The organism is Methylorubrum pseudosasae, assembly GCF_029504475.1.
In the GTDB taxonomy this organism is placed as follows: Bacteria; Pseudomonadota; Alphaproteobacteria; order Rhizobiales; family Beijerinckiaceae; genus Methylobacterium; species Methylobacterium extorquens.
Genome location: NZ_JAQGDU010000002.1, coordinates 2,507,686 through 3,415,796, shown reverse-complemented (window position 1 = coordinate 3,415,796; position 908,111 = coordinate 2,507,686). Strand labels below are relative to the sequence as shown.

The 908,111-nt window shown below is 67.5% G+C and carries 798 protein-coding genes, 7 tRNA genes, 77 pseudogenes, 1 riboswitch and 1 other annotated feature (1 of these 884 running past the window's edge); of the genes and pseudogenes, 470 read left to right on the top strand and 412 right to left on the bottom strand.

Features of this window, described 5'->3' with window-relative positions; translation table 11 throughout:
* Positions 1-52: 52 nt before the first annotated feature.
* Positions 53-892 carry a cytochrome c oxidase subunit II gene (gene coxB / locus M2437_RS17055; protein ID WP_012254534.1) on the bottom strand — a complete coding sequence of 280 codons (840 nt, stop codon included), beginning with the start codon at positions 890-892 and terminating at the stop codon, positions 53-55.
* A gap of 255 nt (positions 893-1,147) precedes the next feature.
* Between coxB and fdhD the strand changes: the two genes are divergently transcribed.
* Entirely contained in the window at positions 1,148-2,023 is an 876-nt protein-coding gene (gene fdhD / locus M2437_RS17050; protein ID WP_253388155.1) for a formate dehydrogenase accessory sulfurtransferase FdhD, read from the top strand.
* Between the two features lie 27 nt (positions 2,024-2,050).
* Here fdhD and M2437_RS17045 read toward each other — a convergent pair whose 3' ends face one another.
* Positions 2,051-3,103 carry a hypothetical protein gene (locus M2437_RS17045; RefSeq protein WP_253388154.1) on the bottom strand — a complete coding sequence of 351 codons (1,053 nt, stop codon included), beginning with the start codon at positions 3,101-3,103 and terminating at the stop codon, positions 2,051-2,053.
* 622 nt (positions 3,104-3,725) lie between these two features.
* Between M2437_RS17045 and gltB the strand changes: the two genes are divergently transcribed.
* Both gltB and M2437_RS17035 read left to right on the top strand, forming a co-directional pair.
* Positions 3,726-8,444 (top strand): glutamate synthase large subunit, encoded by a 4,719-nt coding sequence (gene gltB, locus M2437_RS17040; RefSeq protein WP_015951663.1) that lies wholly within the window; start codon positions 3,726-3,728, stop codon positions 8,442-8,444.
* 123 nt (positions 8,445-8,567) lie between these two features.
* Positions 8,568-10,001, top strand: coding sequence for a glutamate synthase subunit beta (locus M2437_RS17035; protein ID WP_003600827.1), 1,434 nt, complete (start codon positions 8,568-8,570; stop codon positions 9,999-10,001).
* Positions 10,002-10,079: 78 nt separating this feature from the next.
* Here M2437_RS17035 and M2437_RS17030 read toward each other — a convergent pair whose 3' ends face one another.
* Entirely contained in the window at positions 10,080-11,021 is a 942-nt protein-coding gene (locus M2437_RS17030) for an MBL fold metallo-hydrolase (RefSeq protein ID WP_253388153.1), read from the bottom strand.
* A 178-nt stretch (positions 11,022-11,199) separates the two neighbouring features.
* Between M2437_RS17030 and M2437_RS17025 the strand changes: the two genes are divergently transcribed.
* Positions 11,200-12,540 carry a sensor histidine kinase gene (locus tag M2437_RS17025; protein ID WP_253388152.1) on the top strand — a complete coding sequence of 447 codons (1,341 nt, stop codon included), beginning with the start codon at positions 11,200-11,202 and terminating at the stop codon, positions 12,538-12,540.
* Positions 12,541-12,545: 5 nt separating this feature from the next.
* Complete coding sequence (locus tag M2437_RS17020; RefSeq protein ID WP_253388151.1) at positions 12,546-13,208, top strand: response regulator; 663 nt, start codon at positions 12,546-12,548, stop codon at positions 13,206-13,208.
* 27 nt (positions 13,209-13,235) lie between these two features.
* Here M2437_RS17020 and M2437_RS17015 read toward each other — a convergent pair whose 3' ends face one another.
* From M2437_RS17015 to galE, 3 genes are all read right to left on the bottom strand, one after another.
* The gene (locus M2437_RS17015; protein WP_253388150.1) at positions 13,236-14,693 is read right to left on the bottom strand and encodes an SGNH/GDSL hydrolase family protein; all 1,458 of its coding nucleotides are present in this window, start codon (positions 14,691-14,693) and stop codon (positions 13,236-13,238) included.
* A 164-nt stretch (positions 14,694-14,857) separates the two neighbouring features.
* On the bottom strand, positions 14,858-16,039 hold the full coding sequence (locus M2437_RS17010; RefSeq protein WP_253388149.1) for a lytic murein transglycosylase: 1,182 nt from the start codon (positions 16,037-16,039) through the stop codon (positions 14,858-14,860).
* Complete coding sequence (galE, locus tag M2437_RS17005; RefSeq protein WP_253388148.1) at positions 16,036-17,028, bottom strand: UDP-glucose 4-epimerase GalE; 993 nt, start codon at positions 17,026-17,028, stop codon at positions 16,036-16,038. Before galE ends, M2437_RS17010 begins: the two co-directional genes overlap by 4 nt.
* 172 nt (positions 17,029-17,200) lie before the next feature.
* On the opposite strand from galE, the gene galU reads away from it, so the two are divergent.
* On the top strand, positions 17,201-18,067 hold the full coding sequence (gene galU / locus M2437_RS17000) for a UTP--glucose-1-phosphate uridylyltransferase GalU (protein ID WP_012254544.1): 867 nt from the start codon (positions 17,201-17,203) through the stop codon (positions 18,065-18,067).
* A gap of 241 nt (positions 18,068-18,308) precedes the next feature.
* On the opposite strand, the gene M2437_RS16995 is transcribed toward galU, so the two are convergent.
* Positions 18,309-19,205: an N-formylglutamate amidohydrolase gene (locus M2437_RS16995; RefSeq protein WP_012254545.1), complete on the bottom strand. Its 897-nt coding sequence runs from the start codon at positions 19,203-19,205 to the stop codon at positions 18,309-18,311.
* A 306-nt stretch (positions 19,206-19,511) separates the two neighbouring features.
* Between M2437_RS16995 and cpdR the strand changes: the two genes are divergently transcribed.
* The 4 genes from cpdR to M2437_RS16975 all read left to right on the top strand — a co-directional run bounded on the left by cpdR (position 19,512) and on the right by M2437_RS16975 (position 21,687).
* Positions 19,512-19,868: a cell cycle two-component system response regulator CpdR gene (gene cpdR, locus M2437_RS16990; RefSeq protein WP_003603128.1), complete on the top strand. Its 357-nt coding sequence runs from the start codon at positions 19,512-19,514 to the stop codon at positions 19,866-19,868.
* Positions 19,869-19,990: 122 nt separating this feature from the next.
* Entirely contained in the window at positions 19,991-20,248 is a 258-nt protein-coding gene (grxC, locus tag M2437_RS16985; protein WP_015951672.1) for a glutaredoxin 3, read from the top strand.
* A complete protein-coding gene (locus M2437_RS16980; protein ID WP_253388147.1) occupies positions 20,245-21,090 on the top strand; it encodes a carbon-nitrogen hydrolase family protein in 846 nt (281 codons plus the stop codon). The genes grxC and M2437_RS16980 overlap by 4 nt, the downstream gene beginning before the upstream one ends.
* Before the next feature lie 120 nt (positions 21,091-21,210).
* Positions 21,211-21,687 (top strand): DUF1178 family protein, encoded by a 477-nt coding sequence (locus M2437_RS16975; RefSeq protein ID WP_012254548.1) that lies wholly within the window; start codon positions 21,211-21,213, stop codon positions 21,685-21,687.
* Here the strand turns inward: M2437_RS16975 and M2437_RS16970 are convergent.
* Entirely contained in the window at positions 21,650-22,771 is a 1,122-nt protein-coding gene (locus M2437_RS16970; protein WP_499006908.1) for a PAS domain-containing protein, read from the bottom strand. The genes M2437_RS16975 and M2437_RS16970 overlap by 38 nt on opposite strands.
* A gap of 175 nt (positions 22,772-22,946) precedes the next feature.
* Here M2437_RS16970 and msrA (M2437_RS16965) point away from each other — a divergent pair, with 175 nt between their 5' ends.
* Together msrA (M2437_RS16965) and M2437_RS16960 are read left to right on the top strand one after the other, a co-directional pair.
* Complete coding sequence (gene msrA, locus M2437_RS16965) at positions 22,947-23,606, top strand: peptide-methionine (S)-S-oxide reductase MsrA (RefSeq protein ID WP_003603122.1); 660 nt, start codon at positions 22,947-22,949, stop codon at positions 23,604-23,606.
* 104 nt (positions 23,607-23,710) lie between these two features.
* Complete coding sequence (locus M2437_RS16960; protein ID WP_003603121.1) at positions 23,711-24,214, top strand: TIGR00645 family protein; 504 nt, start codon at positions 23,711-23,713, stop codon at positions 24,212-24,214.
* 85 nt (positions 24,215-24,299) lie between these two features.
* On the opposite strand, the gene M2437_RS16955 is transcribed toward M2437_RS16960, so the two are convergent.
* From M2437_RS16955 to mepA, 3 genes are all read right to left on the bottom strand, one after another.
* On the bottom strand, positions 24,300-24,755 hold the full coding sequence (locus tag M2437_RS16955) for a helix-turn-helix domain-containing protein (protein WP_253388145.1): 456 nt from the start codon (positions 24,753-24,755) through the stop codon (positions 24,300-24,302).
* A complete protein-coding gene (locus M2437_RS16950; RefSeq protein WP_253388144.1) occupies positions 24,752-25,051 on the bottom strand; it encodes a type II toxin-antitoxin system HigB family toxin in 300 nt (99 codons plus the stop codon). Before M2437_RS16950 ends, M2437_RS16955 begins: the two co-directional genes overlap by 4 nt.
* A gap of 90 nt (positions 25,052-25,141) precedes the next feature.
* Positions 25,142-26,071, bottom strand: coding sequence for a penicillin-insensitive murein endopeptidase (gene mepA, locus M2437_RS16945; protein ID WP_056455862.1), 930 nt, complete (start codon positions 26,069-26,071; stop codon positions 25,142-25,144).
* A gap of 126 nt (positions 26,072-26,197) precedes the next feature.
* On the opposite strand from mepA, the gene M2437_RS16940 reads away from it, so the two are divergent.
* Entirely contained in the window at positions 26,198-26,593 is a 396-nt protein-coding gene (locus tag M2437_RS16940) for a PRC-barrel domain-containing protein (protein WP_056117959.1), read from the top strand.
* Positions 26,594-26,623: 30 nt separating this feature from the next.
* Here the strand turns inward: M2437_RS16940 and M2437_RS16935 are convergent, their stop codons facing one another.
* The 3 genes from M2437_RS16935 to tlpA all read right to left on the bottom strand — a co-directional run bounded on the left by M2437_RS16935 (position 26,624) and on the right by tlpA (position 29,029).
* Positions 26,624-26,971 (bottom strand): hypothetical protein, encoded by a 348-nt coding sequence (locus M2437_RS16935; RefSeq protein WP_012254555.1) that lies wholly within the window; start codon positions 26,969-26,971, stop codon positions 26,624-26,626.
* A gap of 85 nt (positions 26,972-27,056) precedes the next feature.
* On the bottom strand, positions 27,057-28,298 hold the full coding sequence (gene nhaA / locus M2437_RS16930; protein WP_253388143.1) for a Na+/H+ antiporter NhaA: 1,242 nt from the start codon (positions 28,296-28,298) through the stop codon (positions 27,057-27,059).
* 89 nt (positions 28,299-28,387) lie between these two features.
* Positions 28,388-29,029, bottom strand: a complete 642-nt coding sequence (gene tlpA, locus M2437_RS16925) for a thiol:disulfide interchange protein TlpA (RefSeq protein WP_012254557.1) — start codon at positions 29,027-29,029, stop codon at positions 28,388-28,390.
* Between the two features lie 39 nt (positions 29,030-29,068).
* Here tlpA and argH point away from each other — a divergent pair, with 39 nt between their 5' ends.
* From argH to M2437_RS16910, 3 genes are all read left to right on the top strand, one after another.
* On the top strand, positions 29,069-30,460 hold the full coding sequence (gene argH, locus M2437_RS16920; protein WP_253388142.1) for an argininosuccinate lyase: 1,392 nt from the start codon (positions 29,069-29,071) through the stop codon (positions 30,458-30,460).
* Between the two features lie 96 nt (positions 30,461-30,556).
* Positions 30,557-30,868: a hypothetical protein gene (locus M2437_RS16915; RefSeq protein WP_253388141.1), complete on the top strand. Its 312-nt coding sequence runs from the start codon at positions 30,557-30,559 to the stop codon at positions 30,866-30,868.
* 155 nt (positions 30,869-31,023) lie between these two features.
* Positions 31,024-31,707 (top strand): invasion associated locus B family protein, encoded by a 684-nt coding sequence (locus tag M2437_RS16910; protein ID WP_253388140.1) that lies wholly within the window; start codon positions 31,024-31,026, stop codon positions 31,705-31,707.
* Positions 31,708-31,884: 177 nt separating this feature from the next.
* On the opposite strand, the gene M2437_RS16905 is transcribed toward M2437_RS16910, so the two are convergent.
* Positions 31,885-32,139 (bottom strand): hypothetical protein, encoded by a 255-nt coding sequence (locus tag M2437_RS16905; protein WP_003604178.1) that lies wholly within the window; start codon positions 32,137-32,139, stop codon positions 31,885-31,887.
* A 441-nt stretch (positions 32,140-32,580) separates the two neighbouring features.
* Positions 32,581-33,267 (bottom strand): HAD family hydrolase, encoded by a 687-nt coding sequence (locus tag M2437_RS16900; protein WP_253388139.1) that lies wholly within the window; start codon positions 33,265-33,267, stop codon positions 32,581-32,583.
* Positions 33,268-33,539: 272 nt separating this feature from the next.
* On the opposite strand from M2437_RS16900, the gene M2437_RS16895 reads away from it, so the two are divergent.
* Positions 33,540-35,309, top strand: coding sequence for a carbamoyltransferase family protein (locus M2437_RS16895; RefSeq protein ID WP_253388138.1), 1,770 nt, complete (start codon positions 33,540-33,542; stop codon positions 35,307-35,309).
* 63 nt (positions 35,310-35,372) lie between these two features.
* Here the strand turns inward: M2437_RS16895 and M2437_RS16890 are convergent, their stop codons facing one another.
* The 4 genes from M2437_RS16890 to M2437_RS16875 all read right to left on the bottom strand — a co-directional run bounded on the left by M2437_RS16890 (position 35,373) and on the right by M2437_RS16875 (position 38,955).
* Positions 35,373-35,717: a hypothetical protein gene (locus M2437_RS16890; protein WP_003604175.1), complete on the bottom strand. Its 345-nt coding sequence runs from the start codon at positions 35,715-35,717 to the stop codon at positions 35,373-35,375.
* A gap of 96 nt (positions 35,718-35,813) precedes the next feature.
* On the bottom strand, positions 35,814-36,488 hold the full coding sequence (locus M2437_RS16885; RefSeq protein WP_253388137.1) for a haloacid dehalogenase type II: 675 nt from the start codon (positions 36,486-36,488) through the stop codon (positions 35,814-35,816).
* Positions 36,489-36,525: 37 nt separating this feature from the next.
* Positions 36,526-38,055, bottom strand: a complete 1,530-nt coding sequence (gene murJ / locus M2437_RS16880; protein ID WP_253389637.1) for a murein biosynthesis integral membrane protein MurJ — start codon at positions 38,053-38,055, stop codon at positions 36,526-36,528.
* Between the two features lie 300 nt (positions 38,056-38,355).
* Positions 38,356-38,955, bottom strand: a complete 600-nt coding sequence (locus M2437_RS16875) for a superoxide dismutase (protein ID WP_015823480.1) — start codon at positions 38,953-38,955, stop codon at positions 38,356-38,358.
* 369 nt (positions 38,956-39,324) lie between these two features.
* On the opposite strand from M2437_RS16875, the gene M2437_RS16870 reads away from it, so the two are divergent.
* Positions 39,325-40,311, top strand: a complete 987-nt coding sequence (locus M2437_RS16870) for a hypothetical protein (protein WP_253388136.1) — start codon at positions 39,325-39,327, stop codon at positions 40,309-40,311.
* A gap of 69 nt (positions 40,312-40,380) precedes the next feature.
* Here the strand turns inward: M2437_RS16870 and M2437_RS16865 are convergent, their stop codons facing one another.
* The 5 genes from M2437_RS16865 to M2437_RS16845 all read right to left on the bottom strand — a co-directional run bounded on the left by M2437_RS16865 (position 40,381) and on the right by M2437_RS16845 (position 46,531).
* A complete protein-coding gene (locus tag M2437_RS16865) occupies positions 40,381-42,132 on the bottom strand; it encodes a sensor histidine kinase (protein WP_015823482.1) in 1,752 nt (583 codons plus the stop codon).
* A gap of 107 nt (positions 42,133-42,239) precedes the next feature.
* Positions 42,240-43,199 (bottom strand): glycosyltransferase family 2 protein, encoded by a 960-nt coding sequence (locus M2437_RS16860; protein ID WP_253388135.1) that lies wholly within the window; start codon positions 43,197-43,199, stop codon positions 42,240-42,242.
* Positions 43,196-44,101: a glycosyltransferase family protein gene (locus M2437_RS16855; RefSeq protein ID WP_309247855.1), complete on the bottom strand. Its 906-nt coding sequence runs from the start codon at positions 44,099-44,101 to the stop codon at positions 43,196-43,198. Before M2437_RS16855 ends, M2437_RS16860 begins: the two co-directional genes overlap by 4 nt.
* 72 nt (positions 44,102-44,173) lie before the next feature.
* Positions 44,174-45,673, bottom strand: a complete 1,500-nt coding sequence (locus M2437_RS16850; protein WP_253388133.1) for a M48 family metalloprotease — start codon at positions 45,671-45,673, stop codon at positions 44,174-44,176.
* A gap of 6 nt (positions 45,674-45,679) precedes the next feature.
* Positions 45,680-46,531: a thermonuclease family protein gene (locus M2437_RS16845; protein WP_253389636.1), complete on the bottom strand. Its 852-nt coding sequence runs from the start codon at positions 46,529-46,531 to the stop codon at positions 45,680-45,682.
* 733 nt (positions 46,532-47,264) lie between these two features.
* Between M2437_RS16845 and M2437_RS16840 the strand changes: the two genes are divergently transcribed.
* The 3 genes from M2437_RS16840 to trmB all read left to right on the top strand — a co-directional run bounded on the left by M2437_RS16840 (position 47,265) and on the right by trmB (position 49,802).
* Complete coding sequence (locus M2437_RS16840) at positions 47,265-47,672, top strand: helix-turn-helix domain-containing protein (RefSeq protein ID WP_253388132.1); 408 nt, start codon at positions 47,265-47,267, stop codon at positions 47,670-47,672.
* 207 nt (positions 47,673-47,879) lie between these two features.
* The gene (metK, locus tag M2437_RS16835; protein WP_003599336.1) at positions 47,880-49,055 is read left to right on the top strand and encodes a methionine adenosyltransferase; all 1,176 of its coding nucleotides are present in this window, start codon (positions 47,880-47,882) and stop codon (positions 49,053-49,055) included.
* Positions 49,056-49,064: 9 nt separating this feature from the next.
* Positions 49,065-49,802, top strand: a complete 738-nt coding sequence (gene trmB, locus M2437_RS16830) for a tRNA (guanine(46)-N(7))-methyltransferase TrmB (protein ID WP_253388131.1) — start codon at positions 49,065-49,067, stop codon at positions 49,800-49,802.
* A gap of 247 nt (positions 49,803-50,049) precedes the next feature.
* Here the strand turns inward: trmB and topA are convergent.
* The 4 genes and pseudogenes from topA to M2437_RS16810 all read right to left on the bottom strand — a co-directional run bounded on the left by topA (position 50,050) and on the right by M2437_RS16810 (position 55,220).
* Positions 50,050-52,777 (bottom strand): annotated as a pseudogene (topA, locus tag M2437_RS16825) (type I DNA topoisomerase).
* 148 nt (positions 52,778-52,925) lie between these two features.
* On the bottom strand, positions 52,926-53,873 hold the full coding sequence (locus M2437_RS16820; protein WP_015951694.1) for a molybdopterin-binding protein: 948 nt from the start codon (positions 53,871-53,873) through the stop codon (positions 52,926-52,928).
* Positions 53,870-54,742: a cytochrome b/b6 domain-containing protein gene (locus M2437_RS16815; RefSeq protein ID WP_003599340.1), complete on the bottom strand. Its 873-nt coding sequence runs from the start codon at positions 54,740-54,742 to the stop codon at positions 53,870-53,872. The genes M2437_RS16820 and M2437_RS16815 overlap by 4 nt, the downstream gene beginning before the upstream one ends.
* 166 nt (positions 54,743-54,908) lie before the next feature.
* A complete protein-coding gene (locus M2437_RS16810) occupies positions 54,909-55,220 on the bottom strand; it encodes a hypothetical protein (RefSeq protein ID WP_003599341.1) in 312 nt (103 codons plus the stop codon).
* A 274-nt stretch (positions 55,221-55,494) separates the two neighbouring features.
* Here M2437_RS16810 and M2437_RS16805 point away from each other — a divergent pair, with 274 nt between their 5' ends.
* The 7 genes from M2437_RS16805 to M2437_RS16775 all read left to right on the top strand — a co-directional run bounded on the left by M2437_RS16805 (position 55,495) and on the right by M2437_RS16775 (position 62,647).
* Positions 55,495-56,442: an aspartate carbamoyltransferase catalytic subunit gene (locus tag M2437_RS16805; RefSeq protein ID WP_012254578.1), complete on the top strand. Its 948-nt coding sequence runs from the start codon at positions 55,495-55,497 to the stop codon at positions 56,440-56,442.
* Between the two features lie 5 nt (positions 56,443-56,447).
* On the top strand, positions 56,448-57,752 hold the full coding sequence (locus M2437_RS16800) for a dihydroorotase (RefSeq protein ID WP_253388129.1): 1,305 nt from the start codon (positions 56,448-56,450) through the stop codon (positions 57,750-57,752).
* Entirely contained in the window at positions 57,749-58,357 is a 609-nt protein-coding gene (gene plsY, locus M2437_RS16795; protein WP_253388128.1) for a glycerol-3-phosphate 1-O-acyltransferase PlsY, read from the top strand. The genes M2437_RS16800 and plsY overlap by 4 nt, the downstream gene beginning before the upstream one ends.
* 31 nt (positions 58,358-58,388) lie before the next feature.
* Positions 58,389-59,582 carry a DNA-processing protein DprA gene (gene dprA / locus M2437_RS16790; RefSeq protein ID WP_253388127.1) on the top strand — a complete coding sequence of 398 codons (1,194 nt, stop codon included), beginning with the start codon at positions 58,389-58,391 and terminating at the stop codon, positions 59,580-59,582.
* A 324-nt stretch (positions 59,583-59,906) separates the two neighbouring features.
* Positions 59,907-60,734, top strand: a complete 828-nt coding sequence (locus M2437_RS16785; RefSeq protein ID WP_253388126.1) for an SGNH/GDSL hydrolase family protein — start codon at positions 59,907-59,909, stop codon at positions 60,732-60,734.
* Positions 60,731-61,882 (top strand): hypothetical protein, encoded by a 1,152-nt coding sequence (locus M2437_RS16780; protein WP_253388125.1) that lies wholly within the window; start codon positions 60,731-60,733, stop codon positions 61,880-61,882. The genes M2437_RS16785 and M2437_RS16780 overlap by 4 nt, the downstream gene beginning before the upstream one ends.
* Before the next feature lie 90 nt (positions 61,883-61,972).
* Positions 61,973-62,647 (top strand): DJ-1/PfpI family protein, encoded by a 675-nt coding sequence (locus tag M2437_RS16775; protein ID WP_253388124.1) that lies wholly within the window; start codon positions 61,973-61,975, stop codon positions 62,645-62,647.
* Here the strand turns inward: M2437_RS16775 and ruvX are convergent.
* Positions 62,644-63,141 (bottom strand): Holliday junction resolvase RuvX, encoded by a 498-nt coding sequence (gene ruvX, locus M2437_RS16770; RefSeq protein ID WP_015951703.1) that lies wholly within the window; start codon positions 63,139-63,141, stop codon positions 62,644-62,646. The genes M2437_RS16775 and ruvX overlap by 4 nt on opposite strands.
* Positions 63,138-63,716, bottom strand: a complete 579-nt coding sequence (locus M2437_RS16765; RefSeq protein WP_015951704.1) for an SMI1/KNR4 family protein — start codon at positions 63,714-63,716, stop codon at positions 63,138-63,140. Before M2437_RS16765 ends, ruvX begins: the two co-directional genes overlap by 4 nt.
* 214 nt (positions 63,717-63,930) lie before the next feature.
* Between M2437_RS16765 and M2437_RS16760 the strand changes: the two genes are divergently transcribed.
* The 6 genes and pseudogenes from M2437_RS16760 (at position 63,931) to M2437_RS16735 (ending at position 67,117) form a co-directional block, all read left to right on the top strand.
* Positions 63,931-64,062 carry a hypothetical protein gene (locus tag M2437_RS16760; protein WP_334317357.1) on the top strand — a complete coding sequence of 44 codons (132 nt, stop codon included), beginning with the start codon at positions 63,931-63,933 and terminating at the stop codon, positions 64,060-64,062.
* A 158-nt stretch (positions 64,063-64,220) separates the two neighbouring features.
* Positions 64,221-64,508 (top strand): Asp-tRNA(Asn)/Glu-tRNA(Gln) amidotransferase subunit GatC, encoded by a 288-nt coding sequence (gene gatC / locus M2437_RS16755; RefSeq protein ID WP_253388123.1) that lies wholly within the window; start codon positions 64,221-64,223, stop codon positions 64,506-64,508.
* A gap of 96 nt (positions 64,509-64,604) precedes the next feature.
* Entirely contained in the window at positions 64,605-66,086 is a 1,482-nt protein-coding gene (gene gatA / locus M2437_RS16750; RefSeq protein ID WP_253388122.1) for an Asp-tRNA(Asn)/Glu-tRNA(Gln) amidotransferase subunit GatA, read from the top strand.
* A pseudogene (locus tag M2437_RS16745) lies at positions 66,083-66,395 on the top strand (hypothetical protein). The gene gatA and the pseudogene M2437_RS16745 overlap by 4 nt, the downstream one beginning before the upstream one ends.
* Before the next feature lie 77 nt (positions 66,396-66,472).
* Entirely contained in the window at positions 66,473-66,715 is a 243-nt protein-coding gene (locus M2437_RS16740) for a type II toxin-antitoxin system RelE family toxin (RefSeq protein WP_253388120.1), read from the top strand.
* A gap of 15 nt (positions 66,716-66,730) precedes the next feature.
* Positions 66,731-67,117, top strand: a complete 387-nt coding sequence (locus tag M2437_RS16735) for a helix-turn-helix domain-containing protein (protein ID WP_253388119.1) — start codon at positions 66,731-66,733, stop codon at positions 67,115-67,117.
* Between the two features lie 49 nt (positions 67,118-67,166).
* On the opposite strand, the gene M2437_RS16730 is transcribed toward M2437_RS16735, so the two are convergent.
* From M2437_RS16730 to M2437_RS16720, 3 genes are all read right to left on the bottom strand, one after another.
* Positions 67,167-70,331: a multidrug efflux RND transporter permease subunit gene (locus M2437_RS16730; RefSeq protein WP_253388118.1), complete on the bottom strand. Its 3,165-nt coding sequence runs from the start codon at positions 70,329-70,331 to the stop codon at positions 67,167-67,169.
* A gap of 78 nt (positions 70,332-70,409) precedes the next feature.
* Entirely contained in the window at positions 70,410-71,735 is a 1,326-nt protein-coding gene (locus tag M2437_RS16725; protein ID WP_015951709.1) for an efflux RND transporter periplasmic adaptor subunit, read from the bottom strand.
* A 379-nt stretch (positions 71,736-72,114) separates the two neighbouring features.
* Entirely contained in the window at positions 72,115-72,483 is a 369-nt protein-coding gene (locus tag M2437_RS16720) for a hypothetical protein (RefSeq protein ID WP_253389635.1), read from the bottom strand.
* A 294-nt stretch (positions 72,484-72,777) separates the two neighbouring features.
* On the opposite strand from M2437_RS16720, the gene M2437_RS16715 reads away from it, so the two are divergent.
* Positions 72,778-73,377, top strand: a complete 600-nt coding sequence (locus M2437_RS16715; protein ID WP_015951711.1) for a L,D-transpeptidase — start codon at positions 72,778-72,780, stop codon at positions 73,375-73,377.
* A 711-nt stretch (positions 73,378-74,088) separates the two neighbouring features.
* The gene (locus M2437_RS16710) at positions 74,089-74,349 is read left to right on the top strand and encodes a hypothetical protein (protein ID WP_253388117.1); all 261 of its coding nucleotides are present in this window, start codon (positions 74,089-74,091) and stop codon (positions 74,347-74,349) included.
* A 76-nt stretch (positions 74,350-74,425) separates the two neighbouring features.
* On the opposite strand, the gene M2437_RS16705 is transcribed toward M2437_RS16710, so the two are convergent.
* Positions 74,426-74,683: a hypothetical protein gene (locus M2437_RS16705; protein ID WP_499007202.1), complete on the bottom strand. Its 258-nt coding sequence runs from the start codon at positions 74,681-74,683 to the stop codon at positions 74,426-74,428.
* Between M2437_RS16705 and M2437_RS16700 the strand changes: the two are divergent.
* The 3 genes and pseudogenes from M2437_RS16700 to M2437_RS16690 form a co-directional block, all read left to right on the top strand.
* Positions 74,672-74,770 (top strand): annotated as a pseudogene (locus tag M2437_RS16700) (AAA family ATPase); the annotation flags it as partial. The gene M2437_RS16705 and the pseudogene M2437_RS16700 overlap by 12 nt on opposite strands.
* A gap of 13 nt (positions 74,771-74,783) precedes the next feature.
* Entirely contained in the window at positions 74,784-75,344 is a 561-nt protein-coding gene (locus tag M2437_RS16695) for an AAA family ATPase (RefSeq protein WP_499006899.1), read from the top strand.
* A gap of 157 nt (positions 75,345-75,501) precedes the next feature.
* Positions 75,502-77,979: a S8 family peptidase gene (locus tag M2437_RS16690; RefSeq protein WP_499006897.1), complete on the top strand. Its 2,478-nt coding sequence runs from the start codon at positions 75,502-75,504 to the stop codon at positions 77,977-77,979.
* Positions 77,980-77,989: 10 nt separating this feature from the next.
* Here M2437_RS16690 and M2437_RS16685 read toward each other — a convergent pair whose 3' ends face one another.
* Positions 77,990-79,813 carry a CHAT domain-containing protein gene (locus tag M2437_RS16685; RefSeq protein WP_253388115.1) on the bottom strand — a complete coding sequence of 608 codons (1,824 nt, stop codon included), beginning with the start codon at positions 79,811-79,813 and terminating at the stop codon, positions 77,990-77,992.
* Between the two features lie 63 nt (positions 79,814-79,876).
* Positions 79,877-81,238, bottom strand: a complete 1,362-nt coding sequence (locus M2437_RS16680) for a lipase/acyltransferase domain-containing protein (RefSeq protein ID WP_253388114.1) — start codon at positions 81,236-81,238, stop codon at positions 79,877-79,879.
* Positions 81,239-81,525: 287 nt separating this feature from the next.
* On the opposite strand from M2437_RS16680, the gene tnpC reads away from it, so the two are divergent.
* The 9 genes and pseudogenes from tnpC (at position 81,526) to M2437_RS16635 (ending at position 88,349) form a co-directional block, all read left to right on the top strand.
* Positions 81,526-82,719 (top strand): IS66 family transposase, encoded by a 1,194-nt coding sequence (tnpC, locus tag M2437_RS16675; protein WP_277570351.1) that lies wholly within the window; start codon positions 81,526-81,528, stop codon positions 82,717-82,719.
* 302 nt (positions 82,720-83,021) lie between these two features.
* Positions 83,022-83,396: pseudogene (locus M2437_RS16670) on the top strand (transposase); the annotation flags it as partial.
* A gap of 16 nt (positions 83,397-83,412) precedes the next feature.
* Positions 83,413-83,628 (top strand): annotated as a pseudogene (locus M2437_RS16665) (integrase core domain-containing protein); the annotation flags it as partial.
* Between the two features lie 458 nt (positions 83,629-84,086).
* On the top strand, positions 84,087-84,542 hold the full coding sequence (locus M2437_RS16660) for a carboxymuconolactone decarboxylase family protein (protein WP_231345796.1): 456 nt from the start codon (positions 84,087-84,089) through the stop codon (positions 84,540-84,542).
* A gap of 202 nt (positions 84,543-84,744) precedes the next feature.
* Positions 84,745-85,495: pseudogene (locus tag M2437_RS16655) on the top strand (SDR family oxidoreductase).
* A gap of 40 nt (positions 85,496-85,535) precedes the next feature.
* Positions 85,536-85,961 (top strand): cupin domain-containing protein, encoded by a 426-nt coding sequence (locus M2437_RS16650; RefSeq protein ID WP_253388112.1) that lies wholly within the window; start codon positions 85,536-85,538, stop codon positions 85,959-85,961.
* Between the two features lie 94 nt (positions 85,962-86,055).
* Positions 86,056-86,961: a sigma-70 family RNA polymerase sigma factor gene (locus M2437_RS16645; RefSeq protein WP_253388111.1), complete on the top strand. Its 906-nt coding sequence runs from the start codon at positions 86,056-86,058 to the stop codon at positions 86,959-86,961.
* A gap of 140 nt (positions 86,962-87,101) precedes the next feature.
* Positions 87,102-87,860: an alpha/beta hydrolase family protein gene (locus M2437_RS16640; protein WP_253388110.1), complete on the top strand. Its 759-nt coding sequence runs from the start codon at positions 87,102-87,104 to the stop codon at positions 87,858-87,860.
* Between the two features lie 36 nt (positions 87,861-87,896).
* Positions 87,897-88,349 carry a GNAT family N-acetyltransferase gene (locus tag M2437_RS16635; RefSeq protein ID WP_277570350.1) on the top strand — a complete coding sequence of 151 codons (453 nt, stop codon included), beginning with the start codon at positions 87,897-87,899 and terminating at the stop codon, positions 88,347-88,349.
* 51 nt (positions 88,350-88,400) lie between these two features.
* On the opposite strand, the gene M2437_RS16630 is transcribed toward M2437_RS16635, so the two are convergent.
* Positions 88,401-89,069, bottom strand: coding sequence for an HAD family hydrolase (locus M2437_RS16630; protein ID WP_253388108.1), 669 nt, complete (start codon positions 89,067-89,069; stop codon positions 88,401-88,403).
* Positions 89,070-89,149: 80 nt separating this feature from the next.
* Positions 89,150-89,671, bottom strand: coding sequence for a nucleoside deaminase (locus M2437_RS16625; protein ID WP_253388107.1), 522 nt, complete (start codon positions 89,669-89,671; stop codon positions 89,150-89,152).
* Between the two features lie 165 nt (positions 89,672-89,836).
* On the opposite strand from M2437_RS16625, the gene M2437_RS16620 reads away from it, so the two are divergent.
* The 5 genes from M2437_RS16620 (at position 89,837) to M2437_RS16600 (ending at position 93,989) form a co-directional block, all read left to right on the top strand.
* Positions 89,837-90,466 (top strand): tyrosine-type recombinase/integrase, encoded by a 630-nt coding sequence (locus M2437_RS16620; protein WP_231345804.1) that lies wholly within the window; start codon positions 89,837-89,839, stop codon positions 90,464-90,466.
* Between the two features lie 398 nt (positions 90,467-90,864).
* A complete protein-coding gene (locus M2437_RS16615; protein WP_141951469.1) occupies positions 90,865-91,674 on the top strand; it encodes an IS5 family transposase in 810 nt (269 codons plus the stop codon).
* Positions 91,675-91,862: 188 nt separating this feature from the next.
* Positions 91,863-92,057 (top strand): hypothetical protein, encoded by a 195-nt coding sequence (locus tag M2437_RS16610; RefSeq protein ID WP_209688450.1) that lies wholly within the window; start codon positions 91,863-91,865, stop codon positions 92,055-92,057.
* Between the two features lie 649 nt (positions 92,058-92,706).
* A complete protein-coding gene (locus M2437_RS16605; protein ID WP_253388105.1) occupies positions 92,707-93,039 on the top strand; it encodes a helix-turn-helix domain-containing protein in 333 nt (110 codons plus the stop codon).
* A 344-nt stretch (positions 93,040-93,383) separates the two neighbouring features.
* Complete coding sequence (locus M2437_RS16600) at positions 93,384-93,989, top strand: hypothetical protein (RefSeq protein WP_253388104.1); 606 nt, start codon at positions 93,384-93,386, stop codon at positions 93,987-93,989.
* Between the two features lie 951 nt (positions 93,990-94,940).
* On the opposite strand, the gene M2437_RS16595 is transcribed toward M2437_RS16600, so the two are convergent.
* Positions 94,941-95,750, bottom strand: a complete 810-nt coding sequence (locus tag M2437_RS16595; RefSeq protein WP_141951469.1) for an IS5 family transposase — start codon at positions 95,748-95,750, stop codon at positions 94,941-94,943.
* Between the two features lie 308 nt (positions 95,751-96,058).
* On the opposite strand from M2437_RS16595, the gene M2437_RS16590 reads away from it, so the two are divergent.
* From M2437_RS16590 to M2437_RS16545, 10 genes are all read left to right on the top strand, one after another.
* A complete protein-coding gene (locus M2437_RS16590) occupies positions 96,059-96,865 on the top strand; it encodes a Tn7 transposase TnsA N-terminal domain-containing protein (protein ID WP_253388103.1) in 807 nt (268 codons plus the stop codon).
* On the top strand, positions 96,862-99,063 hold the full coding sequence (locus M2437_RS16585; protein ID WP_253388102.1) for a TnsB C-terminal domain-containing protein: 2,202 nt from the start codon (positions 96,862-96,864) through the stop codon (positions 99,061-99,063). The genes M2437_RS16590 and M2437_RS16585 overlap by 4 nt, the downstream gene beginning before the upstream one ends.
* The gene (locus M2437_RS16580) at positions 99,060-100,166 is read left to right on the top strand and encodes an AAA family ATPase (protein WP_209688444.1); all 1,107 of its coding nucleotides are present in this window, start codon (positions 99,060-99,062) and stop codon (positions 100,164-100,166) included. The genes M2437_RS16585 and M2437_RS16580 overlap by 4 nt, the downstream gene beginning before the upstream one ends.
* Complete coding sequence (locus M2437_RS16575; RefSeq protein WP_253388101.1) at positions 100,163-102,031, top strand: TniQ family protein; 1,869 nt, start codon at positions 100,163-100,165, stop codon at positions 102,029-102,031. Before M2437_RS16580 ends, M2437_RS16575 begins: the two co-directional genes overlap by 4 nt.
* Before the next feature lie 153 nt (positions 102,032-102,184).
* Positions 102,185-102,951, top strand: a protein-coding gene (locus M2437_RS16570; protein ID WP_153876776.1) for an IS5 family transposase whose coding sequence is annotated in 2 segments (ribosomal slippage) — positions 102,185-102,500 and positions 102,500-102,951 — 768 coding nt in all. Because the reading frame shifts where the segments join, the coding sequence is not laid out codon by codon here.
* A gap of 1,015 nt (positions 102,952-103,966) precedes the next feature.
* Positions 103,967-104,287: a hypothetical protein gene (locus tag M2437_RS16565; RefSeq protein WP_253388100.1), complete on the top strand. Its 321-nt coding sequence runs from the start codon at positions 103,967-103,969 to the stop codon at positions 104,285-104,287.
* 31 nt (positions 104,288-104,318) lie between these two features.
* Positions 104,319-105,641, top strand: coding sequence for an O-acetylhomoserine aminocarboxypropyltransferase/cysteine synthase family protein (locus tag M2437_RS16560; protein WP_253388099.1), 1,323 nt, complete (start codon positions 104,319-104,321; stop codon positions 105,639-105,641).
* A 1-nt stretch (position 105,642) separates the two neighbouring features.
* Complete coding sequence (locus M2437_RS16555) at positions 105,643-106,665, top strand: isopenicillin N synthase family dioxygenase (RefSeq protein ID WP_253388098.1); 1,023 nt, start codon at positions 105,643-105,645, stop codon at positions 106,663-106,665.
* Entirely contained in the window at positions 106,662-106,847 is a 186-nt protein-coding gene (locus M2437_RS16550; protein ID WP_253388097.1) for a hypothetical protein, read from the top strand. The genes M2437_RS16555 and M2437_RS16550 overlap by 4 nt, the downstream gene beginning before the upstream one ends.
* Before the next feature lie 234 nt (positions 106,848-107,081).
* Positions 107,082-107,318 carry a hypothetical protein gene (locus M2437_RS16545; protein WP_012254597.1) on the top strand — a complete coding sequence of 79 codons (237 nt, stop codon included), beginning with the start codon at positions 107,082-107,084 and terminating at the stop codon, positions 107,316-107,318.
* Between the two features lie 91 nt (positions 107,319-107,409).
* Here the strand turns inward: M2437_RS16545 and M2437_RS16540 are convergent, their stop codons facing one another.
* The 5 genes from M2437_RS16540 to M2437_RS16520 all read right to left on the bottom strand — a co-directional run bounded on the left by M2437_RS16540 (position 107,410) and on the right by M2437_RS16520 (position 114,294).
* Positions 107,410-107,682 (bottom strand): usg protein, encoded by a 273-nt coding sequence (locus M2437_RS16540; protein WP_003599370.1) that lies wholly within the window; start codon positions 107,680-107,682, stop codon positions 107,410-107,412.
* A 382-nt stretch (positions 107,683-108,064) separates the two neighbouring features.
* The gene (gene groL, locus M2437_RS16535; RefSeq protein WP_253388096.1) at positions 108,065-109,687 is read right to left on the bottom strand and encodes a chaperonin GroEL; all 1,623 of its coding nucleotides are present in this window, start codon (positions 109,685-109,687) and stop codon (positions 108,065-108,067) included.
* A 35-nt stretch (positions 109,688-109,722) separates the two neighbouring features.
* The gene (gene groES / locus M2437_RS16530) at positions 109,723-110,013 is read right to left on the bottom strand and encodes a co-chaperone GroES (protein ID WP_253388095.1); all 291 of its coding nucleotides are present in this window, start codon (positions 110,011-110,013) and stop codon (positions 109,723-109,725) included.
* Positions 110,014-110,372: 359 nt separating this feature from the next.
* Complete coding sequence (locus tag M2437_RS16525) at positions 110,373-111,596, bottom strand: acyl-CoA dehydrogenase family protein (RefSeq protein WP_253388094.1); 1,224 nt, start codon at positions 111,594-111,596, stop codon at positions 110,373-110,375.
* A 289-nt stretch (positions 111,597-111,885) separates the two neighbouring features.
* Complete coding sequence (locus tag M2437_RS16520) at positions 111,886-114,294, bottom strand: CehA/McbA family metallohydrolase domain-containing protein (protein WP_253388092.1); 2,409 nt, start codon at positions 114,292-114,294, stop codon at positions 111,886-111,888.
* A gap of 145 nt (positions 114,295-114,439) precedes the next feature.
* Here M2437_RS16520 and M2437_RS16515 point away from each other — a divergent pair, with 145 nt between their 5' ends.
* The 6 genes and pseudogenes from M2437_RS16515 (at position 114,440) to M2437_RS16490 (ending at position 120,724) form a co-directional block, all read left to right on the top strand.
* Positions 114,440-115,480, top strand: coding sequence for an ABC transporter substrate-binding protein (locus M2437_RS16515; RefSeq protein WP_253388091.1), 1,041 nt, complete (start codon positions 114,440-114,442; stop codon positions 115,478-115,480).
* A 13-nt stretch (positions 115,481-115,493) separates the two neighbouring features.
* A complete protein-coding gene (soxC, locus tag M2437_RS16510) occupies positions 115,494-116,702 on the top strand; it encodes a sulfite dehydrogenase (protein WP_253388090.1) in 1,209 nt (402 codons plus the stop codon).
* A complete protein-coding gene (locus M2437_RS16505) occupies positions 116,692-117,276 on the top strand; it encodes a c-type cytochrome (protein ID WP_253388089.1) in 585 nt (194 codons plus the stop codon). The genes soxC and M2437_RS16505 overlap by 11 nt, the downstream gene beginning before the upstream one ends.
* A pseudogene (locus M2437_RS16500) lies at positions 117,273-118,242 on the top strand (aliphatic sulfonate ABC transporter substrate-binding protein). Before M2437_RS16505 ends, M2437_RS16500 begins: the two are co-directional and overlap by 4 nt.
* 5 nt (positions 118,243-118,247) lie before the next feature.
* Positions 118,248-119,294, top strand: a complete 1,047-nt coding sequence (locus M2437_RS16495; RefSeq protein ID WP_253388087.1) for an LLM class flavin-dependent oxidoreductase — start codon at positions 118,248-118,250, stop codon at positions 119,292-119,294.
* Positions 119,291-120,724, top strand: coding sequence for a nucleobase:cation symporter-2 family protein (locus M2437_RS16490; RefSeq protein WP_253388086.1), 1,434 nt, complete (start codon positions 119,291-119,293; stop codon positions 120,722-120,724). The genes M2437_RS16495 and M2437_RS16490 overlap by 4 nt, the downstream gene beginning before the upstream one ends.
* Here the strand turns inward: M2437_RS16490 and M2437_RS16485 are convergent.
* The 4 genes from M2437_RS16485 to M2437_RS16470 are packed head-to-tail and all read right to left on the bottom strand — an operon-like array spanning position 120,616 to position 124,461.
* Positions 120,616-121,272, bottom strand: coding sequence for a 2-hydroxychromene-2-carboxylate isomerase (locus M2437_RS16485; protein WP_253388085.1), 657 nt, complete (start codon positions 121,270-121,272; stop codon positions 120,616-120,618). The two genes, M2437_RS16490 and M2437_RS16485, sit on opposite strands and share 109 nt — an antisense overlap.
* Positions 121,269-122,150 (bottom strand): ABC transporter ATP-binding protein, encoded by an 882-nt coding sequence (locus M2437_RS16480; protein WP_253388084.1) that lies wholly within the window; start codon positions 122,148-122,150, stop codon positions 121,269-121,271. The genes M2437_RS16485 and M2437_RS16480 overlap by 4 nt, the downstream gene beginning before the upstream one ends.
* The gene (locus M2437_RS16475; protein ID WP_253388083.1) at positions 122,147-123,022 is read right to left on the bottom strand and encodes an ABC transporter permease; all 876 of its coding nucleotides are present in this window, start codon (positions 123,020-123,022) and stop codon (positions 122,147-122,149) included. The genes M2437_RS16480 and M2437_RS16475 overlap by 4 nt, the downstream gene beginning before the upstream one ends.
* The gene (locus M2437_RS16470; protein ID WP_253388082.1) at positions 123,019-124,461 is read right to left on the bottom strand and encodes an ABC transporter substrate-binding protein; all 1,443 of its coding nucleotides are present in this window, start codon (positions 124,459-124,461) and stop codon (positions 123,019-123,021) included. Before M2437_RS16470 ends, M2437_RS16475 begins: the two co-directional genes overlap by 4 nt.
* 335 nt (positions 124,462-124,796) lie before the next feature.
* Between M2437_RS16470 and M2437_RS16465 the strand changes: the two genes are divergently transcribed.
* Positions 124,797-125,561, top strand: a complete 765-nt coding sequence (locus M2437_RS16465; protein ID WP_253388081.1) for a Crp/Fnr family transcriptional regulator — start codon at positions 124,797-124,799, stop codon at positions 125,559-125,561.
* 37 nt (positions 125,562-125,598) lie between these two features.
* Here M2437_RS16465 and M2437_RS16460 read toward each other — a convergent pair whose 3' ends face one another.
* The 6 genes from M2437_RS16460 to M2437_RS16435 all read right to left on the bottom strand — a co-directional run bounded on the left by M2437_RS16460 (position 125,599) and on the right by M2437_RS16435 (position 132,032).
* The gene (locus M2437_RS16460; RefSeq protein WP_253388080.1) at positions 125,599-126,570 is read right to left on the bottom strand and encodes a HEAT repeat domain-containing protein; all 972 of its coding nucleotides are present in this window, start codon (positions 126,568-126,570) and stop codon (positions 125,599-125,601) included.
* 5 nt (positions 126,571-126,575) lie between these two features.
* Positions 126,576-126,809, bottom strand: coding sequence for a 4Fe-4S dicluster domain-containing protein (locus tag M2437_RS16455; RefSeq protein WP_003607122.1), 234 nt, complete (start codon positions 126,807-126,809; stop codon positions 126,576-126,578).
* A gap of 14 nt (positions 126,810-126,823) precedes the next feature.
* Positions 126,824-128,572, bottom strand: a complete 1,749-nt coding sequence (locus M2437_RS16450; RefSeq protein ID WP_253388079.1) for a fumarate reductase/succinate dehydrogenase flavoprotein subunit — start codon at positions 128,570-128,572, stop codon at positions 126,824-126,826.
* A gap of 11 nt (positions 128,573-128,583) precedes the next feature.
* Positions 128,584-128,907 carry a gamma-butyrobetaine hydroxylase family protein gene (locus M2437_RS16445; protein ID WP_253388078.1) on the bottom strand — a complete coding sequence of 108 codons (324 nt, stop codon included), beginning with the start codon at positions 128,905-128,907 and terminating at the stop codon, positions 128,584-128,586.
* 537 nt (positions 128,908-129,444) lie between these two features.
* Entirely contained in the window at positions 129,445-129,618 is a 174-nt protein-coding gene (locus tag M2437_RS16440; protein ID WP_244426792.1) for a hypothetical protein, read from the bottom strand.
* A 410-nt stretch (positions 129,619-130,028) separates the two neighbouring features.
* Positions 130,029-132,032 (bottom strand): putative bifunctional diguanylate cyclase/phosphodiesterase, encoded by a 2,004-nt coding sequence (locus M2437_RS16435; protein ID WP_253388077.1) that lies wholly within the window; start codon positions 132,030-132,032, stop codon positions 130,029-130,031.
* A 392-nt stretch (positions 132,033-132,424) separates the two neighbouring features.
* Between M2437_RS16435 and M2437_RS16430 the strand changes: the two genes are divergently transcribed.
* Positions 132,425-133,492 (top strand): class I SAM-dependent methyltransferase, encoded by a 1,068-nt coding sequence (locus M2437_RS16430; RefSeq protein WP_309247836.1) that lies wholly within the window; start codon positions 132,425-132,427, stop codon positions 133,490-133,492.
* Positions 133,493-133,610: 118 nt separating this feature from the next.
* Here the strand turns inward: M2437_RS16430 and M2437_RS16425 are convergent.
* The 11 genes and pseudogenes from M2437_RS16425 to urtA form a co-directional block, all read right to left on the bottom strand.
* Positions 133,611-133,923, bottom strand: a pseudogene (locus tag M2437_RS16425) (IS481 family transposase); the annotation flags it as partial.
* Between the two features lie 468 nt (positions 133,924-134,391).
* Entirely contained in the window at positions 134,392-135,444 is a 1,053-nt protein-coding gene (locus tag M2437_RS16420) for an aliphatic amidase (protein WP_004446579.1), read from the bottom strand.
* 74 nt (positions 135,445-135,518) lie between these two features.
* Positions 135,519-136,979: a carbohydrate porin gene (locus M2437_RS16415; RefSeq protein WP_253388075.1), complete on the bottom strand. Its 1,461-nt coding sequence runs from the start codon at positions 136,977-136,979 to the stop codon at positions 135,519-135,521.
* Between the two features lie 166 nt (positions 136,980-137,145).
* Positions 137,146-137,463 (bottom strand): FmdB family zinc ribbon protein, encoded by a 318-nt coding sequence (locus tag M2437_RS16410; protein WP_004446576.1) that lies wholly within the window; start codon positions 137,461-137,463, stop codon positions 137,146-137,148.
* A gap of 64 nt (positions 137,464-137,527) precedes the next feature.
* Positions 137,528-138,757 carry a formamidase gene (fmdA, locus tag M2437_RS16405; protein ID WP_004446573.1) on the bottom strand — a complete coding sequence of 410 codons (1,230 nt, stop codon included), beginning with the start codon at positions 138,755-138,757 and terminating at the stop codon, positions 137,528-137,530.
* A gap of 164 nt (positions 138,758-138,921) precedes the next feature.
* Positions 138,922-139,938 carry an alpha/beta fold hydrolase gene (locus M2437_RS16400; protein WP_253388074.1) on the bottom strand — a complete coding sequence of 339 codons (1,017 nt, stop codon included), beginning with the start codon at positions 139,936-139,938 and terminating at the stop codon, positions 138,922-138,924.
* A gap of 11 nt (positions 139,939-139,949) precedes the next feature.
* Entirely contained in the window at positions 139,950-140,639 is a 690-nt protein-coding gene (gene urtE / locus M2437_RS16395; RefSeq protein ID WP_041929281.1) for an urea ABC transporter ATP-binding subunit UrtE, read from the bottom strand.
* A 70-nt stretch (positions 140,640-140,709) separates the two neighbouring features.
* Positions 140,710-141,499: pseudogene (urtD, locus tag M2437_RS16390) on the bottom strand (urea ABC transporter ATP-binding protein UrtD).
* Between the two features lie 11 nt (positions 141,500-141,510).
* Entirely contained in the window at positions 141,511-142,692 is a 1,182-nt protein-coding gene (urtC, locus tag M2437_RS16385) for an urea ABC transporter permease subunit UrtC (protein ID WP_003599200.1), read from the bottom strand.
* Between the two features lie 13 nt (positions 142,693-142,705).
* Entirely contained in the window at positions 142,706-143,632 is a 927-nt protein-coding gene (urtB, locus tag M2437_RS16380) for an urea ABC transporter permease subunit UrtB (protein WP_003599194.1), read from the bottom strand.
* Between the two features lie 109 nt (positions 143,633-143,741).
* Positions 143,742-144,995 carry an urea ABC transporter substrate-binding protein gene (gene urtA / locus M2437_RS16375; RefSeq protein ID WP_003599193.1) on the bottom strand — a complete coding sequence of 418 codons (1,254 nt, stop codon included), beginning with the start codon at positions 144,993-144,995 and terminating at the stop codon, positions 143,742-143,744.
* Between the two features lie 457 nt (positions 144,996-145,452).
* Between urtA and M2437_RS16370 the strand changes: the two are divergent.
* The 5 genes and pseudogenes from M2437_RS16370 (at position 145,453) to M2437_RS16350 (ending at position 153,762) form a co-directional block, all read left to right on the top strand.
* Positions 145,453-148,669 (top strand): annotated as a pseudogene (locus tag M2437_RS16370) (ATP-binding protein).
* Positions 148,662-149,564 carry a response regulator transcription factor gene (locus M2437_RS16365; protein WP_253388073.1) on the top strand — a complete coding sequence of 301 codons (903 nt, stop codon included), beginning with the start codon at positions 148,662-148,664 and terminating at the stop codon, positions 149,562-149,564. The pseudogene M2437_RS16370 and the gene M2437_RS16365 overlap by 8 nt, the downstream one beginning before the upstream one ends.
* A gap of 519 nt (positions 149,565-150,083) precedes the next feature.
* Positions 150,084-150,893 (top strand): invasion associated locus B family protein, encoded by an 810-nt coding sequence (locus tag M2437_RS16360; RefSeq protein WP_253388072.1) that lies wholly within the window; start codon positions 150,084-150,086, stop codon positions 150,891-150,893.
* Positions 150,894-151,443: 550 nt separating this feature from the next.
* Positions 151,444-152,202 (top strand): precorrin-6A synthase (deacetylating), encoded by a 759-nt coding sequence (gene cobF / locus M2437_RS16355; RefSeq protein WP_253388071.1) that lies wholly within the window; start codon positions 151,444-151,446, stop codon positions 152,200-152,202.
* A gap of 249 nt (positions 152,203-152,451) precedes the next feature.
* Positions 152,452-153,762: a COG3904 family protein gene (locus tag M2437_RS16350; protein ID WP_253388070.1), complete on the top strand. Its 1,311-nt coding sequence runs from the start codon at positions 152,452-152,454 to the stop codon at positions 153,760-153,762.
* A 19-nt stretch (positions 153,763-153,781) separates the two neighbouring features.
* Here M2437_RS16350 and M2437_RS16345 read toward each other — a convergent pair whose 3' ends face one another.
* Complete coding sequence (locus tag M2437_RS16345) at positions 153,782-154,348, bottom strand: hypothetical protein (RefSeq protein WP_253388069.1); 567 nt, start codon at positions 154,346-154,348, stop codon at positions 153,782-153,784.
* Between the two features lie 361 nt (positions 154,349-154,709).
* Here M2437_RS16345 and M2437_RS16340 point away from each other — a divergent pair, with 361 nt between their 5' ends.
* The 3 genes from M2437_RS16340 (at position 154,710) to M2437_RS16330 (ending at position 157,415) form a co-directional block, all read left to right on the top strand.
* Positions 154,710-155,399, top strand: coding sequence for a division plane positioning ATPase MipZ (locus M2437_RS16340; protein ID WP_003607087.1), 690 nt, complete (start codon positions 154,710-154,712; stop codon positions 155,397-155,399).
* The gene (locus tag M2437_RS16335; protein WP_003607086.1) at positions 155,383-155,736 is read left to right on the top strand and encodes a ribbon-helix-helix domain-containing protein; all 354 of its coding nucleotides are present in this window, start codon (positions 155,383-155,385) and stop codon (positions 155,734-155,736) included. Before M2437_RS16340 ends, M2437_RS16335 begins: the two co-directional genes overlap by 17 nt.
* 266 nt (positions 155,737-156,002) lie before the next feature.
* Positions 156,003-157,415 carry a septal ring lytic transglycosylase RlpA family protein gene (locus M2437_RS16330; protein WP_253388068.1) on the top strand — a complete coding sequence of 471 codons (1,413 nt, stop codon included), beginning with the start codon at positions 156,003-156,005 and terminating at the stop codon, positions 157,413-157,415.
* Between the two features lie 175 nt (positions 157,416-157,590).
* Here M2437_RS16330 and M2437_RS16325 read toward each other — a convergent pair whose 3' ends face one another.
* Both M2437_RS16325 and M2437_RS16320 read right to left on the bottom strand, forming a co-directional pair.
* The gene (locus M2437_RS16325) at positions 157,591-159,489 is read right to left on the bottom strand and encodes an aq_1923 C-terminal domain (protein ID WP_253388067.1); all 1,899 of its coding nucleotides are present in this window, start codon (positions 159,487-159,489) and stop codon (positions 157,591-157,593) included.
* A 192-nt stretch (positions 159,490-159,681) separates the two neighbouring features.
* Complete coding sequence (locus tag M2437_RS16320; protein ID WP_253388066.1) at positions 159,682-160,008, bottom strand: HesB/IscA family protein; 327 nt, start codon at positions 160,006-160,008, stop codon at positions 159,682-159,684.
* A gap of 126 nt (positions 160,009-160,134) precedes the next feature.
* Here M2437_RS16320 and M2437_RS16315 point away from each other — a divergent pair, with 126 nt between their 5' ends.
* Complete coding sequence (locus tag M2437_RS16315) at positions 160,135-161,388, top strand: deoxyguanosinetriphosphate triphosphohydrolase (RefSeq protein ID WP_253388065.1); 1,254 nt, start codon at positions 160,135-160,137, stop codon at positions 161,386-161,388.
* A gap of 27 nt (positions 161,389-161,415) precedes the next feature.
* On the opposite strand, the gene M2437_RS16310 is transcribed toward M2437_RS16315, so the two are convergent.
* The gene (locus M2437_RS16310; RefSeq protein ID WP_253388064.1) at positions 161,416-161,949 is read right to left on the bottom strand and encodes a hypothetical protein; all 534 of its coding nucleotides are present in this window, start codon (positions 161,947-161,949) and stop codon (positions 161,416-161,418) included.
* 144 nt (positions 161,950-162,093) lie between these two features.
* On the opposite strand from M2437_RS16310, the gene M2437_RS16305 reads away from it, so the two are divergent.
* From M2437_RS16305 to M2437_RS16270, 8 genes and pseudogenes are all read left to right on the top strand, one after another.
* Complete coding sequence (locus M2437_RS16305) at positions 162,094-162,555, top strand: acyl-CoA thioesterase (protein ID WP_253389633.1); 462 nt, start codon at positions 162,094-162,096, stop codon at positions 162,553-162,555.
* 94 nt (positions 162,556-162,649) lie between these two features.
* Positions 162,650-164,408 (top strand): annotated as a pseudogene (gene argS, locus M2437_RS16300) (arginine--tRNA ligase).
* Between the two features lie 29 nt (positions 164,409-164,437).
* Positions 164,438-165,854, top strand: a pseudogene (locus M2437_RS16295) (SPOR domain-containing protein).
* Between the two features lie 209 nt (positions 165,855-166,063).
* A complete protein-coding gene (gene nagZ, locus M2437_RS16290) occupies positions 166,064-167,095 on the top strand; it encodes a beta-N-acetylhexosaminidase (protein ID WP_253388061.1) in 1,032 nt (343 codons plus the stop codon).
* Positions 167,096-167,361: 266 nt separating this feature from the next.
* Positions 167,362-167,649: a twin-arginine translocase TatA/TatE family subunit gene (locus tag M2437_RS16285; RefSeq protein WP_012254652.1), complete on the top strand. Its 288-nt coding sequence runs from the start codon at positions 167,362-167,364 to the stop codon at positions 167,647-167,649.
* Positions 167,650-167,793: 144 nt separating this feature from the next.
* Positions 167,794-168,255: a Sec-independent protein translocase protein TatB gene (gene tatB / locus M2437_RS16280; protein WP_253388060.1), complete on the top strand. Its 462-nt coding sequence runs from the start codon at positions 167,794-167,796 to the stop codon at positions 168,253-168,255.
* Positions 168,252-169,052 carry a twin-arginine translocase subunit TatC gene (tatC, locus tag M2437_RS16275; RefSeq protein ID WP_003605996.1) on the top strand — a complete coding sequence of 267 codons (801 nt, stop codon included), beginning with the start codon at positions 168,252-168,254 and terminating at the stop codon, positions 169,050-169,052. The genes tatB and tatC overlap by 4 nt, the downstream gene beginning before the upstream one ends.
* A 160-nt stretch (positions 169,053-169,212) precedes the next feature.
* Positions 169,213-169,908, top strand: coding sequence for a metal ABC transporter permease (locus M2437_RS16270; protein ID WP_253388059.1), 696 nt, complete (start codon positions 169,213-169,215; stop codon positions 169,906-169,908).
* 6 nt (positions 169,909-169,914) lie between these two features.
* Here M2437_RS16270 and M2437_RS16265 read toward each other — a convergent pair whose 3' ends face one another.
* The gene (locus tag M2437_RS16265) at positions 169,915-171,090 is read right to left on the bottom strand and encodes an MFS transporter (protein WP_003605998.1); all 1,176 of its coding nucleotides are present in this window, start codon (positions 171,088-171,090) and stop codon (positions 169,915-169,917) included.
* Between the two features lie 409 nt (positions 171,091-171,499).
* Here M2437_RS16265 and msuE point away from each other — a divergent pair, with 409 nt between their 5' ends.
* The 10 genes from msuE (at position 171,500) to M2437_RS16215 (ending at position 180,893) form a co-directional block, all read left to right on the top strand.
* Entirely contained in the window at positions 171,500-172,069 is a 570-nt protein-coding gene (gene msuE, locus M2437_RS16260; protein WP_012254655.1) for an FMN reductase, read from the top strand.
* Between the two features lies 1 nt (position 172,070).
* Positions 172,071-173,054, top strand: coding sequence for an aliphatic sulfonate ABC transporter substrate-binding protein (locus tag M2437_RS16255; protein ID WP_253388058.1), 984 nt, complete (start codon positions 172,071-172,073; stop codon positions 173,052-173,054).
* A gap of 8 nt (positions 173,055-173,062) precedes the next feature.
* Entirely contained in the window at positions 173,063-173,911 is an 849-nt protein-coding gene (locus M2437_RS16250; RefSeq protein WP_041357969.1) for an ABC transporter permease subunit, read from the top strand.
* A gap of 39 nt (positions 173,912-173,950) precedes the next feature.
* Positions 173,951-174,742, top strand: coding sequence for an ABC transporter ATP-binding protein (locus tag M2437_RS16245; RefSeq protein WP_253388057.1), 792 nt, complete (start codon positions 173,951-173,953; stop codon positions 174,740-174,742).
* A 28-nt stretch (positions 174,743-174,770) separates the two neighbouring features.
* The gene (gene ssuD, locus M2437_RS16240; protein ID WP_015823572.1) at positions 174,771-175,946 is read left to right on the top strand and encodes an FMNH2-dependent alkanesulfonate monooxygenase; all 1,176 of its coding nucleotides are present in this window, start codon (positions 174,771-174,773) and stop codon (positions 175,944-175,946) included.
* Positions 175,947-175,964: 18 nt separating this feature from the next.
* The gene (locus tag M2437_RS16235) at positions 175,965-176,939 is read left to right on the top strand and encodes a sulfonate ABC transporter substrate-binding protein (protein WP_182570041.1); all 975 of its coding nucleotides are present in this window, start codon (positions 175,965-175,967) and stop codon (positions 176,937-176,939) included.
* A 100-nt stretch (positions 176,940-177,039) separates the two neighbouring features.
* On the top strand, positions 177,040-178,002 hold the full coding sequence (locus M2437_RS16230; RefSeq protein ID WP_253388056.1) for an aliphatic sulfonate ABC transporter substrate-binding protein: 963 nt from the start codon (positions 177,040-177,042) through the stop codon (positions 178,000-178,002).
* Positions 178,003-178,036: 34 nt separating this feature from the next.
* Positions 178,037-179,419 (top strand): FAD/NAD(P)-binding protein, encoded by a 1,383-nt coding sequence (locus M2437_RS16225; protein ID WP_253388055.1) that lies wholly within the window; start codon positions 178,037-178,039, stop codon positions 179,417-179,419.
* A gap of 335 nt (positions 179,420-179,754) precedes the next feature.
* Complete coding sequence (locus M2437_RS16220) at positions 179,755-179,964, top strand: hypothetical protein (RefSeq protein WP_253388054.1); 210 nt, start codon at positions 179,755-179,757, stop codon at positions 179,962-179,964.
* A gap of 239 nt (positions 179,965-180,203) precedes the next feature.
* On the top strand, positions 180,204-180,893 hold the full coding sequence (locus M2437_RS16215; protein WP_056156168.1) for a DUF2147 domain-containing protein: 690 nt from the start codon (positions 180,204-180,206) through the stop codon (positions 180,891-180,893).
* Positions 180,894-181,008: 115 nt separating this feature from the next.
* Here M2437_RS16215 and M2437_RS16210 read toward each other — a convergent pair whose 3' ends face one another.
* The gene (locus tag M2437_RS16210) at positions 181,009-182,169 is read right to left on the bottom strand and encodes a zinc-binding metallopeptidase family protein (RefSeq protein WP_253388053.1); all 1,161 of its coding nucleotides are present in this window, start codon (positions 182,167-182,169) and stop codon (positions 181,009-181,011) included.
* 180 nt (positions 182,170-182,349) lie between these two features.
* Between M2437_RS16210 and M2437_RS16205 the strand changes: the two genes are divergently transcribed.
* The 3 genes from M2437_RS16205 to M2437_RS16195 are packed head-to-tail and all read left to right on the top strand — an operon-like array spanning position 182,350 to position 189,136.
* Entirely contained in the window at positions 182,350-185,700 is a 3,351-nt protein-coding gene (locus M2437_RS16205; protein ID WP_253388052.1) for a transglutaminase family protein, read from the top strand.
* Positions 185,697-188,237: a circularly permuted type 2 ATP-grasp protein gene (locus M2437_RS16200; RefSeq protein ID WP_253388051.1), complete on the top strand. Its 2,541-nt coding sequence runs from the start codon at positions 185,697-185,699 to the stop codon at positions 188,235-188,237. The genes M2437_RS16205 and M2437_RS16200 overlap by 4 nt, the downstream gene beginning before the upstream one ends.
* On the top strand, positions 188,234-189,136 hold the full coding sequence (locus M2437_RS16195) for a transglutaminase family protein (protein WP_015951762.1): 903 nt from the start codon (positions 188,234-188,236) through the stop codon (positions 189,134-189,136). Before M2437_RS16200 ends, M2437_RS16195 begins: the two co-directional genes overlap by 4 nt.
* 13 nt (positions 189,137-189,149) lie before the next feature.
* Here the strand turns inward: M2437_RS16195 and M2437_RS16190 are convergent, their stop codons facing one another.
* Positions 189,150-189,818 (bottom strand): TetR/AcrR family transcriptional regulator, encoded by a 669-nt coding sequence (locus tag M2437_RS16190; RefSeq protein ID WP_253388050.1) that lies wholly within the window; start codon positions 189,816-189,818, stop codon positions 189,150-189,152.
* Positions 189,819-189,899: 81 nt separating this feature from the next.
* Between M2437_RS16190 and M2437_RS16185 the strand changes: the two genes are divergently transcribed.
* Positions 189,900-190,640, top strand: coding sequence for a 3-oxoacyl-ACP reductase family protein (locus M2437_RS16185; protein WP_253388049.1), 741 nt, complete (start codon positions 189,900-189,902; stop codon positions 190,638-190,640).
* Positions 190,641-190,679: 39 nt separating this feature from the next.
* Here M2437_RS16185 and M2437_RS16180 read toward each other — a convergent pair whose 3' ends face one another.
* Both M2437_RS16180 and M2437_RS16175 read right to left on the bottom strand, forming a co-directional pair.
* Positions 190,680-191,846, bottom strand: a complete 1,167-nt coding sequence (locus M2437_RS16180; RefSeq protein ID WP_253389632.1) for a multidrug effflux MFS transporter — start codon at positions 191,844-191,846, stop codon at positions 190,680-190,682.
* Between the two features lie 329 nt (positions 191,847-192,175).
* Entirely contained in the window at positions 192,176-192,775 is a 600-nt protein-coding gene (locus tag M2437_RS16175; RefSeq protein ID WP_253388048.1) for a hypothetical protein, read from the bottom strand.
* Between the two features lie 243 nt (positions 192,776-193,018).
* On the opposite strand from M2437_RS16175, the gene M2437_RS16170 reads away from it, so the two are divergent.
* From M2437_RS16170 to M2437_RS16160, 3 genes are all read left to right on the top strand, one after another.
* Positions 193,019-194,830 (top strand): serine hydrolase, encoded by a 1,812-nt coding sequence (locus M2437_RS16170; protein ID WP_253388047.1) that lies wholly within the window; start codon positions 193,019-193,021, stop codon positions 194,828-194,830.
* A 188-nt stretch (positions 194,831-195,018) separates the two neighbouring features.
* Complete coding sequence (adh, locus tag M2437_RS16165; protein WP_253388046.1) at positions 195,019-196,542, top strand: aldehyde dehydrogenase; 1,524 nt, start codon at positions 195,019-195,021, stop codon at positions 196,540-196,542.
* Between the two features lie 489 nt (positions 196,543-197,031).
* Positions 197,032-198,708, top strand: coding sequence for a methyl-accepting chemotaxis protein (locus M2437_RS16160; RefSeq protein WP_253388045.1), 1,677 nt, complete (start codon positions 197,032-197,034; stop codon positions 198,706-198,708).
* A gap of 110 nt (positions 198,709-198,818) precedes the next feature.
* Here M2437_RS16160 and M2437_RS16155 read toward each other — a convergent pair whose 3' ends face one another.
* From M2437_RS16155 to M2437_RS16145, 3 genes are all read right to left on the bottom strand, one after another.
* Entirely contained in the window at positions 198,819-200,114 is a 1,296-nt protein-coding gene (locus M2437_RS16155; protein ID WP_253388044.1) for a type III PLP-dependent enzyme, read from the bottom strand.
* A 181-nt stretch (positions 200,115-200,295) separates the two neighbouring features.
* Positions 200,296-201,813, bottom strand: a complete 1,518-nt coding sequence (locus M2437_RS16150; RefSeq protein WP_253388043.1) for an AMP-binding protein — start codon at positions 201,811-201,813, stop codon at positions 200,296-200,298.
* 19 nt (positions 201,814-201,832) lie between these two features.
* Complete coding sequence (locus M2437_RS16145) at positions 201,833-202,084, bottom strand: acyl carrier protein (RefSeq protein WP_003602486.1); 252 nt, start codon at positions 202,082-202,084, stop codon at positions 201,833-201,835.
* 221 nt (positions 202,085-202,305) lie between these two features.
* Between M2437_RS16145 and M2437_RS16140 the strand changes: the two genes are divergently transcribed.
* On the top strand, positions 202,306-202,833 hold the full coding sequence (locus tag M2437_RS16140; protein ID WP_253388042.1) for a DoxX family protein: 528 nt from the start codon (positions 202,306-202,308) through the stop codon (positions 202,831-202,833).
* Here M2437_RS16140 and M2437_RS16135 read toward each other — a convergent pair.
* Entirely contained in the window at positions 202,790-204,271 is a 1,482-nt protein-coding gene (locus M2437_RS16135) for an MFS transporter (RefSeq protein WP_253389631.1), read from the bottom strand. The genes M2437_RS16140 and M2437_RS16135 overlap by 44 nt on opposite strands.
* A gap of 307 nt (positions 204,272-204,578) precedes the next feature.
* On the opposite strand from M2437_RS16135, the gene M2437_RS16130 reads away from it, so the two are divergent.
* The gene (locus tag M2437_RS16130) at positions 204,579-205,466 is read left to right on the top strand and encodes a DUF3313 domain-containing protein (RefSeq protein ID WP_003603430.1); all 888 of its coding nucleotides are present in this window, start codon (positions 204,579-204,581) and stop codon (positions 205,464-205,466) included.
* An 82-nt stretch (positions 205,467-205,548) separates the two neighbouring features.
* Here M2437_RS16130 and M2437_RS16125 read toward each other — a convergent pair whose 3' ends face one another.
* From M2437_RS16125 to croR, 16 genes and pseudogenes are all read right to left on the bottom strand, one after another.
* Complete coding sequence (locus tag M2437_RS16125) at positions 205,549-207,354, bottom strand: adenine deaminase (RefSeq protein ID WP_253388041.1); 1,806 nt, start codon at positions 207,352-207,354, stop codon at positions 205,549-205,551.
* 84 nt (positions 207,355-207,438) lie between these two features.
* Positions 207,439-208,158: an RlmE family RNA methyltransferase gene (locus M2437_RS16120; protein ID WP_253388040.1), complete on the bottom strand. Its 720-nt coding sequence runs from the start codon at positions 208,156-208,158 to the stop codon at positions 207,439-207,441.
* Positions 208,159-208,300: 142 nt separating this feature from the next.
* Positions 208,301-209,428, bottom strand: coding sequence for a Ppx/GppA phosphatase family protein (locus M2437_RS16115; RefSeq protein WP_015951777.1), 1,128 nt, complete (start codon positions 209,426-209,428; stop codon positions 208,301-208,303).
* A 146-nt stretch (positions 209,429-209,574) separates the two neighbouring features.
* A complete protein-coding gene (locus tag M2437_RS16110) occupies positions 209,575-210,735 on the bottom strand; it encodes a glycosyltransferase family 2 protein (protein WP_253388039.1) in 1,161 nt (386 codons plus the stop codon).
* Positions 210,732-211,549 (bottom strand): annotated as a pseudogene (locus M2437_RS16105) (lysophospholipid acyltransferase family protein). The gene M2437_RS16110 and the pseudogene M2437_RS16105 overlap by 4 nt, the downstream one beginning before the upstream one ends.
* 11 nt (positions 211,550-211,560) lie before the next feature.
* On the bottom strand, positions 211,561-213,099 hold the full coding sequence (locus M2437_RS16100) for a phytoene desaturase family protein (protein WP_003603441.1): 1,539 nt from the start codon (positions 213,097-213,099) through the stop codon (positions 211,561-211,563).
* Positions 213,100-213,197: 98 nt separating this feature from the next.
* A complete protein-coding gene (locus tag M2437_RS16095; protein WP_253388037.1) occupies positions 213,198-214,058 on the bottom strand; it encodes a type 1 glutamine amidotransferase in 861 nt (286 codons plus the stop codon).
* 147 nt (positions 214,059-214,205) lie between these two features.
* Positions 214,206-215,432, bottom strand: coding sequence for an ABC transporter permease (locus M2437_RS16090; protein ID WP_253388036.1), 1,227 nt, complete (start codon positions 215,430-215,432; stop codon positions 214,206-214,208).
* Positions 215,429-216,397: an ABC transporter ATP-binding protein gene (locus M2437_RS16085; protein ID WP_253388035.1), complete on the bottom strand. Its 969-nt coding sequence runs from the start codon at positions 216,395-216,397 to the stop codon at positions 215,429-215,431. Before M2437_RS16085 ends, M2437_RS16090 begins: the two co-directional genes overlap by 4 nt.
* A 7-nt stretch (positions 216,398-216,404) precedes the next feature.
* Positions 216,405-216,833, bottom strand: a complete 429-nt coding sequence (locus M2437_RS16080) for a DUF2141 domain-containing protein (protein WP_012254688.1) — start codon at positions 216,831-216,833, stop codon at positions 216,405-216,407.
* On the bottom strand, positions 216,833-218,425 hold the full coding sequence (gene crtI / locus M2437_RS16075; RefSeq protein WP_056457477.1) for a phytoene desaturase family protein: 1,593 nt from the start codon (positions 218,423-218,425) through the stop codon (positions 216,833-216,835). The genes M2437_RS16080 and crtI overlap by 1 nt, the downstream gene beginning before the upstream one ends.
* Positions 218,426-218,537: 112 nt before the next feature.
* Positions 218,538-220,037 carry a helicase HerA domain-containing protein gene (locus tag M2437_RS16070; protein WP_003606607.1) on the bottom strand — a complete coding sequence of 500 codons (1,500 nt, stop codon included), beginning with the start codon at positions 220,035-220,037 and terminating at the stop codon, positions 218,538-218,540.
* 98 nt (positions 220,038-220,135) lie between these two features.
* Positions 220,136-220,654 carry a type II toxin-antitoxin system VapC family toxin gene (locus tag M2437_RS16065; protein ID WP_182570022.1) on the bottom strand — a complete coding sequence of 173 codons (519 nt, stop codon included), beginning with the start codon at positions 220,652-220,654 and terminating at the stop codon, positions 220,136-220,138.
* 52 nt (positions 220,655-220,706) lie between these two features.
* Entirely contained in the window at positions 220,707-221,036 is a 330-nt protein-coding gene (locus M2437_RS16060) for a hypothetical protein (RefSeq protein WP_253388034.1), read from the bottom strand.
* Between the two features lie 100 nt (positions 221,037-221,136).
* Positions 221,137-221,946 (bottom strand): TrmH family RNA methyltransferase, encoded by an 810-nt coding sequence (locus M2437_RS16055; protein ID WP_253388033.1) that lies wholly within the window; start codon positions 221,944-221,946, stop codon positions 221,137-221,139.
* A gap of 69 nt (positions 221,947-222,015) precedes the next feature.
* Positions 222,016-222,489, bottom strand: a complete 474-nt coding sequence (gene croR / locus M2437_RS16050) for a 3-hydroxybutyryl-CoA dehydratase (RefSeq protein ID WP_003606989.1) — start codon at positions 222,487-222,489, stop codon at positions 222,016-222,018.
* 281 nt (positions 222,490-222,770) lie between these two features.
* Here croR and M2437_RS16045 point away from each other — a divergent pair, with 281 nt between their 5' ends.
* The 6 genes from M2437_RS16045 to M2437_RS16020 all read left to right on the top strand — a co-directional run bounded on the left by M2437_RS16045 (position 222,771) and on the right by M2437_RS16020 (position 226,898).
* Positions 222,771-223,388 carry a cation efflux transmembrane domain-containing protein gene (locus M2437_RS16045; RefSeq protein ID WP_253388032.1) on the top strand — a complete coding sequence of 206 codons (618 nt, stop codon included), beginning with the start codon at positions 222,771-222,773 and terminating at the stop codon, positions 223,386-223,388.
* Positions 223,389-223,423: 35 nt separating this feature from the next.
* Positions 223,424-224,272, top strand: coding sequence for a metallophosphoesterase (locus tag M2437_RS16040; protein WP_056113665.1), 849 nt, complete (start codon positions 223,424-223,426; stop codon positions 224,270-224,272).
* Positions 224,273-224,364: 92 nt separating this feature from the next.
* Positions 224,365-224,586, top strand: a complete 222-nt coding sequence (locus M2437_RS16035; RefSeq protein WP_003606993.1) for a hypothetical protein — start codon at positions 224,365-224,367, stop codon at positions 224,584-224,586.
* A 124-nt stretch (positions 224,587-224,710) separates the two neighbouring features.
* Positions 224,711-225,853 (top strand): dienelactone hydrolase family protein, encoded by a 1,143-nt coding sequence (locus tag M2437_RS16030; protein WP_253388031.1) that lies wholly within the window; start codon positions 224,711-224,713, stop codon positions 225,851-225,853.
* 50 nt (positions 225,854-225,903) lie between these two features.
* The gene (locus M2437_RS16025) at positions 225,904-226,515 is read left to right on the top strand and encodes a glutathione S-transferase (RefSeq protein ID WP_015823601.1); all 612 of its coding nucleotides are present in this window, start codon (positions 225,904-225,906) and stop codon (positions 226,513-226,515) included.
* Positions 226,516-226,685: 170 nt separating this feature from the next.
* Positions 226,686-226,898: a hypothetical protein gene (locus M2437_RS16020; RefSeq protein WP_015951792.1), complete on the top strand. Its 213-nt coding sequence runs from the start codon at positions 226,686-226,688 to the stop codon at positions 226,896-226,898.
* Positions 226,899-227,089: 191 nt separating this feature from the next.
* Here the strand turns inward: M2437_RS16020 and M2437_RS16015 are convergent, their stop codons facing one another.
* The gene (locus M2437_RS16015; RefSeq protein WP_003601705.1) at positions 227,090-228,283 is read right to left on the bottom strand and encodes an amidinotransferase; all 1,194 of its coding nucleotides are present in this window, start codon (positions 228,281-228,283) and stop codon (positions 227,090-227,092) included.
* A gap of 211 nt (positions 228,284-228,494) precedes the next feature.
* On the opposite strand from M2437_RS16015, the gene M2437_RS16010 reads away from it, so the two are divergent.
* From M2437_RS16010 to M2437_RS15985, 6 genes and pseudogenes are all read left to right on the top strand, one after another.
* The gene (locus tag M2437_RS16010) at positions 228,495-229,628 is read left to right on the top strand and encodes an HpnL family protein (protein WP_041357976.1); all 1,134 of its coding nucleotides are present in this window, start codon (positions 228,495-228,497) and stop codon (positions 229,626-229,628) included.
* Positions 229,619-230,244 (top strand): annotated as a pseudogene (locus M2437_RS16005) (MlaC/ttg2D family ABC transporter substrate-binding protein). The gene M2437_RS16010 and the pseudogene M2437_RS16005 overlap by 10 nt, the downstream one beginning before the upstream one ends.
* 183 nt (positions 230,245-230,427) lie before the next feature.
* Entirely contained in the window at positions 230,428-231,624 is a 1,197-nt protein-coding gene (gene hpnI, locus M2437_RS16000) for a bacteriohopanetetrol glucosamine biosynthesis glycosyltransferase HpnI (protein WP_253388029.1), read from the top strand.
* 58 nt (positions 231,625-231,682) lie between these two features.
* Positions 231,683-233,107 (top strand): hopanoid biosynthesis associated radical SAM protein HpnJ, encoded by a 1,425-nt coding sequence (hpnJ, locus tag M2437_RS15995; protein ID WP_003601712.1) that lies wholly within the window; start codon positions 231,683-231,685, stop codon positions 233,105-233,107.
* Positions 233,108-233,236: 129 nt separating this feature from the next.
* Positions 233,237-234,079, top strand: a complete 843-nt coding sequence (gene hpnK, locus M2437_RS15990; RefSeq protein ID WP_253388028.1) for a hopanoid biosynthesis-associated protein HpnK — start codon at positions 233,237-233,239, stop codon at positions 234,077-234,079.
* A gap of 243 nt (positions 234,080-234,322) precedes the next feature.
* Positions 234,323-234,826, top strand: a complete 504-nt coding sequence (locus M2437_RS15985) for a hypothetical protein (protein ID WP_253388027.1) — start codon at positions 234,323-234,325, stop codon at positions 234,824-234,826.
* A gap of 28 nt (positions 234,827-234,854) precedes the next feature.
* On the opposite strand, the gene M2437_RS15980 is transcribed toward M2437_RS15985, so the two are convergent.
* A complete protein-coding gene (locus M2437_RS15980) occupies positions 234,855-237,503 on the bottom strand; it encodes an MMPL family transporter (RefSeq protein ID WP_015823609.1) in 2,649 nt (882 codons plus the stop codon).
* A gap of 747 nt (positions 237,504-238,250) precedes the next feature.
* Here M2437_RS15980 and hpnH point away from each other — a divergent pair.
* Positions 238,251-239,415, top strand: a pseudogene (hpnH, locus tag M2437_RS15975) (adenosyl-hopene transferase HpnH).
* A 198-nt stretch (positions 239,416-239,613) separates the two neighbouring features.
* On the opposite strand, the gene M2437_RS15970 reads toward hpnH, so the two are convergent.
* Together M2437_RS15970 and M2437_RS15965 are read right to left on the bottom strand one after the other, a co-directional pair.
* Positions 239,614-240,321: a phosphorylase gene (locus M2437_RS15970; RefSeq protein WP_253388026.1), complete on the bottom strand. Its 708-nt coding sequence runs from the start codon at positions 240,319-240,321 to the stop codon at positions 239,614-239,616.
* Positions 240,318-241,484 carry a polysaccharide biosynthesis/export family protein gene (locus tag M2437_RS15965; protein WP_253388025.1) on the bottom strand — a complete coding sequence of 389 codons (1,167 nt, stop codon included), beginning with the start codon at positions 241,482-241,484 and terminating at the stop codon, positions 240,318-240,320. The genes M2437_RS15970 and M2437_RS15965 overlap by 4 nt, the downstream gene beginning before the upstream one ends.
* Positions 241,485-241,790: 306 nt before the next feature.
* Here M2437_RS15965 and M2437_RS15960 point away from each other — a divergent pair, with 306 nt between their 5' ends.
* From M2437_RS15960 to rpmF, 4 genes are all read left to right on the top strand, one after another.
* Positions 241,791-242,333 carry a gluconokinase gene (locus M2437_RS15960; protein ID WP_253388024.1) on the top strand — a complete coding sequence of 181 codons (543 nt, stop codon included), beginning with the start codon at positions 241,791-241,793 and terminating at the stop codon, positions 242,331-242,333.
* 8 nt (positions 242,334-242,341) lie between these two features.
* Positions 242,342-243,145 (top strand): Cof-type HAD-IIB family hydrolase, encoded by an 804-nt coding sequence (locus tag M2437_RS15955; RefSeq protein WP_253388023.1) that lies wholly within the window; start codon positions 242,342-242,344, stop codon positions 243,143-243,145.
* Positions 243,146-243,392: 247 nt separating this feature from the next.
* Positions 243,393-244,265 carry a transglycosylase SLT domain-containing protein gene (locus tag M2437_RS15950; RefSeq protein WP_253388022.1) on the top strand — a complete coding sequence of 291 codons (873 nt, stop codon included), beginning with the start codon at positions 243,393-243,395 and terminating at the stop codon, positions 244,263-244,265.
* A 157-nt stretch (positions 244,266-244,422) separates the two neighbouring features.
* A complete protein-coding gene (rpmF, locus tag M2437_RS15945; protein ID WP_003601373.1) occupies positions 244,423-244,611 on the top strand; it encodes a 50S ribosomal protein L32 in 189 nt (62 codons plus the stop codon).
* Between the two features lie 82 nt (positions 244,612-244,693).
* On the opposite strand, the gene M2437_RS15940 is transcribed toward rpmF, so the two are convergent.
* Together M2437_RS15940 and phaR are read right to left on the bottom strand one after the other, a co-directional pair.
* Positions 244,694-244,819 carry a hypothetical protein gene (locus M2437_RS15940; RefSeq protein WP_277570341.1) on the bottom strand — a complete coding sequence of 42 codons (126 nt, stop codon included), beginning with the start codon at positions 244,817-244,819 and terminating at the stop codon, positions 244,694-244,696.
* Positions 244,820-245,163: 344 nt separating this feature from the next.
* Positions 245,164-245,775, bottom strand: a complete 612-nt coding sequence (gene phaR / locus M2437_RS15935) for a polyhydroxyalkanoate synthesis repressor PhaR (protein WP_012254707.1) — start codon at positions 245,773-245,775, stop codon at positions 245,164-245,166.
* 325 nt (positions 245,776-246,100) lie between these two features.
* Here phaR and M2437_RS15930 point away from each other — a divergent pair, with 325 nt between their 5' ends.
* The 3 genes from M2437_RS15930 to M2437_RS15920 all read left to right on the top strand — a co-directional run bounded on the left by M2437_RS15930 (position 246,101) and on the right by M2437_RS15920 (position 249,416).
* The gene (locus M2437_RS15930) at positions 246,101-247,285 is read left to right on the top strand and encodes an acetyl-CoA C-acetyltransferase (RefSeq protein ID WP_003601364.1); all 1,185 of its coding nucleotides are present in this window, start codon (positions 246,101-246,103) and stop codon (positions 247,283-247,285) included.
* 272 nt (positions 247,286-247,557) lie between these two features.
* Positions 247,558-248,286 (top strand): acetoacetyl-CoA reductase, encoded by a 729-nt coding sequence (gene phbB / locus M2437_RS15925; protein WP_015951804.1) that lies wholly within the window; start codon positions 247,558-247,560, stop codon positions 248,284-248,286.
* A 155-nt stretch (positions 248,287-248,441) separates the two neighbouring features.
* On the top strand, positions 248,442-249,416 hold the full coding sequence (locus M2437_RS15920; RefSeq protein WP_253388021.1) for a lipid A biosynthesis lauroyl acyltransferase: 975 nt from the start codon (positions 248,442-248,444) through the stop codon (positions 249,414-249,416).
* A gap of 28 nt (positions 249,417-249,444) precedes the next feature.
* On the opposite strand, the gene M2437_RS15915 is transcribed toward M2437_RS15920, so the two are convergent.
* The 3 genes from M2437_RS15915 to M2437_RS15905 form a co-directional block, all read right to left on the bottom strand.
* A complete protein-coding gene (locus tag M2437_RS15915; protein ID WP_253388020.1) occupies positions 249,445-250,704 on the bottom strand; it encodes an aminopeptidase in 1,260 nt (419 codons plus the stop codon).
* A 77-nt stretch (positions 250,705-250,781) separates the two neighbouring features.
* Positions 250,782-251,075 carry a DUF2218 domain-containing protein gene (locus M2437_RS15910; RefSeq protein ID WP_003601356.1) on the bottom strand — a complete coding sequence of 98 codons (294 nt, stop codon included), beginning with the start codon at positions 251,073-251,075 and terminating at the stop codon, positions 250,782-250,784.
* A gap of 377 nt (positions 251,076-251,452) precedes the next feature.
* Positions 251,453-252,904: an FAD-binding oxidoreductase gene (locus tag M2437_RS15905; RefSeq protein WP_253388019.1), complete on the bottom strand. Its 1,452-nt coding sequence runs from the start codon at positions 252,902-252,904 to the stop codon at positions 251,453-251,455.
* A gap of 207 nt (positions 252,905-253,111) precedes the next feature.
* Here M2437_RS15905 and M2437_RS15900 point away from each other — a divergent pair, with 207 nt between their 5' ends.
* The 10 genes and pseudogenes from M2437_RS15900 (at position 253,112) to M2437_RS15855 (ending at position 259,962) form a co-directional block, all read left to right on the top strand.
* Positions 253,112-253,807, top strand: a complete 696-nt coding sequence (locus M2437_RS15900; protein WP_253388018.1) for a fumarylacetoacetate hydrolase family protein — start codon at positions 253,112-253,114, stop codon at positions 253,805-253,807.
* A 47-nt stretch (positions 253,808-253,854) separates the two neighbouring features.
* The gene (locus tag M2437_RS15895) at positions 253,855-254,331 is read left to right on the top strand and encodes an NUDIX domain-containing protein (protein ID WP_238507739.1); all 477 of its coding nucleotides are present in this window, start codon (positions 253,855-253,857) and stop codon (positions 254,329-254,331) included.
* A gap of 104 nt (positions 254,332-254,435) precedes the next feature.
* Positions 254,436-254,510: transfer RNA gene (locus M2437_RS15890), tRNA-Gly, on the top strand.
* 266 nt (positions 254,511-254,776) lie between these two features.
* Complete coding sequence (locus M2437_RS15885) at positions 254,777-256,054, top strand: DegT/DnrJ/EryC1/StrS family aminotransferase (protein ID WP_253388017.1); 1,278 nt, start codon at positions 254,777-254,779, stop codon at positions 256,052-256,054.
* Positions 256,051-256,221, top strand: a pseudogene (locus M2437_RS15880) (WbqC family protein); the annotation flags it as partial. The gene M2437_RS15885 and the pseudogene M2437_RS15880, both read left to right, overlap by 4 nt.
* A 43-nt stretch (positions 256,222-256,264) precedes the next feature.
* Positions 256,265-256,843, top strand: a complete 579-nt coding sequence (locus tag M2437_RS15875; protein WP_499007178.1) for a WbqC family protein — start codon at positions 256,265-256,267, stop codon at positions 256,841-256,843.
* Positions 256,777-257,739 carry a glycoside hydrolase family protein gene (locus M2437_RS15870; protein ID WP_253388016.1) on the top strand — a complete coding sequence of 321 codons (963 nt, stop codon included), beginning with the start codon at positions 256,777-256,779 and terminating at the stop codon, positions 257,737-257,739. The genes M2437_RS15875 and M2437_RS15870 overlap by 67 nt, the downstream gene beginning before the upstream one ends.
* A gap of 14 nt (positions 257,740-257,753) precedes the next feature.
* Positions 257,754-258,710 (top strand): glycoside hydrolase family protein, encoded by a 957-nt coding sequence (locus M2437_RS15865; protein ID WP_253388015.1) that lies wholly within the window; start codon positions 257,754-257,756, stop codon positions 258,708-258,710.
* 41 nt (positions 258,711-258,751) lie between these two features.
* The gene (locus M2437_RS15860) at positions 258,752-259,213 is read left to right on the top strand and encodes a GNAT family N-acetyltransferase (protein ID WP_253388014.1); all 462 of its coding nucleotides are present in this window, start codon (positions 258,752-258,754) and stop codon (positions 259,211-259,213) included.
* A complete protein-coding gene (locus M2437_RS15855; protein WP_056113600.1) occupies positions 259,210-259,962 on the top strand; it encodes a class I SAM-dependent methyltransferase in 753 nt (250 codons plus the stop codon). The genes M2437_RS15860 and M2437_RS15855 overlap by 4 nt, the downstream gene beginning before the upstream one ends.
* An 86-nt stretch (positions 259,963-260,048) precedes the next feature.
* Here the strand turns inward: M2437_RS15855 and M2437_RS15850 are convergent, their stop codons facing one another.
* Both M2437_RS15850 and M2437_RS15845 read right to left on the bottom strand, forming a co-directional pair.
* Positions 260,049-260,207, bottom strand: a complete 159-nt coding sequence (locus tag M2437_RS15850) for a hypothetical protein (RefSeq protein WP_499007201.1) — start codon at positions 260,205-260,207, stop codon at positions 260,049-260,051.
* A 202-nt stretch (positions 260,208-260,409) separates the two neighbouring features.
* Positions 260,410-260,778 (bottom strand): annotated as a pseudogene (locus M2437_RS15845) (recombinase family protein); the annotation flags it as partial.
* Between the two features lie 141 nt (positions 260,779-260,919).
* On the opposite strand from M2437_RS15845, the gene M2437_RS15840 reads away from it, so the two are divergent.
* Positions 260,920-261,969 (top strand): substrate-binding domain-containing protein, encoded by a 1,050-nt coding sequence (locus M2437_RS15840; RefSeq protein WP_253388012.1) that lies wholly within the window; start codon positions 260,920-260,922, stop codon positions 261,967-261,969.
* Positions 261,970-262,362: 393 nt separating this feature from the next.
* On the top strand, positions 262,363-263,112 hold the full coding sequence (locus M2437_RS15835; protein WP_253388011.1) for a Crp/Fnr family transcriptional regulator: 750 nt from the start codon (positions 262,363-262,365) through the stop codon (positions 263,110-263,112).
* Positions 263,113-263,294: 182 nt separating this feature from the next.
* Here the strand turns inward: M2437_RS15835 and M2437_RS15830 are convergent, their stop codons facing one another.
* Positions 263,295-263,573, bottom strand: a complete 279-nt coding sequence (locus M2437_RS15830; protein WP_003601348.1) for a hypothetical protein — start codon at positions 263,571-263,573, stop codon at positions 263,295-263,297.
* 319 nt (positions 263,574-263,892) lie between these two features.
* Here M2437_RS15830 and M2437_RS15825 point away from each other — a divergent pair, with 319 nt between their 5' ends.
* On the top strand, positions 263,893-264,156 hold the full coding sequence (locus M2437_RS15825) for a hypothetical protein (RefSeq protein WP_015951812.1): 264 nt from the start codon (positions 263,893-263,895) through the stop codon (positions 264,154-264,156).
* A gap of 129 nt (positions 264,157-264,285) precedes the next feature.
* The gene (locus M2437_RS15820; RefSeq protein ID WP_253388010.1) at positions 264,286-264,708 is read left to right on the top strand and encodes a phospholipase A2 family protein; all 423 of its coding nucleotides are present in this window, start codon (positions 264,286-264,288) and stop codon (positions 264,706-264,708) included.
* Between the two features lie 100 nt (positions 264,709-264,808).
* Here M2437_RS15820 and M2437_RS15815 read toward each other — a convergent pair whose 3' ends face one another.
* The 5 genes and pseudogenes from M2437_RS15815 to M2437_RS15795 form a co-directional block, all read right to left on the bottom strand.
* A complete protein-coding gene (locus M2437_RS15815; RefSeq protein WP_253388009.1) occupies positions 264,809-265,885 on the bottom strand; it encodes an acyl-CoA dehydrogenase family protein in 1,077 nt (358 codons plus the stop codon).
* Positions 265,886-265,890: 5 nt separating this feature from the next.
* The gene (locus M2437_RS15810; protein WP_253388008.1) at positions 265,891-266,448 is read right to left on the bottom strand and encodes an OsmC family protein; all 558 of its coding nucleotides are present in this window, start codon (positions 266,446-266,448) and stop codon (positions 265,891-265,893) included.
* Between the two features lie 10 nt (positions 266,449-266,458).
* Positions 266,459-267,316, bottom strand: coding sequence for an ABC transporter permease (locus M2437_RS15805; protein ID WP_238507667.1), 858 nt, complete (start codon positions 267,314-267,316; stop codon positions 266,459-266,461).
* Positions 267,313-268,541 (bottom strand): annotated as a pseudogene (locus M2437_RS15800) (ABC transporter substrate-binding protein). The gene M2437_RS15805 and the pseudogene M2437_RS15800 overlap by 4 nt, the downstream one beginning before the upstream one ends.
* Positions 268,542-268,563: 22 nt before the next feature.
* Positions 268,564-269,334 (bottom strand): ABC transporter ATP-binding protein, encoded by a 771-nt coding sequence (locus tag M2437_RS15795; RefSeq protein ID WP_253388006.1) that lies wholly within the window; start codon positions 269,332-269,334, stop codon positions 268,564-268,566.
* Between the two features lie 670 nt (positions 269,335-270,004).
* Here M2437_RS15795 and M2437_RS15790 point away from each other — a divergent pair.
* From M2437_RS15790 to M2437_RS15735, 12 genes are all read left to right on the top strand, one after another.
* Entirely contained in the window at positions 270,005-271,459 is a 1,455-nt protein-coding gene (locus M2437_RS15790) for a carbohydrate porin (RefSeq protein WP_253388005.1), read from the top strand.
* Between the two features lie 55 nt (positions 271,460-271,514).
* Positions 271,515-272,918, top strand: a complete 1,404-nt coding sequence (locus M2437_RS15785; protein WP_253388004.1) for an LLM class flavin-dependent oxidoreductase — start codon at positions 271,515-271,517, stop codon at positions 272,916-272,918.
* A 5-nt stretch (positions 272,919-272,923) separates the two neighbouring features.
* On the top strand, positions 272,924-273,694 hold the full coding sequence (locus M2437_RS15780; protein ID WP_253388003.1) for an ABC transporter ATP-binding protein: 771 nt from the start codon (positions 272,924-272,926) through the stop codon (positions 273,692-273,694).
* A 10-nt stretch (positions 273,695-273,704) separates the two neighbouring features.
* The gene (locus M2437_RS15775) at positions 273,705-274,586 is read left to right on the top strand and encodes a branched-chain amino acid ABC transporter permease (protein ID WP_253388002.1); all 882 of its coding nucleotides are present in this window, start codon (positions 273,705-273,707) and stop codon (positions 274,584-274,586) included.
* 4 nt (positions 274,587-274,590) lie between these two features.
* Entirely contained in the window at positions 274,591-275,634 is a 1,044-nt protein-coding gene (locus M2437_RS15770; protein ID WP_253388001.1) for a branched-chain amino acid ABC transporter permease, read from the top strand.
* Between the two features lie 34 nt (positions 275,635-275,668).
* On the top strand, positions 275,669-277,042 hold the full coding sequence (locus tag M2437_RS15765; protein WP_015823638.1) for an ABC transporter substrate-binding protein: 1,374 nt from the start codon (positions 275,669-275,671) through the stop codon (positions 277,040-277,042).
* Positions 277,039-277,800 (top strand): ABC transporter ATP-binding protein, encoded by a 762-nt coding sequence (locus M2437_RS15760; protein ID WP_147019855.1) that lies wholly within the window; start codon positions 277,039-277,041, stop codon positions 277,798-277,800. The genes M2437_RS15765 and M2437_RS15760 overlap by 4 nt, the downstream gene beginning before the upstream one ends.
* A 31-nt stretch (positions 277,801-277,831) precedes the next feature.
* Positions 277,832-279,094 (top strand): acyl-CoA dehydrogenase family protein, encoded by a 1,263-nt coding sequence (locus M2437_RS15755; RefSeq protein WP_253388000.1) that lies wholly within the window; start codon positions 277,832-277,834, stop codon positions 279,092-279,094.
* Between the two features lie 504 nt (positions 279,095-279,598).
* Positions 279,599-280,075, top strand: a complete 477-nt coding sequence (locus M2437_RS15750) for an Hsp20/alpha crystallin family protein (protein ID WP_003600850.1) — start codon at positions 279,599-279,601, stop codon at positions 280,073-280,075.
* A gap of 20 nt (positions 280,076-280,095) precedes the next feature.
* Positions 280,096-280,905: a Crp/Fnr family transcriptional regulator gene (locus M2437_RS15745; protein ID WP_253387999.1), complete on the top strand. Its 810-nt coding sequence runs from the start codon at positions 280,096-280,098 to the stop codon at positions 280,903-280,905.
* Between the two features lie 87 nt (positions 280,906-280,992).
* Positions 280,993-281,805, top strand: a complete 813-nt coding sequence (locus tag M2437_RS15740) for a universal stress protein (protein ID WP_253387998.1) — start codon at positions 280,993-280,995, stop codon at positions 281,803-281,805.
* Between the two features lie 144 nt (positions 281,806-281,949).
* Positions 281,950-282,399 (top strand): host attachment protein, encoded by a 450-nt coding sequence (locus M2437_RS15735; protein WP_253387997.1) that lies wholly within the window; start codon positions 281,950-281,952, stop codon positions 282,397-282,399.
* Between the two features lie 44 nt (positions 282,400-282,443).
* Here M2437_RS15735 and M2437_RS15730 read toward each other — a convergent pair whose 3' ends face one another.
* Both M2437_RS15730 and M2437_RS15725 read right to left on the bottom strand, forming a co-directional pair.
* The gene (locus M2437_RS15730) at positions 282,444-282,770 is read right to left on the bottom strand and encodes a BON domain-containing protein (protein ID WP_253387996.1); all 327 of its coding nucleotides are present in this window, start codon (positions 282,768-282,770) and stop codon (positions 282,444-282,446) included.
* A gap of 32 nt (positions 282,771-282,802) precedes the next feature.
* Positions 282,803-283,024 carry a hypothetical protein gene (locus tag M2437_RS15725; protein WP_056459461.1) on the bottom strand — a complete coding sequence of 74 codons (222 nt, stop codon included), beginning with the start codon at positions 283,022-283,024 and terminating at the stop codon, positions 282,803-282,805.
* A 264-nt stretch (positions 283,025-283,288) separates the two neighbouring features.
* Here M2437_RS15725 and M2437_RS15720 point away from each other — a divergent pair, with 264 nt between their 5' ends.
* On the top strand, positions 283,289-284,149 hold the full coding sequence (locus M2437_RS15720) for a universal stress protein (protein WP_253387995.1): 861 nt from the start codon (positions 283,289-283,291) through the stop codon (positions 284,147-284,149).
* 152 nt (positions 284,150-284,301) lie between these two features.
* Here the strand turns inward: M2437_RS15720 and M2437_RS15715 are convergent, their stop codons facing one another.
* The 3 genes and pseudogenes from M2437_RS15715 to M2437_RS15705 all read right to left on the bottom strand — a co-directional run bounded on the left by M2437_RS15715 (position 284,302) and on the right by M2437_RS15705 (position 287,689).
* Positions 284,302-284,991 (bottom strand): helix-turn-helix domain-containing protein, encoded by a 690-nt coding sequence (locus tag M2437_RS15715; protein WP_253387994.1) that lies wholly within the window; start codon positions 284,989-284,991, stop codon positions 284,302-284,304.
* Positions 284,992-285,528: 537 nt separating this feature from the next.
* Positions 285,529-286,137, bottom strand: coding sequence for a response regulator FixJ (gene fixJ, locus M2437_RS15710; protein ID WP_012254741.1), 609 nt, complete (start codon positions 286,135-286,137; stop codon positions 285,529-285,531).
* 3 nt (positions 286,138-286,140) lie between these two features.
* A pseudogene (locus tag M2437_RS15705) lies at positions 286,141-287,689 on the bottom strand (sensor histidine kinase).
* Positions 287,690-288,032: 343 nt separating this feature from the next.
* Between M2437_RS15705 and M2437_RS15700 the strand changes: the two are divergent.
* Both M2437_RS15700 and M2437_RS15695 read left to right on the top strand, forming a co-directional pair.
* Positions 288,033-288,893, top strand: coding sequence for a universal stress protein (locus M2437_RS15700; RefSeq protein ID WP_253387992.1), 861 nt, complete (start codon positions 288,033-288,035; stop codon positions 288,891-288,893).
* Between the two features lie 217 nt (positions 288,894-289,110).
* Positions 289,111-290,166, top strand: coding sequence for an HD-GYP domain-containing protein (locus M2437_RS15695; protein ID WP_253387991.1), 1,056 nt, complete (start codon positions 289,111-289,113; stop codon positions 290,164-290,166).
* Between the two features lie 136 nt (positions 290,167-290,302).
* Here the strand turns inward: M2437_RS15695 and M2437_RS15690 are convergent, their stop codons facing one another.
* The 6 genes from M2437_RS15690 to M2437_RS15665 form a co-directional block, all read right to left on the bottom strand.
* A complete protein-coding gene (locus M2437_RS15690) occupies positions 290,303-293,032 on the bottom strand; it encodes an ATP-binding protein (protein ID WP_253387990.1) in 2,730 nt (909 codons plus the stop codon).
* A 167-nt stretch (positions 293,033-293,199) separates the two neighbouring features.
* On the bottom strand, positions 293,200-294,621 hold the full coding sequence (locus M2437_RS15685) for a TadE/TadG family type IV pilus assembly protein (RefSeq protein ID WP_015823654.1): 1,422 nt from the start codon (positions 294,619-294,621) through the stop codon (positions 293,200-293,202).
* 198 nt (positions 294,622-294,819) lie between these two features.
* Positions 294,820-295,428, bottom strand: coding sequence for a TadE/TadG family type IV pilus assembly protein (locus M2437_RS15680; RefSeq protein ID WP_301292920.1), 609 nt, complete (start codon positions 295,426-295,428; stop codon positions 294,820-294,822).
* The gene (locus tag M2437_RS15675) at positions 295,425-295,739 is read right to left on the bottom strand and encodes a hypothetical protein (protein ID WP_499007200.1); all 315 of its coding nucleotides are present in this window, start codon (positions 295,737-295,739) and stop codon (positions 295,425-295,427) included. The genes M2437_RS15680 and M2437_RS15675 overlap by 4 nt, the downstream gene beginning before the upstream one ends.
* On the bottom strand, positions 295,699-295,881 hold the full coding sequence (locus M2437_RS15670; RefSeq protein ID WP_499007176.1) for a hypothetical protein: 183 nt from the start codon (positions 295,879-295,881) through the stop codon (positions 295,699-295,701). Before M2437_RS15670 ends, M2437_RS15675 begins: the two co-directional genes overlap by 41 nt.
* 451 nt (positions 295,882-296,332) lie before the next feature.
* Positions 296,333-297,454 (bottom strand): NAD(P)-dependent alcohol dehydrogenase, encoded by a 1,122-nt coding sequence (locus M2437_RS15665; protein ID WP_253387989.1) that lies wholly within the window; start codon positions 297,452-297,454, stop codon positions 296,333-296,335.
* 543 nt (positions 297,455-297,997) lie between these two features.
* Between M2437_RS15665 and M2437_RS15660 the strand changes: the two are divergent.
* Positions 297,998-298,309: pseudogene (locus M2437_RS15660) on the top strand (IS1 family transposase); the annotation flags it as partial.
* 122 nt (positions 298,310-298,431) lie between these two features.
* Here M2437_RS15660 and M2437_RS15655 read toward each other — a convergent pair.
* From M2437_RS15655 to M2437_RS15635, 5 genes and pseudogenes are all read right to left on the bottom strand, one after another.
* Positions 298,432-299,244 (bottom strand): hypothetical protein, encoded by an 813-nt coding sequence (locus M2437_RS15655; protein ID WP_253387987.1) that lies wholly within the window; start codon positions 299,242-299,244, stop codon positions 298,432-298,434.
* Positions 299,245-299,409: 165 nt separating this feature from the next.
* Entirely contained in the window at positions 299,410-301,515 is a 2,106-nt protein-coding gene (glgX, locus tag M2437_RS15650; RefSeq protein WP_277570338.1) for a glycogen debranching protein GlgX, read from the bottom strand.
* Positions 301,516-301,595: 80 nt separating this feature from the next.
* Positions 301,596-301,769 (bottom strand): annotated as a pseudogene (locus M2437_RS15645) (glycogen/starch/alpha-glucan phosphorylase); the annotation flags it as partial.
* Between the two features lie 18 nt (positions 301,770-301,787).
* Positions 301,788-302,597: an IS5 family transposase gene (locus tag M2437_RS15640; RefSeq protein WP_141951469.1), complete on the bottom strand. Its 810-nt coding sequence runs from the start codon at positions 302,595-302,597 to the stop codon at positions 301,788-301,790.
* 6 nt (positions 302,598-302,603) lie between these two features.
* Positions 302,604-304,970, bottom strand: a pseudogene (locus tag M2437_RS15635) (glycogen/starch/alpha-glucan phosphorylase).
* A 561-nt stretch (positions 304,971-305,531) separates the two neighbouring features.
* Between M2437_RS15635 and M2437_RS15630 the strand changes: the two are divergent.
* The 3 genes from M2437_RS15630 (at position 305,532) to M2437_RS15620 (ending at position 306,661) form a co-directional block, all read left to right on the top strand.
* Positions 305,532-305,831 (top strand): hypothetical protein, encoded by a 300-nt coding sequence (locus M2437_RS15630; RefSeq protein WP_253387985.1) that lies wholly within the window; start codon positions 305,532-305,534, stop codon positions 305,829-305,831.
* Positions 305,832-305,919: 88 nt separating this feature from the next.
* Positions 305,920-306,351, top strand: a complete 432-nt coding sequence (locus M2437_RS15625; protein ID WP_253387984.1) for a universal stress protein — start codon at positions 305,920-305,922, stop codon at positions 306,349-306,351.
* Positions 306,344-306,661 (top strand): SulP family inorganic anion transporter, encoded by a 318-nt coding sequence (locus M2437_RS15620; RefSeq protein WP_277570414.1) that lies wholly within the window; start codon positions 306,344-306,346, stop codon positions 306,659-306,661. The genes M2437_RS15625 and M2437_RS15620 overlap by 8 nt, the downstream gene beginning before the upstream one ends.
* 221 nt (positions 306,662-306,882) lie before the next feature.
* Here M2437_RS15620 and M2437_RS15615 read toward each other — a convergent pair whose 3' ends face one another.
* The gene (locus tag M2437_RS15615; protein ID WP_277570431.1) at positions 306,883-307,005 is read right to left on the bottom strand and encodes a hypothetical protein; all 123 of its coding nucleotides are present in this window, start codon (positions 307,003-307,005) and stop codon (positions 306,883-306,885) included.
* On the opposite strand from M2437_RS15615, the gene M2437_RS15610 reads away from it, so the two are divergent.
* Positions 306,955-307,221, top strand: coding sequence for a GCG_CRPN prefix-to-repeats domain-containing protein (locus M2437_RS15610; protein WP_499007175.1), 267 nt, complete (start codon positions 306,955-306,957; stop codon positions 307,219-307,221). The genes M2437_RS15615 and M2437_RS15610 overlap by 51 nt on opposite strands.
* 373 nt (positions 307,222-307,594) lie before the next feature.
* On the opposite strand, the pseudogene M2437_RS15605 reads toward M2437_RS15610, so the two are convergent.
* Positions 307,595-307,780: pseudogene (locus M2437_RS15605) on the bottom strand (MarR family winged helix-turn-helix transcriptional regulator); the annotation flags it as partial.
* A 383-nt stretch (positions 307,781-308,163) separates the two neighbouring features.
* Between M2437_RS15605 and M2437_RS15600 the strand changes: the two are divergent.
* Positions 308,164-310,576, top strand: a pseudogene (locus M2437_RS15600) (hybrid sensor histidine kinase/response regulator).
* Positions 310,577-310,601: 25 nt separating this feature from the next.
* On the opposite strand, the gene M2437_RS15595 reads toward M2437_RS15600, so the two are convergent.
* Both M2437_RS15595 and M2437_RS15590 read right to left on the bottom strand, forming a co-directional pair.
* Positions 310,602-311,153, bottom strand: a complete 552-nt coding sequence (locus M2437_RS15595) for a class I SAM-dependent methyltransferase (protein ID WP_309247834.1) — start codon at positions 311,151-311,153, stop codon at positions 310,602-310,604.
* Positions 311,143-311,604, bottom strand: coding sequence for an Rrf2 family transcriptional regulator (locus tag M2437_RS15590; protein WP_253387982.1), 462 nt, complete (start codon positions 311,602-311,604; stop codon positions 311,143-311,145). The genes M2437_RS15595 and M2437_RS15590 overlap by 11 nt, the downstream gene beginning before the upstream one ends.
* A 156-nt stretch (positions 311,605-311,760) precedes the next feature.
* Between M2437_RS15590 and M2437_RS15585 the strand changes: the two genes are divergently transcribed.
* Positions 311,761-312,210, top strand: a complete 450-nt coding sequence (locus tag M2437_RS15585; RefSeq protein WP_253387981.1) for a low affinity iron permease family protein — start codon at positions 311,761-311,763, stop codon at positions 312,208-312,210.
* Between the two features lie 45 nt (positions 312,211-312,255).
* Here M2437_RS15585 and M2437_RS15580 read toward each other — a convergent pair whose 3' ends face one another.
* The gene (locus M2437_RS15580; protein ID WP_253387980.1) at positions 312,256-313,269 is read right to left on the bottom strand and encodes an HWE histidine kinase domain-containing protein; all 1,014 of its coding nucleotides are present in this window, start codon (positions 313,267-313,269) and stop codon (positions 312,256-312,258) included.
* A gap of 235 nt (positions 313,270-313,504) precedes the next feature.
* On the opposite strand from M2437_RS15580, the gene M2437_RS15575 reads away from it, so the two are divergent.
* The 3 genes from M2437_RS15575 to M2437_RS15565 all read left to right on the top strand — a co-directional run bounded on the left by M2437_RS15575 (position 313,505) and on the right by M2437_RS15565 (position 316,184).
* Positions 313,505-314,005, top strand: a complete 501-nt coding sequence (locus tag M2437_RS15575) for a DUF3597 family protein (protein ID WP_253387979.1) — start codon at positions 313,505-313,507, stop codon at positions 314,003-314,005.
* 414 nt (positions 314,006-314,419) lie between these two features.
* Complete coding sequence (locus M2437_RS15570) at positions 314,420-314,686, top strand: hypothetical protein (RefSeq protein ID WP_253387978.1); 267 nt, start codon at positions 314,420-314,422, stop codon at positions 314,684-314,686.
* A 298-nt stretch (positions 314,687-314,984) separates the two neighbouring features.
* Positions 314,985-316,184 carry a hypothetical protein gene (locus tag M2437_RS15565; RefSeq protein WP_309247833.1) on the top strand — a complete coding sequence of 400 codons (1,200 nt, stop codon included), beginning with the start codon at positions 314,985-314,987 and terminating at the stop codon, positions 316,182-316,184.
* A gap of 421 nt (positions 316,185-316,605) precedes the next feature.
* Here M2437_RS15565 and M2437_RS15560 read toward each other — a convergent pair whose 3' ends face one another.
* Positions 316,606-316,848 carry a hypothetical protein gene (locus tag M2437_RS15560; RefSeq protein ID WP_253387977.1) on the bottom strand — a complete coding sequence of 81 codons (243 nt, stop codon included), beginning with the start codon at positions 316,846-316,848 and terminating at the stop codon, positions 316,606-316,608.
* A gap of 2 nt (positions 316,849-316,850) precedes the next feature.
* Entirely contained in the window at positions 316,851-317,105 is a 255-nt protein-coding gene (locus M2437_RS15555) for a hypothetical protein (protein ID WP_253387976.1), read from the bottom strand.
* Between the two features lie 139 nt (positions 317,106-317,244).
* Between M2437_RS15555 and M2437_RS15550 the strand changes: the two genes are divergently transcribed.
* Together M2437_RS15550 and M2437_RS15545 are read left to right on the top strand one after the other, a co-directional pair.
* Entirely contained in the window at positions 317,245-317,700 is a 456-nt protein-coding gene (locus M2437_RS15550; protein WP_253387975.1) for a LexA family protein, read from the top strand.
* The gene (locus M2437_RS15545; protein ID WP_253387974.1) at positions 317,697-319,028 is read left to right on the top strand and encodes a Y-family DNA polymerase; all 1,332 of its coding nucleotides are present in this window, start codon (positions 317,697-317,699) and stop codon (positions 319,026-319,028) included. Before M2437_RS15550 ends, M2437_RS15545 begins: the two co-directional genes overlap by 4 nt.
* Positions 319,029-319,394: 366 nt before the next feature.
* On the opposite strand, the pseudogene M2437_RS15540 reads toward M2437_RS15545, so the two are convergent.
* From M2437_RS15540 to M2437_RS15510, 7 genes and pseudogenes are all read right to left on the bottom strand, one after another.
* Positions 319,395-319,790 (bottom strand): annotated as a pseudogene (locus tag M2437_RS15540) (hypothetical protein).
* A 74-nt stretch (positions 319,791-319,864) separates the two neighbouring features.
* Positions 319,865-320,131 (bottom strand): hypothetical protein, encoded by a 267-nt coding sequence (locus tag M2437_RS15535; RefSeq protein ID WP_253387973.1) that lies wholly within the window; start codon positions 320,129-320,131, stop codon positions 319,865-319,867.
* A gap of 98 nt (positions 320,132-320,229) precedes the next feature.
* On the bottom strand, positions 320,230-322,080 hold the full coding sequence (locus M2437_RS15530; protein ID WP_499006868.1) for an Ig-like domain-containing protein: 1,851 nt from the start codon (positions 322,078-322,080) through the stop codon (positions 320,230-320,232).
* Positions 322,081-322,214: 134 nt separating this feature from the next.
* A complete protein-coding gene (locus tag M2437_RS15525; RefSeq protein ID WP_253387971.1) occupies positions 322,215-322,697 on the bottom strand; it encodes a hypothetical protein in 483 nt (160 codons plus the stop codon).
* Positions 322,694-322,882 carry a hypothetical protein gene (locus M2437_RS15520; protein ID WP_253387970.1) on the bottom strand — a complete coding sequence of 63 codons (189 nt, stop codon included), beginning with the start codon at positions 322,880-322,882 and terminating at the stop codon, positions 322,694-322,696. The genes M2437_RS15525 and M2437_RS15520 overlap by 4 nt, the downstream gene beginning before the upstream one ends.
* Before the next feature lie 199 nt (positions 322,883-323,081).
* Positions 323,082-323,858, bottom strand: a complete 777-nt coding sequence (locus M2437_RS15515) for a hypothetical protein (protein WP_253387969.1) — start codon at positions 323,856-323,858, stop codon at positions 323,082-323,084.
* 197 nt (positions 323,859-324,055) lie between these two features.
* On the bottom strand, positions 324,056-324,754 hold the full coding sequence (locus M2437_RS15510) for an NlpC/P60 family protein (protein WP_253387968.1): 699 nt from the start codon (positions 324,752-324,754) through the stop codon (positions 324,056-324,058).
* A gap of 167 nt (positions 324,755-324,921) precedes the next feature.
* On the opposite strand from M2437_RS15510, the gene M2437_RS15505 reads away from it, so the two are divergent.
* The gene (locus M2437_RS15505) at positions 324,922-325,278 is read left to right on the top strand and encodes a hypothetical protein (protein ID WP_253387967.1); all 357 of its coding nucleotides are present in this window, start codon (positions 324,922-324,924) and stop codon (positions 325,276-325,278) included.
* 93 nt (positions 325,279-325,371) lie between these two features.
* Here M2437_RS15505 and M2437_RS15500 read toward each other — a convergent pair whose 3' ends face one another.
* From M2437_RS15500 to M2437_RS15490, 3 genes are read right to left on the bottom strand one after another with little or no spacing between them, the layout of a single operon-like run.
* The gene (locus tag M2437_RS15500) at positions 325,372-325,668 is read right to left on the bottom strand and encodes a hypothetical protein (RefSeq protein ID WP_253387966.1); all 297 of its coding nucleotides are present in this window, start codon (positions 325,666-325,668) and stop codon (positions 325,372-325,374) included.
* A 10-nt stretch (positions 325,669-325,678) separates the two neighbouring features.
* The gene (locus M2437_RS15495; protein ID WP_253387965.1) at positions 325,679-326,275 is read right to left on the bottom strand and encodes a hypothetical protein; all 597 of its coding nucleotides are present in this window, start codon (positions 326,273-326,275) and stop codon (positions 325,679-325,681) included.
* A 2-nt stretch (positions 326,276-326,277) separates the two neighbouring features.
* Positions 326,278-326,442, bottom strand: a complete 165-nt coding sequence (locus M2437_RS15490) for a hypothetical protein (RefSeq protein ID WP_253387964.1) — start codon at positions 326,440-326,442, stop codon at positions 326,278-326,280.
* Between the two features lie 8 nt (positions 326,443-326,450).
* On the opposite strand from M2437_RS15490, the gene M2437_RS15485 reads away from it, so the two are divergent.
* The gene (locus M2437_RS15485) at positions 326,451-326,648 is read left to right on the top strand and encodes a hypothetical protein (protein WP_253387963.1); all 198 of its coding nucleotides are present in this window, start codon (positions 326,451-326,453) and stop codon (positions 326,646-326,648) included.
* A gap of 41 nt (positions 326,649-326,689) precedes the next feature.
* Here the strand turns inward: M2437_RS15485 and M2437_RS15480 are convergent.
* Positions 326,690-326,765: transfer RNA gene (locus M2437_RS15480), tRNA-Ile, on the bottom strand.
* Between the two features lie 336 nt (positions 326,766-327,101).
* On the opposite strand from M2437_RS15480, the gene M2437_RS15475 reads away from it, so the two are divergent.
* The gene (locus M2437_RS15475; RefSeq protein WP_253387962.1) at positions 327,102-328,970 is read left to right on the top strand and encodes a hypothetical protein; all 1,869 of its coding nucleotides are present in this window, start codon (positions 327,102-327,104) and stop codon (positions 328,968-328,970) included.
* On the opposite strand, the gene M2437_RS15470 is transcribed toward M2437_RS15475, so the two are convergent.
* Positions 328,971-330,236, bottom strand: a complete 1,266-nt coding sequence (locus tag M2437_RS15470; RefSeq protein ID WP_253387961.1) for a site-specific integrase — start codon at positions 330,234-330,236, stop codon at positions 328,971-328,973.
* A 515-nt stretch (positions 330,237-330,751) separates the two neighbouring features.
* Here M2437_RS15470 and M2437_RS15465 point away from each other — a divergent pair.
* On the top strand, positions 330,752-331,522 hold the full coding sequence (locus tag M2437_RS15465; protein ID WP_499006866.1) for a hypothetical protein: 771 nt from the start codon (positions 330,752-330,754) through the stop codon (positions 331,520-331,522).
* A 364-nt stretch (positions 331,523-331,886) separates the two neighbouring features.
* Here M2437_RS15465 and M2437_RS15460 read toward each other — a convergent pair whose 3' ends face one another.
* Positions 331,887-332,483, bottom strand: a complete 597-nt coding sequence (locus tag M2437_RS15460) for a hypothetical protein (RefSeq protein WP_499006865.1) — start codon at positions 332,481-332,483, stop codon at positions 331,887-331,889.
* A 69-nt stretch (positions 332,484-332,552) separates the two neighbouring features.
* On the opposite strand from M2437_RS15460, the gene M2437_RS15455 reads away from it, so the two are divergent.
* The 8 genes from M2437_RS15455 (at position 332,553) to M2437_RS15420 (ending at position 340,643) form a co-directional block, all read left to right on the top strand.
* A complete protein-coding gene (locus M2437_RS15455; RefSeq protein WP_253387958.1) occupies positions 332,553-332,981 on the top strand; it encodes a LexA family protein in 429 nt (142 codons plus the stop codon).
* On the top strand, positions 332,978-334,267 hold the full coding sequence (locus M2437_RS15450; protein ID WP_253387957.1) for a Y-family DNA polymerase: 1,290 nt from the start codon (positions 332,978-332,980) through the stop codon (positions 334,265-334,267). Before M2437_RS15455 ends, M2437_RS15450 begins: the two co-directional genes overlap by 4 nt.
* A gap of 179 nt (positions 334,268-334,446) precedes the next feature.
* Positions 334,447-334,998: a metallophosphoesterase gene (locus M2437_RS15445; protein ID WP_253387956.1), complete on the top strand. Its 552-nt coding sequence runs from the start codon at positions 334,447-334,449 to the stop codon at positions 334,996-334,998.
* 395 nt (positions 334,999-335,393) lie between these two features.
* Positions 335,394-335,669 carry a hypothetical protein gene (locus M2437_RS15440; RefSeq protein ID WP_253387955.1) on the top strand — a complete coding sequence of 92 codons (276 nt, stop codon included), beginning with the start codon at positions 335,394-335,396 and terminating at the stop codon, positions 335,667-335,669.
* Between the two features lie 187 nt (positions 335,670-335,856).
* Positions 335,857-337,878: an AAA family ATPase gene (locus tag M2437_RS15435; protein WP_253387954.1), complete on the top strand. Its 2,022-nt coding sequence runs from the start codon at positions 335,857-335,859 to the stop codon at positions 337,876-337,878.
* A complete protein-coding gene (locus tag M2437_RS15430; RefSeq protein WP_253387953.1) occupies positions 337,871-338,104 on the top strand; it encodes a hypothetical protein in 234 nt (77 codons plus the stop codon). The genes M2437_RS15435 and M2437_RS15430 overlap by 8 nt, the downstream gene beginning before the upstream one ends.
* A gap of 580 nt (positions 338,105-338,684) precedes the next feature.
* Entirely contained in the window at positions 338,685-338,915 is a 231-nt protein-coding gene (locus tag M2437_RS15425) for a hypothetical protein (RefSeq protein WP_277570335.1), read from the top strand.
* A gap of 246 nt (positions 338,916-339,161) precedes the next feature.
* Complete coding sequence (locus tag M2437_RS15420) at positions 339,162-340,643, top strand: site-specific integrase (RefSeq protein WP_253387952.1); 1,482 nt, start codon at positions 339,162-339,164, stop codon at positions 340,641-340,643.
* 18 nt (positions 340,644-340,661) lie between these two features.
* Here the strand turns inward: M2437_RS15420 and M2437_RS15415 are convergent, their stop codons facing one another.
* Positions 340,662-342,977, bottom strand: coding sequence for a hypothetical protein (locus M2437_RS15415; protein WP_253387951.1), 2,316 nt, complete (start codon positions 342,975-342,977; stop codon positions 340,662-340,664).
* Positions 342,978-343,270: 293 nt separating this feature from the next.
* Here M2437_RS15415 and M2437_RS15410 point away from each other — a divergent pair, with 293 nt between their 5' ends.
* From M2437_RS15410 to M2437_RS15400, 3 genes are all read left to right on the top strand, one after another.
* The gene (locus M2437_RS15410) at positions 343,271-343,912 is read left to right on the top strand and encodes a hypothetical protein (protein WP_277570334.1); all 642 of its coding nucleotides are present in this window, start codon (positions 343,271-343,273) and stop codon (positions 343,910-343,912) included.
* A gap of 197 nt (positions 343,913-344,109) precedes the next feature.
* A complete protein-coding gene (locus tag M2437_RS15405; RefSeq protein WP_253387949.1) occupies positions 344,110-345,207 on the top strand; it encodes a hypothetical protein in 1,098 nt (365 codons plus the stop codon).
* A gap of 193 nt (positions 345,208-345,400) precedes the next feature.
* Positions 345,401-345,877 (top strand): hypothetical protein, encoded by a 477-nt coding sequence (locus M2437_RS15400; RefSeq protein WP_499006862.1) that lies wholly within the window; start codon positions 345,401-345,403, stop codon positions 345,875-345,877.
* Positions 345,878-346,524: 647 nt separating this feature from the next.
* Here the strand turns inward: M2437_RS15400 and M2437_RS15395 are convergent.
* On the bottom strand, positions 346,525-348,021 hold the full coding sequence (locus M2437_RS15395; RefSeq protein ID WP_253387947.1) for a site-specific integrase: 1,497 nt from the start codon (positions 348,019-348,021) through the stop codon (positions 346,525-346,527).
* A 323-nt stretch (positions 348,022-348,344) separates the two neighbouring features.
* On the opposite strand from M2437_RS15395, the gene M2437_RS15390 reads away from it, so the two are divergent.
* The 4 genes from M2437_RS15390 to M2437_RS15375 all read left to right on the top strand — a co-directional run bounded on the left by M2437_RS15390 (position 348,345) and on the right by M2437_RS15375 (position 354,080).
* On the top strand, positions 348,345-349,277 hold the full coding sequence (locus tag M2437_RS15390) for a YiiG family protein (RefSeq protein ID WP_253387946.1): 933 nt from the start codon (positions 348,345-348,347) through the stop codon (positions 349,275-349,277).
* Between the two features lie 178 nt (positions 349,278-349,455).
* A complete protein-coding gene (locus tag M2437_RS15385) occupies positions 349,456-351,084 on the top strand; it encodes a carbamoyltransferase C-terminal domain-containing protein (protein WP_253387945.1) in 1,629 nt (542 codons plus the stop codon).
* On the top strand, positions 351,078-351,953 hold the full coding sequence (locus M2437_RS15380; protein ID WP_253387944.1) for a glycosyltransferase family 32 protein: 876 nt from the start codon (positions 351,078-351,080) through the stop codon (positions 351,951-351,953). Before M2437_RS15385 ends, M2437_RS15380 begins: the two co-directional genes overlap by 7 nt.
* A gap of 78 nt (positions 351,954-352,031) precedes the next feature.
* A complete protein-coding gene (locus M2437_RS15375; protein WP_253387943.1) occupies positions 352,032-354,080 on the top strand; it encodes a family 16 glycosylhydrolase in 2,049 nt (682 codons plus the stop codon).
* 33 nt (positions 354,081-354,113) lie between these two features.
* Here M2437_RS15375 and M2437_RS15370 read toward each other — a convergent pair whose 3' ends face one another.
* From M2437_RS15370 to M2437_RS15360, 3 genes are read right to left on the bottom strand one after another with little or no spacing between them, the layout of a single operon-like run.
* The gene (locus tag M2437_RS15370; RefSeq protein WP_253387942.1) at positions 354,114-354,446 is read right to left on the bottom strand and encodes an ester cyclase; all 333 of its coding nucleotides are present in this window, start codon (positions 354,444-354,446) and stop codon (positions 354,114-354,116) included.
* 12 nt (positions 354,447-354,458) lie between these two features.
* On the bottom strand, positions 354,459-354,755 hold the full coding sequence (locus tag M2437_RS15365; protein ID WP_253387941.1) for a hypothetical protein: 297 nt from the start codon (positions 354,753-354,755) through the stop codon (positions 354,459-354,461).
* An 11-nt stretch (positions 354,756-354,766) separates the two neighbouring features.
* On the bottom strand, positions 354,767-355,879 hold the full coding sequence (locus M2437_RS15360; RefSeq protein ID WP_253387940.1) for a catalase family protein: 1,113 nt from the start codon (positions 355,877-355,879) through the stop codon (positions 354,767-354,769).
* 232 nt (positions 355,880-356,111) lie between these two features.
* Here M2437_RS15360 and M2437_RS15355 point away from each other — a divergent pair, with 232 nt between their 5' ends.
* The 3 genes from M2437_RS15355 to budC are packed head-to-tail and all read left to right on the top strand — an operon-like array spanning position 356,112 to position 358,625.
* Positions 356,112-357,194 carry a catalase family protein gene (locus M2437_RS15355; RefSeq protein WP_253387939.1) on the top strand — a complete coding sequence of 361 codons (1,083 nt, stop codon included), beginning with the start codon at positions 356,112-356,114 and terminating at the stop codon, positions 357,192-357,194.
* 38 nt (positions 357,195-357,232) lie between these two features.
* Entirely contained in the window at positions 357,233-357,802 is a 570-nt protein-coding gene (locus M2437_RS15350) for a type 1 glutamine amidotransferase domain-containing protein (protein WP_253387938.1), read from the top strand.
* 58 nt (positions 357,803-357,860) lie between these two features.
* Positions 357,861-358,625, top strand: coding sequence for a meso-2,3-butanediol dehydrogenase (gene budC / locus M2437_RS15345; protein WP_253387937.1), 765 nt, complete (start codon positions 357,861-357,863; stop codon positions 358,623-358,625).
* A gap of 145 nt (positions 358,626-358,770) precedes the next feature.
* On the opposite strand, the gene dps is transcribed toward budC, so the two are convergent.
* Positions 358,771-359,307 (bottom strand): DNA starvation/stationary phase protection protein Dps, encoded by a 537-nt coding sequence (gene dps, locus M2437_RS15340; protein ID WP_253387936.1) that lies wholly within the window; start codon positions 359,305-359,307, stop codon positions 358,771-358,773.
* A gap of 270 nt (positions 359,308-359,577) precedes the next feature.
* On the opposite strand from dps, the gene M2437_RS15335 reads away from it, so the two are divergent.
* On the top strand, positions 359,578-359,787 hold the full coding sequence (locus tag M2437_RS15335; protein ID WP_012452266.1) for a hypothetical protein: 210 nt from the start codon (positions 359,578-359,580) through the stop codon (positions 359,785-359,787).
* Positions 359,788-359,841: 54 nt separating this feature from the next.
* On the opposite strand, the gene msrA (M2437_RS15330) is transcribed toward M2437_RS15335, so the two are convergent.
* On the bottom strand, positions 359,842-360,360 hold the full coding sequence (gene msrA / locus M2437_RS15330; protein ID WP_253387935.1) for a peptide-methionine (S)-S-oxide reductase MsrA: 519 nt from the start codon (positions 360,358-360,360) through the stop codon (positions 359,842-359,844).
* Between the two features lie 431 nt (positions 360,361-360,791).
* Here msrA (M2437_RS15330) and M2437_RS15325 point away from each other — a divergent pair, with 431 nt between their 5' ends.
* Together M2437_RS15325 and M2437_RS15320 are read left to right on the top strand one after the other, a co-directional pair.
* Positions 360,792-361,709 (top strand): EthD domain-containing protein, encoded by a 918-nt coding sequence (locus tag M2437_RS15325; protein WP_253387934.1) that lies wholly within the window; start codon positions 360,792-360,794, stop codon positions 361,707-361,709.
* 559 nt (positions 361,710-362,268) lie between these two features.
* A complete protein-coding gene (locus M2437_RS15320; protein ID WP_253387933.1) occupies positions 362,269-362,664 on the top strand; it encodes a lantibiotic dehydratase family protein in 396 nt (131 codons plus the stop codon).
* 105 nt (positions 362,665-362,769) lie between these two features.
* On the opposite strand, the gene M2437_RS15315 is transcribed toward M2437_RS15320, so the two are convergent.
* Positions 362,770-362,982 carry a hypothetical protein gene (locus M2437_RS15315; RefSeq protein ID WP_253387932.1) on the bottom strand — a complete coding sequence of 71 codons (213 nt, stop codon included), beginning with the start codon at positions 362,980-362,982 and terminating at the stop codon, positions 362,770-362,772.
* A 487-nt stretch (positions 362,983-363,469) separates the two neighbouring features.
* Between M2437_RS15315 and M2437_RS15310 the strand changes: the two genes are divergently transcribed.
* The gene (locus M2437_RS15310) at positions 363,470-363,688 is read left to right on the top strand and encodes a hypothetical protein (RefSeq protein WP_253387931.1); all 219 of its coding nucleotides are present in this window, start codon (positions 363,470-363,472) and stop codon (positions 363,686-363,688) included.
* Positions 363,679-364,008 (top strand): hypothetical protein, encoded by a 330-nt coding sequence (locus M2437_RS15305; protein ID WP_277570332.1) that lies wholly within the window; start codon positions 363,679-363,681, stop codon positions 364,006-364,008. The genes M2437_RS15310 and M2437_RS15305 overlap by 10 nt, the downstream gene beginning before the upstream one ends.
* Positions 364,009-364,103: 95 nt before the next feature.
* Here M2437_RS15305 and M2437_RS15300 read toward each other — a convergent pair whose 3' ends face one another.
* From M2437_RS15300 to M2437_RS15290, 3 genes are all read right to left on the bottom strand, one after another.
* Positions 364,104-365,150 (bottom strand): endonuclease/exonuclease/phosphatase family protein, encoded by a 1,047-nt coding sequence (locus tag M2437_RS15300; protein ID WP_253387929.1) that lies wholly within the window; start codon positions 365,148-365,150, stop codon positions 364,104-364,106.
* A 141-nt stretch (positions 365,151-365,291) separates the two neighbouring features.
* The gene (locus M2437_RS15295; RefSeq protein ID WP_004446686.1) at positions 365,292-365,999 is read right to left on the bottom strand and encodes an SOS response-associated peptidase; all 708 of its coding nucleotides are present in this window, start codon (positions 365,997-365,999) and stop codon (positions 365,292-365,294) included.
* A gap of 92 nt (positions 366,000-366,091) precedes the next feature.
* Entirely contained in the window at positions 366,092-366,802 is a 711-nt protein-coding gene (locus tag M2437_RS15290) for a L,D-transpeptidase (RefSeq protein WP_056460395.1), read from the bottom strand.
* A gap of 383 nt (positions 366,803-367,185) precedes the next feature.
* Between M2437_RS15290 and M2437_RS15285 the strand changes: the two genes are divergently transcribed.
* From M2437_RS15285 to M2437_RS15260, 6 genes are all read left to right on the top strand, one after another.
* Entirely contained in the window at positions 367,186-367,548 is a 363-nt protein-coding gene (locus tag M2437_RS15285; RefSeq protein ID WP_253387928.1) for a phage holin family protein, read from the top strand.
* 151 nt (positions 367,549-367,699) lie between these two features.
* Positions 367,700-367,945 (top strand): DUF6894 family protein, encoded by a 246-nt coding sequence (locus tag M2437_RS15280; protein ID WP_004446672.1) that lies wholly within the window; start codon positions 367,700-367,702, stop codon positions 367,943-367,945.
* 326 nt (positions 367,946-368,271) lie between these two features.
* On the top strand, positions 368,272-368,511 hold the full coding sequence (locus tag M2437_RS15275; RefSeq protein WP_004446671.1) for a hypothetical protein: 240 nt from the start codon (positions 368,272-368,274) through the stop codon (positions 368,509-368,511).
* 300 nt (positions 368,512-368,811) lie between these two features.
* Complete coding sequence (locus M2437_RS15270; RefSeq protein ID WP_056503113.1) at positions 368,812-369,267, top strand: cupredoxin domain-containing protein; 456 nt, start codon at positions 368,812-368,814, stop codon at positions 369,265-369,267.
* Positions 369,268-369,355: 88 nt separating this feature from the next.
* The gene (locus M2437_RS15265) at positions 369,356-369,565 is read left to right on the top strand and encodes a hypothetical protein (RefSeq protein ID WP_004446669.1); all 210 of its coding nucleotides are present in this window, start codon (positions 369,356-369,358) and stop codon (positions 369,563-369,565) included.
* Between the two features lie 153 nt (positions 369,566-369,718).
* Positions 369,719-370,018: a hypothetical protein gene (locus M2437_RS15260; protein ID WP_253387927.1), complete on the top strand. Its 300-nt coding sequence runs from the start codon at positions 369,719-369,721 to the stop codon at positions 370,016-370,018.
* A gap of 167 nt (positions 370,019-370,185) precedes the next feature.
* Here M2437_RS15260 and M2437_RS15255 read toward each other — a convergent pair whose 3' ends face one another.
* A complete protein-coding gene (locus tag M2437_RS15255) occupies positions 370,186-370,377 on the bottom strand; it encodes a hypothetical protein (RefSeq protein WP_004446666.1) in 192 nt (63 codons plus the stop codon).
* 173 nt (positions 370,378-370,550) lie between these two features.
* Between M2437_RS15255 and M2437_RS15250 the strand changes: the two genes are divergently transcribed.
* Complete coding sequence (locus M2437_RS15250) at positions 370,551-370,757, top strand: hypothetical protein (protein ID WP_015823843.1); 207 nt, start codon at positions 370,551-370,553, stop codon at positions 370,755-370,757.
* A 51-nt stretch (positions 370,758-370,808) separates the two neighbouring features.
* Here the strand turns inward: M2437_RS15250 and M2437_RS15245 are convergent, their stop codons facing one another.
* The 3 genes from M2437_RS15245 to mntR all read right to left on the bottom strand — a co-directional run bounded on the left by M2437_RS15245 (position 370,809) and on the right by mntR (position 371,958).
* The gene (locus M2437_RS15245; RefSeq protein ID WP_004446664.1) at positions 370,809-371,012 is read right to left on the bottom strand and encodes a hypothetical protein; all 204 of its coding nucleotides are present in this window, start codon (positions 371,010-371,012) and stop codon (positions 370,809-370,811) included.
* A gap of 101 nt (positions 371,013-371,113) precedes the next feature.
* Positions 371,114-371,422 (bottom strand): hypothetical protein, encoded by a 309-nt coding sequence (locus M2437_RS15240; protein WP_004446663.1) that lies wholly within the window; start codon positions 371,420-371,422, stop codon positions 371,114-371,116.
* A 68-nt stretch (positions 371,423-371,490) separates the two neighbouring features.
* Positions 371,491-371,958 carry a manganese-binding transcriptional regulator MntR gene (mntR, locus tag M2437_RS15235; RefSeq protein WP_012753420.1) on the bottom strand — a complete coding sequence of 156 codons (468 nt, stop codon included), beginning with the start codon at positions 371,956-371,958 and terminating at the stop codon, positions 371,491-371,493.
* Between the two features lie 415 nt (positions 371,959-372,373).
* Here mntR and M2437_RS15230 point away from each other — a divergent pair, with 415 nt between their 5' ends.
* Positions 372,374-373,708 carry an Nramp family divalent metal transporter gene (locus M2437_RS15230; RefSeq protein ID WP_253387926.1) on the top strand — a complete coding sequence of 445 codons (1,335 nt, stop codon included), beginning with the start codon at positions 372,374-372,376 and terminating at the stop codon, positions 373,706-373,708.
* Positions 373,709-373,720: 12 nt separating this feature from the next.
* Here the strand turns inward: M2437_RS15230 and M2437_RS15225 are convergent, their stop codons facing one another.
* Positions 373,721-374,611 carry a LysR family transcriptional regulator gene (locus tag M2437_RS15225; RefSeq protein ID WP_056460390.1) on the bottom strand — a complete coding sequence of 297 codons (891 nt, stop codon included), beginning with the start codon at positions 374,609-374,611 and terminating at the stop codon, positions 373,721-373,723.
* A 176-nt stretch (positions 374,612-374,787) separates the two neighbouring features.
* Here M2437_RS15225 and M2437_RS15220 point away from each other — a divergent pair, with 176 nt between their 5' ends.
* The 7 genes and pseudogenes from M2437_RS15220 (at position 374,788) to M2437_RS15190 (ending at position 381,208) form a co-directional block, all read left to right on the top strand.
* A complete protein-coding gene (locus tag M2437_RS15220; protein WP_253387925.1) occupies positions 374,788-376,113 on the top strand; it encodes an SLC13 family permease in 1,326 nt (441 codons plus the stop codon).
* A gap of 127 nt (positions 376,114-376,240) precedes the next feature.
* Complete coding sequence (gene sdhC / locus M2437_RS15215) at positions 376,241-376,642, top strand: succinate dehydrogenase, cytochrome b556 subunit (protein ID WP_012254823.1); 402 nt, start codon at positions 376,241-376,243, stop codon at positions 376,640-376,642.
* Between the two features lie 8 nt (positions 376,643-376,650).
* Positions 376,651-377,070, top strand: a complete 420-nt coding sequence (gene sdhD / locus M2437_RS15210; protein ID WP_004446649.1) for a succinate dehydrogenase, hydrophobic membrane anchor protein — start codon at positions 376,651-376,653, stop codon at positions 377,068-377,070.
* 29 nt (positions 377,071-377,099) lie between these two features.
* Positions 377,100-378,918 (top strand): annotated as a pseudogene (gene sdhA / locus M2437_RS15205) (succinate dehydrogenase flavoprotein subunit).
* Complete coding sequence (locus M2437_RS15200; RefSeq protein WP_277570330.1) at positions 378,918-379,523, top strand: hypothetical protein; 606 nt, start codon at positions 378,918-378,920, stop codon at positions 379,521-379,523. The pseudogene sdhA and the gene M2437_RS15200 overlap by 1 nt, the downstream one beginning before the upstream one ends.
* Positions 379,524-379,579: 56 nt before the next feature.
* Entirely contained in the window at positions 379,580-380,404 is an 825-nt protein-coding gene (locus M2437_RS15195; protein WP_004446642.1) for a succinate dehydrogenase iron-sulfur subunit, read from the top strand.
* Positions 380,405-380,647: 243 nt separating this feature from the next.
* Positions 380,648-381,208, top strand: a complete 561-nt coding sequence (locus M2437_RS15190) for an AprI/Inh family metalloprotease inhibitor (protein WP_253387923.1) — start codon at positions 380,648-380,650, stop codon at positions 381,206-381,208.
* Between the two features lie 115 nt (positions 381,209-381,323).
* Here the strand turns inward: M2437_RS15190 and M2437_RS15185 are convergent, their stop codons facing one another.
* Positions 381,324-383,096: an outer membrane beta-barrel protein gene (locus M2437_RS15185; RefSeq protein ID WP_253387922.1), complete on the bottom strand. Its 1,773-nt coding sequence runs from the start codon at positions 383,094-383,096 to the stop codon at positions 381,324-381,326.
* 253 nt (positions 383,097-383,349) lie between these two features.
* Here M2437_RS15185 and M2437_RS15180 point away from each other — a divergent pair, with 253 nt between their 5' ends.
* Both M2437_RS15180 and M2437_RS15175 read left to right on the top strand, forming a co-directional pair.
* Positions 383,350-384,372, top strand: a complete 1,023-nt coding sequence (locus M2437_RS15180; protein WP_253387921.1) for a KpsF/GutQ family sugar-phosphate isomerase — start codon at positions 383,350-383,352, stop codon at positions 384,370-384,372.
* A 141-nt stretch (positions 384,373-384,513) separates the two neighbouring features.
* Complete coding sequence (locus tag M2437_RS15175; protein ID WP_253387920.1) at positions 384,514-386,862, top strand: DEAD/DEAH box helicase; 2,349 nt, start codon at positions 384,514-384,516, stop codon at positions 386,860-386,862.
* Between the two features lie 30 nt (positions 386,863-386,892).
* Here the strand turns inward: M2437_RS15175 and M2437_RS15170 are convergent, their stop codons facing one another.
* Entirely contained in the window at positions 386,893-387,336 is a 444-nt protein-coding gene (locus tag M2437_RS15170; RefSeq protein ID WP_253387919.1) for a DMT family transporter, read from the bottom strand.
* Between the two features lie 424 nt (positions 387,337-387,760).
* On the opposite strand from M2437_RS15170, the gene M2437_RS15165 reads away from it, so the two are divergent.
* The 6 genes from M2437_RS15165 to M2437_RS15140 all read left to right on the top strand — a co-directional run bounded on the left by M2437_RS15165 (position 387,761) and on the right by M2437_RS15140 (position 394,236).
* Entirely contained in the window at positions 387,761-388,525 is a 765-nt protein-coding gene (locus tag M2437_RS15165; RefSeq protein ID WP_253387918.1) for an enoyl-CoA hydratase-related protein, read from the top strand.
* A gap of 8 nt (positions 388,526-388,533) precedes the next feature.
* On the top strand, positions 388,534-389,385 hold the full coding sequence (locus tag M2437_RS15160) for an SDR family NAD(P)-dependent oxidoreductase (protein ID WP_003602863.1): 852 nt from the start codon (positions 388,534-388,536) through the stop codon (positions 389,383-389,385).
* Positions 389,382-390,251: an SDR family oxidoreductase gene (locus M2437_RS15155; protein ID WP_253387917.1), complete on the top strand. Its 870-nt coding sequence runs from the start codon at positions 389,382-389,384 to the stop codon at positions 390,249-390,251. The genes M2437_RS15160 and M2437_RS15155 overlap by 4 nt, the downstream gene beginning before the upstream one ends.
* 25 nt (positions 390,252-390,276) lie before the next feature.
* Positions 390,277-391,281, top strand: a complete 1,005-nt coding sequence (locus M2437_RS15150; RefSeq protein ID WP_003602860.1) for a magnesium transporter CorA family protein — start codon at positions 390,277-390,279, stop codon at positions 391,279-391,281.
* 210 nt (positions 391,282-391,491) lie between these two features.
* Entirely contained in the window at positions 391,492-392,034 is a 543-nt protein-coding gene (locus M2437_RS15145) for a YciE/YciF ferroxidase family protein (RefSeq protein ID WP_012254834.1), read from the top strand.
* Positions 392,035-392,538: 504 nt separating this feature from the next.
* Positions 392,539-394,236, top strand: a complete 1,698-nt coding sequence (locus M2437_RS15140) for a methyl-accepting chemotaxis protein (RefSeq protein ID WP_253387916.1) — start codon at positions 392,539-392,541, stop codon at positions 394,234-394,236.
* 101 nt (positions 394,237-394,337) lie between these two features.
* On the opposite strand, the gene M2437_RS15135 is transcribed toward M2437_RS15140, so the two are convergent.
* Complete coding sequence (locus tag M2437_RS15135) at positions 394,338-394,619, bottom strand: hypothetical protein (protein ID WP_012254837.1); 282 nt, start codon at positions 394,617-394,619, stop codon at positions 394,338-394,340.
* Between the two features lie 677 nt (positions 394,620-395,296).
* On the opposite strand from M2437_RS15135, the gene M2437_RS15130 reads away from it, so the two are divergent.
* Complete coding sequence (locus M2437_RS15130; protein WP_056503309.1) at positions 395,297-395,548, top strand: hypothetical protein; 252 nt, start codon at positions 395,297-395,299, stop codon at positions 395,546-395,548.
* 190 nt (positions 395,549-395,738) lie between these two features.
* On the opposite strand, the gene M2437_RS15125 is transcribed toward M2437_RS15130, so the two are convergent.
* A complete protein-coding gene (locus tag M2437_RS15125) occupies positions 395,739-395,990 on the bottom strand; it encodes a hypothetical protein (protein WP_003602849.1) in 252 nt (83 codons plus the stop codon).
* Between the two features lie 304 nt (positions 395,991-396,294).
* The gene (locus M2437_RS15120; protein ID WP_238508234.1) at positions 396,295-396,699 is read right to left on the bottom strand and encodes a tautomerase family protein; all 405 of its coding nucleotides are present in this window, start codon (positions 396,697-396,699) and stop codon (positions 396,295-396,297) included.
* 98 nt (positions 396,700-396,797) lie between these two features.
* Here M2437_RS15120 and M2437_RS15115 point away from each other — a divergent pair, with 98 nt between their 5' ends.
* From M2437_RS15115 to M2437_RS15090, 6 genes and pseudogenes are all read left to right on the top strand, one after another.
* The gene (locus M2437_RS15115) at positions 396,798-397,646 is read left to right on the top strand and encodes a LysR family transcriptional regulator (protein WP_082290064.1); all 849 of its coding nucleotides are present in this window, start codon (positions 396,798-396,800) and stop codon (positions 397,644-397,646) included.
* A gap of 197 nt (positions 397,647-397,843) precedes the next feature.
* A complete protein-coding gene (locus M2437_RS15110; protein WP_082482563.1) occupies positions 397,844-398,038 on the top strand; it encodes a ribbon-helix-helix domain-containing protein in 195 nt (64 codons plus the stop codon).
* 5 nt (positions 398,039-398,043) lie between these two features.
* Positions 398,044-400,099, top strand: a pseudogene (locus tag M2437_RS15105) (GAF domain-containing hybrid sensor histidine kinase/response regulator).
* An 87-nt stretch (positions 400,100-400,186) separates the two neighbouring features.
* Positions 400,187-400,834, top strand: coding sequence for a TetR/AcrR family transcriptional regulator (locus tag M2437_RS15100; protein ID WP_100213319.1), 648 nt, complete (start codon positions 400,187-400,189; stop codon positions 400,832-400,834).
* A gap of 24 nt (positions 400,835-400,858) precedes the next feature.
* Positions 400,859-401,452 carry a DUF892 family protein gene (locus M2437_RS15095; RefSeq protein WP_253387914.1) on the top strand — a complete coding sequence of 198 codons (594 nt, stop codon included), beginning with the start codon at positions 400,859-400,861 and terminating at the stop codon, positions 401,450-401,452.
* A gap of 65 nt (positions 401,453-401,517) precedes the next feature.
* Positions 401,518-402,234: an endonuclease III domain-containing protein gene (locus M2437_RS15090; RefSeq protein ID WP_253387913.1), complete on the top strand. Its 717-nt coding sequence runs from the start codon at positions 401,518-401,520 to the stop codon at positions 402,232-402,234.
* 108 nt (positions 402,235-402,342) lie between these two features.
* On the opposite strand, the gene M2437_RS15085 is transcribed toward M2437_RS15090, so the two are convergent.
* Positions 402,343-403,263: an oxidoreductase gene (locus M2437_RS15085; RefSeq protein WP_182569729.1), complete on the bottom strand. Its 921-nt coding sequence runs from the start codon at positions 403,261-403,263 to the stop codon at positions 402,343-402,345.
* A 123-nt stretch (positions 403,264-403,386) separates the two neighbouring features.
* Here M2437_RS15085 and M2437_RS15080 point away from each other — a divergent pair, with 123 nt between their 5' ends.
* Complete coding sequence (locus M2437_RS15080; protein WP_012254846.1) at positions 403,387-403,959, top strand: fasciclin domain-containing protein; 573 nt, start codon at positions 403,387-403,389, stop codon at positions 403,957-403,959.
* A gap of 246 nt (positions 403,960-404,205) precedes the next feature.
* Entirely contained in the window at positions 404,206-405,042 is an 837-nt protein-coding gene (locus tag M2437_RS15075; protein WP_056153590.1) for an alpha/beta fold hydrolase, read from the top strand.
* Between the two features lie 205 nt (positions 405,043-405,247).
* On the opposite strand, the gene M2437_RS15070 is transcribed toward M2437_RS15075, so the two are convergent.
* Entirely contained in the window at positions 405,248-405,370 is a 123-nt protein-coding gene (locus M2437_RS15070; protein WP_277570327.1) for a hypothetical protein, read from the bottom strand.
* An 83-nt stretch (positions 405,371-405,453) separates the two neighbouring features.
* Here M2437_RS15070 and M2437_RS15065 point away from each other — a divergent pair, with 83 nt between their 5' ends.
* From M2437_RS15065 to M2437_RS15040, 6 genes and pseudogenes are all read left to right on the top strand, one after another.
* Complete coding sequence (locus M2437_RS15065; RefSeq protein WP_253387912.1) at positions 405,454-405,972, top strand: GAF domain-containing protein; 519 nt, start codon at positions 405,454-405,456, stop codon at positions 405,970-405,972.
* Positions 405,973-406,032: 60 nt separating this feature from the next.
* Positions 406,033-406,251, top strand: coding sequence for a hypothetical protein (locus M2437_RS15060; protein ID WP_012254849.1), 219 nt, complete (start codon positions 406,033-406,035; stop codon positions 406,249-406,251).
* 241 nt (positions 406,252-406,492) lie between these two features.
* The gene (locus M2437_RS15055; protein WP_003605770.1) at positions 406,493-406,726 is read left to right on the top strand and encodes a hypothetical protein; all 234 of its coding nucleotides are present in this window, start codon (positions 406,493-406,495) and stop codon (positions 406,724-406,726) included.
* 5 nt (positions 406,727-406,731) lie between these two features.
* Positions 406,732-406,982: pseudogene (locus M2437_RS15050) on the top strand (BrnA antitoxin family protein).
* Between the two features lie 85 nt (positions 406,983-407,067).
* Positions 407,068-407,793 carry a molybdate ABC transporter permease subunit gene (gene modB / locus M2437_RS15045; RefSeq protein WP_085856174.1) on the top strand — a complete coding sequence of 242 codons (726 nt, stop codon included), beginning with the start codon at positions 407,068-407,070 and terminating at the stop codon, positions 407,791-407,793.
* A gap of 239 nt (positions 407,794-408,032) precedes the next feature.
* Positions 408,033-408,392: a TonB C-terminal domain-containing protein gene (locus M2437_RS15040; protein WP_253387911.1), complete on the top strand. Its 360-nt coding sequence runs from the start codon at positions 408,033-408,035 to the stop codon at positions 408,390-408,392.
* Between the two features lie 172 nt (positions 408,393-408,564).
* On the opposite strand, the gene M2437_RS15035 is transcribed toward M2437_RS15040, so the two are convergent.
* Entirely contained in the window at positions 408,565-409,221 is a 657-nt protein-coding gene (locus M2437_RS15035) for a glutathione S-transferase (RefSeq protein ID WP_253387910.1), read from the bottom strand.
* A gap of 200 nt (positions 409,222-409,421) precedes the next feature.
* Between M2437_RS15035 and modC the strand changes: the two genes are divergently transcribed.
* The 4 genes from modC (at position 409,422) to rsmA (ending at position 413,756) form a co-directional block, all read left to right on the top strand.
* Complete coding sequence (modC, locus tag M2437_RS15030) at positions 409,422-410,516, top strand: molybdenum ABC transporter ATP-binding protein (RefSeq protein ID WP_253387909.1); 1,095 nt, start codon at positions 409,422-409,424, stop codon at positions 410,514-410,516.
* Between the two features lie 563 nt (positions 410,517-411,079).
* Entirely contained in the window at positions 411,080-411,784 is a 705-nt protein-coding gene (locus M2437_RS15025; protein ID WP_253387908.1) for a nucleotidyltransferase domain-containing protein, read from the top strand.
* 23 nt (positions 411,785-411,807) lie between these two features.
* The gene (gene pdxA, locus M2437_RS15020; RefSeq protein ID WP_253389628.1) at positions 411,808-412,857 is read left to right on the top strand and encodes a 4-hydroxythreonine-4-phosphate dehydrogenase PdxA; all 1,050 of its coding nucleotides are present in this window, start codon (positions 411,808-411,810) and stop codon (positions 412,855-412,857) included.
* A gap of 8 nt (positions 412,858-412,865) precedes the next feature.
* Positions 412,866-413,756 (top strand): 16S rRNA (adenine(1518)-N(6)/adenine(1519)-N(6))-dimethyltransferase RsmA, encoded by an 891-nt coding sequence (rsmA, locus tag M2437_RS15015; protein WP_253387907.1) that lies wholly within the window; start codon positions 412,866-412,868, stop codon positions 413,754-413,756.
* A 990-nt stretch (positions 413,757-414,746) separates the two neighbouring features.
* Here rsmA and M2437_RS15010 read toward each other — a convergent pair.
* The 11 genes and pseudogenes from M2437_RS15010 to lptF form a co-directional block, all read right to left on the bottom strand.
* Positions 414,747-415,466 (bottom strand): HlyD family secretion protein, encoded by a 720-nt coding sequence (locus M2437_RS15010; protein WP_499006850.1) that lies wholly within the window; start codon positions 415,464-415,466, stop codon positions 414,747-414,749.
* Positions 415,463-416,734, bottom strand: a complete 1,272-nt coding sequence (locus tag M2437_RS15005; protein ID WP_253387905.1) for a glycosyltransferase family 2 protein — start codon at positions 416,732-416,734, stop codon at positions 415,463-415,465. The genes M2437_RS15010 and M2437_RS15005 overlap by 4 nt, the downstream gene beginning before the upstream one ends.
* 518 nt (positions 416,735-417,252) lie before the next feature.
* Positions 417,253-418,357, bottom strand: a pseudogene (locus M2437_RS15000) (alpha/beta fold hydrolase).
* A gap of 165 nt (positions 418,358-418,522) precedes the next feature.
* Positions 418,523-420,028, bottom strand: coding sequence for a SulP family inorganic anion transporter (locus M2437_RS14995; RefSeq protein WP_253387903.1), 1,506 nt, complete (start codon positions 420,026-420,028; stop codon positions 418,523-418,525).
* A 71-nt stretch (positions 420,029-420,099) separates the two neighbouring features.
* Positions 420,100-420,155 (bottom strand) — a sequence feature (sul1 is cis-regulatory element that is thought to sense ions involved in sulfur or methionine metabolism; They are found in Alphaproteobacteria).
* A gap of 50 nt (positions 420,156-420,205) precedes the next feature.
* Positions 420,206-420,922, bottom strand: coding sequence for an LrgB family protein (locus tag M2437_RS14990; protein WP_012254862.1), 717 nt, complete (start codon positions 420,920-420,922; stop codon positions 420,206-420,208).
* Entirely contained in the window at positions 420,919-421,305 is a 387-nt protein-coding gene (locus tag M2437_RS14985) for a CidA/LrgA family protein (protein ID WP_003604394.1), read from the bottom strand. Before M2437_RS14985 ends, M2437_RS14990 begins: the two co-directional genes overlap by 4 nt.
* A 138-nt stretch (positions 421,306-421,443) precedes the next feature.
* Positions 421,444-421,920 (bottom strand): tellurite resistance TerB family protein, encoded by a 477-nt coding sequence (locus tag M2437_RS14980; RefSeq protein WP_253387902.1) that lies wholly within the window; start codon positions 421,918-421,920, stop codon positions 421,444-421,446.
* Between the two features lie 260 nt (positions 421,921-422,180).
* Positions 422,181-422,906: a class I SAM-dependent methyltransferase gene (locus tag M2437_RS14975; RefSeq protein ID WP_253387901.1), complete on the bottom strand. Its 726-nt coding sequence runs from the start codon at positions 422,904-422,906 to the stop codon at positions 422,181-422,183.
* A 27-nt stretch (positions 422,907-422,933) separates the two neighbouring features.
* Complete coding sequence (locus M2437_RS14970; protein ID WP_253389627.1) at positions 422,934-425,564, bottom strand: LPS-assembly protein LptD; 2,631 nt, start codon at positions 425,562-425,564, stop codon at positions 422,934-422,936.
* 48 nt (positions 425,565-425,612) lie between these two features.
* Positions 425,613-426,701 carry an LPS export ABC transporter permease LptG gene (lptG, locus tag M2437_RS14965; RefSeq protein ID WP_003604387.1) on the bottom strand — a complete coding sequence of 363 codons (1,089 nt, stop codon included), beginning with the start codon at positions 426,699-426,701 and terminating at the stop codon, positions 425,613-425,615.
* Positions 426,695-427,882 (bottom strand): LPS export ABC transporter permease LptF, encoded by a 1,188-nt coding sequence (gene lptF, locus M2437_RS14960; protein WP_499006848.1) that lies wholly within the window; start codon positions 427,880-427,882, stop codon positions 426,695-426,697. Before lptF ends, lptG begins: the two co-directional genes overlap by 7 nt.
* A gap of 291 nt (positions 427,883-428,173) precedes the next feature.
* Between lptF and M2437_RS14955 the strand changes: the two genes are divergently transcribed.
* From M2437_RS14955 to M2437_RS14945, 3 genes are all read left to right on the top strand, one after another.
* Positions 428,174-429,667 carry a leucyl aminopeptidase gene (locus M2437_RS14955; protein WP_147018251.1) on the top strand — a complete coding sequence of 498 codons (1,494 nt, stop codon included), beginning with the start codon at positions 428,174-428,176 and terminating at the stop codon, positions 429,665-429,667.
* Positions 429,664-430,464: a hypothetical protein gene (locus M2437_RS14950; protein WP_253387900.1), complete on the top strand. Its 801-nt coding sequence runs from the start codon at positions 429,664-429,666 to the stop codon at positions 430,462-430,464. Before M2437_RS14955 ends, M2437_RS14950 begins: the two co-directional genes overlap by 4 nt.
* A gap of 99 nt (positions 430,465-430,563) precedes the next feature.
* A complete protein-coding gene (locus M2437_RS14945) occupies positions 430,564-432,300 on the top strand; it encodes an AMP-binding protein (protein ID WP_253387899.1) in 1,737 nt (578 codons plus the stop codon).
* Positions 432,301-432,304: 4 nt separating this feature from the next.
* Here M2437_RS14945 and M2437_RS14940 read toward each other — a convergent pair whose 3' ends face one another.
* A complete protein-coding gene (locus M2437_RS14940) occupies positions 432,305-432,523 on the bottom strand; it encodes a hypothetical protein (protein ID WP_253387898.1) in 219 nt (72 codons plus the stop codon).
* Positions 432,524-432,767: 244 nt separating this feature from the next.
* Between M2437_RS14940 and M2437_RS14935 the strand changes: the two genes are divergently transcribed.
* Positions 432,768-433,949, top strand: a complete 1,182-nt coding sequence (locus M2437_RS14935) for a mechanosensitive ion channel family protein (RefSeq protein ID WP_012254871.1) — start codon at positions 432,768-432,770, stop codon at positions 433,947-433,949.
* Positions 433,950-434,014: 65 nt separating this feature from the next.
* On the opposite strand, the gene M2437_RS14930 is transcribed toward M2437_RS14935, so the two are convergent.
* Positions 434,015-434,794 carry a DsbA family protein gene (locus tag M2437_RS14930; protein ID WP_003604931.1) on the bottom strand — a complete coding sequence of 260 codons (780 nt, stop codon included), beginning with the start codon at positions 434,792-434,794 and terminating at the stop codon, positions 434,015-434,017.
* Between the two features lie 298 nt (positions 434,795-435,092).
* On the opposite strand from M2437_RS14930, the gene M2437_RS14925 reads away from it, so the two are divergent.
* The 3 genes and pseudogenes from M2437_RS14925 to M2437_RS14915 all read left to right on the top strand — a co-directional run bounded on the left by M2437_RS14925 (position 435,093) and on the right by M2437_RS14915 (position 438,818).
* Positions 435,093-436,136 carry an HD-GYP domain-containing protein gene (locus M2437_RS14925; protein WP_309247854.1) on the top strand — a complete coding sequence of 348 codons (1,044 nt, stop codon included), beginning with the start codon at positions 435,093-435,095 and terminating at the stop codon, positions 436,134-436,136.
* A gap of 125 nt (positions 436,137-436,261) precedes the next feature.
* The gene (locus M2437_RS14920) at positions 436,262-437,575 is read left to right on the top strand and encodes an OprO/OprP family phosphate-selective porin (RefSeq protein ID WP_253387896.1); all 1,314 of its coding nucleotides are present in this window, start codon (positions 436,262-436,264) and stop codon (positions 437,573-437,575) included.
* A gap of 78 nt (positions 437,576-437,653) precedes the next feature.
* Positions 437,654-438,818 (top strand): annotated as a pseudogene (locus tag M2437_RS14915) (pyridoxal phosphate-dependent aminotransferase).
* 200 nt (positions 438,819-439,018) lie between these two features.
* Here M2437_RS14915 and M2437_RS14910 read toward each other — a convergent pair.
* Positions 439,019-442,169: pseudogene (locus M2437_RS14910) on the bottom strand (Rne/Rng family ribonuclease).
* 686 nt (positions 442,170-442,855) lie between these two features.
* Between M2437_RS14910 and M2437_RS14905 the strand changes: the two are divergent.
* The 12 genes from M2437_RS14905 (at position 442,856) to M2437_RS14850 (ending at position 457,273) form a co-directional block, all read left to right on the top strand.
* Positions 442,856-443,041 (top strand): hypothetical protein, encoded by a 186-nt coding sequence (locus tag M2437_RS14905; protein WP_003607569.1) that lies wholly within the window; start codon positions 442,856-442,858, stop codon positions 443,039-443,041.
* A gap of 191 nt (positions 443,042-443,232) precedes the next feature.
* Positions 443,233-444,552, top strand: coding sequence for an N-acetylmuramoyl-L-alanine amidase (locus tag M2437_RS14900; RefSeq protein ID WP_253387893.1), 1,320 nt, complete (start codon positions 443,233-443,235; stop codon positions 444,550-444,552).
* A 327-nt stretch (positions 444,553-444,879) separates the two neighbouring features.
* Positions 444,880-447,297 carry a penicillin-binding protein 1A gene (locus M2437_RS14895; protein WP_003603464.1) on the top strand — a complete coding sequence of 806 codons (2,418 nt, stop codon included), beginning with the start codon at positions 444,880-444,882 and terminating at the stop codon, positions 447,295-447,297.
* A 292-nt stretch (positions 447,298-447,589) separates the two neighbouring features.
* Positions 447,590-448,702 carry a dimethylsulfone monooxygenase SfnG gene (gene sfnG / locus M2437_RS14890; protein WP_253387892.1) on the top strand — a complete coding sequence of 371 codons (1,113 nt, stop codon included), beginning with the start codon at positions 447,590-447,592 and terminating at the stop codon, positions 448,700-448,702.
* A 185-nt stretch (positions 448,703-448,887) separates the two neighbouring features.
* Positions 448,888-450,147 (top strand): SfnB family sulfur acquisition oxidoreductase, encoded by a 1,260-nt coding sequence (locus M2437_RS14885; RefSeq protein WP_253387891.1) that lies wholly within the window; start codon positions 448,888-448,890, stop codon positions 450,145-450,147.
* A gap of 158 nt (positions 450,148-450,305) precedes the next feature.
* On the top strand, positions 450,306-450,956 hold the full coding sequence (paoA, locus tag M2437_RS14880; protein WP_253387890.1) for an aldehyde dehydrogenase iron-sulfur subunit PaoA: 651 nt from the start codon (positions 450,306-450,308) through the stop codon (positions 450,954-450,956).
* Between the two features lie 13 nt (positions 450,957-450,969).
* Positions 450,970-451,944 (top strand): FAD binding domain-containing protein, encoded by a 975-nt coding sequence (locus M2437_RS14875; RefSeq protein ID WP_253387889.1) that lies wholly within the window; start codon positions 450,970-450,972, stop codon positions 451,942-451,944.
* 11 nt (positions 451,945-451,955) lie between these two features.
* Positions 451,956-454,193, top strand: a complete 2,238-nt coding sequence (locus tag M2437_RS14870; RefSeq protein WP_253387888.1) for a xanthine dehydrogenase family protein molybdopterin-binding subunit — start codon at positions 451,956-451,958, stop codon at positions 454,191-454,193.
* 103 nt (positions 454,194-454,296) lie between these two features.
* The gene (locus M2437_RS14865) at positions 454,297-455,109 is read left to right on the top strand and encodes an IS5 family transposase (RefSeq protein WP_060768287.1); all 813 of its coding nucleotides are present in this window, start codon (positions 454,297-454,299) and stop codon (positions 455,107-455,109) included.
* A 130-nt stretch (positions 455,110-455,239) separates the two neighbouring features.
* A complete protein-coding gene (locus M2437_RS14860) occupies positions 455,240-455,494 on the top strand; it encodes a hypothetical protein (RefSeq protein WP_076642614.1) in 255 nt (84 codons plus the stop codon).
* 109 nt (positions 455,495-455,603) lie between these two features.
* A complete protein-coding gene (locus tag M2437_RS14855) occupies positions 455,604-456,944 on the top strand; it encodes an NCS2 family permease (protein ID WP_253387887.1) in 1,341 nt (446 codons plus the stop codon).
* 143 nt (positions 456,945-457,087) lie between these two features.
* Positions 457,088-457,273 carry a hypothetical protein gene (locus M2437_RS14850; RefSeq protein WP_253387886.1) on the top strand — a complete coding sequence of 62 codons (186 nt, stop codon included), beginning with the start codon at positions 457,088-457,090 and terminating at the stop codon, positions 457,271-457,273.
* Here the strand turns inward: M2437_RS14850 and M2437_RS14845 are convergent.
* Positions 457,262-458,293 carry an LLM class flavin-dependent oxidoreductase gene (locus tag M2437_RS14845; RefSeq protein ID WP_253387885.1) on the bottom strand — a complete coding sequence of 344 codons (1,032 nt, stop codon included), beginning with the start codon at positions 458,291-458,293 and terminating at the stop codon, positions 457,262-457,264. The genes M2437_RS14850 and M2437_RS14845 overlap by 12 nt on opposite strands.
* Positions 458,294-458,886: 593 nt before the next feature.
* Between M2437_RS14845 and M2437_RS14840 the strand changes: the two genes are divergently transcribed.
* Positions 458,887-459,111, top strand: a complete 225-nt coding sequence (locus M2437_RS14840; protein WP_003607107.1) for a DUF6894 family protein — start codon at positions 458,887-458,889, stop codon at positions 459,109-459,111.
* 465 nt (positions 459,112-459,576) lie between these two features.
* Here M2437_RS14840 and M2437_RS14835 read toward each other — a convergent pair whose 3' ends face one another.
* The 3 genes from M2437_RS14835 to M2437_RS14825 form a co-directional block, all read right to left on the bottom strand.
* On the bottom strand, positions 459,577-459,783 hold the full coding sequence (locus M2437_RS14835; protein ID WP_003601423.1) for a hypothetical protein: 207 nt from the start codon (positions 459,781-459,783) through the stop codon (positions 459,577-459,579).
* Between the two features lie 69 nt (positions 459,784-459,852).
* A complete protein-coding gene (arsH, locus tag M2437_RS14830) occupies positions 459,853-460,536 on the bottom strand; it encodes an arsenical resistance protein ArsH (protein WP_253387884.1) in 684 nt (227 codons plus the stop codon).
* 152 nt (positions 460,537-460,688) lie between these two features.
* Complete coding sequence (locus tag M2437_RS14825; protein WP_253387883.1) at positions 460,689-461,858, bottom strand: dimethylmenaquinone methyltransferase; 1,170 nt, start codon at positions 461,856-461,858, stop codon at positions 460,689-460,691.
* A 413-nt stretch (positions 461,859-462,271) separates the two neighbouring features.
* On the opposite strand from M2437_RS14825, the gene M2437_RS14820 reads away from it, so the two are divergent.
* The 3 genes from M2437_RS14820 to M2437_RS14810 all read left to right on the top strand — a co-directional run bounded on the left by M2437_RS14820 (position 462,272) and on the right by M2437_RS14810 (position 466,332).
* On the top strand, positions 462,272-463,918 hold the full coding sequence (locus M2437_RS14820; RefSeq protein WP_253387882.1) for a glucan biosynthesis protein G: 1,647 nt from the start codon (positions 462,272-462,274) through the stop codon (positions 463,916-463,918).
* A 51-nt stretch (positions 463,919-463,969) separates the two neighbouring features.
* Positions 463,970-466,132: a glucans biosynthesis glucosyltransferase MdoH gene (mdoH, locus tag M2437_RS14815; RefSeq protein WP_253387881.1), complete on the top strand. Its 2,163-nt coding sequence runs from the start codon at positions 463,970-463,972 to the stop codon at positions 466,130-466,132.
* Between the two features lie 110 nt (positions 466,133-466,242).
* A tRNA-Ser gene (locus M2437_RS14810) sits at positions 466,243-466,332 on the top strand.
* 161 nt (positions 466,333-466,493) lie between these two features.
* Here M2437_RS14810 and M2437_RS14805 read toward each other — a convergent pair.
* Positions 466,494-466,649: pseudogene (locus M2437_RS14805) on the bottom strand (IS630 family transposase); the annotation flags it as partial.
* Between the two features lie 45 nt (positions 466,650-466,694).
* Here M2437_RS14805 and M2437_RS14800 point away from each other — a divergent pair.
* The gene (locus M2437_RS14800; protein ID WP_253387880.1) at positions 466,695-467,720 is read left to right on the top strand and encodes an IS110 family RNA-guided transposase; all 1,026 of its coding nucleotides are present in this window, start codon (positions 466,695-466,697) and stop codon (positions 467,718-467,720) included.
* A gap of 252 nt (positions 467,721-467,972) precedes the next feature.
* On the opposite strand, the pseudogene M2437_RS14795 reads toward M2437_RS14800, so the two are convergent.
* Positions 467,973-468,163 (bottom strand): annotated as a pseudogene (locus M2437_RS14795) (IS630 family transposase); the annotation flags it as partial.
* 78 nt (positions 468,164-468,241) lie between these two features.
* On the opposite strand from M2437_RS14795, the gene M2437_RS14790 reads away from it, so the two are divergent.
* The gene (locus tag M2437_RS14790; protein ID WP_253387879.1) at positions 468,242-468,385 is read left to right on the top strand and encodes a hypothetical protein; all 144 of its coding nucleotides are present in this window, start codon (positions 468,242-468,244) and stop codon (positions 468,383-468,385) included.
* Positions 468,364-468,552 (top strand): annotated as a pseudogene (locus M2437_RS14785) (integrase core domain-containing protein); the annotation flags it as partial. The gene M2437_RS14790 and the pseudogene M2437_RS14785, both read left to right, overlap by 22 nt.
* Before the next feature lie 41 nt (positions 468,553-468,593).
* On the opposite strand, the gene M2437_RS14780 reads toward M2437_RS14785, so the two are convergent.
* Complete coding sequence (locus M2437_RS14780; RefSeq protein ID WP_253387878.1) at positions 468,594-468,935, bottom strand: hypothetical protein; 342 nt, start codon at positions 468,933-468,935, stop codon at positions 468,594-468,596.
* Between the two features lie 254 nt (positions 468,936-469,189).
* Between M2437_RS14780 and M2437_RS14775 the strand changes: the two genes are divergently transcribed.
* Positions 469,190-469,956 (top strand): IS5 family transposase gene (locus M2437_RS14775; RefSeq protein WP_153876776.1). Its coding sequence is split into 2 segments (ribosomal slippage): positions 469,190-469,505 and positions 469,505-469,956, totalling 768 coding nucleotides; the frame shifts between segments, so codons are not numbered across the junction.
* Here M2437_RS14775 and M2437_RS14770 read toward each other — a convergent pair.
* The 4 genes and pseudogenes from M2437_RS14770 to M2437_RS14755 all read right to left on the bottom strand — a co-directional run bounded on the left by M2437_RS14770 (position 469,949) and on the right by M2437_RS14755 (position 472,777).
* Positions 469,949-470,254 (bottom strand): hypothetical protein, encoded by a 306-nt coding sequence (locus M2437_RS14770; RefSeq protein WP_253387877.1) that lies wholly within the window; start codon positions 470,252-470,254, stop codon positions 469,949-469,951. The two genes, M2437_RS14775 and M2437_RS14770, sit on opposite strands and share 8 nt — an antisense overlap.
* A gap of 127 nt (positions 470,255-470,381) precedes the next feature.
* Positions 470,382-471,353 (bottom strand): annotated as a pseudogene (locus M2437_RS14765) (IS481 family transposase).
* Positions 471,323-471,544, bottom strand: a complete 222-nt coding sequence (locus tag M2437_RS14760) for a hypothetical protein (RefSeq protein ID WP_253387876.1) — start codon at positions 471,542-471,544, stop codon at positions 471,323-471,325. The pseudogene M2437_RS14765 and the gene M2437_RS14760 overlap by 31 nt, the downstream one beginning before the upstream one ends.
* Before the next feature lie 49 nt (positions 471,545-471,593).
* Positions 471,594-472,777, bottom strand: a protein-coding gene (locus M2437_RS14755; protein ID WP_209688052.1) for an IS3-like element ISMex5 family transposase whose coding sequence is annotated in 2 segments (ribosomal slippage) — positions 471,594-472,513 and positions 472,513-472,777 — 1,185 coding nt in all. Because the reading frame shifts where the segments join, the coding sequence is not laid out codon by codon here.
* Positions 472,778-472,900: 123 nt separating this feature from the next.
* Here M2437_RS14755 and M2437_RS14750 point away from each other — a divergent pair.
* Positions 472,901-473,076: pseudogene (locus M2437_RS14750) on the top strand (IS630 family transposase); the annotation flags it as partial.
* Between the two features lie 241 nt (positions 473,077-473,317).
* On the opposite strand, the gene M2437_RS14745 reads toward M2437_RS14750, so the two are convergent.
* The 4 genes from M2437_RS14745 to rfbB form a co-directional block, all read right to left on the bottom strand.
* The gene (locus tag M2437_RS14745; RefSeq protein ID WP_499006846.1) at positions 473,318-476,926 is read right to left on the bottom strand and encodes a rhamnosyltransferase WsaF family glycosyltransferase; all 3,609 of its coding nucleotides are present in this window, start codon (positions 476,924-476,926) and stop codon (positions 473,318-473,320) included.
* A 74-nt stretch (positions 476,927-477,000) separates the two neighbouring features.
* A complete protein-coding gene (rfbA, locus tag M2437_RS14740) occupies positions 477,001-477,885 on the bottom strand; it encodes a glucose-1-phosphate thymidylyltransferase RfbA (protein ID WP_253387874.1) in 885 nt (294 codons plus the stop codon).
* A gap of 16 nt (positions 477,886-477,901) precedes the next feature.
* Positions 477,902-478,792, bottom strand: a complete 891-nt coding sequence (rfbD, locus tag M2437_RS14735; RefSeq protein ID WP_253387873.1) for a dTDP-4-dehydrorhamnose reductase — start codon at positions 478,790-478,792, stop codon at positions 477,902-477,904.
* 2 nt (positions 478,793-478,794) lie between these two features.
* A complete protein-coding gene (gene rfbB / locus M2437_RS14730) occupies positions 478,795-479,853 on the bottom strand; it encodes a dTDP-glucose 4,6-dehydratase (protein WP_253387872.1) in 1,059 nt (352 codons plus the stop codon).
* 472 nt (positions 479,854-480,325) lie between these two features.
* Here rfbB and M2437_RS14725 point away from each other — a divergent pair.
* Positions 480,326-480,547 (top strand): annotated as a pseudogene (locus M2437_RS14725) (IS630 family transposase); the annotation flags it as partial.
* A gap of 41 nt (positions 480,548-480,588) precedes the next feature.
* Here M2437_RS14725 and M2437_RS14720 read toward each other — a convergent pair.
* Positions 480,589-481,730 (bottom strand): IS3 family transposase gene (locus tag M2437_RS14720; protein WP_253387871.1). Its coding sequence is split into 2 segments (ribosomal slippage): positions 480,589-481,463 and positions 481,463-481,730, totalling 1,143 coding nucleotides; the frame shifts between segments, so codons are not numbered across the junction.
* Positions 481,731-481,796: 66 nt separating this feature from the next.
* Positions 481,797-482,409, bottom strand: a pseudogene (locus M2437_RS14715) (helix-turn-helix domain-containing protein); the annotation flags it as partial.
* A gap of 680 nt (positions 482,410-483,089) precedes the next feature.
* Between M2437_RS14715 and M2437_RS14710 the strand changes: the two are divergent.
* The 6 genes and pseudogenes from M2437_RS14710 to M2437_RS14685 all read left to right on the top strand — a co-directional run bounded on the left by M2437_RS14710 (position 483,090) and on the right by M2437_RS14685 (position 487,691).
* The gene (locus M2437_RS14710; RefSeq protein ID WP_253387870.1) at positions 483,090-484,199 is read left to right on the top strand and encodes an FAD-binding oxidoreductase/lyase; all 1,110 of its coding nucleotides are present in this window, start codon (positions 483,090-483,092) and stop codon (positions 484,197-484,199) included.
* A gap of 3 nt (positions 484,200-484,202) precedes the next feature.
* On the top strand, positions 484,203-484,961 hold the full coding sequence (locus M2437_RS14705; RefSeq protein ID WP_253387869.1) for an NAD-dependent epimerase/dehydratase family protein: 759 nt from the start codon (positions 484,203-484,205) through the stop codon (positions 484,959-484,961).
* Positions 484,958-485,770, top strand: a complete 813-nt coding sequence (locus M2437_RS14700) for a sugar phosphate isomerase/epimerase family protein (RefSeq protein WP_253387868.1) — start codon at positions 484,958-484,960, stop codon at positions 485,768-485,770. Before M2437_RS14705 ends, M2437_RS14700 begins: the two co-directional genes overlap by 4 nt.
* Positions 485,771-486,007: 237 nt before the next feature.
* Entirely contained in the window at positions 486,008-486,490 is a 483-nt protein-coding gene (locus tag M2437_RS14695; protein ID WP_277570430.1) for a hypothetical protein, read from the top strand.
* A gap of 270 nt (positions 486,491-486,760) precedes the next feature.
* Positions 486,761-486,856: pseudogene (locus tag M2437_RS14690) on the top strand (IS5/IS1182 family transposase); the annotation flags it as partial.
* Between the two features lie 68 nt (positions 486,857-486,924).
* Positions 486,925-487,691 (top strand): IS5 family transposase gene (locus M2437_RS14685; RefSeq protein ID WP_153876776.1). Its coding sequence is split into 2 segments (ribosomal slippage): positions 486,925-487,240 and positions 487,240-487,691, totalling 768 coding nucleotides; the frame shifts between segments, so codons are not numbered across the junction.
* A gap of 81 nt (positions 487,692-487,772) precedes the next feature.
* Here M2437_RS14685 and M2437_RS14680 read toward each other — a convergent pair.
* Positions 487,773-488,067 (bottom strand): annotated as a pseudogene (locus M2437_RS14680) (IS3 family transposase); the annotation flags it as partial.
* A gap of 191 nt (positions 488,068-488,258) precedes the next feature.
* Here M2437_RS14680 and M2437_RS14675 point away from each other — a divergent pair.
* Entirely contained in the window at positions 488,259-489,062 is an 804-nt protein-coding gene (locus tag M2437_RS14675; protein WP_253387867.1) for an ABC transporter permease, read from the top strand.
* Between the two features lie 372 nt (positions 489,063-489,434).
* On the opposite strand, the pseudogene M2437_RS14670 reads toward M2437_RS14675, so the two are convergent.
* Positions 489,435-490,203, bottom strand: a pseudogene (locus M2437_RS14670) (IS5 family transposase).
* Between the two features lie 62 nt (positions 490,204-490,265).
* On the opposite strand from M2437_RS14670, the pseudogene M2437_RS14665 reads away from it, so the two are divergent.
* The 4 genes and pseudogenes from M2437_RS14665 to M2437_RS14650 form a co-directional block, all read left to right on the top strand.
* A pseudogene (locus M2437_RS14665) lies at positions 490,266-490,538 on the top strand (IS66 family transposase); the annotation flags it as partial.
* Positions 490,539-490,672: 134 nt separating this feature from the next.
* A complete protein-coding gene (locus tag M2437_RS14660) occupies positions 490,673-491,758 on the top strand; it encodes a glycosyltransferase (RefSeq protein ID WP_253387866.1) in 1,086 nt (361 codons plus the stop codon).
* 174 nt (positions 491,759-491,932) lie between these two features.
* Positions 491,933-492,874, top strand: a pseudogene (locus M2437_RS14655) (IS701 family transposase); the annotation flags it as partial.
* A 301-nt stretch (positions 492,875-493,175) separates the two neighbouring features.
* On the top strand, positions 493,176-494,696 hold the full coding sequence (locus tag M2437_RS14650) for a hypothetical protein (RefSeq protein ID WP_499006845.1): 1,521 nt from the start codon (positions 493,176-493,178) through the stop codon (positions 494,694-494,696).
* Positions 494,697-494,721: 25 nt separating this feature from the next.
* Here M2437_RS14650 and M2437_RS14645 read toward each other — a convergent pair.
* Positions 494,722-494,913 (bottom strand): annotated as a pseudogene (locus M2437_RS14645) (hypothetical protein); the annotation flags it as partial.
* 63 nt (positions 494,914-494,976) lie between these two features.
* Between M2437_RS14645 and M2437_RS14640 the strand changes: the two are divergent.
* The 4 genes from M2437_RS14640 to M2437_RS14625 all read left to right on the top strand — a co-directional run bounded on the left by M2437_RS14640 (position 494,977) and on the right by M2437_RS14625 (position 498,765).
* A protein-coding gene (locus M2437_RS14640; RefSeq protein ID WP_253387864.1) for an IS3 family transposase occupies positions 494,977-496,118 on the top strand; the annotation gives its coding sequence in 2 pieces (ribosomal slippage) (positions 494,977-495,244 and positions 495,244-496,118; 1,143 coding nt in all).
* Positions 496,119-497,271: 1,153 nt separating this feature from the next.
* A complete protein-coding gene (locus M2437_RS14635; RefSeq protein ID WP_253387863.1) occupies positions 497,272-497,454 on the top strand; it encodes a DUF3606 domain-containing protein in 183 nt (60 codons plus the stop codon).
* A gap of 243 nt (positions 497,455-497,697) precedes the next feature.
* Complete coding sequence (locus M2437_RS14630; protein WP_003604120.1) at positions 497,698-497,913, top strand: hypothetical protein; 216 nt, start codon at positions 497,698-497,700, stop codon at positions 497,911-497,913.
* 324 nt (positions 497,914-498,237) lie between these two features.
* Complete coding sequence (locus M2437_RS14625; RefSeq protein WP_253389626.1) at positions 498,238-498,765, top strand: DNA-binding protein; 528 nt, start codon at positions 498,238-498,240, stop codon at positions 498,763-498,765.
* A 39-nt stretch (positions 498,766-498,804) separates the two neighbouring features.
* On the opposite strand, the gene M2437_RS14620 is transcribed toward M2437_RS14625, so the two are convergent.
* The 12 genes from M2437_RS14620 to M2437_RS14565 form a co-directional block, all read right to left on the bottom strand.
* The gene (locus M2437_RS14620) at positions 498,805-499,026 is read right to left on the bottom strand and encodes a DUF6894 family protein (RefSeq protein WP_003604123.1); all 222 of its coding nucleotides are present in this window, start codon (positions 499,024-499,026) and stop codon (positions 498,805-498,807) included.
* A gap of 220 nt (positions 499,027-499,246) precedes the next feature.
* Complete coding sequence (locus M2437_RS14615; RefSeq protein WP_003604125.1) at positions 499,247-499,462, bottom strand: hypothetical protein; 216 nt, start codon at positions 499,460-499,462, stop codon at positions 499,247-499,249.
* A gap of 123 nt (positions 499,463-499,585) precedes the next feature.
* On the bottom strand, positions 499,586-501,421 hold the full coding sequence (gene atzF / locus M2437_RS14610) for an allophanate hydrolase (RefSeq protein WP_253387862.1): 1,836 nt from the start codon (positions 501,419-501,421) through the stop codon (positions 499,586-499,588).
* A gap of 289 nt (positions 501,422-501,710) precedes the next feature.
* Positions 501,711-505,241 (bottom strand): urea carboxylase, encoded by a 3,531-nt coding sequence (uca, locus tag M2437_RS14605; protein ID WP_253387861.1) that lies wholly within the window; start codon positions 505,239-505,241, stop codon positions 501,711-501,713.
* Between the two features lie 4 nt (positions 505,242-505,245).
* The gene (locus M2437_RS14600; RefSeq protein WP_209688389.1) at positions 505,246-505,866 is read right to left on the bottom strand and encodes an urea amidolyase associated protein UAAP2; all 621 of its coding nucleotides are present in this window, start codon (positions 505,864-505,866) and stop codon (positions 505,246-505,248) included.
* A 14-nt stretch (positions 505,867-505,880) separates the two neighbouring features.
* Positions 505,881-506,690: an urea amidolyase associated protein UAAP1 gene (locus M2437_RS14595; protein ID WP_253387860.1), complete on the bottom strand. Its 810-nt coding sequence runs from the start codon at positions 506,688-506,690 to the stop codon at positions 505,881-505,883.
* 227 nt (positions 506,691-506,917) lie between these two features.
* Positions 506,918-507,289 (bottom strand): cupin domain-containing protein, encoded by a 372-nt coding sequence (locus M2437_RS14590; RefSeq protein WP_015823920.1) that lies wholly within the window; start codon positions 507,287-507,289, stop codon positions 506,918-506,920.
* A gap of 12 nt (positions 507,290-507,301) precedes the next feature.
* On the bottom strand, positions 507,302-508,675 hold the full coding sequence (gene glnT / locus M2437_RS14585; protein ID WP_012254934.1) for a type III glutamate--ammonia ligase: 1,374 nt from the start codon (positions 508,673-508,675) through the stop codon (positions 507,302-507,304).
* A gap of 1 nt (position 508,676) precedes the next feature.
* A complete protein-coding gene (locus M2437_RS14580) occupies positions 508,677-509,477 on the bottom strand; it encodes a creatininase family protein (RefSeq protein WP_253387859.1) in 801 nt (266 codons plus the stop codon).
* Complete coding sequence (locus M2437_RS14575; RefSeq protein ID WP_056112767.1) at positions 509,474-510,424, bottom strand: ABC transporter ATP-binding protein; 951 nt, start codon at positions 510,422-510,424, stop codon at positions 509,474-509,476. Before M2437_RS14575 ends, M2437_RS14580 begins: the two co-directional genes overlap by 4 nt.
* A complete protein-coding gene (locus M2437_RS14570) occupies positions 510,421-511,482 on the bottom strand; it encodes an ABC transporter permease (RefSeq protein WP_253387858.1) in 1,062 nt (353 codons plus the stop codon). Before M2437_RS14570 ends, M2437_RS14575 begins: the two co-directional genes overlap by 4 nt.
* Positions 511,483-511,492: 10 nt before the next feature.
* Positions 511,493-512,503 (bottom strand): ABC transporter substrate-binding protein, encoded by a 1,011-nt coding sequence (locus tag M2437_RS14565; RefSeq protein WP_056498884.1) that lies wholly within the window; start codon positions 512,501-512,503, stop codon positions 511,493-511,495.
* A 388-nt stretch (positions 512,504-512,891) separates the two neighbouring features.
* Positions 512,892-513,001, bottom strand: a riboswitch (guanidine-I (ykkC/yxkD leader).
* A gap of 505 nt (positions 513,002-513,506) precedes the next feature.
* On the opposite strand from M2437_RS14565, the gene M2437_RS14560 reads away from it, so the two are divergent.
* From M2437_RS14560 to M2437_RS14545, 4 genes are all read left to right on the top strand, one after another.
* On the top strand, positions 513,507-514,835 hold the full coding sequence (locus M2437_RS14560) for a quaternary amine ABC transporter ATP-binding protein (protein ID WP_253387857.1): 1,329 nt from the start codon (positions 513,507-513,509) through the stop codon (positions 514,833-514,835).
* Entirely contained in the window at positions 514,751-515,602 is an 852-nt protein-coding gene (locus tag M2437_RS14555; RefSeq protein ID WP_015823926.1) for an ABC transporter permease, read from the top strand. Before M2437_RS14560 ends, M2437_RS14555 begins: the two co-directional genes overlap by 85 nt.
* A 185-nt stretch (positions 515,603-515,787) precedes the next feature.
* Positions 515,788-516,624 carry a glycine betaine ABC transporter substrate-binding protein gene (locus M2437_RS14550; RefSeq protein ID WP_012254941.1) on the top strand — a complete coding sequence of 279 codons (837 nt, stop codon included), beginning with the start codon at positions 515,788-515,790 and terminating at the stop codon, positions 516,622-516,624.
* An 80-nt stretch (positions 516,625-516,704) separates the two neighbouring features.
* The gene (locus tag M2437_RS14545; protein ID WP_253387856.1) at positions 516,705-518,054 is read left to right on the top strand and encodes a putative porin; all 1,350 of its coding nucleotides are present in this window, start codon (positions 516,705-516,707) and stop codon (positions 518,052-518,054) included.
* 176 nt (positions 518,055-518,230) lie between these two features.
* Here the strand turns inward: M2437_RS14545 and M2437_RS14540 are convergent, their stop codons facing one another.
* Positions 518,231-519,262, bottom strand: coding sequence for a GlxA family transcriptional regulator (locus M2437_RS14540; protein WP_015951988.1), 1,032 nt, complete (start codon positions 519,260-519,262; stop codon positions 518,231-518,233).
* Between the two features lie 436 nt (positions 519,263-519,698).
* Between M2437_RS14540 and M2437_RS14535 the strand changes: the two genes are divergently transcribed.
* The 6 genes and pseudogenes from M2437_RS14535 (at position 519,699) to M2437_RS14510 (ending at position 526,997) form a co-directional block, all read left to right on the top strand.
* Positions 519,699-520,952, top strand: coding sequence for a sarcosine oxidase subunit beta family protein (locus tag M2437_RS14535; protein ID WP_015823930.1), 1,254 nt, complete (start codon positions 519,699-519,701; stop codon positions 520,950-520,952).
* A 19-nt stretch (positions 520,953-520,971) separates the two neighbouring features.
* Positions 520,972-521,268 (top strand): sarcosine oxidase subunit delta, encoded by a 297-nt coding sequence (locus tag M2437_RS14530; RefSeq protein WP_015823931.1) that lies wholly within the window; start codon positions 520,972-520,974, stop codon positions 521,266-521,268.
* Between the two features lies 1 nt (position 521,269).
* Positions 521,270-524,258: pseudogene (locus M2437_RS14525) on the top strand (sarcosine oxidase subunit alpha family protein).
* Positions 524,251-524,841 (top strand): sarcosine oxidase subunit gamma, encoded by a 591-nt coding sequence (locus tag M2437_RS14520; protein WP_253387854.1) that lies wholly within the window; start codon positions 524,251-524,253, stop codon positions 524,839-524,841. The pseudogene M2437_RS14525 and the gene M2437_RS14520 overlap by 8 nt, the downstream one beginning before the upstream one ends.
* 142 nt (positions 524,842-524,983) lie before the next feature.
* Complete coding sequence (locus M2437_RS14515; protein ID WP_056457671.1) at positions 524,984-526,345, top strand: L-serine ammonia-lyase; 1,362 nt, start codon at positions 524,984-524,986, stop codon at positions 526,343-526,345.
* A gap of 430 nt (positions 526,346-526,775) precedes the next feature.
* Entirely contained in the window at positions 526,776-526,997 is a 222-nt protein-coding gene (locus M2437_RS14510) for a YjiS-like domain-containing protein (RefSeq protein WP_253387853.1), read from the top strand.
* 298 nt (positions 526,998-527,295) lie between these two features.
* Here M2437_RS14510 and M2437_RS14505 read toward each other — a convergent pair whose 3' ends face one another.
* The 18 genes and pseudogenes from M2437_RS14505 to M2437_RS14420 form a co-directional block, all read right to left on the bottom strand.
* Complete coding sequence (locus M2437_RS14505; protein ID WP_147019130.1) at positions 527,296-527,805, bottom strand: prolyl-tRNA synthetase associated domain-containing protein; 510 nt, start codon at positions 527,803-527,805, stop codon at positions 527,296-527,298.
* Positions 527,806-527,818: 13 nt separating this feature from the next.
* A complete protein-coding gene (locus tag M2437_RS14500) occupies positions 527,819-528,613 on the bottom strand; it encodes an electron transfer flavoprotein subunit beta (protein ID WP_253387852.1) in 795 nt (264 codons plus the stop codon).
* Positions 528,610-529,830, bottom strand: coding sequence for an electron transfer flavoprotein subunit alpha/FixB family protein (locus M2437_RS14495; protein WP_253387851.1), 1,221 nt, complete (start codon positions 529,828-529,830; stop codon positions 528,610-528,612). Before M2437_RS14495 ends, M2437_RS14500 begins: the two co-directional genes overlap by 4 nt.
* Positions 529,827-531,728: a (Fe-S)-binding protein gene (locus M2437_RS14490; protein ID WP_253387850.1), complete on the bottom strand. Its 1,902-nt coding sequence runs from the start codon at positions 531,726-531,728 to the stop codon at positions 529,827-529,829. Before M2437_RS14490 ends, M2437_RS14495 begins: the two co-directional genes overlap by 4 nt.
* A 262-nt stretch (positions 531,729-531,990) precedes the next feature.
* On the bottom strand, positions 531,991-534,033 hold the full coding sequence (locus tag M2437_RS14485) for an NADH:flavin oxidoreductase (protein WP_253387849.1): 2,043 nt from the start codon (positions 534,031-534,033) through the stop codon (positions 531,991-531,993).
* Positions 534,034-534,095: 62 nt separating this feature from the next.
* A complete protein-coding gene (locus tag M2437_RS14480) occupies positions 534,096-535,223 on the bottom strand; it encodes an FAD-binding oxidoreductase (RefSeq protein WP_253387848.1) in 1,128 nt (375 codons plus the stop codon).
* A 3-nt stretch (positions 535,224-535,226) separates the two neighbouring features.
* Positions 535,227-536,486 (bottom strand): aromatic ring-hydroxylating oxygenase subunit alpha, encoded by a 1,260-nt coding sequence (locus M2437_RS14475; protein WP_253387847.1) that lies wholly within the window; start codon positions 536,484-536,486, stop codon positions 535,227-535,229.
* Positions 536,487-536,610: 124 nt separating this feature from the next.
* On the bottom strand, positions 536,611-537,417 hold the full coding sequence (gene hisN / locus M2437_RS14470; protein WP_253387846.1) for a histidinol-phosphatase: 807 nt from the start codon (positions 537,415-537,417) through the stop codon (positions 536,611-536,613).
* A gap of 3 nt (positions 537,418-537,420) precedes the next feature.
* Positions 537,421-538,356 carry a phosphotransferase gene (locus tag M2437_RS14465; RefSeq protein WP_056112814.1) on the bottom strand — a complete coding sequence of 312 codons (936 nt, stop codon included), beginning with the start codon at positions 538,354-538,356 and terminating at the stop codon, positions 537,421-537,423.
* A 220-nt stretch (positions 538,357-538,576) separates the two neighbouring features.
* Positions 538,577-539,557 carry a phosphotransferase gene (locus M2437_RS14460; RefSeq protein WP_253387845.1) on the bottom strand — a complete coding sequence of 327 codons (981 nt, stop codon included), beginning with the start codon at positions 539,555-539,557 and terminating at the stop codon, positions 538,577-538,579.
* Positions 539,554-540,846 carry a Zn-dependent hydrolase gene (locus tag M2437_RS14455; protein WP_253389625.1) on the bottom strand — a complete coding sequence of 431 codons (1,293 nt, stop codon included), beginning with the start codon at positions 540,844-540,846 and terminating at the stop codon, positions 539,554-539,556. Before M2437_RS14455 ends, M2437_RS14460 begins: the two co-directional genes overlap by 4 nt.
* Positions 540,847-540,878: 32 nt before the next feature.
* Entirely contained in the window at positions 540,879-542,717 is a 1,839-nt protein-coding gene (locus M2437_RS14450) for an ABC transporter ATP-binding protein (RefSeq protein ID WP_253387844.1), read from the bottom strand.
* Positions 542,717-543,640: an ABC transporter permease gene (locus M2437_RS14445; protein ID WP_253387843.1), complete on the bottom strand. Its 924-nt coding sequence runs from the start codon at positions 543,638-543,640 to the stop codon at positions 542,717-542,719. The genes M2437_RS14450 and M2437_RS14445 overlap by 1 nt, the downstream gene beginning before the upstream one ends.
* A complete protein-coding gene (locus M2437_RS14440) occupies positions 543,640-544,620 on the bottom strand; it encodes an ABC transporter permease (RefSeq protein WP_003602451.1) in 981 nt (326 codons plus the stop codon). Before M2437_RS14440 ends, M2437_RS14445 begins: the two co-directional genes overlap by 1 nt.
* A 110-nt stretch (positions 544,621-544,730) precedes the next feature.
* Entirely contained in the window at positions 544,731-546,302 is a 1,572-nt protein-coding gene (locus M2437_RS14435; RefSeq protein ID WP_253387842.1) for an ABC transporter substrate-binding protein, read from the bottom strand.
* A 334-nt stretch (positions 546,303-546,636) separates the two neighbouring features.
* Entirely contained in the window at positions 546,637-549,156 is a 2,520-nt protein-coding gene (locus M2437_RS14430) for a TonB-dependent receptor (RefSeq protein WP_253387841.1), read from the bottom strand.
* 172 nt (positions 549,157-549,328) lie between these two features.
* A complete protein-coding gene (locus M2437_RS14425; protein ID WP_253387840.1) occupies positions 549,329-550,294 on the bottom strand; it encodes a FecR family protein in 966 nt (321 codons plus the stop codon).
* A gap of 97 nt (positions 550,295-550,391) precedes the next feature.
* Positions 550,392-550,914 (bottom strand): annotated as a pseudogene (locus M2437_RS14420) (RNA polymerase sigma factor).
* Positions 550,915-551,801: 887 nt separating this feature from the next.
* Here M2437_RS14420 and M2437_RS14415 point away from each other — a divergent pair.
* The 7 genes from M2437_RS14415 to M2437_RS14385 all read left to right on the top strand — a co-directional run bounded on the left by M2437_RS14415 (position 551,802) and on the right by M2437_RS14385 (position 560,639).
* Positions 551,802-553,586: an IucA/IucC family protein gene (locus M2437_RS14415; protein WP_253387838.1), complete on the top strand. Its 1,785-nt coding sequence runs from the start codon at positions 551,802-551,804 to the stop codon at positions 553,584-553,586.
* A complete protein-coding gene (locus tag M2437_RS14410) occupies positions 553,570-556,551 on the top strand; it encodes an IucA/IucC family protein (protein ID WP_253387837.1) in 2,982 nt (993 codons plus the stop codon). Before M2437_RS14415 ends, M2437_RS14410 begins: the two co-directional genes overlap by 17 nt.
* Positions 556,548-557,864 carry a DUF6005 family protein gene (locus tag M2437_RS14405; protein ID WP_253387836.1) on the top strand — a complete coding sequence of 439 codons (1,317 nt, stop codon included), beginning with the start codon at positions 556,548-556,550 and terminating at the stop codon, positions 557,862-557,864. The genes M2437_RS14410 and M2437_RS14405 overlap by 4 nt, the downstream gene beginning before the upstream one ends.
* Entirely contained in the window at positions 557,861-558,697 is an 837-nt protein-coding gene (locus M2437_RS14400; RefSeq protein WP_253387835.1) for a sugar phosphate isomerase/epimerase family protein, read from the top strand. The genes M2437_RS14405 and M2437_RS14400 overlap by 4 nt, the downstream gene beginning before the upstream one ends.
* Before the next feature lie 28 nt (positions 558,698-558,725).
* A complete protein-coding gene (locus tag M2437_RS14395; RefSeq protein ID WP_003606707.1) occupies positions 558,726-559,004 on the top strand; it encodes a DUF2218 domain-containing protein in 279 nt (92 codons plus the stop codon).
* A gap of 289 nt (positions 559,005-559,293) precedes the next feature.
* On the top strand, positions 559,294-559,794 hold the full coding sequence (locus tag M2437_RS14390; protein ID WP_012254970.1) for a GNAT family N-acetyltransferase: 501 nt from the start codon (positions 559,294-559,296) through the stop codon (positions 559,792-559,794).
* A gap of 167 nt (positions 559,795-559,961) precedes the next feature.
* Positions 559,962-560,639: a DUF4142 domain-containing protein gene (locus tag M2437_RS14385; RefSeq protein ID WP_253387834.1), complete on the top strand. Its 678-nt coding sequence runs from the start codon at positions 559,962-559,964 to the stop codon at positions 560,637-560,639.
* A 122-nt stretch (positions 560,640-560,761) separates the two neighbouring features.
* On the opposite strand, the gene M2437_RS14380 is transcribed toward M2437_RS14385, so the two are convergent.
* From M2437_RS14380 to M2437_RS14360, 5 genes are all read right to left on the bottom strand, one after another.
* Complete coding sequence (locus M2437_RS14380) at positions 560,762-561,085, bottom strand: hypothetical protein (protein WP_253387833.1); 324 nt, start codon at positions 561,083-561,085, stop codon at positions 560,762-560,764.
* Positions 561,086-561,271: 186 nt separating this feature from the next.
* On the bottom strand, positions 561,272-562,045 hold the full coding sequence (locus M2437_RS14375; protein ID WP_253387832.1) for a TetR/AcrR family transcriptional regulator: 774 nt from the start codon (positions 562,043-562,045) through the stop codon (positions 561,272-561,274).
* Positions 562,046-562,115: 70 nt separating this feature from the next.
* Positions 562,116-562,949: a pyrroline-5-carboxylate reductase gene (proC, locus tag M2437_RS14370; protein WP_253387831.1), complete on the bottom strand. Its 834-nt coding sequence runs from the start codon at positions 562,947-562,949 to the stop codon at positions 562,116-562,118.
* 81 nt (positions 562,950-563,030) lie between these two features.
* Positions 563,031-563,537 carry a type III secretion system chaperone family protein gene (locus tag M2437_RS14365; protein WP_003607101.1) on the bottom strand — a complete coding sequence of 169 codons (507 nt, stop codon included), beginning with the start codon at positions 563,535-563,537 and terminating at the stop codon, positions 563,031-563,033.
* A 458-nt stretch (positions 563,538-563,995) separates the two neighbouring features.
* Complete coding sequence (locus M2437_RS14360; protein ID WP_012254975.1) at positions 563,996-564,277, bottom strand: accessory factor UbiK family protein; 282 nt, start codon at positions 564,275-564,277, stop codon at positions 563,996-563,998.
* A gap of 242 nt (positions 564,278-564,519) precedes the next feature.
* Here M2437_RS14360 and M2437_RS14355 point away from each other — a divergent pair, with 242 nt between their 5' ends.
* The 3 genes from M2437_RS14355 to M2437_RS14345 all read left to right on the top strand — a co-directional run bounded on the left by M2437_RS14355 (position 564,520) and on the right by M2437_RS14345 (position 568,093).
* Complete coding sequence (locus tag M2437_RS14355) at positions 564,520-565,245, top strand: response regulator (protein ID WP_003607099.1); 726 nt, start codon at positions 564,520-564,522, stop codon at positions 565,243-565,245.
* Entirely contained in the window at positions 565,242-566,720 is a 1,479-nt protein-coding gene (locus tag M2437_RS14350) for an ATP-binding protein (protein WP_253387830.1), read from the top strand. The genes M2437_RS14355 and M2437_RS14350 overlap by 4 nt, the downstream gene beginning before the upstream one ends.
* 200 nt (positions 566,721-566,920) lie before the next feature.
* Positions 566,921-568,093: a GGDEF domain-containing protein gene (locus M2437_RS14345; RefSeq protein ID WP_253387829.1), complete on the top strand. Its 1,173-nt coding sequence runs from the start codon at positions 566,921-566,923 to the stop codon at positions 568,091-568,093.
* A 128-nt stretch (positions 568,094-568,221) separates the two neighbouring features.
* Here M2437_RS14345 and M2437_RS14340 read toward each other — a convergent pair whose 3' ends face one another.
* Positions 568,222-568,878, bottom strand: a complete 657-nt coding sequence (locus M2437_RS14340; protein ID WP_253387828.1) for a glutathione S-transferase family protein — start codon at positions 568,876-568,878, stop codon at positions 568,222-568,224.
* A 350-nt stretch (positions 568,879-569,228) separates the two neighbouring features.
* On the opposite strand from M2437_RS14340, the pseudogene M2437_RS14335 reads away from it, so the two are divergent.
* Both M2437_RS14335 and rpsU read left to right on the top strand, forming a co-directional pair.
* Positions 569,229-570,445, top strand: a pseudogene (locus tag M2437_RS14335) (polyhydroxyalkanoate depolymerase).
* A 434-nt stretch (positions 570,446-570,879) separates the two neighbouring features.
* Complete coding sequence (rpsU, locus tag M2437_RS14330) at positions 570,880-571,197, top strand: 30S ribosomal protein S21 (protein WP_012254978.1); 318 nt, start codon at positions 570,880-570,882, stop codon at positions 571,195-571,197.
* Between the two features lie 99 nt (positions 571,198-571,296).
* Here rpsU and M2437_RS14325 read toward each other — a convergent pair whose 3' ends face one another.
* Positions 571,297-571,686, bottom strand: a complete 390-nt coding sequence (locus M2437_RS14325; protein ID WP_003604303.1) for a response regulator — start codon at positions 571,684-571,686, stop codon at positions 571,297-571,299.
* Between the two features lie 279 nt (positions 571,687-571,965).
* Between M2437_RS14325 and M2437_RS14320 the strand changes: the two are divergent.
* Together M2437_RS14320 and M2437_RS14315 are read left to right on the top strand one after the other, a co-directional pair.
* Positions 571,966-572,752, top strand: a pseudogene (locus M2437_RS14320) (class II glutamine amidotransferase).
* Between the two features lie 150 nt (positions 572,753-572,902).
* Positions 572,903-573,694 carry a TSUP family transporter gene (locus M2437_RS14315; RefSeq protein ID WP_012254979.1) on the top strand — a complete coding sequence of 264 codons (792 nt, stop codon included), beginning with the start codon at positions 572,903-572,905 and terminating at the stop codon, positions 573,692-573,694.
* 28 nt (positions 573,695-573,722) lie between these two features.
* Here M2437_RS14315 and M2437_RS14310 read toward each other — a convergent pair whose 3' ends face one another.
* Together M2437_RS14310 and M2437_RS14305 are read right to left on the bottom strand one after the other, a co-directional pair.
* A complete protein-coding gene (locus M2437_RS14310) occupies positions 573,723-574,769 on the bottom strand; it encodes a MaoC family dehydratase (RefSeq protein WP_253387827.1) in 1,047 nt (348 codons plus the stop codon).
* Positions 574,770-574,963: 194 nt separating this feature from the next.
* Complete coding sequence (locus M2437_RS14305; protein WP_003604312.1) at positions 574,964-575,254, bottom strand: YggT family protein; 291 nt, start codon at positions 575,252-575,254, stop codon at positions 574,964-574,966.
* Between the two features lie 122 nt (positions 575,255-575,376).
* Between M2437_RS14305 and M2437_RS14300 the strand changes: the two genes are divergently transcribed.
* Positions 575,377-575,452 (top strand) — tRNA-Ala (locus M2437_RS14300).
* A 126-nt stretch (positions 575,453-575,578) separates the two neighbouring features.
* A pseudogene (locus M2437_RS14295) lies at positions 575,579-576,154 on the top strand (tyrosine-type recombinase/integrase); the annotation flags it as partial.
* A 74-nt stretch (positions 576,155-576,228) separates the two neighbouring features.
* Here the strand turns inward: M2437_RS14295 and M2437_RS14290 are convergent.
* The 5 genes and pseudogenes from M2437_RS14290 to M2437_RS14270 all read right to left on the bottom strand — a co-directional run.
* Positions 576,229-576,444, bottom strand: a pseudogene (locus M2437_RS14290) (DUF7831 domain-containing protein); the annotation flags it as partial.
* A gap of 36 nt (positions 576,445-576,480) precedes the next feature.
* Positions 576,481-577,098 carry a hypothetical protein gene (locus tag M2437_RS14285; RefSeq protein WP_253387825.1) on the bottom strand — a complete coding sequence of 206 codons (618 nt, stop codon included), beginning with the start codon at positions 577,096-577,098 and terminating at the stop codon, positions 576,481-576,483.
* Positions 577,095-577,451: a hypothetical protein gene (locus M2437_RS14280; protein ID WP_253387824.1), complete on the bottom strand. Its 357-nt coding sequence runs from the start codon at positions 577,449-577,451 to the stop codon at positions 577,095-577,097. The genes M2437_RS14285 and M2437_RS14280 overlap by 4 nt, the downstream gene beginning before the upstream one ends.
* A gap of 3 nt (positions 577,452-577,454) precedes the next feature.
* On the bottom strand, positions 577,455-577,727 hold the full coding sequence (locus M2437_RS14275; RefSeq protein WP_253387823.1) for a hypothetical protein: 273 nt from the start codon (positions 577,725-577,727) through the stop codon (positions 577,455-577,457).
* A gap of 591 nt (positions 577,728-578,318) precedes the next feature.
* Positions 578,319-578,576 (bottom strand): hypothetical protein, encoded by a 258-nt coding sequence (locus M2437_RS14270; protein ID WP_253387822.1) that lies wholly within the window; start codon positions 578,574-578,576, stop codon positions 578,319-578,321.
* Positions 578,577-578,862: 286 nt separating this feature from the next.
* On the opposite strand from M2437_RS14270, the gene M2437_RS14265 reads away from it, so the two are divergent.
* From M2437_RS14265 to M2437_RS14245, 5 genes are read left to right on the top strand one after another with little or no spacing between them, the layout of a single operon-like run.
* A complete protein-coding gene (locus M2437_RS14265; protein WP_253387821.1) occupies positions 578,863-579,015 on the top strand; it encodes a hypothetical protein in 153 nt (50 codons plus the stop codon).
* The gene (locus M2437_RS14260) at positions 579,012-579,434 is read left to right on the top strand and encodes a VRR-NUC domain-containing protein (protein WP_253387820.1); all 423 of its coding nucleotides are present in this window, start codon (positions 579,012-579,014) and stop codon (positions 579,432-579,434) included. Before M2437_RS14265 ends, M2437_RS14260 begins: the two co-directional genes overlap by 4 nt.
* 2 nt (positions 579,435-579,436) lie before the next feature.
* Positions 579,437-579,757 carry a hypothetical protein gene (locus tag M2437_RS14255; RefSeq protein ID WP_253387819.1) on the top strand — a complete coding sequence of 107 codons (321 nt, stop codon included), beginning with the start codon at positions 579,437-579,439 and terminating at the stop codon, positions 579,755-579,757.
* 29 nt (positions 579,758-579,786) lie between these two features.
* Entirely contained in the window at positions 579,787-580,227 is a 441-nt protein-coding gene (locus tag M2437_RS14250) for a hypothetical protein (RefSeq protein ID WP_277570319.1), read from the top strand.
* Positions 580,224-581,303: a hypothetical protein gene (locus tag M2437_RS14245; RefSeq protein ID WP_253387817.1), complete on the top strand. Its 1,080-nt coding sequence runs from the start codon at positions 580,224-580,226 to the stop codon at positions 581,301-581,303. The genes M2437_RS14250 and M2437_RS14245 overlap by 4 nt, the downstream gene beginning before the upstream one ends.
* On the opposite strand, the gene M2437_RS14240 is transcribed toward M2437_RS14245, so the two are convergent.
* Positions 581,291-581,677: a hypothetical protein gene (locus M2437_RS14240; protein WP_253387816.1), complete on the bottom strand. Its 387-nt coding sequence runs from the start codon at positions 581,675-581,677 to the stop codon at positions 581,291-581,293. The genes M2437_RS14245 and M2437_RS14240 overlap by 13 nt on opposite strands.
* Between M2437_RS14240 and M2437_RS14235 the strand changes: the two genes are divergently transcribed.
* From M2437_RS14235 to M2437_RS14225, 3 genes are read left to right on the top strand one after another with little or no spacing between them, the layout of a single operon-like run.
* Positions 581,655-583,766 (top strand): DNA primase family protein, encoded by a 2,112-nt coding sequence (locus M2437_RS14235; protein ID WP_499006833.1) that lies wholly within the window; start codon positions 581,655-581,657, stop codon positions 583,764-583,766. The genes M2437_RS14240 and M2437_RS14235 overlap by 23 nt on opposite strands.
* Positions 583,738-584,343 carry a hypothetical protein gene (locus M2437_RS14230; protein WP_499006832.1) on the top strand — a complete coding sequence of 202 codons (606 nt, stop codon included), beginning with the start codon at positions 583,738-583,740 and terminating at the stop codon, positions 584,341-584,343. The genes M2437_RS14235 and M2437_RS14230 overlap by 29 nt, the downstream gene beginning before the upstream one ends.
* A complete protein-coding gene (locus M2437_RS14225; protein WP_499006830.1) occupies positions 584,330-584,698 on the top strand; it encodes a hypothetical protein in 369 nt (122 codons plus the stop codon). The genes M2437_RS14230 and M2437_RS14225 overlap by 14 nt, the downstream gene beginning before the upstream one ends.
* 149 nt (positions 584,699-584,847) lie before the next feature.
* Here M2437_RS14225 and M2437_RS14220 read toward each other — a convergent pair whose 3' ends face one another.
* The 9 genes and pseudogenes from M2437_RS14220 to M2437_RS14180 form a co-directional block, all read right to left on the bottom strand.
* The gene (locus M2437_RS14220) at positions 584,848-585,135 is read right to left on the bottom strand and encodes a hypothetical protein (RefSeq protein ID WP_253387813.1); all 288 of its coding nucleotides are present in this window, start codon (positions 585,133-585,135) and stop codon (positions 584,848-584,850) included.
* Positions 585,136-585,280: 145 nt separating this feature from the next.
* Positions 585,281-585,751: a hypothetical protein gene (locus M2437_RS14215; protein WP_499006828.1), complete on the bottom strand. Its 471-nt coding sequence runs from the start codon at positions 585,749-585,751 to the stop codon at positions 585,281-585,283.
* A 360-nt stretch (positions 585,752-586,111) separates the two neighbouring features.
* Positions 586,112-586,333, bottom strand: a complete 222-nt coding sequence (locus M2437_RS14210; protein ID WP_253387811.1) for a hypothetical protein — start codon at positions 586,331-586,333, stop codon at positions 586,112-586,114.
* Positions 586,334-586,365: 32 nt separating this feature from the next.
* A complete protein-coding gene (locus M2437_RS14205) occupies positions 586,366-586,749 on the bottom strand; it encodes a hypothetical protein (protein WP_499006826.1) in 384 nt (127 codons plus the stop codon).
* A gap of 27 nt (positions 586,750-586,776) precedes the next feature.
* Positions 586,777-587,034 carry a hypothetical protein gene (locus tag M2437_RS14200; protein WP_253387810.1) on the bottom strand — a complete coding sequence of 86 codons (258 nt, stop codon included), beginning with the start codon at positions 587,032-587,034 and terminating at the stop codon, positions 586,777-586,779.
* Positions 587,035-587,389: 355 nt separating this feature from the next.
* Positions 587,390-587,719, bottom strand: a complete 330-nt coding sequence (locus M2437_RS14195) for a hypothetical protein (RefSeq protein ID WP_253387809.1) — start codon at positions 587,717-587,719, stop codon at positions 587,390-587,392.
* 144 nt (positions 587,720-587,863) lie between these two features.
* Positions 587,864-588,325, bottom strand: a complete 462-nt coding sequence (locus tag M2437_RS14190; RefSeq protein WP_253387808.1) for a hypothetical protein — start codon at positions 588,323-588,325, stop codon at positions 587,864-587,866.
* An 11-nt stretch (positions 588,326-588,336) separates the two neighbouring features.
* A complete protein-coding gene (locus M2437_RS14185; RefSeq protein ID WP_253387807.1) occupies positions 588,337-588,669 on the bottom strand; it encodes a hypothetical protein in 333 nt (110 codons plus the stop codon).
* Between the two features lie 75 nt (positions 588,670-588,744).
* A pseudogene (locus M2437_RS14180) lies at positions 588,745-590,041 on the bottom strand (flagellin N-terminal helical domain-containing protein).
* 243 nt (positions 590,042-590,284) lie between these two features.
* On the opposite strand from M2437_RS14180, the gene M2437_RS14175 reads away from it, so the two are divergent.
* Both M2437_RS14175 and M2437_RS14170 read left to right on the top strand, forming a co-directional pair.
* On the top strand, positions 590,285-591,289 hold the full coding sequence (locus M2437_RS14175) for a helix-turn-helix domain-containing protein (RefSeq protein ID WP_253387805.1): 1,005 nt from the start codon (positions 590,285-590,287) through the stop codon (positions 591,287-591,289).
* A 1-nt stretch (position 591,290) separates the two neighbouring features.
* Entirely contained in the window at positions 591,291-591,836 is a 546-nt protein-coding gene (locus tag M2437_RS14170; protein WP_253387804.1) for a PilZ domain-containing protein, read from the top strand.
* A 44-nt stretch (positions 591,837-591,880) separates the two neighbouring features.
* On the opposite strand, the gene M2437_RS14165 is transcribed toward M2437_RS14170, so the two are convergent.
* Genes M2437_RS14165 through M2437_RS14155 form a run of 3 tightly spaced genes read right to left on the bottom strand, consistent with a single transcriptional unit; the run spans position 591,881 to position 593,994 of the window.
* On the bottom strand, positions 591,881-593,131 hold the full coding sequence (locus M2437_RS14165) for a hypothetical protein (protein WP_253387803.1): 1,251 nt from the start codon (positions 593,129-593,131) through the stop codon (positions 591,881-591,883).
* A complete protein-coding gene (locus M2437_RS14160; RefSeq protein WP_253387802.1) occupies positions 593,128-593,538 on the bottom strand; it encodes a hypothetical protein in 411 nt (136 codons plus the stop codon). The genes M2437_RS14165 and M2437_RS14160 overlap by 4 nt, the downstream gene beginning before the upstream one ends.
* 12 nt (positions 593,539-593,550) lie before the next feature.
* The gene (locus M2437_RS14155) at positions 593,551-593,994 is read right to left on the bottom strand and encodes a hypothetical protein (protein ID WP_277570317.1); all 444 of its coding nucleotides are present in this window, start codon (positions 593,992-593,994) and stop codon (positions 593,551-593,553) included.
* Positions 593,995-595,381: 1,387 nt separating this feature from the next.
* Between M2437_RS14155 and M2437_RS14150 the strand changes: the two genes are divergently transcribed.
* On the top strand, positions 595,382-595,804 hold the full coding sequence (locus tag M2437_RS14150) for a hypothetical protein (protein WP_499006824.1): 423 nt from the start codon (positions 595,382-595,384) through the stop codon (positions 595,802-595,804).
* Between the two features lie 100 nt (positions 595,805-595,904).
* On the top strand, positions 595,905-597,557 hold the full coding sequence (locus M2437_RS14145; protein ID WP_499006823.1) for a site-specific integrase: 1,653 nt from the start codon (positions 595,905-595,907) through the stop codon (positions 597,555-597,557).
* Between the two features lie 94 nt (positions 597,558-597,651).
* On the opposite strand, the gene M2437_RS14140 is transcribed toward M2437_RS14145, so the two are convergent.
* Complete coding sequence (locus tag M2437_RS14140) at positions 597,652-598,551, bottom strand: alpha/beta fold hydrolase (RefSeq protein WP_253387798.1); 900 nt, start codon at positions 598,549-598,551, stop codon at positions 597,652-597,654.
* A 173-nt stretch (positions 598,552-598,724) separates the two neighbouring features.
* Between M2437_RS14140 and M2437_RS14135 the strand changes: the two genes are divergently transcribed.
* The 3 genes from M2437_RS14135 to M2437_RS14125 all read left to right on the top strand — a co-directional run bounded on the left by M2437_RS14135 (position 598,725) and on the right by M2437_RS14125 (position 602,090).
* Positions 598,725-599,699: a LysR family transcriptional regulator gene (locus M2437_RS14135; protein WP_253387797.1), complete on the top strand. Its 975-nt coding sequence runs from the start codon at positions 598,725-598,727 to the stop codon at positions 599,697-599,699.
* Positions 599,700-600,095: 396 nt separating this feature from the next.
* Complete coding sequence (locus M2437_RS14130; RefSeq protein WP_253387796.1) at positions 600,096-600,806, top strand: DNA-binding protein; 711 nt, start codon at positions 600,096-600,098, stop codon at positions 600,804-600,806.
* 474 nt (positions 600,807-601,280) lie between these two features.
* The gene (locus tag M2437_RS14125; RefSeq protein WP_499006821.1) at positions 601,281-602,090 is read left to right on the top strand and encodes an RpnC/YadD family protein; all 810 of its coding nucleotides are present in this window, start codon (positions 601,281-601,283) and stop codon (positions 602,088-602,090) included.
* 524 nt (positions 602,091-602,614) lie between these two features.
* On the opposite strand, the gene M2437_RS14120 is transcribed toward M2437_RS14125, so the two are convergent.
* The 7 genes and pseudogenes from M2437_RS14120 to M2437_RS14090 form a co-directional block, all read right to left on the bottom strand.
* Entirely contained in the window at positions 602,615-603,373 is a 759-nt protein-coding gene (locus M2437_RS14120; protein WP_499006819.1) for an HpcH/HpaI aldolase/citrate lyase family protein, read from the bottom strand.
* Positions 603,309-603,644, bottom strand: a pseudogene (locus M2437_RS14115) (HpcH/HpaI aldolase/citrate lyase family protein); the annotation flags it as partial. The gene M2437_RS14120 and the pseudogene M2437_RS14115, both read right to left, overlap by 65 nt.
* Position 603,645: 1 nt before the next feature.
* On the bottom strand, positions 603,646-604,749 hold the full coding sequence (locus tag M2437_RS14110; protein ID WP_253387793.1) for a cysteine protease StiP domain-containing protein: 1,104 nt from the start codon (positions 604,747-604,749) through the stop codon (positions 603,646-603,648).
* A gap of 14 nt (positions 604,750-604,763) precedes the next feature.
* Positions 604,764-605,564, bottom strand: a complete 801-nt coding sequence (locus M2437_RS14105; protein WP_253387792.1) for an HAD family hydrolase — start codon at positions 605,562-605,564, stop codon at positions 604,764-604,766.
* On the bottom strand, positions 605,561-606,724 hold the full coding sequence (locus tag M2437_RS14100; protein ID WP_253387791.1) for a phosphoribosyltransferase domain-containing protein: 1,164 nt from the start codon (positions 606,722-606,724) through the stop codon (positions 605,561-605,563). Before M2437_RS14100 ends, M2437_RS14105 begins: the two co-directional genes overlap by 4 nt.
* Positions 606,721-607,314, bottom strand: a complete 594-nt coding sequence (locus M2437_RS14095) for a DUF1523 family protein (RefSeq protein ID WP_253387790.1) — start codon at positions 607,312-607,314, stop codon at positions 606,721-606,723. Before M2437_RS14095 ends, M2437_RS14100 begins: the two co-directional genes overlap by 4 nt.
* A 94-nt stretch (positions 607,315-607,408) precedes the next feature.
* Positions 607,409-608,533, bottom strand: a complete 1,125-nt coding sequence (locus M2437_RS14090) for a trypsin-like peptidase domain-containing protein (protein ID WP_253387789.1) — start codon at positions 608,531-608,533, stop codon at positions 607,409-607,411.
* Positions 608,534-608,877: 344 nt separating this feature from the next.
* Here M2437_RS14090 and M2437_RS14085 point away from each other — a divergent pair, with 344 nt between their 5' ends.
* The 7 genes from M2437_RS14085 (at position 608,878) to M2437_RS14055 (ending at position 614,463) form a co-directional block, all read left to right on the top strand.
* Complete coding sequence (locus M2437_RS14085; protein WP_253370256.1) at positions 608,878-609,453, top strand: TerD family protein; 576 nt, start codon at positions 608,878-608,880, stop codon at positions 609,451-609,453.
* A 28-nt stretch (positions 609,454-609,481) separates the two neighbouring features.
* Positions 609,482-610,708, top strand: coding sequence for a TerD family protein (locus M2437_RS14080; RefSeq protein ID WP_253370254.1), 1,227 nt, complete (start codon positions 609,482-609,484; stop codon positions 610,706-610,708).
* Between the two features lie 65 nt (positions 610,709-610,773).
* Entirely contained in the window at positions 610,774-611,229 is a 456-nt protein-coding gene (locus M2437_RS14075; RefSeq protein ID WP_253387787.1) for a tellurite resistance TerB family protein, read from the top strand.
* A 135-nt stretch (positions 611,230-611,364) separates the two neighbouring features.
* Positions 611,365-611,943, top strand: coding sequence for a TerD family protein (locus tag M2437_RS14070; protein ID WP_253370250.1), 579 nt, complete (start codon positions 611,365-611,367; stop codon positions 611,941-611,943).
* A 97-nt stretch (positions 611,944-612,040) separates the two neighbouring features.
* Positions 612,041-612,616 (top strand): TerD family protein, encoded by a 576-nt coding sequence (locus M2437_RS14065; protein ID WP_253387786.1) that lies wholly within the window; start codon positions 612,041-612,043, stop codon positions 612,614-612,616.
* A gap of 10 nt (positions 612,617-612,626) precedes the next feature.
* Positions 612,627-613,259 (top strand): hypothetical protein, encoded by a 633-nt coding sequence (locus M2437_RS14060; RefSeq protein WP_253397609.1) that lies wholly within the window; start codon positions 612,627-612,629, stop codon positions 613,257-613,259.
* Between the two features lie 88 nt (positions 613,260-613,347).
* Positions 613,348-614,463 carry a DUF475 domain-containing protein gene (locus tag M2437_RS14055; RefSeq protein ID WP_253387785.1) on the top strand — a complete coding sequence of 372 codons (1,116 nt, stop codon included), beginning with the start codon at positions 613,348-613,350 and terminating at the stop codon, positions 614,461-614,463.
* A 46-nt stretch (positions 614,464-614,509) separates the two neighbouring features.
* Here M2437_RS14055 and M2437_RS14050 read toward each other — a convergent pair whose 3' ends face one another.
* From M2437_RS14050 to M2437_RS14035, 4 genes and pseudogenes are all read right to left on the bottom strand, one after another.
* Complete coding sequence (locus M2437_RS14050; RefSeq protein ID WP_253387784.1) at positions 614,510-615,958, bottom strand: tyrosine-type recombinase/integrase; 1,449 nt, start codon at positions 615,956-615,958, stop codon at positions 614,510-614,512.
* A 294-nt stretch (positions 615,959-616,252) separates the two neighbouring features.
* Positions 616,253-616,362 (bottom strand): annotated as a pseudogene (locus M2437_RS14045) (recombinase family protein); the annotation flags it as partial.
* A gap of 631 nt (positions 616,363-616,993) precedes the next feature.
* Positions 616,994-617,815 carry an oxidoreductase gene (locus tag M2437_RS14040; protein WP_253387783.1) on the bottom strand — a complete coding sequence of 274 codons (822 nt, stop codon included), beginning with the start codon at positions 617,813-617,815 and terminating at the stop codon, positions 616,994-616,996.
* Between the two features lie 192 nt (positions 617,816-618,007).
* Positions 618,008-618,307, bottom strand: coding sequence for a hypothetical protein (locus tag M2437_RS14035; protein ID WP_253387782.1), 300 nt, complete (start codon positions 618,305-618,307; stop codon positions 618,008-618,010).
* A 225-nt stretch (positions 618,308-618,532) separates the two neighbouring features.
* Here M2437_RS14035 and M2437_RS14030 point away from each other — a divergent pair, with 225 nt between their 5' ends.
* Positions 618,533-618,982, top strand: a complete 450-nt coding sequence (locus tag M2437_RS14030) for a MarR family winged helix-turn-helix transcriptional regulator (RefSeq protein ID WP_253387781.1) — start codon at positions 618,533-618,535, stop codon at positions 618,980-618,982.
* A 75-nt stretch (positions 618,983-619,057) separates the two neighbouring features.
* Here M2437_RS14030 and M2437_RS14025 read toward each other — a convergent pair whose 3' ends face one another.
* From M2437_RS14025 to M2437_RS14005, 5 genes and pseudogenes are all read right to left on the bottom strand, one after another.
* A complete protein-coding gene (locus tag M2437_RS14025) occupies positions 619,058-619,381 on the bottom strand; it encodes a DoxX family protein (protein ID WP_253387780.1) in 324 nt (107 codons plus the stop codon).
* Positions 619,382-619,455: 74 nt separating this feature from the next.
* Positions 619,456-620,862 (bottom strand): MATE family efflux transporter, encoded by a 1,407-nt coding sequence (locus M2437_RS14020; protein ID WP_253387779.1) that lies wholly within the window; start codon positions 620,860-620,862, stop codon positions 619,456-619,458.
* 176 nt (positions 620,863-621,038) lie between these two features.
* A complete protein-coding gene (locus tag M2437_RS14015; protein WP_015823981.1) occupies positions 621,039-621,581 on the bottom strand; it encodes a TetR family transcriptional regulator in 543 nt (180 codons plus the stop codon).
* A gap of 239 nt (positions 621,582-621,820) precedes the next feature.
* Positions 621,821-624,929 (bottom strand): annotated as a pseudogene (locus tag M2437_RS14010) (efflux RND transporter permease subunit).
* Positions 624,926-626,011 carry an efflux RND transporter periplasmic adaptor subunit gene (locus M2437_RS14005; RefSeq protein ID WP_041358126.1) on the bottom strand — a complete coding sequence of 362 codons (1,086 nt, stop codon included), beginning with the start codon at positions 626,009-626,011 and terminating at the stop codon, positions 624,926-624,928. Before M2437_RS14005 ends, M2437_RS14010 begins: the two are co-directional and overlap by 4 nt.
* Before the next feature lie 178 nt (positions 626,012-626,189).
* On the opposite strand from M2437_RS14005, the gene M2437_RS14000 reads away from it, so the two are divergent.
* Positions 626,190-626,573, top strand: a complete 384-nt coding sequence (locus tag M2437_RS14000; RefSeq protein ID WP_253387777.1) for a 2Fe-2S iron-sulfur cluster-binding protein — start codon at positions 626,190-626,192, stop codon at positions 626,571-626,573.
* Positions 626,574-626,994: 421 nt separating this feature from the next.
* Here the strand turns inward: M2437_RS14000 and M2437_RS13995 are convergent, their stop codons facing one another.
* Positions 626,995-627,150 (bottom strand): hypothetical protein, encoded by a 156-nt coding sequence (locus M2437_RS13995; RefSeq protein ID WP_253387776.1) that lies wholly within the window; start codon positions 627,148-627,150, stop codon positions 626,995-626,997.
* Positions 627,151-627,202: 52 nt separating this feature from the next.
* Between M2437_RS13995 and M2437_RS13990 the strand changes: the two genes are divergently transcribed.
* Both M2437_RS13990 and M2437_RS13985 read left to right on the top strand, forming a co-directional pair.
* Positions 627,203-627,622 carry a ribbon-helix-helix domain-containing protein gene (locus tag M2437_RS13990; protein WP_253387775.1) on the top strand — a complete coding sequence of 140 codons (420 nt, stop codon included), beginning with the start codon at positions 627,203-627,205 and terminating at the stop codon, positions 627,620-627,622.
* 75 nt (positions 627,623-627,697) lie between these two features.
* A complete protein-coding gene (locus M2437_RS13985) occupies positions 627,698-628,957 on the top strand; it encodes an extracellular catalytic domain type 1 short-chain-length polyhydroxyalkanoate depolymerase (protein WP_253387774.1) in 1,260 nt (419 codons plus the stop codon).
* Positions 628,958-629,133: 176 nt separating this feature from the next.
* Here the strand turns inward: M2437_RS13985 and M2437_RS13980 are convergent, their stop codons facing one another.
* Positions 629,134-630,210 (bottom strand): linear amide C-N hydrolase, encoded by a 1,077-nt coding sequence (locus M2437_RS13980; protein WP_253387773.1) that lies wholly within the window; start codon positions 630,208-630,210, stop codon positions 629,134-629,136.
* A gap of 445 nt (positions 630,211-630,655) precedes the next feature.
* Here M2437_RS13980 and M2437_RS13975 point away from each other — a divergent pair, with 445 nt between their 5' ends.
* Entirely contained in the window at positions 630,656-631,582 is a 927-nt protein-coding gene (locus tag M2437_RS13975) for an alpha/beta fold hydrolase (protein ID WP_253387772.1), read from the top strand.
* On the opposite strand, the gene M2437_RS13970 is transcribed toward M2437_RS13975, so the two are convergent.
* The gene (locus tag M2437_RS13970; protein WP_253387771.1) at positions 631,561-632,430 is read right to left on the bottom strand and encodes a LysR family transcriptional regulator; all 870 of its coding nucleotides are present in this window, start codon (positions 632,428-632,430) and stop codon (positions 631,561-631,563) included. The two genes, M2437_RS13975 and M2437_RS13970, sit on opposite strands and share 22 nt — an antisense overlap.
* Positions 632,431-632,527: 97 nt before the next feature.
* Here M2437_RS13970 and M2437_RS13965 point away from each other — a divergent pair, with 97 nt between their 5' ends.
* From M2437_RS13965 to M2437_RS13940, 6 genes and pseudogenes are all read left to right on the top strand, one after another.
* Positions 632,528-632,746, top strand: a complete 219-nt coding sequence (locus M2437_RS13965) for a hypothetical protein (protein WP_003598496.1) — start codon at positions 632,528-632,530, stop codon at positions 632,744-632,746.
* A gap of 147 nt (positions 632,747-632,893) precedes the next feature.
* On the top strand, positions 632,894-633,601 hold the full coding sequence (locus M2437_RS13960; RefSeq protein ID WP_253387770.1) for a YoaK family protein: 708 nt from the start codon (positions 632,894-632,896) through the stop codon (positions 633,599-633,601).
* A gap of 446 nt (positions 633,602-634,047) precedes the next feature.
* Positions 634,048-634,851 (top strand): GAF domain-containing protein, encoded by an 804-nt coding sequence (locus M2437_RS13955; RefSeq protein ID WP_309247853.1) that lies wholly within the window; start codon positions 634,048-634,050, stop codon positions 634,849-634,851.
* Between the two features lie 130 nt (positions 634,852-634,981).
* Positions 634,982-636,680, top strand: a pseudogene (locus M2437_RS13950) (methyl-accepting chemotaxis protein).
* A 334-nt stretch (positions 636,681-637,014) separates the two neighbouring features.
* A complete protein-coding gene (locus tag M2437_RS13945) occupies positions 637,015-638,505 on the top strand; it encodes a Do family serine endopeptidase (RefSeq protein ID WP_253387767.1) in 1,491 nt (496 codons plus the stop codon).
* A gap of 664 nt (positions 638,506-639,169) precedes the next feature.
* Positions 639,170-639,529 carry an acid-activated periplasmic chaperone HdeA gene (locus M2437_RS13940; protein WP_253387766.1) on the top strand — a complete coding sequence of 120 codons (360 nt, stop codon included), beginning with the start codon at positions 639,170-639,172 and terminating at the stop codon, positions 639,527-639,529.
* Positions 639,530-640,115: 586 nt separating this feature from the next.
* Here M2437_RS13940 and clcA read toward each other — a convergent pair.
* The 10 genes and pseudogenes from clcA to M2437_RS13890 form a co-directional block, all read right to left on the bottom strand.
* A pseudogene (gene clcA, locus M2437_RS13935) lies at positions 640,116-641,484 on the bottom strand (H(+)/Cl(-) exchange transporter ClcA).
* A gap of 128 nt (positions 641,485-641,612) precedes the next feature.
* On the bottom strand, positions 641,613-644,744 hold the full coding sequence (locus tag M2437_RS13930; RefSeq protein WP_253387764.1) for an efflux RND transporter permease subunit: 3,132 nt from the start codon (positions 644,742-644,744) through the stop codon (positions 641,613-641,615).
* Between the two features lie 107 nt (positions 644,745-644,851).
* A complete protein-coding gene (locus M2437_RS13925) occupies positions 644,852-646,162 on the bottom strand; it encodes an efflux RND transporter periplasmic adaptor subunit (protein WP_253387763.1) in 1,311 nt (436 codons plus the stop codon).
* Positions 646,163-646,823: 661 nt separating this feature from the next.
* A complete protein-coding gene (locus M2437_RS13920; protein WP_003598512.1) occupies positions 646,824-647,003 on the bottom strand; it encodes a DUF2474 family protein in 180 nt (59 codons plus the stop codon).
* Positions 647,003-648,013 (bottom strand): cytochrome d ubiquinol oxidase subunit II, encoded by a 1,011-nt coding sequence (gene cydB / locus M2437_RS13915; protein WP_253387762.1) that lies wholly within the window; start codon positions 648,011-648,013, stop codon positions 647,003-647,005. The genes M2437_RS13920 and cydB overlap by 1 nt, the downstream gene beginning before the upstream one ends.
* Before the next feature lie 14 nt (positions 648,014-648,027).
* A pseudogene (locus M2437_RS13910) lies at positions 648,028-649,453 on the bottom strand (cytochrome ubiquinol oxidase subunit I).
* Between the two features lie 390 nt (positions 649,454-649,843).
* The gene (locus M2437_RS13905; protein WP_253387760.1) at positions 649,844-650,626 is read right to left on the bottom strand and encodes a sulfite exporter TauE/SafE family protein; all 783 of its coding nucleotides are present in this window, start codon (positions 650,624-650,626) and stop codon (positions 649,844-649,846) included.
* Entirely contained in the window at positions 650,623-651,009 is a 387-nt protein-coding gene (locus M2437_RS13900) for an ArsR/SmtB family transcription factor (RefSeq protein WP_253387759.1), read from the bottom strand. The genes M2437_RS13905 and M2437_RS13900 overlap by 4 nt, the downstream gene beginning before the upstream one ends.
* Before the next feature lie 38 nt (positions 651,010-651,047).
* Positions 651,048-651,941 carry an MBL fold metallo-hydrolase gene (locus M2437_RS13895; protein WP_253387758.1) on the bottom strand — a complete coding sequence of 298 codons (894 nt, stop codon included), beginning with the start codon at positions 651,939-651,941 and terminating at the stop codon, positions 651,048-651,050.
* A 2-nt stretch (positions 651,942-651,943) separates the two neighbouring features.
* Entirely contained in the window at positions 651,944-652,609 is a 666-nt protein-coding gene (locus tag M2437_RS13890) for a peroxiredoxin (RefSeq protein WP_373691132.1), read from the bottom strand.
* Between the two features lie 126 nt (positions 652,610-652,735).
* On the opposite strand from M2437_RS13890, the gene M2437_RS13885 reads away from it, so the two are divergent.
* Positions 652,736-654,424 carry a bifunctional protein tyrosine phosphatase family protein/NAD(P)/FAD-dependent oxidoreductase gene (locus M2437_RS13885; protein WP_253387756.1) on the top strand — a complete coding sequence of 563 codons (1,689 nt, stop codon included), beginning with the start codon at positions 652,736-652,738 and terminating at the stop codon, positions 654,422-654,424.
* A 248-nt stretch (positions 654,425-654,672) separates the two neighbouring features.
* Positions 654,673-655,801 (top strand): annotated as a pseudogene (locus M2437_RS13880) (hypothetical protein).
* 73 nt (positions 655,802-655,874) lie between these two features.
* On the opposite strand, the gene M2437_RS13875 reads toward M2437_RS13880, so the two are convergent.
* Positions 655,875-656,741 carry an alpha/beta fold hydrolase gene (locus M2437_RS13875; protein ID WP_253387754.1) on the bottom strand — a complete coding sequence of 289 codons (867 nt, stop codon included), beginning with the start codon at positions 656,739-656,741 and terminating at the stop codon, positions 655,875-655,877.
* A 154-nt stretch (positions 656,742-656,895) separates the two neighbouring features.
* Here M2437_RS13875 and M2437_RS13870 point away from each other — a divergent pair.
* The 3 genes and pseudogenes from M2437_RS13870 (at position 656,896) to M2437_RS13860 (ending at position 659,762) form a co-directional block, all read left to right on the top strand.
* Positions 656,896-657,946: pseudogene (locus M2437_RS13870) on the top strand (iron ABC transporter substrate-binding protein).
* On the top strand, positions 657,943-658,992 hold the full coding sequence (locus M2437_RS13865) for a FecCD family ABC transporter permease (RefSeq protein WP_253387752.1): 1,050 nt from the start codon (positions 657,943-657,945) through the stop codon (positions 658,990-658,992). The pseudogene M2437_RS13870 and the gene M2437_RS13865 overlap by 4 nt, the downstream one beginning before the upstream one ends.
* Complete coding sequence (locus M2437_RS13860) at positions 658,989-659,762, top strand: ABC transporter ATP-binding protein (RefSeq protein ID WP_147019452.1); 774 nt, start codon at positions 658,989-658,991, stop codon at positions 659,760-659,762. Before M2437_RS13865 ends, M2437_RS13860 begins: the two co-directional genes overlap by 4 nt.
* Before the next feature lie 151 nt (positions 659,763-659,913).
* On the opposite strand, the gene M2437_RS13855 is transcribed toward M2437_RS13860, so the two are convergent.
* Genes M2437_RS13855 through M2437_RS13840 form a run of 4 tightly spaced genes read right to left on the bottom strand, consistent with a single transcriptional unit; the run spans position 659,914 to position 663,147 of the window.
* Positions 659,914-660,657: a molybdopterin-dependent oxidoreductase gene (locus M2437_RS13855; RefSeq protein WP_253387751.1), complete on the bottom strand. Its 744-nt coding sequence runs from the start codon at positions 660,655-660,657 to the stop codon at positions 659,914-659,916.
* On the bottom strand, positions 660,654-661,382 hold the full coding sequence (locus tag M2437_RS13850) for a cytochrome b/b6 domain-containing protein (RefSeq protein ID WP_253387750.1): 729 nt from the start codon (positions 661,380-661,382) through the stop codon (positions 660,654-660,656). Before M2437_RS13850 ends, M2437_RS13855 begins: the two co-directional genes overlap by 4 nt.
* Positions 661,379-661,975: a class I SAM-dependent methyltransferase gene (locus M2437_RS13845; protein ID WP_253387749.1), complete on the bottom strand. Its 597-nt coding sequence runs from the start codon at positions 661,973-661,975 to the stop codon at positions 661,379-661,381. The genes M2437_RS13850 and M2437_RS13845 overlap by 4 nt, the downstream gene beginning before the upstream one ends.
* Positions 661,972-663,147, bottom strand: coding sequence for an acyl-CoA dehydrogenase family protein (locus M2437_RS13840; protein WP_253387748.1), 1,176 nt, complete (start codon positions 663,145-663,147; stop codon positions 661,972-661,974). Before M2437_RS13840 ends, M2437_RS13845 begins: the two co-directional genes overlap by 4 nt.
* Positions 663,148-663,389: 242 nt before the next feature.
* On the opposite strand from M2437_RS13840, the gene M2437_RS13835 reads away from it, so the two are divergent.
* From M2437_RS13835 to M2437_RS13825, 3 genes are read left to right on the top strand one after another with little or no spacing between them, the layout of a single operon-like run.
* Complete coding sequence (locus M2437_RS13835) at positions 663,390-663,677, top strand: hypothetical protein (protein ID WP_003605030.1); 288 nt, start codon at positions 663,390-663,392, stop codon at positions 663,675-663,677.
* Between the two features lie 5 nt (positions 663,678-663,682).
* Positions 663,683-663,928, top strand: a complete 246-nt coding sequence (locus M2437_RS13830) for a hypothetical protein (RefSeq protein WP_253387747.1) — start codon at positions 663,683-663,685, stop codon at positions 663,926-663,928.
* Between the two features lie 2 nt (positions 663,929-663,930).
* Complete coding sequence (locus M2437_RS13825; RefSeq protein ID WP_056201453.1) at positions 663,931-664,149, top strand: hypothetical protein; 219 nt, start codon at positions 663,931-663,933, stop codon at positions 664,147-664,149.
* Between the two features lie 87 nt (positions 664,150-664,236).
* Here the strand turns inward: M2437_RS13825 and M2437_RS13820 are convergent, their stop codons facing one another.
* The 11 genes and pseudogenes from M2437_RS13820 to arsH (M2437_RS13770) all read right to left on the bottom strand — a co-directional run bounded on the left by M2437_RS13820 (position 664,237) and on the right by arsH (M2437_RS13770) (position 678,431).
* Complete coding sequence (locus tag M2437_RS13820; protein WP_015952093.1) at positions 664,237-665,271, bottom strand: aldo/keto reductase; 1,035 nt, start codon at positions 665,269-665,271, stop codon at positions 664,237-664,239.
* A gap of 549 nt (positions 665,272-665,820) precedes the next feature.
* Positions 665,821-666,420: a cysteine hydrolase family protein gene (locus M2437_RS13815; RefSeq protein WP_253387745.1), complete on the bottom strand. Its 600-nt coding sequence runs from the start codon at positions 666,418-666,420 to the stop codon at positions 665,821-665,823.
* Between the two features lie 272 nt (positions 666,421-666,692).
* On the bottom strand, positions 666,693-668,009 hold the full coding sequence (locus tag M2437_RS13810; protein ID WP_253387744.1) for an efflux RND transporter periplasmic adaptor subunit: 1,317 nt from the start codon (positions 668,007-668,009) through the stop codon (positions 666,693-666,695).
* On the bottom strand, positions 668,002-671,232 hold the full coding sequence (locus tag M2437_RS13805; protein ID WP_253387743.1) for an efflux RND transporter permease subunit: 3,231 nt from the start codon (positions 671,230-671,232) through the stop codon (positions 668,002-668,004). The genes M2437_RS13810 and M2437_RS13805 overlap by 8 nt, the downstream gene beginning before the upstream one ends.
* Before the next feature lie 313 nt (positions 671,233-671,545).
* Positions 671,546-672,929, bottom strand: a pseudogene (locus M2437_RS13800) (NTP/NDP exchange transporter).
* The gene (locus M2437_RS13795; protein ID WP_253387741.1) at positions 672,926-673,663 is read right to left on the bottom strand and encodes an NADPH-dependent F420 reductase; all 738 of its coding nucleotides are present in this window, start codon (positions 673,661-673,663) and stop codon (positions 672,926-672,928) included. Before M2437_RS13795 ends, M2437_RS13800 begins: the two are co-directional and overlap by 4 nt.
* Positions 673,653-674,582, bottom strand: a complete 930-nt coding sequence (locus M2437_RS13790) for an aldo/keto reductase (RefSeq protein ID WP_253387740.1) — start codon at positions 674,580-674,582, stop codon at positions 673,653-673,655. The genes M2437_RS13795 and M2437_RS13790 overlap by 11 nt, the downstream gene beginning before the upstream one ends.
* Before the next feature lie 72 nt (positions 674,583-674,654).
* Positions 674,655-675,209 (bottom strand): 16S rRNA (guanine(966)-N(2))-methyltransferase RsmD, encoded by a 555-nt coding sequence (gene rsmD / locus M2437_RS13785; protein ID WP_253387739.1) that lies wholly within the window; start codon positions 675,207-675,209, stop codon positions 674,655-674,657.
* A 12-nt stretch (positions 675,210-675,221) separates the two neighbouring features.
* Positions 675,222-677,228, bottom strand: a complete 2,007-nt coding sequence (locus M2437_RS13780; RefSeq protein ID WP_253387738.1) for a pseudouridine synthase — start codon at positions 677,226-677,228, stop codon at positions 675,222-675,224.
* 91 nt (positions 677,229-677,319) lie between these two features.
* On the bottom strand, positions 677,320-677,496 hold the full coding sequence (locus M2437_RS13775) for a DUF1328 domain-containing protein (protein WP_003607421.1): 177 nt from the start codon (positions 677,494-677,496) through the stop codon (positions 677,320-677,322).
* A gap of 167 nt (positions 677,497-677,663) precedes the next feature.
* Entirely contained in the window at positions 677,664-678,431 is a 768-nt protein-coding gene (gene arsH / locus M2437_RS13770; RefSeq protein ID WP_253387737.1) for an arsenical resistance protein ArsH, read from the bottom strand.
* A 50-nt stretch (positions 678,432-678,481) separates the two neighbouring features.
* Here arsH (M2437_RS13770) and M2437_RS13765 point away from each other — a divergent pair, with 50 nt between their 5' ends.
* Genes M2437_RS13765 through arsB form a run of 3 tightly spaced genes read left to right on the top strand, consistent with a single transcriptional unit; the run spans position 678,482 to position 680,357 of the window.
* A complete protein-coding gene (locus M2437_RS13765; protein ID WP_015824050.1) occupies positions 678,482-678,841 on the top strand; it encodes an ArsR/SmtB family transcription factor in 360 nt (119 codons plus the stop codon).
* Positions 678,834-679,271, top strand: a complete 438-nt coding sequence (gene arsC / locus M2437_RS13760; protein ID WP_253387736.1) for an arsenate reductase (glutaredoxin) — start codon at positions 678,834-678,836, stop codon at positions 679,269-679,271. Before M2437_RS13765 ends, arsC begins: the two co-directional genes overlap by 8 nt.
* Before the next feature lie 9 nt (positions 679,272-679,280).
* Positions 679,281-680,357: an ACR3 family arsenite efflux transporter gene (gene arsB / locus M2437_RS13755; RefSeq protein WP_253387735.1), complete on the top strand. Its 1,077-nt coding sequence runs from the start codon at positions 679,281-679,283 to the stop codon at positions 680,355-680,357.
* 199 nt (positions 680,358-680,556) lie between these two features.
* On the opposite strand, the gene M2437_RS13750 is transcribed toward arsB, so the two are convergent.
* Complete coding sequence (locus M2437_RS13750) at positions 680,557-682,659, bottom strand: putative bifunctional diguanylate cyclase/phosphodiesterase (protein WP_253387734.1); 2,103 nt, start codon at positions 682,657-682,659, stop codon at positions 680,557-680,559.
* A gap of 314 nt (positions 682,660-682,973) precedes the next feature.
* Between M2437_RS13750 and M2437_RS13745 the strand changes: the two genes are divergently transcribed.
* Positions 682,974-683,891, top strand: coding sequence for an alpha/beta fold hydrolase (locus M2437_RS13745; RefSeq protein ID WP_253387733.1), 918 nt, complete (start codon positions 682,974-682,976; stop codon positions 683,889-683,891).
* Between the two features lie 4 nt (positions 683,892-683,895).
* Here M2437_RS13745 and M2437_RS13740 read toward each other — a convergent pair whose 3' ends face one another.
* The 3 genes from M2437_RS13740 to purD all read right to left on the bottom strand — a co-directional run bounded on the left by M2437_RS13740 (position 683,896) and on the right by purD (position 686,453).
* A complete protein-coding gene (locus M2437_RS13740; protein WP_253387732.1) occupies positions 683,896-684,597 on the bottom strand; it encodes an SDR family oxidoreductase in 702 nt (233 codons plus the stop codon).
* Between the two features lie 91 nt (positions 684,598-684,688).
* Positions 684,689-685,132, bottom strand: coding sequence for a nucleoside deaminase (locus M2437_RS13735; RefSeq protein WP_253387731.1), 444 nt, complete (start codon positions 685,130-685,132; stop codon positions 684,689-684,691).
* A 13-nt stretch (positions 685,133-685,145) separates the two neighbouring features.
* On the bottom strand, positions 685,146-686,453 hold the full coding sequence (purD, locus tag M2437_RS13730; protein WP_253387730.1) for a phosphoribosylamine--glycine ligase: 1,308 nt from the start codon (positions 686,451-686,453) through the stop codon (positions 685,146-685,148).
* Positions 686,454-686,536: 83 nt separating this feature from the next.
* On the opposite strand from purD, the gene M2437_RS13725 reads away from it, so the two are divergent.
* From M2437_RS13725 to M2437_RS13705, 5 genes are all read left to right on the top strand, one after another.
* The gene (locus M2437_RS13725; protein ID WP_253387729.1) at positions 686,537-687,274 is read left to right on the top strand and encodes a hypothetical protein; all 738 of its coding nucleotides are present in this window, start codon (positions 686,537-686,539) and stop codon (positions 687,272-687,274) included.
* An 84-nt stretch (positions 687,275-687,358) separates the two neighbouring features.
* Positions 687,359-687,574 (top strand): hypothetical protein, encoded by a 216-nt coding sequence (locus M2437_RS13720; protein ID WP_015824059.1) that lies wholly within the window; start codon positions 687,359-687,361, stop codon positions 687,572-687,574.
* Positions 687,575-687,797: 223 nt separating this feature from the next.
* The gene (gene xseA / locus M2437_RS13715; protein ID WP_253387728.1) at positions 687,798-689,369 is read left to right on the top strand and encodes an exodeoxyribonuclease VII large subunit; all 1,572 of its coding nucleotides are present in this window, start codon (positions 687,798-687,800) and stop codon (positions 689,367-689,369) included.
* A gap of 145 nt (positions 689,370-689,514) precedes the next feature.
* A complete protein-coding gene (locus tag M2437_RS13710) occupies positions 689,515-689,742 on the top strand; it encodes a DUF4170 domain-containing protein (protein WP_003599504.1) in 228 nt (75 codons plus the stop codon).
* A 167-nt stretch (positions 689,743-689,909) separates the two neighbouring features.
* Positions 689,910-690,854, top strand: a complete 945-nt coding sequence (locus tag M2437_RS13705) for a ribose-phosphate pyrophosphokinase (protein WP_003599505.1) — start codon at positions 689,910-689,912, stop codon at positions 690,852-690,854.
* A 124-nt stretch (positions 690,855-690,978) separates the two neighbouring features.
* Here M2437_RS13705 and greA read toward each other — a convergent pair whose 3' ends face one another.
* From greA to M2437_RS13690, 3 genes are all read right to left on the bottom strand, one after another.
* A complete protein-coding gene (gene greA, locus M2437_RS13700) occupies positions 690,979-691,443 on the bottom strand; it encodes a transcription elongation factor GreA (RefSeq protein WP_253387727.1) in 465 nt (154 codons plus the stop codon).
* 20 nt (positions 691,444-691,463) lie between these two features.
* The gene (gene acuI, locus M2437_RS13695) at positions 691,464-692,462 is read right to left on the bottom strand and encodes an acrylyl-CoA reductase (NADPH) (protein WP_253387726.1); all 999 of its coding nucleotides are present in this window, start codon (positions 692,460-692,462) and stop codon (positions 691,464-691,466) included.
* Positions 692,463-692,567: 105 nt separating this feature from the next.
* Positions 692,568-693,167, bottom strand: a complete 600-nt coding sequence (locus tag M2437_RS13690) for a hypothetical protein (RefSeq protein ID WP_253387725.1) — start codon at positions 693,165-693,167, stop codon at positions 692,568-692,570.
* A gap of 478 nt (positions 693,168-693,645) precedes the next feature.
* Here M2437_RS13690 and fdxA point away from each other — a divergent pair, with 478 nt between their 5' ends.
* The 3 genes from fdxA (at position 693,646) to M2437_RS13675 (ending at position 696,249) form a co-directional block, all read left to right on the top strand.
* Positions 693,646-693,984, top strand: coding sequence for a ferredoxin FdxA (gene fdxA, locus M2437_RS13685; RefSeq protein ID WP_003599509.1), 339 nt, complete (start codon positions 693,646-693,648; stop codon positions 693,982-693,984).
* 519 nt (positions 693,985-694,503) lie between these two features.
* On the top strand, positions 694,504-695,094 hold the full coding sequence (locus tag M2437_RS13680; protein ID WP_003599510.1) for a CarD family transcriptional regulator: 591 nt from the start codon (positions 694,504-694,506) through the stop codon (positions 695,092-695,094).
* Positions 695,095-695,376: 282 nt separating this feature from the next.
* Positions 695,377-696,249 (top strand): RNA polymerase factor sigma-32, encoded by an 873-nt coding sequence (locus tag M2437_RS13675; RefSeq protein WP_003599511.1) that lies wholly within the window; start codon positions 695,377-695,379, stop codon positions 696,247-696,249.
* 451 nt (positions 696,250-696,700) lie between these two features.
* Here M2437_RS13675 and M2437_RS13670 read toward each other — a convergent pair.
* Positions 696,701-696,831: pseudogene (locus M2437_RS13670) on the bottom strand (IS5/IS1182 family transposase); the annotation flags it as partial.
* A gap of 502 nt (positions 696,832-697,333) precedes the next feature.
* Between M2437_RS13670 and M2437_RS13665 the strand changes: the two are divergent.
* Together M2437_RS13665 and M2437_RS13660 are read left to right on the top strand one after the other, a co-directional pair.
* Positions 697,334-697,410, top strand: a tRNA-Pro gene (locus tag M2437_RS13665).
* A 45-nt stretch (positions 697,411-697,455) separates the two neighbouring features.
* A tRNA-Arg gene (locus M2437_RS13660) sits at positions 697,456-697,532 on the top strand.
* 388 nt (positions 697,533-697,920) lie between these two features.
* Here the strand turns inward: M2437_RS13660 and M2437_RS13655 are convergent.
* Complete coding sequence (locus tag M2437_RS13655; RefSeq protein WP_253387724.1) at positions 697,921-698,199, bottom strand: site-specific integrase; 279 nt, start codon at positions 698,197-698,199, stop codon at positions 697,921-697,923.
* A 385-nt stretch (positions 698,200-698,584) separates the two neighbouring features.
* Positions 698,585-700,009 carry a methylenetetrahydrofolate--tRNA-(uracil(54)-C(5))-methyltransferase (FADH(2)-oxidizing) TrmFO gene (trmFO, locus tag M2437_RS13650; protein ID WP_253387723.1) on the bottom strand — a complete coding sequence of 475 codons (1,425 nt, stop codon included), beginning with the start codon at positions 700,007-700,009 and terminating at the stop codon, positions 698,585-698,587.
* Between the two features lie 292 nt (positions 700,010-700,301).
* Between trmFO and M2437_RS13645 the strand changes: the two genes are divergently transcribed.
* A complete protein-coding gene (locus M2437_RS13645; RefSeq protein WP_253387722.1) occupies positions 700,302-701,924 on the top strand; it encodes a calcium-binding protein in 1,623 nt (540 codons plus the stop codon).
* Between the two features lie 38 nt (positions 701,925-701,962).
* Here M2437_RS13645 and M2437_RS13640 read toward each other — a convergent pair whose 3' ends face one another.
* A complete protein-coding gene (locus M2437_RS13640; RefSeq protein WP_003599551.1) occupies positions 701,963-702,937 on the bottom strand; it encodes a S1C family serine protease in 975 nt (324 codons plus the stop codon).
* A gap of 440 nt (positions 702,938-703,377) precedes the next feature.
* On the opposite strand from M2437_RS13640, the gene M2437_RS13635 reads away from it, so the two are divergent.
* Positions 703,378-703,932 carry a sigma-70 family RNA polymerase sigma factor gene (locus M2437_RS13635; protein WP_012255077.1) on the top strand — a complete coding sequence of 185 codons (555 nt, stop codon included), beginning with the start codon at positions 703,378-703,380 and terminating at the stop codon, positions 703,930-703,932.
* Positions 703,929-704,719: pseudogene (locus tag M2437_RS13630) on the top strand (anti-sigma factor). Before M2437_RS13635 ends, M2437_RS13630 begins: the two are co-directional and overlap by 4 nt.
* A 170-nt stretch (positions 704,720-704,889) precedes the next feature.
* On the opposite strand, the pseudogene M2437_RS13625 reads toward M2437_RS13630, so the two are convergent.
* Both M2437_RS13625 and uvrA read right to left on the bottom strand, forming a co-directional pair.
* Positions 704,890-705,832: pseudogene (locus M2437_RS13625) on the bottom strand (transporter family protein).
* Positions 705,833-706,386: 554 nt separating this feature from the next.
* A complete protein-coding gene (uvrA, locus tag M2437_RS13620; protein ID WP_253387720.1) occupies positions 706,387-709,452 on the bottom strand; it encodes an excinuclease ABC subunit UvrA in 3,066 nt (1,021 codons plus the stop codon).
* 420 nt (positions 709,453-709,872) lie between these two features.
* Here uvrA and M2437_RS13615 point away from each other — a divergent pair, with 420 nt between their 5' ends.
* Together M2437_RS13615 and M2437_RS13610 are read left to right on the top strand one after the other, a co-directional pair.
* Entirely contained in the window at positions 709,873-710,931 is a 1,059-nt protein-coding gene (locus tag M2437_RS13615; RefSeq protein WP_253387719.1) for a methyl-accepting chemotaxis protein, read from the top strand.
* A 162-nt stretch (positions 710,932-711,093) separates the two neighbouring features.
* A complete protein-coding gene (locus M2437_RS13610; RefSeq protein ID WP_253387718.1) occupies positions 711,094-713,133 on the top strand; it encodes a methyl-accepting chemotaxis protein in 2,040 nt (679 codons plus the stop codon).
* 119 nt (positions 713,134-713,252) lie between these two features.
* Here the strand turns inward: M2437_RS13610 and M2437_RS13605 are convergent, their stop codons facing one another.
* Positions 713,253-714,458: an efflux RND transporter periplasmic adaptor subunit gene (locus tag M2437_RS13605; protein WP_015952167.1), complete on the bottom strand. Its 1,206-nt coding sequence runs from the start codon at positions 714,456-714,458 to the stop codon at positions 713,253-713,255.
* Positions 714,459-714,612: 154 nt separating this feature from the next.
* Here M2437_RS13605 and M2437_RS13600 point away from each other — a divergent pair, with 154 nt between their 5' ends.
* Positions 714,613-717,777, top strand: coding sequence for an efflux RND transporter permease subunit (locus tag M2437_RS13600; RefSeq protein WP_253387717.1), 3,165 nt, complete (start codon positions 714,613-714,615; stop codon positions 717,775-717,777).
* Positions 717,778-717,787: 10 nt separating this feature from the next.
* Here M2437_RS13600 and M2437_RS13595 read toward each other — a convergent pair whose 3' ends face one another.
* The 4 genes from M2437_RS13595 to M2437_RS13580 form a co-directional block, all read right to left on the bottom strand.
* Positions 717,788-718,189: a response regulator gene (locus M2437_RS13595; RefSeq protein ID WP_253387716.1), complete on the bottom strand. Its 402-nt coding sequence runs from the start codon at positions 718,187-718,189 to the stop codon at positions 717,788-717,790.
* An 87-nt stretch (positions 718,190-718,276) separates the two neighbouring features.
* Positions 718,277-721,087, bottom strand: a complete 2,811-nt coding sequence (locus tag M2437_RS13590) for a PAS domain S-box protein (RefSeq protein ID WP_499006801.1) — start codon at positions 721,085-721,087, stop codon at positions 718,277-718,279.
* Between the two features lie 225 nt (positions 721,088-721,312).
* Positions 721,313-722,074 carry a Crp/Fnr family transcriptional regulator gene (locus M2437_RS13585; RefSeq protein ID WP_012255086.1) on the bottom strand — a complete coding sequence of 254 codons (762 nt, stop codon included), beginning with the start codon at positions 722,072-722,074 and terminating at the stop codon, positions 721,313-721,315.
* 264 nt (positions 722,075-722,338) lie between these two features.
* Positions 722,339-723,190, bottom strand: a complete 852-nt coding sequence (locus tag M2437_RS13580) for a glycoside hydrolase family 25 protein (RefSeq protein ID WP_003603787.1) — start codon at positions 723,188-723,190, stop codon at positions 722,339-722,341.
* Between the two features lie 197 nt (positions 723,191-723,387).
* Here M2437_RS13580 and M2437_RS13575 point away from each other — a divergent pair, with 197 nt between their 5' ends.
* Positions 723,388-723,840: a DUF488 domain-containing protein gene (locus M2437_RS13575; protein ID WP_253387714.1), complete on the top strand. Its 453-nt coding sequence runs from the start codon at positions 723,388-723,390 to the stop codon at positions 723,838-723,840.
* A 54-nt stretch (positions 723,841-723,894) separates the two neighbouring features.
* Here the strand turns inward: M2437_RS13575 and M2437_RS13570 are convergent, their stop codons facing one another.
* A complete protein-coding gene (locus tag M2437_RS13570; RefSeq protein ID WP_253387713.1) occupies positions 723,895-725,130 on the bottom strand; it encodes an FAD-dependent monooxygenase in 1,236 nt (411 codons plus the stop codon).
* 411 nt (positions 725,131-725,541) lie between these two features.
* Here M2437_RS13570 and M2437_RS13565 point away from each other — a divergent pair, with 411 nt between their 5' ends.
* The 4 genes from M2437_RS13565 to pncA all read left to right on the top strand — a co-directional run bounded on the left by M2437_RS13565 (position 725,542) and on the right by pncA (position 727,895).
* The gene (locus M2437_RS13565) at positions 725,542-725,745 is read left to right on the top strand and encodes a hypothetical protein (RefSeq protein WP_253387712.1); all 204 of its coding nucleotides are present in this window, start codon (positions 725,542-725,544) and stop codon (positions 725,743-725,745) included.
* Positions 725,745-725,969 carry a hypothetical protein gene (locus M2437_RS13560; RefSeq protein WP_245438772.1) on the top strand — a complete coding sequence of 75 codons (225 nt, stop codon included), beginning with the start codon at positions 725,745-725,747 and terminating at the stop codon, positions 725,967-725,969. The genes M2437_RS13565 and M2437_RS13560 overlap by 1 nt, the downstream gene beginning before the upstream one ends.
* 143 nt (positions 725,970-726,112) lie before the next feature.
* On the top strand, positions 726,113-727,084 hold the full coding sequence (locus M2437_RS13555) for a quinone oxidoreductase family protein (protein ID WP_015952174.1): 972 nt from the start codon (positions 726,113-726,115) through the stop codon (positions 727,082-727,084).
* A 184-nt stretch (positions 727,085-727,268) separates the two neighbouring features.
* Positions 727,269-727,895, top strand: coding sequence for a bifunctional nicotinamidase/pyrazinamidase (gene pncA / locus M2437_RS13550; protein ID WP_253387711.1), 627 nt, complete (start codon positions 727,269-727,271; stop codon positions 727,893-727,895).
* An 18-nt stretch (positions 727,896-727,913) separates the two neighbouring features.
* On the opposite strand, the gene M2437_RS13545 is transcribed toward pncA, so the two are convergent.
* Genes M2437_RS13545 through pabB form a run of 3 tightly spaced genes read right to left on the bottom strand, consistent with a single transcriptional unit; the run spans position 727,914 to position 730,784 of the window.
* Complete coding sequence (locus M2437_RS13545) at positions 727,914-728,771, bottom strand: aminotransferase class IV (RefSeq protein ID WP_253387710.1); 858 nt, start codon at positions 728,769-728,771, stop codon at positions 727,914-727,916.
* Positions 728,758-729,387: an anthranilate synthase component II gene (locus M2437_RS13540; RefSeq protein WP_253387709.1), complete on the bottom strand. Its 630-nt coding sequence runs from the start codon at positions 729,385-729,387 to the stop codon at positions 728,758-728,760. The genes M2437_RS13545 and M2437_RS13540 overlap by 14 nt, the downstream gene beginning before the upstream one ends.
* Positions 729,384-730,784: an aminodeoxychorismate synthase component I gene (gene pabB, locus M2437_RS13535; RefSeq protein ID WP_253387708.1), complete on the bottom strand. Its 1,401-nt coding sequence runs from the start codon at positions 730,782-730,784 to the stop codon at positions 729,384-729,386. The genes M2437_RS13540 and pabB overlap by 4 nt, the downstream gene beginning before the upstream one ends.
* Before the next feature lie 292 nt (positions 730,785-731,076).
* Here pabB and M2437_RS13530 point away from each other — a divergent pair, with 292 nt between their 5' ends.
* The 7 genes from M2437_RS13530 (at position 731,077) to M2437_RS13500 (ending at position 734,908) form a co-directional block, all read left to right on the top strand.
* Positions 731,077-731,382: a type II toxin-antitoxin system RelB/DinJ family antitoxin gene (locus tag M2437_RS13530; RefSeq protein WP_499006797.1), complete on the top strand. Its 306-nt coding sequence runs from the start codon at positions 731,077-731,079 to the stop codon at positions 731,380-731,382.
* On the top strand, positions 731,328-731,609 hold the full coding sequence (locus tag M2437_RS13525) for a type II toxin-antitoxin system RelE/ParE family toxin (RefSeq protein ID WP_003605878.1): 282 nt from the start codon (positions 731,328-731,330) through the stop codon (positions 731,607-731,609). Before M2437_RS13530 ends, M2437_RS13525 begins: the two co-directional genes overlap by 55 nt.
* A gap of 116 nt (positions 731,610-731,725) precedes the next feature.
* Entirely contained in the window at positions 731,726-733,072 is a 1,347-nt protein-coding gene (gene rimO, locus M2437_RS13520) for a 30S ribosomal protein S12 methylthiotransferase RimO (protein WP_253387707.1), read from the top strand.
* Positions 733,073-733,168: 96 nt separating this feature from the next.
* Complete coding sequence (locus M2437_RS13515) at positions 733,169-733,354, top strand: hypothetical protein (RefSeq protein ID WP_003605874.1); 186 nt, start codon at positions 733,169-733,171, stop codon at positions 733,352-733,354.
* Between the two features lie 6 nt (positions 733,355-733,360).
* Positions 733,361-733,783, top strand: coding sequence for a DoxX family protein (locus M2437_RS13510; RefSeq protein ID WP_253387706.1), 423 nt, complete (start codon positions 733,361-733,363; stop codon positions 733,781-733,783).
* A gap of 167 nt (positions 733,784-733,950) precedes the next feature.
* Positions 733,951-734,717, top strand: a protein-coding gene (locus tag M2437_RS13505; protein ID WP_153876776.1) for an IS5 family transposase whose coding sequence is annotated in 2 segments (ribosomal slippage) — positions 733,951-734,266 and positions 734,266-734,717 — 768 coding nt in all. Because the reading frame shifts where the segments join, the coding sequence is not laid out codon by codon here.
* A 23-nt stretch (positions 734,718-734,740) separates the two neighbouring features.
* Positions 734,741-734,908, top strand: a complete 168-nt coding sequence (locus tag M2437_RS13500) for a hypothetical protein (RefSeq protein ID WP_253387705.1) — start codon at positions 734,741-734,743, stop codon at positions 734,906-734,908.
* A 137-nt stretch (positions 734,909-735,045) separates the two neighbouring features.
* Here the strand turns inward: M2437_RS13500 and mazG are convergent, their stop codons facing one another.
* Positions 735,046-735,876, bottom strand: coding sequence for a nucleoside triphosphate pyrophosphohydrolase (gene mazG / locus M2437_RS13495; RefSeq protein WP_253387704.1), 831 nt, complete (start codon positions 735,874-735,876; stop codon positions 735,046-735,048).
* Between the two features lie 754 nt (positions 735,877-736,630).
* On the opposite strand from mazG, the gene M2437_RS13490 reads away from it, so the two are divergent.
* On the top strand, positions 736,631-737,728 hold the full coding sequence (locus tag M2437_RS13490) for a replication protein RepA (RefSeq protein ID WP_253387703.1): 1,098 nt from the start codon (positions 736,631-736,633) through the stop codon (positions 737,726-737,728).
* A 229-nt stretch (positions 737,729-737,957) separates the two neighbouring features.
* Here the strand turns inward: M2437_RS13490 and M2437_RS13485 are convergent, their stop codons facing one another.
* Complete coding sequence (locus M2437_RS13485; protein WP_253387702.1) at positions 737,958-738,206, bottom strand: hypothetical protein; 249 nt, start codon at positions 738,204-738,206, stop codon at positions 737,958-737,960.
* Between M2437_RS13485 and M2437_RS13480 the strand changes: the two genes are divergently transcribed.
* A complete protein-coding gene (locus tag M2437_RS13480; protein WP_253387701.1) occupies positions 738,205-738,765 on the top strand; it encodes a winged helix-turn-helix domain-containing protein in 561 nt (186 codons plus the stop codon). The genes M2437_RS13485 and M2437_RS13480 overlap by 2 nt on opposite strands.
* Before the next feature lie 130 nt (positions 738,766-738,895).
* On the opposite strand, the gene M2437_RS13475 is transcribed toward M2437_RS13480, so the two are convergent.
* Positions 738,896-740,197 (bottom strand): patatin-like phospholipase family protein, encoded by a 1,302-nt coding sequence (locus M2437_RS13475; protein ID WP_253387700.1) that lies wholly within the window; start codon positions 740,195-740,197, stop codon positions 738,896-738,898.
* 462 nt (positions 740,198-740,659) lie between these two features.
* On the opposite strand from M2437_RS13475, the gene M2437_RS13470 reads away from it, so the two are divergent.
* From M2437_RS13470 to M2437_RS13460, 3 genes are all read left to right on the top strand, one after another.
* Positions 740,660-741,709, top strand: a complete 1,050-nt coding sequence (locus M2437_RS13470; protein ID WP_003606527.1) for an HpcH/HpaI aldolase/citrate lyase family protein — start codon at positions 740,660-740,662, stop codon at positions 741,707-741,709.
* Positions 741,710-741,768: 59 nt separating this feature from the next.
* Positions 741,769-742,107: a heat shock protein HspQ gene (hspQ, locus tag M2437_RS13465; protein WP_015857330.1), complete on the top strand. Its 339-nt coding sequence runs from the start codon at positions 741,769-741,771 to the stop codon at positions 742,105-742,107.
* A 180-nt stretch (positions 742,108-742,287) separates the two neighbouring features.
* Complete coding sequence (locus tag M2437_RS13460; RefSeq protein WP_253387699.1) at positions 742,288-743,514, top strand: GGDEF domain-containing protein; 1,227 nt, start codon at positions 742,288-742,290, stop codon at positions 743,512-743,514.
* Positions 743,515-743,618: 104 nt separating this feature from the next.
* Here the strand turns inward: M2437_RS13460 and M2437_RS13455 are convergent, their stop codons facing one another.
* Positions 743,619-743,801 (bottom strand): hypothetical protein, encoded by a 183-nt coding sequence (locus M2437_RS13455; protein ID WP_015824096.1) that lies wholly within the window; start codon positions 743,799-743,801, stop codon positions 743,619-743,621.
* A 283-nt stretch (positions 743,802-744,084) separates the two neighbouring features.
* Between M2437_RS13455 and M2437_RS13450 the strand changes: the two genes are divergently transcribed.
* The 3 genes and pseudogenes from M2437_RS13450 (at position 744,085) to M2437_RS13440 (ending at position 750,017) form a co-directional block, all read left to right on the top strand.
* Entirely contained in the window at positions 744,085-745,293 is a 1,209-nt protein-coding gene (locus M2437_RS13450; protein WP_253387698.1) for an efflux RND transporter periplasmic adaptor subunit, read from the top strand.
* Between the two features lie 10 nt (positions 745,294-745,303).
* Positions 745,304-748,445: pseudogene (locus tag M2437_RS13445) on the top strand (efflux RND transporter permease subunit).
* Between the two features lie 414 nt (positions 748,446-748,859).
* Positions 748,860-750,017: an HD-GYP domain-containing protein gene (locus M2437_RS13440; RefSeq protein ID WP_253387696.1), complete on the top strand. Its 1,158-nt coding sequence runs from the start codon at positions 748,860-748,862 to the stop codon at positions 750,015-750,017.
* A gap of 54 nt (positions 750,018-750,071) precedes the next feature.
* On the opposite strand, the pseudogene M2437_RS13435 reads toward M2437_RS13440, so the two are convergent.
* A pseudogene (locus tag M2437_RS13435) lies at positions 750,072-750,674 on the bottom strand (arginase family protein); the annotation flags it as partial.
* A 510-nt stretch (positions 750,675-751,184) separates the two neighbouring features.
* Between M2437_RS13435 and M2437_RS13430 the strand changes: the two are divergent.
* The 3 genes from M2437_RS13430 (at position 751,185) to M2437_RS13420 (ending at position 753,092) form a co-directional block, all read left to right on the top strand.
* Positions 751,185-751,802 (top strand): hypothetical protein, encoded by a 618-nt coding sequence (locus M2437_RS13430; protein WP_253387695.1) that lies wholly within the window; start codon positions 751,185-751,187, stop codon positions 751,800-751,802.
* A complete protein-coding gene (locus M2437_RS13425) occupies positions 751,799-752,410 on the top strand; it encodes a hypothetical protein (RefSeq protein WP_253387694.1) in 612 nt (203 codons plus the stop codon). The genes M2437_RS13430 and M2437_RS13425 overlap by 4 nt, the downstream gene beginning before the upstream one ends.
* Before the next feature lie 190 nt (positions 752,411-752,600).
* Complete coding sequence (locus tag M2437_RS13420) at positions 752,601-753,092, top strand: hypothetical protein (RefSeq protein ID WP_253387693.1); 492 nt, start codon at positions 752,601-752,603, stop codon at positions 753,090-753,092.
* A 50-nt stretch (positions 753,093-753,142) separates the two neighbouring features.
* On the opposite strand, the gene M2437_RS13415 is transcribed toward M2437_RS13420, so the two are convergent.
* Positions 753,143-753,742 (bottom strand): YlcI/YnfO family protein, encoded by a 600-nt coding sequence (locus M2437_RS13415; RefSeq protein WP_253387692.1) that lies wholly within the window; start codon positions 753,740-753,742, stop codon positions 753,143-753,145.
* Positions 753,743-753,812: 70 nt separating this feature from the next.
* Here M2437_RS13415 and M2437_RS13410 point away from each other — a divergent pair, with 70 nt between their 5' ends.
* The 3 genes from M2437_RS13410 (at position 753,813) to M2437_RS13400 (ending at position 755,353) form a co-directional block, all read left to right on the top strand.
* Positions 753,813-754,013, top strand: coding sequence for a hypothetical protein (locus tag M2437_RS13410; RefSeq protein ID WP_253387691.1), 201 nt, complete (start codon positions 753,813-753,815; stop codon positions 754,011-754,013).
* A gap of 232 nt (positions 754,014-754,245) precedes the next feature.
* Complete coding sequence (locus M2437_RS13405) at positions 754,246-754,701, top strand: hypothetical protein (RefSeq protein WP_253387690.1); 456 nt, start codon at positions 754,246-754,248, stop codon at positions 754,699-754,701.
* Positions 754,702-754,840: 139 nt separating this feature from the next.
* Entirely contained in the window at positions 754,841-755,353 is a 513-nt protein-coding gene (locus M2437_RS13400; protein WP_253387689.1) for a YcxB family protein, read from the top strand.
* 55 nt (positions 755,354-755,408) lie between these two features.
* Here M2437_RS13400 and M2437_RS13395 read toward each other — a convergent pair whose 3' ends face one another.
* From M2437_RS13395 to M2437_RS13345, 11 genes are all read right to left on the bottom strand, one after another.
* On the bottom strand, positions 755,409-755,633 hold the full coding sequence (locus M2437_RS13395; RefSeq protein WP_253387688.1) for a hypothetical protein: 225 nt from the start codon (positions 755,631-755,633) through the stop codon (positions 755,409-755,411).
* Positions 755,630-755,857 carry a hypothetical protein gene (locus M2437_RS13390; protein WP_499006794.1) on the bottom strand — a complete coding sequence of 76 codons (228 nt, stop codon included), beginning with the start codon at positions 755,855-755,857 and terminating at the stop codon, positions 755,630-755,632. Before M2437_RS13390 ends, M2437_RS13395 begins: the two co-directional genes overlap by 4 nt.
* Positions 755,845-756,303 carry a hypothetical protein gene (locus M2437_RS13385; protein WP_253387687.1) on the bottom strand — a complete coding sequence of 153 codons (459 nt, stop codon included), beginning with the start codon at positions 756,301-756,303 and terminating at the stop codon, positions 755,845-755,847. Before M2437_RS13385 ends, M2437_RS13390 begins: the two co-directional genes overlap by 13 nt.
* Entirely contained in the window at positions 756,300-756,737 is a 438-nt protein-coding gene (locus M2437_RS13380; protein ID WP_253387686.1) for a hypothetical protein, read from the bottom strand. The genes M2437_RS13385 and M2437_RS13380 overlap by 4 nt, the downstream gene beginning before the upstream one ends.
* Positions 756,737-757,345, bottom strand: a complete 609-nt coding sequence (locus M2437_RS13375) for a hypothetical protein (RefSeq protein ID WP_253387685.1) — start codon at positions 757,343-757,345, stop codon at positions 756,737-756,739. The genes M2437_RS13380 and M2437_RS13375 overlap by 1 nt, the downstream gene beginning before the upstream one ends.
* A complete protein-coding gene (locus tag M2437_RS13370; protein WP_253387684.1) occupies positions 757,311-757,592 on the bottom strand; it encodes a hypothetical protein in 282 nt (93 codons plus the stop codon). The genes M2437_RS13375 and M2437_RS13370 overlap by 35 nt, the downstream gene beginning before the upstream one ends.
* 2 nt (positions 757,593-757,594) lie before the next feature.
* Positions 757,595-757,987 (bottom strand): hypothetical protein, encoded by a 393-nt coding sequence (locus M2437_RS13365; protein WP_253387683.1) that lies wholly within the window; start codon positions 757,985-757,987, stop codon positions 757,595-757,597.
* Between the two features lie 175 nt (positions 757,988-758,162).
* Positions 758,163-758,651 carry a hypothetical protein gene (locus M2437_RS13360; RefSeq protein ID WP_499006792.1) on the bottom strand — a complete coding sequence of 163 codons (489 nt, stop codon included), beginning with the start codon at positions 758,649-758,651 and terminating at the stop codon, positions 758,163-758,165.
* A 130-nt stretch (positions 758,652-758,781) separates the two neighbouring features.
* Entirely contained in the window at positions 758,782-760,716 is a 1,935-nt protein-coding gene (locus M2437_RS13355) for a hypothetical protein (RefSeq protein WP_499006791.1), read from the bottom strand.
* Between the two features lie 351 nt (positions 760,717-761,067).
* Positions 761,068-761,265 carry a hypothetical protein gene (locus M2437_RS13350; protein ID WP_209688110.1) on the bottom strand — a complete coding sequence of 66 codons (198 nt, stop codon included), beginning with the start codon at positions 761,263-761,265 and terminating at the stop codon, positions 761,068-761,070.
* Positions 761,266-761,701: 436 nt separating this feature from the next.
* On the bottom strand, positions 761,702-762,331 hold the full coding sequence (locus M2437_RS13345; protein ID WP_209688109.1) for a recombinase family protein: 630 nt from the start codon (positions 762,329-762,331) through the stop codon (positions 761,702-761,704).
* A 627-nt stretch (positions 762,332-762,958) separates the two neighbouring features.
* Here M2437_RS13345 and M2437_RS13340 point away from each other — a divergent pair.
* On the top strand, positions 762,959-763,207 hold the full coding sequence (locus M2437_RS13340) for a hypothetical protein (protein WP_253387681.1): 249 nt from the start codon (positions 762,959-762,961) through the stop codon (positions 763,205-763,207).
* 89 nt (positions 763,208-763,296) lie between these two features.
* On the opposite strand, the gene M2437_RS13335 is transcribed toward M2437_RS13340, so the two are convergent.
* Both M2437_RS13335 and M2437_RS13330 read right to left on the bottom strand, forming a co-directional pair.
* Positions 763,297-763,779 (bottom strand): hypothetical protein, encoded by a 483-nt coding sequence (locus M2437_RS13335; protein ID WP_253387680.1) that lies wholly within the window; start codon positions 763,777-763,779, stop codon positions 763,297-763,299.
* Positions 763,779-764,066 carry a hypothetical protein gene (locus M2437_RS13330; protein WP_253387679.1) on the bottom strand — a complete coding sequence of 96 codons (288 nt, stop codon included), beginning with the start codon at positions 764,064-764,066 and terminating at the stop codon, positions 763,779-763,781. The genes M2437_RS13335 and M2437_RS13330 overlap by 1 nt, the downstream gene beginning before the upstream one ends.
* A 121-nt stretch (positions 764,067-764,187) precedes the next feature.
* Between M2437_RS13330 and M2437_RS13325 the strand changes: the two genes are divergently transcribed.
* Entirely contained in the window at positions 764,188-765,573 is a 1,386-nt protein-coding gene (locus tag M2437_RS13325) for a terminase large subunit domain-containing protein (RefSeq protein WP_253387678.1), read from the top strand.
* Between the two features lie 16 nt (positions 765,574-765,589).
* Here M2437_RS13325 and M2437_RS13320 read toward each other — a convergent pair whose 3' ends face one another.
* Complete coding sequence (locus M2437_RS13320; RefSeq protein WP_060768287.1) at positions 765,590-766,402, bottom strand: IS5 family transposase; 813 nt, start codon at positions 766,400-766,402, stop codon at positions 765,590-765,592.
* A gap of 133 nt (positions 766,403-766,535) precedes the next feature.
* On the opposite strand from M2437_RS13320, the gene M2437_RS13315 reads away from it, so the two are divergent.
* From M2437_RS13315 to M2437_RS13230, 18 genes are all read left to right on the top strand, one after another.
* Entirely contained in the window at positions 766,536-768,644 is a 2,109-nt protein-coding gene (locus M2437_RS13315; RefSeq protein WP_253387677.1) for a portal protein, read from the top strand.
* Between the two features lie 8 nt (positions 768,645-768,652).
* Entirely contained in the window at positions 768,653-768,934 is a 282-nt protein-coding gene (locus M2437_RS13310) for a hypothetical protein (RefSeq protein WP_253387676.1), read from the top strand.
* A 31-nt stretch (positions 768,935-768,965) separates the two neighbouring features.
* Positions 768,966-769,964, top strand: coding sequence for a hypothetical protein (locus M2437_RS13305; protein ID WP_253387675.1), 999 nt, complete (start codon positions 768,966-768,968; stop codon positions 769,962-769,964).
* Positions 769,965-769,997: 33 nt separating this feature from the next.
* Positions 769,998-770,924 carry an SU10 major capsid protein gene (locus M2437_RS13300; protein WP_253387674.1) on the top strand — a complete coding sequence of 309 codons (927 nt, stop codon included), beginning with the start codon at positions 769,998-770,000 and terminating at the stop codon, positions 770,922-770,924.
* 101 nt (positions 770,925-771,025) lie between these two features.
* Positions 771,026-771,328 carry a hypothetical protein gene (locus M2437_RS13295; RefSeq protein ID WP_253387673.1) on the top strand — a complete coding sequence of 101 codons (303 nt, stop codon included), beginning with the start codon at positions 771,026-771,028 and terminating at the stop codon, positions 771,326-771,328.
* 1 nt (position 771,329) lies between these two features.
* Positions 771,330-771,911 (top strand): phage adaptor protein, encoded by a 582-nt coding sequence (locus M2437_RS13290; RefSeq protein ID WP_253387672.1) that lies wholly within the window; start codon positions 771,330-771,332, stop codon positions 771,909-771,911.
* Complete coding sequence (locus M2437_RS13285; RefSeq protein ID WP_253387671.1) at positions 771,908-773,416, top strand: hypothetical protein; 1,509 nt, start codon at positions 771,908-771,910, stop codon at positions 773,414-773,416. Before M2437_RS13290 ends, M2437_RS13285 begins: the two co-directional genes overlap by 4 nt.
* 8 nt (positions 773,417-773,424) lie before the next feature.
* Positions 773,425-773,724 (top strand): hypothetical protein, encoded by a 300-nt coding sequence (locus M2437_RS13280; RefSeq protein WP_253387670.1) that lies wholly within the window; start codon positions 773,425-773,427, stop codon positions 773,722-773,724.
* Positions 773,724-774,122 carry a hypothetical protein gene (locus M2437_RS13275; protein ID WP_253387669.1) on the top strand — a complete coding sequence of 133 codons (399 nt, stop codon included), beginning with the start codon at positions 773,724-773,726 and terminating at the stop codon, positions 774,120-774,122. Before M2437_RS13280 ends, M2437_RS13275 begins: the two co-directional genes overlap by 1 nt.
* A gap of 7 nt (positions 774,123-774,129) precedes the next feature.
* A complete protein-coding gene (locus M2437_RS13270) occupies positions 774,130-775,323 on the top strand; it encodes a hypothetical protein (protein ID WP_499006789.1) in 1,194 nt (397 codons plus the stop codon).
* Positions 775,307-776,470 carry a hypothetical protein gene (locus M2437_RS13265; protein WP_499006787.1) on the top strand — a complete coding sequence of 388 codons (1,164 nt, stop codon included), beginning with the start codon at positions 775,307-775,309 and terminating at the stop codon, positions 776,468-776,470. Before M2437_RS13270 ends, M2437_RS13265 begins: the two co-directional genes overlap by 17 nt.
* Before the next feature lie 104 nt (positions 776,471-776,574).
* The gene (locus M2437_RS13260) at positions 776,575-778,203 is read left to right on the top strand and encodes a hypothetical protein (RefSeq protein WP_253387667.1); all 1,629 of its coding nucleotides are present in this window, start codon (positions 776,575-776,577) and stop codon (positions 778,201-778,203) included.
* A gap of 34 nt (positions 778,204-778,237) precedes the next feature.
* Entirely contained in the window at positions 778,238-781,141 is a 2,904-nt protein-coding gene (locus M2437_RS13255; protein ID WP_253387666.1) for a phage tail tip lysozyme, read from the top strand.
* A gap of 51 nt (positions 781,142-781,192) precedes the next feature.
* Positions 781,193-783,802, top strand: coding sequence for a hypothetical protein (locus M2437_RS13250; protein ID WP_253387665.1), 2,610 nt, complete (start codon positions 781,193-781,195; stop codon positions 783,800-783,802).
* Between the two features lies 1 nt (position 783,803).
* Positions 783,804-784,394, top strand: coding sequence for a hypothetical protein (locus tag M2437_RS13245; protein ID WP_253387664.1), 591 nt, complete (start codon positions 783,804-783,806; stop codon positions 784,392-784,394).
* Between the two features lie 49 nt (positions 784,395-784,443).
* Positions 784,444-785,004, top strand: coding sequence for a lysozyme (locus M2437_RS13240; RefSeq protein WP_277570301.1), 561 nt, complete (start codon positions 784,444-784,446; stop codon positions 785,002-785,004).
* On the top strand, positions 785,001-785,300 hold the full coding sequence (locus M2437_RS13235; protein ID WP_253387662.1) for a hypothetical protein: 300 nt from the start codon (positions 785,001-785,003) through the stop codon (positions 785,298-785,300). Before M2437_RS13240 ends, M2437_RS13235 begins: the two co-directional genes overlap by 4 nt.
* 1 nt (position 785,301) lies before the next feature.
* Positions 785,302-785,733: a hypothetical protein gene (locus M2437_RS13230; RefSeq protein ID WP_253387661.1), complete on the top strand. Its 432-nt coding sequence runs from the start codon at positions 785,302-785,304 to the stop codon at positions 785,731-785,733.
* Positions 785,734-786,000: 267 nt separating this feature from the next.
* Here M2437_RS13230 and M2437_RS13225 read toward each other — a convergent pair whose 3' ends face one another.
* The 6 genes and pseudogenes from M2437_RS13225 to M2437_RS13200 all read right to left on the bottom strand — a co-directional run.
* Entirely contained in the window at positions 786,001-786,354 is a 354-nt protein-coding gene (locus tag M2437_RS13225; RefSeq protein WP_253387660.1) for a hypothetical protein, read from the bottom strand.
* An 86-nt stretch (positions 786,355-786,440) separates the two neighbouring features.
* Positions 786,441-787,334 carry a DNA-methyltransferase gene (locus M2437_RS13220; protein WP_253389624.1) on the bottom strand — a complete coding sequence of 298 codons (894 nt, stop codon included), beginning with the start codon at positions 787,332-787,334 and terminating at the stop codon, positions 786,441-786,443.
* A gap of 2 nt (positions 787,335-787,336) precedes the next feature.
* A complete protein-coding gene (locus M2437_RS13215) occupies positions 787,337-787,948 on the bottom strand; it encodes a ribbon-helix-helix domain-containing protein (RefSeq protein WP_253387659.1) in 612 nt (203 codons plus the stop codon).
* Positions 787,949-788,021: 73 nt separating this feature from the next.
* Positions 788,022-788,150, bottom strand: a complete 129-nt coding sequence (locus M2437_RS13210) for a hypothetical protein (RefSeq protein WP_277570300.1) — start codon at positions 788,148-788,150, stop codon at positions 788,022-788,024.
* Positions 788,151-788,152: 2 nt separating this feature from the next.
* Complete coding sequence (locus M2437_RS13205) at positions 788,153-789,448, bottom strand: tyrosine-type recombinase/integrase (RefSeq protein WP_253387658.1); 1,296 nt, start codon at positions 789,446-789,448, stop codon at positions 788,153-788,155.
* A gap of 106 nt (positions 789,449-789,554) precedes the next feature.
* Positions 789,555-790,031 (bottom strand): annotated as a pseudogene (locus M2437_RS13200) (arginase family protein); the annotation flags it as partial.
* 339 nt (positions 790,032-790,370) lie between these two features.
* Between M2437_RS13200 and M2437_RS13195 the strand changes: the two are divergent.
* A complete protein-coding gene (locus M2437_RS13195; RefSeq protein ID WP_253387656.1) occupies positions 790,371-791,375 on the top strand; it encodes a lipid II:glycine glycyltransferase FemX in 1,005 nt (334 codons plus the stop codon).
* Positions 791,376-791,437: 62 nt separating this feature from the next.
* On the opposite strand, the gene M2437_RS13190 is transcribed toward M2437_RS13195, so the two are convergent.
* From M2437_RS13190 to M2437_RS13155, 8 genes are all read right to left on the bottom strand, one after another.
* Entirely contained in the window at positions 791,438-791,752 is a 315-nt protein-coding gene (locus tag M2437_RS13190; protein ID WP_003606831.1) for a hypothetical protein, read from the bottom strand.
* 200 nt (positions 791,753-791,952) lie between these two features.
* A complete protein-coding gene (gene coaBC, locus M2437_RS13185) occupies positions 791,953-793,245 on the bottom strand; it encodes a bifunctional phosphopantothenoylcysteine decarboxylase/phosphopantothenate--cysteine ligase CoaBC (RefSeq protein WP_253387655.1) in 1,293 nt (430 codons plus the stop codon).
* Positions 793,246-793,296: 51 nt separating this feature from the next.
* The gene (ubiB, locus tag M2437_RS13180; RefSeq protein ID WP_253387654.1) at positions 793,297-794,859 is read right to left on the bottom strand and encodes a 2-polyprenylphenol 6-hydroxylase; all 1,563 of its coding nucleotides are present in this window, start codon (positions 794,857-794,859) and stop codon (positions 793,297-793,299) included.
* Between the two features lie 226 nt (positions 794,860-795,085).
* Entirely contained in the window at positions 795,086-795,865 is a 780-nt protein-coding gene (gene ubiE, locus M2437_RS13175; protein ID WP_253387653.1) for a bifunctional demethylmenaquinone methyltransferase/2-methoxy-6-polyprenyl-1,4-benzoquinol methylase UbiE, read from the bottom strand.
* A gap of 130 nt (positions 795,866-795,995) precedes the next feature.
* Positions 795,996-796,403, bottom strand: a complete 408-nt coding sequence (locus tag M2437_RS13170) for a dihydrofolate reductase (protein WP_003606487.1) — start codon at positions 796,401-796,403, stop codon at positions 795,996-795,998.
* Between the two features lie 72 nt (positions 796,404-796,475).
* A complete protein-coding gene (locus M2437_RS13165) occupies positions 796,476-797,219 on the bottom strand; it encodes an SDR family NAD(P)-dependent oxidoreductase (RefSeq protein WP_253387652.1) in 744 nt (247 codons plus the stop codon).
* A 5-nt stretch (positions 797,220-797,224) separates the two neighbouring features.
* Positions 797,225-798,700 carry an amidophosphoribosyltransferase gene (purF, locus tag M2437_RS13160; RefSeq protein WP_004446262.1) on the bottom strand — a complete coding sequence of 492 codons (1,476 nt, stop codon included), beginning with the start codon at positions 798,698-798,700 and terminating at the stop codon, positions 797,225-797,227.
* Positions 798,701-799,143: 443 nt separating this feature from the next.
* Positions 799,144-799,737: a CvpA family protein gene (locus tag M2437_RS13155; protein ID WP_004446265.1), complete on the bottom strand. Its 594-nt coding sequence runs from the start codon at positions 799,735-799,737 to the stop codon at positions 799,144-799,146.
* A gap of 387 nt (positions 799,738-800,124) precedes the next feature.
* Between M2437_RS13155 and M2437_RS13150 the strand changes: the two genes are divergently transcribed.
* Positions 800,125-801,243, top strand: coding sequence for an MBL fold metallo-hydrolase (locus M2437_RS13150; RefSeq protein WP_253387651.1), 1,119 nt, complete (start codon positions 800,125-800,127; stop codon positions 801,241-801,243).
* A 97-nt stretch (positions 801,244-801,340) separates the two neighbouring features.
* Positions 801,341-801,955, top strand: coding sequence for an SCO family protein (locus tag M2437_RS13145; protein WP_253387650.1), 615 nt, complete (start codon positions 801,341-801,343; stop codon positions 801,953-801,955).
* Positions 801,956-801,962: 7 nt separating this feature from the next.
* Here the strand turns inward: M2437_RS13145 and radA are convergent, their stop codons facing one another.
* The 13 genes and pseudogenes from radA to M2437_RS13080 all read right to left on the bottom strand — a co-directional run bounded on the left by radA (position 801,963) and on the right by M2437_RS13080 (position 812,712).
* Positions 801,963-803,393, bottom strand: a complete 1,431-nt coding sequence (gene radA, locus M2437_RS13140; protein WP_015952197.1) for a DNA repair protein RadA — start codon at positions 803,391-803,393, stop codon at positions 801,963-801,965.
* 181 nt (positions 803,394-803,574) lie between these two features.
* Positions 803,575-804,696 (bottom strand): alanine racemase, encoded by a 1,122-nt coding sequence (gene alr, locus M2437_RS13135; RefSeq protein WP_309247852.1) that lies wholly within the window; start codon positions 804,694-804,696, stop codon positions 803,575-803,577.
* Between the two features lie 64 nt (positions 804,697-804,760).
* The gene (locus tag M2437_RS13130; RefSeq protein WP_004446275.1) at positions 804,761-806,248 is read right to left on the bottom strand and encodes a replicative DNA helicase; all 1,488 of its coding nucleotides are present in this window, start codon (positions 806,246-806,248) and stop codon (positions 804,761-804,763) included.
* 320 nt (positions 806,249-806,568) lie between these two features.
* On the bottom strand, positions 806,569-807,141 hold the full coding sequence (rplI, locus tag M2437_RS13125; protein WP_004446280.1) for a 50S ribosomal protein L9: 573 nt from the start codon (positions 807,139-807,141) through the stop codon (positions 806,569-806,571).
* Between the two features lie 37 nt (positions 807,142-807,178).
* A complete protein-coding gene (locus tag M2437_RS13120; protein ID WP_253387648.1) occupies positions 807,179-808,237 on the bottom strand; it encodes a DUF2232 domain-containing protein in 1,059 nt (352 codons plus the stop codon).
* A 135-nt stretch (positions 808,238-808,372) separates the two neighbouring features.
* A complete protein-coding gene (gene rpsR / locus M2437_RS13115) occupies positions 808,373-808,627 on the bottom strand; it encodes a 30S ribosomal protein S18 (protein WP_004446294.1) in 255 nt (84 codons plus the stop codon).
* 2 nt (positions 808,628-808,629) lie between these two features.
* A complete protein-coding gene (gene rpsF, locus M2437_RS13110; protein ID WP_012255117.1) occupies positions 808,630-809,085 on the bottom strand; it encodes a 30S ribosomal protein S6 in 456 nt (151 codons plus the stop codon).
* 288 nt (positions 809,086-809,373) lie between these two features.
* Positions 809,374-809,847: pseudogene (locus M2437_RS13105) on the bottom strand (AAC(3)-I family aminoglycoside N-acetyltransferase); the annotation flags it as partial.
* A gap of 9 nt (positions 809,848-809,856) precedes the next feature.
* Positions 809,857-810,231 carry a PH domain-containing protein gene (locus M2437_RS13100; protein WP_004446301.1) on the bottom strand — a complete coding sequence of 125 codons (375 nt, stop codon included), beginning with the start codon at positions 810,229-810,231 and terminating at the stop codon, positions 809,857-809,859.
* A gap of 71 nt (positions 810,232-810,302) precedes the next feature.
* Positions 810,303-810,632: a hypothetical protein gene (locus tag M2437_RS13095; RefSeq protein ID WP_253387647.1), complete on the bottom strand. Its 330-nt coding sequence runs from the start codon at positions 810,630-810,632 to the stop codon at positions 810,303-810,305.
* 409 nt (positions 810,633-811,041) lie between these two features.
* Positions 811,042-811,422 (bottom strand): DUF6481 family protein, encoded by a 381-nt coding sequence (locus tag M2437_RS13090; RefSeq protein WP_004446306.1) that lies wholly within the window; start codon positions 811,420-811,422, stop codon positions 811,042-811,044.
* Between the two features lie 229 nt (positions 811,423-811,651).
* Positions 811,652-811,861, bottom strand: coding sequence for a cold-shock protein (locus tag M2437_RS13085; protein ID WP_004446308.1), 210 nt, complete (start codon positions 811,859-811,861; stop codon positions 811,652-811,654).
* A gap of 590 nt (positions 811,862-812,451) precedes the next feature.
* Positions 812,452-812,712: a hypothetical protein gene (locus M2437_RS13080; RefSeq protein WP_004446310.1), complete on the bottom strand. Its 261-nt coding sequence runs from the start codon at positions 812,710-812,712 to the stop codon at positions 812,452-812,454.
* Positions 812,713-813,163: 451 nt separating this feature from the next.
* Here M2437_RS13080 and M2437_RS13075 point away from each other — a divergent pair, with 451 nt between their 5' ends.
* Together M2437_RS13075 and M2437_RS13070 are read left to right on the top strand one after the other, a co-directional pair.
* Positions 813,164-813,694 carry a peptide deformylase gene (locus M2437_RS13075; protein ID WP_015824117.1) on the top strand — a complete coding sequence of 177 codons (531 nt, stop codon included), beginning with the start codon at positions 813,164-813,166 and terminating at the stop codon, positions 813,692-813,694.
* 125 nt (positions 813,695-813,819) lie between these two features.
* Complete coding sequence (locus M2437_RS13070) at positions 813,820-814,263, top strand: hypothetical protein (protein WP_015824118.1); 444 nt, start codon at positions 813,820-813,822, stop codon at positions 814,261-814,263.
* A 21-nt stretch (positions 814,264-814,284) separates the two neighbouring features.
* On the opposite strand, the gene M2437_RS13065 is transcribed toward M2437_RS13070, so the two are convergent.
* On the bottom strand, positions 814,285-816,456 hold the full coding sequence (locus tag M2437_RS13065; protein WP_253389622.1) for a TonB-dependent receptor: 2,172 nt from the start codon (positions 816,454-816,456) through the stop codon (positions 814,285-814,287).
* 288 nt (positions 816,457-816,744) lie between these two features.
* On the opposite strand from M2437_RS13065, the gene M2437_RS13060 reads away from it, so the two are divergent.
* Positions 816,745-817,590, top strand: a complete 846-nt coding sequence (locus M2437_RS13060) for a DUF3750 domain-containing protein (RefSeq protein WP_253387646.1) — start codon at positions 816,745-816,747, stop codon at positions 817,588-817,590.
* A 16-nt stretch (positions 817,591-817,606) separates the two neighbouring features.
* On the opposite strand, the gene M2437_RS13055 is transcribed toward M2437_RS13060, so the two are convergent.
* A complete protein-coding gene (locus M2437_RS13055) occupies positions 817,607-818,116 on the bottom strand; it encodes a hypothetical protein (protein ID WP_015824121.1) in 510 nt (169 codons plus the stop codon).
* A 349-nt stretch (positions 818,117-818,465) separates the two neighbouring features.
* On the opposite strand from M2437_RS13055, the pseudogene M2437_RS13050 reads away from it, so the two are divergent.
* The 4 genes and pseudogenes from M2437_RS13050 (at position 818,466) to M2437_RS13035 (ending at position 823,085) form a co-directional block, all read left to right on the top strand.
* Positions 818,466-818,958: pseudogene (locus M2437_RS13050) on the top strand (GNAT family N-acetyltransferase).
* 80 nt (positions 818,959-819,038) lie between these two features.
* The gene (locus M2437_RS13045; RefSeq protein WP_253387644.1) at positions 819,039-820,430 is read left to right on the top strand and encodes a GntP family permease; all 1,392 of its coding nucleotides are present in this window, start codon (positions 819,039-819,041) and stop codon (positions 820,428-820,430) included.
* A gap of 160 nt (positions 820,431-820,590) precedes the next feature.
* Positions 820,591-821,907: a dicarboxylate/amino acid:cation symporter gene (locus M2437_RS13040; RefSeq protein ID WP_253387643.1), complete on the top strand. Its 1,317-nt coding sequence runs from the start codon at positions 820,591-820,593 to the stop codon at positions 821,905-821,907.
* 116 nt (positions 821,908-822,023) lie between these two features.
* Positions 822,024-823,085, top strand: coding sequence for an SDR family oxidoreductase (locus tag M2437_RS13035; protein ID WP_253387642.1), 1,062 nt, complete (start codon positions 822,024-822,026; stop codon positions 823,083-823,085).
* Positions 823,086-823,111: 26 nt separating this feature from the next.
* Here the strand turns inward: M2437_RS13035 and M2437_RS13030 are convergent.
* A pseudogene (locus M2437_RS13030) lies at positions 823,112-824,690 on the bottom strand (aspartate ammonia-lyase).
* Here M2437_RS13030 and M2437_RS13025 point away from each other — a divergent pair.
* Entirely contained in the window at positions 824,602-824,964 is a 363-nt protein-coding gene (locus tag M2437_RS13025; RefSeq protein ID WP_499007199.1) for a hypothetical protein, read from the top strand. The pseudogene M2437_RS13030 and the gene M2437_RS13025 overlap by 89 nt on opposite strands.
* A 58-nt stretch (positions 824,965-825,022) precedes the next feature.
* On the opposite strand, the gene M2437_RS13020 is transcribed toward M2437_RS13025, so the two are convergent.
* On the bottom strand, positions 825,023-826,564 hold the full coding sequence (locus M2437_RS13020) for an alginate export family protein (protein WP_253387640.1): 1,542 nt from the start codon (positions 826,562-826,564) through the stop codon (positions 825,023-825,025).
* A gap of 717 nt (positions 826,565-827,281) precedes the next feature.
* On the opposite strand from M2437_RS13020, the gene M2437_RS13015 reads away from it, so the two are divergent.
* The 5 genes from M2437_RS13015 (at position 827,282) to M2437_RS12995 (ending at position 832,312) form a co-directional block, all read left to right on the top strand.
* Positions 827,282-828,946, top strand: coding sequence for a porin (locus tag M2437_RS13015; RefSeq protein ID WP_253387639.1), 1,665 nt, complete (start codon positions 827,282-827,284; stop codon positions 828,944-828,946).
* Between the two features lie 202 nt (positions 828,947-829,148).
* Positions 829,149-830,060, top strand: a complete 912-nt coding sequence (locus M2437_RS13010; RefSeq protein ID WP_253387638.1) for an amino acid ABC transporter substrate-binding protein — start codon at positions 829,149-829,151, stop codon at positions 830,058-830,060.
* Positions 830,061-830,094: 34 nt separating this feature from the next.
* Positions 830,095-830,817: an amino acid ABC transporter permease gene (locus M2437_RS13005; protein ID WP_253387637.1), complete on the top strand. Its 723-nt coding sequence runs from the start codon at positions 830,095-830,097 to the stop codon at positions 830,815-830,817.
* Positions 830,817-831,509, top strand: coding sequence for an amino acid ABC transporter permease (locus tag M2437_RS13000; protein ID WP_004446344.1), 693 nt, complete (start codon positions 830,817-830,819; stop codon positions 831,507-831,509). Before M2437_RS13005 ends, M2437_RS13000 begins: the two co-directional genes overlap by 1 nt.
* A gap of 74 nt (positions 831,510-831,583) precedes the next feature.
* On the top strand, positions 831,584-832,312 hold the full coding sequence (locus M2437_RS12995) for an amino acid ABC transporter ATP-binding protein (RefSeq protein ID WP_050983422.1): 729 nt from the start codon (positions 831,584-831,586) through the stop codon (positions 832,310-832,312).
* 89 nt (positions 832,313-832,401) lie between these two features.
* Here M2437_RS12995 and M2437_RS12990 read toward each other — a convergent pair whose 3' ends face one another.
* Positions 832,402-833,355 (bottom strand): DMT family transporter, encoded by a 954-nt coding sequence (locus tag M2437_RS12990; protein ID WP_253387636.1) that lies wholly within the window; start codon positions 833,353-833,355, stop codon positions 832,402-832,404.
* Positions 833,356-833,390: 35 nt separating this feature from the next.
* Entirely contained in the window at positions 833,391-834,659 is a 1,269-nt protein-coding gene (locus M2437_RS12985) for an arsenic transporter (RefSeq protein ID WP_253387635.1), read from the bottom strand.
* A gap of 376 nt (positions 834,660-835,035) precedes the next feature.
* Between M2437_RS12985 and M2437_RS12980 the strand changes: the two genes are divergently transcribed.
* Positions 835,036-835,311 carry a hypothetical protein gene (locus M2437_RS12980; protein ID WP_004446348.1) on the top strand — a complete coding sequence of 92 codons (276 nt, stop codon included), beginning with the start codon at positions 835,036-835,038 and terminating at the stop codon, positions 835,309-835,311.
* Between the two features lie 340 nt (positions 835,312-835,651).
* Here the strand turns inward: M2437_RS12980 and M2437_RS12975 are convergent, their stop codons facing one another.
* Positions 835,652-836,269, bottom strand: a complete 618-nt coding sequence (locus M2437_RS12975; RefSeq protein WP_015824133.1) for a PepSY domain-containing protein — start codon at positions 836,267-836,269, stop codon at positions 835,652-835,654.
* A 260-nt stretch (positions 836,270-836,529) separates the two neighbouring features.
* Here M2437_RS12975 and M2437_RS12970 point away from each other — a divergent pair, with 260 nt between their 5' ends.
* The 7 genes and pseudogenes from M2437_RS12970 (at position 836,530) to M2437_RS12940 (ending at position 844,190) form a co-directional block, all read left to right on the top strand.
* Positions 836,530-837,291 (top strand): NUDIX hydrolase, encoded by a 762-nt coding sequence (locus M2437_RS12970; RefSeq protein ID WP_253387634.1) that lies wholly within the window; start codon positions 836,530-836,532, stop codon positions 837,289-837,291.
* A gap of 1 nt (position 837,292) precedes the next feature.
* On the top strand, positions 837,293-838,273 hold the full coding sequence (locus tag M2437_RS12965; RefSeq protein ID WP_076642234.1) for an SPFH domain-containing protein: 981 nt from the start codon (positions 837,293-837,295) through the stop codon (positions 838,271-838,273).
* A 66-nt stretch (positions 838,274-838,339) separates the two neighbouring features.
* A complete protein-coding gene (locus tag M2437_RS12960) occupies positions 838,340-839,179 on the top strand; it encodes an NAD(+)/NADH kinase (RefSeq protein WP_499006776.1) in 840 nt (279 codons plus the stop codon).
* A gap of 246 nt (positions 839,180-839,425) precedes the next feature.
* A pseudogene (locus M2437_RS12955) lies at positions 839,426-840,533 on the top strand (AMP-binding protein); the annotation flags it as partial.
* Between the two features lie 156 nt (positions 840,534-840,689).
* Positions 840,690-843,509 carry a Pls/PosA family non-ribosomal peptide synthetase gene (locus M2437_RS12950; protein WP_499007170.1) on the top strand — a complete coding sequence of 940 codons (2,820 nt, stop codon included), beginning with the start codon at positions 840,690-840,692 and terminating at the stop codon, positions 843,507-843,509.
* Positions 843,510-843,558: 49 nt separating this feature from the next.
* Positions 843,559-843,906, top strand: a complete 348-nt coding sequence (locus tag M2437_RS12945; protein ID WP_042509256.1) for a type II toxin-antitoxin system RelE/ParE family toxin — start codon at positions 843,559-843,561, stop codon at positions 843,904-843,906.
* Positions 843,903-844,190 (top strand): XRE family transcriptional regulator, encoded by a 288-nt coding sequence (locus M2437_RS12940; RefSeq protein ID WP_012255145.1) that lies wholly within the window; start codon positions 843,903-843,905, stop codon positions 844,188-844,190. Before M2437_RS12945 ends, M2437_RS12940 begins: the two co-directional genes overlap by 4 nt.
* A 37-nt stretch (positions 844,191-844,227) precedes the next feature.
* Here M2437_RS12940 and M2437_RS12935 read toward each other — a convergent pair whose 3' ends face one another.
* Positions 844,228-844,884, bottom strand: a complete 657-nt coding sequence (locus M2437_RS12935) for an alpha/beta hydrolase (RefSeq protein WP_004446355.1) — start codon at positions 844,882-844,884, stop codon at positions 844,228-844,230.
* Between the two features lie 260 nt (positions 844,885-845,144).
* On the opposite strand from M2437_RS12935, the gene M2437_RS12930 reads away from it, so the two are divergent.
* The 6 genes from M2437_RS12930 (at position 845,145) to M2437_RS12905 (ending at position 852,187) form a co-directional block, all read left to right on the top strand.
* Positions 845,145-846,317: a cysteine desulfurase family protein gene (locus M2437_RS12930; RefSeq protein ID WP_253387631.1), complete on the top strand. Its 1,173-nt coding sequence runs from the start codon at positions 845,145-845,147 to the stop codon at positions 846,315-846,317.
* A gap of 93 nt (positions 846,318-846,410) precedes the next feature.
* Positions 846,411-847,880 carry a Fe-S cluster assembly protein SufB gene (gene sufB / locus M2437_RS12925; RefSeq protein ID WP_012255147.1) on the top strand — a complete coding sequence of 490 codons (1,470 nt, stop codon included), beginning with the start codon at positions 846,411-846,413 and terminating at the stop codon, positions 847,878-847,880.
* Between the two features lie 286 nt (positions 847,881-848,166).
* Positions 848,167-848,919 carry a Fe-S cluster assembly ATPase SufC gene (gene sufC / locus M2437_RS12920; RefSeq protein ID WP_004446364.1) on the top strand — a complete coding sequence of 251 codons (753 nt, stop codon included), beginning with the start codon at positions 848,167-848,169 and terminating at the stop codon, positions 848,917-848,919.
* Positions 848,919-850,241 (top strand): SufB/SufD family protein, encoded by a 1,323-nt coding sequence (locus tag M2437_RS12915; RefSeq protein ID WP_056153196.1) that lies wholly within the window; start codon positions 848,919-848,921, stop codon positions 850,239-850,241. The genes sufC and M2437_RS12915 overlap by 1 nt, the downstream gene beginning before the upstream one ends.
* Positions 850,242-850,496: 255 nt before the next feature.
* Positions 850,497-851,753 (top strand): cysteine desulfurase, encoded by a 1,257-nt coding sequence (locus M2437_RS12910; protein WP_253387630.1) that lies wholly within the window; start codon positions 850,497-850,499, stop codon positions 851,751-851,753.
* A 50-nt stretch (positions 851,754-851,803) separates the two neighbouring features.
* A complete protein-coding gene (locus tag M2437_RS12905; protein ID WP_004446369.1) occupies positions 851,804-852,187 on the top strand; it encodes an SUF system Fe-S cluster assembly protein in 384 nt (127 codons plus the stop codon).
* Positions 852,188-852,194: 7 nt separating this feature from the next.
* Here M2437_RS12905 and M2437_RS12900 read toward each other — a convergent pair whose 3' ends face one another.
* Positions 852,195-852,323: a hypothetical protein gene (locus tag M2437_RS12900; RefSeq protein ID WP_268176063.1), complete on the bottom strand. Its 129-nt coding sequence runs from the start codon at positions 852,321-852,323 to the stop codon at positions 852,195-852,197.
* A 131-nt stretch (positions 852,324-852,454) separates the two neighbouring features.
* Between M2437_RS12900 and M2437_RS12895 the strand changes: the two genes are divergently transcribed.
* Positions 852,455-852,835 (top strand): HesB/IscA family protein, encoded by a 381-nt coding sequence (locus tag M2437_RS12895; RefSeq protein ID WP_004446373.1) that lies wholly within the window; start codon positions 852,455-852,457, stop codon positions 852,833-852,835.
* 96 nt (positions 852,836-852,931) lie between these two features.
* Here M2437_RS12895 and M2437_RS12890 read toward each other — a convergent pair whose 3' ends face one another.
* From M2437_RS12890 to M2437_RS12880, 3 genes and pseudogenes are all read right to left on the bottom strand, one after another.
* On the bottom strand, positions 852,932-854,041 hold the full coding sequence (locus M2437_RS12890) for a GGDEF domain-containing protein (RefSeq protein ID WP_373691124.1): 1,110 nt from the start codon (positions 854,039-854,041) through the stop codon (positions 852,932-852,934).
* 194 nt (positions 854,042-854,235) lie between these two features.
* Positions 854,236-855,796, bottom strand: a pseudogene (locus M2437_RS12885) (DEAD/DEAH box helicase).
* Positions 855,797-856,100: 304 nt separating this feature from the next.
* Positions 856,101-856,340 carry a hypothetical protein gene (locus tag M2437_RS12880; protein ID WP_012255151.1) on the bottom strand — a complete coding sequence of 80 codons (240 nt, stop codon included), beginning with the start codon at positions 856,338-856,340 and terminating at the stop codon, positions 856,101-856,103.
* A gap of 354 nt (positions 856,341-856,694) precedes the next feature.
* On the opposite strand from M2437_RS12880, the gene M2437_RS12875 reads away from it, so the two are divergent.
* The 7 genes from M2437_RS12875 (at position 856,695) to M2437_RS12845 (ending at position 861,043) form a co-directional block, all read left to right on the top strand.
* Positions 856,695-857,561 carry an outer membrane protein gene (locus M2437_RS12875; RefSeq protein WP_003606597.1) on the top strand — a complete coding sequence of 289 codons (867 nt, stop codon included), beginning with the start codon at positions 856,695-856,697 and terminating at the stop codon, positions 857,559-857,561.
* A 664-nt stretch (positions 857,562-858,225) separates the two neighbouring features.
* Positions 858,226-858,630 carry a hypothetical protein gene (locus tag M2437_RS12870; RefSeq protein WP_003605903.1) on the top strand — a complete coding sequence of 135 codons (405 nt, stop codon included), beginning with the start codon at positions 858,226-858,228 and terminating at the stop codon, positions 858,628-858,630.
* Positions 858,631-858,786: 156 nt separating this feature from the next.
* On the top strand, positions 858,787-859,059 hold the full coding sequence (locus tag M2437_RS12865) for a hypothetical protein (protein WP_253387627.1): 273 nt from the start codon (positions 858,787-858,789) through the stop codon (positions 859,057-859,059).
* 62 nt (positions 859,060-859,121) lie between these two features.
* Complete coding sequence (locus M2437_RS12860; RefSeq protein WP_253387626.1) at positions 859,122-859,523, top strand: DUF2934 domain-containing protein; 402 nt, start codon at positions 859,122-859,124, stop codon at positions 859,521-859,523.
* A 198-nt stretch (positions 859,524-859,721) separates the two neighbouring features.
* Positions 859,722-860,012, top strand: coding sequence for a hypothetical protein (locus M2437_RS12855; RefSeq protein WP_182568939.1), 291 nt, complete (start codon positions 859,722-859,724; stop codon positions 860,010-860,012).
* 14 nt (positions 860,013-860,026) lie between these two features.
* Positions 860,027-860,698 carry an HAD family hydrolase gene (locus M2437_RS12850; RefSeq protein WP_182568937.1) on the top strand — a complete coding sequence of 224 codons (672 nt, stop codon included), beginning with the start codon at positions 860,027-860,029 and terminating at the stop codon, positions 860,696-860,698.
* A 147-nt stretch (positions 860,699-860,845) separates the two neighbouring features.
* Positions 860,846-861,043: a hypothetical protein gene (locus M2437_RS12845; RefSeq protein ID WP_003605893.1), complete on the top strand. Its 198-nt coding sequence runs from the start codon at positions 860,846-860,848 to the stop codon at positions 861,041-861,043.
* Between the two features lie 122 nt (positions 861,044-861,165).
* Here the strand turns inward: M2437_RS12845 and M2437_RS12840 are convergent.
* Positions 861,166-861,860: pseudogene (locus M2437_RS12840) on the bottom strand (ABC transporter ATP-binding protein).
* Between the two features lie 214 nt (positions 861,861-862,074).
* Between M2437_RS12840 and M2437_RS12835 the strand changes: the two are divergent.
* The 7 genes from M2437_RS12835 (at position 862,075) to rplA (ending at position 866,078) form a co-directional block, all read left to right on the top strand.
* On the top strand, positions 862,075-862,725 hold the full coding sequence (locus tag M2437_RS12835) for an arylesterase (protein WP_012255158.1): 651 nt from the start codon (positions 862,075-862,077) through the stop codon (positions 862,723-862,725).
* A gap of 6 nt (positions 862,726-862,731) precedes the next feature.
* Complete coding sequence (thpR, locus tag M2437_RS12830) at positions 862,732-863,298, top strand: RNA 2',3'-cyclic phosphodiesterase (protein ID WP_253387624.1); 567 nt, start codon at positions 862,732-862,734, stop codon at positions 863,296-863,298.
* A gap of 237 nt (positions 863,299-863,535) precedes the next feature.
* Positions 863,536-863,612: transfer RNA gene (locus M2437_RS12825), tRNA-Trp, on the top strand.
* A gap of 197 nt (positions 863,613-863,809) precedes the next feature.
* Positions 863,810-864,112, top strand: a complete 303-nt coding sequence (gene secE / locus M2437_RS12820) for a preprotein translocase subunit SecE (RefSeq protein ID WP_015824155.1) — start codon at positions 863,810-863,812, stop codon at positions 864,110-864,112.
* Positions 864,113-864,155: 43 nt separating this feature from the next.
* A complete protein-coding gene (nusG, locus tag M2437_RS12815) occupies positions 864,156-864,689 on the top strand; it encodes a transcription termination/antitermination protein NusG (protein ID WP_003597503.1) in 534 nt (177 codons plus the stop codon).
* Between the two features lie 229 nt (positions 864,690-864,918).
* Entirely contained in the window at positions 864,919-865,368 is a 450-nt protein-coding gene (gene rplK, locus M2437_RS12810; protein WP_003597508.1) for a 50S ribosomal protein L11, read from the top strand.
* Between the two features lie 11 nt (positions 865,369-865,379).
* Positions 865,380-866,078, top strand: a complete 699-nt coding sequence (gene rplA / locus M2437_RS12805) for a 50S ribosomal protein L1 (RefSeq protein ID WP_003597509.1) — start codon at positions 865,380-865,382, stop codon at positions 866,076-866,078.
* Between the two features lie 316 nt (positions 866,079-866,394).
* On the opposite strand, the gene M2437_RS12800 is transcribed toward rplA, so the two are convergent.
* The 7 genes and pseudogenes from M2437_RS12800 to bioB all read right to left on the bottom strand — a co-directional run bounded on the left by M2437_RS12800 (position 866,395) and on the right by bioB (position 874,297).
* Entirely contained in the window at positions 866,395-867,633 is a 1,239-nt protein-coding gene (locus M2437_RS12800; RefSeq protein WP_253387623.1) for a cytochrome P450, read from the bottom strand.
* Positions 867,634-867,637: 4 nt separating this feature from the next.
* Positions 867,638-868,900, bottom strand: coding sequence for an NAD(P)/FAD-dependent oxidoreductase (locus M2437_RS12795; RefSeq protein WP_253387622.1), 1,263 nt, complete (start codon positions 868,898-868,900; stop codon positions 867,638-867,640).
* Entirely contained in the window at positions 868,897-869,118 is a 222-nt protein-coding gene (locus M2437_RS12790; RefSeq protein WP_253387621.1) for a ferredoxin, read from the bottom strand. Before M2437_RS12790 ends, M2437_RS12795 begins: the two co-directional genes overlap by 4 nt.
* Before the next feature lie 154 nt (positions 869,119-869,272).
* On the bottom strand, positions 869,273-870,355 hold the full coding sequence (locus M2437_RS12785; protein WP_253387620.1) for an acyltransferase family protein: 1,083 nt from the start codon (positions 870,353-870,355) through the stop codon (positions 869,273-869,275).
* Entirely contained in the window at positions 870,352-871,236 is an 885-nt protein-coding gene (locus M2437_RS12780; protein WP_253387619.1) for a glycosyltransferase family 2 protein, read from the bottom strand. The genes M2437_RS12785 and M2437_RS12780 overlap by 4 nt, the downstream gene beginning before the upstream one ends.
* A 148-nt stretch (positions 871,237-871,384) precedes the next feature.
* Entirely contained in the window at positions 871,385-873,199 is a 1,815-nt protein-coding gene (aspS, locus tag M2437_RS12775; protein WP_015824160.1) for an aspartate--tRNA ligase, read from the bottom strand.
* Positions 873,200-873,288: 89 nt separating this feature from the next.
* Positions 873,289-874,297: pseudogene (bioB, locus tag M2437_RS12770) on the bottom strand (biotin synthase BioB).
* 193 nt (positions 874,298-874,490) lie between these two features.
* Here bioB and M2437_RS12765 point away from each other — a divergent pair.
* Positions 874,491-874,877 (top strand): hypothetical protein, encoded by a 387-nt coding sequence (locus tag M2437_RS12765; RefSeq protein ID WP_253387618.1) that lies wholly within the window; start codon positions 874,491-874,493, stop codon positions 874,875-874,877.
* Between the two features lie 84 nt (positions 874,878-874,961).
* On the opposite strand, the gene M2437_RS12760 is transcribed toward M2437_RS12765, so the two are convergent.
* Positions 874,962-875,846: a fumarylacetoacetate hydrolase family protein gene (locus M2437_RS12760; protein ID WP_012255167.1), complete on the bottom strand. Its 885-nt coding sequence runs from the start codon at positions 875,844-875,846 to the stop codon at positions 874,962-874,964.
* A gap of 253 nt (positions 875,847-876,099) precedes the next feature.
* Between M2437_RS12760 and M2437_RS12755 the strand changes: the two genes are divergently transcribed.
* Complete coding sequence (locus M2437_RS12755) at positions 876,100-877,425, top strand: OmpP1/FadL family transporter (protein WP_253387617.1); 1,326 nt, start codon at positions 876,100-876,102, stop codon at positions 877,423-877,425.
* A 157-nt stretch (positions 877,426-877,582) separates the two neighbouring features.
* Here the strand turns inward: M2437_RS12755 and M2437_RS12750 are convergent, their stop codons facing one another.
* Positions 877,583-878,383 (bottom strand): prephenate dehydrogenase/arogenate dehydrogenase family protein, encoded by an 801-nt coding sequence (locus M2437_RS12750; protein ID WP_253387616.1) that lies wholly within the window; start codon positions 878,381-878,383, stop codon positions 877,583-877,585.
* Positions 878,384-878,783: 400 nt separating this feature from the next.
* Here M2437_RS12750 and M2437_RS12745 point away from each other — a divergent pair, with 400 nt between their 5' ends.
* Positions 878,784-881,237: a bifunctional diguanylate cyclase/phosphodiesterase gene (locus M2437_RS12745; protein ID WP_182568925.1), complete on the top strand. Its 2,454-nt coding sequence runs from the start codon at positions 878,784-878,786 to the stop codon at positions 881,235-881,237.
* A gap of 101 nt (positions 881,238-881,338) precedes the next feature.
* Here M2437_RS12745 and M2437_RS12740 read toward each other — a convergent pair.
* Positions 881,339-882,983, bottom strand: a pseudogene (locus M2437_RS12740) (B12-binding domain-containing radical SAM protein).
* A 773-nt stretch (positions 882,984-883,756) separates the two neighbouring features.
* On the opposite strand from M2437_RS12740, the gene M2437_RS12735 reads away from it, so the two are divergent.
* The gene (locus M2437_RS12735; protein WP_253387615.1) at positions 883,757-885,265 is read left to right on the top strand and encodes a porin; all 1,509 of its coding nucleotides are present in this window, start codon (positions 883,757-883,759) and stop codon (positions 885,263-885,265) included.
* Positions 885,266-885,308: 43 nt separating this feature from the next.
* On the opposite strand, the gene M2437_RS12730 is transcribed toward M2437_RS12735, so the two are convergent.
* A complete protein-coding gene (locus tag M2437_RS12730) occupies positions 885,309-885,458 on the bottom strand; it encodes a hypothetical protein (RefSeq protein WP_253387614.1) in 150 nt (49 codons plus the stop codon).
* A 673-nt stretch (positions 885,459-886,131) separates the two neighbouring features.
* Between M2437_RS12730 and rplJ the strand changes: the two genes are divergently transcribed.
* The 4 genes from rplJ (at position 886,132) to rpoC (ending at position 895,874) form a co-directional block, all read left to right on the top strand.
* Positions 886,132-886,650 (top strand): 50S ribosomal protein L10, encoded by a 519-nt coding sequence (gene rplJ, locus M2437_RS12725; RefSeq protein WP_003597538.1) that lies wholly within the window; start codon positions 886,132-886,134, stop codon positions 886,648-886,650.
* Between the two features lie 57 nt (positions 886,651-886,707).
* Positions 886,708-887,085, top strand: a complete 378-nt coding sequence (gene rplL / locus M2437_RS12720; protein WP_003597539.1) for a 50S ribosomal protein L7/L12 — start codon at positions 886,708-886,710, stop codon at positions 887,083-887,085.
* A gap of 262 nt (positions 887,086-887,347) precedes the next feature.
* Positions 887,348-891,478 (top strand): DNA-directed RNA polymerase subunit beta, encoded by a 4,131-nt coding sequence (rpoB, locus tag M2437_RS12715; RefSeq protein WP_003597540.1) that lies wholly within the window; start codon positions 887,348-887,350, stop codon positions 891,476-891,478.
* Positions 891,479-891,656: 178 nt separating this feature from the next.
* The gene (gene rpoC, locus M2437_RS12710) at positions 891,657-895,874 is read left to right on the top strand and encodes a DNA-directed RNA polymerase subunit beta' (protein WP_012255172.1); all 4,218 of its coding nucleotides are present in this window, start codon (positions 891,657-891,659) and stop codon (positions 895,872-895,874) included.
* A 125-nt stretch (positions 895,875-895,999) separates the two neighbouring features.
* Here rpoC and M2437_RS12705 read toward each other — a convergent pair whose 3' ends face one another.
* The gene (locus tag M2437_RS12705) at positions 896,000-897,100 is read right to left on the bottom strand and encodes a polyamine ABC transporter substrate-binding protein (RefSeq protein WP_253387613.1); all 1,101 of its coding nucleotides are present in this window, start codon (positions 897,098-897,100) and stop codon (positions 896,000-896,002) included.
* Positions 897,097-897,456 carry a RidA family protein gene (locus tag M2437_RS12700; protein WP_003597543.1) on the bottom strand — a complete coding sequence of 120 codons (360 nt, stop codon included), beginning with the start codon at positions 897,454-897,456 and terminating at the stop codon, positions 897,097-897,099. The genes M2437_RS12705 and M2437_RS12700 overlap by 4 nt, the downstream gene beginning before the upstream one ends.
* A gap of 250 nt (positions 897,457-897,706) precedes the next feature.
* On the opposite strand from M2437_RS12700, the gene M2437_RS12695 reads away from it, so the two are divergent.
* Positions 897,707-897,973, top strand: a complete 267-nt coding sequence (locus tag M2437_RS12695; RefSeq protein WP_012255174.1) for a GlsB/YeaQ/YmgE family stress response membrane protein — start codon at positions 897,707-897,709, stop codon at positions 897,971-897,973.
* 104 nt (positions 897,974-898,077) lie between these two features.
* Here the strand turns inward: M2437_RS12695 and M2437_RS12690 are convergent, their stop codons facing one another.
* Positions 898,078-898,971: an SDR family oxidoreductase gene (locus tag M2437_RS12690; RefSeq protein WP_253387612.1), complete on the bottom strand. Its 894-nt coding sequence runs from the start codon at positions 898,969-898,971 to the stop codon at positions 898,078-898,080.
* Positions 898,972-899,048: 77 nt separating this feature from the next.
* On the opposite strand from M2437_RS12690, the pseudogene M2437_RS12685 reads away from it, so the two are divergent.
* Positions 899,049-899,541 (top strand): annotated as a pseudogene (locus tag M2437_RS12685) (winged helix-turn-helix transcriptional regulator).
* Between the two features lie 56 nt (positions 899,542-899,597).
* Here M2437_RS12685 and M2437_RS12680 read toward each other — a convergent pair.
* The 5 genes and pseudogenes from M2437_RS12680 to rpsO all read right to left on the bottom strand — a co-directional run bounded on the left by M2437_RS12680 (position 899,598) and on the right by rpsO (position 905,912).
* Positions 899,598-899,823: pseudogene (locus M2437_RS12680) on the bottom strand (YgaP-like transmembrane domain).
* 90 nt (positions 899,824-899,913) lie between these two features.
* Positions 899,914-900,555 carry a glutathione S-transferase family protein gene (locus tag M2437_RS12675; RefSeq protein ID WP_056464422.1) on the bottom strand — a complete coding sequence of 214 codons (642 nt, stop codon included), beginning with the start codon at positions 900,553-900,555 and terminating at the stop codon, positions 899,914-899,916.
* Between the two features lie 92 nt (positions 900,556-900,647).
* Positions 900,648-902,915: a TonB-dependent receptor gene (locus M2437_RS12670; RefSeq protein ID WP_253387610.1), complete on the bottom strand. Its 2,268-nt coding sequence runs from the start codon at positions 902,913-902,915 to the stop codon at positions 900,648-900,650.
* A gap of 220 nt (positions 902,916-903,135) precedes the next feature.
* The gene (gene pnp, locus M2437_RS12665; RefSeq protein ID WP_003597551.1) at positions 903,136-905,373 is read right to left on the bottom strand and encodes a polyribonucleotide nucleotidyltransferase; all 2,238 of its coding nucleotides are present in this window, start codon (positions 905,371-905,373) and stop codon (positions 903,136-903,138) included.
* Between the two features lie 269 nt (positions 905,374-905,642).
* Positions 905,643-905,912: a 30S ribosomal protein S15 gene (gene rpsO / locus M2437_RS12660; protein WP_003597553.1), complete on the bottom strand. Its 270-nt coding sequence runs from the start codon at positions 905,910-905,912 to the stop codon at positions 905,643-905,645.
* Positions 905,913-906,211: 299 nt separating this feature from the next.
* On the opposite strand from rpsO, the pseudogene M2437_RS12655 reads away from it, so the two are divergent.
* Positions 906,212-907,679, top strand: a pseudogene (locus M2437_RS12655) (amino acid permease).
* Between the two features lie 246 nt (positions 907,680-907,925).
* On the opposite strand, the gene xth reads toward M2437_RS12655, so the two are convergent.
* Positions 907,926-908,111, bottom strand: partial view of an exodeoxyribonuclease III gene (gene xth, locus M2437_RS12650; RefSeq protein ID WP_253387608.1) — the 3' end only. The gene runs 624 nt beyond the window's last position; the window shows 186 of its 810 coding nt (coding positions 625-810); its start codon lies off the right edge, out of view; its stop codon occupies positions 907,926-907,928.

The window sequence follows — 908,111 nt, the reverse complement described above, 5'->3', positions numbered from 1 at the left end:
GTCGCCTCTGGCGAAGGGAGATCCGGCCGGCGCGTGCCGGCTCGGAGAAGCGTCAGCGGGCGTCCGCGAGGCGCGCGCCGTTGTCGATCGCGGCGTACTTGGTCTTCGCCTCGGTGAGCCAGTCGGCGTAGGCCTGCTCGCTGACCACGCGCACGGTGATCGGCATGTAGGCGTGACGGGCGCCGCACAGCTCGGAGCACTGGCCGTGATAGGTGCCCTCGCGGTCGGCCTTGAACCACCACTGGTTCAGGCGTCCGGGGATCGCGTCGATCTTGCCGCCGAAGGAGGGGATTGCCCAGGAGTGGATGACGTCGTCGGAGGTGACCTGCACCTTCACGACCTTGCCGACCGGGATGACCATGTCGTTGTCGGTCGCGAGCAGCTTGGGCTGCTGCTCCTCGTCGACGTTCGCGTCGAAGGTGAAGCCGCCCTTGTCGCCCTCGGCCGGGTAGACGTAGGACCAGTACCACGCATGGCCGACGACCTTGACCACGAGGTCGGCCTTCGGGTCCGAGAGCTGCGTGCGCAGGGTGCGGAACGAGGGGATCGCCACCGCCACGAGGATCAGGACCGGGATGATGGTCCAGGCCACCTCGATCGCCGTGTTGTGCGTGGTGCGCGACGGCGTCGGATTCGTCTTCTCGTTGAACTTGAAGATGCAGTAGAGAATGAGAACGAGAACGAAGACCGAGATCGCGAAGGCGATCCAGTGCAGCCCGTGCTCGAAGTTGAGGAGGTCAGCGGCCTCGGCCGTGACCGGTATCTGACGGCTCATCTGCCACGGCTCGGGCTGACCGATACCGGCCGCGAGAGCGGAGGAGGACGAACCGAGGAGAGCGCCGAACGCGGCGAGCCCCCACGATGACCGATGTTGCGCCTGCGTCGTCCGCATGTCCCCGCTTGGCTCCCCTGGTGCCTATGGTTTGTTTGCCCTTGAATTTGCCGACGAGCGTCGCAAATCCCAGAACTGCCCGATCGTATCGCGGGCCTTGCCGGTTCCGGCGTGACCGTGTCGCTGCCGGATGGGCGGTTGCGACGTAGAACCATACTGATCAAAAAACCGCAACCACAACAGCGCCCCCAAGCGTCGCTTGGACGCGGTATCAGGGTTGCGCAGCGGGCAATTTGGCTGCCTCTGGGGATACGGATGCAGGACGTCGGCGCAAAACCTGAGCAAGAAGCCGGAGATGACTTCGGCGCGGTCGGCCCCGCGACGTCGGTCAAGGTCGGAACACTCGTCGTTGCCTATGACGCGCCCGAGGCGCGGCCCGATTCCCGGGCGCTGGCCGTGGAGATGCCGGTCAACGTCGTCTACGGCACCGTGCCCTACGCCGTGATGATGCTGACGCCGGCCGATCTCGAAGATTTCGCCTACGGCTTCAGCCTCACCGAGGGCGTGATCGAGGCGCCCGACGAGATCAGGGGCGTGACGGTAGAGCCCGGCGAGGGCGGCCTGAGGCTGCTGGTCGACCTCGCGCCGGGGCGGCTGCGCGAGCATCTCGCCCGCAAGCGCGCGATCAGCGGGCGCACCGGCTGCGGCGTCTGCGGCATCGAGGATCTCGCCGCCCTGCCGATTGCCCGGCCCCGCTCCGGCAAGGGCCCGCAGGTGACGCTGGCGGCGATCCAGACGGCGCTGACCGCCCTGTCGGACCGTCAGACGCTCAACCGGGAGACGCGGGCGGTTCACGCGGCCGGCTGGGCCGCCCTCGACGGCTCATTGCTGGCGGTGCGCGAGGATGTCGGCCGCCACAATGCTCTGGATAAGTGCATCGGCGCGCTGCTGCGCCAGGGCGTGCGGCCGGACGAGGGTTTTCTCGTCATCACCAGTCGCTGCTCGTTCGAGATGGCGGAGAAGGCGGCCAGCCTGGGCGCCTCGGTGCTGGTGGCGATCTCTGCCCCGACCTCGCTCGCGATCGAGCGGGCGCGCTGCCACGACATGACGCTCTGCGCCATCGCCCGCTCGGACACGCTGACCGTGTTCTCCGGCCGCGAGCGGCTGATCCTGGCCGGGGAGGAGGGCTGAGCCCGCCTTTCCCGGCGCCGAACCCCGTTACTCGGCGCCGCCGGCCTCACCGCTGCCGCCAGGGACGACCGTCGCCCCGCCGATCACCCGCACGTTCTTGCGCGGACCGTCGGCCGGCGGATCCTGCCAGCCCTTGCCTGTGGCCGGCTTCGACTCGGCGGTCTTCGTGGCGTCCTTGGTCGCGTCCTTGGCGGGCTCGGGCTTGGCGGCGTCAGCCTTCGTTTCGGCCTTGCCGGTTTCCTTGCCAGCTTCCTTGCCGGTTTCGGGCCGGGGCTCGCCCAGCTTCGGTTCGACCACCTTGGCTTCCTTCGTCTCCGCCTTGTTCCGCTCGGTTTTGGCGGCGGGCGTCATCGCTGGCGAAGCGGGTGAACCCGACCGGAGCGAGGGCTCCGGACTCGTCGGAGCAATGCGTGCCTGGGACGGCAACTTGGGCGTCGGGGCGGCTCGGGCCGCCGCGCGCCGAGGCGCCTCGGAGCGGGTCGCCGCATCCGGATTGACGCCGAGCGGATTGGCGTCCGGCCGCGCGGCCGGCGGCACGCGCTCGACCCGCACCGCACCCCGCTCGCTGCCGAGCGGAGCGCTGCGCAGACCGGGAACGGAGGGGATGTCGGCGGGCGGCATAATGCGCTCGGCCTCGCGGATCGGACGGCGCGGGCGCATGTCGTCTTCGGTCCAGCCGTAGCCGGGGGCGGCCGGACGGACCCGGTCGGAGGGATAGTAGACGCCTTCGAGCGGCTCGCGCCCGATCACGTCGCCTTCGCGGGCATCGACCACGAGCCGCACCCGCTGGCCGCGCGGGCTCGTCGCCTCCACGCGGTAGTTCCGCCCGTCGTAGCGCGGACGTCCGATCTCGGAGAAGCCGCGGTCCCGCAGCTCATCGACGACCTCGCGGGACGGCAACATGCCGTCATCCTCGCGGTAGACCACCCGCGGCGGCCCATAGATCTCACGATAGAAGCCCTGGGCGGCAGCGCTCTGCAGACCGGCGCCCGACAGCAGTGCGGCAACGAGGCCGAATCCGAGACCGCGACGCAGTGCCGCTCTCGTGACTCCACCAAGGGCATGACGGCTCGAAGCCATAGGACCTCTCGAACCAAGCTGTGCAGAAGAAGAGGAAAGTCCCGGGAGCCCGCTGTTGATCGCGGTTCCCCCGGCGTCACGGCAGACGCATCCCCGCATTCCTTCCGTGCCGGCAAGGTTTTCTAAACGGCTGATTGGGGCGACATTGCGAACCGAGCCGGAACCTGCCAGTGCCATTGTGGTGATGCGGTGCTGCCCGGCACGCGTCCGCCCGCCAAGTTCAGGCCGAGAGACGGGTGCGTTGCGCGTATCCGAGGCATGTTCAAAAGGCCGGCGGCGGTGGTCGTCGGCCCCTTGCTGGAATGAATGAAATCTGGCAACGTCCACCTATAGGACAGCAAGACTGTCCCATTTGTCGTGCTTGGCCGTCGGGCCAGCTTTGGGGATCCATCACGTGATCGACGTGACGTCCGAACGAGCTGAGAAACCGGTGACCGTCGAGGCGATCCGGGCGAGCGCCGGCTGAACAAGCCGGAGCTTCAGCCCGCGGGTTGGCGGGCGATTCCGGCAGGAAGAACCTGACCCCACCCGACTCGGTATAAAGAAGGCGGCAGCCCGGACACCGGCGGTGTACGGGCACGAAACATGCTCGCATGCGGGCAGGGTCGGAGATGTGCGGACGATGCGTGAAATCCCGTCTGAGCTGTCGGTGTCGGTCATGAACGGCGAGAAAGCCGCGCCGTCGCGCGCCGGTGCCACGCCGCTGATCCTGCGCGACCCGGGCCTTCCCGCGGCCGAAGGCGCCTACAACCCCGCCCACGAGCGCGACGCATGCGGCGTCGGCTTCGTCGCGGACATGCACGACCGGCGCAGCCACGCCATCGTCCAGCAGGGTCTCAAGATCCTGGAGAACATCGATCACCGCGGCGCGGTCGGTGCCGACCCCACCATGGGCGACGGCTGCGGCATCCTCACCCAGATCCCGCACGGCTTCTTCTCGGAGGAGTGCTCGCGCCTCGGCTTCGAGCTGCCGCCGGCCGGCCAGTATGCCATCGGCCAGTTCTTCCTGCCGAAGGCGGAGGAGGCCCGTGCCAGCATCGAGGCGATCGTCGAGAAGACGCTGTCCGACGAGGGTCTGCCCTTGCTCGGTTGGCGCGACGTGCCCGTCGACTCGGCCGATCTCGGCAAGGCCGTGAAGGAGACCGAGCCGCATCACCGTCAGGTCTTCATCGGCTGCCCGGCCAGCGTCGCCGATCAGGACGCCTTCGAGCGGCGCGTCTACATCGCCCGCAAGGTGATCTCGAACAAGGTCTACGGCCTCGAAGACGAGCGCGTGAAGGCGTTCTATCCCGTCTCCGTGTCGAGCCGGACCATCGTCTACAAGGGCATGGTGCTCGTGCACCAGCTCGGCCACTACTATCTCGACCTGAAGGATCCGCGCTTCGTCTCGGCGCTGGCGCTCGTCCACCAGCGCTTCGCCACCAACACCTTCCCGACCTGGCGCCTGTCACACCCCTACCGGATGGTCGCGCATAACGGCGAGATCAACACGCTGCGTGGCAACGTGAACTGGATGGCCGCGCGTCAGGCCAGCGTCGATTCCGAGCTGTTCGGCAACGACATCTCGAAGCTCTGGCCGATCTCCTACGAGGGCCAGTCCGACACCGCCTGTTTCGACAACGCCCTCGAATTCCTCGTGGCCGGCGGCTACTCGCTCGCCCACGCGATGATGATGCTGATCCCGGAAGCCTGGGCCGGCAACCCGCTGATGAGCGAGGAGCGGCGCGCCTTCTACGAGTACCACGCCGCCCTGATGGAGCCGTGGGACGGCCCGGCCGCCGTCGCCTTCACCGACGGGCGCCAGATCGGCGCGACCCTCGACCGCAACGGCCTCCGGCCCGCCCGCTACATCGTCACCGATGACGGCCTCGTCGTGCTCGCCTCCGAGATGGGCGTGCTGCCGATCCCCGACGAGAAGATCGTCCAGTCCTGGCGCCTGCAGCCGGGACGGATGCTGCTGATCGATCTGGAGAAGGGCCGCATCGTCTCCGACGAAGAGATCAAGGGCGAGCTGGCCTCCGCGCATCCCTATGCCGAGTGGGTGAAGAACACCCAGATCGTGCTGGAGGATCTGCATCCGATCCAGCCGCGGGCCTCGCGCACGGACGTGCCCCTGCTCGATCGCCAGCAGGCCTTCGGCTACACCCAGGAAGACCTCAAGCTGCTCATGGCCCCTATGGCCGTGACCGGCCAGGAGGCCGTCGGCTCCATGGGCTCGGACACGCCGCTCTCGGCGCTCTCTGACAAGCCGAAGCTGCTCTACACCTACTTCAAGCAGAACTTCGCGCAGGTGACGAACCCGCCGATCGACCCGATCCGCGAGGAGGCCGTGATGAGCCTCGTCTCGTTCATCGGCCCGCGCCCGAACCTGCTGGACATGGAGGGCGCCTCCCGCCGCAAGCGGCTCGAAGTGCGTCAGCCGATCCTGACCAACGGCGACCTCGAGAAGATCCGCTCGATCTCGCACTTCGAGGACCGCTTCGACACCCGCACGCTCGACATCACCTACGCGGCCGAGTCCGGCGCCGGGGCGATGGAGGGTGCGCTCGATCGCCTGTGCGACCGGGCCGAGGTCGCGGTGCGCGGCGGCTACAACATCATTATCCTGTCGGACCGCATGGTCGGGCCGGACCGCATCCCGATCCCGGCGCTGCTCGCGACCGCGGCCGTGCACAACTACCTGATCCGCAAGGGGCTTCGCACCTCGGTCGGCCTCGTGGTCGAGTCGGGCGAGCCGCGCGAGGTGCATCACTTCGCCTGTCTGGCCGGCTACGGCGCGGAGGCGATCAACCCCTATCTCGCCTTCGAGACGCTGATCGCGATGAAGGGCGAGTTCCCGCCGGACCTGACCGACGACGAGATCGTCTACCGCTACATCAAGTCGATCGATAAGGGCCTGCTCAAGGTCATGTCCAAGATGGGCATCTCGACCTACCAGTCCTATTGCGGCGCGCAGATCTTCGACGCGATCGGCCTGAACTCCGACTTCGTGGCCAAGGACTTCTTCGGCACGGCGACGACGGTCGAGGGCATCGGCATGGCCGAGGTCGCGCAGGAGACGACCCTGCGCCACCAGGACGCCTTCGGCGACGCCCCGATCTACCGCAACGCGCTCGATGTCGGCGGCGAGTACGCCTACCGCCTGCGCGGCGAGACCCACACCTGGACGCCCGACACCGTGGCGACGCTGCAGCACGCGGTACGCCTCGGCGCGGCCGAGCGCTACCGCGAATACGCCCGGCTGGTGAACGAGCAGGAGAACCACCTCAAGACCCTGCGCGGCCTGTTCCGGGTCAAGACCGCCGCCGATCTCGGCCGGCAGCCGGTCGATATCTCGGCGGTCGAGCCGGCCTCCGAGATCGTCAAGCGCTTCGCCACGGGCGCGATGTCCTACGGGTCGATCTCGAAGGAGGCGCACGAGACGCTGGCCATCGCGATGAACTCGTTTGGCGGTCGCTCGAACTCGGGTGAGGGCGGCGAGGAGCCGCGCCGGTTCATCACCGGGCCGGACGGGCGCTCGCGCCGCTCGGCGATCAAGCAGGTGGCGTCGGGCCGCTTCGGTGTCACCACCGAGTATCTCGTCAACGCCGACATGATGCAGATCAAGGTCTCGCAGGGCGCCAAGCCCGGCGAGGGCGGCCAGCTGCCCGGTCATAAGGTCGATGCCAAGATCGCCAAGGTCCGCTACGCGACCCCGGGCGTCGGCCTGATCTCGCCGCCGCCGCACCACGACATCTACTCGATCGAGGATCTGGCCCAGCTCATCTTCGACCTGAAGAACGTGAACCCGGCCGCCGACGTCTCGGTGAAGCTGGTCTCCGAGGTCGGCGTCGGCACGGTCGCCGCCGGCGTCGCCAAGGCGCGCGCGGACCACATCACGATCTCGGGCTTCGACGGCGGGACGGGTGCGGCCCCGCTGACCTCGATCAAGCATGCGGGCGGTCCGTGGGAGACGGGTCTGGCCGAGACGCAGCAGACGCTGGTGATGAACGGCCTGCGCGGCCGGGTCGCGCTCCAGGCCGATGGCGGCATCCGCACCGGCAAGGACGTGATGATCGCAGTGCTGCTGGGCGCCGACCAGATCGGCTTCTCGACCGCACCGCTGATCGCGGCCGGCTGCATCATGATGCGCAAGTGCCACCTCAACACCTGCCCCGTGGGTGTCGCCACCCAGGACCCGGTGCTGCGCAAGCGCTTCAAGGGCACCCCTGAGCACGTCATCAACTACTTCTTCTTCGTGGCCGAAGAGCTGCGGGAGCTGATGGCGGCGATGGGCTTCACCAAGCTGGAGGACCTGATCGGCCGCTCCGACCTCCTCGATAAGCGCGACGCCATCGAGCACTGGAAGGCCCGCGGCCTCGACTTCTCGAAGCTGTTCCACCGGCCGAATGTCGGGCCGGAGGTCGCGATCCGTCACGTCGAGACGCAGCACCACCCGATCGACACGGTGCTCGACCGCCGCCTGATCGCGGGCGCCGAGACGGCCATCGAGACCGGCGAGCCGGTCGTGCTCACCGACGTGATCCGCAACTCGGATCGCGCGGCAGGCGCCATGCTCTCCGGCGCGGTGGCCAAGCGCCACGGCCATGACGGGCTTCCCGACGACACCATCGTGGTCAAGCTCAACGGCACCGCCGGGCAGAGCTTCGGCGCGTGGCTCGCCGCGGGCGTCACCCTCGACCTGACCGGCCACGGCAACGACTATGTCGGCAAGGGCCTGTCGGGCGGCAAGCTGATCATCCGTCCGAGCGACGCGCTGAAGGCGCCCCCCGCCCGCACGATCATGGCCGGCAACACCGTGCTCTACGGGGCGATCGCGGGCGAGTGCTACATCCGCGGTGCGGCGGGCGAGCGCTTCGCCGTGCGCAACTCCGGCGCCATCACCGTGGTCGAGGGCATGGGCGACCATGGCTGCGAGTACATGACCGGCGGCGTCGTGGTCTCCATCGGCGTGACGGGGCGCAACTTCGCGGCCGGCATGTCCGGCGGCATCGCCTACGTGCTCGACGAGGACGGTTCGTTCCGCGACCGCTGCAACCTGTCGATGGTCGATCTGGAGCCGGTGGAGGAGGAGGACGACCTCATGCGCCGCTTCCACCAGGACGGCGACCTGGAGACCAAGGGCCGGGTCGACATCCTCGCGGACATGTCGGGCCACGATGAGGAGCGCCTGTCGCAGCTCCTCACCAACCACATGAAGTACACGGGTTCGCCGAAGGCCAAGCAGATCCTCGACGAGTGGGCGGCGTTCCGCACCAAGTTCGTCAAGGTGATGCCGGTCGAGTACCGTCGGGCGCTGCGCGAGATGGAAATGGCGCGCATGCCGGTTGCGGCAGAGTAATCGAGCGTCATCAAGGCGGGCCATACCGGTCGGCGGCAGGAAGCCGCCGACCGGTTCACAGTGATGCCGGGCAGACGGCAAGGCCGCGTGGTCGAGAGATCCGCGCCTGCGAAGGACTGATCGATGGGCAAGGTCACCGGGTTTCTCGAATTCGACCGGCAGGAGCAGAAGTATCAGCTCGCCGCCGACCGCGTGCGGCACTTCCGCGAATTCACGCTGCCGCTCGACGAGCACGACCTGTCCAAACAGGCCGCGCGCTGCATGGATTGCGGCATCCCGTTCTGTCACGGGCCGACCGGCTGTCCGGTCCACAACCAGATCCCGGACTGGAACGACCTCGTCTACCAGTCGGACTGGGAGGAGGCCTCGCGCAACCTCCACTCCACCAACAATTTTCCGGAGTTCACCGGCCGCATCTGCCCCGCGCCCTGCGAGGAGGCCTGCACGCTGAACCTCGAGAACCAGCCGGTCGCCATCAAGACGATCGAGCAGGCGATCGCGGATCGCGCCTGGAACATGGGCTGGGTGAAGCCCGAGCCGTCGGCGAACCGCACCGGCAAGCGCGTGGCGGTGATCGGCTCCGGACCGGCCGGCATGGCGGCGGCCCAGCAGCTCGCCCGCGTCGGCCACGACGTGCACGTCTACGAGCGCGAGCCCAAGGCCGGCGGCCTGCTGCGCTACGGTATCCCCGACTTCAAGATGGAGAAGCGCCATATCGACCGGCGCGTGAAGCAGATGGAAGCCGAGGGCGTGGTCTTCCACTACAAGGCCAATATCGGGGTCAACGTGCCCCTAGAGGACCTGACGAGCCAGTTCGACGCCGTGCTGTTCTGCGGCGGCGCCGAGGATCCGCGCAACCCGCAGCTTCCGGGCCAGGAGCTCGACGGCGTGCACTACGCCATGCCCTTCCTGGTGCAGTCGAACCGCCGGGTCGGCGCCGAGCCGATGCCGGGCAACGGCGAATTGCCGATCCTGGCTGCCGGCAAGAACGTCGTCGTCATCGGCGGCGGCGACACGGCGTCCGACTGCGTCGGCACCTCGTTCCGCCAGGGCGCGCTCTCGGTCACCCAGCTCGACATCCGCCCGCGCCCGCCGGAGCGCGAGGACAAGCTGACGGTGTGGCCCTATTGGCCGACCAAGATGCGCACCTCGTCGAGCCAGGCGGAGGGCGCCGAGCGCGAGTTCCAGGCCGCGACCCTGCGGCTGGAGGGCAACCGCAAGGGCCAGCTCACCGGCGTGGTTTGCGCCCGCGTCGATGAGAAGCGCCAGCCGATCGAGGGCAGCGAGTTCGTGCTGCCGGCCGACCTCGTCTTCATGGCGATCGGCTTTGCCGGTTCGGTGCAGAAGGGTCTCGTCGCGGAATCGGGCGTGGCCGTGGACAAGCGCGGCAACGTCGCTGCCAACGATCAGAACTATCTGACCTCGAACCCAAAGATCTACGTCGCGGGCGACATGCGCCGGGGCCAGTCCCTGGTGGTCTGGGCGATCCGCGAGGGCCGTCAGGCCGCCCGCTCGATCGACGAGGCGTTGATGGGCGCGACCGTCCTGCCGCTGTAAGCGGCGCCCCATCGGACAAGACACGGACAATCGGGGCCATCGCCGCTGGCGGTGGCCCTTTTCGTTTGGCCCGAAGGATCATCGGGAAATGTTGTCGGCGCCCCCACCCTCACGAACTTCCCACCGGTAACCCGCTCCCTCGCGCGTGACCCGGCCCCGGCTCGCCAGGTGCATCCCTGCGACGTCGAGCCCCTCACTGGCAGCCCGGTCGAAGATGCGCCGCCGCGTGGCAATCGCCTCCGCCGGATCGGTATCCCAGATCACGGTCCAGTCCGGATGCGGCACCTGCAGCAGGCGGGAGTGGAGGATGTCGCCCCAGATCAGCAGCCGCTCCGACCCGTCTTCGATCAGCACGCCCGCATGACCAGGGGTGTGCCCCGGCAGCGGCAGGAACGAGACGCCGGGGGCGAGTTCGGCCGCGCCGGAGACGCGGCGCACCCGGCCGGCATAGGCGGCCAGCACGGCCTGCGCGGTGTCGAAGAACAGCCCCATCGCGGCGGGTGCACGGGAACGCGCACCGGCATCCGACCAGTAGGCGGCCTCGCGCTCCTGAAGCACCAGCTCGGCGTGGGCGAAGCGGGCGCGGCCATCGCCCGTGAGCAGGCCGCCCGCGTGGTCGGCGTGCAGGTGAGTCAACCATACGGTCTCGATCTGGTCGGGGCCCAACCCCTCTGCGGCGAGAGCCGCCGTCACCCGGTCGAAGCCCGGCCCGAACACCGTTCCGCAACCCGCATCGAGCAACCCGTGCCATGCGCCGCGCCGGATCAGGAACGCATTGACCGGTTCGGGTGAGGGGCCACTCGGCGGCAAGCCGGCTTGGGCGAGCAAGGCGCGTCCGGCCTCGCTGTCGGCGCCGGGGATCATACTCGGCTCAAGCGGGAAGTGGCCGTCGCGCAGCGGCGTGACGGTGAAGGCGCCGACGCGATCGGCGGGGGCCGCAGCCCGTGCTTCGGGAAAGCGAAGGATCGACAGGCAGGCACCCGCGGCGAGGACGGCTCGACGGGTCGGCAGAGGGAGCATCGGCGGCAATCCGGGCGAGGGGAAGGGCGATCGAAATCCTGCGCCGCCTCGTCACGGTCGCCCAGGGAACGGCTCCCGCTTCCGCGCGGGCATTTTTCCCGACATCCCTCCGTCCCCCTTGCGCCCCGGACGGCGGCCGGTGCCATCTTGGGCGACGCTCCCCTGCACGGTCGCCCCGATGAGCCTGCCTGCGCATCTCGCCCTGCGCCTTCTGATCGTGACCCTGCTCTGTCTGGCGGGCGCCGTCGCCTGGACCCTGTGGGACGGGCGCAGCGCCCTGCGGGTTGAGTCTGCGGTATCGGCGGAGCGGATCGCCGCAGCGCTTGCCCGGCAACCGGGGCTCGGCAGCGTCGGGCCGGCGGCGCTGCCGGTCGGAGAACCCCAGGCCGAGCCGACCGTCCTGATGCTGCTGCCGGGGATCTGCGCCGAGATCCGCCTCGGCAGCGAGGTGCCGCGGCGGCTCTGCGGCGATTGGGATGGGCTCGGCACGGCCCCGTCCTGGCTCGCGGCCCTCCTGTCGGCGAGGACCCTCGGCGATCCGGTCGTCCGAGAGATCGTCTATCGCGGACGCCGGCTCGGCACCGTCGCGGCTTGGCCCGATTCCGGCGCGGCAGCGGGGCGCGCGTGGCGGCAGGTGCGGTTCGCGAGCGGCCTTGCCCTCTCGCTCGCCGGAGCCACGGCGATCCTCGGGTGGCTCGCCGCCGCCGGCCTCGTCGCGCCCGCGGGACGGATCGTGCGCCATCTGGACGGCTTCGATGCTGGCGCATCCCGTCCGCCCCTGCCGCGCTTTAGGGCGGCGGAGTTCGACCGGATCGCCACCGCCTTCGACGCGCTCGCCGGGCGGCTGGCCCGTACCGAGAGCGAGCGGACCGCCTTGATGCAGCGGCTGGTGCACGTGCAGGAAGAAGAGCGGCAGAGCCTCGCCCGCGACCTGCACGACGTGTTTGGCCAATGCCTTGCCGCCGCCGGGGCGCTCGCAGCCGCGATCGAGGCCGGCGCGCCGACGGACCGCGCAGATCTGCGCGCCGATGCGCGCGGCATCGAGGCGGTCGTCGCCGCCATGCGCGAGAGCCTGCGCGGCGCCCTGGCCCGGCTCGAACTCCCCGACTTTGCCGGGATCGGCTTGGGCGACGGCATCCGCGGCCTCGTCTCGGACTGGCGGGCGCGGCTACGGACCGGGCCGAACCTGCACCTCGATATGGAGGGCGACTGGTCGGGCCTGTCCGGCGAGGCGTCCGCGAGCCTCTATCGGATCACGCAGGAATTGCTGACCAACGCCTTGCGGCACGGACGACCGAGCCGGGTCTTCCTGCGGCTGCAGCGCGCCGGCACCGGCGGCGGGACCGTCACGCTGACCGTGGACGACGACGGCGGGGGTGATGCTGCCCGCGCGGCTAGCGCGTCCGGCCGCGGACTTCCCGGAATCCGCGCCCGGCTCGCCGCCCTCGGCGGCCAACTCTCTCTCACCGGGAACGGCAGCGGCATCTGCGCCCGCGTCACCGTTCCGGTTCACGGGTGAGGCGGATGATGACGAACATCCTCCTCGTCGATGACCATCCCGTCGTGCGTGAGGGCTATCGCCGCCTGTTCGAACGGCAGCCGGGTTTCACGGTCGTGGCGGAGGCCGCGACCGCGGCGGAGGCCTACCGCCTCTACAAGGCGCAGAGGCCGAACCTCGTGATCCTCGACCTGTCGCTGCCGGGGCCGAGCGGCATCGAGGCGATCCGGCATATCCGGCAATGGGACGGCGCGGCCCGCATCCTCGTCTTCAGCATGCGCACAGGCGCCGCCATCGCGCGCCAAGCCTTCGCGGCGGGCGCCAGCGGCTATGTCAGCAAGGCGAGCGCCCCCCGCGAGCTGCTTGAGGCGGCCGCGGGCGTCCTGCGCGGCGAGCGGGCCATGAGCGCCGACATCGCCCTGGCGATCGCGCAGGACGAGGTGGCCGGCGGGCGCAGCAGCCTCGACGAACTCAGCCCGCGCGAGGTCGAGATCCTCGGCATGACGGCAGCGGGTGCCACGGCGCAGACCATCGCCGAGGCGCTGTGCCTCAGCCTCAAGACGGTCCAGAACAATCTCTCGCTGATCCGGGCCAAGCTCGGCGCCCGCACGGACGCCCATCTGGTCTGGATCGCCGTCGGCGCCGGGCTCGTGGCAACCCCGCACGGCCCACCCGCCGCCGAGACCTGATCGACCTCGTTCGGCGGGTGAGGGGCCCTATCCCGGCGGCCAGCGGAAATCGTCCGCTCGGCCCGGCTGGGGCAGGGGGGCGGCGCCGCGCTGCAGGCTGCGCTCGCGGGTGCCGGTGGCATCCCCCTCCTGCGGACGCGCGGTGAGGAGCGTCCCGCCCGGCGAGGTCTCGGTGCGGCCGAGCGGCACCACCGGCCCCGCCGCGGGCTTGACCGGCAGGCTCGGGATGCCCGGCGGCTCGGGCAGGCTCGGCAGCATCGCCGTGATCTTGCGATCGATCGCCGCCGTATCGTCAACGCCCAATCCGGCACCACCCTCGCCAGGCGTGGCGGCGATCGCGGCGGCGGGCTGCTCGGAGGGCAGGCCGCCCTTCTCCCCCATCAGGCGCTTCAGCTCCACGTCGGCGAAGTGGGCAACCTTGCGCGAGCCGGCGGCGGTGAAGTGGATCCCGTCCGAGGTGCGCAGCCGCGCCTCCTGGCCGTCCACGTCGGGCCCCGACGCGGTGAAGCGGTTGCGGTCGTCCACGAAGCCCTGCCAGACCTCGGCATAGGATTGGCCGGCCCGCTGCACCCGCTCGCGCACGAGATCGTTGATGGCGGCGAAGTCGCGGCTCAGGCTCTCGCTGCGGACCGGCGGCAGGCCGACCCAGATCAGCGGCACCTTGTGCTCGGCAAACACCTTCGCGACCTCATCGACCCGTGCCGCGTAGATCTCGCGCCACTTGTCGGACAGGGCCTCGACGCTCTGGTCGCCCTCCCGGATGGCCTGTCGGTCGTTCAAGCCGATCATCATCAGGGCGTAGGAGACTTTGGGCGTGGCCTTGAGAAAATCCTCGGCGGTCTTGGCCCAATCGACGAGATCCTTGCGCACGAGGCCACTATCGGCCTTCGAGCGGTCGAGCACGGCGACCTCGGCATTGTCGGAGAAGGCGTCATCGGCGCCCTTGGCGAGGTAGCCCGCGAGCGAGTCGCCGAACACGGCGATCTGCGTCGTCGGCGCCGCCTTCGGCACCTTGGCCTTGGGCTGCGCCACCGCGGGGGCGGGGCTCGGCCTGCGGCGGCGGGCGGCACGCTCCTCGTCCGAGCGGCCCGCGGTGGCGGGGGCGGGGGCAGCGGCAGGCGCACGCGGGCGCGACGGCCGGGCATAGCCGGGCGCGGGCTGGGGCGGCGGGGCCGGCTGGGCGCGCGGCTGGTCCTCCCACGGCCAGTAGAACTGGCGCGGCGCCTCCTGCGGCGGCGCGGCCCGACGGGCAGGGGCCCGGCCGTAGCCGTACTCGTCGGCATAGGCGCCGCGGGCCCGGCGGCGCGGTGGCGGCGCGGCATAGGGATCGGCCGCGGGTGCGTCGTAGCTGTCGCCCCACTGCGCCGCGGCCTGCTGCGGCAGGGCGGACCACGCCGCCGTGAGCCACAGCGCCGCGAGGAGGGGGAGGCCGAGGATCGCAGGAAAGCGCGGGAACGCAGTGCGATCGGTCGGGCGGCGTTGCATGCGCGAAGCCTTGATCGAAGGGGAGGGGCCGGAGCGGGTCCGACCTCACATCCGGTCAGGATAGCGCCTTGAGGGGCGCGCGTCTAAGCGAGCCTCACGACACGTCCGATCACCCATCGGCCCCCTCTGGGCATGGCGGCGCAGCGGGCGTTTTGTGAGAGACATTATGGCCGTCCCTCCAAGCGCTCCAGAAGTGCGGGCCGGGCGTAACCGTCGGCGGGCAGGCCCTCGCGGATCTGGTACTGCCGCACCGCCTCGCGCAGCTTCGGACCGGCGCGTCCATCCTGTTCGCCCGCGTACAGTCCTTTCGCGGCGAGCCCCGCCTGGAGACGCTTGAGGGCTGGCCCGTCGAGGCGGGCGGCGCCGTTCGGCCAGGGCGCGGCGAGTGCCGGGCCGCCGGCCAGCCGGTCGGCGAGGTGGCCGACGGCCAGCGCATAGAAATCGCTGGTGTTGTAGCCGCGGATCACCTCGAAATTGTCGGTGATGAGGAAGACCGGGCTCCCGAGCCCGCCCGGCAGGAACAGGCTGGCCTCGCCGCCTGTCGGCAAGAGTTTGCCGTCGGTGCGGCGCACCCCGCGGGCGGCGAAGTCGGCGAGCGGGCCGCGGTAGCGGGTCAGGTCGAAATCCTTCGGCAGGCTGACCTCGTAGCCCCAGGACAGGCCGGGCTTCCAGCCGAGCGATTGCAGGTAATGCGCGATGGAAGCCAGCGCATCGGCCTCGGAGCGCCAGATGTCGCGCCGCCCGTCGCCGTCGAAATCGACCGCCTCCCGCAGATAGACCGAGGGCAGGAACTGCACCTGCCCCATGGCGCCCGCCCAGGAGCCGACCATCCGCGCCGGCTCGATATCGCCGCTCTCGAGGATCTGGAGGGCGGCCAGCAACTCGTCGCGAAACAGGGTTCCGCGATGCCCGGCGTGAGCCAGACTCGCCAGCGCCCGGATCGTCCGTAAAGAGCCGGCGCTGGCGCCGAAATCCGACTCGACCCCCCAGAAGGCCAGCACGACCGAGCGCGGCACGCCGGTCTTCGCCTCTATGGCGGCGAGGGTGGCCGCGAGCCGCTTGCCCTGCGCCTGCCCCCGGGTGATGCGGGCGCCCGAGACCGCGCCGACGAGGTAGTCCCAGACCGGCCGGCTGAACTCGCTCTGGCGGCGAGTGCGGGCGACGACGTCCGGATCCGGCGCTTGCACGCCGGCAAACGCCGCGTCGAAGGTCTTCTGCGAGATGCCGCGGGCCGTGGCGTCGGGGCGCAGCGACGCGACGAAGCCGGAGAAGTCGCCGTCCTGCGCCCGCGCCGGCCCTGCCAGCAGCGCGAGCGCGAGGATGACGGCGGCGCGGGGTGCTCTCACCGCCGGTTCCGCTTCGCCAGGGTATCCTCCCAGGCAAGCGCCTGGGCGACGATGACGTCGAGGTCGTCGTACTTCGGGGTCCAGCCGAGTTCGTTGCGGATGCGGTCGGCGCCGGCGATGATCTGGGCCGGATCGCCGGGCCGGCGGGGCGACAGCCGCACCTCGAAGTCGCGGCCGGAGATGCGCTTGACCACCTCCACGACCTCCAGAACCGAGTAGCCCCGGCCGTAGCCGCAATTGACGGTCAGGCTGTCGCCGCCGCCGCGCAGATAGTCGAGCACGGTGAGATGTGCCGCGGCCAGATCCGAGACCTGGATGTAGTCGCGCAGGCACGAGCCGTCGCGGGTGGGGTAATCGGTGCCGAACACCTCCAGATGCGTGCGCTGACCGAGTGCTGCTTGCGTCGCGACCTTGATGAGGTGGGTGGCCGCCGGCATCGATTGCCCGGAACGCCCGCGCGGATCGGCCCCGGCCACGTTGAAGTAGCGCAGCACCCCGTAGGTGAAGCTGTGCGCGGCGGCGGCATCCGCGAGCATCCACTCGCTCATCAGCTTCGAGCGGCCGTAGGGGTTGATCGGGTTCGGCGTCAGGGTCTCGGGCACCGGCACGATCTCGGGCTCGCCGTAGACGGCCGCCGTGGAGGAGAAGATGAAGTGCTTGACGTTCGTGCGCACCGCGGTCTCGATCAGCGCGCGCGTCTTCACGGTGTTGGCGAGATAGTAGCCGAGCGGGTCGGCGACCGATTCCGGCACGACGATCTTGGCCGCGAAATGCGCGACCGTGTCGATCTGGTGGCGCAGAATGGTCTCGGTGACGAGGGCTTGGTCGGCCACGTCGCCGACGACGAGACGCACTTCCGGCGGCAGGACCCAATCGTAACCGGTCGAGAGGTCGTCGAGGACCACGACCTCCTCATGCCCGGCATCAACCAATGCGAGCACCATGTGGCTGCCGATATAGCCGGCGCCGCCCGTGACCAGAACCGCCATCGTCCACCCCTGATCCGTCTTCGTCAGCCGTCGGCTGAAGCGCCAGCCGCGTCTTATGACAAAATTCTGCCAATCCTAACCCAAGCGGGGCTGTTAGCGGCGGCCTGCGTGCTATTTGATCCGTTGTCGATCAGGGCTCGCCCCGACACACGCTAAAATGGGGTCCCGCCAGATGAAACGAATTCGCAAGGCCGTCCTTCCCGTCGCGGGTCTCGGCACGCGCTTCCTGCCGGCCACCAAGGCCGTTCCGAAGGAGATGCTCACCGTCGTCGACCGGCCGGTCGTTCAACACGTCGTCGATGAAGCCCGCGAGGCCGGCATCGAACACTTCATCTTCGTGACCGGCCGCGGCAAGGCGGTGATCGAGGATCATTTCGATATCGCGTTCGAATTGGACCACATGCTGCAGGAGCGCGGCAAGCAGGCGGCCTACGAGGAGCTGAAGAAGGACCTGCCCAAGGCCGGCCAGACCAGCTTCACCCGGCAGCAGGCGCCGCTGGGCCTCGGCCACGCCGTCTGGTGCGCCCGCGAGATCGTCGGCGACGAACCCTTCGCCGTGCTGCTGCCCGACATGCTGAGCCGCGGCTGCATGGGCCAGATGCTGAAGGCCTATGAGCAGCATGGCGGCAACGTCATCGCCGTGGAAGAGGTGAAGCCCGAGGAGACCCACCAGTACGGCATCGTCGCCGTCGGCGAGACCTTCGGCCAGACCTTCGAGATCACCGGCATGGTCGAGAAGCCCAAGCAGGGCACCGCGCCCTCGAACTACATCATCTCCGGCCGCTACATCCTCCAGCCCGAGATTTTCTCGATTCTGGAGCGGGGCGAGACCGGCGCGGGCGGCGAGATCCAGCTCACCGACGCGATGATCCGGCTGGCCGAAGAGCAGAAGTTCTACGGCATGCGCTTTGATGGGCGCACCTACGACACCGGGTCCAAGATCGGCTTCCTCACCGCCAACCTCGCCTACGGTCTGGAGCGGCCGGAACTGGCCGATGCCCTGAAAGCGGAGATCCGCGCGCTTCTCGGCGAGGCCTGATCCGGTTCCCTGTGCGCTTGCCGGACAGATATGCGCGGCGCACATGTGGAAACGGTTTCGTCGCCCTTGCGATTTGTGCAGCGCGATGCGATTTGTGCATTGCGAGATCGCGATGGCGTCGCGGTCCCGCAGCCCTTCTTGGGCGTTTCCTCCCTAGACTTCGGGCCGTCCTTCGGGGCGGCCTTTTTTTGTCCGAAGCGTCGAGTCGGGAGGGCTGAAAGCCCCGTTCCGATCCGGGCGGCTACTCTGCTGCGATGCGGTGGGACGGCAGCTCGACCGTCTCGGCAGCGACCCCGGCGATGACCTCGGCGAGATGGTCCGCGAGTGTGACGAAGCCGGCCGTCAGCGCCAACGACTGCTCGTTCATGTAGAGCGCCCGGTTGATCTCGATCTGCAGCGCGTGCCGCCCGAGGCCGGGTTCGCCGTAATGCTCGGTGATGAAGCCGCCGGCATAGGGCTTGTTGCGCACCACCTTGTAACCGAGAGCCCTCAGCCGGCTCTCGAACCCATCGACCAGTGCCGGCAGGCAGGCCGTGCCGAAGCGATCGCCGAGCACGAAATCGGCCTGGGCGCTCTCGTCGCGCCCGAGACTCGAGGACGGCATCGAGTGGCAATCGATCAGGAAGGACCGGCCGAAGGTCCGTGCCGTGCGATGGATCAGGCCGCGCAGGGTTCGGTGATACGGCTTGTAGAGCGTCTCGATGCGCCGCACCGCCTCCTCCACCGGTAGCCGCTCCCGGTAGATCTCCTGTCCGTCGGCGACGATGCGCGGCACCGTGCCCAGCCCTCCGGCCACCCGCATCGAGCGGGTGTTGGCGTAGGACGGAAGGCGGCCGGCGAACATGCGCGGGTCGAGCTCGTAGGGCTCGCGGTTCACGTCGAGATAGGCGCGGGGGAAGTTCGCCCGCATCAAGGGCGCGCCGAGGCCCACGACCGCAGCGAACAGCCGGTCGACATGGGCATCCTCCGAGCGGCGCAGGGCCAGCGCGTCGAGCCGGGAGGCCGCGAGGAAGGAGTCCGGGTAATGCGCGCCGGAATGCGGTGTGTTGAACACGAAGGGGATCGCGTGCTGCGCCGGCTCGTCCACGGCGAAGGGTGGATCGAACGCCTCGGCTCCGTCTGGCTGTGAAGGGCTCATCGAGAAGCGGGGGCCTGACCGTGGCACGGAAGGAACATGGCGCTACTTTGCGGCGCCTCGTCCGCCCTGTCCACCATGCGCCGCACAGAGCCGGGAGAGGAGGGGACAGCGCCCCGCGATTGTCGGGTGCGTCGCGACACCGGGCGCGTTTAACGCTCTGTTTACCAAGCCGACGCTTTATGAAATGAACACCCACCGAGCATCTCTCGCAAAGCGCCGACAGCGCTGTCATGCCCTCAAGCGGCATGGTAGCGACCGGCCTTTCCTGAGACACTCCAAGGCGCATGGGCACCGGGACGCCGTTCGATGAAGATCCTGCTCGCGGAAGACGACAACGACATGCGTCGGTTTCTGGCCAAGGCGCTCCAGAACGCCGGCTACGACGTGCTGTCCTTCGACAACGGCCTTTCCGCCTATAATCGCCTGCGCGAGGAGCCGTTCGAGCTTCTCCTGACCGACATCGTCATGCCGGAGATGGACGGCATCGAGTTGGCGCGCCGCGCCACCGAACTCGATCCCGACATCAAGGTGATGTTCATCACCGGCTTTGCTGCGGTGGCGCTGAACCCGGATTCGAAGGCGCCCAAGGATGCGAAGGTGCTCTCGAAGCCCTTCCACCTGCGCGACCTCGTCAACGAGGTCGAGAAGCTGCTGGCCGCCTAAAGCCGCCTGAGCGGAGAGCCGGCGCAGCGATCGTCCGACTCTGTGACCCGGCCGCAGTAGGAAGATCCGCGCGGCTCGCCTATATCCGTCGCTTCTCCCCCATTCGGGCACGCGACGGACCCATGCAGCCGGTCACGATCTACACCACCGCCTGGTGCCCCTATTGCTCGGCGGCCAAGAGCCTGCTGCGCGAAAAAGGCGTGTCCTTCCACGAGATCGACGTCGAGAAGACGGCGGGCTCCCGCGCGACCATGGTCCAGCGGGCCGGCGGACGCACCTCGGTGCCGCAGATCTTCGTCGGCGACCGGCATGTCGGCGGCTGCGACGACCTCTACGCGCTGGAGCGCGCCGGCGATCTCGATCCGCTGCTCGCGGCATGACGGACCGGTCCGAACACAAGCCCTTCATCGCCGCCTGCGTGCAGATGCGCGGCGGGCGCGATCCGGCCGCCAACCGCGAGGCCGCCGTGCAGGCGGTGCGCGAGGCGGCCCGCCGGGGTGCCGCGTATGTGCAGACGCCCGAGACGACCTCGCTGATCGAACGCGACCGCACCGCCCTGTTCGAAAAGGTGGGGCCGCAGGAGAGCGACGCCACGCTGGCCGCCCTCCGCGAAGTCGCGCGGGCGGAAAAGATCGTTCTGCAAATCGGATCGCTGGCGATCCGCGAGGGCGAGAAGATCGCCAACCGCGCTTTTCTGATCGACGCTGCGGGCGAGATCCAAGCGGCTTACGACAAGCTCCACCTCTACGACGTCGATCTGCCCAACGGTGAGAGCTGGCGCGAATCGGCGACCTATTCGGGCGGCGACTGCGCCGTGGTCGCGCAGACGCCGCTCGCCAGCCTCGGGCTGACGATCTGCTACGACATCCGCTTTCCCGCCCTCTACCGGGCGCTGGCCGAGGCGGGTGCCACGGTGATGACCGCGCCGGCTTGCTTCACCCGCCAGACCGGCGAAGCGCACTGGCATATCCTGCAGCGGGCGCGGGCTATCGAGACCGGCTCGTTCATGATCTCGGCGGCGCAAGGGGGCCGGCACGAGGACGGACGCGAAACCTTCGGCCACTCGCTCATCGTCGATCCCTGGGGCCGCATCCTCGCCGAGGCCGAGGGCGACGTGCCGGGCATCATCTTCGCCGAGATCGACCTCGCGCGGGTCGCGGATGCACGCGCCCGCATTCCCACCCTGTCCCACGCGCGCAGCTTCGGCGTGCGCCGCGTCTGAAGCCATCCCATCTAAGCATCATCCCGAAAGGTGGCTTCCGGCTTTCGGAAGAGATGGTGCAAAAATAAGAGGATAGAGCATCCTTCCGGATCCGGTATCCAGGACGATGCTCTAAGGGTCATGATCCTTTTCACTCTCGCCTGTGATTCGGGCCACCAGTTCGAGAGCTGGTTTCCCTCCAACGCGGCCTACGACGAGCAATCGGCCCGCGGGCTCGTCACCTGTCCGTTCTGTGACTCGGCCAGAGTCGCCAAGGCACCGATGGCCCCGGCCGTGGCGCGCACCGACCGTGGCCGGGCCGAGGCGCCGACGCCGCCGCCCCCGGTTCCGGCGGCGTCAGCCGGGGTGCCGATGCCGATGCTCGCCGCCGAGCCGGAGCGACAGTTGCGCGCCCTGATGCGGGCCGTGCGCGAGCACGTCGTCTCGACCGCCGAGGATGTCGGCGAGCGCTTCGCCGACGAGGCGCGGGCGATCCATTACGGCGATGCGGAGGGGCGCCCGATCTACGGCGAGGCGAGCCCGCAGGAAGCGCGGGCGCTGGTCGAGGAGGGCATCGAGGTCATGCCCCTGCCGCCGGCCCCCGACGACCGGCACTGACGTCTGAGCAGTGGGGGATTAGACCCCAATGCGCTCGGCGGGAAAGCGGAGTTCGACGGCGGTGCCCGCCGGATCGCGCGGCCGGACGCGGATCGTCCCGCCCGACCTGCCGGCTCAGAATATCGATCAGCGTCGCCTCGAAGCTCCCGTCGCCCGTGGCGCTCGAACCGATCCCGTCATCCTCGACCGCCACCGTGACCTCCGCCCCATCGCGGGCGATGCGAACGGTCAGCCGTCCGGCCCGGGACGGGAAGGCGTGGCGCACGGCGTTGGAAACGACCTCGTTGACGATGAGCGCGAGCGGTCCCGCCGCCTCGGGCCGGACGCGGAGCGGCGCGAGATCGAGCGCAAGCGCGATGTCGCGCCGGCCCGAGGCCTCGACCAGGGTCTCGGCGATCTCGCGGACGAGATCGCTAAGATCGTGGCCCGCACTCTCTTCCGGCGGGGCGGACTGGCGGTAGAGCGTGCTGAGCGCATCGATGCGCCCGATCGCCTCGCCAAGCGCCGCACGAACCGCCGGATCGGCGCTGTTGCCGCTCTGAAGCGTCAGCATGGCCGAGATCATCTGGAGATCGTTGCGGGCGCGATGTCCGATCTCGCGCAGCAGCAGGGCGTTCGCGTCGAGGGCGGCACGCGTCCGGTCGCGCTCGGCCGCGAGCGCGTGGCGCTCGCTCACGTCGAACTGCGAGGCGAAGTAGAACAGCAGCGTGCCGTCCTCGTCGTGGACGGGGCTGATATACAGCGCGTTGTGGAAGGTCGAGCCGTCCTTGCGGTAGTTCAGGAGCTCTTCATGCACGTCGCGCTCGGCATCGATCGCCGCACGAATCCGCGCCACCGCGTCGAAATCGGTGCCGGGCCCCTGCAGGAAGCGGCAATTGCGGCCGGTCACCTCCAGCCGCGTGTACCCGGTGAGCCGCAGGAACGCGTCGTTGGCATAGATGATCGGATTGTCGAGCCGGCGCGGGTCCGTGATGATCATCGCCATACGCGTGGCCCGCACGGCTGCCGCGAAGGGATCGCCCTTGCCGGAACGGACGCTGGCGCGAACCCGCTCCGTCAGTTGCCAGTCGTCGCCGGGCTCCATCTGTTCCCGATCGCTCCCCAGGTGCGAATGGCACGGCCGAAGCCGCCGAGGGCGCGGCCTCACCTGACCCTGTCGCCAAAGCAGACGGCGATGACCATATCAAGCGAAATCGAGCGGGATGCACACCGGCGCGCCGACTGCGTGCCCCGCCCCGCGACCACCAGAGGAAACAGCGATGCTTCTGTTCCGCAAGCGGCCCGAGATGCCGGCCCCGTCCGAAGTGCTGCCCGGCCGGCCGAATCCCCTCCCGACCGCCGAGCGCCATTTCGTCAACGGCAATCCCCTGAAGGGGCCCTATCCGGAGGGCGTCGAGACGATCGTGCTCGGGCTCGGCTGTTTCTGGGGCGCCGAGCGCAAGTTCTGGGAATTGCCCCAGGGCGTCCACGTCACCGCCGTGGGCTATGCCGGAGGCACCACCCCCAACCCGACCTACGAGGAGGTCTGCTCCGGACTCACGGGCCACAACGAGGTCGTCCTGGTTGCCTATGACCCCGCCGTGCTGCCGCTGGAGGCCGTGCTCAAGACCTTCTTCGAGAGCCACAACCCGACGCAGGGGTATCGCCAGGGCAACGATGTCGGCACCCAGTACCGGTCCGGCATCTACACGGGCAGCGAGGCCCAGGCTGCGACGGCACGGGCCGTGCGCGATTCCTACGCGCAGGCGCTCGACGCGCGGGGCTACGGGCCGATCACGACGGAGATCGTGCCGCTCGAGACCTTCTACTTCGCGGAAGAGTACCACCAGCAATACCTCGCCAAGAATCCCGGCGGCTATTGCGGGCTCGGCGGCACCGGCGTGTCCTGCCCCGTGGGTGTCGGCGTCGCGGCGGAGTGAGACTCCGCCCGGCCCCGACAAGGCCGATCCAAGCTTGACCGTCTTGCGGGGCCGTTGCACCCATGCCAAATCCCGGCCCCTCGGATGGCCGGGATCGAGAGACAATGCTGGAACGTGGCTTCGAACGCTTTCTCTTTGCCTGCCGGTGGCTGCTGGCGCCGTTCTACGCCGCGCTGACGATCGCGCTCGTCGTCCTGCTGGTCCGGCTGCTGCTGGAACTCGGCCACGTCGTCACGCACGCCTTCGAGTCCACCGAGTCGCAGACCATCCTCGGCGTTCTCGCGCTGGTCGATCTGACCTTCACCGGCTCGCTGCTCATCATCGTGATCTTCTCAGGCTACGAGAATTTCGTCTCGAAGTTCGATCACACCGACCACAAGGACTGGCCCACCTGGATGGGCACCATCGACTTCAGCGGGCTCAAGCTGAAGCTGATCTCCTCCATCGTCGCGATCTCGGCGATCCAGCTGCTGAAATCGTTCCTCGACGTGAAGAACTACAGCGACCGCGACCTCTCCTGGCTGGTCGGCATCCACATGGTGTTCGTGGTGTCCGGCCTGCTGATGGCGCTGACCGACCGGCTCTCGGCCGGACACCATGAGAAATAAGGTTTTTGCCGCACCTGCGACTCAAGCAGCGACACGACTTTTTAAAGTTCGTGCTGCTTCGGAGATCGGGTCTTCTTAAAATCCCTCAGGCGGCTGCCGAGGGCTTGCTCTTGGCGCGCTTGCTTTTGGCGCGCTTACTCTCGGCCTGGCGACGCGGAGCCTCTTCCGAGCCGATCGGGTAAGGCTTGGCCAGCGCGGCAATCGGGATCTTCCAAGCCTCGCTGACGGCCCGGATCTGATCCAGCGTCATCCCGCGCTTGCAGCCGAGGATTTCCGAAGCCCGCGAGCGTGACCCGAGCAATTCGGCAAGCTCCGCTTGGCTACGCCCAAGATGCTCGATCGCGTAGTGCAGAAGCTCGATCGGATCGCTTTCCGGGATCGGATAATGACGGCTCTCGTAGGCTTCGATCAGCGTCGTCAGCACGTCGAAGCGCTCCGCCTCCGGCGTGCCGAACGCGGGCTCCCGTGCGAAGTACGGTTCGATCTCCCTGAGAGCCCAAGTCAGATCGTCGTCGTTCCTGATGGCTCTGATATCCATCATCCTACCGTCTCCGGATCGATCCGATCGTACTCGGCGTGGGTGCCGACGAATTTGATGAGCACTCGTCGATAGCGATAGGACACATGCACGATCAGGCGAAATTCGTTGCGGCGAATATCGAAGATGATGCGATTGTCACCGACGAAGTCCACGCCTTTACCGAACGCGGCCTTGATGTCCTCCGGACCCGACCAGTCCGCGGTGCTAACCTTCGTGTACCAGTCAGACAAACCACTCCGCGATCGCGGATGCGCCTCCCAGAAGATGCGGAGCGTTCGTTTAGCGACGATCTGCATGACAACGACTAGCATGTTCCATTTTTGGGAACAAGTGCCTTGTCAGGCACCTGCTGTGTCAAGCCGATGCCTCAAAGAGCGAACAGTACGCTACCGCGCGTGCAGCACCGCCCGGCAGGCGTCGGGCAGGCCGGCGAGCGTCATCGGCGGGCGGGGCTTCGGCGGGGTCTTGGGCTTGGGCGGGTTCAGCACCGCCGCACTGAACCAGTAATCGAGTTCGGAGCCGCAGCCGTCGCCGGAGGGCGGGGGCGCCTGGTCGTCGCAAGCGCCGTCGCCGGCCGGGCAGGCGAGGCGGATATGGTAGTGGTAGTTGTGCCCGTACATCGGGCGCACCTTGGTGAGCCAGCCGCGATCCCCGCCCGCCTCGCGGCACAGCGCCTTCTTGATCGCCGCGTTCACGAAGATCCGCGCCACCTCCGGCTGCTTGGCCGTCATGCGGATCAGCGCGGTATGCTGGCGCGTCCAGACGTCGGGGTCGATGTCGAGCCGGTCCGAGCGCACCATGTCGGTGGCCGAGGTCTCCTCGCGCTCGGCCCGGGTCATGCGGTGGTCCGGCATCGGCGTGAGCCAGACGTCCACGTCGAGGCCGAGCTGGTGCGAGGCGTGGCCGGTGAGCATCGGCCCGCCGCGGGGCTGCGACATGTCGCCGACGAGAAGGCCGGGCCAGCCGGCCTGCGGCGCGCGGGCGGCGAGCCGCTCGATGAAATCCACGAGATGGGGCGTGCCCCACATCCGGTTGCGGGAGGGCCGCATCACCTGCCAGGTCGCGCCATCGAGGGGCAGCGCCTCGCCGCCGGAGAAGCAGCCCTTGGCGTAGGAGCCGAACGGCCGCGCCGGCCCGCTGGCCGGCCCGGTGACGCGGCCGAACAGCGCCTTGGCCGGCGTCGAGGGATCGTTCGGGTTGGCGAGCGGCGGCAGCGGCTTCGGGTTGACGCTGCCGCGGTCCTGCGCCGCGGCCGGGCTCAGCAGCGCCGGGAGGGCAAGCGCGAGGGCAGGGAGTGTCAGGCGGGTCAGCGGCATGCGCGGTGGCTCGTCCGGGATGGCGGGGCAGGATGGGGCAGGGGTGGGTGCCGCACCGGCCGGAACGTGCCCGGCCGCATGGGCGTTTTTTATGGCAAGCTGTAACAACGTTGCAGGATGATCGCCATGGATCCGGTTCGTTCCGAAGCTGCGGCCAATGCGGCGCCCCCGCCCCGCAGCCTGATCGCCAGCGATCGCGTCATCGGCACCGAGGTGCGCCGGACCGACGGGAGCAAGGTCGGCCGCATCGAGCGGCTGATGCTCGACAAGCGCTCGGGCCGCGTTGCCTACGCGGTGATGAGCTTCGGCGGCTTCCTGGGCATGGGCGAGGAATACTACACGCTGCCCTGGGCGGTTTTGCGCTACGACACGGCCCTCGACGCCTACGTCGTCGACATCACCGAGGCGCAGCTGCGCGACGCACCCGCCCGCTCGCCGGAAGGCGGTGACCCGGAGGACGAGCGCGCCTGGGAGGAGCACGTCCACCGCTACTATAACGCGGCGCCGTATTGGGGGATCTGAGGACGCCTTAACCCTCTTCGGGACGACGCTCTACGGCCGGGTCAGGAACCCGATCGGCTCCCGCGGCGGCTGGCCGAGCCAGACCAAGACCGCGCCGAGCCCAAGCCCGAACAGGGCCGCCGGGACGAGGCCGAGCGGGGTCAGCAGAACCGTATCCGCCCAGGGTGCCGCCTGCCGGATCGTGGTTCCGAGGGCAGTGATCCGCTCCTGCGGCAGGGACTGGATCAGTTCGGCGAGGCTCGTCACCCGCAGGCCGTTATTGGCGATGGAGCGGGCGCCGTCGTAGCAGAGCTGTACGAAGCCCGCCGCCATCATCAGGAGCCCGAGCGCCCGGCTGAAGAACGGCAGTCCGAGGAAACGGGAAACGGTTCGCAGCATGTTCGCCCTCGCGCGGGATGACGGGCCGGAAGACGGACCACCTACCACCGCGACGCTTCCGGCCTGAGTAGGCCGAGGCCGGAGGTCAAGGCAAGCGGTCGGGCTCGGCTCCGAGGTCCCGGCGCGGGCTCGCCTCCCGCGCGGTCGCCCGGGCGAGCAGCACGGCACCGAACAGCGCCGAGAGCAGCGAGCCGCCGAGGACGCCGAGCTTGGTCTCGGTCTCGTGCAGGCCATCCGTGAAGGCGAGCGCACCGATGAACAGACTCATGGTGAAGCCGATGCCGCAGAGGAGCGCGACGCCGTAGACTTGAACCCAGGTCGCCCCCGCCGGGCGGGAAACGAGGCCAAGGGCGGCGGCGATCCGCACGCTCGCGAAGATGCCGACCTGCTTGCCGATGAACAGGCCGAGCGCGACGCCGAGGGTCACGGGCTCGATCAGCGCCCGCGCCGGCAAGCCGAGGAGCGTCACCCCGGCATTGGCGAAGCCGAAGATCGGCACGATCAGGAACGAGACCCAGGGCGTCAGCGCGTGCTCCAGACGGTGCAGGGGCGAGGTCGTGTCCTCCGGCCGGCCCGGGCTCGGGCGGATGGGCACGAACAGGGCGAGCAGCACGCCGGCCACCGTGGCGTGAACGCCGGAGCGCAGGACGAACACCCAGAGGACGAGGCCCGCGAGGAGATAGGGCAGGAGCGCGCGCACACCGAGGCGGTTGAGGGCAAACAGCACGGCCAGCATCCCGGCCGAGGCCGCCAGCATCGTGGTATCGAGCTGCCCCGTATAGAACAGCGCGATGATCACCACGGCGCCGAGATCGTCGACGATGGCCACCGCCGACAGGAAGATCTTGAGTGAAACGGGCACGCGCGAGCCCAGGAGCGCGAGGACGCCCAGGGCGAAGGCGATGTCGGTCGCGGCGGGGATCGCCCAGCCCCGAGCAGTGGACTGCCCGGCATTGAAGGCGAGGTAGACCAGGGCCGGCACGGCCATGCCCGCCGCGGCGGCAAGGCCCGGCAGCACCCGGTCGGGCCAGGTGCGCAGGCGCCCGTCCATTCCCTCGCGCTTGATCTCGAGGCCGACCAGCAGGAAGAACACGACCATCAGGCCGTCGTTGATCCAGTGCATCAGGCTCAAGGGCCCGAGATGGATATGCAGGAGGTCGTGATAGGCCTGCGCCAGGGGCGAATTGGCGACCACGAGCGCGGCGCCGGCCGCGGCCATGAGCACGATGCCGCCGGCCGCCTCGTTCGTGAGAAAGCGGCGTGTTGCCGAGTACGAGCGTTGCAGAGGGCGCGGGAGCGCACGGACGGAGGGGGGCGGCGGCTTCATGCCGTGACCCGTTGCCCGCCCTGGGCCGGCACCGCAACCCGCTGGCTTGGAAAATCGGGCCGACCTGGAAAATCGGGCACCTCGGACAATCAGGAGGACTTCGCCAGCGCCGCCCGGATCAGCCGCTTGCCGTCCTCGCTCGACCATTCGGCCGGGCCCTTCATCACGCCGAGCGTGCAACCCTTGGCGTCGATCAGCATCGTCGTCGGCAGCCCCGTGGAGCCGACCGCCGACTGGATCACCGGCAGCACCTTACCCTCGGGGTCGCCGTAATAGGTCAGTTGCGCGATGCCGTTGGCCTTGAACCATGCGGGCGGCTTGTCGAGATTACGCGTCTCGACATTGATCGCCACCACTTGGAAGCTGTCGCCACCGAGTTCCGCCTGAAGGCGATCGAGGGCCGGCATCTCCGCCTTGCAGGGGGCGCACCACGTCGCCCACAGGTTCACCAGGAGCAGTTTTCCGCGCAAGGACGCGAGATCGGTCGGCGCGCCGTCCGGGCCCTTGAAGGCGACGGCGGGTGCCGGCTTCGGGGGAGCGGAGGCGTCGAAAGCGGCGACGTCGCCGCGGGCCAGCGGCGCGAGCCGGGCCGCGACCGGGGCGGCTTCGGCGCAGGGGCCGGAGGCCGCGAGGTTGCCGAGGTTCGAGCCCGTCCCGTATAGGGCGAGGCCGCCGACGAGGACGGCGGCGAGCGCGCCGCCCGCGGCAAGGATTTTCGGGGTCGCCGTCACGGCTGAACCTCGTTTCGCGTGCGGAAGGTGGGATCAGCCATGAGCAACCGGATGTGGGGTGGACGCTTCGCCAGCGGCCCGGCCGAGATCATGGAGGAGATCAACGCCTCCATCGGGTTCGACAGGCGTCTGGCGTCCCAGGACATCCGCGGCTCGCTGGCGCATGTCGCGATGCTGGGGAGCCAAGGCATCCTGCCGGCCGAGGATGTGGCAGCCATCGAAGCCGGGCTCAAGTCCGTCGAGGCGGAGATCGCGCGCGGCGAATTCGTCTTCCGGCGCGAGTTGGAGGACATCCACATGGCGGTGGAGAGCCGCCTGACCGAGATCGTCGGCCCTGCCGCCGGGCGCCTGCACACAGCCCGCTCGCGCAACGATCAGGTTGCCACCGACATGCGGCTATGGGTGCGCGACACACTCGACGCCCTCGACGCGCAGGTCACCGACCTGCAGCGGGCGCTGGCCGAGACGGCGGTGAAACATGCCGGGACGGTGATGCCGGGCTTCACCCACCTGCAATCGGCCCAGCCTGTCACCTTCGGCCATCACTGCCTCGCCTATGTCGAGATGCTGGCGCGCGACCGCGGCCGGTTCCGCGACGCGCGGGCGCGGCTCAACGAATGCCCGCTCGGCGCCGCCGCACTCGCCGGCACCTCCTTCCCGATCGACCGGCACGCCACGGCCGCCGCCCTCGGCTTCGACCGGCCGACCGCGAACTCGCTCGATTCCGTGGCCGACCGCGATTTCGCGCTGGAATCGCTCTCGGCGGCCTCGATCTGCGCGGTGCACCTCTCGCGCTTCGCCGAGGAGCTGGTGGTGTGGACCTCGGCCCAGTTCGGCTTCGTCCGGCTCTCCGACGGCTTCACCACCGGCTCGTCGATCATGCCGCAGAAGCGCAACCCCGACGCCGCCGAACTCGTGCGCGCCAAGGCGGGCCGCATCATCGGCGCGCTCACCGGCCTGCTCATCGTGATGAAGGGGCTGCCGCTCGCCTATTCGAAGGACATGCAGGAGGACAAGGAAGGCACCTTCGACGCCCTGCAATCGCTCTCGCTGTGCCTTGCCGCCATGGCCGGCATGGTGCGCGACCTCGAACCCGTGGCCGAGACGCTCAAGCGCGCGGCGGGCTCCGGCTACGCCACCGCCACCGATCTCGCCGACTGGCTGGTGCGTGAGCTGAACATGCCATTTCGGCAGGCCCACCACGTCACCGGCCGCGTCGTCGCGGTGGCCTCCGAGCGCGGGATCGGGCTGGAGGAACTCTCCCTCCAGGACATGCAGGCGATCGAGCCGGGCATCACGGACGCCGTCTTCGCGGTCCTCGGTGTCGAGAACTCGGTGGCGAGCCGCACCAGCTACGGCGGCACCGCACCGGACAACGTGCGCCGGCAGGCGGCAGCTTGGCTGGAAAAGCTCGGCCCTGTGGAGAAGTAAAAACAGCCCTGCGGGAACGGGCACGGAAAATGCGGCGTTCAGGTTTCAGCTAACTGAGCTTGGCTATCCGACTGTCCGAACCTGCGGAGTGCCGTCATGAACGTTGAGAGTTGGATCACCGTCGAGGAGACGCCTGCCCTGGCGGCGGAGGCCATGGCGGTCATCGACGCTCGCCTCGCACGGCTCACCGATGCGGAGCGGGGCGCCTTCTGGGCCTCGATCCGCAAGGCCTACAACACCCCCTACAACGATCCGGAGAAGCCGGCGCAGCCCAAGCCGGTCGAGCCGTCGGCCGGCACCATTCCGTCGGCGGTCGAGATCCGTCTTCCGGCGATCGATCCGTCGATCGACCTGCCCGCGGCCGCGCTCGCTTCGGCGACGCTCGCCGCGGAGATGCGGGCGGCCTGACACCGCATCCGACCGCTTCAGGCTGCGTCGACGGGTGCGGCCCATGGCCGTTTTCGGTTAATCGGAGCGGTCAGGGGTTTCCTGTTACGCTGCGGCCCGTCATCTTGACGGCGCGTGAAGAGGGCCGACCCGGCCGTCCGTACACCCGAGTAACGATGCAGCGGCACCGCCTTTCGATCTCTCATCCCGCCTTTGGTCGCGGCCGCCCCCTCGCGGCCCTCGCGCTGGCCGCCGCGGTCGCCGCGGCACTGCCCGGCCCGTCGGGGCGTGCGCTCGCACAGGAGGGCATACAGGGAGCGGAGATCATCCTCGCCCGGTCGAGCCGCCGCGAGCCGAAGAGTTCGGCGCTTCCGCCGGGGATGCAACAGGCCGTCCCGCTGGCGGTGTTCGGCGACTGGAACGTCTTCACCAACGGCGCGCAGGGCCGCGACAAGCTCTGCTACGTCATCGCCCAGCCGACGACCCGCAGCCCCAAGACGCTCGCGCGCGACACCGGCTACCTGTTCGTCACCTTCCCCAAGGGCGGCGCCCAGGGGGAGATCGCGGTGATGCTCGGCTTCAAGCCGAAGCCGGCCGCCGCGCAAGCAAAGCCCGGCGCCGCCGCCGCCCCGAGCGACCCCTACCTCACGGTCGGGAGCACCCGCTACGGCCTCGTGGCGAAGGACGAGAACGCCTGGATCCAGAACCAGGCCGACGAGCCGCGCATCGTCACGGAGATGAGCCGGACCCAGACCGCGACGGTCCGCACGACCTCCCAGCGCGGCAAGCCGACTCAGGACGACTACGCGTTGGGCGGCTTCGCCGATGCGCTCAAGCGTGCACGCGAGGAGTGCAAGTAGGTCTTCGCATCGGAGGGCTGCATCGCCGGCCTTCCGCGTGGGCCCACTGATCGGGACCGTCACGAACGGACGGGGCCGTCTCGCGATCGAAGACGCTTCTGAAACGAACCCCGCAAAAACAAGCCGGCGGCCCGAAACGGCGCCGCCGGCTGTGTTCATGCGGTGTGTTGCGGAGGGTTACACCACCGCGCGCAGGCGCGGCTGGCGGCCTTTCTCGCGCGCCGCGCGGGCCGCTTGCTCCACGGTGCGGAACAGCGTGCCGTCGAGTCCGTCGAAGCGGCGCTCGGACGAGAAGAAGCGGACACCGCCGCGCTCGGGTACGGCGATGCCGGCGGTGATGTCGCCGATCTCGATCACGCGGGCGGGGGTCGCATCCGCGGCGGAGAGGTCGAGCGCGTCGTCGTCGAGGTAAGCGGTCTGGGCACGGGTCATGACGGGGTGAACTCCTGCGGCCTTCGTCGGCCGGTTATCGGCAAGGCGTTCGCGGGCGCTGCTCTAGCCCACGGATGTGACTGTCTGCCGACAACATCCCCATGCCCGGCCACCCCATCCGCCAGGCAACCTCGACTTCTTCCAAATAAAGCTACCGTTCACGGCCAGTCCTCCTCTCTCGCGAGGACCACGGCGCAAGTGCGTCGTGATGCATTAGCGTTTGATAACGCGGCGCAAGCTTGCCACTACAAATCACCGCGGCGCGAAGTCGTTCGCACGGTCTTAAGATGAGGTGCCAAACCCCAACCGTCAACGGAATGTTCTTTCGAAGTTCAGCTTGACAGAGAAAGTTCGCGCCGCGATTCGAGCGATCCGCGGCGCGTCCCGTCTGTCGGGGAAGGGCTCACGCCAAATCTAGCAAAGCCCGGGCCGAAACCGGCGTCATGCCCCGGCGATGATGCGCCCGAGATCGGCATGGGCCGAGAAGATGGCGGCGGCCCCGGCATCGAGGAGATCCCGCCCGGCCCGGTCGTGGCCCCAATGCCCGCCGCCGGTGAAGCCGACGACCCGCATTCCGGCCGCCCGCGCCGCCTGCACCCCTGGCACGCTGTCCTCGATCACGAGGCACTGCTCCGGCGCAATGCCCATCCGTTCGGCCGCGAACAGGAACAGGTCCGGGAACGGCTTTCCGCGCGCCACCTGCGCGGAGGAGAAGACGCGCCCCTCGAACAGCGGCAGCAGCCCGGTGAGCGAGAGCGAGCGGCGCAGCCGCACGGGGTCGCTGCTGGAGGCGACGCAAAACGGCAGGTTCAGGAGCCCCAGCGCCTCGGCGATTCCGGCCATGGCGGCCAGCTCCGCCTCGAAGGCGGCGAGCGTCTCCGCCTTCACCCGCTCGACGAAGCCGTCCGGGGCCGTGACTCCGTCCTCGCGGGCGACGCGCTCCATGATCGAGGTCATGGAGGTGCCGGCGAACCGCTCCCGCACGCTGTCGACGCTGATCGCGAGCCCGATCCCGTTGAGCCCGCGCGTCAGGGTCACGAGGCTGATCGGCTCGCTGTCGATCAGCACGCCGTCGCAGTCGAAGATCACGAGGGCGAGGGGAGGCGAGGCGGGGAAGGCGTCCGTCATCGGCGGCTCGTCTCGCACGGCAATCGACGCACTGCAACGCAGCCGGGCCATCGCTCGAAGCGGGGTTGCACCGCATTTCGGGCGCCAAGCGCGCGCCGCGGAGCGGGTTCGAGGACCGGAACGGGCGTTCGAACACAAAAGCGCGGCTAAAGCTGAGGCCGCAGAGGTGGTCGCCGGCGTTCGAGGCCAAGCCAAAACCGGGCGGTCGTCCGCGAGCGATTGCCCGGCGCAACGCGGTTGTCGCCTCGCGTGCCGGCGTGTAGCCCGGCAGCATGCGCACCTATCTCGGCCTCGCCACGACCTTCCACGATCCGGCGCTCGCCCTCGTCGGGCCGGACGGGACCGTGCTGTTCGCCGAGGCCGCCGAGCGCTACCTGCAATACAAGCGCGCGCCGAACTGCGAGCCCGATCCCGGCACCCGCATGGCGGGCCTGCTGAAGCGTCACGTGCCCGAGGGGACGGATCTGGTCATCGCCACCTCCTGGGGCGAGCAGTTCTCGGAGTTTCTCAAAGGGCAGGCCGCGTCGGGCGCCTTCGAGTTGCCGGCCTTGGCCCAGCACCCCTCCACCCTCAATCGCTCCTTCGTGCCGGAGCGGGCCGAGCGCGTCTTCATCGCCGATCTCCACGCCATGCAGGCGCGGGCCGGCAACGGCACGGTGCTGGCGCTCGACAACGAGACGCGCGGTCTCAGCGGCAAGCCGCGGGCGACCATCGCCGGGCGGCGGCGCTACGCCCACCATCTGGCGCATGCCGCCTACGCCCTATGGAGCAGCCCGTTCGAGGAGGCGACCGCGCTCATCGTCGACGGCATGGGCGAGACCGGCGCCGCGGCGATCTACCGCCTGAAGGACGGGCGGATCGAGGAGGTGCGGCGCCACCGCGGGCGCGGCTCGGTCGGCTTCTTCTACGGGCTCGTCACGGATCTGGCCGGCTTCGACCAGATCAAGGGCGAGGAATGGAAGATCATGGGGCTCGCGCCCTACGGCCGGACCGACCCCGACCTGATGGCGCTGCTGCGCCGCCTGTTCTCGGTCGAAGAGGGACGCCTGAAATTCGCCGACGAGACCACGGTGCAGGCGGTCGCCGCCGAGATCCTGTCGCGGCGTCCGGGGGATGTCGGCGAGCAGGGCTGGGCCGACCTCGCCCGCTGCGGCCAGGACATCTTTTCCGAACTCATGGACGTGCTGGTGGCCGAGGCTTGGCGGCTGGCGCCCGGCGAAAACCTCGTCATCGCCGGGGGCTGCGGGCTCAATTCCTCCTATAACGGTCGCGTGCTTGGGCGCTCGGGCTTCCGCCGCCTGCACGTGCCCTCGGCCCCGGCCGATGACGGCAACGCCATCGGCGCCGCGTGGCTGGCGCTGGCCGAGGACGATCCCGACTGGAAGGGGCCGAAGCGCGAGACCCGCCCGCTCACGCCTTATCTGGGTTCGACCGTTTCCACCGAGCCGCTGGAGCGCATGGCCGAGTGGGAGCCCCGCGCCCGCCGCCTCGGCCACGAGGGCGTAACGCGGGAGGCGGCGAAGATACTGGCCGAGGGCGGGCTCGTCGGCTGGGTGCAGGGCAGGGCGGAGTTCGGCCCGCGTTCGCTCGGCAACCGCTCGATCCTCGCCGACCCGCGCCCGGCCCATGCCAAGGAATCGCTGAACGCCAAGGTGAAGTACCGCGAGGCGTTTCGCCCCTTCGCGCCCTCGATCCTGGCCGAGGCCGGGCCCGACTGGTTCGAGGATTATGCCGACAGCCCCTACATGGAGCGCACGCTCGTGTGGCGCGAGGCGGTGCGGGATCAGGTGCCGGCGGTGGTCCATGCGGACGGCACCGGCCGGCTCCAGAGCGTGACGCGCGCGCGCAACCCGGCCTACGCGGCTTTGATCGAAGCGTTCGCCGAGCTGACCGGCGTGCCGATCCTGCTCAACACCAGCTTCAACGTGATGGGCAAGCCGATCCTCCACACGGCGGAGGACGCGATTCTGATGTTCTACACCACCGGCCTCGATGCCATCGTGGTCGAGGACTGGATCCTGACGAAAAAGGCGCCCGCCTGAAGCGGACGCCCGTCATTCTCACGTAGAGCCAAGCCGCGCTCACGTAGAGCCAAGTCGCGAGATTTACTCGCAGACTTCGACCCGACGGTAGGTGAACTCGACCTCGTCGAGCCACACCTTGCGGCGCTCGTAGTGGCAGATCGGGCCCCGGCGCGGCGGGGGCGCGACGTAAACCGGCTCTTCCTCGACATAGACCCGGCGCGCGGGCGGCGGGGGCGGAGGCGCGGCCCCGTTGTTGAGGAGCGCGCCGACGGCGAGGCCGCCGATGACGCCGGCCGCGGCGCCACCGATCAGGGCACCGTTACGGCCGTCGCGAGCGGAGGCCGGAGCGGCGGAGAGAACCGCAGCGCCGAGAAGCGCCGCGCAGATGCCCTTGCGGGCGAGAACGGAGAGGGACAGGGCGGGCACGAGAACCGATCCTTTGGACAACCGGACTAATCAGGCACGTGAGCCCGAATTAATCCGGTCAAGCTTAAGGATTGGCGAACGCGCCGTCGCGGCGGTTCAGATCACCGCGTCGAGGCTCTTCACGACCGCGCGAGGCGGCTGATCCGGGTACTCGTCGGGCTGTCCTTTCCGGTTCACCCACACCGCATCGAAGCCGAAGGCGGTGGCGCCCGCGATGTCCCAGCGGTTCGAGGAGAAGAACAATACGGTGTTCCGCTCGGTGGCGAGCTGGTCGAGAACCATCTGGTAGGCGGCGGGCGCCGTCTTGAAGGTTCGGATGGGATCGACCGAGAGTACCGCGTCGAGCCGCTCGCCCAGGCCGGAAGAGGCCACCGCCCGCTCCAGCATCGCGGCATTGCCGTTGGAGAAGAGCGCGGTCTTCACGCCGCGCTCGCGCAGACGCTCCAGGACACCGGGCACCTCGTCGTAGGCGTCGAGGTCGCGATAGGCATCGAGGAGCTTTTCGCGAAAGTCCCGGTCGATCTCGGGGTGCTTCGCCAGCGCGAAATCGAGGGCGCGCTCGGTCAGGTCCCAGAAGGCGACGTAGCGGCCCATCAGGCCGTGCACCCAGGAATATTCGAGCTGCTTGGTGCGCCAGACCTCGGAGAGACTGTCCGCCTGAGGGCCGAGCGCGCCGGCATGGCGCGCGACCGCCGAATGCACGTCGAACAGCGTGCCGTAGGCGTCAAAAACGGCGTAGCTTTTGCCGGAGCGGAGATCGGGGAGGGTCATACCGGGTGAAATGAGGCGCGCGCCCGATCCGGAAAGGCTACCTGCGGCGCAATCGCACGCCGAACGCGCCCATCACCGCGAGCAGGGTCCCGGCGTAAGCGAGCGCCCCGGCAAAGCCGAGGAGCGCGAGCACCGCGATCTCGCGCAGATGGGGCAGGGCGGGCACGATCCGCTCGGCGAAGGGCAGGCCGTAGACGGCGAGCACCGCCAGCACCGCGCTCGCCACGACGACCGCGGCGACGGTCACCCCGAGCACCCGCCCCGGCGCGGTCCAGCCACGGCGGAGCGCCAGCCCGTAGAGCAGAGCGAGGTTGATCCACTGAGCGATGGCGGTGGCGAGGGCGAGACCCGCGACGCCGTAGGGACCGGTCAGCACGAGCTTCAGCGCGACGTTGACGGCGATCGCCGTGAGCGAGGCGTAGAGCGGCGTCGTCGTGTCCTGCCGGGCGTTGAAGCTCGCCACGGCCGATCGCACCATCACCACGGCGGGAAGGGCCAGCCCGTAGGCCGCGAGCACGGAGGCCGCGCGGGCGGCGTCCTCGGCGGTGAAGGCGCCGCGCTGGAACAGGGCCGCCATGATCAGCCCCGGCAGCGTCAGGAAGGCGATGGTGAACGGGGCCGAGAGCGCCAGCGAGAAGCCCGCGGCCCGGTTCTGCGCCGCGTGCGCCCCGGCCACGTCGCCCGCGGCGATGCGCCGGCTCATCTCGGGCAGGAGCACCGTGCCGGCGGCGATGGCGATGACGCCGAAGGGCAGCTGGTAGAGCCGGTCGGCGTAGTACAGCGCCGAAACCGCACCGGTCGGCAGGAAACTCGCGATGATGGTGTCGGCGAAGGTCGCGATCTGGAACCCGGCCGAGCCGATCACGGCGGGCCCCAGGATCTTGAAGAACCGGGTCATATCGGGATCGCGCAGGGTCGGCTTCGTCAGCCGCGGCGCGTAGGCGCGTCGGCGCGCATCCCACCAGACCAGCGCGAACTGCAGAACGCCGGAGACCGAGACGCCCCAGGCCGCGGCATAGGCCGCGTTCGGGAACAGGAAGGCCAGCGCGAGGGCCACCAGCATCGAAAGGTTGAGCAGCACCGGCGCGCCGGCCGCGGCCGCGAAGCGCCGATGCGCGTTGAGGATGCCGGAGAACAGCGTCACCAGCGTCATGAACAGCAGGTAGGGGAATGTGATCCGCGTCAGGCTTACAGCCAGCGCAAAGCGCGCCCCGTCGTCCGAGAAGCCGGGCGCCAGCGCCCGCACGATCCACGGCATCGCCGGCAGCGCGAGGGCGAGCAAAGCCACCTGCACGATCAGCATCAGGGTGAAGACGCGATCGGCGAAGCGCGCGGCGACGCCCTCGGCGCCCGCCTGTTCCAGATGGGTGTAGGCCGGCACGAAGGCGGTGTTGAACGCCCCCTCGCCGAAAATCGCGCGAAAGTGGTTCGGCAGGCGGAAGGCGACGACGAAGGCATCCGCCATGGGCCCGGCGCCCATCACGGCGGCGGTGACCACGTCGCGGGCAAAGCCGGTGACCCGCGAGACCAGCGTCCAGCCGCCGACGGAGAGGATCGAGCGGATCATGTTTTCGCGGTTGATCCCGTGCGTGACGAGGGGGCAGGCGGCGCCGCATCCCATCCACATCCTCATCCTGAGGTGCCGCGTCAGCGGCCTCGAAGGATCCTCCAGGGATCGCGCGGGAACTGGAGGATCCTTCGAGGCCGACGCGATGCGCCGGCACCTCAGGATGAGGGTGGAGACGAGGAGACTCGAACGGGGAGTAGGCCGCCGCGACACGGCAGGACAATGACCGCACGGGCACGCCGCGCATGAAAAAGCCGCCCCGTCGGTCAACGGGGCGGCGGCATCAAGCCTCGAAGCGGATCAGGCCTTGGCCTCGCCGTACAGCTTCTCGACGTACTCCCAGTTCACGAGGTTCTCGATGAACGCCTTGAGGTAGTCGGGGCGGCGGTTGCGGTAGTCGATGTAGTAGGAGTGCTCCCACACGTCGACGCCGAGGATCGGGGTCGCGCCGTGGACCAGCGGGTTCTCGCCGTTCGGCGTCTTCAGGATGGCGAGCTTGCCGTCCTTGACCGCGAGCCAGGCCCAGCCGGAGCCGAACTGGCCGACGCCGGCCTGGATGAAGTCGGCCTTGAACTTCTCGTAGCCGCCGAGATCCTCGTCGATCTTCTGAGCGAGCGCCGCCGGGGGCTGACCGCCGCCGTTGGGCTTCATCCAGTTCCAGAAGTGGAGGTGGTTGTAGTGCTGGCCGGCGTTGTTGAAGAGCGCCTGATTGGTGTTGTAGCTCGCCTTGACGATCTCCTCGACGCTCTTGCCGGCGAGGTCGGTGCCTTCGAGCAGCTTGTTGCCGGTGTCGACATAGGCCTTGTGGTGCTTGTCGTGGTGAAACTCGAGGGTTTCCTTCGACATGTAGGGCCCCAGCGCGTCGTAGGCGTAGGGCAGCTCGGGCAGGGTGAACGTCATGCGTGTCTCCTAGGTTGTCCGGGTCTCGCGGGAAGCGGAGGCGAAGCGCGCAAGGAGTTCGAAGCGCGCGGCCGGCGAGGTGACGCGCGGGTAGGTAAGTCGGGGGAGCGGGCTCGGCAACGCCAGCGGAGCCGTATCCGTGCGCATGTTACCGATCGGGGCAAGGCATCCACCGTTTTGCGGCGTGCGTCCGCCGCCGCAATCGCCCGATGCCGTGCGTGAGGACACCGCAAGGCGGGCACTCGGCTGTGCATGGAGCGACGGAAAGGCCGGTTTCCGCGCGTGGCGTGACCGTGCGATTTTGCAATGAGCGGGCGGGGGGTTATCCTGTGACCCTCACGCCGCCCGCGACAGTCAGTCGAGAGTACCATGGTCGTCGCGCTGCTCGCGCTCAGTTCTGTCATGATCCTCGGTGGCGTTGCCGCCGTGGTCCAGGGCTTTCCCTATGTCCGGCTGGAAAGCGGGCTGGCGATGGTGATCGGCGGCTCGACCGCGGCCTCGGCCGGCGTTGTCCTGCTCGGCCTGACGGCGATCGTCTACCGCCTGCGCAGGCTCCACACCGCCGTCGAGAGCCTGCGCGAGGTCTCCCCCCAGCCGAGCATCCCGGCCGCAGTACCCGCCGGTGTGGTGCCCTGGGAGGCGTCGGCACAGGAAGCGCCGGCCTTCACCGCTCCCGAGGTCTCGCCGCCGGAGCGGCCCTCGCTCGCCGGCATGGGGCTGGCGGGCGCGGGTGCAGCCGGTCTCGCGGGGCTGTCGATCGGCGCGCTGCGGCCGGGCGCACGCGGTGCCGAGCCGGTTTTCGAGGATCCGGCGCCCTCGGCCGAACCGCAGCCGAGCGCCGCCGAGCCGCTGCTGCCCGACCTGCTGCCGGAGGCCGCGCCGCCGCGTGCGAGCGATGACGACCTGTTCCGCATGCCCGAGCCGGCGCACGAACCCGAGCGAGCGACGGCCTTTCCCGAACCCGAGCCGGTGACGCTCCCGGTCGCCGAGGAGCGGGACGAGGCGCGGATCGCGGCGCAGACGCCCGCGGCCAAACCGATCGGCCTGCGCTCCTTCCTCGACGATCCGGCGCCCGCACCGGTCGCCGAAACGCCGCCCGAGCCGGAGACCGTGACGCCTGCGCCGCAGGAGATCGCGGCTGAGGAAACGAAGGCTCAGGAGCCCGAGCCGGAGGCGAGTGCCCCGGAGGAGCGGCATGCGGTCGGCTCCTACGCGTCGGGCGCCAACACCTACGTGATGTTCTCCGACGGCTCGATCGAGGCGGACACGCCGCGCGGCCGCTTCACCTTCGCCTCGCTCGACGAGCTGAAGACCTTCGTCAATGCCGGGGGCGAAGAGGCGCGCGGCGCGGCCTGAGGGCTGCGCGTCCCGGCCGACTTCAAGACGCGCGCAACGCCACCGGCGCCCGATGGCACGCCGGCCTCTTCACGCCAGGGGGTTGAGCGCCGGATTTCGTGCGGGCAGGGGCGCGGCGAGCGTCAGGTGGAACCCTTCAGGCGCGTAATCGGTGGTGATCTGTGCCTGAACCTGCGCGGTCAGCACCCGCTGCAGCAGGCGTGAGCCGAAGCCCTGGCGGGTCGGCGGGGTGACGCGGGGGCCGCCGCTCTCGCGCCAATCGAGGTGCAGCACGCCGGCCTCGACGCTCCAAGTGATCGTGATCCGGCCGCGCCCCGTCGAGAGCGCACCATACTTGGCGGCGTTGGTGGTCAATTCGTGGATCGCCATGCCGATCGGCACAGCGATCTCGGAGGGCAGGTCCACCGCCGGGCCGTCGAGGACGATGCGCAGGTCCGGCGAGGTCTCGGTCTCGCTCTCGGCATAGGGCATCAGTTCGGAGGCGAGCAGATCGCGCAGGCTCGCCGTCTGCCACGTCGCCTCGGTGAGCACGCTGTGGGTGTGGGCGAGCGACTTGATGCGGCCGACGAAGGCCTCGTGGAAGCTGTCGATGCTGGTGGCGGTGCGCGCCGTCGAGCCGACGATGGCCTGGACCGTGGCGAGCGTGTTCTTCACCCGGTGGTGCAGCTCGCGGATCAGGAGGCTGCGGCGCTCCTCCGAGAGGTGGCGGTCGGTCACGTCGGCGACGACGCCGATCAGGCGCCGCGGCAGCCCGCCCGGCCGGGTCCGCTCGAACCGGCCGGCCATGTCGATGGTGCGCCAGAGGCCGTCGTCGTGGCGGCGGATGCGGCCGGTGGCGTGCAGGATCGTGTCCTCGCGCAGCGCCCGCAGGATCGCCTGCCGGAAGACGGGGCGATCCTCGGGGTGGAGGATTTCCTTGAGGAAGGCGGACTTGCCGATGCTGCCCTCGTCCGGCCGGCGGCCGAAGATCGCGAACATCCGCTCGTTCTCCCAGGTCGCCCGGTCGTCGAGGACGTGCCACTCGAAGATGCCGAGGTCGGCGACCGTGGTGGCGACCCGTAGGCGCTCCTCGCGCTCGGCCAAGGCCTCCCGGGCCTCGACCCGGGTGGTGACGTCCTGCACCACGCCGACGATGCCGATGGGCGCACCGTCGGCGGCGAGAAGCGCCTCGCCGCGGGCGCCGATCCAGATCTCGGCGCCGTCGGTGGCGCGTCGAAAGCGAGTCTGGAACGCATAGGGGCGCCGCTCGGCGATGGCGGCGGCAACCGCGGTCTGAATCCGTTCGGCGTCCTCCGGATCGACCTGGCCGCGCATCCCCTCCCAGGTGACGGAGCGCCCCGGCGCGTAGCCGAGGATCTGCGCCGCGCGGCGGGAAAACACCATCTGTCCGGTGACGAGATCCCAGCGCCACTCGCCGAGCCCCGCCGCCGTCAGGGCGTCGCGGTTCTGCTCGGCCCGGACGAGATCGTCGGCATCGACGAGGTTCACGACCGCGACCGTCTCGCCACCGTCCTCTCCGGACAGGGTCAGGCGCAGATCGAGGCTGCTGCCATCCGCCCGCAGCCAACGGCGGATGCCGGCCTTCAGCCCGGGCGTCTCCCCGTCGAACGCGTCGCGGCCGATCACTTGGTCGATCGGGCGGCCATCGAGGAAGCCCGAGGGGTAGCCGAGCCAGCGGTACAGGCAGGGATTGGCGGTGCGGATCGTGCGCCCATCGGGCGAGAACACGGCGAGCCCCACCGGCGCGCGGTCGAAGGCCGCGCGGTACAAGGCGGGCGAGAGGTCCGCCGGTCGAGAGCCCTTGTCCGCGCTGTCGTACACGATACTCCCCGTTCAGCCGCCCGCCGCGGGTGCAAGCGGGACCGTCCGGAGGGCGGCACCATGACGGAGGTCGCCGCGGACAACAAGATGCCCGGTCGAGGCAAGCCTCATCGACCGCTGCCGGTCAACAGGCGCGGCACGGCCCGTATCAGCATAAGCCCTGCGCGGATCACCGCACCCGCGTCTCCGGCCGAGCCGCGCACCAGCGCCCGGCCGAGGCGGACGGGTAGGTTCACGGCCAGCGCAGCCGCCAGCACGGCGAGGGACACCGCACGGCCGTGATGCTTGCGCGCGTAGAGCGTCTGCGCCCGCAGGAAGTAGAACAGGCGACGGTCTTTCACCGCTTCGGTGGTGCCCTGGCCGCGGTGGCGGATCTCGGCCTCTGCGACGTGACACACCGCAAAGCCGGCGGCGGCGGCTCGGGCACAGAGGTCGGCATCCTCCCAGTAGACGAAGAAGCGCTCGTCGAACCCGCCGAGCCGAGCGAAGAGCGGGCGCCGGATCATCAGGAAAGCGCCCATCACCGCATCGACGGCCCGCGTCTCGGCGTGGTCCCAGTCGAGGAGGAAGTGCGGCGCGACGCGGCCGGGCAGCAGCCGGTCGAGGAACAGGGTATGGGCGATCAGGCGCGCGCCCGTCGGGTGGCGGGCACAGGTGCGGTGCGTCTGCCCGGCCTCATCGACCAGCCGGGCGCCGACGATGCCGGTGCCGGGATCGGCGTCGAGCCGTGCGCGGGCCGCGGCGATACCGTCCCGGCTGACCCCCGTATCGGGGTTGAGAAACAGGATAGCCGCGGCCGAACCCAAAGCCGCGCCCTGGTTGCAGGCACGGGCGAAGCCGCGATTGTCGGCATTGCGCAGCACCGTGAGCGCGAGGCCCGGCTGATCCAGCCCCTCCGCCGAGCCGTCGGAGGAGGCGTTGTCGACGACGACGACGCGCAGATGCTCCGCCCCCTCGCTCGCGGCGAGGCTCGCGAGGCAGGCCCGGAGCTGGTCTCCGGCATTCCAGTTGACGATGACGACGTCGAGGACCGCCGCATAGGCCGAGGCTACGGGAGTGGCGGTCACGGCGGCGCGTCCGCCGGCCGGCCGAGATGCCCGCCCAGCCCCTGAACCAGGGCCGCGAGAAGGCGGGCGAGCACGCGCGGCGAGAACCGGTGACGGCTCCAGTAGAGTGCGATCTGGAGTGGCAGGTAGGCGGCCTGCTTCAGCTTCCACCGAGACGGCACGTGCGGCAGGCGCCAGCTATAGGCGGAGTTGCGCACATAGACGGCCATGCGGAACAGCGGCTGGTCGGGCATCGTCACCGGCAGGAACCGCATCCGGATCGTGCCGCGCCCGACGCTGTGCGGGATGGCGGTGCAGGGGTCCATCCAGCAGCTCCGGCCGCGGGCCCAGGCGCGAAAGCACCATTCGAGATCGACCGCGTCGATGAAGAAGTCCTCGCGGAACGGGCCGACCTGCGTGAAAGCGGCCAGATCCACGAGCGAGCCGGAGGTCGCGAGGAATTCGACCGGTCGAAGGTTTTCGCGGGGCGGCACGCCGGGGCGCAGCGGGTAGGCCGGTGCCTTGTGGCCGGGCTTCGGCGCGGGCGACGGCCCGACGAGAGCCGGGGGCAGGTCTTCGCCTATGGCTCGGTCGAGGGCGTGGCCCAGCGCCTGCGCCGTCTCGACGGTGGCATCGGCATCCTGATCGAGCAGGAACAGGCGGTGAAACCCGGCGGCCGTCGCCGCCTCGGCCAGCACGTTGAGGGCGGCGGCGATGCCTTGGTTGCGGCCCTCGCCGAGCCGGGTGAGCCCTTCCGCATCCCGCAGCTGCCTCAGCGCCTCGGGCGGGATGCCGCCATTGTCGTAGACGAAGACGGGCAGGCGCCCGGCAAAGCGCTCGACGATCCGCGCGACCTGTTCGGGCGAGGGACGGAAGAACACGACCGCGACGGCGGTATCGGTGGGAAGCTCGGAGGGCGTCACGTCGGACCCGTTGCGTCGAGGCATCGGCCTAAGCGCCGGCCCCCGGACGTGCAAGTCCGACGGCCTCGCCCCTCACTCGACGACGAGCTTGTAGCTCAGGCCGGGTTTCACCACCGCGCCGCGCTGCAGGCTGTTGAGCACGAGGAATCGATCGACGGCGCGGTCGGGCACGCTCATGCGGCGGGCCAGACCCTCCACGGTATCGCCCGGAGCGGCGGTGACGATCCGCAGATGCGCCGGCTTGAGCGAGGCGGTCTCCTCCGGCTCGATCGGGCGCAGGCTCTCCAGCCAGCGGCGGAAGGCCGGCTCGGGGTCGGTCGCGCCCTTGGCCGCCATGATCATGCGGTAGGTGGTCTCGCCCATGCGGATCGCCGCGAGGCGGAAGGTCCAGTCCTTGCCCCGCGACAGGGCGGTGGCAACCGAGCGCCCGCCAACGATGCGGTTTTCGACCGAGCCCGCCTCGATGGCATCGTTCCAGGTCGCGCGCAGCACGTCCTCCAGGCTGCGGTCGCCGCTCGCCTCGACCTGATCGAACAGCAAGCGGCGGCTGCCCTCGGGCGTGGTGCCGAGCACGGCGTTGCGGGTGTTCTCGATGGCGAAGGCGTCCGGCACCTCGAAGGCGATGCTCAAGCCCGGATGCAGGAAGCGGCGACCGCGCACGAGCCCCTCGCCGGGATTGTCGCCATAGGCGAGCCCGTCGATCGCCGCGAGATAGCGGGCGCGGTCGTCGGCGCCGAGGCCGGGGGCGCCGATGCGCCGGGCGGCGCGGGTGACCAGCGCGATGCGCTCGGCGGTCGCCGGGTGGGTCGCGAGCATGTCGGGCTCGGCCGCGCTGCCGTTGCCGGCCTTGAGCGCCATGGTGCGCTGAAGCGCATCGAGGAAACGGCCGGCACCGAACGGGTCATAGCCGGCCTGGGCCAGCACGCGCACGCCGTTCGTGTCCGCTTCCAGCTCCTGCTCGCGGGAGAAGCGGGCGAGGGTGAACTTGGACTGGCTCTCGAGCTGCGCCCCCGTGACGGGGTCGTTCAGCACGTCGGCGACGACGCGGCTGACGAGTTGCGAGCGCAGGGCCATCTCGCTGCGGGCGGTGGCATGGCGCAACGTCACGTGGGCGATCTCGTGCGCGAGCACCGCCGCGACCTCCGAGCTGTCGCCGGCGAGCGCCAGCAAACCGCGGGTGACGTAAAGCCGGCCGCTCGGCAGGGCGAAGGCGTTGACGACCGGCGAATCGAGCAGTGTGACCGCGTAGCTTTCCTCCGGCCGGTCGCTGGCGCGCACCAGCCGGTCGGTGATCTCGGTGATGAGCCGGTGGGCAGCGGGCGCGCGGTACTCGCCGCCGAACGAGGCCACGAGCTTGGCGTGGTCCGCCTCGTCGGAGCGTGTGCGTCCCGTGGTCTTCGGCGCCTGCTCGGGCACCGTGATGACCGCCGGCGTCAAGACGCTTCCGGTCTGGTCGGCGGCGCAGGCCGCGAGCAGGCCCGCGAGCGCGGCCAGCGTGCCGAGCCGCGCAAATCTCCGACGACCGCCCCCGCGCACGCGCCGCCCCGATTGATGCTGCCGATCCCCCGTCATGCCGTTCTAGCGCCGCAGCGCCCGCTCTCCCTCGATGACCTCGATGCCTTCGACACCGGCGAGATCGATGAACGGTCCCCGACCGATCTCGACCATGCCGCGGATTCTCACGAGGCGGCCCTTCAGCGTGGCCGCAGACAAACCATGTTCGCTCAGAATCCGCCAAGAGCGTTTCTGCACGGTTACGGTCAAGCCTTGCTCGCCCCGGCGCGCGAAGTCGAGATAGGTTCGGGCCGACCGCTCGCCGACATGCAGGATGCGCCCCTCCACCACCGTGAAGCGCCCGGCGCGCCCGCTCAGCGCCGCCGCATCCGTCGCCGCGAGCGGGCCGCCGGCCCACAGGCCGAGCCCGGCCGCGCGCGGCGCCGCCTCGACGGCGCGCAGCGCCGGGCGGCAGAGCGTGTCGGCCTCGCCGGCATCGGCATAGGCGAGCCCGGCCGCGACCAGTCCTCCGGCGAGATCGACCGGCTCCGCCTCGCCCGCGATCCCGATCGCGTCGGCGCGACGGCGGCCCCAGCGGTCCTCGCCGCCGCGTTCGGTCAGAACCAGGGGTGCGCCGCGAAAGGCGTGCAGCCAGGTTCGCGCGGCCGCGTCGAGCGCCGGCTCGTCGGGCCAGCGCAGCCCGGAGAGCACGGCCCGGCGGCCGGAGGCGAGGCGCAGCTCGCCCCTGGGTCCGATCTCGGCAAGGCGGTCGTCCCGCGAGGCGGAAGGCCGACATGCCTCCTCCACCCGCGGAGCGCTTGAAGCACCACCGGGCGCGCCGCAGGCGGCCGCGAGCAGCCAGACGAGAGCCGGGGCGCCGCCTCGGCTCGTCCTGCTCCCACGCGAGCCGATCTCGTGACCATCACCGGGCAACATCGTCACCGTTCGCGCTCGGCCTTTCGATTCAGGCGAAGATGCCGCGCTAAAAGTGCCCGGATCGCGGCACGCGAGAGCGCCGCGGGCGCACAATCGCGGATTGCCGGCCCGTGCGCCTCCCGGGCAACAGCGCGCCGATCGCGTACTCCGGCTCGCCCCGTACAATCGCCGACGGCCCAGGCCGGAGCGGTTGGCGGCCCCCTGCGATGATGCTAAGCCTGAAGCGACGTCTCCGTAGCTCAGCTGGACAGAGCACAGGTTTCCTAAACTCCACAATTGGGCGCCGTGATGGGAAACCGCACAGCGGATCCACTCAAATTCGGGGAAAGCTTCCGGCGCCGCGGCGCCCTGCCAATCCCGAGCCAAGCCCGAGGTCCGGTCACGGCCCACGGGAAGGTGTAGAGACTAGACGGGTGGCACCTAAAGGCTTCGTTCGAAGCCCACGGTGAAGGGATAGTCCAGACCACGAACGCGCGAACAGCGTGGCGGCGAAAGTCGAAGTGGTATGAAACCTGGGGTCGCAGGTTCGAGCCCTGCCGGGGACGCCAATGGTTTTCGCTGCCTCAGATTGCAGGCGGACAGCCGATACTTCCTGCGATCTGAGTGCGACGTCGCGCCGCAGCTATAACAAATGACATAACGTGTGTGTCGTTGCCATTAGCTCCCGACGCGCCCTTGCAAGCGGAAAGTTTTCGTTCGAAGCATCGCCCGAAAGAGCTTGGGCAGAACGAAGATGGCAGGCCAGAAGACCGATGAGCGCGACGTCCTTCTCGGACGTCGCATTGCCGAGCAGCGCAAACGCTCGAAGCTAACGCAGCGAGCAGTTGCCGACAGCTTCGGGATGTCGGCCGCACAACTCCAGAAGTACGAAAAAGGAGTTAACCGGATCAGCGCGATTCATCTCGCGATCCTCAGCCGGCTCACCAATACTCCGGTTTCCGACTTTCTCGATGGCATTCCGCATCCGGACCCGGAAACGGAGCGCGGCTTTTCAGACAACGACCAGCACGCTTACGCTGTCGAGCCGTGGTCCGATCTTGCCCGCGCTTTCGCGCGCCAGTTCACGGAAACCTTCACCGAGCAACAGCGCCGCGAACTCTCGGCCGCCGTCGAGATCCTGAGCCAGGAACTCAAGGGCTGACGGTCACCGCTCCGTGCCGGTGCCGCCCCAATCCCGATCGGACTCGGAACCGCAGGCTGCGGTTGCATGCAACAGCGTTCGTTAAAACGGACGATTTCGCTATTCCGGCTTGACCGTCCGGAACGGCGATGCGACAAGCCGCCCCTCTGGAGACCAGGGTAAGCGCCGTGACACACGAGGCGCGCCCGACAATCGGGGGTGCAGCCAATGCCTCGTTCCGACTACCTCTTCACCAGTGAATCCGTCTCCGAAGGCCACCCGGACAAGGTGAGCGACCGGATCTCGGACACCGTGGTCGACGCCTATCTCTCGGCGATGCCGGAGGCGCGTCTCGGCGTCGAGACGCTGACGACGACCAACCGCGTCGTGATCGCGGGTGAGGTGCGCGGCCCCGATTCCGTGACTTTCAAGGATCTCGAAGAGCTGACTCGCGAAGCCGTGCGCGACATCGGCTACGAGCAGTCGGGCTTCCACTGGAAGAACAACGACGTCGCCATCCATCTGCACGCGCAGTCGGCCGACATCGCGCAGGGCGTGGACGCCGCCGGCAACAAGGATGAGGGCGCGGGCGACCAGGGCATCATGTTCGGCTACGCCGCCGACGAGACCCCGGCCCTGATGCCGGCCCCGATCTTCTACGCCCACAAGATCCTCAAGGACCTCGCCGACGCGCGCAAGGCCAAGCAGGGCGACGCGGCCAAGCTCGGCCCGGACGCCAAGAGCCAGGTCACCGTGCGCTACGCCAACGGCCGCCCAGTTGAGGTGACCCAGATCGTTCTCTCGACGCAGCATCTCGACGAGTCGCTCGACTCGGCCGACGTGCGCGCCATCGTCGAGCCCTACATCCTCAAGGCTCTGCCGCAGGGCTGGGTCAACGAAGGCACCGTCTGGCACGTCAACCCGACCGGCAAGTTCGTGATCGGCGGCCCCGACGGCGATGCCGGCCTCACCGGCCGCAAGATCATCGTCGACACCTACGGCGGTGCGGCGCCCCATGGCGGCGGCGCCTTCTCCGGCAAGGACCCGACCAAGGTCGATCGCTCGGCCGCCTACGCTGCCCGCTATCTGGCCAAGAACGTCGTCGCCGCCGGCCTCGCCCGCCGCGCCACGATCCAGCTCTCCTACGCCATCGGAGTGGCCAAGCCGCTGTCGATCTACGTCGATCTGCACGGCACCGGCACGGTGGACGAGGCCAAGCTCGAGACGGTCCTGATGGACGCCCTCGACCTCTCGCCCCGCGGCATCCGCACGGCGCTTCAGCTCAACAAGCCGATCTACGCCCGCACCTCAGCCTACGGCCATTTCGGCCGCGAGCCTGATGCCGATGGCGGCTTCTCCTGGGAGAAGACGGATCTGGCCGACAAGCTGAAGTCGGCGTTCTGAGCCCGAACCATGATGGGGAGGGATGACGACATCCCTCCCGAGACGGGCGGGACGGCGGAGACCGAGCGGGCCTTCTACGGGCGCCGCAAGGGTAAGCGCCTGCGCCCGGGCCAAGAGCAGCGCCTCGAAGGGGCGCTGCCTTCTCTTCGCGTCACGCTGCCGGAGCGCGGCGAATTCCTCGATCCGCCGGGCCTGTTTCCGGTGCCGGTCGACGAGGTCTGGCTGGAAATCGGCTTCGGCGGCGGCGAGCATCTCGCTGCCCAGGCCGAGGCCCACCGCCAAGCCGGCATCATCGGCTGCGAACCCTTCGTCAACGGCGTGGTGAAGCTGCTGCGCGCGGTGGATGAGCGCGATTTGCGCAATGTCCGTGTCTGGGACGAGGACGCGACCGCCCTGCTTGCCGCCCTGCCGGATGCGAGCCTCGCCCGCGTCTACTTGCTCTATCCCGATCCCTGGCCGAAGCGCCGCCAGCGCAAGCGCCGCTTCGTGTCGGACGCCTCGCTCGCCGAGATTGCGCGCGTGCTGCGCCCCGGTGGCCATTTCCGCTTCGCCAGCGACATCGACGACTACGTGGGCTGGACCCTGGTCCGCGCCGCCCGCTGCCCGCAGCTGCGCTGGACGGCGCAGACCGCCGACGACTGGCGCAAGCCGTTCGAGGGCTGGCCGGGCACCCGCTACGAGGCGAAGGCCCTCGCCGCCGACCGGCTGCCGAGCTACCTCACGTTCGAGCGGGTCGGCGCGGACTGATCCGGCCGCCGAACACGCCATCATCGCCAAACGAAGCCGAAACGATCCGGAGCGCCGCCTTTCTTTGAAAGGTCGCGTGGCTGGATCGCGCGGTCGCTCGCGATGACGGCCGGCTGAACGAACCTGCCAGAAGAGAACGCGCGGCGCTGTCGTCTGTGCGCCCTCTCATCCCGATTGAAGCGCGGGCCGTCGGCCGGATGTCGAGACGACCCGACATCCGGCGGAAGCGCCCGCTTGCAGCGAGCCCTCAGCCCGCCTTCGTCTTCGCCGTCGCCTTCTTGGCAGCCGCCGGCTTGGCCGCGGCCTTCGTCGCCGGCGCCTTCGCCTTGGCCGCCGTCTTGCGCACGGCCGGCTTCTTCGCCTCGCCGGCCTCCGCCTTCTTCGCCGGCGCGCGGGCGCGGGAAGCCGTCTTGCGGACCGGCTTCTTGCCGCCGCCCGAGGCGCGCTTGGCGTTGACGAGGTCGATTGCCTGCTCCAGCGTCAGGCTCTCGGCGGCCATCGTCTTCGGCAGCGTCGCGTTGACCGAGCCGTCGCTGACATAGGGGCCGTACTTGCCGGCCTTGACCACGAGGGCGGCGCCGTCCGGATGCTGGCCGAGCGTGCGGCCGGGATCGGAGGAGGGGCGGCCGCGTCCGCCACCCTGCTCCTTGGCGACGATGAGGTCGATGGCGCGGTTTGCGCCGATCTCCAGCACGTCGTCGTCTTTGCCGAGATTGGCGTAGGTCTTCCCGTGCTGCACGTAGGGGCCGAAGCGGCCGAGATTGGCCAGGATCGGCTCGCCGGTCTCGGGATGCTTGGCCACCTCGCGCGGCAGCGAGAGCAGGCGCAGCGCGATTTCCAACGTCACGCTGCCCGGCGTCATCCCCTTGGGCAACGAAGAGCGCTTGGGCTTCTCCGCGCCCTTCTCGGCACTCGCCTCGCCGAGCTGCACGAACGGCCCGAAGCGGCCGTCGCGCAGGGTTACGGGCAGGCCGGTGGCCGGATCGTCGCCGAGCACGCGCACGCCGGGCTGGCCGCCCTCGGCCGAGGAGCCGTCACCCTCGCCCTCGACACCCGAGGCCGAAAGCTGGCGGGTATACTTGCATTCCGGGTAATTCGAGCAGCCGATGAAGGCGCCGAACTTGCCGAGCTTGAGCGAGAGCTGTCCCGCTCCGCAGGTCGGGCAGGTGCGCGGATCGCCCCCATCCGCCTTCTCGGGGAAGATGTGGGGCCCGAGCAGGCCGTTGAGCGCCTCGAGAACCTCGGCGACGCGCAATTCCTTGGTGCCGCCGATCGCGGCGGAAAAATCGCGCCAGAAGTCGCGCAGCACGGAGCGCCAGTCGATCTCGGCGTTCGAGACCCGGTCGAGCTGCTCCTCCAGGCTCGCGGTGAAGTCGTACTCGACATAGCGCTTGAAGAAGCTTTCGAGGAAGCCGGTGACGAGCCGCCCCTTGTCCTCCGGCTGGAGGCGCTTCTTCTCGATGCGGACATATTCGCGGTCGCGCAGGGTCTGCAGCACCGCGGCATAGGTCGAGGGCCGGCCGATGCCGAGCTCCTCCATCCGCTTGACGAGGCTGGCCTCGGAGTAGCGCGGCGGCGGCTCGGTGAAGTGCTGGGTCGAGGCGATGCGCTCGCGCTTGAGCGCGTCGCCCGCCTTCATCGCCGGCAGGCGCTTGGCGTCCTCGTCCTCCTCGTCGTCCTTGCCCTCCTGATAGAGCGCAAGGAAGCCGTCGAACTTCACGACCTGACCGGTGGCGCGCAGGTCGATCCGGCGCGGGCCGACATTCGCGCTCACCTCGACGGTGGTGCGCTCCAGCTCGGCCGATTCCATCTGGCTCGCGATGGTGCGGGTCCAGATCAGGTCGTAGAGCTTGGCCTGCTCCGGCTCGAGGTGGCGGGCGACGTGCTTCGGCAACCGGCCCATATCGGTCGGGCGCACGGCCTCGTGGGCCTCCTGCGCGTTCTTGGCCTTGACGGTGTATTTGCGCGGCGCGCCGGGGACGTAAGCGTCGCCGAATTCGCGGCCGATCACCTGGCGCGCGTCCTGGATCGCCTCCGGCGCCATGTCGACGCCGTCGGTTCGCATGTAGGTGATGATGCCGACGGTCTCGCCGCCGACATCGACGCCCTCGTAGAGCCGCTGCGCGACCCGCATGGTCTGCGCCGGGGCCATCCCGAGCTTGCGGGACGCCTCCTGCTGCAGCGTGGAGGTGGTGAAGGGCGGCTGCGGATGGCGCTTGGCGGGTTTGGCCTCGATGCTCGCCACCTGGAAGGTCGCGAGTTCGAGGTCGCGCTTGAAGGCGGCGGCCTCTTCGGCATTGCCGACGTCGAGGCGCTGGATGCGCTTGCCGTCGGCGCCGACGAGCCGGGCCTCGAACACGCCGCCGGCTTCCGTCACCAGCGTCGCAATGATCGACCAGTACTCACGCGGCTTGAAGCGCTCGATCTCCATCTCGCGCTCGACCACGAGGCGGAGCGCCACCGACTGCACACGGCCCGCCGAGCGGGGCGCCGGGCAGCTTGCGCCACAGCACCGGCGAGAGGTTGAAGCCGACGAGGTAATCGAGGGCGCGGCGCGCGAGATAGGCATCGACCAGGGCCTGGTCGATCTGGCGCGGCTTCTTCATCGCCGCGTCGACCGACGCCTTGGTGATGGCATTGAAGGTCACCCGCTCGACGGGGATGCCCTTGAGCGCCTTGCGGGCGGTGAGCGCCTCGATGACGTGCCAGGAGATCGCCTCGCCTTCGCGATCCGGGTCGGTCGCGAGGATGAGCTTCTCGGCTCCCTTCACGGCGCGGGCGATCTCGGACACGCGCTTGGCGCCGCGATCCTCGACCTCCCAGATCATGGCGAAGTCGGCCTCCGGATCAACCGAGCCGTCCTTGGCCGGCAGATCGCGGATATGGCCGAACGAGGCCAGAACCTCGTAATCGCGCCCCAGGTATTTGTTGATCGTCTTGGCCTTGGCCGGCGACTCGACGACGACGACTTTCATGAACCTCTGCCTCTCGCCAGAGCCTCACCGCAGATACGGTTTTGGGAATGGCGCGGATGCGTACCGGTCGGAGGCCGGCTCTCGCGCCGCGCAGAAGTGGGTGAGCCGCGCGGCGTTGTCAAATCGGGTGAACGTGCCGGACCTGCCCTTAAATCCCCGCGTACCACTCGTAGCCGCGGTCCTCCCAGTAGCCGCCCTTGCCGTCGCCGATGCCGGTCAGGCCCTCGGTCAGTTCGATTCGCATGATGTATTTCGCCTGCTTGTAACCGAGCTGGCGCTCAACCCGCAGGCGTAGCGGCGCGCCGTTCGAGACCGGCAGTGCCTTGCCGTTCAGGTCGTAGGCGAGGATCGTCTGCGGGTGGTAGGCGTCGGTGAGATCGATGCTCTCGTAATAGCGAACCGGCGTGCCCTGGCTCGCTTCGTCCTCGGCATTCGGTGCCTCCGCGCCTGCGGCCTGCGAATCGCTCGCCTGATTCTCGGCCCCCTCCGGCCGGGTCTCCATGCTGGGATTGGCGGTCTTTTCCGGTTCCGCCTCGTCCTCCCCGCCGCTCATGGCGTATTCCATCGTGTCGGCGCAGTGGAACACGACGTAGCGGGCATTCGGCTTCAGGCCGGCCCGCTTGAGCACCTCCGCGAGCGGCACGCCGGTCCACTTGCCGATGGCGCTCCAGCCCTCGACGCAGTCGTGCCGCGTCGTCTGGGTGCGGGCGGGCAGGGCCCGCAGATCGGCGAGGCTGAGATCCTGAGGCCGCTCGACGAGCCCGTCGACACGGAGCTTGAACCCGTCGAAGCTCTTGGCGGCGAGCGCCTTGTAGGCCCGGTCCGGTGGCTCGATCGTGCCGTTCGGCTTGAACCAGGGCGAGATCTCCGAATCCGGGAATTCCTTGGCGAGCGAGGCCGGCGTCAGCAGCAGGCGCTGCACGAACAGGTTGGCGTCCTCGCCCGCCCTCAGCGCGCGCTGTCCGGTCGGGCTCGCGGCGAAGCGGTCGCAGCCGCCCAGCGCCGAGACGCCGAGCAGGCCGGCCGCCGCGGTGAGGAAACCGCGGCGGTGGGGGCGGGGGATGTGGAGACGGGGGGTCATGAGACGAGGGGTCATGGGGTCTCTCCCGGGCCGGCGGGAAGTTTCTGGCGCTCGATCACGAACCAGCCGGTGATCATGCTGCGCATGTTGTTGACCACGCCGGAGAGCAGCACGAGCAGGACGTGGACGATCACGAACAGCACCAGCAGGTTTGTGACGATGAAGTGGATCGTGCGGGCCGATTGCCGGCCGCCGAACAGGTCGGGCAGGGGCACCACCGCGTTGACGCCAGGAGACATGGCGAGCCCGGTGAGCACCATCAGCGGCAGCAGCACCGCCACCACGACGAGGTAGGAGAGCTTCTGCAGCACGTTGTAGCGCTTGGCCTCGTCCCCTTCCGGAAAGTGCAGGGTCAGGTGCTCGCGGATCGAGGAGCCGAACCCGCGCAGCTGGTCGCCGTCAGGCACGAGGCGCCGCCGAAGCTGGCCCGTACCGATCCCGTAGAGGAGGTAGATCAGCCCGTTGATGACGAAGGCCCAGGCGAACAGGAAGTGCCAGCGCCGCCCGGTGGCGAGATCCTGATGCGCCGGCAGGGTCGCCCAGGCGGGGAAGGCGCGCCCCGCCTGCTGGCCGTTGAGGTTCGACAGGCCGAGCACGCCCGTCGTCTCGAAGGTGTGGCCGGCCACAAAGACGATGCCGCGCGGCGTGCCGTCGTCCCGCTGGTCGTCGGTGATGGCGACGAACGGCTTATCGAAGGTCGAGGCCGCGCCCCAATAGAGTGCCGGATGGGCGTTGAAGATCTGCAGGCCGCTCATCAGCAGGATGGCGAGGCAGACCACGTTGAGCCAGTGCGCCAGCCGGATCACCAGCGGATGGCGAAACATCCAGCGCCGCCGCACCGTCTCGACGATGTCCGGCCCCGAGAGCGTCGATCCTGCGGCCACGGCGCGGCTGTTCCTTAGTTGCAGCCAACCCGCGCCGGGAGGATGGACCGTTCGGCGCGGGAAGACTCGGAAGGTTTCGTTCGACACGAAAAAGCCCGCCCGGTTTAACCGGGCGGGCCGAGGATCGCCTAGATGGCGATCCGGTCACAGTAGAGTGACGGGTGGATTACATCCCGCCCGCGCCGGACTCCATGCCGGAGCCGGAATTCATGCGCTTCGAGCGCATCATCTTCTTGTTCTTCATCGGCTTTTTCATCTTCTTGGAGCTGCGCTTCATCGGGCGCTGCTCCTGGCCCATGTCGTCGCCCATGGCGCCCTGCTGCATTTGGCCGCCCATCTGGCCACCCATTTGCCCGCCGGGCTGGCCGCCCATGCCGGGCTCCATGCCGCCCCGCTGCATGCCCTGAGCGTAGGCGCCGGACGAGAGGGCGAGGCCGAGCGAGAGCGCACCGGCGGTCAGGAGAAGTCGCGTATTCATCAGCTACCCTTCGTTTCCGGGTCGGCCAGCGAATACCGGGACAGGCATTCGTCGCGCGCAAACCCCAACAGATGTTGGAAAAACGGAAGCGAGGCCGGATCGTTCAAATTTTTCTCGATCACAGGCTCGCGATGATCAAGAAAATCTCTCAACCGCGACCGGGCGAGACCGTTTTTCCTTGCGCCATCGGCTGCGCCGGCCGACCGGACACGCCTGCGCCTTGCCGGGCCCCTCCCGGACACCTATAGCGCGGAGCCAACGCCAGAACCGCCGCATGACCGCTCAGACCGCACCCGCCTTCCCGCACCGGCACCTGCTCGGCATCGAGGGCCTGAGCCGGCCGGACATCGAAGCGCTCTTGGAGCGCGCCGACGCCGCCGTCGCCCTGTCGCGGCAGGTCGAGAAGAAGCGCACCGTCCTGCGCGGTCGCACGCAGATCAACCTGTTCTTCGAGCCTTCGACCCGCACGCAATCCTCGTTCGAACTCGCGGGCAAGCGCCTCGGCGCCGACGTGATGAACATGTCGGTCGCCTCGTCCTCGGTGAAGAAGGGCGAGACGCTCATCGACACGGCCGCGACGCTCAACGCCATGCGGCCCGACATCATCGTGGTGCGCCACCACGCGGCGGGCGCGGTGCATCTGCTCGCCCGCAAGGTCGATTGCGCCGTGGTGAACGCCGGCGACGGCGCTCACGAGCACCCGACCCAGGCGCTGCTCGATGCGCTCACCATCCGCCGCAACAAGGGCGGCATCGAGGGGCTTCAGGTCGCGATCTGCGGCGACGTCCTGCATTCGCGGGTGGCGCGCTCGAACATCATCCTGCTTCAGGCGCTGGGCGCCCGGGTGCGGGTGATCGGCCCCTCGACGCTGCTGCCCACCGGCATCGAGCGCTTCGGCGTCGAGGTGTTCACCGACATGCGTGCGGGGCTGAAAGGCTGCGACATCGTAATGATGCTGCGCCTCCAGCGCGAGCGGATGAACGGCTCCTTCGTGCCGAGCGTGAAGGAGTATTTCCGCTATTACGGCCTCGACGGCGACAAGCTGGCGCTGGCCAAGCCCGGCGCCCTGGTGATGCATCCGGGTCCGATGAACCGCGGCGTCGAGATCGCCTCCGACATCGCCGACGGGACGCAGTCGCTGATCCGCGAGCAGGTCGAGATGGGCGTCGCCGTGCGCATGGCCGTGCTGGAAGCGCTGGCGACCCACTTGCCGAACGGGTGACACTCATGAGCGCGCTCGTCCTCTCCAACGCCCATCTCCTCGATCCGGCCAGCGGCCGCGAGGGTCCCGGCGCCGTGCTCGTGCGCGACGGCCGCCTCGCCGACATCGCCTGGGGTGCCGCACCCGACGCGCCGGAGGGCGCCCAAAAGATCGATTGCGGGGGTCTCACCCTCGCGCCGGGCCTGATCGACCTGCGCGCCTTCGTCGGCGAGCCGGGCGCCGAGCACCGCGAGACCCTGGCCTCGGCGAGTGCCGCCGCGGCGGCCGGCGGCGTGACGACCCTGGTCTGCATGCCCGACACCAACCCTGTCATCGACGGGCCGGCCATCGTCGATTTCGTGCTGCGCCGCGCCCGCGACACCGCGAGCGTCAACGTGCTGCCGGCTGCCGCCATCACCAAGGGCTTGGCCGGCCGGGAGATGACCGAGTTCGGCCTACTGGCGGAAGCCGGCGCGGTCGCCTTCACCGACGGGCTCAAGGCCGTGACCAACGCGCAGGTGATGCGCCGCGCGCTGACCTACGCCCGCGATTTCGGGGCGCTGCTGATGCAGCATGTCGAGGAGCCGGACCTCGTCGGCGAGGGCGTGATGAACGAGGGCGAGATGGCCTCCCGCCTCGGCCTGATCGGCATCCCCCGCGAGGCCGAGACGGTGATGCTGGAGCGCGACATCCGCCTCGTGCGCCTCACCGGCGCGCGCTACCACGCGGCGATGATCTCCTGTGCCGATTCCGTCGAGATCGTGCGGCGGGCCAAGGAGGCGGGGCTGCCCGTCACCTGCGGCGTCTCGGTCAACAACCTCGTGCTCAACGAGGGCGACATCGGCCACTACCGCACCTTCTGCAAGCTCTCGCCGCCCTTGCGCCGCGAGGACGACCGGCAGGCGGTGATCGCCGCGCTGAATGAAGGCGTGATCGACGTCATCGTCTCCGACCACAATCCGCAGGACGTCGAGACCAAGCGCCTGCCCTTCGCCGAAGCCGCGGACGGCGCGCTCGGCATCGAGACCCTGCTCGGCGCGAGCCTTCGCCTGCTCCATACCGGCGACGTGACGCTGGGAACGCTGCTGAAGGCCCTCTCGGCCAACCCCGCCACGCTGCTCGGCCGCGAGGCGGGCCGCCTGGAGAAGGGCGCCCCCGCCGACCTCGTGCTGATCAACCCCGATCTGCCCTACCTGCTCGACAAGCGGCAGTTGAAGTCGCGCTCCAAGAACTCGCCCTTCGACGAGGCCCGGCTCCAGGGCGCCGCGGTGCTGACGCTGGTGGGCGGCCGCATCGTCCACCGCTCCGACCTCTCGGCCCTGGCCGCATGACCACGCTTCTCGCGGCCGGCTGGCCGGTCCTCATCACCGCGCTCGTCCTCGGCTATGCCTGCGGCGCGATCCCCTTCGGGCTGATCCTCACGAAGTTCGCCGGTCTCGGCGACGTGCGGGCGATCGGCTCGGGCAATATCGGCGCGACCAACGTGCTGCGCACCGGCCGCAAGGGCCTGGCTGCCGCGACGCTGCTCTGCGACGCGCTCAAGGGCACGCTGCCGGTGCTGGCCGCGAGCCATTGGGGCGAGGGGCCGGCGCTGGCGGCGGGCCTCGGCGCCTTCCTCGGCCATCTCTTCCCGGTCTGGCTCGGCTTCAAGGGCGGGAAGGGCGTGGCGACCTTCATCGGCGTGCTGCTGGCACTGAGCCCGGTGACGCTGGCCGCCTTCGCCGCGATCTGGCTCGGGCTCGCCTTTGCCCTGAAATACTCGTCGCTCGCCGCGCTCGCGGCGTCGGCCGCCACGCCCCTCATCCTGTGGGTGCTGGGACACGGAACGGTTGCAGCGCTCTTCCTCGTGCTCGCAGCTTTGCTATGGTGGAAGCACGCGCCCAACATCCGCCGACTCGCCGCCGGCACCGAGGGGCGGATCGGGAAGAAGGGGTGAGCGCCGCCCCCTCCCGGACGGAGGGGGACCGATGCAGCTCACCGACGCGCAACGCCTCGATTGGCTGCGCCTGATCCGCACCGACGGCATCGGCCCGCGCACCTTCCGCGGCCTGATCAACCGCTTCGGCAGCGCGTCGGCCGCGCTCGATGCCCTGCCGGACCTGACGAAGCGGGCGGGCAAACGCGCCGTACCGCCCACGACGGCCGAGGCCGAGCGCGAGATGGCGGCCGCCGCCCGCCTCGGCATCCGCTTCCTCGCCATGGGCGAGGCGGCCTACCCGAAGGCGCTGCACGCCACCGACACCGCCCCGCCGCTGATCGCCGTTCGCGGCGATCCGGCCGCGCTTCTCAAGCCTTCGGTGGCCATCGTCGGCTCGCGCAACGCCTCGACCGCCGGCCTCGCCTTCACCGAGCGGCTCGCCCGCGGCTTCGGCGAAGCCGGTCTCGTCGTCGTCTCGGGGCTCGCCCGCGGCATCGACGCCCGCGCCCACAGGGCGACGCTCACCACCGGCACCGTCGCGGTCCTCGCAGGTGGGCAGGACCGGATCGATCCGGAGAACCATGCCGGCCTCGTCGAGGAGATCGTCGGGGCGGGCGGGGCGGTGGTCGCTGAGATGCCGATGGGCTGGGTGCCGCGCGGGCGCGACTTTCCCCGCCGCAACCGCATCATCTCCGGCCTCAGCCTCGGCACCGTCATCGTGGAGGCCGCGCGCCGCTCCGGCTCGCTTATCACCGCCCGCTTCGCGCTGGAGCAGGGCCGGGAAGTCTTCGCGGTGCCCGGCTCGCCGCTCGATCCGCGGGCGGAGGGCACCAACGACCTGATCCGCCAGGGTGCGACGCTGGTCTCGGAGGTCGAGCACGTCCTGTCGGTGCTCGATCCGCTGATCGCCGGGGACGCGCCGCAAGCGGACGGCCTGAACGATCGCTCCGAGACTTGGCGCACGCCCGATTACTGGGACGAGATTGATTTCGACGGACGAGCCGAGATCGCGCCGCCGCTGCTTTCCGCCGCGGCGGAGCCGATCGAGGCTCCCCCCGAACCCCGCGACGACCGCGCGCGGCTGATCGCATGCTTGAGCCCGACTCCGGTCGGGACCGACGAACTGGCCCGCTCCACCGGCCTATCGGTTCGGATCGTGCAGACGACGCTGCTCGAACTCGAACTCGACGGCCGGATCGAGCGGCACGGCAGCGGGACGGTCTCCCTGGTTTCGCGGGCGTGACGCGGCCGATCCGGCGAGGAAAGGCCCATGACGCCGGGGCAGGACGGCCCAGTTACCGCGCTCGATCGAGGCCCCCGAACCGCATGCCGGCGTCGATCGAGCAGCGTCTATGACCGACAAATCTTTGATCCGAGTCTCGCCCTTAAGACTCCATCAAACACTGCGCATTGCGGCTGTGGCGAATCACGATTATTGGGCCGTAATTCCGGCCTCGGTTCGGTTAGAAGGGTCGATATTAGTCATTCCGCGAAGCCCCCCGGTCGAGGTGGCTCGCGGGCGGGGGCTCGAACGGTGGTGCGGCTTCTTCCTCAGGCTCGGAAGCGGATGGTCCCGACGGGACGTCCGCGGCGGCTTCTCGGCGCGACGGCGCTGATGCTGGCCCTCACCCTCTCCTCGACCGCGGTGCTCGCCTACGCCGACCTGCTGCCGCAACACCTCGATCTCGGCTTCGACCTCGACCTCGGCCTGTTCGAGGATGCGGCCCCGGCCGGCCTTCCGCACGTCGCCCAGAAGATCGCGCTGGGCGGGCCGCTGAGCATCGTCGCCTTCGGCTCCTCCTCGACGGAAGGGATCGGCGCCTCGACGCCCGCCGCCGCCTATCCCGCCCGCCTCGAAGCGGGTCTGCGGCGCGCCCTGCCGCATCTCGGCAGCAAGATCACGGTCGCCAACCGCGGCATCGGCGGCGAGGCGGTGGACGAGATGCTGGCCCGGCTCGACCGGGACGTGATCGCGCCCCGGCCCGATCTCGTGATCTGGCAGACCGGCAGCAACGACGCCCTGCGCGGCGTCTCCCTCGATCACTTCCGCGAGGCGACCGAGGCGGCGCTGGAGCGTATCCGCGCGGCGGGGATCGACGTGGTTCTGATGGAGCCGCAATGGTGCCCGACGCTCGACGCCACGCCCGGCGCCGACCGGTTTCGCGATGCGGTGCGCACCCTCGGCTCCGATCTCGGCGTCCCGGTGATCCGCCGCTCCGACCTGATGCGCGACTGGATCGGGCAGGGGCGGCTGACCCGCACCGAATTGTTCGCCAGCGACGGCCTGCACATGGCCGATGGCGGCTACGCCCTGCTCGCCGAGGCGGCGCAAGACACGGTGCTCGACGGCGCCGAGGCGGCACCGGTCGCGCTCGCCGAGGCGGGGACGGATTGAGGCCATCATCCGGGGCGGCCAACGCCGCCCGCTGTGTCGCAGTCGGCCTTGTGCTCGCGGCAGCGCCCGCCGGGGCGGTCGATCTGCACCTGCTGCCCGAAAACCCGCGCTACGCCCGCAACCCGACCTGCGCCGACGTCACTGTCGTGGCGCCGGCGCGCCGGCCCGGCACGCATCCGCTCGACGATCGGATCAGCCCCAACCCCGCCCTGTCGCCGATGAGCCAGGGCGACAGCGCGATCTGCTTTGCCTACGCCACCGCCGACATGATCTCGCAGCGCGTCGGGGTCACCGTGTCGGCGCTGGATGTCGCCACCCGCTACTACTTCGCCGATCCGGCCGGCCTCGAACGCAGCCGGGATCGCGCTTTGCGGAACTATCTGCGTCGAAATCCCGACCTCGCGGAGGAGATCGCCGAGAGCCGCAACGACACCGAGGCGAGCCGTGAGCGCAACCCCGGACGCAAGCCGTATTTCGACAAGCTGGAGGACGGGCAAGAGGAGGCAGCAACCCTTCTCTACAACCTCGGCGGCCTGTGCACGGACCGGGACCTGCCCTCCTTCGACGGCTACGGCCAGCACGCGCGCACCTTTGGAGCCCTGCGCTGGCGCAGCCGCGTCGCGGCCCCAAAAATCTCGTGGCGCAGCCTCGGCGGGACGGTGCCTCGGCTGCGCGATTCGGCGACCGACGCCTTCAACGCCGGCTGGATCGCCCATGTCGAGCGGCGCTGCCGCCGCAAGCCTCTGCCGGTGCCGCTGATCCCGGTCTCGGAGTCGATCGCCGACAACCAGCTCGACTTCATGGACAAGGCCGCCCGCAGCGAGCCCGGCCTCAAGGCCGGCACCGACCGGCTGATGGCGAGGATCGATTACGCCCTCGACCGGGGCCGCCTGCCGGTGGTGGGCTATTCCTGGTACGTGCTGGAAGAGCGCCTGCCGAAGGATCCGGACATCGCCGCCGACCATTCAAGCCCGATCATCGCCCGGCGCAAGGCGGGCGGGCGCTGCCAGTACCACCTGCAGGACAATACCGGCGAGTACTGCGCCCGGATGCGGCCGGGCATCGCCGAGCGCTGCGACCTCGGCCGGGTCTGGCTCGACGAGGACGAGCTGCGCGCCTCGCTCTACAGCGTGATCTATCTGCGCTAGGTTCTTGTTTTTGCATCGTCTTTTTCCGAAAGCCGGCGGCTACCTTTCGGGACGATGCTTCAGATTCTTCCGAGCGGAGGCTTCGGGACCATGACGATCGAGATCGGATTCCTCGTCTTCCCCAAGGTGCAGCAGCTCGATCTGACCGGCCCCTACGAGGTGCTGGCCATGGTGCCGGGCGCCCGCGTCCATCTCGTCGCGAAGGCGCTGGAACCGGTCACGAGCGCCACCGGCCTCGTGCTGACGCCCACAATCACCTTCGCCGAATGCCCGGCTCTCGACGTGATCTGCGTGCCCGGCGGCGCGGGGGTGAACCCGCTGATGGAGGATGCCGAGACCCTCGACTTCCTGCGCCGTCAGGCGGAGCGCGCCCGCTATGTCACCTCCGTCTGCACCGGGGCCCTGGTGCTCGGCGCGGCGGGACTTCTGCGGGGCAAGCGGGCCACCACGCACTGGGCGGCGCACGATCTCCTCGCCGCCTTCGGGGCGATCCCGACCGAGGGGCGCGTGGTGCGCGACGGCAACCTGATCACCGGTGGCGGCGTGACCGCAGGCATCGATTTCGGCCTGACGCTCGCGGCCGAACTCACCGACGTGGCGACCGCGAAGGCGATCCAGCTCCATCAGGAATACGCTCCGACCCCGCCCTTCGATGCCGGCCGCCCCGAAACCGCGGGTCCAGAGATTCTAGCGGCCGCCCGCGAGCGGCTGTCGGTGACGCGCCAGGAGCGGGAGACGATCGTGGCGCGGGTGACGCGGGGTTAAAACCCGTCCGCCTCCTCGGCCGCGCCGGAGAACATCCCGCCCATCACGTCGAGGCAGCTTTGCAGGATATAGGCGGCGGCGAGCTTGTCCACGAGTTCGCCGCGACGCGCCCGCGAGGCGTCGGCTTCGATCAGCGTGCGGGTGACGGCGGCGGTGGAGAGGCGCTCGTCGAAGAACAGGACCGGCAGCGGCAAGAGCGGCTTGAGGTTGCGGGCAAAGCTCCGGCTCGATTGAGCCCGGGGGCCTTCGGAACCGTCCATGTTGAGCGGCAGGCCGATCACGAGGCCGCCGACCGCGTGCGTCGCGCAGAGCGACACGATCCGCGCCACGTCGGGCGTGAACTTCACCCGCCGGATCGTCTCCAGCGGCGAGGCGATCTGCCGGCCGACATCGGACAGGGCGATCCCGATGGTCTTGGTGCCGAGGTCGAGCCCGATCAGGCGCGGCGCGCCGGCCGAGGCTTCGGCGAAAGCCGCCATCTCCTCCCGGTTCACGAATCCGTCGCTCCGAGCTGTTCCAGAGCCGCCGCGTCGTCGCCCACGAAGGTCGCGGGCAGCGGACCTTCCCCGTCGCCGAGGATGTGCAGGATCTCGAGGCCCTGAAGCCCGCGCAGGAAGGTGGGCAGGTCGGCACCGCCGAAATGCACCGTCTCCAGATCGGCGCACAGCACCCAGATGTCGTATTCGGGAAAGCCGGGCGTCACGTCGAAGAACAGGAAATCGCCCCGCTCGGTCTGCCCGAAGAAGCAGGCCCGCTCCATCAGCCCGGCATCGGCATCACCCTCGATGGTGAAGCGGTGCGGCTCGTCGCTGTCCTCGTCGCGCAGGCCGTCGAGGGCGAGCGCCACGCCGTGCGAGATCAGGTGCGCACGCGAACCGAGATCCGCCGCCTCCACCGGAACCGGGGTGAAGATGCGCAGATGCCCGCCGATCCGCCCGGCGCCGCAGCTCTGCGCGAAGTTGCGGTAGCTCTGGGGGAGGGGGAACCCGAGCTCGGCCTCGGCGCGGGCGAGATCCGCCTCGCTGGAGGTCAGCCCGGGATGCAGTTCCCGGAAGACGCTGTCCCACATGCCCCGTCCTCCCCGTATCCCGATGAGGGAGGGGCTTACGCCCGCCCGCGCGGACTTGTCCACCGCACAGATTAACCATGGCAGGCAGTCGTCCCTCCCGGGATAGACCGGAAGGCGAAAAGCGGTGTTGAGGTTTCATTAACGACGCCGGAACCGCCCCGTGCCCCTCACGCCGACGCCGACCCCTCCCGCCTCCGCCCGATCCGGTCGCCTCATGCGGCGGCACGTGCTGATGCTGGCGCTTGCCGTCGAGATCCTCTGCGTCGGGGCCTACAACGCCGACCGCTACCGCCGCCCCGGAATCACCGTGGACATGCCGGTGACGCGGGGCCACGTCATCGTCTGACCGGCCGGATCGATCGGGGTTTAGGGGCTCTGTGACACTCTCCGCCATCGGCGCGGCCCGGAGCGTTGCCCCTGCGCGAAGGCGGGTGCTATAGCCCGGCTGATCCCGGCGCGAGGTCTTTCACCCGCGCTCACGGCAGGCGAGGCGACACGGGCGGCATGTCGGTCGACGAGACAACGGTACGGCGCATCGCGCATCTGGCCCGCATCGCGGTGACCAACGAGGAAGTCGGCCCGCTGAAGGGGGAGCTCAACGCGATCCTCGCCTTCGTCGAGCAACTCGGCGCGGTCGATGTCGAGGGCGTCGAGCCGATGACCTCCGTCACCCCGATGCGCATGAAGAAGCGCGCCGACGTGGTGAACGACGGCGGCCGGGCGAGCGACATCGTCGCCAACGCCCCCGAGACCGAGGACAACTATTTTCTCGTGCCGAAGGTCGTCGAGTAGTCCTCTGGGACGCGACGGAGCGGCTTTTCTGCCACCCGCGAGACGCCACGCGCCCGCGGACTTGGTGCGGATACCTGGCAGACACTTGGAACGGGCATGACGGCACTCAACGAACTCACCCTGGCCGAGGCTCGCGACGGGCTGAACGCCAAAGACTTCTCAGCCCGCGAGATCGCGCAGGCGCATCTCGACGCCATCGACCGGGCAAAGGCGCTCAACGCCTACATCGTCGCGACGCCCGACCGGGCGCTGAAGATGGCCGAGGTCTCGGACCAGAAGATCGCCAAGGGCGAGGCGCGCCCGCTCGAGGGCCTGCCGCTCGGCATCAAGGACCTGTTCGCGACGCAGGGCGTCGACACCACCGCAGGCTCGAAGATCCTCGAAGGGTTCGAGCCGCATTACGAATCGAACGTCTCGTCCCAGCTCTGGCGCGACGGCGCGGTGATGTTGGGTAAGCTCAACCTCGACGAGTTCGCCATGGGCTCGTCCAACGAGACCAGCGCCTACGGCAAGACGATCTCCCCCTGGCGCCGCCAGGGCTCCGACGCGCCGCTGGTGCCCGGCGGCTCGTCGGGCGGCTCGGCGGCAGCGGTGGCCGCGCATCTCTGCCTCGGCGCCACGGCGACCGATACCGGCGGCTCGATCCGCCAGCCCGCCGCCTTCACCGGCACCGTCGGCATCAAGCCGACCTACGGCCGCTGCTCACGTTGGGGCATCATCGCCTACGCCTCCTCGCTCGATCAGGCCGGCCCGATCGCCCGCACGGTGCAGGATTGCGCGATCCTGCTCGGCTCCATGGCAGGACACGACCCGCGCGACACGACGTCCGTGGACATGCCGGTGCCCGACTTCGAGGCCGCGATCTCGCGGGGCGTGAAGGGCCTCACCATCGGCATCCCGAAGGAATACCGGGTCGAGGGCATGCCCGCCGAGATCCAGCGGCTGTGGGACCAGGGCGCGGACTGGCTGCGGGAGGCCGGCGCGACGATCAAGGAAATCTCGCTGCCACACACGCAATACGCGCTGCCGGCCTACTACATCGTGGCGCCGGCCGAGGCCTCCTCGAACCTCGCCCGCTACGACGGCGTCCGCTACGGCCTGCGGGTGCCGGGCAAAGACATCGCCGGGATGTACGAGAACACCCGCGCCGCCGGCTTCGGTCGCGAGGTGAAGCGCCGCATCATGATCGGCACCTACGTGCTGTCGGCGGGCTACTACGACGCCTACTACGTCCGGGCCCAGAAGATCCGCACGCTGATCAAGCGCGACTTCGAGGCGGCCTACGCCGCCGGCGTCGACGCGATCCTCACCCCCGCAACCCCGTCGGCGGCCTTCGGCATCGGCGAGATGGCCTCGGCCGATCCGGTCGAGATGTATCTCAACGACGTGTTCACGGTGACGGTGAACATGGCCGGCCTGCCCGGCATCTCGGTGCCGGCCGGCCTCGACGCGCAGGGTCTGCCGCTCGGCCTCCAGCTCATCGGTCGTCCCTTCGACGAGGAGACGCTGTTCGCCGCTGCGCAGACCATCGAGAATGCGGCCGGGCGGATCAGCCTGCCGAAGGCGTGGTGGGCGTGAACGCCGCCCCCGTCGTCCCGGTCTATTCGTTCTCGGTCTGGATCCTCGCCGGGTTCGACCCCCTCCTGATCCTGATCGCCGTGTTCCTCGGCTGGAAGGCGGATCAGTTCGGCAAGGTCTTCATCGCGGCCATCGCCGCTTTGGGGGTCTCGGTGCTATTCGCATGGCTCGTGACGCGGATCGGCCTGCCCTGGCCGGCCCCCTGTCGCCGCCGACCTGCCGACGTTCTTTCCGGTGCGAACGGTCTCGGCGTTTCTCTGGGCCGCCGCCGGATATGGCGCGCGGCGGGTGTTCAACCGGCGTCATTGATCGCCGCGCCTGTACTTTACGGTTGCATCGACTGAGCGACTCGGCACTCTTGCGCGCATGCCTGCGACGCCGGTGCCGTGAAGACTATTTTCTACACAGCCGCTGCCCTCAAAAGCCTCACCAAACTCCCCAAGCCCGTTCAGGCTGACATCCTGGCGAAGCTTGAACGCTATGCGGCAACCGGCTCGGGTTCGACAAAGTCCCTGGTCGGCCGGCCCGGTGTGCGGCTGCGGATCGGCGATTACCGCGCGGTCTTCACCGAGACGATAGATACGATCTCGGTCTTTGCGATCGGTGACCGACGTGACATCTACACCTGAGAGGGTGCAGCAGCCATGAAGCCGCAAATCATCAGAACGGAAACGGGCGAGGAACTCGTCGTACTGACGCGCCGAGAGTACGATGCCCTTCTCGCCACCATCGACGGCGAAGAAGCCGAGGATCGCGACACGGCACGACTCACGGACGCGTACCTGATTGAGGAAGCAGCGGGGCAACCTGCTGCGATACCGCACTGGTTCGTGAAGCTCGTGGTCGAACACGGTTCGACGGTCGCGGCCGCCCGCGCTCACAGCGGCGGCACGCAGGCCGACCTCTCGACAGCTACCGGCATCCCGCAAGACGCCATCATCCGGTTCGAGCGAGCGGAAGCCGATCCGGACGACGGGCAACGGCAGCGCATCGCATCCTGCACGGGTGTCGCGCCGGATTGGCTCGGCTGAACCCGATCATGGCGGGCACGGTTCCAACCGCGCCCGTCCCCTGAGCTTGCTACTCCGCCGGCACCGAGTGCCCATGATGAGCCGCCCCAGGCGCCGCCTCCGCGTTTTCGCCCGCGGCGACCTCCTTGCGCTTGAACAGGCGCATCACCACCACGAAGAACACCGGCACGAAGAACACCGCGAGCACGGTGGCCGAGATCATGCCGCCCATCACGCCCGTGCCGATGGCCTGCTGGCTCTTCGAGGAGGCGCCTGTGGCGATCGCCAGCGGCACCACGCCGAAGATGAAGGCGAGCGAGGTCATCACGATCGGGCGGAAGCGGAGCGTCGCCGCCTGGATCGTCGCCTGGACGATGCTGGTGCCGGGCTTCCAGAGGTCGCGGGCGAACTCCACGATCAGGATCGCGTTCTTGGCCGACAGGCCGATGATCGTGATGAGCCCGATCTTGAAGTAGACGTCGTTGGGCATGCCGCGCAGATACACCGCCGCCACGGAGCCGATGACGCCGAGCGGGATCACGAGCAGCACCGAGATCGGGATCGACCAGCTCTCGTAGAGCGCGGCCAGACACAGGAACACGATCAGCACCGACAGCGCCAGCAGCAGCGAGGCCTGGGAGCCCGCCTCCTTCTCCTGGAGCGACTGCCCGGTCCAGGCGTAGCCGAAGCCCTTCGGCAGGAAGGTCATCAGCCGCTCCATCTCCTTGATGGTGTCGCCGGAGGTGTAGCCGGGGGCCGGATCGCCGGTGATGCGCACTGACTGGTAGCCGTTGAAGCCGATGATCTGGGCCGGGCCGACACCCCATTTCAGGTCGGCGAAGGAGGACATCGGCACCATCGTCCCCTGCGCGTTCTTGACCGAGTAGTTCAACAGGTCCGCCGCGTGCAGGCGCTGGAGATCCTCGGACTGCACGATCACGCGCTGCATCTTGCCGCGATTCGGGAAGTCGTTGACGTAGACCGAGCCGAGATTGACCTGGATCGTGTTGTTGATGTCCTCGAAATCGACGCCAAGCGCGGCCGCCTTCTCGCGGTCGATGATGAGTTCGGCCTCGGGCGCGGGCGGCAGGCCCTCGACATAGACCTTCGTCAGCACGGGGCTCTTGCGGGCGAGCGACAGCAGCTGCTCCTGGGCCGCCATCAGCGCCGAGTAGCCCTTCTGCGCCCGGTCCTGCAGGCGGAACGAGAAGCCCGAGGCGTTGCCGAGGTTGTCGATCGGCGGCGGCTCCAGCGCCTGGATCACGGCATCCTTGTAGCCCCCGAGCGCCTTGTTGGTGCCCTCGACCAGCTTGGCGGCGGAGTTCGCCGCGTCGCGCTCGCTCCAGGGCTTGAGCGTGACGAAGGCCTGGCTCGTCATCTGGCCCTGGCCGGAGAAGGAGAAGCCGTTGATGACGGTGACCGTCGCCACGCCCGGCTGGGCCAGGAGATAATCCTCGACCTTCTTCACCGCCGCTTCCGTGCGGTTGAAGGAGGAGCCCGGCGGGGTCTGGATATCGACGGTGAAGAAGCCCTGATCCTCGAGCGGCAGGAAGCCCTCGGGCAGGCGCATGAAGGCGTAGGCCACGCCCGCGACCAGCACGAGGTAGATCAGCATCACTCGGCCGGACTTCCGGATGAACCACGCCACACCGCGGCCGTATCGGGCGGTCTCCCGGTCGACGAACCGGTTGAACCATCCGAACACGCCGCCCTTGGCGTGGCCGTGCCCCTTCTCGATCGGCTTCAGCATCGTGGCGCAGAGCGCCGGGGTCAGCGAGAGGGCGAGCAGGGCCGAGAAGGCGATGGAGGTCACCATCGCGATCGAGAACTGCCGGTAGATGATGCCGACCGAGCCGGGGAAGAACGCCATCGGGATGAACACGGCGATCAGCACCAGGGTGATGCCGATGATCGCCCCCGTGATCTGGCTCATCGCCTTCCGGGTCGCCTCCTTCGGGGGCAGGCCCTCCTCGTTCATGATGCGCTCGACGTTCTCGACGACGACGATGGCGTCGTCGACGAGGATGCCGATGGCCAGCACCATGCCGAACATGGTCAGCACGTTCACGGAGAAGCCCGCGAGCAGCATGACGGTGCAGGTGCCGAACAGGGCGATCGGCACGACGATGGTCGGGATGAGGGTGTAGCGGATGTTCTGGAGGAACACGAACATCACGATGAAGACGAGCACCACCGCCTCGACCAGCGTGTGCAGCACCTTCTCGATCGAGGCATCGACCGCGGGCGTGATGTCGTAGGGGATGTCCCACTTCACTGTGTCGGGGAAGAACTGCGACAGCTCCACCATCTTGGCGCGGATCGCCTTGGCCGTCTCGATGGCGTTGCCGTCGGGCGCCAGCGTCACGGAGATGCCCGCCGCCGGGCCGCCGTTGAGGCGGGTAGTGAACTTGTAGTCGTCGCCGCCGAGTTCGATCCGGGCGACGTCGCGCAGGCGCACGTTGGAGCCGTCGGGGTTCGCCCGCAGCACGATAGCGCCGAACGCCTCCGGCTCGGTCATCTGCCCCTTGACGATGATGGGGAAGTTGACGGCGTGGCGCTCAGGCGAGGGCTGCGCGCCGACGGCACCAGAAGCGATCTGCACGTTCTGCCGGCCGATCGCCTTGGTCACGTCGGCGGCGTTCAGCGAGAGGCCGCGCAGCTTGTCCGGGTCGATCCAGATCCGCAGCGCCCGCTCGGTCGAGTAGAGGGTCGCGCGACCGACGCCGGGGATGCGGCGGATCTCGTTGATGACGTTGCGGATCAGGAAGTCGCCCAGCCCCACCTCGTCGGTCTTCCCATCGGTGGAGACGAGCGTGATGATGTTCAGCGTCGCGGCCGAGGCTTCCTCCACGAGGATACCCTGCTGGCGCACTTCGGCCGGCAGACGCGCCTCGACGCGCTTCAAGCGGTTCTGCACCTCGACGCCGGCGTAGCCGGGATCGGTGCCGGGCTGGAAGCTCGCGGTGATCTCGACCACGCCGAACGAGTCGGAGGCCGATTCGAAGCTCAGGATGTTGGCCGCACCGTTGAGCTCGTCCTCGATGAGGCGCGTCGTGCCGGTGTAGAGGTTCTCCACCGAGGCGCCGGGATACGAGGTCGAGAGCGCGATCGCGGGGGGCGCGATGATCGGATACTGGGCGATCGGCAGTTGCGGGATCGAGAGCGCGCCGCCCAGCAGAATGAAGAGGGCGACGACCCAGGCGAAGACCGGCCGGTCGATGAAGAAGCGAGCCATGAGGCGCGTTGATGTCCTATGCCATCGGGCCGGCGGGGCGTCGGGACGCCCGCCGGCCGCGCGATGCTTGAGAAAGAATCAGTCGGCGAACTGGGCGACGGGCTGGGCGGCCGGCTCGGCCGCGGACGAACTCTTCTCGTTCGTCTCCTTGCCGTCGGTGTCGTGACTGTCGGTGTCGATCGGCTTGCCCTCGTCGGCAGCGGTCTCCGTCTTCCACGGGACGGTCTTCACCTGGATGCCCGCGGAGATCTTCTGGAAGCCTTCGACGACGACCTTCTCGCCGCCCTCCAGGCCCTCGCGGATCAGCCAGTTGCCGCCGACCACGGGGCCGACCTCGACCGGCTGGAGCATGACCTTGCCGTCGGGCTTGACCACCCAGACCTCGGGCTTGCCGTCACTGGTGCGCTGGATCGCCTGCTGCGGCACGGCGATGGCGTCCGAGTCGATGCCCTGCTTGATCCGGGCGCGGACATACATGCCGGGAAACAGCTCGTTGTGCGGGTTGGGGAACTGCACCCGCAGCGTCACCTGGCCCGTGCTTGGGTCGGCGGTGACATCGGAGAACAGCAGGCGCCCGGCCGAGCCGTAGAGCGTCCCGTCGTCCATGATGAGGTGGACGTTGGCGGTGTCGGCGGCGAGCTTGGCGAGTTCGCCCGAGGCGATGTCGCGGCGCAGCTTGTTCAGCTCGCCCACCGACTGGGTGATGTCGACGTAGATCGGGTCGAGCTGCTGGATCGTGGCGAGCACGCCGGTGATGCCGGACTCGATCAGCGTGCCCTCGGTGAGCAACGCCCGGCCGATGCGACCGGAGATCGGCGCGCGTACATCGGTCCAGGACAGGTTGAGCCGCGCCCGATCGCGGGCCGCCTTGGCGCCGGCGACTTCGGCCTCGGCCTGCTTCTTGGCGGCAAACGCCGTGTCGTACTGCGCCTGGCTCGCGGTGTTGCGGGCGAGCAGGGTCTCGAGGCGGTCGGCCTGCTGGTTGGCCAGCACCAGGGCGGCCTCGCGGTTGGCCAAAGTCGCCTCGGCGCTGGCGAGGTCGACCTGATAGGGGGCCGGATCGATCTTGTAGAGGACGTCGCCCTCGTTGACGTGGCTGCCCTGCTCGAACAGGCGCCGGATCACCAGACCCGAGACCCGCGAGCGCACCTCGGCGATGCGCATCGGCGCGACGCGGCCGGGCAGATCGCGGACGTAGGGGATCGGTTGCGGACGGACGCTGACGACGCTGACCTCGGGCGGCGGCAGCGGCACGGGCGCGGCCGCCTTCTGCTCGTTGCAGGCCGAGACGGCGACGAGGACGGCACCGACGAGAAGAGAGGCCGGCAGGGACCAGCGGGAGCGGCGGCTTCCGGCCTTGGCAAGGCCGGGATTGCTGCCGGGCGACTGGGGAGACGGCGTCACGATGGGGTTACTCCTACGATGCTCTCGGCATTTGTTGTCGCATCGACGTCTGTCCGAAGGCCGGTGCTGGCCTTCGAGCCGATGCCGTGACGCGGCCGGCGGTCCCCCGGGAAGGAGAGCGTCACCGCGCGTCACGGATGACGGGGGAGACCGGATCGGCCTCGCGCGCCGTTGCAATCACCGGGCCGCTGCGACGATCGGGGATCGAAGGCCCTGGACGTAAGATGCCGGAGGCATCGGGATCGACTGTGCGGGACAGCCGAATGGGGTCGGGGTACATCCTAGGCGCGAAGTTTGGCAATCCGACGACGGCGCGCATCGGCGCCATGCCATCGCTCAAACCCCTCGCAACGCCCGTACGACCGCGACGACGCGCCTGTCAGGCCCGGGGCGGACGCTCGGGCTGACCGCGCTCGGCGGCAGCGGGGTTTCGATCCGAGAGGGGACGGGGAAGGGACGATGCCCGCGCGCGATCGAGACCCGGAAGGGCCGCGCTCACGCGCCCGAGTTTCGCGACCTCGTCGAGATCGAGCACGGCGTGGCCGATCCGCACGCTGGCGAGCGGGTCCGTGTCGGGGCGTTGCTCGAACGTCACCACGCCATGTGCCTGCGGGATTCCGCTGAGGGCAGAGCCGTCGGTCGGCAGGCCGATGACGACGAGCAGGCTCAGCAGCCCGACCAGCGTGGACAGGACGATGCGGGCCGGTCGGCCGGCATGGGTACGGCCCGTCGATGCAAGGCGAGTCATGATGGTCACGATGACATCATTGTGGTGGATGAAACGTTCCCGCGCAATCGAGTGCGGCATTCTGGCCGGTCCTCCAGGACAGTCACTCGGCTCCTCATCCAGCGGAGCATGCTTCGGCCGTAAGCCGATGTGCCGGGCCGCACGGCGTTCCGGACGCGCCCGACATTTCGGCGCAGGCGTTGCCGAGAACCCACACCCTTGCCTTCCTCCTGCCCTGACGGCCGGCCCTAAAGCGCTCGACTCGCCTGCTGCCGCCACCCGCGCGGCGCGGCCCCTTCGAGGAGGATACACGCCTTGCCGACCAGGTCCTGGCCGAACCGTTCCGCGCTGCCGCGCTTTGCCGCAACGCTTGCCCTCGGCGGTGCTCTTGCGGTGGCCGCCTTCGTGCCGGCCTACGCCAACCCGCTCGACAGCGGACCGCTGGCCGACTTCATCAACGTCTTCAAGACGCAGGCCATCCCGCGTGACACGGTAGCCTATGCCGGCAAGGAGAAGCCCGGCACCATCGTGATCTCCACGAGCCAGCGCCGGCTCTACTACGTGCTCGGCGGCGGCGAGGCGATCCGCTACGGCGTCGGCGTCGGGCGCCAGGGCTTCTCATGGTCGGGCACCAAGACGGTCACGGGCAAGAAGGAATGGCCGGCCTGGCGCCCGCCGGCCCAGATGCTCGCCCGCCGCCCGGACCTGCCGCGCTACATGGCCGGCGGCCAGGACAACCCGCTCGGCGCCCGGGCGATGTATCTCGGCTCCTCGCTCTACCGCATCCACGGCTCGAACGAGCCCGAGACGATGGGCGCCGCCGTGTCGTCAGGCTGCATCCGCATGACCAACAAGGACGTGGTCGATCTCTACGACCGGGTGAAAGTCGGCACGAAGGTGATCGTGAAGAACTGATGTGAGCACACGGGAAGTTTGTCGGCAGGAGAGGGAAGTCTGTCGGTAATTCGCTCCACCGAGGCCGCGCAGGACCTCGTCAAACCGAGGCTTCAGCCTTTGGCGGCGGCAATGGGATCGGCCAGCTGAGGGGTTTCCTTGCCTGTAACTTCGTGTCCCAGTCGGCCTGGACGCACGGCAAGATCACCTTCGCCAGCCTCGGCGCGGCCGGTGTCCTTCCCACCGCAAATGGAAGCCCAGGCTGTAAGCCTTGCCTGGGCGAGCAGGATCTGAGCGGCGACAGTTCGGAGGCGGCAGAGCGTCGATATAGCCGACTTCGACGTGAGTTCGCGACCGTGCCGCAGCGCGAGGTTGAGCCGACATACAACGCGGGCTCCACCCGCCCCTCAGGTGCCGAGCCGGACATCGATGGGCTACGCCGGAATCGGGCTGGAACACGATCCGCATGTCCTACCCGCGTCATGACGGCCCATGAACGCTCCCATGAAGACCGGGACCGAGTCGACCGAAGAGGCTGACATAGCCGGGCCTTGAGACCGCCCATGGGCGATCTGTCTCGATTCCGCTCTCCGCAGGGGCGTTTCCGATTCCTATTTTTGCAAATTTATGCAACGATACGGGATGGCTGGCCGACACAGAAGCAAATTCGATCCCGCCCTCGCAGAGCGCGTCAAGATAGCCTGCTCTAGCCCCGGCAACTCGATTTCGAGGTTGGCGCACGAGATCGGCGTATGGCCATCCACTCTCAGCAGATCGGTCAATAATCAACGCTTCTCTAAGGAGTTGCGGGCAAAGCTGGACAGTCATCTGCCCAAGGAAGCGCAGGGCGGTTTAATCGATCGGAAAGACCATCCCGAATTGCAACGGGTATTGCATTTATTGCAAGAATTGGGTAGGTTGATACCGGACTTGCATCAGCGGCTCCTTGCCGCTCTCGACCCGCAGGCACGGCTGGATCAGAAAGCGGATTAGAGGGGCAGACATGGCAAGCGCGCAGCAGCTCATCGCGATGATCCGTAGCCATGCAGCAGGCGACGATGATCGGTTTCTATCGGTTGCGGAGGAGATCGCCGGTGACGCCGCGAAGGCCGGCAGGAGCCGGATGGCGGCTGACATGACCGCGCTTCTCAAGGATCTGCGGACTGTCAGGCAGGGCGCAGGCGAGCGTGCCAAGCCTGTCGCTCTCGCCGCTCCGCGAGGCGAGCTTGCCGCGCTCATGCGCGCCGCCTACCCCGAAACGAGGCTCTCCGATCTCGTCGTCGGACCCGATCTCGATCGGCGGCTGCGCCGACTCGTGAGAGAACATCGCGAACGGGAGAAGCTTGAGGACAAGGGTCTGGCTCCCCGCAGGAAGTTCCTGTTCTCCGGACCGCCCGGAACAGGCAAGAGCATGACTGCCTCGGCCATTGCCGGGCGAACTCGGCCTGCCCTTGTTCACGATTCAACTCGACGGGGTGATCACGAAGTTCATGGGCGAGACGGCAGCCAAGCTCCGGCTGATCTTCGACGCCATGCACAAGGCACGGGGCGTATACTTCTTCGACGAGGTCGATGCGCTCGCGACGCGTCGCGGCAGCGACAATGACATAGGCGAAGCGCGTCGCATGCTAAACTCTTTCCTCATGCTGCTGGATGAGGACGCCTCGTCCAGCATCGTCGTCGCGGCGACCAACCACCGGACGCTACTTGACCCCGCGATCTTCCGGCGTTTCCACGGCGTCTTCGGCTACGCTTTGCCCTCCGCGCAGGAAGCGCGTCAGGTGCTCAGGAATCACCTGCTGCAATTCGACCGCGATGCCTTGGATTGGACGACGGTCGATGCCGCCGCGCAGGATCTAAGCCATGCCGACCTTACCGCTGCAGCTGACGACGCTGCCCGCGATGCGGTGCTCGATCGCGACGGCCGCCTCGACACGGAACTTCTCGTAGTCGCCCTGAGAGACCGCGCCACGCACCATCGCGATTGACGGAACCTAGGCTGCTCTCCCATAAACCTCACCCCAGGTTGAGGGTAAGACGCCAAGAATGCCTCGGTACAGGCACATCCATATCCGCGCTCTCGGCGAGGCACCGCCGAAATTCCAAGGCAAGGGGGGGGGCAAGACGAACCGCCCGTCCGCAGTCTTGGACCGCGACGCACATGCGCAGGCTCTGAGAGCCGATCTAGAGAGCCTTCGCGACGAGCTGAGGAAGGTCCGGCAGCTTCAGAAGGAAGCCGGCGTGGCGCGCAACCGCAGAGGCCTGCCGATGACTGCGGAAAGCCGCGATACCGAATCCCTTGTCCTGGGCACCATGCGCTCCACCTCGCCGGGACTGAAGCTTCTCGCAGTCCGACGACACGTTCCCTCCTCGGACAAGAAGGTGGAGGAAGCGGGATCGGCGCGGGATCTCGCAACCTTCTTCATCAATCCCGACAGCATCGAATCCCTGCTGAAATCCCTGGACCAGTATGCCGCGTGGTCGGGCGGCAATGTGGATCCTCAGGATCTGATCGACGAAGAGGACGAAAACGAGGGGCCAGTCGGCTCTCCGAAGCGACCGAAGCGGTTCTGGCTGTTCGAAAGCGTCGAACAATTCCGGCTCGCGACAATCGAGGATCTCTGGGCAGACGCGGCTCGACGACTGCCCGAGTCGGGGCAGGTTGCCGAGTGGGAGGTCTGGCTGCGGAAGGGCTTCGAGCAGCTCTTCATCAACGAGGTTCTGCGACGCGAAATCCCGCTCTCAGGGCAGGCGACCGAATTCCTTGAGACGGTTCTCGTCAACGTGTTCGCCACAAGGGAGCAGGTCGCCGACCTGATCCGATCGACCGCGGCGGTCGTGGAACTGCGCGGTGCCTCGAACTTCGCGGCAGACGTTCTCGACCTCGTTCCGGAAGGCCGTCTGGATCTGGTGGGCAGTCTCGCATCGCGACTGCTTCCTCCCGCCGCCACGGCACCTCGGACGACCATCCTCGACACGGGCGTCAACCGCGCTCACCCGCTGCTTGCCCCTGCGCTGCCCAGAATGCGCTGCCACTCCATCGAGCCGAATTGGAGCCTCATAGATCACGACGGACACGGCACGAAGTCCGCCGGCATAGCCCTGTTCGGCGAGGACCTCGAGCGACACCTTCAGGAAGGAGCGGCGGCTGGCCCGATCCAGCTGACGACCGCGCTCGAATCGGTCGCCGTCATCGCACCATCGGGAGGACCGCGCGTTCCTGCGCGAGATGCGATCGTACGGGCGGTGGAGAGCGTCGAAGCGGATCCCCATCCTCGCGTCTTCTGTCTGGCGGGCACCGCGGCAGGAGAAGAAGACAACGGACGACAGACCAGCACGTCCGCAGCCCTCGACAAGCTTGCCTGGGGCGACGGAGAGAAGTCCCGCCTCTTCTGCGTCGCGGCCGGCAATGTGCCGACGAGCCCGTCGATGCCGTACCAGCATGCTCAGTACGAAGGGCGCAACATCGACCATCGCATCCAACCGCCTGGACAGTCGATCAACGCGCTGACGGTAAGCGCCAACACGGACAAAACCGCGGCAGGCCTACGGCTGGTCGCTCCGCGAGGCGATCTCGCCCCTACCGCACGCACCTCGCAAGGCTGGAGTCGCCGCTACGCCTTCAAACCGGATATCGTCATGGAGGGCGGGAACCACGAGAAGGATCCCGATGGGCTCTCGTCGCGATATTCCCACAGCCTGATGGTACTGACGACCAACCGCAACTCGCCACAACAACCCCTCGGTCTGACCTGCGAGACGAGCGCCGCCACGGCCAACGCCGCCGGCCTCGCGACTCGGTTGCTCGCCCGCTACCCGCGATATCGGATGGAGACTCTGCGCGCGTTGATGATTCACGCCGCAGAGTGGACGCCGGCCATGCGCGAACTCCACACCTTCGGCGTAAAGCAGGGCGACAGCGATGCGATGGCTTGGTCGCGGGTCTTCAGCTGCTATGGCTGGGGCGTTCCGAACGAGGAGCGCCTGTTTGAGAGCGCGTCGAACGTGCTCACGCTCGTCGTCGAGGACGAGTTGAAGCCCTACAAGCGTGTCGACGGCCGCATTTCCCTCAACGAGATGAAGTATTTCAAGCTCCCGTGGCCAGCGGACGCTTTGAAGGCCCTCAACCAGGAGGAGGTCGAGATGCGATGCACGCTCTCGTACTTCGCGGATCCGGATCCCCTGGCCGACAGCCGGGATCGCCGCGACCGATACGCCTCCCACGGTCTGCGGTTCGACCTGAAGCGCTTCGGTGAGTCCGACGAAAGAGCCCAGCAGCGCGTGAACGAACTTGCCGAGGTCGAAGCCGCCGACATTCCATCCGTGGCAACCGAGGACGACGGATGGATCGTCGGCTTCCAGAAGCGGCGCCTGGGATCGGTCCATCACGACATCTGGACGGGCAAAGCCTTCCGCTTGGCGGAGCGCGATGGCCTATCCGTCTACCCGGTGAAGGGTTGGTGGAGCGATCGCACCAAGGGCGGCTACGAGGACAAGAGCGTACGGTTCAGCCTCGTCGTCTCGATCAGGACGCCACCGGCAGACGTCGATCTGATGGTCGAGGCCATCGCGAAGGTGCCGGCCGAGCTGCTGGTCGAAAGCCTCGCCACGATCGAGACCTGACAGGTCGTCCTCAAACAACCTGGGCCAGCACGTCGCCGTAGCAGACGTAGGCGAAAGGCGTCGGCGATGCAGCCGCAGCCGCTTCACGGCTCCGACGCATCGCCTCGCCGAGCGTCAGGTTATCCCGGTAGATGCCGGTCATGAAGGTCTGGATCACCCCGGAAGCGTGCCGGTCGGTCACGCGCCAGAGTGGTGCGACGAATCCGCGGAAGCGACGGGCCGCGAGAACCGACGCCCAACCCTCCATGGCGCCGAGCGAGAAGCTTGCGTTGCCCACGTCGCAAGCGTTGAACACCACCACCGTTCCGTCTTTCTCGCCCAAGGTCGTGCCGGAGTGGTCGACATCCATCCGGTTGACCCAGCCGTCGTTCAGCAGGACGCCGCTCGCACCGGGCTCTCCGAAGCTGCCGTGCCCGGCGAAGTGAAGGGCTGCGACCTTCTCCTCAGGCAGGCCCGTCGATAGGACGGCCAGGAACGCGTCCCGTCCGGCCTCGCACGAGATTGCCCCAAACTCGCTGCACATCCAGGCCGACTCCGCGACGGCGAAGGGAAGCTGGTGTGCGGGATTGGTGTACTTCGGTGCGAACGTGGCGATGGCTCCTCGTGGAAGCTGCTGCGTGAGATAGCCTTCAGCCTGCTTCACCCAGCGTGCCACCGGATGGTCGAGCATGAGGTGATCGCCTTCCCGGCGGGTCGCAGAATCGACCGGCTGCATGAGCTCCCAGTGCATGTGGGGTTCGTCGGTGACGATCTGGATCGAGAAGTCCGCACCGAGACGACTTCGGACAGCCCAGTATAGTTCCCGGAACTCCGGTGGCGTGGCGTTCCAGATCTTCTGGCCGTAGCCCTTCAGAGTGGGAGCGTGGCGGCCAGGCTGGAGCAAGACGGCCTGGTTGCGGAGCTCGGCGGCGAACTCCCTGGTCTCCGGGCCAAGGGCGATGCTGCCGGAGCGGTCGGCCGGACCGGCGACCACGTGGGTCAGGGAGGTCCAGGCGTAGCTGTCGTTGACCCGCAGCGACAGGATGCGGATCGTCATGTCAGGCGCTCTGCGGGACTCGACGATCTCGTTCCAGCCCACGGTTGAGCCGACGGGTGTCGGAGCGGCAACCTGGTGCCTTTCGATCTCCACTGAGCGCTCGGCATCGCCGCAATGGCGATTGTTGCGATCGAAGAGCGCGCGGATGTGGATCAGGTCGCGCTCCTCATCGATCGTTCCGACAATCCCCTCGACGGTGACGGGGATCGATGTCTGGTTCCGGCGCACGATGACGGTACCGACGTTGGCACCCTTGGCGAAGGTCATGTCGGCGCAGAACACCTCGACGCGGATTGGTACCGAGCTCCAATCCTCGTCCAGATCGGATATGCGGACGCTCTCGCCACGCGTTTCCGCGTCGGGCTCCAGGGCAAGATCGATTCTGATCTTCAGTGGCTGCCCCTCCACGGCAGGCCCCTGCGGCGAAATCGTGGGATGGCGGACGATGCGCGTCCCTTCGTCGGATCGCGGCCCAGCCTCGAGTTGATCCGGCCTCTCCCGCCCCGTGTGGGGAGGTGGCTCGCCAATCGACGGATCCCAGTGAATGGCAGGCTTCAGGGGCGCCGCGACCACCAGAACATCCAGCACGGCACGCACGCCCGGCATCTGTCTCAGCCGCTCGACGATGCGACGTCGGGCATCGCCGCTTGGAACCTCGCCGCCGACGATCAGCCGGCCTTCCTCGGATCGCACGACGATGCGGATGCGGCCGGCATAGTCCGGATAGGCTTCCTCCAACTCGCGAAAGAAGGTGCGCCATGCCTCGTCGGAAAAATCTGGGCCGGATCCGCGTGCCACGTGTCGCTCGGTCGGTGCGTGCAGGGAATGCCGACGGAGCCGGCATACGTGAGGCGGCCGTCCTCAGAAGACGGTGAAGATGTCGGTGACGGGCGATGAACCTTCGCCTGTCAGCTGGATGCGATAGACACCTGGCGGTAGTCGCACCTCCCCGCGGAACTCGTTGTCTCCACCATCCCAGAGCCAACCTTCGGTTGCGACCTTCTCCGTTTCCACTTCGGTGATCGCGAACCGCAGACCCTGCCGGTATGCACCGGCCCAAGCCTTGAGTTCAATGGGTCGATCAGTTGCGTAGGCATCCTCAATATCGAGCCCCAGCGACGCGGCGATCCCTGTGCGGAAGGCCGCGTAGTTGATCTGGGAGCCTTCGAGCCGACCGCACAGATGGACCAGCGCCGCGTCGGCATTCTGCAGCGAAGCATGTGCGTCGGCGACGAAGGAGGCGGTGTCGTCGGTCATCTCGAACGGAAGTGCCGAAACGCGCGGGACCGTTCCGTCTCCACGATAATTCTTCCCATCGTGACGCAGCAGCAATTCAACGCCGTCGCGGGAGGCGCGGGCAAAGGTCGACGTCGCCTGCTCCGTGCCGATGAACGGAAGGACCCGAAAATCCCGGGTGTAGCCCTCGATTAGTGCGTTGGATGCCTGCGCCTCGCGGATGTCGTCGTGGAACCGGTGGGCATCGGCGACGCGGTCGGCTGACAGATTGGGGATGCCAGAGACTTCCCGGAGCCGCGCCGTCGAGAAATCGTTGCGCACAAACACCGGATAGATTGGAAGCAGCTGGTGGACCGACGTCATGCTCCGGACGAGCTTCGAGACATCCGCCACTCCGCCCAGATGCAGCCCGTTGGCGAGGGCACCAAGCGCCTTCGGCGCGCCGCGGAACGGCGTGCCGAACGTGGCCAGGAGAGCCGTATGGCGCCAGCCCTCAAGCACTTCGAGGAAATGCCTGGCCACCAAGCCTCCCATCGAATGGGCAACGATCACGAGGCGGGCCGAAGCGTTGCCGCTACTCTCGCGCCATTCCTCCAGCCACTTCGGCGCCTGACGGGCAAGCGCGCGTGCGGCGACGCGGTTGTCCCGCCGCCAATCGTAGGCCAACTCGAAGAAGTTGCGCCCGGGATCGAGGCCAAACCTGTCGACCAACGTCGCTCGGATCTTCGTGTAACCGTCGATTTTCCAGAGCCCCGGCATCAGGTGAAGGTCGGCGATCGGCCGGGTCGGCCTGATGCCGTCGCCGATATCATCGACCTCAGGATCGTCACCCTGCAGCTCGAGCGCGTCGAGCCGGCTGCCAAGAGTTGCAAGGTTTTTGAAGAGTACGCTCGGTGCAGTGCCCCACAGCTCCCGGCCATCGGGGCCGGCAAGCGCGGACCCGAGTATGCCGGGGATCAGGACAACGACATTTGGATATCTGGCCATGGGCTACTTACGATGCACTGATCCACGGTCACGGTGCAGACCACCGGCTCGACGCGCACATTTTATGCGTAGAACATATTGAGAACAAAAACTAGCACCAGCAGTTTCACTCTCATACCATAGGTTGCTGTCAGGCGGTAAACACCCGGTCTACGCACGTCTTCACAGCGCCCGCCCAGGCCTGCGCGAGCGTTAGTCGATATCGTCGACGAGATAATCCGCTCCGGCGTGTCAATCGGCGTCCAATAGGGGGTCTGGCGCACTCTCGATGCAGTCGACCCCACCCAATGCCGATCAGCCGCGCTTCGAGCAGATCGAGCTTGGCCCAACCGAACATCTGTCGCTTCAAGGTCGTGCGTCATGTGCACGAGGCCTTCGCCTGCCGCGCCTGCGAGCAGGTGGTGCAGGCGCCCGCGCCCCACCACGCCGTTCCCCGCGGACGGGCCGGTCCCGGACCGCTCGCACACATCGCGGTGGCGAAGTTCGACGACCACCTGCCGCTCTACCGCCAGACCGAGATCTACGCCCGTGACGGCATGGACCTAGCCACCTCGACGCTCTCGGGCTGGCTCGGCGCCAACGCGGCCACCTTGACGCCGCTGGTCGACCTCCTGCGCCGGGAGGTGATCGCCGGCTCGGCCGTCCTGCACGGCGACGACACGCCGATCCCGGTGCTGGCGCCGGGCACCGGCAAGACCCGGACCGGCCGGCTCTGGACCTACCTGCGCGACGAGCGCCCCCACGGTGGCGCCCGTCCGCCGGCGGCTGTGTTCTTCGCCTCGCCCGACCGCCGGGGCGAGCGCCCGCTCGCACATCTGGCGGGCTTCTCCGGCGTGCTGGTGGCCGACGACTATGCCGGCTTCAACAGGCTCTACGAGGAGGCCCGGCCGGGCGGCGCGTTGGCGGAGGCCGCCTGCTGGGCTCGTGTCCGGCGCAAGGTCTTCGACGTGCACGCCGCGACGGGTTCGGCCCTCGCGGCTGAGGCGCTGGCGCGGATCGGCGCGCTCTACGGGATCGAGCGTGACCTGCACGGCAAGCCGCCCGACGCCCGCACCCGGGAACGGCAGGCTCGCTCGACGCCGCTGGCGGCGGCACTGAAGGCGTGGGAGCAGACGTGCCTGACCCAGCTGCCGGGTCGGTCCGAACTGGCCGAGGCGTTGCGTTACATGCTGGCGCGCTGGCCGGCACTGACGCGCGCCTTCGAGGATGGGCGCATCGCGCTCGACAACAACGCGGCCGAGCGGGCACTGCGCGGCGTGGCGGTCGGGCGCAAGAACTATCTGTTCGCCGGCTCCGACCTCGGGGCCGAGCGCGCGGCCGCCTTCTACACCCTGATCGAGACGGCCAAGCTGAACCGGCTCGATCCCGAGGCCTACCTGCGCGACGTGCTCACACGCATCGCCGATCACCCGGCCAAGCGGCTGACCGATCTGCTCCCCTGGAACTGGACACCTGCCCAGCCGGCTGCGCACGCCGCCTGACCAAGCGACCCATCACCGAGCGCTTACCCTGTCTCCACCACCGCGTCGGCCAAGATGGCGCTGCGGGCGCTGCCAACCGGTGGCTGATGCTGGATGCCGAGATCAAGGAGCACGAAGCCATTCTCGAGACGCTGGTGCGTGCCCAGGCGCCGGCGCTGATGATTGTACGAGAATCATAGAGACTCTTGCCAAATTCAATGATGAGACGGGCGCATTATAAAGTCTGGAAGTGGTTGGCCGGATGATCCCATTTAGTGAGGATCGCGACTTGTATTAGGCATTGGGGTGACGCCGAGTCGACTCGAGAAGCGCCGGGCGTGTCGACCGGCACCATCGCCGACATGCTCGTCGTCCTCGGCGACAATCCCCAGCGGATCCGCTCGGAAGCCGCGTTCGTCAAGCTCTGCGGTGTGTGGCCGGTACCGGCGTCGAGCGGCAAGACCAGCCGCCATCGCCTCAACCGCGGCGGCAACCGCCGGGCAAACGCGGCCTTTTACCGGGTCGCTCTCGTCCGCATGCGGCATCATCCGCCGACCCGCGAGTACATCCAGCGCCGAACCGCCGAAGGAAAGTCACCCCGCGAGATCCGTCGCTGCCTCAAGCGCTACATTGCCCGCCAAATCTACCGGCACCTCTGCACCGGCAAGCTCATGTGCCCCGACCCAAATGCCGCTTGACCAACATAGGAGCAGCAACGCCCTGGCCGAGACGATCAACGGTCTGTTCAAGGCCGAGGTGATCCATCGCCGTCGGCCGTGGCGATCCTTCGAGGCGGTCGAGTTCGACACCCTCGAATGGGTCGATTGGTTCAACACCCGCCGCCTGCTCGAATCGATCGGCAACGTGCCTCCCGCCGAGGCGGAGGCGCGCTACTTTGCTCAGGCAGAGGTGCAAGCCTTGGCTGCTTGAGCCAAACCAAACGGCCTCCGGGAAAACTGGAGCGGTTCACCTCCAGCCGGTGGACGCCGTCTTTGACTGTGGCGCCATAATGATGGTCCGATCGTTCGCACAGCCTATGTGCAGAGTCCGCTTCCTGGTTAGGGGCGAAGGTCTGGAAGTGGCGCGTAGCCGACCAGTCGGCATGCTAACTCCTGACCCCAAGCGGGCATTCGACGTGCTGCCGCTAAAGGTCCGGATGGGGGCGGCAACCAGACCTTGGCGCTTCGTCCGGCAGCAGACGTTCCGTGTCTGACCCATGTCGATCGCCAATCGAGCTGCTCAGCCTGCTTGGAAGCGGACGCAGATGCGCTCGGCTGGAAGATGATCCGCTTCGAGCGAGAATGTGGCATCGCATGTCACACTCAAGTCGCTTGGCTCGTCATGGCTTTGAGCGTCGATCACTGGCACTCCGAGCACAAGGAAAAGACATGAGCAAGAACAGGCGACTGGTCTGGAACGAGGTAGCCCCGCAGGGTGCAAAAGCGCTGTATGGCATCCACCACTACATAACCACCGGCACCGATCTACCCCATGAGTTGATCCACCTCATCTTCCTGCGGGTGTCACAGATCAATGGCTGTGCGCACTGCATCGACCTGCACACGAGGGACCTTCTCAAGACGATGCCGCTCGAGAAGGTCGTCTTGGTTTCTGTGTGGGCTGAGGTGCCCCACTTGTTTTCCGAACAGTACCGCGCCGCTCTCGCCTGGGCGGAGGAAGTCACGCTGATCAGCGAGACCCACGCCTCCGATGAAGCCTATGCCGCCGCTAACACTGTCTTTACGGCCAAGGATCTCGTCGACCTGACGATCACCATCGCCGCGATGAACGCATTTAACCGCCTCGGCGCACCCTTCCGCCTCCCGGTCCAGGCGAAGGCCTAGTCGGCTCTGCCGCTCCGTAAGGGGCCAGCACCGTTCCGTTCACGCCGATGTCAATCGATTCCTGACCGCAGGTCCACGTGTCACCCCACTGACTTTCCCGGGGCATGTCACATCGGGCTCACCTACCTCGTCCTTTGTTCGACGGGCGCCTGAAAGCGGCGAGGAGCTGCCCCGTCCGTTCTCGAACAAGGAAACGGGTGCCATGAAGATCGTGGTGATTGGCGGAAGTGGCCTCATCGGGCGTCACCTGACGGCCGAACTTTCGCGACAGGAACATGAGGCCATAGCTGCCTCGCCGAGCAGCGGGGTGAACGCGCTGACCGGCGAGGGCTTGGCCGGGGTTCTTGCCGGAGCCGACATCGTGGTCGACGTGTCGAACTCTCCGTCCTTCGAGGACGCGGCAGTGCTCGACTTCTTCGAGCGCTCTGGCCGCAACCTCCTCACCGCGGAGCGCGAGGCGGGTGTGAAGCATCACGTCGCCCTATCCATCGTCGGAACGGACCGCCTGAGGGGGAACGGCTACTTCCGGGCTAAGGTGGCGCAGGAAGGGCTCGTCAAGGCCTCCGGCATCCCCTTCACCATCGTGCGGGCGACGCAATTCTTCGAGTTCGTCGCCACCATAGCCGAAGGATCGGTCGACGGCACCCGCCTCGTCGTGCCCAATGCGGACTTTCAGCCCATCGCCGCCGCCGATGTCGCCGCAGCGCTCGCCGATGTCGCGCTCGCTCCGCCGCGCAACGCGACGCATCGAGATCGCCGGGCCAGACCGCCTTCCGTTCCGCGACTTCGTCGCCCACTGGATTGCATCCACCGGCGACCGTCGGGAGGTGCGGGCCGACAGGGCGGCGCGCTACTTCGGCGCCGAGCTCGATAAGGGGTCGCTTGTTCCCGAGCATGCGGAAGCGGCGCGGCTTGGGCCGACGCGGTTTGAGAGCTGGCTCGCTTCCACCTGAACCGCTGCAATTTTCCCATCCACTAAGAAAGACCCCTGCTATGTTCAGAACATCCCTGCTGGGAGCCCTCTTTGCCGTCTCCGCCGTCTCCGCCGTTCCTGCGGTGGCGGCCGATGTTGCGAGGGGCGAGGCCCGCGTCACGACGATCTTCGACCATCCGCTGCCTTCGGTTCCCGGCAAGAGCCTGCGCGGCGTCCTCGTTGAGTACGGTCCGGGCGGCTCCTCACCGTCCCACACCCACGCCGCATCTGCCTTCATCACGGCAACTGTGATCGAGGGTGCGGTGCGCAGTCAGATCAACGACGGCCCAGAGAAGGTCTTCCGCGTCGGTGAGAGCTTTGTCGAAATGCCCGGTGATCACCACGGTGTCAGCGCCAATGTCAGCGATGTCGAGCTCTCCAAGCTCCTCGCCGTCTTCGTCGTGGACACGGCCGACCGGATATTGACGACGCCGGACCGGCCGTAGCAACGGCGAGACGGGATTGCACCTGTTCAAGGCGGCAAGAATAACCGATGGTCGTCCACATCTGCTCAAGCGACTTTGTTTTCTAGGAAGGACCATGTCGCAGGCCGAAATCGCCACGGTGACCTTCGAGACCCATCGCGCGCGGCTTCTGCGCATCGCCTACCGCATGCTTGGCTCGCGCAGCGAAGCGGAGGATGTCGTGCAGAATGCCTGGCTGCGCTGGGTGGCGGTGGACCAGACGAAGGTCGCTGCTCCTTATCCGTTTCTCGCGCGCATCGTTACGCGCCTCTGCCTCGACGAGATGAAGTCGGCCCGCGCCCGCCGGGAGACCTACGTTGGCGCTTGGCTGCCTGAGCCACTCGTCGAAAAAGATGATGATGGAGTGGACGAAGATGACCTGACGTTGACGCTGATGATGGCGCTGGAGCGCCTGTCGCCGCTTGAGCGGGCGGCATTCCTCCTCCACGACGTCTTTGGGGTGCCGCTCGGCGAGGTGGCGAACACGCTCGACCGGGAGGCGGCGGCTGTGCGCCAACTCGCCGTCCGGGCACGGCGGAACGTGCAGACTGCGCGTCCGCGCTTCCCCGTAGAGCGCGAAGAGGGCGAGCGGATCGCGCGCGCCTTCTTCGCGGCGTCCACCAGCGGCGACACCGCAGCGCTGCGAACCATTCTCGCCAACAACGCGGTGCTGCACTCGGATGGCGGCGGCAAGGTTCTGGCCTTCATCAACCCCATCACTGGATTGGACCGCCTCCTGCGCATGTTCGAGGGTGTGCGGCGCAAATGGGGACAAGGCTGGGCGCAGATGCTCGAACCTGTCTGGATCGACGGCTTGCCCGGCTATGTCAGCCGCGAACGCGGCAATGTTCTCCAAACCACTGCACTCGCCATCGAGGACGGCCGGATCACTGCGATCTACATCACCCGCAATCCCGACAAGCTCCGCCACGTCGCGCAGGCTCTCGCGGTGAGACCGAATCCAACCTCGCGGACGCAGTGATCAGGCAGCGGGCGTCCCCGAGTCGCTCCACTCGACATTCAGCTTCGCACTCTTGGCCCCAAGCGGACTCTGGGGTGACGGCCGCTAAAGGACCGGATGGGGTGGTTTGCGGACAGAAGCGGTGTCAGGATCGGTTGGTGATGCTGCAAGTCGTCAACCGTCCACTATCCGGCCTTGGACAATCCTACGGACCGCCCGGCGATGGCCCGTTCCCTACCGTCATGGTCCTGCACGGCTCGGAGGGAGCGTGGTCAGGCTACAGCTACCTGACGGCTGCCATCCTGGCGGCTCATGGGTTCCTAGCCGTCCCGTTCGGCTACTCTGTCGGCGGCGACGTGTGGAACGCGGGCGACATCCGAGATGTCGCCCTGGACCGGACGGCCGAGGCCCTGGCTGAGCTTCACGCGCTGCCGCTATCGAGCAAGGTCGGCCTCTACGGCATCTCCCGAGGAGCCGAACATGCCCTGCTCATCACCTCTTTGATGGTCCGGGACGGCGTTCCTGGCTTGCCCGATGCCGTGGCTGTGCACGCTGCGCCCGACGTGATCTGCGGTGCTTTCATTGGTGCGAGTTGTCGGGACAGTGGCGATCCTGGGTGGCGGGCCTGGGATCCGGCGGAGCGGGCATGGACGTGGCGCGGCTCGTCCGACGCTCTGCTCCCAACCACTCCGATTGAGATTGAGCGGTATGATGGGCCTCTGTTCCTCAGCCACGGCACACGGGACGCAATGTGGTCGGTGGCGATGACTCAGCGGCTCGAAGCTCGCTTGCTGCAAGCTGGGCGCGCCCCGGAAGTGCATCTGTTGGCGGGCCAGGACCACAGCCCGCATGGCGAGGATGAGAACGAGCACCACCTCAGGCTCATCACATTTCTACGGCGGACGCTGGAGGACGCTTAGGGTAGAAAGCAGCCGGCCCATCGGTATGCTGGCGTGATGACATATACTCTTGTGCGCATTGCCGACGCCGCCGACTGGCAGGTCTACCATGCCATCCGTCGTTCCTCGCTCTGGGAGGAGAGAGGTCTTGATGGCTACGACGATGCTCGCCCGCAGGAGCGCTTTGCTCACCATCACGCTCTGCTTCTGAAGCTGGATGAGGAGGGGATCGGCACCACGCGGCTGGACAACCTGAGGGACGGGACGGGCATCGTAAGGCTGGTCGCCATCACAGCATCCCTGCGGAAACAGGGGCACGGCCGTGTGCTCGACACGATGGTCGAAGACTATGCACGAGAGATTGGGTTGGGCGAACTGTTCGTGAGTGCGGCTTCAGATGCCGAGGGTTTCTACACTGCGACCGGCTGGAGCCGTGTCACAACGCAGGTGCCGGAACTGCTTGGAGACGCCGATGGGTGCGTTCGAATGACCAAGTCCATCATCCGCTAAGGGTGAAAGCGGACGATCAGCATTCCCGACCTCGCCCCCGTCATCGCTATCTCAGGGGCGTGCCAGCACCAGAACCTGCGAGAGATGGTCGATGCTGACCCCCGGATTGGAAGGGGCGTCGGTCGGCCATTCGGCGACCCCGTGAAACCAAGCGGTGCTCATACCAGCGGCGTGAGCGCCAAGAACGTCGGCCAGTGGATTATCGCCAACGAATAAGCAGCGCGAAGGCTCGGTCCTGCAAGCCGTTGCGGCTCGGAGGAACAGTGTCGCGTCCGGCTTCCTCAATCCCTCCCGCTCCGAAATGAGGACGGCATCGACCAACTTGTCCAGTTCAAGCGCCCTGACATGCCTCAACTGAAACTCCGTCTCGCCGTTCGTAACGATGCCGAGGGCGAGCCCCCGCGCTCGTAGTTCTTCCAGAACCGCCCTCATCCCGTCGAAGGGTTGGGCGAAGCGCGCGCAGCACGCGCGGTAGTCCGCGAGCAAGATCTCGGCGTGCTCGGCCCGTCCGCCGAACTCGTCCAGTATGGCCGGGTAGACTACGGACTTATGGACGTGTCCCCGCCGGTCGAGGACGAGGAACCGCGCACACCATTCATCCGACTGAACTTGACCCAGATGATCGGCGTGCCGCTCGAATTGGTCTCTCAGGAACGCCTTGAGGGAGGTAGTGCGATCCAGCAAAGTTTCGTCCAGGTCGAATAGAACAGCATCGATCATAGCCTTGTAACGCTCCCGCTCGTGACAGGCGTCCTCTATAGAATGCTGGACAGCGTGTCCTGGACGGCGGCGTAGGGTGGTTAGTTGCCACGGGGGTTTAAGCGGACCGCTTGGGCAAACTCGGGCGCGCCACCCATCGTCCAGAACGGCTCTTTAGTCAGGTCAAGGAATTGTCTGAATAGTTCGCGCGCTTCCTCTCGACGAACTCCTTGGCGGACCGACAACGGGCGGTCTTGATGCCGCGGGGGAAGAGCAGCGTCCGAGACGTGCGCGCACCCCCCATAGGGATCGTCCATCGCGTAGACCAATCGCGTAATCGGCAAATGTCTGACCGCCCCCCAGCACATGATGCATGGCTCAAGCGTGGTATACAGGCATAGATTGTCGCTTCGCGAAAAGCTGTAATCACCTTGAAACACCTTGCGGAAAACAATCATCTCGGCGTGATCGAGATGGTTTGATCCCATAGCCTTCTGGCCGGTAGTAACAATACGCTCGCCCGCGGCCAGCAGTGCGCCTACCGGGAAATGCGATTTGGCCAGGGCCTGCCGCGCTTCATCAAGCGCATGACCCATCAGCATGTCGTCGAGATCGTCGTTCATGCTGAGTGTTTACGTGTTGCGTCAATGTCCGAGAAGGGTCGGGAGCAACGGTCTAGGCCCGCCGGCTCCAATGTCGGCTTGTGTTGCAGAGAGCTGTCATTCGACATTGGGCGCACTGGCAGCATCGGGTTCCTCATGGCGGGCTCCTGAACCCAGGAGCCTGTCATGCCTGAAGTCGTTACCGTTTCCACAAAACCGCGTGTTCCCTGGAACCGCGGGCGTATCGTCGGACCCAAACCGCCGCTGAAGCCGAAGCACATCTGGGCCCTGCGCACGCGCCTCCAACTCGCCAACCGCACGCGAGACCTCGCCCTGTTTAACCTTGCCGTCGACAGCAAGCTGCGCGGGTGTGATCTCGTCGGCCTGCGCGTGAGCGATATCTACCTGGGCGACGCCGTGCGTCTCCGAGCGACCGTCTGCCAGCGCAAGACCGGCAGGCCGGTTCCATTCGAGATTACCGAACCGACGCGCGAGGCTCTCTCGGCTTGGCTGACGGCACGCAGGTTGAAAGCCGGCGACTGGCTGTTTCCAAGCCGGAGTCGGCTCGGAGAGCATCTCACGACGCGGCACTACAGTCGGCTGGTCGACCGCTGGGTTGCCCTGATCGGCCTGGACCCTTCGGCGTTCGGCACGCACAGCCTGCGCCGCACGAAGGTTGCGCTGGTCTACAAGCGCACCGGCAACATCCGAGCCTGCCAACTGCTCCTTGGCCATACCAAGCTTGAGAGCACGGTTCGCTACCTCGGCATTGAGGTTGACGACGCGCTGATCCTCTCAGAGCAGACCGAGATCTGAAACGGGCGCCGCGGTCGAAATGGCCGCGGCGTGTCAGTAAAATGGTCGCCCCCAGGGTGCCAAATGACCCCTTCCAGACATTCGAAGTGCGGCTGACGAAGGTCCGGAAGATGTAGAGAAGCGGACCTCGGCTGACCTACGAAGCGGACGTCCCGCATGAGACTGGACCTCGCCGTTAAAGCTTACTGAGCTGGCGCGCGAATTCGGTCGTTCGACGCATGGCTGCGGCGGTTTACCTCTTGCGAAGATTGCGTCCTGCACATGCCCGGCATCGTTCGTTTGAAACGCTCCTTCGTCGTCGACCGTGCCCTGCAGGCCATCTACGTCGAAGCGCCAGCCGATGTCGTCACCTAGAGGCTGTTATGGACCTGTCAGCTGTGAGGCTCAGATGATGGGCGATGAGCCTGTCCCGGAAAGCCTACCCGTCTGATGTGTCCGATGATGAGTGGGCATTGGTCGCCCCGTATCTGACGCTGGTCCGCGAGGACGCTGGCCAGCGCGCGCATCCGTTGCGGGAGGTGTTCAACGGGCTGCGCTACGTGGTGAAGACGGGCGCGCCGTGGCGCTGGATGCCCCACGACCTGCCGCCCTGGGCGGCCGTCTACCAGCAGGCGCAACGCTGGCTGCAGGCGGGCTGCTTCGAGCAACTGGCCGAGGACCTTCGCGCCGTGCTGCGCCTGGCGGCCGGGCGCAAGGCGGAGCCGTCGGCGGCCATCCTCGACAGCCGAACGCTGCGGGCGACGCCCGAGAGCGGCGAGCGGGCCGGCTACGATGGGGCCAAGCGCAAGCAGGGCTCGAAGCTGCATATGGCGGTGGACACGCTCGGCCACCTCCTGGCCCTGCATGTCACGCCGGCCAACGCCGATGACCGCGCCCAGGTCGAGCGTCTGACCAAGGCTGTGCAGGCGGCCACCGACGATCACGTCGAGATCGCGTTCGTGGATCAGGGCTACACGGGCGAGAAGCCAGCCACAGCCGCGCGCAGGCACGGCATCGAACTGGAGGTCGTGAAGCTGCCGGAGGCCAAGCGCGGCTTCGTACTGCTGCCCAAGCGCTGGGTCGTGGAACGCTCCTTTGCCTGGGCCACCCGCTTCCGCCGGCTCGTCAAAGACTACGAGCGCTATGCCAGCACGCTGGCTGACCTCCACATCGTCGCCTTCGTCTGCATCATGCTCAAAAAGGCCGCTCTACTCGCAGCCAGTTCATAACAGCCTCTAGGGCACGTGAGCGAGCGAGCGCGAAGAATCCTGACTGAGCGCAGATCGGCACTTCAGGCGCTCACACGAATGCTCGAGGAAAGCGGTTACCTTTCCCGTGACGAGATCGACCTTGCGCTAAGGGTGGGGACGGATCCGGAATCCGACGTGCGTTCCATGACTGCCGCAGAGGTGCTGTGATGTTCGCGCTGATGCCTGATGCCCCAGAATTGGGCGATCTGCAGCCGCTTTCCGACGCGATCGACACGCTCTGCGAGGTCCTCAATGGCGATCGCGAAACCATCATCGCAGGCTTGGCCGAGATCGTGCGCAAACGCGCGGAGTTCGAGGACTTCAGGATGATGTCGGTGGATCGTCGAAGCACCCGACGATAGACCCGTCATCCTAGCGCCTGAACGACCGAGCAGATTCCCGCCACGAAGCTCGAAAAACCACCTTCGGGGCGGGAACAACGACAAAGCAAGTTCGGATCCATCCCTGCACAAGGGCGATCCCTGCCGATAGCACACGCTTCTGGCGCCAGAACTTGTCAATGAGAGGTCAAAAAGGTGAGCTATTTCTTGCCCCGCGGTAGGACGACGGGAGAGACCAGCACCTTGGCCGGGGGGCTTCTTCTCGGTCGCCTCCGTCGAGAGCTTCCGTCTTCTGACCTTTTGAACAACATCAATGGTGTTGGCCGAGGAGGTGCGCGGTGACACGTCTGCGGTGGTTCTGCCTTGGCGCTTTCCCTTGGTCTCAACGGTAACCGTCCGCTGCCTCACACTGCGCGGGAGCTCGTGAGGCTCTTCCTGCAACGGCTCGTCATCGAACCTGTTCTTGAATCCCATGTGCGCGGATCCATCCGACCGTGCTCGCCGACACTCGCTTCGCTCCTATCAGACGGCGCTGTACAAGGCGTTACCATTCCTTCGAGTGCCGACGTTTCAACCCGTTCTGAAGGTACAAATCTGGAATGGGTGCCGACGACAGGAGCACCGATTGGAACCGAAATGGGAGCGCGCCCCCTGATGACGGGCCACCGGCATGACGCCTGACGAATTCAAAGCGGCATTGCGCAGGCTCGGCCGGACACAGATCGGCTTCGCGCTGGAGATCGGCGTCTCTCGTCGCACCGTTCATCTCTGGGCCGAGCGGGGCCCCCCAGCCTATGCGGTCTATCTGCTGACGTTGATCGAGCGGTATGGCGTGTCGTCCACGCAGCATAGCCCACTGCAGCCGATCTCTGCGGACCCTGTTTCCGTGCTGAGCGACATGTACACGCGGGCTGCCTCAATCGGTGCCGGTCCAGGCTTCGTCAGCGCAGTCGAGCTTTGGCTACAAAGTCATAGGAGTGACAGTAGCGGGACCACAAAATAGTTAGCCGCGCTAATACAAATCAAGTCGAGGCAGAAAATTTTTGACGCGGACATACAATGCCAATTCATTGATTCTGCGCACGAAATCCCCAAGGTCGCCCAGCAATGGGACATGTCGATGCCCGTTATCCACCATGTGTAGCCGGCGAAGACGGTCTTCGGCGATTGCCAAAGGGGCAATTTTAGCCCTTTTTGTCGCAACAAGCCGACGCAGAAGTTCGGCCGCTCCCCTTGGTTCGCGAGCGGAACCTTGCAGGAAAAGACTATGACACGGCCAATATCCGTATAGACGGGCAATTACGTTGCACTCCCGTCCGTGCGGAAGCATTTCGGGATGGATGGGTAATGTTGCACGTTGCATCAAAAGCTCGGCAATCAGCTGGCAACCCCGCAGCCGATGCGCGCTATCCTGGATTTCGAGGCGGCGTGTGCCGCTCTCCGATCCGCTATCGGCATCGATGGCATCGTGACCTCCTCATTCAGATAGCGCTCGATCCCGAGATCGACGCGATGGAGCCGGCCGGGATGGAAGTGCCCGGTTGCATCGCACTCGCTGTGCGCCGTGCATCCAGCCGAGTGTTCGTCGTCGGCATCCACGACACCTCATCCCGGCCGGAAGTCTTCGCCCAGGATCCCATCGTCCTCGTCGGCAGGGCCACAGTCATGATGGAGCCGTTGCTGAGCGACGCTCGGTCGGTCTGGGCGACGCGGCACCTTCCTATCGCTGCAAGCGACCGCGTCAGGGTCCTGTCCCACCTCGACCGAGTCGCTGAGGCTGAGCTTCGTGATTTGGCTGCTCTCGTCAGAGAACCCGCCGATGGCGTCGACGTCGTCCTCGCCATGGCTTGTTCGGGAGACGTCGCGATAACGCTTTCGGATGGCATCTGCCCGCAAACGAAGGTGCGAAGAAGGCAATCGCGGTCGGCCGCGTGCGTGAACGGCCGCCTCTGAAACGCCGATCCTACTCCGTAGTTGTCCACAGAAGATCAGCAGATCTCAATGAGCCTCGCCGAATCCCCTCTTGCCATGGGGAATCGGGCCTGGCTGATTGGTATGCGCAGTCGCTCGTTATCACTCCTCGGGTTAGGGAGTGCGCCTTCGGGACGCGAGCGATAGTCGGGGACTGCCACCCCTCGGCGATATGCAGTCGCGCACCGACTCGGTGCCGCGGCCAGTGACCGATTACCTGCGTCGCCAGATGGCCACGCTTCGGTCCGGACCTGGGCTCTTAAATCTTAATCCGTACTCATAGCCTCCGGGCGCAACATATCTCGTAATGATATGTTGCGTACGAGCTATGAAAACTCGCCTTATATGGACAACAGAATGAAAATCTAGATGACGAAAGGGGCGCGGTGTCGCCACCACGCCCCATTTGACCCGGAACGACCGCCTTCGGCCTGGAAAACCCGGCTGCCGTTCCATTCACCAGCAGGATCCTTGGATCCAATGGCCACCTGAACCTCAACCTTAGCGGAAAGAGGCGGGCGGAGTCGTGCCGTCAAGCACGACCTGAACGTGCCATCGTCCAGAGGAGCCTGCAAGCCCCGCCGTCGTCCCGAGTAGTTGCTGTCCACAGCAACTGCGCTGGATCGCGGCTTCATGCTGACAGGAGCCCACATGCGCCCACTGCGCAGAAACAACCGCGACCTCAACAGCAACGGGCAGATTATCCAGCCCTGCTGCGGCGATGCACGATTCCCGAGGCGCACCGCATCGACTGCGGAAGCTGCAGGACCAGCAACCTCCCGGTCCGATGCGGGGCCCACGGTGGAATGCGTGGTGCACGGCCTGATCGTGAACGCAGTTCTGAATTCGGACCTTGCAATCAGCGAAGTCCAAATGTCTGGACCCGGTAGAGCAGTTGCACCTCGCACGCAGAAACCTTCGGGCTAGAGGCTGTTATGAACTGGCTGCGAGTAGAGCGGCCTTTTTGAGCATGATGCAGACGAAGGCGACGATGTGGAGGTCAGCCAGCGTGCTGGCATAGCGCTCGTAGTCTTTGACGAGCCGGCGGAAGCGGGTGGCCCAGGCAAAGGAGCGTTCCACGACCCAGCGCTTGGGCAGCAGTACGAAGCCGCGCTTGGCCTCCGGCAGCTTCACGACCTCCAGTTCGATGCCGTGCCTGCGCGCGGCTGTGGCTGGCTTCTCGCCCGTGTAGCCCTGATCCACGAACGCGATCTCGACGTGATCGTCGGTGGCCGCCTGCACAGCCTTGGTCAGACGCTCGACCTGGGCGCGGTCATCGGCGTTGGCCGGCGTGACATGCAGGGCCAGGAGGTGGCCGAGCGTGTCCACCGCCATATGCAGCTTCGAGCCCTGCTTGCGCTTGGCCCCATCGTAGCCGGCCCGCTCGCCGCTCTCGGGCGTCGCCCGCAGCGTTCGGCTGTCGAGGATGGCCGCCGACGGCTCCGCCTTGCGCCCGGCCGCCAGGCGCAGCACGGCGCGAAGGTCCTCGGCCAGTTGCTCGAAGCAGCCCGCCTGCAGCCAGCGTTGCGCCTGCTGGTAGACGGCCGCCCAGGGCGGCAGGTCGTGGGGCATCCAGCGCCACGGCGCGCCCGTCTTCACCACGTAGCGCAGCCCGTTGAACACCTCCCGCAACGGATGCGCGCGCTGGCCAGCGTCCTCGCGGACCAGCGTCAGATACGGGGCGACCAATGCCCACTCATCATCGGACACATCAGACGGGTAGGCTTTCCGGGACAGGCTCATCGCCCATCATCTGAGCCTCACAGCTGACAGGTCCATAACAGCCTCTAGCCTTCCGTCCTGGTGACGTCGAGAGCGACAGGTGCAGCTTCCGCTCTACGGCTCAGGACCACGCCGGACGGTCTGCCGGTGAGGCATCAACAGGTCGACCAACGGGCACCCAGCCCGAGCGATTGCCGACCCGTGCCAAGTGCGGACGGGATCAGCAGAACACCTCCAAATTCGCTTCTCGACACCGAGTAGGGGCCACGCCGCTCACGGCCGCGGCTTGGGCCGCGTCAATCGACGCCCACGGTTGGTCACGGAGAGTCATGTTGCAGATCGCGCCCGCCCCTCGCTCGGAGGTCCACCTCCCGTCCGAAGCGGATGCAATGACTTGCGTCGATGGACGCGACCCGTCGCTAATCGTTGCTGAAGCCCGCCCCGACGCGCCAGCCCACCGTTGGCGCGAACCGACACGTTCGACAGCAACGCGCAAGCCTTCCGACGTCTCCCACCACTCCGGGCGCCCGGTCATCGTCACCATCGAAGATCACAGGGAGATGTTGTGCGAGAGCGGCTTGGAAGCTAAGGCCGCTTTTGTCCTCATGGCCCGGCCCAACTGCTTGAGGCTTCAGGAGCAGCCCGACCCGGTCGACTATATTGATCGCGAAGGCAAGAAGCGGACGCACACGTTCGATTTTCTCATGACGCTTCGGTCCGGCGCCAGAATCGCTGTGGCGGTAAAACCGTCTAGAATTGTCGTCAAATATGACCTCAAGAGCTTGTTTACGCATATTGCCAGACAGATGGATCCGGCATTTGCCAGCGCGGTACTTCTTCTGACAGACGGCATGATGCCGCGCTACGAGGTGCAGAACGGCAGGCTCATCCACGACGCGCGCCGACACCCGGACCATGATACCGACCGACGCGTGCGCGAGGCGGTGGCAGCCCTGCACGGCACGACGACCATCGACGACATCCTTCGTGCAGCAGGCCTCGATCGCCACGATCACGGCTTCTACGCTGTCGTCCGCGCGATCGGAGAGGGCCTGCTCAAGCCGACCGAACGTGGGCTGATCGACCGCAGCACGCCGATCCGGCGTGCGATCCCAGGAGGGATTGGGGTGTCATGAGCACGGCGCCCCAATGCGATCGCATCGCTTACGGGAAACACGACAGAATCCGCATCGGCACGGTGGTCTACACCTGTGTCCGAACGACCGACGACGGTCACGAACTGGAGCGTGTCGACAAACCCGGGATGTTCGAATTCTTCACGCACGACGCGATGAACCAGATCGAGCACTCTGGTGAATACCGATACGATAAGGATTGGTTCAAGCCCGGCAAGGTCAGCGCGCGCGAGCGCAGTGGTGTCGAAAATTTTGCGGACATTCCCAAGCGTGAGCAATCGAGGCTCCTTTGGAAAAATGAGTGGGTTGACCGCTTCCGTAAAATGGTGGCCCGCGGCGAAACAGATCGCACCAATGATGGCATGACCGCTGCGATCGAGAAGATTGCCGCAGATGTTAATCAACTCGAATGCGCCAAGGTAGTTCGCCGAACTAATGAGAAGCGCGATAAGGGAAAGCCTGTCCCACTACGCAAGGACGGACAGCCACGGAAGATCCGATCAGGGACGGTAATCGCAATCAGGGAAAAGCCGTCGTATCGCACGCTCCAGCGCTGGCTGAGTGTCATGGAGAAATGCGATTGGGCACCCGAAGCCCTGCGCGACAACTATCGCAAGTGCGGCGATCGCACCCCACGCCTTGAGCCAGAAGCTCAGGAATTGATGGTCGAGGCAGCCGAGGGTTACGCTACGCAGGCACGGCCGACACGTGACAACCAATACGTCAAGCTCGCCTCGACAATCATCGAGCGCAACAAGACCCTCGCTCTGGAAGGGGTATCGCCTCTCACGCTTCCGAGCAGGCGCAGATTCTACGCTGAAATCAAAGCACTCGACGCATTCTGGGTGTACGCACGTCGGCACACGCTCGAAGCGGCACGCCGGAAATTCGCTGCCGTCGAAGACGGACCGGGCGCAACCCGGATCGGCGAGCGGGTTGAAATGGACGAGTGGCAGGTCGGCCTTCAGACGCTTCTGGTCCGGTCGAAGGTCTGGCAACATTTGGATCGCGAAACCAAGAAGGCGGTCAGGCGCGCTCGTTGGTACCTGACCGTTGCGATTGACCGGGCGAGTCGTTGCATTCTGGCCATGCGCCTTGCCGAGACGCCGCTTGCCTCCGAGGCAGTGGCCACAATCCAGATGGTTCTCACAGACAAATCCGATCTCTCGGACGGTGCCTGCGCGCTGACACGCTGGTTCATGGCGACCGGTATCGGCATGCTAGTGACGGATTGGGGATCGGCATTCCGTTCGGAGGAGACGCGCCGAGTCGTGCGGGCGCTGGGCGCCACCTTCGACCATCCGCCAGCCGGTCGCCCGCATCTGCGTGGCACGATCGAGAGAGTCTTCTCGACGACCGAAACGCGGTTCCTAAGCCATTTCACCGGTCGAACCTTCTCGAGTGTCGTCGACAAGGGCACCTACAAAGCCGGGCAGGGCGCCAGCATTCCCCTCGATGTCCTCGCCCGTAGCCTCGTCCGCTATGTCGTGGACGATTATCATCATCGCCCGCATGCTGGCCTGGGCGGCGAGACGCCCCACAATGCATGGGTTCGGCTAGTTGGACAAACCGGCCGCTTGCCGGTGCCAGACAAGCACACTCAGCGGGCGATCTTTGGTATCGAAACGTCTTGCAAACTCGACAATGCGGGCGTGACGATCCTCGGCCTCCGGTACCAGAACCGAGAACTATACGAATATTTCACGGGCAAAGGCGTGCATGACGTCACCGTTCGAGTCGATCCGCTGGATGTCGGCTTCGCATCGGTGAAACTGGGCGACGACTGGCTCACCGTCCCCTGCCTGAAAAAGGAGCTTCGCGGCGTTTCCTTGAAGGCCTGGAAGGCCGTGACCGCCGATCTTCGTTCACGCTTCAAGAATGAAGCGTCCATGTCGCGGCACATCGTGCTCGCAACCGTCCGCGATCTCTCGGCCATCGCCCGCGCCTATCAGCGAGAAGCTGGCATCTCCGAAGACCTCGACACGTCCGTATCCCTTCAGCGCGCCCGTAAAGAACTAGGATTCGGCTTCTCCCTGCCCGAGTGGGACGAGCCCCCCGTAGAAGGCGAGGATCTGCTCGACGGGGTCATCCCGGTGCCCGGTCCAGCCGTCCATGTACCTTCCGAAACCGGTCCGCTCGAAACCTCACCCGAACCGCCAACTTGGCGCATGGGCGGCTACAACGAGGATGCACCATGACCTCCGCCTCCCAGTCCGGCGTCGGCGTCCTGCACGAACTTCTCGCCGCGATGTCACCGGAAGAGCGCGAACGGCTCGGCGTTATGGAGCGCGTCAAAAGCCGCATTCTGCGAACTGCAGACCGCGACGACAAAACCGCCGAGACCTTCGGCAAACTTCTCGCCGACCTCGTGACGCGGGTCGATCCTTCACGCCCACTCGGTCCCGGCAACAGGAGCGAAACGCGTGCGCTCGTCCTGACCGGCAGGACCGGTGCGGGCAAGAGCTCGATGCTGTCGCGGATACTGTCGGCCCATCCGGCATTCCCCGGCTTTGGCGTGCCACGCTCGGGTTGTCGGGCGGTTTCGGTTCTGACGCCCTCGCCGTGCAACCCCAAGGCTCTCGGGGTGGAGATCCTCCGTGTGCTCGACTACCCAATGACGGCGGAACGGTCCGTTCAGGCCGTCTGGGCCAAGGTGCGCGACCGCATCGAGTTCCTGGGCAAGCTCGTCCTTCACCTCGATGAGATCCACAACGTGCTTGAAACCGCCAATAAGCGGGAACTCAAGCAGATCCGCACGCTGCTGAAAACCTTCTTGGTCTCTCCGACCTGGCCCGTGGTCCTCGTCCTGTCCGGACTGCCCGAAGTCGTACCGTTCTTCGAGGGCCTCAACGACCCCGACGAGGACGGCAATCCGAACCCGGACACCAAGGGCGAGGTCCGCCGACGGGCTGTGTTCGTGCCGCTGCGATCGCTGGAACTCCCTACGGATGCCGACATGGTCGCTGTGGCCGTCAAGGACATGGCTTCCGTCGCGGGCATGGGCGTCACCGACGACCTGACGACGACCGTCGTGCCACGTCTCGTCCATGCCGGTCTCTACGAACTCGGGACGGCGATGCAGCTCGCGCACGAAGCCATCGGCCAGGGGCTCGACGCCAAGCCACGCTGCCGCATGCTCGAAATCGAGCAGTTCCAACTCGCCTATCGGGAACGGACGAGTTGCGCCGACGCCGTCAACCCGTTCGTCGTCGCAGACTGGAGGAAGCTCGACTGCACCCTGGTACTGAAAGCGACCCGCGACGCGGCGGAAGCGGCGCGCGTGGCGGGAGGAGCCCGATGAGGCTGCACCCCACCGTGCCGTACATGCCAGGAGAAACGCCGACCAGCTTCGCGTCGCGTCTGGCACGCTGCAACAACATCACATCGGCACGCGAACTGCTGAGCGATTTCGGTCTGAGCTTCGGCAAGCTCATCGATGGCGACCACGATACGATCACGTATCTCGCCGAGGTCGCAGGGACCGACCCCGTTCCTTTACTTCGCGAGAGCTGTCGACGGTTGGGAAACGATTTCCTGCTGCGGAGCCAGATCCTGACCAGGGCAAGCCTGGTCCGGCCCAGCCTCCGCATCTGTCCCGTGTGCATTGCGGAAGACCAGCAGTCCGCTGGAGGCGCTCCCGAGGGGACGGCAGCTTATTGCCGGACGGTGTGGTCGATCCAGCACCTCCGTACCTGTGCCCATCACGACGTTGCCCTCGTGGATCTTCCGACGCTATGGCGGGAGGCCGCCCACGACTTCCCGTCAGTCCTCGATGGATGGAGCGCCCGAAGCGACGCCGGAGTGCGGGATGCCTGTCGGAGGCCCGCTTCGCAGTTCGAGCGTTATCTCATCCGACGGCTGGAAGGAGGGGCGGCCCAATGCTGGCTGGACGGATTACCGTTCTATGCTGCCGCGCGGATCTCCGAGATGATGGGCCTCGTTGCGACGCAGGGGCGGAGACCGGTCTCCAAGTCCCTGACCTCCGACGACTGGGCCGAGGCCGGCCGGCAGGGCTTTCTAGTCGCATCGGCTGGCCCGGAGCGGATCGAGAGGTTTCTCCACGACCTCTGGGCAGATTATCCCGGTGGTCGATCGACGCCGGCCGGCCCCAAGGCCTGGTTCGGCCGCTTCTACCAATGGCTGGAATACGAAACGAACGACCCCGTCTACGATCCTGTTCGCGACATCATCGTCCGCTTCGTGGCGGACCGTATCCCTTTCCATGAGAACGAGAGACTGTTCGGCAAGCCCGTCCCGTATCGGAAGGTCCACTCCGTCGGAACCGCGATACATCAGACGGGTATCAGCGAGAAACGTCTTCGGAAGGTTCTGGTGCAGGCAGGTCACATAGATCCGGGACATGAAAGGCGCGTCGCTCACCAAGTCACCTTCGATGCTACGGCAGCCGCAGCCCTCCTCGATCGTCTCGCCACCGCCTTGACCACGGCCGATGTCGCCGCCGCTCTCGGTATCACCTGGGATCAGGTGAAGCCGATCGTCGACGCCGGCTTTCTGAGGGCCATCGACAAACGCGAGAGCGCGACGGTCGCGTCTCTCTTTTCATCCGAAGACTTCGCCGCGTTCATGTCCGCGTTGCGCGACGGAGCCGTGTCCCTGACTTCGATCCCGGACGGCGCATTCGATCTCAGTGCAGCCTGCCGTCGCGCGCAATGCACTCTCGTCAACGTCGTCGGCTTGGTGATCAGGCGCGAGCTGAACTGGGTCGGATGGCTGCCGGAGGCTTCGGGATTCCGGTCGATTCTGGTCGATGCCGCCGAGATCCGGAGCCGCGTCCGTCGGGTGGAACTCGAAGGCTATACCCGCCGTCAGGTCGAGCACGTCACCGGCATCCCCACGGCCTCGATCAACGCGTTAATTAAAGGCGGCTTCCTCCCGGCGACGCGTGAGCGTCACCCGATCGCCTACCACAAGGTGCTCCTCGTTTCGAAAGAAGGACTCGACCGATTTCGTGCGCAATACGTGAAGCTGTCGGAGGCGGCCGGGATCCTGAAACTCTCGATCCCGGCCGCACGCCGTGCGCTCGACGTCGCGGGCATCGGCCCCTCCCTGGCGAAGGCGGACTTCCGCACCGCCTTCTATCTCAGAGGCGATATCGAGACGTTTGCGCTCCGCCAATGCCAAGATTGGGATGCTGCTGCTCGATAGTATTTTTTCCCGACCTGCGCACTCAAGCCACGTAGGCGCGTTGTGCCGCATCTTCTTGATCGTCCGTCTCCTGATTGACAGACTCTAGGGTCTGTCGTCGCCTGAACGTCTTGGGGGTGTGAGCGTTTTCCGTCCTCTGGATGGAGCGGGCTGATGCTGAACGACGCGCAGTGGGCGGCTCTAGAGCCGCTGGTGCATGCCTGCCGGCCGAAGGCGAAGACCCCGCCGCAGGACCTGCAACGCACGCTCTCGGCCATCCTGTGGCGGCACCAGAACGGGGCCAAGTGGCGCGCCATTCCAGACGAGTTCGGGCCGTGGTGGCGGGCGGCGCAGATCTTCATCCGCTGGGCGCGCGCCGGGGTGTGGGAGCGCCTGCTCGCCCTGGTGCAGGAGCGCGGCGTGCAACTCGGCATGGTGTTCCTCGACGGCACCAACATGCGGGCGCACCAGAAGGCGGCAGGTGCGGCCAAAAGGGGGGATCTGCGACCGAGCGAGACGGTCGTGAAGCGCTTGGCCGGTCTCGTGGCGGGTATGGCACCAAGGCTTGCGTGATCGCCGACGGCGCGGGCCGCGCCGTCGCCTTCCGCCTCGCGCCGGGACAGGCGCACGAACTGCCCCACGCCGTGCCGTTGCTCGACCAGTTGCCTGGCGTGCCGCTGTGGGTCGTGGCCGACCGCGGCTACTCCAGTCACGGCTTCCGTCAGCACATCCGCGACGTGGGCGCCAAGCCGGCCGTCCCCACCAAGCGCAACGAAGCACCCACCCGCTGCCCGGACTGGATCTACACCAACCGCAACCGCGTCGAGCGCCTCTGGGCGCGCCTGAAGGAATGGCGGGCGGTGGCCACCCGCTACGAGAAGACCGCCGCCAGCTTCACAGGCGTCCTCTGCCTCGCCGCAGCCTGCGATTGGATCAAGTGACAACAAGCCCTAGCTTCAGAACGAGGGCAATCCAGGAGGCAAGGTCACGCGCGGGTCGTCTGGAGGGGAGTCAATGCTGACCGCGGCACGCCTTCGGTAAACATCCGGTCGGTGTGTTGCCGCAGGATGCGGTGCCCATGTCCAATGCCCAGCGTCGTCGGCGCCCCGATGTATCGGTCCAGCCCGCGCGATCACGTCGGCAGATCGCAGAAGGGGCGCCGGAGAACAGTCGGCGACACGTTCGACCTGGATGAAGGCGGGCGCCGCGTCGTCGAACTCCGCGATCCACATGGCGACGCGAGACTCGACGAGCCTCTCAGCCTCGGGCTTGACCTCGGGCGGCCCCACCCGCGGCGAACGTGTTCCAGCGCCGGCTAGGACGCGAGCAGGGGCAGGCTGCCTTCAATCACAGGGCAGATCGCGTAGCGATCGACCACCACGGCAGAGCCGGGACCGCCGCAGCGGGCCCAGGAAGCCGGGACACTCCATTCCCCGCGCGTAGGCGTTGCGGCTTGAAGCGATGCATCCAGGCCAATCGTGCCTCAGCCTCTTCAGGCGCACTCGTACGCCTCCGGCAATGCGCCTGCGCGACGTGTCTCGGCGCAAACGCCTCAATCTCGCAGCTTCTGCCGCAGGAACTTGGCCAATACCGGCTGGAATGCGCCAGCCGACAAACATCATACTCCCTAGCCGACAAACTCGCTGCTTCATCGAAAATCTGAACCAACTAAATCAATGAGTTAGATAGGATCTCGCCGACAAACTTCCCGCATGCGCACAACTGACTGTGCGCATGCGGGAAGCTTGTCGGCAGCAGGTTGCGACGCCTGCGACGGTCAAGGACTGACAATCTGGTCCAGGGCTTTACCGCCTTTGTCGCGAGCGCCGTCACATCGACGGCGGGTTGAGGCGGGCCCATCGGCGTCGCCGTTCAGGGGGCCGAACCGCGTGCATTTCCAAGAAGGTAAGGGCCGATCGTCCTCGTCGGCCCTTACCTTCTCCGGAATGGTCGTCATTGGAGGCCGGCATCGATCCGACGGTCTCGGCTGCTGTCCTCACCGCGGCCAAGGCGCCGGATGCGAGCGAAGACGACATCGGCCGTTGCGATGAGCATCCATCATCACGTCCGCGGATGCCTGGAGCCGCAGCCGACAGCCTGACCCCTTCCCAATTCGGCAAGCGCAGCAAGCGCGAAGGCCTGCTCGGAGGCGGCCGTTCGGGCGCGGCGGCAGCCCAGGTGACAAGTAGCAAAATTCGCCCGCAACGACGAAGAAAATCACCCAAAACCAATAAACAAAGAAAACAACTTCCGTTTACTTCAATATGGATCGGCTGATCATCTTGGGATCTACTCAAGGGAGCCGCCGATGTCGGACCAGACGCCCGCTTCAGTCTACGCCGAAACGCTCGCGCTCCATGCCGGTTGGCGCGCCGATCCTCAGACCGGGTCGGTCGCAGTGCCGATCCACCAGACCACCTCCTACCAGTTCCGCGACGCCGATCACGCGGAGAGTCTGTTCGCGCTCAAGGAACTCGGCAACATCTACACCCGGGTCACCAATCCCACCGTCGACGTGCTGGAGCAGCGCCTCGCCGCGTTGGAGGGCGGCGCGGCCGCACTTGCTCTTGCCTCCGGTCAGGCGGCCTCCGCACTGAGCGTCCAGAACCTCGCGCGGGCAGGTGACAACATCGTCTCCTCCACCGACCTCTACGGCGGCACATGGAACCTGTTCGCCCACACGCTGGCCGAGCAGGGCATCGAGGTCCGCTTTGTCGATCCCGCCGACCCGGACAATTTCTCGCGCGCGACCGATGGGCGGACGCGGGCCTATTACGCAGAGACCCTGCCGAACCCGAAGCTCACGGTCTTCCCCATCGCCGAGGTGGCGGCGATCGGCCGGCCGCTCGGCATTCCGCTCATCGTTGATAACACCGCGGCGCCCCTGCTGGCACGGCCTCTCGACCATGGCGCGGCGATCGTCGTCTATTCGACTACGAAGTATCTCGGCGGCCACGGCATCGCCATCGGCGGAGCCATCGTCGACGGCGGGCGCTTCGACTGGGCGGCCTATCCCGATCGCCAGCCCGCCCTGAACACGCCGGATCCGAGCTATCATGGCGCGGTCTGGACCGAGGCCGCGCGGCCGATCGGCCCGGTCGCCTATGCCTTGCGAGCCCGGGTGCGGCTCCTGCGCGATCTCGGTCCCGCCGTCTCGCCGCTCAACGCCTTCCTGACGCTCCAGGGGATCGAGACGCTTCCCCTGCGGATCGAGCGCCACAGCCGCAATGCGCAAGCGGTCGCCGACTGGCTCGGGCGTCGGCCGGAGATCGCCCGCGTGATCCATCCCTCCGCTCAAACCGGCGCCGCGCGGGAGCGGGCCGACCGCATCCTGAGGGGAGGCTATGGCGGCCTCGTCGGGTTCGAGCTGGCGGCGGGCCGCGCCGCCGGGCGCCGCTTCATTGACGCGCTCAAGCTGGTCTACCACGTCGCCAATATCGGCGATGTGCGCAGCCTTGCGATCCACCCGGCCTCGACCACCCACTCGCAGCTGACGCCGGACGAGCAGCGCGCCACCGGTGTCACCGACGGCTACGTGCGCCTCTCGGTCGGGCTGGAGCACATCGACGACATCCTGGCCGATCTCGATCAGGCGCTGGCCGCCGCCGGAACGCTGGCGCGGGCGGCCTGAGATGAGCCACATGCTCCCCATCCTCGATCTCGCCCGCCTCGATGCGGGTGGGAGCGAGCGCGACGCCTTCCTCGCGGAACTGCGGACAGCCGCCCGCGAGACCGGTTTCTTTTATCTCGTCGGACACGGCCTTCCGGCCTCGCAGATCGCCGGCGTCCAGGCGCTGGCACGGCACTTCTTTGCCCTGCCGGCGGAGGAGAAGCGGGCGGTCGCGATGGTGAACTCGCCCCATTTCCGAGGCTACACCGAGGCCGGCCAGGAGATCACCCGTGGGCGGGCCGACTGGCGCGAGCAGTTCGATATCGGCGCCGAGCGGGCGGCGCGACCGCGCGAACCCGGCCTCCCGGCCTGGACTCGCCTCCAGGGGCCGAACCAGTGGCCGGCCGCCCTGCCGGGGCTCCGGGTCGGGCTCCTGGCCTGGCAGGAGGCGGTCACAGATATCGGCATCCGCTTGCTGCAGGCCTTCGCCCTGGCGCTTGGGCAGGAGGCCGACGCCTTCGCGCCGATCTACGCAGGCGCACCCAACCAGCACATCAAGATCATCCGCTATCCCGGCCGCGAGGCCACCGGCGACAACCAGGGCGTCGGCGCCCACAAGGACAGCGGCTTCCTCACTCTGTTGGTGCAGGACGGCGTGGGCGGCCTGGAGGTCGAGGATGCCGACGGCCGCTGGATCGCGGTCGCACCGGTCGAGGGGGCCTTCGTGGTCAATGTCGGCGAACTGCTGGAACTCGCCTCGAACGGCTACCTGCGGGCCACAATTCACCGGGTGGTGACGCCGGATGCAGGCCGGGACCGGCTCTCCATCGCCTTCTTCCTCGGCGCGCGACACGACGCCACCGTCCCGTTGCTCGATCTGCCCGCCGCGCTGGCGGAGCAGGCACGGGGCGCGGCGAGCGACCCCGAGAACCCGCTCTTCCGCGAGGTCGGCCGCAATTACCTCAAGGGACGACTGCGCTCGCATCCCGACGTGGCGGCAGCCCACTATGCCGACCTGCTCATCGCCGAGGCGCGGGCCGCATGAGACAGCTTTTCACTTGGCTCGTCACTTGGCTCGGCACGCTCCTGCGGAACGCGGCGCTACCTGCCGAAGCCGGGCCGCTGCCGCTCGCGTCCGGCGCGATGCTGAGCCACGAATGGCTCGCGCCCCACCTCGTCTGCTGGCCGAGCCGGATTTCGGACGCCCGAATGCGCGACGAGGCCTGACGGGGGCAGCGCTCCCCACGCGGAGTATCGCGCACCGCGCAATTGACGAATTTCCGATCGGGGGGAGTAATGATTTTTCCTCAAAACGCGACTGCCAGGCATTGCTATGCTTTGAATTGGCTATCATCAACTGTATATTCCCGCTGAAACATCATTGCGTAAGAGGCAAATAATTGATAAATTTGGCGGCATAACTCCGCTAGATGACCATATATTGGCACAGCAGGGATCGACATGACTGGCAAGCGACGCGGCCTGCTCACGCGCCGGCAAGCCGCCGCCCTCTGCGCGGGTGCTGCGTTGGCTGGATTCGTGGCGGGCCCGGCCTTGGCCGCCGAGGGACAGATGCGTGTCGCCAAGCCGTTCGGCATCGTCTACCTCCTTCGCAACGTGATCGAAGTGTCATCCCTTCTATCCAGCCGCGCGCTCAAGTCAAAGACGACACATTTCGGCTCGAGATCATCACTTTAGAATGCAGTCTTCCTCCGTATAGCCACAGAGGACCATCGGTCTCTGCGCGGATCGATCGGAGCATCATCGTTCCCGCCGTACCGTATGCCCTTCAGTGCAGATGAAACTCGGCCGAGAGCGCCTTGAGTTCGGTCGGCCGGATCAGGCGGGCATGCATCACCCTGACCGAGTGCAGCGGGCCGTCCAACGTCTCCTGCCAGAAGTCGAGGAACCGCTTCAGCTCCGGGAATTGCGGGAACAGGTCGTGGTTCTGCCAGACGAAGGTTTGGAGGAGATGCGGGAAGTCGGGCAGGTGATAGAGGATCTCGGCCGTCGTGAGACTGTAGCCCTCGATCCTGCGGCGGAAGTCCTGCGAAGCAGTCATCGGTCGATCTCTTCGGAGCGGGCCCATCCGGCGGATGGACCGTGACGGAAGGTGCCGGCGGGAGCACCCGGCCGGAATCGCCTTGATCCAATCCTTCGCCCCATCCTCGAGGTACCGATGCACAAGGCAGGCCTCGAAGGGGGCTCTAGAGCGCATTCCGACGAAGTGGCCGCCGGTTCGTCGAAAGAATGCGCGTCACAACAACGACCTAGAGACGCCGGCCTGATGCAATCAGGTCGGATACGGCTCTCGGGACCGCGTGGGATCCTGAGGATCCTTCGGGATCGCCTCGCGGCACCTTAGGATGAGGGAGGGGACATCAATACTGTCGGCAGCCAGAGGCCCGAGGTCCGGCGCCGCCGGACCTCGGGCCTTCAGGCGATCAGAAGTCCGGCCCGCTGGGCGGCAGTGGCGGCGCCTTCTCCTTCGGCCGCTCGGCGATCAACGCCTCCGTCGTCACCAGCAGGCCGGCGACCGAGGCCGCGTCCTGCAGTGCCGTGCGCACAACCTTGGCCGGATCGACGATGCCGGCCTCGATCAGGTCGACGTAGGTCTCGGTCTGGGCGTCGAACCCGAAGGTCTCCGAGCCGTTCTCGATCACCTTCGACACCACGATCGAGCCCTCGACCCCGGCATTGGCCGCGATCTGCCGGATCGGCGCTTCGAGCGCCTTGAGCACGATGTTAATGCCGGCCTTCACATCGGCATTCTCGCTCTTGAGCGCTGATACGGCGGCCTTGGCCCGCAGCAGCGCGGTGCCGCCGCCCGGAACGATGCCTTCCTCGATCGCGGCGCGGGTGGCGTTGAGCGCGTCGTCCACCCGGTCCTTCTTCTCCTTGACCTCGACCTCGGTCGCGCCGCCGACGCGGATCACCGCGACGCCGCCCGCGAGCTTGGCCAAGCGCTCCTGGAGCTTCTCGCGGTCGTAGTCCGAGCTGGTCTCCTCGATCTGCGCCTTAATCTGAGCGACGCGCGCGTCGATCTGCGCCCTGTCACCCGATCCGTCGACAATCGTGGTGCTCTCCTTGTCGATGCGCACCCGCTTGGCCTGACCCAGCAGGGGAAGCGACACGTTCTCAAGCTTGATCCCGAGATCCTCGGAGATGGTCTGGCCGTTGGTGAGGATCGCGATGTCCTCAAGAATCGCCTTGCGACGGTCGCCGAAGCCCGGGGCCTTCACCGCCGCGATCTTGAGGCCGCCGCGCAGCTTGTTCACGACGAGGGTGGCGAGCGCCTCGCCCTCCACATCCTCGGCGATGATGAGCAGGGGACGGCTCGACTGGACGACCGCCTCCAGCACCGGCAGCAGCGGCTGCAGCGAGGAGAGCTTCTTCTCGTGGATCAGGATGTAGGGATCGTCGAGTTCGGCGATCAGCTTTTCCGTATTCGTCACGAAGTACGGCGAGAGATAGCCGCGGTCGAATTGCAGGCCCTCGACGACATCGAGTTCGGTCTCGGCGGTCTTGGCCTCCTCCACCGTGATTACGCCTTCCTTGCCGACCCGCTCGACAGCCTCGGCGATGAGGCGGCCGATCTCGGCGTCGCCGTTGGCGGAGATTGTGCCGACCTGAGCGATGGCGTCGGAGGCGGTGACCTTGCGGGCGCGTCCGGTGATGTCCTTCACGGCGGCGGCGGTGGCGAGGTCGATGCCGCGCTTCAAGTCGAGCGGGTTGAAGTTCGCCGCCACCGCCTTGGCGCCCTCGCGGACGATCGCCTGGGCGAGCACGGTCGCGGTCGTGGTGCCGTCGCCGGCTAGATCGTTGGTTTTCGAGGCGACTTCGCGCAGGAGTTGGGCGCCAAGATTCTCGAAGCGGTCCTCCAACTCGATCTCCTTGGCGACGGTGACGCCGTCCTTGGTGATCCGCGGCGCCCCGAAACTCTTCTCGATCACGACGTTGCGGCCCTTCGGCCCCAGCGTCACCTTCACGGCATCCGCCAGAATATCGACGCCGCGTAACAGGCGCTCGCGCGCGTCGCCCGAGAATTTCACGTCCTTGGCAGCCATTCCGATCTCCTGTTGTCGATGACGTCAGAGCTTGCTCAGGCGGCGATCACGCCGAGAATGTCGGATTCCTTGAGGATCAGGAGATCCTGGCCGTCGACCCTGATCTCCGTGCCGGACCACTTGCCGAACAGCACGCGGTCGCCGGTCTTGACGTCCAGCGCAGTGACGCGGCCCTGGTCGTCGCGGGCACCGGGTCCGACGGCCACGACCTCGCCCTCCTGCGGCTTCTCCTTCGCGGTGTCGGGGATGATGATGCCACCCTTCGTCCGCTCGTCGCTCTCAATGCGGCGCAGCAGCACGCGGTCGTGCAGGGGTTGAAACGCCATCCTTCAGGAACTCCCGTCGTTTGGGCTGCGGCTGGCGCGCCGGCCGGAGCCCCTTGTCCAATACCGACAGGGTGTCCGCCTCCGTTCTTTAAGTCAACGGAATTGTTCTTTTAAAAGAACTGAGCCGTGAGCAGAAATGGGGTGAACCGAACCGCATTCGGGAGAAGATTGGTGTCTTGAGGCTGCGGTCGCTGGTGTCGTGGCCTGTGCCGAGGCGGCGCGAGGCAGCCGATCCGTTCATGCTCGAGGGCATTCCGACGAAGTGGTCACCGGTTCGTCAAAAGAATGCGCGTCACAACAATAACCGAGAGACGCCGGCGTGATGCAATCAGGTCGGATACGGCTCTAGGTCGCGGTCCTCAGGCCGTACCGACGCGGTACTCCCTGGGTGGGCGCGTGCCGTTGACTGCGAAGGCACCGACGCTGCGCTCGCGGTAGATCCGCGGGTTGTGTGAGGCGATGGTGCGGGCGTTGCGCCAGTAGCGATCAAGGCCGTGCTCGGCCTTCACGGCGGACGCACCGAGGGCATCGAACAGCACCGTGGTCGCCTCCAATACGAGGTTGGTCACCACGGTGACGGCTTGGTTGACCTCGACATCGGCGAGGGCAGTGACCGGCTCCGCCGCTTCGCGCCCGCCCAGCTGCACCGCCTCCGCCGCGCGTTGCACCGCCTCGGCCGCCTTCAGCACGAGGGCACCGGCCGCATAGGCATTGCCGCGCACGCGGCCCACCACAGCCAGAATTTGCGGATCGTCCGCCGTGCGGTCGGCATTCCCGTGGCTGTAGACCCGGGTGCGCGCCGCCACCAGCCGCGCCGCGTCCTCGGCCGCCGTCCGAGCGATGCCGGCGAGCGTTGCCAGATGCACGAGTTGGAAGAAGGCCATGGCGTAGGGAAAGCGCACCGTCTCCGGCTTGATCAGCTCCGGCGCCAGCACGACGCCGTCGAAGCGGGCGGTGCCGCTCGCGGTCAGGGCCTGCCCGAAGCCGTCCCAGTCGTCCTCGATCGTGACGCCGCGCGCTCGCGTCGGCACCGCGGCGACCACGGGCGCGCCGTCCTCGTCCTGGGCCGAAAGGTGGATCCAGTCGGCGAAGAGCGCGCCGGTCGTGTAGAATTTCCGGCCATCCACCACCCGCTCGTCGCCGCGTCGGCGCACCACCGTGTCGAACTGCCCGACCTTGGCCGGCCCTGTCTCGGACACGCCGCTGCCGACCGTCTCACCCGCGGCGAGCCGGGCGACCCATCGCGTACGCCATTCCGCCGAGGCGGCGGTCAGCACGTCCTCGGTGAAGCCGAAATGGGCGCGCAACGCATTGGTAACGTTGGAATCGGCCGCCGACAGCTCGATCAGCAGGTTGAAGAGTTCGGGCAGACTCGCGCCGTGCCCGCCCGCCTCGGCAGGCAGACGCAGGGTGGTGAAGCCTGCTTCCTTCAGCCAACCGAGTTCGGCATGCGGCAAGCGCCGCTCGGCGTCCCGCGCGACGGCGGTGGAACGGATCTCGCCGAAGACCGGCCTGAAGCGACCCGCGAGTTCCTCGTAGCGCCCACTCGGGCCGGCACCCCAGCCTGCATCGATCTGCGACATCGTCCAGTCATCCCTCACTGATCGCTGCCGGCCCGGTCTGCGGACCTGGCTCCCGGCGGCAATCCGTGCAGGGAATCGGCAATTCCCACCCCAATCTCAAGGAAATCTGTTCGATTTCCTTCGCGGCGAGCGACTTTGCAAAGACAAACTCTGCATCCGATGCCAAATGGACGGTCATTCTTGATATCCATCCTCGGCGAGAAGGGCGTTTTCCTTCACTTCGCGGTACATCGTCGTGTTCGGATTCCGGACGGTCGCGTCCGTCTCGCCGCCGAGCAGACGCCGACGATCATTTGGGTGAGATGGGCTTCGCCGCGCCCCCGTCCGCGAAGGTGATGAACTGTGCCGAGGACCAGACGCGGCTGCCGTCGCGCTGGCGGCCCGAGAAGTAGACCGGCCGGAAGCCGAACGCGGCGTTGCCCGGCTCCACATGGATATGCCCGGCGACATCCCGCGGCAGCGGCGCTTCCGTCAGGCGCTCCAGCGCCAGGAACAGCCCGGCTCCGCCAAGCTCGCGCTGCAGGGCGCCCGCCGCGATCAATTCGCGGCCGGTGCATTCGAAGCGGAAATCCGGGACATGGACGAAGGGGGCGGGCCGGCGCGGATCGCCGACCTTCACGAAGCCGCCGATCGTCCCCTCGACCAGGATGCGGCATTCCTCGAGACCGCCGATATCGATCTCGATGGCATCGCTATCGCCGTAAGTCTCGGAGCGGAAGGCGATCTCGGTCGGGCCTGAGCGCCACACCGTCTCCTCGGCATGCTCGAAGCCTTGGGGGACGATGCGGCGGATCGTGCCGTTGAGGATGCGGATGCGTCCCTCCCAGGCCGCCCAGCGATAGCGGTCGCGGATGCGCGCGCCGCCGAAGCGCAGGCGCACGAGGCGCTCGGAGAATCCGCATTCGGCGTGGAGGTCGCGCCGCCAGATCTCGCCGGTATGATCGTGGGCGGTCAGTTCTTCCCAGCCGGCCTCGCCGAGGAAGTGATAGTCGAGCCGCGCGGCGCCCTCGTGCGTAAAGGCGTCGCCCTGGCGGTGCGGGCCGCAGCGGACCAGCAGGGCGCTGCGCTCGCCCGTCGTCGCGAAGGTGTGGCGCGCCCGCAAGGCGCGGCCGACCGCGCGGCGATCGAGGCTGTCCGCCAGGATGCCGGTGAGCCCGCCGCGCACGCCGAACACCTGCACGCCCGGCGCGCCGCCGCCCGGCCGTCCGCGGTGCTCGTCACCGTTGGCACAGACGCCGAGCCGGTAGCCGCGGGCGATCACGTCCCGGTAGAGCCAGTCGAACTGTCCCCAGGCGGAGGCGATCTCCACGAGGCGTTCCAGCTCCGGATGGTGCCAGTCCGGGATGTAGCGGCGCCCACCGACATGCGGGATGATGAGGTGGTTCTCCGGATCGTGCGCGTAGGCCGCCCACAGATCTTCGACCGGCCAGCGCCCGACCTCGACGCCGGTGCCGCCCATGCTCTCGTTCCACAGGAAGGTGCGGTTGTGCTCGCCCCGCTCGTTGAAGGGGAAGCCGGGCGGATCGTCGCCGAGGAACAGCACCTGATGGTCGCCGCCCGCGGTCGAGCTGCCGCACCATTCCTGCACGGAATAGGCGACGAAGCGGCCGGGCACGTCGAAGCCGGCCGTCACAGCGACGCCCTCACGCCAGCCTTCGTCGGTGATCTGGAAGTCGTTGGCAGTGTAGCCGTAGACATCGACCCCCGCTACGTCGCGGGCATAGGCCGCGTTGTAGGCCGGACTGTTGGTGCCCACCGTATCGTGGGCGTGGACGTGGAGATCGCCGTAGAGCGCCCGGGGCACGGTTGCGTCGGCGAGCCCGGTGACGAAGGCCACCCCCTCCGCCACGTCCCGGGCGCCGGGGCGCGCGGCACCGATGCGCAGCTCGCCCGAGACGGGCGGCAGATCCTCGACCCGTAGCGTTGCCCAGCCCTGCTCCGGCAGGGCGTGACGGCGGCGATAGACCTCACGCCCCTCCGCGGTAGCGGCGATGTCGAGCGGGCCGCCGAGGTCGCGGGCGACGTTGCCCCAGCGGTCGAGCAGGGCCACGGTCAGGGGCGGCGCGAAGCCCTCCGCCACGAAGCGGGGGGCCCCGAGCTGAATCCGCTCCGGCGGCCCGGCAACGATCGCGATGACCGGGTCACCCGGCACCGCCACGTAGCGCGAGGTGCCGAGCGGATCGACGTAGCAGCGGAAGCGGAAGCCGTCCTCGACGAAGGTCTGGACGCGGGTGCCCGGCCCGCCGGCCCGCCGGTCGCCCAGCCGAATGACGATGCGGTCGCCCGCATTGAGATAGCCGTCGACCACATCGACGATCACGGCCTTCTGGAACGGGCGCTCGTGGCCCTTCTGGTCGAAGCGCACGCTGAGCGACTGCACGGTCGCGGGCGACTGCCCCGGCAGCAGCGGGCCGGCCTCGTATTCCGCGCTGACGTAGTTGGCGGCGGATGGATCCGCGGTCTGGAACAGCGCCCAGTCGGAGTAGAACTTGAACGTCGCCTTGAAGGTCGCCCCGTCGGCGATGCCGCAGGCGCCGACCTCGTAGGTCAGCACGATCTCGTGCCAGCTCCCCGCCACCAGCCGGTCGTGGCTGCAGGCGACGCTGCCGAGGAAGGGGCGCGCCTTGATCGCCGCGTAGAGCCCAGCCGGGGCCACATGCTCGCCCAGCCGCTGCCGACGCTCGCTCTCGTCCTGCATCGCCAAGATCCTCGTCCTCCATCACCGATTTGCTCAGGGCTTTAGCCTTGTCGCCCGAAGATTTCTTGCCTATTGGCATGACTTGTACATAATACAAAAGGATATGAATAGATCTTATCTCGATCTCGCAAATAAAAGAACGATCATGTCATCGCGCTTCATCCGGTGGGCAATTCTTCTCTTCGCGCTGTTCGGTGCCTCGGGCTCCGCCTTGGCGCAAGGCCAGGTTCAGAGCCTGCCGGTGCGGATCGGCGCCATCCCCGTGCTCGGTGCCGCGCCGCTCTTCGTCGCCGAGCGAGAGGGCTGGCTCGGGGCCGGCGGGCTCAAACCCACTGTGACGCTGTTCGATTCCGGGCCGAACGCGGTGCAGGCAGCGGCGAGCGGCACGGTCGATGTCTACGTCGCCGGGATCACGCCGGTGGCGATCGGGCGGACGCGCGGGGTCGATCTGCGGGTGGTGGCGGCGACCGCTATCGGCGAGAACGTGCTCGTGGCGGGCGCCAAGCTCGCCGGACCGCTCACCGACGGCACGGCCCCGGCCGCCGCCTTTCGGCGCTTCCGGGAGGAGACGGGCCGCCCGGCCAAGATCGCCACGCAGCCGCCCGGTTCGATCCCCTACACCAACCTGTCCTACTGGCTGCGCGAGGTCCACAAGGTCGATCCGGCCGACGTGCAGATCCTGACACTCGGCATCGACGCGGCGCAGCAGGCGATCCTCGCCGGCGCGGTCGAGGCCGCGACGGTGCGCGAACCGGGCCTCAGCATCATCCGCGAGCGCAACCCGCAGATCCGCCTCGTCGCTAGCGGCAGCGAGCTGTTTCCCGGCCAGCCCGGCACCGTTGTGGCGGTGCGCGGCGCCTTCCTCGAGCAGAATCCAGCGGCCGTGCGCACCCTCGTCTCGGCGATCGTGCGCGCCGTCGACCTGATCAAGCGCGAGCCCGAGCGAGCGCTTCCCGCGGTGGAGGCCGCGCTCGGCAAGGGCATCGTCACTGCCGCGACCCTGCGCAACGCGCTCGCCTCGCCGGCGACCCAGTATGTCGCCGATCCCCGCACCATCGTGGCGGCGACAGGCGCGATGCTGGCCTTCCAGACCAAGCTCGGCATCAGCGAGCAGACACCGCCGACGGAGGGATTGTTCGACCCCCGCTTCTTCGAGGCGGCCCAGGCCGAGGCGAGCGCGCGATAGGATGGGCGGGGTCATGGAAAACCGCCGCGCCTTCCTGCGCCTGGCCGGCTCGCTTGCCGGGGCGGGCGCGGCCACCGGAGCCCTGGCGGAGGCAGGCCCCCTCGAGGTGCCGCCCTGGACCCGCGAGCAGGGCGCCACCGCTCCGGGCTATGGCCGGCCCGGCCCGCGCGAGACGCTTGCGCGCTATCCCCGGCTGCCGCCGCCCTTTCCCGGGGCGGTGGCCACGGTGACGCCGCTCCAGGGCCTGCACGGCATCCTCACGCCCAACGGCCTACATTACGAGCGCCACCACGCCGGCATCCCGGCGATCGATCCGGACCGGCACCGCCTCGTGGTGCACGGCCTCGTCGCGCGCCCGCTGATCCTCACCATGGACGACATCCTCCGCTTCCCCGCGGTCTCGCGGCTGCATTTCCTCGAATGTTCGGGCAACACGCCCTGGCTCGGGGCGAAGCCCGACTGGACGGTGCAGGACAGCCACGGCCTGATCTCCTGCGCCGAGTGGACCGGCGTCGAACTCTCGACCCTGCTCGCCGAGGTCGGCGTGCAGCCGGGCGCCGCCTGGATCCTGGCGGAGGGGGCGGATGCCTGCGCCATGACCCGCTCGATCCCCCTCGACGCGCTCGACGGGGCGATCCTCGCCTACGCGCAGAACGGCGAGCGGCTGCGGCCGGAGCAGGGCTATCCCCTGCGGCTGTTCCTGCCGGGGCTGGAGGGCAACCTCAGCATCAAGTGGCTGCGCCGCCTGAAGGTCGGCGACCGGCCGTTCCAGACGCGGGAGGAAACCTCGAAATACACCGACCTGATGCCGGACGGCACGGCGCGGCAATTCACCTTCGTGATGGAGGCCAAGTCCGTCATCACCGCGCCGTCGGGCGGCCAGCAGCTTCGGGAGCCCGGCTTTCACGAGATCCGGGGCCTCGCCTGGACCGGGCGCGGGCGCATCGCCGGCGTCGAGGTCTCGACCGATGGCGGCGCCTCCTGGGCGGAGGCGCATCTGGAGGGGCCGGTGCTGCCGCGCTGCTTCACCCGCTTCCGCCTGCCGTGGCGTTGGGAGGGCGGACCGGCCAAACTGCTGAGCCGGGCGCGGGACGAGACCGGCTACGTGCAGCCGAGCCGCGAGGCCTTGGTCGCCGTGCGCGGCACCCGCTCCTTTTACCACAACAACGCGGTGTTCGGCTGGAGCCTCGGCGCGAACGGGGCGGTGACCCATGCGGCCTGAGGCGCTTCTCCCGCTCGTCCTGAGCCTCACCCTCGCCGGCCCGGCCGCGGCGGACCCCCTCGGCATCGGCCGCCCGGCGAGCCCTGAGACCATCGCCGCCTGGGACATCGATGTCCGGCCCGACGGCCAGGGCCTGCCGCCCGGCCACGGCAGCGTGCGCGACGGCGCGGCCCTGTTCGCCGCGCGTTGCGCCGGCTGCCACGGCGCCCGCGGCGAGGGGGCCGCCGCCGAGCCGCTGGCCGGCGGCCGGGGCAGCCTCGCGAGCGCAAAACCCCTGCGCACGGTCGGCAGCTTCTGGCCCTATGCCACGACCCTGTTCGACTACGTGCGCCGGGCGATGCCGTTCGACGCGCCGCAATCGCTCAGCCCGGACGAAACCTACGCGGTCAGCGCCTACGTGCTGCACCTCAACGGCCTGCTGCCGGAGGAGGCGAGTCTCGATGCGGCCTCCCTGCCCAAGGTCGCCATGCCGAACCGCGACGGCTTCACCGCCGATCCGCGCCCCGACATCGCGCCGCCGAATCCCTCCGCTCGCCCTTCCGCCCGGCCCGCCGCGCACACGGAGACCCGATGAGCCTGACCCGCCGCCCACTTCGCCCTTTCATCGAGCGCCGTACTCGCCGCTGGCCTCGTCCTCGGTCGCTCCGGCCCGGCCCGCGCCGGACGGACGGTGAAGCTGAGTTATCAGCGCTCCTCGACGCTCCTCACCGTGCTGAAGGCGCGGGGCACCCTGGAGGAGCGGCTCGGCGCGCAAGGGCTTGGCGTGAGCTGGCACCTGTTCACCAAGGTGCTCGAACCGATGAACACCGGCGCGGTCGATCTCCACGCCGATGTGGCCGACGCGGTGCCGATCTTCACCCAATCGGCAGGAGCCCCGCTAACCTTCTACGCCATGGAGGCCGGTTCGCCGCGGGCCGAGGCGATCATCGTGCCGGACGAGTCGCCGATCCGCACGGTCGCGGATCTGAAAGGCCGCACGGTCGGCGTCTCGAAGGGCTCGGGCTGCCACTTCATCCTCGCGGGGGCGCTGAAGCGGGCGGGCCTGCGGTTCGCCGACATCCGCCCGGCCTATCTGGAGGCGGCGGACGGGCTCGCCGCATTCGAGCGGGGCGGCATCGAGGCGTGGTCGATCTGGGATCCGTTCCTGGCCATCGTGCAGGCCAAGCGCCCGGTGCGGGTGCTGGCCGACGCCACCGGCCTATCGAGCTACAACCGCTACTACACGGTCAACGACCGCTTCGCCGCCGAGCACCCGGAGGTCGTCGCCACGGTCTTTTCCGTCCTGGTCGAGGCGGGACAATGGGTGAAGGCGAACCCGTCGGCGGCCGTCGCGCTACTGGCGCCGATCTGGGGAGACCTGCCGCCGGCGGTGGTCGCCACCGTCAACGAGCGGCGCTCCTACGCGGTCAGGGCGGTCGATCGGGCCGCGCTCTCCGAGCAGCAGGCGATCGCCGACACCTTCCACGAGGCCGGGCTGATCCCGCGCCGGCTCGACGCCACCGCCGTATCGCTCTGGCAGCCGCCGGCAGGACGCGGGTGAGCGCGATGAGCCACCCGCTCCGCTTCGGCGTCTGGGCGCCGGTCCACGGCTCCCGCGCCGCCCGCCACGATCCGGACGAGCCGCACGACGCCTCCTGGACGCGCAACCGCGCCCTCGTGCTCGAGGCCGAGCGCCTCGGCTACGATTCCGTCCTCGTCGCCCAGCACACGATGAACCCCTACGACGAGACCCGCGACCAGCTGGAGGCCTGGACCGCCTCGGCCGCGCTGGCAGCGCTCACCGAGCGCATCGAGATCATCGCGGCGATCAAGCCGGGGCTCTACCACCCGGTGTTGCTCGCCAAGATGGCGCTGCAGATCGAGCAGGTCAGCCGGGGGCGCTTCGCCCTCAACCTCGTCAACGCCTGGAACCGCGCCGAATTCGAGCGGGCCGGCCTGCCGTTCCCGGCCCATGACGAGCGCTACGCCTATGGCCGCGAGTGGATCGCCCTGGTGGACCGGCTGCTGCGGGGCGAGCGCGTCACCCATGAGGGCCGGCACTTCCGCGTCGAGGATTACCAGCTCAAGCCCGCCGGCACTTACCGGGCGCGGCCGGCGATCTATGTCGGCGGCGAGTCCGAGCCGGCCCGCGCGCTGGTGGCCGATCACGGCGACGTCTGGTTCATCAACGGCCAGCCGCTGGCCGCGGTTGCCGATCTCATCGCCGACGTCGCCCGGCGCCCGGCCGCGCAGGGCCGTCTGCGCTACGGGCTTTCGGCCTTCGTGATCGCCCGTGAGACGGAGGCCGAGGCGCAGGACGAATTCGCCCGGCTTCTGAGCTTGAGCCGCCGCGATGAGGCCATCCGCGCCGACACCCGGGCACGCACGGACGCGGCGAGCGTGATGTTCGCCAAGACCGATGCGGCGGCCGCGCACCATGTCGGCACCAACGGCGGCACGGCGGCCGGGCTCGTCGGCAGCTACGACGGGGTGGCCGAGCGCATCCGCGCCTTCCACGCGGCGGGGATCGAGCTGTTCATGCTGCAATTCCAGCCGTTCGAGGCGGAGATGGCCCGCTTCGCCGCGCAGGTGTTTTCGCGAGTGAAGGGATGAGGCCGGTCGATCCCCTTCCCGGCGGCCCGCCGCGCGACGGCATCGATGCAGTGCCGCCCGCGCCGCGCCTGTTCGTGCTCGGTTTGCAGCACGTGCTCGTCATGTACGCCAACGCCATCGCCGTGCCGCTGATCGTCGGCGGGGCGCTGCACCTGCCGAAGGACCAGATCGCGCTCCTCATCAACGCCGACCTGTTCGCCTGCGGCATCGCCACGCTGATCCAGACGGTGGGCATCGGCCCGTTCGGCATCCGGCTTCCCGTCATCATGGGCGTGACCGCGGTGGCGATCCAGCCGCTACTCGCCATCGCGGCGATGCCCGGCGTCGGGCTCACCGGCATCTACGGCGCGGTGATCGTCGGCGGCCTCTACGGGCTCCTCGTCACGCCCTTCATCGGCCGGGTGATGCGGTTCTTCCCGCCGGTCGTGACCGGCACGATCCTCCTGATGATCGGCATCGCGCTCACCCGCGTCGCCGTCGGCTGGGCGGGCGGGGGTGCGGGCAGCGCCGATTTCGGTGCGCCCGGCACGGTCGCGGTGGCGGCGGGCGTGCTCGCCGCGACGCTGCTCATCGCCCGATTCGGTCCGGGCTTCGTCGGCCGCGTCGCCGTGCTCCTCGGGATCGGGCTCGGATACGCCGTCACCCTGGCACTCGGCTGGACGAGCTTCGAGGGCCTGGGCGCCGAACCATGGCTGCGGGCGGTGCTGCCCCTGCAGTTCGGGCTGCCGACCTTCCACCTCGTGCCCTGCCTGATCCTGTGCCTCGTGATGACGATCGTCTTCATCGAGGCGACCGGGATGTTCCTGGCGCTCGGCGTCATGACCGGGCGCAAGATCGGGACGGAAGACATCCGCCGGGGCCTGCGCGCCGACGCACTCGGCACGCTGATCGGCGGCCTGCTCAACACGTTTCCCTACCTGTCCTATTCGCAGAATGTCGGCCTCGTCGGGCTCACCGGCGTGCACAGCCGCTGGGTCTGCGCGGCCGCCGGCGGGATCATGCTGGTGCTCGGCCTCGTGCCCAAGGTCGCCTATCTGGCGGCCTCAATCCCGCAGCCGGTGCTCGGCGGGGCGGCGCTGGTGATGTTCGGCATGGTGGCGGCGACCGGCATCCGCATCCTGGCTCAGGTCGATTACGCCCGCCCGGGCAGCCGCGACGCGCTGATCATCGCCGCCTCATTGGGGATCGGCCTGATTCCGATCGTGCAGCCGCTCTTCTTCCGGGCCGTGCCCGACGCGTTCGGGCCGATCGTCAAGGATCCGATCCTGCTCACCGCGATCGCGGCCATCCTGCTCAACGCCCTGCTCGGGCAGAGCGGGGCTCAGCCGGAAGCGGAGAGGTCCGGCAGCGGGATCGGCGCGTCCGAGCCTGAGATCGCCGCCTCCAGCAGGTCGAGCCGGTCCTGCCCCCAGAACGGCTCGTCGCGGTAGACATAGAACGGCGCCCCGAACACCTGCCGACCGATCGCCTCGCGGGTCAGAGCCGCCTCGGCCTCGCGGAACGCCGGCTCGTCGGCTCGGGCGAGCAGGCGTTTCCCGTCGAGCCCGGCCGCGTCGGCGAGCCGGACGATCGTGCCGGGATCGGCAATGTCGCGTTCGTCCGCCCAGACGGCGCTGAGGCCGGCATGGACGAAGTCGGCGACCGCGCTGCCCTCGTCGAGGGCGGCCAGCAGGACCCGGTGGGCGAGGGAAGGGTCGGCCGGGTAGAATTTCGGGTGCAGCACCAGCGGGATGCCGCGGATGCGGCGCCAGCGCTGCATCTCGACGAGGCGGTAGGCCTGCCGCTGCAGGGGCCTCTCCTTGACGGGCTTGCCGCCACCGGCGGCGAAGACCGCCATCAGATCGACCGGCTTGTAGACGATCCGCGCGCCGTTCCGTTCGGCGAGATCGCGGAAGGCGCGACTGCCGACATAGGACCACAGCGAGAGGAAGCTGAAATAGTACGTGATGGTCGGCGACGAGGGAGCGTTCGAGGTCATGCCGGCACTCCGATCGGGCTCAAGCGGGCGAGCGGCACATGGCCGGGATCGCTGTGAAGGAGCGCGAGGCAGCGCTGCTTGATCGCCGTGAAGCGCGGATCGGTGATCAGGCCGCGCTCCCACGGGCGCCCGAAATCGAGGGGAATGTCGTCGAGGATGCGTCCCGGCCGCGGCGTCATCACGACGAGCCGATCCGCCAGGAACAGGGCCTCGTCGATGTCGTGCGTGACGAACAGAATCGTGGTGCGGTGGCGCGTCCAGATATCGAGCAGCAGTTCCTGCATCGTCAGCCGCGTCTGCGCGTCGAGCGCCCCGAACGGCTCGTCCATCAGCAGGACCCGAGGCCGGTTGATCAGCGCGCGGGCGATCTCCACCCGCTGCTGCATGCCCCCCGACAATTCGGCCGGATAGCGCTCGGCAAAGTCGGACAGCCCGACCTGCGCCAGCAGCGCCCGGGCCCGTTCCCGGCGCTCGCTGCGGCCGACGCCCTTCATCTTCAGGCCGAAGGCGACGTTGTCGATCACGCTGAGCCAGGGGAACAGGGTGTGCTGCTGGAAGACGATGCCGCGGTCGGGATGCGGCCCGGCGATCGCCTGCCCGTCGAGGCTGACGCTGCCGCGCGACAGGGCGAGGTGCCCGGCGACCGCGCCGAGCAGGGTCGATTTCCCGCAGCCCGAGGGCCCGAGGATGCAGACGAACTGGCGGCCTAAGATGTCGAGGCTGATGTTCTCGACCACGTCGAACGCCGCATCGCCCCGACCGAGCCGGATCGCCCCATCCCGGATGGCGACGTGGCCGTCGGCAAAGGGATCGGTGTCGGCAAGAGGATCGGTGCCGGTGAGAGGGCCGGCCTGGACCGGTGCCACGCCCGCGCTCATTGCTGGCCTCCCGCGCCGACCCAGGGTGTCGCCCGGTCGCCGAGCCAGCGCACGACGAGGCTCGATCCCATCCCGAGGAGCCCGATCAGCAGCATGCCGACGACGATGTCGTCGTAGTTCTGCAGCGTATAGGATTCCCAGGTGAAGTAGCCGATCCCGTACTGGCCGGAGATCATCTCGGCGGTCACGAGGCAGAACCACGCCGTGCCCATGCCGATCGCCGCCGCCGTCACGATGCTGGGCGCGGCGCCCGGCAGGATCACCTCGCGCAGGATCGCGGCATCGCCCGCGCCGAGGCTGCGGGCGGCGGCGACAAGCCGGGGATGCACCGATTCCACCCCGTGCACGGTGTTGAGCAGGATCGGGAACAGCGCGCCCGTGAAGGTGATGAAGGCCATCGAGACCTCGGAGGACGGGAACATCAGGATCGCCAGCGGGATCCAGGCCACCGCCGGGATCGGGCGCAGCACTTCGAGCGGCGGCAGCAGCAGGTCGCGGGCGAGCCGTGACCGGCCGATGGCGAGGCCGAGGGCGACGCCCACGCCCAAAGCGGCGAGGAAGCCCGACAGCACCCGCGCGAGACTGGCGCCCAGATGGGTCGGCAGCGCGGGGGCGTGGACCAGCGCCCAGGCCGCCTGCGCGGCGGCCGCCGGGGTCGGCACGTTGCGGAAGGTGACGAGGCCGAGATCGAGCCGGCTGCTCGCCGCGAGATGCCACGCCAGCAGGCTCAGGGCCAGGGCGAGGCCGCGCAGCGCCAAGCGCCTGAGCGTGGATGGTCGCGCAAACCGGACCGGCCGCCCGCGCGGCGCGCGGACCGGGGCGGCCGTCTCGATTCCTGAGGCGCTCACCGACGGGCTCATCGCGGGGCTCATCGGGCCGAGAGCCGCGCGTGGCCGCTCCGCGCGGCGGCGAAGTCGAGCACGTCGCCCCCTTTCGCCGCGGCGTGGGCCTGCGCGTCGCCTTTGAGCAGGAAGGCGCTCAGATGCCCTTGCGCGTCGCGTACGTACCAGGCCTGGGTGGCGAACAGCTTGATCCCGTTGCCCCGATCCTGGGCGTAGACGGCGCGGGCCTCGCGCCCCTGGCCTTCCAGCTCGGCGAGCGCCGCGAACGCCGCTTCCGGCGAGGCGTAGGGGCGAACCTTGGCCTCGCCGCGGATCCAGAGCTGCGCCACGCGGGACGGATCAGTGATCGGCTTGCCCGTTGCGCTGTCCTGCGCGGCGAGCGGCAGCGGCGCCTCGTCCTTGAGCCGCGCCTCGTAGTCGAGACCGGCCTGCGCCGCCGCGGCGCGGATGAAACGGTCATCGACGAAGCGGTCGAGGTCGATGTCGGAATCGGCCTTCTTCAGCAGCTTGAGCGTCTCGAAGGAGGTCTTCACCGCCTGCCGGTAGGCCGGCTTCCAGGTCACGTCGCGGGTCTGGAGGCCGAGCGGTCCGTGGAACAGGTAGGCGACCTCCGCTTCGATCCCCGTCACCCGCTCGATGAGTTCGGAATACTTTTCCGGCTCGGCGGCGATCAGCCGGTCCGCCTCGATCGCCGCGCGCAGGTAGGCGGTGACGATCTCCGGGTACTTCTCGGCATAGTCGGCATCGGCGAGCGCGCCGTGGAAGGTCGGGGCGTCGGCCTGGGCGCCGTCGTAGATCTTGCGGGCGAAGCCGCGCCAGGGGAACAGCTCGGCGAAGGGCACGAAGTCGGCATGCGCCTCGATCTTGTTGGCGAGAAGTGCGGCGCCCGCCACCTCCGGAGCCTGGGTGATGATGGTGACGTCGCGGCCCGGCTCCCATCCCTGCGCCTTCACCGCCCGCAAGAGCAGCCCGTGCGCGGTCGAGGCGAACGGCACCGAGATCGTCTTGCCCTTGAGTTCGGCGAACGACTGCACCGGGGATTCCTTTGGCACGACGACGCCGTTGCCGCTGCCGTGCAGGCTGCCCGAGAGCACCGAGATGAACAGCGAGCGGCGCCCGGCCTTGGCGAAGGCGTAGCCGTTGAGCGAGCCGGGGAAGTCGGCCATCGCCCCGAGATCGAGCTTGCCCGCCACCATCTCGTTGGTGAGCGGCGCGCCGCTGGTGAAGTTGCGCCACTGGATGTCGTAGGTCGCGTCCTTGTAGCGCCCGTCGCGGGGCAGGAACTTTTCCAGGAGCTTCAACTCGCGGATCAGCAGGCCGCCGGTGGCGCAATTGATCGTGGTGTCCTGCGTGCCGACGGCAACTCGGATCGTCTCGGCCCGGGCCGCTCCGGAGCCCGCCGCGCCGAGTACCGTGGCCGTCAGGAGGAGCGCTGCGAGGCGGCGGGTGAGCGGGATGTGCTGTGTCACCGTGAGGCTCCGTGAGGCGAGGCAGGTCCGTCGAGGCGAGTGCGTCGGCCGCTCGCGAGGGCGGCGACCTCGTGGATGTGCCGTTCGGACGGCCGTTGCGGCGAGCAATTAATTTCGTTGGAAAGTTGAGATTCTGGATCATGCGCGACTGTTCTTGGGCCGCAGAAAATCTCTTCTCGCGAAATGTTTGGCAGGAGAAGAATGTGTTCTGTCGACAGCCCGATTTGGAATTGCTCTCAAGCAGGCCGCGCCGATAATCGAGAGCGGGAGATGGGTCATGCTCAGGGCCTCGCACCCGAACGTTTTCCCGAGGCTCCCATGTTCCCGAGGTTCCCATGTCGTCGGCACCGCTCGCCCTGTCCGAACCCCGCCGTCCGGCGCCCCTGATCGCCAGTGCGCTGTTCCTCAGCGAGACGGTCGAGGGGCTCGACGACGGGGCGGGCTTCCTCGACGGGCTCACCCCCGCCGAGAGCGCCCGGGTGCGCGCCGCCGGCCGCACGGTGAGCCTCGCGCCCGGCGAGAGCGTCTTCACCCAAGGGGCGCCGCACGAGGGCATCTTCCTGATCGAGGAGGGGCGGGTCCGGGTGTTCTATTCGGGGCCGTCGGGCCGGCAGGTGACGCTGGCCTACTGGACGCCGGGCCACTTCATCGGCGGCCCGAGCATCTATGGCGGCGGCTGCCATCAATGGTCGGGCGTGGCGATCGAGCCGGTGCGCGTCACCGTGCTGTCGAGCGCGACCCTGCGCGGGCTGATCCGCCAGATGCCGGGCTTCGCGCTCTGCCTCATCGCCGCGCTGGAGGCCAAGGGGCGCTGCTACACCGCTATGGCGCAGATGCTCGGCACACGCTCGGTGATCGAGCGGCTGGCCCAGCTTCTCCTCAATCTCGGTGAGCTCTACGGGACCCCTGAGAACGGCACGGTGATCATCCGCCGCCGCATCACCCACGACGAACTCGCGGCCCTCGTCGGCTCGACCCGGCAATGGGTGACGATGATGCTCAAGCGGTTCCAGCGCGAGGGCATCGTGTCCGTCGATGCGACGCATATCCGCCTGGTACGGCCCGGGCGGCTGCAGGAGATCGTCCTGACCGAGGGGTGAGCCCGGCTCCGGCCCTGCGACCGGAGCGAGGCACTCCCTACGCCGCCAGCCGCGCCAGCGCCCAGCGCGCGGTCTTGCGCACGTCCGGATCGGGATCGTTCGCGATGCCCTCCAGCCCCGCTTGCGCGGCCGGGTCGGCGATCTCGCCGAGCGCGGCGGCCGCCTCCTTGCGCAGGGACGCCATCTCCTCGGACAACGCCGCCAGCACCGTCGGCACGGCGCGGCGGAGCTTGAGCCGCCCGAGGCTGCGCAGGGCCTTCTGGCGAACCTGCCACGTGGCGTCGCCGAGCGCCGCGATCAGCACCTCGCCGCTTGCTTCGGCACCTTCGGCCGTCCCGGCCCGTCCGAGGGCCTCGGCGGCGGTCTCGCGCACGCTCCACTCCGCGTCGTGCAGCGCCGCCGCGATCGCCTCGACGGCGCTGGTGTGGCGGGCGAAGGCGAGGCCGCCGACCGCGGCGCGGCGCACCTCGGCATCCGCGTCGCGGGTCGCGGCGATGAGCGAGGGCAGCGCCTCCTCCCGCTTCAGGTAGGCGATGACGCCGACGCCCTGCGCCCGCACCGCCGGCTCCGGATCGCCGAGCGCCGCAACCGCGGGCCCGAGCGCGGCGGGCAGCCTCAGCCCCCGCAGCGCCCGCAGGGCCGCCGCCCGCACGAAGGCATCGCCGTGCCCGGCAAGCGGCAGCAGCGGATCGCCGGCGCGGGCATCCTTCAACTCCGTCAGGCTCTCGGCCGCCGCCGTCGCGACCGAACGGTCGGGATCGGTGAGCGCGCCCGCCAGCGCGGCTGCCGTCTCGGGACCGTCGAAGCCGCCGAGCGAGAGGGCCGCCTGCCGCCGCACGTCCGGATCGGGATCGGCGGCGGCCCGGGCGAGCGGGGGCACGGCGTCCGGGTCAGCGGTCTCGGCGAGCGCGAGGACCGCGACGCGGCGCACCGCCGGATCAGGATCGTGGAGGCCGCGGGCGATCTCGGCGACGTCGCCGAAATCCTCGAACGGATCGGTGATGGGCATCGGGCTCACCGCAGCAGGTAGGGAATCTGGACGGTGACGGCGCCGGTCGGGCAGTCGGTCTCGCAGGGCATGCAGTACCAGCACTCGTCGTACTTCATGTGGGCCTTGCCGGTGAGGTCGCTGATCCGCAGCACGTCGAGGGGGCAGACATCGACGCAGACCGTGCAGCCCTTGTCGGCGATGCATTTTTCCGGGTCCACGGTGACCGGGACCGCGCTGGGCTGGTGGGCGAGGGGCATGGATGTCTCCGGGCTCAAGCCTGCTTGCGGACACGCTGGCGGTCGTAGGCGCCGCGCTCGTCCGCCTCGATCGGCACGATGTACGGCGTGATCGGCCGCTTCTCGCTGACCATGCGGCCCTCCACCTTCCGCAGAATCGTGTGGCAGAACCACTCCGCGTCGTTCTTCTCGGGGTAGTCGGTGCGGTTGTGGTAGAGGCCCCAGCGGCTCTCGGTGCGGTAGAGCGAGGCGTGGGCGGCCATCTCGGCGCAGTCGAGGATCGAGGACGCCTCCAGCGCCCGCATCAGTTCGTGGCTGTCGCGGGCGACCATCCGCGTCTCCAGATCCTCGCGGATCTCGGCAAAGCGCCGCTGCCCGATCTCCATCTTCGCCGTGACCTTGGGCGGCTGCAGGTAATCGTTGACGAAGCGGCGGGTCTTGTACTCGATCTGGTTCGGGGGAATGCCGTCCTCGCGCTGCGTCGGCGCCAGCACCCGCTCGCGCTCGCGCGCCACCGCTTCGGCATCGATCTCAGGCAGGTCGATCGCGCCCGCATGGTCGATGGCGTGCTCGCCCGCCACCGCCCCGTTGGTGAAGGCGCCGAGCATGTAGTTGTGGGGGACGTTGGCCATGTCGCCGGCCGAGTACAGGCCCGGCACGGTGGTGCGGGCGAATTCGTCGACGAACACGCCCGATGCGCTGTGGCCGGAGCAGAAGCCCACCTCCGAGATGTGCATCTCGACCATGCGGTGGCGGTAATCGGTGCCGCGGTTCTCATGGAAGCGTCCGCGCGAGGGCCGCTCGACCTTGTGCAGGATCGTCTCGATTTCCGAGACCGTGTCGGCGTGGAGATGGTCGAGCTTGAGGAAGACCGGGCCTTTGCCGCTCGAGAGTTCGTTGTAGAATTCCTGCATCATCTGGCCCGACCAGTAGTCGCATTCGATGAAGCGGTTGCCCTCGCTGTTGGCGGTGTAGGCGCCGAACGGCCCGGCGACGTAGGCGCAGGCGGGGCCGTTATAGTCCTTGATCAGCGGGTTGATCTGAAAGCATTCAAGGTTCGCGAGCCCGGCACCCGCGTGGTAGGCCATCGAGTAGCCGTCGCCGGAATTGGCGGCGTTCTCGTAGGTGCCCCACAGATAACCCGAATGCGGCAGGCCGAGCCGCCCGGCCGCCCCGAGGCAGAGGATCACCGCCTTGGCGCGGATCACCAGGAACTCGGCGGTGCGGGTGTTGACCGCCACCGCCCCGGCCACCGCGCCGTCGGGCGCGTTGAGAAGCCGGGTCGCCATGAAGCGGTTCGAGATCAGCACCTGCGCCTTGCGCAATTGCCGGTAGAGCGCCTTCTTGACGGTGTCGCCGTTGGGCATCGGCAGCACGTAGGTGCCGAGATGGTGCACCTTCTTGACGTCGTAATCGCCGTTGCCGTCGCGCTGGAAGCGGATGCCGAAGCGGTCGAGTTCCTGGATGATCTCGAAGCAGTTTTCGGCATACTTGTAGACCGGCGCCTGATCGCAGATGCCGTCGTTCGCGATGGTGATTTCCTTGGTGTACTGCTCCGGCGTGGCGTAGCCGGGGATGACGGCGTTGTTGAGCCCGTCCATGCCCATGCTGATCGCGCCCGAGCGCTTGACGTTGGCTTTCTCCAGCAAGATCACCCGGGCCGCCGGGTTGCGCAGCTTGGCCTTCAGCGCCGCCATCGGCCCGGCGGTGCCGCCGCCGATCACCAGCACGTCGCAGGCGACCTCCGAGGTCGCGTCCTGAATCGCGTCTTGCGCTGCGCTCATCGCCGTCTCCCTCACGCTGCCGCGCGTTCGGCCGCGCACGGGCTCGTGTCGTCGCCGAGCGCGCGCAGGTAGGACCAGGGGAAGATCCCGCGGTCGTGCCCGTCGGAGAAGACGAGGTTCACGGCGTAGGCGCCGACCGGCACGATGTCGGTGATCGCGATGTCGGGCGGCAGCGCGGGGGGGAGCCCGTCGATCCCGGCACGCACGGTCTCGGCGCTGCGGCTGTGGGCACGAAGCGTCGCGGCCGTCAGGCGGGAGGCCATGCCATCCTCCCAGATCACGTCGAGGCGCCGGCGCTCTTCCGTCAGCCTGATCTCGCGCGGGGTCGCCGCCATCTTCGTCCTCCTCGACGCTGCCCAGGCACCGAACAGGCGGGCCCGACCTCCGCGGTTAGACCGTCACAGCGAGGACGATTGAAGAAACTAATTGCCTCCCGTTCGCGGCGGCCGGGTTCAGGATCGGGGCGCGGTTGCGCGCCACATGGGACGGCGCTTGCCCCTGAGGGCAGCTTCGCTGTTTCCACGCACTGCGCTTCGGCCGGCGGAGGATCAGGTGAAAGCCGGCATCAATCGCACCGAGGATTTCTGCCACGGCATGTGAGCGGCGCGCGTGCGAAGGCCTAATCCGAGCGCTGTGACGATGAGAGCGGCGGTCACGGAAGCGATGTGAAGCGACATGGTCGCACCCATTGAGCTGGGCGCGGTCTTTGACCATCAGGGGCCGTGTCAATAACGAACCAGGAGATGGGGATACCGCTCAACAACTGAGGTGCCAATCAGCGCGGCTCGCAGTGTGCCCCTTCCCGCGATCGCACATGACGCGACCGCCGCCCCACGTATCGGCATAGGCCGTAGCAGGTCTTTTAGCCCAATTCAGAACTCTGGATCGTAGTCGTCCGCGATCGGCGGCTGATCCTTCTTGACCACCCACGTATCGGCTAAGGCAGTCGGTGCCGCTCTTGTCTTCGGTGGGCTGATGAGCATCGTTGCCCAGAACGCCCCAGTGGCGAGGGAAAGCGCAAGTAGGAACACGTAGATAGCACGCATGATCATCACTCCCTGATCAGGCAGCTCTATGGTGTCGCAGATTGCACAATACACTCGTGCGGCGGCACACGCGACGCAAAGTTCCGTGAGCTTCTTGCAGGCCGCCCCATCCGAATCTGGACGGGTGACAATCCTCTTCGCATCAATACCTAGGATTGCCTGGGCACCTTGAGGTCAGCCGGTCGCCGGATCGGCATCCAGCTTTGCGCCCTTGCTATCGCCTACGAGCCGGGCGGCACCTCGAAAGCGGATGCCGCACCAGCTAGGATCTTACTGTTGGACGGACCCAGGCCTGAGGCCGCTGAGAATTTCCGGGGCTCCATTTTTCGTGATGAGCGCAGATCCACGAATGCCTTGGCTGAAGTGCGACGCAATCGCAAGTCAAGCACACCAGATAGATGGCAATACACTTAACTACCGTGCTGCAGCTCTAAATTCTTATTTGAAGACAAATACTCAGAAAGCATCAGTTTAAGCTCGCTGCGGGGCATTGGTCTGCCGAGGTGGTAGCCTTGAAAGAGATCCGCGCCGAAGGAGGATACAAGGTCGATCTGCCACGCCTCTTCAACGCCTTCGACGATCGGCCTCTGAGCGCAATTGTTGACCAAATCGATGATGTTTTTAAGCAGCTTTGCCCCACGCGGGGTATCACAGCTCTGCACAAAGAAACGGTCGATCTTCACCATATCAAAACGCAGTTCACTTAGGCAGGTAAGGCCCGCAAAACCCGTCCCGAAATCATCCAGCCAAACGCGGATTCCGATCGTGTTGAGCCGATCCATCAATTGAGCGACTTCTGGATTGCCACTGATCTCCCCACTCTCGGTGATCTCCAGAGCAAGGCGTGACGGAGCGATGCCGGCGGCTCGGACGATGGCTTCGACGGAACTGATGAAGTTCGGTTCGGAAATTTGTCGTGCGGAGATGTTCACGCTGACGATGGGTAGTTCGGGCTCGCTCGCGAGAAGGTCGCAAGCCTGACGCAGGATCCATGCGCCCATCTCAAGAATGGCGCCCGTGCGCTCGGCGACAGGGATGAACGTTTCCGGGGAGATCGCACGGCCTTGCGTGTCCTTGAGCCGCATCAGCGTTTCCGCGGCCCAGATGCGTCCGCTTGAGACATCGACGATGGGCTGAAAGACCGCGGATATGCGCCCGTCCGTGACAGCCGCTCGGAGCATCTCCGCATTCAGATCATCGCTCTCGGTGCTATGGCGCATCCTCGCATTGAAGATTCGCGCGCGGTTGCGGCCTTCTTCCTTCGCGACATAGAGAGCGTCGTCAGCTGCGGAAATCGCACGCTCCGGCTTATCCTCCGCGACATCCGCAGAGAATGCCGCTCCGATGCTCACCGTGACATGGGAGAGCGGATCACGCCGTGCTGCATGGGGGATCTGCAACGCCTCGACGGCCTGACGAACCTCCTCAGCGAATTCGAGAACCTGTTCGGCTGAATCCGCCTGAAACAGCGCCGCGAATTCCTCGCCTCCGAAGCGCCCGATGGCATACCGCCTCTTATCGGCAGCGCCGCGCATCGCCTCACCCAAAGCGGCGAGGCAGCTATCGCCCCGTTGATGCCCGTAGCGGTCGTTGTAGAGCTTGAAGAAATCGACATCGATCAGGATCACGCCGAACGCCTGCCCCGAGTTGATATTGGCGAGCCAGAGTTCCTGCAGGACGCTGTCGATCGCACGGCGGTTGGCCAAGCCCGTCAGGACGTCGGTCGTGGACAGCCGGAACAGCTCCTCGCCGCGTTGGACGACCTCACGCTGCTGCAACTCGGCCCGGCACGCGTTCAAATGCACGCGGTACCGCTCTCGATTGTACTTGAGATTGAGGAACGCCGTGAGCAGAAAGCTCAGTATATATAAGGAACTAAAGCAGATAATGTAGGATAAATTTCCGTTCGAACGGAGGGCCCAGAACAGGAATGTCGCGGTGATCAGACCTGACGAGAGCAGGGCGAACCTAAAACTGAGGTTGAAAAACAGATTTGCGACCAGCATGAAGATCAAGCCGTATCCGGCATAGTAGAGGATCGCTGTTTCATCGGAGCTCTGGGTCGCAAGATAGAGCCAGGCTGCGAAGCCGACATAGATGCCGAGTGAGCACTGAAGTTCGAGGGTCTGCGTATCGGCGCCGCGACGGACCTGCAGCATGATCGAAGTGACGTAGCCCACGCCGAGCACGAGACGCAGCGCGATGAGGTAGGGGAGCATGTCGCGGATGAGGAGCGCATCCATCACGCCGAACGCGACGTAGAGCAGGCCCACCAACTGACACGCGCGACCCATCTCTTCGCGCATCGCCTGTGCGTATTGCGCCCTGAAAGCGGCATTCAGAATCGGCGAACGGCGTTGAAACCAACGCTTGCCGAGCTCCTGATCGAGTAAATCGAGCGTATCGCTGTTCATCGTGGACCGAGCCTCATCCAGCATCGATACCAACGCGGTGTCCCAAAACCCTTAATGCGGGCTCCATCGCTGTGGATCGCACTGCCTGGGTATCAAATCCTTGATGCGTCATCATTCGGGATCTTTGGCTGTGCCGCGCCCTGATCGGCCGGTGCGGCGCGCACGGCACAGGCCCCGGCAGCGCTGAGCAGGCCGCACACCGCCGGATCAGAGCGAAAAACGCTCACATAAGAGCGAAAAAGCGCGTCGAGATACGGACGCGCTGCCTACAGGCACGGATATACGAAGCCCTTGAACAAGCGCGACAAGCCTCTGGACAAAGCTTAACCATTCATTAACCTTAACCATAAGACCCGGATGCGCTCCGGCGTCGGGGCTAAGGGCGGTCGAGCATGTCGAGTGGGCAACTTTCTTTATCTCGTGACCCTGATCGCTTGCGCGATTTCGCTTCGCTCAGGGCGTTTGAACGATCACGACTCGACGGCGGTCGGATCCCCACGGAGCTGCCGGCGGCGCTCTATCCGGTGGTGGCGGATGACGTCAGCCGCGCCTTGACCAGCCTCCTCGGACTTGCGGTTCCGGGAAATTACACGGGGCTGACGGACGCGGTCATCGATCTGCTCAGGGTGCTGAAGGAGACCTTCAGCGACCGGACATGGCGGGAAGCCGTGCTGCCGGCGGCCCGCGCGCATGCCCTGGCCAGCCTCGTTCACGAGTGCCCCTTCACGCGCCACTCGTTCACGAAGCCCCGTGGATACCCCGGAGATGCCGGGCTTCTCGACTTCGTCTATCGCCACCCAACCGCGCGGCCCTCGCAGGAAGCTGCGACGGAGGCCGGGCGCACAGTCATGACGTTCACCGTGGGTGTGACGGCATGCGAAGCGGTGCGCCACCGCCGGTCCATCTTGGCCGGGAAGATCGACGAGGCCGCGGCACGCCGGGAGCGACCCTCGATCTTGTCGGTCGCCAGCGGCCATCTGCGCGAGGCGGAACTCAGCATCGCCCTGACGGACGGACGGGTTGGGCGTCTCCTCGCAACCGATCAAGACGCTTCCAGCCTTGCGGTTGTCGATGGATACCGCAGCTCGATCTCAGATGCGATCGAGACGCGACAGGTCACCGTCCGAAACATTCTCTCGGAAAAGACGGACCTGGGCCGCTTTGACCTCATCTATGCTGCCGGGCTCTACGACTATCTCGATGCAAGGGTCGCGGCGCGCCTGACGCGCATTCTCTTCGAGCACCTCAACGAAGGCGGACGGCTCCTCATTCCGAACTTTCTCTGGGGCGTCCCAGAGGAGGCTTACATGGAAGTCTTCATGGACTGGTACCTGTTGTACCGCTCCCGTGAGGAAATCGAAGGCTTCGCGCAGGACCTCGAGCCAGCCGAGGTCCGGCAGACAACCTACACAGAGGACGCGATGGGCGTGATCGGCTATCTCGAGATTGAACGCGTCTAGTGGCGAATCCGGCCTGATCGTATCGGGCTGGAGCCTCAAGACCTCTGTGCGCGGCGGTGGAGGGGAAAACCTCTGGTATTGATTCCCCTCCACTCGCGCGGCTGTGGCCGGCTTCTCGCCGGTGTAGCCCTGATCGACGAAGGCGATCTCGACGCTGGGCTGGAGCGCATCAAGGCAATCGTCCGACGGCAGAAGAATATGCCGCCGGAAGGCAACGACGATGGCTTCCTCCTCCGGGCTCAGGACGGTGGACTGCGCTTCCTTCGGCCCCATGCGCGCATCCGCCGATGTCTCCCGACCACGCCACTTCTGAAGTGTGGCCGGGCTGACGCCGTCGCGCTGGACGCCGCTCTCACGCTCTCTTGACGAGTTTGGATTGCCAGACGGATCGCCTTAGTCGTTGTGGCGCTGCCGTGGAGAACCTGTCCCATAGCGCGTCTCTCGGTGCGCTCTCAGGCGTACCACCACGCAAAGGGACGGAACATCGAACAGGCCGAAGGGGGAGTGCTCGGTCGCCGGGAAGATCGACGCTGTTGGTACGGATGGCCATCAATATCGATTACTTCAGATTGGCTAACGACAGGCAGGGTCATCGTGTAGGCGATCACGGCATTCGTCCCGTCCCCGACATCACGCAGCGCGAGGTCGGCGCGATCGGCCGGGGGTGTCGTCAATAGCCGGAACAACGGGACGGGCCGGCATCCCCCAGCCGAAAGACATTGCACTCCCCCGCCGACAAACACGCTCCTTCGCCAAAAAAATTCGGTCAACGAAGGCAACGAGTCACGCGGGAGATCACCGATAAACGTCCCGCATGCGCACAGACGGAGAACGCCCTCCGCCCGGTCCGGGTGGAGGGCGCTCGGCCGCGTGATGTGGCGCTTCGGCTCGAGCCGGGTTCAGCGCGGGTCGGGCGGGCCTTCGCCCTTGCCGACGAAGGGGATGCCCTCGATCGGACATTCCTCGGTGCCGACGCTGGAGCGGGTGATGGCGCGCACCGCGTCGCGGGTGCCGTCGGGGTCTTCGATCCAGCGGCGGTAGAAGTCGTAGGGGCATTCCGACATCCCGTGCCGGTTCTCCTTCGAGTTGATCATGCCGGTGTAGCCGCGGTGAAGCAGCTTGAAGAGGTGGTTCTCCGACTGGCCGTGGGCGCGGAAATCGCGGATCAGGAACTTCGAGAGTGCGGCGTACTGGATGCCCATCTCCTCCTCGCCGCACTCGCCCAGCGTCCGACCGTCGAAGCCGATGATCGCCGAGTGGCCGAAATAACTGTAGACGCCGTCGAACCCGGCGGCGTTGGCCACCGCGACGTAGGTGTTGTTGGCGAATGCCATCGCCTTCGAGATCAGAACCTGTTGTTCCTTGGCCGGGTACATGTAGCCCTGGCAGCGGATGATGAGTTCGGCGCCGCGCATCGCGCAGTCGCGCCAGATCTCGGGATAGTTGCCGTCGTCGCAGATGATCAGGCTGATCTTGAGGCCCTTCGGGCCATCCGAGACGTAGGTGCGGTCGCCGGGATACCAGCCCTCGATCGGGGTCCAGGGCATGATCTTGCGGTACTTCTGCACGATCTCGCCCTGGTCGTTCATCAGGATGAGCGTGTTGTAGGGGGCTTTGCGCGGATGCTCCTCGTGGCGCTCGCCGGTGAGCGAGAACACGCCCCAGACCTTGGCCTTGCGGCAGGCGTCGGCGAAGATGTCGGTCTCCGCACCGGGGATGGAGGAGGCGGTCTCGTACATCTCGCCCGCGTCGTACATGATGCCGTGGGTCGAGTATTCGGGGAAGATCACGAGATCGAGGCCCGGCAGACCGGCCTTCATCCCGATGATCATGTCGCCGATCTTCTTGGCGTTTTCCAACACCTCGGCCTTGGTGTGCAGCCGGGGCATCTTGTAGTTCACGACGGCGACGCCGACGCTGTCCTGACTCGACGAGATATCACCGTGCATCATGGCGGTGTTTCCTCCGGTTGGTTTGAGGGGAGGGGCCCGTCGCGCGAGCCCCCTTTCTTGGCTCGGAAAAAGGGCTAGCCCGGAGCGAGGCCGAGCAGGGTGCCGAGCGGGACGACGAGGGTGGCGCCGGCATAGAAGCCGTCCTTGGCGCGCCGCGCGGTGAAGGGGTTCCAGAACGAGTTCGGGTTGACCACGTACTGGACCACCGGCTCGATGATCACCCCCGCGCCGACATCGAAGTGCGCGTTGGCTTCGAACACGAACTTGTCGCGCGAATACGGGGCACCCGAGCCGCCCGAGATGAAGTTCGCGTCAGACAGGAACTGCGTGTAGTTCTCCGACAGGCGCTGCCAGTTCATCTTCAGGCCGTAGCTGTCGTTGGGCCGGCTCTGGTCGGGCGCGTCGAGGCGCACGCCGACGAACGAGTTGAAGCGGATCGGCACCGTCGGGTCGAAGGAATAGCCCGTGCCGGTATAGAGCGAGATCGCGGTCGGGTGCGGGTTGGCGACCAGACCGCCATCGGCGCGCCAGATCGTCTGCGTGCCGGTGAGCACGATGCCGGACGTGCCCGATTTCTGCAGCACCGGGGCGCCGGGGTTCAGGCCCTTCGAGGTGCCGAACACCGTCTTGAAGTTGTCGTCGTGATCGGCCGTGTTGAAGAAGCCGGTGAGCGAGGCGCGGCCGGGATAGGCGGTCATGGTGTAGTCGGTCTTGGTGCCGATCTCGGTCATCACCAGCGCGCCCGAGAGCCGCTCGTAGCCGAAATCGTAGCCCGACAGCGCGTTGGTGCCGGGGTTCACCGAGAAGGCGCCGGCCTGGACGTAGCTCGTCGGCGAGAGCTGGTAGGCGGCGTTCGCGCCCCAGACCGCGTAGAGCGGCGAGGTGAAGCCGGCGTTGATGTAGAACAGGTCCTGGAAGCAGGAATTGATCGAGTTGCACGGCGGCAGGCCGTAGTAGCGATCGGGGTGGGTGCGGCCGACCTCGATGACGAGGCGGTCATCAAGCAGCTTCTGCTGGTAGGTGAGCAGCGACAGGCGGTTGTTGTTGGGGTTGAACGGCGGCTGGTAGCCGACCGTGGTGTCGCCGATATCGGCGGCCATGTTGAGGTTGCGGACGTTGCCGAAGAAGGTCTGGGTGAACTTGATGGTGCCGCCACTGATGTTGGCGATGCGCTGCATGTCGGCGGTCATGGAGAGGACGAAGTAGGTCGAGTTCGACTGCTCTCCCGTGCGCAGGCCGGCGGAGGGGTTGGCTTGGTAGAAGTTGTAGATGTTGATGTCGAAGGTGAGCCCGCGCTCGGCCATGTGGGTGGCCCAGGGTGCCAGCGGGCCGACGCGGACGGGATCGCTGGGTTTCTCGGCGATGCGCGGATCGGTGCGCGGCTGGGTTTGATCGTTGAACTGGCCCACCGGCGAGGGTTGCTGCGCCGAGACGCCGGTCGCCGTGGTCAGGCTTGCCGCCAGCAGGGCTCCGGCCGTTCCGATTCTCACGCCGCGGCGGCGTCTGGCCCGTGTCTGTGTCATTCGCTCAAGCATCGTCAGTCCCCAACCCGTCCTCTGCGCCGGCCTGCCCACAGGGTTCGTCCCGCTTGTCGTGTCGCGGCCGGCGGCTCCCTCGCGGAGCTGTTCTTCGGTTCGATCCATCCTTCCGGATGTGGAGCGGCGGGCACACCGGGCGCCCGCCGCCGAGACGGCCGTTCGATCAGTGGCTGATCATCCAGGGCCGCGCGTTCGGGAAGCTCTTGGCCGCCGCGGGTGCGGCGGACGTCTTCTTCGGCGAGCAGCAGCCGCAACCGGCCCCATGGGCACCGGAGCGCCGCGGCTCGTGGCGGCTGCGCTCGTTGGTGGCGTGGGCCGCCTTGAGGCCTGCATCCATGCCGGAGATCCGCGGGGCGGTGAGGAAGGCGCGCTGGCATTCCCCGCCGCAATCCGGGCAGTCATGCGGGTCCTTGAACTGCGCCATCGGGCGCAGCACCGTGAACGGACCACAACTCTCGCAGGCGTAATCGTAGACCGGCATCTCAAGCACTCTCAGGCAAAGTGTGTGCGGTTTGCCGCCCGGAGAGAGCGGCAAACCAAGAGATTCAGAGATCCGGCGAGAGCGGCATCTGGATCGAGCCGTCGAGGAACTTCGTCGGCCCGGCCTCGGACGGGTTGATGTCGAAGTCGAAGATGCCGGTCGGAATCCAGAGCGTCGCGCAGGCGTTCGGGATATCGACGACGCCGGAGATGTGGCCCTGGACCGGGGCGGTGCCGAGGATCGAGTAGGCCTGGGCGCCCGAGTAGCCGAACTTCTTCAGGTACTCGATCGCGTTGAGGCAGGCTTGGCGGTAGGCGACCGTGACGTCGAGGTAATGCTGCTTGCCATACTCGTCGACCGAGACGCCCTCGAAGATCAGGTGATCGTCGTATTTCGGGGTGATCGGCGACGGCTTGAAGATCGGGTTCTTGATCCCGTACTTGGCCATGCCGTCCTTGATCAGGCTGACCTTGAGATGGACCCAGCCCGCCATCTCGATGGCGCCACAGAAGGTGATCTCGCCGTCGCCCTGGCTGAAATGCAGGTCGCCCATCGAGAGGCCGGCGCCGGGCACGTAGACGGGGAAGTAGATCTTCGAGCCGCGCGACAGATCCTTGATGTCGCAATTGCCGCCATGCTCGCGCCCCGGCACCGTACGGGCGCCCGTGGCCGCGGCGTTGTCCTTCGCGTCACCCTTCAGCCGCCCCATATGCGCGGTCGGGCCGAAGGGGAGGGTGGCCAGCGCCGGCACCCGGCTCGGGTTGGTGTCGTAGAGCGCCTTCTCGCGGGTGTTCCAGGTCTCCAGCATCTTCGGATCGGGCAGACAGCCGATCAGGCCGGGATGGATCAGACCGGGGAAGCGCACGCCGGGCACGTGGCGCGACTTGGTGAACATGCCCTCGAAATCCCAGATCGACTTCTGGGCCTGGGGGAAGTGCTCGTCGAGAAAGCCGCCGCCGTTGTTCTTCGAGAAGAAGCCGTTGAAGCCCCACTGGCTCTCGGGCTTGGCGCCGATATCGAGCAGATCGACCACGAGCAGGTCGCCGGGCTCGGCACCCTCGACGCCGATCGGGCCGGACAGGAAATGCACGATCGACAGATCGATGTCGCGCACGTCGTCGGCGGAATCGTTGTTCTTGATGAAGCCGCCGGTCCAGTCGTAGGTCTCGACGATGAAGTCGTCGCCCGGCTTCACGGTCGCGACCATCGGGATGTCCGGGTGCCAGCGGTTGTGCACCATGTCGTTGTCGTAGGCCGACTGCGTGAGATCGACCTTGATCAGGGTCTCGGGCATTTCCTTTACTCCTTTACTGTCCGGATTTTTGGCAGCCGTCCCCGTTGCGTGTCCGGTGCTGGTCCGGCCGCCCCCGTGGATCGTTGTTGTCGCTCTTCGTTCATCCGGCGCGGGTTCGGCGCCGGATCGGTTCGGGCGGGCCGCCGGGGCGCCCCGCTGATGGCTCAGCTGGCGAGCAGCTCCTTCAGCGCCGCATCCAACACCTTGATGTCCTCCGGGGACGTGCCGGGGCCGCCGGCGAAGTGGCCCCAATAGGTCTCGACCGTGCGTAGCTCCGCGTTCGGCATGTGTTCGACCTCGATGGCGCTGTCTTCGGGTGGGAAATACAGGTCGGTCGAAGCCGGCATCACGAAAGCTTTGGCCTTGATCGCGCCGAGCGCCTTCTTGAGATCACCGCCGTAGAGGTCGTTGTTCGAGATGTCGCCGTTCTGCCAAGTCCAGAGCATGGCGAGCAGGTTGTTGGCGTCCTTTTCGAGCAGCCAGCCTTCCCAGAAGCCGACGAGGAAGTCTTCGAGCGAGGCGTAGCCCATCTGCTTCAGGTCGGCCTCGACCCGGTAGAAGGTCTGCGAGAAGCCCCAGCCGGCGTAGACCCGGGCGGCGGCGCGCAGGCCCTTCTGCGGCTGTTCAGCGTAGAACCCATCGGCAAAGGAGGCATCCGCCTGGAGCGCCGCCTTGACGCCCTCCAGGAAGACGAAGTTGTGCCGCGAGCACTTGGCCGAGCCCTGGAACGGCAGGATGCGCTCGACCATCTCCGGGAAGATCGCGCCCCAGTGGAAGGTCTGGAGCGCGCCCATCGACCAGCCGGTGACGAGCTTGATCCGCTCGATGCCGAAGACTTCCGTCACCAGCCGATGCTGCTGCACCACGTTGTCGTAGGCCGTGACCTTGGGAAAGCGCGGCCCGTTGAAGGGGGCCGGCGTGTTGCTCGGCGAGGACGACAATCCGTTGCCGAACATGTTCGGCACGATGATGAAGTACCGGTCCGGATCGAGCGCCTTGCCCGGCCCGATCAGCCACTCGTTCTCCAGATGCGTGCCGGAATACCAGCACGGATAGACGATGACGTTGTCCTTCGCGGCGTTGAGCGTGCCGTAGGTCTTGTAGGCGAGCCGCGCGCCGCGGATCGTCTGCTTCGACTGCAGGACGACGTCGCCGAGCTCGAAGATCTCGTAATCGGCCATCGCGAAGATCCTCAGACCGAGAGGAAGCGGGCGACCTGCGCCTCGTCGATGTCGGCACGCAGACTCTCGTGGACGATCGAGCCGTTCTCGATCACGAGAACCCGGTCGGCCACGTCCATGGCAAAGCTCAGCACTTGCTCCGAGACGACGATCGACAGACCGCGCTCGTCGCGAATCTTCTTCAGCGTACGCCCCATTTCGCGAATAATCGAGGGTTGAATACCCTCCGTCGGCTCGTCGAGAAGCAGAACCTTCGGCTTGCTGGCGAGCGCCCGGGCGATGGCGAGCTGCTGCTGCTGGCCGCCCGACAGGTTGCCGCCGCGCCGGCCCTTCATCTCCAGCAGCACCGGGAACATCGTGTAGAGATCCTGCGGCACCTTGCGCGAACCGGTGACGGTGAGGCCCGTCTCGATGTTCTCCTGCACCGTCATGGTCGAGAAGATCATCCGGCCCTGCGGCACGTAGGCCAGCCCCTTGGCCACGCGAGCATGGCTCTTCAGGCTGGTGACGTCGGTGCCGTCCACGGTGATCGTGCCGGATTTCGTCGGCACGATGCCCATGAGCGTCTTCATGAGCGTCGACTTGCCCATGCCGTTGCGGCCCATCACGGCGACGATCTCGCCCGGCGCGACGTCGAGATCGATGCCGTGGAGCACCTCGCTCTGGCCGTAGGCCGAGTGGAGGTCGGAGATCGACAGCATGGCTTGGGTGCCGGGCACGACCGGCGGCACGAGCGGGGAGGGGGAAGTCTGGAGCATGATCCGTTCGCCCTCAGTGGCCGAGATAGACTTCGATGACCTTCGGGTCGTTTTTGACCCGCTCCATCGACCCTTCGGAGAGCACCTTGCCCTGGGTGGAGCACGGTGACGCGGTGGGCGATGTCCTCGACGAACTTCATGTCGTGCTCGATGACGAGCACGGAGCGGCCCTTGATGATCTGGTTCAAGAGTTCGGCGGTCTTGATGCGCTCGCCGACGCTCATGCCGGCGACCGGCTCGTCGAGCATCAGCAGCTCCGGGTCCTGGATCAGCAGCATGCCGATCTCCAGCCACTGCTTCTGGCCGTGGCTCAGGAACTCGGCCCGCTCGTCGAGCTGGTCCTTGAGGAAGATGGTCTGGGCGATCTCGTGGATGCGGTCGCGCACCTCGGCGTCGCGCTTGAAGGTCAGCGCCCCGAACACCGAGCGGCCGCGGGGGAACGAGATCTCGAGATTCTCGAACACCGTCAGGTCGTCGTAGATCGAGGGCGTCTGGAACTTGCGCCCGACGCCGGCCTGGACGATCGCGCTCTCGGAGAGCTTGGTCAGCTCCTGGCCCTTGTACTTGATCGAGCCGGCGCTGGCCTTGGTCCGCCCGCAGATCAGGTCGAGCACCGTGGTCTTGCCGGCGCCGTTGGGGCCGATGATGACCCGGATCTCGTCCGGATCGACGTAGAACGACACGTCGTTGACCGCCTTGAACCCGTCGAAGGAGACGGTCAGCGCCTCGACCGCCAGCAGGAAGTCCTTCTCGTCGGCGGGCGTACCGATGGGGGCGGATGAAGGAAGGATGGCCGCGTTCATGGGTTTCGTCCTCACTCGGCCGGGGTGCCGTGGGGCAGGGCGGGGCCGGCGACGGGGGCCAGACCCTTGGCCTTGCGGAACAGGCGGGGTTCGATGTGCTCGCGCCAGATGCCGGCGAGACCGTTGGGGAAGATCAGCACCACGGCGATGAACAGGCCGCCGAGGCCGAACAGCCAGAGGTCGGGGAAGGATTCGGAGAAGCTCGTCTTGGCCCAGTTGACCAGCAGCGTTCCCCAGACCGCGCCGAAGAGCGAGAGGCGCCCGCCGACCGCGGTGTAGATCACCATCTCGACCGAGGGCACGATGCCGACGAAGGAGGGTGACATGAACCCGACTTGGAGGGTGAACATCGCCCCGCCGATCGCGGCGAAGGCAGCCGCGAGGCAGTAGGCGAACACCTTGAAGCCCGCCACCGAGTAGCCCGAGAACCGGACCCGGTCCTCCTTTTCGCGCATGGCGACGAGAATGCGCCCGAGCTTCGACTTCTTCACGTACTGCGCCATCAGGATACAGCCGATCAGCAGGCCGCCATTGACGAAGTAGAGGACGAACTTCGCGCTATCCTGGCGGATGTCCCAGCCGTGGAGGGTGCGCAGATCGGTGATGCCGTTGATGCCGCCGGTGTAGCCCTGCTGGCCGACGATCAGGATCGTCAGGATCGCGGCGATGGCCTGGGTGATGATGGCGAAGTAGGTGCCGCCAACGCGGCGCTTGAACATCGCCACCGAGATGAGGAAGGCGAAGGCCACCGGCACCGCGACGACGAGGAGCAGCGTCAGCGGCAGACTCTGGAACGGGTGCCAGAACCACGGAAGCTCCGTGATCTGGTTCCAGTCCATGAAGTCGGGAATGCCCGGCGTTGACTGGATTTTCGTATTTTCGACGCTCGAAGCCTCCAGCTTCAAGTACATCGCCATGCAGTAGCCGCCGAGGCCGAAGAACACGCCCTGGCCGAGCGAGAGGATGCCGGCATAGCCCCAGCAGATGACGAGGCCGAGGGCGACGAAGGCGTAGGTGAGATACTTGCCGACGAGGTTGAGGCGGAAGCCGTCGAGCACGAGCGGCAGGACCACCAGGATCACGCCGGCCAGCAGCGCGAGGCTGACCCACTCGACCGGCTTCATGAAGGGGTTGTCGTTGACGGTGACCGCCTTCGACAGGGACTGCATGGGACTTGTCTTCTGGTTCGTCATCGGGGCGCGCTCCTCAGCGACGGACCTTGAGGGTGAACAGGCCCTGCGGCCGCAGCATCAGGATTCCCACCACCGCGAGCAGGGTGAGCACCTTGGCCATCGAGCCGGAGAGGAAGAATTCGAGGGTGGATTGGGTCTGCGAGATCGAGAAGGCCGAGGCGATGGTGCCGAGCAGGCTCGCCGCGCCGCCGAAGACCACGATCAGGAAGGTATCGACGATGTAGAGCTGGCCCGAGGTCGGCCCGGTGGAGCCGATCATCGTGAAGGCCGAACCGGCGATGCCGGCGATGCCGCAGCCGAGGCCGAAGGTGGTGCGATCGACCTTCTCGGTATCGATGCCGACGGCACCCGCCATCGGGCGGTTGCTCATCACCGCGCGGATCTGCGCACCGAAGCGCGAGCGGTACATCAGCACCGCGACGCCCACGGTGATGACGGCGGTGACCGCGATCACGAACAGGCCGTTGATCTGCACCTCGATGGAATCGGTGACGGGGATCGAGCCCATCATCCACGAGGGCAGTTCGACGCCGACCTCACGCGGGCCGAAGATCGTACGGTAGGCCTGCTGCAGGATCAGCGAGAGGCCCCAGGTCGCGAGCAGCGTATCGAGCGGGCGCTTGTAGAGGTGGCGGATCAGCGCCCATTCCACCAGCATCCCCATCGCTCCCGAGGCCAGGAAGGCCAATGCCATGGCGACGAAGAAATACGCGCCGAACAGCGAGGGCAGGTAGGTCTGGAAGAAGGTCGAGCAGAGATAGGTGACGTAGGCGCCCAGGATCATGAACTCGCCGTGGGCCATGTTGATGACGCCCATCTGGCCGAAGATGATCGCCAGACCCAACGCCATCAGCACGTAGACGGAAAACAGGATCAGACCTGCGAAGCCCTGCATCACGAAGATCGAGCTGAGGTCTGCGAGCGAATAGTCGCCGAACATGGCTTGTGACTCCGGCGGAATTTTCTGGGAGAGCGCAGCAAGTGTCGGGCCACGCCCGTCATATCGCGGGTGTCCCCTCCCGCGGGGGAGGGGACCGGAGCGTCCGCGACTACTGGTAGCCCTTCGGGAAGGGGTTCGGCTCGATCAGCTCGGGGCTCTCGTAGACCACCTCGAACTGGCCGCTCGGCAGGGCCTTGGCCACGCGGGTCTTCGACCAAAGGTGATGGTTCGGGTGAACCTTCACGTAGCCTTCCGGCGCCTCCTTGAACTCGATGTCGGCGGACGCCGCTGCGACCTTGTCGACATCGAAGGAGCCGGCCTTCTCCACCGCCATCTTCCAAAGGAACGGGCCGAGATAGGCGGCCTGGGTCACGTCGCCGATGACGGTCTTGTCGCCCCACATCTTCTTGAAGGCAGCGACGAACTTCTCGTTGTTCGGGTTCTTCAGCGACTGGAAGTACTTCATGCAGGAATAGGCGCCGGCGATGTTGTCGCCGCCGATGCCGTCGATCTCGTCCTCGGTGACCGAGATCGTCAGCAGGGTCTGCTTGTTGAGGTCGATACCGGCCGCCTTGAGCTGCTTGTAGAACGCCACGTTCGAGCCACCGACCACGTCGGCGAAGATCACGTCCGGCTTCTTGAGCTTGATCTTGTTGATGACCGAATTGAACTGCGTGTGGCCGAGGGGGAAGTACTCCTCGCCGGCGACCGTACCCTTGAGCACGTTCTCGATATGCTTGCGGGCGATCTTGTTCGAGGTGCGCGGCCAGATGTAATCCGAGCCGACCATGAAGAACGACTTGGCGCCCTTCTCCTTGGCGACCCAGTCGAGCGAGGCGAGGATCTGCTGCGTCGCCTCTTGGCCGGTGTAGATCACGTTCTTGGACTGCTCCAGGCCCTCGTAGAAGGTCGGGTAGTAGAGCAGGCCGTTATACTGCTCGAAGACCGGCAGCGCGGCTTTGCGCGAGGCGGAGGTCCAGCAGCCCATCACCGCGGCGCAATGGTCGTTGACGAGGAGCTTCTTGGCCTTCTCGGCAAAGGTCGGCCAATCGGAGGCGCCGTCCTCCTGGATCACCTTGATCTTGCGGCCGAGCACGCCGCCCATCTCGTTGATCTGGGCAATCGCGAGCTTCTCGGCCTGGATCGAGCCGGTCTCGGAGATCGCCATCGTGCCGGTGGCCGAGTGCAGGATGCCGACCGTGACCTCGCTGTCGGTCACCGCGAGCCCGGTCGTGTTGACGGCCGAGGTCGGCGCGGCGGCGAACGCCATCCGCGGCATCATCGCCAGCGCGGGAAGCCCCGCGAGACCCATGAGAAGCTTGCGCCGCAGGGCCGAGTCCAGGCCCTTCTTGTCGTCCGCCATCGTGCCTCAACCCCTGTATCTCGTCTCGGCACGGCTCTGCCGGTCGGCGGCCGTGCTCGAACGAGGGGAAGGCTAGGCTTGATGATGCGGCGCACCCATACGCTGTTTTGCGTATGTCCGCCCGGCAGACCGGACCGTAGCGTACCGCTCTCGATTCCGTGAGCAGCGGGCGTTAGGGATGTCCGTGCCCCGCCGTGACGGACAGTTGGACAGGCTCTTGGCCGGCACGTCCGTTGCAAGCCGGTGATCCGCCCATCGTGAGGACGGCCCCCTGAGCGCCCGGTCCATCATCCCGATCCGTCGGGACTACAACCGCCTCGTCGCCGACGAGACGCTGGAAGACTATGCCCTGCGCTTCACCGCCAAGAAGGCGCGGCGCTGGTCGTCCTTCCGCATCGCGCAGACGGCTTTGGGCTCGCTCTCGTTCCTGGCGCTGGAAGCCATCGGCGGCACGCTGGTGCTCGCCACCGGCTTCACCAACACCTTCGCCGCCGTGCTCGTCGTCGGGCTCATCATCTTCGCCACCGCCGCGCCGATCACGATCTACGCCGCGCGCTACGGGGTCGATATCGACCTGCTCACCCGCGGAGCAGGCTTCGGCTATCTCGGCTCGACGATCACCTCGCTGATCTATGCCGGCTTCACCTTCCTGTTCTTCGCCATCGAAGCCGCGATCATGGCGCTGGCGCTGCAGCTCTGCTTCGGCCTGCCGCTGTGGATCGGCTACATCGTCAGTGCGGGGGCGGTGATCCCGCTGGTGATCTACGGCATCCGCCTCATCAGCCGGTTCCAGCTCTGGACGCAGCCGCTCTGGATCGGCCTCAACCTGCTGCCGCTCCTCTGCATCTGGCTCTCGGGGCCGGTGCCGTTCGAAGCCTTCACCGGCTATCCCGGCCTGGAAGCCGCGGGCGCAGGCTTCGACCTGCGCCTGTTCGGGCTCGCCTCCGGCATCCTGCTGGCGCTGCTGGCCCAGGTCGGCGAGCAGGTCGACTTCTTGCGGTTCATGCCGCCGCCGCAGGGGAGGGGCGATTGGCGCTGGTGGGTCGGGGTACTCTCGGCGGGCGCCGGCTGGATCGTGCCCGGCATGTTCAAGATCCTGCTCGGCGCCTTCCTCACGGTGCTGGCGCTCGGCCATGGCGTTTCACCGGAGCGCGCCGCCGAGCCGACGCAGATGTACGCGGTCGCCTTCGGCTACGTCTCGGGCTCGCCCGGCGTCGCGCTGGCGCTGACCGGCCTGTTCGTGGTGATCTCGCAGCTCAAGATCAACGTGACCAACGCCTATGCCGGCTCGATCGCGTGGTCGAACTTCTTCTCGCGCCTCACGCACAGCCATCCGGGCCGGGTGGTCTGGCTCGTGTTCAACGTCGCCATCGCGCTGCTGCTGATGGAACTCGGCATCGACAAGACCATCGAGAGCACGCTGCCGCTCTATGCCTGCGTGGTCTCGGCCTGGGTCGGAGCGCTCGCCGCGGATCTCGCCGTCAACAAGCCGCTCGGGCTGTCGCCGCCGGGCATCGAGTTCAAGCGCGCGCATCTCTACGCCATCAACCCCGTGGGCACCGGAGCGATGGTGCTCTCGCTGCTCGCCGGCTGCCTGATCCATGCCGGCCTGTTCGGTGACGCGCTGCAGCCCTTCGCGCCGATGCTGGCGCTCGCCACCGCCTTCGCCGCCGCACCCGCCATCGCCTTCGCGACCGGAGGCAAGCGCTACCTCGCCCGCGACCCGCAGACCGCCTGGGATCGGACGGAGATCACCTGCCGGGTCTGCGAGCACCCGTTCGAGGCCGAGGACATGGCCCAGTGCCCGGCCTATTCGGGGCCGATCTGCTCGCTGTGCTGCTCGCTCGATGCCCGCTGCGGCGACCTGTGCAAGCCGCACGGACGGCTGGAGGTGCAAGCCCACGACGCGCTCGCCCGCGTGCTGCCCGCCCGCACCGCCGCCTGGATCGGCGCGCCGCTCGGCCGCTACATCGCGCTGATGCTGACCCTGATCACGGTGATCGGGCTGATCCTCGTCATCGTCCATGCGGGGGCCGCCGCCGCGCATCCGGAGCATGGTGAAACCCTGCGCGCGGCGCTCACCAGCCTGTTCTTCATCCTGATCGTGATTCTCGGCGTGGTCGCATGGCTGTTCGTGCTGGCCCAGGAGAGCCGCCGCGTCGCGCAGGAGGAAACCGCGCGCCAGACCGCCCTCTACGAGGCCGAGATCGCCGCCCACAAGATTACCGACGCCAAGCTGCAGCAGGCCAAGGAAACGGCGGAGGCCGCCAACCTCGCCAAGAGCCGCTACGTCGTCGGCATCAGCCACGAATTGCGCACGCCGCTCAACGCCGTGCTCGGCTACGCGCAGTTGCTGGAGGGCGACCCGAGCATCCCCGAGCCCCGCCGCAACGGCATCCGGGTGATCCGCCGCAGCGCCCAGCATCTCTCGGGCCTGATCGACGGCCTGCTCGACATCTCACGGATGGAGGCGGGCCGGCTCCAGACCCACCGCAACGAGATCCGGCTCGCCGACTTCCTCGCCCAGATCGTCGACATGGTGCGGCTCCAGGCCGAGGGCGCGGGCTTGACCTTCCGCTTCACCCGGCCCGAGATCCTGCCGGCGGTGGTGGCGACCGACGAGAAGCGCCTGCGCCAGATCCTGCTCAACCTGCTGTCCAACGCGATCAAGTTCACGCCCGAGGGCGAGGTGGCGCTGGAGATGACCTATCGCGGGCAGGTCGCCGTCTTCACGATCCGCGACACCGGGCTCGGCATTCCGGAGGCCGATCTCGGCCGAATCTTCGAACCGTTCGAGCGCGGCTCGATGCCCGCCGCCCGCGCGGCGCCCGGCACCGGGCTCGGGCTGACCATCGCGCATCTGCTGTCGCAGGTGATGGGCGGCGAGATCACCGTGGAGAGCCGGGTCGGGGAGGGCACCTGCTTCCGGGTGCGGCTGATGCTGGCCTCGGTGAACCGCCCGGCGCCCGCGGCGATGCCGGCCCCCGCGGCGGTGGTGCGGCCCGCCTTGTCCGAGCCGGGCCGCCTCGTTCTCGTCGCCGACGACGATCCGGCCCACCGCGCGCTGATGCGCGAGATCCTTGAACCCCTCGGCTTCACGGTCGCCGAGGCGCCGGACGGCCCGGCCTGCCTCGCTTTGGCGAAGGCGCGCGAGCCGGCGCTGGTCCTGCTCGACATCGCCATGCCGGGCATGAGCGGCTGGGAGGTGGCGCGAACGCTGCGCGAGACCGGTTTCACCGCCCGGATCGCGATGATGTCGGCCAACGTCCACGAGATCAGCCCGAGCCGCGGGGCGGGATGCGCCGCACGACGACATCATTGCCAAGCCGTTCGACATGCAGGATCTTTTGGAGAGGATCACAGGGCTGCTGGGGACCGCCCGCCCGCTGCCTGACCCCGCCCCGGAAACCCGCCCGATCGTGCGCCCCGAGCGTCCGGCCGAAGCGATGCGGGGAGAAGCGGCGCGCGGCGGAGCCGTGCCGGCCGAGCACGTCGCCGCGCTGCTGCGCCTCGGCCGCATCGGCCATGTGCGCGGCATCGAGGCCAAGCTCACCGAGTTGGAGACCGACGCCACCGTGCCGCCCGCCTTCATCGCGCAGATGCGCGGGCTGGTGACGGCCTACGACATGCGCCGCTATGTCGGCGTTCTGGAGGGGTTGGCCCGCGATGCCTGACACGCGGCGCGACATCGTCCTCGTCGTCGATGATTCTCCCGATACGCTCAGCTTCCTCACCGAGGCGATCGAGCGCTCCGGCGCCACGGTGCTCGTGGCGGTAGGCGGCGACCTCGCCCTCGACCTCGTGGAGGAGATCACCCCCGACATCATCCTGCTCGACGCAGTGATGCCGGGCATGGACGGATTCGAGACCTGCCGCCGGCTCAAGGCCAAGGGCCATCTCGCCCACGTGCCCGTCATCTTCATGACCGGGCTGTCGGAGACCGAGCATATCGTAAAGGGCCTGGGCGCGGGCGGGACCGACTACGTCACCAAGCCCATCGCCCCCGACGAGATCCTGGCGCGCATCCGCGTCCATCTCGCGAGCGCGCGGGCCGCGCAGAGCGCCCGGGCGGCGCTCGACACTGCCGGGCGGACCTTGTTCGCGGTCGATGCCGCGGGCGCGGTCCTGTGGTGCACGCCGCAGGCCGCGCAGGTGCTCGCCGCACTCGGAGCGAGCGAGCCGCTGAGCCTCCCTCCGAGCGGGCGCGACTGGCTGGCCAGGTGCCTCGCCGGCACCGCCACACCCCTCACGCTCACCGACGCGCAGGGGCGCATCCATACCTTGAGCTTCATCGGCCGCACCGGGCCGGAGATCCTGCTGCGCCTCTCAGGCGATCCCGCCGCCGCCGGGTTGGAACGGCTGCGCGAGCGACTGCCCATCACCGGCCGCGAGGCGGAGGTGTTGCTCTGGCTCTCCCGCGGCAAGTCGAGCCGCGACATCGGCGAGATCTTGGGATTGAGCCCCCGCACGGTGACGAAGCACCTGGAAGGCATCTACGCCAAGCTCGGCGTCGAGAACCGCACCGCTGCCTCGGCCGTCGCGGCGCGGCACCTGCGCGATTTGGATTGATCGGCCAAAGCACGCGCGTCATCGCGCGGTGAAGCCGACGCAATCCCGGGCTCGTCCTGCGAAAGTATCGTTCCCGTGTTCGAAAACCGTCCCATGCGGCCTCCCAGGCAGCGAAGGCGAGGCGGCAGGCCGCGCCCAAGGCCCGGTCAACCGCCGCCGCCGAGCCCGGCTCCTGATGACCCGGCGGGGCCCGAACACGACCTCTCGAGGCGAGAAACCGGCCAAACGGCCCTTCTAATCCGCAAGTGGGCCGGGCATGCGACTTGAGGCGGCGGTTGCAGGGGTGTAGGGCGCAGGCGTCATGCCTTCGCCGCATTCCAGGGGAAAGCAGGCCGCCGTCTCGTTCGGGTAGAAATCGTGCCGCGCCCGAGGCTGCCTCTGCCGATCCGGCGCACCGCCAGGAAGGCCGCGCCTCGGACCGATCGGCCGGGCCTGCGGCCATCCCACGAGGCCGCAGCGGACCGAGTGAGCACCGCGTCACGTATCTACGCGCCATCCGTTGAAGGGGTCATAACGCCGATGTTCCTTGCCAAGTTCTCCATGGCCAAGCCTTCCGCGCGCCCACTGCGCGTGGCCGCGATCCTCGCCATGGCGGGCCTGGGCGCCGGCCTGGGCGGAACCGCGTTCGCGCAGAAGAAGCCGGCCGCTCCGACCCCGGCCCCGGCCCCGGCCCCCGCGCAGGCCCAGCCGGCCGCGCCGGCCCAGCAGCAGGGTCAGGCTGCCGGCCCGCAGCTCATCAATGTGAAGTCCGAGCCGAGCCAGGCCGACTGGACCAAGGTCTGCGGTAAGGATCAGGGTTCGGGCACCGACGTCTGCTACACCACCCGCGACTTCGTGTCGGATAACGGCCAGCCGGTGCTCGCCGTCGCGGTCTACGACATGAAGAACGCCGCGACGAAGCAGGAGGTGAAGGTCGTTCGCTTCCTGCTGCCGCTCGGCCTGATGCTGGCGCCCGGCATGCGCTTCGATGTCGACGGCAAGGAAGTGACCGGCGGCAAGTTCGCGGTCTGCTTCCCCAACGGCTGCTTCGCCGAGGCCGGCGGCGTCTCGAACGAGCTGATGACCGGCTTCAAGAAGGGCACGACGCTCAACGTCCGGGTCCAGAACCAGACCCAGCGCGAAGTCGTGTTCGCGGTGCCGCTCACCGGCTTCGGCAAGGCCTTCGACGGCCCGGCCATCGACCCGAAGGTGCTCGAGGAGCAGCAGAAGAAGCTCCAGGCCGAGATGGAGAAGCGCAGCGAAGACATGCGCAAGAAGCTGGAGCAGCAGGGCTCGGCCGGCGCCGCCCCGGCTCCCGCGGCCCCGGCCGCCAGCGCCGCGCCGAAGTAAACCGCGCCGCTCTACGGACTTCGACAAGGAAAGCCCCGCCGTGCTCGCCACGGCGGGGCTTTCTCGTTCCCGGAGCGGCCGGTGCGGAACGCCTGGCCGCCTCAAGCGAAGAGCGAAACGCAACCACGAGGGGCTTCGTGCGTTCGGCATGTCCCAGATCAGCCGGGCGGCAACAGTCAACCGCCAAGTTGTCGTTAAGGATGTTTCGCCGAGCGGCGTCTGGGATAGCGGGAGCAATGGTGACGAAACGCACCGCGCAATCCCACTGCACAAGGTTAGGGGTTATTTAACGATCACGGCGGCCGCGAAGGAGCCGCAACGGAGTTCAGGCAATGAGCCAGCGCATCGACGACATCAAGTTCATGGCGACCATGACCTTCGTCACCCTGTTCGGGACCTGCCTCACGGCGCTGGTGGGCTGAGCCTCAGCTACTCCGAGCGCCGTCCGATCCGGAGGCTCCCTTACTAGCCCGGATCCGTTAAGAAGCCGCTTCCATCTCTCCCCTCGCGGGGATGTCGCCGGGACCAAGCCCGGCCGGAAGCGTGAACCGTGCGACACATCCACGTCATCGGCATCGGAACCGGCAACCCGGAGCACCTGACGATCCAGGGCCTTCAGGCGTTGAAGGCGACCGATGCGGTCTTCGCCCTCGACAAGGGGGACGCCAAAGCCGGCCTGATCGGCGTGCGCCGCCAGATCTGCGACCGCTACATCGAGGGGCGGCCCTACCGCTTCGTCGAGGCCGCCGATCCCGAGCGCGACCGCCGCCCCGTGGATTACGGCGTGGCGGTGGACGATTGGCACGCGGCCCGCGCGGCTCTCTACGAGGATCTCATCGCCGAGCATCTGCGCGAGGACGAGCGGGGTGCTTTCCTCGTCTGGGGCGACCCGTCCCTCTACGACAGCACCCTGCGCATCCTGGAGCGCGTGCTCATCCGTGGCCGCGTCGGCTTCACCTACGACGTGATCCCCGGCATCACCAGCGTGCAGGCGCTCGCTGCCGCCCACCGCATCCCGCTCCACCGCATCGGCGAACCGGTGCGGATCACCACCGGCCGGCGGCTCCGCGACGGTTTGGGCGAGGAGCCCGGCGCTACCGTGGTGATGCTCGATGGCGACCCGCGCTTCGAGGGGCTCGACCCTGATCTGACGATCCACTGGGGCGCCTATCTCGGCACGCCGGACGAGTTGCTCGTCGCCGGTCGGCTCGGTGACGTGGCCGAGGACATCCGCCAAGTGCGCGCCGAGGCCCGTGCCCGCCACGGCTGGATCATGGACATCTATCTGCTGCTCAAACCCGCTCCCTGACGCTGCCGACGCTCCGCCCTCGCGCTGCGACATAGTGTCGAGGCGGGGAAGCCTCTGCCGCAAACGATGCGGCTCGAAACCGATTTCTTCCCCGCCCTCCCATCCCCGGCGACAAGGGTCGCCTCCGGTCGCTTTTTCGCCCTGGCAAAGGCCTTGCGTCGCCGCTCTCGCGATGGACATTTCTCGGGTCGAACGAGAACCCGAACCATCCTGTGGGGGCGAATAATGGCGGCTGGCTCGCGGCGGGCCGTGCGCGGTGTTGCTTGCGTCTCGGTCGGGCTGGCCGGCGCCCTGATGGCGGGGATCCTGCTCTCCGGACCGGGCCGGACGACGAGCCCGCGCGGGGCGATCGATCCGGTCGGCGGGCTCACGACCCGCACCGATCTCCGTGCGACCGCGTCGGAAGCGCCCGCGACCCGCATCGTCCTCGGGCCCGGTGAGCACGATATACGCCTGTCCGGCGAACTGACCGAGGGGGCGGCCGAGCGGCTCGCCGGGCTGCTCGAGACTCACCGCACAGTCGAGCGCATCCATCTCACCAGCGAGGGCGGCCTGGTCGATGAGGGCGCGGCCATTGGCGCGCTGATCGCGGAGCACGGCCTCGTCACCTACGTGCCGGATTACTGCGTCTCCGCCTGCACCCTGGCCTTCGTGCGCGGGCGCGAGCGGCTGGTCCTGGCGGAGGCTCGGCTCGGCTTCCACGCGCCCTACGAAACCGGCCCGCTCGGCGTCGAGATCGCGGCCGACAGCGCGCCCGAACGCGCCGCCTACCTCGCGGCGGGAATCAGCGCCGATTTCGTCGATGCCGCCCTCCAAGTCCGGCCGGACGACTTGATGATCCCCGACACCGACACCCTGGTGAGGGCCGGCGTCGCCACCGGCCGGGTCGATGCCTACCGCTTTCCCGATTCCACCCTCGACGACGGTGCCGACCCGGAGCGGGCCCGCACCATAATCCTGCGCGACGTGCCGCTGCTGGACGCGGTGGAGGCCGACGCACCGGGGACGATCGCGCCGATCGCGGCATGGTACCTCGACGGCTATCGCCGGGGCCGCTCCGAGGGAGACGCCGTCGACGGTGTCCGCCGGATGGCGGCGCAGGCCGTGGCGCGAAGCCTCGCCGAGGCCGACCCGGCCGCCCTGACCGATCTCGGCCGGATGATCCTGCAAACGATGCAGCGTCCGAGTTCGGACCGAAAGCGCATCTGCGCATCGGCCGAGGACGGGGTAGGCGCCGTGCTGACGCGGTCACGCCTCGGCGCGGCACAGCTCGCCGAGGGGCGGGCGATCCTGTCGCGGGCGCTCGGGTTGAGGGCGACGGAGGCGGCGCCCCAGCCCCTCCGGGAGGCTTCGACGGGGCAGGCGGCCATCGCCGTGGCGACGGTGACGGCCTTACCAAAGTCGGCGCGCGGGCGCGGCTGCGCGGCCCTGCGAAAAGCCTTCGCGGTTGCCCTGGCCCGCCCCATGCCCGAGGCAGCGCAGGCCTTGCGCCCGCTGCTCTTCCCCGCGTCGCCGGCACGCTCGCGCCCCGCGCTCGAAGCCTCCGCGCAATCGCGATAAATCCGGGCTGCCGCGCGCGTCAGTGCACCTGCCGTCGGGTGCCGCGGAGATGGCGGGCCAGCTCGTGGCCGACCTCGATGGCGACCTCGTCGACAAGGCGGGCCAGGGGCGGATTGCGCAGGCCCGCGACCAATCCCTTCATCGCCGCGGCATGGTCGGCAAGGCGGTTGGCTTGCCGCTGAGCTTGGTGGACCTCCGAATCGACCGGCCGGCGCCCTTCGGTCAGGTCGAAGGCGAGCCCCTGGGTCGTGAGTGCCCCCGTTTCAGGATCGCGCCCGCTTCGCCCCATTAGGCGCAGCCAGCGCGGACCGTCGGGGCCGGGCCGCGTGCGGAACTCGGCCTCAAAAGGTCGTCCGTCTTCCCCCGCCGCCCGCAGCACGCTTTCCAGCCGGACCGCGTCCTCGGCCTCCAAAGCCGCCAGCGCCAGCGTCAGAGGTGCCCCGGCCGCCGAGGCCGCCGGTACGGCCAGGAGGCGCGCCAGGACCGGGGACAGAGCGAGTCGGTTGGAATCAGGGTCATGGGCCCAGGCCCCAATGCAGGCGGAGCCGGCGAAGGCGGAGGGAAGGTCAGGTTGAAAAGCCGTCATCTCAAGGCACCGGCATCGCTTCTGCAGGCATGTCAGACCGCAGCCTGGACGCTCGGCGAGCTCCCCAGGATCGACCCGACGAAAGCGGTTTCCTCGGCCAAACCGGCCGCAAAACGAAATCTCAGGTAAACTTTCTGCCGTCAAACTTGCCTTAGGTTACGATAGCGGAATGCAACCGTCCTCGTAAAGCGCTCAACCGGCGCAACGGCGAAAACTCAACCTCAAGTCAACAGAGCGCGGACGCGGGCCGGCATCGGCCTTAACGGCCGGTTAACTATGTTAGGTGAAATCCGGGGTCTGGGCGGCCCCGGGATCACAGGACCGGCAGCCCGACGAAACCGAGAGCGGTGGGGTGGCCGGCATGAAAGCAATCACGTTCGTCACGCAGAAGGGAGGCAGCGGCAAGAGCACCCTGTGCATCTCGCTCGCGGTCGCCGCACAGGAAGCCGGGCACGCGGTCTGCATCCTGGAGATGGACCGGCAGGCCACGATCACCGACTGGCTCGATCACCGCACCGCCGACGGCCCCGAAGTGGCCCAGATCGACGCCACGCAGATCGACCTCGTGATGGAGCGGCTGGCGGAATCGTCCTACGACTACGTGTTCATCGATACCCCCGGCATCGATTCCAACGGGACGCTCTCGGCGATCCGCGCGGCGGATCTGTGCATCATCCCCTGCCGGCCGACCCCCGCCGACCTGCGCGCCTTCAAGCCGACGCTCGCCGCCGTCTACCGCCTGGAAAAGAAGTTCGCCTTCGTCCTGAACCAGACCCCGCCACGCTCCTACCGCATCCGCGATGCCGCCGACGGGCTCGCGGTGCTCGGCATCCTGCCCGACGTCAACATCGTGGCGCGCAACGACCATCAGGACGCCATCGGCGTCGGCCAGGGCGTCACCGAATTCAATCCGAAGGGTCAGGCCGCGGGCGAAGTCCGCCGGCTGTGGAGCTGGATCGAGCGCCGCATGCAGGCGACGGGGCAGCGGACCCGCAAGGGAGCGGCCGCAGAGACGGCCAAGGACACGAGAAAGCATGTCAAGGCGGCCTAAGCTCGACCTCGCCTCGATCGTCGCCTCCGCCGGCCCGGCCGGCGGGCCGCGCAAAGGCGGCGCCCGATCGGCTGCAAAGGCGAACAGCCCGGCGGGCGCGGAGATCGTCCGGCTCGATCTGGCGGCCTCGGCGCCTCCGGCACGGGCCGGAACCCTCAAAGAGCGCGCCAAGCAGATGTCGGTCTATCTGGAGCCCCCGGTCTACGACCAGCTCCGGGACTTGGCCTATGCCGAGCGCACCAAGATGCACGCCCTGATGCTCGAAGCCCTCGACCTTCTGTTCAAGCAGCGCGGCGCCCGCTCGATCGAGCAGGTGCTGGGCGAGAACCCGCGCTGAGAAACGGGAGGCCGCCCTTCGCTTCACGGGGCCCGTCATGACGTGCGGCGCAGCCGTCCTCTCGAGTCGTTCAGACCGTCTGCGCACACAACGCCTCGGCTCTCCCACGGCCTGAGCGCCCGTTCAGCCTTCCTTTACCGCGTCCGGACGATCCTCTGGGGACGGCCGGACGTGTGTTCCGGCTCGGCGTAGCGTGATCCCCTTAAGGCCCAGCTTTCCGCGGCCTTGGGGGAATCTGTGGCGTAGGCGGGGAGCGGGCGAGCGACATGACTCATGTCATGCCACGGGATTTGGCATCGATCAGGACGGCCGCGGACGCTCCGACGCGGGGTGCGATGCCGGTCCTGCGATCGGCCCTGCAGCTCCTGGCGGTCTGCGCGGTGGCGCTGACGACCGCCAACTGCGCCAACAATCCGGCCAAGCTCGCGGGCGGCGCCTCCTCGGGCAGCGAGATCGATCCGAAATACGGCGTGAAGGCGAGCCGCCGCCTCTACAACGAGGGCGACGTGATCCCGAAGGGGGGCGGGCGGCGCTTCTCGGGCAAGCCCTACGTGGTGGCGGGCAAGACCTACGTGCCGCGTGAGGATGCCCGCGGCTACGTGCGCGAGGGCCTCGCCTCCTGGTACGGCAGCGCCTTCCACGGCCGGGTCACCGCCAACGGCGAAGTCTTCGACCGCCACTCCATCGCCGCCGCGCACCCCACGCTGCCGCTGCCGAGCTATGTCCGGGTGACCAACCTCGACAACGGCCACTCGATGATCCTGCGCGTCAACGACCGCGGCCCCTACCATGCCAACCGTCTCATGGACGTGTCCGAGGAGGCGGCCCGCGCGCTCGAATTCCACCGCAAGGGCACGGCGCGGGTGCGCGTCGAATATGCCGGCAAGGCCTCCGTCGCCGGCAGCGACGATCGCAAGCTGCTCGCCACCCTGCGCACCGACGGTCGCCCCGCCGCGATCGGGCGCGCGCCGGTGATGATGGCCGATCTCGGCCCCTCCGAGCCCGAGGCTGCACCCGAGCGGCTCGAACGCGCCTCCCGCGCACTCGCCTTCCGCCCGGCGGGCGAGCGCGACGACGACGCGCCGGAGACGGCGGCACCGGTCACGCGCCCGGCCCGGCCCGCGCCGATCGTGCTGGCCAGCGCCGCCGTCGCCGTCCCGGCGGCGTTGCAGCCGACGGCTGCCCGCGCCGCGCCGTTCCGTCCGGCTCCGGTGGCGCTCGCCGCCGCCCCGGCCAAGCCGGCGATCGAGCCGCGCCGCATGATGGCCGAAACCGGCCGCTCCGCTCAGCCGGCACAGGGCCGGCACAAGGATGCGACGGTTCCGGCCCCGACGCGTCTGGCCTCCACTCCGGTGAAGGGCGCCTCCGTGCCCGTCCGTACCGCGCAAGCGGTGCCGATGAAGGCAGCGGCCACCAAGATGCCGGTCCAGCAATTCGCCGCCACCGGCGCCGTCAAAGGCGCGCCCAAGCCCATCGGCAAAGCCGCGGCGCCCGAACCCGTCTCGCGTATGGCGGCGATGCCGCCGACCTCGAAGCAGGCGATCGCCAAGCTCGCCAGCACGGCCCCGGCGCCGGGCACCAAGCCCGCCGCCAAGACGGCTAGCAAGACGGCCGTGGCCCAGGCCCCCGGCCATTCCGGCGCCAAGGCGAAACGCTCGCAGGTGGCGGCGGCGAACTGACGCCAACCGACCGAAAGGGCCATCGCTCAGTGCGATCGGCCCACGGTTTCCGTTGCTTATGGAAAGCCCACGCCGGCCGACGCGGCTGATGGCTGTCGTGCCGCGAAGCCGCCCGAGCGGCTTCGCGCATGGACCCGGCCCCCACCGAGTCGGCGTATGACAAAGACCGGGACGACTACTCGGCCTTGGCATTCACCTCGAGCTTGTCGAGGACCGCCGCCGGGGTCGGGGCGGTGCTGACATCGACCATGCCGAGGCCGTCGCCGCTCTTCGCCTTGGCGCTGATCGAGAGCGTGCCGGGCTTGGCCACGAACTTGCCCATCGCCGCGCCGATCGCCTTGGCGGCCGCCGAGTTGCCGAGGATCACCGGCACGCCGATCACGCTCGCCGTCACGTATTCCTTGCGCAGTTCGTCGGGCTTGAGGCTCAGCACCTTCGCCTGGGCGTCGATGAAGCGCTCGAACAGGCCGCCATTCTCCAGCGTCAGGTCCAGCGCCTTGGCGGTGGCCGAGAGCATGGCGAAGCCCGAAACCGCGGCATCGGGGTCGAACACCTCGGGGCCGATGCCGCCGAGCGTCGCGTTGAGGTGGAGCCGGCCCATATTCTTGCCGGAGAGCGACAGCGCCTTGAAGCTCAGTTCGCGCTTGTCCTCGCTCCAGGCGGTGTCGGCGGTGGCGTCGAGATCGAGGTCGCGGTAGCCGTAGAGGCCGAGCGAACCGAGACCGGGAACGCCCTCCACGGCGGAGGCCGGCATGGTGAGGCCGTTGAGCATGAAACGCGTCTCGGTCGGCACGCCGTCCTTCGGGGGCCCGAAGCTCATGCTGGCGCCGCGCAGGCCGATATGGAGCGGCGGGAGCGGAACAAGCTTCGGCGCCTTGAGCGGATCGCCCGAGGCGGCCGGGGGCGTCACCGCCACCTGCGCGAGATCGAGCCCGAGATCGGACAAGGTCAGGGTGCCGATGACCGGCGTCAGGCGGCGCAGCTCCGCCTCCTGCAGGTCCGGCGCCGGAGCGGCCCCCTTCCCGGGATCGATGCCGGCGGGGAGCGGTGCCTTGGCGAGGCGGCGCAGGGCGGCGATGGTCGGCTCCAGGGAGAAGCCGGTGAGCGAGAGGCGGGCGATCTTGCCCTGCGCCTCCTTGGCGCCGAAGCCGATCTCGGCGAGCGTGATGCCGGCCTCGCCGCCGCCCGCATAGCTCATGCGGCCGATGCTGAAGGAGAGCGGGTCATCGCCCTTCACCTCCTTCACATTCAGGTCCGTCGCCTCGAGGCTGCCGACCGAGACCGCTTCGGCGAGATCCGCGAGCAGGCCGGCCGAGCGGGCACGCTTGGCCCGGTCGTCCTCGGCCAACCCGCCATCGCCCAACGCTTCCACGGCGCCGCGCCAGGTCGCCGGCGTCTGGCGTCCGGCGAGGTCGCGGCCGATCAGGCGGGCGATCGACACCGTGGTGCCGCGCTCGTCGATGAAGGCGATGCTTTCGACGGCGAGCGCCACGTAGAGGCGCTGGAGCGGGCTGCTTGCGTCGCCGGCCTCGCTGTAGAGGCGCGCCAGCGCGGTGAGATCGACCTCCTCGGCGCGGATACGGCCGTAGCTGCCGCTGCCCGCCTGCGGCGCGCCCTCGACGGTGAGCGTCGCGCCGGCCGCGGTCAGTTCGCTGATGCGCCCGGCCCGGATCGTGCGCGCGGCCACGTCGCGGTAGGTCACGACCTGCCGCCGCTCGCCGTCGCGGCGCTCGACGCGCAGCTCCGGCATGGTGAGGCTGCCGGCATCGAGGCGCTGAAGCCGGGCCGGCCAGAGATCCTTGACCGGGTCCTTCGCGTCCTTGGCGTCGGCCTTGAAGATCGCGAGCAGGTCGTCGCGGGAGAGGCGCGTGCCGCTCACTGTCACCTTCGGCGCGGTGACGAGCGTGTCGCCGAAGGCGAGGCTCACGTTGTCGAGGACAAGATCCTGGACCGCGGACGCTGCCTCCTGTGCCATGGCCGGCGCCAGGGGCGCGGGCCCTGTCAGCAGCGCGACCGCGCAAGCCGAGGCAAGCAGTGCCCGCATGAGGACGGGACGGCGCGTCGATGACGTCATGGCTGGATCAGATCGCAGGCTGGCGGGAGATCGGAGAAGGGCCGTGAGACTTCCATCCCTGCCGGTTTTCCACAGGCGTGGCAATTGCGCCGGTGCCACGGCAGGGCAATCGCGCGAAGCCGCTTGGGTGGGCTCATGGCGCTTGAGGCCAGAATGGCGATCGCTTCACCCGATCGCCGGGTCGGGCTCTCCTCAGATCGCGAAGGAGGTGCCGCAGCCGCAGGAGGCGGTGGCGAGCGGGTTCACGATCTTGAAGGACTGGCCGATCAGGTCGTTCACGAAATCGATGGTCGCGCCGCCCATATATTCGAGCGAGACCGGATCGACGAGCACGGTGGCGCCGTCGCGCTCGATCACCACGTCGTCGCCCTCGCGGGCGCGGGTGATGTCGAAGGCATAGGAGAAGCCCGAGCAGCCGCCGCCGTTCACGCTGATGCGCAGCGACGAGCCGGGGGGCTCGGCACCCATGATCTCGTTGATCCGCTTGGCGGCGCGGGCGGTGAGGTTGATGTCGGCCATCGTGGCGCGGCCCCGTTTCTCGAACCGGTGTCGTGAAGGTAAGAGCCCGTGATTGCCGCGGGCTTCTCCCGACCCAAGATATGGGGTGCGAGGGCTGGCCGCAACGCGGCTGCGAAAGGAAGAGCTGTGCAGGTGCGGCAGAACGGCGAGCGCTGGCGGGCGCCCTACGCCACCGATCCGGCGGCGACCCGCGGGCGGCTGATCCCCGAGGCGTTCTCGCCCACCCGCAGCGACTTCCAGCGCGACCGCGACCGGATCATCCACTCCACCGCTTTCCGGCGGCTGAAGCACAAGACGCAGGTCTTCGTGCATCACGAGGGCGACCATTACCGCACGCGGCTCACCCACAGCCTGGAGGTCAGCCAGATCGCCCGGGCGCTCGCCCGCGCACTCGGCCTCGATGAGGATCTCGCCGAGGCGCTGGCGCTGAGTCATGACCTCGGCCACACCTGTTTCGGGCATACCGGCGAGGACGCGCTGCACGCCTGCATGGCCGAGTATGGCGGCTTCGACCACAACGCCCAGGCTTTGCGCATCGTCACCCGGCTGGAGCGGCGCTATGCCGGCTTCGACGGCCTCAACCTGACCTGGGAGACGCTGGAGGGGCTGGTCAAGCATAACGGCCCGCTCCTCGACGCCTCCGGCGCGCCGGTCCGGCGCTACGCCGCCGACGGCATCCCGGCAGCCGTGCTCGAATACAACGCGGCCAACGACCTCGAACTGTCGCGCTTCGCCGGCCCGGAGGCGCAGGGCGCGGCACTCGCCGACGACATCGCCTACGATGCCCACGACCTCGACGACGGCCTGCGGGCCGGGCTGTTCGATCTTGCCGACCTCACGGCCGTGCCGTTCCTGAACGGTCTGCTCGACGAGATCGACATCCTGCATCCCGGCCTGGAGCCGTCGCGAAAGATCCACGAGCTGGCGCGCCGGGTCATCACGCGCTTCGTCGAGGACGTGATCCGCGAGAGCGAGGCGCGCATCGCCGCGCTGGCCCCCCGCAGCGTCGGCGACATCCGCGCCGCGCAGGAGCCGGTCATCGCCTTCTCGCCCGCCATCGCCACGGCGGATGCGGACATCAAGCGCTTCCTGTTCGCGCGGATGTACCGCCACCCGGAAGTGATGGCGGTGCGGGCCAAGGCCGCGACCATCGTCGACGACCTATTCTCGGCCTTCCGCGCCGACCCCGCGCGGATGCCGGCCGAATGGTCGGAGGGTCTGGAGAATGCCAGCGAGGCCCGCCTCGCCCGGCGCATCGCCGACTACATCGCCGGCATGACCGACACCTACGCGGTGCTGGAGCACGGCCGGCTGTTTGCGGCGACGCCCAACTTGCACTGGAGCCCGCCGAGCCGCGGCCTGCCGCTGACGGAGCCGTGAGACACCGCCAGCGGAAGGCTCATGCTCTCATTCGCAGACGCAGCCCGCGCCGTAGCCGGTGTTGTAGATCGGGGCATTGCCGTAGGTGACGGGCGCGTAGCCATAGGCCGGTGCCGCGTAGCCGTAGGCGGGCGCGGCGTAGCCGCCGTAACCACCCCAGCCGTAGCCGCCGCCCAGCGCACCGCCGGCAAGCCCGAGGCCCAGCCCCAATCCGGCACCGGCCAGGCCGATCCCGGCCCCCGCGAGACCGATCCCGGCCCCCCGTCCGTAGCCGTAGCCGCGGCCGTAGACGCCGCGCGCGGTGTATCCGCGATATCCGAAGCCGTGATGGCCATAGCCGCGATGCCCAAAGCCGCCGCGATGGCCGGCGAACCCGCCGCGATACCCACCGAAGCGGCCGGCCTGACCGAAGCGGGCGCCATAGCCGTGATGGCCGTAGCCGCCCTGATGGCGACCGCCGCCGACATACCCGCCATGTCCGCCGAACTCGCGGGCCTCGGCGGTTGCGGGTGCGAGGATCAGGGTGGCGAGGGCCGTGGCGGCGAGGGCGAAAGACTTCATCGAAACAGTCTCCATGCAGGATCTTGCCTCGACAACGCCGCCCTTCGCGCCCTGCGTGCAACGCTGCATTCTACCGAGAGAGCCTCTTGTCCCCGCGCGAAAGGCGGCACGGGAAAAGCATAAGGCCAGATGACGGAGGACCGATTGAGCGCCGACCGCACCACCCCGCGCGACACTCGCGCCGCCTATCCCCGGCTCGTGCCGCTGACGACGCGCTGGGGCGACAACGACGTCTACGGGCACGTCAACAATGTCGTCTACTACGCCTTCTTCGACACGGCGGTGAACGGGATCCTGGTGGAGGCGGGCGCCCTCGACATCGCCCGCTCCCCCGTCATCGGCCTCGTGGTCGAGACGGGCTGCCGCTACTTCGCTTCGGTCGCCTTCCCCGATCGGATCACCGCCGGCGTGCGGGTGTCCCATCTCGGCCGCACCAGCGTGCGCTACGAGATCGCGATCTTTCGCGAGGACGAGGCGGAAGCCGCCGCGCAGGGGCACTTCGTCCACGTCTATGTCGACCGGGAGACGCGCCGGCCGGTGCCGCTGCCCGAGCGGCTGCGGGCCGTGCTGGCGGAACTCGCGGCCGTCCGAGGGGAGGCGCCGTGACACTCCCGCCCGCCATTGCTATGCCGCCCCGGACGGTTCCGGCCGCCCGACGCGCGGGTGGGCCGGCACGCGGTAACGACGAACACTGAGCCTCATGAACATCTTCGCCCTCTTCGAGACGCGCGTGCGCGAGGCGCTCGAATCCCTCACCCGCTCCGGCCGGCTGCCCGAGGGGCTCGACCTGTCGCGCGTCGTGGTCGAGCCGCCGCGCGACGCCTCGCACGGCGATCTCGCCACCAACGCTGCCCTGGTGCTGGCCAAGGAGGCCAAGCAGAACCCGAAGGCGCTCGGCGAGGCGCTGGCCGAAGAACTGCGCGCCGATCCCCGCATCGTCGAGGCGAGCGTGGCGGGCCCCGGCTTCATCAACCTGCGGCTCGCACCGGAGGTTTTTCAGGATGTGATCCGTGCCGCGCTCAGCGAGGGCGAGAATTTCGGGCGCGGACAAATGCCGGGCGGCCCGGTCAACATCGAGTATGTCTCGGCCAACCCCACCGGGCCGATGCATGTCGGCCATGGGCGGGGCGCGGTGTTCGGCGATGCGCTCGCGAACCTGCTCGCCGCCGCCGGCCGGCCGGTGACGCGCGAGTACTACATCAACGATGCCGGCGCGCAGGTCGATGTGCTCGCCCGCTCCGCCTATCTGCGCTACCGCGAGGCGCTGGGCGAGACGATCACCATCCCCGAGGGACTCTATCCCGGCGACTACCTCAAGCCGGTGGGGATGAGGCTGGCGGAAAACGCACGGCCGGGCGCTCCTCGACCGGCCCGAGCACGAATGGCTGCCGCAGGTGCGCCGCTTCGCCATCGACGCGATGATGGCGATGATCCGTGAGGATCTCGCGGCGATCGGCATCCGCCACGACGTGTTCTTCTCGGAAGCCACGCTCCAAGGCGAGAACGGCGGCAAGGTCGCGGAGCTGCTCGACGCGCTGCGGCAGAAGGGCCTCGTCTACGAGGGGCGCCTGCCGCCGCCCAAGGGCCAGTTGCCCGACGATTGGGAGGACCGGGAGCAGACCCTGTTTCGCTCGAGCCAGTTCGGCGACGACGTGGACCGAGCGCTGCTGAAGTCCGACGGCTCCTTCACCTATTTCGCCTCCGACATCGCCTATCACCGCGACAAGTGGCTGCGCGGCGCCAACGAACTCATCGACGTGCTCGGCGCCGACCATGGTGGCTACGTCAAGCGGATGCAGGCGGCGGTGAAGGCGGTCAGCGACGGGCAGGCCCGGCTCGACGTCAAGCTCTGTCAGCTCGTGCGGCTCTTACGCGCAGGCGAGCCGGTGAAGATGTCGAAGCGCGCGGGCGAGTTCGTGACCCTGCGCGACGTCATCGACGAAGTCGGTCGCGACGCGATCCGCTTCATGATGCTCTACCGCAAGAACGACGCGACGCTGGATTTCGACCTCGCCAAGGTGGTGGAGCAGTCGAAGGACAACCCGGTCTTCTACGTGCAGTACGGCCACGCCCGCCGCTTCTCGGTGCTGCGCCAAGCCCGCGAAGCGCTGCCCGGCGAGGATTTTTCGCCCGCGGCGCTGCTGGCCGACGCGGACCTGTCGGTGCTCACCGATCCCGGCGAGATCGAGATGATGCGCCTGATTGCCCAGTATCCGCGGGTGCTCGAATCAGCGGCGGCGGCGCACGAACCGCACCGAATTGCGTTCTACCTCTATGAAACGGCAAGTTCGCTTCATAGTTTCTGGAATAAGGGCAAAGACTTGCCGCAATTACGGATTGTTAATCCAACCGACAGAAACTCCACCCGGGCTCGCTTAGCCCTCGTCGAGGCTTTGGGCGGCGTTCTCGCCTCCGGCCTCGCGGTTTTGGGCGTCTCCGCACCCAACGAGATGCGGTGACCGAGGACGGTTGTTGAGAGGATGAAGCCATGACGGGACACGCTTCGCGCGCGACGGTCGACTTCGATGCCTTCGAGCGCGAGCTGCGTCAGACGTCGCAGGAGGCGATCCGGGCGAAGGCGCCGCAGGCCGCCCCCAAGGGCGCACCCAAGGGCGACCCGCTCGCCGAGCTTGCCCGCATCGTCGGGCAGGACGATCCCTTCCGCGCCCTGCTGGAAGCGCGGGAGAAGGGTGCCGCCCAGGAGGCGGCTCCGGTGACGCGCGCGTCGGAGACGGGCCGTCCGGCCCGCGTCGAGCCGACCTTCGTGGACGAACCCGCCCACGACCCGGCCCGGACTCAGGCGCATGCCGACATGCAGGGTCAGTCCCAGAGCCCAGCGGACGCCTTCGACCAGTATCTCGCCTCCGTCGAGCAGGGCATGTACGCCGACGGCACGACCGATCCGGCGGCCTTCGCCGAGGCCGACGAGACGTACCGGACGCGGTCTGCGGACCGTCCGCGCGGCCGCAACCGCCTCGTCCAGGTCGGCGCCGGCCTCGCCGTGGTCGCCGTCTGCGTCGGCGGTGCCCTGGCGTGGCGCGGCACCCATGGCGGCGGCAGCGGCGGCCCGATCACCGTGCTCGCCGACAAGACCCCGCTGAAGGTGCAGCCGACGGCGACCGACGGCGTCGAGATTCCCGACCAGAACAAGCAGATCTACGACCGCAACGCCAAGGACGGTCAGATCAAGATCGTCAACCGCGAAGAGCAGCCGCTCGACGTCAACCAAGCCGCCCGCACCGCGGCCGCCCGCAGCGATGGCGGCGAGCCGGGGCAGGGCGGGGCGACCCCCGGCGGCACCTTGTCCGACACGTTCGGCGAGCCGCGCCGGGTGCGCACCGTCTCGGTCAAGCCGGACACCCCGGTCCACCAGCCGCCGGCGCCCCCGGCCGAGACTGCCCAGGCGTCTGCCTCGGCGATCCCGACCATGACGATGCCCGACACCGCTGCGAGCACCGCGACCCCGTCGTCGGAGCCCCGTCGCTCCGCGTCGCGCACCCTGGCCACGGCGCCGGCGACCACGCCCGTCGCCGAGGCACCGGCGGAGCCGCCGGCCGCGCGCCCGAAGGCGCCGCAGCGCGTCGCCTCCGTCTCGCCCGAGACCACCGCCAGCACCTCCGAGCCGGCCCCCGCCTCCGCCTCCGCCTCGCTCACGGCGCCAGTCAGCGGCTACTCGGTCCAGCTCGGCGTGCGCGGCAGCGAGAGCGAGGCGCGGGCCGCCTTCCGCGAGATGCAGGGCAAGTACAGCCAGCTCTCCGGCAAGCCCGAGCTGATCCGGCAGGCGGAGGTGAACGGCAAGACGCTGTTCCGCGTCCGCGTCGGGCCGCTCGCCAAGAACGAGGCCCTCCAGCCTGTGCAGCGCGCTGCAGGGCGCGGGCGGCCAGTGCTTCGTCGCCAAAAACTAGGCTGAAACCGCGCTTGCCATTGTCCGGCTCCGGCACGTCTCCGGAGCCGGTTCGATTCCGAGCATCCCATCCGACCCCTCATCCTGAGGTGCCCGCGTCAGCGGCCACCTCAGGATGAGGGCGTGAGGGGGGATCGAATCCGTGCTCGGCCCCCGCGATTGCAGCAATCCCTCGCGCCCGTTTCGCCCCATCCGAGGAACGCCGGCCCCATGACCTCAGCCAGCATGACCTCCGCCAGCACGCCCCGCGCCGTCATCCTCGGCTGTTCCGGCACGTCGCTGACGCCCGAGGAGGCCGCCTTCTTCCGCGATCTGCGGCCCTGGGGCTTCATTCTGTTCAAGCGCAACATCGGCACGCCGGACGAGGTGCGCGCCCTGACCGCCGCCCTGCGCGAGACGGTCGGGCGGACGGATGCGCCGATCCTGATCGATCAAGAGGGCGGGCGGGTGCAGCGCATGGGCCCGCCGCACTGGCCGAAATATCCCGCGGGCGGCCGCTTCGGCGCCCTCGGTGACGACGCCGCGGCGATGGCCCGGCTCGGCGCCCGGCTGATGGCGCACGACCTCGCCTCAGTCGGCATCAACGTCGATTGCGCACCGATGCTCGATGTCCCCGTCGCGGGCTCGGACAACATCATCGGCGACCGGGCCTACGGCGACACGCCGGAGCGGGTGATCGAACTCGGCCGCGCCGTCGCCGAGGGGTTGATGGCGGGCGGCGTGCTTCCGGTCATCAAGCACATTCCCGGTCATGGCCGGGCGACCTGCGACAGCCATCTCGACCTGCCCGTGGTCGAGGCCGACCGCGTGAGTCTGGGCGAGAGCGACTTCCGCCCGTTCCGGGCGCTGGCCGACCTGCCGCTCGCCATGAGCGCGCATGTGGTGTTCACCGCCCTCGATCCCGAGCGGCCCGCCACCCTGTCGGAGCGCGTCATCCGCGAGATCGTGCGCGGCGAGATCGGCTTCGACGGCCTCCTGATGACCGACGACCTGTCGATGCACGCGCTCCAGGGCCCGTTCCGCGAGCGGGCGCAAGCCGCCTACCGCGCTGGCATCGATGTGGTTCTCCATTGCAACGGACGCATGGACGAGATGCGCGCCGTCGCCGAAGCCGCGTCCGATCTGGCGGGGGAGGACGCACGCCGGGCCGAGGCCGCGCTTGCCCGTCTCACGCCTCCGGACGCCATCGATGTGGACGAGGCGCGCGCCCGCTTCGAGGCGGCCTTCGGCACGGTCGCGTAACAGCGGTCACGCCGCCGCTTTTCCAGCCTCGAACGCCGGCCGCCGCCCCGGCATAGCCGAGGCCCGCTCCGCCGGGCGCTCTTCGCGCCCGCTGGTCCTTCGACGCGCCCGGCAACGAGGCGGAGTGCGACAAAGAAGGGCAAGGGCTGCGCAGCCTTTGCCCGCTTGTGCGCCTTGCACTGCTTGTGTTCGCGCCACTCGATCCCTAGGTTCGCCCCAATTCAAGTGGAGGCGCCGCCGGAGTTGGGGCGGTGTAGGAGGTTGCCATGGGCAGCATGAGTGTCTGGCACTGGGTCATCGTGGCGGTCGTCGTCATGCTGCTGTTCGGCCGCGGCAAGGTGTCGGAGCTGATGGGCGACGTCGCCAAGGGCATCAAGGCCTTCAAGAAGGGCATGGCCGACGACGAGACCCAACCGAATACGGCGACGAGCGTGCCGCCGGTGGGCCCGAACGATCCGGTCCGCACGCTGCCGCACCAGGGCGCGCCGGGCACCGCCCCGCAGCCGCCGCATGTTCAGCCACACGTGCCGGCCGGCGACCACAAGGCCGTCTGACCGACGGGCTCGACACGGGGCGTGCAAAGGGGCGCGTAAGGGCTGCAACGGCTTTCGGGCACGGTTGAAGATCGGCTCCGGGCAGGATAGCGCGGGCCGCACGCCCGTCCTCGACAGGCGCGGCCCCGCGGGACGGACGACGCAATGCTGGACATGAGCTGGGGCGAGGTGATGCTGATCGGCGGCGTCGCCCTGATCGTCATCGGGCCGAAGGATCTGCCGAAGGCCCTGCGCACGCTGGGCCAGATCACCACCAAGGTCCGGCGCATGGCCGGCGAGTTCCAGTCGCAGTTCAACGAAGCGATCCGCGAGGCGGAGCTGGAAGAGGTCCGCCGCGACGTCGAGGGCGTCAAGCGCACCGTCGATTCCGCGCGGCCGACCTTCAACCCCGTCGACACCATCCGCAACGAGATCCGCAGCGCGGTCGAGGGCCGTCCCGGCTCCGGCAGCAAGGATGCCGGCGCGAAAGAGACGGGCAGCTTCGACGTGCCGCGCCCGACGCCCGGCCAGCAGGCCGACCAGATGCACGGGGCTCCGGCACACGCCGCCGTCGAGACCTCTTCCACCCCCCCCGGCACCAAGCCCGAGACAGGCCCGACTCCATGAGCGACGAGCGCGATGAGGCCGAGATCGAGGCCTCGCGGGCACCCCTTCTGGAGCACCTGATCGAACTGCGCTCGCGACTGATCAAGTCGCTGATCGCGTTCATCGTGATGTTCTTCGGCTGCTTCTTCTTCTCGAAACAGATCTATAACATCCTCGTCTATCCCTACGTCTCGATCGTGGGGGCGCAGAATGCCGAGCTGATCGCGACCCACTTCCTCGAACAGGTCTTCACCAACATCAAACTCAGCGTGTTCGGCGCGGGCTTCCTGGCCTTCCCCGTCATCGCCACCCAGGTCTACGCCTTCGTCGCGCCGGGCCTCTACCGCAACGAGCGCCAGGCCTTCCTGCCCTATCTCGTCGCGACGCCGATCTTCTTCCTGCTCGGCGCGCTCGTCGTCTTCTTCCTGGCGATGCCGCTGCTGATCCAGTTCTCGGTCTCGCTGCAGCAGATCGGGCAGCCGGGCGAGGCGACGATCAAGCTCCTGCCGAAGGTCGACGAGTATCTCTCGCTGATCATGACGCTGATCTTCGCCTTCGGGCTCGCGTTCCAGATGCCGGTGATCCTCACGCTTCTCGGTCAGATCGGCGTGATCGACGCGGCCTTCCTGCGGGAAAAGCGGCGCTACGCCATCGTGCTGGTCTTCGTAGCCGCCGCCGTGCTGACGCCGCCGGACGTGATCTCGCAGCTCTCGCTCGCGATCCCGATGCTGCTTCTCTACGAGGCCTCGGTGTTCTCGGTCTCGCGCATGGAGAAGATCCGCGCCGCCCGGCGTCGGGCGCAAGGGATTGAGGATTGAGCGAGGACTGATCGCGCGTCGTCCGGACCCGGCAGGCCTCGTGGTCGCGGTCAGCGCCTGAGGAGAAGACCAGCAAGATTGCGCATCACCATTTTGCGCGCAATCTTGAAAGCCTCCGGCCCCGCGCCACTCTTCTCCGATCTCAAACGGAGAAAACCTCATGTTCCAGACGATGCGGACCGCCCTGGCGGTCGCCGCCCTGACGACGCTGGCGGGTGCCGCCCAGGCGGCCGAGCTTCAGCGGGTGCGCGGCACGATCGAGAAAAGCGACGCCGGCACGGTCACGATCAAGACCACCGACGGCACGTCCGAGACGGTGCAGGTCGGCGGCGCCAAGTTCGCCTGGGTGGTGAAGTCGAGCCTGGACCAGATCAAGGACGGCACTTTCATCGGCACCGCCACCAAGGGCGAGAACCCGATGACGGCCCTCGAAGTGGTGCTGTTCCCCGAATCCATGCGCGGCACGGCCGAGGGCCATTACGGCTGGGACGCGATCCCCGACCACACGGCGGGCGGCGGGCCGGTGGTGAAGAGCTCCATGACCAACGGCACCGTGAAGGCCGGCGGCGCCAGCGCGGGCGGCGCGCCGAAGGTCAAGAGCTCGATGACCAACGCCACCGTGGCCAGCAGCAATGCCGGAAGCGGCGGCGAGCGCACGCTGACCGTGACCTACGACAAGGACGGCTCGAAGACGATCGTGGTGCCGCCCAAAGCGCCGATCGTCGCCTTCGACCCCGCCGACAAGTCGATCCTGACGCCGGGCGCCAAGATCTTCGTGGTCGCGGCCAAGGACGGCGGCAAGCTCGAAGGCAAGCTCGTCGCGGTGGGCAAGGACGGCCTCACCCCGCCGATGTGACCTGAGTCACGACCGTCCCTGGCTTGCCGCCAGGGACGGCCACAGGGACCGCGCGGCCCCTGTGGCGGCAAGTCCAAGGCCCAGAAGGGAGACGACGGCCGCCAGGGCCGGCAACTCAGCGTAACCCACGCCCAGCGTCAGCGCCGTACCGCCGAGCCAAGCGCCAAGCGCGTTGCCGAGATTGAACGCCCCCTGGTTCAGGGTCGAGGCGAGGTTCGGGGCGTCGCTGGCCGCCTCCAGCACCCAGACCTGAAGCGGCGAGACCAGGGCGAAGGCGAGCCCGCTCCACAGCACCAGCACCGCCAGCGCCGGCCAGGTGAAGGGCGCGACCAGCGGGAATACGACGAGCACCGCGATGAGGGCGGCAAAGCTGCCGAGCACCGTGCGCATCAGGCTGCGGTCGGCGAGCCAGCCGCCGGCGAGATTGCCGATCGTGAGGCCGACACCGGCCGCGAACAGCGCCCCGGTCACGCCGCCGGGCGTCAGATGCGTCACGGTGAGCAGGAACGGCGCGATGTAGGTGAAGACGGTGAAGAAGCTCACCGAGGACAGGGTCGAGACCAGCATCGGCCGCAGCACCGGCCAGCGCCCGAGCGCCCGGAATTCCCGTCCGAGACCGCCCCGCGTGCCGGGCATTCCGCCGGGCAGGGCGAGCGCGATCGCCGCCCCCGCCACGAGCCCGATGCCGACCACCGCCCAGAAGGTCGAGCGCCAACCGAAGGCCTGTCCGAGCGCGGTTCCGAGCGGCACACCGAGAACGTTGGCGAGCGTCAGTCCGGCGAACATCAGCGAGACGGCCTGCGTGCGCTTCTCCCGCGGCACGAGGTTGCGCGCGACGATGGCGCCGATGCCGAAGAAGGCGCCGTGGGCGAAGGCGGTGGCGACCCGCGCGGCCATCAGCCATGCGTAGCTCGGCGCCAGGGCACAGGCGAGGTTGCCAAGGGTGAACACCGCCATCAGGGCGAGCAGGGCCGCTTTGCGCGGCAGGTGCGCGGTTGCCATCGCCACGAGCGGCGCGCCGATCACCACACCGAGCGCGTAGCCGGACACGAGGTGGCCCGCCTGCGGGATCGTGACGTCGAAGTCGCGCGCCATCTCCGGCAGAAGGCCCATGATGACGAACTCGGTGGTGCCGATGCCGAAGGAGGCGACGGCGAGCGCGAGGATCGGCAGGGATGCCATGCAGAATGCTCCGGGCAGCGCGTGTGTTGCGCTGCAATACGAGCGCCGCAACATGGTCATCTCGGGCGGACGCGACAGGCGCATGACCGGGAGGCAGACCTGCACTCACGTCAGAACGATCGCGCGTGAGGGCTCCGCCCGATGCCCTCTCGGAGCGCCTCAGGCTGCGGACGAGGGCAAAAAGAATCTCTCTGCCTTTCCGCGCGAAGCGAGAGAACTGTCCTCCGCGCCAGAAAAACAACGCAAAAACAATCCGTTGATTTGCCCCACCCCAAGTCTTTAAATTTCAGGACAACAACGTCCCAACAACGCTCCGCTGCCCTTCGAAGATTTGAGGCTTGAGACACTCCTCCAGGAGGTTTCTGGCCCCGTTCTTCCATGGCCGCGGTCCTGCCTCGGATCATTCGCGATGCCCGCACGGATCGTTGCCTTCTCCGGCAACACGCACCGCCCCTCCCGCACCCGCACCCTGGTCGAGGCGGTGGCCGCCGAGTTGTCGCGCCAGCGCCCGATCGACCTGAAGGTCTACGATCTCGTCGATGCCGGCACCGGCATCGCGGTCGCGAGCCGTTCGGCCCTGCCGCTGCCGGCGGCGCGGATCGTGGAGGCGATCGAGACGGCCGACGCGCTGATCATCGGCTCGCCGGTCTACAAGGGCAGCTATGCGGGGCTGTTCAAGCACCTGATCGACTTCGTCGCCCCCGAGGCGCTGATCGGCAAGCCGGTGGTGCTCACCGCGACCGGCGGCGGGCCGCGCCACGCGCTGGTGGTCGAGCACTCCCTGCGCCCGCTCTTCGGTTTCTTCTCGGCGCAGACCACGCCGACCGCCGTCTATGCCGGCGACACCGAAATCGCCGAGGGCCGGGTCGCCGACGAGATCGTCCGTGCCCGCGTGGCGCAGGCCGCCGCGGAACTCGCCCGGCTCCTCGACGTCGCGCAGGCTGCCGCGGCGCCGTTGGCGACGGCCGCGGCGCGCTGAGATGACGACACTCGACCGCCGCCGCCTCCTCGCGGCCGGCCTCGCCTTGGCCGGCACCGCGCTTCCGCTCCGCCTCGCCCGCGCAAGCGAGCCGGGCGTGCTGCGCATCGGCTACCAGAAGAACGGCATCCTCGCGGTCGCCCGCGAGCAGGCCGCGATCGAGGCCGCGCTGAAGCCGCAGGGCGTGAGCGTGCGCTGGGTCGAGTTCTCGTTCGGCCCGCCGCTGCTCGAAGCGCTGAATCTCGGCGCGATCGATTTCGGCCAGACCGGCGACGCGCCGCCGATCTTCGCCCAGGCCGCGGGCGCGAACCTCGTCTACGCGGCGGCCCAGCCCAAAGGCGGCTCAGGCTCGGCGATCCTGCTGCCGAAGGGCTCGTCGGTCGCCACGCTGGCCGACCTCAAGGGCAAGCGCGTCGCCTTCGCCAAGGGCTCGAGCGCGCATAACTTCACCGTCGCGGCGCTGGAGAAGGCGGGCCTGTCCTACCGCGACATCACCCCCGTCCTGCTGGCGCCGGCCGACGGCGCCGCGGCCTTTGCCGGCGGCACGATCGACGCCTGGACGGTGTGGGATCCCTACTTCGCCATCGCCGAGGAAGGGCAGGGCGCACGCATTCTCGTCCAGGCCTCGGACATCACGCCGACCAACAACTTCTTCCTCGCCAACAAGGGCTTCGCCGAGGAGCGGCCCGAGGTGCTGAAGGCAGCCATCGCCGCGCTCGGCGAAGTCGCGGTCTGGTGCGAGGGCAACCGCCCCAGCGTCGCGGCGAGCCTGTCGAAGATCACCGGCGTGCCGCTCGCCGCCACGCGCCGCGCGGTGGACCGCATCCGCTTCGTCATCGCGCCGATGGATGCGGCGGTGATCGCCGAGCAGCAGCGCATCGCCGATCGCTTCCACGCCATCGGCGTGATCCCCCGCTCCGTGCGCGTCTCCGACATCGTCTGGACGCCGCCCGCGACCGCCAACAAGACTCAGAACAACGGATGAGCCGAACCATGGCCGATTCCGCCGCGATCCGATCGCTCCCTGGCCGCGCAAGCCGCGCCAAGGCCGCCGCGCCGCTTCAACGCAAGCCCCTGCGGCTACCGACGGGTAAGCTGCTGCCCTGGCTGCTGCCGACCCTCGTTCTGGCCGGCTGGCAGGCGGCGGCCTCGTTCGGGCTCGTCTCGACGCGCTTCATGCCCGCGCCCCTCGACGTGGCCGCCGCGGGCTGGCGCCTCGCCCAGACCGGCGAACTCTGGGAGAACCTGTGGGTCAGCTTCGCCCGTGCGGCCGCCGGCTTCCTCATCGGCGGCGGCATCGGGCTGAGCTTCGGGCTCGCCAACGGCCTCTCGAACCTCTCGGAAAAGCTCACCGACACCACGCTCCAGATGGTGCGCAACATTCCGCACCTGTCGCTGATCCCGCTGGTGATCCTGTGGTTCGGCATCGACGAGGGGGCCAAGCTCTTCCTCGTGGCGCTCGGCGTGTTCTTCCCCGTCTACGCCAACACCCTGCACGGCATCCGCTCGGTCGATCCGCAGCTCATCGAGATGGGTCGGGTCTACGGCATGAACCGGCGCGAGCTGTTCTGGCGCGTGGTGCTGCCCGGCGCGCTGCCCTCGATCTTCGTCGGCGTGCGCTACGCGCTCGGCATCATGTGGCTGACGCTGATCGTCGCCGAGACAATCTCGGCCAATTCCGGCCTCGGCTACATGGCGATGCAGGCCCGCGAGTTCATGCTGGTCGATGTCGTGGTGCTGGCGATCCTGATCTACGCCGGGCTGGGCAAGATCGCCGACAGCCTGACCCGGGCGCTCGAGCGCACCTGCCTCTCCTGGAACCCGGCCTACCGCAACGCCTGATCATTCTTTCCGCGCGCCTTTCTTCCGCGAGTGAGTTCCATGTCCGCTGCCACTGCCCTGCGCGTCGAGGATGCCGCCGCGCGCCCTCACGACGCCGGCCTCGCCATCACCCTGCGCGGCCTCGCGAAAAGCTTCGACGGGGGCGCCCCGGTCATCCGCGGCCTCGACCTCCACATCCCCGCTGGCCAGTTCGTCGCCGTGGTCGGCCGCTCCGGCTGCGGCAAGAGCACCCTGCTGCGGCTCATCCTCGGTCTTGAGGAGCCGAGCGCCGGCCGCGTCACCGTCAACGGCGGTGCCGGAAACGGCACAGCCCAATCCAAGAAAATCATGTTCCAGGAGCCGCGGCTGCTGCCCTGGGCACGCGTCGCCGACAACGTCGCGGTCGGGCTCGGCCGCGAGATCGGCCGTGCCGAGCGGCGCAAGCGGGCCCTCGCCGTCCTCGACGAGGTCGGGCTGGCGGAGAAAGCCGGCAACTGGCCCGCGACCCTGTCCGGCGGCCAGCGCCAGCGGGTGGCGCTCGCCCGCGCCCTGGTGAGCCGCCCGGCGCTGCTGGCGCTCGACGAGCCGCTGGGCGCGCTCGACGCGCTCACCCGCATCGAGATGCAGGCGATGATCGAGCGGATCTGGGAGGCCCAGGGCTTCACCGCGATCCTCGTCACCCACGATGTCGGCGAGGCGGTGGCGATGGCCGACCGCATCCTCGTGGTCGAGGAGGGCGCCATCGCCCTCGACGTTGCGGTCGATGTGCCGCGCCCGCGCCGCCGCGGCGACCCGGCGCTCGCCGAACTCGAAGGCCGCATCCTCGACCGGCTTCTCGGCCACCGCGCCTGACTTTCTTGCGATATTCGGAGCGTATTCCATGACCATCCAGACCGACGGCAAGACCGACGTTCTCTGGTTCCTGCCCACCCACGGCGACGGCCGCTATCTCGGCGCCTCGGAAGGCGCCCGCGACGTCTCGCTGCCCTATCTCCGTCAGATCGCCCAGGCCGCGGACGACCTCGGCTATTACGGCGTGCTGCTGCCGACCGGGCGCTCCTGCGAGGATTCCTGGGTCGTCGCCTCGGCGCTCGCCCCACTGACGCAGCGCCTGCGCTTCCTCGTCGCCGTGCGCCCCGGCCTGCAGGAGCCGTCGATGGCCGCGCGCATGGCCGCGACGCTGGACCGGATCTCCGACGGGCGCCTGCTCATCAACGTCGTCACCGGGGGTGATCCCGTCGAGCTCAAGGGCGACGGCGTCTTCCTCGACCACGACGAGCGCTACGTCGTCACCGACGAGTTCCTCCACATCTGGCGCGGGCTGATGGCCGGCGAGACGGTGAACTTCGAGGGCAAGCACCTGCGCTCCGAGAACGGCCGGGTGATCTTCCGCCCCGTGCAGGCGCCCTATCCGCCGCTCTATTTCGGCGGCTCCTCGCCCGCCGGCATCGAGGTCGCGGCCGAGCATTGCGAGGTCTACCTCACCTGGGGCGAGCCCCCGGCCGGTGTCGCGGAAAAGATCGCCAAGGCGCGCGAGGCCGCCGAGAAAAAGGGCAAAACCTTCTCTTACGGCATCCGCCTGCACGTCATCGTGCGCGAGACCGAGAGCGAGGCCTGGGAGGCGGCGGACCGGCTGATCTCGCGGCTCGACGACGCCACCATCGCCCAGGCGCAGGCGACCCTGAAGCGCCAGGATTCCGTCGGTCAGAGCCGGATGATGGCGCTGCACGGCGGCGACCGGAACAAGCTCGTGGTCTCGCCCAACCTCTGGGCCGGCGTCGGCCTCGTGCGCGGCGGGGCGGGCACGGCTCTGGTGGGCTCGGCCGATCAGGTCGCCGACCGGATGAAGGAGTACATCGATCTCGGCATCGACCGCTTCATCCTCTCCGGCTACCCGCATCTGGAGGAGGCCTACCGCTTCGCCGAACTGGTCTTCCCCAAGCTCCCCCTGCGCGCCACCACCGGCACGGCGCCGAGCACGGCCCGCAACAACGGTCCGTTCGGCGAGGTCATCGCCAACGACATCGTGCCGACCCGCCGCGTCAGCGCCCACTGATCGGGGAATTTTAGTCCGATGCTTACCCGCACCCGCGCCGTTCCCGCATCCTCGCTACTGCCGCGCCTGTGGCTGGCGCTGGCCGCGTTGATCTTCGTCAGCCTGACGCTGGCGGCACACGCGCAGGAGCGCACGGTGCGGATCGGCTACCAGAAATACGGCACGCTGGTCTTGCTCAAGGGCCGCGGCAGCCTGGAGCCGAAGCTGAAGGCGCTGGGCTACCGGGTGCAGTGGTCGGAGTTTCCCTCTGGCCCGCCGCTGATGGAAGCGCTGAATGCGGGTGCGGTCGATTTCGGTTCGGCGGGCGAGACCCCGCCGATTTTCGCCCAGGCCGCGAGCGACGTGCTCGCTTACGTCGCCCACGAGCCCGCCGCGCCGAAGGGCGAGGCGATCCTGGTTCCGAAATCCAGTGCCGTGCAATCGGTGGCCGATCTGCGCGGAAAAAAGGTCGCGCTGAACAAGGGCTCGAACGTCCACTACCTGCTGGTGCGCGCCATCGAGGCGGCGGGCCTGACGCTCGCCGATATCACCCCGGTCTACCTCGCGCCCGCCGATGCGCGGGCGGCGTTCGAGCGCGGCGCGGTCGATGCCTGGGTGATCTGGGACCCGTACTTCGCGGCGGCCGAAGCCGGCGGCAACGCCCGGGTGCTGGCCGACGGCACCGGCCTCGTGCCGAACCACCAGTTCTATCTCTCCTCCAAGTCCTTCGCCGCCGAGAACGGCCCGGCGCTCGACGCCATCGTCGCGGCGGTGGCCGAGGTCGATGCCTGGGCCAAGGACAACACCGACGCGGTGGCCAAGGAACTGAGCCCCTCCGTCGGCATCCCGGCGCCGATCCTGAGCATCGCCCTCAAACGCCAGACCTACGGCATCCGCCCCCTCGACGAGGCGGTGACGAAGGAGCAGCAGCGCATCGCCGACACCTTCCACGGGCTCAAGCTGGTGCCGAAGACGGTCGACATCGCCGGCGCCGTGCGCAAGCCCGGAAGCTGATTTCTCTTCCCCGACCGGCCCCTCGCCGCAGCTCTGTCCTCCCTCCTTGCGGGGGGAGGCGTCCGTCCCGTTTGCGTCCTCTAAAAAACGAAAAGCCCTCATGAACCGCCGGTCCGCCGCCCGCCTCGTCCTCGCCGGCCTGACGCTGAGTCTCGCCCTCGGTCGCAACCCGGCCGCGGCGGAGGAATCCACCCTGCGCATCGGCTACCAGCGTTCCTCGGCGCTGATCTCGCTGCTGCGCGAGGACGCGACCCTGGAAACGGCCCTGAAGCCGCTCGGCGTCACCGTGTCCTGGCACGAATTCACCAGCGGCCTGCCGATCATGGAGGCGCTGAATGTCGGCCGCATCGACGTCTCGGCGGACGTCGCCGACACCGTGCCGGTCTTCGCGCAGGCGGCGAATGCCAAGATCACCTACATCGCGCAGGAGGCGGCCTCGCCGGAGGCGCAGGCGATCCTGGTGCCGGGCGATTCCCCGCTGAAGACGGTGGCCGACCTCAAGGGCCGCAAGGTCGCGGTCACCAAGGGCGCCGGCAGCCACTACCTGCTGCTCGCCGCGCTGAAGGCGGAGGGACTGCCCTTCAAGAGCATCACTCCGGCCTACCTCACCCCGGCCGACGGGCGCAGCGCGCTTTCCGGCGGCAGCGTCGATGCCTGGGTGGCGTGGGACCCGTTCCTCTCCGCCGCGCAGATCCAGGCGGGTGCACGCATCCTGCGGGACGGCACCGGGCTCTCGGCCTACAAGCGCTACTATCTCGCCTCCGACGCCTACGCCGAAAAGCGCGCCGACGTGCTGACCCTGCTCGTCACCAAGCTGCGCGAGGCCGGGACTTGGGTGAAAGCCAACCCGGACGCCGCCGCCACGCGGCTGGGCGCCCTTTGGAAGATCGAGCCGGAGATCGTCAAACAGGCCAATGCCCGCCGCTCCTACCGGGTCGAGCCGGTGAGCCGCGCGGGATTGGCGGAGCAGCAGACCATCGCCGACGCCTTCCGCGCCGAGGGCCTGTTGCCGCGCGCCGTGGATGCGTCGGCGCTGCCGGTCTGGGAATCGCCGTCACGCTGACCCGAGGGGGTTTCACGCTAAGGGATCGAACACGATGACCCGTCAGGCGAGCCTGCCCCCCATCGCGGTGATCGGCGCGGGGTTCAGCGGCACCATGGCCGCGCTCCAGCTTCTCGAAGCCCTGCCGCCGGAGCAGCCAGTGCTGCTGTGCGAGCGCGGAGGCAGCTTCGCGCGCGGGCTCGCCTACGGCACCGGCAATCCGGCCCACCTCCTCAATGTGCGCGCCGCCAACATGAGTGCCTTTCCCGACCGGCCGGGCCATTTCGAGGAGTGGCTCTCCAGCGCCGATCTCGGCGAGGGCGTCGTGACGACGTCGGCCGGCACCTTCGTGGCGCGGGGCCATTACGGCAGCTATCTCACCGACCTGCTGACCGCGGCCGTCACCGGGCCGGGGGTGCCACGTCTGCGCCTCGTCAACGACGCGGTGGTCGATCTGGAACCGCGGGCGGGCGGCTTCCTGCTGCGCACCGAGGGCGGGCAGACCCACCGGGTCGCCGGCGCCGTGCTCGCCATGGGCAACCTGGCCTCGGCGGCGCCCAAGAGCCGGCATAGCCTCGATCCCTGGGCTCCGGACAGCTTCGGCCGCCTGCACCCGCATGCGCCGGTCCTCATCGTCGGAACCGGCCTTACCATGCTCGACGCGGTGGCGAGCCTGCGGGCGCAGGGCTTTACCGGGGCGATCCTCGCCCTGTCGCGCCGTGGCCTGCTGCCGAACGCCCACGCCCCCGCCGACCTCTGGCCCATGCCGGACCTGAGGCCGGCCGACTTCGCCTCCCTGAGGCGGCTCCTCGCCCGCATCCGCTCGGACGTCGCGCGGGCCGCGGAACGGGGCGTCGGCTGGCACGGCGTCATCGACGCCCTGCGTCCGCTCACCGATACGATCTGGCGCAGCCTGCCGCCGCGGGAGCAGGCCCGGTTCCAGCGCCACCTGCGGCCGTTCTGGGACGTGCACCGCCATCGCACCGCCCCGCCCGCCGCGCAGACTATCGCCGACGAGATCGCCCGCGGCGCCCTCACGGTGCGGGCCGGGCGCCTGATCGCAATCGAGGACGAGGCGTCGCAGGCGGTGGTGACGCTGCGCCTGCGCGGGGCCGAGCGCCCGGAGCGCCTCGCCGTCCAGGCGATGATCGACGCCACCGGCTTCGGCCATCTCCCGCAGAGCCGCGACCCGCTGCTGCGGCGGCTGCTCGATCGGGGCCTCGTGCGTCCCGGCCCGTTCGGGCTCGGTCTCGACGCGGGCGTGGATTACCGGGCGGTCCGCACCGCGGCGGGGGAGGGCGGGGGACCGCTCTGGATCCTCGGGCCGCTCCTGCGCGGCGTCCTATGGGAATGCACCGCGGTGCCCGACATCCGCAACGAGGCGGCGGAACTGGCCGGCCTCGTCGCCGCCACCCTCGACCGCGCCGCTGCGGCGTAGCCCCCCTCATCCCAATCGTCCGGAGCGTCGCCTCGGAGCGGCGGAGAGGCTTGCCTCTCCGCCGCTTCACGCATTCGTGAGGTAGGGCGCAACGCCCGTCCGATTGCCCGGCTTCCCCTCGCTCCGGCCGCAAAGCGTTGGCCAACCTGCGGTTTCATACGGATCGGACGCCACTTTTCGCACGCCGGCTCATAATTCGGAATCGTTCTAAAGAGCTTGATCGAAGTTTGGACTTGTTCTAATCAAGGATGGTGACGGCAGGACGTGCAGGGCCGAACGGCCCCGACGGAAGACCTGCCAACGAGCAACGATCGAACGACAACCGGAGAGAGATCATGGCCACCTCGAGCAACGCCGCCTGCCAGAGCTGCCGCTTCTTCGACGACCACAAGACCAACGGCGCCCAGGCCGCGGGCGACCAGGGCCTGTGCCGCTTCAACCCGCCGGTGAGCCAGCCCGACCCGCAGAGCCAGGGCCTGTGGCCGGTCGTCGCTTCCAAGGATTGGTGCGGCCACTTCACCGCCGATCTCTCTCCGGCCGAGTAAGTCGCGACTCAACCGAAGTAGTTCGAAAGGGCCGGTGCCATGTGCACCGGCCCTTTTCGCATGGGGCGTGGGAAGACCGGCAAATTGCGTCGGAACCGCCCCGCGGCGGTCATGATCCGGTCACCTTCCGATTCGATGGCTGCGGCGAAGGGGCAACGGTCCGTGCGCGGGCGGCCCAATCGTCAGGATGAACGGTGCGGCCCGCACTCGCTGCCGCGCCCGAGTGGGGATGTTTTTGCATGATCTTCGGACCGATCGGTGCGCGCGCGCCTTTCCTCCGCACCGGCCGCGTCGCGGCCCTCGCCGCCGGCCTCGCCGTCCTGGGCGGTCTGTCGGTGGCTCCCGCCTCGGCCGCGGCGCCCCAGCATGACCCCAGCGGCACTTGGCTGACGCAGGACGGCAAGGCGCGCATCCGCGTCGAGAAGTGCGGCCCGCAGGAGAAGAACCTGTGCGGCTACGCGGTGTGGCTGAAGACGCCGCTCAACGACGAGGGCAAGCCGCGGGTCGATTTCCGCAACCCCGATGCGAAGAAGCGCACCCGCGCCTCGCTCGGGCATCAGCTCATCCTCGGCCTCAAGCTGAACGAGGATGCCCATTACGAGGGCAAGATCTACAACGCCGAGGACGGCAAGTTCTACGACGTCACGGTCTGGTCGGACGAGCCGGAGGAACTGACGGTCAAGGGCTGCCTGATCGCCTTCCTGTGCCAGTCGCAGACCTGGAAGAAGGTGACGGACACCCAGCCCGGCCAGCTCACCGGCCCGACCAATGGTCCGAACGGGCCCCGCGCCGACGCCGAATGGGCTCCGAAATCCGCCCCCGGCACGGCCGCCAACGCGCCCGCCGCCACCGGCAGCGCAGGCGCCGCGGCGAAGTCCGCGCCGAAGGCTGCCGCCCCCAAGACCCCGGCGCCGGCCCCGGCGCAGTAACCGGCCCACACGGAACGGGTCACACGACCCCTGCGGCAGGCATGCCGGATGAGGCGAAAGCCTCATCCGGCATGCCACGTAATGACGGATCGCCTTCGGCCCCCGCGAAACCGGCTCAGGTCGTCGGGGTCGCCACCCGCTGGCGCAGACCCGCGATCACCGCCTTCAACATCTCGGCGCTCGCCTCCTCCGTGAAGCCGCTAGGTGCGCGCGCGGCGTAGATCCGCTCATGCACGAAGGCGAGCTTGGCGATCACCGACGGCGTCAGCGTGAACGGATAGAGCGGCGGCTGCCCCATGGAGCGGCTGAGCGAGTTCACCGCATAGGTGAGCGGGATCCACGCCTCGACCACCCGCTCGAAGTCCGGCGTCTCGTAGGGATCGAAATCGATGCAGGTGGCCGGTACCGCCGGCTCCGCCTTGGCCCGCAGCTTCGGCTTCAGGCGGATCTCGAAGGCGCTGCCGGTCTCCAGCGTGTCGATGATGTGCAGGTAGTGGGCGAAGGTCTCGGCGAAATCCTCCCACGGATGGGCGGTCGCGTAGGACGAGACGAACGATTCCTCCCAATGCGGCGGCGGCCCCTCGGCGTGATGGCGCTTGAGCGCGGCCCCGTAATCGGCGCTCTCGTCACCGAACAAGGCGCGGAAGGTCGGCAGGCTCGCGTCGAAGCGCACCATCAGGTTCCAGAAGTAATGCCCGATCTCGTGGCGGAAATGGCCGAGCAGGGTCCGGTAATACTCGCCGAACAGCTTGCGGCGGCGCTCCCGCTCGACGTCGTCGGCCTCGGCGATGGACAGGGTGATGAGCCCGTCGAGATGGCCGGTCATCACCGGCGGTCCGGCGGATTCGGCCAGAAAATCGAAGGCGAGCCCGTCGGAATATTGCTCCCGCGTCACCAGCGGAAGGTCGAGGCGCAGGAGCGAGTAGAACAACCGGTGCTTGGCCGCCTCGATCCGGCGCCAGCGGTCGAGATTGGCCCCGACGCCCAGGTCCGGCACCATCCGGTTGTGGCGGCAGGCGACGCAGAAGGCCTCGTCGGATTCCTCCGGCACCATCCAGTTGCAGGCGTCATGGGCCGCGTTGGCGCAGAGGCGGTACTTGCGGCCGGGATGGGCGTAGGCGCGGAACAGCGGCCCGCGCCCATCTTCGCCGCTGGGCTCCAGCGCCGAGATCTCGTGCCGGTCGCAGACATAGCCGAGCCGCCGCTCGCAGCTCTCGCAGACGGTGCTCTCGAACGACAGCGGCTGGTCGCAGGCTTGGCACTGAAAGATTTTCATGGGAGGCCCCCGCTTCGGCCGTCGCGGGATCCCTACAAGAACCGGGCCGCAGCCTCGCTCCCGCGGCCTTCCGCATCAACCAAGGGTGTGAGCCGGACGAAGTTCCATGCCGGGCAACGGCCACTGCACGGTTCTTGCTATTCCGATTGCTCCTTCCGGCCGCCCGAACTGTAGTAAGGCATGCAACCGGCGGCCGAGCGCACCGCCCGCTCGTTCGAGACAATCGCAGAAGCCTTCGGAGCCTCCGTGTCGATCCAAGCCGCCCTGCACCACGTCACGCATTACCGCTATGACCGGCCGATCGCGCTGGGACCGCAGACGATCCGGCTCCGCCCGGCGCCGCACGCGCGAACCCGGGTGCCGGCCTACGCGCTGAAGGTCAGCCCGGAGAACCACTTCATCAACTGGCAGCAGGATCCAGCCGGTAACTGGCTCGCCCGGCTCGTCTTCCCGGAAAAGACCACGGAACTGCGCATCGAGGTTGATCTCACCGCCGACCTCGCGGTCATCAACCCGTTCGACTTCTTCGTCGAGCCCTACGCCGAGCGCCATCCCTTCGAGTACGAGCCCGATCTGAAGGTCGCGCTCGCGCCCTACCTCGTCCTCGACGACGCGCACGGGCCGGAGATCGACGCCTTCCTCACGCGCATTCCCGAGGAGACCCACACGGTTACCTTCCTCGTGGCGCTCAACGCGCTGCTGCGGGCGGAGGTGAATTACGGCGTGCGCATGGAGCCCGGCGTGCAGACGCCCGCCGAGACGCTCACCCTGCAGAGCGGCTCGTGCCGTGATTCCGCGTGGCTGCTGGTGCAGGTGCTGCGCCGGCTCGGCTTTGCCGCCCGCTTCGTCTCGGGCTACCTGATCCAGCTCGTGCCCGACACCACCGCCGTGGACGGCCCGGCCGGCACCAAGACCGACTTCACCGACCTGCACGCCTGGGCCGAGGTCTACCTGCCCGGCGCCGGCTGGATCGGCTTCGACGCCACTTCCGGCCTGCTCACGGGCGAGGGGCACATCCCGCTCGTGGCCACCGCGCATTACAACGCCGCCGCGCCGATCTCGGGGCTCGCCGAACCGGCCAAGGTCGAGTTCGCCTACGAGATGACGATCAGCCGCGTCGCCGAGGCGCCGCGCATCACCAAGCCGTTCTCGGACGAGGTCTGGACCTCGATGGATGCGCTCGGCGAGCGCATCGACGCGGATCTCGCCGAACAGGACGTGCGCCTGACCATGGGCGGCGAGCCGACCTTCGTCTCGGTGGATGACTTCGAATCCCCCGAATGGAATGTCGCCGCCGTGGGGCCGACCAAGCGGGGCTTGGCCGACCAACTGATCCGGCGCCTGCGGGACCGCTTCGCGCCCGGCGGCATGCTGCATTACGGCCAGGGCAAGTGGTATCCCGGCGAGAGCCTGCCGCGCTGGGCCTTCGCCCTCTACTGGCGCAAGGACGGCGTGCCGATCTGGAAGAACGCCGACCTGATCGCCGTCGAGGACGGCCCGAAGACCGCCACCATCACGGATGCCGAGCGACTGATCGGCACGCTCGCCGAGCGGCTCGAACTCGCCCGCTTCGTCTTCCCCGCCTACGAGGACGTCGACTACTGGCGGATCCGCGAGAGCGAGCTGCCGGTCAACGTCACGACCGCGGAACCGCAAACCGGCAGCCCGGAGACCGATGCCCGGTTCAGGCGCGTGTTCGGGCGCGGCCTCGACAAGCCCGTCGGCTACGTGCTGCCGCTGGCCAACCTCGCGGCGGGGGAGGGCCGTGTCTGGATCTCGGAGACCTGGAAGTTCCGCCGCGGCGGCGCCTACCTGAACCCCGGCGACTCGCCTTTGGGCTTCCGCTTGCCGCTCGGCTCGCTTCCCTATGTGCCGCCGGATTCCTACCCCTATTACCACCCGCAGGACCCGCTCGAGGCGCGCGGCGACCTGCCCGTCGAACCGGGCGGCCCCCGCGACGCTCCCCTGCCGAAGGGCGCCGACCGGGCCAACGGCGCCGGCATGGAGGGCGTGGCCGTGCGCACCGCTTTGTCGGTCGAGCCCCGCGACGGCGTACTCTGCGTGTTCATGCCGCCCGTGGAGCGGGCCGACGACTACATCGACCTCGTCGGACATCTCGAACGCGTCGCCGAGACCATCGGCCAGCCGATCCATATCGAGGGCTACGAGCCGCCCTACGATCCGCGGCTCCCGGTCATCAAGGTCACGCCCGATCCCGGCGTGATCGAGGTCAACGTCCACCCCGCCGCCTCCTGGCGCGAGGCGGTCGATATCACCCGCGGCCTCTACGAGGAGGCGCGGCAGACGCGCCTGGGCGCCGAGAAGTTCATGATCGACGGGCGCCACACCGGCACCGGCGGGGGCAACCACGTCGTGCTCGGCGGCGCGACCCCGTCCGACTCGCCGTTCCTGCGCCGGCCGGACCTCTTGAAGAGCCTCGTGCTGTTCTGGCAGCGGCATCCGTGCCTGTCCTACCTGTTCGCCGGGCTCTATGTCGGCCCGACGAGCCAGGCGCCGCGCATGGACGAGGCGCGCCATGACGGGCTCTACGAATTGGAGATCGCGCTGGCGCAGGTGCCGGAGCCGGATGGGGCCAACATCCCGCATTGGCTGGTGGACCGGCTGTTCCGCAACATCCTCGCCGACGTCACCGGCAACACCCATCGCGCCGAGATCTGCATCGACAAGCTGTTCTCGCCGGACGGCGCCACCGGCCGGCTCGGCCTGCTCGAATTCCGCTCCTTCGAGATGCCGCCGGACGCGCGCATGAGCCTCGCGCAGCAGGTGCTGCTGCGGGCCATCGTGGCGTGGCTCTGGCGCGAGCCGCAGACCGGCGGCTGTGTCCGCTGGGGCACGGCGCTGCACGATCGCTTCATGCTGCCGCATTTCCTCTGGGCGGACTTCCTCTCCGTGCTGGAAGACCTGCGCGGCGGCGGCTACGAGTTCGACCCTCAGGCCTTCGCGGCGCAAGCCGAGTTCCGCTTCCCCGTCTTCGGCCGGGTGGAGCAGGGCGGCGTCGGCCTCGAACTACGCCAAGCGCTGGAGCCGTGGCACGTGCTGGGCGAAGAGGGGTCCGCCGGGGGAACCGTGCGCTTCGTGGACGCATCCGTCGAACGGCTTCAGGTGAAGGTCGAGGGCTTCGTCCCCGGCCGGCATGTGATCGCCTGCAATGGCCGCCGCCTGCCGATGACGCCGACCGGCGCCAGCGGCGAAGCGGTCGCAGGCCTGCGCTTCAAGGCGTGGCAGCCGGCCTCCTCGATGCACCCGACGATCCCGCCGCACGGGCCGCTGACCTTCGACATCTTCGATGCCTGGAGCGGCCGTTCGATCGGCGGATGCCGCTACCATGTCAGCCATCCGGGCGGGCGCAACTACGACAGCTTCCCGGTCAACGCGTACGAAGCGGAGGGGCGCCGCCTCGCCCGGTTCGAGGCCATGGGCCACACCCCCGGCCGCCTCGCGATGCCGGCCGAGGAGCGCACGGGCGACTTCCCCCTGACCCTCGACCTGCGCACGCCCGCACCCCGATGAGCGCATCGGCCGCCCTCGCGGACGGGCCAGCGCCCGACGCCTCCGCCTGGGCGGCCGACGACCCGGCGGCGCGCATGCGCCGCTGGACGGAGGGCTACGCGCCCCGCCCCGGCCTCGCCGACGAGCTGGTCGATGCCGGGGGCAACCTGCGCGGCGGCTGGCCGCGCTTTCTGGAGCGTCTCGCCCGGCTCGACGACCGCGAGGTCGCCGCCCGCTTCCTCTCCGCCGAGCGGCATATCCGCGACGCGGGCATCTCCTACCGGGTCTACGGCGACGGGCGCGAGCATCCCTGGCCGCTGGGCTCGCTACCGCTCGTCATCGACGCCGCCGACTGGGCGGAATTGTCGGCCGGGATCGTCCAGCGCGCCGGCCTGATGGAGCGCATCGTCGCCGACATCTACGGCGCGGGCCGGCTCGTCGCGGACGGGTTTCTGCCCGCGGGCGTGGTCGCGGGGCATCCCGAATATCTCCGGCCGGTCCACGGCATCGCCCCGCCCGGCGGGCGCTGGCTGCCGATTTACGCCGCCGATGTCGGCCGCGGCCCCGACGGGCGCTGGCAGGTTCTGGCCGACCGCACCCAGGCGCCCTCCGGCCTCGGCTACGCGCTGGAGAACCGGATGGTGCTCGCCCGCGCCTTCCCGGACCTGTTCGCCGACCTCCATGTCGAGCGCCTGCCCGGCTTCTTCCAGGCGTTCCGCGCCGGATTGGCCGCCTCCTGCGCCCGCAGCGACCCGCGCATCTGCCTTCTCACCTCGGGGCCCTACAGCAGCACCTATGTCGAGCAGGCCGCGCTCGCCCGCTATCTCGGCTTCCTGCTGGTGGAGGGCGACGACCTCGTGGTGCGGGACGGGCTCCTGCATGTCCGAACCATCGCCGGGCTGAAGCGCACCGACGCGGTCTGGCGCCGGATCGATGCCGACTATCTCGACCCGATGGAGCTGCGCTCGGATTCGCGCCTCGGCGTGCCCGGCATCCTCCAGGTGCTGCGCCGGGGCGGCGCCGTGGTCGGCAACATGCCGGGCTCCGGCGTGCTCGAATCGGCCGCGCTCGGGCCGTACCTGCCGGCCATCGCCCGGCGGCTCACCGGCGAGGAATTGCGGCTCACGGGGCCCCGCACATGGTGGTGCGGCGATCCGGATGGCCTCGACCACGCGCTGGCCAATCTCGACCGCCTGACGCTGCGCGCCGCCGCGACCCCGGTGCGCGGCCCGGAGCGCGACGCGATGCTGGCCGGCCCGGCTCTCGACGCCGCCCGCGCCCGCGCCGTCGCGTCCCTGCGCGAGCGGCCGTTCGACTGGGTGGCGCAGGAGCCCGCGCCGCTCTCGACCATGCCCGCGTGGCAGGACGGGCGGCTCGTCGCACGCCCCTTCGTCATGCGCGTCTTCGCCGCCGCCACGCCCGACGGATGGCGCGTGCTGCCGAGCGCCTTCTGCCGCGTCGCCGAGCACGAGGGCGGCGACCCGAGCGAGATGCGCGCCGGCATCCGCTCCGCCGACGTCTGGGTCCTGTCCGACACGCCCGTCGACACCCCGGGCCTGGTGCACACGAGCGCGCCGCGCATCCGCCGCATCGCCGGCCACCTGCCGTCGCGGGCGGCCGACAACCTGTTCTGGTTCGGGCGCTATCTCGAGCGGGCGGAAGCGGTGATCCGCCTCGTCCAGGCCCATCTCGGCGTGTTCAGCGAGGCGATCGCCGCCGACGCCTCCGGCGAAGAGGGCGCGCCGACGGCGCTCGCCATCCGCGCGCTGCTCAAGGATTGGGGCGCGGTGAGCGCGATCGATCTCCCGCCCGCGGCCGTGGCCGGGGAGGCGCTCTCCGGCAAGACGCTCCACGGCTCGGGCCTCGCCCACGTGCTGGAGGCCCGGCGCATCGCCGCCTCCCTGCGCGAGCGGCTGCCGGCCGAATCCTGGCGGGCTCTGGCCGATTTGCGCGACACCCTAGCCTACACGGAAGCCTGGGCGCCGACCGAGGCGCAGCTCTTCGGCAAGGCCGAGCGTGCGCTCGGCCATCTCGCCGCGCTCACCGGCCTGATCCACGAGAATATGGGCCACGCCGCCGGCTGGCGCTTCGCCGATATGGGCCGGCGCGTCGAGCGGGCGATCAACACCTGCGGCTTCGCGCTCCGCTTCTGCAGCCCGGATGCCGGCGCCGAGGATCTCGGCGTGATGCTCTCGCTCGCCGATTCGCAGATCGCCTACGGGGCGCGCTACCTCGTGGGCGTGAGCCGCGACGCGGTCTGCGACATGGCGGTGCTCGACCCCAACAATCCCCGCTCCGTCGCCTACCAGCTTCAGGCGATGGTCGCCCATCTCGACGCCCTGCCGGCGCTCGCCGCCGACGGGCTGCCCGAGCCGCACCGCCGCCGGGCGCTGGTGCTGGCCAGCACGCTCCAGACGGCGGAGGCCGCCGCGCTCGACGCCGAGACCCTGGAGCGGTTCGAGGCGGACCTGGAAGGCCTCGCCGACGGGATCGCCGGCCGCTACTTCCCCAACGGCCCCGATGCCCTGCGGCCCGAAAAGCTCACGGGTCTCGCTTGATCTACAGCCTGCGTCACCTGACGACCTACCGCTATGCGCGGGCCGTCCGCTTCGCGCGCTGCAACCTGCGCCTGCGCCCCCGCGACGGCGAGGGGCAGCGGGTGCTGGAGAGTGCGCTGCACGTCACGCCCACGCCGACCAGCCGTCTCGCGCGGCGCGACTTCTTCGGTCTCGACACGCTGACCCTGACCCTCGACGAGCCCCATCGCGAATTCACGGTCGAGGCGGTCTCCCGCGTCGCCGTGGAGCGGCCGGCCCCGCCGCCGCCCGAGTCGGGCCTGCCCTGGGAGGCCGTGCGTGCGGCCGCCTTGGCGCTGCCCTCGCTCGGGCCGGACGGGCCGGCGCATTTCCAGTTCCGCAGCCAGCGGGTGCCGCTCGAACCGGCGGTGACGGACTATGCCCGCGCCAGCTTCCCGCCGGGGCGCAGCGCCTATGGCGGCGCGGTCGAGCTGATGCAGCGCATTCGCGACGACTTCCGTTTCGACGCCAAGGCGACCACGGTCTCGACGCCGCTGGCGGAAGCCTTCGCCCTGAGGGCGGGCGTCTGCCAGGACTTCACCCACGTCATGATCGCCGGCCTTCGCGGGCTCGGCCTGCCGGCGGCCTATGTCAGCGGCTACCTGCGCACCCGGCCGCCGGCGGGGCGCCCGCGCCTGCGCGGGGCGGATGCCAGCCACGCCTGGGTCGCCCTCTGGTGCGGGCCCGAGACGGGCGCGGGGGAGGGTGGCTGGATCGGCCTCGACCCGACCAATGCCTGCGTCGTGCGCGACGACCACATCGTCGTGGCGCGTGGACGCGATTACGCCGACGTCGCCCCCATCGATGGCATGGTCGCCTCCGCCGGGGAGCAGAAGCTCACCGTCGAGGTCGATGTGATCCCCGAGGACGAGGCGGCCTGAGGGCCGCGCGCGATCAACCGGCGACCCTGGCGTCCCATCCCGCCATCGTCAGACGGGCGACCGCCTCCAGCTCGGCCCGGCTCGCGCCGTCGCGGGCCTGAAGCGACATCCCGCCCTGCACCGTCATCACGAAGCGGGCGAGGGCGGGGAGATCGACCGCGGCACCGAATTCGCCCTCCGCCGCCGCGCGGCTGAGCCGCGCCACGACGCGCTCGAATCCGAGGGCGCGCGCCGCCCGCACGCAAGCGCCGAGCTCCGCATGGCCCTCGCCGCCGACGGCCGAGAGCGTCACCATGCAGCCGCGCGGCGCCTCGGGCGCGCAGACCTGCGTCAGGGCGGCGGCCGTGTCCATCAGCAGGGATTCGACGGCCGCGCGCGCGGTCGGGGCCGCATCGAAGTTGCCCCAGACATGCGCCCCGTATCGCTCGCGGTAGTGGCGCAGGGCCTCCGTGTAGAGCCCCTCCTTCGAGCCGAACGCCGCGTAGAGGCTCGGCGAGCCGATCCCCATCGCCGCGGTCAGGTCGGAGATGGAGGTGGCCGCAAAGCCCTTGCGCCAGAACAGATGCATTGCCTGGGTCAGCGCCGCGTCCCGGTCGAAGGCACGCGGCCGGCCGCGACCACGGGTTGGGCCGCAGCTCGGTGGTGCGGCGCCGGGGGAGGGACCGGGTTTAGAATTCTGCATCGATCGTTCTATAATTCGCTTGACCGCGATCGGCAACGCTCGTAGCCATTTCTGTGTCGTTCGATACAGAAAGATCAATCGATGAGTGAACTGGCAGGCAAGCGCGCCCTCGTAACCGGCGCCTCCCGCGGGATCGGCGCCGCCATCGCCCTGGCGCTGGCGGAGCGGGGTGCGGACGTCGCGATCACCTACGAGCGCTCGGCCGAGCGAGCGGCGGACGTCGTGCGGGCGATCGAGGGACAAGGCCGGCGCGGCCTCGCCATCCAGGCCGACAGCGCGGATGCCGCGGCGGTGAAGCGCTCGGTCGATGCGGCAGCCGGGGAACTCGGCGGGCTCGACATCCTCGTGAACAATGCCGGCATCGCCCGCGGCGGCCCGGTGACGGAGATGTCTTTGGCCGATATCGACGCGCTGCTGGCCGTGAACATTCGCTCCGTGGTGCTGGCTTCGCAGGCGGCGATCCCGCATCTCGGGGAGGGCGGACGGATCATCTCGATCGGCTCGTGCCTCGGCGAGCGCGTCCCGTTTCCCGGTGTCACGGTCTACTCGATGACGAAGTCCGCCCTGCTGTCGTTCACCCGTGGGCTCGCCCGCGAACTCGGGCCTCAGGGCATCACCGTGAACCTCGTGCAGCCGGGCTCGACCGACACCGACATGAATCCGTCCAACGGCGAACAGTCGGATCTCCAGCGCGCCATGACCGCGCTCGGCCATTACGGCCGGCCGGAGGACATCGCTGCCGCGGTCGCCTTCCTGGCGAGCCCGGCGGCGCGACAGATCACGGGGACCACCCTCACGGTCGATGGCGGCGCCAACGCCTGACCAACCCCGGCGGCCCGGACGCGCTCCGGGCCGCCGATCTCAGCCGGAGACGCCGGCCCGGTAGAGCCGCCCGCGCTCGGTCCAGGCCACGGTGAGCAGAGCGAGCGCGCCGAGCAGGGCGTAGCCATAGGCCACCGGCATCACCGTGCCGTCGAAGGCGTGCCCGATGACGAAGCCGCAGAAGGCGCCCAGGATCGTGGTGTAGAAGCCGAGGAACGACGAGGCCGTGCCGGCGATCGCCCCGAGCGGCTGCAGCGCCAGCGCGTTGAAGTTCGGCAGGGCGAAGCTGATCAGGAACTGGTTCAGCGCCAGCACCGACAGGAACAGCACTAGCGGCGGATGCCCCTGATAGTGCAGGCCGATGCCGACCTGCACGAGGCCGACCGCCGTGAAGGCGGTCACGCCTGCATGCGAAAGGGTCCGCATCCCGAGCCAGCGCACGACGCGGGAATTGATCAGCGTCGCCGCGCCCATGGCGCCGGCCACCACGCCGAAGGCGACGGGGAACAGCCCGCCGAGATGGTAGAGCCCGGTGTCGAACACCTGCTGGGCCGAGCCGACATAGCCCATGATGCAGCCGGTCAGCAGGCCGAGCGCCGTGGCGTAGCCGATCGCCGCGCGGTTGCGCAGCACCGTGGCGAGCGCCTGCCCCGTGGCCCGCAGCGAGAGCGGGCGGCGGTACTCGGGATGTAGCGTCTCCGGCATGCGCAGGGCGAACCACAGCGTGAGGATGCCGCCCAGCGCCAGCATCGACACGAACACCCAGATCCACGAGCCGAGCAGCAGCATGGTCGCGCCGATCGCCGGCCCGAGCATCGGCACGATCAGGAACACCATCATGATGAGCGACATCACGCTCGCCATCTCGCGACCAGAGAAGCGGTCGCGCACGATCGCGGTGGCGAGCACCCGGCCGCCCGCTGCACCCATGCCCTGGATGACGCGGGAGGCGAGCAGCCATTCGTAGCTCGGCGCCAGCATCGAAAGGATGCAGCCGGCGGTGTAGATGCCGAGGCTGATCAGCAGCGTCGGCCGCCGCCCGAGGGCGTCCGATACCGGCCCGTAGACGATTTGCGCCACCCCGAAGCCGACCATGTAGACGTAGACGAGGAGCTGCAGGCTGTTGGGGTCGGCGACCCCGAACCGCTCCTGGATCAGCGGGAAGGCCGGCAGCAGGTTGTCGATCGACATGGCGGTGACCGCCATCATCAGCGCGACGATGCCGACGAACTCGGCAAAGCCCGGCCCGACCCCAGGTGATGGACTCGAGGGGGATGGACCCGAAGGGGACGGGCTCGCCGGCGTGCCCGCGGGCACGCTCCGGACCGCTCCCGGCGAACCGCCCGGCGGGGCCTCGGAGGCCGGGCTTCCGAGGGTGGGCCGAGGGGAAGATATCACGGTCGCGGATGCTCTCAGGGGCAGCATCCGGCTTGGGACCGGGCGCAGCGGGACAGGGGGTTGGCGTGTCGTAACGCGGGGGAAGCCGGCGCTATCCCTCCCCCGTACGGGGAGGAGGGTTGTCTGCGACGCGGCGCCTATTTCGGCGTCCCGTCGCCTTCGGCCATCGCCGCACTGAGCCGGGCGTAGTTCCGGGTCACGAGGGTGATGTTGGCCGGCGACGGCTTTTCGGGCTCGCCCGCCGCGAGCGCCGCCTCGATCTCCTTGACCGCTTCGACCTTCTCCTTGGCGGGCATCGACTTGTCGGCCTGGAGAGCCGCCAGTTGCTTCTTCAGCAACGGCGTTGCGCCGACATAGCGCGTCGTCTCGGGATCGATGCCGCCGAGCACCGCATCAACGGTGTCGCTGGCATCCTGAAACTCTTCGAGGCTGGCAAAGCCGTTCCGCTTCACGATCGCCTCGGCTTCGGCTTGCGCCTGCGCCTCGGCCTTCGGATCGGGCTTGTCGGGCGCGGCGCCGGGCAGCCTCGCGAGTTCGGGCTGGGCGACGAGGAGGCCGTCGATCTGTCCTTGCGTCAGCGCGATCGCCTTGCCCGGCTCCGGCGCTGTAGCCTGGGCAGGGGCTTGGGCAGGGACTTGGGCAGGCGCCTGGGCGAGCGCGATGCCCGGAACCAGGGCGGTTCCGGCGAGGAGGGCGGAGACGGAAGCGGCCAACAGGCTGCGCGATAGGATCGTCATGATCGTCTGCCTCTGGTTGTCGTGTCGGCGGCGCCGAGGAAAACCCCGCAAGCGCGGCGGCTTCCGTCCGCGCCGGGGGCTTGTCGCAGCGGGTCGCGGCGAAAGCGTGATGGCATCCGGGAGCGGCCCGCTCCGTGCGTGACCGCATTCGCCACGCCGCAGCCGCAAAGCCGGCCTCTGTTTCGGCCAAGCTGGCTGCCAAGTTCGCAGTCAAGCCGCCGCCCAGAAGGAGAACCGCAGCCCGTGAGCCGTGCCCTCTTGAGCCGTGCCCCCGTGAGCCCGTGTCGCCCGCAGCCCGCTCGCGCAGTCTGGCTCGCCGTCGCGATCGCGCTGGCGGCCCTGAGCCCGGCTTGCGCTCAAGACGATGATATGGCGCGGGCGCAGGGACTCGTCGCCCCTTACGTCGAGGCGGGCCTGTTCTCCGGCGTCATCCTGGTGGCCCGGGACGGGCGGCCGGTCTTCCGCCAAGCCTACGGCCTCGCCGACCGCGAGTGGGAGATCCCCAATACGCCGCAGACCCATTTCCGCATCGGCTCGCTGACTAAGGCCTTCACCGCGGCGGCCGTGCTGAAGCTCGCCGAGGCCGGCCGGCTCGGGCTCGACGATCCCGTCCGCCGCTGGGTTCCGTCCGTGCCGGAGGCCTGGGCGGGGGTGAGCCTGCGCCACCTGCTCCAGCACCGCTCCGGCATCATCAACTTCACGGCGCTGCCGAACTATTACGACCAGATCGCGCGGGTCGATCACACGCCCGCGCAGATCGTGGCGCTGACGGCGGGCGACCCGCTGCTGTTCCCGCCGGGGACACGCTTCGAGTACAGCAACACCAATTACGTGCTGCTCGGGATGGTGATCGAGGCCGCCTCGGGCCTCTCCTACGAAGGCTATCTGCGCGAAAACATCCTCGCGCCGCTGGGGCTGAAAGAGACCGGCTACGACGACCTCACCGCGATCCTGCCGCGGCGGGCCGCCGGCTACCGGCGGGGGCGGGCGCAATGGCGCAACGCGGTGCCGATGGCGGCGAGTTCGGCCTATGCCGCGGGCGCGCTCTATTCCACGGTTGACGACCTGCTCGCCTGGGACGAGGCGCTCGCCGGCACGCGCTTGCTCTCCGAGGCTTCGCGCGCAGCGATGTTCGACGATCGCGGCACCGGCTACAGCCTCGGCTGGTTCGTCTCCCGCGCATTTGGGAAACCCGGCGACAAGACGAGCGGCCACCGCGTCTTCGGCCATGCCGGGTCGATCCCCGGCTTCCTCTCGATCAACGACGTCTATCCCGACGACCGGCTCACGGTGATCGTGCTCTCGAACACCGAAACCGCGCCGGCCCAGAAGATCGCCCGCGACCTCGCCGCCCTCCATCTCGGCCATTACGCGGCGCCCGAAGAGATCGTGCTGGAGGACGTGATCCTCGACCGCTACCCCGGCACCTACCGCCTCGGCCCCCGCGCCTTCCTCACCGTCGCCCGCGAGGGCCGGGGCCTGACGGCGCGGGCGGAAGGGCCGGGGATGCGCGAGCCCGCCTTCCCCTTCGTGCCCGAGAGCGACCGCACCTTCGTCAGCCCCGTCGCCGACATGCGCCTGACCTTCGAGACGGAGCCCGACGGCACGCCCACCGGGGCGATCCTTCATCGCGACGGCCGCGACCGGACCGGGCCGCGCGTGGCCGCCGAGGAGGCGCGGGCCGTGCTCGCCGAGCCGCCGCAGGCGCATCGCGAAATCGCCATCGACCGCTCCAGCCTGGCGGCGCTCGCCGGCCGCTACGCCCTGGGACCGGGCTCCGAGATCGCGGTGACCGTCGAGGACGGGCGGATCTACGCGCAAACCACGCGGCAGCCGCGCAACGAACTCGTCCCCGAGGGCGAGCGCGCCTTCTTCCTGCGCGCGAGGGATGCGCAGATCCGCTTCACCGCCGACGAGACCGGCCGCGTCACCGGCCTGATCCTGTACCGGAACGGCCTTGAGACCGACGCGCCGCGCCTGCCCGACGAGGGCGCCACGCCCCCGCTCCTTGGACAAAGGGCGGGGTCGCCAGGGGGCCTGAAAGGGTCTAACTGATGGAGCTGCAGCCGCCCCCGGCGGCAGGCAAAAACAATTGCGAAGACAGTCAAGTCGGCGGCCGACAGAAGCCGCGTTGGACAAAAGTCCAGCTTGATCGGACGAGGCGACTGCTCTTGTCTCCCGCCAAGACGCGGCAAGACCGGCGGCAAGAGCGGTCAACGAACAAGCGCAATGGAGGAAACGCGATGAACAAGCCCGAATTCCTGGCGGATGCCAAGACGAAGTCGCCGTTTTCGGCGCGCTACGACAACTTCATCGGCGGCCAGTGGCTCGCGCCGGCGAGCGGCCGCTACTTCGAGAACACCTCCCCCATCACCGGCAAGGTGATCTGCGAGGTCGCCCGCTCCGAGGCGGCGGATATCGAGCGGGCGCTCGACGCCGCGCACGCCGCCAAGGATGCCTGGGGCCGCACCGCGCCGGCCGAGCGCGCCCGCATCCTCAACAAGATCGCCGACCGGATGGAGGACAACCTCGATCTGATCGCGCTGGCCGAGACCTGGGACAACGGCAAGCCGATCCGCGAGACCACCGCCGCGGACATCCCGCTCGCCATCGACCATTGGCGCTACTTCGCCAGCTGCGTCCGCGCCCAGGAAGGCGCGATCTCCGAGATCGACCACGACACGGTGGCCTACCACTTCCACGAGCCGCTCGGCGTCGTCGGCCAGATCATCCCGTGGAACTTCCCGATCCTGATGGCGGTGTGGAAGCTGGCGCCTGCGATCGCCGCCGGCAACTGCGTGGTGCTCAAGCCCGCCGAGCAGACCCCCGCCTCGATCCTCGTGGTGATGGAGCTGATCGGCGACCTGCTGCCGCCGGGCGTCATCAACGTCGTCAACGGCTTCGGCCTGGAGGCCGGCAAGCCGCTCGCCTCGAACCCGCGCATCGCCAAGATCGCCTTCACCGGTGAGACGACCACCGGCCGCCTCATCATGCAGTACGCCTCGCAGAACCTGATCCCGGTGACGCTGGAGCTCGGCGGCAAGTCGCCGAACATCTTCTTCGGGGATGTCGTCAACGAGGACGACGACTTCTTCGACAAGGCGCTCGAAGGCTTCACCATGTTCGCCCTCAACCAGGGCGAAGTCTGCACCTGCCCGAGCCGCGCGCTCGTGCACGAGTCGATCTATGACCGCTTCATCGAGCGCGCGATCAAGCGCGTCGAGGCGATCACCCAGGGCTCGCCGCTCGATCCGGCGACGATGATCGGCGCGCAGGCCTCCTCGGAGCAGCTCGAGAAGATTCTCAGCTACGTCGATATCGGCCGCCAGGAAGGCGCCGAGTGCCTCACGGGCGGCGCCCGCGGCACCCGCGAGGGCGATCTGGCCGACGGCTTCTACATGCAGCCGACGGTGTTCAAGGGCCACAACAAGATGCGGATCTTCCAGGAGGAGATCTTCGGGCCCGTCCTCTCGGTCACGACCTTCAAGGACGACGAGGAGGCGCTCTCCATCGCCAACGACACGCTCTACGGCCTCGGCGCCGGCGTGTGGACCCGCGACGGAACCCGCGCCTACCGCTTCGGCCGCGCCATCCAGGCCGGCCGCGTCTGGACGAACTGCTACCACGCCTATCCGGCGCACGCGGCCTTCGGCGGCTACAAGCAGTCCGGCATCGGCCGTGAGACCCACAAGATGATGCTCGACCACTACCAGCAGACCAAGAACATGCTGGTCAGCTACTCCTCGAAGAAGCTCGGGTTCTTCTAAGCCCTTCGAGAGTTCGAGACCGATTTCAGCCCCGGCCGCAAGGCCGGGGCTTTTTGCATTTCCGGCATACGCCTCACCGGCCGGCCTTCGGGAGCAGCCCCTGTGCGGTCGCGAGGACCCGGCGTCGCCCGGCCTGATGGCATCGGGTCGGTGCCTCTCGGTCCTTGTTGTGGTGCGCATTCCTTCGACGAGCCGGTGACCACTTCGTCGGAATGCGCTCCCGCCGTCGCCGCTCCGGAGCCGAGCCTCGAAGACCGGCGGCTTCAGCCCGTCCCTGTCCCCTCATCAGTTGATGCAACCGATGAACGAACATCGACACAACTCTCAACCTCTGATCAGGACAAACGAAATAAGTCCGCCAATAATCCCAGTCTAAATCATTATATCTCATTGAAACAGCAATAATCGGGCAGGGCGCGCCGCATTGGGATTTAGATTCCATTATCAAACTCATGATAGATTTGAGGAGAAATTAGACTGGGGCGAAAAATGAGAATTAGCATCAAAGCAATACTCGTTGGCATGTTTGCCATCTTGACGATTGTATCCGCCATTCAGGGACTCGTTTCGATCAAAGCCCTCCAAACGAATGGCGAGAGCACGAACGTCATCATCACCAATGCAATTCCGTCCCTCAATCAGGCGAGCCGCATCAATAGGCTCATTCTGCAGGTCAGAACGGCCCAGCTGCGGTTCCTGACCGCACCCAATGATGCGATCAGGAAAGAAGACCTCGCCTTGGCACATGAGTTGATGGAGGCGCGCACCGCGGAGCTCGACAAGTACAAGGTGCTCATCGCCAGTAGCACTGAGCAGGCCGCCTACGACGACCTCATCCAGACGGTCGGCGCGCTGAAGCAGGACTGGTCCAAGCTGCTGCGGATCGCCGAAACAAACGCCGATCAGGCGCTGGTGCTGTTCCGGACGGAGAACCATGCACGGTATCGCGCCGCCGCCGCCGCCGCGACCCGGCTCGTCGATCTGAACTTCGAGGTGAGCAAGGCCGCCGGAGAGGCCGCGCAGATCCAACAGACTCAGGCGATCCATACGGCCATCGCGATGCTGGTCGCGGGCCTCGTCGTCACGATCCTGGCCATGGCGTTCTCCATCTTCGGCGTGGCCCGGCCCATCGAGCAGATGACGCGTGCGATGCGCGACATCGCGAGCGGCGATACCGACCGGGAGGTGCCGTCCAAGGGCCGCCGAAACGAGATCGGCGAGATGGCATCCACCGTCGAGGTGTTCCGCACGAACCTGATCCATACGCGCAAGCTGGAGGAGGACACCGCTCTCGCCCGCGCCTCGGCGGAGGAGCAGCGCAAGGCCGGCATGCGGCAGATGGCCGATCATTTCGAGACGATGGTCAGCGGGATCATCGGCATGGTGACCTCGTCCGCCAGCCAGTTGCAGGCGACGGCCCGGAGCATGTCGGGAACGGCCACCGAGACGGCGTCGCAATCCCTGACCGTGGCGTCCGCGGCTGAGGAGGCGGCGGCGAACGTGCAGACCGTGGCCGCCGCGGCCGAAGAACTGGGCGCCTCGGTGCAGGAGATCGGCCGCCAGGTGGCGAACTCGGCGGACTTGGCCGAGGGCGCGGTCGGCGAGGCCGACCATACGGCGGTGCTGGTGCAGAACCTGTCGAACGCCGCGGCTCAGATCAACAACGTCGTTGCGATGATCTCGACGATCGCCGGTCAGACCAACCTGCTGGCGCTGAACGCGACGATTGAGGCGGCGCGTGCCGGCGAGGCGGGCCGCGGCTTCGCCGTCGTCGCGTCCGAGGTGAAGGAGCTCGCCAACCAGACGTCGCGCGCCACCGATGAAATCGCCTCCCAGATCGGTACGATCCAAGGGGCGACCGGGCAGGCGGTGGCTGCCATCGGCGGCATCGCCAGCCGCATCAGAGAGATCAACGGCGTGGCCTCGAGCATCGCCGCCGCGGTGGAGCAGCAGGGGGCGGCGACTCAGGAAATCGTGCGCAACGTCGCCCAGGCCGCGATCGGCACCGGCGAGGTGACGACGAACATCACCAGCGTGGCCGGCGCCGCCGAGGAGACGGGGGCTGCCGCGAGCCAGGTCCTGAGTGCCGCCGCGGAGCTGTCACGCCAGTCCGAGAACCTCTCGACAGAGGTTCAGCGCTTTCTCACCACGGTGCGGGCCGCCTGATCGACACGCCAAGCCGCGCCACCACATCCCGAACGGCATCCGAGGCCCCCGTCACGCGAGTGCGATGGGGGCTTCCGCAAGCGCCGCGCGGTCTTGCGAACGCGCCAGGATCAAGGCCCCCGTGCCCGGATCTCCCTGGCCTCGCCCCCCTCCACCAGCACCTCGGCCGGGGTCGGGTGGCTGAGGAAGCCCGTCGGGCTCGCGGTGAGCCCGTAGGCCCCCGATTGCAGCACCGCGACGAGATCGCCCTCCGCCAGCGGCGGCAGGGGAGCCGCGCGGGCCAGCATGTCCAGCGGCGTGCAGAGCGGACCAACGACCGCCGTTGCCGCCCGTTCACCGCTCGCATCGGACACCGCCGCGAGGGGAAAGTCGCGCTTGACGATCTGGCCGAGATTGCCGCTGGCGGCGAGATGATGGTGCATGCCGCCATCGGTGATGACGAAGCGGCTGCCGCGCGATTCCTTCACCGCCAGCACCCGCGCCACATAGACGCCCGCCGGCCCGGTGAGGTAGCGGCCGGGCTCCAGCACCACGCGGGCGCGCGCCATCAGCGGGTCCGCCCGCAGGGTGGCGATCAGGTCGGGCAGCCCGGCCCGGATCGTGCCGAGATCGAGGGCGGTGTCGCCGAAGAAGTACGGGATGCCGAGGCCGCCGCCGAGATCGATCGTCTCCAGCGGCCGCCCGATCCGGTTCGCAATCCGCGCCGCAAGCCCGAGCCCGTAGCTCCACTGACCGAGGAGGGTGTCCGCCTTCAGCCCTTGCGTGCCGGCGAACAGGTGGAGCCCGACGAGGTGCAAGCGCGGTGCGGCCTCCACGGTGTCGATGGCGGCCTCGATGTCTTCCTCGTCGAAGCCGAACGGCGAAGGCTTGCCGCCCATCCGCATCGCCCCGCCTTGCGCGGTCGCGCCGGGATTGATCCGCAGTGCCACCCGCACATGCACGCCGTGACGCTCGGCCGCCGCCGCGACGCGAGCAATCTCTTCGCGGTTTTCGAGATGGATTTCGCCGATGCCGCCGCCGATCACCCGGTCGAGGTCGGCCGCCCCCTTGCCTGGGCCGGCGAACAGGATCTTTTCCGGTGGAACACCCGCCCTGATGGCGGCGTCGAACTCGGCGCCGGAGGCGATCTCGGCCCCCGCACCCTCTTGAGAGAAGACGCGGATCACCGCCGGGTTGGGGTTCGCCTTGACCGAAAAATCCACCTCCGCGAAGCCGGCGAGTGCCGCGCACAGCGCCCGGTAGGTCCGGCGCATCGTGTCGGCGTCGTAGACGAAGAGCGGCGTGCCGAAATCCTTTGCGAGCTCGGTCAGCGGCAGGCCGCCCACCTGCAGCACGCCGCCCGCATCACGGATAAAATTCTGGGCGATCAGCGCGGCGGTGAGGTCGGGAGAGACGGCCTGGGTCATGACGACCTCATGCGGGAGACTTGCCCCATCCTCAACCTCATCCTGAGGTGGCGACGCGCAGCGGCGCCCTCGAAGGGTGCTCCAGGGATCGCGCGGGAACGGGATGATCCTTCGAGGCCGCTGCGCGGCGCCTCAGGATGAGGGCAGCGGATGGGAGACCGTCGGCCCGCGCGCATCGGTCCTAGATTTCCACCGCCGCGCGCTCGGCGGTGAGGCGCTTGTAATCGACCTTGCCGTTGGGCGTGGTCGGCAGCGCGGCCACCGCCTCGATGGTGCGGGGCACGAGATGGGGCGCCAGCGCCGCGCGGAGGCGCTGCAGGACGTCCGCCGTGCCCAGCGCGCCCTCGACGGGGACGGTGACGGCGTGGATGCGCTGGCCGAGGCTCGGGTCGGGCAGGCCGATCACGGCGGCGGCGCGGAAGGCGCCCGTCTCCATCAACGCCGCCTCGACCTCGGTCGGGCTCACGCGAAACCCTTGCGTCTTGATCATCGTGTCCTCGCGGCCGATGAACCGGAAGAAGCCGTCTTCATCCTCCACCACGAGGTCGCCGGAGCGGCAGACGAGGCCCGGCGCGGAACCGGACGGCGGGAACGGATCGGGCACCAGCACGCGGGCGGTGTCCTCGGGCCGCTTCCAGTAGCCCATCGAGACGGTCGGGCCTCGGTGGTGCAGAATGCCGGGCTCGCCGGGTCGCGCCCGGCGTCCTTCCAGGGTGACGGCAAAAATCTCGGTCTCGGGGATGGCGCGGCCGATCGAATCCGGCCGCCGGTCGATCTCCTCCGGCGGCAGGTAGGTCGAACGGAAGGCTTCCGTCAGGCCGTACATCAGCACGACGGCCGTATGCGGCAGCCGCGTGCGCAGGCGCTCGATCGTCGGCAGCGCGAGGCTGCCGCCGGAATTGGTGATCGCCCGCAGGGCTGAAAGGTCCGCCTTGGCCAGATGCGGCGCGGCCCGTGTCAGCAGCGTCCACAGCGTCGGCACGCCCGCCAGCACGGTGATGCGGTGCGCCTCCAGCGCCCGCACCACGTCGTCGCCGAGCCGGGGCGTCAGCAGCACGATGCGCGCGCCCTGCTCGACGGTGGTGAGGAGCTGGTTCAGGCCGTAATCGAACGAGAACGGCAGCACCGAGAGGAGGCGGTCTGTCGGGTTGATGCCGAGATAGGTCCGCACGATGCGGGTGCCGGCGATCAGGTTGGCGTGGGAGAGCATCACGCCCTTGGGCAGGCCGGTCGAGCCCGAGGTGTAGAGGATCGCCGCCAGCCCCTCCGGCGCCGGCTCGCCGGGGATGAGGGCCGCGGCGTCGTCACCCCTCTCCCCATCGAGGATGCGCAGGTCCGAAAGGTCATCGAGCGCGCCTTCGAGCCCGGCCGCGTGGGCAGCATCGGTCAGCAGCACCCGCGCGCCGCTATCGGCGACGATGTGGTGGACCTGACGCGGGCGCAAGGACGGGTGGATCGGCACGAATACGCCGCCGGCCGCGCTGGCGGCAAAAATCGCGACGCATTCGCGGATCGATTTCGGCAGCAGGATCGCGACCCGGTCGCCGGGCCGCAGGCCGAGACGGGCCAAGCGCCCCGCCAAAGCGGCGACGCGGGCCCGGAAGCCGCCATAGGTGAGGGTCTCGCCCCCCTCGACGATCGCGGGGGAATCGTCCGCGCCGGCTCCTTCGAGCAGGTGGTGCAGCAGCGTCGGGGCCATGGGACGGGTCAGGCGCGGATCAGACGTCGGAACGCCGGTCGTCGATGAAATGGGCCAGCGTGTCGACGCTGGCGAAGTTCGCGAGGTCGAAGCTGTCCTCGTCGACCTCGACGCCGAAGCGGTCGCCGAGATGCATCATCAGGTCGAGGATGCCGATCGAATCGAGCGCGTCGCTAGTCACGAGAGAAGTCTCCCCGGTGACGGCGCCGGAGGGAAGGCCCGGGTTGCGGGCCGCGATGAAGGCGAAGATCGCCTCCCGCACGTCGGCCATCGACTGAACCACGGCTTGGATGCCCCTCGATCGGTCCTGTGCTGGTCTCGGGTTGCGGGCTTAAGCCCAACGCAAGGGCAAGTCCATGGTGCGTGCATGGTGAGCGCATGGTTCTTGGACGATCCCCAGGCATCCATCGCTTCGCCCTGCCTCTTTAACCGGCGATTCATGCTGCCCCGCGAGGCTTCCCGGCATTCCTTTTCTCCCGGAGTCCTCGGCCCGTGTTCGGTTCAGCCCAGAACGGCGTCCTTCTCGCCGCCCGTCTCCTCATGGCCTCGGCCCTGCTGCCGACCGGCGTGGCGCGCGCGCTCAACGTTTCCGGCTTCGCGGTGGCGTTGGCCGGCGCCGGTTGTCCCGCCCCCAACGCCGTCGCGACGGCGGCGGTGATCGTGCAGGTGTTCGGGCCGCTGGCGGTCATCCTCGGTGTGATGCCGCGGATCACCGGGCTCGCCATGGCCGGCTTCGTGGCCGGCATGGCCGCCCTGCTGCACCCGTTCTGGCTCCATGCCGGGGCCGCCGCGGTGACCGAGCGCAGCTTCCTCCTCGCCGATCTCGGGCTGGCCGGCGCCTTCCTGATGTACGCGATGACCGGCCCCGGCGCCTGGAGTTGGCGCGGGGTCTTCAGCTCCGGCGAGGCTTCGGCGCCCGCACGAGCCCCCGCCAAGCCGGCGGCCAAGGCGCCCGCGCGGCCTAAATCCGGCAGCGTCAAGCGGGCGGCCGGCCGGGCTCCGGCGCGGGCTGCCGCGTAACAGGGGCAAGGCTCTGGGGCGAACCGTCGGCGGGTCTCGGCACGGCCTCGGCGACCCGTCGCTGACCGGACACCTCCGCGCCCGCATCCGGTGCCAGCCGCCGGAACACGAAGAACGAGCCCACCGAGACCACGGCCACCCCGAGGAAGGCGAGGGAGAAATCCCCCGCCTCGATCCCGGCATGGCCGTGCCAGGCGGCAGCGCCCTCCAGCGCCAGGGCGCCGATGGAAACGCCGAGGCTGAGGGACAATTGCTGCGCGACGCTGGCTAGACTCGTCGCCGCGCTCATCTCCCGCGATTCGAGATCGGCATAGGCGATGGCGTTGACGCAGGTGAATTGCAGCGAGCGCACGCAGCCGCCGAGCAGGAGCACGCCGACGATGATCCAGTGCGGGGTCTGCGCCGTGAACAGCCCGTTGGCGGCGAGAAAGGCGGAGGCGACCAGCGCGTTGACCACCATCACCCGGCGGAACCCGTAGGCGCGCAGGATGCGCGGGCCGACGATCTTGATGAGAAGGGCGCCCGCCGCCGCGGCGAAGGTGATGAGCCCGGAATGCAGCGGATCGAGCCCGAAGCCGATCTGCAGCATCAGCGGCAACAGAAACGGGATGGCGCCGGTGCCGATGCGGAACAGGCTTCCCCCCGTCACCGCCGCGCGGAAGGTGTCATGCTTGAGCAGGTCGAGGCGGATCAGCGGATGCTCGGTGCGTTTGGCATGGCGCAGGTAGAGCCCGACGAGGACGATTCCGCCGGCCATGCAGGCCCAGGACACGCCGTCCGGCAGGAGATGGCGCCCGGTCGCGGCAAAGCCGAGCATCAGCAGGGCGAGCCCGCCGCCTGACAGGACGAAGCCCGTCACGTCGAGCGGCGGGCGCGTTTCCTCGCGGATGTCGCCGAAATACAGGGTCGCGAGGACGATGCCGGCGAGCCCGATCGGAATGTTGATGAAGAAGATCCAGCGCCAGTCGGCATAGGTGGTGATGAAGCCGCCGAGCGGCGGCCCGAGGATCGGACCGATCAGCGCGGGGATGGTGAGGTAGGCCAGCGCCCCAACGAGTTCGGATTTCGGCACCGAGCGCAGGATCACGAGGCGCCCCACCGGCACCATCATCGCCCCGCCGACCCCCTGCACGAAGCGGGCGGCGACGAAGCCGGTGAGCGAATTCGCGGCGGCGCAGGCGAGCGAACCCGCCATGAACACGCACAGGGCGGCGCGGAAGACGTTGCGGGCGCCGTAGCGGTCGGCGGCCCAGCCCGAGACCGGGATGAAGATCGCCAGGCTGACGAGATAGGCGGTGAGCGCGAGCTTGAGGGCGATCGGATCGACACCGAGGCTCGCCGCGATCGCGGGCAGGGCCGTGGCGATCACCGTCGAGTCGGTGTTCTCCATGAACAGAGCGGTGGCGACGACGAGGGGGACGATCTGGGCGGGACGCATCGGCAGGGAGAAGCGCGCGACGCGCCGAAGGTTGCGCAAGGGGCGCGCAAGCCGCGCGCGAGAGGCGCGGCGACGTTGCACGAAGACGATACCGGAACCCAACGTTGCGTGGGCGTGGGATGAAACAACGTGGCGGAACGGTCACAGGCCCGCCGGATACGCGCGCCGTCCCCCGTCCAATCCTTCCGGGACCGCCGGCTTAAGGCTAGGCTTCCGCCCGAAAAGCGATGCTGTCCCGCCGGTCACGGCAGGATACGCGTCCCCGAGCGTCCCCCTGGCGCCGGCCTCCATCCCGCGAAAGAGCCTAATGCCCCTGCGGTCGAACCTTCGTCCCGGCGTTTCCCGTCTCGCGCTCGCCGCCGCCCTGCTCGCCGGGTTGGCCGGCTGCGGCGACGTGGTGCTCACCGACGGCGGCGCCCTCTCGCGCCGCGACCAGTTCGTGGCCAGCGACGCCGTCGCCTCCGAGTCCAAGCTGTTCATCGATCCGACCCTGCCGCAGACGGTGCGCACCGTGCGCATCGTCCCGACCGTGTTTTCCGAGGCGGTCTCCGGCCCCGGCCTGTCGCCGGTGGAACGGCGCCTGATCGCCAACGCCGCCGACCGGGCGCTCTGCTACGACCTCTCGCTGCGCTACGACGTGGTGTCGTCGGGGCGCGCCGACCTCACCGTCCGCTCGGCGATCACTCGGGTCGATCTCACCAACATTCCGGCCTCGGGTGCGACCGTCGCCGCCACGACGGCGATCTCGGTGGCCGGCCAAGTCGGCATCGGCTTCGCCAACACCCTGGGCCGGGTGCCGGTGCCGCGGCTGCCGATCGGGCTCGGCAGCCTGACCATCGAATCCGAGGCGCTCGACGCCCGCAACCGCCAGCGCGCGGCGATGATCTGGGCGGGTGCGGCCAACTCCTTCACCAACCAAGCCCGCTTCTCGGCCGCCAGCGACGCCTACGATCTCGCCGGCGAGTTCGGCCAGGATTTCGGCTCCTACCTCGCCACCGGCAAGGATCCGTTCAAGGGCGAGCTGCAGCTCCCGACCTACGACCGCATCCGCATCACCACTTTGGGCGAGGCGCCCCTCGACCCGGATTGCGAGGCCTTCGGCCGGGCGCCCGGCTTCGACGGCATCCTCGGCGACATGGTCGGCCTGCCGCCGGAATGGACCGACAAGGGGCCGGGCGTCTCCGCCGCACGCTAGCGCGGATTCCAATCGAGCGCGTCGAACCAACCTGCGCCCCTCGCCCCGCTTGCGGGGAGAGGGGCTCGGCGGAGCACTGCGTTCAAGCCGCCTCGAACAGCGGCACCGGGCGCATCTCCGGCACCAGCACCACGCCCTTGTCGGTGATGCGGATCTGCGGGATCACCGCGAGCGGGATCAGGTTGAAGCCCATATAGGGGATGCTGCAGCCGGCCCGCTCCCAGGCGCGCTTGAGCGCCTTCACCTCATCCGCCACCGCGCCCACGCGCTTGTCGGAGAGGAGGCCCGCCACCGGCAGTGCCACCATCGCGACGACGTGGCCGTCCTCGACGACGCAGACACCGCCCTGATGCGCGGCGACGGCGTCGAGGGCCACCCGCATGTCGGCTTCGTTCAGCCCCGCGACGATGAGGTTGTGCGAATCGTGGCCGACGCTGCTCGCCACCGCGCCGCGCTTCAAGCCGAAGGCCGAGAGCAGCCCGTGGGCGACGCCACCGGAGCGGCCGTGCCGCTCGACCACCGCGACATGGCAGAGATCGTGCGCGGCGAGCGTCGCCGCCCAATCCGCGCCGGGGGTGAGCGAGACGCGCTCATGCGTCAGCTCGATGCCCGGCAGCGTGGTGCGGATCGCGTTGACCGTGCAGGGCCCGGCGGGCAGCGCCGGGATCAGGGCGGGAACGGGATTGGGCAGGCGGACCGTGGCGTAGGCGGGGGCCGGGTAGCGGTAGGGTCGGGCCAGGGCCTCTTCGAGACGCGGCGTCGGCCGGCGATCCTCCACCACCTGTTGCCCGCCGTACCACGTCGCCTGCGGCACGAGATCGTCGTTCAGGAGCACGAGATCGGCCCGGCGCCCGCCGCCGAGGCCGCCGACCTCGCCGTCGAGGCCGTAGCGCGTGGCTCCATGCAAAGAGCCCATGGCCCAGGCCGCGGGTTTCGGGATGCCGCGCGCCACCGCCTCGCGCACCACCCAGTCGAGGCCGAACGCCAGCAGGTCGTCGGCGTCGCGGTCGTCGGTGCAGGCGCAGACCCGCTTCCAGGCGGCGCCGTACTCGGTCACGGTGCCGATGGCTTTGGGCAGCGAGTGCCAGGGCGTGGTCGGCGGGCCCCCGCGCAGAAAGATCCAGAGGCCGGCTTCCAGGAGATCGTCGGCGATGTCGGCATCCACGGCCTCGTGGGTGTCGGTGACGCCGCTCGCGGCGTAGGCCGCCACGAAGTCGCGGCCGTAGACATGGCCGGAGACCGGGCGGCCCCGCTCGAGCGCGGCGCGGATGATGGCGTGGGCCCGCTCGTCCCCGCTGGCCACCGCGACGAAATCCATCTTCTCGCCGAGCCCGATCGCCTCGGGCCAGGCATCGAACAGGGCGCCGATCTTCTCCGCCGTCAGGTCGCCGCCCGCCGTCTCAAGATCCGGCGTGGTGGCGGGCACCGTGCTCGGCACGGTCAGGAAGATGTTGAGGGGCGCCGCGCGGGCATCCTCCAGCATCCATTCCACGCCGTTCACGTCCAGCACGTTGCCGATCTCGTGGCTGTCACAGACGATCGTAGTGGTGCCGTTGATCAGCGCGGCCTCGGCGTAGGCGCAGGCCGTCACCATGCTGCTCTCGATGTGCAGATGCGGATCGACCAGCCCCGGCGCGATCAGGCCGCCGCGCGCATCGTAGCGCGGGGCGCCGCCGCGATGGTGGCCCGCCGGCTTCACCGCGGCGATGCGCCCGCCCGCGATCCAGATCTCGCGGTCGGGCAGGATGCGCTCGGAATAGGTCGAGAGAACCCGCGCACCGGTGATCACCAGATCGGGCTCGGCGCGGCCTGCGGCGACATCGGCGAGGCGCCGCGTCATCCGGGCCAGCGGCGCGACGGCGAAGCGGGTGAGGGGTTGGGCAGTCATCGGGGCCTTCCTTACGTGGCTCTCGGGCACGACGCGCAGGCATCGTGCCACGAAAGGAAGGCCGGGCGCAGCCGCCGGTGACGGTTAGTCCTGTTCGTCCGCCGCGTCCTTGGCGCCGGCCTGGGCGCGAAAGCCCGTGGCCAGCACGTAGAGTTCGCTCGAATCCGCCCGGCTCGCCTGCGGCTTGACGTGGCGCACGGTGGCGAAGTCGCGCTTCAGCTCGGTCAGCAGATCGCCCTCGGTGCCGCCCTGGAACACCTTGGCGAGATAGGCGCCGCCCGGCGCCAGGATCTCGCGGGCGAAGACCGCGGCGGTCTCGGCGAGCCCGATGATGCGCAGGTGGTCGGTCTTCTTGTGGCCGGTGGTGTTGGCGGCCATGTCGGACAGGACGAGGTCGGCCCGGCCGCCCAGCAGCTCGGTCAAGCGCTCGGGTGCGGAGGGATCGAGGAAGTCGAGGGTGATGAAGGTCGCGCCCGGCATCGGCTCGATTTCGAGCAGATCGATGCCGACGATGCGGCCGCTCTCGCCGAGGATCCGCGCCGCCACCTGCGACCAGCCACCGGGGGCGGCGCCGAGATCGACGATCCGCTGTCCGGGCTTCAACAGCTTGAAGCGCTCGTCGATTTCGAGAAGCTTGAACGCCGCGCGGGAGCGGTAGCCCTCGCGCTTGGCGCGGGCGACGTAGGGGTCGTTGAGCTGGCGTTCCAGCCAGCGCTTCTGGGAGAGGGTGCGCCCGCGCCCGGTCTTCACCCGCTGCTTCAGGTCGCCGCGCAGGCCGCCCGTTCCGCCTCGCCGGTCGCTCATGGTCCAGTCCTCAAGCATCGGAACGCACCGATGCGCTCACAGCCGCAGGATGGTCCCTATCGCGGCGCGGCGGGTCCGTGAAGACGTTCCGTCCGGGGAGTCGGTCGCCGCGGGCGATGAGACGAGGGCCGGCCCGGCTTTCTCAGCGATACCGCCCGCGGCGCCAGACGCCGTCCTCGCGCATCATGTTCATGAGCAGGCCCTCGCGCAGGCCCCGGTCGGCGATGCGCAGGCGCTCGGACGGGAACACCCGGCGGATCGCCTCCAGGATGGCGCAGCCGGCGAGCACGAGGTCGGCCCGGTCACGGCCGATACAGGGGTTGTCGGCACGCTGTTCGAGGCGGGTGTCGAGCAGATCCTCGATTGCGTCGCCGACCTCGTCGTCGCTCATCCAGAGGCCATCGACCCGACGCCGCTCGTAGCGGGCGAGCCGCAGATGCATGGCCGCGAGCGTGGTCACGGTGCCCGAGGTGCCGAGAAGGTGGAAATAGGGTGCGGTGGCAGCCGCCGCGGCGCGGATTGCGAAGGGAGAGATGAGGTCGCCGACCTCCTCGACCATGCCCTCGAAGGTCCGCCGGGTGACCTCGGTTCCGCCATGGCGCTCGGCCAGCGTCACCACGCCGACGGGGAGCGAATCCCAGGCGCGGATGCGCAAGGTCGGGTCGGTCGAGGGGTTGGCCGCCGCGCCGTCGAGCCATGCGATCTCGGTGGAGCCGCCGCCGATATCGAAGATCACGACCGATTCCGCCCGCGGGTCGGCCAGCGCGGCGCAGCCGGTCACGGCGAGATAAGCTTCCGTCTGCCGGTCGACGATCTCAAGGTCGAGCCCGACCTCGGCGCGCACCCGCGCCACGAACTCGGCGCCGTTGACGGCAAGCCGGCAGGCCTCGGTCGCGATCACCTTGGAGCGGGCCACCGCGCGGGACTTCATCTTGCCCCGGCAGATGCGCAGGGCCTCCACCGTGCGCTCGATCGCCGCCTCGGTGAGGCGATTGGAATTACCCAACCCCTCGCCGAGCCGGACGATGCGGGAGAACGCGTCGATTACCCGGAAGCCGTTGGGCGTCGGCTCGGCGACCAGAAGGCGGCAATTGTTGGTGCCGAGATCGAGCGCGGCATAGGCGTCGCGGCGGCCGTGACGACCGGTTTCGTAGCGGGGAGGGAAGCTCTCGATCGGGCGTCCGCCCGTGACCGTGCGGGAACCCTCCCGCGCTGTCTGCGGGTCGGCGGTGGGGCGGGCCGACACGGCGGCGGCGCTCTCATCCCTCATCGACGCGACCGAACTTCCTGGCGATGCAGCCCGGCAAGACGCCGGGCCGACGTGGCACCAAGGCTACAGGCGTTATTCAGGAACTGCAAAGGCTGGATGGCCGGCCTTACACGATTTGCCGCATGGATTGTTTCGCGAAAAGTCCCTCAACCCGGTTCCTGCCGCGGCTTAGCCGCCCCGCCGACCGTATAGCTGCGGCCCTTCCATACGGCCCGGCCGGCCCGACCGGGGCGCAGCAGCACGTTCCACTGGATCGCCAGCGCCGTGCCGACGGTGGCGGGGTGCAGGAGAATCGTCGCGAGCGGCTCGGCGACCCGCAAAGTGATCGCCGCCCGCGTCGCGAGCGAGACGATGACGGCGGCCGCCGCCAGAACGGCGGCCGTGCCGGCGCCCAGCGCCAGCGCGAAAGCGAGGACGAGCCAGGGCAGGATATGTCCGCCGAACAGCAGCACCGTCCAGACCGGGAGCGAAGCGGGCGTCGCCATGCCCTCATGCGCGTTCTTCGAGAAGCCGGCCCAGCTCTGCGCAAAATCCCGGTACATCCGGCAGGCCGCGAGCGCGTGACCGGCGACGAGATCGGTGTGGAAGCCCTGCTCGCGGAACAGCCGCGGCAGGCGCACGCCGTCATGGAGCGAGGTGCGGATCGCGCCGTGCCCCCCGGTCCGCCGGTAGGCGTCGCGCGCGATCAGGATCATCTGCCCGCAGGCGGCGCCGAGCGAGGGGCGGGGCGAGGCGCGCATCAGGGCGATCGGCAGGTAGCCGAGCATCAGGAAGTCGATCATCGGCACCGTCAGGCGCTCGCCCAGGGTCTCCATCACCTGCCGCGGCACGCCGCTGACGAGATCGGCGCCGCTCCGGACGGCATGCGCGGCGAGCGCCGCCGCACCGTCCGGTGCCAGCGTCACGTCGGCGTCGAGGAACAGGAGGCGCTCGCCCCGTGCCGCCTCGACCAGGGCGATGCAGGCGTGGTTCTTGCCGGTCCAGCCCTCGGGCAGGGCGGGCACAGCGATCAGCCGCAGGCGCGGATCGGTGCGGGCGATGCGCCCGACGATCGCTGCGGTCTCGTCGGCCGAGTGATCGTCGCCGACGATCACCTCGACCGGAACCCCGCGACTCGCGAGCGCCGCCCGGACCGTGCCCTCGATCACCGCTGCCTCGTTGCGGGCGGGGATCAGGATCGAGACGAGGCCGTCGCTCGGCGTGGGCTCGGGGCTGCGCAGGATCGCGAGATTGACCGCGGCCAGCCCCGCCGGAAGCAGGGTCAGCGCGAGGGCGATGATCGCGAGGACGAGGAGGGTGAGTGTCATCGGGTCCGCGTCTCCTCGGAATCGCCGTCCCGGTGGCCCGGCTCGAAGCGGCGGCCGCGGTCAGCACCGCCGCGAGCCGCCGCCAGCCGTCATACACGCCGCCGACCCCGCGCCGACCCGCCAGCAGCGTTTCAAACCGAGCCGGATCGCGGGCGATCACGTCGGCGGAGAGCCGGTCGAGGGTCGCGGTCAGCGCCGTCTCCATCCGGGCGAGGCGCTCCGGACGGGGCAGGGCGAGCAGTTCGGCGGCGGTGAGCGGTTGACCGAAGGCGAGGAAGGCTTCCGCCCCGCGCTCGTCCCAGAAGGCGTATTCCACGGCCAGCGGCAGGAAGGTCGCCTCGGGTGCCATCTCGGCCAGGCGCGCGACGCCGGGCTTCAGCCCGAGCGGGCGGGTTCGCACGTCGGCAAAGCGCCCTTGCGCCGTGATCCAGATCGCGCGGTTCGGCGCAGCCAGGATCGCGCGGGCGGCGGACAGAAATTGCGCACCGCCCCGCACGCTGTCGAGATCGACGGGGAAGGCGCCCAACCTCCGGAAGATGCCATACTTCTCCAGCATCGCCGCATCGATCGGCGCGAAGCTCTCGCGCCCCGGAAACAGGCGGTCGGCCGCCACGATCAGGATCGCCGCATCCCACCACGCCGGATGATTGGCGTAGATGACTAGCGGCGCCGTGCCGGTGATGCCGGCCGGAGCGCCCCAGCGGGCCAGCCGCAGGGCGTTCAGGTGGCGTCGCACGAAGCGGTCGAAATAGGCGGCCATGAACCGCCAGAGCCGGGCCGAGCGCTCGGGCGGAAGCGGTTTGCCCCGCGCCATGTCGAATCAACTCAGGCGGTCTTGCGCAGCTCCGGTTCTGCACGGCCGCGCAGATCCTGGTCGAGGGCGTCGGCCGCGATCCAGCCCGACATCATCACCATCGGCATGCCCGGCCCCGGATGGGCGGCACCGCCCGCGAGGTAGAGGCCGCGCACCTCCCGCGAGCGGTTGCCGGGCTTGAACGCGCCCATCATCCGCCCGTGCGAGGCGAGCCCATAGATCGCGCCGTTGAGCACCTTGTAGCGGTCGTGGATGTCCTGCGGGGTGAGGTGGCGCTCGACGACGATGCGCTCCTCGAGATCCGGCATCCCGCCCGTGCGCTTGAGCTTCTCCAGGATCGTCCGGCGATAGGCCGGGAACATCTTCGACCAGTCGTGGTGCGGCCGAAGATACGGCGTGTGGACAAGGACGTAGAGCGCCTCGCCGCCCTCGGGCGCAACGCTCGGATCGGTGGAGGAGGGGGCCGCGAGGTAGGCGGTCGGGTCGGGGGCCGGCTCGCCCTTGCGGTAGATGAAGTCGAACTCCTCCTCCGGGTCGCGGGAGAAGACGAAATCGTGGTGGTTCAGGTGCTCGTAGCGCTTGTTCAGGCCGAGATAGAGCACCACGCCGGAGCAGGCCGGTTCGAAGGACTTCTTCTCGTAGGACTTGCCGACCTCGCCGCCGACGAGTTCACGGTAGGTGCGCACCGAATCCATGTTGGAGATCACGGCGTCATAAGGCGTGATGCCATCGCGGGTGCGCAGGCCGCGGAGCTGGCCCGCGGCGATATCGAGGCCCAGCACCTCGTCGGCGGGCTTCATCGTGGCGCCGAGTTCGGTGGCGAGCCGCATCAGCCCCTCGGCCACCGCGCGGGTGCCGCCCATCGGGTACCACACGCCTTCGGCCGTCTGCATGTGGGCGATGGCGCAGAGCACCGCCGGCGCGCCGTAGGGCGAGGAGCCGACATATTGCACGAAGTGGTCGAGCATCTGCGCGAGGCGCGCATCCTTCACCTTGCCGCGGATCGTGCTCGCGACGGTGGCGTGCATGCGCAGGCTCAGCACGTCGCGGAGCGTGCCGGGATTCATGTTGGCGCGCAGGTCGATCGTGTCGAACAGATCCTGCACCGCCTTCCAGAAGAAGAACCGCTCGGAGACGCCGTGCAGATGCTCGGAGACCGCGATGAACTTCTTGTAGCCGTCGCCCGCCCCTTGTCCGGGCGCGAACCGGTCCATGGAGGCGGCCATAGCGTCCACGTCCTCGATCAGATCGACGCGCGAGCCGTCATCGAAGAAGCAGCGCCATTGCGGGTCGAGGCGGCGCAGATCCATGTAATCGTGCACCGAGCGCCCGGCCTCGGCGAAGATGCGCTCCAGCACGCGCGGCACGGTGAGGATGGTCGGCCCCATATCGAAGCGGAAGCCGCCCTCGTGCAGCACCGCGGCCTTGCCACCCATCCAGTCGTTCTTGTCGTAGACCGTGACGCGATGGCCGCGCGCGGCCGCCACGCAGGCCGAGGCCAACCCACCGAGCCCGCTTCCGACGACCGCGACCGAAGAACCCTGGCTCATTGGAAACGCGTCTCCCGCGCGGCCTGAAAAAGAAGGCCGTCAAAGCGAAGCTAGATGCGGGACCGGGCGGGTCAACGTGCCACCCGGTCGCGCTCGGTTCATTCCACGCCGCGGGCTGTGGACAGAGACGCGAGAAAATTGCCGATTTCCCGGCGCCGCTGCGCGGATTCAAGCACGTCGGCACCGATCCCGAGGCGCCACGCGCGATGGCGGCGTGTGGCGCCCTCGCTCCCGTCGAGATCCGAAATCTCGCCGGCATAGGCCTCGACCGCAGCGGGATCGGCGGCCAGCCCGGCGGAGACGACCGCATCGGCGCTCAGCCGCAGCATCGCGGCCAGTTCGTCGAGGTCGGTTTCCGGGTGGTACTGCGTGCCCCAGAACAGCCCGCGCCCGTAGCGGATCTCGATCGCCTGCACGTCGAGCATGGCGTTCGCCGCAAGCACCCGCGCGCCGGACGGGGCGCGGACGACGGCATCGAGATGGATCGCGGGCGCATCCCAGGCGGGCGCACGACCGGCCAAGAGCGGGTGGGCGGCCCCGTCACCCGTGGCCGTGAGGCGCCGGGCGAAACCGTATTCCGGCCCGCGCGGGTTCTCGCCGACATCCCCGCCCGCGATCGCCGCGGCGACCTGCATGCCCCAGCACGAGCCGAAGACCGGCAGCCCGGCTTCCAGCGCCGCGCGCATCAGGTCGAGCTGGCGCCGCACCGCCGGACCGTCATCGGCGAGCCGCAGGGTGGAGCCGGTGAGGACCATCCCGTCGAACCCGGCGAGATCGGACCCGATCGCGGCCTCGGCATCGGCCGGGTTCACCAGCGTGCAAGCCACCTCGGGCACGAGATCGGCCACGACGCTGGCGAAGGCCTGCGAGGTGGTTTGGCCGACGGCGGCCTCGCGCTTCGCACGGCCGTCGCGGTCGTTGCCGTCGGCGATCAGCAGGCGCAGCATCGCGTTCGTCATGGGGGTGGGGCGGCTCCGAAGATATCCGGGCGAGAGGACATGCGGGCAAGAGGACTTGCGGGCGAGAGGGCCTGCGGATGCGAACGAAGGCCCTGCCCGATCTGCCCGGCGCCGTCGCGGAGACGGGTCGCCACGGGTCAATCCGCCTCAGACCGTTCTCCGGCCCACCACCCCGACCGCCACCCCCAGACCTAACGCCGCCAGGGCCGCCAGCACGCCCCAGGCCGGTAGCGCCGCCGCCGCGCCCTCACCGAGGGCGGCCTGATAAGCCTCGATCGCCCAGGCGTTGGGCGTGAGCCAGCCGGCCTGCTGCAGCCAGGGGGGCATGAGGAAGCGGGGCACCATGCTGCCGCCCACCGCCGAGAGCAGCAGCACGCCGAAGGTCGCGGCGAGATGCGCCTGCTGACGTGTGGCCGAAAGCGCGCAGGCGGCGAGCGCGAGGCCGGCCGCCATGGCCGAAACGAGGATCGAGGTGACGAGCCAGCCGATCCAGTGGCCGGACACATCAACGCCGTGCAGAAGCGCGGCGGCGGAAAAGATCAGCCCGGCCTGGACCACGCCCTGGCCGAGCAGGAACAGGAATTTGCCCAGCACGATCACCGGTAGCCCGCCGGGGCCGGCGGCGAGGCGATCGGCCAGCCCGCCCTCGCGCTCGTCCACCAGGGAGAGCGCCCCCTGCATCGCCGCGAACAGCAGGAACACGGCGGCGATGGCGCCCGCATAGTAGCTCACCCGCTCGTTGCCGCGCCCGCTCGCGGTGGTGCGGGTCTCGACGAGACGGGTGAAGGAGAACGGCTCCTTCTTCGCCCGCTGCTCGGCGAAGGCCTCGTCGAGGAAGGCGCGCTCGTCCGGCCCGATCTTGCCGGAGCGCTCCACGTCCGCGACGATGCGCGAGAGCACCACGTCGGGCAGCGCGTCGTTGAGGGCACGCTGGAGCTGGCCCAGCGCGATCGGCGTGGCGAGCGCCCGCGACGGACTCTCGATCAGCAGCACCGGCTGGCTCGCCGCCGCGCTCCCCTTGTCCTGGCCTGCCTTGTCGGGGCCAGCGGGTGCTGCGAGGTCGCTGCGCAGCACCAGGGCCACATCGACCTCGCCGCGGCGCACGGCGCGGACGGCCGCCGCCTCGTCCGCCACGTCCAGGCGCGCGATGCGTAAGGACGGCTCGGCCTCCAGCGCCGTGACGAGGCGCTGCGTGGTGGCGGTGCCCGCGAGGTCGGCGAGCCCGAGATGGATGCGGATGCGGTCGCCGATCGCGCCCGAAAAGATCGCCGCGAAGATCGCGAAGATGACGGTGGGCAGCACGAAGGCCATGGTCAGCGCTGCGCGGTCGCGCACGAGCGAGAGCCACATCACCCGGAATGCCGCCGCGATCACGCTGCGCTCTCCAGGCCCGGACGGTCGGCGAGGCTGTCCCGGTAGAGGGTTTCCAGGCCGGGGCGGCGCACGCGGATTTCGGCCACCGGCACACCGGAGATGCGCAGGGCGGCAAGCAGAGCCGCGCCGTCGAGCCCGCCGGCCGCACCATGGTCGGCGCGCCAGAACCGCGCGTCACCCGTGAGCGGTGAGAAGCCGGAGCGCCGCAGGGCCGCCTCGGCGGCGGTGTCCGGGGGGCTCTCCAGCACCGCCTCGTGCTCGGGCGGGGCGGCCTCGAGCGGGCGCATCAGCGCGGCGAGGGCGCCCTCGAGCCGGATCTGTCCGTCGGCGAGGATGGCGACGCGGTCGGCCAGGCGCTCGGCCTCGGAGAAATCGTGGGTGCTGATGACGAGCCCGGCGCCCCCCGCGCGCAGACCCGCCAGCACCGTGTGGATCGACGCCCGCGCGTCGAGATCGACCCCCTGCGTCGGCTCGTCGAGCAGGATCAGGTCGGGCTCGCTGAGCAGACTCACGGCGATGTTGACCCGGCGCTGGTAGCCTCCCGAGAGCGTGGCGACGAGCCGCCCCGCCACCTCGGCCAGCGCGCAGCGCCCGATCGCCGCCGCGACCGCTCCGCGGCGCTCCCCCCGCTTCAGGCCGGCGAGCCGGGCGAACACGTCGAGATTCTCCGCGACGGTGAGGCGGGGATAGAGCGCGATCTCCTGCGGCACGAAGCCGATCCGCTTGCGGGTCGCCCGGTCGGCATGGGGATCGCCGCCGAGGATGCGGACGCTTCCGGCATCGGGCGCGAGCCGCCCGGCCAGCAGGCGGATCAGGCTGGTCTTGCCGGCCCCGTTCGGTCCGAGCAGGGCCAGCGTCGTGCCGCGAACGAGGGTGAGGTCGAGTCCGCGCAGGGCCGGACGGCTGCGATAGGCGAGGGCAGCGCCCTCGACGGAGACGAGGGGCGGGGCATCGCTGCGCATCATCCGCCCGTCAGCGCCGCGGCAGGGGACGGGCGATGCGGATCCGCACGGCGGCGCCGGGTTCGCGCAGGGCGAAGCTCGCGCTGGCAAAGTCCGGCCGGGCCCGACGCGCGACCGCGCCGGAGAAACCGTAGGGCTCCAGCGGCAGGCCGAGCCCAGTCCGGTCGAGCCGGCCGTTGCCGTTCTCGTCCTGGAAGGCGGCGACCGCCCAGACGCCCGCGGGCACGTCGGTGAAGACGAAGCGCTCGGCGCCGCCGCGGACCGGAGCGCTCCGGCCGATCGGACAGGCGGCCTCGCTCAGCCCGCCCTGGCACAGGGTGACGTACACTTCGCCCGGCCCCGGCTCGGCCCCCTCGACGATCACCTCCAGGCCTGCCGCCCGCGCCGGGCCCGTCAGCGCCGCCAGCACGGCAAGGCCCGCGAGAAACGCGGCCCGCATCAACTCGGATCGCCCTGCGTGGCAAGCGGCGAGGTCGTCGGCAGGTCCGCCAGGATCGCGGGCGCCTTCTCCTTGGCGAGATCCTCGATCAGGAGCCGGGCCGAGATGCGCGCACCCTCGTAGATCACCGGTAGGCCCGAGCCCGGATGGGTGCCGCCGCCGACGAGGTAGAGCCCCGGCCCGAAGCGGTTATGGGGGCGGAACCACAGCATCTGCATGAGATCGTGGGCAAGGTTGAAGGTCGCGCCCTCGTGCACCGCGAATTCGTCGCGCCAGTCGCGGGGATCGACCACGCGCTCGTAGCGGATGCGGCTCTCGATGTCGGGAAGGCCGAGGAGCTTCAAGCGCTCCAGAATCAGCTTGCGGTAGGTCGGGCCGACCGTCTCCCAATCGATGCCCGCCTTCAGGTTCGGCACCGGCACCAGCACGTAGAGGGCGGTGTGGCCGGGCGGCGCCATGCCGCCATCGGTGAAGCCGGCATGCTGCACGTAGATCGAAGGCTCCATCGGCAGCGTGCCGCCGGTGATTTCCTTGATGTTGCGCTCGTATTCCTTGGCCAGCAGGATGGTGTGGTGGCCCAGGCTCTCGGGCATTTTGCCCTCGATGCCGAGGTAGAGCATGTAGGTCGAGCAGGAGAGCCGCGCCTTGCCGATCTTGGCGTCGCGCCAGCGCGGGCGCCGCTCCTCCGGCACGAGATCGCGGATCACCTTGGCGAAGTCGCCGTTCACGACCACCGCGTCGGCCTTCAGCGTCTCGCCGCCGACGACCACGCCGGTGGCGCGCTTGCCCTCGAACAGGATCCGCTCGACCGATTGCCCCAGGCGGATGTCGACGCCCATGCGGCGGGCCAGTCCCGCCATCGCCTCCGAGACCGCGCCGCAGCCGCCGACCGGGTGGTAGACCCCGTGCTCGTATTCGAGGAACGAGAGGATCGTGAACAGGCTCGGGCAGCGGAAGGGGCTCATCCCGAGATATTTGGTCTGGAACGAGAAGGCGAGGCGCACCCGCGGGTCGGCGAAGTAGCGCTTGAGATCCCGGTCCACGCTGCGGCCGGGATGGAGATGGGGGAGGGCGGCCAGCATCGCCGGGCTCGCCATCGACAGGATGTTGTCGAAGGGCTGTTCCAGCACCGGCTTGAAGTAGTTCAGCTTGGTCCGGTTCTCTTCGAAGAACTTTTCGACGTTCTCGGCATCGGCGGGGGCGAGGCGGGCGATCTCGGCCTTCAGCCGCGGCACGTCGCCGGTGGCACGGATCTGCCCCGAAATGCCGCCCTCACCCTCGAAGACGAGGTTGTATTGCGGGTCGAGCCGCTCCAGCCGGACATGGTCTTCCAGGCGCTCGCCGCAGGATTCGAAGATGTCGGCGAGGATCTGCGGATAGAGGAAGAAGGTCGGGCCGATGTCGAAGCGGTAGCCGCCCGGCGCCTCCACGGTCTTGGTGCGCCCGCCGACTTGGGCGTCCTTTTCGATCAGCGTGACGTGCAGTCCGGCCTTGGCCAGGAGCAGCGCCGTGGCAAGCCCGCCGGGGCCGGCCCCGACGACGATCGTGCGGCGGCCCGACAGGGTACGCAAACCTTCCCGCGACTGCAGCAACGCCCCAAGACTCCCAACCTGACATCGTCGGCGCAATCTTGGCCGGAAGCGGGCGAGGGGCAAGAGGCACGGATTGTCGCGTGCCGCCGGCCTCACTAGGTTCCGGCCGCGTTCAGGGCCGCCGCCGACGCAGCGGGAGCACGGCAGCGGCGCCGATCTGCGGGCCGGTCTCGGCATCGAGATCGGGCACGGCGATGATCGGCGCGCCGCGCAGATCCCGGCGCATGACGATGGCGCCGCGCTCCTCCAGATAGCCCAGCATGCGCCGGGCACGCCCCGCCGAGGAGGTGCCGTAGGCCTCCGCGAGCGCCGCGTCGGAGGGGCAGGGTGAACCTTCGAGCGCCGTGCGGGCGATGAGCAGGAACAGGCCGGCCAGATCCTCCGGCAGACCGGCAGCGATCTCCTGCGCCCGCTCCCAACCGGGTCCCTCGGCGGTGGCGCCCTGGACGCCGGCCCGCGCCACGGCGAGCCGCCGCTTGAACTCGGGCAGGCCCATCGCCTCGCCGCCGATCCGGCGGATACGGCAGCGGACGGTGAAGTCCTGGTAGAGGGTGGCGGGCGTGCAGGCGGCAGCGTCCGAATCAGCGAGCACCGAGGCGAGGATCTCGGCCATCGCCGCCTCGCGCTCGGCCGGATCCATCGGCTCCTCCTCCGGCAGATCGTCGCGCACCGGCGGGCGGTAATTGGCGAGCTGGACCAGCACGTCGGGGCCGGGCGCGCGCACGGGCTTGGGCCGGGGGGCAGGCAGGGGCCGGGCCTCCTCCTCGGCCGACGCCGTCATGATCAGGGCGCGCGCCTCCTCGCCCATGGTAGGCAGGGGGAGCAGGTCGGGGGCGGCGTTGCGGCTCTCGGTCACCGTCGGACCGATGGCGATCGGCAGCGGGCGCTTCGAGAGCGCCGGGCCGAGACCCACGAAATGGCCACGGGCGAGGTCGCGGAACATCTCGGCCCCGCGGCGGTCGAGGCCGAGCAGGTCGGCGGCGCGCGCCATGTCGATGTCGAGGAAGGTGCGGCCCATCAGGAAGTTCGAGGCTTCCGCCGCGACGTTCTTGGCGAGCTTGGCCAGACGCTGCGTGGCGATGATGCCGGCCAGCCCGCGCTTTCGCCCGCGGCACATCAGGTTGGTCATGGCGCCGAGCGAGAGGCGGCGGGCCTCGTCGGAGACCTCGCCCGCGGCGGCCGGGGCGAAGAGCTGCGCCTCGTCCACCACCACCAGCATCGGGTACCAGAGCGAGCGGTCGGCATCGAACAGCCCGCCGAGGAAGGCGGCGGCGGCGCGCATCTGGTCCTCGGCGTCGAGCCCCTCCAGCGAGAGCACGACGGAGACCCGGTGCTCGCGCACGCGGGCGGCGATGCGCAGGAGTTCCGCCTCGTTGCCGTCCGCCTCGATCACGACGTGGCCGTAGCGCTCGGCCAGCGTGACGAAATCGCCCTCGGGGTCGATGATCGCCTGCTGCACGAGGCCCGCGCTCTGTTCGAGCAGGCGCCGCAGCAGATGCGATTTGCCCGAACCGGAATTGCCCTGGACGAGGAGGCGCGTCGCCAGAAGCTCCGTGAGGTCCATCATCCCGGGCTTGTCGCCGGCCCGACCCAGATCGATCTCGTAGCCCATCCCGTACCCCGCTGGCGCCCGCTGCTTCTAACATGCGCCGGCCGGCCGGGGTCCGCGAGGGCCTGAGCCGTCCACAGGCGGGAGGCCGCAGGCGATCGTCAGACGCGGTAGAAGAGAACCCGACCTGCCGGGCATATCTGAAGCAGGAAATCGAAATCCCTGATGTTCCGCGTCAGAACCGTGGATCCGAGCTTCAGAGCCTGGAGGAACAGCACGCAGTCGTTGAGAGCCCGCCTGCGATCATCCTTGGCATAGTTTTGATTACGGCCCAGCATCCCGGCATAGACCGCCGCCTTGGCCAGCACCTCGGCGTCGGGCGTGAAGAGGCGGTGTCGCGGCACTCCATCGATCATGCGACCGATCTTCTCCACCGCCTCCAGGCTCCGCGGGTCGGCCGGATCGAGAGCCCCGACCGCGTACATGAGTTCCTGCACGGCAACCGCGCTGTGGTTCACGTGTCGGATCGAAATCAGATCCCTGATGGCCGGCGGGGTCTTTCCTTGAAGACCATCGATATAGACGCAGGTATCGAGCAGAAGGTCATATCCGGCCTCAGCCCGAGCGCCGACGAAGGGGAGCAGGTCGTCCGCGCGCCGGAGCAGGGGCGATGATGGCATCTGCCTCCGAAGGCGCTCCGCAACCCTGAAGCTGAAAGCCACGTCGGGCCTGTCAGAGCTCGAGATCCAGGCCCGGATCGACCGTACCGTGCAACTCACGGAAAACTTGCGCAAAATTGTCCTCGACCGCGAGGTTGGCCAGCGCGAACTCGACTAGCTCCGTGTCGGACACCAATCCCGTCCGCGCCTTCGCACGCTCGATCAACTCGGATGAAACCCGGCCGGAGATTCGGGAATCCTTGCCGGCGGTGAGGCCGCTGGCCTGCGCGAGGGCCATCACGGCGACGACCTGCTCGCGCTTGATAGCTCCCTTGCGGCGGCTTTCCTCGGAGCGCAGCTTACCCAGACTTTCCTTTGGCATTTGCCGAGTACCCCTGCTCATCGCCGCCTCGACTGCCGTTGAACAAATTACATATTTGGGCAACATAGCCAGGGTTTAATCCAGGTTCAAGGCGCCCCCGGGGTCGGATGCGCGCTCCTGATCAGGATGAGAAGCGCCGTCCGGCCAGATGATGCAGCGCGATCGCACCGGCGGTCGCGACGTTGAGCGAATCGAAGCCCGGCGCCATGGCGATGCGCACGCGGCGGGCGCGGGCCATCAGCGATTCAGGCAGGCCGGGCCCCTCGGTGCCGAGCAGCAGCAGCGCGCGGGCCGGTGGCTCCAGGGCGTCGAGCGTCTCGCTCCCGCCGGGGGTCAGCGCCAGCGGCGTCAGGGCGTGGCGTTCGGCGAGGTCGAGCAGCGCCGCCCCGCTCGGCGCGCGGGCGAAGGGCACGGTCAGCGCCGCGCCGGCCGAGACGCGGATCGCCTTGCGGTAGAGCGGATCGCAGGTCTCGGCGTCGAGCCAGACCGCGTCGGCGCCGAAGGCGGCGGCGTTGCGAAACAGGCCGCCGACATTGTCGTGGTTGGTCAGCCCGACGAGCCCGACGACGAGGGCCGGAGCGGGCGCGGGCGGGACCAGGGACTCGGGTGACGGCTCCTCGCCGCGCAGCCCCACCGCCAGCACGCCGCGATGGATCGGAAAGCCGGCCACCGCGCTCATCACGTCCTTGCCGGCGAGATAGACCGGCGGCCCATCCCCACGCAGCAGATCCGCAAAGCCCGGCCAGCGCTCGGGCGCCAGCAGCACCGATTCCGCGGCAAAGCGGGCGCTGCCGGAGAACAGCAGCCGCAGGGTCACCTCGCCCTCGACGATGAAGCGGCCCTGCCGGCCCACGAGGTCGCGCTCGCGCACGTCTCGGTAGGCGGAGAGCCGCGGGTCGTCGGGATCGTCGATGGCGATGGGCTCGGGCAAAAGAGGGTCGACTTTCGCTATCGCATCGTCCTGTCCCGAAAGCCGGCAACCACCTTTCGGGACGATGCTTTAGGCGCGGCCGCCGCCCATGCGCATGGCGAGCGGGTCGGCCTCTTCCTTCTTCGGCACCTTCACCAGGGCCTCGCCGTCGAGCACCACCTCGTCGCCGACGGAGCAGGTGCAGGCCAGCCGGGCGCGGCGGCGCTCGGGGATCAGCTCAGCCACCTCGACCTTCACCTCGACGATGTCGCCGATGCGCACCGGCGCGCGGAAGTTCAGAGTCTGCGAGATGTAGACCGCGCCCGGCCCCGGCAGGCGGGTGCCGAGCACCGCCGAGATCAGGCCCGCGGTGTAGAGGCCGTGGGCGATGCGGGTGCCGAACGGCGTGCGCGCGGCGAAGTGCTCGGAGAGGTGGATCGGGTTGCGGTCGCCGGTGATCTCGGCAAAGCCCACCACGTCGGAGGAGGAGATCTCCTTCTTCAGGATCTCCGTCAGTCCGACTTCGAGATCCTCGAAATAGAGCACGCGCAGTTCGGGCAACATGGTCAACGCCTCCCCGGTCCGGATCGCCGCTCGATAGGCGGCTTGGCTGTCCTTTGGCAGATCTTTCGCCTTGCACAGCCGCGCGTGCAAATCCAGCCGGACAATGGGCCGAGAGGCCCGCCGCCGGGAAGGGCCTCGACAGGGCAGGGCGCCTCGGTCCATCACCGGCCCGCCCGCGTGTCTCTCACAAAACTCCCGCTGCGCCGCCTTGCCCAGAGGGCAGACGATCGGTGATCGGGAGTTTTGCGAGGTACGCTTATCCCACCCTCGGGAACCCGCCGGTGCCTCGTCTGCCGCCCTCGCCGAGCCTGCGCCCGGTCGTCGCCCGTGTGGCGGCGCTGAACCTCGGCTATTTCGGCATCGAGATCGTCGTGGCGCTGGCGATTGGCTCGGTGGCGCTGATCGCCGACAGCCTCGACTTCCTGGAGGATGCCGCGATCAACCTGCTGATCTTTGCAGGGATCGGCTGGAGCGTGCGCAACCGGGCGCGGCTCGGCACCCTGCTTGCCGGCATCCTGCTGGTGCCGGGCCTCGCCACGGCCTGGGCGGCCTACGAGAAGTTTTCGGATTTCACCGCGCCGGCCCCCGTGCCGCTGACGCTGACCGGCCTCGGCGCGCTTCTCGTCAACCTCGCCTGCGCGCTGATGCTGGCCCGCCACCGCGACGGCCATGGCAGCCTCACCCGCGCGGCCTACCTCTCCGCGCGCAACGATGTCGCCGCCAACGTCGCGATCATCATCGCGGGAGCCGCCACCGCGCTGACCCTCTCGCCCTGGCCCGACCTCGTGGCGGCAGGGGGCATCGCCGTCATCAACGCCGATTCCGCCTTCGACGTGCTCAAGGCCGCCCGCCGCGAATGGCGCGCCGCGGCCGAGGAGACGGCGCAGGCCCGCGCCTGACGCCTTGCGACTTCTCTCTCGAACCGACGGACGCCGTGCTGCGCCTCTTTCCCCTCTCCGACCTGCATCTCGAACGCCGCCGCCCGGAGATGATCCCGCCGCCCGCGGCCGCCTTCGACGTGCTCGTCTGCGCCGGCGACCTGCATGAGGGCCAGCCCGAGTCCGGGCTCGCCACGGTGCTGGCGCTGGCGGGCGAGCGGCCGGTGGTGCTGGTGCCGGGCAACCACGAGCACTACGCCCCGACCGGCGACCCGCGCACCGCGCCCGAACTCCTCGCCGCGCTCGAACGCGAAGTCGCCCGGCTGAACGGTCTGGGTCACCGCATCCACCTGCTCCAGGGCGGGCAGGCGGCGGTGATCGGCGGGGTGCGCTTCGTCGGCACGACGCTGTGGAGCGACTGGTCGCTCGCCGGGCGCTGGCTCACCGACGACACGCCCGACCGGCCCGACGACCCGGTCGCCTATGCGGCCGCGCGGATGACCGATCCCGTCACCGGATCGCGCGAGTATCGCGGTTCGATCCGCCGCGCCGACCGCGAGCCCTGGTCGCCGGCCGACGCGATGGAGGCCCATCTGCGCGAGCGGGCGGCTTTCCTCGAAACGCTGGCCCAACCGCACCAGGGCCCCACGGTCGCCGTCACGCACCACCCGCCGAGCCCGCTCGCCGCCGACGCGTTCCGCGACAGCCCCGGCGTGCCGTGGTGGGTGCCGGCCTTCTACGCCACCACCATCCTCGACGACCTGCCCGACGCGGACCGTCCCGATCTCTGGATCTCCGGCCACTTCCACGCCGGGCACGATCTGCGGATCGGGCGCACCCGCTGGCTCGCCAACCCCGTGGAGGGAAAGACGTTTCGCAACGATCTCATCGTCGCGGTGGGATAGCGATCTCACGGACGAAACCCGACGCCGGCTTCGTGCGTAAGGCTCCGGCTCGCCACAGGCGGGAAAAGCCAACAAAAAACGGGAGATTCGCCATGAACGCCTTCATCGCCGTCGTGCTCGTCTGCGCCAACGGCATCCCGCAGCAGGATTGCAACGACGAGCGGGCGAGCGAGGTGCGCAAGGTCCGCGTCGCGAACGAGCTCGGCTGCACCAACGGCTGGCAGGAGATCATCGCCCGCACCGACCTGAGGGACGAAGTCGGCAAGACGAGCTACCTCAAGACCGAGTGCCGCCGGGTGAAGGAACGCGAATAGCTTGGACCGTTGCCTCTCCGGCGTCGCCTCCGCGCCGGAATCTGCTATTCAGGCGCGGTCGAGCCCTGAAATTCACGTGAGCGGAGGGGATCGGCACAGTGTTTCGCCGATCGTCGAGAGATTGATGCGCCCGAAATCCGGACTTGCCGCCCTGCGTTGGCCCGCCCTGGGCATGCTGGCCGCCCTGTCCGTGGCCGGGCCGGTCCTCGCCGCCGCGCCCCCGGCCCAGCCGACGGAGGGACCGGGCGGCGTCGGCGACAAGGCTGCCACCATCACCAAGCGCGCGGTCGGCAAGGCGAGCGCAGCGACCTACGCCTTCTACAAGGCGGGTCCGGCGCCCGAGGGCGGGCGGCCGGTGGCGGTGTTCCTGCATGCCTGGGGCGCGCCGAACCCGCAGGCCTACGGCGCCTGGATCGACCACCTCGCCCGCCATGGCTGGCTCGTGCTGTTTCCCCGCTTCCAGGAGGTGAACCGCACCCGACCCTCCGACGCGCCGGCCATCGCCGCGCGCCTGCTGAAATCCGCGCTGGCGGATCTCGCAGGCGACGCCGATGCGAAGCCGGATACGGGCCGCCTCGCCCTGATCGGGCATCTGGCGGGTGCGCCGCTCGCCGCCCATCTCGCGGCGGAAGCCGCGCAGGAGGGCCTGCCGGTGCCGAAGCTCGTCTACGTCGTGATGCCCGGCGGCATCGCCCGGGACGCCAAGTCCCGCGGCGTCCCGCTCGGCGATCTCGACGGCATCTCGCCCAAGACCCTGTTGGTCACGGTGATCGGCGACCGCGACGCGCGGGCCGCCGATGCCGCCGCCCGGCGCATCCTGCGCGACGCCCATTCCGTACCGCCCGAGCGCAAGCTGTTGGTGCGGGCGCTCTCGGACGACCACGGCTTCCCGGCGCTGACCGCGACGCTTGCCTCGCCCGCCGGGCTCGACGCGGCCTATGACGGCGGCGCGATCAAGCTGCCGCCCGATCCGCCCGGCGAGAAGCCGCCGCCCTTCCGCTGGTCGGCCGACATGGCGCTCTCGGGCGAGCAGACGACCCTGGTCTCGCAGATCAACAATGCCCGCGCCGACAGCCTCGATTTCCTCGCCTTCTGGCGCACCTTCGACATGGCGGCGACGGCTGCCTTCGCCGGCAAGGATGCCCAGAGCCTGAAGAACGATCCCGCTTTCAGCGACATGCGCCGCTGGGGCGACGGCTGGCCGGTCAAGCGCCTCGGCGTCGAGATGCCGAAGGTGCCGGGCACACCTGCCGCCGTGCAGCGCTGACCGCCCGTTTCCCGTCCCGATCCGAAACCTCAAAGGATGCCGACAAGCCGATGAAGCTGTTCCACTCGCACAGCTCGCCCTTCGTGCGGAAGGTGATGGTGGTCGCCCACGAACTCGGCCTCGCCGAGCGGCTGGAGTTGCTGCCGAGCGCCGTCCACCCGGTCAAGCGCGACCGCTCCGTGCTGGCGCAGCATCCGCTGGCGCAAGTGCCGACCCTGATCCTCGACTCCGGCGAGAGTCTCGCCGACAGCCGGGTGATCTGCGAGTATCTCGACGCAGAGGCCGGCGGCCGGCTGTTCCCGGCTGGGGGCGACGCGCGCTGGCGGGCGCTCAACGAGCAATCCACCGCCGACGGCGTGCTCGATGCGGCCCTGCTGATCCGCTACGAGCTGACCGCGCGCCCCGAATCCGAGCGCTCGGCCGCCTGGATCGAGGGGCAGACCGCCAAGATCGAGAGCGCGCTGGCGTGGTTCGAGGAGCAAGCGGAGGCTTCGGGCGAACGCGTCGATATCGGCACCATCGCGCTCGCCTGCGCGCTCGGCTACCTCGACCTGCGCTTCTCCGACATTGCCTGGCGCGACGACGCGCCCCGGCTCGCCGCGTGGTTCGCCCGCTTCGAGGAGCGGCCCTCCATGGTGGCGACGCGCCCGCCCGCCGGATAGAGCGCTTTCCGACGAAGTGGACGCCGGTTCGGCGAAAGAAAGCGCGTTGAACCATAGACCGAGAGACGCCGACCTGATGCCATCAGGTCGGAGACGGCTCTGGCCTCTCCCCGTCTTCAGGCTGGCTCGGCCCTTGCTAAGCTTGGACCGTCCCTGCCGGGAGGCCCACCATGCCCGATTTCGTCGCCGCTTCGCTCGCGTCCGCCGTCTTCTGCCTCGCGATCATCGCGCTCAACGCGCTGACCCGGCTCGCGCTCCAGGCCCCGTTCGCGCCGGACGGGCTCGCCGAGAACGGCTTTCTGCAATACGGCGGCGCGCTGGCGCTCGCCGGGACGACCTACCGGCGGGCAATGCGTCTGCCCGGAAAATTCATCGGCGAGTGAACCGCCTCAGCGGGTAAAACCGTTCCGGCCGAGAGGCTTATCCTGCACCGCTACGTGTCTGGATCACGTCGCCGACGCGCGCGATCCGCGAGCACGACCGCAGCCTGAAACGAAAAGAGCCTGCCGCGAGGCGTTCGCGGCAGGCTCCGGATCGATGAAGGGCCCCGCCCGCTGCCGGGCAGGGCCGTTTCCTAGAAGTACGACTTCAGCACACCGCGGCGGCGCACGTCGAGCGTGGCGCAGTGGAACGAGCCGCCGAACGGGCCGTAGGACAGGAACGGCGCCGGGATCGGGTCGAAGCCCCAATCCTTCAGGGCCTTGATCAGGGTCGGCTGGCTCTGATCGACGACGATCTTCTTCTCGTCGATGGCGAGCACGTTGATCGAGGTCCAGGGCGAGCACATCGAGATCTTGCTCATGAAGCCCTCGACCGGGTCGGGGCGCGGGGCGATCAGCACGTCCCACTTCTTGAGCACCGCCGGCAGCTTCTCGACGTCGATGTAGTCGGGGTTGACCAGCACCTTGCCGGGCGCGAGCGGCATGAACGACGAGTCGATATGCATCGGCTGCGGGCAGCGGCTCTCGATCTCGTGAATGCGGAAGCCCGGTCCGAGGTGGCGGCGCAGCCACTCGATGCCCATCAGGTTCGTCACGTTCGAGCGGGTCACGAACAGGTCGCGGCCGCAGCGCACGAAGTCGGCCGCGTCGAAGACCGGCTCGAACTCGTTGACCGTGAACTGCATCGGTTCGCCGGCCTTCAGGTTCGGCACCCGATAATCGTAGTTGTAGAGATCGTCCGTCAATTGAGGGCGCGGGGCCGACGTCCACCGCGCGCCATTGCGAAAATATTCCTTGAACAGCGAGCGGTAGGCATCGCCCTCGAAGTAGCGCGAGCGCCAGCACATCGGGCTCTCGATGATCTCGTCACCGATCACGAGATACGGGTCGCGCGGGCAGGCGACGCAGAAGCCGCGCGAGGTCCAGCGCGGCGCCTTGAACTTCTTCGAGAAGTCGACCGTATCCGGGCGGCGCACCTTCACGCCCTCGCCGGCCAGGATCGAGATGAAGTTATCGAGCTCGGCTTGCGCGAGCTTCTTCATGAACTTCGGATACTTCCAGCCGGAGGCGAAGCGGTAGAACGGCTGGGCCGCCCGCGGCAGGTTGAAGATCACGGTGAGGTGATGGGTCGGGATCGTGGCGCCGTCGAGCGAGCCGACGATCACCTCCTCCAGCGGATCCCACTCGTTCCAGGCCATCACGGGGCTGCGGGTGGCGGGAGACTGTCCTCCCCGCTCGTCACGACCCTCGTAGCCCTGTGAAAAACCCGTCGACGAGGCGTCGTTGACCAAGGCGGAATCCGCCGTGATCTGCGGCTCGCGATCCATTTGAGGCTCCCTAGAAGCGGCATCTCGCGGTAATCGTCGCCAGCGTCCACCGCGGGCGCCGCTTTGCTCCCCGGTGTGTCAATCGGGTGATAGACAGGGCAGATCAAAGCTGCAACCTGCCGGAACGCTTCCCACCACCGGCTAAGCTTCGATGGTCGCCTCGGGTGGGATTTCGACAACACAAGCCTTCGCCGATGATCGAAAGAGGCTGATGAAGCGTCTCACAACACTGGCATCGATCGTTGGATTGGGCACGGCGCTCGCGCTGTTCCTGTCTTCCGGCGTGTCCGATGTCACCGCCGCGGTCGTCAGCGCGGGTTGGGGGACGCTCGCCGTCGTGCTCGCCCGCTTTGCAGCGGTCGCCTGGGCGGGCCTCGGCTGGTACGCGGTGTTCCCCCGCGGCGCCGGGCCGACCCTGCGTGACTGCATCTCGCTGCGCTTCGTGCGCGAGGGCATCAACACGCTCCTGCCGGTGGCACAGGTCGGCGGCGACCTCATCGGCGCGCGCCTGCTCACCCGAAGCGGTACGCCGGGCGGCATGGCCGGCGCCAGCATGTTCGTCGATCTGATGACCCAGGCGGTCACGCAGCTCATCTTCACCATCGCCGGGCTTCTCCTGCTGATGCAGATCACCGGCGACGGGCCGATGGTGCGCACCGTCGCGGGCGGCGTGCTGATCGCCATTCCGGCGCTGGCCGCCTTCTACGTCATCCAGCGCCGCAGCGGTCACCGCCTGATCGAAGCCGCGCTGAGCCGCTTCGCCGCCGGCCGCGAGTGGCGCGCGCTCGGCGCGATCGACGTGCTCTTCGAGAACCTGCGCCGCCTCTACGGCAACCGCGCCCGCGTCGGCGCGGCGCTTCTGATCCACCTCCTCGGCTGGGTCGCCGGCACCGTCGAGGTGTGGATCGCCCTCAACGCGATGGGCTATTCCATCAGCTTCCTCGATGCGCTGGTGATCGAGAGCCTCGCTCAGGCCGTGCGCGGCGCCGCCTTCGTCGTGCCCGGCGCCATCGGAGCCCAGGAGGGCGGCCTGATCGCTCTGGGCGCCCTGTTCGGCATCCCGGTGGAAGCCGCGCTCGCCCTCTCCCTGGTCAAGCGCGTCGCCGATCTCGCCGTCGGCCTGCCGAGCCTCGCCCTGTGGAACCTGATGGAGCGCAAAGGCGCGGCGCCTGCCGAAACCGACGGCACCGAGACGGTGCGCGAGGGGCTTGGCGCGATCCGGGCACGGCTCGGCCGACGCTCGGGCGCGACCCCGCTCGCCCCGGCCTACGGCTTCTCCGCCGCCCGGAACCCTGCCCCCCTTTCCTCCGACAACGAAGCTGGAGCGCTCCAGAAGTGCGCCTGAACCGCCGCAGCCTCCTTGCCGCCGCCGTGGCGATGCTCGCCCTCACGGCGACACCGCACCCCGTCCGGGCCGCCGACGATCCGGCCGTGGCGCCGATCCGGCGCCTCTACGCCAAGTTCGAAGAGGCGCTGAAGAACGGCGCGGGCGACCTCAAGAGCCGGCGCTGGCGATCGTCGGCGAGACCCTGGCCGAGACCTTCGACACGCCCGCCATGGTGCGCACCGCCGTCGGGCCGAAGTGGAAGACGTTCAAGCCCGAGCAGCAGGACGCGCTGACCGTGACCTTCGGCAAGTACTTCGTCACGCTCTACGCCAACCGCCTCTCGCAGGCGGCGGGCGGCAAGTTCCAGATCGAGCCCAAGAGCGAGGAGCGCGGGCCCAACCGCGTCGTCTCGACCCGCGTCTCGAACAAGGACGGCGACGATTCCGAAGTCGATTACGTCGTCAACGCCGGCAACAAGGTGCAGGACGTGCTGCTCAACGGCAATGTCAGTGAGGTCGCCTCGATGCGGGCGAGTTTCGCCGACCCGCTCAAGGGTGGTGCCGACGGCCTGCTAAAATTTATGCGCGAACGCACCGATGGGATGCTCGCCGCCAAAGTCTCGCCCAGAGAGTAGGGCCAGAGACCAGGGATTGAGAAGCGCTCCGCCGGGCAGAACCAACCATCGATTCGGCAGGAACGAGACCACCGACAACGCCTGGAGCCGACCGCGACCCGTTTGGGGCGGCGTCCAGGCTTCACCGTCTTCAGACCGCCGCCCGCGGCCCCGCCCCAAGACAGCAGCGAGCAACGCCGCGCCATGGATCTGAACGAGCTGCCGGCCTGGATCGCATCTGTGCTACTGCTGATGGCGCTCGCCGGTTGCGTCTATGCCCTGCTCGCGGCCTGGCTCGTCGACCGTTTCGCCGCGCGGCCGTCGCCCGCGCTCGCGGCCGATGCGCCGCGCCCCGGGGTGACGATCCTCAAGCCCCTCTGCGGCCTGGAGCCGGACCTCTTCGAGAACCTCGAAAGCTTCTGCCGCCAGGATTATGCCGGCCCGGTGCAGATCGTCTTCGGCGTCCAGAACGCGGCCGACCCGGCGATTGCCGTAGTGCAGCGCCTGCGTGAAGCCCATCCCGCCCTGCGCCTCGACCTCGTGGTGGATCCGAGCCAGCACGGCTCGAACCGCAAGGTCTCCAACCTCATCAACATCTCGGAGCGGATCGCCCACGCCGTCGTGGTGCTGGCCGACAGCGACATGTCGGTGAAGCCCGATTATCTCGAGCGCGTCGCCGCCGCCCTGTCGCAGCCCGGCGTTTCCGGCGTGACCTGCCTCTACCACGGCGTGCCGGGCGACCGGGGCCTGTGTGCCCAGCTCGCGGCGCTCGCCATCGACGTGCAGTTCGTGCCCAACGTCATCCTCGGCACCACCTTCGATCTCGCCCGGCCCTGCTTCGGCTCGACCATCGCGATGACGGCCGAATCGCTGGCCCGCATCGGCGGCTTCCGCGCGTTCAAGGATGATCTGGCCGACGATTACGCGATCGGCGAAGCCCTGCGCGCCGAGGGCGGCACGGTGGCGATTCCCGCCCTCACCATCGGGCATGCCTGCGTCGATACCGAGCTGTCCGGCCTGTGGCGGCACGAGCTGCGCTGGAACCGCACCATCCGCAACGTCGATCCGAAGGGTTATGCCGGATCGGTCGTGACCCACGCCTTCCCGCTGGCGCTGCTCGCCGCGCTGATGCCCGGCGCCGGCTCCGGCGCGCTCGCGGTCGCGGCCCTGGCCCTTACCTGCCGCATCCTGCTGTGCCTGCGCATCGAGCGGGCCTTCGGGCTGAGCCCCCATGCCTACTGGCTGTTGCCGATACGTGACATGCTGTCCTTCATCAACTTCACCTGGAGCTTCGTCTCGGGTGCGGTGACATGGAAAGGTCACGATTACCGTGTGGTTGCGGACGGTACGCTGATTCCGGAGCACGGCCTCGGTCGCGAGTCGCGCGCGACTTCGGTCTAAGCTTCAAACCATTCGCCCTTTTACAGATCAACGCTCGAGCCTTGAGGCCTTGAACCCCATGCGCACGCTCTTCCTGCAGGCCCCCACCTTCGACGGCTTCGATGGCGGCGCCGGCTCGCGCTACCAGGCTAAGCGCGAGATCAAGTCGTTCTGGTACCCGACCTGGCTGGCCCAGCCGGCGGCTCTGGTGCCGAATTCGAAGCTGATCGACGCGCCGCCGCACAACATCAAGCTCGAAGAGATCGTGGCCCAGGCCAACGACTTCGACCTCGTGGTGCTCCACACCTCGGTCCCGTCCTTCAAGTCCGACGTGAAGACCGTCGAGGCGCTCAAGGCCGCCAACCCGCGGCTGATCGCCGGTCTGATCGGCGCCAAGGTCGCGGTGGATGCCGCCGGCTCCATGGCCCAGGCCCCCTGCATCGATTTCTGCGCCCGCAACGAGTTCGACTTCACCGTCAAGGAAGTCGCCGACGGCGTGCCGATGTCGGAGATCAAGGGTCTGTCCTATCGTGATGCCAACGGCGTCGTGGTCCATAACGAGGACCGCGAGATCATGACGGACATGGACCAGCTCCCCTTCGTCACGAGCGTGTACAAGCGCGACCTCGAGATGGAGAAGTACTTCATCGGGTACCTGAAGCACCCCTACATCTCGTTCTACTCGGGCCGTGGCTGCAAGAGCCGCTGCACCTTCTGCCTCTGGCCGCAGACCGTTGGTGGGCACACCTACCGCACCCGCTCGGTCGCGCACGTCATCGAAGAGATCAAGTATTGCCTGAAGGAGTTCCCTCAGACGAAGGAGTTCTTCTTCGACGACGACACCTTCACCGATAACCTGCCGCGCGCGGAAGAGATCGCCCGCGAGCTGGGCAAGCTCGGCGTGACGTGGTCCTGCAACGCCAAGGCCAACGTGCCCTACGAGACCCTGAAGGTTCTCAAGGACAACGGCCTGCGCCTGCTGCTCGTCGGCTACGAGTCCGGCAACCAGCAGATCCTAAACAACATCAAGAAGGGCATGCGCGTCGAAGTCGCGGAGAAGTTCACCAAGAACTGCCACGAACTCGGCATCGCCATCCATGGCACCTTCATCGTCGGCCTGCCGGGCGAGACGAAGGAGACGATCCAGGAGACGATCGCGTTCGCCAAGCGCATCAACCCGCACACGATCCAGGTCTCGCTGGCGGCGCCCTACCCGGGCACCTTCCTCTACAAGCAGGCGGTGGAGAACGGCTGGCTCGACGTCGAGAACGCCGAGCTCGTCGACGAGAACGGCGTGCAGATCGCGCCGCTGCACTACCCGCACCTGTCGCACTCGGAGATCTTCTCCGCGGTCGAGGAGTTCTACCGGAAGTTCTACTTCCGCGCTCCGAAGATCGCCTCGATCGTCAACGAGATGGTCCGCTCGCCCGAGATGATGAAGCGCCGCCTACGCGAGGGCGTCGAGTTCTGGCACTTCCTCCGGGACCGCAAGGCCGCCGCGTAACGCTGAGCCGCCGGCTCCATTGAGTAAACAGGAAAGGCCGGGCACCCGCCCGGCCTTTCCTGCTTCCAGGGCTCCGCCCTGGACCCGCGAGAGGGCTTGCCCTCTCGACACCCGAGACAGGGGCAGAGCTTGAAGCGACTGGTCGTCACTGCGGACGATTTCGGCCTCAGCCGCGAGGTCAACGAGGCCGTCGAGCAGGCCCATCGCGACGGCATCCTCACCGCCGCGAGCCTGATGGTCTCCGCGCCCGGCGCCGCCGACGCCGTCGCCCGCGCGCGGCGCACGCCGTCCCTGCGGGTCGGGCTGCACCTCGTGCTGGTCGAGGCCTGGCCGACCCTGTCGCCCGCCGAGCTTCCTGACCTGACGGACGCGCAAGGGCTGATGCGGCGCGACATGGAGCGGCTCGGACTCGACCTTGCTCTCAAGGCGAGCGCCCGGCGGCAGCTCGCCGCCGAAATTCGGGCGCAGTTCGAGGCGTTCCGTGCGACCGGCTTGCCGCTCGACCACGTCAACGCGCACAAGCATTTCCACATCCACCCGCTCATCGCCGGAATGGTGCTGCGGATCGGCCGCGATTACGGGATGCGGGCGCTGCGGGTGCCGCGCGAGCCGCGCGATCTGCTGCGGCGCGCGGAGCCCGGTTTCCAGGCCAAGCCCGCTCTCGACACGGCGCCGTGGGCGGCGCTCCTCGCCGTGCGCGCCCGGCAGGCCGGCCTGCTGATCCCGACCCGGACCCTCGGCCTCGCTTGGTCCGGCGCGATGACCCCGGAGCGCGTCACCGCCCTGCTGCGCCACCTGCCGGACGGGCTTACCGAACTCTACACCCACCCGGCGCGTGCAGGCGGCTTCCCCGGCGAGGCCCCGGGCTACCAATATGCCGCGGAGCGGGATGCGCTGATCGCGCCGCAGGCGCGGGAGGCCGCCGAGCAGGGCGGAGCGATCCTGGGCGGCTTCTCAGATTTCCTGCCATAGGCGTCCGCAGCGCGCAGCCGGCCCGGCTCACGGGGACCGACTCAGGCGCGACGGTGCTTCCACGCTGATCGAAATCAACGCCGGTCGCTGTGTTGGAGAGCATCCTCCGACCAGAGCCGAAGCCCGCGGACGGCCCGGCCCCGTCCAAGCGGAGCGGGGCAAAGGCGGCCGCCTCGGCAGGGGCCGGAACCGCGCGGCATGGCCCCGCGAAAACCGCTTCGAAGCCGTGAGGAACGCCGATCCATGAGACGACGCGCCGCCCTCGTTTCCCTTGCCGTCGCAGCGGGCTTGGCGGGCACAGCCGCCTCAGCCGCCGGGCTGGATTGCGGCCCACCGTCAGCGCCGCACCCGGAGGCCGACGCCGTCCTCACCCAAGCGATCGTCTCGCCGCAAACCGAGACGAAGGCGGGCACGGCGCTCGCATCCGCCATACAGCGTCTCAGGGCCCAGGGCGTGCCGCGCACGGTCATCGTCGATCGCGCGGTCGCCGCGTATTGTCCGCTCGTCGCCCGGGACGAGAGCCTGACGCTCGACCGCCAGCGCGAGGCGGTCCGGCGCTTTGCCTCCGCTCTGACGAGCCTCGTCTACGATCCCCCCGGCCCGAACGAGGGCGAGACCGCGTTCATCCTGAGCCTGCCGGTCAAGCCGGCTTTGTCGCTGCAGATCGATGCCGCGGCCGCCAAGGCGGGCAAGACCCGCGAGGCCTGGATCCTGGAGGCGATCCAGGCCCGGTTGGCGGGCGACTGACGCCGAACCGCCAACCGGACGGGTCCGGCTACTTCACCGTCGCGTGCTCGCGGGCGACCGTGCCCGGCGGGCGGCCGGCTTCCTTGCCCTCGGGGCGCTCGGCATCCGGCTGCTTCGGCGGCGGCCCGAGGAAGGCCGGGACCACGAAGAAGGCCGCGATCAGCGTGAAGAACAGCGACAGCGCGAGCAGCTCGCCCATGCTGGCGGTGCCGGGATGGCTCGACAGCATCAGCGAACCGAAGGCGGTGCCCGTGGTCAGCGCGGAGAAGAAGATCGCCCGCGTCAGGCTGGAGGCCAGCATGTCGACGACGCCGGCGCGCCACGCGATCACGTAGTAGATGTGGAAGGCCACACCGACTGCTAGCATCAGCGGCAGGGCGATGATGTTGGCGAAGTTCAGCGGCATGCCGATGACCTTGAGCGCCATCAGCGTCCACAGGGTCGCCAGCACCAGCGGGCCGAGCGTCATCGCCACGTCCCAGGGTTTGCGCAGCGCGACCGAGAGCAGGATGAAGATCAGCGCGAGCGCCGTCAGACCCGCCTGCACGAAGGCGCCGAGGATGGTGTAGCTCGACTCGGTCGTGGCGATCGGCGCGCCCGTGGCGTGGGGATCGACCGTCTGCACCTCCTTGGCGAAGCGGCGCAGCACCTCGTCGTCGTTCGAGTCGCCCTTCGGGTGGACCTCGATGCGGGCGCGGCCGTCGCTCGTCACCCACTCGGCCTTCAGCGGCTTGGGCAGGTTGTCGAGGGTGATCTTCTTCGGATCGAGCAGCCCGGAGAGGCGGCTCATCAGGGTCTTCAGATCGGTGGTCAGCGCGACGCTGGCGGCCTCACGCTTCTCCGCCGGGGCGGCGGCAAGGGTGTCGAGGGTGCCCGACAGACGGTCCGCCGCCTTGGCGCCGGCCGAATCGCCGTTGGCGATGGTCTTCAGAGCCGCGGCCGTCTCCTTGAGCGCCTTGACGTTCTCCGCATCCGTCGGCGGCGGCGGCTTGCGCGCCGGGTTGAGGGCGGGGGCGAGGAGCTGCGCCGTCTCCTGGATCGTGGCGAGCTTCTGGTCCTGATCGCGCGGCACGAAGGTGTCGATCGAGATCACCTTGGCGACCGCGTCGAGCCCCTCCAAGCGCTTGGAGAGGGCAGGGACCGCATCGACGTTCGGGGCCAGCACATCGATCGAGTTCGGGCTGGTGGCCGGGTCCTTGATCAGGTCGAGATAGGTCGCGATCGACTCCACCTTCGGGCTGCGAAGATGCATCGGGTTGGAATCGAAGGGCAGCTTCAAGAGCAGCGGGATGCCGGCGACGGTGATCACGCCGACGAAGATCAGCACCCACTTGCGGTGCTCGATGATCCAGTGGTCGACGCCCGCCATCCAGGTCGTCTCGACCGCCCGCTTCTCGCCGCGCGGGTTGAACACCGCGATCAGGGCCGGGAGCAGGGTGAGCGAGAACAGGTAGGCCACGATCATGCCGACGCCGGCGATGAGGCCGAGTTCGGACACGCCGCGGAACTGCGTGGGCAGGAAGGCGAAGAAGCCGGCGAGCAGCGAGACCGCCGCGAGCGTCAGCGACCAGCCGACGCCGCGCGCCGCACCGCGCAACGCCGCATCGACGCTGCCGAGTTCGTAGCGGTCGGCCCGGTAGCGCACGGCGAACTGGATGCCGAAATCGATGCCGAGCCCCACGAACAGGGCGGCGAAGGCCACCGAGATCGGGTTCAGCTCGCCCACCATGATGAGCCCGAGGGCGGCCGTCACCACGAGACCCGCGAAGGTCGTGATCAGAACCGAGATCACGAGGGGTCCGGAGCGTAAAGCCAGCCACAGGAACAGGACGATGGCGGCGGTCGTCAGCGAGTAGTTGAGGAAGGCGTCGTCCGCGAGCGTGGCGAACTCGTCGTCGGCCACAGCCACCGGCCCGGTCAGTCGGATGCGCAGCCCGTGCGCCGCGTCGATGTTCTGCTCGGCGGCCAGGCGCCGGATCAGCTTGGTCGCCTCGCGGCCCGGCTCCAGCGCGTTGTAGTCGAGCACCGGCTGGATCATCACGAACTTACGGGTGTCCGTGGTCTCGCTGCGCCCGCCCGCGAGCAGGGTCTGCCACGACATGCGGGCGCGCTGCCCGTCGAGCACCTTTCGCAGGGTCCCGTCGATCTGCTCCATCGGCTGGGCGAGGTCTTCGAGCTTGGCGTCGCCGCTCTTCACGCCCTTCACGCCGAGGGAGAGCACCCGCATCACGCCGCGCAGCGACGGGTCGGCCGCCAGCGGCCCGAGAAGGCCCTGCTGCTCGATCAGGCGCTGGGTGGTCTGCTCCAACTCCTCCTGCGACATCAGCAGGAGGCCGTTGCGGTCGAAGAACGGGCCGCCGTCGGGCCGGTACACCGTCTCGATCTCGGAGCGGTGCGCCTTGAGCGCCTCGGCGAAGCGTGCGGCGGCCTCCTCGGCGATCTCCGGCGTCTCGCCGTCGATCACCGCGGCCACGAGATTCGTGCGCTGCGGGAACGCCTTCTCGAAGGCGATCTCGTCCTTGCGCCAGGAGACGCTCGGCTCGATCAGCCGCTCGACATCGGTGTTGATGCGGAACAGGTGCGCGGCCGCGCCCACGCCCGCGACCGTGAGGAGCGCCGCAGCCACCAGTACCAGCCAGCGGCGCCTGACGGAAAACGCGACGAGACGTTCGATCACGTAAAACCCTGTCTGCCTAACGATCCGGCCTGTCCCCGCGTGACGACGGGCCGGGACGCCGAAGTCCCGTCCTCCCCGCGACACAGGACGCGGCGTCCTCAGCAGGCGGCGACGCGCCGAATCGATCCTCGTCTTGGCCCGCGGGACGTGGCCCTCGCGAGCGAGAAACCGGGAGGGGCGCCGACGGCCGGCGGACCCTGCCCGTCGAACACGGACCGCGCGAAGAGCTCGATAAAGACTCCACGCCGATCATTCGTGTCGTTGGCGCGCTACCTACTTGTCCCAGCGGGGGAATGCAACGCGGCCCGGCAAACCGGTCCGATCCGGCGGCGGCGGTGCGATTGCGCACTGCAACCGGATTGCGCGACGATATCGCTTCGCACAAGCATTCCGAACGATGTCGGCTTCATGACGGGGTAGCGGACGCCGCACGGGACATCGTGCGAGAAATCGTGAACGTGTTTCGCCCCGTTTCGCCCCTTGCGGCTTGTCCGTGCAGAGGAACGGTCAAAAATCTGCCGCAGAATGCGGAAATCAGACGATCATTCCCGGTTCGGATCGCGCGACCACCGGCTTCATCTCCGAAGCCGCAGTCCGGCCGCGAGACCGGCACGACACACTCTCTCGAAATCGCGCTCAAAGCGCGCCCTCTCGGAACAGTTCCAGCCTAATGCGCTGGAACTTCTGTCCTTCTCACGCTAAGCAGCCCGGCTAAGTCCGGAACCCGCGCATCCAAGGAGCCGCGTCTTGGGAATCCCCATACGGTACGTCGCGAAGATCGGCGGTTACATCCTCAAGCAGCACATCACGGGGCGGAAGCGCTACCCGCTCGTCATGATGATGGAGCCGCTGTTCCGCTGCAATCTCGCTTGCGCCGGCTGCGGGAAGATCGATTACCCCGACGAGATCCTGAACAAGCGCCTGCCGGTAGACGAGGCGCTCGAATCCGTGCGCGAGTGCGGTGCACCGGTGGTCGTGATCGCCGGCGGCGAGCCGCTTCTCCACAAGGATCTGCCGCAGATCGTGCAGGGCATCATCGCGCAGAAGAAATTCGCGATCGTCTGCACCAACGCGCTGCTCCTTGAGAAGAAGATCAAGGACTACAAGCCGAGCCCCTACTTCACCTGGTCGATCCATCTCGACGGCGACAAGGAGATGCACGACGGCTCGGTGTGCCAGCGCGGCGTCTACGACAAGGCGGTGGCGGCCATCGCGAAGGCCAAGGAGATGGGCTTCCGCGTCACCATCAACTGCACCTTCTTCAACAATTCCTCGCCGGACAAGATCGCCGACTTCTTCGATTCGGTGACCCGCATGGGCATCGACGGCATCACCGTCTCGCCCGGCTACGCCTACGAGCGCGCGCCGGACCAGAAGCACTTCCTCAACCGCAAGGCGACCAAGGACCTGTTCCGCGGCGTGTTCCGGCACGGCAAGGAGAAGGGCCGCGAGAAGTGGACCTTCCAGCAGTCGGGCCTGTTCCTCGACTTCCTCGCCGGCAACCAGACCTACCATTGCACCCCGTGGGGCAACCCGACCCGCACTGTGTTCGGCTGGCAGAAGCCCTGCTACCTGCTCGGCGAGGGCTACGCGGCGACCTTCAAGGAGCTGATGGAAGAGACCGACTGGGACTCCTACGGCACCGGCAACTACGAGAAGTGCGCCGACTGCATGGTCCACTCGGGCTACGAGGCATCCTCGGTGGTCGATTCGGTCAAGAAGCCGTGGAAGCCGCTGATCCACGCGATCCGCGGCATCAAGACCGAGGGCGACATGGCGCCGGAGATCTTCCCTGGAGAACCAGCGCCCGGCCGAGTTCGTTTTCTCCCGCAACGTCGCCCAGAAGCTGTCCGAGATCAAAGCCTCGGGCGTCGACACCAAGCAGGAAGCCCGCAAGCGCACCGCCGCCTGAGCGACGCGCTTCCCCGCTTACCAAGAGAGACCCGCGCGGCACCGGCCGCGCGGGTCTTTTCGTTTCAACGGCGTCGCGCGGAAAAACGCTCGTCTCGCGGAAAGCGGGCGCGCCACAGCCATGGTGGCGGCTGAGCGCCCCTCACGGAACGGCCGTCGCGGAAGAGGGAAGGGCGAGCGGGCGGCTCGCAAGGCGGCCTTACAGCAGCCCGAGACCCGGTCCGAGCCGGGCCCGGCAGCGGGCCAGCGCCGCGAAGGCCGCCGAGGAATCGCGGCCGAGCCGAATCAGCTCGCCGATCCGGGCGCGGCCGCGCAGCAGCGCGCCGAGCACCGCCCGAATGTCCGGTTCGCCCTCCGGCGTCAGGGCCGAGGCGGCGAAGGCGGGCAGGGCACGTCCCGCGGGGTCGCAGACCACCCGGATCGCCGCAAAGGGGAGGGCGTGGCGGGCGGCGTAGGCGGCGGCGACATGCGATTCCATATCGACGGCCAGGGCGCCGGTGCGCGCATGCAAAGCCGCCTTGTCGGCAACGGTCATGACCGCGACCGCGGAGCCCACGAGGCTGCCCGCGACGACGCGATCCGGCGCGCCGGTCAGGCGCTCGGACAGGCGGCGGACAAGCTCAGGATCGGCGGGGAACCGCTGGTCCGCGTCGAGATGCGTGCCGACGACGATGTCGCCCGGCCGCAGGGCAGGATCGAGCCCCCCGGCAATTCCGAAGCTGACGACCGCACGCAGGTCATCGGGAGACCGCCGGTCGAGCGCGGCCCGCAACCGCTCGGAGTTGCCGCCGGCCTGGATCGTCTCGACGCCTGGCCCGGCAGCGATGCGGGCCTCGCGGGCCAATCCCGCGACCGCGAGGATTGCTCCACCCGTCACCGCGCCGGACACCACCGGGTCCTGGATCACCGCGTGACGGTGTAGATCGAGGCGCCCGCCGCGATGGGCGAGGCCACGGTCGAGAACACGCCCAGCACCTTGCCGAGCTCCGCGAACGGCGAACTCGACACGTAGACGAGGTCGCGGTTCCGCATGCGGAAGCTCTGGGTCAGGAACATGCCTTGCGCGTCGCGCAGGTTCACCCGGTACACCACCGGCACCTGCCCTGAGGCCAGCAGCGGCGAGTTCGGCCGCAGCCGCCGCACCACCGCCGCCGGTTCGTAGCGGAAGATGAACACGCCCGCCGGATCGGCCTGGAACTCGCGCAGGCCGGAGGCGCGTGCCAGCGCCTGCGACAGCGTCAGCCCGTCCGCCGTGAACGGCACCTCGGTGGTGTTGCCGAGCGCACCCACGGCCAGGAAGGTCTGCGGATCGCGCACTAGGGTCAGCGTATCGTTCGGCCGCACGAAGATGTTCTCGCGCGGGTTGGCGACCACCGTGGTCATCGGCACGGTGACGGTGCGGTTGCCGCGCGACAGCCGCACGAAGGTCTCGGCCACCGGGGTGCGCACGCCACCGGCCTGGGCGATGACGTCGAGCAGGCGGTCGCCGCGGCCCGACAGCGGCACGCGCATGCCCATGGCCGCCTCGCCGGTGACGGTGGCCGATTGTGAGATCGGTTTGGTGACGGAGACGAGCACCTGCGGCTGGATTGCCTTGCCGGCGAGTTCGGTCTCGATCAGCGCCTGAACGTCCTGGGTGCGGCGTCCGACGACCTTGATGCGGCCGGCATAGGGAACGGTGATGCCGCCGTCGGGCCCAACCACCTGCTCGGGGATCATCGCGGATTTCGAGCCGGCCGAGAAGCGGTCGGAGACGAGCGGGCCGGAGAACAGGCCGCCGGAACCGGCTTCCCAGACCTGCACCGACACGTAGTCGCCGACGCCGATCACCGGCTCGACCGAGGGGCGATGGTCGCCAAAGGTGACGAGGAGGCTGTCGAGGGGGCGGGTGCGCAGGGCCTCGACGAGGGCGGGGGTGATGTCGATGATTTCGTAGCGGGCGAACAGACCTTCGGCGGTGGCGACGTCGGCGCCGCTCTCGATCGCCGAGGTGGTCGGCCCCGCGGCCGGCAGGATGGAGCACCCCGACACCGCCGTGGCGGTGAGGAGAGCAATGGCTAGAGCGCGCATTCAGGCCGCCTGACGGTTTTTCTCATCGGGGTGGTTAGCCGAAACAGGCCAAGCTGTCCGTGGCGAGGCCGCCACACCGGGCTGGGGAGCACCGAACGGGGCCGCCTATCCCCGCAGCCCACACTGATCCCGCCCTCATCGCAGGCGAGGCCCGATCGAATCGGTGGCCAGGGCGGAGAAGGGCCGGAGGATGGTCCTGGCGCTCAGGTCCGCTACCTGTCTGCGTCCGGCCAAGCCGGCGCCGCCCGGTCCACGACGGGGCAGGGGCGTCCGGCGCAGGCCCACATCGCTCCTTCAAGGCGTTGGATGACCGTTCCCCGATCCTCCGCCCCGACCGTCCTCGTGGTGATGGGCGTCTCGGGCTCCGGCAAGAGCACGGTGGCCGCGCTGCTGGCCGAGCGGCTCGGCTGGACCTTCGCCGACGGCGACGATTTCCACACGCCCGAGAGCATTGCCTGGATGCAGGACGGGCACCCGCTCGACGACGCGGCGCGTCAGCCCTGGCTCGGCCGCATCCGCGCCTGGATCGACGCGCGAATCGCGGCCGGAGAGAACGCCGTGGTCGCCTGCTCGGCCCTCAAGCGGGCCTACCGCCGGGCCCTGATCGGCGATCCCCAGCGGGTGCGCATCGTCTTCCTCGAAGGGAGCCGGGCGGTCATCCAGGACCGGATCCGGGCGCGGCACGGCCATTTCATGCCGGCCTCGCTCCTCGACAGCCAGTTCGCCGCCCTAGAACCACCCGGCCCGGAGGAAGATCCGATCACCGTCGGAATCGAGGAGGGGCCCGACGCCATCGTCGCGGCGGTCGCCACCCGTCTCGACATCCCCGCGGGCGACATCTGCGCATAGGAGAAAGCATGGCCATCGCCCTCGTCGTCTCCGACATCGACGGAACGCTCGTCACCGACGACAAGCGGCTCACCCCGGCTGCGATCGAGGCGGTGCGGCGGCTCGGCTCCGCCGGGATCGGCTTCACCCTGGCCTCCAGCCGCCCGCCGGTCGGCCTGCTCCATCTCGCCGAGGCGCTCGACCTGCGGCTGCCGCTGGGCGCCTTCAACGGCAGCACCGTCTGTGCGCCCGACCTCCGGCCGATCTCGGAGCGGCTGATCCCCGAATCGGTTGCCCGCGAGGCGGCCGCGCGCCTCGACGCGGCCGGGATCGACCTCTGGGTGTTCGCGGACGGCGCCTGGAACCTGCGCGACGACCAAGCCCCCTATACCGATCTCGAGCGCCGCACCTTGCAGACCGAGCCGAGCGTCGTGCCGGACCTGTCGCCGCTGCTCGGCCGGGCGGCCAAGATCGTCGGCGTGAGCCGCGACCATGCCGGGCTCGCGCGGTTGGAAGAGGCGCTCGCGGCGGAGCTGGAGGGGCGGGCCGCCGTGCATTGCTCGCAGCCCTACTACCTCGACGTGACGCCGCCCGGCATCGACAAGGGCAGCTTCGTCGCCGATCTCGGCCGGCAGCTCGGCATCCCGCGGCAGCGAATCGCCACGCTGGGCGATGCGGCCAACGACATCGCCCTGTTCCGGGAGAGCGGATTGTCGATCGCCATGGGCAACGCCGCCCCCGCGGTCCGGCAGGCGGCCTCCGCGGTGACTTCAGGCAACAACGAGGACGGTTTCGCCCGCGCGATCAACCGGTTCGTGTTCGGCGACGCCTGAAATCGGCACCTGCCGCCGGGCGGAGGGCTGTGCCCCATCTGCGACAGGGCCGGCGCCACAGTCCTCGGCATCCGCAGGGATTTGCCCGGACTCCACGTTCCCGCCTCATTTGGCCCCGACCCAGGAGAAACAAACTGAGCCGTAACGAGTGACCCTCGCCCGGCTCCCGCGGCACCCGCCCTCTCTCGAGAGCCGGGCGCCGGCCAACGGGAGATGGAGCGCGGCACCGAAAACGACCGGGTCCCCCATGCGTCTTGTCCTCGCCGCCCTTCTTGCCGCCGCCCCGGCGTCGGCCTTCGCCCAGGAGGCGGCACGGGACAACATCGATGCGCTGATCGCCGAGCAGGCGCGGGCCAACAAGGTGCCCGAGGCGTTCGTCCATCGCGTGGTCAAGCGGGAGAGCAACTACAACGCCCGCGCCAAGGGCGGCTCGGCGCTCGGCCTGATGCAGATCAAGCACGCCACCGCCCGCGGCCTCGGCTATACCGGCGATGCGGCCGGGCTCTACAATCCCGAGATCAACCTGAAATACGGCATCGCCTATCTCGCCGGCGCCTACCGCGCCGCCAAGGGCGACCTGGAGCAGGCCTACCGCTACTACAATCGCGGCTACTACTACGCCGCCAAGCGCCTCGGCATCGACGCCACCCCGCCGGATGACGCGGGCACGACGATCGTCGCCACCGCCCCCGCCGGTGCGAATGCCCGGTCTGCGAACGGCTTCGACGGTATGTTCGCCCTGCGCGGCAGCACGCCCGCCGTGGGTGCCCAGCAGGCGCTGGCTTACGCCGCGCCGGGCCCTGGCCCGACCGACGCCGTCGAGGTGCCGCTGCCGCCGCGCCGCCCGACCGCACTCTCCGCCGAGCCCGTGCAGGTGGCGAGCCTCGCGCAGCCCATTGCTCCGCAGCCGCAGGCCGCTCCCCAGCAAGCCGCCGCCCCGCAGGCTGCGGCAGTGCCGACGATGGCCGCCGCGGACGCCGTCGAGGTGCCGCTGCCGCCGCGCCGCCCCTCCGAGACCGTGCTCGCGGCGATCCCGCGTCCGACGATCGCCATCGCGGCGCGCAAGCCCGCCGAGCCCGCCCCGATCCGGGAGGCCTCGGCCGCCCCCGTCACGCCCTGAGGCGATGGCCTGTCCATAGAGAAACCGGCACTCTAGCCAGTCGCCGTTCCTGCGGTTATACAGCCCGCCTCGAATCTCCGTTACTCAACGCGGTGCCATCGGCGATCCTCAGACATGAGGATGCCTTGGGCGCCCTTTTTGCCTGAGGTACACTCCCATGGCCGTTCCGAAGCGAAAGACCTCCCCCTCCCGCCGCGGCATGCGCCGCTCCGCCGACGCCCTCAAGGCCCCGACCTATGTCGAGGACAAGGACTCGGGCGAACTGCGCCGTCCGCACCACATCGACCTGAAGACCGGCATGTACCGCGGCCGTCAGGTTCTGAAGGTGAAGTCCGCCGAGGCGTAAGGCGACCGCCCGAGCGCCGACCGCCCTTCTCGGGCTGCGGCGGCGCAGCGGGTGTCCTGCCAGCGATGTGAAGAACCGGCCGTCAGGCCCGTTTTGCGAAGGCCGCATTCCGCGCGTAGAGCGCGGTTGCGGCCTTCGTGCGTTCGAGGCGTGCGGGCCGCAAGGCTGGGTCGGCGCTGACGATCAGTTGGGTCAGAAAGCCCGCCATCGGGCGGCGCCCCCGGATGCGGGGACCAGCGTCGCTGGGCGTTTCGGCAACGAGGGCGCGCGAGGACGAGTCCGGACGGACGACATGGTCCCGATCGGCACAATCGGTCTCGAAACGGTCCATTCGCGTCAAACCTCCGGCCTCGCACGCGTTCTCGTGCAAAGCTGGGGCCGACGTTAACCGGATCTTAACGATCTGTCTCGCGCTGCCGGAGCATCATCCCGAACGGTGGCTGCCGGCTTTCGGAAAAAGATGATGCCCTGGGCGTAAAAGAGGGCGCGGGTTCGCCCTCTCGCCGACGTCGTCCGGCCGGACGCGCGGCAATCGTCCTTCGGGACGAGGCCCTACTTGCGCGCCAGCGATTCGAGGCGGGCCTGCATCTCGGCCATCTGCTTCTTCAACTCGTCGAGGTCGGCCGGGCCGCTGACGGCGGGCGCGGGAGCAGGGGCGGGGGGTGCAGCGGGTATCGTTCCCGGCGGCGGTCCGCCGGGGCCGAAGCCGCCGGTGAACATCTTCATCGCATCGCCGAAGAAGGTCATGTTGGCCCGCACCTGCTCCTGCAGCGCCTGCTGGAAGGCGGAGGGGCCGAAGCTCTGGGCCATCTTCTCGCGAAGGCCGTCCTGATCCTTGGCGAAGTTGGCCATGGAGAATTCGAGGAAGCTCGGCACCATCGTGCGCATGCTGTCGCCGTAGAAGCGGATCAGCTGCCGCAGGAAGGCCACCGGCAGCAGATTGTCGTCGCCGGCCTTGTTCTCCTGCTCGAAGATGATCTGCGTCAGCACCGAGCGGGTGATGTCGTCGCCCGAGCGTGCGTCGTAGACGATGAAGTCTTCGCCGTTCTGCACCATCGTCGCGAGGTCTTCGAGCGTGACGTAGGTGGAGGTGCCGGTGTGATAGAGCCGGCGATTGGCGTACTTCTTGATGACGGTCTGATGCGCCCTGCCGTTCTCGGCCATCGTTGCGACACCTCCCGCTTCGCTCATGAGTCTGCGCAAAGCTCAACGCTCCGACATGATCGGCTGCCCGCCTGCGCAGGCCGGGCTCTACATTCGTCGGAACCAACCTTAAGGCTTTCGCGGCGCGGCGAAAACAGCAATTTATCCCTGTCCCCGTAGAATCCGGCGCATGCGAGCGCGGTCGTCTATGCGACGTTCCGCCCATGTTGTCCGTAAGCACGCTTGACTTCGCGAGGTGTGCGCTCTTCATCCGGTGAACGGCAGGTCGCGCGCCAGACATTCTGGTCTACCAAATATCGCGCCGCCGAATGAGGAGAACGTCACGATGGCAGCCAGTGAAGATATCGTCATTGTCGGTGCGGCGCGTACGCCCGTCGGATCGTTCGCCGGTGCCTTCGGTTCCGTGCCGGCCCACGAACTCGGCGCCACGGCGATCAAGGCCGCACTGGAGCGCGCGGGCGTTTCGCCGGACGACGTGGACGAGGTGATCTTCGGCCAGGTGCTCACCGCTGCCGCCGGGCAGAACCCGGCCCGTCAGGCCGCCATCGCCGCGGGCATCCCCGAGAAGGCGACCGCCTGGGGCCTCAATCAGGTCTGCGGCTCGGGCCTGCGCACCGTCGCGGTCGGCATGCAGCAGATCGCCAATGGCGACGCCAAGGTGATCGTGGCCGGCGGCCAGGAATCGATGTCGCTCAGCCCGCACGCCCAGTATCTGCGCGGCGGCCAGAAGATGGGCGATCTCAAGCTCGTCGACACCATGATCAAGGACGGCCTGTGGGACGCCTTCAACGGCTACCACATGGGCCAGACCGCCGAGAACGTCGCCCAGGCTTTCCAGCTCACCCGCGAGCAGCAGGACCAGTTCGCGGTCCGCTCGCAGAACAAGGCCGAGGCCGCCCGCAAGGAAGGCCGCTTCAAGGAAGAGATCGTCCCCGTCACCGTGAAGGGCCGCAAGGGCGACACGGTCGTCGACACCGACGAGTACATCCGTGACGGCGCCACCGTCGAGGCGATGGCCAAGCTCAAGCCCGCCTTCGCCAAGGACGGCACCGTGACTGCGGCCAACGCCTCAGGCCTCAACGACGGCGCCGCCGCGCTGGTGCTGATGTCAGCCTCCGAGGCCGAGCGCCGGGGCATCACGCCGCTCGCCCGGATCGTGTCCTGGGCGACCGCGGGCGTCGATCCCAAGGTGATGGGCACGGGCCCGATCCCGGCCTCGCGCAAGGCCCTGGAGAAGGCCGGCTGGAAGCCCGCCGACCTCGACCTGATCGAGGCGAACGAGGCTTTCGCCGCTCAGGCGCTGGCGGTGAACAAGGACATGGGCTGGGACGACGAGAAGGTGAACGTCAATGGCGGCGCCATCGCCATTGGCCACCCGATCGGTGCCTCCGGCGCCCGCGTCCTCATCACCCTGCTGCACGAGCTGAAGCGCCGCGACGCCAAGAAGGGTCTCGCCACGCTCTGCATCGGCGGCGGCATGGGTGTCGCCATGTGTGTCGAGCGGGTCTGAGCGACCGGCTTCGGGAAGGGCGCGCGGAGAAGGGCGCGCGGCGCCCTTCCCACACAGAAACTCAAGTTGAATTTGACGAAATCAGCTTGAGGGTTTGTGAAATTTAAATGCGATGCGGGCGCGCGGTCGCCCGGATACACAGGCGGGGATGACGCGCGGCGCCCCGCTCCCGCGAAGGCGGTGACAGGATCGTTGCCCTGTCCGCCGCACGCCTAGCGGGTATTTCGCGAACCGTCTTAACAACAACCCGATACGGGATCACGGAGGAAACTATGGCTCAGGAACGCGTCGCCCTCGTCACGGGCGGAACGCGCGGCATCGGCGCCGCGATCTCCAAGCGCCTGAAGGACAAGGGCTACAAGGTCGCCGCCAATTACGGCGGAAACGACGAGGCGGCCAACGCCTTCAAGGCCGAGACCGGCATCCCGGTGTTCAAGTTCGACGTCGGCGATCTCGCAAGCTGCGAGGCCGGCATCAAGGCGATCGAGGCCGAAGTCGGCCCGATCGACATCCTCGTGAACAACGCCGGCATCACCCGCGACGGCGCCTTCCACAAGATGACCTTCGAGAAGTGGCAGGCGGTGATCCGCACCAACCTCGACTCGATGTTCACCTGCACCCGTCCGCTGATCGAGGGAATGCGCTCGCGCAATTTCGGGCGCATCATCATCATCTCGTCGATCAACGGCCAGAAGGGCCAGGCCGGCCAGACCAACTACTCGGCCGCCAAGGCCGGCGTGATCGGCTTCGCCAAGGCGCTGGCGCAGGAGAGCGCCTCGAAGGGCGTCACCGTGAACGTGGTGGCCCCCGGCTACATCGCCACCGAAATGGTGATGGCGGTGCCGGAAGACATCCGTAACAAGATCATCTCGACGATCCCGACCGGCCGCCTCGGCGAGGCCGACGAGATCGCGCACGCGGTCGAGTACCTCGCCAGCGACGAGGCCGGCTTCGTCAACGGCTCGACCCTCACCATCAACGGCGGTCAGCACTTCGTCTGATCGAAGGCTCTCGCGCCGCGCCTTCCGGAGGCCGCCGGTCCGCTCGACGGGCCGGCGGCCTTCGCCGTTTCCCGAGCAACCTGCTCGCCTGCCCGAAAAATATACTTTATGCCGCCTTCCGAACCTCCCCCGATCGCTCCTTCGATGAACCGGCTGTGCTGCGCCTTGCGCTGATCCTACGGCGGAACCTGCCTCGGCTGGCCGGCTTCGCGACCATCCCGCTGATCCGAGCGGTGTTCCTGCTCGCGCGGATGCTCGGCACCGACCGGGCGAGTGCGGCCGGCGGCCGGCTCGTTCGCCTCATCGGCCCGTTCCTGCCCTCGCACCGCACGGCGATGGACAACCTCCGCGCGGCCTACCCGAAGGAGGACGAGCGGCGGCTGCGGGCGATCGCGCTGGAGGCATGGGACAATCTCGGGCGCACCGGCGCCGAATACGCCCATCTCGACACGATCTTCGATTACGACCCGGAAAACCTCGCGACCCAGCGCATGGAAGTGCGCGGACTCGAACAGTTCTTCGCGATCCGCGACGATGGCCAGCCGGGGCTGATCTTCTCAGCCCACCTCGCCAACTGGGAACTGCCCGCGATCTGCGCGGAGAAGTTCGGGCTCGAGACCACCGCCGTGTTCCGCCCGCCGAACAATCCGGCCGCCGCCCAACTCGTGCAGGAAGTCCGCCGCAAGACCATGGGAGGGCTCGCCGCCTCCGGCCCCGGCGCCGTCTTCGCGATGCAGGGCGTGGTGGAGCGCGGCGGCCATCTCGGCCAGCTCATCGATCAGCACTTCACCCGCGGTGTCGTGGTGACGTTCTTCGGCCGGCCGGTGCTGGTCAACCCGCTGCTCGGCAAGCTCGCCCGGCACCACGATTGCCCGGTCCACGGCGCGCGGGTGGTGCGCAAGGAGGGCGGGCGCTTCCTGCTCGAACTGACGCCGCCGCTCGATCTGCCCCGCGGCCCGGACGGGCTGATCGAGGTTCAGGGCGCGATGCAGGCGATGACGCGCGTGATCGAGGGATGGGTGCGCGAGCATCCCGGCCAGTGGCTGTGGATGCACCGCCGCTGGCGACCCAAGATGCTGCCAAAGGGAACGCTTCCGGTGCAGCCCGCCGGGGAAGCGCAGAGCACCTGATCCCGGCGGACGGCGGATTCACAAGAAGTCAGTCGGCCCACTCGCCGCGGCGCATCACCGGCAAAGCCTCGCCCGAGGCGGTGATCCCGTCCACGTCGATCTCGGCCGAGCCGATCATCCAGTCGATATGGATCAGGCTGCGATTGGCGCCGCGCTCGGCGAGATCCGACTCGCTCAGACCATCGCCGCCGTTGCGGAAGCATTTCGAGTAGGCCTGCCCCAGGGCGATGTGGCTCGCGGCGTTCTCGTCGTAGAGCGTGTTGTAGAACAACAGGCCCGAGGCCGAGATCGCCGAGGAGGCGGGCACCAGGGCCACCTCGCCGAGGCGGGCGGCGCCTTCGTCGGTGTCGAGCACCTTGGCGAGCACGTCGCTGCCGGTGCGCGCGTTCGCCTCGACGATGCGGCCCTCGGAGAAGCGCACGCGGATGTCGTCGATCAGGGTGCCCTGGTAGGAGAGCGGCTTGGTGCTGGCGACGTAGCCCTCCACCCGCGCCCGGTGCGGTGTGGTGAACACCTCCTCGGTCGGGATGTTGGCGTTGCAGACGATGCCGTTCTTGGCCGTCGTGGCGCCGCCGCACCATTCGTGATCGTCGGCGAGCCCCACGGTTAGGTCGGTGCCGGGGCCGCGGAAGCGCAGGGCGGAGAAGCGGGCGCCGTTGAGCCGCTCGGTCCGGCGGGCGAGATCGCGGTTATGCGCGCTCCAGGCCGCGACGGGATCAGGCCCATCGATGCGCGAGGCGGCAAAGACCGCGTCCCACAGGCGCGCGACCGCCTCGTCCTCGGGCAGATCGGGGAAGACCGTGCGTGCCCAGGGCTTGGTCGCGGCCGAGACGATGGTCCAGTTGGTGGAGAAGCCGGCGATCAGTTCCAGCGCCGGCACGTAGGCCTGCGAGCGCGAACGGTTGGCGCGGGCGACCTTGGACGGGTCCTGACCCGCCAGCAGGGACGGGTCGTCGCCCGAGATGGCGAGCCGGGCCGCTCCGCTCCGGTAGGCGTCCGCCATGCCGGCATAGAGCCAGCCGGCCGCCCGGTCGAACGCCTCGTCGGGCGCGTGGGCGAAGCGGGCGAGCGTCGCGGCGTCGTCCGCGTAGAAGGTGGTGACCAGCGAAGCGCCGGCCTTGTAGGCCTGCTCGGTGATGGCGCGGGCCAGCGGCACCGCTTCAAGCGGCGCCGTCATCACCAGTTCCTGGCCCGCTTTCAGCCCGAGGCCGACCCGCACGGCGACTTCCGCCAGCCGGTCGAGGCGCTCGGTGAAGGGGAGGGCGGCCGTGCCCGGCGTCTGGCTCATGGAAGGGGTTCTCCAGGCTGTCACGCCGCGCGCCGTCTTCCCGGCCCGGATCTGATCCCGTCAGACCGATCCGCGGCTCAGGCCGCGCGCGACCACGTGATGTCACCCAGATTTTCGCGGAAGGCAAAGCGCAGGAGATGGTCGGAGACCACATTCTCCAGCCGTGTCAGGCCGGCCGGGTCGGGCGTGGCCACCTGCATGACCAGGGCGTCGGGGCTCGCCTCGAAGGTGCAGATCCGATCCTCGCCGAACGGAACCCGGCCCTTGTCGCCGCTCTCCTCGACCGGGAACTTATGGCTCCAATGGCGGCAGAGCTGCTTCAGGTAGCGACTGGCTTCCGCGGTCGGCACCCGGGCCTGTGAAACGGGCATCAATGGTCTCCTTCAAAGTCGGTGCGGACGGGACGGCTCGGAACGCGTGCCCCAGGATGCAAGCCGGATGACTCGTCCCATCGCCCGTCGCTGCAGCGCGTCACCTTCCAGGGGAAGCGCACCGCACTGCGGTATGTGGAACGAGCGCCTAAAATCGTCATGCGACGAAACCGAGGCGGATCGCTCCGCCACCGGTGCCGGTAGAGGGCGATTGTCGGGTCGCAAGGGTTAACGATCTCATCATCCGGGCATCATTCCGGTTGCGCGCAAGGCTGATTCCCGGCCCTGTGACCCGGATCATGCAGCCATCTTGTGCGTTGCACAACAACCCGCGGAGGCCGGCGCGCGTTCCCGCGTGCGCCCCATCACACTCGCTTTCAGACCGGGAGAGCCGGCGGCGGATCGTCCGAGAGGGCCACCACCTTGCCCGGATTGAGCCCATCATGCGGGTCGAGGGCGGCCTTCAACCGCCGCATCAAGTCGAGGCCGACGGGGTCGGCGGTGCGGGCGAGTTCGTCGCGCTTGATCAAGCCGATGCCGTGCTCGGCGGCGATCGAGCCGTCCATACGCTCGACGATGCCGTGAACGATGGCGTTGAAGCGGCCCCACTGGCTCAGGAACTCCGCCTTCTCCATGCCGACCGGCTGGGTCAGATTGAAGTGGATGTTGCCGTCGCCGAAATGCCCGAACGGGCAGGGGCGCAGGCCCGGCATCGCCGCCTCGCAGGCGGCACTCGCCTCGTCCAGGAAGTCGGCGAGGCGCGAGAGCGGCAGCGAGACGTCGTGCTTGATCGAGCCGCCCTCCGCCTTCTGCACCTCGGGCAGCAACTCGCGCAGGCGCCACAGGGCGACGTCCTGCGCCGCGCTGCCGCCGATCACCGCATCCTCCACCTCTCCCGCCTCCATCGCCTCGGCGAGCAAGGCTTCCATCTCGGCGCGGCTGTCGGAGCCGGGCCGGGGCGAGGACAGCTCCACCAGGGCGTAGGCGGCATGGGAGCCGGAGAGCGGCGGACGCACGTCGATGCCGTGTCTCAGCACCATCTCAAGCCCGAAGCGGGGCATGTACTCGAAGGCCGTCAGCCCCCGGTCGGCGCCGGCCCGAAGCCGGGCGAACAGGGCGAGCGCTGCCCGCGCCGAGGCGAGGCCGACGAAGCCGACGCAGGTGGAGAGGGGCTTGGGGTACAGCTTGAGGGTCGCGGCGGTGATGATGCCGAGCGTGCCCTCCGAGCCGACGAACAGGTGCTTGAGGTCATAGCCCGCATTGTTCTTGCGCAGCGCCTTGAGCCCGTTCCAGATCCGTCCGTCGGCGAGCACGACTTCGAGGCCGAGCACGAGGTCGCGGGCATTGCCGTAGGCCAGCACCGCCAGGCCCCCGGCATTGGTGGCAAGGCCGCCGCCGATCCGCGCCGTGCCCTCCGCCGCCCAGGAGAGCGGGAACAGCATCCCCGCCGCCTCGGCCGCGGCCTGCACGTCGGCGAGGATCATGCCGGCTTCCACCGTCATGCTGGCGCCGAGGGGATCGATCGCGCGCAGCCGGTCGAGGCGGTTCAAGGACAGCACGATCCCGCCGAAGGGCACGCCGCCGCCGACGAGGCCGGTATTGCCGCCCTGCGCCACCACCGGCACCCGCGCCTCGGCGCAGGTTCGCACGGTGAAGGCGACCTCCTCGGTCGTGCCCGGCGCCACGACGGCCAGCGCATGGCCGCGATAGAGCCCGCGCGACTCGACGAGATGCGGCGCGAGATCGGCCGGATCGGTGCGCACGTGCCGAAGGCCGAGCCGCTCGGAGAGCGTGGCCAGCAGGCGATCGTGGGAGAGGGGAGCGGTCATCAATGGAGGGCGGAGGCGGGGACGAACGAAGCGTCGTCCGTCACAGATAGGCCGGGGGAACGGCATTTGCACCGAGAGCCGAGGATGGCGGAACGGGGATCCCGGGAAATGGCACACACCGGGCGCTTGCGGGTTTTCCCTTTGCAGCGGATCGCCGCCCGATCCGACCGTGTTTTCCGTCCCACCGAAGACGAGGCTTGAGGCGCCATGCTGTCCGTGATCCCGAACCCGCCGCGCACGGCGCTGCCGATCCACGGCAGTTCCGATCTGTTTCCCGTGCGCCGGGTCTATTGCGTGGGCCGCAACTACCGGGCCCATGCCCGCGAGATGGGCGCTGACGAGCGCGACCCGCCCTTCTTCTTCCTCAAGCCGGCCGACACGGTCCAGATCGTGCCCGAGGGCGTGACGGTTGAGCATCCCTATCCGCCCCGCACCGAAAACTACCATTTCGAGGTGGAACTGGTGGCCGCCCTCGGCCGGGGCGGGCGCGACATCCCGGTGGAGACCGCCGGCACCCATGTCTACGGCTACGCGGTCGGCCTCGACATGACCCGGCGCGACCTCCAGGACGAGGCCAAGCGGCAGGCTCGGCCGTGGGAGCTCGGCAAGGCGGCGGATTTCTCCGCCCCCATCGGCGCCCTGCGGCCGGCGGGCGTCATCGGCCATCCTCGCTCCGGCGCGATCACGCTGGCCGTCGATGGCGCCGAGCACCAGCGCGGCGACCTTTCCGAGATGATCTGGTCGGTGCCGGAGCAGGTCGCGCTGCTCTCGACCTATTTCGAGCTGCATCCCGGTGACCTGATCCTCACCGGCACGCCCTCGGGCGTGGGGGCGGTGCAACGCGGCCAGACCATGAGCGCGCGGATCGAGGGCGTCGGCGCGATCGGGCTCAAGGTCGTGTGAGCGAGCCGGGGCGCGACGGGCGAAGCGCCTGCGTCTACAAGGCGGGCATGATCCCGAATCTCGACCGCCCCTGGCTCCACCGCTTGTCCCTGCGGGTCGCATTGTTCACGCGCGGCATGACACTGGGCGTCCGCGGCGTCGCCATCGACGGGCAGGGGCGAGTCTGCCTCGTGCGTCATACCTATGTCGCCGGCTGGCATCTGCCGGGGGGCGGGATCGATCCGGGCGAGAGCGGCCCCGCCGCGATGGCCCGCGAGTTCCGCGAGGAGGCCGAGATCGTGGTGTCGCCGGATGCCCCGCTGCAATTGCACGGCTTCTTCCTGAACCCCGGCGCGCAGCGCCGCGACCACATCGCCGTCTACATCGTCCCGGCCTTCACGGTGACGGGCCCGAAGCGGCCCGACCGCGAGATCGCCGAGGCCGGCTTCTTCCCCCTCGATGCCCTACCGGCCGACACCACCCGCGCCACCCGCGTCCGTCTCGACGAGATCCGCGGCGGCCAGCCTCCGGCCGAGCTTTGGTGAGCCGCGCAAAAAAATCGACCTTGGCGCTTGCATCCCCGGCCGGGATAGTGTTTACCAGCGCCACCGACGGACGCGCCCACGGCGCCGGACGGACGGACAAGAGAGCGGGTGTAGCTCAGGGGTAGAGCACAACCTTGCCAAGGTTGGGGTCGAGGGTTCGAATCCCTTCGCCCGCTCCAGTTTCCTCAAAAGAACTGACCGACCTACGAAAAGCCGCCGCAAGGCGGCTTTCGTCGTTTCAGGCCTGCCGCAATCGCAGCGTTAACGATCTGTTAGCCAAACAATTCCTAACATCCGGCTGGCGCAGGAAGGCCGGGCATGCTCGAACATCGTAGAACGCGCGCGGTCGAGCGTTCCCTCGCCAAGGCCGCGACCCACCGGGCTTCCGGCCGCTTGACCGGAGCGGTCGCTGACGCCTTCCGCGCGATGGGGAGGCGCTGCATCGATGCGAGTTGCGCCGCTTGATCCGACACCCGAGGCAGACAGCCTCCCGTCGCCCGCTGCTCGGGGCGAGCTTCCCGTGCAGGCGACCCTGCGCCGGCTGGAGCAGGAATTTGCACGGGCCCTCGACACCGCCCCGCAGATCATTCCTCAGGCGGCCCCAGAGACAGGGCGCGCGGCCGATCCGATCTACGTCACCCGACCGTTCCTGCCGCCGCTTGAGGAATTCGAGCCGCTGCTGCGGCAGATCTGGCAGACGCGGGTTCTGACCAATGGCGGTCCATTTCACCAGGAGCTGGAAGCCCGCCTGAGCGACCATCTCGGCGTGCCGCAGGTCGCCCTGTTCAACAACGCGACGACCGCGCTGATCATGGCCCTGCGGGCGCTCGACCTCACGGGCGAGGTGATCACGACACCCTATTCCTTCGTCGCGACCTCGCATGCCCTGCTCTGGAGCGGGCTCACCCCCGTCTTCGTCGACATCGACCCGGTGACCCTCAACCTCGATCCCGCCCGGATCGAAGCCGCGATCACCCCGCGGACCAGCGCGATCCTGCCGGTCCATTGCTACGGCCAGCCCTGCGACGTCGAGGCGATCGCGGGCATCGCCGTCCGGCACGGGCTCAAGGTGATCTACGACGCCGCCCACGCCTTCGGCGTGCGCCACCGCGGACAAAGCGTGCTGAACCACGGCGACCTGTCGGTCCTGAGCTTCCACGCCACCAAGGTGTTCAACACCTTCGAGGGCGGCGCCATCGTCTGCGCCGATCCGGCGATGAAGGACCGGATCGATAAGCTCAAAAACTTCGGCTTCGAAGACGAGACGTCGGTGATCGAAACGGGCCTGAACGGGAAGATGAGTGAGCTGAATGCCGCGCTCGGCCTCGTCCAGCTTCGGCACATCGGCACGGTGCTGGCGCGGCGGCAGGCGATCGACGCGGCCTACCGGCAGGGATTGCAGGGCATTCCCGGCATTCGCTGCCTGGACTTCGCCGGGGACGGCGCGGCCAACTACGCCTATTTCCCGATCCTGATCGGCCCCGATTACCCGATCGGCCGCGACGCGCTCTACGACGCGCTCAAGCGCGACGGCATCCACCCGCGGCGCTACTTCCATCCCCTGATCTCCGACCACCCGATGTACCGGGCCCTGCCGAGCGCCCGGCGGGAGGATCTGCCCGTGGCGGCCCTGGCGGCCGACCGGGTGCTGTGCCTGCCGATCTATCCCGACCTCGATCCCGCCATCGTGGCCCGGATCGTCCGGCGGATCGCCCGGCCATGACCACGCCTGCTACCGTCGCGATCATGCAGCCGTACCTCTTCCCCTATATCGGCTACTTCCAGCTCATCGCGGCGGTCGATCAGTTCGTGATCTACGACACGGTGAAGTACACCAAGAAAGGCTGGATCAACCGGAACCGCTTTCTGCGCGACGGCGAGCCGGTGACCTTCACGCTGCCGCTGGAAAAGGACTCGGACCATCTCGACATCCGTGAGCGGCACGTCGCGGCGGGGTTCAAAACCGGACCGACTCTGCGCCCAGATCGCCCAAGCCTATCGCCACGCGCCGCATCGGCGCGAGACCATGTCCCTCGTCGAGGACGTTCTGGACTACGCGAGCGCCGACCTGTTCGACCACCTCCGGCACGGATTGCTGCGAACCTGCGCGCATCTCTCCGTCGCCACGCCGATTCGCACCGCCTCCATGATCGAGGGCGTGACGGACCTGAGACGGCAAGACCGGGTGATCAATCTCTGCGAACGGCTGGGTGCAGCAACCTACGTCAACCCGATCGGCGGCACGACCCTCTACGATCCGGCCGCCTTCGCAAAGCGAGGGATCGGTTTGCGCTTTCTGCGAGCCCGGCCCTTGGAATATGCGCAAGGACCGCACCCGTTCGTGCCATGGCTGTCGATCCTCGACGTGCTGATGTTCAACCCGCGATCCGCGCTCGCCGCCCTGCTGGTCGGCGGCTACGATCTCATCGAGGGGGAGGATGCCCCGTGCCCCGCTGGCACAAGCTCGGCCGCGTCTTCGATCCCGCGAGCGTCGACGGCCGCCCCTGGCTGAAGTCCTTCGCGCAGGCACCGGCCGCCCTGATCTGCGACGAGGTGGTACGGATGTACTTCTCATGCCGTCCGGACGCCGACGCCGACGGCCAGTACGTCAGCTACAGCGCCTACGTGGATCTCGACCGCCAAGACCTGTTCAAGGTTCGCGCGGTCGCCGAGGAGCCGATTCTGCCGCTCGGTGGAACCGGCACTTTCGACGAGTTCGGGGTCTATCCGGTCTCGGTGATCCGCACGGGTGAGACGGTTCGCGCCTACTACGCCGGCTGGACGCGCTGCGTCTCGGTTCCCTTCAACACGGCGATCGGCTGCGCGGTGAGCCGCGATGGCGGGCGCCGCTTCGAGCGGCTGGGACCGGGACCGATCCTGCCCTACTCGCCGGACGAGCCCTTCGTGATGAGCGGCCCCAAGATCCGGCGCTTCGGCGAGACGTGGTATTTGTTCTACATCGCCGGAAGTGCCTGGAAGCGGGTCGAGGGCCGGGCCGAGCCGGTCTACCGCATCCGAATGGCGACCTCGCTCGATGGCCTGACCTGGACCAAAGCGAATCGCGACCTGATCCCGCCGCGGATCGAGGCGGACGAGGCCCAGGCGAGCCCCGACGTGTTCGAGGCCGGCGGGCGCTACCACATGCATTTCTGCTACCGCTACAGCACCGGCTTCCGCAGCCGCGAGCGCGGCTACCGTATCGGCTACGCCTGGAGCACCGACCTCCTGAACTGGACCCGCGACGACGCGCGCTGCGGCATCGATGTTTCGGAGGAGGGCTGGGACGCGCAGATGATCAGCTATCCCCACGTCTTCACTGTCGATGGCCGGACCTATCTCGCCTATCTCGGCAACGAGGTCGGCCGCGGAGGTTTCGGCCTTGCCGCGCTCGACGGCGCCCTCGATTGACGGGCCGGAACGCCATGCGGTGGAACAAGCTCGGCCTAGTTTTCGATCTGCGGGCGCATCCGCTTCCCTTCGGGAGCGGAGACTTCGCGCAATCGCCGCAGGCGCTCGTCCTCGACGACCGGGTGCGGATCTTCTTCTCGACCCGCAGCCGCGAGCCGGACGGACAGTATTTGAGCCATGTCGCCTTCGCGGACATGCGCAAGGATCTGAGCACGGTGCTCGGCGTGGCGCAGCGGCCGGTTATCCCCGCGGGCGCCCTCGGCACCTTCGATGAGCACGGCATCTTTCCAATGAACGTGCTGCGCCATGACGGCGTCGTCTACGGCTATACCACGGGCTGGAGCCGGCGCGTCTCAGTCTCCGTGGAGACCGGCATCGGGCTTGCCGTCAGTCGGGACGAAGGCCTGACCTTCGAGCGGCTCGGAGCGGGCCCGGTCCTCGGTGCCACGCTCAATGAGCCGTTCCTCGTCGCCGACGGCTTCGTGCGCGTGATCGATGGCTTGTTCCACATGTGGTACATTTTCGGCACGGTCTGGAGCACTGCGGAAGCTAGCGCGGCGCCGGAGCGGGTCTACAAGATCGGGCACGCCACCTCGGCGGACGGCATCCAGTGGACGAAGGAGGACGGGCGCCGGATCGTCGCCGACCATCTCGGTCCGGATGAGGCGCAGGCACTTCCCTGCGTGTTCGACTGCGGCACCCATCGGCACATGGTGTTCTGCTATCGGGATCAGGTCGGCTTCCGCACCGATCCCAGCCGCGGCTACCGGATCGGCCACGCTTGGTCCGACGACCTCGTGGACTGGACGCGGGACGATGCGGTGTTGACCGTCGCTGGAACACCCGGCGAATGGGATGCGGACATGCAGTGCTACCCTCACGTGTTCACCTGCGAGGGGGCGACCTACCTTCTCTACAACGGCAACGCCTTTGGCCGCTTCGGCTTCGGCGCAGCGCGGCTCGAACCGTGACCGCACTGTCCTTCACGCAAAACCGCTCCCGGATGGAGGATGTGCACGCTCATCTGACAATCTGCGCACACGCCTTCACACCGCCGCTCGACCGGCGGGTAGCGATTCGAGACTACGCCGCCAAGCTTACCACACGCGCTGAGCGGTTCGAGGCCTGGGAAGGCCCGGCCCTAATCGGTCTGGTGGCGGTCTACTGCAACGATCCGGCGCGCATCGCGGCCTTCGTGACGAGCGTCAGCGTTGTGCCGGAGCGGACCCAGGCCGGCATCGGGCACAGCTTGCTCGCCGCGGCGATCGCTCATGCCCGCGGCCTCGGCTTCAGGCGGATCGCCCTCCATGTGGATCGCGAGGCTTCGGCACGCGCCCTGTATCGCAGGCTCGGCTTTGCCGACGGGGCGCAGGACGACGCAACGCTGCACCTCTCCCTCGATCTGGCGGCACGCCGACCCGGCGCCGGAGAGAACGCGACATCACACGACCGAGACAGGGAGGCCCGATCATGAGCACGGCGCGCGACTTCGACCGTGAGGCGCAGGACGTGGAGGGCCACCGCTACGCCTACGATTTCGACCTCGACGTGATGCACAAGTACATGGTGCGTGCCTTCGAGCCATTCTTCCGCCCCGGTCGCCTGCTCGAACTCGGCAGCTTCCGCGGCGACTTCACGCGGCGCCTGACGCCGTTCTTCGACGACATCACCTGCGTCGAGGCCTCGGGCGAAGCCATCGATGCGGCGCGGGGGCAGTTCGGCGAGAGCGTGGGGTTCGTCCACGCGACCTTCGAGGCGGTCGCGCTGCCCGCCCGCTACGATACGATCGTCCTAACCCACGTGCTCGAACACCTCGACGATCCGGTCGGGGTGCTGAGGCGCATCAATGCGGAATGGCTCTCGGAGGGCGGGCGCCTGTTGCTAGCCTGCCCGAACGCCAACGCGCCGTCCCGGCAGATCGCGGTGAAGATGGGACTGATCTCCCACAACGCCGCCGTCACCGAGGCCGAGCGGCAACACGGCCATCGCTGCACCTACAGCCTCGACACGCTGGAACGGGACGCCCACGCCGCGGGCCTCAGGGTGATCCATCGCTCCGGCGTCTTCTTCAAGGCGCTGGCGAACTTTCAGTGGGATGCCCTGCTGAAGACCGACATCGTCTCGCCGGCTTATCTCGATGGCTGCTATGCCCTGGGGCAACTCTACCCAGATCTCTGTGCAAGCATCTACCTCGTCTGCGAACGGGGCTCACAGAACGGTTAGGGTGCCTCACGACATCTTCCGATCGCCGATCGTCTCCTCACGGGATGCGGCGCCGTAGCACTGTCGTGCGGGGCACGCGGCACCGATCAGCCCACCCCGGCGAGGCGCGTCTCGATCCGCGTCACCTGCATCGGGTACCAGCGGCTTCCCCGTGCCGAGGGAATGCCCAAGGCGTTGAGGGCGTTGGCGACCTGTTCCAGCGTGAGCGCGCCTGCCGCGCGGATCTCGCTGAGGATCGGCGCCACCTCCTCGGCACGCTCCCGGCTCCGCGGCAGGGTCTCGCCCCGCCCCAGATTCTCCGCCAGAGGGCGTGGGGCGGCAAGGGATGGGCCCGGCCCTGTCGGCCGGCGCCCGCGCGCGGCGCTCGGCGGTGAAGCGGGCATAGAACGCGCGGCGGCGGGCTAGCGTCTCGGGGGTGCGACGCACCCCGAGCCGGTCCTCGGCCTCCGCCACCGCGGCCATGATGCCGAGGGTCGCCTCGCTGACCTCCGGGCTGTCGGCGACGGCGAAGTGCAGGTCCAGGCGGCGCAGTTCACGGCTCAGAGCGCGCAGGAAGCCCGAATCCTGCCCGGAAGCCCCGAGTTCCGCCATGAGAAGCGTCGCGCCGTGGCGGCGGCACAGGGCTAGCGCCTCGCGCAGAGCCGGCCGCTCCACACCGGAATCGTCGGGCCCCCGCTCGATGCACTCGGCAGCGAGCCGGCCACGCCCCGCGAGGTGGCGGTCGATCGCGGCGCGCTGCGAGGCCAAGGCGGTCTCCGGCGCCCCCTGTCCCAAGAGGGCGGGACGGAGGTAGGAAACAAAGCGGTCTAAGGACATCTGCGGTCGGCCGGTCGTGCGTCTTGGAGCGAGCACGGAGCCGGTGCAACGCCTCGCGGGTTCGCCCCGGTGGCGGCGCCGTTCCGAAACAAGCCCTGATAAGGTAAACCGGTTGTGGACGACAGCTGTGACGTCATCAATATGAATCAAGATTCCGAACAGGCGGCCGTCTCCGTCGTCCTCGGCCTGGGCGGCACGCTTCGGATCGGCGCGAGCGCGCTCACGGTGTCCGACCTGACGGTGATGTTCGACGCGATCACGCGGACCGGCTCGGTGCAGGGCTTTGCCGACGCCCTCGGCTTGTCCTATCGCGCCGCCTGGGCGCGCCTCCAGGCCTACGAGACGGCGCTCGGCCGGCCCCTGGTACGCAAGACACGTGGGCACGGCACCGCCCTGACGGAGTTCGGGGCCGCCTTGGCGGACGCCTTTACCGCCGCCTCGGCGGCCTTGGAGGCCAGCCTGGGCCGCGAGACCCGCGCCGTCGAGCATCGCCTGCGCCATCTCATGAGCGGCGGGGCCGGAGCACTGACACTGGCCGCGAGCCACGATCCGTTGCTGGTCGAGGTCCTGACCGAGGTCATGAGCGGAGAGCCGGGTGCAGAGGCGGGCATCGAACTCTCCGTGACGGGCAGCAGCGCGGCGGTGCAGCGCCTCCTCGAGGGCGGAGCCGACGCGGCGGGCTTCCATTGCGGGGCTCTCGCGCCGGAAGCGGCGGGCGCTCCATTCTCGGCGATCAATGCCGGCGCCGGCCTCGTGCTGCACCCCCTGTTCGAGCGCGAGCAAGGCCTGCTGCTGGCCCCCGGCAACCCGCGCGGCATCCGCACGCTGGCCGACCTGACCGCGCCCGGCCTGCGCTACGTCAACCGCCAGAAGGGATCGGGCACGCGGGACTGGTTCGACCGCATGCTGGCGCAGGCCGGCCTGCCGGCTGCCGCGATCCACGGCTACACGGTCGAGGAGTTCACCCATCAGGCGGTTGCGGCGGTCATCGCCTGCGGCGCGGCGGATGCGGGTCTCGGCGTACGGGCGGCGGCCGACCGACTCGGCCTCGATTTCCTCTCGGTCGGCTGGGAGACCTATTATCTCGCCGCCAGCCGCTCCCTTGCCAGCCCGGCGCTCGACGCCCTCGTCGCCGCAGCGAGACGGCGCGCGAGCCGCACCCCCGGCTACCGCGCCGCCGCGGATCTTTGACCGGCAACGGGGCGTTCTACAGTCAAGTCATTGGCCTCTGCCCTATCGACGGAAGGTAGATTTCGCCAGCATCCAACGGTGAGATGTAAATTACCATAAGTAAAAATTATTTACATTTACGAAACAGCCTCGCGACGGACACCGCATTGTCGGGAACCGCACCGAAGGCGCCCCCCGGCTTACATGTCGATCGGCTGCCCACTAGTATAACAATTCCAATGATCCCTACGGCTGCCGAGCGCTCCACTTTTCGAGAACGAGCATGAATCGGAATCCCGCTCGAGCAGCGCTCGATCTCGTCACGGCGGACCCTGATTTCTCGCGACGGCTGCGGCCCCTGCGCCGACGCGGCGCGCCGTTCCTCGTCTGCGCCGCGCGGGTGGGACAAGCAGGATGAAGGTCTTAGCGGGCAGTGGAACGGCGGTGAGCGGCCCCTTGCTGCGCAAGCTGCAGGGATTCAGCAAGCTGGAAGAAGCGGACGCGGCCGCCCTGGCGATCATCGAAGCGGGGACACGGCTGATTCCGGCCGGCACGGACCTGATCTCCGAGGGTGACCGGCCCGAGGGCATGATCGCGATCACGGAAGGCTTCGCCTGCCGCTACAAGCTGCGGGCGAACGGGGCACGTCAGATCACGGCCTACCTCATCCCGGGGGATATCTGCGACTTCGAGACCTCGATCCTGAACCGGATCGATCACACCATCGGCACGCTCTCCACCTGCCGCGTCGCGCGGATCGGGCCCGAGACTGGGCGGGAATTGCGTCAACGCCCCGCTCTCGCCCGCGGCCTGCGCACGGTGGCCCTCGTCGATGAGGCGACCCTCCGCGAGTGGATGATGAATATCGGCCGCCGCTCGGCCGTGGAGCGCCTCGCGCACCTGTTGTGCGAATTGCTCGTACGCCTGCGGGCGGTGGGGCTTGCGAGCGGCAACAGCTTCGACCTGCCGATCACGCAAATCGACCTCGCCGACACCACCGGCATGACCAGCGTGCACGTGAACCGCTCGCTCGGCGAACTCAAGCGTGCAGGGCTGATCGAGCGCAAGGGCAAGCGCGTGACGCTCTGCGACCTGCCTCGCCTCGTCGAACTGGCCGAGTTCCGGTCGAATTACCTGAATTGGGAAGCACAAACCGCCGCCTAGGGCCGCATTCGACCTGATTGCATCAGGTCGGCGTCTCTGGTCTCTTGTTGTGACGCGCATTCTTTCGACGAACCGGTGACCGCTTCGTCGGAATGCGCTCAAGGGTCGGATAGAGACCGAGAACCGCTCCCGGCTGCAACACACTCGCGAGCGGTTCTCGGCTTGGCCGGAACGGAGGATGGTCAGCGGTCGCGTGTCTTCGTGGTCCGGGAATCCTGGTTCTTGTTGCCCTCGGCCGCAGGGGACGCCCCCGGCACGCCCGTATTGCCGGAGCCGCCGCCCATCTCCCCCGCCTTCATCGCGTCGCCCTTCTGCATCTCGCCCGCCGTCCCGGCTCGGGATGTGCCGGCGGGCGTCGACGGCTTGGATGCGCCCTGGCCGGACGTCTCCTGCGCGGACGCGGCCCCGAGGCCACCGATCAGCAGAAGCGACGCGAAGCAAGCGATGTGACGTTTCGACATGTATGACCTCCCGATAGAGATGTCGTCGTAAACGTCCACAGAGCATGTTGTTCCGAAGTATTTCACTGTGTTGTTTTAATATTATATTATTCTTAAATACTCCAGATCGACGCCGCGCTTTGCCATACATCATCAGGGCAGAGCACCGCTGCGCGTGGGGCATCGGAAACCCGTTCGGTCGTCTCAGTTGCGAGATGGCGCCAAGCGTTCATCGAGCCGGCCGGCTTGCCAGCCCACGGAACGAGCCGTCGCTTATGACGTTCACCGTCGGACCTTAGCCGAGCATGGATGCCCGGCCGCATGAGACAGGAGACGTTCGATGGTGAAGATCGGAACCCGCACGATGCTGGCTCTGATCGCCTTCTCGGCCGCCGGCACTGCCAGCGCGCGGGCCGGCGAGGAGGAGCAGGCTGCGCTGTGCCGCGACGATGTCATGCGGCTGTGCCTGACATCGATCCCCGATCGCGGCCGCATCGTCAGTTGCATGAAGGCGCAACGGGCGAGCCTGAGCCCCGGATGCCGAGCCGCCTTCGACGAGGGGACCGCTTCCTCGGCCGGCCGGCGCTCGGCGAGCCTCCGCTGAGGATCGGGGAGCGCCGGTGATTACTCGCTCTCCCCATTCAGCTTGGCCGTCATACGCGCATGACGACCGGACGGCGACGGGACCGCTCCCGCGCCTGATTTCGATCCACGACAGGAGATACGGCTCCCGATGAACCGTTCGCTTCTCCCCCTCCTTCTGGTCACCGTCCTGACGGTGCCCGCGTTCAGCCAGACCGCTTCTGCGGTCGAGGGCTCACCGATGCTGCTGCACGGCAATTACTGCGGGCCCGGCAACAATGGGCCGGCGGCGCCCGTCGATGCGCTGGACGCGGCCTGCGCCCGCCACGACGCGTGCACGCCGGACGGGGCGCTGGCCCCGAAGGCCTGCAACCTCCGGCTCCAAGTGGATGCCGAGCGCCTGGCCGACGATCCGCGCCAGCCGCCGGACCTCCGGATGATGGCCGGGCTGGTCGCCTCCGGCGCGGCGATGATGCCCTCCGCCCCAGCCTCCCGCCTGCGCGCTCCCGCCGTTGCCGCTCCCGAAGCCGTCGAGATCGAGAGCCCGGCTGACGCGGACCTGCTCCCGGAATAGGCTTGGCGGGCTTCCCGTCTCGTCGCTCACGAAACGTCCGCTTGGCCGTCGCACTCCGCAGGATGAGCGGTCTTAACGGCGGACGTTGCGTGATGCGTTTTCAGCCGCCCCGCGCGAGCTCCGTCGTGATGTGCTTCACCGACGGCGTGACGATCGCCACGAACTGCGCCTCACGCAGGCGCCGGAACGTCTCCGCGCCCTCTAGATAGCCGCGCGCACCCGCCTGGAGCATGGCGGCTTGCGCCGCTTCCAGGGCCAGCCACGACACGTCGAGGCGCAGACGCAGGGTCTCGAGGAAGGTCGCGCGGTCGGCCTCGGCATGCGCTTGTGCCGCGGCGGCGACGCGCGCGCGCAGAGCATCCGCCCGCGCCTCGATCGCGTCCGGCCCAAGCGGCAGGAACACCGCATTGGCGCGCCCGCGGGCATCCGCGCGCATCAGCGCCGCAACCCCGCGGGCGAGCCCGAGCCCCATCCCGGTCTGGAGCAGAACGAAGCCGTTGCGGATGCGCGGCACGAAGGCGGCGGCATCGTGCGTGATCACGTCTTCGTCGGACAGGAGCGCGTCGCGGATCATCACCGTGTAGGTGCCGGTGCCTTCGAGCGCGATGAAACGGGCATTGGCCGCGATCGTGACAGAATCGGCGCCGGCCTCGAACAGCCCCATCACCCGCCGCCCGTCGGGCAGCGAGAGAATGCCGGCGAAACGCTGGCCCGGGCCGAGGTTCGACACCCAGGGCAGGCGCCCGCGCACGCGGTAGCCGTCGCCCGCGCGCTCGCCCTGGAGCGCCAGCGGTTCGATGCCGGAGAACGCCTTCATCGGGTTCGACAGCCCGGTGCCGCCGAGCGCCGCGCCCGAGGCGATCGCGGCCAGATGGCAGCGCGGGCCGGCTTCGTCGCCCTGGGCGAGGTACCAGACCAGCGCGTCCTGGCACCACATGCAGAAGGCGGTCGAAAGGCAGGCCTGCCCCGCCTCCGTCATCGCGTCGATGGCGGCCAGCAGCCCTGCCGCCGTGCCGTCGGCGTGGTGCCCATAGGCGCCGGCCGCCCCGAGCGCCCGCAGGATGTCGGCGGGATATTCCCCGGCATCGATCGCGCCGAGGCGCGGGCGCAAGGTCTCGCGCACGATCCCGGCGACGTCGAGCGAAGGGGGCTCCGCGATGCGGGCGCTGGCGGCCATCGGCGTCAGGCCCGCGCCAGGGTGACGGAGACGGGGTTCTTGACGGTGTTGAGCACCGGCGACCACTGCCCGGCATGGGCCACGAGTTCGTCGAGTTCAGCAGCAGTCGCGCCCTCGACGTCGAGATGCACCTTGAGCCGCACGGCGGTGAGCCCGACCGGCTTCTCCGACAGGTCGCCGGTGCCCCAGACCGAGGTGATGTTGATGTCGCCCTCCGACTCGACCTCGATGCCCTTCACGGTCCAGCCGCGGGCGATCGCGTTGGCCTGGAGGCCGACCGCGACGCAGGTGCCGAGCGCGGCGAGCAGGGCCTCGGTCGGGTTCGGCGCGGTGTCGTCGCCGAGCAGGGCCGGTGGCTCGTCGACGATGTGGGGGTCGAGGCTGCGGATGTAGTTGAGATGGCGGAAGCGGCGGCCCTCGGCGACGGTGCGGGCGCGCACGGTCTTCACCACGCTCGGATCGGCCCGGCCCTTCTCGGAGAGGGCGTGCAGCTTGTCGCGGTCGATCGGCTCGAACACCTTCTCGAAGGTCTGGACGATTTCTTTCGTGGCGGTCGCGGTCATTGTTGTTTCCTCACGTTGCGGGAATCCAGCGGGCGCGGGCGGCCAGCCGCCCGAGACCGGTGTCGAGGGCGTAGCCGATCCCTCCGATCAGCAGGACGAGGGCGGCGAGCCGGTCGTAGGAGAGGGTGTCGCGGGCGTCGTTGATGGCGTAGCCGAGCCCGCTCGTGACCCCGAGATACTCGGCCGGGACCAGCACGATCCAGGCAACACCCAGCGCGAGCCGCAGGCCGGTGAGGATGTCCTGCAGCACCGCCGGGACGATGACGGCGCGCAGAGCCGCAAGCCGGCCGGCGCCGAGATTGCGCGCCATGGCGAGCCAGACCGGATCGACCCGCTTCACTCCGGCGGCGGTGGCGAACAGGATCGGCCAGATCGCAGCGGCGGCGATCAGGAAGACGATGGCCCCGTCCCAACTCGGAAAGGCGAGCACCGCCACCGGCATCCAGGCCAGCGGCGAGATCATCCGCAGGAGCTGGAACGGCGGCTGCAGGATGCGCTCGGCGAGCGGGACCGAGCCGATCAGCAGCCCGAGCGGCGCACCGAGCCCGAAGGCGACGGCGAGGCCCTGGCCGATCCGGGCCAGACTCGGCGCCGCGGCACGCCACGCCTCGCCGGAGGTCAGGAGTTCGATGAACGAGGCCAGCGCAGGCGCCGGCGCGAAACCGGCAAAGGCGGCGTAGGCCGGCACGCTCTCCAGAACCAGCCCGCCCGCGAACCACAGGGCGAGCAGCCCCGCAAGGCCGAGGAGCGGGGCCAGCCGGTCGAGGGCAGAGGCACCGAACCGGGCACCGATTCCGGCCCGGCGCGGCACCGGGGCCGCGACCTCGCGCTCGACGGCGAGCGCCGCCTCGATCACGCCCCCGCTCACAGGCTCAAGGTCTCCTGGCGGGTGAGCGCGGCGTCATCCGCCGCCCCCGGCCATTCGGGATAGCGCTTGAGCGAGGCCCGCACGAAGCGGTCGTCGACGAGATCGCGCGCGACGAAATCCGGATCGAGCCCTTTGAGGAAGCCGGCATCGCCCTCGACCACGGTGTTGCCCATCGCCTCGACGATCAGCTTCGTGGCGGAGGGGTAGGGCCAGGGCTGGAAGTCGATGCGTTGCGCTGCCCAGTCGCGGTGGCGGATCGCGCCGCTCGCCTCATAGGCCGGGCCGTAATCGGTGGTCGCCTTGATGACGACGTCGGCGGGCATCGGCAGGTAGCCGCGGCCCTCCTTCGAGATCAGCCGGGCGACCTCCTCGCGGTTCTTCACGCAATAGGCCTGCGCCCGCACGATGGCATCGACCGCCTTACCGGCCCATTCGGGCTTGGCCGCGATCTGGCTCTCATGCGCGACCACGACGCAGCAGGGATGGTTCTTCCAGATGTCGCCGGTGAAGCGCAGCATCCGTGCGCCGGCCTTGATCTCGCCGAGCGCATTGAACGGCTCGGCGACGATGTAGCCGTCGATCTTGCCCGCCGCGAGCGCTGCCGGCATCTCGGGCGGCGCCAGGATCTGAAGCGCGCACTCGTTCGGCCCGGCATCCCCGCGGATCACCGGCGTGACGCCGGATTCGCGAAGCGCGTATTGCAGCACGACGTTGTGCATCGAGTACCAGTACGGCACCGCGACGCGCTTGCCCGCCAGTCCCTTGAAGTCCTCGATCCCGCTTTTGCCGCCGACGACGATGCCCGAGCCGTTGGTATGGGCCCAGGCCAGGATCTTGACCGGGAACTTGTTGTTGTAGCGCATCCAGACCGGGATGGGCTTGAGCAGGTGGGCGAGGTTGAACTTGCCCGCGGCGAATCCCTCCACCAGCGCCGACCACGAGCGCACCGGAATCGGCTCGGCGACCTTCAGGCCCGCGCCTCCTCGAAATAGCCCTTGGCATGGGCCACCAGCAGCGCGGTTGCGTCGGTGATCGGCAGGTAGCCGATGCGCACGGTGTCGTCCTCGGCGGCATGGACCGCGTGGCCCGACAGGGCGAGCCCGCCCCCGCCGAGCAGGGCGGCGAGGCCGCCGCGGGCGAGCGCGTCGAGGGTGTTGCGCCGCGTCCAGTCGGCGCGGGCCCATTCGTGCGTCCAGAGGGCGGAGAGGTCGTCGGGGGCGGTCATCTGCGGTCTCGGAGAGGAAGGATCAGGCGGCGCGGCCGGTGATGCCGGACGCGTCGCGGGCAACGGAGTCGCGGGCCACGGAACCGAGACGGCGGCGCAGCTCCGTCTCCGCGTCGTCGCCGAGGAAAAAGTCGGCGGCGATGCGGGCCGGGCGCCCGTCGAGCACCACGGCGCGGGCCGCCAGGGCAGCGACGTCGGCAAGGTCGTGGGTGACGACGATCAGCGTCAGGTCGCGGGCCTGGGCGAGCCGCAGCACGTCGGCGCGCAGGCTCGCGCGCATCTCCGGGTCGAGCGCCGAGAACGGTTCGTCGAGAAGCAGGATCGAGGGTTCGCTCGCCAGCGCCCGGGCAAGCGCCACCCGCTGCTGCTGACCACCCGAGAGCTGGTGCGGCTTGGCGCCCACGCGCTCGCGGAGGCCGAGATCGTCGAGGAGGCGGCGCGCCTCCGCCTCGCGGGCTGCGCGGTCGCGACCGAGACGCCCCGAGAGACGGGCGGGCAGCAGCACGTTGTCGAGCACGCTCGCCCAAGGCAGCAGGGCAGGGCGCTGAAACATCACCGTGCAGCCCGGCACCGGCCCGCGCGAGGGAATGCCATCGAGCCGCACGCTGCCGGCGGAGGGCGCGACGAGCCCGGCCATGATCTGCAAGAGGGTCGATTTCCCGACGCCGGAGCGGCCGAGGATGCCGATGCGCTCGCCCGCCGCGACTTCGAGATCGATGCGGTCGAGCACCGGGCTCGGGCCGTAGCGATAGGCGACGGCCGCGAGGGCGAGGCGGGGAACGGAACGCGACATCGAACCTGAACAAATCGGACAGGACCGCCCCTGAAGGTCGACCGTGTCGTAGAGCGGCAGGCGGCCAAGATGACCGACCAGCCCGCACAAGATCAATGAATGTAATATTCAAATATTTGCACGAATTTGCATGATCTATCTCCAGAAGCTGCCTGTTGTGGGAGGATTATTCTTGCCCGTCAGCCGTCCGTGCCTCGCTCGATCCTACGGCGCGTCCGCGTTGAGCCTTGGCCCGTGAGGTCTGTCAGGGCTGACCTCGTCCGGAGCCCGTCCCCTTCGGCACTCCGCTGCAACGTGGAAGCGTTTTGCTTCGCCGATCAGCGATCCACACGTGCCCTCAACGACACCGATACGCCGACCTCCCTTTTCCGGCGAAAAAGGAAAATCTTGTCCCAGCATCGCGCTGAAAAAGGGCAATCGCTTTCATTGACGCGCCAGTTTCCATTGAGGAATATCAGATCGCAATCGAAGAGCATCAAACGAAGACAAGAAGATCTTCGTCGGGTTCTCGATGACGCGCCGGCAAAGCGGGCGGACCGACATCCTCCCAGACCGGCCACTCCGCCGAGGTCTCGCATCGAGCGAGCCGACGCATCCCCCCGATCCGCCTCACGTGCCTGCGTCCGCGCCGGTCCGATGACCCGTGCGCGACTGCCTGAAGACGAGCCCGATGCCCAACGTCCTGTCCCCGCCGGCCCGCCTCCTGCTGTTCGGCGCCGGCCTCGCCTGTGCCCTGCCGCTCCTCGACACCCCGGCCCTGGCGCAATCGCCGAGCGCGGTCGAGAGTTTCACCGGGGAGGCCGGCCCCCGCACCAACCCCGAAGCGATCGGCGTCGCGCCGGACGGCAAGGTGAAGTGGCACGGGCCGCTCGCACCCTACGCCGCCTCGCTGGCGCTCGCGGGCCTCAGCTTCGACGTCAACGTCTACGACTTCTTCTTTTCGAACCCGAGCGCGGGCCTGCGGCCCGGACAACTCTCGAACTCGGCCTATTACTTGCTGAGCCTCGATGCGGATCTGGACAAACTGGCGGGTGTCCCCGGCGGCTGGTTCCACATTACTCAGACCTTCTTCGGCCTACGCTGGAACAACCGCAACATGGGCGCCGATATCGGCGACACCACGATCGGCTACCAGCCGACCTTCAACCGCGATTTCGCCCGCCTCTCGATCCTCACCTACGAGCAGCGGCTGCTCGACGACCGCCTCGCCATCGAGGTCGGGCGTACCCATCCGAACCGCTACTACGCGCTGCCGCCGTGCCAATCGAGCGTGAGCTGCTTCCAAGACATCCTGCAGATCAATGCGGGCCTATCCTCGCCGCTCTACGGCGTCTGGGGCGCCAACGTCGCCTACAAGACGTTCCCCGACGACTACATCCAGGCCGGCGCCTTCGCGGTGACGGGCCGCGCAAACTTCACCTCGGGCTGGGATTTCGGCCACGAACCACTCAACGGTGTCGTGACGCTGGCCGAGATCGGCCACGCCACGACCTTCGTCACCGATCCCTATCCGAGCCGCGTGGCGCTGACCGGCTTCTACAACACGGCCGACCACGAGGATAACCTCAGGACGGTCTTCGGCACCTCGAAGGGGCTCAATCCCGGCGATCCGGTGCGGCTACGCTCCGGCACCTCCGGCGTGATCCTCACCGGAAGCCAAGTGTTTTGGCGCGCCGATGGCGGGGCGGAGGCGGGCAACCTCAACCCGACCTCGCTCCAGGCCTATACCAGCCTCGCCTACGCCCCCGACCCGACGGTGCCGATCCGCTGGAACGCGTTCGCCGGCCTCACCCTCCAGGCGCCCGACCAGAGCCGGCCGCACGACCGCTACGGCGTCAAGGTCAACTGGCAGCGCATCTCCGCCGACTACGCGCAGTTCCTCGGCGACGCGAACTTCATTTCCGGCGGCAGCGGCGAAATCTATTCCCGCGACAAGCTGGTCTTCGAGGCTAACGCGCATCTGGCGCTCGGCAAGAACATCTTCTTCGAGCCGGTGGTCCAGTACCTCGTCAACGGCAATTCCTTCTGGAACCCCTTCACGCCCAACCGCACCAAGGACGGCTTCTACGTCGGCGCCACCCTGATCGTGCCGCTCGGCCAGTTGCTCGGCCTCGCCCCGGGCTGAGCCCCCGAGCATTCCCGCCGCGCCGCCCGAAGCCCCCTTCAACGGACGAAGCCTCATGACGCGCCAAATCCGCTTCAACGCCTTCGACATGAACTGCGTCGGCCACCAGTCGCCGGGCCTGTGGGCCCATCCGCGCGACCGCTCGTGGCAGTACAAGGATCTCGAATACTGGCAGGATCTCGCCCGCACGCTGGAGCGGGGCATCTTCGACGGGATCTTCATTGCCGACGTCGTCGGCTACTACGATGTCTACAAGGGCTCGAACTGGCACGCCTTGCAGCAGGCGGCGCAGATCCCGGTCAACGATCCGCTCCAACTCGCCGCGCCCATCGCGCTCGCCACCGAGCATCTTGGCATCGGCATCACCGCCTCGACCTCGTTCGAGCACCCCTACACCTTCGCCCGCCGCCTCTCGACCGCCGATCACCACACCAAGGGCCGCGTCGGCTGGAACATCGTCACCTCGTATCTGGAGAGCGGCGCCAAGAACGTCGGCCAGTCGGGGCTCGCGCGCCACGACAACCGCTACGAGGTCGCCGCCGAATACGTCGAGGTGCTCTACAAGCTGTTCGAGGGCAGTTGGGAAGCGGGCGCGGTCCTGCGCGACCGCGAGCGGCGGATCTTCACCGATCCGTCCAAGGTGCACGAGATCGACCATCGCGGCCGGCACTTCACCGTGCCGGGCTACCATCTCTGCGAGCCCTCGCTCCAGCGCACGCCGGTGCTCTATCAGGCCGGCGCCTCCGGCCCCGGCAAGGCGTTCGCCGCGGGCCATGCCGAGTGCGTCTTCGTCGGCGCGCCGCTGAAATCCATGCTCAAAGCCTATGTCGCCGATGTGCGGGCCAAGGCCGTCGCCGCCGGCCGCTCGGCCCGCGACGTGCTGATCTACAACCTCACCACCGTCATAGTCGCCGAGACCGACGAGGCCGCGCAGAAGAAGTTCGAGGAATACCAGTCCTATTACTCGTATGACGGCGCGCTGGTCTTCATGTCGGGCTGGAGCGGGATCGATTTCGGCCAGTACGCGCCGACCGACCTGGTGAAGAAGGTCGAGACCAACGCCATCGTCTCGATGGTCGAGAGCTTCTCCTCGGCCGAGAAGCCGTGGTCGATCGCCGAACTCGCCCGCTGGGGCGGCATCGGCGGGATCGGGCCGGTCTTCGTCGGTTCGGCCGCCACCGTCGCCGATATCCTCCAGGAATGGGTCGAGGAGACCGATGTCGACGGCTTCAACCTCGCCTACGCGGTGACGCCGGAGACCTTCGAGGACACGGTCAACCTGCTGGTGCCCGAACTTCAGCGGCGCGGCGTCTACCCCAAGAGCTACCGCCCCGGAACCTTGCGCGAAAAGCTGTTCGGGCGCGGACCGCTCCTGCCGGAGACGCACCCGGCCCACGGCTACCGCGACATCGAGGCGGTGAAGGCCCGCGAGGCCAACCGCCTCGAAGCGGCGGAGTGAGAGCGATGGCCGATCCGATCCTCGAACTCTCCAACGTCTCGCTCTCGTTCAAGGGCCTCAAGGCGATCAATGCTTTGAGCTTCTCGGTCGAGCGCGGCGAGATCTGCGCCCTCATCGGCCCGAACGGGGCCGGTAAGTCCTCGGCGCTTAACATCCTCAACGGCGTCTACCGGGCCGATGCCGGCCACGTCGCCTTCGAGGGGAAGCGCCTGCGCTCGATCCGGCCGGGCGCTGCGGCGCGGCGCGGCATCGGGCGCACCTTCCAGCACGCCGCCCTGTTCTCGGGCCTCAGCGTTCTCGACAACGTGCTGGCCGGGCTCGCCCGCCACAGCCGCACCACCCTGATCGAGCACGCGCTGGGGCTCCCCCGCGACGCCGCCGAGACGCGCCGCTTCCGGGCAGCCGCGGAGGAGACGCTGAGTTTCCTCGAACTGACCGGCTACCGCGACCGCATCGTCGCGACGCTCCCCTACGGCATCCAGAAGCGGGTCGATCTCGCCCGCGCCCTGGTGGCGCGGCCCACGCTGCTGCTCCTCGACGAGCCGATGGCCGGCATGAACGGCGAGGAGAAGCGCGCCATGGCCCGCTTCATCGCGGCGGCGCGCGATGAGTTCGGCACCACCATCGTGCTGATCGAGCACGATATCGGCGTCGTCATGAGCCTGTCCGACCACGTCGTGGTGCTCGATTACGGCCGCAAGGTCGGCGACGGGCCGCCCGAGGCGATCCGCAACGACCCGGCCGTGATCGCGGCCTATCTCGGCAAGCCGCATTGAGGGCCGATCCATGAGCTTCTTCCTGGAAACGCTCGCGGGCGGTCTGCTCTCCGGCGTGATGTATGCCCTCGTCGCGATCGGCTTCGTGCTGATCTACAAGGCGTCCGGCGTGTTCAACTTCGCGCAAGGGGCGATGGTGCTCTACGCCGCGCTCACCTTCGTGACGCTCACCGAGCGCGACGTGCCGTTCTGGCTCGCCGGCCTGATCACGCTGGCGATCATGGTGACGCTGGCGGTCGCCGTCGAGCGGATCGTGCTGCGGCCCCTCGTGAACCGCTCGCAGATCACGCTGTTCATGGCGACGCTCGGCCTGTCCTACATCATCGAGGGCGGCTCGCAGTTCGTGATGGGCGCCAGCGTCCACGAACTCGACCTCGGCATCAGCGACCTGCCGGTGGCGATCGGCCCGATCCAGCTCAGCTCGTTCGATCTCGTGGCGGCGGCGAGCGCCGGCGCCCTGGTGATCGCCCTGTGGCTGTTCTTCGAGCGCACCCGCGTCGGCGTCTCGCTGCGGGCGGTGGCCGACGATCCGCAGGCGGCGCTCTCCATCGGCATCCGGCTGCCCGTGCTCTGGGCCACGGTCTGGGCGGTGGCGGGTTTCGTGGCGCTGGTGGCGGGCCTGCTCTGGGGCGCGCGCCAGGGGGTGCAGTTCTCCCTCACCTTCGTGGTGCTGAAGGCGCTCCCGGTGCTCATCATCGGCGGCTTCACCTCGATCACCGGCGCCGTCGTCGGCGGCCTCATCGTCGGCGCAGCCGACGCGCTCGCCGAGATCTATCTCGGGCCGCTGCTCGGCGGCTCCGTCTCCACCTGGTTCGCCTACGGGCTCGCCGTCGCCTTCCTGCTGGTGCGCCCGGCCGGACTGTTCGGCGAACGCGCCATCGAGAGAGTCTGACCCGATGCCTCCTGCCCTCGCTGCCGCCCTCGCGCCCGTCCGGCGCCCCGCGCTGCCCGCTCTTCCCGTGCGCGCCGCCGGCCTCGCCCTCCTGCTCGCGGTCGCCTTCGTGGCGATCCCGCTCACCGCCACCGATTACTGGTACAACGCGATCCTGATCCCGTTCCTGATCATGGCTCTGGCCGGACTCGGCCTGAACCTGACCATGGGCTATGCGGGCCAAGCCTCGCTCGGCACCGGCGCCTTCATGGCGGTGGGGGCCTACGCCACCTACAACCTGCTGCTGCGCCTGCCCGAACTGCCGCTGCCGGTCAGCCTCGCGGGCGGGGGCCTCATCGCCGGGGCGGTCGGCCTCGTCGTCGGCCTGCCGAGCCTTCGCATCAAGGGCTTCTACCTGATCGCGCCGACGCTGGCGGCGCAGTTCCTGATCGAGTGGGTCTTCAATCAGGTCGGCTGGTTCTCGAACTACGCCTCGTCCAGCGCGATCTCGGCCCCGCGGCTCGTGTTCCTCGGCTACGACCTATCGAGCCCGGCCGGACGCTACGCCCTGACGCTGACCAGCGTCGCCGTCGTCACGGTCCTGGCGTGGCGCCTCGTCGGAAGCCAGACCGGCCGCAACTGGCGGGCGGTGCGCGACGGCGAGACCGCCGCCGCCGTCATCGGCGTGCCGGTAGCGCGGGCCAAGCTCTCGGCCTTCTTCGTCGGGGCCGCGGTGAGCGGTGTGGCCGGCGCATTGTGGGCGTTTGCCTATCTCGGCACGGTCGATGCCCGCAGCTTCGATCTCGACCGCTCGTTCCAAGCGATGTTCATCATCATCATCGGCGGCTTGAGCAGCCTGTCCGGCAGCTTCATCGGCGCCGCCTTCATCGTGCTGACGCCGATCCTGCTCACCCACCTGTCGAACGCGTTCCTTGGCGGCAGCCTCGACGGCGGCCAGCTCTCGAACCTCCAGCGCATCCTCTTCGGCGCGCTCATCATCGGCTTCCTGATCAAGGAGCCGAACGGGCTGGCCGCGCTGCTCGGCCGCCGGCGCCGCCCCGCCCGCTGACCTTTTTCCCAAAACCGTCCCGGAGAACCGAACGATGCCACGCCTGTCCCGCGCCCTGCGCGCCGTCGCCCTCGCCGCAAGCCTGACCGCCGCTCCAGGCCTCGCGCCCACCGCCTTCGCGCAAGAAGCCGGTGCTCAAGCGGCCAAGCAATACATTCCCCTCGCGACCTACCGGGTCGGCGCCTACGCCTCGTCCGGCACGCCGGTCTGGGGCGGGACCATCGATTATCTCCGCTACCTCAACGAGGTCGAGGGCGGCATCAACGGCGTCAAGCTGACCTGGGAGGAGTGCGAGACCGAGTGGGCGGTCGAGAAGGGCGTCGAGTGCTACGAGCGGCTGAAGGGCGGCCGTGACGGCTCGCCGGTGCCGCTGTTCCTGCCGCATGGCGATCCGATCACGAAGGCGCTCACCGAGAAATCCGCCGCCGACAAGATCCCCCTGCTCACCACCGGCTACGGCCGCACCGAGGCGATCGACGGACGCGTCTTCCCCTACAGCTTCACCGCGCTGTTCAGCTTCTGGAGCGAGGCGTCCTCGGCGGTGAACTACATCGCCGAGCAGGTCGGCGGGAAGGACAAGCTCAAGGGCCTCAAGATCGCGACCGTCTACCACGACTCGCCTTACGGCAAGGAGACACAAGTCCCGCTCGACCTGCTGGCCAAGACCTACGGCTTTGAGAACATCCAGATCGCGGTGCCGCATCCCGGCAACGACCAGTCGGCGCAATGGGCGCGCATCCGCCAGATCAAGCCGGACTGGGTCTTCCTGCGCGGCTGGGGCGTGATGACCCCGGTGGCGATCAAGACCGCGGCCAAGACGGGCTTTCCCGTCGATCACATCATCGGCGGCATCTGGTCAGGCTCCGAAGAAGATGTGCGGCCGGCTGGCAGCGTCGGCAAGGGCTATCTCGCCATCACTCCGTTCCCGGCCGGGGCCGAGTTCGGCATCCTCAAGAAGATCAAGGCGGCGATCATCGATCAGGGCAAGAGCGACCTGAAGGATCTCAAGAGCTTCGGTTCGGTCTACTACAATTCCGGTGTGATCGAGACGATCATCGCCGTCGAGGCGATCCGCACGGCGCAAGCCCGCTTCGGCAAGCGCCCCCTCAACGGCGAGGAGACGCAGTGGGGCCTCGAACATCTCGTGCTCGACGAAGCCCGCCTGAAGGAACTCGGCGCGGACGGCCTCGTCCAGCCGCTGCGCCTCTCGATCAAGGACCACGAGGGCGGCGGCGCCGGCAAGGTGCTGCAATGGGACGGCGCGAAGTGGAACATCGTCAGCAACGGCTGGGTCAAGTCCGACCGTGAGCTGCTCCTGCCGGTGATCTACGAGCGCGCGGCGGCCTATGCCCGCGAGAAGGGCATCACGCCCCGCTCCGAGGACACGGCGGAGGCGGGCGCGAAATGAGCGCTCCCTTCCTCGACGTCGAATCCATCGAGGCGGTCTACGGCGCCTCGATCCTGGGCCTGCGCGACGTCTCGCTCAGCGTGGCCAAGGGCGAGATCGTCGCCCTGATCGGTCCCAACGGCGCGGGCAAGACCACGACCCTGCGGGCGATCTCGAACCTGCTCGGCGCCCAGCGCGGCAGCCTGCGGCGCGGCGCCATCCGCTGGCAGGGTGAGGCGACCGGGCGCCTCGACCCGGCCGACCTCGTCGCCCGCGGCATCGTGCAGGTGCTGGAAGGCCGCCACGTCTTCGGCCAGCTCACGGTGGAGGAGAATTTGCTGACGGGCGGCTATCTCCGCCGCCCGAGCCGGCGCCAGCTCGCGGATGATCTGGAGCGGATCTACGCGTGGTTTCCCCGCCTGAAGCAGCGGCGCGGGGCCAAAGCCGGGCTCACCTCCGGCGGCGAGCAGCAGATGGTGGCGATCGGGCGCGCCCTGATGACCCGCCCGACGCTGCTGCTGCTCGACGAGCCCTCCATGGGGCTCGCGCCGATCATCGTCGCCGAGATCTTCGCGATCGTCGCCCGGCTCAACCGCGAGGAGGGGATGAGCGTCCTCGTCGCCGAGCAGAACGCCAACCTCGTGCTCGAGGTCGCCCACCGCGCCGTCGTGCTCGAGAGCGGGCGCGTGGTGGCCTCCGGCTCCAGCGCGGACCTCGCCGCGAGCGGACGGCTCGGCGCGCTCTACCTCGGCGGCGCCGAGGCCGGGACCCGACACTGAAACCTTTGTCCTTCACCGAACGAGACAGTCGATGAGTGAACCCGACGCCGCCCGGTCGACCGCCCCTTGGACCGCTTGGGGCACGCCCCCGAGCCCGCGCTACGAGGCCCTCGCCGCGCGCTTCCGGCCCGTCTTCGCCCGCATCCGCGAGGGGGCGGTCGCGCGCGAGCGGGACCGCGATCTACCCCACGCGGCGATCGGATGGCTGAAGGAAGCCCGCTTGGGCGCCCTGCGGGTGCCGGAGGACGAGGGCGGCTTCGGCGCGAGCCTGCCCGACCTGTTCGCGTTGCTGGCCGAACTGGGGCAAGCCGATTCCAACCTGCCGCAGGCCCTGCGCAACCATTTCGGCTTTGCCGAGGACACCGTCGGCAGTCCGGCGGGGGAGCGGCGGACGCAGTGGATCGAACGCCTCGCGGCCGGCGACCTGTTCGGTGGCGCGTGGTCCGAGACCGGGGCCGCCGCCGTCGGCACCTTCGAGACCCGCATCCACCGCAGTGGCACGCGCTGGGGGCTGACGGGCAAGAAGTACTACACCACGGGCTCGCTCTTCGCCGACTGGATCGACGTCGTCGGCACCGGCGAGGCGGGGGAGGAAACCTCGGTGGTGGTGCCGGCCAAAGCCGCGGGCGTCGAGATCATCGACGATTGGGACGGGTTCGGCCAGCGGCTCACCGCCAGCGGCACCGCCCTGTTCGAGGACGCCCCCGCCATCGGCGAGCCGCTGCCGACCGCGGAGCGCTTCCCCTACGGCCCTGCCTTCTTCCAGGCGGTGCATCTAGCGACGCTGACCGGCATCGCCCGGGCGGCGGCGGGCGAGGTCGCCCAGGCGGTGCGCGAACGCAACCGCACCTATTCCCACGCCGCCGGGGCGCGTCCCAGCGCCGACCCGCAGGTGCTCCAGGTCGTGGGCCGGGTTCACAGCCTCGCCTACGCGGCGGGTGCGATCACCCTTCAAGCGGCGCAGGCCGTGCAGCGGGCCTACGAGGCGCGGGTCGGCGGCCTGTCCGAAGCGGAAAGCCACGCAATCAACGTGGCGGCGGAGATCGAGCTGGCCCAGGCGCAGAGCGTGCTGACCGGCCTCGTGCTGGATGCCGGCACGATCCTGTTCGACGCGCTCGGCGCCTCGGCGACCAGCCGCCGCCACGCCCTGGATCGGCACTGGCGCAACGCCCGCACGATCGCCTCGCACAATCCGCGCATCTTCAAGGACCGCGTCGTCGGCGATTACGCGGTCAACGGCACCGAGCCGCCCTTCCAGTGGAAGATCGGACAGGTGCAGGCGGCCCGCGGCTGAGTGCGTGAGGAGGCCCTGGCCGAGGGTGGCGCTCGACCGCCGGCCTCGTCCCCCGCGAGAGTGCACGGCGCCATCACCAGGAGGCTGCAAAAGCCGGCACGCTCCCACTAACCCGTTGCGAAGATCGACGATCTCGTCGCTCGCTCCGCCGCCGACGGAAGGCTGCGGCTGCTGCGCCCGACGGATCGACTCCTGGCCTGGGGCCGGGCGGTGCTGTCGTCCTATTACGACGTGTTGCAGGATCTCTATCCGGACCCCGGATACGGTCTCGCCGTGGCGCCCGACCCGGCTTTCCATCTGGCCCGGCGCCGAGTGTCGATCGAGGTGTTCGGCGTCATCGCCTGCTTCCGACACGGGCCGGCGCTCGGAGCGATGCTTTCGATGACAGGGACGAGCCGGCCACCAACATGGCCGCCGCCCGCTTGATCCATCTCAACGCCGAGCCTGCGCCCGGACGGCAGTCTCTCCCGAACGGCCGACCAGCCGCATGACGGGAGATGATCCATGAATCTCAAATCCCTCCTCACCCTCGGCCGCCACACCCACGCGCCCTCGACCGACGCGAGCGCCGCGGCGCCGCCCCTGCAGCGTGTGGCGGAGCAGATGTTCGGCGATCTGCGCTTCGGCCTTCCGTTCTTCCAAGGCGGCGCGGCGCCGCGCATGGATGTCGTCGAGAAGGACGGGCGGGTCGAAATCACAGCAGAATTGCCCGGCCTCGCGCGGGACGACGTCCGGATCGAACTGGCCGACGACACCCTCGTCATCAGCGGCGAGAAGCGGCAGGAGCGGGAGGAGACCGAAGGCGCCCGCAAGGTCACGGAGCGCGCCTACGGCGCCTTCGTGCGTGCCCTGGAACTGCCCGCCGGCATCAAGGCCGAGGACATCCAGGCGAGCATGGACAAGGGGATCCTGACGGTGACGCTGCCCAAGGCGGCCGTGACGCCGCCGGAAGCCAAGCGCATCGACATCAAGTCGCCTTGAGGACGGCTCGGATGCAGTCGATGACCCCATTGGCATGGCTCGTCCGGCGGCTGGACGAAGCCGCCCTGCTCGGCGTGGCGGAGCGTCGGGCTCTCCTCGCCCTCGCGCCGCAGGAACGGCTGGTGCCGGCCCGAACCGACATCCGCGACGGGCAGAAGGCGGGGAGCGCGCACCTGATCGTGGACGGCGTCGCCTGCCGCGCCGCGATGCTGCCCGACGGCACGCGCCGGATCCTCGCCCTGTACTTTCCCGGCGACCTCTGCGGCACGGGCCGCGGCGCGGCGGACCCGTTGCCGGGCACCATCGAAGCGCTGTCCCCCTGCACCGTCGCCGACATCCCTTCCGGCACGATCGACAGCCTGATCCGGAGCCATCCCGGCATCGAGCGGGCGCTGTGGTGGCTGACGCTCGTCGAACTCGGCATCGGGCAGCAATGGCTGATCAATGCCGGCTGGGAGGCGGAGCGGCGGATCGCCCACCTCATCTGCGAGGTGCGGGCACGGTCGCAGGCCTCCGGCAGGGATATGGAGGAGTGCTTCGCGAGCGGCGTCCGGCAGGTGGTGATCGCCGACATCGCGGCGCTCTCCACCGTGCATGTCAGCCGGGTGCTGCATGCCCTCCAGGCCGCGCGGCTGATCACCCTGAACCGAGGCGCGGCGGCCGTTCCCCAGCCCGCCCCCCTCATCGCCTTCGCAGGCTTCGACCCCGGCTACCTGCACCTCCCCGATCACGCCGCGCGGGCCAAGCCGGAGCCCAGCGCGGGGATACGACGCGACCCGGTTCCCTGGGCCGGATCGAACAGGGATCTCGGATACGCGTCGCGAACCTGACCCCACTTGCTCCGAATCCGCTCGGGATTCACTCTCGGCACGACGCCGCGCTCCCGCCCGTCACCCTCGTCCGGCAGGAACTCTCTCATGACCTATGCCAGCATCATGGTGGCCGTCGATCTCGGGGCGGAGGCGCGCGACCGCGTGCGCCTCGCCGGCCATCTCGCCGACGACTTCCGCGCCCGGCTGATCGGCGTGGCGGCGGAAGAGGCCTCCTATGCCGTCCCGCCCATTGGCCCGGTGCCGGCGAGCGCCTACGCGCTGGCCGCCAACAGCGAACTCATCCTGAACGATCTCAAACGGGCCCATGCCGTCTTCGAAGAGGCGGCGGGCACCCGCAGCCGCGTCGAGTGGCGCTCGAATCTCGAATTCCCGCTGCCGTTCCTGATCGGGCAGGCCGCGGCCGCCGATCTCGTCGTGGTCGGCCGCAAGCCGGCATCCGGCCCGCTTCTGTGCTCGGTCGATCCGGGCGATCTCGTGATGCATCTCGGCCGCCCGGTCCTGGTGGTGCCGCCCGGCCTCGACCACCTCGACATCCGGCGGGTTGCGGTCGGGTGGAAGAACACCCGCGAAGCCCGCCGCGCGGTCAGGGACGCGCTGCCGTTCCTGACGCGGGCCTCTCGCGTCGTCGTGGTCTCGATCGACGACGGAGAGAGCGCGGACGACACGGCCGACGTCGTCGGGTTCCTGCAGGCCCATGACATCGAGGCCACCGCGATCCGCAAGGAGACCGGCGGCAGCGCGACCTCTCTGGCCCTGGTGGATGCGGCAGCCGAGCAGGCCGCGGACCTGATCGTCACGGGCGCCTACGGCCATGGCCGCCTGCGCGAATGGGTCTTCGGCGGCGTCACCCGCGACCTCCTGGCCGGCGCACCCGTCTGCTGCCTGATGAGCCACTGAACGCCGCATCCGGCCCGGAATCGCCGGAGCGCTTTCCGACGAAGCGGACACCGGCTCGGCGAAAGAAAGCGTGTTGAAACAACAGCCTAGAGACGCCGGCCCGATACCATCAGGTCGGATACGGCTCTAGGCCGGAGCCGCCCGATGACCGAGACACCCAACCTCAAGATTCCCCACGGGGGATACGTCGTCGTCGGCGACGGCCGCCGGGCCCTGGTGCTGCGCAACGAGGGCCACGCGCTGCACCTCGCCCTTCGCGTGCAGCACGTCTTCGAGGCGCCCCACAACCCGCCGACGCGCGAGCAGGGCACGGACCGGCCGCCCCGCGTCCGGCAGGGGGAGCACCGCAGCGCCATCGAACAGACGGATTGGCACGCGATCGCCGAGGATCGCTTCGCGGACGAGGTCGCGGCTGCGCTGGACCGCATCGCCGACGCGATCCCCGCCTTGATCGTCGTCGCCCCGCCGCGCACGCTCGCATCGTTGCGGCAGGCGCTGTCCGAGCGTCTCAAGCGCGTCGTCATCGCCGAGATCGACAAGGATCTGACCAAGCTTTCGATCGAGGAGATCGGGCGCCGTCTCACCGATGGGTGACGCGGCCGGCCCTTCGATCGCAGGGGATCGGCGGCAGGGTCCGATCAGGCGAATGTCAGCCGATCCTCGACGGCGGACAGGCCGGGAGCCGACCACGCCGCCCGCTCGCACCAGCTGCGGTGATCGGGCGGCGTCGCGTCGCCATTGCGGGACCTGTCCGGGTAGCGGACCTCGATCTGCTCGACCACGGCGCGGACGCCGCGAACCCGCAGCGCGACCCGCTCGGCGATCCCCTTCTCGGCGCAGTTCCGCACATGCCCGCGGAGCGTCACGACACCGCTCTCGACGGTGACGCCGATCTGCGCCGCATCGATCATGGGTGCGAGTCCCAGCGCCGCAAGCACGTGTCGGCGCACGGTGATGTCGTCCATCTCCCGCCTCCTCGCTTCAAGGTTTCAGGCGTTCAGACGGCCAGCCAGAGCAGCGCGATCGTCACCACCGAGGCGGTGGCGGCCAAGCCCAGCGCCTGCAGGCTGCCGATCGTCCGGTAGCGGGCGATGTCCGTGACGACGCCCGCGCTCGCCGGCAGGCCGGCTCCGGCCGCTTCGGCGCGCGACACCGGCCCGGCCGGCGCCCGCACGTAGCGCACCGTATCGATTTCGATGGATCGAAGCACCACACTCATCGCTTGCTCCCGTCTTCGTCCGACGGTTGCCATCCTGCCGCGCCTGCGGCACCACGCCTTGATTCACCTCAAGGCGATCGCGGCCGGCCCCGTCATCATCGCCTCGCGGGAGAGCTGGGCGGGCGCCGGCAAGGCGTGCTCGTCACCCGGAGCGCCGGAATCGGATCCGCCCCGACGGGATCAAACCGGGGTTCTTGCGCTGGATCAAAGCGGATGCGGGTCGGTCCGTCACTCTCCGGGCGGTGTTCGCCACCGGAGCAGACCATGCCGAAACCGCCGCCCGTCGCCCTCACGGGCATCCGTGACATCCTCGTCGGCCTGACCGAGGAGGGCCGCGGGGACGAGACCGCGAGCGCACTCGGCATCGGCCTGTCGCTCGCGGGGATGGCCGGCGCCCATCTCACCGTCCAATCGGCGGCCCGCCGCCTGACCACGGTCGGCGGATCGGGCTGGGGGTTCGTCAACGATCTCGTCGCGCAGGAGAACCGGCGTTTGAGCGCCCGCGCACGCGCCATCGCCGAGCGCGCCGCGACGGATGCCACGCTGGAGGGTGTGAGCTGCTCGATCGAAGCCTCCGCGCTCGCCTATCCCGAACTCGTCGGCCGCCTGACCGCCCGCGCCCGGCTCGCGGATCTCACCATCCTGGACGCCGAAGCGCGGGAGGTCGATCTCGATCGCGACGTGATCGACGGGGTCCTGTTCGGCAGCGGGCGGCCGCTCCTCGTGGTGCCGCCGGGCGGCGACACGTTCTCGGCACGGCGGATCGTCATCGCCTGGGACGGCAGCGCCCAAGCGGCGCGGGCCGCCAACGACGCGCTGCCGTTCCTGCGCGCGGCCGAGGCGGTCGAGATCGTCTCGGTGGTCGGCGAGAAGGATCTCTCGACCTCGGTCGCGGGCGCCGAATTTGCCCCGCACCTCGCGCGCCACGGTGTGAACGTCTCGGTGACGAACGTCCCGGTCGATGGCGACGCCGCCGAGACGCTGAGACGGCAGGCCGGCCTTCTCGGGGCGGAGATGTTGGTGATCGGCGCCTACCGGCATTCACGCCTGAAGGAATGGTTCCTCGGCGGTGTCACGCACGCGCTCCTGACACGCTCTCCGGTGCCGCTGTTCCTCGCACATTGATCGCCGGACCGGTGTTCGAGGCCGTGAGCGGATCGCTCGCGCCCTCGGCGATGCGGCCGTGAACGACGATGCGCGAGCGCGTCATCGCGGCGGTGGCGGACGGCGCATCCCTGTACGCGGCGGCCGGACACGAAAGCGGGCGTGAGGCCGTCTCAGTTCTCGACCACGTGGCGGAGGCGGCCGCGGTGAAGCGTGATCTGTCGGCTTCCGGAGCGCCGCAGCGCCCCGTTCTCCTCAAGCTGCGAGAAGGTGCGTGAGACGGTCTCGATGGTGAGGCCGAGATAGTCGGCGATATCGCGCCGAGTCATCGGCAGGGCGAACGCCCCGGTGCCGCCGAAGCGGCCATCGACCTCGAAGAGAAAGGCGGCGACGCGCTCCTGGGCGGAACGGCGGCCGAGCAGGAGCATGAGATCCTGGGCGTCGCGCAGGCTGGTCGTCGCCATGCCCCAGAGCTGGCAGGCGACCTCGGCGCTGCGGGTGGCGGCCCGCTCGATCTGCCGCCGCTGGAAGATCAGCACCCGGGTGTCCGAGAGCGCCTCCGCCGTGTGCCAGTGGGTGTCGCCCTGCTCGAACCCGAACAGGTTGCCCGCCAAGTGGAAGCCGGTGATCTGGCGCCGGCCGTCGCTCAGAATCTTGTGGGAGCGCACCGCCCCCTCGACGACCCGGTAGACGAACTCGGCGTCCTCGCCCTCGCCGTAGACCTCCTCCTCGCGGGCGTAGGAGAACGGTGTTCCGACGAGATCGGGGCAATCGGCGAAGAGGCCGCATTCGTGGATGCTCCGGCGCGGCGTGCGCGAGCCCGGAGCGACCGGAATGGATCTCGGCGTCGGCTTCGTGCCCATCGGTTCGCTCCTCATCCGTCTCGATGAGACGAGAGTGGTCGCGCCACGGCACCGACGAAATTCCGGATACTCTCTTAAGTAGTCCTGCTTAAGGAAAACTACGTATGGGTGCGGCCTGTCTCGCCGCTTCGCCAGCGGTTGCGCGCATGGGCACGGGTCGGGCCTGAAGCGCGCGATCCCGTCCGCCCGCGGGGAACGTCCCATGAAGTCCCCTGAATCAGGGACGGACGGTGATTGCATGTATCATCGAAGATCGATTGCGCAAGATCAACGCCCTAACGCGCTTGGGCTGTAGCCTCTGCAATCAGCCGGAGCAGGGAAGGCGCACGCCGTGTCCCCTCACGTTGCGCCCTGGGCCGATCCGCGCAAGCCGCCGCGCCCGCAAAATCCCGCGGCGGGCTGTCCCTCTCGCCCCTGGATGCAGGACGGCGGGCCGCTCCCGTCATCCCGGCGACGGAGCCTCGCATTCGGATGGCCGGCTCGGGGTGGTTACGAGGGCAGGAACGCGGCCATTCTGTTGTCGGCCGCGAGCCGGCCTCACACGAAGCCGGCGAGCACGGCCCAGCGCACCAGTTCCTGCAGGCTTCCCGCCCGCGTCTTGGCCATGACCTTGGCCCGGTAGATCTCGACGGTCCGCGGGCTGATCCGGAGCCTTCGCCCGATCTCCTTGCTGGTGCCCCCGGTCACCAGATGATCGAGAACCTGGCGCTCGCGCTCGCTCAGGGTCGCCAACCGCCGCATGAAATCCTGCAGGATCGGGTCGACCGAACCGTTAGGCCCACCCTGCTCCAGGGCGGCCTGCAGCGCCCGGAGGAGCGCCTCGCCATCGAACGGCTTCTCGATGAAGTCGCAGGCCCCGAGCTTCATCGCCTCCACCGCGAGCGGCACGTCGCCATGCCCCGTCATCATCACGATGGGAAGCGTGTGACCGGCCGAGCGGAGGGAGCGGAACAGGGCCAACCCGTCGAGGTCGGGCATGCGGATATCGGTCAGGATGCACCCCCGGAGCGGCCGCGTGAGCCGCGCCAGCAGGGCCGTTCCCGCCTCGTAGAGCCGCACGTCGAAGCCGGCCGTATCGAGAAGGAAGGCGACCGAGTCGCGCATGGCGGGGTCGTCGTCGATGACATGCACGAGGGCAGGGGCCATGGGTTACCGACCTCTCTCGGGTGCAGTCGGCAGGGTCAGCCGGAAGGTCGCCCCGCCCGCGGCGTTGGGCTCGACCCAGAGGCGGCCGCCATGCGCCTCGATGATGGTGCGGCTGATCGAGAGGCCGACGCCCATCCCGGCCTCCTTGGTGGTGACGAAGGGCTGGAACAGCCGGTCGGCCACCTCCTCGGCGATACCGGGGCCGGTATCCGACACCGCGACCTCGGCCAGATCCGGCGAAACCCGCCGTGTCGCGACGGTCAGCTCGCGCCGGCTGCTGCGCTGCATCGCCTCGCAGGCGTTGCGCATGAGGTTGACCAGAACCTGCTGCACCTGAACCCGGTCGACCAGCACCGATCCGACCCGCGGATCCGGCACGACATGGGCCGTGATGCCCTGCTCACCGGCCGCCGCCAGGGTCAGGGCGCCGGCCTCCTCGATCATCGTCGCAACCGGCTCGACCCGTTTCTCCGTCTCGCCACGGGCGACGAACTCCCGCAGACGGGCGATGATCTGCCGGGCCCGCAGCGCCTGCTCGGCCGCCTTGTCGAGAACCTCCTGTGCCCTCGCGATGGTCTCGGGATCGGGATGGGCGAGGAGGCGGCGGCAGCCGTTGGTGTAGTTGGTGATGGCGCCGAGCGGCTGATTCAGCTCGCTGGGCGAGCGTCGTCGCCATCTCGCCCATGGCGCTCAAGCGGGAGACATGGCCCAGCTCGGACTGGAGTTCCTGAAGCCGCGCCTCGGTCCGCCGCTGCGCGGTGAGGTCGTTGATGAAGCCGGTGAAGAAGGTCCGCTCGCCCGAATGCATCTCGCCGATGGCCAGTTCCATCGGAAAGGTCGAGCCGTCATGCCGTCGGCCCGTCACGCACCGCGTGGTGCCGATGATGTGGCGCTGGCGCGTCTGCCGATAGCGCTCGAGGTCGGCAGCATGTCCATCCTGCATCGCCTCCGGCATCAGGATGCGGACGTCCTGCCCGATCGCCTCGCCGGCCGCGTAGCCGAAGAGGCGTTCGGCCGCCGGGTTGAACGAGTGGATCAGCCCCGCCTCGTCGATGACCACCATCGCCTCCGGCATCGTGTCGAGGATCGAGCGGAGATGGGCCTCGCGGGCGCGCAGCTCCGCCTCCACCTGCTTCTGCTCTTCGATGCTGAAGACGACCCCGCGGTGCCGGTGGGGTCGGCCTTCGGCGTCGAGCTGCACCTGCCCCCGCGAGCGCAGCCAGCCACCCCGCCCATTCGGCAGCACGACACGGTATTCGATCTCGTAACTGCCGCCGTCCCGCAGCACGCTCTCGATGGCGTGAGCGCGGGCTTGGCGGTCGTCCGGGTGGACCAGATCCTGGGTCGCGGCAAAGCTCGTCAGACGTTCGGTTGGAATACCGAAGAGGCAGCCGCAGGTCTGCGAAGCGCTGACACGGCCGGTGGAAATGTCCAGCGACCAGATGCAGACACCGACCTCGTGGAGGGTCTGCCGGAAGTCCTCGGCCGTCAGCGCTTCGCCGCCCCCCTGAATCGCCTCAGCCGCGGCCATGGAAAGCGTCATCGATTCCATCCCGGAAGTCTCTGCGTAGGATGAGGTGATAATTTTTGAATAAATTCTACATAAATTATGTCATTTGATAAATAAAAAGCCAATCACTCAACTCGTAACGGAAGATCTCGATCTATTTCTCATGCGTACCGCAATTTGTGCCTGCATTAATAGGCACAACGAGAAATGAATTCGCTGGTTCCTCAACGCCGAGACGGCCTGACACAACCTCTCGCCTTTGAAATGGCGCTACCGCCGGTGGTCTCCCCCGTTTGATCCGGCGCGGAAAAATCCTTTGCGCTGGATCAAGGCTGGCGGGCGCCCGCCGCTCCAACGATGGAGCGGTTCAGACCGGAGTCCTGCCATGTCCCAACCCGTCTCATCCGCGCTCACTGGCATCCGCGACGTCCTCGTCGGGATCGCCGTCGAGAACGAGAGCGACAGGGATTCGCCGGCCGTCGGGTACGGCCTGTCGCTGGCCCGGGCCGCAGGCGCCCACCTGACGCTTCAGTCGGCGTCCTGGCGGCTCTACGGCGACAATCGCTGGATCAGCGGTTTCGACGACGGGACCGTCGCGGACATCGACCGGCGCCTCGATCGGCTGGCTCGTGCCATCGCGGAGCGCACCGCGGGCGATGCGGCGCAGGCGGGCGTCGTGTGCACGACCGAGACGCCGAGCCTGCACTATCCGGCCATCATCCACCGGCTGGCGGAACAGGCGCGGCTGCACGATCTGGCGATTCTGGATGCATTGGTCTGGACCTGCGACCTCGACCGCGAGGCGATCGAGACGACCCTGTTCAAGAGCGGTCGCCCGGTCATCGCGGTGCCGCCGGGGCACACGGGCTTTGCCGGCAGCCGGATCATCGTCTCTTGGGACGGAAGCGCCCAGGCGGCACGGGCCGCCAACGACGCGATGCCGTTCCTGCGTGCGGCCGAGGCGGTCGAGATCGTCTCGATCGGCGACGCGGCGGAGATCCGCGATTCGGTGCCGGGAGCCGAGTTCGCGCCCCACCTCGCGCGGCACGGAGTGAACGTCACCGTCAACAACCTGCCCGTCTCCGGCTCCATCGGCGAAACCCTGCGGAGCCAAGCCGGCCTGTTCCGGGCCGACCTGATCGTGATGGGCGCCTATCGCCATTCCCGCGCGCGCCAGTTCTTCTTCGGCGGCGTGACGCGCTCGCTGCTGCGAAGCTGCCCCGTTCCGCTGTTCCTGTCCCGCTGAAGGGCCCTTCGCGCGTGCCCCACCCGGCGCCGGTTTCGAGCATTCGACCAAGCTTTCGCTAACGCTCACGCACGCGGCGGCGACCGCATCGGCGGAGAACCGGAGCCGGTTTCACCTTTCAGCAATGGACGGGGGTGTTAGTGGGCCCGTCCACCATAAGGTTGCCGTCGAGCAGCCAGCTGGGCGAGGGGTGCCGTCAGGCCTGGGACAAAACTCGATGCTCGCTCTCGTCCTCGACGATGCCGAGATGAACAACCTGGTGATGGTCGCCTCGTTGCGGCCGCTCGCCGGCTGCACGCCGCAGGCCTTCACCGTGCCGGCCGAGGCGCTCGCCTTCGCGGAGGCGCGGGCGTCCGAGATCGGGGTCGTCATCACCGATTACGAGATGCCGGACATGAACGGCGTCGCGTTCATCCGGGCGGTGCGGCGCATTCCCGGCCTTACCAACGTTCCCACGGTCATGGTGACGAGCCACGACCAGCGGAGCCTGCGCCGCGAGGCGCTGGAGGCGGGAGCGACCGACTTCCTCACCAAGCCCGCCGACGCGGTCGAGATCCGTGCCCGCGTCACGAACCTGCTCGCCCTCTCCGCGGCCCACCGGGCGCAGCGCGACCACGCCGCGCAACTCGCCCGCGAGGTCGCGGCGGCGGTGGCCCTGGTCGAGGAGCGCGAGCGCGAGATCGTCTCGACCCTCATGCGCGCCGCCGAGCACCGCGATTCCGACACCGGCGATCACATCGCACGCGTCTCCGCTTATGTCGGGCTGATCGCCGAGGCGATGCGGATGCCCGCATCCGACGCCCGGCAGCTCTGTCTGGCCGCGACCATGCACGACGTCGGCAAGATCGCCGTACCGGACGCGATCCTGCTCAAGCCGGGCGCTCTCACCCCCGAGGAGCGCCGGGAGATGGAGCAGCACGCCGACCGGGGACGGCGCATCCTGGGCGGCAGCGACTCGCCCGTCATGCGGCTCGCCGCCGAGATCGCGGGAAGCCATCACGAGCGCTGGGACGGGACCGGTTACCCGTATCGCCTGAGGGGCGAGGCCATCCCCCTGTCCGGCCGCATCGTCGCGGTGGCCGACGTCTTCGATGCGCTGACGACGCAGCGTCCCTACAAGCCGGCTTGGTCACCGGAGCATGCGCGGGTCTTTCTGCAGGAGAACGCCGGCTCCCACTTCGACCCGGCCATCGTCGCGGCGTTCCTGAGCCGCTGGGCCGACGTCCAGGCCTTCCTCGATCTCGGCCGCGACCCCGCCTTCGCGGCTGCCTGATCCGGTTTTTCGCGCGCTCGAAGCTTCAGAGCGTCGCGGCGCGCCAGCCCGGCCCGGCAGGGACCGGACACGGCATCGGCGTGTCGCCTCAAGCATCGTCCGTCACAGGCTCATCCACCCCTCAGCCAGCTTTGCGCTACCCGCCGATCGCGTGAGCCATCTCGCTCTGTTCGCCCTCGGCGCTCCCGGTGGGCACGTCGAGACGGAGGTAGAGCGCGCTGACGGTGCGGGTGAGCAGGCCGTCCAGGCCGGACGCCGCGTCGGCGAGGCGGGACAGGTCGCCGTCGCGCGCCGTGCGCTCGATGGCGCCCGCGCGATCCTTCACCTGCGCCGCACCGATATTGGCGCTCATCGACTTGAGGCCGTGGGCGGCGCGGGACACGGCCGGGGCGTCGCCGCGGGCGAGGGCGGCTTCGAGCTCCAGCAGCGCCTGAGGCGCCTGGGCGATGTAGAGCCGGAGGATGCGCGCGAGGAAGTCGCGGTCGCCGAGCTCTTCCAGATTGGCGATCGTCGGTTCGTCGAGCAGCACATCGTCAGAAATCCGCGGCGCCTCCGACGTCACGATGTCAGCCGGATCGCGCAGCGGCGCGGCCCGCAGATGCTGCGCCAGCAGGCTGCCGAGCTGCGCCAGCGTGAACGGCTTGGCGAGCATGCCGTCCATCCCCGCCGCCTGCCAGGATTCGGCGCCGTCGCCGACGACATGCGCGGTCAGGGCCACGATCGGCACGCGGACCACCCCGTCCCGCGCCTCCCGGGCGCGGATGGCGATGGCCGCGCTGAACCCGTCCAGCACCGGCATGCTGCCATCCATCAGAACGAGATCGAACTGGTGCGCGGCGGCCGCCTCCACCGCGGCCGCACCATCCTCGACGCAGACGATGTCGTGGACGCCGAAGCGGCCGAGCGCTTCGGCCGCAACCTCGCGGTTGACGGCGCTGTCGTCGGCGAGCAGCACCCGCGCGCCGGCAAAGGAGGGCAGGGCGGCCGCGGCGCTCTCGTCGGCTGCCGGGGCCTCGACGGCGAGGGCGGTGCCGTCGGCGAGGGCGGCCAGCAGCGGGCGCCACTCGGCCTGGGCGAGGGGACGGCGCAGCACGGCGTCGGCGAAGCCCGCTCGCAGGAGTTCGGGCCCGGAGGTGTCGCCGATCGGCACCAGGGCGATGACCCGGCCCGCACCCTCCGGGCGACGACCGCTCGCCAGAAGCTCCGCCGCCTCGACGATCCAGTGACCCTCCCCGGATTCGACGGAATGGAAGCCCGCGGCCTGAAGATCGGCCGTGAGCGCGGCGCGCGTCGCACCGCCCAGCGCACCGAGGCGGACAGCGGCGGGCAAAGCGGGTGCGCGGCGGATCGAGGGCTCGGCGCCCTCCGCGCCCTCGACAGGGATGCGCGCCCAGAAGATCGAGCCCTCGCCGAGACGGCTCTCGACGCCGACGCGGCCGCCCATGGCGGCGATCAGGCGCTCGGCGATCGACAGCCCGAGCCCGGTGCCGCCGAACCGGCGCGCGATCGACTGGTCGGCCTGGGTGAAGGCGGTGAAGATCCCCGACAGCCGGTCCTGCGGGATGCCGATGCCGGTATCGGACACGGCGATGCGCAGGACCCGACCCGACGACTCGTGCTCCATTTCCATCCGCACCAGGACATGGCCGGTGGCGGTGAACTTGAGCGCGTTCGAGACGAAGTTGCCGAGCACCTGCCCGAGGCGCACGGGATCACCGAGGAGGGAGCGCGGCACGTCGCCATCGATCTGCGCCGCGAGGTCGAGCCCCGCCGACCGGGCGCGTTCGGCGAACAGGGTGACGACGGTGTCGGCGACGTCGCGCGGGCTCAGCGGGATCCGCTCCACCTCCAGGCGGCCGGCTTCCACCTTCGCGAAATCGAGGATGTCGTTGATGATGGCGAGCAGGGATTGGCCAGAGCGGGCGATGACCTTGGCGTAGCGCTGCTGGCGCGGCGGCAGGTCGGCCGAGGCCAGGAGTTCCGCCATCACCAGCATGCCGTTCATCGGCGTGCGGATCTCGTGGCTCATGGTGGCGAGGAACACGGACTTGGCCGCGTTGGCCTCGTCGGCGGATTGCTTGGCCTCGATCAGGTCGTGAGTCCGCAGTCGGATCTCTTCTTCCAGGCCCGCATTGTAGCGCGCGATCGCCCGGTCACGCTCGTTCACGGCCCGCAAGAGGTCGTTGAAGCTCTCGGCCAGCGCGCCGACCTCGCCGCTGCCGGCCTCCGCGCGCCGGGAATAGTCGTGGCCGAGGCGCACCCCATCCATGGTCCGGGCGAGCGCCGCCAGGGGCCGGGTGACGCTGCGCTGCAGGCCCATCGAGACGGCAAGCCCGAGCGCCAGGGCGAGCAGCCCGGCAAACCCCGCCGTCAGGCCGACTTCCGCGACCCGCTCGGCCAAATCGCGGTTATCCGAGACCAGGACGACGCGGCCGATGGGGCGGGCGTTCTCCAGGATCGGAACCGAGACGCGCAGCGTCCGCGTCGTCATGAGATCGAGCGGCGAGACGGCGCCCTGATCGAGATCGATGTCGTTCGAGAGGCGCAATCCGATGCCCTGCTCGGCGAGGATGTCCCCGTCGGCCCGCTCGACCGACGCGTAGACCAGGGCTTCCCCGTGGGCGATCGCCCGCAGGGTGCTCTGCGCCGCCGCCTCGTCGCCCTGGGCGGTCGCTTGCGCGGCGCTCGCGGCCAGGATCTGCGCCGTCATCCGAAGGAGATCCCGCTTGGCCGCGGCGTAGCGCTCGACCTCGCGCCAGGTCGACAGACCGGTCAGGAGGAGCAGGGCGACGGCGACGGCGCTGGCCACCGCCAGGGCCAGCCGCCCGGAGAGCGAGCGGATCGGGTTCGAGAGAGGCGCACGCACGGGTTCTGTCTCGCGGCAAAGGTCTCGCGACGGGGCGGATCGGTGCTCCGGCACGGATCGCGATGGCGAGAGCGTCGTCCTGAATAATCAATCCAGGACGACGCTCTAAGATCATGTTCTTGCATCGTTTTTCCCAAAGGCCGGTGATCACCTTTCGAAACGATGCTCTATTGGCTGATGACGAGCCGCCCCGAGATCGGGCCGACCCCCTTCGGGAGCGGAACGCTCGAACGGTTGTAATCCGCGTTGAGGTAGAGGTTCGGGCCCTCGTAGAGATTGATCTGCTGGGCCACGACGACCGTATAGGCGGAGAGATCCGCCACGGGCCGCTGTGAATCGATCACGAGGCGACCGGCCGGCAGGTAGATGGTCCCGAGCATGGTGCGAGTGTTGTCGCTGATGATGCGGTAGGTCCGCATCGGCTTGCTTGCGTTGAGCGGCAGGGGCGTCGGCGTGACGATGTCGCCAAGAAGCGTATCGACGGCCAGCACCGGATCGGTCGGCAGGGCGACGGACGGGTCCTCCGCCATCAGCAGGCCCGCCATCGCCCCCGTCGTCGGCGCTGTCAGGTCCACGGTCGTCCTCTTGTCGAAGAGAAGGCCGCTGTTGTTTCCGACGAAGTAGAAGCCGACATCCTTGCCCGTCATCGTCGCCCTCTTGTCGACGATGAGCGGGCCGTCCTTCATGACGTAGATGCCCGGCCGCAGGGTGACGACGGCATTCTTCGTGATGTGCAAGCCGCCGCAATAGGTGCCGGGATCGAGGGTGAACGGCGTTGCGATGACGTTGTTGCCCTTGCTCTTGCCGGTCAGCAGATCGGCAAGGCGGAGGATCTCGGGCAGGTTCACGCAGTTCCCGACCGGCGGGGCCGGCCGGTTGCGGAGCGGATCCTCAATGACGGGACAGCTCGTCTGCGGGCTGGGCGTGAAGTTCGCCCGGTCGTCCTTGAAGCCTCCTGCCGAGCAGATCGTCTGCGCCCGGGCGAGCGCGCCGTCGCGACCGACCATCCCCGAGCGGCTGACGGAGTTCGAGTAGAGGGCGCAATCGTAGGCCGTGACCTGCGCGTTGCGCTCCAGGTTGAACGCACCCGCCGCCGCGGGATCGAGCGCCAGCATGCACAGGCGCATCCGCCCCACGACGCTCGCCCGGGCGCGGGCCGAGATCGGGATCGAGGCCATGCCGACGAAGGCCCCGAACGTGAGCTTGATGACCTGTTCGGCGCGCGCCTCGACGCTCGTCTTGTCGGAGGCGACGGTGACTTGGATGGAGACCGGGGCGTCGGCGCCGGCTTTCGCCTCGGCCTGGATCGTCTGGGTCGTCAGGCCGACGATGGACTCGCTGCTCGACACGACCAGCTTGAGGGCGTTGCCGCCGGCCAGCACGCCGGCATCGACCGCGCTTTGCAGATTGGTGCGCGCGGAGGCAAACCGTGCGTAATCGATCGCCCCTCCGACCAGGCCGATCAGGGTGGAGCCCGCCAGCGCGAAGATCACCGCGACCGAGCCGTCATTCTGCCGGCACAGGCGCGCGAAGGGCTGCCTCCACCGAATCGTACGCGTCGACCCTCCGTTTACGTCTCGCGCCACCATCGTGACTGTTGACCTGTTGCTGGCTGCGTCCCTGTCCGAAGGGATAATTCTCCCGCGTTAATAGGGTCTATTGCGCAAGGACCGAGCAGTGTGCGTACGGTTTACGCACCCTTCACGACGAGAAGCCTCTCCTTCAGCGTCACGGACGGAGGGATGGGCCGATCGGGCCAGCAACGCGATCGAGTGATGCGGTCCGGATCAAGGCGGACATGGCTTTCCACCCGGCAAGACAACTTCAGCCTGTCCATTGGTGGCGATCCCCTCGCGCACCGGCCAGGCGGCCTTGCCCGTGAAGGTCAAGGTGTTGAGAACCGGAAAGAAGGAAAACAGCGGCCGGTAGGACAGCCGCGTTTCGGCCATGACGAAGCGGTCGCCTTTCAACGCCGTCCCCGCCGGCGGCGGCCCGATATCCGAGCCGACGATACGCGCCTTGTCCCCCGATTGGACGCTGGAGCAGACCCTGGCCACGAAGTCGTTGCCCACCTGATAGACCCCGCCCGCGGTCAGCACGATGCCGGTTCCGGCCAAGCTGTAGGGAGCGGCCACGACCTGAGCGGCCGCGTACACGTCGTTGATGTCAGCGTAATCGTTCTTGGAGGCCAGGTCGGCCATCGCGATCGTGGCCTGGGCCAGACGGTTATTGGTCGCGATCGCCCGTGGGATCTCGATCGCTGCAATGAACAGGATCACGAGGACCGGTGCGATGAAGGCAAATTCGATGGCGCTCACACCGCCTTCGGCCCGACCGAACGCATGCGTGACCGCTGCGGCGCGCCGTCCAGTCCAGAGGTGATTCCGCGGCCTCATGCACACGGCTTGTCCGCATAATCCTCCGTGCGGAAGACAGCCGTCGCCGTGAGGAGTTGCTTGCCGCCGGGCATGCGTTGACCGGTGAAGTCGAGGAAGCTGAAGGGCCGCAAGATCGGCACGGCGGCACGCAGGACATGGATGCCGCCGCCCGACGGACAGGTGAACTGCGTACCGAACCCGGCGGCCCAGTCGCCGCGGGCGACATCGTAGGCCGGCGCGATCTGCTTGATGGCGAAGGTGGCGGTGCGCACGAGATCGACCCGCATCTCATCGCATTGGTAGAGCCGGATGCCGGTGCCGCAGAGCAAACCACGCAGGGACTGCGCCGGATCGGCGCCGGTCGCCTCTTCTTGGAACGTCCCCCGTTCGGAGGAGGCGTGCCGCCCGCTGAACCGAGAGATCGAATTGCTGCTGGGCGAACACGAAGAGCGAAGCCTCCGCGATCACCATCATCAGGACGAAGAGCGGCAAGATCACGAGCGAGAGCTCGACCGCAGCAATCCCACCCACGTCGCCGATGAACCGCGACCTCAATGTGTCCGGCGCTTGGTGGGTTCGATTGTGCGGGGCAGGCCGGGAGGGTTTCAATCACTTCGTCTTCGCTGACGCCGCCTCTGTACAGCCCCGACACCGTCGTGAAACTTCTGGGCAGAGGTTACGCTCGTCCGACGATGATGGGACGGGACGCGTTTACGCTCCGTGAATGCGGGCAGGAGGATTGCGCAAACCACTGCGACGTCAGACACGCTAAGAGGTCATTCCGCTTGAGGCGTTACCGGAGCGGGTCAAGGCGGAACCAGCCCACCGCCAGAATGCCCGTCAAACGGCCTGAGGGCCTGTCAGCCGCGTGAGGGCGCGCAATCGCTCGGCTGCGCGCCCTCACTCCGCCCGCAGCGGCGGATCAGGGCGTGATCGCGACCTTCAACACGCCGTCGCGCTGGTGCGCGAAGAGGTCGTAGGCCTCCTCGATCGCCTCCAGCCTGAACCGGTGCGTGACGAGTGCGCGGGCATCGATGCGGCCCGAGGCAACGACCGACATCAGGCGGCGCATCCGCTCCTTCCCACCGGGGCAGAGCGTGGTGACGATGGTGTGGTTGCCGAGCCCCGCCACGAAGGGGCCGAGCGGGATGCGCAGATCCTCCGAATAGACACCGAGGGAGGCGAGCGTTCCGCCCGGGCGCAGCACGCGCAGGGCGGCCTCGAAGGTCGATTGCCGCCCCAGCGCCTCGATCGCCACATCGACGCCCCGGCCGTCGGTGATCCGCAGGATCGCATCGACCGGATCTTCCTTGGAGAAATCCACGATTTCGTCCGCACCCATGCTGCGGGCGACCTGCTGGCGCTTAGGCACGCATTCCACGGCGATGATCCGCGTGGCCCCCATCAGCCGCGCCCCGGCCGTGGCGCAGAGGCCGATCGGCCCCTGGGCGAAGACCGCGACCGTGTCGCCGATCCGCACGCCCCCGCTCTCCGCCCCGGAGAAGCCCGTCGACATGATGTCGGGACACATGAGAACCTGCTCGTCGCTCAGATCGTCCGGAACGGGGGCGAGGTTCGTCATGGCGTCGGGCACGAGGAGGTATTCGGCCTGGGAGCCGTCGATGGTGTTGCCGAAGCGCCAGCCGCCCATGGGCTTGAAGCCGTACTTCGTGTCCGGACCGTCCTGCGAGAGGCAGCCGCAGAGGCAGGCGGCGCTGTGCCCGGACGGCGTGATCGCGCCGGCCACCACCCGCTGCCCCTCCTGGAACCCCTGGACGGCGCTGCCGAGCCGCTCGATGATCCCGACCGGCTCGTGGCCGATCGTCAGGCCGCGCGCGACTGGGTACTCGCCCTTGAGGATGTGGATGTCGGTGCCGCAGATCGTGGTCGTCGTGATGCGGATGAGGGCATCGAGCGGCCCGATCTCGGGGACCGGCTTCTCATCCAGCACGATGCGCCCCGGCTCGACGAAGATCGCCGCCTTCATGCGCGCCGTGCGGGCTCGGTTGCGCTCGGTGATACGGGTTTCGGCCTGACCGTTCATGCCCTGTCTCCATTCAGGGCCCCCCGAACCTCAACTCGCGAGACGACGGAAAGTTGTTCGAGCGTCCTCGCGCCACGGTTAATTGTGCGCGCCAGCAATTCTTCCGCCCGGCTGCCGGCCTCCGGCAGGCGAAGCGCGGCGCCGGATCAACGCAGTGCGGATCATCGCCCGCGCGCCGTCGGATTCGGGCGCTGCTGCGCGTCTTGGCGGATACGTTCGGCGCAAGAAGGAGCGTGGTGGGCCCGGCAGGACGGGAACCTGCTTAAAAAATTACGATTTAAATCAATATGTTGTAGGCGCTGTGACTGACATGTGTGTAGCAGCCGCGTGGTACGCTGTGAAGTGCGAACCGCGCGCTGTCTCGCTCGGAGGCCGGCCGAATCCCTGAGTGTGATCGGCATCGGATAATGAGCCTTCTGTAACCGTGACGGCTGTTACGGCGTGGTTACGACGCTGACGATAAGGTGCCCCGAACCCGGCGAGACCGTGAGGGCAGCTGAGTTGCGCAGCCTCGCCATTGGCGCATTAGGTCGCCGGCCAGACGTCTCCACGTCCTACGTGGAACGGCAGAACCTCACTATGTGGATGCAGACGAAGCGCCTCACGCGCCTATCGAATGCCTTCTCGAAAAGGTTCGAGAACCACGCCCATATGGTCGCGCCCGACACCGTTTGGTACAACTTCGTGAAGCTGCACAAGAAGCATCGGACGAGCCCGGTCATGGCGATGGGCGTGTCGGATCGACTGTGGAGCATAGAAGACATGGCGGCATTGATAGAGGCGGCTGCGCCGAAGCCGGGTAAGCGAGGGCCGTATAGGAAGCGTATCAAGGTCGCCAATGAATGGAGACGCTAAAAGAAAATTCGCTGAACGCCGCATAGAGATCAAGGAGAACCAAAAATATATCCTTTCTATTGTAAACGATTAATAGTTCTGATAAGTTTGTCGATTTTTAATTTTTATTGCGGAGCTTGCATTCAAAACAACCTTTTTACTTGAGAAAATAAAAAACGATATTTTTGAGCAAACCATGTCCCTTGAGGACCCCAAGCCCGCCTAAATTCAAACTGAGACACTACCCGAAACTCGATCAGCTTGACCTTGCGGAGGGCTGCTGCAGCTGCCTGGGGCACGGCCCCGTCCCGCACACGCTCGGCCCCCTTCCGCTCGATGTCGGGCACCGCGACGCCCTTACCAGGCCGGACAAAATTGAGGCCGGCGGCGTTCGCTTCCGCCTCGGTCAGGCCGAGCAGGTCGGCCAGCTTCGCGCAGTTGTAGTGGTAAAGCGGGTTCCAGGCCTGCGAGCCGTGTTCGACGGTCTCGCCGGCCTCTTTGCGCTCCTGCCGGCGGCCCAGCGTCCCCAGGCAGTCAAGGGCCTCCGCCACGCTCAGGCCGGCCAGAGGCGCCAGCAAGGACGCCCACGTGCCCGGGTCGCCTCCCTTCGCCCGGGCGTAGGCATTGACGGCCAGGAAAACCCAAATGTGCTGCTGGTCCGTAGCGATGCGACCGCGGCGCTCGCGCAGGCGGAGCAGGTCGCCAAGCTTCCGTTCCCCGCCCCCCGCCTTGCAGGCGTAGGGGGCGGCGCGCGGCGCGCGGGCCGGGCGCTCGGGCCGGGGCGGCAGCGCGGCCCGCTCCTCCATCCGCTGCCAATAGGCGATGTTGGTCAGGGGCAGGACCGCGTCGGCGAGCGCGTCCACCCGGCAGCGCTGTAGGTCCTCAATCAGGGTGGGCCAGAGGCGGCAGCAGACCGTGTTCGACTTCGGGTTCACCGATCCCCAGATGCGCAGCACCCGGGTCGCGTCCTGAGTGCCACGGTCAAGTCCCCCGTTGCGGAACGCACGCCACATCCGGGCGAGGCGCGCCTCCCGGGCGTCAGTCAGGCGAATTCCTGACAAAACGAGTAGGTAGGCAGCGGGTATAAAATCTACAATTTGACAGATATAAAGGAAAAGCTCTTACAACAAACTCCTGATTAATACAACTACAGAATGTGCGCTCGCTTCGTACGTTGAGCCACTAACCGAAGGCGCCTCCAACCACGGAACGATGTCGTCGGGAGACTGCATGGATGTATCTATCCAGCGGCACCAAACAGCGCCATCAGTACTACCTGTCGGAGGCAGCTCAAATACTAAAGGCTCCCAGAATGCGTTTAGCAACAAATAAAATTTGATTTTTTCTCGGCGAAGCTCCGCTTCTAAAGCAAAACTATGCGAACGCGCGCCCCAATCTGGACAATATAGTTTCGTACCATGCCACGTTTTATTAGATTTCTGAATCAGCTGACCGAGGCTGATGCGTTGCATTTCATGGTCAATGCTTCGCAGAACACGCCTTGCAACCAGCAAAGTTGTGAATCGGAGTACGTCAGCGTGCTTGTGCACCAAACTCCAGTTAAACCAGCTCGTCTCGTTGTCTTGGCAATATGCATTGTTATTACCGAACTGCGTGCGACGCACCTCATCGCCCATTGTGATCATTGGAATGCCGAGAGAAACCATGGTTACAGTGAGAAAATTCTTAATCTGCTGATTTCTTAATTTGTCAATCAAGGGATCGGATGTTGGACCTTCAAATCCACAATTCCAGCTACGATTATCGTCAGCGCCATCGCGATTATCCTCTCCGTTCGCCTCATTATGCTTGCCATTAAAGGATACAAGATCGTTCAGAGTGAAGCCATCGTGGCACGTGACAAAGTTCACGCTCTGCTCGGCCTCACGTCCCTTATGCTCGTAGAGTGCAGGACTTCCCACCAGTCGGTCCGCGATCCGCGCTGCAGAACCTACCTCGCAGCGAAAAAATGCGCGAACGTCATCGCGGAATCGCCCATTCCATTCCCTCCAGCTGTCACCAACGAAATTACCAACTTGATAAAGACCTGCCGCATCCCAGGCTTCGGCGATAAGCTTTGTACCTGCGAGTACTGGGTCTGATTCTATGTCCCATAGGACCGGCGGGCTTGAAAGTGGAAGCCCTGTTTCGTCGCGGGCGAGAACTGACGCCAGATCAAACCGAAACCCGTCTACGTGCATTTCTTGCACCCAGTAACGGAGACTGTCCAAAATCAATCTTCTAACGATCGGATGATTAGCATTGAGAGTGTTACCAGTTCCGGTATAGTTAGCGAAACTCCCATCCTCCCCGATAGTGTAGTATACAGAATTATCGAATCCGCGAAAGGACAAGGTTGGCCCATTTTGGTCGCCTTCTGCAGTATGATTAAACACAACATCGAGGATGACCTCGATACCCGCAGCATGCAGCGCTTTGACCATATCGCGGAATTCGTCTATCACTCCTAGACAATCCTCGCGTGAACTGTAGAGTTGATGCAGCGCGAAGAAAGAAACAGGAGAGTATCCCCAGTAGTTTGTCTTGCCCGGCGGGGAGTCTTGCGGATCATACTGGAATACTGGAAGCAGCTCGACTGCCGTAATTCGTAGTTTTTTAAGATATGGAATTTTTTCGCTAAGCCCAGCAAATGTGCCGCGGTTATTTTCACTGACACCAGAGCTGGGGTGGTATGTAAAGTCGCGCACATGTGCCTCATATACAACTGTTTGCGCAGAGGTCCGCCGTAGTGGAGTGTCACTCTCCCAGTCATAGAGGGATGGATCCACAACGACACTCTTCATTGCTTGGGCTGCATTGTCGCCAGGCTGGCATGCCGCGGCACGAATGTAGTTCGTTGGAACGGCTACACAGCGGCCATAGGGGTCGAGGACCACCTTCGTCGGATCGAATCGCAGACCTGAGGAAGGCTCGAATGGACCATAAACGCGGTAGGCGTACAGTTGGCCTGCCATTAAGCCATGAACAAACGTGTGCCAGTAGTGATAAGTGCGGCTCGTGGAAGGATTGAGGTGAATTATATATTTGGCGCTGATATCATCAACGTCGTTAAACAACAATAGATCAACACCAGTTGCATGCTTTGAGAAGACACTAAAGTTTACTCCCTCGGGGCAACAGGTTGCACCGAGCGGCGACGGAGCGCCTTTGGTTGTGATGCAGCAGAGCTTATCCTGATTATTCATCAAAGCGATCTTCGTCATCATTGCCGAGCCCTACCGTGCTTGGTGATCTCGCGGCACTGCTTGCAAATCATCAAGCTCAATATCGTAATCTACACGCATCCTCATCGGGCAACTGAAACAGGCGGGGCGCCCCAAATCTCAGAGGCATACTCAGTAATACTTCGATCACCTGAGAAGTGGCATGATCCTGCTATGTTCCAAATAGCCTTCCTTCCCCAATCCTGAATATCTGCGTACGTCTCAAGCATCCGCCTGTCCGCCTCAAGATATGACGTAAAATCTGCTAGAGGCTGTTATGAACTGGCTGCGAGTAGAGCGGCCTTTTTGAGCATGATGCAGACGAAGGCGACGATGTGGAGGTCAGCCAGCGTGCTGGCATAGCGCTCGTAGTCTTTGACGAGCCGGCGGAAGCGGGTGGCCCAGGCAAAGGAGCGTTCCACGACCCAGCGCTTGGGCAGCAGTACGAAGCCGCGCTTGGCCTCCGGCAGCTTCACGACCTCCAGTTCGATGCCGTGCCTGCGCGCGGCTGTGGCTGGCTTCTCGCCCGTGTAGCCCTGATCCACGAACGCGATCTCGACGTGATCGTCGGTGGCCGCCTGCACAGCCTTGGTCAGACGCTCGACCTGGGCGCGGTCATCGGCGTTGGCCGGCGTGACATGCAGGGCCAGGAGGTGGCCGAGCGTGTCCACCGCCATATGCAGCTTCGAGCCCTGCTTGCGCTTGGCCCCATCGTAGCCGGCCCGCTCGCCGCTCTCGGGCGTCGCCCGCAGCGTTCGGCTGTCGAGGATGGCCGCCGACGGCTCCGCCTTGCGCCCGGCCGCCAGGCGCAGCACGGCGCGAAGGTCCTCGGCCAGTTGCTCGAAGCAGCCCGCCTGCAGCCAGCGTTGCGCCTGCTGGTAGACGGCCGCCCAGGGCGGCAGGTCGTGGGGCATCCAGCGCCACGGCGCGCCCGTCTTCACCACGTAGCGCAGCCCGTTGAACACCTCCCGCAACGGATGCGCGCGCTGGCCAGCGTCCTCGCGGACCAGCGTCAGATACGGGGCGACCAATGCCCACTCATCATCGGACACATCAGACGGGTAGGCTTTCCGGGACAGGCTCATCGCCCATCATCTGAGCCTCACAGCTGACAGGTCCATAACAGCCTCTAGGTGTCGGTAGCGATCTCCGCACGTCAGTAAAATGTCACGCAGGGGCTCGAAGAAACCAGGTTCATGGCGGCTGAAATGTTTCGATAATATAAGATCAAGATCTGCGCGCGTTTCATACTCGGTCTCATAATGCCAATTTGGGTTATACCATCCCTGACTTCCTACCACCTGCTCAGCAGTCAATCCGAACAGAAAAAAATGTTCAGCACCAATCGTCTCAGCCATTTCAATGGTTGAGCCGTCGAGCGTCCCGAGCGTCAATGCGCCGTTCATCATGAACTTCATGTTGCTTGTGCCGCTGGCTTCATAGCCGGCGGTCGAGATTTGATTAGAGACGTCGGCAGTTGGAATCAGCCTCTCTGCCATAGAGACGCAATATTCGGGTAGGAAAACGACCTTTAGTCGACCCCTCACTGCCGGGTCACCATCGATGGTGCCAGCTAAGTTGTTGATAAATCTAATGATGAGTTTTGCCGAGCGGTAAGCGGGAGCTGCCTTGCCCGCAAAGAGAAATGTTCGCGGTGCTACAACAAGACCTGGATTTTCACGCAGTCTGTTGTAAAGAACGACAATGCGCAGTCCATTTAGCAGCTGGCGTTTGTACTAATGAATTCGTTTTATATGGACATCAAATATCGTATCTGGATCTATATTAAACCCAGACGTCGTCTTAAGCCAATCCGAGAGTCGTGATTTGGCGGCGTACTTGGCTTGGCGAATGGAAGCACAAAGTGCGGAATCGCTCGCAAGCTGCTTTAGCCTTTCCAATTGGCCAAAATCCGTGATCCATCGGTCGCCGATGGCTTCAGTAATTGTTTTGGCAAGGCCAGGATTGGCAAGCAGTAGCCAACGACGTGGTGTAACTCCATTATTTTTATTATTAAACCGCTCGGGGAACATATCCGAAAGATCTTTAAATGTCTTTTCTCGCAGTAACCGAGAGTGGAGCGAAGCAACCCCATTCACACTATGTGAGCCAACAATTGCCAGGTTTGCCATGCGGATTTTTCGGTCATGGCCCTCTTCAACTAAGCTGATCCGTTCATGACGCTGCTCGTCAATGGGAAATCGCGCCTGTGCTTCATATATAAGTCGGCGGTTGATCTCCAGGATAATCTCAAGTTGTCGAGGCAACAGCAGCTCAAACCATCGGAAAGGCCACTTCTCCAGTGCCTCAGGTAAAAGTGTGTGGTTTGTGTATGCAAGCGTCTCGCGGGTCAAATTCCAGGCTTCGTCCCAGCCGATGTTCGCCTCGTCGAGAAGGATACGCATCAACTCCGCGACAGCTAGGCTGGGATGGGTATCGTTGAGATGGATAGCAACTTTATTTGGAAGCAAACGCCAGTCTGAGTTGTTTTTTTGAAACCGCCTTACGAGATCGCCGAGAGAGCATGCAACTAAAAAGTACTCTTGGACGAAACGTAGCCCCTGTCCCGTACTCGTAGAGTCATCTGGGTAAAGAACTCGCGTCAGAGACTCAGCGGTCAGGCGCTCCGCTAGCGCGCTCACAAAATCTCCGGTGCTGAAGGTTTGAAAACCAAACGCATTGGGCGCTGCAGCGGCCCAGAGCCGAAGCGTGTTGATGGTCTTAGCGCCATAGCCAACGATTGGACGGTCAAACGGAATCCCTAAAAGGATCGATGGCTGTCCAGGAATTGCTGCAAGCGTCCCGCCGCGGATCTCGAATGAGCATCCAAGCTTGATCTCAACCTGTTCAAGTGGCCGAGCCACTTCCCAGGGATCTGTGCGCCTCAGCCAGTGGTCTGCTGTTTCACATTGCCATCCATCACGGATGGACTGCCGGAAAATTCCGTACTTATACCGGAGGCCATAGCCCATGGCCGGAATTTGCATCATCGCCATCGAGTCGAGAAAGCAGGCTGCAAGACGACCAAGGCCGCCATTTCCTAAGCCTGCATCTGATTCCTGCTCAAGCAGAGAAAGCCAGTCAATACCTTTGCTTTCTATGAGATTTTTTACAGCCGGATCAATACGAAGATTCAAGATATTGTTTGCAAGTAAGCGCCCAATTAGAAATTCTATCGAGATATAATAAACGCGCTTACAATCTCTGGCCGAGTAAAATTCATCCGTACGCAGCCAACGTTGAGATAGAATATCGCGCATTGATCGCGCTATTGCTTCGTATCGCTCACGCGGACTGTTCGCTTCCGAGAAGACGACATTGTCAAACTCAAGATGTCTCTTATAGAATTTTTCGTCAAGTTCGGCAGATGAAAACTGATCATAACATGCTCCATCAAGACAGCCGTCATTGCCGACATCTAATCTACCAGAACAATCTTCAGTTCCATCTATAGCCATGTGAGTACTTCCCGATATATGGCTTTATTCCCAACAGAAATCGATCGCAGTAGCATGCGTAATGTTAAGTGCAAATTATAAGATATATTGTTGTGATACGCGATTTTGGACAAATCCTAGGTACTTATTTGTCCGGAACTGCAAACTAATTTGCATCGTTAAACAGGCTCGTCATAATATATGTTGTATCAATATTCTCCACAATGCGGCTATAAATTATAAATGAGTGAGGTGCTTGATTAAATGGGACAGTTATGCGCCGGCTTGTACTGTCAGCGCCATTGCTGTGGTTGTGGCCGGAACGGGTTGGAGGTACAGTTCCGATCGAACGTTCGCTCGGCCAGATTGACCATGACTAAGCACAGCCGAGCTAACCGCCCGCACATGTCACGGCGGGGATATGCCCCTGAGTGTCCTCCTTGATCAAGCAGCAAGCTCGGCATCAGCGCTAGGCTGCGGGCAGCGATGTTAACGAAGCTAAGCGGACCACAGATCTACTCGCTTTGATGAGTACGGGTTCGGCTCGGCGCTGACAACAAACCCTAGCAGGGTGAGACGCTGATGAAAGCGCTTCTGATCGCCTCGACGGCTTTCGCCACCTTAATACTGACTAGCGTAAGGACCGATGCGCGCGGCGTTCGTGGGGGAGGTGGCGGATTTCGAGGTGGCGGCGGCTTCCGCGGGGGCGTGGGGCGTCCGTCGTGGGGTGCGGCGGGGCCGATCGCAGGACGACCGCGGTCGGGCTACGGCCGCTACGGATACCGTGGCTATGGCTGGGCTGGCTATCGTCCGTACGGTCACGGTATAGCCGCAGCCGGGCTCGGTGCGGCCGCAGCGGTCGGCTACTACGGGAACACCTAGGGTGGCTGTGGGCCTTACGCCAATCACGATGCGTACACCGGCGTGTGCATCCCGTACTGAGGCTTCAAAGTTCCTGGGAGAGATCCCGATGTACCAGCACATTCTTGTCCCAACCGATGGAACGGCACTTTCCACCTCGGCCGTGACAAACGCCGTGTCGCTCGCCAAAACTATGGGGGCAAAGGTGACAGTGCTTACGGTAGTTCACCGGCTCCCAGAAATGGCCTTGGGCGGGTCGTACACGTACATGGATGAGTACTGGCGACACGCACAAGCCGACGCCGAGCGCAGGCTCGTTGACGCTGAGCAGAAGGCCAAGCGGGACGGTGTGTCTTGCGACGCCGTGAAAGTCGAGGACCGGCAACCGTTCGAAGCCATCATCGAAACAGCTGAGACCCGCGGTTGTGATCTCATCGTCATGGCCTCGCATGGTCCTCGTGGCATTACCGCCCTCTTGATCGGCAGCGAGACTATGAAGGTTCTCACGCACTCCAAAATACCCGTTTTGGTTTATCGCTGATCGCCGGCCCCAGTTTCGTTTCGAAGTCGTTGCGGGTCCTACCGCCGCTACCGTCGTTCTGGTCACGGCAACGGCCTATGCTACGTTGGCTGGCCTGCCGGTGGCGGTCGGCCTCTACGCCGCCCAGATTCTCTCTGCCATCTATGGCCTACTTGGTTCGTCGCGCCTCATCAGCATGAACTCTATGATGATGCTGGCCGTCCTGACGGGAGCCGAGCTCGGCAGCGTGGCACCAAACGTCGATCCGGAAGGGCGTCTCATCGCGACAGTAACACTGACCGCGCTGGTGGTTGCATTCAGTTCTGGTTGATCCTCTCCATCAGCCAGGCTCAAAGCAAGCCGGTCACGTCACTGTCTCATCGAATCAAGCGCCCTTCGCGGCTTCGCTTTACTGTTTAGGTCACCGGCGTCCAGGGCTCTCGCTAGAGCCGTGCCGTGGAGTAGGACCGGCTCAAGCGGAGCGCGAACAAGTGGGCGCGTGCCGAGCACCGTTTGCGCACGTATTGGCTGGAGTGCCCCATGACGAGACCATCAAGACTGATGACGCTCTTTGCCGTCGCGTTCGTGGCCTTGCTCGGGATAGGCCCGCTCAAGCAGGGCCGGATCGGCATCGGCAGAGCCGAGGCCGCAGGCGGCTGCGGGCTTGGCTTCCACCGCGGTCCGTATGGAGGCTGCCGGCCGAATGGCTACGGCGGCTATTACGGCACGCCCGGCTATGGCTATCGAGGCGGGGCCGTGTACGGTTACCGCGGCGGTGCCTATGGCTATCGGGGGGCGCGCGTCCACGGTGGGCGCGCCGTGTACGGCCGTCGGGGTGGCGGATTCCACGGCGGCCGTGCCATCCATGGAGGGGGTCGTTTCCGCCGCTAAGGACAACGGCTCGATCCTGCTCTGTAATCGGCTGAGCTGTATTCGATTGCTGGCCATCTCTGAGCGCTAACTTTTTGATGCCGGATCGTGGGTCTCGGCGCGGATCATTCCTGGATTTCTTTTCGGTAGAGGCGGCGATGGATGCGATGTGTCCGTGGAAGGCGCTGATCCGCTTCTGGAGGGCACGTAGCCAGATTGCCGGCACATCGATGGCCTTGGGCGACAGACCTTCGGTGAGGAAGTCGGCAAACGTCCTTGCGTGCCATGGCCTGCCCGCAGGCGGCCTTGCCGCGAGTGGGCGTGGCGACGAGCGCGCGCGGCGGTGATGGGGATTGGGTTCGATCCGGACCAGCCCGTCGGCGCGGATGTCGTCGACGACGCGCTGCACCGACTGTAGGACGAGGCCCATGTTGCGGGCGATGTGGGCGACGAGGAGCGGGGCGGGCGATAGCGCGAACGCGATGGCCACGAGCACCTGCCAGCGGGCATTGGTCAGGCCGAGATCCTGCACCAAGGCGTCACCCGCTTCGATCAGGTCGCGGGTTGAGGCACAACACATCGACGACCAGGCCCAACCATGCGCGGCGCGTTCGAAGCGTGTCCGCGGAGGCATCTCCGACTGTGGCAGTCAGGGGTGACTCAGATTTGGCAACCTACTGCGCTCACCACAGCGTGCTGTCGTGAGCGTCATAATGGGTTTGTCGCAGCCGGTTCCAAAGCCGCTGACCGCGCAGCTTCAGGCCACCGGAGCCCACATCATCGCCGTCGCGTGTTCGATCTCGCTCGGTGGCCGCGCGGCGCCTGCGCGTGTGCTCCGCATCTCGTAGCCACGGACGACCGGAGCTTGCTGCGGCCAGCTCAGGCGTGTCCGCCGAAGGGCCTCGCTGGATCGAGCCGCGTCGTCGCGGCGGCGGATATCCACGGATGCGACCGAGGGGAACCATGGACGCCGAGATCGACAGGATGCGACAGCGCGAACGCGAGCTTGAACACCGCCTGGCGATGCTGGAGTCCGAGCGGCAGGACGGCCTGCGTCGGCCAGAGCGCGGGCAGTTCACCTCCGCAGCGTCGGCCGACCTCCTGTTCACGGCTTCGGAGAAAACCCGCATGCCGCAGATCGTGACCGACCCCAACCTGCCGGACAACCCCATTGTCTTCGCCAATCGTGCCTTCCAGAACCTATGCGGCTACGACGCTGCGGAACTGATCGGGCGCAACTGTCGCTTCCTCCAAGGGCCGGGCACCGACCCCGCGGACGTGGCCAAGGTCCGCGATGCCATCGCAGGCCGGCGCGACGTCGTGGTCGAGATCCTGAACTACCACCGCGACGGCACGCCTTTCCGCAACGAGCTCTACGTCGGTCCGGTCTTTGGCCCGGAGGGCGATCTCCGGTACTTCTTCGCGAGTCAGCTCGACGTCACCCGCTTCCGGACCGCCGAGGGCATGCTCGCCGAGAGGGAGGCCCGATACAGCGCCCTGTTTAACACCGTCGGCAGCGGATTCTGCATCATCGAGATGCGCTTCGACGCCAAGGGTTGGGCTGTCGATTACCGCTTCGTCGAGGTGAACCCGGCCTTCGAGGTACAGACGGGCCTGCGCGATGCCGCCGGCCGCTGGATGACCGAGCTCGCGCCCGGCCACGAACGTTCGTGGTTCGACGCCTATGGGGAGGTCGCTCGCACGGGCATTCCCGTCAGGTTCGAGAGCGGCACCGTGGCTCCGGGGCGGTGGTACGACGTCCACGCCCTGCGAGTGGGCGAGCCTGAGCAGCACCGGGTCGCCGTCCTGTTCAACGACATCACGGACCGGCGACGTCTCGAAGGCCACCTTGAGGCCGCTGCGCAGGAACGCGCAGACGAGCGCGACATGGTCTGGCGAGCCAGCCGCGACCTCTTCGCGGTCTGCGGGCTCGACGGCATTTTCCGGAAAGTGAACGCCGCCTGGACCGAGATGCTCGGTTGGAAGCCCGGCGATGTCGTGGGGGCGCGCTTCGACGCCTTCGTGCACCCCGAGGACCTGGGTATGTCCGTCAGGGCTTTCGAGCGGGTCGGGTCAGGCGTCGCCCTGGACGACGTCGACGTGCGCGTCCGCCAGCGGGACGGCGGGTATCGGTGGGTATCCTGGAACGCCATCCCGAGGGGCGACCACTTCTACGCCGCCGGTCGCGACGTCAACGAACGCCGGGCCTTGGAGGAGCAACTGCGGCAGTCGCAGAAGCTGGAGGCCGTGGGGCAATTGACAGGGGGCGTGGCCCATGACTTCAACAACCTGCTGACGGTCATCAAGTCCTCAACCGACCTTCTGAAGCGGCCCGACCTGGCCGAGGAGCGCCGGCAGCGCTATCTCGGCGCCATCTCCGACACGGGGGACCGCGCCGCGAAGCTCACCGCACAGCTCCTGGCGTTCGCCCGTCGGCAGGCGCTCCGGCCAGAGACCTTTGCGGCCGACCGCGCGGTGGCCGCGGTGTCCGACATGGTGTGGACACTCACGGGTGCGCGCGTTCAAATCGAGCTCGACCTACCCCTGGAAGAGCCGCAGTACCTGCATGTTAGCGCCGACCCGAGCCAATTTCGACACCGCGCTGGTCAACCTGGTGGTCAATGCCCGCGATGCAATGGATGGCGAGGGCCACCTGCGCATTCGGCTGGCCCGCGCCGACAAAATACCATCCGTCAGGACGCACTTGGGCCGCCGGGGCGACTTCGTGGCGGTCTCTATCTCCGACACCGGCGCGGGGATCGCGCCCGAGAATTTAGAGCGGATCTTCGAGCCCTTCTTCACGACCAAGATGGTCGGACAGGGCACGGGGCTCGGGCTGAGCCAGGTGTTTGGGTTCGCCAAGCAGACTGGCGGCGAGATTGTTGTCGAGAGCGAGCTCGGCAAGGGCACGACCTTCACTCTCTACCTCCCCCGCGTCTCGGCTGATGTCGCCGATGCAGCGGGGCCGGTCGCGGAACCGGAGGCGCTCACCGAAGGCTACGGCACCCGCGTCCTCGTCGTTGAGGACAACCTCGACGTCGGGGCCTTCGCCCAGCAGGCCTTGCGCGAACTCGGATACTCCACGGTGTGGACGAAGGACGCCGCAGAGGCGCTCCATGAAATCGAGCGCGCGCCCTCAAGGTTCGAGGTAGTGTTATCGGACGTGGTGATACCGGGCATGAACGGGGTCGAGCTCGCGACCGAAATTCGCCGGAGATACCCTGAGATCCCGGTCGTGCTGACCTCCGGGTGCAATGACGTACTCGCCGCCGAGGGCACGCACGGCTTTGACCTGCTTCGCAAGCCGTACTCCGTGATGGATCTGTCACGCGTCCTGCGGCGCGCCGTGCATGTGGCCAGGGCGCACAACCTTTAAGCGTCGCGCTCCGGTGAAGCGGGTGCTATGGGCCATTGGCGAAGCTGACGCCGGCAGTCGCGCGGATGGCCGGCCTGGGCATTGTTCGGCGGGGCCGGCCGCTCCAGGTTCTAGGGGCCGTCGCGCAGGGCGGCCCGTAAGGCTTGAACAAGGCGCTGACGGTGTCCTCGAGCGCCGCCGCGTCGAGGAAGTGCTGGGTGAGCAGGCAGGTCGCCGCGTCGAAGGGGCCGACCGGCGCATCGTCGATGTAGCCCTCGACAAGGGTGACACGGCTCATGAGCGGTCCGAGGGTCCGCTCCGCTTGGCGGAGCATCTCCCCCGCCGGATCGACGCCGACGAAGGTCCATCCCGGGTGTGCCTCGGCCAAGGCACGCAGTTCCAGCCCGCCCCCGGCACCCAGGACCAGGACGCGCGCGTCGGGCGCGGCGTGCTCGGCGAGTAGGATGCCCGTCATCCGGTGCAGCGCCTCGAAGCCCGGCACGAAGCGGCGCGGGCCGTCGGCATACCGTGCGGCGGCCTCCGGGTTGGAGAAGGCCGCCACGAAGTCCATCGGTTCCGGCCGGGCGCTATGTGTCATCTGGATTGGCCTCCGGGCCGCATGATCCGCGCTTCGTCAATCGCGCGTGGAAATCGGCGCTGAGACGGGCCAGCGTGACGTCGCCCAGCCGCGAGAGCAGCAGGGCCTCGGCGTCGCGGAAGGCGCCCGCGAGCGCGGCGTTGACGGCATGCTCGACGAGGCACGTCGGCTCCTCGCTCCGGTGTCCCATCGCGAAGACCTCCGGCGAGCCCAGGGCGACGTAGACGTCGTGCAGGGTCACCCGGTCGAGGTCGCAAGCGATGGTCCAGCCGCCGTACCCCTTCCCGGATACGACGAGCCCCAGGTCGCGCAGCCCCGCCATCGTCCGGCGCACCACGACCGGGTTGGTCCCCATCATCACGGCCAACCGCTCGGACGTGACGGGCCCGTCGGCCTCGGCCATGTGGAGGAGGACGTGCAGCACGCCCGACAACCTGCTATTCCGTATCATGCAACTCATAATGTTGCATGATACGTTGCGCTGTCTATCCGCTCCTAAGGGTGCCAAGAATTCGCAGACCTCCCCATTGGATCCACAAACCGACCATTGGCGTTCCGAGGGCCGAGCTAGTCCCTGTGCTGGCCATCCATGGGTCAGGGTCCCCGCATGTCCGTCTCGCGCGCCTTCAACGCCTTCGCCGCCAAGGTCGCCAAGTGGGCGGGACATCCCCTGGCCTTCGCAATAGGGGCCGCCATCGTCATCGGGTGGGCGGTCAGCGGCCCATTCTTCGGCTACTCGGAGACCTGGCAGCTCGTCATCAACACCGGCACGACCATCGTGACCTTCCTGATGGTGTTCCTGATCCAGAACTCGCAGAACCGGGACGGGGCCGCCATCCAGGCTAAGCTCGACGAACTCATCCGGTCGAGCGCCGCGCAGAACCGCTACATCGGCATCGAGAGCTTGACCGAGGAGGAACTCGACGAGCTCCGGCAACGCTGCGAGACGCGCGCCAGGGCCGAGCGCCTGGACGATGCACGCGAAGCGGCCGATGCCGCCGAGGCGCGTGCCCGCGAGCGGGCCGCGCACGCGGCGGCCAGGGCGGGGGGAGGCTGAGACACCGGGCGGGCGTGGGGAAGCGCCCCGGACGTCGGCGAGCCGCTAGTTGGAACCGGGCAGCGGGACGGCGACGATGACCCTGAGGCCGTCCGGGTCGAACGCGATGTCCACCTTCGCGCCGATCTGCAGGGTCAGCACCCGGTTGAGGAGTTGCGAGCCGAATCCCTCGCGCGTCGGGAGCGCCACGGGTGGCCCGTCGTGCTCGTTCCAGGTCCAGTGCAACGTCCGGGCGTCCGGGCCGTCCTCGACCGTCCAGGTCACCTCCAGGCGTCCGTCCGGGTCGCCTAGCGCGCCGTGGCGGACTGCGTTCGTCGCCAACTCGTGCAGGGCCATGCCGACCGGCACCGCCAATTCGGACGGGAGCATGACCTGGGGGCCTTCGAGCGTGATGCGCCGCTTGCCCGGCTCGTCGTAGGCGCGGACCTCCGCCGATCCCAAGTCTCCGAATGGCACGACCTGCGTCCGGTCCTCGGTGATCAGCGCGTGGGTCTTGGCGAGCGAGGCGATCCGCCCCGTGAACGATTGCCGGAACTCCGTGAGGCCGAGGGAGGAGCGCAGGCTGGCGTTGAGCACGGCCTGGACGGTGGCCAGCGTGTTCTTCACCCGGTGGTGGAGCTCGCGCACGAGCAGGTTCTGACGGTCCTCCGAGGCCCGGCGCTCGGTGACGTCGCGTTGCGCCGAGACCCAGCGCGAGATGCGGCCGTCCGCGTCCCGCACCGGCGTGATCAGCCACTCGACGGTGTAGGTTGTGCCGTCCTTTCGGTAGTTGACCGCCTCGCCCTGGGCCGGCTCGCCCGCTTCGAGGGAGGCGCGCAGGCGATCCAGCACCGCGCGATCCGTGCGTGGGCCCTGCAGGAAGCGTGGCGACCGTCCCAGGACCTCGTCGGCCTCGTAACCGGACATGCGGGTGAAAGCCGGGTTGGCGTACTCGATGCGCGGGCCGGGCTCGTCCAGTTCCGCGGAGGTGATCAGGATGGCCTCGCCCGTCGCCTCGACCGCGGCGAGTAGCACCTGCAGGTCGGGTCCGGGTGGCCTCGCGTCGTAGTGGTACCCCAAGTCCAGCCCCCACCCGGCCCATGCGCGCGAGCCTGCGGATTAACCTGTGACCGCCCCGGCGGTTGCCTGTCTGCATAGCCTTTGGCCGGTTCGGCGCCCGCGCCCCGTCGCCGCAACCCTGCGAGCCATCGCCGACCGCCACCTGGCTGACAGCCGCCTTCCGGAACGCCGGGCGAGCCTTCCCGATGTCGTGCGACCGCCTCCCAACGGGGCCCATCGACAAAAAGGAAATGGAATGAGCATCTTCGGGTCGATCATGTCGAAGATCTTCGGCGGCAGCGCGAGCGCCCAGGCCGCGGCACCGCACGCCTCGGAAACGCCGAGCGTCTCGGCAGCCGCCCAGGGCCCCGACGGGCCGACCGGGTCGGCGAGCGGCGCGGCCGCGCCCTCGATGAGCGGGGCGCCGTCCCCGGTGGTGGGCGGCCCGGCCGGCGCGGGTCAAGCGAACGTCGACGTCGGCCAGGTGCTCTCCGACCTCGCCTCGAAGAACGGTCAGACGCTCGACTACAAGCGTTCCATCGTCGACCTCCTTAAGCTGCTCGACCTCGACAGCAGTCTGCAGGCCCGCAAGCAGCTCGCCGACGAGCTGCATTACACGGGCGACAAGGAGGACTCGGCCACACGCGTCGGCGTCATCTGGCTGTATCGCTGGTTCGCGGGTGACCCGCCCACGTCGATGGCGAGCGCCGACGCCCGCATGCGCCGCATCCTGATGCGCGAGGACGCTGCGGGCTAGGCCCGGCTGGGGCGTGGCCTGGAACGGGACACGGGGGTGGTGGCACGCTAATCCTGTGACGCCCCGAGGGCCGGCCGCGTGCCGGCGTCCGCGTCGCCGACCACCCCGCCGGAGGGCCTCCGAGCGAGGCTTTCGCACGTCATCGGTTCCGGTTTCGGTTCCGGCAGACCCGAACGAGCCTCTCCGGGGGAGGGTGGAAAGCGTGCCGCGCAGAGGGGAAATGATGGTGGGCCCGGTAGGACTCGAACCTACAACCAGACCGTTATGAGCGCGCTGCTTCTATGAGAAAACGCGGTCTTTCCAAGCGCTTCCTGCGCCATTCGAAGGCGCTTTTTGGCCCTTGGCGACCCGGTTTCATTAACGAAACGTTGGTTACGCTCCCGCGGGCCCAGCTGCTTCACGATACCCTGCGGCATGGCTGATCCCAACCCCACCGTCGGCGAACTGTTCAAGGCCAACGTCGTCACCCACGACGATATGAACGCACTGATTGATGCCGTTCTCGCCGGCCGGATGAATGTGCGGGAGGAACTCGCCGAGGGCTACATTCTCGATGTGGCGTCCGCCGTGAAGGCAAACGCCTTCGAAGCCGCTGTTCTGCGTGACAAGACGAGCACGACTGGTGCTAGGCGTACCGCCGCGCGCACCGCGATCCTGCTGGCACGGGCGCAGAAGGCGTGAGCAAGCCAGACCGCAGCGTCGCCGATTGGATCGCCGAGGGCGAGGCGACGATCGCGGTGTTCTGCGTGGCGCTTGGGTGCGGTCATGACCCAACCCAAAAACTAGCCAATCTGCTGCGGCGAACGATACAGAAGAGACGAGACAGCTCTGCGCCCTCTGCTTACGGGGCGATTGCATAGGCTGTTACCCAATCGCATCACCTCGCCGTGTTCAGACGGACAGGCCGCCGCATCGATTGACGTCAAGTTGTAATTTTGATTAATATTTTCGCTAGAGGTGCAATAAAAGGGGCGCGGACGTGCAAATCATAGCAAAAAATGGAAATTACAATGTATTTAGTAGCTTTGGATTGAGCGTTTTAGAAGGCACTGATCCGATCGGAGCAAGCGGGAGGACGATAGAATTTTCTATCAGCCAGAATGCTCCTGTGTACAACAGTTTTTACTGGCAAATCGAGCCTATAACGGGATCGTACGGGGACTTTTGGGACAATTTCTTCAGCAATAAGGTTGGTGGAGAGCCAGCAGACGCATTCGCGGTCAGCGGGTTTACTTCAGGAAACCTAAGTCTGAAAATCAATCCGGATAATCAAATTGAGTCCGACGAGACTTTTCAGATCTCGTTTTATACTTCGGTGCTTGACCCTTCCAAAGGAGTGCGGCCTGTAATAAGCGCGCAGTTTACCATCCTTGACGATGATGCACCCCCGAAGGTTCCTAATAGTAGCTCGGGCGGATTGATCGATTACAGCTACTACCTAGAGCGTTATCCGGATGTTGGCACGGCGGGCCTCAGCCCGGAAAATCACTACAACCAGTTCGGCTGGCTCGAAGGTCGGGATCCGAACGCCTTTTTCTCGACCGGGGGCTACCTCGCAGCCAACTCTGATGTCGCCAAAGCAGGTATCAACCCGCTGGCGCACTTCGATCAGTTCGGTTGGAAGGAAGGTCGTGACCCCTCAGCAGCTTTCGACAACGAGCTGTACCTAGCGCGGAACGCGGATGTGAAAGCGGCCGGCATGGATCCGCTGCTGCACTTCCTTGACAACGGGCAAGCGGAGGGGCGCAAAGCCTACGCTGCTGTCGGCAACGCGAGCGATCTGGCCAAGCACGAAGGCTTCGACGCGGAGTACTACCTGCTGGCCAACGCTGACGTGGCGAAGGCCGCGCTCGCAGCCGGTGGCGACACCTTCCAATTCGCTCACCAGCACTTCGACGCTCATGGCTGGAAGGAAGGTCGCGATCCGAACGCGGTGTTCGACACCAAGGGCTATCTCGACGCCTACAAGGATGTCGCGGCCGCCGGGATCAACCCTCTGGACCACTTCCACGACTCCGGCTGGAAGGAGGGGCGCGACGCTGCCGCTGACTTCGACACGAAGGGCTATCTGGCCGCCAACGCAGACGTGAAGGCCGTCGGTGTCGATCCCATGCTGCATTACCTACAGAACGGTGCCTTGGAAGGCCGCCTCGCCTTCAACGACGGCCACTTCGGCTGAGCCCTACGAACGTAGCTCATCAGCCCCGCCCAGCTCGCTGGCGCGGGGTTCTTCGTTTCCGCCCCCGGCCGGACATCGGCCCGGCGATCGAGCGGTGCCAGCCCTACATCGGCGATTGGTGGCGGACGGGGGCGCTGGGGATGGGCAGAGTCGCTCCGGGGTGACGCGATCGTGTCCTCTAGGCTTCAGCGCAGGGATGGACCCGCCGCCTCCGCACGCCACTGATGCCTCGCGCGCGGTCAGTCCCGCACGCACCTCTCAGCCCCGCCCGGCCCAGCCGCGGCGGGGTTTTTCGTTTCGGGACCGTCGTCGCCGTAAGCATCCGCTTCCGCTCCTCGGCCATGCGGTCGTCAACGCCGATGCCGGCCTCCGCAGCCTCGCACCAAACGACCTCGTAGGTCTCTTGCGCGGACGCCTCAGCTCAGAACGGCCACGGCTCCGACTCTTCCTCAGCGGGAAACCGCTCTCCCGGCGAGATCAGCGGCAGGATCTCATCAAGCGCCTGAGGCACGCGGATCGTTTTGCCCGCCGCGGTGATGAAGGTCTCGTTGTGCATCAGGTCGGTGTCGCTGACCGCCTGGACGCTGGAGACGCGCAGAAGGTGGCGGCAGCCGTCTCCGTCCTGAACCTGCAGGTAGGCCCCGATCCGCCGCACTCTTTCCATGGTCAGGCCGCCTGAAGGCTCTCGGCGAAATCGTCAGGCACATCGCCGTACTGGCTGAGGATCGTCGCGCTCTCGAGTTCGCCTGTCTCGTCGTCGTCCACGATCTGCAGGGCGGCCGTCCCCGGCATGCGCGTCGCCATCCCCTCGGCCAGCTTCATCGCACCGCTGCTCGTCGGCGAGACCTGCCGATCGCCGGGAATGAGCCGCTTTCGCTTCAGCACGAAGGTCTGCACGAGCAAGGTCGTCCGCATCGTCATCGCCGATTTCCTCACCAAGCCCCGAATAGGCGTTGTCCACGTTTTCCACAGGGCGGCACGGTCACGTTTTTGCTCGCGTTGACCCGGAACCTCCAGACTTCTTGTTCTCTTTTCGTTCTATCACGGGAGAGAGCACAGCGTGAGCCTGTTTCGGGTTGATGAGCTACCGGACCAAGGCTTCTCCACCGTGCGCGTACCGCTGATGGGGCCGTCGCTCTGCGCGGGCTTTCCGTCGCCCGCTGACGATTTCGTCGAAAACGCACTGGAGTTGCCGCGCTGGCTGGTGCCGAACCCGCCGGCCACCTTCCTGTGGCGCATCGCGGGCGACAGCATGCGGGATGCCGGGATCTTCGACGGGGATCTCGCCTGCGTCGATCGCAGCCTGAAGCCCCGCCACGGCAGCGTCGTCGTGGCGGCGGTGGACGGCGAGATGTCGATCAAGCGCATGGTGGTCGAGGGCTCTCGCGCGCACCTCTCTTTCGATAATGCTGAGCTGCCCGTCTACGCGCTTGAGGAGCTGGCCGAGGTCAACGTCTGGGGCGTGGTGCACTTCACCATCCGCTGGCATATCGCCCGCGCTGGCTTAGGCCGATGAGTGGCGCTGAGGCGCGCTTACGCGATCGAATCGGAGACGGGCGGGCCCTGGCCCTGATCGACGGCAACAGCTTCTACTGCTCGTGCGAGCGCGTGTTCGACGCGAAGCTCGCCCGAGTGCCGGTGATCGTGCTGAGCAACAACGATGGATGCGCCATCGCCCGCACGCCCGAGGCCAAGGCGCTCGGGATCAAGATGGGCGATCCCTACTTCAAGATCCGTGGGCTCTGCGAGGCGCAGGGCGTGCGCGTGTTCTCGTCGAATTACACGCTCTACGGGGATATGTCGGCCCGCATCAACGCGATCTACCGCGACGCCACGCCAGACGTGGAAATCTACTCGATCGACGAGAGCTTCCTCGACCTGACCGCCTTCGTGCGCCGGGATCGTGTCGCCCTCGCTCGGGACATCCGCGCCACCGTGCGAGCCTGGACCGGCATCCCGACCTGCGTCGGCATCGGCCCGACCAAGACACTCGCCAAGCTCGCCAACCACATCGCCAAGACGATTCCCGAACTCGACGGTGTCTGCGACCTAACCGATCCCACGGCTTACGAGCACTGGCTCTGTCGGATCCACGTCGGTGAACTCTGGGACGTCGGGCGGGCCTCGTTGCCGAAGCTCGAGGCCATGGGCATCGATACTGTGGCGGACCTGCGGGACATCGATCCACGTCCGGTGCGCAAGGCGCTGACGGTCGTGGGCGAGCGCATGATCCACGAGCTGCGTGGCGTATCCTGCCTTGGGCTCGAACTCGTGCCGGCCCGGCGCAAGGGCTGTGCGGTGACGCGCTCTTTCTCCGGTCGGGTGACGGAGCGGGCGGAGCTGGAACAGGCGGTCGCCGCCCACGCGACGCGGCTCGGCGAGAAGCTGCGGCGGGAAGGGCTAGGAACCGACCACATCACCGTCTTCTACCACACGAGCGAGCACGACCGCGGCGAGCCGATGCGCTCGGTCTCGACGGTGGTGACACTGCCGAAGGCAACGAACGACACCCTGGCGCTGATCCCGGCGGCGCTGCACGGCGTAGCGCGCACTTGGCGCGAGCAGGGCAGCCCGCCCTGGCGCTACTCGAAGGCCGGCGTTGTCACGGTCGATCTCGTGCCGCTCGCTGCCTCACAGCGGGCGCTGATCGGCCGGCTCGACCGCGAGCGCTCGACACAGCTCATGGGTGCGATGGACGCCTGCAATGCGCGCTTTGGCCGTGGCAGCGTAGTGCCGGCGCAGGCCGGGCTACTGCAGCAACGGAGGACATGGGCGACCAAGTTCGAGATGCGCACGCCGCGCTACACCACGCAGGTTGAAGATCTACCGGTCGCGCAGGCCTGATCAGGATGTTTCCTGACTGATGGCGGAGATTGCATCATCTCGGCCGATGACGCGGGGCAAAAGCACAGCACTCATCACTCGAAGCCCATGGTGAAAATCGCGATGCCGAGCGCAGAGAGACCTGCCCATACAATGCTGGCGTGACGATCGCTCGAAGCCATCATCGTGGCGCCCGATGCGAATGCAACCATAAGCAATAGTTCGGCCACGGCACCCGACCTGCAACATAATGCTGGGACCAGCTTTGGCATTATTAACATATAATTCATTCACAAATGTAATAACATCGTCGTGTCCGCTGAGGTGCTGCAAGGCGCACCGAACTGTGCGCGAGGTGCGTGGCTAGAGTGTCGCCAGGGGCTTCGGTCATTTCCCTTCGCGACGAGCCGCGAATTCCCAGATCGGCATGCCGGTCGGTGCGCCGGGCGTATTTCGGTAGCCGCTCACATTGCCGAACAGGATCCGGTTCGGCTCGATGCCGATCGCCTTATGCCCACCGGTGATCATCACCCCGCATCAGTCGATGCGCAACGTCCCGTGCTGGGGGTGCACACCGAAGATCTGCGGCGCGGTCCAGCCCAGACGGACGGCTTCGGCGCCAAAGCGCTCGATGAAGTCGGTGCAGGCTTCGTGGATGTTCGCCCAGGCAGTCGCGCCGAGATACCGGCAGGGAGAGGAGTTGGGACGCAGGGCACCGAAGGCTTTGCGCCACTCGGCGGCTTCGAGCGGGAGCGTGTCTGGCGCAAGTTCGGGAAGGAGCATCACGGCTGCCGGCTGATGGCGGGGCCGATGAATTAGGGTAGCCGGGTTGCTCCAAGCTTACCGGCTCGCCTGCCTCACGCCTTCTGCGCTCGTGCCAGCAGGATCGCCGTGCGCGCGGCGGTGCGCCTAGCACCAGTCGTACTCGTCTTGTCACGCAGAACAGCGGTAGCGAAGGCGTTTGCCTTCACGGCGGCCGCCACGTCGAGAGTGTAGCCCTCGGCGAGTTCCTCCCGCTCATTCATCCGGCCGGCGAGAACGGCATCGACCAGCGCGTTCAGATCGTCATGGGTGACGACCTTGGCCTTGAAAAGTTCGCCGACGGTGGGGGAGGAGTCAGGCATGGGCTAGGATAGCGCTCTGAAAAGTCGCGCCACTTGATGAAGGCGCAGTGATTGCAGGCCAGCCTGCGAGCCGGCCTGCTTCACCAAACGCTAGCGCCTTAGCCGAAGTGCCCATCGTTGAACGCGCTGCGGCCCTCAAGAGCGCCGTTCTGTAGGTAGTGCAGCATGGGATCGACGCCGACGGACTTCACGTCCGCATTGGCGGCTAGATAGGCCTTCGTGTCGAAGTCCGCTGCCGCATCGCGCCCCTCCTTCCAACCGGAGTCGTGGAAGTGATCTAGAGGGTTGATCCCAGCGGCCGCGACGTCCTTGTAGGCGTCGAGATAGCCCTTGGTGTCGAAGATCGCGTTCGGATCGCGACCTTCCTTCCAGCCATGAGCGTCGAAGTGCTGGTGAGCGAAGTTGAAGGTGTCGCCGCCGGCTGCGAGCGCGGCCTTCGCCACGTCAGCGTTGGCCAGCAGGTAGTACTCCGCGTCGAAGCCTTCGTGCTTTTCCAGATCAGTCGCGTTGCCGACAGCAGCGTAGGCTTTCCGCCCTTCCGCTTGGCCGAATGCGAGGTAGTGAGTGAGCGGGTCAACACCAGCTGTCCGCACATCGGGGTTGGCGGCGTAGTAGAACTCGTTGTCGAAGTTTGCACCGGGATCGCGGCCCTCCCGGAAGCCGAACTGATCGTAATGGGTGAGCGGGTTGACGCCCATCGCGCGGACATCCGGGTTGGCGGCAAGATAGCCGGTCGTGGAGAAGAAGGCGTTCGGATCGCGGCCTTCGCGGAAGCCAAACTCGGCGTAGTGCGTGTCCGCATCAACGCCCGCCGCCGCCACGTCCGAGTTGCGCGAGAGGTAAAACAGGTCGTCCACAAGCGGTGAGCCATCCGCGTTGTCGATCTTCGTCACGGCAGGCGCGGCGGCATCCGCCGTCGGATCGATCTGCACGCCCATGCCGGCGATGGTGGCAGTGTTGGCACGGCTGTCTGTAACGAGGAGGGTGCTAGTGACGCTCCCATCAAAACCAGACAAGTCGACGCTGTAGGTGCCATTGCCGCCCGTGAGCGCCACGTCACGGGTGCCGCCGCTGCCGATGAAGCGTGCCGTGGAGGTGAGCACATCCGCGTCGACACCCGTCACGGTGAAGGCGACGCTCCGGGCTTCCGTTGCGTTGATCGCGCCGTCGGCCGTTCCGTCGACGGCCAGGCAGGCATCACCGCCAGCATCGGCCGTAGTGTCGATCAGGACGCTGCGGGTCGCCTGGACGGCGGGATTGCCCGCTTGGTCGACCGCGTTCACAGCAATAGTGTAGAGCCCGTCGGGAACCGATTGAAACGCTGTCCCGAAGGCGTTGGTCGAGCGGACGCTTATCGTGGCGATCCCGTCCCCGACAGGGTTATTGGCAAAGACGTTCACGGGTCGCGGGATGGTGACCTCAGTCCCGACAAGGCCGAAGTTGGCGGTCAGCCCGATCCCACCCTCAACGCCGCTGGTGACCACGTTGATGTCGAAACGATCGTTGCGCACGGCAGCGTTTATGATGGTGGCACCCGTGCCCGGGTCGACGGGTAGGTCGACATTGCCCGCATTGCTGAAGCGCACGAGCGGGATTGCCGGCGCAGTGGTGTCGAGCCTGAAGTTCAGGTTTGCCGGCGCCCCGGTGCCGTCCGTCGCGCTCAGGAAGTAGAGGCCGTCGACGAGGTTCTGCCGTGCAAAGCTGAAGGCGCCGGCTTCGTCGGCGGTCACGGTGCCCAGAAGGGTGCCGTCGTTGAAGATGTCGACTTGAGCGTTTGCAGCAGCGCCCGTGCCGTTTAGCGAAGCGCCGCGCGTCACCCTATCCGCGCTGCTCGGTCCGGTGTCGCTGGCAAGCTGCAGGCTGATGGCCATGTCATAGGTCTCGCGGAGAGGCGTGACGGGGCGGAAGCGATCGATGATCGATTGCGCGAGGGGAGGAGTGGTGAGCAACGCGTCGACGATGGACCGACACTGCTTGCACTTTGTTAACATTCTGACTGGAGTCGCTAATGCCTCCTATCGAAGGTGCGACTTAAGGCTGAGACTCAGTTAGCACCAGAAAGCGATGACGGCGGCGAGGGCGACTACCGCGTGAGCGAGTTCTTCGCCTGCGCGGGCGAGATGCGCCGGGTCTCGGGCCCGAACTCGAACTCGTCGGTCCAGGGCTCGGCGTACTGGACCGGGAACATCCATTCCCACGGGTTACACATCCGCACCGTGTAGCTGTAGATCGTGGCCTTGCCGAAGGGCGTCGAAGACGGCGTCGGCACGCTGGCGATATACTTGTCCCGACCGAGCTTGCCGAAGGCGGCCGGCTTGTCGTCGGTCTGCACGCTTCGCTCACCGTCCGGTTTGTTGATGATCCGGTACGTGGTCTGCGGGCAGCGCAGGACGCGGTAGTTGTCCAGTTCGATCTTCACGTCGTCGCCCGGCCGCACCACGGGCGTCAGCACCTTACGGCTGAGGAATTGAACCGGATCCTGCTTGTTCGTGATCCAGCCGCCGAGGACGGCACCGCCGCCCGCGACGAGGAGCAGGCCGGCCCAGCTGAGAGCGCGCGTGATCATCCGCCAATAAGCCCCCGGAGAGCGGAGAGAGTACCCGAGATCATCCCAGGCAGCTTTTGTAAGTTTTCGCCGATGGTCAGCGCGGCAGTAAGCCCGGCAGTAAAGAAGTAGAAGGCGCGCAGGCCCCATTTCACCGCCGAACGCACCCAAGAGCCGAGTTTTACGGCGTACTGGACCGCTTCCACGTCCGCCTGATCCAGGCGGAGGAACCACTGCTGCGCGTGCGTGCCCGCGTGATAGAACTCCGCCCGATCCGACCTCGTCCATGGCCCTAGCTCCCCCGGCAGACTTGAGAGGCCGGGAGAAGGCGTCTCGCCCTCGGCCCCAGGGACTTGCCGTCCGAATGATCTCGCCATGTCACGCGCATCGCTCCGCCTGCTCGACTTAGCGCCGGGTCATCTCGTCCATCTGCCGCAGCTCGGCGGCATCCACCGTGCCGGCCCCGATCTGCTCCTGCGCCGGGACGAGGACGGTTGCCTCGCTGGCATGGTCGTCGAGGTCGAGCTTGCGGAAGATCCGGGCCGCGATGCCGTCGGCGCCGCCGGCCGCTTTGATGACTGCGGGCGGCGCGGTGTCGATGACGTACTGCGTGCCCTTGGCGATGACCGGCACCGCAACGTTGACCGATAGCGTCTTGCCCTTGGCCGCGCCGTTCACCGCGTTGAGGCCGAAGCCGACAGCCGCCTCGAGCATCATCTCGACCCGGCGCTGCGACAGGAACAGGGCGGCCCACGGGTAGACCTTGCGGATGGCCTGGATGACGTAGGCCGCGATGATCGGCAGGAGGATCGTCAGGATCGGCTCGCGCAGAGAGACGGCGAGCGCGACGAGCCAGTCGCCCCACGGGATCAGCACAGGCTTGTCGCCGACGGTGGCGACCTCGGCGGCAGAGACGGGCGATGCCGCCGCCAGGGCGACGAGCACGAAGAGCATGACAGCAAAGCCGAGGCGGGCACCAAGGGGCTCCCGTCGGTCAAGAAGCAAGCTGCCGAGTAGCAGGACGAGCCCGACAGCGAGAGCGCACAGCCCAAGGGCGGTCAGGCCGCCCGCGAGTGAGACGGAAAAGTTGGCGCCGCCGGGCACCGGCAGGGCGGCGCCGGCCATGGCGGGCGACGCGACACAGGCGAGCGCCAGCGCCGCGAGCAGAAGCATGCGGGTCATCATAGTGATCCTGATGGTGGGGATGCGCGGCGGGACCGGCCGGCTCGGGTTCACGAACGGAGTAAGTCTCAGGCGCGGCTTGAGCGCTTTCGCAGTGCGGAGCACGATCTCGTGCTGCCCTGCTGGATCCGACGAGCTTCTGCGCAGGCGGCCGGCGGGTCGGTGCCGGCCCCCCTCTTGCGCGCCGGCCCGCTGCTCTACGCTTCGCTCACGCCCGAGCGCGCCCCGGCGATCGTCGTCGGCAGAGTGTGCGGCGACGGCAGCGGCACGTCAGCCGGCCAGCGGAACGCGGTGAACTCCTTGCGCGGAAACGCGGCCACGGACCATGCATCGCCCTGGTTTCCACCGAGCAGGAAGATCTGGCTCGCGTTGGCACCGACCACGAAGCCGACGTGCCCCTGCCAGGACGAGTTGCCTCGCTTCTTCGTGGCGATGGCGCCGAGCGCCGGCTCTTTCAGCCCGACGCCCCATCCCTCATAGGAGCGCGCCGCGAGGCTGCCCGAAGGCTTGTGGCCGGCCCGCTTCAGCATGGCGCCGACCGCCGCCGCACACCACGCCACCGAGTCCTGCTTGATGCCGGAGAAACCCGCATCGGCGAACAGCTTCACAACGCGCGGGTTGTTGGCCGCACCCGCTCCCTCGCGCACGCCGAGTTCGCCCTCGGCCAGCACCAGCCAGCCGGGCTTCTCGGGCGCCTCGCGCCGCTCGCTGATGTCGGCCTTCTGCAGGGCGGCCTGCGTCCTCGGGCCGGCGATGCCGTCGGCCACGAGGCCAGCCGAGCGCTGGAACGCGGTCACGGCGGCGATGGTGCGCGGCCCGGCATCGCCGTCCGCCTCCGAGGGCCCGAGGTCATACCCACGCGCGAGGAGAGCGCGCTGGATCTCAGCGACGGTCATGGGGGTGTTCTCCGATGTCTTGGGAAAATCTTCGGTTTAGGCGGTAAGATGCCATCGGCTGAGGCGCGTCAGTCGGGGCATGGGTAAGCGGTGTTGGGGCCGTACGAGGCAGTCTTTTTTCTGCTCTGATCTTAGATCAGACGGCGCTCTTCGCCCCGAGGGACGCCATGAAGATCAAACTCGCTCTCGCAGTGTCAGCTTCACTGCTCTGGACTAAGCAGGCCGACGCTCAATTCAGTAGGCCGAACCGGCAGCCGACCGCAGCCTCGACGCAGGGCCTTCGCGAGCAGCCAACACCGGAAGAGAGGGCGCAGGTGCCCGGTGAGCCGGAGCGTGCCGAGGCGCAGGCTCGAATGGAGACGCTCTATCAGCGCGTTGATGCCGGTGCAGATCGAGCCGCACGCTCAATCTGCGATGGCTGCGGGGAGGGACGGACAGCCGGTGCCAAGTCCCGGCGCCATGAAGCCTCAGCCGGAAAGCCGGAAAAGCTCGTCGACGATCCGGCTCAGGCTCCACGATACTAACACTCTGGCGCGGAGCGCGTGGGCTCAAGGCGCGCTTCCCATGTCGAGGGGTCGTCTCAGGCTCGGGCCGGGTGGCGCGGCGAGCGGGTCGTGTCAGGCGAGTTCGAGGTTCGCCGTCTGCACCGGGAACTGGATCGTCATGCCGGAGGCGTTCACGCCCATCAGCGTGGTGAGCGGGCTGAACTCGGGATCGCACAGCATCACCGTGCCGACATCACCCACCATGAACTCAGGCGGGATGCCGTCGCAGCTGGTGATGCGGACGCGGTCGCCCGGCTTGAAGGGTGCCGCCTCGGTGCGCCGCAGGAACTCGGCGTGCACATGCTCGGCGATGGCCTCGGGCGTATCGAGGGTGTGGGTCTCGACGGTGGTCTTGGTCAGGGTCAGCATGGGAGACTCCTCAGAGCGCCGCAGCGCGGGTCCACAGCGCGTCGAGCGCCGCGGCGCCGTAGGGCTCGCCGGTGGCCGGGTTGGTCAGCAGCGCGCCCAACTGTCCAGTGAGCGGGTGGTTGCGCTCGAAGGTAGTCGCCCCGGCGAGCATCATGCGGGCGCCGAAGCGCTGGCCGTCGGCTTCCGGTATGAGCGAGACGGCGGTCTCCATCGCCTCGGGCAACTCGCCCCGCGCGGCCCAGGCCAGCGCCTCGGCTTCCGTAATGGTGCCGGCGAGCGCCAGCGCCTGCGCAAACTGCCGATCCGAGATCACCGAGGGCACGACAGCCGGTGGAGGCAGCGGCTCGTAGGCGACGACGCCGCTGCCATTCCAGCGTCGCGCCCCGGGGTTGCTCAGGAGGTCCTGCCACTGCGCGTCGCTAATCTCGACCGCGTCATCGGGGATCAGCGGGTTGCGCTCCTCTCCGATGACGGGCGCGACCGGCACGGGGTTATCGTCGGTCGGGTCGGGCGCCGGGCCGTACACCGGCCTCATCAGCGCGCCGTGGATGTCCTCGGCGAAAAAGGCGACCGGCAGGCCGGCCTGATCGAATTGTCCGAACTTCATGATCAGATCTCCCAGGCAAGCCAGCGCGAGGTGAGCGCCGGTTCGGCGCGGACGATGCCGCCGTTGACGATGGCGCGATTTCGAATGGCAAAGCCGCTGCGGCCGACCTGATCGACATGCGACGTGTAGGTCGTGTTTGCTGGCGTGTTCGCCTCGATCGTCGACACGGCACCGAGTGCAGCAGCAAGGCGTCAATCTGTGGGAGGCCGCCGGCTATCTTGGGATGACGCCCGAAATGCTTCAGAAGGTCTACGGCCATCACCATCCCGACTTCCAAAACGAGGCCGTGGGCGCGTTCAAGACCCGACGCCGGAAACCTCAATCGTTGGTCAAATCGTTGGCTAAACCGAAGCGGGCTGAGGCCGATGCCTAGGCGTCCTGCTAGGTTTCCTATATGTCGCAGCTAGATAAGAGTGGTGGGCCCGGCAGGACTCGAACCTGCAACCAGACCGTTATGAGCGGTCGGCTCTAACCATTGAGCTACAGGCCCTACAGAGCGAAAACGCCTAGGGAAGCGATACCCGAACCGCCCCGTCTCGTCACCCCAGTTTCCCCTAGATTCCCCCTCATTCCCGTCCATTCTCGTGCCCTAGAACAATTAGGGAACATCGGCGCTTGCTTCACCGTCCGAGCTAAGTCGAGGCTGGAGCGAATGCCTTTGGTCACGGCCATCCTGAGAGCTTTGATCGACCACCGCCATCCATCGGCGTTATGACCCGCCCAAACTGATTGAGTGGATGCTCCGCAAAGGCGTACTAGCAGTCTCGGTGGTGCGACATTATACTGTGCCAAGACGCGATGAAGGCGAGCTCCGACAATGGTAGTGATGAAGGCCGTTGTTAATACCGATCAAATTAATAAGCAAAATATTAAAATAACTCTCAAAGCACTTATCAGTGGACTTGAAGAACATACTCGATTTTCAATCAAGCACGGGCTTCCATTCGGATCTCCTAGCTTTATAGCTCACGATCTAACTCGGCTAGCTGGGTGGAGCGGCAATTATTCTATAAGTCTTTCGAAGGATATGGCGCGACACATTGCTTTCATCCATTATCCGGCAAATTCTTCCGAACAGGAAGAATTGAAACACTATCATGATAAGTATATATTGAAGTGGACCGAAGACCGCGCCAGACCATTTATTGACGAATTACGTGAGCGCATTAACTCTCTTGATGCAGAAGGAGCATCGGTTGGCTTCGACAATTGCGCAGTCATCATTAAGAACGGCTTGGCAGCGGAGATGTATCCAGAGCTATTTGCCCCATCAACTGACTTCGTTGATAAGGACGGCCTGGTTTATGTCGACAAATTGCGCAATCGTTTCGATGAAGTCCAGCCTGGCATATTTAAAGACAATGATAGAAAATTGCTTATTTTTGCACATCCGTATCTTCGAAGGCGTCAGTCACGAAAAAACACACTGAATCAGTATTTTTTGTCAAAGTTCAGCAACATTAAAGGATCTTCGGGCACTATTAGGCGCCTACGTCTCGATCCAGATATGCTTGGGCACCCAGAAAGCCTCCTCCACCATCTGGAGTTTGAATATTGGCATGGACCAAAGTTTTCTGATGACGTATCGTCTATTCCACCAGGAGCATCAGAGCATAAGGCAGATAAGCTTACACGATTTTTCGAAACGGTGGATCGCACTCATTTATGGTGGAAGTCTCCAGAAAGCCGCACTACTGGGGATGGTGAGCTTGTCTACCGTACATTCGAAGCAGAAGAACTTATCGAAGAGCCGAGCGTCGGTCTCGGAGAAGATGTATATGGCTGTCGCTACGTTCACGCAGAGTATAGCACGAAAGACAATGTCATAACACATTTTGACGGAGCCATTCGCGCTTACACTGCCAGTGCGTTCATGGAAAGGATTGACAAAAATATCGACAGGGCCGGAAAGCATGCCATTTACACAAAGCTTTTCAGATTTGATGGTCAAATATCGATTTCCGATTGGAAGTCATTGGTAGTAGATTACTACAGGGGCAATAATCTTTTGCCGGAATATTTTGGGGCTCAGGAAGAAACCGAAATCTCCGCTGTGCTGGAGCAGGTTGCAATCGTACCGCAACTGACTGCTCTAATAAGTTTTGATAGGCCAGAACAGTCTGACAAATTATGCGTTGTTGCTGATGAGGTGTGCCCATTTAAGGACGAGTTGGTTAGCTGCATTGATTACAACAGGGGCAGTTGCGGGGCTTTATTAGAGTCTCTGGTGGATACTACGAATGCATCACTGCTCATCTGCCAAGATCTAAGAATAAATTTCCCACGAATTTTGCTTGGCGTGACCGATGATATAGTCTCTAAAACATCAAAAATAGCCGCCAACCTGTCAAACTCTATATCCGAGGACTACAAAAATGGATTGGTCAAGGAATGCTCGATAGCTATATCTTGGACCACAAACGAAATAATGACAACGTTTTCGGTTGCGGGCCATGCAACTTATGTTGCTCAGTTGCTCGTCGAATTCATCCAAGTAGTCGACATTTCTAAGTCTGCTGCTGAATGGATAGAAGCCCTGAACGAGCGAGTGAAGATAATTGCGCCACATGAGGATGGACAACTTGACCCACTGTCAATTATCACCTTGGATGGACGCTTGCGCTTAATGCATCACGCAGATGAAAATCAACCGGCAGAGCTTCTGGTTCCTCATAGCACAAGCAGTGCGGGGTAATCACGCCGCCCTGGACTTGTGGACGTTGCTGGCGCCAAAGACCGCCGCAACTGGAAACTCTATGACGTTCGGCGCCTGCTTGCCGTCGAGGCGGGCGCGAACTTCGGCTTGGAACGCTGGGTGGTAGTGCCCGTAGCGCTCCTCCAACATCTTCTCGCTCATGCCGAGATACCAGGCAGCCTCGCGGACTTGGCAGCCAAGCAGCATCAGCCACGTCGCCGTCGTGTGTCGCAGGATATGCGGCGTGACGCCGACGTCGAGGGCAGCTTCCTTGGCAGCGCGGGCGAACGCCTTGCTGACCTCCTTCACCGGCCTCCCGTCGTGCTGGACGAGATAGTCATCGGTCCCAAGACGGTGCCAGCGCCGCATGTGGGCGAGGAGCCGTTCCGGAACGGGGATGGTCGGACGCAGCTTATTCGCGATCTCGTCCTCGTCCTCCGGCAGCCGGTGCATCAGGCCGGTGGTGAGGTCGATGTGCGCCCGGTTGGGGCCGGACTTGAAGGAGGCTGAGACCACGACCCCCGAGCGCGAACCGGTGTACAGCGCGATCAACAGGAAGCGGGACAGGTGGCGCCAGATGCGCTTCTTCGTCTCAACTGCCTCGCCCTTCCGAGGGCCACGCGCATGCACTTGGACCTCGCGACGTCGCCACATGGCTAGGAGCAGGCGTGCGGCCTCCCTGCGCCTCAGCCAGCGTTCGCGCTTCTTGCCACGCGGCGGTAGCCAGACCTTGATGATCTCGCGGTGGTGCCCTTCGCCGTGATGGTGCCCGATGGCAGCGGCTAGGTCCTCAAGCTCACGCCGCACGCCAGCGGGCGACATCATCCGCGGCGCGTTACCGGTCTTCTCGGGCTTAGCCGACTTCCAGGGCTGCTTCTCGCGATGCTTGAGGTAGTCCCGGCAAGCTCGGCCCGTGACTTCGGCCAGGCTCTTGCCGGCCCACCACTCAGATAGCTGCCGGATGCGCTGAGCCGACTTGTCGGGGCGCGTTAGCCCCGGGACGATGTCCGTCGCGTAGATGGCGAGGACATCGGTGACGAGAATGGTCTCTAGCGCTTGGTTGAGCCGGCGGGCCGGGTTGTGCTTGACGATGAGCCGCTCGCCTTGGGCTTGCTCAGCCCTTGCACGATCCTCTGCAGGGAATCGAGCGATAACTTCGCCGTCGTCGATAAGCTCGATGACGGCTCGCTTGCGGACCTTACCTGTCTTTCTGTCGATGATTGCGGGTCTGTCGTAGAGATAGACCCCCTTGCTCTTTCGCGACATCCTTCCCTCCACTCCAAGACCCATGCACGCGTCGTGTAAATTTTTCGACCGTTGCTATGTATCTCGGTGCGGAGCTCACCCCGCTCGGCTGCACCGCGCAGTTGCTTGGGCGTAAAGACGTCCTGGAGCTCGGGCAGGTATTGCGCGAAATCCAGTGAAATCAGGCGGTCCTGGGCGACCTGTTCGGCGTCCATCCACGGCGACGCGAGGATCTCCGCATCGTAGTGGAGGAATTCCGTGTCCCAGACGCTGTAGATCCGCATGCTGGCACGGAAGCGCGAAGACCCTTCATAGTCAACGAGGATCCAACGGCAGGCTCAGCGAACCCTTAAGAGGTTGGGGATCCCGGCCACCTTGCGAGCATGGCAGGCGGAACGATGGTCCGGACCTCTGCAGGAAAACGTCAGCGCCCAGGACTGCTTCAGGCGCTCGATGTGGAAGGGCTTCTTCATGCTTCGCGCGCACCATGGCTAGGACCAACCGAGCCTGCCGCATGATCTCCCAACCCATATTTGATGACCTGGCCGACGACCTCGTCGCCGAAGGCACGTTGGGTATCGTACGCATCACTCCAGCGGGCACTCCGCAAGAAATATGGCCGGGGCGCCTCCGACCGAGACCTGCAGGAGCCCTACGCAGATTGGCGACAACGACGGCGCTACAAAGGCCACCTCGCGGCTCTCGACCTGCCGGAAGAGATGGAGAAAGCTATAGCCGCCTTCGCCGACACCTCGATGAAGGTAGCCGAGGCTCGTGCGCTGGCCGCTCAGCCAGTCATAGTCGGGCAGGGAACGACCCTGGGCTTGTTGGAGCAGATGCAGCGCATCGTCACGGGTCTTGAGAAGCAACTCGCCACGCTTGCCGACGAGAACCGCGCACTGAGGGAACAGTTGGCCCCCTTACAGCCATCCCCGGTTCTCCCTGAAATCGAAGAGGAGGCGCCCGAGGCCCAACCCAGCCGAAAACCGGGTGAGCATAAGACCGGCGCGGCCGCGATTGCCGCGCTCGCATTCTGGGACCGCGTCGTCGCCGACTTAGCAGCGTGCATACTTGCCCAGGGACGCCCTATGAGCCCTGACGAGCTGCTTCTTGAAATACCGCAAAGCACCAGAGACTTTGCAGCATTAGCTTTTCAGAGAATGAGCAGGCGAACTGTGGTTCGAAAGCTTGAGGAGCGCGTCAAATACGGAAAGTACGGGCTGTTCCGGACGACTGGCAAACTCTTCAGCGCAACTCCGCTCAATCCTGATTACCGCCCTGCCGCGGAGGAGTCGGCGGCAGCTTGATCAAGGGCGCTGTCGCCTGGGCCACCCACGGCGCCGGTAGAAGGTACAAGGTGCCGTTACCCGCTTCCCTGAAGAAGGCAAAGCGCTGCTTTGGTGTATAGCGGCGGCGACCCCATCCTCCTGACTTCGGTTGGTAGGCGGAAGCCCGCTTGCAGGGCCAACCCGGGCCTGAGCTTGGATGGCACGCGGTGGGTGCCCACCGTCACCACCGGTATCGCAATGCGGTGGCCAACATGCCCGTCACTGACGAAATGCAGCATCTGGAACCGACCGTTGCCGGTCTTTTCCGCGCTTGCCGGGTGAGGCATGAAGAGGAGCGGGGCCTTTCGTGGGCTGCCTTGGCGGCCTTGGCCGGGGCCTGCGCCTATTCAAGTCGGAAGCGCTTGACGGCCGCCGGGCACAGCATCTTGAATTGCGCGATCAAGGGCGGCATGCCCGAGGCGCACGACGTGTCGGCATCTGGCCCGAGCGGGAAGCGAGTCTTTCCGGCTTGTCGCTCACCGCTGCGGTAGCTGATGGTGCCCGTCCGGCAGTTCGCCTCAGCTGTCAGGGCGGTGCGGCTCTCCGTGCGTAGGTAGCGCGCGACGCACTGGGGCTTCGTGAGCTTGCCGCCGAACTCCTTAGTCTCGCCGCCGGGGTCCCGCTCGCAATACTCCTGCAAGTCGGCCTTCGTGACGATGCCCCGCATCAGGGCGCGCGCAGTGTCGATGCCGTCGCGCTCCACCACCGTGCCGTTCCATCCCTTGCACGATGCGAGCGGGAAGTCGCCGGCAGCCCAGGACGGGCCCGAGGCGAGCACGGACGCCGCGACGATTGCGAGATCGATCCAGCGCATGTCGAATTCTCTGACCCTGGACGTGGCGCCGACCGGGCGCCGAAACTTACCGCGACGGCCATTGCCCGGATTGGCAAGACCCAAACCGCGGTATCCACCGCAATCCACAACGACGCGTCGCCGCATGGCGCTACGACTGTACGGAACCCGTCCGACATGTTCTCCTTATGTTCCTATCGGATTCGCGAGGAGCGCATGCAGGTCATCGGCATTAGCTTGGGGCTACCCACACCCGTTCCACTCCTCGCCAAGCCTGTTCGCGCTGGCTTCCCAAGCCCCGCCGACGATTTCGTCGAGGAGGAGATCGACCTTCAGCGCCTGCTGATCGCCAACCGTCCCGCCACCTTCCTGGTAAGGGTGGCCGGCGACAGCATGATCCTGGCGCGCCTGTTCGATGGCGACTTGGCCGTGGTCGACCGCTCCCTGACCCCGCGCAACGGGGACATCGTCGTGGTCGACATCGACGGCGAGCGCTCCTTCAAGGTCTGGCGCCGCCAGGGGCCACGCGTCATGCTCTCTTTCGCCAACCCTCGCTTCCCCGAGTTCCGGCTCGCGCCCGACGCCCTGGTCGAGGTCTGGGGCGTGGTCTCGGGTTCGGTCAATCCGAGGCGCCGGGGCGAGTGAGTGCCCGAGCCTACGCCCTCTCGGACGGCAACAGCTTCTATTGTTCGTGCGAGCGCGTCTTCGACGCCCGGCTCGCGCGGGTGCCGGTGATCGTGCTCTCCAACAACGACGGCTGCGCCATTGCCCGCACCACGGAGGCGAAGGCGCTCGGCATCCGCATGGGCGAGCCGTACTTCAAGATCCGGGAGATGTGCCGGGCTCGGGGGGTGCGTGTCTATTCGTCGAACTATGCCCTCTATGGCGACATGTCGGCCCGGGTGAACGACGTCTACCGGCGCTTCTCGCCGCGCATCGAGGTCTACTCCATCGACGAGAGCTTCCTCGACCTCTCGGACCTGCGGGAACGCGACCGGGTGCCCATGGCCCGCGACATGCGCGAGACGGTGCGGGCCTGGACCGGTATCCCGACCTGCGTCGGCATCGGCGCGACGAAGACGCTGGCGAAGCTCGCCAACCACGTGGCCAAGAAGGTGCCCGAGCTCGGGGGCGTCTGCGACCTGACCGATCCCGTGCAGTACGACCACTGGATGGCCCGCATCCCGCCGAACGAGATTTGGGGCGTCGGGCCAGCCAACGCCCGCAAGCTGGAGGCGCTCGGATGCGAGTGCGTTGCGGACGTACGCGATCTCGACACCCGGGCGGTCCGGAAAGCCATGACCGTGGTGGGTGAGCGGCTGGTGCAGGAGCTGCGCGGAACGCCCTGCCTCGACCTTGAGGAGGTCGCCCCAACCCGGAAGGGCTGCGCCGTGACCCGCAGCTTCTCCGAACGGGTGGAGGATCTCGCCACGATGGAGCAGGCAGTTGCCGCGCACGCCACGCGTTTGGGCGAGAAGCTCCGCAGAGAGGGGCTCGGCACAGACCATGTCACGGTCTTCTTCCACACCTCGGAGCATGACCGCGGCCGGCCGCAGCGCTCAGTCTCAACGGTGGTAACCCTGCCGGAGGCGTCGAACGACACCCGCGTGCTGATAAAGGCTGCCACTCACGGCGTACGGAAGACCTGGCGGGGTGGCTATCGCTACTCCAAGGCCGGTGTGGTCACGACTGACCTCGTGCAACTCGCCGCTTCCCAAAGGGCCATCCCAGGTCTTGGCCAGCTCGACCGGGAGCACGGCGCCGCGCTGATGGCAGCATTGGACGCGTGCAACGCGAGGTTCGGCCGGGGTGCCGTCGTGCCGGGCACGGCTGGGTTCGCGCCCAGGCGGGATTGGTCCACGAGATTCGAGATGCGCTCGCCCCGCTACACGACTAGGCTAGACGAGTTGCCGACGGTGGCAGCGGCCTAGCCCGGCACCCGTAGCTGGCGGTGGATCCTCTTTGAGGCATCCTTGCGGACGGTTCGCCCGGATGCGATTACCACGCCCCCCGCAGGAGTCCCCCTAATGATAGCCATGGCGCCCAAACCTTTCCGCTGAGAGGAGCGCCGTGTCGAGCACTTGGCCTCCACGATATTTTGGAGGCTAAAATGCCGAGGACCTTCTTCACATCCGATACCCATTTCGGCCACCGCGGTCTGCTGAAGCCGACAATGGGTCGGCCTCGGCCGTTCGCCTCCATCGAGGCGCACGACGAAGCCCTGGTCGCGGCCTGGAACGCGGTCGTAAGGCCCGACGACTTGGTCTGGCATCTCGGCGACTTCGCGTACCGGTGCGCGCTCCCCTATGCCGCCTCCATCCGGGCGCGGCTCAACGGCCGCATCCGGCTGGTCCGCGGCAACCACGAGGAACTCGGCGAGCGCCTGGACTGGGAAGGCCCCGTCGTCGACGTCCAGAGGGTCTTCGTGCAGGACCCGGGCATGCCGAACCCGCGTGCTGTCTTCTGTAGCCACTACTCCCACCGAACCTGGCCACATGCCCATCACGGCGACCTGCACCTCTACGGTCACTCGCACGGTAGCCTGCCCGGGACACGTGCCAGCCTGGACGTAGGGGTCGATTGTTGGAACTGGGCTCCGGTCCTCCTGAAGGACATTCTCCAGCGGATGGCGGCGACGCCGGACACCTATGAGGCGGGTTAGACGCGGCGCTCCCAATCACCACACTCGCGTCACCGTCGCTCTCGGGCCTGCGTGTGCTTCTCGCGAACTTACTTGTGATGCCCACACGAAAGCTTGGCCAAAGCTTTTCCCCTGGATCCACCGTTTGTTGCGCAATGCGGACCAGGGAAAGCCATCCAGCTGGTTGATCCCCGGCCGGGCCCAGGTATTGTTCACCATAAGGCGCAGCTCTTCTAAAAGAACCGCGACTTACCCGAATTCCGGACCTGATCGGCCATGGGCCCCTTCCACCGCCTCATACGGACGTACCGCGCGCGACCTTTGCGTCGACGCGACCCCGTTCGTTTCCCGACCCGCAATCCCGGGGCCTGACCGGCTGCTCGAACGAGCCCGGCTGCCCTGGACCAGAGGCAGCCATGATCCACGAACCCGCCCACGCGCCCGATCCCGATAGTTTGCTCGGAATCCTCTTCAGGCGAATTTTCCTGCTTCGGACCGAACTTGGTGAGCCCGCCTACGAGCGGAGCCTGAAGGCGCTTCTCGTCGCCTTGGGCGCATCCGCCCTCGACGAGGCCGAGCGCCGCGCCCGAGCCCTGGAGGGCCGTACCGGTCCCAGGCCGAGTGACGTTCGGGTCACGGCGACGGCGGCGCGGCGTCAGTCCGAACCGCTCGACGTCGACGGCAACCATTAGCCCCAAGCCAGGAGACAACCATGATCCTCGCCTTCCGCCTGATACCGACGCACTCCCTGGCGCCCTCGCGCGGATCGGCCCTCGCACGCGCCAAACGAGCCCAGCGCGCCCTCTCGTCATTCCCATTCCGCATCCCCGAGGCCTAGCCGACGCCCAAGCGCACGGTCGCCTCGCGAAGGAGGCTGCCGTGAAGAACACTGCCAAGAGCCCCAAGCAAACCCTCAAGGCGCAACCTGCGTCCCCCGAGGTCCGCGAGGTCGAGACGACCTCGTTCGACGAGTTCCTCGGGGAGTCTCCCACCCCCGCCGACGATCTTGCCGGTACGCCCGTACGCATGATCCTGGCGATGGCCGTCATCCAGGACGCGCTGTCGGTTCGCGCCCGCGAACGGATCGAGCGTCCGACCGCGACCGCCGTGGTCGTCGGCGTGCCGGGCCCCGATTGGGTCGAACCCGTCGCCCAGGCATTCTCCCGGATCGGACGGTGGGGGGTCACCTATCGCCGCTCCGGCGCGAACAAGGCCTCCGACCGACCTTCGTCGGGGTCGGACGAGGCCGCGCAGGTCCTCTCCGCCGGGCAGAACGTCCTCGGGGTGTCGCAGGCTCCGGAGCGGCTGCTGCCGGCATCACTCATCACCGCGGCGGACATTCGCATCAATCTGCAGCCGCCCGTGCGCAGGGCCCTGCGCACCACCATCTTCCTCGTGACTGGCAAGCGCCCCGGCCGCATCCCTGACGATGCCGTGCGAGGCCTCGGCTTCGACGAGATCGTGGCCTGTGTCAGGCGCGGCAGCCGGCCGGCCGAGTGCGTCCGCCGGCTGGTCGCGGCCTCGCGGTCCAAGCTGCGCGGAGACACCCTACTGGCCGACGTGCCACTTCTGAAGGATACTTGGGGCTACTCGGACGCCGCAGCGTGGGGCGCCACTCTGATCGAGGCCGTCGCCGAGTGGAGGAGGGGCGAACGCAATTGGGCATCTATTCCCGAGAAGTCCGCTGTGGTGGCCGGCCCCGCGGGTACTGGCAAGTCTACATTCGCACGTAGTCTTGCAAAGTCGCTGGGAATGCCTCTGGTGGCAACATCAGTTCCAGCTTGGTTCACGTCTGGCGGCTATCTTGATCAAGTCATCAAGTCCGTAGATGCCGTCATTGCACAAGCAGTCGCCGCAAGTCCCTCCGTCCTACTTCTAGACGAAATTGATGCAATCCCAAATAGAAGCACAATCGACAGCAGGCACGCCGAATACTGGGTTGCTTTAGTGTCACATATTTTGACACAACTTGACTCGGCCGTATCTGGGACAACATCGAATCTAATCATCGTCGGAGCCACGAATTTTCCGGAGAGGCTGGATGAGGCGTTGATCCGGCCTGGCCGCCTGAACCGCATCCTGCACATCCCGCTGCCGGACGCGACCGCCACCGCAGGCATCCTCCGACAGCACCTTGGCGAGGACCTTCCGGGTGTCGACCTCATGCCCCTGGCGATTGTCGGCGCCGGGGCCACCGGCGCCGATATCGCCTCCTGGGCAAAGCAGGCCCGCGAGGCTGCCTGGGTTGAGCGGCGACCGATGGAATGGGCGGACCTCGTCGCAAGGGTCGCTCCGCCGGATACCCGTTCCCCCGCCGAGCAAATCGCCGTGGCGCGCCATGAGGCGGCTCACGCCGTCCATACCGAGCGATATGTGGGCACCGTCGAGAGCGTCTCCATCGTCAGTCGCGGGCGCTATGCCGGCCGCACGAACGCGCGGCTCCGGAGCTCCGACTCGATGTCCGCTGCCGAACTAGATGCCTTCGTCGTCTCGGTCCTCTGCGGCAGGGCGGCGGATGAGCATTGGGGCGTCGCGACATCGGGCGCGGCCGGAGGTCCCGGCAGCGACCTCGCCATCGCCACCGGCCTGATCGCGGGCAAGCACGGTTCCTTCGGCTTGGGGGATGCCCTCACCTATAGGGCGGCGCCCGCGGATGTGACGGCGCTCATCGGCCGAGACGGAAGTTTCTCCGCAATCGTCGAGCGCGACCTGCGGCGGCTTTACATGGCTGCGCAGGTCTTCGTCTCGGAGAACGCGGACCAGATCGATGCCGTCGCGCGACGCCTCGTTAGGTCTCGTATCCTGTCCGGGGCCGAAGTCCGATCCATCGTCGGGCTTCCGCTGGCGAAGGCCGCTCCGGAGGACGGGCAGTTCGTGGACGTGGGAGGTGCCCATGGATGACCAGCTCGACGCCGGGATGGCGGAGGTCATGACCAACCTCATCCGGGCCCGCCGTGCCGTTGACCCAGCCACCTTCCTCCATCTGCTCGGCTCCATCATGGTCGAGATTGACGAGGGAATGGAGGTCGCGCTGGAGGCCGCCTACCGCCGGCCCGAGGGCAACGTCCTTCCATTCCCGGTCCGTCCGGGCTCCAGAGGCGGCGAGGGCATAGACGGCGGTGCTTGACCGCGCGGAGGCGGGGAGCATTGCCGTCAAGTTTGTCTACCCCGAAACTATCCACAGGAAAGGGCGCCGGCGAGAACTCGGCCTCGCCGGGCTGCGAAAGAACCGGAAGGGCTGCCCCAGGTGGCGGTGCCGGCTCCCAGCCGGGGACCGGTCTGCCTCAATTCGGAGAATCCCCGCTTTTTGCCGCTGACCAGGCGACCGCCTCCGGCAAGGCATTGAGCGCAGCTGGAACTCGACCGGAACGGCGTGGAATGGGCGGTGGTCCGCAGGTCCAAGGTGGAGAATGATTTGTCCCCGCAAACAATCGAACAATCACGCGCCGGGTCCCGATGATTAGGTTAACAGAAATCCATCGCATAATACGCGACAGCTTAAGACCCGGAAGCCCTCTCGGCGCAGAACGAAGAGCAGACGGGATTGATGTTCAATCGATCAATTGCGAAACCAGGAGCGTCCGATGAGGACAACGCGAGTTCCGGCAAGGATCGTGGCGAGGCCCGATCCCGAACAATGGAAGGAGGACGAGCTGCTGACCTTGCCTGAGGCGGCGGCACTGTTGTGGCCCGATGGACCTCTGACAGTGTCGTCCCTCAGAACCGCGGTTCGCGACGGCCAGCTTCAGGTCGCCGTGGTCGCCGGCAAGATCCTCACGAACCGGGCCGCCCTTCGTCTGATGGGCACCTGTACGACCTCGACGCCGTCAGGCGTGGGGCGTCGTCAAGCAGGACCGGACCGTGCCTCGCCGAGCGACCTCGAAGCCTTGCAGGACGCGATGCTCTGGAGCCTCCAGGGCGCGTCAGCTGGGCGATGAGGCACAAAAAACCCTGGAAGCCATGCCCGGCGACCAGGGTTTAGCGGCCGAAAGGCCGTGAACGAGCCGGCGTTCGGGACCGTCCCTTTTGCGGAGCGGCGGATCCCGTTCGCTTCTTTCAACCGGTCCCGCACAGGTGCGGGACTAGCGTCTTGCGTAGGTACTCCCATGGCATCCGGAACGCAATCTGGCCCCGGCACGCGGGGCTCCTCGTCCCTGCCTGTCCCGGCCGGGATCCACAGTTACATGCCGCCGTCGACGGCGGCCGCCGACCTGGACCTCGTCCAGCAAGCGGCGCTGCAGACCGCCCTGCTCGCCGCACAGCAGCGGCCGGCGTTCCCGCCGGACGCGGTCCGATTGGAGGTGCGGCCCAGCCGCGGCTCCGACCCGGATGCCCCGGGGACGTGGCGGTTCCGCTATCGGCGCCGCTGGCACACCCTCGGGCTGCCGGGCGACCGTCCCGAGCAGGAGGCTCGTGATGCCGCGCGCCTCGCCATCCTATGCGAGGAGGCCCGCCGGCGAGGAATGATTGCGCCCCAGGAGGTGCCCATTGCGGCCGTCGTCGAGAATGCCCGGCGCGAGTGGAAGCCGGACACCGGGGCCTCGCGTCGCGACTGGGAAACCTACCAGAACTACGACCGCAGCCTCGGGCGGATCGAGCGGCACTACCCCGGCAAGCTGCTCGCGGACATCACCAACGCGAACCATAAGCTCTACCTGCAACTGACCGCGTCGATCAGGGACCGCCGCTTCGCGAAGGACTGCGAGTCCCCGACCATCTCAAGGGCGACCGCCCATCGCGACCTCGTCCATCTCCGGATGGCCCTCAAGCTCTACGCGCAACACGCCCGGCTATCCTGGATGCCGCGGCCGGACCTGCCACCAGCGCCGAGCGCGCGTCACGGCTTCTTCACTCGGGAGGTGGTGGCGCGGATGCTGATGGCGTGCCGCGGGTACGTTATCGATCCGGCGACCGGGGCCTGGAAGACAGTCACGGAGGCTGACCCGGAAACGGGTCTCGCCAGGACGCGGCTCTTCCGGCACGACACCGTGACGGTCGAGCGGCGCGAGATCGTGCGGCGCCTCATCCTCATCGGGGTGTACAGCGGTACGCGCCTCGACGCCGCCACCAACCTCTCCTGGCGCCTGCATCCGAACCGGGGCTGCATCGACGTGGACCGCGGCCTGATCCACCGTGCCGGCTACGCCGAGGACGTGACGCAGGGCAAGCCGCGCCTGACTTCGGCGCTGCGTCCTCAGCTCCTGGTTCATCTACGGGGATGGCGGAAGCGTGACCTCGCGCAAGGCATCCGTCACGTGACCTACCACGCCCGGGGCGACCAACGGGGCCAGCCCTACCGCTACTTCCCCTACTATCTCTGGTGGCAGGTGATGGCCGATGCCGGCCTCGATGAGAATGCAGATCCGCATGTGACCTGCCACACGGCCGTCACCTGGCTCGCGCTTGATGGCTACGACCTGTTTGTGACGGCGGACCTCACCGGTCGTGATCCCCAGACCGTGCGCAAGGTCTACCGGCAGTGGAACCTCACGGGCCAGCGGCGGGCCGTGACGGTCGGGCGGCTGCCAGTGGCAAAGCACGTCGATGTCGAGGACCTGCTGACGGACGACAGGCCGCGCCGCGCCGACCGCTACACGCCACGTGGCCGGGGTGGCAAGCACAAGCCGAGCTTGCCGCGCACTCCGAAGCGCAGGGACCGTAAGTAAGCCTTACCCATTCGCCCGTCAGGCCGCGGGCAGCGCCTCCTCGACCCTGGTGGCCGGTTTCCCGGCCCCTATGGCCGAGGGGGCGCTGAGCCGTTCCCGAAAGCCCTCCCTCCACCGAACCTGCCCGTACTCGATCTCGACGGCGTCCTCATAGGTCGGTCCGTCGAGATGCAGGTCCGCCAAGCGCTTCCGGAAGCCTCGGCGGGCTGCCCAGTCAAGGATGTTCTGGAAGCCGAACTTGGGCTTCTGCCGTAGCTCCTGCACCGTATGGTAGCCCCCGATGAGGGCCATGGCGACGATGGCGCTCCAGATGGCGTATCGGTCCGCGCCGACCCCGAGGGTGCTTCCTCCGAAGGCCACGGCGGCGAGTCCGTACAGGAAGCCAAGCATTGCCCGCTCCAACCTGCGACTTGTACGGCTGACCCGGGAAATGACCTCGTCGACGCGACCGACCTCGCGCTCACGTACGACGATGGCATCCCTGCGGAAGCGTTCCCGCTCGGCTTCGATGTTCGCCAGCCGCTCCGCGCCCTGCCGCAACTCGCGCTCCTTCTCGGCCAGAGCGGCGGCGGTAGCCTCCCGCTCGGCACGCAGGCTCGCCGCGGCGGCTTCACGTTCGGCGCTGAGGTTCGCGGCGGCCTGCTCCTCCATCTCCTTCTTTTGCTTGCCGTGCCGCTGCGCCTGCTGACGGAGCTTGCGCCCGTACTCCTCCTGTACGTCCTCAGCGGTTGCGCGCCGCATCTCGTCGAGAAGCTTCTCGGCGCTGTCCGGGGTGACGAGACGCTCCACGTTCAGGGTCTCGTCCATCAACCTTTGGACGCTGCGCTGGTCGGCAAGCAGCAGTTCGTACTGGACCGTCTTCTCGGGAGCGAACTCCTTCAGCCTGTCGTGCACTGCCCTCACAACCTCCTGTCGGGGTCGGAGAACCCGTTCGCAAGAGGCGATCAGGTGGCTTCGCGGGATCTCCCTGCGCAGCTCGTCCGCGGCTCCTGTCAACCCAGTTCTGAGCCAAGCGGTGGTCGACAACTCGCGCTGGAGCAGGACGGGCGGCACCTGGCGCTCGTTGATCATGCGGTTCTTGCGGCAGAACTCCCGCGCATACCGCACAAACATCGCGTTCGTGGTCACGAAGGCGAACTTCGCGGTCAGCGGATCGGCGCTCCGGACCCCGGAGCGCAGCCGCATGGTCAGCGCCGCGCAGGTCGCGTCGTGCTCGCGGGCATCGATGGAGCCGTGCTTCCACATGATGCCGCCCAGGAAGTCCTCGTAGGTGTCCCGGTCGAAGTGCCGGGCCCCAGAGGGGAAGTTGTGGAGGTCGATGGGGCGCACCGTGACGCCGACCGCCTGCAACGCGCGCTCGGGATTGTTCATGACCGAGCGGACGAAGTCCTCGGCGACCTCGCCCTTGCGCATAGCGTCGTGGGTCGGCCCGTGCCGGTCCGGGGGCGAGTTCGCCAGCATGCTGGCGAGGTTGCGGCTCATCTCCTCGCAACTGACCGGGAACGCGACGAAGGAGCACCCCAGGGCACGCAGGGACTCGACCACGTTGCCGATGTCCCTCTGCGCCTCGGCCCCGGATAGGCCGAGGAGGTTCAGGGCAACGGGGGCATCGAGGACCAGCGTCAAGTCGGAACGCGTGACAGGGGCGGTCGGCTTGATGAAGTCTTCGACGACCTCGGTGAGCAGGGCGATGGAGGCCAGCCGAGCGAGGTGCGGCACGAACTCCGGCTTCTGCTTGACGAGGTGCTTCACGAACCGGGCACAAAGATAGCGGCTCTCGGCGGTCAGCGGCTCGCCACCCTCGTCGAGTTGGTCGAGGAGCGTGCGGTGGCTAAGGTCGAGCTTCATTCGCTCGACCTGCTGGACGAACGCTTCCTCGGTGTAGGCGTCCAGGGACACGAGGAAGCGTATCAGGACCTCCTTGAGCTCCTCCCGACCAAGATCGAACTGGAAGAGGTCCGTGACCTTCGGTGGGAAGCTCTCGAACTCGTCGGTCACCCGTTCGAGGATAGTGGCGATCTCGATCTGCCCGTCACGCGCCTCGGGGCGGGGCTCGAACTGCACGACGAAGACATTCCGAGCGGCGCGCTTGAGATAGCCTTTCGCCAGGAGGCGCCCGGCGAACTGCTCCGCGACGTCGCGATTGAAGCGCCACCCGTAGAGGCGCCGCACGCCCAGGGCGAGCAGGTCTGGATCGAAGACCTTCCCGTGCATAAGCTCAAGGATCGGCTCCATGAACGGGATCAACGCGTCGATGACGTCGCCGCCCTGGTCAGGCTTCAGCCCCGACAGTGTCGCGTAGACGCGCAGGGCGTGCCGGGTGACGATTGTCATGCGGGAAGGCCAAGCTCCGAGCTAACCCTTATGTGGTAGGCGAAACTTAGCTGGCCAGGGTTGGGTGACCAAGCAGCGCGCGTTTGCACAATCCCCGCACAGGAGCGCCGCCAAGTGGGCCAGATCTACACTCGCCACGCACGCGCGAGGTCCGCATAGGGTGCACATCGTGTGAAAACGGGGGTGAACGGACCTTTCCTCTCACCCCGGACGCGGACGTTCCGCATCCGGCCCGCCGGCGGATGTTCACAGAGCCTCTTGGGCGCCGACGCTTTTCTGGCTAGACGAGTGCTATGAGGGACGACTTCACGCAGGCGACAACCCAGCGTTTGGCCAAGCGGGTCGGGTTCAGATGTTCGAACCCAGACTGCCGCAAGCCAACAAGTGGTCCTGGGGCAGACGGCGGAACCGTAAGCCTTGGCGTGGCGGCACACATCACCGCAGCTTCGCATGGCGGTCCTCGTTTCAACGAACACCTGTCAAGCGAAGGCCGGCGAGCGGCCGAGAATGGCATATGGCTTTGCCAACAGTGCAGCCGTCTCGTCGACGCGGATGACTCCGCCTACGACGTCGCCGATCTCATCGACTGGAAGACATTTGCCGAGGCTGCAGCAGCGGTAGAGCTTCGAGGGTACGTCGTTCGAAAGGGCCGGGACTTTGCAGGTCTGGAAGCAAAAATGCCGGAACTCATCGGTGAGATGCGGAGTGACATCCGTTCGAAGCCGTTCACCAGGGAGATCATCGCTCTCTCCAGGCGTGTGAGCTATAACCCTGGCCCGATCCCCTTCTTTTCCTATTTTCACGAAGACCACAATGAACTCCTCGCAAAGCTCCAAATCTGCGAGCACTACGGCGCAATTTATGATGTGAGGCGGAACGACGTGCCTCGATGGAACTTCGACGAGGATTTCGCAGAGTACCTGCTGGGGCAGTAGGCTGGCGACACCGGGAATTGTGTCGCATATTCTTGAACGACAATCCGCTTCTAGACCACACCGGCCATGGGATTTTGCCTATTCAATAGCTTGAAAGCGGGCCCTCCCAAGCCTGTAAGTGGTAGGGGTCCGGCATTCAGTCAGGCAGCTGCAAGAGACGTCGGAACCGGCTCCAATGAGAAAATACAGAGGGGCGAATGCCTGAGAAGGGAAAGCAAGCAAAAGCCACGTTCATGACGGAGGCGGAGCTTTTCGATGCGTTGACGAAAAGCGCATTCGAATTCCTACATCGCTCAATCGACGAATTCGAGAAATCGCATAAGTTCTCGACAATTCATTTTGCGATTGCAATTGAACTATTTTTAAAGGCTAAGCTTATGCGTGAGCATTGGTCTCTGCTTCTCGAAAAACCAGACCATGCAGAGAGAGCCTCCTTCTTCAGCGGAGACGCCAAAACTGTAACAATCGAGCAGACAATTGAGCGGTTGCGGCGCATTGCATCTGTTACTATACCGCAGAATTCGAAAGACATTTTCGGCACGATTATACGCCATCGCAACAAGATGGTTCATTTCGCCCACGTAGTCGAAAATGACGATGAGGACGAGGAGGGGAAAGCTAAGCTCGCCGAGGAGCAATGTGCCGGGTGGCTTGCTCTGAGGACTTTGCTCGCCCAATGGCAGGAATTCGAGAAATTTAGCAATGACGTCGCGCACATCAGCTTCAAGATGGAGCGCTATCAAGTCTATCTGAAGAAGGTATTTGAGTCTCGCGCTCAAGACATTCAAAAGCACATTAATTCGGGAAATAAAATAAGTAAATGCCGAAGCTGCGGGTTTGAGGCCGTCGAGGTGAGCGATCCAATCGGCGCAATAGCTTACGCCAAGTGTTTAGTGTGCCGATATAATGGCTCGGAGATCACCGTCGCATGTCAAAATGAAGACTGCGGCGAGAGCATATGTTTTACATCATACGACGGGCCACCAGACAAATGTCCTAAATGCGAAGAAAATCTCACGAAGGACGAAGTTCGTGACTTTCTCGACACTGGCGAAGGTATCCACAAAGATAACTACTTTGACCATGTGCCAGTTAACTGCCCGCAGTGTTCAGGATACCATACGGTCATAGAGCATGAGAGCATCTATGTGTGCTCAGAATGCTACGAGACAGATGATAGCTATGAAGTTTGTGGATATTGTAGCGAGGGCCAGCTTGGAGGCGTCCCAGAGCACAGTTACCTCGTCGGATGCGAATTCTGCGAGGGGGCAGCCGAGAGATACAGAGACGATTAGTTGCGCGTCAGCCGAGCCCGCAGCAGGAAGGCTACATGACCTGACCGCGCCCCTGAATAACGCGCAGGGGCCAGCGCGGACTGCTGCCGATCAATCCAATGGCGGTGTAATAAAATTTTCGTGAGCAGGAGCCAACTTCGGACCTTTGAGCGGTTCATGCCGCCGGGACTGTGCCTGGCGCAGGAGAACCACGATGACGAACCTCACTTTCCTCCCCTACGTTGGACCCACATTCCACACGAGCCCCGTGAGGCTGCTTCTACTTGGCGAGAGCCACTACCTCGGCAATGGCGACCTGTTCCCAAAAAACCCGCTCGAAGCAACGCGAACGGTCGTCGAGAAATGGAAGCGGCGCGAATGGGCGATCAGGTACCTGACCATCGGCGCCAGGGTCATCACGGGGCAGCAAGCCTGGGAGATCGACCGGACGACGGTGTTCGACGCGATTGCCTTCGCCAACATGGTGCAGACCATCATGCCGACGCTGCGGCACCGCCCGACTGTAGAGCAGGCTCGTGCGTCATGGCCCGCATTCCGAGAGGTGCTCGACCGGTGGGACCCAACCCACGTCGTCGCCACCGGGGCGCCGTTTCTTGTGGGACAACATGCCGGCTTCGGACCGGCGCACGGCCGAGGTTGCCTTCGGTGGGGCGCTGTTGCCCATGCGTGAGTTCAGGACGCCGTCCGGCTATGCCTCGACTGTAGTGATCCCGCATTTGAGCCGGGCATCCGCACCACGCTGGCAGGGACCAATTCGTGAGTTCCTCGCCAGCTAGGTCAGCCTCCCGCGACGCTTGAGCACCAGACGCGCTCCGGCGTCGACGGAGCGCATCCTCGACGCTCGGTAAGTGGTAACGGGTAGGTTCGACCCCTACCCGTTACCAAGGAGTTTGCCGCTGAACGACCCGCGACCGGGGAGCACGTGTTGCTCCCCGGTGGGCTTACTGACGGCGGCCGAGACGTGCCGCCGCGATCCACGGGTGTCTCGGAATGGGTCAAAACCCCGGGGGCACCCTAAAATTCCCAAAAACTAGGCTAAGTCGTTGGTGCCGCCCGGAATCGGGCCTGGGCCCTACCCGCTAACCCGGTTTATGTCTTTGTCATTGTTGATGAAAGTGAATCAAAACGATACAGGTTCGGCTGATCCAAACCGTTCCCGTGCTGTCTCATTCAATTTCGTCAAACACCCTATACGAACCCCATGTTGCTCGACGCAACCTGCGTTGGAGCGGACGTCTTCGACGTAGGGAGGGCGGCAGGATCCGCATCAGCGACCCCGTAGTCGAAGACGTCCGCTACAACGTAGGATCCAGATGCCTACGATCCTGCCAAGGCTCTCTCGCGCCGGCGAGAAGCCAAAGGCTGCGCATCGAGGACTGGCGAGCCGTCCAGGGGCGGCAGCTTCAATCTCCCAATCGCGCGCTTCGCGGCCTCCATCTCCGGGCCCGAACCGTCGCGTCCAAGGATGAGCCCCGACCGCGGGCGACCGACAAGTTTCCCGATTAGGTCGCTATCAACCCCGGCTCGCTCCATCTTGGCGATGAACCAACGCCGGAACGATTGGAAGTTCACCAGGGACCGGCGCTTGTTGCCAACTTGCTCGTCCACCCCGACGGAGCGACGGTAGGCCGTGAAGCGCTTCGAGAAGTAGGCGCTTCTCTCCCGGATCGAACCGTCGGACTTCGTTCCGGGCCATTCTGGGAAAAGGTCATCTTCGAGGTTCTTGCCCTTCGAACGTGCTGCTACAAGCGACTTCAGCTGCGGGTGAATGGGCACGGCTATGGCCCGTGCCCCCTTCCTGTGAGGCTTGAAGGTGAATAAGCCTCCGACACATTCGCCAACCCGTAGGTTTATGATGGCATCGACGCGTGCGCCCGTCAGTGCACCGACAAGCATTGCATCCATCATGCCCGGAGGTGGCGCTCCCATGAGCAGCATCTGCACTTCCGTGTCCCTGAACGCTCTTTCTTCGGTCTCTGCGTCGCCTGCAGGCCGGTCGAGACGCAAGCACAGCCAAGGGCTGACGGGAAGGTGGCCGGCTTCGACGAGGTAGCTCCAATAGAGCCTCAAGCGGCCAAGATACTTGTTTGCAGATGCCCATTGCAAAGTAGCGAATTCTTCAACGGTATCCCTGAACTTGGACGCGATCTTTGCATCGATGCGCTCCAAGTAGGGAGGGACGTCGTGCGCAATGCACCACCTGGTGAATAAATTCAGGGCTCTGACGTCATCTGAGAGGGACCGCTCATTGATGCTTAAGGTCTGTAGAAAGGCATCATGATGCGCACCAAGCGGGGTAGCGGTTCCCCTGGCAATGTCGCCGAACTGCTTTGCAGCTTCAAGCGCGGCAGGCGTCGGGATCTCTATCTCGAAGACATTCCCGTCATCATCGATGAATGTTTCATAACGTTCACCGATAGACAAAATGTCAGCTTCGCGTTCGCGAAGAAGCTGAGAGTAGATCTCATAAGAGAGTTCCCCAGGCCGTCCAGGCCCTGACATTTCCCTCGCCCATGCCGTAGCCTCGATGAGTGCTGAGCGATGGCGACCTCCGATGTTCTCCCAAGCCTTTTCGATGCGTGCCTTGAATTCTTGGACGACGGGTGCCTTTAGTTCGTTCGCTTCAACTTTGCTTTTTACTCCAAGAGCATGCTTCAACCGCCTACCTAGTTGTGGGTGCAGAGGCGCAGGCACTCCTACGGTCACACGATAATACCCGTCGTGTTTTTCCAGATAGGCATTCTTGGGATCAGGCTTCCGAGGCATGTAGTTTCCACCGCTGCAGGAGCGAGCCTTTTCCGACGCGCCCAGCATGCCCCGGGCATTCGTGTCCATAGAAACGGCTGAGGGGTAAAAACCGAGTAGCTGACCGGTTCAGCCAATCCCTCTGCGGTTCGCGGCGAGGCTGTACGACCCGAGCGGCTCATCGCGTACTACCGCAGAGTTTCAGGTCACCCTGACTGATCGGAAGTTGCACCTTGGCCGGCTGTCGGAAAGCGCGGGCCTGATGCCAGTGAGACGCAGGGGACTGCGCTCCGGGAGGCCCGCGGCTTTCGTCGAGTTCTGGCGACGGCGCTTGGTCTCACGCCTGTGGTCAAGTTACACAGACCGCAAGATGCAGGGGACGCGCCCGACCTATGAGAACGACGACTTGGGTGACCCTGACCGCGCTGCTTGCCGCCACGCCCGCCTTCGCCCAGGCGCCCGCGCCGGCGGGCAAGCCTACTTCGGCTAGCGAGAGCCCCGAGCAGGCCACGATCCGCAAGCTGAACGCCTACGTCGGACTCCTGAACCGTACCCTGCGCGCCCAGGAGTCGCTCACCCGCTACCAAAGTTGGGTCAATATGAAGAGCGGCCCTACCGGACGCGAGCGCATCATCTATGGCCTCTACAGCCTCTACGACGTGCGCGGCGAGATCGCGAAGGCCGAGGCGGCCATGTCCCAGTCGCCCGCGATGCCGGAGCTCGACAGCGCCATGAAGGGCTACATCGCCGCCTACCAGGCGCTCGCACCCACTGTCACCGAGGCGGAGGGCTACTACGAGAGGCAGGACTACCGCACCGACAAGATGGAGCAGGGCAAGGCGCTGCACGCCAAGCTCGCGGTCGCGGGGCCGGCCTTCCAAGCAGAGCGTGCCAAGGTCGACGCGCTGTTCCGGGTCGAGAAGGAGAAGAGTGACACGGCGGAGCTTGCCGCCATCGAGGCACGCGAGGGCCGCAAGGCGCGCTGGCACGTGGCGAACGTCATGATCGAGGCGCGCAAGGTCATGGACCTGTTGCCCACCGACGCCAAGCCGGTGGTCGACATGCCAGCCTTCAATGCCGTGCTCGCGCGCTACGGCACCGCCGTGAAGGACATGGACGGCTTTAGTGCCGCCAACCCAAACTCCTTCCACGTATTCGAGAGTCGGCCGCGCTCGCTGCTCGGCAAGCTACGGGAGTTTGACGACAAGCTGGCCAAGGCGAAGGGCGACGCGCGCCGCGGTGCCGGACGCGACGTGACCTGGATCGTGAACGACTACAACACCATGGTCTCGACCGCGCAGACGGCCACGATGTTCTCGCGCTGACGAGGACCTAAGCCCGACATGCTAGAGGACGCCGGCGTCCAGACTGTGCCGGGACTTCCGGTCGGAGACGGAACCACAACCTAAGGCGAGTGTTAAGCCGGACCCTGACTGCGAGAATTTTTGCGTCGAATGACGCGCGTTCGGGGGCCGACAATGAATGTCGTGAGGGCTGCGGGGCGTGAAGATACTCTCCTACAATCCAGGGCACGACGGTGCCGTCGTGCTGTTGCATGATGCGCGCCTGACGTTCTCCATCGAGGCCGAGAAGGACTCGAACTACCGGCACTCCAACGTCACCGTCGCGGACCTCCTAGACGCCGCAGGCGAACTCGAAAACATTCCCGACGTCATCTGCATGGGCGGCTGGTGGCCGCGCGACCATCATGAATACATGTACGGGTCGCGTAAAAACGGTGGATATCACGGCCTCTCGGAAGAGGGCGCCAAACATTCTCGCGTTCGCCTCATGGGAACCGAGGTTGATTACTTTTCCTCGTCTCATGAACGATCACATATATTATGTGCGTTTGGTATGTCTAATCTACCTGCCGGAACGCCATGCTACGCGTTGGTCTGGGAAGGAGATATCGGGACTTTCTATGAGGTCGACCGGCATCTGAACATCGTTCGATTGGGCAACGTTATAGAGCAACCCGGAAATCGGTACGGGTTGGCCTACGGCTTGGCCGATCCGACATTTCCCAAGGACGGGCCCTACCCCCGCGCCTCAGATGCCGGGAAGCTCATGGCTCTAGCTTCGTTCTCGCCTCGGTCCGCGCCCTCCATGGCGGAGAAACAGCTCCTGGCCTTCCTGCTCGAAGGCCCTTACCGGAAACTGAGCGACTACGAGGAGCTCTCGCGCGCGCCACACCTCGACGTGGGCCTGGACGATCCGGGCTTCCGCAACTTCACCGGGCTCTACAGCGATGCCATCTTCGACGCCTTCCATCGGTTCGCGCAGACGAACCTAAGAAAGGGGTTGCCTCTCGTGATCGCGGGTGGGTGCGGGCTGAACTGCGACTGGAACACCAAGTGGAGGGAGACGGGGCTGTTTTCGGAAGTCTTTGTCCCGCCGGTCGCTAACGACTCCGGGTCGGCCATCGGCACCGCGATTGACGCGCAGTTCCGGGCAACCGGCAACCCGAAGATCGCGTGGGATGTCTACTCCGGGCTGAATTTCCGGACAGAGAGTGCTCCTGACCCCGAACGGTACGACGCCTACGGGAAGGACGATGCGCTGGTCGCCGACATGCTGGCGAACGGCCTCATCCTCGGATGGGTGCACGGACGCTGGGAAATCGGCCCCCGCGCCCTCGGCAACAGGTCCATCCTCGCCGCGCCGTTCGACGACGCCACAAGGGTGCGGCTGAACGAGATCAAGCGGCGCGAGCAGTTCCGTCCCATTGCCCCGGTCTGCCTCCTCGACGAGGCCAGGCGATGGTTCGGGTGCGACCATGAGAGCCCGCACATGCTGTACACGTACCGCGCGACCACGAACGCGTTGGCGGCGGTCACGCACGTGAACGGAACCGCCCGTCTCCAGACCGTGACGCCCACGACCAACAAGTCCCTCCACGACCTGCTCGTCGCTTTCAAGGCGCGCACCGGCTACGGCGTCCTCTGCAACACCTCCCTCAACTTTAACGGCAAAGGCTGCATCAACGGCATGGCCGACCTCGACACCTACACCGTCGAGAACGGCTTGGACGGCTTCGTCGTCGAAGGACGGGCATATTTGTCGAAAACGTCCGGTCGCTATCTCGCCTACAAGGCCGAGACGGCCTCACGGGCCGACATCCCATGCTGACGCCGCCCGGAGGCCAAAACGGGACCCTGAAAGTCGACCCTTACCCGCCCGGCTTCGAAGAATCCGAGCCGTTGCGGTCCGCCTTCATCCGGGACGTGACGTTGAGGCAACTCCGGCACCCGGCGGGGCCGAGCGGCCTTCCGTCTCCGACCGCTCGCATCCCCAGGCGTCTGGTCAGGTACTGGCACGACCCGTCGGACCTGCCCGACGACGTCAGGGTCTGCCTCGAAAGCTGGGACCGCCTCGGCGAGCAGGGCTTCGAATTCCACATGTTCGATGATCGGACTGCAGCTTCGTACATCGCACGCAGGTATGGCGCGCGGGAAAGTCAGGCGTTCGCCCGCTGCCGGCATCCGGCGATGCGCTGCGACTACCTGCGCCTGTGCTTCGTCCTCGCGGAGGGTGGCCTCTACGTCGACGCTGACGACGTGCTCCTAGGGGATGACTGGGAGCAACTCTTCCGGGACGACAGGCTCAAGCTGCAGCCGCTCTGTTACGACATCCCGTCCGCCGGGATGGTGAAGGCGGCCGACATCTGGCGGGCCGACCTGCCAGTGGAAGGGCGCATTTTCTACGTCAACAACGACCCCATCGCCGCACCCGCCAACCATCCGGTCCTGAAAGGCGCACTCGACCGCGCCACCGACCGATTGCTCGGCAACGACCCCTTCCCGGAGATCCAATCCACGACTGGTCCGGGCAACCTGGCGGCCGCCCTGTCCGTGCACGTGCGCCGCCTGGACGAGGCCGGGCTCCCCTGGGACTTCGAGCTGCTGCGCGATTGGGAGGCCATCGCCGAAACACGGTGGCACCTGTCCTACCGTAACGACGCCCGCAACTGGCGGAACATGAGCGCCTCCGGAAGCTGACGGGGAGCGCCGCACGTGAGGAGTCTTCCGGACACGACCGGCCGGTTCCGGCGGCACGCTTTCCGCGCACTTCGTGCCGTGGCGAGCGTGCTCCCGGGCGGGCGGATCTCCGCCTTCGGTGCCGGCAAGGAGAGGATCGGGCTTGTCCTCGTCGTGAACCTCGACCGGCAACCGTGCCGCCTGCGGCGCACGATGCGTGAGCTGGGCCGCTTCCGGACGTTCGACGGCGCCTCGCTCGCATCCCTGGCGCGACGGTTCGCGGCCGTGGACGCCCGCGACGGTCGAGCTGTGGCGGCGACCGCCGATGTCGACCCGACGTATCTACTCAGCCATCAGCTCCACGTGCAGCCGAGCGCGCGACTGGAGGAGTGCTTCGGCGCCGATGAGCCGATCCGGATGACGCGCCAGGAGGTTGCCGTCGCTCGTTCGCACATCGAGGTCTGGAAGGCGGTCGCCTCGGGACCGCACGACCACGTGCTGATCCTAGAGGACGACGTCTGGTTCAGGCCCGGCGCGGCTGCGGCGGTCGACCGGGGATGGCGCGCAGCATGGGAACGCCACCGCGCCGACGGCGGCCCACACCTGCTCTATCTCTCCTACGCGGACGCCGGGAAATCGGCCGAGCGCGCGGACCGTTGCGATGCCCTGTTCCGACCGCTGCGCGGGCTGTGGTTCCTCTCGGGCTACGTCCTGTCACGGGAAGGCGCAGAGATGCTCCTGCGGGCAATGCCGGTCGTCGGCCCCGTCGACATGTGGATGAACTTCCAATTCGACACTCTCGGCGCCCTCGCACTAGCCTCGCCCGCAATACTGCAGAGGATGGACGGCGGCTCGGACAACGCTCATTCCATCCTGCCCTACTTGGCCCGAGCGGGCATCGTCGACGCGCACTTGGCGCCCGTGCCGCCCCGGGCCCGCTCGAACCCGGTGCTGGCGTGGACCGCGTGCGGCGAGCGGGAGGGCCTGGCCATGGCCCTGTCGATGCTAGGCCTCCGCGTCCGGGCCTTCGACGGCAACGAGCCCGTGATCCATGCCGCCGAACTGCCGGACCTCCTCGACGCGTTCGATGCCCTTGTCGACGCACCCCTCGCGACCTGCGCCCTTTCGGACGCCATCGGGAGATCGGACGTCAGGTTCGTCCTCGAAGGGCATGCCCCAGCCCGGCATGGGGTCGCGGCAGACCGGCTGCCGCCGGGCAGCACCGCCATCTTACCGCCGCTCGGCTCGGACGCCGGAAGGTGGCGACCGATTTGCGACCTGCTCGGGGTCGAGCCACCTCCCCATATCTTCCCCGTTGGCCCACCTCGATGCTGGAGGCTCTTCAGGGACGACAGGAAGGCGAACGGGCTTCCCGTCTCCGCTCCTCCGCGGGGGGCGCCGCCGGCGGACGAGTCGCCCTGGGCCATGCTCCCGGGAAGCGATTGGCCGCCCTCGGCTCCTCCCGAACGATCTGGCCCCGCCCGGGGTGAGCGCCTCGTTCACGCGCCCATGACGGCCGCCACACCGCAGTTTCCCGGTCGCGTCGAGACCTTTCCCGGCAACCTGGCGACGTTCGAACGAGATGGTCTCGTGCACGGCGCGGATGGCGCCCGGCTTGTGCTCGACGCCGCCGCGGACGGCAACAGGCCGTTCCGCTCCGGTGCCTTCGCGTCCCCCCGCCCGCATGGACACGGTCGCTTCGAGGCGGAGATCAAGGCCGCGCGCGGCCCCGGCCTCGTCACGGGTTTCTTCCTGCATCGGGCGTTCCCGAGGCAGGAAATCGACATCGAAATTACGGGCGACGACACGCGGCGCATGCTGACGAACGTGTACTTCAATCCCGGAGACGACGGGACGGCGATGGACTATGGCTACCGGGGCTCGCCTTGCCGCATCGACCTCGGTTTTGATGCCGCGGCGGATTTCCACCATTTTGCCATCGACTGGAGGCCGGGGCACATCACTTGGCTGGTGGACGGCCGGAACGTCCACCAGCGCGTGAGTTGGGACCCCACCCCGATCCCGCATCTTCCCATGCGGCTGCACGGCAACCTCTGGGCGCCGCGGTCCAGCGACTTGGCCGGGCGGATTGACGAAGGCCTACTTCCTGCGACGGCCATATTCAGGAATGTGTCGATCTGGACCTGAAGGCGTTTGAAAGGCCGCCGAGGGTGCGACGTCTCAATCCCAGTCCATGACCGCGATGTCGACCGTGGTACCGGTAGCCGGGGTCCCCTCGAACTCGCCCGTGTGCCGCCCGGTGAAGCGCAATCGCGCCAGCACCCGGTCACCCTCCGCGATGACCTCGGCAATGTGCATCTCGATGTCCGAGAAGGCCCCGTGCAGCACCTCGCCGAGCCGGGCGACCCCCGCCGGGCCCCTGACCTCGAAGGCAAGGCCAGGGTCGTGGCGCACGAAGTCCGGGGCGATGAAACGCTGCCACCACACCGCGTCCCCGTCGCGGAATGCCGTGAAGTAGGCGCGGACCAAGTCCTTGTTCGCTTCCATCGACATGGCTCACATCCCTCAGCGCGGCTCGACCTTGATGCACGTGAAGGCGACGGGCAGTGGCTTCCCGCCCTCCGTCTTCCTCGTGAAGGATGCCGCGTTCGCGGTCGTCGAGGCGATGGCATGCTCGGCGTCGGGACTGTCGACCGGCAGCACGTAGTCCCGACCGCCCTCGATGCCCTTCGTGGGGTCGAAGACCCGGATGGTGACGTTAAACGGCGTCAGCGGCGTCCGAGCCGGCTCCTCCGCCCAAACCGTGTCTATGCAAGTCATGGTGAGCGCCGCCACAGCGGCGAGCGTCCCGGGGCTTCGCATCACCGTCTCCGTCAGCTACCGGCCGGCTCGTGGATCGGGCAGCCGTTGAAGCGCTGCCGGAACTCGGCCGAGTGCCTGTAGGGTGCGTTGCGGGCACGGTTGATGTTGCCGAGCGGCCGGTGCGCGGCGAGACCGGTCCAGACCGCGAAGCGCATGCGCTCGTTCACGGCATCGACGCGCTCGGCGTCCCAACTGTCCTGCGGCCGGACGATAATGGTGGCGACGCGCTGGAACGGCGCCTCCTTCTCGTCCCACTGCACCGTGGGATCCTCGACCGGCTGTCGTTCGAGGTCGCGGCAGAGCTGCACCCGGAACTCCCAGACACCCTCGATGCTGGCCATCTCCGACCGCACGGTCTCGCGGATGGCATCCGGGCGTCCAGAGGCGTCGATCTCGGTCCTGGTCAAGGCCGTGAGCGCCGGGGCGACGGGAGCGACCGAGAACTTGGCGATGTGGTCGCCGTACCGGAACGGGGTGACGCTGTAGTAGGTCTCCCCGAGCGGGTCGACGTTCGGCGCGCCGCCGAGCGAGCCCAGGGTCGGGCTCTCGATACCGACCGCTGTCAGCGCCTTGTTGACCCCCCGCAGCACGGTGGAGGCGGCGACCTTCACGCCCTCGATCCGGTCGGTGGTCTTGGCCAGCAGCTTGAGGCTGCCGAGGAACTTCTCGGCGTTCGGTGCCTGGAAGACCGGGCCGTTGACCATGACGAAATCCTGCGTCGTCCCTTCCGCGTCTGGCAGGCGCTCTCCGGCGACGTCCAGGACCTTGAGGGCCAGGCCGCGGGGAAGCGAGACCGCGTCCGGCAGGATGTCGCCCGCGTTGGTCGACATGCGCAGGTAGACCTTGTGCTCGCCCGGCGTCGCAAACAGCCCTTGCGCGAGCTCAGGCGGCAACCCTGCGTCGATTGTCAGCGTCCCCTCCAGGATGCCGTGCGACTTGGCGTGGACCGAGCGGACGGCGTGGCCGGAATCGTTCGCGACGGTCTCCAGGATTGTGTCGAAGGTCGCGTTGAGCTGCTCGATGGTCCGGGCCTCGTCGGGCCTCACGACCTCGACGTCGGCGCTGTAGCGGATAGGTGCTTGCAAGGTCTCGCGTCCTTCGTCGTTCATCTCGGGACAGAACATGCCCGACGGATCGGCGTTCCGGATTGCGCGCCGCTCAATTGCCCGTGAACGACCCGTTGGGAACGTCCGAGCCGGCTAGCGTTTGTCAGGGCGACGGTCCGCCTGGACCCGCATTCCCGACCGTGTGGCCTCATGCCTTGAACGGTGCCGCTTTTGAGAGGCGCGCATTCGATGAAGCTCGGCAGCCCCTCTGCCCCTGGCCGGGGGGCGAGGCGGAAAGTGAAAGACGAGCATGACCTACCTGCGTTTCGCGCCCGACGTCGAGCAGCCCGCCCCGAACGAGCAGCAGACCATCGACGGCATCATCCAGGGTATGACCCAGCAGTCGCAGACGGTGGAGAAGCGCGAGCACCATGCCGTGCGCGCTAGCCACGCCAAGAGCTCGGCCTGCGTCACGGGCGAGTTGACGGTTGCCGCCGGCCTGCCGCCGGAACTGGCCCAGGGCCTGTTCGCGACCCCGGGTACGCACAAGGTGGCTGTACGTTTCGCCCAGGGTCCCGGCGAGACCCTCGGCGACCGAGTGTCCACCCACCGGGGCATGTCGATCAAGGTGTTCGGCGTGTCCGGCGAGAAGCTTCCCGGGCACGATGTCGACACCCAGGACTTCGTGCTCGCCACCGGCACGACCTTCCCGTCCGGGACCGCGGCCGGGTTCCTGCGCGACGGAACCGTGATCGGCAAGGCGACCGGGTTGCCCGAGGGCGTGAAGAGTGCGGTCGCCGCCACCGCGCGCAACCTCAACCGGGTGTTGCATGCCTTCGGCACGGAGAGCGCCATGGCCGACTTCTTCGGCCATCCCTACAGCCATCCGCTCGCCGACAGTTACTTCAGCCAGGCCCCGATGCGGTTCGGCGACTATGTCGCCAAGCTCGGAGCGGTGCCCGCGACGCAGGCGCAGCGGGACCTCGCCGAATGGCGCCTCGACCCGCACGGGGACGAGGACGGCTTCCGGCATGCCACGGTCGCGTTCTTTCGGGACGACGACGTGGTGTTCGAGCTCAAGGCGCAGCTCTGGGCCGATGCCGAGCGCCAGCCCATTGAGGATTCCTCGGTCGACTGGCCGGTCTCGATCAGCCCGTACCGCACGGTGGCGACGGTCCGCCTGCCCCGGCAGGACGCCTATTCCCCCGAGCGGGTTCGCTACTTCGACGAGGTGATGACCTTCCGCCCCGCGCATAGCCTCTCGGCGCACCGCCCCCTCGGGTCGATCATGCGGGCACGGCTCCAGGTCTACCGGGCGCTGAGCGACTTCCGCCATCGGAAGAACGGCGTGACCGCCGAGAACACCGCCTCGCCCGAGAGCATCCCGGCCTGAGCTTACCCCTTCCCACATCCCGCAGAGAGGAATGACCCATGACCCTTCAGGGCAAGACCATCGCCATCCTGATCGCCCCCCGTGGGACGGAAGAGCCCGAGTTCACAAAGCCCCGCGAGGCGCTGCTCGCGGCCGGGGCGACGGTCACGGTGGTCGGGCTTGAGGCCGGCGAGGCCGAGACGGTCAACAACGACCTCGACCCCGCCGGGAAGTACCCGGTCGACAAGGCCATCGACGGCGTGTCCGCCTCGGACTTCGACGGTCTCATCATCCCCGGCGGCAGCGTCGGGGCCGACAAGCTCCGCGGCAGCGAAGCCGTGGTCAAGTTCGTGCGGGACTTCTTCGAGCAGGCCAAGCCGGTCGGCGTCATATGCCACGGGCCCTGGACCCTGGTCGAGGCCGACGTCGTGAAGGGACGCAAACTCACCTCATTCCCGACCGTGAAGACCGACATCCGCAACGCGGGCGGGGAATGGGTCGACGCGGAGGTGGTGGTCGACAAGGGCCTCGTCACCAGTCGCAACCCGAAGGACCTGCCGGCCTTCTGCGCCAAGATCGTCGAGGAGTTCGCCGAGGGGCGCCATCCGGACCAAGCCCGCAGCGCCTGAGACCGCCCTTCATCATGGCGTCGGGCGGGTTGCCCGGCGTCCAAATTCAGGAATCGCGATGTCACGTTTCTCGAACAAGGTCGTCCTGGTCACGGGTGCCGCGTCCGGCATCGGCGAGGCCGCCGCACGCCGCTTCGGCGAGGAGGGGGCGAGCCTCGTGCTCGCCGACATGAACGGTGAAGGCCTTGACCGGGTCGCGGCCGGGATCGGGGCGGACAGGACGCTCGCCCGGGTCGCCGACCTCTCGAACGCCGACCGGTGCCGGGAGGTCGTCGCGGCCGCAATCGAGCGCTTCGGCCGCCTCGACGTCCTCGTCAACAATGCCGGAAAGGACCACCTCGGTCGTGTCGACGAAGGCGACATCGGGGACTTCTCGACGATCATCGAGACCGACCTGTACGGCGTCTTCTACATGACGCGGTTCGCCCTGCCGCACCTGCGCGAGAGCCGCGGGTGCATCGTCAACGTCTCGTCCGTGTCCGGGCTCGGCGGCGACTGGAACCACAGCTTCTACTGCGCCGCCAAGGGTGCGGTGACGAACTTCACCCGCGCTGTGGCGATGGACGAGGCGGCCCACGGGGTCCGGGTGAACGCGGTCAACCCGACGCTGGTCTACACGCCGTTCACCGCCGGCATGCAGGATCAGCCCGAGCTCGTGGCCAAGTTCGACGAACGCATCCCGATGGGACGGGGCGCCCAGCCAGACGATATCAGCGGGGTCATCGCCTTCCTAGCGAGCGAGGACGCGCGCTTCGTCACCGGAGTGAACCTGCCGGTGGACGGCGGCCTCTCGGCCTCCAACGGGCAGCCGAAGCTTAGCTAGGTGGGAGGCCAAGCCGGTCGGCAGCGCGCCCTATCGCCGTCGGTGAACCGAGCGTCGGCCAAGCAGACTTGGCCGACACGACGATGGAGCTTCCTCGCTCCTGACTGCCCCTCCGTTGGGTCGAAAACGGAGGGGCAGGTGTTCCTCATTTGCGAGCGTCGCCGTCGCGCATCTGGCCCGTCGGCTCTTGGACGTGGGCTTCAAGGAACCAGAGTTGCTTGTCGACGGCACGGGACACCTCGGTGAACAGGTCCGCCGTGTCAGGGTCGCCCGCTTCGTCCGTCTCGTCGATGTTCTCGCGCACCGCGTTGGCGTAGGCGGCGTAGCTATCGATCAGCGCGGCGATGTGGTCGGCTATAGCGTAGATGCCAGTCGGGTAGGCGGGCAGCTTGGTCGATCCCGCCACGACCTGCGCCGTTCCCAGTGCCGTGCCGCCCAGCTGCACGGCCCGCTCGGCCACCTTGTCGTTGAGGCTGCTGATCTCGGCGCGGAAACCGTCCAGCATCAGGTGGATGCCAATGAACTGCGGTCCCTTGAGGTTCCAGTGAGCCTGCTTGATTGCCAGGGCGAGATCGATGCCGTCGGCCAGCCGTGCGTTCAGGGCCTCGATGGACACTCTCTTGGCATTGGAATTGGTGTTGTTGCGGGTCTGGTGAGTACGCGGGGTGCTGCTCATTGCCATGCTTTTGCTCCACTGTGCCGTGGCAGCAATAGTGGAGCGTTGAAGAGGTTCCCCGAAGCCGAAGCCTTGGCTTCAAAGTTACGTGTCCCCCGAGGGTCCAGGGTCGCACCGGTCCATCGTGGGGTCGTTGTGGCGGATACAGCAGTTCTCCGGAGAGGTGGAACGGAAACGTCGAGCGTGCATCCCTTCAGAATCGCGATACCTGGAACCGCCGTCGGCGGCCGCGGCTTCCCCTCGACCCCGGGACAGGCCCGGGCAAAAAGGAACGCCATGTCCACCGACACCGACAAGCACCGCGGGCTGCTCGATGCCCTTAGGGCGGCCCAGGGCAGAGGCGACGGCTCGTTCGAGCAAGCCGTCACCGCAGCCTTCGAACACGTGTTCGAGCACCTGGACCGCCTGAACGACCACGTCTCGCCCGGCGGCCCGGATGGCGGGGACCGTCATCTAAAGCCCGGCGAGACGCCCACTCTCCGGTAGGCGCGAGATCCGGAAAGACATCGGCCGTTCGCTGACCAATCTTGTTGGTCGGGCTCAAGTGTCCTGTGTCGCAGGCACCCGGGCCGGCAGAACCCAGTTCGGGCGAACGAAGTGGCAGGTATAGCCGTCCGGCCGACGCTCAAGATAGTCTTGGTGCTCCGGCTCGGCCTCCCAGAAGGGTCCTGCCGGCGCCACCTCGGTAACCACCTTTCCCGGCCACAGACCGGATGCGTCGATGTCGGCGATGGTGGCCTCCGCGACCCGACGCTGGTCGTCGTCGACGTAGAAGATTGCCGACCGGTAGCTGAGGCCCCGGTCGTTGCCCTGCCGGTTCGGAGTAGTGGGGTCGTGGATCTGGAAGAAGAACTCCAGGATGCGCCGGTAACTCGTCCTGGCCGGATCGAAGACGATCTCGATGCCCTCGGCATGTGTCCCGTGGTTCCGGTAGGTCGCATCGGGCACGTCGCCCCCCGTGTAGCCGACACGGGTCGCCAGCACACCTTCCTGGCGACGGATCAGGTCCTGCATGCCCCAGAAGCAGCCGCCCGCCAGCACCGCCCTCTCGCTACCCATATCGCTTCTCCGTGAGCCGTCGGTTTCCCGTCAGATGGGGTCCGCGGCGCCGTTTTGCCCTGCGGCCCCGTATCCATTCGCACTGTGGTATGATGGACCAGCGTCGCGGGCCTCCAAGGTTGGCTTAGGGTGGAAGGCCGCTGTTCAGCATCCGTGCGCCGAACGAGACTTCGCGCCATGAGCGGACCTCCGACCGAAGACACTGGAATGGCCGCTTGAAGGCCAACTGCTGCCGTTGAGATCGAATGGTTGGTCCGGCGGCCACAACGTCCTCACGTACCCATCTCGCATCGCGCAGGCACCCTCCCGTGCGCCGAGCGTCTCGCAGACCTTGCCCGGAAGTAGCGGAGAAACGACGTGGCCCGGGCTGCGGTCGGGACAGGGGCGCCTCGCCGGGCTTAAGAGACCTCAACCCTTTTCGAGGATCGAACATGACCAAGCTGACCGCGGCCGTCGACTATTCCGAACGCGACGCGGCCATCGCGATCAACACCTACACGACCGTGTTGAGGCGCCCCCGCGTGCCGCACGAGTTGTTCGCGACCTACTGGCGCGACGTGCACGGCCCTTTGTGTGCGCGCATTCCCGGGCTCGGGTGGTACGTCCAGAGGCATTTCGACCGGGAGCAGGACGCACACCTGTGGCCGGTGGTCGAGGGCATCCCACCGTTCCCAGATTACGAGTTGGACGGGGGCGTCGAGATCGGGTTCCGGACTGCCGCGGACCAGGCGGCCTTCGACGAGGCCTGCCCGATCCTGTTCGCCGATGAGCAGAACATGTTCGCCGCCACAGTGGCCTATGCGTTGCCGCATGGGTCCACGACCCTGTTGGACCGGGTGGGGGAGCCGTCGCCGAACGGCGACGACGGCCTCGACAGGATCGAGGTCCACTTCGGCGCCGCGCACCGTGATGCGGCGGCGTTCGGCGAGCGCATTACCGCGCTGGCGCGTTCGCTAGCAGCCGAGCCCGTCGTCCTGAAGGTCCGGCTTCACCTGCCCAAGCCCTACGACAACGCCGAGCCGGCCCCGCCCGCCCCGAACGTGGATCACGCGGTACCCGATGAGCGGCGTCTGGTGGCGGTCCTGGAGCTCGCGTTCGCCTCGCCCCTGGAGCGGCGGACCTTCTATGCGTCCGACGCCTTCGAGACAGTGAGTTCGGGACTGGCCGAGCATGTCGCCCACACCTCGGCCTTCGCGATCAGCGGCGTGTACACCTACGTCCGCGACGGGCGGCTGACGCTTGCGGGCCTGCGCGGAAGTCGTCCGGCCCAACTCATCGAGCAGATCGGTGCCGTCAACCAAGTTGGCGACGACGTGCGGCACCTTCTCCTGACCGGCAAGATGCCTTGACGCTCAGCCGTCGCTGGCATGGTCCATGATGCGCGACAGCACCGGCTCCGGCACGCACAGACCGGCGTAGTGGGGCAACGCAGTCGTATCTTGGATCTGGACCCAATTGGCTCCCGGTCGGCCGGGAAACCGGCGGTTTCCCGTGCCGTTTCCCGTGCCCTACCGGAAAAAAGCTGAGTCCCGCCCAGGGGATCGAAGGTTTGGACGGACCGTTATGAGCGGTCGGCTCTAACCATTGAGCTACAGGCCCGCGCCTTATACTGCCGATTACTGATGCGCAGCACTGGCTTTCGACGACAGGTTGGGCAACAGAAACGACGACAGAAACGCTGCGTTTGAGTAGCCGGGCAGGGGGCTTCGGGCAAGCCCTCCATGCACGACCGCTGGCCACCGAGACCGAACCGCGGTTCGGTCGAACCGGCCTGATCCGAGCCCCACCGTCGGCGGACCTACGAGGCCAACGCGCGGGGGCGCAAAGCCTGTGAACCCGGTCAGCCGGTAAGCTTGAGGCAACCAGGCGCCCCTATGCCGTCGGCCCCACCATCAGCCGGCAGCCAGGATGCTCCTTCCCGAACTCGCGCCCGACACGCTCCCGCCCCAAGCCGCCGAATGGCGCAAAGCCCTCGGCGCCCTCCGTCCGACTTCACCGCCCTGCCGGTATCTCGGCACCACGGCCTGGGCGAACATCCACGAGGCCTGCACCGACTTCATCGAGCGCTTCGGCGCCGAGGCCGTGCGCTTGGGCTGGACCGCGCCGCAGATCTTCGGCGTCCATCCCGAGCACGGGACGTTGCGCGTGGATTGGTGCGGCGTGATGATCACAGGAGGGCATAAGGCGATCGGCATCGAGCCGAACCGGATCCTGTTCGGCAATGTGAGCGGCTACCGGAACACGCCCGGCGTGCCGGTCGGCCTGCCGATCTGGGAATTCGCGGCCCATCGCGGCGGGAAATGACCGACGACGCACCGGACGCACTCGGTCGAGCGTGACATAGCGACCATGGAGAGCGCCGCCCACCGATGAGCAACCGCCGCTCCACCTCCATGGAGCGGCGGCCGGCTATCGCGTGGCCAATCCGGAGGATCCGTGCGGCTCCGAGGGGCGCTGCTTCGAAAGCACACCCGGCTCGGCCGTATGGGAACAGGCACCGGCCTGTGCCCCGCTTTCGCAGGCCGTCTTCGGCTCGGCGTGACCGAGGCGGGTCGTCGCCGCCGCACTCGACAGCACGAGGACGAGGGCAACGAGCAAGCGGTAGAGAGGAAGACCGATCATCGTCGTGGCTCGGGCGGGGACGAGAATGACGGGATCAGCGCGGCTGCGGGGCGGGTACACGAATCGTGACCATCTGGCCGCTGATCGGATCGAAGACGGTGATGGTCATCGCGGGTGCTCGTGAACGTGGCTGGATCGACGTGTCCGGCTAACGCCTTTGTCCGCGATGGTTTCCGCGCCCTGTTCGGATGTAGTTAGCCATCCGTTAAGGCTGATCCGTCGGGGCGCGCCGCCGCCTCACCAGGGCAGGAAGCGGTCGGAAGCCGGTCGTCCGGCCACCATGAATGCGATTGCGCCGACGACGCCTGCGAGCACGACAAAAACCTCGGTCCCGAACATGCTTTTCCCCTCGGCCCGGCTTGGGCGAGGTGCGTCTGGAGCGAGGTTGAGGCGGCAACACGGCCCACGGAGCGTCCTCGTCGTCGCAGTCGGGGTGGCGGTGGCAAGAACCTCTCGCGTCGCCTGATCCCCGAACGTAGGTTGCGGCATGCCCGCTGCCCGCTGCGTCCACTACATCGGCTTCAAGGACGACCGCTACTGGAACGCCTTCCGGATCTGGGGCGGCCCCACGATGATCCATCGGCGCTGGGACCGCATTGCCAAGCACGACATAGGCCCGAACGATGTGGCGATCTTCGCCGACGGCGACGAGCACCAGCCCTTGGCGGACTACAACGCGACCGACATCGACGAGCGATGGCTATGACGAACATCATCCGCCCCAACTTCGGTGGCCGCGACCGCGAAGCTGAGCCAGCCATCGCGGCCGACGCGCTTGAGGCGTACGAGCCGCTCCACGTCTACGGGACCGCAGCGGGCTATCTCGTGGCCCTGCTGGAGGACGCGAGCGGGCCCGAAGGGCGATGCCTCAAGGTCGTCATCGGCGCCGTCGGCGGAAACGTGTTCGAGGCCGTCGCCGTGATGCCGGCCACGGATGAAGGACGCGTCGATGCCGATATGGCCGCCATGGCGGTTCTGCGCGCGCTGGAGGTTGTCGAGCAAGGCAGCGGGCCGGCCTCTGCCTGAGGACGCTACGGGGGCAACGGGAGCGCCTTGTCGGCCCCTCCGCTTTCTCGAAACAGCCGCCGTGGATGGCCTTGCGCCGGCTATCGCTCCCGACCTCACCGCACCGCCTCGATGGCCTTCTCGGCATCCCGATGGTCCTGCTCGGAGGCTTCGGGTGCAACCTGTTGTGCCGGGGCGTGCGGCGCCCGGCATAAGTCGACCCAGATCGGGAAATGGTCGGACCCGACATCGTTCAGGCGCTGCATGTCGCTCAAGAGAAAATGCTCGCTGAAGAAAATGTGGTCCAGGGGCCAGCGTGCAAACGGATATTGCGCATGGAAGGTCGAGAACAGGCCGCGCCCCTGACGGGGATCGAGAAGGCCGCTGATGTTCTGGAACAATCGATTCGTGTGGGACCAGGCCACGTCGTTGAGGTCACCGGCGACGATGGTCGAATCCTTCGTTTTCGCGACCTCTCGGGCGACCACGACGAGTTCGGCATCGCGCGGTGCGCTGCTATAGCCGGGATGGGGTGGCCGTGGATGAAGCCCGTAGAAGGTGACCGGTTCGCCGCTGGGCAGGACCACCGTGGTGCGTAACGACGGAACGTCCTCCTGCAGCAGAAAGCGGATCGTCGGATCGCGCAAGGGGAGGCGAGAGTAGAACAGCAGGCCGTAGGTGTTGTCCTGCGGATGTTCGACGCGATGCGGATAAGACGCGCGCAGCGGAGCCATCGCGGCGTGCCATCCCGCATCGGTTTCGAGCAGCAACACCAGATCGGGCGCCTTGGCGGCGATGAGATCGAGCGCCGCACCGTAATGACGGTTCGACTGAAGCACGTTGAGGACGAGGAGGCTGATTCGGTCGTCCGGACGACACGACCCTGCTCCCTTTGCCTGAGGCGCCGTCAATCGCGTGAACGGCAGGATATAGCTGGCTTGCAGGGCAAGAGCCGCGATCATGGCAACCGCCAGAGCCAGCGCCGTGCCGTCCCGGGAAATCGCGAGAAGCCCGACACAGTTCGCAGCAAGCGCGACCGCAATCTGCAGCCGGGGAAAATCCAGGCTGCGGATGACGCCAAGGTTCGTTGGAATCAGGGGTAGCAACGTCGCGACGATCAGCAGAAGTGCGACAAGTTCCAGGGCGATCGACAAGTAGGCCAAGTCTATTCCAATCAATCGGAGCCCAGCCCCATCGAGTCTCTGCTCGATATCGACGCGCAGTGTGGCGCTGGCTCCTTCGGCGGTCGGGTGATGTGAGCGCCTGCGATCATGCGCTCTCGCGCCGCGGGCCTTCGGTCCGTCTCATGCGTCGGATCGCTCACCGCGCGCCACAACGATCAGCGCCCGATCCGGGAGAGGGCGCTGCAGCACCGACGCTTCGGCCCACGGCGCGCGCAGCCAGAGATCCCGCTCCTCATCCGTCGTCAGGATCACCGGCATCGCCTTGGGGTGGACCGCGGCGACCTCGACGTTCGGCTCCGTGGTCAGGAAGGCGTAGAGGTCGTCCGTCGTCTCGCCGTCCTTCACCTTGCGCACCGAGGTCCAGCCCTCTGTCTTGATGCCGGCGAAACAGGCGAGCGGACGTTCTTCGGCGAGCGCGAACCACACGGGCGGGTGGGAGCCGTCGGGCAGGGCCTCGTTCTCGGAGAAGCTCGTCAGCGGCACGAGGCAGCGATGCTCCGGCCCGAGCCAGCGCCGCCAGTGCGGCGAGGCGGTGTTGCGCACATTCGTGACGCCCGGATCGGTCTTCTTGCCCTTCAGGGCGAAGGCCGGCGAGGGCATGCCCCATCGATACATCGAGAGGGTGCGTTGCCCCTCTGCGACGTGAACAATCGGCGCGGCATTGTTGGGAAAGATCCCAGGCAGGGGCGGCAGGTTGCCGGTCCGATCGGTTTCCACCTTGAACAGGCGCCGGATCTCGTCCTGGCTCTTGGTAAGGGCGTAGAGATTGCACATCGCCGGATGATAGCCGAGCCGGTCCGCCGCGCGCGACTCACAGCGCCGCGACATACCCGGCGCCGCGTCGCGCGATCCGGCAGCCGCCCTTCGGTTGCGATCGCGTCAGAACCACAGGGCCCTGGAATCACGGCCGAGGCAGGCCGCTATGCCGGAAGGACCACCACCTTCGTCTTGACCGGGGTTCGCGCGTAGAGGTGGATCATATCCTGGCTGAGCAAGCCGACGCAGCCGCTCGTGATGCCACTCCCGATCGATTCGGGGTCGCTGCTGGCGTAGATCGTGTAGAGCGTGTAGGCGCCGCCCTGGTAGAGGTGCAGGGTGCGGGCACCGAGCGGGTTGTCGAGGCCGCCCGGCATCCCACGCGCGTATTGAGCGGCCTCGGGCTGACGCCGGATCATCTCCTTGGGCGGCGTCCAAGTCGCCCATTCGGACTTGCGGCCGACATACGCGTCACCGCTCCACAAGAACCCGTCGCGTCCGACATTGGCGCCGTAGCGGGTGGCGGAACCGTCGCCCTCGACGCGGTAGACGTAGTAGTTGCGCGGATCGACGATGATCGTTCCGGCCGCCTCCTTGGTCTCGTACCGAACCGTCCGGCGATAGTATTTCGGATTGACCTTGCTGATATCGACCGCCGGGATCGGGAATTTCTCGTCCGGCATCGGCCCGTAGACCTTTGCCGCGTCGGCGAGCATCGTGCCGTCGGACGTCACGCAACCACCGAGTCCGAATGCGCCGAGGGTGGCCGCCGAGCCGACCAGAAACGAGCGGCGGCCAAGACGCCGCGCCCGGCATCCGAGCAGCGCGGTCTCGTCCGAACCGCCGGCGTCGGCGTGCCCACCATCCATCGTCATGCTTTCAGGGCTTTCCATATCCTGCAATCCGATGGGGACATGCATCGGCATCAATCCGACCATCGTAAGGCTAAGCTGAGAGTGCGGCGACTTGGCTCGCCTGGCAAGTGCGGCGCTCGCGGCCGATCGATGGCCCCGCGACGATACCGGCTGCTTCGCTCCGAACCGCAAACGGCAGCCGAGCGGATGATTCGCTCGGCTTGATGCTGGCGGGCTGTCACGGGTTGCCTCGGTGGCGAACCTTCACGTTGCGAGCGCTGTCGATCCGGATGTCGCCATGCAGAAGCTTCGCGCTAGCTGTAGGCCGCGGGCCGCTTTGATGGCGGCGCGGACTCTCATGCCTGCCAGGGACGAGAGGCTCGGAGAGCGGTGAGGAAACACCATTGAGCGAACAGACCATTCAAAAAGGTCAGCCGGGCGACGATCCTCGCACCACCGCCGTCCTGATCCTCGTCGCGATCCGCGAGGCCAGCGCTCACCTCGGCAAGCTGCTCCGGCTGGCGCGAACGGAAATCCGCGGCAACCTCCGTATGCTTGCCTTGCTCGTGCTCCTGTTCGGCGGGGCGCTCCTGCTGGTCCTCGCCTCGCTGGTTCTGTTTCTGCTCGCCTTGCGGGACGCATTGGCTGCGCTGATCGGCAACGACGCGCTGGCGGCGGTGATCGTGGCCATGCCGTTCGTCGCCGCCACAGCGATTCTGGCGTTCCTCGGCCGCAAGTGGATGAGCCTACGCGCGCCGGTCGGCTGAGGGGTCCGCCGAGGGCGGTAAACGGACTCGAGCGGTAAACGGACTCGGGCACGCACCAAGTTCGGCAGCACCTTCAGTGTGAGATCAGGCAGAAACCCGGCACCGGCCATCGCGGTTGGCTGAGGCAGTCAGAGCCAATTCGGAGGCGGGAGTGCCGCGCTACTTCTTCGACACGCACGACGGTGAGTTTCATCGTGACGATGAGGGGTCCGAGCAGGCGGATTTTGAGGCGGCACGCAAGGAGGCGATGATCTTCCTGCCTGAAGTGGCGCGCTGGGAGATCCCGAAAGACGGCGATCACCGTTCCTTCAGCGTTTTTGTCCGCGATGAGAGCGGGGCCATCGTCTACACGGGAACGCTGACCTATTCCGGACTCCGGCTCACCAGCGCTGGATAATCTTGGAAGGCAAGGGAATGATCTGACAACTTTGCGGATCATGTGTCATCGCGCGATGGCCGCAACCGTGCAACCCGCCGCGGCACCTGTTGTTCGACCCTGGCGTTAAAGACAACCGGGATCCTGGCCACCTGTATAGACCTGAATCCGCCAGGGTACCCCGGAAGGGGTAGAGAATAACATCCTCATCTAATCCACCCTCGAAGCTGTCCGGGCAAAATTCTCCATCGGCCCGTTGAACAGGTGCCGCAGCCTATCGTTTACGGAATACCAGCCGAATCAGATGATGTCTGGCGCGGCGTCATGCGGTGGGAGGCAAAATCCTCATGCCGGACAAAGCAAAGCGCGCCGATCTCGCCCAAAAGGCCCTCGACGCTTACCTTCACGAACACTCCGGCATCCGACGCTGGTGCTATCCGACCAGATCTGACGATATCGGAGAGAGCGATATCATCGACCTCGTCACCGACCTCCTGCTGTTGGCGGAGGTGAAAGGTCACGATCCTTGCAGTGTCGTCCGCAAGGCCGAAGTGCACCTTCAGGCTGAAGCCGATTTGCACGGCTGAGGCTGCCCCCCGACTCCGGCGCACTCAGTGGCGGGGGTCGGAACGAGATTCTGCTGTCCTTCGACACGCCCACGGTGCCGGGGTTAGCGGGACGTGGCGCGTCTTACGACCTCACCTGTGACGCCCTTGCTCGCGCCGTCTTCTCGCTGGGGTGCTTGGGGCTGAGTGCCCGCCCGTCTTCGTGCCCTGCCCGTCGATTACCCCCCTGAGCCTGCCCCGCACCGGGTCGGCCTGCGGCGTCACGTCCAGGAACAGGCAGCCGGCGTTTGCCTTGCCCCTTCAACTCCCAGGGAGATCGATGTGACACGATACGCCGTAAGCACGCTGGGCACCCTGTGCCTCATGCTGTCCGCCAACCTCGCCCATGCCGAAGGAAAGCCGCTGCCCCCGCCGGCCTCCGACGGACAGCCCGTCATGGAGCTGACGATCGAGAAGAAGGACAGCAAGATCGTCTGCTCGCCCGCCGAGCTCCGCTTGCCCGCGAATACGAATGCCGAGCTACGGGTGATCAACAAGGCCGACCAGCCCGTGACCCTGACCATGGACGGTCAGTTCGAGAACGGCCTCGTGCAGCACGTGGATGGTGACCAGGGCCACTCCGCGAGCGAGAAGGGCTACACCATCAAGCTGAACGGCAAAGCCACGCTCAAATTCAGGACGATGGCGGCTGGCGAACATCCCTACGGATGCACGGGTGTGAACAGCCAGAGCGACCCCTTCGTCGGCAAGTACATTCTTGTTCCGCCAGCCGGCTGAGGCGCAGAGGCGATCGAACAGCCTCGGAACCGAGCCAGCCGCTGAGGTTTGGCTCGGTATCGCATCTCACCCGCAAGCGAGGAATGCCATGTCGAGCGACACGCAACAGCATCACGAACTCCTCAGCGCTGTCAAAGCGGCTCAGGGCACGCAGGACGGGTCCTTCGAAAAGGCTGTGACACGCGCTTTCGAGCACGTTTTCGAGCACCTGGATCGGCTGAACTCTCACGTCTCGACCGGTGGTTCCGAGGGTGAAGAGCGGGCGCTCAAGCCCGACGAGTCTCCCACCCTTCGCTGATTGTGAGGGATCTGCGTCCTCACGCAGATGCGCAGCGTGATCCATCAATATGCGTCCCTGTCGCATTCGCGCCGGGGCGCTTCGGGGGGCCTGAACGAAGCGGGCAACCCCGGCGTTGAACCTGCTCAACGACAAACAGGGATGGAAACGACCATGCAGACTAAGACAATCGCCCTTGCCGCAGCGCTGACACTGGCCCTTTCGGGGGTCGCTCTGGCTCAAACGCCTGCCGGCGGCGGAAGCGCCGAGGGCAACATGAACAACCCGGCCAGCGTGAAGAGCAATTCCGAGAAGAGCATGGAGCGCGCAACGGGTTCAGCGACCGGCAGCACGACCGGGACCGGCATGGCCCCGGCGGCGCCCGGTGCTGCTGGCGGTACGTCCGGCGGCAGCATGGGCACCGGCACCGGTGCAGGCACCAGCGGTGCCGGTGGCGCGGCCGGCGGTCGCTGACCGATCCACAGCGAGATAAGATTGGGGGGTCGGCGTGATGCCGGCCCTCTTTCGTTACGACCCCAGCCTCGCTTGGCCGTCTCGGAACGGCGCTCTGCTCGGCCCGCATTCAGCCTCGACCACGCCCACCGGAAACCGCCTCGGACCCGAAAGCGCGTGTTCCGCACTTAACCTTTCGGCTTGCGGTCCTCCGGCGTCTCCGGCTTGAAGTCCTTCGAGGGATCGGGGTTGTCCTCGGGCTTGAGCGTCGCGCCGGGCGTGCCTTTGCCGGGATGCCCCGTCTGCTCGTCGATGTTCCCGAGCGCACCGCCTTTGTGCGTCTTGCCGGCATCTGCACCCGGCTTCTCCGGCTTCCTCATGATGGTCTCCCGGTTCGCAACGCAGAGCGCTTCAGGCCGTAGAACGCGCAGCAAGCCCCAAGGAGCCGCCCATTCGGCACTATGATGCAGATTTGATCCGCCGGACCGGGTATACCGCTCGCCGGGCAGCGGTGATGCGCCCCGACATCACGGTCGCTGAAGAGGAGAACGTCATGCGCTACACCGTTCACTGGACCTCACCCTCGGGCCCTTCCAAGGAACCGCACGACCTCGGGGCGAGGGCCGCCGAGCGCGCCATGACCTTTGCGAGCATGGGCGCTTCGGAGGTCTACGTGGAGACCAGCGACGGACGGGTGTTCCGGGCGCCGGCACAGATGGCCGCCTTGGTTCAGTACGCGCAGACCGCCGACACCGAGTAGAACCGAAGCGGACGGCGGCAATCCCCGCGGCCTGCCGTCCGAGGGGGCCGATCAGGATCCGACGAGCTGCCATTCGAAGACGAGTTGGCGAAGCCGCGTTTGGGCGGCGCGGCGGGCCTCGTCGAAGGTAGCGTAGCTCTGCGCGCCGTAGCGCCGTGGCTCCCCCTTCTCGACGATGGAGCAGACGAAGCGGCCCGGGCGCCGCCAGCAGGGTCTCACATCGATGGAGTAGGGATGGTGGTTCCGGTCAGCCATGCGGGCATGGTGCCATGCCCCGAGGCAGCGACCAAGGTGCGGCGACACCGCGCGGCGTTCACATTTGTAAGCGCGCGAATCCCAGCACCGGACGGGCGACCTCAGCTCTCGTCCTGATCCTGCGCGGGACGTAAGGAGCGCTCGATCGTCTCCAGAACGGTCGTGGCGAGCACCGCATCCGGATCGTCGCGGAACAGCACGTCGCGCAGCATGGCGAGGTAGCCTTCGAGGCGCTCGTCGTAGTGATCGGAATCGATCGAGCGCAGCACGCTGGCCAGGAAGCCCACTGCCATCTGGTGGGCCACCTGCTTGGCGCCGAGTTCGGCGAGCCCTTCGGCGAGGTTCGTTACCGCCGCGTCGTGCCGGGCGCTGACGGCGGCGAGCGCCGTCAGTTGCTGGGTCTGGTCCATCGGGTCGGGTCCTCAAAAGCACGTCGAGAGGTCGGGCGGGAAGCGCGCCGGGCGGTCAGGATCGGAGCCTACAGCTTCGCGTCGGCGAAGCGGCGGAACGCTTCCAGCGTCTCGGCGCTGACATGGTGCTCGATCCCCTCCGCGTCGCGTCGGGCCGTCTCGGCACTGACGCCCACAGCGCGCAGGAAGCGCTCGACGATGCGGTGGCGTTCCCGCGACTGCTCGGCCAACGCCTGCCCCGCCGGGGTGAGGAACACACCGCGATAGGGCCGCTGCTGCACGAGGCCGTCCTCGGCGAGCCGCTTGAGCATCTTGGCGACCGTCGGCTGGGCCACGCCGAGGCGGGCGGCGATATCGACCTGCCGCGCCTCGCCGCCGTCGCCGATCAGGTCGGCGATCAACTCGACGTAATCCTCCACCAGTTCGAGACGGCGCGCCTCGCGGGCCTGACGGAAGCTCTCGACATGGACCTCCGCATCGACGAGCGGCGCATCCGCGCCCGCCGGGTGCACCTCGGGTGCCGGCTTCTGACCCATCTCTCGCCCCATATCTCGCGACGCATCCTGCATGAGGCGGCGGGCTCCTCCATTTCGGGCGCGGCCTGATTGGCCCACGCCTCATAGGGTCGTCAAACGTCTTCACGAAACACCCGGCGCACAGACCGCGCCTTGGCAAGAGCGATGGCAAGGGCGGCGGCAAATGCGACGGCAAGGGCGATCGATCCGCCCGGTGTTTCGAAGGTACCCTACCGGCATGTTTAACCTAAGCCCCCCACGGCCGGGAACCCGGCTGGAAGCCCCTTGATCTCAGCTTCGGCGCAGCTTTATAGCTAATGCTATAAGGCCTTGCTATGTGCGGGTGCGAATGGAGCGCCCGCTCTCCTGCGCCGGTCCGCTCCATCGGGAGCGACGGGCAGGGACAATCGGCACCTTGATGCGAATGGAAGTGGTGATGGATCAGGTTCGGCCGGCACCGCCCGGGCAAGCCCCAGCGGAACCGAGCCTCGGCGCGCTCAATGGCAGCGTGCCGGTGCGGGCGGGCGGGTCCTGGCTCTGGCGGCTCTTCGCCTTCATCGGGCCGGGATACATGATCTCGGTCGGCTATATGGACCCGGGCAACTGGGCCACTGACATCGCCGGCGGTGCCCAGTTCGGCTACACGCTGCTCTCCGTCATCCTGCTCTCGAACTTGATGGCGATCGTGCTGCAGGCGCTGGCGGCGCGGCTCGGCATTGCCACCGGCCTCGACCTCGCCCAAGCCTGCCGCGAGCGGACCTCGCGGCCCGTGAGCATCGCGCTGTGGCTGATCTGCGAGGCGGCGATCATCGCCTGCGATCTCGCCGAGGTCATCGGCACCGCCATCGCCCTCAAGCTCCTGTTCGGCATCCCGCTGACGCTGGGCGCGATCCTCACGGCGCTCGACGTGTTCGTGGTGCTGCTGCTGCTGCGACGGGGCTTCCGGTCGCTGGAGGCCTTCGTGATCGGCCTCCTGACGATCATCTTCGTCTGCTTCGGCCTGCAGATCGCGATGGCGGCACCGCCGATCCAGGCCGTGCTCGGCGGCTTCGTGCCCTCGCGGGAAATCGTGACCAACCCGGCCGCGCTCTACATCGCCATCGGCATCATCGGCGCGACCGTGATGCCGCACAACCTCTACCTCCACTCCTCGATCGTGCAGACGCGCGCCTATCCCCGCACCGATCAGGGCCGGCGCGAGGCCCTGCGCTTCGCCGTCACCGACTCGACGGTTGCGCTGATGCTGGCGCTGTTCGTCAACGCCGCGATCCTGATCATGGCCGCGTCCGTGTTCCACGCGGGCGGGCGCACCGATGTCGAGGAGATCGAGCAGGCCTACGAGTTGCTCTCGCCCTTGCTCGGCGTCGGCATCGCCTCGACGCTGTTCGCCGTGGCGCTTCTGGCGTCCGGCCTCAACTCGACGGTGACCGCGACGCTCGCGGGCCAGATCGTGATGGAGGGCTTCCTGCGGCTGCGCCTGCCGCCCTTCGCCCGGCGGCTGGTGACGCGGGGCATCGCCATCGTCCCCGTGGTGATCGTCACCGCTCTCTACGGCGAGCAGGGCACGGCCCGGCTCCTCGTGCTGAGCCAGGTCGTGCTCTCGATGCAACTGCCCTTCGCGGTGATCCCGCTGGTGCGCTTCGTCTCCGACCGGCGGCTGATGGGTCCGCTCGTCATCCCCGGCTGGCTGAAGGGGCTGTCCTGGGTCATCGCCGGCATCATCGTCGTGCTGAACGTGAAGCTGCTGGTCGACACGCTCGCCGGCACCTGACCCGACGGCGCCTCATGCGTCGGCCGCACGCAGATGCGCCACGAAATCCTGCGCGAAGGGCGGCAGACCCGCCAGATCCCGCAAGCAGAGCTTGAGGTCGCGCGCCGCCCAGGGATCCTCCAGCGGGACGGGCGCGATGCTCATCGTGCGCTTGGCCCGCCGCGCCGTGGTCTCCGGCACGATGCCGAGGCCGACGCCGCATTCCACGAGGCGGCAGACCGCATCGAAGCTGCGCAACTGCACCCGCAGCCGCATCGGCCGGCCGATACGGGAGGCCTTGGCCGCGAGGAAGCGGGTCAGGGCGCTCGGCCGATCGAGGCCGACGAGATCGTGCTCCAGCACCTCCGCGAAGCCGAGGCTGTCGCGGCCGGCGAGCGGGTGGCCGGCGGCGACCACCACCACGAAGCGGTCGTGGCGGAAGGGGAAGGTCTGGAGCGTGCCGGTATCGACGGTGCCCGCGACGATGCCGAGATCGGCGGCCCCGTCGGCCACCATGCCGACGATCTCGTCGGATGTCCGCTCCTCGATATCGACGCTGACGCCGGTATGCAGGGCGAGGTAGGCGGACAGCGCCTCGGGCAGGAATTCGGTGAGCGCGTTGGTGTTCGACAGAACCCGGATCTGGCCGACCGCGCCGCCCGCGAACACGGAAAGATCGCCTTGCAGCCGCTCGATCTGGCCCATGATCTCGCGGGCATGCGCCAGCAGGGTGCGGCCGGCGGGCGTCACCGTCACACCCTGGCGCCCGCGCACGAGGAGTGCCGCGCCGAGCGAGGCTTCCATCGCCCGCACCCGCGCCGAGGCGGCGGCGAGCGCGAGGTTCGCCCGCTCGGCCCCATGGGTGATCGAACCGGCCTCGACGACGTGGCGGAACAGGTTCAGATCGACGAGATCGAAGCGCATCACAGGTGAATTCGACAAGGCGCTCTCAGCCCCCGCATTCGCGTGGGATGGAGCAAAGATCGGTCGTAACGCCTATCACGAGAGCGTGAGCGAGGCACCAGCCTTCGCCAGTGGCGAAGGCACCCACCACGAAAGCCGAATTGCGAACGGTTCCAATTCGCGTTTGAAGCGCGCCCATGAGCGCTGCAGTCGCCAGCATCTTCGGAGGACAAGGCACGGTCGTCGCGGCCGGGGGCCTGCTCGTGCTGTGCATGGGGCTGTGGGCGAGCGGGCTCGTGGCCGAGATCGTCACGGCGCTGATGTTCTTCGCGCTCGCGATGCTGCTCAAGCTCGCCCCGGCGCAGACGGTGTTTTCCGGCTTTGCCTCCTCCGCCTTCTGGCTGGTGACGAGCGGCATGGTGGTCGGGCTCGCCATGAATCGCACCGGACTGGGCGACCGGCTCGCGCGCCGACTGGCCGCGCGGCTGCCCGCGTCCTATCCGGGGTTCATCGCCGGCCTCGTCGCCTTCTCCTTCGCGCTGGCCTTCGTGATGCCGTCCAATCTCGGCCGCATCGCCCTGATGGTGCCGGTGGTGATCGCGCTGTGCGACGCCTTCGGGCTGGAGGCCGGGCGTCCGGGCCGGACGGGCGCGCTGCTCGCCTTCGGCATCGCCACGCCGATGCTCTCGGCGGCGATCCTGCCGGCCAACGTACCGAACCTCGTCATGGCCGGCACCGCCGAGACGCTGTTCGATATCCATCTCAGCTATCTGCCGTATCTCTTTCTGCACGCTCCGGTTCTCGGCCTCGTCAAGGGCGCGTTGCTCGTCGCCTGCACGATCATGATCTTTCCCGATCGCCTCGACGGGAAGCGGCCCGAACTGCCGCCGCTGCCCCCGTTATCGGACGAAGAGCGGCGCCTCTCGGTGATCCTCGCGGTGATGCTGGCGCTGTGGCTCAGCGACGGCTGGCACGGCATCCCGCCGGCCTGGATTGGGCTCGCCGCCGCAGTGATCTGCCTGTTGCCGGGCGTCGGCGTCCTGTCGTCGGCGAGTTTCAGTGAGATCCCGTTGCGGACCTGCTTCTACGTCGCCGCCCTGTTCGGGCTGACGGCGGTGGTCAACGAGACCGGGCTCGGCGCCGATCTCGGCCACGCGCTCCTCGCGGTCGCCCCGCTGGAGCCGGGCGCGCCCGCCAAGAACTTCGCGACCCTGAACGGTCTGTCGATCGGCTTCCTGTTCACCGCCACCGCCAACGGCGCGCCCGCCCTCTATACGGCGCTGGCGGAAGAGTTCTCGCGGGCCAGCGGCTTCGACCTGATGAGCGTACTGATGGTGCAGGTGGTCGGCTATTCGACGCTGTTCCTGCCTTATCAGGCGCCGCCCATCATCATGACGATGGATCTCGGCCGCCTGTCCCTGGCCGACGCGACCAAACTCACGCTCGCCACGGGCGTCGCGTCGCTGCTGGTGGCGACCCCGCTTGCCTATTTCTGGTTCAGGCTGACCGGGAGACTGGCATGAGACAGATCCGCGCGATCGTCAGCTTGACCAATGCTGCACCGCAGCACCGGCATTGCCGGTCGGAGCCGAGCGCCCTAACCCTTCCCTGGAATTTATCCAGTCTTCGACGCGAGGATCGTGAGCCGCGATGAACCCTACCGTCAGACCTACGGTCGCCCAGCCGCTCTCGCCCCATCTCCAGATCTACCGCTGGACCTGGACCATGGCGATGTCGGTGTTTCACCGCATCACCGGCACGGCGCTCTATGGCGGCACCTTCCTCGTCGCGGTGTGGCTGGTGGCGCTCGCCTCCGGTCCGCGCGCCTACGACACGGTGGCGTGGTTCTTCGGTTCGTGGGCCGGGCGCGCCATCCTGTTCGCCTATACCTGGGTGCTGCTGCATCACATGCTCGGCGGCCTGCGCCACTTCATCTGGGATGCGGGCTACGGCTTCGACCGCGACCGTCGCCTCGGGCTCGCCCGCGCCACGCTGATCGGCTCCGTCACCCTGACCATCGTGATCTGGGCGATCGCCCTGCTCGTGCGCTGAGGCTCGCCATGTCCCAGGTCGACAACCGCCAGAACACCGCGCTCTCGATGCGCACGCCCCGCGCCCGGGTGAAGGGCCTCGGCGCTTCGGGTCACGGCGCCGGCCATTTCTGGCTGCAGCGCCTGACCGGCGCCTCGAACGCACTCTTGATGCTCGCCTTCGTCGTCATCATCGCGCTGATGGCCGGGCGGACCTACCCGCAGGCGGTCGCGCTGGTGTCGCACCCGCTGGTTGCGATCATCCTGATCCTGGCCGTGGTGTCGGTGACGATCCACATGCGTCTCGGCATGCAGACGGTCATCGAGGACTACGTGCACAGCCACGGCCTCAAGTTCGCGGCGCTCATCGCCAACACCTTCTACGCGGTCGCGGTGGCTGCCGCCTGCCTCTACGCGATCCTCCGCGTGAGCCTGGGCGGCCTCGCCTGATCGTCGTCACGGAACCAAGGATTCACGCCATGGCCTCCAACGGAACGAACGGCGGCGCGCCCGCCTACGCCATCATCGACCACACCTTCGACGTGGTGATCGTCGGCGCCGGCGGCGCGGGTCTGCGCGCCACGGTCGGCTGCTCCCAGGCCGGGCTTCGCACCGCCTGCATCACCAAGGTCTTCCCGACCCGCTCGCACACCGTGGCGGCGCAGGGCGGCATCTCCGCCTCGCTCGGCAATATGGGGCCGGACGATTGGCGCTGGCACATGTACGACACCGTGAAGGGGTCGGACTGGCTCGGCGACCAGGACGCGATCGAGTACCTCGTGCGCAACGCCCCCGCCGCCGTCTACGAACTCGAGCACTGGGGCGTGCCGTTCTCCCGCACGGACGAGGGCAAGATCTACCAGCGGCCCTTCGGCGGCATGACCACCGATTACGGCAAGGGCACCGCCCAGCGCACCTGCGCCGCGGCCGACCGCACCGGCCACGCCATGCTCCATACGCTCTACGGGCAGGCGGTGAAGAACAAGACCCAGTTCTTCATCGAGTACTTCGCCCTCGACCTGATCATGGACGAGGACGGCCGCTGCCGCGGCGTGATGGCGATCGACCAGGCCACCGGCGAGATCCACCGCTTCCGCGCCCAGCAGACCATCCTCGCCACCGGCGGCTACGGCCGCGCCTACTTCTCGGCGACCTCGGCCCATACCTGCACCGGTGACGGCAATGCCATGGTGCTGCGCGCCGGCCTGCCGCTGCAGGACATGGAGTTCGTGCAGTTCCACCCCACCGGCATCTACGGCGCCGGCTGCCTCATCACGGAGGGCGCGCGCGGCGAGGGCGGCTACCTCACCAACTCCGAGGGCGAGCGCTTCATGGAGCGCTACGCCCCCTCGGCCAAGGACCTCGCCTCCCGCGACGTGGTCTCCCGCTCGATGACCATGGAGATCCGCGACGGCCGCGGCGTGGGCAAGGAAGGCGACCACATCTTCCTGCACCTCGACCATCTCGACCCGAAGATCCTGCACGAGCGCCTGCCGGGCATCTCGGAATCAGCAAAGATCTTTGCGGGCGTCGACGTGACCAAGGAGCCGATCCCGGTTCTGCCGACGGTCCACTACAACATGGGCGGCATCCCGACGAACTTCCACGGCGAGGTGCTGACCCTGAAGAACGGCAACCCCGACACGGTGGTGCCGGGCCTGATGGCGCTCGGCGAGGCGGCCTGCGTCTCGGTGCACGGCGCCAACCGCCTCGGCTCGAACTCGCTGATCGACCTCGTGGTGTTCGGCCGCGCCGCGGGCCTGCGCTGCGCCGACATCGTCGAGCCCGATGCCCGCCAACCGGAACTGCCGAAGGGCTCAGCCGACAAGGCGCTCTCGCGCCTCGACCGCTTCCGCTACGCCGACGGCGGCACCCCGACCGCGCAGCTGCGCGACCGGATGCAGCGGACGATGCAGAACAACTGCGCCGTCTTCCGCACCGGCGAGGTGCTGGAGGAGGGCAAGGGCCTGATCCACGAGGTTTGGCGCGGCGTCTCCGACATCGCGATCACCGACCGTTCGCTGGTGTGGAACACCGACCTGCTCGAGACCCTGGAATTCGACAACCTGATCGGTCAGGCGGTCGTGACCATGGAATCGGCGGTCAACCGCAAGGAAAGCCGCGGTGCGCATGCCCGCGAGGACTTCCCCGACCGCGACGACAAGGAGTGGGATGAAGCACACGCTCGCGTGGCTCGACCAATCCAAGCACGGCGTCGAGATCGATTACCGCCCGGTCCACACCTACACGATGTCGAACGACATCCAGTACATCGAGCCGAAGGCGCGGGTGTACTGATGCAGCCCGCGGCGCAGTCGGTCGAACGGGGAGGGGCGGGGACGATGATCCCGGCCTCGCGTCGCCTCGTGCGTGCCGTCCTGTCCGCCGCGGCGGGGCTCCTGGTGATCGTGTCGGCAGCGGCGCGGGCACCGGATTTCGACTTCCCGGCCGAAGTCGCGGGCTTCAGTCGCGGCCCCCGCACGGATTACGAGGCCCGGGCACCGGGGCTCGGCTACTCCGTCGTCTACACGAACGGGCGCTGGAAGGCGGACATCTACGTCTACGATGCCGGTGTGGCGAACATCCCCGACGGAGCCTCCTCACCGGTGGTCACCGGACAGCTCGCGCAGGCGGCCGGCGACGTCAGAACGGCGGTGGTGCAGGGCATCTACCGCGGCAGCGAGGATCGCGGCGCGGAGCGCCTGCCGGGGGAGGCGGGCGCCCGGCTCACCTGCCGCGCCTTCACCATCGATCACCCGGCCCTCGGCCCCACCGAGAGCCTGCTCTGCCTCACCGGTCTGCGCGGCCAATTCGTGAAGTTCCGCCTGTCCGGCCCAGCCGCGAAGCAGCCTCCGAAGGCGGAGGCCGAGCGGTTCATGACCGGCTGGCTCGACCGGCAATAGGATCTTCGAAACTCGGAGCGCGCCGCAAGGCCGCCGCACCTCAAAAGGCACCCGACATGGCCCAGTTCAATCTTCCCAAGAACTCCCAGGTCACCGAAGGCCGGACCTGGCCGGCGCCGGACGGCGCCAGGAACCTCCAGACGTTCCGGATCTATCGCTGGAACCCGGATGACGGGAAGAACCCGCGCATCGACACCTATAGGGTCGATCGCGACGATTGCGGCCCGATGGTCCTCGACGCCCTGCTGTGGATCAAGAACAAGGTCGATCCGACGCTGGTCTTCCGCCGCTCCTGCCGCGAGGGCATTTGCGGCTCCTGCGCCATGAACATCGAGGGCCAGAACGCGCTCGCCTGCACCATGGGCATCGACGAGTGCAAGACCCCCGACAACGCGCTGCCGTTCCTGACCCGCAAGGACAAGGACGGGGCGGTGCGGATCTACCCGCTGCCGCACATGCCGGTCCTGAAGGACCTCGTGCCGGATCTGACCAACTTCTACGCGCAGCACGCGTCGATCGAGCCCTGGCTCCAGACCGAGACGCCCGCGCCCGAGAAGGAGTGGAAGCAGACGCCCGAGGACCGCGCCCGGCTCGACGGCCTCTACGAGTGCATCCTGTGCGCCTGCTGCACCACGAGCTGCCCGAGCTACTGGTGGAACGGCGACAAGTTCCTCGGCCCGGCAGCCCTGCTCCAAGCCTATCGCTGGCTGATCGACAGCCGCGACGAGAACACCGGTGAGCGCCTCGACGGGCTGCACGATCCGTTCCGGCTCTACCGCTGCCACACGATCATGAATTGCGCCAACACCTGCCCGAAGAACCTCAATCCGGCCAAGGCGATCGCCGAGATCAAGAAGATGATGGTCGAACGCGAAGTCTGATCGCGTCGCCGCAGGACACCCTTCGAGACGACGTTCGAGAGCCGCGCCCCACCCTGGCGCGGCTCTCCTCGTTCCGGCACCCCACAGGCGGCACTCATCGACTGAGGCAGGGCCGCCACACTGCCGCGAAAACCTGGACGTGTACGGCTTTTCCCCGGCCCGGCGTGCAGCCTGCCTTGCCGCAAGCGCATTTGGCCCTGAGGGCAAGCGCGACCGTTGCGTGTTTGGGGTGAGGGGTCTTTGATGACGCGTGGGTTCCTGTCGAAAGCCGCCTGTCTCGCGCTGGCCGCGAGCGTCGGCGCCTGCGCCTCCAACCGCTTCGAGGGGCCCCGCGAGCGTCCGCGGCCCCAGGCAGCGCTCGAACCTGCCACGCCCGCGCTGCCCGCCGGCACGGTGACGAGCGAGCCGCTCGCGCCCCCGCCGGGCGTCTCCGCCGCGCCGGGCGAGCCGCCGCCCCCGAGCGTCGCCGCGGCCCCCTCGCAGGCGATCGAGCCGCTGCCGCCCGCTCCGCCGCCGGTGGTCGCGACCGGCCGCTCCTCGGTGGTGGGCTCGTGGAACGCCACCGATGCCGCGGGAAGCTGCAAGGTGTCGCTGTCGAGCACGCCCTCGCTCGACCTCTACAAGGCCTCGGCCGCGGGCTGCGGCAACAAGGATCTCGCCAAGGTCTCAGCCTGGGATTTTCGCGATGGCGAGGTCTACCTCTACCAGCCGGGCGGCACCGTCACCGCGCGCCTGCGGCAGGCCGGCGGCGGCCTCGAGGGTGCGCTCTCGAAATCCGGCGCGCAGCTCTCGATGGCGCGCTAAAGCGCTTTCCGACGAAGTGGACGCCGGCTCGGCGAAAGAAAGCGCGTCGAAACAGAGACCGAGAGACGCCGGCCTGATGCCATCAGGTCGGAGACGGCTTTAAGGCGCGCTCCCCTCAGGGGTTCACCCGCACCCCGAGCAGCACCGTATGCGCCTCGTAGGTCGAGAGCGGGACGGTGCTGTTCAGCGTCGAGTAGATGTAGCTGCCGCGGAGAGCCAGCCAGCGGTTGAAGCGGTAGTCGAGCCGGGCGGTGGCGGAATAGCCCCGCTCGCGGATGCGCACGCCGTCGTAGTTGGTGGAGAGGTATGCGCCGCCCAGCGTGATCGAGAGGTTGCGCAAGAGGTCGTGCTGCACTTCGAGGGTGGCAGCGTCGGTGAAGGCGCCGCTGGAGCCCGGCACCGCGGTCTCGATCACGCCGGTCTGCTGGTTGAACCGCACCGTGGTCAGCGGCGAGACCGACCAGACGAGCGCCGCGTTGATGACCGGCGCGTTGATGTCCTGCAGTGTGCGATCGATGTAGGAGCGGTGCTGCAGGCCGCCCGAGATCTCCGCCGTCAGCGTGCTGTTGAGCGCCACCGCCGCGCCCGCGGTGAAGGCGACGCCGTCCGAATCGCGGCGCAGGCCGAACTGGTCCACCGGCGTGTCGTAGACCCGGGTGTCGAGGAACGTCTCGACGAAGGGCGTGATCGCGGGCGAGATCTCGTATCCGGCGCGCAGGCGCAGGCCGTACTGGTTGGCGTCGCGGTCGCTCTGAATGATCGTGGTGCCGTTGCCGAGCTGCGCGTCCTCGAAGACCGAGCGGTCGATCGAGCCGCGCAGCGAGAGCTGCAGCCGGTTGAAGTTTTCCTGCACCCCCGCGGTCGCGCCGTAGGTGGCGAAGAGCGGCCGGGTCGTCGCCCCCCCACCCGCGCCGAGATCCGGGCTGCCGATGCGCTGGCTGTCGAGCAGGAAGCGGGTCTCCAGATCGATCCGGGTGTCGCGGTCGACGTCGATGCGCATCCGCGCGGTGCCCACCGCGTTGGGGCGGCTCGCCTCGGGGTTCTGCGGATATTCGAGGTAGCTGCCGCGCATCTCGGCGGTGAGTTCACTCGCGGACCACTCGCTGCGCAGTGCCAGCTCCGCCTCGCTGCGCAGCGCCAGGGAGGGCCGCAGGCGGGTGCCGCCGATCTGGTCCGGGTTCGAATCGTAGCCGACGCTCTGGGTGAAGGCCGGCAGCAGCGTGAAGGTGCCGAGCCGGATGCCGAGCGGCGCGTAGGCGGTATCGGCGGGGATCGGCCGGCGCAAAGCCGTGCCGAGCAGCAGCCCGGCGGCGTTCGGCAGGCCGAGCCCGAGGATCGGCGCCGGCAGCGGCACGCCGGAGACGGGCGTCTGGATCACCGGGGTGAGGCGCAGATCCGTGATCGTCTGCTGCGTGCGCGTCTGGGTGATCTGGCGGGTCGCCGTGCCGAGCCGGCGCGGGGGCGCCGCACGCAGGCGCAAGATCGAGGGCCGGGCCGGGGTGCCCCGCGTCGCGGCGGAGCCGGGCAGGCTCGTCGCGCTGCGGAAGCGCGGCAGGCGGGCCACACTCGGCTCCTCGCTCTCCTCGGAGGCGGGGGCCGGATTCTGGGGCGTGCCGCTGCCGAGCGGGGCGGGGGCGGAGAAGGCGCCGGAGCCGCGCAAAGCCGTCGGCGCGTCGAAGGCGGAGCGGCGCGGGCGGCCCGCGGTCGCCGGCTCGGAGGGGCTGCGCGCGAGCGGGTTCGACGCCGTGCTCGGGGCGGGCTCGGCCGGCGCCGGGTCGGCCGTCTCCTGCGCCAGCGCGGGGCCCCCGAGCAGGGCGGGGAGCAGCGCCAGAGCGAACGCCCCGCGGCGCCCCCCTCGCTTGTCCCCGTTCGGCCGCTCGCGTGACACCGGCAGCGCTCTTTCCCTGGATACTACGGCCGGCGGCCCGTGGACGGGGCGGCGTTCCGTGTCCGGTCGGCGCCCCATGGTTAACGGGGCTACACCGGGCATGGTTAACGTGCCGTTGCGGGGCGCCCACTCGCCCTGTCCCGCCGTGAGCAGCCGCCGCGTAGCCCCCATGCGGCCACAGTCGCGGTTGAAGAGGGCGGATCAGGAATCGCGAGGGCCCGGCGCCGGGCTTTGAGACGGAAACGACAGCTTCATGGCCCTGGCACAGCGGATCGAGGACCGGAACCGGACGAATGGGGCGGCGCGGGCGCCCGCCATCGCCTCGGCCCTGCGCACCATCGAGACCGAGCGCGAGGGCCTGGCCTGCCTGATGGCCGCGATCGACAACGGCCTCGGCGAGCCCTTCGCGCAGGCCGTCGAGCGGATCGGCGCGGCGCGCGGCCGGGTGATCTGCACCGGCATGGGCAAGTCCGGCCACGTCGCCCGCAAGATCGCGGCGACCTTCGCCTCCACCGGCACGCCCGCGCTCTACGTCCACCCGGCCGAGGCGAGCCACGGCGATCTCGGCATGATCCAGCCCGACGACGTGGTGCTGGCGCTGTCCTGGTCGGGCGAGACCACGGAACTGGCCGACATCATCGGCTACACCCGGCGCTACCGTGTCGGCCTCGTGGCGATCACCTCCAACGCCGCCTCGACGCTCGGCCGCGAGGCCGACACCTGCCTCGCTTTGCCGAAGGCCAAGGAGGCCTGCCCGAACGGGCTCGCCCCCACCACCTCGACGGCGATGCAGCTCGCGCTCGGCGACGCGCTCGCCGTGGCGCTCTTGGAGGCCCGCGGCTTCTCCGCCCGCGACTTCTCCGTGTTCCATCCCGGCGGCCGGCTCGGCGCCTCGCTGCGGCAGGTGCGCGAGGTCATGCATGGCGGGGCGCATCTGCCCGTGGTGTCCATCGGCACCGCGATGCGGGCCGCCGTGGCCGAGATCGACGCCAAGGGTTTTGGGTCGGTCCTCGTGGTCGATGAAGCGGGCGCGCTCGCCGGCATCCTCACCGACGGCGACGTGCGCCGCGCCGTCTTCTCCCGCGAGGGGCTGGACCGCCTGCCGGTCGAGGCGGTGATGACCGCCAACCCCCGCACGATCACGCCCGAGACCCTGCTCGCCAAGGCGCTGCAGATCCAGGAGGCGATGAAGATCACCGCGCTCGTGGTGGTGGACCAGGGCCGCCCCGTCGGTCTCGTGCACTACCACGACCTGCTGCGCACCGGCGTGGCCTAGAGCATCGTGCTGGATATCGGATCCAGCACGATGCTCTAGGCTTTTGTTATTGCATCATCTTTTTCCGAAAGCCGGTCACCACCTTTCGGGATGATGCTCTCGAGCGCATTCCGACGAAGTGGTGACCGGTTCGTCGAAAGAATGCGCGTTGAAACAAAGAGCGAGAGACGCCGGCCTGATGCCATCAGGTCGGATACGGCTCTCGGCGCCGCGCCCATCCGCCCCGCCACGCCTGCATCCCGAGGTGGCGCGCAAGCGCCCGCGAAGGGGGCTCCGGGGATCGCGCGGGATCGGGGAGATCCTTCGAGGCTCCGCTTCAGCTCTAAGCATATATTGACTTCTTTTCAACTCGATAGTTGGAATACTATAAATAATGGTAGGTCAGCAACTCTTAGCGGCCCTACCTCAGCGGGAAAATCTTATGTTCTTTTACTCAGTTTGGTGGAAAAATTTCGTACTAATCGAATAAAAACTGCTGCTTATGTTGTTCCAACTCGGGCGCTGATCAATCAGGTTTCTGATGATGCAACAGAAGCCTTCAGAGAAGGCGGCCTGACAGGAACGACTATTACGAGTATACCAGTAGACATTTCGTCGGGTAGTTCGGAAAAAATTTTATACGTTGTTACTCAGGAACGACTTGATGCACTTTTAATAGCAAGCCCAGGATTAGATTTTGATTTAATAATTGTAGACGAAGCTCAGATGATTGGTGACGGCAGCCGTGGCGTACTATTAGAATCGGCAATGGATAGAATCAGTGCGCAAACACGTGATCGACAAATTCTTTTTAGTGGTCCCCTAATCGATAATCCTAGTTATTTTGGAGAAATATTTCAGATAAAAAATTTCGGTGCCTGCACATCAAAGAAAACGCCTATTACTCAAAATATCGTTTTCCTAGACTACATCGAGAGCCCCGATCCCTATGCTTCTGTAAAATCTTATTCTGGTGGAGTTAAGTCAGAAGTAGCTCTGGTTCACTTACCTGTCCGTTTGCTTGCACCGCTCGACAAGATAAGTTATATTAGTTATACTTTTGGAAAATCTGGCGCTAGTATTGTCTACGCGGCTGGCAAGGCTGATGCGGAGAAAATCGCTACAAAAATCACAATCGAAATATTAGATAAACCAGAACTTGACGCTGAAGAGCTCGAATTTATAGATTTTGTAAAAAAACATGTCCATAAAGATTATGCCTTGGTGACAACGCTTCGGAAAAGGGTTGGCTTTCACTATGGCTACATGCCGAGTCTTCTTCGGAAACAACTAGAAAATCGATTTCGAGAGCGAAAAATCAATTACCTTGTATGCACTAGCACTTTGCTTCATGGGTTAAATTTGCCTGCAAAGAACATTTTTTTGCTTAATCCAACGACTGGTCGCGGAAATCCTATTTCCGGTCCAGATTTTTGGAATCTGTCTGGCCGAGTAGGTCGGTTGGGTAAAGAACTCGAAGGCAATGTATTTCTAATTGATTATGATGCTTGGGAGTCAAAACCACTGTCAGAAGGGAAAGGTGTTATAGTTAGCTCTGCCCTCAAAGATGTTGTTATGGATCGGTCAAGCGAGTTGATTGAATTCCTCGCTGACGAAAATATTTCGTCAGATATTGATCCAGAGCTTGAGATCACTCTCGGCAAACTAGTGCTCGATCACCGTAACAATCGTCTAGATAAGACTCTGAACAGATACGAATCAGAGTCGGGCAACAAATCGGTAAATCAAATCCGCGACCGAATCTCTCAAATATCAATTATCGTAAATATACCGACAGAGGTATTGAACAACAACATCGGTGTTTCTATTTTTCGCCAAAAAGATTTGTTTGATTATTTCACCAAACGCCTGACGCAGTTACCTCCGGAAGACTTGATCCCCGCTCATCCTCTTGGAACGTTCAATGATGTTTTATCTAATCATAGGAGGTGTTTCAAAAGAATTCATACGTACCTACTACGGTATAAGGGAGCAGATAACCGGCATAATTTTTTTGCTCCGCTAGCACTTAGATGGATGCGCGGAGATCCGCTGCCAGTTCTCATCGATAGCGCAATTCGCTGGCATCAGAGCCGAAAAAGCACAAAGCCTAAAGCATCTATTATCAGAGATACGATGGAAGATGTTGAAAAAGATCTGAGATTCCGATACGTAAAGTATTTTACCTGCTATAACTCTTTGCTGAAAGCCGCGCTCGCAGAGATAAATCTCGAAGAATACATAAAGTTAGTTCCTGATGTACCGCTCTTTTTAGAAGTCGGCGGATCTTCTGGTTCAATGATAAATTTGATGGCTCTGGGTTTATCGAGAACGTCTGCTGAAGCTCTGTCTGATTACATCAATGACAAGGAGATGTCTCTAATTGACCTTAGGTCGTGGCTTCGCCGCCTGAACATTAGGACTTTGGACATCTCGCCGATCTGCATACGCGAAATAGAATCTCTTATGGAGAAAGAGCAAATCTTCGAGCGCCGTCGGACAGATAACTAGCAACCATTGAAGGTGTGCTGGACGGTGATCTCAAAAAACTGCCACCAAACCAACCCCAATCACCATCAACACCGCCCCGGCAACCCGCCAAACGCTGGCTGGGTGCACCTGAAACCCGATCCAGCCAAAGTGGTCGAGCACGAGCGAGGCGAGCACGCCCACGGTGACGATGATGCCCAAAAAGGTCGCCGCGCCGATGGCGGGGGAGGCGTAGAGCTGGGCCAGGATCAGCAGAATACTCAAAAAACCGCCGAGCCATGCCCACCAGGGCACCTGCCCGAGTTGCTGGCCGGTGGGGAGTTCGAGTTTGCCCAGGGCGAGGCCGCCCATGAGCAGGGCGGCGGTGCTGACCAGCAGGGTCAGGAGGGCCGCCGTCACCGGCAGGCCGAGCGACTTCGACAGAGTCGCGTTCTGTCCCGGCTGGATCGCGTTGGCGAGACCGGCGAGGATGGTGAGAGCGTAGAGTGACCACATAGCCCGTCATCCGAGACGCGGACCGCCAAGTTTCGCGGGTGCGACACCGGGACCGCCCCGCAAGAAGGGGCGTCGGGGCCGGCGCGGCCGGGCGACGGGGCTTGGGTTCGGGCCCTGCGCGCGGATCGACCCGGCCGGCCGCGCGCAGGGAGGCTCGGGCCGCCCGTCCCCGCCGCCCTGCGTCCGGGGCGCCGGCCCGCGAACCCGGACGCCGCCCGTGATGCCGCACGGGTCGGCCGCCGCGCGGCCGGGTTGCGCGGCCCCGGACGGACGGGGAGGGGCCGCGAACCCGCTTGCGGGCGCGCGCCCGAACCGCGTCGATGGCCCCTCGACAAAGCGTCGCCGCGGGAAGAAGGGTGGGGCGAAGGGCCGATGCCGTCAGGGCGGCGACGGCGCTCGTGATCGGCGCGTGGGGCGAGGGCGGATGAGCGAAGCCATCACCATCGAGGATGTTTCGGGCGGCGTGCGCCTGATCCGCTGGAACCGCCCGGCCAAGAAGAACGCGCTGACCGGGGCGATGTACGACGCCGCCACGGCGGCGCTGGAAGACGCCGACGCGAACTCCCAAAAAATCGGGGCGGTGGTGTTTGCCGGGCTGCCCGGCGCCTTCACCGCCGGCAACGATCTGGCCGACTTCTTTGCCGCCGGCACGGCGCCGCGCGACGCGTTTTCCGAGATGCCGGCCCTGCGCTTCATCCGGCAGCTCGCCCGCACCCGCACGCCGATGGTCGCGGCGGTGGACGGGCTCGCCATCGGCGTCGGCACGACGCTGACGCTGCATTGCGACCTCGTCTATGTCGGTCCGCAGGCGCGCTTCCGCATGCCGTTCGTGGAACTCGGCGTGGTGCCGGAGGCCGCCGCCAGCCACCTGCTGCCGCGCCGGATCGGGCTCGCCCGCGCCTCGGCGCTGCTGCTGCTCGGCGAGCCGTTCGACGGCGCGGCCGCCGTGGCGCTCGGGCTCGCCAACGCCGAACTGCCCTCCGAGGCGCTGGAGGCGCATGCGCTGGCGCAAGCCGCGCGGTTGGCCGCCCTGCCGCGCCGGGCGGTGCAGGCGACCCGCGCGCTGATGCGCGGCGAGCAGGGGCTGGTCGAGGCGGCGATCGAGGCCGAGGCGCAGGCCTTCGAAGCGGGCCTGCGCGATCCCGAGACGCAAGCGCGGCTCGCCCGCTTCCTCGCCGGCAAGGCGTGAGCGCTTCGGTGACGCCTTCGTTGCGGGGAAAAGTCTGCCTCGTGGCCGGGGCCTCGCGCGGGGTCGGGCGCGGGCTCGCCCGCGGGCTGGGGGAGGCGGGCGCGACGGTGATCGTCACCGCGCGCTCCTCCGAGACCGGGCGGCGCACCGAGACGCGCGCGGAAGCGATCGAGGACACCGCCCGCGAGGTCGATGCGGCCGGCGGCGAGGGGCACCACTACCTGTGCGACCACACCAGCGAGCGGGCGGTGGACGAACTCGTGCACTGGGCGCTGCGCCGGTTCGGGCGGATCGATGTCGCGGCCTCCAGCGTGTGGGGCGGCAACGAGGGCTATGACGGCGAGCGCTACCCCGACGGCGCCGCCTGGGGCACCCCGTTCTGGCGCCGCTCGGCCGAGCCGTTCTCGCAGTTTCTGGGGACGGGGCCCTATCCGGGCTTGCTGCTGGCGCGCGCCGTGGCGCCGGCCATGGTCGCCGCGCGCTCCGGCCTGATCGCCTTCGTCTCCTTCGGCACCGAGGAGGGGTTTTTGGGCGATTTCTACTACGACCTCGCCAAGGCGACGACGAACCGGCTCGCCTTCGCCTGCGCCGCCGAGCTGAGCCCCCACGGCGTCTGCGCGCTCAGCCTCTCGCCGGGCTTCGTCGCCACCGAGCGGGTGCGCGATCTCGGCCAGGAGGCGCTCGCCACCGAGAGCCCGCTCTATGCCGGCCGGGCGCTCGCGGCATTGTCCGCCGACCCCGCCGTGCTGGACCGGGCGGGGCGGACGGTCCATGTCGGGGATCTCGCCCGCGCCTACGGCTTCACCGACGCCGACGGCCGCCAGCCGGAGCGCTTCCGGATCGGAGAGGATGACGCATGAGCCTTGAAGGGAAGAGCCTGAAGGGGAAGACGCTGTTCATCACCGGCGCCTCGCGCGGCATCGGGCTCGCTATCGGCCTGCGCGCCGCCCGCGACGGCGCCAACGTGGCGATCGCCGCCAAGACCGCAGAGGTGCATCCGAAGCTGGAGGGCACGATCTTCACCGCCGCCGAAGCCATCGAGCGGGCAGGGGGCCGGGCGCTGCCGCTCACCGTCGATGTCCGCGACGAGGAGGCGGTGAAGACGGCGCTGGATGAAACCGCAAGAACGTTCGGCGGGATCGACATCGTGGTCAACAACGCGAGCGCGATCTCGCTGTCGAACACGCCCAAGACCGAGATGAAGCGCTTCGATCTGATGCATCAGGTCAACACGCGCGGCACCTACATGGTCAGCAAATACGCGATTCCGCATCTGGAGCGGGCGGAGAACCCGCATATCCTGATGCTCTCGCCGCCGCTCGACATGGCGGAGAAATGGTTCGCGCCGCATCTGGCCTACTCGATGGCCAAGTTCGGCATGTCGCTCTGTGTGCTGGGTCTGGCCGGAGAACTCCGGGGCCGGGGCATCGCCGTCAACGCCCTGTGGCCGCGCACCACCATCGCCACGGCGGCGGTGCAGAACCTGCTCGGCGGCGACGCGCTGATGCAGGCGAGCCGCACGCCGGAGATCATGGCGGACGCGGCGCATGCCGTGTTCCTGCGGGAGGCCAAGAACTTCACCGGGCATTTCCTCATCGACGACACGGTTCTGAGTGAGGAAGGCGTCACGGACTTTTCAAAATACCGCGTCACAGCAGGCGTTCCGCTTGCGCCGGACTTCTTCGTGCCGGACACAAGCGTCGCCCCGCCCGGGGCACTCGACTGAAGCCCCATCCGACAGGTCACATCCGTTGATCTTCACCCACAAGCCCGTCGCGGGCGGCTCCCAGACGGTGCTGGAACGCCGCTACCTCGAATTGCAGGAGCCGATCTCCGAGGACACGGTCTGGCTCGACCTCGTGCGCCCGACCCGGGAGGAGGAGGTGAAGGTCGAATCCTTCCTCGGCATCACCGTGCCGACGCGCGAGGAGATGAAGGACATCGAGCCCTCCGAACTGCTCTACGTTGAGGCCGGCGCCCGCTACATGACGGGCCGCGTGCTGTCCCGCGTCAGCGATTCCGAGGAGCCGGGCCTGGCCGGCATCACCTTCATCCTGCGCGACAACCGGCTCATCACCGTGCGCTACGAGGAGCCGCAGGCGTTCCGGATGTACACCCAGCGCGCCGGCCGGGCGACGGGCAACGGGCCGTCGCGCTCGGTCTCGGGCGAGTCGATCCTGGCCGGGCTGATCGAGGCGGTGATCGACCGCGCCGCCGACGTGCTCCAGCTCCAGGGCGAGCGCATCGACCGCCTCTCGCGCAAGATCTTCGAGGACAAGGGCGACCCGTCCTCGCGCAACAACGCGCTGCAGGACACATTGCGCTCGCTCGGGCGCTACGGCGACCTGATCTCGAAGCAGCGCGAGAGCCTGGTCTCGATGGAGCGCATCCTGCTCTCGCTCTCGGCCACCTACCGCACGGCCAAGGCCCCGCGCGAGCTGCGCGAGGACGTGCGCTCCACGCTGCGCGACCTGCAATCGCTGGAGGAGCACGCGACCTTCATCTCGGCCAAGATCCAGTTCCTGCTCGACGCGACGCTCGGCCTCGTGAACCTGGAGCAGAACAACATCATCAAGCTGTTCTCGGTCATGGCGGTGGTGTTCATGCCCCCCACCCTGATCGCCTCGATCTACGGCATGAACTTCAAGACCATGCCGGAGCTCGACTGGCATTTCGGCTACCCCGCCGCCGTCGGCATGATGGTGGTGGCCGCCGTGCTGCCCTACGTGTTCTTCCGCTGGAAGAAGTGGCTGTAGCCCGCGCCGAACCCCGTGCCGGGGGAGGTGGCCCTGCCTCCGGGCCGATCCCGGAAACCCCGGCGCCACCGGCCGAGGTTCCCGGAATTTTACGGCCTCCCCCAAGAGAATTTTCGGACCCTGTCGCCTGAACTCACGTTCTTAAGGTGTCGGCCGACGGTGAGATCACTCCCCCGGCCCCCTCGTTCAGCAATCAGGAGACGAACTCCCATGGCCACCAAGCAGAAGACCCTGCACGATGCGTTCTACGAGACGTTGAAGGACGTCTATTACGCGGAAAAGCAATCGGTGCGTGCACTGAAGAAGTCGGCCAAGGCGGCCGAACACGACGAACTCCGCCAAGCGTTCGAGACCCATGCCGAGGAGAGCGCCAACCAGGTCGAGCGCCTGCAGCAGGTGTTCGAGATCATCGGCAAGCCGGCCCGCGCCAAGACCTGCGAGGCGATGCAGGGCCTGACCTCCGAGATGGAGGAGGATCTGGAGGATTTCGAGGACAGCCCGGCCGCCGACGCGGTGCTGGCGGCCTGCGCCCAGGCGGTCGAGCATTACGAGATCGCCCGCTACGGCACGCTCAAGACCTGGGCGACCCAGCTCGGCTACGCGGACGCCGCCAAGCTGCTCGACGAGACCCTTCAGGAAGAGAAGAAGACCGACGCGCTGCTCTCGCAGATCGCCGAGCGCATCAACACCGAGGGCTCAGAGGAGGCTGAAGCGGGCGCGGCGAAGGGCAAGGGCGGGCGCAAGAGCGCCTGATTCCGAGTGGCACGCGGCAGGACAGATGATCCTGCCGCGAGACGGGCCGCGCATCGCGGGCAGGCAAGCCAGATCAGGAAAGGGGCGCCCTCAAAGGGCGCCCCTTTTTTCGTTCCGGACGTCTCCCGTCTCCTTCCGACAGGCCGTATCGCGCCGTCACACCCATTCGAAGTGCGAGCGCTCCTCCCCTCGGAGGGCCTTCGAAAGCGTGCTCGCGAGGCCGGGCTGATCTTCGCCGGGCAGATTTCAGCGATCCGCGAGTGGGAAGCCGGCCCTTGAAGGGCGCGTCCGGCGCCGACCTCTGCACCCGCCGCGTGCCCGACCGGCACGGGGTTTTCGGCCGACCCAAGCTTCTGATGTCCCGCCTCTACACTGCTCTCTTTTTGCAAAGGCGGCAGCATCCCAAGGGATCATAATCGATTGAGGGATCTTAACCCGTTATTTAATACTCGCCCCGCTTTTCCAATAGATCCATTAGGCACCGAGCGGGCGGACTGACCTCAAATGAGATATATCAACAACGCGAGCGTCTTGTTGAAGCTATGCGCGCCGCTCGTCCTGATCGCTGCCATGGCCATCGCACTTATTCTGCACGAGCGGGCGACGTTCGAAGGGATCGCTGTCCAGTCCCGCTATGTCGCCGACGTCCTGACGGTGCGACAGGAGTCTTATCTCAAGGCTCAGGCCGGCGTTGCGGAGGCGACCCTGCTCAGCCGCAACCTCATCATCGACCCCAGAAAGGAAAAGATCGACCGATACAAGGCACGATACGACGCCACCGTCAGCGGCGTTTACAAAAACATCGATCGGCTGATCGCCCTGGCGGACACGCCGGCACGCGTCAAATTCGGCAATGATGTTCGCAAACTCGCCGAAGCCTATTTCGCCGTCATCGACCGGACCATCGTTCTCGGCAGCAGGAACGAGACCGATGCCGCGATGACGATCGTGCAGGAGGAAGGGCAGCCCGCGCGGGCCAAGCTCACCGAGCTGGTGGAAGCGCGCACGCAGAAGATCATCGAGGAGATGCAGGCCGGCGCGAGCCAACTCGAGCGGGATGTCGGAACGGCCGTCACCCAGCTGATCGTGATGGCGGTGGTCGGCCTGCTTCTGGCCGCCGTGCTCTCCGGTGCGATCGTCGTGTTCGGCATTACCCGGCCGCTCTCGCAGCTCGTCTCCGTTCTGAATCGGATGGCTCAGGGCGAGATCGACTCCACGATTCGCCAAGCCGCGCGCGGCGATGAGATCGGCGCCGTGGGACGGGCGGTCGAGGGCATCAAGACGATGGTGGCCCGGAAGGCGGCCGAGGACGCCGAGCGACGGCAGATCGCCGAGACCGCCGCGGCGGCCGAGCGCAAGCGCACGATGATGGAGCTCGCCGACGGCTTCGAGGGGGCGGTCGGCGGCATCGTCGGCATGGTCTCCTCCTCGGCGACCGAGCTGCAGGCCACCGCCCAGCAGATGACATCGACGGCTCAGAGGACCGCCACACGATCGACCACCGTCGCCTCGGCCGCGGAGGAGGCAGCCGCGAACGTCAACACGGTCGCCTCCGCCGCCGAGGAACTCGGTGCATCGGTGCAGGAAATCGGCCGGCAGGTCTCCGGCTCGGCCAACCTCGCCCAGCAGGCGGTGGCCGAGGCCGACGAGACCGGTTCCCACGTCACCGAGTTGAGCAGGGCCGTGACCCGGATCGGCGACGTGGTGAACCTCATCGCCAACATCGCGAGCCAAACCAACCTGCTCGCCCTCAACGCCACCATCGAGGCCGCACGGGCCGGCGAAGCCGGTCGCGGCTTCGCCGTCGTCGCCGCGGAGGTGAAGGAGCTGGCAAACCAGACCGCCCGCGCCACCGAGGAAATTTCCGGCCAGATCGGCCAGATCCAGGGGGCGACCGGGCAGGCGGTGGGTGCGATCGGCTCGATCACCACGCGGATCCGGGAGATCAACACGGTGACCGCGACGATCGCGGCGGCGGTCGAGCAGCAGGGCGCGGCGACGCAGGAGATCGTGCGCAACGTCGCCGAAGCTTCGGTGGGAACCAGCGAGGTCACGACCAATATCGGCGGAGTGGCCGAGGCCTCGGAGGAAACGGGAGCTGCCGCGAGCCAGGTGCTGATGTCCGCTTCAGAGCTGTCGCGTCAGTCCGAGCACCTGTCCGCCGAGGTCAAACGCTTCCTCGCGACGATTCGCGCTGCCTAGGGCGCATTCCGACGAAGCGGCTACCGGACATTTCGCGCGGCCCAGGCCGTGTCGGACACTGCCGAAACGAGAAGGGGCGCCGAACGGCGCCCCTTCGTGCATCAATACCGGTAATTCCGGCTCGGATAGGCCTGCCCGCCGCCATAGCCGGCTCCGCGGGGCTGGACCTGGGAGCCGTAATCGACCTCCCGCCGCGCGCGCCGGTTCGCCAGGGCCCGTCCGGCCAGACAGCCGGCCACGGCCCCGACCACGCCGCGCTCGGCCAGATAATGTCCGGCGACACCGCCGATGATCGCGCCCTTGATGCATCCCTTGGCTTCCGCGGTCCCGGCGCCGAGCCCCGTCATGACCGTCAGCGCCAACGCCGTCGCAAGAATTCGCATGCTGTTCCTCCCAGGTGGTGGCGAAAGAAACCACGGCGGCGCGATGGCGTTCCTTCGCGCGCTTCTCGCCGGTGGCCAGGAACGAGCGTTCCCGCAGAGGCGCGGCGCCGATTGGCGCGTCTCTCCCGGCCGAACGGTGCCGCCGGACCGACCGCTCAGGTGGCTTGGAGGCTGAGCTTGTGCTCGCACATTCGGATCGGGCGCAGAGGACCCACCGGATACCTGCCTCGAACCGGCTCCGGGCGAACTCTTCTCGGACTCCGGCCGGACGGCCGCCGCTTTCGACCCCAAGCGGGCCTCTCGCAGTGCAAACATAAATGTCCAAAAAACCAAGGTTTACCTGACGCTCAAACCCGCCGGGAAAGGCTACTTGGAATTCAAAAACGCAGCATCTGGGTCGTAGCGCGGTTAAGATGAAATGGAGCCGTTCGCGCAAATGCAAAATGGACCCACTTGGACCTTTAGAAGAGACAGCGCTTCAGCAAGTCGGCGCGTGCGACGGGGACTTAAAGCTTCATTGGGCAGCTGAGGCGGCGCCCCTCACGGCGCCCGAATGTCCTGTAATGGGTATTCCCAGACCGCATTTGCCCTTGTTCCACGGCTCGGGCGACATCCGGGTTGCAACGCAGGTACTCGTCTTCGTCGAACTTAGCCTCAGGCTCCTCCTGGGACCCGCGATGACGCTTCCGTTCCCGGTCATCAGTGTCGTACCCGCGACCGGGCTGGCGATCCTGATCTTCATCGTATCGGCGACGCCGCTCGTTACCGTAGCCATTATCGTAGCTGCGGCCGCGTTCACGTGGCCGATCATCATCATCGTCATCGTCATCGTACCCGCGACCACGAACGCCGCCGTCGCGCTCGCCATCGCTTCGACGACCATACTCCCGCTCGTCGTAGCCGTCGTCACGCCCCCCTCGCTGGGCTGAGGCTGAGCTTATCACGCTCAAAAAACTCAGGCCCACGAGCGCTGTAACCCACAGTCTTCTCATGCCGGGTTCCTCCAGTCACAACGTCAGACGTGTCGCGTACCCGGCCTTCGACAGCCAAGCCGCGAGCCTCAGCGTATCAGCTTGGACGTCACCCTATTTCGCTTCGGTGGTTCGCGTTCGCTGCTTGTCAGCCGCAGGTGCGGCGATAGCGTCGGCAATTGCCTTGGCCCTCCTCACCGTAGATGTCCTTGTTCTCGCAAGCGTCGCGAAGCTCGCGGCACATCCGGCGGTAGCGGCGCTCCTGCCGATCCTCGCGGTAGCCGCGCCCATCATCGATTTCGACGCCCCCTGGGCCGACCCGAAAGCCCTGCGCGAAGCTGGGAGCCTCCTGGATGATCAGCCCACCGAGGGCGGCCGTCACGAGCAACACCTTACGCATCTGAGCCTCCGAGTTCCTTAGATCGCTAGAGTGAGACAGCAAACGCATGGGCATCGAAAAGGGTTCGTTCCGGCTCGCGACAACCTCGTGATGGCAGCGCTTATCCGCGCGGTCGTGCTTGGACGTCAGTCCGAGCTGACACCCACCATCCTTCGACATGACATTCAGCGGTCGAAAGATGCTATTGCCGGATTTGCAAATAAAACGAACGTTGATGTGACATGAGCCGCTAGCCGCTTTCGACCCATTGCATGTCTTTGCACAAGGGCTTCCAACCTTGGGCAGGAAGCCCTTGTCGATCGCGTTATCCAGGGTTGGCGGCTGCCCAACGGCCATTCTGCGTGCGCCCACCGTAGCCGTAAGCGTCGCCGTCAACGGCATGCACGAAAACGTAGCACTCTTCATGCAAAGGGCCGATCAACGCTTCCATCCCAGCGAAAGCCGCACTGACGAAGGAGGTCGTATCAGCTTTCGTGTTGGTTCCAGCGGTGATCTTGATGTCCAGCCAGAACGCCGACAGCCCCGCATCTGTCGGGCGCTTTCCAGAGATGAACCAGCCCTGTGGATCGGCTTCCTCAACCAACACAGCGGTGACGTTCGGGTCCTTGCCAAGCTGCTCCGCCCCGAGCCGCGTTGCGAGTTGAGCGATATCGGACCTGAGATCGGCGCGCGGGGACGCAGTGACGTAGCGGACGGTGATCATGGGCATGGAAACCTCCTGGGCATTCGTGCGGAGGTCAATTTGGCATTGGAGCAACCAACGCGGAACGCTATGATGTACACTTGTCATCATAGCGATTTAATATCATGCTCGATCTCGCTTCGGTCCGCCTGTTCATCCTCGCGGTGGAGTTTGGCAACCTGACGCGGGCAGCGGAGGCGGCCGGTACGGTGCAGCCGGTGGTCAGCACACGCCTCAAAGGTTTGGAAGCGGCCCTCGGTCGTAAGTTGCTGGAACGCACGCCGCGCTTCGTCCGACCGACAGAGGACGGCGTGGCCTTCCTCGCCAAGGCGCGGGCGCTGATGGCTGCCCACGATAAGGCCGCGTGCTTCGACGATGAGCCAACAATGCGGTTCGCAATCGGGGCGAGCGATCACGCACTGGGAACAGGGCTGGAACACGTCATACGCCACGTTCGCGCGGCACTCCCGTCGAGGAGCGCCCTCGAACTGCGCAGCGGGACCTCTCAGCAGGTCCGCGCGTCGTTCGACGAGGGTGAACTCGACGCCGTCATCATCCGCCGGGAAGCGGGCGGAGCGGATGGGGAAGTGCTGGGCACGGACCCGCTGGGCTGGCGGTCCATGGAAGACAACGTCACAGCGCCAGACCTCCCCGTACCACTCGTGACGCTTGGGCCGCCCTGCGGGGTGAGAGCCGTTGCGATCAGGCGCCTCGATGCAACCAAGACGCCGTGGCGGGAAGCCTTCGTCGGGGGGAGTTGCAGTGCGCTGCTGGCGGCCGTGAGAGCAGGTCTCGGTATTGCTCCAATGGGTGCCGTCGCCTCAGGGCGAATGAGCGATGTTGGACCGCGCTTCGGCCTTCCCGACTTACCGCCATCGGAGATCGTGATGTTTGCCCGAACAAGCTCGCCAACGGCCAGTGCCGCAGCACGGGCACTTGAGGTGGCAGTACAGACGATGCTGCGTGTCACGTGATCGGCAGGGATAGGCCGTGCGGGCCATTTCGCCCCGCTGTCACCTAGACCGGTGCGCCAAGCCGAATGTCTGCAAACCACCCGTTTCGGACGCTCGGGGTGTCCGCTTCTCGGCGACACCGCCTCAGCCCTCTACAGAGCCGGTTTGTGTCTTCGGCAACCTTTGACGGTGCCGCCCAGGCGTGACAGACCGTTGGTATGTCGAACACGCCGACCTGCAACGTCTCCCTCACGGCCGAATTGTTTGCCGACATCCACGTTGAAGTTACTTCAGGTTACTACTCGAACGCGAGTGAAGTGGTATGGGCCGGGCTTCGTCTTCTGATCGAGCGTGACCACGCGCGCTCGGCAGGTTGCCAGCGAACCCGCGCGGATGATTGTTCAGGTCGCTGAGCCGCATGACCGCCTTGAGATCAGCTCCACCATTTCCACAGGGTTTCCTCAACGACGTCGTCGCGGTCGAAAGCATCGCGGCCGTGCCCACGATCCTCGATGTGGTCTGTCGCACCACGGGCATGGGCTTCGCCGCCGTCGCACGTGTCACCGAGGACCGCTGGGTCGCCTGCGCCGTCAAGGACGACATCGCCTTCGGCCTCAAGCCCGGTGGCGAGCTGGATCTTGAGACGACCATCTGCCACGAGATCCCGGCAGAGCGGGGTCCCGGTCATCATCGACCACGTCGCCGATGACCCGACCTTCTGCGAACATCACACACCCGCCAAGTACGGCTTCCAGAGCTACATCTCGATGCCCATCGTGCTGCCGGACGGCACGTTCTTCGGCACGCTCTGCGCCATCGATCCGAAGCCCGCCAAGCTGAACACGCCCGCGGTCGTGGGCATGTTCAAGATGTTCGCCGACCTGATTGGCTTCCACCTCGATGCCAACCAAAGTCTTGCATCGCGCACGGCCGAGCGCGATCTCTACGAGAACATCGTTCAGTCCCACGCAGAGCCAATCTGCGTCTTCGACAAAGCGTACCGGCTGATCGCCTTCAACAAGGCCCACAACGACGAGTTCTTCCGGGTCAACGGCTTCTACACGCAGATCGGCGACGTCTTTCCCGACCTGTTCATTCCGGAGCAGGCCGCCGCGATGCGCGCCAATATGGCCCGCGCGCTGGCGGGCGAGGCGTACACGGTCGAAGCCGTTTTCGGCCGGGCCGAGTTCGGCCAGCCCTGCTGGGAGATCACCTACACACCCCTACGCGATGCAGCAGGAACGATCTTCGGCGCTTTCCACCAAGCGCACGACATCAGCGCGCGGCTCAGGGCCGAGGCTGAGCTTCGGGATGCGCAGGACGTGCTGCGGCAGTCACAGAAGCTGGAGGTGATCGGCCAGCTCACCGGCGGCGTCGCGCACGATTTCAACAACCTTCTCACGGTCATCAAGTCGTCGACCGATCTCCTCAAGCGACCGGATCTCGCCGAGGACAGGCGCACCCGCTACATCGAGGCGATCTCCAACACGGTGGATCGCGCCGCGAAGCTGACCGGCCAGCTCCTCGCCTTCGCACGGCGGCAGACACTCAAACCCAAGGTGTTCGCAGCCTGCGACAGCGTGCGCGCATTGTCCGATATGCTGGGGACGCTCACCGGTTCTCGCATCACGGTCGTGACCGAGTTGCCGGAGAACGCCTGCTTCGTGAATGCTGACCCGAGCCAGTTCGACACGGCGCTGGTGAACATGGCGGTGAACGCCCGCGACGCGATGGAGGGGGAGGGGCAGCTCACCATTCGCGTGGAGCCCGCCGAGCAGATGCCAGCTGTGCGCGCTCACCCCGCGGTACAGGGGCCGTTCGTGGCGGTGTCGATCAGCGACACGGGCAGCGGCATCGCGAAGGACGTGGTCGAACGGATCTTCGAGCCGTTCTTCACCACCAAAGCAGTCGGGCAAGGGACCGGCCTCGGGCTCAGCCAAGTCTTCGGCTTTGCCAAGCAGTCCCATGGCGAGGTCGTGGTGGACAGCGAAGTCGGGCGGGGCACCACCTTCACGCTCTACCTTCCTCGCGTGCTCGGCGAGATCCAGGCGCCGGAGCCAAGCGAGCCGACGCCCGTGCCGAGCGGCCGCGGCACCTCTGTGCTCGTGGTCGAGGACAATGTCGAAGTCGGCACCTTCGCCACGCAGACCTTGGCGGAACTCGGCTTCGGCACGGTCTGGGCGGCAAATGCCGCGGAAGCCCTGGCGGAGTTGGCCAAGGACGCGGATCGCTTCGACGTGGTGTTCACGGACGTGATGATGCCCGGCATGAACGGCGTCGATCTCGCCCGCGAGATCCAGCGGCTTCACCCCGACCTTCCTGTCGTCCTGACCTCCGGCTACAGCCACGTTCTGGCCCGGACCGGCACCAACGGGTTCGAGCTTCTGCAGAAACCCTACTCGGTCGAACAGCTCTCGCGCACCTTGCAGGCGGTTGCCAAGCCTGCTCGCCGCAAGCGCATCGGTGACGTGTAGTGTCTACCGTGGATGCCATCCGATCGGAGACGTCTCTCGTAAGGCGGTGGCGGTGAGCTAGTGACACCCGGATGAACACGGAAATCGATGATTGCCGATAAGCCGCGAAGGGGACGACCACCGGCCGCCGAAGCGGGCGTTGCCGAGGAACGGATGCTGGAAGCGGCCACCGCTCTGTTCCTCGAACAGGGATTCGGTCGCACGACGCTCGATCAGGTGTCGCGGCGCTCGGGGACCGGCAAGTCCGCACTCTACGGTCGCTTCCCGGACAAGGAAGCGCTGTTCGCTGCTGTCGTCCGCCGCTCGATCCACGTCATGTTCGATGAGCTGACCGCGAGCCCAACCGGCGTCGGCGTCCGGGAACGGCTGCGCCATGTCGGGCGCGGTTTGGCGGAAAACCTCCTGGTGCCGCGCTGCATTGCCCTCATGCGGATCACGGCAGCGGAAGCCCCGAATTTCCCGGACCTCGCGCGAATGGCGTACCGGGTCAGCTTCGAGGGCTCTGTGCGCTGTGTTCTCGCCGCCCTCGATCCTGCCGGCGGAGGCGAAGCGTCCCAAGACATGATCCGAATGGCCGAGCGGTTCGTGGAGCTGGCCATCCAGCCGATCTCGTTTCAGGCGGCCTTCGGTACCGACATCGAGCCTCTCCGGCAGCGATGCGCCGACGACGTGGACGATGCCATCCTGCTCCTTGAAGCCAAGGGCTGGCTCAGGCGCGAAACGCCCGGAACTTAGCGCGCCGGCATCCGTTTGCAGGAAATGGACGATATCGTCCAATCGCTCGAGGGCAGTGTACGGCACTGGCGACCGGGCGTTTCAAAACCTCAAACGGGGGCGAAAGCGATCATGGCAGACGACAATTTCACGAAGTGGCATATCGCCGGCCTGCACGCGCTGCGATCGGCGAGCGAGCAGGGCGATGCGGCCGGCAAGGCGTTGGCCGGCAAGGTCCGCAACCCGGACCTCAAGGCCCTTCTCGGAGAGTACAGCGAGACCGCCGGCAAGCAGGAGACCCATTTCGTCGGCTTCCTGAACGAGCTCGGCACCGAGCCGAACGGCTTCAAGGATCGCATCATGGAAGGCGTCGGCAACGGGACGTCCGAGATGGTCAAGGCCGCGCCCGATCAGGACCTGCTCGACCTCAGCGCTGTCGCCGGCACGCAGTCCGGCCTGGACTATTATGCGGGTGCCTTCAAAGGGCAGGGGGCCCTTGCCAAGCAGCTCGGCTACGCGGACCAAGCGGACAGCTTCATGGCCATGAGCAAGGCCTGTGAAGCCCTGCGTGAGCGGTTCACCAAGGTCGGCGACACGATCCGCGCCAAGGCCGCCGGCGAAGCGCGCAAGGCCGCCTGATCCCGCAACCGCACATGGCGCGGCCGGTCCCTCATCGGGGCCGGTTCGACCGCCCGGAGGCTTCGATGCCGGCGACCCCATCCCGCTCGCAGAACACATCCCGCCGCGCCGCCGCACCGGTGACAGCCAAGCGCGACCTCGATGCGATGTACGGCATCCTGAGCAAGACCTACACGACCTTCGATGAAACCGACGATCCGTGGATGACCAACGGCCTGTCCTCGACGCCGTTCAAGAGCCTCGTGTCGGTGTGCCTGTCCACGATGACGATCACCCAGCGCGTCGTGAACGCGGCCGTGCCGCTCTATGAAAAGGTTTCGACCTTCGAGGAGCTGCGCGATCTGCCGGACGACGAATTGCGTCGCATCATCAAGCCGGTCGCGCATTACAACCGCAAGACCAAGAACCTGAAGGAAATGGCCCGCCAGATCATCGAAGACTACGGCGGAAACATACCCGACAACCGGGACGACCTGATAAAGCTGCAAGGGGTCGGCCGCAAATGCGTCGATATCCTGATGAACTTCACCTTCCCGGAAGACAGCATCGCGGTCGATACGCATGTCCTTCGCGTCCTGAACCGTCTCGGTGTCGTGGACACGACTTCGGCCAAGCAAGCGGCCGATCTCATCAATGCGCAAACCCCGGCGCGCCATAAGCGCCATGCGCACGAATGGCTCATCCAGCATGGGATGAAGATCTGTGTCGCCCGAACTCCGAAATGCGCAGACTGCCCGCTGACGAAGCATTGCGACTGGTACGCCGACCATCGCACCGCATAGTCTCGAAGCGGAGCCGTTTCCGTCAGTGCGGTTCTGCGAACATCCCGAAATGAAGAGCGATCGGTTGCGTGACCGGCTTGTCGGCTTCGGGGTACACCGAAGCCTCCCTCACAGCGCGAACCGCACGCCGGTGAGGGTCTCCGAGACCGCCCAGAGCCGCCCGGCTGCCGCGCGGTCGAGGGCTTGAGACGCGATCGCGGCGGGCTTCGGGTAGCCGCGGGCCTCCCAGACGCCGTCCGGTCCGTAATAGCCCCCGCGCTCCGCCTCCGGCGCGGTGGCCGCGTAGAGGATCGGCAGGGCGCCTTGCGCCGCCGGCTGGCCGATCAGCGAGAAGATCGCCCGTCCCGCTCCCTGCTGGAACGCGCCGGCCCGGTCGCCCCGGCGGAACACCTCGGTGCGGGCGAGCCCCGGATGCGCTGCAAGCGAGGCGATGCCCGATCCCGCCGCCTTCAGCCGCCGGTCGAGTTCGAGGGCGAACATCAGCAGCGCGAGCTTGCTCTGCCGGTAGGCGCGTTGCGCCCCGTAGATCTCGCGCCAGTGCAGATCGTCGAACCGGATTCGTCCGCTGCGATGGGCGACGCTCGACACCGACACCACCCGCGCCGAGGGGCTCAGGGCCGGCCGCAGCAGCCCGGTCAGCGCGAAATGCCCGAGATAGTTCGTGGCGAGTTGCCGCTCGAACCCGTCCACGCTCTCCTCGCGCCGGGGCACCGCGGCGATGCCGGCATTGAGCACGAGCCGGTCGATCGCCCACTCCGCCGGCCACTCCGCCGCGAAGGCGCGCACGGAGGCGAGCGAGGCGGTGTCGATCCGGCGCAGCGACAGCGCGGCAGCGGGATGCTCCCGCCGGATCGCCGTCGCGGCGCGCTCCCCCTTCTCGAGATCGCGCACCGCCAGCACCACCGCGGCCCCCGCCCCGGCCAGCGCCCGCGCCGTCTCGAACCCGAGCCCGGCGCTCGCCCCCGTCACCACGGCGCGGCGACCGGCCTGCGAGGGGATGTCGGCGGCGGTCCAGGGATGTCTCGCCATCGAGCGGCGCTCCTCACGCGTCGAGTCGAAAAAAGACCGGTCGCGCGAAACCGATCGCGCGCGGGCTCCGTAATGGGCGGCGTGATCCCCGGACAAGACGGGGCACGGGCACAGGAGGAAACCATGTTCCGTATCCGCAGTTCGGTTACCAAATCGCTGACCCTGGGCGCTGCGCTCGCCCTCAGCCTCGCCGCCGCGCCGACGGCGGCGCTCGCCAAGAACCCGATGGTCGGCGGCGCGCCGATGTACGCCTCGAAGACCATCGTCGAGAACGCGGTGAACTCGAAGGACCACACCACGCTGGTGGCGGCGGTGAAGGCGGCGGGCCTCGTCGACACGCTCTCCGGCCCCGGCCCCTTCACTGTCTTCGCGCCGACCGACGCCGCCTTCGCCAAGCTGCCGCCGGGCACGGTCGATTCCCTGGTGCAGCCGCAGAACAAGGCGACGCTGACGGGAATCCTGACCTACCACGTCGTGCCGGGCACCTACACGGCCAAGGATCTGATGGCTCTGGCCAAGCGGGGCGGCGGGGAAGCCAGCCTGAAGACCGTCCAGGGCGAGCCGCTCACGGTGCAGGCCCGGGGCAAGAAGGTGTTCGTGACGGACGCCAAGGGCAACACCGCCACCGTCACCATCGCCAACGTGATGCAGTCGAACGGCGTGATCCACGTCATCAACGGCGTGCTTCAGCCCTGATTCTCCGCTGAGATGCGTTGACGCGCGAAGCCTCGGCCCGTCTGGGCCGGGGCTTTTTCGTTCGCCCCCGATCTCACGGGCTCGACCGGCGGGCATCGCGATCCCGCGCAAATACCACCTCCGGAAACGATGGGTTTCCGTCGTTTCCCATTTTCAAAACCGCGCCCCGGGACCATCCTCGTACCGTCAAGCCACACCCGGAGCCGAAGGCCGCTCCGGACCACCGCACCGTGAGGAGAGGCGAGCATGGCGACGATCACCACCGGGGACGGCACCGAGATCTTCTACAAGGATTGGGGCCCGAAAGACGCACAGCCGATCATGTTCCATCACGGCTGGCCGCTCTCGTCCGACGACTGGGACGCGCAGATGCTGTTCTTTGCGCACCAAGGCTTTCGCGTCGTGGCGCATGACCGGCGCGGCCATGGCCGCTCGGCGCAGGTCTCCGAGGGCCACGACATGGACCATTACGCCGCCGACGCCGCGGCGGTCGCCGAGCATCTCGATCTCAGGAACGCCGTCCATATCGGCCATTCCACCGGCGGCGGCGAGGCCGCGCGCTACGTCGCCCGGCACGGCGAGCCGCAGGGCCGCGTGGCCAAGGCGGTGCTGGTGAGCGCCGTGCCGCCGCTGATGCTGAAGACCGAGGCCAACCCGGAGGGCCTGCCGATCGAGGTCTTCGACGGGTTCCGCAAGGCGCTGGCCGACAACCGCGCCCAGTTCTTCCTCGATGTCGCCGCCGGCCCGTTCTACGGCTTCAACCGCGACGGTGCGGCGGTTCGAGACGGCGTGATCCGGAACTGGTGGCGGCAGGGCATGATGGGCTCGGCCAAGGCGCATTACGAGGGCATCAAGGCGTTCTCGGAAACCGACCAGACCGAGGATTTGCGGGCGATCTCGGTGCCGACGCTGGTGCTCCACGGCGAGGACGACCAGATCGTGCCGATCGTCGCGGCGGCGCGCAAATCGATCACGCTCCTGCGCAACGGCACGCTGAAGACCTATCCGGGCCTTCCGCACGGCATGCTCACGGTCAACGCGGACCAGCTCAACGCCGACATCCTCGCCTTCATCCGCGGCTGAGCCGGGCGCCGGCTCCGCCTTCAGCGGTTCTGCGCATCGTCGCCGGGGAGCGGTTCACAGCCCCGGCGGCCGACGATTGGGGGCGCGTGCGGGACACCCGCCCCATGCATAGTTGGGCCGGCGAGGGTCGCAAATGGCCTTCGCTGCCGGTCAGCGACAATCAAGTCGAACGGGCTGCGCAGCAAAGCGTGGCAATTCGAAAGTCTCATCCGGCACACTCAAGTCCCGGGACACCGGCCAAGGCGATCCGCTCGCGGATCTTCTCGCGGATCCTCTCGTGGATCTTGGCGTCGAGCGGCAGTTCCGTCGGCGGGACGGCGGCAATCATCATGCTTCGTGTCCCGGTTTTGCCTCCCGCGCGTCGCTCTACGGACGGGCCGCCTGTACGAATCGGCCCAAGCGCCCTACCTTATGGCGATGTTAGATGAGCGCTCCCAGGCCAACCCGCATCTGATGCGGACCGCCGAGCTCATGGCCGCGGCTCAGTCCCTGGAGGACGTCGTCGACGTCCTGGCGCAGACGGCCCGTCGGATCGCCGGCTCCGACGGTATCGCCGTCGTGCTGCGGGAGGAGGACGTCTGCGCCTATGTCGCCGAGGATGCGATCGAGCCCCTGTGGAAGGGGTGCCGCTTCCCGCTCGATATCTGCGTTTCCGGCTGGGCGATGCAGAACCGGGAGACGGCCGTCATCCTGGATGTCGGCAGCGATCCCCGCATCCCGGCCGCCGCCTATGCCTACAAGGCGATCCGAAGTCTCGTGATGGTCCCGATCGGTGCGCCCGAGCCGGTGGCCGCACTCGGCGCCTATTGGTGCGCCATGGTCTGGCTCGACACGACGACGGTGTCCCGCCTCGAAGCGCTGGCCCACCAAGCCACGGTGGCCGTCGCCCGGCTGCGCGCCCCGCAGAGCGCCGAACCGGCCATCCCCTGAGGGCCGGCACGGGTGACCGGCCGCCCGTTCGGGGATAAACCGCGTGGATCAGGAGGATGCATGCCGGTTTTCGTTCTCAGAGGCGCCTGCCGGGCCCCCGACGGCCAGATCGGCCCCCCGCTGTTCGAGGAGACGATCACGGCGGCCAGCCCGAGCGAAGCGGTCCGGCTCGCCAACGCGCACGATCTCTCGACCAAGGACGAGCGGGCGAACGCGCTGTGGCTCGTCGATGCGCAGGGCGTCCTGCACTGGTCCCTGCGGCGCGCGGATCGGGATTGATCGGAGCCGGATCGAGCGGACCGGCCTCTTTCTCACAAACGTTGCGATGAGCGGGGGAAAACCAGCCCTGCCCTGGCTGAATTGGTCATTGCGTGTGCTTTCGTGCTAAGTCTCGAGCAGAAATCCTCGATGGTCCTGCTCGGGGTTCTTTGCCGTCCCGCGCCCGACCTTTCCCGCGTCGGGACGCCGCGCGCCGCCGCCGGGACTTCACGCGGCGCGAGTTCTCGTCGAAAGATCTTTTATGAGCGACGATATCGACGCCAAGACCCGCGCCGCCGAGCGCGCGGAACGGGCCGAGCGTATGGCCCGCGAGGGGCAGCAGGCCATGGCTGAGCATCTGGCCGCGGTCAAAGCGGTGGACGAGCGCACCGTGCGCCTGCGGGCCCTGCGGCTCGCCAAGGAGGCGGAGGAGGCCGCGGAGCGCGCCGCCAACCCGCCCGCGCCCAAGCGCGGCCGCAAGAAAGCGACGGCCTGACCCCCATGGCCATCGACCGTACCCGCCGCCCGAGCGACCCGCGCCAAGCCGCCGAAGCCGCCTTCTCCGCGCGGTGACGACGCGCAAAGCCCCCGAGGAGGCCGCGCCGGCACCGCCCAGGGCACCGCTCATTCCCGGCACCCGCGAGACGGTGTCCCTGCGCATCGACCGGGCCGTGCTGGAGCACTACCAGAAGGACGGCCCCGGCTGGCAGGACCGCATCAACGCCGCCCTCAAGGCCGCCGCAGGTCTTTGAGGACAAGTCTTTGAGGACAGGGTCGTGAGGGCGAGCCTCGGCGGATGACCGCGCCCGGCTTCTGCGCCGCGCGGGGATCGGCGCCGTGAGCGGGCTGGCGGATTGGCCCTCGGCGTGGCTCGGCCTCAGCCCCGACGAGACGACGGCGCTCCTCCTCTCCCTGCGCGTCGCCCTTGTCGCGACGCTGGCGAGCCTACCGCTGGGCCTGCTGCTGGCGTGGCTGCTGGCGAGGCGGCGCTTCCCCGGCCATGCCCTGCTCGACGGGCTCGTCCACCTGCCGCTGATCCTGCCGCCGGTGGTGACGGGCTACCTGCTGCTGCTCGCCTTCGGCCGGCGCGGCGTGTTCGGCGCGTGGCTCGCCGAAATCGGCATCGTGTTCTCGTTCCGCTGGACCGGCGCGGCGCTCGCCTGCGCGGTGATGGGCCTGCCGCTGATGGTGCGGGCGATGCGCCTGTCGATCGAAGCGGTGGACCGCAAGCTGGAACAGGCGGCGGCGACGCTCGGCGCCGCGCCGCCGCTGGTGTTCCTGAGCGTGACCCTGCCGCTCAGCCTGCCCGGCATCCTCGCGGGCGCGGTGCTCGCCTTCGCCAAGGCGATGGGCGAGTTCGGCGCGACCATCACCTTCGTCTCCAACATCCCCGGCGAGACCCAGACCCTACCCTCGGCGATCTACACCCTCACCCAAGTGCCGGGCGGGGAGGCGGGGGCTTTGCGCCTCACCCTGATCTCGGTCGCGGTCTCGATGCTGGCGCTGGTCGCCTCCGAGGGGCTGGCGCGGCGGATGAGCCGGCGGATCGGGGCGGGGCGGTAGGCGCTCATTCCTGGATCTAGGTCGTGCCGCCCGTCACGCAGAGATCTACGGTTGCCATACGCCATGGCTCGGCAATCGTTGCAATCTATAGTATTACTTTGACATGATACAACTTTTGGAGCAGTTTGCTTAAGCTCGGCCGTTCACGCCTATCCAAAGGATAACGACGGTGTCGAGCCGATCGAAGACACTCCGCGACGCGAACGCCCATGCTCACTCCCTCGGCATCGACAAAAGGAATGGCAGTCACCATCATGCTTTTGGCATGGATGATGACCTCACCCGATGCGTCCGCCAAGTCTATCTGCCGCACATGGGACGGTCCTGAAATATCCGAATACAAAGAAAAAATCTATCCAATTGCTGCCAGGCTCGCTCGGTCGAGGATCTACGCCCCTCACATAGACCTCGTGACCGTCATCGCCATAACGATCGACAAGAATGGCCGACTGATCGCCTCCGAAACAGCGCGGCGATCAAGATCGCCCTGGTTCGACCAGGAAGTCCTCCTTGCCTTTCCGGTGGGACTGCGCCTTCCACCCTTGCCAGCCTGCGGACCGGAGTCGATCAAGGCCTTTATTCCAATACGCGTTCGTTGAGCGGTCTGCTTCCCGGACTCTGCCGTCCTCGGGGGCGAACCGATCCCCGCCAAAACGCCGGCGGCTCCCGCGCTGTCCGGCCCCCGATGGCGACGGATGGCCCTGCCGGCATCGGCGAAGCGGCGGCCTCCTTCGGACACCGCGCCCGCCACCCACACCCGCATCGCCCATCTCACGCGTAGGCGTAAGGCCCACCCCGCTCCAGGGCCCGCTTGTAGGCCGGCCGCGCGTGGATGCGGGCGAGCCAGTCCGTCAGAAGCGGGCCCGCCCCGGTCCCGCGGGCGGCAAAGGCTTCGAGGGGAAAACTCATCATGATGTCGGCGGCGGTGAAGTCCGCGCCGCAGAAATACGCGCGCTCGGCCAACTCCGACTCCCAGTAGGCGGCATGGCGGCGCAGCTCCGGATCGACGAACCCGCCGGTGACCTTCCCCGCAATCGCCCGAACCAGAGGGCGCAGCAGGGCGGGGCTGCCGGGCGCGAGCCGCGAAAAGATCAGCTTCAGCAGCAGCGGCGGCATCGCCGAGCCTTCCGCGTAGTGCAGGAAGTAGGTGTAGCACGCGCGCTCCGGCGTGCCGGCCGGCGGCACTAGGGCGCCGTCGGCGCGGGCGGTCAGGAATTCGACGATGGCGCCGGTCTCGGCCACCACATGCCCGTCCGCCGCGATCACCGGCGACTTGCCGAGCGGATGCACGGCGCGAAGTTCGCGCGGCGCCTGCATCGTCGCGGGGTCGCGCTCGTAGCGCTTCACGGTGTAGTCGAGCCCCAGCTCTTCGAGCAGCCACAGCACCCGCTGCGAGCGGCTGTTCTCCAGATGGTGGACGGTGATCATCGCCTGCCTTTTTCGATCCTGCGCCGACAACTCGGCAGCGCGCGCATCGGGCCCCTTGTCGCCGCATCGGTTTTTCTGGGAAGCTCAAGCATCGTCCCGAAAGGTGGGCACCGGCTTTCGGAAAAAGATGATGCAAAACAAAAGGCGAGAGCATCGTGCGAGCCGAGGCCCCATGACCATCGCGCCATGACCATCGCGCCATGACCATCGCCATCGACGTTTCGCTCCGCCGCGACGGCTTCGCGCTCGATGTCGCCTTCAGCGCGGGCGCCGGCCTTACCGCCCTGTTCGGGCGCTCGGGCTCGGGCAAGACCACGGTGATCGACCTGATCGCCGGGCTGGCCCAGCCGCAGCGCGGGCGCATCGCCATCGACGGTACGGTGCTGCTCGACACCGCGCGCGGCATCCGCGTGCCGGTGCATCGGCGGCGGATCGGCTGCGTGTTCCAGGAGGCGCGGCTGATGCCGCATCTCAGCGTGCGGCAGAACCTGCGCTTCGGCCGCCTCTTCTCCCGCGGGGCAGGGGGGCCGAGCCTCGACGCGGTGGCGGACCTGCTCGGCATCGGCCCGCTGCTGGACCGGCGCCCCGCCGGCCTGTCGGGGGGCGAGCGGCAGCGGGTGGCGATCGGCCGGGCGCTGCTGGCGCGCCCGCGGCTGCTGCTGATGGACGAGCCGCTCTCGGCCCTCGACGAGGCCCGCAAGCGCGAGATCCTGCCCTATATCGAGCGCCTGCGCGACGAGGCCGGCCTGCCCATTGTCTATGTCAGCCATTCCGTGGCGGAGGTGGCGCGCCTCGCCTCGACCGTGGTGGTGCTGGAGGCCGGCCGCGTGGCGGCGAGCGGCCCGGTCGATGCCGTGCTGCGCCGGCCCGACCTGATTCCCGACGGCGCGGAGGCCGGCAGCGTGCTCGCCATGCGGGTCGAGCGCCACGATCCGGAGGCCGGCCTGACACGCCTGACCGGCCCGGCCGGCCCGCTCGACCTGCCGCTGATCGACGCTCCGCAAGGCCGCCGCCTCAACCTGCGGGTGCCCGCCCGCGACGTGCTGCTGGCGCTCGCCCGGCCCGAAGCGTTGAGCGCCCGCAACGTCCTGCCGGGCCGTGTCGCCGCCCTTCGGGAGGAGGGGACGGCCTGCCTCGTCGAGGTCGCTTGCGGCGGGGCGACGCTCGCCGCCCGCCTCACCCGCGCCTCCGCCCGCGACCTGGGGCTCACGGTCGGGAGCCCGGTCTTCGCCATCGTGAAGAGCGTGGCGCTCGATGCGGGCGAGGCGCCGGGGGGCGGGCGGATCGAGATTTGAGGGGAGCGCCGGGGCGCGGGTCAGCCCATCGGAACCGGACAACCCGTCGCGCCCAAGCTGAGCGGGGTGTCGACGACGATGCGGAGGTCACTCGGCCGGTTTCGTCTGGTTGTCGTTCAGAGCCGGAAGGTGGGCTTCTGTATTGCGCTGCGCCGACCTTTCTCGCGCCGACAAAATAGCCTTGGCTGTTGCGGGAGAGCGCCGATTGATCCAGGCCTCGTGACGGGCGCGCGGCTCGCGAAGCGAGCGTTGTTGGCGCGTATTCATCCTCAGCCCCCCTTCACCATCCCTTCTGACTTTCTAAGAATGCGCGAAGCGGCGGCAACGACAATTTTTGCGACGATCGTCTCTTCGCCCGGTCCTCTGCCGCCATGGGTGGATCGCACAGCGACGCCCACCTCCCAGCCGCTCCGCACATCGCCTCGGCGATCAGTGAAACCGCGCTATAAGCCCGCCATGGCTTCCGACGACCGACCGCTCGCCCTCGGCGATCCAGAATTCCTGCCCGGATTCCCGGAAGCCGCCGCCGACCGGCTCGGTCTGCCGCTGCCGAGCGGGCCAAGGTGACCGCCCCGCCCGGCGCGCCGGATTCGGCCCATGTCGGCTCGGGGCGCTCCCGAGACGGCAGCGATGGCGTGGTGGCCGCGAGCGGAACCGCCGATAGACGCAACCCCAGCGCACCGCCGGAGAACGACTGGTCGCCCTGGCATCCGGGCGAACTGGCGCGGCGGCTGGAAACGGTGGCGCGGCCCTGGTGCGTCGTCGGCGGCTGGGCCCTCGACCTGTGGCACGGGCACCAGACCCGCGACCACGAAGACCTCGAATTCACGGTGCTGCGCGACGATGTCGGGGTCTTCCGCCAAGCCCTATCGGACATGACGCTCTACACGGTGGCCGACGGTCGCTTCGAGATCCTGCCTGAAGGCGCAGAGCCGCCGCCTCACATTCTCCAGATCTGGTGCTTCGATGCCCGCGCCGCCCGCTGGCGGGTCGATCTGATGATCGAGCCGGGCGAGCCGGACGTCTGGGTCTGCCGGCGCTGCCCGGCCATCCGGCATCCTCGCGCGGAAATGGTGGCGTCGACGCCCGACGGCATCCCCTATCTCGGGCCGGCCGCCGTCCTGCTGTTCAAGGCGAAGCATCGGCGCGACAAGGACGCGGCCGATTTCGAGCGGGCCCTGCCGCATCTCACCCACGCAGAACGGCGCTGGCTGCGCGAGGGTCTCGACCGCTTGCATCCCGGACATGCCTGGGCGCAGGCATTGTAGGCGAAACCTTGTATAGGTCCCCCATGGCCTCCGACGACAGACCGCTCGCCCTCACCCTCGGCGATCCCTCCGGGATCGGGCCGGAGATCGCGCTCGCCGCGTGGCAGCTGCGGAGCGAGCGGGGGGTGCCGCCGTTCCAGCTCATCGGCGATCCCGAATTCCTGGAAGCCATCGCCTACCGGCTCGGCCTGTCGGTGCCCGTGGCCGAGGTCGAGCCCGACGACGCCTGCGAGGTGTTTCCCCGCGCCCTGCCGGTGCTGCCGCTGCCGAGCGGGGCCAAGGTGATCGCGACACCCGGCGCGCCGGATTCGGCCAATGCCGGCGCGATCGTCGAGTCGATCACCGCCGCCGTCGATCTGGTGCGCTCCGGCGCGGCCTCGGCTGTGGTGACCAACCCCATTGCCAAGTTCGTGCTGACGCGGGTCGGCTTCGCCCATCCGGGCCATACCGAGTTTCTGGCCGCACTCGCCGCACGAGAGGGGCGTGAGCCGCCGCTGCCGGTGATGATGATCTGGAGCGACACCCTCGCCGTGGTGCCGGTGACGATCCACGTCGCCCTGCGCCGCGTGCCGGACTTGCTGACGCAAGGTTTGGTCGAGCGCACCGCGCGCATCGTCCACGCCGACCTGCGCGCCCGCTTCGGCCTCGAACATCCCCGCCTCGTCCTGTCGGGCCTCAACCCGCATGCGGGCGAATCCGGCACCATGGGCACCGAGGACCGCGATGTGCTGGCGCCTGCCGTGGCGGTTTTGCGCAGCGAGGGCATCGACATCCGCGGGCCGCTGCCGGCCGACACCCTGTTCCACGAGCGGGCGCGAGCGACCTACGACGTGGCGCTCACCCCCACCCACGATCAGGCGCTGATCCCGGTCAAGACGCTGGCCTTCGACGAGGGCGTGAACGTGACGCTGGGGCTGCCCTTCGTGCGCACCTCGCCCGACCACGGCACCGCCTTCGACATCGCCGGCAAAGGCATCGCCAAGCCGGACAGCCTGATCGCCGCCCTGCGGCTGGCGCATCGCCTCGCGCACCGCCCGGCGGACACCGTCCTGCCCTTCCCCGTCCGCGCCTGAAGCGATCGATGAGCACCGAAGCGTTGAGCACCGACGGCCTGCCGCCCCTGCGCGAGGTCGTGCGGCGGCACGGGCTGGAGCCGAAGAAGGCGCTCGGCCAGAATTTCCTGTTCGACCTCAATCTGACCGGCCGCATCGCCCGCTCGGCGGGGGCGCTCGAGGGCGTGACGGTGGTGGAGGTCGGTCCCGGCCCCGGCGGGCTGACGCGGGCGCTGCTGGCGGCGGGCGCCAAGCGCGTGGTGGCGATCGAGCGCGATCCCCGCGCGCTGCCGGCTTTGGCCGAGATCGCCGCGCATTACCCCGGCCGGCTCGACGTGATCGATGCCGACGCGGTCGGCTTCGACCCGCGCCCGCTGGTCGGCGACGGGCCGGTGCGGATCGTGGCGAACCTGCCCTACAACGTCGCCACCGTGCTGCTCACCGGCTGGCTCGGCGCGGACACGCGCGACGAGGCTTGGCCGCCGTGGTGGGACTCGGCGACGCTGATGTTCCAGCGCGAGGTCGCCGAGCGCATCGTCGCCGACGAGTCGGACCGGGCGAATTACGGCCGGCTCGGCGTACTGTGCGGCTGGCGCACGCAGGCCACCATTCTGTTCGACGTAGCGCCGTCGGCCTTCGTGCCGCCGCCGAAGGTCACCTCCAGCGTCGTCCACCTGCGCCCGCGGCCCGAGCCGCTGCCCTGCCGGATCGCCGACCTCGAACGGGTGACCCGCGCCGCCTTCGGCCAGCGCCGCAAGATGCTGCGCCAGAGCCTGAAGGCCGCCACCCCCGACCCCATCCGCCTGCTCACCGCCGCCGGCCTACCGGAGACGGCGCGGGCGGAGGAGATCCCGGTCGCTGGGTTCGTGGCGATGGCGCGGGCCTTGGCGGCGGGGGGATCGCGTGAAAGCGGCCTGTAACCGAGCTTCCGGGACCGGGCGATGACTTTTGACGGAGTTGGCGGCCAGCCTCCGGCATGGCCATCCGTCACGAACTCGGTGCTGGTCTCTGTCCAAGTCCGCGGCCGCCGATGGGCTCGTCTTTCATCAGGGCCCGCTCATGGGCCGGTCCTTGTGCCGAACACGGATGGAAGCCAGGAGCCCCGTGGGTGCGAAACCATACCTGTGATGCCTGACCGCCGGTCGCGCCTTCAGCGCGACCGGGAAATGCTAACTTTCGACCCATTGCAGAAGGCCGGAAGGTCCGCTTCCAGGCCGTACGGTGGGCTGGCTTTGGCAGATCCTGGCCGGGAGAGGCTGGTCCGCCTCGGCGGAGGTTTGCCGGAATATTGGGCATGCTCTCATTACGGCGAAACGATCATTTCCTTGCCGCATGCGGTGCAACGCGCGCTTACGCCAACAATTTCGCAAGCCATGTCGTCCGACACGATACTGCGTCTGCATTTGGGGCAAGCGTACCCGTTAGGCACTGCAGCAAAATCGTACTGCGGGCCAATATTAAGCGCAAATCATGTGATGTAAAACTGGAGTGATTTCTAAGTGCTCCGCTCCACAGAGCGGGCATGATGATTGGCCTGCCTCGATATTCATTGGGACATCTCGGTGAGAATTTAATAGATAATTCAATCTAGGCCACAAATTTTTATCAGTGAACGGGAGATATCTGTTGAAATTTTGCTGTAATGCATATGAACGCATACTGTAGAGTTAAGGGCTGGCGTTGACGCATCAGAGGTGAAACGTATGCGAGCGATTTGAGTCGCCGGACGATCCCGCAAGGTGAGCTGTTGTGAGCTTCCGAATACGGCAGAAACGGGCAGAATCTCTGTGATCTTTCCGGGAATGCGGCGGTGTCCGAAAAGCACAAATACATCATTTCCAATCCGAGGATCGATTAATCGCTCGTTGGGGATATACCAGTCAACATAGACATCGTTTGGGTTGAGGATGTCAGCGATCGGCGCGCCGGCGACGAGTGACTGGCCGGTCTGGGCCAGTTCCTGTCGAGATGATGCCGCCGACGGGAGCGAATACCCGACCGGATCTGAAGTTTTGCTTCACCTCGTCTAGCTGCTCGTGGATCTGTTTGCTGAACGCATCGAGAGAGACAAGCTGTTTCGTGGCCTCCTCGGCCTCGGCCTGCTGCGAGATGACGTCCTTGTTCGCGAGCGCGCGCTCACGGAGCATTTGGACGCGAAATGTCGTCGTCGTGCTGGCCATCGCAGCGATGCGTTCCAGAGCCGTTTCGGTTTCGCGCTGATACGCCCGCGCCGCTTCGAGCGATTCCGCGGCTACGCGCGCCTTGACGCGCAGTTCGGCGCTGCGGCCGGCGATATCCGACAGCGCGCGCATGTAGGTCGCGACGATGGTCTCCTGCTCGGGCGAGTACACCTGTCCGATTTCATCGCCGGCCTTCACGGTGGAGCCGGGCCTCACGTTCATGCGGTTGACCTGCACGGTGAAGGGAAGCGACAGCACGTGGCGCGGGGAGGAGACGATTCCGGGACCGCTGAGGAAGACGAAGGGTGCGCCGAAATAGACGACGAAGAAACCAAGGACGCCGAAGATGCCCACGGCGTAGGCAATGCGCACGACCCGCCCGGCGGCGCGCCGGCGGCTCTCGACGGGATCCGGCACATTCGGGTCCAGGCGGTTGATACGAACGTTCATGAGACCACCTTTCCAACCTCGTCTGCGAAGAGCGCACGGCGGACGCGCGGCGGCACGTAGTCATCACGCCGCGAGGTGGCGAAGAGGATTTCCGACGAATACGAAAAGAAGCGGGCGCATTTCATGTAAATTCCTTGGTAGAATGGGAATATAAATGCCGCTCCAAGGCTGAAAAAACTCGGCGATCTGCTGAATAGAACGAACGCCAGCGCCATATTGAAAAGCGAAATCCAAAGCAAAAGGAAATATATTGCACCAATAAAGAGGATAGCGTGAGACGGTCCGAACAAAATCACAATGTACATTGAATAAAACGGGAGGCTCATCGTCGGGATCAAATCGAAGACGATGAAGTCCAGTCGCTGGAGGGTGTCCGGAAGCCGCTCCAGTGGATGGAAGAAGCTAAGCTCTCCATACATCATGGAGCGGATGCGCAACGCGTCGCGATCCCAGCGCGCGCGCTGGCGCAGAAGACCGACGGCTGCCACCGGACCGTCCGTTTCAGCCCAGGCATCTGGCACAAAGCGGACCCGATAACCGAGGCGCCGTAACCGCAGGCTGAACTCGAGATCCTCGCCAGGGCCGACATCAAGGCCGCCTTGCCGCGCGAAGACATCGCGCCGGTACATCGAACATGCGCCGGACAGGCAGGCAATCGCGCCGACAACATCGAGAATAGATTTTCCAGCGCTGATCGACATCATATATTCGACGCTCTGCAGCCCCGTCCATAGCGACGCGCTCTCGTTGCGAATCGCGATGTTGCCGCAGGCGCCGGCCACGCGCGGATCGCTGAACGCATGAGCAAGCCGTGCGATCGCGTCGCGCTCAAGAACTGTATCGGCATCGATTGTGAAGATGAGATCGCCGCTCGCGAACCTCGCTGCTGCGTTGATCGCGGCACTGCGGCCGCAGCGCGTCCCGTGGCAAATGACCATGTCCACCAAGCCGTCTTGGCGCGCTCGGTTTGCGACCGCACGCGTATCGTCCGTGGAGCCATCGTCGACGATGATAATCTCAAGTGGTGACAAGGATTGCTGGCGGAGTGAGGCGATCGTCGGAGCAAGCCCCGAACCACCATTGAAGGTCGGGATGATCACGCTCACGGCCGCCTGGACCTGCCTATCGCCAGGTCGCGAATTCCTGAAAATGCCGACCAATGACCAGGAAAGGAGCGAAAACGTGTAGCGGGGCAGATCGAACATAAGGGCGGAAAAAGCAAGCAAAAGCCAATTCGTATCAGCGATCACATACAGCATCGCGAACATCGATCACCTCAAATGTTTGGTCGTCGTTCGTGTTATTCGCTTCGGCTTAGCTATCCAGAGAGCAGCGTGACCTCCGGTAGTATGGGGTAAAAACTCTAGATAAGCGAATATGGGTGGCTGGCCGGCGGCGTAAGCTCAGCAATAGGGCCTTACAGAAACTTTGCCGTACCTTCTGGCGACAGCAGCTGAGCGACATACCTTGCCGGGTCTTCGAGTCCTGAGAGTGGGTCAACTTTTGTAAGTCCGTGATCGATCACGACCATGGCCCAGTCTGCAGGCTCAGCACCACCCCAAGCTCAACCCTGCTCTCATGACACCTGAGTACACTCTACGTCGACAGACCTCAGCTCGCGTGGCGTTATGCCGGCCAGCGCTTGCAGGCGTGGGCGAACGAACGCGCTTGCTTGACGCTTAGCAGCCAAGCAGCATTGGAAATCGGAATGCTCTCTTCGACGCGGTAAAGCTCAGCCCAATTCACCTTCAGCTGCTGAAGGGCTTCGAGAAATGTTGCGTCTTGTTTATGTGAGCTTCATCAGGTCGTCGATCGCGCGCTCGACCTTCAGGCCGCGCGCCGTAATGGATCATGTGGCCGAGGCCGGGCAGGAGCCGGAGCGTGCTGCCGGGGATCGTCGTGTGCAGCCGCACCGAGTGCTCGCTGGCCTTGACGATCGCGTCCGCGTCCCCGGCCAGGATGGAGACCGGCAGCGTCAGGCCGGCGTAGCGACGCTGGAGCCCCGTGACGGCGGCGTTCATCGAGGCGGCGTCCTCGGAGACCGCGCGCAACTGTGTCGCCGCCGCCGCGATCTCGATCGGGAAACGCGCCGTGAAGCGGGCCGGCACGGGTTGGGGCCAGAACACCTGCCGGAACGATTGCCCGGTAAGCGAGGCGCTCACCTTCGCCGGCACCATGGCCCGCATCGCGTCCCCGAGGCCCGGCACGGCCAAGGGGGCGATCAGGGCCGCGTCGGTGCGATGCCCCGGAAAGTAGGAGCCTGAGAGCAGCACGAGTCCGCGCAACGGGCGCCGCCCGTCGGCCGCGAGCGCGAGGGTGACGATGGTGCCCCAGGAATGCCCGACGAGGAGCGGGCGCTCGACGCCGAGCTGTTCCAGCACCCGGTGCAGGAGCACGGCCTGAGCCTGAGCGGTCCAGAGGCGGTGGCGGGGACGGCCCGTGTAGCCGAAGCCGGGCCGGTCGATCGCGATGACCCGGTAGCGCGCCGCCAACCGGTCGATCAGGCCGCAGATCACAAAATCCTCGGCCATGGTGCCGTTGCCGTGGACGAGCACCACCGGCCGGCCGCGTCCGCGCACGATGACGTGCACCGGCATTCCATCGACCGTGACGAACTGGCCGGGCGGCTTGCGGGCGACCTCGGCCCCTTGCGCGGTGAAGGCGGCTACGACCGCCTTTTCGGTGTCGCGGACCGTCCGCTTCACCGATCGGACCGTCGCCTTGCGCGTCTCCCGGATCGCCTGCTCGGTCGAGCGGGTCACGGCCTTCGTGACAGATTTGGCGGCGCTCTCGAGGGAGCGCGTGAGTTGCCCTGTCATTTGCCGCGTCGTGCGGGTGAGGCTGCGGCTCACGCGGCGCCGGCTCTGACGGGAGGGGTCAAAGGGAAACACGGCGCCTCGCAGGACAACGGGCCGGCTCGACCTCAGATTTGGCCATCCTGAGCATCGTCAGGGTGACACCGCATCGCGACGCTCCGGAGGGTCGCACGCCGACACTAGCGAGGTTTGACCGCGGCGCACAACCAGGGCTGGAACGGGAAGGCGGCGACCGGCCCCTCAATGGGCGGGCAGCGACGCCTCCGCCTTGTCGTGCTGGCCGAAGCGCTCGACCAGGGTGGCACTGGCCTCGTTGAGGCCCACGACCTCGACGGTTTTGCCGTTGGCGCGGGCCTTCATCACCACGCGGTCGAGGGCGCCGACCGCCGAGATGTCCCAGAAATGCGCCGCGTGCACGTCGATGACGAGCCGCTCCACCGGCTCGCGGACATCGATCGCCTCGGCGAAGCTGCCGGCGGAGGCGAAGAACACCTGGCCCGCCACCCGGTAGGTGCGCGTGCGCCCGTCCGGCGACAGCTCGGCGGTGATCCGGCTCATCCGCGCGACCTTTCCGGCAAAGAACACGCCCGAGAGCAGAACGCCGACGAGCACGCCGATGGCCAGATCGCGGGTGGCGACCACCACCGCGACAGTGGCGAGCATCACCAGGGAGGAGGGCAGCGGGTTGGTGCGCAGCGCCAGGAGCGAGCGCCAGGAGAAGGTGTTGAGCGAGACCATGATCATCACTGCCGTCAGCGCCGCGACGGGGACGATGGCTAGGAGATCCTGCAACAGGACCAGCAGCGCGAGGAGGAAGCTGCCGGCCACCAGGGTCGAGAGCCGGCCGCGGGCGCCGGACGACACGTTGATGACCGATTGCCCGATCATCGCGCAGCCGCCCATGCCGCCGAACACGGCCGAACTCATGTTGGCGAGCCCCTGGCCCATGCATTCGCGGTTCTTGGAACTGCCGGTATCGGTCATGTCGTCGACGATCTGCGCCGTGAGCAGGCTCTCCAGCAGGCCGACCGCGGCGAGCGTCGCGGAGTAGGGCAGGATGACGCGCAGGGTCTCGAAGGTCAGCGGCACGTCCGGCAGGGCAAAGCTCGGCAGGGTGGTCGGCAGCGCGCCGAGATGGGCGACAGTGCGCACGTCGAGCCCGAGATACGCGGTCAGCGCCGTCAGCACGGCGATGGCGACGAGCGGCGAGGGCACCACGCGGGTGAGCTTGGGAAAGCCGTAGATGATCGCGAGCCCCAGCGCGATCAGCCCGTAGGTCGCCGGTGTCACACCGGTGAGTTCGGGCAGCTGCGCCAAAAAGATCAGGATCGCCAGCGCGTTGACGAAGCCGGTCATCACCGAGCGCGAGACGAAGCGCATCAGCCGCCCGAGCCGGGCGAGCCCCGCCAGGATCTGGAACACGCCCATCAGGATGGTGGCGGCGAACAGATACTGGACGCCGTGGTCGCGCACGAGATCGACCATCACCACCGCCGTGGCGGCGGTCGCGGCCGAGATCATGGCCGGGCGCCCGCCGGCGAAGGCGATGACGCAGGCGATCACGACGGAGGCGTAGAGCCCGACCTTCGGATCGACCCCGGCGATCACCGAGAAGCCGATCGCCTCGGGGATCAGGGCGAGCGCGACGACGATGCCGGAGAGGATGTCGGCCCAAGGGTTGGCGAACCAATTGCCGAACCACGAGGATGCGAACCGCCCGCGGGCAGTGGTGGGAGTCGATGACATCGAGAAAAATATCCGCAGAGGGACGCTAGGCTCCGCCGGCTGGGCGGGCGTGAGGAGCAGCGTCGCGAATGCGTGGTCCGGCGGATCGGCGGCCGGAAGAGCCACCCGGGCTTGCACCGGGTCCGAGCGATTGCGGTGGGGTTTACGGCGTGCTGCGCCGCAGCGCAATGCGGGGGGTCAGCGCAAGAAACTCACCGCCACCGGTACGAGAACCGCGGTCAGGAACGCGTTGAGCCCCATGGCGATGCCGGCGAAGGTGCCGGCGACTTCGCTGACCTGGAAGGCGCGGGCGGTGCCGAGCCCGTGGGCGGCGAGACCCGCCGCGAAGCCGCGGGCGCGCATGTCCTCAATGCGCAGGGTCCGCATCAGCGGCGTGACGATCACCGCGCCGGCCATGCCGGTCAGCATCACCAGCACGGCGGCCAGCGTCGGGTCGCCGCCAAGCGCCTCGACGATGCCCATGGCCACGCCCGTGGTCACGGATTTCGGGGCCATGGCGAGGCGCACGTCGTAGGGGATGCCGACGAGCTTGGCGAAGACCAGCGCCGAGGTCATCGCCGTGACGCAGCCCACGAGAAGGGCGGCGAGCATCGGCAGGAGCGCGCGCATCACCGTCGCCCGCCGCTCGTAGAGCGGCACGGCGAGCGCCACCGTGGCCGGGCCGAGCAGGAAGTGCACGAACTGCGCGCCCTCGAAATAAGCGCGGTAGGGCGTGCCGGTCAGCGTCAGCACGAGGCCGATCATCCAGATCGCGTGGATCACCGGGTTGGCCATCGGGTGGCGCCCGGCCGCCTGAAACAGGCGGTCGGCCACCGCGTAGGCCAGCAGCGTCACGGTGAGCCACAGCAGCGGCGTGTGGCTGAGATAGACCCAAAGCGCGAACTCGCCGGTCATCGGCGGTCCAGAAGCTTGGAGACCGCGACGAAGGTGAGCACCGTCGCCGCCAGGGTCAGGGTCACGGAGAGGGTGAGCACGATGGCGAGCGCCACCCCGTGGCTCGCCAGCACGTCGAGCTTGCCGACGATGCCGACGCCGGCCGGCACGAACAGGATCGAGAGATGCGCGAGCATCCCCTTGGCGGTGCCCTCCAGCCCGCCATCGACCAGCGGCGGCGGCAGCCAGCGGTTCGAGGCCGGCTGCGTGCGGTCGCGCAGCACCAGAAAGATAAGGAGCAGCGCCATGCCGATCACAGGCCCCGGCACCGGCAGGCCGGCGGCGCGGGCGGCGACTTCGCCCACAAGCTGGGCGAGCAGGATCAGGGTCAGGCTGACGATCATCGAAACGTCCGAGATCCCAAAGGGATCATCCCTTTGGCGGGGTCACGGGGCGGCGCCGCGATCTTGTCCCAGGGCTCTGCCCTGGACCCGCGCCTGGACCCGCGAAAAGGCTCGCCTTTTCGAAATCCGGCTTCATCGTCACGCGCCGGCGGGCTCGCGGAAGCTGCGGTCGCGGGCCGCCGTGATCGCCGGCTCGTCGAAGCCGAGCAGCTTGCCGAGACGCCAGACCAGGGCCTCCTCGAACTCGTGCAGATCGCCGTCGGCGCCGGCCACCGACCACGCCATGGCAAGCAGCCGTCCCCGCTCTTCCGAGCTGCTGCCGTCGCTGCCGATCAGCTCGACCAAACTCGTCATGTCGCGGGTCTGCGCCTCGAAGGTGGCGGCGCGCTCGATCAGGCTCGCGGCTTCCGCGTCGCTGGCGGCGTAGCGGCGGCGCACGAGGCGCACCAACCGCTCACCCTCGGCCGGATCGAGCACGCCGTCGGCGCGGGCGACGTGGACGAGAAGCGCGGTCGCCGCGAGATGCTCCTCGCTGCCATCGGGCACCGTCTCGGCCGCGGCCGGCAGGCCGAAGGCCGAGGAGGCGTAGGAGAGAAGCCGCTGAAGGAGGGCCATGTCCGTTCCCGTCCGATTTTGCGCGCCACCGTCGGTGCCGGGCGGGACGGGGTCAAGCACGGAGCGCGCCGAAGCCCGCCCATCACAGGATTTCCGGCCTCGCCGTGGTGCGGCTGCACAGGGTGCGGCCGCGGCGTGGGATGGCAAGCGTACGGGGATGGCAAGCGAGCGCATCGCGCCCGTCGCTGTGCTCCCGATGCCCTTGCGGGCAATCCGTGGGACGATGCCGCCGGCACCCTCAACCCGATGGCGTTTCAGCCTTACCGGCTCGGGGCCGGGTAGCGCGTGCCGTCCACGATGGCGTCGAGGGGGATGCGGGCCCAGTCGAAGCCCGCCGGCTCGGCGCGCTTGCGGCACAGGATTTCGCTGTGGCCGTACATCTCGGTGATCGGCGCGAAGCGAAGACCCGGCCGCGCCCGGTCGGTGAAGTAGCCAACGATCGGGCTGCTCATGCCCTTGTCGATCAGCTCGAAGCCGAGGGCGTCGTTGAACAGGGCACGCAGGCCCATGTCCGAGAACTGGAAGAAATTCCACGGCCGCTCGTGCGAGCGAAACGAGAAGTGCGTCTCGACGAAGACGTGGCCGCCGACCTTCAGGAGTTTGGCGATCTCGACCGCCGCCACCCACGGCATGGCGAGATGCTCGAACACCGCCGAGGAGAAGATCAGGTCGAAGCGCTCGTCGTCCCCGAAATAGTGGGAAAGCCGGTGGGCATCGCCGACCACATCGACGTTCTCGCCCGCGTAGAGGTCGAAACCGACATACTCCGCCTGGGCGAAGCGGTGGCGGAAGTTGGCACCGGTGACGTTGCGCGAACCCACCTCCAGCACGCGCAGGCCCGGCTTGTCGAAGCGCTCCGACAGGGTGTCGATCCAGGCGCCGTGCGCCAGGTCCTTCGGCGGGGCGATGCGGTCCCGGCGGAACCTGAACGGGAGCGTGGCCAGGGCGCCGTAGGCGCGGATCAGCGAATCGGCCGCCTTCAGCATCTTTGTATCCCGGCGCAGACGACCATCTCAGCGCACTGAGGCGATGCCGTCGGCGGTGGTCGAGCTGCTGACATTCTGGCGCAGGTCCGCCTCGCCCAAAGTCTTCAGCTCCAGGCGCAGCAGCACGGTCTGGTTTCGCTCGCGCACGCCGATCGCGGTGGCGATGGGCGAGACGATGTAGTTCAGCGAAACCGTGGTGCACTCGTCCTGGTAGCCGCCGCCGAGGCTCAGGCCGGAGAGGTAGGTCAGGCCGGGGCTGCTGTAGACCGGGGCGAGGCCGACCGGGTTGGTGAGATAGGCGGTGTAAAGGTCGGCGAAAGTGTCGCGGGTGTCGAGGTAGCGGGTGAAGTCGACGAGCGCCGAGCCGGTGACGAACCAGTTCGGGGTGATGCGGTAGGTGGCCGAGGCCGTCACGCCCTCGCGGCGATGGGCGAAGCCGAGCGCCGGCTGCGCCTCGTAGAACGAGTAGAACAGCGAGGTTTCGAGCGGCAGGAACGGCGAGAACCGCGCGGTCACGCCGGTCTCGAACCGGTTCACGGCGAAGTCGCGCTGGTCGAAGCGGGCGCGGCTGATGAAGCTGATGTTCTGGTTGGGCGAGAGCTGGAAGCGGCCGACGAAATCCGAGCGGCGGTTCTCCAGGCCGGAATCGAGGCCGACATTGGCCAGATCCCCGCGGCGGAACGAGTTCACGCCCGCGATCTGGATCGACTCGCCGAACATCAGGTTGGCGTACCAGCCCGACGGGGTCACGACGGAATATTGCGCGCCGAGATTGGCCCGCACGCCGCCCTCGACCCGGTCGTAGCCGGAGAACTTGTCCCACTCGAACAGCGAGGTGTCGTCGAAGACGAGGCTCTGCGCGTCCTCGTTGGGCAGGCGGCCGATCCGGGTCTCGGAGGGCCGGGCGATCACCTGGGCGATCGGCTCCAGGGTGTGCACGCCGAGCCCGCCGAAATCGGCGACGAAGGGATAGCGGTAGTCGAGGCCGATCGCCGGCATGACGCGGCCGGAGAAGCCGTCATCGACGGTGGTGATGTTGTTCACCAGCGCGTTCTGGAAGCCCGAGCGGCTCGGGTTCACGAAGAAGGCGTCGGTGCGCAGATAGGTGAACGGCGTGAAGACCTGGCCGAAATCGTCGATGAAGCTGCGGCGCCAGGAGACCTGGGCCGAGAGCCGCGTGTCGACGCCGCCCAAACCGCGCACGATGCAGCGGTCGCGCACGAAGGTGGTGCAGGTCTCGTAGAGCGGATAGCTGATCCCGTTGACGCTCGGGGCGAACAGGTAGCTGCCGGTGCGCGGGACGCCCTGGAAGTCGGTCGCCTCGCGGCTGAGGCTCGTGACGTTGGCCTCGAACCGCACCTCGCCGCCGAGCTTGCCCGGCCCATTGATGCGCTTGTCGTAGTCGATCACCGGCAGGACGACGGGCTGCTCCTTCTGCCAGTCGAAGCTCGACAGGGCCTTGAAGTAGTAGCCGCGCGCCTCGAACCACGAGCGGTCGCCCTGGCCGATCAGGTAGGCGCTCGACACCGCCTCGCGGAAATAGTCGGTGGTGATGCTCTGGTTGCGGATGCGGTAGTTGTCGAGGAACCACTTGTCGGTCACGCCGACGAGGTCCCAACCCGTGCGCCAGTGCTCGTTGATGAAGAAGCGCCCGCGCGTCTCGACCGAGCCGCGGAACTCGCGGTCGGCGGCCCCCAGCGGCCCCGGCAGGAAGGCCGAGGGCGTCGATTGGAAGATGCCCGACAGGCGCAGATTGTAGCTGCCGTTGTCGAGGCGCTGGCGGAACTCAGCCTGGCCCAGCACACCCTGGCGCGAGACGAAGGCCGGGGTGATCGTCAGGTCGTAGCTCGGATCGAGATTGATGAAGTACGGGGTCGCGACGCCGCTGCCGAGCGGGGTCGAGGTGATGAAGCGCGGCGTCAGGAAGCCGGTCTTGCGCTTCACCGTCGGGTCGGCGGACTCGAAATAGGGCAGGTAGGCGACCGGGATCCCACCGATTTCGAGGCTCGAATCCTCGTAACTGATCGTGTGGGTCTCATTGTTGTGGATGATCTTGGCCGCCTTGATCTGCCAGAGCGGCGGCGTCTCCGGATGGTCCTTGCACGGCTCGCAGGCGGTGTAGGTCGCGTAGTCGAAGCTCGATTGCTCGCCGGCGATTCGCTCCGCCCGCGGGGCGGAGATGCGGGTGCGCACCGTCTCGCCCTTCATCACGACGGTCTGCTGGATGCGCAGCGCCTCGACGAAGCCGTTCTTGAAGTCGTCGGTCAGCTCCATTCGCTCGCCGGTGACCAGCGCCCCGGTCTCGTCGGTGAGGCGGACATTGCCCTCGGCGAAGACCCGGCTCGTGCCGCGGTCGTAGCGCACCCGGTCGGCCTGGAGCGTGCGCGCGCCGTAATGCAGCTCGGCATTGCCGCGCGCGGTCACGGTGTTGCGGTCATTGTCGTAGATCAGCTCGTCGGCCTCGACGAGCAGGCGCTGGCCCTTCTCGCCGGGCTTGGAGCCGGCGAGCTTCTCCAGTCCGGCCTGGGCATGGGCGCGCGGCGCGGCGAGCCCGTAGGCTGCCGTCAGCAGTGCGGCCATGGAGACCGTGATCGCGATGTCGGCGACCTTACGCAACGCGTCCCTCGAACCCTGTGCAGCCCCCTGCACGCCGATCACGATAGTCCCTTGCACGACCGAACCCGTCCCGACCCGGACAACCGTGCATCAGCCGTCCTCCTGGTAGAGAAGCGTGAGCGTACCGAGCAAGCTTCCTACCACGGCCGGGAACCATGCCGCCACTGTCGGCGCGACCATCCCCGACGCGCCGAGGCCCTCCATGACCTGCCGCGCGACGTAGAGCACGAAGCCCGCGCTCACCCCGCCGAGCACCAGTTTTCCGACACCACCAAAGCGGAAGAACCTTAAGGAAACCGTTGCCGCCACAAGGACCATCGCGAGGTAGAGCAGAGGCGTTGCCAGCAGCACATCGTACTGGAGCCGGTAGCGCGTGGCATCCAGCCCGGCCCGCTCGTGGCGTGCGATGGTCTCCGGAAGTTGCCAGAAGGGCACAGATTCCGGAGGGGTGAAGCGCTGGCGGATCTGGCTCGGGTCGAGCGTCGAGGCGACGAGGTAGACCTCGTGGCTCTCGGGTGGTTCATCGCGTGTGAGAACGCGCACATCGCGCAACTCCCACCAGCCGTCGTGCAGGGTCGCCCGCGCCGCCTCGAGCTGTGCGGCGAACGCGCCGGCCTCGTCGAACTGGAAGACGGTGACCCCGGCCAGCGTGGTCGTGCCCTCGACCGCCGTCTCGGCGCGGATGATCGCCTGCCCGTCGATGCTGCGCTGGCGCAGCCACAGGTCCTTGCCGGTGCCGGCCTTGGTGGATTTGGCGAAGATCTTCGCCTCGATCTCGCTGGAGCGCTGCTTGAGCGCCGCGGACAGGGGATTGTAGGCGCCGATGGCGAGCGCGCCGATCGCCAGCGCCACGAAGGCGCCGGGCTGGAGGAACTGCCACGCCGAGATGCCGGCGGCCCGCGCCACCACGAGTTCGAGCTTGCGCGAAAGCTGGAGCAGGGCGGCCATGGAGCCGAACAGCACCGCGAAGGGCAGCACGCTCTCGGCCACGGCGGGCGTGCGGTAGAGCGCGAGCTGCGCCATCAGCCCCGGCGAGGCGCCCTCCGCGTCGCCCGCCCGCCGCAGCAACTCGACGAAGTCGAGGGTGTAGACCAGGGCGAAGACGGTGAGGAACACGCCGAGGATGGTGCGCACGAAGCGCCACGCGAAGTAGCGGCCGAGGGTCGCTCCGATCAGCATGCCGGCGCCCTCAGGCCCGTCCGGCGAGCGGGCGCCGCCGCAGGCTGCCGGCGAGCCTTCGCCCGAGCCGGCCGAACCACTCGTTCATCGCGCGGGGTGCGGGCGCCGCCGAAGATCAGCAGGCAGGAGAGGGCGATCGCCCCGAGCGGCGCGGCGTAGATCGCCACCACCGCGCCGGGGCTGCGCACGGCCGCGCTGCTCGCGGCAAAGCCGGCGATGCGCAGTGCGATCACGCCCACGACCGCGCCGGCCACGGCCAAGCCCCGGCCCTGGCGCGTGGTGCGCGGATCGCCCAGAGCGGCGAAGGCGATGAAGGCGAGCGCCAGTGGGTAGAGCCAGGCGGAGAGCCGGTCGTGGAGTTCGGCCCGGAAGCGGCCCTTCTGCAGGCGGTAATAGCCCTCGCCCGTATCGGGGAAGAGCAGCGCCATGGTCGAGCGCTCGCGCGGCTTGTAGACCGTCTCGGAATCCGGCGGCGTGAAGGCGGCGAGATCGACGGCGTAGCGCTCGTAGCTCACGATCGAGGAATCGCGGCTGTCCTTCTGCTGGCGGTGGATGCTGCCCTTTTCCAGCACGAGGTAGGTCTGCCCATCGACCTCGCTGACGCGCCCACGCTCGGCGAGGTAGACCACCGCCTTGCCGGCCTCGCGCTTGTCCTGGATGAACAGGCCCTGGAGCGAGCCGTCGGCGCCGCGCTCGCGGAAATGGAAGGTGATGCCGTTGTCGAGCGCCGTGAACTGGCCCTCCTTGACGACGTTGGCGACGAAATCCCCCCGCACCCGGGTCAGCACGTCGCGCAGCTCCTGGAAGGAGGAAGGCATCACCTGGATCGTCAGGAAGGCGACCACGACGCTGATCGCGAAGGCCAGGGTCGCGAAGGGCCGCAGCAACTGGCGCGGAGGCATGCCGGCGGCCGACATCACGATCAGCTCGGAATCGCCGTTGAGCTTGTTCAGCGCGTAGACGCAGGCAATGAACAGGGCGACCGGAGCGATCACCGTGATCAGCGTCGGCAGTGATAGGGCGGTGATGAACAGGAAGACGAGGAGCGTCTGCCCCTTGGCCGTGACGAGGTCGAGTTCGCGCAGGGCCTGCGTCACCCAGATCGTGCCGGTGAGGCCGATCAGGCAGGTGAGGAAGGCCCCGAGCGCGATCCTGAATATGTAGCGCTCGATCTGCGTCATCCGCGCCGCCCGAACCGGTCCTTCATTCACTCACCGCGAGCGGCACCTCATGCAAGGGACAAGGCGCCGATACTGCCGGCTTCGGGCGCTTGGAATGAGGCCGTTTCGCGGCGGGGAGGACCGGAAGCAGAACGGCGAGTTCAACCTCCCTCGAGGCACGCGGCCAGCCGGCACGGGTCCTGCGCTCCGCCCCCGCGTTGCGTTCTGCGTTTCAGAGGGTACACAGGTTCGCCGGTTTTCGCGGGGCACGCGGAGGAGCCGGCGGAAGACGGGTTGAGAGCGAAGAGCATCATGGCCGGTGGGATCGAAATCACCTTTGAGCCGCTGTCGTCGCGCGGCACGGGGGGCGACCTCGTGGTGTTCGTGGGCGACGACCTCGCCCTGTCCGGTGCCGCCTCCGAGGCGCTCGGCCAGCCCGGCACCGAGCTGGTCGCCCGGGCCGCCGCGAGCGAGCGCTTCAAGGGCAAGGCGCAGAGCGCACTGGTCCTCCCGGCCCCAGCGGGGGTGGAGGCCGACCGGCTCGTGGTGATCGGGCTGGGATCGGAGAAGGACCGGGCCAAGATCGACTGGACCGTGCTGGGCGGCTTCACCGCCGGCAAGGTTGGGGCCCGCAGCGCCCGCGTCGTGATCGACGGGCCCGGTTTCGCCGCCAGCGCCCGCGATGTCGCCGACTTCACCCTCGGCGCACGCCTGCGCAGCTACCGCTTCGACCAGTACAAGACCAAGAAGAAGGACGAGGACGAGGCCGGCGCCGCGCTGACCCTGCGGGTCGCCGACCCGTCCGGGGCGCAAGCTGCCGCGCGGAGCGCCGAGGCGGTGGCCGAGGGCGTGATCCTCGCCCGCAACCTCGTCAACGAGCCGCCGAACGTCCTCTACCCCGAGGAATATGCCCGGCGCGTCTCCGAGCTGACGCAGCTCGGCGTCGAGGTCGAGATCCTCGACGTGGCGCGGATGAAGGAGATCGGCATGGGTGCCCTGCTCGCGGTGGCGCAGGGCTCGGCCCGGGAGCCGCGGGTGGTGATCATGCGCTGGAACGGGGCTGACGACGCCGCGGAGCCGCCTCTGGCCCTGATCGGCAAGGGCGTGGTGTTCGATTCCGGCGGCGTCTCGATCAAGTCGGCCGGCGGCATGGAGGATATGAAGGGCGACATGGGCGGCTCGGCCGCGGTCGTCGGCACCCTGCACGCCCTGGCCTCGCGCAAGGCCAAGGCGAACGTGATCGGCGCCATCGGCATCGTCGAGAACATGCCCGACGGTGCGGCCTACCGCCCCTCCGACATCGTCACCTCGCTCTCCGGGCAAACCATCGAGGTCATCAACACCGACGCGGAAGGCCGCCTCGTGCTCGCCGACGTGCTCTGGCACGTCCAGGCGACCTACAAGCCCAAGGCGATGATCGATCTGGCCACGCTCACCGGCGCGATCATCGTCGCGCTCGGCCAGGACATCGCCGGCCTGTTCTCCAACGACGACGCGCTCTCAGGCCAGATCACCGCGGCCGGCGAGGCGGCGGGCGAGAAGGTGTGGCGGATGCCGCTGATCCCGGCCTTCGACAAGGCGATCGACTCGAAGTTCGCCGACATGAAGAACACCGGCGGGCGCCACGGCGGCGCGGCCACGGCGGCCGCCTTCCTCAAGCGCTACGTCAACGACGTGCCGTGGGCCCATCTCGACATCGCCGGCGTCGGCATGTCCTCCACCCCCTCCGAGATCAACCGGAGCTGGGGCGCGGGCTGGGGCGTGCGCCTGCTCGACCGGCTCGTGCGCGAACATTACGAGCGGTGAGCCGCACCGGAGCGCTCTCCGCCGGCCCGGAGGCCGGCTCGGCGGAGGCGCGCGCCTCGCGCTCGGAACGGGGCCGCCTGGCCATCGCCGCGGCGCCGCTGCTGGCGGCGCTGACCGCCCTGTTCGTCGTCTTCCTCACCGGCTTCGATCAACGCAGCGCGATGCCGCCGGACGTGGCGGCGCGGTTCTACGGCTTCTTCCTCGGCCGCTACCCGCTCTTCGTCTTCGCGCTGGTCTACGGGCTCACCCGCATCCTGGCCGTCATGCTGGCGCCGGGCTCCGCCTCGCTGGTCCGGCGGGTCGTCGGCGGGGGGATCGGCCTCGCGCTGTTCCTGGCAGCGAGCCTGCACCCGACCTTCGGCGGCCTCGTGCTGCGGGCTGGCTTCGCCACCGGCAGCGGCGCCTTCCTCAACGGCACGCCGATGGTGATCGCCTATGCGATGGGGGCAGGGGCCGCCGCGGGCCTGTTCGGGCTGGCCATGGGGCTCGGCGCGCGTCTGGCCGGCCGGCCGGGTCCGGCGCGCAGTGGGAGCCGCTGGCGCGGGGCCGGGCGGGCGCTGCTGGGATGGATCGCGGGCTTCCTGGCGCTGTGGTTCGCCGCAGCCGTGATCGGGCTCGCCCGCGATGCCGGGTTCGGCCCGTGGCCGCGCCGCCCGCTCGACGCCCGCGACCTCGTCGTCGCCGCCCTGGTGCTGACGCTCGCCGCTCTGCCGCACGGGCTGCTCATGGCCGCCCGCCTGCGGCCGCAGCGGACGACTCGGGTGACACCTCAAGCCGCGCGGGTGGGCGTGGCTTGATCGAACGCGCCGGAAACGCTTAAGCCACGACGGGAAGCGGCGGAGCCGGGCTGAGCCCGGCCCTCATAAGCCGCGTGCCACAGGGCAGGAGGGACAAGGATGGCGCAGGACCGGAGCGCGGAGCGTCCTTGGCTGGCCGCCTATCCCCCCGGCATTCCCGCCGATATCGACGTCGATTCCGTCGGCACGGTGGTCGATCTGTTCGACCGCAGCGTGCTGCGCTTCGCCGAGCGTCCGGCAATCACCTGCTTCGGCGCGAGCCTGCGCTACCGCGAGGTCGGCGCCGCGGCGCAGGCGGTGGCGGCGTGGCTCGCCGCCAACGGCTACGGAAAGGCCGGGAAGGGAAGTGAGACGAGTGTGGACGGCATCGGCGACCGCATCGCGGTGATGATGCCCAACGTCCCGGCCTGTCCCGTCTCGCTCCTCGGCTTGCTGGTGGCGGGCTGCACCGTCGTCAACGTCAACCCGCTCTACACCCCGCGCGAACTCGCCGCGCAGATCAACGATTCCGGTGCCCGCGTCCTCTTCGTGCTGGAGAATTTCTGCCACACGGTCGCGCAGGCGCTGCCGCAGATGCCCAGCCTGGAGCGGATCGTCGTGGCGGGCCCCGGCGACCTGCTCGGGCTGAAGGGACGGATCGTCGATCTCGTCTCGCGGCGGGTGAAGCGGGCGGTGCCGCCCTACACCCTGCCGGCCGGGCGGACCCTGCGGTTCGAGGCGGTGGTGCGGGCGGGCCGCGGCCTCAAGCGCCCCTCGGTCGCGATCGATCCCGGCGACGTCGCCTTCCTGCAATACACCGGCGGCACCACCGGCATCGCCAAGGCGGCGATGCTGACCCACCGCAACATCATGGCCAATGTCGAGCAGAGCCGGGCGTGGTTCCGCGGCCCGGCGGGGGAGGGGGACGGACACGTGGCGGTAACGGCGCTGCCGCTCTACCACATCTTCGCGCTGACGGCCTGCTTCCTGTTCTTCTTCCGGCTCGGCGGCTGCTGCCTGCTGATCCCGAACCCGCGCGATCTCGACGGCTTCGTGAAGACGCTCAGCCGCACCCGCTTCACCAACTTCGCCGGGGTGAACACGCTGTTCAACGCCCTGAACAACCACCCGAAGATCGGCACGGTCGATTTCTCGAACGTGGAGTACGTGGTCGGCGGCGGCATGGCGGTGCAGTCGGCGGTGGCCGCCCGCTGGAAGGCGATCACCGGCCAGACCATCCTCGAAGGCTACGGCCTGTCGGAGACCTCGCCGGTGGTGAGCGTCAACCCGCTCGGGCTCGCTGACTGGACCGGGACGATCGGTTATCCGCTGCCGTCGACCGAGGTGACGATCCGCGCCGAGGACGGCACGGTGCTGCCCTTCGGCGTGCCCGGCGAACTCTGCGTGCGCGGGCCCCAGGTGATGGCCGGCTACTGGAACCGCCCGGAGGAGACGCGGGCGGCAATGACCGCCGACGGCTTCTTCCGCACCGGCGACGTCGCGGTGATGACGCCGGACGGGCAGATCCGCATCGTCGACCGGATGAAGGACATGATCCTCGTCTCCGGCTTCAACGTCTACCCGAACGAGGTCGAGGACGTGCTCGCCACCCATCCGGCGGTGGTCGAATGCGCCGTGGTCGGCGCGCCCTGCGGCGAGAGCGGCGAGATGGTCGTCGCCCACGTGGTCCTGCGCGATCCGTCCGTGGAGCCGGACGCGCTCAGGGCGCATGCCCGCGCGAGCCTCACCGGCTACAAGGTGCCCCGCCGGATCGTGATTCAGGACAGTCTGCCGAAGACCAATGTCGGCAAGGTGCTGCGCCGGGCCCTGCGGGACAGCGGGCCGGCGGCGGGCTGAAGGCTCAGCCCCGGCCGCATGCGCCGGCGATCCGATCGACCCGCAACAGCGGGCTGTCGTCCGCGCCGGGTATCGGGCCCCCGATGAGGGCGAGGCAGCGCCGCACGTCCCAGACCTTCGCGATCGCGGCACGGGCGTCCGGGTCGCCGATCGTCGGCGGCCCGCAGGCCGTGCCGGCGCGGCCTCGTGCAAGGCTCTGGAAGAGCCGTTCGGCCTGTTGCAACGGCTCGTGAAACCTCGCGCCGTCACCCTCGATGCGAAGGCGCTGGCAGGCTTCACGGAGGCTGCTTCAGGCAGAAAACTGCGCCCGGCCGGAGCGGATTTTCGGGCTATTGTGCAGTGCGGAACCGTGTCCGTCAGCGATCATTGCCCCCGGTGTGGTCCTTCCGGCGAAGGGACCTCGGCGACGCGGGGGCCTCGCCCGGCTCCCATCCTTCGCCGGCAGGATCGGCCGCGAGAGGATATAGATGGCGCAAGCCCACGCATTCTTCGATCAGTCGATCGGTTGGATCGTCCAATGGCCCTGGTGGGTGGCGAGCCCGATCCTGGTGGCCGGCTGCTGCGCGCTGGTGCTGCCCCTGCACGGGGTGGCCTATCGCTTCGCGCAGAGGGCGGTGAGCGGGAAGAGCCTGTTCTGGCGCTCGCTGGTGTCACGCACCCGGGGGCCGAGCCGGCTCGCGCTGCTGGTCATGAGCCTCACGCTCGCGGTCTCCACCGCGCCGCTCACATGGCAGATCCGGCTCGTCCTCAATCAGGTGCTGCTCGTCGCCTTCGTGACGCTCGCGGGCTGGACCTGCGCCACGGCGATCCACATCGCCACCGTGATCTACCTGCGCCGGTTCAAGCTCGACGCGGAAGACAACCTGCTCGCCCGCAAGCACTTCACCCAGATGCGCATCCTCGAGCGGGCGGCGCTGACGCTGGTGGCCATCGTCACCATCGCCATCGCGCTGATGACCTTCGAGCCGGTGCGGCAATACGGGGTGAGCCTGCTCGCCTCGGCGGGCGCGGCCGGGCTGATCCTCGGGCTGGCGATGCAGCCGGTGCTCTCCAACCTCGTGGCGGGCATCCAGATCGCCATCACCCAGCCGATCCGGATCGAGGACGCGGTCATCGTCGAGAACGAGTGGGGCTGGGTCGAGGAGATCAACGCGACCTACGTCGTCGTGCGGCTGTGGGACTGGCGCCGCCTCGTCCTGCCGCTGACCTACTTCATCCAGAAGCCGTTCCAGAACTGGACCCGCGAGGGCGCCTCCCTGATCGGCTCGGTGTTCCTCTACGTCGATCACCGGGCGCCGATCGAGGCAATGCGCAAGGAATTGCGGCGGATCGCCGGGGCGTCCCGGCTCTGGGACGGCAACGTGGTCAACCTGCAGGTCTCGGACGCGCGGGAGGGCGTGATCGAGCTGCGGATGCTGGTGAGCGCCCGCAATGCGCCGCAGACCTGGGATCTGCGCTGCGAGGTGCGCGAGAAGATGATCGGCTTCCTGCAGAAGGAGCATCCCAGCGCCCTGCCGCGCCAGCGGGCGGAATGGGTGAACCCCGATCCGCCCTATCCCGGCGGCCAGGCACGGCCCGAGGCCGGCAACGAGACCGGCATCCGCGGCGAGCGCCCGCTCCAAAGCGATCCCCGCGCCGCGGCGGCCTGAACGAAGAAGGGCCCGGTGCGGTCGATCCGCACCGGGCCCTTGTTCTTTCCGTCGAGAGCGGCGGCTCAGCAGCTTGCGTGGCCGCACTGGCGGATGTCGCTGATGGTCTTGCGCATCGGCTCGACGCCGACCGCGCCGGGCAGGATCTCGTCGCCGATGACGAAGGCGGGGGTGCCCGAGAGGCTGAGCTTGTCGCCGAGGCCGACATTCTCGGTGAGTGCGGCCTTCACCTCCGGCCCCTGCGCGTCCTTCTTCAGGCGCTCCACGTCGGCACCGAATTCCTTGGCCACCGCGATCGCCCGCTCGCCGTTGATGCGGCCCTTGGTCTCGAGCAGCTTGGCGTGGAAGTCGAACATCTTCTCCGGCTTGAGCTGGAGCTTGGCCGCGAGCGCAATCCGGCTCGCCTCCAGCGACTCGGCCCCGAGCACGGGGAAGTCCTTGAGCACCACGCGCAGCTTCGGATCGGACTTGATCAGGGTCTGCACGTCGGTGAACGCCTTGCGGCAATAGCCGCAATTGTAGTCGAAGAACTCGACCACGGTGACGTCGCCGTTCGGGTTGCCGGCGACGATGCCGTGGGGCGAGTTCGTCAGCGCCTCGCGCGACTCCTTCAGCGCGGCGGCCTGGGCGAGCTTCTGCGTCTCTTGGGCGCGGCGCTCGCCCTCGGCGATCGCCTCCTGCAGCACGTCCGGGTTCTTGACGAGGTAGTCTTTGACGATCCCCTCGATCGCCTTGCGCTGGGCGTCGGTGAAGGGGGCGGCATCCTCCGCGCGGGCGCCGACGGCCGCACCGAGCGCAAGGCCGCCGGCGAGGGCGAAGACGGAAACGGAGCGGAAGAGCTTCATCGATACCTCGAAATGCATGTCGGGGACGACATCCCGGCCGGGACCAGCAACACGGCGGTCCCACCGGCCCCGCCGACGAAACTATGGCACGGCGCATCCGCCGCGCCGACCCGAATCTGATCCGGACGGGAGCCCCTGAAGGGCCTCGCGCCGTTACCTGCTCCCGGGCTGCGGCGATTTCGCGGCGACCGCTCCGTCCGGCCGCGCAACCGAAAGTCGTTCGATTTTAGCGATTTGCTAAATGATGCACCTCAAGTTCCAGGCAAGCAACGATTCGGCCGGAGCGGGGGAGGGCAGCGTGATCGTCGTGCTGAGCGACCGCCCGGATCGAAGCCAGTCCCTGGTGGATGCCGTGCGCGCGGTCGCCGAGTGCCGGGTCGTGGGCACCGACGAAACCTGGGCCCGGATCGGCCCCTTCCGCGGTGTGATCGCCGACATCACCCTGAGCCGCCCCGAAGCCAAGCGCTGCCTGCGCTTGCTGGCGAGCCGCCCCGCACGCGCGCGCGCGCCCCTGATCTGCCTGACCCGCGGCAACGAGCAATCCGCCTTCACCGAGGCGCGCAACCTCGGGGCCACCCTGTGCCTGTCGGCGCTGGCCGAGCCGCGGATGGTGGTGGGCTCGCTGGTGCGCGAGGTCTGGCCCGAGAAGTCGGTGGCCGACCTCGTGGTGACCCGCGAGGCCGAGCGGGCGGGTACGCTGATGACGCGCCTGTTCGAATCGGCGCAGACCGGCCCGATCGACCTGCCGAGCGTGGAGCGGGGCATCGCCCCGGTGCTCGACGCCATCCACGAGGGCGGCCTGTCGCGCTGGCTCGACGAGGTGTGGGCACACGACGACGTGACCTTCCAGCACTGCCTGCTGGTCTCCGGCGTCGTCGCCGCCTTCGCCCAGAATCTCGGCCTCTCCGCCACGGACAAGCAGCTCATGACCCGCGCCGCGCTGGTGCACGACGTGGGCAAGTCGCGCATCCCGCTCGCCGTGCTCAACAAGCCCGGCCGGCTCGACGACGACGAGCGGGCGGTGATGCAGACCCACGCGCCGATCGGCCACGAGATCCTGATGGCGTCTGGCGGCTGCGACCCGGTCACGCTCGCGGTGACGCGCCATCATCACGAGATGCTCGACGGCTCGGGCTACCCGGACAAGCTCTGCGCCGACGCGATCGGCGACCCCGTGCGGCTGCTGACGATCTGCGACATCTATGCCGCCCTGATCGAGCGGCGCCCCTACAAGGTGCCGATGTCGAGCCGCGACGCGCTCTCGATCCTGTCGAGCATGCAGGGCAAGCTCGAGGGTGGGCTGGTGCAGGCCTTTGGCCGGGCGGTGCAAACGGTGCCCTGACGCGGCCTCCGGCAACGAGCGCACGGTCTCGGCGGTCGAGGGCCGCCTTTTCATCCCAGGCGTCGTACACGGGTCATCAAAACCATCAAAGGTTAAGCATGACCTGCCCCGCCTTGGATGTTCCGATGCCGCCCCGCCGCGCCCTCCGCTGCCTTGCTTCCGCCGCCGCACCGGGCCTCGCCCTGGCCGCGGTTCCGATTCTTGCCTCGGTCCTGACCTGCTCCGCCGGCCCCGCCGCAGCCGACGAGACGTCCGGCAAGAAGGCCGAGGCCAAGCCGCCCGTGACCCTCGACGAGAAGGGCATCACGGTCCGGCTCGACGACGGCAGCACATTCCGCATCGGCGGCCGGCTTCAAGGGGATTTCGGCACGGGGCATGTGCAGCAGCGCGGCTTCGGCACGGTGTTCGAGGAGCCGGCGGCGATCCGCCGGGCCTGGATCGAGACCTATTACAGCCTCAAGGACTTCGAATTCGCCTTCCAGTACGACTTCAACGAACGGCGCGTGCCGGTGAGCGACGCCATCGTCGCCTACAAGGGCTTTCAGGACGTCATCATCACCCAGGGCAACTTCAAGGAGCCGTTCAGCCTCGATCAGCTCATCAGCGACAATGTCAGCCAGTTCACCGAGCGCTCCCAGGCCGACGCCTTCGCCCCGGCGCGCAACTTCGGCTCCGCCATCGGCACCCACGGCGTCAACTGGACCGCGGTGACGGGCGTGTTCGGCGGCAACATCAACACCGGCCTGCAGAACAACGGGATCGCCTCGACCACCCGCTTGACCTACACGCCGTGGCTCTCCGAGAACAAGAACGACGTGCTGCATCTCGGCCTCGCCGGCAGCTATCGGACGCTCGGCGACGACGACAGCAGCCTCAGCCTGTCGAGCCGCTCGGAGGCGTTCCTGTTCGCCCGCCCGCTCGTCAACACCCGGACGATCCGCGACGCCACGGCGATCGGCCGGGTTGGCGTCGAGGCGGCATGGCAGCAGGGCCCGTTCCGGCTCCAGGGCGAGTACATCCTCACCGATATCGAGCGCCGCGACGGACGCCCGCCGCTGCTGTTCCAGGGCGGCTACATCCAGGCCTCGGTGGTGCTCAACGACAAGGGCCGGCCCTACCGGGTCGTGCCGACCTATGGCAGCGAGTACGGCGTCTTCACCGGCGTCACCGTCGAGGAGCGCCAGCGGGTCAGCCGCGGCGGTACGGGCCTGTTCGAACTCGGGGTCCGTTACAGCGCCATCGACCTCGAATCCCGTGAGGTGCGCGGCGGCGTCGAGCACGACTTCACCGCGGGCGCGAACTGGTATCCCGAGCCCAACATCCGCTTCGTCTTCGACTACATCCGCTCGCATGCCGAACCGTCGGCGGAATCGCTGAACTTCGGCCGTCGCACCGTCGACGCCGACCTCTTCATCGGCCGGGCGCAGCTCACCTGGTAGGCGCCTCCCGCGGTTGAGCGGGGCGCCGGCAGGGTCTACCTGACCGGGGTCCCGCCTCTCCCGTGAGGAGCCTCGCCTTTGAGCCCCGATCCCGCCCTCTCGCGCCGCGCCCAGGCCGTGGCGCCCTTCCTGGCGATGGACGTGATGGCTGCCGCCGGCGCCCGGGAGCGGCGCGGGGAGGGCGTCGTGCACATGGAGGTCGGCCAGCCCTCGGCCCCGGCGGCCCCGCGCGGTGATCGCGGCGGCGCAAGGAGCGCTCGCCGACGGGCGCATCCCCTACACCGAAGCGCTCGGGCTTCCGCGCCTGCGCGAGCGCATCGCCCGGCACTACGCCGAGACCTACAGCGTCAGCCTCTCGCCGGAGCGGGTGGTGGTGACGACGGGCTCCTCGGCGGGTTTCGTGCTGGCCTTCCTCGCCCTGTTCGATGCGGGCGCCCGGATCGGCGTGCCGCGCCCCGGCTACCCGGCCTATGACGGCATCCTGCGCGCCCTCGACCTGATCCCGCAGCCGCTGACCCTGCGCGCGGAAGACCGCTACGCCCCGACCCCCGCGCTGGTGCGCGCGGTCCATGCGGCGCAGCCGCTCTCCGGCCTGCTGGTGATGAGCCCGGCCAACCCCTCGGGCACGGTGATCGAGCCGACCCGGCTTGCCGAACTCTGCGCCACGGCGCGGGCGCTCTCGCTGCCCTTCATCTCCGACGAGATCTATCACGGCCTCAGCTACGGCGTGCCGACGGCGACCGCGCTGCAATTCGATGCGAACGCGCTGGTCATCAACTCCTTCTCGAAATTCTACTGCATGACCGGCTGGCGGGTGGGCTGGATGGTGGTGCCCGAGGCGCTGGTCCGCGGAATCGAGCGGCTGGCGCAGAACCTCTACATCTCCGCGCCCTATCTCTCGCAGATCGCGGCGCTCGCCGCCTTCGACACCCTCGACGAGATCGTCGCGGTCCGCGAGGGCTACGCGGCCAACCGCGCCCTGCTCCTCGACGCGCTGCCGTCGCTCGGCTTCAGCGACATCCACCCCGTGGACGGGGCCTTCTATCTCTACGCGGACATCGCCCGGCACACCGACGACGCCAGCGCCTTCTGCCGGCGGATGCTGGAGGAGGCGGGCGTCGCCGCGACGCCGGGCCTCGACTTCGACCCGGAGGAGGGCGGCCACCACATCCGCTTCTCCTTCGCCGGCTCGAACGCCGAATGCGCCGAGGCGGTGTCGCGGCTGAAGGGTTGGCTGGGCTGAGCCGCCGGCTCCGGACTCGTGCAGCATCCGGCCCTCCCGAACGCCTGCGCACCGCAGACCTATCCGTCGGAAGGCCCGTGGAACGCGCCGGATCATACCCCCTGATACGCAAAGCGGGGCCCGGCTGAGCCGGACCCCGCTTCGCAAGCATCAGGACGCATAAGAAGCCGTGCGCGGGATCCGCGATCCCGCGCCGCGCCTCACTCCCCCGACAGCGCCGCCTTGGTGCGCGACCACCAGCCGGCCCGCTTGGGACGGTTCGGGTCCGGCGGGGTCAGCACCACCGCGACGGGCTCCGGCGCGGGCTCGGCGTTGGCCGGGCTGGGCGCTGCCGCTTCGGTCGCGGCCTCGGCGAAGGACTCGACCTGGATCGGCTCGAGCTCCGGCGCGGGGACGACCGGCGGCGGCTCGGCCGCGGCGCCGTTCTCGGCGGCGAGCGAGACGGTGCTCACATCGGCATCGTTGAACGGCTCCTCGGGGCCCACCGGCAGGGTATCGGAGGCGGTCTCCTCGGGATGCGCCTCGGAATCCTCCGCGGCCCGCACCGTGCCTGCCTCGTCCGCATCGGAATCCTGCTCGGAATCCGAACGGCCGTTGCGCTCGGTCCGGCCGCGGCCGCGACCGCCCCGGCGTCCGCGGCGACGGCGGCGTCCGTTGGCGTCCTCGCCGTTGGCGTCGGCGTCCGATGCGGTCTCGTCCGGCTCGGACGCGGCACCGAGAGCCGCCTCGACGGCCTCCGGCTCGGAATCGGGCGCATCGTCGCCGTCCTCCGTGCCGTCCTCGGCCCCGTCCTCGCTGTCGGTCCCGTCCTCGTCCCGCGCGCGGGCCTCGCCCTCACCGGAGGTGCGACCACCGCGACGGCGACGGCGACGGCGGCGACGGCCACCGCCCTCCTCGGACGCATCGGCGGCGGGGCGCTCCTCGGACGCGCCCTCGGCCTCTGCTTCGACCTCGGTCTCGACCTCTTCGGTCTCCTGGCTCTCGACCGCCTCGTCCTCGAACTCCTCGGCCTCGTAGACCGGCGAGATCGCCACGGCGCGCACGCCCGTCACCGGGCCCTCGTGCTTCACCGCCGGCTCACCGCGTTCGAGCTGGAAGGCGGAGGTCGCCACGAGCCGATCGTCGGCGGAAATGGTGATCGTGACCGAGAAGCGCTGCTCGAGATCGAAGAGATGCGCCCGCTTCTGGTTGAGGATGTAGAGCGCCGTCTCGGTGCGGGTGCGCAGCACGACGTTGTGGCTCGCCGACTTGAGCAGCACCTCCTCGATCGAGCGCAGGATGTGCAGCGCCACCGAGGAGGTCGCCCGCACGAAGCCCGAGCCGCCGCAATGGGCGCAGGGGATCGAGGAGGATTCGAGCACGCCGGTGCGGATGCGCTGGCGGCTCATCTCAAGCAGGCCGAAGGGCGAGATCCGCCCGACCTGGATGCGCGCCCGGTCATTCTTGAGCGCCTCGTTCAGGCGCTTCTCCACCGCCCGGTTTGTTGCGCTTCTCCTCCATGTCGATGAAGTCGATCACGACGAGGCCGGCGAGATCGCGCAGGCGCACCTGCCGGGCGACCTCTTCGGCCGCCTCAAGGTTCGTCTTGAGCGCGGTGTCCTCGATGTCGTGCTCGCGGGTCGCGCGGCCGGAGTTCACGTCGATCGAGACCAGCGCCTCGGTCGGGTTGATGACGAGGTAGCCGCCGGAGCGCAGGGCGACGTGGGTCGAGAACATCGCGTCGAGCTGCTGCTCGACGCCGTAGCGGGCGAAGATCGGCGTCGGATCGCGGTAGGGCTTCACGACCTTGGACTGGCCGGGCATCAGCATCCGCATGAAGTCCTTGGCCTCGCGGTAGGCGTCCTCGCCGGAGACCAGAACCTCGTCGAGATCCTTGTTGTAGAGGTCGCGGATCGCCCGCTTGATCAACGAGCCCTCCTCGTAGACGAGCGCCGGGGCGGTCGAGGACAGCGTCAGCTCGCGCACGCTCTCCCAAAGGCGCATCAGGTACTCGAAGTCGCGCTTGATCTCAGGCTTGGTGCGCGAGGCGCCGGCCGTGCGCAGGATGATCCCCATCCCATCCGGCACGTCGAGGTCGGCGACCACTTCCTTGAGGCGCTTGCGGTCGGCGGCCGAGGTGATCTTGCGCGAGATGCCGCCGCCCCGTCCGGTGTTCGGCATCAGCACCGAGTAGCGGCCGGCCAGCGACAGGTAGGTGGTGAGCGCCGCGCCCTTGGTGCCGCGCTCTTCCTTGACGACCTGGACGAGGATGATCTGGCGGCGCTTGATCACCTCCTGGATCTTGTAGTGGCGGCGATAGGCGCGCGGACGCTCGGGGAGCTCGGCGAGCGCATCGCCCGAGCCGCCGACCTGCGCGACGCGCGGCTCGCCGTCCTCGGACTCCTCGTCGTCGTCCTCGTCGTCCGAATCGTCGTCTTCGGAATCGTCGTCCTCATCCTCGTCGTCGGACTCGTCATCCTCCGAGTCCTCGTCGTCCGAATCGTCGGTCTCGGCGTCCTCGTCGGAATCCGCATCGGCTTCCTCGATCTCGGCCTGGGAGACGGGCGCGCTGGCGGCGACGGGCTGCGGCTCGACCGTCTCTGCCTCGGCGGAATCGGCCTCGGCGGGAGCAGCCTCGGACGATTCCGCGGCCTCGACGGGCGGGTTCGGCGCCTCGGAGATCGCGGCGATGTCGGAGGGCTCGACCGCGGCGGCTTCGTCAGCCGGCGCCTCACCGGCGGGGGTGCCGGGCTCCAGCGCCGCCTCGGGCAGGCTCGCGGAAGCATCGCCGCCGGCCTCGACCGGTGCGGACGCCGCGTCGCCCTCGCTCCGCTCGTCGTTCCGTTCTTCGCTCCGCCCTTCGACGAGAGCGGAGCGCACCGCCTCGATCGCCTCCGGCGCGGGCGCGTCGGCGGCCTGGCCCTCACCGGGGATCGCAGCGTCCTCGGAGCCTGCGTCGGACGCTGCCTCTTGCGACTTCACCGTGTCGTCGGGGCGCGAACCGCGGGCCTCGGCCCGGCGCCCGCGCGAGCGGCGGCCCCGCGGCGGACGGCGCTCCTCGCGCTCGCGGTGCTCCTCTTCCTCGCGCGCCTCGGCCTCGATCAGGGCGAGGCGGTCGGCCATCGGGATCTGGTAGTAGTCGGGGTGGATCTCGTTGAAGGCGAGGAAGCCGTGGCGGTTGCCGCCGTACTCGACGAAGGCCGCCTGGAGCGAGGGCTCCACGCGGGTGACCTTGGCGAGATAGATGTTGCCCCTCAGAGGCCGGCGGTTGGCTGCCTCGAAATCAAATTCCTCGACCCGCGAGCCTTGGACTGTGACGACCCGGGTCTCCTCCGGATGCATCGCATCGATGAGCATCTTGTTGTTGGCCATGACGTGCTTTCGACATGGCGGCCGACGTCGTTCTCCTCACGCTCGCGCCGCTTGGTCCCGGCGGCGCCGCCCCCGGCCTGCGGGCCGGAAGGAGATGGGCGCGTGCCGGCCTCGTCGCCGAGGTCGCGGTGGATGCGGGGAGGGGATTGCCGTCAACCGCCTTGACGCGCCGGGCATCGGCGCGGTGGGGGTTGAACAGGGCCGGGGCGACGGAAGGGGCGAGGCGACGCGAAAACCGCGCGCCTTCGGCACGAGCAGCGGCAACCGATGCTGTGCGTCCTCCCATCCTGATCCGGCCTCGCGAAGATGGTGGGCCGGCAAGCGGCCCGTACAGATTTCATGGGCACGACCGACCCGGAATGATCGGGAGGCCGCGAATGCCGTGACACCCGCCCGGATGCCGGGAGGCGCCGACTGACGCTGCTGATTCGAGCGAGGTGGGCGCCGACATGCCCCGGGCGCGCCCGGGGGCCGCCGAAGCGCCAACCCGGGAATGGGGTCGATATCATTACAGAGTGTCGCGGGAGAATTGCAAGGGTTCCGTATGACGGCTCCCGGCACTTCGTCAGGCAAGCGCGCCATCGTCCGCACGTTCCCGTGAACCGGAGGCCGCCCCGCGGGCTTGAACCCGGCGAACCCGTTGGAATGGCAGAAATCCCGTCGGGATAGCAGGGGAGGGCTTCGCGGTGTCGCTTCCGGATCAATCGCTCGCCGCGGTGGCGAAGGAGGGGCGTGAGGCCCGCTACCGGGGCGACCCGGCCACCGCCAACCCGCACCCGGAGGGCTCGGACGCCCACGCCGTCTGGCAGCGGGCCTGGGAGATGCCCGACGGCGAGGCGGCCGAGCGAGAAGCTCCCGACAGCCGCGCCTGACCTGCCGGCCAAGGACATCCCATCCACCGCCCTCATCCTGAAGGGGGAAGGCGGGACAAGAGATGGGACGCCGCAGGCGGTGTCGCTCTCACACAACAGCGGTGACGGGATCGGCGGGGGCGAAGTGAGGAACGGTTAACCATCTCGGCCGTATCTCGTATCGGAGGCTTCCCCGGACCCTTGGCCGCCCGATGCCGCACAGCACCCGCCTGCCCCGCACCGGACTTGTCCGCCCCATCGCCATCCTCGCGCTCGCGGGCGGCTTGGTGCTGGCCGCCGGCCCCGTGCCGGCTCAAGACGGCCCCGGCAACCCGCAGCCCGGCGGCGCGGCGGTGGCGATCGCCGCCGAGACCGCGACCCGGGACGGAACGACCCGGCTCACCCTCACCCTGTCGAAGGCGATCGAGGCCCGCGCCTTCGTGATGGAGCGGCCGGACCGGGCGGTGATCGATCTGCCCGAGGTCAACTTCCAGCTCGATCAGGAGCCGGCCAAGATGAGCGGCCGCAAGCGCGACGGCGCCATCGCCTCGTTCCGCTACGGCTTGTTCGCCCCGGGCCGCTCGCGCATCGTGGTCGATCTCACCGGGCCCGCCGTGGTCGAGGCGATCGAGACGGTCAAGACCCGCGAAGGCGCGGTGCTCGTTTCGATTCCCTTCCGCAAGGTCGATCGCGACACCTTCCGCAAGGCGGCGGTGGCGGGCGATCCGAGCCCGGCCGCCGCGGGCAAGGCCGCGCCCGTGCGCGAGACCGCCGACACGCGCCCGCTCATCGTCATCGATGCCGGCCACGGCGGCACCGATCCCGGCGCCATCGCAGCCACCGGGGTGTTCGAGAAGGACATCGTGTTCGGCTTCGCCCAATCCTTTGCCGAGCGCCTGGAAGCCTCCGGCCGCTACCGCCTGCTGATGACCCGCGACCGCGACGTGTTCGTGCCGCTGGCCGAGCGGGTGCGCATCGCCCGCGACGCCAAGGCCGACCTGTTCGTCTCGATCCACGCCGATTCGATCTCGGCCGCGCCCCAGGTGAAGGGCGCCACGATCTATACCGGCTCGGAGCGGGCGACCGATGGCGAATCCGCCCGGCTCGCCGAGCGCGAGAACCGGGCCGACGCCGCCGCCGGCACCGAATCCGGCGAGGCCCCGGCGGAGATCGCGGACATCCTCCAGGAACTGACCCTGCGCGAAACCCGCGGCTTCTCCTCGGGCTTTGCCGGCCGGCTGATGGGCCAGCTCTCCCCGGTGATGGAGATGAGCACGAAGCCCCACCGCGAGGCCGGCTTCAGGGTTTTGCGCTCGCCCGACGTGCCCTCCGTGCTGATCGAACTCGGCTACCTGTCGAGCAAGAGCGACCTCGAAAAGCTGCAATCGGAAGAATGGCGCATGCGGGTGACGGGTTCGATGGCCAAGGCCGTGGACCTGTTCTTCTCCGGCCGGGCCACCCTCTCGCGTCCGGTGGCGATCGGAGCGCGCTCCGCCGAGAACGGAAAAAGCGCGATCGCGTTCCGCCCCTGAGGAGCCGGACACGGCTCCACGGCGCGAAGAGCGCCGCGCGGAGCGTGCCTCGGCCTTTGCCGAGGCGTCGAGCGGAGCGAAAGCCTGAGCCCGCGGAGGCGGGCGCCGGCGACTAAGGCCGACGAAAGCTTAAGGGGAGCGCTTTCGAGCGGTCCCCTTGCATCGCCCCAGTTTCACCATAGAGCCGGTGTCGATACGGGGCTCGACGAGCCCCCCGTCCGCCTGACAAGAGGCGCGGCCGCGCGGGGGCCTCACCAGAGCCCGCGGCAGGCCCTCGCGCTTGGCCTTCATCGGCGCGCAGCGGACGAGCGACGGAACGGACCCCGGATGCGTTTCATCCTGCGATTCTTCGCCTTCCTGTTCTCGGCCGGTGCGGTGGTGTTCTGCCTCGCCGCCGCGGTCGGCGCGTTCTTCTACTGGAAGTACAGCCAGGACCTGCCGGACCACGCCGCGCTCGCCAATTACGAGCCGCCGGTGATGACCCGCGTCCACGCGGCGGACGGCTCGCTTCTGGCCGAATACGCCCACGAGCGCCGCCTCTACCTGCCGATCCAGGCGATGCCGAAGATCGTCGTCGCCGCCTTCCTCTCGGCCGAGGACAAGAACTTCTACAAGCACGGCGGCATCGACCCCGAGGGCATCGTCCGCGCGATCCTCACCAACGCCCAGTCCGGCAAGAAGCAGGGCGCCTCGACCATCACCCAGCAGGTGGCCAAGAACTTCCTGCTCTCGGCCGAGCAGACCTATGACCGCAAGATCAAGGAAGCGCTGATCGCGCTGCGGATCGAGTCGGCCTATTCGAAGGACAAGATCCTCGAACTCTACCTCAACGAGATTTTCCTCGGCACCATCGTCCCCGGCCGCAACCTGCACGGCGTCGCGGCGGCGGCCCTGGATTACTTCGGCAAGTCAGTCCACGAGCTGACGATCAACGAGGCGGCCTATCTCGCCGCCTTGCCGAAGGGGCCGAACAACTACCACCCCTACCGGCGCACGCAGCAGGCGCTGGCGCGGCGCAACGAGATCATCGGCCTGATGGCCCAGAACGGCTACATCACCGCCGAGGAGGGCACCGAGGCCAAGAAGCAGCCGCTCGGCGTCAACCCGCGCGTCGCCTTCCCGAACGCGGCCAACGCCAACTACTTCACCGAGGAGGTCCGCCGCGAAATCTCCGAGCGCTACGGCCAGAGCAAGCTCTACGAGGGCGGCCTCTCGGTGCGCGCCACCCTCGACCCGAAGATGCAGGCCTGGGCGCGCAAGGCGTTCATCGACGGCCTCGTGCGCTACGATCAGGGCCGCGGCTGGCGCGGCGCCGAGCATAAGGTCGATCTCACCGGCCGCGACTGGGGCCTGGCGGTGGCCGAGATGCCCGCGCTCGGCGACATCGCCCCCTGGCGGCTCGCCGTGGTGCTGAACACCAATGGCGGCGTGGCGCAGATCGGGCTCCAGCCCAAGCGCGAGGCCGGCGGCTCCCTCTCGAAGGAGCGCGAGACCGGCGCGATCACTGCCGAGGGCGTGAAGTGGACCGGCCGCGCCGTCGCCGCCGCGGTGAAGCCCGGCGACGTGGTCTATGTCGAGGCGATCGATCCGGCCAAGGGCACCTACCGCCTGCGCCAGAAGCCCGAGGTGTCGGGCGCCATCGTCGCGATGGACCCCTATACGGGGCGCGTCCACGCCATGGTCGGCGGCTTCTCGTATGAGGAATCCGAGTTCAACCGCGCGACGCAGGCGATGCGCCAGCCCGGCTCCTCGTTCAAGCCGATCGTCTACTCGGCGGCGCTCGACAACGGCTACACCCCGTCCTCGGTGGTGCAGGATGCGCCGATCACCATCGAGGCCGGCCCCGGCCAGGAGGCGTGGTCGCCCTCGAACTATGACGGCAAGTCCGGCGGTCCGCACACTCTGCGCTACGGCATCGAGCACTCGAAGAACCTGATGACGGTGCGGCTGGCCAAGGATATCGGCATGCCGCTGATCGCCGAGTATTCCCGCCGCTTCGGCGTCTACGACGACCTGCTGCCCGTGCTGCCGATGTCGCTCGGCGCCGGCGAGACCACGGTGATGCGCATGGTCACCGCCTACTCGATGCTCGCCAACGGGGGCCGCCGCATCCGCCCGACGCTGATCGACCGCATCCAGGACCGGACCGGCGAGACGATCTACCGCCACGACAACCGCAAATGCGTCGGCTGCGACGCGGAGAAGTGGTCGGGCCAGGACGAGCCCAAGCTCGTGGACCAGTCCGAGCAGGTGCTCGACCCGCTCACCGCCTACCAGATGGTCTCGATCATGGAGGGCGTGGTCCAGCGCGGCACCGCGACCCTGCTCAAGCAGATCGGCAAGCCGCTCGCGGGCAAGACCGGCACGACGAACGACGCCAAGGATGCGTGGTTCGTGGGCTTCTCCCCCGATCTCGCGGTCGGCGTCTATCTCGGCTTCGACAAGCCGCGTTCGCTCGGCGACCGGGCGACCGGTGGCGGGCTCGCCGCCCCCATCGTCCTCGACTTCCTGAAGGTGGCGCTCAAGGACAAGCCGCCGACCCCGTTCCGCGTCCCGGCGGGGATCAAGCTGATCCGCGTCAACGCCTCCTCCGGCACCCGCGCCGGCTCGGGCGAGGGCGGCGGCACCATCCTGGAGGCGTTCAAGCCCGGCACCGCCCCGCCGGACTCCTACGTCGCCCCGTCCGCCCCCGCCGCGGTGCCGCCCGATGCGGGCGCCGCCGCCCAGGCCGGCGGCGTCTACTGAAGACCCGCCGCCACGATCCGCGACCGACCGAGAGCCGCCCCGACCGGGGCGGCTCTTTTCGTTTCAGAGTGGCCTCGATGGCCGATCGTATTCAACGAAAACGTTCTTCGCCCGGATGCCGTACGACGAAGAACGAGCTTTCGCGGTGAGCTGAAAAAACGCTCGATCATTCCTTTGACGACAGGTTGTTCCGAGACGATGATTGGACTCAACGCGATGATGACTCAGATAAAACCATCATCATCTCGAAATGTTTCAGAACAACGCTTCTCAGAGCGAGCGCCGCGCCACCATGTCCGTTCCGAACCCGTCCTCCGCGTCCGAGCCGATCCGCTTCGCCTACTGGGTGCCCAATGTCTCGGGCGGCCTCGTCATCAGCAAGATCGCGCAGCGCACGAGCTGGGACGCGGACTATAACCGCAAGCTCGCGCAGATCGCGGAGGCGGCGGGCTTTGACTACGCCCTGACTCAGATCCGCTTCACCGCCGGCTACGGCGCCGAGTACCAGCACGAATCGGTCGCCTTCAGCCACGCACTGGCCGCCGCCACGACCCGGCTGACGGTGATCGCCGCGATCCTGCCCGGCCCCTGGAACCCGACGCTCGCGGCCAAGCAGATCGCCACGATCTCCCAGCTCACGGAAGGACGGATCGCGGTCAACATCGTCTCGGGCTGGTTCTCGGGCGAGTTCCGGGCGATCGGCGAGCCCTGGCTCGACCACGACGAGCGCTACCGTCGCTCGGAGGAGTTCATCCGGTCCTTGCGCGGGATCTGGACGCAGGACGCCTTCAGCTTCCGCGGCGATTTCTACCGCTACACGAACTACACCTTGAAGCCGAAGCCGGGGCCGAACCTGCCGGAGATCTTCCAGGGCGGCTCCTCGCGCGCCGCCCGCGACATGGCCGCCCGCGTCTCCGATTGGTATTTCACCAACGGCAACACCCCGGAGGGTGTGCGGGCGCAGGTCGAGGATCTGCGCACCAAGGCGCAGGCGAACGGCCATTCCGTGAAGGTCGGCGTCAACGCCTTCGTCATCGCCCGCGAGACGGAGGAGGAGGCCCGCGCCGTCCTTCAGGAGATCATCGAGAATGCCGATCCGGACGCGGTGAAGGCCTTCGGCCACGAGGTGAAGAACGCCGGCGCGGCCTCGCCCGAGGGCGAGGGCAACTGGGCGAAATCGACCTTCGAGGATCTCGTCCAGTACAACGACGGCTTCAAGACCAACCTGATCGGCACGCCCGACCAGATCGCCGAGCGCATCCTCGCCCTCAAGGATGCCGGCGTGGATCTCGCCCTGCTCGCCTTCCTGCACTTCCAGGAGGAGGTGCAGTATTTCGGCGAGCACGTGATCCCGCGGGTCCGCGCGCTGGAAGCCGCCCGCGAGCGCCGGGCCGAGGCGGCCTGACCCTTACGCTCGTACCACCCCCATCCTCATCCTGAGGTGCTGCGCAGCAGCCTCGAAGGATCCTCCAGATCCCGCGCGATCCCTGGAGGATCCTTCGAGGGCGCCGCTTCGCGCCGCCACCTCAGGATGAGGGGGGAGGGTGGGATCGATCCCTTCCGATCCCCTCTCGCTTCGGAGACCGCTCCATGACCATCGCCGTCAATCCCACCACGGCCGAGGCCGGCAGCCGGCCGCAGGGCGTGCCGGGGCCCGCGCGCCCCGCGACCCCGGCCCATGTCATCCGCGACGACGCCGAGGCGATCCGCATCGCCCACGAACTGGCGAAAGAATTCCGCGAGGGCGCCTCGGAGCGCGACCGCACCAACGCGCGCCCGCTCGCCGAGCTCGACGCCTTCTCACAAAGCGGCCTGTGGTCGATCAACGTGCCGCGGGCCTATGGCGGGCCGGAGGTCTCCTACAAGACGCTGGCGCAGGTGATCGCGATCATCGCCGCCGCCGACCCGTCCATCGCGCAGATCGCACAGAACCATCTCGGCATCGTCGCGGCAATCCGCACCGTCTCGGACCCCGAGCAGCAGGCGCTTCTCTTCGGGCAAGTCCTGAAGGGCACCCGTTTCGGCAACGCGTTCTCGGAGCGCGGCACCAAGCGCGCCGCCGAGTTCGAGACCCGCTTCACCGATCACGGCGACCACGTCATCGTGCGCGGCCAGAAGTTCTATTCTTCGGGCGCGCTCCTCGCCCATCTCGTGCCGATCGTCGCCCTCGATGCGGAGGGCCGCGCCTGGTACGCCATCGCCGAGCGCGATGCGCCGGGGCTCACCGTGATCGACGACTGGTCGGCCTTCGGCCAGCGGGGCACGGCGAGCGGCACCGTCATCATCGAGGATGTGCGGGTGGAAAAGAGCCACCTCGTGCCGGGCTACCGCGCCTACGAGGCGCCGCGGGCGGATGGCGCCATCTTCCAGATCATCCAGGCCGCCGTCGATGCCGGGATCGGCCGCGAGGCGCTCGACGACACGATCGCCTTCGTGCGCGAGAAGGCACGCCCCTGGATCGACAGCGGCGGGGAGCGGGCCTCCGACGACCCCTACACCATCCGCACCATCGGCGACTTGACGATCCGCCAGCACGCGGCGGAAGCCCTGCTCGACCGGGCGGGACTGGCCATCGACGCCGCGCTGGCAAACCCGACGGCCGAGAGCGTGGCCGCGGCCCAGATCGCGGTCGCCGAGGCCAAGGTGCTGACCACCGAGACCGCGCTCGCCGCCGCCAACACCCTGTTCGAACTCTCCGGCACCCGCTCGACCCTGGCCGAGCACAACCTCGACCGCCACTGGCGCAACGCCCGCACCCACACGCTTCACGATCCCGTGCGGTGGAAATACGCGATCATCGGCAACCACGCCCTCAACGGGGTGAACCCGCCGCTCCACGCCTGGAGCTGAGGCTTCCGCTCCGCCGAGCACACCGCAAAGCTGCGCCATAGGGGCGCGGCGCCCGGCCGGATCAACTTGGGCCCTGTCGCGTTCGCCTGTCAGATTTCGATCCATTCCAGACTGGCCGCCACCCGCGGCCGGTCCGGATGCGCGGGACGGCAGGCCTGATGAGCGACCATTCGACGAGAGACCGGCGCTTCGATCCATCGCGCCGCACGGTGATGGGCAGCTGCGCCGCCCTGGCGACGCTCGGCGCCTCCCTGCGCGGCCGGGCGGAGGCCGCCCCGGCGGCGGTCGATCCGCAGCCGCAGACCATGCCGGTCTCGCTCGAGATCAACGGGCGGCGGCACGACCTCACCCTCGACACCCGCACCACCCTGCTCGACGCCTTGCGCGAGCATCTCGACCTCAACGGCTCGAAGAAGGGCTGTGATCACGGCCAGTGCGGCGCCTGCACGGTGCTGGTGAACGGCCGGCGCATCAATTCCTGCCTCAGCCTCGCGGTGATGCACGAGGGCGATTCCGTCACCACCATCGAGGGGCTGGCGGACGGGGACAATCTCCACCCGCTCCAGGCCGCCTTCCTGCACCATGACGGCTACCAGTGCGGCTACTGCACGCCGGGCCAGATCTGCTCGGCCGCCGGCATGTTCTCGGAGATCGAGGCAGGCTGGCCGAGCCACGTCACCGACGACCTCACCCAGAAAGCCTCGCTCACGGACGAAGAGATCCGCGAGCGGATGAGCGGCAACATCTGCCGCTGCTCGGCCTATCCCAACATCGTCGCGGCGATCCGCGACGCCAGCACCAAGATCTGAGGAGGCGAACCCCATGAAGGCTTTCGCCTATGAGCGCCCCGCCACGGTTCAGGACGCGGCGCGCCTTGCCGCCGAGCGGCCCGGCGCCCGCTTCATTGCCGGCGGCACCAACCTGCTCGACCTGATGAAGCTTCAGATCGAGACGCCTGCCACCCTGATCGACGTCAACCGCCTGCCGCTGGCCGAGGTCACCGACACGGAGGACGGCGGCCTGCGCATCGGTGCGCTGGTGCGCAATTCCGATCTCGCCGCGCATCCGCGGGTGCGGAAGGATTACGCGGTGCTGGGCAAAGCCCTGCTCGCGGGCGCCTCGGGCCAGTTGCGCAACAAGGCGACCACCGCCGGCAATCTGCTGCAGCGGACGCGCTGCTACTACTTCTACGACACGACCAAACCCTGCAACAAACGCGAGCCGGGCTCGGGCTGCGCGGCCATCGGCGGGTTCAACCGGATCATGGCGGTGCTGGGGGCGAGCGATTCCTGCATCGCCACCAACCCGTCCGACATGAACGTGGCGATGCGCGTCCTCGACGCCACGGTCGAGACGATCGATCCGCAGGGCGGGCGGCGCAGCATCGCCCTGGCGGACTTCCACCGCCTGCCCGGCGACACGCCGCAGATCGAGACCGACTTGAAGGCCGGCGAGCTCATCACCGCCGTGACGCTCCCCAAACCCATTGAGGGCGTACACCTCTACCGCAAGGTCCGCGACCGGGCGTCCTATGCCTTCGCCACGGTCTCGGTTGCCGCGATCATCGCCAAGGGCGAGGGCGACAAGCCGAAGCTGGCCAAGCTCGCCTTCGGTGGGCTGGCCCACAAGCCCTGGCGGGTCGAGGCGGCGGAGGCCGCTTTGGTCGAGACCGGCTCGGCCGATGCCGCCGCGGACCGGGTGCTGGACGGCGCCCGCGGCCAGGGCACCAACGACTTCAAGATCCCGCTCACCCGCCGGACGCTGCGCGCCACCGTCGCCGAAGCCCTGCGAGCCTGAGGAAATCCGCCATGGACATGAACCAGCCGATCGGCGCGACGCCCCTCGACGGCAAGCCGGACGGGCTCGTCGGCCGCCCCATCGACCGCATCGACGGGCGCCTCAAGGTGACGGGCCGCGCGCCCTACGCCTACGAGACCCGCGACCTCAAGAACCCGGCCTACGGCTTCCTCGTCGAGGCCGGCATCGCCAAGGGGCGCATCCGCAGCCTCGACGTCTCCGCGGCCAAGCGCGCGCCGGGCGTGCTCCTCGTGATGACCCACGAGAACGTGCCGGAGCAGGGCGAGAAGAAGGAGCAGGTCTACCCGCAATTGCAGGGCACCGAGATCCGCTTCCACGGTCAGCCCATCGCCTTCGTCGTCGCGCAGAGCTTCGAGCAGGCCCGCGCGGCGGCCGCCCTCGTGCGGGCCGAGTACGATGTACAGACGCCCGAGGCCTCGCTGAAGGCGGCCCGGCCCACGGCTGTCGAGCCGAAGCCGGCGCAGACGCCGCCCGATTCCAAGATCGGCGATTTCGACGGCGCCTTCGCCAGCGCCCCGGTGAAGCTCGACGTGGAATACACCACGCCGGCGCAGATCCACGCGCAGATGGAGCCGCACGCCACCATCGCCTCCTGGGAGGCGGGGCCGGACGGCGAGCGGGTGACGCTCTACACCGCCAACCAGATGCTCAACCGCGGCCAGACCTCGCTCGCCTCGGTCCTGAAGCTCAAGCCCGAGAACGTGCGGCTCGTCTCGCACTATATCGGCGGCGGCTTCGGCTCGAAGCTGCAGCCGCAGCCCGAGGCGATCCTGTCCGCGCTGGCCTCGAAGAGCCTCAAGCGCCCGGTGAAGGTCGCGCTGACCCGCCAGCAGGAATTCCACGTCGCGACCCACCGCACCGACACGATCCAGCGCATTCGGCTCGGCGCCGACGAGAACGGCCGGCTCACCGCGATCGCCCACGAGTCGTGGTCGGCCACCGCGCCGGGCGACGTCTTCTACGAGACCTCCGCCGTCGTCACCCGCTCGCTCTACGCGGCGCAGAACCGCCTGACCCGGCACCGGCTCGCCAACCTCAACGTGCCCATCGCCTCCGCCATGCGGGCACCGGGCGAGGCAGTGGGCCAGCTCGCTTTCGAATGCGCCATGGACGAGCTGGCGGAGCAGCTGAAGATCGACCCGATCGAGCTGCGCATCCGCAACGAGCCGGAGCAGGACCCGGAGAAGAAGGTGCCCTTCTCCACCCGCCAACTCGTCGCCTGCATGCGCGAGGGCGCCCAGCGCTTCGGCTGGGACAAGCGCGGTGCGACCGGCGCGACGCGGGACGGGCAGTGGCTCGTCGGCATGGGCATGGCGGCGGCCTCCCGCCTCAACCCGCTGATGCCTTCGCAGGCCGGCGTGCGCCTCAACCCCGACGGCACGCTGACCGTGCGGATGGCGATGACCGATATCGGCACCGGCACCTACACCATCCTGGCCCAGATCGCGGGCGAGATGATGGGCCTGCCGATCGAGCGCATCCACGTCGAGATCGGCGACACCGCCTACCCGAAGGCGGCCGGCTCCGGCGGTTCGTTCGGCGCGGGCTCGGCCGGCTCGGCGCTGTACGTCGCCTGCGACAACCTCCGGCAATCGCTGCTGCAATCCGCCGGCATGACGCCCGAGGGTGCCGTGTTCTCGGAAGGGCGCGTGACTTCCGGCAACCGCTCGGAGGCGCTGACCGATCTGGCCGGGGCGCAGGGTGTCGAGGCCAAGGGCGAGATCAAGCCCGGCGCGATGAAGGAGAAGTACTCGCAGCACTCCTTCGGGGCGCATTTCGCGGAAGTCGGCGTCGATGCCGACACCGGCGAGATCCGCCTGCGGCGGATGCTCGGCGTGTTCACCGGCGGGCGCATTCTCAACCAGAAGACCGCCCGCTCGCAGGCACTCGGCGGGATGATCTTCGGCATCGGCGCCGCGCTGATGGAAGCGGCCGAGACCGACACCCGCTACGGCTACTTCGTGAACCACGATCTCGCCGAATACCACGTGCCGGCCCATGCCGACGTGCCGGCCATCGATGCGATGTTCCTGCCCGAACTCGACGACAAGGCGAACCCGCTGAAGAGCAAGGGGCTCGGCGAGGTCAGCATCTGCGGCGCCGGGGCGGCGCTCGCCAATGCGGTCTACAACGCCACCGGCCTGCGCATCCGCGACTACCCGCTGACGCTCGACAAGGTGCTCGACGGCTGGAACGAGCGGGAGGGCGCGGCCCAGCGCCGGACCTGATCTTTTGGCTTACTGAGAGCCCGTCCGATAACGTCCGGCAGGGGTTGAGTGGCCGGAATGGCGGTGATTCCAGAAGGGTGCTGAAGCCTCATCTGGACGTGCCATGTGGACCCCGACCACTCGCCGGCAGCATAACCGTGCGCGCCTTCGATACGAAACCGACCTGACGGATACGGAATGGGCGGTGATCGCGCCCATGATGCCAGAGCCCGCCTCGCGTGGTCGTCCGCCTGTCTGGACGATGCGGGAGGTCCTGAACGCGATCTTCTACGTGCTGCGCGGCGGCATCGCATGGCGGTTGATCCCAAAGGATCTCCCTCCGCGCAGCACGACGTTCGGCTACTTCAGCCGCTGGCGGGACGAGGGATTGTTCGGGCGGATCAACCACGCCCTGGTCATGGCCGACCGGGAGCGGGCCGGTCGCGAGGCCTCGCCGACGGCGGCCGTGCTCGACAGCCAGAGCGTGAAGACCACCGAGAGCGGCGGCCCGCGCGGCTACGACGCTGGAAAGAAGGTCAAGGGCCGCAAGCGTCAGGCCCTGGTCGACACGGACGGGCGCGCCCTCGTGCTCGATCCGCAGACCGCCGACATTCAGGATCGCGATGGGGCTGGACCGGTGCTGCGCCTGTCGCGGCGGACCTTCCCGTTCATCGTCAGAGCTTTCGCCGATGCAGGCTATGCCGGCGACAGACCCGCGACCGCCACCGTCATCACCATCGACATCGTGCGCAAACCGAAGGATCAGGTCGGCTTCGCCGTGCATCCACGCCGATGGGTGGTGGAACGCTTCTTCGGATGGATCAGCCGCAACCGACGCCTCTGGAAGGACCCGGAAGCGACCCTCGCCTCGGCCCAGGCCTTCCTCTACGCCGCCGCCGTCATGATCCTCGTCCGAAGGCTCGGGCGAGCATCATGACTTATCGGACGGACTCTGAGACACAGGCGGCACCCAGATTGCAGATCGTGATCCGGGTGCCCACCTCGAACGGAAACGTCCCATCGACCCATCCTCCAGGCCGATTCGGGTTAGAACGAAGTCCTCACCCATGACCCGTTTTCCGATCCTCAGCGCGCTCGTCCTCGGCGGCCTCACCCTTGCCGGCACCGCGACGGCGCAGGCCTTCCCGAACGACGAGGCATCGGTGCGGTACCGGCAGCTGATCCAGCAGCTTCCACCCTCCGAGCGTCCGCGCCCGCACGATCCGCGCTGGACCACGAACGGGCTCAGCCCCAGCGTCGGCCGCTTCGGCCTGCCCCTCTCCGGCCCGGCCGCCCGCGGCGGGATGACGGCCATTCGCTGAGCGCTCAGACAGACACGGGCGCGCTGACGCGCGGCCGGTGACTGGATTGCGTCGCCGACCCTTGCGATGACGGTGCCGAACCGCTCATCCGGGAAGGGGCTGTGAGGCGATGGACACCAAGCAGGACACGGTCGCCGCGCCGCCGAACCTGTTGGAGCGCCTGTTCAAGCTCCGCGCGCACGGCACAACGGTCCGCACCGAACTGCTTGCGGGGCTGACCACCTTCCTCACCATGGCCTACATCGTCTTCGTCAATCCGAGCATCCTCGCCGATGCCGGCATGCCGAAGGGCTCGGTCTTCGTCGCGACCTGCCTCATCGCCGCGCTCGGCTCAGCCGTGATGGCGTTCGTCGCCAACTGGCCGGTCGCGCTGGCGCCGGGGATGGGGCTCAACGCCTACTTCGCCTACGTCGTCGTGCAGGGCATGGGCTATACTTGGCAGGCGGCGCTCGGGGCGGTGTTCATCTCCGGCCTCTGCTTCCTCGCCGTGACGCTGACGGGCCTGCGCGGGATCATCGTCGCGGGCATCCCGCGCTCCATGCGCATCGCACTCACCGTCGGCATCGGCCTGTTCCTGGCGATCATTGCGCTCAAGAACGCGGGCGTGGTGGCCGCCAACCCCGCCACCTTCGTAACGCTGGGCGACCTGCGCCAGCCCGGCACGGTGCTCGCCGTGCTCGGCTTCCTGATGGTGGCGGTGCTCTCGGCGCGGCGGATCAAGGCGGCGCTGCTCCTCACCATCCTGACGGTGACGGGCCTGAGCTTCGTCTTTGCCGGCAACGCCTTCCAGGGCATCGTCTCGGCGCCGCCCTCGCTGAGCCCGACGCTGTTCGCCCTCGACATCCCCGGCGCGCTGACCGGGGGACTCGTCAACGTCATCCTCGTGCTGTTCCTGGTCGAGCTGTTCGATGCCACCGGCACGCTGATGGCGGTGGCCAACCGCGCGGGTCTCCTGCCGGAGACAGGCCGCTCGGCCGCGCTCGACCGGGCGCTGATGGCCGATTCCGCGGCGATCTTCGCCGGCTCGCTGCTCGGCACGTCGAGCACCACCGCCTATCTCGAGAGCGCCGCCGGGGTGGAGGAGGGTGGGCGCACCGGGCTCACCGCCGCGACGGTGGCCGTGCTGTTCCTGGCCTGCCTGTTCTTCGCGCCGCTCGCCGGCTCGGTGCCCGCCTACGCCACGGCGCCGGCCCTGTTCTACGTCGCCTGCCTGATGCTGCGCGACCTCACCGCGCTCGATTGGGACGACCTCACCGAGGTGATCCCGGCCTGCGTCACCGCGCTGCTGATGCCCTTCACCTATTCCATCGCCAACGGCGTCGCCTTCGGCTTCATCACCTACGCTGTCCTCAAAGGCCTGACCGGGCGCGCCCGCGAGGTGAAGCCGGTGGTGTGGGTGATCGCGGCCGTGTTCCTGTTCAAATTCGTCGAGAGCGGCGGCGCGCACTGATCTTTGCGCGCGCCGGACGGCGTTTCTCAAGAGCAGGACGGTATCCGCGCGGCCGGCGGCACGATCCGTCCACCATCCGTCAATGAATCCCCGCCACGATCGGCCCCATCCACGCCCGCCGGGCCCGGCCCTGGATACCGGCCATGATCAAGCACACCGGCATCGCGATCCTTCTGAGCCTCAGCGGTTTCGCCCTGGGCAGCGTCATCGCGCGGGTGACGGAACAGGCAGGCGCGGCCGGGACGACGGCGACGCCGCCGGCCCTGCGCCACATCTCGCAGCTTCCGCCGCCGCCCGCCGGGAAGCCCGCAGCCCGCTCAGGCCGCTGAGCGCGCGGGCAGGGCTTGCGCCGCCAGAGCGCCATGCGCCTCGGCGAGGATCGCGTAGGAGGCGAGCCGCGCCTCGTGGTCGTAGAGGGCCGAGGCCACCATCACCTCGTCGGCGCCGGTCTCGGCCACCAGCGCCTCCAGCCCGGCGCGGACGGTCTCGCGCGAGCCCACCAGCGCACGCGCCAGCATTCGCGAGGCCTGCGCCTTCTCCGCCGGGCGCCAATACGCCTCGATATCGTCGATCGGCGGGGGCAGGAGGCCGCGGGTGCCGCGCACCAGCCGGGTGAATTGCTGCTGCACCGTGGTGAACAGGCGTTGCGCCTCCGCATCGGTCTCCGCCGCGACGACGTTGACGCCGACCATGGCGTAGGGCCGCTGCAACTGCTCGGACGGCTGGAAGCGGGCGCGGTAGGCCGCGAGCGCCGGCAGCAGCGCATCGGGCGCGAAATGCGAGGCAAAGGCGTAGGGCAGGCCGAGCATGCCGGCGAGTTCCGCCCCGAACAGGCTCGAGCCGAGGATCCACAGCGGCACCTTGAGGCCGGTGCCGGGCACTGCCTGAACCGACTGCCCCTCCCGCACCGGGCCGAACAGGGCCTGCAATTCGAGCACATCCTGGGGAAAACGCTCCGCCGACTCGTAGTCGCGGCGCAGCGCCCGCAGCGTCAGCCCGTCCGTGCCCGGCGCCCGGCCGAGCCCGAGATCGATCCGGCCCGGATACAGCGATTCCAGCGTGCCGAACTGCTCGGCGATCACCAGCGGCGCGTGGTTGGGCAGCATGATCCCGCCCGCGCCGACCCGGATGCGATCCGTGCCCGCCGCCACATGGCCGATCACCACCGCCGTGGCGGCGCTGGCGATGCCGACCATGTTGTGGTGCTCGGCGAGCCAGAAGCGGCGGTAGCCGAGCTCCTCCGCGTGCCGGGCGAGGCTGACGCTGTTGGCGAGCGCCTGCCGGGGCGTGGCGCCCTCCGGGATGAAGGCGAGATCGAGGACGGAGAGGGGAGGCAGAGAGGAGGACATCAGCAAGCCGCGCACCTTCGCTTCACGCCCGTGCGGGCGGAAAAAACTGTTTCCCCTCGAAGCGGACAGATCGTGTGCAGGACGCCCCGGCGCAAGGAACGGGACCGCGCAAGGCCGCCGCCGGAGGCTGGCGAGAGGGCGGACCGAGAGGGCGGATAAGGGAAAGAAAGGGGCTTGCGCGCGGCCCGCGAACCGTCCTAGCCTCTCTTCATCGGCGCTGCGGCGCCGCCCTGAGACAAGGAGGTTGGCCATGAAACTTCACGGCATCAACGGCTCCCCCACGCGCACCGCCGACGCGGATCAGGACACGCCACCCAACCAAGATCGGCAGGGATAGTGGCTCCCTAAACGCTGCGACAGGTCGAGTTCCCCCGCCAGTCCGAGGGCGAGGCGGCAGCTCCCATCGCGCGAGAGAGCGTGGCCCCTGCAAAAACCCGTCGGCGAAAGCCGGCGGGTTTTTTTGTGCCTGAACGGAACGCCTGCCCAATCGGCTGGCAGGCAAGCGAAATTTCCACCACATCGCGTTGTCATCCGCATCACGGCTCAAGGCTTGCACGAGTACGCTCCGAACGCTGCTCGGAGACCGGCACCGGATGCCTCTCTTTCATTTCGAGCTATGCCGGAACGGCCAGACGGTCGGCCGGACGGAGACGCGCGACTGCCCGGATTGCGGCATGGCCTTCCGCGCCGCCCGCGACATGATCCGCACGTTGCGCGAGGGCGAGACCCTGCCCGACGGCGCCCGCGAGCACACCCTGCGGGTCAGCTACGTCGATCACTCGACGCTGTTCGACCTGCCGTTCAACCTCGGGATCTGAGCCTATTCGACCGGACGATCAGACATCACCATCGTTTTCACGAGAGGCCACCGACCTCGATCCGATCCAAGCCGCTTGTATCCAAGCGCCCGAGGATGAGGGCGAGGAGGGGGGTGAGGATCAAGACCCAATCAGCTTGACCGTTCGAAGGACGGCTTGCGACCCCAGTCGGACCTTCGAGCAGCCACATCCCAATGTCTGGAGCGGATGGAAATCGGAACCTATGAGTTGAGTTTCGGGCGAGACTTTCGCGCCTTCCAAGTGCCTGATTGGCAACGCCTACCGCGAGCCATCCGGAAATCTTGAATTATGAAGTTTCGCCTAGCTGCGCCGCGCCGCTGGTGCATCAGCTTTGTCGGTCAGATGTGAGTGCTGCGTGCGCGTTGGGACGAGTTTTGACCAATGGCACGCGCAAAAAAGGCCGGGCCGTCGGCCCGGCCTGATTGGGGCACGACGTGGCGCAGCTCAGGTACGCTTGCTCATGTTGCCGCCGCTCATACCCTCGCAGCAGCAACCACCCTTCTTGCCCTTCTGGGCGTGGTTCATCGCCATGCTGCCTTTCCCGCACATCATCGCGCCCTTGCCCTTGCTGCCACCGCAGCAGCTCATGGCGAGAGCAGGGGCAGCGCTTAGCAGTAGCAAGGCTGTCGCGCTCGCAATCAGGTTCTTCATGGCTTGGTGTCCTCCGCAGGATGCAGCTTGATTGTGATCCTTCCCATAGGGGGAAGGTCAAGCGCTTGCCTACCGCTTCACAAAACCAATGTCGGCCGCCACCGCCTTCAGGCTCTCCGGCTCCTGCTCTTTCCGCTCGCTGTAGCGATCCGCTCGGTAGTCCGTTCGCTCGCGGGTCAGCAGCGTGAACTTTATCAGCTCCTCGCAGACATCCACCGCCCGGTCATAGAGCGGCCTCGGCCTCTTGCGGCCGGCTTCGTCGAACTCCTTGTAGGCCATCGTCACCGAAGACTGATTCGGGTCGATGATCATCCGCATCCAGCGCCCGAGCATGCGCAGGCTGTTCACGGCGTTGAAGCTCTGCGAGCCGCCGGACACCTGCATCACGGTGAGGGTGCGCCCTTGCGTCGGGCGCACGCTGCCCTCGCTAAGCGGCAGCCAGTCAATTTGGCTCTTCATCACGCCAGTCAGGTTGCCGTGCCGTTCGGGGCTGACCCGCACCTGCCCCTCGGACCAAATCGAGAGGGCGCGCAGCTCCTGCACCTTCGGGTGGTCGGCAGTTGTGTCGTCGGGCAAGGATAGCCCGTGGGCGTCGCAGATGCGCACCTCTCCGCCCATGGCTTCCAAGAGCCGCGCCGCCTCGTAGGCCAGGAAGCGGCTGAACGACCGCTCCCGCAGCGAGCCGTAGAGGATCAGAAACCGTGGCGCGTGCACGAACTGCTGCGACAGGCCCAAGTGAGCGCTGCTCGGCACCCGCTAGTTATATCTCCATGCTTCGTCCGCTTCGGTTCCTGATCCGGACTTTTCCCCTCACATCCAACCAATTCCTGCTTTCCACCCTCAGCATCCTGTCATGCAGTCAGGCTGATGGGGTTCGACCCCTCGGATCCGGAGAGGTTAAGCGATCACCCCTTCCAGTTCTTGAGCGCGGCGAACGGGCTGCCGGACAGGTCCGGGGGCGGGGGGTTGAGCACCGGCTCGACCTGGGCGACCGCGTCCTCGCGGGAATGCGCGCTGCCCTGGGGCAGCTTGCCGCCGGCCGCGTCGCGGTGGCCGCCGCCGCGGAAGGCGCGGGCGCCGTCGAGCGCCGTGCCGTCGATGGAGCGGAACGAGAGCGTGCCCGCCCGCTGCACGTTGACGACCCGCTTGGCCCGGCCCGCCTCCATCACCTGATCGGAGACCCGCTGGAAGGTGCCGGAATCGAGGCCGAAGGAGAGCAGCGTGCCGTCCGACAGGCGGTGGAACAGCACGTCCGAGCGGGCGAGCGCCCGGGCGAGGCGCTGGCGCGCGGTCAAGGTCGGATCGTCGCCGGCCTCACCGGCAAGGAGGCCATCGACGAGGCGGGCGCGCAATTCGCCCGAGCGGCGCTCCAGCTCCGCCGGGGTGGAGCCCGCCCGCAGCAGGCCGGCCGCCGCCATCAGCAGATCGGAGACGAAGCGGTCGTGCCAGGGGTGGCTCGCCGGCACCAGGGTCGAGACGCTGTCCCAGAACATCTCGTCGAGGGCGAGGCCGCCGGCAAAAGCGGGCTCGCCCTTCTTCCACAGGTCGAGCGCCTCGACCGACTCGATCAGCGCCGCGAGGTCGGCCGCCGCCGTCTCTCCGGGCACCTTCGCCTCGGGCGCGTAGAGGGCGCGCTGGTCGTAGGCCATCCGCGTGGCGCAATGCGCCTCGTCGATGAGCACGAACACCTCCGCGTCGCCGAGATCCGCCCGCAGCAGCCCGGCGCGCTCCGGATCGGGCGCGGTCTCCAGGTTCTGGCGCTTGAGCTGATCGATCGAGGAGGCGTGGTGGTCGAGCACGACGAGGCGGTGATGCGTGCCCTCCGCCCGGCCGCGGTTCATCGCGGCGAAGCGGCGCAGGAAGGCGATGGTCGGCTCCTCCAGCCCGAGATCGGTCATCAGCAGCGTCTCGGCGGCCGTCGCGCCGCGCAGGCGCTTCAGCTCGTCCTCCACCACCGGGCCGACATCGGAATAGCGGGCGACATGCACCACGCGCGCCACGTCCGCGAAGGCGGCGGCCACCGTCGAGGCGCCGTAGCCGTCGAGGTCGTGGTGGGTGATCTGCGTGACAATCATCGGCAGAATCATCGTCTCAAGGCTGGACAGGAGGCTCGCGGGACGCGAGACGGCGGGCGCCGCTGATGCGGCGTGCGAGATCGCAAGCCTCTTACGCCGGCCGGCCCCGGAAGGTCCACGGGCCTTCGTCGAGTCCGGGCTCGGTGCCGTCTTCTCCGCGGCGCATCGCCCGGAAACGGAAATGGCGGCAGACGTGCAGCGAAGACTCGGGCAAAGCCGGCAACCTTAACGCCCGGTTCAGGCGTTGAGATCCTATCTGCGACCGTTCTTCACCCCGAGAACGCTCTGAGACGAACAGTGCCTCACTGAACGCCCGGTCTGCGATCGTCTCCCCTCCGGGCCCGACGGCGCAGCGGGCGTTTCGTGGAAGACGCGATGACTTTGAGACGATGACCGTGAGAGCCGACGAGGGAATGACGCATCCGACCGACCTTTCGACCCGCGATGCGGGTCCGGCGCCGATCGACCGCCGCCGGCTCCTCAGCGGGGTCGCGGCCGGCGCCGCCCTGGCCCTGCTGCCCGGCCGGGTGGAGGCGCAGGCCGCGCCGCCGGCCCTGCCCGCGGCGGGCTCGCCCTTCTCGGATGCCACCGTGCCCGACCTCGCCCGGGCGCTCGGCAACCGGCCCTTCGTGGCCCAGACCGCGAACGACGTCCCCGACGCGCTCAAGAACCTGCCGCGGGAAGCCTACGAGGCGATCCGCATCCGGCCCGAGGCGCTGATCTGGGGCGGCGAGCCGCACGGTTTCGCGGTCGAGCCGCTGCCGCGCGGCTTCTACTTCACTGACCGGGTCGCCCTGTTCCTCGTCGAGGACGGCGTGGTCCGCCCCGTCGTCTACGACCGCACGCATTACGACGCGGGCACGGAGGCGGGTGCGGCGGCCCTGCCGGAATCCGGGCGCGAACCGGGCTTTTCCGGCCTGCGCATCCGCGCGCGCTTCGGCGAGCGGCACCAGGATTTCGCGGTGTTCCAGGGCGCCTGCTTCTACCGGCTGGTAGGGCAGGGCCAGGAATTCGGCGTCGATGGCCGCGCGCTGATGCTGCGCCCGGCTGACCCGCGCGGCGAAGAATTCCCCCGCTGGCGCGCCCTGTTCGTGGAGCGCCCGAAGACGCCCGACGGCCCGCTGGTGATCCACGCCCTGCTCGATTCCGATTCGCTCGCCGCCGCCCTGCGCCTGGAACTGCGCCCCGGCGAGACCTCGACCGCGGCGATCACCGCCACTCTGGTCACCCGCAAGGCCGTCGATCACCTTGGGCTCAGCGGCATGCAGGCACCGTTCCTGTTCGGTCCGCACGACCGGCGCGGCGCGGACGATGCCCGGGCCGCGGTCTATGCCGCGGGCGGCCTGCAGATCCGCAACGGCGGCGGGGAGGCGATCTGGCGCCCGGTGCGCAACCCGGAGACGCTCCAGATCTCGGGCTTCCTCGACAACCGCCCGCAGGGCTTCGGCCTGACGCAACGGGACCGTTCGTTCACGACCTTCGAGGATGACGGCCGCCACTGGGAGCGCTGCCCCTCGCTCTGGGTCGAGCCGGGCGAGGCCACCGGCGCCGCCGAGGCAGGCGCCGAGGGCCTGTGGGGGGAGGGCGCCGTGACGCTCCTCGAAATCCCGAGCGATTCGGAAGTCAACGAGAACGTCATCGCCTATTGGCGGCCGAAGGCGGCCCTGCCCGCGGGCCAGGAGGTCCGCATCGCCTACCGGCAGAACTGGGGCCGCGAGCCAGCCTCGGCATCAGCGCAGGGCAGCCCGCTCGCGCGGGTCACGAGCACCCGCAGCGGCCGCGGCACCGCCAATCCCCGGCGCCTGTTCCTCGTCGACTTTACCGGCGACGGGCTGTTCACCGCCGAGGGCGCCCTCGTGCCCGTCGAGACGGTGCTGATCGCCGGCCCCGGCCGGATCGTCGAGGGTGCGACCCGCTGGATCGCCCATCCGGAGACCCGCACCGTCCGCGTCGCCTTCGAGCTCGATCCGGGCAGCGAGCGGGCCTGCGAGTTGCGCCTTGCCCTCAAGACGGAAGGGCGACAGATCACGGAAACGTGGCTGTACCGCTGGACGCCGTAATCCCTTGCGGGCGCCTTGGCAGCCCGTTGCCGACCCCTAGCCGGAGCGACGATGCCCGACACCGCCGATAGCGCCTCGACCGTGATGGACCGCCCCGTGGCGCACCAGGCCGAGGCGCGGACCGAGCCGGCCTCCATGCCGCCGCGCGCACCCCTGGCGATGCCGGTGCAGGATCTGCGCACCCGGCCCGCGACGCGCCGCGACGGCGGCGGCGGGCCGCTGGCGGCACGCCTGTTCGTGTTCGGCGGGGCTGCGGCCCTCACCGCCTACGGCGCGTGGCAGATGTACGAGGTGATCTCGGTCTCCGGCGGCGCGACCTGGCTTCAGTACGTGCTGCTGGTGCTGTTCGTCCTGAACTTCTCGTGGATCGCGCTGGCCTTCACCGGCGCGCTCCTCGGCTTCGCGACGCTGCTGCTGCGGGACAAGGCGGCGCCGCGTCCGGCGAGCCTTTCCACCCGCACCGCCATCGTCATGCCGGTCTACAACGAGGGCAGCGCCCGGGTCTTCGCCGGGCTCCAGGCGATGCACGAGGAGGTCGAGGCCACCGGCCTCGGACGCCATTTCGACTGGTTCGTGCTCTCCGATTCGACCCAAGCCGACGCCTGGGTCGCCGAGGAGCGCGCGCTCCTCGATCTGCGCGCGGAACTCGGCCCCGAGGCCCGGCTCTACTACCGCCACCGGCAGAAGAACCATCACCGCAAGGCCGGCAATATCGGCGACTTCGTCACCGGCTGGGGTGCCGCCTACGACCACATGCTGGTGCTCGACGCCGACAGCCTGCTCACCGGCGACTGCATCGTGCGGCTCGCCGCCGCGATGGAGGCCGACCCTCAGGCCGGCATCATCCAGAGCCTGCCGCTCATCATCAACCGCAACACCCTGTTCGCCCGGCTCCAGCAATTCGCCGCGCGCATCTACGGCCCCGTCATCGCCACCGGCCTCTCGGTCTGGTCGGGCCGCGACGGCAATTACTGGGGCCACAACGCGATCATCCGGATGCAGGCCTTCGCCGAGGCCGCCGGCCTGCCGGACCTGAAGGGCCGCCCGCCCTTCGGCGGCCACATCCTCAGCCACGATTTCGTCGAGGCGGCGCTGATCCGCCGCGCCGGCTGGGGCGTCACCATGCTGCCGCGGCTGGAGGGCTCCTACGAGGAGAGCCCGCCTTCGCTGATCGATCTCTCCGTGCGCGACCGGCGCTGGGCGCAGGGCAACCTCCAGCATGCCCGCGTCATCGGTGCGGCGGGCCTTGCGCCGGCCTCGCGCCAGCATTTCGCCACGGGCATCGCCGGCTACGTCGCCTCGCCGCTCTGGCTCGCCCAGCTCGTGATCGGCATCATCATCGTGCTGCAGACCGCCTGGGTCCGCCCGGAATACTTCTCCGCCGAATTCGGCCTCTATCCGGTCTGGCCGCGCTTCGACCCGGTGCGCGCGCTTCAGCTCTTCGCCCTAACCATGGGCATCCTGCTCGCCCCGAAGTTTCTGGGACTGATCCTGGCGCTTCTGGACGGCGAGACCCGGCAGGCCAGCGGCGGCGCGGGACGGCTGACCCTGTCCTTCCTGATCGAGATCCTGCTCTCGGCGCTGATCGCGCCGATCGCGATGCTGGTCCAGTCGGGCTCGGTGTTCCAGATCCTGGCCGGGCGCGACACCGGCTGGAACCCGCAGCGCCGCGACGACGGCTCGATCCCCCTCTCGGACATCGTGCGCCGCCACCGCTGGCACACCGGCCTCGGCCTCGTCACCGGCGTCGCGGCCTTTGCCATCGCCACCTCCCTGTTCCTGTGGATGTCACCGACGATCCTCGGCCTCGTGCTGGCGATCCCGCTCTCCTGGGCGAGCGGACAACTGGCGCTCGGGCTCGCGCTGAAGCACCGCGGCCTGCTGGTGACGCCGGAGGAGCAGGTCCAGCCGTCCATCGCCCGCCGCGCCGGTGAACTCGCCCGCCGCAACGAGGCCCGCGGCTTCGACGACACCGACGCGCTCGCCGCGCTCCACGCCGACCCGACCCTCGCCCGCGCCCACGCAATGATGCTGCCCGAAGGCACGCCCCGACCGCGCGGGACCATCGACGCCGACCACACGCTCGCCCGCGCCAAGATCGTGGAGGCCGAAACCCTGGCCGAGGCGCAGGCCTGGCTCACCCCGAAGGAGCGCTTCGCCCTCCTCCACGACCGCGCCCTCCTCGACCAGCTCACCCGCCTGCGGCCAGCCTGAGTCCGGTCACCGCCCCGATCCCGCGCATCGCACATTGACGCTGATCCCCAGGGGGCCATAGACAAGCCTGTGACGCCACGGCGCGCTTGGATCGCGCGCCTACGCGACGGGGAAGGGTGGCCGAGTGGTTTAAGGCAGCGGTCTTGAAAACCGCCGTGGGGGCAACTCCACCGTGGGTTCGAATCCCACCCCTTCCGCCAAACATTTTTGCAAGCATCTGTGATAGCTGATTTTTTGTGAGAGCCCGATTTTATACCCTCAGATCACCCCACATTCTTGAACTACCTGCTCTGGTCTCCATTGCACCCCCTCGGACGGCTGCCCCACTGCTAGCCTCAGAGCCGTAGGTGTAAACCCACTTCAGCACGGGGATCAGGGTGTCGGTGACGTAGGCCCGGAAGCGCTTGCCGTTGGTGGCTCCGTCGAAAAGGGCGGTGGCCATCAGGCCGTTGGCGCGCAGGCCGGCCGTGACGGTGATGGTTTTCCAATGATGGGGTGGGCGCCCCCGATGGCATCGACGTGCCAGGATGGTGGTGTTGAGAACCACCGGAGGGAGGTGTCCGTGACCGGGGTGAACACTATTGGTGTGGATCTGGCCAAGAACGTCTTTCAGGCACACGGCGCCGATGCCACTGGAGCCGTCCTGTTCCGCAGGAAGCTGCGGCGCGATCAGGTGCTCGCCTTCTTCGCCGCCCAGCCCGCTTGCCTTGTCGCCATGGAGGCCCGTCCCGGCGCGCATCACTGGGGCCGGGAAATCGGCAAACCTGGCCACACAGTGAAGCTGATCGCGCCGGCCTACGTAAAGCCTTTCGTCAAACGGCAGAGGAACGATGCGACCGACGCCGAGGCGATCTGCGAGGCCGCACAGCGCCCGACCATGCGCTTCGTGGCCGTGAAGAGCGAGGCCAAGCAGGCGTCCGCGATGATCTTCCAGACCCGCGACGTGCTGGTCGGCCAGCGCACCCAGCTCATCAACGCGATCCGTGGCTATCTGGCTGAGTACGGTCAGATCGCGCCGAAAGGACCCTTCCATGTCGAGCGACTGATTGCACTGATCGAGGATCCCGTCTCGGACATCCCACGAGTCGCTCGCTCTTGTCTGATCGTGCCTGTTGGTGCGCTCCGCCACCTGCAGGAGCAGACCGCAGCCCTCGATACCGAGATCGCCGCGCGTGCAAAGGCCGACGAGACGGCTCGACGGCTGATGAGCGTGCCCGGCATCGGCCCGCTGATTGCCACTGCCATCGAGGCGTTGGCGCCGCCAACCGAGACCTTCCGCTCAGATCGCGACTTCGCTGCCTGGGTTGGGCTAACACCCGTCCAGCGCTCGACCGGTGGTAAGGAACGCCTCGGCCGTACCTCGCGCATGGGCGAGCGGACGCTGCGGCGCCTTCTCATCATCGCCGCCAGCGCGGTGGTGCGCTGGGCCAAACGCAAGGGCGTGCCGGCGGACAAATGGCTTGGCCGGATGCTCGCACGCAAGCCGCCGATGCTGGTCATCGTAGCGGTCGCCAACAGAAATGCGCGCATCGCGTGGGCCCTTCTGACGAAGGGTGGGATCTACCGAGCTCCGGCCGTCACAGCGTAGGCGGGGGCGGGCGCGAGGATGTCGGAGCGCGTGAGGAGATCGACGGACAGGTATGGCGCAACGCCGGTGAGGTGGGGCCGGGAAAACCAGCCTTGCGGGGAGCGCTTCGAGCGCGTTCCAGTGATGTGGTCCTGCCCCTCGCACTCCCATACGGGCCCGCGGCACGTGACCCGCCGCATCAGAAGCCGGACACATGGCAGCACCCGATCACGCGCCGCACCCATCCGGAGATTCTGCTTGCACCCGAAGGGGCGTCCACACATGCCCGTGCGAAACTGTGACCCGGCAGCGCTCGCCAAGCGGCGCATCATGTTGGTGGTGGTCGCCGTCTCGTCGACGAAGACGAGCCTGTTAAGGCCGAGTTCGTCCTGGGCCTCGAACCAGTCCTCGCGCTCGGCCCTCACATCCGGCCGCTGCTGCTCGGCGGCGTGGAGCGTGTTTTTTGTGCGTGACGTTGACCTGACCGGCTGGCTTTGGACCGGGCTGATTTAGAGGATCAGCCAGGACTGAAGGAGTCGGACATGCGGCGAGGTCAGAAGACGAGCGCGAACCAGGTGGTGCTCAAGCTGCGCCAGATCAAGGTGCAGACAGCCCAGGGCAAGAGTTTGGCGCTGGCGTGCAAGAAGGCGGAGATCTCCGCGCAGAGTTACGTGACGAGTGCCTGAGGCAGGAGATCTTATACTTGCTGAAGGAGGCGCAAATCGTGATCGGGCTGTGGCAGAACACCTACAACCGCGTCCGGCCGCATTCGTCGCTGGGCTATCGGCCGCCCACGCCTGTCAGCTTCCCCGATCTGGCCTTCCGGCTACCTATGGCTGCTGCCTTGCGGTAGCCTTTCACTCGGCTCGGTCCAAAATACCGCTCAGGTCAGAGTTACTCTCCAGCAATCTCTGTTTCACACTCATTTTTTTTCAAAGCCCTTAACTCATCATTCAAAACAGCATTTGCGGCTTCGAGTTGCGCTAAACGCTCTCTCGCGAAGTTTAGTTCTATTTGGAGGTTTTCGCTGTGTTGGCGGTAAGCATCATTTTCGATAGACTTCTGCCTTGCGTCAGCGAGAGCACGCATATCCTCGGTTGCCTCTACGCGCTTAGACGTTGAGGCATGGCCCAACTTCGTGACGTTATCACAGCCAACAACATCAGAAATAAAAGCTGGAGCAATGGCGGATGTCTCTTCGCATTTCTGAAATATTGCTACGTAATCGTTCCACAAGTCGCCCTTCCTATGAGCTGTAAAGCTCTCTACCAAGGTGCAATCTAAGCCGCTGCGGACTGACCAGTTCGCCAGTGCCCGACCTGCATCGGGATAAAACCGCCAACAATCCACGGGGTATTGATGAAAAACTCCATTAGAAGGAGCGTTGATATATATATAGCCGCGGGGCTTCGTGATACGTATTAGGGTCTGTCGTCGCCTGAACGTCTTGGGGGTGTGAGCGTTTTCCGTCCTCTGGATGGAGCGGGCTGATGCTGAACGACGCGCAGTGGGCGGCTCTAGAGCCGCTGGTGCATGCCTGCCGGCCGAAGGCGAAGACCCCGCCGCAGGACCTGCAACGCACGCTCTCGGCCATCCTGTGGCGGCACCAGAACGGGGCCAAGTGGCGCGCCATTCCAGACGAGTTCGGGCCGTGGTGGCGGGCGGCGCAGATCTTCATCCGCTGGGCGCGCGCCGGGGTGTGGGAGCGCCTGCTCGCCCTGGTGCAGGAGCGCGGCGTGCAACTCGGCATGGTGTTCCTCGACGGCACCAACATGCGGGCGCACCAGAAGGCGGCAGGTGCGGCCAAAAGGGGGGATCTGCGACCGAGCGAGACGGTCGTGAAGCGCTTGGCCGGTCTCGTGGCGGGTATGGCACCAAGGCTTGCGTGATCGCCGACGGCGCGGGCCGCGCCGTCGCCTTCCGCCTCGCGCCGGGACAGGCGCACGAACTGCCCCACGCCGTGCCGTTGCTCGACCAGTTGCCTGGCGTGCCGCTGTGGGTCGTGGCCGACCGCGGCTACTCCAGTCACGGCTTCCGTCAGCACATCCGCGACGTGGGCGCCAAGCCGGCCGTCCCCACCAAGCGCAACGAAGCACCCACCCGCTGCCCGGACTGGATCTACACCAACCGCAACCGCGTCGAGCGCCTCTGGGCGCGCCTGAAGGAATGGCGGGCGGTGGCCACCCGCTACGAGAAGACCGCCGCCAGCTTCACAGGCGTCCTCTGCCTCGCCGCAGCCTGCGATTGGATCAAGTGACAACAAGCCCTAGCTCTAGAAATGTAAGCCAGAAAAATTGATCATGCTCAAATTGCGAACTTGAGACCACCAAATCCGCAAAACCTGTTCTCAGAGGCAGGGGTTGAGTTGGATCTATAACGAAATCAACACCATTCCCATGCTCAACATCAATACCGATATACGCACTTGATTGGTTCGCACAGCTCCTTAGCGAACCATTGATATCCATGCTACCTATTTCTACGATAGTCTGATTCTCTGCGATTTGGTATGTTTCTATGAATAGTTTTCCGATTTCGAAGGCGGTATCATGCATGATGGTCGTGCTCCCGAGCGTAGGGCTTCAATCGCTGAATGTGAGATATTGCTTCATAGGCTCGATCCTCATCCTCCGTCTATCCTCTGCTCATCGCTCGCTGCGGCTAGATGTTTGGTCCCGGAATTTAGTGGCGCGGATCATGGATGAACCTGGACGGATCGTCTGTCCAGGCTTTGCAGATCGCCTCGTAGGGCGTGAAGCCGCGTAGGGTCTTCAAGCGGCGGGCGAAGTTGTAGGCTGCGACGAAGTCGGCGCGGTGTTGCCGGAGCTGGTCGTGATTGTCGTAGTGGAAGCGCTTGACGGTTGCGTCCTTGATCGTCCGGTTCATTTGCTCGACCTGACCGTTCGTCCAAGGGTGACGCGGCTTGGTGAGGCGATGCTCGATGTCGAGGTCGGCGCAGGCGCCCTCGAAGGAGTGGCACCGAAAGAGAACCTTATCGGCGCGCATCTGCTTGATCTCGGCCGGCGTCCTAGTCTCGCCGGAGGGATCGGTGAAGTGCGTGCCGTTATCGGTCAGCACGGTGTGGATCTTGTAGGGAACAGCGGCAGCAAGGGCCCGGAGGAAGTCGCCGGCAACACGGCGGGCTGCCTTCTCGTGCAGTTCAACGAAGGCGAACTTCGTCGTGCGATTGATGGCTACGAGGAGGTAGAGCTTTCCTTCTTCGGTTCGCACCTCGGCGATATCGATGTGGAAGTAGCCGATTGGGTAACGCTTGAACTTCGAGCGACTGGGTTTGTCACCCTCGACATCGGGCAGGCGCGAGATGCCGTGACGCTGAAGGCACCGGTGCAGCGATGATCGCGTCAGATGTGGGATCGTCGCTTGGAGCGCCTAGAGACAGTCGTCGAGCGGCAGGAGCGTGTGGCGCCGGAAGGCGACGATGGCCGCCTCATCCTCTACGGAAAACACCGTGGAGTGCGGCTCGGTCAGCCCGGTCTTACGATCGGCTGTCGAGGTCCGCTTCTTCCACTTGGCGACCGTCTTGGGATTGATCCCGTAGCGCTTGGCCAGCGCCCTCAGGCTCTCTTAACTATGCTGTATCGCTCGACGGACCGCCGCAGTCGTCATGGCGCTTGCGTGGTGAACCTGGCCCATAGCGCTTCCTTCCAATCCCGTGAGAAGTCTGCACCATCAAAGCCTGGGATCAAACATCTAGCATCCGTTTCCGCACCTTCGGCCGCGTCGATGCCCTTCACACGAGCGAGCGTCAGGAGGTCGGTAAGATCCTTCCCGCCATCAAAGACGGCTGCCGCGCTGTCGTTGGTGATCTCGACGATAGTGCGCATGGTCACGCCTTCCGCTGATCGGCCCCCACGCGGTGGTCCAAGTTCTAAGTTAGTGCAGGGTCGGCCTTTGCTCCACGGGTCGCTTGGCCGGCGGAGCCGACCGAGTGAGCGCAGCCGGCCAAGCGGTGAAGGCCGGCACGAACACCTCCGGGGCCGGTGGTCGGTAGCCGAGCGAGGCGTGCGGGCGCACGCTGTTGTAGTGTAGACGCCAACTCTCGATCACGATCTGCGCCTCCTTGAGCGTGTAGAAGATCTCACCGTTCAAAAGCTCGTCCCGTAGTCGTGCGTTGAAGCTCTCGACGTAACCGTTCTCCCATGGCGAGCCGGGTGCGATGTAGGCTGTTCTGGCGCCGACACCGGTGATCCAGGCCTGCACGGACTTGGCGATGAACTCCGGACCGTTGTCCGAGCGGATATGGCTGGGCACGCCGCGCAGGATGAACAGGTCGGACAGCACGTCGATCACGTCCGCCGCCTTCAGCTTGCGTGCGACGCGGATCGCCAGGCACTCCCGCGTGAACTCATCGACCACGTTCAGCATCCGGAACTTGCGGCCCTCGTGCGTGCGGGCTTCGACAAAGTCGTAGGACCAGACGTGATCGCGACGCTCCGCCCGCAATCGCAGGCAGGAACCATCCCCGTCCCAGATGCGGCCGCGCTTGGGCTGCCGAGACGGGACCTTCAGCCCCTCGCGCCGCCAGATCCGTTCGACCCGCTTGTCGTTGACGAACCAGCCCGCCGCCTTCAGCAATGCACCGATCTTCCGGTAGCCGTAGCGCCCGTACTGGCGAGCCAGTTCCACGAGGTCGGCTGTCAGCGCGGCCTCATCCTCTCTTCCCCGCGGCACCTTGCGCTGCGTCGAGCGATGCTGCCCGAGCGCCCGACAGGCGCGGCGCTCGGAGACGTCTAGGACGTTCATGACATGCGCGATGCAGGCGCGTCGGCGCGCGGGGCTGGTCAGTTTCCCCGAGCGGCCTCCTGCAGGATCAGCTTGTCGAGGGTGAGATCCGCAATCGCCTTGCGCAGCCGCTGGTTCTCAACCTCCAGGTCCTTCATCCGTCGAACCTGATCGCTCTTCAGGCCGCCGTACTCCTTGCGCCAGCGGTAGTAGGTCACTTCCGTCACGCCGATGGCCCGGATCGCCTCCGCCACGCTCTGGCCCTGCGAGACCAGAACATCCACCTGCCGCAGCTTGGCGACCACGTCTTCCGGCTTGTGCCGCTTCGTTCCCATCTGTCCGTCCTCATCTGGCTCAAAAGCCATACCTCAGGGCGGACCACTTCAGTGGGGGCGGATCAGTGGCTCCTCAGCCTGTGGCGACAGCATCCTGACTATGCCCCAGCGAAACGCTGAGAGCACGAGCCCTCCACATCATCAATCGAGGAGGCCTTCGCCAAGCTCAAGGCGCTGCTGCGAAAAGCGGTGGAACGCACCTCGAGTGATTGTGGTCGGCCACTGATGATCTCATCGACACCATCACGCCAAACGATCGCGCCGACTTCTTCGCCGCCGCAGGATACGATCCAGGCTAACCTGGAAACGTTCTGGCTTTTAACACACTGACCCCGCACCGGGCAGCAATTTGACCACAGGACGAGGCTCATGAAACAGCTAAGATAATACGCTCGCGACGATCGACAGACAGGGGTGAAGGCATCGGCGTCGTCCTTCACCCCCTCAACACTTCAACTTCAGAAACGTCGCAATTCGCTTAGGCGCCGCTCTAAAGAGTGACCGAGCGCTGATTTCCAACCAAAAGGAAATCTAGCTTAATTAGCTCGCAGAAGGCCAATAAGGAGGCTTTACCTGATTATAGCCAAACTGCCTACCCTGTACCGTAGCGCGGTTGAACAGCAATCTTTTCTGCAATAATTGGCTTCCGATGGCATTTTTCAGTGCGAAAGCACGATCTCGTTCGTCGAGATCGGAAATAGCAGCATCTGCATTTTCATGAAGCTGTAAACCAAAGTGCTCCGCCCAAAAACGACCTTCTGTGGCCGACACAGAATACTGCTGACGCAGGTCAAAAGCATGAGAATGATAAACAATAGCATCATTAACGTAAGCTTTTTGATAACCGAGTCGTAGAGCTTCTTCTGCCCAGATCTGATCCTCACCCCAATCTACTTCCGGATACGGAAGAACATTCCAGACAGACCTGCTCATCGCAGAATTATTATCAGAGTAGAACCGCATTAGCATACCCCAGTCCCGACTTCCAGGATACATAAAGCTGGGCAAGCCCACTTGGTGGTCGATCACATTGGGAAGTAAAGATAATAGATCGAACATTTGATCAATATCTCTATGTATGAATTGATCGTGATTTGGGTAAGCCTCATGTCGGCCAATAACACCGGCAACTCGCGGCCCATAACCGAAACCTCCAATGAGGTTTGAGAGCCAATAATTATCTTTCGGCAATGCGTCCTGCGTTATGTAAGCAACATATTGGCTATCAGACAACTCAAATCCGAGGTTACGTGTCTTTCCATGCTGAAATTGCGACTGATCAATCGACTCATATCTGATTTTGCTCGAGGCAAACTTTCGGGCTAAATCAATCGTCCCATCCACAGAACCGCTGTCGACAATTAATATTTCATACTCAAAGTCACAAATCTGAGATGAAAGCACACTTAGGACATTCTTGAATTCAGGCCCCGCATTGAATGTTGGGATAAATACTGTCGCAGTCCTATTTGTTGATTTCATGGGTTTAGTAATTGCGGCCGGCACTAAGGATCTATAACCCTTCTCATCCAATCTTTCTTTTAGTGCTGCCTCAAGTGAGCGCGCACTTCTTTCCCAGGACGTCTTTTTGGTGAAATCCAATCCAGCCTGCCGTTGTTCCAATCTCAGCGTCGAACTCGAAGATAGGGTACGAACAGCGTCAGCAATACTATACGGTGCCGGAAGTGCAAAATAAACCTCTCCGTTCTTAAAAATCGCACGTGTACTCTCTGTATCAACTTCGACAACTGGAAGTCCACAAGCCATCATTTCGAGCGGTATCAGCGAATAATTGGTCGACGAAAAAACAACTCCAATATCACACGACCTATAAATCTCACTTAGTTTATCCGGAGACAGAATCCCATGCTGAGTGTAGGGGAACGAGTAATTTATTCCGATATCTTCTTCTCCAAACAGATCTACATGCAATTTAAATCCTTGCTTGTGCAATAGTTCAAATGCAGCAAACCCGAGCGTAACAGCCCGCCTAGGCGTATACTGGCGGGAATAAAAGGCGATTCGAACAGTTCCGGAAAGCTCCTGTTTAAAAACACCCGGAAAATAAACTTCATGGTCGGCACACAATTCCCAACCACGAGCCCATGCCCCACGAGCCTGCATAAGGCTTAGAAGCCAGTTCCCAGCACATAGCTTAGAAAATCCAAATTTATATGTCATCTCGGCAAGCAGATACAGCTCACCTACGGGATGAAACATCGGTTCAAAATCTTGAACGAGATAAAATCGTTCTTTTACATTCGTTACCTGTGCCGCAGGAAACGCAGTCCAACAGTCAGTCGCAATCAATACATCTGCCGAAATTTGCCTAATATCGTCAGGAAGGAACCGAACGCGAACCCGATCACTGATGGGACGATACCAGCTCTGTATCCGACGTTTTGTTTCCGCCTGATCTGCAAGATGGGCAGCATTTTGAAACCAAATTGTTTGGTTATGACCAAAAAGTTCCAGAAATTCTACCATCCGAAAAATTGTCATATGCCCGCCAGCTCCCGCTTGAGAGAACGCTGGAAGAATCCAATGAATATCGAGCTGCTCCGGATTAAAAGTGCAATTTATTGGCTTGATGGCTGCGGGGGGATTTTGCGCAATCTTAGGCGTATCACGCGGCCAAAGAGAGCTGTTCTTCTCCGCGCTATTTTCACGGACAGGCAATCCTTCTATAGGCGCTAGTCTTTTTCTAGTCTGAGTTATGTAGTTTCTAACGTCAAAGCCAGCTCCTCGGGTGACTAGCGTCAAAATTCGTTCGAGAGCATGTGCGAAAGTTAGATCTACTTGGCCCGACTCTTCCTCAAACCGGTCAATATCACGAGGGTTTTCCAATATACCTGATATCGCTTTGGTGCGATACCAAGCCATGGATCCAGCCGGATAATCAGGCTGGACCGTCGGACCGTTTCCACAATTGACGGATTCGAGGAAATCTTTAATGCGACTTATATTGTTTTCAACATCGACAAACTCTTTAATTCTATAAAAATTACGAGGATACAGGCATCCGAGGGTGTTGTTTTGCTCAAAACACGAAATCACATTGTCTACGAGTTGAGGTGAACCGAGAATCTGATCGTACAGGTATCTACGCCACTCATCTCCCCAGCATACATGAGTACTTCTCTTAGTATGAAGGTGCAAAACGATATCATATTTTTCCCATATATCTCGGGATCCAATCAGAAACGGAGCAATATCTCGCCCGCGATTGGGCACGACACGAACATGCAGATCGTATCCTTCTTTGAAATTAGCTAGACAGTTCTGAATAAAATCCTTATCAGCTTGTTTTGTGACAGTTATGACTACCGCCGAACCGATCGGCAGGTTGTTAAATCCAGGAATCAATTCTGCTATCAGCTCTGGATAGAAACAATGCACGTGCACGCACAGACTCAGATTATGGGCACGCTGCTTGATTGATACTTGACCTTCTTTGATATCCAATAATATGGACTCTGCATTGCAGAGTCTGGCAAGCTGTAATTTTTCAAAATTAGCATGTTCGTTAATGATGTTTTGGCTTGTTTTGCCCGCCTTTTTTAGTTCTTTGCGAACGTAAAAAGTGTCGAAATTGGGTGATGGATCCCTACTTTCGTACTGTCCAAATTCGATATAGTGTAAAAACGGGTCCATCCCATCTTGAGCTACATCTAAGTTATGCGACAGATAGAATTCTTTGTCAAAATAGCGTGAGAAATTATCAGCAGCGCCTGGGAAAGTGTCAGAAACATCAAGATCGCGCCGCCAATTGTAATTCCCATATGTTGCGAGACAATGTTCAGCGGGAGTTTTGCCGGACTCCATTGCCTCTGGGTGTGCAGCGCAGTATGACTGAACATCGAATTTATCGCTTGGTCTTCTCATTTCCTTCCCACCGTGCTTTAGATAGTGCACAAGCGGGTTTACGCTGTTGCTTGCTACATCTTTGTACGACTTAACATAGTAGGATGTGTTAAAATACTGCGAAGGATTGAAGCCCATTTTCCAGCCAATATCACAGAAATGCTTAGCGGCATTTCTGTACCTTTTTACACCATACGTAATTCTATAATATTCGGCGTCGAACAATATCGAGTTGCTCACAATATAGACGTTTCTTTTGTTAGTTTTTTTTGTCGAGAACAGCATTGGCATCCTACCTTTATGGGCCCTGTCGCTAGTTGTAGTCAGGTTGAAAGTTTCCAATAACGTAAGTATGCTATTCATCCAATAAAAAACGATTCAAACTTAGCAAGGCTAAGTAAATTCTGGCCGTAACTTGTCTTAACGAACAGCTCGCCGCGCGCCTGCAGCTGCTCGCGGCCGATGAAGCCCTGCAGGTAGGCGATCTCTTCGAGACAGGCGACTTGAAGCCCCTGCCGGCGCTGCAGCACCCGCACGAACTCGCCCGCCTCCAGCAGGCTGTCATGCGTGCCGGTGTCGAGCCACGCGTAGCCGCGACTCATCCGCTCGACATGGAGCTGGCCGCGTTCGAGATAGGCCTGGTTGACCGATGTGATCTCGAGTTCGCCCCGGTCGGAGGGCTTCACCTCAGCGGCGATGTCGAGAACCTGATTGTCGTAGAAGTACAGCCCCGTCACCGCCCAGGGGCTCTCGGGGGTCTTGGGCTTCTCCACCAGCCGCAAGGGCCGGCCGGACTCGTCGAGGGTGACGACGCCGTAGGCCTCCGGATGATCGACGTGGTAGGCAAACACCGTCGCCCCGCTCTTGCGGGTGCGCGCCTTGGCGAGCAGGTCGCTCATGCCATTGCCGAAGAAGAGGTTGTCGCCGAGCACCAGCGCCACGTCGTCACTGCCGACGAAGTCGCGGCCGATGATGAAGGCCTGCGCCAGCCCTTCAGGCCGCGGCTGCACGGCGTAGGTGAAGGTGACGCCGAACTGCTCACCGGTGCCGAGAAGGCGCTGGTAGTTGCCGAGATGCTCCGGCGAGGAGATGACGAGGATCTCGCGGATGCCCGCGAGCATCAACACCGAGATCGGATAGTAGATCATCGGCTTGTCGTAGACCGGCAGCAGCTGCTTGTTGATCGCCAGCGTGGCCGGATGGAGCCGGGTGCCGGAGCCGCCGGCGAGCACGATGCCCTTCATACGAAACACGTCCTGATCAGTGGGAGCGAACCGGCCCGACCAGCCGGTCGAGGATGTCGTCGAGCGCCGGCTCCCAGGAGCGCGGCGCGAGGCCGTAGGCGTCGGTCAGGCTCTGGGTGGAGAGGCGCGAGTTCACCGGGCGCCGGGCCGGCGTCGGGTAGGCCGAACTCGGGATGCCCTCGATCGGCACCGAGCGCCCGCCGCGCCGGGCCGACCCCGCGACGATCGCACGGGCGAAGTCGCACCACGTCGTCGCGCCGTCGTTGACGCAGTGAAAGGTACCGGTGGGCGCGGCCTCGTCGCCCGCCAGCCGCAGGGCGATCGCGGCGAGCGCGCGCGCGAGATCGGCCGCGGAGGTCGGGCAGCCGTGCTGGTCCTCGACAACGGTGAGCCGATCCCGCTCGCCCGCGAGCCGCAGCATCGTCTTGACGAAGTTGCCCCGGTGCGGGCTCACCACCCAGGCGGTGCGCACGATCGCGTGGCGCGGATTGCCGGAGCGCACCGCCATCTCGCCGGCCGCCTTGCTGGCGCCGTAGACGCTCTGCGGGTTCACCGGCGCATCGGGGGCGTAGAAGCCTTCGCCCGACCCATCGAACACGTAGTCGGTCGAGACATGGACGAGCGGGATGGCCCGCCGCATCGTCTCGGTGGCGAGGATGGCCGGGGCCAGCGCGTTGAGGCGCCATGCGGCGACGGCCTCGCTCTCGGCCTTATCGACAGCGGTGTAGGCCGCCGTGTTGATCACCGCCGCGTAGGCGCGCGCATCGAGCGCGGCGGCCAATGCGGCCTCGTCGGTGATGTCGAGGCTCTGGCGGTCGGGCGCGTGGACCCGCACACCCTCGGGCCAGGACAAGGCCTGAAGCTCCGTGCCGACCTGACCGGCGCCGCCGAGGATCAGGATGTCCATGCTCAAGCGCTCTTGGGCGCGAGACCGAGGCGCTCGCCGGAATAGCGGCCCTCGCGGATCGGGCGCCACCACGCCTCGTTGTCGAGATACCAGCGCACGGTCTCCGTCAGCGCCGCCTCGAACACCTTGGTCGGCCGCCAGCCGACCTCGGCTTCCGCCTTCGACGGGTCGATGGCGTAGCGCCGGTCATGGCCGGGCCGGTCGGCGACGAAGCTGATCAGGCGCTCGTGCGGGCCGTTCTCGGGCTTGAGCTGGTCGAAGGCGGCGCAGAGCGCCTTCACCACGGCGAGGTTGTTGCGCACCGAGCGCCCGCCCAGCAGGTAGGTCTCGCCGAGCCGGCCGCGCTCCAGCACCGCGACGAGGCCGCGGGCATGGTCCTCGACATGGATCCAGTCGCGCTCGTTCAGGCCGTCGCCGTAGACCGGGAGCGGCTTGCCCTCCAGCGCGGCCAAGATCATCAGCGGGATCAGCTTCTCGGGGAAGTGACGCGGGCCGTAATTGTTCGAGCAGTTCGTCACCAGCACCGGCAGGCCGTAGGTCTCGTGCCAGGCGCGGGCGAGATGGTCGGAGGCCGCCTTTGACGCCGAGTAGGGCGAGCGCGGATCGTAGCGGCTCTCCTCAGTGAAGAACGCGTCCGGCGGCAGCGAGCCGTAGACCTCGTCGGTCGAGACGTGGAGGAAGCGGAACGTCGCCTTGGCCTCGCGGTCGAGGCTTTCCCAATGGGTGCGGGCGCCGTCGAGCATGACCTGGGTGCCGATGACGTTGGTGCGCACGAAGGCGCCCGGATCGGTGATCGAGCGATCGACATGGCTCTCGGCGGCCAGATGCATCACCGCCTCGGGCCTGAACTCGGCGTAGAGGGCGTGGACGCGCGCCGGATCACAGATGTCGGCCTGTTCCAGGCGGTGGCGCGGGTCGTCCGCCAGCGGCTGCAGCGAGATCGGGTTGGCGGCGTAGGTCATGGCATCGAGGGTCAGCACCTCGTGGCCGAGATCCTGCACCAGATGCAGCACGAGGGCAGAGCCGATGAAGCCGCAGCCGCCCGTCACAAGAATGCGCATCACGTCTCCAACAATCGCCGCTGTCCACCTTTGGGGACGATGCTCTAGGCAGCCACCATAGGCAACCACGTGATTTACGAAGCTAGCCAAGGATTATAGCTTCATCGCCGCCAACCCTGCGTTGGTCCGGCATGGGCTTTTATACGCATTGACCGGACAGACAACCGCGGCGTCAAGGCAGGGCAATCAGAATGAATTTTTCATTTTGTCACGATGGCTTCGAGGCAGTCATCGTCCCAGGGCGCGACTTTTCGTTTGAGGGAGAGGGCGTCGTTTTCCTGGGTCGGCTCGGGTGAGGCTGAGAGCGGTGCAGGTCATCGCCGTTCGCTGCGAACTTGATCGAGGCCGTGTAGCATGAACTATCGGAAGCCCTAGGCGTGTTTGATCTGCCCAAACACCGGTTCGACGAACTGATTCCTGAGACGGTAGCACCTGCGCCAGTTAGCCCGCTTCAGCTAAGCGGCCATCACGCGCACCAGGGGCGTCTTGTCTTCGGGCAGCAGCCCGGTTCGGGGTCAGCGTGTCCAGCGCCAACCACTGGTCGGAACAGTTCCGCCAGGAAGGGCAGCTCGCGCCCAAGCCGTCGGGTGGCAATCACGCCTCGCACCGGATCAAGGCGCAGGCCGACCTGATCCTGACGATCTACGAAGCGCGGCCCGCGATCTTCCTGCACGAGTTGCGCGACGCCTTGGCCCCCTGACCTGACCGGTATTTTGGACCGAGCCGAGTGAGAGGCTACTGCATGGCCGCTGCCATGGGTAGCCGGAAGGCCCGATCGGGGAAGCTGACAGGCGCGGGCGGCCGGTAGCCCAGGGACGAGTGCGGCCGGACGCGGTTGTAGGTGTTCTGCCACAGGGCGATTACGGCCTGGGCTTCCTTGAGCGAGTAGAAGATCTCTTGGCGCAGGCACTCGTCGCGCAGCTTACCGTTGAAGCTCTCACAGTACCCTTTCTCCCACGGCGAGCCCGGCGCGATGTACTGGATCCGCGAGCCAGCTTTGGCGACCCACTTGCGCAACGCCTTCGAGATCATCTCAGGGCCATTGTCGCAGCGGATGTGCTCTGAGATGCCATGCAGGCACATGGCGTCGGCCAGCGCCTCGATCACGCCGAGACTGTTGATCCGCCGCGCCACCTTCAGCGCGAGGCAGGCTCGGCTGGGCTCGTCGATCAGCGTCAGGATGCGCAGGCTTCGCCCGTCATGGGTCTGTGCCTGCATGAAGTCGAAGCTCCAGACGTGGTTGCGGCGAAGCGGCCGTAGTCGCACGCACGAGCCGTCGTTCAGCCAGAGGCGGCTGCGGGGTCTATGTCGGTTGGGGACCTTCAGCCCCTCGCGACGCCAGATGCGCTGAACCCGATCCTTGCCCACCTGCCAGCCGGCTGCCTGCAGCAGCGCGGTGACGCGGCGGTAGCCATAGCGTCCGTACTCGGACGCCAGGGCAACGATGGCTCGGGTCAGCCCATCCTCGTCGGCCAGCACGGTCGGCACGTAGCGTTGCGTACCCCGATGCTGGCCGACGATCTGGCAAGCGTGACGTTCCGAGAGGCCGTACTTCTCCTGAATGGCGTCCACCGCCTGCCGGCGTCGCTCGGGGGCTACAAGTTTCCCGAGGCGACGTCCGCCAACACCTGCTTCTCCAGGGATAGGTCAGCCACGAGCCGGCGCAACCGAGCGTTCTCGCGCTCAAGATCTTTCATCTTCCTGGCTTGATCGACCTGCAGGCCGCCGTACTCCTTGCACCAGCGGTAATAGCTCTGCTCGGAGATCTCCGCCTCCTTGCACGCCAAAGCCAAACTCTTGCCCTGGGCGGTCTGCACCTCGATCTGGCGCAGCTTCAGCACGACCTGCTCCGCGCTCGTCTTCTGTCCTCGTCGCATGTCCAACTCCTTCGGTCCTAGCTGATCCTCTCAGTCAGCCCAGTCCAAAGCCAGCCGGTCAGGTCACAGGGCGTCGAAGAGGAAGGCGAGGCAGGAGCCGCGCTGCTCGTCCGGGTGGATCTCGGAGTAAGCAAGTCGGGAGTGGTCGTCGACGGCCAGGTGCAGGGCCTCCCAGCCGATGCCGCGGCCCGAACTCTGTCGGGTGCGGTCGCCGGTGATGCGATGCCCGACGCGCTCGAAGCGGCCGAGTTTCTCGATGTCGATGTGGATCAGTTCGCCCGGCTTGTCGCGCTCGTAGCGACGCACGGGCTCGGGCGGTTCGAGGTCGCGCATGCGGCTCAGGCCGTACCGGTGCAGCACCCGGCTGACGGCTGACGGCGGCCGGCGAGACGGCAAGATCACGGGCGATCTGCGCGCCGCTCAGGCGCTGTTGACGCAGGGCCACGATGGCTTCCTGCGTCCGGGGCGGTGTCGGACGGTGCAGGCGGTGCGGCCGCGAGGAGCGATCCTGCAGCCCGACCGCCCCTTCGGCGTCGAAGCGGGCGACCCACTTGCCCACCGTCTTGGGGCGCACGCCCATCGTTGCGGCCACCGCCTTCGCAACGAGCCCGCTCCGGGCCAGCCGCACAAGGCGCTCTCGATCCAAGGGCGTCAAACACGCATTCTGGTGGATGTTCACTCCGGTCTCTCCGGGATCGCTGAAGCCTCAAACCTCCAGCGTCCTCGGTTAAGACCGGATGGACAACCTCCCGAAAGCTCACATCTATCTCTCACGAGTGAGCTGGCTGCACCATCGGCTCGCGTTCGCTAAGCTGACCCCGAAGCGTTCTGCCGCTTGGTACCGAGACGCGCCGGTCTGAAGGTATGGATTACGCGCTGACGTAGATCGACGGACACGGCTGAGGATATCGGCGCTCTCCTTCGCCGCCTCCCCCCAACCCGGAAGCCGTTCTATCACGCTCGGAAAGCGCTCTGGCGCCCGCAAGCGGCGGATCTGACCGGCATCACGGCTAGTGAGGCCAGACGGCGCAGATCACTGGCATCGACGTCCTGTTGTAGCGGTAAGGCAGCGGACACGGCAAAACCTACCGATTCGCCTCATCACATTATAATCGGCCTTTCAACGCAATCCCCTTGAGTCGTTATCGCCATCGTTTAGCATCAGATAAAACTATTGACATTACAGTTAAGGCAGCAGTCGGAAGGTTTAGAGGGCTGGCATGCTCACGCCGGGAGCCTCCAACCTGAGCCATTCGTTGCAATGTCCTATCCTGCCGGCTCTGCCTGCGATAAAGCTCAGACACAGGGTGCACGCATAATGCTTGCATCTGGGTTTGGTTGCGGAACAGGGGTTGCGGAATGAGTCGACGGATCGCGATCATTGGGGGAGGTTGGTATGGTTGTCATATTGCCTCGTCGATGATGGCTCTTGGTTTTACGGTTCGGTTGTACGAGCAAAATGAAAGGCTTTTGCATGAAGCCTCCGGGAATAACCAGTTCCGGCTTCATCTTGGGTTTCATTATCCTAGGCACGCAGGAACACGCATACAATCGCGTGACGGATTTTCACGCTTTATTGAACGATACGGAGATTTGAGTAAGCCGGTTTTGGAAAATATATATGCCGTACCAAAAGACACATCCCTTATTGATTTCGACACCTACAAACTTATCATGACCGCGACGGGAATACCTTACCGCTCCGTTGATCGGTGCAGCCTCAATCTGACGAATATTGATGGAATGATACGTGCTGAGGAACGCGTTATACTAATTGACAAAGCTCGACATTACTTCCGGCACCATTTGCGACATGTTACAAGCCTCTCAGTCGAAATTAAATCAATCGAGAAGTTCTCGGAGCATATCCTGGTAAACGGCGAGCGGTTTGATTATGTTATTGATGCCACGTGGGGGCATTTTGGCAAAAATATCGTTTCGACTTATTACGAGCCAACGCTGCTTCTGTATTTTGAGGCACCAGCTGGATTGCCTGCAATTACTTTTGTGGATGGGCCGCTCTACTCCATCTATCCAACGGAAGTTGAGACGATCTATACTTTGTCAAGCGTCCCGCACACACCTCTCGGACGATTCAACAGCTCCGAAGAAGCTCGTTCGGTGCGCGATCATGTAAACTCAGAACAAGTAGAGGCCAAGCGCGGCTTGATGACCCGCCAGGCGCAGGAGAATGTCCCGGAATTCCTTGATATTTATAAATTCATGGGGCCGCAGATCTCAATCAAAACTAAGCCTATCGGAAGTAGCGACGATCGAAGCTGTTATGTTGGTCGGGACGGACGAGTTTTGACCGTCATGTCTGGAAAAATTGATACAATTTTCTTCGCAACTGAGCGAATCCTGTCAATGATCGAAGCGGATCAGGACGAGGGTGTTGCAGACGTCCCGTCCTCGCTGCCTGCGTCCATCCGGGCGAAGGTTGAGTCAATCGGATTGAAACTGGATTAGCATATGCGCGCTTTGATTGGGCATACCGGCTTCGTCGGGGGAAACCTCATCCACGCCGGAAGGTATGACGCGCACTTTAACTCTAGCAACAGCGAAGCCATGCGCGGCGGCCGTTTTAGAGAGGTCGTCTGCGCCGGCATTTCCGCTTTGAAATGGAAAGCCAACAAGGAACCAGAGACAGACCAGGCGGCCATCGACGTCCTTGTTGAAAACCTGAAACACGTCACTGCGGACCGCTTCGTGCTGCTGTCGACGACCGACGTGTATCAGGATGCCATAGGCGTGACCGAGCGCGATCCTACACCAAATGAAGGCGCACCGTATGGCGTGCACAGAGCGGCCTTCGAACGGTTTATTGCCAAGACGTTCGCCAACCACCTCATCATCCGGCTCCCAGCGCTCTATGGTCGGGGGCTGAAGAAGAACGCGATCTTCGATCTGCGCTACAACAATATGGTCGATGCGATCGACGCGCGCGGCAGCTTTCAATGGTACGACGTGCGTCGCTTAGAGCGCGATATCGAGACAATCACAGATGCGAACCTAACGCTCGTTAATATCGCGCCTGAGCCTGTCACCATGTCGGCTATCGCCGAGCGATTTTTTCCGGGTAAGTTACGCAAACCAGACCTGAATAACCCCGCTGCATCCTACGACATGCGAACGATCTACGCAGGCGTTCTTGGCGGCGCCAATCAGTACCACTTCGATCGCGAGACCGTTCTTAATGGCATCGGTAGCTACTTGGAGAGCGGCGAATGAACCGCTTGTCTGTCTCTAATATCGCTTGGCCAGCCTCTATCACTGATCGGGTGTATGCTTCGCTTGCAGACGCAAACGTTGCCGGGGTCGAAGTCGCCCCCACGAAACTTGCGCCCTGGCAAAATCTCACTGAGGAGATCGCCCGCGTCGAAGGCCGTCGAATTAGTAGAGCCGGGCTTCAGGTTAGCTCGTATCAAGCGCTCTATTTCGACCGGCCAGACTGCCAACTTCTCGGTGATACCACCTCGTTCGAAGCGATGCGAGAGCATACAGTGCGGGTGGCGATTTTTGCCGAGCATTTGAGTAGGGGCGGTGCGGGTGTCTTTGGAGCCCCTCGGAACCGTCAACGTGGGCAACTTACCGTCGAGAATGCCTTTGAACTTGGCGCGCAGCGCTTCCGGTGCTTAGCGGAGGCTGTCGCTGCAACCGGCTTCATAATTGCCCTTGAGGCTGCCCCTAACGAGTACGGTGGGGACTTTCTGGTAACCACGGCGCAATGCGCCGCGATGGTGAGGGCCGTCAACCATCCATCCTTCAGGCTTCACATCGATAGCGGCTGTTTAGCTTTCACCGAAGAGGATATACAGGACATCATCATAGAGCACCATGATATCATTGCGCACGTGCATCTATCAAAGCCGAAGCTGGCTCCGATCACGCGAGTGGATGCACCGCTGTATGCGCCACTGATATCAGTGCTGACTGACGTTGAATATGCCGGTTGGATTGCTATTGAAATGCGAGAGACTGACGATTCTTTGTCAACTATCAATGAAGCTCTATCCACTTTGCAACTTCAAAGAGGTTAGTTTGATTATTAATTTCTATTATGATCGAGGAGTTGTTATATTTATTAAAACTTCAGGATTAGTATCAATATCGAACTAAATATTAATAAAATTAATAAGTTGAGACCATGCTCGACAGGTTGTTATTCGGCGAACATGGCGAATCGTTGCCCGCCAAGACTGAGGAGGCTCGGGAGCACTTTTCTCTTAATCACCCACCCCTGTGACGGCTAGGATCAAGCGCTGACGGTTTTGAGAATGGCGCCGAAGGGACTTCGACCTGTGAGGGGGCGGATCGATGACGATGTGGATGGCGGCTTCGCCCTCGACGGCCCATATCGAGCGGTAGCTGTTTGTTGTCGTCCGCTGAATCTCAGAGACTGTTTGAGGACTTGCATTCAGGCGGGATTGTTGGAGGGCGTTGGCGACCATGAGGCTAGCGACGCAGGCAAGCCTTCCGGTAGCGACGTCGAGACGCCCGGCGCGCTCACGGTGCAGGCCACCCCAGTGGCTGAGCCAGCCGAAGGTCCGCTCCACGACCCAACGCCGCTCCAGAACAACGAAGCCCTTCTGATCTGGGCCTTTCTCGACGAAATTGTGGCGCAATCCGTGGAGATGACACCACTCCCGGCAGCGCTCGGCGGTGAAGGCGCCGTCGAGGAGGGCCAGACGCAGGCTGGGCCAAGTCTGCTTACCGTCGCCCAGCGCCGGTTGGCGACGACGGAGCTCGCCCAGCCGTGACCGGCGACGGCCGCGGCGAGATTTGGGCAGTAGCCGTCGGCGATCGGGTGGGGGCGGCGGCAGCGGGGTCCGCGAGGTACACCTCGACCTTGGCGTTTACCTCGTAGTCGGCGACGGCCTTGGCCTTGAAGAGATCGGCGACGGTGGGGAGGAGTCGAGCATGGGCTAAGATAGCACACTGAAGAGTTACGCCACTTGATGAAAGGCGCATTGATTACAGGCCAGCCGGCGAGCCGGCCTGCTTCACCACGCGCTAGTCCCCCCCGCTGGAAGCTTGGGCGCCACCGTTGGGTCGAGGAACGCACCCACGCGTGGTTCAACTGCTTCCGCCTCTTGCCCATCCGCTACCAGCGCCGCGCTGACATCTAGGGTCTGTCGTCGCCTGAACGTCTTGGGGGTGTGAGCGTTTTCCGTCCTCTGGATGGAGCGGGCTGATGCTGAACGACGCGCAGTGGGCGGCTCTAGAGCCGCTGGTGCATGCCTGCCGGCCGAAGGCGAAGACCCCGCCGCAGGACCTGCAACGCACGCTCTCGGCCATCCTGTGGCGGCACCAGAACGGGGCCAAGTGGCGCGCCATTCCAGACGAGTTCGGGCCGTGGTGGCGGGCGGCGCAGATCTTCATCCGCTGGGCGCGCGCCGGGGTGTGGGAGCGCCTGCTCGCCCTGGTGCAGGAGCGCGGCGTGCAACTCGGCATGGTGTTCCTCGACGGCACCAACATGCGGGCGCACCAGAAGGCGGCAGGTGCGGCCAAAAGGGGGGATCTGCGACCGAGCGAGACGGTCGTGAAGCGCTTGGCCGGTCTCGTGGCGGGTATGGCACCAAGGCTTGCGTGATCGCCGACGGCGCGGGCCGCGCCGTCGCCTTCCGCCTCGCGCCGGGACAGGCGCACGAACTGCCCCACGCCGTGCCGTTGCTCGACCAGTTGCCTGGCGTGCCGCTGTGGGTCGTGGCCGACCGCGGCTACTCCAGTCACGGCTTCCGTCAGCACATCCGCGACGTGGGCGCCAAGCCGGCCGTCCCCACCAAGCGCAACGAAGCACCCACCCGCTGCCCGGACTGGATCTACACCAACCGCAACCGCGTCGAGCGCCTCTGGGCGCGCCTGAAGGAATGGCGGGCGGTGGCCACCCGCTACGAGAAGACCGCCGCCAGCTTCACAGGCGTCCTCTGCCTCGCCGCAGCCTGCGATTGGATCAAGTGACAACAAGCCCTAGAAGGCCTTCACCAGCCTCGCGGCAAGCTTCATCACCATCAACCAGATCAGGCGGTTCTGTTAGGTGCTCTTAGTCGAGCGGTAGCGAATGCCTGACTGGCCGCCGCCGCGCCGCTCGCTCACCCCGTGCGCTTCCTGAACCTAATGAACGAGGGCACGTCACTAAGTAGATGCCACAGTTTTTTGCGAGCATGTCCTGCAGGATGTGCTTGTCGAGGTTCAGATCAGCTGCGAGCTGCTCCAGCTTGCGGTTCTCCTCCTCAAGAAGCTTCAGCTGGCGCAACACTTCCAGGATCGGCGCCCCGGTCTCTGCCTGCTTCAACGCGAAAACGGCCTGCTTTTCGCCACGTCTCAGCTTCCCCATCAGGGCTCACAAAACTGGAAAACTTGCAATTCAGGCCTAGCCAAAGCGACGGAGGGACGTCAATGGTGGCTGCAGTTCCAACAGCCTGAAACGTTCGCCGCCGTTCAACTGCCTCGGAACATCGGCACCCTCATTTTCGTCGCTATCTTGCGCAATGGCTAAAACCATAAGCGCCCCCGAAGACGGACACCATGGCCGCCGACGTTGAACTGCCCCAAGGCAATCCACAGTCATTGCATCGCAGCGATGTTTATCTCCGCGTCATCAGCGCCTTGATGCTGCGAGACATGCGAAGCCGCTTTGGTGGAAACTACTGGGGCTACTTAGTACAAGTTCTTTGGCCGTGCACTCACATTGCCATCATTGTTGGCGCAATGACTTTCCGCGGCCTCAAATCGCCGATGGGCGACAGCTCAATGGTGTTCGTCGCTACTGGCGCAGTCCCGGCCCTTGCCTTCCAATACATCTCTCGTGAAGTCATGAAGGGCTATCTAATTCATAAACCTCTGACCTATTTTCCGCAAGTAAAAAAATTTGATACAGTCGCTGCTCGCGCCCTTGTCGAGATTGTTGGCAGTTTTTTAGGCGTGATGCTCGTATTTGTAGGGTTAATTTCCTTTGATTGCGATCCCATTCCGGCCGACCTGTTTACCGCCATTACAGGATATCTTGCAGCCATCGCCCTTGGGATTGGGGTAGGTAGTATCAATGTTGGTATCTGCTCTGTATTTCCGGGATATGTAATCGCTTACATATTGATATCCTTCATTGTATATATGACAAGTGGAGTTTATTTCCTGGCATGTTATATGCCAGACGAAATCTACGCAATCATGAAGTACAATCCAATCGCGCAAATTATTGAGTGGATCCGATTGGGGTACGACCCAACACTGCCTATTCAGGTTGACTATTTGTATGTACTGGGCTGGATATTCGGAAGCTTAACAATAGGCCTACTGATGGAACGATATATCGTTCGAGCGCAAGGTTAACAGGATGCCGTCATTCCAAGCGGTGCTATCATCTATCTGCGTAGCTATGTGTCTGTGGTTTCTAAATGCAACTTTTTTATCTGCGCGACGGGGTCAGACGGGGCGCGCCATTTTCTACTTGCTTATCGCAGGCTTACCCTTTGGTGCCTCCGCCATGTGGGCAGATTTGCGGCAAGCACCCGAGGAACTTGGAGCCCAGCGTCGAGCAGATAATGGCCGAGCTATCGAAGGAACGACCGTCGTGCACGAAGATAGCGCGCCACAATAGGCAGTCGATGCATCGGCGGACGCGTGCTTAGAACCTATGTGGTTACGGCTTGTTGAGGGGCGATGTTTCCGCAGCCGAAGTAGACAACTAATTACTAGGTCCTGTCATCGCTTGATCCAGTCGATGGTGGCAGCGGGGGAGAGGACGCTGGCGAAGCTGACAGCGGCCTTCTCGTAGCGGGTAGCGACGGCGCGCCACTCCTTGAGGCGCGCTCAGAGCCGCTCGACGATGTTGCGGTTGTTGTAGATCTAGTCTGGACAGGCGACCGGTGTCTCGTTGCGCTTGGTCAGGATCGCAGGCCGTGCGCCGGTCGTCCAGATGTGGTCGCGGAAGCGGTGGCTGGAATAGCCACGGTCACCCACCACCCACCTAGGCACGCCGGGCAACCGGTCGAGGAGCAGAATGGCGTGAGGGAGTTCGTGTGCCTGCCCAGGCACGATGCGGAAGCCGATGGCGCGCCCTCGTCCGTCGGCGATCACGCGGGCCTTGGTGCCATAGCCTCGCGAGAGCGGCCAAGTGCTTCACGATCATCTCGCTCGGCCGCAGATCCCCCCTTTTTGCGGCACCTGCCGCTTTCTGGTGAGGCCGCATGTTGCTGCCATCGAGGAAGGCCATGCCCAGCGCGACGCCGCGCTCCTGCACGCGGGCGAGCAACCGTTTCCACACCCCAGCGCGTGCCCAGCGAATGAAGATCTGCGCCACCTCCCACCAGGGCCTCAACTTCTCGGGGATGGCCCGCCACTTGGCTCCATTCTGATGCTGCCAGAGGATCGCCGAGATCGTGCATCGAAGCTCCTTGGGCGGCGTCTTCGCCCTCGGGCGGCAGGCCTCGATCAACGGCTTTAACTCACCCCACTGCGCGTCCGACAGCATCACGTCTCCTAACCGGAAAACGAGAAAACGCCAGCACCGACAATCTGTTCAGGCGACGACAGACCCTAGCAGCCAAGCATTGCAGCCTGGATCGACAACTTGGGGCCATCCTCGCCACGCCGAGCGGCTGCGATCTGAGACGCGCCTTGAAGGCCAATATTGGACGGGCCCGTAATCAGCTCCTCGCCTTCCTCGCCCACCCCGGTACAATCGAACCGATCAACAACGGCTCCAAGCGATTGCAGCGCCCAACTGAGATTCAGCGGAAGACAACAAACAGCTACCGTTCGATATGGGCCGTCGAGGGCGAAGCCGCCATCCACATCGTCATCGATCCGCCCCCTCACAGGTTGCAGTCCCTTCGGTGCCATTCTCAAAACCGTCAGCGCTTGATCCTAGCCGTCACAGGGGTGGGTAATTACCACCTTTCGATAAAAATCAGGTGATGGTAGATGGGGGGACGGCTAGGTTGGCCAGCATCAACGTAGAGCGCATTGAGGGGGCGAATTTGGATAATTGCATCGTATTGAGTACCGTTCCCCCAAACTTCAGATCTGGCGACGCGCCTTGTTTTAAAGATTTATCCGATATTATATACTCGTACAAAGATACGTATCATTGTCCTATCAGCGATATTATAGAAAACAGTGCGGATTTTACCCAATATGCCAGAAATAAATATGGTTCAGCTGTAGGCGGAATTGTCGTATTTGAGTCAATGCTTGATGAAAATGCTCGACATCACCTCAAGGATTGTGGGGTCAAAATTTTATTAATTACCGAAGATTTACATCTTACAAGCCTTTCCAATCTGTCGGAAGCCGTTAGGCATTCCGATCTTGTTTTGTCGCGATTCGATATAATTAATGATTTGATCGGAGATCAAGGCACTGAAATCATTCCTTTCTTGTTGCATTGCGCGGATTTCTTGGTTTCTGACCCTGTAGAGCCTGACGCAGAATCAATTGTACATTTCGGACAGCTGCTGTGTAATCCACCTAACATTGACATGTCAAAACTATCAGGAAGAGCAAATCAATACGCGTTCCGAGAAAAATGGCATGGAAAATTCACTGAGTCAGGAATTGGTATATATAACTACCTCAAGACCAGCCCTGATAAATTACTCGACGAAGTTAGGAAACATTCTATTGGATTTGCTTGTACGTACTTTCCGTACAGCTTCAGCCAGCTCTGCAGGGACGAACAGGGGCTAGGTTGGGCACGAGAAAATACGCCAATCAAATTCGATGAAAGTTACATGGTTGCGAAATTGTTTGAAATTCCGGGATCTGGCTTGCTTCTTCTCGCCGATCCAACAGGCTTGAAAAGACACTTAACGAATGCTGGATTCATTGACCGCTCAAATTACATTGCGATTACAGAAGAGACATTTGACGAGGTAATCAGCTTTATTATGGATAAAAATAACAAACAAACTCTATCAACGATTCGGAAAAATGGGAATCAGCTTGTGCGATCCTATCATCTTAAAGCAAATAGAGCCGCGCAATTCGGCACCATAATGGATAAATTTCTTGGGGGAAGCAAATAGCTATTGTTAGTAATTTTTAGACCAACCGATACATAATTATGCTTTTTAGCGCAACCTTGGCAATTTGGGGGAGGTTGTGTGCCTTGATCCTGTCGCGGTGCCGATAGAGGCCAGGAAGTCGAAGTGTCGCCCGGTCGTGATCTCGACGCGGGGCTCGCCCCGTTCCTGGCCGGGATGGGGCGTAAGACGCGCCGGACCTGGCGCCACTGTACCTTCGCGGTCTGCTCGGCCCCGGGGATGGCAAGAACCTGCAACCGATGGCCGCCCGCGTCGGGCTGGCGAGCCACGATCAATTGCAGCATTTCATCGCCAGCCCGGCCTGGGACGATGGCCCGCTCTGTACGGAGTTGGCTCGTCCTGCGGACCGGCTGGTGGGCGGACCCGACGCCGGCCTAGTGATCGATGATACGGCGTTGCCGAAGAAGGGCGTCCGCTCGGTGGGGGTAACGCGCCAGTACTGAGGCGCGCTCGTCAAGTCGGCAAGCAGGCCAACTGCCAGTCGCGGGTCTCGCTCACCGTGGCGCAGGGCGAACGGACGACCCGGCGCGGTCCGCGCTGGCTGGTGTGCCGGAGGCCGCGGCCGTGCCGCAGAACAAGGGCGCGATCACTCTCACCGAACTCGACCGACTGCGGACCGAGGGCCTGCGCTTCGGCGTGGTTTTAGCCGATGCCGGCTACGGCTGTAGCGCTGCGTTCCGTCGGGCCCGCGACGCGCGTAGTCTGATCCGGGCGGTGGGCATCGCCAGGAACCAGAAGATCTACGATCCCGACGTGCGGCTCGTGCCGCCGGGCGGGCGGACGGGCAAAGCCGTACCCAATTAGGAGCCGCGGGGGGCCGAGGCAGTTCTAGCCACGCTGCCGTGGCGGCGCGTGACGTGGCGCTTGGGCACGAAGGCTGCGCTCTCGGTCCAGTCCGCCATGACCCGCGTGCGGGTGGGCGACGGCTCGGTCTGGGCCAACAACCGCCATCTGACTTGCGAAGAGGTCTGGCTGGTGCGCGAGTGGCGCGCCACGGGCGAACGCAAATTCTACCTCTCCAACCTGCCGCGCCGAACGTCGCGCCGCGCCCTGGCCGGCACGATCAAGGCACGCTGGATGTGTGAACCAGCCCACCAGTAGTACAAGGAGGAACTTGGCCTCGACCACTTCGAGGGCGCTCCTTGACTCAGCATCCGCCAGATCGGTTTCATAGCGCAGGCCCGCACGGCTATGCTGCCGTCGGGTGGTCGGGGTCCACACGGCAGGTCCAGGTCAGGTCTCAGCACCCTCCTGGAATCTCTGCCATCCCGGCCACTCAACCCCGTCAACGCCCTCATCGGACAGGCTCTCAGGGAGCGTCGCGGGAGGCTACCGACATCTCCAGATGACCTCGTGTCTGGAGAGCCTTTTCCAACAGTACCATCATATACTTCGTACCTTGAGGCTTTTGGCTATGTTCATCCCCCGGATTGCGTCGGTGCTCTGCCTCCTGCTCATCTCGACCCAGGTCGGAGCGCAGGATGCAAAGCGCTTCGGCTCGCCCAGCTTCAATGCTCCTGTCGTGGATCGACTGTGCATCCTCGGCACTGGGTCGACGGGCGACTTATCGACCACAACCGTCATCCCGACTCCGTCTGCGGCATCGGGTACGCTGTCTCGGCTCATCGCCGATCGTGCGCCCTTGACGAGTCCGAGCTTCAGCGGCACCGCCTCCATGGCAGTACTGAACATCGCTGAGCTAGTCCGGATTAAGAGCGGCGGCAAGGTCGGTGGAGTGCTTCAGGCGGGGGCTGGCCTCACCTTCCTCGCAAGCGTCGATCCTGTCACCGAGCAGCTGGTCAAATCGATCGTCGTCACGACCGATGGGGTCAATCTAAACGGCCCTGTTACCGCCTATGAAGGCGGCACACTCTTGGCGCCCTTCACCTACGGCGGCAACGCGTCGGCGGCGGGCTACACCTTCTCAACCAACGGTCTCGTCTACGGGATCCCGAACTGGCTGGCCCAGCCGGGTCTACTGAGCACTCACGCCTCGCGCGACCATGCCGGAATGACACGGGCGATGAGGGCGCCGAACTCAGTGCCTGTTCTGGCTGCCGATGCGACCTATACCGCAAATACCATCGCCAGTCCGAACCTCTCCATTGATGCCAATATCAAGCTCGGCATGGTGATCGACACTCTCCATGCTCCGAAGTTCAGCGGCGTGGTTACGGCGATCAATGCGTCAAGCAAGACGCTCACCGTCAACGGCTGGTATCGGGTCGATAGATCGTCGGCCACGGGCACGCCGACGAACGGTGTTGGAGCGATCATCAACCCGGCGTCGAAACTCTGGCTCAGCAACGACATTCTGTTCTGTGGGGATCCCGGGAAGAACGACATCGCCTGCGCTGGAACCGAATTGAACGTCAGCGTCAACAACTCGCGCGTGGTCGAGGCCTACGGGAATGATGCCGTGATCTACGGCTCGGCGCAACCGACCGCGGCTTATGCATTTCCCGCCCGCTGGGGGGGACAAACGACCAAGTGGCGTGCCGCTTCGTTCGGCCAGGACAATCTGGGTGGATTGCTCAGCGTCCAGTCTGCCGGCACCGCCTACGCTATGCCGTTGGTGGAAGCGCGGGTTGGTGGAGAAGACACATTTGCCATGGACCACATGGGCAAGATGTCCGCTGTCCGGCTTCGAGCGCTCGCAGTGACGGCAAGCGCGACACTCGATCGCTATGCGGGAGCCAAGGTGATTGGGACGCAGTCGTCCGCCATCACGATCACATTGCCGAGCCCGACGGATGTGAACGACGGACGTGAAATTGAGGTGGTGAATCAGGGTACGGGGGCGATCACGGTGGTGCGCCCAAATGGTTCGACGGTCGGCACCGTGGGCGTGGCGTACAGTCAGCGGTTCTTTGCCTTTCAGAGCAACTGGCTGCCGATCTCGAAAACGCCCCTCAACTGACCGTCAAGGGCCGTTTTGGTGAACCTCATACAGGATTCGACCTGCTGACATTTGAAGCTGAGCGGCCTGCCATAGTGATTTTGCGCGCTAGGATGTACGGTCCCAGGACATGGTGTAACGGATCGAGCCTGAAGCGTTCGGGCTCTTTCGTCCAGGTTTGGAAGATGGACTCGTAGGGCGTGAGACCGCGCAGGGTCTGCAGCCTCCGGGCAAGTGACCTGACCGGCTGGCTTTGGACCGGGCTGACTGAGAGGATCAGCTAGGACCGAAGGAGTTGGACATGCGACGAGGACAGAAGACGAGCGCGGAGCAGGTCGTTTTGAAGCTGCGCCAGATCGAGGTGCAGACCGCCCAGGGCAAGAGTTTGGCTTTGGCGTGCAAGGAGGCGGAGATCTCCGAGCAGAGCTATTACCGCTGGTGCAAGGAGTACGGCGGCCTGCAGGTCGATCAAGCCAGGAAGATGAAAGATCTTGAGCGCGAGAACGCTCGGTTGCGCCGGCTCGTGGCTGACCTATCCCTGGAGAAGCAGGTGTTGGCGGACGTCGCCTCGGGAAACTTGTAGCCCCCGAGCGACGCCGGCAGGCGGTGGACGCCATTCAGGAGAAGTACGGCCTCTCGGAACGTCACGCTTGCCAGATCGTCGGCCAGCACCGCGGCACGCAACGCTACGTGCCGACCGTGCTGGCCGACGAGGATGAGCTGACCCGAGCCATCGTTGCCCTGGCGTCCGAGTACGGACGCTATGGCTACCGCCGCGTCACCGCGCTGCTGCAGGCAGCCGGCTGGCAGGTGGGCAAGGATCGGGTTCAGCGCATCTGGCGTCGCGAGGGGCTGAAGGTCCCCAACCGACATAGACCCCGCAGCCGCCTCTGGCTGAACGACGGCTCGTGCGTGCGACTACGGCCGCTTCGCCGCAACCACGTCTGGAGCTTCGACTTCATGCAGGCACAGACCCATGACGGGCGAAGCCTGCGCATCCTGACGCTGATCGACGAGCCCAGCCGAGCCTGCCTCGCGCTGAAGGTGGCGCGGCGGATCAACAGTCTCGGCGTGATCGAGGCGCTGGCCGACGCCATGTGCCTGCATGGCATCTCAGAGCACATCCGCTGCGACAATGGCCCTGAGATGATCTCGAAGGCGTTGCGCAAGTGGGTCGCCAAAGCTGGCTCGCGGATCCAGTACATCGCGCCGGGCTCGCCGTGGGAGAAAGGGTACTGTGAGAGCTTCAACGGTAAGCTGCGCGACGAGTGCCTGCGCCAAGAGATCTTCTACTCGCTCAAGGAAGCCCAGGCCGTAATCGCCCTGTGGCAGAACACCTACAACCGCGTCCGGCCGCACTCGTCCCTGGGCTACCGGCCGCCCGCGCCTGTCAGCTTCCCCGATCGGGCCTTCCGGCTACCCATGGCAGCGGCCATGCAGTAGCCTCTCACTCGGCTCGGTCCAAAATACCGGTCAGGTCAACGCTGCGGCAGATCAAGGTGCAGAGGGCTGGGATAGGATGTCCGCAAATGGCTGATTTTGCTGAAAAACTCTGAGGCAGTGTGCCAAGTGTCGCCCAGGCCAGGTCGCCGGAGAATGCTCGTCTCTCGACGATGATGCAATGCCACGATATCCGCGCATCATGAGCGATCCGGAAGTAAGATCTTCTCCAGCGGGCGTGGCCTGCGGTGCTGCTTCGGGCCGATCCCGAATATTTCAACGAAATTGGCCACTCTGAGGCCTTAGCCGGAGCCTCATAGATCGTCGGCTTACCCGCTACCAAAGCCTCGAAGCGGATGGGCCGCAAATCGTTGGTCCGAGACGAATCAGATCGCTGGTGAGCAGACCTTCTCGACCCCCGAGAAGGGTTGGAACCAGACGGTCGCTCACCTGAAACTGAATGTCCGCTGCCGGGCGGTGGGCTGATGTCCGCTCATTGCGCATTGCCGACCCTCGACATGCTTCAGATCGACCTGAGTGAGTAAGAAACTGATGCCTTTCAACCGCCTGTGGATTGCGAAGGGACGCCCTTGGCAATGAGCGCAGGATCGTATCCACTGCGCGTGCGCACGAAGATAAAGCGCTTGCAGTTACAATAACTTAGTCGATGCCCTCTGCTGAGGTCATGCTGGGTGAGAATTCTGGCACCCCAGCCATAGCCGGCATTTTCCTATCCACCAAATTATCCAACTGCACGAAAAAAGCGAGAGCAGCCCACTTGGGCAAATGGTTGGGCATAGCCCCAAAGACTGGAAAAACACCCATAAGGTCAGCACCCTGCGTCGGACACCCCTTCCGCCCGACCGCGTTTAATTGCCTGATCCGGCAAGACGCGTTGACCGTCAGAGGGTTGGGAGGCACCGGTGCGACAGGTGCCCTTCCCAATAGGCATCGAAACCCGCCGCGTTCGCCGCTCAACGGGCCCCTGCTCGTTCCGCACTTGGGCGCTTCCCGAGCTGCGTGAGGCAATGCCTGGCGGGCGCGGCGAGCAGAAGGGGATTGCCTTTCGGTATAACTCCGCACGCGCCTTGAGATCCGGGTGGCGTTGCCCACCTCATCCAATCCGACGCCCTCCGACGACCTCACGGGATCATTCATGGCTGGCCTCAAGGACAAGCGCGGTTTCATCGACAAGGACCGTCTCGACCTCAGCGAGCGCAAAGCGGTCGAGTTCTGGATGAAGCGCTGGGGCGTCACCGAGGACCAGCTCACCGCCGCGCACCGAAAGGTCGGCCGCATGACCAAGGACATCGCGGCGGAGCTGGGCAAGAAGCGTTAAAGCGCTTTTCGACGAAGCGGACGCCGGTTCGGCGAAAGAAGGCGGGTCAAAACACAGACCGAGAGACGCCGGCCTGATGCAATGGGGTCGGAGACGACTCTTGGGGCCAGCGAGCGTGATCCCGGCGGGGGCGCTCCTTGGCTCCTGTCGTTGGAGGAAAATTCCCTCGGGTGGGAACCCTGGCCTAGGATAATCACCTATCCACCCTGCCTGGGACGGCCCTAAGCTCCCAAGGAGATGGTGATGAAGAAGACCACGCTCGCGCTGGCAATCCTGCTCGGAGGCTTTACGGCCGGCACCGCATCGGCGGCGCCGATTGCACCCGCTGGCATCCAAGCCGACAGTAGCGTCACGCAGGCCCGCATGTCCCACCACGAGCGGCGGATGATGCACCGGCACATGATGCGCAAGCGGATGATGCATCGGCACCATCACCGGTCGATGCGCCACCGGATGTAACCGGCGCATGTGATGAAGGGGAGGGCACTCAATAGGCCCTCCCGCTCAGCAAGCCGCACGCGACAGTCAAGCGCTTCAGTTTGAGCCATCAGGCCAGATCAAATCATCGATGGATATGATTTTGATGAAGGGCTCGGACTGTCTCGCCCCTTCCGCGAGATCGAAGCCTGCCCGATCGGAACGATGAGACCATCCCCTCCCTCGCCGAGGCACCTCCTCATGAAGGCTTGATGTTCCCCGGCCTCGACAAACACTTCGTGGCACGGCATGTGCGGGCGCAAGGTGTTTCGAACAGAGACCCAAGCTCCCAGCATCAGGATCGGTATGTTGCGCAACCGCGTTCGGCGACCGTTCACCGTCGAAGCCAAGTCGAACGGCCAGGCTCGCTTCGTCTCCATCCCCTCGAAGCTGCCGCGGGAGACGCAAAAGCAGGCGGGACACGCCAAGGCCGCGGCCCTGTGGCCCTCGCTCGAGGCCGCCGCGCCCAGCGTTCCGATGTCGGCTGACGAGGCGCCGTCCGAGCATCGCCGCATCCTGCCGAGCCTCCTCGTCGCGGAGGTTCAGGAGCCCGAAGTGGAACCGGGGATCGAGCCCGAGGTGCTTCCTCGCGTTCGCCGGGTTGCGCTGCCCAGCACCGCGCCGGAGGACGCCCCCCGTCGCCGGGGCAGGCCGCGGAAGGTGCCGATCCCGAATGCCGTCGAGGAGGTCGTCGAACAGGCCGTCCCAGAGCCGCCTCCGCCCGTGACGGAGGCAACCCCCATCGTCGGCCGCCGCCGCCCGGACAGGGCAGGCAGCGAGACGCTGCGCCTGGGCGAGCGGTGGAAGCGGCGCTTGCCGCGGGTGTGCTGGTAACGCGGCCAGCGCCGCGACCGCGTTCCGCCGGACGATCGATCAGCCCGACACGAACGGCTTCACCAGCACGCGTCGACCGCTGAGGTCATGCACGCTGACATGCCACTGCGACCAATCCTCTTGGTCATCAAGGCTGCTCATCACCGCCTGGGCCACCTCGTCGGCACGCCGGACGAGGCGCGCGGGGACCCGGATGTCCTTGCCCTGCGCGTCGAACACGCATGCGTAGCCGTTCGTCGCGTGAAAGCGGTAGCGTGCCATCTGCGCCAAGCCCCTCGTTCCAACTCCGATAAGACGGTTGTTCGCCTTTCGTTCCCATATGGGGACAGACGGTGGAAAAGGGCAATGCGACCCACGGCCTCTCAGAGACTTACACCCCATTTTTGAACAGGCTGCGCCCTGGGGATGAGATCGCCTCAGTGGCCCTCGGACACCGGCTTTGTGGGGCAGGCGGCACGCTCCGCCTGCCCCACGGGACGGCTCAGCCGGCGCCGTAGCCGCCCTTTGCATTGTCCGTCGAACGATCGGGCGATTGCCGATCGTAGCCGCCGGATTGAGGACCGGGTTTTTCGCCCTCGGCCGAGGCCGGGCCCGTCGGTCCGAGATCCGGCTCCGCTTCGGGCTTGCTGCGCTCACCGAGCGGGCGACCGGGCGGCTGTGTCCCGACCGCCTCCCGCTCCGTCTTCGCGTCTGCCATCGTGAACCTCCTCTGCTTCCGACAAGGAAAGGGTTCATCCCCCCGAGAGGTTTCTCTCAGGGGAGGCTGGTCGCAACAATGACCGGGCGACGCCAGCCCGATGCGATCGGGCCGGGCACGGCCCTACGTCGCGGTCCCCGAGGCGAGATAGGCACGCCAGCCGCCGTGATCGCTGATGTCGCGCGCGCCCGTCAGACCGGCCGCTTCCGCCAAAAATCCCTTCGGCGCCGTGCCGTCGGCCAGCGACAGCGTGCCGATCGCGAGCGGCGAGGGAATCCCCGCCACGAAGCAGCCGAAGGCGTCCGGCGCCAGCGCCCAGATTTCGGTCTCGATCGCATGGCCCGAACCGGGCGCGACGCGGATCAGGCCGGGCCGGGCCGGTGGTCCGCCGGGCAGCGCGTGCAGGCGGTAATCCGGCGTCGTGGGGACGGCGCGCAGGAAGCGGGCGCCGCGGGCGGTCAGCTCGCCGTTGAGCGGCAGGCCGGACAGGTGCGCGCCGACCACCGCGATCTCGATCTCGTCCCCTTGCGCGCGATCTCCCCCTTGCGCGCGATCCCCCGGCGATGCGGCCTCCGCCGGAATCGGCACGCCGCTCGCTCCGAGGGTGCCGCCAGCCGCCGCGTGGAGGCGGGCGCCGAGTTCGGCGATGAGACCGTCGGCCCCGCGCGGCGCGATCAGCGTGACGCCGGACGGGAGGCCGTCGGCCCGGAAGCGCCCCGGCACCGCGAGGGCGCAGAGATCGAGCAGGTTGACGAAGTTGGTGTAGGTGCCGAGTTCGCTGTTGGGGCCGACCGGGTCGGCGGCGAGGTCGACGACGCGGCGCGGACGCGGATAAGTCGGCACCACGAGCACGTCGATTCCGCGCCAGACGGCTTCCGTCGCCCGGCGCAGTTCGGCGAGGCGGTAGAGGCCGGCGAAGGCATCCGCCGCCGAGTGACCGGTGGCCGCGCCGATGATCGCCCGCGTCGTCGGGTGCAGGGCCTCCGGGCGCTCCTCGATGAAGCCGCGGATCGCCTGATAGCGCTCGGCCACCCAGGGGCCGGCATAGAGAAGCTGCGCCACCGCGAAGAAGGGCGCGAGATCGACCGTCACCGCCGCGCCACCGATCACCGTGTGCAGGTCGGCGCGTGCCCCGTCGAAGGCGTCCGCCGAGAGCGCGTCGCCGGCAAAGATCAGGCCCGCCGCATCCGGCACGCCGACGCGCAAGCCCGGGGGCAGGGCACCGGGGCGGGGCGGAACGGGCAGGGCGCGCGAATACGGATCCTGCGGATCGTATCCGGCCATGATCCGAAAGACCGCATCGGCCTCCGTCACGGTGCCGGCGAAGACGGAGAGGGTGTCCAGCGTGCGGCAGGCCGGGACCACGCCGCGGCCCGAGACGCTGCCGAGGGAGGGCTTGAGCCCGACGATGTTGTTGAGGCCGGCCGGCACCCGGCCCGAGCCCGCCGTGTCGGTGCCGAGCGCGAAGGTGACGAGGCCGCGCGCCACCGCCACCGCCGAGCCGGACGAGGAGCCGCCCGGCACGATCGCCGGATCGATGGCGTTCTTCGGCACCGGGTAGGGCGTGCGCACACCCACCAGCCCCGTGGCGAACTGGTCGAGATTGGTCTTGCCGACGAGGATCGCGCCGGCCGCGAGCAGGCGCTCGACGGCCGGCGCGGTCGCCTGCGGCGTATAGGCGAAATCCGGGCAGGCGGCGGTGGTGGGCAGGCCCGCCACGTCGACATTGTCCTTCACCGCGAAAGGCACGCCCCAGAGCGGTTTGCTCGCGGGGTCGAAGGGGCCCAGCGCGCGGGCGGCGGCCTGCATCTCCGCCGCCGGCACCCGCGCGAGGAAGATGCCGGGATCGTCGGCGGCTGCGATGCGGCGGTCGATCTCGGCCAGAACCGCCTCGGGCGAGAGCCCGTCGGCATAGGCGGCGTGGAGCGCGCTGAGGCTCGGGAAGGCGGGAACCGGCATCGATCTCTCACGTCGGTGAAGGGGCGGCGGGCCGGCGGCACGCGGCCCGAAATTCAAAGGGGAATGGCTCCGGCGGCCGGAAGGCCTATCGCGGCGTCTCCCGGCCCCGCTCACCCTGCGGCAGCCGCCCGGCGGCCTTGGCCTGGAGGCCGAGCACGACCAGACCGAGGATCGCGGTGAGGGTGCGGTGGATCTGCTGCATCATCGGCCGTCTCCGTGCCTGTGCGAGGAGCGCGCCGGGCGGGCTCCGCCGTCCGGCCGCTTGGGCCTTGCAAGATCCGTCCCACCCTCAGGTCTCGAGGATGGCGACGAGGTCGCCGCCGCGCAGGGTGCGGCCGGGCTGGGCCCGGATCTCGCGGACCCGGCCGCCGACGGGGGCGGTGACCGCCACCTCCATCTTCATCGACTCGAGGATTGCCACCGTCTGCCCGGCGGCCACGGTCTCGCCCGCGCCGACGAGAACCTTCCAGACATTGCCGGGCACGGTGGTCGGCACGCCCTCGCAGCCCGGCGGGATCTCGGCGGCCTCCGCCGCCACCGCCTCGTCGGCGACGAAGCTGTCGAGGCCTTCCGCCTTCCAGCGCTCGCGCTCGGCGGCGAAGGCCGCCCTCTGGCGCGCCCCCGCCTGCTCGATCTCGGCGGCGTTGCCCGCCAGCATGATTCGGTGCTCGGCGTAGGAGAACGTGCCGTCCTCGATCCGGATCGGATAGGCGCCGTGCGGGAAGGCGGCGCGGGCCTCGGTGAGTTCGGCGTGGCTGACCGGAAAGAAGCGGATGCGGTCGAAGGGCCGCAGCAGCCAGGGATGGCCGGGCACGAATTCGCGGGTGGTCCGCCACGTGTTCCAGACCTGGATCGTGCGCCCGAACAGCTGGTACCCGCCCGGCCCCTCCATGCCGTAGATGCACATATAGGCGCCGCCGATCCCGACCGCGTTCTCCGGCGTCCAGGTGCGGGCCGGGTTGTACTTGGTGGTCACGAGGCGGTGGCGCGGATCGACTGGGGTGGCGACCGGCGCGCCGAGATAAACGTCGCCGAGCCCCATCACGAGGTAGCTCGCATCGAAGATGATGCTGCGCACCGCCGCCTCGTCGGGCAGGCCGTTGATGCGGCGGATGAACTCGATGTTCGAGGGGCACCAGGGCGCGTTCGGGCGCACCAACTCCTGGTACTTGCGCATGGCGAGTTCCGCCTGCGGATCGTTCCACGAGAGCGGCAGGTGGACGGTGCGGCTCGGGACGCTCACCGCCTCGGCCGGCGGCAAGCTAGCCTCGATCTCGCGCAAGCTGCCGAGCAGGCGGTGGCGCGGCAGCGCCGTGCCATCGTAGTGGATCTGCAGCGAACGGATGCCCGGCGTCAGGTCGGTCAGACCGGGCAGCCGCGCGGCGCGCACCGCCTCGGCGAGCAGGTGGACCCGCAGCCGCAAGCCGATGTCGAGGGCCATCGGGCCGTACTCGACGAGGAGGTTGTCGTCGCCCTGGCGGCGATAGGCGACGGGGACCGGGCCGGTCTCGTCGCGGGCGAGAATGGGCGAGCCGGCTCCGACGCTCGCGCCGCCGATCAGGGCCGGGGCGGCGAGCGCGTCCTCCGGCCGGGCCAGGGGCCGGAAGCGGACCGTGTCGCCGGGGCGGAGCTGGCCCATCTTCCAGAGTTCGTCGCGAGCGATCACCGCGGGGCAGACGAAGCCGCCGAGGCTCGGGCCGTCGGGGCCGAGCAGGATCGGCATGTCGCCGGTGAAGTCGATGGCGCCGACGGCGTAGGCGTTGTCGTGCAGGTTCGAGGGGTGCAAGCCCGCCTCGCCGCCGTCGGTCCGCGCCCAGCGCGGCGTCGGGCCGATCAGCCGCACGCCCGTGCGGGCCGAGTTGAAATGCACCTCGTAGGACGCCGAGAACAGGTCGGCGATGTCGGCCTCCTGGAAGAAGTCCGGCGCGCCGTGCGGGCCGTAGACGACGCCGATCTCCCAATCCTGCGTCAGCGGTGCGGGCTCGGGCGGGGCGACGCTCACCTCCGGTACGTCGCCGAGATGAAGCACGTCGCCGGCCTTGAGGACGCCGGTGGCGTGGCCGCCGAAGGCGCCCAGCGCGAAGGTGGCGCGCGAGCCGAGCACAACGGGCGCCGCGAGGCCGCCGCGCAGGGCGAGGTAGGCGCGTTGGCCCGGCCCCTCGATCGCGCCGATGGCGAGCGTCTGGCCCGCCCTCACCGGAAACGCCTGCCCGTGCGGGCGCGCCTCCCCGTCGAGGGTGAGCCGCATCGCAGCGCCCGCGAGCGCCACCCGGGCATCCGTGTGGAAGCGCAGCGTCGGACCCGAGACGGTGAGTTCGAGGGCGCAGGTGTCCTGCCCGTTGCCGACGAGGGCGTTGGCCTGGGCGAAGGAGCGGGCATCCATCGGCCCGCTCGGCGGCACGCCGACCTCCCACAGGCCGAGCCGGCCGGGCAGCTCCTGAAGGCTCGACTGGGCGCCCGGCAACAGCACCTCGATGCTTTTTGGAGCATAGGCGAGATCGCGCAGGGCCGTGGTCGCGACGCGCCCGCTCGCCAGCAGGTCGGAGGCGGCGATGGTGCGCAGGTAGTCGAGGTTGGTCTCGATGCCGGAGACGGCAGTGTCGGCCAGCGCTGCCCGGAGTGCGGCCAAAGCCGCCGGACGGTCGGGCCCGGTGACGATGATCTTGGCCAGCATCGGGTCGTAGAACGGGGTGACCTCGGTGCCGGTGGCGATCCAGCCGTCGATGCGGGCGGTCTCGGGGAAGCGCACCTCGGTCAGCAGGCCGGCGCTCGGCGAAAAATTGGCGTGCGGGATCTCGGCGTAGAGCCGGGCCTCGATCGCCGCGCCCCTCGGCACGAGTGGCCCGGCCGCCGTGATCGGATCCTCGCCCGCGGCCTGGCGCACCATCCATTCCACGAGGTCGATGCCGAACACCGCCTCCGTCACCGGATGCTCCACTTGGAGCCGCGTGTTCACTTCGAGGAACGAGAAGTCCTCGCGGTCCGGATCGTAGATGAACTCGACGGTGCCGGCCGAGGCGTAGGCGACGCTCTCCCCCAACGCCACCGCCGCGGCGTGGAGCCGGGCGCGCACGGCGTCGGAGAGGCCGGGGGCCGGCGTCTCCTCGATCACCTTCTGGTTCCGGCGTTGGAGCGAGCAGTCGCGTTCGCCGAGCGCCACGACGCGGCCGCGCCCGTCGCCGAAGATCTGCACCTCGACATGGCGGGCCTGCGCCACGAAGCGCTCGAGATAGACGCGGGCGTCGCCGAAGCTGGCCCGCGCGGTGCGCTCGACCGCGGCGAAGCGCTCGGCCAGCTCTTCGCCCGAATGGCAGAGCTGCATCCCGATGCCGCCGCCGCCCGCCGTGCTCTTGAGCATGACGGGATAGCCGATCGCCTCCGCCGCGCTCAGCGCCGTCTCGCGATCGGGCAAGAGGTCGGTACCGGGCAAGAGCGGGACGCCGCTGGCTTTGGCCAGCTCGCGGGCGGTGTGTTTGAGGCCGAAGGCGCGCAGGTGCTCCGGGCGCGGGCCGATGAAGCGGATGCCCTCCGCCGCCAGCCGCTCGGCGAAGCCGACATTCTCGGACAGGAAGCCGTAGCCGGGATGGACGGCCTCTGCGCCGGTCGCCTTACAGGCGGCGATGACGGCCTCGACGTCGAGATAGCTCTGCGCGGCCGGCGCGGGGCCGAGACGCACGGCCTCGTCGGCGGCGAGTACGCCCGGCGTGAAGCGGTCGGCGTCGGAGTAGACGGCGACCGAGGCGATGCCCATGCGCCGCAATGTGCGCACGACGCGGGCGGCGATCTCGCCGCGATTGGCGACCAGAACCTTGGCGAACATGCGCTCAGGCCTCGCCGCGGACGGTCACGCGGATCGGCGTGGGGTTGAAGCCGTTGCAGGGGTTGTTGATCTGCGGGCAGTTCGAGATCACGCAGATCACGTCCATCTCGGCCCTCAGCTCGACATAGTCGCCGGGCGACGAAACGCCATCGACAATGGCGAGCCCGCCATCCTGCTCGATCGGCACGTTCATGAAGAAGTTGATGTTCGGCACGATGTCGCGCTTCGACAGGCCGTACTTTGCGACTTCCAGCGCGAAATTCTCGCGGCAGGCGTGGAGATACTTGGTGGCGTGGCCGAAGCGGACGGTGTTGCTCTCGCAGGAGCAGGCCCCGGCCGAGGTGTCGTGGCGCCCGCAGGAATCGGCGGTGACGGTGAGCATCACCCGGCCCTCGTTCGACATCACCCGCGTGCCGGTGGTGACGTAGGCCGCGCCCTGCGCGCGCACCGTATCCTGGGACGAGTAGCGCTCGCCCATGTCGTCGGCGCGGTAGAACAGGGTGTCGACGGCCTGGCAGCCCTGGCTGTCCTCGATGCGGATGGTCTGGCCGGCCCGCACGAGGGTGGAGAACGGCGCCTGCGCGGGCACGATGGCGTCGAAGAGCGTGGTCACGGTGTCGGTCATCGGTGTCGCTCCCCTCAGAAGCCGGCGGCGGCGTTGTTCTCGAAGCCGCGCACGGCCTCGATCGTGGCGGTGCGGCAGAGGTCGTCCATTGCCGGGGGCGGGGCGCGGAAACGGGTCACCGTCACCGGGTTCGGCGCGTAATCGGGTGCCGGATCGAGGGGATGGGGGCAGTTCGAGAGGGTGACGATCAGGTCCATCTCGGCGCGCAGGTCCACGAAATCGCCCGTGGTCCGGCCAGCGGCATTCCAGGCAAAGCGGCCCTCAGGCCCGACGACGACGGGGGCGAAGAACGAGACGCACGGAGGGATGTCGCGCCGCTCCAGCCCGCTCTTGAGGGCGGCCAGAACGAGGTTGTCGCGGGTGTTGCGATGCGGCCCACCAGCGTAGCGCTCCGCGTTCGAGGCCGCATTGGAGCCGCCGACGAGCGCGTCGTGCGCCCCGCAGGAATCCTCGACCAGCGAGAGCATCACCCGGCCCATATCGGAGAACAGCACCCGGCCCTTGGCGAGGGCGGCCGTCCACTGCACCTTGACGGTGTCGGCGTAGTTCAGCCGCTCGCTCGGATCGGCGGCCGACCAGGCGACGAGGGCGACGCTCGACGGGCCATGGTCGAGGCCGATGCGGATCGCCTCCCCGGCCTTCAGGGCGGTGGTCCAGTACCAGCCGCCGGGGATGATCTCGCGGTGGAGGATCGCGCCTTCGTCGAGCAGCACGCCGCGCGGGCTCGGGCCGGGCAGGGCGCGCGGGGCGTGGCCCTGGCCGGCCTGCTTCAGCTCCTCGTAGCGGCGGCGGTTTTCCGCAATCACGCTCGCTTCGTCCGACATGGTCGTGTCTCCGATGGGGCCGGGTCGTCCCGGCCGGAGAGCCCTGTCGCGGCCGGGCCGTCCCGGCAGGCCAGAAGAGGTTTGAAAGTCCTGTCCCCCGCTCGCCCTCATCCTGAGGTGCCGCGAAGCGGCCTCGAAGGAGGGCTCCAGACGTCGCGCGATCCCTGGAGCCCTCCTTCGAGGCCCGCTGACGCGGGCACCTCAGGATGAGGGCGAGGATGGGACATTCATGAGCCACCAGGGTTCGAGGGTGACTCGTAGAAAGCGAAGAGCTTGCGGGCGGGCTCGACGATCTCCCAGGTGCCGGTGAAGCCGGCCGGCGAGACGAAGGCGTCGCCGGCCCGGAAGGTGGTCTGCGTTCCGGCCTCGTCGGTGACGACGATCACCCCTTCGAGCAGGTGGCAGAACTCGCTCTCGGTGAAGACGACCCGCCACGTGCCCCGCTCGGCGGCCCAGGTGCCGGCGGAGAAGCGCCCGTCGGCGCTGGTGAAGTGAAGCGTCGCGGTCTGAACGGGGTCTCCGGCCAGGATGCGCTCGGGCGCCGGCCGGTAGGTCGAGGGCTCTGCGGAAGAATTCGCGAAGGCGATGACGGTCTTCATGGGAGCCTCCGCCTAGAACAGGTGGCTGTAGCGCTCGATTTCCCACGGGCTCACCGTGAGATGGTAGGCGTTCCACTCCTCGCGCTTGGTGCGGATGAACTCTTCGCGCAGCCCTGAGCCCAGCGTCGCCTCGACCAGGGGATCGGCGGCGAAGGCATCGACCGCCTCCTGCAGGGTCTGGGGCAGGAACGCGATGCCGCGCGCCCGGCGCTCGCCGTCGCTCAGCGCGTAGAGGTTGTCCTCGTTGGGCTGGCCGGGGTCGATCCGCTCGCGCACGCCCTCCAGGCCGGCCGCTAGCACCAGGGCGGCGGCGAGGTAGGGATTGACCGCGCCGTCCGCGTTGCGGCTCTCGCAGCGCCCGCCGCCGGCCGGCACGCGCACCGAGTTGGTGCGGTTGTTCGAGCCGTAGGAGTTGAACACCGGCGCCCAGGAGAAGCCCGCCATCGCGCCCTGGCGCACGAGGCGCTTGTAGCTGTTCACGGTCGGCGCGAAGGCCGCGCAGAGCGCCCGGCCGTGGCGCAGCACGCCGCCGATGAAGTGGTAGCCGGTCTCGGTGAGGCCGAGGCCGCGGGGATCCTCGCCGGGCGCGCAGGCGAACAGGTTGCGGCCGGTCTCGCGGTCGGAGAGCGACATGTTGAAGTGGGCACCGTTGCCGGTGCGGTCGGCGAAGGGCTTGGGCATCATCGTGGCGATGAGCCCTTCCTCCTTCGCGTAATGCTTGGTCATCATGCGGAAGAAGGTCAGCCGATCGCACATGGTCAGCGCATCGGCGTATTGGAAGTCGAACTCGAACTGCGCGTTCGCATCCTCATGGTCGAACGAGTACAGATCCCAGCCGAGATCGTTGATCGTGGTCGCGACCTTGTCGAGCCAGGAGAAGTTGTCGATGAAGCCGCGCACGTCGTAGCAGGGCTTCACCAGCTTATCGTCCGCCACCGGCGTGTGCAGCGAGCCGTCGGCGGCTTGGCGCAGCAGGAATATTTCGCACTCGATGCCGAGATTGAAGCCGAAGCCCATCGCCTCGGCCTGCGCCAGGACGTTCTTGAGGGCGACGCGGGTCGAGAGCGGGTAGGGCTTGCCCTGGAAGGTGAGGTCGGCCGGCGCCCAGGCGAGCTTGCTCTCCCAGGGGAGCTGGATGACCTGCGAGAAATCCGGGACCGAGGCGAGTTCGTCCTCGTTCGGGGCTTGGCCCAGGCCGTCGAGGGCGTAGCCGGTGTAGCGCTCGGAGCCCGCCGCCATCTGCGGCAGGTGGTCGATCGGCACCACCTTGGCCTTCTGCGCGCCGTGGATGTCGACATAGGCGCCGATGACGTATTTCACGCCCTTCGCGCGCAGATCCTCCTGCACGGCGCGCACCTGCGGATCGATGTCGTTCGCGTGGCCCATTTCAGGCTCCTGGCATGGGGACGGCGGGGCCGTCGTAGGAATGGGGAAGGGGCGGGGTCTCGGTGAGCCCGCGCCGGACGAGGGCGGTCAGGTCCTCGACCATCCAGGCGAACAGTTCGGCGCCCTCCGCCGCATTCGCCTGCGAGGGGAAGCCGGTGACGCCGTTGCGGCTGGTGCGGTTGACCGGGTGGGCGAAGACGAGGTTTTGGGTGCGGTCCGGGTCGTCGGCCCCGGCGATGCGGTCTTCCCGCACCAGGGCGGGGGCCTGCGCCTGCATCAGCGCGGTCTCGGCCCGGTTGGCGTGCCAATCCTCGGCGTCGGCGAAATGGGCCGCGCGTACCCGCTCGCTGACGGTCGCGGTGTTGACGAGCGCCACCATCAGGTCGTCATGCGCCGCCCGCAGCAGTTCCAACGCGCAGCGTAAGGGGGCGGCGTTGGTGACGTGGGCGTTGACGAGAAACAGGCGGCGCACGCCCGAATGGTAGGCCTGTTCTCCGATCTGCCGGACGAGCTCGGTCATCACGACAGGGTCGAGGGCGATGGTGCCGGGCCAGCGCCGGGAATGGCCGAGCGAGCAGCCATAGGGGAGGGCCGGCAGCATCGGCACACGGGTGCGCGCCGAAACCGCGCGGCAGAGGAGGTCGGCCAGCACGAAATCCATGCCGCAGCCGAGATGCGGCCCGTGCTGCTCGGTCGCGCCGATGGGCAGGAGCGCAGCCCCCGCAGCCGCTTCGAGATCACCGGGGATCTCCTCCCAGGTGCGGTCGGACCAGAGCAAGGGGAGGGTGGGGAGGGCGCTCATTCGACCTCGTCCCCCACGCTCGCCATCCGGGTCACCATGTCGAGGCCAGCCAGATCGGCCGGGCCGTCGGCCTCCGCCTCACCGGGGTGGATCAGCGCATCGAGCCGGGCGCGGGTGGCGCGGAATTCCGGCGTCAGGCTCTGGCTCGGATGGCGCGGCCGGGGCACCGGCACCTCGATCAGTTCCTCGACCTCGCCGGGATGCGCCTTCAGCACGAGGATGCGGTCGGCGAGGTAAATAGCCTCGTCGAGATCGTGGGTGATGAAGACGATGGTGATGTCGATCTTGCGCCAGATCTCGATCAGGTAGGCCTGCATCCTGGCCCGCGACTGGGTGTCGAGCGCCGAGAACGGCTCGTCCATCAAGAGGATGCGCGGGCGCATGGCGAGCGCGCGAGCGATGGCCACGCGCTGCTTCATGCCGCCGGAGAGCTGGTGCGGGTAGGCGTCGGCGAAGCGCTCCAGCCCGATCAGCGCCAGCCATTGCAGCGCCTCGCGCTCGGCCACATGCCGGGATTCGCCGTTCTCCTCCAGGCCGAAGGCGACGTTGCGCTTGACCGTGAGCCAGGGGAACAGGGTGTAACCCTGGAACACCATGCCCCGGTCGGCGCCGGGGCCGGAGACCGGCACGCCGCCGACGCTGACGCTGCCCGAACTCTTGGTCTCGAGCCCGGCCAGGATGCGCACGAAGGTGGACTTGCCGCAGCCCGACGGCCCGACCACGCAGAGGAATTCGCGGCGGTGGGTGACGAGGTCGATGCCGCGGAGCGCCACGGTCTCGGCGCCGTCCGCGTTGCGAAACACCTTGCCGAGGCCCTCGACCCGCAGGGCGACGTCGCGGGCCTTCAGCCGGTCGAAGCGGGCGCGGACGGGCTCGCACTGGGTGCGGTAATCACACGGCTCGGCCGTCAGCGGGATGGGAGCGGACGCGCTCATGCCGTCTCTCATGCCTCGGCCCTCGCATAGGGGAACAGGCGGCGGCCGATCAGCGCCAGGGCGATGTCGGTGGCGATGCCGACGAGGCCGATCACGAGGATCGCCGCGTAGACGTTGTCGAAATGCTGGTAGCGGGCCTGCTGCGTGATGAAGAAGGTGATGCCGGAGGAAGTGCCGATCAGCTCGGCGACGATCAGGTAGGTCCAGGCCCAGCCGAGCAGGATGCGCTGGTCGCGGTAGATCTGCGGCAGCACCGCCGGCACGATCACCCGGCGGATCAGGCGCAGGTTGCGCGAGCCCATGGTGAGCGCGGCCTCGATCAGCAGCGGATCGACCCGTCGCGTGGTGTTGGCGATGACGAGCACCTGCTGGAAGAAGGTGCCGATGACGATGATGGCGATCTTCGGCCCGTCGTAGATCCCGAGGATCGCGACCATCAGCGCGCCGAAGGCGGGGGCGGGCAGGTAGCGCACGAACTCGATCACGGGCTCGGTCAGCCGGGCGATCGTCGGTTGCGCCCCGCACAGGATGCCCAGCGGCACGCCGACCAGGGAGGAGAGGGTAAAACCCCAAAAAATGATCTGGATCGAGTGCCAGAGGCTCGCGGGCAGCCAGATCGTGTCGCGCTGCGGCGGCGGCGCCGTGAGCGAGGTCCAGAAGGCCACCGTGACCTCGTGCGGCGCGGGCAGGTAGACCGGGTTGGCCGGGCGCCCCTCGGGCACAGCCATCCCCGCGCCCTGGGTCGCCGCGACCTCTTCGGAAAACGCCGCCCGCGGCACCCGCATGCCGGGCTCCATCCAGGCGACGTCGCCGGGATTCGTGACCTCGACCAGCGGGTGCCAGAGGAAGGGCAGGTAGGAGACCGCCGCCCACAGCCCGAGCGGCAGCAGGAAGGAGAGCAAGGTGAGCGCCACGCGCCGACGCCGGGTCAGCGGGCGCGGCGCGCCGACCCAGGAGAGCCGCACCCGCCCGACGACCGGGGCGGCGCCCGCCACCGGCGGGAGCGGGGCGACCGCGACCGCCGGAACGGCGTCCCTCTCGGGAGGAGGCTGAGGCAGCGGCGCGCGCATCCTCAAGCCCTCACTTGCCGTCGGTGAGGGCGGGGTCGATGGCGGCCTTCACGTCCTGCGGGGTCTTGTAGACCTCGAACTTGACGTTGAAGGCATCGGCATGCCGGCTCGAACCGTAGAGCGAGCCGAACCCGTCGGCATCCTTCATCACCGCGCGGCCCTCGGCCAGCGTCAGCAGCTTGGTGCCCTTTAGGAAGCGGGTGAAGACGGCGGGCTCCACCCCGACCTTGGCCGCCATGATGGCGACCGCGTCGCCTTGCGTCTTCGGGTCCGTGATGTAGCCGACGACCCGGTCCCACAGGCCGACGAGCTTGATCCAGTCGGCACGGCGCGCGGCAAGGCTCGCGGGCGTCACCGTGACCACGTCGTAGATCAGGCCCGGCCGGTCGGCGGAGCTGTAGAGCGGACGGGCACCCGCCGCGCCGCGCATCGCCTGGCCGGCGATCGGCTGCCACGCGCCGATGGCGGCGACGTCGCCGGAGGCGAGGATCTGCGGCGTCTCGTTGGTCTTGGCGTTGACCAGCGTCACGTCGCTCTCCTTGATCCCGGCCTTCTGCAGGCCGTCGATCAGGAGCAGGTGCTCGACGAGGCCGACTTCGAGCCCGACCTTCTTGCCCTTGAGGTCGGCCAGCGACTTCACCCCCGGCTTGCCGACGATGATGTCGTTGCCGTTGGAGTAGTCGGTGAGCAGGATCATGACGTTCCGGGCGCCGTTGCCGCTCATGACGAGGGCGTCGCCGTTGGTGCAGGTCACCGCGTCGAGCTTGCCCGCCGAGAACGCATCCATCGAGGCGGAGTAGTCGAACCACTCGAACTTGGCGTCGATGCCGGCCTCCTTGAGCCAGCCCTTCTCGATGGCGACCTGCCACGCCACCCAGCCCGGCCAATCGCTGTAGCCGATGCGCAGCGGCTCGGCGGCCTGCGCCATCGGCGCGGCGAGGAGGCCGGCAGCGAGGGTCAGCGCGGACAGGCTTCGGCGGAGGCGCGTGAGGCCGCCGGTGATCAGGGTCGGGATGCGCATGTCTCGTCTCCTCGGGATCGTCGCCGGAACCGGATGGCCGACCCTTGCCGTGGGTCGACCGCGGATTTTGCGCGCAGGCCGGCATCGACGGGCTGAGAAGCCCGTCCGTTGGATGCCGGCACTGAGGTTGGAAGGGGGTGAGGCGCTTGGGTCCGCGGACGTTACGTCCGGACCGGGACGAGGCGCGTGCTGCCCCCGAAGCGGCCGCGAAGGCGCGCGATCTCGGCCCGCGCCGTCCTCGGGCGGCGCAAGGCGTGCGACCCGCCGAGGCGACGATCGGGAGATGATGTCAGAGAAACGATCTGGGGGCTGATGCCGGGCATACGTTCCCTCTCAACAGAGAAAGAGATTGTACAAGACCTAACCTTGCCAATCTCTGGCTAGTGAGGTCTCCCGGGCTTTTATCCCGCCGTGCATCCGGGCGGATGTCTCCCGCCGCGGCAACCGCTCTCGGACCGAACACATCAAAGAGATGCTGGAACCCTAGCGATCAACTCGATTATGTTTTTAGGACCGGCGATTTTCTTGGTCAAGCGAAGACCATTCTTGGGCTGCGCAAGTTTTTACCTTTTATGCCCACGTTTTAAGCGCTCTGCAGCCTGGATTCGCATTCGGCGCAAGTGGGCGGGGCGGTGTTCGGCTCCGGATCCGCGGACGCAACCGGCACGCGCGTTCGGCGGAGTGCCGGATGGCGGCACCGACCCGCATGCCGCGCGGTACCGGCGGAGACGCGCATCGGCCAGCCGGGAACCACGGGCCTTCTGCACAAGGCCCGCACATATCTTGCAACTTTATTGAACACGCTTGCTCAGAAACACGGCACGGACCAACATAGATCCGGTGCTGAGGCGTTAAAATTCCGGAACGTCGGTCGCTGCCAATAAAGCGTCGCAATACGACAAGCCCCCTCGAAGGGCCGGAAATACTCTTACATCGTCCAAGATAAGCTTGTCAGAAAATTCTGCCGCGAACAATATCGATCTATAACGAAAGGTGTCATCCCATGGGCCGGATCAATCTTGAAGGTATCAGCAAGATATTCGGCTCTAACCCCTCCAAGGCGCTCGATCTGATCGGCCAGGGGAAGCGCAAGGGCGACATCGCCGCCGCCTGCGGTGCGGTCGTCGGATTGCGCGACATCTCGTTCGACATCGAAGAGGGCGAGATCCTTGTCCTGATGGGTCTGTCCGGCTCCGGCAAGTCGACGCTCCTGCGCTGCATGAACCGTCTGGTCGAGCCGTCCTGCGGCCGGATCGTCGTGGACGGGGTGGACGTGACCCGGCTCGGCCGCAAGGAGCTGCTCGCCTTCCGCCAGAAGACCTTCGGCATGGTCTTCCAGCACTTCGCGCTGCTGCCCAACCGGACCATCCTCGGGAATGTCGGGTTCGGCCTCGAGATCAAGCAGGTCCCGGCCAAGGAACGGATCGAGCGGTCGATGCAGGCCATCGAACTCGTCGGCCTGAAGGGCTGGGAGACGAAGTATCCCAATGAATTGTCGGGCGGCATGCAGCAGCGGGCGGGCCTCGCGCGGGCGCTCGCCGCCGATGCCGACATCCTGCTCATGGACGAGGCCTTCAGCGCCCTCGACCCCCTGATCCGCCGCGACATGCAGGCGGAGCTGCGCGACCTCCAGCGCAAGCTCAAGAAGACCATCGTCTTCGTCTCGCACGACCTCGACGAGGCCATCGCGCTCGGCGGCCGCATCGTCCTGATGAAGGACGGCGAGGTGGTGCAGATCGGGCAGCCCGAGGACATCGTGGCTCGCCCCGCGACCGACTATGTCGAGCGCTTCGTCGAGCATATCGATCTCGCCGCCGTGCTGCGGGCGGAGCAGGTCGCGGATCGCTCCGCCCCCGTGCTCGCCCCCACGCAGACGGTGGCCGAGGCGCGGACCGCACTCGGCGGGGCAGGTGGCCGCACGAGCGGCCGGGCGTGGCTCGTCGCCGACGGGGACGGACGGCTGGTCGGCCGCATCTTCGCCGAGAGGCTCGCCTCCGCCCGGCCGGCCGAGACCCTCTCCAGCCTACTCGATCTCGGACAATCCGTCGTCGAGGCGGACAGCCGGCTGGACACCATCCTCGCGACGGTCGCCGCCGAGGAATCCGTCGCGGTCGTGGGCCGGAACGGACGCCTGATCGGCTCCATCACCAGCCGCGACGTCGTGCAGGCGCTCGCCGCGCGGCCCGGCACGCACGCGCAGCCGCATGCCGGTGCCCCGATCCTCTCAAAGCCGTCAGGAGCCCCGACATGGAGTGGAACGTCCCCAAATTCCCCCTCGACACGCTCAGTGACAACGGCCTCGACTGGCTCACCGAGCATGGCAGTTGGCTGACCCGAGCCGTCAGCCGCACCGTCTCCGACTGGATCGAAACGCTGACCACCGCCCTCGTCGCGATCCCGCCATGGCTCTGCATCGCGGTCGCGGCCTTCGCGGCGTACCGGGCCGGCGGTCGCAAGATCGGGCTCCTGACCCTCGTCGGCCTGCTGTTCCTGTGGAACCTGCGGCTCTGGCAGGCCACGGTCGAGACCCTGGTCCTCGTCACCATCGCCACCGCTGCGGCGCTGGTGATCGGCGTTCCCGTCGGGATCTGGTTCGCGCTCAGCCGACGGGCTTGGCGCACCTTCTCGCCGATCCTCGACATGATGCAGACGCTGCCGAGCTTCGTCTACCTGATCCCGGCGCTCCCCTTCTTCGGGCTCGGCGCCGTCTCGGCCTGCTTTGCGACGATCGTCTTCTCGGTGCCCCCGGTGATCCGGCTGACGGCGCTCGGCATCCGCAACGTGCCGAGCGAACTCGTCGAGGCCTCCGATGCCTTCGGCAGCTCGGCGACCCAGAAGCTGTTCAAGGTGCAGTTGCCGCTCGCGCTGCCGACCATCATGGCCGGCGTCAACCAGACCATGATGCTCGCCCTCTCCATGGTCGTGATCGCGGCGATGATCGGTGCCGGCGGATTGGGCCGCGCGGTCTGGCAGTCGATCCAGCGGCTCGAGGCGGGCGCCGGCTTCGAAGCAGGCATCGGCATCGTGATCGTGGCGGTCATTCTCGACCGCGTGACGCAGGCCCTCGCCGCCCGGGCGCGTCCGCACGGTGTGGCTTAAGGGCTACATGTTCGGCCGGAAAAGCAACTTCTGCTTGCGTTCACCGGCCGTTCGAATAACATAAGTCATACACCATGATCTTCTCTGATTAGCCTCGTTCTCCCCGAGCGAGAGAGGCTTCAGACGAGATCAGCCCTCATATCAAAATCGGCACCATCCTCAAGCCATCCTGAAAGGCTCAATCCATGCGTGCACCGATACTTGGGGTGATCGCCTGCCTCGCGCTGGCTCAGACGCCGGCCGAGGCAGCCGGCAAGCAGGTTCGGCTCGCCTACGTGGAATGGGCCGACGCCGTGGTCGCCACCAACATCCTCAAGCTCGTCCTTGAGGAAAAAGGCTACCAAGTGAAGACGATTCCGCTCGCGGCGGCGGCCATGTGGCAATCCGTGGCGACCGGCGACGCGGATGCGAGCGTCGCGGCCTGGCTCCCCGTCACGCAGGGCGCCTATTATGAAAAACTGAAGAACCGCATCGACCTGATCGGCCCGAACGTCACGGGGGCGCGGATCGGCTGGGCCGTGCCCGCCACCTCGTCCCTCAACTCGATCGAGGATCTGGCGACCAAGGCCTCCGAGGTCGACGGCAAGGTGATCGGCATCGATCCCGGCGCCGGCGTGATGAAGAGTTCCGAGGCGGCCATCAAGGCCTACGGCCTCAAGGTCAAGCTGCTCGACGGCAGCGACGCCACGATGACCAGCGCGCTGAAGGATGCGGTGCGGCAGAAGAAGGACGTGGTCGTCACGGCCTGGACGCCGCACTGGATGTTCGCGCGCTACGACCTGAAATATCTCGACGATCCCAAGAAGAGCTTCGGTGAGGCCGAGAGCGTGAACACGCTGGCCCGCAAGGGGCTCAAGGACGACCTGCCCGAGGTCTACGCGATCCTCCAGAAGTTCAAGCTCACCATCAAGGACGAAGAAGCCGTGATGGCGGAGAACGAGGAAAAGGGCGCCAAGCCCGAGGCGACCGCCGCGAAGTGGATCGCGCAGAATCGCGCGACGGTCGATGGCTGGCTGAAGTGACGGCCCGGTCCGAGACATAAGAAAACGACGGGAAACAGCTCGGAAGGCGACCTGGGTCTTCATTCAAGGGGTTAAGGCAAATGACGGCGAACGGTTTGGCGGCTGCCCTTGTGGCATGTGCCGCGGGGGTCATGCTGTGCCCATCGACAGCCGCTGCGCAGACGCAGGGCCCGGTCGAGGTCAATGCCGAGCCCAGTCAAGCCAACAGCGAGCAGCCGATTGCCGTCCCCGATCCGCGCTACGCGCCCGAATCCCGCAGCAATTTCGATCTGGGGCCGCCGAAGGGCAAGACCGACTCGGGCACCTTCACCTTCGGCGGCGCCATCCGCGCCCGCTACGATTGGCGCTTCGACGATGCCAGCCGCGGCGGCGTGCGCAAGGCGCGGGAGAATTTCGACTTCGATACCCTCGCGTTCAAGGCGACCTACGATTCCGATACGATCTTCGGCTCGGCGCAGTACCGGTTCTACGGCGGCAGCTCGATCTACGGCCCGCGCAGCGGCTATCGCGGCAATCCGGGCGAGGTGAGCTACCCGATGTGGGCCTATGTCGGCTACAAGTTCACGCCGGAAGACAGCATCACCGCCGGCATCAACCAGGCCCCCTTCGGCCTGACCCCGTATTTCGGGACGAGCTTCCTTGAAACCCTCGGCTTCACCATGGGCCTGGAGGAAGTGTACAATCTCGGCGTCAAGTTCTCGCATGTCGAGCCGGACTTCAACTATCAGGTCGGGTTCTATCCGGGCTCCGCGCCCAACGCCTTTGGCCTGAGCCCGGACAGCGCGCGCTACTCCACCGCGATCGTCCGGGCCGACCCCTACGTCACGTTCGGAACCAACAACGCCGAACAGAACATGTTCATCGGCCGGGCGGAGTACTTCGTTGTCAAGAACGATGACGTCTCGCTCGCCTTCGGCGCCTCGATCTGGCACTCAGACATCTACAATTTCGACACGCGCCAGACCGGCACCAAGCAGCTCGAAGGCGTGCACGCCCTCGGCACCTACGGTCCCTGGGGCTTTAAGGCGATCTATGTTCGCCAGGACATCGACCCGCGAAACCCCTTCGGCAATGATCTCGTCACGGTCGGCGGCTTCGACTTCTCGTACAACCTCGCGGCGCGCGGTAACTTCGTCTCGGCGGAAGTGACCTACAAGGTGCCCGATCCGATCGGCCCGTTCACCGTGGTGCCCTTCGCCGGCTTCAGTGCCTTCTACAAGGACAAAGCAAACTTCCGGGCCAGCGAGCGCTTTACGCTGGGCGGCGCCTGGACCCTGACCGCCGATCCGAACCTGATCATCTACACCGAGGCCGCCATCGGCCGGAACGACCCCTATGTCGGCGTCGGCGAGTTCAACAACGGCCTCGCCCAGGGCGGCGAGAACCGCTTCAAGTCGCGGTTCATCATGAACATCGGCTATTATTTCTAGAATTGGTGGTTTCGCGAGCGGCGCGCCGGCTTCCCTGGGAGCCGGCGTTTTCGTTTTCAGGTCCAGCGGCCCTACCGAGATTCAATCTCGCCGAAATCTGCGTCAGCACGCGGCCACGAATGCTTAAGCGTTGATCAGGTGATGGGAATGGGCGTGGCCCGAACGGCCGCGGCGGCTCAGGCGCGCACGCTGCCTTGCGTCTGCACCAGCTTCCGCTCCGCGCTCGGCGGCTGGCCGAAGCAGTCGAGATAGGCCTTCGAGAAGTGCGAGGCCGAGGTGAAGCCACACTCGAACGCCACAGAGAGCAGCGGCATCGCCGTCTGGCGGATCAGGTTGCGGGCGTGTTCCAGGCGGATGCGCAGATAGTGCTTGGCCGGTGAGCGGCCGAGATACTTCAGGAACAGCCGTTCGAGCTGGCGGGTCGAGAGCTGCACCGCGTCGGCGAGTTCCTGGCTGCCGAGCGGCTCGGCGAGCGAGGTTTCCATCAGCCCCACCACTCGCAGCAGCTTCGGGTGCGAGACCCCGAGGCGCATGCGCAGGTCCATCCGCTGGCGCTCGCCGGATTCGCGGATGCGGTGGTGGATGAGCTGGTCGGCGACCTCCGAGGCCACGCTCGGCCCGTGGTCGCGCACGATCAGCGACAGCATCATGTCGGCCGCCGCGGTGCCGCCGGCGCAGGTAAAGCGGTTGCGGTCGATCTCGAACAGGTCCGAGCCGATCTCCAGCCCGTCATGCTCCGAGACCAGGCCCGGCAGGTTCTCCCAGTGGATCGTCGCCCGGTAGCCGTCGAGGAGGCCGGCCTTGGCCAGGACGTAGGTGCCCGTGCAGACCGCGCCGATCGCCGCTCCGCGGGCGCTGCATCGGCGTAGGGCCGAATGGAGGGCGCGGTGATCCGGATGCTGGATGTCGATGCCGCCGCACACGACCAGCATGTCGAAGTCCTGCGCATCGCAGAAGCGGCCCGCGACCTTGACCTCGATCCCGTTCGAGGCGGTGCACTTGGTGCCGTCCTCCGACCACAGCGAGAAGCGGTAGAGATCGCGGCCGACCGCGCGGTTGGCGAGCCGCAGGGGCTCGATCGCCGAGGAGAAGGCGATCATCGAGAAGCGATCGACCAGCATGAAACCGACGGAGATGGCTCTCCCGGTCACGGCCTCGCTCGCCGCAGCAACACCTGCCGGGCATGTGGCCCCGGCCGCGATCGTCATTTCCATCCCGACCACCGTTTGTCGGCCTGTGCCGCGGCTTGGTGGGCAAATCGCGTGCCGCGGCGATCCTTGTGCCGGCGGGGGAGCGATTCGGGGTCGCTCCGGCTGTACCCGGCACGGTCGATCGAACGCAGCACCTCCGCAGAGACGACGCCCACACCGGAACTTAATCTCCGATCGACCGCCGAAGGCAACAGAATAATTCTTGTTTGCCCCTCGGATCACCGCCGCGTGATCGGGCAGGCCATCCGGTTTGTCGGTCGAACGGCCGCGCGAAACAGACCGCCGAACAGCCCGATCGAAGCCGCGCGGCGGCGTTTCGGCGGGACAGGCCGGGAAATCGATCGAAGTCGGGAATCTCAAACTCGCGGTCGCCGTCGATCAAGCCCCGCCGCGGGGCGCGGACCATGATCGCTCAACACCGCGAGGTCGACCGATGCGCCGCTTCTCCCTCACGTCGCTGCTCTCCGAATCCCTGCGGGGTCATACCGGCTGGGGCCGCCAATGGCGTGCCCCCGAGCCCAAGCCCCGCTACGACGTCGTCATCGTCGGCGGCGGCGGCCATGGCCTCGCGACCGCCTATTATCTCGCCACCGTGCACGGCATCACCAACGTGGCAGTGCTGGAGAAGGGCTGGATCGGCGGCGGCAATACCGGCCGCAACACCACGATCATCCGCTCCAACTACCTCTACGACGAGAGCGCGGCGATGTACGAGCACGCGCTCAAGCTCTGGGAGGGACTCAGCCAGGAGCTGAACTACAACATCATGTTCTCCCAGCGCGGCGTGTTGATGCTCGCGCACAACATCCACGACGTTCAGAGCTTCAAGCGCCACGTCTACGCCAACCGCCTCAACGGCATCGACAACGAGTGGCTCTCGAAGGAAGAGTGCAAGGAATTCTGCCCGCCGCTCGATATCTCCGGGAGCCTACGCTACCCCGTGCTCGGCGGCGCGCTCCAGCGCCGGGCCGGCACCGCCCGCCACGACGCCGTAGCCTGGGGCTATGCCCGCGGCGCCGACAACCGCGGCGTCGATATCATCCAGAATTGTGAGGTCACCGGCATCCGCCGCGATGCCTCCGGTGCGGCGGTGGGCGTCGAGACGACCCGCGGCTTCATCGGCGCCGGCCGGATCGGCGTGGTCGCCGCCGGCCACACCTCGACGCTGATGTCGATGGCCGGCGTGTCGATGCCGCTGGAGAGCTACCCGCTCCAGGCTTTGGTCTCCGAGCCGGTCAAGCCGTGCTTCCCCTGCGTGGTGATGTCGAACGCGGTCCACGCCTACCTGTCGCAATCCGACAAGGGCGAACTGGTGATCGGTGCGGGCACCGACCAGTACACCTCCTACAGCCAGCAGGGTGGCCTCCACATCACCACCCACACGCTCGACGCGATCTGCGAACTGTTTCCGCAATTCACCCGGATGCGGATGCTGCGCTCCTGGGGCGGCATCGTCGACGTGACACCGGATCGTTCGCCGATCATCGGCAAGACCCCGGTGCCGAACCTGTTCGTCAATTGCGGCTGGGGCACTGGCGGCTTCAAGGCGACGCCGGGCTCGGGCCACGTCTTCGCCCACACGCTCGCGACGGCTGAGCCGCACGCGATCAACGCGCCCTTCACCCTCGACCGGTTCCGCACCGGGCGCCTCATCGACGAGGCCGCCGCCGCGGCCGTCGCGCACTGATCCGTCGGGAGCCAGACCCATGCTGCTGATCGCCTGTCCCCATTGCGGCAAACGGCCCGAGACCGAGTTCCGGTGCGGCGGCCAAGCCCATATCGCGCGGCCCACCGACCCGATGACCGTCGATGACGGCGCCTGGAGCGAGCACCTGTTCGTGCGCGCCAACCCCAAGGGCGTGCATGCCGAGCGCTGGTGCCACGTCCACGGCTGCGGGCGCTGGTTCAACGCCCTGCGCGACACGATCAGCGACCGCTTCGTCGAGACCTATCCGATGGGGGCGAAGCCCACCCAATCCACCCAGAGCGAGACGAGGGCGTGAGATGGCACAGCCGTTCAGATTGTCACCGCGGCGGACGCGTCGACCGCACCCGCCCCATCGTCTTCGAATTCAACGGCAAGCCGGTCCACGGATTCGCCGGCGACACCGTCGCCTCGGCGCTGCTGGCCAACGGCATCCACCTCGTCGGGCGCTCGTTCAAGTATCACCGCCCCCGCGGCATCCTGAGCCATGGCCCCGACGAGCCGAGCGCGCTGCTCTCGGTCGATCGTGGGCCCGGCCGGATCGACCCGAACAACCGCGCCTCCGTGGTCGAGGCCCGCTCAGGCCTGCGCACGACCTCGCAGAACCATTGGCCGTCGCTCGAATTCGACGTCGGCGCCATCAATGATTTGCTGTCGCCGGTCTTCGTGGCGGGCTTCTACTACAAGACCTTCATGTGGCCCCGGAAGTTCTGGGACCGGGTCTATGAGCCGTTCATCCGCGCCGCCGCCGGTCTCGGCAAGGCGCCGACGGTGGCCGATCCCGACCGCTACGCCAACCGCCACGCCCATTGCGATGTGCTGATCGTCGGCGCCGGCCCGGCGGGTCTGTCCGCCGCGCTCGCCGCGGCGCGCACCGGCAAGCGCGTGATCCTTGCCGACGAGGGCCCCGAGCCCGGCGGCACGCTCCTGCACGACACGACCTCGCAGATCGATGGACGCCCGGCGGCGGACTGGCTTGCCGAGACGCTGGCCGAGCTCGACGCCCGCGAGAACGTCATCCTGCTGCCCCGCACCACCGCCTTCGGCTATTACAACCACAACCACGTGGCGATGACCGAGCGTGTCACCGACCACCTGTCCTCCGCCGCGGGCCAAGCGCCCCGCGAGCGCCTGTGGCAGGTGCGGGCGGAGCAGGTCGTGCTCGCTGGCGGCTCCCACGAGCGCCCCCTCGTCTTCGCCGACAACGACCGGCCGGGCATCCTGCTCGCCGAGAGCGTGCGGGTCTTCCTCAACCGTTACGGCGTGGCGCCGGGCCGCAAGCTCGTCTTCGCCACGAGCGGCGCCTCCGCCTACCAAGCCGCGCTCGATGCGCGTGCGGCGGGCCTCGACGTCACTCTCGTCGATCTGCGTCTGGAAGCGGATTGCGGACCGGAGCTGGCACGCCTGCGCAGCGCCGGAGTCGACGTGTTGACCGGCCACACCGTGGTCGGATCGAAGGGCCGGAAGCGCGTCACGGGTCTCATCGTGGCGCCTGTCGGGAGCGACGGCCGGTGCGGCGGCCGTCGCATTCTCCCTTGCGACTGCGTCGGCATGTCCGGCGGCTGGACGCCCGCCGTCCACCTGTTCTCGCAGTCCCGCGGCAAGCTCGCCTACGACGAGGGCATCGATGCCTTCGTGCCGAGCCGCTCGGCTCAAGACGAGCGCTCGGCGGGTGCGGCCCACGGCAGCTACGACCTCGCCGCCTGCCTCGCGGAGGGCTTCGCCGCCGGTGCCGCCGCGGCGGGTTCCGACGCACGGCAGGACTTCAGGGCGACGGAGACGCTGACCGGTTTCCAGCCGGTGCGGATCATGCCCACCGACGCGAACCCGACCAAGGTCCGCGCCTTCGTCGATTACCAGAACGACGTCACCGCCAAGGACATCAAGCTCGCGGTGCGTGAGGGCTTCCAGTCGATCGAGCACGTCAAACGCTACACCACGACCGGCATGGCGACCGACCAGGGCAAGACCTCGAACATGAACGCGCTCGGCATCGTCGCCGGGCAGCTCGACAAGGCGCTGCCCGCCGTCGGCACCACGACCTTCCGGCCGCCCTACACCCCGGTGACCTTCGGCGCGCTGGTGGGCCCCGCCCGCCACGCCCTGTTCGATCCGATCCGCACCACGCCGATCCACGAATGGGCCGAGGCCCACGGCGCCCTGTTCGAGAACGTCGCCCTGTGGCGGCGCGCCTGGTACTTCCCGAAGGACGGCGAGGACCTGCACGCCGCGGTCGCCCGCGAGTGCAAGGCGGTGCGCGAGGGTGTCGGCATCTTCGACGCCTCGACGCTGGGCAAGATCGAGATCGTCGGCCGGGATGCGGCCGAGTTCATGAACCGCCTCTATATCAACCCCTGGACCAAGCTCGCCCCCGGGCGCTGCCGCTACGGGCTGATGCTCAAGGAGGACGGCTACATCCTCGATGACGGCGTCGTCGCCCGCGTCTCGGACACCTGCTTCCACGTCACCACCACCACCGGCGGTGCTGCCCGCGTGCTCGGCCACATGGAGGACTACCTCCAGACCGAGTGGCCGGAGCTTGAAGTGTTCCTGACCTCGACCACCGAGCAATGGGCGGTGATCGCGCTGCAGGGCCCGAAGGCCCGCGCCGTGATCGCGCCGCTGGTCGACGGCATCGACCTGTCGCCGGACGCTTTTCCGCATATGGCGATGCGCTCAGGCACGATCTGCGGCGTGCCGACCCGGCTGTTCCGGGTGTCGTTCACCGGTGAACTCGGCTTCGAGATCAACGTGCCCGCCGACCACGCCCGCGCGGTCTGGGAGGCGGTGTTCGAGGCGGGCCGGGCCCACGGCATCACGCCCTACGGCACCGAGACGATGCACGTGCTGCGCGCCGAGAAGGGCTACATCATCGTCGGCCAAGAGACCGACGGCACGGTGACCCCGGACGATGTCGGCATGGCCGGGATGATCCCGAAGGCCAAGGGGGACTTCGTCGGCAAGCGCTCGCTGGCGCGCCCCGACGTCGTCGCCACCGGCCGCAAGCAGCTCGTCGGCCTCATGACCGACGATCCGAAGCTCGTCCTCGACGAGGGCGCGCAGATCGTCACGGATACCCATCAGCCGATCCCGATGCGCATGCTCGGCCACGTCACGTCGAGCTACTGGAGCGCCAATTGCGGCCGCTCCATCGCGCTGGCCCTGGTCGAGGGCGGACGCGAGCGGATGAGCGGCCATCTCTTCGTCACCACGCCGGACGGGTTCACCCGCGTCACCGTCTGCGAACCGGTCTTCTTCGACGTCCAGGGGGAGCGCATCAATGCTTGAGACCCGCTACCGCGCCGCCCGCGCCCTGCCGCTCGGCGCTCTGTCCCGCTCGGCCCCCGCCGGTTCGGGCGTCTCGGTCCGGCCCGCGGGCGCCGAAGCGCGCTTCTCCCTGCGGGCGCGGCTCGCCGCCGGCGCCGCCCCGAAGCTCGCCGGGCTTGCGCTCGATGCGCCGATCAACACGGTCGGCACCGACGGCGAGGTCTGGCTCGCCCGCCTCGGGCCCGACGAGTGGCTCGTCGGCGGTCCCGAGGCCGATGCCGACCTGCTTCAGGGCCGCATCCACGAGGCGCTCGCCGGGCTGCCCCACTCGCTGGTCGACGTCTCGCACCGCAATGTCGGCATCGACGTGTCGGGCCGGCAGGCCGCGGCGGTGCTCAATGCCGGCTGCCCGCTCGACCTGTCCGAGGCTGCCTTCCCGCCGGGCAGCGCCACCCGCACGCTGCTCGGCAAGTCCGAGATCGTGCTGATCCGCGCCACCGCCGCCCCGCTCTACCGCGTCGAGTGCTGGCGCTCGTTCTCGACCTACGTCCACGGCTTCCTCAATGAGGCCGTCTTCGGGGTCGAAGGGTCCGCCGCGCATTGATGCAGGATTGATACACGTTGGCGGCGAGCCCATCTCGTCCCTATGGCTCCCGCGCGGCCCCGGCACCCTGCCATGACGCGCATCGCCCCCGAACTTGCATCCATGTCGGGGAGAGCCGCCTTTTGAGAGAGCAACGGACCCGATGATCAGCACCTTCGATCTGTTCAAGATCGGGATCGGTCCGTCGAGCTCCCACACCGTCGGGCCGATGATCGCCGGGCGCCGGTTCCGCGAGACCGTGCTCGCCCGCGCTGGCGTCGCCCGCGTCAGCGCCGAGATCTACGGCTCGCTCGCCTGGACCGGGCGCGGCCACGGCACCGACGTGGCGATCCTGCTCGGGCTCATGGGCCACGCGCCCTCCACCATCGACCCGGATCGGACGGCGCCGCTCGCCGACGAACTGCGCCGGACCGGCGATCTCGGCATTCCGGGCGTCCATTTCGAGCCCGAGCGCGACCTCGTCTTCAACTTCAAGGACATCCTGCCGCTGCACACCAACGGCATGCGCTTTCGCGCCTACGATGCCGGGGATGCGCTGATCGAGGACCAGATCTTCTATTCGGTCGGCGGCGGCTTCGTCGTCACCGCCGCCGAGGCGGAAGCCGCCGCGGCGGGTCATGCGGAGTGCGTGCCACCCCCGCTCGCCTTCGGCAGCGGGCGCGAACTCCTCGACCTGACCCTGCGCACCGGGCTGACGATCCCGCAGATCCAGCTCGCCAACGAGCTGACCCTGCGCCCGCGCGACGAGATCGATGCCGGCCTCGACGCGATCCGCGATGCGATGTTCGCCTGCATCGAGCGCGGCCTGCGCATGGACGGCGAATTGCCCGGCGGCCTGCGGGTGCGGCGGCGGGCCAAGCGGCTCTACGAGTCGCTGGAGGCGACGAAGCTCGCCAACAGCCGCCCGGCCCACGAGATCATGGATTGGATCAGCCTCTACGCGCTGGCCGTCAACGAGGAGAACGCCTCGGGCGGCCGGGTGGTGACGGCACCGACCAACGGCGCGGCCGGCATCGTCCCGGCGGTGCTGCGCTACACCCGCGACTTCTGCCCCGATTGGAGCGACGAGCGCGGGCGCGAGTTCCTGCTCACCGCCGCCGCCATCGGTGGGCTGATCAAGGCCCGCGCCTCGATCTCGGGGGCGGAGGTCGGCTGCCAGGGCGAGGTCGGCTCGGCCGCGGCGATGGCGGCGGCGGGGCTGACCGCGGCGCTCGGCGGCTCGGCCTTCCAGATCGAGAACGCCGCCGAAATCGCCATGGAGCACCATCTCGGCATGACCTGCGATCCGATCGCCGGCCTCGTCCAGGTGCCCTGCATCGAGCGCAACGCTTTTGGCGCCAACAAGGCGGTGGTGGCGGCCTCGCTGTCGCTGCGCGGCGACGGCCAGCATCGGGTGAGCCTCGACGAGGTGATCGAGACCATGCGCCAGACCGGCCACGACATGCAGGCCAAGTACAAGGAAACCTCGCTCGGGGGGCTCGCCGTCAACGTCGCCGCCTGCTGAGGCATCGCGCCCGCCTTCGCGGGTGAGAACGACCGGCGTTGGGGGGCGTGCCGTACGGCACGCCGCAGCAGGGTGCGCGGCGTCCCTCCGCTGCACGAAGCGCCGATCGGACCCGTGTCGGCCCTTTCCCGATCACACCGGCACCGACCGATCCCGCAACCCCTCTTCCGGCCCCGGAGGAGGGGTTTTTGCGTCGATTCCGCTTTTCGGCAGGGCGGCGCGCCGCCGGCAACGCCCGGCCGGACCGGCGGCTTCATGCAAAACAGGTGAGCAATTCGCTAAATTTTGGGCCTTCTTGCTCAATGCATGCGCATGGAGCAAGTCTGCTCCCAAGCTTCCGCGCTCCTCCGAGGACAGAGGAAGGATCATATGAGTTCCGACGCGGGCCGTCCTCGTCTTGATCAACGACGGCGCGATCGAGGCTCATCTCATGTTCGGCAAGGTTTTCGAAAGTGTTCGCGCCCGGCTCCGCGCTCGGGCGGATGAAGAGGCTCTGATGGACCTCAGCGACGCGGCACTGGCCGATATCGGCCTGAGCTGGGCCGCGCTGCCGGGTCTGCGCTCCCGCATCGAGCCGGCCCCGGTCGAGGCGAAGGCCAGCGAGACGCTGTTCCTGTCCTTCGCCTTCCCGATGGCCATCCAGCGCGCCTGAGGGCCGGTTTGACGTGACCGATCGAATGCTCTCACGATGCCCGCCGCGCCGTCAGCGCGGGAGCGGGGGCAATCCGCTAGGCATTGTGTGAGGCACTTTTACGCGATCCCACCCGCGCCCTCATCCTGAGGTGCTCGCGTCAGCGAGACTCGAAGGAGGGCTCCAGGGATCGCGGTGCTCTCTGGAGCCCTCCTTCGAGGCCTCCGCTTTGCTCCGGCACCTCAGGATGAGGTCGCGGATGGGAAGAGAACACGGCCTGCGGTGCTGCCATCGCACATCGAACAGGCTCTGAGGATCGTCAGGCCGCCGCGCTCTCCGGCAGGGCGACCGCCGTGGGCTGGTGCCCCTCGGCCCGCAGAACCTCCACGAGATCGGCCGGGACGAGCGAGAGGGTGCGCGTGCTGACGAGCGGGTGGATGTTGACCCGCGTCTCCGCCAGCAGGCTGTCCTGAAGGAACACCCGCACGCTGCCCGGCGCGGCGTTGAGCGCCGCAAGCGGCGACACGGCCCCGCTCTCGACCCCGAGCTGTTCGCGCAAGGCATCGGGGCTCGCGAAGGACAGGCCGCCGCGGGCGCCGAGCACGGCGCGGAACGCCTTCAGATCGACCTGCGCGTCATGCTGGAGCGTGACGAGGAAGTAGGTCTTCTTCCCGTCGCGCAGGAACAGGTTCTTGGTGTGGGCGCCGGCGATGTCGCCGCAGATCGCCATCATCGCCTCGACGGTGAGCACGGCTTCGTGCTCGTAGAGCTTGTAGGCGATGCCGCGCTCGCGCAGCCGCGTCAGCAGGTCGTCGGGGCTCAGGGGCATCGTTTCGCTTTCCTCAGGTCTTCGGTTCCGCTGGCGGGGCGAGCACGCCGATCTGCCGGAGATAGGCCAGGATCTCGCGCGCGGCGTCCTCGGGATCGGGCTCGACCAAGAGCCGGCCGCTCGCGGCCGAGCCACCCTCGCCGGTGGCCGCCTTCAGCCGCTCCGCCGCCGAGCCGCCCGCGGGCGCGCCCTTCACGATCTTGGGCCGGCGGCGATAGGGCCGCTCCTCTACCGCCAAGGCGAGAGCCGGAAGTGATGCCGGCGCGACGGCCAGCGCCTCGACGCGCCCGCGGCGGGCCCGGCCATAGGCGTAGGCGAGGGGGGCGGGGGCGTCCGGATGGCAGGTGACGACGACCGGTCCCCGCACCACCACCCGGCGCAGGGCGCCCCGCCCGAGGCTCTGATCGAGCCGCAGGTCGCCCTCCACCTCGAGCGCCGCCGCGACCACGTCGGATATGAGGGTAATTGAGAGGGCGCGGGCCAGTGCGTAGGGCACGAGGCCGCTCTCCTCGCCGCCCTGGCTGCGCCGCCCGGCCAGGATCAGGTCTGGGGCAAGTTCGGCGAGCCGCGCGGCGAGCGCGGGCACCGGGTCGTCGCCGGCCGCGATCCTGATATGCTCGATCCGGGGCAGGCCCTGGCCCAGCGCCTCGCCGAGGGCGGCGGCATCCGGCCCGGCATGCAGGCCGAAGGTCTCGGACCCCGCGCCGAGCCCGGCGGCCATCCGGATCGCCTGCGCCTCGACCCGCGGCAGCACGGGCGCCCCGGAGACCGGATGGAGCCCGGCGGAGAGAAGGACCGCGATTCTCATGACGCCTTCCCCGACCCGGCGGCCTCTTCCGCCAGCAGCCGCAGCAGGGCCGGCATTACGGCCTGCGCATCCTGCACGATGGCGAGGCCGGCCCGCTCGATCATCGCCGCGTGGAGATCGGTGTTGACCGCCACCACATGCTCGCAGCCGGCCACCCCCTGGAGATGCTGCGGCGCCCCGGAGATGCCGAGCGCGAAGTAGCAGGTCGCCGCGAGCACCGTGCCCGAGGCGCCGACCTGGGTATGGCGCGGCATCAGCCCGGAATCGCACAGCACGCGGCTGGCGCCGGGTGTCGCGTGCAGCGCGCTCACCACCTGGCGGAAGGTGTCGAGATCGGAGAGGCCGTTGCCGGCCGACACCACGAACTCGGCGAGCGAGAGCGGCACGGTCGCGGGATCGGCCGGGATGCGCGTCGCCGAGACGATGTGTTTCGGGGTTTCCAGCGCAGCCCCTTCGAAGGGCAGGGCGCGCGCCTCCCGCGGCGGGCCGGCATAGTCGGCGACCGCGTCCGGTGCCACGGTGGCGAGGCGGGGCGGGGCGAGGCTCTGCTCGACCCGGCGGCCCCGGGCCGGGCGGACCAGCCCCTTGGCGGCCACCACTTCGGCATTGGTGAACAGCGCCTCGTTCAGGCCCACCGCGACGCGCCGGGCGAGGTCGCCGCCATCGAGGGATTCCGGGAACAGGACGTGGCGGGCCCCGACGCCCGCGAGCGCGGCCTCGATGCGGGCGGCGCGGGCCGCCGGGTCGTAGCCCTCCGCGCGCTCGAGCCGGAGCATCCGGTCGGCGCCCGCTGCACCCAGCCCCTCGCACTCCCCTTCCACGATGACCGCGACGGCGCCCTCGCGCCCGGCGAGCGCGCGCGCCGCACCGATCACCTGCCGGTCATGGCTCGAGAGGCGGCCGCCGGGGGCGTCCGGCACCACCGCGACGAGGAAGGCGGGCGTCTCGACGATGACCGTCTTCGGCACCTCGGCCACGGGCGCAGCGCGAGGTACGGCGGTGACCGCCTCGCCGACAGGGCGGCCGATCTGGCTGAGATCGTAGCGCGCCCGCGCAAGGCCATCGATGCGCTGCGCCGCGCGCTCGGCCCGCGGATCGCGGCGGGGGCGGGCGGAGCCGGTCACCCGACGGGTGCGATCGTAGCGCGGGCGCGGGCCCTCGCCGGCGACGAGGGAGGCCGCCCGCTCGGCCCGCGGGTCGCGCCGCGGGCGGCTCATCGGCCCGCCTCCACCGCCTGGAGCAGGAGTTCGGCCACGTCGCGGATTTCCGCCTTGCGGTCGGTCACGCCCTCCAGCATCGCCGTGCAGGAGGGGCAGGCGACGGCGACGATCCCGGCGCCGGTCTCGGCCGCCTGGGCCATGCGGATATCGGGGATGCGCCGTTCGCCCGGCACGTCGCTCACCGGCGCGCCGCCGCCGCCGCCGCAGCACATCGCCCGGCGCCCGGACCGGGTCATCTCGCGGCGGGTGACGCCGATCGCGTCGAGCACCGCGCGGGGCGCCTCGGTCTCCCCGTTGTAGCGGGCGAGGTAGCAGGGGTCGTGATAGGTGACCGAGAGGTCGGGCAGACGGCCCGGATTGAGCTTGCCCGCCCGGATCAGCTCCAGCAGGAGGGCGGTGTGGTGGGTCACGGTGTAGTGGCCACCGAAGGCCGGGTACTCGTTGCGCAGGGCATGCAGCGCGTGTGGGTCGGCGGTGACGATCCGCTTGAAGCGGTACTTCGCCAGCGTCGCGATGTTCTCCCGCGCCAGCGCCTGGAAGGTCGCCTCGTCGCCGAGCCGCCGGGCGAGGTCGCCGGTGTCGCGCTCCTCCGCACCCAGCACCGCGAAATCGACTTGCGCCTCGCGCAGGAGCCGGACCAGCGCCCGCAAAGAGCGGCCGTAGCGCAGGTCGTAGGCGCCCTCGCCGAGCCAGAGCAGGACATCGACCCGCTCACGCTCTGCGATCCGCGGCAGGTCGAGCCCGGCGGCAAAATCGGTGCGCGAGGCCAGCGGGCGCCCGCCGGGATCGCCGGACTGGCGCAGCTCCGTCACCGGGACGACGGCCTTCTCGGGCAGCGCCCCGCGCTCCAGCGTCTCGTGACGGCGCAGGGAGACCACGGCGTCGACGTGCTCGATCATCATCGGGCATTCCTCGACGCAGGCGCGGCAGGTGGTGCAGGACCACAAAGTGTCGGGATGGATGCGCGCATCCGGCCCGATCAGCCGGGCCAAAGCCCCGCGCGCGCCCTCCGCCGCCCGGCCGCCGGGATAGGGGTTGCCGGCATAGGCGGGCTCGGCCGGCGAGAGGCCGGCGACGAGATCCTGAATCAGCTTCTTCGGATTCAGCGGCTGGCCGGCGGCGAAGGCCGGGCAGGCGGTCTCGCAGCGCCCGCAACTGACGCAGGCGTCGTAGGACAGCAGCCGGTTCCAGGTGAAGTCGGCCGGCATCTCCGAGCCGAGGCGGGGCGCGTCGAGGTCGAGCGGCTGGAGCGCGGTGTCGGGGCGGCCCTCGAACCGGCCGGGCCGGGGATGGGCGACGAGGTGAAGCGCGCCGGCCGCCGCGTGGCGCATCGGGCCGTGGCGCACCTCGAAGGCGAGGCCGAGCCCGCCGGCCGCCGCGAGCGCGAGCGCGACGGAACCGAACAGGCCACCGCCGCCGCCGAGCGCGAGGATGAGGGCGGTGATCGTGCCGCCGACGGCGTAGGCGACGAGGAGGAACGGCAGGATCTGGAAGCGGCCGGCGGAGAGGCGCTTCTGCTTCTGCGGATAGCGCCGGGCGCCGACGAGCAGCGAGCCGACCGCCGTGACCCCGAAGGCGAGCGCCACGAGGAACCAGTAGGGCCGGAAATCGGCCAGCGGCGGCAGGATCGCCAGCGCGGTGAGGATCGAGGCCGCGATCAGGCCGCCGGCCACGACCGCATGCATGCGCGAGGCGTAGGCGTCGCGGGCCACGACGTGGTGGACATCGACGAGGTAGCGCCGGGGCAGCTTGGCGAGCCCGTCGAGCCACGCCACGGGCGCCGCCGCGCCGACGCGCCAGAGGGCGGCACGGCGCAAGCCCTGAACGAGGGCGAGCGCCGCCATCAGCCAGACGAGGCCGGGAAACACCGTGGTCAGGGGCACGAAGCTGGTCATGACGGTGGGCCTACGGGCTGGGCGACAGTTCCGGACGGGGCTTACGAGGACCGTGCATCCCCTCTCCCCGCACGCGGGGAGAGGGTCGCGACGACCCTGTCGTCGGCGCGACGAGGCGGCAGCCGAGGGTGAGGGGGCCTGGCCGGAGGAGGCTCATCCTGAGCCGCCCCCTCACCGCCGCTCCGGCTTCGCCTCCGCTTCCCGCAGGCACGACAGGGTGCCTGCGGGCCTCTCCCCGCGTGCGGGGAGAGGGGGAACCCAATCAAAGATCCTTGCACAGCCGCAGGGCGTCGTAGATCGCCGCGTGGATGTTGCGGCCCGAGACCGCGTCGCCGATGCGGTAGAGGGCGTAGCCCTTCGACAGATCGTAGGGCTGCGGCTCGCCGCGGATCAGCGCGTCCGGGTCGGTTTGGCCCCGGTTGACGGAGGCCTCCTTCAAGCCGTGGTAGAGCCTGTCCACCGGCAGCGTGCCGTGATCGACGACGATGCGATCGACGAGGCGCTCCTCCTCGGTGTCGGTCATGGTGTTGCGCAACGCCGCGACGAAGCGGTTGCCCTCGGGATAGATCTCGATCAGCTCCAGGTTCGGGCTCATCACCACGCCGAGCTTGTAGAGTTCGCGCAGGTGGATCGGCTGGTTGGTGGTGCCGACCTCCTCGGCGACCATCCGGTCGTGGGTGGCGATCTCCACGAGGCATCCGCGCTTGGCCAGTTGCTCGGCCACCGACGCGGCGTTGTGCTGGCCCATCTCGTCGTAGAGCAGGACCGAGCCGGTGGGCTCGACCGCGCCGGCCAGAACCTCGGCGGTGGTCACCGCGTGCTGCGCGGCGCCCTTGGCGTGGCCGCGGAACGGCGTGCCGCCGGTGGCGACGATGACCACGTCGGGCTTCTCGGCGAGCACCGCCGCCTCGGTCGCCTCGGTGTTGAGACGCAGATCGACGCCGAGCTTGGTCACCTGGGCCACCAGCCAGCGGGTGATGCCCGACATCGCCTCGCGCCAGCCGGCCTTGGCCGCGATGCCGATCTGACCGCCGGCCTGCCCGCTCTTCTCGAACAGCACCACCGCGTGGCCGCGCTCGGCGCAGACGCGGGCCGCCTCGAGGCCGCCGGGGCCGGCGCCGATCACCACGACCCGGCGGCGGACATCCGCCTTGCGGATCTCGTGCGGCATCGTCGCCTCGCGGCCGGTGGCGGCGTTCTGGATGCAGAGCGCGTCGCCGCCGACATAGATCCGGTCGATGCAGTAGCCCGCGCCGACGCATTGGCGGATGTCGTCGGCCCGGCCCTCGGAGAGCTTCTTCACGAGATGCGGGTCGGCGATATGGGCGCGCGTCATCGCCACCATGTCGACATGGCCCTCCGCGACCGCGCGGGCGGCGGTGGCGAGATCGGTGACGCGCTGGGCGTGGAAGACCGGCACGTCGACCTCGCGCTTGATCGCGCTCGGCAGAAACAGGAACGGCGCCACGGGGAAGGACATGTTCGGCAGCGAGATCGCGTGGGCGATGTGGTCGCGCGCTTGCCCGCCGAGGATGTTGAGGAAGTCCACGAGCCCGCGCCGGGCATATTCGGAGGCGATGGCGACGCAATCGTCCTGGCTGAGGCCGTCGGCGATCATCTCGTCGCCGGACATGCGGATGCCGATGACGTAGTCGTCGCCCGCTTCCGCGCGCATCGCCTCCAGCACCTCGATGCCGAAGCGCATCCGGTTCTCCAGGCTGCCGCCGTATTGGTCGGTGCGCTGGTTGACCGACGGCGACCAGAACTGGTCGATCAGGTGGCCGTGGGCGGCCGAGACCTCGCAGCCGTCGAGCCCGCCCTCGCGGCAGCGGCGCGCGGCCTGGGCGAAGCTCTTGACGATGCGGGCGATGTCCTCCGCCTCCATCTCCTTCGGGATGGTGCGGGAGGCGGGCTCGCGCCGGGGCGAGGGCGAGACGGTGGGGAGCCAGTGCTCGGTGTCCCACTTGGTGCGCCGGCCCATATGGGTGAGCTGAATCATCAGCTTGCCGCCGTGGGCGTGCACCCGGTCCGAGAACTGCTGGAAGAACGGGATCACCGAATCGTCGGCGACCGAGATCTGGTTCCAGGGCGCGGCGGGGCTGTCGACGGCGACCGAGGACGAGCCTCCGAACATGGTGAGCCCGATGCCGCCCTTGGCCTTCTCGGCGTGGTAGAGCTGATAGCGCTCCTGCGGCTTGCCGTCCCGGCCGTAGCCGGGGGCGTGGCTCGTGGACATCACCCGGTTGCGGATGGTGAGGCCCTTGATGGTGAGGGGCTTCAAGAGCGCGTCGGCATTGGCGATCACGGGACGACTCCCGAAGGCGATGGGGAAAGCGTGGGGTCGCGGGCGGGGCCGAGCCCGCTCGTTCAGCGTTCGACGACGAGGTCGCTGGTCGGCTTCGAGCAGCACAGCAGCGCCATGCCGGCATCGATCTCGCGCTGACGGATGCCGCCGGCATGGGTCATGGCGACGGTGCCGGCGGTGAGCTTCGACTTGCAGGTGCCGCACAGGCCCTTGGCGCAGGAGGAGGGCAGGCGGATGCCGGCCTTGCGGGCGGCGTCGAGCACCGTCTCGTTCTCCGGGCATTCGAGCACGCGGCGGGTCTTGGCGAACTCCACCCGAAAGATGCGCACGCCGCCCGCGGGCGCGGCCTCGGTGTCGAGGGTCTTCTCGGCTTCCGCCGCAGCCTCCTGCTCGGCCTCCGGCAGTTCGCCGAAGTCGAAGCTCTCCTGATGGTGCCGGGCCATGTCGAACCCGGCTTGGCTCAGCATGGCCCGCACCGCATCCATGTAGGGCTTCGGGCCGCAGACGAAGATTTCCCGGTCGAGGAAATCCGGCACCGCATCGCGAAGGATGTCGAGGGAGAGCCGGCCCTTCGGACCCGCCCAGGTCTCGTTGGGGGAATCGGTCTCGCAGACCGCGTGGAAGCGGAAGGCGGGATCGAGCCGGGCCATCGTCTCCAATTCGCCCCGGAACACGATGTCGGCGGGCGAGCGGGCGGAGTGGACGAAGGCGACGTCGCGGGCTTCGCCCAGATCGTGGAAGCTGCGCGCCATCGACATCATCGGCGTCACGCCGCTGCCGCCGGACAGGAGCAGGTATTTTGGGGCCGGGTGGGTGAAGCAGGAGAACTCGCCCATCGGCCCGAGCGCGCGCACGGTGTCGCCGGGCTTGAGAGTGTCGTGCAGCCAGTTCGAGACCGCGCCGCCGGGCACGCGCTTGACCGTGAACGAGACCGCGTGCGGGCGGGTCGGGGCCGAGGAGATCGTGTAGCAGCGGTGGATGGTCTCGCCGCCGATTTCAAATGAGAACGTCAGGAACTGGCCCGGGGCGTAGGCGAAGAGCCGGGGCGCCTTGGGCGCCAGCACGAAGGTCTTCACGTCGTGCGTCTCGTCGCGCACCGCGAGGCACACCAGGGCGTCGTCGACCTCCGCATCCCAGGGCGCGGAGGCCGCCAGCCGCCGGGCGGCCGGTTCGGAGGAGACCGGGGCCATGGCTCAGCGCCCCAGATGCGCGGCCATGCGGCCGACATACCAGTTGCAGAACTTCTCCACGAGCATCTCGGTATGCGGCGAGTAGGGGCCGGGCTCGTAGGCCGGGCTCGCGACACCCTGCTGGCAGATGCCGACGAGTTCGCTGTCCTGGTCGTTTGTGGCTTCCCAGACGCCGGTGAGGTTGGCGAGATCGTAATCGACGCCCTCGACCGCGTCCTTGTGCACGAGCCACTTGGTGCGCAGCAGCGAGCGCTCGGCATCGAGCGGCAGCACCGAGAAGGTGACGATGTGGTCGCCGAGGAAGTGGTGCCAGGAATTCGGCTGCGTCCAGACCGAGAGCCCGCCGAGCTTGGCGCTGGTGAGGTTGCCGAGCAGCCGCTTGCAGGCGGCCTTGGTGTCGAGGGTGTGGGACTCGCCCTCACCGTCGAGCGGCAGCCGCTCGGTGCGGAAGCCCGTGATCATGGTGTCGAGCTCGTCGATCTCCTTCGACGGCAGGCCTTCCGCCTCCCACTCGCCATGGCGGGTCTTGAGCAGGCAGCCGTAGCGCTCGGCATTGGCGCGGTCGTGCTCGTCCATCTCCTCGGGCGCGAAGCCGAAGCCGTAGGCGAAGAGCGGCACGGTCAGCTCGGGATGGTTGGCCCCGCAATGGTAGCACTCGCGGTTGTTCTCCATCGTCAGCTTCCAGTTGCCGGGCTCGATGATGTCCTTCTGGAAGGCGACCTTGGTGTCGCGCACGTTGTGCGGCTCGATATAGGGGCCGAGCTTTGCGGCCATCTCGTCGAAATCGGCCGGGGGCTGGTCGGCGAGGCAGATGAACAGCAGGCCCGCGAGCGAGCGGATATGCACGGGCTTGAGGCCGTGGCAGCTCTTCTTGAAGTCCGGACCCATATGCTCGGCATGGATCAGGTTGCCGGTGAGGTCGTAGGTCCAGGAATGGTAGCGGCAGACGAGGTTGCCGACCGTGGACTTCTCGTCATGGACGAGCCGGGCGCCGCGATGGCGGCAGACATTGTGGAAGGCGCGGATCTCGTTGTCGTCGTCGCGCACGATCGCGACCGAAGTCTTGCCGATCTCGACGACCATGACGTCGCCGGCCTCCGGCACGTCAGGCTCGACGCCGACATAGATCCAGTGGCGGCCGAAGATGATCTCCATGTCGGCCTCGAACACCTCGGGGCTGAGGTAAAACGGGGCCGCGAGGGTGTAGCCGGGGCGACGCTCGCGCAGCAGGCGCTGAAGCGGGGTCGGCGTCACATCGAGCATGGGGACCTCCCGAGCCGTATCTGGCTGTCGGGAATTATTGTTCGGCGGGCCCCCCGTCGCTTCCACCTCAGCGACATCCCCTTGGCAAACCGCGACGCGGGGAAGCCGGCGGTCTCAGGTCCCCCTATCCCCGCAGGATCGCCAAAGCCTCGGCGTGCAGGTCCGGCGTCGCCGCCGCGAGAACCCGCCCGTCGGAGGCGAGGGTGAGATCTTCGCCGCTCCAATCGGTGATGACCCCGCCCGCCGCCCGGATCACCGGCACCAGGGCCATGTAATCGTAGGGTTGCAGGCCGGTCTCGGCGATCAGATCGCAATGGCCGGAGGCCAGCAGGCCGTAGGCGTAGCAATCGCCGCCGAAGCGGCGCAGGGCCGTCTTTGCGCTGAGGCGGCGGTAGCGCGCCTCGTCCGCCCCGGTGAAGCCCTCGGGCGAGGTGGTGAAGAAGCGCGCCGCGGACAGGCTCCGGCAGGTGCTGGTGCGGGCGGGCTCGGCCCCGAACCGCGCCTGCCCCGGCACGCCGGTCCAGCGCTCGCCCAAAGCCGGCATGTCGATCAGCCCGGCGACCGGTACGCCGCCGTCGAGGAAGGCGACCAGGGTGCCGAACAGCGGCAGGCCGGTGACGAAGCTCTTGGTGCCGTCGATCGGGTCGATCACCCAGACCGGGCCGCTGCCAGGCGTGGCTCCGGGCTTCACCCCCATCTCCTCGCCGAAGATGCCGTGATCGGGAAACCGCGCCTCGATCAGGCCGCGCAGGCGCACCTCGATGGCGCGGTCGGCCAACGTCACCGGGCTTTCGTCGGCCTTCGTCACGATGTCGAGCGGGGTGCGGAAATAGGCGAGCGCGATCGGGCGCGCGGCCTCGGCCAGTTCGGCGGCAAAGGCGAGGATGGTTTCCGGGGCGAGAGGGTCGGTCGCGGGCAAAGCCAGATCCATCGCTCAGAGCGCCTTCAGGAAGAGCGGCCAGCGCGGGTCGTTCATGATCGAGCGGGCGCGCATGTGCTTCCAGATCCCGTATTTGTAGAAATCGAAGTCGAGGGTGGAGATGCGGTTCTGCACCATCGCCCAGGTCGACCATTTCACGTCGGCGAGCGCCTTGTGCACCATCAGGCGCGCGAACAGCGCCTCGTCGTAGCGGCCGAAATATTGTTCGATCAGTTCGCGATCGACGCTCTCGGGGAAGAACATCTCCCCGCTCCAAATCGCGATGTCGTAGAGCCGGTCGTTGTTGGAGGCGTACTCGAAGTCGATCAGCAGGATCGAGCCGTCCTCGCCGAGGAGGAAGTTGCCCGGCATCGGATCGTTGAAGCACGGCACGAGGTCGAGGCCCGAGGCTTCGAGCGCCGCCCGCGCCAGCCGGGTCTGGCGGGTGAGCCAGGCCTGATCGGGGGGCAGGAGCGCGCCGAGTTCGGCGGCCTGCCGGTCGTGCTCGTCGATCATGTCGAACACGGTCTTGGTCAGCGGCAGGAGCGGGGCCGCGTGGAAGCGGCGATAGACGCGCATCGCCTCCGCGCGCAGGGCCGGGTCGGCGAAGTCGCGGTTGGTCGAGGGCCGGCGCCCGTCCACGAACTCGGCGATCTCGATGCCGTGGGCGTCGAGATCGTCGAAGGTGCGGGGCCCCAGCCCGATCACCTCCGCCTGCCGGCTGGCGGCGCGGGCGGCGGCGCGGTCGATGAACATCTCGGTGCCGCGGCCCGGCATCTTGACGAAGTAGGGATGCGGCTCGCCCTCGATCTCGACGCGCCAGTTGACGTTGCTGATCCCGCCGAGCACCGGGCGGTAGTGCGTCGGGCGCCCCTGCCAGCGCGGGACGGTGCGCAGGGCCGCTTCGAAGGCGTGCTCGGCCTCGGTGGCGGCATGGCCCAGAGCGATCATGGTCGTCTCCTCACAGCTCGTTCGGTCGGCGCGCCGAAACCGCAGGCCCTCGCGCGCATCAGGCCCGCTGCTCCAAACCCCGTCCTGAGGTGCCGAAGCAAAGCGGAGGCCTCGAAGGGGGCTCCGGGGTTCGCGCGGGAACGGGAGCCCCCTTCGAGGCCGCTTCGCGGCCTCTCAGGATGCGGGGGAAGCAACGGGATGATCGTCGTCGAGCGGGCCATCACAGCGCCCTCAGGGTTTCCTCGAAGCCCGGCCGGCCGACGAGCATCCGGCAGCGCAGGAAGCGCCACGCGGCGTATTTGCGAAATTCGAGCCCGCGGCGCGGCGAGAGCCGGTCCATGGCCAGCGCGCGCAAGGCCCAGTGCAGGTCGTCGGCGGCGGCATAGGCGCGGGCGCGGTTGAACACGTCCGGACGGAAGCGCCCCTCCGCCATCTCGATGCCGGCCTTCATCGGCGCCTCGAAGGTGCAGGCCTCGTTGAGGAACGCGCCGAGCTGGTAATGGGGGTCGGTGTCGCAGGCCATATCGAAATCGACGAGTTGCAGGGCGCCGCCGGGGCCGAACAGCAGGTTGGAGGCGTGCGGGTCGGCATGGGCCGGGCGGGCATCCGTGCCGGCGGCCGTCAGCGCCGCCTCGATCGCCTCGGCCCAGTCGAACAGGAACCACGCATCGGGCGGCAGGGCGTCGGCCTCCGGCCCCAGCAGGGCACAAAGGGTGCGGATCGCGTCGAACACGTTCCAGGGCCGGCCGAGGGCTTCGCCCGCGCCGATCCGGCGGAAGGCCTCGATCACCGTGGCCATGCTGTCCGGCTGCTGAAGCCTGTCGAGGGTGGCCGGGCGCCAATCCGGGCCGAGACACCGGAACAGGATCGCGCCCTGATCCGCCGCGAAATGCAGCGGTTCCGGTGCGAGGCCCAGCGCAGCGACCGTCTGCGCGCCGCGGAAGGCGGCGGCGGGATCGAGCAGCGCGGCGGCGCAGGGCTCGGAGACCTTGAGGAACAGGCTCGGTTCGGCGCCCTCGGTCTCGGTGACATGGAACGTCGTGGATTCGACCCCGTGATAGGAGGGCGAGGCGAGGCCGGACACCGCCACGGCGTAATGCGGCACCTTGCCCCGAAGGTCGGGCCGCGCGGAGAAAGCCTGCGCCAGGGCGGCCTCGGCCAGCCGCTCCGACGCGTCCTCGGGGGTGCCCAGCGCCTTCACCGGTCCCCTCCCGCGGTCTCGAGGGCGGCCATGCCCTCGGTGGCGAGGATCATCAGCATGTCGGCCAGCACCTGTGTGCCGAAGGCCTGATCCTCCGGGCTCGTGAACTCGGTCGGGTGGTGCATCACGCCGCCGCGGCAGGGCACGGCCAGCACCACCGAGGGGCAGACGGCGGAGAGGCTGACCGCGTCGTGGCCGCCGATCGTGTCGAGGTGGCGCGTCGTCGTGCCGTTGGCCGTGCCCGCGCGCTCGGCGAGCCGCACGAGGCCCGGCGCCATCGGGCCGGCGGCGCGCCGGTCGATGGCGCGCACCTCGTGACCCACCTCCGCGCGCGCGGCAGCCAGATCGATGGCCGCCTTCAGCCGGAGTTCGGCCTCCTCCAAGATCGCGGGCGAGCCGGAGCGCAGCTCGATGAACAGAACCGCTTCGCTCGGCACAGTGTTGGGCGAGTTCGGCCGCACTTCGAGCCGGCCGACGGAGGTGTGCAGGTCGAGGCCGTAATCGGCCGTCATGGCCTTGAGGTCGGCGATCAGGTAGGCGGCGCCGAGAAGCGCGTCGCGCCGCTCGGCCATCGGCGTCGGGCCGGTATGGGCTTGGCGCCCGAGGAAGGCGAGGCGGTACTTGGTGGCGCCCCAGTAGCGGGTGAAGGCGCCGAAGCGCAGGCCCTCGCGCTCCAGGATCGGCCCGCCCTCGATATGCAGCTCGATGAAGGCGTCCGGCACCGGCACGGCGTCGCTTCCGGCATAGCCGATCCGCGACAGGGCCTCGCCGACGGTGACGCCGTCGCCGTCGCTGCGGGCCAGCGCCCAGTCGAGCCCGGCGGCACCGGTGAAGACGCTGCTGCCGAGCAGGCTCGGCTGAAAGCGGGCGCCCTCCTCGTTGGTCCAGTTGGCGACCGTGAAGTTGCAGGCCGACCTCCTGCCCGCCACTTCGAGCGCCGCGCGCACGGACAGGATGGCTTCGCAGGCGGCGAGCACGCCGAGCGTGCCGTCGAAGCGCCCACCATTGGGCTGGCTGTCGAGATGCGAGCCGACCATCACCGTGGGCGCGCCGGGTCCGGCCAGTTCCAGACAGCCAAACTGATTGCCGATCGCATCGACCCGCGGGGTGAAGCCGTGCGCGGAAAACCACGCGGCGAGCCAGTCGCGCGCCTGCCCGTCCTCCGGCGAAAGGGTCAGGCGGGTCAGGGCGCCCTCCGGCCCGGCGCCGAAGGCCGAGACCGCCTCCATCATCGCCTGGAGGCGGGCGGGGTCGATCCGCACGGGGGCGAAGGCCATCATGTCGGGCATGGATGTCATCGTTGTCTCGGGAAGGGGCGGCATCAGGCAGCGCCCGCCAGCAGGGCGGCGCCGGCGCCCGGCACGCGGTGGCAGGCGGCGAAGTCGTGCGCGCCGCGCACGGTGAGGAACGGGGGATGCGTGGCACAGGCGTCGAAGGCCTGCGGGCAGCGCGAGCGGAAGGCGCAGCCCTGCGGCAGGTCGATCGGGCTCGGCGGCTCGCCCTCCATCAGGCAATCCTCCGGCCGGTAGCGCCGCGCCTCCAGGGCCGGCATCGCCGAGAGCAGGGCGCGGGTGTAGGGATGGCCGGGATCGAAGAACAGGCGCTCGTTGTCGGCGAGTTCGACGACCTCGCCGAGATACATCACCGCGATGCGGTTGCAGGCTTTGCGCACCATCGCGAGGTCGTGGCTGATGTAGATGTAGGTCAGCCCGTGCGTGCGCTGCAGTTTCTCGAACAACGCCAGCAGCTTGAACTGCTCGGTCTGGTCGAGGGCCGAGAGTGTCTCGTCCATGAGCAGGATCTGAGGCTCGAGCACCATGGCGCGGGCGACGTTGATGCGCTGGCGCTGCCCGGCCGACAGCCCGAGCGGCAGGTCGTCGTAGAGCGCGACCGGCAGCCCCACATCGTCCATCACCGCGCGCACCCGCTCGCGGATCTTTCTCGGGTCGCGCCAGCCATGGGTGCGCAGGGGTGCTTCCAGCATGGCGCCGATGCCGGTGCGCGGCGGCAGCGAGTTGAACGGGTCTTGGAGCACCAGTTGCAGCTTGCGGCGGAAGCCGAGGAGTTCGGCCCCCGACAAACCGGCGATGTCACGGCCCTCGCACAGCACGCTGCCGCCGCTCGGGCGCTCCAGGCGGCTCAGAAGCCGCATCAGGGTGGACTTGCCGCAGCCGGATTCGCCGACGACGGCGAAGCTGTCGCCCTGGGCGATGTCGAAGGTGACGTTGCGGACCGCCCGCAGCGCGCTCGTGCCGGCAAAGCTCCCGCGCTGCTTCACCCGGTAGGTCTGCGACACGTCCCGCAGGCTGATGATCGGCTGGGGCGGTCGCGCGCCGGGGGCCTTCGGGACCGCGGGCAGGCGCGGGCGCTCGCCCCAGATCACCGGGATCTGCGCGACGAGATCGCGGGTATAGGCGTGGCGCGGGGCGGCGATCAGCGCCTCGGTCGGCTGCTCCTCGACCAGACGCCCGGCATCGATCACCAGGGTGCGGCTCGCCGCCTCGCGGGCCACGGGCAGCGAGGAGGAGACGAACAGGATCGCGGTCTCGAAGCGCTCGGTGAGTTCGCGCATCAGGCGGATCACCTGGGCGGCGACCGTCACGTCGAGGGGCTGGGTCACGTTGTCGGCGACCAGCAGGGCCGGGTTCGAGACCATGGCATCGACGATGAGCGCGCGCTGCATCATCCCGCCGGAGAACTGCGAGGGGTAATCGTGGAAGCGCGCGGTGGCCGAGGGAATGCGCACGGCGTCGAGCAGGGCGATCACGCGCGCCTGCGCCTCTTTCCGGCTTACTTCGGGCATGACGGCGCGCAGCTTCTCGACGATCTGGCGCCCGACCGGCAGGGTCGGGTCGAGGGCGCCCATCGGGTCGGCGCCGACATAGGCGATGTCGCGGCGCAAGAGCCGCATCGCCCGCGGCGGCAGCGCCAGCAGATCCTGCCCGCGGAAGGACACGGTGCCGGACCGGATGGCGAGCGGGGCTGTGATCCAGTTGACCACGGCGCGCGACAGCACGGTCTTGCCGGCGCCCGAGGCGCCGACGACGCCGACGATCTCCCGCGGGGCGACGTCGAAGCTGATCCCGTCGAGAATGGTTCGCTCACGCCCGGGGAGGGTGAGGGCGACGGAGAGGTCGCGGACGGAGAGCACCGGGTCCATCAGGCGCCCCCGTGGATCGAGTTGCGGGCACGCTCGAAGGCGGCGCCAATCAGGTTGATGCCGGTGAGCGTGAGGCACAGGAACACGCCCGGCATGGTGGCGATCCACCACGCGTTGAGCAGGTATTTGCGCCCGTCGGCGATGATGCTGCCGAAGGTCGGTGTCGGCGGCTGCACGCCGAGGCCGAGGAAGCCGAGCGTCGATTCGAAGATCATCATCCGCGCGACATCAAGCACCGAGGTGAAGAGCAGCGGCGGCACCAGCAGCGGCACGAGCAGCGTGAGGATGATGCGCGGATGCGTGGCGCCCGAGACCTGCGCGGCGCGCACGTATTCGCGCCCGCGCTCGGCCATCACCACCGAGCGCATGACGCGGGCATAGACCGGCCAGTTCGACAGGCCGAGCACGAGGATGATCGCAGGGATGGTCGGGCGGTCGGCGCCGAGCACGGCGATCGCCAGGATGATCATCGGGATCGAGAGCTGTGCGTCGGTGATCCGCATGATCACCGTGTCGGTGCGCCCGCCGAAATAGCCGGCGACGGTGCCGAGCGCGCAGCCGATGATGACGGTCACGGCGACCGAGGCCACGCCGATCAGCAGCGAGTAGCGCAGGCCCACGAGGCAGCGCACCAGCATGTCGCGGCCGATCTGGTCGGTGCCGAGCGGGTGCACCCAGCTCCACTTGTCGCCGAGGAACAGCGGCGGCAGCAGGCGCGCCCGGATGTCCCGCATCGCCGGGTCGATGCCGCTGAGTTCCGGGTAGAGCGCGGCGGCGAGCACGAGGAGGGCGAGCACGACGAAGCCGACGCGAAAGCCCCCGGAGCGGGCGGCACGCCCGAGGATGCGCCGACCGATGGAGCGCGATGCCGTGACATCGACACGGGGTGGAGCCAGCGCCAGGGAAGAATCCACGGCATCCATCAGTATTCGAGCCTCGGATCGATGGTGGTCGCCGCGAGATCGACGAGGATGTTGATGAGGACGAAAATCGCGCTGGTGACGATCGCGATGCCCTGGATCAGCGGGAAGTCGCGCTGGAGCACGGCGTTGATCGTCAGCAGTCCGAGGCCGGGATAGTCGAAGATGTATTCGACGATGATCACGCCCCCGAGCAGCGAGGAGAACTGCACGCCGAGCAGGTTGAGGAGCGGCACCGAGGCGTTGCGCAGGGCATGCGCGGCGACGATGCGCGGGCGCGACAGGCCGCGGACATGGCCGACGGCGACGTAAGACTCGCCCATCTGCGCCGCCACCGCACTCGACAGCGTCCGGATCAGCACCGGCGACAGCTCGACAGCGAGCACGAGGGCCGGCAGCACCGTATAGGAGAAGCCGCCATAGCCGATCGCCGGCAGCCAGCCGAGCTTCACCGACAGGAGCAGGGCGAGCACGATGCCGAGCCAGAAATTCGGGATCGAGATGAAGACCGAGGAAACCGCGAAGGCGAGCCGATCGAAGAACCCACCGGGGCGCAGGCCGGCCGCGATCCCGAGCAGGGCCGAGAAGACCAGGGCAATGGCGAGCGCCAGGGCGGCGAGCTGCAGGGTCATCGGCAGGGCGTCGAGGATGAGATCGCCGACCCCGGCCCGCTCGCCGCGGGTCATGTCGTCGAAATTCGCGCCCCCCGTCGCCGCGCCGTTGGCCGGCCGCATGAAGCTGCGGCCGAGATCACCCTGGACCACCCCTGCCGCGTAGCGGCCAAACTGCACGATGATCGGATCGCGCAGGCCCATCGTGGTGGCGATCTGCTCCACCAGGGAATCGGGCGCCATCCCGCCCACCATCTGGCGCACGGGGTTGCCCGACATCACCCGCAGCAGGGTGAAGATCAGCAGCGAGACGAGGAAGATGATGACCGCACCCTGCGCGAGGCGCCGGGCGAGGAAACTGAGAACGAACATCGGGGCATCGGGTCCGGTGACGGAATCGGCGGGGCGGGGCCCGGCCGCCCGCGGAGGCGGGCCGGGTCACGCGCCGGGCGCGGACAAGTTCAGTCAGGCGGTCTTGCCGGTCAGGCGGTTTTCGAGGCGTCGATCGACCCGTCCGGATAGATGTAGAGGCCCTTCAGCTCCTGCTGCATCGCGTGGATCATCACCGAGGTGAACAGCGACAGCGCCGGCATCTTGGCGGCCAGCAGCGGCATCGTCTCGTTCTGGAGGATGGCCTTGCGCTCCTCCAGCGTCGGCGCCGCGCGCTCACGATCCAAGCTCGCGTCGATCTGCGCATCCTCGATGCCGGTGATGCGATGCGAGGAGGAATGGAAGTGGGTGCGCAGCACCAGATCCGGCTCGGGCGAGGCGGTGGACCAGCCGCAATCGACCATGTGGCCGGGTCCGCCGCCGGGGCGGTGGTAGAGCCGCTCGTTCCAGGCCGCCGGCTCCAGCACCGTGAGGCTCACCGGAAAGCCCTGCTCGTTGAGCATCGCGGTGATGACCTCGCCGTACTCCTTGGTCTTCGGGTAGAAGCCGACCGAAGTGATGTATTCGAGCGGCGGCAGCCCCTTGCCCTTGGGGAAGCCGGCCTCGGCCAGCAGCGCCTGCGCCTTGGCCGGGTCGTAGGCCGGGTAGTTCTTGAGGTCGACGTAGCCGAACTTCACCGGCGAGATGAAGTTGGCCGAGGCGTGGCCCGCCGCGCCGAGGATCTCCAAGAGCATCGCCCGGTCGATCGAGTGGCAGGCGGCCATGCGCACCCGCACGTCGTTGAAGGGCGGCTTGGAGCAGCGGAACCAGAGATACTTGTTCTCGACCGAGACGACCTCGTTGATCGCGATCTTCGGGTTGTTCTTGACCGTCTCGACCTGCTCGGGTTCGAGCCGCTCGACGATCGAGGCCTGGCCGTTCATCAGCGACAGCATCCGCGTGGTCGAGTCGCCGGTGAAGGTGAAGTTGATGCTGGGAATCCCCGGCTTGCCGCGGAAATAGCCGTCATGGGCCTTGAGCACGGTGTCGTTGCCGCGCTGCTCGACGAAGCGGAACGGGCCGGTGCCGTTCAGGCGCCGGGTGAGGGCGCCGCCCGGCCCCTCGGCCACGTCCTTGGCCGAGAGGATGGGGAGGAACGAGGCCAGGAAAATGAAGAGGTGGGCGGGGTAGCCGCCCTTCGAAGTGTCGACGATCACGGTCTCGTCGTCGGGCGTGGTGATCGTCAGCGTCTCGGTCGGGCCGGGATACCACTGCGCCGGCCGGTCCTTGCCCGCGCCGTACTCGAAGGTCGCCTTGACGTCCTCGGGCCCGAACGGCTTGCCGTCGTGAAACTGCACGCCCTTGCGCAGCTTGATCTGCAGGCGGTGCGGATCGAGCAACCGGATGTCGGTAGCGAGTTCGTAGACGACCTTGCCGGGGTCATCGAGCGTCATCGGCGTGCGGGTCAGGAAGCCCATCACGAAGCCCTCGATGTTCTTCTGCGAGAGCGTGGTGTGGGCGGTCGGGTCCCAGTTGCCGGTGATGTTCTCGGCCGAGAGGAAGACCAGCGGCTTGCCCGATTGGGCGAAGGCCGAGGAGACCAGGAAGTCGGGATTGATCTGGGCAAAACCCACAGCGGCGGCGCTCGCCTGAAGAAACCGTCTGCGGTCCATTGTACCGGCCATGCTGAGGCTCCCGAGTTCCCACGCATCCATCAAAGTGGTCAAAAACCACATTGCAGGACCCGTGCCAGAAGCCACAAATCACACAGACCGGTCAGCTTGGCGGTGATCGCCGCCGGAAGGCAGGAGCGCTGAGGGGGCGACCGGCCGTTCACCGCCGAAGCCTGCTCGTTTCAGCGGCAGATCGCGGGCGGATCGAGCGCGCACATGCGAAAGCCCGCCGAGCGCCCCGCACGTGAGGGGCGATCGACGGGCCAGGCGTGCGCGACCGAGCGGTCCGCCCTTACCCCTTCGCGATGTCGGGGCAGGGCGGAGCTGGAAGCGACGCGTCGGTCTCTCAGAAATCGACGGAGGCGGAGACGATGAAGGTGCGCGGCGCGCCGACGGCGAGGAAGCCGCGGGCGGCGGAGGCCCAGTACGAGTCGTCGAGCAGGTTCTGGACGAGGGCGCGGAACACGACGGGCTTTCCGTTCACGCCCTCTGTCGTGTAGCGCAGGCCGGCATCGAAGCGCGTCCAGTCCGGAACCGACTGGGTGTTGGCCTGATCGTAGAACATGCTGCTGGTGTAGATCGCCCGTCCGGTCAGGGTCAGGCCCGGCGCCAGCCACGGCGGCAGGTCGTACTCGGCGTAGAGGTTGAAGGCCGTGTCGGGCACGCCTGGGGCGGCCTTCCCGTTGGCCAGCGCATTCGTCGCCCGAACCAGTTCCGCGTCGATGAAGGTCACGCCGCCGAGCAGCCGCAGGCCCGGGACGAGCTCGCCGAACACGTTGAGTTCGACGCCGCGGTTCCGCTGACGGGCGCTGACTGAGTAGATGTTGGTCGCGGGATCGGTGAAGGCGCTCGGCAGCTCGATCTCGAACAGAGCGGCCGTGGCGGCAATGGTGCCGAAATCGTACTTTACGCCGATCTCCTTCTGCCGCCCCACCGCGGGCGGGAAGATCTCGTTGGCATTCCTCGCCGTCGAGGGCGGGCCGGCCACCGGGTCGAGCGACTCGATGTAGTTGCCGTAGAAGGACAGGTTCTCGAACGGGCTCAGCACGAAGGTGATGGCGGGGCTGAAGCGGCCCTCCTGATAGTTCGAGGTCACCTGCCCCTGCGTCGGCCCCGGACGGGTGGCGAAGCCCTGCTGGTCGATCTCCTGATAGCGACCACCGAGCGTCAGCAGGAAGCGGTCGTCGCCGAAGAACGACAGGGTGTCGGCCACCGCCACGCTGCGCGCGGAAAGCTGGGCGAAGAGCGGCTGCGCGGCGGAGCGGGGAAGCCCGATCGTCGGAATCGATCCGGTCGGCAGGTAGACCGGATTGTAGATGTTGATCGTGTAGGGGGTGAAGACGGGCGGGACGAAGCCGCTGCGGAAGTTCTTGTTGTTCGCCTCGACGGCCGCGATGTTCACCTGATGATTGAGGAAGCCGGTGCTGAAGCGGGTGCGCAGGCCCACCTCGCCGGTGAGCCCCTGAATTTCCTGCGGCTGGATCGCGAGTAGGTTGGTCGCCTGCCCGGTCACGCTCGTCACGCGGTAATTCGAGGTGAGGAAGTCCTCATTGTAGCGGCTGGCGCCGCCGGCGATGTAGAGCGTCGTGTCAGGCAGGACGTCATACTCGGCCCGGCCCGTGATCATGCCGTAGCGGCTGTCGTTGTACTCGAACGGATTCGCGGTGTTGGTCCGGTTGTTCGGGGCACGGGGAATCTGAATACCGGGCGCGACCGCGTTGAACAGCGAGGTCGGCGCCGTGACGTTCTGGGTCGAGTGGGTCATGTCGAGCGAGGCGCGGAACCGGTCGCCGCGGTAGTCGAGGCCCAGCGCCGCCACGCCCACCTCGATCGCGTTGTTGTCGAGCGGCGTGGCACCGGTGCGGTAGGCGCCGTTGAAGCGCACGCCCCATTCCTTGAACTCGCCGAAGCGGCGGCCGAGGTCGGCATGGGTCCAGATCTGCGCGTCGCTGATGTAGGTCGTGGTCAGCCGGGCGAACGGCTCGTCGTAGGCGCGCTTGGGGATGAGGTTGATCGTGCCGCCGACGCGGCCGGTGCCGCCGCTCAGGAGCGCCGTCGGTCCCAGCAGCACTTCGACGCGCTCAAGGCCCTCCGTGAAGGTACGGCGCGGGTTGGCGAGGTAGAACAGCCCGTCGAAGGCGGTGTCGAGATTGGTGACCGAGAAGCCGCGGATGAAATAGGAATCGCGCTCGCTGTAGGGCGGCGCATCGTTGCGCACCGACGAATTGTTCAGCACGACATCGGCGAGCGACACCGCCTGCTGATCCGCGATCAGCTTCTCCGTGTAGCCCGTGATGCTGAAGGGCGTCTTCAGGACGGAGCGGTTGCCGAGCAAGCCGACACGGGCGCCCGAGCCGACCTGACCGCCGGCATAGGGCACGGGCGGCTGCCCGACCGTCCCGGTGGGCGGCGGCAGGCCGGTGGCCGCGGCACGGCCCCGGGCCTGAGCCTGCCCCTCGACGTGCAGTTCATCGAGGGTCACCGCGCCGGCCGGCGCCGCGCCGAGCTGGACGTAGCGCGGGTTGACCAGGGTGATGGTCGAGGCGCCGGCCGGACGATAGGTGAGGCCAGTGCCGTCCAAGAGCTTGGTCAGGGCGTCGAGCGGGGCGAATTCGCCCGCGAGCCCCGGTGTCTCGAGCCGCGCCGTCAGTTCGGTCGGGTAGACCAGCTTGACCCCGGCCTGCTCGGTGAAGGCGACGAGGCCGGCTTCCAGCGAACCCTTCGGGATGGCGAGCCGGACGGGAGCGCCCCCCACCGGCGCTTCTGCCAGGATCGTGGGGCCGCGGGGCCGCTTCGCCTCGCCGGCTTGCGCGGCCGCCTGAGCCATCACCGCGACCGACACGCCGGCCAGCGCGATCCCCGCCATCCGGCCCTGTGAAAACCTGCGTGCGCGCGACGCCATACCAAAGCCCCATCGATCCGTCGGGAGGGGGCGGCACGCTCTGCGTCCTCCGCGCCCTCGACGTTTAAGATCAACGGGGGCGCCATCTCCTGACGTGGGTTAGAGCGATTTTTTTCGCGCGCCCTCATCGCCCCGCTCACAGGGGCGATCCGACCAGCACCAGCAGGGGCGAGAGCCGCCGGATGCGGGTGCCCATGGTCGCGGCGATCACGTCGAGGGCGTCGTCGGTGTTGCGGGCATCGAACGCGCCGGTCACGCGCCGCTCGCCGAGCCCACGGTCGAGCAACACGATGCGCCCGCGGCGGTAGCGGTTCAGTTCCGCCAGGACCGCCGCCAGCGGCTTTCCGGAATAGATCAGCCGGCCGTCGCGCCAGGCCGTTGCGCGCTCCACATCCGCCGCCGCCACGTGCAGGGCGTCGCCGCCGATCCGGACTTCCTCCCCGGCCGAGACGACGACGCGTCCGCTCTCGGCCGACAAATCGACACGCCCCTCCGCGACGCCCACGGGACGGTCCGCCCCGTCCGCGCGCAGGAAGAAGCGGGTTCCGACCGCGCGCACGCTCAGGCCGCCGCCGCGCACGACGAAGGGCCGGCTCCGATCGGGCACGACATCGAAGCTGGCCTCGCCGCGCAGTAGCGCGATCCCGCGCTCCCCCTCGGTGAACCGCACCGCGATCGCCGTGTCCGTGTTGAGATCGACGCGGCTGCCATCGGGCAGCGTCGCGTGCTCGATGGTGCCGACGCCGCTCCACAGATCCGCGCGCAGCCGGTCGAGGAGACCGGTCTCGTAGGCCAAGGCGCCCGCGATCAGGGCGACGGCGGCAAGGCCGGCGAGCGATTTCGGTGTCTTGCTCGATGTCTTGTCCGACGTTTTGCGCGGGCGGGGATCGGGCAGATGCCCGAGCCGGCGCCACAGCGCATCCATCTCGGCATAGACCGCCGCGTGGACGGGATCGGCCTTGCGCCAGGTCTCGAAGGCCCTGTGGTCGGCTTCCGTAGCGTCGGAGGAGGAGAGCCGTGCGACCCAGGCCGCGGCCTCGCGCTCGACCGGATCCTCATCGCCGTCGGCCTCGTCGGCCTCCGTCCCGTCGCTGCCGGCCACGCCAATCCCCCTGGGGCCCACCGCTGCCCGAAATGGCGCAGCGCGGGTGTCCTATCCCCTTAGATCAACGAGGTCGCCGCCTCCTGATGCGACTCGTTCAAAAAAGATCGAGGCGGCTGCGCCGGCAATGCAGCAGGGCCTTGATGATGTGCTTCTCGACCATGTTGCGCGAGATGCCGAGGCGCTGCGCGATCTCGCCGTTCGCGAGGCCGTCGAGGCGGCTGAGCAGGAACACTTCGCGGCAGCGGGGCGGCAAGGCGTCGATCGCCGCGGCGAGGCGCTTCAGCTCCTGGCGGGCGATCATCTGCCGCTCCGGGAGGGCGTAGCCGTCGGCGATCTCGGCGAGTTCCGCCTCGCATTTCGCCGCGAACAGAATCTGCTCCAGCCGGCCGCGGTTGCGCATCCGCAGGGCGACGTTGGTGGCGATGCGGAACAGCAGGGCCGAGGGGTGCTCGATGCTCGTGCGCGAGAGCGCGGCGACCATGCGCAGGTAGGTTTCCCTGGCTCGCATCCGCGGCGTCGGCCGGGTTGTCGAGCAGGCGATGGAGGAAACGCCGGAGCTTCAGCCCCTCGTGACGGTAGAGGGCATCGATCGACACCCCCGCCGCCCCTCCCGCCATGAGGTCGGTCCCGTCGCCCACAGATGATCCCACGCTGATCGATGACTGAGGTCCGACCAGAAGGAGACGCGTGGATTATGCAAGCCCCACAATAGCTTGTATCATTTCCAGTCTAGCGGACGATGCTGTCGCAAGACGTTGCACAGACAGTCGAAATACCAGCCCCAGAAACAAGACGAGAATTATAACAGCTAAAGACTACAAGTCATTTCATGACCTCGTTGCGGATCAGCAACGGATTTTTCCCATCACGGCGCAATGCGCGCTTCACAGGTCGCGATCATCCGGCGGCGCCGCGATCGAAGGCCGGTTCGGACACGGACGGTGGCCCGGCGCGGCGGGATCGCGGGCACAATCAGGGATGGCTCGCTGGGCGCGCTTACGCCGTGCCCGGCGGAGGCATGGAACCGGCCCGCACCCGATAAAGCGACGGACAAATAAAGAATATTTTTGATCGCAACCAACTGTCTCGACAAGGCAACCAGGCAATCACCCTATATCAAGAACAATTCCAATAAATTCATCTTCTCTTGACGCATGCCTGAAGTTTGCGCAACACGCCTTCAGCCTCAAGCGATTCGAGGGAGCCCTCAGTCCGATGAGCAAGTACGACGAAGATCCATTTTCTTATCCTTACGCTTCCATCGACGACCTTTTCTTTCTTTCGAAACCGCACGCTCCCCCACGCCCGCCACCGCAACGGTGAGTTCGCCGCGCACTCGCGGCCCATGACGACGATGGTGACGCACAGGCGGCCCGGCGACCGGACCGCCGCGTCGATCCGATGACGCGGCGCCGGGCCGGGCCGGCGGATCAGATCATTCGGGCGCACGCCCCCCGCCGCGATGCGGCCGGGCCTTCAAGGCTCTCAGGAGGTTTCGAAGATCATGCCACCCTCGTCTCAAGCCGTGGCCGAGGCAGCCGCCTTCCGCAGCTTCGCCAACGGATATCTGCGCGAGATCGACCCCGGCATCCGCATCCGGCATGCGCTGACGGACGGGCCGCCCGCGCCGTGCATCGAGTGGAACCTGCGCAGCCGCCGCCTCGCGATCCGCGCCGAGATCCTGTCGCCCTCGCTATGCGGCGCGCAGGCGTTCGGCCGCCTCTGGACCCGCCACCTGCACGAGCCGCGCTGGCGGCTGGTGGCGCCGATGCGCGCGCTTCAGGAGCTTCTCGGCGAAGCCTATGCGCGCACGGATGAGGGGCGGGGCGACACCGCCCGCGAGCGGGAGCTGGAACTGCTCGGGCGCGTGCTCGACAGCTACCGTGAGACCGCGCGCCTGCTCGACCTCGCGGAACGGGGGGCCGAAGCGGAAACCGGCTTCATCGCCGCCGAGCGCGCCCTCGTCTTCGGCCACTGGCTGCACCCGACGCCCAAGAGCCGGCAGGGCCTCACGACCTGGCAGGCCCGTGCCTACGCGCCGGAGGAGGGGGGCACGTTCCAGCTCGCGGTGTTCGGCGCCGAGGCGAGCCTCGTCCGCCACGATTCGGCGGTGGCCCGCGCCGCGCCCGACCTCGCTCTCGACCTGCTCGGCCCCGACGCTGCCAAGCTGGGCCTGCGCGCCGACGAGATCGCCCTGCCGATGCATCCGCTCCAGGCCGAGGCGCTGATGCTGGAGCCGCACGTCGCCGCATGGGTCGAGGCGGGCCGCCTGCGGCGGCTCGGCACCTTCGGCCCCCGCTTCACCGCGACTTCCTCGCTGCGCACCGTCTACGCCGCCGAGAGCCCGTGGATGGCGAAGTTCTCGCTGCCCGTGACCCTCACCAACTCGCTGCGGGTGAACCGGCTCGCCGAACTCAAGGCCGGCGTCGCCATGGCCCGGCTACTGGCGAAAAGCGGTTTCGGCACCCGCCATCCCAACTTTCAGATCCTCGCCGATCCCGCCTACCTCACCCTTCACAGCCCCGACCGCGAGGAGAGCGGCTTCGAGACGGTCCTGCGCGAGAACCCGTTCCGCGACGGGGCGGAGCAGGGTGTCGCCACGCTGGCAGCTCTCACCGCCGAGCCGCTGCCCGGCCGGCTCTCGCGGCTGGAAGCCCTGCTGCGGCAGGTCTGCCCGGAGGGTTCGGCCGCGCGCGCCCAGGCCGCCCGCACGTGGTTCGCCCGCTATCTCGATTGCATGCTGGAGCCCGTCGTCGCCCTCTACGACGGGCACGGCATCGCGTTGGAGGCCCACCAACAGAACGCGCTGCTCGATGTCGCCTCCGGCTGGCCCGAGCGCGGCTTCTACCGCGACAACCAGGGCTTCTACCTCTCGGAATCCGCACGCCCCCGGCTGCTGCGCGATGCGCCCGAGACCGGCGCCATCGCCTCGCTCTATTTCCCGGACGGCGAGATCCGTCGACGGCTGGCCTATTATCTCGTGGTCAACCAGATCTTCTCGGTCATCGCCCGGATGGGCCATGACGGGGTGGCGCGCGAGGAAACGCTCCTCGACGACCTCGCCCGCCGCCTGGAGGCGATGGCACGCCGCATGACCGGCGCCGGCCGCGCCTTCGCCCGCTCGGTGCTCGACGGTCCGACGCTCTGCACCAAGGCCAACCTGCGGGTGCGCCTGTCCGACCGCGACGAACTCGCCTCGGGCGACGGCACCGGCAACTACATCGACATGCCGAACCCGCTCATGCTTCGGGCGGCTCGGGGCGAGGCCGGCCATGCCCTCGCGTCCTGAGACTATGGAGCAGCCCGAAGGGCGTGTCCTGCGCCAGTTGGCGGAGGCCGTTCTGTTCGAAGGGCTTGCCGAGCGCGAGCCAATCCGCGACGTCACCGGTCGGATCGCATGGCGCCTCGGCTCCCGCCGCTTCCGCGCGGCCGGTACTCTCGGCCCGTTCGGCCGCCCCCGCCTCGATCCCGGTTCGGTCGAGATGGCGGGCGAAGCGGGCACCTGGGCGCCGGCCGACCTCGCCACCCTCGTCGAGGCCCTTCCCGCCGCTCCGGAGCACCGGACGCGGCTGCTGGCCGAGCTTCGGCAGACGGTCGAACTCTGCCACTGGAACGCCCAGAACCTCTCGCCGCCGGAGCGCCGCGCGCTGCCCTTCGCTGCGCTCGATGCGGCTTTGTGGGAGGGCCATCCCTACCATCCGAGCTTCAAGGCGCGCACCGGCTTCACCCTGGAGGATCACCGCCGCTACGGGCCCGAAGCCGCCGCGCCGTTCCGCCTCGAATGGCTGGCTGTCCGCCGGGACACCATCACCCTCGCGCTGCCGGGCCCGGAGGATGCGTTCTGGCGGGCCGAACTCGGCGGGGAGGGGGACGTCCTCGCCAGCCGCCTCGCCGCGGCTGGCCATTCCCTCGACACGCACGCGCTGCTGCCGGTCCATCCCTGGCAGATGCGCCGGCTTGCAGCGGAAGCCTTGCGCCCCTGGCTGGCGGACGGCCGCGCCGTCGCGCTCGGTACCGCCGGCCCGCGCTATGTCGCAAGCCAGTCCCTGCGCACGCTGCACAATCTCGACGACCCGTCCGCCGCGAGCGTGAAGCTGGCACTTGCCGTCGTCTCGACCTCGAGCCTGCGCATCCTCGATCCGCATTTCGTGCTGACCGGCCCGGCCCTGTCCGATTGGCTCGCCGGCCTCGTCACCGCCGATCCCGCGCTGCACAGCCGCGTGACGGTGCTGCGCGAATACGCCGCCGCGCTCGCCGACCGGGACGGGCCGCTCGCCGGGCAGCTCGCCGCGATCTGGCGGGAGAGCCCCCGTCTCGTTCCCGGCGAAGCGGCCGTGCCCTTCAACGCGCTGGCCGTGTGCGAGGCGGACGGGAGCCCCTTCATCGCGCCCTGGCTCGAACGCTACGGCCGCGACGCCTGGCTCGACCGCTTGGTCACGGTCGCGGTGCTGCCGGTCTGGCACCTGCTCGCGGGCCACGGCGTCGCCCTGGAGGCGCACGGCCAGAACATGATTCTGGTCCACCGCGACGGCTGGCCGGATCGGGTGATCCTGCGTGACTTCCACGAGAGCGCGGAATACGCCCCCGACTTCGTGACGAGCCCGGAGCGCGTGCCGGATTTCGGGGCGATCGACCGGGCCCATTCCGGGCCGGCGGACGACCGCTTCCACGCCATGCGCTCGGCCGCGACGCTCGCCGAACTCGTCACCGACAGCCTGTTCGTCTTCAACCTCGGCGAGATCACCGGCCTGCTCCAGCGCCGGCATGGCCTCGACGAGGCAGGGTTCTGGCGCCGCCTCGGCCAGCGTCTGCGGCGCCACGCGGCGGAGCATGGGCTGGAGGCGCGGTTCGCCCGCCTTGGGGTCGAAGCGCCCCGGCTGCGGGTCGAGGCGCTGCTGTCGCGCAAGCTCGGGCTCGGCGAGGCGGGCGGCAGCCTGCTGGCCCCCAACGCCCTGTTCCCTTCCCCTGACGCCCTTTCCGGAGCTTGCATGATCGAGATCGACGGCCGCACCATCCCGGCGGACGCGATGGAGGCCGCCATCCGGCGCGTCGAGGCTGCGGCGGCCCTGCGCGGCGGCAGCGGCGAGCGCGTCGCCGCGCGCTTCCGCGACACCGCCCAGGGTCTCGCCTTCACCCTCGCCGCCCGCCGCAGCGGCGCGAGCCTGCTGCCGATCCATCCGGCCCTGCCGGACGAGGGCGCGCGCCGGCTCGCCCAGCGCGCCGGCTGCCACCGCCTGTTCCTCGACAGCCTGGAGGGCGAGCCCCTGGACGGCGCCGCCCCGCCGGTCCCGGGGGAGGGCGAGCTTCTCCAGATGAGTTCCGGCACCACAGGCGAGCCGAAATGCATCGCCCGCCCCTGGAGCGCGGTGGAGCGCGAGATCGAGAGCTACGTCTCGGCGTTCACCGAGCCGGACGGGATGACACCGGTCATCGCCTGCCCGATCACCCATTCCTACGGGCTGATCTGCGGATTGTTCGTGGGCTTGGCGCGCGGCCGCGTGCCGGTCATCGTGGACACCACCAACCCGAAGTATCTCCTGCGTCGCCTGCGCGAGATCGAGCGGCCGGTGCTCTACACCGCACCCGCCATGCTGCACACGCTGGCCCGGCTGATGCCCGAGGGCGAGACCCTCCACGCGGCGATGGTCTCGGGCACGCTCCTGCCGGCGCCGTGGTTTTCCGCCATCCGCGGGCGCGTCACCCACCTGTTCCAGCAATACGGGTGCTCGGAAGCCGGCTGCATCGCAATCAACCCGGATCTGCGCCGCGCCGACGCCATCGGCCGCCCGCTGCCGCATCACCGCGTCCGGGCGGGGACCGGCGCCGAGGCCCCGGCGGAGATCGTGGTCGAGGGGGAGGGCATGGCGATCCACACCGCCGATCTCGGTTACCTGGCGCCCGACGGCATGCTGATCTTCGTCGCGCGCAAGGACGACACGATCAACGTCTCGGGCCTCAACGTCTATCCCGGCGAGGTCGAGGACGTGGTGATGGCCATGCCCGGCATCACCGACGCCGTGGCCTTCGCCCGGCCCGATCCGTTCGCGGGCGAGCGGGTGACGCTGCTGTTCAGCGCAGACGGTCCGGTGCCGCCCCGGGCGCTTCAGGACTGGTGCCGCCGCTGGCTCGCCGGCCATCAGGTGCCGGTCGAGGCGGTGCAGGTCGGCGCGATCCCGCGCGAGGCCAACGGCAAGATTTCTCGTCGCGCGGTCGCTGCGCAGTACCGGGACGGCGCGCTGGAGGCGGTGGCGTGAGCAACGAGACGCTGATCGCGGCCATCGGCACGGTGCTGCGCGAGGAGATGCAGCATCCCCATCTCGATGGGTTCGGGCCGGACGCACGGCTGAACGAGGATCTCTACCTCGATTCCGTCCAGTTGCTTCAGCTCATCCTGGCGCTGGAACTGACGCACGGCGTGTCGGTGCCGGAAGAAGCGATCAACCGGCAGGACGTCTCCACCGTCGCCGACCTCGCCCGGCTCCTGGCGCCGGGCGCGGAGCCGGTCGCCGCCGAGCCGCAGGCGCCCTCCGAGGGTGTCCACGGCGCGATGTCCTACGACCTGAAGATCCACTGCTTCGTCAGCTGCGTCTGCGACGGGCTGAAGGTGCGGGGCATCGACCATCGCCCGTTCTATGCCCTGATCTGGGACGCCGAGTTCGCCATCACCGACGGCTCGCGGCTCGCCTACCACTCGGACGCGATGGACCACGAGTCGTTCGGCTATTGGTTCGAGCGGCTCTACGGCGTGCCGCTCGTGCCCTGGTACGACCACTCTCGCTCGAAGGACGAGAACGTCGCCACCCTGCTCGACCTCCTGGAGCGGCGGGAGCCGGGCACGCGCATCATGGTGATGCTCGACATGTTCCACCTCCCCGAGCGCGAGAACAAGTTCAACCAGAACCCCTTCCCGCACTACCTGCTCGTTTCGCTCGGGGACGATCCCGACCTCTGGCAAGTGTGCGACCCCGACTTCCGCTGGGAGGGCGTGATCGAGCGCGAGCGGATGCTGAACGCCATCCGCCAGCCGAGCGTCGCCGGCGGCTACCGCTTCGATCCCTCCCTCGCCCATCCGCCCGCGGACACGGATCTGGCAGCCTTTTTTGAGGCTTGCTTCCGCTTCGACGCCAACCCGCTGATCGACGCGGCACGCGCCATCGTGCTCGCCCATGCCGAGGGGCGCGGCGGGCTGAGGCTGACGGATGTCGGTGAGGCCCTGCGCGAACTGCCGGTCATCACCATCCGCAAATGGGCCTACGAGCACGGCTTCGCCTTCTTCTGGCGGGCCCTGCTTTGGCCGGACCCGGAATTCCAGCGGATCTGCGACGAGATCGAGGCCGTGGTGAACGGCCTCACCGCCCTGCACTACGCCGTCCTCAAGCTCGCCCGGACCGGGCAGATGGGGGAGGTCGCCCCCGTCCTCGCGCGGCTCGATGCGCTCGACGCGCAGGAATTCGCGATCAAGCGGCAGCTCGCCTCGGCCTACGCCGCGTGGCGGCAGAAGAGCCCGGATCTCAGCCCGGATTCCGGACGCGCCGCGCCGCCCTCCCGCGAAAGGCTCTCCGCATGAGAATCGCCCTCTGCACCATCAGCTTTCGCCACCATCTCGTGTCGATCGGCGAACTCGCCCGCTTCGCCCGCGGCCACGGCTTCGATGGGATCGAGTTGTGGGGCGTTCACGCCCGCAATCTCGGCCCCGGCGACCACGCCGAATGGCTCGCCGCCTACGGCCTGCGCGTGCCGATGTTGAGCGACTACCTGCCGCTCGACGCGCCGCTGGAGACCCTGACCGAGCGGACGGCCGAACTCGCCCGGCTCGCCGGGAGCTGGGGGGCACCGCGGCTGCGCACCTTCGCCGGCACCAAGGGCAGTGCGGCCGCCTCGGCGGACGAGCGCGCCCATGTCGCCCAGCGCCTGCGGATGGCGGCGGGCCAACTCGCCGACCAGGGCCTGCGGCTCGTGGTGGAGACGCATCCCGGCACGCTCGCCGACACCACCGCCTCGCTCCTCGACCTGCTGGACGCGGTCGATCACCCGAACCTCCGGGTCAATTTCGACACGCTCCACGTCTGGGAAGGCGGTGACGACCCGCTCGCGGCCCACGCCCGGCTCTCCCCGCATATCGACTACTATCACCTCAAGAACGTGCGCAGCCGCGCCGACCTGTCGGTGTTCGAGCCGGCCAACGTCTATGCCGCGGCCGGACGGCGCGAGGGCATGACCGGCCTGTTCGAGGGCGCGCTGGATTACGCTGCTTTCCTGAAGACGCTGCCGCCGCAGGCGGAAGGCTCGCTCGAATGGTTCGGCGAGGCCAGCTTCTCGGTCCTGCCGACCGACCTTTTCCGCCTGCGCAGCGCCATTGCCGGCCGCCGCGGGGCGGGAGCCCTCCACGCCGCGCGCTGAGCCGGCGCCGGAACTTCAGGAGACCGACATGACCGAGAGCCGTGCCGTCGTCGGCACCCCGCATGCCAGCCGCTACCTCCAGCAGCTCTGCAAACACTGGGCCCACCGGTTCGAGACCGAGTTCAGCCCGACCGATGCCCGGATCGCCCTGCCGCTCGGCGAGACGCGGCTGAGTGCCAGCGCCGAGACCCTGACGATCGACCTGACCGCACAGGATGCCGCCAGCCTGCCCGACCTGCGCGACGTGGTCGTGCGCCACATCGAGCGCTTCGCCTTCCGCGAGACGCTGCGCTTCGACTGGACGTGAGCCGCGTCAGGCAAGACGCGCTTCGCATCGAGCGTATCGCTGCAAGACGGCAGGGCGGCGTTGCGTCGGCCAGCACGCCGCCCCTCATGCTGAGGTGCCGCGCGAAAGCGCGGCCTCGAAGCGCGCCGGAACGATCGATCCGACGGCATCGGCGACCGCGATCAACGTCGCGGCGTGCTTCGAGGCTGCTGCCGCAGCACCTCAGCATGAGGATCGTCATCGTTGCCGGAACGGACCGGTCGAACCGGCTCTCGACGAGATCAGACCTTCACACGGAGCGAGGACCAATATGGATGTGACGATAAGGGCCATGCGCGAGGACGACGCGCCGGATCTGTTCGAGATCTACAACCAGCCCGCCTTCCGTTTCGGAACGCTGGCGCTCCCCTACGAATCCTTCGAGGCGGTGAAGAAATGGGCCGAGCCCCGCTCGCCGCGGGATCTGCACCTCGCCGCGCAACAGGGCGAGCGCGTCGTCGGGGCGGCGGCCCTGCGCCCCTTCTACGGGCGGCGGGCGCATGCGGCGGAGTTCTGGATCGCCGTGCATGAGGATTTCGCCGGACACGGCATCGGCTCGCGGCTTCTCGCCGCGGTGATCGATACGGCCGACAACTGGATCAATATTTTGCGAATCGAGATGACGGTCTTCACCGACAACACCCGCGCCATCGCCCTCTACGAAAAGTTCGGCTTCACCATCGAGGGGACGCACAAGGCGGCCTCGTTCCGCAACGGCATCTTCGCCGACGTGCATTGCATGGCCCGTTTGCGTCCCTCGATCGGCCCCTGAATCCCAGCAGCAAACCCGGCCCGGATCCCCCGAGCGTCTTCGTTTGAAGCCGCCCCCGGCACGGCAGGAACATTGCTGATTTTGCGAAGGTTTCGCCCGTCAGACTCCGGCACCGCACAAGCAAACCGGCGCCCGAGCATCGTTTTCAGACCGGGAGACCCGAGACCATGCATCGGCGCGATTTTCTGACGACCCTGCTGACGGCAACGGCGGCCCTGGCCGTCACCCGGACCGCCCTGGCGCAACCGGCGCCGGCCGGTGCCATGCCGGCGCCGGTCTACCTCGCCATGGCGACGAAGGGCGGCCTGTTCCTCGAGAACACGGCGCGCGATGCCCACGCCAAGACCCGCAATCCGCGCATCAAAGCCTTCAGCCGGGCCGAGGTGACCGAGCAGGTCAACCTCGCCCGTAAGCTTGACCCGTATCTGGGTGCGGGCGCGCCGATGGCAGGCGCGCCCGCCGGTCCGGCCGGCCTCGTCGGCGGTCTGGTCGAGGCGCCGCTGGCGGTGGCGGGCGGCGTCGCGGGGGCGACCGTCGGTGCGGTTGGCGGCGTTCTGGGTGGACCCGGTGGGCGCGGTCCCGGCGGCATGACGACCGACGAGCAGAAGGCTCAGATCCTGTCGCAGCTCTCCGGGATGCAGCCCGGTCCCGAATACGATGCGATGTTCGTCAACGCCTCGCTCCAGGGCCATCAGGAGGCCCTCAACATCCACGGCTCCTACGCCCAGGCCGGCGACGACCCGGGCCTGCGCCGCATCGCGGCGGGTGCGATCCCGTTGATCCAGCGGCACATCGCGCAGCTCTCGCGGATGCAGGCGACAATGGGCGGCGGACGGGAGGGATAGGACCGGGACAACGCGGCGCATCGCTCCGGATTCGATTCCTGAGTGATTTCATGGGCGATGCGCCTTCACGACGTTCGGCGAAGGTTCCTCCGGGCACGCGGACTGCGTCTCCCGGAGATCCCCTACGGCCAGAACGGCGTCCGAGGCCGAGGCTGCGCTGGAGGATAGACTGATGCGGGATCCTTGCCCTCTTCTGCCAAAGTGTGAACCGTCTTCCAGTACGATTTCAACCAGTGACGGGCTTCGACCACCCCCACGAAAGTCCCCACCGCTACCCCGACAGAAGTGGTGATGACGATCTTAGACAGGTCCCACCGCAATAAATACTCGCCAGGACCGGGGCCAGAACTGACCATCGAAGCCATACCCGAGCCGAATCCCACAATCGTGAAGAAAAATAACTTGTCCACCACGATTGTAGCGAATTTGCTGTGCTTGAACTGCACGAGCGAGCCCTCCCACCGAAGCACTCGTCTCTAAGAAGCATAATCGCCCATCGAACCCGTTACACGGGCATTCCTCGGCGAGGATTGTCCACACCGAGTTGAGCATCCGCGCCTCGGATCGGCCTTTACCGAACGAGGTCGCCAAACCCGTTCCGACCCCAGCTCGAACAGGGTCGGCGCAGCCTCTCAGATCGCCGCGGCGGGATCGCGATCCTCCCCGTCGCCCGCCGGCGGAGGTGTCCGGTCGCGGCGCGAACGGCGCTCCAGAACGGCACGGCCGAGGGCGCGCAGGGGCGCGGTGAGGCGGCGGGCGTCGTCGGCGCGTTCCATGATCGTCTCGCCGCGGCGGATCTCGCGGTCGAGCTTGGCCATGGTGCGGGCGAGCGCCGGGTCGTCATCGTCGAGCCAGACCTCGACGGTGCGGGCGAAGGCGATCACGGTGCCTTGAAGCTTGAGCCGGCCGAGCGGTCCTTCCGTGTCGATGCCGGCAGCGGCCAGCATGTAGCGGTGGGAGTTCAGGGCGACCCCGTTGAGCGCCAGCATGGACAGGACGTCGCCACGCAGCGCGAAGGCGATGCGGCGCAGGGCCGGCTTGTAGGGCGTCATCGCGTCGAGCCGGCGCATCAGCACGTCGAACAGGCGCTCGCGGGCCGGCTCGTCGGCGAGGTCGGCGGTGTCGACCTCCAGCACCTTGCGATCGATGATCCGCGACAGACCGCCGAGCACGGCGCCCTTCGAGGGGAACAGGTCGCGCAATTCGGCCAGACTTAGTCCCGCCTCGCGGGCGATGTCGCCGACCTCGATGTCGTTCCAGGGCTGCTCCGCCGCGAGGCGCATCAGCGCCTCGACCGCGGCCTCACGCGGGTTGGGCTTGTGCGAGGCCGTGTCGGCGTTCGACGAACCGGATGGCCCACCGGTCTCGGGCTTGCCGCCGGTGTTGGGCTCGGGGGCTGTTTCCATGGTCCGTGCTCCGCATTCGGTTCACGTCTCATGTAGGGTCAGTGTCGCCCGCTTGAAACCGCTGGGCCTCTCAGCCGGACAATTCGCCCGCCCGCCGCCGCGCCGCCTCGACCGCCTCACGCATCAGATCGGGCAGCGCGCCCTCGCGCATGAGCACGGCGAGCGCGGCCGCGGTGGTGCCGCCGGGCGAGGTCACGTCGCGGCGCAATTGCCCGGCCTCGCGAGCATCGGCGTCGAGCAGAGCACCGGCCCCCGCGACGGTGGCGCGGGCGAGCTGCGCCGACAGGTCCGACGGCAGGCCCGCCGCCACGCCGGCTTCCGCGAGCGCTTCCGCCAGCAGGAAGACGTAGGCGGGGCCGGAACCCGAGACCGCGGTCACCGCATCGATCAACGCTTCGTCGTCGAGCCACGCCACGAGGCCGGAACAGGCGAGCAACGCCTCCGCGCCCGCCCGCGCCTGCGGTCCGACCTCCGGGCTGCCGACGGCGCCGGTCGCGCCCCGGCCGATGCTGGCGGGCAGGTTGGGCATGGCGCGCACCACGGCGCGGGCGGTCGGCAGACGGCGCTTGAGGTCGGCGATGGTCTTGCCGGCGAGGATCGAGACGACGAGGGTGTCCGGGCCGATCCATCCGGCCAGCGCCGGTGCCGCCGCGTCGAGAACCTGCGGCTTAATGCCGAGCACCAGCGCTCCGGCCGGGGCGGCGGCCTCGGGGTTGAGGCGCAACGCCCGCTCGGCACAGAGTGTCGCGATCTCCGCGGAGGGCTGCGGATCGACGACGGTTACGGCGGCGGGGTCGAGGCCGCCCGCGAGCCAGCCCCGCAGCAGTGCCGCTCCCATCTTGCCGGCGCCGGCCAGAACCAGGGGCGTGGGAAAGGCGGTCGGATCATCGGGCGCACGCGTCATAGGCCTTCGATCCCACCGCAGCCGCACCGAATCAAGGGCGAGGGCTCGAGGACGGCGGCGCGATCCCGCAGGATCGGCAGCTTACGCCTCGCCCTCGGTCTCGAACAGCACCGCGTCGAGGGCCTCGCGGGCGCTCTTGCCGGCCCAGAGCACGAACTGGAAGGCCTGATAGTAGCGCTCGCAGGCGTCGGCGGCGGTCTTCATCATCATCGCGCATTGCCCCTGCGTCGGCGCGATGCCGTCGGTGAGCAGCAGCGAGTGGCGGAACATCACCACGCTGTCCGACGACCACAGGTCGAAATGGCCGATCCAGAGCTGCTCGTTCACCAGCGCGACGAGGCGCAGCATCTCGGCCCGGCGCCGCTCCGGCACCTTGAGGTCGAAGGCGGCGGCCACGTGCAGCGACTCGACTTCCTCGATCCAGGTGAAGGCGACGTGGTACTCGGCCCAGCGGCCCGAGACGGAAACCGACATCTCGTCGGTCTCGATGCGATCGAAGATCCAGTCGCGCAGCGAGGCGAGGCGCTCGACGACATCGAGCGGGTGCTCCGGCCGGTCGCTGTCTTCGATGAGGCTAAGCTGGGTCATGGCGATCCAAGTTGTCGGCCCGGTCGAGAGGCTCGATCGGGTCGGCGGGCAAAGCAGGGCCGTGACGGGAGTCGAGGCAACCCACGTCGATCTCCGTCCTGCGGAGGGGTTCAATCCAGATTTCGCCGCCCCGGGGTTTGGTTCCACCTTTCCGCCGGGGCGAATCAACTTCGGATCGTTTATAGCCCGCGCGCCCCGCGGGCTTCAAAGCGTCGCCCCGGCATCAGCGGTGGGCAACGCAGCTATCCACCGATGCTTCCTGTGCAAAGAAATCCGGATTCGCGCTTTCCCGCGAGGGTGAGTCCGGACTGCCCGCTCATCCCAAATCCGATTGATCCCTTCGAGATGGCGGATTTGGGTTTCGGTGGGATCCCATCGCGCTGGCGCGATGGGTGCCCTCCTCAAACGCCGCGCGGGCTCGCTGAGACGGTTTCCACTTTGATCAAGCGGAAACCGTATCAGACCGCTTCCGTGCTGCCGGCGCTGCCCGCCTCGGCGCCGAGCCGGGTCTCCAGCGCGCTCACCCGGGCGGCGAGTGCGTCGTTCTGGCTGCGCAGGGCGGCGACGAGGTCGCGCAGCACGTCCACTTCCTCGCGCGTGGCGATATCCATGTCGCGGATCAGGCGCTCGATCTGGCCCTTGACCATCGTTTCCGCCTCGCGGCGCACCCCTTGGGCCGCCCCGGTGGCATCGGTGAACAGGCGGGCGACATCGTCGAAAAGGCGGTTCGAGCCTTGCATGGAAATTCCCTCCGGCGCCCGGACCTGTCGAGCACGTGCCAACGACATAAGAATCGGTGGGCAGCAGGGCAATCGAGCGGCACCGATGAAACGCTTCGGCCATCACGGGGTGCGGAGACCGGAAATCCGTTCTGGATTGTTGCCGCACGTATCGGGACCGGCTGCGGAAACCCGCGGTTACAATCTTCGCCGGCAGCCATACTTCCGGGCAGGAAGCGCGCGGGATTAAGACGGATGCCGTCATGACCACCACCAACCTGCCGACGCCCCACATCCTCGTCGTCGAGGACGACCGCGAGATCAGCGCGCTCGTCGCGCGCTACCTGCGAGCCAACGAGTGCCGCGTGAGCGTCGCGGGCGACGGGCGCGAGATGGACCGGGTGCTGGCCGATGCCCGGGTCGATCTCATCGTCCTCGACCTGATGCTGCCGGGCGAGGACGGCCTGAGCCTGTGCCGGCGCCTCAGGGCCGCGTCGCAGGTGCCGATCCTGATGCTCACGGCCAAATCCGAAGAAATCGACCGGATCGTCGGGCTGGAGATCGGCGCCGACGACTATCTCGGCAAACCGTTCAACCCGCGCGAGTTGCTGGCGCGCATCCGAGCGATCCTGCGGCGCAAGGGCGCCGAGCCGCAGGACGGGGACGGCGCGCGCCGCTTCCATTTCTCGGGCTGGACCCTCGATGTCGGCCTCCGGCAGGTCTTGAGCCCGGAGGGCGCGCGCATCGCCGTCACGGGGGCCGAGTTCGACCTGCTCCACGCGTTGTGCCTGCGGCCGGGGCGCGTCCTCTCCCGCGACCAGCTCCTCGACCTGACGCAGGGGCGGGCGGCAGGGCCGTTCGAGCGCAGCATCGACGTCTTGGTCTCCCGGCTTCGCCAGAAGCTCGAGCGCGATCCGCGCAACCCCGAGATCATCCGCACGATCCGCTCGGGCGGCTACCTGTTCGCGCCGGAGATCGGCCGCTCATGAGTCCCGTGAGAACCACGGCGGAGCCGCCCGCCGCTGCCCCCGCCCCGTCGCAAACTCGACCTCGCTTGCCTTGGCCCCATCTGCCCTGGCCCCGCCCGAAAAAGGCCGCCGGGCAGATCGCGCTCCTCGTCGTCGCGGCCCTGCTCGCCGCGCATGTGCTCGCGGCGGTCATGCTGCTGGCCCTGCGCGAGCCGTGGCGGCCGGACGAGCGGCCCGGCGTCGCCGCGACCCGGCTCTCCACCGTCGCGCGGCTGCTCGATGCCGCCGAGCCGGACGAGCGCGACGGGATCCTCCGGGCGGCGGCGCGCGGCCTGCCGACCCTGCGCATCGCGCCGTGGGACGGCGCCGCGCCGTCGGCGTGGCAGGGGAAGACGGAGGACGAGATCGGCCAGCATCCCCTGATCGAGCGCCTTCGGGACGGCTTCGGGCGGGCGCTGCCGGTGACCGACCTCGCCCCCGGCCACGACCGGGGCAAGACCGGCCTCCTGCAGATCGGGATCACGACGCCGGCCGGCGCCCGGCTGCGGGCCGTGCTACCCGACGATTTTCCGCGCCCGCCGGCGCAAGCGCCGATCATCTTCACCTTCGTCTTCCTCGGGGTCAGCCTCACGCTGCTCTCGTTCTGGGCGACGCGAGCGCTCACCGCGCCGCTTGCCGGCCTGGCCGCGGCGGCGGAGGCCTTCGGCACGGCGGAGGAGCCGCCCCCCTTGCCCAAGCGCGGCCCGGAGGAGGTGCTGGCGCTCGCCCGCGCGCTCGACCGGATGCGCACCCGCCTGCTGCGCCTGCTCGACGACCGCACGCAGATGCTGGCCGCGATCAGCCACGACCTGCGCACACCGATCACCCGCCTGCGGCTGCGCGCCGAGTTCATCGAGGACGAGCGCGCCCGCGAGATGACCCTGCGCGACCTCGACCAGATGAACGGGCTCGTGGAATCCGCGCTCTCCTATGTACGGGACGGGCAGGGGGCGCCGGGCGAGGGCCAGACCACGCTGATCGACCTCGCCTCGGTGGTGCAGACCGTCTGCGACGGGTTCAGCGACATCGGCGCGGCGGTCAGCCTGGAACGGACCCGCCATGTCCTCGTGCGCGGCCGCCCCGACGACCTCCAGCGCGCGATCACCAACCTCGTCGACAACGCCGTGAAGTATGGCGGCGGCACCCGCCTCATCATGGGGCCGGCGGGCTCCAGCGATCACCCCGGCGTGGCGGTGGAGGTGATCGACGACGGCCCCGGCATTCCCGATGCCGAGCGCAGCGCCATGCTCCAGCCCTTCGTGCGTGGCGACCGCGCCCGCAACCTCGATTCTGCGAGCGGCTTCGGCCTCGGCCTGTCGATCGTGCTCGCCATCGTCGAGGGGCATGGCGGGCGCCTGACCTTGGAGAACCGCCCCGGCGGCGGCTTCTGCGCTCGCATCGAGTTGCCGCTCGCCGCCGGCCGGTCCGGGGCGGCGGGCGCCGGCAGCGCGGCCTAACGCCGTCCGCACGGCGTTCGGATGGAAGGCGCCGCCAACGCGGCTTGGCCGCCATGCAGCAGGATCATTCAGTACAGCCGGCAAGGAGCGGGGGCGAACGACCAATCCCGGGATGCCCTCGCCTGAGATGTCCTCGTAAGAACCCAGCAACCCAATTGCTCTAGCGTCGGGGTGACTGGAATGACTTGGCCCTCGCTTTGATGAGTCTCTCCCGAACCGGAACCATCGAGGGCGAGTTCGCCGGCCTCACCCCGTTGCGGTTCTCGCCCCCGGTCGAGGCGCGGTTCGAGACGGAGGGGCTCTCCGAACGCATCAGGCTCGCCCAGGCGACGCTTTTCGCCGCCATTTTCCTCTACGACATCTTCCTCTTAGCCGACTGGATGATCCTGCCGGACGTGCTCGGGCCGCTCGCCGTGATGCGCCTGGGCGTCTTCACGCCGCTGACCCTTCTGATGATCTGGATCCTGCCGCGCCGGACACGGACCTGGCAGGTCGACGGGCTGCTCGTGGGAGGTTGCTTCCTCTCGGTGCTGATGCCGTCCACGATCATCTCGTTCAGCGCATCGCACTACGTCGCGACCTACCAGCTCGGCTCGATGCTCATCATCTTCTACATGGTCCTGGTGCAGCGCGTCCGGTTCCGGATGGCGGTGATCGGGATGGCGCTGATCGTCCTGACCCAGATCTCGACCGTCGCGAGACGGCCCGAGGTCGATGCCCCGACCTTCTGGTACATCGTGGTCTTCTACCTCATCGCGGCCGCCATCATCCTCCTGGGGTCGTTCGTGCTGGAGCGGACGGAGCGCTACGGCTTTCTTCAGCGCCTCCGGGTCGAGTCGATGATCGAGCGCAACGCGGAGATGGCACGGACCGACCAACTCACGGGCCTGTTCAACCGGCACCATCTCGCGACCATCGGCGCCGATCTCATTCCCAAGAGGGACACGCAGTCCCTCGGGGCGCTCCTGATCGACATCGACCACTTCAAGCGGTTCAACGATACCCAGGGCCATCTGGCGGGTGACCGCTGCATCCGCACCGTCAGCGACCTCGTGCGCGAGATGCTGGTCCCGGCCAACGAGAACAAGCCGCCTGTGGGAACGGCCGTGCGCTTCGGGGGCGAAGAGTTCCTCGTGCTGCTGCCGGGCATGGATGCCGCGCGGGCCGCCGCGCTCGGGGAGGTCATCCGCCGCCGCGTGGAAGGGGTCGGGATTCCGCATCCCGGACTCGGGCCGAACGCCGTGGTGACGCTGTCGATCGGCGTCGCAGACTGGAAGAAGGGCCATACGGAGCTGGACACGCTCGTGAACGCCGCCGACGCCGCCCTCTACCAAGCGAAAAATCTCGGCCGCAACCGCGTGGCGGTGGCCTGATCCGCACGGCGCCAGCCGGTCTGCGCTAGAGCCGTCTCCGACCCCCTTGCATCAGGCCGGCGTCTCTCGGTCTCTGCCTTGACGCGCATTCTTTCGACGAACCGGCGTCCCCTTCGTCGAAATGCGCACTAGAACTCCATGTCGAGTTCCTCGATCTCCTCCGGCTCGCTCTCGGCCGACGCCGCCCACTCGCTCATCAGGTCCCAGGCGAGGATCGTGTCGCGGTAGGTGGCCGTCGTGAAGGGGAGGGCGACTTCGTAGGTGCGAAAACGGGTGCAGACGGGCGCGTACATCGCGTCCGCCAGGGTGGCGCGCGCGCCGAACAGGTAGGGCCCGCCCGAGCGCGACAGGCAATCCTCGAAGATCGCGCAGATCCGCTCGATGTCGCCCTTGGCGCCGTTGAAGATCTTGAAGCCGCGATGGAGGCTGCGCAGGTTCATCGGCAGCGCCGAGCGCAGGTTGACGAAGCCGCCATGCATCTCGCCCGAAACCGCGCGGCAGCGCGCGCGCTCGGCGGGCGCTTCGGGCAGAAGGCCGGCTTCCGGACGGATCTCGTTGAGATATTCGGCGATGGCGAGCACGTCCCACACCACGATCGCGCCGTGCTCCAGCCGCGGCACGAGGAAGGACGGCGAGAGGTGGAGCAGTTCGGCCCGCGTCGAGGCGTCCGAGCCGGACAGCACCTCCACCGCGAGATCGAGCCCGGCCATCCGGCACAGCAGCCAGCCGCGCAGGGACCAAGACGAGTAGTTGCGGCTGGAGATCGTGAGCGTCGCCTCGGCCATGGCCCTCTCCCCGGATGCGCGTCGCCCGAGCCTGCTGCCCGGAACCCAGCACTTGACGTTTTTCTAGGGCAAGTCTTGTGCCGGGTCCCGGGCCCTCTGCCCGCCTTTCCGGCAATAGAATTCTTCTCCCACAAACTCCTATGCAAGGTGATGCATCCACACCACAGGGGCGCAATATATACTTTTGATCGGTTGCGCCCAATCCAGAACCGCTTAGCCTGTCCCGTCTGGCATCGTCACGTGGGGCGGCAGTGGCGACCGGAAACGTGAAGCGGGCGAATCCGGGCCGTTCGGGCGTTCGCGAGAGATGGATGCGTGCAGGCACCTTGCGCGCTTGGAGTTTGCGCCCGATGCTCTACCAAGCCCTCGATGTCCAATCGGACATCGCCCGGCAGACCCGCCAATGGGGCCGCCTCCTGCAGGAAGCCTCCGCACCGTGGATGCGGACGCCCTGGCACGACGCCGCGAAATGGTGGTCGGCGGGCGCGCGCATGATGATGCGCGCCGGCCTCACCTTCGCGCGGCCGGCTTACGGCATCCACGCCGTCATGGTCGGCAACCGCGAAGTGCCGGTGATCGAGGAGCCGGTGCTCGCCACGCCCTTCGGCACGCTGCTCCGCTTCCGCAAGGACATCGACACCGTCCAGCCCAAGGTGCTGGTGCTCGCCCCCCTCTCGGGCCACTTCGCCACGCTGCTGCGCAGCACCGTGCGCACGCTGCTGCCCGACCACGACGTCTACATCACCGACTGGCACAACGCCCGCGACGTGCCGCTCTCGGAAGGGCGCTTCGGCTTCGACGACTACGTCGATCACGTGGTGCGCTTTCTGGAGACCATCGGCGAGGGCGCCCACCTCATGGCCGTGTGCCAGCCCGCGGTGCAGGCGCTCGCGGCCACGGCGCTGATGGCGCACACACTAAGAATCCGGCGCAGCCGCGCAGCATGACCCTGATGGCCGGACCGGTCGATTGCCGCGTCAGCCCGACCTCGGTGAACCGGCTCGCCGTCTCGAAGCCGATCGAGTGGTTCGAGAAGAACCTGATCGAGACGGTGACCGGACGCCACAAGGGGGCAGGGCGGCGGGTCTATCCCGGCTTCACGCAGGTCTCCGCCTTCGTCTCGATGAATGCCAAGCGCCACCGGGACGCGCATACGGACCTGTTCTGGCACTATGTCGACGGCAGCGCCGACAAGGCGCAGGCGATCGAGACCTTCTACGACGAGTATTTCGCCGTCCTCGACCTCGCCGCCGAGTTCTACCTCGAGACGGTCAAGATCGTCTTCCAGGACTACACCCTGGCCCGCAACCAGCTCACCTATCGCGGCGAGCCCATCGATATGGGCGCGATCCGGCGCACCGCCCTGATGACGGTGGAGGGCGAGCGCGACGACATCTGCGCCGTGGGCCAGACCATGGCCGCCCACGACCTCTGCTCGAGCCTGCCGCCGCACATGAAGACCCACCACCTCCAAACCGGCGTGGGTCACTACGGCGTGTTCTCCGGCCGCAAGTGGGAGGCGCAGACCTATCCGCTCGTGCGCAACTTCATCGCCTCGCACGCCTGAGTGTCTCTCACGAAACTCCCGCCGCGCTGTCATCGCCAGAACGAGAACAGTCAGAGACCGGGAGTTTTGTGAGGCACTCTGAAACCGTCTCTCTGCCCCTGCACTCTGCCTTGCGGGGCGAAGCCGGCGCCATCCATGGCGCGGCGTTTCCGGATCGGATAACGCCTTGGGTGACCTCGGCTTCGCCGCGCGAGGGCGGGACAGGGAGAAACGGCGCGGTGGCTTTGCAAGAGGCTTTCCTGCACTTCCAACACGAACCTGTTTCGTGTATGCCGCGCGCTCAGGTGCAATTCTTTCGCACCGATTCGGCTGCCGTCACGACGCCTCCTCCGGAATGCAGCCCGGAGACAGGGGCGCCCGACGGCTTTTTCCCGGTTCAGCCGGGATTCCGGGGCCGGTGCGGTTCGAAACGACAAATCTAGGGGTTGATTCCGTTGCAGGTACTCGTTCGCGATAACAACGTCGATCAGGCGCTCCGCGTCCTCAAGAAGAAGATGCAGCGCGAGGGCATCTTCCGCGAGATGAAGCAGCGCAAGGCCTACGAGAAGCCCTCCGTGCGCAAGGCGCGTGAGAAGGCCGAGGCTGTCCGCCGCGCCCGCAAGCAGGCCCGCAAGACCGCGATCCGCGAGGGCCTGATCGCCGCTCCGAAGCCGAAGCCCCGTACCGGCGCTCCGCGCCGTCCCGGCATGCCGAGCTTCTCGCAGCAGCCCGCAGCGGCCCCCGCCGCCGCTCCGGCGCCCGCCGCTTCCTGATCCGCGCCGGCCGCCACGCGCGGCCCGCAGCATCGCGATACGAAAAAGCCCCGCCGGCTCGACCGGCGGGGCTTTTTTCCATTCTCTGAACGTCTGGCGTTAGGCGGCCTTGGCCGTCAGGGTGGCGCGCTCGGCCTGCCGCAGCAGCTCTAGCGGCAGCCAGGGCTTGCGCATGTAGACCGCATGCGGCGGAATCTCGGTCCGGCGCTCCTCGCGGGCCCCGGAGGTCACCACGAGCCGCACCTCCGGCCAGCGATCCTCGACCGCGCGCGCCAACGCCGCCCCGTCCATCTTGCCCGAGAGGCGCGTGTCGGCGATTACCATCGCCACAGTCACGTCCCCGCGTTCGAGAACGGCCAACGCGTCCTCGGCACTCGAACAGGCGATGACGTCGAGGTCGGTCTCCTCGATCAGGACGGTCGCGAGGTCGCGGGCGGCCTCGTCCTCCTCGACGACGAGCGCGACCGGGCTGTCTCCGGAATGAGCCATGATGTCTCCCTGAAGCTGTGCGAGCGGTTCGGAAGCGGCGGCCCATGGGCACGCCGCGGCGGAATCGGCGGCGCCGACGATGCTTGCCCTGCGACAACAAGTTCGGGGACGATCGGTTCAGCGAAATTGCACCAGCCTGAACCCTTCCGATCGACCCCTCCCTTAACGGACTGTTCACCACACAGAACGAATTGTTACAGTCCGGCGACACGCAGCGGTCCAAGCGGACCGATGCTTGCATAGCTCGCTCCGGACCGCAAAGGAGGCTCTTGTCCCGCCATGTGCCGCTTCCTCGCCTATCTCGGTGAGCCGGTCTTTCTGAACGAGCTGGTCTGCGCCCCGACCCATTCGCTGGTCCATCAGTCGCTGCACGCCTCCGAGGCGAAGACCGAGACCAACGGTGACGGGTTCGGGATCGGCTGGTACGGCGAGCACGCCGAGCCCGGCCTCTACCGCGACATCTGCCCGGCCTGGTCGGACGAGAACCTCGTGAACCTGTGCCGGCAGGTGCGGGCGCGGACGTTCTTCGCCCATGTGCGGGCGGCCACCGGCACGGCGACGACGCGGGCCAACTGCCACCCCTTCGCCCATGGCCGCCACCTGTTCATTGCATAACGGCCAGATCGGCGGCTATCACCGGATCAAGCGGCGCCTCGAGGCGATGATCCCCGACGCGCTGTACGACACCCGCCGCGGCTCGACGGATTCGGAGGCGCTGTTCCTGCTGGCGCTCGCCAACGGCCTCGATTCCGATCCTGTCGGCGCCATGGAGGCGACCTGCACCACCGTGCGCGACCTGATGCAGGAGGCGCACATCGCCGAAGCCTTCCGCTTCACCGCCGTGCTCACCGACGGCGAAAGCCTCACCGCCTTCCGCTGGGCCTGCGACGGGCGCCCGCCGAGCCTGTATTACCGCGAGAGCGAGCGCGGCCTCACCGTCGTCTCCGAGCCGATTGACGGCTGCAAGGAGGGCTGGACGATCGTGCCCAAGGGCGGAACGCTGCGGGCGACCCGCGGCAGCCGCGCCGTCGTCAGCCTGCCGCGTACGGAGCGTGCCGCCGCCTGAGGCTTGCCCAGGCGGGACAGCCGTGATCAAGGCTTCGAAAGGACGAGTCCTTGTCAAAGGTGCAGGGCAGGGCCCTGCAAATCGGCTGCGCCGACGTCAGGGCACTGCCCTGACAACCCGCCAAAGGGCTTGAAGCCCTTTGGGATCCCAATGAGCATTGAGTTCGAGACGGTCGCCGGCCTGTTCGGCGTGGCCGTGGTGGCGGGCGCCGTCGACGCCATCGCGGGTGGAGGCGGGCTGATGACCCTGCCGGCCCTGCTGCTCGCCGGGCTCGACCCCGTGAGCGCGATCGCCACCAACAAGCTTCAGGGCAGCGCCGGCTCGGTCTCGGCCACGATCGCCTTCGCCCGGCGCGGGCTGATCCGCTGGCGCGAGGCCGGGCCCGCCGCACTCGGGGCCGGCCTCGCCTCGGTGGGCGGCGCGCTCTGCGTCAGCCTGCTGCCGCGCCCGGTCCTCGACGCATTGGTGCCGCTCATGCTCGTCGGCATCGCGCTCTACTTCGCCACCGCACGGCGGATGAGCAACGAGGACGCGGCGGCGCGGATCACCCCCGGCCTGTTCGCGGTGACGCTGGCGCCGGCGGTCGGCTTCTACGACGGGGTGTTCGGGCCCGGTGCCGGCTCGTTCTACATGATCGGATTTGTCACGCTGCTCGGTCTCGGCGTGGTGCGGGCCACCGCCCACACCAAGCTCTCGAACGCCGCGAGCAACCTCGGCAGCCTCGCCCTGTTCACGCTCCAGGGCGCGGTGATCTGGCCGGTGGGGCTCGCGATGGCCGTCGGCGCCTTTCTCGGCGCCCAGGTCGGCTCGGCGCTCGCCGTGCGCCTCGGCGCCCGGCTGATCCGCCCGCTCCTCGTCGTCATCGCCTGCGCGATGGCGCTGCGCCTGCTATCGAACCCGGCCAACCCGTTGCGTCAGGCCGTGGCCGGGTTCTTTTCGTAGAGGTATCAGCCTCTTGAGGGCCGACGCTTCAGCGCGGGATGAAGGCCCAATAGTCGAGATCGAGGATCACCGACGGGTCGTAGCCCTCGCCCTGCTTGTCCGGATAGGCGCCGCAAGGCTGGTTCTTGGTCGCCACCGTGCGCAGGCGCAGCGCGCCGATATCGCTGCGGCCGGGCAGTTCGGCCGTCTCCAGCACCTCGGACCACGCATAGACCGTGTCACCGGCAAAGAGCGGCGCGACGTGGCGGCCGGCATTGATGCCGCCGATAGCGAACGCGTTGGCGAGCCCGTTGAAGCTGAGCGCGCGGGCGAGCGAGATGACGTGGCCGCCATAAATCAGGCGCTTGCCGAACTTCGTCTCCTTGGTCGCCACCGCGTCGAAATGGACCTTGGCGGTGTTCTGGAACAGGCGCGTGGCGATCTGATGCTCGGCCTCCTCGACGGTCATGCCATCGACGTGGTCGATCTTCTCGCCGACCGCGTAATCCGCAAAGCGGTGCGGGCTGCCGGCCAGCGCATTGTCGTAGGCGGCCGGATCGAGCGGGGGCAGGGCGTGGGCGAGGTCGGCCGGGTTCACGACCTTGGCGAGTTGCGGCACGTGCTCCTCGGCGATCTTGGCCTCCGGGTCGCGCTTGCGCACGAGAACCCAGCGGCAATAGCTCAGCACGGTCCGCCCCGAGGCGTCGGAGCCGGTGGAGCGCACATAGACCACGCCGGTCTGGCGGTTGGAGCTTTCCTTGAGGCCGATCACCTCGGAGACGGTGGAGAGCGTCTCGCCGGGATAGACCGGGCGGTGGAAGCCGCCCTCGGCGTAACCGAGATTGGCCAGCGCGTTGAGCGACACGTCCGGCACGGTCTTGCCGAACACCACGTGGAAGGTGAGCAGGTCGTCGAGCGGGCTCGCCGGATAGCCGATCGCCTTGGCGAAGGCGTCCGAGGACTGCACGGCGAAGCGCGGACCGTAGAGGGCGGTGTAGAGGGCCACGTCGCCCGTGGTGACGGTGCGCGGCGTGGCATGGCGGATGGTCTCCCCGAGGCGGAAATCCTCGAAGAAGCGGCCCGGATTGGTCTTCATGGCGCGCGTCGCTCCCTGTGCGGCTCTTGCTGGCCGAGGGGCACCGTCTTGAATATCGTATTCAGAACGAGGCCCTAAACTTCTGACATTGCACCGGCTTTTCGGCCGAGCCGGTGCGCGACCGCCTTAGCAACGAGCCCGGCGCCCGCGCAATGCCGCGCTTGACGCCGGGGTGGGTCGCGCCGGCGACGCGATCAGAAGGCCAGTTGGACGTAGAGGTCGGTGGCGAGCTTCTGCGCGAACAGCAGCAGCAGGATCAGGATGATCGGCGAGATATCGACGCCGCCAAGATTGGGCAGCAGGTTCCGGATCGGCCGCAGCACCGGCTCGGTGACGCGATAGAGGAATTCGCCGATCTGCGAGACGATCGGATTGCGCACATTGACCACGTTGAAGGCCACGAGCCAGCTCAGCACGGCGCTCGCAACGAGGACGTAGATGTAGAGCTGGATGATGGTGTTGAAGAGCCAGAGCAGGGCGTTCATGCGGGGGGTTTCGGTCCTCATCGCCCCGCACGGAGACCCGGCGTGAGGGACGCGGGTGCGGCGGGAAATTTCCGGAATTGACAGGCCGAAGCGGACAAGCCTACAAGGCCCTCGCCTCGGACGGGGCTGTAGCTCAGATGGGAGAGCGCCGCAATCGCACTGCGGAGGTCAGGGGTTCGATTCCCCTCAGCTCCACCAACTCCCCCTAGGGGAGGGTGGTTTTTATAGTCCGTCACAGGTGTTCTCCCTAGGCAAACGTTCCAGATCGGGCCACACCCTTCCACAGTAAGCGTCGGCTGCTGGTTGGGTGGATGGTGGGGTGGAATGGGACGCGAGGTCAATCGCCTGTCCGCGCGACGGGTCGCAACCCTCACAGAAATAGGTCGCCACGCCGATGGAGGCGGGCTGTATCTCGTTGTTGACGCTGCAGGCGCGAAGCGATGGGTGATGCTCTTCCGCTTCGGAGGCAAGCGCCGCGAGATGGGGCTTGGCCCGCTCGGCTCCGTTCCTCTCGGCAAGGCCAGGGAGATGGCTGCCGCCGCACGCGAGATGATTGCTGGTGGGGTGGACCCGATCGAAGCGCGCCGCACCCAACCAGAGGCCGTCGCCGCTCCCAAGATCGTGACCTTCGGTGAAGTGGCCGAAGGCTACATGGCTGACCACAAAGCATCGTGGAAGAACGAGCAGCACCGCTGGCAGTGGCGGCAGACGCTTGAGGTTCAAGCCGCGCACGTCTGGAAGATGCCAGTCGCGGACGTGACGACCGACGACGTGCTGAAGGTGCTTCGCCCGATCTGGCACGAGAAGCCCGAGACCGCCCGCCGGCTGCGCGGTCGGATCGAACGAGTGCTGAGCGCGGCCAAGGCCAACAAGCTGCGAACGGGCGAAAACCCCGCCATGTGGCGCGGGCACCTCGACATGCTGCTTCCGAAGGCCAAGCGCCTGTCGCGAGGCCACCATGCGGCCCTGTCGTTCCCTGACGTGCCCGCCTTCGTGGCGATGCTGCGCGAGCGGCCGGCGACGACAGCCCGTGCCCTGGAATTTCTGATCCTGACAGCGGCTCGGTCGGGCGAGGTCCGCGGCATACCGACAGCGTTCGGCTCATCGCGGATGACGGCTTGGCCGCCCTTGCCCCGGCGAGTGAGGTTGTCGCCGAACACGAACAGCGCGTCCGGCTCTGCCTGGCACATGGCAGGAGTGAACCACTCGGTTTCGTGGAGCAGCATCTACCCCTCCCTTGCCGTGGCCGCGCGGGCGGCGAGTGCGGTGCGGGCGCGAGCTTGGTCTATGGCGAGCCGGCAGGACGGCAGCTTGTCGTTGCCGCCCTCGCTGTCGTGAAGGTCCACCTTCATGTCGCCGAGCATGAGCCGGTTGACGTTGTGGTTGAGCACGAGCTTCCAGCCGTAGTGCGTGCCATAGGACGCGTTCAGGCGGGCGTTGCAGCCGTCGAGGAAGTCGAGGCGCGCGGCGTCTTCCTTCAGCGCCTCCACCTCGGCCTGTAGCTGGGCGGAGCGGGCCTCGGCGGCTTCAGCCCGTTGCCATTCTGACCGCGACTGCCACTTCACCTTCTCGATTTGCTCGGCGGGGTGCGGGTTCAGGTGGTAGCTGTAGCTGCCGAACGAGTTGTTGCAGCGGGCGACTACCTCCCGCGCCTCGTCCCGCTCGGCCGTGACCCGCTGAAGGTCGGCGAGGAGCGGGGCGAACACCTTGCCTTCGAGCTTCAGCGTGATGCTTCGAAGGACGGCCTCTCGCGCGGTATCGGATAGACCAGGGGCGCCGACCTTTAGCGAGTGCCGGATCAGATCGCGCGCATCCGCCAGCGCATCGGGGTTGGCGGGGGTCATGCCTTCTCTCCGAGCCGATCGTTGGACGAAGGACTGATGCCGAGCGCGCGCCGAGCGATCTCTTGGGCGACCGGCGCATCGACCCAGAACTCGCGACCTTCCGGCAGCTGGTACGAGCCACCGACGCGGGCCGAGACCATCCGCTCGTTCATCAGGTTCTCGGAGACGACGACATTCAGCGTCTCGCGGTAGATTTCGAGGCTGCTGATCGGATCACCGTCCACGTCGCCGGGGCTCTGCCCGACAACTTCGGCTTTGACTTCGATTGCGCGGAGAGCGGCGAGGATCTCGAAGCACAGGGCCGACTTGCCCGAGCCCACCGGCCCGGAAACGATCACGTTGACGACGGCCATAGCTCAACCCTCCGCCTGTCCAGAGGGGGCCGCTTGGCCAGTCTCCGGGGCCGTCGCCTTGCCGCGTGGACTGAGGCGCCAACTGATCGCGCCCGAGCCGGTCTTGGCGAAAAAGTTGGTATTCGGGTCATGTCGCCGAACGAGGCCCTTTCGCTCTAAGCCGCTTAGCAACCGGCCCGATGTCCCGATCTGGTCGGTGTAGAACGACGCTTCACCGTCTATCGGCGTGCGGTCTCTCATCCATTGGAGCACGTCGCGTTCGCGTTTGGTCAGCATTACTTCACTCCAGGCTGATGAAGCGCAGTCAGCAGGGCGTCGCAAATCGCAATTCCACCAGTTGGGCGCGGCATGCTTTGAACGCAGCGTTGAGCCTCCGCACGGATAGATTTTGGACCGGTTATGACCGCAATGCAGCGCCCGCCAAAATCTCGATGCAAGTCAAGATCCCACTCCGGAAGTGCATTGATCAATAGCCGAACGGCATCATCAATACTCCGCGTAACATGCGGCGAAGCCTGATGGGACCGGCTAGATGTCCAGAAAAATCCCTGAAAAGGAGACAGCGGGTCTTCGGGATGGCCGCCGGTTGCGATTGCGACTATTGCCGCATCCAAGCTCCGATCCGGCCCTGTCGCGGCCTCAAGGCGCTGCCTTACCGCCGCAAGTTCACGGCCCATCGCTCAACCCTCCGCCTGTCCAGAGGGGGCCGGGTCGGAAGATTGTTCTTTGCGGTTCAATGTCCATATAAAGTAACACGAAACAAGATAACATGGGATGGCGGGCAGGGGTAATAACGACACAACAAGTGTTGCACCAAGAGCAGAAAAGAACAAAGACAAGATAAACCTATCAAGATTAGTCATGTATTCATACTTCCTGTCCAGAGGGGGCCGGGTCGGACGGCGGGGTGGGGAGACGAGCGGCCCAATCTTCAAGAGCCGCTTCGATAGACTCCGCATCCAATTCCGCGAGGCGCGTGAGATCGAAGTCGCCCTTTCGCCAATCGGCCAAGAACTCCTTCACGGCGATGACGAACCGCTCGGTGGTCAACACCCACCCCGCATCCGAGGGGGCTTCCGGGCGGGCCGCGAGGGCGTCGATGTGCTCGGCGATCCGCTGAAGCATCTCGACCGGTCCAGGAACGTGCCTCTCCGGATCGAACGAAACGCCGTATTCAAGCGTCAGGCCAGCGCGGACGGCTGCGTCGAGGACACCTTCACTGTAGCCATCCTCTTTGCCTCGCTGGTACGCGACATCAGGGCAATCATCCGTCTCTGCCGCCCCCGTGCGGGTGCTGTTGGGGGCGGGGGCGATCCGAGCGGCGAGCGCGGCCCGATACTTCGGCGTAAACTCAAACCACCGGCTCGTGTCTCTGTGTCGCCCACAAGCGTCTCGCTTCGGAGGCGCGCGCATGACCGCGATTGCCCCCAAGCTCGCCACAGCCGGGCGCGATGGCGCGAACGTCGTCGTGTGCGCCGATGGCGCACCGGTCCTAACCCTCACTCCCTCGCAAGCCCTCTGGCTCATCGCCCGGCTCGCGGAAGCACTGGCGGTGCGCGCATGAACCGGCCGGAGCAGAAGATCCAGACGGCAATCGTGGTCGCGCTGCGGCGTCGGTTCGATTGCTTCCCGTTCCATGTGCCGAACGGTGGTGCGCGGACCCGGTTGGAGGCGATTGCCTTCAAGGACGCCGGGACGACCGCGGGCGTTCCAGATCTTCCCGTGCTCGGCCGAGACGGTTCGATCTTCTTCCTAGAAATCAAAGCGAAGGTGCAGGTCCGCGAGCGCAACGTGCCTCCGACCGAACGCATCCACTCCTGCGACCCGGCCCAGAAGCTCGTCATCGCCGACTTTCGTGCCCGCGGTTTCACGGTCGCTATCGTGGACAGCGTTGAGGACGCCGTCGCCGTCGCCGAAGCCTGCGGCCTGACCGAGGTCCGCAAGCCGATCCGCTCCCAAGCCGCCATCAGCACGGGGTTCTGATCATGACGCTGTTTCAGCTTACACACGGACTTAATCGCGAGGGCGCTGACTACGCTTTTGCGTCGGCCGCCTCCGTCACGCATGTCGGGCAGGCGCACCTTGCCGGCACCGGCCCCGCCGGACGGACGTGCCGCGAGTGTGTGCGCTGGCAGCATTGCGGCTCATGGTCGGCTGACGGTGGCCCGCCCAAGCCCTCGAAATGCGCGAAGTACAAAGAGCTGATGCGCGGCTGGGGCAAGCCTGTCCCGCACAATGCTCTCGCCTGCCGTCACTTCGATCTCAGCGCCGATCCGACGCCTCTGACGAAGCCGGAGAAGTCGTGATGTCGAGCGAAGCCATCAACTTCTTCGACATGATTGCCGAGGCGCAGACCCCGGCTCCGGTCAAGCGCAAGCTGGACGCCGCCGAGAAGCGCGCCCGCGCAAAGGCTCAGGCCGAACAAGAGCTGAAAGACGAGCAGCTTCTGTCGAAGCTTTACCAGCGCTGGAAGAAGCAGAAGCGTGACGCCCTGCTGGATGGCCCGCACGGCAAGGATGTCCGCGGCATCGTCAGCTTTCTCGACACCATGTCGCTGTCGTCGGCGCCGGCCCTCATCAAGACGATCGAGCGGGCGCGCTGGATTGAGACGATGGCGGTCAGTGATCGCCACACACTGCTCGGCATCGTCTCGGCCGGCATCGTTCGATGCCGCGAGAAGGCCGGACTGCCCCCCTTCGATGATGAGATCGCTTGGTGCGAGCCGCCGAAGGCCTACTCGCAGATCAAGACGCTGATGAGATTGGACGGGCTATGATCCGCGCCGCCCTCAACGCTTACGCCACGTCATCCGATCGGGTCTGGCAACAGGATCGGTCGCAGACCGTTGGCGCCTCCGAAGTTGGGCAGTGCGCCCGGAAGGTCTGGTTCTCGAAAAACGAGGGCGATGTCGTCCTCGGACTGAAGCGCGACGCCGATCACGTCGATAGCTGGGGCGCTCGCAAGCGCGGCTCGGTATTCGAAGATGCTTTCTGGGCACCAGCCGTTCGCGCTCGGTTCGGGGATCTCGCGCTCTTTGTCGGAGACGATCAGCGCACGTTCGTGGATGGGTTTCTTTCTGGGACACCGGACGGCCTGCTGATCGACCAGCCTTCCGACGCCCTGGCTCCGCTCGGTGTCACGGACATCGGCGGCGACAGTGTGCTCCTCGATGCCAAGACCATTGATCCGCGCACGCGCCTCGATGCGCCGAAGCCCGAGCACGTTTTCCAAATTCAGTGCGGCATGGGCTTGGTCCGGCTGCACACGAACTACCGCCCCGGCGTCGCCGTGCTGTCCTACACGGACGCCTCTTTCTGGGACGAGGGGAAAGAGTTTGCCGTCGCCTATGACCCGGCGGTGTTCGAGGAGGGGCGGAAGCGCGCTCGCGATATCATGCTCGCGACCTCTGCACAGGATCTGCGCCCCGAAGGCGTGATCGCAGGCGGCCAGGAGTGCGAGCGCTGCGCCTTCACCGCCGCCTGCGGACGTGCGCGTGCCGCTCGTGTGCCGGCCGAGGTCGCCCCGGTCGATAGCGTGATGTCCGATACGATCGCCGCGCTGGCCCGGATCGCTCGCGAGCACCGTGACGCGGCCGACGCGAAGATGGACGCGGCCCGCGAGGCAGAAGAGGAGCTTCGCGCCCTTTTGGCCGCCGCTGGCACGCGTCGCCTGGACCATGAGGGCGTCGCCGTCCGCTGGAGCCCCATCAAAGGGCGCCCGTCGTGGGATCACAAAGCCATTCGCGAGGCCGCTGCGGCGGCTGGCGTCGATGTCGAGCGGTTCAGCCGCATCGGCGATCCGACAGACCGCCTCGCCATCACCGTTTCCGAGATCCCGGCTCAGGCCGGGTAACCCCGCGGCGCATGCCGCATTCGTACCCGAGAGACAAAATCATGAACGCGATGACCGAGCACAAGAGTGGAGCGCTGGCCGTTCCGGATCGGAACTTCTTCGAGGCATACGCCGACGCCGCCGATCAGAACCGGATCGTGGGTGACCTCCTGAAGTTCAGCAAGGGCGAGTACCTTGCCGGGCAGAACGGCGATGAAATCGCCGAAGGGACCGAACTCGTCGCCAACATGGGCGAGCTGATGGTCGGCTGGGTTCGCTGGGAAGGCGGCAAGCCCACCGACATGCAGATGGGTCGCGTCGCCGAGGGTTTCGATCCACCGCGCCGCGCTGATCTCGGCGACACCGATGAGGATGCCCGGCAGTCGGAACACCAAGGAAGGTGCGTCGCTCCCGGTCGAAGTGGTGCACATGCACCTTACGGCCCGCTACGAGGTCGGCGACCTCGAAGAGTGGCTGGACCGGGCCGGACCGGCGATCCGACGCAAGGTTGTCGCGAAGGGCGCCGGTCCGGCGCCTGTCGCCGATAATCCCTTCCTGGCGGCAGCTGCGGCGCTCGGCTTCAAGCCGCCGATCGACGTGCGGCAGCGCCTTGCCGCCATGTCCTATCAGGGCGTGGGCGAGGCGTGCATTCACAATACGCAGCTTGCCGTGTCGGCCTCCCTGCTCGCCCGCGGCGAGGATGTCGAGGACGTAGTCGAGCTGCTGTTGGAGGCGACCAAGGCCGCCGCCGGCCAGGATGGTGCGCGCTGGCGCTGGGACCGGGAAGAAAGGACCATCCGCGGGATGTGCGCAGATTGGGTGCGCAAGCATCCGGATACTGCTGCACGGGCCCTGAAGCCGGCTCCGGGCTTGCCGAAGCCGCAAGCGCGGCAATTGGACCGAGACAGCGATGATGTGGTTCGCGAGGGCTCAACGGGCGCTGTTGTCCACAATCTGCGGGAAGAGCGCCAGCGCCGGGAGAAGCCCGCCAAGCGGAAGGCGGACGATCGCGCGCCGATCCACGTCGTGCTCGGGGAAGCGGTTCTGGCCGCGATGGCGTCCCGAAATCAGGCCGTCATCTTCATGCGCAAGGCGGCTTGGCTCTATCAGGGCGGGCTCTGGTCGATGGAGGTCGATGGCCTGAAGGGCTGGCTTGACGTTCAGATCGAGATGGCCTGCCGGGCTCTCAGTATCGATGGCAGCAATCGGGTTCGGTCAGAAGCGCGCGGCTACATCCAGTCGAACCCCGACCTCTGGCGTGACGAAGTTCTTTGGGACGAGCACGGAAAGATCCCGACCCGTTCCGGCCTCGTTGATCCGTTGACGCTGACGATCGAGCCGGCGCGACCGGAGCATTATTGCACTTGGCTTGTCGATGCAGAGTACGACCCGACGGCGACATGCCCCCTCTGGGAAGAGATGATCTCGGACACCTTCGGCGATCGGCCGACCGAGATACGAGCTAGCACGGTCGAAACCCTGCGGGAGGTTTTGGGCTGCGCTCTGATCGATGTGAAGCCGCGGGCGCTCTCAAAGGCGCTCTGCCTCGTCGGCGGATCGAACTACGGCAAGTCTGGCGTCTTGGAGGTCTTCTCTGGCCTCTTCGGCCGATCCTCAATCACTGCCGGGCTCGAAAGCCTTGAGGGCACGCATGGCCTGATGGCCTTCGTTCGCCGCGACCCGTGGGTGCTGCACGAGGCGTTCGATCAATCGAAGTGGCACTTCTCATCGACCGTCAAGGCCATCATCACAGGTGAGCCGGTCCCGATCAACATCAAGAACGGGCCGATCATCACCACCCGTGTTCGTAGTCCGATCTTCTGGGGCACGAACCATCCGCCGCAGTTCCGAGAGGCGACGCGAGCGATCGTCAACCGCCTGATCGTCATCGAGTGCCGGCGCGAGTTCCGGGAAGGCGAGTTCGTCGGCGTCGGCGCTGAGGCTCGTCGCCGTGGCATCGACAGCCCCGCCAAGCTGGTGCTGCGCGAAGAGCGGTCCGGGCTCCTGAATTGGGCCGTTGCTGGCCTGCGTGCAGCCCTTGAACGTGGGTCGATCGCCGTCACGCAGGAGATGAAGGCGAGTGCGGACGAGATCCACCGGGACTCAAACCTCGCCGCCGGCTTCCTTGAGGAGTGCTGCGAGTTCGACCGCGACATGCGGGTCGCCGTTCCCGACTTCTGCGCAGCGTTCGCAGTCTGGTGGCTGGAGAACAAGGGCGAGGACCGTCGCACGCCCTCCAACGAGGCGATCAGCAAGGCCGTCATCGCACTGGCCGATCGCCGGCTTGCGTCCCATCCGAAAGAGATGCGGGACGAGCGTCGGCGCTACTACGGCGGTATCATTTTGAACCGCCGAGGCGTCGATCTCTGGAAGCGTGCCTACGAGGCTAAGTTGTTTGAAGGCAAGCTCGCCAGCACAACCCCTGCGGATGAGTCGGTCACCCGCCGTTCCCGAGGTGCCGCACACCAACGTCGGCGAACTTGATGCCGTCGCCAAGGCCACGCGCGATGCCTACGACACGGCAACCGGCCCCGCGATCGGTGAGACCGCCACGCAGCGCCGCGCCTCCAGCCTCACGCGACAGGGCGTGCGCGACATCAACGGCGTGCTCGTGGCCAACAGCGATGACCTCGCGGCCGGCCGCCGGCTCTATGGCGAGATCACCGATCAGGTGGTTCGCCCCGCAGAGCAAGGCCCGCTCGGCACCATCGCCGAGCGCGTTGCCCCTGAAGGTGAGGGCGCATCGGCTGCCATGGGTCGGGCCTTGTCTGGCGCGGGGCAGGGCGACCGGTACGATGCTGTCGTGCAGCAGGCGGCGCGGCGCCTCGTGCGGCAAGATCCGCGAGCCGCGCAGACCATCGCGCGGGACTACATCGCCGACAAGTTCAACACGGCGATGGCCGATATCCAAGCCGGCGGCAATCCGAACGCGGGCGCTGCGGCGAGGAAGGCGTTCTACGGCAACGAGGCTGACCGCAACAACATCAGGGCGATGCTCACGCAGTTGCCCGGCCGGCCAAGCGAGGGCAGACGCTTTCGATCGATTGATGGAGATCTTTGAGGCCACCGGCTACCGGCCGCCGAAGGGTTCCGATACCGCCTTCAACCAAGCCATCCAAGAGGAAGGCCGTTCCGCGGGGGGCGCCGTGGGTCAGATCGCCGGAACGGTGGCGCAGGGCGGCCTCAACCTGAAGCGCGCCATCGGTGATCGGATCGCCCGTTACCGCTTGGGCAACAACATGTCAGAGATTGCCACGATCCTGACCGAACCCTCGGCGCGCCCGTTGCTCGAACGCCTCGCCAGGGCGCCGGCTGGGAGCAATCAGGCGCTCGGCCTTGCGCTTCGCCTCTCGTTTATCGGCCAGCAGGCGGCTAACCGCTCTGGGGCGACGCAGCCGGTCCCACAGGGCCGTTAAGACAGTCGTGCCGAACGCGACCACGATCACGTTCATGATGAAGATGGCGCCAATCCTTGGAGCAAGCCGGGGGTCATACGACATCGCCATCGTTAGCCCAATGACCGCGGCAGCCTGACCAGCCATCCATGCGAGCCGGCGCACCAGCGTTACCGCCCAATCACCCGATACCGGTTCCCATTGTACGGGTTCCCGGCGCCAAACTGGTTGTTGATGCTGTCGGGTGAAAACTGGCTGCCGTAGCGTCCGAATTGATTGCTGACGCTGTTGGGGTCGAACTGATTTCCGTTGGCGTTGCCGTGATAGCGGCCGTGCTGATCGACAATGATCGCGCCATTTGGCGCGCCGTAGTCGTAGCCCTGCCCGAGCGCGGGTGCTGCACCGCTGACGATCGCCGCCGCGAGTGCGAGCCGTCCAACCACCATCGCCGTTCGCATCGCGTCCTCTCCGACTAAGCGCGGCCGGCACCCTATCCCAAGCCGCGACATCCGTCGAATGGCCTACCGGAACGAGAGGCCGACACCGCCTTTCACTAGCGTCTGCGTCGGCCCTCGGGCCACGCCGACATAGGCAAGGGTGCTTTCATCCAAGCGGGCGGGAAAAGGCGACTGATCCAGCCCCGGCCCCATCGTACCCCGCGCCGCCGAACGACACGGCGAACCGATCGCCAGGGTTGGGCGGAAGGACATTGATGGAGCCAGCGAGGGCGATGCCTTCGCGGAACCGATCGGTAAGGCGGTCAAGACGCGCCGCGATGCCAACGAGTGAATAGCTCAAGGCGGGTGATGTGCCGGTGCCTCCCGACGCCGCCAACAAATCGGCGACGGAAACCAGCCCATCGCCGTTTCGCAGGTTCGGGCTCCCGATCACGGTGTTGTTGTACTCGCTCACTCCGACATAGGCGCGGGTCAGGTCCACGGGGCCTGACAATGGCGGCCCACCTGCAAGAGGCCCGGTGCCGGGGGCGATTGTGAACGGCGTGTAGCTCAGCGCCTGCGCCTGCGCAGCGCCGGCCCAGAGCCCCGCAAATACAACCTGAACCAGCAATTTCATGGCGTGCCCTCACAGGCTGGGCAAGTCGCCGTGAGTCGGCCTGCGCCGTCAATGGCGCCGCTGCCACACTGAGAGGCCACCGTCGAATGGCAGAGCCCCTTGCCGCTCTTGGCACGGACCCGAACGCTTTGGCCTACCGTAGCGCGCTCCTGCCGCTCGGGCGCACGAACGCCGGCAATGTGACGTGGGCCGTTCCGCAGGCGGTGCTATCGGCCCTCGGCGCGGCGCAGTTCCCCGGTCAGGTCTACCGCGGCGAGGCGAGCGTCAGCTCCAACACCCGTTCGACAGCCTCAGCCATCTCGACCAGCAGCTTGTCGCGGTTCCACTGGTGCTCTCGCTCGGCATTTGACATCGGGGCTCCTAGAGCGTGCCTTTAGCGGGCGAGCGACGAAGCTTGGATAGGCGAGGGGCACTCCACCGCTCGGGCTGGTTGCCGTTCCAACTGGCGAGTGCGCCCCTCTCATCGACCTCGATAATCCGCACCTCCCAGCAGCCCATGCGGGACATGGTCGTGTTGCCCATCTTCGTGCGGCGGCAGTCGTAGAGCCGATCCCCCGGCTTGATCGTGTGGAAGGCTACCATTCGTCTCGTCTCCGGTTGATGGGGGAGCAGGGCTAGGCAGACGGAGCCTGTTCGGCTCGCCGGTAGCGGGGGGCCTGCCGCACAACAGCGCCGTCTCGGACCAAGCGGCTGAGTTGCGGGGCTAGGCTCGTGCGAGCGATTATCCGACTGAAACGGCGCTCAATTTCACCGCCGATCTCAGAGGCAAGGAGGGGGCCCCTCGCGCAAAGAACTGCGAGCGCCTGTCCTTGTATCGTCTCGTCGCCGGGCGGACGCTGCCGGGGTTTGCCGTAGCTCGTCCCTTTATCCAGTGCGGCAAGCGCTTTGCGCAGATCGGCCAACTCGGCTTGGATCACGGACAACTGAGCCTCTAGCGTTTCAGCCTGAGGCGACAGTTCTGCAATCCGTGCCGAGATGAAATCTCGGATCTCGCTCATCGTTCTCTCCCTTGAGGGGCGGGCGGTCTAGGCGGCGGAAGGCTCGGGCACGAACTCGACGGCCCGCAGGCGCTCGGCGATGCGCCCCATCTGCCCGCACCCGTTCTGGTCCCAATCCCCGCGGCAGGCGATCTCAACGCCGGCAATCGACGCCTTGTGACAGATGAAGTGGCTGTCCTTCTGCCGAAGGCCCCGCAGGATCTCCGCTCGCCGCTTGTTGCTGACGATCTTGTTCTCGCCGAACAGGCACTCGTTGCACCGCTCGGACATCACCTTGAAGGTCATTCGCTCCCTCCGTTCTCTCTGTGGCGGGCTACGGGGCGGGGTTAGACGCGCTGACGCGATACGACGTCAGGTCGATCCGGCGCCCTGGCGCGTACTGCCGTTCCACGATGAGAGCGGTCGCGTCGTTCTGGATGATCTGGAAGCGGTACAGCCGACGCATCGGGTCGATCGCTGGGCGTCGTCGGTTTCGCGCTCGGCCTCGGGCCCTGCGCCGGCGCAGGGCCCGCGCTTACCGCCGCGCCGAGGCAAACCAGTACGGCAGCGGCCGGCAGTCCGAGTTTCACGGTACGCATGTCCATCTCCGTACGTTTGCCGGCGCGGGGAAGGTCGTCGTCTCGCCGAGCTTGAGGGCGGCTCACCGATCCGCGATCGCGAGGGTTCCGTCCGCCTGCTTGAAGAAGCGCCCCGTACTCACGCCCCTGTCGACGCCGTTGATGGCGACGCTCATTTGGCAGACGTGGCCGGGCACTCCTATGGCGGGCTTGCAACCATGGGATTTGAAGGCCGTGAGCATCGGCTCCGGCGGCGGGCGGCTGCCGATCAGGGCCATCCCGGCCACGTGGATCTTGTAGGAGGCCATCATCACGTTCGTGACGGCTTCCCTCATCGCCGATTCCGGCGGCTCGTCGCTGCAGGCCGCGAGCGTCAGACAGAGGCCCGCTGCGAGGAAGGTTGCGCTCTTCATGGGTCGGTCATCCTGATTTGAAGACGCCGCATCCGGACGATCGGACGTGCCGTTGCCGAATAGGGTTACGTGTCGTGGAGCGATCGAGGGCGTAGCTGGCGGGCGATGGGACGAGCCCTGCCCGCCGGGTCCGAAGGCCGAGGTTCAGGGCAGGGCGATGCGGTAGATCCTGCGGCCGGTCGGGCAGCAGTGGCTGTCGCCGCGTCGCGGCACGGCGGCCGCGAAGGTCGCGGTCCGGTCGCCGAAGGCGACCTTGCCCGCCAGCGGGTTCCGGACCTCCGTGAGGGTCCGGACATGCCGCCAGCCGGTCCCGGCGGCTCGAAAGATCGCGGCCCTGGTCTCGGTCGCGTTGCCGGTGGGATCCGGCAGGTAGGTCACGAAGACGATGGCCGTCGATGCGTCCGGCGAGCGCCGGAATTCGACATGCGTGTCGACATCGATCGCGCAGCGACGATCGTTACCGTCCGGATCGACACAGACGATTGATCGGTCGGTACCGAACCAGGTCCGTACGGCCTCCGGCAGCTCGACGGCGGAGGCGGTTCCCGCCTGGAAGAGGAGAAGGACGACGGCAAGGCCGATCCCGCGAGGCTTCAGGGACAACATCGTGGGCAGCCTCACTCGACCATCGTGAGGGTGCCGTCGGCCGCCTTGAAGAAGCGGGCGTTGGCCTTGCCGCCGCGGCTTCCGTCGACCGTCGCCTCGAACTCGCAGCGGTATCCGGCCTCGGGGTGAGCCGAGGCGCAGCCGACCTTTCGAAAATCCTCGATCACGGGCATCGGCTTGGGTTGCCGACCCGATGCCTTCATGAGGGCGGCCTCCTGCCTGGACATGCGGAACATGAAGTCGTTCATGGCCTGCACCATCGCCGCTTCGGACGGCTCGTCGCTGCAGGCGCCGAGAGCCAAGCCGAGCGCGGCCAGCAGGGGAAACACGGGTTTAGGAAGCATGGGAGATGTCCGCCGACGTCGATAAGGGGGCGCGGATGATGGGCGGCGGCTGACGGCCGCCCGTGGTTTCGGCGCTCAGCGCAGGAGCTGGAGGATGCCCTGGTTGGCCTGGTTGGCGAGCGAGAGCGCCGAGATGCCCAGCGACTGCCGGGTCGAGAGGGCCTGCGAGTTGGCCGCCTCCTCGTTCATGTCGGCGTTGGTCAGGTTCGCTGACCCCGTTTCGAGCACGTTGACGAGGTTCTTCGTGAAGTCCTGGCGGGTCTGAACCACCGAGAGGTTCGAGCCGAGGGTCGAGGACAGCGAGTTCAAGGACGTCAGCGCATTGGTCAGCGCGTTGGACGCCTTCGTCAGGTCGGCGTTGTTCTGCACGCCGAAATCCGCGCCCGGCTGCGTCGTCGCGCTGTCGATGAGGCTGCCGATGCCGAGGCCGGAGGCGGTGACGGCGTCGCCCTGCACGTCGAGCTTGGACTGCGCGCCGCCGGTCTTCTCGTTGAAGACGACGGTCAGCTTGTCGCCGGCCAGCAGGTTGGTGCCGTTGAAGCCGGCGTCCTGTGCGGCTTGGTTGATCTGCGTGCGCAGGTTCTTGAACTGATCGACCAGGGCCGAGCGCTGCGCCGAGGTGCCGCCGGCCGGTCACCCCGCTCGTCGTGGCCGTGCCGAACAGGAGGGCGGTGTCCGCCGTCGAGGCCGTGAAGGTGCCGGCGGCCGTGGCGCCGACGCTGACGGTCAGAGCGTCCGATCCGCTGCCGGTGACGCTGAGGAGGCCGTTTGAATCGACCGAGGCGTTCGCGAGGCCGGATTTGTTGATGGCGTTGACGACGTCGCCGAGGGTGTCGGTCGCGGCGACCGTGTAGGTGTAGACGGCGTTGCCGGCCTTGAGCTGCACCTGATTGGCGGCGCTGGCGCTGAGGCCGAGGTTGCCGCCGGCGGAGCTCGTTGCGGGCGCGGCGGTGCCGAGCACGGTCTTGGCCATGGCGACGTCGCGCTGGCTCTTGCCCGTGGTGCTCGCCTCGCCGGAGGTGCCCAGCGCCACCGTGCCGGAGACCTTCGGCAGGTTGGTCGCGGCGTTCGACTGCGCCTGGCTGACCACCGACTGCAACTGCTTCACCAGCGAGGTGACGGTGTCGATGCCCTTGGCGGCGGCCTGGATGGTCTGGATGCCGTTGGAGATGCCGTCGAGCAGGCCGGACAGGGCGGTGGAGCGGTTCGAGAGGTTCTGGGCGGTGAAGAAGTTCACCGGGTTGTCGAGGGCGGAGTTGACCTTCTTGCCGGTGGCGAGCCGGCCCTGGTTCGTCGCGGCTAAGCCGGCGGTGTCCTGCAGGGACAGCAGGTTCTGCCGCGTCGCGGCGGACAGCGTAATGGCGGATGACATCTCGGGATCCTTCTCCGCTCGACGAGGGACGTCGAAACGTGAGCAATCCTCGGGTCAGCAAGTTTATCACCTAAAAACATTTCGGATCGAACCAAGTCAATCTTGTCTACTGGCGTCCTTGTTATGTCTACTTCCGTCCAGATCTGTCTTAAGCGAATTTTGAGGCGGGATTTGCTGGATATCGGCTTGATTTTGTCGGCGCTTTGACGCCTGGGTTGTCTCGTCCACCACGAAGTTCGACGCATGCAGCCGGAAGTCATAGATCCGAACATCCCGCTTCTGGGAGACGAGAAGTTACGCCGGGAGGCGTGGGTCGAGACGGTCGCTCCGATCTGGGTTTCGACCCCCGATCGCGACAAGCCACTTCCCGATAAGGTGCACTTCCGTGCCTGGAAGGTCGGCGGCATCCATCTGTACGGACTGCATGCGTCGGCGCAGACCGTGGAGCGGACGGGTCCGCAGATCGCCTCCCACGCGGTCGATCACGTCTACTTCCAGCACCACCTGAACGGGCGCGCCATGATCGACGCCTCGTCGGGCGAGACGCCGATCGACGGCGGGGACATTCTCGTGGTCGATATGGCGCAGCCCGCATTCGGCCGAGCGTTCACCGGCGTCGATGCGATCAGCCTATGCATCCCGCGGCGCGCCTTCGACGCTCGCGTGGGCGAGGTCGGCGACCTCCACAGGAGCGTCCTCTCGCGACGCGATCGGCCCCTCGTGCGCTTGTTCTCGGACCACATCAGGAATGTCCGGCATTGCCTCGACGGCACGGACGAGGAGCAACGGACCCTGCTCTCGGTGGCGACGGTCGCCCTATGCAACGCTGCCCTGACCCCGGTGTCCGACAGCGGCTACAACCGTCCGGCGGTCGCGGCGATCGAGATCCGGCAGTTCATCGAGGCGAACCTCGATCGGACCGATCTCGGCGTCGAACTGCTCTGCGCCCGGTTCGGGCTGTCTCGCACGCCGATCTACGCGCTGTTCGAGCCGGAAGGCGGCGTGATGACCTACATCCGCAATCGTCGTCTGGCCCGGGCGATGCGCATCCTCTCCGGCGTGGAAGGCGGCGACGCCCGCCGGATATCGAGCGTGGCCTACGCTTGCGGCTACGAGAACCTGAAGAGCTTCAGCAAGGCATTCCATGCGCGCTACGGCGTGAATCCTCGGGATGTCGACGCATCGTTTCGGGTCGGGTCCCGCTGGGAAACCGGGACGGCGCTGCTGTCCTGGATCAAGGAGCTCTGAGGTGTCGTCGGTCAGCCTTCCGGGACGCTACCTCGACGGATCGGGCGCGGAGCGCGACTGTACGCTTCGCGGCGACACACCCGAGGCGCTGGAGATTGCGGGCGACCGCGCCCCCGTCCCAGGCGAGCGGATCGTCTGCCGCATTCCCGGGCTCGGCCTTCTCACGGGACGCGCGGCGAGGCTTTTGGATGGGACGTTCCACCTCGAACTGGAGGCCGGCCCCGTCCAGAGGGACCGTCTTGCCGCGCGTCTCACATGGCACGCGGGCCAAGCGGATGGAGCATTGGACCGACGAGAGGCTGTCCGGATCATACCGATCCGGACCGGGGTAGTCGTTGTTTGGGACGGCGCCGAGGTCCACGGGTCCCTACGTGATGTCTCCGCGAATGGGGCATCCGTCGACTTGACGCCTTGTCCCGGGATCGGGACACCGATCGCCATCAACCGGCGTCGGGGCCATGTCGTCCGTCACACCGAGACCGGCATCGGCGTCCGCTTCGTGCTGCCGTTGAGCCCATACGATGTGACCGAGGGCATCGTCCTATGAACTTCCGGTTGGCCGGTGTGGGTGCGATCGCGTGAGCGTAGCTGTCAACGGAGGGGGAGGCCCCAGATGTCGGTGAGCCCCCATAACCTCCAGGCGCGCTCCTTCTCGTAGGCATTCCGCTCCTCGATCCGGGCGATGGCCGCCCGGGCGCGCTCGGTCGCCGACAAGAAGGTTGCCACGGCCGGATGCAGTCCCGAGAGGCGACGGCGCAGGATCAGGGCCCGGCCTGTGGGAAGGGCGCGCAGGCGTTCGAGCGCAGGGCCCGCACCGCCGCCGTCACCTCGGCCACCGCCTCTGTCAGGTCCGCCAGCACCTCGATCAGGTCCTCGAATCCCGAGCCCTCCGTCTCGCTCGGTTCCGGCGCCAGCATTCCGACGATCGCCCGCAGCAGCCGATCCTGCGCGTCGAACCGGCGCGCGATTTCCATTCCATCCATGTCCCAACGCCTCCAATGTCAGGCTGCCGATCCGTTCCTTCACGGCGGCGGCCAAGATCCGTTTCCCCTCGAAGCGGCGGGCCGCCGCTCCGATCACGCGCGTCGCGAGGTGCGCGCTGCCGCTCCCGTCGACGATGACGGCCCCCTTGCGCCCGTGACGCAGATCGAGGCTGCGAGCCCGGAGAGCCGCCAAGAAGGTCGGCCCGTCGGCACTCTCGCGCCATGCCGCCAGCGCCGCCCGGCGCACGGCGTCGAGAGGCGTATCGGTGCGTTCCTGCTGCAGCCGCTCGGCGGGCGTGAGCGGAGCGATCGGACGCCCCCTCTCCAGGCTTCCGGACCGCGTCAGCCAGTCGGCAACGTCGAGACGTCCCTCGTCGCGGAGGCGCCGTGCGAGGCTCCGTGCGTGTTTTGACGCCACCGGCGCCATACCGAACGCGTGTTCGACGATCCGGCTGACCTTCTCGCGGCGCGGGTAGTCCCAGGCCAGATCGATCACCGAACCGTCGGGCCGGACGAGGCCGTAGACGCGATGCTCGTGGTGGCGCCCGTGCTTCACGTGCTCGACACCGCAGAACGGCTGCCCCTCCATGCCGAACTCGATCTCGAACAGCGCCCACCACCGCGCCCGCGCCCCAACCTCGTCGGCGATGACGGCATCCGGGTCGAGGTGGACGTGGTAGATCGGCCGATCGGTCCGGCCGCCGAGCGACAGCGCAACCAGCTCGCGCACCTGTGCCGTAAGGCCGGTGCTGCCGAGGCCGCGTGCGGGGATGACGACGACCGCCTCGTTCTCCGGGTTCAACAGGTGCCGGGCGAGCGCATCGCCGACGCCTTGGCCGCGCGTGGCCCCGGAGATCATCGCCGGGCATGCCGCATCAGCACCGGGATGAGCAGATCACGTGCCCGGTCGAGCCCGGCGCGGGCGGCCCGTCCGTCCTTTAGGGTGACCGCGGCGTTGACCGAGGCGAGCTCTCGCACCGCCGCCGCGATCGCCATGACTTCTTCCTTGGGCAGGCGCACGGGCCGGCCGCTGTGCGCGTCGACATCGGATTGCAGCGGCGTCCTCTCCAGGATGAGCCGCCGGACCCATGCGCTGGCGCTCAGCCCCTCGCGGCGGGACGCGACGACGATGGCTCGGGCCAGCTCCGGGCTGACCCGGGTGACGAACCGCTGCTGCAGCGTCGGCCGCTTGCCGGACAGCGGGTTGGTGCCCGGTTCCGTTTCGAGCAACGCGGACACCGCGGGATTTTCGGATTTCTCGGACATCGGCACGTCGATTCACGCTGCGGGATGGGGGTTGGATGGGTTCCGAGGAACGGGATGCCGGACCGCCTCGTCGGGCACCGGTTCCGGGCCGCCGCCCTCTCCCTCGCCGCGCCGCCGCCTGCGCTCGGCCCGCTGCAGGGCCGCCTTTTGGCGTTCGGCGAGAATGTCCCGGACCAGGGACGGGACGGCCAAGGGATCGGGCGGCCGATCGCCGTAGCGGCGGGCATGCTCGGCAAGGCGGTCGTGCGTGGCGATCGCCCGTTCCCAGAGTTCGATGTCGGCCGTCATCTGGTCGGCCGCGATCATGCGCTCGCGACGCTCGTCGACGTCCGGGCGAGCCCGCCATGCGGATTGCCCGGTCAGGCGCCGGGCATACTGCCATCCCCAGATCTCAGGTCCCATCGCCGCGATCAGCGGATCCATGTCGGCGGGCCGCGCCGTCTCGAACGTGCCCATGGCGAGACGCTGGGCGTACTCGCGTGTCGCGGTCGCGAGCGAGAGGATGCGGATGGAGCCGAACCCTGGCGGCCGGATCGAGCGAGGAGGCGCAGTCGGCACTCGAACCGGGGCGGGCAGCTCACGGCGGGGACGTAGAACGACCAGTAAAATTTTAGATAAATATCTCAGCATGACAAGTGTGTGCACATTTCTCCAGAACAAAGTTCGAAACAAAATGAAGCACTGGAGTAATGGCCAGGGAAATTGCATGACCATACTGGTGCATCTCGGATTTATCTGACTGCCAAATACAACCTGTGGTAAGCCTCGCTGGGCATGATCCGGCTACCATCGCGCCTGCAATCATCACGGGAAGCTGCGAAGCGCACGAATCGGCCGGGCCGGGTGAATGAGGCCGTATCAGCCACGTAAGGCCCTGGTGAGCCGACCGATTCGCCGATTTTCGGCGCTGAAAAGGCATGGCCGGAGCGAGGATGTTGCAACAGCCATGGCTTGTGTCGCAGCGGCACATCACGGGTTGCCGCCCCGGATTTGGGGATACCGAAGCGAACGCGGACAATCGGAACTCAACCGAAGCGGAGAGAACCGTTGTTTGCACAATTCTTCAAGATACTCGGACTGGGGCAGCCCGCTCGCCTGATGGATCGCGGGCGCAAGTCGGCATCCCGGCCGCGTGAGGGCCTCTCGACCGTCCCTGCGGCAAAGTCAGTGGGTCCCGCACGACCAGCGCATGACAAGTCGCGGCATGCCGACCGGGGCCCCCAGCCGAGGGCGCAGGAAAGAGAGCCAGCCATGGCCGTCGTCACAAGTGACGCCGTCCAGATGCCGCCGCCGCGGGCGGCGTCACCAGGGCTCCCGCCCGTGGACCCGGTGACACGGCTGAGGGCCGCAGGAGATACGAAGGCGGTCGCGATGGCTGCACGGCAAGTGGCGGAACCGGCTGGCGGCGTTCGGCCAGGCCCCGGTCTGGTGAACGCCCGACGGCCCGATTCCGACGATTTTCAGCAAGTCGACGCCAATCTCAGCGGCCGAGCCCAGGCTTGGCATCGCCCAGAGCTGGTCAAAAATGTCGCAGGGGAAAGAGGCTCTGATCCTTGGGGGGATCCTTTGCCAACGATCTCTTTGCCGGCCTGTCAGAAACCCTTCCCTCCCTACGAGCAGCCAGCCGAGACGAACGAGGATGCCGCAGCCAGCGAGGGAGGTCGGATAGAGATTTCCGAAGCATTCGCAGGAACTTGTCGGCATTCCATGGAAGAGAAGGGCAAGGATCGATTGTCCGATCTTTGTTTTGACCCGAACAAAAAGCATTCCCGGCGCGACCCCGTCATGCCCACCGCAAGTCGAGCCCCAATCCCTGGCCCTAGACTCCTCGACGAAAACCGGGTTGGCTTGCGCGAGCCAGCCGGCCGAGCGATCGACCCGGGTTCCCCCGCGGATCGCCGACCGGCCCGGACCGGAGGAGTGGACCGATGACGAACTGCTGACCCTACCCGAGGCCGCCGCGCTGTTCTGGCCGGCAGGCCCGATCACCACGAACACCCTGAGGACAGCCGGCCGTGACGGCAGCCTCGCGATCACCAAGGTCGCGGGCAAGTTCTTCACCACCCCGATGGCGATCCGCCGGATGGGCCTCGACGAGGCCGATGCGGTGAAGCCGGGTGCGGCGGAGACCGTCGAAACGTCTCCCGAGGCGATGTTCCAGATGAAGCTGGCCGAGGCGAAGAGGCTCGGTCGAGAGCGCGCGCGTCCGAGACGTGCGGCGAAGAGATCTGTCTTGCCCGCCGTCAGCGGCAAGGCGGGACAGTAAGTCGGCGAACACGGGGCGAGTAAACTGCCAGGTCGACCGCCCCGCGTCCGCCTCCCAAAGCCCACACCCGTGTGGGCACAACACGAAGAGGCATACGCCTATGGCTGATAGGAAGCAAGCGGGTGCTCACGGGCACGCCGCCGAGGACATTCGTGTCGCGCTGATGACGACGGCGGCTGCGATCCCGGAGCCTGAGCGCCGCCGGGGACCCGCGCCGCAGCAGCCGCGCCTGGTTCTGCGCAGTTCGCGGACCGACGCGACGCGGAAGACGATCTACATCCGCGACGGAAAGATCGAGATCTCGACCCGCCTGCCCGAGGGCAGCGAGAGCGAGGCCCAGACCCTGCTCGACCTGTACAGGCTGCAGAAGGGGGCCAAGGAACGCGGCATCGTCGCTCCGAGGATGGTGCCGGTCGCCGCGGTGCTCGCCCATCTCCTCGAAGCGGCCCGCCCCGGGCGGAACGCCACCGACGCGGAAAAGGCGACCTACTCGGCTTTGACGACCCGCCTCGGAACTCTTGCCCGCTACTTCGGGGCCAAGGTTCTCAAGGACGTCACGACCGCGGAGTGCAAGCTCTACATCGAGTGGCGCACGAGCCTACCGGACGCGAGGTATCGTGAGGGGGCGCCCGACGCTCCCTTGGCGAAGGTGGCCTCGGCACGGGAGGACCTGTTCGAGCTGCGCAAGGCGGTCCGCCTCTACGCCGACGAGCACACACTCACGTGGCACCCGAACGTCCATATCCCGAAGGCAGGCCCCGGCCGGACCCGTTGGCTGCGGCGTTCGGAGGTCGCACGCATCCTCTGGGCGATCCGCGGTCGGGTCTGGGACCCGGCGACAGGCACTTGGATGGTCGAGACCGTGACCGGTCCCGACGGCGTGACGGTCACCCGGCACGTCTTGCGTCCGCGCCACATGGTGCTGAACCGCAGGATGCTCCGGCGGTTCGTGGCGGTCGGCCTCTACACCGGGACCCGCAACACCGCGTCGCGAGAGCTGTCGTGGTTGGCCAGCGAGGACGGCGGCTGCCTCGACCTCGACGGGTGCTTCATCCATCGGCGCGGTTTCGGACGCGATCCGAAGGAAGGTAAGCCCCGCGCGAGTTCGAGGCTGGCGCGGAAGTTCGCCGCGATGGCGATTCCGTGGCGCGACGCCGACCTCGCCGTCGGCATCACTCACGTCATCCACCGGCCGGACGGTTCGCCCTACGCCACCAGCCCGAGCTGCATCTGGGATGCCGTCATCGCCGATGCCGGGCTTGGCGAGGAGGTGGTGCCGCACGTCCTGCGGCACACGGCGGCGACCTGGCTGCGGGTGGGGCGGACCGACGTGCGTGCGGCGGCCGACCTGCTCGGCATGAGCGTCCAGGCCGCGGTCCGGATCTACGGGCAGTGGACCCTGGAGGGGCAGGACACCGCCGCGGACGAACTCGGCTACGGCAAGGGTCTGAAGGCCGACGTCTTCGTGGGCGGTAAGGCCCGCAGGCCCAGACGGGATCCGGCGCGTGAGGCGAGGCCGGTGCCGGTGGTCGAGCCGGTGCCGGTGCCAGTTCCAGCGTTCGTGCCACGCCGACCGCCGATGCCGGCAGCGGCACAGATCGAGGAGGCGCCGCCCATTTTCGCGTCCGAGCTCTTGAAGACCGATCACATGAAGCGGGATCGCCGTCGGCGCGATCGCAGGATCAGTCGCGAGAGGTCGGCCAAGCAACTCGCATACCTGCGGCGTGACGCGCTCACCCTCATCAGCCGCTGAGCCGACCTTCAGTGGACCCCGGCATCGAATCGCCGGGGTCCACTTTTTGATAAATGCCGCGCTCGTATGCGCCGCGTCGCAATCGGCCAGCGAGCTACGAAGCGGACAGGAAGCGGCGGACGGCTTGGTGAAACGGGCCGGGCGCCTCTTCCGCAACGAAGTGCCCGCACGCCTCGACGAGCACCTCGTTCAGGTGCGTTGACTTGCTCCGCAAGGCACTACCGAGCCGGCCAGCGACGCTCTGGCGTCCGGCCACTGCCAGCACGGGCATGGCCAGCTTCCTCCCGGCGAACGAGGCCGCGAGGGCGGCATCCCGGGGCAGGGCCCGGTAGTAGTCGAACCCCGCCGTCATCCCGCCGGGCGCGGCGTAGTGCCGAGCATACTCGATGACGGAAGCCTCCGGGACCGCGTCCTTGCGGTGCGACCATGCCCGGATCTGCGCCCGGATGTAGTCGCGCTCCCGTCCGGCCGTCAGCAGTTCGGGGATGTCGGACGCCATGTGGAAGCCGTAGTGCCACGCGCCTCCCTGCAGCGCATCGGCATTCTCGGTCCCGGGCAACAGGCAATCGACCAGGACGAGGCGGGAGACCCTGTCCGGGTGGAGGTGTGCCAGGACGTAGGCGGCCTTGCCTCCCATGTCGTGACCGATGACGGCGGCACTCCCGCCCGCCTCATGGTCGATCAGAGCCTTGATGTCCTCGGCGACGTTGCGCTTGTCGTAGCCCGACGCGGTGCGCTCCGACAGGCCGAGGCCCCTGAGGTCGGGTGCGATCACCGTGAAGCGATCCGCGAAGGTGCGCATCGTCTCCGACCACGAGAACCACGTCTGCGGCCAGCCGTGCAGCAGCACCAGCGCCGGACCCGATCCGGCGATGACGTAGTGCAGCCGAACCCCGTTCAGCGTCGCGAAGCGGCTCTCCGCGCCGGGCGGCAGGGGGTGTGTTCCGGGCCGCCTCGTCCCCGACCGGGGACAATCCGGGAACGGCCCCCGCACCGCCCGGGGCGACGACCGATCCTGCGAACGGGGCGCCGGCGGCAAGGCGAAGAAGCGTACGGCGATGGATCGGCATCGGGTCTCTCCCAGCGATGGCGCTGAGGACGATTGGCCAGTCCTGACCGAGGGTCTACGTTCGGTTCGCGTACCGATCCCATAACCGGAAGGCATGGATGGATCTCGCCGCCGCCCTGCGCGCCTTCATCCGCACCGCTGAACGGGGTTCCGTCACCGCCGCCGCCCGCGACCTCGGGGTCTCGCAGCCGGCCGTCAGCAAGCTGCTCCGGAACCTGGAGGCGCATGTCGGCGCACGCTTGTTCGAACGGCACTCCCGCGCGCTTCGGCCAACCGTGCCGGGGGCGAGGCTGTACGATGCCGTCCAAGGCCCGCTGTCGGCGATCGACGCGGCCATCGAGAGCGTGCGCGACGACGGAGGCGCCATTCGGGGCGGCCTGCGCCTGCACGGGCCTGTCTGCCTCGGCGAGCGGCGGGTGCACGCGATCGTCATGGCGTTCCAGGAGCGGCACCCCGACGTGTCGGTTCGCCTGACGCTGGAGAACCGGCATGCCGACCTCGTTCACGAGGGCATCGATCTGGCCATTCGCGCAGGTCGACCGACGGGGGAGGACATCGTGATGCGCCGGGTCGGCCTGATCCAGCGCATCCTCGTCGCGACGCCGGCCTACCTAGACCGATGTGGGGCGCCGCGTGAGCCGGAATGCCTGCTCCGCCACGCCATGCTGGCCACCGATACGGTGCTGGGCCGCGACGGCAGCCTCACCCTTTTGCGGGGAGGGGAGGCGACGGAGATCCGCGTGGCCCCCATCCTGACCACCAACAACGCGCAGGTGCTCGTCGATGCGATCCTCGCCGGCCGCGGCGTCGGGACGGCGCAGGTCCAACTGGTGGCGGAGGCCCTGTCGGACGGGCGGCTGGTGCGGGTCCTTCGGGAGCACGAGATCCGATCGACCGAGCTGTACGTGGCCTATCCATCGGCCCGGTTCCTGCGCCCGGCGGTCCGGGCGTTCATCGACTTCGCGATCCCGCGGCTGCAGGCCATTGAGGGGGTGCTGTCCGACCCCGCGGAGGCAGAACGGCCCGACACCTTGGCTTTGGACGAGTGCGAGACGGCATCGCTACCGGCGTGAAACCCCCGAGGCCCTGGCCGAAAAATAGGCAAGTCGTTGCGCCGGCTCAAGGAAACGGCCCTCAGCATCTCCCTGATAGGAAATCGGCTGGTCGCAACCCATTGATTTCCATTGACCGCGGTTCGATCCGATCCGTTCCGATGAGGTCTCGTCCCTTCGAGGAAAAGCTAACCTTCGTGAAACTCGCGGGACGACTTCAGCCCCTTTTCTGCTGGTTTCGGCAGTGGATAGCTCGTTTCCCAAGGCTCAAAACCGATGGCCCGCCGCTCACAGCTGGCCTGGGATAACCACGCGCGTGACGGTATCGGAAATCGATACCTGGTACCATTACCGTCCGGTGGTTGAAACGGTGGATTTACCCGGATCGGCTTTTCTCCCCGTAGCGGGGAGAGAGCGATGGCCGACCGAGACGAGATTTATCGAGCGGCGGACCTGTTGCTCGCGGAAGGTCGTACGGTCTCGCAAGCGAGTGTGCGCGATCGCTTGAAGGACGGCGGTTCGTACCGTGACATCGCGCCGATCCTACGGGACTGGAAGGTCGATCGGAATTACCGGTCGCGGCCGGGGCGCGAGGAGCTTCCTGCATCCGTCGCGAGGCTGCTCGACGCCTTCGCCGTCGAAGCCTGGAAGGCAGCGCGTCTGGATGCACACGCATCGCTGGAAAACGACCGTGCGAAAGTGTCGGAGCAGCAGAGGGTATCGGAAGGCTTGGTGATCGAGCTTGCCGCGGCGGCCGACGCCGCTGAGCGCCGCGCCGCTGATAGCGAGCACGCTGCTTCGGAGGCCAGAGATCGGGCCGGCCGTTTGGAGAGGGAGAGCACGGACCTGCGCCGTCAGGTTGACCTTCTCGAACGACGGGTCCGTAGGCTCAAAGCCGAGGCCTATTGGGATCTCGTCATGCGAACCGTACAGGGATTGCTGACCCCCGAGAACGGCCTGACCGCGGAAGAGATCGTCGCTCGGTTACCTTCACTCCTGGGTGAGCATGCGTGGGGTCAGCACGATCCAATCACGGCACCTATCCTCAAAGAAAAGATGCGGGTACGGGTCGGGGCAAAAAATTATTTTCGCATGGATGGAGACAATCGCTTCTACCGGATAGTCTGATCGCATCTTGCTGCGAGTGGATACGGCCCCCTGCAGCTTTCCGCAGTCCGATCAAGCATGCCGATTCTTGCATCAAGACAACCAGATGCAACCATCAGCGAGCGTTGGGTCCGGGGTAGGGTCCCCTTGAGGCCTAGTGCACTGACACCGACGAACGAGCCACATGGGCGCTCGCCAACCAACTGCAATAACGGACGAATTTTCGTTGCATGGTGTACCTTTTGAAGGCGTCAGCGCACTAGGTCGGCGACGCTCCTCTGGAGTACATCGCGTGGAAAGCCATCGCCGTGATCGCCAAGGCGGCCTTGTCGTGCCTTGCATCGAGTGACGGTATGGGAACAGATGGATGCATTGGGTGATCCATGGGAATTTACGACATCAGCTTCAAGGACATATTTCGCAACGACGGCCGTGCATTTCTCTCCTCCTTGGGCGTGAGGACGCGGATCACGCCACTGGAGACGGATCTATCGAGTGTTAAGGATCGCCGCCGTCGATTTCCTAGCGGAAATTTCTCCGGATCAGCTTCTTCATATCGAGTTCCAGGCCCATCCGCATGGCTCCATGGCCTATCGAATGCTTGGATACTTTGGGAATATTATCGAACGGGTGGCCGATGATCGGAAATTGACCGATGCTGCCATCGAGCGAATGGAAATTCGGGTCAGGCAGATCGTTGTGTATGCGGGCTCCAAATCATGGAAGGGGCCAGACCCCATCGATCTACCGAACCTGAAGTTCAGTTTCGAGTTCATCGATATGCGGGAGCAGGATCCCGAGCCGCTCCTCACAAGGGGTGACGAGGGTGATGCCGTCCTTGCGCTCCTCTGCCGTAACGGCGCTACGCATGGTACGATTCGGGCCATTCTGGCTCGGATCGCTCAAGCACCGAAAGCGAAGAGACCAGACGCCATAGCTCGTTTGGTGGCATTGGCGGACCTTAGGAATGTGCGACCGAAGATCGAGAAGGAGATTAAGGAGATGGGCATGCAATTCAATATCGCCGACAGTAGCATTCTGCGCGAGCCCATCGATCGGGCACGTAAAGAAGGCTACGAGGCTGGCGAAAACAAAGGCTTATCGAAGGGGACCGCAAGGACAATAGTCACCTTGCTCGAAACGAAATTTGACCCGGAGGATATTCCGGAGACACTGGCTGATCATTTGTCGGACCTGCAGCCAGATGTTCTCGCGGCAATGGTCAAACGCCTGGAACGAGCGCAATCTGTTGAAGATGTACTGGGCTCCCACATGCCAGCCCAAACGACTGGGTATGGTCCCTGAGATCACCGTGACTTACAACATGCTTGGCGCGCGTGCCGACTATTCGCATCCTTGGCGTCAACGGGACGCCAAGGATGTCGTCTCCGGTCAGGCGGATCGCCTCGACTCTCGCACCTGCGCCGTGGCGCAGACGGCAGCCATCAGGTGAGGCGGTGTACCACGAGGTTACCCTCCTCTTCCTTCCTCCTCCGGCCAGTCGGCACCCATCAACAGATCGTGGCCTTCCCTCACCGCGCACCTCATCGGGTAACAGCACGAGACCGATGCCGCCGAGGCCGAGATCGATGACGACGGGATCACGCAGTCCGGGAGTGCCGCTCCTGGGTTCGCATGAGTGCTTCCACCAGTCCGAAGCCCATCCAGCGGAATCCTTGGCGTAGCCCTCTCTCGGGCCATCTCTCGTCGAAGTGGGCCCTCAATGTTTCAAGCGGCAGGCTCCATGTCCGCCCGTCCTGCCTGGGCCAGCGACAAGACTGCTGCTCGATTGCTTACAGCTGCGGACAGCACCCCTGCTGTGTATCCCGCTACGGGGCAAACTCCTTGTAGTTGGGGCTGCCGGCTTCGATATCCGCGACCGAGGGACGGATCGGCCCCCTGTCGCCTTTGGGAGCAGGGAGCGCGGCAGGAAGGTCGATGGGGCGAAGACCATGACAGCGCGTCCGCTCGACCATAGAGGTCGCCCAGGCGCGGTGAGTGGCGGGCTCGCACATGGCGCCTCCATGCCGGAAGACGGCCGGAGCGCCGGGAGCGAGGATGAGCTGGGCTGCGTCGAGGTCCTGCTCTCGCACCGCGAAGGCGGCGTGGATCGACGGGATCTGCGAGGGGTGGATGGCGGTCTTGCCGACAAACCCCCAGGCAACGTCCTCCGCAACTTCGCGATCCAGGGTCTCCGGGTCGTCGATGATCTCGTGCACGGGCGCCGTGATGTGGAAGCCCGCCGGGACCATCAGGTTCACCAGGTTGGCGAGCACGCTCCGCAGCGGGCCGTCATAGACAGTCCTACCGCGGCTACGGCGCAGCCCGAGGCAGGCCATGAGGTCGTTCCCCCCCACCCTCAGAGCCAGGATCCGTCCATCGGCGTCCGCAATCAGTTCGTCGCGCAGGTCGCGCACCGCGACGGGGTCGAGGATCTCCGCGGTTTCAAGGGTCGGCATCAGCCGCAGCGCAGTCCCCGAAACCGCGGCTGCCCAAGCCTTGACCTGCCCAGGGCCTGACCTTCGGGCAGACGAAACCGTCCAAGGACTCGATGCCGGATAGCCCGGCGATGGTAGAGGCCATTTCAAGGTTGCGCGGTCGCACGAACACGAGAGGGGTAGCTCCGTGGTCGCGTTCGGAATTCCGAAGGTCCGACAAAAGATTCGAGAGGCGGAGGAGCCCCTCCGGAACGTCCCTGTCCGCAACAGCGTCTTCAAGGCAGAGAACCACCGAGCGAAGCCCCTCCAACTTTCGGCCGAGGGCGACGTCGACCGCGTTTGCATGAATCATCGGTACGTAGAGGGTTGCCCCGAGTGCGTAGGGGTGGACCTGGCGCAAGGCTGGTGCGTCGGGGGCCATGTCAGTCGACCTTCCGGATCAAGGTGATCGCCCTGTAGGGGCCGAGGGCAGAACCAAGCACGTCGAGTGTGACGCCGGATGAGCTCGCGAGGGCCACCAGGGGAGCGAGATCCGGCTCGCCGGGATCGGTGATCAGGACGCGCTCGGGAACGCGCCGCAGGACCGCCCGCGTCGCCTCGGCGATGCCCGGCTTGATCCGGTTGCGGTCCATGACCCCGAACCGGGCGACGACCGAGGCGACGGCTTCCTCGGCGGCGGATCGCGCCGCGAACCGATCTGCATCCGTCCACTCCGCCGGCTCGACCGAGCCCAGGGCAGCCTGGACGTGGGGCCATACCGTATCGACGAAGGTGCGGGAGACATCGTGTTCGGCGAGATGGGATTGCACGGCGCAGGCGTGAAACTGACCGGGCCCCACCAGGGCGTCATTGAGAACGCTTCGGCTGGTCAGACCCGAAACCGTGGCTCCGAGGATGCCGGACGGGATGAGCCAGTCCTCGCCGGAGGCCGACAACCATGCCCGTCCGGCCGCGTCGGCCAGGGTCACGAGCCGCGGGGAGAGGGTGGGATGCCCTGCAAGGCTCGCCGCGAGTTCGCTCGCAATGGCTCCCTTGCCCGTCCACCCGTCGACGAAGACGAGACCATCGGCCGGTCGGCGGGCGAGGACATGGTCGAGGGCGACCGTGTCGATGCCTCTGTCGCGCACGATCGAGATGCCGAAGTGAGCCACGTCGGCTCCGAGTTCGACGAGCGCGCGTCGCAGGAGGACACCGAGGGGGACGCCCGCGCGCACGAGGCTGACCAGCGTCACGGGCTGCCCCGTTCCCTGGAACAAGGCGAGGGCAAGCGCGGCCGTGTCTCGGCCGAAGCGTCGCGCACCGGTATCGAGAGCGGAGTGGTAGAGTGCCGCGTAGGCGGGTGAGGGGGCCGTCTCTGCGCTGAGCATCTCCGAGTAATGCCGCTGCCCGGACTGAATGAGCCGCTCCTTCTCCGCGATGCCGACAGGCGTGATCGCGATCGGTCTGAGCAGAAACTCGACATCGGGTGGGGCGTAGCTGCCGTGAAATCCAGCAGCATGCGCGGCAACGACGTTGCGGGCGTTCATCGCGTCACCGCTTCCTACATCGGGTTATCGAGGGGCGGCCGCCCGGCTTGCCGAGAAGCTCGATCCTGTTCCACGAAGATGCCGGCCAGCAGGTCGGCCAACTGGCCACGAGAAGGCGTCGCCATCAGGTCGCAGAGTGCCATGAACCCGAAATCCGAGATCGAGTCGCCGATCCCGACAATCAACCGCCCTGGATCCAAGCGGCGCGCGTCATCCACGAGGCGTTCGCACGCCGAGCGCTTGGAAATGCAGGCCGGGATGTAGGCCATGTTGTTGCCGTTGCGGTGAAGGGTCCACCCCGCCGGGGCGGCTAGCGCATCGGCGAGTGCGGCGAGCCCATTTCCGTTCTCGTCGGCGTTATCCTTGAAGACGGCGTAGGCGCCGATCCCGTCCTCTTCGACGATCCATGAGCGGAGCCGTAGCCCGGTTTCGAGAGCGATTTGCCGCCCGCGGGCGAGGAGGAAATCCAGGTCACTCCTTGCGGCGGCAAGCCCTCGCGCGACTTCGGCACGCCATGCGGTATCCACCTGCCCGCCCGGCAACAGCACGACAGCGCCATTCGCGAGAACGGCACCATGCGGAAATGGAAGCCTGACCCGCGCGAACGCCTCGCTTCCTCGCGCCGTGACCGGAACGAGCTCGGTCGTCTCGCTGAGCCACATGAAGAGACTGGATTGGGAGCGCGTCGCGTAGGAGTGGCGCCCGTTGGACGCTTCTGCGGTCAACGTAAGATGCCCAGCCTCCGCGGACGGGCATTTCCGTCCCGATTGGAAGAGCGTGTCGTCGAGATCCACGAGAACGAGGGGGCGGATCATGCGGCGGCCTCGGACAGGATGGTGAGGGCAGGGCCGAGAGCGCGCACGAATGCCGGATCGACACAGTCCGCGGCAGTTTCGGTGCAAAGCAAGACGCGGTCGTACGCGGCCGGATCGACGTTGTAGGCGAAGTTCGGGATCCCGATGCCGTACGAGTCCCGAAAGCACAGGGCCGAGCCGATGGCATGGCCAAGGGCAATGGGCGAACGCGTCACGGCCGAGAAACAGACATGACACCCGGCCGCTTCCAGCGCCTCGGCGATGAGGAAGGGGCGCCAGACATGCTCACTCGTTCCCAGTACGAGGATGCGGTCGCCGGACTTCAAGTCGGGGACGGCCGCGATGTCGGCATGACGGTGGATGCCCAACCGCCCCCAATCACGGCTTGGGTTCAAAGGGAAGGTACCGGACGCCGTCACGTTGACGTGGGGCATGCACGGGACGGATGCACCGGCGCATGGCGTCCAGGTAAAGCGTCCCGAAAGCAGGCTCGCGATGTCGACCCGCTCCCCCCAATCCTCACCGGCCCTACCGCCAGACCAGTCCGTGATGGTAGCGAGCACGACCCTGCGAATACCTCCGAGGCCTGCTTCGCCGAGTGACGCGCGCAGGTTGGAGAGCGTCCGGCCGGTGGTGATTTCGTCATCCACAAGGATGAGGGACCGCGCTTTGGCAACCATGTCGCGCAAGGTCGCGGCGATGGGTTGGTGTACGAGGTGGGACGTCGCGTGACTGTGGTCCTCGGAGAACCGGGCGAGGATCGGCCCGCCGAGCGGGTGTCGCGTGCTGGGGAGATAGACCGCATCGTCCCGCCCGGTGAGACGACACCACTCCCTGTGCACGCCAGCACCCAAGCCGATGGCGGTCTCGGCCATCCCCATCACCAACACGGGTCCGGGAAGGTCGAAGGGTACCTTCGCCGCTAGGCTGGCGAAGGTCGACCGCATGACGGCGGGGGCAACTGGGATATGACGGCCCAGTACGCGTGACACGAAGAGGAACGCTCGCTTCGGATTCCGCCGCTGGGCGAAGCCGAAAAGATCCTCGGGTGGGACATCCGAGGCATGGACTTCAACCGCAATACGCCCCGTGGGCAGGTCGGCATGGAGGTCGACGCGGAAATCCGCTGTGAGCGGCTGCTTGAGGGCGGTCTCGATCACTGGGGGATCCTGCGAACGGCTTCCGGCGGCGCGATCCGCAGATGTCGCCAGCGGCGATACAGGTAGGCGAGCCAGACGATCGCGGCGGCGAGGGCGGTAAAAAAGGCGATGTTGAACCACGGAATAGACACGTAGCCACGCGGGACGCGGCGAATAGCCGTAACATTTGGGAACATCGAGAGAAGGTTCACCCTCCAGCCATAAGACGTGACAAGTGCGTAGTTGCCATCCCGCGATGCGTCAGAGGCGATTGACACTGCGGTCGACTGAACATCGGCCGAATTGAATTTAAAATAGAATGGAAAGCCCCAGCCGGTATCCTCGTTGTGGTATACGTGCTGTCGCCGTGTATCCGGATCTTCGGTGAAGATCTGGTAGACCCCCGTCGTTCGATCCTTCTTGCCATGCCCTTGCAGATAAACGTCCGAGTTCAGCACCCGAACGAGGCGATAGGTCGGCAGGTAAAAGTCCAACGCGAGCCCTATGGGGGCCATGACGATCACGGCTGCCGCAGCGAGAGCGATGCGGCGGCTTGCCTTGCTTCGGGGAACTCGAATTCTCATGAAGCGCGCACCCTGTCGTCCGGCCATACGCGAGCAGTAGGCTCCGCTGCTGTCACGTGTGTGCTGCCAAACGGCATCTGGAAGGGCGTTTCCTCGAAAATTGCGGTACGGGTCATGACTGTCACCGTCTCGCCTCCAATCGCCACACGGCACCGCGTGTGATACGGGCGACGCCCGCCACATCAGCCTCCGGCCGGTCGTCGTTCGCCAACAAAGCGCTGCGGCCGGCAGCCTCTACGAGGGCTTGAGCGAGGCTGCCCCGTACAGCGAAGTTCACGTTCTGCACCCCTTGGAGCGAAGCCGTCACCACGCCGATGACGCGGCCTCTGGTATCGAGGACAGGTCCCCCGCTCGATCCACCTTGGATTGGCGTCGTGATCTGTAGGATCCGCGCATCCTCCGATGGACCGAGGAGCCCGGACACCGATCCATTTGCGACCTGGGGGCCCGCCCCCAGGAAACCGGCGAGCGGATAGCCCAGGGTGATCGCCGTCTCGCCAAGAGATGGACCGTGACCGGTCCGGAACGGCAGCGGTGTGCCAGCGACATCGGCCTGCAGGCGCACCAGCGCGAGGTCGCAATTGGCATCGATGATGACAGGCTCTACCGCCGTACGCCCCTCGAACCCCGCAGCCACGAGAGCGCGCGCACCTTCGACGACGTGAGCATTGGTGATCATCAGCCCCGGAGCGACCAGAAAGCCGGTACCGGTCCAGGCGGGGGCTCCGGCAGACCTCTCGTCGGACGGGGGTGGAACGGGTGGAAGCGGCACCGGCTCACCATCGTCGTCGATGATGACGCCATGGAGCCGCCCCAGATGGGCAAGACCGCGCGAGGTGCCTTCGGAGAGTGCTCGCAGCTTCCAACCACCCCCATGCCGATAAAGGCGGGCAAAGACGATCGCGGTAAGGCGCCCGACATCAGCGGCAGGCGTCAAAACGGATCCATCGACGGTGAACCGAGCTTCGGCGGCAGCAGATAAGGTTCGCACACCACGCACCGCGTACACGACAAGAAGAACGCTGTCCGTGCCGGTTCCGAGCGCTTCGAGATCGACCTCGCGACACCCAGCGCCAAAATCCAGCAGATAATGACGTGGTGGCGAGCCAAAATGCCAAGGCAGAGCTGGCGACGGGCCCTGCGGGATCGCTGCCAGAGCGAAGCCTGATGGGAGGCCTATTGCCTCGAACTGGACGCGGGGGGCCGCGATAGGACGGTTCTGGCCGATAATGAGGCTCGTGCCCATGCTACGCCCTCAGGCGACGAAAGTGATCCATCGCCGCGTTTGATGCCCCACGACCAGCAACGCGATGCCATATCGTTACATCAAGAAGCAATGCTCGCGCGTAGCAGCGATCAAATTCATTAAATAGATGCATTTTTGCAATCGGGCTCCTGGTGTCGTTTTGACAATTGGGTCAATGCGCCTATCAAATGATCATTAAAACATCGCAGTGCTTGTGTGAATTTAGAAAAACAACGCCAGTAAGCAGCTTGACAGGACAATACAACCAAGTAGGTTTCGCCCGCAAGCGGCCGTGGGTAGCGATCCCTGAGCCGTATCGGGGTTGGGGCGCGATGGCCGTTTCGTTGACCAAGGGCAGTTCGATCTCGCTCACCAAGCAAGCTCCAAGTCTCGCAAGGATCAGTATGGGCCTCGGGTGGGATCCCGCGAAGAAAGGTGGCGGGTTCCTAGGCAAGCTTTTTGGCGGCGGCGGCAGCGATTCCATCGACTTGGATGCCTCTTGCCTAGCCTTCGCAGGCGGGCGCCATGTCGATACCGCCTATTTTGGCCGCCTCGACATCCTTGGTGGCGCGATCCACCACAATGGCGACAATCTGACGGGCGACGGCGATGGCGACGATGAGGTGATCGATATCGACACCACGCGCCTACCTGCGGAGATCGACGCCCTCGTTCTGACCGTGAACTCCTTTCGCGGCCAGACCTTCGATGAGGTCGACAACGCCTTCTGCCGGGTCGTGGACCAATCCAATGGCAGGGAGCTCGCTCGCTTCACTCTGGCGGAGAAGGGGCGCCACACCGGCGTCGTCATGGCCGTCCTCCGTAGGGCCGGCAGCTCGTGGGACATGCAGGCGATAGGCCGGTCCGCACACGGACGTACGGCGGCCGATCTTGTCGGGCCTGCCCGGGAATGTCTCTGAGCCGGGTCCCCTCAGGAAGAGCGCCGACATGACCACTCTCACGATGGGCGGGAACGCCCCTGTGCCCAGCGGCGACCTCATGGTTGTCGTGGAATGGGCTTCGACACCGGGGCTCGACGAAATCGACGCAGCCGCCTTCCTGCTTGGCGCGGACGGGCGCGTGTCGGGTGACGCGGACATGATTTTCTATGGCCAGAAAGGCGATGGCGCCGTTCGCTTCGAGCGCGTACCCGGCCATGTGCCCGACCGCGACGCTTCCGTCTTCCACATCAAGACGGCGCTACTCCCGGATCGCGTCCAGCGGGTGGCATTCAGCGGGACGATACACGGTGCCCGGGAAACCGGGATGCATTTCGGAAAGATCGCAGGCCTCCGCATCTCCGTTCAATCGGCACAAGGCGATGCTGTCGCATTCATTCCACCTCCGGCCTCCAACGGCGAGACCGCGTTGGTTCTCGGCGAACTCTACCGCCGGGACGCAGGCTGGAAGTTCAAGGCGGTCGGACAGGGTTTTGCCAGCGGCCTTGCCTCTCTTGCGAGTGCCTACGGCGTCGACGTGGAGGATGCCGCAGTTGCATCTCCGCCGCCGGCACCCAAGCCGCAACCTGTCGCCCCTGCACCCGTCTCGCCACCGACACCGAAGCCGATCAATCTTTCCAAGGTCAGCTTGACCAAGGAACGTCCGACCGTTTCGTTGGAGAAGCGGTCGGACTACGGAGATGTGACGGTCAACCTCAATTGGAGCAGGGCAAAGACCGGCGGACTTTCCGGGCTGCTCCAGCGCGGTGGTGGCGGGATCGACCTGGATCTCGGTTGCCTCTACGAGTTGACCGACGGATCGATCGGTTGCGTCCAGGCGCTGGGGAACAGTTTCGGCCGGCTCGACCGGGAGCCATTCGTGGCCCTCGATTCCGACGACCGCTCCGGCGCTTCCGTCGACGGCGAGTGGATGCGGGTGAACGGCCGGTACTTCACCAACATCCAGCGCCTGCTCGTTTTCGCTTTCATCTACGACGGCGTGCCCAACTGGGCTCGCACCGACGGTGTGGTGACCGTGCGGGTCCCGGGCGAAGGCCCCGTCGAAGTTCGTATGGAAGAGGGATCGAACGCCAAACGCATGTGCGCCGTGGCGTTGATCGAGAACGACGCAGGCCGGATGCGGATCTCCCGGGAGGTCGCGTACTTCCGAGGGCACGACGACATGGATACCGCTTATGGCTGGGGGCTACGCTGGAAAGCGGGTTCGAAGAACTGAATTAACTCGCCGCCTGACAAGTTTTCGCGGCGGACACACGCAACGTTTCGAGGGATAGCGGAACGATGAGCGCACTGAATTGGATCAAGGCACAAGGCGAGGCAGCATCGTCTGCGCTCAAGGGCGAAATCGCCCGCTTCAATAATCGAAAGTTCATGCAGGGCGCAGTCGCCATCGGGGTGGCCATCGCCGCGGCGGACGGAACTATCGACCAGGACGAGAAGCGCAAGCTTTATGGCGTGTTCCAGAACCTGGAGGCTTTGAAGGCTTTCAAATGGGACACCGTGCAGCCGCTCTTCGATGAGCTGAAGGGCAAGTATGACTTCGACGCCGAAATCGGTCTCGCAGAGGCGATGAAGTACGTCGGGGCACTTCGCAATGACCCAGCCGCGGCCCGCCAGCTGATCCGTATCGGCATCATGGTCGGCGGTGCGGACGGCACCTTCGACGCCAAGGAGAAGGACGTGGTGCGTAAAGCCTGCCGTGAGCTTGGCCTGTCGCCGGCCGACTTCGAACTTTGAAAGGGTGAAGAGGGGACCCTGGAAGAGGCGTCTCCTCACCAGAGTATCGTTCCGGGTCCAGGGCCACGATCGGGTCCTGTCAACGACGGGCGCTCCGAGGGCGCTCCCAGCAATTCACGAGAAAAGGGGATCAAGATGGCCGTGAGCCTCAGCAAGGGCGGCAATGTCAGCCTGTCCAAGGAAGAACCAAATCTTTCCAAGATCCTAATCGGGCTTGGCTGGGATAATCGCAAGACGGATGGGAAGGATTTCGACCTCGACGCTTCGCTCTTCATGCTCAGCGATGCCGGCCGGTGTTCGAATGACGCAGGGTTCATTTTCTACAACAACAAGGAATCGGCCGACGGGTCGGTGAAGCACCACGGGGACAACCGCACCGGCGAGGGTGACGGGGACGACGAGAAGATCAGCGTCGTTCTCGGCAAGGTCGGCTCCGATGTGCAGAGGCTTGCAGTCACCGTGACGATCCATGAGGCGAGCGAGCGAGGCCAGAATTTCGGTCAGGTCCAGAACGCGTTCATTCGTGTGGTCAACGAGGACACCGGGCGCGAGATTGCCCGCTACGATCTCGGCGAAGACTATTCGACGGAGACCGCGATGGTGTTCGGCGAAATCTATCGCCACGGCGGCGAGTGGAAGTTCAAGGCAATCGGACAAGGCTACGCGGGTGGCCTGAAGGCCATGGCAACCCAGTACGGCATCAACGTCGGCTGATTGCCGGTTTTGCCACCATCGCGCTCTTCTGGAGCGCGCCCCAGTCCGCCCCCGTCCCACCAGTCATCCGACGCACGACCCAAGAAGGGATCGCACCATGCCTGTGAACCTGAGCAAGGGGGGCACCGTCTCGCTCTCCAAGGAAGCCCCCGGCCTCGCTGCCATTCTCACTGGCCTCGGGTGGGATAACCGCGTCTCGGACGGCAAGCCCTTCGACCTGGATGCCTCCGTGTTCCTGCTCGGAGCCGACGGGAAGTGTGCCGGTGACGCGGCGTTCATCTTCTACAACAACAAGAAGTCTGCCGATGGTTCAGTCGAGCATATGGGCGACAACACGACGGGGCAGGGCGACGGCGACGACGAAGTCGTGAAGATCGATCTTGCCAAGGTTCCCGAAGCGATTACGCGCCTCGTGTTTGCCGTGACGATCCATGAAGCGAAAGAGAGAAGCCAAAATTTCGGGCAGGTGCAAAACGCCTACATCCGCGTGGTCAACCAAGCCGGGGGCGCGGAACTCGCCAAGTACGATCTATCGGAAGACGCCTCGACCGAGACCGCGATGGTGTTCGGCGAGGTTTATCGCCACAACGGCGAGTGGAAGTTCAAGGCTGTCGGACAAGGGTTCGCGGGCGGCCTCGGGGACCTTGCCCGGTCCTACGGCATCAACGCCTGAGAGCCGAACGGTGGCCGCGTCTTCTCCAGGAGCGCTGCGTAGCCTCGCGGCGATCGCAGCAGGTTCGGCAGCCGCTGGCTTCGGCTGGAGCGCAGGGCGCGACATCTACCGTAAGGGCAAGGAATGGATCCTGCCGGTCATCGCCTTCGTGGCGGTGGCCGGAGGGTCTGGCTACGCAGCGTGGAATTTATCGAGGGGGCACCACTCGCCATCGGTCCTCCGCGTAATCGGTGCGATGCTCGCTGCGGCGGGAAGCTTGACCCTCTGTGTGATCCTGGTCGCCGTCCTGGGCCAGCCACAGCCGGGACGGCCGAATTCGGGTGCTGGAGGGCTCCTCGGTATCGCCCTCTTGGTCCATGCGGCTTCGGCCGTGATCGGGCTTCTCGTCGGCTTGGCGCAGCGAAGAAGGCGGGTACGCGCGTTCGCCCTCGAACGAGACAACCTTGCTTTCATGGACGCCCATGGCATCCGTGATGTTGGAGGTCGCGAGGAAACGTTCGTCGACGCGGTCGGCAACGAACTCAAGCTCGACGATGTCCGGCGGGATGCCATGGTCTTTCGCGTCCAGGGTCGACGCGGCGCTCGGGCCTATGTCGACCTCGATGCCTCCGGCCGAATGATCGCTTACAGGCCGCCCCCGTAACGGCAGGCGCAAGCGTAACCAAATCGGTGCCGAGTAAAATCTTAAGCTGCCCCGGCATGCGCCGAACCAGTAACATGCGGAGGCCGTCGTGGCCGCGAATTTGAAGTATTTCCGGTACGCCATCGGGCTGTCGGCCCTGATGTTCGTTGCCCTCGCTTTCGCGGAAGGAGGCGTGGCACTCTTACCCTTGGCGATGGTCCTGGCCATCATGGAATTGGCTGTCAGTTTTGATAACGCCATCGTCAACGCCAAGGTGATGGAGCGGATGTCACCGTTCTGGCGGCAGGCTTTCATCACGGTCGGCATCTTCATCGCTGTCTTCGGGATGCGCTTCTATCTACCCATCCAGATCGTCAGCTGGCTCGGTGGCCTTTCCCTGTCAGAGGCCTCGCGCTTGGCCTACGCCGATCCGGGACGGTTCGCGCAGATCCTGATCTCCAGTCACGCGATCGTATCAGGCTTCGGCGGCGCGTTCCTGATGATGATCTTCCTGAAATTCTTCATCGACTCCGAGCGCGAGGGGAATTGGCTCCCAGGGGTCGAGTCCGTGCTGGGCCATCTCGGCCATCTGGAAGGCATTCAGATTCTGATCACGGGCGTGGCGGCCGGCTTCACTGCCTACCTGATGCCCGAGGGGAAGGGGGTCGCGTTCTTCGTTGCCGCGATGGCCGGCATCGGGACACACATCACCGTCGACCTCATCAAGGAAGGCCTTGAGGCAATCGACCTTCGTATGCAGGAGAGGTCGAGTGCCACTGGCGGACAGGCCCTGGCGACAGGCGGCCTCGGCATGTTCCTTTACCTGGAAATTTTCGATGCCAGCATGTCGTTCGATGGCGTGATCGCCGCCTTCGCCATCACGAACAACATTCTCGTCGTGGCTGTGGGGCTTGGCGTCGGTGCGGTTTTCGTACGCTCACTGACGCTTCTGTTCTTCGACACCAAGTCGCTGGCAGAGTACCGCTACTTGGAGCCGGGTGCGTTCTGGGCGATTGGAGGCTTGTCCGCCTTCATGTTCATCGCCGCCGTGACGCACGTGCCGGAGTGGCTGATCTCTGCCTATGGTGGTGCTGTCATCGTGATCGCCTTCATCCACAGCGTCGTTGCCAATCGCGGAGACTCCGCTCGAAATGCCGGTCTGGGCCTATCGGAAGCCGTCGAACGAAAGATCGGATCTCCGGAAGCCAGCCGGGCCTCGGCGTAGTCATGTCCTGAGCAGCAAAGAACAGCGGACGAGGCAGAGGTCCGACTTATGCTGACCGCACTCGCGCGCGGACCGTCTGGATCTCACGGATCGGACTGCCGTCGAGGGGAGGGAGCTTCACTTTGGCGACCGCCCTTCGGGCTCGCTGCATCGTCGTCCCTTCGCTGTACACGTCCAGTGTGATCGAACCGTGCTTGTGGCCGACGATGGCGGAGATCATCGCGGTCGCAACCCCGGCCTGCTCGGCCCGCGAGATGAACCAACGCCGGAAGCTGTGGAAGTTCACGCGGGCGCGTCGCTTCCCTGCCACGACCTCGTCCACGCCGACGAGACGCCTGTAATCGGTGAAATGGTTGGAAGCCTTGAAGGAGCGCTCGCGCATGGAGCCGACCTTCCTCACCGGCGGCCACTCGGGAAACAGGTCGTCCTCGGGAGCCTTGCCCTGGCAACGCTTGGCGATGACAGGTTCCAGAAGAGGGTGGATCGGCACGTAGCGGGCGTGCGTCTCCGTCTTGCGCGCCTGGAACAGGATGACGCGGTTGGCGGTGTCCTGGACCTTGAGGTCTACGATCGCGTCGAGACGCGCCCCGGTCAGTGCACCGATGTACATGAGGTCGAGCATGTGGGGGGAGGCGGGCCCAAGCAGCAACTTGGCGACCTCAGTGTCTGTGAATGGACGCTCTTCCTCGCCGGACTTCGGGCCTGTTTTCCGAAGAGCGACGCCGACCCAGGGATTCGAGGCGGCGACCTCGGTCACGGTTGCCAGGTAAGCCCAGAACGAGGATAGCCGCGACAGGTACTTGTTGCATGTCGCCGGTGCGACGTCGGCGAGCGTGGGCAATCTTTTTGCGAAGGCGTGCGCGCGCAGAGGGGTGATGCGCTCGATCTCTGGGTCAACATTCTCATTCTGGAGCCATTGTAGGAGAAGCCGAAGAGATCGTTCGTCATCGGCCTTCGTCCGGGCCGCGACCTGGGATCCCTTCAAATACTCCTCATGGAACTCGGCGAACGGAGTCCCGGCCTGATAGGCAATGCGCCCGAAGCGCCGGGCCTCCGCGACATCCTCCGGCTTGTTGATCCATCCGAGCCCGGGGCCGTCATCATCGATCGCAGGCAGTTCGACGGGCATGGCGTTCCGTGTCCGGATCTCGACGGTCCGTTCCGAGATGATCTGATGGTACTCGTCCCAGTCCTCCCGCGAGGTGTTGCGCTCCTTGGCCTCCCGGGCCCACTTCGCCAGTTCCATCGCCTCCCGGGTCGTCGACTGCTTCTGACGACCGACCGTGGTGAGGGCCTCTTGGATCTGGGCCTTGAAGCGGGCGATGTAGGGACCTTTCAGAAGATTGGCGGTCCGCAGGGAATCGGTGCCGAGATCGTGTCGAAGCTTCGGTCGCCCGATGATGTCCTTGACTGCGGCAGGCACGTTCACGCTGACACGCCAATGCCTGCCATGCTGCTCAAGGTAGGCTCGATCGACGGAGGCGCGGCGCGGCATAGGGTACTCGCCCAGGGAATAGACCCGGTTAAGACCCATGCCTCGCCCCCAAAACGGACGCAAGGACAATGACTTCGTTGTTGTAGAAGGGGTTAACCGATCCTTGGGTAAGGCTCCCCTCAGCTCCACCAGGTTTTCCTCGCTAGGAAAGCCGAATGGTGGCAATGGGTTATGAGAGCGAAAATTGACCGCTCTCCCCAGCAGTCCCCCTTAGGGGACGGTTTTTTCCCAAGCTTATGGGCTGTGCGCCTTCACTCTCGAAGGTCATTCCTTCGCGGGCGCCTACTCCTGCCCCTTACCGCTCTTCTTCTCAAAGATCCGCTCGCAGCCAGCCTGGGTCAGCGCATCGCGCTGCAAGTCGAGGTTCTATTCTGAGTCGAGACACGTGCGTATCCGGCGAGCATGCCAGGGCAGTCAAACAATGCCCTAATGCGTGCAATAGATCTGCGGATATACTGGTCATCACAAAAACAGCGCTGTGTCGGCAGGCCGTCCGAGCCCCCATATGCGCACGGAAAACGTTCGTTTTATGGATACGCGTGATCGCACAACCAAAAGACGACGCGGGGCGGGAAACGGCATTTGAGCAAGCGGAGACTGGACCGCTGCTTCGCGCCATCAGCGAACCTTCGAGCAAGTGCGCCGGGAAGGCTGCTTGTGCCCCGAAAGCTGCCGTTAACTCGTAATCGACCGCACGAGCTCGATCGCGGCCGGGTGGTGGCCGAAATCGACTACGGGGTCGATTGCGCCGGCGGCGAACTTCAGGGCGGCCCCTCCCTCCCTTGAGCTTCGGCGTGAAGCGCGCGGCCCTCTTCGCGCTGGGCGACGAAACTGTCGCGGCCTTGCGCTGCGCTGAGGTGACCTTCGTCGTCCGAGGTTGAGGCTGGCCTTTCCGGTTTCCGCAACACCTAAGAGTGCCTCACAAAACTCCCGGTCTCTGACCGTTCTCGCTCTGGCGATGACAGCGCGGCGGGAGTTTTGTGAGAGACACTGAGCGCCCAACGCGTCAGCCGACATCAATAGCAACCGGCGTTCTCATGCGATCGGCGGAAGGCGCATCTCCTTGCGAAAGGCCTTGTCAAAGGCGCTTGCCGGGACGAAGCGCCGCAGCAGACTGACCTGCCGTGCCTTGGATCCCGCGGTGTACCGCCGCTTGGGCGTCGCGGTCGTGGCGGCGCTCACGATGACCTTCGCCACGACCTCGGGCGCATCGGCGGTCATCATGACGTCGGCCAGGAAGCGGTTACGCCCGGCGCGCTCCGCCTCGTAAACGTCGAGGGGCGTATCGGATCGAACGAGGTTCCGGTCGAACGCGGTCCGCGTGAAGGCGGGCTCCACGAGCACGATCCGGATGCCCTGGCTACAGACCTCGTGGTCGAGCGACTCCGAGTAGCCCTCGACCGCGTGCTTGCTGGCGCCATACAGGGCCATGTAAGGCGCGGGAGTAAAGCCCAGCACCGAGCTCACGTTGATGATGCGGCCACCCTTCTGGGCACGCATCAGGGGAAGGACCGCACGGGTCGTGCGGATGACGCCGAACAGGTTCACGTCGAACATGGCCTGCGCCTGTGCAATCGAGGTTTCCTCGGCAGGGCCGCTGATGCCGAAGCCGGCATTGTTCACGAGCAGGTCGATGCGGCCGGTCTCGCCGAAGACCGTCTCGACCATCTCGGTGACGGACGCGTCCTCGGTGACGTCGCAGACCAGCATGCTTATCCCGCCCCCGGCGGCGGGCACCGATTTCCGGCTTGTCCCGAACACGCGGTAGCCCGCAGCCCGCAAGGCTTTGGCGGTCGATAACCCGATGCCGGAGGCGGCCCCGGTGACGATTGCGGTCTTGGTGCTGCCCTGGGTCACGGTGACCTCCCATTGTCGCGACAGGCCACTGCCGCAGACCTCAATACATTACGTTCGTAATTCAAATTGGCAAGCTGCATCGATGGCATCGATGCAGCTTGACGGTTTTCCCTGCGGGATCGCGAGGCCGTGGGATCCCGGTGTCGGCGGCTTGTCGGATTGGACCTTGCGTAGGATATGCCCACGTCCCGACTAGCGAGCCGGCCCCTCGATGCGCGCACCCCACACGTTGATGACGTTGGAGGTCGTGGCAGGCGCGAGAACCTCATTCTCGACCACGGTGCCGACCTGGCCCGAAACGTAGGTGCGCTTCGGAGCGATGGCACGGAAGGCATCCCGCTCGGGGGCGGCGACCGTCCCGGAAGCGGCCCGGGCGCCGGGGACGTCGAAGGTATGGCCCCACGCCTCGAAAGTGCGAGCTTCCTGTGCGGCGGCCGAAGCGGTGAAGCCGGCGACGACTGCGGCAGCGGCGAGAATGGAACGAACGGTCATCGGAGTTCTCCTCATCGACGGAGCGGCTGGCCCTGCCGGTTCGCTTCGAACCAGTGGCCTCTCTCTGCGATAACGTTGATATAAACCTATACGGGCTGACGGCTGTGTGGCGGCGCACATGGTTGATATCAACCCTTCAAGGGCCTCTCCGAGCAGCTGTTTCCGACTTTGGACGCATGCCGACCGCACCTATATAGTTGGTATCAACCCTCCAGGGGAGCCGCCATGGCACGAGATCCCGTCCCGACCCCGACGATGGCCGCATCCGTCGAACGGAGCTGCTACAGCTTCGCGGCGCAGAAGGCCGCGCGCGCCATCGGGCGTAGGTACGACGCCGCCCTTCGACCAACTGGGCTCTCGAATTGGCAATTCACGTTGCTAATGATGCTGGTTCGCGAGGAGCCGCCGACCATCAGCGCCCTGGCGCAGCACTTGGCGACGGATCGTACGACCATCACGGCCAACCTGAAGCCCCTGGAGCGCCGCGGCCTCGTGACCGTGCAGGGCGATGCGGAGGATCGTCGTGTCCGGCGGGTCGTACTCAGCGACGAGGGCCGCACGCTCCTCGCCGAAGCGTACCCTCTCTGGCAGCAGGCCCAGGAGACGGTTACCCGACAACTCGGCAAGGTCGATCAGGACGCCTTTCGTGCCGCCGTGATGGCCCTGTCGGCCTGAGTCCAGCCAAAGCGTCCCGGGAACCGAGGCTTGCTCAGGCTTCGAACTATCCGAATCTTCCGACCTCGTTCGGCGTCACGGGGAGGGGAGTTCGTGCCGGTGCGCAACGGCGATACCGCAGAGTAGCGCCATCAGGCCGAGCGCCGGGGCAGATAGCATCGCCGGGTCGCCGACGCGCAGGTGGCTGACCGCACCACCCGCCATCAAGACAGCAAGGAGCAGCGCACCGTACGCGACATATCCCCGGACCCAGAGCAAGACCGCACCCAGCATCTGGGCGAGACCCGCTAGGTACATGAACCATGGCGCGTAGCCGAAGCGTGCGAAGCTCATGGTCTCGAGTTCGGACGCCGCAAGCTTCGTTCCTGCCGCCCCGACGAAGACCGTCGCGAGCAGCATCCGGAGCGCCCGGTCGCCGAGTTGCCGTTTACGCAGCGTGATGGAGATCCCCCCTGTCCCCTATGGTGCGGAAGTCAGCGTCTCACGCCCGCGGCTGGAGCTAGGGTTCCGGAAGTTACGGAGAGTGGGCCGCGGGCGTCGCTCGGGAACATCTTGCCCGTCGCGAAGGCCGCCGCGTTGACGAGCCCCATGGTGACGAACCCGGCCGACATGGCGATGAATGTTCCGGCGAGGCCGAGCCCGAGCGCCAAGGCGAGCCAAGCACCGCCCAATGCGACTCCCATCCGAAGGAGGCTGGCGGCGAGCGGCCAGCCGACACGTCCTGCACCCTGAGCGGCGAAGTACAGGGCCAGCCCGAAGCCGAAAAATCCGTAGAACGGGCCGACGATACGCAGGTAGAGCGAGCCCGTTGCGAGCATCGCCGGATCGTCTCCGAACAGGCCGAGCCACGCGGCCGGATGCAGGGCCGCCGCGAGCCCGATGCACTCCGTCAGGACACCGGCGATGAGGGCACCCGTCAGTGCCGCCTGGCGGGCTCGTGCATGGTCGCCCGCTCCCAGGGCCGTACCGACGATGGCTGCGATGGGAGAGCCGAGACCGAACACGAGGGGGACCAAGAGGTATTCGAGCCGGGCGCCGGTCCCGTAGCCAGCCACGGCCGCCGGCCCCGCCGCCCCGGCGAAGCCGGTCGCCACGATGACTGTGACGTTCGAGGTCATGCTGGCGATGCCTGAAAGAACCCCGATGCGCAGGATCTCCCGTGACGGCCCCCAAGAGAGAGCGGGCAAGCGGCGGCTCGGGCGGAGGACGCTGCGGCCGGACCAGATGTAGGCGGCGAAGACCGCGGACCCCGCGGCGTAGTAGGCTGCGAATGCCACGCCACCGCCCGCGACGCCGAACTCGGGGAACGGCCCCCAACCGAAGATGAGCGCGGGCGAGAGCGGGATCAGCACGACGGCCCCGACGCAGGTGACGATGGCCGGAAGCACCATGTTGCCGGTGCCGCGGATCACGGCCGACAGCGCGTTGAACAGCCAGATCAGGACCGCCCCGCCGAACACGATGGACGCGTAGGTGGTCGCTGCTCGGAGCGAGCCTCCGGTCCCGCCCATCGCCGCGTAGAGGGTCGGCCCGAACGGAAGGGCGACGAGGCTCGTCGCAATGCCGAGCCCCAGGCCGAGCACCATCGCGTGCCACGCCAGAATTCCGGCCTCCGCCTGCCGGTCCGCACCCAGCCTGCGGGAGACCGCCGATTGGATGGCGCCCCCCATCCCGCCGGCGGAGAGCATCTGGACCAGCATCACCACCGGAAAGACGAGGGCCATCCCGGCCAATGCGTCCGTCCCGAGCATCGACACGAAATACGTTTCGATCAGGCCGACGGAGGTCTGGACCGCCATCACCAGGATGTTGGGCACGGCCATCCGGGCCAGGGTCGGCACGATAGGGGCCGTAAGGAGGCGGCGGGTGCGGACGTCCATGAGGGCTCCAGTCTGAGATAGTCCGACGACGCGCTACTAGTCGTCCACGGAACGCAGGTGGACGCTCGGGCCATCCTTGCCGGCCTCGGCTTGCTTGGACATCAGCCCCAACTTCCCTTCGGAGACCCAGATTCGGAACGTCGAACCGGCTCCGAAACGCGCGGACCCGAAACGTCTCAGGGGGTGATGGTCGAGCGCGCTGCCTGGAGGAGTTCGTCAGCCAGCGCCTCGTCGTCGACGCCCCGCGCCAGCACCACGGCCCCGACCATGGTCGACAGCGCCACGAGCGACCGCTGCCTACGACGCTCCTTCGCGCTCTTGGGCAGTCTGTCCGCGATGAGGCTGGCGAGCCCCTTAACCGCGTGGGTGAACCGCGACCGCAAGGCACTTCCGGCAGGCTCGCGCCCGATATCGTTCACCAGGGCCGCGACGGGGCAGCCTCTCCCAGGTGTCCGGACGTGCCCGAGGGAGAGATAGTTCTCGATGAAGGTGTCGAGGTTCGCCCGGTATTCGTTGCCGATCGCGGCGTCGAACGCCTCGGCCGCGAGGGCATCCTTGTTGGCGAACTGGCCGTAGAAGCCGCCATGGGTCAGGCCGGCGGCCGCCATGATGTCCACGACGCCGATGCCGTTCAGGCCGCGCTCCCGGAACAGGGAGGATGCGACCTCCACGACCCGTTGGCGGTTGAGCTTGGCTTGCTCCTGCGAAACTCTCGGCATCGTATCGTCCTCCGCCGTTGCTGGGATCCATATAGATGCGAGCAGTCATGTATTAAAGCTTCGGCTGGGGATGGACACTCTGGGGTGTCCGACCGTCCCATACCTTTCGCAGAGGCTGTCGACCGACCTGCGCGAGGAGGGCAGGAGCGCAGGTCGGTCGATGCACCGCACGTTCGGAGGACAAACGCGCGATCTCGGGATGTCCTATGGACGGGACATCGATGGCGGTCATTCGGGCCTCAGGTCCCGGCCGGCATCGGCACCGCGTCGGCTCCGGCGGCGCTCTCCGCATGGCGCGGCTCCCGCTTCACACGGAACCACAAGGCGTAGAGGGCAGGCAGGAACAGCAGGGTGAGCAGCGTGCCAACACCGACGCCGCCAATCAGCACGTAGGCCAGTGCCCCCCAAAACACCGAGTGGGTGAGCGGGATGAAGGCCAGCATCGCGGCCGCCGCCGTCAAAATGACCGGCCTGGCGCGCCGGACGGTCGATTCGACGATGGCTTCATAATCCCCGAGGCCCGCCGCTTGGTCGTGGTGGATCTGGTCGACGAGGATCAGGGTGTTGCGCATCAGGATGCCCGACAGCGCGATCAGGCCGAGGATCGCGTTGAAGCCGAAGGGCTGGTGGAAGATCAGCAGGGTCGGCGCGGCCCCGACGAGACCGAGCGGGGCGGTCGCGAACACCATGAGCATGGTGGCGAACGAGCGAACCTGGATCATGATGACCGTCAGCGTGACGAACAGCATGACCGGGAACACGGCTGCCAGCGACATCTGCGCCTTCACGCTCTCCTCGACCGAGCCGGCCGTGTCGATGCGGTAACCCGGCGGCAGCTTGGCCTTGATCGGGTCGAGCAGTGGGAAGACCTGGGCGTGAATGTCCGGCGGTTGCTTGCCGTCGAGCACGTCGCCCTGCACGCGGATGTAGCTCTCGCGGTTGTAGCGCTTGAGCACCGCGTCTTCGGTACGGCTCTCCAGCCGCGCGACCTGGGACACCGGGACCTGCCGCCCGTCTTTCGTGGCCAGCGTCAGGTCGCCGATGTCGCCGAGTGAGCGCCGCTCGGGACCGGGGCTGCGCAGGAGGACATCCACGGAGCGCAGGTTCTCGCGGACCTGGGTCGCGGGCGTGCCGTTGAGGTAGTTCTGCAACTGCTGGCCGGCTTCCTTCGGGGTCAGGCCGATCAGACGCAGACGCTCTTGGTCCAGGGCGAGGCGCAGGCTTGGAGTCTTGTCGCCCCAGTCGAGGTGAACCATCCGCATATTCGGGTTGGAGGCCATAACGCCCGCGACTTCCGCCGCGATGCCGCGGATCACGTCGAGGTCAGGCCCGACCACGCGGAAGGCGACGGGGAAGCGGACCGGCGGCCCGAACACGATCTGCAGTACCCGCACGCGGGCTTCGGGAAAGCGGCCTTCCTCGACGAGCTCGCGCACCTTTACGCGCAGTGCGTCCCGAGCATGGGCATCGGCGGTCTGTACGACGATTTGCGCAAAAGCCGGGTCGGGCAGTTCGGGGTCGAAGGAGAGCACGAAGCGCGGCATGCCCTGGCCGATATAGCTGGTGATCTCGCCTGCCTCCGGCAGTTCGCGCACGGCTGCCTCAATCCGCTTCACGCTGGACTCGGTGGTGGCGAAGGCCGAGCCTGCCGGCAGCGTCACCTCGACGATGAGTTCGGGGCGCTCCGAGTTCGGGAAGAACTGCTGCTCGACCTTGCCCATGGCGACCACGGCCAGGCCGAACAGCCCGACCGTGATGCCGGCGGCCCACCATTTGTGGTCGACGGACATCCGCACGACGCGCCGCAGGCGCTCGTAGTTCTTCGTGGCGTAGATGGCGTCGTGACCGCCCTCGACCTTCTTGATGCTCGGCAGGAGCTTGACGCCGAGATAGGGCGTGAAGGTCACGGCCACGATCCACGAGATGATCAACGAGAACGAGACCACCCAGAAGATGTTGCCGGCATACTCGCCGGCCGTCGAGGCGGCGAAGCCCACGGGTAGGAAGCCGGCGATGGTAACGAGCGTGCCCGTCAGCATCGGCGCGGCGGTCGAACTCCAGGCATAGGTCGCCGCCTCGATGCGGTCGTAGCCCTCCTCCATGCGCACCACCATCATCTCGATGGCGATGATGGCGTCGTCGACGAGGAGCCCGAGCGAGATGATCAGGGCGCCCAGCGTGATGCGGTCGAAGTCGCGGCCGGTGAGCATCATCACCAACGAACACCGCCGAGAGCGTCAGCGGCACCGCCAATGCCACCACGATGCCGACGCGGAAGCCCAGCGCGACGAGGGACACGAAAATCACCACGCCGAGCGCGGTGAAGAACTTCACCATGAACTCGTGGATGGCGTCTTCGATGACCTTCGCTTGGTCGGTGATCTTGGTGAAGGTGATGCCGACGGGCGTCTCGTGGTGGATCGCCACCTCTTCTGCGTTGAGCGCCTCGCCGAGCTTGAGGCCGTTGTAGCCAGGCTTCATCACGAGGCCGAGCATCAGCGCGGGCTCACCGTCGTTGCGGATCTCGAAGGTGCGGGGGTCCTCGTAGCCGCGCTTCACCTCGGCGATGTCGCCGAGCTTGAGGCTGCGGTCGCCGGCGGCCACGGGCAGGTTGCGGATCGCGTCGAGCCCGTCGATGGCCCCGTCGAGACGCAGGTAGACGCGCGGACCCTCGGCCTCGACGAAACCTGCGGGCGTCACGTCGTTCTGGTTGGCGAGCGCGGCCAAGACCTGCTGGCCGTTGATCCCGAGGGTGGCGAGGCGCTGGTAGGAGATCTCGACGAAGATCTTCTGAGCCTGCTCGCCGAGGATATTGATCTTCTCGACGCCCGGCACCCGTAGCAGGCGCTGGCGCAGGTCCTCGGCGCGCAGGACCAGTTGCCGGTGCGGCAGGCCCTTGGCCTGCACGGCGTAGAGGGCGAAATAGATGTCCGAGAACTCGTCGTTGAAGAGCGGCCCGAGTACGCCGCGCGGCAGGCCGGAAGCTTGGTCGGAGAGCTTCTTGCGGGTCTGGTAGAACTCCGACTGAAGTTTCGCCGGCGGCATGTTGTCCTTGAAGATGACCTTGGTCACCGTGAGTCCGGGCCGGACCGTGGTCTCGGCACGGTCGTAGTAGACGAGCTCCTGCAGGCGCTTCTCCAAGGGGTCGGCGACCTGGCGCTGCATCTCCTCGGCGGTGGCGCCGGGCCAGGCGGCCGAGACCGTCATGACCTTGACCGTGAACGCCGGGTCCTCGGCGCGTCCGAGCTTCTGGAAAGCGAAGAATCCCGCGCCGGTCAGCGCGATCAGCAGGAACAGGGTGACGGCCCGCTCGCGGACGGCGAGCGCCGAAAGGTTGAAGCCGCTCATCGCACCACCCCCGTCATGCTGGTGGGCGCTCGGCGTACCTTCTGATCGGACTTCAGCAGATGGGCGCCAAGAGCCACGATCCGGTCGCCCGGATTGAGGCCGGCGGCGACTTCGGCGCGCTCCTCGCCCATGCGGGCCACCTGCACGGCCTGCGGCTTCACCGTCTCGCTGGCGGCGTCATAGCGCCAGACCGAGGTGCCGCGCCCCTGGTCGAACAGGGCGGCGAGGGGCACCTCGACTGTCGCGGTGCGGACAGCATCAGGGGATTTGAGCTGCAGGGTGACGGTCGCCCCGAGCGAAGCGTCTTCACCGCCACCCGAAAGGATGTAGCGCGCCCGGTAAGTTCGAGTGGCCGGATCGGCAATGGCGGACAACTCCCGCAAGCGCGCCGGGTAGGTTGCCTCGCCCTCGGCATAGAGCGTTGCCTTGGCTTCGCCCTTGGCCAGACCACGGCTTGCCTCAGGCAAGAAGATCTCCGCCTCCCGAGACCCATCGCGCGCCAGCCTGACCACGGTTTGGCCCGCAGCGACCACTTCCCCGGGATAGGAGGGAACCTCCATCACCACGCCGTCGGCATCGGCCTTGAGCTCGGCGTAACCTGCCTGGTTCTCGATCTGGCCGGCCTGGGCTTCGGCATTGGCGAACTGGGCGATGGCTGCATCGGCCGCACCCTTGTTCTGGTCGTAGGTCTGCTTCGAGGTCCAGCCGTCGGCCACGAGCTTACGGCTACGCTCCTCGTCGGCCTTGGCCTTGATCATCTGGGCGCGGGCAGCCTCGACGGAGGCGCGCGCAGCATTGAGGGCGAGGGTGAAGTCGGTCCGGTCGAGGCGCATCAACGGCTGGCCGAGGTGCACGCGGTCACCCGGATCGACGAGACGCTCGAAGATCTTGCCCCCTACCCGGAAGCCAAGGTTGCTCTCGGTGCGGGCCCTGATCACGCCGGTGTAGCGGGACACGACGCCGGAGCTTGGGGCGACCTCGGTCACTTGGACGAGGGGCGGCTCCGGGTTCACGGCCGTCTCGGCCGGCGAGCAGGCCGCAAGGGCCAAACCGGTCAGACCGATTACCCATCTCGCATCCATAGCCCGTTCCCCCGTGGCCGATTGAGAGCTTAAAATGACAGGCATAATTTATTATGGCCGTCATGTATCGTCAATGGCCTTCGTCTGCCAGCCGGCGGCTCCACGAAAAACGGAGGTTTGGACTTCGAACAGAGAAGCAAGCGAGGCTCACGGCGCCCACATCTGCGGACCAACGCCGATGAGGGATGCGGTCAAGGCAGTCCTGCTCGACTTGGGCGTGCCGGACGGCCAGATACGGACCGAGGTCTTCGGAACGGGCCGGCGCGACCCGACCAGAAGGACCGGAAAGTCCGGCAAATTCGTCGGCAAGGTGAGGATCCTGGACACCGGCAAGACGTCGACGTCATGGGACGGAGCGACGCTGCTCGATGTGGCTGACGAGGCGAAGGTCCGCATCGGCAGCGCCTGTCGCTCCGGGACGTGCGGAAGCTGCAGGGTGAAGCTGAAGAACGGAAAAGTCCGGATGCCAGTGCAGGACGCACTCAGCGACGCCGATCGGGAGGATGGCTACATCCTGGCCTGCCATGCCGAGCCTGAAGGTGACGTGGCGTTGGAAGCCTAACGCCTCGTTCGCGAGGGGCGAGCGCTGCCGCGAGAACTCACTCGACCGCTTCCACGCCGAAAAATCTGAGACCGCGTCATGCGCGAATTAGCCGACATCCCGGCCGAACGCGGCACCCTGCCGTCAGCCGGAATTCTGCCTGAACTCCAAACCTTGACCGTCCGCGGCGTCGCCCTGCACGGATGGCAAAGCGGCGGGTCGGACGGTGTTCCTCGCGAGACAACGTCGGGCATTGAGCTCGATGGATGCAGGGCCGCTAATGTGCCTGAACCTGCTGTTGTCGTGACCGCCTACCGGTCCGCTTCTGCCTTCCAATCGGACATTCGAGCCGGCAGGGCGGAAGGTCTGCAAGGGGCCATTCGAACCCTCGGGGGCGACCATGACATTGGCTCGCCGCAGCCACTGCGACCGCGGCGTCGATTCAGATTTTGGTCTGCTCCGAGAGGATCAGCGCGCCATCAACTTCGATGCCGAGGTAGAGCGATGCGCTCAACGTCACGTCGGTCAGAGCGAGCGCGTCATCGCGTGCGATCTCAGCTTGGGGAGGCGCAAAAGCCCGCCCCTTGTATGACACCATAAGCACACCATCTCAGGACCATCCAACGGGATGGTTTGAGGATGGTCTTGAGATGGCAGATGATGTTCCAGATCTCCGTCCGAGAGCGCCCGACAGTGAAAAGCTGACGATCAACCTCGGCTTTGTCGATCTCGGCCGTATCGATCTGCTGGTTCGAGACGGCTTCTATGCCAATCGCGCCGACTTCATCCGAACGGCCGTGCGCAACCAGCTCGACCGTCAGGGCGATGCCGTCACGCAGTCACTGGCCCGCAAGAAGCTCAGCCTGGGCCTGTCTCACTACACCCGGCAGGACCTCGAAGCGGCAAGAGACGCGGGCGCTCCGCTCCACATCCAGGTTCTCGGCCTCGCCAGCATCGCCTCCGATGTGACGCCGGAACTCGCCCGTGCCGCTATCGCCTCCGTGCAAGTGCTCGGCGCCTTCCACGCCAAACCGGCGGTCAAGGCCGCCCTGGCCGACCGTACGGCCTGATCCCTTCGCCTCACCGCCTTCGCGGCGAAGCCGGACACGCGCCCCGGCCCGTCCACCTCATTCAGGATCGTGATCATGAACGCATTCTCCGGCATCGACATGGGTGAGGTGACCCGTCTCACCCGCGCCGGCCAGCTCACGGAAGCCATGGCCCTCCTTCAGGGACGCCCGGCCTCTGCCCAGCCGCAAGCGGGCACGCCGGAGGGTGCACCCGACAAGGACGCCAGCACCGCACGACCCGCGTCGACGATCGACATGGTCGCGCCTCGGGCCCCGGGTGGGGCGTGGACCGCACTGGGCTTCGGTCAGGGGACAGCTGGCGAAGCGCCCACTGACCGGACAAGTCCCTCGGAACGGCAAGGGCTTGCAGAGACCCTGCGCTCCTTGCGCGAGCGCTTTCCCAAGATGGGCGGGATCTCCGGCCTCGCGGATGGTCTCGGATCGCCTCAGCGAGCTCCGATCCCCGTCCCGGATGGGGCTCGATACGAGGAGCGGACATTCTCGAACGCGGCGGGCAGCCGGACATACAAGGTCTATGTCCCGAGCGGCTATACCGGCCAAGCGCTTCCACTCGTCGTCATGCTGCACGGCTGCACCCAGTCGCCCGACGACTTCGCGGCCGGAACGCGGATGAACGCGTTGGCCGAAGAGCAGACCTTCTTGGTGGCCTATCCCGGCCAGCCGCAATCGGCCAACATGCAGAAGTGCTGGAACTGGTTCAACGCGGCCGATCAGCAGCGCGGCTCGGGCGAGCCTTCGCTGATCGCGGGGATTGCCCAGGACGTCATCCGCGAATTCTCGGCCGATCCCAGACGGGTCTACGTCGCGGGACTGTCGGCCGGCGGAGCGGCCGCAGCGATCATGGCGGCGACCTACCCGGATCTGTTCGCGGCGATCGGCGTCCATTCCGGGCTTCCCTATGGCGCGGCCAAGGATATGCCCTCCGCCTTTGCGGCCATGAACGGCGGCGGGACGGCTCGGCCGCCGGGCGCGCGCGTGTCGGTCCCGACCATCGTCTTCCACGGCGATGCGGACCGCACCGTCAACGCGGCCAACGGCGACCGCATCATCGCTCAGGCCAAGCCGGAGGGAGCCTTGGAGACGGTCGTCACTCACGGGGAGAGCCCGGGCGGCATGCCCTACACCCGCAGCGTTCAGTCCGATCCTTCGGGCCGAGCGGTGTTGGAGCAGTGGGTTCTGCATGGAGCGGGTCATGCGTGGTCCGGCGGAAGCCCGAACGGCACCTACACGGATCCGCGCGGTCCGGACGCCAGCCGCGAGATGGTGCGCTTCTTCATGGCGCACACAGGTGGAAGCGATACAAGACAACAATAAAGCTGCCGCCCAGGCGCTGGATCGTCGAGCGCTCCTTCGCCTGGGCCAGCCGCTTCCGCCGCCTCGTCGAAGACGACGAGCGCTCTGCCGGCGCGCTGGCCGACCTGCATCTCGTCGCCTTCGTCCGCCTCATGCTCCGAAAGGCTGCTCTGCTCGCAGCCGGTTTGTAGCGGCCTCTATCGCGGCAGTCCGGCAAAGGGAAAAGGCTCCGACGCGCGATAGGACCGTGTCGCGTTTCCGGCGAAGACGTTGGCCTGATCGACGCCGAGATCGAGTTTCAGCACTTTCCCCGTTTCCTTGGAGGAATCGATCTGATTCAGGTCGGTCCAGAACGTGTTGGGTGAAAGCGCCGATTCGAAGAAATAGAGGCGGCGCTTGTGATCGAAGACCGTGCGCCAGCGTGTGGAGGATATTTCCGGTTTCTCCGGCGTCGAAAGCCCAAGCGGCACGGAAACATTGCGTATGATGCCGTATACGCTGGCCAAGAGGTGATCCGGGTCTCCATCCTGTGGGATCGATTTGACGTAGAAGGAGGCGCGGGCGAAGCGATCGGACGCGCGGTTCGTACCGGGCAGCATGACCGTTCCGCCGATCTGTGACCAGTAGGATGCAAGGGCAAGCTGCTGTTCGTAGGTCGGAGAGTTCGTCATCACTTGGTATTGGCGGCCGTGATGGATGACCTGCTTGCCGTCGATATATTCGATAATGGCACTGTCCCCGCTGGAATCGGACAGGGACATATGGACATTTGCGATGACCTGAGTGCCGGGAATCACGCTCGTCACGAGCGTGAAGGGTTGCTTCTCAAGGGCGACAACGGCTTCATCGACGGTCGCGAAATTGTCGAGAGCGTATTGCGCCCAGACTGAGATTGCCAATCCAGGCGGGCCCTTGCCGTCGAAAGCCGGGTACTGCGACTCTTCAAGCCAGAGCACATTGGCCGTAAGGCCCTCTTCGTTGGCGCCGTCCGAGGTCGAATTGTCGAACGCTGTCGCGACCAAGGATCCATATTTCGACGTCCACCGGATCGAAGCAGGCCCGACCTCACCATTGCGCGCCATCCCTCGCGGCAGGATGTAGAGGTCGGTTCCGATGGGCTTTTCCCAGTCCATCGACCGGGCCGTGAAAACCTTGCCGTCTCGTCCAAGGTAAACGAAGCGGGAGCAGGCGCCTGCGGGTTCAACAACGACTTGAAGCATGGCCCAAAACGTCGCGATCGACACAAGAATTCTGGTCGCACGAATCCGCATCATTGAAATATATCCCTATTCAAGCATTTTATTGAAATATTGATTTGCCCAAGCATCACCTCGACGTTTATACGTTTCAGAGGTCCGATCGAGAGCCGTACACAAACAATCGGGCCAATCGTCGACATCATGGGAGCATGCCGGCGCTGACAATCATGGGCCGGCGATTTTTCAGCAATGACTTGAATCAAACATCATGTTGACCACGGTTTTGCAGCTTTGCTTCTCCCGGCAGCTTCGGGGTGATTTGGGCCCCCTTCAGGCTTGAAACGCTCGGAGGCATCAAGGATAGTAATGCGTCCCGCTTGCCGACGCCGCCCGCCTTTGGCCTTGACGGACGGCTGGAAGCTGGGCCCTCCGAAACAATCTCTTGAGCCGTTGCGTTTCGCGGGGCTGGTTCTTCTCGGCGCTTCGTTCGAGATCGGCTTTGACTGAAACGGGAAGTTGCGTGCCCCTGCGGTGGATCGTTGTGACGGCTGGCGCAATCCTGGTTCGTCTGGCCCTGGTGAACTCCCTGGCTCGACGGCGTGCCAGGGGGGAGCAAAGCCACCATCTGGGCCGGCTCGCGGCGAGGCACACCCGCGTTAACGGCCGGACGATGCATGCCCGTGTCTCGGTCGATCCCGTACCCGATGACAGCCTGCCCGTGATCCTGGTCCACGGGCTCGGGATGTCGAGCCGCTACATGATCCCGCTCGCGCGGCAACTCGCCCCTTACCGCCGTGTCTACGCGCCTGACCTGCCCGGCTTCGGCTTGAGCGACAAGCCTCCTCACGTGCTCACGGTTCGCGAGTTGGCCGATGCGCTGGCGGCCTGGATGGACGCGATCGGGATCGATCGCGCGGCCTTGATCGGCAATTCGCTCGGCTGCGAGGTGTTGGTCGAATTGGCCCTCGTTCACCCGCAGCGCGTCGACCGCCTTGTTCTGCAGGGGCCGACGCCGGACCCCGAGTCGCGCGGCCTCGTCCGGCAAGTGCTCGGCTTCTTTGCCATTGCACCGTTCGAGCGCTGGTCGCTCGCTTGGGTAGCGCTCGCTGACTATGCCCGTGGTGGGATCAAGCGCTACATCCTGACCTTACGCAGCATGGTCGGTAACCGCATCGGAGAGAAGGTGCTCCGAGTCACGCAGCCGACGCTCGTGGTTTGGGGCACGCGTGACTACATCGTCCCCTATGCATTTGTGACGAGCCTTGCAGCGGCCCTGCCTCGCGGCCGTCTTGCTGTCATCCCGGGCGCCGCCCATGGGATCAACTACTCGCATCCGAAAGCGTTTGTTTCGGTCTTACTTCCATTTCTCCTTGCCACCGGCCATCGCCCTAGGGACATGCGGCGCGAGGCTCGGCATCGAGAGCCTCACCCTTCGGGAACGGCTTGAAGCTCCGCCGTGCTTGCGAGGATCGCCTCCTGTAACGCCGTCGCGGCGGGATGCTGTCGGCCCGAGCCGAGCACCACGAACTCGACCTGGCCGATCGGAGGCAATCCGGCCGTCTCCAGAATCGGAGCCAGTCCGGGTGGCGTCACCTGGGCCGAGTGCGGCGCGATGCCCAGACCGGCTTCGACGGCGGCGCGCAGCCCCATCAGGCTGCCGCTGGTGCAGGCGATCCGCCAGGAACGCCCCGCCGCTTCGAGGGCATCGAGCGCCAGGGTGCGCGTGATCGAGGGCGGCGGATAGAGGACCAAGGGCAGGGGCAATGCCGGATCGGGGACGAAGCCGGGCCGGCCCACCCAGATCAGCTCTTCCGCCCAGGCCAATTCACCGCGCGGATCGCCGCGGCGGCGCTTGCAGAAGATCACGTCCAGTTCGCCCGCATCGTAGCCCTGGTAGAGGGCCCGGCTGAGACCAACGGTCAGCTGCAGATCGACGGAAGGGTGGCCATCCGCGAACCGCGCCAGAACCTGGGCCAGGGCCGACAGCGTGTAGTCCTCGGAGACGCCGAGGCGGATGCGGCCGCGCAGGCCGCCCGGCGAGAAGAAGGCGCGAAGCCGGTCGTGCGCCTCCAGCACGTCGCGCGCAAAGCCGATCATGGCTTGGCCGTCCGGCGTCAGGGCGACCCGATGCGTGTCCCGCATGAGGAGGGAGCGGCCCAGCGCCTGTTCCAGCCGCGCGATATGCCCGCTGACCGTGGATTGCTGCAGGCCGAGGGTCTGCGCAGCGGCCGTGAAGCTGCCGCTTTCAAGGACGGCCAGGAAGGAGCGGATCTGGTCGACATTGAGGTTGCTCATCACGGTTCGTGATAGCCGATATCCTTACCGCTCGGGAGCCCGGCGGGCTTAGGGTCCGGGCCGAACCCGATTCGCAGCACCATCGCCGAGCCTCTCAGTGACCGCTCCCGTTGCCATCGCCATGATCTTCCTCGGCGGCTTCGTCGCAATCCCGGCATCCGGCCGATGGGCGCATCAGGTCACGGAAGCGCTCGCCTTCCTTCTTGCGACCGTCGTGCTGGTCATTGTGGTCATGCTCCTGTGCAAGACTTGGCCGGACTACTACGCCAGCCCACAGATTCCGGCGGCCATGACGGAAACGCCACTCGACGACTAGAGCGCTTTCCGACGAAGCGGCCGCCGGTTCGGCAAAAGAAAGCGCGTTGAACCAAAGGCCTGGAGGCGCTGGCCTGATGCAAATCAGGTCGAATGCGGCTTGAGCGCAGGGCGCCGCCTCCGCCGCCTACAAACTAGGGAAAGCCTCGTGAAGCCGCAGATCACGGATGGCGGCACATCCGCTGGAACCGCCCTTGCCTTCGTCGCCGGCTTCGTCGATGCCGCGGCTTTCATCGCGCTGACAGGCCTGTTCACGGCCCATGTCACCGGAAATTTCGTCCTGATCGGTGCTGAATTGGTCGCGAGTTCGACCGGCGTGCTGGCGAAGCTTCTGGCTCTGCCCGTCTTCATGGCGGCCGTGGCGGGGGCCCGTGTCCTTGCGCTGCTCCTGCAGCGGCGGGATGCCGATCCGCTGCCTTGGCTGCTCGCCGTTGAGGCCGTTCTCCTCGCGGGTTTCGGCTTGTGCGGGTCCCTATGGGCGCCACTCGATGCGCCGGACGGTGCCCCGGCTCTGATCGTCGGCATGCTCGCTGTCGCGGCCATGGGCGTGCAGAACGCGATCGGTCGTCTCTCCCTCGGCCATCTCGCTCCGACCACGGTGATGACCGTGAGCGTCAGTCAAGCGGTCATCGATGCCATGGATCTTGCCCTGAGAACGTCAGGGAACCCGGCTCAGACGCGCGCGCGGCTGCTGCGGGTGTTACCGGCCATCGTGACCTTCGCCGCGGGCGCTCTGTGCGGCGCCTTCGGGATCGCCCATCTGGCCTTCGGCTGTATCGCGCTGCCGATCATGGTCTTGATCGGCTTGATCGTCCTTGTTGCGATGACGCCCGCCGAAGCGAACGCCACGACGTGAGCGACGCCGGAGTTGGGCTCACGCGATAATGCGGCCACGACGATTGCAGGCTCGAACGCCCAATCTTAAGCGATACGGCTCGAAGACGCGGCGGGCATGACAGGACAATATTTGCATTTTGTGCAATCGATCTTGGCGTTGACCCTTCTGCATCGCTGCCATGCAGCCCCAGGCGTCACTGAGCCAAGACGCTCAACCTACAACGGTCCGCTCTTCATCGGCGTGGGATATCGTTCCCGCGCCGATCAGACTCATTCTCCGTTGTACGTCGCGGCCTTGATACAAAGCCGCCTGTCAGAGCGCTTTCCGACGAAATGGACGCCGGTTCGGCGAAAGAAAGCGCGGTGAAACAAAGACCGAGAGACGCCGGCCTGATGCAATGGGGTCGGCGTCTCTAGAGCGGATCGGCTGTGCAAGCGATGACCAGAACAGCACTGACATGGCCCATGCCGCCGGGCCAGAGCGAGAGCCGGCGGCTTGCCGCCTTGCATCGCTTGCAGCTGCTCGACACACCACCGGATCCAGCCTTCGACCGCATCACTCAGCTGGCCCAGACTCTCTTCGATGTCCCGATCGCGCTGATTTCCCTGCTCGATGAGGACCGACAATGGTTCAAGGCCAAGTGTGGCCTGCACGTCTCGGGCACGCCGCGGGAACAGGCCTTCTGCAACTATACGATCCTGCACGACAGCGTGTTCGTGGTTCCCGATGCGCGCGCCCATGCTGATTTCGCCCTGAATCCGCTCGTGACCGGGGAACCCTTCATCCGCTTCTATGCGGGCGCGCCCCTCATCGTCGCACCAGGGACAAGGATCGGCTCGCTCTGCCTCATCGACAGGAAGTTGCGCGCCTTCGACGAAGAAGACAGCCGGCTGTTAGCCCGATTGGCACAGGTGATTACAGATGAAATCTGGTTGAGAACCCTTGCATCCGGGCAAAACGGGGTCTTCCCACATTTCGCACAGGGTAGGCCGCGTACCGAAACGCCATCCCTGATCACAGGCCTGCAGGTTCGTGCGGCCAGGGCGATGCTCGGCTGGTCCATCGACGAGCTGAGCCTGAAAACCGGCCTCTCACCGAATACCATCAAACGAATGGAGGCGGATGAGCAAAGCCGTCCAAGTAGCCCGTCCACGACAGTAAAAATCAAGGAGGCTCTGGAAGGCGAAGGAATTGTATTTCTCGGGCATGATGCGGCCGATCCCGGCGTACAACTTGTGAGAAAAATCAGTAACAACAAAGATCAATAGGTCGTTTAACGAGTTTTTAGGACCTGATTGCCCATCTTGTCCAACGGCAGACCGCCTGGCGGCAGTGCGGCGCTCCCGTCCTCCAAAGGGGCGCGGTTCAATCGAACAATGCCGCCTCTGGGATGGATGCATGTCGCTGTTCTTTCGCGGCGATCATGCCGTGTTGCACGCTTTCGGTCGTGCGCATGGCATGGTGGAGCTCACGCCGGCTGGCACCGTCTTGAGTGCCAATGCATGCTATCTCGACTGGCTTGGGTATAGCTTCGACGAATTGCAGGGCCACACACTGGATGTCGTCCGGGACCCGTACGAGGCGACCCGCGCGGAGCAGCAGGAACTCTGGGCGGCGGTGACCCGAGGCGAGTCCCGGACCGCGTGCTCTCGGCATCTCACCAAGCAGCGCGACGCGATCTGGCTGCAGGTCAGCTACTGCCCCGTGCTCGACCGTACCGGTCGGGTGAGCAAAATCGTTCTCCTCGCGGTCGATGTCACGGCGCAGCAGCAGAGCAGCGCTGATCACGCGGCGGTCCTTGAGGCCATCAGCTGCTCGCGCGCCACAATCGAGTTTGCCCTGGATGGCACCATCCTCATGGCCAATACCGGCTTCCTCGACACTGTCGGCTACAAGCTGGAAGAGGTGCAGGGCCGGCACCACAGCCTGTTCGTCGCTCCGGCAGAACGCGAAAGCCAAGCCTATCGCGCGTTCTGGGCCGCTCTGGCGCGCGGCGAGTTCCAGCGCGCCGAGTACAAGCGCATCGGCAAGGATGGACGGGAGATTTGGCTGCAGGCCATCTACAATCCGGTTCGCGACAGCCAGGGCAACCCGTACAAGGTCGTGAAGTTTGCGACCGACATCACTCAGGACAAGCTGCGCCGGGCCGACGTGGCGGGGCAGATCGCGGCCATCAACCGGTCGCAGGGCGTCATCCATTTCGACATGGATGGTAACCATCCTCGACGCCAACGAGAACTTCCTGAGCGTTGTCGGCTATCGGCTGGACGAGGTCCGCGGCCAGCACCATCGGACCTTCGTCGAGCCCTCTCAGGCCCGGTCAGCGGAGTACCTGCAGCTGTGGGAGGCCCTGCGGCGGGGTGAGTACCGGGCGGGCGTGTTCAAGCGCCTCGGCAGGGGCGGGCGGGCGGTCTGGATCCAGGCGAGCTATAACCCGATCTTCGATGCGGACGGCAAGCCGTTCAAGGTCGTGAAATACGCCACCGACATCACGGCCAAAACGGCGGCCCAGCACGCAGCGACCGGCGCCTCAAGCCAGACGCTGATGAACGTGCAGACCGTTGCCTCGGCTGCGGAGGAGCTGAGTGCTTCGATCGGTGACATCGCCCGGAGCCTGGCCCGCTCGCGCTCCGAAGTGGACGCCATCCACGATCAGACCGTCGTGGCGGACCGCTCCACAGCGAAGCTGAAGGACGCCGCCGCGGCGATGAACGGCGTCGTCCAACTCATCCAGGGCGTTGGTCAGCAGATCAATCTTCTGGCCCTCAATGCGACGATCGAGGCGGCGCGGGCGGGAGAGGCCGGACGCGGTTTTGCTGTGGTGGCCGGCGAGGTGAAGAACCTGTCGAACCAAGTGACCCAGGCGACGACGCGGATTGCACAGGACATCCATGGGATGCAGGGAATCGCGGAGGAAGCGGTGGGTGCCCTGCTCTCGATCGTGCAGGCGATCGGGTCGGTACGGGAGACGGTGACCGGTATCGCCTCGGCCGTCGATGAGCAAAACGCCATCACTCAGGAGATCTCGTCCAGCATGCAGACGGCCGCACACGGTGTCGGCGAGATCAACACCAGTTTGCAGGCTCTCACGGGCTGAGAGGCTCGTCGCCGCGCGGACGCGATGGGATCCGCCCAGGCGTGGTCCGCCCTGATGTACAGCCTGCGGGCCAATGTGCCGGGCCAGGGTCACTCGCATGGAAAGCGGACCGGCTGGCAGAATTCAAGTCATTCCTCTCGTGCGGCGAGCCAGTTCGCCTCAAATCTTCTGACGACGAATAGCTGATGCCGCACGGGGTCGAGCTGCGACTTGTTTGATCAAATGATCGGAGGGCACAACCTACACTTTCGTTCATTGTCTCATAGTCCGGCGTCCGGTCGCGTTCCGGCGCGATCGGGCGGCAGGCTCCCGTGATTGATGTTCGGAGACTTCCATGCCCCTGACTGTCCGCCGCCGCGCCATCGCCTCTGTCGCCGCAGCCGCCCTCGTCGCAGGCGGCGCGGCCGGGTTCGGCCTGACCGGGCCCATGACCCCGGCTTACGCCCAGGCCCTGCCGAAGACCCCGATCGAGGCACCCGATCAGCCGCCGGGCTCGTTTGCCAACGTCGTCGATAAGGTGAAGCCGGGCGTCGTCGCCGTGAAGGTGAAGCTCGACGACAGCGCCGACGATGACGACGACAGCCCCGGCGGCCCCAACCTGCAGCAGGTGCCGCCGCAATTGCGCGAGTTCTTCAAGCGCTTCGGCCAGGGTGGGCCGGGCGGTCGCGGCATGCGGCCGCGGGGCGGGGTCGGGTCCGGTTTCATCATCTCGGCGGACGGCTACGTCGTCACCAACAACCACGTCGTCGACAAGGCCAAGACCGTGCAGGTCACGCTCGACGACGGCCGCACCCTCGACGCCAAGGTGATCGGCAAGGACTCCAAGACCGACATCGCCCTCCTGAAGATCACCGAGAGCGGCAGCTATCCCTATGTCCAGTTCGGCAAGGGCGCGCCCCGCGTCGGCGACTGGGTCTTGGCCATCGGCAACCCGTTCGGCCTCGGCGGTACGGTGACGGTGGGCATCGTCTCAGCCCGCGGTCGCGACATCGGCGCCGGCCCCTACGACGACTTCCTTCAGATCGACGCGCCGATCAACAAGGGCAATTCCGGCGGCCCGACCTTCAACGTCAATGGTGAGGTCGTGGGCGTGAACACGGCAATCGCCTCGCCGTCCGGCGGCTCGGTCGGCCTCGGCTTCGCGATCCCCGCCGAGACGGTGCAGACGGTGGTTGATCAGCTCCGCACCGACGGCAAGGTGGTGCGTGGTTATCTCGGCGTGCAGGTCCAGCCGGTGACCAAGGACATCGCCGAGGGGCTCGGCCTCGACAAGGCCAAGGGCGCGCTCGTCAATGACGCCGAGAGCGGCACGCCGGCGGCCAAGGCCGGCCTGAAATCGGGCGACGTGATCGAGTCGGTCAACGGCGTGCCCGTGAACAACGCTCGCGACTTGTCGCGGCTGATCGCCGGCCTCAAGCCCGGCACCGAGGTGAAACTCGCCTATCTGCGGGGCGGCAAGAGCGAGGTGGCCACCGTCGAACTCGGCACGTTGCCGGGCGACAGCAAGGTGACGCGGCGCGGCGACGACGCGCCGAGCGGTCAGGCCCGGCTCGGCCTCAGCCTCGCGCCGGCCAGCGAGACCGGCCTCGGCGACGAGGGCGTGGCGGTGATGGATGTCGATCCCGACGGTCCGGCCGCGGCCAGGGGCATCTCCCAGGGCGACGTGATCCTGGATGTCGCCGGCACCAGCGTCTCGAAGCCCTCCGAGGTGCAGGCACAGATCCGCGCGGCGGAATCGAGCGGCCGCAAGGCCGTGCTGATGCGGGTGAAGAGCGCCAGGGGCCAAACCCGCTTCATCGCCGTCCCCCTGACCAAGGAGGGCTGATCCGCTCCGGATCGCCCGCTTCGGCGGTGTCCGCCTCGATGCCGAAAGCATTGCGGGCGATCAGGAGCGTACCGTGCCGGCCCAACCCGTCATCGGGTAAGTATACCGATGCTCACGGGGCGCTCCTGCCGGCAGAGCGAGGCTATCCTGCGCCCAAGCCGGATCGGCGATCGGATCGCTCTTGCCATGCAATCCGGCGCGGTTCGTATCTTTTAAGTTGCAGCCGCCCGGAACCTCGCTGAGCGACGGCCGTTCAAGCTATAGTTGGGACGTCAGATTTCGACGGTATGATCCTCCCGATCAGACCTAACATAAGCGGACCTCCTCATCTTCGTGTTTGGCCCGGCTGACCCTGCCGATTTGGTTTCCTGGCCTCAATCAAACAAACAAGCCGACCTTCAAGCTGCATCAAATCATAAGTCATCATCATTTGACGTTGGCGCGACCGGCGATCGGCCTGTCGCACTGAGATCTGTTGGACGGCCAGAGCCGTATCCGACCTGACGGTATCAGGCCGGCGTCTCTCGGTCTTTGTTTCAACGCGCTTTCTTTCGCCGAGCCGGCGTCCACTTCGTCGGAAAGCGCTCTAGGTCGCCGAACTTCGGCATTCTGAAGTTCGACGAGATGCGGTCGATGGCATCAACCCAAGGCAAAGGAGCTCATCATGCGCACAGGATCTTTGAAGACTTACCTGCTGTCTGCCCTTGCGGTCGTCTTATCCGCCGGTCTCGTTCAGGCCGAAACCACCAGCGGGAAGAGCACCGACAAGAATCAGGAAAAACTGGCGAGCAAGCCCCTCGAGAAAGTCACCTGCGAGGAGTTCAACGGGTTCGAAGACACGTTCAAACCGAAAGTCGTCGCATGGGCCGCAGGCTACAAACAGGGCCAGAAGAAGCCCGATGTGGTGGCGATCGATATCGCCGGGGTCGAGAAGGTCACGCCCCTGGTCGCTGAAGAATGCAGGAAGGCGCCGACCGCTTCCCTATGGTCGAAGATCGATGGTGAGCTGAAGAAGGTGTTCTGATGCAGATCGGACGGCATCATTGAATGCCCTTGCCGAACGCGTGCTTCGACAGCACTCGGCCGTCAATCACTCGGCCGATCGACCAGCCTCATCCCTTCTGCAGCTGGTCGAGCGCTGATTTCAGGGACCGATTTCGGCGCGCTCGAGACTCAGACCTGTCTAGGCCACGGACCGGCAGGCCTCGGGCAGGGCCGATTGAGAGGGTCCACGGGGACCAGAGGAGCCGAGGATGAAGCGCGGTTCGAACGAGCCTCCTTCTGTCGTTTCAGTGTTGTCCGAAGAGCCGCACAGGCCGGCAAGCGCGATGGAGGTTCGCTCATGATGAAGCGATGGATCATCATCACTGCGGCACTTGCGACCAGCACGGTGACGCTCGCGCAGCCCCTCCCGCCACCGCCTCCGCCCGGCCCTCCGCCGCCGCCGTTGGTTTTGCCGCCTCCGCCGCCTCCGCCTCTGCCCCCTCCGCCGCCTCCGCCGGTATTGCCCCTGCCGCCCCCACCACCCCCACCGCCTCCGCCGCCGCCCCCACCCGTGTGACGTTGCGGATGCGAGCCTTCAGCGATCGCCTTGCAGGCCTTGAGGCGGTTCAGTGGGTCGCACGATCCCGATCGGCAGCCAGACCGATATCCGAGCCCTTGGCTGGGACCCTGCCGGCCTGGGCAAGGGCGCGCTCCAACATCTGTCCATAAATCGGACGGCCGCCGAGCCATTGGGCCACGAGGCTGGCCGTGAGGCAGGCCGTCAGCATGGGCAGGACGAGCGCGTAGGCGGGTGGTGAGTTCGAGCACCAACACCACACCCACGGCCGGGGCGTGCACCGTCGCACTGAAGAGCGCGGCCATCGCCACGATGCCGAAGGAGACCGGCGTCACCCCGAGGCCGGACAAGACCTCGGGGAACACCATCTGCGCGAGCAGGCCGAAGGCCAAACCGATGCAGGTCGCCTGCGACAGGATCGGCGCGAAAATACCCCCCGGCGTGCCGACGGAATAACAGACAACCGACGTGAACAGCCGGGCGACCGCCAGGATCAGCAACACGCCCGCACTCGGGGTCAGAACGGCGATCTGTGAAATCACCTGTTCCCCGCCCGTCGCGGTGCGCGGCGCGACGATCAGCAGGGCGCCCACGAGCAGTCCGACCAGGGCAGGCCAGACATAGGGGGCGCGCTTCTGCCATGCGGCGGCGAGGTCCAGCATCGCCAGGATGCATCGATTGAAGAGCACGCCCACCGCACCCAGGATGATGCCCAGCACGGCGAAGGCCGGCAACGAAGCCAGCGCCGCTGCCCCGGCCGACAGCGGCAGGTCCGGCCGCGCGCCTGAGATCATCTGGGTCACCGCGGTTCCGGTGATCGCCGCGGCGAACACCCCCATGTAGTTCCGGAAGCTGTAGGGGAACTGCTTGCGCGTTTCCTCGATGACGAACAGCACGGCCGCCATCGGGGCATTGAAGGCGCAGGCGAGACCCGCCCCCGCGCCGGCCGCCAGCAGAGCCCGCCGGTCGACGTCCTTCACCCGGAACATCTCGGACGCCGCGAGCGCCGCCGAGCCGCCCATGTGAATGGTCGGCCCCTCGCGGCCAAGCACCAGGCCCGAGCCGATCGCCGCGATGCCGGCGATGAACTTCACCGGCAGCACGCGCTCCCAGCGCACATGCCGGATGCCGGCGATGGCCCCCTCAATCTCCGGAACCCCGCTCCCGCTCGCTTCGGGGGCGAAGCGCCGAGTGATGAACACGGCAAAGACCGTGGCCGCCATGGTGATGACGGCGCTCGCCGCGACCAACCGCCAACCGGCGGTCTGGCCGGCGAGCCATGCCGGCCAATCGATGATCGTGTCGATGGCGAGGTGGAAGAGGCCGCCGAACACACCCGTGAGGGCACCGGTGATCAGGGCCACGGCGACGAAGCGTGCCTGCTGCCAGGGCGGAGCGGGTTGATCTTCCGGCTTCATCCTCGCCCCTTCCTCTCGCTGATCGCCGGCAAACCCTGGACTTCACGCGGTCCGTCCCCGGAACGGATGTCTCGGTGGGACTCACCGAAGTCCCACGGAGGCGGTTTCGCGGGCGCCCCGCCCACCGGTCAGGCGGGCTGAGCCTGCCTCGCCTTCCCCTTGCTCACGCGCTCGCGCAGGGTCTGGACCGTGACGTAGAGCATCGGCACGAGGAAGATGCCGATCGAACTGGCCGCGATCATCCCGCCGAAGACCGCGGTGCCGACGTCGCGACGGCTGATCTGGGCCGCGCCGGTCGCGATCACGAGGGGGACCAGGCCGAGGATGAAGGCGATGGAGGTCATCATCACGGCGCGGAACCGCTGTTCGGCGCCGCGGATCGCGGCCTCCCGGATCGGCACGCCGGCCTCCCGCTGGTCCTTCGCGAACTCGACGATCAGGATGCCGTTCTTGGCCGCAAGCGCGATCAGCACCACGAGGCCGATCTCGCTGTAGAGATCGAGCGAAAGGCCGGCGAGCTTGACGGCCAGGTAGGAGCCGAAGGCGCCGACCACGACGGACAGCAGGACCGGAATGGGGATCGTCCAGCTCTCGTAGAGGGCGACGAGGAACAGGTAGGCGAACAGGAAGGCGAGGCCGAGGACGATCCAGGTCTGCCCGGAGGCCTGCTGCTCCTGATAGGCGGTCCCGGTCCACTCGTAGCTGTAGCCTTCCGGCAGGGTCCGGTCCGAGATCTGCTCCATCGCGGCCATCGCGGCGCCGGAGGAGATGCCGGGCGCCGCGCTGCCGTTCACGCTCACGGCGCGGAAATTGTTATAGCGGGTGAGCACCTGCGGTCCGAGCACGATGCGCTCGCTCGCGACCGAACGCACCGGCACCATCTGGCCCGAGGCACCGCGGACATAGATGTTCCAGATGTCGCGAATGTCGCCCCGGTTGTCCGCCTCGCCCTCCACATTCACCTGCCAGGTGCGGCCGTAGAGGTTGAAATTGTTGACGTAGACCCCGCCGAGCGTCGCCTGGAGCGAACTGAAGACGTCGCTCATCGCCAGCCCGAGCACCTGTGCCTTGGTGCGGTCGATGTCGAGGAAGATCGAGGGATTCGACGCCGTGAAGGTGGAGAAGACGCGGGCGAGTTGCGGGTCGCGGTTCGCCGCCGCGACGAGCCCGCGCACGACCGCGTCGGTCGCGGCCGGGTCCTGGCCCTCGCGCGCCTCGAGCACGTATTCGAAGCCGCCGCTCGTGGAGAGTCCGACGATCGGCGGAAGGTTGAAGGGCAGGACCGTTGCCTGCCCGATCGTCGCGGCCGCCGCGTAAGCGCGCCCGATCAGGGCCCCGGCGGATTCCGCCGCGCTTCGGCGATCGGCGAAGGGTTTGAGCTGCGCCACCAGGAACGCGGAATTCGGCTCGGCCGCCCCGTCCAGAAGCGAGAAGCCGACGATCGCAAGCACCTGATTGACGCCGGGCATGTCCTTCAGGAGCCTCTCGACCTCCGCCGCGACCGCACTCGTGCGGGCCACCGAGGCGCCGTCGGGCAGTTGGACCGAGACGAAGAAGGCGCCCTGATCCTCCTCCGGAAGGAAGCCGGCGGGCGTGATCCGCGAGAGGCCGAAGATGCCGCCCGCGAACAGGAGAACCAGCACGAGCGAGAGCGCGGACACGCGGACGAGGCGGCGGACGCCCCCTGCATAGCGGTCCCGCACCCAGTCGATTCCGTTGAGCACCCGGCCCATGATGCCCCGCCGCGCACGCGTGGGACGCAGGAACACCCCGCAGAGCGCGGGCGAAAGGGTCAGCGCGTTGATCGCCGAGATCAGCATCGCAGCGCTGATCGTGACGGCGAATTGCCGGAACAGCGTTCCCGACACGCCCGGGATGAAGGCGATCGGAACGAAGACGGACAGGAGCACGAGCGTGATGGCGATGATGGGGGCCGTGATCTGCGTCATGGCGAGCTTCGTCGCCTCGGCCGGCGACAGCTCCGGATGCTCCTCCATCACCCGCTCGACATTCTCGACGACGACGATGGCGTCGTCGACCACGATGCCGATGGCGAGCACCATCGCCAGGAGCGACACGGTGTTGGCCGAGTAGCCGAGCACGTAGAGCACCGCGAAGGTGCCGATGAGGCTCACCGGCACGGCGATGGCGGGGATCACCGTCGCCCGCAGATTTCCGAGGAACAGAAACACGACGAGGACGACGAGGACGAAGGCCTCGGCCAGCGTCCGCAGCACCTCGGAGATGGTGTCCTTCACGAAGGTCGTGGAATCGTGCACGACCACGTATCGCAAGCCTGCCGGGAAGCGCGCCGAGAGCTTCTCCAGAGTTGCCTTCACGGCGCTCGCGGTCCGCACCGCGTTGGCGCCGGGCACGAGATAGATGGCGACGGGGACGCCGGGGCGGCCGTCGAGCCGGGATTCGCTGTCGAAGCTTTGCGCGCTGAGTTCCACTCGGGCGACATCGCGGATGCGCACCACGGAGCCGTCGGAATTCGTCCGCAAGACGATCGCGCCGAATTGTGCCGGCGTCGACAAGCGACCCTGCGTCTGCACGTTCATCTGGATCTGCTGCTCGCTCGTGATCGGCGGCGCGCCGATGCGGCCGACCGGCGCCTGAACGCTTTGCGCCCGGATGGCATCCACCACGTCCGACGGCGCGAAATTCAGGCTCGTCAGGCGATCCGTGTCGAACCAGATGCGCATCGAGTAGTTCATCCGCGCGAACAGGTTGGCCTGACCGACTCCGGCCGTGCGCGAAATCTCGTCGAGCACGTTGATGATGGCGTAGTTCGTGATGAAGAGCGGGTCCTGCGCGCCCGTCTCGCTGTAGAGGACGGCAAACAGCAGGATCGCGGACGACTTCTTCTGCACCTTGAGCCCCTGCAGCTGCACCTCGGACGGGAGCTGCGACAAGGCCGATTGGACGCGGTTGTTTACGCTGACCGTGTTGATATCCGGGTCGGAGCCGAGGTCGAAACTCACCGCCAGACTGTAGCTGCCGTCATTGGCACTCGTGGACTTCATGTAGATCATGCGGTCGACGCCGATGACCTGCGCCTCAAGCGGCTGGGCGACGCTCGCCTCGACGACCTCGGCGGAGGCCCCCGGATACATCCCCGACACGCTGACCTGCGGCGGCACGATGTCGGGAAACTGCGCGACCGGGATCCGGAGCAGCGCCAGCCCCCCGGCGATCGTGATGATCAGCGCGATGACGATCGCGAGCCGGGGGCGGTCCACGAAGATGGATGAGATCATGACGCGCCTCGGGCTCGGTCGCCTGGGACAAACGAAGTGCGATCCGGGACGAGGGGCCGCGGAGCGGGACAAGGGGGGCGGAACGGGAGGCGGCGTCCCATGCTGCGCTAGCGCCGGCTGTTCGGGCTGCCGCTCGCGCTCGGACCGGCGCCGCTGGCGGCTCCTGTCGGAGCTTGTCCGGCCGGCGCCGAAACGGACGCAGCCGGCCCCGCGCGGTCCGCGTTCGCGGCCGAATTCCGCATCATCCTCTGCAGAATGGCGTCGGCGGGTTTGGGCGAGACCGTCTCGCCCGCGCGGACCCGCTGCAAGCCTTCGGCGATGACCTGCTCTCCGACCTTGAGGCCGCTCGTCACCGCCGCGAGCGTCGTGCTCGACTGGCCAAGCTGAATCCGACGCTCCTCGGCCTTATTCCCCGGCCCGATCACGTAGACGTAGCTGCCCCGCTGGTCGGCCAGGACGGCGGCGCGAGGAATCGCGACCACCTCGACCGGCTCGACGCCCTCAAGGAACACGGTCACGAACTCGCCATCCGTGAGTTCACGAAGGGTGAGCAAGCTGCGGGTTTGACCGAAGATCGGAGGGTTCGGCAGCACGCCGCGAAGCAGGATCGTGTCCGTGTTCGTCGCGATGGTGTTGTTGACGAAATCGAGCGTCCCGGTGTGATCGTAGAAGCGGCCGTCCGGGAGTTGCGCCCGGATCAGGACGGCGCCGAATCCGCCCGTCGGCCCATAGCGCGCTCTCAGATTGATCGCTTCACGGACCGGCACCGGAAACGTCACGAACATCGGGTCCTGGCTGATGATCGTCGTCAGCACCCCGGAGCCCGGCCCGACGACGTTGCCGATCGTCAGGGACGTGCGCCCGATCTGGCCCGCAATCGGCGCGCGGATCTCCGTGTAACCGAGATTGATCTGCGCCGTGTCGAGTTGGGCTTGTGCGCCTTGGAGCTGCGCCTCCAAGGCCCGCTCGTTCGCGAGGGCTGCGTCGTAGGTCGATTGCTGCCCGGCCGGCCCGCCGAGCAGGGTTCGGGCGCGCTGTGTCGTCAGACGCGCGTTCTCCAATTGCGCTTCGACCTGCGCAATCTGCGCCTTCTGCGCGGCCACGACCGCCTGGAACGGGCCCTGCTCGAGGAGGTAGAGGAGCGCGCCTTCCTCGACATCCGTGCCCTCGACGAAGAGCCGCTTCTCGATGAACGCCGTCACCCGGGCGACGATGTCGACGCGCTGCTTCGCCTCGATGCGGCCGATGAACTGCTCCGTCTGGGTGATCGGCTCCTTGCGCGCCGCGATGATGCCAACGACGGGGGGGCCCGTCGGCTCGGCCTGCGCGAACGCCGTCGAAATGGCGGGCGGGCACGCGGCGGAGAGCGTTGCAGCGACCACCCAGACCCGGAGCGTGAACATGCCGGTCATCGTCATGTCCGCCTCCGGGGGTTTGACGCGCTTTCTTTCGACGAACCGGTGACCACTTCGCCGGAATGCGCTCTAGAACGACGGCTTATTGCCGATGCACTTGCATCGCTTCGATTTCAGAACCCGGCAGCGACCGCTGCAGCAATCTCTCGCACCGCGTCCGACCCATCCATTGCCGCGACACTCGATATTCATGTCGCGCGTCGTCATGATCTGGCCCGGCCGGCTCATCGCCGTTGTCGCAGTATAGATATTGACTCCCATCATCATCACCGGAACAGCAACGAGCATTGCAACGCCTCGCATGGCGCATCCTCCATTATGATTGATCGATTGGCGGGCGGTGAATTGGAAAATCTACCAATCAGTGTTTCAACCGGGCCTCTTCGTCAGGATGGGCGACGGTGGCGACGTGGCGATCCAAGTCGGCGCCGGCAAACGGATCGAACTGAGGCATGGCCAATCCCTGCAAGACCGACAGTATAGCCGAGGCGGGCAGGCCAGCACCTTGACGATGATCAATCCAATTCCTGTATGCCTCCACCCGAGACCGTCAGGGATTTGCGGGTTCTTCATCGCAGAGGGCTGTTCCCGACGGGGCGTGCCCGACGCGCGAGCTCGCGCACCGAACCGCCTGTTCGGTCCGCGCCCCTGTTCGAAGCGCCGATCAGGTCGATTTCAGCAGCCACCGAAGCGGGAGGGCGATGAGCGTCAGGCTGACGACACTCATCGTCCAGAGCAGAACGAACCAGCCGATCCGCCGAAGCTTGCCGGTGATCGTCTCGCTGCGAACCCGTGCGGCGTCGGGCCTGAAGGCAGGGTCCGCCGTCGGCTGATGAAGACCCATCAGTGATACCCGGATTCCGGTGTGACCTTGCCGCGGAACAGCCAGTACACGTAGGCCGTGTATCCGAGCACCATCGGGACCAGCACCACCGCACCGGCGAGGAGAAAGGCCTGGCTGCTCGGATGCGTGGCCGCGGCCCAGATCGAGATGTCCGGCGGCACGATCATCGGCCAAAAGCTGATGGCGAGCCCGATGTAAGAGAGCAGGAAGAAGCCGAGTGCACAGAGGAAGGGCATGATCTCCTCCCGCCGCTCCAGCGAGCGCTGGAAGCGCAAAGCCAGCAGCCCGACGAGCACGGGCACCGGCGCACCGACGAGAATGCCGGGGAAGGAGAGCCAGCGCTCGCGGAAAGGGGCGCTGAGGACGAGCATCGTGAGCGAGATGATCGCGATCAGGAGCAAGGTCGCCAGACCCAGAGGGCGGGCGAGGCGGTAAGCGCGGATCTGTAATTCGCCCCCCGTCTTCCAGATGAGCCAGCATGCGCCCAGGAGCGCGTAGCCCACCACCAGCGCCACGCCGGTCAGCAGGGAGAAGGGGGTGAGCCAGTCCCACCAGCCGCCGGCATAGGCCCGCCCCTCGACGCGGATGCCCTGGACGAGGGCGCCGAGCGCGATGCCCTGGCAGAAGGCCGCGACGTAGCTGCCCCAGGAGAAGGCCCGGTCCCACCAGAGCTGCCCCCGAACTGTCACCATGCGGAAGCGCATCTCGAAGGCGACGCCGCGGAAGACGAGGGCGAGCAGCATCAGGATCAGCGGCATGTAGAGCGCCGGCAGGATCGTCACGTAGGCCAGCGGGAAGACCGCGAAGAGGCCGCCGCCGCCGAGGATCAGCCAGGTCTCGTTGCCGTCCCACACGGGGGCGACGGAGTTCACCATCACGTCCCGATCGGTCTTGGCCGACATGGCCGGGAACAGGATGCCGATGCCGAGATCGAACCCGTCCATCGCCACGTAGAGGAACACGGCGGTGGCGATCAGGACGGCCCAGATCAGCGTGAGGTCGAGAGACATCGAAACCGCTTCCTTCACTCAGCGGGCTGGGCATTCGGACCGGCAGCGAGCGCCGGGGCCGGGGTAATGCCGGCGGTGCGCACCGGCTGGCCGGTGGGCAGACCCGCCTCGTGCGGTCGCGGTGGCTGATTGAAGAGGTGCAGAAGGAACCAGATGCCGGCCCCGAACACGACGAAGTAGACCACGGCGAACGCGGCCAGCGAGGTCGCGACCGCGGGGGCGGCGATGGGTGAGACGCTGTCGGCGGTGCGCAGCAGCCCGTACACCGTGAAGGGCTGGCGCCCGGATTCCGTCACCACCCAGCCTGCCGTGACGGCGACGAGGCCGGACGGGCCCATCGCGACCGCGCAGCGGTGCAGCCATCGCGACGTGTAGAGCCGCTCCTTCCAACGCAGATAGAGCGAGGTCACGCCCAAGGCGATCATCAGGAAGCCGAGCCCGACCATGACCCGGAAGGCCCAGAACACCAGGGGCAGGTTGGTCGGCCAGGTGTCGCGGGGCAGGGCCTTCAGCCCGCGCACCTCGGCGTTGAGGTCGTGGGCGAGATACAGGCTCGCGAGCCCCGGGATGCCGATCGCCCAACGCGTCGTCTCGGCCTGCGCGTCCGGCCAGCCGAACAGGATCGAGGGCGCGCGCCGCTCACTGTCGAAATGGCCTTCCATCGCCGCGACCTTGGCGGGCTGATGGTGGTAGGTGTTGGTCCCATGTAGGTCGCCCAGGACGAGTTGGACGGGGGCGACGATGGCCGCCATCCACATCGCCATCGAGAACATCAGGCGGGCGCGCCGGGTTCGAGCGGTCGCGCAGGAGATGCCACGCCCCCACCGCGCCGACGATCATCGCGGTGGTGAGGTAGGCGGCGGTGACGGTGTGGGCGAAACGGAACGGGAAGGACGGGTTGAAGACCACCGCCCACCAATCCTGGGGCGCGAAATGGCCGTTGGCGTCGAGCACGTAGCCCGCCGGCGTCTGCATCCAGGAATTGGCCGACAGGATCCAGAAGGCCGAGGTCAGCGTGCCCACCGCGACGAGGCAGGTGGCCAGGAAGTGGAGGCGCCGGCCCACGCGCTCCAGACCGAACAGCATCACTCCGAGAAAACCCGCCTCCAGGAAGAAGGCTGTCAGAACCTCGTAGCCGAGGAGAGGACCGAGAATCGGAGCCGTCTTGTCGGAGAAGACCGACCAGTTGGTGCCGAACTGGTAGCTCATGACGAGCCCCGAGACGACGCCCATGGCGAACGCGATGGCGAAGATCTTGAGCCAGTACCGGTAAGAATCGAGATAGACCGCGCGTCCGGTGGTGAGCCAGAAGGCTTCGAGCACCGCAAGGAAGCTGGCCAGCCCGATGGTGAAAGCCGGAAACAGGAAATGCCAGACGACCGTAAAGGCGAATTGGCTCCGAGCGAGATCGAGTGCGCTGGGGAGGTAGATGTCCGGCATCTCTGCAACTCGATCGGCGGAAGTGAAGTACGGCTCCCTCAGCGCACATCCTCGACACCTCCTGTATTGGAGACACCGGCAAAGTACGCCCCAGCAGGGAAGCGCATCACGCTGAAGGCCGCATTGATCGAGATCAGCCGGGAGCGGCGCGGCCTCGATGATGGGTCCGCCCCACAGGCGTGGCTCACCCCAATGCAGGGCCTGCGCGCCGGTTTGCTGGGTCAGGGTCGGGCGCACGACGATCGCGGGTGGCGCTGACCGCGAAGCCCGAGCCCACCGGATGCAGGGTTTCGAGGGGTGAGGCTGCTCTGGATGGCAGGGCTGCGAGCCCCTCTCACAAGGGCGGCTCGAGCGACGGCCTGCTCGGTTCTGGCCGGGCCCTGACTGTCGTTACGTCAAGGCCGCGCTTGTCCGGTAGAGCATGTAAGCGGCGACTGTGAAGATCAGGGACGCGAAGATCCGGTCGAGCGCGCCCTTCCGTCCGGCGAGACGGCAGGCGAGGCGCATGCCGACCCAGCCGCCGAGGAGGCCGCCGACGATGTACTGGGCCGCGACCGGCCAATCGATCAGGCCCGAGAGGGCATAGTTCGCCGCCGTCGCAAGGCCGAAGGCGCCGACCGCGAAGAGCGAGGAGCCGATGGCGTTGATCATCGGCATCCCCGTCGCGAACACGAGACCCGGCACGATCAGGAAGCCGCCGCCGATCCCGAAGAACCCGGACGCCCCGCCGACGGCCAGCGCCACCGCGGCCAATCTCGGCGTGAAGGCGGGGGCGGACGGCGCGCCGGCCGCAGCACGCCCGGAGCCGTTGCGCTCGCCGGACCGCAGCATCAGCAGCCCGACGGCGATCATGAGCAGGGCGAACAGGAAGAGCAGACGCTCGCCGTCGAAGGCCTTACCCAGCGTCGAGCCACCGAGGGCGCCGACGACACCGAAGGCCGCGAACACCAGCGCGTTGCCCCAGCGCACGTTGCCCGCCCGCCAATGGCCGGTGAAGTTCGCCATGGCGCTGACCGCCACCGCGAGCGCGCCCGTCCCGATCGCGACATGCGGCTGCCCCACGCCCACCACGTAGAGCAGGAGGGGGGTTGCCAGGATCGACCCCCCACCGCCGATGAGCCCCAGGCTGAACCCGACGAAGCCGCCGGACAGGAGGGCGAGCACGACGCTCATCGCGGGGTTGGCTCCGGATGATCCTGGCTCCGGCCGGTCGCCGCCACCCCCGCCTGGGCGAACATGGCCGCCCCGCCATTCCGGGCCCGTCCGCTCACCTTCCCGCGACGGGGACGGCGCGGCTCCTCCGAACCGAACATCGCGTGCAGGATCTCGACGAGCTCGACCGCACGGGGCGCCGTCAGCGTGTAGAAGACCGTCTTGTGCTCGCGGCGGGTCGAGACCAGCCCGGCCTCGCGCAACTCGCCCAAATGCTGAGAGAGGCTCGGCTGGCGGATGCCGAGTTCGCGCTCCATCTCGGCCACGGAGCACTCGCCTTCGAACAAGCGGCTGAGGAGGCGCAACCGTCCGGGATGGGCGAACACCTTCAGGAGGTCGGACACCTCCCGGGCCTTGTCCTCGGGAAATGAGGCCGCCGGGCTCATTCCCACACCGCCCCTTCCAGGGCGTTGAGCGGAAACTTGAGATAGCGCCTGCCATTCGCCTCGGGCTCCGGCAGCCGGCCGCCGCGGATGTTGACCTGCAACGCGTGCAGGATGAGCTTGGGCATCGGCAGGGTCGCGTCGCGCGCCTCTCGGATGCGCACGAACTCCGCCTCGCTGCGCGCCGCGACCATGTGGGTGTTGGCGGCTTTCTGCTCGGCGACGGTGCTTTCCCAGCGCGGTTCGCGACCGCCCGGCTGGTAATCATGTCCGGTGAAGAGGCGCGTGGCGTCCGGCAGCGCGAGGATGGCCTGGATCGAGCGCCAGAGCGCGACGGCGCTACCGCCGGGGAAGTCGGCCCGCGCGGTGCCCGAATCCGGCATGAACAGGGTGTCGTGCACGAAGGCGGCGTCGCCGATCACGTAGGTGACGGAGGCCAGCGTGTGGCCGGGCGAGAACAGGATGCGGGCCGGCACCTCGCCGACCGAGAAGACATCGCCCGCCGCGAAGGTCCGGTCCCATTGGGCGCCTTCGGTCGGCAGGTCCGTGAAGCCGTAGAGGGCCTTCCAGAGCCTCTGAACCTCGACGACCCGCTCGCCGATGGCGGTCGGGGCCCCGGTGCGCTCCTTCAGGTATTGAGCGGCCGAGAAGTGGTCGGCATGCGGGTGCGTATCTAGGATCCATTCGACCGAGAGCCCGGCCGCGCGCACGTAGTCCAGGATCTCGTCGGCGCAGCGCGTCGCGGTCGCCCCCGACTTCTCGTCGAAGTCGAGCACGGGATCGATGATGGCGCAGCGCTTCGTCCGCGGGCACGAGACCACGTACTGGATGCTGCCCGTGCGCCGCTCGTAGAAGCCCCGGACGATGGGGTGCGGGCCGTCCGTCTCCGTCATGGTCACAAGGTTCCCGTTCGAAAGTACCAGTCGCCGGCCTCGCCCTCCGGACGGGCGGCGGCTCCGTGGAACGTCAGCGGCGGCGCGACGAGGATCGGGTCGCCCGGCCGCCAAGCCTCCGGCGTGACGACGTCCGCCTCGTCGGTGACCTGAAGCGCGGCCACGAGGCGCAGGATCTCCTCGACGCTGCGCCCGACCGTCATCGGGTAGGTGGTGGTGGCCCGGATGATCCCGTCCGGATCGATGACGAAGGTGGTCCTTACGGTCGCGCTCGACACGGCGCCCGGCGGCAGCATGCCGTAGGCGCGGGCGATGGCCATGGAGGGATCCTCCAGCATCGGGAACGGAACGCGGACGCCGAAGCGCTCCTCGATGTTGTGCGCCCAGGCGAGGTGCGACGACAGGCTGTCGACCGAGAGGCCGAGCAGGTCGCAATCCAGCATCTGGAACCGGGGATGGGCGCGCGAGAAGGCGAGGAATTCGCTCGTGCAGACCGGCGTGAAGTCCGCCGGATGGGAGAACAGGACCAGCCAGCGACCGCGGTAATCCTCAAGCGTCCGCTCGCCCATCGTCGTGCGCGCGCGGAAGCCCGGAGCGGGATCGCCCATCACCGGGGGGCAAGCCGGCCGCTCAGTCGCCGGATCGGGCCTTTCAATATGTGAAATCATATATCGATGCTCCAGGCTTTTCGCCGGCACAGAGGCAGGTAGTGCCGGTATTGTACCTCTGTCAATATTCGATATGCTCCGAGTGATTAAGTCAATATGCAATTTTATATAGCGACGGAGCCGTCGGTGGACGTCCATCACATCACGCGCGACTTGGCCGTCGCACCGCAGATCCGGCCTGACGACATCCCGGCGGTCGCGTCCGCCGGGTTCCGGTCGATCCTCTGCAACCGCCCCGACGCCGAGGCCCCCGACCAGCCGAATTTTCGTGAGATCGAGCGGCTGGCCGGGGAGGGCGGCCTCGTCGCCCGCTACCTGCCGGTCACGTTGGGCCGTATCACCGACGCGGACGTCGCGGCCTTCGAGGCGGCGGCGGACACCCTGCCGAAGCCGACCCTTGCCTATTGCGGCACCGGCACGCGCTCGGCGACGCTGTGGTCGCTCGCGGAGGCACGGCGGGGCCGCGCCGTGGCGGAGGTCCTGGCTGCCACGAAGGCCGCGGGCTACGACCTGAGAGGCGCCGCACCCCGGATGGCGGCGCAGGCCGGCGCGGCGCAGGCTGGCGCGGCGCCCTTGGGAACCGAGCAACGGTTCGCGGTTCTCATCGTCGGCGGCGGCGCGGCCGGCCTCGCGGCGGCCTCAAGCCTGAAGGCGCGCAAGCCCGACCTGGAGGTCGCCGTGATCGATCCGGCCGACATCCACTACTATCAGCCCGGCTGGACGCTGGTGGGCGCCGGCGTGTTCGACCCGGCGGTGACCGCCCGGACCATGGCGTCCCTGATCCCGGACGGCGTGACGTGGATCAAGGCCGCCGTTGTCGCCTTCGAGCCCCAGAGGAAGGCCGTGATACTGGAGGACGGCCGGACCATCGGCTACGACCGCCTCGTCGTCGCCCCCGGGCTCAAGCTCGACTGGGGCGGCATCGAGGGGCTGGTCGAAACGCTCGGCCGGAACGGGGTCACCTCGAACTACCGCTTCGACCTCGCGCCCTATACCTGGGAGCTGGTCCGGAACCTCGGCGGAGGTCGGGCCGTGTTCACCCAGCCCCCCATGCCGATCAAGTGCGCGGGCGCCCCGCAGAAGGCGATGTATCTCTCCGCCGACCATTGGCGGCGCGCGGGCCGCCTGAAGCAGATCGGGATCGACCTCTTCACGGCGACCCCGAGCCTGTTCGGCGTGAAGGAATACGTGCCGCCCCTGATGGAGTACGTCCGGCGCTACGACGCGAAGCTGCACTTCCGTCACAACCTCACGCGCATCGACGGCTCGGCCAAGCGCGCGTGGTTCACCCGCACGGCCGAGGACGGGACCCAATCGACGGTCGAGACCGCGTTCGACATGATCCATGTCGTTCCGCCCCAGCAGGCCCCCGATTTCGTCAGGGAATCTCCCCTGGCGGATCCGAACGGTTGGGTCGAGGTGGACCCGGCGAGTCTGCGCCACACGCGCTTCGCCGACGTCTACGGGCTGGGCGACGCTTGCAGCGCGCCGAACGCCAAGACCGCCGCCGCGGCGCGCAAGCAGGCGCCGGTGGTGGCGCACAACCTGCTGCGCGACATGGGCTTCATCGAGGGGCCGGATGCCGTCTACGACGGCTACGGCTCGTGCCCGCTCACCGTCGAGCGCGGCAAGATCCTGCTTGCCGAGTTCGGCTATGGCGGCAAGCTTCTTCCCAGCTTCCCGTCCTGGCTCCTCGACGGCACGAAGCCGAACCGGGCCGCGTGGCTGCTCAAGGAGCGCCTGCTCCCGCCCCTCTACTGGCACGGCATGCTCAAGGGGCGCGAGTGGATGGCCAAACCCAAGCGGGCGGTTTGATCGGGCCACACCAAGAGGTCGATCCAGGTCGTCGCTCGCGTCGATGCGCAGATCGAGCCCGGCTTCAGAGCCAATCGGCGAAGACGCCTCTAGAACACGCAAGACGTCATCCACGCCAAATGGCCAAGCTTGTTCACATAAAGCAATCCACACGCGACCCATCGGACTTTTTCCGATCAGGCATCTTTTCGCAGAACCCTTTTGTCATTTGCGACGTTTCGAGCGTCTAAAGTTTCGGAGGATACGCCATGAAGACGATTGCGATGGGTCTTGCCGCGTTGCTGATGAGCACGTCGGTCTACGCTCAAAGCGCCGCGACCGGTGGGTCCGAGCGCGGCGGCATGCGGGCCGGTGCGGAGCAGTCCGGCGGGCAGACGCGGGATGTCGGGCGGCGAGCGCGGCGGCATGGGCACCAAGGGCAGCGAGGCGCGCTCGGGTGGAAACGCCATGGGCGGTGAGCGCAGCGCCGCCCGGGACGGCCGGGACGGCGGCGAAGCCGGCCGGGGCGGGGCGGATCGCGGTGACATGGCGCGCGGCGAGCGCGGTTCGGAGCGCGGCATGACCGGTCGCGCCGGCCGCGATACGGCCGAGCGCGATGAGCGGAGCGACACGGTCCGCAGCAACGCCCGCGCCGAGCGGAGCGACCGGTTCCAGGATCGCACGCACGACCGGACTCATGTCAGCAGCCGCACCGATGTGCGCTCCACCACCGTCGATGGCGGCTATCGCCGCGAAGGTCGGTACGTGTTCGTCGGCGGCCGACGGATCGTGTACGGTTCGCCCGAGTATCGCCGCCTGATCGTCACCGAGCGCCGCAGCACCGGCCCGCGCCGCTACGTCACCATCCGCGGCCAGCGCGTGATCTACGGCTCGCCGGAATATCGCCGCCTCGTCAGCGTCGGCGAGACGCGCCGCTACGTGACGATCCGCGGCCAGCGCGTCATGTACGGCTCGCCCGAGTACCGCCGCCTCTCCACCACCGTCTCGACCACCGAGCGGCGCGGCGGCACGGTCAATGCGGGCTTCCGCGAGCGCAACGAGGTCCGTGGGTCGGAGACCCGCACCGATCTGCGCAGCCGCAGCAGCGAGACCCGCGACAGCGAGCGCAACGAGATGCGTGCCTCGGATCAGGCGCGTGGGGCCGAGCGCGGGGCTGAACGCGGCGGTCGCTCGATGGAGCAGGGCCGGGGCGGCGAGGGCGCGCGCAATGTCGGCATGCGCGGCGAGGGCAACGAGCGCGGCGGCGTCCGCAACGCCTCCGAGCAGGGCGGCGGCATGGGCAACACCGGCGGCAACCGCGGCAGCGAGCAGCGCGGCGGGATGCAATCCGGCTCGCGCGGCGGCACCGAGGGCGGCGCCGGCATGAGCGGCCGCTGATCAGCGGGATTCCAAAGGGATCATCCCTTTGGCGGAATGCCGGGGCTCTGCCCCGGCATTCTTTTATGGTTGTCTACGACCGTCCCAGAAAGTCGATCAGCGCGGCGTTGACCGCCTCCGGCGCGTCGTGCTGCACCCAGTGGGTCGCCTGCGGAAAACGCTGCAGGCGGCCCCGCTCGCACAGGTCCAGGCTCGCCTCGGCAAGGCCCGTCTGGAGCGCCTGATCGCGCTCGCCCCACAGAATTAGCGTCGGCGCGACGATCTTCGGCGGGTGCCGCTCGCGGGGCAGCTGAGCGAGCGCCCGATACCAGTTCAGCATCGCGGTGACCGCGCCGGGGCGCAGCCATTCGCGCGCGTAGACGTCGAGATCGGCCTCGGTGAAGCTGCCGGGCGCGCTCGACCGGCGCATCAGGGCCCGCAGCAGGCGGCCCTCCCGCGCCGTCAGCAGCCGTTCGGGCAGCAGGGGGAGTTGGAAGAAGCCGGCATAGGCGCTGCGCAAGGCCTGCCCCGGATGGCGCCGGAGATAGGGGCCGAACACGCCGGGATGGCAGGCGTTCAGCGCGGCGAGCCGCTCGACCCGCTCGGGGTGAAAGCTCGCGACCCAGAACGCGACGAGCCCGCCCCAATCGTGCCCGACGAGGTTGAACCGCGCGAGCCCGCAGGCATCGGCGAGCGCGATCACGTCCTGGGCGAGCCGGTCGAGGTGGTAGGCGGCGATGCCTTTGGGGCGGTCGCTCAGGCCGTAGCCGCGCTGATCGGGGATGAGGAGGCGCAGGCCGCTGCCTGCGAGCGGCCCGATCTGATGCCGCCAGCCGAACCAGAATTCCGGAAAGCCGTGCAGCAGGATCGTCGGCACCCCATCCGCCGGCCCCGCCTCGGCGACATGCAGGCGCAGACCGCGGAGGTCGATGTGGCGGTGGCTGACGGCGGGATCGGACATGGGTTCGAGGACACTCGCGCGCGGTCGATGGGCAAGTCGGGACAGATGCCGGTATTTCGGCCAACCCGGCAGGGCCGGCGCGGTTCGGGCGCGGCGCCAACCGGGGCGGAAGCCGCTATAGGTAGCATCCGATCACGGGAGACGCCCTTCCCCGATGCCGCTGCTCCGCTGCCTTCTCGCGCTCGCCTGCCTGTGGCCGGCCCTGCTGTGGTCCTGCCCCGCGGCGGCCCGGCCCTTCACCGACGCCGCGGGGCGCCGGGTCGAGGTGCCGGAGCGGGTGCTCCGGGTGCTCGCCGCCGGCCCGCCCGCGGCGGTGCTGCTCTCCACCCTGGCGCCCGACAAGATGATCGGCTGGCCGCGGGCGCCGAGCCCGGAGGAGCGCGCGTATCTCGCCCCGGCGCTGCGCGATCTGCCCGCCACCGGGCGGCTGACGGGGCGGGGCGGCAGCGCCAATGTCGAGGCCGTGCTGGCGCTCAAGCCGGACCTCATCGTCGATGTCGGCAGCACGGCGGCGACCTACGCCTCCCTCGCCGACCGGGTGCAAGCGCAGACCGGCATCCCCTACGTGCTGCTCGACGGGCGTTTCAGCACGACACCCGAGACCTACCGGACGCTGGGCCAGCTCATCGGCACGCCGGAGGCCGGCGAAGCGCTCGCCGCGGCGTCGGAGACGATCCTGAAGGGGGTGGCCGAGGCGGTGGCCGCGGTGCCGGAGGAGAAGCGCCCGCGCGTCTATTACGGCCGCGGCCCCCGCGGGCTGGAGACGGGCCTGTCCGGCTCGATCAACACCGAGATCATCGAGGCGGCGGGCGGCCGCAACGTGGCCGGAGCGGGTGCCGGCGGGCTCGCGGCCGTCTCGCCCGAGCAGGTGCTGGTCTGGAACCCGGACGTGATCATCGCCCTCGATCCCGATTTCCCGAAGCTCGCCGCCGCCGACCCGCTCTGGAACGGGCTGAAGGCGGTGCGGGAGGGACGCGTCCACGCGGTGCCGACGCTGCCCTTCGGCTGGGTCGATGCCCCGCCGGGGGTCAACCGCCTGATCGGCCTGCGCTGGCTCGCCCGGCCTGTTCTTTCCCGAGCAGTTCCCGCAGACGCTCGGCGACGCCGTGCGCGACTTCTACAAGCGCTTCTACCGGGTCGAACTCACGCCCGAGCAGCTCGACCGCCTCCTGCGCGACGCCGCCGGACCGGGGCCGACCCGGTGAGCGAGGCCGCGAGCGCCGCTCAGGCCCGACCCGCGCGGTGGCGCCTCCTGCCGCTGGCGGTCCTGGCTCCGGTCGCGCTGATCCTCCTCGTCTTGGTTTCACTCGGCATCGGCCGCTACCCCGTGCCGCTCGCCGACGTGTTCGGGGTGCTCGTTGCCAAGCTGTTTGGCCAAGCGCCCGCTCTCGATCCCGCCGCGCAGACCGTGGTGCTGAACGTGCGCCTGCCGCGGGTGTTCGGGGCGCTCGTGGTCGGAGCCGGGCTCGCGGCGGCGGGGGCGACCTATCAAGGGCTGTTTCGCAATCCCCTGGTCTCGCCGGACATCCTCGGGGTTTCGGCGGGCGCGAGCCTCGGCGCGGTGCTCGGCATCGTGCTCGCCCTGCCGGTGGCGGCGATCCAGGGGCTCGCCTTCGCCGGAGGGCTCGCTGCGGTCGGCGCCGTCTACGCCGTCGGGCTGGCAGTGCGCCGACACGACCCGGTGCTGACGCTGGTGCTCGCGGGCGTCGCCGTGGGGGCGCTGCTCGGGGCCGGGATCTCGCTGCTCAAGGTGCTCGCCGACCCCTACAACCAACTCCCCGCCATCACCTTCTGGCTGCTCGGCAGCCTCGCCTCGGTCACTGCGGGCGACATCGCCGCGATCCTGCCGGCGATGGCCCTCGGTCTCGCTCCCCTGGTGCTGCTGCGCTGGCGCGTGAACCTGATGAGCCTCGGCGACGAGGAGGCCCGGGCGCTGGGCGTCGAGACGCGCCGGCTCCGCCCGCTCCTGGTGGCGGGCGCGACGCTGGTGACCGCCGCCGCGGTCTCGGTGACGGGCGTCATCGGCTGGATCGGGCTGATCGTGCCGCATATCGCCCGGCTGCTGGTCGGGCCGGATTTCCGCCGCCTGCTGCCGGCCTCGATGCTGCTCGGGGCGGGCTACCTCACCGCGGTCGATCTCCTGGCCCGCACGGTGGCCACCATCGAGGTGCCGCTCGGCATCCTCACGGCGCTCGTCGGCGCGCCGTTCTTCCTCTGGCTGCTGGCTGCGGGAAAGCGGGGCTGGGCATGATCCTGGAGGTTCAGGATCTCGCCTTCGGCTACGGCACCCGCGTGGTCGGCTCCGGCGTCAGCCTGACGCTTCGGGACAGCGAGGCGCTCTGCCTGCTCGGGCCGAACGGCGGCGGCAAGACCACGCTGTTCAAGACCCTGCTCGGGCTGCTGCGCCCGCTCGCCGGCCGCGTCCTCTTGGACGGCACCGACCTGTCGGCGTTACCACGCCGCGAAGTTGCAAAACGAATCGCCTACGTGCCGCAGGCGCATGCCGCCTTCTTCCCCTTCACCGTGCGGGAGGTGGTGCTGATGGGCCGCGCGAGCCGGCTTTCCGCTTTTGCCAGCCCCGGCCCGGCCGACCGCGCGGCGGCCGAGCGGGCGCTGGCGACGCTGGGCATCGGCCACTTGGCCGAGCGGATCTACACCGAGATCAGCGGCGGCGAGCGCCAACTCGCGCTGATCGCCCGCGCCCTGGCCGGCGAGCCGCGGCTCCTCGTGATGGACGAGCCGACGGCGAGCCTCGATTTCGGCAACCAAGCGCGGGTGCTGACCCAGGTGCGGCGCCTCTCGGCCGCCGGCATCGCCGTGGTGCTCTCGACGCACGATCCCGGCCACGCCTTCCTCTGCGCCGACCGGGTGGCGCTGCTGCATGGCGGGCGCCTCGTCGCTTTGGGCCCTCCGGCGGAGACGGTGACGCCGGAGACCCTGCGGCTGCTCTACGGGGTCGAGGTCGCGGTGGTGCCGCTGCCGGGGCAGGGGCGGGCGGTCTGCACGCCGCTGATCGGCTGAGCCGACCTCTCATACCAAATCCGGTTGATTCCTTCGGGATGGCGGATTTGGGCTTCGGTGGGATCCCATCGCGCTGGCGCGATGGGTGCCCTCCTCAAGCGCCGCGCGGGCTGACCGATACGGTTCCCGCTTTGATCAAGCGGAAACCGCATCAGATCCCCGCGTACCAAGAAAACCCCATCTCCGAGACCATGCTGCCCCGGCCCTGGCCGAGCCCGTCCACCCGGTCGGTGGCCTCGATGCTGGCGAGGTATTTCAGCGACTTGTAGCCGAGTTGGCGCTCGACCCGCAGGCGCACCGGCGCGCCATGGGCCACGGGCAGGTCGCCGCCGTTCATGCCGTAGGCCAGGATCGTCTGCGGGTGCAGGGCGTCGAACAGGTCGTAGCTGTCCCACCAGCCGTCCACCGTGCGGATCACGATGAAGCGCGCCTCGGGTTTGAGCCCGAGGCTCGCCAGAACGTGGGAGAGCGGCACGCCGGTCCAGCCGCCGATGGCCGACCAGCCCTGCTCGCAACTATGCAGCGTCACCTGGGTGCGGGCCGGCATCGCCCTCAGTTCGGCCAACGTGAAGGCGGCGGGCCGCTCGACGAGGCCGCTCACCGGCAGGCGCCAATCGGAGAACCCGGCCGCCTTCGAGCGCCGGTAATCGGGGTTGTCCGGATCGGTGGTGTTGATGGTGGGAAACACCGCCGAGATCGCCTCCGGCCCGAACTCCCGCACCAGTGGCTGGTCGCGCAGGAGGAAGCGCTGGGTAGCCAGCGTCAGGGTGTCGCTCAACCCGTAGAGGCCTGATCGACGCGGTCCGCTCTCGATCAGCTCGCAGCCGCCGAGAAGGCCGCCGATCCCGAGAGCTGAGGAGCCGAGCATCAGCCTGCGGCGGGTGAGATCGCTCATCGCGGGTCCTCCTCTGACGGTGTCGACGGGGATTTCGGCCGGGTGGAGCGCCCGGTGATCATGCCCCGCATCAGGTCGAGCGGCCCGTTGGCGAGCACCTGCCAGATGTGGATGAGGAGGAAGCCGACGAACAAAACCGCCGACAGGAAATGGATTGTGCGCGCCGATTGCCGCCCGCCGAACAGGGTGAACAGCTCCGGGTAGGCCGCCGTGACGCCGGGCGACATGGTGAGGCCCGAGAGCAGCATCACCGGCGCCAGCACGAGGATGACGGCGAGATAGGCGAGTTTTTGCAGCACGTTGTAGCGGTGTGCGCCAGTTGCACCCGAGCCGGTGAGCCGGAGATGCGCGCGGATGTCGGCCGCGATGTGCCGGGGGTGGAGCTGGTCGCGCTCGGGGGTCAGGCGGCGCAAGAAATGCCCGCTCGCCAGGGCGACGAGCCCGTAGAGCGCGCCGTTGAGCACGAAGATCCAGGCGGCGAGGAAGTGGAGATTGCGGCCCCAGCCGGTCTGTTCGAGGTTCACCGGCAGCGGCAGGACGATCCAGGCCGGGGCGTCGTTGGCCCCGGTCTCGCCCCAGAACAGCCGGGGCAGGGCGAGCAGGATAGCGAGTCCGCTGACGAGGAGCGCCAGGAAGGCGCCGGTGTTCACCCAATGGGTCAGGCGCACCCAGAGCGGGTGTCGCGGGACGGCACTTTCTCCACGCGCCGTCATCGCGTTCGTCATAGACCGTCCGCTCGCCGCAGCACATCGAGGCGGTAGGCATCCGTGCGCGTGCCGGACAGCACCCGGCAGAACGGCGCTGCGCCCGCGATGAAGCCCTCCGCCGCCGCGTCGCCGGAGAGGGGATAATCGGTCTCGCCGAGCCAATGCACGAGGACGCAGTCGCCCCCCGGCGCCAGACTCGCCTCCACCCGTGCGACGAGCCGGGCCAGATCGTCCGTGCTGAGGAAGTAGAGCATCTCGCCGAAGACGATGAGGTCGAACCGGCCCTCCGGCCAGACCTCCGGCACCGCGCCGCGGACGAAGCCGACCTGCGGGTATTCCGCGCAACGCCCCTGAGCGGCGTCGAGGGCGGCCTGCGCGACGTCGAGGGCGGTCAGCGCCCCGCAGCGGGGGGCGAGCGCCCGCGTGAAGACGCCGATGGAGCAGCCGACTTCGAGGGCCCGGTCGTAGCGCACCCGCGGCAGGGCCTGCAGCGTCGCGGCGTATTTCTCCGCCTCGTAGGCGCTGGAGGTGAAGCCCCAGGGATCGGGGTCGGAGGCGTAGATCTCCGAAAAGTAGCGCTCCGGCAGCGTCTCCGTCCGACGGCCGCTCATCCCACACGCTCCGCAGCGCGCGGGGCGGCCTCGTCGGGCCACAGGGCGTGGGGCGGCTCGTCGGCCGCCAGGGCGTGCGCGGCCATGCCGGTCAAGGCGAAATCCGGGGCCGGCTGGCGCAGATAGGTGGCGAGGTCGCGCATCAGGCGCTCCAGGGGGTGGCCCTCCAGGAAACCCGCGAGCCCGATCGAACGCTGCGCCAGGGTGATCACGTCGAGGCCGGCCTGTTCGACCGCGGCGCGGGCGAGGTTGACGTAGGCGATGACCCGCTCGGGGTGGTCGGCTTCCGCGGCGGCGAGGCGGGCGGCGCGGGCGACGATCAGGCGGCTCGTCTCGGCCGCGACCATGGCCCGCCCGAACCGCGCCTGCTGGTGCGGGTCATCGGCCCGGCCGGTGGCGGCGAGATGCGCCCGGTGGGTCTCGATCACCGCCTCGATCCCGCCGAGCTGGACCGCCAGGAAGCGCCACGCCCCGGCGAAGAAGAAGGGCTGGCGCCAATAGTCGTCCGGCGAGCCGATCACCTCGCCGTCGCGCAGGCCGAGCCCGGAAAAATCCACCGTACCGGTCGCGGTCGTGCGCATGCCGTGAACGCGCCAGTCCGACAGGTCGGCCCGTTCGCCGGGTTCGAGGCGCAACACCAGCATCAGCCGGCGGCCGTCGGCGATCCGCGCCGTCACGAGCGGGCGGGTGACGAAGCCCGCCCCCGAGGCGTAGGTCTTCACGCCCTCGAGGCCGTCCGCACCGTCGAGGACGAGGCCGCCCTCGGCCGGCTCGGTGTTCCAGACGCCGAAGAGCTGGCCCTCCGCCGCATCGCGGGCGAGCCGCTCGGCGACGGCGGTGTCGGCGTAGCGCAGCACCAGGGCCAGTGCGTTGACGTGCCCCTCAAAGAGACGCCCGACCGCGAGGTCGTCGCGGCCGATCTCCGTCAGCAGCGCCCGCAGGGCATCGACGCGGGCGGGCTCGCACAATCCGGCGCCGCCGAGCGCCTCGGGCAGGGGCGCGGCGAGATGCCCGGCCCGACGCAGCCGGGCGATGGCCTGCGCGGGAAAACCACCCTGCCCATCCGCCGTCTCGTCGCAGGCGCCGGCCCGGGATGCCCCAGGAGACCGCGCGAGAGAGAGGAGCGAATGGGGCGACACAAGCGGCTCGGGGTTCGATGAATCGTACGACATCCCCCGAACGGCTCCGGCACCCCCGCGCGGGCGCACCGGCCCGCGAGCGGGCTGCCGGCCTTACGGGAAAGCCATCCAGGAACAAAACCTAGAGCGGCACAGCGCGTCTTCCCATGCGGCGCAGTGGCGGGGGGTTCGATTATCCCCGGCACTGTCAGGGGCGGAACCGCGGGGCGCCTCATGGGCGTTCAAACCTTCGGCCGGACCGCACAAGCGGCCGGGACGACATCCGGAGGGGAGCGATGGCGGACGACACCGAGCGGCTCGGCCTTCTCATGGGCGTGTTCGAGCTGGCGCTCAGCCGCCTGTTCGAGGCGAGCCCCGGGGGAGGGCAGGCGCGCGACCTGTTCGTGGAGGACGTGCGCCGGCTCCTGGCCGACACCCGCGAGCTACAATCGGACTCCCCGGCGGTGCAGACCTACGAAGCGCTGCTGCGGCGGCTCGGGGCCACCCGACCCGGCGATGCGGACGGGCTCGGTGTAATCCCCACGCCGGAGCAGGGCGTGCCGCCGGCCGGATCGGGCGTGTAGAGAGGGTGCAGACCGTGAGCGAGACCGAACACGAGACCGATCCGGCGCCCGAACCGAAGCTTGCCGGCATCCTGACCTTCCCGCCGGAGGTCGTGGCGGCGCTGGACGAGCATTGCGCGGTCGAGCGCCTGCCGCGGGACCGGGCGATCTGCGAGATCGTCGCCGAGTATCTGCGCTTCAAGGGCTACCTGCGCGCCCGCCCCGTACACCCCCATCGCACGCCCAAGGGCGAAAAGCCGGAGGGGCTCTGACGATGGCGAGTTCGTTCAAGGGCCTGTTCCTCTGCCCGCCGAAGCAGCCGCGCCCGAGCCATGTCCGAGTCCAGGACGGGGAGGGCGGTGAGACCACCCTGCCGCTGGAGGAATACGAGGCCCGCGCCGGCCAGCCGCCCTGGCAGAGCCTGCCCTGGCAGGGCGAGGCCGGGCCGGTGCCGGATGACGGTGACAAGCACGGGCCCGAGATCAGCATGTGAGGCCGTTCACGGCTCACCGGGGCGATGGCGGACGCGTCCCCTCGCCCCGCCTGCGGGGAGAGGGGTTCTTGGCGGACCCGTCCCGCCTCACCAAGCCGTCGGCTTGGGGTTGCGCTCGTCGAAGCCGATCTGGTGCCAATACGGATAGATCGGATTTTCCCGGCTCGCCGCGTCGAGGCGGGCGATCTGGTCGGGCGTGAGCGACCAGCCCACCGCGCCGAGATTCTGCTTCAACTGCTCCTCGTTGCGAGCGCCGATGACGATGTTGCACACGGTCGGGCGGCTGAGCAGCCAGTTCAGCGCCACCTGCGGCACCGTCTTGCCGGTCTCGGCGGCGACCGCGTCGAGGGCATCGACAACATCGTAGAGGTAGTCGTCGGAGACGGTGGGACCGCCCTCCGCGCCGCTCGCCGTGGACAGCCGCCCGCCCGAGGCCGCCTGCCCCCGCCGGATCTTGCCGGTGAGCCGGCCCCAACCCAGCGGACTCCACACCATCAGGCCGACGCCCTGGTCGAGGCCGAGCGGCATCAGCTCCCACTCGTAGTGGCGGCCGATCAGCGAGTAATAGCCCTGATAGACGACGTAGCGGGCGAGCCCCTCCTTCTCCGAGGTCGCCAGCGCCTTCATCAATTGCCAGCCGGAGAAGTTCGAGGCGCCGATATAGCCGATCTTGCCCGAACGGGTGAGGTCGTCGAGCGCCCGCAGGGTCTCCTCGACGGGGGTCAGCGCGTCGAAGCCGTGCATGAAGTAGACGTCGATATGGTCGGTCTGGAGCCGCTTCAGGCTCGCCTCGCAGGCGCGGATCAGGTGGTGGCGCGACGAGCCGACGGCGTTCACATCCTCGCCGACCCGGAAGGTCGCCTTGGTGGAGATCAGGAGCCGGTCGCGGCGGCCCTTGATCGCCTCGCCGAGGATCTTTTCGGAATCGCCGCTCGAATAGAGGTCGGCGGTGTCGAGGAAGTTGACGCCCGCATCGAGGCAGAGATCGATCAGGCGGCTCGCCTCGGCCACGCCGGTGCTGCCCCAGTTCTGGAAGAACGCGTCGGTGCCGCCGAAGGTGGCGGTGCCGAGGCTGAGCACCGGTACCTTGAGGCCCGAGCGTCCGAACTGCCGGTATTCCATGTCCGTCACTCCGCTGTGGCTGTCGGGAAACGGCCCTGAGAGGCCGCCCGCCCCCGTCTTGAGGAGACCGGCGCGCCCCGGCAATGCGGCGGACCGGGCGGGCACCCTGCAGGGCGCGAATGGCGCCGCTGCCATCATACCGCCATCGGGCGCCCGCGGTTCCGCCACCGAAAGGGGCAGTTTCCGCAAAGACTTCGTCAACCAAGAGCCACTATTAAAGCTCAAGTTTTAGGAACCCCGATCGGGGCTGCCTCTTCTTTCATCAGATCCGGCGGCGGCGTCGCCAGCCGGTCTTAACATTGGGAATGTCGCCTCGTGAGTTTCACCGTCAGCGCCGGCACCGCTTCGCGCGTCTATTCCTGGCAGCACGGCTCCCTGCTGAGTGCCCTGGAGCAGGGCCTGTCGCTGACGACCTCCGGCATGAGCGACGTCCGCATCGTCGACTCGGAAGGCCGCAGCCACAGCCCCGCCGCGCTCTACCAGCGCGTGTTCGGGCAGCAGCCGACGGACGCGGACGCGCCCCCTCGCGCCCCGCGCGGCCTGATCGCCCTACCCCCGGATCGCCGCCGCATCCGGCGCCACCACCGCGAACAGGTCGCCGAGCGCCGCGAGGCTTGCGGCCTGTACCGCCGCCGCCGGTACGGTCGCGCCGTCCGGACCCGGCAGGGCGCGGGTGGCGGTGGCCGAGGCCACCACGGTCGGGCGGAAGCCGAGGTTGAAGGCGCTGCGCGCGGTCGAATTCACGCACATATGCGTCATGAAGCCAGCCAGGATCACGTCCTTGACGCCGGCGGCCTCCAACTGCGCCTGCAGGTCGGTGCCGACGAAGGAACTTGGATAGGCCTTGGTGATGACGGGCTCCCCCTCCCGCGGGGCGACCTCGTCGCTGATCTGGCCGATGGCGGCGGTGAGGTCGTAGGGCGAGCCCGGCCCGGCATCGTGGCGCACATGGAAGACCGGGATCCCGGCGTTGCGCGCCCGTTCCAGCAGCGCCTGCGCCTCGCGGATCGCCGGCTCGATGCCCTCCAGGCGCATCACGCCCTCGCGGTAGGTGTTCTGCAGGTCGATCATCACCAGGCCTGAGCCCGACAGGGAAGCGGGCTCCGGCGGCAGGCCGGACAGGCTGCGAAGCGTTTTGAGGTCGGTCATGGCTGGCCCTTCTCGTGGGATGCGTTTCCGGGCGGGATGTGAGCCGAGTGGGGCCGCCCGCGCAACCTGCTGAAAGGTCCAACGGGTGGAAGGCCACCGATCCCACCTACCCCTCATCCTGAGGCGCCCGCGCCAGCGGGCCTCGAAGGATCCTCCAGGGATCGCGCGATTGCTGGAGGATCCTTCGAGGCCTCCGCTTCGCTCCGGCACCTCAGGATGAGGACGAGGATGGGATCAGCGCTGCGCGAAAGTCTTAGCGCTGCGCGAAAGTTTTAGCGCTGCGCGGCTTGCATCGGCTTGTCCGATTTCGGCGCCTGGGGGGCGATGCGGCCGCCGTCCTTGAGATCGGCCGGGGGGCTCAGCACGAGGCGCTCGCCGCCCGAGAGGCCCTTGTCGACCTCGACCACCGTGCCCTTGTCGCGGGCGACATGGACCTCGACCCAACGCACGCGGTCGTCGTCGCCGGCCACCGCCACGCGGGTGCCGGACTGGTTGAACACCAGCGCCTCGGCCGGCACCGCTACCGTGGCGCCGCCGGTGCGGGGGATCGCCAGGGTCACGTAGACGTAGAGGCCCGGCCGCAGGGTGAGGTCGGGGTTCGGCACGTCGACCTGCGTCGTCAGGGTGCGCGAGGAGGCGAGCAAAGCCACCGAGCTGCGCTCGACCACGCCGGCGAAGCTGCGGTCGGGCATCTGCGGCACCTTGATCTGGGCCGCGATGCCGGGCTGCACGCCCACCGCCGCGTTCTGCGGCACGTTGACCGAGATGCGCAGCACGTCGTCCCGGTCCATCGACAGGAGCGGCGAGCCGGAGCCGGCATCGGCCTGGACGAGGTCGCCGACATCGACGTTGCGGGTGGTGATCACGCCGTCGAAGGGGGCGGTGACGATCTCGAAGCCGGTCAGCGCCTTGAGCCGCCCGACGGTCGCCTGCTGCGCCTTGATGTTGGCCTGGGCCACCTTCACGTCGGCCTCCGCCGAGGCGAGGTTCGCCTGCTGCGCCAGCACGCCGGCCTGGGTGTTGTCGGCGTTCTGCTTCGAGGCCCAGCCCTGGCCGGCGAGCGTCGAGGTGCGCGAGTTGGTGGCCTGGGCGAGGTTCGTGTTGGCCTTGGCCTGATCGACCATGGCCCGGGCCCGCAGGAGCTGGGCCTCGAGCTGCCCGAGCTGCGCCTCGGCTTGCGCGAGTTGCTGGTCGAGATCCGGGGCGGCGATGCGCAGGAGCACGTCGCCCTTCTTCACCCGCGAACCGAGATCGACATGGCGCTCGGCGATGTAGCCGGTGGCGCGGGGATAGATCCGTGCGGTGGCGAAGGGCTCGGTCTGGCCCGGCAGGGTCAGCTCGATCGGCCCGTCGAGGCGCTTGGCCTCCTCGGTGCGCACTTTCGGCACGAATTCCATCTGCCGGGCCCGCGTCGACTCGGCCCGGGCCGCCCGCTGCCAGTGGCCGTAGCCGCCATAGGCCAGCAGGCCGAGCGCGATCAGCCCGGCCCACACGAAGCCGCCCTTGCCCGGCGGCGGCGGGATTTTCTTGTCCTCGCCGTCGGTCACGGGCGAATCCTCCGGTCGGATCGGACGGGCGTCATCAGACATAATCCTCGAGCGGCTTGGCCTCGCCCCGCCGCAGCAGGCTGTAGAGGAACGGCACGAACAGCAGGGTCGAGGGCGTGCCGAGCGCGATGCCGCCCATCACGGCCCGCGCCAGGGCCGCGTTCTGCTCGCCGCCCTCGCCGGTGCCGAGCGCCATGGGCACGAGGCCCAAAAACATCGCGCTCGCGGTCATCAGCACCGGCCGCAGCCGCGTCTCGCCCGCGACGATGGCCGCCTCACGGGCCGAACAGCCCGTCGCCTCCCGGTGTTCCTTGGCGAAGGTGACGAGCAGGATCGAGTTGGCCGAGGCGATGCCCACCGACATGATCGCCCCGAATAGCGAGGGGATCGAGAAGGCGGTGCCGGTGATGAACAGGCTCGCGACGATGCCGCAGAAGGCGATCGGCAGGGCGGCCAGCACCACGAAGGGGTCGCCCCAGCTCTGATAGTTCACCGCCATCAGGAGGTAGACCGCGACGACCGCGATGCCGAGGCCGATGCCGAGCCGGAAGAAGGCGGCGCGCATGTTCTCGATCTGCCCGCGCACGGAGATCTTGTCGGGCGCCGGCAGCGTCTTCTGCTCCTCGGCGACGATCCGATCGATATCCCGGGCGACCGCGCCGAGGTCGCGGTCCTGCACCGCGGCGTAGACGTTGAAGGTCGGCTGCGTGTTGACGTGGTTGATCACCGTCTGCGTCGGCTGGCGGGTGATCGTGGCGATGCTCGACAGCAGCGTCAGCGCGCCGGGCCCGCTGCCGGCATTGGCGCGGGCAAAGAGCGGGGTGTTCTGCAGGGCGGTGAGCGAGGCGTTGCGGTATTCCGGCGTCTGGACCCAGAGCTGGTAGGGGATGCCGGTCTTCGGGTCGGTCCAGAAGTTCGGGTTCACCTGGAAGGAGCCCGAGAGCGACACGTTGAGGCTTTGCGCCACCTGCTGCTGGGTCAGGCCGAGTTCGGAGGCGAGCCGCCGGTCGACATCGACGAAGAATTGCGGCTGATCGACGATCTGATGCAGGTGCACGTCGACGAGGCCGGGCGTCTCCTTCAGCCGCGCCTCGATGCGCCGGGCGGCGGCCAGATCCTTCACCGTGTTGCGGCCCGCGACCTGCACGTCGATCTGCGCGATCACCCCGAAATTGAGGATCTGCGTGATGATGTCGGAGGGCTGGAAGTAGACGATCATGTCGGGGAAGCGCTCGCGCAGAATCTCGCGCAGGCGGCGCTGGTACTCGGCGACCGGGCCGTGCTCGTCCTTCAGGTCGATCAGCATCTGCCCGTCGTTGTAGGAGACGAACGAGCCGTCGGAGAAGGCGAAGTTATAGTTGTTCGAGGGCAGGCCGATATTGTCGAGGATCTGGTCGATCTCATCCTCGGGGATCACCTCGCGCACCACCTTCTCGACCTCGGCGAAGGTCTGCTCGGCGGTCTCAATGCGCATGCCCGGCCGGGTGCGCAGGTGCATCGTCATCTGGCTCGATTCGACCTGCGGGAAGTAGTCCTGTCCCGTGAAGACGAAGAGCCCGCCGGTGCCGGCAAACAGCAGGACGACGCCGGTCACCGTCGCGACCGGGTGGCGCAGGACCGCGTGGAGCAGCCCGACATAGCCGCGGAGGAACCGATCGAACCGCGCCTCGAAACCGCGGCGGAAGGCGCCGGCCAGCCGGAAGACGGGGGAGAGCAGCCAGACAAGCGCCCGCTCGATCCGGCCGCGGCGCGGGGCGTTCGCTTCGCCGCCGTGGTGCTGGAGGTATTCGCGCGCCACCAGCACGTCGATCATCACCGGCACGAGCGTGCGAGTGAGGAGGTAGGAGGTCAGCATCGCGAACACGACCGCGAGCGCCTGCGGCGTGAACAGATACTTCGGCGTGTCGGTGAGTGCGAAGACCGAGACGAAGGCGGCGCAGATCGACAGCGTCGAGATCAGCGCCGGCTTGGCGATGCCGGCCGCGCCCTCGACCACGGCGTTGCGGAACGGCTTGCCCTCCTCGAACAGGCGGTAGGTGTTCTCGATCGCCACCGTCACGTCGTCGACGAGGATGCCGACCGCGAGCGCCAGCCCGCCCAGCGTCATCACGTTGATGGTGTGACCGAGCGCGGCCAGCAACGCCAGCGAGGTCATCAGGCAGAGCGGGATCGAGACGAGCACGATCAGGGTCGAGCGCCACGAGCCGAGGAACAGCAGGATGGTCAGGCCCGTCAGCGCGGCGGCGATCACAGCCTCGTGCCAGACGCCCTCGATCGCGTTCGAGACGAAGACCGACTGGTCGAAGAGCGGCTTGATCTCCATGCCCTCGGGGGCCGCCGCGCGGATGTCGGGGAGCGCCGCCTTGACGTTGTTGACCACATCCAGCGTCGAGGCGGTGCCGTTCTTCAACACCCGCATCAGCACCGAGGCGGCGCCGTCGGCGCGCACGACGTTGACCTGCGGCGGGCCACCGTCGCGGACATAGGCGACGTCGCGCACCAGCACCGGCTGGCCGTTGACCACCTTGATCGGGATTTCGTTCAACGCCGCGATCGCGTCCGGCGTCGCGTTCATCTGCACCGGGTATTGCTGCTCGCCGATCTTGGCGAGGCCCGAGGGGATCGTCAGGTTCTGCGAGGTCACCGCGTTGGTGACCTCCAGCGGCGTCATCCCGAGCGCCTGGAGCGCGTGCAGGTCGAGATCGACCATCACTTGGCGCGGGGCGCCGCCGAAGGGGGAGGGCAGGGTCGAGCCCGGCACCTGGGTCAGGCGCTGGCGGATGCGGTACTGGGCGTAGTCGTAGACCTTGTTGAGGCTGTCCTTGGCCGAGGTCAGCGCGAGCTGGATCACCGGCACTGAGGAGGCGGAGAAGCGCACGATCACGGGCGGCTGCACGCCCGGCGGCATCAGCGCGCGGATCGAGTTCGTGGAGGAGACGACCTGGGCGATGGCCAGATCGATGCTGACGCTCTGGTCGAAGTAGATCTTCATCACCGACGTGCCCTGGAGGCTCGTCGATTCCATCCGGGCGATGTTGTTGACGTTGTTGGAGATTCCGAACTCGGAATAGGTCGTGATCCGCTTCTCCATCTCCGGCGCGGACAGGCCCGTATAGGTCCAGACCACGACGACGACGGGGATATCGACCGCCGGCAGCACGTCCTTGGGGGTGACGACGATGGCGCTGACGCCGCCGAGCATCATCAGCACCGCGAGGACGTAGGTCGTGATGCGGAACTTGAGGGCGTACTGGACGAGTCCCATGAATCTCCGGTGAAGTTGGATCTCCGGTGGATGTCCGGTCAGAGTGCCTCACGAAACGCCCGGTCGCCGACGGCCCTTAGCCTGGCCATGCCGACGGGAATTTTGTGAGAGGCACGAAGCCTTGGCCCGAGCCATGGCGCGGGATGATCCCACGAATACCGCACGGCGACTGTTTCTGTTCTATGTCCGATTGTCGCCGACAACATGCGCGCGCTGCGATGCCGCATCGCCGCCTGTCCCCGTTGTCCAGGCGCATCGCATCCGCCCGACAGAGACAGGGTTAAACTGAAAACAACCTTTGCAACAATTGACCTCAGGCCGGGCGCGGTGGCAACGGCGCCGGATTGTCGTCTGCTTGTGCCGCCTGCTGTGCCGCGTCTTGCTGTGCCGCCTCTTGCCGCCGCGCCTGCGCCCGGCCGAGCCAGAGCGCGTTGAGGAGCCACGCGGCCGAGAGCGGCACCGCCACCACCGCCGCAGCATGACCGCCGAAACCGAGCGCGGCCAGCCCCGCATGGGACCACGCGCCGACCTGATCGCCGAGGCGATAGACCACCGTGTCGATGAAGCTTTTCGCTTTGTAGCGGTCCTCGCGCGGCACCACCGTGAACAGCACCTCGCGCACCGGCCGGGCGATGGCGAAGTTGCCGGCCCGGCGCAGCACGTAGATCACCACCACCGAGGCGACGCTCGGCGAGAGCGCGAGCGCGAGCGCGGCGAACCCGACGATGCTCGCCGCCGGCAGCAGCGCCAGCGTCACCCCGACCCCGAGCCAGCGCGTGATGCGCCCGGTGAGGAAGAGCTGCACGCCGAGCGTCAGGGCGTTCACGGCGAGATCGACATTGGCGAAGAAGGCCGTCTGCGCCCCCCGGCTGGGGAAGTTGTTCTTGGCCACCGCCGCCTGCTCGAAATACAGGAAGGTCGCGGTGATCGAGAACAGCGCCAGAAACAGCGCGATGTTCAGGAGGTAGGGCGAAGCGACGGTGCGCCGGATGCCGGCCCAGATGTCGCCGCCGATGACCTCGCCCGCCCGCGAATCCTCCGGCACCTCGTGGAGGCGCCCGATCAGGCGGCGCGAGGCCGCGCATGGCGAAGACCGCCGCCTCCAGGAGCACGGCGGCGGCGATGAGCAGCGCCCAGGTCGGCACGTCGCGCGCGAGCATCGCCGTCACCGCCGAGCCGCAGATCGCGCCGAGCGTCGCGCCGGCCGCGATGAAGCCGAACAGGCGCTTGCCCTGTTCGGTCGAGAACACGTCCACCACCGTGGCCCAGAAGATCGAGACCACGAACAGGTTGAAGATCGAGAGCCAGACGAAGAAGGCTCGGCCCACCCAGACCGCGGTTTCACCGTCCGTAAGCGCGATCAGGGCGGAAAAAATCAGGATGTTGAGGATGAAGAAGCGGTAGGTGAGGGGCACGAAGCGCGCCCGCGGCAGGCGCTTGACCAGCCACGCGAAGGGCAGGTTCAGCGCCAACATGCCGATCAGCGTCGCCAGGAACAGCCAGGGCAGGTTTTCCAGGCCGCCCGCCACGCCCATCTGGTCGCGGATCGGGCGCAGCACGTAGTAGCTCGCGAGCAGCGCGAAGATGTAGGCCCAGGACCAAGCCAGCGCCGGGCCCTCGCCCGGCCTCACATCGACGAGGCGGGCGAGGCGGTCAGAGAGCGAAAAGCCCGACGAAGAGGCCGGGGCCTCGCTCAAGGCTTCACCCCGAGCTTCTGCTTCAGCTCCGGCGCCGAGAGGTCATGGCCGAAGCCGGGCGAGCCCATGGCGAAGGTGTCGGCTGCCTTGAGTTCGCCGACCACGACGGGGTCGAAGCCGGCATCCGAGACCAGGGTGCGGGCGGTCTCCAGTGCCTTCGGGTCGTTGCCGGCGATCGGCACGGCCATGCGCGGCTCGGGCCGGCCGGCATTCTTCTGGAAGATCTTGTAGTTGGCCGCATTGAAGGCGCGCACCACGTGGGCGCCGGCCAGATACTTGGCCGAGACCGCACCGATGCCGTCGCGCTCGACCTCGTCGGCGACGGCCCCGTCGCGGGCCTTCACCGCGTTGCCGGCATCGATCACGACCTTGTTCTTCAGCGCCGCGGCGTTCTCACGCCCCAAGTCCGGATAGGCCTTGTAGGGCACTGCGATCAGCACGGCGTTGCCGAAGGCGATCGCCTCCGCCGGGGTGCCGGCCCGCGCCTTGGGCCCGAGTTCCTCGACGAGCGGCTTCAGCTCCTCGGGGTGGCGGGAGGCGAAGAACACCTCGTAGCCCGCCTTGATCCAGAGACGGCCGAGCGTGCCGCCGATATTGCCCGCCCCGATGATCCCGATTCTTTTGGGATTTTCCGATTGAGCGAGAGCGGGCAGGGCGGGGAGCAGAAGCGTGCCGGCAAGCAGAGCCAGTACCCCACGCCGAACGGAAGAAATCCCAAAAAAGTCAGACCGCATCGATGAAGGCCTCCATCTTGCGCCGCTCGGCGGCGTCCGGCAGCCGCCCGGTCGCGGCGGCGAGGTTGTCCTCGACGTAACTCGCCTTGGCCATGCCCGGGATCGGGCAAGTCACGGCCTCGTTGGCGAGCACGTATTTGAGGAAGAACTGCGCCCAGCTCTTGCAGCCAAATTCGGCGGCGAAGGCGGGCAGGGGCTTGTCCTTCACGGCCTTGAACAGGCGGTCGCGGCCGAAGGGCACGTTGACCATCACCGCCACGCCGCGCTCAACCGCCAGCGGCAGGACGCGTTCGGCCGCCGCCCGGCTGTCGAGGGCGTAGTTCACCTGCACGAAGTCGAGCTTTTCCCGCTTCATCACCGTCTCAAGCTCGGGGAACTGCTCGTCGCGCCAGACCGTGACGCCGACATAACGGATCCGGCCCTGCTCCTTGAGCGTGCGCAGAACCGCGAGGTTCACTTCCGTGTCGACGAGGTTGTGCACGGCGATGAGGTCGATCTTGTCCGTGCGCAGGCGCTGGAACGAGCGCTCGGTCTCCGCCTGCGCCGCCTCCCGGCCGCGGGCCGCGACCTTGGTGGCGAGAAAGATCTTTTCGCGCAAACCGTCGAGGATCAGGCCGAGCACGTCCTCGGCGGTGCCGTAGCTCGGGGCGGTGTCGATCACCCGGCCGCCGAGCGCGACGAAGCGCTCCACCGCCTCGCGCAAGGGCGCGGTCGCCTCGGGCGTCGGCGCCACCTCGTAGCGGCGCGAGGTGCCGATGCCCATGGCCGGCAACCGCTCACCGGAGGAGGGGATCGGCCGGGTGATCAGGGCGTCGGCGGCGCGGGCTGGGCGCAGCAGGGCCGGGGCGAAGCCCGCTCCGGCGGTGAGGGCCGCGCCCTGCAACAGGGTTCGGCGGGAAAGCGGCGGGACGGGCGGCATGGAGGCGGGCTCCCCTCGCGGACGGGCGTGGCCCGAGCGAGATAGGGCGACCTCACGGCGCGGGCGAAGGGCTCAACCCGCAAAGCGACCGAAGGTCACCGTCGTCTCGCCGTAGCTGCGCCGCTCCAGCTCCTCGAAACCCGGTGGCAGGACCGGGCCGGCCTCCGCGGCCTCCTCGACGAGGACCAGCGCGCCGGGGCTGAGCCAGCCGCCCCCGGCGGCCGCCGTGAGAGCCGCGGGTGCAAGGTTCTTCCGGTAGGGCGGATCGCAGAAGGCCAGCGTCGCGGGCCGGTCCAGGGCAGGCCCGAGCCGGGTCGCGTCGCGCGGGATCAGCCGGGCGCGGTCCTCGCAGCCAAGGGCGGCGATTGCGGCGCGGATCAGGGTGCCGGCCTGGCGCCCCTCGTCCACGAAGAGCGCGCGGGCCGCGCCGCGGGACAGCGCCTCGAAGCCGAGGGCGCCGGTGCCCGCGAACAGGTCGAGCACCACCGCATCCTCGACCACGTCGTCGTAGGCGTGGGCGAGCACGTTGAACAGGGCCTCGCGCAGGCGGTCGGAGGTCGGGCGGATGCCCTCCGCCTTCGGTCCGACCAGCCTGCGCCCGCGCCATTCGCCGCCGACGATCCGCACGCGCGAAGCCCCTTAGCCCTCGCCACGCGGCGGACGGCTCGGACGTCCGCCCCCGCGCGGTCCCGGCTTGCCGCCACCACCGGGGCGTCCACCGGGGGCACCGCCGGGCTTGCCGCCGGGACGTCCGCCCAGGCGCCCACCGGGCCGGCCGCCGCCACCGGGCTTGAAGTCGCCCCGCGGGCCACCTTTCGCGCCGCCCTTGAAATCGCCCCTGGCGCCGTCGCGGTCACCGCCCTTGAAGCCAGGCTTGCCGCCGAAGCTCTTGCCTGCACCACCGGGCCCCTTGCCGGGTCCCTTGCGGAAGGCGGGACGATCGGACGCCTCGGCACTGCGCGGGGGGCGGGCCGGCCGCTCGCCCTCGGCGGCACGGGGCCGGTCGCGCGGGGGGCCGCGACGCTCGGGCGGGCGCCCTTCGCTCGGCCGCTCGCGGCGGGGTGCGCCCTCGCCGCGCTCACGGGAGTCACCATTGAAGTCACGCTGGGGCCGGCCCTCGCTCCGCTCGCGCGGCGGACGCCCCTCGAAATCGGACGGACGCTCGCGGGGCGGCCCGCGCCGCTCGGCTGGTGCGGCCTCCCCGGCCTCACGGCGGCGGGGACGGACATCGCCCGCGGGTGCGCCGCGGCGGAACTCGTCCCGGCCCGGCCGCTCGTCGCGGGCGCGGTTCTCGCGCGGTGCCTCGCTGCGCGGCCGGTCTTCACGCGGCCGATCTTGACCTGGCCGATCCTGGCGCGGCCTGTCTTCGCGCGCCCTGTCGCGGGGCGCGGACCGCTCCTCCTCGTTGCGGAAGCGGACCCGGCGATGCGGCTCGGGTGCGGGCTTCTCGGGCGAGGGCTGAAGCCGCTCCACCAGCACCCGGCGCTCGCCGGCCGCCTGGATCGCGCCGACCCGCTCGCGGCCGCGCTCGGCCGCCGCCGCGCGGGCGGTCTTGGGGTCCATGCCCCGGCGGGGCACCTTCGAGGCACGGGGCCGCGTCTCCTCGTCGGCGCGCCACACGGTCGGGGAAGGGGGACGCGGGGCCGGGCGCGCACCGGCGCGGGGGGCGGCAGGGCGGGCGGGATCGCGCGGCGGACGGCCGGCCGAGCCGCCGCGAGACCCCGAGCGGGCTTCCGAGGCGCCTTCGTCGCGCGCGCCTTGACGGCCCCGCCCCGGGGGCGCCGCCTGCGTGGCACGAGTGGCCTTCTTCGGGCTGCCGAAGGGGGCGATCGTCTCGCGCACCGGGCTCTCGAAATCGACGCCGGCCTGCTCGGCGAGGTTCTTTCCGAGCTGGTCCTTCAGAACCTTGGTGCGGATCTCCTCAACGAGGCCGACTTCGAGGTCGCCGAGCTGGAACGGTCCGAACGAGAGCCGGATCAGCCGGTTCACCGACAGGCCGAGATGCTCCAGGATGCGCTTGACCTCGCGGTTCTTGCCCTCGCGCAGGCCGAGCGTCAGCCAGACGTTGTCGCCCTGCGCCCGGTCGAGGGTCGCCTCGATCGGGCCGTACTCCATGCCATCGACGGTCAGGCCCTTCTTGAGTTTGTCGAGATCGGGCTGGGTCACGTCACCGAAGGCGCGCACCCGGTAGCGGCGCAGCCAGCCGGTATCGGGATGGGCGATCACCTTGGCCAGCCCCCCGTCATTAGTGAGGAGCAGCAGCCCTTCGGTGTTGATGTCGAGCCGGCCGATGGCGACGACCCGCGGCAGCTCTTCGGGCAGGCCGTCGAACACCGTCGGGCGGCCCTCCGGGTCGCGGGCGGTGGTGACGACGCCGCGCGGCTTGTGCAGCAGCCACAGCCGGGTCCGCTCGCGGGCGGGCAGGGGCTCGTCGTCCACCGTGATGCGATCGGCATCGGTGACGTTGATCGCCGGCGAGGTCAGGACCTTGCCGTTGAGGGTGACGCGGCCGGCCTCGATCAGGGCCTCCGCGTCGCGGCGGGAAGCGATGCCGGCGCGGGCGATGGCCTTGGCGATGCGCTCGCCCTCGGGCGTGGCGGGTTGGTCCGCGGGCACGGCCGGGGAGGGGTCTGGAATGTCGGTCATCCGCGCCCCTTATCAGAGCAGCGGGTTGCACAAAAGGAAAAGGCGGCCCGCGAGGGCCGCCCTTTCATCGAAACCGTGCGGTTCAGGTCGGTCACAGTCGCGGCGAACGACCGCGCACCGCGCCCATTACCGCCGAGATCAGGAACAGCGCGATCGCGACGAAGAACACGATCTTGGCCGCTTCCACGGCGGTGCCGGCGATGCCGCCGAAGCCGAGCAGCGCAGCGATCAGAGCGACGACGAGAAAGGTAACAGCCCAACCGATCATGGTATCCTCCTGACGTCCGTCTCGGACGATGTCTTGCAGTGTCTTTCGAAGTCTGTCCTGGCTGAGAAATTGCCAAGCTGCCGGAATCGTTCCGTCGATGGCGCTGAAAACGGTCGCCGGGAGCGAAGCGTTCCGGGAAGCGCCCGGCCCCGCCGCGTTCGGCCGGCCTACGATGCCCGCTCGGAGGATGGCGCCCGGACAAAGCCCACATCGGCGGCGACCGCCTTGAGCCGGTCGGGGTCACCCTCCTTGCGCTCGGAGTAGCGGTCGACGAGGTAATCGGCCCGCCCGCGGGTCAGGAGCGTGAACTTCATCAGCTCCTCGCACACGTCCACGACCCGGTCGTAGAGCGGCCCCGGCCTCATGCGGCCAGCCTCGTCGAACTCCTTGTAGGCCATCGGCACCGAGGACTGGTTCGGGATGGTGATCATCCGCATCCAGCGCCCGAGCACCCGCAGGCTGTTCACCGCATTGAAGCTCTGCGAACCGCCCGACACCTGCATCACCGCAAGCGTGCGCCCCTGCGTCGGGCGGACCGAGCCCTCGCTCAGCGGCAGCCAATCGATCTGGCTTTTCATCACCCCGGTCAGGTTGCCGTGCCGCTCGGGGCTCACCCAGACCTGCCCCTCGGACCAGACCGAGAGTTCGCGGAGCTCCCGCACCTTCGGGTGGTCGGCCGTCGCGTCGTCGGGGAGCGGCAGGCCGTGCGCGTGGAAGATTCGCACCTCGCCGCCCATCGCCTCCAGCAGCCGGGCCGCCTCGTAGGCCAGGAACCGGCTGAAGGACCGCTCTCGTAGCGAACCGTAGAGGATCAGGAAGCGCGGCGCGTGCGCGAGCGGCGTCGACGCCTGCACCCGCTCAGCGGTGGGCAGTTCGACATGCGCCTCGGAGAGGTTCGGCAACCCGTCGGCGAACGGCTGATGGGGCTTGTCCACGCGGCAATCTTTCCGTACGATTCAACAAACGTTGAATTGATGGGCCAGACATGGACGAACGGCAAGCCCTCGCCGCCTTCGCCGCACTCGGCCAGGAGCACCGCCTCCGTGTCGTGCGCGCGCTCGTCATCGCCGGGCCCGATGGCCTCGCCGCCGGGGCGCTGGCGGCCGAGGTCGGGGTCGCCAGCACCAACCTGTCCTTCCACCTGAAGGAGCTCTCGCATGCCGGGCTGATCACGTTCCGGCGCGAGGGCAAGTCGGTCATCTACAGCGCCGCATACGCTGGCCTGTCCGCCCTGATCGCCTTTCTGATGCGCGATTGCTGCCAGGGTCGGCCGGAGGTCTGCGCCCCGGCCGTCGCCGCCCTGTCCGCCTGCGACTGCCCCACCGGAGACACCGCCCATGCCTGAGGCGTTCGACGTCGTCATCTACCACAATCCTGCCTGCGGCACGTCCCGCAACACCCTGGCCATGATCCGCAACGCCGGCATCGAGCCGCACGTGGTCGAGTACCTGAAGACTCCGCCGAGCCGGGCGCTCATCACCCGGATGCTCGCCCGCGCCGGCCTCTCGGTTCGAGATGTCCTGCGCGAAAAGGGCACGCCCTACGCCGAGCTCGGCCTCGACGACCCGGCGCTGACCGACGCGCAGCTCCTCGACGCGATCGAGGCCCATCCGGCCCTCCTCAACCGCCCGCTCGTGGTGAGCCCGAAGGGCATACGCCTGTGCCGGCCGTCCGAGGCGGTGCTCGACCTTCTGCCGGCCCAGCAGGGCGCGTTCGTGAAGGAGGACGGCGAGCGCGTGGTGGACGAGCACGGTCGTCGCGTCAGCGCCGCCTGAGGAAGCCCGATGTCCCTGTTCGAACGCTTCCTCACCCTCTGGGTGGCCCTGTGCATCGTGGCCGGCATCGCGCTCGGCCACGTCATGCCCGGCGTCTTCCACGCTGTCGGCGCCGCCGAAGTCGCCAAGGTGAACCTGCCGGTGGCGGTGCTGATCTGGCTCATGGTCATCCCCATGCTGCTCAAGATCGACTTCGTCGCGCTGCGCCAGGTCGGGCGGCACTGGCGCGGCATCGGCGTGACGCTCTTCATCAACTGGGCGGTGAAGCCGTTCTCGATGGCGGCGCTGGGCTGGCTGTTCATCGGCACCCTGTTCCGGCCCTACCTGCCCGCGGAGCAGATCGACAGCTACATCGCCGGGCTCATCATCCTGGCCGCCGCACCCTGCACGGCGATGGTGTTCGTGTGGTCGAACCTGACCCGCGGCGAGCCGCACTTCACGCTGAGCCAAGTGGCGCTCAACGACACCATCATGGTGCTGGCGTTCGCGCCCCTCGTCGGCCTTCTGCTCGGCCTGTCGGCCATCACCGTGCCCTGGGGAACGCTGGTGCTGTCGGTGGTGCTCTACATCGTCATCTCCGTCGTGATCGCGCAGGCGGTCCGCCGAATTCTGCTGGCGTCCGGCGGCCAAGCCGCCCTCGACCGTCTGCTCGGCCGGCTCGGTCCGGTCTCGCTGGTGGCGTTGCTGGCCACCCTGGTGCTGCTGTTCGGCTTCCAGGGCGAGCAGATCCTGGCCCAGCCGGCGGTCATCGGTCTGCTCGCGGTTCCGATCCTCATCCAAGTCTACCTGAACGCGGGGCTGGCCTACCTGCTGAACCGCGCTGCGGGCGAACAGCACTGCGTCGCCGGCCCCTCGGCGTTGATCGGCGCCTCGAACTTCTTCGAGCTCGCGGTGGCGGCCGCCATCAGCCTGTTCGGCTTCAACTCGGGCGCGGCGCTCGCCACCGTGGTCGGCGTCCTCATCGAGGTGCCGGTCATGCTGTCGGTCGTGTGGATCGTGAACCGCTCGAAGGGCTGGTACGAGCGCGGTGCGTCAGCACGAGGAACGGCGCTGCAATCCGTTTCCCCCGAGACCCGAGTCGGGTAGCCGCGCTCGTCTGATCGCGGCCCCCGTCTGGGCCGTGTTAAGGGGCTCATCACAACTCGAGAACCCGCTCCTCCCCTCAGCAACCCCTCACACGGTCGAGCCGATCGGATTTCGAACCCTGGCGGGGCAGGGGGTGCTGCGACGCGTACAGGCGCCCGGAGCCTGTCCCCCGGCGCTCGAAAGCTCGCGAAAAGATCCGTCAGGCCGCCAGCGTCCGCCCGGGCCGGCCCTCGGCCGTGGTCCCGGCTTCGAGCAGGACGGCGATCTCGTGGACCGGGCGGGGCGGGCTGAACAGGTAACCCTGCACCTCCTGCGCCCCCTCCGCCCGGATGGTGGCGAGCTGCGGCTCGGTCTCGACGCCTTCGACCAGGGTGGTGATGCCGAGGCTCGCCCCCAGGCTCACGATGGCGCGGATGATCGCACCGGCCTCCGACTGGGCGGCGCAGTCGCGCACGAAGGAACGGTCGATTTTGATCTTGTCGAAGGGGAAGCGGCGCAGGTAGCTGATCGAGGAATAGCCGGTTCCGAAATCGTCCATGGAGATGCGAACGCCGAGCTTGCGCAGGGTGTGGAGCGTTTCGAGGTTCGCCTCGGTGTCGTCGAGCAGCACGTTCTCGGTGATCTCCAGTTCGAGCCGGCTCGCCTTGAGGCCGCTGGCCGCGAGCGCGCCGAGCACGCTCTGGATGAAGCCGCGGTGGCGCAGTTGCAGCGGCGAGACATTGACGGCCACGCTGATTTCGCCCGGCCAGTCCACCGCGTCCCGGCAGGCTTGGCGCAGCACCCATTCGCCGATCGGCACGATCAGGCCGGTCTCCTCGGCGAGCGGGATGAACACCGCCGGGCTCACGAGCCCGCGCTCGGGATGGTGCCAGCGGATCAACGCCTCCATGCCGGTGATGCGGTTGTCGGACAGGTCCACGAGCGGCTGATAATGCAGTTCGAAGCGGTCCTGCGCGAGCGCCTCGCGCAGCTCGCGTTCGAGGCCGAGCCGCTCGCGCAGGGTCTCGTCCATCTGCGGCTCGAACAGGCGGACGGTGCCGCGCCCCTCGGTCTTCGCCTCGTAGAGGGCGAGGTCGGCCTCCTTGAGGAGGCGCTCGATGTCGTGCGGGACGTCGCCCTCGGCCAGGGCGATGCCGGCGCTCATCCCGATCTCGACGGTGATCCCGTCCAGGGTGTAGGGCGCAGCCACGGTCTCGATCAGGCGCTCGGCCAGGGCCGCGGCCCCGGCGGCATCCTCGACGCGGGAGAGCACCGCAAATTCGTCGCCGCCGAGCCGGGCCACGACGTCGTGGCTGCGCACGTGCCCGCGCAGCCGATCGGCCACCGCCCGCAGCAGGGCATCGCCCACCGCGTGGCCGAAACTGTCGTTGACCGGCTTGAACCGGTCGAGGTCGAGGCAGAGCACCGCGAGCGGCGCCTCCGCGTCGGTGCGCAACGCCGCGAGCCATTCGGCGCCGACCTCGCGCAGGCGGGTGCGGTTCGGCAGGTCGGTGAGCCCGTCGTGGCGGGCCATGTGGATGATGCGCGCCTCGTTGCGCCGACGCTCGGTGATGTCCTCGAAGGTCGCCACCCAGCCGCCGCCATCGGCCATGGGCCGGTGGATCACGGCGATGACCCGCCCGTCGGCGAGTTCGCGCAGAACCGATTTCGACCCGTCTCCGCTGAGGGAGGTGCGGGTGCCCTCGCTGATCGCATCGACCGTGGCGCCGCGCTTGTAGCACCCGCGCGCCACCAGCATCTCGATGATGGCGCGCTGGCCCATGCCGACATGGACCGCGTCGTCGGGCAGGCCGAAGATCTCCAGGTAGCGCCGGTTCCACACCACGAGCCGCTGCTCCGCATCGAACATGCACAGGCCGTGCGTCATGTTCTCCAGGGCCGCGTCGAAGCGCCGGTTCTGCTCGCTGAGTTCGGCATGCGCCTCGACCAGGGCGCACCGGGTCCGGTGCTGCTCGGTGACGTCGCTGCCGACGCCGTGATAGCCCAGGAAATCGCCCTCGGGCGAGAAATGCGGGCGGCCGCTGATCTCGAACCAGCGCGGCGTGCCGTCGGGATGGCGGTAGACGTAGGTCAGGTCGCGGAACGGGCGGCGGGCGGTGATCGTCTCGCGGTAGACGGCAAGGCTCTCACCCTTCCCCTCGCAGACCAGGGCCGACCGCGTGAGCCCGATCAGCTCCGCCGGAGAGCGGCCCAGCACACGCTCGGCGCCTGGGGAGACGTAGCTGAATCGATCCTCGGCATCGGTGGCCCAGAGCCAGTCGAAGGCGATTCGCGCGAGTTCTTCGAGGTCGTTCAGGGGCATGAGATCACCGCGGACGAGCCGGACTTTTACGCCTAAAAGTGAATATTTCCTCATGCCCGCGTCTTGGACATTTCGCCTAAATTTTACCCGTTCCGTGTTGACCCAAGTGAGACTCAAGTGAGCTTCAAGTGGCCTCCAAGTGCAGAAGGGCCCCATGACTGTCGCCTGGATTGCACAGACCTTAGAAAATTCCGCAAGGTTGCATCATCGCAATCTCAGGGCCCCAAACGGCCGTCGGGTCGGGTACGCCGGAGCCTTCGCCCCACCGAGCCGTTATCCGCGATACGGAAGCGGTGGCGTGGGAAGGACGGCGGATGGCAGAGGGCGACGATCTGTTTCCCGGCTTCGCGCCGCTCTGGATCGAGGGGCCGGCGGGCCGCTGGTTCGGCCGGGCCGGCGGCCCCGAATCGGCGCCGCCGCTCCTGCTTCTGCACGGCTTTCCGCAGAGCCACGCGATGTGGCACCGGCTGGCGCCGGCGCTTGCCCAGACGCACCGCGTCATCGCCCTCGACGTGAAGGGCTACGGCTGGTCGGCCGCGCCGGATTCGGGGAGCTGGGAGAACGCCTACGCCAAGCGGCGGCTCGGGGCGGAGATCGTCGCGGTGATGGAGCGGCTCGGCCATATCCGCTTCGCGCTGGCCGGCCATGATCGCGGCGCCCGCATCGGCTACCGGCTCGCCCTCGACGAACCCGGCCGGATCGAGCGCCTCGCGCTGCTCGACATCGTGCCGACCGACGTGCAGTGGGCCCGCATCGAGGCGAATCCTAAGGCGAACCCGCACTGGCCGTTCCTGTCGCGCCCCGCCCCGGAACCGGCGGCGGTGATCCGCCGCGATCCGGACGGCTATTTCGAGGGGCTGCTGCGCGACTGGACCGCGCGCCACGATCTGACCGCCTTCGACGCCCGTGCGCTCGCTCTCTACCGGCAGGCCTGGGGCGTGCCCGAGCGCATCCACGCGATGTGCGAGGATTACCGAGCCGGTGGCGCCGACGGGCCGGACCGTGCCGCCGACCGCGCCGACCTCGCCGCGGGCCGGACCCTGCCGATGCCGGTTCTGGTGCTCGCGAGCGAGGCCTATCTCGACCGGGACAAGCCCGAGACCGCGCTGGCGGCTTGGCAACGGACCTTTGCGCCACGGGCGCAGGGCGCCTGCATCGCCTCCGGCCACTTCATGGCCGAGGAGGCGCCGGAGCCGACTTTGCGAGCGTTGCAGGCTTTCCTGGCGGCGTGATTCCTCAAAAGCGCTCGACCCACGGCCGCAGGGTGATCTCATCGGTCCAGGCGCTGCGATCCTGGCGCAGGAGGGCGAGGTAGCCCTTCGCGATGGCGTCCGGATCGAGAGTCGCGTCGGGTTGGTCCTGCGGATCGGGCCGGGCGGCGGAGCGGATGGCGCCGTCGATCACGACATGGGCGACGTGGATGCCCTGGGGCTGAAGCTCCCGGGCAAGGCTCTGCGCGAGGCCGCGCAGGGCGAACTTGCCCATGGCGAAGGGGGCCGAGCCCGCAAATCCCTTTACGCTCGCCGAAGCGCCGGTGAACAGGATCGCGCCGTGGCGGTGGGGCAGCATCCGCCGGGCGGCGGCCTGCGCCACGAGGAAGCCGCCATAGGCCGAGACCGAGAGGGCGCGGGCCACCGCCTCCGGATCGAGATCGACGGTGGCCCCGCGCAGCCGGCCGCTGGCGTTGTAGACCACCACGTCCGGCGCACCGCCGAGCGCCGGTTCGAGCCGGGGAAACAGGGCCTCGACCGCGCCCGGATCGGTGGCATCGCAGGCATGGATGACGGCCCCCGTCTCCGCGGCGAGGTCGTTGAGTTTTTCGGTGTTGCGCGCGGCGAGCCCGACCTTCAGCCCCTCGGCCGCGAACAGGCGCGCCAACGAGGCGCTCAGGCCGGGGCCGGCACCGACGATCAGGGCGCGCTGGTAGGTCGGGACCATGGGAGGAGGCTCCGCTGCATTGCGAGGACGACGGGTCGAACGCGCCGCCCGCGGCCGCGGTTCGACGCTCCGTTACGACGCCTCTCCCAGTTCACCCCCGCCGCTCGGCGAAAAACTCTCTGAGGAGCGCCGCCGCCTCGCCCTCGCGAAAGCCCGAATAGACCTCCGGCGCATGGTGGCAGGTCGGCTGGTTGAACACGCGAGGGCCGTGCTCGACGCCGCCGCCCTTGGGGTCGGAGGCGGCGTAGTAGAGCCGGCGGATGCGGGCGAAGGCGATCGCGCCCGCGCACATCGGGCAGGGCTCCAGGGTCACGTAGAGGTCGCAGCCGGTGAGCCGCTCGTCGCGGAGCGCGGCGCAGGCGGCACGGATCGCCAGGATCTCGGCATGGGCCGTGGGGTCGCACAGCGTGCGCGGCCGGTTGCCCGCGACCGCGAGCACGGTCCCGTCCCGCACCACGGCCGCGCCGACCGGCACCTCGCCCAACGCTGCGGCCTCGCGGGCGGCGGCGAAGGCGAGGTCGAAGAAATCGGGCATCAGTCGCCCTTCATCAGTCGCCCTTGGAAGCCGCTTCGCGGGCGACCTCCCGGCCGCCGATATCGCTGCGGAAGAAGCCGTCCGGCCAGTCGATGCGCTTCACCGCCGCGTAGGCGCGGTCTTTCGCCTGCCCCACGCTGGCACCGAGCGCCGTGACTGCGAGCACCCGGCCGCCATCGGCGAGCAGCCGGTCGCCATCGCGGCGGGTGCCGGCCTGGAACACCAGAACCGTCGCGTCGCCCGCCTCGTCCTCGGCTGCCTCGACGCCGCGGATCTCCGTGCCGCGGGTCACCGCGCCGGGATAGCCCTGTGCCGCCATCACCACCGTGAGTGCGGCGCTTGAGGCGTCAAAACCGATGGCGACGCCGGAGAGGTCGCCTTGAGCGGCCGCCAGCAGCGCCGGCACGAGATCGCCGGTCAGGCGCGGCATCAGCACCTGTGCCTCCGGATCGCCGAAGCGGGTGTTGTACTCGATGAGCTTGGGGCCCTCCGCCGTCAGCATCAGCCCGGCATAGAGGATGCCGGAAAACGGCGTGCCGCGGGCGGCCATGCCGGCCAGCGTCGGCGCGATGATCCGCGTCATCACCGTCTCGGTGATCTCCGGCGTGACGATGGAGGCGGGGGAATAGGCGCCCATGCCCCCGGTATTCGGACCGAGGTCGCCGTCATGGACGCGCTTGTGATCCTGCGCCGTCCCGATCGGCACCGCACGGGTGCCGTCGCAGAGCGCGAAGAAGCTCGCTTCCTCGCCGAACAGGCATTCCTCGATGACGAGCGCCCCGCCTTCCGTTCCGTCGAGGATCGCCCGCACGGCGGCCTCGGCCTCGGGCAGCGTCTCGGCCACGGTCACGCCCTTGCCGGCGGCGAGCCCGTCGGCCTTGACCACGATCGGCGCGCCGCGCTCGCGGAGATAGGCCAAAGCCGGCTCGAGGTCGGTGAAGCGGGCGAAGGCCGCGGTCGGGATGTCGTGCTCGGCGCACAGATCCTTGGTGAAGCCCTTCGAGCCTTCGAGCTGCGCCGCGGCCTTCGTCGGCCCGAAGGCGGGGATGCCGGCGGCCTGAAGGTCGTCGACGAGGCCCGCCACCAGCGGCGCCTCCGGCCCCACCACCACCAGCCCGACCCCTTCCGCCCGGCAGAACGCGACGACGGCGGCGTGATCGGACACCGCGAGGTCCGGCCGGTTCTCGCCGTGCTGCGCCGTCCCCGGATTGCCGGGGGCGATGAACAGCCGCGTGCAGAGCGGCGATTTCGCGATGGCCCAGGCCAGCGCGTGCTCGCGCCCGCCGGAGCCGATGAGCAGGATGGAGAAGGGCTCGGTCATGAGAAGAACCCTATCCAAAAAATTTTGGGCCGGGGAAAGGGCGTTTCGCGTTTGCCCCGGCAACGCACGGGAGAAGCCGCCGTATGGCGCCGACAGATCGTCAGCCGGACCGTCACGAGGGGCCGGGCCGAAAGCGCCGCGGGCTCGGCCTGGAAGGCGCCAGCACCCTGGTGCAGACGCTGGCGATCCTCGGGGCAGGGGCCTGGGGCGTCTACACCTTCGTCTACGAGGCGCGGATCAAGCCGGGGCTCGCCCCGCCCTCGGTCTCGGTGAAGACCGACCTCGCCCGGGTCGGCGAGCACGGCGACCGGGTGGCGATCCGCTCCACCGTGACCCGCACGAATGTCGGCCAGGCGGGGGTGCGCGTGCTCGGGCTCACCTACACCGTGGTCGGCATCCGCACCCGCTTCTCCGAACCGGGCGACGACACGGCGGCGCGGGAGGCCGCCTTCCGCGCCTCGCTCTCCGGCACGGCGAACGTCGATGCCGCCCGCGACTACGTGCGCGAGAGCGGCGGGACGCCCATCCTGCGCCAGGGGTTGCTGTTCTCCGGCGCGACGCCGCTCCCGAGCGAGCCCTCCGACCTCAACCCGGGTGAATCCGTCTCCCGCGACGTGATCGTCTATGTCGACCGCAAGACCTTCGACGCGGTGCGCTTCGAGGTGCGGCTCGCCTACGCCAAGGAGGACGACCCGCCGGTGCGCCTGCGCTTCGAGGCGGGGGCGGACGGCGTGCTCGCGACCGTCCCGGCCGAGCCCTGCCCCGCGCCGAAATGCCCGCTACGGACCACGGATTTCGCCACCGAATTCTCGCTGTGGTGAGCGCGTCGGCGCGGCCCTCCCTCGGGCTCGCTTTATCCCGCGCCGGACGGAACGGTTGGCCGGGCTCGCCTGTTGATGTCTGCCATGCCGATCTGTCGCCACTCGATCGCCCCCCCCGCCCGCACGCCCCGCGAGCAACCCGTCGTTCGGCTGTCGCACTACGTGGTGCAGCGCCGCTCGGCGCCACGGGCCGCCAACGACAACCGCCGCTCGCGGCTCGCGCCGGTCTGGCCCTGGGCCATGGCGGCCGCCGCCGCCCCGGCCGTGACGGCGGCACTGATCCTCACGCGCCTGATCTGACGCCGGGCGCGTTCATCGCACCCGCTGTCCTGTTCGCTCGACGCCTTCCCTCGAGAACCCGGCGCAGCCGGCGTTCCAGGCCGTGCGCATGCTCCCTGTGTGGTGGAGCAAGCCGTCAGCAGGGGTGACGACGCGGCTCCGGCGCCACACCCGCACGCCGTTCCCCAGCTGATCGCGCGGTCGGCCTTTACCTCTCCCGGCCCGTTCCCTAGCGTCCGGCCCCATGCCGCTCGTGCCCCCGCCACGTCCTGCGACCTCTGCCGCCGCCGTGCCGCCGCCGGGGGAGCCGGCGCCCTCGGCGCTGCTCCAGGCCAACACCCCCGAATGGTCGGTCGGCGATCTCGCCGCCGCCCTGAAGCGCACCCTGGAGGACGCTTTCGGGCATGTGCGCCTGCGCGGTGAGATCACCGGCTATCGCGGGCCGCACGGCTCGGGCCACGCCTACTTCTCGCTGAAAGACGGCTCGGCGAAGATCGACGCGGTGGTGTGGAAGGGTGTGCTCGGGCGCCTGCGCCAGAAGCCCAAGGAAGGGCTTGAGGTCGTCGCCACCGGCAAGATCACGACTTTTGCCGGAAAATCCTCGTACCAGATCGTCATCGACTCGATGGAGCCCGCCGGCATCGGCGCCTGGATGGCGCTGCTGGAGGAGCGCAAGCGCCAGCTCGCGGCCGAGGGGCTGTTCGAGACTGACCGGAAGCGGCCGATCCCGTTCCTGCCGCGGGTGATCGGCGTCGTCACCTCGCCGACCGGCGCGGTGATCCGCGACATCCTCCACCGGCTGGAGGACCGCTTTCCCCGCCCCGTGCTGGTCTGGCCGGTACGGGTGCAGGGGGAGGGGGCGGCCGAGGAGATCGCCGCGGCGATCCGGGGCTTCAACGCGCTGTCGCCCGATGGCCCGATCCCGCGGCCGGACGTGCTGATCGTCGCCCGCGGCGGCGGCTCGATCGAAGATCTCTGGGCCTTCAACGAGGAGGCGGTGGTGCGCGCCGCCGCCGAGTCCGAGATCCCGCTGATCTCGGCGGTCGGCCACGAGACCGATACGACGCTGATCGACTTCGCCTCGGACCGCCGCGCCCCGACGCCCACGGGCGCGGCCGAGATGGCGGTGCCGGTGCGGGCCGAACTCGCCGCCCAGGTCCACGAGCTCGGCGCCCGGCAGGCCGGCACGATGCTGCGGCGGATCGAGCGCGAGCGGGCGGATTTCCGGGCGCTCGTGCGGGCGATCCCCGGCGCCGACGCCTTCCTCGCCGTCAAGCGCCAGCGCCTCGATCTCGCCGACGCGCGGCTGCGGCCGGCGCTCGCCGCCAATGCCCGCGATTCCCGCGAGCGCCTGAACCGCGTCGCCGACCGCCTCACCCGGCGCTCCCCGGCGATCGCGCTGGCCGAGGCGCGGGCACGGCTCGCCGCCATCGATCACCGCCCGCGCACCGCCATGAGCCGCATCGTCGAGCGCCGCCGCGACCGGCTCGACGCGCTCACCAGCCTGCTCGGGGCGCTCAGCTACAAGGCCGTGCTCGCCCGCGGCTACGCGCTCGTGCGCGACGCCGACGGCCTGCCGGTGCGCTCGGCCGCGGCCGCGGCCCAAGCCGTGCGGTTCCAGCTCCAGTTCGCGGACGGCGCTCTCTTTGCGCGCCCGGAGGAGGCTCCGGACGACCCCGTTGCGCCCCCCCTTGCCGAAGCCCCGCGCTCGGTGCCGCGCCCGAAGCGTGCGCCCCGCCGGGCCGCGCCGGAGCCCGCACCGAAGCCTGAGAAGGCGGCGGTCGAACCGGCAGCGCGGCAAGGATCGCTGTTCTGATCGCACGCGGCCGGACGCCGTCCCGCCCCCGCATCAGCCCCTCCTTGCGCGGCAAGCACCTTGACCGGCACGGCCGCCTCTGCGACCGAGCGGCACGGCTCCTGCCTCACCGGCGGCGGGCCCCGGCATCCCGCAGGAGAGACGCGTGACCACGACGATCGACTCGGACCAGAAGCTCCACCTCGTCTTCGGCGGCGAGCTGGAGGATGTCTCGGGGGTGCGCTTCCGCGACGTGAAGGATCTCGACATCGTCGGCGTCTTTCCCGACTACGCCTCGGCCCAGACCGCATGGCGCTCGAAGGCGCAGGCCACTGTCGACAACGCGCAGACCCGCTACTTCATCGTCCACCTGCACCGCCTGCTCGAGCCGTAAGGGGGCAGGGCGGGGCCCCGCGCAGTGAAGTCCTTCTCACGAAACCATTGTGAGGGCTCGGCCTCGCTGGTATGAGCCGCGCGGCCGGATGCTTGTGCGGTCTCGGACGTAATCGTTTCGCGCGCGTCCCGCGAATGACTTGCAGAGTGAGCCGAGAGACGCCCGGCATGACGTCGTCCATCAAGATCATCGCCGGCAACGCGAGCCGTCCGCTCGCGGAAGCAATCGCCGGCTACCTCGAATTGCCGCTCGCGAACTGCATGGTCCGGCGCTTCGCCGACATGGAGATCTTCGTCGAGCTGCAGGAGAACGTGCGCGGCGAGGACGTGTTCATCGTCCAATCGACCTCGTTCCCCGCCAACGACCACCTGATGGAACTGCTGATCATGATCGACGCGGCGCGTCGGTCGTCGGCGCGGCGCATTACGGCGGTGATCCCCTATTTCGGCTACGCCCGGCAGGACCGGCGCACCTCGGGCCGTACGCCGATCTCGGCCAAGCTCGTCTGCAACCTCATCACCGAGGCCGGCGCCGACCGGGTGCTGACGCTCGATCTCCACGCCGGACAGATCCAGGGCTTCTTCGACATTCCCACCGACAACCTGTTCGCCGCGCCCGTGATGGTGCGCGACATCAAGGAGCGCCTTGCGCCCGGCGAGCGCATGGTGGTCTCGCCCGACGTCGGCGGCGTGGTGCGCGCCCGGGCACTCGCCAAGCGCATCGATGCGTCGCTGGCCATCGTCGACAAGCGCCGCGAGCGGGCGGGCGAGTCGGAGGTGATGAACATCATCGGCGACGTCGAGGGGCAGTCCTGCATCCTCGTCGACGACATCGTCGATTCCGGCGGTACGCTGGTGAACGCGGCGGAAGCCCTGCTCAACGCCGGCGCCAAGGAGGTCTCCGCCTACATCACCCACGGGGTGCTGTCGGGCGGCGCAGTCTCGCGCATCGCCGCCTCGCGGATGAAGGAACTCGTCATCACCGACTCGATCCTGCCGACGCAGGCGGTCAAGCTCGCCCGCAACATCCGCGTGATCTCGATCGCGCCGCTGCTCGGCGAAGCGATCGGGCGAACGGCGACGGAGTCGAGCGTGTCGAGCCTGTTCACCTGAACGAATAGCGGGATTCCAAAGGGATCATCCCTTTGGCGGGGTCTCGGGGCAGCGCCCCGAGCCTCCTTCACCAGGGCTCTGCCCTGGACCCGCGAAAGGACTTGTCCTTTCGAAACGTTCGACTTCAGCGGATCTCGGCGATCTCGAACTCGTGGTCGTTGACCGTCACGGTGTCGCCGACGCCCTTGCCGGTGAGCGCTTGGGCCAGCGGCGCGATGTAGGAGATCGAGCCGGCGGACGGGTCGGCCTCGTCCTCGCCGACGATGCGGAAGGTCTGCCGTGTGTCGTCCTCGCGCAGCACGGTCACCGTCGCGCCGAAACGCACGGTATCGCCCTCGAACGCTTCGACCGGTTCGGCCGAGTTCTTCCGCGCGGTCCAATAGCGCAGATCGCGCGAGACACGGGTGTGGTCGGCCTTATCCTGCTGCGGCGAGAGGCCGGACAGCTCCGCCTCCAAGCGCGCCACCTCGGCCTCGATCTGCGCAAGGCCCTCAGGCGTCACGAAGTTGGTGTGGGAGGAGATGGGCCGATCGGGAAGATCCTCGAAGGCCTCGCCACCTTCCGGCTCACGGACGAATGCTCTGCTCATAAAATACGAAATGCCCAAGCCTAAGCCGCGGTTCCACCGATGGCGACGACGGTCCGGCCCCGCACCTGACCGTCGAGCAGGGTTTCGGCGAGGCCGCCCGCCTCTTCCAGGGAGACCGTCCGCGTCATGGCCTTGAGCCGATCACGGTCGAGGTCGCGCGCGAGCCGGGCCCAGGCCTCGCGGCGGGGCCCTTGCGGCGTCGTCACGCTGTTGATGCCAAGCAGGGAGACCCCGCGCAGGATGAAAGGTGCGACCGAACTCGGCAGGTCCATGCCCCCGGCATTGCCGCAGGCGGCGATGGCACCGCCGCCCTTCGTCATAGACAGGACGTTGGCGAGCACCCGGCCGCCGACCGCGTCGATGCCCGCGGCCCAGCGCTCCTTGGCCAGCGGGCGCGGCTCGCCCGCAAGCGCCTCGCGCTCCAGGATCTCGGCCGCACCGAGACCTTTCAGGTAATCGGCCTCGCCGCTCCGGCCGGTCGCGGCGATGACGTGCCAGCCGGCGCGCTTCAAGAGCGCCACCGCCACCGAGCCGACGCCGCCGGAGGCCCCCGTCACCAGCGCCGGCCCGGCCTCGGGGGTGAGCCCGTGCCGTTCCAGGGCGAGAACCGAGAGCATCGCCGTGTAGCCCGCAGTGCCGATCGCCATCGCCTCGGCCGGGCTCAGACCCTCGGGCAGCGGCACCAGCCAGTCGCCGCGCACCCGGGCGCGCTCGGCGAGACCCCCGAGATGGGTCTCGCCGACGCCCCAGCCGGTGAGCACCACGGCGTCGCCGGCCTTGTAGTCGGGATGCGCCGAGGCCTCGACGGTGCCGGCGAAATCGATGCCGGGGATCATCGGGAAGCGGCGGACCACCGGCATCCGGCCGGTCATGGCGAGCCCGTCCTTGTAGTTCAGACCCGAATGCGAGACCCGCACGGTGACGTCGCCGTCCATCAGGTCGGCCTCGTCGAAGTCGCGCAGGGCGAGGCTCTGGCCGGCTTCGCCCTTCTCGATCACCCAGGCTTTGAACGCCGCCATGGTCCGCTCCTCCCGTCTCGCGTCGGGAGGGGAGCTACGGCGGCCCGGCCCTGAATCAAGGCTGCCGGTCGAGACCGACGCTTGAGACCGACATGGCCGCGGGCCTCAATAGCCGTCGTAGATGCTGCCCCGCGAGAAGCCGAGGCCCACCGCCACGTCCGCGGAGGAGGCGCCGGCGATGCCGAGAGCGTCCGGGATCGACCCGACACCGAGAGGGCCGTAGCCGGGACCAGGACCGAACTCGGGCCCCCCCGCGGGCACCCAGGCGGCGCGGGCGGGCTGCACCAGCACCCGGCGCTGCGTGGTGGTGTAGACCGGCGGCACGGTGTGCGGGATCACCTCCGGCGGCCGCACCAGCACGCGGCGGGTCTGCACCGCGTAGCGCGGCGGCGTGGTCACCCAGCAGCCGACGAGCTGGCCGTAGGCATCGGTGCTGGTCTCCCACCGGCGCGAGCCGGGGGCGACCAGCACCCGCTCGGACACCGTGTCGTAGATCGGCGGCGTGGTGCGGTAGACGGTGCGCTGCGGCTGGACCAGCACCCGCTCCGCGACGGTGTCGTAGACCGGCGGCGTCACGACGCGGCGGTAGCACTCGGCGCTGACACAGCCGCCCCCGGCATGCGCGGGCGCGGCCCAGGCGATCACCGAGACGGCGGCGACGGCAAGGGAGGGGAACAGGCTCGAGCGGGGCAGGGGGGTGGCCATAACAACCTCGGAACGCGACTTCGATACGATTTCGACGCCGCCGCGAGTCCCGCACGGGCCTCAGCGTGGCATAACATTCGACGTACAGAGTGCGGCCAAGGTTGCCTGCCGAACAAGCTCGATTGTCAAAGACAGTAAAATTAACCAACGACTAAGACTACGCAGATCTAAACATTCAGCTTCGACTTCACGTTTCAGCCGCCGGGCGGGATCGCACCGGATCAAAGACGCAGGCGGGGGCGTTGCCGAAAAACCCTTCGCACCGCGCAGGGGAGGGCGGGCGGCAAGGCGCGCTTGTCAGCCCATCGGCCAAGGGCTAGAGCGCTTCCAAATCGGGCGGCGGCGGCGCCCGGGACGCTTGAAACCGCCGCACGAGGGGATCGCATCCGCAAGCGGGCGACGGGCCGGTGAGGAGCGCGCCCGCCCCTGCCCAGGCAAGCCCCCACTCAGGCAAGCGGATTTAAGGACCGAACGGCCCATGACCTACGTCGTCACCGACAACTGCATCAAGTGCAAGTACATGGACTGCGTCGAGGTGTGCCCCGTGGATTGCTTCTACGAGGGCGAGAACATGCTCGTCATCCACCCCGACGAATGCATCGATTGCGGCGTCTGCGAACCAGAATGCCCCGCCGAGGCGATCAAGCCCGACACCGAGGGCGATCTGGAGAGCTGGCTGAAGCTCAACGCCGACTACGCCAAGACCTGGCCCAACATCACCCAGAAGAAGGACGCCCCCTCCGACGCCAAGCAGTGGGATGGCGTGAGCGGCAAGCTGGAGGCCCATTTCTCCCCCAATCCCGGCTCCGGCGACTGAGATCCTCCGCCGCGCGCCCACAGGCAGCACGGCGGGACAGGCCCTGGAACCGCGGCGGCGTCTCGTCGCAGGCGGTTCATCCAGGGTGATACCCCAAACGCACCACGGCCTCCCTCGAAAGATCCACCGGAAGCTCCGGCGACGCTCTTTTCGACCAGCGAAAAACCTTCGATCCTCCCCTGCGGAGACGCGCTCGCGCGCCGGCAATCCTTTGATTCGCCGGCCTGTTCGTGTTACATAAGGGCTCGCCGTCGCTCACGCCCGATGCGCCCCTCCTGATCGCCCTCAAAGCGAGTTCCATCTTCCTGGAAAAGAGGCTGGCTGCAATCGACCGCCGGAAGCATCTCGCTCCCGGTGGGTGCCTTCGTGTGGTGTGAGCAACGCGAGAGCCCGGGAACCGGCCAGCGCCTCGATGGCGCGCCGCCGGACAGAGGCATGCGCCGGGTGTCCCGCCCCGGAGGTGACGAGCGTGCGGGCGTGGACGCGCCCCGCGTGGATGACAGTGGAGGCTCATTCCGCATGACCACAGCCAAGAAGACGACGGTAGCAGGCCGCCAAGGCTTCAAGACCGGCGAGGCGGTCGTGTATCCGGCGCACGGCGTCGGGCGGATCACCGCGATCGAAGAGCAGGAGATCGCGGGCTACAAGCTCGAACTGTTCGTCGTCTCGTTCGAAAAGGACAAGATGGTCCTGCGCGTTCCCACCGCGAAGGCCAACAGCGTCGGCATGCGCAAGCTCGCCGAGCCGGAACTCGTCAAGAAGGCCCTCGACGTGCTGACCGGCCGCGCCCGCATCAAGCGCACGATGTGGTCGCGCCGCGCCCAGGAATACGAGGCCAAGATCAATTCTGGCGACCTGATCTCGGTCACCGAAGTGGTGCGCGACCTCTTCCGCTCCGAGGCCCAGCCCGAGCAGTCCTACAGCGAGCGTCAGCTCTACGAGGCCGCCCTGGACCGCGTCGTGCGCGAGATCTCCTCGGTGAACAAGATCACCGAGACGGAAGCGCTCAAGCTGATCGAGCAGAGCCTCGCGAAATCACCGCGCCGCGCCAAGGCCGATGCGGAAGCCGATGCCGAGGGCGAGGACGACGTGCAGGAAGAGGCCGCCTGAGACGGCTTCCGTTAGCGAATCAGATCGCTGCATGATTCGCATGTGTGAACCAGAGGGCTCGGCGCCACGCCGGGCCCTTTTTTCATGCGCCGCCCGTAAAGCTCTTGACCCATTCGCCTCCGACGCCACGCGCCCGTAGGGAACAAGCGTCGCACGGATGTGTTGTGCCTCTGCCACGGAGGGCTTGCCCCATGGTCCTGTCCGGCATGTCGCCGACCGACGGGACGGAGCGAGCGGATCCGAAACGCTCGAACCAAGAATGCTCGAACGAGAGAGGCGGGGATGGCAGAGATCGCGGGGATGCGGCGTCAGTTCATTCGAACAGCGATGGAGGCGCCGTTCCTTGCGAGGGATGAAGAGCGTGGGTTGGCGGTGGCCTGGAAGGAAGCGCGCGACGAGCGCGCCTTGCACCGTCTGATCTCCGCGCATATGCGCCTCGTGATCGCGCTTGCCGGCCGGTTCCGCCATTACGGCTTGCCGATGGCCGATCTCGTGCAAGAGGGTCATGTCGGCCTGATGGAGGCCGCGGCCCGGTTCGAGCCGGAGCGCGAAGTCCGCTTCTCCACCTACGCCACATGGTGGATCCGCGCCTCAATCCAGGACTACATCCTGCGCAACTGGTCGATCGTGCGCGGCGGAACGAGTTCCGCGCAGAAGGCCCTGTTCTTCAACCTGCGCCGCCTGCGCGCCCGGCTGATGCAATCGACCGAGGAGCAGGTCGGCTCTGAGATCCACGGACGGATCGCCACCGCAATCGGCGTCTCACGCGAGGACGTAGCGCTCATGGATGCGCGCCTGTCGGGGCCCGACATGTCGCTGAACGCCCCCGTCGGCGAGGAGAGCGAGGCGTCCTCCGAGCGCATGGACTTCCTGGTCGACAACGCCGCCCTGCCCGATGAAACGGTCTCGGCCCTGGTCGATGGCGAACGGCGGCTCATCTGGCTGCGGCAGGCCCTGACGGTGCTCTCCGAACGCGAGCTCCGGATCCTGCGGGAACGGCGCCTCGCCGAGGATCAGGCGACGCTGGAAGCGCTGGGCCACCGCCTCGGCATCTCCAAGGAGCGCGTCCGGCAGATCGAGAACCGCGCCCTGGAGAAGCTGCGCCGGGCACTCGCCGAGAAGTTCCCGCAGGCGCCGAGCAGCGTCTACGCCTGATTAATCGAGGCAGGTTTGCTCAAGGGCGGCACAAGCGTGCCGCCCTTTCGCGTTTCAGAATGCGATCAAGAGGCGAGGGCCGACCGCTCGGCGGACCAAGCCGCCCGGTTCCGCCGCCGCACGGATCGCCGGAGATGCCGGCAGGCATGGCTGCGAGCCGCCTTGTCGTGACGAAGGAGACCCGGCGTCGCTGGCGGGCTCCAGTCCGGCCGCACGCGCCGAAGACGGCCCGTGGAGGCGTTGCGACCGACGCCGAGCCCTCGGGCCGCCCTTGCCTGCCGCCGCACAGCGCTGGGCCAGGCTCGGCGATTTGCCAGCATCGACCTGGGCACTTTGGGGTCGGATGGCAGCTGGACGCGCTTGTGGCAGCCGGGGGGACATCGCACGGCGGGACGAGGCCGCCGAACAGTCGGCCGATGATCGCCTGCCGCACAGCGGCATGGCATCGATGGGACGCCAACCGCCGGCCGCCATGCTGGTTGGCACCCGTTAGCCTCAGGCCGAGCGGCGTGCCGCACGCGTCGGTGGCGAGGTGGCGCTTCGTGCCCGCATCGCCCGGTCCGTTGGGTTCGGGCCGCTGGCAGGGCCTCCCTCTTTGGTCGTGACGACGGACACCGTCCAGACGCCCCCCCGGCTCCGGTCGATCTTACCGACCGCCGCCAGTGGCGCAGACGGCGCCAGCAATCGCGCTGCAGGTCGAGACGTGGACGCTGTTCAACCCCTGCCAAGCCGGCGACCCGCCTCAAGCTCGATGCGCCCATCACCGGTCACGGCAGGGCCGCGCAATGGGGTGTCACGCGACCGCGCAGATGCCGGCCGTCCCAACTATGGCGCCCAGGCTCGACAGGGAACCGGCTCGCGAGGAACGCGTCGGGCCACGACCCGGCCTTGGCGTGATGCCGCCGGGCAAAACGGGAATTTTTAAATATTCATGTTTGTCAGCATCTTACTCGGAAATTCGCCGAATCTTGAGCGCGAAAAGCCGTCCTATCTGCGCAATAAGGGCCATGAAGCGCCCCGACCCGCTTGCGACCACGAAAAGTGCCGGCTATAAGCCCGCTCGTCGGCCCTCGGGGGCCGGCATCGGAGTGTAGCGCAGTCTGGTAGCGCACCACGTTCGGGACGTGGGGGTCGCAGGTTCAAATCCTGCCACTCCGACCAAGCAAGAAGAGGAACGCCCCGCAAGGGCGTCAAGAAGTAAAAAAGGCGCCCGTAGCTCAGCTGGATAGAGCACCAGACTACGAATCTGGGGGTCAGAGGTTCGAATCCTTTCGGGCGCGCCATCTACTCTTCTGTTAGATAAGAGTTTTCCCCTTTGATGCCTTCGGCGTCGGGGTTACGGCTTGCAGATGGTTTGCAAGTTCCGTTCGCGGTGAGTTCTCCCAATTGAAGTTTGTTTGGTCCGCTAGCGCTCTCGTGCGAGCGAGGTTGGGGCCCAAAATCACGGTCACCGTCTTGCGCGATTGGCCTGTGATCGTTGCGATTTGCTGCGGGCTGCAGCCGGCCTCCGACAGCATCGTTACGGTCGTTCCGCACAGGTCGCGGACGTGCAGGGCGACGGTCTCGTCGAGCCCTGCAGGGCGATGCTCCCAACAACGGTCTCCGTCGCCTCCTCCCAGAGTCGGGCGAAGTTCCTAAACTGGAAGGCGCGATCAGTCTTCGTCGTCAGGATCAGCAGCGACCTGCGCTCCATACCATCCAGCATGCGCCGGAGCGCTCGCGTGCAGGGATCGTGACCATCGGCGCCAATCGGCCGCCGCGGGCGCTCTTGCCCTGCCTGAGCGTAATTGCGCTGCCATCATAGGCCGACCAGGGCAGGCGAAGGATGTCGGCCTGGCACGGTCCGGTGTGGAGGGCGATGATCGGCGCGCGCTGCAGCTCAATCGGCGCCACACGCATGAAGGCGTCGATCGGCTCGGGCAGCCGGGACGATCCCGGCTCGGTCGGCACGGTACAGCCGCTTGAACCCGCGAATGTGGTTCGCTTCGATCCGGCCGTTCTCCTGCCCCCAAGTCAGCATGGCTGAAATGACGGACAGGCGATTGCCCGCCTCGCGCTCGCCTGACGAGCGCGCCAGTCGAGGCCGTTCTGCTCGACCTGCCGGTGGTGACCTTCCGCGACGCGCATGAGCGGCCCGAGGGCATGGTTGCCGGTACGCTGATCGTCGCGCCGCTCGGCAAGGTCAATCTGGTCGAGGCGGTGGCGAGGGCTACGGTGAGGGCCGCCGCTTCGCGGGCGCCGTGCCGGTCCGTTCTGAGATCCCGGGTTTCCAAAGGGCCTCACGGCCCTTTGGCGGGCGTTCAGGGACGCGCCCTGAAGCCGGCGGAGCCGCTCTCTACTCCGCCGCGTGCGGAAGTCGCTCACCCGTCATCCAGGCAGCGAGGTCTTCCCGCGCCCGGTCGGTCAGCGCGCGCTTCTTGAGCGCCGCCTTCTCGGGCCCGCGCAGGCGCTTGCCGGTCTCGTTGCGCGGCATCTGCGCCAGCGGCGGAAACAGCCCGAAATTCACGTTCATCGGCTGGAACGAGCGCGGCGCGTTGCGCTCCGCCTCCTCGGGCGCCTCGACGTGGCCGCCGGTGATGTGGCCGATGAGCGCCCCGAGCGCGGTCGTCGGGGGCAGGGGGGCGAGCGTCTGCCCCTCCGCTTCGGCCAGCGCATAGCGGCCGGCCATCAGCCCGACCGCGGCGCTCTCGACGTAACCCTCGCATCCGGTGATCTGGCCGGCGAAGCGAAGCTGGGGCCGTGCCTTCAGCCGCAGGGTCGCGTCGAGCAGGCGCGGGCTGTCGAGATAGGTGTTGCGGTGCAGGCCGCCGAGCCGGGCGAACTCGGCATTCTCCAGCCCCGGAATCGTGCGGAAGACGCGGACCTGCTCGGCGTGGCGCAGCTTGGTCTGGAAGCCCACCATGTTGAACAGGGTGCCGAGCGCATTGTCCTGGCGCAGTTGGACGATGGCGTAGGCCTTCACCGTCGGGTTGTGCGGGTTGGTGAGCCCGACCGGCTTCATCGGCCCGTGGCGCAGGGTCTCGGGTCCGCGCTCGGCCATCACCTCGATCGGCAGGCAGCCGTCGAAATAGGGGGTCGAGGCCTCCCATTCCTTAAACGCCGTCTTCTCGCCCGCGATCAGCGCGGCAACGAAGGCCTCGTACTGCTCCCGGTCCATCGGGCAGTTGAGGTAGTCCGCCCCCGTGCCGCCGGGGCCGGCCTTGTCGTAGCGGGACTGGAACCACGCCTTGCCCATGTCGATCGAGTCGCGGTGGACGATCGGGGCGATGGCGTCGAAGAAGGCGAGCGATTCCCGGCCCGTCAGCGTGCCGACGGCCTCAGCCAGCGCCGGGGAGGTGAGGGGGCCGGTGGCGAGGATGGTCGAACCCCAATCCTCGGGGGGAAGGCCGGCGACCTCCTCGCGGACGATGGTGATGTTGGGGTGATCCTCCAGCGCCGCGGTGACGGCCCGCGAAAACCCTTCGCGATCGACGGCGAGCGCCCCGCCCGCGGGCACTTGGTGGGCGTCGGCCGTGCGCATGATCAGCGAGTCGAGGCTGCGCATCTCCTGATGCAGCAGGCCGACGGCGTTGCCGTTGGCGTCGTCCGAGCGGAAGGAATTGGAGCAGACCAGTTCGGCCAGCCCGTCGGTGTGGTGGGCATCGGTGCCGCGAACGGGCCGCATCTCGTGCAGCACGACTGTGCGGCCGCCCTGGGCAACCTGCCAGGCCGCTTCGGAACCGGCGAGGCCACCGCCGACGATATGGATTGGGTTCGTCATCGCAACGGAATAGAACCCCGCGGCCGCGCGATCAATGCGGGCGGGCACCGCAGGCGAGGCGGGGCGCCGCCGGCGCGAAGGACAGGATGCGCTCCATCGCCGCGTCGGCCAAGCGCGCACCGGACGCGCTCAGTGAAGCACGCCCTTCGCGCGAACCGGCGCAACCGCTCCGGAAGACTTAAGCCGCAATTGCTCGCGGGTGCCACATCGCGGCCGAGACAGGCAAACCGCGCCGGCGGTACCGTGAGCCCCCATCCCCGATATCCGGGCCGGACAAGCGGAGCGGACGGCAATGGCGATCTCTCCCGACGGGGCGCTGCCCTACTTCGTGTATGACGGCTACCTCGTCTCGCTCTATCCGTGGCAGGGCCAGCACGTCGCGCTCCTGACATCGGCCAACGATCTCGACGGCGATGTCATGCAGGACATCCTGAACAGGATCGACGCCGCCTACGAGGTCTACCTCGCCATCACCGGGCAGGCTCCGGCCACGTACAGAGCCTATAACGGCCTGCTCACGATCGCCGAGGTGCCCACGGCGCTCGGAGGCGCGGCGAACGCGATCGGCTTTCTCGGAGCCACCGGCATCGAGCTCACGACCGGCGCGTTCGATCAGCTCTACGCCGGCGCGGCCGAAGGTGGCACCTTCGATCAGACGGTCTTCTACGAACTCGGGCGGAACTTCTGGTTCTACGGCCCGCAACTCGGGACCGTGGATGCCTTCGTCACGGGGTTCGCGATCGCCAACCGGTTCGTGTCGATGCAGGAGGCCGGCATCCCCGGCAGCGCGTTCGGTGCCCTGCCCTTCGACGAATTCAAGCAGTCCATCCTCGAAGACCTTGCGCAGACTTTCTTCGGGGAGGCGGGCACCACGCTCGCCAACACCCTCGGCGCGGCGACCGGCGTTCCGAACCCCAACAATTGGGGGGCTGCGGACCTCGCCGCCGCCCTGCTCACCCAAGTCTACGAGGATCTCGGCTTTGATGCCTATGCGCGCTTCTATCAGGAACTCGCCGGCCGTCCCGCCGCGGGCACGCCGGAAGCGGTTTTCGGCAATCTGGTCGCCGCCGCGAGCCAAGCCACCGGGATCGATTACGGCTTCCTGAACAAGCCCGAGGGCGTCGCCTACGTCGTCGGCGGCCGGGGCGACGACCGGCTCGAGGCCGACGGGAGCGGCAATCCGGTCCTGGGCTTTGCCGGCGACGACACGCTCATCGGCACGGCCGGCGCCGACCGGCTGTTCGGCGATGCGGGCGACGACGTCCTGCGCGGCGGAGGCGGCCGCGATCAGCTCGTGGGCGGGGCCGGCGACGACACCTACTTCGTCGACACCCCCGGCGACCAAGTGTTCGAGGGCAGGGGGCAGGGCACCGACCGGATCGTGGCGACGAGCGCCTACACGCTGGCCGCCGGCCAGGAGATCGAGATCCTGCAACTCGCCAAGAGTACCGGATGCGCGCCGCTCTCCCTCACCGGAAACGCCTTCGGCCAGCGGCTGATCGGCAATGCCGGCGACAACGGGCTCGACGGCGGCGGCGGTGACGACAGCCTCGCGGGCGGCCTCGGCGCCGACCGGCTTACGGGCGGAGCCGGCGCCGACACCTTCGTGTTCGATGCCCGGCTCGGCCGCGGCAACGTCGATCACGTCAGGGACTTCACGTCACAGGACGACGTGTTCCACCTCGATCACGCGGTCTTCTCGGGCCTCGATACCGGAGCGCTGGCGCCTGAGCAGTTCAAGACCCTGGGTCCGGCCAAGGCGATCAAGGCGGATGCCGACGACCGTATCCTCTACAAGCAGAAGACGGGCGAGCTGTTCTACGACGCCGACGGCAGCGGCCGGAAAGAGGCCGTCCTGGTCGCGGTGCTGGATAACCACGCCGCCCTCGACCACACGGATTTCCTCATCGTGTGATCCAGGGGTGATCCCGTCTGCCGGGCACGAAGCACGGGTCAGTGCAGCTTCGGTCCGATCAGGAACCGCTCGCGATCGACCGAGGTCAGCGCGAGCCGGGTCAGGCGCCCGTCCCGGTTGACCGTAAGGGGGACGCGCACCCCCGCCTCCCCGAGGGCCCAGACCTGCCGGAAGAAGCCGGCGAGGTCGGCGACCGGCTCACCCGCCACCTCGGTCAGCACGTCGCCCGCGCGCAGGTCGGCGGCCTCGGCCGGGCCCCTGTCCGCGGTCCCCATCACCACGACGCCGTCCTCGGTCTCCGTGGCGTAGAGGCCGAGCCAGGGGCGGGGCGGGCGGTCGGCCCGGCCGCGGGTCTCGAGATCGGTCAGGATCGGCGGCAGGAGTTCGATCGGCACGACCATGTTGATCGCCCGGCCCGCCCCGGTGCCGCCCTGCTGGAGCTGAAGCGAGCCGATGCCGACCAGCGCGCCGTCGGGCCCGATCAGGGCGGTGCCGCCCCAGTGGGGATGGGCAGGGGTGGTGAACAGGGCGTCGTCGAGGACGTACTCCCAGTAGCCGGCGAATTCCTGCCGGGCGACGAGTTCGACGGCGAGGCTGTGCGAGCGTCCGCCCGCCCCCGCGATCACCGCCCGTTCGCCGACCTTCAGCGTATCCGAGCGCCCGAGCCTCAGAGCGGGCAGGCCGAGGCGGCCGAGCGCCTGGACGAGGCCGAAGCCGGTCTCCCCGTCATAGCCGACGACGTGGGCCGGCACCGAGCGCCCGTCATGGGTGGTGAGCCAGACGCTCTCGGCCTCCAGCACGAGGTAGCCGATGGTGAGCACCAGCCCGTCCTCGCGGATCACCACGCCGTTGCCCGCCCGCTCGGTGCCGAGCGTCTCCGCCGTGAAGGCCTCCGCCGGCACCCGCGAGGAGAGGGACACGACCGAGGTCAGCGCCCGCTCCAGATCGTAGGCGTAGTCGCCGGCCTTCGGCTGCAGGGCGGCCGGAATCCTGAATTCGCCGTGCGCGGACATGTTCTGCGATTTCCCTGCGCCCCACTCCGCCGCCGCCCGTGGACCGACTTCCGCGGAAACGGCGACCGCCGGGGCGGCCGCATCCGTCTCCCGTCCGCAAGGTTCGCCGGGCTGCGCTTCCGACACAGATAGGCGGCGCATCTCGCGCCGACACCCGCCCGACGCCGCGTCGAAAGGCACCGGCGCCGGGGCCCGGCACCGCGCCCTCCCGCTTTTGCCCCGAACGAGCGCTCTTGCCGCCGCGAAACCGCCGAAACGGCTTCGCGATTGCCCTGCCGAGGCCGTCACGGCCTGTGGTGCGTCGGCAAAGCCTCCGATAGGGTGCCGCTCCCTGTCCCGCCACGCTGAGCGCCCGGCGGACGCCTCCCATCCAGACGCCCCGGAACCATGCCGCGTCCTCCGACGACCTCCCTCCGCGCCGCGTCCGCCGGGAGCGGGCTGTGACGCCGCACGACGGAGAACTGGCCGGGCTGCTGGACCGCGTCGCCCGCCGGGACGTGGCGGCCCTGCGGGCGCTCTACGACCGGACCGCGCCGAAACTTTTCGGGATCATCCTGCGTATCCAACGAGACCGGAGCCTCGCCGAGGACGTGCTTCAGGATGTCTACCTGAAGCTCTGGCAATCGGCGGGCTCCTACGCGCCCTCGGCCGGGGCCCCGCTTCCGTGGCTGTGTACGATCGCGCGCAACCGGGCCATCGACGGCCTGCGCCGCCGGAGCGAGGTTCCGATGCCGTCTGGTGACAGCGGGGAGGCCTGGATGGAGCGCCTCGTCGCCCCGACCGACGAGGAAGGCGCCTTCCTCGACCGCGAGGCGCTCGTCGCCTGCCTGTCCCGGCTCGATCCGACCCAGCGCGACTGCGTCGTGTTGGCCTATTGCGAGGGCTGGTCCCGCGAGGAACTCGCCGAACGCTTCGAGCGGCCCGTCAACACCGTGAAGACCTGGCTGCACCGGACGCTGGCCGCCCTGAAATCCTGCCTGGAGCATATCGCGTGAGCGGCGGGAGCGGCAGACCGGAACCGGCGGAACGCGACCTGCGGGCGGCCGAGTACGTGCTCGGCACCCTCGATGCGGGGGAGCGCGCCGCGTTCGAATTGGAGCGGGCGGTCGATCCGGCCACCGAGGCGGCCGTCCGCGCTTGGGAGCGGCGTCTCGCCCCGCTCGCGCGCGCCGTGCCCGCAATCGAGCCGCCGGCCCATATCTGGCAGGAGATCGCCCGAGAGATCGCTCAAGAGAGGGAGCGCGGCACCGCCGCTGATGATCCCGCCCCCCGGCCCGACCAGGCCGGCGCCGCCAACGACAACCGCCTGCGCGACCTGCGGCGGCAACTCCGGCTCTGGCGCTTCACCGCGGCAGGGGCGCGGGGCTGGTTGCCGCCGGCCTCGCGCTGGTCGTGCTCACCGGTGCGCCGCGGCCCGGCGGGGAGCGAGCGGGCGGCGCGGGGGAGGGCCGCTACGTCGCCGTGGTCACGAGCGCGGGCGACCTGCCGGCCCTGATCGTCAGCGTCGACACCGAAGCCGGCACCGCCCGGGTGCGGCCGGTGGCGGCGCAGGCGCCGGCCGGCCGCAGCCTGGAACTCTGGTATGTCGGGCCGGGCGCCGCCCCGAAGCCGATCGGCCTCGTCGAAGGCGAGGCCACCCGCATCCGCCTGCCGCCGGAGGCCGGTCGCGGCGGGGACGGCGGGGACGGCGTCATCGCCGTATCGGTCGAGCCGCCGGGCGGCTCACCCACCGGCAAGCCGACCGGGCAGGTGATCTACACCGGCAAGCTGATCCGGGAATAGGACGCGCGGGCCCCCCACCGGGGCCGCGCCTTTCCGGTATCCGGGCGATTCTCACGCTCAAGCATCGTCCCGAAACGGACGAAGCCGCCCAGCCTTGCGGCGGGACGGCTTCGTGACCTTGAACAGACCGGGGACGCGATGGGCGCCCCCGATCGGATCGGTACTTGCGCTCAGTACTTGCGAACGAGCGGGGCCGGAGCCGGGGCCGGAGCGGCCGCCGGGGTGTAGAGCGGGGCCACGATGCGGAACCAGCCATCGGTGCTCTCGCGCACGCCAGCCGTGGTCACGACGTCGCGGGCGACGTAGGCCTGAACCGAGAACGGTCCGAAGTCGTAGCCGATGAGGCCGCCGAGGGCGAACCGGCCACCGCGACCGATGCGGCTGGTCGGGTCGTTCACGAAGGCGAGCAGGTTCGGGTCGAGGTTGACCGTGCCGTAGCCGATGGCGCCGATCTCGAACTTGCCGAACTTCTTGGTCGCGGTCAGGTCGAGGTTGAACGCGTCCGAGATCTGCACCGGGCCGAAGAAGCCGGGGATGCCGTTGCGGCCGTCGAAGCGGCTGGGCGAGTCGTAGAAGTTGTTAGGTCAGGTTGGCGGTCAGGTTCCAGCCGTCGCCGGTGTAGCTGACGGCACCGCCGACACGGTAGGTGTTGGAGGCCAGGATGTTCAGGCCGCCGCCGCGACCGGCGTTGAGCTCGTTGAGGTACGAACCGCCGAGCAAGCTGACGCCGATGTTGCCGCCGAGATCGAACGCCCAGATCGCGCCGACGAAGGTGCCGACGTTGATCGAGGTGTCACGGCCGCCAGCAGCGCGGCTGAAGGTGAACACCGTCGGGGGGGCCACGACGAACTCGAGGCGGCCGCCGAACGGCACGTAGGGGGTCGCCCACACGAGGATCGGGATGTTGACGGCGGTGTCGACCGCGGTCGCGTTCGGGCCATCCGGGCTGCGGTAGGTGAAGGTGTTGATGGCGTAGATGCCCTCGGGGAGCGGCGCGCCAACGGCCAGACCGACCTGCTCACCGGGAACCGTGGTCGTCTGCGCCTGGGCGACGGTCGTCGTCATTCCGGCCGTGAGCGCAATGGCGCCCGCAGCGAGCCAGTTCTTCATCATTTTTCTCGTTCCTTCCCAAGGATTCAGGCGTCCGCCCCGTAGCGCCTGCATCGCCGCTCGCCTCCCTCTCTCCCCGGAGTGGATGGCTGGTGTGATGCCGGTGCCCCCTACGGCCGCACCTCAAGTCTCGACGTCGGGAACTATTCTACAGACCGACCGCGAAAGACAGGGGATTGCCTCCAATCTCGGCAGTTCGGACCCTACCGTTGCGCAAAAGCCGCATTTTTGCTGCGGAGCAACCAAGGGCTTAACGATCTCTTAACGCTGTCCATCTTGGACGAACGCGATCCCGCGAACCGGATTCAGGCGAAATAGTACATTATCGTCAAGTCATTGGCCGCGGCATCCGGCCGGGATTTTCCGGCAGAAGGGGCCGGGCAGTTGCGCAAGTGCGAAGGCGGGTTTCGGGCTCGCCCGGCACCGACGGCACCGTCACCGGGGGCGGACGGCCCGGCTCGGCCGACCGAATCGCCCGCTCGGCCCGGCCCCCTCCGGCCGCGCAGGAATCCGTCGCCATCAGGTTGCGCCGGCCCGCCCGCTTCGGCCGGCGCGCCCTATTCGGCGGCCTGCCGGCCCGCGGCGTTGCTGCGGCGGCCCGATGCGGCGCCCGCCTTCGCCTTGCCCGCATCCTTAGCCGCGTCCTTGACGGCCTTCCCGGCCGGGCGCCGCGCCAGCACCTCGCGCAGGAAGCGCCCGGTATGGCTCGCCGTGCTCGCGGCGATCTCCTCGGGGGTGCCCTGCGCCACGACCCGGCCGCCGCCGTCGCCGCCCTCGGGGCCCATGTCGATCACCCAATCGGCGGTCTTGATGACCTCCAGATTGTGCTCGATCACCACGACGGTGTTGCCCTGATCGACCAGCTCGTGGAGCACCTCCATGAGCTTGGCGACATCGTGGAAGTGCAGGCCGGTGGTCGGCTCGTCGAGGATGTAGAGGGTGCGGCCGGTGGCGCGCTTCGACAGCTCCTTGGAGAGCTTCACCCTTTGCGCCTCGCCGCCCGAGAGCGTGGTCGCCTGCTGGCCGACGCGGACGTAGTGCAGGCCGACGCGGGCCAGCGTCTCCATCTTTTCGCGAATGGACGGCACGGCCTTGAACAGGTCGGCGGCCTCCTCGACGGTCATGTCGAGCACGTCGGCGATGGACTTGTTGCGGTAGCGCACCTCCAGCGTCTCGCGGTCGTAGCGCTTGCCCTTGCACACGTCGCAGGTGACGTAGACGTCGGGCAGGAAGTGCATCTCGATTTTGATGACGCCGTCGCCCGAGCAGGCCTCGCAGCGCCCACCCTTCACGTTGAACGAGAAGCGCCCGGCCTGGTAGCCGCGGGCCTTGGCCTCGGGCAGGCCGGCGAACCAGTCGCGGATCGGGGTGAAGGCGCCGGTATAGGTCGCCGGGTTCGAGCGCGGGGTGCGGCCGATCGGCGACTGGTCGATGTCGATGACCTTGTCGAGATGCTCCAATCCCTCGATCCGCTCGAACGGGGCCGGGTGCTCCAGGGCGCCGTTGAGGCGCTTGGCCGCCGCCTTGTAGAGCGTGTCGATGATCAGCGTGGACTTGCCGCCGCCGGAGACGCCGCTGATGCAGGTGAAGGTGCCGAGCGGGATCTCCGCCGTCACGTTCTTCAGGTTGTGGCCGCGCGCGCCGACCAGCCGCAGCATCCCGCGTCCGGGCTTGCGCCGGGCTTTCGGCGTCCGCACCGAGAGTTCGCCGGTGAGGTACTTCGCGGTGAGCGAAGCCGGATCCTTCAGGAGCTCCTCCGGCGTGCCCTGCGCGACGATCTCGCCGCCATGGATGCCGGCGCCCGGGCCGACATCGACCACGTAGTCGGCCTGGAGGATTGCGTCCTCGTCGTGCTCGACCACGATGACCGAGTTGCCCAGATCCCGCAGGCGCTTGAGCGTGCCGAGCAGGCGCTCGTTGTCGCGCTGGTGCAGGCCGATCGACGGCTCGTCGAGCACGTAGAGCACGCCGGTGAGGCCCGAACCGATCTGCGAGGCGAGCCGGATGCGCTGGCTCTCGCCGCCCGAGAGCGAGCCCGAGCCGCGGGCGAGCGTCAGGTATTCGAGGCCGACATCGACGAGGAAGGTCAGGCGGTCGCGGATCTCCTTGAGGATGCGGACCGCGATCTCGTTCTGCTTGTCCGTCAGCTTGCCCGAGATCTCCGAGAACCAGCGATGCGCCTCGCGGACGGAGAGGGCGGTGACCTGGCCGATGTCCTGCCGGTCGATCTTGACCGCAAGCGCCTCGGGCTTGAGCCTTTTGCCGTCGCAGGCGGCGCAAGGGGTGGCGCTCATGAAGCGGCCGATTTCTTCACGAGAGGCGTCGCTGTCGGTCTCCTTGTAGCGCCGCTCCAAGTTCGGGATCACGCCCTCGAACGGCTTGTTGACCGAGTAGGAGCGCAGGCCGTCATTGTAGTCGAAGCGCACCGACTCCTTGCCCGTGCCGAACAGGATCACCGCGCGGGCCTGTTCCGGCAGCGCCGACCACGCCACGGAGGTCTTGAAGCCGAAATGCTTGGCCAGCGCGTCGAGCGTCTGGTCGTAATAGGGCGAGGTCGATTTCGCCCAGGGGCCCACGGCGCCGCGCTTCAGGGTCAGCGCGGAATCGGAGATCACGAGTTCGGGGTCGATCCGCATCTCGTGGCCGATGCCGCCGCAGGTCGGGCAGGCGCCGAACGGGTTGTTGAACGAGAACAGCCGCGGCTCGATCTCGGGGATGGTGAAGCCGGAGACCGGGCAGGCGAAGCGCGACGAGAACGTGATCTTCTTCGGCGCCTCGCCCTCCGGCGCGTCGGCGAACTCGATGTCGGCGATGCCGTCGGCGAGTTCGAGCGCGGTCTCGAAGGAATCGGCCAGCCGCGCGGCGATGTCGTCGCGCACGACGATGCGGTCCACCACCACATCGATGTCGTGCTTGAGCTTCTTGTCGAGCTTCGGCACGTCATCGATCGCGTAGTACTCGCCGTCGACTCGAAGGCGCTGGAAGCCCTTCTTCTGGAACTCGGCGATCTCCTTGCGATACTCGCCCTTCCGCCCGCGGACCACCGGAGCGAGGAGATACAGCCGGGTCTTCTCCGGCAGTTCCAGCACCCGATCGACCATCTGGGAGACGGTCTGGCTCTCGATCGGCTCGCCGGTGGCGGGCGAGTAGGGGATGCCGACCCGCGCCCAAAGCAGGCGCATGTAATCGTAGATCTCGGTCACCGTGCCGACGGTGGAGCGCGGGTTCTTCGAGGTGGTCTTCTGCTCGATGGAGATGGCCGGCGAGAGCCCGTCGATCTGATCGACGTCGGGCTTGCTCATCATCTCCAGGAACTGGCGGGCATAGGCCGAGAGCGATTCGACATAGCGGCGCTGGCCCTCCGCGTAGATCGTGTCGAAGGCGAGCGACGATTTGCCCGAACCCGACAGGCCGGTGAACACCACGAACCGGTCGCGGGGAATCGTCAGATCGACGTTCTTGAGATTGTGCTCGCGGGCGCCGCGCACCGAGATGACGCGGGTGTCGCGCGCGGCCGGGGCCGCCGCGTCGAACAGGGCCGAGAGCTGTGCGTCGGTCCGTTCCTCGGCCCTTCCCTTGGACTTGGCCGCGGTCTCAGGCTTGCGGGCTTTGGCTTTGGCCATGGACGACAAATTCTCTGCGACGATCCGGGCGCCCCGGTTGCGGCGCCCTCGCTCTCTGCTCGGGCGGGCAACGGGTGTGCCGCGCAGGAACAGTATCCGGGGACGGAGATGGGTTCCGGGCGGCGCGAAACCACTAGAACGGAACGGGTACGGCGGCAATGCCGGCCTATTGCGGCCGGTTTGCGGCCGCAACCTCCCCCGCGAACCGGCCGGACCGCCTCCCCTCCGACGGCCGTCGAAGCGCGGGTTCGTCTGCGCACATTCCGATCCGATCGGCGCCCAAAAACACGCCATCCGCCGAAATAAGCATCAAGCAACGCGATCGATACGTTAGGATCAACTTAAGGTGAAGCTCACTAGAGTTCGGCACAGCCTGAACAAAGCAAAGTAGCTCGACCGTAGAGTTCCCCTGAGGGTTGCATGAACGACTTGTCCCTTGCCGACGTCGTCGGTGCGTCGGCGCAGGCCCTGAAGTCCAGGGCCTCTTCCAACCTCGGCGCCATCCAGTTGATTGCCAACCGCATGAAGCTGCTGGCCCTGAATGCGCTCATCGAGGCGGCCCATGCCGGCGAGAAGGGCGCGGGATTCTCGGTCGTCGCGCAGGAAGTCCGAACCGTTTCGACCGAAGTCGAGACGCTGGCCGCAGCCCTGGGGACGGGCCTCAGCACCGGCGTGGACAACCTGACCGAGGCCGTCGCACGGCTCACGGGCGAGGCCCGCGCGGCCCGTTGCGTGGACCTCGCCCTGAACGCCGTCGAGCTGATCGACCGGAACCTCTACGAGCGCACCTGCGACGTGCGCTGGTGGGCGACCGACGCCGCTTTGGTCGCCTGCGGCCGGGATCCTTCGCCGGAGAATGCGGCTTATGCCGGCGAGCGGCTCGGGGTGATCCTGTCGGCCTACACGGTCTATCTCGATCTCTGGCTGTGCGATCTTCAGGGCCGGGTGATCGCCCATGGCCGCCCCGATACCTATCCGGACATCCTCGGCGCGCAGGTCGAGGCCGAGACCTGGTTCCGGGACGCACGCGCCCTGCCGAGCGGCGACGACTACACGGCGGTCGACGTGCGGACCGAGGCGCGCCTGCGCGGCGCACAGGTCGCCACCTACTGCGCGAGCGTGCGGGAGGGCGGTCGCTCGGACGGGGCGCCGTTGGGCATCCTCGCCATCCATTTCGACTGGCAGCCGCAGGCCCGCGCCATCGTTCAGGGCGTCCGGCTGGGCGCGGGCGAGCGGGAGCGCACCCGCGTGATGCTGCTCGATGCCCGCAACCGCGTGATCGCCTGCTCCCGAAACGAGGGGGTGCTGAGCGAGACCTACCGGCTCCGCACCGACGGTCGGTCCCACGGTCACTACCGGGATGGGGACCGCCTCGTGGCCTTTCACGACACCCCCGGCTACGAAACCTATGGGGGGCTGGGCTGGCGCGGCGTGATCGAGCAGCGGAGCGTCGAAGGCGGCACGAATAGCCTTCCATGACGGCATCGAAGCTGTTCGACCCGCAGGATGTGTTCGGGCCACGGGTGAGATGATGAAATCGTAGCGTATATGCCCCAAATTTAGGCAGCATCCCTTCGGCGAAATCTTTACTTTACGTTCGCCTTTTATGGTCCGGCCGCAACTCGTCCGGACCGTCCAATCATGAAGCTGCCCTCTTCCCTGCGCGCCCGTATCGTCACGGTGGCGCTGATCCCCTGCCTCGCCTTCGGCGCGGTCGCGGGGGTGGCGGTCGCGGAGCGGGCGGGGCAGGGCCGGGCGATGGCGCGGATGGAGGAGCAGGTCCGGCTCTCGGTCCGGATCGGCGCCTTCGTCCACGAGGCACAGAAGGAGCGCGGCGCCTCCAGCCTCTATCTCGCCTCGAAGGGCACCCAGTTCGCTCCGGAACTCGCGGCCCAGCGCAAGCTGACGGATGCGGCCCGCGCCGCCCTGATCGCGGATCTCGGGGCCGCCGGAGCGGATGCGGAGTTCGCGCGCAAGGCGGCGGCTCTGCGTGAGAAGCTCGGCGGGATCGAGCGCCACCGCAGCGCGGTGGACCGGTTGGAGGCCAGCGTGCCGGCCAATCTCGCCGTCTATACCGGCCTCATCGCCGAGGCCCTCGGGGCCGTGCGCGGGGTGGCGCAGATCGCGGCGGACCCGGCCATCGGCGCCCGCGTTTCCGCCCTCTCCGCCTTTCTCTCGCTCAAGGAATTCGCCGGCCAGGAGCGGGCGGCGGCCTCCGCCGTGTTCGCCGCGGGCGCGATCGATCTCGCGGGCCTGCGCCGGCTCGCCGGGCTGGCCTCGGATCAGGCGACCTTCGAGGGGCTGTTCCGCGCCGCGGGCCCCACGGAGGAGATCGCCGCGCTCGATGCCGCGAACACCTCGGACGCCGCCCGCGAGGTCGCCCGGCTCCGCGGCCTCGCGCTGGGCACGGCCCCCGGTCAGGCGCTCGCCTTCACCGACGCCAAGGGCTGGTTCGGGCTCGCGACCCAGCGCATCGACGGGCTGAAGGGGATCGAGGACCGGCTGACGGCCGGCCTGGCACGGGCGGCCGGGACGGCCCGGTCGCAGGCCGAGCGCACGGTGCTGCTCTGGGCCGGGGCGGCGCTGGCGACCCTGCTGCTCTCGGTGACGCTCGCCTTCGGCCTCGGCTCGGCGATCGCGCGCCCCTTGAGCCGGATGGCGCGGGCGCTGACCGCGATCGGGCGGGGCGAGACCGAGGTCGAGATCCCGGTGAAGGGTCCGGGCGAGCTGCGCGCCATCGCCGCCGCGGCTCTGGCCTTCCGCGACAGCGTGGCCGAGCGCGCCCGCATCCGCGCGGCGCAGGAGCGCGGCGCCGAGGAGGAGGCCGTCCGGCGCCACGCGGCGATGATGGCGGTGGCCGACGGCTTCGAGGCCCGGGTCGGCGGCATCGTCGAGGCGGTCTCGGCGGCGGCCCATCAACTGGAGGACGCCGCCCGGGCGATGAGCGATGCGGCGGGCCAGACCTCTGCCCTGAGCGCGTCGGCTGCCCAGGCCTCGGCTCAGGCCGCGCGCTCCTCCGACGGCATTGCCGCGGCGACGGAAGAACTCTCGGCCTCGATCCGCGAGATCTCCGCCCAGGTCGGCTCGTCGGCGCTGGCGGCGAACGCCGCCGAGGAGGAGGCGGCCCGCACCGCCGGGGAGGTCGAGCGCCTCGCCGCCGCCGCCAACAATGTCGGCCGGATCGTCGGGCTGATCTCGGAGATCGCCGGCCAGACCAATCTGCTGGCGCTCAACGCCACCATCGAGGCGGCCCGCGCGGGCGAGGCGGGCCGGGGCTTCGCCGTGGTCGCGGCGGAGGTGAAGGGCCTTGCTGCCCAGACCGCCCGCGCCACCGACGAGATCGCCGGGCGGATGGCGGAGATCGAGGCCGCGACCGGCGCCTCGGTCTCGGGGATCACCGGCATCGCCCGCACCATCCGCGACCTGTCGCGGATCTCCAACGACATCGCCGCCGCGGTCGAGGAGCAGGGCGCGGCCACCGCCGAGATCGCCCGCACCACGGTCGAGACCTCGCAGGGCACGCGCCGCGCCTCGGAGGACGTGGCCGGCGTGGCCCACACGGCCGACGACGCCAGCACCGGCTCGGGCCAAGTCCTCGATGCGGCAAGCGACCTCGCCCGTCAGGCCGTGGCGCTGCGCACGGAGGTCGGCGGTTTCCTGGCGCAGGTTCGCGCAGCCTGAAACCGGGTTTCGAAAGGGCAAGCCCTTTCGTGGGTCCAGGGCGAAGCCCTGGTTGAAGGGATGCCGGGGTTCCACCCCAGCGCCCCGCCAAAGGGATGATCCCTTTGGAATCTCGGGGTTCAGTGCCGCGCCTCGCCCTGGGCGGGGGTGTTGCCGACGGCGCTGACCTCGTCGCCGATGCGCGGCTCGACCTTGAGGTTCTGGCGCAGGCTCTGAAGGTGGTCGGTCACGACCAGCGTGTCGGGCTTGAGGCCTTTGAGCACGGCGGTGTTGTCGCCGTAGACGTCGCCGACCTCGATCGCGGTCATGTGGACCGTGCCGGTGTCGTCCACGGTCCAGACCACCTGCTGGTCGAGCTGGGCCGAGAGCGCGACCGTCGGCACCAGGAGCCGATCCTGCCGGCCGACCTCGATGCGGGCGCGCACGAACCGGCCGGGCAGGTAGCGCTCGTCCGCATTGTCGAGCCAGGCCTGGATCAGGCGGCGGCCGGTGCGGGGATCGAACCGGTTGTCGAGGCGGTAGATCGTGGCCTCGCGCACGGGCTCGCGCCCCACGTCGAGGAGCTGGACCTTCACCCGCCCCTCTCCTTGAGCGACCCGCACCGCCTCCGCATCCTCGGAGGAGAGCGCCATCTGCACGTCGATCGGGTTCACCTGCACCACGGAGACGAGGCTGGTCTGATTCTCGATCACCATGTCGCCGATATTGGCCATGGACAGGCTGGAGCGCCCGTCGAAGGGCGCGCGGATCACCGCGTATTCGAGGTTCAGCCGCTGGCGGGCGATGGCGGCCTCCGCCTCTTCGAGCTTGGCGGTGGCGGTGGCGAGGTTCGACTGGTTCTGCTGGGCGCGCTGCTCGGTGGCGAAGCCCTTGTCGGCGAGCTGCTCGGTGCGGTTCACCTCGGCCTGGGCGAACGAGACGGTGGCCTTGGCCTGGTCGCGCAGGGCCTCGGCCGATTTGAGGGCGACCTCGAACGGGCGCGGGTCGATGCGGAACAGCACCTGACCCTTCTTCACGTGGCCGCCGGGCTCGAACGGGCGCTCCATCACGAAGCCGGTCACCCGAGCCTGCAGCGCGGCGTCACGGGGCGAGACGATCGTGCCGGTATATTCGAAGGCGACCGGCACGTCCTGGCGGCTGGCGCGCACCGCCTTCACCGCCAGCCGCGGTTCTTCCTTCTTCTTGGGTCCGGCCCGGCCCGCCACCTTGAGGTGATGGGCGAGAAAGCCGGGGATCGGGTGCCCGGCCCCCCACCACGCCCCTCCGGCGATTCCGAGCGCGCCGACGACGAGGCCGGTGATGACGAAGCCGACGCCTGACCGCACGAAATCCACTCTCCAACAGCAGGACGGGGGCGCCCGCCGGATGTGTTCCGGGCGCGACACGGGAGGGAACACGCGGAGTCCCAACACGTTGCACGCGGGTCCTTCACGGCCACGTTGAATTTCGCACGCTGCATTTCGGGAGCCGGCCCACCGAATGTTCTCCACGTTCGTCGACCGGCCGATCCTCGCGGGCGTGATCTCCGTCATCATCACGGTGATCGGCATCGTCGCCGGGCTGACGCTGCCGGTGGCGCAGTATCCCGAGATCGCGCCGCCGATCATCAACGTCCAGGCGACCTATCCCGGCGCCTCGGCCCAGCAGGCCTACGAGTCGATCGCGATCCCGCTTGAGCAGGAGATCAACGGCGCGCCGAACCTGATCTACATCCAATCGACCTCCTCAACCGACGGCAGCGTCTCGATCGACGCGACCTTCGCCGTCGGCTCGAACCTCGATGCGGCCGCAGCGGAAGTGCTCACCCGGTCGAGCCGCGCCGAGGCGAAGCTGCCCGAGGCGGTGCGCGCGCAGGGGCTGGAGATCCAGAAATCGTCGCGCCAGCGGCTCGGCAACGTCGTGCTCTACGCCGACCCGAGCACCGGCTTCGACGAGCTGTTCCTAGCCAACTACGCCGAGACCCAGGTCATCAAGCCCCTGCGCCGGGTCACCGGCATGGGCCGGATCGTGAACTTCTCCAACATGCGCTACGCCATGCGCATCTGGCTCGATCCGGCCAAGATGGAGGCGCTGGCGCTCTCGACCGAGACCGTGCTCCAGTCGATCCAGGCGCAGAACGCACAGATCACGACCGGCTCCCTCGGCAAGCTGCCGATGGACCGGGCGACACCGTTCGAGCTGCAGCTCGTCACCAAGGGCCGGCTGACGCGGCCCGAGGAGTTCGGCAACATCGTCCTGCGGGCCAATCCCGACGGCTCGGTGGTGCGTGTTTCGGATGTGGGCCGGGTGGAGCTCGGCTCCGAGCAGTACGGGGTCACCTCGAACTTCGACGGCAAGCCCTCGGCGACGCTCGGCATCTTCCAGAACCCCGACGCCAACGCGGTCGAGGTGATGAACGGGACGCGCGCCACGATGGCGGATCTCGCCGAGCGCTTTCCCCCCGGCCTGCACTACTCCATCGCCCTCGATTCCACCGAGTTCGTGAAGGAGGCGATCTACGAGGTGGTGCGGACCCTGTTCGAGGCGATCCTGATCGTCACGGTCGTCACCTACCTCTTCCTGCAAAACTGGCGCGCCACGCTGATTCCGACCATCGCCGTGCCGATCGCGCTGATCGGCACCTTCGGGCCGATGGCGCTGCTCGGCTTCTCCTTCAACACCCTGAGCCTGCTCGGCCTCGTGCTCGCCGTCGGCCTCGTGGTGGACGACGCGATCATCGTCGTGGAGAACACCGAGCGCCTGATGGCCGAGGGCATGGCGCCGAAGCCCGCCTCCCGCGAGGCGGTCAACGAGATCGGCGGCCCCGTCATCGCCACGACGCTGGTGCTCGCCGCGCTGTTCGTGCCGGTGGCCTTCATCCCCGGACTGACGGGTCAGCTCTACAACCAGTTCGCGCTCACTATCGCCATCTCGGTGCTGATCTCGGCGATCGTCTCGCTGACCCTGACGCCGGCCCTGTGCGGCCTGCTGCTGAAGCCCCACGCGAAGGACGGGCCTCGAAAGACGCGCTGGTGGCGCAAGCCGCTGGACTGGTTCAACGTCGCTCTGGAGCGCTCGGCCGACTTCGTGGCCCGCACGATCGGATGGCTCTCCCGCCACATCGTCCTGACGCTGGCCGTGTTCGTGCTGTTCGCCGGCGCCACCGTGCTGCTGCTGATGCAGCGTCCCACCGGCTTCGTGCCGGACGAGGACCAGGGCTATCTCTACGCCGAAGTGGCGATGCCGCTCGGCGCCTCGGTGCAGCGCACGGAGGCGATGAACGCCCGCTTCGGCGAAGTGCTACGCGCCCGCGCTGACGTCGATCACACCATCGGCGTCAGCGGGCGCAGCTTCCTCGCCGACACCGTGGCCCCGTTCTACGGCTTCAACATCCCCGTCATGAAGCCCTGGGACGAGCGCACCACCACGGTCGACGACCTGATCCGCGACATGGAGGAGCGCTTCAAGCACGATCCCGACGGGCAGGTGCGCATCGCCGCACCGTCGCCGCTACCGGGGCTCGGCTCCCGCGGCGGCCTGACGCTGGAGATCCAGGATCGCTCGGGCAATGGCGGCCTCGGTCTGGCGCAGACGGCCAGTACCTTCATCGAGAAGATCCGCGCCCTGCCGGGGGTGGCGAACGCGACGCCAACCACCGATTGGGGCGTGCCGCAGATCCGCCTCGACATCGACCGGGCCAAGGCCGAGCAGCTCGGCGTGCCGCTGGCGCGATTGTTCGAGGCGCTCGGCACTTATGTCGGGTCGAGCTTCGTCAACCTCTTCAACCGCTTCGGCTTCGTCTACCAAGTCTATGTCCAGAGCGACGCGTCCGGGCGGCGCCTGTTCCAGGATCTCGAGGCGCTGACGGTCCTCAACGCGCAGGGCGAGCCGGTGCGCCTCGGATCGCTCGTCCAGGCGAAGTTCAGCACCGGGCCGACGGCGGTCCTGTCCTACAACACCTATCCGGCGATCGAGGTGGCGGTGACGGTCGCCCCCGGCTCCAGTTCCGGCACGGTGATCGAGGCGATCGAGGCCCTAGCCGAGGATCTGCCGCGCAACAGCTCCATCGAGTGGTCCGAGATCGCCTATCAGGAAAAGATCGCCGGCAACGTCGCGCCGCTGATCTTCGGCCTCGGCGTGTTCATGATCTTCTGCTTCCTGGCCGGGCAGTACGAGAGCCTGCGCATGCCGCTGGTGATCCTGCTCGCCACGCCGCTGGCGATCTTCGGGGCGGTCGGGTTCCTGGCCTTGCGCGGCATGCCGCTCGACGTGTTCGGGCAGATCGGCCTGCTGCTTCTCGTCGGCCTGGCGGCCAAGAACGCGATCCTGCTGGTCTCCTTTGCCGAGGATCTGCGCCGACAGGGCAAGGACGCGCTGGAGGCGGCCCAGCACGCCACGCGGATGCGGATGCGCCCGATCCTGATGACCTCGTTCGCCTTCATCCTCGGCTCGGTGCCGCTCGCCATCGCCAGCGGCGCAGGCGCGGGCGCCCGGCTCTCCATGGGCACGGTGGTGATCGGCGGCCTGCTGGTGGCCACGATCCTGACCCTGTTCGTCACCCCGGTCTTCTACGTCGCCGCCGAGCGGCTGCGGGGGGAGGGCGCGACGGCGAGCGAGCCGGGCCAAGGGGAGACAGGCAAGGAGGAGCAGGGCGCGACGGCGTAAAGCCCGACCCTCACGCGCAAAAAAGCTGCGCCAGCGCCTCCCGGGCGAAGGCCAGCGTGAGGGGCTTGGTAGCGAAGCGAACGCCCGCGGGCAGCGTGCCGGCGTCGGGGGAAGGACCGGCCGAGAGGGCGATGAGGGCGAGATCCGGCCGGCGCCGGGCGATCTCGCAGGTCAGGGCGAACCGGTCCTCGGGCAAGGTCAAAGGCAGGTCGGCATCGACGACGACGAGGCGCAGCCCCGCATGGCGCTCGATCTGGAGGAGCGCGCTCTGCGCACTCCAGGCCTCCAGCACCTCGAAGCCCGCCTCCGCCAGACGATCCGCCGTTTCGATACGCGCGGCGGTTTCGCTTTCCACGACGAGTGCCAGCGGCCGCCCGTCACCGTCCGGGGCAGGGGGAACGGGCAGATCCATGAGGCGTCCCGGATGTCGTTGGAGCGCGCCTGGGAGCATGCCTGGGCGTCCTGCCGACAAGCGGCGAGCGGGCGGGTTCGTTGCCCCCTACGTCGCTTTTGGCGCTATTCGTTTTTCGAGAAGCCCCTTCAGGGGCGCCCTGATCCGGCACGTCACCCCTTCTCGGGCGTAGATCATCTGCGTCTCGCCGCCGACCGCCCCGGAGAACCCGCGCTCGATCAGCCGCGAGCCGAAACCCTTGCGGGTGGGCGCGGCGACCGGCGGCCCGCCGGTCTCGGCCCAGGTCATCGTGATGACCGGCTCGGCCTCCCCCGCATCCTCCGCATCCTCCGGCCAACGCGCCCGCGCGACGTGCCAGTTCACCCCGACGCGCCCGCCCGGCACCGAGAAGGCGCCGTACTTGGCGGCATTGGTGGCGAGTTCGTGGATCATCAGCGCCAGCGACAGGGCGGCTTTCGGCCCGACCTCCAGGTCCGGGCCGGACAGGTGGATGCGGCCGGGCTCGCCGTCGTCGTGGATGGTGAGCGCGCCGGCGATCACCGCCTCCAGCGCCGCCCCCTCGCCCTCGCCCGAGAGCAGGATGTCGTGCGCCTTGCCGAGCGCCACCAGCCGGGCCACCAGCGCCTCCTTCACCGAGGCGATGTCGGTCGCGTTGCGCAGCGTCTGCGAGGCGATGGCCTGGGCCATGGTCAGGGTGTTCTTCAGCCGGTGGCTCAGTTCGCGGTTGAGGAAGCGCTGCTGCTCCTCGGCCTGGATGCGAGCGAGCGCCACGGAGATCCGTCCGGCCACCTCGCGGACGAAATCGACCTCGCCCGCGTCCCAGGCCCGGGGTTCGGCGGCGTGGGCATAGACGAGGCCGACGAGGGCGCCCCGCCGGGTCAAGGGCACGCCGATCAGTGCACGGGCGCCGGCCGCCGCGTAGCCGCCCGCATCCGGCGCGAGGTCCGGTTCGGCGGTCAGATCGGGCACGGCCAGGATCTCGCCGCGGCGCAGCCGCGCGAGCATGGCCGGAAACGGCGCGGGGCTCATCGTCCCGTCCGGTCTCGCGCGCCCGGTCGCGAAGCCGCCGACGGTGGCATCGATGGCCGCGTAGCCCGCCTCCGAGAGGTCGAGGCTGCGCCTGAGGATCCGGGCCGCGATCCCACGGATCTCGGCGGGTCCGGCGGCGTCGCGCAAGGTGTCGCCGAGTTCGATCAGCGCCGTCTGGCGTGCCTCGGTCGCCTTCTCCGCGGTGATGTCCTCGATCATCGCCGTGGCCTGGAGCGCCTCGCCGCGGGCCTGCGAGACGAGATTGACCCGGCCCCAGATCAGGCGCCCATCCTTGCGGCGGTAGCGCTTCTCCAGGGTCTCGCGCACGATCTCGCCCGCGGCGAGCCGGCGGTGGAGCTGGTCGCGCTCCGCCGCATCCGCTTCCGGCGTCCACTTGGCAATGGAATGCCCGACGATGTCGGATTCCTCCGCCCCCCAGATCGCGCAGAGCTTCGGGTTGGCCTCCAGCGCGATCATGGTGCGCGGATCGATCTGCACGATGCCGATATTCGCGCCCTCGACCACCGCCCGGAGCTGGGCGGCGACGCGGTTGCGCTCGGTCAGATCCAGCATGGCGCCGATCATGCGCAGCGGCCTGCCGTCGGCCCCGCGCACCATCGAACCGCGATCGAGCACGTCGGCGTAGGCGCCGTCGGCGCGGCAGAAGCGGTATTCGTGGTGCCAATCGTGGCCGCCGCCGCCGATGACGCGGCGGATGCCCGCCTCGACGCGGGGGCGATCCTCGGCGTGGATGTGGTCGAGCCACCACCGGCCGGTCGGCTCGACCGTCTCCGGTGCCCAGCCATAGGCGGCCTGAAGGGCCTCGTTCCACAGCACGTGGTCGGCGGCGAGGTCCCAGTCCCAGATCGCGTCGTTGGTGGCGCGGGTGACGAGGCGGTAGCGCTCCTCGGTGGCGGCGACGGCGACCTGCGCCGTGCGCTCGGCGGTGACGTCGCGCACCGTGCCGACGAAGCGCCGCGCCCGTTTGATCCCCTCATCCGTTTCGACGACGAGGGTGCCGCGGGCCGCGACCCAGGCGATCACCGTGCCGTCCGCCGTCACGGTGCGGTAGGTGGCATCGAACAGGCCGGGCCCGGCCGGGTCGAGGGCCGCCTGCACGGCGGCATCGGTGCGCGCCCGGTCCTCGGGGTGGAGGCGGGCGAGGAACGTGCCGGCATAGCTCACGGCCTCGTCCGGCCCGACCCCGAACAGGGCGCGGGTCCGCCCGTCCCAAGCGAGGGTGCCCGCCACGAGGTCGTAGTCGAAGATGCCGGCACCGGCCGCCTCGATCGCCAGCCGCAGACGGAACTCGCTGTCGGCCAGGGCCGCGGCCTCGGTCTTCCGGGCCGCGATGCCCCGGCGCAGTTCGAGCTGCGTCATCACCGTGCGGGCGAGCGCTTCGAGACCGGCCCCTTGGGCCGCGCTCAGCCCCTCCGGCCGGGGCTTGGTGTCGAGCACGCACAGGGTGCCGATCGCCCGATCCTCAGGCGTCACCAGGGGCGCGCCGGCATAGAAGCGGATGCCGGGCTCCGCCGTGACCAGCGGGTTGGTGCGGGTGCGCGGGTCGGCCGCGAGATCGGGGATGACCAGCAAGCCGCGCCCGGCCAGGGCGTGAACGCAGACCGAGCGGTCGAGCCCGGTCTCGCCGGGGGCGAAGCCGAGCCGCGCCTTGAACCATTGTCGGTCGCCGGTCACCAGGCTGACGAGGGCGGTCGGCGTGGCGCAGAGCTGGGCGGCCAAAGCCACGGCATCGTCGAACGCGGCCTCGGCGGGCGTGTCGAGGATGCCGTAGCAGGTCAGCGCGGCCAGCCTCTCGGCCTCTGCGCCGGCCTCACCGGATGCTGGACAATCGTCGGGCGGTCGGCTCATGGACGGACCCGGCAAGGACGAACCCGGCGCCCTTCTTCCGGAGCCGCCTGAAGCGGCCCGCCATCCGGACGGGCGCGATGGTGCCCCGGTGACGTGTCGGGCACAAGACACCTGCCGGAATCGCCGTGCTCCCGGATGGATAATCCGAGGTGTCCGGCTGGCTCGGGGGCGACCGAGAGCATCGTCTTTGTCCGAAAGCCGGAATTCACCTTGCGGAACGATGCTCTATTCGGGCGGCTCGATGGCGATGAGGCGCCCGCTCGGGCTGTAGACCGCGCCGAGCACGGTCTCGTAATGGCGCTTGACGCAGGCATGGCACTCGCAGGCGACCTCCTCGATCGCCGCCCGGTTGACGACGGTGATGCGCCCGCGCCCGACCTCGATCAGTCCCTGCTGCTGCAGCATCCGCAGGATGCGGGTGAGATAGGTGCGCTGCACGCCGAGCATCGCGGCGAGCGATTCCTGAGTGATCGGCAGAACGTTGTTGTCGAGGCGGTCCTGAAGCGTCAGGAGCCAGCGCAGGCAGCGCTCCTCGATCGGATGGAGGGCGTTGCAGGCGACCGATTGCAGCACCTGCGCGAGCAGGCAGTCGGAGTAGCGGGTGAACAGGTTGCGCAGGGATTCCGAGCGGCGCTTGGCCTCCTGAAGCCGGACCGAGTCCATCCGCAGAACCGGACCGGCGATCTGGATCAGGGCATGGGTCGAGGCGGGCAGGCCGCCATTGCTGACCACGCCTCCCACCGCGCCCTCGCGGCCGATCGTGGCAGTCTCGGCGCTGCGCCCGTCGATCATCGAGATCAGCAGGGTGACCACGGTCTGCTCGAGGGGGAAGGTGATGAAATCCACCTCGCGGCCGGCGGCGAACAGCGTCTCGCCGCGCTGGTATTCCAGCCGCTCCAGATCGGGCAGAAGCAGGCCGCGATCCTCAGGGCTCAGACAGTTCAGGAGCAGATTGCCTTCAAAGCAGCGCTCTGTGGCCGAAGGCATGTACAACTCGAAGTCCGTCTGGTCGCCGAGCCGGCTCCTAGCGCAACGGTTGCCGCTCAGTCTGTCTACAAGTAGACATATCGCAGGTTGAACACAAAAAAAATCAGGCCACGGGCAAGGTCACGGCCACGTCGTATCGCGCGCCTGGAAGCAAGCGCGAAGAACGGTCACACCACAGAGGATGCGTTGATCCGAGGACGGAAGCCGCGACCGGCGGCTCCTTCCGTTCCCCGCCTCGCCCCACTTACTCGCCTGCTTGCCCGCCTACTTGCCGGTGCAGAGGCCCTGGCTCGACAGGCGCCGATGCTCCCGCGGGTCGCAATCGGTGGCGAGGAACGAGGCCCACTCGGTCGGGCTGCCGTAGAAGGCGTTGCGATCGACGTCGCCGCGCACGCCGGGCACGCGCCCGGTCGAGGTGAACTGCCAGAGCATCCACTTGCGGTTGGCGTAGCGCTGCTCGGGCTCGGCCGCCGTGGAGCGGACCCAGTGGGGATAGTCGGGCAGCTCGTCTTCCAGCACGTCCTTGTGGAAGGTGATGTCCGTATAGATGATCGGCCGCTTGCCGGTATAGGCCTCCATCTCGTCCAGCATGTAGCGGATCATCGACAGGGCCTGGGCCTTGGGCAGCTTCTTCGGGCACTTCGCCGAGTGGCCGTTCCATTCCACGTCGAGCACCGGGGGCAGGGCGGTCGGGTCGTTCGGCACGTTGCGCTTGAACCACGCCATCTGGTCCTCGGCCGAGCGGCACCAGAACACGAAGTGGTAGGCGCCCCGCGGCACGCCGGCGCGGCCCGCACCGTCCCAGTTTTCGAGGAAGCGCTCGTCGACGTGGTCGCCGCCCTCCGTCGCCTTGATGTAGGCGAACTGCGTGCCCGCGCTCTTGACCGAGGCCCAGTTGATCGGCCCCTGCCATTTCGAGATGTCGATGCCCTGGATCGGGTGGCCCTTAGCCCGCGCGACGCCGGGATGGGGCTTGGCATCACCCTTGGTGGGGTAGAAGTCGTTCTGCGCGGCGCAGGCCGCGAGCCCGGAGAGCATCAGCGCGGCGAGCCCGCGCTTGAGCCATCCGCGCGGAGCCGGTGCGAGCCTCGAGGAAATTTCGGTGTCCAGCGACATCGACGGCCCGCCACTTCTTGCGTGCGACTTCAATGGGTATTCGATGCCCTTGATCCGGTTAACAGAACTTTGCTGGCATTGCGGCGGATTTCCGGAAGGCGTTGCGCCGCAGGCACATACGCGCCGCCGACGCTGTCCGGCGGGCGGGCTGCCCCCATCTAAAACGTTGTCGATCCTGAATTTTCCCTGAGCCGGCGATGCGCAAGATTCTGTTCACCATCGGATACGAAGGCCTGACGCCGGAGCGCCTGCACGCGGCCCTGAAGGCGGCGGACGTGTCCCTGCTCGCCGACGTGCGGGCGGTGGCCAACTCGCGCAAGCGCGGTTTCTCGAAAGGCGCGCTGAAGGCGGGTCTCACGGAAGCCGGACTCGGCTATGCGCATTTCCGGGGTCTCGGCACGCCGAAATCCGGCCGCGAGGCGGCTCGCGCCGACGATGCCGGGCTGATGCGCCGGATCTATTGCGAGGAAGTGCTCGACACCGCCGATGGCGGGCTCGCCCTCGACGCCCTGGCCGACCTCGCCGCGGAACAACCGATCTGCCTGCTCTGCTTCGAGCGCGATCCGGCCCGCTGCCACCGCCGCTTGCTCGCCGAACGGCTGGCCCCGCGCGGCTTCGAGACGGTCGATCTCTACGGCGATATTTTGTGATTTTTTGGGGCGTTGGGCGCGCGTCCCGCGCTCACCCCGAAACTCCGAAATGAATCAGCGCATCAGGCTCGGCGCGCCGAGCCGCGGCTGCACGCCCTCGCGCATGACGATGCGCCGCAGGGGCGGGATCGCCCCGAGCACCACGAGGCCGAGGCCCCGCAGGGCATCGACGGGCAGGAAATCGGTGAGCAGCGAGCGGTTGAGCATGTCCACCGCCGCACCCCGCAGCCGCGCATCGACGCCCCGGTTGCGTCCGAACCCCGCGAGCGAGGCTGGTGCCCCCGGATCGCGGTTCGCCTCGCGGGCGGTGAACACCGCATCCCGCACGGCCGCCGCATCGCGCAGGCCGAGATTGAGCCCTTGCGCCCCGATCGGCGGGAAGACGTGGGCGGCCTCGCCGATCAGGGCGAGGCGGTCGGCCACCGGCCGCTCCACCGAGAGGCCGCGCATCGGCACGAGGCCGCGCGGGCCATCGATCCGCATGGCGCCGAGCATCGAGCGGGCCTGATGCTCCACCGCCGCGGCGAGATCCCGGTCGTCGAGCCCCGAGAGCCGCTTGGCCGCCGGCTCCGCCGTAACCCAGACGAGGCTGGAGCGGTAGCCGCCGGGGAGCGGCACCAGGGTGAAGGGTCCGTTGCGGGTGTGGAACTCGGTGGAGATGTCGCGGTGGGGCCGCTCGTGGGCGAGCAGGGTGGTGAGCGCCGCCTGCGGGTAGGACCATTCGCGGGTGCGCAAGGCAGACGCCGCCCGAAGCGGCGAGCGGCCCCCATCGGCGCCCACGACGAGTTGCGCCGCGAGGCTGCGCCCATCCTCCAGGTCCAGCACCGCTGCGTCTTGCTCAAGACGCATGCCGGCCGAATCCGCCTCGAACAGGGTGAGGCCCGGCGTGGTGCGGGCCTGACGCCGAAGGGTCTCCACGAGGCGGGCGCTCTCGACGTTCCAGCCGAAGGCGTCGAGGCCGATCTCCGCGGCCGAGAAGCGGGCGGGCGGCGGCCGGAACAGGCTGCCGGTGTCGTCGACGATCTGAAGTTCGGCGAGCGGGCTCGCATGCGGGGCGATCTCGTCCCATGCGCCGAGCACCCTCAGGAACCGCACCGAGCCGTCGAGCAAAGCCACGGTGCGCCCGTCCGCCACCGGCGCGTGACGCCCGACCAGCGCGGTCTCCACCCCGTCGCGGGCGAGCGCCAGGGCAGCGGCAAGGCCTGCCGCCCCGGCACCCACAACCGCCACGGTGAAGCGCGGCGGCGCGGCGGAGGGGCGGGCGGGGGACGTCTGCACCGGGACCGTCACGACGGGAGACTCCTAAAAGGGCTCTCGGAAGGGCCCTCAAAACGAGGATCGAAGACCGACTTCCTACAGAGGTGCGGCCGGCCTGGGGTCAAGTGCGGCCGAGGGTCCGAGCAGCACCTTGCCCGAAGCCGTAGAAGCGGCTTCGCGGCGCGAAGAGCGCCGCACGGAGCGGATGCATCAGCCCGCGGAGCCGGGCGCCAGCGCATGAGGCCTGCAAGAAACCAGGGTCAACGCCTTCAAGCGATGGCCCTGAGGTTCCGGGAGCAGCCGGACGTCCAAGCGTGGCGGGATCAAATTCAAATGAAACCAATTCACGCGCCCGGCATTGCCAACTTATGTTGAGGGAACTGCGCGCTCTCGCCGCACGCTCTCCGGGACAGAACCATCATTGACGTCCGAGGGGGGCGTACCATGAAGCCATTCATCACCTCGCAGCCGGAGTCCGAGCGGACACGGCTCGGCTCGTCCTTGGATCCCGTGCTCTCGGGTGTTGCGCGCGGCCTCGCGCGGCTGTTTCCGCCCGTCGAGGATGTCAGGCCGCAGCGCAGCGGGAGCACCATCCCCGCCACCTCCGGAACGGACGGCACGGCCGGCGGGCGGCGCGGCCGCGTATGATGAGGCCCGACCTGGTCGCGCAGCACATCGCGGCGATGACCACGGCAAGCACCAACCTGCTGCGCCAGATGGAGGATGAGGGCCTGCGCTATCGGGTCATCGTGAGCCCGGAGGATACCGCCACCCTGCACGTCCATGTGCGCGAACTGACGCCCGACCTCACGCAGCGCATCGAGCGCTGCCTCGCGGGCATGGGCATGCAGGTCGCGGTCCGGGAGGAGTGACGGGCGAACCCGCCCACTTGGCTTGTGCCCAATTGGCCGGTGTCCTTCGGGCATAAGCCGCTCGGAACCCCTTGGGGCACTTGTCTGGCTCCGCCGGACCGATATCTCGACCGTAGTTCGAGACGGGAACGCGGGAGACGGCGATGAAAGCGATCCGGGTACACGCCTACGGTGGGCCGGAGGCGATGGTCTACGAGGACGTGCCCTCGCCCGAGCCGGGGCCGGGCCAGATCCGCGTCCGCCAGACCGCCGTCGGCGTCAACTTCATCGACATCTACTTCCGCTCCGGCGCCTACAAGGCGCCCTCGCTCCCCTTCACCCTCGGCAAGGAGGGCGCGGGCGTGGTCGATGCCCTGGGCGAGGGCGTCACCGATTTCCGCGTCGGCGAACGCGTCGCCTATGCCGGCGCCACTGGCACCTATGCCGAGGAAGTGACCGTGGACACCAAGGGCGTCGTCCACGTACCGGATTCGATTTCCGACGAGACCGCCGCGGCGATGATGCTCAAAGGCCTCACCGCGCAATACCTGCTGCGACGGACCTACCGGGTGCAGCCCGGCGACACGATCCTGTTCCACGCCGCCGCCGGCGGCGTCGGGCTCATCGCCACGCAATGGGCCAAGCATCTCGGCGCCACCGTGATCGGCACCGTCGGCTCGGCCGAGAAGGCGGAGCTGGCGCGCGCGCATGGCTGCGACCACGTCATCCTCTACCGCGACGAGGATTTCGCCGCCCGCGTAAAGGAGATCACCGGGGGCAAGGGCGTGCCGGTGGTCTATGACGGCGTCGGCAAGGCGACCTTCCCCGCTTCGCTCGACTGCCTCTCCCCCTTCGGCATCTTCGCGAGCTTCGGTTCGTCCTCCGGGGCGATCGAGGCCTTCGACATCGGCATCCTCGCCGCCAAGGGCTCGCTCTACGCCACCCGCCCGACCCTCTTCACCCACATCGCCACCCGCGAAAGCCTCGACGCCAACGCGGCCGAGCTGTTCGAGGTGGTGGCAAGCGGCGCGGTGAAAATCCCGATCCACGCCCGCGCCAAGCTCGCCGACGCGGCGCAGGTTCACCGCGATCTCGCGGGGCGGCAGACGACCGGGACGACGGTGATGACGCCGTGATCCTCGTATCCTAGGACGAAGGGATTCCGGGCTCTGCCCGGCCCCGCCGAGGGATCGTGAGCATTTTCGAGCGAAGTGGTTGCCGGTTCGCGTGAAGAAAATGCGATCAACCTGGAGAAGGTGATCTTCGCCCGTGATCTCCGGTCACGGGCGAAGGTCGTCCCTCGGAACCCTGGACTTGGCGATGAGACTGACCGAACACGACGTTCTGCTCGTTATCGACGTGCAGAACGATTTTCTGCCCGGCGGGGCGCTCGCCGTGCCCGACGGCGATGCCGTCATCGCCCCGGTCAACCGGCTGGCCGCGTGCGTTCCTCACGTCATCCTGACCCAGGACTGGCACCCGCCCGGGCATGCCTCGTTCCACGGGAGCCATCCGGGCAAGGCACCCTTCGACACCACGGAGCTGCCCTACGGTGAACAGGTGCTCTGGCCGGAGCACTGCGTGCAGGGCACGCACGGCGCCGAGTTGGCCGCGGGCCTCAGGACGGAGCGGGCCGAACTGGTGATCCGCAAGGGCACTCACCCCGGCATCGACAGCTACTCGGCCTTCATGGAAGCCGACCGGCGGACCCGCACCGGGTTGGCCGGCTACCTCGCCGAGCGCGGCCTGACCCGCCTGTTCCTCGCCGGCCTCGCCACCGATTTCTGCGTGCTCTGGACCGCGCTGGATGCCCGCGCCGCCGGATTCGAGGCCTTCGTGATCGAGGATGCCGTGCGCGGCATCGATCTCGACGGCTCGCTGCCGCGGGCCTGGAACCAGATGGAGCGAGCAGGGGTCGGGCGCATCGCCAGCACGGCGCTCGGCTGAGATCCCGGGATTACGGGATTACGGGTCGAGGGCGTCCGCCTCGACGCCGCACTCCGCCGCCACGGTTTCCCGCAAAGCCGCGTAGAGGCTGCGAACCGCCCCGTGCCCGGCGCTGTCATAGGGCTGCGCACCGAGCGCGGTCACGGGGGCGAGCAGGCGCAGCGAGTTGGTGACGAACAGCGCCTCCGCCGCCGCCAGATCCGAGGGCAGGAGAGGGCGCTCTTCGACCGCGATGCCGAGGCTCGGCGCGATCCTGGCAACAAGCTCGGCCCGAACGATACCCGGCAGGACGCCGTCCTCCAGCGGCGGCGTGACGAGCGTCCCCCCGAGAATCGCAAAAACATTGCCGGTGCCGGCGCAGGCCACGCGGCCCCGCGTGTTCAGGAACAGAGCTTCATCGAAGCCTTGCGCCTGCGCCGCGCGGGCGGCGAGCACCGCATCGAGATAGCCGAGGGTCTTGAGGCGCGCGGCCGGCGAGGTCTCGTTGCGGGCGATCTGCGTGAGCGCCAGCCGCAAGGGCGCGAAGAACAGGGCGGCGCGGGCCGGGGCGGCGCTGCCGAACAGGAACGGGTTCGGCTCGGGCGGGGGCGCCAGCCCGCGCGGACCGGGGCCGCGGGTCAACGTGGTGCGGATCGCCGCGAGCGGCGCGGTGCTGGCCAGCGCGCGCATCGCTTCGACGATCCGCTCCCGCGCGATCGCGAAGCCGAGCGCTTCCGCGGCGGCGGCGAGGCGGGCGACATGGGCGGCCTCGAAGGCGACCTGCCCCTGAATCGCCAGGGCGGTGTCGAACACGCCGTCGCCGAGCAGCAGGCCACGGTCCCCCATGGCGAAGGGGAGGGTGCCGCCCTCGACCAGCCGCCCGTTAGACCACAGCATCGGCGAGCCTGTCCGTCCGCTCCGGCGCGCCCGCCGCCCGCCACGCACGGGCCTCCTTCAGGAAGTTGGAAAACAGCGCGTGGCCGTTCTCGGTCAGCACCGATTCCGGGTGGAACTGGATGCCCCAGGTCGGGTGGCTGCGGTGCGACAGCGCCATCACCTCCCCCTCCCCGGAGGCGGCATCGACCGTGAGGTGGCGCTCCATCTCCGGCGTCGGCGCCACGATCAGCGAATGGTAGCGCCCGACCTGCATCGGCTGCGGCAGCCCTGCGAACAGCCGCTCGCCCCCGTGCCGGATCGGCGTGGCGTGGCCGTGGAGCGGGCGGCCCGCCCGCTCGACCCGGCCGCCGAACGCCGCACCGATCGCCTGATGCCCGAGGCAGACGCCGAGGATCGGCAGCTCGCCGGACAATTCGCGGATGGCCGGCAGGCTCACGCCGGCCTCCGCCGGGGTGCAGGGGCCGGGCGAGATCACCACCGCCTCCGGGTTCCGCGCGCGGATGCCGGCCACATCGAGCGCGTCGTTGCGCACGACCTCGACGGTCTCGCCCAACTCCTCGAAATAGCGCACCACGTTGAAGACGAAGGAATCGTAGTTGTCGACGACGAGGATCATGGCGCCTCCTCCTCGAAGGCCGCGAAGACGCGGGCCGCCTTGGTCAGCGTCTCCTCGTATTCGGGGCCGGGCTCGGAGAGCAGCGTCACGCCCCCGCCCGCCTGGAGCACGGCCTGCCCCTTCGCCATGAACACGGTGCGGATCGCGATCGAGGTGTCGAGCGATCCGTCGAAGCCGAGCGCGCCGATCGCCCCGCAATAGAGCTCGCGCGCATCCGTCTCGATCTCGGTGATGATGTCCATGGCCCTGAGCTTCGGCGCGCCGGTGATCGAGCCCCCGGGAAAGGTTTTTTGGATGAGGTCGAGCGCATCCGAACCCTCGCGCAGCGTACCCGTCACCACCGAGACGAGATGGTGGATGCCGGCATAGGATTCCAGCCCGCACAGGGTCGGCACCCGCACGCTGCCCGGCTCGCACACCCGCGACAGGTCGTTGCGCAGCAGGTCCACGATCATGATGTTCTCGGCCCGCTCCTTCGGATTGGCCTGGAGCGCGGCGGCGATCTCGGCGTCGCGGGCGGGATCGGGATCGCGGGCCACGGTGCCCTTGATCGGCCGCGTCTCGACCGCCCGCCCCTCCAACTTGAGGAAGCGCTCCGGCGAGGAGGAGGCGACGGTGAGCCCGTCGAAATCGAGATAGGCGCCGAAGGTCGCCGGGTTGGTCTCGCGGAGCCGCCGGTAGAAGGCGAACGGGTCGAAACCGGGCGGCAGGTCGGCGGCGAAACGCTGGGCGATGTTGGCCTGATAGATGTCGCCGGCGCGGATATAGTCGCGGACCTTTTCGACTGCGTTCTCATAGCTTTGCCGCGAAAAGTTCGAGCGCCATGTGAGGCGGGCGCCCGTCCATTTCGGCAGCGGCTCGGACGGGGCGGCGAGCCAATCGGCGAAGGCATCAAGCCGCGCCCGCGCCCGTGCCTCGCGGGCCGGTCCATCGGCTTCGGGAAAGCCGGTTGCGATCAGCAGGCAGGTGCCACGGCCATGATCGACGGCGAGCAGGGTGTCGTAGAGGTTGAAGGCGATGTCGTCGGTGAGTCCCGCCCGGCGCGCCGGGGCCGCGACCCGCTCCAGGCTCGCACCGAGATCGTAGGCGAAATAGCCGATCGCTCCCGGAATGGCGGGCAGGTCGGGCCGGGGCGCCAGACGGTAGGGCGCGAGGCAGGCCCGCAACGCCGCGATGGGCGAGCCGGGCACCGCGCGCCCGTCCAGGGTGGCACGACCATCGCTGTAGCGGAACCGCGCGAACGGGCCGGCGGCCAGCACCGAGACGCGGCCGAGCGTATCGTGCCGCATGGCGCTGTCGAGGAAGGCGAGGCCGGGCAACCGGGCGAGCCGCGCCGCGGCCGCGACCGGGTCGATGAAGGGAATCTCGCGGGTCCAGACCATGGGCTCGGCCGTCATGCCTCGTGCGGCGCTCATTGGAATTCACCCAAGGGCGCGCGGCACCCTCCCGTCAATCGCTCCCGCGTTCCGGTCTCGCGGGCGGGGTATGCAGCCGCTCAGCCCGAAGATGAAGTGCTGTCTGAGGCTCGTGTACAAAGCCGCTGTGAAATAATATCTTCTAGCTTTCAACGCCGCAAAGAGAGAAAAAGCTGAGAGGGGCCACCATGGCCTCGCCTCGTAGAGTCGCACCGGACGCGCTTGCAGCGCGTTCCACGCTGCACGACACTGTCAGGCAGCTCAAGGAGCCGCCATGCCGACCAAGTCGCTGATCCAGGCGCGGATCGATGCCGACACCAAGGCAGAGGCCACAGCCGTTCTCAAGGCCATGGGGCTGACCGTCTCCGATGCGGTTCGCATGATGCTCGTGCGCGTCGCGCGCGAGAAGGCGCTTCCCTTCGAGCCTCTGGTTCCCAACGAAACGACCATCGCAGCCATCCGCGAGGCGCGGTCCGGTAACCTTCCGGGCTTCACCGAGCGTCGAGGCGCTGATGGCCGATCTCGATGCGGACGATTGAGCGAACCACGCAGTTCAAGCGTGACTATAAGCGGGAGATGAAGGGCAGGCACCGGGCGAGCCTTCAAGCCGACCTGACGGCGGTGCTGACCGAGTTGGCCGCGGATCGCCCCCTGGCGGCGCGCCTGCGCGACCACGCCCTGACCGGCAACTGGGCCGACCATCGGGACTGCCACGTGAAGCCGGATCTGGTGCTGATCTATCGGCTTGCAGGAACGGAAACGCTCCAATTGGTGCGCCTCGGCTCGCACGCCGAACTGGGCTTCTGACGATCCTACCGGCCACGCTCGCAACAGCGCCCCAATGCCGTTATATCGGCGCATCCACCGCTCTCGATGCAGGATGCGCGGGCCTCCGTTCCGGAGGGCCGCCCCAACGGGCCGTCATGACCGCAACCGCCTCTCCCTCGGACACCAAGGGCGCCGCCGCGCCGCGGATCTCCTTCGTGTCGCTGGGCTGCCCCAAGGCGCTCGTCGATTCCGAGCGCATCCTCACCCATCTGCGCGCCGAGGGCTACGAGCTGTCGCGCCGCCATGACGGGGCGGACGTCGTCATCGTCAACACCTGCGGCTTCCTCGATTCGGCGAAGGCCGAGTCGCTCGCCGCGATCGGCGAGGCCATGGCCGAGAACGGCCGGGTGATCGTGACGGGCTGCATGGGCGCGCAGCCGGAAGAGATCCGCGAGAAGTACCCGAACCTGCTCGCCGTCACCGGCCCCCAGGCCTACGAGTCGGTGGTCGCCGCGGTGCATGAGGCGGTGCCGCCCGCCCACGATCCGTTCCTCGACCTGATCCCGCCGCAGGGGGTCAAGCTCACCCCGCGCCACTACGCCTATCTGAAGATTTCCGAGGGCTGCAACAACCGCTGCACCTTCTGCATCATCCCGAGCTTGCGCGGCGATCTCGTCAGCCGCCCGGCGGGCGACGTGCTGCGCGAGGCGGAAAAGCTCGTCAAAGCGGGCGTGAAGGAGTTGCTGGTCGTCTCGCAGGACACCTCCGCCTACGGCATCGACACCCGCTACGCCACGAGCCCGTGGCGCGATCGGGAGGTGCGCGCCCGGTTCTACGATCTAGCCAAGGAACTCGGCGAGCTCGGGGCGTGGGTGCGGCTGCACTACGTCTACCCCTACCCGCATGTCGACGAGGTCATCCCGCTGATGGCCGAGGGCAAGATCCTTCCCTATCTCGACATGCCGCTCCAGCACGCCAGCCCCTCGGTGCTCAAGCGCATGCGCCGGCCGGGTAACCAGGAGAAGCAGCTGGACCGCATCCGGCGCTGGCGCGAGATCTGCCCGGATCTGGCCATCCGCTCGACCTTCATCGTTGGCTTCCCCGGCGAGACCGATGCCGAGTTCGAGGAACTGCTCGACTGGATTCGCGAGGCGCGGCTCGAGCGCGTCGGCTGCTTTGAGTACGAGCCGGTCAAGGGCGCCACCGCCAACGACCTCGGGCTGCTGGTGCCGCCGGAGGTGAAGGCCGAGCGCAAGCGCCGCTTCATGGAGGCACAGAGCCACGTCTCGCTACGCTTGCAGCGGGCGAAGGTGGGCAAGCGCCTGTCTGTCATCATCGACGAGGCGGGCCCGACGGTTGCGCGGGGCCGCTCCAAGGCCGACGCGCCGGAGATCGACGGCAGCGTCCACGTCACGTCGCGCCGTCCCGTGCGGCCCGGCGACATCGTCACCGTGAAGATCGAGCGGGCCGACGCCTACGATCTGCACGGCATCGCGGTCTAGGGCCGGGCGGCGGAGGAGCGGGGAGGGCGGGACGCGAACCGCCCCGCGCGCCGCACGTTGCCCCGTCACGATTCCACGCGGATGACGAGGCTGAGCATGGCGGACGAACAGCGCGACCAGAGCAGCGGGGCCGCGGTCTCGCCCAAGGACCCGGCGACGGGCAAGCTGAAGTCGCAACCGGGACCGATGGAGCGGGCCGGCACCGAGGCCGAGGAGGCCGCGCGCGGCAACTCACCCTCCGGGGAAAGCAAGACAGGCTCCGAGGACGATCGCTCCGCCTGATCCGAGATGCGCGACGACCGCCGCTGGCTGCGCATCGGCCTGACCGGCCTCTACGGCTTCATCGGCATCGTCCATCTCGCGGCGACCGAGCGCTTCCTGCCGATCATGCCGGGTTGGGTGCCCGCACCCCGCCTCGTGGTGATCGGCACAGGCCTGTGCGAGATCGCGGGTGCGCTGGCGCTGTTCGTGCCGCGGCTGCGGCGGGTCGCCGGGATCATGCTGGCGCTCTACGCGGTCTGCGTGTTCCCGGCCAACATCAAGCAGGCGGTCGAGGGCATCGCCGTGCCGCCGATCCCCGACACGTGGTGGTATCACGGCCCCCGCCTCGCGCTTCAGCCGGTGATGGTGTGGTGGGCCCTCTACGCCGTCCACGCCATCGATTGGCCGTTCGCGGCACGAAGAACGGGCGATACCGGAGCACCTCGTTAAGATTAACCCAGCGGAGCAAAAGGCTTTTCGCTGAGGAAAACGGCACCGAAAGCGTATCCGAGCGGGCTCAACCGGTGGTCTTCGGCTCGTGACCCTGTCTAGGGTCTGTCGTCGCCTGAACGTCTTGGGGGTGTGAGCGTTTTCCGTCCTCTGGATGGAGCGGGCTGATGCTGAACGACGCGCAGTGGGCGGCTCTAGAGCCGCTGGTGCATGCCTGCCGGCCGAAGGCGAAGACCCCGCCGCAGGACCTGCAACGCACGCTCTCGGCCATCCTGTGGCGGCACCAGAACGGGGCCAAGTGGCGCGCCATTCCAGACGAGTTCGGGCCGTGGTGGCGGGCGGCGCAGATCTTCATCCGCTGGGCGCGCGCCGGGGTGTGGGAGCGCCTGCTCGCCCTGGTGCAGGAGCGCGGCGTGCAACTCGGCATGGTGTTCCTCGACGGCACCAACATGCGGGCGCACCAGAAGGCGGCAGGTGCGGCCAAAAGGGGGGATCTGCGACCGAGCGAGACGGTCGTGAAGCGCTTGGCCGGTCTCGTGGCGGGTATGGCACCAAGGCTTGCGTGATCGCCGACGGCGCGGGCCGCGCCGTCGCCTTCCGCCTCGCGCCGGGACAGGCGCACGAACTGCCCCACGCCGTGCCGTTGCTCGACCAGTTGCCTGGCGTGCCGCTGTGGGTCGTGGCCGACCGCGGCTACTCCAGTCACGGCTTCCGTCAGCACATCCGCGACGTGGGCGCCAAGCCGGCCGTCCCCACCAAGCGCAACGAAGCACCCACCCGCTGCCCGGACTGGATCTACACCAACCGCAACCGCGTCGAGCGCCTCTGGGCGCGCCTGAAGGAATGGCGGGCGGTGGCCACCCGCTACGAGAAGACCGCCGCCAGCTTCACAGGCGTCCTCTGCCTCGCCGCAGCCTGCGATTGGATCAAGTGACAACAAGCCCTAGGCTCGCGGTCATGCCGAAGAGCCGCGATTCGAACCGGACGAACCGCCCGCAAGACGGCGCCGCACCGCCGGAGCAGGCGGCGGTCGAGCGCGCCCTGGAGCAGATCGTGGAGCGCCTGAAGCCGAAGGCGCCGGACCCGAAGCCCGCGAAGAAGGGCGACCCGCGGACGAAGGGCTGAGTCCCTCATCGAAGGTTTCGAAAGGACAAGTTCTTTCGCGGGTGCAGGGCGGAGCCCTGCGAAACGGCTCCGCCGACGTCAGGGCACTGCCCTGACAACCCGCCAAAGGGCCTCAGGCCCTTTGGGATCCCCGAACCTCATGTCTTCTCGTCGCGCTTTACCGCCTGCCAGGCCGCTTCCATGGCGGGGAGGGCGGTGTCCTCCAGGGCGTGGCCCTCGGCGGCGAGCCGGGCGGCCATGGCAGCGAAGCGGCGCTCGAACTTGAGGGTGCCGCGCCGCAGGGCCTCCTCCGGATCGACGCCCGCGTGACGGGCGAGGTTGGCGACCGAGAACAGCAGGTCGCCGATCTCCTCGAACACCGCCTCCGGCTCGCCCTTCTCCAAGCTCTCCTCGACCTCGTCGGTCTCCTCGCGCACCTTGGCCAGGACCTGGGCCGCGTCCGGCCAGTCGAAGCCGACGCCGGCCGCCCGCTTCGAGATCCGGTCGGCCCGGGCGAGGGCGGGGAGGGCGCGCGAGACCCCGGCCAATGGTCCCGCCGCTTCCGTTTTGCCCGTCGCCGCCTTCTCCGCGCGCTCCTGCGCCTTGATCGTCTCCCAGGCCGCCTTGATCGCCGCCGGGTCGGTCGGACGCCGCTCAGGCGGCAGGAAGTCTCCGGACGCGTCGAAGACGTGCGGGTGACGCCGGATCAACTTGGCGCAGATCGCCTCGGCGACGTCAGCGAAACGGAAGGCGCCCTCCTCCTCGGCGATCCGCGCCTGGAACACGACCTGGAGCAGAAGGTCGCCGAGTTCGTCGCGCAGGTCGGCCCGGTCGCCGCGCTCGACCGCGTCGGCGACCTCGTAGGCCTCCTCGATCGTGTAGGGGACGATGCTGGCATAGCTCTGCTGCACGTCCCAGGCGCAGCCCCGTTCCGGATCGCGCAACCGCGCCATCAGCGTCAGCAGCCTGTCGATCGGCGCCTCGTCCATCGCTCTTTCGCCCCATCCCGCCGAAAGCCCGGCCTCAGCCAAGCCACGCTCATAGACCGTCCGCCGCTGCCGCGCAGCGCCGCTTCGCGGGCTCTCGATCGGGGAGAGGAGGGGCACAGCCTGTGCAAAATTCCGTGTATTCCTTTTGAAAAGAAGAGAAAAAGCCTCCGTTCGGTTTGGCGAACGCAGCTCCACCCTCCCTAGGAAAGCTATCTGTTAAGGATTCTCAGGGAGTCAGTTCAGCAAGTTATAGGGGAGGCGGAAAAGCCGTGATCCCCCCGTGGCTTGAGCCCCCTTCGCGCATGGAACTCTGCGCGGAACCGCATCGAACTCTGCGCAGCCCCGCATCGGATTCTGCGCAACCGACGGGGCCTGTCGCATCGGATTCTGCGTGGGCGCGTACTGGATTCAGCGTGCAAAACGCGGTTTGGCCGCGGAAGAGCGGGGACAAGTCCGGAGTCGGGAGGCGTATTGAACTCTGCGCAGGCGGATTCGGGCCGGCCGACGGGCGTATGGAACTCTGCGTGCCTGGAATCTGCCCCTCCTCCGACCGAGGACGACGCGCCTGTGCAGGACTCGGCCGTCCAAGCGTGGATTCCCGGGAAAACTCCGAAAGGCCACGGGACTCCGCGGAGCCGAATCGTGACAGATCGGTTGCGGCCCTGAGGGTCCTCCGACGATTCCGTCCGGAGCCCGAGGCTTGGATGAAGGCGAACACGACGTGACATGCAGCGGGAGGCCTTGAGGGCAGGCGATGTCGGGGCTTGAGGCCAAGATCGCCGCGATCCGTGACCCGGATCTGCAGGCGGAGCTGGAGGCGGCGCGGGGCGGGTTCCTGTTCGCGCCGATCGTCGAGCACCTGCTGTTCCGCCAGCGCGAGCGTGACGCCGCCCGGGCCCAGGAGGGGGCGCAGGCCGAGGCCCGCGAGGCCATGGGCCGCGACCGCCGCCGCCGCGACGCCGTGCGCGAGGTGATCGAGAGCGAGCCCACCGGCCCGGAAAACCTTCAGCACCTGCACTCGGTGCTGGCGCTCTGCGGCCTGCCCTACCGCGATCCCGGCGACGCCCGCGACTTCGTGCGCGAATACGGCCGCAACTCGCTCAGCCTCTCGGCGGGGCGCCTCAAGAACCCGATCACCGGCGAGATGGAGCTGCAGGGCCTGCCCTACGGCCCCAAGGCCCGGCTCGTGCTGCTGCACCTCTGCACCGAGGCGGTGCGCCAGCGCAGCCCGACCATCGAGGTCGCCGACAGCCTCTCGGGCTTCATGAAAACGATGGGGTTCGCCGTCACCGGCGGCGAGCGCGGCACCATCGGCGCCTTCAAGGAACAGCTCAACCGGCTCGCCGCCTGCTCGATGCAGCTCGGCCTGTGGGACGGGGAGGGGCAGGCCTCGACCCTTAACGTGCCGCCCTTCCGCCAGCTCGAATTGTGGCGACGCGGCGATGACGGCCTCGTCTGGCAGCGCACCGTCTCGTTCCATCAGGATTTCTACGACAGCCTGATCCGGCACGCCCTGCCGGTCGATATCCGGGCCGCGCGGGCCTTCTCCGGCTCGGCGCGCAAGCTCGACCTCCTGTTCTGGACCGGCTACCGCCTGCGCGCCCTGCAGCGCCCCCTGCGGCTGACCTGGGACAACCTGCACCGCCAGTTCGGCGCCGAGAACGCCAGCCTGCGCAGCTTCCGCCAATCCTTCAAGGCGGATCTCGCCGGCCTGCTCGAGGTGTTTCCGCGGCTGCGGATCGACCTCGACGAGGGCGGCATGCTGCTCCACCCGGCCGATCCCGGCAGCCTGCTGGTGCCGCCCAAGGCCGCCCGCACCGCGCGCTCGGCGGCCTCTGCGGCCCGCGCCTGACAGAATTTTTCGGAGTTTTGGTCTTCGGAATATTCCATGAGCCTGCCCTGGTGGCTTCGGTAACTTGGAATATTCCAGACCTTGGGCAAAGGAAGCCGTCGGCCCTGGGAGAGGGAACAGTTCATTCCCTTTTAGGGGCCCTATGATCCGACTGTTCCGACACCCTGAAATCCTCTCTGGCCGAGGTGGTGCGACAGCCGCCTCGAAGCACGCCGCGCCGCGTCTTCCCCTAGAGAGCTGTTCCGGCCCGCTTCGAGGTCGCGCGTTGGCTCGGCGCCTCGGCGCGCGGAGTGGCGGCCCGTAAGCCGCGCTCAAACAGGCGTCCATCGCGCTGGTTCACCGTGGCCTTCCATTCCGTATTCCGATCAGGGAACACGCCGGCTGGAATAGAAAGAACTCGCATTCCCTTCCATTCCATGGCATCGGTCATTCCGAAAAATTCCCCTCGTTGGGAATGAACGGTGAGGAATGCCAGCATGGTCCTGTCGGAAGCCGAGGCTCTGGCGCGGCTGGAGGCTTTGCGTCGGCAGCGCGACGCGATCGAGCGGCAGATCGCCGATCTCCTCCTCTACCTCGATCTCGGCCGACGCCTCGGCGGCCCGGCCGCTTCCGCTCAGCCCTCGCCGGCCGCGGATGGACGAGCGGACGCCCCCATCCCCATTCCGGAACCCACGCCGCAACCGGCTCGAGCGCCGGCCGCCGCCCCGCCGGCTCCGCCCGCCGCTGCGCCCGAGAGACCTCCGGTGCCGGCCTTTGCCGTGCCGGTCGAGGGGGAGGCCGGCCTGTCGGAGACGGTGCTCGCCCGCCGCTACGGCCGGGCGGTGATCGAGGCGGTGCTGGCCGTCCTGGAGGAAGCGGGCCGCCCGATGCATGCGAGCGAGATCCTGGCGCGCATCAGCGAGCAGGGATTTTCCCTGCCGGGGCAGGACCCGGTGGCGGCGCTCAACACTCGGCTCTGGAAGCGCTCCGGCCCGGGCGGCCCGCTGAAGCGCCTGGGCGAGGCCGTCTACGCCCCGGCCGATGCGGAGGAGGGATAGAAAGAGGGATCGGCGGCGCGCCCTGAAAACACGAAGAGGCGGCCCGCGCGGAGCCGCCTCTGAACCCTGTCCGATGTCGTCTGCGGGCGCGACCGTCCCGTCCGAAGGAGCGCCGCCGATCCGCGCCGTTTCAGCGCGAGGCTGCGACGGAGCCGGTCGATTCCGTTACCGCGCGCCGGTTCAGGTCCGGGCCAAGGTCCGGCCCTTTGGCCGTGGCGGGCGGATGAGCCTGAGCGAAGGCGCTGCCGTCGCGGGCCAGGGCCTCGCCGTGGGCGAACAGCGCCTTCATGTAGGGCTGGTCGAACGGCTTCTCCGAGGTCTTGGCAAAACGCCCGTCGATGAGGGCGATCCTGAGATCCAGGCCGGTGCGCGCGGCATAGCCCTTGGTGAGCGCGAGCACCGCGCGGGTCTGCGCCTTGATCGCCGCCGACATGGTGCGGCCGAGCACCGAGAGCGTGGTGCGCGAGGCCATCTGGAATTCCGGTTCGAGCCGGTTGTTGACGACGAGGTAGACCCGGTTCGTCGGCAGGCGCAGCCGCGCCTCCCCTTCCAGGGCGGCGGCCGGCGCGAGGTAGAACGGGGCCATCGCCCCGCCGTCGTCGTGCAACTCCGCGAAGGGCTTGGCTTTGGCTCCGTCTTTCACTTCGGCGGGGATCGCCACCGGCGGGAAGACGCCGGGCACCGCCGTCGAGGCGAGCACGATCGAGCGGAACAGGGCCAGCGCCCGCGGATCACCGGTCTCGGCGTTGCGCTGGGCGATCGCGCCCATGTCCCACAGCACCGGCCGCTCGCTGTCCACCTGCGTCGTGGCGATCAGCAGACGGCGGCCCTTGGCGTGCTCGGCCGCCACCGCCTTGAGCAAGGCCGGCGTCACCGCGCGCCCGATCCGCTCCTTGAGCGGCCACGTGTCGGTGAGTGAATCCGGCGTGCCGCCGAACTCGAACACGTCGGCGGCCGAAATCTCGGTGTAGTTCTCGCGAAGGGCCGCGTCGGCCTTCTCGCCGAGCGTCGGCGCCGCGAAGGCGAAGGGGGCGATCAGCGCGCCGGTCGAGACGCCGGTGACGACGCCGAACTCGGGGCGGTCGCCGCGCTCCGACCAGCCCGCCAGCAGGCCGGCGGCAAACGCGCCGTTCTCGCCGCCGCCGGAGAGCACCAGCCAGGGATCGGAGGCGCGGGGCGCCCCGTCGATCAGGGACTGGAACGCACGCGTGTCGTCGCCCGCGATCCGCACCGAGGCCGGCAGGCCCTCGGGCTGCGCGGTCGCGGCCTGGGCGGCGGTGTAGTCCGGCCGCGCGTCGGCGGGCTTCTTCGCCGGTCCGGCCATCGCCCCCTGCGACAGCGCGAGCGCGAGCAGCACGCCGGCCAGGACCCCGCCCCCGCGTGGGCCGGACGGAAAAGTCCGCATGATCGGTTCGTTGAACAGTTTTGGCATCGACGTACGTCTCCCGACGATGTTCGACAGCCCGCCTCGGCCGGAAAACACGGGGCGCGGCGGTCCGTTCCGTCCCGACTGCCCGGCGCCGAATGCTGCGCCGGGCAAGCTTTGCCGTTTCGCTCGTCCCGCGCGCACCCTTGCCGCCTGTCCTGGCATCCGGGCGGAAGCGGCGAAAACGAGAAAGACCTTGATGAAGACTTCTGAAATCTTGGGAAGTGTCGGACGATTTGGCTCACCGCGCAATCTTCGCTTTCGGATATTCTACGGGTGGATCGCCATGCGGGAGCGGGTCCGTGCCGTGCGCGGGCGCACGATCCGCCGGATCGGGGATCGCGCGTCTCTTGGTCCGATCACAGGACCAAGGTCGGCTTTACGCCGGGGGGCGCCGTGCTCTAACGCCAAGGGCATAAGCGGAGGGCCGACGCCACGGCCCTTCGCGCAGCCGGAGACCGAGAGCCGATGAAACTGCCGCGCCGCTTCTTCCAGCCCCTCGCTGCGGGTGCGCCCGAGCCGTTCCGCGAACTGCCGATCAAGCTCGAGCGGATGATCCACTTCGTGCCGCCGCACAACGAGAAGGTCCGCGCCCGCGTGCCCGAACTCGCCAAGACGGTCGATGTGGTGCTCGGCAACCTGGAGGACGCGGTCCCCGCCGACCAGAAGGAGGCGGCGCGCAAGGGCTTCGTCGAGATGGCCCGCGCCACCGATTTCGCGGCCTCCGGCACCGGCCTGTGGACGCGCATCAATGCCCTGAACTCACCCTGGATCCTCGACGACCTGTTCACCATCGTCGCCGAGGTCGGCGCGAAGCTCGACGTGGTGATGGTGCCCAAAGTCGAGGGCCCCTGGGACATCCACTACATCGACCAGTTGCTGGCCCAGCTCGAGGCGCGCCACGGCGTGACCAAGCCGATCCTCGTCCACGCCATCCTCGAGACCGCGGAAGGCGTGGCCAACGTCGACGCCATCGCCTCCGCCTCGCCGCGCATGCACGGCATGAGCCTCGGGCCCGCCGATCTCGCGGCGTCCCGCGGCATGAAGACCACCCGCGTCGGCGGCGGTCACCCGGATTACCGCGTCCTGTCCGATCCCAAGGGCGATGCGGAGCGGGCGTCCGCCCAGCAGGACCTGTGGCACTACACCATCGCCAAGATGGTCGATGCCTGCATGGCCAACGGCATCAAGGCGTTCTACGGCCCGTTTGGCGACTTCTCCGACTCGGCCGCCTGCGAGGTGCAGTTCCGCAACGCCTTCCTGATGGGCTGCGCCGGCGCCTGGACCCTGCATCCGAGCCAGGTCGCGCTGGCCAAGACCGTGTTCGCCCCCGATCCGGCCGAGGTGAACTTCGCCTCCCGCATCGTCGAGGCGATGCCCGACGGCACCGGCGCGGTGATGATCGACGGCAAGATGCAGGACGACGCCACCTGGAAGCAGGCCAAGGTCATCGTCGATCTTGCGCGGCTCGTGGCCGAGAAGGATCCGGATCTCGCCAAGGTCTACAATCTGCCCTGATCGTCGCGAATGGTGGCCTTGCGTTGGAACGGAAGGGCCGCGAGGCCTATCTATCGGTCATGACCCAGACCAGCATGAGAACCGCCAAATTCGGCCTCGGGGCGGTGGTCCGGCATCGGATCTACCCGTTCCGGGGCGTCGTGTTCGACGTGGACCCGGAATTCGCCAACACCGAGGAATGGTGGCTCGCGATTCCGGAGGACGTCCGGCCGCGCAAGGACCAGCCCTTCTACCACCTGCTCGCCGAGAATGCGGACAGCGAGTACGTCGCCTATGTCTCCGAGCAGAACCTCGTGCCCGACACCTCCGGCGAGGCCCTGCGCCATGCCGGCATCAGTGAGGTGTTCGAGCGCAGCGCCGACGGGGCCTACCGCATGCGGGTCAGCCACGCGAACTGACCGGCCCCGAAAGCGGACATCCGGCTCTCGGTAAAAGGCGGCGTGAAAACAACAGCCTAGCGTCGTCCGGAAGGGTGTGGCTGGGGCGATGGGCCGAAACGTCAAGCCGGGGAACGCTTTGTTCAACGGCTGTTGCTATCGAAGCGCGTCACCTCACCGTTGCGCGGGTTCGAGATAGCCATGGATGTGGTCACCATGCTGGTCATGAGCCTTGCCGCGGCCGCCGCCGCTGCGGGCTTCCTGGCCGTCGAGTGGCGGATCCTGCGCAATCCCGCGCTGCTGCTGTGGAGCGCGGGCTTCGCCACGATCGTCCTCGGCTGCGCGCTCTCGCCGGTCCGCGCCGCCTCCTTCCTCGTCGGGGTCTGGTTCGCCAACGGCCTGCTCGTCGTCGCCCACCTCCTGTTCCTCTTCGGCACGGCCCGCTTCACCGGGCGCCGGATCGCACCGCTCTGGTGGGGCCTGCTGCTGGCTTGGGCCGGGCTCCTGCTCCTGCCGGCGGGGATCGACCCGACCCCGGCCTTCGCGATGACCAATTCCGGCCTCGTCGCCCTTGCCGCCCTGCGGGCCGCCCATCTCCTGCTGTCGCGGGCCGGCACGCCCTTCCCGGAGCGCACCGCCGCCTCCGACGCGCTCGGCGCCGTCTTCCTCGCCCACGGCACCTTCTACGCCGTCAAGGCGCTGCTCGTGCCCGTGCCCGGCGCCTTCGTCAGCCTCGTCGGCTTCAAGGGCGTGCTGATCCAGGTCTCGCTGTTCGAGGGCATCCTCGTCGAGATGCTGCTCGCGCTGCTGATGGCCGCCGCGGTGCGCCGCCGCCGGGAGGAAGCGATGACGGCGCTCGCCGAGCGCGATCCCCTCACCGGCGCCTTCAACCGCCGCGCCTTCGAGAGTCGCGCCGCGGAGGCGTTGCGGGACATGGCCGCCGGGCGCCAGGCCGGCGCCCTGCTGCTGCTCGACGTGGACCGGTTCAAGACGGTCAACGACAGCTTCGGCCACGCCATCGGCGACCGCATCCTCGTGGCGCTCACCGGCGTGCTGGAGGCCTGCCTGCCGCGCCACGCGATCCTGGCACGGCTCGGCGGGGACGAGTTCGTGATCCTGGTGCCCGGCCTCGACGAGGCGGCGGCATCCGTGCTCGGCGCGGCGATCCGTGACCGCATGGCCCGCGAGAGCGGCCGGGGCCTGCCCACCGGCGCCACGGTCAGCCTCGGCGCCGTCCTGTTCAGCGGCGGCCCGGCCGGGCTCGACACCCTGATGGCGCTCGCCGACACGGCGCTCTACGAGGCCAAGGCCCATGGCCGCGACCGGCTGCAGGCCCGCCGCCTGGAGCCACCGGCGGAGCGGGTCCCGGATCGATCCGGGCCGGGGGCGGCGACGCAAATGTCCGCGCAGGGTGGCTGCTGCGCCTGAGACGGGTTCCATTGGGCCGCTGTGCTGCGATGTCCGAATCGAAAGGGGCGCCCGCATGGCGGACGCCCCTGGTCGCGGATGATGTCGGGGATGCCGGACGGATCTCAGGAGATCAGGTCGAGTCTCGCCGCCTCGAAGCCCGCCGCCCGCACACTGTCGGGGAGGGCGGAGGAATCGGCATAGCCGGCCTCGCGGGCCATGGCGTCGAGGGCGGTGCGCTCGTCCTCGGCACTGCCGGTCCAAAGGATCGCGCCGCTCGTCTTCTGCCGGATCTGGAAGATGCTCAATCGTGAACCGTCCGTCGTCGTGAATCTCTTGACGGGGTAACCCGGCGCAGCCGTCCCGGTTGCACACGAACGCTCCGACGAAACCTTGAGCGAAGCGAGGAGGCGTCCGCCGCGTCTCGGGACCGACGGATCCCGGGGACGGGCCGCCGATCTCATTCGCCTGCGGCAACGCGCACAGGCTTCGACCGGGGATGGGTTTGCTACCCCATTCGCCACGAAATCGCCGGTTGCGTCGCGGAAAGCAGGCTGCGGCGCATCGGCGCGCCCCATGAGGCGATTCGCGATGCCGGCCCGTTTGCCCTTCCGTCCCGCTGCGGCGTGCCTCGCCGCCCTCCTCGTCGCGACCCCGCCGGCCCGCGCCGCCGAGACGCCGCCCGCGGCCGGGGTGCCCGATCCCGCTACGCTCCTGCCCGCGGTGAGCGTGGTCCCGGCCGAGCGCCGGGAGATCGTCGAGCGGGCGGTCGTGACCGGGACGCTGGTCCCCCGCGACGAGATCCTCGTCGCCCCCGAGGTCGAGGGCCTGCGCATCGTCGCGCTGCTCGTCGAGGAGGGCGACCGGGTCGAACGCGGCGCGGTGCTGGCGCGGCTCTCGCTGGAGATGATCGAGACTCAGGAGGCCGCCAACCTCGCAGCCACCGCGAAGGCGGAGGCGGCGATCCTCCAGGCGAAGAGCCAGATCGTCCAGGTGCAGGCGGCCCAGACCGAGGCGCGCCAAGCCCTGGAACGGGCGCAGGCGCTGGTGCGGACCGGCAACGCCACCGCCGTCACCCTGGAACAGCGGGTCTCGGCGGCGCAGGGCGCCGACGGCCGGCTCGAGGCGGCGCGAGCCGGGCTGGCGCTGGCCGAGGCGGATCTGGCCGCCGCACGGGCGCAGGGGCGCGAGATCCGCCTACGCCGGGCCCGCACCGAGATCCGCGCGCCGGAGGCCGGGATCGTCAGCCGCCGCACGGCCCGGGTCGGCGCCACCGCGAGCGCGGTCGGCGAGCCGCTGTTCCGCCTGATCGCCCGCGGCGAGATCGAGCTGGAGGGCGAGGTGCCGGAATCCGCCCTGCCGCGGCTCAAGGCCGACGCCCCGGCGCGGCTCGAATGGGAGGATGGGCGCGTGACGCCCGGCGCCGTGCGGAGGGTCTATCCCGAGGTCGATCGGGCGACGCGCCTCGGCCGGGTCCGCATCCGCCTGGACGCCGACCCGGCGCTGCATATCGGCGCCTTCGCCCGCGGCCGGGTCGAGGTGGCCCGGCGCGAGGGCGTGGCGGTGCCGCTCGCCGCCGTGCTCTACGCCGCGGACGGCTCGGCGAGCGTCCTCGCTGTTGCCGACGGCCGCGTCTCCGCCCGCCGGGTCGAGACCGGCCTCTCGGCCGAGGGCTTCACCGAACTGCGCTCCGGCATCGCGGCGGGGGAGGCGGTGGTCGCCCGCGCCGGCTCGTTCCTGCGCGACGGCGACCGGGTGCGGCCCGTCCCGCCGACGGCCCGGGCGGCCGCGGCCCGCTGAGGATCATCGCATGCGCCTCAACGTCTCGGCCTGGGCGATCCGCAAGCCGATCCCCTCCCTCGTCCTGTTCCTCGTGCTGATGGTGCTCGGCCTCGTCAGCTTCCGCGCCCTGCCGATCACCCGGTTTCCCAATATCGACATCCCGATCGTCTCGGTGACGGTCACGCAGAGCGGCGCCGCCCCGTCCGAGTTGCAGACCCAGGTCACGAAATGGGTCGAGGATTCGGTGGCCGGGGTGAAGGGGGTCAAGCACATCCTCTCGACCATCTCGGAGGGCGCCTCGATCACCACGATCGAGTTCCGCCTGGAGGTGAACCAGGACCGCGCCGTCAACGACGTGAAGGACGCGATCTCGAAGATCCGCATCAACCTGCCGCGCACCATCGACGAGCCGATCATCAGCCGCGTCGAGATCGCCGGCCTGCCGATCATGATCTACGGCGCGTCCGCCCCGGCGATGACGCCCGAAGACCTGTCGTGGTTCGTCGACGACGTGGTGGCGCGCCAGCTCCAGGGGGTGAAGGGGGTGGGCGGCGTCGAGCGCCTCGGCGGCGTGGCCCGCGAGATCCGCGTGACCCTGAAGCCCGACCGCCTGCTCGCGCTCGGCATCACCGCGGCCGACGTGAACCGGCAATTGCGCCTCACCTCCGCCGACATGGCGGGCGGGCGCGGCGAACTCGCGGGCGGCGAGCAGTCGATCCGCACGCTCGGCGCCTCGGCGAGCCTGGAGACGCTGGGGGCCACCTCCATCGTCGTGCCGGGCGGGCGCAAGGTCCGCCTCGACGAGTTAGCGAGCCTGATGGACGCGGCCGAGGAGCCGCGCACCTTCGCCCGCTTCAACGGCGAGCCGGTGGTGGGCTTTGCCATCTCCCGGGCGATGGGAGCGAGCGACGCCGAAGTCGCGGTCGCCGTGGCCAAGCGCATCGAGGATCTGCACGCCGAGAATCCGGGCGTGCGCTTCGACCTGATCGACACCAGCGTCATCAACACCATCGGCAACTACCACTCGGCGATGATGGGCCTGCTGGAGGGCGCTGCCCTGGCCGTGATCGTGGTGTTCCTGTTCCTGAGGGATTGGCGCGCCACCCTGATCGCGGCGGTGGCGCTGCCACTCTCGGTGCTGCCGACCTTCTGGGTGATGAGTGCCCTCGGCTTCTCGCTCAACGCGGTCAGCCTGCTCGCGATCACGCTGGTGACCGGCATCCTCGTCGATGACGCCATCGTCGAGATCGAGAACATCGTCCGCCACATGCGGATGGGCAAATCCGCCTACCGCGCGGCGCTCGAAGCCGCCGACGAGATCGGGCTTGCGGTCATCGCCATCACCGCGACCATCATCGCGATCTTCGCCCCCGTTTCCTTCATGCCCGGCATCGCCGGCCAGTACTTCAAGCAGTTCGGGCTCACCATCGCGGCGGCCGTGTTCGTGTCGCTGCTCGTCGCGCGCCTCATCACGCCGCTGCTGGCCGCCTACTTCCTGCGCGATCACGGCCCGGACCACGAACGCGAGGGTCTGGTGATGCGGGCCTATACCCGCCTCGTCGCGTGGTCGGTGCGGCACAAATACCTGACGCTGATCCTCGGCCTCGCCTGCTTTGCCGGCTCGATCGCCTCGACCCGGCTGCTGCCCGCGGGCTTCATCCCGGCGGAGGACGCGGCGCGCACGATGTTCGTGGTCGAACTGCCCCCCGGTGCCCGGCTCGACGACACCCAGCGCCTCTCCGACGGCCTCGTCGAGACCCTCCGCCGGATGCCCGAGGTCCGCTCCGTCTTCGTCGATGGCGGGCGCCAGTTGCCCGGCAAGAAGGAGGTGCGGCTGGCGAGCCTCACCGTGAACCTCACCCCGAAGAGCGACCGCGCCCTGACCCAGAAGCAGGTCGATCTCAAGATCTCGAGCGTCCTGCGTCAGGTCCCCGACATCCGCTTCTGGTCGCTGCAGGAGGGCGGGCAGCGGGAATTCGCGCTGATCGTCTCGGGCCCCGACAAGGCCGTGGTCGCTGATGTGGCCGCCCGCCTCCAGCGCGAGGCCGCGGGCGTGCCCCACCTCGTCAACGTGATCTCGACCGCGCCGCTGGACCGCACCGAGATCCGCATCACCCCGAAACCGGGCGTCGCCGCCGATCTCGGCGTCTCGACCGACGTCATCGCCGAGACGGTGCGGGTGGGCACCATCGGCGACATCGCCGCCAACCTCGCCAAGTTCAACGCCAAGGACCGGCAGGTCCCGATCCGGGTGATGCTGCCCGAGCGGCTGCGCGGGCAATTGCCCGAGATCGCCAGCCTGAAGGTGCCGGTGAAGGCCGGCGCGGCGGTGCCGCTCGCCACCGTGGCCGACCTGACGCTGGGGCGCGGCCCCACCGCCATCGACCGCTACGACCGCACCGTGCGCGTCGCCGTCGAGGGCGATCTCCAGGGCTCGGACGCGCTCGGCTCGATCATCGAGCAGGTGATGGCCCTGCCCGCCGCCACGAACCTGCCCGAGGGCGTCACCATCCGCCAGACCGGCGGACGCCGAGGTGATGGGCGAGGTGTTCGAGGGCTTCGCGCTGGCCATGGGCGCCGGGCTGATGATGGTGTTCGGCGTCCTCGTGCTGCTGTTCGGCAACTTCCTCCAGCCGCTCACCATCCTGTTCTCGCTGCCGCTCTCCATCGGCGGGGCGATCCTGGGGCTGCTCGTCTTCCACATGCCGATCTCGATGCCGGTGGTGATCGGCATCCTGATGCTGATGGGCGTAGTGACGAAGAACGCGATCATGCTGGTCGATTTCGCCATCGAGGAGATGGCCCGCGGCGTCGATCGCGTCACCGCCATCGTCGATGCCGGGCGCAAGCGGGCGCGCCCCATCGTGATGACCACCATCGCCATGGCCGCCGGCATGGTGCCGTCGGCCCTCGCGCTCGGGATCGGCGGCGAGTTCCGCGCACCGATGGCGGTAGCGGTGATCGGCGGGCTGATCGTCTCGACGGGCCTATCGCTCGTCTTCGTGCCGGCGATCTTCCTCCTCGTCGACGATCTGTCGCGGCTGTTCGTGCGCCTGTTCGGCCGCTTCGTCGGCGGGGCGGACGAGCCGGAGGAAGAGGACGACGCGTATCGCCCAGGTCCGCCCGCCAACGCCGCCGGTCTCGGCCGCGGAGGGGTGGCCGCCGAATGATCCGGGCTCCGCGCGACGAATGGGGGCATCAGGGTGCCGAAGTCGCGCGGCCGAGGCGTCTGTCACGAAACACCCGCCACGCCGCCTCCGGAAGGACAACGGACCCGTGACCGGGGCCGGGGATCACGCCGAGAACCCGAGCAACCTTAAGTAGCGACCTCATGGCGCGGGCCTGACGACCCTTGTGCTCGGGCTCGGCACGCGTCCTGCAAGCGTGATTCCCTGACCCGCCACCGAAATCGCTGCGGAGTGAACGGAGGCTCGGCGGCATCGCCCCGGTGGCGAAGCATGGCACCGTGCGAATACGTCAGGGTTGTACCATCAAGATGGTGCGAAGCATTTCTCAACGCTTTTGATGTAAGCGGCCAAGATACGCTTCGAGTCCGCCACTGGCCTCGCGGCCACGGATGACCGATGCAGGAACCTCGGGACCGACACGAGCGTCAGGGAGTGCAACGCGAGGACGTCGTCGTCCTCGTCTCGGACCGCCGCGAGCGGGCGGAGCGCCTTGCCCGCGGCATCGCCCTGGTTCTGCCCTGCCGGGTCGTCGAGCCCGGTGCGGCCCTGCCCGCCGACCGGCCGATCGCCTTCGTCGTCGATCTCGCCACCGATCTCGCGGCCGATCGGGGAAGTGCCTGGATCATGTGGCTCGCCGAGCGCATTCGCGAGAGCGGGCTGCCGTGTCTCTATCTCGCCCGCGGCAATGCCGTCCAAGACACGGCGGCCGTGCGTCTGCTCGGCACGCCGACGGTGATCGATCCGCGCCAGTCCGCCGGCATCGTCCCGACGCTCATCCGCCTCGTCGCGGAAGGAAAGGCGAGGGGAGGCTCATCCGACAAGGCGCGGAAACCGGGCGGCGTAAGCCCCGAACTGCGGGTGGAGCGGGCCACCACCCTCGTCACCCGCCTGTTCGACAAGGCGGCGACCGGCCGGCCCCCGAGCCCCGAGGAGGCCGAGGAAGGCACGCGGATCGTGCTCGACACGGTCTCCGAGGTCGGCATCCGCACCTGGCTCGACCTCGTCTGGCGCCACGACATCCAGGTCTACCAGCACTCCTTGAGCGTCGCGGGCTTCGCGGCCGCCTTCGCCGCCGAACTCGGCTTCTCCCGGGGCGACCGGCAGCGGCTCGCCAAGGCCGCGCTGTTGCACGATGTCGGCAAGGCGCTGATCCCCCATGCCATCCTCAGCAAGCCGGGCCCCCTCACGCCCGACGAGATGAGGGTGATGCGCACGCATGCCGCGCTCGGCGCCGACCTGCTGGCCCAGGAGGGCGCTTTCGAGCCCGAAATCCTCGACGTGGTGCGCTACCACCACGAGCGCCTCGACGGGTCCGGCTATCCCGAAGGCCTGAAGGGCGCGCGGATCAGCGATCTCGTGCGGCTCGTGGCGATCTGCGACGTCCACTCGGCCCTGACCGAGCGCCGGGTCTACCGCCCGCCGCTGCCCGCCGCCGAGGCCGCCGCGATCATGCAGGCCCAGGCCGGCCAGCTCGATCCCGACCTGCTCAGGGTCTACCGCCCGATCATCTTCCGCGCCGGCGACGCCGCGGGCGGACCGTCCGTGCGGAGCTGATCCCGGGATTCCGAACGGCATCCCTCCAAACCAGGGTCCCGTCTTTCAAGCCGGTCAGTGCCGTGCGGCGACCCGCTCGGCCAGCAGGCACAGGATCTCGAAGGCGATGCCGGCACCCGCCAGCGCCGTGATGCCGGCGGAATCGAGCGGAGGGGCGACCTCCACCACATCCGCCCCGACGAGATCGAGGCCGCGCAGGGCCCGCAGCAGGTGCAGCGCCTCGCGGGTGGTGAAGCCGCCGATCTCCGGCGTGCCGGTGCCGGGGGCGAAGGCGGGATCGAGGGCATCGATGTCGAAGCTGAGATAGGTCGGGCCGTCGCCGGTCACGGCGCGGGCTTCCGCGGCCACCTCCGGCAGGCCGCGGGCGCAGACCTCCTCCATCGTGAGGATGCGCATGCCCTGCGCCAGGGCCCAGTCGCGCTCGTCGGCCGCATCCATGCTGCCGCGGATGCCGATCTGGATGCAGCGCCGCGGGTCGAGCACCCCGTCCTCGACCGCGCGCCGGAACGGCGTGCCGTGGGTGAGCCGCGCCCCGCCATACTGGGTGTCATCGGTGTCGCTGTGGGCGTCGATATGGATCAGCCCGAGCGGCCGGGCGGCCCCGAGCGCCCGCAGCACCGGATAGGTGATGAAATGGTCGCCGCCGACCGTGAGCGGTCACATTCAATAATTTCAATGAGTTAGAGGTCGTCAATTTCCATTGTTCGGCACCATTGTTCGGCAGTCGAAAGTCATCGCCGCTCCCATCCGAGTAACGCCCAGGGGAGGGCGGTGGCGGACAACCGCATAGACGATGCGTAGTCTTTTAAGGCCGGTACGTTTTTCGTTCGACCAAAATCACGATGAGTGGTCCGCGCAGTAACCGTGCGCCGGAAGCTGGTTTGCCTCCCCCCTGGAATCCTGCCATCCTCGCACGCGAGTTTGCCGCCCATGGTGGGCGCGCAGCGATTCGTTTTGGATGGGGGATGGCCGCGACCGACCGATAGGCAGCAGACGCGCAAAAGCCGCCCAACCCCGGCAAGGGTTGAACGGCTCTTTCACCGAAGTTGCGGTGATGCGGTATCGAATGGAGTATTCGCACCCCCATTCATATCGATTTCACCGAGTCCGTCAACCTCTGACGGGTCTCTAGTCGTGCCTTCGCGGCGTCCCGAATGGGGATGACCGATGGTTCAAGATTTGATTGCGGCGCTCGCCGCGCACGCTCTCCCGCCCGACCTGTTCGCCGCGGTCACGTCGGCGTTGGTGCTCGGCGATCAGGCGCTGAGACAGGTCAATCGCACCCGCGAGATGGCGGCGGAGCGCCAGCGCCGGAAGCGCGCAGCGGACGCCGAAGCCCGTCACGTTACGTCACGTGACGTAACGCTGGCAGAGAGGTCCCCCCACACCCCCCTAAGAGATATAAAACAAAATCAAAAAAAAGGGGGAGAAGCCCTCCCTCTGCCGATCGATTGGTCTCCGATCGGAGGCGATCTGGCCTACGCCGAAGCGGCGGGTCTCGATGTCGAGCGGACGGCCACCGACTTCACCCGGTTCTGGCAGGGCGAGGCTGAGGCGGGGCACGATCGGGCTTGGCGGGAGGATTGGTCCGAGGCGTGGCGCTTCCACTGTGACCGGTTCGGACGCCACACACGTCCGGTGACGCTGCGCGTAGAGCGGGCATCCCAGGCCCCGCAGCGGCCGTTCGAGCCCCGGCGCGCCCCGCCTGTCAACCATCGCTCCCGGCAGGCTATCGAGGCGCTTCGCGCCCTCGGTGCCGACTTCGGAATGGGGATCGCCGCATGACCGTCCCCATGCTGCGCCAGACAGGCGCTCCCTCGATCGCGTCGCCCGAAATCGATGACCTGCTCCGCCGGTTCGCCCCCAAGGTCGAGGCCGACCCCGGCGACTTTCGGCGCGGGGTGATCGCGGCGGAGTTCGCCCCATCTCCCGCCGAACGATCCGCCCTGGATGCGCGGCACGCTGAGTTGGTTCGCTCGCTCGACGGCCACGATGCTCAGGCGCGGGCGCACGTCACGATGATGCGCAACGCTTTCCGATCCTACGGGGAGACGGCAGAGGATGCCGAACTCAACCTGATGACGTGGATGCTGGTCGTCGGGGACCAACCGGTCTGGGCGATCCGAGAGACGGTGCGGCGCTTCATTCGCGCAGGGGTACGAGGGGCGGACGACCGGCGCGGCCCCACTCCGGCGGAGTTCTCGCGGGTGTTGAGTACGATCACCGCCCCCGTCCATCGAGAAATCCGCAGCCTCGAAACAGTTCTGCGCGCGAGGGTCGAAGCGCCAATCGATCCGGCCGCCCAGGCGCGCGCACGGGCGAAGGCGGCCGAATTGATTTCCGGGATCGTTGCGGCGCGAGTGGTGGGACGGCCGGAGCCCGCAACCGTGTGATCCCCGCGCACAGCGAGATTCGGCGCTGACGGCGATGATGCGACACAGCGCGACCAGTCTTCCGCCGGCCATGAACAGATGAGTGGTCGCGGAATTAACGATATCCGCAGCGTTATCCCCAGATTCGCGGATGCTGTAGTTGACGAATCCTGAACGAGGGCGCAGCTTTACGGTTAGAGGAGTTTGGGTGATGTCGATCGATACGAGTGCTGAGCCGAAGCCAATCATAGCCTCGATGGAAGCCGAGTGGGTCGCCGCACGCAGTGCCGATTGGGTTCCGGCGCGCGATGATTTTCTCCTACTGTGGCGGCTGTACGTGCCTCAGGACCACATAATCGAAGGAAATCGACCCCATACCCCGGACGGGCTTTCCAAGTGGCTCAAGGAATTCGAGCATGAAGGCTATGCCCTCGACCTTGGGGGCTCCGCTGCAACTTTCGCTACGCTCGGTGGTGGCGAAAGTCATCCGATCCGCAAAGAGTTTCTACAAGACGTTTTGGCGATGACGCGGGCCAAGTTTTGCTTGTTCTACCTGTTCAAAATTTATCCGAACTTGGAAGAAATTCTGAGGCCAGCGTTGGATCGACTGCTCACCACGCAGAAATCCTTCTGGCATCTGGCGGAAAGCTATTACTCTGATGACCCGAAGCTTGGTCCGTTAACGCTGCAAGCCGCAGCCTGAGCCTCCCCCACCCAACGATCCCGCTCACCCTTGGGCGGGATCGATCTGTTTCAGGCGTCGGACGAAGAATCCTTCGGGAGCTTCCAGCGCAGGCTGAACAACATCGCCTCAGCGTTGTTCGGGATTTCGAGCCAGAACCGGCATCGATCGGTCCCACCCTTCCCTTCGACTTGATACCATTCCTTGATGAAGGATGCGCTGGGGATGTTCTCGACCGCCCAGGCCATGAATCCTTGCTCTTCGAACCGTTGCGCGATCGACGGCGTGAAGCCGAGCAACTCATTCCAAAACGAGTCCCCGTCGTCCGATGCGATTGGGATCGGAGCCGACTCGAACGGCTCTGTTCTCTCCCATTCCTCCCGCTCCCAATCGACCGGGTAAGATGCCTGCTCAAGCTTGAGGCGGAAGGGCTTGGCGCTCGGCTCAGCAGGTGGCTCGACGGCGGGCTTCTTACGCTCGCGGCGATCTAACTCCCGCTCGACGGCGACGCGGATGAAGTCGGAGCGCTTCTCCTTCCCCTCCAATGCGGCATCGATCCGCGCGAGCGTGCCATCGGCGAACCGAGCAGGCGTCTGCTCATGATTGATCTGCTTGCGTCCCACCCGGCGGGGTGTGGCGGATATCCCCAACGCGGTCAATTCGCCCTCCAAAGTGATATCTCCTATTGACGGGGATAAGTGATATCACCTAATTAGATGATATCAACTTCGGAGTGCGCAAATGCCCCCACCTTCCGGCCGCAGCGCCGGTATCTCCCCCCTCCTCATCATCCTCATCGGCGTCGGTCTCGGCTGGCTCACCGAGGGGTACATCCCAACGAGCTTCCTCGTCGGTGTCACCCTCACCGCCTTCCTCGCCGCTTATTTGTTCGGTCTCGCGAGGAAGCGGGACGCCGAAGAGCGGAACGACCGCGATGAGTGATCTCATCCGGCTCGCCGCCTACCTCGCGCCGATGGTGTTCATCATCGGCATCCTTCATCTCTTCGGCCGCGCGTTGAGGAGCAAGTAATGCTCGAACTCATCTTCCTCGCAGCGGTCGCGCTGACCGTCGCCGCACTGTCAAAGACCGGTCTATTTCTCGACTAAGACCGCTACCCTCAAGATTCTCCTACAATCTTCTTTTCGGAGCATGAAACAAGTGCATTATTCACTCATGTCCGTAGCATCGCTTGAGGCGATGTTCTTCGACGTATCGTGGGCCGAGCGCGTCGTCGCCCTCGAACTCCGGGCGCGCAATCGCGGCAAGCGCTTCACGTGGATGGAGCGGCCCTCGATCTCCCCGCTGATGTTCGCCGTCTGTCAGGCGGCGGCGGACGATCTGGCGGAGATCGTTGGCGCGGATTCAGCCCTCTGCGGCCGGGCTCTCGACGCGAGCCAAATCCTGAGCGAGGGCATGTTCGCCCCGATGGCGTCAGCCTTGGAAAACAATTCGACCGAGGCGCTCAAGGGCGCGTTCCGCACGATCCTGGAAGAAGAATGGGCTTGGGCCGATCTCGATGAGGCGTGGCGTCTACGGTGCCGGGATATCCTCGTGGGGTTGTACGTCTGTGTCGCGATCCTGCACATCCACAAGCCGCGAGCGACGACCGGGACGGTGATCGCTGCCTGACCCAATCGCCGGAATTGTTTTGCGAAGCGCCGCTCCGAAGGGGGCGGCGTTTTGCGTTCAGCTTGGCCGATCCTTTCACAATCGGAAGGTGCAGGCTATGCTCGTTGACGCGAGGGATTCGGTTCGAGCAAGGGTGCAAATGACGACCTACCAGACCTCTTATGAGCCAACGCTCAATGACGCGCTGGCTTGCAGCCGTCTCTATTTTCGTCACAGTACGTTCTCGAAAAAGTCTCTACTAATCTATTCCGCCGTAATCGCCGCCGTTGTGATTTTCAACGTCACCTCGAACGATCCCGAAACATTTCAGCAGGCAATTGTCGGTGCAGCTTCTTCCTTTGTATTTGGAGCAGTTGTTGCGCTCGTCGTAGCTTTTTCAATCGGTTATGTGTTCCTGCCAATCCAAACGCGAATGATCTGGAAGCGTCATGCGCATCTTCATCATCCTGTCGATGTTGAATGGAACAGCAGTCAAATCACATTCGAGAATAAGCAAGGCCGCATGATGCATGATTGGCGGAACTACAAGCAAATAATCGAAGATAAGGGTGTACTGCTTTTGGTGCAGAGTAAGTATTGCATGCACTATATCCCAAAGCGGGCTCTGACGGAGGAGCAGCGTCGGGATATTCTCTCCAAGCAGGCAGCTTGATCCAGCCAAAAAACTGTTTGGTTAAACGCCGCTCCGAAAGGGCGGCGTTTTGCGTTCACCCCCAGCGTAGCTTGATCGCGACCAGATCGTGCGGCTCGATCGCCGCCTGATGCCCCCAGCGGGTGCGCTGTACGATCGCGTAACCCTGGCGATCAATCCACTCGGCCCATTCGCGTGCCGGCACCCACCCGCGGAGGAGTAGCGTGTTGCGGGAGCCGACGACGCCAAAGCTCGTTCGATCCTCAGGGCAGGCGGGACATTCGAACCACCCCAGGATCATCGTGGCGTCACCTTCACGGTGACCCGTAAGATGTAATCCTTTGGTAGGATTCCGTTCTCCGCAGCCAAAAGCTTCTCGAAGGCTTGTACGGCGAGCCCGGCGATCTCTTTCCGGCCACTACGGCCCGAATGGATCGCGGCGGACTTTGACGCCTTGATCGTCTCAGGGCAGTCGGCCCCGTCGATGAACGCGAACAGGCGGGGAGGCGTCTTCACCGGAACCACCCCCGTACGCGATCCAGCACCCGGCGCAGCAACGATCTGGGGACGGTCGTCGCATACACCTCATTGGGGTTGCTCCAAGGGTGCGTGAACACGGTCACCGAGAGTGCGGTGCGCGCATCGGTCCAGGCGGTCTCGGCGCGCTTGTACGCCTCGAACTCCGCGATCTGCGACGCAGGGGGCGAGGCGTAGGCAATCCTGACCGCCGGGGCGACGGCGGTGGGAACGGTCACCGTCATCCAACCATCGATCTCCGGCCACCCAACCTCGATCTGCCGGATTCCCAGCAGTCCCAGGCCGTGGGCGACTTCGATCATCGCGCCGCCCATCAAATCGGCAAAGGCCGGTGTATGGGAGAGCGTGCGGGGGCCGGGTCGATAACCGTGGCGGGTCAAATCGATGTAGACGGTCACCCGATCGCCCACCGAATTGTTTGCCGGGACGCTCATGGGGTGGCCCCTTTCCCGCTGGTGGTCGATGAGAGCAACGACGTGAGAAGAGGTGTTGCGGTAGGAGTCAAATAGGACTGCCCAGAGAGAATTTGAGCCTCGAAATCGGCCCTCAAGTCTCGAACAGACTCCTCAAGATACTTGATCGGGTTCAACCACCGATCCAAACACTTCTCGATTTCTCGTTCTGGTACGGTTGCGAACCTGTATCGCATCATGCCAGCAGCGGAATTTGTCATCGTGAGGCGATACCAACCCTGCGGAATCCAATCTTCCTCGGTTGGCCGTTCTACGTCGATGCCCTGAAAGCCGATGTACTTTCCGATTTCGAGGATGGCGTCTGCCATCGAAGATGGATTGATCGCGAGGCAATCAAAGTACAAGGTGACCCGATCGTCAGAAGCGGCTACGGTCTCGATGTTGTTCTCACTCATCACATCTGCCCCTTGCCGCGGGCTTCCGCCGCACGCTCGGCCGCGAGACCAGCCTCATGGAGCTTGGCGGCTCGGTCGAGCCCTTCGTTGTAGGCGCGTGATGCCTCGGCCCATGTCGGGGACAAAGCAGGGGAAGGGCGACCGAAGTCACGTTCAGCGTCGCGGCACGTGGCGGCAACCTCACCCGTCCAGGGCTCACCCCGGCCAAGCCACGCGGCAGCGGCGGCATTACCCACCAGAGAGAGCGTCGGCGGCGCGGCTACGGCAGGATTCACCGGCCCCGCAACGGGTGCGCCCAGGTCAGGGCACGCCGCAAGCTCAGCCGCCAACCGGGTGATGTCGGCGACGATCGCGCGCTTCCGGCTCTCCAAATCGTGGAGAGCATCCGCGCTCAGCGATGCGCTCGCGGTGTGGGTGGTCTCCGGCTGAGCGGCGTCGATCGAAAACAGTTCGCCAAAAATCTTCTTAAACACTTCAAAATCCTCCAATGATATACAGCCCAAATTATACCGGGTCAGCGTTGTATTAATCAAATTGATTGTCGAGAAATATTCGACTAAAACGTTCGGCCGATTATCCGAAACGGAGCTTAAACGCGAAGGCGTCATCCTCATTGGCGAACCGCACCGTGTAATTCTGGACCATCGATCCGTTCTCGGTGACGTTCTTTTCGAGCCAGCGATGCACTTCGGGGAGGATCAAGTAGTCGCCGAAGGGTTCGCTCCATACGAGCGCATGATTGCACGTCGTCATGTCGATGACGTGCGGATACTTTGCCTCCCATAGTGCGCGGATTTTCGCTTGAACGCTCGCATTGCGGAGGAGGTGTTGTTTGATCTGGGCGGTTGTTGCCATGGTCAGTACTTCACCGGACCGCTATCCTTGTACCCCTCCGGCAGTACATGGTTTTGCAAGAGTGCCCCAACCATTGAACGCGGCACTCGTGACATAAACAACGAACTGATCCGTTCAGGGATTTGCAACCACTTTCCATCACGGCGCTCAAGCCAAGCGGAACTTTCCAACTTGCATGGCTTGGTCAAACTGATCCGGATGTTGATCTCCCCGTATCCCATGTGACTAGCCGTCACGTGACCTTCGTAACCCGCCTCATTGAGAGACCAATCGGGAATATCGTCGCGACATGAATGCTCTCCCGGCTGGATATCGAGCGAGAACCGCCCATCCCGCAGCCCGGCATTGATCGCCGCAACGTTGATGTTTCGAAATATTTGCTTGCGAACACTCATTATAAAACCCTAAACAAAAAGCCCGAACCATGCGATGACAGGCGCATGATCCGGGCTCTGATGCCGCACAGGAAAGAGAAGGAGCAAAGTCCCCGCGCGGTAAGACTGAAATCTGTTTCGGCGCTGTCATCCGCCATGGATCGGTTATAGCGCGGAGCCGGGTTGTGCGTCGATATTATTTTCGCGCGCGCGCCCACATCCGCGTAACCTTGGCCTTGAGCGCTCCCCGATCTCCGGTCGAGGCATCGGCCGCCGCCCGCATAGTGGCGCGATACTCCGCTTCATCCACGCCCGCCAAAGACAGATCGCAGGCCAGTCGCCACCACCCCTCGTCACGGCGGCCGGGAAGATCGCCCCCGGTCCGCCACCGCTCCAACGCCGCATCAACCCGGCGGTCACGACCCTCGCGGAGCCGAATTTCGTCCCGGCCCAGAAGCGCCGTCTGAAGCGCCTGAAGCTTCGCCGACGCCTTGGGATTCGCCATACGCGGCGGAGGCGGCGGCGGAAGCGCTGGCGGCTCCGGCGGAACCGCGATCTCCCTCATCCATTCGAACACCGGGATCGGCGCACGGCTCCCGCCCGTCATATCGATGAAGAACGCATCCTCCGGGTGCGCGCCCCGCGAGGGTAGGTAGAGGATGTTGCTCGGATTGAGTTTGCTCACGTCGAACCCGTGCGTGCCGGAGGCGGTGCGGGCTAGATCGGGATCACGCTCGAACTCGCGCGCCGCGTACCATCCATGATCGTTGAGCCGCGCGATGATGTGACCGGTCAGCAGTTTGTACCCATCGATGTCAACCAGATGATCGGTTTGGGATAAGGGCGCGCCACTTGAGAAGATCGCGCGAACTGCTCCACGTCGAGTAGAGCACCATCCGCAGGCCGGGGAAGAGCATGGCGAACTGTTCGGGCGTCAGATCGCCCCCATCGTTATCCAGCACCACATGCCGGCAGTAGGCGATGTTGTTGTAGGCGCGGGCGCGACCGCCGACCCGATCCACGAAATGCGCCGGCCCCCAGAGGAGGCAATCACCCTTGGCGGCGTGTCGCTCCTCCGACGACTCGCGGAAGATCGAAACAAGATCGTCAAAGCTGTCGGCGAAGTGGGAGATCGGCGCGGCCACAGTCACGTCGGCGGGGTGAAACGATCCATGAAAACCGTGATCGATCGTCGTCAGCAGCAGGTTGGGCGTCTCGCTCATCGACTCGGTGAGTTCCACCGCGCGGGCCGTGCGCTTGTTAGGAATCTGGTAACCATTGACCAACCGCACCCGCAGATCACGATCCAACAGAATGGGCGCGGCGTACGCCACACGCTTGCGGTACGCCGCCTGTCGCTCCGCGCTGCTGTCGTACATCCGATCGGCCCGGCGCTTGCGAGGATTGCCCGTCTCGAACACCCCCAGGTCATGCACCCGCGAACCGGGGAACATCACCGAAAGCCATTCGGCGGTCGCCCGGTCCGGCACCACCAGCTTCCGCGGCTCACGGCATTCGGGATCACGCAGGGAAATCCGCATCGCCGCCTGATACACACACGCCCGATACATCGCCGATCGAATGTCTTCCGCCTCGATGTCGGCGAAGCGTTGAAGGAAGCCGAAGTGACCCGGCGGAGGGTTGATGGCGATCAACAACACCGCGTTGTGAAGGTGTTGGTACGTGTTGAGCCCGTGGCTGAACGCGGGCAACCTCTCGGCCGTCTCATCCGCGTCGTCCCCCACGTCGTTGTTGACCAAGTAGGCGCACCGCGAGGCATCACCGAGCAACCCACGGGCCGCCGCGCGAATGCCGTCGAACAACTCAACCTCATCCCCGTCGAGCGTCCGAACGGTCTTCCCCCGCGCGGTCTTGCTCCACGATCCGTCGATCGCATAGTAAATGTCGAGGCAATCGCCGTTTACGTGCTCGCTATAGCGCAGCTTAATCATCGACGTGACATCGCGGAACTCGACATCGATCGTCGGCATCCGTGACCATAGCATGTACATCAAGGATTCCTCGAAGCACGCGCTCATGATGATGACGCGGCGAAACCCCGCGAAGATCGTCGGACGAAGAACCGCAGACGCCACCAACTGACGCTTGATCCCCGGAACATCGATCTCCGCCTTGAGCGCCATGTACGACGACGCTTGAACGAACACCTGCCAATCGGGCGACAGCACCCGTCCCGCGAACGCCTGGAAGAAGCGCCCGTACACCTCATCCTGCTTCGAATTCTCCGCGATCATGTCGAGCATGGTCGAGCCGGGGCGCTTGCCAACCTGCCAATATTCGGTGTTCGACGCGTTGATGATATCAAGATGCTGCGTTAGGATTTCGTGGGTGTTGGGAAGATTCATTTGGTGCGCCGCATGAACGTCCAGCACCTCATCGACAACGACCGTCCAATTCTCCCGCCCATGTACGTATTGCTGCGACAACAACACGAACGCCGCGTGCGTGATGACAAGGATTTCGCCGCGGTTGGCATCGGCCGCCCGCATATGGGCGATGATCCGCGCAATCACCCCACCGGGCGGCGTCGTCTGCGCGGTGACCACCGTCACCACCTCAGCCGGGACACCCTGGCGGGGAAAGGTCGTCAACACCGTCTCACCGATCAAAAGGGCAGTCGGTTGAACGAGGATGATCTTGCGGCCCTTGCGCACTTCATCCGCCGCCCATGACGCAATCCCGTAAGTCTTGCCCGAACCAGCAAGGGCATTAATGTAATCGATTCGCACTCTATAGCTCCTTCAAAATCTTAGTTACATACTATCTGAGAATATAAGGAATACCGATAACGATAAAACCTCGCGGTGTCTATTTACTTCCTCACCCCTGGCGGGGTGCAAGCGTTGAGCAACCGTTCATAGAGTGCGGTTTGGGGACGCTCAAGAGGATCGATAGAGTGCGCCATCGTCGGAAACGCTCATGAAGGGCGTCGGAGCGGACGATTGACTAAATAATATTGCGATCCTCGATGGGACCAGCTAAAAAGAGGTCGCACTTCATAATATATACCTCCTCTCGGAAAAGCCTCAGCGCCGCAAGGTTCTGGGGCTTTTTCGTGCGTAAATACTGATATGAAGAGATCAGTTGGAAGTGCCTCGAATGGCTTTGCGGTTCTGGTAGAGCCCACCCACCACCACGCCCATGGCCGCGCCTGCACCTTGCGCGGTGGGCATCGAGACGAAACCCCATCCGACGTAGGCGGCGAGAATCCAGAGCGCCAACCCGACGAAGCTGCCCGCCACAGCGCTCAAGCCGAGAAACCAGTTCGGTCTCCGCATCCTTTGCCCACCCTCTCAATGCAACACGATCACTCCGACGCTTCTACAGCCCGCGGTTGCGGTTCGCACGACCCGATCGCCTATCTCGTTTGTCCCCGCGATGCTCCGGCCACTTTGAGCCGTGCCGGTGCCGACGTGATGCTGACGCTCGACGGTGAGGACGATGCGGCGGACGTGCTCGCATGGTGCTCTGCGAACAATTGCCGGGCTCAGCCTGTCTTCGTGGGTGGGGTCTATCGCCGGGGAACACGATGCTTCGCGATCGTCGCGGGGGACGATGATGCGGCTTTTGCTTTCAGGATTCGATGGGTCTGAGGCGAAGAATAAGCTCAGCCTTAACGCCACCGGGTTTGCACGCTGTAACAATATAACTGTATACTAACATACATTTCCCGGCCGCGCTTGGCCCGCGCCCAATGCCGGCCGCGCCGCCGCCTCACGCCTCCCATCGCCCCAGGGCGGCTTCCGCATCGGCCGGGGATTGAAGGATGCGGTAGACCGTTTGGCGAGACAGTCCCGTCTCGCGGGCGATCTCCGACACGCCCACCAACTCGGACCGATCCCGCACCGTCTGGAACTGCTCCCGCGTGAAGCTCGGCCTCCGCCCACGGTAGGCGTCCGCTCGATCCCTGGCGTGCGCGATGCCGGCCTTTTGTGCCTCGCGCGTCGCCTCGCCCTGAGCCTGAGCGGTGGCCGCCATGAAGCCGATCAGCGCGTCTCTCACGGCCATCTGGACGGGATCGGTGGTCGCGCCGTCGAACGTCATGTTGTTGATGACCGTGCGGACGATCACGCCCCGCCGCATGAACTCGCGGATCGTCTCGGTTACGTCGGCGTAGCTGCGACCCAGGCGATCGACCCACCGCACGACCAGTACGTCACCGCGCCGAAGCATGTCGAACAACCGCTTCCCCTGCGGGCGTTCGGCGAGGATCGTTGAGACGCCCGACACACCATCGTCGGCGATCACCGCGTCAATCTTGAAGCCCGCCGCCTCCGCCTGCGTGCGTTGATGCGCGCTGGTCTGGTCGGCCGTCGAGACACGGGCGTAAAGGATCGTCTGCACAGGATTCACTCTCGCCTGTCCGCAAGGATGCCGTCCGCATAAAGACTTGTCCGTAAGGCGAAGTCAACCCTTACGGACGGTCTTTCCGATCGGCTCGCGTCCGTACGTAGAGGTATACCCTTTCGGACAACACACGGGATGCGCTTGATGCATGACAGGCCCGGTGCACATCCTCAGCCACGCCATGATGCCTCTCAGATCGTCTAGGAAGCCCGTGGAGCGGCATCGGCTGTTTCCCGCACCCTCGCTCCACATCCGGGGCAGGGCGGCTCAGCGGGCCTTCTGCGCGAGGCGAGCGAGCCACCATCTGACTAGTGTTCAGCGCCTTCTTCTTCGACTTTCTCAGTGAAGTCGGGTTGCAATACTCAACGAATCTGGTAGAATGATCTCATTTGGTCGATGAACGGCAGGGTAAGAGTTCGGTATCTGAGATAGTATTATAGGTAATACTTGGATCGTCGCCATGCCGCCCGCCGGGTGGGGAGGCTGAGGGGGGCACATCCCCCTTTTTGGATTTTCACGCGATCGGGATAGTGCGGAAACAATTTTGAGCCGTTTCCAATGACGGGTTTTTGATTTTTCCTCTCAAGCTCCTACCTGAGTCTCCCCCAACCAAGGGAGGTAAGCTTGAGCATTAACCCGGATCACGTCGGCGGAAACTTCGGATGGGTGAGGCCGCCAACCTGCTGCGAACAGTTCAAAGACGCAATTGAAGATCGGAAATTCTTTTTCGTTTCTAATTTCGTCGAGAACGAAAACTCAATGGTCTATATGATCCCAACAGAACCGGACGGCAGTCATGCTACGTCCAAGGGCATCACGATAAGCTACTGCCCATTCTGCGGCACGAAAGCGGCGGTGCGGAAGAAGAAATAAAACCCTGACGATCAGCGCGACGCATCAAATTCGCGATGCGTCGGCTTCCATACCGGCATACCACCATACCGGCCGATTGAATCGTACGATCAAGATTCAGGCGTCACCTTGGGCGGTCGTCCCCGGCGCTTCGGAGCGGGCTGCTCCGCCGTCTCGGCGTTGATGTCCTTCACCGTTTCGATCACCGTCACGTCGATCACCTCCGCCTCGATCACCGGGGGAGCCAGCGCAACGGCCCGCTCCCGCGCCTGAAGCGCATTGAGCGCCGCGGCGAGGCCGCTCGCATCATGGTCAACCTTGATATCGACGCTCTGTTTGGGCCTTCCCCATCCACGATCTAGCAGGGCAACCGCCGCCTGGACGCGCGCCGAACCGTTGGTTCGCTCGTTGGTCATGATCTCGACCAGCGTGTTGACGGCAAGTTCCGTCTGCTCCTTTGCCAGCGCTTGCACCTCACGGATAATCGGCGTGCGACCCTTGGGATTCGAGACCTGACCCTTTTGGAAACCGCGAGCCCGGCATTTCTCCGGGTCGAGGTGCGGGTTGGGCTTGGTCAGGATTCGGCGCGCCATTACACGCCCTCCCCATCGTTCCCCCGAACGATCTGACCGCCGACTTCGGCGAGGAACCGCGCGGCGTGATCCTCGAAGCGGAATGCCACCTCGAACTGTTCCCCGCCCGGCACCAGGGCGATGTCGAATTGATCCGTTGCGAGTTCACGCGCGATCCACCCGCCGTAGCGCTCCTCCGCCCATAGGCGAACCGCTTCCTCGCGGCTCAAGCCGGGGTGTGTTTCAACGTAGCTGTCAAGCGCCGGGCGGTATCCGTTGGCGATGGCGACGCGAATTGTTGTCGTCATATTTCTCCTAATTCTGCAATAGAGTGCTCGACTATTTAAGCGGAAATCGCCCGGATACAGTCAACGGGTAAATACCTGAGAACAAGTTCTTAGGTATCTCTTGGCCTCCCATAATGACTTGGTGCTTCTGCTAGAGAAGTTCCGCGACGATATTCCGTTTTTCTGCGAGCAAGCATTCGGTTCGACCCTCAACCCGAAACAGATTGAGTTCGTTGAGGCTTACCAAAGCAATACGCAGATCACGTTCCGGGGCGGCATTGGTTTCGGCAAAACTTTCTCGATGGCGGTGCTCATCTTTTGGGGGCTGGTCTGCCACAACGACGTACAGGTGACGATCTTCGGCCCGTCTGAAGACCAGATCAAAGCGGGTATTTGGAAGGAAGTCTCGAACCTCTACGCCAAACTGCCGCCGTACCTGAAGGAAGAGTTCGAGCTTACAGCGACGCGGGTTTACCGGCGGGCACAGCCGACTGCGGCCTTCTGCGAATGGCGCTTGGCGAACAAGGATAACGTCGAGACGGCGCGCGGTATTCACCAGATCAACAACTTCGTCTTCGTGGATGAGGCGACGGGCGTTCCCGATCAGGTGTTCGCAGAGTTGCAGAACATCTTCACCGACCCCAACCCCAAGCTTTGCATCATCTCGAACCCCTCGCGTACAAGCGGCTTCTTCTTCGACACGTGGGAGCACCCCGACATTTCGTCCGTCTGGACGAAGGTGCACGGCAAGCTCACGGATAATCCCGGCATCACCTCGGATCGGTTGAAGTCGATCACCGCCAGTTTTGGGGGCGTCGGCTCGAACGAGTACCGGGTGAAGGTGCTCGGCGAATTCCCCCTCGAAGATGAGGATGGGGTGATTCCCCGCGATATCGTCGTTGAGGCGATCGACCGCAAAGTCATTCCGATCCCCGGATTCCCCGTCATCTGGGGCTTCGATCCCAGCGGCACCGGAAAAGATCGCAGCGTTCTGGTGAAGCGCCGCGATAACCTCATGATGGGCGATCCGATCCTGTACGGGAATATGGACCCCGAACAACTCGCCGCGAGGATTCGCGAGGAATACGACCGCACCCCCGCGAAGGACCGCCCGGCAGAGATTTGCATCGACGCACTCGGCGTAGGCCACGGCATCGCGGGTCTGCTCCGGGTGATGGGGTTGCCGGTGAAGGACGTGGTTGTCTCGAACAAGGCCCGTGACCCCGATCGGTACTACAGCTTCCGCGACGAGCTTTGGTTCAAAGGGAAGGAATGGTTTCAGACGGGGAACGTCAGCATTCCGAATAATCCAGCGCTGATCTCAGAGCTTTGTCTGCCGAAGTACGAGTTCGTCGGCGCTAAGCACAAGGTGCAATCGAAGAAGGAAATCCGCAAGGAAGGCCGCAAAAGCCCGGACATCGCGGACGCATTTCTTCTCACGTTTGCAAGTGACGCAAAGAACCAACACTTCGGGAAGTATGCTTGGAACAAGCCGATTGCGGTCAACCGTAGTTGGAACCTCATCTAAGAGTCCGTCCGATAAGTCATGATGCTCGCCCGAGCCTTCGGACGAGGATCATGACGGCGGCGGCGTAGAGGAAGGCCTGGGCCGAGGCGAGGGTCGCTTCCGGGTCCTTCCAGAGGCGTCGGTTGCGGCTGATCCATCCGAAGAAGCGTTCCACCACCCATCGGCGTGGATGCACGGCGAAGCCGACCTGATCCTTCGGTTTGCGCACGATGTCGATGGTGATGACGGTGGCGGTCGCGGGTCTGTCGCCGGCATAGCCTGCATCGGCGAAAGCTCTGACGATGAACGGGAAGGTCCGCCGCGACAGGCGCAGCACCGGTCCAGCCCCATCGCGATCCTGAATGTCGGCGGTCTGCGGATCGAGCACGAGGGCGCGCCCGTCCGTGTCGACCAGGGCCTGACGCTTGCGGCCCTTGACCTTCTTTCCAGCGTCGTAGCCGCGCGGGCCGCCGCTCTCGGTGGTCTTCACGCTCTGGCTGTCGAGCACGGCCGCCGTCGGCGAGGCCTCGCGACCGGCCCGCTCCCGGTCGGCCATGACCAGGGCGTGGTTGATCCGCCCGAACAATCCCTCGTCCCGCCAGCGGCTGAAGTAGCCGAACGTCGTGCTGCGCGGAGGGAGATCCTTTGGGATCAACCGCCATGCGATGCCGCCGCGCAGCACGTAGAAGATCGCGTTCAGGACCTCCCGCATCGTCCAGACAGGCGGACGACCACGCGAGGCGGGCTCTGGCATCATGGGCGCGATCACCGCCCATTCCGTATCCGTCAGGTCGGTTTCGTATCGAAGGCGCGCACGGTTATGCTGCCGGCGAGTGGTCGGGGTCCACATGGCACGTCCAGATGAGGCTTCAGCACCCTTCTGGAATCACCGCCATTCCGGCCACTCAACCCCTGCCGGACGTTATCGGACGGGCTCTAAATAAACCCGAACAAAGATGCCGGCGAACGGCACGAAGGGCCGAATGGAAGACACTGAAAACGAAAAGAAGAAGCCTGCGAAGAGCGGACTGAGCGAACAGGACATCCTCAATCGCGCGGCAACTGGCTTGAGCAAGAGCTTGAGCTACACCAGCAACGACATCGAGCAGAAGCGTGTTGCCGGCCTGAAGCTGTATAAGCGCTCTCCCTTCGCGGGCGACGACCAGTTGAACGGTCGATCAGGCTACGTCACATCGGACACATTCGATAATGTCGAGTGGCTGACTTCCAATTTGATGAAGTTGTTCGACGGTCAGGATCGCGTCGTACAGTTTTCCCCCAACGGCCCGGAGGATGAACCGCTCGCCGAACAGATGACGGACGTTGTGAATTACATCGTCACGGAAGCGAACAACCACGCGCTGTTGATGCATGACTGGCTAAAGAACGGCCTCATCGGTGGGCTGGGGATCATCACCGCGCAGTACGTGCGGGAAAAGTCCTGGCGTCCCGCCGAACTGAAGCAGGGTGTGGCGCTACCCGAATTGATCCAACTCGCCACCAACCCGGCGGAGACCGAAATCTTGGAGGTGGGGGAACCGTATCCGGCCCCCGGTATGGAAGCGATCCCCGGCATGGAACTGCGCGACCTCCGCGTGAGGAAGGCCCGCATGAGGAGCCGCGTCGAACTGCTCACCCTCGCGCCGGAAGACTTTTTCGTCTCGGCCGATGCGCAGTTCTCGTACTCGACCGGCGGCATCGAGGCGGCCCTACAGGGCTACAAGCGCACGCTCCCCCGCGCGGAATTGCTCGAACTAGGCCACGATCCGGCGAAGGTCGCCAAGATTCCCGCCGCCTCATCCGACCCGGCGGACTACGCGCAGGAGCGGAACCGCGACCAGGGCCACAGCGATGGCACGGGCGACGTTGAGGAAGAGGTTGAGGTGCATGAAGTTTACATGCGCCTCGATGTGAACGGGGACGGCATTCGCGAACTCGTTCACCTCACCATCGGCGGCAAGCCCGCGGCTGGCGCTGTCCTACTGGCGCACGAAGAGGTTGAGTACGCCCCGTTTGCGGCCTTCGTGCCCTACCAGATGCCCAACACGCTGAACGGCATGAGCGTTGGCGATCTGGTTGGGAAAGACCAGCGGCTGAAGTCGCAGTTTCTTCGCGGCATCAACGATAACCTCATGCAGGTTCTTCGACCGCAGAGGATCGTTGAAGGGAATGGCGTCAATATTGACGACCTTCTATCCGCCGGTCCTGACAGCATTCTCCGCGTCGAGAGCAAAGGCGCGCTCGATCACGTCGTCACCCCGTTCGTAGGTGGTCAGGCGGCGGGCGTGCTCTCGATGCTCGACCAGTCGGTTGAGCACCGAACGGGCGTAGGCCCGAACCTCGCGGGCGTCGATCCGTCGTCGCTCCAAAACACAACAGCCACCGCCTCAAGCCAGCGCCAAACGATGTCTCAGCTTCGCGTGGAGTTGATGGCGCGCATGATTGCGGAGACCGGTTACCGGTACTTGTTCCGCATCGTCACAAGCCTGCTGATGGCGAACAGTGAGGATACGAAGGCGCTGACTGTCCGGCTGCGCAACAACTGGATTCCGTACGGAACCGACCAGTGGGACGCCGATCTTGATCTGAAGACCAACATCACCTTCGGCATCACCGACAAACCGCAGAAGTTGGCTGCGGCGAATGCCCTTCTTCAGATGCAGTTTACCGCAATCAAAGAGGGAACCGGACTCGCCGACCTGTCAAAGGTCTACAATACTCTGTCGCTCATCACGGAAAACTCGAACCTCCGCAATGTCGAACGGTTCTGGAACGATCCGAGCAAGCCCGCACCGACCCCACCGGCCCCACCGGAACAACCGCAGCCCAACCCGGAAGTCGAGGCGGCTCAGGCGAAGCTAGAGTTCGAGCGCCAGAAGCTTGAGCTTGAGATGAGGATGAAGCAGCAGGCGCACCAAATGGATATGGCGATGGAACGTGAGCGCCATGACCAGAAGATGCAACTTGAGGCGGCGAAGTTCAGCGCGCAGCTTGAGATGCGTCAGCGAGAAATCGCCGCTGAGACACAGTTGAAGGGCTTGCAGTTGATGACGCAGCAGCCCGCGCAGCCACAAATCCCGAATGACGATTGAGGAGAACGATGACCGACAGCATTCAACGCGCCAACACGCATCGACTTTACCGCGAAGACCCGACTTTCCGCAAACCTTGGGAGGCGGTGCGCGCGGCATTCGTCGCACGGTGGCAGACAACCTCTCCGGCGGAATCCGAAACCCGCGAGACCATCTATCGATACCTTAGTTTGATGTCGAAGCTCGATGCGTTCGTTGCGGAAGTCATTCGTGATGGTGAGATCGATCAAGCGAAGCTCGACAACCTCCTGAAGCTTCGTAACGCGGGCGACAGCAATCATCTTGACTAAATAAAATCACCAACAACAATCGAGGAAATCGATGTCAGAAGAAAGCAACAATCCTACGGGAACTGCCGCTCTGACGCCAGAACAGGCGGACAGCAAGATCGCGGCAATCCTTTTCAACACAGAGGAAAGCGGCGAGCCCGTAACGTCCCCCGACTCGGTTGTCGAACCGTCCAACGACGGCGATGAGACGCGCGAGGAACACCCGGAGAACCCGGATTCCGAGGGCGAGGAACGTTCGAGCGAGGATGCAGGATCGCAGGATTCGAGCGAATTTACGCTTCGTGAAGATGCCGAATATCTGGTGAAGGGCGAGAAGATCAAGGGAAAAGACCTTGAACTCGGCTACATGCGCCAGAGCGATTACACGCGAAAGACTCAGGAACTCGCGCAGCAGCGCGAACAAATCCAGGGCCAACTTCGCAACGAATACGGCAACCATCTGCGCAATATCGAGCAGAATTTGATTGACCACTTTCCGCAGGAACCCAACTGGATGGAACTCGCGCAGGATAACCCTGCCGAATACGCCGTACAGCGGGAACAGTGGAACAAGCGCCTCGCTGACCTCAACGGAGTTCGGCATTTGCGTGCGCAGCAGGAGCATATGGCGAAGGCGGAACTCGCTCAAGCCAAAGCTCAGGCACAGACCAAAGCTTTTGAAGACCTCGTGCAGTTGCACCCGGAGTTCGCGCTTACGTCAGACGGCAAGATGTCACCGGTTTCGGCTGAAGTCATCGGGTTTGCTACTCAAGAGGTAGGACTTCCCGAAGAGCTTCTGAGCGAAGTTGATGACGCTCGCATCTTCAGCATCCTCTATGACGCGATGCGATATCGCCGTCAGGAGGCGCAGAAGTCGAGGACCGTCAACGAACTCGCGAACAAGCCGGGTCTAACCAAGCCGGGCGTCACCCAGAGCAAGACCACCGCTGCACAGGCTGACCTTCAGAAGCAGAGGGCGCTCCTCAAACGTACCGGCGATGCAAAACACGCCGACTCTCTCATCGCAGGCATTCTCTTCAACAACAAATAAGATAAGAGAAGCCCAAAAATAAGGAGCCATAAATTGGCCGTTACTACTTCTCAGGTCGTTCACAATCGTGAGGACCTTGCAAACATCATCAACGACATCACGCCGGAGGATACCTACGTCTATTCGACCATTGAAAAGACGAAGGCCACCGGAACGCGTCACGAAAACCTCACCGAGGAACTGAGCCCGCCGAACTCGAAGAACGCCTTCGCTGAGAACGCGACCTTCGAGGACTCCGTGATGACTGTCCCGGAGCGTCTGGGCAACTACACGCAGATCAGCCGAAAGGTCGTTGGTGCGTCTGGCACGCTTCGCGCGATCAATACGGCCGGTTCTCAGGATGAGTTCGTCCGACAGGTGAAGAAGGCGGGTGTCGAGATTCGTCGCGACATCGAGGCGGGTCTCGTGTCGGAGAACGCCTCGGTTGCCAGCCCGGTTCGTTTCTCCGCCGGTATGGAAGCGTGGATTTCGACCAACGCTCTCCACGGAACCGGTGGCTCTACCCCTGGCTACAACGGCAACGTCACCCCGTCCCCCGTTGATGGCACCACCCGCGTCTTTACCGAAGCGATGTTTCAGGAAGCCGCTCAGAAGGCGTGGGTTGCTGGCGGCAAGGTGACCAAGGTCATCGCTCCGCCCGCTCTGAAGCAGGTGATTTCGACGTTCAGCGGCAACGCCACCAAGTACACCATCGCCAGCGATAAGAAGACCACCGCGGGCGTTGATGTGTACGTCTCGGACTTCGAGACGCATTCGGTCATTCCGCACCGTTACATTCGCTCGACTACGGTCATCATGTTCGACCCCGATCTCTGGGCGCTCGCAACGCTCCGTAACTTCAAGGTCGAAGACGTTGCGAAGGTTGCTGACGGTGATCGCAAGGCCCTCATCACTGAGTGGACGCTTGAATCGAAGAACCAGCGCGGCAACGCCAAGATTGCCGATCTGAAGGCACGCTGATTAGAATACGTGGGGCGGTTCGCCGCCCCACCCGCGTTGCATGATGCAGATCACACGGATTTGTGTGCTGCATAATTAGATTAATTTGGTTGAGGATCATTTTGAACGACCGCGTACTTTTCGAGAAAACGGCCGATCGCGAGGTTTGGTTGATCCGCGACGGCGATAATATGATTATCGAGACGATCACCAAGGTTGACGACATCTTCGACGCGAACCGTTCGAAGCAGGCAGACTTCAGCCGGAATGCCGGTCTCGGCTCGATGCCACAGGTCGCGACCATTCCCGTGGGTATGTTCTTCGAGTGGCAGAAGGAGGGGATCGTTGATGATCCCGCCGCGTACAAGCGCCGCCTGAACGATATCGATTATCAGCACCTCCGCACTAACAGCCTGAAGCTCTAAGATGAACCTCCGCGAACTCAGAGCGGCGGTCGCCTCCTACGCTGTCCGTACGGAAGAGGAACTTCCGCTGGCGCTGCTCATCACGCTCGCGGAGTCGAAGTTCGCGGGCTCGATCCGTCACCGTCTGGCAGAGCGTCAGGTCGAGATTCCGGTCGCCAAGGGCGCGCGATCCTTTCCGCTCCCGGCCGACTTCCGCGAGGCACGCTCGATCAAGATCGCGGGCCGCCCCCTCACGCTCGCCTCGATCGATTCGCTCGACGGCTCCCCCGGATGCACGGACCGTTATGCGATTGTCGGGAATGCCGTGCATCTCCACAGCGCCCCGGCGGAAGCCCTGTCGGTGGCACTGACCTACTATGCCCGCATGCCGGCGCTGACCGAGGCCGCGCCGACGAACTGGCTCCTCACGGCATTCCCGGATGTCTACCTCTATGCGGTGCTCGTTGAGAGCGCGATTTGGGACCAGAACACGGACGCCCAGGCGCGCTACGCGGCGTTGCTCGGCGTGGCTTTGGGCAATCTCGCGGCCGATCACACGCGCTCCGCCTACAGCGGCTCGACCCTCCGGGTGATCCGCCCATGACGACCCTCGCTCTACCGCTGAACGAGTGGTTGCCGGATCAACCCGCGCTCAACAACCCCGGCCTGACGCGCGCTCACAACGTGATCCCCGGCGCTGGCAAATTTTACCGCCCATTTCCCGGCGCTGAGCCGTACGCCGACACTTCGCTTCCCTCCCGGCCGTACGCGGCGATTTCCCTGCTGAACAACAACGGCAACGCCCGCGTGTTCTGCGCGTCCAAGCTCTCCCTATGGTCGCAGCAACCGGATACCCGCGCGTGGGCCGATGCCAGCCGAACCGGAGGTTACACGACTTCCGATCTTGAAGGATGGCGCTTCACGGAAGCATACGGCCTCAACATTGCAACGAATTACTCCGATCATCCGCAGTTCATCAACACCGCGGGCGGAACGAAGTTTGCCAATCTGACATCGTTGGTCAAAGGACGCTACGTTGCGACGCTGCGCGACTTCGTGCTGCTTGGGAACACCTTCGACAGCTTCGACGGCGCGGTTCCCTACCGCGTGCGGTGGTCCGCGATCGGCAACCCAAACGATTGGAATTTCTCCGCCACCACCCAAAGCGACTTCCAAGACATTCTAGGCGGCGGCGCAGTCCAAGCGGTAATCGGTGGCGAGGAAGGCACGATCCTACTCAAGACGCAGATCGTAAAAATGGTCTATGTGGGTTCGCCTGCGATCTTCGAGTTTCGCACGATTTACCAGAACAAGGGCTGCGCGATCCCGCAGAGCGTGATTACAGCGGACGGCAAGATTTTCTTCTACGCAGAAGATGGTTTCTATCAGTTGGAGAACGACCGGCTCACCGCGATCGGGAAGGGCAAGGTCGATCACTGGTTCGCGACCAATTCGAACCAAGCCGCCTACAACCGAATGTCGGTCAGTATCGATCCGTTGAACAAGCTCGTCATTTGGCTGTTTGCCTCTGCCGATGCAACGAATCTGACGCCCGATACACTGCTCATCTATAATTACGATACCGGCGCATGGTCTACCGCAAGTTCTCCGACAACCTTTCTCTTTAACGCGCTCTCGCTCCCGATCACACTGGCGGCCCTCGATCGCCACGGCTCGCTCGCCGCCGTGCCGGCTTCGCTCGACTCACCCGTCTGGACTGGCGGGCGGGCCTTCCTGGCGGGGATGGACGATCGCGGTAAGGTCTTCAGCTTCTCCGCCGCCGCGCTACCGGCGGTGCTAGAGACGGGGGAGTACCAGACGGCGCAACAGATCGCGGCGGTCTCCCCCGATCCGGTCACGGCGGATCGCGCCCTTGTCCGCTCCGTCTCCCCCAAGGTGCACGGGCCGGGTGACGTGTCGGTTGCCGTCGCGGGCCGCGTCACTCCCCAGGCGATGACCATGTACGGCGCAGCCGTGAGCATGAACGCCAACGGCTGGTGCCCGCAGCGAAACGACTCGCGGTATCACCGATACCGCGTCAGCCTCTCCGGCGGATGGTCTCAAGTCATGGGCGTGGAAATCGACGCGGTTCCGACTGGACGACGCTAAATAACCGCATGGCAATCCGTGCGGAAGGCACGCTCAAACAGGTTATCGACCACGCGAACCGGCTAGAGCGTCGAACGAATATCAAGGGAACCGTATCCCTCGCCCCGAATGCGACGCAGACCGTGGTCACGGTTCTTCAGGCGGGATTCGATGCGTGCGCGATCCTCTCTCCGATGACGGCGAATGCCGCGGCGGAACTCGCCTCCGGTGGGTGTTTCGTCTCGACGTATGGCGCGGGCACCTTCACGATTACGCACCGCAACCTAGCGACGACCGATCGAACCTTTCGCTACATGGTGGCGGTCTGATGTCGATTCGGTTTTGCTCCACCAACAGCGTCGAGGTTCTTCAAAACTATTTCCAGTGCCGAGACATTCTGCTTGAAGCGCTCTCCTATGGCGACGGCCGGGTCAATGAAGCGTTGCTGGTCGATCAACTGGTTCGCGGCAACTATCAGCTTTGGCGCACCCCGAATAGCGCGGGCGTAACGCAGATCAACGAGAACCCCTTCTGTAAGTGTCTGTTCATTTTTCTTGCGGGTGGCGATCTCGGTGAGATCGAACACCTTGCCGGCCCGATTGTCGAGCAATGGGCGGCCGATCAAGGTTGCACCAGCGTGATTTTAAGCGGTCGTCGCGGGTGGGAGCGCGCTTTGCGCCCCCTTGGCTACGAATTTCAATCAACGAATTTAATCAAAAGACTTTAGGGGACGCATGGGAACGACCGTACGCGAAGAAAAGACCACCACACAGCAGAAGACCGAACCTTGGGCGGGCGCACAGCCCTACTACGCTGATCTATACGCGAGTGCCGAAGCGGCCCGCAAGAGTGGCGCGCCCGCACCGTATCCAGGCTCTTCGGTCGTCGATTGGTCATCGCAGATGCAAGACGCGTATCGCCAGATGGAGGCGACCGCGCGCAATGGGTCGTCTCTGAACGGCACCGCGCAGAACACCGTCACCGGAGTGATGAACGGCTCCGCTTACGACGGCACGCCGAAGAGCACGTACGAGAACCTACAGGCGGGCCTCAATCCAGGCTCGAACCCGTATTCGGGCATGGTGGGAGCGGTCGCGAATGGTGCGCTCGCCAACGGCTTCGGCGGGCAGGGTGCGCTACAGGCGGGCGCGAACTGGCGCAATCCGGGTGTGGGTGCGACGGCGCTCGCCTCGGGGACGATCAACAACACCGCGGGGAACCAACTCCTCGCCAACGGCACCACCGGCCAGAATGCCGGCATGTCGTGGGCACAGCTTGCGGCGCAGATGGCGGGCTCGAACCCCGCGCTCTCCGGCTACCAGGGCGCGACCGGCTTCACGAACGCGGCTTCCGCAGGGGCGGCCGATCTCGCGCGGACGGCGGGGACGAACCCCGCGGTTAACGGATTCCAGGCGCAGACCGGCTACACCAATTCCGGCCTTGATGCGGCGAAGGCCGCCAACACCCTGGCGAACACCAATCCGGCGCTCGACGCGTTCAAGGGTCAGACCGGCTACACCAACGGGAGCCTCGCCGACGCGCAGCGGATCGCTCAGACCGCCGGGCAGAACTCGGCGATCGGCGGCTTCGCCAACGCCGCGGGCTACCAGAACTCCGCGCTCAATCCGCAGCAGGCATTCGCTCAGTACCTTGCCACCAACGGGAACCCGGCGGCGGCGCAGCTTCAGGCGACGGCCAACGGCGACTTCCTAAACGCCAATCCGTACCTCGATCAGGCGATCAAGAACGCCAATTCGAGCTTTGTCGATCAGTTCAACAACTCGATCGCGCCCGGCATCGACTCGCAGATGGCGGCGGCGGGCCGTTTCGGCTCCGGTGCCTACGCGTCGCTGCGCAACAGCGCGGAGAAGACGACGGCCAATGCCATGGCGACGAACGCCGGCGAACATCATGTACAACAATTATAATAACGAGCGCACGAACCAGTTGAACGCTCAGAACGCGATTGGGAATCTGTACAACCAGAACGTCACGAACACGCAGAACGCGCTCAATTCTGTCTCCGCGACCGATCAGGCGCAGCAGGCGGCACGCCTTAACGCGCTTTCCGGCCTGTCGAGCGCGAACGATGCGGCGACCCGCAACCAGATCAGCGCCAATCAAAACGCCGCCTCGATCGACGCGCAGCAGCAGCAGGCCCGTCTCAACGCGATCACCGGCATGGGCAACACGGCGGACAGCATCGCGCGGAATTCGATCGCCGCATCACAGAACGTAGGTGCTCAGGACATCGCCCAGCAGCAGCAGCGGCTTGCGGCGCTCACGGGTCTGGGGAACTTCTCCGACAGCGCGACGAAGAACGCCATCGCCGCGAACTCGAACCTCGCGAACGTCAGCAACTCTGAGCAGCAGCAGCGCTTGAATGCCCTGGCGGGTGTGGCGAACACCTCGGACAGCATCGCGAAGAACTCGATCAACGCATCGCAGAATATCGCCAATATCGATGCGCAGCAGCAGACGACGAACAATAACGCTTTGTTGAATGCCGGCAACCTGTCGAGCAACGCTTCAAATTTGTGGCTGACCGCTGCGAACCAGTTGGGCAACCAGAGTGCGGCGCAGCAGGCGAGCAACCTGAACTATCTCAACACGGGTGCCGATCTCTATAAGTACGACACGACCAATCGCGTCAACGCAATGAATACCGGTGCGACGCTGGCAAATCAGGATTTCGCCAATCAGTTGTCGAATGCCGGCCTGCAACTCAACGCGGCCAACGGCCAGACGGCTATGAACAACGCCCAGGTCGGTCAGCAGCTTACGGCGGCGGGGATGACGCCCGGACTCCGCGCCCAGGACTACGCGGACGCGCAGGCGTTGCTCGGCGTCGGCACGGCCTACCAGAGCCGCGACGGTGCTTACAAGCAGGACGAAATCAACAAGTGGGACAAGCAGCAGAATGCAGTTTGGACCGGTCTCGTAAATCAGGCCAATATTCTGAACGGCGGCGGATTCAACCAGATGAGCGGCACGCAGACGAAGCCGATTTACACCAACAATACAGCGCAGGCCATGGGCGCGGTCGGATCGATTGCCGGCCTGATGGCGAAGTAATCTAAGGGAAGCGTATGAATCTCCTCGAACTACTCGGAATGGGCGGCGGTGGTGCTGCCCCGAATGGTGGGGCTCCGCAGGTGGGCGCTCCGCAGGCGAACCCCGTGGGTGGCTTCCTGAGCCGCCTTGGTCTGGACGATCCCGATAAGCGTTCGCGCCTCGGTCAGAGCCTTATCGCGCTCGGCGGCTCGATGATGAAGGCGGGCGGCCCCTCGTATACGCCGACGAACTTTCTAGGCGCGGCCGGTGCGGGCATGGAGAGTTTCGCCAAGGTGTACGGGGCGAGCGGTGACGACGCGCTACGCCGCCAGTACCTCCAAGCGCAGATCGGTAATATGGGGGCGAACGCTCGTTTGCACGCTGTGCAAGCGGACGCCGCACAGCAGCAGGCCCGTGCGCGAGCCGAGTTCAACGGTCAGCCGGCTCCGGCCGGATCGGGTGCGATTATCGCAGGTGCACCCGCCCCCACGGCCCCCGGCGCTCCGATGCCGACCCAGGCTCCACAGGCCCCGGCTCCGGCCGCTCTGGGCGGCCCACAGGCGGCGCGACAGGCCCCCGGCGCTCCGCTCGACATTCGCCCGCCGATGGCGGGTCAGCCCGGCCCGCAGAACGCCCCACAGGCCCCGGCTCCGAACGCCCCGGCACCCGCTCCGATCCCCGCACAGGGCGGCTCGGAGGGTAGCGCGGTGATGGCGCGGATCGCCGAACTCAACGGCCTTGCGCAGCGCGCTCGCGCGGCCGGTTATGATGCGCTCTCGAACACCTACGTTGAGCAGGCGCTTGCGCTGGAGAAGCACGCCGCGTCGAAGGGCATGTACATGACCCGCGACGGCTCGCTCGCCAACGTACCGGGCTACGCCGCGGGTCTCGGTGCATCCGCTCAAGCGGAGGCTGCGGGCCGGGCCGGTGGTCAGCTACCCACGGAACTCCTCAAGATGGACCGCGAAAGCGAGCTTCGCCGCGAAGAGCAGGCGTTGACGGACGCGCATTCGGATAAGCGTTTTCAGCAGGAACAGACCATCCGCCGACAGGATGAGGCGGCGAAGGCGCAAGATGCTTCGAAGAAGACTTCCGAGGATCGCGGCAAGGAATTGAATGCCACTTGGAATGCGAACGAGTACAATAAGAAATTCCTCGGTGCGTCGAACATTCGCGCCGGGTTCGAGCGCGCTTACGCCGATAAGAGCGGCCTCGCGACGGCCAACCTTATTCTCGATTGGTATAAGCTCAACGATCCGGGTTCTGTCGTCTCCCAGAACGAAATGCAGACCCTTTCGACCAAGACGCAGAGCTTGAGCGAAGGCTTGATCGCATCAGTCAATGGGGCGCTCGCCGGCAATGGAATGAGCGATGAGAACAAGGCCAAGCTGTTGAAGAACATGGATGGCAAGTATCAGGACCAGCGCAAGACGTACGAGGCCCAGCGCGACAACCAGAGAAAGCTTGCCGGCACCATCAGCGGCCTCGATCCGATGATGGTCATCCCCGATCTCACCGAACTCCACTCGCCTTGGAAGTCGCCGCAGGAGATCGCAGCGGAGCGGGCGGCGTCGGAGACGGCGGGCCGCACCCGCGCGCTCGGCGGCGGTGGCACCCCGGCTCCCGCTCCGACCGCTCTCGGCGGTGGCGCTCCCTCGATCCCGACATTCGCGCCGAACGATCCGAAACTGCGTAGCCTAAAGAAGGGCGACCAGTTCCGCGGCACCGATGGGCAGCTTTATACGGTCAACTAAATTATAAAAACACTTCGAAAGGCCACATCTAAGAATGGCTAAGATCAGTCAAAACGCTCTGCTTCTTTATAACAAGTTCCTCGAACTCGGGATCAAGCCTCAGACGGCGGCCGGAGCCGTGGGTTCGATGATCGGCGAGAGCGGCGAGCGGCTGAACACCGCGGCGCGAAATCCCGGAGATGGTCGAGATGGAAGCGATTCCATTGGCATGGGCCAATGGAATCAGGGCAGAGCAACCGCGCTCAAGCGTACAGCGCAAGAAATGGGCGTGCCTTGGACGGATGTTCGGGCGCAGGTCGCGCACGTTGGCAACGAACTCAACGGATCGCATAGCCACGTTTTGAAGTCATTGCTTGCCGCTGGCGACGATGTACGTGCTGGCAATGACATCTGGACCAAACAGTACGAGATTCCAGCGAATGCGGGTGCGGTCGCACGGGCACGACTCGGCGACGGAATGAACTTCGCGCGTCAGGTCGGCGCGATGAGCCCCGAACAGATTCAGGCGATCACCGCGCAGTCTCAGACCGCCCCGGCGGAGCCGCGTACGCGCAGTGCCGGCCCCGCCCCCTCGGTCCGTGAGATGACTTCCGCAGGCGGGAACTTCGGCATGGGTGGTGACCCGCTCGCCGGAATGATCGCGCTCGGCGGTCTCCCCCGCTCGGAACAGCCTCAGACGCAGTTGGCGTCGGCCGATCCCGCGCAGGCCGATGCAATGACGGTCCGCGCGCTCGGTGGCGGCATGACGCCGGGTGGTGCCATGACACCCGGTGGTGCACTGCCCTCCGGCCCCGCTCCGATGCCCGCGCCGATCCCGGCCGCGCCGATCGAAGTCGCGCAGGCGGCTCCGGCCAATCCCTACGGCTCATTCGCGACACCCGTCATCACGGCGGCTCCGGTGCAGACCGACAACCCTTATGGTTCGTTCGCCTCCCCGATCCTCACTGGTCAGAGCGGTGCCACGCCCTCAGCCACGCAGCAGTACAAATTCGATGACGCGGCGGAAGCGCCGGCTCGCCTCCGCATGGAAGTTGAAGCGCTGAGCAAGCCGGAAGACCAGCTTGCGGCGCTTCGCAAGCACTATCCTACGGCGCAGCCTTACGATGGGGACAACTTCATCTATCAGAATGAGGCCGGCGCTTGGCAGCAGTTCAACCGCAAAGGCTGGATTCCCTCATGGGGTGACATCGCGGGCGCGGCCCCCTCGTTCGCGGAAGCCGTGGGTGGCGGTCTCGGTGCGCTCGGCGGTGGTGCCCTTGGTGCTCTGGCAGGCCCGGCCGCTCCGGCAGCGGTTCCGGCGGGAGCCATGGCGGGCGCAGCAGCGGGCGGCACGGCCGCGCGCGAGGCGGCGCAGCGTGGCATCAACTGGTGGAACGGTAACGGCGACACCCGCACCACGGGGGAACAACTCGGTGATGCCGCCATGACGGCCGGGGCGAATGCCATCGGTGAAGGCGCGGGCCGCCTTGTCGCCAAGGGTCTCGGATCAGCCGCCCGCGGTCTCGGTTGGGGCACTCAGGCGACGATCGGCGCGGGCGCGGATATGCGGGCGATCGGCGTTGAACCGACGCTCGGCATGGTGACGGGTAACGCTCCAACGCAGTACCTCGAACGTGCGGTCGGTGCGGTCCCGGTTGCGGGCTCGCGCGCCGCAGCGGCGGGTGATCGGGCGTTTCAGGCGGTCACCGCAGAGAACGATCGCATCCTGGCGGGCATGGCTTCGGCCTCGAATCCCAACGCCACCCCCGGCACGGCTCAGGAAGTCGGCGCGGCGCTGAAGGGCGCGGCGGGTGAGGCACAGGAACGCTTCCGACAGACCGCCGACGCCAATTACGGCGCGGTGGGTGCCCTGACCGGGGGCGTCCCGGTGCCGGGCAACGCCATGGGCGCGCTTGGCGCGGAACTCACACAGGAACTCGCGGGCATCTCCGCTTTCGGTCAGCGCACCTACGGGTCGCAGTTGAACGAAGCCGTGGGCATGGTCCAAGCGCTCAACACCGACATCGCCAACGGCGCGACCTTCGACAGCATGAAGGCCGCTCGGACCCAAATCGGGGCGATGCTGCGCGAGACGACCAACCGCGCCGAACAGGGCTACCTTGGTCGGATGTACGATGCCCTCTCGACAGAGATGGGACAGGCGGCGGACGCGGCCGGGGGTGGTGCGCGCTCCGCATGGCAAACGGCGGATTCCGCCTATCGCGCGGGCGTCGCCAAGGGCTCGCCCGTCAACGTCAACGAAAACCTCGCGCCGATCCTCGCGGCGAAGGTCGATGAAGACGTGCTGACCAACCTGTTGAAGGGCGCGGAGAAGGGCGGAAGCCGGATCGCGGCGGCCCGTCGCCAGATCGTCACCGGTCAGGGCAACGAGGCATGGGACGCATTCCAGACCGCCACCATCGAACGGCTCGGCTCGACGCCGGAGGGATTCAACTCGAACAAGTTCTTGAAGGGCTGGCAGGGGATGTCGGACGAGGCGAAGAACGCCTTGTTCTCCGGCACGGCCAATGAGGCGTATCGTTCCGATCTCGACCGGCTCGCGCGCGTCGCAGGCCAGTTGAAGCGGTACGGTAGCTCGGCGAACCATTCGAACACCGCCAACATCGGCGGGATGCAATCGGTGCTCGGTAAGGTCGGTCTTCTCGGTGGCGGCGCGATTGCCGGTCAGGTCGCGACAGTCGCCCGCGTCGGCGGCGGTTTGGTCGCGGGTGGTGGTCTGACGAAGACAGCCGATGTCCTTCTGACCTCGCCCACCGTCGTCGGATACCTCGCGGGACTGCCGCGTGCCCAGGTGCAGCGGGGCGGAGTGCAGCGGACCGTTGAAGGTCTGCTCTCCTACGCGGCCTCGCCCGGCCTCGAAGCGGGATTCCGCCAGAGCGTGACCGAACTCGCCCGCTCGATCGAAGAGTCTCAGCTTAAAGCAACGAAGAAGAAATAACATGGCGGTCGGATAAATATCCGAACGCCCAAAACTAATAATAGGAGCCGAATGGCCGACATCACCTCAAATACGTGGCGCGAACTCGACGCCGACAACACCGAACCGTCTCCGAACGGTCTCCCGCCCGGTATTCTCCCCTCGGAGCTTCACGCCCAGGGCCGCGCGGTGATGGGCGCGGTGAAGCGTGCTCACTCGCGATCGAACGTCATGGTGACTTCGACGGGCACCGGGAACACCTACGCCATCGCCTACACCGTGGGGCCGACCGCGTATGTGAAGGGGGAGGTGTTCCGGTTCTTCGCACACCTCACCAACACGGGCGCAGCGACCCTCAACATCAACGCGCTCGGCACACGCGCCCTTCTGCGCGCGGATGGCTCCCCGGTCGCAGCCGGTGAGATCGTCGCGGGACAGGTCGTCTCGGTGGCGTACGACGGGGTGAACTTCCTGGCGATCAGCATCACCGGCAAGGAATTCAAGAGCAACGTCAGCATCGCCCAGAACTCGGACGCGATCCTGACGCTTGAAGATACCGGCGCACCGAGCAACACGTTCCGCCGCAAGATGATCCTCAGCAGCCGCAACGTCAGCGGCGGCAACGATTGGCTGTTCCGTCAGGTGCGCGCCAGCGACGGCGCGAGCGAAGATTTTACGCTCAGAAGCGGCACCGGGGGCACCATTTGGACTACGGGCAACTTCGACCCCAATCTCAAGGCCAATCTTGCGGGCGCGACCTTCACCGGTCCGGTCCGTTTCCCTGGCGCGGGCAACAACGGATTCGAAGTCGGCACGGGCGACGGCGCAAGCTTCACGACCTACAACACGATGCTGCGAAGCCACTACGGCCTTGCGCTCGCGACCCACGATGGGACGGTCAACGGCGTTTGGGACAGCCGCGCGGGCGTGCTCGATGTGAAGGGTGCGCTGAAGGTCAACGGTCAGACCGCGTGGCACAGCGGCAACTTTACGCCGTCGCTGAAGGCGGACCTCAACTCGACGGTTCGCTTCACCGGCTCCTTCCTCGGCAGCGGGCAGGGCTACATCTACGGCGACCCCGGATCGCACAACGTCGTCCTTCGGTCCGGCACGGGCGAGAGCGCCACTCCCTACAAGTATGCGGCGCTTCAGGGCGATGTGTTCCGCACCTACAGCGTCGATATGCTGGCAGACGGAAACCTGCGGGCAACCGGCCGCGTCGTTGTCGGTGAGGGTCAGACCAGTTCCTACATCGAGATGCGTGATACCGATGAGGGTACGCGCTACGTTCACAACAATAGCGGCAACATCGGGTTCCTCGGAAACGATGCGCAATGGAAGTTGCGCGTCAACGATGCGGGACAGGTGTACACCGCACAATTGGGCGATCTCTCAACGCGGATCGATACGGTTGCCACTGCGCAAGGAAATCGCGGTCGCGACGAAGCGAACAACAACACGAACGCAAACTTCTTCAACAAGACGACTGGCACACAGCAGAACGTCAACAACATCCCGTCGTTCAACGCGGCGGCCATCGACATCGTGCGCGGTGGTGTGATGCGCGCTCGCTGGACCGTGGATGGTGGTGGAACCACAATCCTTCAGAACGGCGATAACGGCGACAACTTCTTCTACGTGACCACTGGTGGCGGCGTGTGGACCAAGCAGTTCGGCGATCTCAACAACCGCATCGAAAATCGCGCAGCCGATTGGGCGCGTCAGGAGTCGGTCGCGCGGGCCAATGAGCGCGTCGCCAAGACCGGCGACACGATGACGGGCGACCTGCATATCAACAAGGCATGGCCGACGCTCAACCTGACTTGGGGCGGCGTGCGGTCGGTGGGTTGGCAGGTCCGCGACGACGCGCAGACCTACCTTTGGGACCACACCGCCGGCACGTGGAACATGCGCGTCGATACGGGCGGCAACATCGTCGCGCGCGGCTCGGTCTACACCGGCAACGGCTCCGCGAACCTCGCGACGAACGGCGACGTTTGGGGCGCGGCGTGGGGTAATCGGTGGCTCTCGGCCCGTGTCAATGAGGTCGATGGGAACGCCAACAACCGCGTAGCCAAGACCGGCGACACCATGTCGGGCGACCTTGAAATCGGCAAAGCATACCCGAACCTCAAGCTTCACTATCACGGTGTTCGCATTTGGGACATTCAGGTGCGTGAGGATGGTCGTCTTTACTTTTGGGGTGGCGACGGTCAGGTCACGATGTCGGTTGGAACTGGCGGTGATATCAATACCCGCCAGTTGGGCGACCTGAACAACCGCATTGAAAACCGCGCTCGCGCATGGGCTGAGACCCGTCAGGCCAACCTTGGCTTCACACCGGTTGAGCAAGGTGGCGGTCCGTATCAGAGTGGCAACAAGGTGCGTCTTGGCTGGGATGGTTCTGCTCTTCGCGCCAGTATCGATGGCTACGATCACGAGCGCATCCTGCACCGCTCTTGGGTCAACCCCATCATCGACGTTCGCCTCGCCTATGCCGGCGACCTGTCGAACGACTGGAATAAAGATCAGAGCTACGCCGAACCCTATGGTGGTGGTGTGCTGACTTCGCGCTATGTGCAGTCGAATCAGTTTATCATCGATTCATGGAAGGGCGGACGTTGGAGATACTTGCAGAAGCAGGATAGTTACGGAAATTGGTATACAGTGGGATACGTTTGATATGAGTTATACGATCATCGATCATGGCACGTGGGTGCCCTATACACGCGAAGCCGTTGTCAGCCCGGAAGGTTTCCCGCTGGTGCCGGCCGGCACGATGTTCTGCCGGCGCGAGAGCGATGGCGCAGACTGGTACGACTTCTCTCGGGCGCAGGATTCGTTCGCCGCCGGGAGCATTCTCATCGCCTGTCTCAAGACGGATATCGGTTGGGTTACGCAGGGTGTCTTTGCGGACTTCGGACGAATGTTCCCCCAGAATCAAATGCTCATCGAGTTGCAGGGCTGGGAAGGTGAGAAGCCGCACAACGAATTTGGGATGAAGATTTACGATCCGGTTGCGCAGACCTTCACCGACATTTCGGTGCCGGCTCCCCAGGTCATCGTTTTCAAGAAGGATATTTGGGTGCGGGCGACCGATGCGGAAGCCGATACGATCGAAACGGTTCTGTCGCAGCAGACCACGCGCAAGCAGCGCATCTTCAACGAAGCGACGTATCTCGACCATGCCGACCCGTTCTTCGCAGAGTTGAAGGCAGGATTTATTGAGGCATTCGGCGAGGAACGTGCCGGAGAACTTCTCGCTGAATCGTAAACACCAGATTCGCGGGACTGAAAAGTTCCGGTGTTTCGCTAAATAGTTGATGAAAACCTCAACTGTTGGCAGGAGCCTTATCACCGAGTTCGAGGGTCTTCGTCTCACCGCCTACCGCTGTTCGGCGAACGTCCTTACGATTGGCGTGGGACACACCTCGGCGGCGGGTGCACCGAAGGTTGTCGCGGGGATGACGATCACCCGCGCGGAAGCCGACGCGATCCTCTCGCGCGATCTGGCGAAGTTCGAGCGGGCTGTTGCCGCTGCCGTCAACGTGCCGGTCAACCAGAACCAGTTCGACGCGCTGGTGAGCCTCGCCTTCAACATCGGCGACGGGGCATTCACCCGGAGCACGCTGGTGAAGCGGCTGAACGCTGGGGATTTCCAGGGCGCGGCTGAACAGTTCGCCGCGTGGAACAAGGTCAACCGGAAGGCGGTCGCGGGGCTCACCCGTCGCCGCGCCGCAGAGGCCAAGCTGTTCCGCACGGCCTTCGCCGCTCCCGTGGCGATCACCCCTTCCGTCCCGACCTCCGTCGCGCCCGAGGCGAAGCCTACGGCTCCCGGATTCCTGTCCGCTCTCCTCTCCCTGTTCCGTCGAAAGGCCGTATGAACCCCTTCACCTTCCTCCCCCTGGCGCTCCGCGTCCTCTCGACGCTCCGGCCGACTTCCCCGGCCGATGAGCCCGCACCCGCTCCGACGCCCACCAAGCGCCGTGGGAAGGCCGTAGAGCCGGCTCCGGCGGTGCCGAAGATCGTGCGGAAGAACTTCACCCCGCTCCTCCGCGCGGTGGCGGTGCTCATCGCGATCGGTGCCGGCTACTATCTCGGACAGATGGACGGCACCGCCGCACTCACGATGCTCGGTACGATCGATCTCGCCGGCATTCTCGCGCTGTTCGGTGGCTGAGGTGGGAGAGATCAACCAGAGTTTCGAGACCAAAGTCGAAGTCGCTCTGACCCGCATCGAAGAACGCCAAGTCGCTGCGAAGGATGATCTCGCGGGAATGCGTGAGCAGATGAAGTCGCAGTTTGAGCAAGTCCGATTGGAAGCAACCCATAAGCACAATAATCTGCGCTTCGAAATGGATAAGTACGAGAAAGAGCTTGATAGATTCGTCCCGCGTGCTGAAATCGAGGCGATGCACCGCGAAACGCAGCAGCACTGCGACACGAACCGCGCCGCGGTCGTCGCTCGCGTCGATACACTGACGGAGAAGGTTGACCGGTTCGGCTCTTTGGCCGGCAAACTCTTTTGGGCGCTTGTGAGCCTCGCCGGATCGGCCGCGCTTGGACTGGTCACATGGTTCGTCAAGATGGCGCTGAGCGGCACAACGCTCTGACTAAATAATCACGCAGAACCCATTGCGGCTTCTGTAGCAACCTAGAAGCAAATAATAAACGCATTGTTTGGGTGTCGCACACAACATCCCAACCAACTTTGGCCGGTCCCTCTGGGATCGGCCTTTTTAATTCGACACGCGCAGAGCGCTCCGGTATAAATAACTTCGGAACGGTTTTCTTGCAATTTACCGGTTCTTGATAGCTCAAAATCCAAATCCAGGCATCGGCCCCCAATCGTTTCGCGACGGTTGGGGGCTTTCTTGTTTTTACAAGTTGTTGTCAATGTACTTTACAATAAATGTCATCAATCCTTCTTTGTTCAATTGGTCTGGAAATTTTGGCCTGATAGTAGAGTCGTTGACGCGTTCGGCCAAAACCTCGTAACTATCCTCTCCGTGAACGGTTACTGTCACTTTGCTCAATTCATAAGCAAAAACGGCAACCCGCTTATCGACACGAGAGGATGTGAAAGGATTGATGTCTCTGGCGTAGGCTACAACTTGTTCCTTGAGATCAGTTGCAATCCCACGAAGCTCGGCTTCGCGCTCGCGTTCACTGCGATCTGCGGCTTCGCGTTCAGCGCGAACCTTTTGTTCATGCTCTTTGAAATTGAAATCCATCTCGACAGCCTCCCAACGGTCCGGCGGGAGACAACGCAGGGCGGGTGGGAACGATCCCCCAACAGTGGGCGGCGGGAATGGGCGTCTCAGGCGACAGCATTCCGCCCCGATCTCTGCCGGAGGCTCCGCCACCGTTCGTCTTCGCGCTCGGCGGGCGTCGGCTTCCGTTGGACCACCCGGCGCAGTTCGTCTCCGAGTTCGTCCAACACCGGGGCGGGTTGCAGCATCGCTTGCGCATCCCCCAACCGTTTCGCGGCGATGGCGAAGTGTTTGTCGAGCAATTCGAAGCCGACGAACTCGCGCCCCGTTTCCAGGCACGCCACCCCGGTTGATCCGCTCCCCATCGTTGGGTCGAGCACCACCCCACCGGCATTCGTATACGTCTCGATCAAGTACCGGAGCAGCGCGACGGGCTTTTGGGTGGGTATCAGTTGCACCGGATCGCGTGCGAACTCTAGCAGGTGGTGCGGTTGCACCGTGTCATAGACGCGGTGATCGCCCCCGTTGGGCAGGCGGTTCCACGGGCTAGGCTTATAGATCGACCCGGCGGAGCGCCGATAATAATGCTTGTACGGGCGATCCCGTTTCGTCGTCTGGGCGTTGTAGGTTGCGGATCGTGGAGTTCGCCCAAAAACCAGCACCTCTTCGATGATCCGCATCGGTTGACGGTTCGAAAGAAAGTGCCCGGTGGGGCGATCCTTCTTCCAATACCAGAGGTTTCGATAGAACTTCCGATTCGACGCAATCACATCGGTGGTGAAGGGCTGAGAAGCAAACATCAGGCACACCCCGGCAGGCGTCAAAACGCGCTCGATCTCCGGCCAAAGCGCGGCGAACGGCAACAGCCGGTCCCAGGTGGCGGCAGTAGTGCCGTACGGGGGATCGCAGACGATCAAATCGACCGAATGCGCCGGAACGTCGCGAAACAGGTCGAGACAGTTCCCGCTATGCAGGCGGAGGGCAGGAAGAACGCGGGTCATGGTCAAGCCGCGTCCGCCGGATCAATCTCCGTCGTTTCCTTCAACGATGGGTGAAGCTCCGGGAGCCGCGCCTTCGTGCGGCGGAGATCGATCCGTATCCCATCGAGTTCATCGCGCGTCATCGTGTACAATTCGAAATTGCTGTCGCCGGGGAAGCCTGCGACGTACCGGCCATCGAGCTTGCCGTCGCGCTTGTACAGACCCACCGTGAGCCCGCGCGTCGCGATGAGGTAGCCCAGGGCGTCGAGGGCTCGGCGCTGCTTCAGGCGGAGCCAATCCTGCCCCGCCTCGCGCGCGGCGAGTTCCGCCATCGTCTCATCCGTGTGGATACCCTCGCTCGGATCGATCCCGGCATTCCGGTCGAAGTCATCGATCCCCCAGCGCCGATCGGCGAGCCCGTCGAGGGCGGCGCGGGCCGCTGTCTGGATCAGGTGATCCCGCTCCACGTCCGCCGATTCCTGTTCGAGGAACGCTTCGATCGCCTGTTCCAAGATCGCTTCAACCGTCGTTTCACGGTCGATCGCGAGGTGCTTCAGCCGCTTGTGGAGTTCTTTCGCGATATGCGCTTGAACGAGCGACTTCCCGTCGCGATCGGTGCGTCTGGCGCGGGCCATGGTCGGGGTTTCGGTTGGCATACCATCATACCAACCGGAGAATCCTACCAACCGGTTAGCCCGACCAGCGCTGTCAGTGGATGGTCACGCCCATCATCTCACAAATCCGTTCGAGCAGCGCCAACGCCTCTTCATGCTGGCCTTGGCGAACCATTTCCTCAGCCGCTTTAAGCAGGTGCTCGATGGTGGCGTCGCGGGTCATCGTCAGTAGCCGATCTTATCAATCCAGCGCTTCAAGACGGCGACAGGGTATCCCCGGCCGTAGCTCGCGTGCACGGTCTCCGTCTCATGCCCGACGATCTGATGCTGGACATCGAGCGGGCACCCGGCGGCGCGAAGCCGATCGTGGGCGCGGTGGCGCAGGCTGTAGACGACCTTGCGCGGATCGGTGATGCCGGTTCGCCGCATCGAGTAGAGCAAGTTTTTGGACACGTTCCGAATGTCGTTGTCGAAAAGCGGTCCGGTGATCCGGGCGGGAAGGTGCGGGAGCAGGGCAGTCGGCAGGGGCACCCGCCGCTCCGATGTCTCAGTCTTTTGGCCGATGATGATGTAACGGATGCCGTTTTCCTCAAATTCTTCCGTCGCGGCGAAGCATTCGGAATGTCGCATCCCCGTGGTCGCGCACATGAGCCAGAGAAGGCGTTCATTCGCCTTGAGCCGTGGCAGGAGATTGTTGCGACACAGCTTCATATCGGCCTCCGTCAACGGAAGGCGTTTCAGGTTGTCCTTTTTCTTGTCTACCACATTGAAAAACGGATTTGTCTGAGGGCCGCCATTTTCGGCCCAATGCGTCAGGGGGCCGCGAAGATACATGATCCTCTTCTGGATCGTCGCCGTTTTCCAATTGGTGGTTTCGCGAAGGTGCGTCACGTAGGCCCGGCCATCGGCGCGGGTGCATTCGGCCATGCTCCGCCCATCGACAAATTTTTTGAAGTCGTCCCAGGCGACGCGGGATTCTTTTTCGTAATCCCGCCCACGGGGTTCCAGCGCCAGATACTCTTCCAAGATCGCCCGTTCTTTATCCGCAGGCTTTTTCTCGGCCGGGGGAGGGGAGGGCTTCACCACTCTGGGCATCGGGGGGCGTCCCGCCAGCGCGTCGATGTCCGCCGCCTCCGCGTGGGTGAAGCTCAACTCCACACCGCGTCGCACGGTGTTCGGCTCGATGCGGATGATTTCCCCCGCTGCGTCGAGGAATGTCAGGGATTCGGTCGTCGCCAGCACCCGCCCGTCTGGGGTGTCGTGCATCCGGCCGGGGGCGAACTGGTATCGTTCAACCGCCGACATTCCGCCGCGGCTTTTCATGCGCACCAAGTGGAGGAATACCTTGTGCGCCTTGATCTCCTCCGCCGCCGCGATCTCCGCCAGCGCGCGATCGGTCGTGCCCAACGAGCGCTCAATCTTCCGCGGCTTCGCGCCGTCGCTGGCAGGCATCACCAGCCGGAGGTGCCAAAACGCACTTCCCTGTCGTTTGAACAGATATTTTCCGGGTCGCCCGACCATCGTCCGCCCATTGTCCGGCAGTGTTGTTCGAGGCCATTGTACGGCATATTGTCCGGCAGAAAAAGCATTGGTTTTAAAGCGCTTTTCCCGATTTTCAGGGAATCGTGCCGCTGACCGTGAGCGGCACGATCCCGGCCTCGGCGAGCGGCCGGTAGAACGCCTCGATCCGCCGGGCGGTCTCGGCGGCGTCCACCGGGTTGACCGGCACGTCGCCGAGATCGGCGCAGGCCGCCAGGGCGTAGGGCGCCACCCCCGTGGCGTGGTTGAGCGCCCGCGTACCGGTGGAGGCCTCGCGCACGGCCCGCGGCCCGAGCCGGGCACCGGGGCGGTTGGTGGTGGTGCCGTCGAAGGGGATGCCGATCAGGCCGATCTCGACCAGTCCAGTCCCTTCGCCAGTCCCTTCGCCAGTCCCTTCGCCAGCCCCTTCGCCGGCCCCGTCTCCCACCGCCTCGACGGGATCGAGCACCGGCAGCCGCATAAAGCTCGCCAGCCCCGAGAAGCGTGGTGTCAGCATCCCCGAGGCCGGCTGGAACCGCGCCAGCCGTTCCGCCCGCGCGCCCGCCGATTCGCTCTCATCCGCCATGACGATCCTCCCCGGCGCGGCGTCTTCACAGCCACTTGCAGCGATGGTGCGATCTCACCCGCGCTCCGCATCAAGCCGCCCGTCTCCTCCGGCCGCAAGCCGTTTCATGAAGCCGTTTCATCAACCGGTTTCCTGGCCGCAGCGTCATGCGCCTGTCGCGGCCGGCGCAGACTACGCAAGGGGCTCCGGCGAGCGGATACATTCGCTTGCGATGGCGTTGCGCATCGGAGCACGATACCGCCAAGCCTGATCGCGCAAGCCTGATCGAGACGTCGGGCACGCGCTCGAGAGACGTCGTCCGGCTGGCGGGGAGAGCGAGCGGACAGGAGAGGGCGGTTCATGACAGCTCAGGTCGCGGTCATCGACCGTTCGGGGGCCGAGGATTGGGATGAGATCCTCTGGCAGCAGCCGGCCGCCAACCTCTACGCGTCCCGGAGCTGGGGCCAGTACAAGAGCCGGCTCGGCTGGACCGTCCGGCAGGTCGCCCTGAACGACAACGGCGCGGATCTCGCCTACATCCAGTACCAGGAGCGCCGCACCGGCCCCGTGCGCCGGATCCTCGTGCAGGGGGGGGCGGTCCTCACCGCCCGCGGGCAGTTCCGGGCTGAAGCGGTGCTCGCCGCCTTCATCGGCCATCTCGCCCTGCGCCCGGCGGACCTGCTCGCGGTGAAGAGCTACCGGCCTCAGGATCCGGAGGGGGTCACCGCCCTGCTGTCGCACGGCTTCGTGCCCGTCGTGACGGCGATGGATCACACGATCGAACTCGACCTGACACCGGACACGGACGCGATCCTGGCCGCGGCCGACCGGCGCTGGCGGCGCGAGGTCAACAAGGCGACGGGACAGCCCGATCTCACCGCTGTCTTCCTGACGGACCGGGACGAGCGGCTGCGGGCCTTCGACACCTTCGTGCGGATGTATGCCGCCCTCCAGCAGCGCAAGGGCTTCTCGAGCGGCCTCGACACGGCCGCCTATCGCGACCTCGCGGCGTCCGATCCGCACCTGCTCTTCCTCGAAATCCGCCAGGGCGGAGAACCGATCCTGGTGCGCATCGTCCACACCGCGCGGGCCGTGTGGACCGATTTCTTCACGGCCTCGGACGAGCGGGCACGATCGACCGGTGCCGCCACCCTCGCCGTCTGGCGGATCATCGAGCGCGCCCGGCAGGAGGGCGCCAGCCGCTTCGATTTCGGCGGTGTCGATCCGGCCGGCAACCGCGGCGTCTTCGATTTCAAGCGGGCCTTGAGCCGCAACGTGATCCAGAGCGGTCCGACCTGGATCTACGCACGCAACGCCTTCATCCGCCGCGCCGCCGCGACCGCCCTGTTCCTGCGCGCGATCTGAGCCGCGGCCGCCGGCCAGGGAGGGCCGGGCGCGCTACCCCGCCCTCCCCTCGGTGCAGGGGCTCAGCCCCGCTGCTTTGCGCGTAGGCTGCTGGCGTCGCCCGAGGTGTTCGTCATCGGCCCGGCCGGGCCGCTCGAATTGGCCTCTTCCTCGCCGGTGCGGCCTCCGCCTTGGCGGGCGCCGACATGGTCGTGGTACTGCTCGGTCTGGACGTGGCGGCTGTCGAGGCCGCGCTGGTCGGTGTGCCGGGACTTGTCGCGGTTGCTCAGCACCTCGTTCTCGCCGAGGATGCCCTCGGGCAGATCGGTCATGGCGCCGCTGCCGTCGCCCTTGCCCTGCGCGCCGGGGCCCATGCTGTGCCGGTCGGCCTTGGCCATGATGTCGCTCCTGTCGCTGTGAATGACGTGGAGGGAAGATCTGGGCACGGAGCCGAAGAGGGCAAGCTGAGCAGAAGAAAACTTATAGGTCTTTTGCGCGGGAACATTTCCGCTCGCCGGACGGCCGCGTTTTGCATGCCGGGCAACGGCCGCATAGGCTCCTGCCGAACCGCGAATACGCTCCGAGGGGCCGGAGATGTTCAGGTGGACTTCGCCGCGAGCAATTCCGCAAACCGCGCCACCAGCCGCCGTGCGACCTCCTCCTTGCCGAGCTTCGGCCAAGTCTCGACACGGCTCCCGACGCCGCCGTCGCGGGCGACGAGGTGGACGGTGTTCTCGGTGCCGCCCATGACCCCGCCCTCCGCCGAGACGTCGTTGGCCACGATCCAGTCGCAGCCCTTCCGCGCGATCTTCTTCTGCGCGTTCACGATCACGTCGTCGGTCTCGGCGGCAAAGCCTACGACGAGGGGCGGGCGCCCTTCGCTCCGGCCGGCGATGGTGGCGAGGATGTCCGGATTCTCGACGAGCTGCAGGGGGGCGGGCGTGCTGCCGTCCTTCTTGATCTTGCCCGCCCGGGTCTCGGCCGGGCGCCAGTCGCCGACCGCGGCGGCGAAGATCGCGAGATCGGCGGGCAGGGCCGCCTCGACCGCGGCGAGCATCTCGCGGGCGCTCTCGACCCGCACCACGGTGACGCCCGCCGGATCGGGGATCGCCACCGGCCCCGAGACCAGGGTGACGCGGGCGCCGGCCTCGGCCGCGGCGGCGGCGACCGCGTGGCCCTGCCGCCCCGAGGAGCGGTTGGCGAGGTAGCGCACCGGATCGATCGGCTCGTGGGTCGGCCCCGAGGTGACGAGCACGTGCCGCCCCGCCAGCGGCTTTTTTGGGATTTCATGGCCCGCCAGGAACCCGATGCCGGCGCCCCCCGAGCGTTGCGCCAGCAGGGCTTCGAGCGCGTCGGCGATCTCGTGCGGCGCGGCCAGGCGCCCGGGGCCGAACTCGGCCTCGGCCATGGCGCCCTCATTGGGGCCGATCACCGCGACGCCGTCGGCCTTCAAGGTCGCGAGGTTCCGCTGTGTCGCCGGATGCTGCCACATCCGCACGTTCATGGCCGGGGCGATCAGGATCGGCAGGGTGGTGGCGAGCAGCACCGTCGAGGCGAGGTCCGGCGCGTGGCCGGTCGCCATCCGCGCCATCAGGTTGGCGGTGGCCGGCGCCACCACGATGGCGTCGGCGTCGCGGGCGAGCTTGATATGGCCGATATCGGCCTCGCTCTCCCGGTCGAACAGGTCGGTATGGGTCCGCTCCCCGGCCAGCGCGGCGGCGGCCAGCGGCGTGACGAACTCTTGGGCCGAGTCGGTCAGCAGCGGACGCACCTGCGCCCCGCGCTCGCGAAGGCGCCGGATCAGGTCGAGCGCCTTGTAGGCGGCGATGCCGCCGCCGACGATCAGGAGGATGCGGCGGCCGGCAAGCGGTTTTGGAGACGGAGAAGACATGAGGGCAGAACGGGGAATCGTGGGGCGCGCGTCAAGGTGCGAGAAGGCCTCTTACCGAAAGGCGAGCACCAGCGCTCCCACCGCGATCCCCCACAGGGCCAGGGTCGACCAGATCGCCCGTCGCCGTTCCAAGCGGGCGATCCGCTCCATCACCTGGACGTCGCGCGAGCCCTCCTCGTCGAGGCGGATCATGATGCGGCGGATGCGCTGGGCGATGTCGGGGATGTCGGAGACGACCTCGGCGAGCGTCAGCGCCGCGCGGGCGCCGCCCTCGATCCGGCCGACGGGGCCGAGATGGCGGGTGATCCAGGAGCGCACGACCGGTTCGGCGCCGGTCCACATGTCGAGCTGCGGATCGAGCGAGCGGGCGACGCCCTCCACCACCACCATGGTCTTCTGCAGCATCACCAGCTCGGTGCGGGTGCTCATGTCGAACAGGGCGGTCACGTCGAACAAGAGCGTGAGCACCTTGGCCATCGAGATCTCGTCGGCCCGGCGCTGGTGGATCGGCTCGCCGATCGCCCGGATGGCCTGCGCGAAATCATCCACCGAATGGTGGCGCGGCACGTAGCCCGCCTCGAAATGCACCTGGGCGACGCGGCGATAATCGCGGGTGATGAAGCCGAGCAGGATCTCGGCGAGGAAGCGCCGCTCGGCGTGGCCGAGCCGGCCCATGATGCCGAAATCGACCGCGACGAGCCGCCCCTGCGGATCGACGAACAGGTTCCCCGGATGCATGTCGGCGTGGAAGAAGCCGTCGCGGATCGCCTGTCGTAGGAAGGACTGGATCACCGTGCGGCCGAGCGCCTTCGGGTCGTGGCCCGCCGCGACGATGCCGGGGCGGTCGTTGAGGCGCACGCCGTCGATCCACTCGCTCGTCAGCACGTCCCGCGAGGTCAGGGCCCATTCGGGGCGCGGCGTGCGGAAATCCGCGTCGCCCGCGGTGTTCTGTGCGAGTTCCGACATCGCCGCCGCTTCGAGGCGAAGGTCCATCTCCATGGTGACGGAGCGGGCCAGGATCTCGACCACCTCCCGCGGACGCAGCCGCTCGGCATCGGGCAGGAGCGCGTTGACGATGCGGGCCATGAACCGCATCGCCTGGATGTCGCGCGCGAAGCGCTCGCGCACGCCGGGCCGCATCACCTTGACCGCGAGCGTGCGCTGCGTGCCGTCGGCATCGAGCACCGTCGCCTTGTGGACCTGGGCGATGGACGCCGCGGCGACCGGCTCGCTGAAGGCGGTGAACAGCGCCGGGACCGGCTTGCCGAGTTCCTGCTCGACGACGCGCAGCGCCACCCCCTGCGGGAAGGGCGGAACCCGATCCTGAAGTCGCTCCAGATCGCGCGCGGCGGCCATGCCGACGATGTCGGGGCGGGTCGCCAGGAACTGGCCGAACTTGACGTAGGAGGGACCGAGCCGGGTCAGCGCCCGCTCCAGCGGGCTCGCGCCGGGGGCCTCCGCGATGCCGCGCCGCTCCAGCGAGCGGCCGAGCTTGAGCGCGAGCCGCAGATGCGGCGGCAATTGCGCCGCATCGATCAGCGCCAGCCCGCCCTCACGGGCGAGCACGAAGCCGACATGGGCGCCGCGGGCGAGGTAGAAGACGGCGCCGAGCATCATCGAACCCTGACAGGCATTTGCTCGAAGAGGGATCGCACCGGATCACCGACGCTAGAGCATCGTCCCGAAAGGTGGCCTCCGGCTTTCGGAAAAAGACGATGCAGAAACAGGAGCTTAGAGCATCGTCCCGGATCCGATATCCGGGACGATGCTCTAAGCATGCCCTGCGCCGCGGGGCCCGGCCCTGCCGAGGTGCCCGTCAGCGATCGCGATCGGAAAGAAATCAAGAAATCTTCCAGCCGGAATGGATCGCGACGATTCCACCCGAGAGCCGGCGATGGCTGACATGGCTGAAACCCGCCGTCTCGATCATCCGGGCGAAGCTGTCGGGGGAGGGGAACTTGCGGATCGACTCGACGAGGTACTGGTAGGATTCGCGGTCGCCCGCCACCCGCTCGCCGATGCGCGGGATCACGTGGAAGGAGTAGGCGTCGTAGATCTTCTCCAGCACCGGCAGGTCGACCCGCGAAAATTCCAGGCAGAGGAAGCGCCCGCCGGGCTTGAGCACCCGGTGCGCCTCGCGCAGGGCCACGTCGATGCGCGGCACGTTCCTGATGCCGAAGGCGATGGTGTAGCTGTCGAAATGGTTCGACGGCAGGGGCAGCGTCTCGGCATTGCCGGTGACGAAATCGATGCGACCGTCGTACTTATGGCCCGCCCGCTCGGCGCCGACCCGCAGCATCGCCTCGTTGATGTCGAGCACGGTGACGTGGGTCTCGGGACCGCCCGCCTTGAGGGTGCGGAAGGCGATGTCGCCGGTGCCGCCGGCGACATCGAGATGCTGGTAGGGCCGGGTGCGCGACGGGCGCAGCATCGAGATCAGGTGCGATTTCCAGACCCGGTGCAGCCCGCCCGACATCAGGTCGTTCATCAGGTCGTAGCGGCGCGCGACCGAGCGGAACACGTCGTCCACCTTGGCCTGCTTCTCGGAAAGCCGCACGCGCTCGTAGCCGAAATCGGCGGTGGCTTCGCTGTCGCCGGCTCCGATGTCCGTTCCGCTCATCCGATCATACCCTGCGCTCGCCCGTCGCCGCTCACGGCGTCGGCCGAGCCTCCTTAGCGAATGCCGGCTGGAACCGCCATGCGGCAGCGCGGATGCAGGCGGTGCCTGCCGCGTGGGTGAAAAATAGGAATCAGCTCCGCAGCGGCCCGCCGACGAGCCAGGCCGGGTCGAACCAGCGGTCGGCCTCGCCGTCATAGGGGAGGCGGGTGACGTCCCAGTGCTGGATGTATTTCGCGTAGACGTTCCAGACCGCGATGCCGCCGCCGACGAAGATGCGCCGGCCGGGATAGCGCTTCAGCACCGCCTCGGGATCCTCGTGCGAGCGGATCACGTCGATGGTGCGGTCCTTGAACGCGAATTCGGGCACGGAGGCCACGGTCTTGGGGCCGGCGATCAGCACGTGGCCCATGGTGAGGGCGAAGAAGCGCGTCACGTCCTCGACGAAGAGCGGATCGGTGTTGCCCTCCCAGGGAAGGTGCCCGTTGAGGCCGAGCTGGCCCCGCTGGCCGATGGCACAGATGCAGCGGACGTCGATCATGGCGCAAAACCTGGAAAACAAAGAAAGCGGGCTCTGCCCGTAAACCCGCCGGGGCCTTGGCCCCGGACCCCGTTACTGGGGGGCGGAGAAGGCGAGAACCCGGTCGCTGGGGAAATCGTAGAGTTTGCCCGTCTCGTTCCATGCGGGGGAGGCGAGGCGCACGAAATGGGGTGCCAGCTCCTCCGGGGTCTTCAGCGTCGCCGGGTCCTCGCCCGGCATCGCTGCGGCGCGCATGCTCGTGCGCAGCGGGCCGGGGTTGAGCAGCATGGCGCGCACCCGCGTGCTCTCGTTCTCGGCGGCGTAGGTGCGCACCATCGCCTCCAGCGCCGCCTTCGAGACGGAATAGGGCCCCCAATAGGCCCGGCATTTCGCGGCCGCGCCCGAGGAGACGAAGATCGCGCGCCCCCCATCCGAGCGCTGCAGCAGCGGATCGAACGAGCGGATCAGGCGCCAGTTGGCGGTGACGTTGATCGCCATCACCTGATTCCAGACCTTCGGCGTGACGTGGCTGACCGGCATCAGGTTGCCGAGGATGCCGGCATTGCCGACCACGATGTCGAGCCGGCCCCAGCGCTCGTTGAGCGCCGCGCCCAGGCGGTCGATGGCGTCGTAATCGGTGAGATCGAGGGGCACGAGCGTCGCGTGGCCGCCGGCGGAGCGGATCGCGTCGTCGAGTTCCTCCAGGCCGCCCTGCGTGCGGGCGACCGCGACGACGTGGGCGCCGGCGCTCGCCAGCGCCAGCGCGGCGGCGCGGCCGATGCCGCGGGAGGCGCCGGTGACGACGGCCACCCGACCGTCGAGGATCTTGTCGGCCATCGACTTTAGTCCGCCTCGGCCAGCATGGCGAAGCGCTTGGGCCCGGCGATCGCCAGATCGGTCAGGCCGGTCGGGTAGTCGCCGGTGAAGCAATGGTCGGTGTATTGCGGGCAGTCGGCGTTGCGCGCCTCCTCCCCCATCGCCCGGTAGAGGCCGGGGATCGACAGGAAGGCCAGGGAATCGGCGCCGATATATTGGCGCATCCCCTCGAGGTCGTGGGTGGCGGCCAAGAGCTTCTCGCGCTCGGGCGTGTCGATGCCGTAGAAGTCAGGGTACGTGATCGGCGGCGAGGCGATGCGGAAATGCACCTCGCGGGCGCCGGCATCGCGCATCATCCGCACGATCTTCACCGAGGTGGTGCCGCGCACGAGGCTGTCGTCGACGAGCACGATGCGCTTGCCCTCGACCGCGGCGCGGTTGGCCGAGTGCTTCATCCGCACCCCGAGTTCGCGCACGGTCTGGGTCGGCTGGATGAAGGTGCGCCCGACATAGTGGTTGCGGATGATGCCCATCTCGAAGGGCAGGCCCGCTTCCTGCGCGAAGCCGAGCGCCGCCGGCACGCCGGAATCCGGCACCGGGATCACCACGTCGGCCTCGGGGGCCGCCTCGCGGGCGAGTTCCTGGCCGATGGCCTTGCGCACCCCGTAGACGCTCTTGCCGTTCACCACCGAGTCGGGGCGGGCGAAGTAGATGTACTCGAAGATGCAGGGGCGCATCGGCTGCTTTTCGGCAAAGCGGATCGACTCGACGCCCTCTTCCGAGATCACCACCACTTCGCCGTTCTCGACATCGCGGATGAAGCGCGCGCCGATGATGTCGAGCGCGCAGGATTCGGAGGCGAGGATGTAGCGGCCGTCGAGTTCGCCGAGCACCAGCGGGCGGATGCCGAGCGGGTCGCGGGCGCCGATGAGCTTCTTGTTGGTCAGCGCGACGATGGCGTAGGCGCCCTGGATCTGCTGCAGCGCGTCGATGAAGCGCTCGACGATGCGCGGTTTGCGCGAGCGGGCGGCGAGATGGAGGATCACCTCGGTGTCCGAGGTCGATTGCGTGATGGCGCCGTCGCGCACGAGGTCGCGGCGGATCGACAGCGCGTTGGTGAGGTTGCCGTTATGCGCCACCGCCAGCCCGCCGCCCGCGAGTTCGGCGAAGAGCGGCTGGACGTTGCGAAGAATAGTGCCGCCGGTGGTCGAGTAGCGCACGTGTCCGATGGCCGAGCGGCCGGCCAGCCGCTCGATCGTGGCGCGGTCGGAGAAAGAATCCCCGACGAGGCCCTGGCGGCGCTCCGAGTGGAACACGCCGTCGTCGTAGGAGACGATGCCGGCCGCCTCCTGGCCGCGATGCTGCAAGGCGTGCAGGCCGAGCGCCGTGATGGCCGAGGCGTCGTCGTGCCCGTAGATGCCGAAGACGCCGCATTCCTCGCGAAGCGTATCCCCGTCGATGTCCAGGTTGCGGACATCGGCGCTCGCGCTGACAACAGACATGTCGATCTCGAATCCTGGAGGCGCGCGGGTCTCGCGGGCCTCGCATCCGGCACGGCGGGAAACGGCCGGAGACGCGCGCCGCCCGCGACCTCGGCCGCGAGGGGTTACGCCAGGACCGTCGTGAAACCGTTACCTAGGCGCGGATCGCGTCGCAACCAAGACCGATTCCAACATATCGCGCGCAATGCGGCTGCATTGCTGGCGCAGGGCAATCGCTTGCAAGCGATCGCCCTGGTTTTTTTGCTGGCCTCAGTCGCCGGCGCCCGTCTCCGCGGACTGCATCGCTTCCTTGGGCTTTCGCTCCGCTCGACGCTTTCCGGGGTTACACCCCGAAAAGCCCGCTACGCGCGGCGCTCTTCGCGCCGCGAAGCCGCTCAAGCGGCTTCGGAAACGGCCCGGATTGCAGGTGCAACGCAGATTTCGGATTTGAGGCGCGGTTCTCCTCAGCGCTTCGGCTCGGGCCCGGCCTCGCTGCGGCGCTGGGCGGGGAGATCGGTCTCCGGCGGCGGCTCCTCCGGCCCGTCGCCCTTCGGCTTACGGAACTGCTTGAGGAAGCCCTCGGGATTGTCGGGTAACTGCGCCACCAGCGCCTCGCCCGAGCTTTCGAGCAGCGACCGGCTCTTGGCTTGCGCCGCCCAGTCCGGAACCTTGCCTTGAACGAGCCAGGCCAGGAACACCCAGCCGATCACGCAGATCAGGAAGCCGCGGCCCGCCCCGAACAGGAAGCCGAGCGAGCGATCGACGGCGCCGATGCGCGAATCGAGCACGAGGTCGGAGATCTTCACCGTCACCAGCGAGACCACAATCAGGGTTGCGAGGAAGATCGTGGCGATGGAGGCGACCAGCGCCACCGTATCGCTGGAGATGTGCTGCTTGACGGTGGGCAGGAGCAGCGGGTGGAGCGACCACGCCACCGCGGCGGCGGCCACCCAGGCAATGATCGCGAGCACCTCGCGGGTCACGCCGCGCACGGCGGCGAGCAGCGCCGAGACGAGCACGATGCCGAGCACCACGAGGTCGAGGACGGAAAACGGCATCGCAGGATATGGTTCGCTGGGGCGGAACGAGGCAGCCTTGCCCGGACGACGACGGCTCCCCCGGGCCGCGCATCCGCTGTGGTCCTTAACCATATACCCCGGCGAACCTCGGCCGTCACCTTCGCGCCGGCGCTCCGTGCGAGCGTCGCCGAGCCGCATGCGCAGCCTTCCGCATTCCCGCGGCGGCAGGGCGCGGGGGTTCCTCCCGGTATCGGACGTCCCGGCCGAAGATCCGATCCGCCAAGGAAGGTGGCTTGGTGAGAGCGAAATCCCTCGCCGCGACGGTGGCGCGCGAAAGATGTTTTGTGATTGTTCCGAAAGAGGAAAACATCTTCCAAGCAATCTTGGCTATAATAGAAGTATTCAAGATCCGGACGGGGTGAGTTTATGGCCGGTACGATCGACAGGCGTGGCTTCCTGCGGGGCTCCGCACTCTTCGCGGCCGGTGCTGCCGCCGGGTTCTCCTGTATCGAGATCGCGAATGCCGCGCCGATCGCGGTGCCGACGGTCGATAAGCTGTCCCTGCGCGTCCTGATCGATTCGGCCCACGACCAGTTCCTGAAGCCCGCGACCGTGCAGGGCGTGCTGCATCAGCCGCCGGGCAACGGGCGCGGGGCCGATTACCGCAAGGTGCTGCACAATCAGTGGGGCCTGTCGCTCTTTGCCGAATCCTGGCGGGCGGAGGAGGCGAGCACGATCCTGCTCGATTTCGGCTACAGCCCCGAGGCCCTGCTCAACAATATCGAGATCCTGAAGGTCGATCCCACCAAGATCGATGCGCTGATCGTCAGCCATGGCCACCACGACCATTACGGCGGCCTGACCGGGTTCCTCGGCAAGTACAGGAGCGCGCTGGCGCCCGACCTGAAGCTCTATGCCGGCGGCGAGGACAATTTCTGCCACCGCCACAGCCCGAGCGGCGTCCCCGGCCAGTTCACCGATTTCGGCCAGCTCGACCGGCGCGAACTGACGGCGCAGAAAATCTCGACCGTGCTCTGCGAGACGCCCACCGTGGTCGCCGGCCACGCCTTCACCACGGGGCAGATCAAGCGCGCCTCCATCGAGCGCATCCTGCCCAACACCTTCGTCGAGCGCGGCATCACCGACGGGCTGGGCTGCGATGCCACCCACTATTCGCCCGCCGAACTCCAGGGAAAGATCATCCCCGACGAGCACGTCCACGAGCACGCCACCTGCTTCAACGTGAAGGGCAAGGGCCTCGTGGTGATCTCGTCCTGCGGCCATGTCGGCATCGTCAACTCCGTGCGTCAGGCGCAGGAGGTCTCCGGCATCGAACGCGTCCACGCCATCGTCGGCGGCTTCCATCTCGGACCGGCGCCGAAGGAGTACCTGACCCAGGTCGTGGCCGAGATCAAAAAACTTCAGCCCGACGTCGTCGTGCCGATGCATTGCAGCGGCCTGAACTTCGCCCTCGAGGCGCAGGCGCAGATGCCGGAGAACGTCATCGTCCCGACCACCGGCAGCCGGCTCGTCTTCAGTGCGTAGACCCTCGTCCCGGATCTCGGATCCAGGCCGATGCTCTCGCCTTTTGTGCTGGCATCGTCTTTTTCCGAAAGCCGGCGGCCACCTTTCGGGACGATGCGTGAGCCGGACATTCGCCGCCGGTCTGCTCTGCGCGCTCGCCGCCGTCCCCGCCTGCGGCGAGACCCCGCCGCGCCGCTCGGCCGCCGAGCTGATGGACGTGCTGATGTGGAACCGCGAGCCGGTCGGCGGCCCGTTCGCGCTGATCGATCAGGCGGGACGGCCCCGGACGGAGGCCGATTTTCGCGGCCGTCTCCTCCTCGTCACTTTCGGCTTCACTGCCTGCCCGGATGTCTGCCCCACAGACCTGATGGAGATCGGCCGGGCCCTCACGCTGCTGGGCGAGGCCGGTGACGCCGTCCAGCCGCTCTTCATCACGCTCGACCCCGAGCACGACACCGCCGCGCTGCTGGCGGAGTACCTGCCGAACTTCCATCCGCGTCTGGTCGGCTTGACCGGCAGCGAGGCGGCGGTTCGCCGGGCCGCCGACGCCTACAAGGTCTATTACGAGACGAGCCCACGCCCCGGGGGCGGCCGGGCCGTCGAACATTCCGCCTTCACCTACCTGATGGATCGCTCGGGCGCCTATCTCGGCTTCTTTCCGCCCGGCACTTCGGCCGAGCGGATGCTGACGATCCTGCGGCCGCATCTCGCCGCACGGCCCGCGCCCGAGTAGGGCCGCGCTACATCTCCTCCTCGAACCGCACCGCCCGCGGGCGGCCCCCGCCCTTCCGCGGTGCGCCCGAGGCGATGCCGGCGACGAGGTCGGCGATGTGGCGCAGCGCATCCGTCGGCAGCGCCCGGTCTCCGGCCTCGCCGCGCCCTTGCGGGGTGATCGCCTTGCCAAAGCCGAGCTTCAACGCCTCCTTCAGCCGGGCCGGCGCCTGCGAGACCGGCCGCACCGCCCCCGACAGGCCGAGTTCGCCGAAATAGACCGAGTCGGAGGGAAGCGCCGCGCCCGAGAGCGACGAGACGAGGGCGGCGGCGACCGCGAGATCCGCGGCGGGCTCGGTGATGCGCAGGCCCCCGGCGACGTTGAGGTAGACGTCGTGGCCGCCGAGCCGGATGCCGCCATGGGCCTCCAGCACGGCGAGCACCATCGACAGGCGGTTGGGGTCCCAGCCGACCACTGCGCGGCGCGGCATGCCGAGCGAGGAGGGGGCGACGAGCGCCTGGATCTCGACCAGCAGCGGGCGCGTGCCCTCCATCCCGGCAAAGACGGCGGTGCCCGGCGCGGCGTGGTCGCGCCCGGCCAGGAACAGGGCGGAGGGGTTCGGGACTTCGGACAGGCCGGCATCGGTCATCTCGAACACACCGATCTCGTCGGTCGGCCCGAACCGGTTTTTGACCGCCCGCAGGATGCGGAAATGGTGGCCCTGGTCGCCCTCGAACGAGGCGACCGCATCGACCATGTGCTCGACCACGCGGGGGCCCGCGATCTGCCCGTCCTTGGTGACGTGGCCGACGAGGATGACGGCCGTGCCCGTGGTCTTGGCAAAACGGATCAGCGCCTGGGCCGATGAGCGCACCTGCGTGACGGTGCCCGGCGCCGATTCCACCGTCTCGGTCCACATGGTCTGGATCGAGTCGATGATGACGAGAGCGGGGGGGTGGCCCTGCGACAGCGTCTCGACGATGTCCTCGACATTCGTTTGCGCCGCCAGCTCCACCGGATACTTGGCCAGCCCGAGGCGCTCGGCGCGCAGGCGCACCTGCCCCACCGCCTCCTCGCCGGAGATGTAGGCGACGCGCTCGCCACTCTTGGCCATGGCGGCGGAGGCCTGCATCAGCAGGGTCGACTTGCCGATGCCGGGATCGCCGCCGAGCAGGATCACCGAGCCGCGCACGAAGCCGCCGCCGGTGACCCGGTCGAGCTCGTTGATGCCCGAGGGCGTACGCGGCGCCTCCTTGGCCTCGCCGGTCAGGCCTTCGAGCGGGAAGACGCGGCCCCGCGCCCGCGAGGGCCGGGTCGCGGCCGGGCCCGATTGCGGCCCGGCGGAGGCGACCTCCTCCTGGATCGTGTTCCAGCCGTTGCAGGCCTCGCAGCGCCCGCGCCAGCGGTTGTAGACCGCCCCGCAGGACTGGCAGACGAAGGTCTGTTGGATTTTTGCCATGGGGAGACGGCTCAGGGCAGGGATCTGTCGAACCTCTCCCACCCAGGCCCCTCATCCTGAGGTGCTGCGAAGCCGCCTCGAAGGAGGGCTCCAGCCGGCCACGCGATCCCTGGAGCCCTCCTTCGAGGGCGCCGTTTCGCGCCGCCGCCTCAGGATGAGGGGAATGGGTGGGAAAGATCGGTCACTCTACATAGTCGCGAACATAACGGGAACCCAGGCTCGTCAGGATCTCGTAGCCGATGGTGCCGGCGGCTTGCCCCACCGTGTCGATGTCGAGGCTGTCGCCGATCAGCGTGGCGGTGCCGCCGCGCCGGGCCTGGGTTGCGTCGGTGACGTCGAGGATGATGAGGTCCATCGAGATCAGGCCGACGATCGGGCAGGGCACGCCGCCGACCAGCGCGTGGCCGCTGTTGCTGGCGGAGCGGGGATAGCCGTCGGCGTAGCCGAGCGAGAGCGTGGCCAGCCGGCGCGGGGCCGGGGCCTGCCAGCGGGCGTTGTAGCCGCAGGTCGCGCCGGCCTCGACGTCACGGACCTGCAGGATCGTCGCCTCCAGCCGCACCACCGGCCGCATCGGATTGGGTTGGCCCGGATCCGGATTGCCGCCGAAGAGCGCATAGCCCGGCCGCAGCAGGTCGTGGCGGGCGTCGTTCGCGAGACAGGTGCCCGAGGAATTGGCAAGCGAGGCGCGCATCTGCGGAAAGGCCGCCCGCACACGGGCGAAATCGGCGGCTTGGCGCGCGTTGAGCGGATCGTCGGGCAATTCCGCGCTGACGAGATGGCTTATCACGAGGTCGATGCCGGCGCGCGCGATCACCGGATCGCCGGCCAGCGCCAGGGCCTCCGCGACGGAGAGGCCGAGCCGGTTCATGCCGGTATCGACGTGGAGCGCGGCCGGTCCCGCGCCTTGCGTGGCCTCGGCCCACTCGGCGAGTTCCTGGGCGTCCCCCAGGACCGGGCGCAGGCGGTGGGCGCGAAACGCCTCCGCGTGGCCGGGCGGCAGACCGTTGAGCACGTAGAGCGCCGCCTCCGGCAGGATCTTCCGTGCGGCGATGCCCTCGGAGAGGTGCGCCACGAAGAACGTCCGGCAGCCCGCCCGCCATAGGGCCGGGGCGACCGCCGCGAGGCCGCAGCCATAGGCGTCCGCCTTCACCACGGCGCCGCACTCGGCCTGCGGCGCGCACGCGCCGAGCGCCCGCCAGTTCGCCACCACGGCCGAGAGATCGACCGTCAGACGAGCGCCGTGGCCGCTGCGGAATGGATCGCCCGTGGTCGGGTTTTCCGGGAAGGATTCTACGGGCGCTATGACAGACTCCTGCGGGGAAAGCCCCGGCGGAGACGGGACCGGACCGTCGATCCGGCCACCGATATCACATCTGCTCGGGCATCCGGTCGCTTTGCGCCAGGTTCGAGAACCGGGTGATGTTGGCGTCGAACTGCAGCTCCACCGTGCCGGTCGGGCCGTGGCGCTGCTTGCCGAGGATGACCTCGGCCTTGCCGTGGACGCGCTGCATCTCTGCCTCCCAGGCGAAGAACTCCTCCGTGCCCTCGCGCGGCTTCTTGTTGCCGACGTAGTATTCCTCGCGGAACACGAACATCACCACGTCGGCGTCCTGCTCGATCGAGCCGGATTCGCGCAGGTCCGAGAGCTGGGGCCGCTTGTCGTCGCGGTTCTCGACCTGACGCGAGAGCTGGGACAGGCCGATGATCGGCACCGCCAGCTCCTTGGCCAAAGCCTTCATGCCGGTGGTGATCTCGGTCATCTCCTGCACGCGGTTGTCGCTCTTCTTGCCGGAGCCTGACAGAAGCTGAAGGTAGTCGATGATGAGCAGGTCGAGGCCCTTCTGGCGCTTGAGGCGGCGGGCGCGGGCGGCGAGCTGGGCGATCGAGATGCCGCCGGTCTGGTCGATGTAGAACGGGATCGTCTGCATGTCCCGGGCGGCGTCTGTGATCTTGTAGAAGTCCTCCGGGCGGATGTCGCCGCGGCGGATCTTGTAGGAGGGCACGCCGGACTGCTCGGCGATGATACGGGTCGCCAATTGCTCGGCCGACATTTCGAGGGAGAAGAAGCCGACGATGCCGCCGTTGACGGTCTGCATGGTGCCGTCGGGCTGCTTCTCGCCGCGATAGGCCTTGGCGATGTTGAAGGCGATGTTGGTCACGAGCGAGGTCTTGCCCATGGCCGGGCGCCCCGCGAGGATGATGAGGTCCGAGGGCTGCAGGCCGCCCATCTTGGCGTCGAGGTCGGTGAGCCCCGTGGAGATGCCCGAGAGCTTGCCGTCGCGCTGGTAGGCTTTCGCCGCCATGTCGATGGCCGCGGTCAGCGCGTCGGAGAATTTCTGGAAGCCGCCGTCGTACTTGCCGGATTCGGCGAGTTCGTAGAGCCGGCGCTCGGTCGCCTCGATCTGGTCGCGCGGCCGGGACTCGACGGGCGCCTCGAAGGCGCCGTTGACCAGATCCTCGCCGATGGTGATGAGCCGGCGGCGGATCGCCAGATCGTAGATGGTGCGGCCGTACTCGCCCGCGTTGATAACGGTGGTCGCCTCGGCCGCGAGACGGGCGAGGTACTGCATCGGCGTGACGCCGCCGAGGTCGATGTCGCCGAGATAGGTCTTCAGCGTGATCGGCGTGGCGAGCTTGCCCGCCTTGATCAGCGAGACCGACACCTCGAAGATCTGGCGGTGCACCGCCTCCATGAAGTGCTCGGGCAGCAGGAAGTCCGAGACGCGGTAATAGGCGTCGTTGTTGACCATGATCGCGCCGAGCAGGGCCTGCTCCGCGTCGATGTTGTGCGGCGGCACCCGGTATTCGGGCTGCACCGTCTCGAGATTGGCCGTGAGGGCGTTGGGCAGGGCCATGGCGCTTGTCCGTCGCTCCGATGCGGGCGGCTTGGCCGCCCCGTTTCATGCCCGCCGGACCTTGCCTCGGGATGGTGAAGCCTTCCTTAGCCGACCCGGCTGGGAACGGCTGCAACACGCACGCCACGGGCCCCGAAACGCGAGACGCCCGCGGCTCCCGGGTCACGGGAATCGCGGGCGTCATGCTGGAACGGATTGAGAACAAGTCAACGCCGGAGGCCGGCGCATCCCCGTTCTCCACCGCTTATGCGGCTATTGGGGGTTTCGAGAGGGCGAGCCCTTTCGCAGGTCCAGGGCGGAGCCCTGGAGAAAACCCGGACTTAGCCGCGGTCGTCGGCGCCCTCGCCGGCATCGGCCAGGGCCTGGCCGACTTCGAGGCCGAGGTCGTCGAGGTTGAACTGCTCGCGCTCGGTCACCGACTCGCCGCGGGCCTGACGCTCGGCCTCTTCCGGCGAACGGGCGATGTTGACGGTCACCTTGACCTCGACCTCGGGGTGCAGGGTCACCGGCACGGTGTGCAGGCCCAGCGTCTTGATCGGCTGGTTGAGCACGAACTGGCCGCGCTCGACGCTGAAGCCCTCCTTGGTGACGACTTCGGCGAGGTCGCGGGTGGAGACCGAGCCGTAGAGCACGCCGGTCTCGCCGGACTGGCGGATCAGCACGAAGCTCTGGCCGTCGAGCTTCTCGGCCACCGTCTGGGCCTCGTTGCGGCGCTCGAGGTTGCGGGCTTCGAGCTGGGCGCGCTGGGCCTCGAAATGCTTCTTGTTGTTCTCGGTGGCGCGCAGGGCCTTGCCGCGGGCGAGCAGGAAGTTGCGGGCGTAGCCGGGACGCACGTTCACGGTCTCGCCCATCTGGCCGAGCTTGGCGACGCGTTCGAGCAGGATGACTTCCATGGGGCTTCTCCTTGAGGTTGCTTGGAAGCGGGTGGGATCAGGCGTCGCCGCGAGCTTTCGGGCGGCGCCGGTCGAGGGCGGTATCGGCAATGCCGAACAGGATCAGGGCGAGCATGGCCACACCCTGGGTGAGGAACAGCAGCACATAGAGGCCGGCGAGCAGGGCGAAGCGCCCCGGCCGGCCGCGGCTGCGGTCGTGGAAGGCGGCCAGCCCCTGGAGCGCGAAGGCCGCGCTGAAGGCGCCGATCAGGGCGATGCCGAGCGCGCCGGGATAGCCGGGCACCATCGCCAGGGTCAGGGCGGCGGCGAAGACCAGCAGCGTGGAGCGCGGCATCATCGTGGAGGGCAGGTCGGGCCAGGGCCGGGGCAGGCGCCCCGAGATCTGCACGATGCGGGCGGCGGCCCAGAGGTAGAAGGTGAACAGGATCGTGAGACCCTGGGCGGCGATCGCAGGCGCGACGGTCGCCAGCGCGTCGGCGACTTCGCTGGCGAGGTCGTCGGACTTTTGCGGCTCGCCGGTCTGAGCATCTCCCGGCGGCTGCGACATAGCCCCGTCGGCGTTCGTCTCGGCGGGCTTCTCGGCGCTGCCGGGGGCTTCGCTCGCTGTCCCGCTCTGCGGCGGGGCGGGAATCCGGCCGCGCTGCACCTGAACCTGCACGATCCGGCGGCTCATCGTGGTGAGCTGCGCGCGGAAGGTGTCGTAGTCGGGCGAGGCGATGACGGCGATGGCGATGAAGGCGAGCGCCGCGGTGCCCGCGACCCAGGCGAGCAGGCGCCCCGTGGGATACCACTCGATCGTGCCGTCCGCGTTCGGCCGGCCGAGCAGGGCGAGATAGGCGAGCCACCAGGCGGGGATGGCGAGGTAGGCCGCAAACGCGAGGCCGAGATAGGGCGAGATGAAGAGCGCGAGCGCCAACCCGCCCGAGACGACGGCGGCGAGCGCCGCACGGTGGCTCCAGCCCAGGCCAACGATGAGGATCGGCAGCGGGGCGAGCAGGTAGAGCAGGATCGAGAGCGTCGTGGCCTTGAGCAGCACGCCGAACAGCAGCGCCGCCACGAGGCCGGCACCGGCGCCGACAGGTATGTCCTTGGTCATGAAATCCGCTGTCCCGCTGTCCCGTCATGGGCAGGGTTAGGGGCTGAAGACGTCGCCCCAACGATCGGGCGGCCCCTTTGCGGGGAGCCGCCCTCGCGATTGATGACCGGCCCCCGCAAGGGCCGGCGGAAGGTCCTACTTGATGACGTAGGGCAGCAGGCCGAGGAAGCGCGAGCGCTTGATCGCCTGGGCGAGCTCGCGCTGCTTCTTGGCCGAGACGGCCGTGATGCGCGAGGGAACGATCTTGCCGCGCTCCGAGACGTAGCGGGAGAGCAGCTTCACGTCCTTGTAGTCGATCTTGGGAGCGTTCTCGCCCGAGAACGGGCAGCTCTTGCGACGACGGAAGAACGGACGACGGCCACCGCCGCCACCACCAGCACCGAATGCCATGATTAGTTCTCCCCGCCGAAGTTGCGCTCGGGACGATCGCCGCGGTCGCCGCGATCACCACGGTCGCCGCCACCGAAGTCGTCGTCGCGGCGGCGCGGACGGTCACCGCGGTCGCGGTCCTTCCGGTCGTCGCGGTCGCGCTTCTGCATCATCGCGGAAGGCTCGGCCTCCAGCTGCTCGACGCGAACGGTCATGAAGCGTAGCACGTCCTCGGAGATCTGCATCTGGCGCTCCATCTCGGCCACGGCGGCCGGGGGGGCGGAGATGTTGAGGAGCGTGAAATGCGCCTTGCGGTTCTTCTTGATACGGTAAGCGAGGGACTTGACGCCCCAGGACTCGATCTTCTCGATCGTGCCGCCGCCCGTCTCGATGACGCCCTTGTAGGTCTCGACCATGGTCTCGACCTGCTGGGCCGTCACGTCCTGGCGCGCCAGGAAGACGTGCTCGTAGAGAGGCATTCTTGGGCCTTTCCTTGCCATAAGGAAGCCCGCCCGCGCGTCGCGGGTGTGTCGGGCCGGTTCGTCTCGCATTCTCTCGGCGCCAAGCCCTTCGAGCCGTGATGATGGCCCGAGCGGTTGATCGAAGGCGGAGACACCGGACGACGGGTTCTGTGAAAAACCCTGTGCCGAGAGAGGTTGTCTCTTGCGGCACCGTCCGTTCAGCCCCCGGCCCGGAGCGAACGCGAAGGCCGGGCCTTTAGAGGGATTCGCTCCCGATGGCAAGGGCAGGGCCCCGACAGGCAGGTCGAAATGCAGGACTTCCTCGCGGGTGCCGAGCCGCTCGTAGAGCGCGAGCGCCGGGCCGTCGCCGGGATCGCCCTGGACGAAGATGACCCAGGCGCCTCGGCCCGCGGCATGGGCCTGCAGCTGCCGGATCAGCGCCGTGGCGATGCCGCGGCGGCGGTGCTCGGCCTCGACGGCGAGATCGTAGAGGTAGATCTCGCGCCGTGCCCGCTCGAACTTGTCGAGCTCGTAGGCGACGAGGCCACCCAGAACGGTGCCGTCACGTTCCGCCACCAGCACCGCGACATGCGCCTTCGCCAGCAGGTCCCCGAGGTAGGCATCGTCCGGCGGGGCGGCGCCGTAGGTGTCGGGCTCGGCGAAGGCGCGTCCGAACAGGGCGTTGAGGGCGCGCATCGACGGGATGTCGCCGGGGCCGAGGCGCCGGACCGTGAAACCCGGCTCGGGCCCACCCTTCGAAGACTCATCCCTCGAAGTCATGGCGGAGGTCTATTTCAAGGAGCCGGCGATGGCCTGCTGAATCCCCAAGATGTCGGCGCCGCGCTTGAGCGTGCGCTGGATCGGGTCGGGCCGCCCCGAGACCCAGATTTTCAGCTCCGAATCCATGTCGAAGCTGCCCGCGGTCTCGACCGAGAACGAGGTGATCGCCCGGTAGGGCACGGTCAGGTACTCGACCTTGCGGCCAGTCATGCCCTGGCGATCGACCAGGATCAGGCGGCGGTCGGTGAAGATCATCAGGTCGCGGATCACCTTGAAGGCGACGCGCACGCTCTCGCCCGGTGCCAGCACTCCGGCGAGCTGCCGGTCCACCTCGTCCGCGGAGAGGTCGCTGCCATGCCCGAGCAGCCCGTCGAGTAAGCCCATCACGCGTCTCCTGCTTTTTCTCCGGCAGGATGTGGGGACGGCCCCGCTCGCGCGCGAGGGCGGTTCTGCGCTCAGCGGTGGCGGCGCTTGCGCGGCTTCTGCCCCTTGCGCGGACGGGCCTTAAGCGAATGGACCTTGCGCTGGGTCCGGTCCATGCAGCTCGCCCAGATGCGGCGGCCGATCTCACGCAGGCCGAGATTGAGCGGGTCCGGGGCGGAGAAGACCTGCGCCCGCGCCTCGCTGCGGCAGAACGCGTCCTCCGCGCTGCGGATCGGCGGCTCGCTCTGTGCGGCGGCGGGAGACGGCCCGAGGCCGGTTCCGAGAAGCGTGGCGAGAAGCAAACCGGCCGCGGTCAGACCGCGCCGGGCCGGCGGACCGAAGTGGTTGCCCAGGATACGCAATGCTCGGCCCTCCCTGTTCGGCCCCGGCGCTCGCCGCCTGCAGCGCGCATCCGCGGCAATCGAAGCATCTCTCACAAAACGCCCGCCGCGCTGATCATCGCCGGGGCGAGAACGACCTGTGACCGGGCGATTTTGTGAGGCACTCTAACGTCGTCGGAGACGGGCTTGCCAAGCGTTGCCGGTCGATCGCAGCCATCAACTGCGTAATCTGCCCACAGGGAATGCTGCCGCTCGTCCGGCCGGGGGCCATTGAGCGGTCTCGCACCGCATCATGACGAGACGGAGGGGCAAAAGAAAACGCGCCGGGCTCGAAGCGTCCGGCGCGTGTGGTCGTGTCGTAAAACAGCCGATCGGTTGGGCGGACCGGCTTTGCGGCGCTCCCGGAGAGCCGGGAGCGTCCGCGGGAGGCTCAGCGACGAATCTTGACGTTGGCCTTGCGGGCGGCATAGCGCGCGTCGCGGGCCGCCTTCTTCTCCGCGGCTTCGGCAGCCTTGCGCTCGGCCAGTGCGGCGGCCTCGGCAGCCTCGCGGGCGAGCTGAGCGGCGAGCTCGGCTTCCTCGCGCAGGCGCTTCTCCTCCGCCGCCTTCCGCTCGGTCTCGATGCGGATCCGCTCGCGCTCGCGGGCGCGCTCGTCGCGGGCGCGGGCAACCTCGGCACGAGCCTGGGCCTTCGCACGCATCTCCGGATCGTCAAGCGGTGTCCGGGCCTTGAACTTCTCGAGCAATGCCGCCTTGGCGGCTTGGGAGCTCTGGCGGCGGTCTTCGAAATTCCTGAAGTCGAATGCGCTCATATGACCTTTCTCATGCATTGACACGGCCGGATGCCGGATCAGTCACAGTCCGGGCAGCCTGGACTCGGATCGAGCCTTTTATAGAACCGGCGCAGTCGATGCACGAGTGCGCCGCAACACGCAACAGATGTCGCCCCCGTTCGGGGCGGCTCCGGTGACATTTTTGGACCTGTTGCGGGATGGAATCAGGTTTTAGGGCAGGGCCCTCAAGCGTCCAGCGTATCCAGCCTCAACTGGCCTGCAGGTTGACCGCGGCCGGCTTGCCACTGCGGCGGTCGTTCTCGACGTCGAAGCTGACCTTCTGCCCCTCGACGAGGCCGCGCAGGCCCGCCTGCTGGACGGCGGAGATATGCACGAACACGTCCTTGCCCCCCGTATCGGGCTGGATGAACCCGTAGCCCTTGACCTCATCGAACCATTTCACGGTACCAGTCTGCATCCGGGTTCCTCCTCCGCTCGCCGCGGCACCCCGTATGAAATGCGTCCCGTCCTCGGCCGAAAAGGCCGTCCCGTTCGTCGAAGCGAGCGAGGAAACAAGCCGGCGCCGCGTCCCTTCCGGGGGCATCGAAGGTCTTGCCAAAGGCAGCCACCGATCGACGGTGCATGGTTAGATTCGATGCGGTAACCGTGCAAGCGGCGCAAAGGTTTCCGCCAAGCACTGCTCTTCGCGCAAAGCGGAAATTCGAGGAAGAAACTTGGCCATTTGGAGCAACTACGCTGGTCTCATGTCGGATGTAGCCGGTTTGGCTCGGCGTAACATTGTTGTGACAACAACATTTGTTGGGGGATTGCCGTAAACGATCGCCGCTGCTGATTCGGGCCGTCGAACCGTACGGCGATCGATGGCGCATCCCGAAGACGCACGGCCGGCATGACGTGATGTCGAGGACTCGAGGAGACGATGGACGGTGTTCTCCGGCCACGAAAAAGGGGCCGGTCACCCGGCCCCGTTCCGCCTCATCATCGCAACCCCACCCTGACCGCGGTCGATCGCGGCAGGGCCCCTGAAGCTGAGGGGCTCGCCCCTGATCAGTAATCGTAGCCGCGACGGTCGTAACCGCGGCGCTCGTACCGGTCGCGATCCCGGAAGCGCTGCTCGCGATAATAATCGCCCCGGTCGCGCCTGCGCATCTCGCGGCTGTCGTCGCGATCGCGCTGCCCCCGGGACCGGAGGTCGAACCCCGGCCGGCCGTCCGGACCAATGGTGATCGATTGCGCGGAAGCCGGCACCGCGGCGATCATGGTCGCCGCGACGAGTGTGCCGGCGAGCAGGGTCGTCAAGGTCTTCATGGGAGATCCCTCCTTTGTTGGTTGGGACGACAATGCATCGTCCCCGAAGCGGTTCCAGTATCGTGCCATCAGCGGGCCCACCGCATCTGGACTGTCCGGATGAGGAGAAGGCGAACGTCGCCGAACATCAATCTTCACGTCCCGGTACCTCCGAAGGCCGATATCGTCCTTCGATAGGCGGCGTTGCGGATTGGGGTGAGGGCGCAACCCTCGGAGCGCGATCCGGGTCCTGTTCCTCCCAATACAGTCATGGGAGCGGGCCCGTCCTGTCGATAACCCGTCTTCGGCCGGGCCGTCCGCTTGCTCCATACGCCGTGGCGCCGAGGTGCCGAGATCCTCGAGGGCACGCTGAGCCGGAGGGTCCCGGCTTGACTCGATCTCCAGGTTGCATCTCAAGACGGCGCGTGCATCGGGCCTGCCGCCCTGTTGCCTGGCCCCGGAACCCGCTCGCATGCCCGTCCGCCCGCTGATCTTCTATCCCGATGCGCGCCTGCACCGGGCGGCCGAGCCCGTCTCCGCGACCGGCGAGGCCTTAACGGGTGAGTCCTTGCGCGCGCTCGCGGCGGACGTGCTCGACACCCTCGGCGCCGTCTCGGCGATGGGGCTGACCGCAATCCATATCGGGCGCCCGGAGCGGGTGGTGGTGATCCGGCTTCAGCCGGACGAGCCGCACGCGGTCTACGTCGATCCGGTCGTCGCCTGGGCCTCGCCCGAGCGGGCCGCGCATCCGGAGGGAAGCGTCTCAATGCCGGGCGTGGTCGAGCCGGTGGAGCGGCCCGCGCGCGTCCGGGTGCGCTACCGCGACCTCGACGGCGCCGAGCACGAGGAGGAGGCCGAGGGCCTGCGCGCCGCCTGCCTGCAGCACGAGATCGACCAGCTCGACGGCATCTTCTGGATCGACCGGCTGACCCGGCTGCGCCGCGAGCGGGTTCTCAAGCGCTACGCCAAGCTGCGGGCGCAGCAGGCGCGCGCGGGATCGTGAGGCCTCACCCCGGACGCGCCAGGCTCGGTCCGGGGCGCCGGGCATGGTATGCCGGGCCTCGGTGTCTCGTCCCGAACAACGGCAACCGCCGTTCGGGATCAGGCTCCGCTGTCCGAGACCGCTCCATGTCCCGCTTGCTGCACGTCGCTCACCGAGCCCTCGCCGCCCCGGCTGTGCTTGTCCTCGCGCTGTCCGCGCCGGGCGCCGTTGCGCAAGGGACAGGGCAAGCGACGGGGCAGGGGACGGGCGGCCGGGCCGGCGATCAGAAGGCCCAGGCTCGGGCCGCTTCCGTGGTCGGCTGCACCTCGCTGGCCAACCTGCGCGGCCTCCTGCGCAGCACGGGCGAGGACCGCGCCGCCGCGCTCGCGGTCGCGAGCGATCCGAAATCCGATCTCGGCTGCAGTCCGGTGGACCGCGCCACGGTCATGGGGCTCGCCGACCACGTCGCCCTGAACGGCCGCGCCTACGACTGCCTCACCCTCAAGGGCACGGCGGTGTGCCACTGGACGGTGGCGGGCGCCGTCACGCCGCCCGAGCGGCCGGCGGCGAAGCCGGCCCGCGGCAAGTAGGGGCGGGCGCGAGGCCCTGCCTCAGAACCGTGCCGTCAGGAACAGGCGGAGGTTGCGGCCCGGCAGCAGGATCTCGTCCTTCTTGAACGAGGCCGAGTTGCGGATGTCGTCGTCGAGCAGGTTGCGGCCTTGCAGCCCCAGCGTCACCTCGGTGGCGCCGTAGACCGTCGGGTCGAGCGCCTGGGTGTAGGCGAGTTCGGCGCGCAGATCGTTCCAGCCCGGCGTCGTGGTCTCGAACGGGGCGATCTCGGTGTGGTCGAAGGCGTGGAGCAGGTTCACCCGCGCGAACCAGCCGTTGGCCCGCACGAAGGCGCCGCCGCCGAGCCGGTGCGGCGGGATGCGCGGGACGTAGGAGCCGTCGTCGAACTGGGCGCGGACGAAGTCGTACTGCGCCTCGAGTCCCGCCCAGCCGTCGCCGACGGCGAAGAGATCGAGCTGCGCGCCGATCTCGGCGCCGTAGAAGCTGGCATTGGCCTGCGAGTAGACGACCTGGCGCAGCTCGTCGCCGGAGCCGCAGGAGCCGAAATCGTCGTCGCAGCGGTTCCCGGTGTCGCGCCGGAAGATGAAGCCGGTGTAGCGCGTGACGTAGCCGGTGGCGTCGAGCCGCAGCGGCCCGTCCGCCCGGCGCAAGGAGATCTCGGCGGTGCGGGCGCGCTCCAGCCGCAGGGTCGGATCGCCGATCTCGAAGGTCGCCGAGGCGTGGTGCGGCCCCTGCGAGAACAGCTCGGCGCCGGTGGGCGCACGCTCGACATAGGAGCCGTTGAGGCTCGCCACGAAGCCGTAGGGCAGATCCTGCAGGGCGCCGAAGCTGAGGCTCTTGGGGGCGAAGCGGCGCGTCAGGGCGTAGCTGAGCGGATCCCCGTCCGTCGGAAGGTAGCTGCCGGGGAACTGCGTCGCGATGCTGTTGAGCCGGTCGCCCTCGATCCGGCCCGCGGCCTGGAACCGGAGCCCCCCGCCGACCGCCAGTTCCTCGAACAGGTAAGCGGCCAGCACCCGCGACTCGGTCGGCGGCAGGAAGCTCTCGAGCTGCGAGTTGAGCACCCGCCGGCTCGTCTGGACGCCGACCGCGCCGGTGAGCGTGCCGAGCGCGGTGAAGACCGGCACGTGCTGCGCCTCGAACCGGGCTTCGACCTCGCGGTTCTTGAAGATCGCCTGCACGCCCTCGCCGGCCGGGCCCTCATGCGCGTGGTCGTCATCGTCCCCGTGATCGTGATGGGCGTGCCCGAAGCCGATCTCCTCGTGGCGGTAGACCGAGCCGCCGGCCCAGAACCGCAGCACCTCGAACGGGCCTTCCAGCGGGCGGTATTCGCCGCGGGCGAGCACGCGGTCCTGGTTCGGGTTGAGCCGGGTGCGCGCTTCCGCCGCCTCGCCGCCGGGGATCTGATAGAGCGCGTTGAAGTGGCTGTAGGAGATGCCGAGGAAGCCGCGGTCGCCGATCGCCGAGATGCCGACCGAGCCCCCTTGCGTCTCGGTCGCCGAGTTGCGCTGGATGCCGCCGGGGATCGCGTAGGAATCGGTCGCGGTCGCGAAGCCGTCGGCGTGGACCGCGATGCCGTTCGCGCCCGCATCGACGCTCGCCGCCCCGAGCCGGCCGTTGTCGACGGTGGTGTAGCCCGTCGTGACCTGCCCCGTGATCCCGCGGGTGGGGATGAAGGTCGGCACTTGGTTGTTCTCGGCCGAGACCACGCCGCCGATCGCCCCTGAGCCGTAGCGCAGGGTCGCGGGGCCGCGGATCACCTCGATCCGGCTGGCATTGAGCGGGTTGACCGGCACCGCGTGATCCTCGCCGAGATCCGACACGCCGCCGTTGACGATGCCGTTCTCCTGGATGCGCACCCGGGCGTTGTCGAGGCCGCGGATGATCGGCCGCGAGGCCGCCCCCGGCGCGTAGGTCGAGGCGGAGATGCCGGGCCGGTCGAACAGCGCGTCGCCGAGCGTCCGCGGCTGGTCGCGGGCGATCCGCTCCTGCGGCACCACCGTGACCGGCGAGAAGGTGTTCGTCACCACCGGCAGCACCTCGGCCGCGCGGGCGAACGGCACGGCGGGGGAGGGAGCCGCCGGAGCGGCGGGCCGACCCTGGATCGGGCTCACCGAGGTCACGCTGATCTCCTCCAGCGTGGCCGCCTCCTGCGCCCGCGCCGAGAGCACGGTACCGGGCACGCCCGTCAGCACCGCCCCCGCCGCCAGCAGCATCCGTCCTGAACGTCCGCCCCGCATGCCCGTCGATCCAGCCTCGTCACGTTACAATGTTTCATCGCGAGAATGTTACAATGTTGCAAGGCTTATCTGCTGCCCGTTCCGTCGGGGACGGCCTGTGTGACCGGCCTGCATCAGACGGCTGTCCGGTGCGCGGCTGCACGGGGCGCGCACTGTCACCCGGCGCGCGGCGTCGCAGGCGCTTGTGCCGAGCGGGGCCGGACGTGACATTGGGGGCCCCCGGAGATGGTGCCGCCTGTCCGGATTGATGTTTTCCGGAACCCGATGCCCACCGACGTGCTCCTGCCCGCTCTCCGCTTCCTCCTTCTAGGCCTCGGCCTCCTCATCCTTCTCTTCCTCGTTCCGCTCGCGACCCACGCCCTGTGGTGGACCGCGAAGGGCGGACGCGCGGAGAACTGGTCGACGGCGGATTGGTCGAGCGCCGGGCTTCTCCCGCCGGCCGCCGCTGTGCCGGGGGCGATGGTGCGGGTCTACGCCGCCCGGGTCGGGCGCTGGCGGGGCATCTTCGCCCATCACAGCTGGGTGGTGATCAAAGAGGCCGGGACGCCTCGCTACACCCGCTACGACGTGGTCGGCTGGGGCCGGCCCGTGCGCACCGACGCCTACGCGCCGGACGGGCGCTGGTTCGGCAACGAGCCGGAAATCGTGCTCGGGCTCGACGGCGAGGCGGCGGCGCGGGCGATCCCCGGCATCCGCGCGGCGGTGGCGGACTATCCCCACCGCAGCCAGGGCTCGTACCAGGCGTGGCCGGGGCCGAACTCGAACACCTTCGCCGCCCACGTCGTCGCGCGCATCCCCGACAACGACGTGCCGCTGCCGCCCACCGCGCTCGGCAAGGACTGGACGCCGCCCGGCCGCATCGCCGAAATCACCCCGAGCGGCACCGGCCTGCGCCTGACCTGGCGCGGCTATGTCGGCCTCACCATCGGCTGGGTCGACGGGCTGGAACTCAACCTGCTCGGCGCGGTGGCCGGCCTCGATTGGCGCCGCCCGGCCCTGAAGCTGCCGGGCTGGGGCCGGATCGCGCTGATCCCCGGCGGCGACGCGGACAAGGCGGTGCCGACGACGGAACCGGAGCGCCGCCCGGCGACCGATTCCGTCTCGGGCTGAGGCGCCGCGTCGCGTTTCAGCGCTTCGACGAGGTTTGGCCCGGCAGCGTCACCTCGCCCTGCCACTGGCCGGCGAACTCGGTCTTCGACGTGTAGGCGAGGGAGAAGCTGCCCTTGCCCTTCGTGCCCGCGAACTCGCCGGTCGCCGCGCTGTCCTGATAGGTGCCCGTCGCCGTGACGCGGCCCTGAGCGTCGGTCGTGACCGTGCCCCGGTAGAGGCTCGAGGTCGAGCCGCCGGGCGTCGTGAAGGTGATGGTGCCCTGCACCGGCCCCTGGCCGTTCTTGAGCGTGAGGGTCTCCACCCACTGCACCCGGGCGCCGTCGAGCGGGGTGCCGGGACCGGTATTGATCCCGGAGGCGGTCTGCTGGAGCTTGACCTCGTTCGGGCCGAGAACCTGCGGTGCCTGGCTCTCGACCCGGCCGGTGAAGCTTCCGCCCATCGGCATCGCGAGGGCGGCCGCCGGAAGGACCGGGGTCAGCGACAGTGCGGCGGCAAAGGCGGCTAGGATCGTCGATCTGCGATACATCGCGTTTGCTCCCTCTGACAGGTCATCGGGCGGCCGCGCGGTGCGACCGCCTCGAAGTCTCAATCTGGAAAAATCCTGCCGTCAACGCCGGGCAGGAGCCGGGCGAGAGGGCTGTTTTTCGAGGTTTTTCCGCGTCTTGAGAGACGTTTCGTCTCCGCGCGGGCAGAGGTTCGTCCGAAAGGGTCAGGCGTCTGCGCCGAAAGATCCCACCGCTCCCAGCCGGGAGCCCGGCGGCGGTCGATTCGTGTTACCAGCGCCGTGACTGTTGCCGGTGACCGGCATCTTTGTAACGGCCGCCTGCACGGACCCTCTGCACGGCCCCCTTGCACCGGACCCTTCCGCGGCCCCGATGACCGACCTCCTGATCCGCCCGGCGCAAAGCCATGACCGCGACGCGATCTGGTCGATCCTGGAGCCGATCCTGCGCGCGGGGGATGTCTACGCCCTGCCGCGGGACTGGGACGGGGAGCGGGCGCTCGCCTACTGGTTCTCCCCGGCCCACCATGTCTTCGTCGCGGAGAGCGCGGGCGCGGTGCTGGGCAGCTACTACGTCCGCGCCAACCAGCTCGGCCCCGGCGACCACGTCGCCAACGGCGCCTACGCCACGCATCCCGAGGCGCGGGGGCGGGGCATCGCCCGCGCCATGGACCTGCACTCCTTCGAGACCGCCCGGGCGCTGGGCATTTTCCGCGATGCAGTTCAATCTGGTCGTCGCCACCAACACCCACGCCGTCGCGCTCTGGACGAGCCTCGGCCTCAGGGAGGTCGGTCGCCTGCCTGGCGTGTTCCGCCATCCCACCCTCGGGCCGGTCGATGCGCTGGTGATGCACCGCCCCCTGTAACCCCGCCTCCATTGAACACGGCCGCGCTTGGGGCAGATTGAGCCTCGCGCACCGTGAGAGGTGCGGGGAGGGCGAGTGCCTTGAGCTTCCTGATCTGCCTCGCGGCGCTCTTCTTCCTGATGGGAATCGCCTATCGCGGCTTCTCGGTGATCCTGTTCGCGCCGGTCGCCGCGATGGGCGCGGTGCTGCTGACCGATCCGACCGCCGTGCCGACGCTGTTCTCCGGGCTGTTCATGGAGAAGCTGGTCGGCTTCCTGAAGCTGTACTTCCCCGTCTTCCTGCTCGGCGCCGTGTTCGGCAAGCTCATTGAAATTTCAGGCTTTGCCCGCTCCATCGTCGGCGCCGTCACCGGGCTCCTCGGGGAGGGAAGGGCGATCGTCGCTATCGTGCTGGTGGGCGCGATCCTCACCTATGGCGGCGTCTCGCTGTTCGTGGCGGTCTTCGCCGTCTACCCCTTCGCTGCCGAGCTTTTTCGCCGCTCAAACATCCCCAAGCGCCTGATCCCCGGCACCATCGCGCTCGGCGCCTTCACCTTCACCATGGACACCCTGCCGGGCACGCCGCAGATCCAGAACATCATCCCGGCCTCCTTCTTCAAGACCGACGCCTACGCCGCCCCGTGGCTCGGCGTCATCGGCGCGCTCTTCGTGTTCGCGGTCGGCGTCGCCTATCTCGAATGGCGCCGCCGCTCCGCCGGGGACGAGGGCTACGGCGAGGGCCACACCAACGAGCCGCAGGCGGTCGAGGACAAGGTCGTCATCCATCCCGCCATGGCGATCCTACCGCTCCTCATCGTCGGGATCGGCAACAAGCTCCTGCTCGCCTGGATCACCGCCGCCTACGGCGAGCAGGCGAGCGCGGCGCTCACCCCGGAGATGGCGGCCCATCCCGTCACCGTACAGGTCAAGACCGTGGCGGCGATCTGGGCGGTGCAGGGCGCGCTGCTTCTCGGCATCCTCGCCACCGTGATCCTCGGCTACCGCAACCTCGCCGAACGTTTTTCCGAGGGCTCGAAGGCGGCCGTCGCCGGCTCCCTGCTCGCCGGTATGAACACCGCCACCGAGTACGGCTTCGGCGCCGTCATCGCCGCGCTCCCCGGCTTCAAGGTGATCTCGGACGCGCTCTCGGCGATCCCCAACCCGCTGATCAACGAGGCGGTGACGGTCAACGTGCTGGCCGGCGTCACCGGCTCGGCCTCGGGCGGGCTCTCGATCGCACTCGGCGCCCTGTCCGGCCGCTTCGTCGAGGCGGCGCAGGCGGCCGGCATCCCCCTCGAAGTGATGCACCGGGTCGCCTCCATGGCGAGCGGCGGCATGGACACCCTGCCCCATAACGGCGCGGTCATCACGCTGCTGGCCGTCACCGGCCTGACCCACCGCCAATCCTACGGCGACATCTTCGCCATCACGATCATAAAGACCGTGGCCGTATTTTTCGTGATCGGGGTCTACTACCTGACCGGATTGGTCTAAGCATATACCCGCCCACGTTGTGCGCGGGGGCGGCTGTGGGGTGCTGTGCCGCCGCTTGCACCGCCCCTTGCGCCGAAATGCTTCCCGCCGACGTGCCTCTCGCCGAAGCGGAAGCCCGTTCGGCGGCGCGCAGGTCGAAATGCTGCGAGGAGCCCGCCCGATGAGCCATGCCGCCACCCTGCCGACCGAGCGGGCGCCGCTCCACAAGTCTCTGTTCGTGCAGGTGATCGCCGGGCTCCTGGCCGGCATCCTCGTCGGCGCTCTGGCGCCCGGCTTCGCCGGGGAGCTGAAGATCCTGAGCGACGCCTTCCTCCGGCTGATCGCGATGATCGTGGCGCCGATCGTGTTCTGCGTCGTCGTGCACGGCATTGCCGGGGCGGGCGACCTCGGGAAGGTCGGGCGGGTCGGCGTGAAGGCGCTGATCTATTTCGAGGTGATGACGAGCCTGGCCCTCCTGCTCGGGCTCGGGCTCGCCTACCTCGTCGGGCCGGGCCACGGCATGAACATCGATGTCGCAAGCCTCGATGCCGGGGCCCTCGGCGGCTACGCCGATTCCGCGCAGAAGCTGCAGGGCGGCGGCATCGCGCATTTCCTCCTCGCCATCATCCCTAAGACCGCCTTCGACGCGTTCGCCCGCAACGACGTGCTGCAGGTGCTGTTCTTCGCCGTGCTGTTCGGGGTGAGCCTCGCCCTGGTCGGCGGCGAGAAGGCCAGGGCGGTCTCGGGCCTGATCGACGCCCTCTCCACGGTGCTGTTCAAGGCCATGGGGCTGATCGTGCGGGTGGCCCCGCTCGGGGTGTTCGGCGCCGTCGCCTACACGGTCGGACGCTACGGCATCGGCTCGCTGGCGCAGCTCCTCTCGCTCGTAGCCCTGTTCTACCTCGCGGTGGCTTTGTTCGTGTTCGTGATCCTCGGCGCGGTGATGCGGCTCGCGGGCCTCAGCCTCGTCAAGCTCCTGATCTATCTGCGCGAGGAGCTGACCATCGTGCTCGGCACCTCCTCCTCCGACGCGGTGCTGCCGCAGATCATGCGCAAGCTCGTGCATCTCGGGGTGAAGGATTCCACCGTCGGCCTCGTGGTGCCCACGGGCTATTCCTTCAACCTCGATGCCTTCTCGATCTACCTGACGCTTGCCGTCGTCTTCATCGCGCAGGCGACCAACACGCCGCTCTCCTTCAGCGACCTGATGCTGGTGCTCGGCGTCTCGCTGGTCACCTCGAAGGGCGCCCACGGCGTGCCCGGCTCGGCCATCGTGATCCTGGCCGCGACCCTGAACGCCGTCCCCTCGATTCCTGCGATCGGCCTCGTGCTGGTGCTCTCGGTCGATTGGTTCGTCGGCATCGCCCGGTCGCTGGGCAACCTGATCGGCAATTGCGTCGCCACCGTCGTCGTCGCCGCCTGGGAGGGCGACCTCGACCGGGAGCGTGCCGTGCGGGTGCTCGACGGCCGGGAGAGCCTGGAACCCACCGCCGTTTAGGGGGAATGCCGGACGCGGCCTCGATTCGGGATCGAACGGATCGCCCCGAGACCGGTTTCCGACCAGGAGGCGCCGCACCGGATGTGACGGGGCCGAGGACGGGACCGGAGTTGGGTATGGCGGGAACGGCATTGATCGCGGGCGTCGGCGGTATCGTCGGCAACAACCTCGCCCGGCACCTCGTGGCGCAGGGCTGGCGCGTCGAGGGGCTCGCCCGGCGCCCGCCGGAGATCGCCGAGGTCACGCCGATCGCCGCCGACCTGCTCGACCCGGCCGCACTCGCCCGGGCGCTGGAGGGCCACGCGCCGAGCCACGTCTTCCTCACCACCTGGCTGCGCCAGCCGACGGAAGCCGAGAACATCCGCGTCAACGCCGCGATGGTCGCCAACCTTCTCGACGCGCTCCGCCCGGCGGCCAGCCTGCGCCACGTGGCGTTGGTGACGGGGCTCAAGCACTATCTCGGGCCGTTCGAGTCCTACGGGAAGGGCAGCCTGCCGCCGACGCCGTTTCGCGAGGACCTGCCGCGCCTGCCCGTCGAGAACTTCTACTACGCGCAGGAGGATGCGGTGTTCGAGGCCGCCGCGCGCGACGGCTTCTCGTGGAGCGTGCATCGCCCGCACACGATCGTCGGCTACGCGCTCGGCAACGCCATGAACATGGGCGTGACGCTGGCCGTCTACGCCACGCTCTGCCGCGAGACCGGACGGCCCTTCCGCTTCCCCGGCTCGGCGGCGCAGTGGAACGGGCTCACCGACGTGACCGACGCGCGGCTGCTCGCCCGCCACCTCGAATGGGCGGCGCTGACGGAGGCCGCGCATAACGAGGCCTTCAACGTCGTCAACGGCGACGTCTTCCGCTGGCAATGGATGTGGGGCCGGCTTGCCCAATGGTTCGGCATCGAGCCCGCACCCTTCGACGGCGCGGTGAACCCGCTGGAAGCACAGATGGCGGGCGCCGCCCCGCTCTGGGCCGAGTTGGCGGAGCGCCACGGCCTGATCGAGCCCGACCTGAACCGCCTGGCCTCGGCGTGGCACACCGATGCCGATCTCGGCCGGCCGATCGAGGTCGTGACCGACATGAGCAAGAGCCGGCGCCTCGGCTTCCTCGATTACCAGCCCTCGGACGACGCATTCTTCGACCTGTTCGCGCGGCTGCGGGCGGAGCGGGTCATCCCCTGACCGCCGCAAGGCTCACCCCCAGAGACTCACACGACCGTCCCGGCCTTCTGCCGCCGGGTCGGGTGGGTCATGGCTTCCAGTTCGAGCAGTCCGTTGAGCTGGGCCTCGGTGAGGAGGCCCTCCTCCAGCACCAGATCCGCCACCGCGCGGTTCTCCTTCAGCGCGCGGCGGGCGATGCGGGAACTGGCCTCGTAGCCCAGCGTCGGCGCGAGCGCCGTGACGAGGCCGATCGAGCCCTGGACGAGGCTGCGGCAGCGCTCGCGGTCCGCCTCGATGCCATCGATGCAGCGCTTGGTCAGGGTGTCGATGGCGGCCGTCAGCATCCGTAGGGAGCTCAGCACGCAGTAGCCGATGGTCGGCTCGAAGGCGTTGAGCTGGAGCTGGCCGCCCTCGGCGCAGAGCGTCACCGTGAGATCGTGGCCGATCACCATGTAGGCGACTTGGTTGACCACTTCCGGGATCACCGGGTTGACCTTGCCCGGCATGATCGAGGAGCCCGCCTGCACCGCCGGCAGCCGGATCTCGCCGAAGCCGGTGCGGGGACCGGACGAGAGCAGGCGCAGATCGTTGCAGATCTTGGACAGCTTGACCGCAACGCGCTTCAGGACGCCGGAGAACAGCACGAAGGCGCCGAGATCCGAGGTCGCCTCGATCAGGTTCGAGGCCAGCACCATCGGCTGGCCCGAGAGCCGCGACAGCTCCTCCACAGCCAGCGCGGCGTAGCGCGGGTCGGCGTTGATCCCGGTGCCGATCGCGGTGGCGCCGAGATTCACCTCGCGGAACAGGCCGACGATCTCGGTCAATCGCGCCACATCCTCCTTGATCGTGGCGTGGAAGCCGTCGAACTCCTGGCCGAGCGTCATCGGCACCGCGTCCTGGAGCTGGGTGCGGCCCATCTTGAGCACGTCGGCGAACTCCACCGCCTTGCTCTTGAAGGCGTAGGCGAGGTCGTCGAGCGCCTTGACCAGCGGTTGCGTGGCGAAGATCACCGCGAGCCGCAGGGCCGTCGGGTAGGCGTCGTTGGTCGATTGCGCCATGTTGACGTCGTCGTTGGGATGCAGCGCGGCGTAGTCGCCCGGCGCCTTGCCCATCAGCCTCAGGCCGACATTGGCGATCACCTCGTTGGCGTTCATGTTGGTCGAGGTGCCAGCCCCGCCCTGGATCGCATCGACCACGAAGGATTCGGCGTAAGTCGGATCGGTCGCGACGAGGGTGGCAGGCCTCCTCGATGATCTTCGCCTTCCCCTTCGGCAGGTAGCCGAGCCGGTGGTTGGACCGCGCCGCGGCCTGTTTCACCAGGGCGAGCGCCCGCACCAGCTCCGGGTAATGGCCCACCGACACGCCGGTGATCGGGAAGTTCGCCACCGCCCGCTTGGTGTGGATGCCCCACAGCGCATCGGCCGGCACCTCGCCGTCCCCGAGCAGGTCGTGTTCCGAACGGGTCTTCGCCCCTTCCATCGCCACCTTGCGCACGGTGGCGACGGCGAGATCTTCCTCCTGGGGCGGATTCTCCGCCGTGGCCCTTGCTGCCGTGGCACTTGCCGCCGTCCCGAGCGCGTCCGGGCGGGCGGCCTTCTCGGCCGCCGCGATGGCCGCGGCCTTCATCTCGGCCCTGGCCGCCTTCTTTCCGGTGCCGCCTTTGCCGCCCGTGCCCTTGGCCTTCCCGGCCGCCGCCTTGGACTTCTTGACCTCACCCTGGCCTCCGGCCGCATCCTTGGCGGCGTGCTTGGCCTTGGTGTCGGATGCCGTCTTCGCCACGGAAGTCTCCCCCGATGCGTCGGACGATCCGGCCGAATCCACGATGTCAGCGGCCGGTGACCGTCGGGTCGGTGTTCAGGTCTCCGCGTGCCGGGCTGTCAACCGTTCGCCGTCCGGTTGATGTGTCAGCATCCCCGCATCGTCAGCTTATGCGCGGGTGCAGCGAGGCCGGCAGAGGATCAGAAGAACAGCGTCGTGTTGAGATAGCCGTAGAAGGTGTCGCCGGTATCGGGCGCGTTGGGGGCGTTGCGCAGGAAGTCGCCCTTGGCGAGATAGGCGAGGCCCGTATCGAGGATCATCTCGTTGGGGATGATCCAGTAGCGCAGGCGCCCCTCGATCTGGTGGCCGGCGAAGGTACCCGAGCGGCCGGTGCGGTCGCGGATCAGGGTCGCGGCGAAGGTGTCGGTGGCGCTCTCCAGCCAGAGCGGGCGGTAGGCGATGAAGGCGTCCCAGACCGGGCTCGGGGTGATCTCGGCGCGGATCGAAGGCGAGATCAGGTTGGCGCGCTGCACCGGGCCGTAAAGGCCGGTCGGGCCGTACTCGAAGCGGCGGGCGCCGAACAGGGTGTCGAAGCGGCTGAACTTGCCGTCATTGGCCCGGTCGCCGCTGGCATGGTCGTAGTGCAGCGACAGCCTCGGCTTCCACTCGTGGTCGAGGGTGTAGCCGACCTCGGCGTGGACGAAGTAGGCCGAGACGGTGAGGTCGCGCTGGTCGGCGGCCGCGGCGGTCTCGCGGGCGAGGCCGGTCTGGTAGATCCCCTCGAAATCGTAGTCGAATTCGCCGACCCGCGGCGCGCGGGCGAGTCGCAGGCCGGGGGTGAACAGGCGCCGGTCGCGGGTCTGGACCGAGCGCAGGCCGGTGCCCGAATCCTGCTCGTAGAGTCCGTAGCCGTAGAGCTCGAACGTGCCGCCGAAGATGTTGGCGAAGGTATAGGAGGCGCCGAAGAGCTGCAGGTTCAGGCTCTCGCGGTCGAACTCGATGCCGTTGTCGAGGATGCCGTTGACGTCGTCGGGCAGCCGCGTGTGCGGCATCACCCACAGCGCCGTGAACTTGTCCTTGCCCACGCCCTGCCAGTCGAAGGTCACGCCGGTATAGGCGTTGATGGTGTTGCGGAACTGCTGGCGCGAGACGAGGCGGCGCGAGCCGATGTTCTTGGTGAAGCGACCGACCGTGAGGCTGCTCTTCGAGCCGTTGTCACCGAGATCGCCGGTGTCGAAGTTGAGATAGGCCTGGCCCGGTTCGAGGGCGTTGATCTCCGTGGTGAAGGCGGACGAGTTGCGCTGCTGGAAGTAGCCGCGGCTGTCGAACAGCTCGACGCCGACGCGCACCGGTCCCTTGATCCCGTACTCCACATGCAGGGTGGTGAGGTACGAGTTCAGGATGTCGTTGGCCGCGAAGGTCGGCACCGGGCGGAACTGGTTGGCGATGCCCTCCACCCGCGGCCGGAACGAGCCGCTGATGCGCCAGTTCTCCGGTTCGCCGAACCCCTTGTAGAGGAAGTTCGGCGGCTTGGACGGCTGGGCCGCGAAGTAGGGGCCGTCCTGCTTCTTGCGGGACGCGGCGATCCCCGTCTGCATCGTGGCGGTCGCGGCCTCCGTGGCCGTGACGGGCCGTGTTTCCAGGGGGCCGGCAAAGGGGCCGCTCTGGGCCAGCACCGGACCGATGAAGAGGGGAATGGAGGCGCCGGCAAGTAACGACGCGCAGAGAACCGACCGCTTCACCACACCGCTCCTGTTCTTTCGCAGAGTTCGCTCGGGGCCGGCTAGAGATCGCCTAGACTGGTATACCAGTGCAAGGACCCCTGCTTTGATCGATGCATTTTGTCGGCGGAGCCGTGAATCCGCCGCTCTTGCGTCGACGGGTTTTCCACATGGCGGCACGGGGCCAAAACGGAGCGAAATCAGGGAGTTGAACTGCGTATTTCAGTCACTGAAATGCCTTCATCCTTTGTCCCCCGACCTGCAACGGCCCGGACGAAACCTCGTGATGACCTGATTTTTCGGGATTAAATCAAATCTTCTTCTTGGCTCGTCCGGCGAGGCAGGCCTCTCAACTCCTCCGTGCAGGGGCGCGTCTCGGCTGAGCCCGCGCGATCGCACGATCCGGCTCCCCTGCGCCGGGCTGCCCCCTCGCCACGATCGGATCCTCCGTTTCATCCCGACCGGCCGCGTCGAGGGGCGGTGTGCGGCTGAAAAGTCACAGGCAGGCGCCGATCTGCGGCAACGTGCGATTGTGCGTGACGGGTCAACTACAGGGTTCTAGTATTTCAGTATTGATTCCTGCTTCTACAAGATGGCCTGAAGATGGGCCATGTCTGCGCAGTCTGCACAAACGTTATGCAAGTCGTGCCCTCGGCCGTCGTCATGTCTCCTCTGGCAGCGGCATGGCGGGCGACTCGGCGCCGTGAGGGGGCGGGGCTGATGGCGGAGGTCCGGTGGATGGGGCGGTTTGCAACCACAGGTCTGGCGGGAGCCGCGATCGCGGTCACGGCCGTGATGGCCGTCGACGCCGCCCGGGCGGCTGATCTGCCCGTCAGGAAGGCGGTCCCGATCGAGTTCGTCCGGGTCTGCAGCGCGAGCGGTGCAGGCTTCTTCTATATCCCCGGTACCGACACCTGCCTGCGCGTTTCGGGCCGCGCCCGCTTCGAGGCCGGGTACATCCCGGTCCAGAACCGCACCAACAGTGCGGGCGACCTGTCGCAGTACCGTGGGCTGATGCGCATGAACGTCGATGCGCGCACCCAGACCGGCTACGGGACCCTGCGCGCTTTCCTGCGCGTGGAGGCCGCGAGCCGTACCGGCGTGACCATGGCGTCGGGCACGCAGCAACGCATCGGCAACGCCTTTCCGGCGACTGGCCAGGACGCGCTCGGCCGGGTCCAGAACTATGTCGTGGCCGACAAGGCCTTCGTTCAATTCGCCGGGCTGACAGCGGGCCGCGCCTCCTCGTTCTTCGACTTCTACGCCCACGATTACGAGCTGATCGGCTCGACGGCGGGGTCGGACATGCCCTCCACCAACCTCCTGGCCTACACGCCCAAGATGGGGGAGGGCTGGTCGGCGACGCTGTCGATGGAGGATCCGAACCTCCGCAAGAACCCGTTCTACGCCGCCTCGGCCGCCCCCACCGGGACCATCCCCGGCCAGAGCGGCGTGAACAACGTCTTCGTCACCGCTCCGAGCCCCGTTATCCTCGGCACCAATGCCAACGGTACCGCCAGCACGGCCGTCTTCGTCGACGCGGTGCAGCGCTCGCGCATGCCGGACTTCGTCGGGGCGCTGCGCTACGATGCGGGCTGGGGCTCGGTCCAGCTCTCGGCCGCCGTCAAGGACGTCAATATCGGCGGCTTCATCGCCAATTCCGGCATCTCCACTCTAACCGCCGCGCCGGGTTCCGCGACGGGGCCGGTGGGTGCCGGCACCGCCGCAGCCCTGCTCGCCACCCGCGGCATCACATCGGGATCACAGACCGATCACGGTTGGGCGGTGCAGGGCGGCCTCAAGCTCAACCTGCCCTGGATCGCCACGGGTGACGGGCTCTACCTGCAGGGCGCCTACGGCGAGGGCGCGCTGATTTATACCGGCTTCTCGTACTTCACCGGCAACTATAGCGGCCAGCTCACCCCGGTGCAGGGCGGCCCCTTCGTACAGGCCCTGGCCGACGCAGTGATCAACCCGCTGACCGGCCGGATCGACCTGTCGAAGAGCTTCACGGCGACCGCCTCCCTCCTGCATTACTGGGCGCCCGAATGGCGCTCCGCCGTCTTCGGGAGCTATGGCGAGGTCGGGTTTCGGCGCGGCACCCGCGAGGCGTTCAGTCTCGTCAACGTCCTCGTCGGCTCCTCCGCGCCGCCGACCGGCGCGGCCTTCGCATCCAACCCGATCCTGCGCGACAACTACCAGATCATCGCCGGCGCGAGCCTGATCTGGTCGCCGGTCAAGGATCTCGATATCGGCATCGAGGGAACCTATATCGGCACCGGCCTGCTCGGCGGGCGCGACGCCGACGCGACCCGCCCCGTCACCGTGAACGGCCTGCCGGCCTATACCGAGAAGCACTACGACACGACGCAGATCCGCATCCGTGTCCAGCGCGACTTCTGATGGTCCGCCCCGGATGCACCCGCCGGCGGGCCCTGGGGGCGTGGCGCTTCGCACTGATGGTATGGGCTTTGCCTCAGCGAGCTTGTCCGGATCGGATGACAAGCGCTTCTCTCAGCATCACTATGCGTTTCAAATCGCGTGCCCGTTCCGCGGTTCGTCCCGGCTGCAACGAGGCGGTCGTCGTCAGAAAAAGGTCCGCCGTATGCACCTGAGTCATGCGCTTTTCCTCGCCGCCCTCGCGATTTCGGCGGCCACGGCACCGGTCGGCGCGCAGGAGTTGAGCGGAACCCTCAAGAAGGTGAAGGACATGGGCTCCATCACCATCGGCTATCGCGACGCCTCGGTGCCGTTCTCCTATCTCGACGGCAATCAGAAGCCGGTGGGCTACGCCTTCGAGATCTGTCTCAAGGTCGCCGACGCGGTCAAAGCGCATCTGAAGCTCGACACGCTGGAGGTGCGGCTCAACCCCGTCACCTCCGCCACCCGCATCCCGCTGATCGCCAACGGAACGATCGACCTCGAATGCGGCTCGACCACCAATAACGCCGACCGGCAGCGGCAGGCGGCCTTCACCAACACCCACTTCCTCACCGCGACACGCTTCGTCGCCAAGCGGGACAAGGGGCTCGACAAGACCGACGACCTCAAGGGCCGCACCGTGGTCTCGACCTCGGGCACCACCAACATCCGCCAGATCAACGAGATCAACACCGCCCGTGGCCTCGGCATGCGGATCCTGCCGGCCAAGGACCATGCCGAGGCCTTCCTGATGGTCGAGACCGGCCGCGCCGACGCCTTCGTGACGGACGACGTGCTGCTCGCCGCCCTCGTCGCCGGATCGAAGACGCCCGACGCCTACGCGATCTCCTCGGAGGCGCAATCGCGCCCCGAGCCCTACGGCATCATGCTGCGCAAGGATGACCCGGCCTTCAAGGCCGTGGTCGATGCCGCCACCGCCGCCCTCTACAAGAGCCCGGAGGGGACGGCGCTCTACGAGAAGTGGTTCACGCAAGCCATCCCGCCGCGGGGCATCAACCTGAAGCTCCCGATGAGCGAGGCGATGCGGAAGGCCTTGGCCAACCCCAGCGACAGCCCTGACCCGGCGGCCTACTGACCGGGCCGGCGCGGATGCGGTTGGGCGAACTGCGATGAACTACACCTGGAACTGGGGCATCTTCCTGGAGCCGTCCCCCGAGGGCGCCGGCACCTATGCCGACATGCTGCTCTCCGGGCTGGCCTGGACGGTGGTCACCGCCCTCTGCTCGTGGGCCATCGCCTTCACCCTCGGCTCGGTGGTCGGCGTGATGCGCACGCTGCCCTCACGGACCGCCAACGCCATCGGCGCGGCCTATGTCGAGGGGTTCCGCAACGTGCCGCTGCTGGTGCAGATGTTCCTCTGGTACTTCGTGCTGCCGGAACTCCTGCCGGCGCGTCTCGGCGCGGCCGTCAAGCAGATGCCGGACGCGCCGTTCTACACGGCGGTTCTGTGCCTGGGCTTCTTCACGGCCGCTCGGGTGGCCGAGCAGGTGCGGGCCGGCATCCGCGCCCTGCCGCGGGGGCAGGCGCAGGCGGGCCTCGCGCTGGGCCTCACCTGGGCGCAGACCTACCGCGCCGTGCTTCTGCCCAACGCCTACCGGATCATCCTGCCGCCGCTCACCTCGGAATTCCTGAACAACCTCAAGAACACCTCCGTCGCGCTGACCATCGGCCTGCTCGAACTCACGGCCCGGGCGCGCTCGATGCAGGAATTCTCGTTCCAGGTGTTCGAGGCCTTCACCGCGGCGACTCTGCTCTACGTCGCCCTCAGCCTCGTGGTGATCGCGGGCGCGACCCTGCTGGAGCGGCGCGTGGCCGTGCCGGGAGGGCGCTGATGTTCGGGCATTTCGACCTCTCCGTCGTCGCCAATTCGCTGCCCTACCTGTTCGGCGAGGGGATGGTGTTCACGCTGACGCTCACCGCGCTCGCGGCGAGCGGCGGCATCGTGCTCGGCACCGGGCTGGCGCTGCTGCGGCTCTCGGGCGTGCCGGGTCTGACGCACGCGGCCAAGTTCTATGTCGAGCTGATGCGGTCCCTGCCGCTCGTGCTGGTGATCTTCTGGTTCTACTTCCTCGTGCCCTATCTCGGCGCCTGGGCGATCGGCGCCGACACGCCGATCCAGGTCGGGGCGTTTGCCAGCGCGCTCGTCACCTTCACCCTGTTCGAGGCGGCCTACTTCTCCGAGATCGTGCGGGCCGGCATCCAGTCGATCCCGAAGGGCCAGAGCGCGGCGGCCCGGGCGCTCGGCATGAGCTACGCGCAGGTCATGCGGCTCGTGGTGCTGCCGCAGGCGTTCCGCAACATGGTGCCGCTGCTGCTGACGCAGACGATCGTGCTCTTTCAGGACACCTCGCTCGTCTACGTGCTCTCGCTGACCGATTTCCTCGGCGCCGCCTCCAAGGTGGCGCAGCGCGACGGGCGGCTGGTGGAGATGTACCTGTTCGCCGCGCTGGTCTACTTCGCCGTCTGCTTCGCAGCCTCGCTGCTGGTGCGCCGGCTCCAGGCCCGCACGGCGATCGCCCGGTGAGGGATAATCAGGATGAGGGTGGGCCGATGACCGCGCCGCTGACATCGCCGCAGCCGCCCGCCGCGGGCGGGACGATGATCGCTATCGAGGCGGTGTCGAAGTGGTACGGCGAGGTCCAGGTCCTGTCCGGCTGCTCCACCGCGGTGACGCGCGGCGAGGTGGTGGTGGTGTGCGGCCCCTCGGGCTCGGGCAAGTCGACGCTGCTGAAATGCGTCAACGCTCTGGAGCCGTTCCAGGAGGGGCAGATCACCGTCGATGGCACGCGGGTGCGGGACAAGGCCACCAATCTGCCGCGGCTGCGCGCGCGGGTCGGCATGGTGTTCCAGCATTTCGAGCTGTTCCCGCATCTGAGCGTCCTCGACAACCTGACGCTCGCCCCGCGCAAGGTGCTCGGGCGTTCGAAGGCAGAAGCGACCCAGCGCGGCCTCGACCTGCTCGCCCGCGTCGGCCTCTCGGCGCATGCACACAAACATCCGGGCCAGCTCTCGGGCGGGCAGCAGCAGCGGGTGGCGATCGCCCGGGCGCTCGCCATGGACCCGGTGGTGATGCTGTTCGACGAGCCGACCTCGGCGCTCGATCCCGAGATGGTCGGCGAGGTGCTCGACGTCATGGTGGAACTGGCCCGCGACGGCATGACCATGATGGTCGTGACCCACGAGATGGGCTTCGCCCGCAAGGTGGCCGACCGGGTGGTGTTCATGGATCGCGGCGAGATCGTCGAGGACGTGGCGAAGGACGCCTTCTTCGACCGGCCCCGCAGCGAGCGCGCCCAGCAGTTTCTGTCGAGGATCCTCGCGCATTGACGCCGACAGGCCGCCCCCGGCTCTGCCCGTGAGGCGCTCCGGCCGTCGGGTGGCGCCGCGTGCGGCGGCACCGGCCTCTGGCCCGGCTGTCAGAACAGCGAGATGAGGACGATGCCGGCCACCATCAGGGCGGCCCCGCCCAGCCGCGAGGCGCCGGCCCGCACCCGCTTCATGCCGACCCAGCCGAAATGGTCGAGCGCCACCGAGGTCAGCAGGTTGGCGGTGATCAGGAGGCCGTTGAAGGCGCCCGCGCCGACCTTGTCGACGAAGAGCAGGCCGGCGAACACGGCCACGGCGCCGGTGAGGCCGGCCAGCGGCATCCACCAGCGCACCCCCTCGATGTCGGCCCGCTGCGGCAGCGGCTTGGGCCGCAGCAGGAAGACCAGCACGAAGACGAACACCACCGGCAGGAACGAGACCAGGGCCGCGAGCCACGGGTTGATCAGGGCTCCGCGCAACTGCGCGTTCCAGACCACGCCGATCGCCTGCAGGGCGCCCGCGACGACGATGAAGGGATAGAGCAGCCGCGGGTTGAGGCCGTGGCCGGTGTTTTCGGTCTCGTCTTGCCCGGCGCCTTGCCCGGCACCTTTGTCGGGCGTGACGCGGGCGATGAACGTTACGCCGATCGCCATGAGCAGGCCGCCGAGCCAGGGCATCGGCTTGAACCCACCGCCTTGCAGCCCGAACAGGCCGAGCGAATCCATCGCCAGCGAGGTCAGGATGTTGGCCGTCAGCGTCAGGCCGTTGAAGGGGCCGGCGCCGACCTTGTCGACGAAGGCGAGGCCGCCGAACACCGCCACGGCACCAGCCACCCCGCCGAGCGGCGCGTACCACGGCATCGCCGCCAGCGAGTCGAGGCTGGGCAGCGGCGTCGTCATCACGAGGAACAGCGTCGCGAAGACGAAGACGATCGGCAGGAAGGAGACCGCCGCAGCGAGGAAAGGGTTGACGAGGTGCCCGCGCAACTGCGCGTTCATGGAGTTGCCGAGCGCCTGGAGCGCGCCCGCCACGATGATGAAGGGATAGAGCAGGGCGGCACTCACGCGGGTCGGCCTCCAGATCGGCGAGGATTATGGGATCAGGCGAGGATCAGGGCCGCGAGGGCCAGCGCCAGCGCCGGGGGCATGACCAGGGCGCCGAGCTTCAGGAACGCCCAGGCGGAGACGTTTTGGCCCTCGCGGCGGATCGCGGTGAGCCAGAGGATCGTGGCGAGCGAGCCCGTGACCGAGAGGTTCGGCCCGAGATCGACGCCGATCAGGATCGCCCCCGCCACCGTCTCCGGCACATGGGCGGCCTGCACCGCGGCGCCCGCCAGGAGGCCCGCCGGCAGGTTATTCACGAGGTTCGATCCGAACGCGACGAGCGCGCCGCCGGCCCAGGCCGTCGCGGCGGGATCGCCCTGCACGGCGCGGCCCAGGAGGTCGGCGAGCCTTGCGAGCAGGCCGGTCTTCTCTAGGGACTCGACGAGGACGAAGAGCCCGGCGACCAGCGGCAGCACGCCCCAGGAGACGTCCCGAGCGACCGCGACCAGCCCGCCCCGATTGATCGCGAGCACGACGAGGGTGGTGGCGAGCCCGGCGATGAAGGTCGGCAGGCCGAGTTCGATCCCGGCGGCCGAGGCGCCGATCAGGGCCGCGCCGGTGGCGACGATGCCCCCAGCCGCGATCGTGCCGCCGAGCCCGAGCCTCGGGATCGCGACGTCGGTCGCGACCGTCTCGGCCTTCAGCCGCGCGTTCTGGGTCAGGCGCAGGACGAGATAGGTCGCGACGATGGCGAGGAGGGAGGGCAGGGTGAAGGTCGCCAGCCACCGGCCGAGCGGCGGCATGTGCTCGGCGAAGACGACGAGGTTGGCCGGGTTCGAGATCGGCAGCACGAAGCTCGCCGCGTTGGCGATGAAGGCGCAGACGAACAGGTAGGGCAGGGGCTGCTTCACCCCGGCGGCCCGCGTCGCGGCGAAGACGGCGGGCGTCAGCACCACCGCGCAGGCATCGTTCGAGAGGAAGACCGTGACCACCGTGCCGACGACGTAGACGAGCGAGAACAGCCGCGTCGGCGACCCCTTCGCGGCCCGCACCGCGTGGGCGGCGAGCCAATCGAACAGGCCCTGCTTTCGGGCGATCTCGGAGAGCAGCATCATCCCGACGAGGAAGAGGTAGACGTCGGTGCCCTTGGCCGCGCCCTCCAGGGCATTCTGCCAGGGGATCAGGCCGAGGAGGACGAGGAGCACCGCGCCGAGCACCGCCCAGATCGCCTCCGGCCAGGAGAACGGGCGCAGGATCACGCCGAGCGTCGCCAGCGCGGCGATACCCCAGGTCGCCGCGTTCGGGTTCGGGATCAGCGCGCCCATCGGCGTCGGGCTTCCTTCTGTCGGGGAGGATCACGGGATTCGGAGCGGCGGGGCACCGCTGCGGGTCGCTCCGGCTTGGAGCAGGATCGCGCATGGCCTCTCCGAGACCAAGCCCCGACGGTCTGTGCATCGCCGCCGATCCGCCGCTCAAGATTTCTCGCGCGCCGCCGTTCCTGTTTCATCCATCACAAGGGCGCGATCTTGGAAGGGGCGGGGGATGGGTGCTCCGGACGGCTTCGGAGGCGCATGATCCCGAGCCATGATCGAGCGATGCGCCGCGATGCGATGAGGTGGGGCGAAGCGGGCAGGGCGGAACAGCGTCCCGGAGCGCCGGTTCTCCCAGGGCCCATCACCTCAACAAACAGGGAGATCCGCCATGAAGGCTCTGACCTTCGCCCTCGCCAGCACCCTCCTGCTCGCGCCCGCGGCCTTCGCCGCCGAAGGCACGGGGGCTTCCGGCACCAGCCGCTCCGGCACGGCCGACAGCACGGGGCCGAACGATGCCGGTTCGGGGGCGTCCCCCGGGGCAGCCGGAAGCGGCCCGACTTCGGGTGACAAGAGCCGCTCCGGCACGGCCAACAGCACGGGCGCCAACGATGCCGGCTCCGGTTCCTCACCCGGCGCCAGCGGCAAGGGCCACGAGGCCCGTTAGACCGCATTCCGACGAAGCGGTTACCGGCTTTCGGGACGACGCTCCAAACAAGAAGGCAGCGCCGCATCCCGGACGCCGAAGGGGCCGGTTTGGCCGGTCATGCGCGGCTAAGGCGCGACAGCGCCATCTGGCGCACCGCCTATGAAAGTATACGCCGGCACCCGTTCCCGGATGCCGGCGGTCACGAAGGTCGGGACGCTCCACCGGGGTGGCCATCCGGGTCCTGCCCCTCCCGAGACGGCGCGTCGGCGGCGGGCCGTCCGGGTTCCGCGCGGTTCCCGGACGACCTTTCGGGATCGCCGCTAGAAAGTCTCCTCGGGAGGAGGGGGCTAAAGCGGGATCAGTCGTTCTTCACCGTGCCGTCCGGGCTGACCTTGACCTCCTGCTCGCGGTCGGTGAGCGCCAGCTTGATCTCGTACTCGACCGCATTGCCCTCGCGCTCGACCTCGGCCTCGTAGGCCTTGCTGCCGGGGCTCTTCTGCTCGGCGAGCTTGATCGCGTCCTTCAGCGAGACCTTAGCGTTCTGAAAGTCGCTCGCCTTCAGCCGGGTGAAGTAGCGCTCGAACGGCTGGTTCTCGCTCTTGTAGAGATCGCCCGTGTCGGCGTTGACGCCGTGCTCGACGAGCTTGCCGCTCGGGTACACGACCTTGATCGAGTAGTGCGCCGGGTTCTTGCTGTCGGCCTTCTCGAAGTCGGCGTCGATCGCCTTGCCGCCCTTCTCCTCGCCTTCGGCCTTGCCCTCGGCGGTAGCGATGGCCTGCGCGAGGCCGACCTTGGCCGACTTGGCGACCTGCCACTCCTTGAGGTCGCTGTTGGACTTGGTCGCTTCCGTGGCGCTCGGGGCGCGGCCGGTGTTCTCCGGGTTCTTGGTCAGGTCGGGGTTCTGGGCCGCGGCGAGGCCGGTCATCAGGGCCAGCAGGCCGGTGGCGGCGGTGAGGCGCAGGAAATTCGTCTTCATGTGGCGGGCTTTCCGTTTCTTGTGTCGGCGCCTGAGGCGCTCGAGCTTGTTGCGGACCCACAGAACGGTCCGAGCCGCCGCTTGGTTGCAGCGCGTTACTGCGTTCGAGGCATGCTGGTGCGCGCCATCGACGATCGACAGGGCCAGAGATCGACAGGGCCGGCGCCGGCGCGCCCGAGTTCGCGCGCCGTGTTGACATATATTCGATACGCGAATAACTAATATCCCAGTCGAATATAAGATGGATCGGGCGTGATCCCATGAGCCAAGCCGAGGCCGCCTTCCTGGCGCGCTACGATCCCGCCGATTACGCCCGGCCCGCCGTGGCCGTCGATCTGGTGCTGCTGGGCCTTTCCGGCGGTCGCCCGACCCTCCTGCTGCTGAAGCGCGACCGGCACCCGCATGCGGGGCGCCATGCGCTGCCCGGCGGCTTCGTCGGGATTGACGAGGCGTTGGATGACGCCGCCGCGCGCGTCCTGCGCGAGAAGGCGGGCGGGGCGCCGGCCCATCTGGAGCAGCTCTACACCTTCGGCGCGGTGGAGCGCGATCCGCGTATGCGCATCATCACGGTCGCCTATCTCGCGCTCCTGACCGAGGCGGCCTTCGCCGAGGCGCGGATGCGGGCCCCGACCCTGATTCCCGGCGCGGTCGCGGCGTCGCCCGCGGCGGAGGGATCCGTGACGGTCCATGCGGCCGACGGCGCGGCTTTGCCGCTCGCCTTCGACCACGCCGAGATCGTCGCGCTGGCGATCCGGCGTCTGCGGGGCAAGCTCGACTATTCGGAGGTCGGCTTCGCCCTGCTGCCCGAGCTGTTCACCCTGCGCCAGCTTCAGGACGTGCACGAGGCGATCCTCGGCACGGGCCTCAACAAGCCCGCCTTCCGCCGCCGGATGCTCGACCGCGGCTGGCTCGACCCCACCGGCCGCTTCGAGACGGGCACCTCCTACCGCCCCGCCGAGCTGTACCGCCTTCGCCAAACCTCTTCCCAAACCTCTTGGCAAACCTCCGCTCAAGGAGACTGACATGGCCACGATCCGCCGTTTCGGCGTTCTCTCCCAGCTCAGGAGCGAGGCGAGCCACTACGTCATCCGCTACCGCAACGGCCGCCCGCGTCAGAGCGGGCGCGGCCTCGTCTTCTGGTTCCGGCCGGAGACCGCGAGCATCAGCGAGTTGCCGATGGACGACCGCGAGATGACGCTGTTCGTCCGCGGCCGCAGCGCGGATTTCCAGGCGGTCGCGGTGCAGGGCAGCATCGGCTGGCACGTCGCCGATCCCGAGCGGCTCGCTGCCCGCGTCGATTTCTCCCTCGACCTGCGCACCGGCCGGCTCCAGGGCGAGCCGGTCGAGCGGATCGAGGCGCGCATCGCCGGGCTGGCCAACCAGAGTGTGCTGCAATTCCTCGGAACCGCGCCGGTGCGCGCCCTGCTCGATGCCGGGCCGGAGGCCCTGCGCGGGCAGGTGCAGGCGACGCTCGCCAACGATCCGTCGCTGGCCGAGATTGGCGTCGCGGTGGTCTCGGTGCGGCTCACCAACCTCGCTCCGTCGAGCGAACTGGAGCGCGCGCTCCAGACGCCGACCTACGAGGCGCTGCAGCAGAAGGCGGACGAGGCCACCTTCGCCCGCCGGGCGCTGGCGGTGGAGAAGGAACGCGCCATCGCCGAGAACGAACTCGCCACCAAGACCGAGCTGGCCCGGCGCGAGAGCCTGCTGATCGCCGAGGAAGCGCAGAACGCCCGCAACCGGGCGCAGGCGCGGGCGGAGGCGGAAGGAATCGAGGCCGGCGCCGAGGCCGAACGCATCCGCATGGTCGAGGGGGCGCGGGCCGAGGCCGAGCGGGCGCGCGTCGCGATCTACCGCGACGTGGCGCCGGGCACCCTGCTCGGGCTGGCCGCCCAGGCGCTGGCGGGCAAGCTCGACACGATCGAGCACGTGAACGTCACGCCGGACCTCCTCGCCACCCTGCTCGGCGAGGTCCGCCGGCCGGCCAGCCTCCCGGCCCGCTGAGGGAGGGAGGCATGGCCGCGCTCACCCCCCCGGGCGGTCTTCGTCACCCGCGAGACCGATTACGAGTTGCTGATCGCCCGGCACGCCACGCGGGGACAGGCCCGCTTCTTCCTCGAGAGCCGCGGCCAGGGGCTCGCCGTGGTCGAGGCGCGCCACGAGCGCTTCCACGCGGTGCTGGCACAGGCGCGGGCCGCGGTGCCGGGCGAGTGGCGCCAGGCCCTGGTGCGGCGGGCCGACCTCGACCGCTTCCTGTTCGCCGGGGACGACGTCGTCGTCGCCGTCGGGCAGGACGGGCTGATCGCCAACGTCGCCAAGTATCTGGGCGAACAGCCGGTGATCGGGGTGAACCCGGCGCCGGACCTCTATGACGGCGTGCTGGCGCGCAACCCCGTCGAGCGGCTGGCCCGGCTGCTGCCGGCGAGCGTCGCCGGCGCCGCCGCAATCGAGCGGCGCACCATGGTCCAGGCGGTGATCGACGGCACCGAGCGCCTGTTCGCCCTCAACGAGATTTTTGTGGGCCACCGCAGCCACCAATCCGCGCGCTACCGGATCGAGGCCGGAAGCGAGGCCGAGGAGCATTCCTCCAGCGGCCTTATCGTCGCCTCCGGCACCGGGGCGACCGGCTGGGCCCGCTCGATCAGTGAGGCGACCCGGCTCGACCTGTCACTCGGGCCCGACGAGCGGGCGGTGGGCTACTGGGTGCGCGAGCCGTTCCCCAGCGTCGCCACCGCGACCCGGCTGCGCGCCGGCAAGCTCACCGATGCGCCGCTGGTCGTCACCTCGCGGATGAACGAGGGCGGCGTGATCTTCGCCGACGGCATTGAGCAGGACTTTCTGGGCTTCGGCTGGGGCCGGCAGGTGCGGATCGCGCCGGCCGACCGGGCCCTGCACCTCGTCACCGGTTGAGCCGGGCGGCATTGCAGGTCCGGGCTGTTCGGGAAGACCGGTTTCCTGGCCGCCCATCCCGTATATGGAACGCGTGCGGGACATCCGGGCGGGTCTCTCGACCACAATCATCCGTATGGCGCGATCCTGTCGCAAAACCGCCAAGGGTGCCGAGCATGGGGCGCGGGATCGCGCGCCGCCAGCGTCGGCGCGGGATTCGACCGATCCGGGAATGGGCAGCACGTGGAATCGGCAGCAGAGCATCGGATGAGCGGTCTCGCCGAGGTGGGACGGCACGACGAAGGGCCGGGCGAGCGCCTCGGCGGCCGCGCCGTCCTGCGGGGGGCCGCGCGGCCCGATCTGATCCGCCGGGAGACCCTGGCCGACCTGTTCCGGGCGAGCGCCGCCGCGCGCGCCGACGCGCCCTGCCTGATCGATGCCGCCGAGCCCGGCTCCGGCGGGCGCCGTCCGGTCCTGACCTATGCGGAGGTCGATGCCCGCTCCGACGCCATCGCCGCCGGGCTGTCCACCCGCGGCATCGGTCCGGGGGACGTCGTCGGCCTCTGGATGGCCCGCGGCACCGAACTGCTGATCGCGCAGATCGGCATCACGAAATCCGGCGCCGCCTGGCTGCCCTTCGACGCCGAGGCGCCCGCCGACCGGGTTGCGGTGTGCCTGAACGATGCCGAGGCCAAGGCGCTCCTCGTCTCGGAGGCCCTGCAGCCTCAGGCGCCGGAGGGCACGCCCGCGCTCACGACGGCCGAGGTTCTGGCAGCGGGGCAGGGGGCATCACCGCCCGATCTCGAGGCCGCCAGCCTCACTCCCGCGCACCCGGCCTACCTGATCTACACCTCGGGCTCGACCGGCGTGCCGAAGGGCATCGTCATCAGCCACGCCAACATCTGCCACTTCCTGCGCTCGGGCAACGCGGTCTACGGCCTCTCCGCCGACGACGTGGTGTTCCAGGGCGCCTCCGTCGCCTTCGATCTCTCGATGGAGGAGATCTGGGTTCCCTATCTCGTCGGCGCCTGCCTGTTCGTGGCGAGCCCGGCCATGATGGGCGACGTCGAATCCCTGCCCGCGATCATTGCGGAGGCCGGGATCACCGTGCTCGATACGGTGCCGACCCTGCTCGCCATGATCACCCGGCGACCTGCCGAGTGTCCGGCTCGTGCTGCTCGGCGGCGAGGCCCTGCCCGAGCCGCTGGTGGCGCGCTGGGCGACCGATCGGCGGCGCCTGTTCAACACCTACGGCCCGACCGAAGCCACCGTGGTGGCGACCGCCGCCGAGATGCGGCCGGGTCGGCCCGTCACCATCGGCGGTCCGATCCCGAATTATTCGGTCTACGTCGCGGACGAGGCGCTGAACCTCCTCGCGCCGGGCGAACAAGGCGAGCTGCTGATCGGCGGCCCCGGCGTCGCGGCGGGCTACCTCAAGCGGCCCGAGCTGACGGCGGAAAAGTTCGTCGCCAATCCCTACCCGTCCGACGGGACCGATCCGGTGCTTTACCGCTCGGGCGATGCGGTCTCGATGACGCCGGAGGGCGACATCGTCTTCCACGGCCGCATCGACGATCAGGTCAAGATCCGCGGGTTCCGCGTGGAACTCGGCGAGATCGAGGCGCGCATCCGGGCGCAGGACGGGATCAATCAGGCGGCGGTGGTCCTGCGCCGCGACGACGAGGTCGACCGCCTCGTCGCCTTCCTCGTGCCCGAGCGGAATGCCGCCCTCGACCGCGCGGCGCTGCGAAAGAATCTGGCGGCGCAGATGCCGCCCTACATGGTGCCCGGCCATTTCGAGGCGGTCGAGACCCTGCCGCGGCTCACCTCCGGCAAGGTCGATCGCAAGGCGCTGCGGATCGCGCCGCTGACCGTGGCGGTGGCCGACGGCGAGCAGGAGGCCCCCGACAACGAGACCGAAGCCGCGCTTCTGGCCGCCGCCAAGAAGGTGTTCGGCGACGGTCCGATCGGGCTCGAGGCCGATTTCTTCTCCGAACTCGGCGGCCACTCGCTGCTTGCCGCCCGCTTCGTCGGCGCGGTGCGCGAGACCCCGGCGCTCGCCGGCATCACCCTGCAGGACGTCTATAACGGCCGCACCCTGCGGGTGATGGCCGCGAGTCTGATCGAGCGCACGGGTGGGGCCGGCGCCCAGACCGCGATCCGCGACCTGAGCTTTGCTCCGCCGCCGCTGCTACGCCGGGCGCTGTGCGGGCTGGCGCAGGCGATCACGCTGCCCTTCGTCATCGCGCTGGCCACCGCGCAATGGCTCGGCATCTTCGTCACCTACCTGCTGCTCACCGGCGGCGGGCTCGGCTTCTGGGGCGAACTGGGCGTTCTCCTGCTGGTCTATATCGGCATCAACGCCGTCACCGCGGCGATCGCGATCGCCGCCAAATGGCTGATCCTCGGGCGAACGAAGCCCGGCCGCTATCCGCTCTGGGGCGTCTATTATTACCGCTGGTGGCTGGCGCAGCGCCTGACGCCGCTGGTGCACATCAAGTGGCTCCAGGGCTCCCCCGTCATCGTCACCTATCTGCGCCTGCTCGGCGCGCGGATCGGCGACGACGTGCTGATCTCCGACCTCGATGTCGGCGCACCCGATCTGCTCACCATCGGCCGCGGCGCGTCGCTCGGCGGGCGGCTGGTGATCGCCAACGCGGAGGTCGTCGGCAACGAACTCGTCATCGGCTCCGTCGAGATCGGCGAGGATGTCGCCATCGGCACCTCCTGCGTGATCGGCCCCGGCACGGTGATCGGCGACCATGCCGAGATCGCCGACCTCACCACCGTGCCCGCGGGCACCGAGGTCGGCCCGGCCGAGGCCTGGGACGGCTCGCCCGGCCGCCGGGTCGGCACCGTCGATTTTTCCGCGCTGCCCGAGCCGGCCACCGCCTCGCCCGCCCGCCGGGCGGCCTTCGGGGCGGTCTACGCCTTCCTGCTCGCGGCGGTGCCGGCGGTCGGCCTGCTGCCGATCTTCCCGGCCTTCTACCTCTTCGACCAGATCTCGGATAACCTCTCGGAACTCACCGACGTCGATTACCACGCCTACCTGCCGCTGCTGACCTGGCCCACCGCCATGCTGATGACGGCGGGCACGGTGCTGCTCATCGCCGCCATCCGCTGGGCGGTGCTGCCGCGGGTCACGCACGGCACCTTCTCGATCTGGTCGGGCTTCTACCTGCGCAAATGGCTGGTGGCGCTCGCCTCCGAGGTGACGCTGGAGACGCTCTCCTCGCTGTTCGCCACCGTCTACATGCGGGCGTGGTACCGGCTGATGGGCGCACGGATGGGAAGGGGCGCCGAGATCTCGACCAATCTCGGCTCGCGCCACGACCTCGTCGCGGTCGGCGCCAACAACTTCATCGCCGACGAGGTGGTGGTCGGCGAGGAGGAGATCCGCCGCGGCTGGATGCATCTCCATCCCGTAGAGACCGGCGCCCGCGTCTTCGTCGGCAATGACGGCGTGCTGCCGCCGGGCGCGCACATCCCCGACGACGTGCTGATCGGCATCAAGTCGAAGCCGCCGGCCAACGACAAGATGGGGCCGGGCGAGACTTGGTTCGGCTCGCCGCCGATCCGCCTGCCGGTGCGCCAGAAGGTCGATCTCGGCTCCAACGCCCAGACCTTCGAGCCGAGCGTGTGGGCCAAGCTGCGGCGCGGCCTGTTCGAGGCCTTCGCCACCTCGTTCTCGCCGATGCTCTACATCTCGCTCGCCATCTGCGCGATCGACTGGGTGTTCTACCCCGCTATCCTCGCCGAGGATTGGGGCGGGCTGGCGCTTGCCTTCGTGCTCGTGAGCCTCGCCATCGCGCTGATCCAGACGAGCAGCGTCATCGCGCTCAAATGGCTCCTGATGGGACGCTACCGCCCCGGCATGCGGCCGATGTGGTCGTGGTGGGCGATGCGGACCGAGGCGATCGCCGTCGCCTATTGGGGGCTCGCCGGCAAGGTGCTGCTGGAGCACCTGATGGGCACGCCGTTCCTGCCCTGGATGCTGCGGCTGTTCGGTGTGAAGGTGGGCAAGGGCGCCTGCCTGCTGATGACCGATATCACCGAGTTCGACTGCGTCGAGATCGGCGACTTCGCGGCGATCAACCGCTCGGCCGCGCTCCAGACCCACCTCTACGAGGATCGCATCATGAAGGTCGGCCGCGTCGTGGTCGGGCGCGGCGTCACGGTGGGCGCCTTCTCCACCGTCCTCTACGACAGCCATGTCGGCGACTACGCGCGGCTGCGCCCGCTCACCATCGTCATGAAGGGCGAGTCGATCCCGGCGCATTCGGAATGGGAGGGCGCGCCTGCCGTGCCGGTGGTGCACGCGGCGGGCGAGGCTGTGGCGCGGGCGGCCTGAGCGGCAGGACGGCTCTTGTGAAGTGTACCATTATCGGTACATTCTGCTGATGCCTGCCGCGGCGGCCATCCCTCTCGTCTTCTATCGAAGCGCTGCAGGCCACGAGCCGGTCCGCGAGTGGTTGAGGGAATTGCCACTGGAGGACAAGCGCGTTGTCGGCTTCGACGTTCGTCGCGTTCAACTGGGTTGGCCGATCGGCTTGCCGGTTTGCCGGCCGATGGCAGGTGGATTGTTCGAGGTGCGTTCGACTTTGCCGAGCCGACGCGAAGCGCGCCTGCTGTTCGGGTTCCACGAAGGCCGGTTGGTTGCCCTGCATGCCTTCATCAAGAAGGCGCAGCGGACGCCGGCGGCAGAGCTTGAACTGGCACGGCGGCGCTTGAAGGAAGTGACGAGATGAGTGCGGACAACCCCCATATCGGATCAAGCTTCGAGAGCTGGCTCGAAGCCGAGGGCATTGCCGAGGAGGTGAAGGCCGCAGCAGCCAAGAGCATCATCGCCGAGCAGATTGCATCGGAGATGAAGCGCCAGAAGATCAGCAAGGTTCGGATGGCCGAGCTCATGCAGACGAGCCGCGCTCAGGTCGATCGGCTCCTTGATCCGTCGAATGGCGCCGCGACATTGGAATCCCTGGTCCGCGCCGCTCGCGCGGTCGGACGGGATTTGCGGGTCGAACTCGTATGAATATCGCCCGCTGATCGACTCAGCGGGCTGACGCGACTCACGCTGCCTCGGTCTTCGCCCCGAGGCGCTTGTCGAGATAGGTGTCGACGGTCTGGGTCAGTTCGTCGACCCGGCCGTCGAAGAAGTGGTTGGCGCCCTCGACCATCTGGTGCTCGATGATGACGCCCTTCTGGGTCTTCACCTTCTCGATCACCGGGATCACCTCGCGGGCCGGCGCCACCCGATCCTCCGAGCCGTGCACGAACAGGCCGGAGGAGGGGCAGGGCGCCAGGAAGGTGAAGTCGTAGCGGTTGGCCATGGCGGCGATCGAGATGAAGCCCTCGATCTCCGGGCGGCGCATTAGGAGCTGCATCCCGATCCACGAGCCGAACGAGACGCCCGCGATCCAGCAGGACTTCGCCTCCGGGTTGACCGACTGTACCCAATCGAGGGCGGCCGCGGCGTCGGAGAGTTCACCCGAGCCGTGATCGAAGGCGCCCTGGCTGCGCCCGACCCCACGGAAATTGAAGCGCAGGGCTGCGAATCCGCGATTGGCGAAGGTGTAGAAAAGATTGTACACGATTTGATTGTTCATCGTGCCCCCGAACTGGGGGTGCGGATGAAGCACGATCGCGATCGGTGCGCCCTTTTTCTTGGGGGCTTGGTAGCGGCCTTCCAGGCGGCCGGCGGGGCCGGAAAAGATGACTTCGGGCATGGTGTCCTCGAGATGATCCGACCCTCACCCCTGATGCCCGCGCGAAGGCAGGCAGGCTGAGCCGGTCACGGCTTGACTCGTTGCGCGCGCCACCTACAAGCGCTCTTAGAATAATTCTAGGTCATTAGAATCATTCTAAACAGTTCGTCGGGCCTCGACCTGCGAAGCACACGGCGCGTTTCGCGCGGCTTAGCACGGGGGAGGGGGGCGAAATCAAGAAAATCAGGATCTGGCAGGACGATACGGAGCGAAACGGCAGGATGATGTCCGGCGCGCGCAGCTATCTCGATCACAATGCGACTTCTCCGGTGCGTCCGGAAGTCGCGTCTGCGGTCGCGCGCGCGCTCGCATTGCCCGGCAATCCCTCCTCGATCCATCAAGAGGGCCGCGCCGCGCGCCATGCACTGCAGACGGCGCGGGCGGGACTCGCCGCCCTGCTCGGCGCGACGCTTGAGCGCATCACCTTCACCAGCGGCGGCACGGAAGCCGCCAACACCGTGCTCTCCGGTGCGCTTCGGAAGGCGGGCCTCCCCGCCCCCACCCGGCTGATGATCTCGGCCACAGAGCATCCGTGCGTCGCCGCCGGCCACCGCTTCGCACCGGACGCGGTCGAGGTGCTGCCGGTGGATGGGGCCGGCCTGCTGCGGCTCGACCTGCTCGCGGCCCGGCTCGAAGCCTGCCGCGACGAGGCGGTGCTGATCTCGGTCCATGCCGCCAACAACGAGACCGGGGTGGTGCAGCCGCTGGCCGAGATCGTGCGGCTCGCTCGCGCTCACGGACGGGCTCTGGTCCACAGCGACGCGGTCCAGGCGGTCGGAAAGATCCCGCTCGATTTTTCCGCCCTCGGCCTCGATGCCCTGACCCTGTCGGGCCACAAATTCGCCGCGCCGAAGGGCGTCGGCGCGATGGTGCTGGCCGACGGCGTGAGCCTGGAGACGGCCTTCCTGCGCGGGGGCGGCCAGGAGGCGCGCCTGCGCGGCGGCACCGAGAATCTTTCGGGCATTGTCGGCATGGGCGAGGCGGCGGCGATCGCTCGATCCAGCCTGGAAGCCGAGGTGGTGCGGCTCGCGGGCTTGCGCGACGCGCTCGAAGGGCGGCTCCGGGCCATCGCTCCGGACATGGTGGTGTTCGGGGAGGGCGCGCCGCGCCTGCCCAACACCCTGAGCTTCGCCGTGCCGGGCCTCGCGGCCTCCACGGCGCTGATCGCCCTGGATCTCGCCGGCCTGTCCGTGTCGTCGGGCTCGGCCTGCGCCTCGGGCAAGGTGGCCCGTTCCCCCGTGCTCGCGGCGATGGGCGTGAGCCCTGCGCTCGCCGCGGGGGCGTTGCGCGTGAGTTTCGGCTGGAATTCGCGCCCGGAAGACCTCGAACGCTTCGCGGCGGGGTTCGAACGGGTCGTGTCGTCCCTATATCAGAGGCGAGGGCAGGCAGCCTGAGCGCCGCCCGCCCAAGCCATTCTTTCGGCGGCAAACCCGCCGTGTCGTTGGAAACCCCCGGTCCTTGACGCCGGAGTCGGTAGGAGACGCTGAATGCCTGCAGTGCAGGAGACCATTGATCGGGTCCGCTCGATCGACCTCGACCAGTACAAGTACGGTTTCGAGACCGTGATCGAGATGGAGAAGTCCGAAAAGGGCCTCTCCGAGGACGTCGTTCGCTTCATCTCGGCCAAGAAGAACGAGCCGGAATGGATGCTCGAATGGCGCCTCGACGCTTATAAGCGCTGGCTCACGATGAAGGAGCCGGAATGGGCCCGGGTCGAGTACGACCGGGTCGATTACAACAACATCTACTACTACGCCGCGCCGAAGCGTAAGGGCCCGGAATCGCTCGACGAGATCGATCCCGAGATCCTGAAGACCTACGAGAAGCTCGGTATCCCGCTGCGTGAGGTCGAGGTGCTGGAAGGCATCGCGCCCGAGCGCCGCGTCGCGGTCGATGCGGTGTTCGACTCGGTCTCGGTGGCGACCACCTTCCGGAAGGAGCTCGAGAAGGCCGGCGTGATCTTCATGCCGATCTCCGAGGCCATCCGCGAGTACCCGGACCTCGTGAAGAAGTACCTCGGCTCGGTCGTGCCGGTGACCGACAACTTCTTCGCCACGCTGAACTCGGCCGTCTTCTCCGACGGCTCGTTCGTCTACATCCCGCCGGGCGTGCGCTGCCCGATGGAGCTGTCGACCTATTTCCGCATCAACGAGCGCGACACCGGCCAGTTCGAGCGCACGCTCATCATCGCCGACAAGGGCTCCTACGTCTCGTATCTGGAGGGCTGCACCGCCCCGAAGCGCGACGACAACCAGCTCCACGCCGCGGTGGTCGAGTTGGTCGCCCTGGAGGATGCCGAGATCAAGTACTCGACCGTCCAGAACTGGTACCCCGGCGACAACGAGGGCAAGGGCGGCATCTACAACTTCGTGACCAAGCGCGGCGATTGCCGCGGCGCCCGCTCGAAGATCTCGTGGACGCAGGTCGAGACCGGCTCGGCGATCACCTGGAAGTATCCGTCCTGCATCCTGCGCGGTGACGATTCCCGTGGCGAGTTCTACTCGATCGCGGTGTCGAACGGCATGCAGCAGGTCGATTCCGGCACCAAGATGATCCATCTCGGCAAGAATACGACCAGCCGGATCATCTCGAAGGGCATTTCGGCGGGCCGTTCGCAGAACACCTACCGGGGGCTCGTCTCGGCCCACAAGAAGGCCAAGGGCGCGCGCAACTTCACCAACTGCGACAGCTTGCTGATCGGCGACCAGTGCGGGGCGCACACCGTGCCCTACATCGAGTCGAAGAACGCGTCGGCCGTCTTCGAGCACGAGGCCACCACCTCGAAGATCTCCGAGGACCAGAAGTTCTACTGCCTGCAGCGCGGCCTCTCCGAGGAGGAGGCGACCGCGCTCATCGTCAACGGCTTCGTCCGCGACGTGCTTCAGCAGCTGCCGATGGAGTTCGCGGTGGAGGCCCAGAAGCTGATCTCGATCAGCCTCGAAGGCTCGGTGGGCTGACGCGCTTCGACACGGACAGAACGAATGTCCCTCCCCCACGGATATCGGGTTTGCCCGATATCCGCATTCCTGAATGCCCAAGTCGGGCAAGCCGGACTTGAGAAGCGGGGGAGGGTGCCTGCCAAGCAGGCGGGAGAGGGGCCGCGCGACGCGGCCGGATGGGGCGCCCGGAAGCGACCTCTCCGGAACCGGCGCTCCCGTCTCCCGACCCTCGCCGACGCGAGGGCCACCCTCCCCCGCCGAGGGGGAGGGAAGGTCATCGGAATTGAATTAGGACTATCGAACGATGCTTGAGATCAAAAACCTCGTCGTGCAGATCGAGGACAACCGCATCCTCAACGGCCTGAACCTGACCGTGAACGACGGCGAGGTCGCCGCGATCATGGGCCCGAACGGGTCGGGCAAGTCGACGCTCTCCTACGTCATCGCCGGCAAGGAGGACTACGAGGTCCTCGACGGCGAGATCCTGCTCGACGGGCAGAACGTGCTGGAGATGGCGGCCGACGAGCGCGCCGCCGCCGGCATCTTCCTCGCCTTCCAGTACCCGCTGGAGATCCCGGGCGTGGGGACGATGACCTTCCTCAAGGCCTGCCTCAACGCGCAGCGCAAGGCCCGCGGCGAGGCCGAGCTCTCGACCCCCGACTTCATCCGCGCGGTGAACGCGGCCGCGGACAAGCTCGAGATTAACAAGGAGATGCTCAAGCGCGCCCTCAACGTCGGCTTCTCCGGCGGCGAGAAGAAGCGCATGGAGATCCTCCAGATGGCGCTGCTGCAGCCGAAGTTCTGCGTGCTCGACGAGACCGATTCCGGCCTCGACATCGACGCGCTGCGCATCGTGTCCGAGGGCGTGAACGCGCTGCGCGCGCAGGGTCGCTCGTTCCTCGTCATCACCCACTACCAGCGGCTCCTGAACCACATCGTGCCCGACACCGTGCACGTCATGTCGAAGGGCCAGATCGTGAAGACCGGCGGCAAGGAGCTGGCGCTGGAACTCGAGGCCTCCGGCTACGCCGAGTACCGCACGAGCGAGGCTGCGTGATGGCCGACGTCACCAATCTCCGCTCCCCCGCCGAGGCCGGCCTCTCCAAGCTGTTCGAGTCCGCGCGCAAAGGCTTCGCCAGCGAGCAGGCGATCAGCCGCGAGGAGGCGTTCCGCTTCTTCGAGGCGACCGGCCTGCCGAGCCGCCGGGTCGAGGCGTTCAAGTATACCGACCTGCGCGCCGCCATCACCGAGGCCGCCCCGCCCGCCGAGGCGCCGAGCGAGGACGCGGCCCGGGCCGCCGTCGCCGGGACCACGGGCTTCAACGCGGTCGAGGCCGTCCGCCTCACCTTCGTCAACGGCCATCTCGTCGCGTCCCTGTCGGATCTCGACCGGGTGCCCGAGGGCGTGACGGTCACGCCGCTCAACGAGGCGATGGGCAAGGGCGACGCCCGCCTGAAGCTCCTCGCCCCCGTCGAGCAGGTGCGCGAGAACCCGATCTACCAGCTCAACACCGCCTTCCTGGCGGACGGCGCGCTGATCTCGGTCGCCCCCGGCGCCAAGCCGGCGACGCCGATCCACCTGCGCTTCGTCGGCACGGGTGAGGCCGCCTTCTCGACCGCGACCCGCGTTCTGGTCGATGTCGGCGCCGAGGCGGAGTTCTTCCTGCTGGAGAGTCACGAGGGGCCGGCCGGGCTGACCTACCAGCCCAACGACGCGCTCGACGTGCATATCGGCGCCGAGGCCGCCTTCCGCCACACCCGGCTCAACCGGGAAGGGGACGCGGCCGTCGCCCTCTCGACGCTCTCGGTGCGCCTCGACGCGCGGGCGCAGCTCGAGACCGTCAACCTCGTCACCGGCGCCAAGCTCTCGCGTCACCAGATCTACCTGCACGTCGCGGGCGAGGACGCCAACGCCGTGGTCAACGGCGCGACGCTGCTCGGCCACGGCCAGCTCGCGGACTCGACCCTGCTCGCCGACCACGCGGCGACGGGCGGCGTCGGCCGCGAGATGTTCAAGACGGTGATCGACGGCGATTCCACCGGCGTGTTCCAGGGCAAGATCATCGTCCGCCAGGTCGCGCAGCAGACCGACGGCAAGATGAAGTCCGACTGCCTGCTCCTGACCGACGACGGTCAGATGATGAACAAGCCGGAGCTGGAAATCTTCGCCGACGACGTCGCTTGCGGCCATGGCGCCACCTGCGGCGCGCCGGACGAGGATCTGCTGTTCTACCTCATGGCCCGCGGCCTGCCGCGCGCCACCGCCGAGAGCCTGCTGGTCCAGGCCTTCGTCGGCGAGGCGGTGGAGACGGTCACGCATGAGGGCGCCCGCGCGGTGCTGATCGGCGGGATCGAGGCGTGGCTGGCGTCGAGAGGGTAGGGCGCCGCCCACAACCCGACCCGCGGATCGCCGGCCTGCCGGGGATCCGCAGGTCCCTGCCCAGGTCGGGCACCCCCACCCTGAGCCTCATCCCGAGGGGGCCGCGTCAGCGGGCCTCGAAAGGACGGCTCAGGGGATACCGACGAAATTGGGAGGTCTCCTTCGAGGCCTCCGCTTCGCTCCAGCACCTCAGGATGAGGGGAGTGAAGGGAAAGACGGCTCTATGACGGGCCGCGCCGCTTCGAGGTCGAGACGATGAACGCACCCGTCCGTACCACTGCCCAGGACTCGTCCTACGACGTCGAAGCGATCCGGAAGGAATTCCCGATCCTGTCGGAAAAGGTCTACGGCAAACCGCTGGTCTATCTCGACAACGCCGCCTCGACGCAGAAGCCGCGGGCCGTGATCGACGCGATGGTCTCCTGCATGGAGACCGGCTACGCCAACGTGCACCGTGGCCTGCACTACATGGCCAATGCCGCGACCGAGGGGTTCGAGGGCGCGCGCGAGACCACGCGCCAGTTCCTCAACGCGACCTCGACCGACGAGATCATCTTCACCCGCAACGCGACCGAGGCCTACAACCTCGTGGCCTCCTCCATGGGCTGGGCCGGGCTGATCGGGGAGGGGGACGAGATCATCCTCTCGATCATGGAGCACCACTCCAACATCGTGCCCTGGCATTTCCTGCGCGAGCGGCGCGGCGCCGTCATCAAGTGGGCGCCGGTCGATGACGACGGCAACTTCCTGGTCGAGGAATACGAGAAGCTCTTCACGCCGCGCACCAAGATGGTGGCGATCACCCACATGTCGAACGTGCTCGGCACGGTGACGCCGGCCGAGGAGATCGTGCGCATCGCCCACGCCCACGGCGTGCCGGTGCTGCTCGACGGAGCGCAGAGCGCGGTGCACCGCCCGGTCGATGTGCGCGCGCTCGATTGCGACTTCTTCGTCTTCACCGGCCACAAGGTCTACGGGCCGACCGGCATCGGCGTGCTCTACGGCAAGAAGGAGTGGCTCGACCGTCTGCCGCCCTACCAGGGCGGCGGCGAGATGATCCGCACGGTGAGCCAGGACGCGATCACCTACAACGATCCGCCCCACCGCTTCGAGGCGGGCACGCCGGCGATCATCGAGGCGGTCGGCCTCGGCGCGGCGCTGGAATTCATGATGAAGCTCGGCCGCGACAAGATCGCCGCGCATGAGGCGATGCTGACCGCCTACGCCCAGGAGCGGCTCGGCGCGATGAATTCGATCCGCCAGATCGGCAATTCCCGCGACAAGGGCGGCGTCATCGCCTTCGAGGTGAAGGGCGCGCACGCCCACGACATCGCCACCGTGATCGACCACCAGGGCGTCGCGGTGCGGGCCGGCACCCACTGCGCGATGCCGCTGCTGACGCGCTTCGGTGTCACCTCCACCTGTCGCGCCTCGTTCGGTCTGTATAATACGACGCAGGAAATCGATGTCCTGGCCGCGGCTCTGGCCAAGGCCGAGATGCTGTTCGCCTGATACTTTTGGGAATTTCGGCCGTCGCCCGCGGCGGCCGAGGGAGAGACTCGATGAGCACCGACGCCACCATCACCGGCGGCACCAACACCCCCGCCCTCGCGGCCGCCTCCGCGATCCCGGCCGAGGAAATCGATCGCCTGACCGACGACATCGTCGTGGCGCTCAAGAGCGTCTACGATCCGGAGATCCCCGCCGACATCTACGAGCTCGGCCTGATCTACCGGGTGCAGATCGAGGACGACCGGCGCGTGCTGATCGACATGACGCTGACCGCCCCCGGCTGCCCGGTGGCCGGCGAGATGCCGGGCTGGGTTGAGAACGCGGTCTCGGCGGTTCAGGGCGTCCAGTCCTGCTCTGTCACGATGGTGTTCGACCCGCCGTGGGACCAGAGCCGGATGTCCGACGAGGCCCGCGTCGCGCTGGACATGTGGTAGCAGCGCCTCAGCGGACCGACCGGCCCGGCTCGAAGGCCACGTCCTCGTAGATGTCGGCGAGCGCGAGCCGCGCTCCGATGGCGGGAAGGCCGATCACGGCGTCGAGCGTCTCGAAGCTCTCCCACCGATTCAGCATAGCACGGCTGTAATCGTCCGGTGTGCCGGGTCTCCTGGTGGACCGGCGCCGGGGGAGTGCTTATCTTTGCAGGTGTACGAAAACCCCTCACCCGCCCGGGCCTTGAACCCGGCCGCAGGAGAGAGACCCCAATGTCCAGTTTCAAGGTGATCACGCTGACCGACCGCGCCGCGGACCGGCTCAAGGCGATCATGGCCGATGCGGAGACGCCGATCGCCGGTTTGCGCGTCGGCGTGAAGAACGGCGGCTGCGCCGGCATGTCCTACACGATGGAATATGCCGAGGAGCGGAAAGCCGGCGAGGATGTGATCGAGGACCGGGGCGTAACCGTGTTCATCGATCCCAAGGCGGTGCTGTTCCTGCTCGGCACCGAGATGGATTTCCAGACGACCAAGCTGTCGTCCCAGTTCGTGTTCAACAACCCGAACCAGACGTCGGCCTGCGGCTGCGGCGAATCCGTGGCGATCACGCCGGTCAATCCCGAGCGGCTCACGGCCGGCGCTACGGCCTGATCGGCGCTGCCTCGTCTCGCAGACCGGACGAGGCTTGAGCGCATGGCTCTCGCCTCGTCCCGGAGGCCGCCTTTCGGGACGAGGCTCTCTTCCGTCTCAGGCGACGTCGCGCAGGTTCTCGACTTCGGTCTCGTCGAGGGTGCGGTTGCGGCCGGCGCGCTTGGCGGCGAACAGGCAGGCGTCGGCTCGTTCCAGCAGGGAGACCGCGTTGTCGTCCTCGCGCTGGGTCGCGACGCCGAGCGAGACCGTGACCTTGCCGAGCGATTCGCCGGTGGAGCGCTTCACCAGTTCGCGGCCGGTGACACCGATGCGCACCCGCTCGGCGATGGCGCGCGCCTCGACCCGGTCGGTTTCCGGCAGGACGATGCCGAATTCCTCGCCGCCGAACCGGGCGAGCGTCGCGTTTCTCTGACCGATATGCTCGCGCATCACGATGGCGACGAGGCGCAGCACCTGATCCCCGGTCAGGTGGCCGTAGAGGTCGTTGAAGCGCTTGAACGAATCAATGTCGATCACGATCAGGCTCGCCGGCTTGCCCTGCTGCGCCGAGGCAGACTGCAGATCGACGCTCTTGCGGAGCGACTCCTCGAAACTCTTGCGGTTGCCCAGCCCCGTCAGGGCGTCGGTCAGGCTCTCCAGACGGGCCGCCTCCAGCGTCTCGCGCAAGGCCTCGATCTCGCTGCGGCTCTCGCGCATCCGCGCTTCGAGGGTGCGGTTGTTGGCGGTCACGTCGCGGGTGTTGGCGATGATCGTCGTCACGACCTCGCGCAGACGCGCCCGGCTCGTGGCCGTGTTGGCGATGTCGTGGGACAGGGCCTGAAGCGACTCGCCGTACTGGGCGGTGGAGCGGATCGACACCTCGATCATTTCCATGATGCCCTCGACCTCGGCGATGAGGCTCGAATTCATCCGATCCACCTCCACGGCCATACGGCGGCCGTCGATGTAGGTGTCGTGGAGCCCCTCGATGTCGGCGCTGGTCAGCGTGCCGTTCTGCGTCGTGAGCCGTTTGACCGCATCGTTCATCAGCGGCTGCGTGCCGGAGACGTAGAGATACCACACGGCGTAGGCCCGCGGCGTCGCGCAGGCACAGTAGTCGCGCATCAGCTCGAAGCTGCGCTGCGCGAGCACGAAACTGCGATCACGATCGGGATCGGGGCTCATCCGGTGACGTAGGCTCCTGCGGACGGGGCACGCCGCCCACATCGTCCGCTCCGCCGAAGTGTCGTCTCAGAATCTCGCCAGGACGTTAAGAGCGTCTCACAAAGCGCCCGAGCGCCGACCCTTCGCCGCGCGGGCGTTTCGATCGAAGCAGGGACCGGATCGCCCGATCCGCGCGGCGCTCGAGGAGGGCACCCATCGCGCTAGCGCGATGGGATCAGCGGGATTGGGTCAGGGAGCTACTTGCTCTTCCCGAACCCGGTCGGCTTCAGCAGGAAGGCCGGGACGTGCGAACCGAGGCCGACCGGCGTCTCGCCGTCCTCGTCGCGACGCGGGGGACGACGCTCGCCACGCGCGCGTTCGGGGGCGCTCCGGACAGGCTCGCGGGCCAACTCGCGGGGAGGGGCAGGGGGAGCGGGAGGGGCAACCGCAACCGTTTCCGGCTCACGCACCGGGTCTCGCCGGGGTGCGTCGGCGCGGCTGCGCTCGGCGGCCGGACGGCGACCTCCGCGGGAGCGGTTCTCGCTGCGGGGGCTTTCGCTCGCCGGGGCGGCACTCCGCTCGATGCTGCGCCCGCCGCTCTTGGTTTCCTCGCCCCCCTTGGTTTCCTTGGCCCGGCGGCTGCCGCGGCGGCGGCGCGGCTCGTCGCCCTCCACCTCGTCGGAGACGCTGGCAAGATCGCCGTCGAGCCAGGCGATCGGCTGACCGATCAAGCTTTCGATCGCCGAGAGCGAGCGCTCGTCGCTTCGGCTCGCGAGGGTGAAGGCCTGGCCCGAGCGGCCGGCCCGGCCGGTGCGTCCGATCCCGGTGGACGTAATCCTCCGGGTGGTGCGGCACGTCGAAGTTGAAGACGTGGCTGACGGCGGGGATATCGAGGCCGCGCGCGGCGACGTCCGAGGCCACCAGCAGCGGAACCTCGCCGCTGCGGAAGCCGTCGAGGGCGGCCATGCGGGCGCGCTGGTCCATGTCGCCGTGGAGTGCTGCCGCGTTGAAGCCGTGGCTGGTCAGCGAGCGCTGAAGCTGGGCGACGTCGCGCTTGCGGTTGCAGAAGATGATGCCGTTTTGCAACTCGCTCGCCGAGCGGATGAGGTGGCGCAGCACCTTGCGCTTCTCGTGGCCCTCCGCGCCCGTCGCCACGAGGCGCTGCTCGATGGTCGTGGCGGTGGAGGCGGGACGCGCCACCTCGACCCGCTGCGGGTTGTGCAGGAACATGTCGGCCAGCCGCTCGATCTCCGGCGGCATCGTCGCGGAGAAGAACAGCGTCTGGCGCGTGAAGGGCACCATCTTCACGATGCGCTCGATGTCGGGAATGAACCCCATGTCGAGCATCCGGTCGGCCTCGTCGATGACGAGAAGCTCGACGCCGGTCAGCAGCAGCTTGCCGCGCTCGAAATGGTCGAGCAGGCGCCCCGGCGTCGCGATCAGCACGTCGGTGCCGCGGGTGAGCTTGGCGTCCTGGTCGGCGAAGGAGACGCCGCCGATGATGAGCGCCACGTTGAGCTTGTGGTTGGTGCCGTAACGCTCGAAGTTTTCCTCGACCTGCGCCGCGAGTTCGCGGGTCGGCTCCAGGATGAGCGTGCGCGGCATGCGAGCCCGGGCGCGGCCGGTCTCCAGCATGGTCAGCATCGGCAGGGTGAAGGCGGCGGTCTTGCCGGTGCCGGTCTGGGCGATGCCGAGCACGTCGCGCCGGGCGAGCACATGCGGGATCGCCTGGGCCTGGATCGGCGTCGGCTCGGTGTAGCCGGCCGTGGTGACGGCTTGGAGTACCTTGTCGCTCAGTCCAAGATCGGCGAAAGACATCGGGTAGGGAAAACCATTGTGCGCGTGAAGTGGGCCGATCAGGGGCTCGAAAGCTCGCGCCGGCGGCGGATCGCGAGAGCCGTGCGCGGTACGCCATCACGCGTCCGAACGCGCGCGACACTTAGACCCCTGTGCCTGCTTGTCAATCGACCGAGACAGCGCAGCCTCCTCCCGCGCGGGCGGGGTACGGTTGCGTCGACGGCATCCCGAGACCGTCTCAAACCCGTGCTCGCGTAAGGCCGACGTCTCCGGCCTCGCCTTGCCAGCCTCGCCTTGGCGGTCGTCTCGAGTCCCGCCGCGAAGGTCAGTCGCGCGCGCTCGTGCCGAGGGCGCCGCGGAGCGCGCAGGGGTCGAGCCGCAGCGACTGCGCCTTGACGCCGATCGAGCCCGTCACCTCCGGGTCGCCTCCCCGGTGAACCGGCTTGCCGACCGGTTGGGCAATGTGGTGGGCGAGGGCGGTGGCGCCGAGGCCGACGATCAGCGCGGTCTTGATCGACCATGCGAGGGGGCCGCGCGGTCTGGGCGAGCCGGAATCGAAGGACATGGGCAGCGCAATCCATCGGGCCGGCCGGATCCGGGATCGGGCGCCGGCGCGGGGGAATGATCGCCCGAGCGTGGTTAACGCGGCCTTGCGCGGCGGGAGACACCGACCGTTAACCGTATTGTCTTCAAGCTGTGCTGAATGGTTTGACTGTTGCCGGTTTTCGACAAGACGAAGCAACGATGTGCGCAAAGACACGTCGGGCCTGATCGAGCGCTTACGGCTGGGTAAGCTTCACCTTTCGTTGACGGATTCAGGTGCATTGATCGCTTCATCGCTGGAGGGCGACGGATACCGGGGAGCTCCCCGGGCCACTTCACACCAACACCGGCTCCCGCCAAATCAGGACACGACACGATGAAAATCCTGCTTCTTGCTTCGAGCGCGCTCGTTGCCGCCACCGTCGCCGCCTCGGCCGCCGACCTCCCGCGCCGCGCGGCTCCGCCGCCGGTGTTCCAGCCGGTGCCGGTGTTCACCTGGACGGGCTTCTACGCCGGTTTCAACGCCGGTTACGGCTTCGGCACCCAGGACGACCGCGTCCCGACCGTGATCGGCGTCGGCCCGGCCTCCCTGCTCGTGCCCCCGGGCACCACCGCCGTGGTCGCCTTCAGCAACCGCGAGTCCAACGAAGGCTTCGTCGGCGGCGGTCAGATCGGCTACAACTACCAGTTCACCCCGGGCTCCGGTGTCGTGATCGGTGTCGAGGCCGACGCCCAGTACGCCGATTTCGGCCGTGACCGGAACCGTTTCCTCTCGACCAGCCCGCTGGCCGCCCAGCAGGTGTTCAATCCGGGTGGTCTGTCCGGCCTCGACTTCTTCGGCACCGTCCGCGGTCGCCTCGGCTACGCCTTCGACCGCACCCTCGTGTACGGCACCGGCGGCTTCGCCTACGGCTCCGGCGGCGGTCGTGAGTTCGGCACCGGCGTGTCGAGCAACGACTTCCAGACCGGCTGGGCCGCCGGTGGTGGTATCGAGTACGCTCTCCCGACCGACTCGTTCCTGAACTTCTTCAAGTCTTCGGCCGTGACGCTGAAGGTCGAAGGTCTGTACGTGAACCTCGATCGCGGCACCGGTGGCCGTGGCGCCTTCGCGACGGACAACCAGGGCCGCACGGTCTCCATCGGCAGCCCGGGCACCGTGCTCGTCAGCGGTGGCCAGCAGGTCCGCGACACCGAGTTCGCCGTCGTCCGCGCCGGCCTGAACTACAAGTTCGGCTCGTACTAGGACCCGGATCTCCGGCGGTCCCTCACCGGACCGCCGGACCTCCCCCAGAAGAGCCCGGCCTCGCGCCGGGCTTTTTCGCGTGGGGTGGCTCGCCTCGCATGGATGCCGCGGTTAAGGTCTTGTTGACCATCCCGGCCGATCCTGTTCGGCCCGGAAGCCCGCGATGCGGGAACCGGCGCCCGCAACCGCCATGGCGAGACCCGCGCATCCGCATGACAACCGGCATGACATCGGGCTGCACGGCACGAGGCGCCGCGCGGCGCACGGCATCGGCACGTCCGGGCCGGCTCGCGCTCCTCGGCGCGGCCGTGTACGGGATGGCCCTGTGTGGGTTCCCGTGCGGACCGATCTCCGCTGTCCGGGCGGAGGAGCCGCTCTATCTGCGGATCCGCGCGAACCCGGACACCCGGCTCGCCGGGACTTCAACCTCTGGAACTGCGGCCTCCGGGCCGGCCGCCGCAGCGACGGCGCGCGAATCCGTCTGGGAGCGCAGCGACCGGCGCGCCCGGATCGCGATCGCTTCGGTTTGCACCGGATGCCTTCCCGCGCGTTCCGACCCGATTGCAGTCAGGCCGTCCCCCGTGGCGGAGGCTGCGACCGCCGACATGCCTTCGCCGCTTTCGTCACCCTCTCCATCGCCCTTTGCACCGACAGCAGGTGATCCATGACCCAGGCCCATCCGACCACCGGCGCGACCGTCGATCCGGAATGCCCGGTCTCCCTCGAACGACTCGGCGAGGTCTACCGCGCCGACGACTACGATCTGCCCTACATCCTCGAGGAGATTCCGGCGCTGACCCGCGCCAAGCTCGCCGCCTATCTCTACGGCAAGAGCCACATGCACCAGCTCGGCCTTAAGGTGGCCCGCGCCTGCGAGCGCGACGACCTGGTCCAGGCGGTGGGCGAGATCGGCTCGGTGATCTACGGCCAGTCCCGGTTGAAGCCCGCTCAGGCGGCGCCGGAGGTCGAGGTGCCGGCCGGGCGCGGCAAGGGGGGGCAGGCCGCCCCGCCGAAGAAGGTCAAGATCAGCCTGGGCGGTTCGGCCGCCAAGGGCCGCAGCTTCGATTGAGCCGCAATTCCGTTCCCGGCCGCCAACCCCCGGAGGCGGCCGGGAATGGCGCTCGAACCTGTGTCTCTGCGCCGTTCCCGAGCCCGGCCCTGCGCCGTTGCGGGCCGTCGTGACCTTATCAGATCGATGCCGTGTGACGACGAGAGGGCAGGTTCGATGTATGCGACGTGGTGGAAGCTCGGCCTTGACACGACCCTGCTCGCCTTCGAGGCGCAGTCGGTGATCGCCCTGCGGATGGCCAAACTCGCGGCCGGGGGCAGCGGTGCGCAGGTGGAGGCGCAGCGGATGGTGAGCGAGAAGCTGCTCGCGGCCAGCGAGGCGGCGATGCAGCTCGCGACGGGCGCCTCGCACGGCGCGGTCGTGGCCGGCTACCGCCGCAAGGTGCGCGCGAACCACCGCCGTCTTTCCCGCGCTGCGCAACGCGGTTAACCGCCCCTTAACCATGCGCTTCCATCGTTCGAACTCACGTCGGACGATTTCGGGAGAGCGTTATGGTGCTGTGCGAGAAAAGCGTGCGCGAGCGCGCCTACTACATCTGGGAAGGTGAAGGCCGGGTTTTCGGTCGCGCCGAGGCCCACTGGCTTCAAGCCGAATCCGAGCTGCGTCAGGCCCCGGTTGCGGCGCTGATCGAAGCCGAGGCGTCCGCTGCGCCGGCCAAGGTCGCCAAGCCCCGCGCCGCCCGCGCCAAGGCAGCAGTGCAGGCCCCCGCCGAGGCTCTGGCGAGCGTCGCCAAGGCTGCCAAGGCCAAGGCACCGGCCAAGACGCCTGCTAAGACGCCTGCCAAGACCTCCGCGAAGGCCGCTGAGAAGCCCGCCGCCAAGGCGGTGAAGGCGGCACCCAGGGCCAAATCGGCAGCCAGCCGCGCCGGAGCCGAAGCGGTCGTCCTCCACTGAGCCGCCACTGAACGAGACGCGGTTCGAGAGCCCGCCGCCCTCCGGGGCCGGCGGGCTTCGCTTTTGAGGCCCATTCGGGGAAAGTCGGGGCAAAAGTCGGGGCGAGCGAGCCCAAGGCCCCGGAACGCGGACCAGGCTCGGCCGTTTCCCTTCGCGCTCTGCGGGCGGAGCGCGGCCACGATTGGGGGATGACAAGCGATGCGCACGTTGATCGGACGAGGTGCTGCTGCCGTCTTCCTCGGCACGATGCTGGCGGCCAGCGCCGCCGCGGCGGGGCCCATGCGGCCAGGCGACTCGTTCTACACCGGCCCTGCCGTGCCGGCGGTGAGCGGCCGGGCGCCCTGGAACGCGCCCTGGGAATACGATTCCGGCAGCGGTAACGACCGTCGCCCCGAGCTGCCCTACTACCAGCAAGGCCGCGGTCAGCAGACCGGCGGGCCCGCCCGCAATCTCCTCCCCGATGACGGCCTTCAGCTGTTTCCGCGCTGAGAGGGTCTGATTCGATGTCCGCTCGCATCAAAGCCGTCGTCTTCGACATCGACGGCACGCTGCTCGACAGCGTCGATCTGCACGCCCGCGCCTGGGTTGAGGCCTTTGCGCATTTCGGGATCGAGACGAAGGAGGCCGAGGTCCGCCGCCAGATCGGGAAGGGCGGCGACCAGCTCCTGCCCGTCTTCGTCGACGCGGACCGGCTCGCCCGCGAGGGCGAAGCGATCGAGGCCTACCGCTCCGATCTGTTCAAGCGGTCTTATCTCGCGCAGGCCAAGCCGTTTCCCGCGGTGAAGGCCCTGCTCAGCCATGTGCGGGATGCAGGCCAGACCGTCGCGCTCGCGTCCTCCGGCAAGGCCGACGAGGTGGAAAACTACCAGAAAATCCTGGGCATCACCGACCTCGTCGACGTGGTCACGACCTCCGACGACGCCGACCGATCCAAGCCGCATCCCGACATCTTCGAGGCGGTGCTGAAGAAGCTTCCCGGCCTCCCCAAAGACGCGGTGATGGTGATCGGGGATACTCCCTACGACGCGCAAGCCGCTGCAGGGGCTGGGCTTTCCACGATCGGCGTCCTGTGCGGCGGATTCCCGGAGGCCGAGCTGTCGGCGGCGGGATGCATCGCGATCTACCGCGATCCGCAGGATCTGCTCGACGGCTACGCGCGCTCGCCGCTCGCCTGACGACGTGCCGGCTTCACAAAGCTGTGAAGCGCGGCGCGGGCGCTCGAAGGAACCGCTAACTGCGAGCCGGCAAACCTATGGCCTTGCGATTTGGAACCGTTTAAGAGCCCGCCCCGCGGGGGGCGAGCCCGTTTCCGGATGCGACTCATGCAGACCACGGCCGAGACGTTCATGGCGACCTCGAAATCGATCCAGCAGCAGGTTGCCGAGGCCATTGAGGACCGGGCTCTGCCGATCAGCCGGCTCCTGCGTCTGATGTGGGCCCTCGACGCCGACCGCAGCGCGGCCAACCAGAACCTGCGGGCTCAGCTCCGCGCCCGGATTGGCGCCCCGCTGAGCGCCTGATCCTTCTGTTTGCCGCGCCGCCTGACGCGACGCGCGAGCAGACGGCTTCAACATCCGACACGTGCTTGCCTTTCGGCGCCCGACCGGCACCGGAAGGCATCGTTTTTCCAAGCCCTGTTTACTTAGGCTTCTTGCGCCTCGGCCGGCGCTTCGATCCGGCCGGCGCGTAGGCGTACGGTACGGTCGCACAGCCGGGCGAGGCCGGGATCGTGCGTCACCAGCACCAGGGTCGCGCCGCGGTCGCGCTTGAGCCCGAACAATAGCTCCACGATCTGCCGTCCCGTCGCCTCGTCGAGGTTTCCCGTCGGCTCGTCGGCGACCAGGATCGCCGGATCGGGCGCGAGCGCACGGGCGATCGCCACCCGCTGCTGTTCGCCGCCGGAGAGCTGCGCCGGGTAGTGCCGCAGCCGGTGGCCGAGCCCCACCGCCTCCAGTTCCGCCGCCGCCCGTCCGTGCGGATCGGATGCGTTGGCGAGTTCGAGCGGCAGCGCCACGTTCTCCAGCGCGGTCATGGTCGGGACGAGGTGGAAGGCCTGGAATACGATGCCGATGTTGCGGCCGCGGAAGCGCGCGAGCCCGTCCTCATCGAGCCCGCCGAGATCCGTGCCGGCGATGGTGACTTGGCCGGTATCGGGCCGCTCCAGCCCGGCCATGACGGTGAGCAGGGTCGATTTTCCCGAACCCGACGGGCCGACGAGTCCGACCGCCTCGCCGCGCTCGACATCGAGCGAGATGCCGCGCAGGACATGCACCCGCGCGCGGGGCCGCGGCCGAGGCTCAGCTCGATCTGCGACAGAGAGACGGCCTTGTTCGACATCAGGCACCGACCGATCTTGGCGGGGAATCTTGGCAGGGAAGTTGGCGAGCAGCTTGGCAACCACCCGGACATGTCCGAGCGAAAGGATACGGTCTTGCACCATGCGAACGAAGCGGAAGCCGGACCCGGCAGGCTTGTGTCATGCTTGGGCGCCCGGCGCGAGGCGGCCGCACCCGATGTGGGGCCGCGCCGCCTTCGGCGCAGGGCCGCGCTGATGCTCCTCTTCGCCGCAGCTACGCTCGTCGGCGCCGCGGGCCTGCTGCCCGGCTCGGCCCGTGCCGAGCCGGCGCCGCTCAAGCTCGTGGCCTTCGGCGACAGCCTCACCGCCGGCTACCGCCTGCCGGCCGACGCCGCCTTTCCCGCGGTGCTGGAGCGGGCGTTGAAGGCCAAGGGGTACCGGGTCGAGATCGCCAATGCCGGCGTGTCGGGCGACACCAGCACCGGCGGGCTCGACCGGCTCGACTGGTCGGTGCCGGACGGCACGCAAGCGGTGATCCTCGAACTCGGCGCCAACGACATGCTGCGCGGCACCGATCCGGCGGTGACGCGCAAGGCGCTCGAGACGATCATCGCGCGGCTGAAGGAGCGCAACATTCCGGTGCTGCTCGCCGGCATGCTGGCCGCACCGAACCTCGGCACGGAGTACCGCGCCCGGTTCGACGCGATCTATCCCGACTTGGCCAAGGCGCACGGCCTCGTGCTCTACCCGTTCTTTCTCGACGGCGTGACGGGCCAGCGCGCCAACACCATGGATGACGGGCTGCACCCGACCGCCAAGGGCGTCGAGCGGATCGTCGAGGGCATCCTGCCGAGCGTCGAGACCTTCCTGGGCCGCCTGGGCCAGAATCCGGAGAAGAAGGGGTAGCGAACCATGCCGCGCCTGTTCACCGGGCTCGAGATCCCGCCGGACATCGCCGAGCGGCTGTCGTTTTTCCGCGGCGGCCTGCCCGGCGCGCGCTGGATCGAGCCGAGCGACTACCACGTCACCCTGCGCTTCCTCGGCGAGATCGACGACATGATCGCCGCGGATGTCGATGCCGGCCTACGGGAGGCGCGGGTGCGCGCGCCGCTCACCGTGACGCTGGACGGGCTCGCGAGCTTCGGCGGAGACCGGCCGCGGGCGCTCTACGCCTCGGTCGTCCCCACGCCGGAACTCGTCGACCTGCAGGAAGAGCACGAGCGCATCGCCCGCCGGGCCGGGGCCGCACCTGAGCGGCGCAAGTTCACGCCGCATGTGACGCTGGCCCGCCTCAACCGCGAGGCCTCCCCGGAGGCCGTGGCGCGAAGGCTGACGGAGGCGGGGGTGTTTCCCCGCCTGACCTTTACGGCGCGCCGCGCCGCCCTGTTCTCCGCCCGCACCTCGCGCGGCGGCGGGCCCTACCTCGTCGAGGCGGCCTATCCCTTCGCGGAAGCGGATTTCGAGCTGGACGATGAATAGCGATGACTCTGTTTTTCGCTGGGCCTCAAGTGCCGGCGGCCGCCTCCGCGGCCTCAGGCTTTCGCTCCGCTTTTGTGTTCGAGCGACCGTTCCGGTCCTCGAACTCGCTCCGCGGGGCGCTCTTCGCGCCCGCAAGGCGGCAGATCACCCTTCGGGCGATGACTCTGCTTGCTGACGTCCTGCCCTTGCTTTGGGCCGCAGGTTGCGGCATGACGCGAGCCGCGCCGCGCGCGCCGTAGGAGTGTAGCTCAACTGGTCAGAGCACCGGTCTCCAAAACCGGGGGTTGGGGGTTCGAGTCCCTCCACTCCTGCCACGGCGCCCACCGAGCCCGACGCCGAGACCGACTTGGCATCCGACCCGCGGCACCCCGTCCCGAACCCATCGACAAGCCGGATCACTTGCGCTAGAGCGGGCGCATTCCGAGATCCTCAGATGCTGTCGGTGTGGGACGCGATTGTCCCCGCACCGCGATCGGTGGTTCCCGGAGCCCTGTCCGGTTTCAGTTGCGCCATGGCATCGAACGAAGCGACCAAGAAAGCCGACGCGGCCCGCGGACCCAAACGCGGCACGGCCCCCGTCGCGCCCCAGCGCCCGACCCCGCCCGCGCGCCCCGCGCCGAAGCGGGTGGGCCCGGTGGAGTTCCTGGGCGAGGTGCGCGACGAGGGCCGTAAGGTCACGTGGCCGACCCGCAAGGAAACCACCGTGACCACCATCATGGTGTTCATCATGGTCGTGGTCGCGAGCCTGTTCTTCGTCGCCGTCGATCAGGTGATGCGCTTCGCCGTCAGCCTGGTCCTCGGGATCGGCGCCTGAGTCATCGCAGGCGTCTTACGGACGCCGAGGAGTTGAGAGACCCGTGTCGAAGCGCTGGTACATCGTCCACGCCTACTCGAACTTCGAGAATAAGGTCGCCCAGTCCATCAAGGATCAGGCGGCCCAGCGTGGGCTGACCGAACTGTTCGACGAGGTCATGGTGCCGACCGAGAAGGTCACCGAGGTGCGCCGCGGCCGCAAGGTCGATGCCGAGCGCAAGTTCTTCCCGGGCTACGTGCTCGTGAAGTGCGACCTGACCGACGAGGTCTACCACCTCATCAAGAATACCCCGAAGGTGACCGGCTTCCTGGGCGCCGACAAGGCCAAGCCCGTGCCGATCCCGGACGCCGAGGCCGAGCGCATCAAGGGGCAGGTGCAGGAGGGCGTGGATCGCCCGAAGCACACCGTCTCCTTCGAGATCGGCGAGACCGTGCGCGTCTCCGACGGTCCCTTCGCCTCCTTCAACGGCACCGTCGAGGAAATCGACGACGCCCGCTCGCGCCTCAAGGTGGCGGTGTCGATCTTCGGCCGCGCCACCCCGGTCGAGCTGGAATACGGTCAGGTCGAGAAGGTCTGATTCCTTCGCAATTCGCGATCAGTCGGCACTGACTGATCTTCGATTTTCCCGGCCGGCGGCTCTGCCGCGGCCCGGAAACGGCGATGCTTTCATGAGAGCACCGCCACAACCCCGCGGGGAGATCCGCCCGGCTTCGCCTCCGGGATCCAAGGATCGCACCGCGACCTGCAACCGCCCGTCCGTCCGTGCCTCGGCAGCCCGGCGACGCGCAATTCTTGGGAGCAGTCCCATGGCGAAGAAGATCACGGGCTACGTGAAGCTTCAAGTCCCGGCCGGCGCCGCCAACCCGTCGCCGCCGATCGGTCCCGCGCTCGGTCAGCGCGGCCTCAACATCATGGAATTCTGCAAGGCCTTCAACGCGAAGACCGCGCAGATGGAGAAGGGCACCCCGATCCCGGTGATCATCACCGCGTATCAGGACCGCTCCTTCACCTTCGAGATGAAGCAGCCCCCGGTCACCTTCTTCCTGAAGAAGGCAGTTGGCCTGAAGATCGGCAAGAAGCCGGCCTCCGGCTCCAAGACCCCGGGCAAGGGCCCGACCGTCGGCAAGATCACCGAAGCCCAGCTTCGCGAGATCGCCGAGAAGAAGATGCCCGACCTGAACTGCGACTCCGTCGATGCGGCGGTCGCGATGATCCGTGGCTCCGCGCGAGCCATGGGCCTCGAAGTCGTCGCGTAAGGGAGGGCGATATGGCACGCGAAGGAAAGCGCATCCGCGCCGCCCGCGAGGGTCTGGAGCCGATGAAGCTCTACGCCATCGACGAGGCGATCAAGCTGGTGAAGTCGAAGGCTTCGGCCAAGTTCGACGAAACCGTCGAGATCTCGATGAATCTCGGCGTCGATCCGCGCCACGCCGACCAGATGGTCCGCGGCGTCTGCAACCTGCCGAACGGCTCCGGCCGGACGGTTCGCGTGGCGGTCTTCGCCCGTGGCGCCAAGGCGGACGACGCCCGCGCAGCGGGTGCCGACATCGTCGGCGCCGAGGATCTCCTCGAGATCGTCCAGGGCGGCAAGATCGAGTTCGATCGCTGCATCGCGACCCCGGACCTGATGCCGCTCGTCGGTCGTCTCGGTAAGGTGCTGGGCCCGCGCGGCCTGATGCCGAACCCGAAGGTCGGCACCGTCACCATGGACGTGAAGGGCGCCGTTGCCGCCGCCAAGGGCGGCGCGGTCGAGTTCCGCGTCGAGAAGGCCGGCATCATCCACGCCGGCGTCGGCAAGGTGTCCTTCGACGAGCAGAAGCTCGTCGAGAACATCAAGGCCTTCGCCGACGCGGTCGCCAAGGCGAAGCCCACGGGCGCCAAGGGCACCTACATCCAGCGCATCGCCGTCACCTCGACGATGGGCCCGGGCGTGAAGGTCGAGCCGTCCACGGTTCTCACCGCGTAAGTCGCGTCCGCAGGGACGTTTGGGAGAGCGCCCGGCCGAAAGGTCGGGCGCTTTTCTTTTGGTCGCTATATCTTTTCCGGTGATCCGGTGCGGTGCGAGCGCACCCCCTCTCCCCGCGCGCGGGGAGAGGGCTTTGCCGACCTCGTCGTCGGCAAAGCGAGGCGGCAGCCAAGGGTGAGGGGGGCTTGGCCGAAGGAATTCCGTCGGATGCGCCCCTCACCTTCGCCCTTCGGGCTCACCGCGCCGACGACAGGGTCGTCGCGGCCCTCTCCCCGCGTGCGGGGAGAGGGGATCCCAGCGGCACTCGGGTAGAGGATTAATCCTCCGCCACACCCTCCAGCGCCAGCCTCAGGTGCCGCGGCCCCCGCAGGGAGGCGCCGGGCCGGTAGGGCGGCGGGTCCTCGATCAGGGACACGCCCTTCAGCCGCCGCACGAGGCTGACCAGGGCCACCTCCGCCTCGATCCGCGCGAGCGGGGCGCCGACGCAGTAATGCAGCCCGCCGCCGAAGCCGAGATGGCGGTTGTCGGGCCGGTCGGGATCGAAGCGGTCGGGGTCGGGAAAGCGGATCGGGTCGCGGTTGGCGGCGGCGAGCAGGAAAATCACCGGCGCATCCTTCGGGATGGTGATCCCGGCCACCGGAATGTCGGTGAGCGCTACGCGCGTGCGGTAATGGACCGGCGGCTCGTAGCGCAGCAATTCCTCGATCAGGCGCGGGGCGAGGTCCGGCTCGGCGCGCAGGCGCTCCCCATGCTCGGGGAAGCGCAGCAGCGTCAGCATCCCGTTGGTGATCAGGTTCACCGTGGTCTCGTGGCCCGCCACCAGCAGCAGCACGGCGGTGGCGATCAGGTCGAAATCGTTCATCCCCTCCTTGTCGGTCGCGAGGTCGGAGAGGATGTCCTGCTGCGGGTCCTTGCGCTTCTCCTTGATCAGTCCCTGGAGGTAGTCGGCGATTTCGGTGAAGCAGACCTCGTTCTTGGCCCTCGTCTCCTCGTCGCCGCGCTGGTTCGGCTCCAGCGCGGTCGCGAGCTGCGTCGCCCAGCCGTGAAACTGCGCCTCGTCCTCCGGCGGCACGCCGAGCAACTCGCAGATCACGGTGACGGGGAGCGGATAGGAGAAGTCGTCGACGAGATCGATCTGGGTCTTGCCGCGCATCTTGCCGATCAGGTCGTCGGTGATCTCTTGCGTCTTCGCACGCATGCCGCGCACCCGCTCGGGCGTGAAGCAGCGCATCACCTGCCCCCGCAGGCGGTCGTGATCGGGGGGATCGCGGAAGATGAAGGGGCGGTGCCGCTTGCGGATCTCGGCCCGCACCGGCCGCACCAGCAGGTCGGTGACGGGGTGTCCGGTCCAGCGGAATTTCTGCGGGTCGGGCAGGTCGTCCGAGCTGATGCGCGGATCGGAGATCAGCCGCGCCAGCTCCGCGTGGGTGCTGACGACGTAGGTGCCGTCCTCCTGCCGCGCGACCGGGATTTTTCGCAGCTCGGCGTAGAGCGGGTAGGGGTTCGCCCGGTTGGCGGGATCGAGGATCTGATCGAACAGTGTGCTTCCGCTCACGGGATTAGGGCTCCTGCACACGGATGCGGGGCTGATCGACGGCGTCCTCGATCGGCGGGAATGGGGCGCGCTCGCGGATCGCGGCCTTGTAGGCGGGCAGCCAGCGGGCGCTGTCGATGGCGGCGGCGGCAACGGTGCGGCCCGCCTTGCCGAAGGCGGCCACGAGGCGGCGCTCTTCGAACGAGCCGTGCACCACCGCGAGGGCATCGGCGCCCTCGGTCAGGCCGACGAGCTTGATCGTCAGGCCGAATTGCTGCGACCAGAAATCGGGCAGGTGGTCGTGGCGGCGCATCGCCGAGGCGTCGCCCGCCAGCATGTTGGCGGCGGCGGTCTCGGCTTGCGCCCGGGCGTTGCCCCAATGCTCGACCGCCACGAGGGCGTCGTCGTCGTGCGGGTTCGGCCAGCGCGCCACGTCGCCCGCGCAAAAAACGCCCTCGGCGACGCGGCCGTCATGGAGCAAGGCGCGGCAGAAGGCGTCGCAGCGCAGGCCCCCCGCGTCGGCTTCCAGTCCCGAGCCGTCGAGCCACTCGACATTGCGCAGCGTGCCAATCGCCGCGACGAGACAGTCGGTCTCGATCCGCGTGCCGTCCTTCAGGATCACGGCGGCGAGGCGGCCCGCTTCCCCCTCCATTCGCTCGATCTCGGATTCGAGGCGCAGATCGACGCCCTTCTCGCGGGCGACCTCGCCGATCAGGCCGCCGAGGCTAGGGCCGAGCGCGGCCGCCAGCGGCACGGCATCGCGCACCAGCAGGGTGACGGGGATGTCGAGATCGCGGCAGGTCGAGGCGACCTCGAAGCCGATGAAGCCGCCGCCGACGAGGACGACGCGTTGCGGCTTGGTCCGCAGATGCGCGCCGAGCCGCTCGGCGTCGTCGCGGTCGCGCAGGGTGAAGACACCGGCGAGGGCGGCCTCCTCTGGGTTGGGCCAGGGCCGCGCCCGGGTACCCGTGGCGATCAGCAGGCGGTCGTAGGGCAGGCGGCTGCCGTCTTCGCATTCGACGACGCGCCCGCTCAGGTCGAGCCGGGTCGCCGGCTGCCCGAGGCGGAACTCCGCGCGCAGATCGGGATGGCAGGGCAGGGTGGTGTCGGCGGAGTAGAGCCCGCGCAGCACCTGCTTGGAGAGCGGCGGCCGGTCGTAGGGTCGGTGGGGCTCGGCGCCGACTAGGGTCAGGCGGCCGGCATAGCCTCGTTCACGCAGGGCATGGGCGGCGGCAAGACCCGCTAGCGAGGCGCCGACGACGACGATGCGTTCAGGGGGTGTCGTCACCGCGCCTCTCCGGCCGCCGCGTCGGCGGTGTCGGGGTAGGCCGTGATCGCCCGCACCGGGCAGGCATGGATGGCCCGCTCGATCTCGCCCCGTGCGGTCTCGTCCGGGGAGGGGTCGTAGACCAGCGCTTCCCGGCCGTGCAGGGCGAAATGCCCCGGCGCCGCGTAGATGCACTGCGCGTAGGCTTGGCAGCGGTTGAGATCCACGACGACCTTCATGGTGGGCAGTGATCCAGGCATCCGGGAGAGGAATGGGCCGGGGATACGGACCCGGCACCGTAGCTAGGGCGGGCAGGGCGCCCCATCACGGCGGCGCGTCGACACGCCCTGCGGATCTCAAACGCACGGGCGGTGCGAGAGGATCAAATTCGCTTTAGGGACCGGCCGGTTCGATCGTCCCCAGCGTGCGCCGCCCGAGCGCCCGCGCCTTGAGGCGCAGGGCCGGCTTCTCGACCGCGTACCAGGACGCGGCAGCGACGAGCCCGGCGAGCAGAAGGGCCGGCACCAGCAGGGCCAGGGCGGAGGCCGTGGGCCAGAGCGCGTGCAGGCTCTGCTGGATCGGCCAGCCGTAGAGATAGACCCCGTAGGAGAGGTCGGCGGGCGGATCGAGGGCAGGGCGGGCCAGTGCCGGCAGGAGGCCAAGCCAGATCGCCGCGTAGCTCTCGCCGAGGAAGAGCAGCGTCCGCGCGGGGGCGTGGCCCTGCAGCAGGAAGCCCGCGGCCAGGACGAGCAGCGGCCACGGCGTGAGGCGGATGGAATCGCGCCAGAGGTAGAGGCAGGCCCCGGCGGCGAAGATCAGCGGCAGGCGCAAGGCTGTCTCGGTGCCCTTGGACATCTCGGGCCGGACCACTTCGAGCACCGCCAGCGACAGGGCCAGGGCGGCGGTGAGCGCCGGCACGGCCCAGCGCCGCCGCAGGAGCCCGAGAAGCCCGATGACGAGGACGCCGGCGTAGCAGATCGTCTCGTATTTCAGGGTCCAGACCGTGCCGAGCGGGCTGCGGAACGGGTTGGCCTCGAACAAGCCGGGCAGGCTGGCATTGCTCTTGAAGGAGAGGAGCGTGCCGCGCACGAAGCGCCACAGCTCGGGCGAGGCGTAGTACTCGGCGAGCGGCAGCCGGGTGAGGGCGCCGCCGAGCAGCAGCGAGACCGCCAGGGTCGCGGCGACGAGGCCCGGTCCGATGCGCAAGCTCCGGGCGATGACGTAGTCGCGCCAGCCGCGCCGGTCGTAGCTCATGGTGACGAGGAAGCCCGAGACGGCGAAGAAGCCGTTCACCGCGTGCTCGCCCAGCGAGAAGCCGGTGGTGCGGGCCAGCGGCTCGTCGAGCGCGTGGCCGGAGACGACGCTGAAGGCGTGGGAGACCACCACCATCAGGGCGAGCGCCAGCCGCAGGCCGGAGAAGGCGTTGTGCGGGCGCGCCAGCGCCTCCGCGATCGTCGGACCTGAGAGCAGGCTCACGGTGCCAGCCCCTCGCGGGCCAGCGCGCTCTGCCCGCGCAGGGCGGCGAGTGCGCCGGCCGCCGAGCCGCCGTAGCGCTCCAGCCCCGAGCGGCGGAAGGCGAGGGCGGCGAGCGCCGCCTTCGGCGCGTTGGTGGCGAGCATTCCAGGGCTCGGATCGGGCAGGCCGTATTTCCGCGAGACGTAGGCCCGCGACCACGCCTGATGCCAGCGCGTCCGAAACACCCGGCCCGGCGCCGGGGCCGAGGAGCGCCCTCGCCCGTGCAGGGCCACCGCGCCGTGGACGTGGACCAGCGCACGCCCCGCATCGGCCACCCGGCGGCAGAGGTCGTCGTCCTCGTAGAAAAGGAAAATGTTTTCGTCGAAGCCGCCGAGGTCGAGGAAGAGGGCGCGCTCGATCATCAGGCAGGCGCCCGACAGGAACGGCGCGCAGGCATCGCCCTCGGGAAGATCACGCCGGCCTTTCGGGTTGGTGAGGTAGGGCGCCAGCAGCGAGCGCGGCTGGTAGAAGAAGCGCCCGTCCGGTTCGTGGATGCGCGGCGCCAGGAGGCCGGCGTCAGACCAGGCCTGCGCCGCGGTCAGCAGCGCGGCGGCGGCGCCCGGCTGCAGCACGAGATCGGGGTTGAGGATGAGGACGTGCCGGGCCCCCTCGGCGGCGCGCACGCCGATATTGTTGGCGCGGCCATAGCCCTCGTTGCGGGGATGGGCGATCACCCGTGCGCCGTGGGCTTCCGCCACCGCCACCGAGCCGTCGCGGCTGGCATTGTCGACCACGATGGCCGGAACGCCTTCGCGCGCGAGCGCCGCGAGGCAGGCGGGCAGGGCGTCCGCGCTGTCGTGGCTGACGACGATGGCGGTGAGGGGAGTGGGCTGGGGCGGCATCAGGTCCTGCGCGGCTTCCCTCCCCTTCGGTGGCGGGTGGCCCCGAAGGGGGCGGGCGAGGGGAGCGCCGTTTCCGACAAAGCGGAACCGGCCCCTCACCCGCCTGCTCCGCAGGCACCCTCCCCCGCGGCGGGAGAGGGTTTAGGCGCTACGCCTTCTTCTCGGGCAGGTTGAGCCGGATGTGCAGCTCGCGCAGCTGCTTCGGGGTCGCCTCGGCGGGCGCGCCCATCATCAGATCCTCGGCGCGCTGGTTCATCGGGAACAGCACGACCTCGCGGATGTTCGGCTCCTCGCACAGCAGCATGACGATGCGGTCCACCCCCGGCGCGATGCCGCCGTGCGGCGGGGCGCCGAGGCGCAGGGCGTTCAGCATGCCGCCGAACTTCTCCTCCAGCACGTCCCGGCCGTAGCCGGCGATGGCAAACGCCTTCTCCATCACGTCGGGGCGATGGTTCCGGATCGCGCCTGAGGACAGCTCGATGCCGTTGCAGACGATGTCGTACTGGAACGCCTTGATCCCAAGGATCTTTTCGGAATCCGCCTCGCCCAGGGCGAGGAACTCGTCCCGGTCGAAGTTCGGCATCGAGAACGGGTTGTGGGAGAAGTCGATCTTCTTGTCTTCTTCGTTCCACTCGTACATCGGGAAGTCGACGACCCAGCAGAAGGCGAACTGGTCCGTGTCGGAGAGCTTCAGCTCGTCGCCGATGCGGATGCGCGCCTTGCCTGCGAGCCCGGCCGCCTTCGCCTCGGTGCCGGCGGCGAAGAACACCGCGTCACCCGCCTTGGCGCCGGCCTTCTCGGCAATCCGCGCCTGGATCGCGGCGGGGATGAACTTGGCGATCGGCCCCTTGCCGGTGAGCGCCCCGCCCTCTTCCTCGAACACGATGTAGCCGAGCCCCGGCGCGCCTTCCGAGCGGGCCCAGTCGTTCAGCTTGTCGAAGAACGAGCGCGGCTGGCCGGCGGCGCCGGTGGCGGGGATGGCGCGCACCACGCCGCCCGACTTGATGACGCCCTTGAACGCCTTGAACTCCACCGCGTCGTCGGCGAACTCGTCCGTGACGTCGGCGATGATCAGCGGGTTGCGCAGGTCCGGCTTGTCGACGCCGTATTTCAGCATCGCGTCGGCGTAGGTGATGCGCGGGAATTCCTTGGTCACGCGCTTGCCGCCGGCGAATTCCTCGAACACGCCGCGCAGCACCGGCTCCACCGCCTGGAACACGTCCTCCTGCGTGACGAAGCTCATCTCGATATCGAGCTGGTAGAACTCGCCCGGTGAGCGGTCGGCGCGGGCATCCTCATCGCGGAAGCAGGGCGCGATCTGGAAGTAGCGATCGAAGCCCGCGATCATCGTGAGCTGCTTGAACTGCTGCGGCGCCTGCGGCAGCGCGTAGAACTTGCCCGGATGCACGCGGGACGGCACGAGGTAGTCGCGCGCGCCCTCCGGCGAGGAGGCGGTCAGGATCGGCGTCTGGAACTCGAAGAACCCGCCCTCGCGCATGCGGCGGCGGAGCGAATCCACGATCGCGCCACGCTTCATGATGTTGGCGTGCAGCTTCTCCCGGCGCAGATCGAGGAAGCGGTACTTGAGCCGGGTCTCTTCCGGGTATTCCTGGTCGCCGAAGACGGGCAGCGGCAGCTCGCCCGCGGGCCCGAGCACTTCGAGGTCGTCGATATAGACCTCGACGCTACCGGTCGGCAGCTCCGCGTTCTCGGTGCCGGCGGGCCGGGTGCGCACGCGGCCATCGATGCGGATCACCCACTCGGAGCGGGCGGTCTCGGCCGCCTTGAAGGCCTTCGAGTCGGAATCGATCACGCATTGCGTCAGGCCGTAATGGTCGCGCAGGTCGATGAAGAGCACGCCGCCATGATCGCGGATGCGGTGGCACCAGCCGGACAGGCGGACGGTCTGCCCGACATCGGACGGGCGGATCGCCCCGCAGGTATGGGTACGGTAACGGTGCATGGCGGGCTCTTGAGAATGAGCCGGCACCATTCACGGGAGGCGTTTCAAGTCAAGGTGAGGGCCGGCTTGCCGTGCCCCTTGCCGTGCCCCTACTCCGCGGCGGCCAGCGTTACTTCGGGCACCGGCACGCCGATGTCGCGCAGCAGCTCGGCGTCGGCATCCGCCTCGTTGTTGGCGGTGGTGAGCAGGCGCTCGCCGTAGAAGATCGAGTTGGCGCCGGCCAGGAAGCACAGGATCTGCGCCTCGCGGGTCAGGCTCTTGCGGCCGGCGCTGAGGCGCACGCGGGCCTTGGGCATGACGATGCGGGCGGTGGCGCACATCCGCACGAGGTCGAGCGGATCGATCGGCGGGCGGTCTTCCAGCGGCGTGCCCTCGACGGCGACGAGCGCGTTGATCGGCACGCTTTCCGGGTGAGGGGCGTGGTTGGCGAGCACGAGCAGCATCTCGGCCCGGTCGCGCACCCGCTCGCCCATCCCGACGATGCCGCCGCAGCAGACGCCGATGCCGGCTTGGCGCACATGCTCCAGCGTCTGGAGCCGGTCGTCGTAGGTGCGGGTCGAGATGATGTCGCCGTAGAATTCCGGGCCGGTGTCGAGGTTGTGGTTTGTAGGAGGTGAGCCCCGCTTCCGCGAGGCGCTGCGCCTGGCTCTGCGTCAGCATGCCGAGCGTCACGCAGGCTTCCATGCCCAGCCCGCGCACGCCGCGCACCATCTCCAGCACCGCATCGAAATCCGGCCCATCCTTGGGCTTGCGCCACGCCGCGCCCATGCAGAAGCGGTGCGCCCCGTTGGCCTTGGCGGCGGCGGCCTCCTTCAGCACCGCGTCGACCGGCATCAGCCGCTCGCGGGGGAGGTTGGCGCCCTTGTGGTGGGCCGATTGCGGGCAATAGGCGCAATCCTCGGGGCAGCCGCCGGTCTTGATCGACAGCAGGGCCGCCCGCTGGATGTCGGCGGGGTCGTTATGCGCCCGGTGCACGACGCCCGCCCGATGCACGAGATCGAGCAGCGGCATGTCGTGGATCGCCTGGATCTCGGCCAGGGTCCAATCGTGCCGGATGGCGGCAGAGGAGGCGGTGAGGGAGACTACGGTGTCGCTCATGCGCTTCTTTGAGGGCGAAGGCGCGGAAAAAATCAAGCCTTGCCGCGGGAGAGCCCGGTCGCGAAGCGCCCGGCATGCGTGGCGCTCTGCCCTGATTCAGCAGGCATGCGCGTCGACCACCGCGTAAGCTTGACCGTTGTTGCATCCACAGGCAGCATGATCATGGAGATGCAAACTTTAAGCGAGTGTTCCGATGTTCGCGGCCGATCGTCTGATCCTCGCAACGGCACTCGCGCTGCTCTGTCCGTGGGCGGCGCAGGCCGCGTCGCTCTGCGAGCGCACCGTGCTGCCGTTCCGTGCCATGGTGGCAGCCCTCAAAGCAGAGCCGGGGGCCCAGGTGCTGCGGGACAACGGCTCGGTCATCGAGATCGAGGACCCGAAGCGCTTCATCATCTGGACGCTCTACAAGGCCCACGGCGATCAACCGGACGCCTATATCTGCCGAAGGGTCGTGCAGGAGGACGGGCAGGTGAAGATCTGGATGTCGGCCGAGTGCGTCGGACAGACCCTGAACTGCGACGGCCTGATCGGCCGCCTCCTCTTGGAGCAAAACCGCGCGACGGCCCCGCTGCGCCGGTGACCGGTCCGCCGCCGAGGACGACGACCGGGCCGGTTCTGCGGGGGCAAGCCTCGTCGGCCCCGTTGGAGAAGCCTGTTCGGCGCGTCAGTTCGTCGGCTCGCCGGCGGCGACCTTGGCGGTCCAGTCGTCGAAGGCCACGACGCGCTGGCGCTGCTCGCCGAGGCCGTCGATGCGCAGCACCATCTCGTCGTCGCTCCTGAGGTAGCGCGGCGGCTTCATGCCGAGGCCAACGCCCGGCGGGGTGCCGGTGGTGATGACGTCGCCGGGCTCCAGCATCATGAAATGCGAGACGTAGGCGACGATCTGCGCCACGTCGAAGATCATCGTCGCGGTCGAGCCCGTCTGCATCCGCCGGCCGTTGAGATCGAGGCTCATCGACAGGTTCTTCAGGTCCGGAATCTCGTCGAGGGTGACGAGCCAGGGGCCGAGCGGACCGAAGGTCGGGCAGCCCTTGCCCTTGGTCCAGGTGCCGCCGCGCTCCATCTGGAATTCGCGCTCGGACAGGTCGTTGCAGATGCACACGCCCGCCACGTAGCGCAGCGCCTCGTTGGCATGGACGTAGGAGGCGCGGGCGCCGATCACCACGGCGAGTTCCACCTCCCAGTCGGTCTTGGCCGAGGCTTTGGGCAGGATCACCGTGTCGTTGGGGCCGACGATGCAGGAGGGCGCCTTGTTGAAGATGATCGGCTCGGCCGGGATCGCGGCCCCGGTCTCGGCGGCGTGGTCGGCGTAGTTCAGGCCGATCGCCACGAAGTTGCGGGTGCCGCCGACGCAGGGGCCGAGGCGGGTGCCGGGCGGCAGCAGCGGCAGGCTTTCGGGGTCGATCCGCGCGAGCCGGTCGAGCGATTCCCGTGAGAGGCCCGGTCCGGCAAGATCGCGCAGGGTTCCCGACAGGTCGCGCAAGCCGCCCTTCGCGTCCACGAGGCCCGGCTTCTCGTCACCGCTCGCTCCGTGCCGGATCAACTTCATCGTCGGCGTCTCCGTCCTGCTCGAGGCTCAACTAGAGGTGCGCGAGCATGGCCGCGACCGATCCGGGGTGCAAGCGGCACCGCGCGATCACATTCACCGCACGGACAAGGGGAGGACCCTGGTTCCGTGACATAAATTCCTCAATTGATATATAATTCAGTTTTCGGTTTTCTTCCCCTAGACCGAATGCGCGTGATCCTCTTCCATCCCGGATGGGACTTGGGCCGCTAAGAAAACGCTTCGGAGAAAACGAATGACTGGGGGGACGATCCGCGCGCTCGGGCTCGCGGGGGCTGTCGCGGCCGTTTCGATGGCGGGCGCGGGCGGGGCGCAGGCCGGTGCCTTCGGCCTGCGCGAGCAGAGTGCACAGGGGTTGGGCGTCGCCTTCGCGGGTGCGGCGTCGGGCGGGGCAGGTGTCTCGTCGATCTTCTGGAACCCGGCGACGGTGACGATGCGGCCGGGCTTTGCCAGCGAGCAGAGCCTGAGCTTCATCAACCTGTCGGGGGAGATCACGCCGACGGTGGGGACCGCGCCGGGCCTGCTGCCGTTCGGCGCCTCCGGCGAGGTCGGGCAGGGCGCCGTGGTGCCGTCGGGCGCCACCTCCTACCAGCTCACCGACCGTCTCTGGGTCGGCATCCAGACCGGCGCGCCCTACGGCCTCGTCACCAAGCCGCGCCAGGATTGGGCGGGCGCGGTCTATGCCCGCTCCTCGCGGATCTTCTCGCTGGCCTTCAATCCGGTGGTCGGCTTCAAGGTCAACGACTGGCTGTCCGTCGCCGCCGGCCCGAGCATCGAGTATTTCCGCCTGACCCTGCGCGCGGCCGTGCCGGTGGCCGGCACCTTCCCGGGCCTCTACCCGTCGGGCTTCATCAAGGGCGAGTCCTGGGGCGTGGGCTTCACCGCCGGTGTCCTGATCACCCCCGCCGCCGGTACGGCGATCGGCGTCGGCTATCGCTCCTCGGTCCACCACGACATCGCGGGCTCGATCGGCTTCCCCGACCCGCGGCAGGCCATCGCCCTGGGGCAGGTGCGGGCCAACCTCAACACGCCCGAGAAGGTCAGCGTCGGCCTGACCCAGGCGATCAACCCGGTTACCCGGATCAATCTCGGCTTCGAGTGGGACAACTGGTCGAGGCTCGGCGATGTCGGCATCGTCTCGCGGGCGCTCGGCGTGACGGTCAACCACCTGCCGCTCAACTTCAAGGACTCGTTCTTCTACTCGATCGGTGCCGAGTACGACTGGTCGCCGAACCTGACCCTGCGGGCCGGCTTCGGCTACGACAACGTGCCGATCGACTTCTCGAACCGCTCGGCGCGCCTGCCCGACAGCGACCGCTACGTCGTCTCGATCGGCGGCAGCTATCGCTGGAGCGAGAAGGTGCTGCTGACGGCCAGCTACGCCCACGCCTTCTTCGACCGCGGCCTTCTCCTGGCGGGCCCCGGCCGCGACTACAACATCGGCAACATCCCGCTCGCGGCCTCGACCGATGTCAGCGCCGACGTCGTCTCGGTCGGGTTCCGCTACCAGTGGGACGCCCCCGCCGCCGCCGCCCCGGCCCCGCTGGTGCGCAAGTTCTGATCGCCTGATCGGCCGCGACACGCCCCGCGCCAGCCCGGCGCGGGGCGTTTTGATTCTCGAGCATCGTCCCGAAAGGTGGTTGCCGGCTTTCGGAAAAAGATGATGCAAGATTAAGAGCTTAGAGCATCGTCCTGGATCATGTATCCAGGACGATGCTCTAAGAGGCGAGCCGGACCGGCGCGGCCGGAACCGCCTCGCCGGCCAGCTCGGCATCGAGTTGCCCGGCAAGCGCGAAGAAGCGCTGCCGCACCTGCGCCGCGTGCGGGTTCGCGCGCTCGATGGCGTGGAACACGTCCGGCGCATCGTCCCGCACCATGCCGACCGCTTGCATCAGCAAATCGAAGCTGCGCGTCGTCATCCGCGTCGGCAGCGGCTCCATCGCCACCAGCACCTTGGCGATCAGGTGGGTCAGCCCCTGGACCGAAGCCATCGCCCGGTCATGCGCCTCCGGGGTGGTCAGGATCACGTCGAGCCCGAGCCCGCGCCGCAGGAAGGCTGCCGCCCTGAAGGCGCCCCGCCCGCGGATCGGGCAGACCGCGATCTTGAGGCCGCGGATGCCGTCGCCCGCGCTCTGCGGCCCGAACAGCGGATGGGTCGCGAGGATCTCGACATCGGCGGGCAATCCCGCTGCCAGGATCGCGGCCGGCCCCGTCTTCACCGAGCCGACATCGACCACCAGCGTGCCCGGCCGCAGATGCGGGGCGAGGGCGCGCACCGCCTCGCCGAGGCGCGCCACGGGCGTCGCGAGGATCACCACGGGGCAGGCTGCCACATGCCGCAGGTCGGCTGCGACCGCCCCCGGCCCCGCCTGCGCCGCGACCATCCCGGCCGGCAGGTACGGGTCGTGGATCGTCAGGCGGGCATGCGGCGCGAGATGGCGGGCGATCAGGCGGCCGAAGGCACCGAAGCCGACGAGACCGACCGACGGGGCAGGGGCGGAGGAATGCAGGGCAGACACTTTGTGACCTCGGATAAGGGGCGAGGTCGGCGGTCCGTTGCGGGATGTTCCATGATCCTCAAGCCGCCGACGACGCAGCGGCTGAAGACATGACGAGTCCGATGCCGCTTAAGGGAGCGGCGCGCGATACGACTCGGAGAGGAAGAAGCCCGTCATGATGGCGCGGCTCTAGGGCAGGCGCGAGTCCGCCGTCAAGCGGCGTGCGTCCGGACGGTGGCGTCATGATGTTGTGAGGAAAAGGAATGTTCGGATTCGCAGCGTGGAGGCAGTGCCAGTATATAACCCAAGTTACGATGTGGATTTTCAATGTAAGAACGATAAAATTGAGCGGAATACCAACAGCATCACCTTAATCGGCGCAGCCTAAGCCGGCCTTTGGTTATCAGGCTTGCCGGTCTTCATGCTCAAAATCGTCGCCTGTGTCGCGAGCCAGCACGATTTCGGCCTTGTTGCCGTTTCGGCTGGGATCTGTCTGCTCGGCTGCTTCTCCACCGTCACCCTGATGGCCGAGGCTGCCAGGGCCGAGCGCCGGTCCGTTTCCCCCTGGCTGATCGCGGCGGCGTTCGTGTTCGGCTGCAGCGTCTGGTCGCTGCACTTCGTGGCGATGCTGGCGTTTCAGCCGGGTGCGCAGGCAGCCTACGGCCTTCTTCCCACCGCAGCCTCGATCGGGATTGCGGTCGCCGGGGCGCTGATCGCCTTCCTGATCTGGTGCCGGGCGGACCACGACCCGCTCAAGGTGGCGGCGGCCGGCCTAGTGCTGGCGGCGGCGATTTCGGGCATGCACTACGCGGGTGTGGGCGCGATGGCGGCCAACAGCCTGCTCGCCTTCGAGGAGGCCCTTGTCCACGCTTCGCTCGGGCTCTGCGCGACCCTTGCGGTGATCGCCCTCGCCCGGGCCGGCGATCTCGCCGGGCTCGGCCGCCGCATTGAGGTCAGCCTGTGGCTGGCGCTCGCGATCTGCGGCCTGCACTTCACCGGCATGACGGCGCTCACCGTCGCGCCCGCCACCCCGGTGGAGGGAGGCGGTGCCGTCCTCGGTTCGACGCAGCTCGGCCTCGCGGTAGGGCTCGTCAGCCTCGCCGTCCTCGCTGCCGGGCTCACGGCGCTGCTGATGCAGCAGCATCTCATGCGCCGCCGCATGGACGAGCTGAGCCGCATGCGCCTGCTCGGCAACCTCGCCCACGAGGTGCTGTTCATCCACCGCGAGGGCCGGGTGGTCGAGATCAATCAGGCGGGCCTGCGCCTGTTCGGGGCCCCCGCCTCCGAGATCATCGGCCGGCCGTTGCTCGACCTGTTCGCGGAGGCCGACGCTCCGGTTCTTCTGCGGCGCAGCCGGTGCCATCCGGAGGATCTGTTCCCGGAGGAGTTCGAGGTCCGTACCGCCGCCGGCATCGCCGTGCCGGTGGAACTCACCTGCCGCGCCATCGAGTATCTCGGCCGGCCCGCCACGGCGGTGGCCCTGCGCGACCTCAGCCGGCGCCGCCGCGACGAGGCGCGCATTCGCCACCTCGCCCTGCACGATGCCCTGACCGACCTGCCCAACCGCACCCTGCTGGAGGAGCGCCTGGGGCTCGCCCTGGAGAATGCGGCCGAGAACGGGACGAGCGTGGCCCTGGCCTATCTCGACCTCGACCGGTTCAAGCCCGTCAACGACTTTCACGGCCACGCCGCGGGTGACGCCCTGCTGGTCCAGGCGGCCAAGCGCATGCTGGCCGAGCTGCGCCCGACCGACACCCTCGCCCGGATCGGCGGCGACGAGTTCGTCATCGTGCTGGCCCATACCCGCACCCTCGCGCAGGTCGCCGAAACCGCCGAGCGTCTGGTCGCGGCGCTCGGCCGCCCGTTCCAGATCGAGGGCCAGATCGGAGGCTCGGTCGAGGGCTTGCGCGTCGAGATCGGCGCCTCGGTGGGCATCGCCCTCTATCCCAGCGACGGCAGCACCGCCGAGAGCTTGAAGCGCGCCGCGGACACCGCCCTATACCGGGTCAAGGATGAGGGCCGCGGCGCGGTGCGCTTCTTCGAGGCCGCGATGGACGAGCAGCTCCAGGCACGCCGCCGGATCGAGCACGAGCTGAGCGGGGCGATCGCGCGGGGCGAATTGGCCCTCGATTACCAGCCGATCGTCAACGGGCGGACCGGTGAGATCGAGATCTTCGAGGCGCTGATCCGCTGGCACCACCCGGAGCGCGGCTGCGTGTTCCCGGCGGACTTCATCCCGCTCGCCGAACAGACCGACCAGATCGGGCGGATCGGCGCCTGGGTGCTCGACACCGCCTGCGCCGCCGCCGCAGCCTGGCCGCATCCCTGGCGGGTCTCGGTCAACGTTTCGCCGAAGCAGTTCCGCCAACCGGGCTTCGCCGCGGGCGTGGCGGCGGTCCTCGGCCGCCACGGGCTCTCACCGGGGCGGCTGGTTCTGGAGATCACCGAGAGCGTGTTCATCCACGACGCGGCGACGGCGCTGACGGTGCTCACGGCGCTCCGTACCCTCGGCGTGCGCCTCGCGCTGGACGATTTCGGCACGGGTTATTCGAGCCTGAGCTACCTGCAGCGGTTCCAGTTCGACAAGATCAAGGTCGATCGGTCCTTCGTGCGCGGCCTCGGGCAGCACGCGGACGCCCTGACGATCGTGCGCGCGATCACCCATCTCGGGCACAATCTCGGCCTCACGGTCACGGTCGAGGGGGTGGAGACGCAAGAGCAGCTCACGGTTCTGCGTGAACTCGGCTGCGACCAGATGCAGGGCTACCTGTTCGCCCGGCCCGCTCCGATGACGAACCTGTCGGAGACCGGCCCCTCGGATCGGGCGCGGCTGCGGGCCTTGTTCTCAAACGAGGCCGCCCGGGCCTACGCGTGAGGGATGGGCGGACGCGATGGTCCGCCCAAGGTTGATAGGGGCCTTTTCGATCGGAGCTTTGCCTCAGGGCGCGCGATGACGAGCGCCCTGCCGGGAAACGCTCAGGCCGCTTCCCGCTCCGGCGCCAGGCGACGGCGGGCGTTCTCCCACCAGCTCCGCTCGCGCTGCGCCTCCGCTTCCGCCGCCTTGGCGGCGTAGAAGGACGCGTTGTGCTCGCCGCGCAGCGCCTCGCGGGTGAAGCGGATCAGGTGGTGGGCGACGAAGCCCATGTTGAACACCGCCTCGATCTGCCCGCGCTTCAGCGCGTGGCCCGCCGCCCGCCAGAACGGCCGGCGGTAATCGGAGAACAGCCCCACCCGCGTGATGATGTTGAAGCCGAGGATGAGGCCGCGGCGCAGGTTGGTCTTGGTGAGCTTGCCCTTGGTCGGCGTGACGATGCGGTTGCCGTAGGTCACGTCGCACTGGTGCTTGAAGCGCTCGAACAGGTGCTCGGGGGTGTAGGCGTGGGCGATGGCCCGGCGCCAGGAACTCACCACCGTGTCGTGCGGGCGCTTGAACAGCACGTTTTGATTCGAGGCTCGCATCGTGCAGGAGCCGGCCCTCGCGCTGCAGCCGGTCCCAGAGCGGCGTCTTGGGCAGCGCCTGGAGCAGGTTGATCGTCAGCACCGGGATCGCGGACTTGTCGATGAAGTCGATCAGGTTCTGCTCGGACTTGTCGGAATCCGAGTCGAGGCCGAGGATGATGCCCGAGGTCACTTCCAGCCCGTAGCTGTTGAGCGTCTCGATCGCCTCGTACATCGGCACGGCGGCGTTGTGGGTCTTGTCGATGCCCTTGAGCGCGTCGGCCTCCGGCGTCTCGATGCCGACGAACACCGTCATGAAGTTGGCCTGCCGCATCAGCTCGAGGATCTCGGGCTGCTTGGCCATGTTCAGCGTCGCCTCGCAGGCGAACTGGAGCGGGTAGTTGTTCTTCTTCTGCCATTCCACGAGATGCGGCAGCATCTCGCGGGTCGCCTTGCGGTTGGCGATGAAGTTGTCGTCGACGAAGTAGACCACCGCCGGGTGGCCCGGCTGGCTGATGATCGCGTCGAGTTCGGCGCACATCTGCTCCGGGCTCTTCAGCCGCGGCTGGCGGCCGTAGAGCTGCGGGATGTCGCAGAACTCGCAGCGATACGGGCAACCGGACGAGAACTGGAGCGAGCCGATCAGGTAGCGCTTGAGCGGCGCGGCCTCGTAGGCCGGGGCCGGGAAGTCGGACAGCGCCAGCCGCTCCTTGGTGTCGAGCACGACCTGCGCCGCCGGCCGCGACAGGTCGCGGTCGAGGATCTCGATGAGGCGGTCGGTGGCGTCGCCGATCTCGCCGACATGCAGGTAGTCGAAGTCCGGGTACTTCTCCGGCGCGCCCGACACCGAGGGGCCGCCGAGCGCCGCGACCTTGCCGGCGGCGTGCGCCCGCCGGCCGATGTCGTGGATCTGGCCCTCCTGGATATGCATGCCCGAGACGAACACGGCATCGGCCCAGGCGAAGTCCTTGGCCGAGGCGGGCCGGATGTTCTCGTCAACGAAGCGGCATTCCCAGGTCTCGGGCATGTAGGCCGCGATCAGCAGGAGCCCCTGGGGCGGCATGAACGCCTTCACGCCGCCCATCAATGGGTAGGCGTGGGAGAACGTCCCGAAGGACGGCGTGTAGGCGGGAAAGACGCACAGGATGCGCCGGCGGGACGAGACGGAAAGGGAGCATCGCATGGTCTCCTATCTAGCACAGCCCAGCCCGTTGGCGTCCCCTCTTTCCGCATCGAAGCGCGTTCAAGACCCCGTGCGATGCAACGTCGCCGGGTCCGCGCAGGGAGGCTGAGAACCCTCCCGCGTATCGGGGCCGCCGACCTCTCCGCGTGCCCGCAATGCGTGTTGCGCGAAGGGCACAGTGAGGATCTCGGGGAACACTGGAAACGCCGCCATGCGGTGAGCGCATCGGGCGAGGGTTCCGGCCGGGGGGACGGCGCCGCGCCGGAGGCCGGCGCGAGGATTCTGCGCCCTTCCTCGCCGTTCCCTGAGGGCCGGCAAGGCCTTGCCACCGGACGGAGAGGGGGTGGCGCGGGCGGCCCTGGCCGGACCGATGGCTTCAGAATAATCGACTATATAAAACACAAACTCACGTCACTTTTATGACGAAAAAATAGTGAAAAATATCGGATTAAGTCATTCTAGCAGCCGTAATATAAGTAATGAGTCCGGCAATCCCTCGGGTTTTATTCAAGATAACTTTTAATCCTTCCAGCGGGGTGCTATCGGCCAAGCATGGCTGTGGGGCAGGCCGCCGGGATCGCTAAGCGATTGAGCCGACTAACGACTTCGCCGGGCGCCGCAGATGCTGCGGGCCGGTCGGCGCGGGTGGTTCGATCGGCCGTCCGGGGTTCGCGCTGCGCCAGAAGATCCGCAACCGAGGACTGGGCGCGTTCCAACACAACACGGCGAGCGTGATCACGCCGGCCCGGAACGCGGCAAAGGGGGTTCGAGAGATGAAACGACGTCTTCTGACCGCGCTGCTCTTATCGAGCGCTCTGGTGCTGCCATGCGCTCGGGCACAGGCTCAGACGGTCGCCGAGCTTCAGCGGCAGATCAACGAACTCAAGGCGCTGATCAAGGCGCAGTCGGAGGCGCAGGGCAGAGGTGGGCGGGGGCCGCTACGGCAGGCGAACGCCCGCAACACCGATGCCGGCACCTTCCCGGCGGCGGGGCGCCCGAACGAATCCGCGATCGGGCAGCCGGCCGCACCCGGCCCGGTCCCGCACCGCTTCGCCATCGACGAGCCGGAGACGTGGTACGACGCGCTGGTGCCGCCCGCGCCGCAGCTGCTGGCCGACGACCCCCGTCAAGCCGGCCGGCCGAAGACCTGGTTCGAGCGCCTCTCGCTGCGCGGCTACACCCAGCTGCGCGGCAACGAGTTCCTGTCCGGTGACGATACGGCGCCCTCCGGCGTCTCGCGCCTGCGCTCGGTCCACGACAGCGGCATCACCGACCGCAACAACTTCACCTTCCGCCGGGTGCGCTTGGTCCTGCAGGGCGACATCCACGAGCGGGTGTTCCTCTACATCCAGCCCGACTTCGCGGTCGGCGTGGGCGACCGCCAGCACTTCACGCAGCTGCGCGACGCCTATGCCGACGTGTTCCTCGACGACGAGCGCCGCACCAAACTGCGCTTCGGCCAGCAGAAGGTGCCCTACGGCTGGGAAAACCTGCAATCCTCGCAGAACCGCCTGACACTCGACCGCTCCGACGCGATCAACAGCGGCGTGCCCGGCGAGCGCGATATCGGTATCACGTTCTACTACACCCCTGCGCACGTGCAGCGCATCTGGGATCGTCTGGCCAAGGGCGGCCAGAAGCTGTTCGGCAATTACGGTGCCCTGGGCGTCGGTATCTACAACGGCCAGACCATCAACCGGGTCGAGGGCAACAACGACCTGATGACGGTCATGATGGCGACCTGGCCGTTCGAACTCGACGGGCTCGGCGAGGCGTTCAAGGGGCAGGTGGTGGAAGTCGGCGGCTCGGCCTACCGCAACCGCTTCCGGCCCGAAGCGACCTTCGGTTCCTCCACCGCCCTGGGCAACACCTTCGACGACGAGCGCGTCGGCGTGCACGCGATGCTGTACCCGCAGCCCTTCGGCCTTCAGGGTGAGTGGAACTGGGGACGCGGCCCCGAATTCGATCCCGTGGCCCGGGCGATCCTGACCAAGCCGCTCCAGGGCGGCTACGTCCAGGCGATGTACAAGGTCGACCATTCGCCGGTCGGCCCGTTCATGCCCTACATCCGCTGGCAGACCTATGACGGCGGCTGGAAGGTCGGGACGAACGCGCCGCGCCTCGACACCGACGAAGTGGAACTCGGCGTCGAGTTCCAGCCGATCAAGTCGGTGGAACTCACCCTGGCCTACGCCAACATGAAGCGCCGCGAGGCCAGCAGCAGCCGCTTCGGCCGGGCCGAGGGCGACCTGTTCCGCGGACAGCTCCAGATCAACTACTGATCGCGGAGCGGGGCTCGGTGAGCCATGCCGGGCGATCCGAGGCTCAGGCCTCGGATCGCTTCGACAGCAGCGCGGCGCGGCTCGCGCCCATCCCGCCCTCGCTGTCCGGGTTACGCAACTCGCGCATCCCCGGCAGGTGGCCGTCCACGAGGAACACGAACACCACCAGCGCCAACAACACCTTCGAGGCCATCGCCCGCGAGATCCCCTGCTTTTGTGCGCTGCGGTGTAAGGCCGCCGCCCATGGTCGGGGATGCGCTGGCGCACACGGGCTCCGCGCCGCGGCGGACGCGGCGCGGGCAGAGTCAAGGATCGGTTAAGGCGAGGGCATGCCTCCGGCCGGGGCCCATGCCCGCCCGCGCTCGCTCGGGCCCTCGTCTGCTTCCTTGCCTGCGACGGAAAAGTCGCATTGCGGGACTTGGCAGGCGGCTTGCACGCCGCTATAGACCGCGCTCCACGATTTCAACCATTGAAAGGGATCGGCCAATCGGTCGGTTTCCATTCGAGATGCCGTTCGGGCAACCGGACGGTGATGGCCGGGATGGTCTTGGAGCTTCTGCTCCGAGCGCCGTTTCCGGCTATGTCCTGTCCGAGACTGCAGGCGCCGGGCGACCGGCTTAATCGGCGACAGCCTGCACAGACGGGGAAGACCGAATTTTTCTACGTCTTCCTCCGGGGCCGTCAGGCGCCGGCGGGAGACCTCGGTTTGAACCAATCTCACCCGCGAGGGGCCCCTGGGGCGCTTCAAAGGGACAGGGCCGTGAGACGTCGTCCGCGACGGTTCCGGCTTCTACGCCGAGATCCGTTCCGGGCGGCAAGTGCAACCGGCGGGCCTGTCTCAGGTTCCGCCAACCGGAGAGAGCACAGTGGACCGGACAGCTAAAGCTGATCTCGTCTCGACGCTCAACGGCGTGTTCAATGCGAACGCCGTGGTCGTCGTGGCCCACTACAAAGGCCTCACGGTCGCCGACATGCAGAAGCTGCGCTCGCAGATGAAGCAGGCCGGCGCCACCGTGAAGGTCGCCAAGAACCGGCTCGCCAGCATCGCTCTCGATGGCACGGACGTCGCCTCCATCAAGCCCCTCCTGAAGGGCCCGACCCTGCTCGCTTACTCCAGCGATCCGGTCGCGGCCGCCAAGGTTGCGGTGGACTTCGCCAAGACGAACGACAAGCTCGTGATTCTCGGCGGCGCCATGGGAACGACTGCCCTGAACCCGGACGGCGTGAAGGCGCTCGCCTCGCTCCCGTCCCTCGACGAACTGCGCGCCAAGCTCGTGGGCCTCATCCAGGCTCCCGCGACCAAGGTCGCCCAGGTCGTCAACGCGCCGGCGGCCAAGCTCGCCCGCGTGTTCGGGGCCTATGCCAAGAAGGACGAGGCGGCCTGAGCCGTTTCTCCCCCACAAACCGACCCGTTCAAACCGATACACCAAAGGAACACGCACATGGCTGATCTCGCCAAGATCGTCGAGGACCTCTCCTCGCTGACCGTTCTCGAGGCCGCCGAGCTCGCCAAGCTCCTCGAAGAGAAGTGGGGCGTCTCGGCTGCTGCCGCCGTCGCCGTCGCCGCTGGCCCGGCCGCCGGTGCTGGCGCCGCTGCCGTCGAAGAGCAGACCGAGTTCACGGTCGTGCTCGCTTCGGCCGGCGACAAGAAGATCGAGGTCATCAAGGAGGTCCGCGCGATCACCGGCCTCGGCCTCAAGGAAGCCAAGGACCTCGTCGAGGGCGCGCCCAAGCCCGTCAAGGAAGGCGCGACCAAGGACGAGGCCGAGAAGCTCAAGGCCCAGCTCGAGAAGGCCGGCGCCAAGGTCGAGCTTAAGTAATCCGTCGATGGGCCGAGACCGGCCCATCGCATCCGGCGCGCTCTCCTCGAGGGCGCGCCGGCCAGACGCCCGCGGGCTCCGGCTCGCGGGCTAACGCTGCTTCGGGCGGCCGTCGTTCCTGAAGGCAGGAATGGGCGGCGAACGGAGACAAATTCGGTTCGGGTGGGCTGATCGTCCGGCGGGACGGCCCTTCGGGTCCGGTGATGGGAGGCGGTCCGCCGTTCCCCGGGCACCCTACGCTGAGGTGGTGGAGCGAGGTCTCATGGCCAATACGCTGGTCGGTCGCAAGCGCATTCGCAAGTTCTTCGGTAAGATCCGGGAAGTCGCCGAGATGCCGAACCTCATCGAGGTTCAAAAGGCGTCCTACGACCAGTTCCTGATGGTGGACGAGCCCGAGGGCGGGCGTGCCGACGAGGGCCTGCAGAGCGTCTTCAAGTCGGTCTTCCCGATCTCCGACTTCGCCTCGACGGCGCTGCTCGAGTTCGTGCGGTACACCTTCGAACAGCCGAAATACGACGTCGACGAGTGCCGCCAGCGCGGCATCACCTTCGCGGCCCCGCTCAAGGTGACGCTGCGGCTCATCGTGTTCGATGTGGACCCCGATACCGGCGCCAAGTCGGTCAAGGACATCAAGGAGCAGGATGTCTACATGGGCGACATGCCGCTCATGACGGACAACGGCACCTTCATCGTCAACGGCACCGAGCGCGTCATCGTCTCGCAGATGCACCGCTCGCCGGGCGTGTTCTTCGACCACGACAAGGGCAAGACCCACTCGTCCGGCAAGCTGCTGTTCGCCGCCCGCATCATCCCCTACCGGGGCTCCTGGCTCGACGTCGAGTTCGACGCCAAGGACATCGTGCACGTGCGTATCGACCGCAAGCGCAAGCTGCCGGTCACCTCGCTGCTGTTCGCGCTCGGCCTCGACGGCGAAGAGATCCTCTCGACCTTCTACAACCGCGTCGCCTACCAGCGTGACGGGGCGGATTGGCGCGTGCCGTTCGACGCCGAGCGCCTCAAGGGATTCAAGGCCTCGGTCGATCTCATCGACGCCGATTCCGGCGAGGTCGTGCTGGAGGCGGGCAAGAAGCTCAACGCCCGCAACGCGCGTCTGATCGGCGAGAAGGGCACCAAGTTCCTGCGCGCCGCGGACGAGGATCTGATCGGCCAGTACATCGCCGAAGACCTCGTCAACATGAAGACGGGCGAGATCTGGGCCGAGGCCGGCGACGAGATCTCCGAGAAGCTCCTCAAGAGCCTCGACGATGTCGGCGTCACCGAGCTGCCCGTGCTCGACATCGACCACGTCAATGTCGGCCCCTACATCCGCAACACGCTGGCGGTGGACAAGAACTCGGCCCGCGAGGGCGCGCTGTTCGACATCTACCGCGTCATGCGTCCCGGCGAGCCGCCGACGCTCGACACCGCCGAGGCGATGTTCCACTCGCTGTTCTTCGATTCCGAGCGCTACGACCTCTCGGCGGTCGGCCGCGTGAAGATGAACATGCGCCTCGACCTCGACGCCGCCGACACCGTGCGGACGCTGCGCCGGGAGGACATGCTCGCGGTCGTCAAGGCGCTGGTCGACCTGCGCGACGGCAAGGGCGAGATCGACGACATCGACCACCTCGGCAACCGCCGTGTCCGCTCGGTCGGCGAGCTGATGGAGAACCAGTACCGTCTGGGCCTCCTGCGGATGGAGCGCGCCATCAAGGAGCGCATGTCCTCGGTCGATATCGACACGGTGATGCCGCAGGACCTCATCAACGCGAAGCCCGCCGCGGCGGCGGTGCGCGAGTTCTTCGGCTCGTCGCAGCTCTCGCAGTTCATGGACCAGACCAACCCGCTGTCGGAAGTGACGCACAAGCGCCGCCTCTCGGCGCTTGGCCCGGGCGGTCTGACCCGCGAGCGCGCCGGCTTCGAGGTGCGCGACGTGCACCCGACCCATTACGGCCGCATCTGCCCGATCGAGACCCCGGAAGGCCCGAATATCGGCCTGATCAACTCGCTGGCGACCTTCGCCCGCGTGAACAAGTACGGCTTCATCGAGACGCCGTTCCGCCGGGTGAAGGACGGCGTGGTGACCGACGAGGTCGCCTACCTCTCCGCCATGGAAGAGGCGAAGTACTATGTCGCCCAGGCCAATGCCGGCATGGACGAGGGCCGCAAGCTGACGGACGACCTCGTGGTCTGCCGCCGCGCGGGTGAGGTCATCGTGGTCGCCCCCGACCGCGTCGATCTCATGGACGTGTCGCCGAAGCAGCTCGTCTCGGTCGCCGCGGCGCTGATCCCGTTCCTCGAGAACGACGACGCCAACCGCGCGCTGATGGGCTCGAACATGCAGCGCCAGGCGGTGCCGCTGGTTCGCGCCGACGCGCCCTTCGTCGGCACCGGCATGGAGGCCGTGGTCGCCCGCGACTCCGGTGCCGCCATCGCCGCCCGCCGCTCCGGCATCGTCGATCAGGTGGACGCCACCCGTATCGTCATCCGCGCCTCGGAAGAGACCGACCCGACCAAGCCCGGCGTCGACATCTACCGCCTGCAGAAGTTCCAGCGCTCCAACCAGTCGACCTGCATCACGCAGAAGCCGCTGGTGCGCGTCGGCGAGCCGGTGAAGAAGGGCGAGATCATCGCCGACGGTCCCTCGACCGAGTTCGGTGAGCTCGCGCTCGGCCGCAACGTGCTCGTCGCGTTCATGCCGTGGAACGGCTACAACTTCGAGGACTCGATCCTGCTCTCCGAGCGGATCGTGAAGGATGACGTGTTCACCTCGATCCACATCGAGGAATTCGAGGTGATGGCCCGCGACACCAAGCTGGGTCCGGAGGAAATCACCCGCGACATCCCGAACGTCTCGGAAGAGGCGCTCAAGAACCTCGACGAGGCCGGCATCGTCTATATCGGCGCCGAGGTGCATGCCGGCGACATCCTCGTCGGCAAGATCACGCCGAAGGGCGAGAGCCCGATGACGCCGGAGGAAAAGCTCCTGCGCGCCATCTTCGGCGAGAAGGCCTCGGACGTGCGCGACACCTCGCTCCGGGTTCCCCCGGGCGTGACCGGCACGATCGTCGAGGTGCGGGTGTTCAACCGCCACGGCGTCGACAAGGACGAGCGCGCCCAGGCGATCGAGCGCGAGGAGATCGAGCGTCTCGCCAAGGACCGCGACGACGAGCAGACCATCCTCGACCGCAACACCTATGCCCGCTTGGCCGAGGTGCTGATCGGTCAGTCGCCGATCGCCGGCCCGAAGGGCTTCCGCAAAGACACCACGCTGACCCGCGAGATCATCAGCGAGTATCCCCGCTCGCAATGGTGGCAGTTCGCCGTCGTCGACGACCGTATGATGACGGAAATCGAGGCGATGCAGAAGCAGTACGATGAGTCGAAGAAGCGCCTTGAGCAGCGCTTCCTCGACAAGGTCGAGAAGCTGCAGCGCGGCGACGAGCTTCCGCCCGGCGTCATGAAGATGGTCAAGGTCTTCGTGGCGGTGAAGCGCAAGATCCAGCCCGGCGACAAGATGGCCGGCCGCCACGGCAACAAGGGTGTCGTGTCGCGTATCGTGCCGATCGAGGACATGCCGTTCCTCGAAGACGGCACGCATGCCGACATCGTGCTCAACCCGCTTGGCGTGCCCTCGCGCATGAATGTCGGCCAGATCCTGGAAACCCATCTGGGCTGGGCGGCTGCGGGCTTGGGTCGCAAGGTCTCCAAGGCGGTCGATGCCTATTTGAAGAACCAGGACATCGCGCCGCTGCGGGCTGAGATGGAAGCGATCTACTCGCCGTCCGAACTCGAGGGGCTGTCCGACGAGGCTCTGGCCGAGGCGGGCAACAACGTGCGCCGCGGCGTGCCGATGGCCACCCCGGTGTTCAACGGCGCCAAGGAAGCCGACATCGAGACGATGCTGGAGATGGCCGGGCTCGACCGCTCGGCGCAGTCGACGCTCTACGACGGGCGGACCGGCGAGCCCTTCGACCGCAAGGTCACCATGGGCTACATCTACATGCTGAAGCTGCACCACCTCGTGGACGACAAGATCCACGCGCGCTCGATCGGCCCGTACTCGCTCGTCACCCAGCAGCCGCTGGGCGGTAAGGCGCAGTTCGGCGGTCAGCGCTTCGGTGAGATGGAGGTCTGGGCGCTGGAGGCCTACGGCGCGGCCTACACGCTGCAGGAGATGCTCACGGTGAAGTCGGACGACGTGGCCGGCCGCACCAAGGTCTACGAGGCGATCGTCCGCGGCGACGACACGTTCGAGGCCGGCATCCCCGAATCCTTCAACGTGCTCGTCAAGGAGATGCGCTCGCTCGGCCTCAACGTCGAGCTCACCTCCTCCAAGCAGCAGCAGGCGGCCAACGACCAGATCGAGCCGCCGGCCGACGCCGCCGAGTAACGACAGCCATCACCTCCCGCAGCGGTGCCTTTCCCGAGGCCCCGCCGCGGTCGAGCAGGAAGGGGCGGGGCCTTCCCAAGCACGACGACGGCCAGCGGCGCTCCGGACGAGCGCGGCGCCATGAGGATCAAGCCGTGACTGCCCAGGCGCGGGGCAGCCGGCGAGCAAGGAGCGGATCATGAACCAAGAGGTCATGAACCTTTTCAATCAGCAGGCCCAGCCGCAGAGCTTCGACCAGATCAAGATCTCGATCTCGTCGCCCGAGAAAATTCTGTCTTGGTCCTACGGCGAGATCAAGAAGCCCGAGACGATCAACTACCGTACCTTTAAGCCCGAGCGCGACGGCCTGTTCTGTGCGCGCATCTTCGGGCCGATCAAGGATTACGAGTGCTTGTGCGGCAAGTACAAGCGCATGAAGTACAAGGGCGTCATCTGCGAGAAGTGCGGCGTCGAGGTCACCCTCGCCCGCGTCCGTCGCGACCGCATGGGCCATATCGAGCTGGCCGCCCCCGTCGCCCATATCTGGTTCCTGAAGTCGCTGCCGAGCCGCATCGGCCTGCTGCTCGACATGGCGCTCAAGGACCTTGAGCGGATCCTGTACTTCGAGTCCTACGTCGTCATCGAGCCGGGCCTCACCCCCCTGAAGGAGCGTCAGCTCCTCTCGGAGGAGGAGTACCTGCGCGCGCAGGAGGAGTACGGCGAGGATTCGTTCACGGCGATGATCGGCGCCGAGGCGATCCGGCGCATCCTGATGGAACTCGACCTCGAGGGCATCGCGACGTCGCTCAAGGAGGAGATCGCGACGACGACCTCCGAGCTGAAGCCCAAGAAGCTGATGAAGCGCCTCAAGATCATCGAGGCGTTCCAGCTCTCGGGCAACAAGCCCGAGTGGATGATCCTGACGGTCGTGCCCGTCATCCCGCCGGACCTGCGCCCGCTGGTCCCGCTGGACGGCGGCCGCTTCGCCACGTCCGACCTCAACGACCTCTATCGCCGCGTCATCAACCGCAACAACCGCCTCAAGCGGCTGATCGAGCTGCGCGCGCCGGACATCATCATCCGCAACGAGAAGCGCATGCTTCAGGAAGCGGTCGATGCGCTGTTCGACAACGGCCGCCGCGGCCGCGTCATCACGGGTGCCAACAAGCGTCCGCTGAAGTCGCTCGCCGACATGCTGAAGGGCAAGCAGGGCCGCTTCCGCCAGAACCTGCTCGGCAAGCGCGTCGATTACTCCGGCCGTTCGGTCATCGTGGTCGGTCCCGAGCTGAAGCTGCACCAGTGCGGCCTGCCGAAGAAGATGGCGCTCGAGCTGTTCAAGCCGTTCATCTACGCGCGCCTCGACGCCAAGGGTTTCTCCGCCACCGTCAAGCAGGCGAAGAAGCTCGTCGAGAAGGAGAAGCCCGAGGTTTGGGATATCCTGGATGAGGTCATCCGCGAGCATCCCGTCATGCTCAACCGCGCGCCGACGCTGCACCGCCTCGGCATCCAGGCGTTCGAGCCGAAGCTGATCGAGGGCAAGGCGATCCAGCTTCACCCGCTGGTCTGCGCCGCGTTCAACGCCGACTTCGACGGCGACCAGATGGCCGTGCACGTTCCCCTGAGCCTCGAGGCTCAGCTGGAGGCGCGCGTCCTGATGATGTCGACCAACAACATCCTGCACCCAGCCAATGGTCAGCCGATCATCGTGCCGTCGCAGGACATCGTGCTGGGCCTCTACTACCTCTCGATCGTCGCCGACGGCTCGGTCGGCGAGCACAAGGCCGACGACAAGAACAACCCGATGCAGGGTGTGTTCGGCGATATCGGTCAGCTCGAGCACGCGCTCGCGGCCAAGTCCGTTTCGCTGCACTCGAAGATCAAGTGGCGCTGGCGCGGCCTCGGCCCCGATGGCGAGCCCGTCTCCCGGATCTACGACACCACGCCGGGCCGCGTGATCCTGTCCGGCGTGCTGCCGATGCACCCGAAGGTGCCCTTCGACGTCGTCAACAAGCTGATGACGAAGAAGGAGATCTCGGCGATGATCGACACCGTCTACCGCCACTGCGGTCAGAAGGAGTCGGTGATCTTCTGCGACCGCATCATGGCGCTCGGCTTCAGCCACGCGTTCAAGGCCGGTATCTCGTTCGGCAAGGACGACATGGTCGTGCCGGAGAACAAGTGGTCGATCGTCGAGGACACCCGCACGCTCGTGAAGGATTACGAGCAGCAGTACAACGACGGCCTGATCACCCAGGGCGAGAAGTACAACAAGGTCGTCGATGCCTGGGCCAAGTGCTCGGACAAGCTCGCCGCCGAGATGATGGGCCGGATCTCCGCCGTCCAGAAGGACGAGAACGGGGCCGACAAGCAGGTCAACTCGATCTACATGATGAGCCACTCGGGCGCCCGTGGTTCGCCCGCGCAGATGAAGCAGCTCGCGGCGATGCGCGGCCTCATGGCCAAGCCGTCGGGTGAGATCATCGAGACGCCGATCATCTCGAACTTCAAGGAAGGCCTCGACGTTCTCGAGTACTTCAACTCCACCCACGGCGCCCGTAAGGGTCTCGCGGACACGGCGTTGAAGACCGCGAACTCGGGCTACCTGACGCGTCGTCTGGTGGACGTGGCGCAGGACGCGGTCATCCGCGAGGTCGATTGCGGCACGACCAACGGCATCAAGATGCGCGCCATCATCGATGCCGGCCAGGTCGTCGCCCCGCTCTCCATCCGTATCCTGGGCCGCGCCACGGCCGAGGATCTGGTGGCGCAGGACGGCACCGTCATCGTCAAGACGAACGAGACGATCGAGGAGCGTCACCTGCCGGCGATCAACGCCGCCGGCATCCAGGAGGTGAAGATCCGCTCGGTGCTGGTCTGCCAGACCAAGAGCGGCGTCTGCGCCACCTGCTACGGGCGCGATCTGGCCCGCGGCACGCCCGTCAACATGGGCGAGGCTGTCGGCGTCATCGCGGCGCAGTCGATCGGCGAGCCGGGCACCCAGCTCACCATGCGTACCTTCCACATCGGCGGTGCGGCGCAGATCGCGGATTCGTCCTTCGTCGAGTCGAGCTTCGAGGGCACGATCAAGATCCGCAACCGCTCGCTGGCCAAGAACTCGGATGGCGACCTCATCGCCACCGGCCGTTCGGTCGCCGTGGTGATCGTCGGGCCGGACGGGACCGAGCGGGCGGTGCACCGCCTGCAATACGGTGCCCGTGTGCGCGTCGACGAGGGCGACACGATCAAGCGCGGCCAGCGGATCGCCGAGTGGGACCCCTACACCCGTCCGATCGTCGCCGAGGTGGACGGCATCGTCGGCTACGAGGATCTCTATGATGGCCAGTCCATCACCGAGACCACCGACGAGTCGACCGGCATCGCCAAGCGCGTCGTCATCGACTGGCGCGGTTCATCCCGCACCTCCGACCTGAAGCCGGCCATGCTCGTGCTGGATCAGGACGGCAAGCCGGTGAAGCTGGCCCGCGGTTCGGACGCCCGCTACTACCTGCCGGTCGATGCCATCATCGGTCTCGATCCGGGTGCGAAGGTGCGGGCCGGCGACGTGCTCGCCCGTGTCTCGACGGACTCGGCCAAGACCCGCGACATCACCGGCGGTCTGCCGCGGGTGGCGGAGCTGTTCGAGGCGCGTCGTCCGAAGGATGCGGCGATCATCGCCGAGAAGTCGGGCTCGATCGCCTTCGGCCGCGACTACAAGAACAAGCGTCGTCTGACGCTGACGCCGCACGACGGCTCCGATGCCGTCGAGTACCTGATCCCGAAGGGCAAGCACATCCACTTGCAGGACGGGGACGTGGTGGAACTCGGCGACTACATCGTCGACGGCAACCCGGCGCCGCACGACATCCTGGCGATCAAGGGCGTGGAGGAGCTTGCCGCCTACCTCGTCAACGAGATCCAGGAGGTCTACCGGCTCCAGGGCGTGTCGATCAACGACAAGCACATCGAGGTCATCGTCCGGCAGATGCTGCAGAAGGTGGAAATCACCGACGGCGGCGACTCCGACATCCTCACGGGCGATCAGATCGACCGCACCGAACTGGCCGACTTCAACGAGAAGCTCCTCGCCGAGGGCAAAAAGCCGATCCAGGGCGTGCCCGTCCTGCTCGGCATCACCAAGGCGTCGCTGCAGACCAAGTCGTTCATCTCGGCGGCCTCGTTCCAGGAGACCACCCGCGTCCTCACGGAGGCGGCGGTCAACGGCAAGGTCGATACCTTGGACGGCCTGAAGGAGAACGTCATCGTCGGCTCGCTCATCCCGGCTGGCACCGGCTCGCTCGCGGCGGACATCCGCTCCATCGCGCGCCGCCGTGACAACCTGATCCTTCAGCAGCGCTCCGCCGAGAACGCGGCCAACGCCGCTGAACTCAGCGAGCTGCCCCCGGCGGCGGCCGAGTAATCGGCCGCTCCTTTCCAGACCCACGACATGAGAAAGGCCCCGGCTCGGAAGAGCCGGGGCCTTTCTCGTTAGGCGCTGCCCCGGCACCCCCGCCGAAGGGGTGATTGGGCTCCGAGAGAGGGCGCTCAGCGGCCGGTGCGCACCCGCGTCCAGGCCCGGGTGACGAAGCGCTGGGTCGAGTCGTTCCAGGCAGTGTTGACCGAGAGCCGCTGCATCGTCGTCTCGTCGGGGTAGATGCCGGGATTGTTGAGAAGCTCCGGCTTCACGAGCTTGCGCGCGGCGAGGTTGCCGTTGGCGAAGGAAACGAAGTTGGTGTTGGCCGCCGCCACTTCGGGACGCATCATGTAGTCGATGAAGGCATGCGCCTCGGCCGGGTGGGCGGCATCCTTCGGGACCGCGAAGGCGTCGAACCACATCAGCGCGCCTTCCTTCGGGATGAAGTAGGCGATCTCGATGCCGTTCTTCGATTCCTCGGCGCGCTTCTTCGCCTGCATCACGTCGCCGGAATAGCCGACCGCGAGGCAGACATCGCCGTTGGCGAGCCCGTTGACGTATTCCGAGGAGTGGAATTTCCGCACCGCGCCGCGGACCTTGTAGAGCGCGTCGGTCACCGCGGTGATGTCGTCCCAGCGCTTCGAATCCGACTTGAAGCCGTAGAAGGGCAGGATCGAGGGAATCAGATCCTCGGGGGAGTCGAGAAGCATGACTCCGCAATCCTTCAGCTTCGCGATCGAGCCGGGATTGAGCACGAGGCTCCAGCTATTGAGGGGGGCGTTGGCGCCGAGGCGCTCGCGCACGGCCGAGACGTTCACGCCGATGCCGGTGGTGCCCCACATGTAATCGACGGCGAACGCGTTGCCCGGATCATAGGCCTGGAGCCGGGTGCTGATCTCGGGCCAAGCGTGTTTGAGGTTCGGGATCTTCGCCTTGTCGAGCGGCAGGAACACGCCCGCCTTGATCAGGCGCTGAAGGAAGGGGCCGGAGGGCACGACGATGTCGTAGCCGGACTTGCCGGCCAGGAGCTTCGTCTCGAGGATCTCGTTGTTGTCGTAGGTGTCGTAGACGACCTTGATCCCCGTCTCCTTGGTGAAGTCGTCGAGCACCTTCGGGTCGATGTAGTCCGACCAGTTGTAGATGTTGACGACCCGCTCCTCGGCCCGCACCCCGCCGGCCGCGCAGAGGAGGGGGAGGGCGGCGAGCCCTCCCAGCAGAAGCCGCCGGATCACGATTTGCCCCGGACAGCCGTGACCACGATCTCGACGAGGTATTCCGGCCCGGCGAGCCGCGCCTCGACGGTAGCGCGGGCGGGCGGGTTCCCCTTGTCGACCCAGGCGTCCCAGGCGGCGTTCATCTCGGCAAAGCTTCCGATATCGGCGAGATAGACGGTCGCCGAGAGGATGCGGGCCTTGTCGCTGCCCGTCGCCATCAGCAGCCGGTCGATCTGTTCCAGGATCTGCTGCGTCTGTGCGGTGACGCCGGTGCCGACCACGTCGGCGGCCACCTGACCCGCCAGGAACACGAGGTCGCCATGGGCGACCGCCTGGGACATGCGCGGGCCGGTCTCGTAGCGTTCGATGGTCATCGTAGGGTCGCCGGTCTCGATTCGTGAAGGAAGCGAACCCTTCTGCCGCCCGGAGCGGTACCCCGTAAAGGGGTTCGAGCGGCGCGTCGGAATGCCGGAGGCGGGGCCGGTCGCGCAGGCCCGGATTTTTTGGACGGTCCCGCATTTCCCAAGGCAACCGGCGTCGTCGCTCGCGCGTTTGTCATCCGAATACGGCCAAGTCTTCCGGCCGGAGCTTCAGATCGACGACGACTTTCGGGGTTGGGACGACATGGAAATTCTCTGGACCATCATCATCGGCTTCGTGGCCGGCATCATCGCCAAGTTCATCATGCCCGGTGACAAGGAGCCGTCCGGCTTCATCCTGACGACGATCCTCGGCATCGTCGGCGCCTTCGTCGCGACCTTCATCGGTCAGGCGGTCGGCTGGTACGGGCCCAACGAGGGCGCGCGCTTCATCGGCTCCATCGTCGGCGCCTGCGTGGTGCTGGCGATCTACGGCTTCATCGCCGGCCGGACCAGCAGCCGCTCGCTCTGACAGGCGGCAGCCCGCTTTGAAGAGAAAAGAGGCGCTCCTCGCGGGGCGCCTCTTTTTCGTTGGGCCCGGAAGCCGAAGCCGCGGCCACCGGCGCGCCGAAAGCGTCAGCCTTGGGCCGCCATCCCGCTGATCGTTCCGGCGATTGTGGTGCGATAAGGGATCGTCGGTCGGCCGATCAGCCCGCTCAACTGGCGGTTCGTATCGTTGAGTCCGCCCTGGGCCGCTGCCGTATCCGAATCGGCGAGCAGCGCCGCGAAGTCCTCCGGCAGGCCGGCAGCGATCAGGGCCGCCTTGAACGCAGCCTCCGTCAGGTTCCGGTAGACGACCGTCTGGCCGGACAGCACGCTCACCGCTGCCGCGAACTCATCCAGGGTGTAGGCGTCATCCCCCGCCAGTTCGTAGACGCGTCCGTCATGGCCGTCTGTCGTCAGCACGACGGCGGCGGCCTCGGCGAAGTCCGCCCGCGCGGCGGAGGCGATCCGGCCCTCGCCCGCACTGCCCAGAAATACCCCATGGGCCAGGGCCGGCGCGATCGAGGCGGCGTAGTTCTCGGTGTACCAGCCATTGCGCAGCACGGCGAAGGACAAGCCGGAAGCCTTCAGCGCATCTTCCGTCCGCCGATGCTCGTCCGCCAGGGCGAGTGGCGAGGTGTCGGCGCGAAGCAGGCTGGTATAGGCGATCAGGCTCACGCCGGATTGCCGGGCGGCTTGGATGACGTTCTGGTGCTGGGCAACGCGCTGGCCGATCTCGCTGGACGAGATGAGCAGCAGGCGGTCGATACCGCGAAAGGCTTCCGCCAATGTCTCAAGACGCGCGTAGTCGGCCACGCGGAGCGTGACGCCTCGCGCGCGCAGGTCCTCCGCCGCAGCACTTTCAAGCGAGCGGACACCCGCCACGATGCTGTCGGCCGACACCCTCTTCAGCAAGGCTTCGATCACCAGCCGGCCGAGCTGGCCGGTGGCACCGGTCACGAAAAGACGTGGTTCGGATGTGCTCATGACGGTGGTCCCACTCGGTTCCCATGCGGTACGTGGTACCTAATTGAGACCGCGTGAGCCGTGAAGGAGGCACTTCTTTGGGACAAGGTGACAGCGACGGAACCGCTCTCCGGCCGGGTCAGATCGAATTGGCACGGAGGTTTGCCGTCTGGCAGTCCAGTTTCGCGGAGATCGCGTCATGTCCGGTCCGCGATGTGCTGGATCGGGTCGGCGACAAGTGGTCGATGCTGATCTTGATCGCATTGGCCGCAGGGCCGGGCCGGTTCAGCGCGGTTGCCCGCATGGTCCCCGACATCTCCAAGCGGATGCTGACGCAGACGTTTCGCGATCTCGAAACGGGACGGCCTCATCGCACGGACGGTGTTCCCGACGAAGCCGCCGAGTGTCGAGTACCGGTTGACGCCGTTGGGAAGCGCGCTCCTTGATCCGCTCGCTCACCTCGTCGGCTGGGCCGAGCAGAACCATGCGGCCATTCAAGAGGCGCGGAGGCGCTTCGAGGCCGGCTCCGTTCCAGACGGGAAACCGGACGCGTCCGCGCCCCGGTCTTCGGCCGACGTCTCGGCCGATTGAGGCTGCGCCTGATCGCGTCGCGACCACGCGCAGCTTCGATCGCGAAACGCCCGAGATCAGCCGGTCAGGTCGCGCCCGCCCGCCGTGACCGCCTTGACCGCGCAATGGCCGGTGGCGCCGCGCACGGCAAGCCCGACGCCAACCACAAGGGCGGCGAGGCTCAGGAGCTTGTTCGGCCGGGGCTGAGCCGCCGCGGCGGCGATGCCGAGCCCCAGCGCGACGGAGACCGCCCGCTCGGTCATGCTCAGGTTCGGCTCGCCCGAAAAAAATGTCCTCGATCATCTCGTTCACGGTCAACGCACTCCTTCTCGACGCTGGTGCGACTTCGCGGGGCGAACGCGGGGCGGGCGGGGCCGTTCCGTCGGTCGGCGACTATGACGCCGCCTGCGCCTCGGCGAGCAAAGCGTCATCGATCGCCCGCGCCCGCGCGGCCGCCTCGCGGGCGAGGTGGCGCCCGGCATAGGCCTCGAAGGCCGGGCGCTTCGGGATCGTGCCGAACTGCATGCCCCAGCCGAGATGCGCGGCGACGTAGAGGTCGGCGGCGCTGAACCGGTCGCCCGCCACGAACTCCACCCCGGAAACGGCGGTTTCGAGCGTGTCGAGGGCCGTCTCCAGGCTGCCATAGCCGACCATGCCCTGCATGCGCGGGTCGTCGGGGACGCTCACCTTGAGCACGCCGTTCGTCACCGCCGCCTCGAGCGGCCCGGCGCAGAAGAACAGCCAGCGGTAATAGGGGCCGCGGTCGTGGTGGCTAGGCTCAGGGGCGAGGCCGGCCTGCGGGAAGGCGTCGGCGAGATAGGCGAGGATTGCGGGGCACTCGGTCACCACCGTCTCGCCGTGGCGCAGCGCCGGCACCTTCCCCATCGGGTTGATCGCCCGGTAGGCAGGCGCCTTCATGGAGGTGCCATAGCCGAGGATCTCGGTGCGGTAGGGGGCGCCGACCTCTTCCAGCATCCAGCGGACGATCCGGCCGCGGGACATCGGGTTGGTGTAGAAGACGAGATCGTCGGACATGAGGGCTCCGGGGCGAGGCACCCGCAGGGCGGGCGTCGCCCCGGTGTTAGGGGAGGGCGCGCGGGCGCGGAAGCCTCGGGCGCCCCCGCTGGTCAGAACCGCGCGATGAGCTGGAAGCGCACGGTCCGGGGCGCGCCGGGCAGGATGTTGTTGTTGTTGTGCGCGGAGATGACGTAGCGCCGGTCGAACAGATTCTCGATGTTGACCTGAGCGCGCATGGTCTCGCTGAAGGCGTAGAACACGCCGGCATCGAAGCGCGAGAAGCTCGGCAGGCGCACCGTGTTGTCCGACGATGCGAAGCTGGCATCCTGGTAGAGGTAGCCGACGCCGACGGAGAAGCGCTCGCCGATGTCGAATTTATTCCACAGGCTGAAGGTGTTGAGCGGAACGCCGCCGACGAGGTTGCCGGCTCGGATCACGTCGCCGTCGTCATCGATGTCGGCGACGATGCGCGGCTCGGTATAGGCGTAGCCGCCGGAGATCTGCCACCAATCGGTCGCGTAGCCGGCAATGCCGATCTCGGCCCCCCTTGTGTTCGTCTTGCCCGGGCCGGCGGAGAAACCCGCTTCGGTGGATGACGGGATCGGCTGGTTGTCGCGATCGAGGTTGAACAGCGCAGCGGTGAGGATCAGGGCCGGCGTGATCTCGTATTTCACGCCGATTTCCGCGTTCTCGAACCGCTCGGGTGCGGACAAAGCGGTCATCGGGTCCAGCACGCGGAACTGATCACCCGCGCTCGGCAGGAAGGACACCGAATAGCTGCCGTAGAAGGCGAGATTCGGCAGCGGTTTCACCACGACGCCGACCCGCGGCGAGATGAGATTGTCGATGCGGCTGTTCGGTTGGGCAGGCAGCCCGGTCGCGGCGTCGGGACGACGGTCGCGCGATTGGAAATCGAAGCGGTCGAAGCGTGCGCCGACGATGAACTGCAGATGCTCGTCGATCTCGATCTGGTCCTGGGCGAAGGCGGAGAACACGCCGAGCCGATAGGTGTTGTTGCGGCCCGACGCGAGATTCCGCAGCGTTGCACCCTCGGTCGTGGTCGGCGCGAAGGGATTGACGGGGAGGTTGCGGGTGCCGGTCGAATTCCAGATGAAGTCGCGCCGGAAGTCGATCCCCTCCTGAAAACCGAGTTCCAGGCCGGCCACCACGGTGTGGGCGAGGGGGCCGGTGTTGAATTTGTAGGTGAAGTCGGTCTGATTGAAATAGTTCGTGCGGTCGGTCTGGCTGCCGTAGCCGCGCATTACGAACGCGGTCTCGTCGGCACTGACCGGGCTGTTGGGGTAGGCGTTCTGATGGTACTTCGCGTAGTCGGCGATCCGCGTCTGGCTGCGCATCACGACGCCGCTCTCGAAGACATGGTCGAGCTGCGCGTTGCCGATATGGGCATCGACGGAGCCGTTCGAGATCAAGGGCGCGCCGAACAGCGTGCTGGTGTTCTCGCGATAGCGCCAGGGGCGCCCGAACTGCGAGGGGATGCCGCGGTCGGCGATGCGGTTGTCGGAGAAGAACTCGTAGGACAGGCGCAGGGTCGTCTGCGGCCCGAGCAGGAAGGTCATCGTCGGGTTCACGCCGTAGCGGCGGATGTCGATGAAGTCGCGATAGGTGCCGGTATCCTCGAACACGCCGTTGAGGCGGAAGAAGGCGCTGTCGGAGACGCGGTCGCCGAGATCGACCGCCATGCGCTTGTTCCCGAACTGGCCGCCCTGCACCAGCACCTCGCGGATCGGCACCCCGTCGGCCTCCTTGAGCACGCGGTTGACCACGCCGCCTCCGCCGCCGCGGCCGAAGATCATCGCGTTGGGGCCCTTCAACACCTCAATGCGCTGGGTGTTGTAGAGGTCGCGGAAGTAGCGCGCGTCGTCGCGGATGCCGTTGACGAAGAAGTCGGCCGTCGTGCGCTGGCCGCGGATCAGGATCTCGTCGCGGTGGCCCTCGCCCTGGGCGATGGCGACGCCGGGGACGTAGCGCAGCGCCTCGCCGATGCTCTGCACGTTCTGGTCGCGGATCTGCGCTTCCGTCACCACCGAGATCGCCTGCGGCGTGTCGATCAGCGGCGTATCGGTCTTGGTCGAAGAGCGCAGGCGCCGGGCGAGGTAGCCGACCTGCGAGCCTGAGCTGTCGACGACGAGGCCGCGCCCGGACCCGGACCCGACGACGCTGATCATATCGAGGGTGACGCCGCCGACCGAGGGGGACGCGGCGAGCGGATGGACCGCCTGAGCGGTCGGCAGGCCGGTGTTGATGTCCGTGACTTGCGCCCGCGCCGGATGGATGAAAGCCGCAACGATGCTTGTACAGGCAACAGAGCCAAGCAGCATCGGCCGCAGCACAGCGCGGCTCTGGCGAGCGGTTCTCATAAGCTTCCCCCTTATTTTATTAGAATAGACGGGGAAGTCTTGGCCCTAATCCGGCTCAGCTTAGCGAGGGTTGAATTATTCCAGATTTACCGATTCTGTATGAAAAATAGGCAATCGATACTTTGCCATTGCGCAAAATGGCCGAGGGTCACAAGCAAAGAGCGCGGTCCCCGGAGGGACCGCGCTCTTCAAACGTCCGGTATGGCGTGCGGGACGGGGCTTACTCGCCCGACGATTCCCGGCGGCGCTCGCCGCGGTCGCGGCGGGGGCCACGGTCGCCACGATCACCGCGGTCGCTGCGCTCCTCGCGCTCCGGCTCGCCGCGCTCAGCCCGCTCGGCCTTCAGCTTCTCGGTGAGGTCCTCGCCGGTCTCCTGATCGACGACCTTCATCGAGAGGCGGATCTTGCCGCGCTCGTCGGCACCCAGGAACTTCACCTTGACCTTCTGGCCCTCCTTCACGACGTCGCCGACCTTGGCAACGCGCTGGGCGGCCAGCTCCGAGATGTGGACGAGGCCGTCCTTGGCGCCGAAGAAGTTCACGAAGGCGCCGAACTCCATGATCTTGACGATCGTGCCGTCGTAGATCGTGCCGGCCTCGGGCTCGGCGACGATGGAGCGGATCCAGTTATAGGCCGCCTTGATCGCCTTGCCGTCGGAGGAGGCGATCTTGACGATGCCGGTATCCTCGATGTTGATCTTGGCGCCGGTCTTCTCGACGATCTCGCGGATGATCTTGCCGCCGGTGCCGATCACGTCACGGATCTTGTCGGTGGGGATCTGCATCGTCTCGATGCGCGGCGCGTACTCGCCGAGCTCCGGACGGGCCGCAGTCAGGGCCTTGGACATCTCGCCCAGGATGTGGGCGCGGCCGTCCTTGGCCTGGGCGAGGGCGATCTTCATGATCTCCTCGGTGATGCCGGCGATCTTGATGTCCATCTGGAGGGAGGTGATGCCCTCCTCCGAACCGGCCACCTTGAAGTCCATGTCGCCGAGGTGATCCTCGTCGCCGAGGATGTCGGACAGCACGGCGAAGCGCTCACCTTCGAGGATGAGGCCCATGGCGATGCCGGCGACCGGACGGCGCAGGGGCACGCCCGCATCCATCAGCGATAGCGAACCGCCGCAGACCGAAGCCATCGAGGAGGAGCCGTTCGACTCGGTGATCTCGGAGACCACGCGGATCGTGTACGGGAACTCGTGGGCCGGCGGCAGAACGGGCCGGATCGCGCGCCAGGCGAGTTTGCCGTGGCCGATCTCGCGGCGGCCGGGCGAACCCATGCGGCCGGTCTCGCCGACGGAGTAGGGAGGGAAGTTGTAGTGGAGCAGGAAGCGCTCCTTGTAGGTCCCCTCCAGCGCGTCGATGAACTGCTCGTCCTCGCCGGTGCCGAGCGTGGCCACGACCAGCGCCTGGGTCTCGCCGCGGGTGAACAGCGACGAACCGTGGGCGCGGGGCAGCACGCCGACCTCGGAGACGATCGAGCGGACCGTCTTGACGTCACGGCCGTCGATGCGGCTTCCGGTGTCGAGGATGTTCCAGCGGACCACCTTCGACTGCGCTTCCTTGAAGGCCGCCTTGACCTTCTCAGGGCTGAACTTCTGCTCGCCCTCGGCCGGGCAGAGCGCGGCCACGACCTTCGCCTTCACGGCGTCGACGGCGGCGTAGCGCTCCTGCTTGACCGTCTTCTTGTAGGCCTCACGCAGTTCGGTCTCGGCGACCGCGAGAACGGCGGCCTCGACGTCGGCGTTCTCCGGCGGGGTGAAGTCGCGCGGCTCCTTGGCGGCCTTCTCGGCCAGACGGATGATCGCCTCGATCACCGGCTGGAAATGCTTGTGGCCGAACATCACGGCCCCGAGCATCACGTCCTCGGAGAGCTCCTTGGCCTCGGACTCGACCATCAGCACCGCGTCCTGAGTGCCGGCGACGACGAGGTCGAGGGTCGATTCGGCGATTTCCGTCACCAGCGGGTTCAGCTTGTAGCCGCCGTTGAGGTAGCCGACGCGAGCCGCGCCGATCGGGCCCATGAAGGGCACGCCCGAGAGGGTGAGGGCAGCGGAGGCCGCGACCATCGCGACGATGTCGGGATCGTTCTCGAGATCGTGGGAGAGAACGGTGACGACGACCTGAGTGTCGTTGCGCCAGCCCTCGACGAAGAGCGGACGGATCGGGCGGTCGATCAGGCGGGAGACCAGCGTCTCCTTCTCGGAGGGACGGCCTTCGCGCTTGAAGTAGCCGCCGGGGATGCGGCCGGCGGCGTAGGCGCGCTCCTGGTAGTTCACGGTGAGCGGCAGGAAGTCGATGCCGGCCTTGGGCTCCTTGCCCGCGACCACGGTGGCGAGCACGGTGGTCTCGCCGTAGGTGGCGACCACGGAGCCGTCCGCCTGGCGGGCGGTCTTGCCGGTCTCGAGGACGAGCTTGCGGTCGCCCCAGATCAGCTCTTCACGTTGTACGTCGAACATATGTCTCTCGCCTTCAAACATGCGGTGGGCTGAGCCCGGCGCCGCCAGAGGCAAGACGGCGAGACGCTTCGTCTTAAGGAAGCGTCTCGCGATCCTGCCCTGGCGCCCTGCGCCTTCAAGCCGCCCGGATCGGACCGGCCGGGCCCCATGCCCGAGCGATCCTTCTTGGTCTGCCGCGCTCTCCGACGCCGAACCGGCGTCCACTTCGTGCGAAGCGCGGCTTGTGAAAACGCGGCCCCGTGGGGGACCGCGCGAAGGTTCGGCAGGCCTTAGCGGCGGATGCCGAGGCGCTCGATGAGGGTGCGGTAGCGCGCCTCTTCCTTGCGCTTCAGGTAGTCGAGCAGCGAGCGGCGCTGCGAGACCAGCTTCAGGAGGCCGCGGCGGGAGTGGTTGTCCTTGCCGTGGGTCTTGAAGTGGGCGGTCAGGTTGGTGATCCGCTCGGTGAGGATGGCGATCTGGACCTCCGGCGAGCCGGTGTCCTTGTTGCCCTTGGCGTAGTCCTTGATGAGCGCGGTCTTGCGCTCTGCCGTGATCGACATCGCAGGCCTTTCAGATGGAGGTTTGGTCGGAGGCGCCGCCCATGGGAGGGAAGGGCACCTTTGAAAAACTCGCGGTCGGGCCGGTGCCGGGATGTCGTCCAGCACGGTCAGCCGCAAGCGGCACAAGCCCCGCCCGGTAACCGGGTCGAGGCGGCGCGGACCATACACGAAATCGCGGGATGTGCCAGTGGCGCCGCCCGTCGAGGCGAAATCCGCCCCATACTGCTTCCCGATCCCGCCCCGCATCCGGCCCGGCTTTCGCTTCGCCGGATGCAGTCCGGTCAGGCACGTGAGACCCTATGCCCCGTTCCGCCCTCGGCGCCCGAAAGCCCATCGCCGCCCTCGTCGCGGACGCCGCCGATTCGGACGGTCCGGCGCTCGCCCGAAACCTCTCCGCCTTCAGCCTCGTCTGCATCGGTGTCGGCGCAACCGTCGGGGCGGGGATCTTCGTGCTCACCGGCACGGCGGCGGCGAATTATGCCGGGCCGGGGCTGATGCTCTCCTTCGTGCTCGGCGCGGTCGCGAGCGGGCTGGTGGCCCTGTGCTACGCCGAACTCGCCGCGATGATCCCCGTGGCCGGCTCGACCTATTCCTACACCTACGTCACGCTGGGCGCCCTGCCGGCCTGGATCATCGGCTGGGATCTGGTTCTCGAATTCGCCATGGCGGCGGCGACCATCGCCGTCGGCTGGTCGGGCTATGCGCAGAGCCTGCTCGCCGATGCGGGCCTGCGGCTGCCGGCATGGCTGGCCGCGGGGCCGGGGGAGGGCGGGATCGTGAACCTTCCGGCGGCGCTGGTCGTGCTGGCGCTCACCGCCCTGCTGATGCGCGACAACCGGGAGGCGGCCCGCACCAATGCCGTGCTGGTGGCGCTGAAGGTCGCGATCATCCTCGACCTTCCTCGGCCTCGGCGTGGGGCATCTGCGGCCCGAACTGTGGCAGCCGCTGGTGCCGCCGAACGAAGGCACGTTCGGCGCCTTCGGCTGGAGCGGCATCTTTCGCGGGGCGGGGGTCGTGTTCTTCGCCTATGTCGGCTTCGAGACCATCTCGACCGCCGCCGGCGAGACCCGCAATCCGCAGCGGGACGCGCCCGTGGGCTTGATCGGTTCGCTCCTCGTTACCGCGGCGCTCTACGTGGCGGTGGCCGCGGTGCTCACCGGCCTCGTGCCCTACCGCGACCTCGACGTGGCCGACCCGATCGCGCGGGCCATGGCGGTGACGGGGCTGACCGGCTTCTCCGCGGCGATCAAGGCGGGCGCGTTGATCGGGCTCACCACCGCGGCGCTCACCGCGCTCTATGGCCAAGCGCGGATCTGCTACGCCATGGCCCGCGACCGCATGCTGCCGGACCTGTTCGCCCGGATCGGGGCGCGGAGCCGGACGCCGTTCGTCGCGCAAGGGGTGATCGGTCTCGCCACGGCCGTGGTGGCGGCTTTGGTGCCGATCGACATCCTCGGCGAACTCGTCAGCATCGGGACGCTGTTCGCGTTCATCCTCGTCTGCGCCAGCGTGCTGATTCTTCGACGGACGGAGCCGGAGCGGGCGCGGCCCTTCCGCGTGCCGGGCGGCGCGATCGTGCCGGTGTTCGGCATCCTCGCCTGCCTCGCCCTGATGGCGAGCCTGCCCGGCGATACATGGCTGCGCCTTCTGGCCTGGCTCGGCCTCGGACTGGCGATCTGGTTCGGCTACAGCCGCCGCCGCGTCGGCCGGAATCCGGGTTTCGAAAGGACAGGTCCTTTCGCGGGTCCAGGGCAGAGCCCTGGTTGAAGGGAGGCCGGGGCTCTGCCCCGGCACCCCGCCAAAGGGATGATCCCTTTGGAAACCCGCACTCAGTACGAGCGGTGAGAGCCTGCGGCGCGACCGCCGCCGAAGCGGCGACGCAGGTAGCCGATGGCCCTTGGGCAGCAGGAAGACGACGACGATCTGGCGCAGGATCGAGCGCATGCGGTGGGACTCCATTGCGAAAGCTCAGATTGGAGACCCAATGCCTGGACGGGCTTCCGCGTTCCCGGCTCAGAGCTCCAACGTCAACGTCACCGGGACGTGATCGGACGGCTTCTCCCAGCCGCGCGCCTCGCGGAACACCGCGACCCGGCGCACAGTGCCGGCGAGATCGGGCGAGACCCAGGCGTGGTCGAGGCGCCGGCCCTTGTTGGCGAGTTCCCAGTTCGGCGAGCGGTAGCTCCACCACGTGTAGAT

Bases quoted from the DNA above. Each gene is read 5' to 3' on its own strand.
- coxB (WP_012254534.1), bottom strand. From the start codon at position 892: ATGCGGACGACGCAGGCGCAACATCGGTCATCGTGGGGGCTCGCCGCG.
- fdhD (WP_253388155.1), top strand. From the start codon at position 1,148: ATGCAGGACGTCGGCGCAAAACCTGAGCAAGAAGCCGGAGATGACTTC.
- M2437_RS17045 (WP_253388154.1), bottom strand. From the start codon at position 3,103: ATGGCTTCGAGCCGTCATGCCCTTGGTGGAGTCACGAGAGCGGCACTG.
- gltB (WP_015951663.1), top strand. From the start codon at position 3,726: ATGCGTGAAATCCCGTCTGAGCTGTCGGTGTCGGTCATGAACGGCGAG.
- M2437_RS17035 (WP_003600827.1), top strand. From the start codon at position 8,568: ATGGGCAAGGTCACCGGGTTTCTCGAATTCGACCGGCAGGAGCAGAAG.
- M2437_RS17030 (WP_253388153.1), bottom strand. From the start codon at position 11,021: ATGCTCCCTCTGCCGACCCGTCGAGCCGTCCTCGCCGCGGGTGCCTGC.
- M2437_RS17025 (WP_253388152.1), top strand. From the start codon at position 11,200: ATGAGCCTGCCTGCGCATCTCGCCCTGCGCCTTCTGATCGTGACCCTG.
- M2437_RS17020 (WP_253388151.1), top strand. From the start codon at position 12,546: ATGATGACGAACATCCTCCTCGTCGATGACCATCCCGTCGTGCGTGAG.
- M2437_RS17015 (WP_253388150.1), bottom strand. From the start codon at position 14,693: ATGCAACGCCGCCCGACCGATCGCACTGCGTTCCCGCGCTTTCCTGCG.
- galE (WP_253388148.1), bottom strand. From the start codon at position 17,028: ATGGCGGTTCTGGTCACGGGCGGCGCCGGCTATATCGGCAGCCACATG.
- galU (WP_012254544.1), top strand. From the start codon at position 17,201: ATGAAACGAATTCGCAAGGCCGTCCTTCCCGTCGCGGGTCTCGGCACG.
- M2437_RS16995 (WP_012254545.1), bottom strand. From the start codon at position 19,205: ATGAGCCCTTCACAGCCAGACGGAGCCGAGGCGTTCGATCCACCCTTC.
- cpdR (WP_003603128.1), top strand. From the start codon at position 19,512: ATGAAGATCCTGCTCGCGGAAGACGACAACGACATGCGTCGGTTTCTG.
- grxC (WP_015951672.1), top strand. From the start codon at position 19,991: ATGCAGCCGGTCACGATCTACACCACCGCCTGGTGCCCCTATTGCTCG.
- M2437_RS16980 (WP_253388147.1), top strand. From the start codon at position 20,245: ATGACGGACCGGTCCGAACACAAGCCCTTCATCGCCGCCTGCGTGCAG.
- M2437_RS16975 (WP_012254548.1), top strand. From the start codon at position 21,211: ATGATCCTTTTCACTCTCGCCTGTGATTCGGGCCACCAGTTCGAGAGC.
- M2437_RS16970 (WP_499006908.1), bottom strand. From the start codon at position 22,771: ATGGAGCCCGGCGACGACTGGCAACTGACGGAGCGGGTTCGCGCCAGC.
- msrA (WP_003603122.1), top strand. From the start codon at position 22,947: ATGCTTCTGTTCCGCAAGCGGCCCGAGATGCCGGCCCCGTCCGAAGTG.
- M2437_RS16960 (WP_003603121.1), top strand. From the start codon at position 23,711: ATGCTGGAACGTGGCTTCGAACGCTTTCTCTTTGCCTGCCGGTGGCTG.
- M2437_RS16955 (WP_253388145.1), bottom strand. From the start codon at position 24,755: ATGATGGATATCAGAGCCATCAGGAACGACGACGATCTGACTTGGGCT.
- M2437_RS16950 (WP_253388144.1), bottom strand. From the start codon at position 25,051: ATGCAGATCGTCGCTAAACGAACGCTCCGCATCTTCTGGGAGGCGCAT.
- mepA (WP_056455862.1), bottom strand. From the start codon at position 26,071: ATGCCGCTGACCCGCCTGACACTCCCTGCCCTCGCGCTTGCCCTCCCG.
- M2437_RS16940 (WP_056117959.1), top strand. From the start codon at position 26,198: ATGGATCCGGTTCGTTCCGAAGCTGCGGCCAATGCGGCGCCCCCGCCC.
- M2437_RS16935 (WP_012254555.1), bottom strand. From the start codon at position 26,971: ATGCTGCGAACCGTTTCCCGTTTCCTCGGACTGCCGTTCTTCAGCCGG.
- nhaA (WP_253388143.1), bottom strand. From the start codon at position 28,298: ATGAAGCCGCCGCCCCCCTCCGTCCGTGCGCTCCCGCGCCCTCTGCAA.
- argH (WP_253388142.1), top strand. From the start codon at position 29,069: ATGAGCAACCGGATGTGGGGTGGACGCTTCGCCAGCGGCCCGGCCGAG.
- M2437_RS16915 (WP_253388141.1), top strand. From the start codon at position 30,557: ATGAACGTTGAGAGTTGGATCACCGTCGAGGAGACGCCTGCCCTGGCG.
- M2437_RS16910 (WP_253388140.1), top strand. From the start codon at position 31,024: ATGCAGCGGCACCGCCTTTCGATCTCTCATCCCGCCTTTGGTCGCGGC.
- M2437_RS16905 (WP_003604178.1), bottom strand. From the start codon at position 32,139: ATGACCCGTGCCCAGACCGCTTACCTCGACGACGACGCGCTCGACCTC.
- M2437_RS16900 (WP_253388139.1), bottom strand. From the start codon at position 33,267: ATGACGGACGCCTTCCCCGCCTCGCCTCCCCTCGCCCTCGTGATCTTC.
- M2437_RS16895 (WP_253388138.1), top strand. From the start codon at position 33,540: ATGCGCACCTATCTCGGCCTCGCCACGACCTTCCACGATCCGGCGCTC.
- M2437_RS16885 (WP_253388137.1), bottom strand. From the start codon at position 36,488: ATGACCCTCCCCGATCTCCGCTCCGGCAAAAGCTACGCCGTTTTTGAC.
- murJ (WP_253389637.1), bottom strand. From the start codon at position 38,055: ATGATCCGCTCGATCCTCTCCGTCGGCGGCTGGACGCTGGTCTCGCGG.
- M2437_RS16875 (WP_015823480.1), bottom strand. From the start codon at position 38,955: ATGACGTTCACCCTGCCCGAGCTGCCCTACGCCTACGACGCGCTGGGG.
- M2437_RS16870 (WP_253388136.1), top strand. From the start codon at position 39,325: ATGGTCGTCGCGCTGCTCGCGCTCAGTTCTGTCATGATCCTCGGTGGC.
- M2437_RS16850 (WP_253388133.1), bottom strand. From the start codon at position 45,673: ATGACGGGGGATCGGCAGCATCAATCGGGGCGGCGCGTGCGCGGGGGC.
- M2437_RS16845 (WP_253389636.1), bottom strand. From the start codon at position 46,531: ATGTTGCCCGGTGATGGTCACGAGATCGGCTCGCGTGGGAGCAGGACG.
- M2437_RS16840 (WP_253388132.1), top strand. From the start codon at position 47,265: ATGGCAGGCCAGAAGACCGATGAGCGCGACGTCCTTCTCGGACGTCGC.
- metK (WP_003599336.1), top strand. From the start codon at position 47,880: ATGCCTCGTTCCGACTACCTCTTCACCAGTGAATCCGTCTCCGAAGGC.
- trmB (WP_253388131.1), top strand. From the start codon at position 49,065: ATGATGGGGAGGGATGACGACATCCCTCCCGAGACGGGCGGGACGGCG.
- M2437_RS16820 (WP_015951694.1), bottom strand. From the start codon at position 53,873: ATGACCCCTCGTCTCATGACCCCCCGTCTCCACATCCCCCGCCCCCAC.
- M2437_RS16810 (WP_003599341.1), bottom strand. From the start codon at position 55,220: ATGAATACGCGACTTCTCCTGACCGCCGGTGCGCTCTCGCTCGGCCTC.
- M2437_RS16805 (WP_012254578.1), top strand. From the start codon at position 55,495: ATGACCGCTCAGACCGCACCCGCCTTCCCGCACCGGCACCTGCTCGGC.
- M2437_RS16800 (WP_253388129.1), top strand. From the start codon at position 56,448: ATGAGCGCGCTCGTCCTCTCCAACGCCCATCTCCTCGATCCGGCCAGC.
- plsY (WP_253388128.1), top strand. From the start codon at position 57,749: ATGACCACGCTTCTCGCGGCCGGCTGGCCGGTCCTCATCACCGCGCTC.
- dprA (WP_253388127.1), top strand. From the start codon at position 58,389: ATGCAGCTCACCGACGCGCAACGCCTCGATTGGCTGCGCCTGATCCGC.
- M2437_RS16785 (WP_253388126.1), top strand. From the start codon at position 59,907: ATGGTCCCGACGGGACGTCCGCGGCGGCTTCTCGGCGCGACGGCGCTG.
- M2437_RS16775 (WP_253388124.1), top strand. From the start codon at position 61,973: ATGACGATCGAGATCGGATTCCTCGTCTTCCCCAAGGTGCAGCAGCTC.
- M2437_RS16765 (WP_015951704.1), bottom strand. From the start codon at position 63,716: ATGTGGGACAGCGTCTTCCGGGAACTGCATCCCGGGCTGACCTCCAGC.
- M2437_RS16760 (WP_334317357.1), top strand. From the start codon at position 63,931: ATGCGGCGGCACGTGCTGATGCTGGCGCTTGCCGTCGAGATCCTCTGC.
- gatC (WP_253388123.1), top strand. From the start codon at position 64,221: ATGTCGGTCGACGAGACAACGGTACGGCGCATCGCGCATCTGGCCCGC.
- gatA (WP_253388122.1), top strand. From the start codon at position 64,605: ATGACGGCACTCAACGAACTCACCCTGGCCGAGGCTCGCGACGGGCTG.
- M2437_RS16735 (WP_253388119.1), top strand. From the start codon at position 66,731: ATGAAGCCGCAAATCATCAGAACGGAAACGGGCGAGGAACTCGTCGTA.
- M2437_RS16730 (WP_253388118.1), bottom strand. From the start codon at position 70,331: ATGGCTCGCTTCTTCATCGACCGGCCGGTCTTCGCCTGGGTCGTCGCC.
- M2437_RS16720 (WP_253389635.1), bottom strand. From the start codon at position 72,483: ATGACTCGCCTTGCATCGACGGGCCGTACCCATGCCGGCCGACCGGCC.
- M2437_RS16705 (WP_499007202.1), bottom strand. From the start codon at position 74,683: ATGTTCTCTCACGAGTCGGCGCAGCCGCCGATCGAGATCGGGTCCGAC.
- M2437_RS16680 (WP_253388114.1), bottom strand. From the start codon at position 81,238: ATGGCCAGATATCCAAATGTCGTTGTCCTGATCCCCGGCATACTCGGG.
- tnpC (WP_277570351.1), top strand. From the start codon at position 81,526: ATGCCGATCAGCCGCGCTTCGAGCAGATCGAGCTTGGCCCAACCGAAC.
- M2437_RS16660 (WP_231345796.1), top strand. From the start codon at position 84,087: ATGAGCAAGAACAGGCGACTGGTCTGGAACGAGGTAGCCCCGCAGGGT.
- M2437_RS16650 (WP_253388112.1), top strand. From the start codon at position 85,536: ATGTTCAGAACATCCCTGCTGGGAGCCCTCTTTGCCGTCTCCGCCGTC.
- M2437_RS16645 (WP_253388111.1), top strand. From the start codon at position 86,056: ATGTCGCAGGCCGAAATCGCCACGGTGACCTTCGAGACCCATCGCGCG.
- M2437_RS16640 (WP_253388110.1), top strand. From the start codon at position 87,102: ATGCTGCAAGTCGTCAACCGTCCACTATCCGGCCTTGGACAATCCTAC.
- M2437_RS16635 (WP_277570350.1), top strand. From the start codon at position 87,897: ATGACATATACTCTTGTGCGCATTGCCGACGCCGCCGACTGGCAGGTC.
- M2437_RS16630 (WP_253388108.1), bottom strand. From the start codon at position 89,069: ATGATCGATGCTGTTCTATTCGACCTGGACGAAACTTTGCTGGATCGC.
- M2437_RS16625 (WP_253388107.1), bottom strand. From the start codon at position 89,671: ATGAACGACGATCTCGACGACATGCTGATGGGTCATGCGCTTGATGAA.
- M2437_RS16620 (WP_231345804.1), top strand. From the start codon at position 89,837: ATGCCTGAAGTCGTTACCGTTTCCACAAAACCGCGTGTTCCCTGGAAC.
- M2437_RS16615 (WP_141951469.1), top strand. From the start codon at position 90,865: ATGAGCCTGTCCCGGAAAGCCTACCCGTCTGATGTGTCCGATGATGAG.
- M2437_RS16610 (WP_209688450.1), top strand. From the start codon at position 91,863: ATGTTCGCGCTGATGCCTGATGCCCCAGAATTGGGCGATCTGCAGCCG.
- M2437_RS16605 (WP_253388105.1), top strand. From the start codon at position 92,707: ATGACGCCTGACGAATTCAAAGCGGCATTGCGCAGGCTCGGCCGGACA.
- M2437_RS16600 (WP_253388104.1), top strand. From the start codon at position 93,384: ATGTTGCACGTTGCATCAAAAGCTCGGCAATCAGCTGGCAACCCCGCA.
- M2437_RS16595 (WP_141951469.1), bottom strand. From the start codon at position 95,750: ATGAGCCTGTCCCGGAAAGCCTACCCGTCTGATGTGTCCGATGATGAG.
- M2437_RS16590 (WP_253388103.1), top strand. From the start codon at position 96,059: ATGTTGCAGATCGCGCCCGCCCCTCGCTCGGAGGTCCACCTCCCGTCC.
- M2437_RS16585 (WP_253388102.1), top strand. From the start codon at position 96,862: ATGAGCACGGCGCCCCAATGCGATCGCATCGCTTACGGGAAACACGAC.
- M2437_RS16580 (WP_209688444.1), top strand. From the start codon at position 99,060: ATGACCTCCGCCTCCCAGTCCGGCGTCGGCGTCCTGCACGAACTTCTC.
- M2437_RS16575 (WP_253388101.1), top strand. From the start codon at position 100,163: ATGAGGCTGCACCCCACCGTGCCGTACATGCCAGGAGAAACGCCGACC.
- M2437_RS16560 (WP_253388099.1), top strand. From the start codon at position 104,319: ATGTCGGACCAGACGCCCGCTTCAGTCTACGCCGAAACGCTCGCGCTC.
- M2437_RS16555 (WP_253388098.1), top strand. From the start codon at position 105,643: ATGAGCCACATGCTCCCCATCCTCGATCTCGCCCGCCTCGATGCGGGT.
- M2437_RS16550 (WP_253388097.1), top strand. From the start codon at position 106,662: ATGAGACAGCTTTTCACTTGGCTCGTCACTTGGCTCGGCACGCTCCTG.
- M2437_RS16545 (WP_012254597.1), top strand. From the start codon at position 107,082: ATGACTGGCAAGCGACGCGGCCTGCTCACGCGCCGGCAAGCCGCCGCC.
- M2437_RS16540 (WP_003599370.1), bottom strand. From the start codon at position 107,682: ATGACTGCTTCGCAGGACTTCCGCCGCAGGATCGAGGGCTACAGTCTC.
- groL (WP_253388096.1), bottom strand. From the start codon at position 109,687: ATGGCTGCCAAGGACGTGAAATTCTCGGGCGACGCGCGCGAGCGCCTG.
- groES (WP_253388095.1), bottom strand. From the start codon at position 110,013: ATGGCGTTTCAACCCCTGCACGACCGCGTGCTGCTGCGCCGCATTGAG.
- M2437_RS16525 (WP_253388094.1), bottom strand. From the start codon at position 111,596: ATGTCGCAGATCGATGCAGGCTGGGGTGCCGGCCCGAGTGGGCGCTAC.
- M2437_RS16520 (WP_253388092.1), bottom strand. From the start codon at position 114,294: ATGCAGGACGAGAGCGAGCGTCGGCAGCGGCTGGGCGAGCATGTGGCC.
- M2437_RS16515 (WP_253388091.1), top strand. From the start codon at position 114,440: ATGTCATCGCGCTTCATCCGGTGGGCAATTCTTCTCTTCGCGCTGTTC.
- soxC (WP_253388090.1), top strand. From the start codon at position 115,494: ATGGAAAACCGCCGCGCCTTCCTGCGCCTGGCCGGCTCGCTTGCCGGG.
- M2437_RS16505 (WP_253388089.1), top strand. From the start codon at position 116,692: ATGCGGCCTGAGGCGCTTCTCCCGCTCGTCCTGAGCCTCACCCTCGCC.
- M2437_RS16495 (WP_253388087.1), top strand. From the start codon at position 118,248: ATGAGCCACCCGCTCCGCTTCGGCGTCTGGGCGCCGGTCCACGGCTCC.
- M2437_RS16490 (WP_253388086.1), top strand. From the start codon at position 119,291: ATGAGGCCGGTCGATCCCCTTCCCGGCGGCCCGCCGCGCGACGGCATC.
- M2437_RS16485 (WP_253388085.1), bottom strand. From the start codon at position 121,272: ATGACCTCGAACGCTCCCTCGTCGCCGACCATCACGTACTATTTCAGC.
- M2437_RS16480 (WP_253388084.1), bottom strand. From the start codon at position 122,150: ATGAGCGCGGGCGTGGCACCGGTCCAGGCCGGCCCTCTCACCGGCACC.
- M2437_RS16475 (WP_253388083.1), bottom strand. From the start codon at position 123,022: ATGAGCCCCGCGATGAGCCCGTCGGTGAGCGCCTCAGGAATCGAGACG.
- M2437_RS16465 (WP_253388081.1), top strand. From the start codon at position 124,797: ATGTCGTCGGCACCGCTCGCCCTGTCCGAACCCCGCCGTCCGGCGCCC.
- M2437_RS16460 (WP_253388080.1), bottom strand. From the start codon at position 126,570: ATGCCCATCACCGATCCGTTCGAGGATTTCGGCGACGTCGCCGAGATC.
- M2437_RS16455 (WP_003607122.1), bottom strand. From the start codon at position 126,809: ATGCCCCTCGCCCACCAGCCCAGCGCGGTCCCGGTCACCGTGGACCCG.
- M2437_RS16450 (WP_253388079.1), bottom strand. From the start codon at position 128,572: ATGAGCGCAGCGCAAGACGCGATTCAGGACGCGACCTCGGAGGTCGCC.
- M2437_RS16445 (WP_253388078.1), bottom strand. From the start codon at position 128,907: ATGGCGGCGACCCCGCGCGAGATCAGGCTGACGGAAGAGCGCCGGCGC.
- M2437_RS16440 (WP_244426792.1), bottom strand. From the start codon at position 129,618: ATGCGTGCTATCTACGTGTTCCTACTTGCGCTTTCCCTCGCCACTGGG.
- M2437_RS16435 (WP_253388077.1), bottom strand. From the start codon at position 132,032: ATGAACAGCGATACGCTCGATTTACTCGATCAGGAGCTCGGCAAGCGT.
- M2437_RS16430 (WP_309247836.1), top strand. From the start codon at position 132,425: ATGTCGAGTGGGCAACTTTCTTTATCTCGTGACCCTGATCGCTTGCGC.
- M2437_RS16420 (WP_004446579.1), bottom strand. From the start codon at position 135,444: ATGATGCACGGTGATATCTCGTCGAGTCAGGACAGCGTCGGCGTCGCC.
- M2437_RS16415 (WP_253388075.1), bottom strand. From the start codon at position 136,979: ATGCTTGAGCGAATGACACAGACACGGGCCAGACGCCGCCGCGGCGTG.
- M2437_RS16410 (WP_004446576.1), bottom strand. From the start codon at position 137,463: ATGCCGGTCTACGATTACGCCTGCGAGAGTTGTGGTCCGTTCACGGTG.
- fmdA (WP_004446573.1), bottom strand. From the start codon at position 138,757: ATGCCCGAGACCCTGATCAAGGTCGATCTCACGCAGTCGGCCTACGAC.
- M2437_RS16400 (WP_253388074.1), bottom strand. From the start codon at position 139,938: ATGGCCGATTACGAGATCTTCGAGCTCGGCGACGTCGTCCTGCAGTCG.
- urtE (WP_041929281.1), bottom strand. From the start codon at position 140,639: ATGCTGTCGATCTCCGACCTCCACTCGGCCTACGGCCAGAGCGAGGTG.
- urtC (WP_003599200.1), bottom strand. From the start codon at position 142,692: ATGACGAACCAGAAGACAAGTCCCATGCAGTCCCTGTCGAAGGCGGTC.
- urtB (WP_003599194.1), bottom strand. From the start codon at position 143,632: ATGTTCGGCGACTATTCGCTCGCAGACCTCAGCTCGATCTTCGTGATG.
- urtA (WP_003599193.1), bottom strand. From the start codon at position 144,995: ATGGCGGACGACAAGAAGGGCCTGGACTCGGCCCTGCGGCGCAAGCTT.
- M2437_RS16365 (WP_253388073.1), top strand. From the start codon at position 148,662: ATGCCTGACACGCGGCGCGACATCGTCCTCGTCGTCGATGATTCTCCC.
- M2437_RS16360 (WP_253388072.1), top strand. From the start codon at position 150,084: ATGTTCCTTGCCAAGTTCTCCATGGCCAAGCCTTCCGCGCGCCCACTG.
- M2437_RS16345 (WP_253388069.1), bottom strand. From the start codon at position 154,348: ATGACGGCTTTTCAACCTGACCTTCCCTCCGCCTTCGCCGGCTCCGCC.
- M2437_RS16340 (WP_003607087.1), top strand. From the start codon at position 154,710: ATGAAAGCAATCACGTTCGTCACGCAGAAGGGAGGCAGCGGCAAGAGC.
- M2437_RS16335 (WP_003607086.1), top strand. From the start codon at position 155,383: ATGTCAAGGCGGCCTAAGCTCGACCTCGCCTCGATCGTCGCCTCCGCC.
- M2437_RS16330 (WP_253388068.1), top strand. From the start codon at position 156,003: ATGACTCATGTCATGCCACGGGATTTGGCATCGATCAGGACGGCCGCG.
- M2437_RS16325 (WP_253388067.1), bottom strand. From the start codon at position 159,489: ATGACGTCATCGACGCGCCGTCCCGTCCTCATGCGGGCACTGCTTGCC.
- M2437_RS16320 (WP_253388066.1), bottom strand. From the start codon at position 160,008: ATGGCCGACATCAACCTCACCGCCCGCGCCGCCAAGCGGATCAACGAG.
- M2437_RS16310 (WP_253388064.1), bottom strand. From the start codon at position 161,949: ATGAAGTCTTTCGCCCTCGCCGCCACGGCCCTCGCCACCCTGATCCTC.
- nagZ (WP_253388061.1), top strand. From the start codon at position 166,064: ATGACCTCAGCCAGCATGACCTCCGCCAGCACGCCCCGCGCCGTCATC.
- M2437_RS16285 (WP_012254652.1), top strand. From the start codon at position 167,362: ATGGGCAGCATGAGTGTCTGGCACTGGGTCATCGTGGCGGTCGTCGTC.
- tatB (WP_253388060.1), top strand. From the start codon at position 167,794: ATGCTGGACATGAGCTGGGGCGAGGTGATGCTGATCGGCGGCGTCGCC.
- tatC (WP_003605996.1), top strand. From the start codon at position 168,252: ATGAGCGACGAGCGCGATGAGGCCGAGATCGAGGCCTCGCGGGCACCC.
- M2437_RS16270 (WP_253388059.1), top strand. From the start codon at position 169,213: ATGTTCCAGACGATGCGGACCGCCCTGGCGGTCGCCGCCCTGACGACG.
- M2437_RS16265 (WP_003605998.1), bottom strand. From the start codon at position 171,090: ATGGCATCCCTGCCGATCCTCGCGCTCGCCGTCGCCTCCTTCGGCATC.
- msuE (WP_012254655.1), top strand. From the start codon at position 171,500: ATGCCCGCACGGATCGTTGCCTTCTCCGGCAACACGCACCGCCCCTCC.
- M2437_RS16255 (WP_253388058.1), top strand. From the start codon at position 172,071: ATGACGACACTCGACCGCCGCCGCCTCCTCGCGGCCGGCCTCGCCTTG.
- M2437_RS16250 (WP_041357969.1), top strand. From the start codon at position 173,063: ATGGCCGATTCCGCCGCGATCCGATCGCTCCCTGGCCGCGCAAGCCGC.
- M2437_RS16245 (WP_253388057.1), top strand. From the start codon at position 173,951: ATGTCCGCTGCCACTGCCCTGCGCGTCGAGGATGCCGCCGCGCGCCCT.
- ssuD (WP_015823572.1), top strand. From the start codon at position 174,771: ATGACCATCCAGACCGACGGCAAGACCGACGTTCTCTGGTTCCTGCCC.
- M2437_RS16235 (WP_182570041.1), top strand. From the start codon at position 175,965: ATGCTTACCCGCACCCGCGCCGTTCCCGCATCCTCGCTACTGCCGCGC.
- M2437_RS16230 (WP_253388056.1), top strand. From the start codon at position 177,040: ATGAACCGCCGGTCCGCCGCCCGCCTCGTCCTCGCCGGCCTGACGCTG.
- M2437_RS16225 (WP_253388055.1), top strand. From the start codon at position 178,037: ATGACCCGTCAGGCGAGCCTGCCCCCCATCGCGGTGATCGGCGCGGGG.
- M2437_RS16220 (WP_253388054.1), top strand. From the start codon at position 179,755: ATGGCCACCTCGAGCAACGCCGCCTGCCAGAGCTGCCGCTTCTTCGAC.
- M2437_RS16215 (WP_056156168.1), top strand. From the start codon at position 180,204: ATGATCTTCGGACCGATCGGTGCGCGCGCGCCTTTCCTCCGCACCGGC.
- M2437_RS16210 (WP_253388053.1), bottom strand. From the start codon at position 182,169: ATGAAAATCTTTCAGTGCCAAGCCTGCGACCAGCCGCTGTCGTTCGAG.
- M2437_RS16205 (WP_253388052.1), top strand. From the start codon at position 182,350: ATGCAACCGGCGGCCGAGCGCACCGCCCGCTCGTTCGAGACAATCGCA.
- M2437_RS16200 (WP_253388051.1), top strand. From the start codon at position 185,697: ATGAGCGCATCGGCCGCCCTCGCGGACGGGCCAGCGCCCGACGCCTCC.
- M2437_RS16190 (WP_253388050.1), bottom strand. From the start codon at position 189,818: ATGCAGAATTCTAAACCCGGTCCCTCCCCCGGCGCCGCACCACCGAGC.
- M2437_RS16185 (WP_253388049.1), top strand. From the start codon at position 189,900: ATGAGTGAACTGGCAGGCAAGCGCGCCCTCGTAACCGGCGCCTCCCGC.
- M2437_RS16180 (WP_253389632.1), bottom strand. From the start codon at position 191,846: ATGGCGGTCACCGCCATGTCGATCGACAACCTGCTGCCGGCCTTCCCG.
- M2437_RS16175 (WP_253388048.1), bottom strand. From the start codon at position 192,775: ATGACGATCCTATCGCGCAGCCTGTTGGCCGCTTCCGTCTCCGCCCTC.
- adh (WP_253388046.1), top strand. From the start codon at position 195,019: ATGAACAAGCCCGAATTCCTGGCGGATGCCAAGACGAAGTCGCCGTTT.
- M2437_RS16160 (WP_253388045.1), top strand. From the start codon at position 197,032: ATGAGAATTAGCATCAAAGCAATACTCGTTGGCATGTTTGCCATCTTG.
- M2437_RS16155 (WP_253388044.1), bottom strand. From the start codon at position 200,114: ATGACCCAGGCCGTCTCTCCCGACCTCACCGCCGCGCTGATCGCCCAG.
- M2437_RS16150 (WP_253388043.1), bottom strand. From the start codon at position 201,813: ATGGCCCCGACGCTGCTGCACCACCTGCTCGAAGGAGCCGGCGCGGAC.
- M2437_RS16145 (WP_003602486.1), bottom strand. From the start codon at position 202,084: ATGGCCGACGTGCGGGAGGCGATCTTCGCCTTCATCGCGGCCCGCAAC.
- M2437_RS16135 (WP_253389631.1), bottom strand. From the start codon at position 204,271: ATGCGTCCCGCCCAGATCGTCCCCCTCGTCGTCGCCACCGCTCTGTTC.
- M2437_RS16130 (WP_003603430.1), top strand. From the start codon at position 204,579: ATGCCCCTGCGGTCGAACCTTCGTCCCGGCGTTTCCCGTCTCGCGCTC.
- M2437_RS16125 (WP_253388041.1), bottom strand. From the start codon at position 207,354: ATGACTGCCCAACCCCTCACCCGCTTCGCCGTCGCGCCGCTGGCCCGG.
- M2437_RS16120 (WP_253388040.1), bottom strand. From the start codon at position 208,158: ATGAGCGACCGGCGAGGCGGAACGGGCGGCCTGCGCGGCGACCTGAAG.
- M2437_RS16115 (WP_015951777.1), bottom strand. From the start codon at position 209,428: ATGAGGGATGAGAGCGCCGCCGCCGTGTCGGCCCGCCCCACCGCCGAC.
- M2437_RS16110 (WP_253388039.1), bottom strand. From the start codon at position 210,735: ATGACACTCACCCTCCTCGTCCTCGCGATCATCGCCCTCGCGCTGACC.
- M2437_RS16100 (WP_003603441.1), bottom strand. From the start codon at position 213,099: ATGAGCCAGGGTTCTTCGGTCGCGGTCGTCGGAAGCGGGCTCGGTGGG.
- M2437_RS16095 (WP_253388037.1), bottom strand. From the start codon at position 214,058: ATGACGAACGCGATGCTGCGCCTGCTGATCGCCGACGGCAACGACCGC.
- M2437_RS16085 (WP_253388035.1), bottom strand. From the start codon at position 216,397: ATGATGCGCAGCGATGCCCCGCCCCTCGTCTCCGTCGAGGGCGCTGCC.
- M2437_RS16080 (WP_012254688.1), bottom strand. From the start codon at position 216,833: ATGCGGGCCGCGTTTCTCGCGGGCCTTGCCGTGCTGGCGGCGCTGACG.
- M2437_RS16070 (WP_003606607.1), bottom strand. From the start codon at position 220,037: ATGGGCTACGAGATCGATCTGGGTCGGGCCGGCGACAAGCCCGGGATG.
- M2437_RS16065 (WP_182570022.1), bottom strand. From the start codon at position 220,654: ATGCCATCATCGCCCCTGCTCCGGCGCGCGGACGACCTGCTCCCCTTC.
- M2437_RS16060 (WP_253388034.1), bottom strand. From the start codon at position 221,036: ATGAGCAGGGGTACTCGGCAAATGCCAAAGGAAAGTCTGGGTAAGCTG.
- croR (WP_003606989.1), bottom strand. From the start codon at position 222,489: ATGTTGCCCGAACTGCGCGTGCTCTATTTCGAGGATCTCGAAGTCGGA.
- M2437_RS16035 (WP_003606993.1), top strand. From the start codon at position 224,365: ATGAACGCCTTCATCGCCGTCGTGCTCGTCTGCGCCAACGGCATCCCG.
- M2437_RS16030 (WP_253388031.1), top strand. From the start codon at position 224,711: ATGCGCCCGAAATCCGGACTTGCCGCCCTGCGTTGGCCCGCCCTGGGC.
- M2437_RS16025 (WP_015823601.1), top strand. From the start codon at position 225,904: ATGAAGCTGTTCCACTCGCACAGCTCGCCCTTCGTGCGGAAGGTGATG.
- M2437_RS16020 (WP_015951792.1), top strand. From the start codon at position 226,686: ATGCCCGATTTCGTCGCCGCTTCGCTCGCGTCCGCCGTCTTCTGCCTC.
- M2437_RS16015 (WP_003601705.1), bottom strand. From the start codon at position 228,283: ATGGATCGCGAGCCGCAGATCACGGCGGATTCCGCCTTGGTCAACGAC.
- M2437_RS16010 (WP_041357976.1), top strand. From the start codon at position 228,495: ATGAAGCGTCTCACAACACTGGCATCGATCGTTGGATTGGGCACGGCG.
- hpnI (WP_253388029.1), top strand. From the start codon at position 230,428: ATGGATCTGAACGAGCTGCCGGCCTGGATCGCATCTGTGCTACTGCTG.
- hpnJ (WP_003601712.1), top strand. From the start codon at position 231,683: ATGCGCACGCTCTTCCTGCAGGCCCCCACCTTCGACGGCTTCGATGGC.
- M2437_RS15985 (WP_253388027.1), top strand. From the start codon at position 234,323: ATGAGACGACGCGCCGCCCTCGTTTCCCTTGCCGTCGCAGCGGGCTTG.
- M2437_RS15965 (WP_253388025.1), bottom strand. From the start codon at position 241,484: ATGCGCGCTCTAGCCATTGCTCTCCTCACCGCCACGGCGGTGTCGGGG.
- M2437_RS15960 (WP_253388024.1), top strand. From the start codon at position 241,791: ATGACCGTTCCCCGATCCTCCGCCCCGACCGTCCTCGTGGTGATGGGC.
- M2437_RS15955 (WP_253388023.1), top strand. From the start codon at position 242,342: ATGGCCATCGCCCTCGTCGTCTCCGACATCGACGGAACGCTCGTCACC.
- M2437_RS15950 (WP_253388022.1), top strand. From the start codon at position 243,393: ATGCGTCTTGTCCTCGCCGCCCTTCTTGCCGCCGCCCCGGCGTCGGCC.
- rpmF (WP_003601373.1), top strand. From the start codon at position 244,423: ATGGCCGTTCCGAAGCGAAAGACCTCCCCCTCCCGCCGCGGCATGCGC.
- M2437_RS15940 (WP_277570341.1), bottom strand. From the start codon at position 244,819: ATGGCGGGCTTTCTGACCCAACTGATCGTCAGCGCCGACCCAGCCTTG.
- phaR (WP_012254707.1), bottom strand. From the start codon at position 245,775: ATGGCCGAGAACGGCAGGGCGCATCAGACCGTCATCAAGAAGTACGCC.
- M2437_RS15930 (WP_003601364.1), top strand. From the start codon at position 246,101: ATGGCAGCCAGTGAAGATATCGTCATTGTCGGTGCGGCGCGTACGCCC.
- phbB (WP_015951804.1), top strand. From the start codon at position 247,558: ATGGCTCAGGAACGCGTCGCCCTCGTCACGGGCGGAACGCGCGGCATC.
- M2437_RS15915 (WP_253388020.1), bottom strand. From the start codon at position 250,704: ATGAGCCAGACGCCGGGCACGGCCGCCCTCCCCTTCACCGAGCGCCTC.
- M2437_RS15910 (WP_003601356.1), bottom strand. From the start codon at position 251,075: ATGCCCGTTTCACAGGCCCGGGTGCCGACCGCGGAAGCCAGTCGCTAC.
- M2437_RS15905 (WP_253388019.1), bottom strand. From the start codon at position 252,904: ATGACCGCTCCCCTCTCCCACGATCGCCTGCTGGCCACGCTCTCCGAG.
- M2437_RS15900 (WP_253388018.1), top strand. From the start codon at position 253,112: ATGCTGTCCGTGATCCCGAACCCGCCGCGCACGGCGCTGCCGATCCAC.
- M2437_RS15895 (WP_238507739.1), top strand. From the start codon at position 253,855: ATGATCCCGAATCTCGACCGCCCCTGGCTCCACCGCTTGTCCCTGCGG.
- M2437_RS15885 (WP_253388017.1), top strand. From the start codon at position 254,777: ATGCGAGTTGCGCCGCTTGATCCGACACCCGAGGCAGACAGCCTCCCG.
- M2437_RS15865 (WP_253388015.1), top strand. From the start codon at position 257,754: ATGCGGTGGAACAAGCTCGGCCTAGTTTTCGATCTGCGGGCGCATCCG.
- M2437_RS15855 (WP_056113600.1), top strand. From the start codon at position 259,210: ATGAGCACGGCGCGCGACTTCGACCGTGAGGCGCAGGACGTGGAGGGC.
- M2437_RS15840 (WP_253388012.1), top strand. From the start codon at position 260,920: ATGAATCAAGATTCCGAACAGGCGGCCGTCTCCGTCGTCCTCGGCCTG.
- M2437_RS15835 (WP_253388011.1), top strand. From the start codon at position 262,363: ATGAAGGTCTTAGCGGGCAGTGGAACGGCGGTGAGCGGCCCCTTGCTG.
- M2437_RS15830 (WP_003601348.1), bottom strand. From the start codon at position 263,573: ATGTCGAAACGTCACATCGCTTGCTTCGCGTCGCTTCTGCTGATCGGT.
- M2437_RS15825 (WP_015951812.1), top strand. From the start codon at position 263,893: ATGGTGAAGATCGGAACCCGCACGATGCTGGCTCTGATCGCCTTCTCG.
- M2437_RS15820 (WP_253388010.1), top strand. From the start codon at position 264,286: ATGAACCGTTCGCTTCTCCCCCTCCTTCTGGTCACCGTCCTGACGGTG.
- M2437_RS15815 (WP_253388009.1), bottom strand. From the start codon at position 265,885: ATGGCCGCCAGCGCCCGCATCGCGGAGCCCCCTTCGCTCGACGTCGCC.
- M2437_RS15810 (WP_253388008.1), bottom strand. From the start codon at position 266,448: ATGACCGCGACCGCCACGAAAGAAATCGTCCAGACCTTCGAGAAGGTG.
- M2437_RS15795 (WP_253388006.1), bottom strand. From the start codon at position 269,334: ATGTCGCGTTCCGTTCCCCGCCTCGCCCTCGCGGCCGTCGCCTATCGC.
- M2437_RS15790 (WP_253388005.1), top strand. From the start codon at position 270,005: ATGCCCAACGTCCTGTCCCCGCCGGCCCGCCTCCTGCTGTTCGGCGCC.
- M2437_RS15785 (WP_253388004.1), top strand. From the start codon at position 271,515: ATGACGCGCCAAATCCGCTTCAACGCCTTCGACATGAACTGCGTCGGC.
- M2437_RS15780 (WP_253388003.1), top strand. From the start codon at position 272,924: ATGGCCGATCCGATCCTCGAACTCTCCAACGTCTCGCTCTCGTTCAAG.
- M2437_RS15775 (WP_253388002.1), top strand. From the start codon at position 273,705: ATGAGCTTCTTCCTGGAAACGCTCGCGGGCGGTCTGCTCTCCGGCGTG.
- M2437_RS15770 (WP_253388001.1), top strand. From the start codon at position 274,591: ATGCCTCCTGCCCTCGCTGCCGCCCTCGCGCCCGTCCGGCGCCCCGCG.
- M2437_RS15765 (WP_015823638.1), top strand. From the start codon at position 275,669: ATGCCACGCCTGTCCCGCGCCCTGCGCGCCGTCGCCCTCGCCGCAAGC.
- M2437_RS15760 (WP_147019855.1), top strand. From the start codon at position 277,039: ATGAGCGCTCCCTTCCTCGACGTCGAATCCATCGAGGCGGTCTACGGC.
- M2437_RS15755 (WP_253388000.1), top strand. From the start codon at position 277,832: ATGAGTGAACCCGACGCCGCCCGGTCGACCGCCCCTTGGACCGCTTGG.
- M2437_RS15750 (WP_003600850.1), top strand. From the start codon at position 279,599: ATGAATCTCAAATCCCTCCTCACCCTCGGCCGCCACACCCACGCGCCC.
- M2437_RS15745 (WP_253387999.1), top strand. From the start codon at position 280,096: ATGACCCCATTGGCATGGCTCGTCCGGCGGCTGGACGAAGCCGCCCTG.
- M2437_RS15740 (WP_253387998.1), top strand. From the start codon at position 280,993: ATGACCTATGCCAGCATCATGGTGGCCGTCGATCTCGGGGCGGAGGCG.
- M2437_RS15735 (WP_253387997.1), top strand. From the start codon at position 281,950: ATGACCGAGACACCCAACCTCAAGATTCCCCACGGGGGATACGTCGTC.
- M2437_RS15730 (WP_253387996.1), bottom strand. From the start codon at position 282,770: ATGGACGACATCACCGTGCGCCGACACGTGCTTGCGGCGCTGGGACTC.
- M2437_RS15725 (WP_056459461.1), bottom strand. From the start codon at position 283,024: ATGAGTGTGGTGCTTCGATCCATCGAAATCGATACGGTGCGCTACGTG.
- M2437_RS15720 (WP_253387995.1), top strand. From the start codon at position 283,289: ATGCCGAAACCGCCGCCCGTCGCCCTCACGGGCATCCGTGACATCCTC.
- M2437_RS15715 (WP_253387994.1), bottom strand. From the start codon at position 284,991: ATGGGCACGAAGCCGACGCCGAGATCCATTCCGGTCGCTCCGGGCTCG.
- fixJ (WP_012254741.1), bottom strand. From the start codon at position 286,137: ATGGCCCCTGCCCTCGTGCATGTCATCGACGACGACCCCGCCATGCGC.
- M2437_RS15700 (WP_253387992.1), top strand. From the start codon at position 288,033: ATGTCCCAACCCGTCTCATCCGCGCTCACTGGCATCCGCGACGTCCTC.
- M2437_RS15695 (WP_253387991.1), top strand. From the start codon at position 289,111: ATGCTCGCTCTCGTCCTCGACGATGCCGAGATGAACAACCTGGTGATG.
- M2437_RS15685 (WP_015823654.1), bottom strand. From the start codon at position 294,621: ATGGTGGCGCGAGACGTAAACGGAGGGTCGACGCGTACGATTCGGTGG.
- M2437_RS15680 (WP_301292920.1), bottom strand. From the start codon at position 295,428: ATGAGGCCGCGGAATCACCTCTGGACTGGACGGCGCGCCGCAGCGGTC.
- M2437_RS15670 (WP_499007176.1), bottom strand. From the start codon at position 295,881: ATGGTGATCGCGGAGGCTTCGCTCTTCGTGTTCGCCCAGCAGCAATTC.
- M2437_RS15665 (WP_253387989.1), bottom strand. From the start codon at position 297,454: ATGAACGGTCAGGCCGAAACCCGTATCACCGAGCGCAACCGAGCCCGC.
- glgX (WP_277570338.1), bottom strand. From the start codon at position 301,515: ATGATGACGAAGATCGCTTTGATGAATAATCAGGATAAGCTCTGCTGC.
- M2437_RS15640 (WP_141951469.1), bottom strand. From the start codon at position 302,597: ATGAGCCTGTCCCGGAAAGCCTACCCGTCTGATGTGTCCGATGATGAG.
- M2437_RS15630 (WP_253387985.1), top strand. From the start codon at position 305,532: ATGAAAGCGCTTCTGATCGCCTCGACGGCTTTCGCCACCTTAATACTG.
- M2437_RS15625 (WP_253387984.1), top strand. From the start codon at position 305,920: ATGTACCAGCACATTCTTGTCCCAACCGATGGAACGGCACTTTCCACC.
- M2437_RS15595 (WP_309247834.1), bottom strand. From the start codon at position 311,153: ATGACACATAGCGCCCGGCCGGAACCGATGGACTTCGTGGCGGCCTTC.
- M2437_RS15590 (WP_253387982.1), bottom strand. From the start codon at position 311,604: ATGATACGGAATAGCAGGTTGTCGGGCGTGCTGCACGTCCTCCTCCAC.
- M2437_RS15585 (WP_253387981.1), top strand. From the start codon at position 311,761: ATGTCCGTCTCGCGCGCCTTCAACGCCTTCGCCGCCAAGGTCGCCAAG.
- M2437_RS15575 (WP_253387979.1), top strand. From the start codon at position 313,505: ATGAGCATCTTCGGGTCGATCATGTCGAAGATCTTCGGCGGCAGCGCG.
- M2437_RS15570 (WP_253387978.1), top strand. From the start codon at position 314,420: ATGGCTGATCCCAACCCCACCGTCGGCGAACTGTTCAAGGCCAACGTC.
- M2437_RS15560 (WP_253387977.1), bottom strand. From the start codon at position 316,848: ATGGAAAGAGTGCGGCGGATCGGGGCCTACCTGCAGGTTCAGGACGGA.
- M2437_RS15555 (WP_253387976.1), bottom strand. From the start codon at position 317,105: ATGACGATGCGGACGACCTTGCTCGTGCAGACCTTCGTGCTGAAGCGA.
- M2437_RS15545 (WP_253387974.1), top strand. From the start codon at position 317,697: ATGAGTGGCGCTGAGGCGCGCTTACGCGATCGAATCGGAGACGGGCGG.
- M2437_RS15535 (WP_253387973.1), bottom strand. From the start codon at position 320,131: ATGCCTGACTCCTCCCCCACCGTCGGCGAACTTTTCAAGGCCAAGGTC.
- M2437_RS15525 (WP_253387971.1), bottom strand. From the start codon at position 322,697: ATGATCACGCGCGCTCTCAGCTGGGCCGGCCTGCTCCTCGTCGCGGGC.
- M2437_RS15515 (WP_253387969.1), bottom strand. From the start codon at position 323,858: ATGACCCGCATGCTTCTGCTCGCGGCGCTGGCGCTCGCCTGTGTCGCG.
- M2437_RS15510 (WP_253387968.1), bottom strand. From the start codon at position 324,754: ATGACCGTCGCTGAGATCCAGCGCGCTCTCCTCGCGCGTGGGTATGAC.
- M2437_RS15505 (WP_253387967.1), top strand. From the start codon at position 324,922: ATGAAGATCAAACTCGCTCTCGCAGTGTCAGCTTCACTGCTCTGGACT.
- M2437_RS15500 (WP_253387966.1), bottom strand. From the start codon at position 325,668: ATGCTGACCCTGACCAAGACCACCGTCGAGACCCACACCCTCGATACG.
- M2437_RS15495 (WP_253387965.1), bottom strand. From the start codon at position 326,275: ATGAAGTTCGGACAATTCGATCAGGCCGGCCTGCCGGTCGCCTTTTTC.
- M2437_RS15475 (WP_253387962.1), top strand. From the start codon at position 327,102: ATGAAGGCCGTTGTTAATACCGATCAAATTAATAAGCAAAATATTAAA.
- M2437_RS15470 (WP_253387961.1), bottom strand. From the start codon at position 330,236: ATGTCGCGAAAGAGCAAGGGGGTCTATCTCTACGACAGACCCGCAATC.
- M2437_RS15465 (WP_499006866.1), top strand. From the start codon at position 330,752: ATGACCTGGCCGACGACCTCGTCGCCGAAGGCACGTTGGGTATCGTAC.
- M2437_RS15460 (WP_499006865.1), bottom strand. From the start codon at position 332,483: ATGCGGCGACGCGTCGTTGTGGATTGCGGTGGATACCGCGGTTTGGGT.
- M2437_RS15455 (WP_253387958.1), top strand. From the start codon at position 332,553: ATGCAGGTCATCGGCATTAGCTTGGGGCTACCCACACCCGTTCCACTC.
- M2437_RS15445 (WP_253387956.1), top strand. From the start codon at position 334,447: ATGCCGAGGACCTTCTTCACATCCGATACCCATTTCGGCCACCGCGGT.
- M2437_RS15440 (WP_253387955.1), top strand. From the start codon at position 335,394: ATGATCCACGAACCCGCCCACGCGCCCGATCCCGATAGTTTGCTCGGA.
- M2437_RS15430 (WP_253387953.1), top strand. From the start codon at position 337,871: ATGGATGACCAGCTCGACGCCGGGATGGCGGAGGTCATGACCAACCTC.
- M2437_RS15420 (WP_253387952.1), top strand. From the start codon at position 339,162: ATGCCGCCGTCGACGGCGGCCGCCGACCTGGACCTCGTCCAGCAAGCG.
- M2437_RS15415 (WP_253387951.1), bottom strand. From the start codon at position 342,977: ATGACAATCGTCACCCGGCACGCCCTGCGCGTCTACGCGACACTGTCG.
- M2437_RS15410 (WP_277570334.1), top strand. From the start codon at position 343,271: ATGAGGGACGACTTCACGCAGGCGACAACCCAGCGTTTGGCCAAGCGG.
- M2437_RS15405 (WP_253387949.1), top strand. From the start codon at position 344,110: ATGCCTGAGAAGGGAAAGCAAGCAAAAGCCACGTTCATGACGGAGGCG.
- M2437_RS15400 (WP_499006862.1), top strand. From the start codon at position 345,401: ATGACGAACCTCACTTTCCTCCCCTACGTTGGACCCACATTCCACACG.
- M2437_RS15395 (WP_253387947.1), bottom strand. From the start codon at position 348,021: ATGCTGGGCGCGTCGGAAAAGGCTCGCTCCTGCAGCGGTGGAAACTAC.
- M2437_RS15390 (WP_253387946.1), top strand. From the start codon at position 348,345: ATGAGAACGACGACTTGGGTGACCCTGACCGCGCTGCTTGCCGCCACG.
- M2437_RS15380 (WP_253387944.1), top strand. From the start codon at position 351,078: ATGCTGACGCCGCCCGGAGGCCAAAACGGGACCCTGAAAGTCGACCCT.
- M2437_RS15370 (WP_253387942.1), bottom strand. From the start codon at position 354,446: ATGTCGATGGAAGCGAACAAGGACTTGGTCCGCGCCTACTTCACGGCA.
- M2437_RS15365 (WP_253387941.1), bottom strand. From the start codon at position 354,755: ATGCGAAGCCCCGGGACGCTCGCCGCTGTGGCGGCGCTCACCATGACT.
- M2437_RS15360 (WP_253387940.1), bottom strand. From the start codon at position 355,879: ATGTTCTGTCCCGAGATGAACGACGAAGGACGCGAGACCTTGCAAGCA.
- M2437_RS15355 (WP_253387939.1), top strand. From the start codon at position 356,112: ATGACCTACCTGCGTTTCGCGCCCGACGTCGAGCAGCCCGCCCCGAAC.
- M2437_RS15350 (WP_253387938.1), top strand. From the start codon at position 357,233: ATGACCCTTCAGGGCAAGACCATCGCCATCCTGATCGCCCCCCGTGGG.
- budC (WP_253387937.1), top strand. From the start codon at position 357,861: ATGTCACGTTTCTCGAACAAGGTCGTCCTGGTCACGGGTGCCGCGTCC.
- dps (WP_253387936.1), bottom strand. From the start codon at position 359,307: ATGGCAATGAGCAGCACCCCGCGTACTCACCAGACCCGCAACAACACC.
- M2437_RS15335 (WP_012452266.1), top strand. From the start codon at position 359,578: ATGTCCACCGACACCGACAAGCACCGCGGGCTGCTCGATGCCCTTAGG.
- msrA (WP_253387935.1), bottom strand. From the start codon at position 360,360: ATGGGTAGCGAGAGGGCGGTGCTGGCGGGCGGCTGCTTCTGGGGCATG.
- M2437_RS15325 (WP_253387934.1), top strand. From the start codon at position 360,792: ATGACCAAGCTGACCGCGGCCGTCGACTATTCCGAACGCGACGCGGCC.
- M2437_RS15320 (WP_253387933.1), top strand. From the start codon at position 362,269: ATGCTCCTTCCCGAACTCGCGCCCGACACGCTCCCGCCCCAAGCCGCC.
- M2437_RS15315 (WP_253387932.1), bottom strand. From the start codon at position 362,982: ATGATCGGTCTTCCTCTCTACCGCTTGCTCGTTGCCCTCGTCCTCGTG.
- M2437_RS15310 (WP_253387931.1), top strand. From the start codon at position 363,470: ATGCCCGCTGCCCGCTGCGTCCACTACATCGGCTTCAAGGACGACCGC.
- M2437_RS15305 (WP_277570332.1), top strand. From the start codon at position 363,679: ATGGCTATGACGAACATCATCCGCCCCAACTTCGGTGGCCGCGACCGC.
- M2437_RS15295 (WP_004446686.1), bottom strand. From the start codon at position 365,999: ATGTCGCGGCGCTGTGAGTCGCGCGCGGCGGACCGGCTCGGCTATCAT.
- M2437_RS15290 (WP_056460395.1), bottom strand. From the start codon at position 366,802: ATGACGATGGATGGTGGGCACGCCGACGCCGGCGGTTCGGACGAGACC.
- M2437_RS15275 (WP_004446671.1), top strand. From the start codon at position 368,272: ATGCCGGACAAAGCAAAGCGCGCCGATCTCGCCCAAAAGGCCCTCGAC.
- M2437_RS15265 (WP_004446669.1), top strand. From the start codon at position 369,356: ATGTCGAGCGACACGCAACAGCATCACGAACTCCTCAGCGCTGTCAAA.
- M2437_RS15260 (WP_253387927.1), top strand. From the start codon at position 369,719: ATGCAGACTAAGACAATCGCCCTTGCCGCAGCGCTGACACTGGCCCTT.
- M2437_RS15255 (WP_004446666.1), bottom strand. From the start codon at position 370,377: ATGAGGAAGCCGGAGAAGCCGGGTGCAGATGCCGGCAAGACGCACAAA.
- M2437_RS15250 (WP_015823843.1), top strand. From the start codon at position 370,551: ATGCGCTACACCGTTCACTGGACCTCACCCTCGGGCCCTTCCAAGGAA.
- M2437_RS15245 (WP_004446664.1), bottom strand. From the start codon at position 371,012: ATGGCTGACCGGAACCACCATCCCTACTCCATCGATGTGAGACCCTGC.
- M2437_RS15240 (WP_004446663.1), bottom strand. From the start codon at position 371,422: ATGGACCAGACCCAGCAACTGACGGCGCTCGCCGCCGTCAGCGCCCGG.
- mntR (WP_012753420.1), bottom strand. From the start codon at position 371,958: ATGGGTCAGAAGCCGGCACCCGAGGTGCACCCGGCGGGCGCGGATGCG.
- M2437_RS15230 (WP_253387926.1), top strand. From the start codon at position 372,374: ATGGATCAGGTTCGGCCGGCACCGCCCGGGCAAGCCCCAGCGGAACCG.
- M2437_RS15225 (WP_056460390.1), bottom strand. From the start codon at position 374,611: ATGCGCTTCGATCTCGTCGATCTGAACCTGTTCCGCCACGTCGTCGAG.
- M2437_RS15220 (WP_253387925.1), top strand. From the start codon at position 374,788: ATGAGCGCTGCAGTCGCCAGCATCTTCGGAGGACAAGGCACGGTCGTC.
- sdhC (WP_012254823.1), top strand. From the start codon at position 376,241: ATGAACCCTACCGTCAGACCTACGGTCGCCCAGCCGCTCTCGCCCCAT.
- sdhD (WP_004446649.1), top strand. From the start codon at position 376,651: ATGTCCCAGGTCGACAACCGCCAGAACACCGCGCTCTCGATGCGCACG.
- M2437_RS15200 (WP_277570330.1), top strand. From the start codon at position 378,918: ATGCAGCCCGCGGCGCAGTCGGTCGAACGGGGAGGGGCGGGGACGATG.
- M2437_RS15195 (WP_004446642.1), top strand. From the start codon at position 379,580: ATGGCCCAGTTCAATCTTCCCAAGAACTCCCAGGTCACCGAAGGCCGG.
- M2437_RS15190 (WP_253387923.1), top strand. From the start codon at position 380,648: ATGACGCGTGGGTTCCTGTCGAAAGCCGCCTGTCTCGCGCTGGCCGCG.
- M2437_RS15180 (WP_253387921.1), top strand. From the start codon at position 383,350: ATGGCCCTGGCACAGCGGATCGAGGACCGGAACCGGACGAATGGGGCG.
- M2437_RS15175 (WP_253387920.1), top strand. From the start codon at position 384,514: ATGCGCGTTGAAACAAAGAGCGAGAGACGCCGGCCTGATGCCATCAGG.
- M2437_RS15170 (WP_253387919.1), bottom strand. From the start codon at position 387,336: ATGTGGTCACTCTACGCTCTCACCATCCTCGCCGGTCTCGCCAACGCG.
- M2437_RS15165 (WP_253387918.1), top strand. From the start codon at position 387,761: ATGAGCGAAGCCATCACCATCGAGGATGTTTCGGGCGGCGTGCGCCTG.
- M2437_RS15155 (WP_253387917.1), top strand. From the start codon at position 389,382: ATGAGCCTTGAAGGGAAGAGCCTGAAGGGGAAGACGCTGTTCATCACC.
- M2437_RS15145 (WP_012254834.1), top strand. From the start codon at position 391,492: ATGGCCACCAAGCAGAAGACCCTGCACGATGCGTTCTACGAGACGTTG.
- M2437_RS15140 (WP_253387916.1), top strand. From the start codon at position 392,539: ATGAGATATATCAACAACGCGAGCGTCTTGTTGAAGCTATGCGCGCCG.
- M2437_RS15135 (WP_012254837.1), bottom strand. From the start codon at position 394,619: ATGCGAATTCTTGCGACGGCGTTGGCGCTGACGGTCATGACGGGGCTC.
- M2437_RS15130 (WP_056503309.1), top strand. From the start codon at position 395,297: ATGACGCTTCCGTTCCCGGTCATCAGTGTCGTACCCGCGACCGGGCTG.
- M2437_RS15125 (WP_003602849.1), bottom strand. From the start codon at position 395,990: ATGCGTAAGGTGTTGCTCGTGACGGCCGCCCTCGGTGGGCTGATCATC.
- M2437_RS15120 (WP_238508234.1), bottom strand. From the start codon at position 396,699: ATGCCCATGATCACCGTCCGCTACGTCACTGCGTCCCCGCGCGCCGAT.
- M2437_RS15115 (WP_082290064.1), top strand. From the start codon at position 396,798: ATGCTCGATCTCGCTTCGGTCCGCCTGTTCATCCTCGCGGTGGAGTTT.
- M2437_RS15110 (WP_082482563.1), top strand. From the start codon at position 397,844: ATGTCGAACACGCCGACCTGCAACGTCTCCCTCACGGCCGAATTGTTT.
- M2437_RS15100 (WP_100213319.1), top strand. From the start codon at position 400,187: ATGATTGCCGATAAGCCGCGAAGGGGACGACCACCGGCCGCCGAAGCG.
- M2437_RS15095 (WP_253387914.1), top strand. From the start codon at position 400,859: ATGGACGATATCGTCCAATCGCTCGAGGGCAGTGTACGGCACTGGCGA.
- M2437_RS15090 (WP_253387913.1), top strand. From the start codon at position 401,518: ATGCCGGCGACCCCATCCCGCTCGCAGAACACATCCCGCCGCGCCGCC.
- M2437_RS15085 (WP_182569729.1), bottom strand. From the start codon at position 403,263: ATGGCGAGACATCCCTGGACCGCCGCCGACATCCCCTCGCAGGCCGGT.
- M2437_RS15080 (WP_012254846.1), top strand. From the start codon at position 403,387: ATGTTCCGTATCCGCAGTTCGGTTACCAAATCGCTGACCCTGGGCGCT.
- M2437_RS15075 (WP_056153590.1), top strand. From the start codon at position 404,206: ATGGCGACGATCACCACCGGGGACGGCACCGAGATCTTCTACAAGGAT.
- M2437_RS15070 (WP_277570327.1), bottom strand. From the start codon at position 405,370: ATGATTGCCGCCGTCCCGCCGACGGAACTGCCGCTCGACGCCAAGATC.
- M2437_RS15065 (WP_253387912.1), top strand. From the start codon at position 405,454: ATGGCGATGTTAGATGAGCGCTCCCAGGCCAACCCGCATCTGATGCGG.
- M2437_RS15060 (WP_012254849.1), top strand. From the start codon at position 406,033: ATGCCGGTTTTCGTTCTCAGAGGCGCCTGCCGGGCCCCCGACGGCCAG.
- M2437_RS15055 (WP_003605770.1), top strand. From the start codon at position 406,493: ATGAGCGACGATATCGACGCCAAGACCCGCGCCGCCGAGCGCGCGGAA.
- M2437_RS15040 (WP_253387911.1), top strand. From the start codon at position 408,033: ATGGCAGTCACCATCATGCTTTTGGCATGGATGATGACCTCACCCGAT.
- M2437_RS15035 (WP_253387910.1), bottom strand. From the start codon at position 409,221: ATGATCACCGTCCACCATCTGGAGAACAGCCGCTCGCAGCGGGTGCTG.
- modC (WP_253387909.1), top strand. From the start codon at position 409,422: ATGACCATCGCCATCGACGTTTCGCTCCGCCGCGACGGCTTCGCGCTC.
- pdxA (WP_253389628.1), top strand. From the start codon at position 411,808: ATGGCCTCCGACGACAGACCGCTCGCCCTCACCCTCGGCGATCCCTCC.
- rsmA (WP_253387907.1), top strand. From the start codon at position 412,866: ATGAGCACCGAAGCGTTGAGCACCGACGGCCTGCCGCCCCTGCGCGAG.
- M2437_RS15010 (WP_499006850.1), bottom strand. From the start codon at position 415,466: ATGAACGTTCGTATCAACCGCCTGGACCCGAATGTGCCGGATCCCGTC.
- M2437_RS15005 (WP_253387905.1), bottom strand. From the start codon at position 416,734: ATGTTCGCGATGCTGTATGTGATCGCTGATACGAATTGGCTTTTGCTT.
- M2437_RS14995 (WP_253387903.1), bottom strand. From the start codon at position 420,028: ATGTCATCGACTCCCACCACTGCCCGCGGGCGGTTCGCATCCTCGTGG.
- M2437_RS14990 (WP_012254862.1), bottom strand. From the start codon at position 420,922: ATGACCGGCGAGTTCGCGCTTTGGGTCTATCTCAGCCACACGCCGCTG.
- M2437_RS14985 (WP_003604394.1), bottom strand. From the start codon at position 421,305: ATGATCGTCAGCCTGACCCTGATCCTGCTCGCCCAGCTTGTGGGCGAA.
- M2437_RS14980 (WP_253387902.1), bottom strand. From the start codon at position 421,920: ATGGCCCTCCTTCAGCGGCTTCTCTCCTACGCCTCCTCGGCCTTCGGC.
- M2437_RS14975 (WP_253387901.1), bottom strand. From the start codon at position 422,906: ATGCTGAAGGCGGCCGATTCGCTGATCCGCGCCTACGGCGCCCTGGCC.
- lptG (WP_003604387.1), bottom strand. From the start codon at position 426,701: ATGCTGATCGGAGCGACCCTCGGCCGCTACTTCGCGTGGCGCTTCGTG.
- lptF (WP_499006848.1), bottom strand. From the start codon at position 427,882: ATGACGCAGATCGAGCGCTACATATTCAGGATCGCGCTCGGGGCCTTC.
- M2437_RS14955 (WP_147018251.1), top strand. From the start codon at position 428,174: ATGGCCGGTGGGATCGAAATCACCTTTGAGCCGCTGTCGTCGCGCGGC.
- M2437_RS14945 (WP_253387899.1), top strand. From the start codon at position 430,564: ATGGCGCAGGACCGGAGCGCGGAGCGTCCTTGGCTGGCCGCCTATCCC.
- M2437_RS14935 (WP_012254871.1), top strand. From the start codon at position 432,768: ATGGCGCAAGCCCACGCATTCTTCGATCAGTCGATCGGTTGGATCGTC.
- M2437_RS14930 (WP_003604931.1), bottom strand. From the start codon at position 434,794: ATGAAGCTCTTCCGCTCCGTTTCCGTCTTCGCCCTCGCCGGCGGCCTT.
- M2437_RS14920 (WP_253387896.1), top strand. From the start codon at position 436,262: ATGCCGCCCCGCCGCGCCCTCCGCTGCCTTGCTTCCGCCGCCGCACCG.
- M2437_RS14900 (WP_253387893.1), top strand. From the start codon at position 443,233: ATGCCGCACAGCACCCGCCTGCCCCGCACCGGACTTGTCCGCCCCATC.
- M2437_RS14895 (WP_003603464.1), top strand. From the start codon at position 444,880: ATGCGTTTCATCCTGCGATTCTTCGCCTTCCTGTTCTCGGCCGGTGCG.
- sfnG (WP_253387892.1), top strand. From the start codon at position 447,590: ATGTCCGTTCCGAACCCGTCCTCCGCGTCCGAGCCGATCCGCTTCGCC.
- M2437_RS14885 (WP_253387891.1), top strand. From the start codon at position 448,888: ATGACCATCGCCGTCAATCCCACCACGGCCGAGGCCGGCAGCCGGCCG.
- paoA (WP_253387890.1), top strand. From the start codon at position 450,306: ATGAGCGACCATTCGACGAGAGACCGGCGCTTCGATCCATCGCGCCGC.
- M2437_RS14875 (WP_253387889.1), top strand. From the start codon at position 450,970: ATGAAGGCTTTCGCCTATGAGCGCCCCGCCACGGTTCAGGACGCGGCG.
- M2437_RS14870 (WP_253387888.1), top strand. From the start codon at position 451,956: ATGGACATGAACCAGCCGATCGGCGCGACGCCCCTCGACGGCAAGCCG.
- M2437_RS14865 (WP_060768287.1), top strand. From the start codon at position 454,297: ATGTGGACCCCGACCACTCGCCGGCAGCATAACCGTGCGCGCCTTCGA.
- M2437_RS14860 (WP_076642614.1), top strand. From the start codon at position 455,240: ATGACCCGTTTTCCGATCCTCAGCGCGCTCGTCCTCGGCGGCCTCACC.
- M2437_RS14855 (WP_253387887.1), top strand. From the start codon at position 455,604: ATGGACACCAAGCAGGACACGGTCGCCGCGCCGCCGAACCTGTTGGAG.
- M2437_RS14850 (WP_253387886.1), top strand. From the start codon at position 457,088: ATGATCAAGCACACCGGCATCGCGATCCTTCTGAGCCTCAGCGGTTTC.
- M2437_RS14845 (WP_253387885.1), bottom strand. From the start codon at position 458,293: ATGTCCTCCTCTCTGCCTCCCCTCTCCGTCCTCGATCTCGCCTTCATC.
- M2437_RS14840 (WP_003607107.1), top strand. From the start codon at position 458,887: ATGCCTCTCTTTCATTTCGAGCTATGCCGGAACGGCCAGACGGTCGGC.
- M2437_RS14835 (WP_003601423.1), bottom strand. From the start codon at position 459,783: ATGAAGAACCTGATTGCGAGCGCGACAGCCTTGCTACTGCTAAGCGCT.
- M2437_RS14825 (WP_253387883.1), bottom strand. From the start codon at position 461,858: ATGATTGTCACGCAGATCACCCACCACGACCTCGACGGCTACGGCGCC.
- M2437_RS14820 (WP_253387882.1), top strand. From the start codon at position 462,272: ATGACGCATCCGACCGACCTTTCGACCCGCGATGCGGGTCCGGCGCCG.
- mdoH (WP_253387881.1), top strand. From the start codon at position 463,970: ATGCCCGACACCGCCGATAGCGCCTCGACCGTGATGGACCGCCCCGTG.
- M2437_RS14790 (WP_253387879.1), top strand. From the start codon at position 468,242: ATGCGGCGAGGTCAGAAGACGAGCGCGAACCAGGTGGTGCTCAAGCTG.
- M2437_RS14770 (WP_253387877.1), bottom strand. From the start codon at position 470,254: ATGCATGATACCGCCTTCGAAATCGGAAAACTATTCATAGAAACATAC.
- M2437_RS14760 (WP_253387876.1), bottom strand. From the start codon at position 471,544: ATGCGCACTATCGTCGAGATCACCAACGACAGCGCGGCAGCCGTCTTT.
- M2437_RS14745 (WP_499006846.1), bottom strand. From the start codon at position 476,926: ATGCTGTTCTCGACAAAAAAAACTAACAAAAGAAACGTCTATATTGTG.
- rfbA (WP_253387874.1), bottom strand. From the start codon at position 477,885: ATGAAGGGCATCGTGCTCGCCGGCGGCTCCGGCACCCGGCTCCATCCG.
- rfbD (WP_253387873.1), bottom strand. From the start codon at position 478,792: ATGGACATCCTGATCCTCGGCGGCGCCGGTCAGGTCGGCACGGAGCTT.
- rfbB (WP_253387872.1), bottom strand. From the start codon at position 479,853: ATGCGCATTCTTGTGACGGGCGGCTGCGGCTTCATCGGCTCTGCCCTC.
- M2437_RS14710 (WP_253387870.1), top strand. From the start codon at position 483,090: ATGAGTCGACGGATCGCGATCATTGGGGGAGGTTGGTATGGTTGTCAT.
- M2437_RS14705 (WP_253387869.1), top strand. From the start codon at position 484,203: ATGCGCGCTTTGATTGGGCATACCGGCTTCGTCGGGGGAAACCTCATC.
- M2437_RS14700 (WP_253387868.1), top strand. From the start codon at position 484,958: ATGAACCGCTTGTCTGTCTCTAATATCGCTTGGCCAGCCTCTATCACT.
- M2437_RS14695 (WP_277570430.1), top strand. From the start codon at position 486,008: ATGGCGCCGAAGGGACTTCGACCTGTGAGGGGGCGGATCGATGACGAT.
- M2437_RS14675 (WP_253387867.1), top strand. From the start codon at position 488,259: ATGGCCGCCGACGTTGAACTGCCCCAAGGCAATCCACAGTCATTGCAT.
- M2437_RS14635 (WP_253387863.1), top strand. From the start codon at position 497,272: ATGGCTGGCCTCAAGGACAAGCGCGGTTTCATCGACAAGGACCGTCTC.
- M2437_RS14630 (WP_003604120.1), top strand. From the start codon at position 497,698: ATGAAGAAGACCACGCTCGCGCTGGCAATCCTGCTCGGAGGCTTTACG.
- M2437_RS14625 (WP_253389626.1), top strand. From the start codon at position 498,238: ATGTTGCGCAACCGCGTTCGGCGACCGTTCACCGTCGAAGCCAAGTCG.
- M2437_RS14620 (WP_003604123.1), bottom strand. From the start codon at position 499,026: ATGGCACGCTACCGCTTTCACGCGACGAACGGCTACGCATGCGTGTTC.
- M2437_RS14615 (WP_003604125.1), bottom strand. From the start codon at position 499,462: ATGGCAGACGCGAAGACGGAGCGGGAGGCGGTCGGGACACAGCCGCCC.
- atzF (WP_253387862.1), bottom strand. From the start codon at position 501,421: ATGCCGGTTCCCGCCTTCCCGAGCCTCAGCGCGCTCCACGCCGCCTAT.
- uca (WP_253387861.1), bottom strand. From the start codon at position 505,241: ATGTTCGCCAAGGTTCTGGTCGCCAATCGCGGCGAGATCGCCGCCCGC.
- M2437_RS14600 (WP_209688389.1), bottom strand. From the start codon at position 505,866: ATGACCGACACCGTGACCACGCTCTTCGACGCCATCGTGCCCGCGCAG.
- M2437_RS14595 (WP_253387860.1), bottom strand. From the start codon at position 506,690: ATGTCGGACGAAGCGAGCGTGATTGCGGAAAACCGCCGCCGCTACGAG.
- M2437_RS14590 (WP_015823920.1), bottom strand. From the start codon at position 507,289: ATGAAGACCGTCATCGCCTTCGCGAATTCTTCCGCAGAGCCCTCGACC.
- glnT (WP_012254934.1), bottom strand. From the start codon at position 508,675: ATGGGCCACGCGAACGACATCGATCCGCAGGTGCGCGCCGTGCAGGAG.
- M2437_RS14580 (WP_253387859.1), bottom strand. From the start codon at position 509,477: ATGAGCGCCCTCCCCACCCTCCCCTTGCTCTGGTCCGACCGCACCTGG.
- M2437_RS14575 (WP_056112767.1), bottom strand. From the start codon at position 510,424: ATGAGAGACGGCATGAGCGCGTCCGCTCCCATCCCGCTGACGGCCGAG.
- M2437_RS14570 (WP_253387858.1), bottom strand. From the start codon at position 511,482: ATGCGCGCGCCGCTGCCTCAGCCTCCTCCCGAGAGGGACGCCGTTCCG.
- M2437_RS14565 (WP_056498884.1), bottom strand. From the start codon at position 512,503: ATGCGCATCCCGACCCTGATCACCGGCGGCCTCACGCGCCTCCGCCGA.
- M2437_RS14560 (WP_253387857.1), top strand. From the start codon at position 513,507: ATGGGCCGGATCAATCTTGAAGGTATCAGCAAGATATTCGGCTCTAAC.
- M2437_RS14555 (WP_015823926.1), top strand. From the start codon at position 514,751: ATGGAGTGGAACGTCCCCAAATTCCCCCTCGACACGCTCAGTGACAAC.
- M2437_RS14550 (WP_012254941.1), top strand. From the start codon at position 515,788: ATGCGTGCACCGATACTTGGGGTGATCGCCTGCCTCGCGCTGGCTCAG.
- M2437_RS14545 (WP_253387856.1), top strand. From the start codon at position 516,705: ATGACGGCGAACGGTTTGGCGGCTGCCCTTGTGGCATGTGCCGCGGGG.
- M2437_RS14540 (WP_015951988.1), bottom strand. From the start codon at position 519,262: ATGACGATCGCGGCCGGGGCCACATGCCCGGCAGGTGTTGCTGCGGCG.
- M2437_RS14535 (WP_015823930.1), top strand. From the start codon at position 519,699: ATGCGCCGCTTCTCCCTCACGTCGCTGCTCTCCGAATCCCTGCGGGGT.
- M2437_RS14530 (WP_015823931.1), top strand. From the start codon at position 520,972: ATGCTGCTGATCGCCTGTCCCCATTGCGGCAAACGGCCCGAGACCGAG.
- M2437_RS14520 (WP_253387854.1), top strand. From the start codon at position 524,251: ATGCTTGAGACCCGCTACCGCGCCGCCCGCGCCCTGCCGCTCGGCGCT.
- M2437_RS14515 (WP_056457671.1), top strand. From the start codon at position 524,984: ATGATCAGCACCTTCGATCTGTTCAAGATCGGGATCGGTCCGTCGAGC.
- M2437_RS14510 (WP_253387853.1), top strand. From the start codon at position 526,776: ATGTTCGGCAAGGTTTTCGAAAGTGTTCGCGCCCGGCTCCGCGCTCGG.
- M2437_RS14505 (WP_147019130.1), bottom strand. From the start codon at position 527,805: ATGCCCCTGAGCCCCGACGACCTGCTGACGCGGCTGCGCGAGCGCGGC.
- M2437_RS14500 (WP_253387852.1), bottom strand. From the start codon at position 528,613: ATGAGAATCGCGGTCCTTCTCTCCGCCGGGCTCCATCCGGTCTCCGGG.
- M2437_RS14495 (WP_253387851.1), bottom strand. From the start codon at position 529,830: ATGAGCCGCCCGCGGCGCGACCCGCGGGCCGAGCGGGCGGCCTCCCTC.
- M2437_RS14490 (WP_253387850.1), bottom strand. From the start codon at position 531,728: ATGACCAGCTTCGTGCCCCTGACCACGGTGTTTCCCGGCCTCGTCTGG.
- M2437_RS14480 (WP_253387848.1), bottom strand. From the start codon at position 535,223: ATGGCCCCGGTCTCCTCCGAACCGGCCGCCCGGCGGCTGGCGGCCTCC.
- M2437_RS14475 (WP_253387847.1), bottom strand. From the start codon at position 536,486: ATGCTCGATGTGACGCCGACCCCGCTTCAGCGCCTGCTGCGCGAGCGT.
- hisN (WP_253387846.1), bottom strand. From the start codon at position 537,417: ATGGATCTGGCTTTGCCCGCGACCGACCCTCTCGCCCCGGAAACCATC.
- M2437_RS14465 (WP_056112814.1), bottom strand. From the start codon at position 538,356: ATGATCGCTCTGGGCCATGCCGCCACCGAGGCCGAGCACGCCTTCGAA.
- M2437_RS14455 (WP_253389625.1), bottom strand. From the start codon at position 540,846: ATGCCCGACATGATGGCCTTCGCCCCCGTGCGGATCGACCCCGCCCGC.
- M2437_RS14450 (WP_253387844.1), bottom strand. From the start codon at position 542,717: ATGGACCCGGTGCTCTCCGTCCGCGACCTCTCCGTCGCCCTCACCCTC.
- M2437_RS14445 (WP_253387843.1), bottom strand. From the start codon at position 543,640: ATGGATGCCGTGGATTCTTCCCTGGCGCTGGCTCCACCCCGTGTCGAT.
- M2437_RS14440 (WP_003602451.1), bottom strand. From the start codon at position 544,620: ATGTTCGTTCTCAGTTTCCTCGCCCGGCGCCTCGCGCAGGGTGCGGTC.
- M2437_RS14435 (WP_253387842.1), bottom strand. From the start codon at position 546,302: ATGGCCGGTACAATGGACCGCAGACGGTTTCTTCAGGCGAGCGCCGCC.
- M2437_RS14430 (WP_253387841.1), bottom strand. From the start codon at position 549,156: ATGGCGGGGATCGCGCTGGCCGGCGTGTCGGTCGCGGTGATGGCTCAG.
- M2437_RS14415 (WP_253387838.1), top strand. From the start codon at position 551,802: ATGCCACCCTCGTCTCAAGCCGTGGCCGAGGCAGCCGCCTTCCGCAGC.
- M2437_RS14410 (WP_253387837.1), top strand. From the start codon at position 553,570: ATGCCCTCGCGTCCTGAGACTATGGAGCAGCCCGAAGGGCGTGTCCTG.
- M2437_RS14400 (WP_253387835.1), top strand. From the start codon at position 557,861: ATGAGAATCGCCCTCTGCACCATCAGCTTTCGCCACCATCTCGTGTCG.
- M2437_RS14395 (WP_003606707.1), top strand. From the start codon at position 558,726: ATGACCGAGAGCCGTGCCGTCGTCGGCACCCCGCATGCCAGCCGCTAC.
- M2437_RS14390 (WP_012254970.1), top strand. From the start codon at position 559,294: ATGGATGTGACGATAAGGGCCATGCGCGAGGACGACGCGCCGGATCTG.
- M2437_RS14385 (WP_253387834.1), top strand. From the start codon at position 559,962: ATGCATCGGCGCGATTTTCTGACGACCCTGCTGACGGCAACGGCGGCC.
- M2437_RS14375 (WP_253387832.1), bottom strand. From the start codon at position 562,045: ATGGAAACAGCCCCCGAGCCCAACACCGGCGGCAAGCCCGAGACCGGT.
- proC (WP_253387831.1), bottom strand. From the start codon at position 562,949: ATGACGCGTGCGCCCGATGATCCGACCGCCTTTCCCACGCCCCTGGTT.
- M2437_RS14365 (WP_003607101.1), bottom strand. From the start codon at position 563,537: ATGACCCAGCTTAGCCTCATCGAAGACAGCGACCGGCCGGAGCACCCG.
- M2437_RS14360 (WP_012254975.1), bottom strand. From the start codon at position 564,277: ATGCAAGGCTCGAACCGCCTTTTCGACGATGTCGCCCGCCTGTTCACC.
- M2437_RS14355 (WP_003607099.1), top strand. From the start codon at position 564,520: ATGACCACCACCAACCTGCCGACGCCCCACATCCTCGTCGTCGAGGAC.
- M2437_RS14350 (WP_253387830.1), top strand. From the start codon at position 565,242: ATGAGTCCCGTGAGAACCACGGCGGAGCCGCCCGCCGCTGCCCCCGCC.
- M2437_RS14345 (WP_253387829.1), top strand. From the start codon at position 566,921: ATGAGTCTCTCCCGAACCGGAACCATCGAGGGCGAGTTCGCCGGCCTC.
- M2437_RS14340 (WP_253387828.1), bottom strand. From the start codon at position 568,878: ATGGCCGAGGCGACGCTCACGATCTCCAGCCGCAACTACTCGTCTTGG.
- M2437_RS14325 (WP_003604303.1), bottom strand. From the start codon at position 571,686: ATGGCTCATTCCGGAGACAGCCCGGTCGCGCTCGTCGTCGAGGAGGAC.
- M2437_RS14315 (WP_012254979.1), top strand. From the start codon at position 572,903: ATGAGCATTGAGTTCGAGACGGTCGCCGGCCTGTTCGGCGTGGCCGTG.
- M2437_RS14310 (WP_253387827.1), bottom strand. From the start codon at position 574,769: ATGAAGACCAATCCGGGCCGCTTCTTCGAGGATTTCCGCCTCGGGGAG.
- M2437_RS14305 (WP_003604312.1), bottom strand. From the start codon at position 575,254: ATGAACGCCCTGCTCTGGCTCTTCAACACCATCATCCAGCTCTACATC.
- M2437_RS14285 (WP_253387825.1), bottom strand. From the start codon at position 577,098: ATGACCCCCGCCAACCCCGATGCGCTGGCGGATGCGCGCGATCTGATC.
- M2437_RS14280 (WP_253387824.1), bottom strand. From the start codon at position 577,451: ATGGCCGTCGTCAACGTGATCGTTTCCGGGCCGGTGGGCTCGGGCAAG.
- M2437_RS14275 (WP_253387823.1), bottom strand. From the start codon at position 577,727: ATGCTGACCAAACGCGAACGCGACGTGCTCCAATGGATGAGAGACCGC.
- M2437_RS14270 (WP_253387822.1), bottom strand. From the start codon at position 578,576: ATGCTTCAGCGGATCGCCGAGCACATCGACGCCCTCGCGGCCCGCCCG.
- M2437_RS14265 (WP_253387821.1), top strand. From the start codon at position 578,863: ATGACCGCGATTGCCCCCAAGCTCGCCACAGCCGGGCGCGATGGCGCG.
- M2437_RS14260 (WP_253387820.1), top strand. From the start codon at position 579,012: ATGAACCGGCCGGAGCAGAAGATCCAGACGGCAATCGTGGTCGCGCTG.
- M2437_RS14255 (WP_253387819.1), top strand. From the start codon at position 579,437: ATGACGCTGTTTCAGCTTACACACGGACTTAATCGCGAGGGCGCTGAC.
- M2437_RS14250 (WP_277570319.1), top strand. From the start codon at position 579,787: ATGATTGCCGAGGCGCAGACCCCGGCTCCGGTCAAGCGCAAGCTGGAC.
- M2437_RS14245 (WP_253387817.1), top strand. From the start codon at position 580,224: ATGATCCGCGCCGCCCTCAACGCTTACGCCACGTCATCCGATCGGGTC.
- M2437_RS14235 (WP_499006833.1), top strand. From the start codon at position 581,655: ATGCCCGGCAGTCGGAACACCAAGGAAGGTGCGTCGCTCCCGGTCGAA.
- M2437_RS14225 (WP_499006830.1), top strand. From the start codon at position 584,330: ATGGAGATCTTTGAGGCCACCGGCTACCGGCCGCCGAAGGGTTCCGAT.
- M2437_RS14220 (WP_253387813.1), bottom strand. From the start codon at position 585,135: ATGCGAACGGCGATGGTGGTTGGACGGCTCGCACTCGCGGCGGCGATC.
- M2437_RS14215 (WP_499006828.1), bottom strand. From the start codon at position 585,751: ATGAAATTGCTGGTTCAGGTTGTATTTGCGGGGCTCTGGGCCGGCGCT.
- M2437_RS14210 (WP_253387811.1), bottom strand. From the start codon at position 586,333: ATGGTAGCCTTCCACACGATCAAGCCGGGGGATCGGCTCTACGACTGC.
- M2437_RS14205 (WP_499006826.1), bottom strand. From the start codon at position 586,749: ATGAGCGAGATCCGAGATTTCATCTCGGCACGGATTGCAGAACTGTCG.
- M2437_RS14200 (WP_253387810.1), bottom strand. From the start codon at position 587,034: ATGACCTTCAAGGTGATGTCCGAGCGGTGCAACGAGTGCCTGTTCGGC.
- M2437_RS14195 (WP_253387809.1), bottom strand. From the start codon at position 587,719: ATGAAGAGCGCAACCTTCCTCGCAGCGGGCCTCTGTCTGACGCTCGCG.
- M2437_RS14190 (WP_253387808.1), bottom strand. From the start codon at position 588,325: ATGTTGTCCCTGAAGCCTCGCGGGATCGGCCTTGCCGTCGTCCTTCTC.
- M2437_RS14185 (WP_253387807.1), bottom strand. From the start codon at position 588,669: ATGCTTCCTAAACCCGTGTTTCCCCTGCTGGCCGCGCTCGGCTTGGCT.
- M2437_RS14175 (WP_253387805.1), top strand. From the start codon at position 590,285: ATGCAGCCGGAAGTCATAGATCCGAACATCCCGCTTCTGGGAGACGAG.
- M2437_RS14165 (WP_253387803.1), bottom strand. From the start codon at position 593,131: ATGATCTCCGGGGCCACGCGCGGCCAAGGCGTCGGCGATGCGCTCGCC.
- M2437_RS14160 (WP_253387802.1), bottom strand. From the start codon at position 593,538: ATGTCCGAGAAATCCGAAAATCCCGCGGTGTCCGCGTTGCTCGAAACG.
- M2437_RS14155 (WP_277570317.1), bottom strand. From the start codon at position 593,994: ATGGGCACGTTCGAGACGGCGCGGCCCGCCGACATGGATCCGCTGATC.
- M2437_RS14145 (WP_499006823.1), top strand. From the start codon at position 595,905: ATGGCTGATAGGAAGCAAGCGGGTGCTCACGGGCACGCCGCCGAGGAC.
- M2437_RS14135 (WP_253387797.1), top strand. From the start codon at position 598,725: ATGGATCTCGCCGCCGCCCTGCGCGCCTTCATCCGCACCGCTGAACGG.
- M2437_RS14130 (WP_253387796.1), top strand. From the start codon at position 600,096: ATGGCCGACCGAGACGAGATTTATCGAGCGGCGGACCTGTTGCTCGCG.
- M2437_RS14110 (WP_253387793.1), bottom strand. From the start codon at position 604,749: ATGAACGCCCGCAACGTCGTTGCCGCGCATGCTGCTGGATTTCACGGC.
- M2437_RS14105 (WP_253387792.1), bottom strand. From the start codon at position 605,564: ATGATCCGCCCCCTCGTTCTCGTGGATCTCGACGACACGCTCTTCCAA.
- M2437_RS14095 (WP_253387790.1), bottom strand. From the start codon at position 607,314: ATGGCCGGACGACAGGGTGCGCGCTTCATGAGAATTCGAGTTCCCCGA.
- M2437_RS14090 (WP_253387789.1), bottom strand. From the start codon at position 608,533: ATGGGCACGAGCCTCATTATCGGCCAGAACCGTCCTATCGCGGCCCCC.
- M2437_RS14080 (WP_253370254.1), top strand. From the start codon at position 609,482: ATGACCACTCTCACGATGGGCGGGAACGCCCCTGTGCCCAGCGGCGAC.
- M2437_RS14075 (WP_253387787.1), top strand. From the start codon at position 610,774: ATGAGCGCACTGAATTGGATCAAGGCACAAGGCGAGGCAGCATCGTCT.
- M2437_RS14070 (WP_253370250.1), top strand. From the start codon at position 611,365: ATGGCCGTGAGCCTCAGCAAGGGCGGCAATGTCAGCCTGTCCAAGGAA.
- M2437_RS14065 (WP_253387786.1), top strand. From the start codon at position 612,041: ATGCCTGTGAACCTGAGCAAGGGGGGCACCGTCTCGCTCTCCAAGGAA.
- M2437_RS14050 (WP_253387784.1), bottom strand. From the start codon at position 615,958: ATGCCGCGCCGCGCCTCCGTCGATCGAGCCTACCTTGAGCAGCATGGC.
- M2437_RS14035 (WP_253387782.1), bottom strand. From the start codon at position 618,307: ATGACCGTTCGTTCCATTCTCGCCGCTGCCGCAGTCGTCGCCGGCTTC.
- M2437_RS14030 (WP_253387781.1), top strand. From the start codon at position 618,533: ATGGCACGAGATCCCGTCCCGACCCCGACGATGGCCGCATCCGTCGAA.
- M2437_RS14025 (WP_253387780.1), bottom strand. From the start codon at position 619,381: ATGCTGCTCGCGACGGTCTTCGTCGGGGCGGCAGGAACGAAGCTTGCG.
- M2437_RS14020 (WP_253387779.1), bottom strand. From the start codon at position 620,862: ATGGACGTCCGCACCCGCCGCCTCCTTACGGCCCCTATCGTGCCGACC.
- M2437_RS14015 (WP_015823981.1), bottom strand. From the start codon at position 621,581: ATGCCGAGAGTTTCGCAGGAGCAAGCCAAGCTCAACCGCCAACGGGTC.
- M2437_RS14005 (WP_041358126.1), bottom strand. From the start codon at position 626,011: ATGGATGCGAGATGGGTAATCGGTCTGACCGGTTTGGCCCTTGCGGCC.
- M2437_RS14000 (WP_253387777.1), top strand. From the start codon at position 626,190: ATGAGGGATGCGGTCAAGGCAGTCCTGCTCGACTTGGGCGTGCCGGAC.
- M2437_RS13995 (WP_253387776.1), bottom strand. From the start codon at position 627,150: ATGGTGTCATACAAGGGGCGGGCTTTTGCGCCTCCCCAAGCTGAGATC.
- M2437_RS13990 (WP_253387775.1), top strand. From the start codon at position 627,203: ATGGCAGATGATGTTCCAGATCTCCGTCCGAGAGCGCCCGACAGTGAA.
- M2437_RS13985 (WP_253387774.1), top strand. From the start codon at position 627,698: ATGAACGCATTCTCCGGCATCGACATGGGTGAGGTGACCCGTCTCACC.
- M2437_RS13980 (WP_253387773.1), bottom strand. From the start codon at position 630,210: ATGATGCGGATTCGTGCGACCAGAATTCTTGTGTCGATCGCGACGTTT.
- M2437_RS13970 (WP_253387771.1), bottom strand. From the start codon at position 632,430: ATGAGCAACCTCAATGTCGACCAGATCCGCTCCTTCCTGGCCGTCCTT.
- M2437_RS13955 (WP_309247853.1), top strand. From the start codon at position 634,048: ATGCCGCCGGGCCAGAGCGAGAGCCGGCGGCTTGCCGCCTTGCATCGC.
- M2437_RS13945 (WP_253387767.1), top strand. From the start codon at position 637,015: ATGCCCCTGACTGTCCGCCGCCGCGCCATCGCCTCTGTCGCCGCAGCC.
- M2437_RS13940 (WP_253387766.1), top strand. From the start codon at position 639,170: ATGCGCACAGGATCTTTGAAGACTTACCTGCTGTCTGCCCTTGCGGTC.
- M2437_RS13930 (WP_253387764.1), bottom strand. From the start codon at position 644,744: ATGATCTCATCCATCTTCGTGGACCGCCCCCGGCTCGCGATCGTCATC.
- M2437_RS13925 (WP_253387763.1), bottom strand. From the start codon at position 646,162: ATGACGATGACCGGCATGTTCACGCTCCGGGTCTGGGTGGTCGCTGCA.
- M2437_RS13920 (WP_003598512.1), bottom strand. From the start codon at position 647,003: ATGGGTCTTCATCAGCCGACGGCGGACCCTGCCTTCAGGCCCGACGCC.
- cydB (WP_253387762.1), bottom strand. From the start codon at position 648,013: ATGTCTCTCGACCTCACGCTGATCTGGGCCGTCCTGATCGCCACCGCC.
- M2437_RS13905 (WP_253387760.1), bottom strand. From the start codon at position 650,626: ATGAGCGTCGTGCTCGCCCTCCTGTCCGGCGGCTTCGTCGGGTTCAGC.
- M2437_RS13895 (WP_253387758.1), bottom strand. From the start codon at position 651,941: ATGACGGAGACGGACGGCCCGCACCCCATCGTCCGGGGCTTCTACGAG.
- M2437_RS13890 (WP_373691132.1), bottom strand. From the start codon at position 652,609: ATGATTTCACATATTGAAAGGCCCGATCCGGCGACTGAGCGGCCGGCT.
- M2437_RS13875 (WP_253387754.1), bottom strand. From the start codon at position 656,741: ATGTCCGATCCCGCCGTCAGCCACCGCCACATCGACCTCCGCGGTCTG.
- M2437_RS13860 (WP_147019452.1), top strand. From the start codon at position 658,989: ATGATCCTGGAGGTTCAGGATCTCGCCTTCGGCTACGGCACCCGCGTG.
- M2437_RS13855 (WP_253387751.1), bottom strand. From the start codon at position 660,657: ATGAGCGATCTCACCCGCCGCAGGCTGATGCTCGGCTCCTCAGCTCTC.
- M2437_RS13850 (WP_253387750.1), bottom strand. From the start codon at position 661,382: ATGACGAACGCGATGACGGCGCGTGGAGAAAGTGCCGTCCCGCGACAC.
- M2437_RS13845 (WP_253387749.1), bottom strand. From the start codon at position 661,975: ATGAGCGGCCGTCGGACGGAGACGCTGCCGGAGCGCTACTTTTCGGAG.
- M2437_RS13840 (WP_253387748.1), bottom strand. From the start codon at position 663,147: ATGTCGTACGATTCATCGAACCCCGAGCCGCTTGTGTCGCCCCATTCG.
- M2437_RS13835 (WP_003605030.1), top strand. From the start codon at position 663,390: ATGGCGGACGACACCGAGCGGCTCGGCCTTCTCATGGGCGTGTTCGAG.
- M2437_RS13825 (WP_056201453.1), top strand. From the start codon at position 663,931: ATGGCGAGTTCGTTCAAGGGCCTGTTCCTCTGCCCGCCGAAGCAGCCG.
- M2437_RS13820 (WP_015952093.1), bottom strand. From the start codon at position 665,271: ATGGAATACCGGCAGTTCGGACGCTCGGGCCTCAAGGTACCGGTGCTC.
- M2437_RS13815 (WP_253387745.1), bottom strand. From the start codon at position 666,420: ATGACCGACCTCAAAACGCTTCGCAGCCTGTCCGGCCTGCCGCCGGAG.
- M2437_RS13810 (WP_253387744.1), bottom strand. From the start codon at position 668,009: ATGTCTGATGACGCCCGTCCGATCCGACCGGAGGATTCGCCCGTGACC.
- M2437_RS13805 (WP_253387743.1), bottom strand. From the start codon at position 671,232: ATGGGACTCGTCCAGTACGCCCTCAAGTTCCGCATCACGACCTACGTC.
- M2437_RS13795 (WP_253387741.1), bottom strand. From the start codon at position 673,663: ATGCGGTCTGACTTTTTTGGGATTTCTTCCGTTCGGCGTGGGGTACTG.
- M2437_RS13790 (WP_253387740.1), bottom strand. From the start codon at position 674,582: ATGCCGCCCGTCCCGCCGCTTTCCCGCCGAACCCTGTTGCAGGGCGCG.
- M2437_RS13780 (WP_253387738.1), bottom strand. From the start codon at position 677,228: ATGACCGACATTCCAGACCCCTCCCCGGCCGTGCCCGCGGACCAACCC.
- M2437_RS13775 (WP_003607421.1), bottom strand. From the start codon at position 677,496: ATGATCGGTTGGGCTGTTACCTTTCTCGTCGTCGCTCTGATCGCTGCG.
- M2437_RS13765 (WP_015824050.1), top strand. From the start codon at position 678,482: ATGGACGAACGGCAAGCCCTCGCCGCCTTCGCCGCACTCGGCCAGGAG.
- arsC (WP_253387736.1), top strand. From the start codon at position 678,834: ATGCCTGAGGCGTTCGACGTCGTCATCTACCACAATCCTGCCTGCGGC.
- arsB (WP_253387735.1), top strand. From the start codon at position 679,281: ATGTCCCTGTTCGAACGCTTCCTCACCCTCTGGGTGGCCCTGTGCATC.
- M2437_RS13750 (WP_253387734.1), bottom strand. From the start codon at position 682,659: ATGCCCCTGAACGACCTCGAAGAACTCGCGCGAATCGCCTTCGACTGG.
- M2437_RS13745 (WP_253387733.1), top strand. From the start codon at position 682,974: ATGGCAGAGGGCGACGATCTGTTTCCCGGCTTCGCGCCGCTCTGGATC.
- M2437_RS13740 (WP_253387732.1), bottom strand. From the start codon at position 684,597: ATGGTCCCGACCTACCAGCGCGCCCTGATCGTCGGTGCCGGCCCCGGC.
- M2437_RS13735 (WP_253387731.1), bottom strand. From the start codon at position 685,132: ATGCCCGATTTCTTCGACCTCGCCTTCGCCGCCGCCCGCGAGGCCGCA.
- purD (WP_253387730.1), bottom strand. From the start codon at position 686,453: ATGACCGAGCCCTTCTCCATCCTGCTCATCGGCTCCGGCGGGCGCGAG.
- M2437_RS13725 (WP_253387729.1), top strand. From the start codon at position 686,537: ATGGCGCCGACAGATCGTCAGCCGGACCGTCACGAGGGGCCGGGCCGA.
- M2437_RS13720 (WP_015824059.1), top strand. From the start codon at position 687,359: ATGCCGATCTGTCGCCACTCGATCGCCCCCCCCGCCCGCACGCCCCGC.
- xseA (WP_253387728.1), top strand. From the start codon at position 687,798: ATGCCGCTCGTGCCCCCGCCACGTCCTGCGACCTCTGCCGCCGCCGTG.
- M2437_RS13705 (WP_003599505.1), top strand. From the start codon at position 689,910: ATGACGTCGTCCATCAAGATCATCGCCGGCAACGCGAGCCGTCCGCTC.
- greA (WP_253387727.1), bottom strand. From the start codon at position 691,443: ATGAGCAGAGCATTCGTCCGTGAGCCGGAAGGTGGCGAGGCCTTCGAG.
- acuI (WP_253387726.1), bottom strand. From the start codon at position 692,462: ATGGCGGCGTTCAAAGCCTGGGTGATCGAGAAGGGCGAAGCCGGCCAG.
- M2437_RS13690 (WP_253387725.1), bottom strand. From the start codon at position 693,167: ATGGCCACCCCCCTGCCCCGCTCGAGCCTGTTCCCCTCCCTTGCCGTC.
- fdxA (WP_003599509.1), top strand. From the start codon at position 693,646: ATGACCTACGTCGTCACCGACAACTGCATCAAGTGCAAGTACATGGAC.
- M2437_RS13680 (WP_003599510.1), top strand. From the start codon at position 694,504: ATGACCACAGCCAAGAAGACGACGGTAGCAGGCCGCCAAGGCTTCAAG.
- M2437_RS13675 (WP_003599511.1), top strand. From the start codon at position 695,377: ATGGCAGAGATCGCGGGGATGCGGCGTCAGTTCATTCGAACAGCGATG.
- trmFO (WP_253387723.1), bottom strand. From the start codon at position 700,009: ATGACGAACCCAATCCATATCGTCGGCGGTGGCCTCGCCGGTTCCGAA.
- M2437_RS13645 (WP_253387722.1), top strand. From the start codon at position 700,302: ATGGCGATCTCTCCCGACGGGGCGCTGCCCTACTTCGTGTATGACGGC.
- M2437_RS13640 (WP_003599551.1), bottom strand. From the start codon at position 702,937: ATGTCCGCGCACGGCGAATTCAGGATTCCGGCCGCCCTGCAGCCGAAG.
- uvrA (WP_253387720.1), bottom strand. From the start codon at position 709,452: ATGGCCAAAGCCAAAGCCCGCAAGCCTGAGACCGCGGCCAAGTCCAAG.
- M2437_RS13615 (WP_253387719.1), top strand. From the start codon at position 709,873: ATGAACGACTTGTCCCTTGCCGACGTCGTCGGTGCGTCGGCGCAGGCC.
- M2437_RS13610 (WP_253387718.1), top strand. From the start codon at position 711,094: ATGAAGCTGCCCTCTTCCCTGCGCGCCCGTATCGTCACGGTGGCGCTG.
- M2437_RS13600 (WP_253387717.1), top strand. From the start codon at position 714,613: ATGTTCTCCACGTTCGTCGACCGGCCGATCCTCGCGGGCGTGATCTCC.
- M2437_RS13595 (WP_253387716.1), bottom strand. From the start codon at position 718,189: ATGGATCTGCCCGTTCCCCCTGCCCCGGACGGTGACGGGCGGCCGCTG.
- M2437_RS13590 (WP_499006801.1), bottom strand. From the start codon at position 721,087: ATGAGCCGACCGCCCGACGATTGTCCAGCATCCGGTGAGGCCGGCGCA.
- M2437_RS13585 (WP_012255086.1), bottom strand. From the start codon at position 722,074: ATGCCTTCGGCCACAGAGCGCTGCTTTGAAGGCAATCTGCTCCTGAAC.
- M2437_RS13580 (WP_003603787.1), bottom strand. From the start codon at position 723,190: ATGTCGCTGGACACCGAAATTTCCTCGAGGCTCGCACCGGCTCCGCGC.
- M2437_RS13575 (WP_253387714.1), top strand. From the start codon at position 723,388: ATGCGCAAGATTCTGTTCACCATCGGATACGAAGGCCTGACGCCGGAG.
- M2437_RS13565 (WP_253387712.1), top strand. From the start codon at position 725,542: ATGAAGCCATTCATCACCTCGCAGCCGGAGTCCGAGCGGACACGGCTC.
- M2437_RS13560 (WP_245438772.1), top strand. From the start codon at position 725,745: ATGAGGCCCGACCTGGTCGCGCAGCACATCGCGGCGATGACCACGGCA.
- M2437_RS13555 (WP_015952174.1), top strand. From the start codon at position 726,113: ATGAAAGCGATCCGGGTACACGCCTACGGTGGGCCGGAGGCGATGGTC.
- pncA (WP_253387711.1), top strand. From the start codon at position 727,269: ATGAGACTGACCGAACACGACGTTCTGCTCGTTATCGACGTGCAGAAC.
- M2437_RS13545 (WP_253387710.1), bottom strand. From the start codon at position 728,771: ATGCTGTGGTCTAACGGGCGGCTGGTCGAGGGCGGCACCCTCCCCTTC.
- M2437_RS13540 (WP_253387709.1), bottom strand. From the start codon at position 729,387: ATGATCCTCGTCGTCGACAACTACGATTCCTTCGTCTTCAACGTGGTG.
- pabB (WP_253387708.1), bottom strand. From the start codon at position 730,784: ATGACGGCCGAGCCCATGGTCTGGACCCGCGAGATTCCCTTCATCGAC.
- M2437_RS13530 (WP_499006797.1), top strand. From the start codon at position 731,077: ATGCCGACCAAGTCGCTGATCCAGGCGCGGATCGATGCCGACACCAAG.
- M2437_RS13525 (WP_003605878.1), top strand. From the start codon at position 731,328: ATGCGGACGATTGAGCGAACCACGCAGTTCAAGCGTGACTATAAGCGG.
- rimO (WP_253387707.1), top strand. From the start codon at position 731,726: ATGACCGCAACCGCCTCTCCCTCGGACACCAAGGGCGCCGCCGCGCCG.
- M2437_RS13515 (WP_003605874.1), top strand. From the start codon at position 733,169: ATGGCGGACGAACAGCGCGACCAGAGCAGCGGGGCCGCGGTCTCGCCC.
- M2437_RS13510 (WP_253387706.1), top strand. From the start codon at position 733,361: ATGCGCGACGACCGCCGCTGGCTGCGCATCGGCCTGACCGGCCTCTAC.
- M2437_RS13500 (WP_253387705.1), top strand. From the start codon at position 734,741: ATGCCGAAGAGCCGCGATTCGAACCGGACGAACCGCCCGCAAGACGGC.
- mazG (WP_253387704.1), bottom strand. From the start codon at position 735,876: ATGGACGAGGCGCCGATCGACAGGCTGCTGACGCTGATGGCGCGGTTG.
- M2437_RS13490 (WP_253387703.1), top strand. From the start codon at position 736,631: ATGTCGGGGCTTGAGGCCAAGATCGCCGCGATCCGTGACCCGGATCTG.
- M2437_RS13480 (WP_253387701.1), top strand. From the start codon at position 738,205: ATGGTCCTGTCGGAAGCCGAGGCTCTGGCGCGGCTGGAGGCTTTGCGT.
- M2437_RS13485 (WP_253387702.1), bottom strand. From the start codon at position 738,206: ATGCTGGCATTCCTCACCGTTCATTCCCAACGAGGGGAATTTTTCGGA.
- M2437_RS13475 (WP_253387700.1), bottom strand. From the start codon at position 740,197: ATGCCAAAACTGTTCAACGAACCGATCATGCGGACTTTTCCGTCCGGC.
- M2437_RS13470 (WP_003606527.1), top strand. From the start codon at position 740,660: ATGAAACTGCCGCGCCGCTTCTTCCAGCCCCTCGCTGCGGGTGCGCCC.
- hspQ (WP_015857330.1), top strand. From the start codon at position 741,769: ATGACCCAGACCAGCATGAGAACCGCCAAATTCGGCCTCGGGGCGGTG.
- M2437_RS13460 (WP_253387699.1), top strand. From the start codon at position 742,288: ATGGATGTGGTCACCATGCTGGTCATGAGCCTTGCCGCGGCCGCCGCC.
- M2437_RS13450 (WP_253387698.1), top strand. From the start codon at position 744,085: ATGCCGGCCCGTTTGCCCTTCCGTCCCGCTGCGGCGTGCCTCGCCGCC.
- M2437_RS13440 (WP_253387696.1), top strand. From the start codon at position 748,860: ATGCAGGAACCTCGGGACCGACACGAGCGTCAGGGAGTGCAACGCGAG.
- M2437_RS13430 (WP_253387695.1), top strand. From the start codon at position 751,185: ATGGTTCAAGATTTGATTGCGGCGCTCGCCGCGCACGCTCTCCCGCCC.
- M2437_RS13425 (WP_253387694.1), top strand. From the start codon at position 751,799: ATGACCGTCCCCATGCTGCGCCAGACAGGCGCTCCCTCGATCGCGTCG.
- M2437_RS13420 (WP_253387693.1), top strand. From the start codon at position 752,601: ATGTCGATCGATACGAGTGCTGAGCCGAAGCCAATCATAGCCTCGATG.
- M2437_RS13410 (WP_253387691.1), top strand. From the start codon at position 753,813: ATGCCCCCACCTTCCGGCCGCAGCGCCGGTATCTCCCCCCTCCTCATC.
- M2437_RS13405 (WP_253387690.1), top strand. From the start codon at position 754,246: ATGTCCGTAGCATCGCTTGAGGCGATGTTCTTCGACGTATCGTGGGCC.
- M2437_RS13400 (WP_253387689.1), top strand. From the start codon at position 754,841: ATGACGACCTACCAGACCTCTTATGAGCCAACGCTCAATGACGCGCTG.
- M2437_RS13395 (WP_253387688.1), bottom strand. From the start codon at position 755,633: ATGATCCTGGGGTGGTTCGAATGTCCCGCCTGCCCTGAGGATCGAACG.
- M2437_RS13385 (WP_253387687.1), bottom strand. From the start codon at position 756,303: ATGAGCGTCCCGGCAAACAATTCGGTGGGCGATCGGGTGACCGTCTAC.
- M2437_RS13380 (WP_253387686.1), bottom strand. From the start codon at position 756,737: ATGAGTGAGAACAACATCGAGACCGTAGCCGCTTCTGACGATCGGGTC.
- M2437_RS13375 (WP_253387685.1), bottom strand. From the start codon at position 757,345: ATGACGCCTTCGCGTTTAAGCTCCGTTTCGGATAATCGGCCGAACGTT.
- M2437_RS13370 (WP_253387684.1), bottom strand. From the start codon at position 757,592: ATGGCAACAACCGCCCAGATCAAACAACACCTCCTCCGCAATGCGAGC.
- M2437_RS13365 (WP_253387683.1), bottom strand. From the start codon at position 757,987: ATGAGTGTTCGCAAGCAAATATTTCGAAACATCAACGTTGCGGCGATC.
- M2437_RS13350 (WP_209688110.1), bottom strand. From the start codon at position 761,265: ATGCGGAGACCGAACTGGTTTCTCGGCTTGAGCGCTGTGGCGGGCAGC.
- M2437_RS13335 (WP_253387680.1), bottom strand. From the start codon at position 763,779: ATGGCGCGCCGAATCCTGACCAAGCCCAACCCGCACCTCGACCCGGAG.
- M2437_RS13330 (WP_253387679.1), bottom strand. From the start codon at position 764,066: ATGACGACAACAATTCGCGTCGCCATCGCCAACGGATACCGCCCGGCG.
- M2437_RS13320 (WP_060768287.1), bottom strand. From the start codon at position 766,402: ATGTGGACCCCGACCACTCGCCGGCAGCATAACCGTGCGCGCCTTCGA.
- M2437_RS13315 (WP_253387677.1), top strand. From the start codon at position 766,536: ATGGAAGACACTGAAAACGAAAAGAAGAAGCCTGCGAAGAGCGGACTG.
- M2437_RS13310 (WP_253387676.1), top strand. From the start codon at position 768,653: ATGACCGACAGCATTCAACGCGCCAACACGCATCGACTTTACCGCGAA.
- M2437_RS13305 (WP_253387675.1), top strand. From the start codon at position 768,966: ATGTCAGAAGAAAGCAACAATCCTACGGGAACTGCCGCTCTGACGCCA.
- M2437_RS13290 (WP_253387672.1), top strand. From the start codon at position 771,330: ATGAACCTCCGCGAACTCAGAGCGGCGGTCGCCTCCTACGCTGTCCGT.
- M2437_RS13285 (WP_253387671.1), top strand. From the start codon at position 771,908: ATGACGACCCTCGCTCTACCGCTGAACGAGTGGTTGCCGGATCAACCC.
- M2437_RS13280 (WP_253387670.1), top strand. From the start codon at position 773,425: ATGGCAATCCGTGCGGAAGGCACGCTCAAACAGGTTATCGACCACGCG.
- M2437_RS13275 (WP_253387669.1), top strand. From the start codon at position 773,724: ATGTCGATTCGGTTTTGCTCCACCAACAGCGTCGAGGTTCTTCAAAAC.
- M2437_RS13270 (WP_499006789.1), top strand. From the start codon at position 774,130: ATGGGAACGACCGTACGCGAAGAAAAGACCACCACACAGCAGAAGACC.
- M2437_RS13265 (WP_499006787.1), top strand. From the start codon at position 775,307: ATGTACAACAATTATAATAACGAGCGCACGAACCAGTTGAACGCTCAG.
- M2437_RS13255 (WP_253387666.1), top strand. From the start codon at position 778,238: ATGGCTAAGATCAGTCAAAACGCTCTGCTTCTTTATAACAAGTTCCTC.
- M2437_RS13250 (WP_253387665.1), top strand. From the start codon at position 781,193: ATGGCCGACATCACCTCAAATACGTGGCGCGAACTCGACGCCGACAAC.
- M2437_RS13245 (WP_253387664.1), top strand. From the start codon at position 783,804: ATGAGTTATACGATCATCGATCATGGCACGTGGGTGCCCTATACACGC.
- M2437_RS13240 (WP_277570301.1), top strand. From the start codon at position 784,444: ATGAAAACCTCAACTGTTGGCAGGAGCCTTATCACCGAGTTCGAGGGT.
- M2437_RS13235 (WP_253387662.1), top strand. From the start codon at position 785,001: ATGAACCCCTTCACCTTCCTCCCCCTGGCGCTCCGCGTCCTCTCGACG.
- M2437_RS13225 (WP_253387660.1), bottom strand. From the start codon at position 786,354: ATGGATTTCAATTTCAAAGAGCATGAACAAAAGGTTCGCGCTGAACGC.
- M2437_RS13220 (WP_253389624.1), bottom strand. From the start codon at position 787,334: ATGACCCGCGTTCTTCCTGCCCTCCGCCTGCATAGCGGGAACTGTCTC.
- M2437_RS13215 (WP_253387659.1), bottom strand. From the start codon at position 787,948: ATGGCCCGCGCCAGACGCACCGATCGCGACGGGAAGTCGCTCGTTCAA.
- M2437_RS13210 (WP_277570300.1), bottom strand. From the start codon at position 788,150: ATGACCCGCGACGCCACCATCGAGCACCTGCTTAAAGCGGCTGAGGAA.
- M2437_RS13205 (WP_253387658.1), bottom strand. From the start codon at position 789,448: ATGGTCGGGCGACCCGGAAAATATCTGTTCAAACGACAGGGAAGTGCG.
- M2437_RS13195 (WP_253387656.1), top strand. From the start codon at position 790,371: ATGACAGCTCAGGTCGCGGTCATCGACCGTTCGGGGGCCGAGGATTGG.
- M2437_RS13190 (WP_003606831.1), bottom strand. From the start codon at position 791,752: ATGGCCAAGGCCGACCGGCACAGCATGGGCCCCGGCGCGCAGGGCAAG.
- coaBC (WP_253387655.1), bottom strand. From the start codon at position 793,245: ATGTCTTCTCCGTCTCCAAAACCGCTTGCCGGCCGCCGCATCCTCCTG.
- ubiB (WP_253387654.1), bottom strand. From the start codon at position 794,859: ATGCTCGGCGCCGTCTTCTACCTCGCCCGCGGCGCCCATGTCGGCTTC.
- ubiE (WP_253387653.1), bottom strand. From the start codon at position 795,865: ATGAGCGGAACGGACATCGGAGCCGGCGACAGCGAAGCCACCGCCGAT.
- M2437_RS13170 (WP_003606487.1), bottom strand. From the start codon at position 796,403: ATGATCGACGTCCGCTGCATCTGTGCCATCGGCCAGCGGGGCCAGCTC.
- M2437_RS13165 (WP_253387652.1), bottom strand. From the start codon at position 797,219: ATGGCCGACAAGATCCTCGACGGTCGGGTGGCCGTCGTCACCGGCGCC.
- purF (WP_004446262.1), bottom strand. From the start codon at position 798,700: ATGTCTGTTGTCAGCGCGAGCGCCGATGTCCGCAACCTGGACATCGAC.
- M2437_RS13155 (WP_004446265.1), bottom strand. From the start codon at position 799,737: ATGCCGTTTTCCGTCCTCGACCTCGTGGTGCTCGGCATCGTGCTCGTC.
- M2437_RS13150 (WP_253387651.1), top strand. From the start codon at position 800,125: ATGGCCGGTACGATCGACAGGCGTGGCTTCCTGCGGGGCTCCGCACTC.
- radA (WP_015952197.1), bottom strand. From the start codon at position 803,393: ATGGCAAAAATCCAACAGACCTTCGTCTGCCAGTCCTGCGGGGCGGTC.
- M2437_RS13130 (WP_004446275.1), bottom strand. From the start codon at position 806,248: ATGGCCCTGCCCAACGCCCTCACGGCCAATCTCGAGACGGTGCAGCCC.
- rplI (WP_004446280.1), bottom strand. From the start codon at position 807,141: ATGGAAGTCATCCTGCTCGAACGCGTCGCCAAGCTCGGCCAGATGGGC.
- M2437_RS13120 (WP_253387648.1), bottom strand. From the start codon at position 808,237: ATGACCAAGGACATACCTGTCGGCGCCGGTGCCGGCCTCGTGGCGGCG.
- rpsR (WP_004446294.1), bottom strand. From the start codon at position 808,627: ATGGCATTCGGTGCTGGTGGTGGCGGCGGTGGCCGTCGTCCGTTCTTC.
- rpsF (WP_012255117.1), bottom strand. From the start codon at position 809,085: ATGCCTCTCTACGAGCACGTCTTCCTGGCGCGCCAGGACGTGACGGCC.
- M2437_RS13100 (WP_004446301.1), bottom strand. From the start codon at position 810,231: ATGGGCTTACTCGACGGGCTGCTCGGGCATGGCAGCGACCTCTCCGCG.
- M2437_RS13090 (WP_004446306.1), bottom strand. From the start codon at position 811,422: ATGAGCGCATTCGACTTCAGGAATTTCGAAGACCGCCGCCAGAGCTCC.
- M2437_RS13085 (WP_004446308.1), bottom strand. From the start codon at position 811,861: ATGCAGACTGGTACCGTGAAATGGTTCGATGAGGTCAAGGGCTACGGG.
- M2437_RS13080 (WP_004446310.1), bottom strand. From the start codon at position 812,712: ATGAAGACCTTGACGACCCTGCTCGCCGGCACACTCGTCGCGGCGACC.
- M2437_RS13075 (WP_015824117.1), top strand. From the start codon at position 813,164: ATGCCCGTCCGCCCGCTGATCTTCTATCCCGATGCGCGCCTGCACCGG.
- M2437_RS13070 (WP_015824118.1), top strand. From the start codon at position 813,820: ATGTCCCGCTTGCTGCACGTCGCTCACCGAGCCCTCGCCGCCCCGGCT.
- M2437_RS13065 (WP_253389622.1), bottom strand. From the start codon at position 816,456: ATGCTGCTGGCGGCGGGGGCGGTGCTGACGGGCGTGCCCGGTACCGTG.
- M2437_RS13060 (WP_253387646.1), top strand. From the start codon at position 816,745: ATGCCCACCGACGTGCTCCTGCCCGCTCTCCGCTTCCTCCTTCTAGGC.
- M2437_RS13055 (WP_015824121.1), bottom strand. From the start codon at position 818,116: ATGTATCGCAGATCGACGATCCTAGCCGCCTTTGCCGCCGCACTGTCG.
- M2437_RS13040 (WP_253387643.1), top strand. From the start codon at position 820,591: ATGAGCCATGCCGCCACCCTGCCGACCGAGCGGGCGCCGCTCCACAAG.
- M2437_RS13035 (WP_253387642.1), top strand. From the start codon at position 822,024: ATGGCGGGAACGGCATTGATCGCGGGCGTCGGCGGTATCGTCGGCAAC.
- M2437_RS13015 (WP_253387639.1), top strand. From the start codon at position 827,282: ATGGGGCGGTTTGCAACCACAGGTCTGGCGGGAGCCGCGATCGCGGTC.
- M2437_RS13010 (WP_253387638.1), top strand. From the start codon at position 829,149: ATGCACCTGAGTCATGCGCTTTTCCTCGCCGCCCTCGCGATTTCGGCG.
- M2437_RS13005 (WP_253387637.1), top strand. From the start codon at position 830,095: ATGAACTACACCTGGAACTGGGGCATCTTCCTGGAGCCGTCCCCCGAG.
- M2437_RS13000 (WP_004446344.1), top strand. From the start codon at position 830,817: ATGTTCGGGCATTTCGACCTCTCCGTCGTCGCCAATTCGCTGCCCTAC.
- M2437_RS12995 (WP_050983422.1), top strand. From the start codon at position 831,584: ATGATCGCTATCGAGGCGGTGTCGAAGTGGTACGGCGAGGTCCAGGTC.
- M2437_RS12985 (WP_253387635.1), bottom strand. From the start codon at position 834,659: ATGGGCGCGCTGATCCCGAACCCGAACGCGGCGACCTGGGGTATCGCC.
- M2437_RS12980 (WP_004446348.1), top strand. From the start codon at position 835,036: ATGAAGGCTCTGACCTTCGCCCTCGCCAGCACCCTCCTGCTCGCGCCC.
- M2437_RS12975 (WP_015824133.1), bottom strand. From the start codon at position 836,269: ATGAAGACGAATTTCCTGCGCCTCACCGCCGCCACCGGCCTGCTGGCC.
- M2437_RS12970 (WP_253387634.1), top strand. From the start codon at position 836,530: ATGAGCCAAGCCGAGGCCGCCTTCCTGGCGCGCTACGATCCCGCCGAT.
- M2437_RS12965 (WP_076642234.1), top strand. From the start codon at position 837,293: ATGGCCACGATCCGCCGTTTCGGCGTTCTCTCCCAGCTCAGGAGCGAG.
- M2437_RS12950 (WP_499007170.1), top strand. From the start codon at position 840,690: ATGACGCCGGAGGGCGACATCGTCTTCCACGGCCGCATCGACGATCAG.
- M2437_RS12945 (WP_042509256.1), top strand. From the start codon at position 843,559: ATGCCTGCCGCGGCGGCCATCCCTCTCGTCTTCTATCGAAGCGCTGCA.
- M2437_RS12940 (WP_012255145.1), top strand. From the start codon at position 843,903: ATGAGTGCGGACAACCCCCATATCGGATCAAGCTTCGAGAGCTGGCTC.
- M2437_RS12935 (WP_004446355.1), bottom strand. From the start codon at position 844,884: ATGCCCGAAGTCATCTTTTCCGGCCCCGCCGGCCGCCTGGAAGGCCGC.
- M2437_RS12930 (WP_253387631.1), top strand. From the start codon at position 845,145: ATGATGTCCGGCGCGCGCAGCTATCTCGATCACAATGCGACTTCTCCG.
- sufB (WP_012255147.1), top strand. From the start codon at position 846,411: ATGCCTGCAGTGCAGGAGACCATTGATCGGGTCCGCTCGATCGACCTC.
- sufC (WP_004446364.1), top strand. From the start codon at position 848,167: ATGCTTGAGATCAAAAACCTCGTCGTGCAGATCGAGGACAACCGCATC.
- M2437_RS12915 (WP_056153196.1), top strand. From the start codon at position 848,919: ATGGCCGACGTCACCAATCTCCGCTCCCCCGCCGAGGCCGGCCTCTCC.
- M2437_RS12910 (WP_253387630.1), top strand. From the start codon at position 850,497: ATGAACGCACCCGTCCGTACCACTGCCCAGGACTCGTCCTACGACGTC.
- M2437_RS12905 (WP_004446369.1), top strand. From the start codon at position 851,804: ATGAGCACCGACGCCACCATCACCGGCGGCACCAACACCCCCGCCCTC.
- M2437_RS12900 (WP_268176063.1), bottom strand. From the start codon at position 852,323: ATGCTGAATCGGTGGGAGAGCTTCGAGACGCTCGACGCCGTGATCGGC.
- M2437_RS12895 (WP_004446373.1), top strand. From the start codon at position 852,455: ATGTCCAGTTTCAAGGTGATCACGCTGACCGACCGCGCCGCGGACCGG.
- M2437_RS12890 (WP_373691124.1), bottom strand. From the start codon at position 854,041: ATGTGGGCGGCGTGCCCCGTCCGCAGGAGCCTACGTCACCGGATGAGC.
- M2437_RS12880 (WP_012255151.1), bottom strand. From the start codon at position 856,340: ATGTCCTTCGATTCCGGCTCGCCCAGACCGCGCGGCCCCCTCGCATGG.
- M2437_RS12875 (WP_003606597.1), top strand. From the start codon at position 856,695: ATGAAAATCCTGCTTCTTGCTTCGAGCGCGCTCGTTGCCGCCACCGTC.
- M2437_RS12870 (WP_003605903.1), top strand. From the start codon at position 858,226: ATGACCCAGGCCCATCCGACCACCGGCGCGACCGTCGATCCGGAATGC.
- M2437_RS12865 (WP_253387627.1), top strand. From the start codon at position 858,787: ATGTATGCGACGTGGTGGAAGCTCGGCCTTGACACGACCCTGCTCGCC.
- M2437_RS12860 (WP_253387626.1), top strand. From the start codon at position 859,122: ATGGTGCTGTGCGAGAAAAGCGTGCGCGAGCGCGCCTACTACATCTGG.
- M2437_RS12855 (WP_182568939.1), top strand. From the start codon at position 859,722: ATGCGCACGTTGATCGGACGAGGTGCTGCTGCCGTCTTCCTCGGCACG.
- M2437_RS12850 (WP_182568937.1), top strand. From the start codon at position 860,027: ATGTCCGCTCGCATCAAAGCCGTCGTCTTCGACATCGACGGCACGCTG.
- M2437_RS12845 (WP_003605893.1), top strand. From the start codon at position 860,846: ATGCAGACCACGGCCGAGACGTTCATGGCGACCTCGAAATCGATCCAG.
- M2437_RS12835 (WP_012255158.1), top strand. From the start codon at position 862,075: ATGCTCCTCTTCGCCGCAGCTACGCTCGTCGGCGCCGCGGGCCTGCTG.
- thpR (WP_253387624.1), top strand. From the start codon at position 862,732: ATGCCGCGCCTGTTCACCGGGCTCGAGATCCCGCCGGACATCGCCGAG.
- secE (WP_015824155.1), top strand. From the start codon at position 863,810: ATGGCATCGAACGAAGCGACCAAGAAAGCCGACGCGGCCCGCGGACCC.
- rplK (WP_003597508.1), top strand. From the start codon at position 864,919: ATGGCGAAGAAGATCACGGGCTACGTGAAGCTTCAAGTCCCGGCCGGC.
- rplA (WP_003597509.1), top strand. From the start codon at position 865,380: ATGGCACGCGAAGGAAAGCGCATCCGCGCCGCCCGCGAGGGTCTGGAG.
- M2437_RS12790 (WP_253387621.1), bottom strand. From the start codon at position 869,118: ATGAAGGTCGTCGTGGATCTCAACCGCTGCCAAGCCTACGCGCAGTGC.
- M2437_RS12780 (WP_253387619.1), bottom strand. From the start codon at position 871,236: ATGCCGCCCCAGCCCACTCCCCTCACCGCCATCGTCGTCAGCCACGAC.
- aspS (WP_015824160.1), bottom strand. From the start codon at position 873,199: ATGCACCGTTACCGTACCCATACCTGCGGGGCGATCCGCCCGTCCGAT.
- M2437_RS12765 (WP_253387618.1), top strand. From the start codon at position 874,491: ATGTTCGCGGCCGATCGTCTGATCCTCGCAACGGCACTCGCGCTGCTC.
- M2437_RS12760 (WP_012255167.1), bottom strand. From the start codon at position 875,846: ATGAAGTTGATCCGGCACGGAGCGAGCGGTGACGAGAAGCCGGGCCTC.
- M2437_RS12755 (WP_253387617.1), top strand. From the start codon at position 876,100: ATGACTGGGGGGACGATCCGCGCGCTCGGGCTCGCGGGGGCTGTCGCG.
- M2437_RS12745 (WP_182568925.1), top strand. From the start codon at position 878,784: ATGCTCAAAATCGTCGCCTGTGTCGCGAGCCAGCACGATTTCGGCCTT.
- M2437_RS12735 (WP_253387615.1), top strand. From the start codon at position 883,757: ATGAAACGACGTCTTCTGACCGCGCTGCTCTTATCGAGCGCTCTGGTG.
- M2437_RS12730 (WP_253387614.1), bottom strand. From the start codon at position 885,458: ATGGCCTCGAAGGTGTTGTTGGCGCTGGTGGTGTTCGTGTTCCTCGTG.
- rplL (WP_003597539.1), top strand. From the start codon at position 886,708: ATGGCTGATCTCGCCAAGATCGTCGAGGACCTCTCCTCGCTGACCGTT.
- rpoB (WP_003597540.1), top strand. From the start codon at position 887,348: ATGGCCAATACGCTGGTCGGTCGCAAGCGCATTCGCAAGTTCTTCGGT.
- rpoC (WP_012255172.1), top strand. From the start codon at position 891,657: ATGAACCAAGAGGTCATGAACCTTTTCAATCAGCAGGCCCAGCCGCAG.
- M2437_RS12700 (WP_003597543.1), bottom strand. From the start codon at position 897,456: ATGACCATCGAACGCTACGAGACCGGCCCGCGCATGTCCCAGGCGGTC.
- M2437_RS12695 (WP_012255174.1), top strand. From the start codon at position 897,707: ATGGAAATTCTCTGGACCATCATCATCGGCTTCGTGGCCGGCATCATC.
- M2437_RS12690 (WP_253387612.1), bottom strand. From the start codon at position 898,971: ATGAGCACATCCGAACCACGTCTTTTCGTGACCGGTGCCACCGGCCAG.
- M2437_RS12675 (WP_056464422.1), bottom strand. From the start codon at position 900,555: ATGTCCGACGATCTCGTCTTCTACACCAACCCGATGTCCCGCGGCCGG.
- M2437_RS12670 (WP_253387610.1), bottom strand. From the start codon at position 902,915: ATGAGAACCGCTCGCCAGAGCCGCGCTGTGCTGCGGCCGATGCTGCTT.
- pnp (WP_003597551.1), bottom strand. From the start codon at position 905,373: ATGTTCGACGTACAACGTGAAGAGCTGATCTGGGGCGACCGCAAGCTC.
- rpsO (WP_003597553.1), bottom strand. From the start codon at position 905,912: ATGTCGATCACGGCAGAGCGCAAGACCGCGCTCATCAAGGACTACGCC.